This is a genomic window from Bacteroides sedimenti (assembly GCF_040365225.1).
Classification (GTDB): domain Bacteria; phylum Bacteroidota; class Bacteroidia; order Bacteroidales; family Bacteroidaceae; genus Bacteroides; species Bacteroides sedimenti.
The window spans coordinates 1,038,084-1,960,829 of record NZ_AP028055.1; the positions used below are offsets into that span (position 1 = coordinate 1,038,084).

722 protein-coding genes, 23 tRNA genes, 3 rRNA genes, 13 pseudogenes and 2 riboswitches (1 of these 763 cut by a window edge) are annotated in these 922,746 nt (G+C 39.2%); of the genes and pseudogenes, 351 read left to right on the forward strand and 410 right to left on the reverse strand.

Annotated features, from left to right (window positions below):
* The 3 genes from ABWU87_RS04100 to ABWU87_RS04110 all read right to left on the reverse strand — a co-directional run.
* Positions 1-1,133, reverse strand: the 5' portion of a protein-coding gene (locus ABWU87_RS04100; RefSeq protein WP_353333528.1) for a thiol protease/hemagglutinin PrtT. It extends 1,411 nt beyond the left edge of the window; the window shows 1,133 of its 2,544 coding nt (coding positions 1-1,133); the start codon lies at positions 1,131-1,133; its stop codon lies off the left edge, out of view.
* A 31-nt stretch (positions 1,134-1,164) separates the two neighbouring features.
* Positions 1,165-2,991 carry a thiol protease/hemagglutinin PrtT gene (locus ABWU87_RS04105; protein WP_353333529.1) on the reverse strand — a complete coding sequence of 609 codons (1,827 nt, stop codon included), beginning with the start codon at positions 2,989-2,991 and terminating at the stop codon, positions 1,165-1,167.
* A 231-nt stretch (positions 2,992-3,222) separates the two neighbouring features.
* Positions 3,223-4,293, reverse strand: a complete 1,071-nt coding sequence (locus ABWU87_RS04110; protein WP_353333531.1) for a LacI family DNA-binding transcriptional regulator — start codon at positions 4,291-4,293, stop codon at positions 3,223-3,225.
* A gap of 250 nt (positions 4,294-4,543) precedes the next feature.
* Here ABWU87_RS04110 and ABWU87_RS04115 point away from each other — a divergent pair, with 250 nt between their 5' ends.
* The gene (locus tag ABWU87_RS04115; protein ID WP_353333533.1) at positions 4,544-5,587 is read left to right on the forward strand and encodes a sugar kinase; all 1,044 of its coding nucleotides are present in this window, start codon (positions 4,544-4,546) and stop codon (positions 5,585-5,587) included.
* A 24-nt stretch (positions 5,588-5,611) separates the two neighbouring features.
* Entirely contained in the window at positions 5,612-6,283 is a 672-nt protein-coding gene (locus ABWU87_RS04120; protein ID WP_353333535.1) for a bifunctional 4-hydroxy-2-oxoglutarate aldolase/2-dehydro-3-deoxy-phosphogluconate aldolase, read from the forward strand.
* Positions 6,284-6,466: 183 nt separating this feature from the next.
* Here ABWU87_RS04120 and ABWU87_RS04125 read toward each other — a convergent pair whose 3' ends face one another.
* Positions 6,467-6,991, reverse strand: coding sequence for a threonine/serine exporter family protein (locus ABWU87_RS04125; protein WP_353333537.1), 525 nt, complete (start codon positions 6,989-6,991; stop codon positions 6,467-6,469).
* Positions 6,988-7,761 carry a threonine/serine ThrE exporter family protein gene (locus ABWU87_RS04130; RefSeq protein WP_353333539.1) on the reverse strand — a complete coding sequence of 258 codons (774 nt, stop codon included), beginning with the start codon at positions 7,759-7,761 and terminating at the stop codon, positions 6,988-6,990. The genes ABWU87_RS04125 and ABWU87_RS04130 overlap by 4 nt, the downstream gene beginning before the upstream one ends.
* A gap of 275 nt (positions 7,762-8,036) precedes the next feature.
* Between ABWU87_RS04130 and ABWU87_RS04135 the strand changes: the two genes are divergently transcribed.
* The 8 genes from ABWU87_RS04135 (at position 8,037) to ABWU87_RS04170 (ending at position 20,211) form a co-directional block, all read left to right on the forward strand.
* Entirely contained in the window at positions 8,037-12,605 is a 4,569-nt protein-coding gene (locus tag ABWU87_RS04135) for a DUF5113 domain-containing protein (protein WP_353333541.1), read from the forward strand.
* Positions 12,606-12,826: 221 nt separating this feature from the next.
* Positions 12,827-13,555, forward strand: a complete 729-nt coding sequence (locus ABWU87_RS04140; protein ID WP_353333543.1) for a DUF5932 domain-containing protein — start codon at positions 12,827-12,829, stop codon at positions 13,553-13,555.
* Positions 13,545-14,999 (forward strand): AbgT family transporter, encoded by a 1,455-nt coding sequence (locus tag ABWU87_RS04145; protein ID WP_353333545.1) that lies wholly within the window; start codon positions 13,545-13,547, stop codon positions 14,997-14,999. The genes ABWU87_RS04140 and ABWU87_RS04145 overlap by 11 nt, the downstream gene beginning before the upstream one ends.
* A 194-nt stretch (positions 15,000-15,193) precedes the next feature.
* A complete protein-coding gene (locus ABWU87_RS04150; RefSeq protein WP_353333547.1) occupies positions 15,194-15,556 on the forward strand; it encodes a BlaI/MecI/CopY family transcriptional regulator in 363 nt (120 codons plus the stop codon).
* A gap of 22 nt (positions 15,557-15,578) precedes the next feature.
* Positions 15,579-17,294, forward strand: coding sequence for a M56 family metallopeptidase (locus tag ABWU87_RS04155; protein WP_353333549.1), 1,716 nt, complete (start codon positions 15,579-15,581; stop codon positions 17,292-17,294).
* 204 nt (positions 17,295-17,498) lie between these two features.
* Positions 17,499-19,583: a leucine-rich repeat domain-containing protein gene (locus ABWU87_RS04160; RefSeq protein ID WP_353333551.1), complete on the forward strand. Its 2,085-nt coding sequence runs from the start codon at positions 17,499-17,501 to the stop codon at positions 19,581-19,583.
* Between the two features lie 15 nt (positions 19,584-19,598).
* Positions 19,599-19,757 carry a leucine-rich repeat protein gene (locus tag ABWU87_RS04165; RefSeq protein ID WP_353334414.1) on the forward strand — a complete coding sequence of 53 codons (159 nt, stop codon included), beginning with the start codon at positions 19,599-19,601 and terminating at the stop codon, positions 19,755-19,757.
* Positions 19,758-20,085: 328 nt separating this feature from the next.
* Entirely contained in the window at positions 20,086-20,211 is a 126-nt protein-coding gene (locus tag ABWU87_RS04170) for a hypothetical protein (protein ID WP_353333552.1), read from the forward strand.
* Positions 20,212-20,625: 414 nt separating this feature from the next.
* Here ABWU87_RS04170 and ABWU87_RS04175 read toward each other — a convergent pair whose 3' ends face one another.
* Complete coding sequence (locus ABWU87_RS04175) at positions 20,626-22,665, reverse strand: leucine-rich repeat protein (protein WP_353333553.1); 2,040 nt, start codon at positions 22,663-22,665, stop codon at positions 20,626-20,628.
* Between the two features lie 758 nt (positions 22,666-23,423).
* Here ABWU87_RS04175 and ABWU87_RS04180 point away from each other — a divergent pair.
* Positions 23,424-24,950: a bifunctional GNAT family N-acetyltransferase/carbon-nitrogen hydrolase family protein gene (locus ABWU87_RS04180; protein ID WP_353333555.1), complete on the forward strand. Its 1,527-nt coding sequence runs from the start codon at positions 23,424-23,426 to the stop codon at positions 24,948-24,950.
* 199 nt (positions 24,951-25,149) lie between these two features.
* Here the strand turns inward: ABWU87_RS04180 and fsa are convergent, their stop codons facing one another.
* Positions 25,150-25,806 carry a fructose-6-phosphate aldolase gene (fsa, locus tag ABWU87_RS04185; protein ID WP_353333556.1) on the reverse strand — a complete coding sequence of 219 codons (657 nt, stop codon included), beginning with the start codon at positions 25,804-25,806 and terminating at the stop codon, positions 25,150-25,152.
* Between the two features lie 444 nt (positions 25,807-26,250).
* On the opposite strand from fsa, the gene ileS reads away from it, so the two are divergent.
* The 5 genes from ileS to ABWU87_RS04210 are packed head-to-tail and all read left to right on the forward strand — an operon-like array spanning position 26,251 to position 32,083.
* The gene (gene ileS / locus ABWU87_RS04190) at positions 26,251-29,670 is read left to right on the forward strand and encodes an isoleucine--tRNA ligase (protein WP_353333558.1); all 3,420 of its coding nucleotides are present in this window, start codon (positions 26,251-26,253) and stop codon (positions 29,668-29,670) included.
* 22 nt (positions 29,671-29,692) lie between these two features.
* Entirely contained in the window at positions 29,693-30,070 is a 378-nt protein-coding gene (locus tag ABWU87_RS04195; protein WP_353333560.1) for a TraR/DksA family transcriptional regulator, read from the forward strand.
* Positions 30,071-30,745 carry a lipoprotein signal peptidase gene (locus ABWU87_RS04200; RefSeq protein ID WP_353333562.1) on the forward strand — a complete coding sequence of 225 codons (675 nt, stop codon included), beginning with the start codon at positions 30,071-30,073 and terminating at the stop codon, positions 30,743-30,745.
* Entirely contained in the window at positions 30,723-31,739 is a 1,017-nt protein-coding gene (locus ABWU87_RS04205; protein WP_353333564.1) for a DUF4296 domain-containing protein, read from the forward strand. Before ABWU87_RS04200 ends, ABWU87_RS04205 begins: the two co-directional genes overlap by 23 nt.
* Positions 31,739-32,083 carry a hypothetical protein gene (locus ABWU87_RS04210; RefSeq protein WP_353333565.1) on the forward strand — a complete coding sequence of 115 codons (345 nt, stop codon included), beginning with the start codon at positions 31,739-31,741 and terminating at the stop codon, positions 32,081-32,083. Before ABWU87_RS04205 ends, ABWU87_RS04210 begins: the two co-directional genes overlap by 1 nt.
* 315 nt (positions 32,084-32,398) lie before the next feature.
* On the opposite strand, the gene ABWU87_RS04215 is transcribed toward ABWU87_RS04210, so the two are convergent.
* Together ABWU87_RS04215 and serB are read right to left on the reverse strand one after the other, a co-directional pair.
* Complete coding sequence (locus ABWU87_RS04215; RefSeq protein WP_353333566.1) at positions 32,399-33,628, reverse strand: DEAD/DEAH box helicase; 1,230 nt, start codon at positions 33,626-33,628, stop codon at positions 32,399-32,401.
* A gap of 86 nt (positions 33,629-33,714) precedes the next feature.
* The gene (gene serB / locus ABWU87_RS04220) at positions 33,715-34,950 is read right to left on the reverse strand and encodes a phosphoserine phosphatase SerB (RefSeq protein WP_353333568.1); all 1,236 of its coding nucleotides are present in this window, start codon (positions 34,948-34,950) and stop codon (positions 33,715-33,717) included.
* Between the two features lie 256 nt (positions 34,951-35,206).
* Here serB and ABWU87_RS04225 point away from each other — a divergent pair, with 256 nt between their 5' ends.
* Positions 35,207-35,701 (forward strand): TlpA family protein disulfide reductase, encoded by a 495-nt coding sequence (locus ABWU87_RS04225; protein ID WP_353333570.1) that lies wholly within the window; start codon positions 35,207-35,209, stop codon positions 35,699-35,701.
* Positions 35,702-35,822: 121 nt separating this feature from the next.
* Here the strand turns inward: ABWU87_RS04225 and ABWU87_RS04230 are convergent, their stop codons facing one another.
* Genes ABWU87_RS04230 through lon form a run of 3 tightly spaced genes read right to left on the reverse strand, consistent with a single transcriptional unit; the run spans position 35,823 to position 40,517 of the window.
* Positions 35,823-36,917, reverse strand: a complete 1,095-nt coding sequence (locus ABWU87_RS04230; RefSeq protein ID WP_353333572.1) for an LptF/LptG family permease — start codon at positions 36,915-36,917, stop codon at positions 35,823-35,825.
* A gap of 10 nt (positions 36,918-36,927) precedes the next feature.
* Positions 36,928-38,058: a tRNA guanosine(34) transglycosylase Tgt gene (gene tgt / locus ABWU87_RS04235; protein ID WP_353333574.1), complete on the reverse strand. Its 1,131-nt coding sequence runs from the start codon at positions 38,056-38,058 to the stop codon at positions 36,928-36,930.
* Positions 38,055-40,517: an endopeptidase La gene (gene lon / locus ABWU87_RS04240; protein ID WP_353333576.1), complete on the reverse strand. Its 2,463-nt coding sequence runs from the start codon at positions 40,515-40,517 to the stop codon at positions 38,055-38,057. The genes tgt and lon overlap by 4 nt, the downstream gene beginning before the upstream one ends.
* A gap of 179 nt (positions 40,518-40,696) precedes the next feature.
* Between lon and ABWU87_RS04245 the strand changes: the two genes are divergently transcribed.
* Entirely contained in the window at positions 40,697-41,404 is a 708-nt protein-coding gene (locus ABWU87_RS04245) for a tRNA1(Val) (adenine(37)-N6)-methyltransferase (protein ID WP_353333578.1), read from the forward strand.
* Positions 41,405-41,434: 30 nt separating this feature from the next.
* On the opposite strand, the gene ABWU87_RS04250 is transcribed toward ABWU87_RS04245, so the two are convergent.
* On the reverse strand, positions 41,435-42,472 hold the full coding sequence (locus tag ABWU87_RS04250; protein WP_353333580.1) for a diacylglycerol/lipid kinase family protein: 1,038 nt from the start codon (positions 42,470-42,472) through the stop codon (positions 41,435-41,437).
* Positions 42,473-42,695: 223 nt separating this feature from the next.
* On the opposite strand from ABWU87_RS04250, the gene spt reads away from it, so the two are divergent.
* From spt to aspS, 6 genes are all read left to right on the forward strand, one after another.
* Complete coding sequence (gene spt, locus ABWU87_RS04255; RefSeq protein WP_353333582.1) at positions 42,696-43,883, forward strand: serine palmitoyltransferase; 1,188 nt, start codon at positions 42,696-42,698, stop codon at positions 43,881-43,883.
* A 209-nt stretch (positions 43,884-44,092) separates the two neighbouring features.
* Positions 44,093-44,167 (forward strand) — tRNA-Pro (locus tag ABWU87_RS04260).
* Between the two features lie 429 nt (positions 44,168-44,596).
* Positions 44,597-44,671, forward strand: a tRNA-Pro gene (locus tag ABWU87_RS04265).
* Positions 44,672-44,870: 199 nt separating this feature from the next.
* Complete coding sequence (gene queD, locus ABWU87_RS04270; protein ID WP_353333584.1) at positions 44,871-45,206, forward strand: 6-carboxytetrahydropterin synthase QueD; 336 nt, start codon at positions 44,871-44,873, stop codon at positions 45,204-45,206.
* The gene (locus ABWU87_RS04275; RefSeq protein WP_353333586.1) at positions 45,190-45,735 is read left to right on the forward strand and encodes a 7-carboxy-7-deazaguanine synthase QueE; all 546 of its coding nucleotides are present in this window, start codon (positions 45,190-45,192) and stop codon (positions 45,733-45,735) included. Before queD ends, ABWU87_RS04275 begins: the two co-directional genes overlap by 17 nt.
* 130 nt (positions 45,736-45,865) lie before the next feature.
* Positions 45,866-47,623 carry an aspartate--tRNA ligase gene (gene aspS / locus ABWU87_RS04280; protein ID WP_353333588.1) on the forward strand — a complete coding sequence of 586 codons (1,758 nt, stop codon included), beginning with the start codon at positions 45,866-45,868 and terminating at the stop codon, positions 47,621-47,623.
* Between the two features lie 103 nt (positions 47,624-47,726).
* Here aspS and ABWU87_RS04285 read toward each other — a convergent pair whose 3' ends face one another.
* From ABWU87_RS04285 to ABWU87_RS04295, 3 genes are read right to left on the reverse strand one after another with little or no spacing between them, the layout of a single operon-like run.
* Positions 47,727-48,620: a carbon-nitrogen hydrolase gene (locus ABWU87_RS04285; RefSeq protein WP_353333590.1), complete on the reverse strand. Its 894-nt coding sequence runs from the start codon at positions 48,618-48,620 to the stop codon at positions 47,727-47,729.
* A 30-nt stretch (positions 48,621-48,650) separates the two neighbouring features.
* On the reverse strand, positions 48,651-49,766 hold the full coding sequence (locus ABWU87_RS04290; protein WP_353333592.1) for an agmatine deiminase family protein: 1,116 nt from the start codon (positions 49,764-49,766) through the stop codon (positions 48,651-48,653).
* Between the two features lie 3 nt (positions 49,767-49,769).
* Positions 49,770-50,306 (reverse strand): ferredoxin domain-containing protein, encoded by a 537-nt coding sequence (locus ABWU87_RS04295; protein ID WP_353333594.1) that lies wholly within the window; start codon positions 50,304-50,306, stop codon positions 49,770-49,772.
* 220 nt (positions 50,307-50,526) lie between these two features.
* On the opposite strand from ABWU87_RS04295, the gene ABWU87_RS04300 reads away from it, so the two are divergent.
* From ABWU87_RS04300 to ABWU87_RS04320, 5 genes are all read left to right on the forward strand, one after another.
* Entirely contained in the window at positions 50,527-50,967 is a 441-nt protein-coding gene (locus ABWU87_RS04300; protein WP_353333596.1) for an HU family DNA-binding protein, read from the forward strand.
* Between the two features lie 5 nt (positions 50,968-50,972).
* Positions 50,973-51,593 carry an ABC transporter ATP-binding protein gene (locus ABWU87_RS04305; protein WP_353333598.1) on the forward strand — a complete coding sequence of 207 codons (621 nt, stop codon included), beginning with the start codon at positions 50,973-50,975 and terminating at the stop codon, positions 51,591-51,593.
* A 5-nt stretch (positions 51,594-51,598) separates the two neighbouring features.
* Positions 51,599-52,399: an ABC transporter permease gene (locus tag ABWU87_RS04310; protein ID WP_353333600.1), complete on the forward strand. Its 801-nt coding sequence runs from the start codon at positions 51,599-51,601 to the stop codon at positions 52,397-52,399.
* Positions 52,392-52,670, forward strand: a complete 279-nt coding sequence (locus ABWU87_RS04315) for a hypothetical protein (protein WP_353333602.1) — start codon at positions 52,392-52,394, stop codon at positions 52,668-52,670. Before ABWU87_RS04310 ends, ABWU87_RS04315 begins: the two co-directional genes overlap by 8 nt.
* 47 nt (positions 52,671-52,717) lie before the next feature.
* Positions 52,718-52,790, forward strand: a tRNA-Glu gene (locus tag ABWU87_RS04320).
* A 680-nt stretch (positions 52,791-53,470) separates the two neighbouring features.
* Here the strand turns inward: ABWU87_RS04320 and ABWU87_RS04325 are convergent.
* Both ABWU87_RS04325 and ABWU87_RS04330 read right to left on the reverse strand, forming a co-directional pair.
* Positions 53,471-54,010: an FHA domain-containing protein gene (locus ABWU87_RS04325; protein WP_353333604.1), complete on the reverse strand. Its 540-nt coding sequence runs from the start codon at positions 54,008-54,010 to the stop codon at positions 53,471-53,473.
* A 12-nt stretch (positions 54,011-54,022) separates the two neighbouring features.
* Positions 54,023-55,114 (reverse strand): SPOR domain-containing protein, encoded by a 1,092-nt coding sequence (locus tag ABWU87_RS04330; protein ID WP_353333606.1) that lies wholly within the window; start codon positions 55,112-55,114, stop codon positions 54,023-54,025.
* A 229-nt stretch (positions 55,115-55,343) separates the two neighbouring features.
* Between ABWU87_RS04330 and ABWU87_RS04335 the strand changes: the two genes are divergently transcribed.
* The 17 genes from ABWU87_RS04335 to ABWU87_RS04415 all read left to right on the forward strand — a co-directional run bounded on the left by ABWU87_RS04335 (position 55,344) and on the right by ABWU87_RS04415 (position 74,422).
* The gene (locus tag ABWU87_RS04335) at positions 55,344-57,800 is read left to right on the forward strand and encodes an SLBB domain-containing protein (protein ID WP_353333608.1); all 2,457 of its coding nucleotides are present in this window, start codon (positions 55,344-55,346) and stop codon (positions 57,798-57,800) included.
* 5 nt (positions 57,801-57,805) lie between these two features.
* A complete protein-coding gene (locus ABWU87_RS04340) occupies positions 57,806-58,867 on the forward strand; it encodes a hypothetical protein (RefSeq protein ID WP_353333610.1) in 1,062 nt (353 codons plus the stop codon).
* On the forward strand, positions 58,861-60,369 hold the full coding sequence (locus tag ABWU87_RS04345; RefSeq protein ID WP_353333611.1) for an oligosaccharide flippase family protein: 1,509 nt from the start codon (positions 58,861-58,863) through the stop codon (positions 60,367-60,369). The genes ABWU87_RS04340 and ABWU87_RS04345 overlap by 7 nt, the downstream gene beginning before the upstream one ends.
* Positions 60,370-60,374: 5 nt before the next feature.
* Entirely contained in the window at positions 60,375-60,839 is a 465-nt protein-coding gene (locus ABWU87_RS04350; protein ID WP_353333612.1) for an acyltransferase, read from the forward strand.
* Positions 60,840-60,932: 93 nt separating this feature from the next.
* Positions 60,933-61,490 (forward strand): CatB-related O-acetyltransferase, encoded by a 558-nt coding sequence (locus tag ABWU87_RS04355; RefSeq protein WP_353333614.1) that lies wholly within the window; start codon positions 60,933-60,935, stop codon positions 61,488-61,490.
* Between the two features lie 2 nt (positions 61,491-61,492).
* On the forward strand, positions 61,493-62,830 hold the full coding sequence (locus ABWU87_RS04360) for a hypothetical protein (protein WP_353333616.1): 1,338 nt from the start codon (positions 61,493-61,495) through the stop codon (positions 62,828-62,830).
* Positions 62,827-63,738, forward strand: a complete 912-nt coding sequence (locus ABWU87_RS04365; protein ID WP_353333618.1) for a glycosyltransferase — start codon at positions 62,827-62,829, stop codon at positions 63,736-63,738. The genes ABWU87_RS04360 and ABWU87_RS04365 overlap by 4 nt, the downstream gene beginning before the upstream one ends.
* Positions 63,735-64,661 (forward strand): glycosyltransferase family 2 protein, encoded by a 927-nt coding sequence (locus ABWU87_RS04370; protein WP_353333620.1) that lies wholly within the window; start codon positions 63,735-63,737, stop codon positions 64,659-64,661. The genes ABWU87_RS04365 and ABWU87_RS04370 overlap by 4 nt, the downstream gene beginning before the upstream one ends.
* 6 nt (positions 64,662-64,667) lie before the next feature.
* Positions 64,668-65,705 carry a glycosyltransferase family 4 protein gene (locus ABWU87_RS04375; protein ID WP_353333622.1) on the forward strand — a complete coding sequence of 346 codons (1,038 nt, stop codon included), beginning with the start codon at positions 64,668-64,670 and terminating at the stop codon, positions 65,703-65,705.
* Between the two features lie 33 nt (positions 65,706-65,738).
* Positions 65,739-66,827 (forward strand): glycosyltransferase family 4 protein, encoded by a 1,089-nt coding sequence (locus tag ABWU87_RS04380; protein WP_353333624.1) that lies wholly within the window; start codon positions 65,739-65,741, stop codon positions 66,825-66,827.
* A gap of 22 nt (positions 66,828-66,849) precedes the next feature.
* A complete protein-coding gene (locus ABWU87_RS04385) occupies positions 66,850-67,845 on the forward strand; it encodes an NAD-dependent epimerase/dehydratase family protein (RefSeq protein WP_353333626.1) in 996 nt (331 codons plus the stop codon).
* Positions 67,846-67,852: 7 nt separating this feature from the next.
* Entirely contained in the window at positions 67,853-68,608 is a 756-nt protein-coding gene (locus tag ABWU87_RS04390) for a WecB/TagA/CpsF family glycosyltransferase (RefSeq protein WP_353333628.1), read from the forward strand.
* 306 nt (positions 68,609-68,914) lie between these two features.
* A complete protein-coding gene (locus ABWU87_RS04395; protein WP_353333630.1) occupies positions 68,915-70,312 on the forward strand; it encodes an undecaprenyl-phosphate glucose phosphotransferase in 1,398 nt (465 codons plus the stop codon).
* Positions 70,302-71,720: a capsule assembly Wzi family protein gene (locus tag ABWU87_RS04400; RefSeq protein ID WP_434533906.1), complete on the forward strand. Its 1,419-nt coding sequence runs from the start codon at positions 70,302-70,304 to the stop codon at positions 71,718-71,720. The genes ABWU87_RS04395 and ABWU87_RS04400 overlap by 11 nt, the downstream gene beginning before the upstream one ends.
* A 5-nt stretch (positions 71,721-71,725) precedes the next feature.
* Positions 71,726-72,274, forward strand: coding sequence for a dTDP-4-dehydrorhamnose 3,5-epimerase (rfbC, locus tag ABWU87_RS04405; RefSeq protein WP_353333632.1), 549 nt, complete (start codon positions 71,726-71,728; stop codon positions 72,272-72,274).
* Between the two features lie 12 nt (positions 72,275-72,286).
* The gene (locus ABWU87_RS04410; protein ID WP_353333634.1) at positions 72,287-73,600 is read left to right on the forward strand and encodes a UDP-glucose dehydrogenase family protein; all 1,314 of its coding nucleotides are present in this window, start codon (positions 72,287-72,289) and stop codon (positions 73,598-73,600) included.
* 21 nt (positions 73,601-73,621) lie between these two features.
* A complete protein-coding gene (locus tag ABWU87_RS04415) occupies positions 73,622-74,422 on the forward strand; it encodes a DUF4738 domain-containing protein (protein ID WP_353333636.1) in 801 nt (266 codons plus the stop codon).
* Positions 74,423-74,544: 122 nt separating this feature from the next.
* On the opposite strand, the gene ABWU87_RS04420 is transcribed toward ABWU87_RS04415, so the two are convergent.
* Positions 74,545-75,300 (reverse strand): RNA methyltransferase, encoded by a 756-nt coding sequence (locus tag ABWU87_RS04420; RefSeq protein ID WP_353333638.1) that lies wholly within the window; start codon positions 75,298-75,300, stop codon positions 74,545-74,547.
* Between the two features lie 99 nt (positions 75,301-75,399).
* On the opposite strand from ABWU87_RS04420, the gene ABWU87_RS04425 reads away from it, so the two are divergent.
* Complete coding sequence (locus ABWU87_RS04425; protein ID WP_353333640.1) at positions 75,400-77,721, forward strand: BamA/TamA family outer membrane protein; 2,322 nt, start codon at positions 75,400-75,402, stop codon at positions 77,719-77,721.
* Here ABWU87_RS04425 and ABWU87_RS04430 read toward each other — a convergent pair.
* The 9 genes from ABWU87_RS04430 to ABWU87_RS04470 form a co-directional block, all read right to left on the reverse strand.
* Positions 77,718-78,305 (reverse strand): YiiX/YebB-like N1pC/P60 family cysteine hydrolase, encoded by a 588-nt coding sequence (locus tag ABWU87_RS04430; protein ID WP_353333642.1) that lies wholly within the window; start codon positions 78,303-78,305, stop codon positions 77,718-77,720. The genes ABWU87_RS04425 and ABWU87_RS04430 overlap by 4 nt on opposite strands.
* Positions 78,281-78,700 (reverse strand): hypothetical protein, encoded by a 420-nt coding sequence (locus ABWU87_RS04435; RefSeq protein WP_353333644.1) that lies wholly within the window; start codon positions 78,698-78,700, stop codon positions 78,281-78,283. The genes ABWU87_RS04430 and ABWU87_RS04435 overlap by 25 nt, the downstream gene beginning before the upstream one ends.
* Before the next feature lie 145 nt (positions 78,701-78,845).
* Positions 78,846-79,394 (reverse strand): DUF3332 domain-containing protein, encoded by a 549-nt coding sequence (locus ABWU87_RS04440; RefSeq protein WP_353333646.1) that lies wholly within the window; start codon positions 79,392-79,394, stop codon positions 78,846-78,848.
* Between the two features lie 83 nt (positions 79,395-79,477).
* Positions 79,478-79,906 (reverse strand): DoxX family protein, encoded by a 429-nt coding sequence (locus tag ABWU87_RS04445; RefSeq protein WP_353333648.1) that lies wholly within the window; start codon positions 79,904-79,906, stop codon positions 79,478-79,480.
* 56 nt (positions 79,907-79,962) lie between these two features.
* On the reverse strand, positions 79,963-81,186 hold the full coding sequence (gene fucP / locus ABWU87_RS04450) for an L-fucose:H+ symporter permease (protein WP_353333650.1): 1,224 nt from the start codon (positions 81,184-81,186) through the stop codon (positions 79,963-79,965).
* A gap of 295 nt (positions 81,187-81,481) precedes the next feature.
* A tRNA-Lys gene (locus tag ABWU87_RS04455) sits at positions 81,482-81,554 on the reverse strand.
* 25 nt (positions 81,555-81,579) lie between these two features.
* A tRNA-Lys gene (locus ABWU87_RS04460) sits at positions 81,580-81,652 on the reverse strand.
* A 94-nt stretch (positions 81,653-81,746) separates the two neighbouring features.
* The gene (locus ABWU87_RS04465) at positions 81,747-82,550 is read right to left on the reverse strand and encodes an MBL fold metallo-hydrolase (protein WP_353333652.1); all 804 of its coding nucleotides are present in this window, start codon (positions 82,548-82,550) and stop codon (positions 81,747-81,749) included.
* A gap of 364 nt (positions 82,551-82,914) precedes the next feature.
* Entirely contained in the window at positions 82,915-83,535 is a 621-nt protein-coding gene (locus ABWU87_RS04470) for a superoxide dismutase (RefSeq protein ID WP_353333654.1), read from the reverse strand.
* Positions 83,536-83,652: 117 nt separating this feature from the next.
* Between ABWU87_RS04470 and ABWU87_RS04475 the strand changes: the two genes are divergently transcribed.
* The 9 genes from ABWU87_RS04475 (at position 83,653) to ABWU87_RS04515 (ending at position 88,025) form a co-directional block, all read left to right on the forward strand.
* Positions 83,653-85,974: an ATP-dependent helicase gene (locus ABWU87_RS04475; RefSeq protein ID WP_353333656.1), complete on the forward strand. Its 2,322-nt coding sequence runs from the start codon at positions 83,653-83,655 to the stop codon at positions 85,972-85,974.
* 44 nt (positions 85,975-86,018) lie between these two features.
* Positions 86,019-87,161: a carboxynorspermidine decarboxylase gene (nspC, locus tag ABWU87_RS04480; protein WP_353333659.1), complete on the forward strand. Its 1,143-nt coding sequence runs from the start codon at positions 86,019-86,021 to the stop codon at positions 87,159-87,161.
* 91 nt (positions 87,162-87,252) lie between these two features.
* Positions 87,253-87,325, forward strand: a tRNA-Gly gene (locus tag ABWU87_RS04485).
* A gap of 40 nt (positions 87,326-87,365) precedes the next feature.
* Positions 87,366-87,448, forward strand: a tRNA-Leu gene (locus ABWU87_RS04490).
* A 28-nt stretch (positions 87,449-87,476) separates the two neighbouring features.
* Positions 87,477-87,559: transfer RNA gene (locus tag ABWU87_RS04495), tRNA-Leu, on the forward strand.
* Positions 87,560-87,588: 29 nt separating this feature from the next.
* Positions 87,589-87,661: transfer RNA gene (locus ABWU87_RS04500), tRNA-Gly, on the forward strand.
* 62 nt (positions 87,662-87,723) lie between these two features.
* A tRNA-Gly gene (locus ABWU87_RS04505) sits at positions 87,724-87,796 on the forward strand.
* A gap of 39 nt (positions 87,797-87,835) precedes the next feature.
* A tRNA-Leu gene (locus ABWU87_RS04510) sits at positions 87,836-87,918 on the forward strand.
* Between the two features lie 34 nt (positions 87,919-87,952).
* Positions 87,953-88,025, forward strand: a tRNA-Gly gene (locus ABWU87_RS04515).
* 818 nt (positions 88,026-88,843) lie between these two features.
* Here ABWU87_RS04515 and uxuA read toward each other — a convergent pair.
* From uxuA to ABWU87_RS04530, 3 genes are read right to left on the reverse strand one after another with little or no spacing between them, the layout of a single operon-like run.
* The gene (gene uxuA, locus ABWU87_RS04520) at positions 88,844-90,016 is read right to left on the reverse strand and encodes a mannonate dehydratase (RefSeq protein WP_353333661.1); all 1,173 of its coding nucleotides are present in this window, start codon (positions 90,014-90,016) and stop codon (positions 88,844-88,846) included.
* A gap of 33 nt (positions 90,017-90,049) precedes the next feature.
* The gene (locus ABWU87_RS04525) at positions 90,050-90,862 is read right to left on the reverse strand and encodes an SDR family oxidoreductase (RefSeq protein WP_353333663.1); all 813 of its coding nucleotides are present in this window, start codon (positions 90,860-90,862) and stop codon (positions 90,050-90,052) included.
* Between the two features lie 31 nt (positions 90,863-90,893).
* Positions 90,894-91,955 (reverse strand): LacI family DNA-binding transcriptional regulator, encoded by a 1,062-nt coding sequence (locus ABWU87_RS04530; protein ID WP_353333665.1) that lies wholly within the window; start codon positions 91,953-91,955, stop codon positions 90,894-90,896.
* Positions 91,956-92,435: 480 nt separating this feature from the next.
* On the opposite strand from ABWU87_RS04530, the gene proS reads away from it, so the two are divergent.
* Both proS and ABWU87_RS04540 read left to right on the forward strand, forming a co-directional pair.
* Entirely contained in the window at positions 92,436-93,917 is a 1,482-nt protein-coding gene (gene proS / locus ABWU87_RS04535; RefSeq protein ID WP_353333667.1) for a proline--tRNA ligase, read from the forward strand.
* A gap of 7 nt (positions 93,918-93,924) precedes the next feature.
* Positions 93,925-94,941 carry a Gfo/Idh/MocA family protein gene (locus ABWU87_RS04540; protein ID WP_353333669.1) on the forward strand — a complete coding sequence of 339 codons (1,017 nt, stop codon included), beginning with the start codon at positions 93,925-93,927 and terminating at the stop codon, positions 94,939-94,941.
* A gap of 142 nt (positions 94,942-95,083) precedes the next feature.
* On the opposite strand, the gene uxaC is transcribed toward ABWU87_RS04540, so the two are convergent.
* On the reverse strand, positions 95,084-96,490 hold the full coding sequence (gene uxaC, locus ABWU87_RS04545; RefSeq protein WP_353333670.1) for a glucuronate isomerase: 1,407 nt from the start codon (positions 96,488-96,490) through the stop codon (positions 95,084-95,086).
* Positions 96,491-96,884: 394 nt separating this feature from the next.
* Between uxaC and ABWU87_RS04550 the strand changes: the two genes are divergently transcribed.
* Both ABWU87_RS04550 and ABWU87_RS04555 read left to right on the forward strand, forming a co-directional pair.
* Positions 96,885-97,982 carry a Nif3-like dinuclear metal center hexameric protein gene (locus tag ABWU87_RS04550; RefSeq protein ID WP_353333672.1) on the forward strand — a complete coding sequence of 366 codons (1,098 nt, stop codon included), beginning with the start codon at positions 96,885-96,887 and terminating at the stop codon, positions 97,980-97,982.
* 1 nt (position 97,983) lies between these two features.
* Positions 97,984-98,766, forward strand: a complete 783-nt coding sequence (locus ABWU87_RS04555; RefSeq protein ID WP_353333674.1) for a zinc ribbon domain-containing protein — start codon at positions 97,984-97,986, stop codon at positions 98,764-98,766.
* A 252-nt stretch (positions 98,767-99,018) separates the two neighbouring features.
* Here ABWU87_RS04555 and ABWU87_RS04560 read toward each other — a convergent pair whose 3' ends face one another.
* Positions 99,019-99,468 (reverse strand): type I restriction enzyme HsdR N-terminal domain-containing protein, encoded by a 450-nt coding sequence (locus tag ABWU87_RS04560; RefSeq protein ID WP_353333676.1) that lies wholly within the window; start codon positions 99,466-99,468, stop codon positions 99,019-99,021.
* A 65-nt stretch (positions 99,469-99,533) separates the two neighbouring features.
* On the opposite strand from ABWU87_RS04560, the gene ABWU87_RS04565 reads away from it, so the two are divergent.
* The 5 genes from ABWU87_RS04565 to ABWU87_RS04585 all read left to right on the forward strand — a co-directional run bounded on the left by ABWU87_RS04565 (position 99,534) and on the right by ABWU87_RS04585 (position 104,988).
* Positions 99,534-100,307, forward strand: coding sequence for an AMP nucleosidase (locus ABWU87_RS04565; RefSeq protein ID WP_353333678.1), 774 nt, complete (start codon positions 99,534-99,536; stop codon positions 100,305-100,307).
* Between the two features lie 8 nt (positions 100,308-100,315).
* Entirely contained in the window at positions 100,316-101,335 is a 1,020-nt protein-coding gene (gene holA / locus ABWU87_RS04570) for a DNA polymerase III subunit delta (protein WP_353333680.1), read from the forward strand.
* Between the two features lie 1,440 nt (positions 101,336-102,775).
* On the forward strand, positions 102,776-103,234 hold the full coding sequence (locus ABWU87_RS04575; RefSeq protein WP_353333682.1) for a helix-turn-helix domain-containing protein: 459 nt from the start codon (positions 102,776-102,778) through the stop codon (positions 103,232-103,234).
* A gap of 75 nt (positions 103,235-103,309) precedes the next feature.
* On the forward strand, positions 103,310-104,089 hold the full coding sequence (locus ABWU87_RS04580) for a dihydroorotate dehydrogenase electron transfer subunit (RefSeq protein WP_353333684.1): 780 nt from the start codon (positions 103,310-103,312) through the stop codon (positions 104,087-104,089).
* Complete coding sequence (locus ABWU87_RS04585; protein ID WP_353333686.1) at positions 104,077-104,988, forward strand: dihydroorotate dehydrogenase; 912 nt, start codon at positions 104,077-104,079, stop codon at positions 104,986-104,988. The genes ABWU87_RS04580 and ABWU87_RS04585 overlap by 13 nt, the downstream gene beginning before the upstream one ends.
* A gap of 219 nt (positions 104,989-105,207) precedes the next feature.
* On the opposite strand, the gene trmD is transcribed toward ABWU87_RS04585, so the two are convergent.
* Positions 105,208-105,882, reverse strand: coding sequence for a tRNA (guanosine(37)-N1)-methyltransferase TrmD (gene trmD, locus ABWU87_RS04590; protein ID WP_353333688.1), 675 nt, complete (start codon positions 105,880-105,882; stop codon positions 105,208-105,210).
* A 99-nt stretch (positions 105,883-105,981) separates the two neighbouring features.
* On the opposite strand from trmD, the gene ligA reads away from it, so the two are divergent.
* Positions 105,982-107,976 (forward strand): NAD-dependent DNA ligase LigA, encoded by a 1,995-nt coding sequence (gene ligA, locus ABWU87_RS04595; RefSeq protein WP_353333690.1) that lies wholly within the window; start codon positions 105,982-105,984, stop codon positions 107,974-107,976.
* A 102-nt stretch (positions 107,977-108,078) separates the two neighbouring features.
* Positions 108,079-108,972 carry a 4-hydroxy-tetrahydrodipicolinate synthase gene (gene dapA, locus ABWU87_RS04600; RefSeq protein WP_353333692.1) on the forward strand — a complete coding sequence of 298 codons (894 nt, stop codon included), beginning with the start codon at positions 108,079-108,081 and terminating at the stop codon, positions 108,970-108,972.
* Between the two features lie 513 nt (positions 108,973-109,485).
* Here dapA and ABWU87_RS04605 read toward each other — a convergent pair.
* The 6 genes from ABWU87_RS04605 to ABWU87_RS04630 all read right to left on the reverse strand — a co-directional run bounded on the left by ABWU87_RS04605 (position 109,486) and on the right by ABWU87_RS04630 (position 117,016).
* Positions 109,486-109,559, reverse strand: a tRNA-Arg gene (locus tag ABWU87_RS04605).
* Positions 109,560-109,591: 32 nt separating this feature from the next.
* Positions 109,592-109,665 (reverse strand) — tRNA-Arg (locus ABWU87_RS04610).
* Between the two features lie 30 nt (positions 109,666-109,695).
* Positions 109,696-109,769 (reverse strand) — tRNA-Arg (locus ABWU87_RS04615).
* 75 nt (positions 109,770-109,844) lie between these two features.
* Positions 109,845-112,145 (reverse strand): patatin-like phospholipase family protein, encoded by a 2,301-nt coding sequence (locus ABWU87_RS04620; protein ID WP_353333694.1) that lies wholly within the window; start codon positions 112,143-112,145, stop codon positions 109,845-109,847.
* 171 nt (positions 112,146-112,316) lie between these two features.
* The gene (gene htpG / locus ABWU87_RS04625; RefSeq protein WP_353333696.1) at positions 112,317-114,362 is read right to left on the reverse strand and encodes a molecular chaperone HtpG; all 2,046 of its coding nucleotides are present in this window, start codon (positions 114,360-114,362) and stop codon (positions 112,317-112,319) included.
* Positions 114,363-114,484: 122 nt separating this feature from the next.
* The gene (locus tag ABWU87_RS04630) at positions 114,485-117,016 is read right to left on the reverse strand and encodes an ATP-dependent Clp protease ATP-binding subunit (protein WP_353333698.1); all 2,532 of its coding nucleotides are present in this window, start codon (positions 117,014-117,016) and stop codon (positions 114,485-114,487) included.
* 406 nt (positions 117,017-117,422) lie between these two features.
* Here ABWU87_RS04630 and gyrA point away from each other — a divergent pair, with 406 nt between their 5' ends.
* Both gyrA and ABWU87_RS04640 read left to right on the forward strand, forming a co-directional pair.
* A complete protein-coding gene (gyrA, locus tag ABWU87_RS04635; protein ID WP_353333700.1) occupies positions 117,423-119,948 on the forward strand; it encodes a DNA gyrase subunit A in 2,526 nt (841 codons plus the stop codon).
* A 26-nt stretch (positions 119,949-119,974) separates the two neighbouring features.
* Entirely contained in the window at positions 119,975-121,204 is a 1,230-nt protein-coding gene (locus ABWU87_RS04640) for a tetratricopeptide repeat protein (RefSeq protein ID WP_353333702.1), read from the forward strand.
* Between the two features lie 173 nt (positions 121,205-121,377).
* Here ABWU87_RS04640 and ABWU87_RS04645 read toward each other — a convergent pair whose 3' ends face one another.
* The 26 genes from ABWU87_RS04645 to ABWU87_RS04770 all read right to left on the reverse strand — a co-directional run bounded on the left by ABWU87_RS04645 (position 121,378) and on the right by ABWU87_RS04770 (position 145,653).
* A complete protein-coding gene (locus ABWU87_RS04645; protein WP_353333704.1) occupies positions 121,378-122,502 on the reverse strand; it encodes a universal stress protein in 1,125 nt (374 codons plus the stop codon).
* Between the two features lie 92 nt (positions 122,503-122,594).
* Positions 122,595-122,888 (reverse strand): DNA-binding protein, encoded by a 294-nt coding sequence (locus ABWU87_RS04650; protein WP_353333706.1) that lies wholly within the window; start codon positions 122,886-122,888, stop codon positions 122,595-122,597.
* A 134-nt stretch (positions 122,889-123,022) separates the two neighbouring features.
* The gene (locus ABWU87_RS04655; protein WP_353333707.1) at positions 123,023-123,733 is read right to left on the reverse strand and encodes a phosphatase PAP2 family protein; all 711 of its coding nucleotides are present in this window, start codon (positions 123,731-123,733) and stop codon (positions 123,023-123,025) included.
* Between the two features lie 16 nt (positions 123,734-123,749).
* Complete coding sequence (locus ABWU87_RS04660) at positions 123,750-124,568, reverse strand: tetratricopeptide repeat protein (protein WP_353333709.1); 819 nt, start codon at positions 124,566-124,568, stop codon at positions 123,750-123,752.
* A gap of 19 nt (positions 124,569-124,587) precedes the next feature.
* On the reverse strand, positions 124,588-126,408 hold the full coding sequence (locus ABWU87_RS04665) for a BatD family protein (protein ID WP_353333711.1): 1,821 nt from the start codon (positions 126,406-126,408) through the stop codon (positions 124,588-124,590).
* A gap of 35 nt (positions 126,409-126,443) precedes the next feature.
* Positions 126,444-127,124 carry a tetratricopeptide repeat protein gene (locus ABWU87_RS04670; protein ID WP_353333713.1) on the reverse strand — a complete coding sequence of 227 codons (681 nt, stop codon included), beginning with the start codon at positions 127,122-127,124 and terminating at the stop codon, positions 126,444-126,446.
* Between the two features lie 3 nt (positions 127,125-127,127).
* On the reverse strand, positions 127,128-128,150 hold the full coding sequence (locus ABWU87_RS04675) for a vWA domain-containing protein (RefSeq protein ID WP_353333714.1): 1,023 nt from the start codon (positions 128,148-128,150) through the stop codon (positions 127,128-127,130).
* A 17-nt stretch (positions 128,151-128,167) separates the two neighbouring features.
* Positions 128,168-129,151, reverse strand: coding sequence for a vWA domain-containing protein (locus tag ABWU87_RS04680; protein WP_353333716.1), 984 nt, complete (start codon positions 129,149-129,151; stop codon positions 128,168-128,170).
* Positions 129,152-129,167: 16 nt separating this feature from the next.
* Positions 129,168-130,277 (reverse strand): hypothetical protein, encoded by a 1,110-nt coding sequence (locus tag ABWU87_RS04685; protein WP_353333718.1) that lies wholly within the window; start codon positions 130,275-130,277, stop codon positions 129,168-129,170.
* A 6-nt stretch (positions 130,278-130,283) separates the two neighbouring features.
* The gene (locus ABWU87_RS04690; RefSeq protein ID WP_353333720.1) at positions 130,284-131,153 is read right to left on the reverse strand and encodes a DUF58 domain-containing protein; all 870 of its coding nucleotides are present in this window, start codon (positions 131,151-131,153) and stop codon (positions 130,284-130,286) included.
* 4 nt (positions 131,154-131,157) lie between these two features.
* On the reverse strand, positions 131,158-132,153 hold the full coding sequence (locus ABWU87_RS04695) for an AAA family ATPase (protein WP_353333722.1): 996 nt from the start codon (positions 132,151-132,153) through the stop codon (positions 131,158-131,160).
* A gap of 304 nt (positions 132,154-132,457) precedes the next feature.
* The gene (locus tag ABWU87_RS04700) at positions 132,458-134,179 is read right to left on the reverse strand and encodes an HU family DNA-binding protein (RefSeq protein WP_353333724.1); all 1,722 of its coding nucleotides are present in this window, start codon (positions 134,177-134,179) and stop codon (positions 132,458-132,460) included.
* 10 nt (positions 134,180-134,189) lie between these two features.
* Entirely contained in the window at positions 134,190-134,462 is a 273-nt protein-coding gene (locus tag ABWU87_RS04705) for an HU family DNA-binding protein (protein WP_353333726.1), read from the reverse strand.
* A gap of 21 nt (positions 134,463-134,483) precedes the next feature.
* Positions 134,484-135,788 carry a 30S ribosomal protein S12 methylthiotransferase RimO gene (gene rimO / locus ABWU87_RS04710; RefSeq protein WP_353333728.1) on the reverse strand — a complete coding sequence of 435 codons (1,305 nt, stop codon included), beginning with the start codon at positions 135,786-135,788 and terminating at the stop codon, positions 134,484-134,486.
* A complete protein-coding gene (gene ftsY, locus ABWU87_RS04715; RefSeq protein ID WP_353333731.1) occupies positions 135,788-136,744 on the reverse strand; it encodes a signal recognition particle-docking protein FtsY in 957 nt (318 codons plus the stop codon). The genes rimO and ftsY overlap by 1 nt, the downstream gene beginning before the upstream one ends.
* Before the next feature lie 128 nt (positions 136,745-136,872).
* A complete protein-coding gene (locus tag ABWU87_RS04720; RefSeq protein WP_353333732.1) occupies positions 136,873-137,031 on the reverse strand; it encodes a DUF4295 domain-containing protein in 159 nt (52 codons plus the stop codon).
* Positions 137,032-137,041: 10 nt separating this feature from the next.
* On the reverse strand, positions 137,042-137,230 hold the full coding sequence (gene rpmG, locus ABWU87_RS04725) for a 50S ribosomal protein L33 (protein WP_073398583.1): 189 nt from the start codon (positions 137,228-137,230) through the stop codon (positions 137,042-137,044).
* 20 nt (positions 137,231-137,250) lie between these two features.
* Positions 137,251-137,511 (reverse strand): 50S ribosomal protein L28, encoded by a 261-nt coding sequence (rpmB, locus tag ABWU87_RS04730; protein ID WP_353333734.1) that lies wholly within the window; start codon positions 137,509-137,511, stop codon positions 137,251-137,253.
* A 121-nt stretch (positions 137,512-137,632) separates the two neighbouring features.
* Positions 137,633-138,865: a CinA family nicotinamide mononucleotide deamidase-related protein gene (locus ABWU87_RS04735; protein WP_353333735.1), complete on the reverse strand. Its 1,233-nt coding sequence runs from the start codon at positions 138,863-138,865 to the stop codon at positions 137,633-137,635.
* Positions 138,866-138,876: 11 nt separating this feature from the next.
* Positions 138,877-139,896, reverse strand: a complete 1,020-nt coding sequence (gene tsaD / locus ABWU87_RS04740) for a tRNA (adenosine(37)-N6)-threonylcarbamoyltransferase complex transferase subunit TsaD (protein WP_353333737.1) — start codon at positions 139,894-139,896, stop codon at positions 138,877-138,879.
* Positions 139,897-139,929: 33 nt separating this feature from the next.
* The gene (locus ABWU87_RS04745; protein WP_353333739.1) at positions 139,930-140,940 is read right to left on the reverse strand and encodes an NAD-dependent epimerase; all 1,011 of its coding nucleotides are present in this window, start codon (positions 140,938-140,940) and stop codon (positions 139,930-139,932) included.
* A gap of 5 nt (positions 140,941-140,945) precedes the next feature.
* The gene (locus ABWU87_RS04750) at positions 140,946-142,490 is read right to left on the reverse strand and encodes an ArnT family glycosyltransferase (protein ID WP_353333741.1); all 1,545 of its coding nucleotides are present in this window, start codon (positions 142,488-142,490) and stop codon (positions 140,946-140,948) included.
* A complete protein-coding gene (locus ABWU87_RS04755) occupies positions 142,477-143,109 on the reverse strand; it encodes a lipid-A-disaccharide synthase N-terminal domain-containing protein (protein WP_353333743.1) in 633 nt (210 codons plus the stop codon). The genes ABWU87_RS04750 and ABWU87_RS04755 overlap by 14 nt, the downstream gene beginning before the upstream one ends.
* A 12-nt stretch (positions 143,110-143,121) precedes the next feature.
* Positions 143,122-143,850, reverse strand: coding sequence for a glycosyltransferase family 2 protein (locus ABWU87_RS04760; protein WP_353333745.1), 729 nt, complete (start codon positions 143,848-143,850; stop codon positions 143,122-143,124).
* A 97-nt stretch (positions 143,851-143,947) separates the two neighbouring features.
* Positions 143,948-144,811: a type I methionyl aminopeptidase gene (gene map, locus ABWU87_RS04765; RefSeq protein ID WP_353334416.1), complete on the reverse strand. Its 864-nt coding sequence runs from the start codon at positions 144,809-144,811 to the stop codon at positions 143,948-143,950.
* A gap of 104 nt (positions 144,812-144,915) precedes the next feature.
* Complete coding sequence (locus tag ABWU87_RS04770) at positions 144,916-145,653, reverse strand: response regulator transcription factor (RefSeq protein WP_353333747.1); 738 nt, start codon at positions 145,651-145,653, stop codon at positions 144,916-144,918.
* A gap of 286 nt (positions 145,654-145,939) precedes the next feature.
* Between ABWU87_RS04770 and ABWU87_RS04775 the strand changes: the two genes are divergently transcribed.
* Complete coding sequence (locus ABWU87_RS04775; RefSeq protein ID WP_353333748.1) at positions 145,940-150,340, forward strand: translocation/assembly module TamB domain-containing protein; 4,401 nt, start codon at positions 145,940-145,942, stop codon at positions 150,338-150,340.
* An 83-nt stretch (positions 150,341-150,423) separates the two neighbouring features.
* Here the strand turns inward: ABWU87_RS04775 and ABWU87_RS04780 are convergent, their stop codons facing one another.
* A complete protein-coding gene (locus ABWU87_RS04780; RefSeq protein ID WP_353333750.1) occupies positions 150,424-150,933 on the reverse strand; it encodes a DUF3836 domain-containing protein in 510 nt (169 codons plus the stop codon).
* Positions 150,934-151,570: 637 nt separating this feature from the next.
* Between ABWU87_RS04780 and ABWU87_RS04785 the strand changes: the two genes are divergently transcribed.
* Positions 151,571-152,080, forward strand: a complete 510-nt coding sequence (locus ABWU87_RS04785) for a hypothetical protein (RefSeq protein WP_353333752.1) — start codon at positions 151,571-151,573, stop codon at positions 152,078-152,080.
* A gap of 27 nt (positions 152,081-152,107) precedes the next feature.
* Here ABWU87_RS04785 and ABWU87_RS04790 read toward each other — a convergent pair whose 3' ends face one another.
* The 6 genes from ABWU87_RS04790 to ABWU87_RS04815 form a co-directional block, all read right to left on the reverse strand.
* Positions 152,108-153,286 (reverse strand): hypothetical protein, encoded by a 1,179-nt coding sequence (locus ABWU87_RS04790; protein ID WP_353333754.1) that lies wholly within the window; start codon positions 153,284-153,286, stop codon positions 152,108-152,110.
* A gap of 29 nt (positions 153,287-153,315) precedes the next feature.
* Complete coding sequence (locus tag ABWU87_RS04795) at positions 153,316-154,002, reverse strand: ABC transporter ATP-binding protein (RefSeq protein WP_353333756.1); 687 nt, start codon at positions 154,000-154,002, stop codon at positions 153,316-153,318.
* Positions 154,003-154,024: 22 nt separating this feature from the next.
* Positions 154,025-155,242 (reverse strand): ABC transporter permease, encoded by a 1,218-nt coding sequence (locus ABWU87_RS04800; protein WP_353333757.1) that lies wholly within the window; start codon positions 155,240-155,242, stop codon positions 154,025-154,027.
* 15 nt (positions 155,243-155,257) lie between these two features.
* A complete protein-coding gene (locus tag ABWU87_RS04805) occupies positions 155,258-156,478 on the reverse strand; it encodes an ABC transporter permease (RefSeq protein ID WP_353333759.1) in 1,221 nt (406 codons plus the stop codon).
* Positions 156,479-156,483: 5 nt separating this feature from the next.
* Complete coding sequence (locus ABWU87_RS04810) at positions 156,484-157,254, reverse strand: outer membrane lipoprotein-sorting protein (protein WP_353333761.1); 771 nt, start codon at positions 157,252-157,254, stop codon at positions 156,484-156,486.
* A 101-nt stretch (positions 157,255-157,355) separates the two neighbouring features.
* Positions 157,356-158,045 (reverse strand): TIGR02117 family protein, encoded by a 690-nt coding sequence (locus ABWU87_RS04815; RefSeq protein ID WP_353333763.1) that lies wholly within the window; start codon positions 158,043-158,045, stop codon positions 157,356-157,358.
* A 313-nt stretch (positions 158,046-158,358) separates the two neighbouring features.
* Between ABWU87_RS04815 and ABWU87_RS04820 the strand changes: the two genes are divergently transcribed.
* Entirely contained in the window at positions 158,359-158,805 is a 447-nt protein-coding gene (locus ABWU87_RS04820) for a hypothetical protein (RefSeq protein ID WP_353333765.1), read from the forward strand.
* Between the two features lie 73 nt (positions 158,806-158,878).
* Here ABWU87_RS04820 and ABWU87_RS04825 read toward each other — a convergent pair whose 3' ends face one another.
* The gene (locus tag ABWU87_RS04825; RefSeq protein WP_353333767.1) at positions 158,879-159,499 is read right to left on the reverse strand and encodes a hypothetical protein; all 621 of its coding nucleotides are present in this window, start codon (positions 159,497-159,499) and stop codon (positions 158,879-158,881) included.
* Positions 159,500-159,696: 197 nt separating this feature from the next.
* Complete coding sequence (locus ABWU87_RS04830) at positions 159,697-160,212, reverse strand: hypothetical protein (RefSeq protein WP_353333769.1); 516 nt, start codon at positions 160,210-160,212, stop codon at positions 159,697-159,699.
* Between the two features lie 519 nt (positions 160,213-160,731).
* On the opposite strand from ABWU87_RS04830, the gene ABWU87_RS04835 reads away from it, so the two are divergent.
* Positions 160,732-161,019, forward strand: a complete 288-nt coding sequence (locus tag ABWU87_RS04835) for a hypothetical protein (RefSeq protein ID WP_353333771.1) — start codon at positions 160,732-160,734, stop codon at positions 161,017-161,019.
* Between the two features lie 749 nt (positions 161,020-161,768).
* Positions 161,769-162,422, forward strand: coding sequence for a helix-turn-helix domain-containing protein (locus ABWU87_RS04840; RefSeq protein WP_353333773.1), 654 nt, complete (start codon positions 161,769-161,771; stop codon positions 162,420-162,422).
* Positions 162,423-162,890: 468 nt separating this feature from the next.
* Here ABWU87_RS04840 and ABWU87_RS04845 read toward each other — a convergent pair whose 3' ends face one another.
* On the reverse strand, positions 162,891-163,457 hold the full coding sequence (locus ABWU87_RS04845; protein WP_353333775.1) for an outer membrane beta-barrel protein: 567 nt from the start codon (positions 163,455-163,457) through the stop codon (positions 162,891-162,893).
* Positions 163,458-164,066: 609 nt separating this feature from the next.
* Between ABWU87_RS04845 and ABWU87_RS04850 the strand changes: the two genes are divergently transcribed.
* Positions 164,067-164,531 carry a universal stress protein gene (locus ABWU87_RS04850; RefSeq protein ID WP_353333777.1) on the forward strand — a complete coding sequence of 155 codons (465 nt, stop codon included), beginning with the start codon at positions 164,067-164,069 and terminating at the stop codon, positions 164,529-164,531.
* A 142-nt stretch (positions 164,532-164,673) separates the two neighbouring features.
* On the opposite strand, the gene ABWU87_RS04855 is transcribed toward ABWU87_RS04850, so the two are convergent.
* From ABWU87_RS04855 to ABWU87_RS04870, 4 genes are all read right to left on the reverse strand, one after another.
* The gene (locus tag ABWU87_RS04855) at positions 164,674-166,845 is read right to left on the reverse strand and encodes a TonB-dependent receptor (protein ID WP_353333779.1); all 2,172 of its coding nucleotides are present in this window, start codon (positions 166,843-166,845) and stop codon (positions 164,674-164,676) included.
* An 84-nt stretch (positions 166,846-166,929) separates the two neighbouring features.
* The gene (locus tag ABWU87_RS04860; protein ID WP_353333781.1) at positions 166,930-167,259 is read right to left on the reverse strand and encodes a hypothetical protein; all 330 of its coding nucleotides are present in this window, start codon (positions 167,257-167,259) and stop codon (positions 166,930-166,932) included.
* Positions 167,260-167,552: 293 nt separating this feature from the next.
* The gene (locus tag ABWU87_RS04865) at positions 167,553-168,308 is read right to left on the reverse strand and encodes a hypothetical protein (protein WP_353333782.1); all 756 of its coding nucleotides are present in this window, start codon (positions 168,306-168,308) and stop codon (positions 167,553-167,555) included.
* A 20-nt stretch (positions 168,309-168,328) separates the two neighbouring features.
* Positions 168,329-168,541, reverse strand: a complete 213-nt coding sequence (locus tag ABWU87_RS04870; protein ID WP_353333784.1) for a ferredoxin — start codon at positions 168,539-168,541, stop codon at positions 168,329-168,331.
* A gap of 287 nt (positions 168,542-168,828) precedes the next feature.
* On the opposite strand from ABWU87_RS04870, the gene ABWU87_RS04875 reads away from it, so the two are divergent.
* The 3 genes from ABWU87_RS04875 to ABWU87_RS04885 all read left to right on the forward strand — a co-directional run bounded on the left by ABWU87_RS04875 (position 168,829) and on the right by ABWU87_RS04885 (position 171,152).
* Positions 168,829-169,590, forward strand: a complete 762-nt coding sequence (locus tag ABWU87_RS04875; RefSeq protein WP_353333786.1) for a hypothetical protein — start codon at positions 168,829-168,831, stop codon at positions 169,588-169,590.
* A gap of 107 nt (positions 169,591-169,697) precedes the next feature.
* The gene (locus tag ABWU87_RS04880) at positions 169,698-170,405 is read left to right on the forward strand and encodes a hypothetical protein (RefSeq protein WP_353333788.1); all 708 of its coding nucleotides are present in this window, start codon (positions 169,698-169,700) and stop codon (positions 170,403-170,405) included.
* Between the two features lie 180 nt (positions 170,406-170,585).
* Positions 170,586-171,152: a hypothetical protein gene (locus ABWU87_RS04885; protein WP_353333790.1), complete on the forward strand. Its 567-nt coding sequence runs from the start codon at positions 170,586-170,588 to the stop codon at positions 171,150-171,152.
* 162 nt (positions 171,153-171,314) lie between these two features.
* On the opposite strand, the gene ABWU87_RS04890 is transcribed toward ABWU87_RS04885, so the two are convergent.
* From ABWU87_RS04890 to ABWU87_RS04905, 4 genes are all read right to left on the reverse strand, one after another.
* Positions 171,315-174,404: an AAA family ATPase gene (locus ABWU87_RS04890; protein WP_353333792.1), complete on the reverse strand. Its 3,090-nt coding sequence runs from the start codon at positions 174,402-174,404 to the stop codon at positions 171,315-171,317.
* Complete coding sequence (locus ABWU87_RS04895; RefSeq protein WP_353334417.1) at positions 174,385-175,611, reverse strand: exonuclease SbcCD subunit D; 1,227 nt, start codon at positions 175,609-175,611, stop codon at positions 174,385-174,387. The genes ABWU87_RS04890 and ABWU87_RS04895 overlap by 20 nt, the downstream gene beginning before the upstream one ends.
* A 287-nt stretch (positions 175,612-175,898) precedes the next feature.
* On the reverse strand, positions 175,899-176,660 hold the full coding sequence (locus tag ABWU87_RS04900) for a peroxiredoxin (protein ID WP_353333794.1): 762 nt from the start codon (positions 176,658-176,660) through the stop codon (positions 175,899-175,901).
* A 154-nt stretch (positions 176,661-176,814) separates the two neighbouring features.
* Positions 176,815-181,833, reverse strand: a complete 5,019-nt coding sequence (locus ABWU87_RS04905; protein WP_353333796.1) for a LamG-like jellyroll fold domain-containing protein — start codon at positions 181,831-181,833, stop codon at positions 176,815-176,817.
* 506 nt (positions 181,834-182,339) lie between these two features.
* On the opposite strand from ABWU87_RS04905, the gene ABWU87_RS04910 reads away from it, so the two are divergent.
* Entirely contained in the window at positions 182,340-183,026 is a 687-nt protein-coding gene (locus ABWU87_RS04910; RefSeq protein WP_353333798.1) for a hypothetical protein, read from the forward strand.
* Between the two features lie 125 nt (positions 183,027-183,151).
* Here ABWU87_RS04910 and ABWU87_RS04915 read toward each other — a convergent pair whose 3' ends face one another.
* From ABWU87_RS04915 to ABWU87_RS04935, 5 genes are all read right to left on the reverse strand, one after another.
* The gene (locus ABWU87_RS04915) at positions 183,152-183,403 is read right to left on the reverse strand and encodes a hypothetical protein (protein WP_353333800.1); all 252 of its coding nucleotides are present in this window, start codon (positions 183,401-183,403) and stop codon (positions 183,152-183,154) included.
* A 1,102-nt stretch (positions 183,404-184,505) separates the two neighbouring features.
* The gene (locus ABWU87_RS04920; protein ID WP_353333802.1) at positions 184,506-185,954 is read right to left on the reverse strand and encodes a tryptophanase; all 1,449 of its coding nucleotides are present in this window, start codon (positions 185,952-185,954) and stop codon (positions 184,506-184,508) included.
* 232 nt (positions 185,955-186,186) lie between these two features.
* The gene (locus ABWU87_RS04925) at positions 186,187-187,593 is read right to left on the reverse strand and encodes a S8 family peptidase (protein ID WP_353333804.1); all 1,407 of its coding nucleotides are present in this window, start codon (positions 187,591-187,593) and stop codon (positions 186,187-186,189) included.
* A gap of 211 nt (positions 187,594-187,804) precedes the next feature.
* Positions 187,805-188,320: a GNAT family N-acetyltransferase gene (locus ABWU87_RS04930; RefSeq protein WP_353333806.1), complete on the reverse strand. Its 516-nt coding sequence runs from the start codon at positions 188,318-188,320 to the stop codon at positions 187,805-187,807.
* A gap of 190 nt (positions 188,321-188,510) precedes the next feature.
* The gene (locus ABWU87_RS04935; protein ID WP_353333808.1) at positions 188,511-189,101 is read right to left on the reverse strand and encodes a porin family protein; all 591 of its coding nucleotides are present in this window, start codon (positions 189,099-189,101) and stop codon (positions 188,511-188,513) included.
* A 381-nt stretch (positions 189,102-189,482) separates the two neighbouring features.
* Here ABWU87_RS04935 and ABWU87_RS04940 point away from each other — a divergent pair, with 381 nt between their 5' ends.
* Positions 189,483-190,793: a leucine-rich repeat domain-containing protein gene (locus tag ABWU87_RS04940; RefSeq protein WP_353333810.1), complete on the forward strand. Its 1,311-nt coding sequence runs from the start codon at positions 189,483-189,485 to the stop codon at positions 190,791-190,793.
* 316 nt (positions 190,794-191,109) lie between these two features.
* On the forward strand, positions 191,110-191,496 hold the full coding sequence (locus ABWU87_RS04945) for a hypothetical protein (protein WP_353333812.1): 387 nt from the start codon (positions 191,110-191,112) through the stop codon (positions 191,494-191,496).
* 283 nt (positions 191,497-191,779) lie between these two features.
* Here ABWU87_RS04945 and thiD read toward each other — a convergent pair whose 3' ends face one another.
* Complete coding sequence (gene thiD / locus ABWU87_RS04950; RefSeq protein ID WP_353333814.1) at positions 191,780-192,592, reverse strand: bifunctional hydroxymethylpyrimidine kinase/phosphomethylpyrimidine kinase; 813 nt, start codon at positions 192,590-192,592, stop codon at positions 191,780-191,782.
* 337 nt (positions 192,593-192,929) lie between these two features.
* Positions 192,930-193,024, forward strand: a riboswitch (TPP riboswitch).
* Between the two features lie 64 nt (positions 193,025-193,088).
* On the opposite strand from thiD, the gene thiS reads away from it, so the two are divergent.
* From thiS to ABWU87_RS04985, 7 genes are all read left to right on the forward strand, one after another.
* On the forward strand, positions 193,089-193,289 hold the full coding sequence (gene thiS / locus ABWU87_RS04955) for a sulfur carrier protein ThiS (protein WP_353333816.1): 201 nt from the start codon (positions 193,089-193,091) through the stop codon (positions 193,287-193,289).
* Positions 193,290-193,294: 5 nt separating this feature from the next.
* On the forward strand, positions 193,295-193,918 hold the full coding sequence (locus ABWU87_RS04960; RefSeq protein WP_353333818.1) for a thiamine phosphate synthase: 624 nt from the start codon (positions 193,295-193,297) through the stop codon (positions 193,916-193,918).
* Positions 193,919-194,127: 209 nt separating this feature from the next.
* A complete protein-coding gene (locus ABWU87_RS04965) occupies positions 194,128-194,898 on the forward strand; it encodes a thiazole synthase (protein ID WP_353333820.1) in 771 nt (256 codons plus the stop codon).
* 18 nt (positions 194,899-194,916) lie between these two features.
* Positions 194,917-196,611 (forward strand): phosphomethylpyrimidine synthase ThiC, encoded by a 1,695-nt coding sequence (gene thiC, locus ABWU87_RS04970; protein ID WP_353333822.1) that lies wholly within the window; start codon positions 194,917-194,919, stop codon positions 196,609-196,611.
* Positions 196,612-196,858: 247 nt separating this feature from the next.
* Entirely contained in the window at positions 196,859-197,971 is a 1,113-nt protein-coding gene (gene thiH / locus ABWU87_RS04975) for a 2-iminoacetate synthase ThiH (RefSeq protein ID WP_353333824.1), read from the forward strand.
* A 558-nt stretch (positions 197,972-198,529) separates the two neighbouring features.
* On the forward strand, positions 198,530-199,219 hold the full coding sequence (locus ABWU87_RS04980; protein ID WP_353334418.1) for a HesA/MoeB/ThiF family protein: 690 nt from the start codon (positions 198,530-198,532) through the stop codon (positions 199,217-199,219).
* Between the two features lie 56 nt (positions 199,220-199,275).
* Positions 199,276-199,884 carry a thiamine phosphate synthase gene (locus tag ABWU87_RS04985; RefSeq protein ID WP_353333825.1) on the forward strand — a complete coding sequence of 203 codons (609 nt, stop codon included), beginning with the start codon at positions 199,276-199,278 and terminating at the stop codon, positions 199,882-199,884.
* An 89-nt stretch (positions 199,885-199,973) separates the two neighbouring features.
* On the opposite strand, the gene ABWU87_RS04990 is transcribed toward ABWU87_RS04985, so the two are convergent.
* The 3 genes from ABWU87_RS04990 to ppdK all read right to left on the reverse strand — a co-directional run bounded on the left by ABWU87_RS04990 (position 199,974) and on the right by ppdK (position 204,285).
* Complete coding sequence (locus ABWU87_RS04990) at positions 199,974-200,363, reverse strand: hypothetical protein (protein ID WP_353333827.1); 390 nt, start codon at positions 200,361-200,363, stop codon at positions 199,974-199,976.
* A 181-nt stretch (positions 200,364-200,544) separates the two neighbouring features.
* A complete protein-coding gene (locus ABWU87_RS04995; protein WP_353333829.1) occupies positions 200,545-201,177 on the reverse strand; it encodes a porin family protein in 633 nt (210 codons plus the stop codon).
* A 387-nt stretch (positions 201,178-201,564) separates the two neighbouring features.
* Positions 201,565-204,285 carry a pyruvate, phosphate dikinase gene (gene ppdK, locus ABWU87_RS05000; RefSeq protein WP_353333831.1) on the reverse strand — a complete coding sequence of 907 codons (2,721 nt, stop codon included), beginning with the start codon at positions 204,283-204,285 and terminating at the stop codon, positions 201,565-201,567.
* 199 nt (positions 204,286-204,484) lie between these two features.
* Here ppdK and rlmD point away from each other — a divergent pair, with 199 nt between their 5' ends.
* Together rlmD and ABWU87_RS05010 are read left to right on the forward strand one after the other, a co-directional pair.
* Positions 204,485-205,903, forward strand: a complete 1,419-nt coding sequence (gene rlmD, locus ABWU87_RS05005) for a 23S rRNA (uracil(1939)-C(5))-methyltransferase RlmD (RefSeq protein WP_353333833.1) — start codon at positions 204,485-204,487, stop codon at positions 205,901-205,903.
* A 12-nt stretch (positions 205,904-205,915) separates the two neighbouring features.
* The gene (locus ABWU87_RS05010; RefSeq protein ID WP_353333835.1) at positions 205,916-206,866 is read left to right on the forward strand and encodes an RluA family pseudouridine synthase; all 951 of its coding nucleotides are present in this window, start codon (positions 205,916-205,918) and stop codon (positions 206,864-206,866) included.
* A gap of 245 nt (positions 206,867-207,111) precedes the next feature.
* On the opposite strand, the gene ABWU87_RS05015 is transcribed toward ABWU87_RS05010, so the two are convergent.
* A complete protein-coding gene (locus ABWU87_RS05015; RefSeq protein WP_353333837.1) occupies positions 207,112-207,915 on the reverse strand; it encodes a Cof-type HAD-IIB family hydrolase in 804 nt (267 codons plus the stop codon).
* Between the two features lie 5 nt (positions 207,916-207,920).
* Positions 207,921-208,352, reverse strand: a complete 432-nt coding sequence (locus tag ABWU87_RS05020; RefSeq protein ID WP_353333839.1) for a hypothetical protein — start codon at positions 208,350-208,352, stop codon at positions 207,921-207,923.
* Between the two features lie 226 nt (positions 208,353-208,578).
* Here ABWU87_RS05020 and ABWU87_RS05025 point away from each other — a divergent pair, with 226 nt between their 5' ends.
* Positions 208,579-209,871, forward strand: coding sequence for a DNA recombination protein RmuC (locus ABWU87_RS05025; protein WP_353333841.1), 1,293 nt, complete (start codon positions 208,579-208,581; stop codon positions 209,869-209,871).
* Positions 209,872-210,060: 189 nt separating this feature from the next.
* Here the strand turns inward: ABWU87_RS05025 and ABWU87_RS05030 are convergent, their stop codons facing one another.
* The 7 genes from ABWU87_RS05030 to ABWU87_RS05060 all read right to left on the reverse strand — a co-directional run bounded on the left by ABWU87_RS05030 (position 210,061) and on the right by ABWU87_RS05060 (position 216,320).
* Positions 210,061-210,192: a hypothetical protein gene (locus tag ABWU87_RS05030; RefSeq protein ID WP_353333842.1), complete on the reverse strand. Its 132-nt coding sequence runs from the start codon at positions 210,190-210,192 to the stop codon at positions 210,061-210,063.
* 303 nt (positions 210,193-210,495) lie between these two features.
* Positions 210,496-210,726: a Na+/H+ antiporter NhaA gene (locus ABWU87_RS05035; protein ID WP_434533917.1), complete on the reverse strand. Its 231-nt coding sequence runs from the start codon at positions 210,724-210,726 to the stop codon at positions 210,496-210,498.
* Between the two features lie 34 nt (positions 210,727-210,760).
* The gene (gene nhaA, locus ABWU87_RS05040; RefSeq protein ID WP_353333844.1) at positions 210,761-212,113 is read right to left on the reverse strand and encodes a Na+/H+ antiporter NhaA; all 1,353 of its coding nucleotides are present in this window, start codon (positions 212,111-212,113) and stop codon (positions 210,761-210,763) included.
* Between the two features lie 65 nt (positions 212,114-212,178).
* A complete protein-coding gene (gene lepA, locus ABWU87_RS05045) occupies positions 212,179-213,960 on the reverse strand; it encodes a translation elongation factor 4 (protein WP_353333846.1) in 1,782 nt (593 codons plus the stop codon).
* Positions 213,961-214,080: 120 nt separating this feature from the next.
* Positions 214,081-214,281 (reverse strand): winged helix-turn-helix domain-containing protein, encoded by a 201-nt coding sequence (locus ABWU87_RS05050; RefSeq protein ID WP_353333848.1) that lies wholly within the window; start codon positions 214,279-214,281, stop codon positions 214,081-214,083.
* Positions 214,282-214,425: 144 nt separating this feature from the next.
* Positions 214,426-214,896, reverse strand: coding sequence for a C-GCAxxG-C-C family protein (locus ABWU87_RS05055; protein ID WP_434533907.1), 471 nt, complete (start codon positions 214,894-214,896; stop codon positions 214,426-214,428).
* 152 nt (positions 214,897-215,048) lie between these two features.
* Positions 215,049-216,320 (reverse strand): Nramp family divalent metal transporter, encoded by a 1,272-nt coding sequence (locus ABWU87_RS05060; RefSeq protein WP_353333850.1) that lies wholly within the window; start codon positions 216,318-216,320, stop codon positions 215,049-215,051.
* 107 nt (positions 216,321-216,427) lie between these two features.
* On the opposite strand from ABWU87_RS05060, the gene ABWU87_RS05065 reads away from it, so the two are divergent.
* Positions 216,428-216,820 carry a hypothetical protein gene (locus tag ABWU87_RS05065; RefSeq protein WP_353333852.1) on the forward strand — a complete coding sequence of 131 codons (393 nt, stop codon included), beginning with the start codon at positions 216,428-216,430 and terminating at the stop codon, positions 216,818-216,820.
* A gap of 90 nt (positions 216,821-216,910) precedes the next feature.
* Positions 216,911-217,840, forward strand: coding sequence for a DMT family transporter (locus ABWU87_RS05070; RefSeq protein ID WP_353333854.1), 930 nt, complete (start codon positions 216,911-216,913; stop codon positions 217,838-217,840).
* Positions 217,841-218,036: 196 nt separating this feature from the next.
* Here ABWU87_RS05070 and ABWU87_RS05075 read toward each other — a convergent pair whose 3' ends face one another.
* The 4 genes from ABWU87_RS05075 to dnaB all read right to left on the reverse strand — a co-directional run bounded on the left by ABWU87_RS05075 (position 218,037) and on the right by dnaB (position 223,134).
* On the reverse strand, positions 218,037-218,279 hold the full coding sequence (locus tag ABWU87_RS05075; RefSeq protein WP_353333856.1) for a TIGR03905 family TSCPD domain-containing protein: 243 nt from the start codon (positions 218,277-218,279) through the stop codon (positions 218,037-218,039).
* Positions 218,279-219,007, reverse strand: coding sequence for a YebC/PmpR family DNA-binding transcriptional regulator (locus tag ABWU87_RS05080; RefSeq protein WP_353333858.1), 729 nt, complete (start codon positions 219,005-219,007; stop codon positions 218,279-218,281). The genes ABWU87_RS05075 and ABWU87_RS05080 overlap by 1 nt, the downstream gene beginning before the upstream one ends.
* A gap of 30 nt (positions 219,008-219,037) precedes the next feature.
* Positions 219,038-221,497, reverse strand: coding sequence for a phenylalanine--tRNA ligase subunit beta (gene pheT / locus ABWU87_RS05085; RefSeq protein WP_353333860.1), 2,460 nt, complete (start codon positions 221,495-221,497; stop codon positions 219,038-219,040).
* 86 nt (positions 221,498-221,583) lie between these two features.
* Positions 221,584-223,134, reverse strand: a complete 1,551-nt coding sequence (dnaB, locus tag ABWU87_RS05090; protein WP_353333862.1) for a replicative DNA helicase — start codon at positions 223,132-223,134, stop codon at positions 221,584-221,586.
* A gap of 239 nt (positions 223,135-223,373) precedes the next feature.
* Here dnaB and ispE point away from each other — a divergent pair, with 239 nt between their 5' ends.
* A complete protein-coding gene (ispE, locus tag ABWU87_RS05095; RefSeq protein WP_353333864.1) occupies positions 223,374-224,195 on the forward strand; it encodes a 4-(cytidine 5'-diphospho)-2-C-methyl-D-erythritol kinase in 822 nt (273 codons plus the stop codon).
* Between the two features lie 258 nt (positions 224,196-224,453).
* Here ispE and ABWU87_RS05100 read toward each other — a convergent pair whose 3' ends face one another.
* The 6 genes from ABWU87_RS05100 to ABWU87_RS05125 all read right to left on the reverse strand — a co-directional run bounded on the left by ABWU87_RS05100 (position 224,454) and on the right by ABWU87_RS05125 (position 231,017).
* Entirely contained in the window at positions 224,454-225,974 is a 1,521-nt protein-coding gene (locus ABWU87_RS05100) for a carboxypeptidase-like regulatory domain-containing protein (protein WP_353333866.1), read from the reverse strand.
* Positions 225,975-226,007: 33 nt separating this feature from the next.
* Positions 226,008-226,853: a FecR family protein gene (locus tag ABWU87_RS05105; protein WP_353333868.1), complete on the reverse strand. Its 846-nt coding sequence runs from the start codon at positions 226,851-226,853 to the stop codon at positions 226,008-226,010.
* Between the two features lie 3 nt (positions 226,854-226,856).
* Entirely contained in the window at positions 226,857-227,402 is a 546-nt protein-coding gene (locus tag ABWU87_RS05110; protein WP_353333870.1) for an RNA polymerase sigma-70 factor, read from the reverse strand.
* A 75-nt stretch (positions 227,403-227,477) separates the two neighbouring features.
* Complete coding sequence (locus ABWU87_RS05115) at positions 227,478-228,722, reverse strand: carboxypeptidase-like regulatory domain-containing protein (protein ID WP_353333872.1); 1,245 nt, start codon at positions 228,720-228,722, stop codon at positions 227,478-227,480.
* 334 nt (positions 228,723-229,056) lie between these two features.
* Positions 229,057-230,091, reverse strand: a complete 1,035-nt coding sequence (gene galE, locus ABWU87_RS05120; RefSeq protein ID WP_353333874.1) for a UDP-glucose 4-epimerase GalE — start codon at positions 230,089-230,091, stop codon at positions 229,057-229,059.
* 5 nt (positions 230,092-230,096) lie between these two features.
* Positions 230,097-231,017, reverse strand: coding sequence for a sugar phosphate nucleotidyltransferase (locus ABWU87_RS05125; protein WP_353333876.1), 921 nt, complete (start codon positions 231,015-231,017; stop codon positions 230,097-230,099).
* 388 nt (positions 231,018-231,405) lie between these two features.
* On the opposite strand from ABWU87_RS05125, the gene ABWU87_RS05130 reads away from it, so the two are divergent.
* On the forward strand, positions 231,406-232,494 hold the full coding sequence (locus ABWU87_RS05130; protein ID WP_353333878.1) for a TlpA disulfide reductase family protein: 1,089 nt from the start codon (positions 231,406-231,408) through the stop codon (positions 232,492-232,494).
* 279 nt (positions 232,495-232,773) lie between these two features.
* Here ABWU87_RS05130 and glgP read toward each other — a convergent pair whose 3' ends face one another.
* The 12 genes from glgP to ABWU87_RS05190 all read right to left on the reverse strand — a co-directional run bounded on the left by glgP (position 232,774) and on the right by ABWU87_RS05190 (position 250,837).
* Positions 232,774-235,338, reverse strand: coding sequence for an alpha-glucan family phosphorylase (gene glgP, locus ABWU87_RS05135; RefSeq protein WP_353333880.1), 2,565 nt, complete (start codon positions 235,336-235,338; stop codon positions 232,774-232,776).
* Between the two features lie 23 nt (positions 235,339-235,361).
* Entirely contained in the window at positions 235,362-237,029 is a 1,668-nt protein-coding gene (locus tag ABWU87_RS05140; protein ID WP_353333882.1) for a glycogen/starch synthase, read from the reverse strand.
* A gap of 393 nt (positions 237,030-237,422) precedes the next feature.
* Positions 237,423-237,533 (reverse strand): 5S ribosomal RNA (gene rrf, locus ABWU87_RS05145).
* A 102-nt stretch (positions 237,534-237,635) separates the two neighbouring features.
* A 23S ribosomal RNA gene (locus ABWU87_RS05150) occupies positions 237,636-240,517 on the reverse strand.
* Positions 240,518-240,660: 143 nt separating this feature from the next.
* Positions 240,661-240,734 (reverse strand) — tRNA-Ala (locus ABWU87_RS05155).
* Positions 240,735-240,779: 45 nt separating this feature from the next.
* Positions 240,780-240,853: transfer RNA gene (locus ABWU87_RS05160), tRNA-Ile, on the reverse strand.
* Between the two features lie 120 nt (positions 240,854-240,973).
* A 16S ribosomal RNA gene (locus ABWU87_RS05165) occupies positions 240,974-242,496 on the reverse strand.
* Together the 16S, 23S and 5S rRNA genes with 2 tRNA genes alongside form the textbook arrangement of a ribosomal RNA operon.
* Positions 242,497-243,496: 1,000 nt before the next feature.
* A complete protein-coding gene (locus ABWU87_RS05170) occupies positions 243,497-243,742 on the reverse strand; it encodes a hypothetical protein (RefSeq protein WP_353333884.1) in 246 nt (81 codons plus the stop codon).
* Between the two features lie 271 nt (positions 243,743-244,013).
* On the reverse strand, positions 244,014-247,232 hold the full coding sequence (gene carB, locus ABWU87_RS05175; protein ID WP_353333886.1) for a carbamoyl-phosphate synthase (glutamine-hydrolyzing) large subunit: 3,219 nt from the start codon (positions 247,230-247,232) through the stop codon (positions 244,014-244,016).
* Positions 247,233-247,250: 18 nt separating this feature from the next.
* Positions 247,251-248,342, reverse strand: a complete 1,092-nt coding sequence (gene carA, locus ABWU87_RS05180; protein WP_353333888.1) for a glutamine-hydrolyzing carbamoyl-phosphate synthase small subunit — start codon at positions 248,340-248,342, stop codon at positions 247,251-247,253.
* A gap of 165 nt (positions 248,343-248,507) precedes the next feature.
* On the reverse strand, positions 248,508-250,391 hold the full coding sequence (locus tag ABWU87_RS05185; RefSeq protein ID WP_353333890.1) for an amidophosphoribosyltransferase: 1,884 nt from the start codon (positions 250,389-250,391) through the stop codon (positions 248,508-248,510).
* Complete coding sequence (locus ABWU87_RS05190) at positions 250,379-250,837, reverse strand: hypothetical protein (protein ID WP_353333892.1); 459 nt, start codon at positions 250,835-250,837, stop codon at positions 250,379-250,381. The genes ABWU87_RS05185 and ABWU87_RS05190 overlap by 13 nt, the downstream gene beginning before the upstream one ends.
* Before the next feature lie 361 nt (positions 250,838-251,198).
* Here ABWU87_RS05190 and gltB point away from each other — a divergent pair, with 361 nt between their 5' ends.
* From gltB to ABWU87_RS05225, 7 genes are all read left to right on the forward strand, one after another.
* Positions 251,199-255,746: a glutamate synthase large subunit gene (gltB, locus tag ABWU87_RS05195; protein WP_353333894.1), complete on the forward strand. Its 4,548-nt coding sequence runs from the start codon at positions 251,199-251,201 to the stop codon at positions 255,744-255,746.
* A 159-nt stretch (positions 255,747-255,905) separates the two neighbouring features.
* Positions 255,906-257,327, forward strand: a complete 1,422-nt coding sequence (locus ABWU87_RS05200) for a glutamate synthase subunit beta (protein ID WP_353333896.1) — start codon at positions 255,906-255,908, stop codon at positions 257,325-257,327.
* 12 nt (positions 257,328-257,339) lie between these two features.
* Positions 257,340-259,004, forward strand: a complete 1,665-nt coding sequence (gene asnB / locus ABWU87_RS05205; RefSeq protein ID WP_353333898.1) for an asparagine synthase B — start codon at positions 257,340-257,342, stop codon at positions 259,002-259,004.
* A gap of 119 nt (positions 259,005-259,123) precedes the next feature.
* Positions 259,124-259,894, forward strand: coding sequence for a glycerophosphodiester phosphodiesterase family protein (locus ABWU87_RS05210; protein WP_353333900.1), 771 nt, complete (start codon positions 259,124-259,126; stop codon positions 259,892-259,894).
* 356 nt (positions 259,895-260,250) lie between these two features.
* A complete protein-coding gene (gene dapF / locus ABWU87_RS05215; RefSeq protein WP_353333902.1) occupies positions 260,251-261,090 on the forward strand; it encodes a diaminopimelate epimerase in 840 nt (279 codons plus the stop codon).
* A 32-nt stretch (positions 261,091-261,122) separates the two neighbouring features.
* Positions 261,123-262,349, forward strand: a complete 1,227-nt coding sequence (locus ABWU87_RS05220; RefSeq protein ID WP_353333904.1) for an LL-diaminopimelate aminotransferase — start codon at positions 261,123-261,125, stop codon at positions 262,347-262,349.
* A gap of 201 nt (positions 262,350-262,550) precedes the next feature.
* Entirely contained in the window at positions 262,551-264,740 is a 2,190-nt protein-coding gene (locus tag ABWU87_RS05225) for a glutamine synthetase III (RefSeq protein ID WP_353333906.1), read from the forward strand.
* Between the two features lie 134 nt (positions 264,741-264,874).
* On the opposite strand, the gene ABWU87_RS05230 is transcribed toward ABWU87_RS05225, so the two are convergent.
* The 4 genes from ABWU87_RS05230 to ABWU87_RS05245 all read right to left on the reverse strand — a co-directional run bounded on the left by ABWU87_RS05230 (position 264,875) and on the right by ABWU87_RS05245 (position 269,554).
* Entirely contained in the window at positions 264,875-265,510 is a 636-nt protein-coding gene (locus ABWU87_RS05230) for a thiamine diphosphokinase (protein WP_353333908.1), read from the reverse strand.
* Positions 265,479-266,081 (reverse strand): nicotinamide riboside transporter PnuC, encoded by a 603-nt coding sequence (pnuC, locus tag ABWU87_RS05235; protein ID WP_353333910.1) that lies wholly within the window; start codon positions 266,079-266,081, stop codon positions 265,479-265,481. The genes ABWU87_RS05230 and pnuC overlap by 32 nt, the downstream gene beginning before the upstream one ends.
* A gap of 19 nt (positions 266,082-266,100) precedes the next feature.
* On the reverse strand, positions 266,101-268,344 hold the full coding sequence (locus tag ABWU87_RS05240) for a TonB-dependent receptor (protein WP_353333912.1): 2,244 nt from the start codon (positions 268,342-268,344) through the stop codon (positions 266,101-266,103).
* Positions 268,345-268,375: 31 nt separating this feature from the next.
* Positions 268,376-268,471, reverse strand: a riboswitch (TPP riboswitch).
* A gap of 192 nt (positions 268,472-268,663) precedes the next feature.
* Positions 268,664-269,554 carry a T9SS type A sorting domain-containing protein gene (locus ABWU87_RS05245; RefSeq protein WP_353333914.1) on the reverse strand — a complete coding sequence of 297 codons (891 nt, stop codon included), beginning with the start codon at positions 269,552-269,554 and terminating at the stop codon, positions 268,664-268,666.
* Positions 269,555-269,896: 342 nt separating this feature from the next.
* On the opposite strand from ABWU87_RS05245, the gene ABWU87_RS05250 reads away from it, so the two are divergent.
* The 5 genes from ABWU87_RS05250 to ABWU87_RS05270 all read left to right on the forward strand — a co-directional run bounded on the left by ABWU87_RS05250 (position 269,897) and on the right by ABWU87_RS05270 (position 275,103).
* Positions 269,897-270,274 carry a hypothetical protein gene (locus tag ABWU87_RS05250; RefSeq protein ID WP_353333916.1) on the forward strand — a complete coding sequence of 126 codons (378 nt, stop codon included), beginning with the start codon at positions 269,897-269,899 and terminating at the stop codon, positions 270,272-270,274.
* 295 nt (positions 270,275-270,569) lie between these two features.
* Positions 270,570-273,059: a TonB-dependent receptor domain-containing protein gene (locus ABWU87_RS05255; RefSeq protein WP_353333918.1), complete on the forward strand. Its 2,490-nt coding sequence runs from the start codon at positions 270,570-270,572 to the stop codon at positions 273,057-273,059.
* 46 nt (positions 273,060-273,105) lie between these two features.
* A complete protein-coding gene (locus ABWU87_RS05260) occupies positions 273,106-273,672 on the forward strand; it encodes a DUF6515 family protein (RefSeq protein ID WP_353333919.1) in 567 nt (188 codons plus the stop codon).
* A gap of 80 nt (positions 273,673-273,752) precedes the next feature.
* Positions 273,753-274,343: a hypothetical protein gene (locus ABWU87_RS05265; protein ID WP_353333921.1), complete on the forward strand. Its 591-nt coding sequence runs from the start codon at positions 273,753-273,755 to the stop codon at positions 274,341-274,343.
* 439 nt (positions 274,344-274,782) lie between these two features.
* Positions 274,783-275,103: a hypothetical protein gene (locus ABWU87_RS05270; RefSeq protein ID WP_353333923.1), complete on the forward strand. Its 321-nt coding sequence runs from the start codon at positions 274,783-274,785 to the stop codon at positions 275,101-275,103.
* Positions 275,104-275,916: 813 nt separating this feature from the next.
* On the opposite strand, the gene ABWU87_RS05275 is transcribed toward ABWU87_RS05270, so the two are convergent.
* Positions 275,917-278,250 (reverse strand): glycoside hydrolase family 20 protein, encoded by a 2,334-nt coding sequence (locus tag ABWU87_RS05275; RefSeq protein WP_353333925.1) that lies wholly within the window; start codon positions 278,248-278,250, stop codon positions 275,917-275,919.
* Between the two features lie 503 nt (positions 278,251-278,753).
* Between ABWU87_RS05275 and ABWU87_RS05280 the strand changes: the two genes are divergently transcribed.
* The gene (locus tag ABWU87_RS05280) at positions 278,754-279,464 is read left to right on the forward strand and encodes an NAD-dependent epimerase/dehydratase family protein (RefSeq protein WP_353333927.1); all 711 of its coding nucleotides are present in this window, start codon (positions 278,754-278,756) and stop codon (positions 279,462-279,464) included.
* Positions 279,465-279,623: 159 nt separating this feature from the next.
* On the opposite strand, the gene ABWU87_RS05285 is transcribed toward ABWU87_RS05280, so the two are convergent.
* Positions 279,624-281,150 (reverse strand): DUF4301 family protein, encoded by a 1,527-nt coding sequence (locus tag ABWU87_RS05285; protein WP_353333929.1) that lies wholly within the window; start codon positions 281,148-281,150, stop codon positions 279,624-279,626.
* Between the two features lie 102 nt (positions 281,151-281,252).
* Here ABWU87_RS05285 and ABWU87_RS05290 point away from each other — a divergent pair, with 102 nt between their 5' ends.
* The 5 genes from ABWU87_RS05290 to ABWU87_RS05310 all read left to right on the forward strand — a co-directional run bounded on the left by ABWU87_RS05290 (position 281,253) and on the right by ABWU87_RS05310 (position 289,692).
* A complete protein-coding gene (locus tag ABWU87_RS05290; RefSeq protein WP_353333931.1) occupies positions 281,253-283,469 on the forward strand; it encodes a RelA/SpoT family protein in 2,217 nt (738 codons plus the stop codon).
* A gap of 4 nt (positions 283,470-283,473) precedes the next feature.
* A complete protein-coding gene (locus ABWU87_RS05295) occupies positions 283,474-283,845 on the forward strand; it encodes a diacylglycerol kinase family protein (protein ID WP_353333933.1) in 372 nt (123 codons plus the stop codon).
* Positions 283,846-283,964: 119 nt separating this feature from the next.
* On the forward strand, positions 283,965-286,490 hold the full coding sequence (locus ABWU87_RS05300) for a glycoside hydrolase family 95 protein (RefSeq protein ID WP_353333935.1): 2,526 nt from the start codon (positions 283,965-283,967) through the stop codon (positions 286,488-286,490).
* Between the two features lie 498 nt (positions 286,491-286,988).
* Entirely contained in the window at positions 286,989-287,642 is a 654-nt protein-coding gene (locus ABWU87_RS05305) for a DedA family protein (protein WP_353333937.1), read from the forward strand.
* A gap of 130 nt (positions 287,643-287,772) precedes the next feature.
* Positions 287,773-289,692, forward strand: a complete 1,920-nt coding sequence (locus ABWU87_RS05310) for a glycosyltransferase 87 family protein (RefSeq protein WP_353333939.1) — start codon at positions 287,773-287,775, stop codon at positions 289,690-289,692.
* Between the two features lie 215 nt (positions 289,693-289,907).
* On the opposite strand, the gene ABWU87_RS05315 is transcribed toward ABWU87_RS05310, so the two are convergent.
* From ABWU87_RS05315 to ABWU87_RS05335, 5 genes are all read right to left on the reverse strand, one after another.
* On the reverse strand, positions 289,908-290,225 hold the full coding sequence (locus ABWU87_RS05315) for a hypothetical protein (RefSeq protein WP_353333941.1): 318 nt from the start codon (positions 290,223-290,225) through the stop codon (positions 289,908-289,910).
* Between the two features lie 7 nt (positions 290,226-290,232).
* On the reverse strand, positions 290,233-293,400 hold the full coding sequence (locus tag ABWU87_RS05320; RefSeq protein WP_353333943.1) for an efflux RND transporter permease subunit: 3,168 nt from the start codon (positions 293,398-293,400) through the stop codon (positions 290,233-290,235).
* Between the two features lie 25 nt (positions 293,401-293,425).
* Positions 293,426-294,523: an efflux RND transporter periplasmic adaptor subunit gene (locus ABWU87_RS05325; RefSeq protein ID WP_353333945.1), complete on the reverse strand. Its 1,098-nt coding sequence runs from the start codon at positions 294,521-294,523 to the stop codon at positions 293,426-293,428.
* Positions 294,524-294,545: 22 nt separating this feature from the next.
* Positions 294,546-295,883 (reverse strand): TolC family protein, encoded by a 1,338-nt coding sequence (locus ABWU87_RS05330; RefSeq protein WP_353333947.1) that lies wholly within the window; start codon positions 295,881-295,883, stop codon positions 294,546-294,548.
* A gap of 108 nt (positions 295,884-295,991) precedes the next feature.
* Positions 295,992-296,642 (reverse strand): Crp/Fnr family transcriptional regulator, encoded by a 651-nt coding sequence (locus ABWU87_RS05335; RefSeq protein WP_353333949.1) that lies wholly within the window; start codon positions 296,640-296,642, stop codon positions 295,992-295,994.
* Positions 296,643-296,715: 73 nt separating this feature from the next.
* Here ABWU87_RS05335 and dinB point away from each other — a divergent pair, with 73 nt between their 5' ends.
* The 6 genes from dinB (at position 296,716) to ABWU87_RS05365 (ending at position 302,614) form a co-directional block, all read left to right on the forward strand.
* The gene (dinB, locus tag ABWU87_RS05340) at positions 296,716-297,792 is read left to right on the forward strand and encodes a DNA polymerase IV (protein ID WP_353333951.1); all 1,077 of its coding nucleotides are present in this window, start codon (positions 296,716-296,718) and stop codon (positions 297,790-297,792) included.
* A gap of 104 nt (positions 297,793-297,896) precedes the next feature.
* Positions 297,897-298,460 (forward strand): class I SAM-dependent methyltransferase, encoded by a 564-nt coding sequence (locus ABWU87_RS05345; protein WP_353333953.1) that lies wholly within the window; start codon positions 297,897-297,899, stop codon positions 298,458-298,460.
* 27 nt (positions 298,461-298,487) lie between these two features.
* Positions 298,488-299,405, forward strand: a complete 918-nt coding sequence (locus tag ABWU87_RS05350; protein WP_353333955.1) for a nitroreductase family protein — start codon at positions 298,488-298,490, stop codon at positions 299,403-299,405.
* 365 nt (positions 299,406-299,770) lie between these two features.
* Positions 299,771-300,985, forward strand: a complete 1,215-nt coding sequence (locus ABWU87_RS05355) for an AAA family ATPase (RefSeq protein ID WP_353333957.1) — start codon at positions 299,771-299,773, stop codon at positions 300,983-300,985.
* Positions 300,969-301,697, forward strand: a complete 729-nt coding sequence (locus tag ABWU87_RS05360) for an RloB family protein (protein WP_353333959.1) — start codon at positions 300,969-300,971, stop codon at positions 301,695-301,697. The genes ABWU87_RS05355 and ABWU87_RS05360 overlap by 17 nt, the downstream gene beginning before the upstream one ends.
* A gap of 257 nt (positions 301,698-301,954) precedes the next feature.
* Positions 301,955-302,614, forward strand: coding sequence for a protein-L-isoaspartate(D-aspartate) O-methyltransferase (locus tag ABWU87_RS05365; protein ID WP_353333961.1), 660 nt, complete (start codon positions 301,955-301,957; stop codon positions 302,612-302,614).
* 126 nt (positions 302,615-302,740) lie between these two features.
* On the opposite strand, the gene ABWU87_RS05370 is transcribed toward ABWU87_RS05365, so the two are convergent.
* The 3 genes from ABWU87_RS05370 to ABWU87_RS05380 form a co-directional block, all read right to left on the reverse strand.
* Positions 302,741-303,679 carry a slipin family protein gene (locus tag ABWU87_RS05370; protein ID WP_353333963.1) on the reverse strand — a complete coding sequence of 313 codons (939 nt, stop codon included), beginning with the start codon at positions 303,677-303,679 and terminating at the stop codon, positions 302,741-302,743.
* A gap of 165 nt (positions 303,680-303,844) precedes the next feature.
* Positions 303,845-303,988 (reverse strand): hypothetical protein, encoded by a 144-nt coding sequence (locus ABWU87_RS05375; protein ID WP_353333965.1) that lies wholly within the window; start codon positions 303,986-303,988, stop codon positions 303,845-303,847.
* A 42-nt stretch (positions 303,989-304,030) separates the two neighbouring features.
* Positions 304,031-304,807, reverse strand: coding sequence for an EFR1 family ferrodoxin (locus ABWU87_RS05380; RefSeq protein ID WP_353333967.1), 777 nt, complete (start codon positions 304,805-304,807; stop codon positions 304,031-304,033).
* Positions 304,808-304,900: 93 nt separating this feature from the next.
* Here ABWU87_RS05380 and ABWU87_RS05385 point away from each other — a divergent pair, with 93 nt between their 5' ends.
* The 3 genes from ABWU87_RS05385 (at position 304,901) to ABWU87_RS05395 (ending at position 307,126) form a co-directional block, all read left to right on the forward strand.
* Positions 304,901-305,611: a phosphatase gene (locus ABWU87_RS05385; protein ID WP_353333969.1), complete on the forward strand. Its 711-nt coding sequence runs from the start codon at positions 304,901-304,903 to the stop codon at positions 305,609-305,611.
* 102 nt (positions 305,612-305,713) lie between these two features.
* Positions 305,714-306,271 carry a hypothetical protein gene (locus ABWU87_RS05390; RefSeq protein ID WP_353333970.1) on the forward strand — a complete coding sequence of 186 codons (558 nt, stop codon included), beginning with the start codon at positions 305,714-305,716 and terminating at the stop codon, positions 306,269-306,271.
* Positions 306,272-306,361: 90 nt separating this feature from the next.
* A complete protein-coding gene (locus ABWU87_RS05395) occupies positions 306,362-307,126 on the forward strand; it encodes a porin family protein (protein ID WP_353333971.1) in 765 nt (254 codons plus the stop codon).
* A gap of 180 nt (positions 307,127-307,306) precedes the next feature.
* Here ABWU87_RS05395 and ABWU87_RS05400 read toward each other — a convergent pair whose 3' ends face one another.
* Together ABWU87_RS05400 and ABWU87_RS05405 are read right to left on the reverse strand one after the other, a co-directional pair.
* Entirely contained in the window at positions 307,307-307,594 is a 288-nt protein-coding gene (locus tag ABWU87_RS05400) for a hypothetical protein (protein WP_353333972.1), read from the reverse strand.
* A gap of 69 nt (positions 307,595-307,663) precedes the next feature.
* A complete protein-coding gene (locus ABWU87_RS05405) occupies positions 307,664-307,975 on the reverse strand; it encodes a hypothetical protein (protein WP_353333973.1) in 312 nt (103 codons plus the stop codon).
* A gap of 566 nt (positions 307,976-308,541) precedes the next feature.
* Between ABWU87_RS05405 and ABWU87_RS05410 the strand changes: the two genes are divergently transcribed.
* The 3 genes and pseudogenes from ABWU87_RS05410 to ABWU87_RS05420 all read left to right on the forward strand — a co-directional run.
* Positions 308,542-309,252 (forward strand): leucine-rich repeat domain-containing protein, encoded by a 711-nt coding sequence (locus ABWU87_RS05410; protein WP_353333974.1) that lies wholly within the window; start codon positions 308,542-308,544, stop codon positions 309,250-309,252.
* 226 nt (positions 309,253-309,478) lie between these two features.
* On the forward strand, positions 309,479-309,871 hold the full coding sequence (locus ABWU87_RS05415) for a hypothetical protein (RefSeq protein ID WP_353333975.1): 393 nt from the start codon (positions 309,479-309,481) through the stop codon (positions 309,869-309,871).
* A 244-nt stretch (positions 309,872-310,115) separates the two neighbouring features.
* Positions 310,116-310,565, forward strand: a pseudogene (locus ABWU87_RS05420) (hypothetical protein); the annotation flags it as partial.
* A gap of 222 nt (positions 310,566-310,787) precedes the next feature.
* On the opposite strand, the gene ABWU87_RS05425 reads toward ABWU87_RS05420, so the two are convergent.
* The 3 genes from ABWU87_RS05425 to ABWU87_RS05435 form a co-directional block, all read right to left on the reverse strand.
* Entirely contained in the window at positions 310,788-313,853 is a 3,066-nt protein-coding gene (locus ABWU87_RS05425; RefSeq protein ID WP_353333976.1) for a M60 family metallopeptidase, read from the reverse strand.
* Positions 313,854-314,476: 623 nt separating this feature from the next.
* Positions 314,477-315,304 carry a DUF5106 domain-containing protein gene (locus tag ABWU87_RS05430; RefSeq protein WP_353333977.1) on the reverse strand — a complete coding sequence of 276 codons (828 nt, stop codon included), beginning with the start codon at positions 315,302-315,304 and terminating at the stop codon, positions 314,477-314,479.
* Between the two features lie 1,861 nt (positions 315,305-317,165).
* Positions 317,166-317,627 carry a hypothetical protein gene (locus ABWU87_RS05435; protein ID WP_353333978.1) on the reverse strand — a complete coding sequence of 154 codons (462 nt, stop codon included), beginning with the start codon at positions 317,625-317,627 and terminating at the stop codon, positions 317,166-317,168.
* A gap of 710 nt (positions 317,628-318,337) precedes the next feature.
* On the opposite strand from ABWU87_RS05435, the gene trpB reads away from it, so the two are divergent.
* The 8 genes from trpB (at position 318,338) to ABWU87_RS05475 (ending at position 325,934) form a co-directional block, all read left to right on the forward strand.
* Positions 318,338-319,522, forward strand: a complete 1,185-nt coding sequence (gene trpB, locus ABWU87_RS05440; RefSeq protein ID WP_353333979.1) for a tryptophan synthase subunit beta — start codon at positions 318,338-318,340, stop codon at positions 319,520-319,522.
* A gap of 13 nt (positions 319,523-319,535) precedes the next feature.
* The gene (locus tag ABWU87_RS05445; RefSeq protein ID WP_353333980.1) at positions 319,536-320,942 is read left to right on the forward strand and encodes an anthranilate synthase component I family protein; all 1,407 of its coding nucleotides are present in this window, start codon (positions 319,536-319,538) and stop codon (positions 320,940-320,942) included.
* An 11-nt stretch (positions 320,943-320,953) separates the two neighbouring features.
* The gene (locus tag ABWU87_RS05450; protein ID WP_353333981.1) at positions 320,954-321,526 is read left to right on the forward strand and encodes an anthranilate synthase component II; all 573 of its coding nucleotides are present in this window, start codon (positions 320,954-320,956) and stop codon (positions 321,524-321,526) included.
* 4 nt (positions 321,527-321,530) lie between these two features.
* Positions 321,531-322,526 (forward strand): anthranilate phosphoribosyltransferase, encoded by a 996-nt coding sequence (gene trpD / locus ABWU87_RS05455; protein ID WP_353333982.1) that lies wholly within the window; start codon positions 321,531-321,533, stop codon positions 322,524-322,526.
* Between the two features lie 5 nt (positions 322,527-322,531).
* Positions 322,532-323,314 (forward strand): indole-3-glycerol phosphate synthase TrpC, encoded by a 783-nt coding sequence (gene trpC / locus ABWU87_RS05460; RefSeq protein ID WP_353333983.1) that lies wholly within the window; start codon positions 322,532-322,534, stop codon positions 323,312-323,314.
* Between the two features lie 7 nt (positions 323,315-323,321).
* Positions 323,322-323,930 (forward strand): phosphoribosylanthranilate isomerase, encoded by a 609-nt coding sequence (locus ABWU87_RS05465; RefSeq protein WP_353333984.1) that lies wholly within the window; start codon positions 323,322-323,324, stop codon positions 323,928-323,930.
* Between the two features lie 24 nt (positions 323,931-323,954).
* Complete coding sequence (gene trpA / locus ABWU87_RS05470) at positions 323,955-324,728, forward strand: tryptophan synthase subunit alpha (protein ID WP_353333985.1); 774 nt, start codon at positions 323,955-323,957, stop codon at positions 324,726-324,728.
* Between the two features lie 165 nt (positions 324,729-324,893).
* Positions 324,894-325,934 carry an asparaginase gene (locus ABWU87_RS05475; RefSeq protein ID WP_353334420.1) on the forward strand — a complete coding sequence of 347 codons (1,041 nt, stop codon included), beginning with the start codon at positions 324,894-324,896 and terminating at the stop codon, positions 325,932-325,934.
* A gap of 1 nt (position 325,935) precedes the next feature.
* Here the strand turns inward: ABWU87_RS05475 and ABWU87_RS05480 are convergent, their stop codons facing one another.
* Both ABWU87_RS05480 and ABWU87_RS05485 read right to left on the reverse strand, forming a co-directional pair.
* Positions 325,936-326,157, reverse strand: coding sequence for a hypothetical protein (locus ABWU87_RS05480; RefSeq protein WP_353333986.1), 222 nt, complete (start codon positions 326,155-326,157; stop codon positions 325,936-325,938).
* 197 nt (positions 326,158-326,354) lie between these two features.
* Positions 326,355-327,653, reverse strand: coding sequence for an NAD(P)/FAD-dependent oxidoreductase (locus ABWU87_RS05485; RefSeq protein ID WP_353333987.1), 1,299 nt, complete (start codon positions 327,651-327,653; stop codon positions 326,355-326,357).
* Between the two features lie 327 nt (positions 327,654-327,980).
* Here ABWU87_RS05485 and ABWU87_RS05490 point away from each other — a divergent pair, with 327 nt between their 5' ends.
* The 10 genes from ABWU87_RS05490 (at position 327,981) to ABWU87_RS05535 (ending at position 339,689) form a co-directional block, all read left to right on the forward strand.
* Positions 327,981-330,299 carry an LruC domain-containing protein gene (locus ABWU87_RS05490; protein WP_353333988.1) on the forward strand — a complete coding sequence of 773 codons (2,319 nt, stop codon included), beginning with the start codon at positions 327,981-327,983 and terminating at the stop codon, positions 330,297-330,299.
* A gap of 67 nt (positions 330,300-330,366) precedes the next feature.
* Positions 330,367-330,735, forward strand: coding sequence for a response regulator (locus tag ABWU87_RS05495; protein ID WP_353333989.1), 369 nt, complete (start codon positions 330,367-330,369; stop codon positions 330,733-330,735).
* Positions 330,736-331,893 (forward strand): sugar transferase, encoded by a 1,158-nt coding sequence (locus tag ABWU87_RS05500; protein WP_353333990.1) that lies wholly within the window; start codon positions 330,736-330,738, stop codon positions 331,891-331,893. It abuts the gene before it with no gap.
* 20 nt (positions 331,894-331,913) lie between these two features.
* A complete protein-coding gene (locus ABWU87_RS05505) occupies positions 331,914-332,660 on the forward strand; it encodes a TolC family protein (protein WP_353333991.1) in 747 nt (248 codons plus the stop codon).
* 94 nt (positions 332,661-332,754) lie between these two features.
* Positions 332,755-334,830 carry a GumC family protein gene (locus ABWU87_RS05510; RefSeq protein ID WP_353333992.1) on the forward strand — a complete coding sequence of 692 codons (2,076 nt, stop codon included), beginning with the start codon at positions 332,755-332,757 and terminating at the stop codon, positions 334,828-334,830.
* 105 nt (positions 334,831-334,935) lie between these two features.
* Positions 334,936-336,300: an O-antigen ligase family protein gene (locus tag ABWU87_RS05515; RefSeq protein ID WP_353333993.1), complete on the forward strand. Its 1,365-nt coding sequence runs from the start codon at positions 334,936-334,938 to the stop codon at positions 336,298-336,300.
* On the forward strand, positions 336,284-337,177 hold the full coding sequence (locus ABWU87_RS05520; protein ID WP_353333994.1) for a glycosyltransferase family 2 protein: 894 nt from the start codon (positions 336,284-336,286) through the stop codon (positions 337,175-337,177). Before ABWU87_RS05515 ends, ABWU87_RS05520 begins: the two co-directional genes overlap by 17 nt.
* 3 nt (positions 337,178-337,180) lie before the next feature.
* Positions 337,181-338,350, forward strand: a complete 1,170-nt coding sequence (locus tag ABWU87_RS05525) for a glycosyltransferase (protein WP_353333995.1) — start codon at positions 337,181-337,183, stop codon at positions 338,348-338,350.
* Between the two features lie 12 nt (positions 338,351-338,362).
* A complete protein-coding gene (locus ABWU87_RS05530; RefSeq protein WP_353333996.1) occupies positions 338,363-338,983 on the forward strand; it encodes an acyltransferase in 621 nt (206 codons plus the stop codon).
* 103 nt (positions 338,984-339,086) lie between these two features.
* On the forward strand, positions 339,087-339,689 hold the full coding sequence (locus tag ABWU87_RS05535; RefSeq protein ID WP_353333997.1) for a nitroreductase family protein: 603 nt from the start codon (positions 339,087-339,089) through the stop codon (positions 339,687-339,689).
* A gap of 260 nt (positions 339,690-339,949) precedes the next feature.
* Here ABWU87_RS05535 and ABWU87_RS05540 read toward each other — a convergent pair whose 3' ends face one another.
* On the reverse strand, positions 339,950-341,770 hold the full coding sequence (locus ABWU87_RS05540) for a hypothetical protein (protein ID WP_353333998.1): 1,821 nt from the start codon (positions 341,768-341,770) through the stop codon (positions 339,950-339,952).
* A gap of 537 nt (positions 341,771-342,307) precedes the next feature.
* On the opposite strand from ABWU87_RS05540, the gene ABWU87_RS05545 reads away from it, so the two are divergent.
* Genes ABWU87_RS05545 through ABWU87_RS05560 form a run of 4 tightly spaced genes read left to right on the forward strand, consistent with a single transcriptional unit; the run spans position 342,308 to position 346,894 of the window.
* Positions 342,308-343,486: a glycosyltransferase family 4 protein gene (locus tag ABWU87_RS05545; RefSeq protein ID WP_353333999.1), complete on the forward strand. Its 1,179-nt coding sequence runs from the start codon at positions 342,308-342,310 to the stop codon at positions 343,484-343,486.
* A gap of 3 nt (positions 343,487-343,489) precedes the next feature.
* A complete protein-coding gene (locus ABWU87_RS05550) occupies positions 343,490-345,034 on the forward strand; it encodes a lipopolysaccharide biosynthesis protein (RefSeq protein WP_353334000.1) in 1,545 nt (514 codons plus the stop codon).
* Positions 345,035-345,038: 4 nt separating this feature from the next.
* Positions 345,039-345,857 carry a glycosyltransferase family 2 protein gene (locus ABWU87_RS05555; protein ID WP_353334001.1) on the forward strand — a complete coding sequence of 273 codons (819 nt, stop codon included), beginning with the start codon at positions 345,039-345,041 and terminating at the stop codon, positions 345,855-345,857.
* A gap of 53 nt (positions 345,858-345,910) precedes the next feature.
* Positions 345,911-346,894: a glycosyltransferase family 2 protein gene (locus ABWU87_RS05560; RefSeq protein WP_353334002.1), complete on the forward strand. Its 984-nt coding sequence runs from the start codon at positions 345,911-345,913 to the stop codon at positions 346,892-346,894.
* 46 nt (positions 346,895-346,940) lie between these two features.
* On the opposite strand, the gene ABWU87_RS05565 is transcribed toward ABWU87_RS05560, so the two are convergent.
* Positions 346,941-347,780, reverse strand: coding sequence for a DUF4422 domain-containing protein (locus ABWU87_RS05565; protein WP_353334003.1), 840 nt, complete (start codon positions 347,778-347,780; stop codon positions 346,941-346,943).
* Positions 347,781-348,329: 549 nt separating this feature from the next.
* Between ABWU87_RS05565 and ABWU87_RS05570 the strand changes: the two genes are divergently transcribed.
* The 9 genes from ABWU87_RS05570 (at position 348,330) to ABWU87_RS05610 (ending at position 359,914) form a co-directional block, all read left to right on the forward strand.
* Positions 348,330-349,475, forward strand: a complete 1,146-nt coding sequence (locus ABWU87_RS05570) for a glycosyltransferase family 4 protein (RefSeq protein WP_353334004.1) — start codon at positions 348,330-348,332, stop codon at positions 349,473-349,475.
* Positions 349,475-350,605 carry a glycosyltransferase gene (locus ABWU87_RS05575; protein ID WP_353334005.1) on the forward strand — a complete coding sequence of 377 codons (1,131 nt, stop codon included), beginning with the start codon at positions 349,475-349,477 and terminating at the stop codon, positions 350,603-350,605. Before ABWU87_RS05570 ends, ABWU87_RS05575 begins: the two co-directional genes overlap by 1 nt.
* Positions 350,606-350,611: 6 nt before the next feature.
* On the forward strand, positions 350,612-351,784 hold the full coding sequence (locus ABWU87_RS05580; protein WP_353334006.1) for a glycosyltransferase family 4 protein: 1,173 nt from the start codon (positions 350,612-350,614) through the stop codon (positions 351,782-351,784).
* A gap of 5 nt (positions 351,785-351,789) precedes the next feature.
* A complete protein-coding gene (locus ABWU87_RS05585; RefSeq protein WP_353334007.1) occupies positions 351,790-352,641 on the forward strand; it encodes a glycosyltransferase family 2 protein in 852 nt (283 codons plus the stop codon).
* A gap of 82 nt (positions 352,642-352,723) precedes the next feature.
* Positions 352,724-353,815 (forward strand): glycosyltransferase family 2 protein, encoded by a 1,092-nt coding sequence (locus tag ABWU87_RS05590; RefSeq protein WP_353334008.1) that lies wholly within the window; start codon positions 352,724-352,726, stop codon positions 353,813-353,815.
* On the forward strand, positions 353,816-354,934 hold the full coding sequence (locus ABWU87_RS05595; protein ID WP_353334009.1) for a glycosyltransferase: 1,119 nt from the start codon (positions 353,816-353,818) through the stop codon (positions 354,932-354,934).
* Complete coding sequence (locus tag ABWU87_RS05600) at positions 354,931-356,115, forward strand: glycosyltransferase family 2 protein (protein WP_353334010.1); 1,185 nt, start codon at positions 354,931-354,933, stop codon at positions 356,113-356,115. Before ABWU87_RS05595 ends, ABWU87_RS05600 begins: the two co-directional genes overlap by 4 nt.
* A 93-nt stretch (positions 356,116-356,208) precedes the next feature.
* Positions 356,209-358,824 carry a PAS domain-containing hybrid sensor histidine kinase/response regulator gene (locus tag ABWU87_RS05605; protein WP_353334011.1) on the forward strand — a complete coding sequence of 872 codons (2,616 nt, stop codon included), beginning with the start codon at positions 356,209-356,211 and terminating at the stop codon, positions 358,822-358,824.
* 4 nt (positions 358,825-358,828) lie between these two features.
* Entirely contained in the window at positions 358,829-359,914 is a 1,086-nt protein-coding gene (locus tag ABWU87_RS05610) for an endonuclease/exonuclease/phosphatase family protein (protein ID WP_353334012.1), read from the forward strand.
* A 7-nt stretch (positions 359,915-359,921) separates the two neighbouring features.
* On the opposite strand, the gene ABWU87_RS05615 is transcribed toward ABWU87_RS05610, so the two are convergent.
* Positions 359,922-361,046, reverse strand: a complete 1,125-nt coding sequence (locus ABWU87_RS05615) for an ATP-binding response regulator (RefSeq protein WP_353334013.1) — start codon at positions 361,044-361,046, stop codon at positions 359,922-359,924.
* A complete protein-coding gene (locus ABWU87_RS05620; RefSeq protein WP_353334014.1) occupies positions 361,043-362,029 on the reverse strand; it encodes a UDP-glucuronic acid decarboxylase family protein in 987 nt (328 codons plus the stop codon). Before ABWU87_RS05620 ends, ABWU87_RS05615 begins: the two co-directional genes overlap by 4 nt.
* Positions 362,030-362,469: 440 nt before the next feature.
* Here ABWU87_RS05620 and ABWU87_RS05625 point away from each other — a divergent pair, with 440 nt between their 5' ends.
* On the forward strand, positions 362,470-363,480 hold the full coding sequence (locus ABWU87_RS05625) for an AI-2E family transporter (RefSeq protein ID WP_353334421.1): 1,011 nt from the start codon (positions 362,470-362,472) through the stop codon (positions 363,478-363,480).
* 63 nt (positions 363,481-363,543) lie between these two features.
* On the opposite strand, the gene ABWU87_RS05630 is transcribed toward ABWU87_RS05625, so the two are convergent.
* Positions 363,544-363,617, reverse strand: a tRNA-Asp gene (locus tag ABWU87_RS05630).
* Between the two features lie 220 nt (positions 363,618-363,837).
* Between ABWU87_RS05630 and ABWU87_RS05635 the strand changes: the two genes are divergently transcribed.
* Together ABWU87_RS05635 and ABWU87_RS05640 are read left to right on the forward strand one after the other, a co-directional pair.
* Positions 363,838-365,160: a pyridoxal phosphate-dependent aminotransferase gene (locus ABWU87_RS05635; RefSeq protein WP_353334015.1), complete on the forward strand. Its 1,323-nt coding sequence runs from the start codon at positions 363,838-363,840 to the stop codon at positions 365,158-365,160.
* An 89-nt stretch (positions 365,161-365,249) separates the two neighbouring features.
* Entirely contained in the window at positions 365,250-365,840 is a 591-nt protein-coding gene (locus ABWU87_RS05640) for a YqgE/AlgH family protein (RefSeq protein WP_353334422.1), read from the forward strand.
* On the opposite strand, the gene ABWU87_RS05645 is transcribed toward ABWU87_RS05640, so the two are convergent.
* Genes ABWU87_RS05645 through recR form a run of 5 tightly spaced genes read right to left on the reverse strand, consistent with a single transcriptional unit; the run spans position 365,832 to position 369,126 of the window.
* Positions 365,832-366,365, reverse strand: coding sequence for a GNAT family N-acetyltransferase (locus tag ABWU87_RS05645; protein WP_353334016.1), 534 nt, complete (start codon positions 366,363-366,365; stop codon positions 365,832-365,834). The genes ABWU87_RS05640 and ABWU87_RS05645 overlap by 9 nt on opposite strands.
* Positions 366,362-367,552 carry a glycosyltransferase family 2 protein gene (locus ABWU87_RS05650; protein ID WP_353334017.1) on the reverse strand — a complete coding sequence of 397 codons (1,191 nt, stop codon included), beginning with the start codon at positions 367,550-367,552 and terminating at the stop codon, positions 366,362-366,364. The genes ABWU87_RS05645 and ABWU87_RS05650 overlap by 4 nt, the downstream gene beginning before the upstream one ends.
* An 8-nt stretch (positions 367,553-367,560) precedes the next feature.
* Complete coding sequence (locus ABWU87_RS05655; protein ID WP_434533908.1) at positions 367,561-368,025, reverse strand: BT0820 family HAD-type phosphatase; 465 nt, start codon at positions 368,023-368,025, stop codon at positions 367,561-367,563.
* A gap of 5 nt (positions 368,026-368,030) precedes the next feature.
* Complete coding sequence (locus ABWU87_RS05660) at positions 368,031-368,495, reverse strand: hypothetical protein (protein ID WP_353334018.1); 465 nt, start codon at positions 368,493-368,495, stop codon at positions 368,031-368,033.
* A 13-nt stretch (positions 368,496-368,508) separates the two neighbouring features.
* Entirely contained in the window at positions 368,509-369,126 is a 618-nt protein-coding gene (recR, locus tag ABWU87_RS05665) for a recombination mediator RecR (RefSeq protein WP_353334019.1), read from the reverse strand.
* Between the two features lie 71 nt (positions 369,127-369,197).
* On the opposite strand from recR, the gene ABWU87_RS05670 reads away from it, so the two are divergent.
* From ABWU87_RS05670 to ABWU87_RS05690, 5 genes are all read left to right on the forward strand, one after another.
* Positions 369,198-370,655, forward strand: a complete 1,458-nt coding sequence (locus ABWU87_RS05670; RefSeq protein WP_353334020.1) for a sodium:solute symporter — start codon at positions 369,198-369,200, stop codon at positions 370,653-370,655.
* 2 nt (positions 370,656-370,657) lie between these two features.
* Positions 370,658-371,263: a ribosome biogenesis GTP-binding protein YihA/YsxC gene (gene yihA, locus ABWU87_RS05675; RefSeq protein ID WP_353334021.1), complete on the forward strand. Its 606-nt coding sequence runs from the start codon at positions 370,658-370,660 to the stop codon at positions 371,261-371,263.
* Between the two features lie 2 nt (positions 371,264-371,265).
* Positions 371,266-371,877, forward strand: a complete 612-nt coding sequence (locus tag ABWU87_RS05680; RefSeq protein WP_353334022.1) for a lipocalin-like domain-containing protein — start codon at positions 371,266-371,268, stop codon at positions 371,875-371,877.
* A 177-nt stretch (positions 371,878-372,054) separates the two neighbouring features.
* On the forward strand, positions 372,055-372,369 hold the full coding sequence (locus tag ABWU87_RS05685; RefSeq protein ID WP_353334023.1) for a hypothetical protein: 315 nt from the start codon (positions 372,055-372,057) through the stop codon (positions 372,367-372,369).
* A 71-nt stretch (positions 372,370-372,440) separates the two neighbouring features.
* Positions 372,441-374,741 (forward strand): TonB-dependent receptor, encoded by a 2,301-nt coding sequence (locus ABWU87_RS05690; protein WP_353334024.1) that lies wholly within the window; start codon positions 372,441-372,443, stop codon positions 374,739-374,741.
* A 127-nt stretch (positions 374,742-374,868) separates the two neighbouring features.
* Here ABWU87_RS05690 and ABWU87_RS05695 read toward each other — a convergent pair whose 3' ends face one another.
* The 8 genes from ABWU87_RS05695 to ABWU87_RS05730 all read right to left on the reverse strand — a co-directional run bounded on the left by ABWU87_RS05695 (position 374,869) and on the right by ABWU87_RS05730 (position 383,271).
* Complete coding sequence (locus ABWU87_RS05695; protein ID WP_353334025.1) at positions 374,869-375,408, reverse strand: nitroreductase family protein; 540 nt, start codon at positions 375,406-375,408, stop codon at positions 374,869-374,871.
* A 20-nt stretch (positions 375,409-375,428) separates the two neighbouring features.
* Positions 375,429-376,031 (reverse strand): riboflavin synthase, encoded by a 603-nt coding sequence (locus ABWU87_RS05700; protein WP_353334026.1) that lies wholly within the window; start codon positions 376,029-376,031, stop codon positions 375,429-375,431.
* A 480-nt stretch (positions 376,032-376,511) separates the two neighbouring features.
* Positions 376,512-376,994 (reverse strand): DNA-deoxyinosine glycosylase, encoded by a 483-nt coding sequence (locus tag ABWU87_RS05705; protein WP_353334027.1) that lies wholly within the window; start codon positions 376,992-376,994, stop codon positions 376,512-376,514.
* 299 nt (positions 376,995-377,293) lie between these two features.
* The gene (locus tag ABWU87_RS05710; RefSeq protein WP_353334028.1) at positions 377,294-377,869 is read right to left on the reverse strand and encodes a hypothetical protein; all 576 of its coding nucleotides are present in this window, start codon (positions 377,867-377,869) and stop codon (positions 377,294-377,296) included.
* Between the two features lie 686 nt (positions 377,870-378,555).
* Entirely contained in the window at positions 378,556-379,758 is a 1,203-nt protein-coding gene (ilvA, locus tag ABWU87_RS05715; protein ID WP_353334029.1) for a threonine ammonia-lyase, read from the reverse strand.
* A gap of 477 nt (positions 379,759-380,235) precedes the next feature.
* Positions 380,236-381,387: a cytochrome d ubiquinol oxidase subunit II gene (locus tag ABWU87_RS05720; protein WP_353334030.1), complete on the reverse strand. Its 1,152-nt coding sequence runs from the start codon at positions 381,385-381,387 to the stop codon at positions 380,236-380,238.
* Positions 381,388-381,488: 101 nt separating this feature from the next.
* Positions 381,489-383,036: a cytochrome ubiquinol oxidase subunit I gene (locus ABWU87_RS05725; RefSeq protein ID WP_353334031.1), complete on the reverse strand. Its 1,548-nt coding sequence runs from the start codon at positions 383,034-383,036 to the stop codon at positions 381,489-381,491.
* Position 383,037: 1 nt separating this feature from the next.
* Positions 383,038-383,271 (reverse strand): DUF4492 domain-containing protein, encoded by a 234-nt coding sequence (locus tag ABWU87_RS05730; protein ID WP_353334032.1) that lies wholly within the window; start codon positions 383,269-383,271, stop codon positions 383,038-383,040.
* Between the two features lie 305 nt (positions 383,272-383,576).
* Here ABWU87_RS05730 and ABWU87_RS05735 point away from each other — a divergent pair, with 305 nt between their 5' ends.
* From ABWU87_RS05735 to ABWU87_RS05765, 7 genes are all read left to right on the forward strand, one after another.
* Entirely contained in the window at positions 383,577-384,581 is a 1,005-nt protein-coding gene (locus ABWU87_RS05735) for a 2-hydroxyacid dehydrogenase (RefSeq protein ID WP_353334033.1), read from the forward strand.
* Between the two features lie 64 nt (positions 384,582-384,645).
* Positions 384,646-385,008, forward strand: coding sequence for a hypothetical protein (locus ABWU87_RS05740; protein WP_353334034.1), 363 nt, complete (start codon positions 384,646-384,648; stop codon positions 385,006-385,008).
* Between the two features lie 77 nt (positions 385,009-385,085).
* Positions 385,086-387,299: a TonB-dependent receptor gene (locus ABWU87_RS05745; protein WP_353334035.1), complete on the forward strand. Its 2,214-nt coding sequence runs from the start codon at positions 385,086-385,088 to the stop codon at positions 387,297-387,299.
* Positions 387,300-387,315: 16 nt separating this feature from the next.
* Positions 387,316-387,627, forward strand: a complete 312-nt coding sequence (locus ABWU87_RS05750; RefSeq protein ID WP_353334036.1) for a heavy-metal-associated domain-containing protein — start codon at positions 387,316-387,318, stop codon at positions 387,625-387,627.
* Positions 387,628-387,650: 23 nt separating this feature from the next.
* Positions 387,651-387,857, forward strand: coding sequence for a heavy-metal-associated domain-containing protein (locus tag ABWU87_RS05755; RefSeq protein ID WP_353334037.1), 207 nt, complete (start codon positions 387,651-387,653; stop codon positions 387,855-387,857).
* Between the two features lie 634 nt (positions 387,858-388,491).
* Positions 388,492-389,112, forward strand: coding sequence for a flavodoxin family protein (locus ABWU87_RS05760; RefSeq protein ID WP_353334038.1), 621 nt, complete (start codon positions 388,492-388,494; stop codon positions 389,110-389,112).
* Positions 389,113-389,470: 358 nt separating this feature from the next.
* Entirely contained in the window at positions 389,471-390,616 is a 1,146-nt protein-coding gene (locus ABWU87_RS05765) for an iron-containing alcohol dehydrogenase (RefSeq protein WP_353334039.1), read from the forward strand.
* 216 nt (positions 390,617-390,832) lie between these two features.
* On the opposite strand, the gene ABWU87_RS05770 is transcribed toward ABWU87_RS05765, so the two are convergent.
* The 3 genes from ABWU87_RS05770 to ABWU87_RS05780 all read right to left on the reverse strand — a co-directional run bounded on the left by ABWU87_RS05770 (position 390,833) and on the right by ABWU87_RS05780 (position 394,239).
* Positions 390,833-391,399, reverse strand: a complete 567-nt coding sequence (locus ABWU87_RS05770) for a TlpA family protein disulfide reductase (RefSeq protein WP_353334040.1) — start codon at positions 391,397-391,399, stop codon at positions 390,833-390,835.
* Positions 391,400-391,980: 581 nt separating this feature from the next.
* Positions 391,981-393,057, reverse strand: a complete 1,077-nt coding sequence (locus ABWU87_RS05775; RefSeq protein WP_353334041.1) for an acyltransferase family protein — start codon at positions 393,055-393,057, stop codon at positions 391,981-391,983.
* A 171-nt stretch (positions 393,058-393,228) separates the two neighbouring features.
* The gene (locus tag ABWU87_RS05780; RefSeq protein WP_353334042.1) at positions 393,229-394,239 is read right to left on the reverse strand and encodes an acyltransferase family protein; all 1,011 of its coding nucleotides are present in this window, start codon (positions 394,237-394,239) and stop codon (positions 393,229-393,231) included.
* 664 nt (positions 394,240-394,903) lie between these two features.
* Here ABWU87_RS05780 and ABWU87_RS05785 point away from each other — a divergent pair.
* The 4 genes from ABWU87_RS05785 to ABWU87_RS05800 all read left to right on the forward strand — a co-directional run bounded on the left by ABWU87_RS05785 (position 394,904) and on the right by ABWU87_RS05800 (position 399,514).
* Positions 394,904-395,926 carry a hypothetical protein gene (locus ABWU87_RS05785; RefSeq protein ID WP_353334043.1) on the forward strand — a complete coding sequence of 341 codons (1,023 nt, stop codon included), beginning with the start codon at positions 394,904-394,906 and terminating at the stop codon, positions 395,924-395,926.
* Between the two features lie 30 nt (positions 395,927-395,956).
* Positions 395,957-396,502 carry an RNA 2',3'-cyclic phosphodiesterase gene (gene thpR / locus ABWU87_RS05790; protein WP_353334044.1) on the forward strand — a complete coding sequence of 182 codons (546 nt, stop codon included), beginning with the start codon at positions 395,957-395,959 and terminating at the stop codon, positions 396,500-396,502.
* A 100-nt stretch (positions 396,503-396,602) separates the two neighbouring features.
* The gene (locus tag ABWU87_RS05795) at positions 396,603-398,000 is read left to right on the forward strand and encodes a C1 family peptidase (protein ID WP_353334045.1); all 1,398 of its coding nucleotides are present in this window, start codon (positions 396,603-396,605) and stop codon (positions 397,998-398,000) included.
* Between the two features lie 236 nt (positions 398,001-398,236).
* The gene (locus tag ABWU87_RS05800; protein ID WP_353334046.1) at positions 398,237-399,514 is read left to right on the forward strand and encodes a hypothetical protein; all 1,278 of its coding nucleotides are present in this window, start codon (positions 398,237-398,239) and stop codon (positions 399,512-399,514) included.
* A gap of 66 nt (positions 399,515-399,580) precedes the next feature.
* Here the strand turns inward: ABWU87_RS05800 and ABWU87_RS05805 are convergent, their stop codons facing one another.
* Entirely contained in the window at positions 399,581-400,663 is a 1,083-nt protein-coding gene (locus ABWU87_RS05805) for a carbohydrate porin (RefSeq protein ID WP_353334047.1), read from the reverse strand.
* A gap of 126 nt (positions 400,664-400,789) precedes the next feature.
* Between ABWU87_RS05805 and ABWU87_RS05810 the strand changes: the two genes are divergently transcribed.
* On the forward strand, positions 400,790-401,068 hold the full coding sequence (locus tag ABWU87_RS05810) for a transposase (RefSeq protein WP_353334048.1): 279 nt from the start codon (positions 400,790-400,792) through the stop codon (positions 401,066-401,068).
* Positions 401,069-401,217: 149 nt separating this feature from the next.
* Here ABWU87_RS05810 and ABWU87_RS05815 read toward each other — a convergent pair.
* The 14 genes from ABWU87_RS05815 to ABWU87_RS05880 all read right to left on the reverse strand — a co-directional run bounded on the left by ABWU87_RS05815 (position 401,218) and on the right by ABWU87_RS05880 (position 416,469).
* Positions 401,218-401,293, reverse strand: a tRNA-His gene (locus tag ABWU87_RS05815).
* A gap of 74 nt (positions 401,294-401,367) precedes the next feature.
* A complete protein-coding gene (locus ABWU87_RS05820; RefSeq protein ID WP_353334049.1) occupies positions 401,368-402,477 on the reverse strand; it encodes a CapA family protein in 1,110 nt (369 codons plus the stop codon).
* Between the two features lie 10 nt (positions 402,478-402,487).
* Positions 402,488-403,369 (reverse strand): bifunctional methylenetetrahydrofolate dehydrogenase/methenyltetrahydrofolate cyclohydrolase FolD, encoded by an 882-nt coding sequence (gene folD, locus ABWU87_RS05825; protein WP_353334050.1) that lies wholly within the window; start codon positions 403,367-403,369, stop codon positions 402,488-402,490.
* Between the two features lie 20 nt (positions 403,370-403,389).
* Positions 403,390-404,712: a signal recognition particle protein gene (gene ffh, locus ABWU87_RS05830; RefSeq protein WP_353334051.1), complete on the reverse strand. Its 1,323-nt coding sequence runs from the start codon at positions 404,710-404,712 to the stop codon at positions 403,390-403,392.
* A gap of 79 nt (positions 404,713-404,791) precedes the next feature.
* Entirely contained in the window at positions 404,792-406,120 is a 1,329-nt protein-coding gene (locus tag ABWU87_RS05835) for an MATE family efflux transporter (protein ID WP_353334052.1), read from the reverse strand.
* Positions 406,121-406,195: 75 nt separating this feature from the next.
* The gene (rho, locus tag ABWU87_RS05840; RefSeq protein WP_353334053.1) at positions 406,196-408,271 is read right to left on the reverse strand and encodes a transcription termination factor Rho; all 2,076 of its coding nucleotides are present in this window, start codon (positions 408,269-408,271) and stop codon (positions 406,196-406,198) included.
* Between the two features lie 296 nt (positions 408,272-408,567).
* Complete coding sequence (locus tag ABWU87_RS05845) at positions 408,568-409,176, reverse strand: response regulator transcription factor (protein WP_353334054.1); 609 nt, start codon at positions 409,174-409,176, stop codon at positions 408,568-408,570.
* Positions 409,169-409,873 (reverse strand): hemerythrin domain-containing protein, encoded by a 705-nt coding sequence (locus ABWU87_RS05850; RefSeq protein WP_353334055.1) that lies wholly within the window; start codon positions 409,871-409,873, stop codon positions 409,169-409,171. Before ABWU87_RS05850 ends, ABWU87_RS05845 begins: the two co-directional genes overlap by 8 nt.
* 74 nt (positions 409,874-409,947) lie before the next feature.
* The gene (locus ABWU87_RS05855) at positions 409,948-410,133 is read right to left on the reverse strand and encodes a FeoB-associated Cys-rich membrane protein (RefSeq protein WP_353334056.1); all 186 of its coding nucleotides are present in this window, start codon (positions 410,131-410,133) and stop codon (positions 409,948-409,950) included.
* A 12-nt stretch (positions 410,134-410,145) separates the two neighbouring features.
* Positions 410,146-412,632: a ferrous iron transport protein B gene (feoB, locus tag ABWU87_RS05860; RefSeq protein ID WP_353334057.1), complete on the reverse strand. Its 2,487-nt coding sequence runs from the start codon at positions 412,630-412,632 to the stop codon at positions 410,146-410,148.
* A gap of 12 nt (positions 412,633-412,644) precedes the next feature.
* On the reverse strand, positions 412,645-413,793 hold the full coding sequence (locus tag ABWU87_RS05865; protein WP_353334058.1) for a carbohydrate porin: 1,149 nt from the start codon (positions 413,791-413,793) through the stop codon (positions 412,645-412,647).
* A 131-nt stretch (positions 413,794-413,924) separates the two neighbouring features.
* Entirely contained in the window at positions 413,925-414,419 is a 495-nt protein-coding gene (locus ABWU87_RS05870; RefSeq protein ID WP_353334059.1) for a GAF domain-containing protein, read from the reverse strand.
* 6 nt (positions 414,420-414,425) lie between these two features.
* Positions 414,426-416,159 carry a bifunctional metallophosphatase/5'-nucleotidase gene (locus ABWU87_RS05875; RefSeq protein ID WP_353334060.1) on the reverse strand — a complete coding sequence of 578 codons (1,734 nt, stop codon included), beginning with the start codon at positions 416,157-416,159 and terminating at the stop codon, positions 414,426-414,428.
* A gap of 1 nt (position 416,160) precedes the next feature.
* On the reverse strand, positions 416,161-416,469 hold the full coding sequence (locus ABWU87_RS05880) for a nucleotidyltransferase domain-containing protein (RefSeq protein ID WP_353334061.1): 309 nt from the start codon (positions 416,467-416,469) through the stop codon (positions 416,161-416,163).
* A gap of 954 nt (positions 416,470-417,423) precedes the next feature.
* Between ABWU87_RS05880 and ABWU87_RS05885 the strand changes: the two genes are divergently transcribed.
* Complete coding sequence (locus ABWU87_RS05885) at positions 417,424-419,562, forward strand: Tex family protein (protein WP_353334423.1); 2,139 nt, start codon at positions 417,424-417,426, stop codon at positions 419,560-419,562.
* Between the two features lie 7 nt (positions 419,563-419,569).
* Positions 419,570-420,619 carry a leucine-rich repeat protein gene (locus ABWU87_RS05890; RefSeq protein WP_353334062.1) on the forward strand — a complete coding sequence of 350 codons (1,050 nt, stop codon included), beginning with the start codon at positions 419,570-419,572 and terminating at the stop codon, positions 420,617-420,619.
* A 248-nt stretch (positions 420,620-420,867) separates the two neighbouring features.
* Here the strand turns inward: ABWU87_RS05890 and ABWU87_RS05895 are convergent, their stop codons facing one another.
* A complete protein-coding gene (locus ABWU87_RS05895; protein WP_353334063.1) occupies positions 420,868-421,380 on the reverse strand; it encodes a ferritin-like domain-containing protein in 513 nt (170 codons plus the stop codon).
* Between the two features lie 465 nt (positions 421,381-421,845).
* Between ABWU87_RS05895 and ABWU87_RS05900 the strand changes: the two genes are divergently transcribed.
* From ABWU87_RS05900 to ABWU87_RS05910, 3 genes are read left to right on the forward strand one after another with little or no spacing between them, the layout of a single operon-like run.
* Complete coding sequence (locus tag ABWU87_RS05900; RefSeq protein ID WP_353334064.1) at positions 421,846-422,466, forward strand: type IV toxin-antitoxin system AbiEi family antitoxin domain-containing protein; 621 nt, start codon at positions 421,846-421,848, stop codon at positions 422,464-422,466.
* Positions 422,463-423,287, forward strand: coding sequence for a nucleotidyl transferase AbiEii/AbiGii toxin family protein (locus ABWU87_RS05905; RefSeq protein ID WP_353334065.1), 825 nt, complete (start codon positions 422,463-422,465; stop codon positions 423,285-423,287). Before ABWU87_RS05900 ends, ABWU87_RS05905 begins: the two co-directional genes overlap by 4 nt.
* Positions 423,288-423,322: 35 nt before the next feature.
* Complete coding sequence (locus ABWU87_RS05910; RefSeq protein ID WP_353334424.1) at positions 423,323-423,592, forward strand: leucine-rich repeat protein; 270 nt, start codon at positions 423,323-423,325, stop codon at positions 423,590-423,592.
* Between the two features lie 143 nt (positions 423,593-423,735).
* On the opposite strand, the gene ABWU87_RS05915 is transcribed toward ABWU87_RS05910, so the two are convergent.
* The 6 genes from ABWU87_RS05915 to ABWU87_RS05940 all read right to left on the reverse strand — a co-directional run bounded on the left by ABWU87_RS05915 (position 423,736) and on the right by ABWU87_RS05940 (position 434,359).
* On the reverse strand, positions 423,736-424,974 hold the full coding sequence (locus ABWU87_RS05915; RefSeq protein WP_353334066.1) for an MBL fold metallo-hydrolase: 1,239 nt from the start codon (positions 424,972-424,974) through the stop codon (positions 423,736-423,738).
* Positions 424,965-425,855 (reverse strand): hypothetical protein, encoded by an 891-nt coding sequence (locus tag ABWU87_RS05920; RefSeq protein ID WP_353334067.1) that lies wholly within the window; start codon positions 425,853-425,855, stop codon positions 424,965-424,967. The genes ABWU87_RS05915 and ABWU87_RS05920 overlap by 10 nt, the downstream gene beginning before the upstream one ends.
* A gap of 252 nt (positions 425,856-426,107) precedes the next feature.
* The gene (locus ABWU87_RS05925; protein ID WP_353334068.1) at positions 426,108-426,269 is read right to left on the reverse strand and encodes a hypothetical protein; all 162 of its coding nucleotides are present in this window, start codon (positions 426,267-426,269) and stop codon (positions 426,108-426,110) included.
* 391 nt (positions 426,270-426,660) lie between these two features.
* On the reverse strand, positions 426,661-429,213 hold the full coding sequence (locus tag ABWU87_RS05930) for a C10 family peptidase (protein ID WP_353334069.1): 2,553 nt from the start codon (positions 429,211-429,213) through the stop codon (positions 426,661-426,663).
* Positions 429,214-429,389: 176 nt separating this feature from the next.
* Positions 429,390-431,987: a thiol protease/hemagglutinin PrtT gene (locus ABWU87_RS05935; RefSeq protein WP_353334070.1), complete on the reverse strand. Its 2,598-nt coding sequence runs from the start codon at positions 431,985-431,987 to the stop codon at positions 429,390-429,392.
* A 752-nt stretch (positions 431,988-432,739) separates the two neighbouring features.
* Entirely contained in the window at positions 432,740-434,359 is a 1,620-nt protein-coding gene (locus tag ABWU87_RS05940) for an ABC-F family ATP-binding cassette domain-containing protein (protein ID WP_353334071.1), read from the reverse strand.
* Between the two features lie 257 nt (positions 434,360-434,616).
* Between ABWU87_RS05940 and ABWU87_RS05945 the strand changes: the two genes are divergently transcribed.
* Positions 434,617-435,210 carry a nucleotide exchange factor GrpE gene (locus tag ABWU87_RS05945; RefSeq protein ID WP_434533909.1) on the forward strand — a complete coding sequence of 198 codons (594 nt, stop codon included), beginning with the start codon at positions 434,617-434,619 and terminating at the stop codon, positions 435,208-435,210.
* Positions 435,211-435,228: 18 nt separating this feature from the next.
* Complete coding sequence (dnaJ, locus tag ABWU87_RS05950; RefSeq protein WP_353334073.1) at positions 435,229-436,407, forward strand: molecular chaperone DnaJ; 1,179 nt, start codon at positions 435,229-435,231, stop codon at positions 436,405-436,407.
* 294 nt (positions 436,408-436,701) lie between these two features.
* Here dnaJ and ABWU87_RS05955 read toward each other — a convergent pair whose 3' ends face one another.
* Positions 436,702-437,256 (reverse strand): hypothetical protein, encoded by a 555-nt coding sequence (locus ABWU87_RS05955; RefSeq protein WP_353334074.1) that lies wholly within the window; start codon positions 437,254-437,256, stop codon positions 436,702-436,704.
* A gap of 461 nt (positions 437,257-437,717) precedes the next feature.
* Between ABWU87_RS05955 and ABWU87_RS05960 the strand changes: the two genes are divergently transcribed.
* The 3 genes from ABWU87_RS05960 to ABWU87_RS05970 are packed head-to-tail and all read left to right on the forward strand — an operon-like array spanning position 437,718 to position 439,476.
* A complete protein-coding gene (locus ABWU87_RS05960) occupies positions 437,718-438,782 on the forward strand; it encodes a type III polyketide synthase (protein ID WP_353334075.1) in 1,065 nt (354 codons plus the stop codon).
* Positions 438,772-439,269 carry an isoprenylcysteine carboxyl methyltransferase family protein gene (locus tag ABWU87_RS05965; protein WP_353334076.1) on the forward strand — a complete coding sequence of 166 codons (498 nt, stop codon included), beginning with the start codon at positions 438,772-438,774 and terminating at the stop codon, positions 439,267-439,269. Before ABWU87_RS05960 ends, ABWU87_RS05965 begins: the two co-directional genes overlap by 11 nt.
* Before the next feature lie 12 nt (positions 439,270-439,281).
* Positions 439,282-439,476, forward strand: a complete 195-nt coding sequence (locus ABWU87_RS05970; protein ID WP_353334077.1) for a family 16 glycosylhydrolase — start codon at positions 439,282-439,284, stop codon at positions 439,474-439,476.
* A gap of 145 nt (positions 439,477-439,621) precedes the next feature.
* On the opposite strand, the gene ABWU87_RS05975 is transcribed toward ABWU87_RS05970, so the two are convergent.
* The 11 genes and pseudogenes from ABWU87_RS05975 to ABWU87_RS06025 form a co-directional block, all read right to left on the reverse strand.
* Entirely contained in the window at positions 439,622-440,122 is a 501-nt protein-coding gene (locus tag ABWU87_RS05975; protein ID WP_353334078.1) for a GNAT family N-acetyltransferase, read from the reverse strand.
* Positions 440,123-440,136: 14 nt separating this feature from the next.
* Positions 440,137-441,183, reverse strand: a complete 1,047-nt coding sequence (arsB, locus tag ABWU87_RS05980) for an ACR3 family arsenite efflux transporter (protein ID WP_353334079.1) — start codon at positions 441,181-441,183, stop codon at positions 440,137-440,139.
* A gap of 20 nt (positions 441,184-441,203) precedes the next feature.
* Positions 441,204-442,091, reverse strand: coding sequence for an arsenite methyltransferase (arsM, locus tag ABWU87_RS05985; protein ID WP_353334425.1), 888 nt, complete (start codon positions 442,089-442,091; stop codon positions 441,204-441,206).
* Positions 442,086-442,499 (reverse strand): annotated as a pseudogene (locus tag ABWU87_RS05990) (arsenate reductase ArsC); the annotation flags it as partial. The gene arsM and the pseudogene ABWU87_RS05990, both read right to left, overlap by 6 nt.
* Positions 442,500-442,505: 6 nt before the next feature.
* Positions 442,506-443,567, reverse strand: coding sequence for a permease (locus tag ABWU87_RS05995; RefSeq protein WP_353334080.1), 1,062 nt, complete (start codon positions 443,565-443,567; stop codon positions 442,506-442,508).
* A gap of 14 nt (positions 443,568-443,581) precedes the next feature.
* A complete protein-coding gene (locus ABWU87_RS06000; RefSeq protein ID WP_353334081.1) occupies positions 443,582-444,283 on the reverse strand; it encodes an aromatic aminobenezylarsenical efflux permease ArsG family transporter in 702 nt (233 codons plus the stop codon).
* A 9-nt stretch (positions 444,284-444,292) separates the two neighbouring features.
* Positions 444,293-444,769, reverse strand: a complete 477-nt coding sequence (locus ABWU87_RS06005) for a nitrophenyl compound nitroreductase subunit ArsF family protein (RefSeq protein ID WP_353334082.1) — start codon at positions 444,767-444,769, stop codon at positions 444,293-444,295.
* A 19-nt stretch (positions 444,770-444,788) separates the two neighbouring features.
* The gene (locus tag ABWU87_RS06010; protein ID WP_353334083.1) at positions 444,789-445,022 is read right to left on the reverse strand and encodes a thioredoxin family protein; all 234 of its coding nucleotides are present in this window, start codon (positions 445,020-445,022) and stop codon (positions 444,789-444,791) included.
* A gap of 63 nt (positions 445,023-445,085) precedes the next feature.
* A complete protein-coding gene (locus tag ABWU87_RS06015) occupies positions 445,086-445,412 on the reverse strand; it encodes an ArsR/SmtB family transcription factor (RefSeq protein WP_353334084.1) in 327 nt (108 codons plus the stop codon).
* 163 nt (positions 445,413-445,575) lie between these two features.
* The gene (locus ABWU87_RS06020) at positions 445,576-446,271 is read right to left on the reverse strand and encodes a hypothetical protein (RefSeq protein ID WP_353334085.1); all 696 of its coding nucleotides are present in this window, start codon (positions 446,269-446,271) and stop codon (positions 445,576-445,578) included.
* A 466-nt stretch (positions 446,272-446,737) separates the two neighbouring features.
* Positions 446,738-447,232: a hypothetical protein gene (locus ABWU87_RS06025; protein WP_353334086.1), complete on the reverse strand. Its 495-nt coding sequence runs from the start codon at positions 447,230-447,232 to the stop codon at positions 446,738-446,740.
* Positions 447,233-447,789: 557 nt separating this feature from the next.
* Between ABWU87_RS06025 and ABWU87_RS06030 the strand changes: the two genes are divergently transcribed.
* From ABWU87_RS06030 to ABWU87_RS06040, 3 genes are all read left to right on the forward strand, one after another.
* Complete coding sequence (locus ABWU87_RS06030) at positions 447,790-449,784, forward strand: polysaccharide lyase family 8 super-sandwich domain-containing protein (RefSeq protein ID WP_353334087.1); 1,995 nt, start codon at positions 447,790-447,792, stop codon at positions 449,782-449,784.
* A gap of 214 nt (positions 449,785-449,998) precedes the next feature.
* Positions 449,999-451,540, forward strand: coding sequence for a TlpA family protein disulfide reductase (locus ABWU87_RS06035; RefSeq protein ID WP_353334088.1), 1,542 nt, complete (start codon positions 449,999-450,001; stop codon positions 451,538-451,540).
* Positions 451,541-451,654: 114 nt separating this feature from the next.
* Positions 451,655-451,879 carry a DUF2007 domain-containing protein gene (locus ABWU87_RS06040; RefSeq protein ID WP_353334089.1) on the forward strand — a complete coding sequence of 75 codons (225 nt, stop codon included), beginning with the start codon at positions 451,655-451,657 and terminating at the stop codon, positions 451,877-451,879.
* Positions 451,880-452,029: 150 nt separating this feature from the next.
* On the opposite strand, the gene ABWU87_RS06045 is transcribed toward ABWU87_RS06040, so the two are convergent.
* Positions 452,030-453,355 (reverse strand): PhoH family protein, encoded by a 1,326-nt coding sequence (locus tag ABWU87_RS06045; RefSeq protein WP_353334090.1) that lies wholly within the window; start codon positions 453,353-453,355, stop codon positions 452,030-452,032.
* A 92-nt stretch (positions 453,356-453,447) separates the two neighbouring features.
* On the opposite strand from ABWU87_RS06045, the gene ABWU87_RS06050 reads away from it, so the two are divergent.
* On the forward strand, positions 453,448-454,737 hold the full coding sequence (locus ABWU87_RS06050) for a bifunctional folylpolyglutamate synthase/dihydrofolate synthase (RefSeq protein ID WP_353334091.1): 1,290 nt from the start codon (positions 453,448-453,450) through the stop codon (positions 454,735-454,737).
* A gap of 348 nt (positions 454,738-455,085) precedes the next feature.
* Here the strand turns inward: ABWU87_RS06050 and ABWU87_RS06055 are convergent, their stop codons facing one another.
* Positions 455,086-456,189: a Fic family protein gene (locus ABWU87_RS06055; protein WP_353334092.1), complete on the reverse strand. Its 1,104-nt coding sequence runs from the start codon at positions 456,187-456,189 to the stop codon at positions 455,086-455,088.
* A 167-nt stretch (positions 456,190-456,356) separates the two neighbouring features.
* The gene (locus ABWU87_RS06060) at positions 456,357-456,734 is read right to left on the reverse strand and encodes a RidA family protein (RefSeq protein WP_353334093.1); all 378 of its coding nucleotides are present in this window, start codon (positions 456,732-456,734) and stop codon (positions 456,357-456,359) included.
* Positions 456,735-456,907: 173 nt separating this feature from the next.
* Here ABWU87_RS06060 and ABWU87_RS06065 point away from each other — a divergent pair, with 173 nt between their 5' ends.
* Together ABWU87_RS06065 and ABWU87_RS06070 are read left to right on the forward strand one after the other, a co-directional pair.
* On the forward strand, positions 456,908-457,459 hold the full coding sequence (locus ABWU87_RS06065; RefSeq protein ID WP_353334094.1) for an RNA polymerase sigma factor: 552 nt from the start codon (positions 456,908-456,910) through the stop codon (positions 457,457-457,459).
* Positions 457,456-458,727, forward strand: a complete 1,272-nt coding sequence (locus ABWU87_RS06070; protein ID WP_353334095.1) for an outer membrane beta-barrel protein — start codon at positions 457,456-457,458, stop codon at positions 458,725-458,727. Before ABWU87_RS06065 ends, ABWU87_RS06070 begins: the two co-directional genes overlap by 4 nt.
* A gap of 597 nt (positions 458,728-459,324) precedes the next feature.
* On the opposite strand, the gene ABWU87_RS06075 is transcribed toward ABWU87_RS06070, so the two are convergent.
* From ABWU87_RS06075 to dnaN, 7 genes are read right to left on the reverse strand one after another with little or no spacing between them, the layout of a single operon-like run.
* Positions 459,325-461,028 (reverse strand): tetratricopeptide repeat protein, encoded by a 1,704-nt coding sequence (locus ABWU87_RS06075; protein ID WP_353334096.1) that lies wholly within the window; start codon positions 461,026-461,028, stop codon positions 459,325-459,327.
* A gap of 21 nt (positions 461,029-461,049) precedes the next feature.
* On the reverse strand, positions 461,050-461,796 hold the full coding sequence (gene rlmB, locus ABWU87_RS06080; RefSeq protein ID WP_353334097.1) for a 23S rRNA (guanosine(2251)-2'-O)-methyltransferase RlmB: 747 nt from the start codon (positions 461,794-461,796) through the stop codon (positions 461,050-461,052).
* Entirely contained in the window at positions 461,783-463,453 is a 1,671-nt protein-coding gene (gene recN, locus ABWU87_RS06085) for a DNA repair protein RecN (RefSeq protein ID WP_353334098.1), read from the reverse strand. The genes rlmB and recN overlap by 14 nt, the downstream gene beginning before the upstream one ends.
* Positions 463,454-463,455: 2 nt before the next feature.
* Complete coding sequence (locus ABWU87_RS06090; protein ID WP_353334099.1) at positions 463,456-464,382, reverse strand: DUF4835 family protein; 927 nt, start codon at positions 464,380-464,382, stop codon at positions 463,456-463,458.
* A 9-nt stretch (positions 464,383-464,391) separates the two neighbouring features.
* Complete coding sequence (gene coaBC, locus ABWU87_RS06095; RefSeq protein ID WP_353334100.1) at positions 464,392-465,588, reverse strand: bifunctional phosphopantothenoylcysteine decarboxylase/phosphopantothenate--cysteine ligase CoaBC; 1,197 nt, start codon at positions 465,586-465,588, stop codon at positions 464,392-464,394.
* Positions 465,589-465,608: 20 nt separating this feature from the next.
* The gene (locus ABWU87_RS06100) at positions 465,609-466,382 is read right to left on the reverse strand and encodes an exonuclease domain-containing protein (protein WP_353334101.1); all 774 of its coding nucleotides are present in this window, start codon (positions 466,380-466,382) and stop codon (positions 465,609-465,611) included.
* Between the two features lie 9 nt (positions 466,383-466,391).
* Positions 466,392-467,516: a DNA polymerase III subunit beta gene (gene dnaN, locus ABWU87_RS06105; protein ID WP_353334102.1), complete on the reverse strand. Its 1,125-nt coding sequence runs from the start codon at positions 467,514-467,516 to the stop codon at positions 466,392-466,394.
* Positions 467,517-467,670: 154 nt separating this feature from the next.
* On the opposite strand from dnaN, the gene ABWU87_RS06110 reads away from it, so the two are divergent.
* The 6 genes from ABWU87_RS06110 (at position 467,671) to ABWU87_RS06135 (ending at position 472,162) form a co-directional block, all read left to right on the forward strand.
* Complete coding sequence (locus ABWU87_RS06110; protein WP_353334103.1) at positions 467,671-468,024, forward strand: DUF3127 domain-containing protein; 354 nt, start codon at positions 467,671-467,673, stop codon at positions 468,022-468,024.
* A 191-nt stretch (positions 468,025-468,215) separates the two neighbouring features.
* On the forward strand, positions 468,216-469,064 hold the full coding sequence (locus ABWU87_RS06115; RefSeq protein ID WP_353334104.1) for a DUF4348 domain-containing protein: 849 nt from the start codon (positions 468,216-468,218) through the stop codon (positions 469,062-469,064).
* A 134-nt stretch (positions 469,065-469,198) separates the two neighbouring features.
* On the forward strand, positions 469,199-470,215 hold the full coding sequence (murB, locus tag ABWU87_RS06120; protein WP_434533910.1) for a UDP-N-acetylmuramate dehydrogenase: 1,017 nt from the start codon (positions 469,199-469,201) through the stop codon (positions 470,213-470,215).
* A gap of 4 nt (positions 470,216-470,219) precedes the next feature.
* Positions 470,220-470,978: an MBL fold metallo-hydrolase gene (locus ABWU87_RS06125; RefSeq protein WP_353334105.1), complete on the forward strand. Its 759-nt coding sequence runs from the start codon at positions 470,220-470,222 to the stop codon at positions 470,976-470,978.
* Between the two features lie 76 nt (positions 470,979-471,054).
* Positions 471,055-471,555 (forward strand): hypothetical protein, encoded by a 501-nt coding sequence (locus tag ABWU87_RS06130; protein WP_353334106.1) that lies wholly within the window; start codon positions 471,055-471,057, stop codon positions 471,553-471,555.
* A 181-nt stretch (positions 471,556-471,736) separates the two neighbouring features.
* Complete coding sequence (locus ABWU87_RS06135) at positions 471,737-472,162, forward strand: hypothetical protein (protein ID WP_353334107.1); 426 nt, start codon at positions 471,737-471,739, stop codon at positions 472,160-472,162.
* A 159-nt stretch (positions 472,163-472,321) separates the two neighbouring features.
* Here the strand turns inward: ABWU87_RS06135 and ABWU87_RS06140 are convergent, their stop codons facing one another.
* On the reverse strand, positions 472,322-473,275 hold the full coding sequence (locus ABWU87_RS06140; protein WP_353334108.1) for an NAD-dependent epimerase/dehydratase family protein: 954 nt from the start codon (positions 473,273-473,275) through the stop codon (positions 472,322-472,324).
* 176 nt (positions 473,276-473,451) lie between these two features.
* Here ABWU87_RS06140 and kbl point away from each other — a divergent pair, with 176 nt between their 5' ends.
* Together kbl and ABWU87_RS06150 are read left to right on the forward strand one after the other, a co-directional pair.
* On the forward strand, positions 473,452-474,639 hold the full coding sequence (kbl, locus tag ABWU87_RS06145; protein ID WP_353334109.1) for a glycine C-acetyltransferase: 1,188 nt from the start codon (positions 473,452-473,454) through the stop codon (positions 474,637-474,639).
* Positions 474,640-474,643: 4 nt separating this feature from the next.
* Positions 474,644-475,399, forward strand: coding sequence for a lysophospholipid acyltransferase family protein (locus tag ABWU87_RS06150; RefSeq protein WP_353334110.1), 756 nt, complete (start codon positions 474,644-474,646; stop codon positions 475,397-475,399).
* Positions 475,400-475,575: 176 nt separating this feature from the next.
* Here the strand turns inward: ABWU87_RS06150 and ABWU87_RS06155 are convergent, their stop codons facing one another.
* Positions 475,576-476,340, reverse strand: coding sequence for a DUF4369 domain-containing protein (locus ABWU87_RS06155; protein WP_353334111.1), 765 nt, complete (start codon positions 476,338-476,340; stop codon positions 475,576-475,578).
* 398 nt (positions 476,341-476,738) lie between these two features.
* Between ABWU87_RS06155 and ABWU87_RS06160 the strand changes: the two genes are divergently transcribed.
* The 3 genes from ABWU87_RS06160 (at position 476,739) to ABWU87_RS06170 (ending at position 481,839) form a co-directional block, all read left to right on the forward strand.
* Complete coding sequence (locus ABWU87_RS06160; RefSeq protein ID WP_353334112.1) at positions 476,739-478,904, forward strand: S46 family peptidase; 2,166 nt, start codon at positions 476,739-476,741, stop codon at positions 478,902-478,904.
* A gap of 16 nt (positions 478,905-478,920) precedes the next feature.
* Entirely contained in the window at positions 478,921-481,083 is a 2,163-nt protein-coding gene (locus tag ABWU87_RS06165) for a S46 family peptidase (RefSeq protein ID WP_353334113.1), read from the forward strand.
* Between the two features lie 594 nt (positions 481,084-481,677).
* Positions 481,678-481,839 carry a hypothetical protein gene (locus ABWU87_RS06170; protein WP_353334114.1) on the forward strand — a complete coding sequence of 54 codons (162 nt, stop codon included), beginning with the start codon at positions 481,678-481,680 and terminating at the stop codon, positions 481,837-481,839.
* 3 nt (positions 481,840-481,842) lie between these two features.
* On the opposite strand, the gene ABWU87_RS06175 is transcribed toward ABWU87_RS06170, so the two are convergent.
* From ABWU87_RS06175 to ABWU87_RS06190, 4 genes are all read right to left on the reverse strand, one after another.
* Complete coding sequence (locus ABWU87_RS06175) at positions 481,843-482,025, reverse strand: type II toxin-antitoxin system HicB family antitoxin (protein WP_353334115.1); 183 nt, start codon at positions 482,023-482,025, stop codon at positions 481,843-481,845.
* Positions 482,026-482,032: 7 nt separating this feature from the next.
* Entirely contained in the window at positions 482,033-483,145 is a 1,113-nt protein-coding gene (locus ABWU87_RS06180) for a glycosyltransferase family protein (protein WP_353334116.1), read from the reverse strand.
* A complete protein-coding gene (locus ABWU87_RS06185; RefSeq protein WP_353334117.1) occupies positions 483,142-483,942 on the reverse strand; it encodes a UDP-2,3-diacylglucosamine diphosphatase in 801 nt (266 codons plus the stop codon). The genes ABWU87_RS06180 and ABWU87_RS06185 overlap by 4 nt, the downstream gene beginning before the upstream one ends.
* A gap of 94 nt (positions 483,943-484,036) precedes the next feature.
* Positions 484,037-484,960, reverse strand: a complete 924-nt coding sequence (locus ABWU87_RS06190; protein WP_353334118.1) for a magnesium transporter CorA family protein — start codon at positions 484,958-484,960, stop codon at positions 484,037-484,039.
* 444 nt (positions 484,961-485,404) lie between these two features.
* On the opposite strand from ABWU87_RS06190, the gene ABWU87_RS06195 reads away from it, so the two are divergent.
* The 4 genes from ABWU87_RS06195 to trxA (ABWU87_RS06210) all read left to right on the forward strand — a co-directional run bounded on the left by ABWU87_RS06195 (position 485,405) and on the right by trxA (ABWU87_RS06210) (position 488,875).
* A complete protein-coding gene (locus tag ABWU87_RS06195; protein ID WP_353334119.1) occupies positions 485,405-486,673 on the forward strand; it encodes a magnesium transporter in 1,269 nt (422 codons plus the stop codon).
* A gap of 14 nt (positions 486,674-486,687) precedes the next feature.
* Positions 486,688-487,932 carry an Nramp family divalent metal transporter gene (locus tag ABWU87_RS06200; RefSeq protein WP_353334120.1) on the forward strand — a complete coding sequence of 415 codons (1,245 nt, stop codon included), beginning with the start codon at positions 486,688-486,690 and terminating at the stop codon, positions 487,930-487,932.
* Between the two features lie 130 nt (positions 487,933-488,062).
* A complete protein-coding gene (gene trxA / locus ABWU87_RS06205; protein ID WP_353334121.1) occupies positions 488,063-488,359 on the forward strand; it encodes a thioredoxin in 297 nt (98 codons plus the stop codon).
* A 6-nt stretch (positions 488,360-488,365) separates the two neighbouring features.
* Complete coding sequence (gene trxA, locus ABWU87_RS06210) at positions 488,366-488,875, forward strand: thioredoxin (protein ID WP_353334122.1); 510 nt, start codon at positions 488,366-488,368, stop codon at positions 488,873-488,875.
* Positions 488,876-489,210: 335 nt separating this feature from the next.
* Here trxA (ABWU87_RS06210) and ABWU87_RS06215 read toward each other — a convergent pair whose 3' ends face one another.
* Positions 489,211-489,759: an NADH peroxidase gene (locus tag ABWU87_RS06215; RefSeq protein WP_353334123.1), complete on the reverse strand. Its 549-nt coding sequence runs from the start codon at positions 489,757-489,759 to the stop codon at positions 489,211-489,213.
* A gap of 18 nt (positions 489,760-489,777) precedes the next feature.
* Positions 489,778-490,197 carry a Fur family transcriptional regulator gene (locus ABWU87_RS06220; protein WP_353334124.1) on the reverse strand — a complete coding sequence of 140 codons (420 nt, stop codon included), beginning with the start codon at positions 490,195-490,197 and terminating at the stop codon, positions 489,778-489,780.
* A gap of 295 nt (positions 490,198-490,492) precedes the next feature.
* Between ABWU87_RS06220 and ABWU87_RS06225 the strand changes: the two genes are divergently transcribed.
* The 3 genes from ABWU87_RS06225 (at position 490,493) to ABWU87_RS06235 (ending at position 496,866) form a co-directional block, all read left to right on the forward strand.
* Positions 490,493-492,418 (forward strand): NAD(+) synthase, encoded by a 1,926-nt coding sequence (locus tag ABWU87_RS06225; protein WP_353334125.1) that lies wholly within the window; start codon positions 490,493-490,495, stop codon positions 492,416-492,418.
* Between the two features lie 540 nt (positions 492,419-492,958).
* A complete protein-coding gene (locus ABWU87_RS06230; protein ID WP_353334126.1) occupies positions 492,959-494,494 on the forward strand; it encodes an MGH1-like glycoside hydrolase domain-containing protein in 1,536 nt (511 codons plus the stop codon).
* Between the two features lie 92 nt (positions 494,495-494,586).
* A complete protein-coding gene (locus ABWU87_RS06235; RefSeq protein WP_353334127.1) occupies positions 494,587-496,866 on the forward strand; it encodes a family 20 glycosylhydrolase in 2,280 nt (759 codons plus the stop codon).
* Positions 496,867-497,103: 237 nt separating this feature from the next.
* Here the strand turns inward: ABWU87_RS06235 and ABWU87_RS06240 are convergent, their stop codons facing one another.
* Positions 497,104-497,394: a DUF6804 family protein gene (locus ABWU87_RS06240; protein ID WP_353334128.1), complete on the reverse strand. Its 291-nt coding sequence runs from the start codon at positions 497,392-497,394 to the stop codon at positions 497,104-497,106.
* A 423-nt stretch (positions 497,395-497,817) separates the two neighbouring features.
* On the opposite strand from ABWU87_RS06240, the gene ABWU87_RS06245 reads away from it, so the two are divergent.
* On the forward strand, positions 497,818-499,965 hold the full coding sequence (locus tag ABWU87_RS06245) for an alpha-N-acetylglucosaminidase (RefSeq protein WP_353334129.1): 2,148 nt from the start codon (positions 497,818-497,820) through the stop codon (positions 499,963-499,965).
* Positions 499,966-500,311: 346 nt separating this feature from the next.
* Here the strand turns inward: ABWU87_RS06245 and ABWU87_RS06250 are convergent, their stop codons facing one another.
* From ABWU87_RS06250 to ABWU87_RS06295, 10 genes are all read right to left on the reverse strand, one after another.
* A complete protein-coding gene (locus ABWU87_RS06250) occupies positions 500,312-502,168 on the reverse strand; it encodes a carbon starvation CstA family protein (protein ID WP_353334130.1) in 1,857 nt (618 codons plus the stop codon).
* A gap of 179 nt (positions 502,169-502,347) precedes the next feature.
* Positions 502,348-502,977, reverse strand: a complete 630-nt coding sequence (locus ABWU87_RS06255; RefSeq protein ID WP_434533911.1) for a M23 family metallopeptidase — start codon at positions 502,975-502,977, stop codon at positions 502,348-502,350.
* A gap of 228 nt (positions 502,978-503,205) precedes the next feature.
* Positions 503,206-504,456 carry an imidazolonepropionase gene (gene hutI, locus ABWU87_RS06260; RefSeq protein ID WP_353334131.1) on the reverse strand — a complete coding sequence of 417 codons (1,251 nt, stop codon included), beginning with the start codon at positions 504,454-504,456 and terminating at the stop codon, positions 503,206-503,208.
* 3 nt (positions 504,457-504,459) lie between these two features.
* Positions 504,460-505,950, reverse strand: a complete 1,491-nt coding sequence (gene hutH / locus ABWU87_RS06265; RefSeq protein ID WP_353334132.1) for a histidine ammonia-lyase — start codon at positions 505,948-505,950, stop codon at positions 504,460-504,462.
* 2 nt (positions 505,951-505,952) lie between these two features.
* Complete coding sequence (locus ABWU87_RS06270; protein ID WP_434533912.1) at positions 505,953-507,983, reverse strand: urocanate hydratase; 2,031 nt, start codon at positions 507,981-507,983, stop codon at positions 505,953-505,955.
* A gap of 6 nt (positions 507,984-507,989) precedes the next feature.
* Positions 507,990-509,684 carry a glutamate formimidoyltransferase gene (gene ftcD, locus ABWU87_RS06275; RefSeq protein ID WP_353334133.1) on the reverse strand — a complete coding sequence of 565 codons (1,695 nt, stop codon included), beginning with the start codon at positions 509,682-509,684 and terminating at the stop codon, positions 507,990-507,992.
* Between the two features lie 314 nt (positions 509,685-509,998).
* Positions 509,999-510,553 carry a DUF1697 domain-containing protein gene (locus tag ABWU87_RS06280; RefSeq protein ID WP_353334134.1) on the reverse strand — a complete coding sequence of 185 codons (555 nt, stop codon included), beginning with the start codon at positions 510,551-510,553 and terminating at the stop codon, positions 509,999-510,001.
* Positions 510,554-510,558: 5 nt separating this feature from the next.
* Complete coding sequence (locus ABWU87_RS06285; RefSeq protein ID WP_353334135.1) at positions 510,559-511,587, reverse strand: PhzF family phenazine biosynthesis protein; 1,029 nt, start codon at positions 511,585-511,587, stop codon at positions 510,559-510,561.
* Positions 511,588-511,622: 35 nt separating this feature from the next.
* On the reverse strand, positions 511,623-512,213 hold the full coding sequence (locus ABWU87_RS06290; RefSeq protein ID WP_353334136.1) for a hypothetical protein: 591 nt from the start codon (positions 512,211-512,213) through the stop codon (positions 511,623-511,625).
* 63 nt (positions 512,214-512,276) lie between these two features.
* Positions 512,277-512,480, reverse strand: a complete 204-nt coding sequence (locus tag ABWU87_RS06295; RefSeq protein ID WP_353334137.1) for a hypothetical protein — start codon at positions 512,478-512,480, stop codon at positions 512,277-512,279.
* Positions 512,481-514,251: 1,771 nt separating this feature from the next.
* On the opposite strand from ABWU87_RS06295, the gene ABWU87_RS06300 reads away from it, so the two are divergent.
* The gene (locus ABWU87_RS06300) at positions 514,252-515,376 is read left to right on the forward strand and encodes a TlpA disulfide reductase family protein (protein WP_353334138.1); all 1,125 of its coding nucleotides are present in this window, start codon (positions 514,252-514,254) and stop codon (positions 515,374-515,376) included.
* Between the two features lie 326 nt (positions 515,377-515,702).
* On the opposite strand, the gene ABWU87_RS06305 is transcribed toward ABWU87_RS06300, so the two are convergent.
* The 12 genes and pseudogenes from ABWU87_RS06305 to ABWU87_RS06355 all read right to left on the reverse strand — a co-directional run bounded on the left by ABWU87_RS06305 (position 515,703) and on the right by ABWU87_RS06355 (position 527,215).
* Positions 515,703-516,569 carry a DKNYY domain-containing protein gene (locus tag ABWU87_RS06305; RefSeq protein ID WP_353334139.1) on the reverse strand — a complete coding sequence of 289 codons (867 nt, stop codon included), beginning with the start codon at positions 516,567-516,569 and terminating at the stop codon, positions 515,703-515,705.
* A 91-nt stretch (positions 516,570-516,660) separates the two neighbouring features.
* Positions 516,661-517,578: a tetratricopeptide repeat protein gene (locus ABWU87_RS06310; RefSeq protein ID WP_353334140.1), complete on the reverse strand. Its 918-nt coding sequence runs from the start codon at positions 517,576-517,578 to the stop codon at positions 516,661-516,663.
* 11 nt (positions 517,579-517,589) lie between these two features.
* Positions 517,590-518,669, reverse strand: coding sequence for a hypothetical protein (locus tag ABWU87_RS06315; RefSeq protein ID WP_353334141.1), 1,080 nt, complete (start codon positions 518,667-518,669; stop codon positions 517,590-517,592).
* Positions 518,670-519,132: 463 nt separating this feature from the next.
* Complete coding sequence (locus ABWU87_RS06320) at positions 519,133-519,642, reverse strand: hypothetical protein (RefSeq protein WP_353334142.1); 510 nt, start codon at positions 519,640-519,642, stop codon at positions 519,133-519,135.
* A gap of 157 nt (positions 519,643-519,799) precedes the next feature.
* The gene (hisB, locus tag ABWU87_RS06325) at positions 519,800-520,921 is read right to left on the reverse strand and encodes a bifunctional histidinol-phosphatase/imidazoleglycerol-phosphate dehydratase HisB (protein WP_353334143.1); all 1,122 of its coding nucleotides are present in this window, start codon (positions 520,919-520,921) and stop codon (positions 519,800-519,802) included.
* A 9-nt stretch (positions 520,922-520,930) separates the two neighbouring features.
* Positions 520,931-521,968 (reverse strand): histidinol-phosphate transaminase, encoded by a 1,038-nt coding sequence (gene hisC, locus ABWU87_RS06330; protein ID WP_353334144.1) that lies wholly within the window; start codon positions 521,966-521,968, stop codon positions 520,931-520,933.
* 4 nt (positions 521,969-521,972) lie between these two features.
* On the reverse strand, positions 521,973-523,259 hold the full coding sequence (hisD, locus tag ABWU87_RS06335; RefSeq protein ID WP_353334145.1) for a histidinol dehydrogenase: 1,287 nt from the start codon (positions 523,257-523,259) through the stop codon (positions 521,973-521,975).
* Positions 523,260-523,263: 4 nt separating this feature from the next.
* Positions 523,264-524,115, reverse strand: coding sequence for an ATP phosphoribosyltransferase (hisG, locus tag ABWU87_RS06340; RefSeq protein WP_353334146.1), 852 nt, complete (start codon positions 524,113-524,115; stop codon positions 523,264-523,266).
* Between the two features lie 240 nt (positions 524,116-524,355).
* A complete protein-coding gene (locus ABWU87_RS06345) occupies positions 524,356-524,850 on the reverse strand; it encodes a PaaI family thioesterase (protein ID WP_353334147.1) in 495 nt (164 codons plus the stop codon).
* 21 nt (positions 524,851-524,871) lie between these two features.
* Positions 524,872-526,296: pseudogene (locus tag ABWU87_RS06350) on the reverse strand (protein-disulfide reductase DsbD family protein); the annotation flags it as partial.
* A 152-nt stretch (positions 526,297-526,448) separates the two neighbouring features.
* Positions 526,449-526,899, reverse strand: a pseudogene (locus tag ABWU87_RS14920) (protein-disulfide reductase DsbD domain-containing protein); the annotation flags it as partial.
* Positions 526,900-526,915: 16 nt separating this feature from the next.
* Positions 526,916-527,215, reverse strand: a complete 300-nt coding sequence (locus ABWU87_RS06355; RefSeq protein WP_353334149.1) for a Dabb family protein — start codon at positions 527,213-527,215, stop codon at positions 526,916-526,918.
* Positions 527,216-527,319: 104 nt separating this feature from the next.
* Between ABWU87_RS06355 and udk the strand changes: the two genes are divergently transcribed.
* Complete coding sequence (udk, locus tag ABWU87_RS06360; protein ID WP_353334150.1) at positions 527,320-527,937, forward strand: uridine kinase; 618 nt, start codon at positions 527,320-527,322, stop codon at positions 527,935-527,937.
* Between the two features lie 8 nt (positions 527,938-527,945).
* A complete protein-coding gene (locus ABWU87_RS06365) occupies positions 527,946-529,328 on the forward strand; it encodes a transglycosylase SLT domain-containing protein (RefSeq protein ID WP_353334151.1) in 1,383 nt (460 codons plus the stop codon).
* Positions 529,329-529,680: 352 nt separating this feature from the next.
* Here ABWU87_RS06365 and ABWU87_RS06370 read toward each other — a convergent pair whose 3' ends face one another.
* From ABWU87_RS06370 to ABWU87_RS06405, 8 genes are all read right to left on the reverse strand, one after another.
* Positions 529,681-530,763 (reverse strand): phosphotransferase enzyme family protein, encoded by a 1,083-nt coding sequence (locus tag ABWU87_RS06370; RefSeq protein ID WP_353334152.1) that lies wholly within the window; start codon positions 530,761-530,763, stop codon positions 529,681-529,683.
* 242 nt (positions 530,764-531,005) lie between these two features.
* Positions 531,006-531,467: a methylated-DNA--[protein]-cysteine S-methyltransferase gene (locus tag ABWU87_RS06375; RefSeq protein ID WP_353334153.1), complete on the reverse strand. Its 462-nt coding sequence runs from the start codon at positions 531,465-531,467 to the stop codon at positions 531,006-531,008.
* A 20-nt stretch (positions 531,468-531,487) separates the two neighbouring features.
* On the reverse strand, positions 531,488-534,235 hold the full coding sequence (gene metH, locus ABWU87_RS06380; protein WP_353334154.1) for a methionine synthase: 2,748 nt from the start codon (positions 534,233-534,235) through the stop codon (positions 531,488-531,490).
* Between the two features lie 24 nt (positions 534,236-534,259).
* A complete protein-coding gene (locus ABWU87_RS06385) occupies positions 534,260-535,198 on the reverse strand; it encodes a nucleoside recognition domain-containing protein (RefSeq protein ID WP_353334155.1) in 939 nt (312 codons plus the stop codon).
* Positions 535,199-535,200: 2 nt separating this feature from the next.
* Entirely contained in the window at positions 535,201-535,653 is a 453-nt protein-coding gene (gene smpB, locus ABWU87_RS06390) for an SsrA-binding protein (RefSeq protein ID WP_353334156.1), read from the reverse strand.
* Between the two features lie 3 nt (positions 535,654-535,656).
* Complete coding sequence (locus ABWU87_RS06395; RefSeq protein WP_353334157.1) at positions 535,657-536,244, reverse strand: YIP1 family protein; 588 nt, start codon at positions 536,242-536,244, stop codon at positions 535,657-535,659.
* Position 536,245: 1 nt separating this feature from the next.
* Entirely contained in the window at positions 536,246-537,055 is an 810-nt protein-coding gene (locus ABWU87_RS06400) for a NigD1/NigD2 family lipoprotein (protein WP_353334158.1), read from the reverse strand.
* A 76-nt stretch (positions 537,056-537,131) separates the two neighbouring features.
* Positions 537,132-537,638 (reverse strand): DMP19 family protein, encoded by a 507-nt coding sequence (locus ABWU87_RS06405; protein WP_353334159.1) that lies wholly within the window; start codon positions 537,636-537,638, stop codon positions 537,132-537,134.
* A 305-nt stretch (positions 537,639-537,943) separates the two neighbouring features.
* On the opposite strand from ABWU87_RS06405, the gene ABWU87_RS06410 reads away from it, so the two are divergent.
* The 12 genes and pseudogenes from ABWU87_RS06410 to ABWU87_RS06470 all read left to right on the forward strand — a co-directional run bounded on the left by ABWU87_RS06410 (position 537,944) and on the right by ABWU87_RS06470 (position 551,304).
* Entirely contained in the window at positions 537,944-538,645 is a 702-nt protein-coding gene (locus ABWU87_RS06410) for an iron-sulfur cluster assembly scaffold protein (protein WP_353334160.1), read from the forward strand.
* A 20-nt stretch (positions 538,646-538,665) separates the two neighbouring features.
* Positions 538,666-539,676 carry a GGGtGRT protein gene (locus ABWU87_RS06415; RefSeq protein ID WP_353334161.1) on the forward strand — a complete coding sequence of 337 codons (1,011 nt, stop codon included), beginning with the start codon at positions 538,666-538,668 and terminating at the stop codon, positions 539,674-539,676.
* Between the two features lie 96 nt (positions 539,677-539,772).
* The gene (locus ABWU87_RS06420) at positions 539,773-540,306 is read left to right on the forward strand and encodes an outer membrane beta-barrel protein (protein ID WP_353334162.1); all 534 of its coding nucleotides are present in this window, start codon (positions 539,773-539,775) and stop codon (positions 540,304-540,306) included.
* A gap of 513 nt (positions 540,307-540,819) precedes the next feature.
* Positions 540,820-541,518: a DUF1003 domain-containing protein gene (locus ABWU87_RS06425; protein WP_353334163.1), complete on the forward strand. Its 699-nt coding sequence runs from the start codon at positions 540,820-540,822 to the stop codon at positions 541,516-541,518.
* 751 nt (positions 541,519-542,269) lie between these two features.
* Positions 542,270-542,890, forward strand: coding sequence for a TetR/AcrR family transcriptional regulator (locus ABWU87_RS06430; protein WP_353334164.1), 621 nt, complete (start codon positions 542,270-542,272; stop codon positions 542,888-542,890).
* 66 nt (positions 542,891-542,956) lie between these two features.
* A complete protein-coding gene (locus tag ABWU87_RS06435) occupies positions 542,957-544,222 on the forward strand; it encodes a TolC family protein (protein ID WP_353334165.1) in 1,266 nt (421 codons plus the stop codon).
* 12 nt (positions 544,223-544,234) lie between these two features.
* The gene (locus ABWU87_RS06440; protein WP_353334166.1) at positions 544,235-545,140 is read left to right on the forward strand and encodes an HlyD family secretion protein; all 906 of its coding nucleotides are present in this window, start codon (positions 544,235-544,237) and stop codon (positions 545,138-545,140) included.
* Positions 545,140-546,814 (forward strand): annotated as a pseudogene (locus ABWU87_RS14925) (ATP-binding cassette domain-containing protein). Before ABWU87_RS06440 ends, ABWU87_RS14925 begins: the two are co-directional and overlap by 1 nt.
* A 4-nt stretch (positions 546,815-546,818) precedes the next feature.
* A complete protein-coding gene (locus ABWU87_RS06455) occupies positions 546,819-547,925 on the forward strand; it encodes an ABC transporter permease (RefSeq protein WP_353334169.1) in 1,107 nt (368 codons plus the stop codon).
* Positions 547,926-547,928: 3 nt separating this feature from the next.
* A complete protein-coding gene (locus tag ABWU87_RS06460) occupies positions 547,929-549,044 on the forward strand; it encodes an ABC transporter permease (RefSeq protein WP_353334170.1) in 1,116 nt (371 codons plus the stop codon).
* Positions 549,045-549,164: 120 nt separating this feature from the next.
* Positions 549,165-550,067, forward strand: a complete 903-nt coding sequence (locus ABWU87_RS06465) for an AraC family transcriptional regulator (protein ID WP_353334171.1) — start codon at positions 549,165-549,167, stop codon at positions 550,065-550,067.
* A 115-nt stretch (positions 550,068-550,182) separates the two neighbouring features.
* Positions 550,183-551,304 carry an ABC transporter permease gene (locus ABWU87_RS06470; RefSeq protein ID WP_353334172.1) on the forward strand — a complete coding sequence of 374 codons (1,122 nt, stop codon included), beginning with the start codon at positions 550,183-550,185 and terminating at the stop codon, positions 551,302-551,304.
* A gap of 329 nt (positions 551,305-551,633) precedes the next feature.
* Here the strand turns inward: ABWU87_RS06470 and ABWU87_RS06475 are convergent, their stop codons facing one another.
* From ABWU87_RS06475 to ABWU87_RS06505, 7 genes are all read right to left on the reverse strand, one after another.
* Complete coding sequence (locus ABWU87_RS06475) at positions 551,634-551,783, reverse strand: hypothetical protein (protein WP_353334173.1); 150 nt, start codon at positions 551,781-551,783, stop codon at positions 551,634-551,636.
* Positions 551,784-552,149: 366 nt separating this feature from the next.
* Positions 552,150-552,758: an aminotransferase class IV gene (locus ABWU87_RS06480; RefSeq protein ID WP_353334174.1), complete on the reverse strand. Its 609-nt coding sequence runs from the start codon at positions 552,756-552,758 to the stop codon at positions 552,150-552,152.
* Positions 552,755-553,732, reverse strand: a complete 978-nt coding sequence (locus ABWU87_RS06485; protein ID WP_353334175.1) for an aminodeoxychorismate synthase component I — start codon at positions 553,730-553,732, stop codon at positions 552,755-552,757. Before ABWU87_RS06485 ends, ABWU87_RS06480 begins: the two co-directional genes overlap by 4 nt.
* 76 nt (positions 553,733-553,808) lie before the next feature.
* On the reverse strand, positions 553,809-555,002 hold the full coding sequence (locus ABWU87_RS06490) for a hypothetical protein (RefSeq protein WP_353334176.1): 1,194 nt from the start codon (positions 555,000-555,002) through the stop codon (positions 553,809-553,811).
* Between the two features lie 31 nt (positions 555,003-555,033).
* Positions 555,034-555,630 (reverse strand): carboxypeptidase regulatory-like domain-containing protein, encoded by a 597-nt coding sequence (locus ABWU87_RS06495; protein WP_353334177.1) that lies wholly within the window; start codon positions 555,628-555,630, stop codon positions 555,034-555,036.
* 577 nt (positions 555,631-556,207) lie between these two features.
* A complete protein-coding gene (locus ABWU87_RS06500; RefSeq protein ID WP_353334178.1) occupies positions 556,208-556,528 on the reverse strand; it encodes a heavy metal-binding domain-containing protein in 321 nt (106 codons plus the stop codon).
* A 107-nt stretch (positions 556,529-556,635) separates the two neighbouring features.
* A complete protein-coding gene (locus tag ABWU87_RS06505; protein ID WP_353334179.1) occupies positions 556,636-557,022 on the reverse strand; it encodes a DUF302 domain-containing protein in 387 nt (128 codons plus the stop codon).
* A 258-nt stretch (positions 557,023-557,280) separates the two neighbouring features.
* On the opposite strand from ABWU87_RS06505, the gene ABWU87_RS06510 reads away from it, so the two are divergent.
* The gene (locus ABWU87_RS06510; protein WP_353334180.1) at positions 557,281-557,856 is read left to right on the forward strand and encodes a YceI family protein; all 576 of its coding nucleotides are present in this window, start codon (positions 557,281-557,283) and stop codon (positions 557,854-557,856) included.
* A 156-nt stretch (positions 557,857-558,012) separates the two neighbouring features.
* Here ABWU87_RS06510 and ABWU87_RS06515 read toward each other — a convergent pair whose 3' ends face one another.
* Entirely contained in the window at positions 558,013-558,510 is a 498-nt protein-coding gene (locus tag ABWU87_RS06515; protein ID WP_353334181.1) for a GNAT family N-acetyltransferase, read from the reverse strand.
* A 379-nt stretch (positions 558,511-558,889) separates the two neighbouring features.
* Entirely contained in the window at positions 558,890-560,956 is a 2,067-nt protein-coding gene (locus ABWU87_RS06520) for a glycoside hydrolase family 20 protein (RefSeq protein WP_353334182.1), read from the reverse strand.
* 329 nt (positions 560,957-561,285) lie between these two features.
* Here ABWU87_RS06520 and ABWU87_RS06525 point away from each other — a divergent pair, with 329 nt between their 5' ends.
* Positions 561,286-562,677 carry a sulfatase gene (locus ABWU87_RS06525; protein ID WP_353334429.1) on the forward strand — a complete coding sequence of 464 codons (1,392 nt, stop codon included), beginning with the start codon at positions 561,286-561,288 and terminating at the stop codon, positions 562,675-562,677.
* Positions 562,678-562,689: 12 nt separating this feature from the next.
* Entirely contained in the window at positions 562,690-564,744 is a 2,055-nt protein-coding gene (gene lacZ4 / locus ABWU87_RS06530; RefSeq protein ID WP_353334183.1) for a beta-glucuronidase LacZ4, read from the forward strand.
* Between the two features lie 206 nt (positions 564,745-564,950).
* On the opposite strand, the gene ABWU87_RS06535 is transcribed toward lacZ4, so the two are convergent.
* Complete coding sequence (locus ABWU87_RS06535) at positions 564,951-566,504, reverse strand: sulfatase family protein (protein ID WP_353334184.1); 1,554 nt, start codon at positions 566,502-566,504, stop codon at positions 564,951-564,953.
* Positions 566,505-566,833: 329 nt separating this feature from the next.
* Here ABWU87_RS06535 and ABWU87_RS06540 point away from each other — a divergent pair, with 329 nt between their 5' ends.
* The 5 genes from ABWU87_RS06540 (at position 566,834) to ABWU87_RS06560 (ending at position 578,009) form a co-directional block, all read left to right on the forward strand.
* On the forward strand, positions 566,834-567,412 hold the full coding sequence (locus ABWU87_RS06540) for an RNA polymerase sigma-70 factor (protein ID WP_353334185.1): 579 nt from the start codon (positions 566,834-566,836) through the stop codon (positions 567,410-567,412).
* Positions 567,413-567,483: 71 nt separating this feature from the next.
* Entirely contained in the window at positions 567,484-568,617 is a 1,134-nt protein-coding gene (locus tag ABWU87_RS06545) for a FecR family protein (RefSeq protein WP_353334186.1), read from the forward strand.
* Positions 568,618-568,757: 140 nt separating this feature from the next.
* Positions 568,758-572,324, forward strand: coding sequence for a SusC/RagA family TonB-linked outer membrane protein (locus ABWU87_RS06550; RefSeq protein ID WP_353334187.1), 3,567 nt, complete (start codon positions 568,758-568,760; stop codon positions 572,322-572,324).
* A gap of 20 nt (positions 572,325-572,344) precedes the next feature.
* Positions 572,345-574,126: a SusD/RagB family nutrient-binding outer membrane lipoprotein gene (locus ABWU87_RS06555; protein WP_353334188.1), complete on the forward strand. Its 1,782-nt coding sequence runs from the start codon at positions 572,345-572,347 to the stop codon at positions 574,124-574,126.
* 145 nt (positions 574,127-574,271) lie between these two features.
* Positions 574,272-578,009, forward strand: coding sequence for an endo-beta-N-acetylglucosaminidase (locus ABWU87_RS06560; protein ID WP_353334189.1), 3,738 nt, complete (start codon positions 574,272-574,274; stop codon positions 578,007-578,009).
* 135 nt (positions 578,010-578,144) lie between these two features.
* Here ABWU87_RS06560 and ABWU87_RS06565 read toward each other — a convergent pair whose 3' ends face one another.
* The 4 genes from ABWU87_RS06565 to ABWU87_RS06580 form a co-directional block, all read right to left on the reverse strand.
* Entirely contained in the window at positions 578,145-580,058 is a 1,914-nt protein-coding gene (locus ABWU87_RS06565; protein WP_353334190.1) for a RagB/SusD family nutrient uptake outer membrane protein, read from the reverse strand.
* Positions 580,059-580,079: 21 nt separating this feature from the next.
* A complete protein-coding gene (locus ABWU87_RS06570) occupies positions 580,080-583,613 on the reverse strand; it encodes a TonB-dependent receptor (RefSeq protein WP_353334191.1) in 3,534 nt (1,177 codons plus the stop codon).
* Positions 583,614-583,751: 138 nt separating this feature from the next.
* Positions 583,752-584,750, reverse strand: coding sequence for a FecR family protein (locus ABWU87_RS06575; RefSeq protein WP_353334192.1), 999 nt, complete (start codon positions 584,748-584,750; stop codon positions 583,752-583,754).
* A gap of 45 nt (positions 584,751-584,795) precedes the next feature.
* Positions 584,796-585,425 carry an RNA polymerase sigma-70 factor gene (locus ABWU87_RS06580; RefSeq protein ID WP_353334193.1) on the reverse strand — a complete coding sequence of 210 codons (630 nt, stop codon included), beginning with the start codon at positions 585,423-585,425 and terminating at the stop codon, positions 584,796-584,798.
* Positions 585,426-585,728: 303 nt separating this feature from the next.
* Between ABWU87_RS06580 and ABWU87_RS06585 the strand changes: the two genes are divergently transcribed.
* Both ABWU87_RS06585 and mnmA read left to right on the forward strand, forming a co-directional pair.
* Positions 585,729-586,373, forward strand: coding sequence for a response regulator transcription factor (locus ABWU87_RS06585; protein ID WP_353334194.1), 645 nt, complete (start codon positions 585,729-585,731; stop codon positions 586,371-586,373).
* A 14-nt stretch (positions 586,374-586,387) separates the two neighbouring features.
* A complete protein-coding gene (gene mnmA, locus ABWU87_RS06590) occupies positions 586,388-587,470 on the forward strand; it encodes a tRNA 2-thiouridine(34) synthase MnmA (RefSeq protein WP_353334195.1) in 1,083 nt (360 codons plus the stop codon).
* Between the two features lie 103 nt (positions 587,471-587,573).
* Here mnmA and ABWU87_RS06595 read toward each other — a convergent pair whose 3' ends face one another.
* Positions 587,574-588,935, reverse strand: coding sequence for a metallophosphoesterase (locus tag ABWU87_RS06595; protein WP_353334196.1), 1,362 nt, complete (start codon positions 588,933-588,935; stop codon positions 587,574-587,576).
* A 300-nt stretch (positions 588,936-589,235) separates the two neighbouring features.
* Between ABWU87_RS06595 and ABWU87_RS06600 the strand changes: the two genes are divergently transcribed.
* Complete coding sequence (locus tag ABWU87_RS06600) at positions 589,236-590,315, forward strand: AraC family transcriptional regulator (RefSeq protein ID WP_353334197.1); 1,080 nt, start codon at positions 589,236-589,238, stop codon at positions 590,313-590,315.
* A gap of 92 nt (positions 590,316-590,407) precedes the next feature.
* On the opposite strand, the gene ABWU87_RS06605 is transcribed toward ABWU87_RS06600, so the two are convergent.
* Genes ABWU87_RS06605 through cysK form a run of 3 tightly spaced genes read right to left on the reverse strand, consistent with a single transcriptional unit; the run spans position 590,408 to position 592,932 of the window.
* The gene (locus tag ABWU87_RS06605; protein WP_353334198.1) at positions 590,408-590,623 is read right to left on the reverse strand and encodes a hypothetical protein; all 216 of its coding nucleotides are present in this window, start codon (positions 590,621-590,623) and stop codon (positions 590,408-590,410) included.
* A 1-nt stretch (position 590,624) separates the two neighbouring features.
* The gene (locus tag ABWU87_RS06610) at positions 590,625-591,926 is read right to left on the reverse strand and encodes an O-acetylhomoserine aminocarboxypropyltransferase/cysteine synthase family protein (RefSeq protein ID WP_353334199.1); all 1,302 of its coding nucleotides are present in this window, start codon (positions 591,924-591,926) and stop codon (positions 590,625-590,627) included.
* A gap of 58 nt (positions 591,927-591,984) precedes the next feature.
* A complete protein-coding gene (gene cysK, locus ABWU87_RS06615; RefSeq protein WP_353334200.1) occupies positions 591,985-592,932 on the reverse strand; it encodes a cysteine synthase A in 948 nt (315 codons plus the stop codon).
* Between the two features lie 154 nt (positions 592,933-593,086).
* Here cysK and ABWU87_RS06620 point away from each other — a divergent pair, with 154 nt between their 5' ends.
* The 3 genes from ABWU87_RS06620 to ABWU87_RS06630 all read left to right on the forward strand — a co-directional run bounded on the left by ABWU87_RS06620 (position 593,087) and on the right by ABWU87_RS06630 (position 597,592).
* The gene (locus tag ABWU87_RS06620; protein WP_353334201.1) at positions 593,087-594,481 is read left to right on the forward strand and encodes a S41 family peptidase; all 1,395 of its coding nucleotides are present in this window, start codon (positions 593,087-593,089) and stop codon (positions 594,479-594,481) included.
* A 140-nt stretch (positions 594,482-594,621) separates the two neighbouring features.
* The gene (locus ABWU87_RS06625; protein WP_353334202.1) at positions 594,622-596,712 is read left to right on the forward strand and encodes a VapE domain-containing protein; all 2,091 of its coding nucleotides are present in this window, start codon (positions 594,622-594,624) and stop codon (positions 596,710-596,712) included.
* Between the two features lie 484 nt (positions 596,713-597,196).
* Entirely contained in the window at positions 597,197-597,592 is a 396-nt protein-coding gene (locus ABWU87_RS06630; RefSeq protein ID WP_353334203.1) for an HU family DNA-binding protein, read from the forward strand.
* Between the two features lie 687 nt (positions 597,593-598,279).
* Here ABWU87_RS06630 and ABWU87_RS06635 read toward each other — a convergent pair.
* The 3 genes from ABWU87_RS06635 to ABWU87_RS06645 are packed head-to-tail and all read right to left on the reverse strand — an operon-like array spanning position 598,280 to position 600,233.
* Positions 598,280-598,660, reverse strand: coding sequence for a TIR domain-containing protein (locus ABWU87_RS06635; protein WP_353334204.1), 381 nt, complete (start codon positions 598,658-598,660; stop codon positions 598,280-598,282).
* A gap of 19 nt (positions 598,661-598,679) precedes the next feature.
* The gene (locus ABWU87_RS06640) at positions 598,680-599,645 is read right to left on the reverse strand and encodes a caspase family protein (protein WP_353334205.1); all 966 of its coding nucleotides are present in this window, start codon (positions 599,643-599,645) and stop codon (positions 598,680-598,682) included.
* Between the two features lie 3 nt (positions 599,646-599,648).
* A complete protein-coding gene (locus ABWU87_RS06645) occupies positions 599,649-600,233 on the reverse strand; it encodes a hypothetical protein (protein WP_353334206.1) in 585 nt (194 codons plus the stop codon).
* A 528-nt stretch (positions 600,234-600,761) separates the two neighbouring features.
* Between ABWU87_RS06645 and ABWU87_RS14930 the strand changes: the two are divergent.
* A pseudogene (locus ABWU87_RS14930) lies at positions 600,762-600,930 on the forward strand (IS256 family transposase); the annotation flags it as partial.
* Positions 600,931-601,242: 312 nt separating this feature from the next.
* On the opposite strand, the gene ABWU87_RS06650 reads toward ABWU87_RS14930, so the two are convergent.
* The 8 genes from ABWU87_RS06650 to ABWU87_RS06685 all read right to left on the reverse strand — a co-directional run bounded on the left by ABWU87_RS06650 (position 601,243) and on the right by ABWU87_RS06685 (position 615,178).
* Positions 601,243-604,617: a hypothetical protein gene (locus ABWU87_RS06650; RefSeq protein WP_353334207.1), complete on the reverse strand. Its 3,375-nt coding sequence runs from the start codon at positions 604,615-604,617 to the stop codon at positions 601,243-601,245.
* Positions 604,618-605,300: 683 nt separating this feature from the next.
* On the reverse strand, positions 605,301-606,095 hold the full coding sequence (locus ABWU87_RS06655) for an abortive infection family protein (protein WP_353334208.1): 795 nt from the start codon (positions 606,093-606,095) through the stop codon (positions 605,301-605,303).
* Between the two features lie 16 nt (positions 606,096-606,111).
* On the reverse strand, positions 606,112-608,964 hold the full coding sequence (locus ABWU87_RS06660) for a type I restriction endonuclease subunit R (protein WP_353334209.1): 2,853 nt from the start codon (positions 608,962-608,964) through the stop codon (positions 606,112-606,114).
* 435 nt (positions 608,965-609,399) lie between these two features.
* Positions 609,400-609,909, reverse strand: coding sequence for a hypothetical protein (locus ABWU87_RS06665; protein WP_353334210.1), 510 nt, complete (start codon positions 609,907-609,909; stop codon positions 609,400-609,402).
* A gap of 160 nt (positions 609,910-610,069) precedes the next feature.
* Positions 610,070-611,293: a PD-(D/E)XK nuclease family protein gene (locus tag ABWU87_RS06670; protein WP_353334211.1), complete on the reverse strand. Its 1,224-nt coding sequence runs from the start codon at positions 611,291-611,293 to the stop codon at positions 610,070-610,072.
* Positions 611,294-611,332: 39 nt separating this feature from the next.
* Entirely contained in the window at positions 611,333-612,607 is a 1,275-nt protein-coding gene (locus ABWU87_RS06675; protein WP_353334212.1) for a restriction endonuclease subunit S, read from the reverse strand.
* A 2-nt stretch (positions 612,608-612,609) separates the two neighbouring features.
* Positions 612,610-614,181 carry a type I restriction-modification system subunit M gene (locus ABWU87_RS06680; RefSeq protein WP_353334213.1) on the reverse strand — a complete coding sequence of 524 codons (1,572 nt, stop codon included), beginning with the start codon at positions 614,179-614,181 and terminating at the stop codon, positions 612,610-612,612.
* A 175-nt stretch (positions 614,182-614,356) separates the two neighbouring features.
* Positions 614,357-615,178, reverse strand: coding sequence for an alpha/beta hydrolase (locus ABWU87_RS06685; protein WP_353334214.1), 822 nt, complete (start codon positions 615,176-615,178; stop codon positions 614,357-614,359).
* 118 nt (positions 615,179-615,296) lie between these two features.
* Here ABWU87_RS06685 and ABWU87_RS06690 point away from each other — a divergent pair, with 118 nt between their 5' ends.
* Positions 615,297-617,672, forward strand: coding sequence for a TonB-dependent receptor (locus ABWU87_RS06690; protein WP_434533918.1), 2,376 nt, complete (start codon positions 615,297-615,299; stop codon positions 617,670-617,672).
* A 76-nt stretch (positions 617,673-617,748) separates the two neighbouring features.
* Positions 617,749-618,456, forward strand: a complete 708-nt coding sequence (locus tag ABWU87_RS06695; protein ID WP_353334216.1) for a hypothetical protein — start codon at positions 617,749-617,751, stop codon at positions 618,454-618,456.
* A 142-nt stretch (positions 618,457-618,598) separates the two neighbouring features.
* On the opposite strand, the gene ABWU87_RS06700 is transcribed toward ABWU87_RS06695, so the two are convergent.
* Positions 618,599-619,588 carry a TlpA disulfide reductase family protein gene (locus ABWU87_RS06700; protein WP_353334217.1) on the reverse strand — a complete coding sequence of 330 codons (990 nt, stop codon included), beginning with the start codon at positions 619,586-619,588 and terminating at the stop codon, positions 618,599-618,601.
* A 127-nt stretch (positions 619,589-619,715) separates the two neighbouring features.
* Between ABWU87_RS06700 and ABWU87_RS06705 the strand changes: the two genes are divergently transcribed.
* Entirely contained in the window at positions 619,716-620,837 is a 1,122-nt protein-coding gene (locus tag ABWU87_RS06705) for a carbohydrate-binding family 9-like protein (protein ID WP_353334218.1), read from the forward strand.
* Between the two features lie 212 nt (positions 620,838-621,049).
* On the opposite strand, the gene ABWU87_RS06710 is transcribed toward ABWU87_RS06705, so the two are convergent.
* On the reverse strand, positions 621,050-622,915 hold the full coding sequence (locus tag ABWU87_RS06710) for an SLC13 family permease (protein ID WP_353334219.1): 1,866 nt from the start codon (positions 622,913-622,915) through the stop codon (positions 621,050-621,052).
* Positions 622,916-623,134: 219 nt separating this feature from the next.
* On the opposite strand from ABWU87_RS06710, the gene ABWU87_RS06715 reads away from it, so the two are divergent.
* A complete protein-coding gene (locus ABWU87_RS06715; RefSeq protein ID WP_353334220.1) occupies positions 623,135-623,539 on the forward strand; it encodes an A1S_2505 family phage non-structural protein in 405 nt (134 codons plus the stop codon).
* Positions 623,540-623,672: 133 nt separating this feature from the next.
* Here the strand turns inward: ABWU87_RS06715 and ABWU87_RS06720 are convergent, their stop codons facing one another.
* Complete coding sequence (locus tag ABWU87_RS06720) at positions 623,673-623,984, reverse strand: hypothetical protein (RefSeq protein WP_353334221.1); 312 nt, start codon at positions 623,982-623,984, stop codon at positions 623,673-623,675.
* A 223-nt stretch (positions 623,985-624,207) separates the two neighbouring features.
* On the opposite strand from ABWU87_RS06720, the gene ABWU87_RS06725 reads away from it, so the two are divergent.
* The 8 genes from ABWU87_RS06725 to ABWU87_RS06760 all read left to right on the forward strand — a co-directional run bounded on the left by ABWU87_RS06725 (position 624,208) and on the right by ABWU87_RS06760 (position 631,641).
* A complete protein-coding gene (locus ABWU87_RS06725) occupies positions 624,208-625,008 on the forward strand; it encodes a hypothetical protein (RefSeq protein ID WP_353334222.1) in 801 nt (266 codons plus the stop codon).
* On the forward strand, positions 624,996-626,933 hold the full coding sequence (locus ABWU87_RS06730; protein WP_353334223.1) for a prolipoprotein diacylglyceryl transferase family protein: 1,938 nt from the start codon (positions 624,996-624,998) through the stop codon (positions 626,931-626,933). Before ABWU87_RS06725 ends, ABWU87_RS06730 begins: the two co-directional genes overlap by 13 nt.
* A 116-nt stretch (positions 626,934-627,049) precedes the next feature.
* Complete coding sequence (locus tag ABWU87_RS06735) at positions 627,050-627,463, forward strand: hypothetical protein (RefSeq protein ID WP_353334224.1); 414 nt, start codon at positions 627,050-627,052, stop codon at positions 627,461-627,463.
* Between the two features lie 131 nt (positions 627,464-627,594).
* On the forward strand, positions 627,595-627,831 hold the full coding sequence (locus tag ABWU87_RS06740; RefSeq protein ID WP_353334225.1) for a CDGSH iron-sulfur domain-containing protein: 237 nt from the start codon (positions 627,595-627,597) through the stop codon (positions 627,829-627,831).
* Between the two features lie 208 nt (positions 627,832-628,039).
* Positions 628,040-628,876, forward strand: a complete 837-nt coding sequence (gene ygiD, locus ABWU87_RS06745; RefSeq protein ID WP_353334226.1) for a 4,5-DOPA dioxygenase extradiol — start codon at positions 628,040-628,042, stop codon at positions 628,874-628,876.
* A gap of 22 nt (positions 628,877-628,898) precedes the next feature.
* Complete coding sequence (locus tag ABWU87_RS06750; protein WP_353334227.1) at positions 628,899-629,576, forward strand: alpha/beta hydrolase; 678 nt, start codon at positions 628,899-628,901, stop codon at positions 629,574-629,576.
* Between the two features lie 277 nt (positions 629,577-629,853).
* Positions 629,854-631,131, forward strand: coding sequence for a hemolysin family protein (locus ABWU87_RS06755; RefSeq protein WP_353334228.1), 1,278 nt, complete (start codon positions 629,854-629,856; stop codon positions 631,129-631,131).
* Positions 631,132-631,164: 33 nt separating this feature from the next.
* Positions 631,165-631,641 carry a copper resistance protein NlpE N-terminal domain-containing protein gene (locus ABWU87_RS06760; protein ID WP_353334229.1) on the forward strand — a complete coding sequence of 159 codons (477 nt, stop codon included), beginning with the start codon at positions 631,165-631,167 and terminating at the stop codon, positions 631,639-631,641.
* Between the two features lie 24 nt (positions 631,642-631,665).
* Here ABWU87_RS06760 and ABWU87_RS06765 read toward each other — a convergent pair whose 3' ends face one another.
* The 13 genes from ABWU87_RS06765 to ABWU87_RS06825 all read right to left on the reverse strand — a co-directional run bounded on the left by ABWU87_RS06765 (position 631,666) and on the right by ABWU87_RS06825 (position 649,329).
* A complete protein-coding gene (locus tag ABWU87_RS06765) occupies positions 631,666-632,880 on the reverse strand; it encodes a DUF6051 family protein (protein ID WP_353334230.1) in 1,215 nt (404 codons plus the stop codon).
* A gap of 114 nt (positions 632,881-632,994) precedes the next feature.
* Positions 632,995-634,539 (reverse strand): DUF3943 domain-containing protein, encoded by a 1,545-nt coding sequence (locus ABWU87_RS06770; protein ID WP_353334231.1) that lies wholly within the window; start codon positions 634,537-634,539, stop codon positions 632,995-632,997.
* Between the two features lie 95 nt (positions 634,540-634,634).
* On the reverse strand, positions 634,635-635,984 hold the full coding sequence (locus tag ABWU87_RS06775) for a DUF3943 domain-containing protein (protein ID WP_353334232.1): 1,350 nt from the start codon (positions 635,982-635,984) through the stop codon (positions 634,635-634,637).
* Between the two features lie 282 nt (positions 635,985-636,266).
* On the reverse strand, positions 636,267-637,727 hold the full coding sequence (locus ABWU87_RS06780; RefSeq protein WP_353334233.1) for a DUF3943 domain-containing protein: 1,461 nt from the start codon (positions 637,725-637,727) through the stop codon (positions 636,267-636,269).
* Between the two features lie 9 nt (positions 637,728-637,736).
* Positions 637,737-638,882: an LA_2272 family surface repeat-containing protein gene (locus ABWU87_RS06785; protein ID WP_353334234.1), complete on the reverse strand. Its 1,146-nt coding sequence runs from the start codon at positions 638,880-638,882 to the stop codon at positions 637,737-637,739.
* Between the two features lie 132 nt (positions 638,883-639,014).
* Positions 639,015-640,484 (reverse strand): DUF3943 domain-containing protein, encoded by a 1,470-nt coding sequence (locus tag ABWU87_RS06790; RefSeq protein WP_353334235.1) that lies wholly within the window; start codon positions 640,482-640,484, stop codon positions 639,015-639,017.
* A 9-nt stretch (positions 640,485-640,493) separates the two neighbouring features.
* Positions 640,494-641,636 (reverse strand): LA_2272 family surface repeat-containing protein, encoded by a 1,143-nt coding sequence (locus ABWU87_RS06795; RefSeq protein ID WP_353334236.1) that lies wholly within the window; start codon positions 641,634-641,636, stop codon positions 640,494-640,496.
* 45 nt (positions 641,637-641,681) lie between these two features.
* A complete protein-coding gene (locus ABWU87_RS06800; RefSeq protein WP_353334237.1) occupies positions 641,682-642,689 on the reverse strand; it encodes a cation diffusion facilitator family transporter in 1,008 nt (335 codons plus the stop codon).
* Positions 642,690-642,991: 302 nt separating this feature from the next.
* Positions 642,992-643,270, reverse strand: coding sequence for a GNAT family N-acetyltransferase (locus ABWU87_RS06805; protein WP_353334238.1), 279 nt, complete (start codon positions 643,268-643,270; stop codon positions 642,992-642,994).
* A gap of 33 nt (positions 643,271-643,303) precedes the next feature.
* Positions 643,304-644,677 (reverse strand): protoporphyrinogen oxidase, encoded by a 1,374-nt coding sequence (gene hemG / locus ABWU87_RS06810; protein ID WP_353334239.1) that lies wholly within the window; start codon positions 644,675-644,677, stop codon positions 643,304-643,306.
* A 14-nt stretch (positions 644,678-644,691) separates the two neighbouring features.
* Positions 644,692-646,065 carry an oxygen-independent coproporphyrinogen III oxidase gene (gene hemN, locus ABWU87_RS06815; RefSeq protein ID WP_353334240.1) on the reverse strand — a complete coding sequence of 458 codons (1,374 nt, stop codon included), beginning with the start codon at positions 646,063-646,065 and terminating at the stop codon, positions 644,692-644,694.
* Positions 646,058-647,263, reverse strand: coding sequence for an MFS transporter (locus ABWU87_RS06820; protein WP_353334241.1), 1,206 nt, complete (start codon positions 647,261-647,263; stop codon positions 646,058-646,060). Before ABWU87_RS06820 ends, hemN begins: the two co-directional genes overlap by 8 nt.
* Positions 647,264-647,271: 8 nt before the next feature.
* A complete protein-coding gene (locus ABWU87_RS06825) occupies positions 647,272-649,329 on the reverse strand; it encodes a TonB-dependent receptor (RefSeq protein ID WP_353334242.1) in 2,058 nt (685 codons plus the stop codon).
* 481 nt (positions 649,330-649,810) lie between these two features.
* Here ABWU87_RS06825 and ABWU87_RS06830 point away from each other — a divergent pair, with 481 nt between their 5' ends.
* The 8 genes from ABWU87_RS06830 (at position 649,811) to ABWU87_RS06865 (ending at position 663,618) form a co-directional block, all read left to right on the forward strand.
* A complete protein-coding gene (locus ABWU87_RS06830; protein ID WP_353334243.1) occupies positions 649,811-650,650 on the forward strand; it encodes a helix-turn-helix domain-containing protein in 840 nt (279 codons plus the stop codon).
* 174 nt (positions 650,651-650,824) lie between these two features.
* Entirely contained in the window at positions 650,825-651,388 is a 564-nt protein-coding gene (locus tag ABWU87_RS06835) for a DUF3575 domain-containing protein (protein ID WP_353334430.1), read from the forward strand.
* A 14-nt stretch (positions 651,389-651,402) separates the two neighbouring features.
* Entirely contained in the window at positions 651,403-652,854 is a 1,452-nt protein-coding gene (locus ABWU87_RS06840; protein WP_353334244.1) for a DUF3868 domain-containing protein, read from the forward strand.
* A gap of 31 nt (positions 652,855-652,885) precedes the next feature.
* A complete protein-coding gene (locus ABWU87_RS06845; protein ID WP_353334245.1) occupies positions 652,886-654,403 on the forward strand; it encodes an Mfa1 family fimbria major subunit in 1,518 nt (505 codons plus the stop codon).
* A 202-nt stretch (positions 654,404-654,605) separates the two neighbouring features.
* The gene (locus tag ABWU87_RS06850) at positions 654,606-655,598 is read left to right on the forward strand and encodes a FimB/Mfa2 family fimbrial subunit (RefSeq protein ID WP_353334246.1); all 993 of its coding nucleotides are present in this window, start codon (positions 654,606-654,608) and stop codon (positions 655,596-655,598) included.
* A 2-nt stretch (positions 655,599-655,600) separates the two neighbouring features.
* Complete coding sequence (locus tag ABWU87_RS06855; protein WP_353334247.1) at positions 655,601-657,427, forward strand: Mfa1 family fimbria major subunit; 1,827 nt, start codon at positions 655,601-655,603, stop codon at positions 657,425-657,427.
* Between the two features lie 12 nt (positions 657,428-657,439).
* Positions 657,440-658,711 (forward strand): hypothetical protein, encoded by a 1,272-nt coding sequence (locus ABWU87_RS06860; RefSeq protein WP_353334248.1) that lies wholly within the window; start codon positions 657,440-657,442, stop codon positions 658,709-658,711.
* 11 nt (positions 658,712-658,722) lie between these two features.
* On the forward strand, positions 658,723-663,618 hold the full coding sequence (locus tag ABWU87_RS06865) for a T9SS type A sorting domain-containing protein (RefSeq protein ID WP_353334249.1): 4,896 nt from the start codon (positions 658,723-658,725) through the stop codon (positions 663,616-663,618).
* A gap of 174 nt (positions 663,619-663,792) precedes the next feature.
* Here the strand turns inward: ABWU87_RS06865 and ABWU87_RS06870 are convergent, their stop codons facing one another.
* From ABWU87_RS06870 to ABWU87_RS06895, 6 genes are all read right to left on the reverse strand, one after another.
* Positions 663,793-664,743 (reverse strand): DUF5106 domain-containing protein, encoded by a 951-nt coding sequence (locus ABWU87_RS06870; protein ID WP_353334250.1) that lies wholly within the window; start codon positions 664,741-664,743, stop codon positions 663,793-663,795.
* A gap of 128 nt (positions 664,744-664,871) precedes the next feature.
* Entirely contained in the window at positions 664,872-665,654 is a 783-nt protein-coding gene (locus ABWU87_RS06875; protein ID WP_353334251.1) for a DUF4382 domain-containing protein, read from the reverse strand.
* 26 nt (positions 665,655-665,680) lie between these two features.
* Positions 665,681-666,565 (reverse strand): FecR family protein, encoded by an 885-nt coding sequence (locus tag ABWU87_RS06880; protein WP_353334252.1) that lies wholly within the window; start codon positions 666,563-666,565, stop codon positions 665,681-665,683.
* Positions 666,562-667,119 carry an RNA polymerase sigma factor gene (locus ABWU87_RS06885; RefSeq protein ID WP_353334253.1) on the reverse strand — a complete coding sequence of 186 codons (558 nt, stop codon included), beginning with the start codon at positions 667,117-667,119 and terminating at the stop codon, positions 666,562-666,564. Before ABWU87_RS06885 ends, ABWU87_RS06880 begins: the two co-directional genes overlap by 4 nt.
* Before the next feature lie 19 nt (positions 667,120-667,138).
* Positions 667,139-667,972, reverse strand: coding sequence for a helix-turn-helix transcriptional regulator (locus tag ABWU87_RS06890; protein WP_353334254.1), 834 nt, complete (start codon positions 667,970-667,972; stop codon positions 667,139-667,141).
* A 162-nt stretch (positions 667,973-668,134) separates the two neighbouring features.
* Entirely contained in the window at positions 668,135-669,346 is a 1,212-nt protein-coding gene (locus ABWU87_RS06895; RefSeq protein ID WP_353334255.1) for a DUF3575 domain-containing protein, read from the reverse strand.
* A gap of 241 nt (positions 669,347-669,587) precedes the next feature.
* On the opposite strand from ABWU87_RS06895, the gene ABWU87_RS06900 reads away from it, so the two are divergent.
* On the forward strand, positions 669,588-670,727 hold the full coding sequence (locus ABWU87_RS06900) for an OmpA family protein (protein ID WP_353334256.1): 1,140 nt from the start codon (positions 669,588-669,590) through the stop codon (positions 670,725-670,727).
* Between the two features lie 168 nt (positions 670,728-670,895).
* On the opposite strand, the gene ABWU87_RS06905 is transcribed toward ABWU87_RS06900, so the two are convergent.
* Entirely contained in the window at positions 670,896-672,035 is a 1,140-nt protein-coding gene (locus ABWU87_RS06905; RefSeq protein ID WP_353334257.1) for an acyltransferase, read from the reverse strand.
* 219 nt (positions 672,036-672,254) lie between these two features.
* A complete protein-coding gene (locus ABWU87_RS06910) occupies positions 672,255-675,260 on the reverse strand; it encodes a glycoside hydrolase domain-containing protein (protein WP_353334258.1) in 3,006 nt (1,001 codons plus the stop codon).
* Positions 675,261-675,788: 528 nt separating this feature from the next.
* Between ABWU87_RS06910 and ABWU87_RS06915 the strand changes: the two genes are divergently transcribed.
* The 3 genes from ABWU87_RS06915 to ABWU87_RS06925 all read left to right on the forward strand — a co-directional run bounded on the left by ABWU87_RS06915 (position 675,789) and on the right by ABWU87_RS06925 (position 680,453).
* A complete protein-coding gene (locus ABWU87_RS06915; protein ID WP_353334259.1) occupies positions 675,789-678,275 on the forward strand; it encodes a polysaccharide lyase family 8 super-sandwich domain-containing protein in 2,487 nt (828 codons plus the stop codon).
* Positions 678,276-678,434: 159 nt separating this feature from the next.
* Positions 678,435-679,028 (forward strand): rhomboid family intramembrane serine protease, encoded by a 594-nt coding sequence (locus tag ABWU87_RS06920; RefSeq protein ID WP_353334260.1) that lies wholly within the window; start codon positions 678,435-678,437, stop codon positions 679,026-679,028.
* A 102-nt stretch (positions 679,029-679,130) separates the two neighbouring features.
* Entirely contained in the window at positions 679,131-680,453 is a 1,323-nt protein-coding gene (locus tag ABWU87_RS06925; RefSeq protein WP_353334261.1) for an MFS transporter, read from the forward strand.
* On the opposite strand, the gene ABWU87_RS06930 is transcribed toward ABWU87_RS06925, so the two are convergent.
* Positions 680,450-681,448: a M20/M25/M40 family metallo-hydrolase gene (locus tag ABWU87_RS06930; protein ID WP_353334262.1), complete on the reverse strand. Its 999-nt coding sequence runs from the start codon at positions 681,446-681,448 to the stop codon at positions 680,450-680,452. The two genes, ABWU87_RS06925 and ABWU87_RS06930, sit on opposite strands and share 4 nt — an antisense overlap.
* A 289-nt stretch (positions 681,449-681,737) precedes the next feature.
* On the opposite strand from ABWU87_RS06930, the gene ABWU87_RS06935 reads away from it, so the two are divergent.
* The 4 genes from ABWU87_RS06935 (at position 681,738) to ABWU87_RS06950 (ending at position 684,354) form a co-directional block, all read left to right on the forward strand.
* A complete protein-coding gene (locus ABWU87_RS06935; RefSeq protein ID WP_353334263.1) occupies positions 681,738-682,328 on the forward strand; it encodes an ester cyclase in 591 nt (196 codons plus the stop codon).
* A gap of 40 nt (positions 682,329-682,368) precedes the next feature.
* Positions 682,369-682,605, forward strand: a complete 237-nt coding sequence (locus ABWU87_RS06940) for a CDGSH iron-sulfur domain-containing protein (protein WP_353334264.1) — start codon at positions 682,369-682,371, stop codon at positions 682,603-682,605.
* A 95-nt stretch (positions 682,606-682,700) separates the two neighbouring features.
* Positions 682,701-683,546 (forward strand): pirin family protein, encoded by an 846-nt coding sequence (locus ABWU87_RS06945; protein WP_353334265.1) that lies wholly within the window; start codon positions 682,701-682,703, stop codon positions 683,544-683,546.
* A 202-nt stretch (positions 683,547-683,748) separates the two neighbouring features.
* On the forward strand, positions 683,749-684,354 hold the full coding sequence (locus ABWU87_RS06950) for an FMN-dependent NADH-azoreductase (RefSeq protein ID WP_353334266.1): 606 nt from the start codon (positions 683,749-683,751) through the stop codon (positions 684,352-684,354).
* A 125-nt stretch (positions 684,355-684,479) separates the two neighbouring features.
* On the opposite strand, the pseudogene ABWU87_RS06955 reads toward ABWU87_RS06950, so the two are convergent.
* The 6 genes and pseudogenes from ABWU87_RS06955 to ABWU87_RS06980 all read right to left on the reverse strand — a co-directional run.
* Positions 684,480-684,581: pseudogene (locus tag ABWU87_RS06955) on the reverse strand (transposase); the annotation flags it as partial.
* 312 nt (positions 684,582-684,893) lie between these two features.
* Entirely contained in the window at positions 684,894-685,940 is a 1,047-nt protein-coding gene (locus tag ABWU87_RS06960; protein WP_353334267.1) for a S41 family peptidase, read from the reverse strand.
* 134 nt (positions 685,941-686,074) lie between these two features.
* Positions 686,075-686,266, reverse strand: a complete 192-nt coding sequence (locus ABWU87_RS06965) for a hypothetical protein (protein ID WP_353334268.1) — start codon at positions 686,264-686,266, stop codon at positions 686,075-686,077.
* A gap of 273 nt (positions 686,267-686,539) precedes the next feature.
* A complete protein-coding gene (locus ABWU87_RS06970; protein ID WP_353334269.1) occupies positions 686,540-687,028 on the reverse strand; it encodes a hypothetical protein in 489 nt (162 codons plus the stop codon).
* A 67-nt stretch (positions 687,029-687,095) separates the two neighbouring features.
* Entirely contained in the window at positions 687,096-687,608 is a 513-nt protein-coding gene (locus tag ABWU87_RS06975; RefSeq protein WP_353334270.1) for a hypothetical protein, read from the reverse strand.
* A 980-nt stretch (positions 687,609-688,588) separates the two neighbouring features.
* On the reverse strand, positions 688,589-689,281 hold the full coding sequence (locus ABWU87_RS06980; RefSeq protein WP_353334271.1) for a hypothetical protein: 693 nt from the start codon (positions 689,279-689,281) through the stop codon (positions 688,589-688,591).
* An 865-nt stretch (positions 689,282-690,146) separates the two neighbouring features.
* On the opposite strand from ABWU87_RS06980, the gene ABWU87_RS06985 reads away from it, so the two are divergent.
* Together ABWU87_RS06985 and ABWU87_RS06990 are read left to right on the forward strand one after the other, a co-directional pair.
* On the forward strand, positions 690,147-690,896 hold the full coding sequence (locus ABWU87_RS06985; protein ID WP_353334272.1) for a copper homeostasis protein CutC: 750 nt from the start codon (positions 690,147-690,149) through the stop codon (positions 690,894-690,896).
* Between the two features lie 56 nt (positions 690,897-690,952).
* The gene (locus tag ABWU87_RS06990; RefSeq protein ID WP_353334273.1) at positions 690,953-691,459 is read left to right on the forward strand and encodes a nitroreductase family protein; all 507 of its coding nucleotides are present in this window, start codon (positions 690,953-690,955) and stop codon (positions 691,457-691,459) included.
* 94 nt (positions 691,460-691,553) lie between these two features.
* Here the strand turns inward: ABWU87_RS06990 and ABWU87_RS06995 are convergent, their stop codons facing one another.
* Together ABWU87_RS06995 and ABWU87_RS07000 are read right to left on the reverse strand one after the other, a co-directional pair.
* On the reverse strand, positions 691,554-694,256 hold the full coding sequence (locus ABWU87_RS06995; RefSeq protein ID WP_353334274.1) for a transglutaminase domain-containing protein: 2,703 nt from the start codon (positions 694,254-694,256) through the stop codon (positions 691,554-691,556).
* 352 nt (positions 694,257-694,608) lie between these two features.
* Entirely contained in the window at positions 694,609-698,112 is a 3,504-nt protein-coding gene (locus tag ABWU87_RS07000) for a bifunctional proline dehydrogenase/L-glutamate gamma-semialdehyde dehydrogenase (RefSeq protein ID WP_353334275.1), read from the reverse strand.
* 409 nt (positions 698,113-698,521) lie between these two features.
* Between ABWU87_RS07000 and ABWU87_RS07005 the strand changes: the two genes are divergently transcribed.
* Positions 698,522-699,301, forward strand: coding sequence for a hypothetical protein (locus tag ABWU87_RS07005; protein WP_353334276.1), 780 nt, complete (start codon positions 698,522-698,524; stop codon positions 699,299-699,301).
* A 216-nt stretch (positions 699,302-699,517) separates the two neighbouring features.
* On the opposite strand, the gene ABWU87_RS07010 is transcribed toward ABWU87_RS07005, so the two are convergent.
* On the reverse strand, positions 699,518-700,435 hold the full coding sequence (locus tag ABWU87_RS07010; protein WP_353334277.1) for a T9SS type A sorting domain-containing protein: 918 nt from the start codon (positions 700,433-700,435) through the stop codon (positions 699,518-699,520).
* A gap of 321 nt (positions 700,436-700,756) precedes the next feature.
* Here ABWU87_RS07010 and ABWU87_RS07015 point away from each other — a divergent pair, with 321 nt between their 5' ends.
* The gene (locus tag ABWU87_RS07015) at positions 700,757-701,035 is read left to right on the forward strand and encodes a hypothetical protein (RefSeq protein ID WP_353334278.1); all 279 of its coding nucleotides are present in this window, start codon (positions 700,757-700,759) and stop codon (positions 701,033-701,035) included.
* 626 nt (positions 701,036-701,661) lie between these two features.
* Here ABWU87_RS07015 and ABWU87_RS07020 read toward each other — a convergent pair.
* Positions 701,662-705,570 carry a hypothetical protein gene (locus tag ABWU87_RS07020; protein WP_353334279.1) on the reverse strand — a complete coding sequence of 1,303 codons (3,909 nt, stop codon included), beginning with the start codon at positions 705,568-705,570 and terminating at the stop codon, positions 701,662-701,664.
* Positions 705,571-705,725: 155 nt separating this feature from the next.
* On the opposite strand from ABWU87_RS07020, the pseudogene ABWU87_RS07025 reads away from it, so the two are divergent.
* The 6 genes and pseudogenes from ABWU87_RS07025 to ABWU87_RS07050 all read left to right on the forward strand — a co-directional run.
* A pseudogene (locus tag ABWU87_RS07025) lies at positions 705,726-705,857 on the forward strand (DUF4138 domain-containing protein); the annotation flags it as partial.
* A 1-nt stretch (position 705,858) separates the two neighbouring features.
* Positions 705,859-706,441: pseudogene (locus ABWU87_RS07030) on the forward strand (conjugal transfer protein TraO).
* Between the two features lie 6 nt (positions 706,442-706,447).
* Positions 706,448-706,876 carry a DUF3872 domain-containing protein gene (locus ABWU87_RS07035; protein ID WP_353334280.1) on the forward strand — a complete coding sequence of 143 codons (429 nt, stop codon included), beginning with the start codon at positions 706,448-706,450 and terminating at the stop codon, positions 706,874-706,876.
* A 118-nt stretch (positions 706,877-706,994) separates the two neighbouring features.
* Positions 706,995-708,218, forward strand: a complete 1,224-nt coding sequence (locus ABWU87_RS07040) for an SIR2 family protein (protein WP_353334281.1) — start codon at positions 706,995-706,997, stop codon at positions 708,216-708,218.
* 15 nt (positions 708,219-708,233) lie between these two features.
* The gene (locus ABWU87_RS07045) at positions 708,234-708,419 is read left to right on the forward strand and encodes a hypothetical protein (RefSeq protein WP_353334282.1); all 186 of its coding nucleotides are present in this window, start codon (positions 708,234-708,236) and stop codon (positions 708,417-708,419) included.
* 36 nt (positions 708,420-708,455) lie between these two features.
* The gene (locus ABWU87_RS07050; RefSeq protein ID WP_353334283.1) at positions 708,456-709,010 is read left to right on the forward strand and encodes a hypothetical protein; all 555 of its coding nucleotides are present in this window, start codon (positions 708,456-708,458) and stop codon (positions 709,008-709,010) included.
* A 53-nt stretch (positions 709,011-709,063) separates the two neighbouring features.
* Here ABWU87_RS07050 and ABWU87_RS07055 read toward each other — a convergent pair.
* Positions 709,064-709,307 (reverse strand): annotated as a pseudogene (locus ABWU87_RS07055) (DUF3873 family protein).
* Between the two features lie 257 nt (positions 709,308-709,564).
* Positions 709,565-710,098: an antirestriction protein ArdA gene (locus tag ABWU87_RS07060; protein WP_353334284.1), complete on the reverse strand. Its 534-nt coding sequence runs from the start codon at positions 710,096-710,098 to the stop codon at positions 709,565-709,567.
* A 438-nt stretch (positions 710,099-710,536) separates the two neighbouring features.
* On the opposite strand from ABWU87_RS07060, the gene ABWU87_RS07065 reads away from it, so the two are divergent.
* Complete coding sequence (locus tag ABWU87_RS07065) at positions 710,537-711,646, forward strand: DUF3800 domain-containing protein (protein WP_353334285.1); 1,110 nt, start codon at positions 710,537-710,539, stop codon at positions 711,644-711,646.
* A gap of 70 nt (positions 711,647-711,716) precedes the next feature.
* On the opposite strand, the pseudogene ABWU87_RS07070 reads toward ABWU87_RS07065, so the two are convergent.
* Positions 711,717-711,953, reverse strand: a pseudogene (locus ABWU87_RS07070) (ORF6N domain-containing protein); the annotation flags it as partial.
* A 99-nt stretch (positions 711,954-712,052) separates the two neighbouring features.
* Here ABWU87_RS07070 and ABWU87_RS07075 point away from each other — a divergent pair.
* A protein-coding gene (locus tag ABWU87_RS07075; protein WP_353334286.1) for an IS3 family transposase occupies positions 712,053-713,118 on the forward strand; the annotation gives its coding sequence in 2 pieces (ribosomal slippage) (positions 712,053-712,306 and positions 712,305-713,118; 1,068 coding nt in all).
* A 311-nt stretch (positions 713,119-713,429) separates the two neighbouring features.
* Here ABWU87_RS07075 and ABWU87_RS07080 read toward each other — a convergent pair.
* Together ABWU87_RS07080 and ABWU87_RS07085 are read right to left on the reverse strand one after the other, a co-directional pair.
* A tRNA-Ser gene (locus ABWU87_RS07080) sits at positions 713,430-713,514 on the reverse strand.
* Positions 713,515-713,599: 85 nt separating this feature from the next.
* Positions 713,600-715,612 carry an ATP-binding protein gene (locus tag ABWU87_RS07085; protein WP_434533913.1) on the reverse strand — a complete coding sequence of 671 codons (2,013 nt, stop codon included), beginning with the start codon at positions 715,610-715,612 and terminating at the stop codon, positions 713,600-713,602.
* A 257-nt stretch (positions 715,613-715,869) separates the two neighbouring features.
* Between ABWU87_RS07085 and ABWU87_RS07090 the strand changes: the two genes are divergently transcribed.
* From ABWU87_RS07090 to ABWU87_RS07120, 7 genes are all read left to right on the forward strand, one after another.
* A complete protein-coding gene (locus ABWU87_RS07090) occupies positions 715,870-716,574 on the forward strand; it encodes a peroxiredoxin (protein ID WP_353334288.1) in 705 nt (234 codons plus the stop codon).
* Positions 716,575-716,900: 326 nt separating this feature from the next.
* Positions 716,901-719,801: a transcriptional regulator gene (locus ABWU87_RS07095; protein WP_353334289.1), complete on the forward strand. Its 2,901-nt coding sequence runs from the start codon at positions 716,901-716,903 to the stop codon at positions 719,799-719,801.
* A gap of 267 nt (positions 719,802-720,068) precedes the next feature.
* A complete protein-coding gene (locus ABWU87_RS07100) occupies positions 720,069-723,236 on the forward strand; it encodes a SusC/RagA family TonB-linked outer membrane protein (protein ID WP_353334290.1) in 3,168 nt (1,055 codons plus the stop codon).
* A gap of 18 nt (positions 723,237-723,254) precedes the next feature.
* Positions 723,255-724,760 carry a RagB/SusD family nutrient uptake outer membrane protein gene (locus ABWU87_RS07105; RefSeq protein WP_353334291.1) on the forward strand — a complete coding sequence of 502 codons (1,506 nt, stop codon included), beginning with the start codon at positions 723,255-723,257 and terminating at the stop codon, positions 724,758-724,760.
* Between the two features lie 29 nt (positions 724,761-724,789).
* Positions 724,790-726,244, forward strand: a complete 1,455-nt coding sequence (locus tag ABWU87_RS07110) for a PKD domain-containing protein (RefSeq protein WP_353334292.1) — start codon at positions 724,790-724,792, stop codon at positions 726,242-726,244.
* Positions 726,245-726,300: 56 nt separating this feature from the next.
* Complete coding sequence (locus ABWU87_RS07115) at positions 726,301-727,392, forward strand: family 16 glycosylhydrolase (RefSeq protein WP_353334293.1); 1,092 nt, start codon at positions 726,301-726,303, stop codon at positions 727,390-727,392.
* 11 nt (positions 727,393-727,403) lie between these two features.
* Positions 727,404-729,653: a glycoside hydrolase family 3 N-terminal domain-containing protein gene (locus ABWU87_RS07120; protein WP_353334294.1), complete on the forward strand. Its 2,250-nt coding sequence runs from the start codon at positions 727,404-727,406 to the stop codon at positions 729,651-729,653.
* A 293-nt stretch (positions 729,654-729,946) separates the two neighbouring features.
* On the opposite strand, the gene ABWU87_RS07125 is transcribed toward ABWU87_RS07120, so the two are convergent.
* Positions 729,947-730,031: transfer RNA gene (locus ABWU87_RS07125), tRNA-Ser, on the reverse strand.
* A 233-nt stretch (positions 730,032-730,264) separates the two neighbouring features.
* On the opposite strand from ABWU87_RS07125, the gene pflB reads away from it, so the two are divergent.
* The 5 genes from pflB (at position 730,265) to ABWU87_RS07150 (ending at position 738,511) form a co-directional block, all read left to right on the forward strand.
* Positions 730,265-732,493 (forward strand): formate C-acetyltransferase, encoded by a 2,229-nt coding sequence (gene pflB, locus ABWU87_RS07130; protein ID WP_353334295.1) that lies wholly within the window; start codon positions 730,265-730,267, stop codon positions 732,491-732,493.
* A gap of 10 nt (positions 732,494-732,503) precedes the next feature.
* Positions 732,504-733,229 carry a pyruvate formate-lyase-activating protein gene (gene pflA, locus ABWU87_RS07135; protein ID WP_353334296.1) on the forward strand — a complete coding sequence of 242 codons (726 nt, stop codon included), beginning with the start codon at positions 732,504-732,506 and terminating at the stop codon, positions 733,227-733,229.
* Between the two features lie 64 nt (positions 733,230-733,293).
* Positions 733,294-735,783, forward strand: coding sequence for an endonuclease MutS2 (locus ABWU87_RS07140; RefSeq protein WP_353334297.1), 2,490 nt, complete (start codon positions 733,294-733,296; stop codon positions 735,781-735,783).
* Positions 735,784-736,238: 455 nt separating this feature from the next.
* Complete coding sequence (corA, locus tag ABWU87_RS07145; RefSeq protein ID WP_353334298.1) at positions 736,239-737,273, forward strand: magnesium/cobalt transporter CorA; 1,035 nt, start codon at positions 736,239-736,241, stop codon at positions 737,271-737,273.
* Between the two features lie 26 nt (positions 737,274-737,299).
* Entirely contained in the window at positions 737,300-738,511 is a 1,212-nt protein-coding gene (locus ABWU87_RS07150; RefSeq protein WP_353334299.1) for an L-serine ammonia-lyase, read from the forward strand.
* Positions 738,512-738,694: 183 nt separating this feature from the next.
* On the opposite strand, the gene ABWU87_RS07155 is transcribed toward ABWU87_RS07150, so the two are convergent.
* From ABWU87_RS07155 to ABWU87_RS07165, 3 genes are all read right to left on the reverse strand, one after another.
* Entirely contained in the window at positions 738,695-741,100 is a 2,406-nt protein-coding gene (locus tag ABWU87_RS07155) for a GumC family protein (protein ID WP_353334300.1), read from the reverse strand.
* 31 nt (positions 741,101-741,131) lie between these two features.
* Positions 741,132-741,935 (reverse strand): polysaccharide biosynthesis/export family protein, encoded by an 804-nt coding sequence (locus tag ABWU87_RS07160; protein WP_353334301.1) that lies wholly within the window; start codon positions 741,933-741,935, stop codon positions 741,132-741,134.
* A gap of 220 nt (positions 741,936-742,155) precedes the next feature.
* A complete protein-coding gene (locus tag ABWU87_RS07165) occupies positions 742,156-743,211 on the reverse strand; it encodes an HNH endonuclease signature motif containing protein (RefSeq protein ID WP_353334302.1) in 1,056 nt (351 codons plus the stop codon).
* Between the two features lie 563 nt (positions 743,212-743,774).
* Between ABWU87_RS07165 and ABWU87_RS07170 the strand changes: the two genes are divergently transcribed.
* Together ABWU87_RS07170 and nfo are read left to right on the forward strand one after the other, a co-directional pair.
* On the forward strand, positions 743,775-745,142 hold the full coding sequence (locus ABWU87_RS07170) for a TrpB-like pyridoxal phosphate-dependent enzyme (protein WP_353334303.1): 1,368 nt from the start codon (positions 743,775-743,777) through the stop codon (positions 745,140-745,142).
* 245 nt (positions 745,143-745,387) lie between these two features.
* The gene (gene nfo, locus ABWU87_RS07175; RefSeq protein ID WP_353334304.1) at positions 745,388-746,227 is read left to right on the forward strand and encodes a deoxyribonuclease IV; all 840 of its coding nucleotides are present in this window, start codon (positions 745,388-745,390) and stop codon (positions 746,225-746,227) included.
* 977 nt (positions 746,228-747,204) lie between these two features.
* Here the strand turns inward: nfo and dnaK are convergent.
* A complete protein-coding gene (gene dnaK, locus ABWU87_RS07180) occupies positions 747,205-749,115 on the reverse strand; it encodes a molecular chaperone DnaK (protein WP_353334305.1) in 1,911 nt (636 codons plus the stop codon).
* A 372-nt stretch (positions 749,116-749,487) separates the two neighbouring features.
* Here dnaK and ABWU87_RS07185 point away from each other — a divergent pair, with 372 nt between their 5' ends.
* The 5 genes from ABWU87_RS07185 to recA all read left to right on the forward strand — a co-directional run bounded on the left by ABWU87_RS07185 (position 749,488) and on the right by recA (position 754,547).
* Entirely contained in the window at positions 749,488-750,612 is a 1,125-nt protein-coding gene (locus ABWU87_RS07185) for an ABC transporter substrate-binding protein (protein ID WP_353334306.1), read from the forward strand.
* The gene (locus ABWU87_RS07190) at positions 750,609-751,607 is read left to right on the forward strand and encodes a FecCD family ABC transporter permease (protein ID WP_353334307.1); all 999 of its coding nucleotides are present in this window, start codon (positions 750,609-750,611) and stop codon (positions 751,605-751,607) included. The genes ABWU87_RS07185 and ABWU87_RS07190 overlap by 4 nt, the downstream gene beginning before the upstream one ends.
* A gap of 131 nt (positions 751,608-751,738) precedes the next feature.
* Positions 751,739-752,932: a saccharopine dehydrogenase family protein gene (locus ABWU87_RS07195; RefSeq protein ID WP_353334308.1), complete on the forward strand. Its 1,194-nt coding sequence runs from the start codon at positions 751,739-751,741 to the stop codon at positions 752,930-752,932.
* 105 nt (positions 752,933-753,037) lie between these two features.
* On the forward strand, positions 753,038-753,484 hold the full coding sequence (bcp, locus tag ABWU87_RS07200; protein WP_353334309.1) for a thioredoxin-dependent thiol peroxidase: 447 nt from the start codon (positions 753,038-753,040) through the stop codon (positions 753,482-753,484).
* A gap of 22 nt (positions 753,485-753,506) precedes the next feature.
* The gene (recA, locus tag ABWU87_RS07205; RefSeq protein WP_353334310.1) at positions 753,507-754,547 is read left to right on the forward strand and encodes a recombinase RecA; all 1,041 of its coding nucleotides are present in this window, start codon (positions 753,507-753,509) and stop codon (positions 754,545-754,547) included.
* A gap of 259 nt (positions 754,548-754,806) precedes the next feature.
* On the opposite strand, the gene ABWU87_RS07210 is transcribed toward recA, so the two are convergent.
* The 7 genes from ABWU87_RS07210 to ABWU87_RS07240 form a co-directional block, all read right to left on the reverse strand.
* A complete protein-coding gene (locus tag ABWU87_RS07210; RefSeq protein ID WP_353334311.1) occupies positions 754,807-755,340 on the reverse strand; it encodes a hypothetical protein in 534 nt (177 codons plus the stop codon).
* Between the two features lie 183 nt (positions 755,341-755,523).
* Positions 755,524-755,757: a hypothetical protein gene (locus ABWU87_RS07215; RefSeq protein ID WP_353334312.1), complete on the reverse strand. Its 234-nt coding sequence runs from the start codon at positions 755,755-755,757 to the stop codon at positions 755,524-755,526.
* Between the two features lie 99 nt (positions 755,758-755,856).
* Positions 755,857-756,075, reverse strand: coding sequence for a hypothetical protein (locus ABWU87_RS07220; protein ID WP_353334313.1), 219 nt, complete (start codon positions 756,073-756,075; stop codon positions 755,857-755,859).
* A gap of 165 nt (positions 756,076-756,240) precedes the next feature.
* Positions 756,241-756,804, reverse strand: coding sequence for a hypothetical protein (locus tag ABWU87_RS07225; protein ID WP_353334314.1), 564 nt, complete (start codon positions 756,802-756,804; stop codon positions 756,241-756,243).
* Positions 756,805-756,899: 95 nt separating this feature from the next.
* A complete protein-coding gene (locus tag ABWU87_RS07230; protein WP_353334315.1) occupies positions 756,900-757,505 on the reverse strand; it encodes a hypothetical protein in 606 nt (201 codons plus the stop codon).
* A 65-nt stretch (positions 757,506-757,570) separates the two neighbouring features.
* Entirely contained in the window at positions 757,571-758,122 is a 552-nt protein-coding gene (locus ABWU87_RS07235; RefSeq protein WP_353334316.1) for a hypothetical protein, read from the reverse strand.
* A 298-nt stretch (positions 758,123-758,420) separates the two neighbouring features.
* Positions 758,421-758,933, reverse strand: a complete 513-nt coding sequence (locus ABWU87_RS07240; RefSeq protein WP_353334317.1) for a DUF4348 domain-containing protein — start codon at positions 758,931-758,933, stop codon at positions 758,421-758,423.
* Positions 758,934-759,453: 520 nt separating this feature from the next.
* Here ABWU87_RS07240 and ABWU87_RS07245 point away from each other — a divergent pair.
* The 5 genes from ABWU87_RS07245 to ABWU87_RS07265 all read left to right on the forward strand — a co-directional run bounded on the left by ABWU87_RS07245 (position 759,454) and on the right by ABWU87_RS07265 (position 762,515).
* Entirely contained in the window at positions 759,454-759,615 is a 162-nt protein-coding gene (locus ABWU87_RS07245) for a hypothetical protein (protein ID WP_353334318.1), read from the forward strand.
* A gap of 954 nt (positions 759,616-760,569) precedes the next feature.
* Positions 760,570-761,025: a DUF4252 domain-containing protein gene (locus tag ABWU87_RS07250; RefSeq protein ID WP_353334319.1), complete on the forward strand. Its 456-nt coding sequence runs from the start codon at positions 760,570-760,572 to the stop codon at positions 761,023-761,025.
* Between the two features lies 1 nt (position 761,026).
* A complete protein-coding gene (locus tag ABWU87_RS07255; protein ID WP_353334320.1) occupies positions 761,027-761,518 on the forward strand; it encodes an RNA polymerase sigma factor in 492 nt (163 codons plus the stop codon).
* Between the two features lie 5 nt (positions 761,519-761,523).
* Positions 761,524-762,045: a hypothetical protein gene (locus tag ABWU87_RS07260; RefSeq protein ID WP_353334321.1), complete on the forward strand. Its 522-nt coding sequence runs from the start codon at positions 761,524-761,526 to the stop codon at positions 762,043-762,045.
* A 5-nt stretch (positions 762,046-762,050) separates the two neighbouring features.
* Positions 762,051-762,515, forward strand: a complete 465-nt coding sequence (locus ABWU87_RS07265) for a DUF4252 domain-containing protein (protein ID WP_353334322.1) — start codon at positions 762,051-762,053, stop codon at positions 762,513-762,515.
* 159 nt (positions 762,516-762,674) lie between these two features.
* Here the strand turns inward: ABWU87_RS07265 and ABWU87_RS07270 are convergent, their stop codons facing one another.
* From ABWU87_RS07270 to ABWU87_RS07280, 3 genes are all read right to left on the reverse strand, one after another.
* Positions 762,675-763,619: a YeiH family protein gene (locus ABWU87_RS07270; protein WP_353334323.1), complete on the reverse strand. Its 945-nt coding sequence runs from the start codon at positions 763,617-763,619 to the stop codon at positions 762,675-762,677.
* A gap of 77 nt (positions 763,620-763,696) precedes the next feature.
* A complete protein-coding gene (locus ABWU87_RS07275) occupies positions 763,697-764,593 on the reverse strand; it encodes a LysR substrate-binding domain-containing protein (RefSeq protein WP_353334324.1) in 897 nt (298 codons plus the stop codon).
* A gap of 23 nt (positions 764,594-764,616) precedes the next feature.
* Complete coding sequence (locus tag ABWU87_RS07280) at positions 764,617-765,198, reverse strand: DUF6621 family protein (RefSeq protein ID WP_353334325.1); 582 nt, start codon at positions 765,196-765,198, stop codon at positions 764,617-764,619.
* Between the two features lie 311 nt (positions 765,199-765,509).
* On the opposite strand from ABWU87_RS07280, the gene clpB reads away from it, so the two are divergent.
* Positions 765,510-768,098: an ATP-dependent chaperone ClpB gene (gene clpB / locus ABWU87_RS07285; RefSeq protein WP_353334326.1), complete on the forward strand. Its 2,589-nt coding sequence runs from the start codon at positions 765,510-765,512 to the stop codon at positions 768,096-768,098.
* Between the two features lie 87 nt (positions 768,099-768,185).
* On the opposite strand, the gene ABWU87_RS07290 is transcribed toward clpB, so the two are convergent.
* From ABWU87_RS07290 to nusB, 9 genes are all read right to left on the reverse strand, one after another.
* Positions 768,186-769,784 (reverse strand): MFS transporter, encoded by a 1,599-nt coding sequence (locus ABWU87_RS07290; protein ID WP_353334327.1) that lies wholly within the window; start codon positions 769,782-769,784, stop codon positions 768,186-768,188.
* 11 nt (positions 769,785-769,795) lie between these two features.
* Positions 769,796-770,890 carry an HlyD family secretion protein gene (locus tag ABWU87_RS07295; RefSeq protein ID WP_353334328.1) on the reverse strand — a complete coding sequence of 365 codons (1,095 nt, stop codon included), beginning with the start codon at positions 770,888-770,890 and terminating at the stop codon, positions 769,796-769,798.
* 14 nt (positions 770,891-770,904) lie between these two features.
* Positions 770,905-772,224, reverse strand: coding sequence for a TolC family protein (locus ABWU87_RS07300; protein ID WP_353334329.1), 1,320 nt, complete (start codon positions 772,222-772,224; stop codon positions 770,905-770,907).
* Positions 772,202-772,645, reverse strand: a complete 444-nt coding sequence (locus tag ABWU87_RS07305; RefSeq protein WP_353334330.1) for a MarR family winged helix-turn-helix transcriptional regulator — start codon at positions 772,643-772,645, stop codon at positions 772,202-772,204. The genes ABWU87_RS07300 and ABWU87_RS07305 overlap by 23 nt, the downstream gene beginning before the upstream one ends.
* Before the next feature lie 333 nt (positions 772,646-772,978).
* The gene (locus ABWU87_RS07310) at positions 772,979-773,401 is read right to left on the reverse strand and encodes a DUF5606 family protein (protein ID WP_353334331.1); all 423 of its coding nucleotides are present in this window, start codon (positions 773,399-773,401) and stop codon (positions 772,979-772,981) included.
* Positions 773,402-773,514: 113 nt separating this feature from the next.
* On the reverse strand, positions 773,515-774,102 hold the full coding sequence (gene coaE / locus ABWU87_RS07315; protein WP_353334332.1) for a dephospho-CoA kinase: 588 nt from the start codon (positions 774,100-774,102) through the stop codon (positions 773,515-773,517).
* On the reverse strand, positions 774,092-775,105 hold the full coding sequence (locus ABWU87_RS07320; protein WP_353334333.1) for a CdaR family protein: 1,014 nt from the start codon (positions 775,103-775,105) through the stop codon (positions 774,092-774,094). The genes coaE and ABWU87_RS07320 overlap by 11 nt, the downstream gene beginning before the upstream one ends.
* Before the next feature lie 8 nt (positions 775,106-775,113).
* Entirely contained in the window at positions 775,114-775,446 is a 333-nt protein-coding gene (yajC, locus tag ABWU87_RS07325; protein WP_353334334.1) for a preprotein translocase subunit YajC, read from the reverse strand.
* Positions 775,447-775,489: 43 nt separating this feature from the next.
* The gene (nusB, locus tag ABWU87_RS07330; protein ID WP_353334335.1) at positions 775,490-776,416 is read right to left on the reverse strand and encodes a transcription antitermination factor NusB; all 927 of its coding nucleotides are present in this window, start codon (positions 776,414-776,416) and stop codon (positions 775,490-775,492) included.
* A 204-nt stretch (positions 776,417-776,620) separates the two neighbouring features.
* Here nusB and ABWU87_RS07335 point away from each other — a divergent pair, with 204 nt between their 5' ends.
* From ABWU87_RS07335 to ABWU87_RS07350, 4 genes are all read left to right on the forward strand, one after another.
* A complete protein-coding gene (locus tag ABWU87_RS07335; RefSeq protein ID WP_353334336.1) occupies positions 776,621-777,007 on the forward strand; it encodes a DUF3276 family protein in 387 nt (128 codons plus the stop codon).
* Between the two features lie 165 nt (positions 777,008-777,172).
* Positions 777,173-777,748, forward strand: a complete 576-nt coding sequence (locus ABWU87_RS07340; protein WP_353334337.1) for a 50S ribosomal protein L25/general stress protein Ctc — start codon at positions 777,173-777,175, stop codon at positions 777,746-777,748.
* Between the two features lie 19 nt (positions 777,749-777,767).
* Positions 777,768-778,331 (forward strand): aminoacyl-tRNA hydrolase, encoded by a 564-nt coding sequence (pth, locus tag ABWU87_RS07345; RefSeq protein ID WP_353334338.1) that lies wholly within the window; start codon positions 777,768-777,770, stop codon positions 778,329-778,331.
* Positions 778,332-778,338: 7 nt separating this feature from the next.
* Positions 778,339-778,761: an RNA-binding S4 domain-containing protein gene (locus ABWU87_RS07350; RefSeq protein ID WP_353334339.1), complete on the forward strand. Its 423-nt coding sequence runs from the start codon at positions 778,339-778,341 to the stop codon at positions 778,759-778,761.
* Positions 778,762-778,768: 7 nt separating this feature from the next.
* Here the strand turns inward: ABWU87_RS07350 and ABWU87_RS07355 are convergent, their stop codons facing one another.
* The 4 genes from ABWU87_RS07355 to pepT all read right to left on the reverse strand — a co-directional run bounded on the left by ABWU87_RS07355 (position 778,769) and on the right by pepT (position 784,393).
* Complete coding sequence (locus ABWU87_RS07355; protein WP_353334340.1) at positions 778,769-779,596, reverse strand: endonuclease VIII; 828 nt, start codon at positions 779,594-779,596, stop codon at positions 778,769-778,771.
* 82 nt (positions 779,597-779,678) lie between these two features.
* The gene (locus tag ABWU87_RS07360) at positions 779,679-781,934 is read right to left on the reverse strand and encodes a cation:proton antiporter (protein ID WP_353334341.1); all 2,256 of its coding nucleotides are present in this window, start codon (positions 781,932-781,934) and stop codon (positions 779,679-779,681) included.
* A 131-nt stretch (positions 781,935-782,065) separates the two neighbouring features.
* Positions 782,066-783,151 (reverse strand): glycine cleavage system aminomethyltransferase GcvT, encoded by a 1,086-nt coding sequence (gene gcvT / locus ABWU87_RS07365; protein ID WP_353334342.1) that lies wholly within the window; start codon positions 783,149-783,151, stop codon positions 782,066-782,068.
* Between the two features lie 18 nt (positions 783,152-783,169).
* Complete coding sequence (gene pepT, locus ABWU87_RS07370; RefSeq protein ID WP_353334343.1) at positions 783,170-784,393, reverse strand: peptidase T; 1,224 nt, start codon at positions 784,391-784,393, stop codon at positions 783,170-783,172.
* A gap of 263 nt (positions 784,394-784,656) precedes the next feature.
* Between pepT and eno the strand changes: the two genes are divergently transcribed.
* The gene (gene eno / locus ABWU87_RS07375) at positions 784,657-785,937 is read left to right on the forward strand and encodes a phosphopyruvate hydratase (protein ID WP_353334344.1); all 1,281 of its coding nucleotides are present in this window, start codon (positions 784,657-784,659) and stop codon (positions 785,935-785,937) included.
* A 672-nt stretch (positions 785,938-786,609) separates the two neighbouring features.
* Here the strand turns inward: eno and ABWU87_RS07380 are convergent.
* The 13 genes from ABWU87_RS07380 to ABWU87_RS07440 all read right to left on the reverse strand — a co-directional run bounded on the left by ABWU87_RS07380 (position 786,610) and on the right by ABWU87_RS07440 (position 796,246).
* Positions 786,610-787,092, reverse strand: a complete 483-nt coding sequence (locus tag ABWU87_RS07380) for a hypothetical protein (protein WP_353334345.1) — start codon at positions 787,090-787,092, stop codon at positions 786,610-786,612.
* 120 nt (positions 787,093-787,212) lie between these two features.
* On the reverse strand, positions 787,213-787,476 hold the full coding sequence (locus ABWU87_RS07385) for a hypothetical protein (RefSeq protein ID WP_353334346.1): 264 nt from the start codon (positions 787,474-787,476) through the stop codon (positions 787,213-787,215).
* A gap of 27 nt (positions 787,477-787,503) precedes the next feature.
* Positions 787,504-787,722 (reverse strand): RHS repeat domain-containing protein, encoded by a 219-nt coding sequence (locus ABWU87_RS07390; RefSeq protein ID WP_353334347.1) that lies wholly within the window; start codon positions 787,720-787,722, stop codon positions 787,504-787,506.
* A gap of 242 nt (positions 787,723-787,964) precedes the next feature.
* A complete protein-coding gene (locus ABWU87_RS07395) occupies positions 787,965-788,693 on the reverse strand; it encodes a hypothetical protein (protein ID WP_353334348.1) in 729 nt (242 codons plus the stop codon).
* Positions 788,694-788,806: 113 nt separating this feature from the next.
* Positions 788,807-789,295 (reverse strand): hypothetical protein, encoded by a 489-nt coding sequence (locus tag ABWU87_RS07400; protein ID WP_353334349.1) that lies wholly within the window; start codon positions 789,293-789,295, stop codon positions 788,807-788,809.
* 84 nt (positions 789,296-789,379) lie between these two features.
* The gene (locus ABWU87_RS07405) at positions 789,380-790,096 is read right to left on the reverse strand and encodes a hypothetical protein (RefSeq protein WP_353334350.1); all 717 of its coding nucleotides are present in this window, start codon (positions 790,094-790,096) and stop codon (positions 789,380-789,382) included.
* A 150-nt stretch (positions 790,097-790,246) separates the two neighbouring features.
* Complete coding sequence (locus tag ABWU87_RS07410; protein WP_353334351.1) at positions 790,247-790,834, reverse strand: hypothetical protein; 588 nt, start codon at positions 790,832-790,834, stop codon at positions 790,247-790,249.
* A 60-nt stretch (positions 790,835-790,894) separates the two neighbouring features.
* Positions 790,895-791,296 (reverse strand): NTF2 fold immunity protein, encoded by a 402-nt coding sequence (locus ABWU87_RS07415; RefSeq protein WP_353334352.1) that lies wholly within the window; start codon positions 791,294-791,296, stop codon positions 790,895-790,897.
* Between the two features lie 50 nt (positions 791,297-791,346).
* On the reverse strand, positions 791,347-791,757 hold the full coding sequence (locus ABWU87_RS07420; RefSeq protein WP_353334353.1) for a hypothetical protein: 411 nt from the start codon (positions 791,755-791,757) through the stop codon (positions 791,347-791,349).
* 164 nt (positions 791,758-791,921) lie between these two features.
* Positions 791,922-792,518, reverse strand: a complete 597-nt coding sequence (locus tag ABWU87_RS07425) for an ankyrin repeat domain-containing protein (protein ID WP_353334354.1) — start codon at positions 792,516-792,518, stop codon at positions 791,922-791,924.
* A 144-nt stretch (positions 792,519-792,662) separates the two neighbouring features.
* Complete coding sequence (locus ABWU87_RS07430; protein ID WP_353334355.1) at positions 792,663-793,265, reverse strand: hypothetical protein; 603 nt, start codon at positions 793,263-793,265, stop codon at positions 792,663-792,665.
* A 484-nt stretch (positions 793,266-793,749) separates the two neighbouring features.
* Positions 793,750-795,831 (reverse strand): BT4734/BF3469 family protein, encoded by a 2,082-nt coding sequence (locus tag ABWU87_RS07435; protein ID WP_353334356.1) that lies wholly within the window; start codon positions 795,829-795,831, stop codon positions 793,750-793,752.
* Positions 795,809-796,246, reverse strand: coding sequence for an HU family DNA-binding protein (locus ABWU87_RS07440; protein WP_353334357.1), 438 nt, complete (start codon positions 796,244-796,246; stop codon positions 795,809-795,811). The genes ABWU87_RS07435 and ABWU87_RS07440 overlap by 23 nt, the downstream gene beginning before the upstream one ends.
* 386 nt (positions 796,247-796,632) lie before the next feature.
* Between ABWU87_RS07440 and ABWU87_RS07445 the strand changes: the two genes are divergently transcribed.
* Positions 796,633-796,779 (forward strand): hypothetical protein, encoded by a 147-nt coding sequence (locus tag ABWU87_RS07445; protein ID WP_353334358.1) that lies wholly within the window; start codon positions 796,633-796,635, stop codon positions 796,777-796,779.
* Here ABWU87_RS07445 and ABWU87_RS07450 read toward each other — a convergent pair.
* The gene (locus ABWU87_RS07450) at positions 796,776-797,486 is read right to left on the reverse strand and encodes a Crp/Fnr family transcriptional regulator (protein ID WP_353334359.1); all 711 of its coding nucleotides are present in this window, start codon (positions 797,484-797,486) and stop codon (positions 796,776-796,778) included. The two genes, ABWU87_RS07445 and ABWU87_RS07450, sit on opposite strands and share 4 nt — an antisense overlap.
* A gap of 199 nt (positions 797,487-797,685) precedes the next feature.
* On the opposite strand from ABWU87_RS07450, the gene ABWU87_RS07455 reads away from it, so the two are divergent.
* The 4 genes from ABWU87_RS07455 (at position 797,686) to ABWU87_RS07470 (ending at position 803,144) form a co-directional block, all read left to right on the forward strand.
* Positions 797,686-798,291 carry a MarC family protein gene (locus ABWU87_RS07455; RefSeq protein ID WP_353334360.1) on the forward strand — a complete coding sequence of 202 codons (606 nt, stop codon included), beginning with the start codon at positions 797,686-797,688 and terminating at the stop codon, positions 798,289-798,291.
* Between the two features lie 236 nt (positions 798,292-798,527).
* Positions 798,528-800,471 (forward strand): glycogen debranching enzyme N-terminal domain-containing protein, encoded by a 1,944-nt coding sequence (locus ABWU87_RS07460; RefSeq protein WP_353334361.1) that lies wholly within the window; start codon positions 798,528-798,530, stop codon positions 800,469-800,471.
* A 15-nt stretch (positions 800,472-800,486) separates the two neighbouring features.
* Positions 800,487-801,758, forward strand: a complete 1,272-nt coding sequence (locus tag ABWU87_RS07465; protein ID WP_353334362.1) for a glycosyltransferase — start codon at positions 800,487-800,489, stop codon at positions 801,756-801,758.
* A 15-nt stretch (positions 801,759-801,773) separates the two neighbouring features.
* Positions 801,774-803,144 (forward strand): glycoside hydrolase family 57 protein, encoded by a 1,371-nt coding sequence (locus tag ABWU87_RS07470; RefSeq protein ID WP_353334363.1) that lies wholly within the window; start codon positions 801,774-801,776, stop codon positions 803,142-803,144.
* A 78-nt stretch (positions 803,145-803,222) separates the two neighbouring features.
* Here ABWU87_RS07470 and ABWU87_RS07475 read toward each other — a convergent pair whose 3' ends face one another.
* Both ABWU87_RS07475 and ABWU87_RS07480 read right to left on the reverse strand, forming a co-directional pair.
* Positions 803,223-804,656: a DUF4270 domain-containing protein gene (locus ABWU87_RS07475; protein WP_353334364.1), complete on the reverse strand. Its 1,434-nt coding sequence runs from the start codon at positions 804,654-804,656 to the stop codon at positions 803,223-803,225.
* 19 nt (positions 804,657-804,675) lie between these two features.
* Complete coding sequence (locus tag ABWU87_RS07480) at positions 804,676-805,497, reverse strand: glycogen/starch synthase (RefSeq protein ID WP_353334432.1); 822 nt, start codon at positions 805,495-805,497, stop codon at positions 804,676-804,678.
* Between the two features lie 246 nt (positions 805,498-805,743).
* On the opposite strand from ABWU87_RS07480, the gene panC reads away from it, so the two are divergent.
* Both panC and panD read left to right on the forward strand, forming a co-directional pair.
* Positions 805,744-806,592, forward strand: a complete 849-nt coding sequence (gene panC / locus ABWU87_RS07485; protein WP_353334365.1) for a pantoate--beta-alanine ligase — start codon at positions 805,744-805,746, stop codon at positions 806,590-806,592.
* Between the two features lie 16 nt (positions 806,593-806,608).
* Positions 806,609-806,962 (forward strand): aspartate 1-decarboxylase, encoded by a 354-nt coding sequence (gene panD / locus ABWU87_RS07490; protein WP_353334366.1) that lies wholly within the window; start codon positions 806,609-806,611, stop codon positions 806,960-806,962.
* A gap of 81 nt (positions 806,963-807,043) precedes the next feature.
* On the opposite strand, the gene ABWU87_RS07495 is transcribed toward panD, so the two are convergent.
* Genes ABWU87_RS07495 through ABWU87_RS07515 form a run of 5 tightly spaced genes read right to left on the reverse strand, consistent with a single transcriptional unit; the run spans position 807,044 to position 810,340 of the window.
* On the reverse strand, positions 807,044-807,625 hold the full coding sequence (locus tag ABWU87_RS07495; RefSeq protein WP_353334367.1) for a manganese efflux pump MntP: 582 nt from the start codon (positions 807,623-807,625) through the stop codon (positions 807,044-807,046).
* Between the two features lie 2 nt (positions 807,626-807,627).
* Complete coding sequence (locus tag ABWU87_RS07500; RefSeq protein WP_353334368.1) at positions 807,628-808,326, reverse strand: DUF6048 family protein; 699 nt, start codon at positions 808,324-808,326, stop codon at positions 807,628-807,630.
* A complete protein-coding gene (locus tag ABWU87_RS07505; protein ID WP_353334369.1) occupies positions 808,295-808,777 on the reverse strand; it encodes a DUF6452 family protein in 483 nt (160 codons plus the stop codon). The genes ABWU87_RS07500 and ABWU87_RS07505 overlap by 32 nt, the downstream gene beginning before the upstream one ends.
* A 17-nt stretch (positions 808,778-808,794) precedes the next feature.
* Positions 808,795-809,745: a glycosyltransferase family 2 protein gene (locus ABWU87_RS07510; RefSeq protein WP_353334370.1), complete on the reverse strand. Its 951-nt coding sequence runs from the start codon at positions 809,743-809,745 to the stop codon at positions 808,795-808,797.
* A 4-nt stretch (positions 809,746-809,749) separates the two neighbouring features.
* Positions 809,750-810,340 (reverse strand): DUF4199 domain-containing protein, encoded by a 591-nt coding sequence (locus tag ABWU87_RS07515; protein ID WP_353334371.1) that lies wholly within the window; start codon positions 810,338-810,340, stop codon positions 809,750-809,752.
* Between the two features lie 314 nt (positions 810,341-810,654).
* On the opposite strand from ABWU87_RS07515, the gene ABWU87_RS07520 reads away from it, so the two are divergent.
* The 8 genes from ABWU87_RS07520 to ABWU87_RS07555 all read left to right on the forward strand — a co-directional run bounded on the left by ABWU87_RS07520 (position 810,655) and on the right by ABWU87_RS07555 (position 814,007).
* Positions 810,655-810,728, forward strand: a tRNA-Thr gene (locus tag ABWU87_RS07520).
* Between the two features lie 425 nt (positions 810,729-811,153).
* Positions 811,154-811,227, forward strand: a tRNA-Thr gene (locus tag ABWU87_RS07525).
* A gap of 148 nt (positions 811,228-811,375) precedes the next feature.
* Positions 811,376-811,753 carry a fluoride efflux transporter CrcB gene (gene crcB / locus ABWU87_RS07530; protein ID WP_353334372.1) on the forward strand — a complete coding sequence of 126 codons (378 nt, stop codon included), beginning with the start codon at positions 811,376-811,378 and terminating at the stop codon, positions 811,751-811,753.
* 2 nt (positions 811,754-811,755) lie between these two features.
* On the forward strand, positions 811,756-812,124 hold the full coding sequence (locus ABWU87_RS07535; RefSeq protein WP_353334373.1) for a DUF190 domain-containing protein: 369 nt from the start codon (positions 811,756-811,758) through the stop codon (positions 812,122-812,124).
* Between the two features lie 762 nt (positions 812,125-812,886).
* Positions 812,887-813,096, forward strand: a complete 210-nt coding sequence (locus ABWU87_RS07540; protein ID WP_353334374.1) for a DUF6132 family protein — start codon at positions 812,887-812,889, stop codon at positions 813,094-813,096.
* Complete coding sequence (locus ABWU87_RS07545) at positions 813,089-813,334, forward strand: hypothetical protein (RefSeq protein ID WP_353334375.1); 246 nt, start codon at positions 813,089-813,091, stop codon at positions 813,332-813,334. The genes ABWU87_RS07540 and ABWU87_RS07545 overlap by 8 nt, the downstream gene beginning before the upstream one ends.
* Positions 813,331-813,819, forward strand: coding sequence for a thioredoxin (trxA, locus tag ABWU87_RS07550; RefSeq protein WP_353334376.1), 489 nt, complete (start codon positions 813,331-813,333; stop codon positions 813,817-813,819). Before ABWU87_RS07545 ends, trxA (ABWU87_RS07550) begins: the two co-directional genes overlap by 4 nt.
* A gap of 5 nt (positions 813,820-813,824) precedes the next feature.
* Complete coding sequence (locus ABWU87_RS07555) at positions 813,825-814,007, forward strand: 4Fe-4S binding protein (protein ID WP_353334377.1); 183 nt, start codon at positions 813,825-813,827, stop codon at positions 814,005-814,007.
* Positions 814,008-814,333: 326 nt separating this feature from the next.
* Here ABWU87_RS07555 and ABWU87_RS07560 read toward each other — a convergent pair whose 3' ends face one another.
* The 6 genes from ABWU87_RS07560 to ABWU87_RS07585 all read right to left on the reverse strand — a co-directional run bounded on the left by ABWU87_RS07560 (position 814,334) and on the right by ABWU87_RS07585 (position 826,482).
* Positions 814,334-818,008: a T9SS type A sorting domain-containing protein gene (locus ABWU87_RS07560; protein WP_353334378.1), complete on the reverse strand. Its 3,675-nt coding sequence runs from the start codon at positions 818,006-818,008 to the stop codon at positions 814,334-814,336.
* 15 nt (positions 818,009-818,023) lie between these two features.
* A complete protein-coding gene (locus ABWU87_RS07565; RefSeq protein ID WP_353334379.1) occupies positions 818,024-818,932 on the reverse strand; it encodes a hypothetical protein in 909 nt (302 codons plus the stop codon).
* A gap of 618 nt (positions 818,933-819,550) precedes the next feature.
* Entirely contained in the window at positions 819,551-821,323 is a 1,773-nt protein-coding gene (locus tag ABWU87_RS07570) for a RagB/SusD family nutrient uptake outer membrane protein (RefSeq protein WP_353334380.1), read from the reverse strand.
* A gap of 26 nt (positions 821,324-821,349) precedes the next feature.
* Positions 821,350-824,697: a TonB-dependent receptor gene (locus tag ABWU87_RS07575; protein WP_353334381.1), complete on the reverse strand. Its 3,348-nt coding sequence runs from the start codon at positions 824,695-824,697 to the stop codon at positions 821,350-821,352.
* 213 nt (positions 824,698-824,910) lie between these two features.
* The gene (locus ABWU87_RS07580) at positions 824,911-825,846 is read right to left on the reverse strand and encodes a FecR family protein (protein WP_353334382.1); all 936 of its coding nucleotides are present in this window, start codon (positions 825,844-825,846) and stop codon (positions 824,911-824,913) included.
* 57 nt (positions 825,847-825,903) lie between these two features.
* A complete protein-coding gene (locus tag ABWU87_RS07585) occupies positions 825,904-826,482 on the reverse strand; it encodes an RNA polymerase sigma-70 factor (RefSeq protein WP_353334383.1) in 579 nt (192 codons plus the stop codon).
* 366 nt (positions 826,483-826,848) lie between these two features.
* On the opposite strand from ABWU87_RS07585, the gene ABWU87_RS07590 reads away from it, so the two are divergent.
* The 3 genes from ABWU87_RS07590 to ABWU87_RS07600 are packed head-to-tail and all read left to right on the forward strand — an operon-like array spanning position 826,849 to position 832,262.
* Positions 826,849-827,910, forward strand: a complete 1,062-nt coding sequence (locus ABWU87_RS07590; protein WP_353334384.1) for an efflux RND transporter periplasmic adaptor subunit — start codon at positions 826,849-826,851, stop codon at positions 827,908-827,910.
* Positions 827,911-827,913: 3 nt separating this feature from the next.
* Positions 827,914-830,970 carry an efflux RND transporter permease subunit gene (locus ABWU87_RS07595; RefSeq protein WP_353334385.1) on the forward strand — a complete coding sequence of 1,019 codons (3,057 nt, stop codon included), beginning with the start codon at positions 827,914-827,916 and terminating at the stop codon, positions 830,968-830,970.
* Positions 830,967-832,262: a TolC family protein gene (locus tag ABWU87_RS07600; RefSeq protein ID WP_353334386.1), complete on the forward strand. Its 1,296-nt coding sequence runs from the start codon at positions 830,967-830,969 to the stop codon at positions 832,260-832,262. The genes ABWU87_RS07595 and ABWU87_RS07600 overlap by 4 nt, the downstream gene beginning before the upstream one ends.
* Before the next feature lie 133 nt (positions 832,263-832,395).
* Here ABWU87_RS07600 and ABWU87_RS07605 read toward each other — a convergent pair whose 3' ends face one another.
* The 7 genes from ABWU87_RS07605 to ABWU87_RS07635 all read right to left on the reverse strand — a co-directional run bounded on the left by ABWU87_RS07605 (position 832,396) and on the right by ABWU87_RS07635 (position 842,254).
* Complete coding sequence (locus ABWU87_RS07605; RefSeq protein ID WP_353334387.1) at positions 832,396-833,742, reverse strand: MFS transporter; 1,347 nt, start codon at positions 833,740-833,742, stop codon at positions 832,396-832,398.
* Between the two features lie 12 nt (positions 833,743-833,754).
* On the reverse strand, positions 833,755-834,663 hold the full coding sequence (locus ABWU87_RS07610; protein ID WP_353334388.1) for a glycerophosphodiester phosphodiesterase family protein: 909 nt from the start codon (positions 834,661-834,663) through the stop codon (positions 833,755-833,757).
* Between the two features lie 66 nt (positions 834,664-834,729).
* A complete protein-coding gene (locus ABWU87_RS07615) occupies positions 834,730-836,091 on the reverse strand; it encodes a RagB/SusD family nutrient uptake outer membrane protein (RefSeq protein WP_353334389.1) in 1,362 nt (453 codons plus the stop codon).
* Positions 836,092-836,108: 17 nt separating this feature from the next.
* Entirely contained in the window at positions 836,109-839,672 is a 3,564-nt protein-coding gene (locus tag ABWU87_RS07620; protein ID WP_353334390.1) for a TonB-dependent receptor, read from the reverse strand.
* A gap of 179 nt (positions 839,673-839,851) precedes the next feature.
* Complete coding sequence (locus tag ABWU87_RS07625) at positions 839,852-840,835, reverse strand: FecR family protein (RefSeq protein ID WP_353334391.1); 984 nt, start codon at positions 840,833-840,835, stop codon at positions 839,852-839,854.
* Between the two features lie 83 nt (positions 840,836-840,918).
* Positions 840,919-841,521, reverse strand: coding sequence for an RNA polymerase sigma-70 factor (locus tag ABWU87_RS07630; protein WP_353334392.1), 603 nt, complete (start codon positions 841,519-841,521; stop codon positions 840,919-840,921).
* Positions 841,522-841,861: 340 nt separating this feature from the next.
* Positions 841,862-842,254, reverse strand: coding sequence for a hypothetical protein (locus ABWU87_RS07635; protein ID WP_353329560.1), 393 nt, complete (start codon positions 842,252-842,254; stop codon positions 841,862-841,864).
* Between the two features lie 200 nt (positions 842,255-842,454).
* Here ABWU87_RS07635 and ABWU87_RS07640 point away from each other — a divergent pair, with 200 nt between their 5' ends.
* A complete protein-coding gene (locus ABWU87_RS07640; protein ID WP_353329562.1) occupies positions 842,455-842,640 on the forward strand; it encodes a hypothetical protein in 186 nt (61 codons plus the stop codon).
* Between the two features lie 62 nt (positions 842,641-842,702).
* A complete protein-coding gene (locus ABWU87_RS07645) occupies positions 842,703-844,874 on the forward strand; it encodes a VapE domain-containing protein (RefSeq protein ID WP_353329564.1) in 2,172 nt (723 codons plus the stop codon).
* Positions 844,875-845,509: 635 nt separating this feature from the next.
* On the opposite strand, the gene ABWU87_RS07650 is transcribed toward ABWU87_RS07645, so the two are convergent.
* A complete protein-coding gene (locus tag ABWU87_RS07650; protein WP_353329566.1) occupies positions 845,510-845,740 on the reverse strand; it encodes a DUF4248 domain-containing protein in 231 nt (76 codons plus the stop codon).
* Positions 845,741-846,124: 384 nt separating this feature from the next.
* Complete coding sequence (locus ABWU87_RS07655) at positions 846,125-847,402, reverse strand: hypothetical protein (RefSeq protein WP_353329567.1); 1,278 nt, start codon at positions 847,400-847,402, stop codon at positions 846,125-846,127.
* A 252-nt stretch (positions 847,403-847,654) separates the two neighbouring features.
* Here ABWU87_RS07655 and ABWU87_RS07660 point away from each other — a divergent pair, with 252 nt between their 5' ends.
* A complete protein-coding gene (locus ABWU87_RS07660) occupies positions 847,655-847,918 on the forward strand; it encodes a hypothetical protein (RefSeq protein ID WP_353329569.1) in 264 nt (87 codons plus the stop codon).
* 164 nt (positions 847,919-848,082) lie between these two features.
* On the opposite strand, the gene ABWU87_RS07665 is transcribed toward ABWU87_RS07660, so the two are convergent.
* The 5 genes from ABWU87_RS07665 to ABWU87_RS07685 form a co-directional block, all read right to left on the reverse strand.
* Entirely contained in the window at positions 848,083-849,159 is a 1,077-nt protein-coding gene (locus ABWU87_RS07665) for a hypothetical protein (protein WP_353329571.1), read from the reverse strand.
* Between the two features lies 1 nt (position 849,160).
* Positions 849,161-851,062 carry a hypothetical protein gene (locus ABWU87_RS07670; RefSeq protein ID WP_353329573.1) on the reverse strand — a complete coding sequence of 634 codons (1,902 nt, stop codon included), beginning with the start codon at positions 851,060-851,062 and terminating at the stop codon, positions 849,161-849,163.
* Position 851,063: 1 nt separating this feature from the next.
* The gene (locus tag ABWU87_RS07675; protein WP_353329575.1) at positions 851,064-852,401 is read right to left on the reverse strand and encodes a restriction endonuclease subunit S; all 1,338 of its coding nucleotides are present in this window, start codon (positions 852,399-852,401) and stop codon (positions 851,064-851,066) included.
* On the reverse strand, positions 852,398-854,626 hold the full coding sequence (locus ABWU87_RS07680) for an N-6 DNA methylase (RefSeq protein WP_353329577.1): 2,229 nt from the start codon (positions 854,624-854,626) through the stop codon (positions 852,398-852,400). The genes ABWU87_RS07675 and ABWU87_RS07680 overlap by 4 nt, the downstream gene beginning before the upstream one ends.
* 684 nt (positions 854,627-855,310) lie before the next feature.
* Entirely contained in the window at positions 855,311-855,571 is a 261-nt protein-coding gene (locus tag ABWU87_RS07685) for a RagB/SusD family nutrient uptake outer membrane protein (RefSeq protein WP_353329579.1), read from the reverse strand.
* A 312-nt stretch (positions 855,572-855,883) separates the two neighbouring features.
* Between ABWU87_RS07685 and ABWU87_RS07690 the strand changes: the two genes are divergently transcribed.
* Positions 855,884-856,255: a hypothetical protein gene (locus tag ABWU87_RS07690; RefSeq protein ID WP_353329581.1), complete on the forward strand. Its 372-nt coding sequence runs from the start codon at positions 855,884-855,886 to the stop codon at positions 856,253-856,255.
* A gap of 55 nt (positions 856,256-856,310) precedes the next feature.
* Here ABWU87_RS07690 and ABWU87_RS07695 read toward each other — a convergent pair whose 3' ends face one another.
* The 6 genes and pseudogenes from ABWU87_RS07695 to ABWU87_RS07725 all read right to left on the reverse strand — a co-directional run bounded on the left by ABWU87_RS07695 (position 856,311) and on the right by ABWU87_RS07725 (position 863,013).
* A complete protein-coding gene (locus ABWU87_RS07695) occupies positions 856,311-856,604 on the reverse strand; it encodes a DUF2726 domain-containing protein (protein WP_353329582.1) in 294 nt (97 codons plus the stop codon).
* 410 nt (positions 856,605-857,014) lie between these two features.
* Positions 857,015-857,818, reverse strand: coding sequence for a hypothetical protein (locus ABWU87_RS07700; RefSeq protein ID WP_353329584.1), 804 nt, complete (start codon positions 857,816-857,818; stop codon positions 857,015-857,017).
* Between the two features lie 887 nt (positions 857,819-858,705).
* Positions 858,706-859,731 (reverse strand): annotated as a pseudogene (locus tag ABWU87_RS07710) (WG repeat-containing protein); the annotation flags it as partial.
* 298 nt (positions 859,732-860,029) lie between these two features.
* Positions 860,030-861,202: a sialidase family protein gene (locus ABWU87_RS07715; RefSeq protein WP_353329586.1), complete on the reverse strand. Its 1,173-nt coding sequence runs from the start codon at positions 861,200-861,202 to the stop codon at positions 860,030-860,032.
* A 53-nt stretch (positions 861,203-861,255) separates the two neighbouring features.
* The gene (locus tag ABWU87_RS07720; RefSeq protein WP_353329588.1) at positions 861,256-862,167 is read right to left on the reverse strand and encodes a dihydrodipicolinate synthase family protein; all 912 of its coding nucleotides are present in this window, start codon (positions 862,165-862,167) and stop codon (positions 861,256-861,258) included.
* Positions 862,168-862,305: 138 nt separating this feature from the next.
* Positions 862,306-863,013: a FadR/GntR family transcriptional regulator gene (locus ABWU87_RS07725; protein ID WP_353329589.1), complete on the reverse strand. Its 708-nt coding sequence runs from the start codon at positions 863,011-863,013 to the stop codon at positions 862,306-862,308.
* Between the two features lie 202 nt (positions 863,014-863,215).
* Here ABWU87_RS07725 and ABWU87_RS07730 point away from each other — a divergent pair, with 202 nt between their 5' ends.
* The 7 genes and pseudogenes from ABWU87_RS07730 to ABWU87_RS07760 all read left to right on the forward strand — a co-directional run bounded on the left by ABWU87_RS07730 (position 863,216) and on the right by ABWU87_RS07760 (position 873,123).
* Positions 863,216-863,830, forward strand: a complete 615-nt coding sequence (locus tag ABWU87_RS07730) for a class I SAM-dependent methyltransferase (RefSeq protein ID WP_353329591.1) — start codon at positions 863,216-863,218, stop codon at positions 863,828-863,830.
* A gap of 296 nt (positions 863,831-864,126) precedes the next feature.
* Entirely contained in the window at positions 864,127-868,005 is a 3,879-nt protein-coding gene (locus ABWU87_RS07735) for an efflux RND transporter permease subunit (protein ID WP_353329593.1), read from the forward strand.
* On the forward strand, positions 867,995-869,473 hold the full coding sequence (locus ABWU87_RS07740) for a TolC family protein (protein WP_353329595.1): 1,479 nt from the start codon (positions 867,995-867,997) through the stop codon (positions 869,471-869,473). The genes ABWU87_RS07735 and ABWU87_RS07740 overlap by 11 nt, the downstream gene beginning before the upstream one ends.
* Before the next feature lie 11 nt (positions 869,474-869,484).
* A pseudogene (locus ABWU87_RS07745) lies at positions 869,485-870,792 on the forward strand (efflux RND transporter periplasmic adaptor subunit); the annotation flags it as partial.
* A gap of 99 nt (positions 870,793-870,891) precedes the next feature.
* On the forward strand, positions 870,892-871,806 hold the full coding sequence (locus ABWU87_RS07750) for a helix-turn-helix transcriptional regulator (RefSeq protein ID WP_353329597.1): 915 nt from the start codon (positions 870,892-870,894) through the stop codon (positions 871,804-871,806).
* A gap of 107 nt (positions 871,807-871,913) precedes the next feature.
* Entirely contained in the window at positions 871,914-872,624 is a 711-nt protein-coding gene (locus tag ABWU87_RS07755) for a pirin family protein (protein ID WP_353329599.1), read from the forward strand.
* Positions 872,625-872,661: 37 nt separating this feature from the next.
* Positions 872,662-873,123 (forward strand): DoxX family protein, encoded by a 462-nt coding sequence (locus tag ABWU87_RS07760; RefSeq protein WP_353329601.1) that lies wholly within the window; start codon positions 872,662-872,664, stop codon positions 873,121-873,123.
* Positions 873,124-873,228: 105 nt separating this feature from the next.
* Here ABWU87_RS07760 and ABWU87_RS07765 read toward each other — a convergent pair whose 3' ends face one another.
* Both ABWU87_RS07765 and ABWU87_RS07770 read right to left on the reverse strand, forming a co-directional pair.
* Positions 873,229-874,389 carry a M20 aminoacylase family protein gene (locus tag ABWU87_RS07765; protein WP_353329603.1) on the reverse strand — a complete coding sequence of 387 codons (1,161 nt, stop codon included), beginning with the start codon at positions 874,387-874,389 and terminating at the stop codon, positions 873,229-873,231.
* A 50-nt stretch (positions 874,390-874,439) separates the two neighbouring features.
* Positions 874,440-875,897 (reverse strand): MFS transporter, encoded by a 1,458-nt coding sequence (locus ABWU87_RS07770; protein ID WP_353329605.1) that lies wholly within the window; start codon positions 875,895-875,897, stop codon positions 874,440-874,442.
* Between the two features lie 454 nt (positions 875,898-876,351).
* On the opposite strand from ABWU87_RS07770, the gene ABWU87_RS07775 reads away from it, so the two are divergent.
* From ABWU87_RS07775 to ABWU87_RS07815, 9 genes are all read left to right on the forward strand, one after another.
* Positions 876,352-879,180: a helix-turn-helix and ligand-binding sensor domain-containing protein gene (locus ABWU87_RS07775; RefSeq protein ID WP_353329607.1), complete on the forward strand. Its 2,829-nt coding sequence runs from the start codon at positions 876,352-876,354 to the stop codon at positions 879,178-879,180.
* A 294-nt stretch (positions 879,181-879,474) separates the two neighbouring features.
* Positions 879,475-882,516 (forward strand): SusC/RagA family TonB-linked outer membrane protein, encoded by a 3,042-nt coding sequence (locus ABWU87_RS07780; RefSeq protein ID WP_353329608.1) that lies wholly within the window; start codon positions 879,475-879,477, stop codon positions 882,514-882,516.
* A gap of 22 nt (positions 882,517-882,538) precedes the next feature.
* Positions 882,539-884,068 (forward strand): RagB/SusD family nutrient uptake outer membrane protein, encoded by a 1,530-nt coding sequence (locus tag ABWU87_RS07785; protein WP_353329610.1) that lies wholly within the window; start codon positions 882,539-882,541, stop codon positions 884,066-884,068.
* A gap of 90 nt (positions 884,069-884,158) precedes the next feature.
* Positions 884,159-886,450 carry a beta-glucosidase BglX gene (gene bglX / locus ABWU87_RS07790; RefSeq protein ID WP_353329612.1) on the forward strand — a complete coding sequence of 764 codons (2,292 nt, stop codon included), beginning with the start codon at positions 884,159-884,161 and terminating at the stop codon, positions 886,448-886,450.
* A 4-nt stretch (positions 886,451-886,454) separates the two neighbouring features.
* Entirely contained in the window at positions 886,455-887,312 is an 858-nt protein-coding gene (locus tag ABWU87_RS07795; RefSeq protein WP_353329614.1) for an endonuclease/exonuclease/phosphatase family protein, read from the forward strand.
* A gap of 8 nt (positions 887,313-887,320) precedes the next feature.
* The gene (locus tag ABWU87_RS07800) at positions 887,321-888,646 is read left to right on the forward strand and encodes a glucoamylase family protein (protein WP_353329616.1); all 1,326 of its coding nucleotides are present in this window, start codon (positions 887,321-887,323) and stop codon (positions 888,644-888,646) included.
* A gap of 13 nt (positions 888,647-888,659) precedes the next feature.
* A complete protein-coding gene (locus tag ABWU87_RS07805; RefSeq protein ID WP_353329618.1) occupies positions 888,660-889,397 on the forward strand; it encodes a lipase in 738 nt (245 codons plus the stop codon).
* A gap of 367 nt (positions 889,398-889,764) precedes the next feature.
* Positions 889,765-890,790, forward strand: a complete 1,026-nt coding sequence (locus ABWU87_RS07810) for a glycoside hydrolase family 53 protein (protein WP_353329620.1) — start codon at positions 889,765-889,767, stop codon at positions 890,788-890,790.
* A gap of 55 nt (positions 890,791-890,845) precedes the next feature.
* Positions 890,846-892,015, forward strand: coding sequence for an AraC family transcriptional regulator (locus tag ABWU87_RS07815; RefSeq protein WP_353329622.1), 1,170 nt, complete (start codon positions 890,846-890,848; stop codon positions 892,013-892,015).
* 7 nt (positions 892,016-892,022) lie between these two features.
* On the opposite strand, the gene ABWU87_RS07820 is transcribed toward ABWU87_RS07815, so the two are convergent.
* From ABWU87_RS07820 to ABWU87_RS07855, 8 genes are all read right to left on the reverse strand, one after another.
* Positions 892,023-893,642, reverse strand: coding sequence for an MGH1-like glycoside hydrolase domain-containing protein (locus ABWU87_RS07820; protein WP_353329624.1), 1,620 nt, complete (start codon positions 893,640-893,642; stop codon positions 892,023-892,025).
* A gap of 64 nt (positions 893,643-893,706) precedes the next feature.
* Positions 893,707-894,534, reverse strand: a complete 828-nt coding sequence (locus ABWU87_RS07825; RefSeq protein ID WP_353329626.1) for an ROK family protein — start codon at positions 894,532-894,534, stop codon at positions 893,707-893,709.
* 188 nt (positions 894,535-894,722) lie between these two features.
* Positions 894,723-895,697, reverse strand: a complete 975-nt coding sequence (locus ABWU87_RS07830; RefSeq protein ID WP_353329628.1) for a metallophosphoesterase family protein — start codon at positions 895,695-895,697, stop codon at positions 894,723-894,725.
* 9 nt (positions 895,698-895,706) lie between these two features.
* The gene (locus ABWU87_RS07835; RefSeq protein WP_353329630.1) at positions 895,707-896,849 is read right to left on the reverse strand and encodes an alkaline phosphatase; all 1,143 of its coding nucleotides are present in this window, start codon (positions 896,847-896,849) and stop codon (positions 895,707-895,709) included.
* A 15-nt stretch (positions 896,850-896,864) separates the two neighbouring features.
* Positions 896,865-897,722 carry an endonuclease/exonuclease/phosphatase family protein gene (locus ABWU87_RS07840; RefSeq protein WP_353329632.1) on the reverse strand — a complete coding sequence of 286 codons (858 nt, stop codon included), beginning with the start codon at positions 897,720-897,722 and terminating at the stop codon, positions 896,865-896,867.
* Positions 897,723-897,754: 32 nt separating this feature from the next.
* Positions 897,755-900,700 (reverse strand): GH92 family glycosyl hydrolase, encoded by a 2,946-nt coding sequence (locus tag ABWU87_RS07845; RefSeq protein WP_353329633.1) that lies wholly within the window; start codon positions 900,698-900,700, stop codon positions 897,755-897,757.
* Positions 900,701-900,771: 71 nt separating this feature from the next.
* On the reverse strand, positions 900,772-902,334 hold the full coding sequence (locus tag ABWU87_RS07850; RefSeq protein ID WP_353329634.1) for a RagB/SusD family nutrient uptake outer membrane protein: 1,563 nt from the start codon (positions 902,332-902,334) through the stop codon (positions 900,772-900,774).
* A gap of 20 nt (positions 902,335-902,354) precedes the next feature.
* Positions 902,355-905,597 carry a SusC/RagA family TonB-linked outer membrane protein gene (locus ABWU87_RS07855; RefSeq protein ID WP_353329635.1) on the reverse strand — a complete coding sequence of 1,081 codons (3,243 nt, stop codon included), beginning with the start codon at positions 905,595-905,597 and terminating at the stop codon, positions 902,355-902,357.
* 1,096 nt (positions 905,598-906,693) lie between these two features.
* On the opposite strand from ABWU87_RS07855, the gene ABWU87_RS07860 reads away from it, so the two are divergent.
* On the forward strand, positions 906,694-907,188 hold the full coding sequence (locus ABWU87_RS07860) for a hypothetical protein (protein ID WP_353329636.1): 495 nt from the start codon (positions 906,694-906,696) through the stop codon (positions 907,186-907,188).
* Between the two features lie 232 nt (positions 907,189-907,420).
* Here the strand turns inward: ABWU87_RS07860 and ABWU87_RS07865 are convergent, their stop codons facing one another.
* From ABWU87_RS07865 to ABWU87_RS07875, 3 genes are all read right to left on the reverse strand, one after another.
* Positions 907,421-907,945 carry a hypothetical protein gene (locus tag ABWU87_RS07865; RefSeq protein ID WP_353329638.1) on the reverse strand — a complete coding sequence of 175 codons (525 nt, stop codon included), beginning with the start codon at positions 907,943-907,945 and terminating at the stop codon, positions 907,421-907,423.
* Between the two features lie 153 nt (positions 907,946-908,098).
* The gene (locus tag ABWU87_RS07870; protein WP_353329640.1) at positions 908,099-908,668 is read right to left on the reverse strand and encodes a hypothetical protein; all 570 of its coding nucleotides are present in this window, start codon (positions 908,666-908,668) and stop codon (positions 908,099-908,101) included.
* Positions 908,669-910,400: 1,732 nt separating this feature from the next.
* Positions 910,401-910,940: a hypothetical protein gene (locus tag ABWU87_RS07875; RefSeq protein WP_353329642.1), complete on the reverse strand. Its 540-nt coding sequence runs from the start codon at positions 910,938-910,940 to the stop codon at positions 910,401-910,403.
* 221 nt (positions 910,941-911,161) lie between these two features.
* Between ABWU87_RS07875 and ABWU87_RS07880 the strand changes: the two genes are divergently transcribed.
* The gene (locus ABWU87_RS07880; RefSeq protein WP_353329644.1) at positions 911,162-913,024 is read left to right on the forward strand and encodes a metallophosphoesterase; all 1,863 of its coding nucleotides are present in this window, start codon (positions 911,162-911,164) and stop codon (positions 913,022-913,024) included.
* A gap of 78 nt (positions 913,025-913,102) precedes the next feature.
* Here the strand turns inward: ABWU87_RS07880 and ABWU87_RS07885 are convergent, their stop codons facing one another.
* The 4 genes from ABWU87_RS07885 to xylE all read right to left on the reverse strand — a co-directional run bounded on the left by ABWU87_RS07885 (position 913,103) and on the right by xylE (position 922,630).
* Entirely contained in the window at positions 913,103-915,919 is a 2,817-nt protein-coding gene (locus ABWU87_RS07885; protein ID WP_353329646.1) for a beta-galactosidase, read from the reverse strand.
* A gap of 517 nt (positions 915,920-916,436) precedes the next feature.
* Entirely contained in the window at positions 916,437-917,984 is a 1,548-nt protein-coding gene (locus ABWU87_RS07890) for a glycoside hydrolase family 43 protein (protein WP_353334434.1), read from the reverse strand.
* Between the two features lie 136 nt (positions 917,985-918,120).
* A complete protein-coding gene (galB, locus tag ABWU87_RS07895) occupies positions 918,121-920,679 on the reverse strand; it encodes a beta-galactosidase GalB (RefSeq protein ID WP_353329648.1) in 2,559 nt (852 codons plus the stop codon).
* Between the two features lie 337 nt (positions 920,680-921,016).
* The gene (gene xylE / locus ABWU87_RS07900) at positions 921,017-922,630 is read right to left on the reverse strand and encodes a D-xylose transporter XylE (protein ID WP_353329650.1); all 1,614 of its coding nucleotides are present in this window, start codon (positions 922,628-922,630) and stop codon (positions 921,017-921,019) included.
* Between the last annotated feature and the right edge of the window lie 116 nt (positions 922,631-922,746).

Sequence of the window (922,746 nt, forward strand, 5' to 3'; positions counted from 1 at the left end):
TTAAATCCACCACTGTTTCCACCACCAATACCTAAAGTGCCCGGATTTAGAGCGCTTAGTTCAAAGTATCCGTCAGAGCTTCCGCCCCATCCCCAGTTAAAGTGAAACAGACCGTTGCTGTCGTATCCGTCACATACAAACTGATGACCCACATCTGTTGAACTTCCTGAATATAATACAGGACGTTTGGCATTCAACTCCGTTTTTAGCATTGATACCCATTCGGCATTGTTATAATAATCTCTTAAATATAGTTGCAGGTTTGCATCGTAACCAAAGTATTTAATGAGCGATTGAGCCATTGCTACAGTACTTGCTGCACTAGATTCTCCATAATCCATATTTACTGCGACTCCGGCATGATACATCAAAGTCGCTACTGCATCTTTTTGAGTTTGATTACTGGTGCTTCCATAGGTATCTGTCATGTTAGCCCAGTCATAAGCGGTTTGTGAAAAGTCTACAGTCAGTGCTCTTTTAATAATGTCAGGGGTATAAGTATTTGAGCCTGTGCCACGTACCGGCCATTGATGATACTTCATAACCTGTGCCATGGCTGTAGCAACGCATCCAGTAACTGCTCTTTTATACGTTGTACTATCAATTACCGGACATAAGTTATTATATGGTGAACCTTGATTCCATTTAATGCCACCTAACAGTGGAGAAACTGTAGTTGAAAATGTAGCTTCTTTGGTACTGATGGTTGTGGTTGCAGAAGATGTTACACTTGAAGATTCAGGCTGTTCTACAAGACTCATCAGTTCTTTCTGATAGAAACCAAGCCAGGTTGAGAAGCTCGGTGGGAGGTTATTTATATCAAAACTACCGCTATCAGAATATCCCAAAATTTCTTTAGCACGATCATCTCCCGAAACGATAATAAACCCGTTGTTATCACCGATATTGAATACATAATACAACGCACTTCCAGTGGTCGACCGGGTTGCAATGCCATTGTTGCAGGTGTAAGCAAGAGTCAAAGTAGCACCCGTTGACATCCTTTTTGTTGAAACTTGTGACTTCTGACAGAAAGAATTTGCAATTGTCAAGGCTTCGCTGCTCGATCTTGATTTGGCAAATACATTGCCAACAAGAAACATGAAGAGTATGAGGAATATGGGCTTTCTCATTTGTTTTCTATTAGATTATTACTATTAACATTTATTTCTTGATAAACTTATTTGTTGTTATTGCTCCTTCCATGTTTATCCGGATTAGATATACCCCATTGGCTAATGATGACACAGGAACTGAAATAAGTCCATTAGCTAAAGGTTTAAGGAGCAATATTTGTTTGCCTGATAGGTCGGAAATTTCTATTGAATTAACAGACTTTACAGAATTTATGCAGAGATAATCAGTTGTAGGATTGGGATAGATGGTCAAAGAATTGTTGGTAGGAGAAGATATACCTGTGCTTGAATCGTTTCTCATAGCAACTATTCCGTTTTCAACCTGAATATTGAAATAACCAACTTTGCCTTGAAGCGCTCTCATTTTACTCCATGTGGTTTCATCGTTTCCTTTATAGATGCTATATATCTGATATGCACCGCTGCCGATGTTGGTTGGCAATGCCAATCCTGTATAATTAATTGTATTATCCTCAAAATAGCCATTGTCAAATCCAGCCATACTCAGATCTGTTTCACCAAGCACTGCTGCCAGATTATTATCCTGATAGATACCTATTGCAGCTTTTCCAGTGAAACTTGTAATTCCGGCATTATAAAATGGTACGGTCAGATTAAAAGTTGTTTTTGGTGCAGCATCAATAGAAAAAGTCATTTCCGATTCATCATTTAACAAAATCTGATACGAAGGTGTCGATGTTGTTGATGGCTTTTGAATCCCTATAGTCATGTCTTGAAATACGGTATAACCGCCATCTGTAGAGTTCTCAGGATTGAGTGAAGTGAGCGTGTAATAGCCATCTCCATATCCGCTCCAGCCCCAGTTGAAATGATAAAGATTGTCCGTATTATATCCGTCGCATACAAAAGCATGGCCATCTCCATTGATGGTTCCTCCTCCATATAACACAGGTCTGCCATTTATTAACTCGTTCTTTAGTATAGCTTCCCATTCAGCAGCAGTATAGTAGTCACGATAAAGAGTACGCAGGTTAGAATCATAGCCAAAATACTTTATCAGTCCAATTGCTGCATCTTCATCGTATGCTGCACTACCATCTGTTCCGTAATCCATACTTGCAGCAACCCCACAATGATACATTAATGTTGCCACAGCATTTTTTTGAGTCGTGGTGCTCGTACTTCCATAAGTATCGGTCATGTTAGCCCAATCATATGTAGTAGTCGAGAAATCTACAGTCAACATTTTATTTAATGTTTCGGAAGTATAGCTTTTCTTACCTATTCCGGTTATCGGATATTGATGATATTTCATAATTTGTGCTACAGCTGTTGCCACACAACCTGTATAGGTTGATTTCGTCCCTGATTTCGGACACAGCAAATTATATGGAGATCCTTGATCCCATTTGGTTTGTCCAAGCATAGGAAGCACAGAAGAAACATCTGAAGTCCTGGGAGTAATGTTTAAGGTTGAGGTTGATAATGTAGATTCTTCACTATTGTTCATCAAATATTGAATTTCCTTTTGATAACCACTCAGCCAGCTCTGTAGATTCTTGGGGATGCTGTCAATAGAAAAATCTCCTGAGAAGCTGTATCCTAATATCTCTTTAGCTCTTTTATCACCTGATATTATTACAAATCCATTTTGACTGCCTGCATTAAATACATAATAGTATACATTGTTGTTCGTCTGAGAATCTATATTCAATGACGCTGCTTTATGTGCTAACTTAAACGTTGATGCAGATGTCCTTGTTGCAGGTGTTCCTTGAATTCTTTTATAAAATTCGGATGCAATATTTTGTACTTCAGTATATGTTCTCGGTTGCGAATATCCAGTAAAAACTGTTGAAATAAAGAGGAATAGTGAGGCAATCGTATTTCTCATAAAGTATACATTTATTATACATATTGTTTATTTGAAACAAAAATAAGTATATTTCTGAGAATTCAAAGATGAAATTAAAACAAAGATTTTATGAGCTGATCTATTTTATTATTCTGAAATAATATGGATCTCACAAAACAATGAACAACAAAGGTTTCTGTTACATTTTGAATGTTCGTATATTACATATCAAAAATGTTTCAAAGAATAATCTTTGTTTGACTTCAGCTGTTATTGTTTGAATTTTAAATAGAAATCAACAGTTTCGGCGGTAAGCAGGTCAATCGGCATATAATTAATTGTATTCACATCTTTTTTAAAAATCAAATGATCACACAAAGCTTTAATTCCATTATATCCCTGAATTTCAGGTTGCTGGGCAATGAGCATTGAAACCGAACCATTTTTTAGACAAGAAACATTCCTTTCAAGTAGATCATACCCGATAAGAATGAAATCATTAGTCTCTTTTTCTTTCAGATATTCGCCAATAATATATACTTTTGAATTAAATGTGATTCCACAGATTACAGAAGAATGTTTTTTAAAAAAATCATCCAGTAGTTGTTTGTCCTCTTCAGCTTTTTTGGGATTAAGGTTCAATTCCGTAATAAGACATGAAGGAAAGTGCTCTTTCATATATTTCCTAAATCCTATTTCTCTGTTTTCTTGCTGATTTGATCCAATGATCCCTTCTTTTAACTGACGGAAAATGACAATTTCATTTGTGCCATTTGCTGATAACATTAACATTTTAGCAGCAAAATATCCGCTTATTTCTGAGTTTTGTCCATAAAAGGAAAGCGGCTGTAATTGTGGAATATTTGAGTCTAAAAATATATAAGGAATAGAAAGGGCTAAAAGTTTATCTGTAAAACGGTGAGTGAATTCAGCTCTGGTGGGAGAAAGTAATACTCCATCCGGCTTTTCGGCAACAATTATATTACCAGCGGATATAAACGATGTATAATCAAAAGGATCATAAAAAAAGAACTTAACTGAAATATTGAAGTCTGAAAATGCAGAAACCGCCTCATTAACTCCATTTTCCACAGCTGTCCAGTATTCCCCTTCAAGATGCTGTGGCAGCAAGCATGCAAAAAGATACTTTTTATTTGAAGCGAGTGCGCTGGCATACATGTTTGGATGGTAATTCAGCTGTTTCATAATCTCCTCCACCCGCTTTTTACTACTTTCTGATACTCCGCTTCGTCCATGAATTACCCGATCTACTGTACCCACTGATACATTTGCTAACCGTGCAATGTCTTTAATCCTTATTCTTTCTGGTAATTCATTCATAATTGAAGGTTTATTTGATAGTATTATAGCAGATCACATTATCTCGATCAACTTTTTTTCAATACAAATATATAACAATCTTTTTATTTTCGAAAATATTAGTATCTTTGTGCACGCACACGATGGCTAATTATTGAGTGCATTACAGTATAATGTGTAGTATAATTGAAATTTCAGATTAATTATTAGGATTCTCTTCGAATCCTATAGGTAAAAGGATAATTATATATTAAATTTTTGAGATGATATTATGGGAAAGAAAGTAGTTACTTTTGGAGAGATTATGTTGCGCTTGGCAACTCCTGGTTATTTAAGATTTTCACAGACAAAAGAATTTAATGCCACATTTGGAGGTGGAGAGGCAAATGTCGCTGTTTCTTTGGCAAACTATGGGATTGATGCTGAGTTTGTAACACGACTGCCTAATAATGATATAGCTCAGTCATGCATTATGGACCTTCGTTCTCACAACGTAGGTACAAACGAGATTATTTTTGGTGGTGAACGTTTGGGTATCTATTTCCTCGAAACCGGAGCTGTTGCCCGTGCATCAAAGGTTGTATACGACCGTGCGCATTCTTCGATATCAACTATTCAACCAGGAATGGTTAACTGGAAAGAAGTATTTAAAGATGCTCAGTGGTTCCATTGGACAGGAATCACTCCAGCTCTTTCGCAAGGTGCTGCAGATGCATGTTTGGAAGCCATTAAAGTGGCCAATGAAATGGGAGTAACAGTATCAACAGACCTTAACTACCGCAAGAATCTTTGGAAATACGGCAAGAGTGCATCAGAAGTAATGCCTGCATTAGTAGAAGGATGCGATGTGATTCTTGGAAATGAAGAGGATTGTGAGAAAGTTTTCGGAATTAAACCCGAAGGATTCGATGTTTCATCAACCCATGGTGAAGTGAATGCTGCTGAATTTGAATCGGTATGTACTCAGATGATGAAGAAATTCCCACGTGCTAAGAAGGTTATTATCACTCTTCGTGGCTCAATTAATGCAAACCACAACACATGGGGCGGAGTGCTTTATTCAGATGGTACTTTAAAGCAATCCAGAAGATATGACATTACCCACATTGTTGACCGTGTAGGTGGTGGTGACTCTTTTATGGGCGGATTAATCTACGGATTGATTTCCTATCCGAGTGATGACCAGAAGGCTTTGGAATTCGCGGTTGCAGCATCTTGTCTGAAACATACAATCTATGGAGACTATAACCTTGTGACGGTTGCCGAAGTAGAAAACTTACTAGGAGGTGACGGTTCAGGTCGTGTATCCCGATAATAAAAATAGTAATACTGAAATAAAATGGCTAGATTTTCAAAGATAGAGGTGCTGAATGCAATGTCAAGCACCGGAATGGTTCCTGTTTTTTATCATAAAGATGCTGAAGTTGCGAAGAATGTTGTAAAGGCATGTTATGATGGAGGTGTAAGAGCCTTTGAATTTACCAATCGAGGTGATTTCGCTCAGGAAGTATTTGCCGAACTGGTGAAATGGGCTGCCAAAGAGTGTCCGGATATGATACTGGGAATTGGTTCGATTGTTGACCCCGCAACCGCAGCAATGTATATTCAGCTGGGAGCTAACTTTATTGTTGGTCCGTTGTTCAACCCGGAAATCGCAAAAGTCTGCAACCGTCGCCTGATTCCGTACACTCCCGGATGTGGTTCTGTTTCGGAAATTGGTTTTGCACAGGAAGTGGGATGCGACTTATGTAAGGTTTTCCCTGCCGGCAATGTAGGCGGACCATCATTCGTTAAGAATGTAAAGGCTCCGATGCCATGGTCAATGCTGATGGTTACCGGAGGTGTTGAGCCAACAAAAGAGAATCTTACAGCTTGGATTAAAGCTGGAGTTACCTGTGTAGGGATGGGTTCTAATCTTTTCCCGAAAGAAGTTGTTGCGGCTCAGGACTGGGGATGGATTATAGATAAGTGCAAAGAGGCTTTCGGATATATAGCCGAGGCAAGAAAGTAGATAATTTGAAATCTGGTATTATTCCCTGTTTGCTTGCATGCAGGAGATAATTACGCCGGATTTTTCGAATAAAAGAAATGCCTTTGTTTGTTTGAGGCAATTTTTCATTTTTGTTGGTGTTTAAAGGGGGAATAGCCACCGGGAATTGATGAATATAATCATCTGTCCGGTGGCATTCTTTTTCTATGCCTTTTTATCTTTTTGAACTAGCTTAAGTATACGTGTTACCGCAAAGGATTGTTTATGGAAGATAAACATGGGAACGGCTACACCAACAACAAGTGCAAATAAAATAAAGATGGTGGTTGCTCCGTTTCTGAAGATGTTTACTATTATATTCACAGACATTTCGTTGTCCTTGCATTGAATGAATTTTACCAGAGCAAGTACAGTTTTATAAGCATACATTCCAGGAATCATTGGCAAAAGTGAAGGAAAAGAGAAAACTTCGGCCGGACAATGAATCTTCTTAGCAAAAAGGATACTAAGCATACCTATGGCAAAAGCAGCGATAAAAGATGCACTGGCTATATCTATGTTAGTACTATGCAAAAGGAAATAACGCAAACCGTGTCCTATTGCTGCTAATAAAGCAGATACAAAGATTGCTTTACGAGGAGGGTTTGAGATTACAGAGAATCCGATAGCTGCAATTGCAGCAAAAAAACCATCGAAAAGAATTGCTTCTAAAAAATTATTGTTCATCATAATGTTTCAACTCCAAATAATAATAATGTAAGTGACAGACCGATTGCAATACAGATAATAAGCAAAGCAGCGTTTATTAATCTCGACGTTCCGGCAAGAACATGGCCTTCAATAATATCGATAACCCCATTAATCAATGGAACTCCCGGAATAAGATAAAGAACGCTGGTTCCTAATGCAATTTCAGGAGTATTCCCGATATGGTAAAGCAAACTGGTACATGCAATCATTGAGGCTGTAAATGCAGAGAATACAAACACAAACATATGATTGAAATGTCTTTCCATCAGTTGCTGACGAACAAAGAATCCAACCAGAGTTGCGATAAAAACAAGCAGCATCGCAGACCAGTCGCCGGTAAACAGACGACAGAAAGATGCATTTGCGCAAGCCACCAGAAATAAAACCAACCACTTGTTTAATCTGGGTTTATTTAATATTTCGGTATACTTTTCCTTCAATTCATCAAGAGATAAATGTTCATCATAGGCTTCCCAGCTGAGGGAACTGAGTCGTGAATTGATTTCAAAGTTCAGTGCCATCGACTTGATCTTGTTTACAGTGCTGTAAGAATGGGTGTTATCCTTGTCGCGCAAGGTCATGATAATGGTCTTTTGGAAGATTGTCATATCGACATAAAAACCAAAGGATTCGGCAATTCGGGAAGTGGTCTTTACAATGCGTGAAGAGTGAACCCCCACTGCCATCAGGCTGGTTGAATAATCCGATAAGAACTTAGACAACTCTTTAAGTCTATGATGAATGTCCATAAATAAATATAATTTGTTTAAATTTTATTCAGCATTGTGGAATTCAAAGTATCGAATCAGATTGAAAGGTGTTATTTCTTTGGGGGCGCGAAGTTAATCAAAAAATCAATTCTATGGAAGAAGTTTTTTATTCAAATTTACACTTTATAATCCCTTCTTATGATTTATAATTTTTTAGTAGAAAAAAATAGCTATATTAAATAATAACATTTTATAATCTGTTAAGTTTAGCTGTTAAAATCAATTTTATATATTTGTAGAAATATAGATAGTTAATGAATAAACTTCTAAATATATTTATCCAGACTAGCGTTATTCTTACGCTTTCATCATTTTTGTCGTGCACCCGGACGCCTTCTGCGCAGGAGGTTCGGTTGCTTGATTCTCTTAATCGACGTTCGTACGATTTACGGTATAAAAAACTCGACTTATCATATAAGGAAGCTTTGCTGGCATATCAAAAAGCTGATAAATATAGCCAGGGGAAAGCTGAAGCCTGCAATAATCTGGGTTTCTGTGAATTCATGAGGATGGATTTCGATGCTGCTGAGAGGTATTTCAAAGAGGTATATAAATCTACTCAAAACGAGTTGGAACTGGTTATTGCCGATATCGGGATGATGAAGATATACCAGCGAACCTCCATGAACAAAGAATATTATGATTGCCGTAACAGCGCGGTACGCCGGATGAAGCGAATAGACGAAGACCAGTCGGTCTTTGTTGATCCTCATGATAAACGAAGATTAAACTATGCCCGTTCTGAGTTCTTCATTGTATCTTCTATATATTATTACTACTTGCAACAGGAACCCGAGGCAATTCAGTCCATTAATCAGATACAAAACACCGACCTTGAAGGAGATACGGCTCAGACATTATACTACTATTACATCAAAGGTTCAGCCGAACTGTTTGAGAAGAGTAATGTGGAACAAAGAAACATCAACGAGTTTGATGAGTTGTTTAAATGCTGGACCATGAGCCGCAACAACAAGTTTATCTATTTCGAGGCGAATGCGCTTCAGGGATTCTTTACTCTTTTTAATAACAAGAGCATCTTTACTCAGATTTGCAACGAACGCCCTCGGGCAATTGAAACATTGAACGATTTTTATCATTTTCAGGAGAAGGAAGTTACACCTTCCGACTCCGTGTTTACCTTAAAGCTGGCGCAGACTTCTCTTCAAAAGTTTAAGAAATACAATGATATCTACCAGATTGCAGGAGTATATGTCTCTATCGGTAGATACTATAATACGCATGGTTCTTATCAGCAGGCGCTTGATTCGCTGAGTAAAGCACTAGATTGCGTGAATCTTCATCACACACTCTATTATGAAAAAGGTAGAAAAAGCGTTGAAAAGCTGAAGCCTTTCTCGGAACAGGATACAATATACACGGAACTTGGTTGGATTGCCAAAGATGAAATTAAAACAGTTCCGGAATGGATTGCCCGAATCCGAGAGCAGTTAAGCGTGTCTTATGCCGGACTTGGCATGAAAGTTCCTTCAAACTATAACCGGAACATCTATCTGGATATTCTGGATTATACCCGTCAGGACAAAGAGTTGGAGAGCCGTTCAAAAGAACTGGAGAAAGAAGATAGTCAGTTGAATCTGCTATCTTTGTTTGTGCTTTCAGGAATACTATTGCTTTTTATCCTTTTCTGGACACTAAACTCACGCTCAAAGGAGAGAAACCGTCGATATACCAACAGGCTGAAAGCTACGCTCGAAGTGTGCCAGCGCATCACGGCCTCAATACCTGTTGATGTAGAGACCATTGACGAAATAGTGCTGGCGGTAGGAGCAGCCATTCAGACTGATTTGAAACAACTTTTCCAGGCATATTCCCTCAGAATCGGCATATTCGATAAAGAGACAAACGATTTCATCTATCCATCTGTTGAAGATGAAGTTATGGAAGATGAAGAGTCGGAATCTGTTGAGCATGAGATTATTGAAGAAAACCTGATAAAATCATTGTTTAATCTTTACTTACCGGAAAATGAGCATCCCGTGGGAGTCATCGAGCTTTATACCACTCGCAAGATGACTAAGGAGGAAAAAACGTTGATGAATTTAATTGCTCCCTATATTGCCTGGACCTTGGGCAATGGGCTGACATTCATCTCTTTAGGCGATGAGCGAATGAGGTTGGAGAAGCAACGCTACGTTTACGAACAACATATTGCCGAGAACAAGCGGCAGAACCTCATTAAGAAAGCTTGTATGGGGATTGTTTACGGAATTACTCCCTACATGGACCGTATTATTAACGAAGTGCACAAGCTCACGTCTAAAGGTTTTATGCAGAATGAGACCATTAAGTACGAAAAGTATCAGTACATTGATGAGTTGGTAACCAAAATCAATGAGTACAACGACATTCTAGCTCTCTGGATAAAGATGAAACAGGGCTCATTGAATCTGAATATTGAGAATTTTGAGTTGAATGAACTTTTCAAAGTTCTGGCCAAGGGACGGAAGACTTTTGAAATGAAGCAACAGACATTCCGTATTGAACCCACCAACCTGACAGTGAAAGCGGATAAGGCCCTGACTTTGTTCATGATAAACACCCTGACAGAAAATGCGCGAAAATATACACCGGAGGGAGGAACCATCCAGGTTGAAGCAAAGACTGAGGATAATTACGTGGAGATTTCTGTTTCTGATACGGGAAGAGGAATTTCGCCCGAGGATGTTGCACGGATTCTGGGCGAGAAAGTCTACGATTCCAGACAGATTGGGATGGATTCTTTAGACAAGGAAGAGATCTGGAAGAATAAAGGCAGCGGGTTCGGGCTGATGAACTGTAAAGGGATTATTGAAAAGTATCGCAAAACAAACGAGCTTTTCAAGGTTTGTACATTTAATATCGAGAGCGTGCCGGGGAATGGAAGCCGTTTCTACTTCCGTTTGCCAACCGGAGTGCGTAAAACGCTGAGCGTTCTTCTTATTCTGGTTTTATCATTCGGACTAGGCTCTTGTGGCCGATTAAAGAAACCGATTGCAAAAGGCACATATTCAAAAGAGTCGGTATCGGAACAAAAAAAAGGCGAATACAACAAACTGCTGAACGAGGCCTCACTCTTTGCCGATACTGCCTACTATTGCAACGTAATCGAGAATTACCCTCTGGCTTTGCAGTACGCCGATTCGGCCATTAACCGACTGAATCGTCATTATGCCAAGTTTGCCCGTTCTCCACGCTATTATATGTCTCTGAAAGGACAGGGAACATCGGCCGAAATACATTGGTGGAACAACATGTTCGATACCGATTATTATGTAATGCTCGACATCCGCAATGAGGCAGCCGTGGCGTTTTTGGCGCTCAAACAGCTGGACAACTATCAGTACAACAACACTGCTTACACACGGCTTTATAAACTGGTGAGTGAGGACTACTCTCTCGAAGAGTATTGCCAGAATCTGGAACGGTCTACCAACAACAAGGTGGTGGCTTTTATTCTGGGAATCATCGTGCTGATCATCTTTTTCACGGGCTACTACCTTCTCTATATCCGTAAGCGGCTGATAAACAGATGGAACTTGGAACAGGTGCTCGAAATAAACAAGCAGGTGCTGGCTTCCACGCTCTCTCTCAAAGATATCCCTCATCACATAGTTAATAATTGCTTTGATGGCATCAATGAGCTCCTTAATATTGATATGCTGAGCATTGGTGTGCTCAACGAAGACACTCATCAGCTGGAATTTGCCTATAATCCACATCAAAACGATTGGCACCAGAGCACTGAAGGCGAAGCCGGCGAACACGAAACGCTCAAGGAGGTGATGCAGCGTTGTTTTGATACACAGGAATATACTGAGGGAAAACTGAATGCGCTTACAACGTATGGTGGCGGTCAGTATGACATATATGTGCAGTCGCTTCCGCTGATGGTGGAGGTGGGAGAGACTCATCGTTGTGTAGGTGTTATTGCTTTTTTGAGGCAGGAGGGCAGTGAGCGCGAAAACGACCGTCTGTTGATAGAGTTGATAACCAATTATGTTGCCATTGTTGTATTCAATGCAGTGGTTAAGCTGGCTGTAAAGTACAGAGATATCGAGTCTGCCGAAGAAGAGACCCACCGGGCTTCGTGGGAAGACAGTCTACTTCACGTGCAGAATATGGTGCTCGACAACTGTCTCTCTACCATCAAGCACGAAACTATCTATTACCCCAGCCGCATTAAGAACATCATTGATAAACTGGCTAAACAGAAACTATCTCCGGATGAAGAGAAAGATAACATTGAAACGATTGTTGAGCTTGTTGATTACTATAAGTCTGTTTTCACCATCTTGAGTTCTTGTGCCGGACGGCAGCTGGAGGAAGTAACCTTCCGAAGAGGAACGGTAGAGGTGGACGAATTACTGGAATATTCGCAGAAATATTTCCGCAAAATGACACGACGATCGCAAAACAAGATATCACTCCAGACGCAGACATGCGGACTGAAAATAACAGGGGATGTGATTCAACTCAGGTTCCTGCTCGAGAATCTGCTGGATGAAGCTCTTACAGTGGCCGAAGATGGTGAGTTACATTTGGAAACAAAAGCTGACGGGGAATATGTACGCTTCCTGTTTACCGACAGAAGAAGGGAGAAAACAGTGGAAGAACTGAATCAGTTGTTCTATCCCGACCTGGCACGCATGACGGCATCGGAAGAGGGAATACTGAAGGGAACCGAATATCTTATATGCAAGCAGATAATACGCGATCACGATGAGTTTGCCGGTCAGCGCGGCTGCCGCATTAATGCCGAACCTTCCCCGGAAGGTGGATTCACCGTCTACTTTACCATTCCAAGAAGGAGAGGGCGATAAGGGTGGTCTACGGTGGAGCTTAGTAAATCTCAGGCGAATGTTAAGGGGTTTATTGGGCAATGAATGAACAAAAGGCGTACACCATATTTTGATAATGTGTAGAACTTAACAATGTAAGGTGTAGACATATTTATAATAAGGTGTAGGTTGATAGAAGGAAACAAGGCGAATAAATGGCTTAGATATATAGATAAAAAATTAAAATATAGTATAGAAAAACAATGGAAGAGAAGAAGTTTAAAGTAATCATTGTAGAGGACGTGAAACTGGAGTTGAAGGGTACCGAAGAGATTTTCCGTCACGAAATCCCCAATGCCGAGGTTATTGGCACGGCTATGACCGAGAAAGAGTTCTGGCCGTTGATGGAGGTGCAGCTGCCCGATTTGGTTTTGCTCGATTTGGGCTTGGGTGGTTCAACTACTATCGGGGTGGATATCTGCAAGAACATTCGTAAAAAATACAAGGAGGTGAGGGTGCTTATCTTTACCGGTGAGGTGCTCAACGAAAAGCTTTGGGTGGATGTGCTGAACGCCGGGGCCGATGGCATTATCCTGAAAACAGGAGAGCTGCTTACCAAGACGGATGTGCAGGCAGTGATGGATGGTAAAAAACTGGTATTCAACTATCCCATCCTCGAAAAGATTGTAGATCGCTTCAAGAAGTCGGTCTCCAATGATGCATTGCGCCAAGAAGCTGTGATTGATTATGATATTGACGAATACGACGAACGGTTCCTGCGCCACCTGGCACTGGGATACACCAAAGATATGATTGCCAATCTCAAAGGGATGCCATTTGGAGTGAAATCTCTCGAAAAACGGCAGAATGATTTGGTTAATCGTTTGTTTGCCCAGGGAGAACGGGTAGGGGTGAATGCCACCCGACTTGTGGTACGTGCACTCGAACTTCGTGTCATTGACCTGGATAATCTGGAGGCAGATGAAGAATAAATTGCGAATGCCCCACCCGGCTACGATGTTTTTGCTCCTCACCGGAGCAGTCATCATGCTTTCGTGGATATTTGATATCTATGGAATCCGTGTAATCCATCCTCAAACGGGTGAAGCCATACGTACACAGAGCCTGTTAAGTCCTGAAGGAATTCGCTGGCTGCTGCGGCATGTAATAACCAACTTTACCGGATTTGCCCCGTTGGGCATGGTAATGGTGGCTATGTTTGGCGTGGGCGTAGCAGAACATTCCGGCTTTATAAATGCCTGCATCCGTCAAAGCCTGAGGAAGCACCCCAGTAAGGATGCAGTTATTTTGCTGGTTATTTTTCTTGGCATCATTTCTAACATAGTAGGCGATGCAGGTTACATCATTCTGATTCCCATCGCTGCCACTCTTTTCCGTTCCGTTTCGCTGCATCCGGTGGCTGGAATTGTAACGGCCTATGTCTCTGTGGCCTGCGGCTTCAGCGCCAACCTTTTTCTAAGTACGCTTGATCCGCTTCTTGCCCGTAGTACACAGGAAGCTGCAGCCACAATGATTTCTTACAGGGGAAATGTAGGGCCGCTTTGCAATTACTATTTCATGTTTGCATCGACCTTTGTTATTACCGCGGTTATTTATCTTATTACCCGAAAGAGCCTTCTGCCTGCATTGGGCGAATACACAGGTAGCGTACCCTATGGCAGCTATAAGTCGCTTACGCGTAAAGAACGCCGAGGGTTGTTTATTGCCTTGGGAAGCGGCTTGCTTTATTCCTTACTCATTATATTTGCCACCTTTTCGCCTTGGGGTATTTTGAGGGGAGTTACCGGAAGCCTTGCCCGTTCTCCGTTTATCTTTGGAGTACTCTTTATTATCTCTTTCGGAATAGGACTGATGGGGGCTATTTATGGCTTTGCTTCGGGACGTTATCGCAAGGATTCGGATGTGATTAGCGGGCTATCGCATCCCATGCAGCTTTTGGGGCTCTATTTTGTTATCGCCTTTTTTGCATCACAGATGTTTGCCTGCTTTGAATATTCGCATCTCGATAAATGTCTGGCCATAATGGGAGCGAATATGCTCGCATCGGTACATACCAACAGCTTTGTAACCTTGCTTCTATTCATTGCGTTTACTGCGGTAATCAACCTGATTATGGTTTCGGCAACGGCAAAATGGTCTTTCATGGCCTTTATCTTTGTGCCGATGTTCTCGGCTATGGGCATCAGTCCCGATTTAACCCAATGCGCTTTCCGTATTGGTGATAGCGCGACAAACGCCATTACCCCGTTTCTTTTCTACATGCCACTGATACTTACCTACATGCAGCAGTATGATAAACAGGCAAGCTATGGCACCCTGCTTAAATATACCTGGAGATATTCCTTCTTTATTCTGATCGCATGGACAATCTTTTTTATTTTCTGGTATTTGCTAAGAATTCCTCTGGGGGTTTAATGCTTTTGTATTGAAAATCTGCAAATTATAGTTGTGTAGATGTTATATAATGCAACATTTATTTAACTATCACCACGAATAATTTCTTTGAATAATGCCCAATTATTGTTGACTTAACATTATTTAAATATATAACTATTTGTTTATTACGATAAAATCGTAGATTTGCGATACGATCGTAATTAATTAATGTTATGGAAAAGTTAACACCTCAGGAAGAAGAAGTAATGATTTACATCTGGGAGATTGGTCCCTGTTTTGTAAAAGATGTTGTTGCAAAGTTTCCGGAGCCACATCCGCCTTATACCACTGTGGCATCCGTGATAAAGAATCTCGAAAGGAAAAAGTATCTCTCCTCTAAACGATATGGAAACACGTACGAGTATACTCCTGTAGTCAAGGAAAGCGAGTATAAACGCACATTTATGAGTGGAGTGGTGCGCAATTACTTTGAAAACTCCTATAAAGAGATGGTTTCGTTCTTTGCTAAAGAAGATAAAATTTCGGCAGAAGAATTGAAGGATATCATCAATATGATTGAAAAAGGAAAAGAGTAACTTTCTTTAAACGCAGAATACTATGGCACCCGAGTTTGTTTATTTTCTCAAGATAAATATTGGCATTGCCTTGTTCTATGCCTTTTATCGGTTGTTTTTTTATCGCGATACTTTCTTTCACTGGCGCAGATATGCTCTGCTGGCCTTTATGGGTATCTCGTTTCTTTATCCATTGTTGAATATTCAGGATTGGGTAAAAGAACAGGAACCAATGAAAGAGATTGTAACCATCTATGCGGCAAATATGCTGCCCGAAGTCACTCCTCAACAGAGTACTCTCTGGGAGCAACTGACCGGCAATATTTGTCCGATACTCTACTGGTTGGGTATTGGTGCCCTAATTCTGCGTTTCCTTGTTCAGTTGGTTAGCATCTGTATTATTGCCAGACGTTCCAGAAAAGTGGTAATCAATGGAATTACCATACGGATCCCTGAAAAATCGGCTGCGCCATTCTCCTTTTTTCATTGGATATTTATCTCTCCGGAACTGCATACCGAAAATGAATTCCGGGAAATCCTGATTCATGAAGAGACGCATACCTGTCAGTGGCACTCGGCCGATGTGGTTTTAAGCGAACTGTTCAATATCTTTTGCTGGGTTAATCCATTTGCCTGGCTCATTAAGCGGGAAATCCGCAACAATCTTGAATATATGGCAGATAATCGGGTCGTACTCTCCATTCACGACACCAAGAGTTACCAGTATCATTTATTGGGATTGGCCAGTCAGAAAGCATCGGCTCATTTATGCAATTCATTCAATATATTGCCTTTGAAGAACAGAATCGTCATGATGAACAAAAGAAGGACGAAGGGCATTGCTAAAACAAAATATGTGATGTTTTTTCCGCTCGCTGCCTTGCTGATGCTGTTCAGCAATATTGAAGCGGTAGCCCGGATAACCGGAAAATTTGCTGAAGAGATTATATCTCCATTGACTACGGAAACAAGTAACAATGCGGATGCTGAAGCGGGAGACAGCTCAGACCAAGAGAGGGATGGCGACACCGAAGTTTACACGGCAGTAGAAAGTATGCCACGATATCCTGGAGGTGAAATTGCTCTGTTAAGCTATATAAGTAGAAATTTGAAATATCCGACAGAATCGAAGTTGAAAGGGGTGGAAGGCAAAGTGTATGTTCGTTTTGTTGTTACAAAAACCGGAGAAATAAGCAATGCCCGAATTATGAGGTCGTTAGATAAAGACTGCGATGCCGAAGCCATACGTGTGATAATGGGAATGCCTAGATGGGAGCCGGGGAAACAAAACGGGAAAGTGGTGAATGTATATTATGTGATTCCAATCAGTTTCCGGCTTAATAGCGACAAAAGCGCAACTCAAGGTGTTGAGGGTGACTTTGGCTCCGGAATGGAGAATGGTGAAACGAACAATAAAAATGCAACCGGCGAAGGCTCTTCCTCTAACGTCTATACAGCAGTAGAACAAATGCCTCAATTTCCTGGAGGAGAGACTGCTTTAATGAGGTATATATTCGATAATATTAAGTATCCCTCTTCTTCTCACCAAAATGGAGTGCAAGGAAAGGTCTATACAGAAGTTACGATTTCCGAAACCGGCGAAGTGAAGAATGCAAAAATCCTTCGTTCACTCGACCCCTTTTGCGATGCAGAAGCGCTTCGGGTGGTAAACAGTCTGCCTAAATGGATTCCGGGAAAACAAAATGGCGTAAATGTTCCCGTGAAATATGTGCTTCCAATAACGTTCAAACTTCAATAATCCCTGAAAAACATTGAAGTCTCATCCTGATTGTGTTATGTGACAAACCACAATCAGGAATATCCATCATTTTTTAGAGTTTCTTTTAACCGGTTAGAGTTAAAAGCAGACTTGCTTGAATAGTGTATGCGTGCTTTTTGTATGTATCGACAATTCATTGCCCTTTTAAAATATAATCATTGTCTAAATAATAATCAATTTACCATGAAAACAAACACAATCAGATGCATGTTGCTTGTATTGTTTGCAGTACAAAGTTGGGGACTGCAGGCTCAAGATGTGACTTATACAGTCAGGATAGAAACTCCGGGGACGTTATCGTCTCAGATTCCCGCTTCGGAAAAATATAAGATATCCCATCTCACGGTATCCGGTAAGCTGAATGGATTGGATATTGATTTCATTCGTGACATGGCTGGTGTCGCTCGGGCTTTGAAACCCCTCAAGGAGTATTCGTATGAAACAGTTTATGCCTATGAAGATTCAATAACGGAAGGCAAGCTTGCAGTGCTCGATCTTTCAAAAGCAGAGATTATGGTTGGAAGCTCTTATCTGATTCACGGCAGTAAGGTGATTTGTGAAAATGGCAATAAGTATTTCAGGGAAGAATACTATCAGACAAAAGGGGACAACTGGATAGGCGATTATATGTTCAGCGGTTGTATTAGTTTGACTTCCGTCACCATCCCTGATAATCTAAACTCATTTGGAATAGAGCCTTTTAGCGGATGCTTAAACATGAAAAGTTTAATTGCATCGGACAAGAATAGGAAGTTTTCCAGTCAGGACGGCGTGCTGTTTAATAAGAGCAAGACCCAGCTGATAGCTTGTCTGGCATCAGAGTCGTCTTATAAGATTCCCGCGAGTGTTGTCTCTGTTGCCGCTAATGCATTTGCTGGTTGCAAAGGCCTCGTTTCTGTCACTATTCCCGGCAATGTGGCTTCGATAGGCACAAATGCCTTTAAGGATTGTGCTTCCCTGAAAGAGATGATTATAGAAGATGGAAATAATCAGCTTTTGATGGGGGATTACTCACTTAAATACGGCACGGTTATTGATTTTATTTTTCCCGAGAGTCCGTTGGAGAAGGTGTATGTTGGAAGGGTATTGTCTAACAACGACCGCGAGTGCTCTCCTTTCGCGTTCTTTAAAAAGAGCATTAGGCAGGTGACTGTAGGAGAGGGGATGAATGCAATTGGGAGCAATGCCTTTTTAGGTTGCACCAGCTTGATTTCCATTTCTATTCCGGCAAGTGTGAAGTCCATTGGCAGTCAGGCTTTTTACCACTGCTCCTCATTAACATCCGTTGCATTACCTAATCGCATCAGCTATATTGGCGGGAATGCCTTTTCCGATTGCAGCGCACTGACTTCCATTGTTATTCCTGATAGTGTAAGATGCATCAGAGCCGGGACTTTTGCCAATTGTACATCACTTATGTCATTATCTATCCCAGACAATGTAACTTCTGTCATTGGGAATGCTTTTGAAGGTTGCACCGGAGTGAGATCCATCACAATAGGTGATAGCCTGACTTGGATAATGAATGACGCCTTCACCGGTTGCACGGGATTAAAAGAGTTCATCGTTTCTGGAGGGAATCCGAAGTACACGGTTGTGGATGGGGTTTTATTCAACAAGGAGAAGACTCAGCTGTTTGCTTATCCCAATGCCCGCTCAGCTTCTTACACAATCCCCGAAGGAGTAAGATTTATTGCCGACAAAGCCTTTTCGGGCTGTATAAAGTTGAATTCAATAACAATGCCTGTCAGCGTTAGACTGATAGGGACCCAATCGTTTTATGGCTGCACGGGATTAACTTCCGTTGATATCCCCAACAGTGTCACTACAATTGGTTGCAAGTCATTTGCTAATAGTACGGGGCTGACTACGGTAAACATTGGCAGTGGAGTTAATTCCATCTACCCGGATGCGTTTTCGGGGTGCAGAGACCTGAAAGAATTTATAGTTTCCTCAGGCAATGCAGCTTATTGTTCCGAAAATGGAGTGCTGTTCACAAAAGACAAAAAGTACCTGTATGCTTACCCCAAAGCAAAGTCGGCTATTTATACAATTCCTTCTTATGTAACCTTTATTGGAGAAGAAGCTTTTTCTAACTGTATCGGATTAAAAGAACTGCATTGCTCATCCATAGCTCCTCCACGTGCCTATACGTCCTCTTTTAACGGGATGGATAAAGCTCTTTGTAAGTTGTATGTTCCTAAAGGAAGCCGGATTTTTTATAATAGTGCCGACAATTGGGGATTTGGAAATATTATTGAAGAGTAATACGGATTAACTAATATCGACATCCCTAATACTGTTACATATATCGGGGCATTCACATTTATGAATTTTATAGGGCTGACGTCGATAATCATCCCTGATAAGGTGCTTTATCTTGGTGATCATGAATTTGACGGATGTTATAGTCTGAACGAGATGTGCATCATTTCTCCATAAATTTAATTTCAAAAAGTAACGCAAGTCACGCAAGTCGCGCAGAAAGTATGTAAATTGCTGTAAACTAAATATATACAGGTGCGTGACTTCTGCGTGACTTCCGATAAGTCGCGCAGTGCTGCTTTTGATTATATGTATATATATTTATTCACGATAATGCTAATATAGCATTTAAAAAAGGCTTTATTTTGAATATATGTAATTAAATATAATTATATTATGTAAATGTTCGATCTTGAGCGACAAGCACCACCACGAAGATGCTGCTGAATAATTATCAGAGTAACACTTGAAGATATGAATGCTTTAAAGTTTATGATTTAATATCATGTTTTTACTGCTCCACCCGGGTGTACGCTGCCTGTACACCCGGATGGAGAGTATCTGTACATCCGGGTGGAGGGAGTGGGTAGACCTGGATGAAGATCAGGCTCTTACATCTTCATTTTTTTAAAGTTGAAAGTAAAGATGAGATATATACTAACCAATATGATATCGCTAAGGCGCTTACCCTTAGCGCGTGAGATTGAAAAAGTCACGCAGGAAGTCACGCGCCTATATCGTCCTGATTATAAATGTGTTAAAGCGAAGGCGCGTAACTTGCGTGACTTATGCTACTTTTTCAAATCAATGCTATGAGAACTTGAAGCAATAGGTAAAGACAAAAAAAATAATAAAGCATTAAAAGAGCCATTCTCAACCTGTTTAGTGGGTTGGGAATGGCTCCCTCTAATTTTGGCAGTTACAATCTATAATCCTTTCGGAATAGAAGACCATTGTTGGTGCATCTATCTCTTCCGATTAAGGGAAAGAGGAAATACTCTTTCACCTGTATAGATCACCTTTCATCGCTTCACTGTCAAACCGATTATAGGTCGTTAACCACCTTTATAACTTCGGATGTTCCATCCATGTAGGTTACACGTACAATAACTACCTTTTCATTATTCATACTCATCTGGCAGGCATATCTTTCTGCAACCTGCTTATTGAGGATAGTTCCAAGTACTGAGTAAACTTCCACCTTATCCATAGGTAAATCGCTGGTCACATAAACAGAACCTCCAGTACTCCATACTTTTGCATGAGAAATGATTTCTGAAGGCGGAATTGCTGTAGGATCGCCAATATTCAGGAATGTTTTCCATACTTCAGCTGCTTGATAAGTTGGGATTGAACCAATAGGAACAACCAGCTTGCAAGCTGACCGGCTTACGTTTTGGAAAACACTGGATTCAATTGTCTGAGGAGTTTCCTTATAAGTCCTAATTTCAGTTAATCCGGTACAATTATAGAAAGCTCCCGAATTAATAATCATAAGTGAAGCAGGCAGACTGACTTTATTCAGTGAGGTGCAATTATAGAATGCATAATCGCCAATTGAAATCAGAGATTCTGATAGCTTTACGCTTGTTAAACCGCTACAGCCATAAAATACACTTGATTGCAATGTGGTGAGGGATTCAGGAAGCGGCATATTTGTCAAGCTGATACAGCCGGAGAAGGCATATGTTCCTAAAGTTGTAAGCCCTTCGGGCAGGGTAATTGTTGTGCTTGGCAAACTAATACAATTACTAAAGGCATTAGCTTCAATGGTTGTAAGGGTAGATGGCAGGTCGATTGTTTTCAAACTGCTGCATCCGTTAAATACACTAGACTCTAGTTTTGTTAATTCGTCCGGAAGATTAACAGTTGTCAATCCGGTACAGCCATAAAAGGTTGTTTGTCCTAAGGTGTTAACAGTATTTGGCAGGGCGACCGTTTTCAATCCTGTGCAACCTCTGAATGCTTGGTCGCCAATTGTATTCAATCCATCAGGAAAAGTAACGCTTGTTACCCCGCTGCAACCATAAAAGGCCGATCCACCAATAGTGGTTAGTGAGCTCGGCAATGCCAAAGTTTTCAATCCTGTGCAACCATAAAAAGCATATGTACCTATAATGTTTACCGCATCAGGAAAGGTAATAGCGGTCAGACCTGTACAACCGTAGAACGCTCCATCTCCAATATTGGTTAATGTCGATGCAAGATCCATTGTCTTCAAGCTTGTGCAATTATAAAATGCATACGTACCTATGTTAGTCAAGTTATTAGGAAGATCAGCACTGCTTAAGCTTGTGCATCCATAGAAAACGTATGGTTCAATAGAGGTAAGGTTGTCCTTGAATACTACACTAGTCAAGCCGGTGCACCCTTGAAAAGCGGATTGTCCCAATGTGTTGAGTGCATCTGGGAAAGAGATGTTCTTCAATGCTGTACATCCGTTAAATGCTCCTGATTCTATTGTGTTGATGGAACTAGCTGAAAAATCAGCAGTTTTTAGTCCCGTACAACCGTAAAAGGCATTTGATTCAATTGTATTCATTGAGGAAGGAAATGTAATTCCTGTTAATCCCTTACAGCCTTGAAAAGCCGATTGTCCGATTAAATTCAGTGAAGCCGGCAATGCAACCGATGCAAGACCTGTACAATTGTAAAAAGCCTGAGTATTAATAGTTGTCAATGTACTTGGAAATACAACGTTTTTTAATCCTGTACAATTATAAAATGCATAGGTATCAATAACCTGAAGTTGGCTGGGAAGCAAGATGCTTTTTAAGCCAGTGCAACCGTAAAATGCTTGAGATGGAATTGTATTTGCCTCGTAATAGCTGTATTTATTAACAATAGTACCGCTGATATCAAGGCTGTCTAAAGCAGGCATGCTGGCTTTAGCCATTGTTACAAAGTCTCTCTGGTCAATTTGTCCGGTTACCGTTAATTTGGTTACCGTAGTCAGTTCAGTAGAAGTTAGCAGTGAGCTTAATGTACCTGATGTTGCTACATTAACAGTTTTGCTTACACTAGCATATATTGGTATGATATATACCATTAATGCCAAAATTGCAATTAAGTATCTCTTTTTCATACTATTTATATATTAAAATGTTATGAGTCCAATAGTTGAAATCCTGAGTTGATTATTCGTTAATACTGGTTCTATTCGAACATATAATGAATAGAGATTCTGTATTGATACTAATACATAAGACACTTTATACAATAGTTATAATAGGGTGATGGTGATTTACGCTGCAATAGCTGATTTCTCTTTAGCATTCATATCCTGCTAGATTGATGTTTAATATATTTAAAATTGCAGAATAAGAATCAGGCCGGTTCAGTTGTTCTGCCCATATCTTATAAAGAGTATCCTATGAGATATGGGTGTATGATTCTCACTAATAATGAAGATTTAAGGATGGATATTTAAGATTTCTTGACTGTGGTTTATCGGTGCATCATTTATAGCATCAAGAAATCTTGTAATTCAGAATTGAGATGGACAAGAGTTATGATTTTACACTGCTTTATATGCTGTTTATCAGGTGATTAATATTATAACTCTCAATCTGTCTGAACATAGGGATTAAGCCAAAAGTATAACAGATGATATAATAAAGAGTTCGTTAATTGAATCCAAAATTAGTTAGCTGAATAATAATTTAAAAACATTGATTTGCAACACAATTCAAGAGGTGTTATAGCTTCTCAGATCGTATTGAATAACACACAACTGTCAATACCTTTCTAATTCTGTTTTGAGATCATTACTAGACAATTTTCACTGATATTAAATCCTTTCCGTTGGATAAGTTGTTATTCAAAAACAGAAGCTAAATTCAAATGGAATCAATTCCTAAAATAACATCATTGAAAATCCGACCTCTTCAGCTGAACGATTATAGTCAACTGGCGCAGTCGTTTACCCGGGCGTATGGTGGCGATGAGTTCTGGTCTTACAATCAGATTAAGAAATTGGTCCGTATTTTTCCGGAAGGACAGATTGTTGCCGTGGCAGATGGCAAGATTGTGGGTTGTGCACTTGCCATTATTGTAGATTATGACAAGGTGAAAGTAGACCATACTTATGCCAATGTTACCGGGCAATATACCTTCGATACGCACAATCCGGAGGGGGATGTGCTATACGGTATAGAGGTATTTGTTCATCCCGATTATCGGGGACTTCGTTTGGCAAGACGAATGTACGACTACCGGAAGGAGCTTTGCGAAACGCTGAACCTGAAGGCGATTATGTTTGGCGGCAGGATTCCCAATTACCATAAGTATGCCCGGAAAATGCGTCCGAAAGAGTATATCCACAAGGTGAGCAAGAAGGAGATCTACGACCCTGTGCTGACCTTTCAGCTGTCGAACGATTTCCATGTCTGCAAGGTGATGACCAACTATCTGCCCGATGATGAGGAGTCCAGACAGTACGCCTGTCTTCTGCAATGGGATAATATTTACTATCAGCCGCCCAGCCGCGAATTTGTTCGTCAGAAGACAACTGCAAGGGTAGGATTGGTTCAATGGCAGATGAGGTCGTACAACTCGGTGGATGATGTCTTTGAGCAGGTGGAGTTCTTCGTGGATGCCGTATCCGACTATAAATGCGATTTCGTACTGTTTCCGGAATATTTTAATGCCCCGTTGATGGCTAAGTATAATCATCTGGGAGAATCTCAGGCCATCCGTGAACTGGCGAACTTCACGGATGAAATCCGCGAACGCTTTCTCGGTCTTGCCATCAGCTACAACATCAACATAATAACCGGAAGCATGCCTTTGCTTCGCGGCAACGATTTGTTTAATGTCGGATTTCTTTGCAGGCGGGATGGCACATTCGAAACTTATGAAAGGATACATGTAACCCCCGATGAAACCAGGTGTTGGGGCTTATCAGGTGGAAACAGCATACAGACATTTGAAACGGATTGTGCCAAGATAGGCATATTGATTAGTTACGATGTGGAGTACCCGGAACTTACACGGCTCATGGCCGACCAAGGGATGCAGATTCTTTTTGTTCCTTTCCTGACGGATACGCAGAACGGCTATTCGCGGGTAAGAATCTGCGCACAGGCACGCGCCATTGAGAACGAGTGTTATGTGGTGATAGCCGGAAGTGTGGGAAATTTGCCGAGGGTGCACAACATGGATATACAATATGCGCAGTCGGCTGTATTTGCTCCGAGTGATTTCGCTTTCCCAACCGATGGGAAATGTGCGGAAGCGACACCAAACACCGAAATGATTCTTGTTTCGGATGTGGATTTGGACTTATTGAATGAACTGCATACGTATGGAAGTGTGCGGAATCTCAAAAACAGAAGAGATGATCTGTATGAACTTCGGTTAAAGAAGTAATCTTTTACCTCGACAAAGAATTCTTTCCATCAGGATGTGTACACCCTGATGGAAAGCGCTTTCCTTGGTAATAAAAAATAAAATCAAGACGATAGAATGCAGAATCTTTTCCTCCCTTTTTTAGAAAATAAGCTTTCATGAATAGGACAGAAAAGAGTTGTTACTAACCCTGCAACAACACATCTTCGAGAGCTATTTACTACCCGTTTACTTTCTTATAATCGTCCAGAAACTGAGCCAATCCGCTATCGGTCAACGGATGCTTAAGCAAGCCTTTAATGGCAGGCAGAGGGCAGGTAGCCACGTCGGCGCCAACTTCAATGCACTGAATAATATGTTGTGTGTGCCTGATAGAGGCGGCTAGTACTTGTGTCTTAAAACCATATACGGCGTACATCTCCACAATCTTTCGCACCACTTCGATGCCGTCACTACTGATGTCGTCCAAGCGGCCAACGAAAGGAGAAACATAGGTGGCGCCGGCTTTTGCTGCAAGCAAGGCTTGTCCCGGAGAGAAGATCAGGGTGCAGTTTGTACGGATGCCTTTTCCGCTGAAATATTTAATGGCTTTAATGCCATCGGCAATGCAGGGGACTTTTACAACAATATGGGGATGGAGGGCTGCGAGCTCTTCGCCTTCCTTAATCATTCCCTCAAAATCCGTGGCAATCACCTCCGCACTTACATCGCCGTCAACAATATTGCAGATGTCTACGTAATGTTTTCGCTGATTATCAACCCCTTTAATACCCTCTTTTGCCATTAAAGATGGATTTGTTGTAACTCCGTCCAAAACTCCCAGATCATGTGCTTCCCGGATTTGCTCCAAGTTGGCTGTGTCAATAAAGAATTTCATAATACTTTTGTTTTATCATGTTAACTAGAAAGTGTAACAAATTTATAAAACAATATTAAGAAGAGCAAGGATTTTATGCTTTAATAATCAATTATTTAAAATGAGAGTTGGATTAATAAATTCCGGTAGCAAAATGTCGCCTTTTATAAAAAAATATCAAGTACAATAACAACCTTCAATTGGATGTCTAGTAAGGTTTCTAAGCACAAAAATCCCAATCGGGTTCAGGAAGCTAAGCGAATGAAGCCGATAACTGAAACGGGAAACAATGTACCTAAAATTGCAGGATAGAGCAAAATCTATGAAAAATATAGCAGATAAATGCCAAAAACAGGCTTTTTCTTTCGATTAATCATATATAAATCTTTTATAAAAGTTTCTATCTACCTATTTTTTTGTAAATTTGCACTTTATTTTTCAGAAGATTAGATAAACACATAAAATATGAGTAAGAGATTTACTGAATATTCTCAGTTTGACCTCTCGCAGGTAAACAAAGATGTACTTAAAAAATGGGATGAAAATGGTGTTTTCGCCAAAAGTATGACAGAACGTGATGGCTGTCCTTCGTTTGTGTTCTTTGAAGGACCCCCCTCGGCTAATGGTATGCCGGGTATTCACCATGTGATGGCTCGTTCTATTAAGGATATTTTCTGCCGCTACAAAACCATGAAAGGTTTCCAGGTAAAGCGTAAAGCCGGATGGGATACGCACGGATTGCCTGTTGAGTTAGGAGTGGAGAAGGCATTAGGCATTACCAAAGAGGATATTGGAAAATCAATCTCTGTAGCCGAATACAACGCAGCATGCCGCAAGGATGTGATGAAATATACCAAAGAGTGGGAAGATCTTACTCACAAAATGGGCTACTGGGTTGATATGAACGACCCATATATCACTTATGACAACCGTTATATCGAGACTCTCTGGTGGTTGCTCAAGCAGCTGCACAAACAAGGATTGCTTTATAAAGGATACACCATTCAGCCTTATTCGCCTGCTGCAGGAACCGGACTTAGCTCGCACGAGCTGAATCAGCCGGGCTGTTACCGCGATGTGAAGGATACTACCGTGGTGGCTCAGTTTAGAATGAAGAACCCTAAAGCTGAAATGGCTGCATGGGGAACTCCATACTTTATCGCTTGGACAACTACTCCTTGGACTTTGCCTTCGAATACCGCTCTTTGCGTTGGACCGAACATTACATATGTTGCTGTTCAGTCGTACAATGCTTATACTGGCGAACCAATCACTGTGGTATTGGCTAAAGATTTGCTTAACACTCATTTCAATCCGAAAGCTGCGGAGCTGAACCTGGAAGATTACAAAGCCGGCGACAAGCTGATTCCGTTCAAGGTGATTGCTGAATATAAGGGTGCTGACTTGGTGAATATGGAATACGAACAACTGATTCCATGGGTAAATCCGGGTGAAGGTGCATTCCGCGTAATTCCTGGTGATTATGTAACAACCGAAGATGGTACCGGTATTGTACACATTGCGCCTACATTTGGTGCCGATGATGCCCGCGTGGCAAAAGCAGCCGGCGTTCCTCCATTGCAATTGGTGAACAAGAAAGGCGAACTTCGTCCGATGGTCGATTTAACTGGCAAATTCTATACTTTAGATGAACTGGACGAAGATTTTGTAAATGAAAAGGTTAACGTTGAAATATATAAAGAGTATGCAGGTCGTTTTGTGAAAAATGACTACGACCCCAATCTTACTGAAAAAGATGAATCGCTGGATGTAAGCATCTGTATGATGATGAAAGCGGCGAATCTGGCTTTCAAGATTGAAAAGCATGTACACAACTATCCGCACTGCTGGCGTACAGATAAACCGGTTCTTTACTATCCGCTGGACAGCTGGTTTATTAAATCGACCGCTTGCAAGGAACGGATGATGGAACTGAATAAGACAATCAACTGGAAACCGGAATCTACCGGAACAGGTCGTTTTGGTAAATGGCTTGAAAACCTGAACGATTGGAACCTAAGCCGTTCTCGTTATTGGGGAACTCCGCTGCCTATCTGGCGTTCGGACGATAATGCCGCCGAAATCTGCATAGAATCGGTTGAGCAATTATACAACGAGATCGAAAAATCGGTTAAAGCAGGCATTATGAAAGAGAATCCGTTCAAGGGATTCGAGCCGGGAGTATATACAAAAGAGAATTATGATAAGATAGACTTGCACCGTCCGTTTGTGGACGACATCGTTCTTGTATCGGAAGATGGCAAGCCAATGAAACGCGAAACAGACCTGATAGACGTTTGGTTCGACTCAGGCGCCATGCCTTATGCACAGATTCACTATCCGTTTGAGAACAAGGAGCTACTTGACAACCGTGAAGTATATCCTGCCGATTTCATTGCGGAAGGGGTTGACCAGACTCGCGGATGGTTCTTTACTCTGCATGCAATTGCATCGATGATTTTTGATAATGTGGCTTATAAGGCTGTAATATCAAACGGATTGGTGCTGGATAAGAATGGTAACAAGATGTCTAAACGTCTGGGTAATGCTGTCGACCCATTCTCTACAATCGAGAAATATGGTTCAGACCCGCTGCGCTGGTATATGATTACCAACTCGTCTCCATGGGATAACCTGAAGTTTGACGTGGAAGGGGTGGAAGAGGTGCGCCGTAAGTTCTTCGGCACATTGTACAACACCTACTCTTTCTTCTCGCTATATGCTAATGTAGATGGATTTGCATACCAGGAAGCTGATGTGCCGGTTAATGAACGTCCGGAAATCGACCGATGGATTCTATCCGTACTTAATTCCTTAATCAAGGAGGTGGATACATGTTATAATGAATACGAGCCAACTAAAGCAGGACGATTGATCTCAGACTTTGTGAACGACAACCTATCCAACTGGTATGTTCGTTTAAATCGTAAACGTTTCTGGGGCGGAGAATTTACTCAGGATAAGCTTTCTGCTTACCAAACTCTTTACACCTGTCTTGAAACAGTAGCTAAGCTGATGGCGCCAATCGCTCCGTTCTATGCTGACCGTCTCTATACAGACCTGATTAATGCAACCGGACGTGATAATGTTATCTCTGTTCACTTAGCAAAATTCCCGGTTTGTGACGCATCTCTTATCGACAACGCTCTTGAAGCAAGAATGCAGATGGCTCAGGATGTTACATCAATGGTACTGGCACTGCGCCGTAAAGTGAACATCAAAGTTCGTCAGCCGCTGCAATGTATCATGATTCCGGTTATGGATGCAGAACAGAAAGCGCATATCGAAGCGGTGAAATCGCTTATCATGAGTGAAGTGAATGTGAAAGAAATCAATTTCGTTGACGAAACAGCCGGTATTCTGGTGAAGAAGGTGAAATGTGATTTCAAGAAACTGGGCCCGAAATTCGGTAAAATGATGAAGGCGGTAGCCGCTCAGGTGGCGGAATTGCCTCAGGATGCAATCAATGAACTGGAAAAGACCGGAAAATATGCACTGATAATTGATGGCAACGAAGCTGTAATTGAAGCAGCCGATGTGGAAATCTACAGTGAAGATATACCGGGATGGTTGGTTGCAAATGAAGGTAAGCTGACTGTTGCTCTTGAGGTTACAATAACCGACGAGCTGCGCAAGGAGGGTGTGGCCCGCGAATTGGTTAATCGTATACAAAACATACGTAAATCAAGCGGTCTGGAGATTACTGATAAAATAAAAATCGCTTTATCGAAAAATGAACAGACAGATGATGCGGTAAATGAATATAATTCTTATATTTGTAACCAAGTACTTGCCAATTCTCTTACATTAATGGATGAAGTGAAGGACGGTACAGAACTCAATTTTGATGAATTTTCATTATTTGTGAATGTAGAAAAAGAATAACGCAACTTTAAAATATAAAACTATGGCAGAAAAGACAAGATACACTGATGCGGAACTAGAAGAATTCCGTGCCATTATTCTCGAGAAGCTGGAAAAAGCTCAAAAGGATTATGACCAGCTTAAATTAAGCATCATGAATCAGGATGGCAACGATATAATCGATACTTCCCCTACCTACAAGGTTTTGGAAGAGGGTGCTAACACTTTGTCAAAAGAAGAGGTGGGACGACTGGCTTTAAGACAGCAGAAGTTTATTCAAAGTCTTCAGGCTGCTTTGGTTCGTATTGAAAACAAAACCTATGGGATTTGCCGTGAAACAGGAAAATTAATTCCTGCAGAAAGGCTGCGTGTAGTTCCTCACGCTACATTGAGTATTGAAGCAAAAGAGGGAAAAAGATAAATGAAACTAAAAATATCAAAAGGACAAATTTCAGTTATTATTGTACTTTCTGTTCTGGTTATTGACCAGATTATAAAAATCCTGGTAAAAACAGGGATGTATTTACACGAAAGTATACGGGTTTGCGGAAATTGGTTCTATATTTATTTTACAGAAAATAATGGGATGGCTTTCGGAATGGAATTATTCGGAAAGCTATTCCTCACATCTTTTCGGATTATTGCGGTAACTTTGATTGGCTACTACATCGTCAAAGTGGTTAAGAAAAACTATAAGACAGGTTATATCGTGTGCCTCTCCATGATTCTGGCAGGAGCATTGGGAAATATTATCGATAGCGTGTTTTATGGAGTTTTTTTCAGCGCAAGCGTTCCTGAGCTGTATGTAAATTCTTCCCTGGCAACCTTCCTGCCTGATGGAGGTGGTTATTCATCTTTATTACATGGCAAGGTGGTTGATATGTTTTATTTTCCTATCATAGATACAACATGGCCTTCTTGGGTTCCGTTTGTAGGTGGAAATCACTTCATTTTCTTTAGTCCGATTTTTAATTTCGCTGATGCTTCCATTAGCTGTGGTATTATTGCACTTCTGATATTCTATAATAAATATCTGAATGAAGGGCATTCCACAAAGAAAGAAGCAATAAAAAATGATGAGCAGCAAACTAAATAAGCTTTTTATCGGGTTTGTAATTGCTTCCTGCTGCGGTTTTTCGGCATGTAAGAAGAAGATGCCCGGCGACGTTCTTTCTAAAGGAGAAATGGAAGATGTTCTTGTAGATTATCATCTTGCAAGAGCAATGGCTGAAAATCTTCCTTCGGAAGAACGTTATAAACAAATTCTCTATATAAATGCTGTATATGATAAATATGGCATAACAGAAAAAGACTTTAACTCTTCACTGGAGTGGTATTCACGCCATACTGAAGACATGGTTAAGATCTATGAGAAGGTAGATAAGAGACTGCTTGCTCAGAAAGAGAAAAATAAAGTGCTTCTGGCATCAAGTGGTACTGAAGAACAAAAACAATCAGCAACCGGTGACACTGTAAATATCTGGAATAAACAGAAATATTACAAACTAACAGAGTCTTCCACATCAAACAAATTCTATTTTTCAATCTATCCTGATAATAATTTCAAGGAGCGTGATATCTTTATCTGGAGCATCCGCTGCTCGTTTGCCACAGCTAAAAAACATCCGCAGGATGCCGTAATGGCAATGGTTATTAAATACGATAATGATTCTGTAATTACTCAGACTCGTAATATCGGAAATAATGGAATGTACATTATACGTATACAAAACGATTCGCCTTCAAACATTCGTGAGATTAAGGGATTTGTCTATTATAACCACCTCGGAAGTTATCCCCAGGATGCATTGATTGTCGATAAAATTTCGCTCACGAGATATCATGTAAAAGGTGCCCCGGCACCCGTACAAACACCTGCTACACCACCGGCGCAAAATACAATAATACCTGATACTGCCAGGCCAGCAACTCCGACTAATCAAACCGTACAACCTGAGGTAAAGCCGGCCGGTACTGATACGATTAAAAAGGTTCCTGTTAATTCGGCAGTTCCGCGACGTAGAACAATAAATAAAACTAATAGCGGCAATCAGAATAACAATCAGATTTCACCCGAAAGATCCAGATAATGAAACGCATTGCTTCGCATTATCTGTATCTTTCGCCTGACATGTTCTATAAAAGACAGGTTGTAGAGATTGATCAAGAAAGTTTTGTGCGCTATTTCCCTTTAGAAGAAGAAATAGAGTCCGTTTTATGGATGCCCGGCATTTTGTTTCTTTCTTCCCGCCCAATTGATTTTAATAAAATAAGAGAAGCTTTTAAAGGCTCAGTAGGAGAGAATCTTTCTGTTTTTTTAAAAAGATACAGTGCACCTGTAAATAGAGGAGATGTAGTTTCTGTTTTTCTTATCACCTCAGTCGACTTATCTTCCTTTACCATTCTACCGGGAAGTGACATTAAAAAGCTATAATATTTTGTACATTATCTATAGCCGAAGCCGACTTTGTTGAAAGTATCCCTGGAATCTTTTCAAAATGGAGTAAAATCAATTGTTTATGAAAATTATAAATTGCAATTTCAATAAATAAAATAGCCATCTTCAATCTGTCTTATGAATTGAAGATGGCTATTAAAAAGCTGTAATGATTAATATATATCAGTCTTTGAATCCCGCTTTATAGTTCTGAGCTTCTAAATAGCCTTAGGCAGTTATTTACAATGTAAAACAAACTATGTTGGCTATTTTGTTACTACCCATAAAAGTCGGGAACAAATTTGAAATCGATTACTTTTTGTCTTTTCGATTTCTGGAGAAATTTCTTTTTCCTTTGAACTTTCCGCCACCACCTTTGCTATGAGTGCGTGGATTATATACCGGAGCTTCTCCTAATTCCGAAGGAATTGGAATTTTATAGATGGTTTTATCCAGGAAATTCTCAATTGATTTGAATGCTCCTTGCTCTTTTTCGCTCACGAAAGTCAGGGCAACACCGTCATTGTTGGCGCGAGCTGTTCGTCCTATTCTGTGCACATAGTCTTCACTGTCGTTTGGCACATCGTAATTGATAACTAATCTGATATCGTCAATGTCAATACCACGTGAAACAATATCAGTAGCTACCAGGATATTGATTCGTCCGTTTTTGAATTCACGCATAATGTGGTCTCGCTGAGCTTGTTCCAGGTCAGAATGCATTTCGCCTACATTCAACTTTAATAATTTAAGCGATTTTGTAACCTCTTTTACTTTAAGCTTTGAAGACGCAAATATGATAACTTTTTCGGGAACCTCTTCCGAAAAGAGGGATTGAATTATATTAAGTTTCTGATTCTCGTAGCAAACATAAGCTGCCTGAACGATTTTATCTGCTGGTTTTGATACGGCAAGCTTTATTTCAGCCGGGTTATTTAAAATTGTATTAGCCAGTTTCTGAATGTTTGCAGGCATGGTAGCTGAAAACATAATGGTTTGTCTCTCCTTTGGCAGAAGGTTTACCACTTGCATGATATCGTCATAGAATCCCATATCCAACATTCTGTCGGCTTCATCGAGTACAAAATAAGAAACACGTGATAAATCGACATACCCTAAACTTATATGACTTAAAAGACGACCCGGCGTTGCTATTACTACATCGGCCCCCAAAGTAAGACCTTTTTTTTGTTGTTCGAAAAGTACTCCGTCATTTCCACCAAATACGGCTACACTCGAGACCGGCATGAAGTAGGAGAATCCTTCCATCTGCTGATCAATTTGCTGAGCCAGCTCACGGGTTGGAGACATGATAATACAATTGATGGCATCTTCCGGATGCTTTTCACGGCAAAGCTTATTGATGATAGGGAGAAGGAAAGCTGCCGTTTTGCCTGTTCCGGTCTGTGCCACGGCTATCAAATCTCTTCCTTCAAGTATAACGGGTATAGCCGCTTCCTGCACCGGAGTACATTCATCAAAATTCATGGCATCAAGTGCCTGAAGTACTGTATCATCTAATTTTAGCTCAGAAAATTTCATTCGTCATATTATTTATCTACAAAGATAGAAAAAAGTTTGTTTGATGAAGCACAGTTTCCGAATTTCTGATTCTCCACTTTGGATTATTAAAGCCTACCTTGCTCATCAAGGTAGGAGTCTTTGAACCCAAGGAAATAAAGAACCCCATCCAATCCGATTGTATTTATTGATTGCTTAGCCGTTTGTTTCACTTTTGGTTTTGCATGATAAGCAATACCCAAACCGGCAATCCCTAACATAGGCAGGTCGTTTGCTCCATCGCCTACGGCAATGGTCTGTGCTATATCCACATTCTCAACCTGTGCAATTAAACGAAGTAACTCTGCTTTTCGCTTTCCGTCTACTATATCTCCCACATAGTTGCCGGTTAGTTTGCCGTCGACAATTTCAAGCTCATTTGCATAAACGTAATCAATACCGTATTTTTGCTTGAGATAATTTCCAAAGTAAGTGAAACCACCCGAAAGAATAGCTATTTTATATCCGTACCGTTTCAATACGACCATTAATCTATCAACCCCTTCTGTAATCGGAAGATTCTCAGCAATCTCTTTCATAACAGAAACATCCAGACCTTTTAATAGTGCTACACGTTTACGAAAGCTCTCAATAAAGTCTATTTCACCTCGCATGGCACTTTCTGTAATAGCTTTTACCTCATCACCAACTCCGGCTCTGACGGCCAATTCATCAATAACTTCAGTCTCTATCAATGTAGAGTCCATATCGAAGCAGATTAGACGGCGCATTCTACGATACATATTATCAAGTTGGAATGAATAATCCATATTCAGTTCGCCTGAAAGTTTCAGTAACTGTGCCTGCATCTCTTCTTTATTTTTAGGATTTCCACGTACGGAAAGCTCAATACACGAACGAATGTTTGCCTTCTTCTCATCAAGCGGTATTCGTCCGGTTAATCTCTTTATAGCATCAATATTTAGTCCTTGGTCAGCAACGATACGTGTTACGGCTGATATTTGTGTTGCTGTGAGTTTCCTCCCCAGAAGAGTAAGAATGTACCTGTTTTTCCCCTGCATACCAACCCAATCTTCATACTCTTCTACAGAGATAGGATAAAAACGGATAGTAATGCCAAGAGAGGATGCTTTAAATAGGAGTTCCTTCATAATACTACCAGAATGTTGTTCCTTAGTCTTGAAAAGTATCCCTAAAGAGAGGGTATTGTGAATATCTGCTTGACCAATATCTAGAATGGTTACATCATATTTCGATAGAATCTCTGTAACAGAAGCGGTCAGACCTGGTCGATCCTCCCCGGTAATGCGAATAAGGATTAGTTCTGTTGCTGATTTAGTCATATTTCCTGTTTGTTTTTGCTGCAAAAGTAGTCAATTTTTGTAGGTTTTATCATAAAAAATCTGAAAATTAGTGCTTTAATTACTCGTTGATTTGGATATTTGAATAACATTTGTATATCTTTGCGTTAAGTCTCTAAAATTAATGTTTTGATTATCAATTGATTTAGGTGAAATCAAGTGACAAAACAAGATAATGTTCCGGGTAGAAACTACTGTTGAGTGCAGTCCCGGATAGTATTAACTAAAACCGAATTACATGAGGTATGTAAAATGGCTTTTTGTTGTATTATTAATCACTTCCTTAACTTCTTTTGTTGGAAAAGACAAACCCACTGGCGGTTTGAACATTGGAGATGTAGCTCCTGCTATTAAATTCAGGACTACTCTCAACAATCAGCTACTTAACTTGAAAGACCTGAAAAAAAAGTATGTACTTGTAAACTTCTGGGCTACTTATGACGCAAAATCGCGCATGACAAATGTTAGCCTGAATAATGCAATCAGGAAAACTTTCAATAAAGTAAATTTTGTTTCGATATCGTTTGATGAATATCAGTCGATTTTTAAAGAAACAGTGCGAAAAGATCGGATAGTTGCCCCTATCTGCTATGCAGAAACAAAAGGTGAGTCTTCAAGATTGTACAAAGAATACAGTTTAGATCGAGGATTCGGTAACTATTTATTAGATGAAAATGGTGTAATCATTGCCAAAGACATCTCTGCGTCTCAACTCCCTTCTTTCATAAATTAAGAGAGTTGTTTTTTTAAGAGGAAAGAAATACAACAAAAAAACTGAAGTTCCACAATACTTGTCAGTCAAGTACCGTGGAACTTCTTTCATTTTAGACTCTTATCTTGATTACCTGCTAAATTTATTTGGGAGCATTTCTATAAAGGACGATGGCAATTATTGTAAATACAATATTAGGAATCCATACAGCAACAATAGGAGGCACATTCCCATTGACTGCAAATGTGGAAGATACAGTCTGGAACATGATATAAGAGAAGCTTAAAGCTAATCCTAATCCTAAATGTAATCCCATACCACCTTTAATTCTTCGCGAAGAAAGCGCAACCCCGATTGTGGTTAGAATGAACGAAGCAAAAGACATAGCTATTCGCCGTTCATATTCTATCTCAAAGACCTTAATATTGGCAAATCCCCTTTGTTTTTGCTTATCAATATATTCCTTTAATTTAGGACTCGTCATCGTTTCTTGCTGATTCTTCATAATCAGGAAGTCGGATGGCTCCATCATAATTGTGGTATCTTTCTGTGTGCCGGTATAAAGCTTCTCCCTTAATCCATGCAGTTCTCTTATCATATAGTCATGAATAGTCCATTTATTGACTGAAGTAGAATCATAGGTGATGGATTGAGCTGTAAGATGTGATACCAATTTCTTTTTATCGAATTTATCCAAAGAAAAACGATATCCGGTTTTATTGAAATCCTGATAACGCTCAATATAAGCGATAACACCGCTATCAACTTCTAATTGCACATTTCGGACATAATCCTGCTTCTTCTTCTTGATATATTTATCTTCGAAATTAAGCTTTACAATGTTGCCTTTAGGGATTATATAAGAGCCCAGGCCATAGGTCATTATCGATATAATTGCTGCAGAAACCATGTAGGGTCGCAACATTCGTTTAAAACTCATTCCCCCAGCAAACATAGCAATGATTTCAGAATTTTCTGCCAGTTTGGAAGTAAAGAAGATTACAGCAATAAAGACAAAGAGCGGGCTGAATAGATTGGCAAAGTAGGGGATAAAGTTCATATAATATTCGAAAACAATAGCTTTTAATGGTGCTTCATTTTCCATGAACTTATCCATCTTCTCGTTGATATCAAACACTACGGCAATAGAAATGATAAGACCTATTGCAAAGACATAAGTCCCCAGGAATTTCCTGATAATATACCAATCTAACCTTTTTAGAATCTTATTACTCATCCTGTCTTTATTATAATCTTGTCGAAACCCGATCAACCATCATTGGTTTCCAGGTTGAAAAGTCACCTGCTATTATGTGCTTTCGTGCTTCACCCACAAGCCATAAATAAAATGCTAGGTTATGTATAGAGGCTATTTGTAGTGCCAACAATTCTTTTGAATGGAAAAGATGTCGTAAATAAGCTTTTGAATAGAGGATATCAACATATGAGGCACCATTAGCTTCAATAGGAGAGAAGTCTTTTTCCCATTTCTTATTGCGCATATTAATGATTCCGTCTTTAGTAAACAGCATCCCGTTTCTACCGTTACGCGTTGGCATTACACAATCAAACATATCCACGCCTCGTTCTATTCCTTCCAAGATGTTTACCGGTGTTCCAACACCCATCAAATAACGTGGCTTGTCTTTAGGGAGAATTTCATTAACCAGCTCTACCATCTCATACATTTTTTCTACTGGTTCACCTACTGCAAGTCCTCCAATTGCATTTCCATCACATTCTTTAGAAGCCACGAATTCTGCAGATTGTCTGCGTAGATCAGGATAAACGCATCCCTGAACAATCGGGAACAGAGACTGACTGTAGCCATATTTGGGTTCAGTTGAATTAAAACGCTTAATGCAACGATCCAGCCAGCGATGAGTAAGCCCAAGAGACTTTTTGGCATAAGCATAATCAGAATCCCCCGGAGGACATTCATCAAATGCCATCATGATATCTGCCCCGATAGAACGTTCTATATCCATTACCTTCTCTGGGGTAAAAACATGTTTGCTTCCGTCAATATGAGAACGGAATTCAGCACCTTCTTCTCGTAATTTTCTGATTCCAGATAGAGAAAAGACCTGAAAACCTCCACTATCGGTAAGAATTGGTTTATCGAAACTGTTGAATTTGTGCAGTCCACCCGCCTTTTCGAGTACATCAAGTCCGGGACGTAAATAAAGATGATACGTATTTCCCAGAATTATTTGTGCTTTAATATCTTGCAACAATTCTGTTTGATGCACCGCCTTCACGGAACCAGCTGTTCCTACCGGCATAAAAATCGGAGTCTCTATCTGCCCGTGATCAGTTGTAATTAACCCTGCCCGCGCATTGGTTTTAGAATCCGTATATTGTAATTCAAATTTCATTTATTCTGTGGTTTCATTGAGAAATCAATCGCATCAGTCACTTTCTCGTCAGTTAAAGCCAAGGTAAATACCTCTTTAATATCACTTACATAGTGGAATGTCAGGCCTTTCAGATAAACTTCCTGAATTTCGTCAATGTTCTTTTTGTTTTCCTCACTTAAAATTATCTCCTTAATGCCTGCACGTTTTGCTGCAAGTATCTTTTCTTTGATACCACCAACAGGAAGAACTTTACCTCTTAATGTAATTTCTCCGGTCATAGCCAGATTCTTCTTTACTTTTCTTTGAGTGAGAGCAGAAGCCAGTGATGTAGCCATTGTGATACCAGCTGATGGTCCGTCTTTCGGAATCGCTCCTTCGGGAACATGTATGTGTACATTCCAATTGTCAAAGATTTCTTCATCAATTGCAAGAACCGATGCGTGTGCACGAATATATTCCAGTGCCAGCATAGCCGACTCTTTCATTACATCACCCAGATTTCCTGTCAGGGTAAGCTTGCCAGCTTTACCTTTGCTCAAGCTTGTTTCAACGAATAAAATCTCACCGCCAACGGCAGTCCATGCAAGTCCGGTTACCACACCTGCGTATTCATTGCCTTGATACTTATCTTTAGAATATTCAGGAGCACCCAGAAAATCGTATAAATCAGCAGGTTTAATCTCTTTCTTCAGGAAATAACCATCCGTAGCAAACTGACGTGCTGACTTTCTAAGAATCTTTCCAATTTTCTTTTCAAGTTCACGAACACCGCTTTCACGGGTGTATGATTCAATAATGACCTCAAGAGTCTCTTTTGGAATTTTAATATCTGTTTTTGATATGCCAGTGGCTTCCATCTCTTTAGGGACAAGATGTCTTCGTGCAATTTCAATTTTCTCTTCAGTAATATATCCACTTACCTCAATCAGTTCCATACGATCCAGCAGTGGCTGAGGAATTGTATTCAGATTATTGGCTGTTGCGATAAACATAACTTTGGATAAGTCATAATCCACATCCAGATAGTTATCGTGGAAAGCGTTATTCTGTTCCGGATCAAGCACTTCAAGCAGAGCAGAAGATGGGTCTCCCTGACGATCTGCAGTAACCTTATCAATTTCGTCCAGAATGAAAACAGGATTAGATGACCCGGCTTTGATAAGTCCTTTAACTATCCGGCCTGGCATTGCACCAATATAAGTCTTCCGATGACCACGAATTTCAGCTTCATCATGTATACCTCCTAATGACATGCGGATATATTTTCGTTTCAAAGCGGCAGCAATCGATTTACCTAAAGAGGTTTTACCGACTCCCGGAGGGCCGTAAAGACAAATAATAGGTGATTTTAAATCTCCTTTCAGTTTTAAAACTGCTAAATGTTCAAGAATACGTTCTTTCACCTTCTCAAGACCATAATGATCTTTATTCAAGGTTTTCTCAGCATTCTTTAGATTAAAGTTATCTGTTGTGTATACTTTCCATGGTAAACTAAGCATTGTTTGCAGATAATTCAACTGAACGCTATAATCAGGAGATTGCGGGTGAGTACGTTCAAGTTTGGCTAATTCCTTTGCGAATATCTCGCCAACCTCATCAGGCCACTTCATATTTGCCCCTCTTTGACGAAGTTCTTCCACTTCTTGATCTTGCCCGGCTCCTAACTCATCCTGTATAGTCTTTATCTGTTGCTGTAGGAAATATTCTCTTTGCTGTTGATCGATATCTTCACGAGCTCGCATCTGGATGGATGCTTTAATATCGGCGAGCTGTACTTCTCTGTTTAAGATTTCCAAAAGATGATATGCTCTGTCTTGTAATGAATCAAACAGCAGTAAATTCATCTTTTCGTCCTTCTTTAAGGGCAGATTAGTGCAAATAAAATTAATCAGAAACATCTTATTGCTAATATTTTTAATAGCAAATGCAGAATCCTGATGCAATGTATCGGACGATTTAATATATCTGATTGTTAAATCCTTGCAAGCGTCAACTAAAGCATCAAATTCTTTATTGTCTTTTGCTGGCATCAGATCGTCAATCAACTTAACTTTTCCAAGCAAGTACGGATATGTTTCAGTCAGAGATTCCAATTCAAGCCGTTTCATTCCCTGAAGAATCACGGTTGTCGACTGATCTGGCATTTCCAGAATACGAACTATTTTGGCTATTGTGCCTACTGTGTGAAGGTCTTCAAAATCCGGACTTTCTGTTTCAGCAGCTTTCTGGCATACAACAGCAATATAGGCGTTGTTTTTATATGCGTCATTTACAAGTTTCAGAGAAGATTTTCTTCCTACAGAAATTGGCAATACAACACCAGGAAATAAAACCATATTGCGTAAAGGCAAGACAGGAAGGCTGTCATCCACTTTTATATCAAACATCTGTTCCTCATTACCTTCAAAATCAGCGATGAATGAGAATCCATTATCATTTGAGTCTTCCATTTCTCTTGAGTATTTTTTTCTTATCATTTTACTTGTTATTGTGGGTTGTGTCATAAGACCGTTAAAACCGAGTGCAAAGGTAATCTATTCTTTATTAAAAATAAAGCTCCCATGAAAGAAAAGAACAGTTTAAACGCTAATTAATATTCTAAATAAAGCAAAAACGATTTAAAATATTTATTTTTGCAAGATTTTAAATGTTTCCAATGCCCAATTCATATTTTCAATTTAAACAATTTACTGTATGGCATGATAAATGTGCCATGAAAGTCGGAACCGATGGCGTCTTATTAGGCGCATGGACTGACGTGTCAGATGCAACTTCAGTTTTAGATATTGGAACAGGTACAGGTTTAGTTGCATTAATGATTGCCCAACGTTGCTCGGCCGAGATTATAGCTATTGAGATTGATGAAAATGCAGCTGGACAAGCAGTAGAAAATGTAAAGCGTACTCCGTGGAATAATCGCATAAGTGTTGAAAATAAAGACTTTAAAGATTTTAATTATTCAGAACAATTTGATAGAATAGTGTCCAATCCGCCCTATTTTACAGATTCTCTCTTGTCGCCCAATGAAAAAAGGACAATGGCTCGTCACACAAATGAACTCACATTTACTGAATTGATTGAAGGTGCTGCCAAACTTCTTGCTCCAGATGGTGAATTTTCATTGATTATTCCCAATGATGCACTATTTAAAATAACTGAAATTGCATCCAGAGTCGGATTGTATCCCGTCAGACAAACAAATGTTATTCCAAAGCCAGGAAGTCCTCCCAAACGGGCATTAATATCGTTTTCATTCAATAAAAATAAGAATCTGGAAACTGAAGAACTGGTGGTAGAATTAGCTCGTCATCAGTACAGTCCTGAATATATCTCTCTGACGAAAGAATTCTATTTAAAAATGTAATTTATCTGAATGTTAATCTGGTTATTGCATCTATTTTTTTGTTAATTTTCGAATAATCTCCTGTTTTTTCTCAAGTAACTGTTTGTTCATTAATGCAATATCTTCCAATAAGTTTTCTCCTCTAGGCACCAGTTTGCCAAAGTATTCGGATGCTTTCTGTAGCACATTCAATTCTTTATAATCGTTATTTGGAGTGATAACATGTAGACCTTTTTCAATAATTTCGACGTTTATTTCTTTATCCATTATTATAGGGTCTCCGTCAAAATGAACCACCCCCGAATTCGTTCTATGAATTTTAATCTTTTTACTTTTGAATGTTTTTATACGAGAATTCTGATCAAGAGTTTTATTGAATAGCTGAAATGCAAGTGATGGAACGTCTAAGACAGTAAAAGGCTCTAGTATAGTTACATTCATTAGGCCATCTTCCAGCGAAGCTTGTGGGGCAATGTAAGCATTGTTTCCATATTGTGATGCATTACCGCAAGCGATTAAAAAAGCTTTGTAGTTTGTCTTTTCATCTTCACTTTCTACTTCGTAAGTTTCTGGCTTGTACTTAAGAGTTTCATGAAGTGTTTTTTCAAGATAAGTAAGAATTCCTCTTCTTCCTGCAGCAGCAAATTTCAGACTAACAAATGCATCAAAACCAACCCCGCAAGTACAAAAGAAAGGAATTTCATTAATTTTGCCATAATCAATGGCAGATATTAAACCTTGATTAATAATATCAATAGCCTTTCGGGAATCCATTGGAATGTGTAAATGACGTGCCAAGCCATTTCCCGATCCACATGGAATTATTCCCAGTGCAGTATCAGTATGAATTAAAGAACGTGCTATCTCATTGATAGTCCCATCTCCACCAATAGCAGTTACACAATACACCTTTTCTGAAGCGGCCTGCGCTGCAATTTCAACTGCATGGCCGGCTCTCTCGGTATATTTGATTTCAATGTCATATTTATTTTTATCAATCCTCTCACTCAATTGATTCAATATGATTTTTTTATTCTGGGTACCTGAGATTGGATTTACAATAAACAGAATTTTCTTCTTTTCATTCATACGATCTTAGATAAAATATTCATACGACAAATGTAATACATTTATCTTAATAAGGGCATGCTTTTTGATTGCTTTTAATTCTGAGGTTACTTTTTTTTATATAAACTGAACTTTAAATCACATATTTTGCTATCTTTGCGGTCGACTTTTTTCAGTTTGTAAGATAAAACACGAAATAAATTAATAATAATATTAATGTAGGAGAGACCTACAACGCTTTATTATGGGATTATTACAAGATAAATTAGTGAAATATGATATACCTCAGCAGATAAAAGCTCAAGGTGTATATCCTTATTTCCGTTGTATCGAAAGTGAACAAAACACTGAAGTGGTAATGAGTGGACGAAAAGTTCTAATGTTTGGATCAAATTCTTATTTAGGACTTACCAACCACCCAAAAGTTATTGAAGCAGCCGTAGAAGCTACTCGGAAGTATGGTACAGGATGCGCTGGCTCACGCTTTTTAAACGGGACGCTTGATCTCCATCTCGAATTAGAAAAAGAATTAGCCGAATTTGTAGGTAAAGAAGATGCTATAATCTATTCTACCGGCTTTCAGGTTAATTTAGGTGTTGTTTCCTGTGTTACAGGTCGTGAAGATTACGTTATTTGCGATGAACTGGATCATGCGTCAATTGTTGAAGGTAGACGTTTGTCTTTCTCTCAAACATTAAAGTTTAAGCATAACGATATGGCTTCTTTAGAGAAAGAACTCCAAAAGTGTAAGCCAGATAAAATTAAATTAATCGTTGTGGATGGCGTGTTCAGTATGGAAGGCGATGTTGCAAATCTCCCAGAGATTGTTCGTCTGGCTAAGAAGTACGATGCTAACATAATGGTCGATGAAGCACACGGGCTTGGAGTTCTGGGTGATCACGGTCGTGGTGTTTGCAATCATTTCGGTTTGACTAAAGATGTAGACCTGATTATGGGTACTTTCAGTAAGTCGCTTGCTGCTATCGGTGGTTTTATTGCCGGAGACGAATGCATTATTAATTACCTGAGACACAATTCACGCCCATATATCTTCAGCGCAAGTAATACTCCAGCTGCTACTGCTGCAGCACGTGCTGCGCTTCATATAATGAAGAATGAACCTGAACGTTTAGAGCATTTATGGGATATCACAAATTATTCATTAAAAAGATTCCGCGAGCTAGGTTTTGAAATAGGGCACACCTCTACTCCAATTATTCCTTTGTACGTTCGTGACATGCAAAAGACATTCCTGGTTACGAAAATGTTATTTGATGAAGGTGTTTTTGTTAATCCGGTAATTCCGCCAGCATGTTCACCAGAAGATACTTTGATACGCTTCTCTTTGATGGCAACTCATTCAAAAGAGCAGATTGATATTGCTGTAGAAAAACTGGAAAAATGCTTTAGAAAGCTTGAAATTATTAAATAATTAAGATATACTCAAGATTATTCAAGCGCCATTTTCTTTTAAATAAGAAGATGGCGCTTATTTTTTATATGCGTCGATATTTCTGCTAATCAGGAAGATATGTCCAACCTCAAAATAAATTATAAAAAAGATAGCTTAAATGCTTGCATAATTCATCTAAAGCCTCTATCTTTGCATCGCTTTTGAAAAGGAATACTTACAGAAGTTATCGGGGTGTAGCGCAGTCCGGTTAGCGCACCTGCTTTGGGAGCAGGGGGTCGTGGGTTCGAATCCCGCTACCCCGACAAGAAAAAGCCACAGTTCAGAAATGAATTGTGGCTTTTTTCATTTCAGATAGGCTAAGGTATAAAAGGTCGCTAAAAAAGGATCATATCAAAATTCAGAAAGATTGTCTTCATAAATAAAATTAAAGCCAGCCTTAACAGTAAAAGGCGTATTTTATACCATCAGGAAAGTTCATCCATCTGATATCTTTTTCAATATGTGATTGACATTTCATAATGCCCTGTAGCCTTTATTTGAAATATTTACAAAGCCAGACTTCTTTGACTGGAAAATCTCAAAAAAATATTTTGAATTAACTGCAAGATAATCAGCACTCACCGGGTTAATCGTCTGTTTTTATTGAAAGGAATATGCAGAAACGCTTGCATATATCATTAATAGTACCTATCTTTGCATCGCTTTTGAAAAGGAACACTTACAAAAGTCTTCGGGGTGTAGCGCAGTCCGGTTAGCGCACCTGCTTTGGGAGCAGGGGGTCGTGGGTTCGAATCCCGCTACCCCGACTAAAAATAAAGTCGACAAATTGAAAGGCTGATACTATTAGGTATCGGCCTTTTTTGTTGAATATAACTTCGGCAAAAACAAATTCACGTCAAGAAGAGTTATTCTTATTGAAGACAATCCTAAAACTGGCTGAATTATTAATAACTTTGCCATATATATGGGTACTATCTATCTCGTGTAACTATTAATATTGAGTTTATGTATATAGTAAGAAAGAAAATGGAGATATCGGCTTCACACAGCCTGAAACTATCATATTCCAGTAAATGTGAGAATCTGCATGGACACAACTGGAACATTTACATCTGGTGCAAGTCCGAAGAGTTGAATGAAGATGGCATGGTTATCGATTTCTCTCATATCAAGGAGAAAATCCAGTCGAAACTCGACCATAAGAACCTGAATGATGTACTGCCATTTAATACAACAGCCGAAAATATGGCTAAATGGATTTGCGATCAGATACCTCACTGTTTTAAGGTGATGGTGCAGGAATCTGAAAATAACATTGCGTGGTATGAGAAAAGTGAATGAGATTTTCTACAGCATTCAAGGCGAAGGGTACTTCACCGGAACCCCGGCTGTGTTTATTCGCTTCTCGGGCTGTAATCTGGATTGCGATTTCTGCGATACTGAACATCAGTCGGGCGTGATGATGAGCGACAAAGAGATCATCAACGAAATAATTCAATATCCCGCCAGACATGTAGTCCTTACGGGCGGCGAGCCAAGCTTGCACATCTCGCATGAATTTGTCGACAGGTTAAAGAAAAACGGTTTTTTCGTGCAGATAGAAACGAATGGAACAAGAGAACTTCCTGCAAATATAGACTGGATCACCTGTTCGCCCAAAGCAGGAGGGGAGACAGTTATCCTTAATCCTCACGAATTGAAGGTGGTATTTACCGGGCAGGAGATGTCTCAATACGATTGTTTCAATGCACAAGTGTTCTGCCTTCAGCCATGTTCAGGGAAAAACACAGAAAAAGTAATTGAATACATATTGGCACATCCAAAATGGAGACTGAGTCTTCAGACTCATAAATTGTTAAACGTACGATAGTTTATCTGCATAGATTCCCTTTTTATCGCTAATATAATTATCACGAGAGGTCGATAAATTGAGAATTTTATATAATTTTGCATGCTATATACAAAATATAAAGAATCGAAAACTCAAAGTATAAAAGAATATGTATAGAACGCATACATGTGGAGAGCTTCGGATCTCCGACGTAAAGAAAGTAGTTACACTTTCGGGATGGGTACAGCGTAGCAGAAAGATGGGAGGAATGACATTTGTCGACCTTCGCGATCGTTACGGAATCACTCAGCTTGTTTTTAATGAAGCTGTTAATGCTGAACTTTGTGAGGCTGCAAATAAACTGGGACGCGAATTTGTGTTGCAGGTAAAAGGAGAAGTTAATGAGCGTTCCAATAAGAATGCAAATCTTCCAACCGGAGATATCGAACTGATTGTTACAGAACTGAATGTTCTTAACTCTGCTGCAACTCCTCCATTCACCATTGAAGACAACTCTGACGGTGGGGATGATATCCGAATGAAATATCGCTATCTCGACCTTCGTCGTAATAATGTAAGATCTAACCTGGAGCTTCGTCACAAGATGACAATTGAAGTTCGCAGCTATCTTGATAAACTTGGATTCCTCGAAGTAGAAACACCAATTCTTATTGGCTCTACCCCTGAAGGAGCGCGCGACTTCGTTGTGCCTTCACGCATGAACCCGGGACAATTCTATGCACTGCCTCAGTCACCACAGCTATTCAAACAGCTTTTGATGGTTTCCGGCTTTGATCGTTACTTCCAGATTGCAAAATGTTTCCGTGACGAAGACCTTCGTGCCGACCGTCAGCCCGAATTTACACAGATTGACTGTGAAATGAGTTTCGTAGAGCAGGAAGATGTTATCTCTACATTCGAAGGAATGGCAAAACATCTTTTCAAAACAATCCGCGGTGTTGAGATTACTGAGAAATTTCCTCGCATGCCATGGAGCGAAGCTATGAAGCTGTACGGAAGCGACAAACCGGATATCCGTTTCGGAATGCAGTTTGTTGAGCTGATGGACATCCTGAAAGGTAAAGGTTTTCCTGTGTTTGATAGCGCTGCCTACATCGGCGGTATCTGTGCCGAAGGTGCTGCTTCGTATACACGCAAGCAACTGGATGCCCTGACAGACTTCGTTAAACGGCCGCAGATTGGTGCAAAAGGTATGGTTTATGCTCGTGTGGAAGCTGACGGAAACGTGAAATCAAGCGTAGATAAGTTCTATACACAAGAAACATTGCAGGAACTGAAGGCTGCATTTGGTGCGAAGCCTGGTGACCTGATCCTAATCCTTTCGGGCGATGATGCAATGAAGACACGCAAACAGCTTTGCGAACTTCGTCTGGAAATGGGTAGCCAATTAGGTCTGAGAGATAAAAATACATTCGCTTGCTTATGGGTAGTAGACTTCCCATTGTTTGAGTGGGATGAAGAAACTCAACGTTATATGGCAATGCACCATCCGTTCACCTCTCCTAAACCTGAAGATATTTCTCTTTTGGACACTAATCCGGGAGAAGTTCGTGCTAATGCATACGACATGGTAATCAATGGGGTTGAAGTTGGTGGCGGTTCTATCCGTATTCACGACAGCGCCTTACAGAATAAGATGTTTAAGTTGCTTGGATTTACAGAAGAAAAGGCACAAGAGCAGTTTGGCTTCCTGATGGATGCATTCAAATTCGGTGCTCCTCCTCACGGTGGATTGGCTTACGGGCTCGATCGTTGGGTATCTCTTTTCGCCGGACTGGATTCTATCCGCGACTGTATCGCATTCCCTAAAAATAACTCAGGCCGTGATGTTATGATTGATGCTCCGGGTTACTTGGAACAGTCTCAGCTGGATGAGCTGAACCTGGTTATCGACATCAAGGAATAAGCTGTCCGTTTCATCAGCAATTAAGATAGAAATAGATAAAAAAAAGAATCTCAGCAAACATTTTTGCTGAGATTCTTTTTTTTTATAACCTATTGACGGGACTTCAGTCAATGAATCTTTTCACAATTTCTCCATATTCATCAATTCTACGGTCACGAAGGAAAGGCCACCAGCGACGAACATTTTCCGAACGGGTAAGGCTCACCTCAACAACCATATTCTCCGGCTCCTGATTTCCTGCCTGAGCCAGGAATTCCCCTTGCGGACCAGCCACAAAACTGTTTCCCCAGAATTGAATACCCTTGGTGTTTCCCGATGGATCCGCTTCGTGACCAACACGATTCACGGAAATAACCGGAAGACCGTTGGCTACTGCATGTGCACGTTGTGAGATAATCCAGGCATTCAGCTGCCTGCTCTTCTCATCTTCTGGGTCCGAACTTTCCCAACCTATGGCGGTAGGATAAATAAGCACTTCGGCACCGCGAAGGGCCATCAGGCGAGCAGCTTCGGGATACCATTGATCCCAGCAGACAAGAATACCCAGTTTTCCGAGGGAAGTCTGGATGGGTTGAAAGCCCAGATCGCCCGGAGTGAAGTAAAACTTCTCGTAGTATGCCGGATCATCAGGGATATGCATTTTACGGTATTTACCTGCTATGGAGCCATCGGTATCGAATACCACGGCTGTGTTGTGATATAATCCGGGAGCGCGCTTCTCAAACAGGGAAGTTACGAGCACTATTCTGAGGGCAGCCGCAATCTCTCCGTAAAAACCGGTAGAAGGGCCGGGGATAGGTTCGGCCAGATCAAAATTATTGGTATTCTCCTCTTGACAGAAGTAGAGCGAATTGTGCAACTCCTGAAGCACCACTAATTGCGCACCCTGAGCCACGCATGCCTCAATGTTCGCGGCAAGTTGTTTCAGGTTCTCTTTTAGATTGTCTGTATTGGCTTGCTGTACCAATCCTACCTTTATGGTTCTGTTATCCATCATCACTTTGTTATTTGAATGTTTTTGGCTGAATTATTTAATCACTCCCTCGGGAAATTGCATGGTTACGCAATGCAGTGAACCGTGCTGCTTAATTAAGGCGCGACAGTCGATGCCTATAATCTCTTTTCCAGGGAATGCTTCGGCAAGTACCTCCGCGGCTGCCGCATCATTCTTCTTCTGGTCGTAAGTAGGAAACAGCACTGCACCGTTAATGACCAGGAAGTTTGCATAGGTGGCCGGCAAACGCTCGCCATCTTCCACAATGGAATCTGCCATCGGCAAAGCCAGAAGGCGATAAGGTTCGCCTTTCAGCGTGTGGAATGTGCCAAGTTGTTCTTCCATCTTCTGCAGCTCTTCAAAATGCTCATCTTCCGGATTGGTACACTTCACATAAGCAATGGTGTTGTTCGGGCACAAGCGAGCCAATGTATCCACATGGCTATCGGTGTCATCACCGGCCAGATAGCCATAATCCAACCAAAGAATCTGTTCCACATGTAAGGTCGAGCGCAGATAATCGTTAATATCGGTCTGGTTCATGGGCTGATTTCTGTGAGGAGCCAGCAAGCAGGTGGAAGTTGTCAGCAGAGTTCCACGCCCGTCGCTTTCAATCGAACCACCTTCCAGGACGAAGTCCAGGTGACTCTTGTATTCGCTCTTGAAAAAGCCTCCATCATACACTTTGCGGGTAATCTGATTATCGAGAGATGCCTCAAATTTATCTCCCCAGCCATTAAAGCGGAAGTCGAGTAGAAGGGGAGAGGTTGTGTCGAGCAGGGTGATGGCACCGTGATCACGAGCCCAGGTATCGTTTGTTTCGCATTCAAAGAAGCGCACATTTTCCATGTTTACCCGGTTGGCAATCTGCTTCTTAACCGTTTCCACCTCGGGGGTGACGATCAAGAGCAATTCTCTTTTCGCAATTTCGCGGGCAATTTCTACAAAACATGCCTGCACTTCGTCCAGCATGTATGCCCAGTCAGTTCCGGCATGAGGCCATGTAAGCTGAACGCCGCTCTGTTTGTGCCACTCAGACGGCAAATAAGGACCACGAAGCTCTTCGAGCGAGCCGAAAGGATTTGCCCAATCAACCTGTAGGTCTTTCTCTTCGTCCCCATTTTTGGGGAGACTCATTAACAAGCCCATATATTACTTTCTTTCTCTTGGTTTACGATCAAAAAAAGGATTCTTGCTGGAGCAGCTTATCGGGATGGCAATTACGTTTCTGCATCCGCTTAACCAGTCAAGACTCTGCGCTGCCAGTCCGGCAGAAAACATCACGCGCGAATCAACGCGCAGGTCGGCCGCAGTAGCACACGCCGAGCCTATGGCAATGCCCACATCAATGCTGTTGATGGCACAAGGAGTATCAGCCGGCTTCTCGGCACAGGTCGCAAATCCGCAGTAGGCGCAATTCAGCCCTTGTACTTGTTCTCGCGTCCCGATCAGGACAATCGCTTCGGCAGATAGTATGTTATCTGCATCCCGAAGAAAGAACATAAGCCCATTTTCCCCATTCAATCTGATCATCTCATCAGACAGAATCTTAATCTCCTTACCTGTAACAACAGCCGTTTCAATCACATCTACCCCTTTTCCTTTAGGAGCAGTACGCGCTGCCGTCATCATCTGTTTCGCCACATTGAGCATATGTTCGTGGCGGGAATCTCTTTCATTTAATATCATACCTATCTTTATACATTGAATAAGTCTGCAAATATAATTGTTTGGAATCATTTGTCAAAACATAACTATGTGTTATTAAATTGCCGTACAAAACAATCTATTCTTCTGTACAAAAGAATGAATTGTTCTGTACAGAAGAAAACAATCTTTTGTACAAGATAAATTTGATTTAACGAGTATATTTTTTATCTTTACGATATTAATTATAATAAAAAAAGATATGTCAATAGAATTTAAGGCAACCAAGGTAAATAATAACATGAAGCCCGATGAAGAGCCTCGGTATTATGCAAAAGCAGTGACAAAAGGCACGGTTACGCTGAATAGAATCATTGAGGATATGTGCGCTGAAAGTACACTTTCAAAGGCCGATATTGTTGCTGTTGTGGCTGGACTAGGCAAGCATCTGATTGAAAATCTAAAGGATGGATATACTGTAAAAATCGATTCGTTGGGAACTTTCTCCACGTCGGTAAAAAGCCCAACAGTGGACAGTGAAGACGAGGTTCGTCCCAAAGATGTATCATTCAGTAAGATAAATTATCTACCGGAAGTACATATGCTGGAAAGCTTCAGAGACGTGGCTTTTAAGAAAGTAGTAACCAAAGAAGAAGCCAAAATTTCCAGACCCAGAGGCCGTAAACCCATTCGTCGAAAATAAATACAATGCTGAAAATAGAAAATGCCTGCATTACTTATGGAGAGACCGAAATTTTCAATGGTCTGACACTGGAGATTAAAAAGGGCGAATTAGCTTGTGTCTCAGGAGAGTCGGGGTGTGGAAAAACCTCTCTTTTAAATGCAGTTATGGGGTTTATTCCATTAAGCAGCGGAACCATCACTATAGATGGAATGTTGCTTAACGAAGAGAATATTGATCTGATTAGAAAAAAAATAGCCTGGATACCACAGGAATTAGCTCTTCCTTGCGAATGGGTAAAAGAAATGGTTCATCTTCCGTTTAACCTGAAGGCAAACAAGGGAGTGCATTTCTCAAAGGAAAAACTGTTCGAGGCATTTAAAGAGTTGAATCTGGAAGAAGAACTATACAACAAACGAGTGAGTGAAATATCGGGTGGTCAACGACAGCGGATTATGATTGCTGTGGCTGCTTTACTCGAGAAACCTTTGTTGATCATTGACGAACCGACTTCTGCACTAGATGCCTCCTCGGCTGAAAGAGTGGCTAATTTTATTAATATGCTGGCGATGAAAGGAATGACAATTCTTGCAGTATCTCATGATCGTACTTTCAAACTAGGTTGTGATATCGTAATTTATTTGTAAAGGGTATGGGAACAATTGATATTAGCTACTGGAACCTTGCTATTGGAGTATTGATGATGGGTATTCCGGTGTATTATCTATGGAAGTATAAAACCGGGCTTGTGCAGTCAACATTAGTCGCATTAGGAAGAATGCTGCTGCAGCTTTTTCTAATCGGAGTATACTTAAAATACTTGTTTATACTTAATCATCCAGTCATCAATATTGCCTGGGTATTAATAATGACATGTGTAGCATCTGAGACATCGCTTGTACGTACTCGACTGAAGCGCAGTATTTTATACATCCCTATCTTTGTCGGTTTTCTCATTGCAGCTACCCTTATAGGTAGCTATTTTATAGGCTTTGTGCTTCAGCTGGATAACATATTCAATGCCCAGTATTTTATCCCTATTTTCGGAATATTAATGGGAAATATGCTGTCGGTTAACATCATCGGACTGAATACTTTCTATAGCGGCTTGCAACGTGAGCAACAGCAATATTACTATTTGTTGGGCAACGGAGCATCCCACCATGAGGCTCAGGCGCCTTTCATCCGGCAAGCACTAATCAAAGCCTTCAGCCCGTGCATTGCGAATATGGCTGTTATGGGATTGGTTGCACTGCCAGGAACAATGATTGGTCAGATATTAGGAGGAAGTAGTCCAAATGTGGCAATAAAATATCAGATGATGATTGTTGTTATAACATTTACCGCTTCGATGCTGTCACTCATGATTACCATTTCATTGGCATCTCGCAAATCTTTTGATAAGTATGGTAGGCTAATCAGAGTCTTTAAAGAGAATAAGAAAAATGATTAAAGATATTTTGTCACTTGTTGCAAACATACCTACGCCACAATTCTTTGTTACAGCTGATATAATAAAGCATTCATCAGAAGAGCCTAAAGGTATAGAGCACTTTATTCTGCAAAAACTTGATGACATAAAGAATGGTGCCAAGGCGAGAAAATATGCATTCAGAGAAAGCGGATGGCAGATTAATTTTACATTCTTTCCTACCAATCAGGTTGTGGATAAACGTTACGCCCTGATGAATAAAATGATAAAAGAGAAAAAAAAGATCAGATAAAACTATTGTGATTAAAAAAATTAATATTAATTTTGTGGTACAAGTATGGCGGTTTAGTGTAGTGGCCTAGCACGCAACTCTCTCACGGTTGAGACTCGGGTTCGATTCCCGGATCCGCTACAAATAGAGGAGGAAACTATAATACAGTTTTACCCCTCTTTTTTATTTTCTTATCCCAGGAGATTTCCGATAGCAATACTTTGTAATACGCTTCAACAAAACTGCTTATTCTTATTTGTGTGTTTGACTCTTTAAAACTGATAGTTAATTTTTAATAGTGCCCCAGTTTAAAAATTGAATTCTTCAGTGAGACTATTGAATAGTAAAATCGTATTTGTTTTATACTCACGTTTTAATTTTTGTTATTTAAGAATAAAGATTTGCTTTGTATAATTACGGCAACTGATTCCAAAGATAGTGCAACCAGAATTTTTTAATCAATTATACATTAATACTTAGATAAGAAAATTATTTTGGAGAATAATGAGTCTTTTATTCTTAAATCAAAAAATAACTTCAAAAAATATATTTGAACTGTAAAGATTCAATTTCCCAATAAATTCATCAAAGAAGAAGAATTTTTAGCACAAAATACAGTCTTGTTTTATAAATGAGGAATTAAATCAGCAATATTTATTTTTAGAGTTTATAATGGAATGCGCAATATTTTGAGTTATCTTTTTGATATCCAGGTAATTTGATCTATTTTTACGCATTTCTAATGCCATTTCCTTGCGTTATACAAAATAATTCGGAGGATTGGCAGGAATATTTAATTCTCGAAGCTTAAAATATGATGGTTATTCCTCTGCAGTATCTTCACTAGCACAACGCAAAATAAAAGTTGTTGCTCCGATAGTCACAATCGCACCATCATTCAAAACAATCCGATCTTTATCACCAAGAATTTGATTCATGAGAAAAGTTCCGGTCAGACTTGGAAAATCTCTCAATGTATATACCAAAGCTTCTTTTTTATTTTTCTTAATATTTATCACGCAGTGCTTTCGGTCCATACTCATATCACCTGTTTCAATAGGAGTGGAAATCACATTACCCACACACCTGCGTCCAATCACATTATCGCCTAATGATAAAGGAAGCACCTGTTTGTATCCGAATACATTTTCTATAACAACAATGCTGCCGAACTGGTCTTTGTGAGCTTGCTCATCAATTACTTCATTCTTATCCTTCGGCTTTAGTTTAGTTTTACCTATACGAATGCTGAATTGCTTACCACAATGTTCGCATACGAATACAAGAGATTGGCCTTCAGTATATTTTGTTTCGTCAAATGTAAGATAATTCTCACATTTAGGACATAAAATTCTTTTCATGATGGAATGTAATTAATTGTTAGTGAGCACCCAAGCATCTTTGAAGTTTGAGTTTTTCTTCAATTGAGAAAGTTTAGTATTTGCTTCGGAATCATTTGCAAAAGACATGATGCTTACTCTGATTCTCTTAGTACCTTCAATGTAGCTGGCTCCGGAATATCCTTTTGACTTAAGGTTATTCACTATTTCCTGAGCATCAGCCCGATTCATCACGCTTGCGATAATAATATGATATGAACCTTTAGTTGCTGTTTGTTGAACTGAATTGGTAGTTACAACCTTCTTTTCAGCTACTTTTTTGGGGATAACAACCTCTCTTATCGCTTTAGGTTTTAATTGATCACGTTTATTCTGAGCAGTAGCAGCATCAATCGGAGTGTTCGCATCATCAGAGTTTTCCGAATCAATGTTATTCAAAGTACTCTCTACTTGAGTAAATTTTGTATTTGGGGTAACATCTGACTGGCTATCATTTGTTCTTAATAACTCAGAAGGAATCAATTGGGCATAACTATTGCTTTCTACATAAGTGTTCTCTATTGGAGTAGACATGAAGAAAAACAAAATAATTGCTGCAGCAACCGCTACAGATGTTCTTAATAAAGAGCGACTTACCCTAATCTCAAACACTTCTGAATTTGGTAATCTTGTTTCACTGATTTCGTTATTAGGTTTTACAAGATCATCAAGTTTGTCTATTTCAAAAGAGCTTAATCCGTAAAGATATGGAGTGAGAAGTCCATCTTCGTAAGGTTTAAATTGCAAAGTATTATGAATTGTAAAAAACATATCACCAATGCCATGCATTTCAACTTTACCATCTCTATTCAGAACATAAACCAATTCATTTACAGCCTTTTCTACAAGCTTGGACGCATCCGAAAAGTCTGTGCAGTATGCAGTCATATAGGATTGAACAAGTAATCCATCATTCATTTTTAGTTGAGGATTAAAGCCAATAGTACGGGTAGGAGGAAGGAAAACGCCCTCATCTTCAATCCATTTGGCTGAAGTATAATGAGATACAAATCCCCCAAAACCGGGAATGATTACACAATCGTTCTCTAAGAGTAAAGCTTCTGTATGTTTTAGCAATTCAATCATATTGCAAATGTAACTCTTTTCTTGATTATAGCTTCATTTTAGCCAATTTTATTATCAACAAATTTTCAACACGAGTGCAATAAAGAATAGTTGAAACCGTTTACTAATTATAAAAGTTGGCAAGATGGAGTTACTTTTGTTTTTTTCGAATGAAGATTCGTTTCTTAAAAATTAATCTGATATCTTTGCCGCCATTAAAAAAATAATACTATCAAAATAAATACGAAAAATGAAAAATATTACATTTTTACTCTTCTTTTTCTTTTCTGTATTGACCCTTAATGCACAGTCACTTGATATGCTAAAAGGAATTAATGTGGACAATTTATCTGATACACAATTAGAAGGCATCATTTCAAAGATGAACGAACAAGGCATATCTATGAATCAGATAGATCAATACGCAAGTAAGCAAGGAATGAGCAAAACAGAAGCCGCAAAATTGAAAAATAGAATTGTAAGATACAATGACAAAAACCAAGGCATCAAAAAACGTTCTTCAATATTGAGAGAAAAATCTGATAATGAAGATATTCTTGATCCTGCAGTCTTGAAGAATTATGAAGATTATAAGCTTAAACAAGATTCGATTAAAGCCAATAAATTAGAGATATTCGGTCAGTCAATTTTTAGAGATGTAAATTTAACCTTCGAACCAAATCTTAGATTGGCCACACCTAATAATTATGTTCTTGGACCAGACGATGAACTTTTAATAGATGTATATGGTGATTCTGAAGCTAGCTACAATTTGTTTGTTACTCCAGAAGGAAAAATTAAAATACCCCTAGCGGGAGTAGTATCTGTAGGAGGTTTAACTATTGAAGAAGCAAAATCGGTAATTAAAAAGAAACTTTCTGTAATTTACGGGGGAATTAAGAACGGCTCAACAAAAGTTAGTATTGCCTTAGGCGATATAAGAAGTATAACGGTAAATGTAATTGGTGAGGTTGTATATCCTGGTTCATACACAATACCTTCCCTTGCCTCTGTTTATAATGCTTTGTATGTTTCAGGTGGACCAACAGAAAAAGGTTCTTTTCGTAAAATTCAAGTATCAAGAGGCCATTCTGTAATAGCAGTTGTCGATTTATATGATTTTCTGGTTTACGGTAAACAGTGTAATTTAAGACTTCAGGATCAGGATGTGATTAAAATTCTACCATACAGCAACCGTGTTTCTATCTCGGGTGAGGTAAAAGTTCCGGCTATATATGAAATGAAAGAATTTGAAACAGTAGCCAATCTCATTCAGTTTGCAGGTGGGTTTACAGAAAATGCGTACCGTGAAAGAATTACTGCCTATAGAAATACAACTAAAGAAAAAAGTGTTGTCGATATAACCATGCCTCAGTTTAATAATTATCTTACTGAAGCAGGGGATGAATATAAAGTAGGCGAACTACTAAAACGTTTTACTAATAGAGTACAAATTACTGGATCTGTTTATCGTCCTGGCGTATACTCGCTATCAGCTGGAATGAAAGTCAGCGATTTACTAGCCAAAGCAGATGGATTAAAAGACGACGCTTTCGCAACGAGAGCCGTTGTATATAGAAAAAATTCAAAAAATCTTCCTGAAATAACTTCATTTTCCCCGGCTGATGTGCTCGAAGGAAAGAATGATTTGAAACTTCAAAGAGAAGATAGCGTGCATATTTCTTGCATACTCGACATGAAAGAAAATGAATATATATATGTAACAGGTGAAGTTGTTGCACCAAATAGATATACTTTTGCACCTGGTATGACTGTAAAAGATGCAATTTTAATAGCTAATGGCCTTACCAATAAAGCTGATCAAGGAGAAATAGAAGTTTATAGACAAATAAAAGATTTAAAAGTTTTGAACGAAAATCTGCATAAGGCGATTGAATATAAATTTAAAATTGATAAAGATTTAGCATATAGTGATAGTGCAGCTAATTTTAAACTAGAAAAAGAAGATCGAGTAATCGTTCGTTCAATTTATGGATATGAAAATATGAAGCAGGTTCGTATTGAAGGAGAGGTTAAATCTCCGGGTAATTATGTTATCACTTCAAAAAATCAACAAATCTCTGATTTAGTTAAGATGAGCGGTGGGTTAACTAATTACGCATATGCGCAAGGTGCTTATCTTATAAGAAAATCAAAAAAGACAGACTCAGAAAAGAAACTTTTAAAAACTGTTGCACAAAACCTAGGAACTAAGGTAGCTAGACAAACAGAAGCCTCTGATACAATAGATTTAAAAAAGAATCTTCTAAATGAAATGGATATAGTTGGTATCTCACTAAGCGATATTATTGCTCATCCAGGTTCTCGATATGACTTGATACTGGAAGAAGGAGATGTCCTGAGTATCCCAAAAATGTTGGAAACTGTAAATGTAAGTGGAGAAGTAATGATGTCTAATACAATTAGATATCAAAAAAATCTATCTTTCAAAGACTATGTTGATGCAGCCGGTGGTTTCAGCAGCAAAGCCTTAAGAAATAAAGCTTACGTAATCCATGCAAACGGAAGTGTCAATGTTACAAAATCGTTCTTTGGTATCAGAAGCTATCCCAAAGTTAATCCAGGCTCAAGAATTATTATTCCTGAAAAACCAGCTAAAGAAAAATTGAGCACAGCTGAAGTTATTAGCATGACAACAAGTATAGTGTCTGTTGCTGCAATCATTGTATCATTGTTTAAAAAATAGTAAAAATGGCAAACACGGAATATATATCTTTAAATAAGCTAATTAATTCTTTAAAAAGCTGGAAACAATATTTGTTTTCTGTAAAATATATGATTCTAGGACTAACTTTCCTAGGAGCAGTTGCTGGAGTTGGAGCATCGTTCATAATACCGACTAAATATACGGCAAACTTAAGTTTTGCGCTACAGGAAGCTGACAAATCGAGTGGATTATCAAGTCTGGCAAGTCAATTCGGCTTCTCATTGGGAGGATCTACAAGTGGAGCTTTTGGTGGAGATAATTTATATGAATTATTAACTTCAAGAGCACTAGTAGAGAAGGCACTCCTTGTTCCAGTTGGAATTAACGGAAAAAAAGAAAATCTTTTGAATTTGTATTTAGATACATACAAATACAATAAAGATTGGAAAATTAGCAAAAATCCTTATTTAAGAGAATTATCCTATCCTGTTGGGCAAAATAGAGAGAGTTTCACCAGAACACAGGATAGTGTATTTCAAATTGCTTGTGGTGAAATTCTAAAGGAAAGATTATCTGTAAAAAAAAGAAATAAAAAACTAAGTATTGGAGATGTATCTTTTACATCTGAAAATGAGTTGCTATCTAAGTTATTTGTTGAGAATTTAATGAAGGTGACAACCATATTTTATGTAGACACAAAGACTAAATTAGCTCGTGAAAATTATTTAAAATTACAGCATCAGGTAGATTCGGTAAAACAAGAATATGGTAATGCCTTGGTCTCAAGAGCAGGTCTAGCTGATCAAACCATGAACTCAATACGGCAATCCAGCACTGTGGGGCTTTTAAAAAAACAGACCGACATTCAAATACTAGCAGGAACTTATGTAGAAATGAAAAAAAACCTTGAAATAATGAAGATGAGTTTAGATAAAGAAACTCCTTTAATTCAGGTGATAGATAACCCAGTGTTGCCCTTAGAAAAGAAAAGATTAGGAAAAATAAAAGGTTTTATAACTGGTTCTTTTGCAGGAGGATTTGTATCATTATTATTATTTTCTTCAATATTTGGATATAGAATGGCTGTTAAACTTAAAGAATGGTAACTAAAAAAACTATAATTAATAACTCAATAAGTGGTGTTGTTCAACTTGTGCTTACTGCATTGCTGACATTCCTCTGTATTCCTATTTTTATTAATAAATTGGGAACAGAATTATATGGAGTTTTTGCTATAGTTTCAGTCATTGGCAATTTAAATATCTTTGCTAATCTAGGATTGAACTCGGCTTTAATTAAATATATTTCAGAACAAGGAAAATGCAGCGAATCTGAGAATGATATATTTGCATCACTTGTAATAATGTGTCTAATTATTATACCATTAACAATTCTAGCTTTTATCTTTCGTGAGTTTATTCTTATAAATGTTTTAGGGGTACCTTTAAAATATTATAACCAATCTCAAATACTATATTCTACCTTGCTTGTTTCAAATATGCTTTTGTTAATTGGACAGATATTTACAGCAGTGCTAGATTCTATGCAGAAAATCTATTTCACTAATTTCGTCCAACTTATCTATAGTACAATTTACTGGGGAGGGATAATTGCAGTAGTGCTTATGGGTAAACACCTTGATTGGGTAGGATATGCAATAATGACAGCAGCATGTTTATGGTTTATTCTCGTTCTTATATTCTTTTTCAAACAATGGGGAAGAATCGCCTTCTCAAATTTGAATAAAACATTTAAGCCTGCTGCTAAAAAACAGCTATCTTTTGGGGCTAAGGTCTATTTGTCTGGTTTTATAAGCTTTTTTAATGAGCCTTTATTTAAAATTCTGATTTCAAACTTCCTCGGATTAAATGTTGTTGCTTATTTCGAAATTGGTTTGAAGATTCGATCGCAACTAACAGGTTTGTTCAGTAAGGTGCTCCAGCCACTATTCCCATATTTATCTTCTTTACGAGATAAACAGCATATTGCTATTTTAATTAAAGATTTAACAGCAAAAATTTTCTTACTTGTTCTGCCAATCTCTGCATTATTAATAATTACCTGCAAAGATATAGTAACCCTTTGGTTGCAAGTTGATATCATTAATTATTCTATATTTATTGTAGGCTTAGTAGTGCCATATTTAATTTTTATACCTTTAACTCAGCCTATATATATATTTTTTCTAGCTAAAGGACTTCCAGAAAAAACGATCGTATTTCAATTATTTTCAGTCATTACCAATGTTGTATTTTTCTGCTTACTTGTTAATTTTGTAGGAATATATGCTGTAATTATTTCTAATGTCTTATCATATTTAGTAGGTTTTATATTAGGGATCTATTATCAAGATAGATTATTAAATATAAAATATAAATTTGAACTTATATACTTTAAAAGGATTTTATGCGTAATTCTACTATTTATTTTAATTGGTTTGATTTCAAATATCTTTGTTTTTGAAATAATTAGAATAATATTTGCTTCAATTATAGTTATTCCATCTGTTTTATGGCTGTATAAAAGATTGGAGTTGATTAAATTTGACGATATAAACAACTATTTCGGAAGTAATAGATTTATGTCCAATTTATTAAATAAAATATAAGCAATATGAGATATATAAAAAAATTACTTATATCGATTAAAAGATACTTCTTTTTAAGAGATATAAAGCATAAAGGTCGCAATATTTCCTTATTTTTCCCATTAATAATTGAAGGAAAAGAAAATGTTACTATAGGGAATAATTCCCAAATTGGCTCATATTGTCATATTTGGGGAAATGGAGGAGTAATCATTGGAGACGATGTTTTAATTGCCGCTCATTGTTGTATTTCATCATTAAATCACGATTACTCGAGCGACTTGATTAGGACTGGGAAAATCATTCCAAAAGCTGTAGTCATAGAAAATAATGTATGGTTGGGATATAATGTAACTGTACTTCCTGGTGTAAAAATTGGTTATGGAAGTGTTATTGGTGCAGGAAGCGTTGTTGCAAATAACATTCCTCCAAATTCGATAGCGGTAGGTAATCCAGCTAAAGTAATAAAAAAAAGACTTGTAAATTGTTAAACAATGAGTTTCAAGAAAATAATCAAATCAATAATATTATCACGTTTTCCTCGATTGTATAAATTAATTCAATTACATTATCATTATAAATTAATGAATGAAATTGAAATAGATCCAACGACAAAGATAATATTCCCTTTCACAGCAAATAAATCTTCTATTGGTAGATATACGTATTTAAGTAGAAATTGTATGTTGTATAATACAACAATTGGTAGTTTTTGTTCTATAGGTCCCAATTTAATTTGTGGCTGGGGAGTTCACCCAATTGATACCATAAGTACCCATCCAATGTTTTATTCAACAAAAAAACAAAATGGAATTACTCTTTCTTCTGTGGATAAAATAGAAGAACATAAATGCATAAAAATAGGAAATGATGTTTTTATTGGAATGAATGTTACCATACTTGATGGAGTCAATATCGGTGATGGAGCTGTAATTGGGGCTGGTAGTATTGTTTCGAAAGATATTCCTGCCTACGCAGTCGCTTTTGGAAATCCAATTAAAATTATAAAATATCGCTTTGATAAAGATATAATCGATGCATTAATTAAGATACAATGGTGGAATTTTGATCTAAATAAATTAAAAGAAGTTGAAAAATATTTTTTTGATGTAAATGATTTTATTATAAAAAATAAAATTTAGTTATGCTATTATTGCCATTATTGATATTAAGTATCATATTATATATAATTGGAAAAAGGGTATCATCTGTTCTTATATTCTTTTTCTTTTTATTCGATGGATTTCAGCTTATTCCTGAAGTTTTATTTGACACTCATGCAGGCATTTCAAAATCCTTTGATTTTGCTTTTGTTTATGTAATGGTATTATTTATATATGGTGTAATTAAATATGATGATTATATACCTATAAATAGAGTCTCAAAAATTATTGCATTTTACCTTTTATTCATTGTTATTTCTATCGGAATAAGTTTATTCATCTATCATATTAGTTTTGTAGATATTCTTAGAACGTCCAGGACATATTTTTTAGTTTTATCATATTATGTTGTTAGGAGACTAACAAGAGAAGAGTTGGATAAACTCTTAAGAATTCTTTTTTTTGTAGTCTTGTTTCAATGTGTTCTTTTTATGATTCAAGCATTTACAGGAATAGCAATAATGACAGGAGCTGAGAGTGGACGTACAGGCATAATTACACGCTTTTATAATGTGCCTTTTATGGCATATTTCTTTGTGTTTTATGCAATATTTAATAATCCATTCAATGGTTGGTTGAAAAATTTGACTACAATAATCATGTCGATTACAATGTTTCTTCCACTTCACCGTTCATTAATGATGGCTTTTATTTTATGTCTATTTATTGGTGTATATAATAGAATAAGTGGAATAAAAAATGCAAAGAAGACACTTAATACACTATTAATTTTATTCGTTGCAGTCTTTTTATTAGTGGGAAAAGATTCAGGTGGGCGGACTATTAATGATATAAGTAATGTATTGTCAGGAGAGTTTTTAGATGTTGATGAGGATTTTGAAATGAGCGAAGAATCAACCTTTATGTTCAGAATGGCTCATTTTTTTGAAAGATTTATGGATATAACAGAGTCAAAGATGGAAATTGTTTTTGGAGCGGGTTATATGACAGAGGATTCTAACTATACATTTAATCACTTCGATTATCAAATTGGACTTCCAGATGAAATTACAGGTAATACTGTGCAGTTAGATACATCTGATATTGCTTGGTCAAATTTTATTATACGATACGGTGTCATTGGAACATTCATTTTTTTATATGTATTATATTCAATCACTTCAATTTTTCATAGAAATCTTAAAACGATTGGTTTGCCTATATTTTTATATATGATTCTCTTGTTTATTATTTCATTTACAAGCGATTTGTTATATCAAAATCGGATGTTGATTTTCCCATTCTTATTATATAACTTATTACCCCATAATAGAGAAGATAAAGAAAATATAGTAAATAATTCACCCCTGTTTGTATGAATCCAGATATTAAAATAACAGTTCTTACCTCACTCTTTAATTGTATTAAGTATTTAGATGGATATTTTGATTGTTTATCGAATTTGAATAACACACAAAATATTGAAATCTTACTTCTTCATAATGCTCCTTCAAAAGAAGAATTAGCTATTATAGAACAAAAACTACCTATTTTCCCATTTGTAAAACATATTATTATTTCAGAAAGAGAAGGTTTATATTCTACCTGGAATAGAGGAATAAAGCTTGCAAAAGGAGAATACATCTGTGTATGGAATGTTGACGACATTCGTATGCCTAATTCTATTTTTGATCAAGCTGATACATTGGACAAAAATTCAGATGCAGATCTCACTTATGGCGATTTCTATTATATGTTTGAATACCCAATTGAAAGCAATGTATTAGTTGTTAATAAAGAATTTCAAAAGAATTCAAAAATTTTCTTTAGATCACATCAGATAGGTTGTTTTCCAATGTGGAGAAAAAATATACATGATAAAATTGGGTATTTTGACGAACAATTTAAATTAGTCGCAGATTTTGACTTTCAGATTCGAGCAACACGTAGCAACCTAATTATTAAAACTGATAAAGTTTTAGGTTATTATTTAGAAAATGTGCCGGAAAAATTGAGTAGCAATTCTTGGAAACAGAGCGTTGAGCGTAATGTATTATATCTGCGTTATGGAATGTTTGATTTATTTAATTGGTTGACTTTATTCTCTATTGTTAAAAATTATAAAGTTAATTATTTGTCTTATAATAATTCAATAATCCCTTTGCACGAAAAATTTCATTTATATCGAACTTTTATTTTTTTTAGGATTCCATTGTTCCTTTTTTCTATATTCCGTCAACCAAAATTTGTTTTGTCAAGCATTAAACATAATATTCTTCGAAAATGAAAAATGAAATTAGTTTTAGCATAGTTACTCCTGTTTACAACCGGGAAGATTGTATACTTAGATGCCTAAAGAGCGTGACTAAGCAAAAAAATAATAATTATGAACATCTGATTGTTGATGACGGATCAACAGATGGAACAACTAATCTTATTGAAGAATACGCTAAAACTCATCAACAAATTCATTTTTTCAAATTTAGTAAGAATCAGGGAGTAAATGCAGCTAGAAACTATGCTATAAAAAACTGTAAGAATAAATATGTATTGTTTTTAGATAGTGATGATTATATGAATGATAATGCTTTGGATACAATTGAAGAAAACATTTCTTTACATCAAGGATATAGCCATTACTTATTTGCTCAAAATCATAGGATGGATTATTATCGTAGTAATTCATTATTAAGCTCTGATTTTATAGAAATTAATTTTTATAATTGGATTAAAAATGAAATTAGCGGAGACTTTCTTCATGTTATATCTCGTGAAATAATACAACAATTTCCATTTGATGAAAAATTAAGAATTTATGAAGAACTTAATTTTATGAAAATGTATAAATTTTCTCAAAAGCAATTATTTATTAACAAAGCTGTTATGCATATTGAAATAAGTCGTTTTGATTCTGTATCGAAGGAAGCCACATTGATAAATTCTAATGCTATTCAATCTCAATTCGAATTTTTAAAGCAAATGATCGATTCTTTTGAGGTTGATTATAAGAAATATAATATAATCAAATTAAACTCTATGATTAATAGATGCTTGATTTTTAGTTTAGCTTTATCAGATTACAATTATTATAAGTATTTATCAAAAAAATATCAAAAAAATATTTTACTAGGCAAAGTAATGTGTCAATTAGGTTTAGGACCTTTTCTGAAATTTTTAATTATGTCATATTCAAGAATTAAACATTTATAATTAGGCATGAAAGTACTACATCTTATTTTTTCATTAAACATTGGAGGATCTGAGTCTATGATGGTTGATATAGCCAATAGGCAAATCGTCAATAATGATGTATACGTATATATCGTAAATTCTGCATATAATCAAATATTACTCGATAGTTTTAATGATAATATAAAAATTCATCTTTTTAATCGTAAAGAGGGTAGTAAAAATCCGTTTAAAATATTAGAGATTAATTGGGCTATATATAAATTGAAACCAGATATTGTACATTGTCATGATGCGGATATAAATAAAATATTTTTTATACATCCATTTATCAAAACTTTGCTTACAGTGCATGCTATTGACCTTCCTCTGATCAGAATTTCTAAATTCAATAAGATTGTTGCTATTTCATCTGCGGTAAAAGAATATCTTTTAAAAAGAAAGGTTTCTAATGTTTCTGTAATTTATAATGGTGTCGAGACCTCTACTATTGACTCTAAGAAAGATCAAATAGCTCACAAACCTTTTAAAATTGTTCAGGTTGGACGGTTAAATCATTGTATTAAAGGACAGCATATATTAATTGAGGCATTAATGCTTTTAATTACAAAACACAAAATATCAGATATTCACCTTGATTTTATCGGCGAGGGTAGCTCTTTTTCTTTTCTGAAAGATCTGGTTAATAAATATGAATTAGCAGATAAGGTTACTTTTCATGGAATTAAAGACCGCTCATTTATTTATTCAAATCTTAAGAATTACGATTTATTAGTTCAGCCATCAATTATTGAAGGCTTTGGACTTACAGTTGTTGAAGGTATGTCTGCTAAGATACCAGTATTAGTTTCTAAGAATGATGGACCAATGGAAATTATCCAAAATGGAAAGTATGGTTTTTATTTTGAAAAAGAAAATGCAACAGATTGCGCAAATCAGATAAGAAAAATAATAATATCTAGAGAAAAAGTTAATCAAATTGTTGAAAATGCATATGAATATTGTTTGAAGAATTTTGATATCGATAAAACTGTAGAGAAATATTTTATGGAATATCAAAAATGATTGCTATAAATACTTTTTTTTAATAACTAATATATGAAAGATATTATCATCGTTTGTCCATCTCTTGATCCAGAGAATGTAAGCGGAGTTTCCTCTGTTGCCAGATTTATTATTAGCAACAATCCTTCTGTGAATTACTCACATTTCGAACTGGGGAAGAAAAACGAGGAAAAAGGTGGGGTATTTCGTGTCTTTAGAATAGTCAATAACCTGAAACAATGGATTAAATTTCTAAATAAGAGAAGAGGGAGCATCATTCATTATAATTTTCCAATAACCCGTAAATCTGCTCTAAGAGATCCTCTGTTTATGCTTATTGCTAGATTGTTTTTATGCAAATTGATAATCCATTTGCATGGTGGTAATTATTTAGAAAATAATAAAACTTCTTTTTGGGTCAGTTGGATATTGAAGAGAGTGTTTTCACTAAAATGCCCTATTATTGTCCTTAGTCCAAATGAAAAATCTATTTTGGAACGTAAATTTAACGCCAAGAATGTTCATACACTTCCAAACTGTGTTGATCTAACCAATTCTGATGATTTTGAAAGAAAAATAAATATTGACAAGCCTTTGACCATTTTATATATTGGAAGAATTGTTGAAACAAAAGGACTTAATTATATGTTTGATGCTTTTAAAATATTAAAAGATAAAGGAGTACCTTTTAGTTTAATATTTGCGGGTGAAGAAGAAAGAAATAGCAATTTTATTGAAAGATTCAGAAATTTACTAGACAGGCAATTTATTTATAAAGGTATCGTATTAGGTAAAGATAAAGATGAACTCTTTAAGAAAGCGGATGTGTTTCTGCTACCGTCATTTTATGAAGGTTTGCCGTTATCATTATTAGAAAGTATGAGTTTTGGTTTAACACCGATTGTAACCAATGTTGGTTCTATAAATTACTGCGTTACAAACGAAGAGAATGGAATTATAATTAAAGATCATAATAGTACTGACATTGTAAATGCAATTGAATATTTACATAATAATAGAGAGAATTTATTTATTTGGGGATGTAAGTCCAAGGAGAAAATAAAGTGTTTATTTGATCCCAAAGAATATATTTATAACTTGAATAAAATATATGACACTTTATTCACAAATAACATTGATTAATAATTAAAAGTATTTATAATATATGAGGAAAATATTAGTAACTGGTGGAGCCGGAATGATTGGCTCTAATTTGATTAAAAGATTAATCAAACAAGGAGATGAAATATATGTGATAGATAATCTATGGAGAGGTAAATTAGAATATCTTCAAGATGATAGAGGGAATGATATAATCCCTTTGAAAACACATTTTTATGACAGAGATTTGTCAATATCAGGTCAGTGTGATGATTTGTTGTCAAAGGTAGAGTATGTAATTCACCTTGCAGATATTGTTGCAGGTATCGATTATGTATTTAATAATCAGGGAGATATCTTTAGGCAAAACATTCTTATTAATTCCAATGTAATAGCATCTGCTCGCAAATATGGAAAACACCTTAAGGGCTTTCTATACGTTGGAACAGCATGTAGTTTTCCTTTAACACGACAAAACTCTTTAGAAGTAATTCCATTGCGTGAAGAAGAACTTTACCCAGCAATGCCTGAGTCGGCATATGGGTGGAGCAAACTTATGGGACAATATGAAGTTGATTTGTTAGGGAAAGAAACAGAAATCCCAACTTGCACATTAATGTTTCATAATGTGTACGGAGCTCCATGTGATTTCGGAAATAGAAGTCAGGTTATTCCTGCATTAATAAGAAAAGCGGTAAATTACCCTAATGAAAAATTCGAGGTGTGGGGTAGTGGTGAACAAGGACGCGCATTTATACATGTTAATGATATTGTTGAAGCTCTTGTTCTAGCATTGGATAAAGGTTGGAATCATGGTCCGATTCAAATTGGACCTTCAATATGTACATCAATAAAAGAAATCGCAGAAATGATTGTTAAAATATCAGGAAAGGATATATCTATTTTTTATGATACGACACGCCCGGAAGGTGACAAAGCAAGAAGTGCTGATTTCTCAAAAGCAAAACGTATTTTGGGATGGGAACCAAGAGTTAACCTAGAAAAAGGAATTAGGTTGCAATACGAATGGATAGAGAAACAGATCAAGGAATCAAAATGACTATAAAATGAAGTATTTTAATGTTGCTATAGAATTTGACAGACAAAGAGTTGATAATATTATTGAGTCAACAATTAAACAAAATGGCAAAGGGTATGTCTGTTCTGTAGAAAGTAATAATTTAACTATTGCCAATAGGGACAAGCTGTTTAATGAAGTCTTGAATTCTGCATTGATTAACATTTGCGACGGAAGCAATATTGCCTGGTTTTTAGGCCGGATACATAAAAAATGTCTAAAACCATACATCGGAGCCGACTTGTTCAGAATTTATGTAGATAAATGTAAATACAGACAGTATTTTTTAGGAAATACTCCAGAGGTTCTTGATGGGCTTAAAAGAAATCTATCAAAAATTGATCCTAAAATTCAAAGTATGAGTTTTGAATCTTTACCCTTTCGTAAAGTTGAAGAATTTGATTACGAAGCTATTGCTGAAAAGATAAACAAAGACAACCCTGATATAATTTGGGTTTCTTTAGGAGCACCTAAACAAGAAATTTTTATGAATCGTTTATTGCCGTATCTAAATAGAGGAGTAATGTTTGGCTTTGGGGCTATTTTTAATTTTAATTCAGATGCTGGTCATGTAAGACGCGCTCCAAAGTGGATGCGTAATTTAAGATTAGAGTGGTTGTACAGAGCATTCGAAGAACCTAAAAAGAACATACCTCGGTACTGGAATTTTATTAAATTGCTTCCAAAACTGATTGCAATGGAATACAAATTATCACACAAAAATATTGAAAGGAATAAAATCTGAATTTAAATTATCGTAATGTATTCCAGAGATCATATTTTAACTAAAAATATGCAATTAAAAAATGCATTATTTAGCTATATAATAATATTATTGACTTTATCTGCAGTAATATAATAGCATTTTAAAGTTCTTCAGAGGTTAAAAGAACGGAAGTGGCTGTCTCAACACAAATACAATATCGCCTTGTGGATGAATCATATATGTATATTAAAACTCATCCACAAGGTAAGTTTCTAATCTTTTCTCACAAATTCTTTCAAAATCCATCAAAATCCTTTAATTTTGCTTTTAAATGGTAATACGTTTATGAAGCAACAAACAAGATATTCTCATTTCCTTAAATCATTGATTATATTGGGAGATTATATGGTTCTCAATATGATTTTTATTTTGGTTATTTTCATCTTTAGATCATATCTCAGAGAAGATGTTATTTCTGAGTTTTATCCTCTGTTGCTGATTATAAACATCTGTTTTGTTCCTGGGATCATAATTTTTGGGGTAACTCCTCATTCCAGAGTTATTTATGCAGATAAGATTGTACAGAATACATTTTATGCTACTCTGCTTCATTTTGTTCTATTCATTGCTGCACTTACTTTTTTTAAGATAGAGGACGTCTCAAGGTTGTTTATCATCTCCTTTTATTCAATTTTCTTTGTTGCAATTTCATTCTGGAGAATCGGAATAAGATTTGCCATCAAACAATACCGGAAAAAGGGATTCAATTTTAAGTTAATTGTAATACTTGGGGCTGGTAAGAACGGAAATGCATTGTATGAGGAGATGATGGATGATCCGGGATATGGTTATCGTATTCTAGGTTTTTTTGAAGACAATCCTGTGAAAATTCCTTCTGAATCCAAATGGCTTGGAAAGACAGATGAAATTGAGAAATATATTCTTGAAAATCAAGTGGATGAAGTTTATTGCACTTTGCCGGAATCGGCAGAACAGACAATTGTGAGAACCTTGAACTTCTGCGAAAATAATATGATTCGTTTCTACATTGTTCCCGAATTTCGGAGATATGTTAAGAAGCCAATGGAGTTAAGTGTATTAGGGAATATGCCGGTTCTTTCTTTGCGAGATGAACCATTACAATATCCGATGAATAGATTCTCTAAAAGACTCTTTGATATTGTGTTCTCTTTGTTGTTTCTTTGTACATTATTCCCATTTATATTTATAATCGTTGGGGTATGTGTGAAATTGTCATCACCAGGTCCGGTCTTTTTTAAACAACGTAGAACAGGTGAACGTGGCCGGGAATTTTATTGCTATAAATTTCGCACAATGAAGGTTAACAAAGATGCGGATACAAAACAAGCAACAAAAGATGATCCAAGGACAACCAAAATTGGCGAATTTCTCCGTAAAAGTAATATTGACGAATTGCCGCAGATAATAAACGTACTAAAAGGAGAAATGTCAGTGGTAGGACCACGTCCGCACATGCTGAAACATACCCAACAGTACAATGAATTGATTGACAAGTACATGCTCCGTCATTTAATTAAACCTGGGATTACCGGATGGGCACAAGTAACAGGATTCAGAGGTGAGACAAAAGAGATTTCACAAATGGAAGGAAGAGTCATCCGGGATGTATGGTATATTGAACACTGGTCTTTTTTCCTTGATATAAAAATAATATATCTAACTGTTTCGAACATGATCAGAGGTGAAAAAAATGCATATTAAAACAATCAAAATAAAGCTATTGCTATTCTGCCTACTACCAGGTATGATAGCTGCTCAATCATCTTTCAAATCATTTACGGAATTTGGAACTACCGTTCATTCAGGTGACCATACTCCCTTATGGCAAGTTAGTAATCAGCACGGTCTTTCTTCACTAAATAACAATGCGTATTTAAGAGGTGGTACATTCTACAAGGATAGTTGCAAAAACTGGAAGTATGCTGCCGGTATTGACTTGGCTGTTGCAACAGGTTTTACATCTAAATTCGTTGTACAACAGGCTTATGCCGATATCCATTATAAATGGCTTGGTTTGTCTGTAGGGAGTAAAGAAATCAATTCTGAATTACTGAACCAGCAACTTAGCAGCGGAGGGTTAACCTGGAGCGGCAATGCTCGTCCTATACCTCAAGTAAAAGTTGGAATTCTAGAATATACAAAGTTAAACTCCTGGGCACAGGTTAAAGCTGAGTTCTCTTATGGTAGATGGACTGATAACAACTATCAGAAAGGAAAGGTGGGAGAGGGATATTGGTATACAAAAGACATATTATATCACCACAAAAGTTTCTTTTTCAGATTAGGAAAACCTGCTTCTCATTGGCAATTTGATTTAGGAATGAGCTTGGATGCACAATTCGGGGGATATAAAAATGGAGGTATGGATGCCGGTGATTTAGGAAACAAATTAAAAGACTTTTGGGAGGTGTTTATCCCGCAAGGAGGAGGAGAGACAGGTCCGGAAGGACAAAAATATTTTCAAGGGAATTTAATGGGTAGCGAACATTTAAAGCTGACCTATAAAAAAGAAGGCAACTCCTTAAGTGTATATATGGAAAACTATTATGACGATTTCTCAGGAATGGGCAAACTGAACGGATTTGATGGCCTGTGGGGAATTGAGTACAAAAGCAAAAATAGACAGGCAATAAATGGCTTGGTTTTAGAATATTATCAGACATCTAATCAGAGCGGTCCGCTGCATGGATTGGATAATTCCATTGTGCAGAAGACTGGTGGAGCCGACGATTATTACAATAACGATTGGTACCCCGGATGGGTACATTGGGGAATGACTATGGCCAATCCGCTCATTGCTTCACCTATCTATAACAAGGATGGAGATATGACATTCAAATATAACCGCATAAAGGCTTGCCACATTGGATGGAGCGGAGATATTATGGAAGATTTGTCATACCGGGCAAAGATGTCATACAATAAAACTTGGGGAACACCCTTTAAACCGACTGTAGAAATTCTGGAGAATTTTTCGGCATTTGCAGAATTGAATTACCTCCCTCACCAGTTGAAAGGGTGGAACTTCTCCCTTTCCGGAGCATTCGATACAGGAGATATTTACGGGGATAATCTGGGATTACAGCTTAAAGTAAGAAAACAATTTTAATAAATATGATTTATACACAAACAGAAATTGATGGGGTTTGGGTTATTGAACCAAATGTGTTTACCGATGATCGGGGATATTTTATGGAAGCCTTTAAAAAAGAGGAATTCGAAAAGAATATAGGGGAAATTAACTTTATACAAGATAATGAATCAAAATCCTGCTTTGGGGTACTTCGTGGTTTACACTATCAGAAAGGCGAATTTAGTCAGGCGAAACTTGTACGTGTAATAAAAGGTAAAGTACTTGATGTTGCAGTTGATTTACGCCAATCTTCACCTACTTTTGGCAAATATGTGAGTGTAGAACTCAGTGAGGATAACAAGCGGATGTTCTTTATCCCCAGAGGATTTGCACACGGATTTCTGGTGTTGAGCGAAGAAGCTATATTTACCTATAAAGTTGATAATAGCTATGCTCCTCAAGCGGAAGCAACCATTAAATATAACGATAAAGATATAAATATTGAGTGGCCTATTGCAGAAGAACAGTTGGTTATGTCGGTTAAAGACCGTCAGGCTGTTGCTCTAAAAGATGCCGAAACTTACCAATAATAAGATACGATTATGAAAATTGCGATTGTAGGAACCGGATATGTTGGATTGGTAACCGGAACATGTTTTGCAGAAATTGGAGTTGATGTTACCTGTGTGGATGTTGACCAGAAGAAAATAGAAAATCTGAAAAATGGCATAATTCCTATATACGAGCCTGGTTTAGAAGAGATGGTTGTTCGTAACGTAAAAGAAAACCGTCTAAGCTTTACAACATCATTGGAAAGTTGCCTTGACGACGTAGAGGTTATATTCAGTGCAGTGGGAACTCCGCCTGATGAAGACGGTAGCGCCGATCTGCGCTACGTGCTTGAGGTGGCAAGAACCATCGGCAAGAATATGAATAAATATGTACTGGTGGTTACCAAAAGTACCGTTCCTGTAGGCACCGCAAAAAAAGTACGTGATGCAATTCAGGCAGAACTTGATAAGAGAGGAGTCCAAATAGAATTTGACGTTGCTTCTAATCCCGAGTTCCTGAAAGAAGGAAACGCAATCAGCGACTTTATGAGTCCTGATAGAGTTGTGGTTGGGGTAGAGTCTCAAAGAGCACAAGATGTGATGACAAAACTATATAAGCCATTCTTATTGAATAACTTCCGGGTTATTTTCATGGATATTCCATCTGCAGAGATGACAAAATATGCAGCAAATTCAATGTTGGCAACCCGCATCAGCTTCATGAACGATATTGCAAATCTCTGCGAATTGGTGGGAGCAAATGTAAACATGGTTCGTAGTGGAATAGGTTCAGATACTCGCATCGGTCGTAAATTCCTTTATCCTGGTTGTGGTTACGGAGGCTCCTGTTTCCCTAAAGATATAAAAGCATTGATAAAAACCGCTGAACAACATGGATACTCAATGCGAGTGTTGAAAGCTGTTGAAGAAGTTAACGAATTACAGAAAAGTATTCTTTTTAACAAATTAAATAACTATTTTAAAGGAGAATTAGAAGGAAAAACTATAGCTTTGTGGGGATTGGCATTTAAACCGGAAACGGATGATATGCGCGAAGCGCCTTCTTTAGTTCTGATTGACCTGTTGCTGAAAGCCGGCTGCAAAGTTCGTGTATACGATCCTGCCGCCATGGAAGAGACCAGGAGAAGAATAGGAGATAGTGTTTATTATGCACAAGATATGTACGATGCATTGTTAGATGCAGATGCTATGTTGCTGGTTACTGAATGGAAACAGTTCCGCTTGCCTACCTGGGGAGTAATTTTAAAAACAATGCGCACCCCGGTGGTAATCGACGGAAGAAATATATATGATAAAAATGACCTGGAAGCATTGGGAATTGCCTATTATTGCATCGGGAAATAGTATTAACTAAAACTGAATTTAATGAAGAAATACGCCGTATTTTTACTCCTTCTTCTGGGACTTGTTGCATGCAATAAAGGTCAGAAAGCGGCTTTAAATGATGGCCAGGAGGATTTGAAAGCAAAAAAAATGCTTCAAGGTATATGGCTGGATGATGAGAGCGATGAAATTCTTTTCAAGGTGCAAGGTGATACAATTTATTACCCAGATGCAGAAAATGCATCGGTCTATTTTAAAATCAAGAAAGATACTTTCTACACCTATGGGAATGAAGTAATGCGCTATAAAATAGATAAACAAGCTGAACACTTGTTCTGGTTTCACTCACTCTCGGACAATATTGTCAAGCTGCATAAGTCTGAAGATCCAAGCGACTCTCTTCGCATAATGGGCAGAAGAAGTACAGAGGTGATCCCTACTTATACAGAAGTTACAAAACGAGACTCTGTTGTAATGTACGAAGGCAAGCGTTACCGTGCTTATGTATACGTAAATCCTTCAAAAATTAAAGTGGTGAAAACCTCTTATACCGACGATGGAATGAGCATAGATAATGTTTATTACGACAATGTGATGCACATTTGTGTGTACGAGGGTAAGAAAATGATTTATGGTCACGATATAACCAAGGACATGTTCTCGGATGTGATAAAGGAAGATTTTCTTAAAAATGCTATATTGGCTGATATGCGATTCTATGGGGTAAGTAAAGTTGGCTTCCGTTATCAGGCAACAGTCGGCATTCCGGAAAGCTCAGTCTGCAACCTGGTTAATCTGGTTGTGAGCTTTGATGGGAAACTCTCCATTAAGATTGCTCAATAATTGGTTATACAATCAGGTTTTCCTGTACAAAACAATTCATTCTTCTGTACGAAAGAATGAATTGTTTTGTACAAAAGATTGTTTTCTTTTGTACAAGAGATTATAAATTCATCTCGATGTTTTTACTGCATACGGCGACGGAATTCCGCGCATACAACCGAAGTGGCAATAGCAACGTTCAGTGATTCGGAAGTTTGTCTGCTCTGCGGATAATTAGGAATATAAAGTCTTCGATTTATCAAATTCTCCACCTCTGCACTAATCCCTTTTCCCTCATTTCCCATAACGATCAATCCATTTTCTGAAAGGACTTCTGAGTAAATATTCGTTCCATTCAGGAATGTTCCGTATACAGGTATATTTTTTAGTTGACCAATTAGTTCTGTCAATGACCCATAATGCAATTTTACGCGGGCTATTCCTCCCATAGTTGCCTGAACAGCCTTCGGATTATATACATCGGCCGTGTTGGGCGAACAGAATATATGTTCTATCCCAAACCAATCGGCCAACCGAATAATCGTACCCAAATTACCCGGATCCTGAACATCATCAAGAGCCAGACAGAGAGACTGTTGAATTACAGATATATCAGTTGGAGAATTATCTTGTTCGAAAATAGCCAACACACTTTGAGGAGTTTTCAAAAAACTGGCCTTTGATAACTCTTCCTGTGTAACAATACACTTTTCGTCAGCCTCTGCATGAGGGTGTTCTGTCCACCATTCCTGAGTAGCTGCTAAAAATTTGCATGGAAACACACCCAGTAAATCACCTACCAGCTTATGTCCTTCGGCCACAAAAACGTTTTCTTGTTTGCGGTTTTTTTTAAGTTCTAACGAATGAATGTATTTAATTTTATTCTTGCTAATCATCAATTCAGCCTTTATAAATGAATTATTTTGAAGCAAAGCTAAAAAGATATTTTTAATAAAGCTATATTTGTAAGTCCAATATTTGAAGTTAGACGTATTTATATGAAAAGAAACTCCCGAATTTATATATTTTCCTTCGGATTACTGGTGTTGGCTTCTTGCTCACTGACAAAATATGTGCCTGACGGCTCGTATCTGTTAGACGAAGTTAATGTTATTTCAAATCAAAAAGAGGTAAAAACCGGTTCCCTGAAAAGTTATGTCCGCCAGAATCCCAATTCTAAATGGTTTAGTCTGATAAAAATCCCTCTTTACACATACAATCTTTCAGGCAGAGATACATCAAAATGGATCAATCGCATGTGGCGAAGACTGGGAGATGCACCGGTTATTTATGATGAATCACTCAATTTGCGATCTCAGCAAGAGTTGAAAAAAGCATTGAATAATATTGGATATATGGGAGCATCAGTAAAATCGGAGAAGAAAATCTCCAAGAAAAAGCTGAAACTGACCTATATTGTTTCTCCCGGTAAGCCTTATATCGTAAGGAATCTTAAACTCGATATCAAAGACAGTAAGATTAATGCGATATTGAAAGAAGATTCTGCAGCTACAAAACTAAGCAAAGGTATGATGTTTGATATCAATGTACTTGATGCCGAACGTCAGCGCATAGTAAATCTGCTTGCGAACAAGGGATATTACAAGTTTAACAAGGAATATATCACTTTTACTGCAGATACTGTACGCAATACTTATCAGGTGGATCTAACAATGCATCTGAATCTTTATCAGGCAACTCCACAAGATGAACCTAAAGAACATTGCCAGTATAAAATAAATAAAGTGAGTTTCATTACCGAATATGATGTTCTTCAGTCATCAGCATTAAGCAGCATTGAGATTAACGATTCAATTCATTATAAAGGCTTCCCAATATATTATAAGGATAAACTATATCTCCGTCCTAAAATTCTGGCTGATAATAATTTCATTCAGCCCAACCATTTGTATAATGAGCGCTCAGTGCAAAATACTTATTCTTCTTTTGGCCGTTTATCAGCTTTAAAATACACCAATATTCGTTTTTTTGATATTCAGCGTGCCGATAGCGGATTGCTAAACTGCTATGTACTTTTAACCAAAAGCAAGCATAAATCGGTGGCTTTTGAGCTCGAAGGAACCAATACAGCCGGCGATTTGGGTGCAGCTGCATCAGTCTCGTTCCAACACAGAAATCTTTTTAAAGGTTCCGAGTCATTTATGATTAAGCTCAGAGGTGCATACGAAGCGATTTCGGGGTTACAGAATTACTACGGAAACAACGATAACTATACGGAATACGGCATTGAATCAAGCATTAATTTTCCAAGGTTTATGTTTCCTTTTCTATCAGATGAATTTACAAGAAATATTCGTGCCACAACCGAGTTCGGATTAAAATACAGTTTCCAGTTACGGCCCGAATACTCACGTACCATTGCATCTACATCCTGGAGCTACAAATGGGCAAGACAGAAGCAGAAAGTGCAGCATCGCTTCGATTTGCTTGATATTAGTTATATCTATCTTCCTTGGATATCTACCCGATTTAAAGAAGATTACCTCAATAGTGCCAATTCGATATTTAAATATAACTACGACAATCATCTGATTGTGCGCAGCGGATACAATTACTATTTCAATAGCATTGGTGGAGTCATGCAAAATAACACAACGGCTTCAAATTCATATTCCGTCCGGATTAACTTTGAATCTGCAGGAAACGTATTATATGGCATTTCGAAATTAATAAAGCAACAAAAAACAAGTAATGGCGATTACTCCATCCTTAATATTGCTTATGCGCAATACATTAAAGGAGATTTGGATTTTGCCAAGAACGTGGAAATCGATAAAAGAAATTCGCTTGCTTTCCACGCAGCAGTAGGTATAGCTTATCCTTATGGAAACAGCACTGTTCTTCCTCTCGAGAAAAGATATTTCTCAGGAGGAGCCAACAGCGTTCGTGGATGGGCAGTTAGAACACTTGGCCCGGGTAGTTATAAAGGTGTGGACAACAATATCGATTTTATGAATCAATCGGGCGACATCAAACTAGATCTCAGCATGGAATATCGCAGTAAGTTGTTTTGGAAATTACAAGGAGCGGCTTTTGTTGATGCCGGAAACATCTGGACCATTAGAAATTACGAAACACAACCTGGTGGATCTTTCCGTCTGAATAGATTTTATAAAGAGATTGCAATGGCTTATGGACTAGGTCTCCGACTTGATTTCGATTATTTTGTACTGCGTTTTGATGGAGGTATGAAAGCATTGAATCCGGCATATTCAAGCGGAAAAGATCGGTATCCATTCTTGAATCCTAACTTTGGAAGAGACTTCACTTTCCACTTCGCAGTGGGATATCCGTTCTAATCCCTATGGGTTGTAATTACTCTGAAATAGGTTGTATCTGTAAATAACGAGAAAGGAATGCGTTTATCACTGTAATTTATAGGTATTTTGCAGTGATATTTCAAGATATGAATAGGAAGCTCAGAACAATAGAATGCGGAACTATCAGCCAAATTAAATTGATAATCAAAGGGGATATTTTGGCCAACGTAATATCTGGCTGCTTTTGCAATCTGTAATCCTGCCGTGGCAGATCTACTTCTTACTATCATATAACATTGTCTGTCACAATCTGCCAGAAATCTATTAAGTGAGCATATCTGAACCCCATCAGCATCAGATAACTCACGTGCAATGGAATGAATAACTTTCCATTCATTTTTTTCCGAAACAAGAATTCCACAATGCGAATAGGGAAGTGTATCTTTAAGCGAAGAAACTATCAGGTCACTTATTAAACCACGGCCTTTACGAAGTATGATATCTCCTTCACGAAATTGGCTACAATCTATTTTACACGAGGAGGAGTGATTGCAACTCGCCGCTAACAAAGAAAATCCTATAGATAATATCAGCCTTATTATTTGTGGAGATCTACAAGCCATTTATCATTAATTTTCACTAAATCAACCTCATCCTCCTTCTCTTTTTCGATAGTGGACTTTCCTGTGAGTAGATTAAGCTGAATATAATTGGAAACTTTAAGTTTGACAGTTGCAGTCGAATCTCCTGGATTTATATTGCTTTCAACTACAGAAATTTCAGGATCCCCTGCCTCTTTCAATTTTATAAAATCGGTTTCTTTAATGTTTGAGGCGATAAAGTCCACAAGTTTCGTAGCTTCAGGTGTGCAATATTGCTTTGCTTCAGTCAGTTTTAAACTGTACATTGCTTTATAAAAGTTCAAAGCAGTCTGTGCAGCTTTATTTTGAGGGGTGTGATTGCATGAAATCATTATTAAAACAAAAAACAACAACAATATTTTATTAGGCATTTTCATAGTAGAGTCATTTATTAATTTCTTTTACTGTAAGAATCATACAAATCTATAAATATTATGTGAATAATAAAAATAACCAAACTGTTAATAAACAGAAAGATGGAACCGGCAAACCGACTCCATCTTTCATTATATTTTTTATAGATTATCTAGCAGCAAAAAAGGCATTATCCATAAGCGACTGACGTGCAGCAACTAATCCTTTAGCATCAAGTTTAACATCCATTGAGCCACCGTTCGGTAAGTAAAGCTGAGCAGTTCCGTCATTCTTCATTTTCATTAGCTCTGTGCTAACACCTTCAGAAACAACACTCCATACCTGAGATTCTTCATTGAATAGCAATTCCATGCTTTTTCCATCCTTAGAAATTGAATAGCCATTCTTCAATGTTTCTACCCTATAATCGCCATTCTTTCCTTTAATTTTCTTCACCTCGCCAACTTTAGCTACTGGATTAGAACCAGACCAAAATTCAATTGAGTTAATAACCAAAGCGTCCGCAAGATAACATACTCCATATACCGGAACAATATTTAGGGCAAGAAATACAACCTCATTTGTAAATTTATCGCCCACATTCTGATTCCATGTAACAAGTTTATTGAATAGGGAAAATGATCCAACGCATGAGCTAAACATAACGCTGCCGCTTAAAATCATTGCAATAGCCAGTGTCTTTTTACTTCTTTTCATTGTTCTAATTTTATGTTTATACTTATTTTAAATTGAAAACAAGACAAATATATACTTTTTAGTTTAAAATTAATCAACTTGTCTCAATATTTTCTACTTCTTATGAAGAAGAGCCGGTCAATTGCATACTTACCCGGACCAGCAATGAACATAATTACAAATATCACAAGATAAACTAATGCGAGTTCTTTAGTTGAAAGTGTGTCAGTACCATGTATTATAAAGAATGCGATACACATGGTAAAAATCATTGGAATTAATGCCAATCGATATAGAAATCCTAAAATAACACCAATTGAACAGAATAATTCAGCAAAAATTGCCAGCATCAGGGAGATCCGACTTCCAACACCTAATGGATCAGGAAATGCAGTCACTAAAGTGTCAAACATAGATAATTTCTGCCAGCCATGAAGCAAGAATAAGACTCCAAAAATTATCCGTACTGTCAGTATAAGGAAGGAAGTAGCATTACTAACAGGTTTTGAAGGAAATAATAAATTATATATCATGTTATTTGAATTAATGGTTAATTAACCTAAAAACAAATAACATGATATATGGTTCATTACATTTTATACCCTTTTAATGCATAAAATAAAATATAAGCAAATCCGATAAATGGAACAACGAATCCTATTGCCATATTAGACCCACCGATAAGCCCCATTAACATAGGACTAAAGGCTCCACCTGCAACTCCCATTACAATATATGAAGATGCTTTCTTGGTCTCTGTACCCATATCTCTTAATCCGAGAGCAAAAATTGTTGGAAACATAATCGACATGAAGAAGAAAGAACAATAAAGAGCCCCCAATGATAGTCCATCCAAAGACATCATTACTAATGCCATACATACTGCATTGATAAAAGCATATAAAGCCAGCAATTTATTCGGAGCAGCCCATTTCATTAAAAAGCTACCTGATAAACGACCAATCATGAATGATGCCATACCTCCCAACGAAAGCATTTTAGATGCTGCCTGCTTGGTGAGATGCGGGTCTAGCTCCATAACGTAGTTAATAAAGAATGCAAAAATACCAACCTGAGATGCAACATATAAAAATTGGGCAACTACTGCCAGTACAAAATGTTTGTGATGCCAAATGGAACGATGATGGCCAGGAGTTGCAATATCTTCCATTTTTTCTTCATCGCTCTCCTCATTGATATCTGGCAATTTTATCAATAAGAAGAGAATGGCAACGATCACAACAACCGATCCCACTAGGATATATGGTAATGTCAAAGCAAAATTATCTTTCTCATCTGCTCCGAAAATAAGCGCTCCTCCAATCAGTGGACCAAGAACCCAGCCCAGTCCGTTAAAGGATTGCGATAGATTAATACGTTGTGCACTGGACTCTTTCGGTCCGAGTACTGTAGAGTAGGGGTTTGCCGCAGTTTCAAGAATACAAAGACCACATGCAATAACAAACAGGGCTATTAAAAATGGAACGGCAGAATGCACATAAGCAGCTGGAATAAAAGAAAAGGCTCCTAAGGCAAACAGAAAAAGCCCGAGGATAATACCCCATTTATATCCGTACTTTTTCATAAATAATCCGGCTGGAACAGCCATAATAAAATATGCTATATAAGTTGAAAATTGTACTAGTCCAGATACCGCTTTACTCATATGGAATGTTCCTTGAAAATGTTTATTCAGAACATCAAGCAAACCGTGAGCGAATCCCCAAAGCAAAAATAAACTGGTTACAAGTACAAAAGGTATCAGATATGATTTTCCTTCCGGACCACTGAAGATTGATTTTTTGTTTTTCATGTGATTTTGTGTGTTTGTATTATACAGTTAGAAATAAGCCCTCAAAAGTCGCTACTATTTTTTGATTTTACAAAGAATGAATGATTAATTTTAAAATCAATTAATTTTCTAAGATTGATTAACTTGAAAATTATGCTATTCAGCATAATTTTTGGTTTTTTCTGCTCAAATAACTGATTAAAAAAGCAAATTCAAGAATCAGGAGTTTTTCTTGAATTATAAAATCGTCTTGTTTGTGTAATAATTATCCAAAAAGTACTAGCAAAAAAAAAGGAAGATTGTTATATCTTCCTAGTACACCCTCAGGGACTCGAACCCTGGACCCATTGATTAAGAGTCAATTGCTCTACCAGCTGAGCTAAGAGTGCTTAATAGCAACTATCAAGAAAAAAGTACACCCTCAGGGACTCGAACCCTGGACCCATTGATTAAGAGTCAATTGCTCTACCAGCTGAGCTAAGAGTGCGTTTTATTTTTTTCTTATTTGCGGTTGCAAAGGTAGGCCATTTATTTTATTTTGCCAAATAATCTGCCTGTTTTTCTTTCTGGTTTTTTTAATTTTATTCGAACTCGTAAAACTCAGAAGGGCTAGTTCGCTTTAATGCAGCAAGTTGCACGTCTTTACCAACAATTACACCTTTGCTCTTCAATTTCCATTCTACAGTTTTATACGCCAACTCTGGATGATTATTGTCTTTGCTCAAGTGACATAACCAGATATATTTCAGATTTTCGTTCATGTTATCTGCCAGAAAATTTGCTGTATCAGTATTGCTCATATGTCCGTTTGGGCCGGCAATCCTTTCTTTCAGATATTGAGGATATGGCCCCATCTTAAGCATTTCAAGGTCGTAGTTTGCTTCCATTATCAGATAATTAGCTTTACAGATATAGTGTGCTGCTGTATCCGTAATATGGCCAAGGTCAGTTAGAAAAGAGAATATTTTATTATCCACTTCTATACAATAACCTACATTATCAGTTCCATCATGGGGTACTTCAAAGGCAGATATTTTAAAATCTCCAATTGTAACAGGTTCTTCTTTTTTTATATAGTGAACTGATGAAGAGAGTTTTTCTGTCATGCAATAACTCTTGTTGATACCTTCATGTATCTCTTTGGTTGAATAAACCGGTATATTGTATTTTTCGCCAAGATGTCCGACTGATTTGATATGGTCGGCATGATCGTGAGTTACGAATACTGCACTAATTGTACTCAAAGAGAGATTAAACTCTTTGAAGTTTTTCTTCATAGTGCGAATACCAATTCCTGCATCAATTAAAATTCCATTTTTATCAGTGCCTAAATAATAACAGTTTCCGCTGCTGCCACTTGCCAGGCTTATAAATTTTATTTTCATCTTATATAAATCAACTCGTAAATTTCACCCAATATATAGTGAAATGTTTGCAAATGTACAAAAAAGGATAAGAACAATACATTAACGTCCCTTCTTTTTGTGATATACTAATACATTCCTCTCCGAATCTATTTTATCCTCGTAAAACAGTTTTCAAACATGATTAGCACTAATCACCTGGCATAAAAGATGTTATACAATGCAAAGAATGCCTCTTCAGAAAATATATGTCGTTCCATTTATACCTAACTATCTGTGGCTGCATTAAATTATATTGTAAGTGCTTTAACAGCTATACAACCCATAAATAAAAGGGGCTGCTTTGTTATAAGCAGCCCCCTTTTGTTACCTCAAAAAACTAATCTTAATCAACCCTTTTTTCAACAACATTCCAGTCTATTATGCTCCAGAGAGCAGCTATATGGTCAGCACGTCTGTTCTGATAATCCAAATAATAAGAATGTTCCCACACATCAAAACCCAAAAGAGGTTTCAACCCGTTTCTTAGCGGATTACTTCCATTGGGCTCTTTCGTGATATGCAGTTTCCCTGCTGAATCAATTGAAAGCCATGCCCAACCCGAACCAAAAAGACTTACTGATGCAGCAGTAAACTCTTTTTTGAAGTTCTCGAAATTTCCCCACTCTTTATTTATGGCTTCAGCCAGTTTTCCTGATGGCTCATGCCTCTTAGGAGTCCCTGTAAACTGAAGGAAATAAAGTGTATGGTTCAACACCTGTCCGGCATTATTAAATATTGGTCCGTCAGGAGCGGTAGCAACAATATCTTCAACTGACTTTCCCTCATATTCTGTTCCAGGAACAAGATTATTCAGGTTAGTTACATAAGTTTGTAAATGTTTCCCGTAGTGAAAATTAATTGTTTGTTCACTAATGATTGGTTCTAACGCATTGTTTGAATACGGGAGTTTTGGCATGTCGTACGTCATAATAGTAAATATTAAAGATAATAATAATGTTTCCATTTTTACAAAGTTATTAATAAAACTTCTCTATAATAACAGAAGGTCGATTCTTTTTGTTCAATATCACTCAAACTTTATTTATCTTTGCAGACTAAGTTTGAACGAACTATCAGAAAAATGACAAAATACTTAGATGAACTAAATGATAGTCAGCGAGCTGCAGTGCTTTATAACGAAGGTCCTTCATTGGTCATCGCCGGTGCAGGCTCTGGAAAGACGCGGGTGCTGACTTACAAAATAGCTTATTTGCTGGAATCAGGATACGAGCCCTGGTCTATTCTTGCTTTGACTTTTACCAATAAAGCGGCAAGAGAGATGAAGGAGCGTATTGCGAAGCAGGTGGGCGAGGAGAGAGCACGCTATCTCTGGATGGGAACTTTTCACTCTGTCTTCTCAAGAATTCTCAGAGCGGAAGCCGATTCAATAGGATTCACATCCAACTTTACCATTTATGATACCAGCGACTCCAAGAGTCTTATCCGCTCCATTATTAAAGAGATGCAGTTGGATGAGAAGGCGTATAAGCCTGGATCGGTTCAGGGACAGATTTCAAATGCCAAGAATCACCTGGTGTCACCCGACGCATACGCTGTAAACCGTGAATTGAGGGAACATGATAATGCCTGCAAAATGCCGGCCATCAGTGATATATATCGAAGATACTGGGACAGATGCCGACAGGCCGGTGCAATGGACTTTGACGACCTGCTCTTTTATACGTTTCTATTATTCAGGGATTTTCCGGCTATACTAAGGAAGTATCAGCAGCAGTTTAAATATATCCTGGTTGATGAGTATCAGGATACCAACTTTGCACAACACAGCATTGTGCTTCAGCTATCGAAAGAGCATCAGAAGGTCTGTGTGGTTGGTGACGATGCACAGAGCATCTATTCTTTCCGAGGAGCTAACATTGACAATATCTTGAAATTCACCAAATTGTATCAGAATGCAAAGGTGTTTAAACTGGAACAGAATTATCGTTCCACAAAGACAATTGTCCGTGCGGCAAACAGTTTGATAGAAAAAAACCTTGAACAGATTCGAAAAGAGGTATTTTCCGAAAAATCGCATGGTGAGCCAATCGAAGTGTTCCAGGCCTATTCGGATGTGGAAGAAGGTGACATTGTTACCAATAAGATAACCGAGTTGCGCATGTCGCAGCATTATAGTTATGATGATTTTGCCATTCTTTACCGCACCAATGCCCAGTCTCGTATTTTTGAAGAGGCTTTGCGCAAACGCAATTTGCCTTATAAAATATACGGAGGACTATCTTTTTACCAGCGTAAGGAGATAAAGGATGTGATAGCCTACTTCCGTCTGATTGTGAATCCCAATGACGAAGAGGCATTCAAGCGGATCATCAACTATCCGGCAAGAGGAATTGGTGAAACTACCGTGGGTAAACTAGTTGAAGCGGCAAACACTCATTCAGTCAGCTTATGGGATGCGTTGTGCAGTCCGTTGGAGTTTGGCGTGAACATCAATAAAGGCACACATACAAAGTTACAAGGGTTTAAGGAGCTGATAGAGAACTTTATCCGTGTATTACCCGAAAGAAATGCATACGAAATGGCAACTTCTGTCATTAAGGAGGCGGGCATCATGAGTGAAATCATGATGGACCGTACGCCCGAAAACATGAGCCGACAGGAGAATCTAGAAGAGTTGGCCAGCGGTATTCATGATTTCTGCGCCATGCGAGAGGAGGAAGGCAACGAAAATATCTCGCTAAGCGATTTCCTTTCGGAAGTATCTTTGTTATCCGACCAGGACAATGACAAATCAGGTGACGAAGCTAAGATTACACTGATGACCATCCACTCGGCAAAGGGATTGGAATTCCGCAATGTGTTTGTTGTCGGAATGGAAGAGAATCTCTTTCCAAGTATGATGTCGGGCGATTCGCCCAGAGCTATGGAGGAGGAGCGTCGTCTGTTCTATGTTGCCATTACAAGGGCGGAAGAGCATTGTTTTCTTTCATATGCAAAGATGCGATTCAAATATGGGAAGATGGAGTTTGCAAATCCAAGCCGTTTTCTGAGTGACATTGACCCTTCATTCCTGCAAATGCCACGCGAATTGGGGATCACCAGACAAAAAGAAGAGCCCTTCTCAAGATTTAAGAGTCCTCAAAACAAACAGCAAACGCCTTCTCTATTTGGTTCGGAAAGAGAAAAGCCGAAACAGACCTTTGCAAAGGTTGTTGGTCCACGAAATCTGACTAAAGTAGAGAATATACAAGCCAAACCATCAACCGGAACTTCTGTTACCGCCTTGCAATCGGGCCAGCATATTGAACATGAAAGATTTGGAATTGGCGAGGTGTTGAAAGTGGAAGGCAGTGGAGAAAACCTGAAAGCAACGGTGAAATTCCAGAATGCAGGCGAGAAACAGCTTCTGCTGAAATTTGCACGCTTTACTGTTATTTCCTGATATTTAACTGATTAATAATAATATAACTAAGAATATATAAATTAATGATTGACTTTAGTAAAGTACCATCACCCTGTTATGTGATGGAAGAGGAATTGCTGAGGAAAAACCTGAGTACCATAAAAAGCGTTGGTGAAAGAGCAGGCGTAGAGATAATTCTTGCCTTTAAATCATTCGCTATGTGGAAATCATTTCCAATATTTCGCGAATACATCAACTGTTCGACTGCAAGTTCCCTATACGAAGCCAGATTGGCATACGAAGAAATGGGAAGCAAGGCGCATACTTACTCGCCGGCCTATACGGAAGCTGATTTTCCGACAATCATGAAGTGTAGCAGCCATATTTCGTTCAACTCATTCAGTCAGTACGAACGTTTTTATCCATATATAGAGCAAACAGAAGAAAAAATATCCTGTGGAATCCGCATTAATCCTGAATATTCGGAAGTGGAAACCGAACTTTATAATCCTTGCGCACCAGGCACACGATTTGGTGTGACAGCCGATTTGTTGCCCGAAATCTTACCTGCAGGATTAGAGGGATTCCATTGTCATACACATTGCGAATCAAACTCATTCGACCTGGAAAAGACACTGACTCACATTGAAGCCCGATTCAGTCCTTGGTTTCCACAAATCAAATGGTTGAATCTGGGTGGGGGACACCTGATGACGCATAAAGATTATGATACGGAGCATCTGATTAAAATCCTGACTGATTTTAAAGCCCGCTATCCGCATTTGCATATTATTCTGGAGCCTGGGTCAGCTTTTACATGGCAGACAGGCGTACTGGCCTCTACAGTGGTTGATATTGTCGAGAACCGAGGCATTAAAACCGCCATTCTTGATGTGAGCTTCACCTGCCACATGCCCGATTGTCTTGAAATGCCATATCAGCCAGTTGTACGTGGAGCTATTTCCGAAGCGATCCAGGGGAAACATGTTTATCGTTTAGGGGGCAATAGCTGCCTGAGCGGAGATTACATGGGTAACTGGAGTTTTGATCATGAATTGCAGATTGGAGAAAGAATCATCTTCGAAGATATGATTCATTACACAATGGTGAAAACAAATATGTTCAATGGAATACAACATCCAGGTATTGCACTATGGAGTTGTAAAGGAGAGTTAATCCTTTATAGGACTTTCTGTTACGAGGATTACCGCGATAGAATGTGCTAATGGGTTGCTTAAGGTTGCAATTTATTTATCGAAAAAAGTAGGCAAAAAGTTTGGAGAATTGGAAAAAAGCCGTACTTTTGCAACCGCAATCGCGAAAGTAGCTCAGTTGGTAGAGCATAACCTTGCCAAGGTTAGGGTCGCGGGTTCGAATCCCGTCTTTCGCTCAAAAAGTTTAGCGTCTCAAGCGACAAATAGTCGTTAAATGCCCAGGTGGCGGAATGGTAGACGCGCTAGTTTCAGGTACTAGTGTTAGCAATGACGTGCAAGTTCGAGTCTTGTTCTGGGCACTGCGAAGACGCAAAACTTTTAAATGCTGGAGAGGTGGCGGAATTGGTAGACGCGCTACTTTGAGGGGGTAGTGACAGTTTGTCGTGGGAGTTCGAGTCTCCTTCTCTTCACATTAAAGTGACATATTGAAATTTTTATTGCGAAAGTAGCTCAGTTGGTAGAGCATAACCTTGCCAAGGTTAGGGTCGCGGGTTCGAATCCCGTCTTTCGCTCAAAAAAAGCAGCAGGCCTGGACATCACGTTTAGGTCTTTCTTGTTTTAAAAGAATAATTTTGCGAAAGTAGCTCAGTTGGTAGAGCACAACCTTCCCAAGGTTGGGGTCGCGGGTTCGAGCCCCGTTTTTCGCTCAGGAGTTTAGCGTCTCAGGCAACATCGGTTGTTTAAATGCCCAGGTGGCGGAATGGTAGACGCGCTAGTTTCAGGTACTAGTGTTAGCAATGACGTGCAAGTTCGAGTCTTGTTCTGGGCACAGCAAAGACGCTGAACTTTATTTCATATCAATCGCGAAAGTAGCTCAGTTGGTAGAGCATAACCTTGCCAAGGTTAGGGTCGCGGGTTCGAATCCCGTCTTTCGCTCAAAAAAGGCATAAGTCTGGTGGTAACTCCTCCGGACTTTTTTATTCTTCCGCCGAAAACACTGTTTATTCAATAAAAAAAGCACTTTATATTATCTTCTCCCATATAAATGAAAAAATAAAGTCACGCAGTCGCGCAAGTCACGCAAAAACAGTTTATAATATTGATTATCAAGGCAATGCAAGTGCGTGACTTCTGCGTGAGCAACACAATTTATTACATAAGTCACGCAGCACTCAAAATACCAAAAACACTCAATTGATGCTGATCAAAGCTCTCAAATAGCCATTTTAAGGGTGTCCTAGAACTCATGATGCTCAAATAACAGGCCGCCAATTTCTGTCGACAATGTACTACTGCAATTCATAACAAGTGGAGAAGAATTCATTTTCTGACAAACCGGATATTCAGACATGACCATTGCTTTTAGAAATTATGGATATATAATTCTTCCTCTATCCGAGTCTACCCATCTCGTACACCCGGGTATACCATTGCCCTCCATCCGGGTGTACAGGTAGCGTACACCCGGATGGACAGACAAAAATATCAGCATTAAATATCAAGTTTAAGCTATTAATTTAGATTAAACAACTGATAGACAGATATTTTAAGCAAATTATTACCGTAAAACAGGAATAAATTATCGGTCGGAGAGTGGCAGTGCGTGACTTTTTTTAAGTCACGCGGTTTTTTAAGGAAAGTCACGCACCTGTATATATTTGACATACAGTTAGTTGCAAGCTTTCTGCGTGATTTGCGCGACTTGCGTGACTTTATAAAATTCTTTCTATGGGGAAAGAAGATTAGCCGGAGAATTATTCGTATAACGATTTAGCAATCCCCATTTCCAGCCCTCTTAATTCGGCTAATCCTCTAAGTCGGCCGATACACGAGTATCCCGGATTTGTTTTTTTCTTCAAGTCGTCAATCATTTGATGACCGTGGTCAGGACGCATCGGAATTGAAACCTGTCTTTTTTGCTCTAGTTCCAGCAAGGCTTTCATTACATGATACATGTCCACATCTCCTTCAAGGTGATTTGCTTCAAAGAAATTTCCTTCTGCATCACGTTGAGTACTACGGAAATGTACAAAGTTGATGCGCTCTTCGAATCGCTTCATAATTCCTACAAGATCATTGTGCCGACATACACCAAATGAACCTGTGCAGAGACAAAGTCCGTTCGATGGATTTGGAACGGCATCAATCAGTTTCTGGAAATCATCGGCTGTGCTCAGGATACGCGGCAATCCAAGAATAGAGTGGGGAGGATCATCCGGATGAATCACGAGCGACACTCCGACTTCATCGGCCACAGGAGTTATTTCTCTTAAAAAATAAATCAGGTTTTCGCGGAGTTTATCTGCATCGATATCTTTATATCGGTCTAAAGCCTCCTGAAATTGCTGTAAAGTAAAACTTTCCTCCGAACCGGGTAAGCCGGCAATAATATTGCGCTCCAGAATATGTTTGTCTTCATCACTCATGCCATCGAAACGAGCCTTAGCCTTAACCTTCTCTTCTTCCGAATAATCATTTTCAGCTCCGGGACGTTTAAGCATGAAAAGATCGAATGCCACGAATGCTGCCTTTTCAAAGCGAAGCGCTTTCGAACCATCGGGCATTGTATAAGCTAAATCAGTGCGTGTCCAGTCTAATACCGGCATAAAATTATAAGTAATAATCTTAATTCCGCATTTACTTAAATTACGGATAGATTCTTTATAATTATCGATATATTTTTGAAATTCCCCGGTTTGGGTTTTTATGTGTTCGTGCACAGGAACACTCTCAACAACAGACCATTTCAGACCTACAGATTCAATCAGTTCCTTGCGTTTTACAATTTCTTCTACAGTCCACACCTCTCCATTGGGAATGTGGTGCAACGCGTTTACTACACCTGTGGCACCTGCCTGCTTGATATCCCATAATGATACAGGATCGTTTGGTCCGTACCAACGCCATGTTTGTTCACATAGATACATACTAAATAAATTTATTGAGTTTATTGAAGCCTGTTAAATGGAAAAAGCATTGAATCCACCATCGACTACTGCAACGGTTCCTGTCACAAATTTAGAAGCATCACTAATCAGGTAATGAATGGTTCCATATAAATCTTCAGGTACTCCAAATCGATTAAACGGTGTATGAGCCAGAATTGTTTTTGCCCTGTCAGAAAAAGAACCATCCTGGTTTATCAATAAAGCTTCATTCTGAGTGGTCAGAAAGAATCCCGGAGCAACAGCATTCATACGAATTCCGTTCCCGAACTTAATTGCCAACTCGCCTGCCATATATTGAGTAAAATTGTTTATCGCAGCTTTTGCCACCCCATATCCTGCTACTCTTGTTAGCGGACGCAGTGAAGATTCTGACGAGAAATTCAGGATCACACCATTATTCTGTTTCGCCATTTCAGATGCAAAAACAATAGTGGGGAGTACCGTTCCGAATAAATTCAGATCTACCACTTTTTTCATGGCATCTGTATCCAGGTCGAAGATGGTTTTATCGGGAGAAATAGTGGCTCCAGGCATATTTCCACCAGCAGCATTGATCAATACATCAATTTTACCATACTTGTCCATTATCTGTTTTTTGCATTTTTCCAGCATCTCTTTATCTGTAACATCCCCTTGGGTAAACATGGCTTGACCACCCTTATTCTTAATTTCACCAACAAGCTTATTACCAGCTTCCTGGTCTCTTCCCAGGATTACCACTTTTGCACCTTGTTGAGCAAGATAAATAGAGATTCCTTTACCTAAAACACCATATCCGCCGGTGACAACGATTACTCTGTCTAAAATATTGAATAAATCTTTCATTCGTGTAATATTTAAATTCAAACTTAATTTATTATTGTCCATTGTAGTAATCAACATTCTCCTTAATAAGAATATCAATTGGCATGTAATTCTCTTTTGATGGAGTCTTTTTTAGTATCAGATATTCGCACAATGACTTTACACCTCTATAGCCTTGGAGTTGTGGCCGTTGTGCAATTAAAGCACTGATTATTCCTTCCTTAAGCGCTATAGCGTTTTTTTCAATCACGTCATATCCAACAAGAGCAATACCATGAATATTTTTTGCTTTCATATAACTGGCAATTTCATGGCATTTTGAATTAAAGATAATCACACCTTTTATTTTGTTATTACCGTTAAAGAACTGATCGAGAGCATTATAATTATATTCAGCGCAACCAATCTTCAAATCTACATAGTAAACTTTTCCGCTATATTCTACCTTTTTCAGGAATTCATTGAATCCTGCTTCTCTTTTTATACATTGATTTGAATAGAGATCACCGCTATTAATCATTCGTGCAACGAGAATATCCGCTTTATTTCCTATAGTAGTTAGCAGTATTTTAGCCCCAATGGCTCCGCTATTGAATGAATCTGTTCCAAAATAGGCTAACTTATTCTGTTCTTGTATGTTAGAGTCAATATAATTATACGGTATATTCATCTCATCCAGTTTTCGGGATATGTTAATCACCGATTCATTGAAAAGAGAAGCTATCAGTACTGCATCAAAATTATTATCGAAAAGAGACTCGACAGCTTTATCTAATGATCTATTGTCGTATTGGTCAAAATATAATTTTCGGATGTACACGCCATAATCTTCGAATTCATTGCCGGCTTTATCTATTCCTTTAGATATGCTTTCCCAGTATTCCCCTGGCTCAAAAGAGGGAATAATGACAACTATAGTATATTGTTTTTTTGATGCCAGAGAACGGGCAATCATATTTGGATGATAATTAACCTGTTTCAGTACATCGTTAATCTTCTTCAGATTTTCTTCTGATACCCGGCCGCGATTATGAAGCACTCTGTCAACAGTTCCCACAGAAACTCCTGCCATCTCTGCTATATCCTTAATTCTTATATTTTCAAACTCTTTCATTCTATCTATTTTTGAGACATAATTCAGTAATTTCGCACAAATATAGAATTTATGTTTCAATTGAACAATACGTGTGTGCGCACACATTATTTTAGTTATTTATCTAAATAGTTGAAATACAACCGATAACGACTGTTTTCACGGCATTGTTTATTTTACAATGTGTTATTAAACATATTTTATAATGTAAAACGAACGATATATATCATATTAAACATATCCATGCATACATATTACACCATAAATAACTGAAAAAATAATTTTACCCTGTAAGTAATATTTAATCTACGAGAATTATTGTTTTGTTAAATATCAAACAATCAAGATGAGAGCCAGAGTAGGAGATAAGCTAAATTCCTTTCTGATTCTACAATATACCGTCTGAAAAGTACAATTAATTCGATGAAAATTTAACTACTTAATCGAAAATGATTACTTTTGCGTTTTGAAAAGCGAAAATAAAATCAAAATTATAGTATAATGGCAAAGGAACTAAAAGAACTTACCAAACGCAGCGATAATTATTCGCAATGGTACAACGATTTGGTAGTTAAAGCTGATTTGGCTGAAGCATCGGCTGTACGCGGATGTATGGTAATCAAGCCTTATGGATACGCAATCTGGGAAAAGATACAACGTCAACTGGATGACATGTTTAAGGAAACCGGGCACGTAAATGCTTATTTCCCTTTATTAATCCCTAAATCATTCTTAAGTCGTGAAGCAGAACACGTTGAAGGTTTCGCGAAAGAGTGCGCCGTGGTTACACATTACAGATTGAAGAATGCAGCTGATGGTTCGGGTGTAGTGGTTGATCCTGCTGCCCGACTGGAAGAGGAATTCGTTATTCGTCCTACTTCTGAAACGATTATCTGGAACACATATAAAAACTGGATTCAGTCTTACCGCGATCTACCTATTCTTTGCAACCAATGGGCAAACGTATTCCGTTGGGAAATGCGTACTCGTCTGTTCCTCCGTACTGCCGAATTTTTGTGGCAAGAAGGACACACAGCTCATGCTACTCGCGAAGAAGCTGAAGAAGAAGCAAAGAAAATGCTGAATGTTTATGCCGACTTTGCCGAAAACTTTATGGCTGTACCGGTTGTGAAAGGGGTTAAATCTGCCAACGAACGTTTTGCCGGTGCTTTGGACACTTACACCATCGAAGCTATGATGCAGGATGGAAAAGCCCTTCAATCCGGAACATCCCACTTCCTTGGACAGAATTTCGCCAAAGCATTTGACGTACAATTCGTTAACAAAAACAACGAAATGGAGTACGTATGGGCTACTTCATGGGGCGTTTCCACACGATTGATGGGTGCATTGATTATGACTCACTCAGACGATAACGGTTTAGTACTCCCTCCGAAACTTGCTCCGTTCCAAGTTGTTATTATTCCTATCTACAAAAATGAGGAACAACTGAATGCAATCAACGACAAAGTAGCGGGCATTACTGCGAAACTGAAAGCGCTGGGTATCTCCGTTAAATATGACAATGCAGACAATAAGCGTCCGGGATTCAAATTTGCCGACTACGAACTAAGAGGTGTTCCGGTTCGCCTGGTTATGGGTGCACGCGATTTGGAAAACAACACAGTAGAAGTGATGCGTCGTGATACTTTGAGCAAGGAGACTGTAACGTGCGATAACATTGAAACTTACGTGAAAGATTTGTTGGATGCAATCCAGGCAAATATCTTCAAAAAAGCATATGATTTCCGTGAAGCTCATACCATTACGGTTGATACATACGAAGAATTCAAGGAAAAAATTGAAGAAGGAGGATTTATTCTGGCTCATTGGGATGGAACAACCGAAACTGAAGAGCTGATTAAGGAAGAAACCAAGGCAACTATTCGTTGTATACCATTGGATGGTGACAAAACACCTGGAAAGTGTATGGTAACTGGTAAACCTTCAGCTTGCAGAGTAGTTTTTGCACGCTCATATTAATCTGAAAATGGAAAAAATTCGCTTTGCTGTTATAGGGCAGGGGCATATCGGTAAACGACATGCCGAGATGGTTCGCCGCAATCCGCAAGCTGAATTGATAGCCGTTTGCGATATTCTTCCAAAAGAGAAGCTTGGTGTTGAAGGCAATCCTGAAACATTCTATTCTTCGATCGATGAGCTATTAGACAATGAAGCAGATATTGATGTAGTCAATATCTGCGTTCCAAACGGTCTTCATGCAAATTATGCACTAAAAGCACTTGATCGCGGCAAACATGTTGTAATAGAGAAACCTATGGCTCTTTCAAAATGGGATGCAGAACAAGTTCTGTCCCGGAGTCTTGAGGTGGGACGTCATGTGTTTTGTGTCATGCAGAATCGCTATTCTCCACCTTCTGCCTGGTTAAAGGAGGTAGTCGATAGCGGTATTCTGGGCCAGATATATTCAGTTCATCTAAATTGTTTCTGGAATCGAGACGGAAGATACTACAAACCCGGAAACTGGCACGGTGATGCAGAAATGGATGGGGGAACTCTCTTTACGCAGTTTTCTCATTTCGTGGATATCATGTACTGGCTTTTTGGGGATATTACGAACATCAAAGGCTCTTTTCATGACTTCAATCACCAGTCGCTCACAGCATTTGAGGACAGCGGAACGATTCTTTTCGATTTCATCAAAGGAGGAGCGGGATGCCTGAACTACTCAACAGCTGTATGGGACAAGAACCTGGAAAGCAGTCTGACCATCATTGCACAGAATGGCTCAATTAAAGTAGCCGGACAGTACATGAACGAAGTGGAATATTGCCATATTAAAGATTATGTAATGCCTGAGCTCGCTCCATCCAATCCCCCGAATGATTATGGTGCCTATAAAGGTTCTGCACAGAATCATCATTATGTGATTCAGAATGTGATAGATAAGCTGAAAGAGAATGCTTCAATCACAACCAATGTATTAGATGGTTTGAAAGTAGTAGATATCATCGAACGAATATATAAAGAAAGGGATGCCAAATAAAGCATCCCTTTCTTTACATATACATCCTTGAAACCAGGAATTCCACAAATAGATTTTTTATAAAAAAGCAGCTCGATGCAAGAAAGTTTGCATCGAGCTTATATTATGACAATGTTTATCTAGTCTTTCAAAGAGTTATATATCAAAATTGGAAGAAGTTTTTAGCGTTGTTATAACTAATATCTTCAACCATCTGTCCGATGAATTTCATTTCAGATGCAGGAAGTTCACCATTCTCTATGTCACGACCTATCAGATTACACAAGGTACGACGGAAATATTCGTGACGCGGGTATGACGTAAAACTGCGCGAATCTGTCAGCATACCCACAAAACGGCTTAATAATCCCAGTACCGAAAGTGCGTTCATTTGTTTTTCCATGCCATCTTTCTGGTCGAGGAACCACCAACCAGAACCAAACTGTATCTTTCCCGGAATCTTTCCATCCTGGAAATTCCCAATCATGGTGGCAATCACTTCATTGGCACATGGATTAAGATTATATAGAATTGTTTTTGTTAGTTTTCCTTCATAATCCAAGTGATTCAGGAATTTAGACATCGATTTAGCGGTATTGAACTCGCCTATAGAATCGAATCCGGTGTCAGCACCAATCAGGTTAAACATTCGTTTATTATTATTGCGGATTGTTCCATAATGAAACTGCTGAGTCCATCCTTTTTCCCAATCCATTTCAGCAAATATAATAAGCATGGCAGATTTATATTTCAAAATCTCCTCCTGCGTCAGATTTGTTCCACCATACACCTTATTAAAGATAGCTTTAATTTCTTCTTCAGTATAATCTTCGGCATAAAACTCTTCAATGCCGTGGTCGGAAAGTTTGCAACCTTGGCTTGCAAAGAAATCGTGACGTACTTTCAATGCTGAAATAACATCATCAAACGTACTAATAGTGACACCACTCACTTCAGACAGTTTTTCTATATAAGCACGAAAATCTGACGGTATTTCTACAGCCATCGCCTTATCCGGACGCCATGTAGGAAGCATTTTTGTTTCAAAGCCGCTTTTTCTTGTGGCAATATGGTATTCCAACGAATCAATCGGATCATCAGTTGTGCAAACAACCTCCACTTTATAACGTCGCATCATTCCTCTTGCTGAATATTCAGGCAAAGCCAGTTTGGCATTACACTCTTCAAATATTTCGCGGGCACTCTCCTTATTTAAAATTTTATCAATCCCAAAGGCTGATTTAAGTTCAAGATGAGTCCAGTGATACAAGGGATTACGCATTGTATAAGGCACAGTTTCTGCCCATTTTTCAAATTTCTCCCAATCAGAAGTGTCTGCTCCGGTACAATAGCGTTCGTCAATGCCATTGGTACGCATAGCACGCCATTTATAATGATCGCCTCCCAGCCAAATTTCTGTCAGTGAACGAAACTGATGATCGTCGGCAACCATTTTAGGTACTAAATGGCAATGGTAATCAATTATAGGCATTTTAGCAGCATGCTGATGGTAAAGTTCTTGCGCAGTTTTGGTTTGCAACAAGAAATTTTCATCCATAAAGTTTTTCATGTAATTAGTGTGTTTATTAAATTATTTCATTATCCGTTATCGCACACGAATGTAGGAATTAAAATTAAATTCGCAAAACAATTCATAATCTCATTAACCAAAATTTAGCATAATTACAAACAAATTTACATCACATCTTTTTATACGATGAAGGTTGCTAAATCTAAATGCAACAATAAGCAGATTTTAAGATGATTAATACTATAATCATGCAAAATCAGTTACAATAAATTAATGAGAATATTTCAAGAATTATAAATCCGAAGAGGTGAGGAGTTTTAAATAAATAAAGAAGCAAATAGATAAAGGAATAATAGCTTGAAAATAAAAATGAAGAAAATGATTGCTTATTCACGATTTAACCGTATATTTGTAGTCAATTTTTCTCATATTAATGAAAATAAAGGAAATCGTAAGCGCCCTTGAAAGGTTCGCGCCTCTGCCTTTGCAAGACGGATTTGATAATGCCGGATTACAAATTGGGTTGACAGAAGCGGAAGCAACAGGGGCTTTGTTGTGTCTTGACGTTACTGAATCGGTCATCGATGAAGCAATTTCGTTGGGATACAATCTAGTTATATCCCATCATCCGCTTATTTTCAAAGGATATAAATCTATCACAGGAAAAGATTATGTGGAAAGATGCATCCTGAAAGCAATTAAGCACGATATAGTTATTTATTCTGCTCACACCAACCTGGATAATGCACAAGGAGGTGTGAATTATAAAATTGCTGAGAAAATTGGATTAAAAAATGTACATATTCTTTCGGAGAAGGAAGATTCATTATTAAAACTAGTCACGTTTGTTCCTCTTGAATTTGCTGATAAAGTAAGACAAGCATTATTTGATGCTGGTTGCGGACACATAGGCAACTATGATTCATGCAGTTACAATCTGGAAGGAGAGGGTACATTCCGGGCTAACGAAGGAACGAATCCATTCTGTGGAAAAGTTGGAGAATTGCATACAGAAAAGGAAGTTAGGATTGAAACAATTCTACCATCCTTTAAAAGGAACACAGTACTGCGTACATTGATTGCAACACATCCGTACGAAGAACCTGCATTTGACTTTTACTCTCTGAAAAATTCCTGGTCGCAGGCAGGGGCAGGGGTTGTTGGCGAATTAGAGAACCCATTAACTGAGCTTGAATTTCTGAAACTACTGAAAGATCGGTTCGATGTTGAATGCATAAAACACAATCAACTTACTGGCCGGATAATTAAGAAAGTTGCTTTATGTGGAGGGGCAGGGGCCTTTCTTCTTCCGGAAGCAATCCACTGTAATTCTGATGTTTATATAACCGGTGAAATTCGTTATCATGATTATTTTGGTCATGAAAATGAAATTTTGATGACCGAAATTGGGCATTATGAGAGTGAACAATATACTAAAGAGATTTTTTATTCAGTAATACAGAGTTTATTTCCTGATTTTAATATACATCTAAGTAAAATAAATACCAATCCCATAAAATATTTTAAATAATATGGCTAAAGAAGTTAAAAACGAACCGAAAGAATTGACGGTAGAACAAAAGCTTAAAGCATTGTATCAACTGCAGACTATGCTTTCTGAGATTGACAAGATTAAGACTCTGAGAGGTGAACTTCCTCTTGAAGTACAAGATCTGGAAGATGAAGTTGCCGGCTTAAATACTCGCATTGAGAAAATTAAGGCTGAAATCAGTGAGCTTAAATCGTCTATTGCTGCAAAGAAAATTGAAATTGAAGCAGCTAAAGCTTCTGTTGAGAAATATAAATCTCAACAAGAAAATGTTCGTAATAACCGTGAATTCGATTTCTTATCCAAAGAGATAGAATTCCAAATACTGGAAATTGAACTTTGCGAAAAAAGAATCAAAGAATTTACTGCTGAAGAGAAATTAAAAAGCGAAGAGGTAGTAAAGAGTTCTGAGACATTGGAAGAAAGACAACAAGATCTTACTGTTAAAAAGAATGAGCTTGAAGAAATTATTTCTGAAACAAAACAAGAAGAAGAAAAGCTCAGAGAAAAAGCAAAAATGCTTGAAACAACAATTGAACCTCGTTTATTACAGGCATTTAAACGTATTCGTAAGAATTCCCGCAACGGACTTGGAGTTGTTTATGTAGAACGTGATGCATGCGGTGGTTGCTTTAACAAAATCCCGCCCCAGAGACAGTTGGATATTCGCATGCGCAAAAAAATCATTGTTTGTGAATACTGCGGTCGTATCATGATTGACCCTGAACTAGCAGGAGTTGAGGTAGAACGTCCATCATCTAAATAAATTAGCAAGAGAGAGATTAAAAGTTACTCTCCGGATATAAAGGAGTTATATTGTGTAACTTTTCAATAATACAAAGAGCCATTTTCAATCCATAATATTGATTGAAAATGGCTCTTTTGTCATTGCAAGAAATCGAACTGTAACTTTTGTTTTCTGCTTTGAACTTAAATTATGCCTTCACACATCTTGCGACGTATAGAGTACTACATTACAAAGGCTGCATAAAATTGTTGTCTAACAGAAAGAAAGATCTTATAACGACTGGTAATCAGGGAGTTCATCTAAGAAAGTATAAGTTTGATTTTCGTAATCCATCTTGCAGCAGAAATGATTCATCCCGTTGCTTACAATAAGATAGTCTACCTTAAGTACAAAGTTGTAATTCGTAATCTGGTTAAATACTGCCTGAGTGATCGGTACCTGAGGAGCTTTATACTCTATTATCATTCTTGCAGAAAGATCGCGCTTATAGAGTACTGTATCACAACGCTTTTTGGTACCATTTAAATGTAAAAGTACTTCATTAGCCATTAGGGCAGAAGGATATCCTTTATAGTTAATTAGAAATTGTACAAAATGCTGACGTACCCATTCTTCTGGAGTCAGTGCAACATAACGTCGTCTTATCTGATCAAAAATAACTTTCTTACCATTGCGTACAGCTATTTTAGTCTCATATTTTGGTAGGTTTAATGATAACATTTATTATTTTTGTAAATTAATGAATGGATCCATCGGGTCATAAACCACAAAATTAGCAGATAATTATGAAAACGAAGCAAGAAATTGTAGCAAATTGGCTCCCTCGTTACACAAAACGGAACCTGGAAGATTTTACTGATTACATTTTACTGACTAATTTCAATAAGTATGTAGAAATATTTGCCGAAAAGTTTGATGTTCCGGTAATAGGCCGGGATGCCAACATGACTTCGGCCAGTGCAAACGGAATCACAATTATCAATTTTGGCATGGGAAGTCCCAATGCTGCCATTATCATGGATCTACTCGGCGCCATTCATCCAAAGGCTTGTCTTTTCCTTGGAAAATGTGGAGGCATTGATAAGAAAAATCAGTTAGGAGATCTGATACTTCCTATTGCCGCTATCAGAGGTGAAGGTACATCAAATGATTATTTCCCACCTGAAGTTCCGGCTTTACCTTCGTTTATGCTACAACGTGCAGTTTCGTCTTCTATCCGAGATTATGGTAAAGATTATTGGACCGGGACAGTTTATACAACTAACCGGAGAATCTGGGAACACGACGAGGCATTTAAGGAATATCTGCTCAAAACCCGTGCCATGGCTGTAGATATGGAGACAGCAACTCTATTCAGTACTGGATTTGCTAATCATATTCCAACCGGTGCGTTACTCCTTGTTTCTGACCAACCCATGACTCCGGAAGGAATTAAAACAGACAAAAGCGATAGTATGGTCACAAATACTTTTGTACAAGATCATGTTGATATTGGAATCGCATCTTTACGAATGATCATCGATCAAAAGAAAACGGTTAAGCATCTTAAATACGAATAACATATTAAATGGCAAAACAAGAAATTACATACGAGGATATACTCAAAGAGCTAAAAGCAAAGCAATACAGACCCATTTATTATTTAATGGGAGAAGAGCCATATTACATTGACCTCATTTCAGACTATATCATAGATAATATTCTGACTGAATCAGAGAAGGAATTCAATCTGTCTGTAGTTTATGGCGCAGATGTAGATATTGCGACTATTATAAATGCGGCAAAAAGATATCCGATGATGTCTGAATATCAGGTTGTTGTGGTTAAAGAGGCGCAGAACATAAAAAACATGGACGAGCTGAGCTACTATCTCCAGAAACCTTTAAACTCAACAATTCTTGTGATATGCCACAAACACGGTTCTATTGATAAACGGAAAAAACTGGCTGCAGAAATTGAGAAAGCAGGTATTCTTTTTGAGTCGAAGAAAATAAAAGATAATATGCTTCCAGGTTTTATTGCATTGTACTTAAAGAAAAGAGGGATTGACATAGAGCAAAAATCTTCAGCAATGATTGCTGATTTCGTTGGAACTGATTTAAGCCGTCTGACAGGAGAGCTTGAGAAATTGATTATTACGATGCCAGCCGGACAAAAGCGAATAACTCCTGAACAGATTGAGAAGAATATCGGGATAAGCAAGGATTTTAATAATTTTGAACTTAAAAATGCTCTTTTAGAAAGAGATGTGCTTAAGGCAAATCGAATAATAAAATATTTTGCAGAAAATCCTAAAGCAAACCCGATTCAAATGTCTCTCTCTATACTTTTTAATTTTTTCTCAAATTTAATGTTGGCTTATTACGCACCTGAAAAATCAGAACAAGGAATAGCTCAGCAGTTAGGGCTCAAATCTCCATGGCAAGCAAAAGAATACATCAATGCCATGCAAAAATTCAGTGGAGTAAAGGTTATGCAAATTATTGGAGAAATAAGAAATTGTGACGCAAAATCGAAAGGAGTGGGAAACTCAGGAACTGCTCAAGGAGATTTACTTCGTGAATTAGTGTATAAAATTCTTCATTGATCAAAAGTATATATACAACCTATATGAATCATAAAGGATAAAATGAGGCTTAAAGTCTATAAGCCACGGAACATACATACGATCAATAAAAGCATAAAGCCTTCCATTGCGAAGGCTTTTTTATTTCATATTCTCATTTGACTTACCAATGCAGCTCTAACAGGTGAATAATGATAAATAATTGCGCTTTAGAGTGATTATTAATCAAATATAGGCTTGAATTGCTAGAACAAGAAAAATTATAAACCTGAAAATAGGTTTTATCACTTTGTATATCATGTCATTATATCATATTTAAGGCCCTCAGAATTGGTTATTTGACTTTTATCCGCCCATTACCAAGGAATTTCTAAGCATTTACGTATTTTGTATTATAGACACAGTATGTATATTCTTGTTGGAAGCTGATTCGAGCAAATAAATCCTTCAATTCTATTATTCACTAGTTAAGTATAGAACAATACAGAACTGAAAGAGGGTAGACTCTCTATCAGAGTTAACTGATATTTCGTAAAAAAATTGACTGCCAGGAACAGATAGAATACTGATTATATGCACGCCCTTTCAGATATGTGAGAAGTACTATGTGAAGAGTACTTTATACATAATCTGAAAATAACACTGATAAATGGAATTCAAAAGTGAATTTTCATTTTTAGAGGTGATTTTCGGCATTTTACAGCCCAATTTACTAGAATAAAAGATATTTCAAACCTAAAAATAGGGGTTATTTCATTATACAACAATGACTTATACTAATAATAAGGCTTTTAGAATCGAATATTAGTCATATACTATCCATATATATGGAAATATTTTAAGGAATCGTTTTTGGGGCGAAACATTTGTCAATGGCTAGCATCACTATTATTACTCTAAAAAATATTCTCATTTACAATTTACATAAGTGAATACATTCGTAAAATATAGCTTGTTTTACAAATGTAACATTGGACATATGTGCTAATTTGCAGATACATTTATATATTCTACAGGTGTAAACACATTTGTAACCTATGTGTTTTACATAAATAAACCTTCTGCTACATTTATGTTATACCCGCTTTTTAAAGGATAGAACTTATAGTTATTAACAATATTGTCAGTAAGTTATCTATTTTTAATGAATAATAACTATAAAATCGATAAAAATTTAATATTAACATCTGTGATATCATCTTATATAAGAGGTGCATATAATATGTAATAGTCTATATATTAGTTATTTACATGTGTAATATAAACTAATACTTTTAGCTGATTTATCCTGTATTATAGTAATACACACCTATACTTGATACATTTGTTATTTATAAGGTATATTTGTAAATGTAAATTAGAAACAAATGTAATTTGCATATGTGAATTTTATTTGCTACATTTGTAGAGTTATAATTCACAATCAGAAATTCACATTTATATCTTATATAAAGACTCAAGATGAAAGACAGAATTGAAGCTATAATGAGAAAGGAACATCTTACTCCATCCTCATTTGCTGAAGCCATAGAAATTCAGCGTTCGACATTGACTCATATATTACGTGGAAGAAATAACCCTAGCTTGGATGTGGTTATGAAAATTCATCAACGATTTAAGTATGTGAATCTGGATTGGCTTTTGTATGGAACTGGTAACATGGTGAGCCAGGAGAAGTCAAATATTGATTTTCAACCCTCTTTATTTAATGAGAATCCTGAAAATCCGACCAATCTCCCAGCTGAAACAGAATATCGCAAGGAAATCGCCTTAAGAAACACCGAAATAACCACTAATGAGCCTGTAAAAGAGGAAGTTAGATACATAGAAAGACCACGTAGAAAAATTACTGAAATAAGAATTTTCTATGATGATAACACCTTTGAGATCTTTAAAGGCGAAAATATGCCCCCATTATAATTAAATGAGGATAGGAAAATTAAAATTTGGGTAAAATGGCGTATCTTTGTATCCCGAACGAGAATTATCCTATTCATGAAGAAAATGATTTTAGATTTAACGGTCACAGACAACATTCAGTTAAATCCTAACTATGTGTTGATCAAAATGACCTCTCAGGAAATTTTGCCGGAAATGATTCCCGGACAGTTTGCTGAGATAAGAATAGACGGTTCGCCTACTACTTTTCTGCGCCGTCCTATTTCAATTAATTATGTAGACAGAACCACAAATGAGGTCTGGTTTCTTGTACAATTGGTTGGTGACGGAACCCGCACACTGGCCAAAGTCGCTAAAGGAGACATTGTTAATGTGGTACTGCCACTTGGTAATGGCTTTACAATTCCAAATGAACCTTCCGACAAGCTACTACTGGTAGGCGGAGGTGTAGGAACCGCCCCTCTGCTCTATCTTGGAGAGAAATTACTGGCAAAAGGCTGTAAACCAACCTTCCTTTTGGGAGCACGCTCTGCCAACGACCTGCTTCAGCTAGAAGATTTTGCCCGATTCGGAGAGGTTTATACTACAACGGAAGACGGCAGTGCCGGAGAAAAAGGCTATGTAACCCAACACTCCATCCTGAATAAGCAACAATTTGAAAGAATTTACACCTGTGGTCCTAAACCAATGATGGTGGCCGTTGCCAAATATGCCAAAGCAAATAACATTGAATGCGAAGTCTCCTTGGAGAATAAGATGGCATGCGGTGTAGGCGCCTGCCTGTGCTGCGTTGAGAATACTGTAGACGAAGGGCACATATGTGTATGCACAGAAGGACCGGTTTTAAATATAAAGAAGTTGCTATGGCAGATTTAAGTGTAAATATTGGTGAACTAAAAATGAAAAATCCGGTGATGACAGCATCGGGTACATTTGGATACGGTGATGAGTTTGCAGACTTCATTGATCTGGAACAAATTGGTGGTATAATTGTGAAAGGAACAACCCTTTACAAACGTGAAGGAAACCCATATCCGCGTATGGCAGAGACCCCTTCGGGCATGTTAAACGCTGTGGGACTGCAAAATAAGGGTGTAGACTACTTTGTTGAAAACATATATCCGAATATTAAGGATATTAATACCAACATGATTGTTAATGTTTCGGGATCTGCTATTGAAGATTACGTAAAAACAGCCGAAATCATCAACGAACTTGTAAATATTCCCGCCATCGAACTCAATATTTCCTGCCCTAATGTGAAACAAGGCGGAATGGCATTCGGGGTAACTGCATGTGGCGCCAATGAGGTAGTAAAAGCTGTTCGTGCTGTTTACAAAAAGACGCTCATCGTTAAGTTGTCGCCTAATGTAACAGATATTACCGAGATTGCCCGCGCTGCTGAAGATGCTGGCGCCGATAGTGTTTCATTGATAAACACCTTATTGGGTATGGCTATTGATGCCGAAAGCCGCACCCCGCTATTATCAACTGTAACCGGTGGGTTAAGCGGCCCTGCTGTGAAACCCATTGCTCTTCGCATGGTATGGCAGGTGGCTAAAGCGGTAAAAATCCCTGTAATCGGCTTGGGAGGCATTATGAACTGGAAAGATGCGGTAGAATTTATGCTTGCCGGTGCATCTGCCATCCAGATTGGAACAGCCAACTTTATCGACCCGGCAGTTACTGTGAAAGTCGTAGATGGTATAAATGATTACTTAGACAGACACGGATATTCTTCCGTTAAGGATATCATCGGTGCTTTGGAAGTTTAATAGGATTATTAAACAAATTCAAGCCCTAAACTAAGATATTTATTCAGGTTATTTTTCTGAAAAGACCTACAGCTTATAAACAAAAGGTGTACACTCTAAAATACTTAGATGTACACCTTTTTATTTTTACCTCTACATTAAAAATTAAAGCATTGGCGAATAATCCCCTTAGCATTCACCTATAAACTGCTTTGTCAACGAAATATTTTGATAGATCGACTACTCAAGCAGGTCCGGTCTCAGGCGCTTGGTTCTTTCAATCGACTGCGAAAGTTCCCATTCCTTAATTTTTGCTTCGTGCCCTGAAAGTAAAACATCCGGAACTTTCCATCCATTATAATCGGCCGGTCGGGTATAAACCGGAGGTGCCAGCAGGTTGTCCTGGAAAGAATCGGATAGCGCCGATTGTTCATCGGAAATAACACCCGGAATGATGCGAACGATAGCATCGGCTATTACGGAGGCAGCCAATTCGCCACCCGTTAAAACATAATCGCCTATGCTGATTTCCTTTGTGATAAAGTGTTCACGGATGCGATAATCAATTCCTTTAAAATGTCCGCAAAGAATAATCAGGTTACCGGCCAATGAAAGTTTGTTTGCCATCTTTTGGTCGAACTGTTCACCGTCGGGAGTAGTAAAAATAACCTCGTCGTACTCTCTTTCCGCTTTCAATGAATTTATACATCTTTCAATCGGCTCAATTTTCATCACCATGCCGGCACATCCTCCAAACGGATAATCGTCAACCTTGTGATGCTTGTCCGTAGTATAATCGCGGAGATTATGAATATGTATTTCGGCCAGACCTTTCTTCTGCGCCCTCTTCATAATGGAGCAATTGAAGAACCCCTCAATCATTTCGGGTAAAACTGTAATTATATCAATGCGCATAGCTCTATAATTTTTTGCAAAAGTACAAATAATTATGCTTGGAGATGGCAGATATTACTGAAGAAAATAGCTATTTTTGTCCAAAACAACCCTACGAGTATGACTATAAAGGAAAAAATAGAGCAATTGCGTGCTGAACTGCATCGCCACAACCATAATTACTACTTATTAAGCGCACCAAAAATTTCCGACCGTGAATATGACCGACTACTGAAAGAACTCCAGGAGTTGGAAGAACAGTATCCGGAATACATGGACGAAAATTCGCCGACCATGCGTGTTGGAAGTGATTTGAATAAGAACTTCACGCAGGTACCCCACAAATATCCGATGCTTTCGCTGGGAAACACCTATTCAGAATCTGAAGTGACCGATTTTTACGAAAGGGTTCGCAAAGCGCTGAACGAGGATTTTGAAATTTGCTGCGAAATAAAGTATGACGGAACCTCCATTTCTCTGACCTATGTTGACGGAAAACTGGTTAGAGCTGTTACCAGAGGTGACGGAGAAAAGGGAGATGATGTAACTGACAACGTGAAAACAATAAAAACCATCCCACTGGTTCTTCACGGAACGGATTATCCTCAGGAATTCGAGATTCGCGGAGAGATTCTAATGCCTTGGGAGGTTTTCGAAGAACTTAACCGCGAGAAAGAGGCGCGCGAGGAAGCACTCTTTGCCAATCCGAGAAATGCCGCATCGGGTACTTTAAAACTGCAAAATTCGTCGGTAGTGGCTTCCCGGAAACTGGATGCTTATCTTTATTATCTGTTGGGGGAAGAACTGCCCACCGACGGACATTTTGAGAACCTCCAAGCCGCTCAAAACTGGGGATTTAAGATTTCGGAAGCCGTCCGGAAATGTAAAACGCTGCAAGAAGTGTTCGATTTCATCAGCTATTGGGATGTTGAACGTAAGAATCTGCCCGTTGCTTCCGATGGAATCGTACTGAAAGTCAATTCACTACGTCAGCAGAAGACGCTGGGCTACACAGCCAAGTCTCCCCGCTGGGCGATTGCATATAAATTTCAGGCCGAGCAGGCACTGACACGTCTCAACGAAGTTACGTTCCAGGTAGGAAGAACAGGAGCTGTAACTCCGGTGGCAAATCTGGACCCCGTTCAGCTTTCAGGAACCGTCGTTAAAAGGGCTTCGCTGCACAACGCCGACATCATTGAAGGTCTCGATCTTTATATCGGAGACATGGTTTACGTGGAGAAAGGCGGTGAAATCATCCCAAAAATTACGGGCGTAGATGTTAAATCCCGCTTTATGATCGGTGAAAAGGTGAAATTTATCACGAATTGTCCCGAATGTGGCTCAAAATTAGTGCGTTATGAAGGTGAAGCTGCTCACTATTGTCCTAACGACACCGATTGTCCCCCGCAGATAAAAGGGAAGATAGAGCACTTCATCAGTCGGAAAGCCATGAATATTGACGGAATGGGTCCCGAAACGGTAGATCTATTCTACAGACTCGGACTGGTTAGTTCGCCCGCAGATCTCTACACCCTTACCACCGACCAGATAAAAGGTTTGGAACGAATGGGCGAAAAGTCTGCCGAAAACATTGTTGCCGGGATTCAGGCATCGAAAGATGTGCCCTTCGAACGGGTGATTTTCGCCCTCGGAATTCGCTTTGTAGGCGAAACCGTTGCAAAGAAAATAGCCCGATCCTTCGCTTCAATCGAAGAACTGGAACAAGCAACAGTGGAAACACTGATTCAAGTGGAAGAAATCGGCGAAAAAATTGCTCAAAGCATAGTAAACTACTTCTCGGAAGAGAAAAACATTCAGCTAGTCAGCAGACTGAAGGAGGCAGGTCTACAGTTCACCCGGTCCGAGGAACACGAACAGGTGAGCGACACGCTCAAAGGGCTTTCCATCGTAATCAGCGGTGTATTTACACATCACTCACGCGATGAGTACAAAGAGATGATTGAAAAGAACGGCGGAAAGAACGTTGGCTCCATCTCTGCAAAGACAAGCTTTATTCTTGCCGGTGACAATATGGGTCCAAGCAAATTGGAGAAAGCCAAGAAATTAGGAATACGGATTGTAAGCGAAGAGGAGTTTTTAAAGCAAATATTGTAACCATTTAACACAGAATAAATATTTTTCCTCACTCTATGTATAGTAAAACTGGAAAATATTAGTACTTTTGTGCCATAAATCATTAAGATTATATATTCACTTATGATACAGTCAAAATTAAGAGGTATGGGTGTGGCATTCGTTACCCCATTCAAGGAAGACGAGAGCGTTGATTATGAGGCGATAATCAGACTGGTTGATTACCAGCTTCAGAACGGAACAGATTTTTTGGTTATTTTGGCAACAACTGCCGAAACACCGACTCTATCCGCTGAAGAAAAGATTAAAATCCAAAAAATAATCGTAGAACGCGTCAACGGCCAGATTCCAATTGTTTTGGGAGTTGGAGGTAATAACACCAGAGCCGTTGTTGAAACCCTTAAAAATGACGATTTTACAGGTATAGATGCTATCCTGTCGGTTGTTCCTTACTATAACAAACCCTCACAAGAAGGCATTTATCAACACTATAAGGCCATTGCAAACGCGACTGAACTCCCCATTATTCTCTACAATGTTCCGGGACGAACAGGCGTAAATATGACAGCGGAAACCACCCTTCGCCTTGCACGCGACTTCAAGAACATCGTTGCTATCAAGGAAGCTTCCGGAAATATCACACAGATGGACGACATTATCAAAAACAAACCTGATAACTTCAATGTACTTTCAGGAGATGATGGCATTACATATCCACTAATAGCACTTGGGGCTGTTGGTGTAATTTCCGTAATTGGGAATGCATTTCCCCGGGAATTCAGCAAAATGACACGCTTGGCTCTGGCAGGCGATTATCCAAATGCACTTTCTATCCATCACAATTTCACCGAATTGTTTGATTTACTCTTTATAGATGGTAATCCAGCCGGAGTAAAATCAATGCTCAACGCAATGGGACTGATTGAGAACAAACTTCGTTTACCCCTGGTACCTACCCGCATCACTACGTTTGAAAAGATTAGAAAGGTTCTGAATGAATTAAACATTAAGTGCTAAGCACACCTTAAGAAATATCCCTGGAATGGATTATTGAGTGACAGACATCTCCACCCAATAATCCATTTTTTAATTTCAGAATCAGCTTTACACCCTTCCTATATTAAGTCGTTTGTACACTGTTTACGCAAAGCAATAATGAAGATTCCGTAAAATCAACTGATTATCAAGATTATAAAAACGATCTTATCGTCCTGAAATTACTTACTAAAAAGAAGTCACACAGAAGTCACCGCTTATATTACATTGAATACAAGATAATTATCTTCAAAACGCGTGACTTGTGCGACTTGTGATACTTGTTTAAATTCAATATTATGTAGTAATAAAGATAAACCAGTAGCTTTTAGAAGGTAATTTAGGAGATTATTTCTGATCTTTAATTCTATAACAGTGTCTTTCAATTGTTTAAATTATCCCATTCCAGCGAATAGCTAGTATATTATAGTTCGATTTCATCGAATAGTGTAAAAAAAATCCGCTGCAAATAGCTATTTGCAGCGGATTTTTTCGTGACTCCGACAGGATTCAAACCTGTAACCTTCTGATCCGTAGTCAGATGCTCTATTCAGTTGAGCTACGGAGCCAATAAAATAAATAAAACATGTTTTTAACTTAGTGACTCCGACAGGATTCAAACCTGTAACCTTCTGATCCGTAGTCAGATGCTCTATTCAGTTGAGCTACGGAGCCAATAAAAATAAAACATGCGTTTAAACTTTGTGACTCCGACAGGATTCAAACCTGTAACCTTCTGATCCGTAGTCAGATGCTCTATTCAGTTGAGCTACGGAGCCATTTGTTTAACGGGTGCAAAGGTACGTGCTTTGTTCCGAAATTGCAAGAGTTTTCTGTACTTTTTTTATAAAAAATTACTCAATGAAACGAGTGTTAAAGAGCAACCATCCCAGGTTCAGACCAAAATTCCAGTTCTTTGCTGGTGAACTATAATGATTTACGTATGCACTGATTGCTCCGAATGGAAGCCGGCAAACAAGTGATAATTCTGCAATATGTTGAAATCTGGAGAATGTTTTTCCATAAACAGCCTTATTAATTGCATTTCTTTTGATGGGCAAAATTGGCAAAAAGCCATAAACCTCCCCCCGAAGATGAAATACAGAGCTCAGATTATAGATAGGTCTTACACCGAAGGAAAAGTATTGGTTTGCCCTAAAAGCTTCATTGTAGGTAACCATACTATGAGGAGTGGGAGCAAATTCCCCTGCCTCTAACAATGTAGCCGTATAATTCTCAGAAAAATTTCTAGAAGAGTAGAGTGTCTTCAGATAGGTTCCCATCGTAAATGATGGAGAGATTTTATAATAGCTCTCATTCAGATAAGAAATCTGCATCCAGGAGTTTTTCTTGTTATAGCCATCATTTTCTATAGTTTCACTTCCTGCATGGAATATTTCGTTGCCAGAAAACACCTGTGCAAGCAAAATATCCCGGCTTCCTTCCGTGGAGTACTGTCTGGCATTAAGAGTGCTCCCTCCGAAGCCTATAGAGCCTCCAACGAGATTATAAACACTATTGTCGTGCTTGAAAGAATTAAAGTTAATAATGCTGGTCTGAAAATAGCGATCTGAAATCCTGGCACATCCAAAACCAAATTCCGCTTTTTTATTAGACAAGAATGGCAATGACACCTTTACTTTAAGAAAGCGCTCGTCTTTTTTACTAAAGGCAGGATTGTCTGTTCCCGAAAAGAGTTTATCGCTTTTGTAATAATCAAAAGTAGAAATAGAGGCAATAAATCTGTAAGAAGTAGGAATTTCAGTCGGGAAATCCACCTTAGCTGTCAACTGCAAATTGTTGTAGACCTTACCTAGTTGACCATCAAAAATAAATTCTTTGGAATAGTAATTAAGATCTTTGTAAGAAAGCCCTAAATAAACCTGGTTTGAGTTAGAAGAAGAGATATTACCACCAGCCCTAACTGAAAAATTATCTTCCATCTTCACCTTCAAATTCAGGTCGTAAGTCTCATCAATCGGGTTATATACTGCATGAGGGATAATCTCTGAAATTACATCATCTGACAAAAGTCGAAAATATCCTCTTTTCAAATCTTCGTAAGTAAAAACTTTATTATCCGATTGATGAAATTCCTTCTTTATATAGCTGCGTTGCTGAGCGTTTGCACCATCTATAGCAATATTTTTGAATCGCAACTCCGGCAGATTACTCTTAAAAACAAGACGACGCAAGCGAATATTATCTGCATTAACCCTTCTGTTTATACGTTTTTTGATAGAGTCCATCATATTTATAGTCTGATTATAGCCTATATCATGAAACTCTTTTAACCGATCAAAATCAAGTAACCCCACATTCTCAAACTTAAATTTCATAACAATACCTGCCGAATCAGGTAAGGAATAGTCTGTTTTTTGCATAACCATGTTCTCCATCTGACTCATTAGGTCTCTCTCATCTGGTTTAGTTGGATTAGAAGCAACAACACTACCAATGATTATATCTGGATGAAAATCATCACGCATTACATCTGTGGGAAAATTATTGTAAATGCCGCCATCATATGCCAAAACCCCATTAATTTCAATTGGCCTGAAAACAAAAGGAAAGCTCATAGAAGCGCGTACAGCATCTCCTAAATCGCCATTTTTCATTATTATCTGCCTTTTATTGTAGACATCTGAAGCTACACACCGGAATGGAATGAATAGATTATCAAAATTCCCTCCACAAAGAGCTGTTGCCCTTGCAAACAAATCGATGAAAACCAGATTCATCTGAATGGGGTCCACCATACTTGTAGGAAGAATTTGAGGCTTCACCATGCTGAGCGAATCTTTAAGCGACATTCTTATATTCACAAACTCTGGAGTCGGAGGATTCTTCTTGAAATAATACATGTAATTTTTTTCAACCTCCCCTGTATACCACATCTTAAAAGCATTGGAAGCCAATAACTGTTCCATATCATCGGGAGAGTATCCCATTGCATACAAGGAACCGATTATTGCCCCCATGGAAGTGCCGGCAATATAATCAATCGGGATATTATTTTCCTCTAATGCTCGGATTATACCTATGTGAGTCATTCCTTTAGCACCACCACCACTTAGCACAAGCCCAACCTTCTGCGCACGTGTGACAGGAATGAATATGATAGTCAGAATTAAAATAAGAAGAAGCTTTTTCATAAAATAAAATGAGAGTCTAAAGAGCCTTTTGTGTTTAATAAACATTCAAATATATAGAATAGTTTGCATATATCATTTACTAAATCCTCTTTTTATGGACAAAAAAGGGCATTGCAGTCATTTAGACCACAATGCCCTTACTATTTACCAATAAAATTGTTTATTTTACGATCAAATCAATTCAATACTTCTCTTTACAAAATTACTTAAAGCTTCACCTTTCAGCATATTGTTTTGAAGAAGTGCAAGATCAATCAGCTGACGAATAACCTTATTTGTTGCTGCATATTCGATCAGAACAGCTTCTTTCTTTCCTTTCAATTCTGTAACCTTTTTATCAAGTTCCTCTAACTCATCTTTTTCGGCTACCGGAATCTCTTCATCTTTTTTGTCTTTATGCTGTTTCTTAAGTTCATCTCTTCGCGCTTTCAACGAATCAATTTCATTTAGAACCGGCTTGATGGTTTCTGAACATTCTTTATCTTCGCCTTCAAGCACTTGTTTAACCAGCTTATGGTCAGCATTCACAACCAGGTTGAACATATCCGGCATTTCGCCATAGAAGCTCATTCCAGGTTGAAGATTAGCCATCTCTTTCATTCTACGCATGTATTCACTTTGAGTAACCATGATTGGAACTCCATTTTCGCCTAGAGATTGTGATACAATGCTGAATTCCACCTTTTCCATAGTAGGAAGTTGACTTTTGAACAAAGAAGCTAGGACTTCACTCTTCTCTTCTTCTAAAGCAGACGTTTTTTTATCTTCTTTTACGATGAGATGGTCAATAATATCGCTATCTACTCTAGTAAAACGACTCTTTTCAAGCTTCTGTTCAAGCATATTTACCATTGCAGTATCTAATTGTCCATCCAGCAATAAGACATTATATCCTTTATTTTTTGCAGCTTCGATATAGCTGTAATGCTCGTCTTTGTTATTGGCATACAGATAAATAAGATTGCCATCTTTGTCAGTTTGACTATCTTTAACAAGAGTCTTATATTCCTCGAAAGTATAAAATACACCATCAGTATCCTTCAGCAGAGCAAATTTTGCTGCTTTTTCGTAGAAATCTTCCTGAGTCAGCATTCCATAGTTGATAAAGATCTTAAGATCATCCCATTTCTCTTCAAATTCCTTACGATCATTCTTGAAGATAGCCTGCAGACGGTCGGATACCTTTTTGGAAATATGTGAAGAGATCTTTTTCACGTTAGAATCGCTTTGCAGATAAGAACGAGACACATTCAACGGAATATCTGGTGAATCAATCACACCGTGAAGCAATGTGAGAAAATCTGGAACAATTCCTTCAACAGAATCAGTTACATACACCTGATTGCAGTAAAGCTGTATTTTGTTCTTGTTAAGATCAATATTACTCTTTACTTTCGGGAAGTAAAGAATACCTGTCAGATTGAACGGATAATCCACATTCAGATGAATCCAGAAGAGAGGTTCGTCAGACATTGGATAAAGAGAACTGTAGAATTTTTTGTAATCTTCATCTTTTAGGTCAGAAGGTTTACGAGTCCACATCGGATTCGTATCATTAATTACATTATCTTCTTCAGTTTCCACTTGCTTGCCATCTTTCCACTCTTTTTTCTTTCCGAAAGCAATAGATATCGGCAGGAAGCTGCAATACTTTTTAAGCAAAGAAGTGATTCGAGATTCATCTAAGAACTCTCTGCAATCATCATCAATATGCATTATTATATCGGTACCCCGGTCAGTTTTTTCAGTTTCTTCCAAGAAATATTCTGGACTTCCATCGCAACTCCATTTTACTGCTTTCGCACCATCTTTATATGATTTGGTAATGATTTCTACTTTTTTAGAAACCATGAAAGACGAGTAGAATCCCAATCCAAAATGACCGATGATTGCATTGGCGTCGTTTTGGTACTTTTCCAGGAAATCATTCGCTCCTGAGAATGCTATTTGATTGATATATTTTTCAATCTCCTCAGCCGTTAATCCGGTACCACGATCAGAGATGGTGATTGTATCTTTTCCTAATGAAACCTTAACTGTAAGATCACCTAGTTCACCTTTAAATTCTCCAACTGAAGCATAAGTCTTTAACTTCTGTGTAGCATCAACAGCATTAGAAACTATTTCACGAAGAAAGATCTCATGATCACTATACAAGAACTTTTTAATGACGGGGAAAATATTCTCAGTGGTTACCCCAATGTTTCCTTTTTGCATATCTCAAATATATTTTAAAGTTATAATAATAATATGATTCATTTTCCAACTTTATAGACAAAAAAAATGCCAGATTAGGTATAATCTGACATTTTGACTGCTTTTTATATAAAAAGAAACGTTTAATTCTCCAATGGTTTAATAACTGTCATATTTAATTCTTCATTTCCTTCTATATAATCCACCGAAATCGTATCGCCTTCCTTAATTGAGGATGTAATAATGATTTCCGATAGTCCATCTTCCAGATAATTCTGAATAGCTCTTTTCAGCGGACGAGCACCAAACTGTACATCGTATCCTTTACTTGCCAGGAATTTTTTTGCTGCTTCGGTTACAATCAGCTTATAACCAATTGATTCTATACGATTAAAAATTCCAGCCAATTCAATATCTACAATTTTGGTAATAGCTTCCAGATTCAACTGGTCGAATGTGATAATCTCATCAATACGGTTAATAAATTCAGGCGCAAATGACTTATTCAAAGCTTTCTGAATGACACCACGTGCAAACTCCTTATCATCCAGTCGACTTTGTGTGGCAAACCCTACACCGTGACCAAATTCTTTCAACTGACGCGTTCCTATATTAGAAGTCATAATCAATACAGTATTCTTGAAATCTACAGTTTTACCATAGCTATCAGTCAACCGTCCCTCATCCATGATCTGGAGTAATATATTAAATACATCCGGATGCGCCTTCTCAATCTCATCAAGAAGAACAATTGAATAAGGTTTTCTTCTTACCCTTTCTGTAAGTTGGCCTCCCTCTTCGTAGCCAACATATCCCGGAGGAGCTCCAACTAAGCGCGAAACAGTGAATTTTTCCATATATTCACTCATATCTATCCGAATCAAGGCATCAGATGAACCAAACATATATTTTGCCAGCTCTTTGGCCAATAAGGTTTTACCTACCCCAGTTGGACCCAAGAACATAAACGTACCTATAGGACGATTGGGGTCTTTAAGTCCTACACGACTCCTGCGAATAGCCTTAACGAGTTTATCTACAGCCGAATCCTGAGCAACAACCTTTGAAAGCAGATCTTCTTTCATTCTGGCAAGCTTCATACCCTCAGCCTGCGCCATACGCTGTACAGGTATACCCGATATCATAGAAACCACTTCTGCAATTTCTTCCTCATCTACTCTTTGTCTGTTCAGTTTAATACTGGCTTCCCAATTACGTTTCATCTCTTCCAACTGATTGGCGTACTCTTTCTCTTTATCTCTGAAACTGGCTGCCAATTCATAATTCTGGAGTTTTACCGCTTCATTCTTTTTATTTTTTGTTTCATCAATCAGTTTCTCCTGATCTTCAATCTCTTTAGGCACATTAATATTAGCCAGATGCACACGTGATCCAGCTTCATCTAACGCATCAATTGCCTTATCCGGGAAATTACGATCGGTTACATAACGTTCAGTCAGTCTTACGCATGCCATTAAAGCTTCATCTGTGTAAGTTACGTTGTGATGATCTTCATATTTCTCCTTGATATTACGAAGAATCTGCAAGGTTTCTTCCGGAGTTGTAGGTTCAACCATTACCTTTTGAAAACGACGTTCTAATGCACCATCCTTTTCAATATTTTTCCTGTATTCATCGGTAGTGGTTGCCCCAATGCACTGTATTTCACCACGAGCAAGGGCTGGCTTCAACATATTTGCCGCATCCATGGAACCGGTAGCAGAACCTGCACCAACAATAGTATGAATTTCATCGATGAAAAGAATAATATTCGGATTCTTTTGTAATTCATTGAGAATGGATCGAATACGCTCCTCAAACTGTCCACGGTACTTAGTGCCAGCCACAACCGATGTCATATCAAGTGATATTACCCTTTTATCAAACAATATGCGTGATACTTTTTTCTGGGTGATTCGCAATGCAAGCCCTTCAACAATTGCCGACTTACCAACTCCGGGTTCGCCGATCAAAATCGGGTTATTCTTTTTTCTGCGGCTAAGAATCTGAGCAACACGTTCTATTTCTTTTTCACGCCCTATAATTGGATCCAGTTTGCCTTCTTCTGCCGCACGTGTCATATCTGTGCCAAAATTGTCAAGAACCGGAGTCTCATTGGAAGTTTTACGAGGAGGAGCCTGCGTCTGTTGTTTCATATTATTCGATGCATCATCCGGACGCTGCATATCATCATCCTCTTCTTCATCGTCTTCACTGAACCCTAGACCAGCATTAATATCAGGCTGCAAAGTAAGTTGTTCGAACACATTGTTATACCTGATGTTATTTTCATCCAAAACCTTCGAAACCATATTATCATTTTCTTTAAGTATTGCCAGAAGCATATGTTCTGTATCAGCTACCGGACTCTTAAGTAATCTAGCTTCCAAAATACACATTTTTAAAACTTTAGAGGCTTCTGCGGTCAGTACAATATCATCGACCATAAATCCGTTTGGACTTGCCGTTTCACGAAGTATACTCTCAATCTTACTCTTAATTTCAGGGAAATTTATATTCAGTTTGGAGAGTATCTCCACAGCTTTACCGTCACCATTTCGAAGCAGTCCAAGAAACAGATGTTCTGGACCAATGAAGCCATTATTCAATCTATTAGCTTCTTCTTTGCTATAGATTATGACTTCCGATACTTTTTGTGAGAATTGATTATCCATATATTAATTTTTCCTTTTTCTATATTATACAATGCAAAGATATATATTTTACAGCATCTTAGTTAATCTAGATGATTAAATAACAAAAGCCGTGCCATTATACAAATATAACGAAAAAAGGAGAGTTTTAGTTGCGTTCTGATAACGCTATTTTATATTTCCTGACACAAAATACATTTCATATTAAAAAGATGTACATCTGCCATCAATCCAATATAAAGAATATACCTTTTATAAATGAATATTCAAAAGATTTATTTTTGCTTTGCAATAAATTTATCTAAACGATATGTATAATGATCGTTCGTAGAAAGTTTTTAGCTGAAATCTTTTATATCTCGGGGAAAAGCATTACTTTAGCATGGTTTTTTTAAAGCCATAAATGTGTAATTAATAATATTTTTAAATGCTTGAACAAGACAGAATTATAAAAATTAACATCGAGGACGAAATGAAATCATCATACATTGACTATTCAATGTCTGTGATTGTATCACGAGCTCTTCCTGATGTTAGAGATGGATTCAAACCCGTTCACCGTAGAATACTATTTGCGATGAATGAACTTGGTAACACTTCCGATAAACCTTATAAAAAGTCTGCCAGAATCGTCGGCGAAGTCTTAGGTAAGTACCATCCCCACGGTGATTCTTCAGTATATGGGGCAATGGTGAGAATGGCCCAAGAATGGGCTATGCGTTATACCTTGGTAGATGGACAAGGGAACTTCGGTTCTGTAGACGGTGACAGCCCAGCAGCAATGCGTTATACCGAAGCACGTCTAAACAAGATTGGGGAAGAAATGATGAGAGACATCGACAAAGAGACTGTTGATTTTCAAAACAACTTCGACGATACTCTCCAAGAACCACGAGTTCTGCCAACACGCATTCCAAACCTTTTGGTAAACGGTGCATCCGGTATTGCTGTTGGTATGGCAACTAATATGCCACCTCACAATCTATCCGAAGTAATTGACGCATGCGTGGCATATCTTGAAAATAATAATATAACAATCGAAGAGCTGATGCAATATGTTAAAGCTCCCGACTTCCCGACTGGTGGATATATTTACGGTATAAGCGGCGTTCGCGAAGCTTATCTTACCGGTAGAGGAAGGGTAGTTATGCGTGCAAAAGCCAATATTGAGAGCGAAAGTACACACGATAAGATCATAGTCACAGAAATCCCTTATAATGTTAATAAAGCAGAGCTGATTAAAACTATTGCAGACTTGGTTTCAGAGAAAAGAATTGAGGGAATTTCGAATGTTAATGACGAATCTGACCGTGAAGGTATGCGTATTGTTGTGGATGTGAAAAGAGATGCCAACTCAAGTGTTGTTCTGAATAAACTGTTCAAGATGACTGCAATGCAGACATCGTTCGGTGTAAACAACATTGCATTGGTACACGGACGTCCTAAAATGCTTAATCTGTACGATCTGATTGCCAATTTCATTGAACACAGACACGATGTTGTTATACGTCGTACTCAATACGATCTAAGAAAAGCAAAAGAACGTGCTCATATTCTGGAAGGACTAATAATAGCTTCTGATAATATTGATGAAGTAATCAGAATTATCAGGGCAGCAAAAACGCCTAACGAAGCTATTGCAGGCTTAATTGCCCGTTTTAATCTTACAGAAATTCAGTCTCGCGCAATCGTTGAAATGCGTCTTCGTCAGCTGACAGGCCTGATGCAGGATCAACTTCATGCAGAATATGAAGAAATCATGAAAATGATAGCGTACTACGAGGAAATACTTGCTAACGAGGAAGTTTGTCGTCAGGTTATCAAGGACGAACTTGTTGAAGTTAAAGCCAGATTTGGCGATGTGCGTCGTTCAGAAATAGTCTATTCTTCAGAAGAGTTCAATCCAGAAGACTTCTATTCTGACGATCAGATGGTTATCACAATTTCACATATGGGATATATTAAACGCACTCCGTTGGCTGAATTCCACTCACAGAATAGAGGTGGAGTAGGGTCCAAAGGTACAGAAACCAGGGATGAGGACTTCGTGGAAAATATCTATCCAGCTACAATGCATAACACCATGATGTTCTTTACGCAGAAAGGTAAATGCTATTGGTTGAAAGTATATGAGATACCTGAAGGCACTAAAAACTCAAAAGGCCGTGCCATTCAAAACCTCTTAAATATTGATTCAGATGATAAAGTAAATGCATTTGTCCGCGTTCCAAGTCTTACTGATCAAGAATTCATCAACAATAACTATATTGTATTCTGTACAAAACGTGGTGTTATCAAGAAAACAAAGCTTGAACAATACTCACGCCCACGCCAGAATGGTATTAACGCAATTACAATTCGCGAAGACGATCAAGTTATTGAAGTCCGTATGACAAATGGCGACAATGAAATCATCATAGCTAACCGCAATGGTCGTGCCATTCGTTTCCACGAAAGCACCGTGCGTGAAATGGGCCGAACAGCAACAGGAGTTCGTGGTATGACACTTGATGGAGATGATGATGAAGTAATTGGAATGATTTGTATAAAAGACAAGGAGGCAGAATCAATCATGGTTGTTTCTGAACAAGGTTATGGAAAACGTTCAGAGATTGAGGATTACCGTTTCACTAATCGCGGAGGGAAAGGAGTTAAAACTCTGAATGTGACAGAAAAAACTGGTAAGTTGGTTGCAATCAAGTCTGTTACTGACGAAAATGACCTCATGATCATCAATAAATCAGGTATCACAATCCGCCTGAAAGTAGCAGATGTACGAATCATGGGACGTGCAACACAAGGAGTAAGACTTATCAATCTTGAGAAACGCAACGACGAAATAGGGTCTGTATGTAAAGTAATCTCAGAAAGCGAAGAAGAAACGGATCTAGAAGAAGATATAAATAACCCAGAAAATGTCAGTTCTGTAGAACAGACAAACGATGAAGAATAAAAGTTAAATAATTAATCCACAAAAGTATGAAAAAAGTATTATTTACAATTGCCTTGCTGCTGGCTGCCGGTTTTTCTTCAGCTCAGGTGAAGAACGTAAAGCAAGCTAAAAGCCTCGCAGAAGATGTGAAGCCTAACTTCGCAGAGGCACAAAAGCTGATTGATGAAGCTTTGGAAAATGCCGAAACAAAAGGTCAAGCAGACACATGGAATGTTGCCGCTTTAATTCAAAAGAAAATCAATGAAAAGGAGATTGAAAAAGCTTATTTGAGACAACCATATGATACATTGAAGTCTTATAATAGCTTATACAAAATGATGAACTATTTCCTGAAATGTGACGAATTGGAACAGGTTCCAAACGAAAAAGGAAAGGTGAAATTTAAATATAGAAAGAATAATGCAGCAACTATCATGATTGAGAGACCAAATCTAATCAATGGTGGAAGCCAATTCTATAACTTAGGAAAGAATAAAGAAGCATTAGATTTCTTTGGCATGTATGTAGACCTGGCAAAAGCACCGATGTTGGAAAAAGAAGAACTTGCTAAAAAAGACACTCTTCTTTCAATGGTTTCTTTCTATGCATGTTTGTCAGCTTCAAGAATGAATGATTATCCTAATGCTGTAAAATACGGAACTATAGCAAAGAATGACAAAACTAACGGTCAGGATGCTATGCAATTAATTGCAGAAGCATATAAGGGAATGAAAGACACCGTTAACTGGGTTCAAACTTTGAAAGAAGGGGTGCAGACATATCCTAGCAGTCCATATTTCTTCGGCTATTTAATTGATTATTATAGCAATTCAAATAAATTTGCCGATGCTATGAGTTTTGCAGATCAAATGATTGCTAAAGATCCTAAAAACGCATATTACTTATACGTTAAAGGATATTTGTACCAAAGTATGAAAAACTACGATCAGGCAATTGAATTCTATAAGAAAACAATCGAAGTAGATCCTAATAATGCTGAAGCATATTCTAACCTCGGCATTGCATACTGGAGCCAAGCTGTAGATTATGAATCTAAATTGACCCTGAATTTAAATGACCCAAAATATAAAGGTGAGCAGGCTAAGATTAAGAAGTTCTATGAAAATGCCAAACCTTTTCTTGAAAAAGCAAAAGAACTGAAGCCAAATAACAAAGAATTATGGCTGAATGGTCTTTATACTGTATATTACAAACTTGGTATCGGAGGTCCTGAATTTGATGAACTTGCTAAAGAAGTTGAAAAAGCAGGAAAGTAATTGATTCCCTGACATTATAATAAAAGCCACTTAAGAAGATCTTAAGTGGCTTTTTTATATAAGTGAGAATTAGATGAAATGAAAATCGAATAAACTATTCAATAGGAAAGAAGTAAATATAAAACGTATTTCCTATTAAACATAATACCAATTATTGATTCGTTTTAAATTGCTTATTTTTTATCGCTGATCACGAATAAAGGCGTATCTGTATGGAAAATCATCTTCATTGCAATGCTTGGATTAAATAAGCGAGCAAACATATTTCTTTTATAAGATGTAATGGTAATAACATCAATCTTGTTTTTTTGAATAAAAGCGTCAAGATTCTGTCCCAGATTATCATCCATCACAATTTCATAGAATATTTCTAGATCAGGATATTGTCTCTGGAAATAATCTTTGATTCCAGCTAATTTAATCTCATTCCAGGTATCTTTCAATGTTGCTAAATGAATCAGCGTTACTGTGAATTTAAAAGCATTAAGTCTTTGGACTAATGAATCAAAAGCAATCAAATCTCGCTGGTCAAAATTCGTGATGAAAGCAACCTTCTTTACTTCATTAAATATTTTAAAAGGCGTATTTTCAGGAACGACAAAAACAAGTGTCCGGCTTCTATCAATTACTTCTGCTGTGACACTACCAATAATATCTGCGTCTTTTTTGTTTTTTCCTCTGGTTCCCATAACAATTATGCTGGGTGAATTATTCTTTGCATACCTAAGAATTTCTTCTTCAGGAATTCCTTCTTTTAGTACGCAACTAAATTTCACATTCGGGAACTCTCCAGTATCAATTTTTGTTTTAATTTTATCTGAAAAATTATTAAGGTCTTCGTTTACTTTTTTTATTACATTTTTAATTGACTCTTCATCTGGCCCTGTGTAGCTAAACACATCATTATAAGGTATTGAAGGCATATATCTGGGAGTAAAATACACATGAAGTAGAACAACTTCATTACCAAATGTTTTCGCAAAACCAAAACCAAACTCACAAGCTTTCATTGAGTAATCAGAGAAGTCAATTGGTATAAGCACCTTGTTAGTTTTCTCTATTTCAATAGGCTTCTCCCCTATTATATCTTCAGAGAGCCAGAGATTACTTTCCGTAATCTTTAGAGCCTGTGGCAAATCGCTTTCTCTGATTCTTAAACGAACACCGGAAGACACAGCGGGTTTAATGAGGTCTACATTTTGAATGTAAGATTTTATGCCTTCCTTTTCTAATACACTTTTCAAGATCTGGGCTTTAGCATAAGTTAATATAGCTAAAGTTACTAATTTCTCTTCCATAAGACAGTCGTTTAATTGTAAAACAATAATATCCAAAGTGTAGTAAAAAAAATCCCAATTGAAATGCATCAATCAGGATTTTGAATTATCAACTAAGTATGTACCAGTTCTTCTCCGACCTCTTCCCTATGATTAATATTATGTTCCTTTAATATTTTCAAAGCGAGTTCAAGAACTGTTGTATCATCAAGCATTACCAAACCGCCATCCGGACCAGGCTCTGTATGTAATCCAACACTTTTTCCTTCCTTAAAATTACTTCCCCCGAAAAAATTACGCACAGTTTCGACATCTAAATTTAATTCGTCAGCGATCCTGTGCATACTTCCGCTTGGCAATGAATCTTTTATTTTTCTAAGTTCATTGAATGATATTGTTCTGTTCATAATATAGGAATTTGGGTTAATACTATATTTATTATAACGCTATAAACATAAACAAATCAAATGACAAAAGCAATTAATAACCTATTAATTTTTTATAAAAAATTAATCATGGAGGGAAATAAAATAACAGGAATTTACAAATATCGATAATTGAATATAATCATTCCAACTATCATTATGAAAAAGATTGTAGAAAATAAGGTGATCAGAATTAAATTGATATCTGAAACAGCATACCTGCTGTCGGTACACCTACCAAAATACGAAACTTGCTTTTCTCTATCTGTTTTTTTGGTGATGTATTTATATAAATAAAAGACAAGAAAAGCTGACACGACGCCCAAGATTGCTCCACAGATGATGTCACCAAGATAATGTACTCCTAAATAAATTCTTGAATAACAAGTTACTAAAGCCCAGATGAGGAAGGCTATAGTATATTCCCTCTTTTTAATGAGAAGAGAGGTAAAAGTGAACAGTCCAAATGTGTTTGCAGCATGGCTGGATATAAATCCAAAACGTCCTCCTCTATATCCATTCACAATATCAACCAGATACATTAACTCAGGATCTTGTGCCGGACGGAAACGTTTGAATACAGGCTTAAAAATACCTGATGATACGCGGTCACATATAAAAACAGTGACCGCTATCATCAAGATTATTAATAGAGCTTCTTTTAATTTATTATTGCGGATGATAATATACAGCAATACAATTGCCAACGGGATCCATATAATCGTACTTGTGTACACCCACATAAATCCATCCCAAAAGGTAGAGTTACTTCCATTTAATGCCAGTAACGCTTCTTTATCGTATTGTATCAGCTGCTGTATATCCATTTCTGTTATTGAGAATTTAAATGATTTCCAGATCAGTTGTTTTCACCCAACCCACATTGCCATCCTCAAGTACTATCTCTTTCCATTCTTTCATTGAGCTATCTTTAATGGTCACTTTACGGCCTTCATGGATAATAAAAAGTTCTGTTCCGCTCTCATTTGGTGTGCTCTTAACAGTCACACTTGGAGTCATTATAATTGCTTCTGCACGGTTAATCAGGCGATTTTTCTGATGTGAAGCAAATACATTTGATAATACAACAATTACAAGCAGAGCTATAGAAGCAATAAAGCCGATCTTCTTTAGAATTACTTTTTTTGAAAAAATAAAGAAATATAGACCTCCAATGAATAAAAGAAAAGATGCCACGCCCAATTTTGCCCATTGATCAGCCCCCATACAGTTAATCAATGCATTTGTCCAGCTCACGAAAAAGATTTGGGGAGCCGGATTTATCTTATCCACCGTTTTTCCACGTGCAATTTCCAAATTTGAGCGAATATCACCATCACCAGGTTTCAATAACAAAGCACGCTCATAGTTGAGAATCGCTTTTGCCATATCGTTCATCTTGTAATAGCTGTTTCCCAGGTTATAATACACATCTGCAGCCTCCCCTTTTGTACTAAGCAGAGATTCATATATCTGAATGGCGCTAGCATAGTCATTATGTGTATATGCACTATCTCCCTTCGCCTTTGTAGGATTGGCGATTCTTACGGCAGTGAAATTTCTATGTGTAGCCTTTAATGGCTGAACAGTTGCCAACGAATCCTGGGCTGAAAGATTGAATGAGCAAAGAATGCTCACAACAATAAATATAATTTTCTTCATATCACTATATCTTTCTCTGTTAGTGTTTAATAATGTTTTCCATTTTACTCACTACCTGAATGGCAGAAGCATAAACCTTATCCATCGCTTCATTTGGATCGCCTGGTGCATAACGAGCAAACTCACACTGGTTGAGTACAGACAAGAATTCTTTAGTCAATTCCGCATCAACACCATAGTTAGTAAGTTCGGACTCAACATTATCTTTGGTTAGTTTAGACACCGGAATACTCAATTTGTCGCTGAAGTATCCCCAAAGAGCTTTCAGCACCTCATCATAGAACTGTTCCTTCTTATTTTCGCTGAGCAGCTTACCTGCAACTTTCATTCTCTTTGTTGCCACTTTATTGGCTTTCTTCGTACGAACCTTTGCAACATTGGCATTCTCAACAGCCTGTTTTCTATATATGATTACAAAGGCGATAAAGAGCGCAGCAGGAATTATGTATAACAGATAATACAGGAATGAGCCATAAAGGAAGTCTCCTTTTTCTGAGAAAGTAACATCATTGGTTTTGATATAACGAATATCAGATCCCAGCACTTTTAAATCTTCCTTATTAGTAAAGTTGGCAATAACTTGGCTAGCATTTCCGGCACCTTTAGCCACCTTGATATTAAACTCCTGTGTTCTCAACGTTTTGTAGCTATTGCTGTTACTATCGAAATATGAGAATGATGCCGACGGAATCTTGTAATCGCCAGCATAACGAGGAATAGCAAGATATTCAATCACCTTACTTCCAGAAAGGCCATTTTTGGTCAACGTGAACTTATTAGTCACTTTAGGATCGTACACCTCAAAATCCTTGGGGAATTCAATCTTCGGAGTTTCGATTAGTTTTAAATTACCTACCCCTGAAATTGTTATCCGGATTGTAATGGCATCGTTTGTTTTAACGTTTTGAGAATTAACAGAAGATGACAAAGTAAAGGCTCCTACTCCACCGCAGAAATTTGCAGGTTTACCACCCGGTAAGGCTTTTACATTAACTGTAATTTGTGGTGTTATGATTGATTTCTTCACATCAACCACGTTTGATCCTCCATTGAAAAATGCATCAAACGGATCGTCGGTATGTACAGCTTTAGCCACAGATGCATCAAAACGTGCAGGGTTAATTACCAGCTTGCCTGTCTGCTGCGGGAAAAGCACAAATTGTCTGTAGATTACTGAATTATAATTTCTGCCCTTATATCGTTCCAGAGAAAACTGCTTTGTTTGCGGCAGCTCAACTTCCTGTGACTGAAATCCTTTAAAGTCTGGCAGTTTTACATTGTCGAAGCCTCTCAAATCAACCAATGTATAGATTTTATAGGTAAGCACAATTGCTTCTTGTTCATATACCGATGTTTTGTTTACAGATCCCTCAATGATGAGATCTTGTGCTGAGACCTTTGTACTTGATAAAGAACGTGAAGCAGCTTTATTTGATGATCCGCCGCCAGTCTGATCTGCCGGAAGCACTTTAATGCGCAGACTGTTCGAAGCAACGGCTTTTCCATCCGCTATAGCAGTTGCCGGTCCGATGGTAAAAGTTCCCTTCGAGCTTGCCATTACCGTATATGTATATGTAATTGAACTTACTGAAGAACCTTTGCCGTTTACATACTGAGAACTAGTCATTCTCGATTCGTACGGTCCGGCGAGCACATCAAATCCTTTCATGGACGATGCCCTGAAGCTCTTAACATTCTGCGTATTCACGGTATATGTAATTCTAAACTGATCGCCTACAGCGACCGCATCCGGTGCTTCTGCCACCAATCTGACATTATCTGCAAAAGCATTAATTCCGGGTATCAATAAAATAATGAATAAGAAAATCAGTTTCCTCATTGCTTTGTGTTTTATATCCTCTTGTTATTATTTAATTACCAGTCCTTATCCAGGTTGCGTCCCTGATTCGGAAGCCGTTTCTTCATCTTTTCCTGCAGCTGTTTTTCATCCTGCGTAGCAGCATTCAGCAGTTGCTCGGCATTTTCTTTAGACATCTGATTTTTGTTAGGCTGCGGTTTTGGTTGCTCCTTCTGCTTATCATTTTTTTTCTGATCCTGCTTTTGTTTTTCTTTATTCTTGTCCTTGTTCTTGTCTTTGTTTTTATCCTTATTTTGCTGTTCCTTCATCTGTTTCATGGCCAGTGCCAGGTTATATCTGGTTTCATCATCATTCGGATTATTTCTCAAAGACTGTTTATAAGCCTGAACTGCCTCCTGGTAATGTTTGGCTGCCTGATACAACACCCCGGCATTATGATAAATCTTTGCCAGTTTGGTTTTGTTTTTCTCAACCTGAGAAGCCGCAGTATATTGCTGCATGGCTTCTTTAAGCTTGTTTTGCTGAGACATGGCATTTCCCAAGTTGTATAAGGCTTCAGAAGAATTCGGATTGAGTTCCAGCGCTTTTCGGTAGTTTATCTCCGCCTGAACATAAAAGCTGTCTTTAAACAGCTTATTACCCTTGCGGATATAATCCCTTTCACTTCTTTGCGCAAAAGCATTTCCATTGGCCAGAAGCAAGAAAGCTAAAATAATTATATATCTAACCTGTGACATTTCTTATATCTTAAACAGTTTAATATTCTTGAATAATGGATTTTTGCGCTCCAACAGCATCAAATCAGCAATCAGCAGAAGCAGAATTAACCATGCTACCCCTTGAAACTGCTCATCGTAATCAGAATAGACGCTGCTTTCCATATCCGACTTCGCCATATCATCAATTGCGCTTATCAGCGATTTCTGGGCCGAGTTTGTATTGTCCACTCGAGCATAGATTCCTTTTCCTGCCGCAGAAAGCTCCTTGCACATTTCTTCGTTCAGTTTGGTGATAATCACATTTCCCTGTCGGTCTTTCTTAAAATTGCTTGAGCCAGGAACCGGTATAGGCGAGCCTTGTGTTGAACCAACTCCCAAGACATGTACCACGATTCCTTTCTTTTTTGCTTCTTTTACTGCTTCCACTGCTCCTGGTTCGTGGTTTTCGCCATCAGTAATCAGTACGATCGCTTTACCTACCCCTTTCTGAGGAGTAAAGCTCCGTGCAGCCAGATCGACTGCAGCACCTATTGCGGTACCCTGTCTGTTTATCAATGCAGGAGTGGTCGATTCAAGGAACATCTTGGCAGAAACAAAATCGCTGGTAATAGGAAGTTGCGTAAAAGCATCTCCAGCAAATACAATCAGTCCCACTTTGTTCTGATCAAACTCATCAACCAGTTTGGAAACAATCATTTTGGCTTTCTGCAATCTGCTTGGAACAATATCTTCAGCTAACATTGAGTTGGATATATCAAGCGCAATAATAACCTCTACTCCTTTTCTCTCCACCTTCTCAGCTTTAGTACCAAACTGAGGACGGGCCATCAGAACTATGGTCAGCGCTAATGCAGCAAAAACAAGCCAGAATTTTACGTCCGGGCGATATCTGGAAACATCGGGCATCAGTTGTGCCATCAGTTCCGGGTCGCCGAACTTTTTAATTGCTTTCCGTCTCTTAAAGTTTGAATAGATATAGAAAGCTGCGATGAACGGCAATATTATAAGCAGATATAAATATGTCGGGTCTGCAAATCGAAACATAGTTTATCTTTTTTAATTTACGGTATTTTCTTTAATATTGAGTTGCGTAAAAGGATCTCGCCCAGAAGACACAGGAACAATATCAGCGCAAACGGCTGATAGCCTTCATGTCTCTTGCTATATGCTTTTACATTCAACTTAGTCTTCTCCAGCTTATCAATTTCGTGGTAAACCTCTTTCAGCTTTGATGTGCTTGTTGCACGGAAATACTTTCCGTCTGTATTATGAGCAATCTGAGTCAATGTAGCTTCATCGATTTCCACCGGTACATTGATATACTGTACCGTACCGCCTGTGGGATACGGATAAGGAGCCATTCCGTTTGTTCCTACGCCAATAGTGTATACCCGTATGCCAAAGCTTTTGGCAATTTCGGCAGCTGTGAGCGGAGATATCTCTCCCCGATTGTTAGAGCCATCGGTCAACAGAATAATCACTTTCGATTTTGCCTTGCTCTCCTTTAAACGGGACACTGCATTTGCAATACCCATACCCACAGCTGTTCCATCTTCTATCATACCGCATTGTGTATTGTTTAAAAGATTAAGTAGTACGGCGTGGTCTACGGTTAGCGGACACTGAGTAAAACTTTCAGCTGCGAAAAGAGTGATACCGATATTATCGTTCGGGCGACCGTTAATAAACTCGGCTGCCACCTCCTTTGCCGCTTCCAGACGATTGGGTTTCAGATCCTCAGCAAGCATACTGGTCGATACGTCAAGTGCCATCATGATATCGATTCCTTCCGTTTCCGTATTCTGCCAGTTGTTGGTAGTTTGCGGACGCGCAAGTATCAGTATCAGCATCACAAAAGCAATTAACCGAAGAACAAACGGTGCATGCAACAGATATATCTTATAGCTTTTGGGCGTGTGCGCAAATACCCTGGTGTCGGAAACCTGAAGCGCAGCCTCATTTTTCCGCTGCTTCAGGATATACCACACAATATATGGTACAAGCAGTATAAGCAGAAATAAAAATTTTATATTAGCAAATATCATTTCTCAATCGTTTTAATTATAAGAACATATCAGTAATACGCATGGCCACATAAGCCATGATAGCTATTATACCTGCGGTCAACAGTGTTATTCCGACAGCCAGTATCACTTTTGCCCTGCGTGAGCGTTTTTCCTCAACAGTTATCTCAGTAGGTACAGGTTTCTTGTCCGCAACTTCTTCCACCTTGGTATCATTGATAAAGGAGATTGCGTTAAGCAGGTTATAATCATTCTCATTCATCAGCGGATTATGCTTGGCAAACTTAACCAGGTCAGCCGTCATAAAAAGATCTTTCAGTTCGTTGATGTCTTTAGATTCAACTTCCATCAACTTTTCGATAATCTCGGAAGAGGTCATTTCCATGGCATTGAACCCGAAACGTTCCTGAATATAGTTTCTCAACGTATCGGTCAGCTCGGTATAATACTCCTTGGAGCGACCGTGTTGCCAGATTTTCTCGGACTTTATACGTTCGATTGCTTTCATGGCCTGCTGGTGAGGTGGAAGCTTCGGTTCAATCTTTATATGTCTGATAATTGGTTTATTATCCCTGAAACGGATAATGAGGTATATTATCGCCAACAACAACGGAATGGCCAGTATGGAAAGAAAAACAATTCCGGCCCAATCGCTCCAAACGAAAGGAGGATTCATTACTCCCTTCTGAGGGAAGAATTGGTCGGGATGATTCTTATCGAGAGGCACCCTTGGAGAGTAAACCTTTAGCGCCAGCGACTTCGATTTATATTCCTTTGAATCTATCATTACATTGAATGGAGGAATATAGTAAAGCGCCGAATCGAAAGAAGTTATCGTGTATTTCTGTGTAATAAGCAGGCGCTGTTTATTGTTGAGATACTGTGTATCGGGCTTTGCAACTTCAAGAATTTCGATGCCACGCACCAAACTGTCTCTGAGATGAGGGAAAACAGCTTTTTGTCGGGCATCCATGCTTACCTGAAGTCTGATATGGGCCTGTTCACCAATCATAATCTGCAAAGAATCAATGGATACATCAACTGTAACAGATTGGGCTGCTATCTTCTGCGGAACAAAAGATAACAGCACGAAACAGCTCACTCCAATCAGGAAATTTCTGCTTTTCAATAATGTGTATTTACTCATTTCGTATTATTTTCTTTTAGCAAACAGATTCAGCAATGCTTTCACATAATCTTCGTCAGTACGCACAGAGACTGAATCTACACTGCTTCTGGTGAATAATTCGTTTAGAATATTCTGTTTCTTCACCCACCATTCGTGATGCGCTTTGCGCAACGCTTTCGAAGAGGTATCAATCCATTGCTCATGACCGGTTTCCGCGTCTTTTACTTTCATCAGTCCAACCGCTGGAAGTTCAGCCACACGGCGGTCATAAACCTGAATAGCCACCACATCGTGCTTACGATTGGCTATGGTCAATGCGTTCTTGTAATCTGAATTATCAATGAAGTCGGAAATCAAAAACGCAGTGCATCTCTTCTTGATTGCATTGGTCAGGTATTCCAGCCCCATACGAACGTTCGTCCTACGGCTGGTTGCCTGAAAGTCAATCAGTTCACGGATAATGAAGAGAATGTGCTTCCTGCCCTTCTTGGGCGGAATAAACTTCTCTATTTTGTCCGAGAAAAAGATTACACCTATTTTATCGTTGTTCTGGATGGCAGAGAACGCCAGGGTGGCAGCAATTTCTGTTACCATGTCCTTTTTCATCTGTTTCACCGTACCAAATTCAAGACTTCCGGAAACATCAATCAGCAACATAACGGTAAGTTCACGCTCTTCCTCAAACACCTTCACATAAGGTTTGTGGAACCGTGCCGTTACATTCCAATCAATATCCCGCACATCATCGCCATATTGATACTCACGAACTTCAGAAAAGGCCATTCCCCGCCCTTTAAACGCAGAATGATACTGTCCGGCAAAGATGTTATTCGATAGTCCCCGAGTTTTTATTTCAATCTGACGAACTTTTTTTATAAGTTCACTCGCTTCCATACGACTAAGGCACCTCCACCTTATTAAGAATCTTGCTAACTATTTCATCGGATGTCACATTGCTGGCTTCAGCTTCATAAGTAAGACCGATACGGTGACGAAGAACGTCGTGTGCAATGGCACGCACATCTTCCGGAATCACATAACCACGTCTCTTTATAAATGCATAAGTACGGGCTGCCAGTGCCAGGTTGATAGAAGCACGTGGCGATCCACCGAAGGCAATCATATCTTTCAACTCCTTCAAGCCATACTTCTCCGGATAACGTGTAGCAAACACAATATCAACGATATATCGTTCAATCTTTTCGTCCAGGTAAACATCACGAACCACCTTTCTTGCTTCTAGAATCTCGTCGGCTTTCAAGATAGGTTTCACATCAAACTTATCTCCGTTGATATTCTGGCGAATGATGAGCTTTTCTTCTTCCAGCTTTGGATAATCAATTACCACCTTCAACATGAAACGGTCCATCTGCGCTTCAGGAAGCGGATAAGTACCCTCTTGTTCGATGGGGTTCTGGGTAGCCAGTACCAGGAATGGTTCAGGCAACATGAAAGTATCTTTGCTCAGAGTAACCTGACGCTCCTGCATGGCTTCGAGCAGAGCACTCTGAACTTTTGCCGGTGCACGGTTAATTTCATCTGCCAATACGAAGTTGGCAAATACCGGACCTTTCTTAACCATAAAGGTTTCGTCCTTCTGACTGTAGATCATGGTACCAACCACATCGGCAGGCAACAAGTCGGGCGTAAACTGAATGCGGCTGTATTTCGCATCAATCAACGAAGCCAGTGTTTTAATTGCCAGTGTTTTTGCAAGTCCCGGTACCCCTTCCAGCAGGATGTGTCCGTCAGAGAGCAACCCAATCAGCAAAGACTCTACTAAGTGTTTCTGTCCCACAATCATCTGATCCATCCCCTTCATGAGGTTGGTTACAAATGCGCTTTGTTTTTCTATCCGTTCGTTCAACTCGCGGATATCAATCGATTCAGCCATAGTTTTTATAATACTTTTATTGTTATTTTAATGCACTTAAGGAAGAGAATTTATCGTAGTAACTGATAATTCTTTTCGAGTTCCAAAAATACTCTTTATAATTAACTACAGCAACTAAAAATCATTAAAAAACAATGCATAATGTTTAGAAATGAGATAAGAAACCGACCATTTTGAAAAGATTGGCCATAAAAGAAAATTCTCTTGTACAAAACAATAGATTCTTTTGTACAAGAGAATTAATTGTTCTGTACAGAAGAATGCAATCTTTTGTACAGAACTTAATAAAGTTATCTCGATGGATTTAATTTTTAAGCTGTAATTCCGGAATTCTAATCACCGTTCCTGCCGGAACATAATCCGGATTCTTAATAGCAGTGGGATTATGCTGCACAATCAGTGTCCACAAGTCCTTGGACTGATAGAACAGCTTGGATATTTTAACCAGAGACTCTCCTTCCTGAACGGTATACTTTCCTTTAGTACCTACAATTTTATAATCTGCAGGATTCAGCTTTATATTTTTTTGTTCTGTTTGTTTACCATGAATCACAGTCTCATCCATCTTGTTTTGCCCATTGGAGCGAACTGCTTCCTGAGTCATTTTAGCCACTTCGTTTTTCAGTTCCTTTTTCTCTTCACGAGGAATGGAATCTTTCACATGGATAGTATCCTTTTTGACTACTACCGGAGCTATTTTTGCTGAATCAACCTTGTTTTCAGCAGTTGTTTCCGGCAATAGACTCATTACAAATTCAGGATTGTAGATAAAGGTAAAAATGGAGCTAACAAAGAGCAACAGGAAAGTAATCATACCAATAAAATAATACATGGCATAATTTCTCTGTTTTGGCATAGTCACTTCAATTTCCTCATCCTGTTTGATTGTTTCCTGAGGTAAGACAGCGCTCTTTGTTTCGGCCGAAACAGTGTTTTCCGTCTCATTAACAGGAACCGAAGCCGATACAGTTACCTTTGTGTAGACTGGTCCGGCTGCTACTGATATCTTTTCGGGATATGCAGGAATTATCTCTTCTGTTGCCGAAGTTCTCTTCTCATCAGCTCTTTTCACCACCGAAGTTTTTGCAGCAGCCTCTTCTTCTGAAGTAAGAACGGCCTTTGCATCCGAAAGTGCAGCGGAAATCTTCTGAATGGAATCCTGAGGATTTATTTCTGACGGGACGGTTGATTGCTGATTTGACGCCACAACCTCTTCGGAGGCAATGGTTTGTACCTCTTCAGCAGGCGTTGCTTCTACATTGGAGGAAGAAGCTTTCTCCGGTTCATTTGCCTCTTCAACAGGTATTTCAGCATTGTCTTTTACATCTGTCGTTACAGATGCAACAGCAACTTCGGCGGGTGTTTCTGCATCATCAATGATCTTCTCGGGAGTATTAATGACTTCAGTTATGTTTTCTTTTGCAGTATTGACAGCGATCGGTGCAGATTCGGCAGGTGCATTGACAGGTACCTCTTCCTGAATTGTTTCATTCTCTGTAGTTAGAGTATCTTCAACAGTCTGAGTACTCTCCTCTTGCTTAAATTCTGTATCCGAAACCAGTCTTTCAGACAGAACTTCTTCTGCTTGAGGTTCATCAATCGACAATTCCGTATTTCCAGCCATAACCATCTCTTCCGAAACAGTCGTTTCATTATCACTGTCTGGCTCTTCCTCGCTGATATTCATATCATCAAACACAACTCCTTCATTGAGAATTACTGTCTCAAAATGAGAGAAAGGTTTGTTTATCTGATCACGAATGACAGCATCGGGAGTAAAAGATATTTTTGTGTGTCCTTGAATTTCAAAACGTTCGCCTGTATTGACATTGACACTTTCACGACTGTCAACCTCAATCAATTTAAAGGTTCCGAACCCTTTGATTTTCACATATTTATCATTCTCAAGAGTCTGTTCGATCAGTGCAAACATCTCCTTAAGAAAACTTTCAGTCTCTTTTTTTGTTAGCCCTTTTTTGGCAGCAAATAAGTCTATCAGATTCTGTATGTTAATTCTTTCGCCCATATATTCAGATTCATTTAAACTTATCCTTCAATACATTACTTGGCTTATAACTAATCACCAATTTGGGCGGCACCAGCATTCGCTGTTTGGTAGCCGGATTAACAGAGATACGCTCTGCTTTCTTCTTCACGTCGAACGTTCCAAAACCCTGAACAACAACAGTATTTCCCTCCTGCAGCTGTTCCGATACAACAGAAATGGCCGACGAAACAAGATCGGCGGTCTCCTTGGCGGAGTATCCCAACCGATTGGATAGTTCTGTGATAAATTCCTTGTTGTTCAATGTGTTTTATTTTTTTATCAGTTACTCATTCACCAATTCAGCAAACAAATCAAAGTCATCGGCATCTGTAACCCTTACCTGATAGAACTGACCTATCATCAAGTTTAGGTCGGCTCCTAGAATCAATACTTCAGGGTCCACTTCCGGAGAGTCGAATTCGGTACGTCCAATGTAATAATCGCCCTCTTTGCGGTCAATAATCACTTTATAGCATTCACCAATCTTAGCAGCGCTCAGTTCGGCCGAAATTTCCTGCTGGATAGCCATGAGTTCATTCAATCTCTGCTGTTTCACTTCGTGAGGTACGTTATCTTCAAAACTTTCTGCTGAGTAGGTACCCTCTTCTTCAGAATAAGCAAACGCCCCCATTCTGTCGAACCGAACACGTTTCACAAATTCTTTCAGCTCCTCAAAATCAGCTTCTGTTTCGCCAGGGAAGCCAACCATCAATGTCGTACGAAGATGAATTCCCGGAACCTCCTTGCGGAATTGCTCCATTAATTGATAAGTTTCTTCCTTCGATACATGTCTTCTCATATCCGACAGCACATTATTGCTGATATGCTGCAAAGCTATATCCATGTATTTGCATACATTCTTGCGTTCGCGCATCACACGGAATAAATCCGTCGGGAAATGAGCTGGGTATGCATAATGCAGACGAATCCACTCCACTCCGGGAATATCGGAAATCTTTTCAATCAGTTCGGGCAACATTTGTTTTTTGTAAAGATCGAGCCCATAATAGGTAAGCTCCTGAGCAATTACCTGGAATTCTTTTACACCATTGCTCACCAGATACTTCACTTCGTCAAGAATCTCTTCCATAGGGCGCGATACATGACCGCCGGTGATAATTGGAATTGCACAGTAAGCACAGTTTCTGTCACAGCCTTCCGATATCTTCAGATAAGCATAATGTTTGGGAGTTGTAAGCGAGCGTTCTATATGAATACGTTCATCATACACCTTTCCTAGATCTTGTAGAAGTCCTTTCCAGTCGAACTTGCCATAGAATTTATCTACTGTCGGGATTTCACTGGAAAGTTCCTTTAAATAACGTTCGGAAAGGCAACCCATCACATACAGTTTATTGAGTCGTCCCTCCTCTTTTGCCTGGGCAAATTCAAGAATCATATTAATGGATTCTTCCTTGGCATCACCAATAAAGCCGCAGGTATTTATAATAGCAATCTCACCTTCCGGTGTTTCAGAATCATGAGTTACACTGTATCCATTTTTCTCAAGCTGGCGAATCAGCTGTTCTGAATCAACCAGATTTTTAGAACATCCCAGCGTAATAATATCAATTGTATTTTTTTTCATTAATTTTCTCCAAATAGGGAATCAACAAACTCTGTTTTACGGAACACTTGCAAGTCTTCCATACCTTCTCCAAGCCCGATGTATTTCACTGGAATTTTAAACTGGTCAGAAATACCTATAACCACGCCACCTTTCGCTGTTCCATCTAACTTTGTGATGGCCATGGCAGACACTTCCGTAGCCAATGTAAATTGTTTGGCTTGTTCAAAAGCGTTTTGTCCTGTAGAACCGTCGAGTACCAGTAACACTTCGTGAGGGGCATCCGGAATCACTTTTTTCATCACGTTTTTAATCTTGGTAAGTTCGTGCATCAGGCTCACTTTATTGTGAAGACGCCCAGCTGTATCAATAATCACCACATCTGCCTTATTGGCCACTGCAGAGCTCAATGTATCAAATGCCACGGAAGCAGGATCGGCTCCCATCTTCTGTTTAATCACAGGCACTCCCACTCTTTCTCCCCAGATTACCAGCTGTTCTACGGCAGCAGCGCGGAATGTATCTGCAGCACCCAGGTAAACCGACTTACCGGCTTTTTTATACTGATATGCCATTTTACCGATTGTTGTTGTTTTGCCAACGCCATTTACACCCACCACCATGATTACGTAAGGAGTCTTATCGGCCGGTACGCTGAACTCTTCAGCATCGTCGGAGTTGTTTTCTTTCAGTAAAGCAGCAATTTCATCGCGGAGAATATGATTCAGTTCCTGTGCATTAACATATTTATCAGAAGCAACTCTTTGTTCAATCCGCTTGATAATATTGAGTGTAGTTTCCACCCCAACATCAGAGGTAATCAAAACTTCTTCCAGATTATCCAGAACCTCATCATCCACCTTCGATTTTCCTGCTACAGCTCTGGCAATCTTGTTAAAGACGCTTTCCTTGGTTTTAGATAATCCCTTATCTAGAACTTCTTTTTTTTCTTTGGAGAAAAAACTAAAAAATCCCATATTGATTCCTATTAGTAATATATTAAGCTACAAAGATATAACAATTTGAATTTGTATCAAAAAAAAACTTCCCCTCATTTTAATGAATGAGAGGAAGTTTTTGTCAATTGCAGTAAAGACAATGACTATTATTTTTTGAAAAAGTCCTGAACTTTTTCGTTTGGTACCATTTGTTCATCAAATGCGTAAGCTCCAGTTTTTGGAGATTTAACCATTTTGATAACCTTTGTATAGGAACGACCTTCTTTGGTTCCATCTTGCAAACTTGCTACTGTTTTCTTTGCCATGGTCTATCTCTTATTTAATTTCTTTGTGAACTGTTACTTTCTTAAGAATTGGATTATATTTCTTCAACTCAATTCTTTCAGTAGTATTTTTTCTGTTTTTCGTTGTAATATAACGGGAAGTGCCCGGCATTCCACTATCCTTGTGCTCTGTGCACTCAAGGATAACCTGTACTCTGTTACCTTTTGCTTTCTTTGCCATAACTCAATCTCTCCTTAATATTAAGCAATTATTTTAATGCTTTTCCAATCACAATACCCTTTAGCTACAGCTTCATTTAAAGCAGCATCCAACCCGTTTTTGTTAATTGTACGTAAACCGGCTGCGCTGATGCTCAAGCTAATCCAGCAATCTTGCTCTACATAGTAGAACTTCTTAGTAAACAAGTTCACATCAAAAGTTCTTTTGGTTCTTCTTTTTGAGTGTGAAACATTGTTGCCAATCATGGCTTTCTTTCCTGTAATTTGACAAATCTTCGACATTTCTATCTAATTTTTATAGTTTTCTTTCTTGTAGTTTCCAAACAGGGCACAAAGTAAGTGAATTTATCAATATAAAACAAACATTTCGCAAATTAATTCACATTTAAGCATCAATTATTCCTCATTTTAGTAATCTCTGAAGCAACAAAAGAGCATTATTGGTTGCCCGTTCTACATTCAGCTCCCTTCCGAAGTCTACCTCTTGCTTTGCTGTAAGAATCGTTTTTCCGTACGCAGCGGCCACCCAGACTGTACCCACAGGCTTATCCAGAGTCCCTCCATCGGGTCCTGTAATTCCTGAAACCGCCACAGCACAATCTGTTTTAAGGGAATTTATCACACCCAGAACCATTTCTTTTACAACTTCCTCACTTACCGCACCATATTTTTGGAGTGTTTCATCCAATACATGCAAAATTTCTTTTTTTACCTCATTGGAATAAGCAACAACACTGCCTTTAAAATAAGCAGAACTTCCGGGAACGGAAGTAATTCGCGCTGCAATATTACCTCCGGTGCAACTTTCAGCCGTGGAAACTGTCAAACCTCGCTCCTTCAGCATTCGGCCGACAATCTCTTCAAGAGGAGCATCGTTTTCATCGAGGACATTCTCGCCCAATATTTCGTAAAGTTTACTACCTTCTTTCAGCACCATCTTTTTCAGTTGGTCCTCATTATCTCCGCGACCAGTAAGCCGTAACCGCACGATACCCGATTTGGGCAGGTAAGCAAGCTTAATACATTCCGGCAACTGGTTTTCCCATTCAGTTAGCGCAATGGCCAGTGCTGATTCCGGATAATTCTTAACCATGTAGGTTTTATGAACAATAGCCTTCATCTCAAAACGGGCACTAAGCCGAGGGATAATTTCATGACTCATGCTATATTTCATTTCCTGAGGAACGCCAGGCATTGAAACCAATACTTTGTTATCTTTCTCAAACCAACTCACAGATGCTGTTCCAACCGGATTATTAATCACGGTACAATCTTTGGGTACCATTGCCTGGGCCTGATTCAGAGGATTAAGTGTTATTCTATTCGCCAGTATTCTCTTAATATTTTCGAATACCATTTCACTGAAGACCAGCTCTGTACCAAAGTATTTACATAATGTATATTTGGTTATATCATCTTTAGTTGGTCCCAATCCACCGGTCATCAAAACAATATCCGCCCTTTTCATCGCGGAATCTACTACCTCGAGTATTTCTTCTTCACGATCTCTGACAGAAGTAACACGAATTACTTCAAAACCGGCCTTATTCAGTTCGCGGCCCATCCAGGCAGAATTAGTATCAACTACCTGACCGATAAGCAGTTCATCACCTATCGTAATAATTTCTACAAACATCTTATTTACTTTTAAATGGTCACCCTTGAGAATGCAGGTAATTCCATCGGACAGTAATCTTTGTTAAGGTATTTAAAGTAACCGGTAATTGCGATCATCGCTGCATTATCGGTTGTATAACCAAATTTGGGAATATAAATGTTCCAGCCATATTTAGCAGCATGCTCGCGGAAGGCATTTCGCAAGCCATTATTTGCAGATACACCACCTGCCACAGCTACCTCTTTTATATTATAATCCTTTGCCACTTTACGAAGCTTACTCATCAGGATATCTACAATCGTAGCTTCCAAGGACGCAGCCAGATCGTTTTTGTGATGTTCAATAAAATCAGGATCTTCCTTCAAATATTCACGCAGGGAATAGAGAAAGGATGTTTTCAGTCCGCTAAAGCTGTAATTATACCCAGGAATTTGTGGTTTATTAAATGTAAATGCTTTAGGATTTCCCTGACGAGCCAATCTATCAACAATCGGCCCCCCCGGATAACCCAGCCCCATCACCTTTGAGCATTTATCAATAGCTTCACCGGCAGCATCATCAATTGTCTGCCCCAGCACCTCCATTTCACTATATGATTTAACCAGAATAATTTGTGAATTTCCACCAGATACCAGCAAACAAAGGAAAGGAAATTTTGGTTGGGCTGTTTCTTCATCTGGCTCTTTAATAAAATGAGCTAACACATGTCCATTCAGATGATTAACATCCACCATAGGAATATTCAGAGCTCGGGCAAAACCTTTGGCAAAAGAAACTCCTACCAACAAAGACCCCATTAAACCAGGGCCACGTGTAAAAGCAACAGCACTCAGCTGATCTTTTGTCACATTTGCTCTTTTCAAGGCTTCATTTACCACCGGTACAATGTTCTGCTGATGAGCCCGAGATGCAAGCTCAGGAACAACACCACCATATGCCTCGTGTACAGCCTGATTGGCAACTACATTTGATAACAAAACCCCGTTTTTAATTACGGCTGCAGAAGTATCATCACAGGAAGATTCAATTCCTAATATAATTGTATCCATCTTTTCATATTTTTACCCTGCAAAAATACTATTTTAATCGGTATAATTCACATACCATTCATAAAACTTATCAATTCCTTCCTGAATATCTGTCTGTGGTTTGTAGCCAAAATCTTTTTCAAGGCAACTTGTGTCGGCATAAGTACAGTACACATCACCTGGCTGCATTCCAACATACTCCTTGACTGCCTCTTTACCGGTAGCCTTCTCTATAGCAGCAATCATATCCATAAGCTTTACCGGCCTAGAGTGACCTATATTGTATATTTTATACGGAATGACATCTGCTGGAGGAGTATCAACTATCTTCACTACCCCTTCAATGATATCATCTATAAAGGTAAAATCACGTCTCAGATTGCCATGATTAAACACCTTAATGGGACTTCCATTAATGACTGATTTCATAAAAAGATAGGGGGCCATATCCGGACGTCCCCAAGGACCATATACCGTAAAGAAGCGAACACCGGTCGTAGGCAACTGATAAAGATTACTGTATGAATGCGCCATCAGCTCATTCGCCTTTTTTGTTGCGGCATACAAGCTGACAGGGCTATCTGTCTTATCAGATTCCGAATAAGGAATTTTATCATTTAAACCGTAAATACTGCTGGAACTTGCATATACCAAATGTTCTACTCTGCATTGCCTGCACGCTTCAAGCACATTGACAAAACCTACTATATTGGAATCGATATATGAAAAAGGATGATCAATGGAGTAACGCACGCCAGCCTGACCTGCCAAATTACATACTACATCGAACTTTTCGTCTTTAAAAAGCCGGATAATTTCATCACGATCTGTCAAGTCCAGTTTAATGAATCGATAGTTGGGATATAGATCACTCCTGACAGGAATCTTATCTGATATATTCTCTCTTGAAATACCAGTTTCTTGCAAACGATCATATTTTAATGAGATATCGTAATAGTCATTAATATTATCAATGCCAACGACCTCATCTCCTCGTTCAAGCAACTTTTTGGCAAGGTAAAAACCGATAAACCCGGCAGTACCTGTTACTAAAATTTTTTTCATAAAACTTAAAAAATTACGACCGTACAATTACCTTTGGTGAACTGTTCTTTTCCAGCCACTTTCTGCTTCAGCAAAGAGTCTCTACTAATATCCCTTGTACGGACGAACAAAATAGCTTTGCTGCTAGAAATACTATCTGCTTCCAACTCTTTCCAATCCTTCAATTCATGTTCCAGGTAAACATCTATATTCCCCATTCTATTAGGATTATAAATATAATACGTTTTTATTCCTTTATGACGAGCTACTTCCTTTCCTTTACTACAGAGTTCCTTGTAACCTATATATTCATTGAATGATGGTATTGAGAAAGAACCGGTAAAAATAACAAGGAGTAATCCTCCAGCCAGGATATTTACAGCTCTGTGCAAATCTTTTCTCTTATATAAACTAAGTAGTGTGAGAATAGCAACAACTGTCAACAAGCCGCATGCAATATAAATAATCGGATTATTAAGCATAGTCATGGATTTAAATCGCCCCAATACCAGAACAACAGGGAGTGCAAGTCCAAGGATAACTGTCGGAATAGCAATCAATGCAGAAACAAATTTGTTTAATCTTACTTTTTGCCATAACATAATGGTCAGATAGATAAAGAAAGGAAATGCCGGAAGCATATATATTTCTATCTTGGCACTAATCAATGACAACCCCACAAAAGTAACAGTTATTACTGTCAGAAAGAACTTTTCCAAATCGGTCCGGATTATTTTAGCCTTTAAACCTGCAATAATCACTCCGACACAAAGTAGTGACCAAGGTGCCAGACAATGCCATATCACCTCAAAATAATAATAAATAGGCTTTTTATGGTGAAATGAATCAACCGCCCGGTTTACCGTCTGATTAAACAGAAGATTGTTCAGATATGCATTTCCACCTTCAATATAGACACCAGAGAACCAAACAGCCGAACAAATTAAAAGAATCCCCCATGTTTTGATTCCCCAATATCGTCCAATAGTTCTCAACTCCCCTTTCACTGCAAGGAATGCAACAACCGATAAAAGGGGTACAAGTAATCCGATAGGACCTTTTGTAAAGAGTGCCATAAAGACATAAAATGCAAACAGAAAACCACTCCATTTTGTTCCCTTACCCTCATACATCTGATAAAATGTATAGAGCGAAAGCACAATAAACATACACATGAGCATATCCATACGCAGTACAACTGCCGCCCCCAAAAAGAAACCAGTGGTAATCAACATCAGCTGAGCTGAAATACGATTACTCAAATCTACTTCAGAGGCTATCCACTTATCCATTACATAAAGAACAACCAAGGCGGGAATAACGGAAAACATTCCAAGGAAAAGCATGCTGTGAGTACCAAAAAGCAATTTCCCAAGCATCACTATCCAGAGGTAAAAAGGGGGTTTATCTGCGTATATAAGCCCGTGATTGGTGAAAGTAAAAAAATTCCCATTACGAATTGCCTCGTCGGCAATACTGAGATATTTCAACTCATTATCCGGCGTAAAGTCGCGGAATAACAATAATGGCAAAAATGCCAGCAATATCAGAAGGTATTTATTTGCTTTCATTTAATCGGTATTTATAATCATTTCTTGCAATCATTATATTACGGAGATAGGCTACAAATCCTACAGCTTGTCCCAAAATAAGTACTGGGTCCAAACGAAATACACCATACGATATAATAACAGACGAGCCTATCAGGCTAATTACCCAAAAACCAATCGGTAAGATTGATTCTTTCCTTCTTGCCGAATAAATCCATTGATAAACAAACCGAAGGGTAAATATCACCTGCCCAGTTGAACCAAAAACAAGCAACCATAACGGAACCTTGTCATTCCTTAAAAAGGTAGCAATAAACTCATCAGCATTATTAAACACAAAGATCAGTGCGACAACCGGAGTTAGCAGCATTATTGCCTGTAAAACAACATGAACCTTCTTCCATACTCCTTTTTCATATAAATTCCATATATAGATATAATAGGAAATAAACTGTCCCAACAAGATGGAAAAATCATCTCTCAGCCACCCATATATAACCAACAAATAAGCTCCTAAAATACTTAGTATCCAAAAAATGGAAGGCGACATCACCTTCTTCGCTTTTTCAGATAGTATCCATTGAAACAGGATACGAGCCGAAAAGAATGCCTGTGCCAGAAATCCGATAACGTACATCATAAAAGTAACGGTCTATAAGTTTGTGTCTCCGATGCTGTAATTGATATATCTTTTTTTCATCCATCGATAGGCAAAACAATCTATAAACGGAGAAACCAGTCTGTTCCATAAATTATATTTAGAGACTCCTGCCACCCTTGGAAAGTGACGTACAGGGATCTGCTTTACCTTTCCGTTTTGAAGCAGAATCAGTGCAGGCAGAAAACGATGCATCCCATTAAAGAATGGTACTCTTTTGGCATATTCTGTGCGAATCACTTTCAGCGGACATCCAGTATCCGAAACACCATCATGCGTCATCATGTTGCGAAATCCGTTTGCTATCTTTGACTGCAAGTTTTTAAAGAAAGAGTCTTTACGATTGGCTCTGATACCCATTACGATTTCATAATCTTTGATATGCTCTAATAAAAGGTTAAAGTCATCAGGAGTAGTTTGCAAATCGGCATCCATGTATCCTACAAATTCTGAACAAGCGGCATCAATACCGGCTTTCATGGCTGCGCTTAAGCCGGAGTTACGTTTTAGGTCCATAAAATAGAAATGCTCGTTACGGCTACAAATCTCTTCTAACCGTTTTTTACTCTGATCTTTCGAGCCATCATTCACAAAAAGAACACAGGTTGTGTATATTGACTCAGGCAGAAATTCTCCGATTTTTTTCTCTAATGCATAAATATTGTCCTCTTCATTATATACCGGGACAATAATGGTAAATTTATAATTCGCAGATTTATTCATAAATCTTGTATTATTTGGATAATATATAAATATACAATTGTTTTGCGAAATCTTACTAAGATTTGTTGCTCAAATAATGCAACTATACTTTGAGAGATCAATAAGAAAGTATTTCCGGCCCCGATTCAGTAATAGCAAGCGTATATTCCCACTGTGCTGAAGGAAGTCCGTCTTCTGTACAAACAGTCCACCCATCCTCTTCATCTATAAAGATGTCTTTTTTGCCCATGTTGATCATAGGTTCAATAGTAAATACCATTCCCGGCACCAATAACATTCCTTTTCTTCCTTTTCTGGAAAAATGCTCTACATCAGGCTCTTCATGAAATTTCAATCCGACGCCATGTCCACACAATTCCCTTACGACCGAATATCCATTTTTTTCAGCATGACGTTGAATTCCTTCTCCTATATCTCCCAGAAAGCCCCAAGATTTAGCCTTTTCAACGCCTATCTCCAGACATTCTTTAGTAATCTGCACAAGTTTCTTTACCTCGGGTTTAACTTCTCCAATCATAAACATTCGTGAAGCATCAGAGAAATAGCCATCAAAAATAGTAGAAACATCAACATTTACAATATCTCCATCCCTAAGAATTTCATTTTCATTCGGAATGCCATGACATACTACCTCATTAATTGAAGTGCAGACGCTTTTAGGAAATCCGTCATAATTAAGCGGAGCTGGGATTGCGCCCTGAGATAATGTATAATCGTAAACAAGTTTATCGATATCTGCTGTGGTCATGCCTGCATGAATATTTGCGGCAACAAGATCAAGAATCGCAGTATTTATTAGGCCACTTTTGCGAATTCCTTCTATTTGTTCTGTAGTTTTTATCAGTTTTCGTTTGGGTACCAAAAAACCTTTATTCTGATGAAAGAGAACCTTTTTGTCTAAATCTGTAAGTGGTTCACCCTGAACAGGGCGCCAATTATTTTTTATTTTCTTTAATGTCATCGCCTCTTTAAAATCGATTATATCCATGCAAAAGTAATAAAAAAAGAGGCTTCTATCGTTTTTATACCGAAATTATAGCTCAATTATTTCATTTAAATATCACTTCAAGCTCTTAAAGTCTTAAATGAAGGCTTTTCCATTACTGTTTTAAGAGGATTTACTATCAATTTATAACCAACGCCATGCACTGTCATAATTTGGATTGAAGGATCGTTTTTTAAAATTTGTCTCAATTTATAAACATATATTGAAAGCACCCTAGAGTTTGCGAACTCTTCCTCACTCCATATTGTATTCAGGGCATCCTCTCTTGAGACAATGTCATTCATTTTGTTGCACAAAAGTGAGAGTAAATCAGTTTCACGTGTTGTAAGATGGACTTTCTTATTATTAAACGATAAAATACCTTTTTGTTCTTCAAAAATATATTTACCCAACATATAAGTTGAAGAGGACTTCTCTTTTACCTCTGTTCCTCTTCTCAGCATAGCTTTTATTCTTAGCTTAAGTTCATCAAGATCATAAGGAATCATCAAACAATCATCCGCTCCTATTTGGTAAGCAATTCTAAAATTTTCCATTTTATTCTCTTTAAAAATAAATATCAGATAGGTATCTCTACCCTGTTCCAATATACGTTTTGCTAAAGAAAAAGAGTTTGACATTAAAGGAAGCTCATGAAGAATGCAAATGAGCGGTTTCTTTTCGCAATAATACCTGTAAGCATCATCCACTTCTGTACAAAGTTTCACCTCCCGACTATTATGTTGGAAAGAGTTCATCATCAATTGAGTTGAAGTACAATCCGGACCATAAATCAAAATAGCAGCTGTCGTATCCATATATCAATCTTTCTACCTTTTTTATTATCTTTCTGCAAAGATACTGCGATTAGAAAGATTCTTATTGTTCCTTTTTACACTCAAATTGTCCAAAATGAAACTATTTTGCATAAATTATTAATAGAATATTCTTCCTGAATGAACAATTATCCTTATTTTTGTTCTTCAAAAAAGATTTCAGGTTATCAGAACAATTAAGAAAATAATATTAATATTTCTCTCAGTAGTAATAGGACTCTACCTGGGGATCATCATATTGTTGAATATCCCTTATGTTCAGCACAAAATGGCTGTTATAGCCACTGACGAATTGAGGAAGATTCTTCGCACTGAGGTTTCAGTTGGACGAGTGGATATTGGTTTAATGAACCGCATCATTATAGACGACGTATTACTGAAAGACAAGGCAAACAAAGAGATGCTCAAAGTCTCCCGCCTTTCTGCCAAGTTTGAAATTCTGCCACTGTTTAAAGGTAAAATAACCATCCGCAGCGTCCAGCTCTTTGGCTTCAACATTAACCTGAATAAAAAGACTCCCAAGGACCAGCTAAACTGCAAGTTTGTATTTGATGCATTTGCAAGTAAAGACACGGTTAAGAAAGAAAATAAAATAGATCTTCGTATCAACTCAATTCTTATACGTCGTGGTACATTCTGTTACGATATATTATCCGAACCTCAAAGTCCGGGTAAGTTTAACTCAAAACATATCAAACTATCCAATATTCTGGCTAATATATCATTAAAGGCATTCACCAAGGATTCTCTGAATGCATCAGTTAAACGATTGAGCCTTACCGAGCAGTCAGGCTTTGAAATCCAGAAGCTTACTTTAAAACTTGCAGGTAATACTAAAGGTGCCAGAATTGAGAATTTTATGGTGGTATTGCCTCAAACAAAAGTAGAACTAGATACTGTAAAGATCTCATATAAAAACCCCAAAGCGTTCAAGAACTTTGCCAATGAGGTGTCTATTTCAACGCGTATTTTGCCCTCAGAAGTTAGGCTTTGTGATATATCTCCTTTTGTTCCAGCACTTTCAAATTTTAAAGATAAACTAGGACTTGAGGTAAAAGTTGACGGTACACTTAATCAGCTTATTGCTTCAAACCTGAAAATAAACGCAGACAATGACTTCTTATTTTCGGGAGGAATAGCCATTCAGGACCTTACACATGCCAATGATGCCTATCTCTTTGGCAACATTAACAGGCTACTGATAAATCGTGCAGGAATGGACTTCCTGGTTCGTAACCTGGTAAAAAACTTCTCGGGAACTCCTGACATATTGAAGAGAATCGGAAATATTGGTTTTAAAGGAGAGGTTTCGGGATATTTCAACGACCTGGTAACTTACGGAACCTTCAACACAGGGTTGGGAATGGTAAAAACCGACGTTAAATTTAGCTCCGACAAAGCAAAAGGATCTTATCGATATTCCGGTGTTATTAAAGCCAATCAGTTCAATTTAGGAAGATTGCTCAACAATGAAGAAAAATTTGGAAAAACATCTCTCAATCTACAAGTAGTTGGAGTACAAACTAAAGGACTTAAACCTGACATATCCCTTAAAGGTCTGATTGCTTCATTAGAATATAGTGGATATGAATATAAAAACATCACACTCGACGGATTGTATAAAAACGGAGGTTTTGATGGAAAAGCTGCTTTGAATGACGAAAACGGAAATGTTTTGATGAATGGTTCTATCAATCTGTCTAAGAAACTTCCTACATTTAATTTCCATGCAGATATTCAGAATGTGTATCCAAATAGGTTTCATCTGACAGACAAGTACAAAGACGCCAAATTCTCTCTTAGTGTCGCAGCCAACTTTTCGGGCCACTCTATCGATGACATGATCGGAGAAATCAATGTAGACAGCTTTACATTTGTTAGTCCGGAAAAGAATTATTTTATGAATAACCTGAATATTGCCGCAAGACATACAGGCGGAATAAAGAGTCTGGAGCTTAATTCCGAGTTTTTGACTGCAACTGTAAAAGGGAACTATTCATACCAGTCTATTCCTATAAGCATCATGAAAACTGTGGAAAGATATATACCTTCCCTGCTTACAGTAAACAAAAAATATAAGGAACCTCACAACGACTTTACATTTGATGCACATATTTATAATACCGATATCCTCTCGAGCGTATTCAATATTCCTTTGAATGTATATAAACACAGTACAATCAGGGGATATTTTAATGACAATGAACGTAAACTAAAGATAGACGGCTATTTCCCCGGTGTACAGTATAAGGAAAATTATATTGAATCGGGCATTATACTCTGCGAAAGTACCGATGACCAGTTTAAATGCAATATAAGGGGAAACAAACGAATGAAAAACTCCACTGTCAATATTTCACTGGAAGCATTGGCCGAGAACGATAAATTGCATACTACCATCAATTGGGGAAACAATGCAGCACAAACCTATAGCGGTAATTTCTCAACCATTACCAGCTTTTTGAAAACAGCGGGAGAAAAACCTATTCTTCAGGCAAAAATTGATGTTAAACCTACCGAAATGATTATTAACGACACCGTTTGGAATATACATCCATCGCATATCGAAGTTGATTCGGGAAGAGTGTATGTAGACAATTTCATGATCGGACATAAGGACCAGTTTTTGCGCATCAACGGAAGAGCTACTCCAAATCCGAAAGATACTGTCAAGGTTGAGCTGAAAGATATCGGCATTGGTTACATATTTGATATTGTAAACCTTAAATCGGTTGACTTAAACGGAAAGGCAACCGGCACCGCCTACCTGAGTCAAGCAATGAAAAGTCCGGTAATGAATACCCGGCTTTCGGTAAAGAATTTCTCATTCAACGAATGTACTATCGGTGATATGAATATATATGGTGAATGGGATAAAAATGAAGAGGCGGTTATGCTTGATGCAAAAATAAAAGAATCTAACCTCTCCGAAACCAATGTAAAAGGATATATTTCTCCTAAAAAGAAAGGTCTCGACCTTCATTTTGATGCGATAAATACCAAGATTGGATTTCTGCAGACATACCTGCAGAGCATTGCTACCGACATAAAAGGACGGGCAACAGGAAACGTACGACTTTTCGGGTTATTTAAAGCACTCACGCTTGAGGGAAAATGTTTGGCCGACGCTTCATTTAAAGTGAATATTTTGAATACTCATTTTGCCTTTAAAGATTCTGTTACCATTACTCCAAATGAGTTTTCAATAAAGAAGATCAAGTTACATGATATGGAAGGTCATACAGGTATTGTAAATGGATACGTACATCATGAACATTTCAAAGACATGAACTACCACTTGCAGATGGAAGCAAACAACATGCTGGTATACAATACCAAAGAAAGTCCAGACATGCCTTTCTATGGAACTGTATACGGCACAGGCAACGTATCTCTCAACGGAAGTAATGCCGGACTTAACATTGATGTGGCCATGAAGAGTAATCGCAATACCAATTTCGTATACTTACTGGCCAATACCACTTCGGCAGTAAGCAATCAGTTTGTTACTTTCGTTGATCATACACCGAAACGCATTCTGAGAGATTCAACTATTGTGAATGACTTCTTCCTGAAGAACATGGAAAAAGAAGCTGCATCCTCTCCTATGGATATCCGGCTTAATATGTTGGTTGACGCCACTCCCGACGCAACAATGAAAATTGTGGTCGACCCCGTTTCCAATGATTATATAATCGGCAGAGGATCCGGAAATCTTCGGTTAGAATATTACAATAAAGGTGATGTTAAGATGTTCGGGAACTATAATATCAACAGTGGTACCTATAAATTCAGCATGCAAGAAGTTATTCGCAAGGATTTCAACATAGCCTCCGGAAGTAGTGTCAGCTTCAATGGGAATCCCCTTGACGCAACGCTAGATATCAAGGCATCTTACACCGTAAATTCTGTTTCATTAGGCGATCTGGGTTCGGAAGTTCCTAATGAAGTTAAGAAATCGAATGTAAGGGTCAACTGTCTAATGGATATCACCGGCAACCTGCTACATCCGGCTGTAAAACTTGGCATTGATTTACCTAACGAAAGCGAGGAGAAAAAGCGGATCGTACAAAATGTAATTAGTACCGAAGATCAAATCAATATGCAAACGCTTTACTTGCTTGGCATTGGTAAGTTTTATACACCCGATTATGCTACCGCCACGCAGAATTCAAATGCAATGTCGTCCGTGCTATCTTCAACCCTTTCGGGTCAGCTGAATAATATGTTGTCACAGGTTATTAATAGTAATAAATGGAACGTTGGTATTCAGGGAAGCACAGGCACCAACGGGTGGACTGATATGGAGTTTGAAGGAATGCTCTCCGGGCAGTTACTTAACAACAGACTGTTGATTAATGGTAACTTTGGATACAGAGAGAATCCTACCGTTACCACCAACTTTGTAGGAAACTTCGATTTAGAGTATCTGCTAACCGACGAAATTCGTATGAAAGCGTACAACCAGTCAAATGATCGATACTATACTCGTACCAATCTAAATACCCAAGGTCTCGGTCTTATGTATAAAAAAGATTTTGATAGTTGGCGCGAGTTGCTCCCATGGAACAAAAAGAAGAAGAAGTTAATTGAATTACCTAAGGATACCATTCCTCCCAAACCCGAGAGTGACAATGTTCCTAAATCTAAAAAGAAAAGGGATAGATAACGAGAATAGAAATAAAAACAGGCTGTTATCCTATTATGAGGAATAACAGCCTGTCTTATTTTATCCTTGCAAATCATCTACCGTTATCTGGCAGAAGTATTAACCATTAAATTAATGAAATTTTCAAAATATTCGCCATCAATTATTTCCCACTTTGAGCTTTTCTCATTCCATTTAAATGAGATATAACCGGGAACATTTTCATTAGATTCCTTGTAATAAACCGCCTTCTGCTTATTCATTGAAAAGTCTTTCTTTTTGTTGTTCCAACGAGCAAATTCATGAACCTTATACTCACCTGTATCTGTAGTGGTTAGTAAATAATAAGGTATCCACTTTCCGGACGATTCATTCCAGCGATACGCCGTTTTAGTTTTAGTACGGCCATTTTCGCTTTCATTAAACTCGTACCTCAAATGAGGAGTAAGCATGCATGAAACCGAGTCGTATACAAACACAGTTTCTTTTTCATCGCTCTTATCGTATACAAAGCTTTTAGAGTTTCTGGCACTTATTGCCTGCATGCATACAAACAATAAACAAATAGTGATGCTCATCACTAATGTACGGCTGTTTAACACAATTGTTTTCATAATCTGAATTTTAGGTTGATTATCTTTTAGTCACATTTTTATTGGTTCAAAACAAATTATCACTCAAAATAATACTTATAAAGTTTATTAAGCCCATATAAAACTATCATTTTGTCAGGCAAAGATATGTTGTTGAAATGATATTCAAAAAGAAAATCAAAATAAAATTGAATATTTAACAAATATTTATTCAATTAGATGTAGTCCATTAAATAATGTGCTATTTTAATGTGATTTTTGCTGATGTAACATTTAGCATGAAGCGCTTAAAAGAAATACACGAGACGATCAGCATAGTTATCTAGGATCTTAAAAACATAAAAAGATGGCAGTAAATTTAACACAATCTTTAAAGTATGTTATACAACATACTTTTCCAGGTAATATCCTTGCAAATTCCACCAAAAGCAGTACCTTTGCAATGTGTTTTTCATAGTATTAGATTTAAGGTTAACAAAGGTTGGAGTCAGGCGTGACTCCTTTTTTTTTGCTACAATTTAATCTCTCCTTTCCTACGCTCAACAAAATGTACCCTTCATTACAATAACATATCTTATATTTCTTTTATCAACCATTCATTCTGTAGGTTGTTTATATCATTGATGCAGAGAATTATAATTCAAAAAACCGTAAGATCATGAAAAAACTGTGTTTTGTATCAGTTATAGTCTTGCTCCTCATGGCAGGTTCAAATGGAGCACATGCACAAAGCAGCCAGAAAAAACTCAATCAAGCAGAGCTGCTCAAAAAGTTCTTTGGTACTTGGAAAAACGAAGTCAGTAAAGATACAATAAACTGGCTTGAATTTTCCGCATACGGGAAAAACGCCATGACAGGAAGTTCTAAGATGAAAGTAAAGAATAAGATTATCTCTCAGAATAAACAGTTATGTGGATACGATAACAGATCCGGAAAAATAATTGGGGTAGAGCTAGATAAGCATTCCGGGAAAATGATTTTTTATATAATCGAATTTGTTTCAGAGAATCAACATGAAGGAGTTGCTATTATGGACATTACCCATCCAGAAAAAGTAACCGATAAATTTTATGAAGTGTTTGAATCACCTGATAAGATTGTTCACAGCTACTTTGAAAATAACAAAAAGATTTCAACCGTATATACACGCGTCAATACAAAGAAGTAACCAGCATGCCGGTTCTTTTCCCAACTATCAGAAGCTCTGTTTCAGTCTGAAGTATGCAAAGTTTATGTCCTGCCTCAAGATGTCGTGTTCTGTATATCTCAGAAGTTGTCCAACTGCGGAAAGCTCCAGGTTATTGCTGAGCGATACAGTCACAGTGGGGATAATGAAATATAGTTTGTTTTTAGCATTTCCGATACCGGCCAATGAGCAGTTAATTAGTGGTGTAACAAGATAAGAAAGGGACGCAAAGAAGGAAAAATCACGCAGAAAGAGATTCTTTGCACTCAGGTTAGTCGAAGAAAGCGGATCTACCGAGAAAAGAGCCGATGAGCTCTTGTTTCCGTTGTAAAGCACTTCCGCCTGAATTGCCAGTGAATTCCTGAAAGTGTAATTGTATCCTAACGAGGCAAGAAACACTCCCGTAGTATCATTAAAGTGTTTCATTGGTCTGAAATAGCTCGCTTCTCCCGTTATTCCCCCACCCTTTATCTGCCCCGACCATCCAGCGCCCAGCATCCAGTCGGTGCGGTCAACCATTCCGGCAATCAGCTGAATATCGTATTTCCATTTATTGAAACGATAGAGTACGGCCAGGGTTGTTCTTTTCTGCCTGTTGAGCTTAGCTGCCAACTCAAATACCGAAGTAGGATTAATGAAATACTGCAACCTCACAGCATCACTCCCGGGTTTCTCCACATAATCAAAATCAAGATAAGAATAGGCGTTGAATATATCATTGGGATTCCATACATAGTTTTGCCCCCAGTTAATGCGTTGCCTACCTGCAGTAACCTGAAGCTTGTCGCCGGAATATTGTAGCCACAATCTGTCTACCGAAGTATTTAGAATGTAATTCTTGCCTTTAAACCAGTTTCTGGATAAAGAGAGCATCCCGTTGTCGTAATCAAATGTACTCTTGTACAGGGGTAAACGGGTCAGAATGTTACCAACTAGAAAGCGGTTGGTCATCTCCATTGAAGCCGTCAGAGAAGAAGAAATATGCCATTTAAAGTTGAGTCGGTTCCTGACGAGGTTCGAGTTAATCCAGGCAGAGTTGAAATCATGAAAAATAAATGCCTGCATATCCTCCACGTAACCGTTCATCGTAACAGAATTCACCCTGGCAGAATCCTCCTGTGCTGCAGCTTTCCAAGGGAAGGATAACAGCCACAAGAACAACCACACTATTATTCTTTCGCGCTTCATGGTACATCTCCCAAAACTTAAACCTTCATTTACTCCTTCTGCACATCCTCTATCACCTTGCCATCTTCAATCGTGATTACCCTTCGGGCTTTTTTCATCACCCGGGCATCGTGCGTTGAAAAAATGAACGTAATATTCTCCTCCCGGTTCATCTTTTCCATGATTTCGAGCAGGTTCTCGGTCGATTTTGAATCCAGATTGGCAGTAGGTTCGTCAGCCAGAATAAATCGGGGCCTCGATGCCAGTGCCCTTGCCACAGCCACCCGTTGCTGTTCTCCGCCAGACAGTTTGGCAGGTCTGCGGTCCGCCTTATCACCCAGCCCCACAGCCGTCAGAAGCTTCAGTGCCCGCTCTTCCACATAATCAGGTGTAACTCCCTGCAATTGGAGGATAAATTCAACATTCTCCTTTGCCGTAAGTACCGGAATCAAATTATATGCCTGAAAAACGAAGCCTATATTATTCATCCGGAAATTGGTCTTTTTTCGTTCGCTCAGCCGGCTGATATTCACCCCTTCAATCATCACTTCTCCTTCCGTTGGCATATCAAGTCCACCCATTATATTGAGCAGTGTTGTTTTCCCTGAACCCGATGGCCCCACAATAGCCACAAACTCTCCCTGCTCAAAGCTCAGATCTATCCCGTTCAGAGCCTTGAAAGGCATTGTCTTTATATCGTAAACCTTGGTAATTCCCTTTATCTCAATAATATTCATAGCTTCATGTATTTATTCAGAATTATTTTGTTCGTGTGGCATCAGCCGGATTCACCTTCAATGCTTTATACGCAGGAAATATGGTTGAGAATAACCCCGTGAGAACTACCATAATGGCCATAAAGCCAATCATATTCAGTTCTATTTCGGGGTAAACCATTGAGGAATATCCAAAACTTTGATACGCTTCTTTCCAGAAGTAAAGATCCAGTCCCACCTTCCCAAGATATCTGCAAAGTAGATAGCCGGAGATGATGCCAATAAATCCACCTGTAATCGACAAGTAGAGTGTTTCCAGCATCAGCATAAAGAATATCCTTATTTTATTCATTCCTATCGCCATCAGCATTCCCAGTTCTTTCGTCCTTTCGAGTACCGCCATCAGCATTGTATTGATGATTCCAAAACAGAGAGCCAGCATGATTATCAAAACGATGATGTACAAATACTGGTTCATGGCACTGACCAGATATCCCGCTTCAGGACTCAGTTGTGTCCAGTCCTGAATATCCAACGAAGGATAATCCAGCTTTAGTACATCTTTCACCACTTGCGAATTACCTTCTTTATCTACCAATATGGCAATTTCATGCGCCTGGGTAGTATCCAGCCCGGCCAATCTGCAAAGATCGGAATATCGGGTAAACACATTCGATTCATCAAACAACGCATTGTCCGTTTCATAAATACCCACTACCCGGAAAGCTCCGCCAGTTATATTCATATCCACATCCTGCATTGTAATCACCACTTTTTTGTTCAGTCCCACCTTCAACTTATCAGCAAGTTTCCGGCTTATCACAATCGCATTCTTCTTGTTACTATCAAAATAGCTACCCTCCACCATCCGGCTCCAGATGTTCGAAACTTTTCTTTCCATGCCTGGTTCCACTCCCAGAATCTTTACTCCTGCATTTGTTTCGGCCGAAGCTATCATAGAGATAATCACCAATCTCTTACTTGCCCCCAACACATTATTTATTGATCCGGCCCTTTGCACCACTTCATCTGCATTTGGTATACGGCTTGCAAAATCACTGTTAGCCAGGAATTCAGGATGGTGTATCTGTACTGATGATGTTTCTGTACGGACAATAGCATTCAGCCGTGCATCCACCATTCCATTCATCAGAGCAATGATAAACACACCGGCAAAAACTCCTAAAGCCATTGCAGCGATTACGATTGAGCTCCGAAGTTTATTTCTCCAGATGTTTTTCCAGGATAACGATCCAAGCATAATCTCCTCCTTTTTCTAGTAGTGTAACGCATTTGCAACTTGTAACTTCTTCACATTCCACACAGGATATATCCCTATGATCAGGGTAAAAATAAAGATGGTCAGCGCCTGTTTAAAATAAATCATCGGATCCAGCGAGAAGAACATTACCGGCGGAAATCCCATATCCAGCATCATCTGAGCCGCCTGTCCGGTAAACGGTATAGGATGGTAATAGTAATATGCCAACACTGGGATGCTTCCCATAATACCCGTAATGGCTCCCAACATTCCTATGAATATTGTTTCAAGGAGTACCACAAGCATCAGTTTTTGCTTTTGCATTCCAACTGCTATCATCATGCCAAACTCCTTTTTCCGTTCGGCCATCATCATCACTATTGTTCCAAATATTCCGAAAGCTATAATCAGATAGAGAATATCTATCGTAATCACCCCGCCTGCCCTGTCGCTCTCAATTTGCTTAAGCAACAATTCGTTCATCTCCTTCCAATCCATTACTTCCAAACTGCCCGAAAGTTTTCGTTGAAGCATCTTCTTTGTTGCAGCAGTCTCGCTGTTTTCATGCACCATAATCGCCATCGAAGTGAGCATTCCTGGTGCCGAGAATAGCTCCTGACAATGCTTTATTTCCATAGCTACCAACGACCTGTCCAGTTCTGGAGAGGGATGTTTAATGATACCGCGCACCGGATACTTACCCGCCGCACTAATTCCGTGATATCCCTGCCCAATCAACACTAGTGTATCCTTCACTCCCAGCTTCAGGAACTTAGCCAGTGCGCTGCTCAGGATAACCCCGTTATCGTTCTCCTTCAGATAATGTCCCTGCTTCAGCTTTCCCGATATATTGGTAATCTTGTCTTCCAGCTTCGGATCAATGCCGAATATCATCACCCCTTTCGTCATGTCTTCGGTTGATGCCAGACAAAACGTCTCAAATCTGGGCGAGTAATTGGTAATATTCTTATTTCCTTTCAATACTGACAGAATCGACGGGGTCAGTTCAAACGAATTATTAATCACCTTATCATCCCAATACCCCTTTTTATGTATCTGAATGAAACCGGTATATGAATTTACGATGCATTGAATATACTGAGCATACGAGCCCTCTTCCATGGAGCGGACAAACGACGACAACACCACCCCGAAGAACACCGAAGCCGAAGTGATAATCGTTCTGCGCTTGTTGCGCCACAGATTTCGCCATGCCAACTTTACATAACTATTCATTCCATTTATTTAACACGTTGACTCACGCTTTTCATATTCTGTTGAGAGAAATAACTATCCTGAATGGGCTGGTCATAAATAATGCTTTTAATCTCCAGCACCGTTTTGTTATTCTTTTTATCCACCGGAACAATCTCCATTTTTGTAGGTACCTCCCTGTCTCCCATTTTCTTAATGACAGATGCATTCAGCACATTAATCAGTTTCATGTCCTCGTCATAGTATTCGGCTCTCCATTGGTTAAAGCCATTCTCGGTAATCCACAAAATAACCTTTCCCCAGGTTACTGCAGCTTCAGGATGTGGTATCATCTCTATCTTGTAACACACCCAGTCCCGTACCGTTTCCTTGCCCAGAAATTTGTGGTCGTAATCATTAATGATTGACGACTCCTTAATCAGGTCGTCGTTCGTAAAGTCCGACCCCATCCACGATTGCAGCATCATTGAAGGCGGAATCTTAATCATACGTTCAATAGCGGGAACCCAGTTCCACATCTCCGTTTTGATTTTCAGGAAAACCTGCCCCTTGTCTTTAGCCGGCGAGGTAATCAGAATCAGCGCCCTGCCGTTATTCTTCTCCCAGCTCTTCATGGTAATTGAGCGTGTCCACGAAGGCCGTATTATTGTCATGGTACTTTCACTCTGAGCAGTAACACCCCGTGCCTTTTCATCCGCTTTTGTTACTATCTCCTTAGCCGTCAGCGTTTGCCCCCGGACAACAAATGCCACCGTGCAGACACCGAATATCCCAAACAAAAAGAGCCTTTTCCACATATCCATCGTTTTACTTATCAATTGATTGCCATTAATAGAACAACCGGATGTGTAGAAACGTTCAAACAAAGAACAAAACGGATAAGAACAATCTTTCCTATTTATTTCTTTCTGTACTGAAAGAAAATCCCCTCCTCGAAAGGAGTCCACAAACAAGCCCGCTGTCCACACGCCTTCAACCCCGAGTTCAGCCAGGTGTTGCAGGTGTAAAACATCGTAAAACGTCCGTTCGCTTCGTAAAACGCATCCGAGTCTCCATAATTTGCATTCGACACAATTACCTGATAGTGTCCGGCTGAATCTTTTGCAAAAGTTGAATCAATATACTTCACCAACCTTCTATATTGATCAATTGTCATTTCGATCTGCACATACTTATCATACTTGCTTATTTCTTTGTAGAAGGTTGCATGTATAGCCGATTTCCCCAAGCCTAACGTTGCTATCAGCCCTGTTTTCAAAGTCAAATCGGCCCATGTGGGTGTTTGCATATAGAAACGTTTATTGCCCCATCCCATACCAACATACAAATACAGACTATCCTTTCCAAGTGTATTACAGAACTTCACCTCCCGGCTCCAGTCGACTACTTCCGATTTTACAGGCATCACAAAATCCGTGTGCACCCCATTGCTCATAATAAAAATCGTAACTTCCTCCCCTTTCACTTTTTCGGCAGGAACTGCAATTCTAGATAAAAGAAATGCCAGAACGATGTATAAAACAGCTGCGGCAATGAAGTATACCACTGCCATTCCTAACCACTTGAATCCTTTTTTTATTGCAGTCAAGCAGAAAATCTTATGTAATCCACGCACACCTCTTATCATAATCCTTACAAATCATCCGGGTTCATTAAATACTAAATTTCCCTCAACACAATTTCCCTCAACACAATCTCTCTCCATCTAAATTAAACAAGGAAGCATAAAATTGGTTCCTTTCCTTATAGAATAAATATTGCTTACTATATCATAAAAATATATAATTCTATAGATTAATTATTTAAACATTGATTATCGTTAATATTTCTTTAATTAACAACATATATTAGGGTTCATCTAATAATGCTCCTATCTTTAAAACGAAATAAATTTTTATATTATGAAAAAAAGACTTCGCAAAAAATTACACGTGGGAGAATACAAATACAGAAAGGGTTTCTGTGTTTATCTGCCGGTCACAAAAGAAAACGTAACAGATCATTTAGAAAACATGTCTCAAATTGCTAAAGACAATAATCTGTTGTTTATGGGTTTTGGGTGTGATACGATTAATTTTTCGGATGAATCGTTCATTAAAAAACCAATACCGCTTGAAATATTTATCTTTTTAAAATCTACTATAGCATATAGAGAAGATTACGAAGATTTGCTAATTGCATATTTCACCTCCCCTTCTTTTGGTTTCATTCGACAAGAGAATTTATCTGCTGCCAAATCTGCAGTTAATGAATTAGAGATAGAAGGATTGGAGATGAAAGGACTTAGGTTTCTTGAATTAGTTAATACAACGATTTCTAAACGACACAAGAAATTCTTCAAAAAATAGCAATAAAAAAATCCTGCAATAACCTATTATTTGTTTATTGCAGGATTTTTTTCATTTATGATTTTCAATGATTTCACCCAAATGAATTATCAAAAGAACTTTCTTCACGATAGATCTTCGTTCCACAGAAAGAGCAACTCCATTGCGGGGCATCCACAGGAATATTGCAACCGCCCAGCACTTTTCTTCCAGTGGCCAGCTCCGACATCAGTTTATCTGTGAAAACCGGGAAACCGTATAAAATGGTGGCGACGGGCGATTTACCACATTTGGGACATTTCCGGGGTTTCCTTGCCGCTTCGAAAACAGAGCAATCTACCTTACAAGTATCTTCAATCAAATCAATCAATTCTATAAGTTCTTCAGAAACCTGACCAAGCAAGTTACTAAACACCAGCTTTTCCCTGCCAAACCAAACATTGAGCGTATACGAAGGTCCATTGTATACTGTATTAAGGTCAGATACATTTTGATTGAAGTGGTTCAACCCCATTTTAAACATCTTCTCGCGAATGATATCCAACTGATAATCCGTAATCTTATCTTTAAAACAGAAAACTCTAGATTCCGTATCATCCACATCTGCTGTTATATAACCTAAGTTATCAATGCATAAAGCATATCCCCCACATTTATTGCAATCTGTACAAGAATGTTGAAGGATTATTTTTGTTATTCCTGCATCTCTCTTCATAGGGCTAGATTTAATTTTAATCCCTCCTAAAATAATAGAAGAATTTGATTTATACAAATTTTTCAATAGAAAATTTAAAACAAGAAGAATTATTTTGTTTTCTTGCCATTCTTAATCTTATTGAATCTAATGAATTGTACTCGCCTCACTCTTCTTTTCCAATACTGGTACTTCATACATCTGATAAAAAACAGTTGTTAAGCTATACCCATATTTATTAGCTGGGAAAAAACTCTATTACACATCTGGCGACTTTCATCTTCAGAAATATCAGCATATTCACAGATTTCATACAATGCCGGAACCCATTTATTTACAAAATGTTCTCTTAGATTCGGCCTGTTTAATTCATAATTCATTTGAGAAGATAAAAAAGGAATCATATAACTCTGAAAAATGATAAATAAACTATTATTCTTTTTCGATAAAAAATAGAACCAATATGGAAATTCCTCATCCAGTTTAAAAATAAAGTTTCTTACATCCGGAATTTCCCATAATTCTTTATTCATATTATTAAATCCGGTAAAATGAATATTCACCCTTTCACGGAAATAGATTGCAAATCTTTCATTATCTAGAAGCGTAAAAAGGATTTTCAAAGGAGTCGTGATATCTTGTTCCAGAATATCTTCAAGAGTGATATAAACATCAAGCATTTCTGCTCCGGATTCAATTAGTTGTGACAACTTTTGTACTTCTTCATTCATCATAACAAGTCATTAAGGATATTACTAAATCATACTATAACAAAATATTTTTTTCTTTATGTCAAAATTTTATTTAAATATATATTATATTTAACCAATAATAATTTGTTTATTTATTTCTTATTGTAAATGTTCAATTTATATTTTTTATAAAGGTAAGTATATAATATTTATTTGCAAAATATTTCATTAAAATAATCCATAACTTTATTTTTCCTATTATAAAGTGTTTTTATTTTCGTTAAATGGTAATAAAATAGTAGGCTGTTATCACTTTTAAAAACATCATGTAACCTGCACATTTTGAAATTGACTCTCGAAAATGTTTCAATATTAGTTTGTTCGTTCCCTATCGTATCAATTCCCCATAACATTAATTTAAAAAAGTAGCACAAGTCACGCAAGTCACGCGCTTTCGTCATAACACATTCACATTCATTACATTATAGGTGCGTGACTTCTGCGTGAGCAGCGCGTGACTTTCGTCCAACTGACGGGGGATTGTCTGGTGGGAATTGACCGATGATTAGTGCTGAATTAGCAGGAGTTGGAGGGATAACGGAGATATTTAATGTACAACTAACGGCAGAATTAGCGGACAAATATCTGGCAGGGATTGGATTAACAGCCTTGTTATACGGGAGCAGTGAAGAGAAAAAAAGGGAAAATAGAGACTATCAGTTAAAAAACAAATTTGATCCTATGAATTTAATTTCTCCTGTACAAAACAATGCATTCTTCTGTACAGAACAATTAATTCTCTTGTACAAAAGAATGCATTGTTTTGTACAGGAGTTTACTAATCTGTAGAGAAGAAATATAAATGTATTCTCGGCATCATTTGTTTTAGCACAATAATACTCTATTATATCTGGTATCAATCTGCTATAAAAAACAGCTCAATGATTTCTTGTGATATCAATGATGTTAAACATCAAAATTGTTATGATTACCAAAGAACAAATTTTGTAATTAGGTGGTTTTTAAGAAGAAAACGTTATCGACAACTGAGGCACAACGTTATTTTGTCTAATAAAATTAACTAATATTCATATCAACTTTTACTCAGAGAGAGAATACACCAGGTAATTTGTTTTAACCTAAAACCATTAAAAAAACGCACCTCCACAATATAATAATCAGATTTTATGCATATTAACCATAAACCAAACACGCAAATAAAAAAATATATATTTCCAAAAAAGCAAATTTAAAAAAGCGTCACTACCTCATTTCAAAAAGGTAATTCATAACCATCAATTTGAGGGGGTAAAGCACCCCTAACGTCTGAAACGCCCTGCTGATAGGGGTGACAAATTTTACACAGAACCATATAAAAGATCTATTTTACATAAGTTTGTCACACTGTCAAGCTATTTCTCATCTTTTTAATTTCCCTCCCCATACCCTACATTAGCAGTAACTTGACAACACATCTAAGCATTATCAAACCGTTAATATATGTAATTATTTAGCTTTATATAAATTATTCATCGATTTATTTTTGTTTATCTAAATATTAGTCCTACATTTACAACGCAACTATTAAATTAATATTTATGATTGACATTAAAGAAATTTGTAAGCGGAGAGGTATAACTCAAGCAGAACTTGCCCAACGCATGGGCATCAGCGCCTCCACTCTGGCCCAAAGTATCCACGGCAATCCACGGCTTGACAGGGTACAGGCCATTGCCGATGCCTTAAACATCTCTATCGGTGAGCTGTTCCCTCACGGGCAAGGCTCCTTCACCGCATTAATTTCCTATGAGGACAAGCTATTTAAAGCAACCACCTTTGAACGCTTAAATGATATTATTAACCACTTAAAAGTAAAAGAAATGTTAAGAACCGCCAAAGAATTCAGAATAGAAAAGCCTTACGGCATGATTTACAACATAGCATGCAACAAAGCTTTAGTATTTAACAGAGAGTATCAGCGTATTGGTGAGACCAGTGGAATTATAAGCATTTTCAATGCGGAATTAGAAAATGTGAATCTCTCCGGACTCACAAAAGAAATGGAAGAAAAACTTTTCGAAACCATCAGAATTGACAAAGGTAACCCAATCGGTTTTTTCTATTCCGACAAGACATCTCCTTGCATCAGCCGAGAAGATGAAGAAAAACAATTAGATCTTATCGATATATATAATCAACGAATCGACCTCTTATTCAAATTATTACCAGAACTTCAGAACATGTGGAAGTAAAATCAACTCCATTTGTGTTTCATCTTAATTTTGCACTATGCCATTAAACAGTTTTTTACGAGATTGTAGTGCATAAAGTGTCTTTAAGGATTTTTTGGTCGAAACGAATATAGACAATTTGGGCTGAGTTTTTTGATTAACTCAGCCCTTTTTTATACTCTAAAAAGTTTTACCGGACGACAATATATCGGCACATTGAATTATTGGTTTGAGTTTCCTCGAGATTACGTAGATAAATAATAGTTTATCAAAGAATTCACTATTAATTAACTTTATATAGGTACGTCTCAGATTCCATTCTTTCAAAAACATAAAATGGTAAGCATAATTCCAGGTGTGTTTATGTCATCATAGAATAAATATGTTTGTCGCTTCCGATTTTGTATTTTCAGTATTCATTTACTATTTCATAGGAACTAAGTAACTGAAATTGATTTATAGTGAAGTTAGTACAAATCAATATCTTTTTTAAAATCTAATACCTCCTTTAATCGAAATTGATTCAGCCGTACCTTTTTCTAAATAATTCCTTAGCTCTCTCATGTATGTATAACTTGCATTTTGCAAGTTATAGCCCACAAAAAAGTAAAAACCTAGTTTTTTTTCATTAAGTTTAAAGTCAACTCCAAATGCAGGTTCAATCATTAAGTCATAGGTTTTTCTTAGGAAATTCTCTCCTAAATCGAAAGTGTAGCCAAGGTCTACTAAGATAAATGGAGATACATTTGAATTTGTAAAATTGGTTTTTATTCTACCATAAAGAGGCATTAAACATATCTCACCAAGACCTTCATATGAGTAAGTTTTATAAATTAAAGCACTTGTATAACAAAAGCCCAAACCTGCACCTAAAGAAAAATAATCATTAAAACGATAACCGTTAATCATATCAATTTCAAAAGATTTTTTTTTAAATTCATCTACACCAAATGCACCCCCTAATTCGATAGATTTTTCATAACCTTTTTGTGCATATAAAGAACAGGATATACATACAAGTAGCAAAGTCGTTAAAATCGTTTTTTTCATTTTCATAATTCAGAAGGATCTTTATTAAGCATTTCCTCATCGCTTTTTTAAATGGTTAATATTTAATAATTGTAGTCTCATTTAGTATTGCATTGTATAGTTTAAGCTTTTTCAAACAATTGCAAACTAATGGTTGCTTATCATTTCTATTAAAGTTAATTATTCAATTACCGCTGAATGCTCATACTGTTAGTTGAATGACAATACATCTCCAGAAACGTATTTTCTAGTGTTTAAATTTATCTTATAGCAAATAAGCTAATGTTTTTCCCAAAACTAAGTATTTATTTCTATTTAAACAACCTTAACTTATAAATTTAATACATAATTAATTTCAACAGTCTTAAATCAGTCACTATAAACATTGATTTCCTATTTTGAAATATGATGGGCTACTGAAGAATCAAGTAAAATGCAAGCATTAAATTTTGAATTAAAGCAGACTCAGACAATGTTAATACGGATAAGTCAAACAATTACTGCTATTTTCATCAAGATTAATTCGAAAATGAGTCTTTACCAAATCCTTTCACGCATTAATTTGTTCTAATAAAAGAGTGAATCAAGCATTTGTATAAAGGAATTATAAAGTAGGGAAAGAAGGAGGCAAACAAAATGAAAAAAATACTGATAGCACTTGATTACGATAAGACAGCGGAAATTGTTGCTAATGCGGGCTTTGAGCTTGCTAAACAGATGAATGCAGAAATTACATTGCTCCATGTGGTACACGAATTGCCAATGTATTATTCGGTAGACAGCTGTCCTTCTGCTTACGAAATGTATATTGAAAACGTAGAAGGACTAAAAAAAGCCAGTCTGAATTTTCTGAATGATATAAAGAAAAGGCTTGGCGACGAATCTGTTTGTATAATAGTAAAAGATGGTGAGATTGCCTGGACCATCCTGGAGACTGCTAAGGAAATAAGTGCTGATATTATTGTTATTGGCTCTCATAGCAGAAAATGGCTGGAAAGTATCACTATGGGTGATGATGCCAAAATGATTATGAAAAGGACAACCATCCCGGTTTATGTCGTTCCATTTAAAAAAGAAAACAAACAGATTCCGGATGAATAATTAATGTCATACATATTAAGAAAGCGCATTTCTTTAATGAAAGACATTTGCTAAAACAAATATGGGTAGATAATGATAAGAAATCCTCTACCCATAAAAACATACAATAATAAGAATATAACAGTTTACAGCAACCGTTGAATTACAAGTTAATTCGTATGCCCCCGTTAAATAAAGCACCATCAGTAGGTGCATAAATCTCTCTGAATTGAGGATTCTGAATGGTGCCGGTATACATAGGTTCCCAGCGTGACTGGCGTGTGTCGATAAAGTTTTCGTAATTCACAAAGAAGGTTATTCTCCCCCATTCATATTGTGCAGATGCACCCATCACCCAATAATCGCGCACTCTCTCGCCGCTGGTTAGATACTGACGTCCGAAATAAAAAAGCTCGTATGCCAAACGCAACTTATCGTCGAGTTCGTACATCAGATTAGCGTTAAGACGGTGTTTGGAAGTAAGCGGATTGTTAATGGTGTTACGATTGAACTTCCTAACTGCACCAGTAAAGGTATATCCCAAAAAGCAGGAAACATCTTCATAACTCAGTTTTACATTCGTTTCGAAACCTCTCGTTTCCATATTGCCAGAAGCATTGATGAATGCATATTTATCTGTATCGGAAACCGGGCTCAAGATAAGCGGTTTATGGATAACCGTGTAAAATAACATTTGGTTAATGCTAAAAAACAGATTCTCGCCCAATGTGCTTTTATAATTGATATCGGCACTGATTCCATATGATTTTTCAGCCCTAACCGGGTTTGAATTGAGCGGAAGTATATTCTGAAATGCTCTTTCTTCAGCATCTTCTGAAAAGATAGTAGGCATTTTATATCCCAATCCGCCACCAAACCGCGAGGAAAGCTGCTGGTTTATTTTGTACAGAAAAGAAATACGGGGCAGCAGGTAAACCCTGTTGCCACTGGTGAGGTCGGCTCTTAATCCGCTCTCTGCAAGAAACCGGTTGGTAATATTATACGTATTCTGAGCAAAGAGTCCAAATACTGCATTTGTGTAATTCAGCTTGCCTAAAGTATTCCCCGATTGCTTGAAAGCATCGCTGGTATAGTTTGTACCCAGGTTCCATTCAGAACGTTTTCCCGGTATCAAGAGATTTGCTTCAGTAAAGATAGAGAGCTGTTTCCCTCCAAAATCATAGCCATGCCGTTCAATGATTCTTTTAAAATATCCGATGCTGTTCTTCACTGTGAGCACAGACTGACCGGCAAAGGTATGTTGATATTTCAGCTGCGAAGAGTATCTGTTGCTGTTATTACTTTCATAATACAGATGCACATCATTCGAAAGTCCTTTGAGAACAGCCATGTCTCCCCCCTTTCTGGTCTCGATGGCTACATTGCCTCCAACACTTAATGTGGTGTTCTTATCAGGATAGAAAAAGAACGTGGGATTGACGGTATATCGGTTAAAGCGGGGTATATCAGAGAATCCGTCTTTATTGACATCATACGCTTTCTGGAGATTGCCCGATGCGTAAAGAGTAAATCCGGAATTTCCATATTTCTGTGAGCAAAAAGCGCTGCCATCAAAAGCAGATGTGGCATTGGCATTGAGCAATACGGACAGTTCTTTTTTATCTTCGGGCGCTTTGGTAATGAGGTTAACCAATCCGGCAATAGCTCCTCCACCGTAAAGCGTAGAAGATGAGCCTTTGATAATTTCCACGCTCTTAAGGTTGAGAGGCGGAATCTGCAAGATGCTTAGTCCTCCTGCAAATCCCGAATACAAAGGGAAACCATCTTGTAGAAGTTGTGTATACTTTCCATCGAGTCCTTGTATACGGATGCTGGCACTACTAGAAAGTTGAGAGGTTTGTTGCGTTTGTATTCCTGTACTTTCTGTCAGCAGCATTTTGATACTTGCCGGCTGCATCACCGCTTTTTCTTCCAACTCTCCAGCTACGATGGTTTCTACCCGCGTGGGGATATTGGCAATGCTTCGGCTGCTTCGGGTAGATGTAACAATGATTTCATCGAGTTCATTCTTCTCTTCTTCCATGAATATCTGATAAACTGTATCGCGAAGAGCAGGAAAGGCTACCTGCATTTTCTGTTCCTTGTATCCTATCATTGAGAACCTGATAAGATATTTCCCGGTAGAAATATTATTAATTGTTACAAATCCGTTTATATCGGAACTACTTCCCTGCGATGTGGAGGGTACGTAGGTGGAAACTCCGGCAAGAGCCTCCTTGTTTTCCTTGTCTTTGATGATTGCCTTAAATGTATTTTGAGAGATAAATGGCTGGTTGATAAATAATAACAGACATAGAATAATGTATTGCTTCATGTTTAAATCTATTGGATTATAAATCTGAATTTGATAATAATGTGGAGTGAATATTTATAAAATCACTCCACGACACAATTCCGGCTAAATAATCCAAACGTCGTATAACTGATTCAGCGAAGGAGGTTTCACACAATTCCTCTTTTCCGGACAAGGATAGCATACAAAAACATCACATAGCATCCGGGGCAATAAATCGGAACTAAAATAGAGGCAGGTAGAAAAAGCCTTAAAATCAACATCTAGACTGATTGGGTGTAAATTGGTTACGGCAGAGCTATCTGATGGTGCAATGTAGGTATCGTACGAGTCGAAAAAGGTATTCTTTATCCCACAAGCATCAATCTCTAGTGCTGATTGCAGGAATAAAAACAGCCAAAAGATATATAATATTTTATATTTCTTTTTTTTCATGTTGCAAATATAGCTTTTATAATCAGACCAGAAAGTTTAAAAAGAGAAAAGATTGATGTGGAACAAAAATGTAAATATCAAAACATAATAAAGAAAAGATCTTATTCAAAAACTGTAATTTAGAAAATTAAATCCCTTGTTTTAATTCTTCTTATAAACTGAAGAAGTTAAAACAAGGGAACTTCAAATACATTGGAATATTTTATATTTCTAGAGATTAATGAGAGGAGATACGTTAACTGCCGTATGTAAGTTGATATATTACAGTATAATATGCGATCATCATAAAACGGCTATTTGGAACCTCCGGGCGCTAATTTTCCCATCAGTCCCATGATATCTTTCGGACCATTGGCATCTTTAAGCATATCCCTTAATCTCTGTTTCTGCTCAGGAGTAAGTATCTGCACAGCTTGTTTCATGATTACACCCAGCTTCTCAAAAATGGTTGCTACAACCTGCTCTGCCTCCTGATTATATTGTTTGCTAAGTGATTCGTCAGGCTGTTCGGCCAACAAATTTGACGTAACTTTTTGGAGCAATCCAAGAAGCTGTGGAAGATAAACAGGCAAACTCTTTCCTAATGAATCTTTCAGTGCCATCAAAGAGGCCATCTGTTCTTTGTTCAGGAAGGTTGTAGTGTCAGCAACATTAACAGGAGCAGGTATGCTCCATCCTTGTATCCGATCTTTGATTTTCATCCGTTTGCCAGCCTTAAAACGGCGGTTGTCAATATCATTACCATCTGTCTTTTTCTCTACTCCTTTCCAGCTACCCATGGTATACTTATATTCATATTCCTTGTCTCTGAAGCAAGGAATGTCAAGTGAATAATGCTTGCGGTCTATGCGCTTCATTATACAGAAGGTGTCACCCGGATTCCAGTTATTGAAAGTTCCAGCAACATAAATAGCAGAGTCTTTTTGATTCTCAATTCCAGGTTCAGGGAGTTCTACTGTAAGACGAACGTAAGTTACCTGAGCCATGGCAGATTGCGTTATAAAAAACAAACCTGTCAGCGAAAGAAGCATACAAGTGATATATCTCATTTCTTTTGCTTTTTCATAAGTTATTCATCGTCTGTCATCTCGTACTTTATAACCTCTGAAGGACAGCTATCTACTGCATCCAGAATCTCTGATTCAAACTGACTGAAATCAACACCTGATTTCACTATCATTTTATCGGGCACTTCAAATACCTCGGGACATGCTACTTCACAAGCTCCACAAGAAATACATTCGTTCTCGCTTTCGTCTAGCCACACTTTTTTAATTGCCATATCTTATCGTTTTTAAGGGTTAATAGAAACTATTTATATTACATCAGATTAATAACAAACTGCTGTTCTATCATGTTCGCTGAAAAGAGATCTCTATGCATATTTTTATCTTCTAACGGGTGCTTAAAACAAAAAATAATTTTATATCTTTGAAAAGAAAATATAATTTACTAAAAAACATTCTTTATATTCGTATCAAATTTTTACATCCCCTAAAAACGGCTTCAGCCTAAAATAGTATGTGGAATGTAAAAATGAGGAAATAAACGTTAAATAACTAGATCAATATGGAACAAACTTCAGACTTAGTAACAACAGAGCAAAAGATTTACAAAGAAAGAGAGATAATTTTTGGAGCATATTTAGGTGGTCCATTAGTGGGAGGCTATATGCTGGCAGAAAACTTTAAGGTGCTTCAACAAAGAGACAAAGTTAAGAAAACATGGTTGTTCACAATATTGATAACATTCATTATGCTTGGAATTGCTATGATATTACCTGATTCTATTAATTTCCCAAATTTTCTTTTTCCTCTCATATATACTTTTATCGGTGTTCTGGTCTTTAATTCATATCAAAAAACAAAAGTACAAGCTCACATACAAGCAAATGGAGCTGTACATAGTTGGGGACGGACAATAGGAGTTTCAATAATTGGACTGGCAATATTTGTATCTATAGTTCTTTGCATTGTTGGACTTACTCAATTAAGCTATTTAAAAGCTGATACAAAAACCTATGGAATTGTTAAAAATGAAATTTCATATGATAAAGAAAATATAACGGAAGTAGAAATAGATAAAGTTGCCGAAGGTTTTAAAACAATTGGATTTTTTGATGATGCAATTCCAAAGTATATTTTTGTTGAAAAAGAAGGCAGCAGTTATGTGATATCGGTTTCGTGTAGCGAAATTATAAAAACTGACAATGATGCATGTGAATATTTTATTGAATTAAGAAAAGAGATGCAAAATCTATATCCGGGAAACAAACTTATTTTTAATCTTTTTGTTGATGACATTGAAAATGTAGTAAAAAGAATAGAATAAATACATCTTTTAATTCCATCTGTATTATACAAAAAGAAAATTTGGAATCAGATGAATACAGACAAATTCAAACATTAATCAACTGTCACAAAATCAGGTGTAAAAATATGAAAACCATACTTTTTGTAATGACATTATTTCTTTTTGCCTGTAATACTAATACAAGAAACGAAGGAAAAGTCGAATCGTCAGAATCATTAACTAAAGAAAAATCAACAGATTCTATAAGCATAACACCTGACAAACCAGGAGAAATATATTCTGCTGTCATGTTTGATAAAATACATTCAAGTGAAGCAGAAGACACTTTGATTATTAGAACAAAAAAAGGAGAATTCATAATAACTCCATATGGACGGTTTAAAAATATCAATGGAGATACGGTACAATTAAAAACTGAATTGATTGTTGAAAATGCATACCTATATCTTGATAATAAGTTTTTATATATCTTCTTTACTGACACCGACCATGATGGAGCAACCAGTTGGGTTCAGAAAATTAATAAAGAAAATCTTAAGACCATCTATACAACTGAAATACCAGGATTTAATCTAGGACAACCAATCATTCGTGGTAATAAAGCTTATGTCACAGCAATAGGGTTAATAGGGAAACTGAACCTTGATACAGGTAAATATGATTGGATAAGAGAAGATCTATACGACAGAGGAAAAGCATCATTTAATAGTTTTGATACAGTTTTGTTATCGGACAATCAAACTGAATTCTTATCTAAACATTATCTAAGGAATCAAATAGATAAAGTAATTGTAGATAACACAACTGGTAAAATAATTAAGATTGTCAAATAATCAAGATATATACGGAGCTAGCACGTATGTTTTATCCATAGCTGATTAGATCTGTATTTTGTGATTCAGGTCAATAAATAATATTAACTTAAAATCGATTAATTTATTTACTCCTGGACAAACTTACTTTCACTTTATATTGTTCTAATTCAAGTAATGGATAAACAAATTCATTAATTGATGAAAAAGAACAAGCTGTTTATTCTGGGAATTCTGACAGGCCTATTGATTATCTTGTTTTTCAAAGGGTGCTCCAGTTTTATTACTTATCCTTCCAGAAAGGGTATTACACTGAATGATTCTATCAAATTTTCAAACCCAGACTCAATACAATTCACCGGCATTGGCTCAACCAACAACATTCCTATTGTAAGAGTGAATTTGGGGTTTTACGGAATAAAATATTTTCTAATTGATACAGGTTCAAGTTTTTCAATAATTGACTCTGAATGGGTTCATGAGCATGAAGGATTAATTGAATTTGTCAGAAAAATAGATTATATAAGACTACAGTCTTTTTCTGAAAGAACTAGTAGTGATGCAACATATGCAATCAGACTATTGGTAAACGGCGTACAACAAGAATTCGTCATACTGGACATAAAATCTTTAAGAGAGAAAATTATAAGGGCAGGTTATGATATTATAGGAATTATAGGGTCGGATTTCCTGGCACAGAATAAATACATTATCGACTACAACAAAAGATGTATTTATAAGCCTTCAACTCAACAAACTGAAAAATGACCTAATACAAAAAAAGATTGAATTCACAGCCGTAAATGGCCCGAAAATATCATTCTGGGAAGTGATGCGAAAGCGGTACTGAAGAGAACAAAAATCCCTCTTTTTATCGTTCCAATCAGGAATAATAAAAAATAACCGGATTTTATTTTCAGCGCATCCTTATTAGCCCGTAATGAGAATGCGACTTTTTCCATTAACCGATTTCTCCACTCGAATCTGCGTGGCAATATGCTCGTTCATCTCACTGACGTGTGAGATAACCCCTATTTTGCGCCCCAACGTCTGAAGCCTTTCGAGAGCATCCATTGCCACTCGCAATGTATCGGCATCGAGCGAACCAAAGCCTTCGTCGATGAAAAGCGACTCCACCCGCATGCGGTTTGACGAAAGAGAGGAAAGTCCCAACGCCAATGCCAATGAGACAAGGAACGACTCCCCACCGGAAAGGGTATGTACGCTCCGGATTTCGCCTAGCATATCTAGATCGATCACCTGAAGACCCAGCGTATCGGGTATACGTCTTAGTTCATATCGCCTAGATAGTTCCTGAAGGTGTTTATTGGCATAGGAAAGCAATACATCGAGCGTATAACCTTGTGCAATTTCCTTAAACTTGGATCCAGTAGCCGACCCGAAAAGTTCGTTGAGCTTGCTCCAGTTTTCGGAAAGAGACTCCTTGACGGGCAGCTCTTTCTGGAACTTCTTCACCTTTTCTTTTCCGTCTTTATAGGCTGTAAAGAGGGCGTTAATCTCTCCGCTACGTTTCATCATGCCGTCCATCCGAGCATTGATCTCCAGTAAAGAGGATTGCAGCTTTTCCATTGTTTCTTCCTCTCCCTGCGGACGAATCGAAGCTGCCAGATGTAGTTCCAGTCTTTTTTTACGTTCCTGAAGCGTGGCGCCGATAGTCAGCTCGTTCTTCTTCAACAGATCGAGCATTCGCTTCTCGGAAGCCAGCCATGCATTGTCTTTTTGCAGGAGTTGCGCCACCATTTCTTGGGTGATGACCCCGTTGCGATCGGCAATCCACTGATCGAGTTCTTTTTGCAAGAGGGCGTTACGCTCTTCCAAACGGGTAATAGTACTCATTGTCTCCTTAATGGCCCCCTTCAGACTCTCACCATTGGATGTGAGTCGGTTCAACTCTTCGGACACCTTGCGAAGTTCTTCTTCGGCGCTCTTCTTCTCTTTCTGAATCAATGCAACTACTTCATCGGCGGGTTTACCGTCCAAGAGTTTTTTCCGCTCGTCAAGAAGCCCATTGTATTCATTGCGAAACTCTTTCAGCTTCAGTTCTTTATCTACTACCGATTTAACTGATTCTTCAAGGTTATTCTTCCCGGAAACAAGGGCGGTCTGCAATCCGGCACTCTTCTCCCGAAGTCGGGTCAGCTCAATCTGATTCCGGTTCCATTCGGAAGCCACTTTCTGAAGCCTGTCCTGTAACTGTCCCTGAGTAAATTCCTCTTTCCAACCGGGCAGAGAGCCAAGACACCCTTCTGCATCGGTCATGGCATCGGCATGTTGCTTGCGGTAACTCTCAGCCATGGCGGAGAGACGGGTAATCTCCTTTCCGCACTCCTCAATAGTTGCCGCAAACTGTTCTAGTTGTTTCTTTGCCTCCTCTTTGGCGCGATTTAATTCCTCTTCTTGTAAGCTTCGACCACCGGCCAACTCTTCATCACGCAAAGGATGATGCAGGCTGCCGCACACAGGGCATGGCACACCTTCACTCAACTGAGCACGCAGGGCGATGATTTCAGCAGGAAGAAGTTTATCTAGCTTATCAGCTTCCTTTCTGGTGGCTTCCAATCGCAATTTCTCTGTCTCGAGCATTTCACGACGGCTTTTCAGCGTCTGATCGCAACTGACTGCTTGTCTGTGGGCGCTTTGGGCGGTATTAAGTAGATTCACGATCAGATCTACCCGTTGAACCACCTCTTTGTAGGGTTCTTTAGACTCAAACCATTTATTTAAGTCTACTATCTTATTATTCTCTTTTACAATTTGTTTGCTTACATTCTGCAAATCATTTTCAAACTTCGCCTTAAGGGCCAGGGCGGCATCGGAATCCTTCTTTGCCTGTACGCCATTTCGTTTTACCACCTCCAGTTTGGCGTCCAGCTCGCGGGCGCGGAGAATCTCGGGTTCTTTTTTTTCGGCGATTTCATTCGCTTGGCGCTGGCGCTCTTGACACTCTTTCTGTCTGACTGAAGCCTGAATGATCAGCACTGCATTTTTCTTCTCTTCCTGTTGTTTGACCTGCAAACCGCTTTTATGGATCACGCCCTGCCTGAGGTTACCCTGGAGTTCGTTGTAGATATCACGAACTTCCTGAACCTCGTCCACCCGAGCTACATAATCGTACCGGGGTTTCGCCTCCTCGATGGCTGCTTTCGCTCCTGCCAGATTAGTTTGCCCCAAAGCCACCTCACGAAGAAGCTCTTGTTCCTGTTTAATCCACCCAATCTTTTGATTCAGCATTTCGACCTGCTTCCGCATCACCACCGTTTCTCCGTCTATCTGCCTACGTTCCTGTTCCAGCTGCTCCACCTGTTCGTCAGAAAGAAGTTCAATTCCCTGAATCTGGTCTCTCAGCTGTTTGAGATCCTGAGCTGCATCCTTAGACTTTTGGAAGATGGACTGAGAAATGCGGGAATAGATATCGGTGCCGGTAAGCTTCTCGAGCAGTTCTGCCTTGTCGCCCGGCCGGGCTTTTAGGAAGGTTGCAAAATCTCCCTGTGCCAGCAGTACAGAACGGGTAAACTGATCGAAGGTGAGTCCGATAAGGGAGACGATCTTTTTCAGGAGTTCGGTCTTGGTGCCCTGTTCTTCCACATTCGTGGTGAGGTTCAGCAAGATGATGGATACATTCCTCAAACGTCCGGATGCTTTGCTTCCTGCTCGTCCTACCTGCCAGGTGGAGCGGTAGTGCTCGCCATCCAGCGAAACGAAATCGACCTGCGCCATTCCTTCCACCGTTCCTCTGCGAAGGATATTGCGACTGTCTTTCAGGGTTATGGTGTCACTTTTATTATCTTGTATGTTGTTGTTACTGCTGACACTGCTTAAACGAGGTGTAGTGTCGAAAAGAGGCAGACAAAGGGCATCGAGCAACGTCGATTTACCCGACCCGGTGCTGCCGGTAATAGCAAACAATCCGGCAGAGCGTAATGGTTCTACCGTAAAATCAATCTCAAAATCTCCCTCCAGAGAGGCCAGGTTCCGTCCTCTAATCGCTAATATCTTCATGTTCTATTTCCTGAATTACGCTTTGCAGCAGTTGCTTCATCGTTTCGGGCATTTCGGTGCCACCATACTGTTTCTCGAACTCCATACGGGCAATCTCCATCGGTGTAATTTTTTGCAGCTCTTCGTAGCTAAACACCTTTGCTTCAACCGCACCTCCCTGCTGAACAGAGCCAAGTCGTGCAAGACGTACCGATTTGTCTTTCAAGGCTTCCTCTATTCTGAACCGAAATGAAGGCTCAGGTTCGGTAATGAGTACCTTTACCTCCAGATAAGAAGAGTTTTCTGTAATCTCCCCTTCGGGAAGCCTGGCAATTTCTTGCAGCACATCCTCCATTGGTTTAGCCTCATCGGGAATGGTCAGTAGTTTTACGGGAGCATCGAAATATAGTCTTTCAATCTTAGTCACAGCTGAAGCTTCTATTTCTACCAATGCCACACTCTGTTTGTAGTTCTTCTCGGCAAACGACATCGGAAGCGGTGCACCGGCATAACGCACCTCCTCTCGTCCGCAAACCTGCTGCCCACGGTGAAGGTGTCCCAGAGCGGTATAAGCTATCAAGGCCGAAAAGGTGTCGGGTGTCACACACTCTACACCTCCCACCACGGTTCTTTCCGACCGGTCTTCCTCAGAAACAATTCCTCCGGCGGCATGCAGATGTCCCATCGCCACAATTGCCTGATTGGGCTCACGTATCTTGAGTACTTCCTGAAGCAAGGCATCATACATAGCCTTAACACCCAACGGATAACTTTCCGCTTCGGGGTAATCTCCCTGACGCAGGTACGGCACCACCATGCACCAAGCCTCCACCTGACCATCTTTTATGAGAGGAACAATCAGCCGTTGAAAGTCAATCTCCCCTTCAGACGTACGTCTTACAACTCCTTTTACAGTGATATTCATTTCCTGCAAAAGAGGGTCCGGTGCCTCGAGACGTGCAGCGGAATCGTGATTGCCGGCAATTATCACCACCTGAAGGGAGGGATTATCTGAAGTAATTTCGTGAAGGAACTGATAGAAGATTTTCTGTGACTCGGCTGATGGGTTGGGTGTATCGAACACATCGCCTGCAATAAGCAGTACATCCGTAGCCTGTTCCCGCAGCTGGTTTCTGAGCCATGCCAGGAAGCAGAGATGCTCCGCCTTGCGGTTATAGTCGAAAAAGGTTTGTCCGATATGCCAATCTGCCGTATGAATTAGTTTTATCATTGTGTTACGGGTTGTTCCCTACAAAAATAGTCTATTTTTTAGAGAGCCCAATAAGATGGAAGGTATATAAAAGAAATAATGTTGAGTAAACTCATCCCAGCCAACTAGCCTTATGCAGTTCGAACCTATCAGTTAACGATCTAATCAAAATTTCCACCTTCTTCATTTTGTATACAACACTTTGATTTAGACGATAACAGAGAACAACAAATTTCAACGTATTTGCGACATCAAGTTACACTATTGAAAACAAAAAAGCAGTCTCATATGAAACTGCCTTGTAATTACTTCATGTTTTCCAGGAACCTCAGCGCATTGGTAGCATGCTTATAAGTTCTCACCTGTGAACTATGTACGTAAATCACTTTTCCTGTTTTATCAACAATGTAGGTAACTCGTCCGGGCATATATCCCAGCATATTGGACGGTACTCGAAAGAGTTTGCGTATCTTGTTACCTTCGTCACTCAGCAACGGAAAGAAAAGATCATTTTCGGTAGAAAATTGCTTGTGGCTTGAAACAGATTCTTTTCCAATGCCGATAACCTTAGCACCGACAGCTTTAAAATCGTCGAGATTATCACGGAAAGCCCACACCTCACGTAAAGAGTTCGGACTATTATCGCTATTATAAAAGAAGAGCACCAGATAGTTCTTGCCTATAACGGAATCGGTGACAAACACATTTCCATACTGATCTCTCAATGAGAACGAAGGCAGAATACTGCCCACTCCCACTTTTTCTTTTTCCCCAGCAGTAGGCTCTATTTGTGTAAAGCCTATGAAATCAAAGTAGAATATAAGTAACACCACAAAAGAAACAAGAAAGCCTCTGTAGTAATTTCTATACTTCTTATATTTATAGTGTTCTATACAAATATTGCCGATAATCCCACGAAGTTCATCAGCAAATACCGGTTTAATATTAATAAGCCAGCTATCTGTTTGATATACAATTTTACGAAACTTACTACGATAAGCAAGTAATGACAATCCTATTATTACGAATAGAATCAGCCAAATATTATCAAGAAGAAAGTTTATCATATTGTTGATGTCTATAGTTAATAATCCTCTGAAATGTATCTACTAATAAAACAGATAAAAGTTTATTATGTTTTTTTAGTTGTATCTTTTTTATGCAAAAAGCCGGCAGAGGAATTAGGTTCCTAGCCGGCTTAAAATATTAGAAGGAATGAGTCTAATGAACAAGTATTTTATATGCCTTGCCATCCACTATAACCAAGTAATATCCTGGAGATTGCTGCTTCAGAGCAGACACTTCTGTACCGCTGATAGTATAAACAGTAAACAGACTCTCAGTACCAGTCACCTTTATATATCCATTTTCAACCATAACTTCAACTTTTCCTTCAACTTCAGATTCCACTCCCGAAATAAATATAGCCTCACCGTTTAAATCAATCTCGGCAAATGCTGTATCAACATTACCGGTATAAGGCACATACGCCTCAAACGGAGCCAAACTTGGAAGGGAACCTTTGACAAAGGTCATTTTGTCTCCTGTACTGTTCACAATATAGTAACCGGTTATACCGCTTACAGAAGTGCTGCGTGCCATGTCCGATCCACAAAGACAATTTGTTCTTGGTTGTGTAGGTGTATCCTTGAATTGTACATTCATTGCTGTTCGGAATATTATATTCTTGTCGTTCAACATTCCGTTCTTCAATCGAATCAGGTACGCTCCCGCCGGAAGAGCCTTATCGAACGACTTTACAGCATAAAGCTGACCATTTTCATACTTTCTCACTTCGAAGTCGGCTTCCAGAGTCATCTTTCCACCAAGACGCACAGTATCTCCGTTGACAATCTTGCCTTGAAAAGAGACCTCTTCCAATGGTGCCGCAAAATTAAGAGGATACCATTTACCGCTTTCCATTGTCATGGCATAAGAAACCGACCCTTGCAATGTTTTTGGAGTTCCATTAAGACGGCTGTATGCATTGAAGCGGAGTTGCTGCATAGTGCTGCCGTTTACTTCGCTAAAGGTTGTAACCGATGAAATGGGCTTTACTTCTTCAAATAAAAAGGAGAAATCTCTAAGACTGCTTCCTGAGACCCAGTTATTACCAGAAACTTTCATATATTTCCCCACTCCATAACAGATACGAACGTTTTCAAAATTATCTTTATGGAAAGAACTGAACAATACACGATAATCTGTATTCGAAGGAATCATAAATCCTTGATCCACCCTTGCATAAAGGTCGGTATTGATATCCTTCAGATTCCACGAGCCTGTTGAATTTAAAGATATAGCAAACTCACTACTACCGGTACGTACATATTTACTATTCAGCCCATAGGTTGCTTTCGAAGGTTCACAAAGCCCTGTCATAGTTCCATCTGCCGCAAACTGGGTTCTGAACTGAGACCAAGTTGCGTCGCCTCCTGTATTGAAACGATTCCCGTCCTGGTCGCGGATAATATAGGTAGAATTGCTATCAGGAGTAAACTCGTTTGCCACATAATCGGGCACACAAAAAGCCATGGATGCCGACCACATATCTCCTTCCGGACCAATATTTCGACGGAGAGCAAAACGGTTATGTGATGAATAATCTTTCGGATTTACTGTTGCTGATTCATCAAACCGGAAGTATCCATCTAAAGCTGTCTGATTCTGAGTATCAAGCATTCTTGCATTCAGGTTTTGTAGCAGTTCAAGTTGAGTGCGTGCGGAATTCCAGATGCGGAGTTCATCAATGGTAACATTAGCCGAATTAGTGGCGTTGCCAACTCTCAGGCCATTGGTCCAGGAAGAAGGCATTACGCTCTTTGTGGTAAAAGTTCTGGTAGCTATCGCCGTTCCGTTTTTATAAAAGACTCCTGCTCCTGCATTGAAAGTGAATGCATAATGATCCCAGCTTTCTTTTTCTAGTGTGCCGTTGTCCACAGTCATTCTGTCATCGGCTCCAAAACCAATCGACAATCCTCCTTTAGAAGTTTCTGTAATACTGAAAGCATCTGTCGCCATGATCTGGCAGTCATCTTTATTATCAGTTGGTTTCATCCACCACTCAATGGTAAACGGGGAAGCAGAGCTCTTTTCACTGAACAGACCGTTTATTGTCAGCATATCATTATCTCCGTCAAATGAAAGCGAGTTACCCGAGATATCGTTCGATACGATTACATAATTAGTTTTCTCTACGGTGCTTTCCCCTTTCTCATTAGCTACCGTCAGCTTCACCTTGAACTTACCAGAGTTAGTATATGTCACTGTTGGGTTGGGCACAGTCGAGGTCTGTGGTGTTCCACCAGCAAACGTCCATTTATATGTATCAGGGGTATAGAGACTCTTGTCGACAAACTTAACTGTTTCCCCCTTCAGTATATATCTCTGAGCCGTTTCAAAGTCTGCTTTCGGAGCCGAACTATTTACCACGATTGTTTTCGAAAACGACTTCTGACCGGTAACATTGTTTGCTGTAAGAATAACTAAATACACCCCTACCTGACTGTAAGTTGCCCCTGCATTAACGGTTGTTGCTGATTCAGTTTCAGCGCCTTTCATTGTCCAGAGATAGCCGTTAAGCGGGGTCGCAGTCTTGTTCTCAAATGAAACACGTTCACCTGTTATAATAGTATCTTTGCTTGCAGCAAATAGTGGTTCAGGTAGAGGTAATGACTTAACTACTACATTTTTTGTAGCTGTCAGAATCTCTCCTGTACTTAATGTAACACTCTTAGACACCTGAAAGGTTCCTTCACCATTAAAAATCAATGACGGTTTCAGAACGGCAGAATTTATGATACCTGCTGCAGGAACATTCCATTGGATAGATGCTGTATTGAAAGGATTTGTTGATGAACTGATTTCTATGACTTCTCCAACGTAACAAGAAGAGTTGCTAAGAGTAAAATCGTTAATCGTCCCTTTGAGAGGATAATCTGTTGCAGAATGAGTAATAGTACCAGTAGGAGAAGCATTGTTTCCTCCTTTGCAATCTTTCAACAGAGTGGAGTTCATGTCCATTTGGTAATATGCCACCAAATTTGGAAGCGTCTCCGGATGCAGAATGAGCTGATCCTTTCGTGATAAAATTTCATCCTGTGTAAGCGCTTTGTTCCAGATGCGGAATTCATCAAGGTTTCCATTGATTCCATTACCAGAAGCACCTACCAAAAAAGTTGAAAGGGCAGGCATACCATTCCCACTATCAATGGTAGTGCCAACAGACTGACCATTTTTATAAAGAGTAATTTTAGAGCCATCGAGCACTATTGCAATATGTGTCCATTCGTTGATATTAACAGGAGCAACATTATGAATTCTGTTGGATGTAGTATATCCCACAGAGATACCTCCGCCACTATTTAGGTGAAAAAGAAATTTCCCCCAACCCGGTCCCATTTGGAAGTTCCAGTTAGTGATAGCAGCTGGTTTCATCCAGAATTCAATGGTACATTGTGGCATTCCGTTGGTAAAAACGTTTGGAATGGAAAATCCATATCCTCCAAAGTTGATACTTCCAGTTTCAGAAATGGCCGCTCTAGTAGCAGATGCCAGCTTGTTCACTTGATTGCTCATATTTGATTCAACCTCCATACCATTCACTGTGTAAAATGCTGAAACGACATAACTATCGCCAATCTTTGATTCTGTTGCGATGTATGATGTGGCATCGGCATTAAGAGTTGCTATTTTATTATTATTCTTGTAAACCTTATAACCTTCCAAAGTGTAAGGAGAATATTGAGGTTTTGTCCAACTCAACCCTGTATCGGATATCCAGGTAAGGTTGAGGGGTGCATTGAGCGGTTCTCCCTGCAAAGATGTTGTGATGACTGTTTGTTTTCCAAGTGTAGAAATAGTGACATTTTTCTGAGTAAATGGAATTTCGATCCCTTTTTCATCAAGCGCATAATCCATTATAGAACAGTCTGCTATTTTTCCGACTCCGGTAGCATCTGCGCTGGAGTTGACAATAAAGAAATATTTTAGTGGCTTAGACAGATCAAAAGAAGAGACCAGATCTGTGATGTCATAACCAAACTCCATGTCTTCAGTATGCATCACTCCATCAGCCCATTGTCCTAGCATCGGAACATTATTCAATTTTATTCCATTTACTTTCTGCCAGCCACAATAAGTAAAGTGGGACAAAGGTATCTCTCTGTCGGGGACATTTGCATTCATATCTGTCGATGCACCAACGCTCAGGCTAAGCTCGCTTCGGTGGCTAAAGTTCATTTTTACCTTTAACGCCTTAAGTGGACGATAATTCTTACGAATATGATAAAGTTCTGGTTGCCAGTATCCAGTTGCAGTTCTGGTTGGCTTCGCCTGAGAATACGGACAGTACACCAATCCCTTGTTAGCCCACCCGGATCCCCATGAGTTTACAATAATCCATGCACCCACTTCATCGGATGTCTGCACCCCGTCAGCATTTATATCACACCAGATATCATCGTCGTAACCCACAATAGTTAATGCATGATCCACCTGATCTCCCCAGTATTTTATATATTTTTGACCGACATTCTTACCGGTACTTATTGTTCCTAGTGTCGCTGCACTAGCAACCCCAATTCCAGCAACCCCTCCGCGTCCTTGAAATGCCGGATCTCCATTGTGATCATATAGCCATCCTTTTAGAATATTAGCATACTGTTGCTGATCCAACGGGCCTATATTTGAAGTTTCCGAAATACGATTAAACATGGCACTGTACCACTTATCATATCCGGTCATCCAACCAAATGGATCTTCGTTTCCTTGATTACCAAACAATTTTGAATAGGTTCGTCCTCCATACATATTCATGTTTGGAATGCCATTATCTCTAGCCATACCTTCTTTGCCAGGACCATGATTGGTCAACAACCAAGTGAAATGTGTTGGATAAATGTTTTCGGGAAGCGATGCATCTGTACCTCTGTATGCATTGATCTCTTCAGTGAACATATAACCTATGCGTGAAGCAGAGCCACACGACCCGTTATCCTGATTAAAAACCGGAGGAAAATAGATCTTTTCCGAGTTATCCACCCTTCGAGGTAGCACAACAGCCATTCGTTTGCGAGACCAAGGATATTTATGAGGATTATAAAACTCGCTAACCTTGACTGATTTATAGTCGGGATATTTTATGTAATTTACTGGAATGGTATCCTGAGCAGAAAGTTCGTATGGAATCAGAAAAAACAGTCCTGCGATAAGAAGTTTGTGTGTGTGTTTGTTGGCCATATATGTTTTTTAATATTAACATTCACGTATTATGTTCAATCATAAGATTCCTTTTCATTGATTTATGAATCAAGCTAAAAAATAGGTTGTAAAAGTTCGAATAAAATTTCTGCAAATATAGGATTTTTAAGCAGCTTTGACATAAGTCTTTAAAATATATACAATCATTTTTTATTATTTATTATAATTCGATACACAACTTAGAAAAACTTTTATTATTTACATTGTACTAATCATCCAAATGAAGCGTGGCAATAACAATTAATTTATATTAAATTGTTGACATAATTTTATCTGATCTACTTTTTACAAATTGGCTATAAATATTCGTATATCTTACATATTATATTACAATATAAAGCGTGTATATTGTAATATTTATCTATATTTGCATCATGATCATTGTTTTTAGACCACTTTACATAAGACTTAAGACACTAAACAACATAAAGAATAATCCAACACAAAATAAGATATTTATAACAGACAAATTATCCATATAAATTATGAAATCACTTTTACTTTCATTAGCATTCGTTTCGTGTCTTGGTGCATGCTCTGTAAAGGCTCAAAATAAGCCATTCTCTATTTTTGGAAGCTACGTGCTTGGATTTGGGAATATAATCTCAAAAGCAGAAACAGGATTAACAGAACCTCAAAGCCAACAAATTGAAAAGCTTAGGTCAGGCACAATTAGTCAGTTTGAAATCGGTTCATATTATAAATCATTAGGCTTGGCATTTATCTATAATAGCTATGATGCTTCAGCCGAAACAAATTATGAAAACGCAGATGTGAATACCGATGCAAGATTTGAAGACGGGATTCTAAATGATGATTTAACGTTACAGTTTTATGGTGGTGAAATTCGTTATAAAATAAATATCTTCAATCGAAAGATGAATTTAATATACAAATATGCTTTAGGTGTTCAAAAATACACAATAGAAAAAGATGTTCAAATAATTGATAATCGTCCTTATACATACAGCAATAAGCTTAAAGGAAGTACTTTTACATCGTTATTGGGAGCAGAAGTCAACTACAACATTCTAAAATCATTGAGCGTAGGAATTGAAACATCTATTGTTCCAAGTAAATATAAAAAACTCAACTCAGAATACAACAGCTATTCCACAAATGAGTCTACAGCACGTCTCAACACTGGTATTAAAGTGACAGTTACTCTTTAAGAACTATTAATATAGCAAATCCCCCTCTTCTATTAATTATAAAAAGCTGTAAACTAACAAATTTAAAACCGCTCTAAATTTTTATCTGATTCTAATTATTTTGGAGATAAAAATGCAAAGGATTTTTAGGCTTCTCCACTAATAAATCCATTTAAATAATGAACAGAAAGGTCATTTTCAGATTCATCGTTACTTAAAATGCTTAACTTTCTTGGGTGTTCAACCTCCTCAAAAGGAATACAATTCATCTTCCCCAAATCAGTCACAAATGCAACCAACTCTTTCCGATCCTGATCATATATTGTTCTGCCAATTGATGTTGAACCTTTATAGCAGAACATTACCCAAACATAGGGCTCAAACTTATAATTTCCCATAGTTTATTTATTTAGAGTGAACACACAAGCTGCTAAAATTAGATATTTACAAACAACCAAACCACCATTTATATCAAGTATAAAGTTTTTCAAAAGTCTTTTTTGTACGCAGAATTAACTAAACATACCTTTAATTCAAATAGCTATATTTTTTTATAAAATACAGCTTTATTAACAAAGATAAATAATTTATTATAATTAAGCATCAATAAGCTGAAAATATATTTATTGAAATAACAGTGTGACATTATGGCTAAAAAGATAACCGGCCGGAACAGAAATAAATCTATTCCAGCCGACATCTTTTTCTACAGCTATAAACCTTACCACTGTAGCCTAAACCAATATAAATTAAGCAAAAACACAATTAAGAATAAAAAGGAACAAAATCCATGTTTTTGCTATCCCAAAGATTGTAAACAGTAACAGCAATTACATTCCAAAACTTGTGGGAAACATGTTTCAAATCTACAGAATCAAATGATTCAAAGATTTGCTTCTTTCCATCATTACTCAATTGTATATTTTAATATTAAATATTTCTTATTCAAATAATACATATGCGCAACGCAATCTCACCATACTATCCAATATGGAGTCCATAATTTTATTTAATTTAAATCAGGATTTTGTAGATAAAAGCAATCTACATGAAGATAATGCCACAAAATAATTAAACTCGCTCGTTTTTTTGCCTTTAATTTTTCTACTCCGCAAATATAAGATTAACATTTTAATTCAACAACTATTTCTTTAAATATATCAATTATAAACGTAGAAAATAATTTTTATCATAATAGAGTATTTATTATTACATATTATTTTAATAAATAAAGAACAAAAACCCTAATTTATATTATTAATGAGACGAATAATCCACATAAAAACATCTTGATAATTTTTTATCTATATTTATAGTATACATAAAATTATCAGTATAATTATTACACCTTTTATAAGCGCTATTTAAAACATTAATTCTTTAAAAAATATCAATCATAAAAGATGAGCATGCTCATCTTTTATGATATTTGATTTATTATATGCAACAGAATAATAACCTCAGCGCTATTCTTTTAAGAATTGCCTTAAAAAAACAGAATTATAGACTGTTACCAAAATCTTCCTTAAACTTAGCCATCAGTTTTTCCGGCCAATCAGATAATGGGGCCAGTTTTCCCATAAAAAATCTTAGTACAGGCGGTTCTTCCACGAATTTTAGTCCACCAATCAGATGACGGTTTTCAAATAACCAGGTAAGTCTATCTTCCACATATTTAATCTGAGATAGTGTAAACACACGACGAGGAACAGCCAGCCTAAGTAATTCCATATCCGACATAGGTTCCACCCCATTTTCGTCACGCTGGTTTGACATTGTACCACGTTCCATTCCACGCACACCTGAAATCAGAAATAACGCAGCTGCCAATGCTCCGGCAGGATATTGCTGCTGAGGTATATGAGAGCAAAAATTCATCGCATCCACATGAACACCAAGTACACCGGCAGGCTTCACAACTGGTATATCCTTAGAATCTAGTTGTTCTACCAGATATTTAATAAAACGAGGGCTTTGACTGATACTACTTTCATCAAGTACTTCATACAATCCCACAGCCATAGCTTCTACTTCACGAATAGACATTCCACCATAAGTAAGAAAACCTTCATAAAGAGGTATGAATGCTTCAAGTTCTTTAAAAATCTTTATATCGTTTGTACAGATACCACCACCACGAGAAGAACTGAGTTTGCGGGCAGAAAAATAGCACAGATCAGCCAAGCCAGTCATGGCTTTAACAACCGTTGCCATATCAGAGTTTCTGAACTCTTCTTCGCGTTGCAGAATCAGATATGCATTTTCTCCTAACAAGCTAGCGTCTAGAACCAGGCGAATTCCATATTTGTCGGCAATTGCACGCACGTCACGCAGGTTTTGTATGGAAAATGGCTGACCGCCAATCAGATTAGTCGACGCTTCCATACGGATAAAGGGAATATTTTCGGCACCATGGGTTCTTATGACCTCTTCCAACTTTTCGATATTCATATTGCCTTTAAAAGGGCAGCTGGAATTAATTACATAAGCCTCATCATATAACAATTCGGCAATTTGTCCGCCCTTGTCAGTAATATGGGCCATTGCCGTAGTGAAATGGTAATTCATTGGGATAAGACTTCCCTTTTTTACATAAGCAACCGAAAGAATATTTTCAGCGGCACGTCCCTGATGCACAGGCAACAAGTATTTCTTATCTAGAACATGTTCAACGGATTTCTGGAGGCGGTCAAAGCTCTGCGAACCGGCATAAGCATCATCAGCACGCATCATTGCAGCCAGCTGATTATCACTCATGGCATTAGTACCAGAGTCGGTCAACATATCGAGAAATACATCTTTTGTGCTAAGTCTGAATGTATTAAATCCACCTTCTTTAAGAGCTTCAAGGCGGCGTTCAACAGAAACAAGATGTAGTTTTTGTACGATGCGTACTTTGTGCAGTTCTAACGGAATATTTTCTCCGCTATAGAATTTAATTTCTTGCATAGTTGTTTTCGAAATAATGTTTTAGTATAGATTTTTATCCTTTATATCATAAAAAAATTGCGTACCTGCCATAAGCAAGCACGCAATTGAATAAATATATCATTTTAATGCAATTCTATGTGCTTTTCGATACAAAGGTATGTATTATTTTTATAAAGCAAAATATATTGTTACCATTTATACCAAAAAAATATAAAATCTTTAATAAGAAACCGCTTAAAATATAAAATTATTAGAAACTACTTATATTTAACCTTCCGCCAGTAACACACTTTCCTGAAAGCGCGGGAGTTGGTACAGCATTAGATTTTATAGCTTGAATTACTTCAGAAATAGAAGCATCCGGATGAGATGACAGATAGAGAACAACGGCTCCAGTCACATGAGGGGCCGCCATTGATGTTCCATCAGACAGAGCATAAGATGAAAGCACCTTTCCTTTAGATTTCAAAGGAATACATGAATAGATTCCGGAACCCGGCGCGGCAATATCTACTGATGTAGCTCCATAATTAGAAAAGATAGACAACCCTCCGGTGCTGGTAATAGAAGCTACAGTAATAATATTGCTGTTACTATAACATGCAGGATAATATGGTGTACGGTCAATATTCATTCCATCGTTACCTGCAGCTGCAATAAAGATTATACCCGCCTCGTTAGCGCGCTCAATGGCATCATACAATGCTTGGGAGTATCCTCCTCCACCCCAGGAATTATTTGTTGCGACGATATTCACTCCTGCTTTTTTCAGATTAGTAAAGTAGTCAATCGCCTCAATTGCATCAGCAGTAGTTCCTCCTTTGCGACCCATAAACTTTCCGCTTAACAGTTTTACATTCCAGCATACACCTGCCACGCCTATTCCATTGTTTCCCACAGCACCAATTGTTCCGGCCACATGTGTTCCATGGTCGTCGAGAGCAGCATCGAAAACCTTATTATTATTGTTGGCAAAGTTCCATCCATATACATCATCCACATATCCGTTGCCATCATCATCAATCCGATTATCCGGTATCTCACCCGGATTCACTCCTGCATTCGCAGCCAGATCTTCGTGCATATACATATATCCTTCATCGATTATTCCCACATAAAGATCGCTTGAACCCGTATGTCCTGCGGCCCAGGCATCTGCTGCCCCACAACCGAATTCATTTGACGGAGAAGAAGAGGAACTATACATGCCCCAAAGCGATCCATTGGCGAAATATGTGTCGTTAATTGCTTCTTTTTTATAGATGAAGTTGGGCTCGGCATATTCAACCGCTTCTAAACGTTTCAGCAATCCTACTGCATTAGCAACATCGGGTACATTTATCAGCATCAGTCCTTTTCTGTCACCTAAACGTTTCATGGCATTGGTCAGAATCTTTCTAGCAACAACAGCATTTACATTGTTCAACGCTTTTAAGCAGACAGAGTCTGGTACATCATTTCTAAATTTCACCAGTACTTCGTTAGCGACAAATTCCGATTCAACAGATGAATCCGCATTGATTGATCGGGTCTTAATACCTGAACCGCCTGTTACATCCATGGTTAATTCTTCGTTTGAGCAACCCGGCGAGAGGATGGCCATCGTTCCAATCAAAGAGACGGCTGCCAATGTGGAATTAAGTAGTTTTTTTTTCATAAATAAATTAATTGTTTATATGTTAGATTTTTGATTGATAGTATGTATTTGCCGGGCGAAGATAAATATATTAATTAACTTAAGAAAAAATATCTAAAAAATATAGCGTTTCCTTTGAAAATAGTAGATATCCATATAAATTGCTGCAAATGAATTATCTATCTATAACTTCTCCATATCCTTATTTATATAGCATTTATTAGCTAGACAATCATAATAATTTTTCGAATGCCTTTCTCGGATCTTGATACATCACCTCTCCGCAATAAGTAAATCCGAGTGTAGAAAGCATTTTTAGCATGTAATGATTATCAAAATTTGTGTCTAACCTGAAACTATGAATTCCTTTCGAAAGGCTCAGTTCCTCAACCCGGTGCATAAATTCAGTTGCCACTCCTCTTTTTTTTACCTCGTCAGCTACGGCCAAACGATGTACCACCACATAAGGATTATCACTCAACCACTTTCCTTCAAGTGCATCATAAGCAGGTTCTCCGTCAAAGATTACTGCTCCGTAAGCCACAACCTGATTGTCATTAGTAAGAACATATCCGTACCCTTTTTCAATATCTCGAGCGATATTTACGGGGGAAGGATATCCGTTCTGCCATTGTTTGCTATTCAAACTGCGCATCTGAGCTTGTGCTTGCTGAATAATTTCCCAAATACGTGCTGCATCACCTTCTGTCGCACTTCTGAATTGCATATCTTTATTGTTTATACTCATAAAATAATAGTTATTATAAATTCTCAATGTGGGTATAAAAATAAAATATTTTATTGATAGTATGCGTGTCGTCCATCTATTTTTTCAAAAGTCAAAGGGGATGTCTCAGAACCTGAGACATCCCCTTTCTTATTTCGGATGCAAACTATATAAAAAGAGCATTTAATCTTTTTATATCAAATTATTAAAATCAGAATTTATAACCAACGGATAAACCAAAGTTGATATTCTTAGGAGCATCGCCATCACCTAGTTTGGTTAAACCTAGCTGACCGTCAAGCCCCAGAATAATTTGCGAAATTTCAAACGATACTCCAAAACCCAGTCCGGCATCAAACCTCTTCAGACCTAAACCTTTATCACCAAATGTATCATCTTTCACATTACCATAACTTGTTTTACCTGCAATGCCATATCCAAAGTATGGACCAGCTGCAAACAACATATTCAGATTATCTGAAACCGGAACTCTGGCTTGTACATTTACAGGCAATTCGAGATAAACTTGATTCACTGTTAGGTTTTCTGGTATTAAAGTTTCTTTAGTACCTTTAGTGGTAAAAAAGAGAGATGGTTGTAAGGACCAGGTCTTATCGAAAGCATACTCCATGCCACCACCAACCTTAAAGCCGATTTTGGCGTCTGTTCCGTCAGTCTCACCTCCGGTCCAGTTACTCAGGTTTATACCAGCTTTCACGTTCCACGAAACTTTTGAATCCTGTGCCATTACTACTACATTACCCAGTAATAAGATGACTACAAATAAAAACAGTTTTTTCATAATACGTTAGTTTTAATTAGAATGTTGAGATCTGACCGGTAGAAACATTATTAGTTTTTCCCAGTCTCATTATAATATAAATTATTGTGAATCAAATTGATGATAAAATTTCAATTATACCAACAACAATGACACTCGTATTTTCTAATTATCATTTCTTTGATACAACATCAAAAAAAACAAAACAAAAATAAAAATGTTCCTTTTAAATTATAAAATTAGATAATATTAACAGAGAATCAAATTATAAATTTCATAATAATTATTTCATTTAGAACTGATTATTTATTCTTGACTTCATAAAAATTGATTATGTTTGTATTGCTCGAAAAATAGCAATTTGATTAGAATTAAACAATTAACCTTTTATAGTCTGAAATTATGAAAAGATTAAATCTCCTTAGATGGATATTGTCTACTGTTTGTTTATTTATGGGTATTAATCTATCTGCTGCAACAATTCATGTACAAAAAGCAGGAACCCTTTCTTCATTGATATCAGAAAAAGATAAATATAAAATTACCGATTTAATTTTAACCGGCGAACTGAATGGAGATGACATTCTATTTATCCGCGAAATGGCAGGTAGAGGAGGTAGCCCGGAAAAGATTACAGAAGGTAAGCTTACAAAGCTCAACCTGGAAAAGGTTTCTTTTATGAAAGGCGGATGTCCATACTATAAATCGGGCCGTACTTGTTTCTATAGTGAAAATAATAAGCTCACCGATTTCATGTTTTACGACCTGATAAATTTAACCTCATTAACTCTTCCTTCCTCTATTTCTTCAATTGGCAGCAAGGCACTTTATGGATGCAAAAATTTAACTTCTCTCTCTGTCCCAAACAGTGTCGTTTCTATTAACTACAGAGCCTTTTACCGTTGCACAGGGTTAAAGTCGGTTACAATTGGATCGAATGTAACATCAATCGACAACTCGGCATTTCTGGGATGTGACGGACTGGTAAAATTTGATGTTTCGAATAAAAATAGACTATATAGAGATGTACGCGGTGTTCTTTTCACAAAAGACAAAAGCCGGCTGGTAGCTTATCCTAATTCCAGATTGGGAAGTTATATCATTCCAGAAGGAACTATCCTGATAGACAAGTTTGCTTTTGCAGGATGTTCTGAACTCACCACTGTCTTTATTCCCAATAGTGTGACTAATATTGCACAAGGAGCTTTTTCTAATTGTTCCAAATTAAGTTCGGTTACTATTGGCAGCCGTGTAAACGGCATTGGCGAAGGAGCTTTCTATGGATGCGCAGAATTAAAGGAGTTTAGAGTTTTAGAAAACAACCGATACTATACAGCTATTGACGGGGTTTTATTCAGTAAAGATGAGACCAGAATAATACTATATCCTAATGCTATGTCGAGGAAATACTCTATCCCCAACAAAGTGACATCAATTGCCTGCGAGGCTTTCATGGGATGCACTGGACTCAACTCAGTCACAATTCCCGAAAGCATGACATTAATAGAGAACAACGCATTTCTTTGTTGTTCAGAAATCAAAGAAATGCATTGTAAAAGCAGTAACCCACCTGCCACTCTTGAAAACAATCTGTCTACCGATTTTATAGGAATTGATAAAGAACTATGCATTCTCTATGTTCCCAAAGGAGCAAAAGACAAGTACAGACAAGCAAAAGAATGGAACGAGTTCGCAAATATTATTGAAGAATAACTGAGAATTCTCCAGAGAAACAGCATTTTTTGCATATTTATTTTATTTCATTTCCAACTGTACAAAATAAGAATTTTCCTTCTTGAGCGCATCCAAAAAGCTGAGTTTACAACTTTTAGGATGTGCTTCACATTTTTTATAGCGGCATTTTAAAACCATTATCACATTAATTATCAGACAAATAAAGAGAAACCAGTTAACCGGTTAGGGAAATTCCTATCAAAGATTGGGGATAACCCCTGGGATGCTATTTATTCCTGCCCTATATTTGTGACATCACAAACAACTTAGGTATTAATTTTAAAAAAGAGGTGTTATGAAGAAGATAGTATTGTTATTAGTTGCCATCATGATGGTATCAATAAGTTCGGTAAGCATGGCTTCAAACAAAGGTAAGCATCACCATAAAGGGAATCGCACTGAAGTAATTGTAATCCATGAAAATAGAAGAGGTCATGATTGTCGCAAATACAGAGATCGCGACTATAGAGACGAGGATCGTTACTATCGCCACGACAACAGAAGATGCGATGATTACAGAGATGGCAGACGTTGCGAAGTGAGATACAAGAAGCATAAATGCAAAGGGCACAGATGCGATGGATACTGCTATGAGCCTCATCGCCACCATCACAACACAGACGCCAAAGTTGCCGGTGCAATTCTTGGTACTGCAGCTCTTGTTCTGCTGACTACTCATTAATAATCAAGTTGAAATTTGGGTTCTGCGGCAAAAAGTCTATCTTCGGATGGCTTTTGCCGCAGTTTTTATTTCCTGCGGACCAGTGACGCGTTTTTTTCAGAGCACAATCATAGCGCAATGTGAATTATATCCCAAACAAACGCACCTGGTTATAAATCTTCCCGATAGAATACCAACTAAGCGCATTTCATTTTACCGGGATTGTAGAATGGGATTATTTCTTATTCCCTTTGCATCAGATACAATATCCAACCGATAGTGCCGGCGAAAATATCACTTTTGCCTATTCCCAGAATGCAAAGAAATGATGAACCGGGCCATGCCCTTTCCCTATTTCATAATCAGCCCCAGAGGCTATTGCCTGGGTGATGTATTCCTTGGCATTCCGCACAGCCTCATTCAGGGATAAACCTTTTGCCAGAAAAGAGGCCAGAGCCGACGACAAGGTACAACCCGTACCATGTGTATTGCGTGATTTAATCCTTGCGGCACGAAGCTCAATGATTTCATCCGTTTCGGCATTATAGAAAAGGTCGGTCAGTTCATCGCTCTCCAGATGCCCTGCCTTCAACAACACAGAGACCATTCCATTACAGGAGAGTTTTCTTATTACACGAGGAAAATCTTCCTTCCGCACTATTCGCTCTCCCAACAAAACCTCTGCTTCAGGAATATTAGGCGTAATTACCCGTACAAATGGAATCAACTCCCGTTTCAAAGCACTAATGGCTTCTTTCTTAAGTAAATCGTCACCGGATGTGGCTGCCATGACGGGGTCGAGCACGATATTCCGGACGTCATATGCAGACAATGCCTCTCGTACTGCCATAATTTGCGAGGATGAATGAAGCATACCGATTTTTATCGCATCGGCGCCAATATCGTCGAGCACGGATTTGATTTGCCCTTTCACAAAAGAGGCGGGAATGGGATGAACAGCCTTTACCCTTGTGGTATCTTCATCCACAACAGCTGTAATGGCAGTCATTGCATAACATCCACAGGCAGAGATAGTCTTTATGTCGGCCTGAATGCCTGCACCGCCGCTCGGGTCGCTCCCGGCAATGGAAAGTACACGTTTATATAGTTTGGGCATCAGTTCTGATTTTTGTACGGTTTGTATCTATTTCCCGGTACCATTCAAAGAAACAGAGAGGCAAATATACAAGATTTATACGGTAAGTCAGCCAAAAAACTGAGCAATAACCAATTGAAACTCATCCAACATCTTATTAATCAGTTTATATTTTATACAAAACAAGCTACGCCGCCCCCTTTCGCTCACTCTTATATCCTGTTCATGTTGACCGGTCATTTATATCGTCTTGCTAGAGGAACAAACAGCTACAAACAGAACAAAAAGAAAAACGGGGAAAGAGATAAATATCTCCCGATTGTGAAATAATTCGTTTTTTTTAGTTTACTTTGCCCCCGTAAAGACAAAGGGGTGCCCCGTTAGAGGGCTGAGATTATACCCTAAGAACCTGAAGCAGTTAGTACTGCCGTAGGGATTGTTACTCACACATTCTTCCTTCATCGCTGCACGCTTTGTATTTACACTTTTACGTATTACCCAATTTAAAGATGTAAATATGAAAGTACAGGTTAACAACCAGGAGATGGAGCTCTCGGCTCAATCGTCCATCCAGCAACTTTCTGAAACAATGGAACTGCCGCAAGCCGGAGTTGCTATTGCCGTGAATAATAAAATGGTTCCCCGCACACAGTGGCATCAGTTTTTCCTTCAGGAGAACGACCAGGTTGTGATTATCAAAGCTGCTTGTGGAGGATAACGGCCATGAAACTTCAGTTTATCACACACTTTACCGACCGATATTCCTATTACGACTCCGCACGCATGGCGCTGGAAGGTGGATGCCGATGGATTCAGTTGCGAATGAAAGAGGCGCCTATCGATTCAATTGAGGCGGAAGCTATCCGTATTATGAAGCTATGCCGGGATTACAAGGCGACCTTTATCATTGACGACCATGTGGAACTGGCGAAAAAGCTGGGGGCCGACGGGGTGCATCTGGGATTGAATGATATGCCCATTGCCCATGCCAGGGCGTTTCTTGGCAAAAACTTCATTATTGGCGGGACTGCCAACACGTTTGAAAACGTGAAGAGGCATGTTGATGTGGGAGCCGACTACATTGGCATGGGGCCATTTCGGTACACCACCACGAAAAAGAACCTAAGCCCGCTGCTTGGATTGGAGGGGTATTCCAATATTCTTTCTCAAATGAGAGCCGAAGGAATCTCCGTTCCGGTGGTGGCCATCGGAGGAATCACGTACGAAGATATCGGTGACATTATAACAACCGGTGTATCGGGCATCGCTTTGTCGGGTACCATCCTCCGGGCTGCAAATCCGGTTACGGAGACTGCAAGAATTATGCAGAAGCTCGGCAACGGATAGAAGAGATTGATAAAGTAAAACCGTAACAGAATTTCTTTCAAGGCTTTACCATCATAAGTACCATTTGATTTATAGATCTATTTTAAATGGCAGGCTCCCGCTTATCAGAAAGCAATGTAACGAGCCATAATTAATAGATGAGGGCGGCTCTGAAAATTCCACAGGGCGCCAATGATTATAAATAAACGAACAAACAAAACTAAAATAGAATGGAAAAATTGATTATTGCAGGGAGAGAGTTTAACTCCCGACTATTCTTAGGAACAGGAAAATTCAACTCCAACCAAATTATGGAGGAAGCCATCCTGGCTTCGGGCAGCGAAATGGTGACGGTTGCCATGAAACGCATCGACATGGATAACAAGGAGGATGACATGCTGAAGCACATTGCGCACCCTCATATCCAACTATTGCCCAACACCTCGGGCGTGCGAAATGCGGAAGAGGCGGTTTTCGCGGCTCAGATGGCACGCGAAGCTTTCGGGACCAACTGGCTGAAACTGGAGATTCACCTCGACCCTCGCTATCTTCTCCCCGATTCTGTGGAAACGCTGAAGGCAACCGAACAACTGGTGAAGCTGGGGTTCGTGGTATTGCCCTACTGTCAGGCAGACCCGGTGCTCTGCAAGCAATTGGAGGAGGCAGGCGCCGCAACTGTAATGCCGCTGGGCGCACCCATCGGGACCAACAAAGGGTTGCAGACCAGGGATTTTATCCGCATCATCATTGAGCAGGCGGGAATTCCCGTTGTGGTTGATGCCGGTATCGGCGCTCCGAGCCATGCGGCGGAAGCAATGGAAATGGGAGCCTCGGCAGTGTTGGTAAACACGGCAATTGCCGTTGCCGGCAATCCGGTGGAGATGGCAAAAGCATTCAGACTTTCCGTTGAGGCGGGAAAAATGGCATACGAATCTCAATTAGCCGCTCCGGGCCTCATCGCACAGGCAAGCAGTCCGCTAACCAGTTTTTTAAATGTATAAAGTAACCAGAGCCCGATTATGAATAGTGAAATAACAAGAACTCCTTTCCCGAATTCAGAAAAAGTATATATAAACGGGGTGTTGCACCCCATCAAGGTGGCGATGCGCAAGATAAAGCTGACCGATACCGTTGAGGTTGTCAATGGCGAAAGGCTCTTTCAGAAGAACGACGATGTGGTTGTGTACGACACCAGCGGTCCGTTTACCGATCCCACCATTCAGATTGATCTGAAGAAAGGCCTCCCCCGCCTGCGCGAGCCGTGGATTATGGAACGCGGCGATGTAGAACAGTTGAGCGACATCACTTCTCAGTACGGACGTATGCGCCGGGCCGACAAAAGTCTGGACTCCCTGCGGTTTGAACACATCGAACTGCCTTACCGGGCGAAAGCCGGAAAGCAGGTTTCGCAGATGTATTATGCCAAGCAAGGCATCATCACACCCGAAATGGAGTATGTTTCCATCCGCGAGAACCAGAACAATGCGGAACTGGGGATAGAATCGCACATCTCACCCGAGTTTGTCCGTCGGGAAATTGCCGAAGGACGGGCGGTTCTTCCGGTCAACATCAACCATCCCGAGGCGGAGCCCATGATTATCGGCCGCAACTTCAGGGTGAAGATCAACACAAACATCGGCAACTCGGCCACCTCCTCGGGCATTGAGGAAGAGGTGGAAAAGGCAGTCTGGTCATGCCGTTGGGGAGGCGATACGCTGATGGACCTCTCTACCGGCGGCAACATTCACGAAACCCGCGAATGGATTGTGCGCAACTGCCCTGTTCCGGTGGGTACAGTACCCATCTATCAGGCATTGGAGAAGGTGGAAGGCAAGGTGGAAGAGCTCTCCTGGGAAATTTACCGTGATACGCTCATCGAACAGTGCGAACAAGGGGTGGATTACTTCACGATCCATGCCGGCATTCGCCTGCACAACGTGCACTTGGCCGAGAAACGCCTCACAGGCATTGTGTCGCGCGGCGGTTCCATCATGTCGAAATGGTGCTTGGTTCACAACCGGGAGAGTTTTCTGTACGATCACTTTGACGATATCTGCGAAATCCTGGCACAGTACGACGTGGCCATTTCGCTGGGCGACGGTCTGCGTCCGGGAAGCATCCACGATGCCAACGATGAGGCTCAGTTTGCCGAGCTAGATACACTGGGCGAGCTGGTGCAACGTGCCTGGAAGCACAACGTGCAGGCCTTTATCGAAGGACCGGGACACGTGCCAATGCACAAAATCCGCGAGAACATGGAGCGCCAGATATCCGCCTGCCACGATGCACCTTTCTATACGCTCGGCCCGCTCACCACGGACATTGCTCCGGGTTACGACCACATTACCAGCGCCATTGGCGGTGCGCAGATAGCCTGGTTGGGAACGGCGATGCTTTGCTACGTAACCCCCAAGGAACATCTGGGGCTGCCCGACAAAGAAGATGTGCGCGTGGGGGTAATCACCTACAAGATTGCCGCACATGCCGCCGACCTGGCCAAAGGTTTCCCCGGTGCTGAGGTGCGTGATAACGCTCTGAGCAAGGCACGATACGAATTCCGCTGGAAAGACCAGTTCAACTTGTCGCTCGACCCGGAAAGGGCTTTGGAGTACTATAAGCAAAATGTACATGAAGAGGGGCAGTATTGCACCATGTGCGGACCCAATTTCTGCGCGATGCGCCTCTCGCGCGACCTGAAAGATTGTGCTAAATAATCTCTCCCGAAGAAGATTTGAAATCATCCAAGGAGGTTTGGATTCTTAAAGGATAAATTAAAACATCCTCTGGATAGATATAATCTCTTATCAGGAGGTTTGCAAACCATCCGAAGAAGATTCAGGATCTTACAGGTTATATTAAAATTATCTTGTACAGAAGAATGCATTCTTCTGTACAAAACAAAACAATCTTCTGTACAAAAGATTGCATTCTTTTGTACAGGAATTTAATAACATAACAGCAATGTTTTCAGAAGTACTAGAAAAGATTTCCTGGAATGACTCCACAAAAGCCATTTACGCAAAGACTTCCACCGATGTGGAACGCGCTCTTTCCAAAGAGCACCTGGATGTAAACGATTTCATGGCACTTATTTCTCCTGCCGCCGAGCCCTATCTGGAGGTGATGGCACAGCTAAGCCGCCAATACACCTTGCAACGTTTTGGCAAAACCATCTCCATGTTTGTGCCGCTCTATATCACCAACTCGTGCACCAACCACTGCATCTACTGCGGATTTCAGCACAACAACCCCATTGCCAGGGTTATCCTTACGGAAGAGGAAATCGAGAACGAGTTCAAGGCAATCAAGAAGCTGGCGCCGTTCGAGAATCTACTGCTGGTTACCGGCGAAAATCCGGCAGCAGCCGGTGTGGGGCATATCGAAAGGGCGCTTCAGCTGGCAAAGCCCTACTTCTCGAACCTGCAGATTGAGGTGATGCCTCTGAAGGCGGATGAGTACGAACGCCTCATCCATTCGGGCCTAAACGGGGTAATCTGCTTTCAGGAAACCTACAACAAGGCCAACTACAAAATTTATCACCCGAAGGGGATGAAATCGAAGTTTGAATGGCGGGTAAACGGGTTCGACCGCATGGGACAAGCCGGCGTACACAAAATTGGCATGGGTGTACTTATCGGTCTGGAAGACTGGCGCACGGATGTAACCATGATGGCACATCACCTGCGTTACCTGCAAAAACATTACTGGAAGACGAAATACAGCGTCAACTTCCCGCGGATGCGCCCCTCCGAAGGACACTTCCAGCCCAATGTAGCGATGAGCGATCGGGAACTTGCCCAGCTTACCTTCGCCTTCCGTATCTTCGATCGTGATGTGGACATCTCCTATTCCACGCGTGAGAGCGCCGAGTTCCGAAACAACATGGCAACACTTGGAGTAACCACCATGAGTGCAGAAAGTAAAACGGAGCCGGGCGGATACTACAGCTATCCACAGGCGTTGGAGCAGTTTGCCATCAATGATAACCGCACGGCGGTTCAGGTGGAAAAGGATCTTAAACTGCTAGGACGCGAACCGGTTTGGAAGGATTGGGACCAGGTTTTTGACAGGTGAAAACAGGTATAAAAACGGTATATGGCAAACGGAACTTCAGGGCTTATCCTGATGTATCAATTGTTGTGATCGAGCAATACAACGGATGCTGGAGGTTGATCCTTGATTATAAAATCCGGTTTTTCGTCCTGCGCCGGCAAAGAACCGGATTTAGCCCAGCATATCTGGGGCGTTCATCCAAAAGGTTTGTACTCCATTTCGCGGCAGATTCATGTTTAATCCCTCAAACTTGGAGCGTTTGCTTACTGCCTTTTCGCCCTGCGCCGGCAAAGAATCGTGAATAGCATTCCGAACTTGCTCTTTCCGTTTTTAAAAGAGATCGGGGAAAACCATTTGATAAATAGGCTTTCAATATCCGGAAAAAGGAAAACTGATTATTCTTTGAAAAAATAATATTCCTGCCCGGCAAACCTACTCGATTAATTGATTTATAGATGCATTTGAAAGGATATCCCCCCGTTTATCGGGAAGCTGTATAACAAATTGCAAATTGACAGCTTAGGTACTATTCTGAAAATTATAAGCGGACAATAATAAACAAATAAAAATAAAATAATGATGAGATACGACAGGCAGACCATACTTCCAGATATAGGAAAAGAGGGTCAGGCAAAGCTAAAAAACGCATCGGTATTAATTGTGGGTGTGGGTGGATTGGGCTCTCCCATCGCCCTCTACCTCACTGCTGCAGGTATAGGAACGTTGGGAATTGCAGACGGAGACAGGGTAAGTCTTACCAATCTGCAACGCCAGGTTCTTTATACAGAAGGTGGATTGGATGAAACAAAGGTGATTTGCGCCCGTGAAAAGTTGCTTTCGCTTAACTCGGAAGTCACGATAAACGCTTATCCGTATAATCTCACAGCCGAAAATGCAGAAGAGATCATAGATTTGTATGATATAGTAGTGGACGGATGCGACAACTTTGCCACCCGCTATCTGATAAACGACACCTGCGTAAAGCTGGGAAAGCCCTATGTATACGGTGCCATTTATGGCTGGGAAGGACAAGTCTCCGTCTTTAATCACAAAAGCGGAAAGAATTACCGCGACCTCTTCCCCGACGAGCAGGCTATGATGAGCATGCCTTCGCCCGGGAAAGGGGTTATTGGGGTGACTCCTGCCATTACCGGGAGCGTTGAAGCCACAGAGGTAATCAAGCTAATCTGCGGGGCCGGCAATTTGTTGGACGGGAAGCTTTGGAGCATTGACCTGCTAACCTTGCAGAGTAACATTATTTCACTTTAAATAAACTCATGCTAAGGTAGTTATTGTTAACTTTGCACTGTTATTTAAAAAAGGAAATGAAAATTATAGTTGTAACGACCCCCAATTTCTTTACACAAGAAGACCAGATTATCACTGCGCTATTTGAGGAAGGGCTGGATATTCTCCACTTGAGAAAGCCGGAAGCTTCGGCACTTTATTCGGAACGGCTTTTGTCGTTAATTCCCGAGAAGTACCACAAAAGAATTGTAACGCACGACCACTTTTATCTGAAAGAGGAATTTGGACTGATGGGCATTCACCTGAATTCCCGCAACCCCAACGTTCCGGATAACTACTCCGGACACATCAGTTGTTCGTGCCATTCAACCGAAGAGGTCAGAATCAAGAAGGGATCCTATGACTATGTTTTCATGAGTCCAGTATTTGACAGTATCACCAAAGAGAACTATCCTTCAAAATATACTGCAGAAGAGTTGAGATATGCCGCCAAAGAAGGCATTATCGATAAGAATGTTATAGCGCTGGGCGGCATTACAGTTGAGAATATACTACAAGTGAAAGACTTTGGCTTTGGAGGAGCAGCCATTTTGGGCGACCTCTGGGGAAAGTTTGATAGTCGCAACGATCAGGACTACCAAGGAGTAATTAGGCATTTCAAGAAGTTGAAAGAGATGGCCGATTAATTTACATTCATTTTATTAAATAAAAAAAGAAGGAGTCTTTAGTATAAAATCTCCTTCTTTTTTTGCTGAATACATTATTAATCTGCTCATTACTCATATAACAGCTGATCATTGTTTTCATTGTAAACAGTTAGATTAATTAGACCTACAAATTTGAGATACTGTCCTCTTGACAAGACTTGTCTTGCATTTCCAAGATTAAAGTATATTGCCTTCTCAGCAGCCTCTTTTACAGATGCTCCTTTTTCAGATTCCTTTGTCATAACCTTTTGTGCTTCGGAGAAAATGTAACGCATCACATCTTTCTGGTGATAGCTCATGTCTAAAAAATCAGCAATGCCTTCAAATGTTGTTTTATTATTCATCTTATGAATAAAACTATTTGAAAAGCTTGTTGTTACTTTTGTACTCGAATTGTCTGCAAACGAAACAGTTGACAAGCCCAACGCTGCCAATACCAAAATTAAAAAACGCTTCATACCTTAAATATTAACTATTAAAAACCTCATAAAAAAACAGAGAATACCAGAAGCTGTGTTCATAGTATTCTCTGTCAAAAAATTATTTTATCCTTTCAGTTATGCAAAGATAAGGATTGATAAGGTATATCGCAAATTATACAACAACAAAATATGTTATACAACATATTTTTAATAGTTTTTAGAATTTATATCCAACGCAGATGGAGAAGTTTATGTTCTTTGGTGCTTCATTTTCACTGTTCAGTTTGATAGCTCCCCACTGTCCATCAACTCCAACAATAAACTTCTTTATTTCAAGAGATGCACCTATGCCAAATCCGGCATCAAAACGGTCGATGTCAACATCGCTACTGGAAAAGGTTCCTCGTGATTCCTTAACTTCTACTCCGTTTACCTTAGCTTTAACTGTTGTATTACCTCCCACACCATACGCAAGGTAAGGACCGGCAGCCAGCACAATATTCATGCCTTCTGAAACTGCGAATCGGACCTGCGCATTAATCGGTAATTCAAGGTAAAGCTGATTGACTGTCATATTTAAACCTAATCCTGAAGGAATATCCTCAGACGGAGCAATGGCAGCATCTACTTTTGCACCTTTGGATGATAAAAACAAAGATGGTTGTAATGACCAGGCTTTATCGAACGCATATTCCATGCCCACGCCCAGTTTATAACCAACTTTCATTTTAGTATCATTATCTCCCGACCAGTTGCTCATATTCATTCCAGCTTTAGCGTTCCAAGATACCTGAGAGAATCCGGCAAGTGAAAACAACGAAAACAATACAAAAATCAAACTTTTTTTCATAGTCTTACAATTAAATTGATTATTGAAACTTGATATTTGAGAATAAAAATTGTAAATAGAGTTCTCAAATGTAACAATTGTTTTTTAATAAACAATAAAATTTACAAAATAATAAACAACAGCGTTAATAAATATGTCTTAAACAGATTATTATATTGAAAACAGATGTAATATGATTGAATTACAATTTGAATTTTCATTTCAATCTGATTTTGACAACATAAAAAAATGTCAGTCATTTATTTAGTTACAGGCTAACACAACAAAATTATTGATCGTGCATTATGCAAAAAGGGACGCCCTTCATCAGGGAATCCCTTTTAACCATAATAGCTTAAATGCTATAAACTAACTAACTTATATAATACCAATTTGTACAATAATATTTTATGCTTCAATTGCTGCCTGAGCTGCTGCAAGACGTGCAATAGGTACACGGAACGGAGAACAACTCACATAGTCGAGACCTACTCTATGACAGAACTTAACTGAAGATGGTTCGCCACCATGCTCACCACAGATACCGCATTTCAGTTCTGGACGAACAGAACGGCCTTTTTCCACAGCCATCTTAACTAACTGGCCCACACCGTTTTGGTCAAGAACCTGGAACGGATCCACCTGCAGAATTTTCTTCTCCAAATAAATTGGCAGGAAGGAAGCTACGTCGTCACGTGAATATCCAAAGGTCATCTGAGTAAGGTCATTTGTTCCGAAAGAGAAGAATTCAGCACCTTGCGCAATCCGTTCGGCAGTTAGGGCCGCACGTGGCACCTCAATCATGGTTCCAACAGTAAAGTTAATACTGTCACCCATTTCTTTAAACAATGCTGCAGCCTCTTCGCGAATTACATTTTCCTGTTCTTTAAATTCAGGCAGCAAACCTGTAAGTGGAACCATAATTTCGGGGTAGGCAGTTACTCCTTCTTTTTTCAATTCGAGCGCAGCTCCTAGAATAGCACGTGTTTGCATTCGTGTGATTTCAGGATAGGTATTTCCCAAACGGCAACCGCGGTGACCAAGCATCGGATTTTGTTCATGGAGTGCCTCTACTCTCTGCTTGATATATTTCAATGAAACTCCCATGGTTTCAGCCATTTCCAATTGTCCTTTATCATCGTGAGGAACAAACTCATGCAAAGGAGGATCGAGCAGACGAACGGTTACAGGGCAACCTTCCATTGCTTTGAATATTCCCTTAAAGTCGGCCTTTTGATATGGAAGAATCTTAGCTAATGCAGCTTCGCGACCTTCTGCAGTTTCAGAAAGAATCATTTCACGCATTGCTTTAATCTTTTCTCCTTCAAAGAACATGTGTTCAGTGCGGCACAGCCCAATACCAATCGCACCAAATTTGCGTGCTACTTCAGCATCATGAGGAGTATCGGCATTTGTTCTTACTTTCAGACGGGTGTACTTATCAGCCAATGACATTAATTCGGCAAAGTCGCCCGAAAGTTCAGCCGCTTTAGTTGCAACTTTACCTTCGTATACTTCTCCTGTAGTACCATTAATAGAGATAAAATCACCTTCTTTAAGCAGAACGCCATCAACCTCTAAAGTTCTTGCCTTATAATCAATATTCAAAGCTCCGGCACCCGACACGCAACATTTTCCCATTCCGCGGGCAACAACAGCGGCATGTGATGTCATACCTCCACGAGCTGTAAGGATACCTTCGGCAACTGCCATACCGGCTAGGTCTTCGGGAGAAGTTTCCACGCGAACCATTACCACTTTTTGACCATCAGCATGCCATTTAGCAGCATCATCTGCAAAGAAAACAATCTGTCCGGTCGCAGCACCCGGTGATGCCGGTAAGCCTTTGGCAATAACCTTAACATTTTTCAAGGCTGCTTTATCAAATACAGGGTGAAGAAGTTCGTCCAGTTTATTAGGCTCCACACGGTTCAACGCAGTTTTTTCATCAATCATTCCCTGTTTGAGTAAATCCATTGCGATTTTCACCATTGCAGCACCGGTACGTTTACCGTTACGAGTCTGAAGGAACCAAAGTTTGCCTTCCTGTACGGTAAATTCCATATCCTGCATATCGCGGTAATGATTTTCGAGTTTTGTTTGAAGAGCATCTAGTTCTTTATAGATTTCGGGCATAGCTTCCTCCATAGAAGGATATTTTGCTGCACGTTCCTCTTCTGAAACGCCGGCCAGTTGTGCCCAGCGCTGAGAACCAATCTTAGTAATCTGTTGCGGAGTACGGATACCTGCTACAACGTCTTCGCCCTGAGCATTAATCAGGTATTCACCGTTAAACAAGTCTTCTCCGTTTCCTGCATCTCTCGAGAAACAAACGCCTGTAGCAGAAGTATCGCCCATGTTACCGAATACCATAGCCTGAACACTAACAGCTGTTCCCCATTCTGCCGGAATTCCTTCCATCTTTCTGTAAAGAATAGCACGTTCGTTCATCCAGGAATCAAATACAGCACAGATGGCTCCCCAAAGCTGTTCGTAAGCACAAGTCGGGAAGTCGTGTCCAGTCTGTTTCTTCACTGCAGCTTTAAATTTCTTAACCAGTTCTTTCAGGTCAGCTACTTCCAGTTCATTGTCCAGCTTCACTCCTTTTGCTTCTTTTACCTCTTCGATAATCGCTTCAAAAGGATCGATATCTTCTTTATTGGTAGGTTTCATGCCTAGAACTACGTCGCCATACATCTGAACGAAACGTCTATATGAATCCCATGCAAAACGAGCATTACCTGTTTTACGAGTTAAACCTTCAACCACTTCATCATTCAATCCTAAATTCAAAATGGTATCCATCATACCAGGCATGGAAGCTCTAGCTCCTGAGCGTACTGAAACCAGCAAAGGATTTTCCACATCACCGAATTTGGATTTCATCAATATTTCGACTTTAGCTACCGCTTTCTCTACTTCATCTTTAAGTAATTCTACCACTTTTTCTCTTCCCAGTTCGTAGTATTCTGTGCACACTTCTGTTGTGATAGTAAATCCGGGAGGCACTGGTACACCGATTAAATTCATCTCAGCCAGATTGGCCCCTTTACCTCCTAAAAGGTTTTTCATTTCGGCCTTGCCTTCAGCTTGACCGTTACCAAAGGTATAAACTCGTTTCTTATCCATAAGTATTAAATTATAAGTTCAAATGTGTTCTTCGAATTGCCTACAAATCTAATTATATTTTAAATAAATGAAAACTTTTTATGAAAAATATACATAACAATTGTGTTTTTTCTTTGTATTCGCACCTTTTCGAGGAATATATAACAAAAAGCTCAGTCAAAAAGTGTACTTTTGCGTAATTATTTAAAACTCATACAACGTGTCGCGTAAAACAAAAGATCTTCCTATACTTGAGAAGGTAACAATAACAGATGTGGCTGCCGAAGGTAAAGCCATCGCAAAAGTAAATGACTGGGTCGTATTTGTACCGTATGTGGTACCGGGTGATGTAGTTGATCTGAAGATTAAAAAGAGAAAGCATCATTATGCCGAAGCCGAAGCTGTGCATTTCCATGAATATTCCCCAGTACGGGCAACTCCTTTTTGCGAGCACTATGGCGTATGTGGTGGCTGTAAATGGCAATGCCTTCCTTACGAGGAGCAAATTAAATACAAACAAAAACAAGTAGTAGACAACCTTACCCGCATTGGCAAGATTGACATGCCCGAGGTCTCTCCTATTCTTGGTTCGGAGAAAACGACCTTTTATCGCAATAAACTTGAATTTACCTTTTCAAACAAACGCTGGCTTACCTATGAAGAGGTAAAACAAGGGGTTGTCTATGACCAGATGAATGCTGTTGGATTCCATATTCCGGGAGCTTTCGACAAAGTGCTCGCTATTGAGAAATGTTGGCTGCAGGATGATATCTCGAACAGAATCAGAAACGCCATTCGCGATTACGCATACAAGCATAACTACTCTTTCTTCAACCTAAGAACTCAGGAAGGCATGCTTCGCAATATGATGGTTCGTACATCGACCACCGGCGAATTGATGGTTATTCTTGCCTGCAAAATAGTGGAAGAGCAGGAAATGGACCTGTTCATGAAATTATTGGCCTTCGTAGCGGAACAGTTCCCCGAAATAACTTCGTTGATGTACGTGGTAAACAACAAGTGCAACGATACCATCACCGACCTGGATATATGTGTTTACAAAGGAAACGATCATATATTTGAAGAAATGGAAGGCCTAAAATTTAAAATCGGCCCGAAATCATTCTACCAAACTAATTCAGACCAGGCATACAACCTATATAAAATAGCCCGGAATTTTGCCGGACTTACAGGCAATGAACTTGTATACGACTTATATACCGGTACAGGAACAATTGCAAACTTTGTTTCAAAACAGGCAAAACAGGTAATAGGTATTGAATATGTTCCTGAAGCGATAGAAGATGCAAAAATCAACGCTGAGATTAACGGCATTAAAAACACCCTTTTCTTTGCCGGAGATATGAAAGATATGCTGACACAGGACTTTATCAACCAGTACGGACGCCCGGATGTTATTATTACCGACCCTCCTCGTGCCGGAATGCACCAGGATGTTGTTGACGTTATTCTGTTTGCCGAGCCTCAACGCATTGTTTATGTAAGCTGCAACCCGGCTACACAAGCACGCGACCTTTCATTATTGGATGCAAAATACAAACTGACAGCTGTTCAGCCGGTAGATATGTTCCCCCATACACACCATGTAGAGAATGTTGTTTTACTGGAAAAGAGATAAATAAATCCCGAAATGAAAAAGAGCAGAAAAAGTACGCCGGCAGAACGCATAAAGGCTAGCATGAATGTTTTGAAAGTGAGTGAGCCTTGTGAGCTGATGACGTTCCTTATGAATAAATTCAGTGGCATAAGTCGCACTGCAGCAAAGTCTTTACTGGCTAAGCGTCAAGTGATGGTTGATAATAAGATTACCACTCAATACAACTTCGAACTCCGTCCCGGGATGAAGGTAACCGTAAGCAAAGAAAAAGGCAAAAAGGAATTTACAAGCAGTTTGCTGAAGCTGGTTTACGAAGACCCATACATTATTGTGATTGACAAGAGAGAAGGATTATTATCAATTGGGACAGACAAGCAGAAAGAGCGCACGGCTCATTCCATACTGAACGAATATGTGCAACGCTCGGGAAAGAATCGCCGCGTTTTCATTGTTCACCGTCTTGATAAGGACACTTCGGGATTAATGGTCTTTGCAAAGGATGAGAAAACAAAGTTCACTTTGCAGGACTATTGGGACGAGATTGTTATAGACAGAAAATATGTGGCAGTTCTTTCAGGTGAAATAGAAAAAGATTTCGGTACAATCACTTCATGGCTGAAGGACAACAAAATGTTTGTCACCTACTCAAGCATGAGCAATAATGGTGGAGATAAAGCAATTACGCATTATAAGACCATCAAGCGTGCTAATGGCTATTCTTTGGTGGAATTGGAACTGGAAACAGGAAGAAAGAATCAGATTCGTGTGCATATGCAGGACTTGAAACATCCGGTAATTGGCGACGTGAAATATGGAGATGGAAACAATCCGATTGGCCGACTGGCTCTGCACGCTTTTAAACTCAAATTCTACCACCCGATAACAGGTAAAATCATGTCTTTTGAAGTTCAGTATCCAAGCGCTTTCAGAAAGCTGCTTATTAAGGAATCTGGAGCAAAAAAAGCAGAGAACGAACAGGAATAAGAAGAGAACGCACACTCGTTTTTTAGAAATTTTTGAAAACAATTCGATCTAATCGAACTTTTTATAGTAATGCATTGTTTAGTAATAAACAGTGCATTTTTGTTTAAGAAGATAATTTTCTGCTTTTACCTAACTATACATTTACATTTGATTCAAATTTCTAACAAAAAACGAGAGACTCTCTATAAAAAAGAGAGTCTCTCATTTTGTATTTATTCCGGATGCTTATTATACAAACCTTAACATTACAGTAAAAAGCGTTCTACCACATGGGCTACCCCGTCTTCTTCGTTCGACAAAGTGATAAAATCGGCCTGCTGCCTGACTATTAACTGTGCATTACCCATGGCCACACCCAGTCCGGCAAACTGAATCATCGACAAATCATTAAATCCATCTCCACAAGCCATCATCTCGTCTGCAGTCATGCCCAGCTTCTCAAGCAATATACCAAGTGATTGTGCTTTATCAATTCCGTTTGGCACCAACTCCAGGAAGAACGGTTCAGAACGAAAAACACCCATCGTTCCCTTCAGGTAATGGTTCATCTCTTTCTCAAGTGCCATCAATTGCTCGCTTTCACCGGTTATAAGGCATTTAGATACCGGATAATCGACGTAAGAGAGGAAGTTCTCTACCTTTTTAATCTCCATCTTATTCAGAAAAGCCTCTTTGTGCACATAGATATCATCGGGCGACTCTGTGATGATAAACTGATTCTGGTAGGTAATAATGGCAAAATCATTCTTTTTAGCACTCTTGTATAAATATGGCAGCACCTGCGGATCGAGCTGTCGGGCATGAAGCACCTCTTTGGTTTTCCAGTCGATTATCTCTCCGCCGTTGTATGACAGGATATAGCCTCCCAACGTATCCAGGCGCAACTCGTTTGCCAAAGGAACAATGCCATAAGTCGGTCTTCCGGAAGCCAGAACCACTTTTATTCCTTTTTCCTGAGCTTTCCGAATTGCTTCTTTGGTTTTTCCGGTTATCTTCTTTTGCGAATTGGTTAGCGTACCATCTAAGTCGAGTACTAAAAGTTTATACATTCCTATTATAAATTAGCATTATTAAAAGTCACATTCTCACCATTGAGCTTGCCTGACAGATAATCATTTCTTACCCAGACATTCTCAAAGTAAAGAATATCATTATTCCCGTAATTCATTATTAGACACTCCATGTTGTCATTATCCCATTCCCAAGTAAAACTATAGGAAATTGTTTTAGCCACAGTTGGCAGAGGTTTGTTATTCAGGTCCAGAGTGTTGTATATAAATATCTCCTGACCGTTTCCCTGCGGATTGAAAGAAAGCTTATGTGTGCAATAATAATGGTCGGAAGTGGTATAAGTCTCCACCCATATTTTTGAGCACAACGCCTGTGTAGAGTTGCGTTCAATGCCGTTATTCCATTCATCACAAGCCGACAAGCTGATAGTTGCCACTAGTATAAGAAACAATTTCATTAAATTCTTCGTCTTCATACGATTTTAGTTTTAGGGGGTTATAAATATAATTTGTTATTTGTGTTTAATAAATGATATACAAAAATGTGGAAAGAAATCTCTTCCAAGCGGAGATAATCCCCATTTTTATATAGGAAAACCCCTATTCTGACAATCGGGTGCAAAGGTACATCTTTTAGATAGTTCATAAAAGGCAAAAGATAAAAAAGGTATATCTTTGCAAGAATATTTAATATATGAGATTATGGAACTGACTTTATTAATTGCATGTATACTTTTGCTGCTACTGATTCTCTTCCTGCAGATAAGCAAAGGGAAAAATAGGGAAGAGAGCGAGCGTCTGGAAGCGACTCTAAAAGAACAGAGCAACCGGATGGAAAGCATAATCAGAGAACTAAACCAGCGGCTGGAGAATGTCTTCAGGGAGCAGGCTTATGAGAACCGCAACGAACTGAGCAAATCAATCAGGGAATTCCGGACCGAACTGTCGAACACGCTCAACACTTCCATGCAGCAAATGCAGGATACTCTTCATAAAAACCTGATTACCGGCAACGAACTGCAAAGAGAGAAGTTCGAAGCAATGGGTAAAACACAGGAAGCGCTGATTCAATCTACCGAAAAGCGCTTGGACGATATGCGCATGATGGTGGAAGAGAAACTGCAGAAAACCCTGAACGAGCGTATCGGTCAGTCGTTCGAAATGGTACGTACTCAACTGGAAAACGTACAGAAAGGCTTGGGCGAAATGAAATCGCTGGCACAGGATGTGGGAGGACTGAAAAAGGTGCTTAGCAATGTCAAGACACGCGGAACATTCGGAGAGGTGCAGCTGGGGGCTTTACTCGAGCAAATGATGAGCCCCGAACAGTACGAGGCTAACGTCAAGACAAAGAAAAGCGGAAACGGATTTGTTGAGTATGCCATCAAACTGCCGGGTAAAGACGATTCAAACGAAATTATCTACCTGCCCATTGACGCCAAATTCCCCAAGGATTCCTACGAGCAGTACTACGATGCCTTCGAGGCAGGCGATGCGTCATTGGTTGATTCCACCTCCAAGCAACTGGAAGCTACCATCAAGAAGATGGCAAAAGATATACACGACAAGTACATCGACCCACCGTTCACAACGGACTTTGCCATCCTTTTCCTGCCTTCTGAAAACATATACGCCGAAATTCTAAGGCGCACAGCCCTTATCGAATCTTTGCAAAAGGATTACAAAATTATGGTAACCGGCCCCACTACACTCGGAGCCATACTAAACAGTCTGCAGATGGGCTTCCGCACTTTAGCCATCCAGAAACGTACAAGCGAAGTATGGACAGTTCTGGGAGCCGTAAAAACAGAGTTTGCCAATTTTGGCGGAATGCTTAAAAAGGTGCAGAACAACCTGCAAACAGCGGGCAATCAGCTGGAAGAGGTAATGGGAAAACGCACCCGCGCCATTGAAAGAAGATTAAGGGATGTAGAGGCATTGCCGACAGAACAATCTCAGAAGATTCTTCCTCTTACCGAGATAGACGAGGAATAACGGCGTGAATTAAATATTTTTTGCCGAACAATTTCTCCGTACACCCGGGTGTACCGCACCCCTCCATCCGGGTGTACCGATGCCGTACATCCGGGTGTACGGGCTGTGTAGACCCGGGTGGAGCCGGCAAGACATATCAACAGAAAAATTATAAGCAGGAGTATCCATAAATTTCGCCTTGATAAGAATTCAATAAGCCTCATCGTATAGTCGCTTGATGCTCAGCATCGAACATCTACGTTGGCCTTTCAAGAATAAAGCCAGCTTTTTCTCAATATCATCTTGACGAGCAACCATCGCATCTTCAGCTTTATCTTTCATAAAAGACAATATTATAAAACATTACATCAGAACAAAACGCATTAAACAATTTATATACAAGAGTTTAACGCTTTATAATCGCACTTTTATCTTTACACAATCCCCCTATTACCACTGCGTGACTTTTTTTGAAGTCGCGCAGAAAGTCACACACCCATACCCTCTTGAAATACAATGCATTACAACGCTTCTGCGTGACTTGCGCGACTTGCGTGACTTCTAAAAATTAATTCTTTGGGGATTAGTACCATGTAGCTATTACAAATGCATCGTTTGACTTAAGCATTCGTAAGATGCAGATAATTAGTGGCATGTAGTTATCAATAGTGCCCACCCCGTGAAAATTCCAATGAACTTACCAAACAGTAATCCAAGAGCAACGCCCACTGTTACCTCACCAAACACCTCACCGCCTCCGCCTGAAAACACAACACCCGCATTGGCAAAGGCAAATACCGGCATGATAAAGAACAAAAAATAAAGAGAGCAACCCGATAGGCTGCTCTCTTTATTTTTTATCCCCTGCTCTAACACTATTGGCCAAGCAGTAAAGGTTATGATAACCGGTTTATTCCGCAATATGATTGTTGTTATTCTCCGGAAGAACCCTGTGCAGATACAGATAACCGATAATTCCGGAAAGAACCGTTCCGCAGATAATTCCCAACTTAGCCTGATTCAACAACACCGGTTGGGCACCTCCAAACGAGAGTGTGGCAATAAACAGGGCCACTGTAAAGCCAATACCACCCAACATGGAGACACCAGCCAGACTCTTCCAGCACATGCCATCGGGCATATTAGCTATTTTCAGCTTGATGGTCATCCAGGTAAATGTGAAAATTCCAATGAACTTACCAAACAGTAACCCAAGAGCAACGCCCACTGTTACATCGCCGAACACTTCACCACCTCCGCCTGAAAATACAACACCTGCATTGGCAAAAGCAAATATCGGCATGATAAAGTAGTTCACAGCACCCTGAAGGGCATCTTCCATGGATTGCAAAGGTGAAATTACATGGTCGGATGCCGACTCAATGCTTTTTAATCTTTCCAGTTGCTCATGTTCCAGAATAATGCTCTCCTTTCCCGATTCAGGGAATGAATGTATGTTTTCGCGGATGCGTTCAATGTACTTCCCTATTCTAAGATGTGGCTTAGCCGGAATGGTAAATGCAACCAATACACCGGCAACGGTGCTATGAATGCCCGACTGAAGGAAAAGGTACCATACCACTATTCCTAATGTTATATAAAACACCTTGTTCACAATACCGAGTTTATTGTTAGCATAAAGCATAACAGCCAAAATAACCGCAGCGGCAAGGATGTAGCTCATTTCTAAATTAGTAGCATAGAAGAGAGCAATTACAATGATTCCGCCAATATCGTCGACCACAGCGAAAGCTGTCAGGAAAATCTTCAGACTTAAAGGAACACGTTTACCTAACAGGCTTAATACGCCCAAAGAGAATGCGATATCGGTAGCCATTGGAGTTGCCATACCGTGAATTCCCGGTGCAGTAGGTACAATGAAACAATAGATAATCACCGGAATAATCATACCACCACATGCGGCAATAATTGGGAGCAAAGCTTGACGAATACTGGATAATTCTCCCACCAAAACTTCACGCTTGATTTCAAGACCTACCGAGAAAAAGAAGACAGCCATCAGTGCGTCATTGATGAAAGCCAGTAAGGTCATGGGTTCACCATGGTGACTGAATAGATTAAAATCGCCAACCTGGAAAGAGACAGGATAGTCTAAAACTGAGAGATACGCATCGCTTATAGGTGAATTTGCAATAATCATAGCCAAGACGGCTACCACCATAAGCACCATTCCACCGTTTACATTTTGTTTCAGAAAACTGTTAAACGAATATGCAATCGGTTTAATTTTTAAGTTATTCATGGTATTCTATTTTATATATGGTCATTAAACTTTTTCAGCCCTGTTACGGGCTGAAAAATGTTATTTTAGTCTAATTTCAATACTGCGAGGAAAGCTTTCTGTGGTACTTCCACATTTCCAATCTGCTTCATTCGCTTCTTACCCTTCTTCTGTTTTTCCAGCAGTTTACGCTTACGGCTGATATCACCTCCATAACATTTGGCTGTTACATCCTTACGAACCGCCTTGATGGTTTCGCGCGAGATAATCTTTGCCCCGATAGCCGCCTGAATGGCAATATCAAACTGCTGTCTTGGAATGAGCTCCTTCAGTTTCTCGCACATCCGCTTACCTAAATCGTAGGCATTATCCACATGCGTCAGTGTAGAGAGAGCATCCACAGGCTCGCCGTTCAACAAGATATCAAGTTTAATAAGCTTCGAAGGACGAAAGCCAGACTGATGGTAGTCAAACGAAGCGTAACCTTTTGAAATACTTTTCAGCTTATCGTAGAAGTCGATCACAATTTCACCCAACGGCATATTATAATGCAGCTCCATTCGGTTTCCTGAGATATACTCCTGCTTTGTCAACTCACCACGTTTGCCTAGACAAAGAGTCATAATAGGACCTATATAATCGGATTTTGTAATTACCGATGCATTGATATAAGGCTCCTCAATGTGGTCAATCAATGTCGGGTCGGGCATACCTCCAGGGTTGTGCACCTCAGCCATATTACCCTGCTTATCGTAAATACGGTAAGAAACGTTCGGAACAGTAGTAATCACATTCATATCAAATTCGCGATCCAAACGTTCCTGCACAATCTCCATATGAAGCAGCCCCAAGAATCCACAACGGAATCCGAATCCCAGCGCCAAAGAACTTTCCGGCTGGAATGTAAGTGATGCATCGTTCAGCTGTAATTTTTCCAAAGATGAGCGAAGATCTTCAAAATCTTCCGCTTCGATAGGATAAACTCCTGCGAAAACCATTGGCTTAACCTCTTCGAATCCGGAGATGGCTTTTGTGCAAGGACGGGCAATGTGTGTGATGGTATCACCCACTTTCACCTCTTTAGAGGTTTTGATACCCGAAATAATATAACCTACGTCACCCGTACGAAGTTCGCTGCGGGGAGACATCTCCATTTTCAGAACTCCGATTTCATCAGCCTCATATTCTTTTCCTGTATTGAAGAATTTCACTTTATCACCTTTACGAATTACTCCGTTAGTTATTTTAAAATAGGCGATAATACCGCGGAAAGAGTTAAATACCGAGTCAAAGATCAATGCCTGTAAGGGTGCTTCTTCATCTCCTTTCGGACAAGGGATACGTTCGATGATAGCTTCCAAAATTTCCTCAACCCCCATTCCGGTCTTCCCCGAAGCTCGGATAATGGTCGATCTGTCCACACCCAGCAATTCGATGATTTCATCTTCTACCTCATCTGGCATGGCACTCGCCATATCACATTTATTGATTACGGGAATAATCTCCAGATTATGATCAATTGCCATGTAAAGATTAGAAATAGTCTGTGCCTGCACCCCTTGTGATGCATCAACAATCAGCAACGCTCCTTCACAAGCTGCGATTGAACGAGAAACTTCGTAAGAAAAGTCTACGTGTCCCGGAGTATCAATCAGGTTCAGAATATATTTTTCGCCTTTATACATGTATTCCATCTGGATGGCATGGCTCTTGATCGTAATGCCTCTCTCCTTTTCCAGATCCATGTCATCAAGCATCTGACCTCCTGTTACCTGAATTGTTTTGGTGAATTCAAGCAATCTGTCGGCCAAGGTGGATTTTCCGTGGTCTATATGCGCAATAATGCAAAAGTTACGAATATTCTTCATCAGTTTGTTTTATCATTAATTTAGTGCGCAAAGATACATAAATGAGAGAATAAAAAAAAATGCGTTGGCAACATAATGGAATGTACCAACGCATTTTTTATAGTTCTGTAGTTGCTTTTCTTACTTTAAGGCAATGAAAAGATCTCCTTCAACTTCTTTTATGGAAATCTTATCTTCTCTCAACAACCAACCTAACCCCAAAAACAGGTCTTTATCAATTAGTTTGGTTGCTTTTTTAACCTGTTTCACTGTTAAACCATTGGTCTCGTTTAATGCAGACCATATTTGTCCTGCAATATTTCCAGCTTTTTCTTTCAACATTTTGAAAATAGTTTTAGTTAAACATACTGAGAATTTTACAGAATTCATTTTGTTTCAGAATTCCTTGTTTACAAATATACATTTTTTAATGACATATTCTATCAATTTGCGACATATTTTAATAGAAATGTAATATTTTCAGTTTCACAATCCCTGTTTTCCTTTTTTTTCTAGATATTCTCCCCAGATTCTGGCAGCCATTTCCACAATTTTTGCGCACGGACGTTTGGCATAATATTGTCCTGTCCGCTCTTCAGGTACAGATTGAATGGAATCACATTTCTTCAGTCCTAACAATTCGCCACAGTTTAGCGAACCATTCTTTTCTCTAAATTCAGCTGCAAGTTCCTGTACCAGTTTATAATTAGCCGCTTTTCCGTCTTTATCTTTCGGGTCAGTAGTTCCGGTTTCTAAACCTGCTAAAAGAAACATACCGCAGGCAGCTCCGCATGTTTCCCTCATACGCCCAATTCCTCCTCCAAAAGAAGCAGCCATTTTCAGGGCTTGTTCTTCCGTAAAACCATACAAATCTGCATAAGCTGCCACCACAGCTTGCGAACAATTAAATCCGCTTTTAAAAAGCTCAACAGCTCTTTTGACTCTTTCTTCCAACATAATTTAAATAACTCATTTATATCTCTATAATTCTTTATATTTTAGTGTAATTCATCCAATATATCAACATTCCTTTATACGAAAAAATTGAAAATAAAACATTATATCCATTATTTATTTACTTAACAGGTAAATTTTAGAACAGTTTGGATTTAATAATTCTCCACAAAGGCAGTCAGAAGAAGCATTATATTCAACGAAGATACTATGGCCGCAATAGAATAAAGCACAAAAGTATTCCATTTTCCATTTGCATATTTTCCCATGACTTTTGATGAAGAAGTTAAGGCCACCTGCAGAAAAACAGTAAAAGGTAGCTGTATACTAAGCACCATTTGCGAAATAAGTAATCCTTTGAAAGGATTGCCAATAAAGAAGATAATCAGTAACGCAATACCCAATGAAATAATAACCCCCAACCGCGAATGATTATCGCTTATGTTGTACGGCTCTCCAAACATTCCTGCAAAAATTGATCCTGCAGCCATTCCGCTTGTAATGGTTGATGAAATGCCTGCCATCAGCAAAGCCAGGGCGAAAATGATAGCCGCATTGCTTCCCAACAGAGGTTCCAACAGCGACTTTGCCTGCTGAAGTTCGGTAACCTGAGCTCCCGACTTATAAAAAGTTGTAGCCGCCAGTAAAATCATGGCACTGTTGATTGCCCATCCCACTAACATTGAGAAAAGAGTATCGAACTGTTCGTATTTAAGCACTCTTCGGATTGAGGCGTCATCTTGTTTATTGTACTCATGGCTCTGAATCACTTCTGAATGCAGGAAAAGATTATGAGGCATCACTACTGCTCCCAGCACACTCATTATAATCAGCATGCTTCCTTCCGGAAAGCTTGGGGTAACCCACCCTTTGACCGCCATGGGCCACTCTATGTTCACTAAAAACAGTTCATATATAAATGAAAGACCAATAACTGATACAAATGCAATGATAGAGCGTTCTATCTTCTTGTACGTATTGGTAAGCAACATGATAAACACAAAAGCCGTGACTAGGACTGAACCCAAGATAATCGGGACATTAAACAACATGCTAAGAGCAATGGCTCCCCCAAGAATCTCGGCCAACGAAGTAGATATTGAAGCCAAGACTGCGGTTGCAAGAATTGGACGCGAAACCCATTTGGGTGTATAGAGGGTTGCTGCTTCCGAAAGACAAAGACCGGTTACAATGCCCAGGTGAGCCACATTGTGCTGAAGCACTATCAACATAATTGTAGAGAGTGTAACCACCCACAATAATGAGTAGCCGAAACCTGAACCAGCTGCAAAGTTGGAAGCCCAGTTTCCCGGATCGATAAATCCGACTGTTACCAACAATCCGGGACCAATATATTTCAGAACATCTAACCCACCCAGATAACGCTTATGGTCTTTTCGCTTTAAGTCTTTAAAGAAGTTAATCATATCTGTTTTACTATGTGTTCGTACAAATATAGGCAATTAAAACATGTCATACGCTTGTTATGTTCAAAATTATCGTTTATATTCGTAGAAAAATAGGACTTACTTAAATGAGAAAGATTAAATTTATTGTTGTCGGATTATTTACTACTCTGGTATCTTGTCAGCAGCCAAAGGAAAAAACGTTTGAACATCTAGCTGAAAAATATACAGCCAAATGCCCTATCATACTTGGAGAAGGAACTAGGATAGACAGTATGAAATATGATTCTAAAACAAATACCAATACCAATTTTTACACCTTAACTGGGACAATCGATAATCCTGATTCTATTCAAAAAAAGAGGGCGGATATAGAAGTTTCTATGATAGCCGCAGTTAAAAATTCAATTGAACTGAAAGAATACAAAGATTTCAATACCACCATTGAATACATCTACTTTTCAGAAACAACAAAAAAGGAGCTTTTCCGAATAGCTATCGGTCCAGATTTATATAAATAGGTTTCGAACAATCCTTCATCAAGGCTTTTGAAATAAGTGCAACGATACTATCATTTTTTATTGTAACTTTGCGCCCAAATATTTTTAAAGATGCAATATTTTGGTGAAGTACTCTCTTTAAGCGTAGCAATCTCTTGGACCGCTACTGCTCTTTTTGCAGAAGTAGCTTGTAAACGGATTGGCTCATTGCAGCTAAATATTATTCGTATGGTTCTCTCCTTGCTCATGCTGGGTGCAACTTTGTGGTGGTTTACAGGAGCTCCATACCCTAGGTACGCCGATTTAAACACATGGCTTTGGTTATCACTTTCAGGCTTTGTAGGTTATGTGCTTGGTGATTTCTGTTTATTCAACTCTTATGTTTTAATTGGTTCCCGGTTTGGTCAACTATTTATGACGTTGGCTCCACTTGCTGCCGCTATATCTGGTTGGATAATATTGGGTGAGAATCTTTCATTGAATGCATTAGTAGGTATGGTTGTAACCCTGACAGGTATTGGTTTGTCGGTTTTGGGAAAAGGAACCAAGCATAAGATCGGATTAAAACTACCGTTGAAGGGTGTTTTGTTTGGCATTGGCGCAGGTGTAGGACAAGGTGTAGGATTAGTACTGAGTAAGGTTGGAATGAATTATTATAAGATGGCTGTACCTGCAAATGTAATTGATTTCTCGAACTTGATGCCTTTTGCTTCAACTTATATTCGGGCTATAACAGGAACACTCGGCTATTTAACAGTTATGTGGTATCGAAAACAATTTCATACAATACCTAGGGTTATTCATGACGGGAAAGGAATGAATGCCGCATTGTGGGCCACAATATTTGGACCTTTTGTAGGTGTATCACTTTCTCTTATGGCAGTGCAGCACACTGAAGCGGGCATTGCCTCTACATTGATGGCGCTTACCCCGATATTTATAATAATACCTTCTCATCTGTTATTCAAGCAAAAAATTACGTTAAAAGAGATTGTTGGAGCCATTATAAGTGTTATTGGAGTCTCTTTATTCTTCATTTGAATCACTTACCAAGGCCAGAAATAGTTTGCACCATATAGGCTAAAATATAGGAGCTATCCGAAAGTAGAATCAGAAGTCTGAAAAATTGAATATTTGAAAACAATTTCATATAGAGGAATCAAGAATAAGGAATAAAAAAAGGGTTGTCCCGGTTTATTGGACAACCCCCTGTATTATTCGCTTATAAAAAATCAGATTATTCTACCTGCCGCAAGGCTTGACACAATTGGTCCGGACAAGAGGTGGGGCGCCCGCCGCATGATATCCCTTCCAGTTTGGAAATAACCACTTCGACCGGCATTCCTTTTACCAACTCACAGATTCCTTTCAAATTGCCATTGCAACCTCCCTGGAAAGCTACATCCTTTAAGATGCCATTTTCCACCTCAACGGAAATATAGGAGCTACAGGTACCTGATGTTTTGTAGACACTTTTCATTATTCCTCTTCCTCAGCCGGCTTCATGTTGGTGTATACATTCTGAACATCCTCATCGTCTTCCATCTTGTCAACCAGCTTATCGATGGCAGCACGCTGCTCTGGAGTCACATCTTTCAATTCGGTTGGGATGCGAGTAAATTCAGAACTCAGAATTTCAAAGCCATTCTCTTCAAGATATTTCTGGATAGCATTAAAAGATTGGAATTCACCGTACAATGTGATACCTTCTTCATCTGCTTCCAGTTCATCAACACCGTAATCAATCAGTTCAAGCTCAAGATCTTCAAGAGAAACCCCCTCTTTAGGAGCAATCGTAAACATGGACTTACGAGTAAACATAAAGTCCAAACTGCCTGAAGTACCCAATGAACCTCCGTTCTTATTGAAGACACTACGTACATTTGCTACTGTACGAGTTGTATTATCAGTCGCAGTTTCAACTAAGATTGCGATACCAAATGGGCCGTATCCCTCGTATACCATTTCCTTGTAATCTTCGGTATCCTTAGAGATAGCTCTTTTGATGGCTCTTTCAACATTTTCTTTCGGCATGTTGGCTGCCTTCGCGTTAGCAATGCATGAACGCAAATGAGGGTTGTTTTCAGCATCAGCACCGCCAGCCTTAACGGCAATAACGATTTGCTTACCGATTCTCGTAAAAGTACGAGCCATGTTCCCCCATCTCTTCATCTTGGTAGCTTTTCTATATTCGAACGCTCTTCCCATTTTATTTATGTATTTATTTGGTTTATATAATTATCTGAGTTTCGCACCCAGCTTATTTTCCAGATTAGCAATCAGCTTGCTCATTACTTTATCAATCTGCTTGTCATTCAAAGTCTGTGTTTCATCCTGAAGCAGGAAGCTTACAGCATACGATTTCTTTCCAGCTTCCAGATTCTTGCCTTCGTAAACATCAAATAAGGAAACTGATTTTAATAATTTGCGTTCAGTCTCGAATGCAAGTTTTTCAATTTCTGCAAACTGAATCTGTTTATCAATAAGCAACGCAAGGTCTCTCTTCACTGCAGGGAATTTAGAAATCTCGGTATAAGAAACCTTCACTGACTTAATGGCCTTCATCAGCTCATCCCAGTTAAGGTCGGCATAGTACACCTCAGAATCAATATCAAATGCTTTCAGCTGTTTTCTTGATACCACACCAAATGCAGCCAATCGTTTACCACCTTTGGTATTAACAGTCAATGCTGCCGCAAATATATCATCGCTTAGGTTGCCAACAACAAACTTACGAAGATCCAATCCCATGCGTAGGAAAATATTCTCTACATAAGCCTTTAATTCATATACCGAACTCTGCTCGTCAGTGTGTGCCCATGAGTTGGCTACCTTCTTACCGGTGAGCCACATTCCCAGATGGTAATCTTCATTATAAGCAGCAAGAACCTTTTCCGGATTCTTTTTCTCTTCGTTGAAGTAATAGCAGTTTCCGAATTCGAAGAATTTCAGATCTGTACTCTTACGATTAACGTTGTGAGCAATGCTTTCCAGACCAGCAAACAAAAGAGTTTGACGCATACAGTTCAAGTCATTGCTCAACGGATTCATCAGCATCACCAGGTTATCTGCCGGGAAAGCTTCCGAACCTTCATAATAGGCCGATTTTGTAAGCGAATTGTTCAGAATTTCATTGAATCCGCAACCTACCAACTGTTCAGATATAAGGCTCTGAAGCTTGTAAGATTTATCTGCTTCTCCTTTGGTTGTAAGGCTTGATTTCAACGTAGAAGGAATTTCCACATTGTTGTAACCGTAGATCCGAAGGATATCTTCAATCACATCCACATCACGAATTACATCCACACGGTAAGGAGGAACGGCCAGAGACAAGCCCTCGGCAGTTTCGCTTGTGATTTCCATTTCCAGACTGCCAATTATACTCTTGACTGTCTCAACCGGAATCTCTTTACCTATAAGTGTATTTATCTTATTATATGTAATATCTACATTAAATTTACTGAATGGAACAGGATATACATCTTTCACCTCGGAAGAAATAGTTCCTCCAGCTAGTTCCTGTATCAGTAGTGCTGCATGTTTCAGCACATAATCTGTATTCAGTGGGTCGATTCCACGTTCAAAACGGAATGATGCATCAGTGTTCAGGCCGTGACGACGTGCTGTTTTACGAACCCAGGTTGGATGAAAATAAGCGCTTTCCAGAAAAACATTCACTGTTTTTTCAGTTACTCCAGAATCCAGGCCACCAAATACACCGGCAATGCACATTGGACCGTTTTCGTTGCAAATCATCAGATCGCGTTCGCTCAGCTTTCTTTCCACACCATCCAGTGTTGTGAAAGGAGTGCCTTCGGGCATAGTTTTTACAATCACCTTCTTGCCTACTACATTAGCGTCGAAGCAGTGAAGAGGTTGTCCTAGTTCGTGAACAATATAGTTTGTAATATCCACAATATTATTAATTGGGCGAACACCGATGGCTTTCAGCTTGTTTTGCAACCATTCAGGGCTTTCCTTTACAGCAATGCCTTTAATGGAAACGCCAGCATAACGCGGACAAGCTTCATTATTTTCTACAATCACTTCGATATCCAGTTCATAATTATCCACCTTAAACGCCTCAACCGAAGGTTTCTGGAGTTGTGCATTGTAACCGTTTTGTAAAAGATAAGCGTATAGGTCACGAGCTACCCCGAAATGTGAACAGGCATCCGCACGGTTGGGAGTAATATCTACTTCAAGCACGTAATCGCTCTTCACATTGTAGTAATCCTTTGCAAGTGTACCTGGAACAGCATCAGCCGGAAGAACAATGATTCCTGCATGGTCGGTGCCAATACCTATTTCATCTTCCGCACAAATCATTCCTGTAGATTCAACTCCACGGATTTTTGATTTCTTAATGGTAAAACACTCATCACCGTCATAAAGCTTTGCTCCCAGTGTAGCAACCACCACTTTCTGTCCGGCAGCTACATTAGGTGCACCGCAAACAATCTGAGTTGGTTCACCATTTCCTAAATTTACAGTAGTAATGTGCAGGTGGTCTGAATTTGGATGTTCAACGCAGGTCAGCACTTCACCGATAACCAATCCTTCGAGGCCTCCTTTTATTGTTTGAACCTCTTCCACTCCACCAGTTTCAAGGCCAATGGACGTAAGTGCTGCAGCTACTTCATCGGGTGTTAAATCGAAATTGACATACTCTTTCAGCCAATTATAAGAGATATTCATATCATTAAATTTTTTGTTTTTGCAAAATCGACTTGCAAAGGTAATAAGTTTTTTTTATTCTATTTGTTATATATCAGGAAAAAGCATTAGAACGGTAAAGGACCGTCATTACTGTAATTTCCAAATGGATTTGCAACCTGCGATGGATATTCATCAGGCGGAGGAGGCACAGAGCCATAAGATGGAGCGTTTAGTTTTGATCCTACCACACCGCTCTCGCCGGGCATCGGAATAATAGTATCATCGTCCGGATTCTGGAATTTAGCAAATTCGCCCTTGAATCGCAACAACACATCACCTGTTGCACCGTTACGGTGTTTTGCGATTATAATCTCTGCCATACCACGCAAATCGTTACCTTTCTCATCAGTATAGATTTTATAGTATTCAGGACGGTGAATAAAACAAACCATATCGGCATCCTGCTCAATGGCACCAGACTCACGGAGGTCTGCCAACTGTGGGCGCTTTCCTTCAACCCCTTCACGATTCTCCACTCCACGATTCAACTGTGACAAGGCAATGATTGGAATGTTCAGTTCTTTGGCAAGTCCTTTCAGCGAACGTGAAATGGTACTAACCTCTTCCTGACGGCTGCCGAAAGACATACCGCTTGCATTCATCAACTGAAGGTAGTCGATAATAATCAGTTTCACACCATGCTCACGCACTAACCGACGTGCTTTTGTTCTTAATTCGAAAACGGAAAGAGAAGGAGTATCATCCACAAACAAAGGAGCATCAATCAGGTCCTTCAGCTTATAGTCCAACTGCTGCCATTCATACGGAGCAAGCTGACCGCTCTTAATCTTTTCACCAGGAATCTCGCACACATTCACAATCAGACGGTTTACCAGCTGAACGTTACTCATTTCAAGAGAGAACAGCGCTACCGGGTTTTTGAAGTTTACCGCAATATTCCTTGCCATTGAAAGAACGAACGCTGTTTTTCCCATCGCCGGACGAGCAGCAATAATCACCAAGTCGGAGTTCTGCCAACCCGATGTCATCTTGTCGAGCCCATGGAAACCACTCTCCAGACCACTCAAACCATCTGTCCTGGCCGCAGCTTTCTGCAACAATTCGTAGGCTTCCGAAATAATCGGATTAATTTGTGTATAATCTTTCTTCAGATTCCGTTGAGAGATTTCAAATAACCTGCCTTCGGCCTCCTGCATCAAATCATCCACATCGAGTGTTTCATCGAACGATTTGGTCTGGATTTCACTGGTAAATGAAATAAGCTCACGAGCCAGATACTTCTGTGCAATGATACGAGCGTGGTATTCAATGTGAGCGGAAGAAGCAACCTGGCTACTTAGTTTGGTAATGTAATAAGGGCCTCCCACATCATCGAGTTCACCGCGTTTTTTTAACTGTTCGGTTACTGTTAGAATATCGATGGGCTCCTGACGGACTGCCAAATCGGTAATGGCCGAATAAATCATCTGATGATGACGGTCATAAAACGATTCGGGACGAAGGATTTCGCTAATCTGTGGATAGGCATCTTTCTCAAGCATCAATGCACCCAGCACAGCCTCCTCAAACTCACGTGCCTGCGGTTGCAAACGGCCGTAATCGACTATTGGCTGAACCTTAGACTTTGTACTTCGCGTTGTTCTTTTCTGTTCCATATCTATTCTAAACATTTTGGGGACACAAAGATAAAGTTTTTAATGCAGAGGAGAAAGAATCTAAAGGTTTTTATACAACAGATTTTCCTTTTTAAAATAGGCCGAAACTCTATAAAGATTCTTATCAGACTATAAAACCCGGACCAAGAGAGATATATTCTGATACAGATTTTCGGTATCCTGTACGTCATTGTTATTATTTTCATATACATTTGCATATTCAAATAAACAGAAAAAGAATGATTACATTTCCCAATGCCAAAATAAACCTCGGTCTCAACATTACAGAAAAACGTCCTGACGGTTATCACAACCTGGAAACCGTTTTTTATCCGGTACCAATTGAAGATGCCCTCGAAGTGGTACCTCTGAAGGGTAGAGAAAAGGAATTTGAATTACATGTATTGGGAACTCCAATAGCCGGAAACCCTGAAGATAATTTAGTGGTAAAGGCATATCGTTTACTGAAGGGACGATTCTCACTCCCCCCGGTTGATATCTACCTCCAAAAACAAATCCCTTCAGGTGCCGGGATGGGTGGTGGCTCGGCCGACGGTTCATTTATGCTGAAGTTGCTAAATGAACAGTTTTCACTTGAGTTGACGGACGAAGAGCTGGAAGCCTACGCAGCACATCTGGGTGCCGACTGTCCATTCTTTATTAAGAATCAGCCAACATTTGCGACTGGAACAGGAAATATTTTTCAGCCTATAAACATCACGTTGAAAGGATTATATATCCTTGTAGTTAAACCAGATATTTTCGTCTCAACCCGTGATGCATTTTCAATTATCACTCCCGCTTATCCAGTAAAAAGTATCACCGATATTATCCAGTCACCATTGGAAGAATGGAAAGATTGTCTGGTAAATGACTTTGAGAAAAGCGTATTTGCACAGCATCCTGAGATTGGAGATATCAAGAAAAAGCTGTACGAAGCGGGAGCCATATACGCTTCCATGTCTGGTTCAGGCTCTGCGTTGTTCGGGCTATTCAATACTCCGGTCAGTCATCCAGAACTGTTATTCTCCGATTGCTTTATCTGGCAGGGAGAATTGTAAATTCAGAAAAAGGATATACCGCTCAACAGACCTTTCTTTTGTTTTTCAAACATTATTCTTTGGAACAATAAACAATCAATTTAATTGTGTTGACGAAGATATCAGCATATAATCCCCGAAATTGTCCAAGTCAGACAGCTGTTACAATTCATGCAACCGATAAATACATCTTTATCAATCAGATTCAAATGATCTTGTATTTTGATACAAACGCATACACAAATGGATGAAACAAATTTCCAGCAAACAAAAAATAAGTCATTCAACCGATTCTTCGATTTTTGAGGCAATCCGTGAAAGGTTTTTACTAATATTCTCTTCGGGAAGAATCACATTGAAATCTCCCCAGAATTGATTATCGTAAACAAACCGCTCTTCTGAAAAAATCTTTTTTACCGGAAGTCTCTCATCCTTTGGGAAAGGCTGCACATGAATGGTATCTACTTTACAGGTAACCATTTCAAAGAAAAGATGCGTGGGAGTGTAAAACAGCTGTCGCTTCTCTTTCATTTTAAAAAACAAGTCACCCCTTACATGACTGATGTAATACTTTCCGTTCAGTTCTTTATAGGTAATAGAATAAATAATTTGTTGAGGATGAACATTCACATTTTTTCCTCGCTTAACAACGAAAAGTTCCTCAGCCTTATCAATATACTGAGGATGTACCTCAAGTTGGGCACAAAGTAGTGCTGAGTTCTCTGCATCAATATATAGTTTCCCACGAAAACAAGGTTCTGTAATTTCTTTACGTTGTTCGAAAGAGATGACATGCGCCATGCGGGAATCAATTTCTGTCATGTCAATTTTGGTATAATCGTATATATTTCTCTCGTTAATCTCAAGAAAATCGGGGATATTTCTCATAAGGTCCAGCATTAATGACCCCTCCACTCCTGCTTTCATCCGTAGGATCAACGAATCTTTCACTGCATCACTCGTAATCTTGCGCATTTTCAGCAGCTTTACCTGATCGGATGAAAACGAACTACTATAGCTTTGCTTGTATATTTTAAACACAGCTTCGGTAAGACGCAAAATTTCTTTTTTTCGTTCTACTCCTTCCCGGTAAAAAGTGGTGAGATAGGACGGCTTATCCAGATAATTTCTGTTGCGCGCCTCGAGTACCTCCTTCACAATCTTTGCAGGATTCACCAGACGAAAAATAACCTCCTGTAGCGGAACAATTCGCGGGTTTAGATAAACATCGATTGGAGTTCCCTCTATGAATGCCACAGGTATAAGGTGAGACTCATACCCAATATGAGACACATGCAGCCGACGCGAAAAGAGAGAATCGGGTACCCTGAGAACAAACTTACCATTGTTATTGGTGATAGTACCCAATGTAGTACCTTCAAGGTTTACGGAACAATATGGAACCGGTTCTTTAGTAAGCCTTTCCATTACACTTCCCGATATCTCGATGTAAGCTGCTGAATCTTTTGATTTTGAAATTGTACTCCTATACTTGGTTTGTGAAGGCGTCTCAATATTAGTAATCAGAATGTAACGATCTACCGTTCTCAGACAGTAATTTTTGCTCTGAAGCACCTGATAAATTGCATCGCGTATGGAGTATGTCCCAGCCTGTAGCCTCGATTTCTTATCATTATCAACAACCTTGCTGTCGTAAATGAAATAGTAACCAGAAATATTACCAATGTAATTAAGTAACTCGTATATTTTGTTTTTTTGCTTCTGAACTTGTATCGATTTACATAAAGGATCATCGTCATTTCCCGACCATACAGGAGAACTAACAATACATATTAACATAAACAACAAGCATATACGTTTCATAGGCTTAATTTATGGTTGTGAAATATGGATAGTATCCTGACGGACTACACGTTTAAGATTCAGTGCCAAAGTGATAATATTTGTCATTTCATTGATGTTGTTATTGTAAAAACGAACATTCAGTTTTGCTCTCTTCAGGTTTTCGCCATGAATTACAACAACTGAATCATTATTTTGATTAATAACTTTTACAATATTTTCAAGCATCTCATCTTTAAATCGCATTCTATCGGCATAGTGTTCAAAAATATTTTGGTCTTTTATTGGTCTTTTCATCAAATGATTCCCGTTGAATGAGACAAATTCTCCTGCTACTACCTCAAGCCAGTTCCCTCCATTCTTTTCTGTTACCCGCACCTTGCCTCGTTCAACTGATAGTTCAAAAGCTCCATTGGCAGAAGAATTTACTTTAAAAGCTGTACCTAGTACTTTCACTTTCACTTTCTCTGTTTCTATCACAAACGGTTTTTCTGGATTACGAGCAACATCAAACAAAGCTTCCCCTTTTAGTGACACCTCTCTCTCCTTTGAAGTAAAGTTCTTCGGATAACTTAGAGTAGCATCCGAGGCTAAATAGATAGTTGAACCATCATCAAGTATCTTCACCAGAACATTGTCACTATCAGTATTCTGGAGTGTCAACATCTCTCCAACATCCCTTTTTGAATAATAGTGATTTAGGAAAAAGAATGCAGCACAAAACAATACAGCAACACTCGCGGCAACCCAATAAAACGGGATATTTGTTTTATGTTTTGTTCCTCTAGCAACGTCCTTATCCAGCAGATGATCTTTTTCAAGTTTTGAGTAGAGAGCGTTCCATGCTAGCTCAGTATTTGGTTCTTTTCTATACATACCTCATTGATTAAAATGTTTCAACTCTTTACGCAGCAATACCAAGACTTTGCTGATGTCTGCTTCCACAGTTTTTACCGAGACCGAAAGTTCAGTTGCAATTTCACTGTATTTCTTTCCACCAAAACGATTCATGCAAAAAATCTTTCGTTGTCTTTCTGGTAATTGCTGAAGTAAAGATGCTAATTTGCTTTCCAATTCTTTGTACTCCAAATGCTCTTCAGGTGATTCGTTTCTAACTTCAGGAATATCCTGAAAGGCTTTCTCACAGTAAGATTCCATCACTTGAAGATGCTTCAGATAATTAAAAACTTTATTCTGAACAGACTTATACAGGTAAGATTTTACAGATAGTCTGATCTGTAATTCCGCCTTTTCTTTCCAGAACAGATAGAACAGATTCTGAACAATCTCTTCAGCACTGTCCATATCGTTCAGGAAAGAATCCGCGTAATAGCAAAGTGGCTTATAATACGTCCGGAACAGATTCTCAAAAGCCTGAACATCGCCATTTTTAATTCTAGTAAGGAGAAGCAAATCATTTAGCATATGCCTAATTCCCGTTGAGTTAACTTCTTGTATTTTCGAAGACTCAAATATACAATACTTTTTCTTTTGATAAGATTATTTATATTGTTTTTTCAGCTTATTCAATCCATCCAGCAAAGACTCTGTAGGTGCAATTATGTTATAATCTCCCCAGAAGTTTTCGTCAGTAAAATTAGAAACTTTGTCTTCAAATAATTGATCATATTTGAAAGATTCCTTGTATGGAATATATTCTTTAGGACTATCATCTCTTTCAGTTGCGACCACCTCAGAAACTATTGAATATTTGCTGGAGAAGAGTCGCTTCTTCCAGTCGCATTTAAATTGAGACAGCGTACGCATATAATTCATGTAGCTGACGCCGTTTTGTTGCTTGTAGTTTATAACAAAGCTTACTTCTGAAGGTTTAAAATGAAGTCCGGCCGGTTTTCTTATTAATATTTGATTTATGGCCTTATCTCTATCACTCAAATCGAGACTAAATTCAATGCGAGTAAAGGTCAGAGTCTGTTCATCGATGTAGTATTTACCATAATAAAGTGCATAAGGCAATACAACCGCCGGACGAAAACTGATAACATATTGCGGACGATTATTAAGATTCACCGATTCTTCCATTGTATAATCATATGCAGAAAGCATTTCTTTATCCAGCAAAATATCCTTATTCTTAACAATATCAAGTAAAACAGCCATATAGGGCCCACCCATCAGTTTAACGGCAAGTGTATCCTTTAAATTCTGACTTATCAACTTACGACCTTTATATATACGTACGCGATCTCGGTCAATCCCCTTAGAATAAGGTTCTTTGTAGAGATTTAAAATAGCTTCTGAAACCTGAATATAACGTTTCCCTTTCTGAACTGTTTCTCTATAAAAACAGGTAAACATATTATTCGACTGGCTATAGTTAGTCTCAATCTTGCTCACAGCTTGATCAACAATTGAACGTGCAAATCCGGGACGAACCACTACCTCTTTCAGTAAGTAGGCATTTGGATTAAGGTAATAAGTTTTAGTTTCTTCTGAACGATCAATGGGAATACGGGAGCTGAGATACCCTACATGTGAAATTTCAATTTCTGTAGCAGTAGAAGAGACCTTTACTTTCAGCGAGAACTCACCATCAGCATTAGAGACTGTAGTGATAGTGCTTCCAGGAATAGTTACTGTTGCATATTCAAGTTTCTTTTTTGAATGAGAATCTTTCACAACTCCATTAATTGTGAAAAACTCAGCAGCAACTGCTTCACTCTGAAGATTTACCAGAAACATCAGCAGAAGCATGCAGATGAGGTTTTTTAATAGTGCTTTCATAATTTAACTTTTTAGGTATTACCAATTTGAATTACCACTTTCTATATATATGACCACTCAGAAACAAAATACCCTATAATAAACTTACACTATATAAAAAAAAAGACGGTGCTCACGACTCACGTCGATGCACCGCCACAACACAAACACAAAATAAAACACGACAAAACTACTATGCTAGTGCACCTGTCGATGCCGGGGAGGCATTCAGTTATCATTTAGGCTTATATTCACATATATCCAGTGACTCAGGTTCACTTGCATTATAGTAAACATCTGTATTTGATAATTGTTCAAACTTTCCATAAAAAAAGTTCAAACGAATGTTATTTTATTATTGAATGCCTCTTTCTCTCAGCTTCAGTTGCCATTTCCATGCAGAAAGAAGAGTGTCTTCTATTGTTGCTTCAGCTTTCCAGCCAAGCTCATTATTTGCATAATCAGGGTTAGCCCAAACTTTTTCAATATCACCAGAACGACGACCAACAATCTGATAGTTCAGCTTAACACCTGTAGATTTTTCGAAAGCATTTATAAGCTCCAATACAGAAAGTCCCCTACCGGTACCAATGTTGAATGTTTCAACCTTTTCTTTCTGCTTCCCTTTCAGGATACGTTCAATTGCTATTACATGAGCTTTAGCCAAATCAACAACATTAATAAAGTCACGGATACAAGATCCGTCAGGTGTATTGTAATCGCTGCCAAACACACTCAGTTTTTCACGAATGCCAATAGCAGTCTGAGTAATATAAGGAACCAAATTTTGTGGAACACCGTTAGGAAGTTCACCCAGCAATGCTGTAGGATGAGCGCCAATCGGGTTAAAATAACGAAGTAGGATGGCATTGATCGGTGAACCCGAAGCAACAGTATCTTTTACAATCTCCTCGTTAATTTGCTTTGTATTTCCGTAAGGAGAAGTAGCTACCTTAATAGAAGCTTTCTCTGTTACCGGGAGTTCATCTGGTTCACCATATACAGTACAAGATGAAGAAAATACAATTCCTTCAACATTATGTTTAGGCATCAGTTCCAGTAAATTGATAAGAGATACCAGGTTATTACGATAATAAAGTAACGGTTTTTCACAAGATTCACCTACAGCTTTACTAGCTGCAAAATGAATTATAGCCTTAATTCCTTTATATTTATTAAACAAGGCATCAAGACCTTCAAAATCCAGGCAATCAAGTTTTTCAAAAACAGGACGAATACCTGAAACTTTTTCGATATTATCTACCACATCAGCGCTAGAGTTAGACAAATTATCGATAATTATCACTTCGTAGCCACTGTTTTGCAGTTCTACTACTGTGTGAGACCCAATGTAGCCGGTACCACCGGTAACTAAAATCTTTTCTTTCATTGTAATTAAGTATTTTGTAGGTTGGTTATTTCAAATATTTTTTTTGGATATGCTCCCTTGCGTATCAAATCGTTGATACGTAAAATCACCTGAATTCTATCATCAGCAGAAACAAGCCCCATCCATTTGGCAGGTGTATTGATTGTTTTTACCTTCATTCCATTCTGAACCATTTCGTTTATGAAATGTGGGATTGAAAGTTCTGCTTTGAGATCTGCACCTCTTTGAATAATAAAAGCATTAAAGGACCGGGTCACAGATTTAAATATGTCTGGTGTAAATCCCCACATATTCATTGAAATAGAGGCATTCTCATCCAGTTGTTCCCATTTGTTGTATTCATTCAAAAACATAGGATCGCCTCCAATCCGCTCCACTCCGACTCTATCAACTATAGAAACCAGTTCACCGTTTTCATCTACTTCACAGATACCGCGAGTCACACCTCCAGATTCTGCCAGGACATTTGCCAGACGGAAGCTAATCATGAAATGATGCCCACTCGTATTACGGATTTTTTGTAAATTATTAAAGAGAAGTTCAAAGCTTTCACGTTGATAAAAGTTGGTTGCATTGATAACACCAAAAGGTTCATTTATCAGTTCTTTTGCCATAAGCATGGCATGAGCAGATCCCCATAACAAAGTTCTTTTAGCATTTCTAATCTCATCAGGGACTGATTCTACTTCCTGGAAAGCGTACTCAATTTTAATTTTACCTTCGTATCTTGAAGAAATTTTTTCTTTAAATTCTTCTTCAAAATATTTGCTTATTACAAAAACCACCTTATTAAAACCTGCATTTACAGCATCATACATTGAATAGTCAAGAATGGTCTCTCCATTTGGTCCAATACCTTCCAACTGTTTAAGACCACCATACTTATTACCCATTTTTGCGGCAAGCACCACTAAAGTCGTAGTCATTCTTAATCTTCTTTTATTTGCAGTGCAAATGTAGTTAAATAATGCGAGTTTAGAACAGTATTTAGCCACAAAGTAGTTCCTCAGAAAATAAAAAGCTACCTTAATTATAAAACACTTCTTTCCCTTTTTAGATGTTCCAGAGTTATTACCAACGCATGTTTATGCAAAAATCTACATATATACCAACAATAAAGAGTCATGATATTAATGATTGCATTTTGTTGGGGAATATTTACTAATATTTCGTTTTGCTGCTAATTCATTGGAATATTTGAAAAACATTCATTTAATTTAGTTCTCTTTAAATAACATATACAAAAATAGGATTGATAAAAAAAACATCTATATTTGCATAAACAATCATTTATAAAAAACTTAATATCAGTTTATGAAAAAGATTATTTATGCGTTAGCTCTCGCTTCACTTTCAGCAATGGCCTGTACAGGTGGCAATAACTATAAAATAACAGGAGTTGTAAAAGGCGCAACCGATGGTGACTCCGTATTTATTCAGAACAGAGTAAACCGTGAATTTATAAAAGTAGCCTCTGCAGTTATCAAAAATGGAAATTTCATATTTGAAGGAAGACAGGATTCTGCAGTTAATCGCTATTTTTATTATGCAAAAGGAGAAAAGAAATACAGAACAGATTTCTTCCTCGAAAACGGCAACATTTATGCCTCTCTGGCAGAAGACAGCATTGTAGGTACTTCTTCAAATGATATATATCATGCATTCAAATCTAAAATGAATGCCATTAATAAAAAGGAATCTGACATATATGCTTCTATGCAATCGGCTTCATTGACCGAGGAACAAAAAAAGGCTAAAGAAGCTGAGATGAATGAGCTTGATAAGAAAATGATGGCAACAATCTCTGAATCTATTGACGAAAATATTTCAAATGTAGTAGGAATTCACTTACTAAAATCTTTCAGCTATTACCTCGATTATGAACAGTTAGAAAAGGTTTTAGCAAAAGTTCCTGCCAAATTCCAAAAAAATTCAGACATAGTTCAAATGAAAGAATTGGTAAAAACAGCCAAAGTTACTGCTGTAGGCCAAAAATTTACAGATTTTACAATGCTTACTCCTGAAGGAAAAACAACCAAACTGTCCAACTTTGCAGGTAAAGGTAAATATGTACTGGTTGATTTTTGGGCAAGTTGGTGTGGTCCTTGCCGTAAAGAAATGCCTAATTTGGTGAAATTATACGCTCAATTTAAAGATAAAGGCTTTGAAATTGTTGGAGTTTCATTAGATAAAAGCAAGAAAAACTGGACAGATGCCATTTCTGCCCTGAATATCTCCTGGCCACAGATGTCAGATCTTAAATACTGGGATTGTGAAGGTGCTAAACTTTACACAGTACGAAGCATTCCTCACACTGTATTGATTGACAAAGATGGAAAAATTATTGCAAGAGGGCTTACCGGTGAAGATTTGCAAAATAAACTAGCTGAACTGCTAAAATAAGAACTGAAAAAATATAATTGAAAAGGGGTGTCCAAGAAATTGGAACACCTCTTTTTTTATCTCTTTTTTCTGTTATCTTCGGAGATAATTCGGATTGCCTTCACAGATTATTCTTTTATCATAAACAACCACTTCCAGTTATACAAGCTATAAGAGTTTTTTTTCATATCTGCTTCACATGGCAAATAGTTCGTGTTGGGCAACAAAAAAACCGCTGTTCTTTGAATGAACAGCGGTTTTTGATTATAAATAACTTTATTTCTATTTATACATCAATGCTTAATTAAACCAACGTACATAACAGAAGTCCTGACGATGCGGTAAATCAACATTTTTCGGGAACATACGGAATGCAACCTTAAAGCTTCCAGCATTTGAAAGATTATACTTCACACGGAATGTATGCAAATCACCTTCTTTCTTTACCAGTTCAAACTCTTCTGCAGAATAAATATGTTGTTTGCCCTCTTTATCAGTAACAACAGTTACAACCTCAATACCGATTGCATTATCGAGCCCTTTCTCATCAACAACCACCTCAAGATCATAATCTTTTCCACATTCAATAGCCATTTGGTTCGGTTCTCCGTTTATAGAAACAAATTTTATTTCAATAGAATCCCATTTATCAACAATTTTTTCTTTCCACGCTGCCAGTTCTTTCGCTTTAGTACAGTTGTTTGCTGCCAACATATGAAATCGTTTTGCCATTTTGTTGTAGAACTTACTGTAATAATCATCCAATTGTCTCTTCATGGTGTAATGAGGAGCAATCTGAGCTATAGAATTCTTAATATATTGTACCCATTTCTCAGAATATCCTTCATCATTTGTATCATAGTACAACGGAATGATTTCATTTTCCAGCATCGCATAGATGGTTGCAGCATCAAGTTGATCCTGATGTTCCTGATTTTGGTATGTAACCTTCTCGGTCAAAGCCCATCCGGCATTCTCACGATACCCTTCCAACCACCATCCATCAAGTACGGAAAAGTTAAGAACACCATTCATCAAAGCCTTCTCACCAGAGGTTCCCGAAGCTTCCAAAGGACGGGTTGGAGTATTCAACCAGATATCTACGCCCGATACTAAACGACGTGCCAACGTCATATCATAATTTTCCAAGAAAACAATCTTACCCAGGAATTCAGGACGACGAGATATCTCAATAATCCGCTTTATTAGTCCTTGGCCTGCACCATCGTATGGGTGCGCCTTTCCTGTAAAGATGAATTGTACGGGATAATTGGGGTTATTTACAATTTTAGCAAGACGATCCAAATCCGTAAACAATAAGTGGGCACGTTTATAAGTAGCAAAACGGCGACCGAAACCAATCAGCAAGGCATTCGGATTAATCTTGTTCAGTAATGAAACTATGCGTGATGGATCTCCTTGATTATTTAACCATGTATCACGGAATTGTTTCCGGATATGGTCTACCAGTTTATTTTTCAGAGCTACTCGTGTATTCCATATTTCTTGATCAGGTACCTCATAAATAGCCTCCCAAATCTTCGGATTTGATAAATCGTACATAAAGCTCGAATCAAAATATTTAGCATACAGTTTTTTCCATTCTGTAGCTGCCCATGAAGAGAAATGCACACCGTTTGTAACATATCCAACGTGACTTTCTTCTGGGAAATATCCTTTCCAGATAGATGAGAACATTTCTTGGGATACTTTACCGTGCAACCAGCTTACACCGTTAACTTCCTGAGATGTATTACAAGCAAATACAGACATACAGAAACGTTCACCGGCATCACCAGGATTATTACGTCCCAAATCCATCAAATCACCCCATGTAATTCCCATTTTCTTGGGATAAGCACTCATGTATTTTCCAAAAAGTCCTTCGTCAAAATAATCATGACCTGCTGGTACGGGTGTATGTACAGTATATAACGAAGAGGCACGAACTACCTCAATAGCTTCATTATAGGTTAATCCGGATGCTACATAGTCACATATTCTTTCAACATTGATCAAAGCTGCATGTCCTTCATTACAATGATAAATATCTTTCTTTATGCCAAGAGTTTTAAGAGTTAACATACCTCCAATACCAAGCATAATTTCCTGTTTTAAACGGTTTTCCCAATCGCCTCCATAAAGCTGATAAGTAATAGGACGATCGAACTCACTGTTCATCTCATTATCAGTATCCATCAGATAGAGAGACACTCTACCCACGTTGACTTTCCAGATGTATGCATATACAAAATTATCAAGATAAGGAACAGGAACCACCAAAGGTTGTCCATCTTTTCCAATAACCCGTTCTAAAGGAAGACTCCCAAAGTTCTGAGCTTCATAGTTGGCCACCTGCTGTCCTTCCATAGAAAGTGTCTGCGTAAAATAGCCATAACGATAAAGGAATCCTACTGCGCACATATCCACATTACTGTCTGAAGCCTCTTTCAGATAATCACCTGCCAGAACCCCCAAACCACCTGAATATATTTTCAATACGCTAGATAATCCGTATTCCATGCTGAAATATGCAACAGAAGGACGGTTTGAATCTGGTTTCACATCCATATAGGTTCTGAACCGAGCATATACATCATTCATCCTTTTAATGATAACCTTATCATTTGCCAACGCCTCAAGTTTTTCAAAACTCATACGTTCCAGCAGAGCTACCGGATTCAATCCAACCTCTTTCCAAAGTACGGGATCAAGATCTCTGAATAAAATAACCGCTTCAGAATCCCATGACCACCATATATTATGAGCAATTTCTGTCAACTTATTCAATTCTTCAGGAATACGAGATTTCACGGTCAGCTCATTCCATACCGGAGTATTTACGTTACTAACTTTTACCTTCATAATATTAATCGTTTAATTTTTATCTAAATTTGTTTTAACAGACGTTTTCTGGTATTTCGTAAAGCAATGTCATATGCCTTATAATAATACTCTATAAAATGTTTCCACAGAGCATGCTCTGCAACCGCTGCCGCCCGTTTACGTATATGTTCTATCTCCTCAGAAGACATAACCGAAAAAGAAAGAATTGTTTCTTTAATTTTATCTGCTACTTCCGGATAGTTACTATCCGAACGATGAATCACTTCTACCCCATCCTGTATGCCATGTTGGTTTCTGGCATGCTTAACCCAAAGGCCAAAGCCAGTGAGATCCGTTGTGATTGTGGGTATATGAAAAGCTACGCTCTCCAGCGGAGTGTAACCCCACGGTTCATAATAAGACGGATACACCGTTAAATCATATCCCAGAAGCAAGTCATAGTAGCTCAAATTAAAAATTCCGTCATTACCATCAAGGTAGCAAGGTACAAAAATCACTTTCACCTTGTCTTCTTGATAATTTTTCATTCCTAACTGCTTTATCATGTTCAGCAGTCTGTCATCCCACATATTATCAAGCCAATGAGTTATAAAAGGAGATTCTAATACTTCTTTACTTTTATCGTTATAATAAAGTCTGTCTACCAAATCTTGTCTAGGAACAGGTATACCTGCAGGGACAGTAATATAGGCAACAATATTTTTCTCCAATTTTGAATCATGATTAAGCAAGTTCAATGATTCAACAAAAACGTCAAGGCCCTTGTTCTTGAATTCATATCTGCCACTTGTGCATATAAACAGAGTATCGTCATCTAAATTAGTTCCAAGTAACTTGTTTGCAACTTCAAGCAATTTTAAGCGAGCTTTCTCACGTTTTGTCGAATAACTTTTACCTTTAGGAACAAAGTCATCTTCAAACCCGTTTTTCAATACTACATCAGCTTCCTTATCCAGCAATTCTTTGCATTCCAAGTTTGTTATATCACTAACAGTAGTAAAACAATCTACATGATGAGCAGTTTGCTTTTCAATGGAGTGTTTTGATTCCATGTTAAGTTCCCTAGCCATCTGGTCACCATTATACGCATGCAGATAATCATATAAAGGTTTCATATTTCCTGCAATGGATCGACCTATTGAAGTTGCATGGGTTGTAAATATAGATGCTATTTCGGGTACAGCTGACTGCAGATATAGTGCCCCAAGGCCAGTCATCCATTCATGTGCATGATAAACAACCCTGTCTTTACGATTCATGTTGTATCTGTAGAAACTTTCAGCCACTTTGCCGGCTGCATAAGAGAACATTGATGCTTCATCGTAATCACCATATGCATGCAAAGAATCAACCTGATATTTATTCCAGAGATCCGTATAAATTTCATTCTTCATTTGATAAAACGAAGTAAAATCTACCAAAATAACAATAGGTTCACCAATAATGTTCCAACGTCCTATCCGAACCTGGAGATTATCATATGTCGCTGCATACAGTTTCCAGGGTTTATATAAATAGTCAAGTTCAATAAATAAAGGGTTTTCCTTACCAAGCCAAAGATCTGGCCCAATAAAAAACACGGCATCTTTATGGCTAGTCTGGAGAGTATTTGCTCTGGTAGACAATACAGTATATATTCCTCCTACCTTATTACATACCTCCCAGCTAGTTTCAAATATAAAATCAGGGCTTAAAAGCGAATTCACCATAGATATAATAAACAATCTTGTTTTACGCAAAAATACTAATTTAATATTGAATATCTTATTTTATAAACATTATTTCTATTTCAATATAAAAGCAAACGTTTGTGTAATATAAACTAAATTATTGAAATCTTTGAATAACAATAGCGGCAAGAAGTTCAAATATAATAATTCAATCAAAAAGTGCAAAATACATGATATAAAGCGTTAATTTGATATATTTCGATAATACCAAATCTGTCATTCATGTTAATCATTGGATATTTATAGTTTATGTAAAGCATTCCAGGGTTTTGGCTCTTGTACAACAATTGTTCTGCCATCCGGCGCAAGCGGTTATGATATGTAGCAACAAAAAAAAGTCCCGACCATGTTTCCATGACCGGGACTCGGATAAAACGGCGGCTACCTACTCTCCCACTGTTACGCAGTACCATCGGCGTGATCAGGCTTAACTTCTCTGTTCGGAATGGGAAGAGGTGGAACCCTGATGCTATAGCCACCTTAATATTTTTTTGATCTTCATATTAAGATAACACAATGCAAAAGCAATAAAGAAGCTCTTTTATCAATAAAAGAGCAAAACATATAGCCAACCATACAAAGAATTGAAGAAAGTGTACGGGCAATTAGTACTGCTCGGCTTTGACATTACTGTCTTTACACCTGCAGCCTATCAACGTTGTCGTCTTCAACGACCCTAAGAAATCTAATCTTGTGGCTGGCTTCGTACTTAGATGCTTTCAGCACTTATCCAATCCCGACTTAGATACCCGGCGATGCACCTGGCGGCACAACCGGTAAACCAGCGGTCAGTCCAACACGGTCCTCTCGTACTAGTGTCAGAGCCACGCAAATTTCATACGCCCACGATAGATAGAGACCGAACTGTCTCACGACGTTCTGAACCCAGCTCGCGTGCCACTTTAATGGGCGAACAGCCCAACCCTTGGGACCTTCTCCAGCCCCAGGATGTGACGAGCCGACATCGAGGTGCCAAACCGCTCCGTCGATATGAGCTCTTGGGAGCGATCAGCCTGTTATCCCCGGAGTACCTTTTATCCTTTGAGCGATGTCCCTTCCATACGGAAACACCGGATCACTATGCTCTAGTTTCCTACCTGATCGACTTGTCGGTCTCCCAGTCAAGCACCCTTATGCCATTACACTCTGCGGACGGTTACCAATCGTCCTGAGGGTACCTTTAGAAGCCTCCGTTACACTTTTGGAGGCGACCACCCCAGTCAAACTACCCACCAAACAGTGTCCTCGTAACCACGAGTTAGAACTCAAATAATCAAAGGGCCGTATTTCAACAGCGGCTCCACAAACACTGGCGTGCCTGCTTCAAAGCCTCCGGCCTATCCTACACATCAATTACCCAAATTCAATGTTAAGCTATAGTAAAGGTTCACGGGGTCTTTTCGTCCCATCGCGGGTAATCGGCATCTTCACCGATACTACAATTTCACTGAGCTCACGGTTGAGACAGTGTCCAGATCATTACACCATTCGTGCAGGTCGGAACTTACCCGACAAGGAATTTCGCTACCTTAGGACCGTTATAGTTACGGCCGCCGTTTACTGGGGCTTCAATTCAACGCTTCTCTTGCGATGACATCTCCTCTTAACCTTCCAGCACCGGGCAGGTGTCAGGCTATATACGTGATCTTTCAATTTTGCATAGCCCTGTGTTTTTGTTAAACAGTTGCCTGGACCTATTCTCTGCGCCCTCATTGCTGAGGGACCCTTTATCCCGAAGTTACAGGGTCAATTTGCCTAGTTCCTTAACCGTGATTCACTCAAGCGCCTTAGTATATTCAACCCGACTACGTGTGTCCGTTTACGGTACGGGTACCTTAAGGATTAAGTTTAGCGGATTTTCTCGGGAGTATGCTTACATGCACTATCCAATCACCACAAGGGCTCTCGGTACTATCAGGTTCGACTAGTCTTCCGGATTTGCCTGGAAATCTAATATCTACACCCTTCAACCAGCTATTCCGTCAGCTGGCGGCACTGTCACGCCTCCGTCTCCACGTCACTCCTTAAGGTAGTAAGGGAATATTAACCCTTTCTGCCATCGGCTTCGCCATTCGGCTACACCTTAGGACCCGACTAACCCTGATCCGATTAGCGTTGATCAGGAAACCTTAGTCTTTCGGCGAGGGGGTTTCTCACCCCCTTTATCGTTACTTATACCTACATTTGCTTTTCCACACGCTCCAGCAGAGCTCACGCTCCACATTCAACGCTGAGTGGAATGCTCCCCTACCAACCATTACTGGTTCCATAGCTTCGGTAAATTGCTTATGCCCGATTATTATCCACGCCAAACTCCTCGACTAGTGAGCTGTTACGCACTCTTTAAATGAATGGCTGCTTCCAAGCCAACATCCTAGCTGTCTTAGCAATCTGACTTCGTTAGTTCAACTGAGCAATTATTTCGGGACCTTAGCTGATGGTCTGGATTCTTCTCCTCTCGGGCACGGACCTTAGCACCCATGCCCTCACTCCTGATATTAAACTAATGCGCATTCGGAGTTTATCAAGACTTGATAGGCGGCGAAGCCCTCGCATCTTATCAGTCGCTCTACCTCACATTAGTAATTATCAAGGCTGCACCTAAATGCATTTCGGGGAGTACGAGCTATCTCCAAGTTTGATTAGCCTTTCACCCCCACCCACAGTTCATCCGGAAGCTTTTCAACGCTTATCGGTTCGGTCCTCCAGTTAGTGTTACCTAACCTTCAACCTGACCATGGGTAGATCACTTGGTTTCGCGTCTACTACCACTGACTAAAAACGCCCTATTAAGACTCGCTTTCGCTTCGGCTGCAAAACTTAGTTTCTTAACCTTGCCAGTGACAGTAACTCGTAGGTTCATTATGCAAAAGGCACGCCGTCACAGCTAAAAGCTGCTCCGACCGCTTGTAGGCGCATGGTTTCAGGGACTATTTCACTCTTCTATTCGAAGTGCTTTTCACCTTTCCTTCACAGTACTGGTTCACTATCGGTCTCTCGGGAGTATTTAGCCTTACCGGATGGTCCCGGCAGATTCACGCAGAATTCCTCGTGCTCCGCGCTACTCAGGATACCACTATGGTATACATTAGATTCATGTACGCAACTATCATGCTCTATGGTGACACTTTCCAGAGTCTTCCATTCTCTAATGTAAGTCCAACAACGTGGTCCTACAACCCCATAAATGCCGTAACATCTATGGTTTGGGCTAATCCGCGTTCGCTCGCCACTACTTACGGAATCATTCATTTATTTTCTTCTCCTACAGGTACTAAGATGTTTCAGTTCCCTGCGTTCGCCTCCATCTATGATGGATAATATCCCTTCAGGATATTGGGTTGTCCCATTCGGAAATCTTCGGATCAATGGTTATTTGCACCTACCCGAAGCTTATCGCAGCTTATCACGTCCTTCATCGCCTCCGAGAGCCAAGGCATCCGCCATGCGCCCTTGCTTACTTTCTTCAAACAAACCGGCATTCACATTGCTGATCATGCCGCGTATGGTTCGATATATACTTTCAGCTCTTTTTTTCTCAAAAAAGTTACTTCTTTATTTGCTTTTGTACATCATGTCAAAGATCTTGTCGAGAAATGAATCTCTTTTGTGGAGAATAACGGATTCGAACCGTTGACCCCCTGCGTGCAAGGCAGGTGCTCTAGCCAGCTGAGCTAATCCCCCGAAATCATTCAGAAGCTTTCCGCTGTGGTGCTTCCTCATTATTCGTAGTCCCAGGCAGAGTTGAACTGCCGACCTCTACATTATCAGTGTAGCGCTCTAACCAACTGAGCTATAGGACTGTCGTTCAAAACCGCCTGCCTTTCGGCCCGGCTTCTTTCTTTATCTCTTAAAATCTATATTTTAAATTAAACAATATACCGTAGTACAAGAAATCCAAACCAAGAACGGAATCGCTCCAGAAAGGAGGTGTTCCAGCCGCACCTTCCGGTACGGCTACCTTGTTACGACTTAGCCCCAGTCACCAGTTTTACCCTAGGACGCTCCTTGCGGTTACGTACTTCAGGTACCCCCGGCTCCCATGGCTTGACGGGCGGTGTGTACAAGGCCCGGGAACGTATTCACCGCGCCGTGGCTGATGCGCGATTACTAGCGAATCCAGCTTCATGGAGTCGGGTTGCAGACTCCAATCCGAACTGAGAAGGGTTTTGGAGATTAGCATCCTGTTGCCAGGTAGCGACCTTCTGTACCCTCCATTGTAACACGTGTGTAGCCCCGGACGTAAGGGCCGTGCTGATTTGACGTCATCCCCACCTTCCTCACATCTTACGACGGCAGTCTCAATAGAGTCCTCAGCATGACCTGTTAGTAACTATCGATAAGGGTTGCGCTCGTTATGGCACTTAAGCCGACACCTCACGGCACGAGCTGACGACAACCATGCAGCACCTTCACAGATGCCATTGCTGGCTATGATGTTTCCACCATATTCATCTGCAATTTAAGCCCGGGTAAGGTTCCTCGCGTATCATCGAATTAAACCACATGTTCCTCCGCTTGTGCGGGCCCCCGTCAATTCCTTTGAGTTTCACCGTTGCCGGCGTACTCCCCAGGTGGAATACTTAATGCTTTCGCTTGGCCGCTTACTGTATATCGCAAACAGCGAGTATTCATCGTTTACTGTGTGGACTACCAGGGTATCTAATCCTGTTTGATACCCACACTTTCGTGCATCAGCGTCAGTTGTACCCCGGTAAGCTGCCTTCGCAATCGGAGTTCTTCGTGATATCTAAGCATTTCACCGCTACACCACGAATTCCGCCTACCTTATGTACACTCAAGAAAAACAGTATCAACTGCAATTTTACGGTTGAGCCGCAAACTTTCACAGGCTGACTTATCTTTCCGCCTACGCACCCTTTAAACCCAATAAATCCGGATAACGCTCGGATCCTCCGTATTACCGCGGCTGCTGGCACGGAGTTAGCCGATCCTTATTCATAGCATACATACAAAAACCCACACGTGGGTCACTTTATTCTGCTATAAAAGAAGTTTACAATCCATAGGACCTTCATCCTTCACGCTACTTGGCTGGTTCAGGCTCGCGCCCATTGACCAATATTCCTCACTGCTGCCTCCCGTAGGAGTTTGGTCCGTGTCTCAGTACCAATGTGGGGGACCTTCCTCTCAGAACCCCTATCCATCGAAGACTTGGTGAGCCGTTACCTCACCAACTATCTAATGGAACGCATCCCCATCCATAACCGATAAATCTTTAACTTAATTAGGATGCCCTAATAAAGTACCATCAGGTATTAATCTTTCTTTCGAAAGGCTATCCCTGAGTTATGGGAAGGTTGGATACGTGTTACTCACCCGTGCGCCGGTCGTCAGCGGTATTGCTACCCTGCTACCCCTCGACTTGCATGTGTTAAGCCTGTAGCTAGCGTTCATCCTGAGCCAGGATCAAACTCTTCATTGTAAAAGTTTCTTTTTAATTCTGTTCAGGATTCCGATTCTTATTTTAATATCTCATCCTATAAGGAAGGATATTGACGGTTTGAATCTTTTTTACCAAAATACCCCGATTAACATCGGAATATAATAGCTCTTGTACTACTTGTATTGTTTATATCTAAATCTTTTCAAAGAACGATCAGTTGCTTTATTTTTTCATGCCTCACTTCTGAGGCGAAAGCGGTTGCAAAGATACTAACTTCAGGTAATATACTCCAAATTTTTTAAGAGTTTTTTTATTTTCACCTGAATCGGCTCATGCAAAACTGCTATCATTATGTCAACTTACTGCCTTGTTTCTCTTGCAAAGCGGGTGCAAAAGTAGACCTTTTATCTATACGAACCAAATCTATCAACAACTTTTTTTCAATTATTTTTTTAATCATTCGCTAATTAACTGGTATACAGCATATCTATTAACAATAAAAATATATTAAGCAGAAAATCAATTCGTGTCTGAATCCCGAAATAATGGGTCAATAGATTAAATCCAGATTTTGTCAGGACAATATACAAATCCGGAAATCACAATCCTGAGATTTATTTTTTTGTTCTTAACATCATTACCCATAACATTAATTAAAAAAAGTAGCACAAGTCACGCAAGTCACGCACTTTCGATATAACACACTAATATTGTGAGCATTACAGGTGCGTGACTTCTGCGTGAGCAGCGCGTGACTTCCGCGAAACTGACTAGGAATTGGCAAGAGATCAATACATAACTAGCAGAAATTGGTATGAGGTTGGAGATATTTAATGCATGAATAATGGAGAATTGGAGGGCAAATGTCTGGGGAAATTGCTGTGTAAATGCCTGAGAGAATGACACAAGATTGGCATACAACTAGAGAATAACCGTCAGGGGTGAAATGCTTGCATGAGCATAGAGCAACACATAGCTGGCATGCACCTAGAAAACAACTCTCAAGAGATTAGCGTGCGAAAGGCGGGGCTTTATCAATTCAAGGTGAATAATTCCCTCCTCCACCCGGGTCTACACACCCCTTACACCCGGGTGTACCAGTGTCCTCCATCCGGGTGTACAGGCAACGTACACCCGGATGGAGGAATGAAAAGATGATGCCAAAATATAATTTCAGAACCAAATGGTTCGTTATGATGCGAAGGGATGAGATAGACATTAATACCATGTCAACGGCAAGGGGACGACAGCGAATAAAACAGAAGCGATCTTTTTGCTTTGTCATGACCACCAAAGGTTACATCGTTTATATTCAGTCTAATACGTGGTATAGGAGTGCGCGACTTATCAGAAGTCACGCGCATGTCACGCGGAAGTCACGCACGCGTATCGACATGATATACTGAGTATTACGAAGCATCTGCGTGACTTGCGTGACTTGCGAGACTTCTTTGAATTCATTTTATGGGGAAATGAAAATGAAATAGCATGAACCCGATTCCATCAATAAGGAATCAAAGTCCATGCTATATTCTTATATATAGTAATCTCTTAAATTACTTGTATTCTTCCCAGCTCTTAATGAGCAGCTCGTCCAGATTAATTGTGCAGAACGCATTGATAAATGCAGTTGCAAGTCTTGGATTGGTAATCAATGGAATATTCAGGTCGATAGCAGCACGACGGATCATATACCCATTGCTCAGCTCTCTTACAGTGAGGTTCTTCGGAATATTCACCACCATATCAATCTCTTTGTTGTGAAGTAAATCCAAAGCCTGTGGAGTTCCTGTTTCGCTTGGCCAGTAAACCATAGTACTAGGAATTCCGTTTTCGGCAAGAGCTCTGTGCGTACCGCCTGTAGCAAACAGCTTATATCCTCTTTCATTAAGCAGGTGTGCTGCTGCCAACATATCTGTTTTATCTTTTGTAGTACCAGTCGATAAGAGAATGTTCTTCTTCGGAATCTTATATCCTACAGAAAGCATTGCTTTCAGGATTGCGCATGAGCTGTCATCACCCAGACATCCCACTTCGCCCGTACTAGCCATATCTACCCCTAGTACCGGATCGGCCTTTTGCAGACGTGAGAAGGAGAACTGAGAAGCTTTGATACCTACATAATCCAGATCGAACAGGCTCTTCTCCGGTTTCTCTACCGGCAATCCCAACATTACTTTTGTTGCAAGTTCAATGAAGTTGATCTTCAACACCTTGCTCACAAACGGGAAGCTTCGTGATGCACGGAGGTTACATTCAATTACCTTGATGTCATTGTCTTTTGCCAGATACTGAATATTGAAAGGACCTGAGATGTTCAATTCTTTTGCAATCTGCTTAGAAATTCTCTTAATCCTACGCATTGTCTCAACATAAAGCTTCTGTGGAGGGAACTGGATAGTTGCGTCGCCCGAGTGAACCCCTGCAAATTCGATATGTTCACTGATTGCGTAGGCCACAATTTCACCATTATCTGCAACAGCATCCATTTCAACTTCCTTGGCATGTTCGATAAACTGGCTCACTACTACCGGGTGTTGTTTAGACACATTGGCTGCCAGTTCCAGGAAGCGTACCAGTTCATCCTGATTTGAGCAGACATTCATAGCTGCGCCACTAAGCACATAAGAAGGTCTTACCAAAACTGGGAATCCTACTTCTGCAACGAAGCCGTTGATATCTTCCATGCTGGTCAGCTCTCTCCAGCGAGGCTGGTCTACTCCAATACGGTCGAGCATTGCAGAGAACTTGTTTCTGTCTTCCGCGTTATCAATGCTTTTAGCTGTAGTTCCCAGAATGTTCACCTTTGCCTCGTCCAGTCTCATCGCCAAGTTGTTTGGAATCTGTCCGCCGGTTGATACAATCACACCGTGAGGGTTTTCCAATTCGATAATATCAAGAACACGTTCGAATGTGAGTTCGTCAAAGTAAAGACGGTCACACATATCGTAGTCGGTAGATACTGTTTCCGGATTATAGTTGATCATTACACTTCTCCAGCCTTCCTTGCGGATGGTGTTCAAAGCGTTCACCCCGCACCAGTCGAACTCAACCGAGCTACCAATACGGTATGCACCTGACCCCAGAACAATGATTGAGCGATGGTCGCCCAGATAATGAACATCATTTGCAATGCCGCTGTAAGTAAGATACAGGTAGTTGGTCTGAGCTGGATATTCAGCCGCCAGTGTATCAATCTGTTTCACTACCGGAACAATATTGAATGACTTACGGTAATTGCGCACCTTCAGAACCGCTTTTTCCATTTCGGTTCCATTCTTCCATACCGCACGTGCTATCTGGAAGTCTGAGAATCCCTGAACTTTAGCTTTACGAAGCAACTCCGGAGAGATTGTTTCCAGCTCTGTATTCTTTTCCAGTTCGTTAGCTGTATTGATAATATTCATCAACTTCTGCAAGAACCATTTATCAATCTTGGTTAGATCATGAATCTGATCGATAGTATATCCCGCTCTGAAAGCTTTGCTGATTACAAAGATACGCTTGTCGGTTGGTTCATGAAGGGCTTTATCGATATCTTCGATTACCAGCTCCTTATTTTCCACGAATCCGTGCATACCCTGACCAATCATACGGAGTCCTTTCTGAATGGCTTCTTCGAAGGTACGACCGATTGCCATCACCTCTCCTACCGATTTCATGCTACTTCCCAACTCGCGGTCTACACCCTGGAATTTACCCAAGTCCCAACGAGGAATCTTACACACTACATAGTCGAGCGCCGGTTCAAAGAAAGCGGAAGTTGTTTTTGTAACCGAGTTGTTCAGGTCGAACAGTCCGTATCCCAGTCCAAGTTTTGCAGCAACGAAAGCCAGAGGATAACCGGTAGCTTTTGATGCCAAAGCTGAAGAACGGCTCAAACGAGCGTTAACCTCAATCACACGGTAATCTTCACTTTCAGGGTCGAACGCGTATTGTACGTTACACTCTCCGACAATTCCGATGTGACGGATAATACGGATTGCGAGTTCACGCAGTTTGTGATATTCGCTATTAGTTAATGTTTGCGATGGAGCAATTACGATACTTTCGCCCGTGTGAATTCCCAGCGGGTCGAAGTTTTCCATGTTACAAACGGTGATACAGTTGTCAAAGCGGTCACGCACCACTTCGTATTCAATCTCCTTCCATCCTTTCAGTGACTTCTCAACCAGCACCTGAGGTGAGAAAGAGAATGCTTTCTCAGCCAGTTTATTCAGCTCTTCTTCGTTATCGCAGAAACCAGAGCCCAGACCACCCAAGGCATAAGCTGCACGGATGATAACCGGATATCCAAGTTCTTTCGCTGCACGTCTTGCATCTGCAACGTTCTCAACAGCTTCGCTCTTGATCGTTTTAACGTTGATTTCGTCGAGCTTCTTAACAAACAGCTCACGGTCTTCTGTGTCAATAATGGCCTGCACCTGTGTGCCCAGTACCTCTACATTATATTTTTCGAGTATACCTTCGCGGTAGAGTTCAACACCACAGTTCAAGGCTGTTTGTCCACCAAACGCCAGCAGTATACCTTCTGGTTTTTCCTTTTGGATCACCTTTTCCACAAAGAAGGGAGTGACCGGCAAAAAATAGATAGTATCGGCAACCCCCTCGGATGTTTGAACAGTAGCAATATTCGGATTAATCAATACCGTCTGAATTCCTTCTTCACGTAAAGCTTTCAATGCCTGCGAGCCGGAATAATCGAATTCTCCGGCTTCTCCAATCTTAAGGGCACCGGAACCTAGTATTAATACTTTCTTTATGTTATCTTTCATTGAATCTTCGTTTTAATATTAAAGCAACTCTACAAATTTATCGAACAAGAATTCTGTGTCCGTTGGCCCGCTTGCAGCTTCAGGATGGAATTGTACTGAAAAGAATGGTTTTGTTTTATGCTTAATCCCTTCGTTTGTATTATCGTTCATATTCACAAAGAAAGGTTCCCAATCAGTACCCAATGTTGCGTTATCTACAGCAAAACCATGATTCTGGCTGGTGATAAAACATCTGTTGGTTCCTACCATACGCACCGGTTGGTTGTGGCTACGATGTCCGTATTTCAATTTGTAGATTTTTGCTCCACCAGCTTTAGAAAGCAGCTGATTTCCCATACAAATTCCGAAAATTGGCTTATCTCCCTCCATCGCTTTGCGGATATTTGCGACTGTTACATCACACATATTCGGGTCGCCTGGTCCGTTAGAAATAAAGAGTCCGTCAAATTCAAGTGTATTGAAGTCATAATCCCATGGAACTCTCACCACTGTAACATCTCTCTTCAACAGGCAACGGATGATATTGTGTTTCACTCCACAGTCAACCAACACAACTTTCTTCTTTCCATTTCCATAAGTAATGACCTCTTTGCAACTTACCCGTTCAACCTGATTAACAAGATTTGGGTCTACAAAAGGAACATCATTCTCTGGCTTTACTTCTCCATTGCTCTCCGGGAAGACAATTTTACCTTTCATCGAGCCTTTTTCACGAAGCTGTTTTGTCAGTTCACGAGTATCAATTCCGTAAATACCGACAATTTTTTCATCTTTCAACCAGCTTTCAAGGCTTTCAACAGCATTCCAGTGACTGTACTCCCATGAATAATCGGATACGATAATTCCTTCTGCATGTATCTTTTCTGATTCCATGAAAGTAGAAAGACCATCTTTTTGGCTTCTTGAAGGAACACCATAGTTACCAACTAAAGGAAAAGTCAGTGTCATTATCTGACCGGAGTAAGATGGATCGGTCAAACTCTCGGGATATCCCATCATGGCAGTATTAAAAACCACCTCTCCCGCAACTGGTTTCTCGTAACCGAAGGATTTTCCCTGAAAAACACTTCCATCATCGAGAATCAATAAAACATTCTTTTCGTCTTGCATTCTTTTTGTTATATCTTGTTCTTAAACATAATATTCTTCTCTCTCTCGCTGTGAGTTTTCCTCACTTTATTTCGTGCAATCTGCGCAGCTCGTTATCACAAGTTGCGCAGGTTTACCAATAAGTTGTACCTTTCGTCAAAGGTATAATTTATATTATATTTCGGTTTAATCGCAATATACTTTTTCCATATATGTAATAAACGCCTCATTAACCAATTTATTCCCGCCAGGTGTTGGATAATCACCTGTAAAGTACCAGTCGCCATTGTGGTTCGGGCATGCATCATGCAATCCTTCAAGAGGCTGATAAACGATCTCCACTTTAGCTTTAGTACCTTCAGGAGTGAGAAGTTCAACCATTTTTGCAGCAATTTCCTCATCGGTGAAAGGAGCATAGAGTTCCTTGACATAATTAACGATTTGTTCCTTCGGAAGGTTTTGCTGTTCTTTCGATTTTCTATATGCCTCCTTAATGATATTGCACATATTACGTTCTTTCAGCAATTCAACGGTTGCACGGAAAGCAATAAACTCATTCATACGTGCCATATCAATTCCATAGTAATCGGGATATCGCACCTGAGGTGAAGAAGAAACAATCACAATCTTCTTCGGATGCAAACGGTCCAGAATACCAATGATACTCTGCTTCAGCGTTGTTCCTCTTACGATACTGTCATCGATAACCACCAGATTATCCACATGCGGAACAATGCTTCCGTAGGTGATGTCGTAAACGTGAGCCGCCAAGTCGTTGCGAGTATTTCCCTCAGCAATGAATGTTCGCAGCTTTATATCTTTAATCGCTACTTTCTCCGAACGAATGCGCATGGAAAGTATCTTCTCCAGCTCTTCATCCTTCAACGGGTGATCAGCAGAAGTTATCTTTTTCATCTTCAATCGGTTCAGGTATTTATTGAAAGCCTCCAGCATTCCATAAAAAGCCACTTCCGCCGTATTTGGAATAAAAGAGAAAACCGTATTCCTCAAATCATTATCAATTGCTTTAAGGATGGGCTGAACCAGATTGCTACCCAGAGCTTTTCGTTCGTTATAGATATCCTTGTCACTTCCACGTGAGAAATAGATTCTCTCGAACGAGCAAGGTTTGATACTTTTTGGTTCATTAATCTGTGCCAAGCGGATATTTCCACGTTTATCAACCAGGATTGCCTCTCCCGGATTAAGCTCTTTCACATCTTCACCAGCAACATTCATGGCAGTCTGAATAACCGGTCTTTCGGAAGCCAACACCACTATTTCGTCATCGTGATAGTAAAATGCCGGACGGATCCCCCAAGGGTCCCTGAAAGAGAACGATTCTCCGCTGCCGGTAATTCCACAGATCACATAGCCGCCATCCCATATATCGCTGGATGTTTTCAGCACATTCACCAGGTCTATCTGATCTTCTATAGCATGTGTGATATCCATTCCTTTCAAACCTTTCACTTCACAATCTCTGAAAAGACGTTCCACTTCCCGATCAAGACGATGCCCCACCTGTTCAAGCATAATGGAAGTATCCGAATATCTGCGCGGATGCTGACCAGTTTCAGTAATCCTATCAAAGATCTCATCAACATTGGTCATGTTAAAGTTACCACAGAGAGCCAAGTTCTTCGCTCTCCAGTTATTTCTGCGAAGAAACGGGTGGACATATGAAATACCACTTTTACCAGTGGTACTATATCTAAGATGCCCCATATAAAGCTCTCCGGCAAAAGGGAGGTTACGTTTAGCAAAATCGGCATCATGCAGTTTTTCAGAAGAAAGATCCTTGAAGTTGGACTGAACAGTTCCAAATATCTCAGTAATTGCTCCAGTCCCTAATGCCCTTTCACGAAACATATATTCTTCTCCAGGGGTTGCTTCCAGTTTAACGCAGGCTAAGCCGGCGCCTTCCTGTCCGCGATTATGTTGTTTCTCCATCAACAGATAGAGTTTGTTAAGCCCATACATCCATGTTCCGTACTTCTGCTCGTAATATTCAAGCGGTTTCAGTAATCGGATCATGGCTACACCGCATTCATGTTTTAATGGTTCCATATATTGCTATAAATCTTTTCGTGGGTTTCAAAATTTGAATGATTATCTAAAATCATCAGCTGAATCAAAGCACTTGTAGACGAACAACTCATTAATTTATGTTTCAAATGGTGAATTGGTTCTTTGTGCTCAGTATAATTTTTGATGATATCTTTATTAATAGATGATATGAGATTGTCAGAGGAAGAGTGGCAGGAATAAAAGAGATGCTGGTAAGGATTACCATTTATGACCCAATGAGAATGAGCAAATTCAAGGAAAAGAGAGACATTATTTTGGAAGACAAATTGGCCTGACAAAGAGATTTTGTCTTTAGCTTTAAACCTATACTGTTGGTTTAACGCTCCTCCCGAACTGTCATATCCTCCGTACTTCAGTTTATTCAATCCTTTTATAAAAATGGGGTAAGCGTCTTTTTTACCGATGTAGCCTACAATTCCACACATTCTACTTTGTATTTTATTTCGGGTGCAAAGATAATTATTTCAAATGATATTTTTATCATAAAGAGATCAAATAATAAGTAGAATAGATTAAAAACTTTCAGTTGCAGTTATGCGTTAATCATGATAGCACTTTCAGAACAATCTCAAACAACTTGCAATTCATAACATATCCACCAATCAAAACAAGATTTTATAACCAACAACCATGCTTTTTGTATCAGATTAACATTTTTATAAAAACAATATCATTTTTATACTATATATTAATATTATTTTAAGTATCAATATGAAATTAAAACCCTATTTTTGCAAATCATTTTGATAGAACAATAGGTGTTATCATACAATAAAGTAAAGTAGAATGAAGAAACAAGAACTTTTTATCAGCAAAAAGAAAACATTTCCTTTCCTGCAGCAGCCCGAAAAAATGGGGTTATACAATTCGGCCAACGAGCACGATGCATGTGGTGTGGGGATGTTAGTAAACATTCACGGAGGTAAATCACATGAAATTGTTGAGTCAGCTCTTAAGGTATTAGAAAATATGCAGCACAGAGGTGCTGAAGGAGCAGATAACAAAACCGGGGATGGAGCAGGTATTATGTTGCAGATCCCTCATGAGTTTATCTTGCTTCAAGGTATCCCCGTACCCGAGAAGGGGAAATACGGAACCGGACTTATGTTTCTTCCAAAAGATGTAAATGACCAGAAAACTATCTTAGGAATCATTTCTGAAGAAATCGAAAAAGAAGGACTTACTTTCATGCACCTTCGCGATGTCCCTACAAATAATAGTATTCTTGGTACTGCTGCTCTTGCAACTGAGCCGGATGTAAAACAGATTTTTATAACCGGTTTTAATGATTCTTCTGCGACAGAAAAGACACTATATATAATAAGGAAAAGGATTGAGAACCGGGTATCGGTTTCTGATATTGCATCCAGAAAAGATTTCTATATGGTATCTTTATCCAGCAAAAGCATAATATACAAAGGGATGCTATCGACTTCACAGCTGAGACATTACTTCCCAGATTTAACAAACAGTTATTTTACCAGTGGACTAGCATTGGTACACTCACGTTTCAGCACCAACACCTTCCCAACCTGGTCATTGGCTCAGCCATTCCGCTTGTTGGCACATAATGGTGAAATAAACACCATTCGGGGTAACCGCGGTTGGATGGAAGCCAGAGAGAGTGTGCTTTCAACCCCTGAGCTTGGCAACTTGAAAGACATTCGTCCAATTATTCAGAAAGGGATGAGCGATAGCGCTTCTATGGATAATGTGTTAGAGTTCCTGGTTATGTCTGGTCTGAGTTTGCCTCATGCGATGGCGATGTTGGTTCCCGAAAGCTTTAATGAGAAGAACCCTATTTCAGAAGACTTAAAGGCATTTTACGAGTACCATTCCATTTTAATGGAACCTTGGGACGGCCCAGCTGCCCTCTTGTTTTCTGATGGTAGATATGCAGGTGGTATGCTCGATAGAAACGGACTTCGTCCGGCACGCTATCTGATCACTAAAAACGACATGATGGTAGTTGCATCAGAAGTTGGTGTAATGGATTTTGAGGCAACTGAGATAAAAGAAAAAGGACGTTTGCAGCCTGGTAAAATTATATTTGTTGATACAGAGAAAGGAGAAGTATATTACGATGGTGAAATCAAAAAGCGCCTATCCGAAGCAAAACCTTATCGTACATGGTTGGCAAGCAACAGAATCGAATTGGATGAACTTAAAACCGGCCGTAAAGTATCTCATAAAGTTGAAAATTTCGACAGGATGCTTCGCACATTCGGATATTCTAAAGAAGATATCGAAAAAATAATAATACCGATGGGGAGTACGGGGGCTGAGCCACTCGCTTCAATGGGTAATGATACCCCACTTGCTGTTCTTTCCAACAAACCACAATTGCTTTATAACTATTTTCGCCAACAGTTTGCCCAGGTAACTAATCCTCCGATTGACCCATTACGCGAAGAACTAGTTATGTCACTTACAGAATATATCGGAGCAGTTGGTATGAATATCCTTACTCCTGATGAAGAGCATTGCAAAATGGTAAAACTGAAACATCCAATTCTGAGCAATGCTCAGCTGGATATTCTTTGTAACATCCGTTATAAAGGTTTCAACACCATTAAGTTGCCTATCTTGTTTGAAGTAAGTAAAGGAAAATCCGGACTGGAAGAGGCTCTAAAAAACCTATGCAAACAAGCAGAACAGTCGGTTACAGACGGGGTTAATTATATCGTTCTAACAGACAAAGGAGTTGATGCTACTCATGCAGCCATTCCGGCACTTCTTGCTGTCAGCGCAGTTCATCATCACCTTATTTCTGTTCAGAAACGTGTACAGACAGCTTTAATTGTTGAAAGCGGTGAAATCCGAGAAATAATGCATTCAGCATTGCTTTTAGGATTTGGTGCAAGTGCTATCAATCCTTATATGGCATTCGCTATCTTAGACGATCAGGTTACTAAGAAAGAGATTCAGTTAGATTATGCAACTGCAGAAAAGAACTACATTAAATCCATCTGCAAGGGACTCTTCAAGATAATGTCTAAAATGGGTATCAGCACCATTCGCAGCTATCGCGGAGCAAAAATATTCGAAGCTGTAGGATTAAGTGAAGAACTGAGCAACGCATACTTCGGTGGAATTAATTCTACCATTGGTGGTATTCGTCTGGAAGAAATTGCAACCGATGTTGCATTATTCCATGCTGAAGCCTTTGGAACCGATCAGCTTGAACTACTAAAAAATAAAGGAGTTTACAGCTATCGTAAAGGTGGTGAGCAGCATGCATGGAATCCTGAAACCATTTCTACCCTACAGCTAGCCACTCGTCTGGGCAGCTATAAGAAGTTTAAGGAATTCACAAAAATGGTTGATGAGAAAGAGTCTCCCATCTTCCTACGCGATTTCTTAGGGTTCAAGAGAAATCCTATTTCTATTGATGAAGTTGAACCTGCTTCTGAAATAATGAAGCATTTCGTAACCGGAGCCATGTCGTTCGGTTCAATCAGTAAGGAAGCTCATGAAACAATGGCTCTTGCAATGAATGTAATAGGTGGAAAGAGCAATACTGGTGAAGGTGGTGAAGATGCAGCACGTTTCAAACCTTTGGAAAACGGACTCTCTATGCGTTCTGCGATTAAACAGGTTGCTTCAGGACGCTTTGGTGTTACAGCTGAATATCTTGTAAATGCCGATGAGATACAGATCAAGATTGCGCAGGGTGCAAAGCCTGGTGAAGGCGGCCAATTGCCCGGTTTCAAAGTAGATGAGGTTATAGCGAAAACACGTCATTCAATAAAGGGAATTTCACTTATCTCTCCCCCACCTCATCATGATATCTATTCTATCGAAGACTTAGCTCAGCTAATTTTCGACTTGAAAAATGTGAATCCGAAAGCGAGAATCAGCGTAAAACTGGTTGCTGAAAGCGGCGTTGGTACCATTGCAGCTGGTGTGGCAAAAGCAAAAGCTGACCATATCGTAATATCAGGAGCCGAAGGTGGAACCGGAGCTAGTCCTTCAAGCTCAATACGCTATGCAGGGATATCACCTGAACTGGGACTTTCTGAGACTCAGCAAACATTAGTGATCAACGGGCTTCGCGGACATGTAGTATTACAGGTTGACGGCCAGCTAAAAACAGGACGAGATATAGTTCTTATGGCTATGCTTGGAGCCGAAGAGTATGGTTTCGCAACTTCTGCACTAATTGTATTAGGGTGTGTCATGATGCGTAAATGCCATATGAACACTTGTCCGGTAGGTGTTGCAACACAAGATGCCGAACTACGTAAAAGATTCCACGGTCGTTATGAATACCTGGTAAACTTTTTCACATTCCTGGCCGAAGAAGTTCGCGAATATCTTGCAGAAATAGGGTTCTCCAAGCTAGAAGATATAGTGGGACGAACTGATCTGATTGAACGCAAACAGATAACTTCCAATCCGAAATATGAATTGCTGGATCTGTCCAAACTTACATTTATGCCAGCTCAACCAGATGAAACAGCTATACGTCATACCGGCATGCAGCAACATCAGATTGATGACATTAAAGATGTAACTATCATTGCTCAGTCTGTCGAAGCTATAGAAAATAAAAATGAAGTATCTCTGGAATATACAATCGCAAACACTGACAGAAGCGTTGGAGCAATGCTAAGTGGTGTTATTGCCAAAAAACATGGTGAAGCAGGACTTCCAGAAAAAACACTTAATATCAAGTTCAAAGGATCTGCCGGACAAAGCTTTGGAGCATTCCTTGCCAATGGAGTAGATTTTAAGCTGGAAGGTGAGGCTAACGACTATTTGGGGAAAGGGCTTTCTGGTGGTCGTATCCGAGTGGTTCCTCCATCACGTTCAACCTTCGTGGCAGAAGATAATACCATTGCCGGAAATACTCTTCTCTACGGGGCAACCAGCGGTGAGGTTTACATCAACGGACGTGCTGGTGAACGTTTTGCTGTTCGAAATTCCGGAGCGACAGCAGTTGTTGAAGGTGCAGGAGATCACTGCTGCGAATACATGACTGGCGGACGTGTTGTGGTTCTTGGTACAACAGGGCGCAACTTTGCTGCTGGTATGAGTGGTGGTGTTGCTTATGTGTGGAACAAAGAAGGTAATTTTGACTACTTCTGCAACATGGAAATGGTAGAATTATCACTTATTGAAGACTCACGTTCACGTAAGGAACTACACGAGTTAATTCGTAACCATTACTTCTATACAGGTAGTAAACTAGCGAAAACCATGCTGGATTCTTGGGAGAAATACGTGGATCAGTTCATTCAGATTGTACCTATCGAATACAAAAAGGTGCTTCAGGAAGAAGAAATGGAAAAACTTCAGCAGAAAATTGCTAACGTACAGAGAGATTATTAATTATAAAGAACAACAACAAAGAGAATATCTGGGATAACAAACAAAAAAGGTGGGCCATTTATAGTAAAATCTATATTAGGCTAAAAGTACACCTTATTGATAAAAGTTTTAATAGAAAATAAACTATCCTGGATATTCTTACCAAATAATATAATAGAAATGGGAAATCCAAAAGCATTCTTAACAATACATAGACAAGAGGCCGGATACAGACCTCTTAACGAACGCATTACAGATTTTGGTGAAGTGGAACAGACTCTTAACAGCCATGACCGCAGACTGCAAGCTTCACGCTGTATGGACTGTGGGGTTCCTTTCTGTAACTGGGCATGTCCAATAGGAAATATTCAACCCGAATGGCAGGATTTGCTTTACAAAGGTAAATGGAAAGAGGCGTATGAAGTACTGGAGTCTACTTGCGATTTTCCGGAATTCACCGGTCGAATCTGCCCTGCTCCCTGTGAGAAAAGTTGCGTTCTTAAGCTTTCTGCAGATGAGCCTGTAACTATCCGAGAAAATGAGGTTGCTATTGCTGAAGCTGCTTTCAGGGAAGGATATGTACTACCACAACATCCGATCAGAAATGGTAAAAAAGTGGCGATAATCGGTGCTGGTCCTGCCGGAATGGTAGTTGCCAATCAACTGAACCGTAAGGGATATGAAGTAACAGTTTATGAAAAACAGGATAAAGTAGGTGGCTTGCTCCGTTATGGCATCCCCAACTTCAAATTGCACAAAAATGTAATTGACCGTCGCGTTAATCTAATGAAACAAGAAGGAATAAGCTTTGTTACTTCAACAGAAATAGGGAAAGATATTTCTGCTAAGGAACTGGTTGAAAAATTTGATGCTGTATGCGTGTGTATTGGCGCAGAAGTTCCACGTGACCTCCCAATTGAAGGGCGCGAACTAAAAGGTGTGCATTTTGCCCTCGAACTGTTGAGCCAGCAAAATCAGATTCTTGAAGGGAAATCCTTTGATAACGATAAACTGATTAACGCTAAAGGGAAAAAAGTGTTGGTAATCGGTGGTGGTGATACCGGTTCAGACTGTATAGGAACTTCTGCTCGTCATGGAGCCATCAAGGTCACTCAGATAGAGATTATGCCAAAGCCTCCTGTTGGTCATAACCCAGCAACACCATGGCCTATGTATCCTCAGGTATTGAAAACCAGTTCATCTCATGAGGAAGGTTGTCATCGTCGATGGAACATTAACACTTGCAGGTTTATCGGAGAAAACGGCCAGCTAAAGGCTGTAGAAATTCAAGAAATATCCTGGATTAAAAGCGAAGAAGGACGCATGCAGATGGTTCCAACCGGAGAAAAAGAGATTATCGAAGCAGATTTAGCATTTCTGGCAATGGGATTCGTTCATCCAGTACAGGAAGGAGTTATTGCACAATTGGAATTGGCAGTAGATAACCGTAAAAACATAACCATCGACAATCGCGCCGCAGCATCAACTGCAAAAGTATTTGCAGCAGGAGATGCAGCTACAGGTGCAAGCCTTGTGGTTAGAGCTATGGCCGGAGGTCGTAAGGCTGCTCAGGAGATAGATACTTATTTAAGTCAAAAATAAACAAAAAGAACTATGTGTGGAATTGTAGGAATATTCAACGTACAAAAGCAAGACGAAGAATTACGTTCTAAAGCTCTTAAAATGGCTCAAAAAATCCGTCACAGGGGACCCGATTGGAGTGGCATCTACTGTGGAGGCTCAGCCATCCTTGCTCACGAACGTCTTTCAATCGTAGATCCTCAATCGGGAGGACAACCGCTTTACACTCCCGACGGGAAAGTTATCCTTGCCGTCAACGGAGAGATATATAATCACCGTGACATTCGCAAAGAGTACAATAATGAATATCAGTTCCAGACAGGTTCCGATTGCGAAGTCATACTGGCACTCTACCGTAAGAAAGGCATCAATTTTCTGGAAGACTTAAGTGGTATATTTGCTTTTGCCCTTTATGATTCAGAAAAAGATGAATACCTGATTGCCCGTGATCCGATAGGGGTTATTCCTTTATATATCGGTCGCGACAAAGAAGGGCTACTCTATATTGCAAGCGAGCTGAAAGCACTTGAAGGATTCTGCGACAGCTATGAACCATTTTTACCAGGACACTATTTCTATAGTAAAGAAGGAGAAATGAAACGCTGGTATACGCGCGACTGGATGGAGTACGAAGCTGTAAAAAACAACAATGCTTATAGCAGTGACATTCACGATGCACTTGAAGACGCTGTGCAACGTCAGCTAATGAGCGATGTTCCTTACGGAGTATTGCTTTCCGGAGGTCTCGACTCTTCTATTATCTCTGCTGTGGCAAAGAAATATGCCGCAAAACGTGTAGAAACAGGTGGTCAGTCGGATGCTTGGTGGCCACAATTACATTCGTTCGCAGTAGGACTAAAAAATGCCCCTGACCTTATTAAAGCAAAAGAGGTGGCAGATCATATTGGCACTATCCACCATGAAATAAATTATACAGTTCAAGAAGGATTAGACGCCATCCGTGATGTTATCTATTTTATTGAAACATACGATGTAACTACTGTCAGAGCTTCTACCCCGATGTACCTGTTGGCAAGGGTAATCAAATCGATGGGAATCAAAATGGTTCTTTCGGGAGAAGGTGCAGATGAAATCTTTGGTGGTTATCTCTATTTTCACAAAGCTCCGGATGCAAAAGCTTTTCATGAGGAAACAGTTCGTAAAATAAGTAAGCTGCATCTATACGACTGTCTTAGGGCAAATAAATCACTCTCTGCCTGGGGAGTTGAGGGTAGAGTTCCGTTCCTGGACAAAGAATTTATGGATGTTGCTATGCGACTGAATCCTGCAGCAAAGATGGCACCAGGAAAAACCATCGAGAAAAAAATTCTACGGGAAGCTTTTGCCAATATGCTTCCTGAAAGTGTAGCATGGAGACAAAAAGAACAATTCAGCGATGGCGTAGGATATAACTGGATTGATTCACTCAAAGCACTTACTACCGAAAAGGTTAGTGATGAAGATATGGCACATGCAGCCGAGCGATTCCCAATCAATACTCCTATGAATAAAGAAGAATATTACTATCGCAGTATATTCGAAGAACATTTCCCAAGTGAAAGTGCAGCCAAGTGCGTACCGTCTGTACCATCAGTGGCCTGCAGTACAGCTGAAGCATTAGCCTGGGACGAATCCTTTAAAAATATGAATGATCCGAGTGGTCGTGCTGTAAAAGGAGTACACGATGAGAGTTATTAATAAACTTGCAATATCTATCTAATAAAAAAAGATGCTTTATAATTCAATAAAAGCATCTTTTTTTTGTTTATATCCGTTAGATACTCTACTTTTAACATATAAAAAATAAACATAACGATATGAATTCTAAAAGATTATTTATTGTAGGAGCATTGTTTTTTACTTTGACAGGTATGAATGCAAAAAACAAAACACAAATTATTGCTCACCGTGGATATTGGGATACGGAAGGTTCTGCTCAAAATTCAATTGCTGCACTGATTAAAGCTGACAACATTCAGGTATACGGTTCAGAGCTGGATGTATGGCTATCATCAGATGGCGTTCCAATGGTTAATCATGACGCTACTACTCCGGAGCACAAACTAGTTCTGGAAAAAACAACAGCAGCACAGCTGAAACAGGAAAAGCTGGCAAATGGAGAAAATCTGCCGACTCTTGAAGAATACCTTCAAAAAGGGAAAGAATGCAAGCACAGCAAGTTAATTATTGAATTAAAACCACACAGCAGCAAAGAGAGAGAAGACTCACTAACAGTAAAAGTGCTGGCAATGGTTAAAAAATTTAAGATGGAAAACAAAGTGGAATATATATCTTTCAGCCTTAATGCTGTCAAAGAATTAATCCGTTTGGCACCCAAAGCAAAAGTGTATTATTTAAGTGGAAGCCTCTCACCTAAAGAGTTGAAAGAAATAGGATGCGCCGGACTAGACTATAACCTAGGTGTTATGAAAAAGAATGAGAACTGGTTTGACGAAGCCAAAAAATACGGTCTTAAAGTCAATGTATGGACGGTTAACAAAAAAGAAGATATTCAATATCTGATTGATAAAGGAGCCGATTTCATCACAACAAACGACCCTCTTTTAGGACTGGAAATGGTCAAATAGTAAATAAAACAGTTCAATAAAAAAATAATTGAAAAAAATAGAACCATATATGAGAATCATTTTGTTATTCAAATATATGGTTCTATTTTGTTGATAAAGGTTATTGAACTCAGAAAAAAAACACATAAATATAGAATAATTGAACATACGTTCTTTTAATAACTATCAATTTTTAAATAATAAAGCTACAATAATTGTAATTTCGTTATTTTTATACAGTCTTATATATCAATTATTATTTAGCATAATTTAAATAGATATAAGTAAGTCGGTATGATTATTACTTAAACAATTTGTCGTATATTTGCAGAAATAAAAATCAAAAGGAAATTAATAAAGCAAATTACCGATACAAAATGACAAACCTTATTAAGTTTACAAAGATGCACGGTGCGGGCAATGATTATATCTACGTCAACACACTAATACATCACATTGAACATCCGGAGGAAATAGCCATCAAATGGAGTGCTCCTCATACGGGAATTGGCTCGGACGGACTGGTTTTAATCGGGAAATCGTCTATAGCAGATTTTAGCATGCGTATCTTCAATGCAGACGGTTCTGAAGCAATGATGTGTGGAAACGCATCTCGTTGTATCGGTAAATACCTTTATGATAACAGCTTAACAAAAAAAACAGATATTTCCCTGGAAACTCTTTCGGGCATCAAACATTTAAAACTTACGGTATTAGAAGGAAAAGTTTCAAAGGTTACTGTCGATATGGACTCTCCTAAACTGAAAGAGGTATATTTCGACGGAAAGTCAGGACAAATGATAAACCATGAAATCACGGTAAACGGTCAAACCTTTAAAGCAACCGCAATTTCAATGGGGAATCCCCATTTGGTTATCTACGTAGATGATATTAATCAGATAGAACTTCCGGTTATAGGACCGATACTTGAAAATCATCCTCTCTTCCCAGGCAGAATCAATGTTGAGTTTGCTCAGAAGTTGAGTGAAAACAAGGTGAGAATGCGTGTTTGGGAACGTGGATCAGGCATCACAATGGCCTGTGGAACCGGAGCATGTGCTACAGCTGTTGCAGGTTCAATTACTGGAATGACAGGACGTGATGTGGAAATCATTATGGATGGAGGGAACTTGAATATCCTCTGGGACGAAAAAACAGACAAAGTATATATGACGGGCGATGCTGTAACCGTATTCGAAGGAGAAATACCCCTTTAGACTAAAGAACAAACTTAAAACAACTTATAGATATGGCATTAGTAAACGAACATTATTTAAAACTACCGGGAAGTTATCTCTTCTCGGATATTGCCAAAAAGGTAAACACATTTAAAGTAACTCATCCAAAGCAGGATGTTATTCGTCTGGGAATTGGCGATGTTACACAGCCATTGCCTCCCGCTGTAATAAAAGCTATGCATAATGCCGTGAACGAAATGGCTTCGAAAGAGACATTTCGCGGTTATGGGCCAGAACAGGGATACGATTTCCTGATCGAAGCAATCATCAAAAATGATTATGCGAGCAGAGGAATCAGCCTGGAGCCAAGTGAAGTATTCATTAACGACGGAGCAAAAAGTGACACCGGAAATATTGGAGATATCCTTCGTCACGATAACAGTGTTGGTGTTACTGACCCTGTTTATCCTGTTTATATCGATTCGAACGTAATGGCCGGTCGCGCAGGAGATTTGGTTGACGGAAAATGGAGTAATCTGGTGTATATTTCTTGTCTGAGTGAAAACAACTTTATCCCACAAATTCCCAACCGGAGAATTGATATGTTGTACCTCTGTTATCCTAATAACCCGACAGGCACAACGCTCTCTAAAGAGGAACTAAAAAAATGGGTAAACTATGCATTGGAAAATGATACTTTGATTTTGTACGATGCAGCTTACGAAGCATACATTCAAGAGCCAGACGTTCCACACTCCATCTATGAAATTAAAGGTGCCAAGAAAGTTGCTATTGAATTCAGAAGCTTCTCAAAAACCGCTGGTTTTACGGGAGTAAGATGCGGATATACTATCGTCCCCAAAGAACTTAAAGCAGCTACGCTTGGAGGTGAACGTGTTGCATTGAACAAATTATGGAACAGACGCCAGTGCACTAAATTTAACGGAACATCTTATATAACTCAAAGAGCCGCGGAAGCAATCTATACCCCTGAAGGAAAAGAACAGGTTAAAGAAATTATCAACTATTATATGACAAATGCCAAAATCATGAAAGAGGGCATTGAGTCTACAGGTTTGAAAGTTTATGGTGGTGTAAATGCACCATATCTATGGGTAAAAGCTCCAAATGGTATGTCTTCCTGGAAATTCTTTGAACAACTGCTTTACGAAGCAAATATAGTGGGTACTCCCGGTGTTGGATTTGGTCCCAGCGGTGAAGGTTATCTTCGACTGACAGCTTTCGGAGCACGTGAAGATTGTATTGAAGCAATGAAAAGATTGCGCAACTGGATATAACAATTTAATGACCATAATTATAATAATAGAAAGAATAAAGAGAAAATAGAGAGTAACTGACTGTTTAAGGTTTCACTGGTTGTTGTATGGTAACATGAACTTAAGTTACTTCTCTATCTCTCTTTAGAAAAAACCACATTCCTTCTAAAAATTTATTACTTGCTATAACTAATTACATAACAACAATTCAATTTAGGTAGTATGTCATCAGAACTAAGATTCAGAGTAGTAGAAACGGCTTTTAAGAAAAAAGCCGTAGAAGTGCCCACTCCAAAGGAGAGACCTTCAGAGTATTTCGGTAAGTATGTATTTAACAAGGCAAAAATGTTCAAATACCTTCCCGATAAGGTATATCAGCAACTAATTGATGCTGCAGAAAACGGAACACCTCTCAATAGAAATATTGCCGATGCGGTGGCAGCAGGCATGCAGAAATGGGCAGTCGAAATGGGAGCAACACACTACACCCACTGGTTTCATCCATTAACAGAAGGCACTGCGGAAAAACATGACGCATTCCTAGAACATGATGGAAAAGGTGGAATGATTGAAGAATTCAGCGGCAAGTTGCTTATACAGCAAGAGCCTGATGCTTCCAGCTTTCCGAGCGGTGGAATCCGTAACACCTTCGAAGCTCGTGGATATTCGGCATGGGACCCTTCATCTCCGGCATTTATCGTGGATGATACGCTATTTATCCCAACAATCTTCATCGCTTATACTGGTGAATCACTTGACTACAAAGCTCCTCTTCTGAAAGCTCTTCGCGCTGTTAACAAAGCAGCTTTAGATGTAGTTCATTACTTCAACCCTGAAGTAAAGAAGATTACAACCAACTTAGGTTGGGAACAGGAATACTTCCTGGTTGATGAAGGTTTATATGCAGCTCGTCCGGATTTATTGTTGACCGGCCGTACTCTAATGGGACATGAAAGTTCTAAAAATCAACAGCTGGAAGATCATTACTTCGGTGCAATCCCTACTCGTGTTACTGCATTTATGACCGACCTGGAAATTGAAAGTCTTAAACTTGGTATTCCTGTTAAGACTCGTCACAATGAGGTTGCTCCAAACCAGTTTGAACTTGCTCCAGTATTTGAAGAATGCAACCTGGCCAATGACCACAACCTTTTGGTAATGTCCTTGATGCGTAAAATCGCCCGCCAACACGGGTTCCGTGTTTTGTTGCACGAGAAACCATTTAAAGGTGTCAACGGATCAGGTAAACATAACAACTGGTCACTTAGCACTGATACTGGTATTATTCTTATGGGACCGGGAAAAACAGCTGAAGACAATCTTCGTTTTGTTACATTCATTGTAAATACACTGATGGCAGTGTACCGTCACAACGGATTGCTGAAAGCAAGTATCTCATCTGCCACCAATGCACATCGCTTGGGTGCCAATGAAGCACCTCCTGCCATTATTTCTTCTTTTTTAGGTAAACAGTTAACCCAGGTACTGGATCATCTGGCAGATAGTACAAACGATTTAGCCGGACTAAGCGGCAAGCAAGGTATGAAACTGGATATTCCGCAAATTCCTGAATTATTGATCGATAATACAGACCGCAACCGCACCTCCCCTTTCGCATTCACCGGAAACCGTTTCGAGTTCCGTGCAATTGGTTCGGAAGCTAACTGTGCTTCTGCCATGATTGCCCTCAATGCAGCCTTGGGTGAACAATTAATTATTTTTAAGAAAGACGTTGATGCCCTGATTGAAAAAGGTGAACCAAAGATTTCTGCTATTCTGGAAATAATCCGCTCTTACATCAAGGAATGCAGAGCTATTCACTTTGATGGCAACGGTTATAGTGACGAATGGAAAGAAGAAGCTAGTAAACGTGGATTAGATTGTGAAACCAGCGTTCCATTAATCTTCGATAACTATCTGAAAGAAAGCACCGTTAAGATGTTCGAATCAACCGGCGTTATGACCAGACTGGAGCTTGTTGCCCGCAACGAGGTAAAATGGGAAACTTACACCAAGAAAATACAGATTGAAGCTCGCGTACTGGGCGACCTGGCCATGAACCATATCATTCCGGTTGCAACACGATACCAGTCTCAGCTGATTGATAATGTATATAAAATGAAGGATCTCTACCCAGCTGAAAAGTCTAGTTTGCTCTCTTCTAAGAATCTGGAGATTATCGAAGAGATTGGATCAAGAACAATTTTCATTAAAGAAAAGGTTGACGAAATGATTGAAGCTCGCAAAGTGGCCAACGTAATTGAATCGGAACGTGAAAAAGCAATCGCTTACCACGACAACATTGTACCGATGCTGGAAGAAATTCGTTATCATATCGACAAATTAGAACTTTTGGTAGACGACCAGTTATGGACGTTACCAAAATACAGAGAATTACTATTTATCAGATAATCTGAAATAGTTATCTATTTCTTTTGTTGGTTGTTTTAAGTTTGTATAATTAAAAGGGGAAACCGAGATGGCTTCCCCTTTTATCTTTTATCCGTTTTATTAAAACATAATGGACTCTTTTGTACTTCGAGACATTAGTAAGCCCTGAAAACTATAGCTTTACCTGAAGTTCTGATAATAAAGTGGTCGGATAATGACTCATTAAGAGTTCCCTGCCACCAGTTATTCAAAGAAGGAAGAGGGAACAACAATTGTTCCTGAGAGATTGTTGCACATGACAGATTGAAAATTGAAATCTGCTGACCTGGATAGCTTTCAAACTCACAATCTGCCGATATGGGCGTAAAAACACCGTAATCAGTTACCATTTCCACATTCGCCTGCTCCATATACTCAATCAGCAAACTTATATTGCCTAGTGTATGATCTTCCCGCTTTCCGGTAGCTCCCAGAATCAGCAGGTCCTTCTTGTCTTGCTGAATGCAATAATTAAAAGCCTTGGTCAAATCGTTTGTTTCCTGATCGGGTATGGAATGAAGGATATTGGCAAACTGTTTTTTATTCAGCTTGGAAAGAGAATCTCCGTCACCCACAATAGCTATAGGAATTCTTCCTTTACTCACAAATTCATCAGTTGCTCCATCGCAACATACAACGTAATCAGTTTTGGCAAGAAGAGCCAGAGGCAACGGGTGTACCGGATAATCTCCATTAGCCAGAATAATAGCCGAAGGGGAATCAGCGATTGTTAGTAACGGGTATTTTCTCATCTTTCAGTTCGTTATACAACATCATTTTTTTCCATTTAAAATAGCCGAACACGGCAATAACTGAATAGAGTCCGTAAAGAATAGTTGTAGGATACAATCCTTTGTAAATATACAATCCACAACAAGCTACATCAACCACAATCCATACCAGCCATTGTTCAATATACTTATATGCCAGCATCCACATCCCGATTATGCTTAGTGCAGTCACAAATGCATCGGCAAAAGGAACCGTACTGTCGGTATAGCGAATCAGTATAAAGGCAATTGCGGCAAAAAGTATTGCAAAGGTAACAATTATCGGCAAATAGAGTTTCAGCGGAGTAGTTGAAATAGGCCGCTCCTCTCCTTTCTGATCAGGAGCCTTCATCCATATCAGCAATCCATACAAGCCAGCCAGCAGATAATATATATTAATGCCCATATCGGCATAGAGTCCTGCATCGTAGAACACATAGATATAGATGAGCGGCATAACAGTTCCGGCAAACCACAGATAGATACTTGCCTTATACTCCAAATAGAGATAAAGCAAGCCTACCAGTGTACCAATAATTTCAAGATAATCCATTATCGTTATTTTTCCTTTATCAGAATTTCAACGTAATTCCAACTAAAATGTTTGTTCCAGCCTGAGGAAAATAACCGGCATCGTTGAAACGATCCTTACTACCATTCTTATTTACCACATACGAGCTGTATCCCCAACCGTTGCTTTCGTACATCTCATTAAACAGATTGTTTACGATAAGCCCCACACGCACTGACTTAAGTGTTGGCAAGGTAAAGGTGTATCCCAATCGCAGGTTATTTACAAAATAAGCATCCAGTTTGCAATCCTCCTGTTCCGAATTCAGCAAATACTGTTTACCAACATAGCTTGACTGTAATGATGCATCCCAGTTTTTATAGTTCAAAGTAAACATGCTGTTCCCTATGAATGAGGGAGAAAAAGCGATGGTTGTGGTTCCCACATAATGAGCTGTCTGACTGTACATTGGATTCCAGTCCGCATCGTAATTATCCAGATATTCAGTATAATTTTTAATTTTATTTTCGCTCAATGTGGCATTTCCATCCCATCTCAACCAGGAAGTAATCTTTGCTCCTAGCAGGAATTCCACTCCCATACGATAACTATCTGGGACGTTGTCTGCCAACGGCTCACCGATATCATTTGTTTCTCCGGTTAAAATCAACTGATCCTTATACTTCATGTAGTAGAAGTTAACTCCAGCCAGGAAGCGAGAATCGTTATAAGTATATCCGGCTTCGTAGTCAAACAGCTTTTCAGAAGAGGGAATCTTATTGAATTTTGCATCGGTAAAGTTGTTGCGTGTAGGTTCTTTCTGAGCCACAGAGAATGAAGCGTAAGCCGCATTTTTTTTGTTAATTTGCCAGAACAGACCCGCTTTCGGGTTAAAGAAGTTGTAGTTGTTGTCTACATTCAGCTTTTGCATTTCGCCGGGAGTCTTGGTCCAGTCCCACTTGTCATTCACTCCATTAATGGTATAGTTAATATGACGATACTGTATATCTCCGTAAACATTCAATCCCTTCAGCAGTTCGTAATTTGCTTTCAGATAAATATTAGCGTCAGTCTTCCCGGCATTATTACGGTAATATTCATGGTCAGGATCCAGACTACCTATATAGTTCTTTACCCAGATCACCTTCCCGAAGTTGTTGCCTTCATACCTATTAACCGCACCTCCCAACGAAGCCTGCAGACCATTGGTGGCGTAGTTCAATGAGAACACTCCACCACCGAAACCATTATCCATCATCTTCCGGCGAATTAGATTACTCTTTTTCACCTGAGTGCCATCAATTGTAAAAGGCACCAAACCGTATTCTTTCAATGTACGTTTGTTCTTGTATTCCTCATAATATCCCTCTCCATCCGTATAATGAAGCGTAACGTTCATATTCCACTCCTTCGAAAAGATGTGTGTATAGAGCATCTGATAATTGTACTGCAAATAGTTGTCGTTCTGATCCTTGTAGAAACCAATCACATTGTCGTTATCGTCTTGAATTTCGCCACAAGTATTATAGCGTCTGTTTGTTTCAAGCTGCGATTTGCTTATCCCGTTCCATGCATGATATGTTTTCTCCTTTCCACCGAATGCAATGAATTTCAGGATATCGTTTTCTCCGTAATATCCCGCTTGTGCGAAGAACGATTTCATATTGGTAGAGGCACGGTCGATGTATCCGTCCGAACCAATATTAGAGATACGCGCGTCGAAAGCCCAACGGTTCTTTAGCAGTCCGGTTCCCACCTTGAATGTCTCCTTGTGTGTATTAAACGTGCCATATGTGCCTGCTACTTCTCCGTAAGGCAATGGAGATATAGACTCAGTTTTCATGTTGATAGTCGCACCAAATGCTCCAGCACCATTTGTAGAAGTTCCAGCTCCGCGCTGAATCTGAAGATCTTCAATAGAAGAAGCAAAATCTGGTAGATCCACCCAGTACAATGTATGAGACTCGGCATCATTCAATGGAACGCCATTAGCAGTAATATTAATCCTTGAAGCATCTGTCCCCCGCACTCTTACACCAGTGTACCCTACTCCGGCCCCGGCATCTGAAGTCGCTACAACCGACGGAGTCATTGTCAGCAAGAATGGAACATCTTGTCCAAAGTTCAGTTTTCTGATTTGTTCTTTACTCACGTTCGAAAAAGCAAACGGTGTTTTAGCCGCCGCACGTGTTGCTACTACCTGCACCTCCTGCAGTTTTACCAAACGCAGACTATCCTTTACCTGCGCAAAAGACGAAGAGCCGATCAATGTGAGACCGACAAGCATCTTTACCTTTCTTTTCATACCAAAATTTAAATTATTAAAACAGAAAAGGGGGCTTTTCTATCTTTTTCCCTCCGCCGGCATTACCCGGATCAGGTTTATGGGTATAATCTCAGCCCGTATTATTAAGGCACCCCTATATGAGAATATGTGGCAAAGGTACTGTATTTTAGTACAATTAACAAGAGCAAAGACAATTTTCATCTTGCAACGACCTTTGTCGATGAATACGAGTTCAGGAATTACCCCACCAAATATTTCATTTGATAAGGATATCGCATCAACCTATTAATGGTAATTACCATTAATATTCACAGCAACTCCACTTTTGGAAGCGATATCATCTTTTGATTATTTTTTTATAGGCGATATTATTATCTTTCATCTCAATTCTCAAAAGGTAGACTCCAGGCTGTAAAGTTGAAATGTTGTTTTCTGCCATAGTGCTTTTCAGTTGTAAAACTCCCTGCTGGTCGAACAGTTCAATCTGCTTGATGTCTGATGGTGCACTAATCTTCAAATAATTACTAGCTAAATTGAGCAATACAACCACATCCTCCTCTGCTATTTTCGATAGTGAACTACTTAACTTATAATCGCATGGAATAGTTGAAAAGCTGAAGGTGAAGTTAGAATCGTTGTAACATCTTAACGGACCATCTGCTTCAGGGAATAAGTTTTTCCTTGGAAACAGCCAATCAAGTCCACCAATGTAATCCATAAACCATCCTCCATTCCAATATTGAAAACCATCCAATCCAATTGTCCGGTATTTTTTGATTTGTTTTCCATTGTATGTTTCCAGGGCTATAGAATCAATCACCAGCCTATATGTTTTTTTTTCAAGCGATGAATAATCATCATCTGTATAAGGAACATCCAGTGTCAGGGTATCCCCTATGTTCCTGTTAAAAACATACAGTCTGTCAAAATATTCTTTATAAGGATTATACAGAAACACTGTATCTGCCAAGCTATAAACAAACAGCGGTTCAAGGTTTGAAACCGAACCACGGTAATGATAACATGTTCTCTCTATCTTTCTTACAATTTTATTTTTCAGCAAAGAGTCCTTCACTGATACAAAATGAATATAGGCTCCTTCAGCCGGAGCAGCTCTCTGGTCTGCACTACTATAATACCAACTTGCTCCTATCTGGGCAAATTCCTGCCCGCGCACTATATTTATCATAAATAGAAGCATGATCACAATAAAACTTCTTCTTTTCATAATTGCATTTCTTTATTGTACAAGTTCATTTCTGGTCTCATTCCTGTTCTTCAACTGGTTTTATGTCACAATGGTAAATCTAATCAATATTTTTTGATCAAAAAAAACAATTTATAAAATTATTAAGCTTATTTTTTTTTGAGAAACAGGATTCATAAACAATAATTGGTTCATAAAAAGCAAGACTAATATTTTTATATTGATATTAACTAAATTTTTAAATTATACAATTGCTATTTTGTCTTTTTATATGTATGTTTACACCGAAGTTATTGTTAACCCCGAAAATATTTTTCAGAGGGAAGCATAACTAATATAATACTAAATTAAAACAGAAAGAAGATGAAGAAATTTATTTTATTTGCTGCATTTATCGCAGCAGTGAGCATTGGCTCAGTAAACGCACAAACAACATCTAAGAAAGTAGAAAAGGCAGAACAAACTGTAGCAACTCAAAAAGACAAGGTTAAAAAAGATGTTGCTAAAGCAAAAGAAGCTACCAGTGCAACAAAAGCAAAATGCTGCAAGGAAGCAAAAAATTGCTCTAAAGAATGCAAACAAGCATGCAAAGACAACAAGAAATGTGCAAAAGAGTGTGCAAAAGAATGCAAGAAAGAATGCAAACAAGCATGTATGGATGCTAAGGCAGGTGCAAAAGAATGCAAGAAAGAGAGTAAAATAGCATGTAAAGAAGCAAAAGATAAATGCTGTAAAAAATAAGTTTAAGTTGGATAAGTAAATAATTGTCCATAAATTAATTTATAGAAGGCTATCTCATTAATTTGAGATGGCCTTTTTTATTGAACTATTTGTAACAGACTATAATACATCAATCTTCATTCGTTCAAATATAAAAAACAAATTCTTCATATTAAGCCAAAAATACATTGATTTTTGACATTGATTAAATAATCTAAATAAGCAGTCAAATGGTATAAAAAGAAATAAAGCAGAGGATACTACTGAAACAAATCAAACATAAATGATGTTACAATTGAAATAAATATAAGTGAATATGAAATCGTTCTGTATGCTGTTTCTCATAGTGCTTTTCTCGCTAAATTGCTTTGCACAAACAATTAATCAAGGTGAGCATTTTTCAGCTTATACGATCAAAGGAACTGTCATAGATTCTGTATCCAATGAAAGCGTTCAATATGCCACGGTTAGTATTGTCCCGGTACGTGCTCCGCAAACTCCGGTGAAAGTTGTTGTAACTGATGGTAACGGTAATTTCACAGCTTCCTTAAATACTACACCTGGGAACTATATGATTAATATACAGTTTGTGGGCATGCAGACAAAAGTAAAAAGAATTACTTTATCCTCAAATCAAAATCAACTAAATCTAGGTAAGATACTAATGGGTGAAACTTCAACCGAACTGCAGGAAGTAGTTGTAACAGCACAAAGGCCCTTGGTGAAAGTAGAAATCGATAAGTTAACCTATAGCATAGAAAATGACCCTGAAGCAAAGACAAGTAATACATTGGACATGCTTCGCAAGGTCCCAATGATAACGGTAGACAGCGAGGATAATATACAACTGAAAGGTTCATCAGATTTTAAGATTTACATGAATGGTAAACCCTCTGATTTCTTAACTGACAATCCAAGCGATGTACTGAAAAGCATGCCTGCCGATGCCATTAAGAATGTCGAGGTCATAACCGATCCAGGGGCAAAATACGATGCAGAAGGTGTAGGTGGAATCATAAACATTATTACTACTAAAACTTCGATTGAAGGATATACCGTTTCTTTAAGAGGAAATGCCAGCACTTTAGGACGTTTAGGCGGCGGGGCGTATGTTTCTTTAAAAATGGGGAAGATTGCAATCACCGGAAATTATAACTACAGCTACAACAACACACCTTATGCCGACTCTTTTTCTGAACGAACATACAACTTCAGCAACAATGAAAAATACCTGATTCAAAATGGACGGTCAAAAAACAAAGGACCATTCCAAAATGGATATTTGGAAGCCAGTTACGAAATTGATAAAAAAAATCTTTTCAGTATTTCAATAAACAATTTCAACCGAAAGTCAACCAGCATTTCTGATTACTCAGTGACCATGAATGATTTTAATAATAATCCCTACTATAGCTACAGCAGAAACAGCAATTCGTCCAGAACATTCGGTTCTACATATTTGAACGCCGACTACCAACATACTACAAATCGCAAAGACGAACTACTTATCGTTTCTTATCGGTTTACTAATTATCCGAATGACGGCAACAGCACAACTCTTCTCGAAAACCTTTCAGGTAAGGTTCCGGCAATATTGTCACCATCTCAATACAGTATAAACAATGCATCATCAAAGGAACATACAGCACAAGTTGATTACACACGACCGACCTGGAAAAATCAGAAGATTGAAACTGGAGCCAAATATATACTGCGTAAAAACAGCAGTGAAACCGACAATTGGGTAAATGACACATTACAGGTAAGCCCTTTAAACAATCTCCAGTATAGTCAGAATATATATTCAGCTTATCTTAGCTATGAATTTCAGATAATGAAATATCAGTTTAAGACCGGACTTCGTGGAGAAGGAACTTCTATAAATGTAAAATATCCCATATCTACAACAATGAATTTCAAAGATCACTATTTTAATTTAGTGCCATCGGTTACCATCTCCTACATGTTGAGCGATCAGGAACAGATCCGGCTGGGATATTCAATGCGCATACAACGTCCGGGGATCCGCAATCTGAATCCATACGTTAACAATACCGATCCACAGAACATAAGCTATGGAAATCCGAATCTGAGTCCAGAAAAGAACAATAATTTCAACCTCAATTACAGCCTTTTCACTCAAAAGATAAATCTAAACGCCAGCTTAAGCTATGGCTATGTAAATAACGGCATAGTAAGTTATACATTCATTGATTCAAAGAATAAACCAAATGTTACCCAGACAACGTATGGGAATTTAGGTCACAGTCAACGTACAGCCATCTATTTATATGGAAAATGGAACGCTTCAAACGTATTTAATATTTTTATCAACACAGGTGCTAATTATGTAGATATGAATAGCAGTGCCACCTCGTCAACAGGTGAGCAGAAGGCACATGGATTAAACTGGAATGCATCGGGTGGAATGCAATTCTCCTTTCCTCTGAACTTCAGGTTAAATTTAAATGGAGGGTATGTTGCTCCCAGCATAATGCTTCAAGGAAAGATGTCGTCAACATACTACACAAATATTTCTCTCAGCAAAGATTTCCTGAAAAAGAAGTTATCAATTTCTCTATCAAGTGCCGACCCGTTCTGGAAGACCAAAGAACGAAGCACAACAACCAGCCAAACGGCTTTCTATATGAAAAATCTTAATTATAGAAATGCACGCGATTTCAGAATCAGTGTTACGTACCGCTTTGGCACAATGAAAGCATCGGCGGTAAAAAAAGCAAAGAAAGGAATTAATAATGAAGATATAAAGAATGATGAGAATCAGGAAGAAGAAAATAACAACTAACATAATTAACTCTTTTTATCTAACTAACTTATTAAAAAACAAAATTATGAAACTCAGATTCATCCACTTTATTTCAGTTCTTTGTCTTGCTATTATAATGGTAATCCCGACAGAGAGCGCGCTGGCCCAAGGTAAAAGAGGAGGCGAAAGAGGACATTTTCCATCAGGCAGGGCTTCCACTATGCATGTCAGAGGACCACAGTATGGAACTATAAGAAACAGAGTGCCGACTGGTGCAAAACAAATGAATTTTCGTGGCGAAACCTTCCACTGGCACAATGGAGTCTATTATCATCCTAATGGGAAAAGATTTGTAGTAGTAAGGCCACCAATCGGTTTAAGAATAGGAGTTCTACCCATTGACTGTTTCATGTTGACAATAGGGGCAATCCCTTATTACTACTATTATGGAACATTTTACACAACTGTAAACAATGAATACGAGGTTGTCGACCCACCGGTTGGTGCATTAGTAGAAGAATTGCCCAGTGATTGTGAAGAAGTAACCATTGATGATAAGGTTTATTACAAAGTAGACGACACTTATTATAGAGCAGTTGTCGACAAAAGAAATAAAATAATGTTTGAAGTAGTAGGGAAATCGGTTAAATAGCAGCTAAGCTGGGAATAATCGTATCATTAGATTCCAATATTATTTATTATTTAAATGTCTAACATAATATTAGAAAAGTCATGAAAAACATTTTTATTCTTTTATCATTTGCGTTGTTTTACGTAACATCAATGCAAGTTCAGGCTCAGGAGACAGACAAAAAAGCTGTCAAAAATGAGATAAAGGAGGCAAAAAAAGAAGTAAAAAAAGAGAAACAAGTACTTAAAGCTGAAAAGAAAGAACTTAGAAAACTAGAAAAAGGCGATGTAAGTTATCAATCAAAACAAGAATTTTACAGCGATTTCGGAGATGTAAAAGATGCTCAATGGAAAAGAAGTGATTATTTTGATGAAGTGACATTCACTAAAGACGGACAATCAATGAAGGCATATTACGATAGTCAATCAAAATTAGTTGGCACAACATCACATAAAAAATTTGAAGATTTGCCAATCAGTGCGCAAAAAGAAATTAAGTCAAAGTATAAAAATTACATTATAAAATCTGTGATGCTTTTTGATGATAATGAAGCAAATGATAGTGACATGTTGCTTTATGGAGCTCAATTTGAAGATAGTGATAATTATTTTGTTGAGTTAATAAAAGGAGATAGCGGAATTGTTCTTCAAGTGACTCCGGAGGGAAATGTGTTTTATTTCACAAAACTTTAAGGACTGTTGTATCTACAGACAAATTTTATCTGAATTAAAAGTACAGATATTAAGTTAAATGAATATAAGAGACGTCTGAATTGTTCGGTTACAGATGTCTCTTATATTTATAATTGCAGATTTTAAACCTGTTAATGATTCTCTCTATATTTTGTTTCATTTCAATCTTTTTCATTCTTTTACAAGGTAATAATGACGAGCTACTTAAGTTATACGAAAAATGCGAAGCAAAAAAAAAGAAACAAAGTGAATTGCATAAGTTGTTTCGTGTTATACATAAAACGGTACTAAAAGTTTATCATAGACTACGTTACTCATAATTTGAAGTCACATAATAATATTTCATTGTACCTTGAACATTTAATTTATGCGTTTGTTCTAAAACAAGTACAGATTGTTTATGTACAAAAAAATAAATTAATAATTAAATCTTTTATTTATGAAAAAGTTAGTATTATTCATCGCTTTCCTATTTGCTCTTTGCATGGTAGGTAATGGTTATGCACAAAAAATGACGCAGAAACCTGAAGTTAAAAAAGAACAAGTTAAAAAAGAAGCAGTAAAAGGTGAAAAAAAAGCAGTAGCTCCAGAAAAAGAGGCTAAAAAAGTGGAAAAAAAGGAAGCTGCTTCTGAAAAGAAAATGGTAAAGGGGCATAAAAAAGGTCACAAGAAAGTAGAAAAAAAGGAAGTTGAAAAGAAAGAAATAAAGAAAGAAGTAAAAAAAACAGAAAAAGAAATAAAAGCTCCTGCAAAAAAATAAGCAGGAATATTAGATAGAAGGGGATGAATAGCAAAAAATTTGTTATTCATCTTTTTTTTATCATATACAATGAATAAATTATGCGATATTTATCTCAACTTAGACAACATAAGCAATCTTATCAGCTAATTATCAATAAATAATCATCCAGAGGGGTGTAGATGGTGTAGAGAAAACAACTGTTTTTCGATTTAAAAAAATGAAAAATGAAAAATCTTCAAAAAAAATTTTTTCAAATTTGATTTTTCAGAATCGTAAATAACATGATTTTACTACACCATCTACACCCCAGCAATTATATATCATTGATAATTTGGTTGTTATACTCAAAAACAAATGGTGCAGAGGAATTGTTTGGGTGATGGGGAATCATCAAAAACGAGCTCAAATAAATGGTTTTTCAGCAAAGAAAACTGATAAAAGCAGCTTAATGTTGCCTTGTTATGTAACTACTACTCATCTGTTCGGGACAAACTAACCAAAACAACAGGGAGAAGTAACCAAAACTACGGTATTAATTAATCCAATCTTGTACATATCTAGAGGCAATCATGTACAAGATTAAGAGGTAATCGTGTACATGATTGAGTTGAATCTTGTACATGATTGGGATAATATATCCCGTTGTTTATAATAAACTGATTGCAGTTTATTATAAGTATTCTTACTCCGACTGGTAGTTGATCAATTTATTGATGGGATTTGATACTAATGCTCTTCATCTTGTTAGCTCCGATAATCATTTTTTTTTCGACATAAAAAAAAGGCATCCTTTGGGGATGCCTTTTTCATATAGTTTTTGTTGCTATTGTATTACTCTGCGCAAACTTCATCAACAAACAGGTAAGCAGCTTTACCTTTACCTCCATGCCATTCGGGCATTGAAGTTACATTATTCGCCACAACCTTAATGAATCTTGCCTGTGTAGTTGGGAATCCTAATGTGTATTCAGTTACACCATCCTTATCTCCTTTCTTAGCTTCAGGAAGAACTAGTTTAGCAACTTCTTTGAAATCCTTTCCATCGGCTGAAAGATAAACGGTGATATCTTTTGGAGGGAAAATCCAGTCACCTTTAACCACGTTAGTTCCTAAACGAACAGATGATAGCTTTGTATTTTCTGCCAAATCAATAGTCAGATTCATCGGTTCAGCTTGGAAGCCTACCCATCCTGCTTTATAACTTTGATTTCCACGGATACCATCAACCAGGGTAGCAGCACCTGCACACGCATACGCTTTGTTTGGGTTTGTACTCAGAGTGGCCTTCTTTGCTGTTGTTTTACTGAAAATGAATGATTGTACAACATTGCGGAGTTTCATATCCTTTCTGTCGACCATTGCTTTCAATGTGCATGAATAAGGAATTTCAATTGGTGCAGTATATTTGTTACTATTTACAGTTGGTTCAGTTCCATCAATAGTATAGTATATTGGAGCATTTCCTATTGCTTTCAAAGTAGCTTCCACACATCCCTTATCATTGTTTACACCATAAGATGCTGTAACTTCAAAGATGTGTTTAGCATAATTCAAACCCATCACATCGTAGATATCAGCAATGTGACTAATACGGTTGGTAAAGTCTGAATAGTTTTTCTTTTCTGGGTTTGTCCATTGTACTTCGCTCAATGCAGCAAGACGTGGAACCAACATATATTCCAAATAACTTTCTGTCGGGATGTATTCAGTCCATAAATTTGCCTGTGCACCAAGAATATGTTTAGCCTCTTCTTTTGTCAGTTCTGCAGGAATTGGTTCAAAAGAATAAACTCTCTCTACAGAAGAATATCCTCCAATTGCAAGAGGTTCTCTTGGATCGAGAGACTGATAATGGTCAAAATAGAGGTGAGAGCTAGGAGTCATAATTACATCGTGTCCCTGCTTTGCAGCTTCGATACCACCTTCCATTCCTCTCCATGACATAACTGTTGCATCAGGAGCAAGTCCACCTTCAAGGATTTCATCCCAACCAATGATTCTACGTCCTTTGTCGTTCAGGAATTTTTCGATGCGAGTCATTGTATAGCTTTGCAAACGTTCTTCTGCTGAATGCTTAGCATCTGCTTTCAAACCTAGTTCTTTGATTTTAGCCTGACACACCGGACACTCTTTCCAACGTACCTTAGGGCATTCGTCACCACCGATATGGATATATTTAGATGGGAAAAGTTCAAGGACTTCACTCAAAACATTTTGAAGGAAAGTAAATGTAGATTCTTTTCCAACACATAATACATCATCAAGAACTCCCCACTGAGTAGAAACTTCGTAAGGGCCACCAGTACATCCCAGTTCAGGATAAGAAGCCAAAGCAGCTACCATGTGTCCCGGGAGGTCTATTTCAGGAATAATTGTGATAAAACGGTCTTGCGCATATTTAACGATTTCCTTTATTTGGTCCTGAGTGTAGAAACCTCCGTAAGGCACTCCGTCATTGCTTCCAAAGTTCTTTCCAATCATTGTACCTTTACGCATGCTTCCAACTTTGGTCAGATTAGGATATTTCTTGATTTCAATTCTCCAACCCTGGTCTTCTGTTAGGTGGAAGTGCATATAATTCAACTTGTGAGCAGCCAGTACATCGATATACTTCTTCACTTCGTCAACTCCGAAGAAATGACGTGCTACATCAAGATGCATTCCTCTATATTTAAAACGAGGAGTGTCTTCTATCTTTGTGCAAGGAAGTTCCCATTTCTGGTCGTTTGCCAGTTTTTTGCCATATACAGCTGCTGGAAGCAACTGTTTTACAGTCTGAATAGCATGGAAAAAACCTTCCGGTGCAGAAGCTTCGATAAGCACTCTGTCATTTACTACATTCAGTTTGTAACCTTCAGCCGGAATCGATTTGTTCTGAACAAAAGTAATGGTATTGCGAGCGGCCTTTTTACCTGACTTTGCAACCACCTTGATATTGATACCTGAAGTGAGATTCAGCTGTTTGGCAAAATCTTCGGCCACTTGGGCATACTTACTGTCCAGACCCTTCTGAACAATAAATTCGCATTTATTATTCAGCGTAAAGTATCCACTACCCGTTTCCATCGAGTTCGGAAGAGGAATAAGGTCATAATTGCCCGCTTTCGACACACTTGCGTTAGTCAGACACAGACTAAAGAGAAAAATTGAAAATAGTTTCTTCATGATTTTTTTTCTTTTTTTTATTTGTACCTAGAATTTAGTATATCTCACAAATATAGTAATAATAGTCATTTATTTAAAAAAGGAGAATCAATTACAACTTATTTTCACACTTTCATTGATATTTGTTTTAATTCGAAAGAATAAACGATGGTCATCAATAAAAAATACTCATAACAATGCATAGCTAAATTTCAAAAAAGAATAAAAAACTAGATGTGGACTAAACAGTTTTATTTTTAATGTCTATTTTCAACCCTGTCTCAAACAAAATATAAACAATAATGTCTCATAAATTAAAAACATTGCATTTTAATTTATCTAATCATTTGCACGAATAAAATCTTGTTATAAGCCTTTACTGAGATGATAATACAGCAAGTTGCAATAAAGAAAAAAGGGAAACACTCTATTTTTTTAAAAATCAGGAAAAATTTAACTTTTCACAGAAACAATATAAACTTTTTTTTATTATTTTTGCAGTTCGCATATAAATGAGTAACACTATGAAAACAGCGAACGTTATTGGAGGAACTGGACTTGTGGGAGCTCAACTGGTTGATTTATTATTAAAAGACCGGGAATTTGAAAAGGTAGTGGTATTTGGACGCAATTCTTTAAACATCACTAATCCTAAATTAAAAGAACATCTTATTGATTTTTCCGCCCCAGAGAGATGGGAGCAACTGGTAAATGGAGATGTACTATTTTCGTGTATGGGAACAACGCTGGCAAAAGCCGGGAGTAAACAAAGACAGTACGAAATAGACTATATCTATCAATACAGATTTGCAGATATCGCTTCACGAAATGGAGTAAGCGAATATGTGTTGGTTTCATCAAGCGGTGCCAATCCAAAATCTTCGTTCTTTTATATGAGAATAAAAGGAGAATTGGAAGATGCAATTATTAAACTGCCATTTAAAAAAATAATAATTGCACGTCCCTCGCAGTTGTATGGCGAAAGAAAAGAAAAAAGGTTGAGTGAAACTGTAGGACTCTCAATAATGAGAACGCTGAATATAATAGGCCTATACAGAAAACATCGTCCGATCCATGCTCAGAAAGTAGCTGCCGCCATGATAGAATCTCTAAAATATTACGAAAATACTGCTATTGTATCCTCATACAGATTGTTTGGACTGGCAAAATTCTATAATCGAGGTCAGGAATTATATCATAAAAACAATGATTTCAAAGAATTACAAACAGACTAACCCCTATCTAATCTCTCTCCTAGTCATATTATCGCATTTTTATCATAAAATCATAACTTCAATCATATAAACACAATGAGGGCTGCCTCAGGAACATCTCCGTTAATATCGGATTTAATTTCCTGAGACAGCCTTTTCTCTTAAATATTTTTCCGTTCGTTAATTATTCTGATGCTGAGGACGAAGCAAATCGTTCACGGTTTTCACTGGATTGAATGTAGAAAGAGACACTTCCACAAACACTGTATTCCAGTCGCTCATAGCACCATTCCAAAGTCCGGGAAGTTCCAATGCCTTCAGTTCTTTTCCGCTCTTTGACTTATAAGAGATAAAACCGGTTTCGGGGTCTACATATCTTCCCAAATCGAACTTATGTCCCTTATAGTCGCGCACGGCACAAACCAAATCAACCGGATTGAAATGAGTTCCCTTTTCAAACATCTCTTTCTTTTCCGGGTCTGCCATATCAATCTGAGAGCTTTCAAGAATCTGCAAGGAAATAGTTCCGTCCGGATTATAAGCAAGGAATGGTCCCCCACCCGGCTCGCCCACGTTTTTCACCATACCGCATACACGCATAGGACGATTAAGCTTATTCTTCAGGTAAAGTACCAGGTCGGCATCTTCCATAATCTTGGTATCCGGATTCTTGCAGAATAACTTTCTCTGCACAAACTGTATAATTTCACGTATCTGTTCAGGGGTATACTTGCCACTATCCAGAAGTTGCAGGTATTTAAATGCTTGGGCTTGTAAGGTTACCAGCACACCTCCCAATAGTCTTTTATAATGCACGGTATCTTCCTTCAGCTTATCAGGAACTACATTATCAATGTTTTTAATAAAAACAATGTCTGCAACCAGATCATTCAGATTTTCAATCAACGCACCATGTCCTCCAGGGCGAAACAGCAGTTTACCATCTTCTGAGCGGAAGGGTTTGTTGTTCATATCTGCTGCAATGGTATCTGTACTGGGCTTTTGTTCTGAGAAAGAAATATGATATTCTACATTAAACTTATCGGAATATTTTTTCATAACCGCAGCCACCAGAGATTCAAATAAAGCACGGTGTTCTGCTGAAACAGTAAAATGAACATTGGCTTTACCGGCTTTTCCTGACGCATATAGCGCTCCCTCTACCAAATGTTCTTCCATCGGGGTACGCGCTCCCTCTTCATAGTTATGGAATTTAAGCAATCCCTTAGGAAGTGATCCATAATTAAGTCCTTTCTCATTAAGCAGATTAGCCACAACAGCTTTATAATTACCAGCTGCAATCAAAGTTGGAATATCTTGTTTCTCATTCTTGAGACATGCAGTATTTAAATCATTGTAGAAGGCAAAGTCGGCTATTTGAGCAAAAAAAACTTTTTCAAACTCTTTTACGGGCTGAGAATAATCAGCTTCCAGGAATTCAAAAAGATCTTTAAACATGCGACTGGCCGCACCAGATGCAGGAACAAATTTAACAATTGTATTATCTTCCTTGATATATTCGTCCCATGCTGAAAGGTATTGTTTCTGTTCTTCAGCATCCGGAGCCAGAATTCCTTTTTCTATAGATGCGGCAGCTTCAAGTTTCAAATAAGGAAATCCTTTCTCAAAGCATGACAGCTGTTTGATGATCTGCATTTCAGATATACCCTTTTGGGAAAGCAGTTCTTTGTCTTGAGGTTTAATCATTGCTTTTAAATATTAAATTCACCACCAAATGTACAAAAACTTATTTATCATAGTCCAGAAAAGAAAGAAAAAAACTATTTTTACCTCAGAAATTGAAACGTTATGGAAGATACCTCATTTTTCACAGATGAAGAGTTGACAATAATGCGCTCTTTATACAGAAGACTACTGACTTCCGCGGGAGACAGCATCAGCAAGGAAGATAAACAAAAACTAAGACAGCATCTTCATCAGGCAATTGAAGCCAATTGCATGCAACGCAACAGTTTTGACATGAATCCTATAATCAGGGATTTGCAGACTGCAATCATTGTTTCCGAGGAAATTGGAATGAAAGGGTCGTGCCTGATAGGAATCATGTTACATGACATGGTTAAAAGCAACTTCTTTACCCTTGAATCCGTACGAGAAATGTATGGTGAAGATGTGGCAGTAATTATAAAAGGTCTGGTTAAAACCAGCGAACTGTATGCCAAAAGTCCGGCTGTCGAATCTGAAAATTTCAGGAATCTGTTGATTTCCTTTGCTGAAGACATGCGTGTAATCCTGATCATGATTGCAGATCGGGTAAATATCATGCGTCAGATTAAAGATTCGCAGAATGCAGAAGACCGGCTTAAAGTGGCTAATGAAGCTGCATATCTATATGCTCCGCTAGCACATAAACTAGGGCTTTACAAACTAAAGTCTGAGCTGGAAGACCTTTCGCTTAAGTACACCCGGAAAGAGACTTATTATCAGATAAAAGATAAACTGAATGAGACAAAAGCATCCCGGGATAAGTACATAAAGGCTTTTATCGAACCAATCAAAACGAAACTGGAAGAGGCCGGACTGCAATTTGACATAAAAGGGCGAACCAAGTCAATACATTCCATCTGGAACAAGATGGTGAAACAAAAGACCAATTTCGAGGGAATTTATGACCTGTTTGCCATCCGTATCATTATTGACACGGAGATTGAGAAAGAGAAATCAGATTGCTGGCAGGCATATTCCATTATAACGGATATGTATCAGCCTAACCCGAAGCGTTTACGTGATTGGCTTTCCATTCCCAAAAGCAACGGATACGAATCGCTGCATATTACTGTGATGGGGCCTGAAGGCAGATGGGTGGAAGTACAGATCCGTACACAAAGAATGGACGAGATTGCCGAGAGAGGTTTGGCCGCACACTGGAAATACAAAGGTGTTAAAGGAGAAAGCGGATTGGACGAATGGCTTACTTCAGTGCGTGAAGCGCTTGAAAATGCGGAAGATGACACCATGAAGGTTATGGACCGCTTTAAGCTGGACCTTTACGAAGATGAGGTGTTTGTCTTCACCCCTAAAGGCGACCTGTTTAAGCTTCCTAAAGGAGCTACCGTACTCGATTTTGCATTCCATATTCACAGCAAACTGGGGTGCAAATGTGTAGGTGCGCGAGTGAATGGCAAGAATGTTCAGCTTAAACAGCAGCTAAAAAGCGGTGATCAAGTAGAAATTACAACTTCGAACACACAATATCCTAAGCAGGACTGGCTTAACATTGTAACCACGTCTAAAGCCCGGAATAAAATCCGTTTGGAACTGAAGGAGATGGCGAGCAAACAAACCGACTTTGCCAAGGAGACCTTGCAGAGGAAGTTTAAAAACCGTAAAATAGATTACGATGAAGCGATTCTGATGCGGTTGATTAAAAAACTGGGCTTTAAAACAGTAACCGATTTCTATCTGAGAATTGCTGATGAAACGCTTGATGTAAACGAGATTCTGGAAAAGTACACAGAACTGCAGAAGAAAGAGTCGGAAGCACATGAGGAGCAGACATACAGAAGCGCGGAGACTTACAATCTTCAGGCTCCTAGGGAGGAAATAGGCGCAAAAGAAGATGTCCTGGTTATTGACCAGAATCTGAAAGGGCTCGATTTTAAACTGGCTAAATGCTGCAGTCCTATCTATGGGGATGATGTCTTTGGATTCGTCACTATCAGCGGAGGAATCAAGATTCACCGGGTAGACTGTCCGAATGCTCCTCAAATGATGGACCGATTCGGTTACAGAATTGTCAAGGCCCGCTGGGCAGGCAAGGCGGCAGGAAAGCAATACCCTATCACCCTGAAAGTTGTAGGGCATGATGATATCGGAATTGTGACTAACATAACCTCAATCATTTCAAAAGAAAAGGATGTTACACTTAGGTCTATCGGAATAAGCTCTAATGACGGGCTATTTTCGGGAACTCTTACCGTTTCTATTGAAGATACGTCACGGCTGGACGCATTGATTAAAAAGCTTCAAAGTGTAAAAGGTGTGAAGCAGGTAAGCAGAAGCTAAGATCATGGAAAAATTCAGTATACGAAAGCGAATTAAAAGTTTTACCTATGCCTGGAAAGGTATAGGTAGTTTTATAGGAAAAGAACACAATGCATGGATACATCTGACTATCACAACAGCAGTTATAGTCAGCGGATTCCTGCTCAACATCACCTCTGCCGAATGGATAGCAATCGTGCTATCCATCGCATTGGTGCTGAGTGCTGAGGCATTCAATACAGCCATTGAGAGACTTGTAGACCTGACTTCTCCCGAAGAGAACTATATTGCCGGCGATGTGAAAGACATTGCAGCCGGGGCTGTGCTTATCTGCGCCCTTGCTGCTGCAACTGTGGGATTAATTATTTTTGTCCCTTATCTGATTCGACTACTCTAAGCACAACTTTTCAATGATAACCGGCTATTTTAAAACCGGGCATTCTTATTATGTACCAAATACGTCATCAACAATAATAAGACCTAATTAATTTACAGCTAATAAAACAAACCACCATTATGAAAACAATCTTTACTAAGTTCCTCATTTTCTTTTTGGGGCTGCTCGTTTCTGTAAGCATTCCTGCGAGCGCAAAAAAGAAACAGAGTACTTATGACCCAAATCTTCGCCTACATTACACTTCACCTGCCCAGTTATGGGAAGAGACTCTGCCGTTGGGAAACGGACGTCTAGGTATGATGCCCGACGGAGGGATTAACAAAGAACGAATTGTACTGAATGATATATCTATGTGGTCGGGTTCCGAGGTGGATAATAACAATCCCGAGGCTGCAACCTATCTGCCACAAATCAGGGAGCTCCTTTTTCAAGGGAAAAACGAAGAGGCACAAAAAGTCATGTATCAACACTTTGTGCCAAGTGGAGTAGGTTCCAATCAGGGAAATGGCAAGGATGCTCCTTACGGAAGCTTCCAGATGCTTGGAAACCTGATTGTTGATTACACATACAACAAATCTGCTAAAAAGAACTCACCCGAATACAACAAACCTGATTCGTACGAGCGTGAGCTTGACCTGAACTCTGCCGTAGCCAAGACCTCTTTTTTCAGAAACGGTATTGAATATGTGCGCGAATATTTCGTTTCACGCAACAAAGATGTAATGGTAATCAGAATAAGTGCCCCAAAGGCAATAGGCGCCATTTCATTTAAGGTCATGTTCAACCGTCCGGAAAATGCTAAGATTAGTGCAGACAAAAATCAGCTTGTCATGGAGGGTACACTGAAAAGTGGTGTAAAAGACAAGGATGGAGTTTCATTCCTAGCTAAACTAAGGGCCAAAACTCACGGAGGAACAGTTGCTGTTACCAATCAGGGACTGGAAATCAAGAATGCAAACAGTGTTGAACTCTATATCTCTGCCGGAACCGATTTCAACCTTGCCGGAGTGCAATATAAATCGCTTGTGGATGTTCTGATGGCTAAAGCCTTCGGCATTTCGTATGATAAACTCAAAAAAGAGCATATTGAAGATTATTCCTCGTTATTCGGCCGGGTAAACCTGACTTTGGGAAATCCAAACTCAATGACAGCCAATAGTCAGCTTAAACAAGACCTGCCAACTGACGAACGCATTCGTATGTTCCAGCTGGAAGACGACCCGGCGTTGGCAGCGCTTTACATGCAATTCGGACGTTACCTGTTTATCAGCAGCACAAGGGCAAACACCCTCCCACCCAATCTTCAGGGATTGTGGGCAAATACACTTAGCACTCCCTGGAACGGAGACTATCACCTCAACATCAACCTGCAAATGAACTACTGGCTTATGGAACCGGGAAATCTTGCCGATCAGTTCCAACCGTTTGTATCTCTGACAAACAATCTGGTTCCCCCGGGCGAATCTTCGGCAAAAGCTTTTTACGGAAAAGATGCCAAAGGATGGGTTGCGCACATGATGACCAATGTATGGAATTACACCGCTCCGGGCGAACACCCATCCTGGGGGGCAACTAACACTGGTGGTGCCTGGCTTTGCGCACATTTATGGGACCATTATGAATATCTGGGCGATAACAGAACCGAAGATGGTCAATCATACCTTAAACAGATTTACCCAACATTGAAAGGCGCTTCAGAGTTCTTCCTGTCGACCATGGTTGAAGAGCCTACACACGGATGGCTAGTGACAGCTCCAAGCTCTTCGCCTGAGAACAGTTTCTATGCAAAAGACGGAAAAAGCGATGTCAGCATTTGCATGGGGCCAACAATGGACAACGAACTTGTGCGCGAACTTTTCTCGAATGTAATCAAGGCTTCTAAAATATTGGGAGTGGACGAAGAGTACCGTAAGCAGCTGACCGCTGCATCTTTGAAACTGCCACCTTTCCAAGTCAGCAAAGAAGGCTACTTGCTGGAGTGGCTGGAAGATTATAAAGAAACAGATGTACACCATCGCCACGTGTCTCATTTGTATGGTCTGCATCCGGGCAACCAGATAACATTGAGCAAAACTCCCGACCTGGCGGAAGCATGCAGGGTTACCCTCAACAGAAGAGGTGACGAGGCAACAGGATGGTCGCGTGCTTGGAAACTGAATTTCTGGGCCAGACTAGGCGATGGCAACCGTGCTTATAAACTTTTCAAAAGTTTGCTCAACCCGAGCTATAAACCTGAAACTCCAAGCAGAAGAGAGAGTGGTACCTACCCTAACCTATTCTGCGCTCATCCTCCTTTTCAGATAGATGGTAACTTCGGCGGTTCTGCCGGAATCATGGAAATGCTGTTGCAAAGTCACGAAGGGTTCATTAACCTGCTTCCGGCTCTTCCTAACAGCTGGAACGAAGGTAGCTTTAACGGGCTGAGGGCACGTGGCGGAGCAACCGTGACTCTCAGCTGGGAAAATAGAAAACCGACGAAATGTTCTATCGAATCGGCTTACGGCGGCACATACAAATTAAGAATCCCCGAAGGTGTTTCAACGGTAACGGTAAAAGGTAAAGATATCAATAAGAAATTCAAGAATGAGAAATTCATTGAGATCCCCGTATACAAAGGGAAAAAAGTAGAAATAACATTCAATTAATGGATAATCCACACTGAAATGAGATAGGGTGAATTGCAATAGCGATTTCACCCTATTTTGTTTTAATCATTCTGAAACATCTATTCAATATCAATTCGTCCTGAAAAATTATTTATTTATTATTCTCATAAGCATAAAGAGAACCTCATAAACCAAAGGAGTATTCAACCTTTTTCTAACATAAGGCATTTATTTCCAGAAATAAATTTTTATTCTCGTAACAGAGGATAAAAACACAACGAGGTTTGTGCAAACATTCGGTTATGTTTTTTAAAAGGACGGCGGAACTTTAATAAAAAGGCGGTTACGTTTTTTATGATGCCAAACTAGATATCCGCAAAGTTTGTTCTTGAAAGCTATTTCCTAAATACTCCTATCTATCTCCTTACCGAGTGATTAGATTCATTATTAGATAAAATTGTTTAATAAAGCATTTTTTATTGAATGCTTTAGAATTTATTCCTATTTTTGCACGTCAATTATAAAAAAGTAATAGCCATGGAATACATCCAATACATTATCGATTTCGCGCTTCACATAGACAAACAACTACCTATGCTTGTTGCTGAATACGGCATCTGGATTTACGCAATTTTATTTATCCTTATTTTCTGCGAAACAGGCTTGGTTATTACTCCATTTCTACCCGGAGATTCTTTATTGTTCGTTGCAGGAACTGTTGCCGCCATCGGAACAAATAACATGGATATTCATCTGTTGGTTTTATTACTTATTATAGCTGCCATATTGGGCGACGCTTCCAATTATATCATTGGGCGTTTCTTCGGGGAAAAGCTCTTCAGTAATCCGAATTCTAAAATTTTCAAGCAAAGTTATCTGGAAAAAACACACGCTTTTTATGAAAAGCATGGTGGTAAAACCATTATTCTGGCACGATTTGTTCCAATTGTCCGCACATTTGCGCCATTTGTTGCAGGAATGGGACACATGAGCTATCGTCATTTTGCTCATTACAATATTGTTGGAGGAATTATTTGGGTGACTCTGCTCACATACTTAGGTTACTTCCTAGGAACTCTTGAAATTGTTCAGAATAATATCAAGTTCCTGATTATACTGATAATATTTGTTTCGATTCTTCCGGCTATCATTGAGGTGGTTAGAAACAAACGCAAAAGCAAAACCGCTTAATTGAATAGACTCAAACGATCAATTATACTTTTTTAACACCAAATTTTGCAGAATATAAAATAAAGAACCAAAAATAATCTATTTTTATATGTTTTAATATCTAGCTGAATCTACTATTATTAAAACTACAATGAATAGAAAAAAGGACTCGTTTCTCAGCAATCTTTTATTCAAAGATTATCGGTTTATATTTACACTTTGGATAGTCACTTCAGTTACCTGCGGGATTCTAAAATATTTCGGAGGTACATACAATAACTACCGCATATTAAGAAATGTATTCTGGCACGCCCGCCATCAGCTTCCTCTTTACGATGTTTATCCTAAAGAGTATTTTGGAGTGAGCCACTATGGAGTATTCTTCAGTGCACTTATTGCCCCGTTCTCTGTTCTACCTAATATTTTCGGAATTGTTTTATGGGTAACTGCCAATGCGTGGTTATTATACTATGCCATACGAAAACTTCCCGTCAGCAGAAATAAGCATCTATTCATCTATCTCCTGTGTATTTTTGAGCTTTACAACTCTCTCGCTTCACAGCAATTTTACGTGGGAATGGCTGCCCTTATCATCCTTAGCTATCATCTTATTGAGCAAAAAAAAGAGTTCTTTGCTGCATTCTTCATAATGCTGGGAACATTTACTTCAGGTTACGGAGTAATAGGTCTTGCTTTTCTCCCCTTTTCCAAAAATAAGAAAAGACTTATTTTTTCATGTCTTTTTTGGGGATTACTCATGTTTTTACTTCCAATGTCGTACACCTCAAACGAATATGTGTGGACTCAATACTATTCTTGGTTAAAGGAGCTAATTTCAGAAAACAATCTGAATATGTTTGCCAGATACCACAACATCTCTCTACTGGGAATGGTCAGAAAAATAAGTGGAAGTGGTACCTATTCGGATTTATGGCTGGCCATTCCGGGTATTATACTCTTCATTCTACCCTTTTGCAGGATAAAACAGTATCGTTCTAAAAGCTTTCGCATGATGATGTTAGCCTCATCGCTGCTTTTCATAGTGCTGTTCAGCACTTTCAGCGAGTCGGGTTCCTACATTATCGCAATGATTGCTGTTACCTTGTGGTACATAAATACCCCTTCCAGAAGCAGTTCTTTCAATATGACACTTTTAATCTTTGCATTCTTTCTTACCGGATTATCAAGCAGCGACATGTTTCCTCCCGAAATACGTAGAAGCTTTATATTTCCATTTGCCTTGAAATCATTACCCTGCATAATTATTTGGTTCAAAATTTGTTATGAACTTTGTTTTCTGAACTTCTGCCTGAAAGAGGGAATACCTCAAAAAGAAGAGAGTCCGCAAATGATATCAAACCATAATAATGAGATTGATATAGTGTTGCCATGCTATAACCCTACGGCAAACTGGCCTGAACTGATTCACGATAAGATGAACCAAATGAATCTCTATTTCCCCGATAAACTTTTTCACCTGATTGTAGTAAATGATGGCTCTTCCTTACGGATGAGTGAGAACGAAATAGGACGTTTTAAAACTCTTCTTCCAAATGCTCAACTTATCAGTTATCTCGAAAACAGAGGTAAAGGATATGCGCTTAGAAAGGGAATGGAAAATTCTTGCTCGTCAATGGCCATATATACTAACTGGAATTTTCCTTATGATTTGGAAAGCATGAAATCCATCATCAAGAAATTGGAGGAAGGATACGATGTCGTTGTTGGAGCACGTAATAATGATTATTACCACCATGCCGGACTTGACCTTTTTCGTTGGTTCGTTTCTATATTCTCATGGCTTCTCAATTGGATTGTACTTGGAATCAGGATAAACGACACCCAGGGAGGACTTACCGGAATGAGCCGCAAGGGCAAAGAGATTCTTTTAAGAACTAAAATAAATCAATTCCTGTTCGATACGGAGTTTATATACCTTGCATCGAAGAACCCGGAAATATATCTTTGCGAAACGCAGGCAAATCTGCACGAAGGGAAAAAGTTCGTCTTTAACGGCATTAAAGTTCTGAGTAGGAAAATAACTAATTTTGTTCGGATTGCTCATAGGTAATAAGAATATTCAAAATAAACAAATAAAAGAGGTTGGTTAAAAGTCAAGTTCAAGAAAGCTAAAGCTACTGATTAAAGTTTAACCAAGTCTGAAAGCGTTGAAAGAGCCATTTCCAATCTGTTGTGTGGATTGAAAATGGCTCTCTTTATTGGGAAGAGTTACAAACTATGTTTCTTTCAGATTGGAGAACACTTTTTGATTCTCTCTTGCTGCTCTTATAGTTCTTTCATTGTTGAAGCCTCAACCGGAAGAATAAATCCTCTGACCGGAAAACGTTCGTTTTTCTCTTCATTGCATTTATTGATTGAATTAAGCATATTACGTGCTGCCTCTTCGCTTGTAAAAGCAAAGAAGAACATTGAATTAAATTTGCCATTGGAGCTACCGTACCAATTATCAAGTAAGTTAGGTCGGTGAGTTGCCTTAAACCCTGTCGTCTCTGTTCTGCTGAAAACCGTAATTCCTGAATTAGTAAGCATCTCCGCCACTTTATCGGAAAATTCAGCTAAACTGGTTACTACTAATAGTTTCATATTATTTTCATTTAAATTTGTTACGCATTAATTTGAAATAGAGCAATGGAACTACCACAAGGGTAAGAAGTGTTGCAGTAACAGTACCTCCCATTAATGAGATTGCCAGTCCCTGAAACAACGGATCGAAAAGGATAACGATAGCTCCCAGAACGACAGTACCTGCCGTAAGCAAAATTGGAATACTTCTTACTGCTCCCGATTCCAGAATAGCTTGTTTCAAAGGAATACCATCCTTAAGGCGAATATTTATAAAGTCTATCAGCAGGATGGAGTTACGCACCATTACACCAGCCAGAGCAATGAATCCAATCATGGAAGTAGCACTGAAAAAAGTGCCCATCATCCAGTGTCCCAGCACAATTCCTATGAGTGAAAGCGGAATCACCGTCAGCATAATAAGCGGGACTGTAAAGTTCTGGAACCATCCGATAATAAGCAGATAGATAATAATAACCGCTACCAGGAAAGCAATCCCCAAATCGCGGAACACTTCATAAGTTATCTGCCACTCGCCATCCCATTTAAGGGTAAATTCATCTTCAAACTTTGGCTGACTATTATAATTTTCTTGCAAACGGTAACCTGCCGGTAGCTTTATCTCTTTAAGATGAGTCGAGACATCACTCATGGCATAGACTGGACTCTCCAGCTTGCCAGCCATATCGCCAACAACATATACCACTCGCTTCTGATTCTTTCGGTAAATACTCTTCTCTTTATTCTTTTCAGAGATCTTTACCAAGTCGCCTACAGGAACACTCTCTCCGCGTTGATTTACGACTGTCAGGTTACGTAAATTACTGATATCGTTTTTATAAGCATCCCGAAGTTGAAGTTTTACAGGAACCGGCACAGTTGAGTTCTCTTGATGTGCTACTCCTACAATTTCACCGGATACTGCCGAATAAACTGCTGCTATTACCTGCGCCGGTGCAACTCCACGGAGCATTGCCTTTTCTTTATCCACATCAAAAACATACTCTTTTTGATCATCTTCAACCATCCAGTCAACGTCTACTACTCCAGAAGTCTTATTTAATAAGCTTCTTACCTGACGGGCAATTTTCATCTGTTCATTATAATCAGGGCCATAGATTTCAGCTACCAATGTTGAAAGTACCGGAGGTCCGGGGGGCACTTCCACCACCTTGACATTAGCATTGTATTTCATGGCCAATTGTTGAATATCGGTTCTGACAGCCTTTGCTATATCATGACTTTGAAGTTTTCGTTCTCCTTTATCCGAAAGATTGACCTGAATATCAGCCACATTCTCACCTCTGCGCAAATCGTAATGCCGGGCCAGACCATTGAAGTTGATGGGGCCGGATACTCCTGCATACGTTTGATAGTTTATCACCTCCTTATGATTTGCTGCAATGTGGGCTGCTATTTCTCTAGCTGCTGCTGCTGTTCTTTCAAGACTTGTCCCCTCGGGCATATCAATTATTACCTGAAACTCGTTCTTATTATCAAAAGGCAACATCTTTACCGGAACAGATTTCGTGAAGAACAAGGAGATGGATACAAGCAAAAGGAGAACTGTTGAAAGCATGAATGCCCAACGTTTCTTTCTTGATTCAAGCAAAGGATAGATGATACTTTTATAGATTCTATACACTTTGCTCTTTTCCATGTCGACTTCCTGCTCTCCTTTTTGAGTTTTTTCTTCCTTTGTCCGTAGAAATATATAACCCAGATATGGAGTCAACGTCAGTGCTATCAATAATGAGAAAATCATAGCGATGGACGCTCCAATAGGCATTGGGCTCATGTAAGGTCCCATCAGTCCAGAAACAAATGCCATGGGCAATACTGCTGCGATAACTGTAAAAGTGGCCAGAATAGTTGGATTGCCCACCTCACTGATTGCATAGATTGCCGCCTGGGTGAAAGGCAGACGTCTCATCTTAAAGTGACGATGCATGTTTTCGGCAATAATAATAGAATCGTCTACAACAATACCCGTAACAAAGACCAGCGCAAAAAGCGTTATTCGGTTAAGCGTATAATCCAGAAAATAATAGGAAAAAAGGGTTAGCGCGAAAGTAACCGGAACCGAAAGGAAAATAACCAGTCCACCTCTCCATCCCATAGCCAGCATGACAAACAAAGTCACGGCCAGAATAGCGACAAACAAATGGAGCAAAAGCTCAGACACCTTATCGGAGGCACTCTTTCCATAATCCCTGGTTGTTGTCACCTTCACATCCGAGGGAATCAACTCCTTCTTTAAGTGCTCCACCTTTTCCTGAATCTTTCCGGCAAGCTTTTTGGCATCAACACCGCTTTTCTTGGCAATGGCTATAGTCACCGCAGGAAAATCACTTTTCTCACCGTAAGAAACATATTGAGCAGCTGTGCCCGGTCCCTCTTCCACCTGCGCAATCTGCCGCAAGTATACCGGCATACCCTCATTCACTCCCACCACTAGATTGGCCACATCAGCAGCAGTTTTCAGAAAACTACCTGCCTGTACCGAGATAACAGAATCTCCGCTCAGGATATTTCCTGCAGTCAGCTGCATGTTGCTACCTTGAATGAACTTCGAAATGCCAGCCATATCGAGATGATTTCCGGTCATTTTGTCCTTATCAAGAACCACCTTTATCTCTTTGCTTCGGCCACCGAGTATTGTAATGGCGGCTACATCCGGCACTTTCTTCAACTCGGTCGAAATTACCTCGGCCATCTGACGCAAGGAATAGTCTCCATAATGTTCGCTCCATAACGTGAGAGCCATCACAGGCACATCATCAATAGCCCTTGTCTTGATTAACGGCATTGAAACCCCTTGCGGCATCTCATCCATGTGCTTCATTATCTCTGTGTAAAGCTTTACCAAAGAACGCTCCATGTCCTGCCCTACGTAGAATTGAACGGAAACCATTGCTTGTCCGTTCATGGAGGTGGAATATACATACTCCACCCCTTTTACATTCGAAAGCAACTTTTCTAAGGGAACTGATACCCGATTCTCTACCTCGGATGGTGCAGCCCCGGGATAAGCCACCATGATATCTGCCATAGGAGCCTCAATCTGTGGGTCTTCCTCACGTGGTATTAAATAGATGCTGAATGCTCCGAGGAGCAAGAAAGCAATCATCAATAGTACAGATAGCTTTGAGCGAATAAATACTTTCGCCAATCTGCCGGCAAAACCTTCTTTCATATCTTATATTCTTTTCAGTCGTTACTTATTTTGATTCATTCACTTTGCAACCATTATATATGCGTCCGTGAGCGTTCAATACAAACCGCTCATCCGGCGCCAGTCCGGACAATACTTCTACCCGGTCCCCCATCTGCTTGCCCAACCTAATCCAGCGGAGCAATGCCCTTTTGTCGCTGCTTACCACATAAACCCCTGTGAGTTGTTCTTTTGTTACAAGTGCTGTAGTCGGCACGCTCACTCTTGCTGCTTTATCTTGTGTCACACGCTCTCCCGGTATCAAAACATTGACATACATACCCGCCTTGATTCCCGATGGCATATTATCTGTTATTGCTATTTTCACTCCGTATTGTCCTCCTGAGAACTGAGAAGAGGGACTTATCTCCGAAATTGTTCCCGAGAAAGTAACGCCCAGAGACTTCACCGTGAGATTAACCACGGCTCCTTGGCGGATATTTGCTATATCTGATTCCGGAACCGAGACTACCGCTTGAAAGTTACCAGCCTGTTCCAGAGCTAAAAGAGGCATTCCAGGATTGGCCATGCTTCCTTCGTCTGCGAATTTCTTTGTAATCACCCCTGAAAAAGGAGCGGTTATGCGGGTATAGGCTAACTGTGCATTTACCTGATTTTTCATTTGAATTGCCGACTCCAGCTTAGAGCTGATTGATTGGTGCTGCAATGTAATATTCTCAAGCTCTTTTGCCGAGGCACTTTGTTGCTGATACAGTTGCTTGAATCGCTCTACATCCTTAGAAGATACAGCAACTGCCGCTTTAGCTTCGGCAATTGCCGCATCGGCCTGTGCCCTTTGAGCCAGTATATCTGCATTTGAAATTGTGACCAGAAGCTGTCCTTTCACAACTCTATCGCCGGCTTTCACATACATCCTGCTTATTCCACCCATAATCCGGGTACTGATTACGGCTGTCTGACCCGATTCAATCTGTCCGCTGGCCACTATACCCGATTCATTTGAAGAAGATGGCAATGCTGTTTCAACCGAAACAACCTCTTCTTTCTTTTTATTCTCGTTTTCTGAGGAAGAACAAGCCTGAAATATTCCTCCAACTATTGCAAGAGAAAGGATTGACACAGATATATATCTAATTGATTTCATAAATATGTATTTAAATTTGTGATTATTGATTATTCGTTCCATTTGAAGTAATAAACTCCATATAAGCTGCCGTGAGGTTTTGTTTGTAAAGATCACGGGCGTAATTTAACTGCTGAGCCGATAGTTGTGTTTGCGCAACAAGAACATCGGTGGTCTTCTCCAGTCCCTGACTAAATCGGTCCTTTACAATCCGGAGTGCTTCCGCAGCCTGTTCAACCATATCATTCTGCTTTTGTAGTTCAAAGGCTATATCATCCAGGTCTCTGCTTGTTTTAGTATATTCCAGTTCGGCTTTCATCTTCTGGTCAGCCAGTTGTTCCTGCAGTTTCATTTCCTGCAACTTTGCCGAGCGGGTGCCATACTTGCTTTGATTGCCATTGAAGATTGTCCACGACAAACTCACCCCAAGCATGTAACTATCAGAGCCAAAAGAGGCAAATTTCTTATCATTCCACTGATAGCTTCCAAAAGCATTCAGCCTTGGGACGAGTGAAAAGCCGTAAGACTTCTTCATCATTCCGACAGATTTTGCAGCCTTTTCCAGAGCCTGAAAGTCTGCACGAAGAGGGGAAACAGAATTATTCTTATCTGTAAGGATAGAAGTTGATTCGTCTAACCGGTAAATGGTGCCGACAGGACGCCCCATTAGTAGGCTTAGATAATCAGAAGCATTTGATATGCCGCTTCCGGCTTTTTCAAGGTTTGTTTCCAAACCACTTACATGCACTTTAGCATTAAGTACATCCGATTTACGAATCAATCCTTGTGCATAAAAACGCTCTACGGAAGCAAATACCTCTTTTGAAGTTGCCAATGCCTCTTCCACCACTTTTTTTTCGCGATAAGCAAGCTGCAGTTGAAGATAAGCTTTCTTCACTTCAAAAACGATGTACTCTTTCATTCGCAGTGTGCCATATCGGGCCGACTCCATCTGAGCAGCTGCAGCTTTTCGTTTGTAGATAAGATCAAGATTGATTAAAGGCATTTGCACTTCAATATTCGTATTGAAATTCTCAAATGCTCCGGGACTATTAAGCAATGCCGGATTAAAGTCCTCAGCCGTAACGGATTGTTGCTTCAGTCTGAATCCAAACACGTTGAGCGGGTCGTTTGTGACCATCGCCGAATACGAAACATTTACCTGAGGCAAAAAGATTGCATTACTTTTTCCAAATTCGGAGTGTGCAATCTTCTCATCTTGCGAAGTGATTTGAATTTGTTTGTTTTGCTTCAAAGCCTTTTCTAGAGCTTCATTCAGACTCAGATAGGTTGGTTGTGTCTGCGCATAAACAGTTGAGAAGCCCGCCGCAAGAAACAGTGCAGCGGTAAGTAATCTGATTGTTTTCATTTTTTCTTTCATTGTCCCATTCATTTAAATCCGGGACAAATGTAGAGCATATGAAAATCTTGGTCAGCTACTTTTGTTACATAAGGAAATTTTTAATAAAAAAGTTAGGATAACAACCGGTTAAATGTGAAAATCTTTAAGTGGCTTTATAATTGTTATTTTATTACGCCCCAGACTGACAACGCCATACTCCTCAAGCTGCTTTAATAAGCGTGAAATTACTACTCGTGCGGTTCCAAGTTCATTGGCAAGCTGTTCATGAGTAATATTGATAGTCTGATCATGATAAATCTCTCTCTTCTTTTCCAAAAGAGCCAATAAACGCTCATCCATTTTCTTGAAAGCAATCTCATTAATGATGTCCAATGATTCCTCAAATCGCTTGTGATAGAGTCTGAAAATATAATCGAGAAATTGTGGAAACTCTTTTATCAATGAGGCCAGTTTATCATTCGGAATAAAAAATATCTCAGTATCCTCTTCTGCAACAGCCTTTACCTTACTGGTGTCATTATGCAGTCCACCCAGAATAGACATTACACAGCTTTCTCCGGTCTTCAGATAGTAAAGCAGAATCTCCCTTCCATCGTCATTGGTACGCATAACCCTCACACTTCCAGTCGCAATGATGGGAATTCCATGGATATACGATCCTTCCCGGAGAATGTCTTCACCCTCTTTAAAGGTCTTAACCACACTATACTCCACCAATTTCTTCCGAATCGCGATTGAGGTTTTAAACTCAGTTATCTCATTAAACAGGTCCATCATCTCTATTTGTTTTTATCGGTAACAAAGATAAATAATATACCGATTATCCATTATCTTTGTTCTGGGAATAACAATGAAGGAACGAAAAATTATCCATATTGACATGGATGCGTTTTATGCATCGGTGGAGCAACGAGACCATCCTGAATGGCGCGGCAAGCCCTTGGTTGTCGGGCACGATGTGGAGCGCGGCGTTGTTTCGGCTGCCAGCTACGAGGCAAGGCAGTTTGGAGTTCGTTCTGCCATGTCATCGGTCAAAGCCAAGCGATTGTGCCCCGAGCTGATCTTCGCTCCGCTCCGGATGAACGTTTATAAATCAATCTCGGCACAAATTCATTCCATCTTCGAAGAATATACAGATTTAATTGAGCCGTTATCACTCGATGAAGCTTTTCTTGACGTGACGGAGAACAAGAAAGGAATAGAACTGGCGGTAGATATTGCAAAGGAGATCAAGAAGCGAATTCGGGAGGAACTGGGATTAATCGCTTCGGCGGGAGTTTCGTATAATAAGTTCCTGGCAAAGGTTGCCTCTGATTACCGCAAACCCGACGGACTATGCACCATTCATCCCAGCGAGGCGCAAAAGTTCATTGATGGTCTTCCCATTGAATCTTTCTGGGGAGTGGGAAAGGTTACGGCAAAAAAGATGCATGCGCTAGGAATCAACAACGGAGCTCAGTTGCGCATGAGTACTCTGGAGTTCCTCACTTTGGAATTCGGAAAGGCCGGCCAACTTTACTATAATTTTGCACGTGGAATCGACCTTCGTCCCGTTGAACCGGAGAGGGAACGGAAATCAGTGGGGTGCGAAAGTACCTTCGAACACGACTTGATTATTAAAAGCTCCATCGTTATCGAACTGTATCACGTTGCCAAGGAGCTTATCCGCCGATTGGAAAAATCAGGGTTCAAAGGTTATACGCTGACGCTGAAGATAAAGTTCAACGATTTCACCCAGAAATCCCGAAGCATCAGCAAGGACTATCCGCTCATTACCCTACAGGAGATTCTTCCTCTTGCAAAAGAGTTGCTTAGTGATGTCGACCTGACCAATCATCCCATTCGCCTACTCGGCTTGAGCGTTTCTAACCCTTGGGAAGAGACTCCTTTCCGGAAATACCGCCAATTGTCTTTTGATTTTAAATAAGTTTCTCCATGTTTATAGCAGGAAATGCCGCTATTTGACTGAACATTCAGCCGGGCAAGAAGGTTAATGATATTATCAGGGAAAATGGGTAAAAATGAGACTTTATGGAAACAAAAAAGAAAAGACAAATGGTCTGCCCGGTTCAGATGGCCGGATTACTGGACAACAGACTAAGGAGGTTGATACAAAACCCGAAAAAGTTGTTGGAGCCATACATTCAGGACGGAATGACAATTCTGGACGTAGGATGCGGACCTGGTTTCTTTTCTATTGAAATGGCTAAAATGCTTACTCATACGGGGAAAGTGATTGCTGCAGATTTACAGGAAGGAATGCTTGATATTGTAAAAAGGAAGATTTTGGGAACAGAGTTGGAAGCCAGAATTGAGCTCCATAAATGTGCAGAGGATAAGATAGGCATCTCCGAAAAAGTAGATTTCGTTATTGCGTTTTATATGGTCCATGAAGTCTCAAACCAGGAAAGTCTGTTTAGGGAGCTAAAATCCATTTTAAAGCCGAACGGAAAAATCTACATCATTGAACCAAAGTTCCACGTATCTAAAAACTCATTTGAAAAAATGAAGGATAAAACAACAGAACTGGGGTTTCAAATCGCTGAGACACCGAAGTTTGTTTTTAGCCGGGCTGTTGTATTAACGATAAATTAGGGATTTGACAACTTAACGCCATATATTATGCCAGTTCCAACTTCAAGAACCAATGAGTGTGGCCGGATAAAGATAGACGAAATCCGCTGCAACGGATGCGGGCTCTGCATCACGGTGTGCAAAGACTGTAGTATATCACTTGAAAACAAGAAAGCAAAAATAGCGGCGACTCCCCTCTTCGGATGCCTAGCATGCGGTCATTGCATGATGATTTGCCCGCAAGAGGCCATCACGGTTGAAGGGAGATGTACCTCTGAAGAGCACATGCTTGATGTTCCTTCCAGCGAAGAAGCCGCCTCTTACGAGGAACTGCTCAACTTACTGTACAGGCGGCGCAGCATACGCGAGTTCAAGGACATTCCGGTGGAAAAGGAGCTGATAAACAAAGTGGTTGAAGCCGCCCAGACCGCCCCAATGGGTTTGCCGCCCTCGGATGTGCACCTGCTTATCTTCGACAACAGAGAGAAAGTGTCTGCATTTGCCAAAGATTTCTGTGAATACCTTGAAGGATTCAAATGGTTTGTATCGAAATGGTTCCTCGCATTGATGCGTCCCTTCTACGGAAAGGAATACACCAGTTTCCTTAAATCGTTTGTCCGTCCGTGTGTTAAAGCATTCACTGGATTCATGAAGAGAGATATCAACATCGTAAACTACGACGCACCGGTCGGCCTCTACTTTTACGGTTCTCCCTACATCGATCCGGCCGACCCGCTGATTGCCGCCACTTATGCCATGTTGTCTGCTGAATCGCTCGGATTAAGCACCTGCTTCATCGGAGCTATTCATCCCTTTATCCAGAATGGAAAAGCAGCGAAGAGATTCAGGGAGAAATATGGCATCAGGTATAAAAGTCAGGGAGGCATATTTCTGCTGATGGGATATCCGGATGTAAAATACAAAAAAACCATCAAACGAAGCTTCGCGGCAGTCGATTGGAGATGACTACCGGCACATTTAATGCCAAACCGACATAGGAATAAGAAAAATATTGCAAATCAGTACCGGCTATAGTCGCAGGAATTAGATGCTTGATTCTGAAAAAACACATAATAACCGAGATGAGTGTAAACCTAACCCGGTAAAGGCCATATTTCTACGCCTAGGATTTTATTTCTTACGCCTAAGATTTTATTTCTTACGCCTATAAATAAAAATCATAGGCCTAAGAAAATATATCGATAACAGTTATTTGCCGGAAGGTGTACCTCGATAACCTAATAGTCACTTTTTTAATTGAAAATATCAGATAAGAAATATCTGATATACCCTATAATTATTATATTTGTAGAACTAATACCTATAAAATTATGTTAGTTCAGTTTCAATTTGAAAACTTCAAGTGCTTTAAGGACGAAACCAGATTAAGTCTGGTTGCATCCAGGCATATAAAAGGGAATGAAGAGAATGTCATTACTTCCGATAAATGCAATCTATTAAAAACCATTGTAGTTTATGGCCCAAATGCCAGCGGCAAGACCAAATTGCTGGATGCTTTCCAGTTTATGCGTCTGATGGTCGAAAGGTCGTCAAATAATGCTCTTGACAGAGGCTTTCATATTGATACGTTCCGGCTGAACACAGAATCGGTGGAGAGTCCCAGTTCCTTCGAGGTGGTATTTATCCTCGACCAGACACAATACAGATATGGCTTTGAACTCTCCAGAAAAAAGATCGTGGCCGAATGGCTCTACAAAAAGGGGGATGACAAAGAGATGGAGCTATTCTACCGCGAAGGAAAAGAAATTGATTACGACATCGCCGAACTGAAGCGCATCCGAAGCTTGGTAGAGGAAGATATGATTCGCGAAGACAGTCTGCTGCTCACCGTACTGGCTCAGTTCAATGACGAACTTTCGCAGAAAATTGTGAAATGGTTTCACCATGTCAACATGCTATCGGCTGCCAGAGGAGGAATAGAAAACTATACACTCGAGAAGCTTTCCACATCGATGAAGCAGAAGATTGTCCGTCTGATGAAAAATGCCGATTTCAATATCAATGATTTTGTGCGACACCCAATCAACAATAATAAAATTCAGACTTTGCACACCGTTTACGATGAGAATAAATTGCGTGTGGATGAAACCTTCTTCCAGCTGGAGGACGAATCGAACGGCACCATTCATTTCCTGTCACTCACAGCACCGATACTGGATACACTGGACAGGGGGAAAATTCTTATGATTGATGAACTCGACTCAGGGTTGCACCATGACTTGATTGTTGCATTACTCAAACTCTTCCATTCCCAGGAGACTAATCCGCATAATGCTCAGCTAATTTTCAATACACAGAACACAAATTTGCTTTCCGGTGACCTTTTCAGAAAAGACCAGATTTACTTTGTCTCCAAAAACAGATACGGAGAAGCCTCACTCTTCTCGGCTGCCGATTTCATGCTTAGACCGGGAGTCAATATTCAGAAGAAATACTTGGAAGGAAGGTTCGGAGCTGTACCCTATTTAAAGAATATGCCGGAATCATTCACGACTAAAACTGATGAAAATGAGAATGGAGATTGACGAAAATGGAGTGAAACATATCAGGCTTGACCATACGGAAGAGCCTCATACGCCATCCAGAATGAAAAGAAGGGCGGAATCTCCCGATTTAACCAGAAAAGCTCCTGAACGTGCTCCACTGAAAAGATTTCTGATAGTTTGCGAGGGAAAGAACACCGAGACCTCATATTTTAATCAGTTCCGATTACCCAACGTCTTTATTGAGACTGTAGGACTGGGATATAACACAGTTTCATTGGTTAACAAAGCCATTGAAATCTATTCACATAAAAGTGAAGGTGATAGGCCCGATGAGGTGTGGTGTGTCTTTGATAAAGACGACTTTAGCAATGAGAGCTTCAACAAAGCCTTGAAGCTTGCAGAAGAGAATGATTTTTATTGTGCCTATTCAAACCAGGCCTTTGAATACTGGCTTATCCTCCACTTTATCAATCACGATGGAGCACCGCTTCACCGCAATGAGTACAATGAAGTCATCAACAGTCATATAAATAATATTGGTGGAAAATATGCCGGTAAAGGGTGTAAAATTGTAAATACTCACCTGTTTGAGATACTCCAGGCAAAAGACCCGGCTACCCGACGTAGCAGGCAGGAATTGGCCATTGAAAGGGCGCGAAGCATCTTCAAAAGAAAATCTGAGATATCTCCTGCCAGGGCAGAATCAGTCACAACAGTCTTTCAATTGGTTGAGAGGATAATCAGCCTATAATAATCTTACCTGATTGAAGAAACAATCAGCTATAATCCTTTGTTTTATTTTGATGAAATGAATCTCATTGTTTCGTCATCAGGCCGGGAACAGATACGAACATTAACATTCTGATTTCCACAGATGTTATATTCGTCCAGCCGCCTCCCAGGGTAACAGAACAAATTCAATGAAAAGCAGATACAGGTTGGAGGCGAAGTTCGTGCGGACAGCGGGGTAACAAAACAGTGTTCAATTAAAAAAGGGAGATTATCATCATGTCAGACGAAACAAAGGAAAAGGAATACGCGCTGGAGCGTCATCTCATGATTAAGGAACAAATTGAGTTCAGAGGAATAAGAGACAAGGCACTCTTGTCGGTCCTCGAAAAGATACCCCGTCACCTCTTTGTGCTTCCCGAATACTGGCCATACGCCTATAGCGACCAGGCGCTTCCTTCCATTTGCGGGCAAACCATCTCCCAACCCTACATAGTAGCCAAGATGACCGAATTGCTGAAACTTCGGAAAAGTGACAGGGTACTAGAAATAGGAACCGGAACAGGATATCAAACAGCCATACTGGCAGAACTTGTAGGCGAAGTGTATACGATGGAGATTGTGGAAGAGCTTTATGAAACAGCAAGGAAGCATCCCTACATGAAACATTATAAAAACATCCATTTCATCCATGGAGACGGCTATCAAGGACATGCGGAAGCAGCTCCTTATGATGCCATAATTGTTACCGCCGCTCCGTCTGAATTTCCCGAAGAACTAATTCGGCAACTAGCTGTGGGCGGAAAAATGGTGATTCCTGTGGGCGATTATATACAGACGCTCTATCTCGTCATCAAACAACCTGATAACGAAGTGAGAATCACCCCGACTCTTGGAGTGCAGTTTGTACCGATGGTCCGGAAGCGCGACAGGAAATAGCCGTGGTTTTTCTTCCGGTATTCCCTGTCAGCGATAGTTTGAGAAGTAGTGCGTTATTGAATTCAATCTTGATTTTGAAAACATCCTTTCAGAATTCGTTTTACCTCACCCGGGTAAAGCTTCCGTTTAATCTTCACTTGCATCGTTTCTGAAACGGGTTCTGTATGCTTCATCCTTTTTGCCCTTTTCTTTTTGGATAGCCTTTACCATTCCTACTGTTCCATTTATTCCGCCCAGTCCCATGGTTTCAACAGCTGTGCTTGGAACAACCACGATAGTGGAATTTGTCTTGAGCCCTTCATAAAGCATATTCATGGCACGTAGATGGAAAGCTGTGGGATTATCCTCGTACATCTTTGCCGCTTGGTTAAACTTATCAGCTATCTGGCGTTCCGAATCTCCCAATATCACTCTCGCCTGCCGTTCTCTTTCTGCCTGAGCCTGCATAGACATAGCAGCTTCCAATCCCTGAGGAATCAGTACATCCTTCACCTCAACGGAAATCACATTGATTCCCCACGGTTCAGTTCGTTCGTCAATGATTGTCTGGAGCAGTGAACTTATTTTTTCTCTTCCTTCTAGCATGTCGGCCAGCATTGTTTTACCAATCACATCGCGCAAAGCAGTCTGTGCCGCCCAATTGATGGCGCTGTAATATTCGGCCACATCAAGCGCCGCCTTTTTGGGGTCGATCACTTTCCAGAAAAGCACCGCATCCACATCTACCGGAACAGTATCTTTCGAAAGTGTCTTTTCTGCCTTGAACGCCGTGGTTATAACGCGAATGTCAATCCAGTATGGAATACTGTCGATAATGGGGATGATAAAAAAGATGCCCGGACCGCGCATCGCTTGAAACCGCCCCAGCCTGAGTACTATGGCTCTATTCCATTGGCTGGCCACTTTGGTAGACCATGCAATCAGCGTTGCAATCACAAAAAACACCATCAACGTCATCTGGCTGACTCCCGTTTTCAGTTCACTGTCCACAGCAAATGCTAAAGCCACGCCAAGTCCCATTACCAAAATAAAGAGCAGCGTTGCAACCGAACTGTCGTTTCTCATATTCTTCTTCTATTAGAGGGTTAATAACTTGAAAGTAAGTAACTAAATATCCAATAAAAGAAAAACAATCTGCCCGATGCATATGTTTAGAGGCTGTACCGGTTTTCAACAAGAGAATTTGCACAGAGCTCCCTCCTGCTTAATTTATCCTGTTTGGCCTTGCCTTTATATTTGGTTCAAAAAACCCGCCAGTTCTTCTTCGCCAACTATTCCGAAGCATGCCCCACTCTTTTTGATTCGATTCAAATCAACACGCACCTCTTCCAGGTTATCTTCTGTTGTGTATGCCTCGTCTTTTGGTTCACTCAAAGCAATCTTCTGCCATCATCTTGTAAAAGATAAAACCGTTTATCAGAGTTTGTATTCCGGATGCAAATACTGATGTTTCTTTTTCGTGGCCTTTCCGTAATGAACGGCATGGCGAGGGCAAATATGGTAACAGGCCAGACACGATGTACAGTTATCGCCCCATACCGGTTTGTTTTCCACCTTTACATTATGCATGGGACAATGCTTTTCACACAAGCCGCAGGCAATGCAATCATCTGTTGCACGAAATGGCTTGGCGGTAACCTGATACTTGTTGAACAACGGATTGATGATTCGGCTCTTCAGAAAAGCAAAACCTCCCTTGTTGCATTCAAAAATATTATCTGTGCGCTTGGCAAGAATTTCGTTAACCCTCTTCACCTTTGCCACTGATTCAATCAGTTTCTTCTGTTCCAGCTCTTTCGGGTCTGTGTCAAAACCAGGCAAAGAGACATAGTTATTGGGCATGATTACCGAGAATCCGGCATTCCACTTCCACTCTTTCTTGCTGACAATCTCATTCATAATCTTTTGGGTAAGGCCGACGTCATCGCCACAGGAACAGACAAAAAAGCAATAGTGCCCGTTGTAGTTCGTGAAAACAAGCTTACGGATAAACTCCATCACAATGGCCGGTGGAGACCATGAATAGATGGGAAAGATAAAACCTGCTTTTTCATTCTCGCCCAAGGTATATTGAAAAGTATTGTTTGGGTTGTTCATCTCCTCTGCAATGGAAATCATTCTTTCGTTCTGGTAAGCCGTCACCTGTCCGGCTATCCACTTTGAGTTTCCTGTTCCCGAAAAATAGAATATCATAGATGCGTAATGTTTACTTGAGTATTGAGCACAAAAGTATAATAATAATTCCATTGATTTGCTTAATTTTGCATTCGATTATTGCAAAACATCATGAATATAGTTTTAGATATACATACACACACCGTAGCCAGCGGGCACGCCTTCAGCACTCTTCAAGAAATGGCACAGGCTGCAACAGATAAAGGTCTTCAATTACTGGGCATTACAGAACATGGGCCTGGCATTCCGGGAACCATCGACCCCATTTATTTCCGGAATCTCTGGACTATTCCCCGCAAAATGTACGGAGTGGAACTGCTACTGGGTTCGGAACTCAATATCATCGACTACAAAGGAAATGTTGACTTAGGAGAAGAGTATCTGAAACGAATGGATATCTGCATTGCCGGACTTCACTCTTTGTGTTATACTCCTGGAACAGTGGAGCAGAATACTTCGGCTGTTATTGGGGCTATCAGAAATCCGTATATCAAGATTATCACTCACCCCGGTGACGGAACAGCCGTACTAGACTATGAGCCTATCGTCCTGGCAGCAAAGGAGCACCATACACTGCTTGAAATCAACAACAGCTCACTTGACCCTTATCGCGAGAAAGAAACTGCACCAGATAATTTCAGAGAAATACTTTGCTTGTGCAAGAAATACCATCAACCGGTTATTCTTGGAAGTGATGCACACATCTCATTTGCCATTGCCAAATACGACTTAATTTATCCGTTGCTGGCCGAAACAGAATTCCCCGAAACACTGATAATGAACGACAAACTGGAGGCTTTTAAAGCTTACATAAAACAATAAATCACACTAATAACATCTCTTATTCTTATTGATACAACTTTTTCAGATTGCAAGGTGTTAATATTATTGATTCAATATAACATCATTCAAAATTAAACCATTATGAAAAAGCTGTTACTCGTTTTGGTATTGCTCACAGCATGCATCGTTGACTTTACAACAGCCAACAAACCATCCCAAAATGGTAAATCATCTGCCAAAGTAATTATGGCAACAGATTCCAGCAAGGGTGAGCTTAACCAATTCAAACTCTTCAAGGAACGAATCACCGGTCTGTGGAAATGCAAAATGGGAAAGGATACCAATTACTATTGGAAATGCATTGCCGATGAAAACTATATCGAAGCAACAGGCCGAATAATCTACAAAGGCAAATTACTTTCTGAATCTCATTCATACATTGTATACGAAAAGAACATTGACAAATGCATCTGGACTGAGATTGTACACGATTCGGAAACTTATGTATACGCTTGGTGGTTCACTTCATCTACTACATACGAAGCTGTTCCGGTGAAAGATTTGTGTAATCCGTCAGCTGCTTCATTTCAAATGAAGTTTGAACAAATAACACCCGATTCAATTAAACAGACCATTAAAATAAAGAATAAAGTAGTCGACGTATTCAATTTCCACCGGATAAAATATAAAGCAGGATAACAAAAGCTTGTTATTCAAGAAAGACAAAGCACTGGACAATTCCATCTCTTCTTTCTATATAAATTCTATATAAATAATAAAAAAGACACTATGAAAAAAATCATTGTAACATTGTTAATTTTATTGTGTTCTATGAATTGGGCTATAGCTCAGTCATTGTCAAACAACAATAATCATAAATTTACAGTCGGTGCCTTCGCCGGGCTTAATATGCCAAGGCTAACCGGAGGAGGAGGCAATCCTCTAAGTGAGAACTGGACTTCGCGCGAAGGCTTTGCTTATGGTGTAACTTTCTCCTGGAATACCGGTCAGCACTTTGCCTGGCGGGCTGATTTATTATATTCAAGTGAAGGAGGACAACGAAACGGAATGCAGGGCATAGACGGACAAGCATTTAACCCTGAAGCGCCTGCAGGAACCTATTTTTATGCAAATTTTAAGAACGAATCAATTCTTAATTATCTGGAATTACCCGTCATGGGAAAATATTCCATCTCATTAAGCAAATCTTCTTGGTTTTATGTGGATTTAGGGCCCTATGTTGGCATTAAACTAAGTGCCAGACAAAAAACAAGCGGCTCAAGCATTGTGTATGCCGACCCTGAAGGTAAGCAACCTCTTTCAGAAGGAGCATTACCTTTTAACAGCGATGAGAATATAAAAAAGAGCATCAAGACTTTAAATATGGGCATAACCGGTGGCATTGGCTTAACGCAAAAAGCGGGTCCTGGTATGATTGTCTTTGATATTCGTGGAGCCTATGGTCTGACAAATATTCAAAAATATGCGAAAGACGGAGAAAATCATATGGGGAATCTATTGCTATCATTGGGGTATTCCATTCCACTACAATAATATGTGAGCCTCAGAAAAATTCACAATATTATTAAACTGTTCAGTAATTTCAGAAAATAAAATTCAGGATTCCCTTACATTAAACCAATGTCCGACACTCTTTTCCTTGTACCACCATGACTAGTGCAAGGAAAAGAATGTCAGACAAATAAACTACATAAGATTAAGTGATGTATTCCTTTAATTGCGAGTTGCGGTTTTACGTTTAATCCCCATTATCAGTTTATTGTTATAGGGAATAGGGAAAAATTTAAATCCGTATATAGACAGATCACCTTTAAGGTTACGATTTCTGGGACTAATGGATCTGAATTCAAAAAAAGAACTGATGATTGCCACATAGGGCGCACGTCTTTCTTTAGGCAAATCACTGATCACTTTATTCAGCAGATTAGATACATCTTCTTCCGATAATTTCACAACAATTTCTGGCGTTAACTCTTCCAGAGGTATAATTTCTTTTTCCATAATTTATTAATGATATACGTAATAAAACAAAGCTTATTAAAGGATCAATCATTTTGAAATTCCAGCTTATTAGCGTTTGTCGATTATTCCAAACTCTTTCCATTGAGTTTGAGCGAAGTCGCCTTTTATAACTTTTTTTGCCTCTTTTACCATTTGCTTCACTTCAGCCAGTTTCTGATTTGCCTGAATGGTCTTTTTTCTAAGATCAATACGAAGCTGTTCTGTTTCTTTATTATAACCTGCCGCTAAAACAATTTCAGCTTCCAGTTTACTTATAAAATGTTCGTCGAGACCTTTGTTCTTTACTAATTCTATGTTCTTTTTCAATCCGGTCGTCAATAATTGAACTTTGGTAATTTGTTCAGAATAAGTTTTAGACATAATCTTAATCGTTTAAATGTTTTAAAATAATGAGGAACAGTCCATCTCTTTATACCTCCTCTTTGGTATACAGTAATTACCTAAAATTAAATTTATATTCATTTTCACTTTGAATAACTTTAATGCAAATCAATAACAAATTTGGCAACTTCAGATCTGTTTTTTTATCATCAATAGAGTCTTTACCCAGATTGAATGATGAAGTAAAATTAGGGAAAAAAGCAATCGATTGTGACCTTTAGAATTACAATATTTAACATATATTAATCTAAATAGCGGCTTATATCGCCATCTATTTTTTCATTTATTCACATTCTTTGAGTGTTTAAACTCCGAGAAGACAAAACAAATAGATTAGTGCGGAGAAATTGTTTCATTTACTCAAAATTCTCAATGGAATCACTTACCAATAAATTTAATATAGTCAGCATAAACAATTGATTTAATTTTAATTAATATCTACATCCTAAACAAACCTATTTCATTGTCTCTTGTTTTAAATAAAGAAAGAACAGTAAAAAGAGAAAATACATACTGAAAGAAATAGATAAATAAATTCAGATATAATGAAAACGCAGATCATATATCTGGCTACAATAATATACGTGCTGCTTTGCCCTCGTATTATGGCTCAAGGTTACAAAGCAGACACGATAAAAGTGAATGCGGGAAAACTTAGCACTCAACTAGGTGACAAGAAAGATATTATTACAAGTCTTACACTAAAAGGCGAAATAAATGGCAGTGATATAACCACAATCCGTTCCATGGCAAAACTCACTGTATTAAATCTTGCAGATGTAGATATTGTAAAAGGAGGAACATTTATAAGTTCCATATATGATGATAAAATAGAAATCCCGAATAATGAAATCCCGGAAGAGATGTTATATGAAAAAGACAAACTCATCGCAGTAACACTTCCCGAAAACATCACCGCAATAGGGCTCAAATCTTTTTCAGATTGCAGCAAATTAGGGTCCATGGTAATACCAGACAAGGTGATCTCAATCGGCACCAATGCCTTTTTTGGTTGTACCAGTTTAAAAGAACTTACCATCCCGGCTAGTGTTACAACAATAGATTACGGTGCATTTCAAAGTTGTTCGGCTTTGTCAAAGATACGATGTAAAGGAACAAACCCTGTAAAAATAACAAATTTCACTTTCTATGGTGTAAGTACCGGCGCATGCAAGGTGTATGTTCCCATAGGGGCTGCAGCGGCCTATAAAGCTGCTGAAGGATGGAAAGAGTTTAAGAATATTATAGAAGAATAATCTGCGTAACAACAAACGAATATAAAAAACGCTGGCGGAACCTAATTCCATCAGCGTTTTTTTATATTAATCGATGATAATTTCTTATGCAGCATTCAGAATTACAAGTCTAATTAGGGAAATTCCTACAAAAGAATGGGGAATATCACTATCAAGGGAATAATTCCCACCCTATTTTTGTTGCATAACAATAAAGCAAAGTACGAACAATTAAATATAGAACGTTATGAAAAAGATAATTCTATCATTAGTTGCCATCATTATGGTATCAATGAACTCAGTTAGTATGGCTTCAAACAAGGGTGGAAAACACAAGGGTAACAGAACTGAAGTGATTATCAGATATGAAAACGATAGAGATCACGAATACAGGGACAGAGATTGCCGGGAATACAAAGATAGGGATGACGACCGTTATTATAGCAACAACAACAGAAGGTATGATAATTACGATGATAACGAATATTACGAAAGAAGAGACAGAATGAAAAGATGCAAGATGCACAGATACGACGATCAATGCCATGATTGCAGAGAACATCGTGATAATAGCGGTGCAAAAGTAGCCGGCGCCATTTTAGGAACTGCTGCATTAATACTATTAACTACAGCTCATTGATTGTTTTAATAAACTTACTGGTTTTAGGTAAATCTGCGGTAAATGAGAAGCCATGAGCTCAATCATTTCCGCAGATTTTACTTTTTTATTTATTGGAGGCGGCATTGTTTCCCGGGTTCACCAACAAAATTTGGCAGTAACGCAAAAGTCGCATTCAAACTGGTCTGTTTAAAGTAAATGCTTTCTACGCTACAAGCAAATTTCGCTTACTCCTCATGCTTCACATTGGTCCTTTTGAAGTAAATTTTGGATTTGTTCGGCTATATTGGTAGCTTTGTTCTCGGTCCCTTTTATCGGAACTCTTAAACCCGTCTGCATGAACGGTGTTTACGAATCGTTCTGCATCATCGTCGTTTTCCCTACCCTGTTTTGGCTGGGCGCATCGGGCTCTACAACCGAAAGATATCGACAAACATATGCAAGTTCCTGGAAGACATCTCTTTTCCGTTATATATAGTGCATTATCCGCTTTATTTCGTAAGTCCCTCTATTTTAAAATGGTGGAGAATCAGTAAACATGTACCTTTTCTATGCATGGCTCATCAAAAGCAAACTTTATACGTTTGGCGAAACCTGGGCAATTTCTTTGGGTGTAATGGCATGGAATGTATTGTTGGTTTATGCTTGCTTGAAGTTGTACGACGAATCTGTAAGCAAATATTTGGCAAAGCGTTTCTTAAACAAGAAAATATAACGGCTGTTCTAAAATAAAAGAATCCACTATTTTTGAGCAGCACTCAACCAAAGTGGTGCTTAAAGAAGAACAAGCACTCTCTTTTTTAGTAGGTTAATATAAATGCGGAAAGAGTAAACCAACTCTCTCCGCATTGCTGTTAATAAAAGAATCGCAAATATTACCAAAAATATATTGGATAATTTTACATATTTTTCTCCAATGTATTATGTGAATCAGATGTTAGAAATTTTTAATTACCTTATGCATTTCTATACCTTGTGCTCCCTGAATGTTAACAATATAAATACCTCTATTCCAGTTTTGCGCAGAGACAACTGCGAATTGTGTATCAGCCGGCATTTTTGTATCATATATCGTTTTACCACTTGCATCCATTATGTTTACATGAATAAAAGGTTCGGAACTTACAATGCGTAGCGTATTTGAGGCATCATCAATATAAATCCAGCTCTTTTTGTTGTCTTTTACATTTTGAACCGAAGCAGGCGGGGACTGACGTACGCAACGGATGGATGCATGGTGTTGTGAATTCCTATTTGTATAGGCAATAGAATCATCTGCATAACTCATTACCTTATGAAACCAGATGGAGTTGGGTATCAAAAAGCTTGCTTTCAAACCGGGGTTGTCTCCATTGTCGTATGACAGTGTGCTTTTATTGACAACGCCGCCGGGCAATACATTAAATCCTACTTCTGCAGCTTTCGTTATATTGATGCCACCAGGACCTTTGGCCCACAGTCCGTCTGCATTGTCGTCTCTGCCTCCGCCGCACTTCAGGCAAGATACTAAATTTGTGTTAGTAAGGTTGTAAGTGCTTTTAATACTTGTAATCAAGTCGTTCCATAATGTCTCTGTGGGTACAGTCCATCCGTCGGGACACCAGCCTGAAGCACTCGATGCTGCGTTTGTGGGATACATACGGCCATATAGCTTTCCGTCAGCGTCTCCAGGGCCGTAAGTACCTACGGTACCTTTGGACGATTCATTTGTTCCGTCATATCCGTCCCAATCCAAATTTTTTGTAAACCACTCGTAATTCCCGTAGCGTTTGTAAGGATAGATTTTCCCGTCGCGAGAATCGGTAAAATTTCCCGATTTACTCGAATAATCACAATATTTACTAATTGCAACTGCTCCATCGGTAGGTTGAGGATCAGATGGTGGCGTAGATGTGGTTATTCCAATCAATGGCAGCGGCACACAGCCAGGCTTAGAATATGGCGTTGTTAAGGATATGTCACAAGAAGGTGCTTGTAATCCACCATCAAGTATTGCTTTATCTAATACTTGTTGATAATAAGGTAAGACTTTGTAACCCCATTTATTGAAATAACTTCTTAAGTCATAACCAGTTAATTGGCATGCCTTGAGTACAAAATAAAATTTGCGTGCATCGTCATTACCTCCATCAATTTCTTCCTCTCTTACAATCCGGTGTAATCTATGAAAGAATTCATCGCCGAAGATCATGTGTAATTGTTCGAATAGAAGCAGACGGCTATCGTTGCCTGATCCGGCAATGGTATCAATTGCATTGGAAAAGAAATCTCTTGTTTCATCCGGAAGTGTGAAATATTGATTCAATAATTTATTCCATGCTGATTCCGAATTACGAATATAGCTCTCTCCGGAAAACGCTCTTTGTACAGCTTCTGTATATATATTGACAGACACCTCTGTAAAAACAGATGGTTTGTAAGCTCCCTGTTGGTGTTGATGCCCTAATTCATGAGCAACTCCCCAGTTATTGCTTGCTGTCAGATTAGTTAATAGCCGCACAAGTGGAGCATCTCCACTATATCCAGTTCCATAATCAGTGGCAAACATATATCCGGAAGATGCTTCCGCGAAGAGATGTCTGATGCCTTTTGCCAATCGGCGGTGAAGTGGATTAGGATCGTCATCGGAAAGTCCGCTGATTTGATCCTCGGTTAAGAGAATTTTATCCAGATCCGACAACCATTTCTCTTTGTCCGTGTCAATCGAGTAATTAAGAGCTGCCGTTCTTGAGACAACAACAACTGCATAATCGGAAGAAAACATTACGTCTGTAGTCTCATATTTTCCCAACATACTCAAAAACTCATCGGCAGTTGTAACCCCTTTAATATAATAAGGAGCTCTTACATGCTGGCTTTCACTTGTGAAATTGATTTTGACTTTTCCCTGGGGATTGTCGGAATTGGAGACGTAACGGAAATAAATCATTCCTCCGGTATGCATGTCTGGAGTAATGATGTTAAGACCGGGATTGAGTGTTATTTCTTTCCGAATATTGCCGGACCTTGAAGGTGTGCCGATCACAATTTTAGGACTTGCATCGTCGCTGGCGGGGTTCAGAACTTCTACATTAACTGCCACTTGTTTGCCGCTTTCTATGTAAAATCCAGTTAAACTATGGTCAAACTTTTTTTGTACTTGCCTTAATCGCTTAATTTCTTTTTCGGTGCTGACAATTTGGTTGATTACAACAGTATCAGGGTAAGGTGTCGTAATTTCAATATCAGGGAAAGTCGTTTCACTTTTTCGTATGCATCTGACTGACGCATGATGTTGAGAGTTCCTGTTTGTATATAATGCATATTCACTGTTGTTTAAAAAATATTCATGAAAATAACTTCCCACTAGGAAGCTCGCTTTTTTTCCCACTGTGTCGGTTGCTGAACTGTTGGTTCCTTTTGTGTAATATCCAGTTGTTTTGTTAAAAACCCCTGCAGGCAAAATATTAATGCCGATTTGAGAAGACAACGGATCTATAGTACCTGAGGTCCAAAGCCCTCCGTCACTAACCAATCCACCTGTTTTAAGATACTTAGCCATATTTTCAACAGAATTTGACGAGATAACTACACTGGTGCTATCCGCATTCAGGGCTACATCTGTAATTCCATACAGTTTGACAATATTAGTATATAATTTTTCCCAATCAGATTTAGTGGCTACAGTCCAACCGGAAGGACACCATTTGTTCATGTTTGTATTAGTGATATTTGTCGGGTACATCCTTCCAAATTTTTCACCGGTTGGATCGACAGTCCCATAAACACCGACACTACCTCTGGTAGATTCTGTTGTTCCATCATACCCGTCCCAATTAAGATTTTGCATAAACCAATCATAGCTGCCATACTTTTTGTAGGCATATGTTTTCCCATCGCGCGCATCTGTTATTACTCCTTTTTTAGTAGAATAATCTGTATAAGGAACATTGGGTAGCTGAGCTTTGGCATCAGGTAGTGCCAAACAAATAGATAACAATAAAAAGTAAAATTGTTTTTTCATGTTTTAGATAATTAAATTAATAATAACTGCAAAAATTGTTCAAAGGTTGATGTTGCATACTTAATTAGGGTTCGTCGAATATTGATGAATTCCGTTGAAACGATAGATGTTTTTGTGTTGGAATTATCTGCATAAATCAATCAGAATTTACCTGAGGCGAATCCCTTTTCGGCATTACATTATCGGGATAAAATTAAATCCTTATAGCACTATTCAGTTGTTCGATCTGCTTTTTCTTTTGCCTCATTTAACAATCACAAACAAATACGTTCCCGTTTCTCTCGACTGGCAATAAAGTGTATTACCTACTATAACAGCAAGCGTATCTTATTCCAATTGGCGAACAGGTTATCGCCAAAAGACTCGAACAAGTCAATTTGTTATTTTTGCACCATTAAAGAGCCCCAACCTTGATAGGTTGGAAAGTACACTCAACTGGTTTCTTTGCCCAGTAGCTTTGCAAATTGTGGTTTGGTAAGACTGTTTGTTAACAGGTTGTGCTCTGTTGAATATGAATTTAGTGCAAATAGAATTCTTAGCATAACAGACAAAAAAAGGTTTTTTATTGCTGGTCTGTTTTTTAATGGAGTATTTATTAGGTGTAGTGAAGGTTATCGGTCATTTTATTTACCTGCATTAATGTGTTTGTAATTCAAGTAAGAGATAATATCTTCTGTTTTGCAATCTTTTAAAATAACATTTTTATGTTTGTCCAATAGGTACAAAGTGGGAATAGCACTTAGATCGTAGATTCCTTGTGACTGAATATTGTCCTTGGCATCCTGACCATGCAACCAAAAGGGTTTTGTTTTTGCCGTGGCATGCCACAGCACTGAATTGGGTTCCAAACTAATGGCTAACAGCTTTATTTTCCCATTTTTGAGGAATCCGTTCATGTTTGAAGCTTCAAGCACCTTCGATGTTTCACGGCAAGCCTCACATTCGGGATTGTAAAAGTAGAGAATAAGATATTCGGCTTCTGTGTTGTAAAGTGTCGAAATAGAATTTTTTAGATTCGTAAAACAGAAGTTGTTTGCCGGTTTTCCAGGTCTGTTTTGATTTGCTGATTTCAACAAGTTGCTATACATCTGCTTTTCCCACGATTCGTACATATTGCTTTGCAGGCAATAATTGAGCAGGAAAATGTAGATATCTTCGTTTTTGTAGATGGAGGAGGGCAGCGAATAAGCATCACAAAGCATTTTGATAAAGAACTTTTGTGGCCCAGGATATTTTTTTGTCATCTTCAAGAATTCACCTAATACGGGCTGTCTCTTTTCAATTGACAATCTCGATAGTATATCTACATAATACTTCAAGGCAAGGGTTGATCCTTCTTCATTTAGTGTATTGCAATTTTCAAATAAAAAGTCATCCCAGAAATGAGTGACAGCATGCTCCAAGGCAATCTGAGTTGTTATTTTGGTGGAGTCGGAATGAATCATAGCCATAGAACGATACGGCAAAATCGAGATGAGGAGAACAATCAAAGAAATTCCGGTTATTTTTTTTTCAAGCTGCATAATCTTAATTAAATGATTCACAAAGTAAGAATACTATAATACGACCCATTTCTTGGTCACAAATATAAGAACATAATTTGAAGAAACGATATATTCCATTAACAAACACAATATAGTTTCTTTAATTTTTCTTTTTGTGAAGACTTATGAGGCAAACCTAGTCAATTAATGAATATGCATCCCCAGAGGTACTGGCATATTATATTAGTAACAGCAGTCTTTGAGACTTATCTATCGGGAATTTTATTTTACCAAGAAATTACACTTCAGAAGTAAATGCCTGAAGTTTCTTTAACCCTTGTCGAATTGCCATCTTTCTCTTTAATTAATATTATTTTGTTAGAAAAGTGGTGGTCTACGTTATCAATGACGATAATCGAAAAATTTGTTTTATTGTTTTTTTCAACAAAAGACCTAGAATTTTTCAAACTTCCTTTAAGAATGTTAACGATTTTAAGTGGACACTAGTGAAACGAATGTACTGATGAAAATAAATGCACGGGGAACTATGCCTTATTTTTGTATATATAGGGGGCGAGATAAAATACCCCGTAGCTAATTATCAAGCAACTAATTCTAAAAATAAAATAGTAAGACGGAAAACTAGGCGGAGTTTTTCTTGTCGTACCCTTAAACGAGAGTTAAAATATATTTCAAGGTTGATTATAAACACTTTACAGTAGGTATACTTTTAGCTGTTTTTTATTAAAAATAAAGATTACATACATATTGTCGGCTAATAACAATGAAATCATCTGTGATATAAATTAAAAATGCGGTTACAAAATTTGCAATCAATCTATAATATGCCGTTTAATGATGAAATAACCCAATGTGAAATATAATGTATTCGGGTAATTATATGCAACATTTAATTCATAGCAAATTCATTGATATATTGTTCCTTTACTTTTGCCCGTCCGGATAAGGAAAACAATGCCCTAACCTGTTGAATGGAAGATGACTTTACTAAGATCGGTCAAAGGAGCCCCTATAACATGAAGTTGACTTAGAGACTAGATGAATGCTGCCAAGCGGTTGTGGTTGTAATCCTGGAAACTGTAAACCCGCTCTCGGCAAAGGTAAACAATGGAAAACGTTGTACCATTGTAGTAATTCAAAGAACGAGAAGGATATCGAATCCTTCCCGTTCTTGACAACAGAACTTCCGGTCTACATTACCCATTGAAATAATGTAAACTGAATCTGGAAATAAAATATTTAATGCCAAGTCGGCTTAGGAATAAGAAAAATATTGCAAACCAGTTCTAGTCGTAACCACAGAAAACGTAAACCCATTCCTGGAAAGGTCAGTTTTTAAAAAAACATGGCGACAAATTAAAAAAACATGGCGTAAGATTTGAAAAACTTGGCGTAAGATTTTCGTGGGGTGCGATTGGTTCCGCTCGCATGCTTAACTAATCCGCGCGCGAAGCGGCGGTTAGTCAAAAGAGCCCACCTATTTCTTCACCTCTTTATCCATCAATCTCTATCAATCCGGCATGCAACTCTATGTTCATGCGTTTGGTCTCGGCAACTTTCACCACTTTTACATACCATTTATGCGCAATGAGCATTATCATCTTCAACAGATATATATTTATCAGTCAAATCTGTTGGCAAGGTGCAAGCAGTGAAAGAATTTTCATCTTCAGCAGATTTATCTTTATGCCTACAAATTGGCAGATGCCCCGAGAAACACACGTATATCCATGTGAAATGAATAAAAAAACTCCCGTCAGCTTTCCAGCAAGTTGACGGGAGTATCCTCTCTAATTATTACTACTTTTTAATTTTCTTCGTTCATCACGGCTTTCAACAAGTCATTTTGATCTACTTTGTTCTTGGGATTCTTACAATAATTTAATAGTAATAAGAGTGCATTTTTTATTATCGTGTTTTTATTTCTAGCTTTGTCTCTGTTCTCGAGTGCAAATTTTGTAGCACATGCAAAATAGACTCCTATTAATGAGAGATTAGATCTGATTATACTGCAAACTGTTTCATTAAGATTGAAAGTAAAATCAGAAGTTCCTGACATCCAAATCAACAAAAAATTCTCTGCATACTCGCGGTTCAGGTTTTCTCTGTCCATAGGAGTTGATGTGAGATAATTGGCACATTCAAGTACTTTAGCCTCAGCATTAGAAAAGTCAGTTTTTCCATTTAACTGAATTCTGCTCAATTGCGAAAAGTCTGGTGTACATCCTTTTGCTATGAAGCTGACAGGTAAGATTGTTGACGTTTTCATAATGTTTTGTTTTTTAATGTTTAGTCATATTTTTACGATAGCTAAATTAGTTAAGAATGACATAATGACCAAAAAAATAGTTGGACATGTTACTTTTTGATTAAAACATTAATTTTCAGATAATTAAGTTTAAAAAAAGCAAAAAAAAGCAGCTCAAATATTGGACATTTTTTCATCTAACATCGATAAAATGGCGCAAAATGGAGAAATAACAGGCTAAAAACAACTTTAAACCAGGGAGTCGATATAGAGTTTCTCAGCTCCATTATTTGGTTTAGTTTTTAATTAATTTCGATTTTTACTTGCGGATAATAACAGATTATCCTGCCTGATAAAAAAGACAAGGCAGGCAAAAACAAGATAGATACATAAGCGAGAAATACTTTCTATGTAATTTATCTCATGGAAAGTTTAAACAGTTATAAGAAGGAGACATGAAAGTATTGGAAAGAAAAAAATAAAGATTTCTCAAAAAAAACATTGGATTTGTTTGCAGATTAAAACAAAGTCTATACATTTGCAGCAAAATAAGAAAAAATATAATGAGAACAATTTTAGTAAATGCATGTTGGTGGCGCTTCTTACAACTCCATAAGTCGTAAGGAAGCAGTACTCGTGTATATATACTAAATTTAAGATATCTTTAAGAGGCCTGTCGCACCTGCGACGGGCCTTTTTTTATGCCAATTTTAAAAATAAAAATATTAGCGATGAAAACGTATTTAGTTAATGAAGAAGGTTATTATGGTGAGTTCGGTGGTGCTTATATCCCCGAAATACTTCACCACTGTGTGGAAGAACTTAAGAACAAATATCTGGAAGTGTTGCACAGCGAGGAGTTCAAAAAAGAATTCAATACACTGCTCAGAGATTATGTCGGACGTCCTTCCCCACTCTATCTTGCCAATCGTCTTTCTGACATATATGGCTGCAAAATTTACCTGAAAAGGGAAGATTTAAACCACACCGGTGCTCACAAAATAAACAATACAATCGGTCAGATTCTTCTGGCACGTCGTCTTGGCAAGAAACGCATCATTGCAGAGACCGGAGCCGGACAGCACGGAGTGGCCACAGCAACAGTATGTGCACTGATGAATATGGAATGCATTGTCTACATGGGCAAAACAGACGTAGAACGCCAGCAACCCAATGTACAGAAGATGAAAATGCTGGGGGCTACAGTACGTCCGGTCACATCTGGCAACATGACTCTTAAAGATGCCACAAACGAAGCTATCCGCGACTGGTGCTGTCATCCTTCGGATACCTATTACGTTATTGGCTCCACGGTTGGGCCTCATCCTTATCCCGATATGGTTGCCCGTCTGCAATCGGTTATCAGTGAAGAGATAAAGAAGCAGTTACTGGAGAAAGAGGGACGAGATTATCCCGATTATCTGATTGCCTGCGTTGGAGGCGGAAGCAATGCCGCAGGTACTATCTATCACTACGTAGACGATGAGCGGGTGAAAATTGTTCTTGCCGAAGCCGGAGGTAAAGGAGTGGAGACAGGTATGTCTGCCGCCACCATTCAGCTTGGGAAAATCGGAATTATCCATGGTGCCCAAACTCTGCTGATGCAGAATGAGGACGGACAGATTGAAGAACCATACTCAATCTCGGCCGGACTCGATTACCCGGGCATCGGTCCCTTCCATGCTAACCTGGCGGAAACCAAGCGTGCCACTGTACTGGCAATCAATGATGATGAAGCAGTAAAAGCAGCATTCGAGCTAACCCGCATTGAGGGAATCATCCCCGCCCTAGAATCGGCTCACGCATTGGGCGCATTGAACAAGATTAAATTCAAACCTGAAGATGTAGTGGTACTTACAGTTTCGGGACGAGGCGATAAGGATATGGAAACCTACATCGGCTTAATGAACAACTAAATAATAAAATAATATGAAAACCTATAATTTTACAACTAACAGCAAGAAAGTGCTAGGCGACTTGCACACTCCGGTAAGCATTTACCTCAAAGTGAGAGATATCTATCCGGAATCAGCATTACTGGAAAGTTCGGATTTTCATGGGAATGAAAACAGCCATTCATTTATCGCATTGAAACCCCTGGCAAGTATTGGGGTAAACAGTAATGAATGTACCGTTCGACTTCCGGACAACTCAATTGAAAAGGAGGAAATCTCAGATAAGTTCACCGTTTCCGATGCCCTGAACGGATTTATGGGAAAGCTGAATGTAACAGGCCACGATAAGAACTCGTGCGGATTGTTTGGTTATACCTCATTCAATGCAGTACGTTATTTTGAAAACATTCCGGTGCGCGAATCTCACGACGCGAAAAACGATGCGCCCGATTTGCTCTATACATTATATAAATACATACTAATTTTCAATCATTTCAAAAACGAACTTACCCTGGTGGAGTTGTTACAGGAAGGAGAAGAGAGCGGACTAAATGAATTGGAGACGATTCTGGAGAACCGCAACTTCGCTTCGTACAATTTCTCAATCAATGGAAAAGAGTACAGCCCGATATCGGACGAGGAATTTAAATCGAACGTCCGTAAAGGAGTAACTCACTGTCTACGGGGTGATGTATTCCAAATAGTGCTTTCCAGACGTTTTGTACAACCATATGCCGGCGACGATTTCAAAGTGTACCGCGCTCTTCGTTCTATTAACCCCTCTCCTTACCTCTTCTATTTTGATTTCGGCGGATTCCGTATTTTCGGTTCATCGCCCGAAACGCATTGTAAAATTGAGGGCAAGCGGGTAAGCATCGACCCCATTGCAGGAACCAGCCGCCGAACCGGCGATGTAACCAAAGACAAACAGTTGGTCGAAGAACTGCTTGCCGACCCAAAAGAGAATGCAGAGCATGTAATGTTGGTTGACCTGGCACGAAATGATTTGAGCCGCAATACACATGATGTAAAAGTAGACTTCTACAAAGAGGTACAATACTATAGCCATGTAATTCACCTGGTATCGCGGGTAAGCGGCACACTGAACGAAGAGTGCAACCCGATTCAAACATTTATTGATACCTTCCCTGCCGGTACATTATCAGGGGCTCCGAAAGTAAGAGCCATGCAGCTCATCTCGGAAATTGAAAGTCAGAACCGGGGTGCTTATGGCGGATGCATCGGATTCATCGGACTGAACGGCGACCTGAATCAGGCCATCACCATCCGTTCATTTGTAAGTCGTAACAACGAGCTTTGGTATCAGGCCGGAGCCGGAATAGTGGCTAAAAGCAACGACGAATACGAGCTTCAGGAGGTAAACAATAAACTAGGTGCGCTGAAAAAGGCAATTGACCTGGCCTGTACATTAAAAAACTAATAAAGTAGACCATGAAAAAAATTCTTATACTGGACAATTATGATTCTTTCACCTATAATCTACTACACTTGGTGAAGGAATCGGGATACAAAAATGTAGAAGTCCATCGCAACGATAAGATTTCGCTTGATGATATAGAGAAGTTTGATAAGATAATCCTATCTCCGGGGCCGGGTATTCCTGAAGAAGCCGGCATTTTGCTGCCGTTGATTCGTCGGTATGCCCCAACAAAAAGCATCTTGGGGGTTTGCCTCGGGCATCAGGCTATTGGAGAGGCTTTCGGGGCCGAACTGGAAAACCTGAAAGAGGTGTTTCACGGTGTAGAATCTTCGATAAGAATAACGAAGGAAGATTCACTGTTCAGCGGATTGCCCAAAGAAATAACGGTAGGACGTTACCACTCCTGGATTGTCAGCAATAAGAACTTCCCTGAAAACGAACTGGAGGTCATTGCTGAAGACAACCAAGGTGAAATCATGGCTATCCGCCACAAAACGTATGATGTAAAAGGAATCCAGTTTCATCCGGAATCAGTGCTTACCCCCAAAGGTCGCGAAATCATTAATAACTGGTTAAATAAATAACAAAATGAAAAATATACTATATAAACTCTTCGAGCACAAGTATCTGAGTCGTGAAGAAGCCAAAGAAATACTGCAGAACATTGCGACCGGCAAATACAATGACGCACAGGTTGCATCGCTAATCACGGTTTTTCTTATGCGCAACATTTCTGTAGAAGAGATATTGGGATTTACAGATGCCTTGCTTGAAATGCGGGTGCAAGTAGACCTAAGCGAATACAAGCCCATGGATATTGTGGGAACAGGAGGTGATGGGAAGAACACATTCAATATCTCGACAACATCCTGTTTCGCCCTTGCGGGAGCAGGCTACAATGTGGTAAAACATGGCAACTACGGCGCTACATCGGTTAGTGGGGCTAGTAACGTGATGGAACAACACGGCGTAAAATTTACTGCAGACACAGATAAGCTTAAAAGGAGTATTGACAATTGCAACATGGCTTATCTCCACGCACCACTATTCAGTCCTGCCATGAAGGCGGTGGCGCCAATCCGCAAGAGTCTGGGAGTACGGACTTTCTTCAACATGCTTGGTCCGCTTGCCAATCCTGTGATGCCAACCTACCAGCTTCTGGGGGTATACAACCTCCCATTATTGAGACTCTATAGTTACACATTCCAGGAAAGTGGAAGCAAGTTTTCTGTAGTACACAGCATGGACGGTTATGATGAAATTTCACTTACTGACGACTTTAAAGTGGTGGACTCGTCGAGCGAGAAGATCTATACGCCGGAATCGCTGGGATTCAAACGATACACGGAAGCAGACCTGTATGGTGGCGACACTCCCGAAGAGGCAGCCGGGATATTCGACAATATTTTGAACAACAAGGCAACTGAAGCCCAGAAAAACTGTGTAATAGTAAACACAGCTTTTGCAATTCAGGTGATATGCCCAGAAAAAAGTATTGAAGAATGCATCGCTGAAGCAAGGGAATCTCTGGAAAGCGGAAAAGCGCTAGCAAAATTTAAACAATTTGTAGAATTAAACAGTTAATATAGATGAAAGATATATTGATGGAGATCATTGAATCCAAAAGAATCACGCTACGGGAACAAAAGAAAGCAGTGCCAGCTCAGCTGCTTGAGAATGGCGCCAGTGAAGAGAGAAAAATGTTTTCTATGCGTCGGGCTTTGGCCAATTCGTCGACAGGCATTATCGCTGAGTTTAAACGGAAATCGCCTTCGAAAGGATGGATTAACAGAGACGCTTCTCCTGAAGAGGTTACAGCGGCTTACCAAGCAAACGGTGCCTCGGCACTCTCTATTCTGACTGATACTCCCTACTTTGGAGGTGATCTTAAGGATTTACGCATTGCACGGCCGGAGGTAAACATTCCGATATTGCGAAAAGACTTCATCATTGACGAGTACCAGCTTTATCAAGCCAAGATTATCGGAGCGGATGCAGTTCTGCTCATTGCGGCAGCTCTGGAGAAGGATGAGTGCCTCCAACTTGCAGAAAAAGCGCACGAACTGGGACTTGAAGTGCTACTGGAGATTCACAGCGAAAAAGAGCTGGAATATGTAGATAGCGCCATCGATATGGTAGGAGTAAACAACCGTAATCTGGGAACATTCGTCACCGATGTGGAGAACTCTTTCCGCCTGGCAAGCATGCTTCCAAAGGATATGCTGTTGGTATCAGAAAGCGGTATCTCTTCTCCTGAGACAGTGAAAAATCTTCGTCAAGCTGGCTTCCGGGGGTTCCTGATTGGAGAGAACTTTATGAAAACAAGTAATCCGGGAGAAGCACTCGGATCATTTATCAAACAGCTTAACTAATGATGGAATGATTATCAAAGTATGTGGTATGCGTGATGCTGTTAATATCCGACAGGTAGAAAGCCTGGGGATTGATATGATGGGACTCATCTTTTTCCCGGGCTCTTCCCGTTACATCACATGTCCGCCCTCTTACCTTCCCGTTAAGGCACAAAGGGTTGGAGTTTTTGTAAATGAAGATTCTGCAACAATAGAGAGTCTGGCACGCGCTTTTGCATTAAACTATATACAGCTTCACGGAACAGAATCGCCTGAATATTGTTTATCTTTGCGGGAGAAGGGACTCAAACTTATCAAAGCTTTCTCCGTGTCATCTCCCGCCGATTTGGCAGAGACCGAGAAATATGAAGGATTGTGCGAGTATTTTATCTTCGATACCAAATGCGAAGGACATGGAGGGTCAGGTAAACAATTCGACTGGTCAATACTCTCTCATTATAGGGGAAAGACACCATTTCTACTTAGTGGCGGCATCTCTCCGGAAAGCATTGATGATCTGAAAAATTTCCGCCATGAGCAATTTGCCGGGATAGACCTCAATAGTCGGTTTGAAACCGCTCCGGCTATGAAGAATGTGGAGAAATTACAACGATTCATCAAAGAATTTAAAAAATAAACAGGTACATAAAGCATTTTAATTATGAATAGAATTAATCAACTACTTAAAGAGCATAAAAAAGGGATTCTTTCCATCTATTTCACTGCCGGTTATCCTAATCTGGACGATACAGTGCCTATTATTCGTGAATTGGAAAAGAAAGGTGTCAACATGATTGAAATTGGTATCCCTTTCAGTGACCCTATGGCCGATGGTCCGGTGATTCAAGACTCGTCTACCCAGGCACTGAATAACGGAATGACGCTGAAGCTACTTTTCGAACAATTAAGAGACATCCGGCATTATGCGAAAATACCTCTCATCCTGATGGGGTATCTCAATCCGATTATGCAATACGGGTTTGAAAACTTTTGCCGCAAATGCGTGGAGTGCGGAATCGATGGAATGATAATTCCCGATCTTCCTTTCAAAGACTACATGGAAAAATATCAGATCGTGGCCGAACGCTACGGGGTTAAGGTAATCATGCTTATTACTCCTGAGACAAGCGAGGAGCGCATCCGACTGATTGATGAGCATACAGATGGATTTATTTATATGGTCTCTTCTGCCGCCACTACCGGTGCACAGGATGAATTCAACGTTGAAAAGAAAAACTATTTCAAGAGGATTGAATCCATGAAGCTTAACAATCCATGCATTGTGGGATTTGGCATATCCAACAAAGCAACCTTTAAAGCTGCATGCGAACATGCGGCGGGAGCCATCGTGGGAAGCAAATTTGTTACTCTTTTAGGTGAAGAAGAGAGCATTTCGGCAGCTGTGGGGAAACTTGTTGCCGAACTGAAAGATTAGCATCTGAAACAGTTGTTTGCATTATAATATAAAACTAACACGGATTACACTCTATTTTTGAACTAGCTGAAATAAGTTCGTTTTCGAATTGGTGTAATCTGTGCTTTTTGGATATTATTCTCAAAGAATCGTTATCTTTGCATATTAATTAACATCTGCTGCATGATGATCACAAAAACCCCTTCTGTGTTATTAATATACACCGGTGGTACCATTGGAATGATTCAAAACCCGGAAACCGGCGCTTTGGAAAACTTCAACTTTAACCACCTTCTGAAACATGTGCCCGAACTGAAGAAGTTCAACTATCACATCTCCACTTATCAATTCGAACCACCGATTGATTCGTCCGATATGGAGCCACAAGCTTGGGCAAAACTGGTTAAGATCATTAGTTACAATTATGATTTATACGATGGATTTGTGATTTTGCACGGCACAGATACAATGGCATTTACCGCCTCAGCCCTTAGCTTTATGTTGGAGAATCTCAGCAAGCCGGTTATCCTTACGGGATCACAGTTGCCAATCGGCATGCTTCGTACAGATGGAAAAGAAAACCTGATTACTGCTATCGAGATAGCTGCCGCCAAGATTGATGGAAAAGCTGCAGTTCCCGAAGTATGCATTTTCTTTGAGAATCATCTAATGCGCGGAAACCGTACCAGCAAGATAAATGCGGAAAACTTCAACGCCTTCCGCTCATTCAACTATCCTCCGCTTGCAAAAGCAGGGATTCATATCAAATATGAGCCATCAAGAATTCTGAAGCCGGATGAAGGTCTGCCTCTGAAACCACACTATCTATTCGATACAAATGTTGTAATCCTCAATCTGTTTCCTGGAATTCAGGAAAGTATTGTTTCAGCCGTTCTCAATGCTCCCGGATTAAAAGCGGTAGTTTTAAAAACATTCGGATCGGGTAATGCTCCACAGAAAGAGTGGTTCATACAGGCCTTAAAAGATGCTACAAGCAGAGGGATTATCATTGTAAATGTAACTCAATGTACCTCGGGGGCTGTACAAATGGAGCGGTACGGTACAGGTCTGCAACTATTACAGGCAGGGGTAATCAGTGGATATGACAGTACTTTGGAATGTGCTATCACCAAATTAATGTTTCTTTTAGGGCATGGATTCAGCAATAAAGAAATACGTTTCCGCATGACAAAATCCCTGGCAGGTGAAATAACCAAGGAAGAATAGTTTATTTATCAAGCTCCCGATACTTTATCTCGTCACGCAACCAATATGAAAGGCTACTTCCCACCCATAAACCAAGAAAGAAGAATAATACAATAAAACAATAGGCATTCAACTTCACATCGATCAGAAAGAGTGCCAAAAGTACTGCCACATACCCCCAGAATCCCCAGGTGATAATTGACCTCAGGTTAACATACAGGCTATATAATATCTTATTTATCATTTTTTCAGATATAAAAGGGTGAATAATCTTATAATAGATATGGCAAAATTAAATAAATAATTCATAATACCCTCTATTTATTTCATCAGAACCGTTTCTTACTCATCAAAAAGCGCTCTAAAAAATCGTTTTAATAAAAAAGAGCAGCCGTTATTGAACAGACTACTCTTTTAAATATTTTTTGGAGATTGTTATAATCAATCCTCTTCATCATCCACAGTGATGTGTTTTTTAGCCGACATGATCAAGCGGATGTGATTATCGTATGTCAGATAACTCCATACCCAGTTAATTAACACTACCAGTTTGTTTCTGATTCCCAGAATTGAACGTAAGTGAACCACCAACCAGATAATCCATGCAAACCAACCATGTGTATTTATGTTGGCAAAATCCGCAACCGCCTTGTTTCTACCAATTGTAGCAAGAGAACCCAAATTACGGTAATGGAATGGTTCAAGTTTTTCGCCATTTTCCAGTTTCTTAAGATTTGATGCTAGCAAGACTCCTTGTTGTATTGCAACCTGTGCCAACTGAGGATGACCGTTAGGGTAATCTTTCTCTGTTTGATAACAAATATCGCCAATAGCAAAAACATTTTCAGTACCTTTTACACGATTGAACTCATCAACCATGATTCTACCTCCTCTGTTTAATTGTTCAGGTTTCACGTGATTGAACGCAGTAGCTCTTACACCACTCACCCAGATAAATGTCTGAGTCGGAATTTCCTGCCCATTATCTAGAACCACCTTATTATCCTTGTAATCAAGAACTTTTGTATTCATCAACACATTAATACCCATTCCTCTGAGGAATTTCTCAGAACTGGCAGATGAATGAGGTGACATTGCTCCCAATAGTTTAGAAGAAGCTTCAATAAGGTATACATTGATTTTGCTTACATCCAGATCCGGATAATCTCCCGGAATAACAAAACGCTTCATTTCAGAAAGAACACCTGAGATTTCAACACCCGTCGCACCTCCGCCAACAATCACAATATTCATTAGTTCTTGCTTTTGTACTGGGTCCTCACAAGTAACTGCTTTTTCGAGATTTGACAACACTATATTACGCATTGTCATTGCCTCTTCTACAGTCTTCATTGGAAGAGCAGCTTCTTCGATATTGGCGTTACCAAAATAATTTGTAACCGTACCGGCAGCAAGAATCAAATAATCATAACGAAGTTTACCAATTGAAGTTGAAACCGTATTCTTCTCGGCTCTGAAACCTGTTACATTGGCCCAACGGAAATAGAAATCTTCCCTTTTACGGAAAATCTTACGAAAAGGAAAAGAGATGGAACTTGGTTCCAACCCTGCTGAAGCTACCTGATAAATTAAAGGAAGAAATTGATGATAGTTATTCTTATCTACCAGAACTACCTGGAAACCACTACCTTTTAACTGATTTGCCAATTTCAGGCCACCAAAACCTCCTCCTACAATTACAACACGCTTCTTGTCTGTTTCAGGAACATTAAAACTCATACCTAACCTATTTATTTATTTTAAAACAATTCCCCCTTAAAGAATGTTTTAAAGCACGATCGACATCGTAATTCTTCGCAAAAGTACAATAAAACGGTTAAATAACAATACTTAGTTGCCCCATATTTATATAAAAAATTTAAGAATCAATATTAATGAAATAAAAATACAAGACTTTGACATTAAAATGTAAATCAATATAAAAAGAGCTTCATATATTTATTCAATTTAAATCTATTAAAATAGTGCAAAATCAAACTATTGTTATATTTTTGTTGCTGGAAGGGTATTTATGGTTTTTTAACGACAAAATTTGAAGTTTCATTTATGAAAAGATTATCTCGCAAAACAACACTTCTGATTCCATTCTTCTTTTTAATCACAATTCTTACCTGTTGTAAGGAAGACTATTACGACCCCTATTATAAGGTTCCCTCACCTTTTGCAGGTGTCCCCGATAATTTTAATTGGGCAACCATAAGTTCTGCTACTCTAAGGGTCAACGTTAACGACGAATATAACGGAGAATATTATTATACTGTTGAGGTCTTCGACGAAAATCCGGTATTGAATTCTGGTGCTAAACTTTTGGCTAAAGGGGTTGCCAGAAAAGGAGATATGTACATTTCAGAAGTTAACTTTCCACAAACCCAAGGAGTGATATATGTTCGACAGACATCTCCGAACGGTTTAAGAATTGTTCAAGAACATATTATTGATTCCCAAGAAATCACTGTAGATTTTTCAGGGTCACAGGCAGCAACCTCTGTCAAATCAAAATCTGTGGCAACCCGCTCCGCAGCTCCAGCCTATCAAGGTAACAGAAACGATGCAATATCCATTAATCTGAATACATCTTCCGTGACATTATTGGCTGGAAAATCATATGTCATCACCGGTGGCACCTATTCAGGAGACATTGTGTTTTATGGATCATGGAATGGTCAAAAAACAACAGTTTTTGTAGAAGGAGAATGGAATGTACCATCCAGGCTAACAGACTTTCAGAACGGACTTGAAATTGTTGTTTTAAGTGGAGGTAAGGTTTCCTTTAGCAGTAGCAGTCAGACACTAAATGGCTACAATGGAGTCAACCTATTTATTATGAGCGGAGGACTTTTTAATTCCGATAAAAAGAACATAAACATCAATTTCACCGATACCGGAGGAAACATATACAATTATGGAGAGTTTTATCTCAGCCAAATGAAGCTGAATGGAGGTAAGTTTTATAATAACAGCTCATTAACCAACATAACATCATTCACACAAACCGGAACGATTGAAAATCATGGTCTGCTAACAATTGGTAATATTGATGCAACAAGCGGTTTTATTATTGATAATTACTGCAATATAATTGTTACAGGTGACATTTCAACTTCCGGAGGAACATTCTATCTGCATAACAATACAAATTTGTCATGCATAAACTTTGATCTTAAGGGAACAACAGTAAATATGGAGCCCTTTTCACTTTTTGATGTTACAGGAACTGCCACATTTAATTCCTGGTCAAGTACTATGAATGGAACAGGCACAGGAACAAATTATGCGTTGGCCCGCATGAAAAAAGTTGTTTGCAATGGTTCTAAAAACATCACCTATAGTGGCAATTTAGAACTTGAATGCTCTGATCATACTGCAAATGGGAAATACAATAATGTCTATTATATGATATCTCCCGCCCATATGGTTAGCTATGGCTCTCCTTCTGTACTTATTCCCGCCAGTGAATGCACAGGAAAAGGGAGCTATCCGGCAGGGACTAAACCCACAAATCCTGCTTTCCCGATTGAAGTACCTACCAGTAGCATTTATTCATATGCAATAGAAGATTTCTGGCCGGCGTATGGAGACTACGACATGAACGACCTTGTAGTTGAAAGCCAAAGTTCTTACGCTGTTGATAATAGGAATTTTGTTACCAGTATGACAATTACGGCCAGATTGATGGCTGTAGGAGCCACTAAGAAACTTGGTGCAGCATTTCAGTTAGACCAGGTTTCAGCAATAAATGTAAGTAGTGTAACAGTTGAATCAGACTCTCCCAATAACCGCTTAAATGGAACAGTTTTCACTGTTGGAGCTAATGGCACAGAAACCGAACAAACAAAAGCGATTATCCCACTGTTCGATGAAGCACACCATTTTTTATCAGATAATGCAAGCGAAAAGTATTATATGCTGAATACTTCTGCAAAGGGAGAAGATTTCCCTCCAAAACAGGTGAAAATAACCATCAATTTTAGGAGCGGGACTGTAAGTCCAACAGACATTACTATCAAAAACCTGAATTATTTTGTGGTAACTGATGCTAAAAAAGAGAACCGGAAAGAAATTCATTTGCCAGGATATTTACCCACAAGCAAGGCAATAAAAACCTATTTCGGTGGAGGTCCCAATAATATTCCATCCAATAACGACCTTTCATTGAACGGAGTATATTACAGAGGAACAGATAATCTAATCTGGGGGCTTATGATTCCTGGTTCATTTAATTATCCATTGGAAAAGAGTAGTATTCTATTAGCATATCCTCAGTTTCAGATCTGGGCTACCTCTGGTGGTACAACTAATAAAGACTGGTACGAAAACCAAAATGCAAACACAACTTATATTTATAAGAAATCTTTCAAAAATTGACTATAAAAAACTAATTTTAAATAACTTTGCACCTTGAATAAGACACACTCACAAAATCTACGATAAAATGAAAAAAAAGATATTGTTAATCGACGACAAGGAATCAATAGCCAAAGTCGTTTCCATTTATCTATCTGCAGAATTCGACCTTACCTATTTTGAAAACCCAATTAAGGCAATTGCATGGTTACAGGAAGGGAATATCCCGGATCTGATTATTTCAGATATCCGGATGCCTGAAATGCGTGGGGATGAATTCCTGCACTATCTTAAAAACAATGCATTGTTTAAAACAATCCCTGTAGTTATGCTTTCCAGTGAAGAGAGCACTTCAGAGAGAATAAGACTATTGGAAGAGGGTGCTGATGATTATATTCTGAAGCCATTTAATCCCATGGAACTCAAAATTCGTATTAAGAAAATTATTAAAGAATAAATGCAACACATCATTTATATAGGTAAAAACAAGCAGACAATAGCCCATTTTATTCAATTATTAAAAGGAGAATTGAAAATTGCAGAAAGCTGCTATGAAGCTACTAAATTGCTGTCAAAATGTGACAATCCCAGGCTGACTATAATTCTTTATGAAAAAGAAACATTAAAGAAAGACTTGTCAGATATTACTTATCTGCATAATAAGTTTTGTCTCACCTATATAGTATTGATTACAGAATCAGTTTCAAAAGAAGAAAGTCCTCTTTATCTGAAAAGTGGTATTTGTGACACACTTCACCCGAATGAAACAAAGGAAAACTTTGATCAGACAATTAATTTTATAGTAAAACGGCAAAGACACTTTAATGCCGTTTTGCGTAATCATAACGCAATCAAACAGTTTCATCTTCCAGTTTGGAAAAGGATTTTTGATATCATTTTTGCAAGCCTAGCACTTATTTGTCTTTTCCCGCTTCTTTTGCTGGTAGCTATCGCTATCCGTTTAGAAAGTAAGGGCCCTATTGTTTATAAATCAAAACGGGTTGGAAGTAATTATAAAATTTTCGACTTTCTTAAATTCCGTTCCATGTACACTAACGCAGATAAACGGCTCAAGGAATTCAATAATCTGAATCAGTATATTAGTGACGAAGAAGATTCAGGAGCTACTGACATCTCGGCAAATAATAATGAAGAAAAAGTAGTCAAGGAAGAGATGCTACTTGTTTCTGATGATTATGTAATCCCCGAAAAGGAATATATTGCAAAAAAAAGCATCGAAAAGAAAAATGCTTTTGTCAAACTTGAAAACGATCCACGTATTACCAAAGTAGGACAATTTATACGTAAATTCAGTATCGATGAACTTCCTCAGTTAATAAATATCATAAAAGGAGATATGTCTGTTGTTGGTAACCGTCCTCTCCCACTCTACGAGGCAGAATTGCTTACCAGCGATGAATATATCGATCGTTTTATGGCACCAGCCGGGCTCACGGGGCTATGGCAGGTCGAAAAAAGAGGAGAAGCTGGAAAACTGTCTTCCGAAGAACGTAAAATGCTTGATATTAAGTATGCAAACGATTACTCGTTCGCATTAGACATGAAGATTATTTTAAAAACAGTAACCGCTTTTGTACAGAAAGAGAATGTATAACTTTGAATAAAGTACATAATATGAGAAAGAAACTGCTTTCAATTCTTGTTTTTTTAAGCATATATATTGCACCTCCTGTGCATGCACAAGAAAACAGTGTTGCCGAAATGACTCCGGAAGATTATATCAGCCTAAAACTTCCTCCGTTAGATTCACTGTTTGAGAATGCAAAAAAAAATCCTGTGGTACAGATTCATGACACAAAAAAGGAAGAAGGAATTGGTTTACTGAAAAAAGAAAAGAAAAGCTGGCTGAAGTATTTATCAGTGGGAGCTGGATATCACTATGGAATTCAAGCATATACATCCGGATATTCCGACTCAGCAACTCCATTATATTATCAATATAATAATAATGCAATGAGTTATTACAATGTGGGGGGGGCCATTTCAGTTCCTCTTGATGACCTATTTGATAGGAAAAGGAGAATAAACAACCAGAAACTTTTAATAAAAGAAAGTGAGTTGGAAAAAGAACAAAAATTAGACGAATTAAAACAACTAATTATTGAATTATATTCATCCATAATATCTAATATATCTGTTTTAAAATTAAAAGCTGAATACATGGCTTTTGCTAATGCTCAATATCAGGTTGGAGAAAGTGATTTTTTAAATGGTAAGGGAGACGCAAGTGCACTAAGCAGTATGAAACAAATACAAATTAATGCTGCAAGCGATTATGAAATAAATCGTGCAACATTAAATAGCTCTCTTTTAAAACTGGAGGTCATTTCAAGAACCCCAATTCTCAAAAGAAATAAATAAAAATAAGCTCGAAGCTATGGAATATATACTCTATTTTTCCAGATTTCTATACCGGATCCGTTGGTGGCTTATCATAGTACCGATAGTGCTCACTTTGTTGGCTATTTATTCAACAAAGCATATGGGACGAACTTATAATACCAATACAACAGTGTATACAGGTCTTATTTCAGGGTATACTATTGAAACCACAAGTGGGGCCGGAATTAATCTAACCCAACAAAGTACTACCTTAGATAACATTCTGAATATTATCACCTCTAAAAGTACACTTAAAAGAGTTTCTTTGCGTCTCTATGCACAAAATATGATGCATGGTGATCCCGATCATGACAACAACTATATTCAGGCTTCATCATACAAAGCCTTATTGCACATTACTCCTAAAGAAGTATTAAAACTAATTGATAAAAAAGACGAAAAGAAGACAATTGCAAATCTTCTTGCCTACGAAAAGCCCAATTCTAAAAATTTTGTTTTTGGTTTATTTAACTGGAACCATCCAGATTATAGTTACGGTTCATTATTCAATAAAATTAAAGTTAATCGAATCGGGAGTAGCGATATGATTGAAATTAGGTTCGCAGCAGGAGACCCCGGAATAGCATATAATACATTAAAGATCCTGAATGAAGAATTCATAGAACAATATCAGGAGTTAAGATTCGGAGAGACAAACAATGTAATTAAATTCTTCGAAGAAGAGTTAGCAAAATTAAAAAGAAAGCTTGAATTATCGGAAGATTCTTTAACGGAATACAATTTAAAAAATCGTATCATCAATTATGGCGAGCAAACAAAACAAGTTGCAGCCCAAACTAGCTTATATGAACAAAAGTGTGAAGAATTTCTTCTTGAATACAATGGTGCAAAAACATTGATCAGAGAGTTGGAAAAAAGAATGGACAGCCATACTAGATCTCTACGCAACAATGCTGATTTTATCAGCAAAATGCAGAAAATAACAACTCTTACTTCAAAAATAACAGACATCGAAACATTCAATAAAGATAACTCATCAACTGAACAGGATTTAAAATCCTACAAAAATCAATTAAAAAAAGCAGAAGAAGACTTTAACAATTTTGCAGAAAAATATAGTAACCAAAGATATACTAAAGAAAAAATAGCTTCAGAAGAAATCTTGGAACAATGGTTTGTACAAATGCTGGAGATGGAAAAAGCTGATGCAAAACTGAAACTAATGGAATCCCGTAAAGGATTGCTTGATGATAAGTACGTCTTTTTCTCACCAATCGGTAACACCATAAAACGCAAAGACAGAGAGATTAATTTTACTGAACAGAATTATATGTCAATGCTTAATAGCTTGAATGTTGCCAGATTAAGACAAAAAAACCTACAAATGACATCTGCAACTCTCCGGATCATTAATCCGCCGGTATATCCGGTAGCAGCAGAGGCAACCAACAGAAAATCTATCGTAATGGCTGTATTCTTTGGTAGTATAATTGCAATTCTGGGCTTTTTCTTGATCATAGAATTACTTGACAGGACATTAAGGGACAAAATGCGTGCCGAAAGATTAACATCGACAAAAATCATCGGAGCATTCCCCGGAAATGAGATTGGTCGTTTTCGAAACTTTAGCAAAACCAGGAATCAGATCTCGGCCAGATTTTTGGGTAATACCATTCTGGCTTATCTTCCTGAAAACAAAAAGAAAATCATAAATTTGCTGAGCACAGAATCGGGAGATGGGAAATCGTTTATAGGAAAACAACTTGAAGAACATTGGAATTCTATTGGATTAAATACAAAATATATATCGTGGAATGAGGATTTCTCAAAAGATTCAAGAGACTTTTTGTTAGCAAAATCGGCATACAACTTATGTAATGTAGCTGAAGATGTTGACATTCTGATTGTAGAGTATCCTCCTCTTAAAGAATGTGCAACCCCCAAAACACTTATAAATGAAGCTGGCTTGAATCTGTTTATTGCAAAAGCTAATAAAACATGGAAATTAACGGATCAAATACTTCTAAATCAGGTAAAGCAAACTGGTTCTGAATCTTCAGTATTATTATGTTTGAATAAAGCTGAAAATTGTGTTGTTGAAAGTTTTACAGGACAACTGCCTCCATACAATAAGCTCAACAATTTCTTATACAGATATTCTCAATTTGGGTTAACTGCTTCAGAATAATACGTAATGCAAACATTCCTGGAAAATATAACCAAGTTTCTTAGGCCTCGAATATTTGTATATGCAGGCTTAATTATTTTTCTTGTTATATTTTACAAAGCAACTATGCAAAGAGGGAGTAATATAGGGTATATTATTGCCGCTTTTCCACTTATAGCTATTGGTACATACTTATTAATAAAAAAACCACTGTGGAGTTTTATAATTCTTTTTGTATGTAATTATCTAATTTCTGGATTCACAAGGTATTACCCTCTCCCAATACCCATTAGTTTGCTTATGGATGCACTTATTGCTTGTGCAATCTTGACTCTTTTAATCAAAACGACTTATGAAAAAGTTGAATGGAAAAGGATATACAATCCTTTAGCATTAATAATATCTATCTGGCTACTTTATTGCATTCTTGAACTTCTTAATCTTAACAGAGCTTCACTGTCTGATTGGTCGGTTAAAGTTCGCAGTATGTCTTTTTATCCATTAATCATGGTTATTATGGTTTCTGTTTTGATAACTAAATATAAACAAGTAAAACTTTTGCTTTTATTGTGGGCTATTCTAACCATATTAGCCGCTTTAAAAGGTTATTGGCAAAAAAATCACGGATTTGATGCAACGGAACTTAGATGGTTATATGTCGAAGGTGGATACAGAACCCATTTAATTAGCACTGGGGTGCGTTATTTTTCCTTTTTCACTGATGCGGGTAATTATGGTTCTTGCATGGGTTTTTCAATGGTTATATTTTCAATAGCGGCTATATACATAAAAAAACATTGGCTAAAAGGTTTGTATATAATAGCCGGACTTGCAGGCGCTTATGGAATGATTATCTCAGGAACCCGAGGAGCCTTAATTGTCCCATTTGCCGGTTTTGCTTTCTTCGTGATTCTATCAAAAAAAATAAAGATTGCATTATCAACAATAATATTGATTATAACATCATTTTGTTTTCTAAACTTCACAACTATTGGGGAGAATAATGCATTGATTAGAAGAATGCGTTCTGCTTTCGATAAAAACGATCCTTCTTTAAATGTCAGGCTCGAAAATCAGAAAAGATTAAAAGAACATCTAAAAGATATTCCTTTTGGTGCCGGTATAGGATTTGGAAATACCCGTGATATTAATAATCCCGATTACGAATTTATGGCTATTCCAAGAGACTCCTGGTTTGTGAATATTTGGGTTCAAACTGGTGTCGTGGGATTAACTTTATATGTCCTGGTTTTGTTTTCCGGAATTATTTGGGGAGGATACATTATTTTTTTCAAAATAAAAAACAAAGAGTTGAGAGGAATTTTAGCCGCTTTATTAGCAGGAGTCGTTGGCATGACAGCATCTGCATATGGGAATGAATTATTAGGACAGTATCCTAACTGTTATCTCTATTTCATATCTTTTGCAGTTGTCTTTATGGGCCAATATTATGATAAAGAATTATTAGAAAAGCATGAATTACTTACCTGAGATTTCTATCATCACAGTTAATTATAATGGATTAAATGACACCTGTGAATTAATTGAGTCACTTAAACGTTGTTCTCTTTCGCATGAGATCATTGTAGTTGATAATGCATCAAAAATTAACGAAGCAATGGTTTTAAAAGAAAAATACCCTCACGTGATAACAATTCGGAGCGAAAAGAATTTAGGGTTCTCAGGAGGCAATAATCTGGGTATTTGCCAGGCAAAAGGAAAATATATCTTTCTTTTGAATAACGACACTTTTATCGAAGATGACTCTTTTCAATATTTAATTGATCGATTGGAAAGTAATACTAATATTGGATGTGTTTCACCCAAAATCAGATTTGCTTTTCCTCCAAGAAATATTCAGTTTGCAGGGTATCTTCCACTTACCACATTAACATTACGCAATGATCTTATAGGCTTTGGAGAAGAAGACATAGGGCAATATGAAACAACATATTCAACTCCATACTGCCATGGTGCAGCAATGATGGTGAAAAAGGAAGTTATTGAAAAGGTTGGATATATGCCCGAAATATACTTTCTTTACTACGAGGAGTTGGATTGGTGTACTCAAATGGCAAAAGCAGGATATGAATTATGGTATGAACCTAAATGTACTGTTTATCATAAAGAGAGTCAAAGCACAGGCCGGGGAAGTAACCTGCGTACTTTCTATTTGACACGCAACCGACTTTTATATGCATGGCGCAACAGATATGGAATAACTCGATGGGTTGCCATTTTATATCAGTTATTCATTGCTGCTCCTAAAAACATACTGTATTCCCTGTTAAGGAGAAAGTCTGATTCTGTAAAAGCAATATTCGAAGGAATAATGGCATTCTTAAAATTAAAACACAAACTTAGTTAATACATGGACGTATTGTTTTTATTAGATACATTAGATTCTACTCTCTTTTTCCTTCTGGCATTATCAATCGGATACCTGCTGTTTTTTGCATTTGCCAGTATATTTGAGAGTGGCTCCCCCTATCCTTCTGCCAGTAAAAAATATCGTTTTGCTGTACTTTTCCCCGCCTATAAAGAGGATAAGGTAATAGTGTCTTCAATAGCTTCTTTTTTAAGACAGGATTATCCCAAAGAAAATTATGACATAATCGTTATCTCCGACAAAATGAAAGTAAGTACTAACCTGCAACTTCAGGAATTACCTATTGAACTATTGACTGTTCATTTCGAAAACAGCTCAAAAGCAAAAGCATTAAATTTTGCAATAGAAAAACTATCAGACAGAGTATATGATATGGTCGTGATTATGGATGCTGATAATACGGTTAATCCTGATTTTCTACAAAAGATTAGTGATGCATACGAATGTGGCGCTAATGTTATTCAGGCACATCGCATGGCAAAAAATCTAAACACAAGTACTGCAATTCTTGATGCAGTCAGTGAGGAGATAAATAATTCAATATTTCGTAAAGGACATGTAAAGTTTGGCATTTCATCCGCGTTGATCGGTTCGGGCATGGCATTAGAATACTCGTGGTTCAGAGAAAATATAAAAAAAGTATCGTCAGCCGGTGAAGATAAGGAGCTTGAGAAGCTTTTGCTTAAACAGCGAATATATATTGATTATATGGATAATGTTCCCGTATATGATGAAAAAACTCAAAAAGAAATTTCTTTTCACAATCAACGACGCAGATGGTTGTCTGCTCAGTTTGCATCTTTGTGGGAGGCATTACCAGACCTTCCAGAGGCTATTATATCAAAAAACATCGATTATTGCGATAAAATTATACAATGGATGATGCTTCCTCGCGTTATATTGATTGGAATTACAGGGTTGCTTTCTATAACATTTTCATTAATAAACTGGGAATGGGCTCTTAAATGGTGGCTTTTGCTTTTTTTCCTATTTCTTGCTTTATGCATGGCTATACCTGACTATCTGGTAAATAAAGACTTTAAAAAAGCTATTATAAAAGTTCCATTCTTAACTCTTATGATGTTTATTAATCTATTCAGAATGAAAGGAGTAAATAAGAGTTTTATTCATACAGAACACGGAGAACAATAAAATCAATTAAGTATGATTTATCAACAATTTAAAGAAAAGTTTAAACAACATCCTGGATTAAAAAGGCTTGCACTCAACTTCATTATGCATCCGGTAAAAACTCGCCCACAATGGTGGATTCGTATGTTTCAGTTTGTCTATTTGAAAAGAGGCAAGGGTTCGGTGATTTATCGTAGCGTACGAAAAGATTTACCTCCGTTTAATAAATTTAAAATTGGAAAATATTCTGTTGTTGAAGACTATTCTTGTTTAAATAATGCTGTAGGAGATATTATTATAGGCGATTACTGCCGTGTAGGACTAAACAATACCGTTATCGGACCGATAGAAATTGGTGATAGGGTTAATATTTCACAAAACGTAGTACTTATAGGTCTAGACCATGTATATAATGATGTCGAAAAAAACTTAATTGAACAAGGTGTAACGACCTCAAAAATTACAATTGAAGATGATACAACAATAGGAGCCAATTCTGTTATTTTATCGGGGATAACTATTGGTAAGCATTGCTTTATTGGTGCAGGAAGTGTAGTAACAAAAAACATTCCTTCTTACTCAATATGCGTTGGTAACCCTGCCAAGGTCATTAAACAATATGACTTTGAAAAGAAAGAATGGGCCAGAGTGTAAATTAATAAGTCTTTTCTTAAAAACAATATTGCAAATTATTTGTTACCTAGTAACATGAATTTTCAACCTCAATATTACTAATCATTAAATAGGAGATCGAATTATGGAACTAAGTTTTAAAGAAGCCCTTAAAAATCGGAGAACATACTATACAATTAGTAACAAATCACTTATTACCGACCAGGAAATTGAAAATATTATAAAGTTTGCAATAACTCATGTACCATCGGCATTTAATTCACAATCAACGAGAGTTGTGCTTCTGTTGGGTGAAAATCATAAGAAGCTATGGAACATCACTAAAGAAACACTTAGAAAGATTGTTCCTCCCGAAGCTTTCCCTGCAACAGAAAAAAAGATAGATGGAGCTTTTGCAGCTGGATACGGCACAGTTCTTTACTTTGAAGACAAAACTGTAGTAAAGGGATTGCAAGAAGCTTTTCCTGCTTATGCAGATAAATTTCCAGAATGGTCCAACCATACTTCGGCCATGCATCAGCTTACTATTTGGGCATTGCTCGAGGAAGCAGGATTTGGTGCTTCCCTGCAACATTACAACCCATTGATTGACGAAGAAGTGGCAAAGGAATGGAATCTGCCTGCTACCTGGAAACTGGTAGCGGAAATGCCGTTCGGCGTACCTACTCAAGAACCTGGCGAAAAAGAGTTCAAACCACTTGACGACCGGATTAAAGTATTTAAATAACCTGTTTGTTTTGAACAAAAATAAGAATCCTGCTACCGAAACATTATAGTGGTAGCAGGATTTTTATTTGTTATAACTCAACTAACATCAAGGAGAAAATAAATCTACGGGGAAACATCTTATATTTTTGTATATATAGGGGGCGTGATAAAATCCCCCGTGCCTCATTACCACCTGGTTAACTCTGAAAATAAAATAGTAAGACAGAAAACAAGGCGAAGAATTCTCCTCGGAGTCGTCAAACTTGTGTTAAAAGGTGTTTAATCGTTCTTTTTCAATAGTTTAACCCTATCATATTCGTCTTTGCGAATTGTTTCCACATGGTACCAGCGTTTTAATTCGGTACTCGGAATTGTTTTTCCCACAAACAAGCCCTGCTTTTTATAGGCCTGGGTAAGGATGGCACTGACTTCGCTTTTTGAATAAAGTGTCTGTTCATCAAACAGGCTATGGATGAGGTGCTTCATCGGTCCGGAATTCTTTATGATATGATCATTTTGCCGATCGATAAACCGCTCCATCGCCCTGAGGTTGAAATCGATCTTATCGCGGATAAAACCACTTCCCATTTTCTCGTAACATTCATAAAGCGTCCTATCGTCCTTGCTCCTAATCAGGCGGGTAAGCAGATGATGGTATTTGTCCTGTGCCTTTTGTGCCGGATTAAGACGCAGTTTCTCGAGTTCCTCGAAACGCATCAGCAATAGGGCAAACCTTCCTTTTCGGGTGCGCTGCCGGTGAAGAGCCAGCCGATCCTCGTCACTGAAAAGATGCAGCTCAGGAGTGAACTCTACATCAAAGAACCGGGTGGTTCGGTACGCTTCGTAAAGATTGGACTGGTTGGTGTAGAGCACCTTCACCTTCTCCGCCTCATACAGGTTGGCAATTAGAAACGGATCGGGTTTATCGTCTTGGTCCAGGTATGGAAGATAACTATTTCCAAGCATTGCCTCGCGCAACAAGGTACGCTCCCCGTCGTTCTTGCTCCGTTTCAACGCGTCTTTCCAACCGTTGTAAATCCGGTCGGCCCCCTCCAACCAGCTGTCCAGTTCCTTTTCACTGCGATATTCCAGGGAAGGACGAATGCTGCTAATGTGCGTAATGCTCCTCACCCCCTTCCTGAATCGACCTACTATCTGTATGGCTTCCGTGGCCGGATCAATGGCCGATTGGGGCGCTCCGTACATGTCCGAAAGTATAATGACATGCGGTGATACATTCGAGATGATATCCACCGCCGAGAAGAAACGGCTGGTGAAAAAGTTGAAGGGCATCAGCTCGTCGATATAAATGGATTTCTTTCTCTTTCCCGCCTTCCATAATTTGAAGGTACTCTCTTCGCTACAGAATGTATACGAATTTTCCAGTTCGGGAATATCGATAAAAAGCGAATCGATCGTATCAATGGAGTTGACAAAGATGCAGACTCTCGATCTGTTGTTAAGTCTGAGCTGCCCAAGCAATTCCACGAGCGACTCGCATACGTTGTTGGTAGTGATAAGCCGCAGTTTCTTTTTGTAATCGTAGGTAGGTTCAATCCGCAGGATGCGGAATCCATGCTCCTCAAACCGGCCGTCATTGGCTAAAATCGGAGTGGCTGAGACCATGGCCTTGGATCTGAACTGAAAGAAATCGTTCATCGGCTCGCGAATGGTGTCACGGTAATCCACGTCCTGCACCAGCTTTTCACACTCATCAAACAGCATGAAGCACTCGCTGTACATATCTATCTGCAGTTCGGTCATAGCATCCTTCACCTTCTGGAAACTCTCCGGAGTAGTCAGAATTTTATAGTGATGTTTTTTGTTTTTCTCCAGGAAATCGGCCACATGCTGCACCATCCCCCCTTTGTGCACTGCCAGCGTATGGTCGTGTTTCTTAGCCTTGTCTACAATAACCGGCACGTTGGGCTCAACAATGATGGACTTGCGCAAAGAGGTCAACTCACAATAGGTGGCTCCCAACCCCGGCAACATTTTGTTAATCACACAATTTGTGGGCAGCGCCACGAATCCTTCCCGGGACAATACATCAGATAAATATTCTCCCCGATGAATTTTTACAACTCGTTCTTTAAGCATCAGATTGATTTTATTGGTTAAAAGCTAAATATAGCATTAATTATCCTATTTAAAGCTATAAAAAAAAAACATGGCGAGGAGTTGGGCAAAACATGGCGACAGATTTTTATTTTAAGGCGTAAGATTTTTGAGAGATGCGGTTTGTTCCGCTCGGAGGTGTAGTATTATAGCAAATATGATTAAAAATATTTTCAGGCAAAACACTTGCATATTTCATTAAAAAAAATGACTATTTGCATTTTATTACAAGTTTAAATTAGACACAGTTTTAAATATTGACTTAGAATTTAGAATGAAAATCTAGCATAAGTATGAGTTTCGTTAGCTTTATAATAAATGAAAAACAGAGATATAAAAATTGATATTGCAAAAGGAATTTCAATTATTTTGGTTGAAATAGCTCATTTAGGAATGGGACAATGACCTCCCCCCGAAAAAACGCACAGATGAATATCTCTTCATTAAAAAGATTATGCTATCTTTGTTTTATATATAATGAAAGTTACCAACAAGTAGCAAACACAAGTAGACATCCTCATGAAAATATGTTTTTATTGCGACACTGTTTTTACATTTGGAGGCGTTCAGAGGGTATTAGCTGTATTGGCTAAATCAATGTCTAAAGAGCATGATATTACGATACTTACCTTAGACTCTCCTTCATTAAACGATACTACAATGTATGGACTAGATGCTGCAAACATTCATTATATCAACTTGCAATATCCTAAAGTACCTTTTTACGAAAATATTCTATGTAAAACATACAGCTTTCTATATAAGAATGTACTCCCTCAAAACAAGATTCTCTCAAAATGGTATGGATATAGCTCTTTTTCGCACACAAAACGTTCGCTACTTATTAAAACTTTGAATCAAGGAGATTATGACATAGTTGTAGGTGTGCATGTATTCCTATCTTTTCATTTGGCTAGTATTAGCAAGCATATTAAAGCTAGAACAGTTGGTTGGATGCACAATTCGTACGACGCATTTTTTTCCATTAAGACATCATATATAGGGAATCTGAAAAGATTATTTATTCACTTGATGCCCAATCTGGATAAACTTGTTGTTCTTTCAAAATATGATAAAGAAAAATATCTGAAAGAATTAGGAATAGAATCTGAAGTAATATACAACCCTTTGACTATTGAATCAAAAGGGATATGCTCACCAGAAAACAAGAAATTCCTTGCAGTAGGTCGTTTTTCACACCTGCACAAAGGATTTGATCTTCTGATAGAAGCCTTTGCCAGTTTCGCAAAGTTAAATCAGGGATGGAATCTCGACATTGTCGGTGAAGGGCCTGAAGAGGAAATGCTTCGTTCACTAATTAGTAAACATCACTTAGAAGAAAGAATAAAAATACATCCTTTTACAAAAGAAATTGAACAACATTATAGTTCGGCTAGTATATACATTCTTAGTTCAAGGTGGGAAGGATTCCCACTAGTTCTTTTTGAAGCAATGTCATTTGGTTTACCAATTATCTCATCCGATATTTCTATTGCAAAAGAGATAATAGAGAACAAAGATGTCGGCATTTTATTTAGATGTGAAAATGTGGAAGATTTAGCAAACAAGATGAAAATCATGAGTGAATGTGAAAATTTACATAAAATGAGTGAATCGGCTATAAAGTATACAGAAAATGTTAACATCTCAAATATAACCCTATTGTGGAATAGGCTATTTTCTAATTTAACCAATTAAATAATGTCTGGATCTAGATTACATAAAAGCATTCTCAATGCAAGAGTAGGGTTACTGTTCTATTTTCTTACATTAATACTCTCTTTTTTCTCTCGCAAAATCTTTCTTGATTGCTTGGGAGCAGACTTTATAGGACTTACCGGAACTCTGCAAAACATTCTTGGCATTCTTAATTTGGCAGAGTTAGGAATTGGATCGTGCATCAGCTTCTTTTTGTTTAAGCCCTTACAAGAAGACAACAGAGAAAAAATGATGGAAATAATGTCTGTTTTTGGTTATCTATACAGAAAAATTGGAAGTATTATCGGTTTAGGCAGTATTGTTGTAAGCCTTTTCTTCCCTTTTATATTTCAGAAAACAATATTCGATTCAGGCATTATATACTTTGCTTTTTTCTCCTATATGGGCTCATCTTTAATTGGTTATTTCATCAATTACAGACAAATATTACTCACTGCCGATCAGAAAAACTATATAGTATCAGCCTATTTTCAAACTGCAAATATAATTAAAACACTAATTCAGATAACACTTGCATACTATTATAGGAATCTCTATTTATGGGTTTTTATAGAATTTGTATTTGGAATAATAAGCTGTATAATTCTCAATTGGAAAATTAATAAGGAATATCCATGGCTGAAAACGAAAATCAATGATGGAAAGTTATTGCTAAAAAAATATCCAGAAATATTAATCAATACAAAACAGATTTTTGTACACAAAATAAAAGATTTTCTTCTCAACAAAAGCGATGAAATAATGGTCTTTGCTTTTGTTTCCCTAAAAATGGTCGCTTTTTACGGGAACTATACAATGATTATAAACAAAGTGCTGGTAATGTTTATTACTGCACTTGATGGTGCAAGTGCCGGAGTGGGAAACTTGGTGGCTGAAGGGAATAAAAAAAACATAGTGAAAGTCTTTTGGGAACTTATGTCAATTCGATATTTTATTGCGGGAATAGTAATCTTCTCATTTTATCATTTACTTGAGCCATTCATAATTTGGTGGCTTGGACCACAATACTTATTAGATCACACAATCTTGATTTTGCTGCTGGTGAATCTGTTTATTATGCAAACAAGAGGGGTGGTAGATATCTTCAATCATTCGTATGGACAATATGCAGATACATGGGCGGCTTGGGCCGAAGGTATTATCAATCTTACAATTACTATATTAACAGCAATTCATTGGGGGATAATAGGAATATTACTTGGTAAAATAATCAGCACTTGTATTATTATTACTATATGGAAGCCTTATTATTTATTCACACAGGGAATTAGAATGCCTGTTAAATTATACTGGAAAGGAACTCTAAAATATTATGTCATTTTTATTTTTACATTTATAGTAATTACACTTTTGAGCGGTTTTTTACCATTTCATCCATCACAAAGTCTATCACAATTAATAATCTATGCAGTTTTTACAGTTGTACCATTTACTATAGTATACTTCTTATTGATACTTTGGAAGGCCCCCGGTATGTTTCACTTTATAAATAGATTTCCAATATTCAATCGGTTAAAACTAAGATAAAAACATGAAAAAATTATCTATAATAACAATCAATTACAATAATCGCGACGGATTAAGAAAAACCATTGAAAGCGTAATCAATCAGACATATAAAGATTACGAATACATTATCATTGATGGAGGGTCAACAGATGGGAGTCTAGAGATAATCAAAGAATTTGAATCTAAAATAAATATTTGGGTTTCAGAAGAGGATAAAGGAATATTTAATGCCATGAATAAAGGAATATTAAAAGCTTCAGGTGAATATATTAATTTTATGAACTCAGGGGACTGCTTTTACTTGAACGATACTTTAGAAAAGATAATGCCATTTTACAGTGAAGATATTATTCTTGGTAAAAATACAGAAGAGAGAAATGAACACTATTTTGGCCATCCATCTCAAGAAATTACGATGCTTGACTTGTTTAGAAAAGGGATTAATCATCAATCAACATTCATAAAAAGAGAATTATTTAAAAACAACCTTTATGATGAATCATTAAAAATAGTTTCTGACTGGAAGTTTCTAATTGATGTCCTTGTCTTCAAAAACTGCTCTTTTAGAAATATTGACACAATAGTTACAGCATATGATACTACAGGCATAAGTTCAACATCGAAGGTACAACTTGCATCTGAGCGCAATCAGGTATTAAGAAGCATGCTTCCTGAAAGGATTTTTATAGATTACGTTAGATATGCAAACTCTGACTCTCCCCTTCTTGAGCTTACACCCTATTTTAATAAGACATATAGGTTTCAGAATTTCATTGTTACGCTTGTTGCCCTTTTAATTAAAATACATACATTTACAAGAAATCTTTATCAAAAAAAATAATTCCAAAAAAGCACAGCTTAATTAGACATTAAGATCATTATTGATTTAATAAAATGAATACATCCACTCCTGTCATTTCCGTAATAGTACCTGTATATAATATTAGGAAGTTTCTTCCAAAATGCATTGAAAGCATTCTAAGACAAACATATTCCGATTTTGAACTACTATTGATAAATGATGGCAGTACTGATGAGTCGGGGGCTATTTGCGATAAATATGCTCTGTATGATAACAGGATTACAGTTATTCATAAGAAAAACAGTGGAGTTAGTGAAGCCAGGAATTCTGGTATAAAAAATTCAAAAGGCAAATTCGTATGCTTCATTGATGGTGATGATTATATTGAAAATGACATGTTAGAGGAATTATTTCTCCAATACAATTCGAATAATTGTCACCTCACGGTATGTGGATTTCAATGCGAAGATGAAAAAGGGAATCTTTTATATAAAACAAACTCAAGCAACACATATTCATTTGACACAGATTCTGCTATTTGCTCATTATTCGATGATAGTATATACAGATATCAAGGATACGTTTGGAATAAATTATTCTCCATGGAGATTATTAACAAGTTCCAACTAAATTTTAATTCGAAGATTCACTTTAATGAGGACCGGTTATTTTGTTTTGAATATATATTACATTGCAAAAGTGTCAGTTATTCTACTAATATAAAATATCATCATATTTTCTACTCTAGCAATACTATGTCTTCAATCAACAGAAACGGTGTTTTTAATACTAAATACTTGACCGATCTGGACGCATTCAAAATTATGAATATTGAAATCTATAGGTTCAACAAAAGAACCCAGTCATTTTTTTGGCACCGATATATTGAATCTGCTCTCAAAATATATTTATTAATGGCTGAATGTAAATATTTCGACTCAGAAGTAAACAAACAAATTCGAAGAATCGTTTCGAAAGGTATTACTTTCGATTATATAAGATACGTTGGCATTAAATCATTTCTTCAAAACCTGATATTTAAAACATATCCACCCCTGTACAATAAGCTAAAATAATAATCCTTCAATGTTGCTTTTTAAAGAAATTGCCAGACAATAATTATTAAAATGCTTTCTTCATAAAAAAATAATATATATTATTTCTTATTTTTCTCATTGTATACTGTAAATTGGTCGGATTATAATCCTCCTTAAAATCATCAAGCGGCATTATTACAGGATAATGTTTGATTTTCAAGTGGTGTTTTTCACAATAAACGTTTATCAGCCTTTCAGACATATAACCAAATATTCTGGCTTGATTAGGATAAAGAGAGAGCTTAACTCTCTTCTCTACTTCAAATAATATTTTAAACAACCACTCTGAATACCCATCAAAATGCTTCCAAGATGTGATAAACATATTGTAGTTAGAGAGAGAATTACAATTATCCATTGTTTTAACAAATGCAGGAAAATAATCAGGGGTGATTTCCTTAATTACATCTTTCAATATATTCCAGTCATCAACAATGTGAAATACAGAATATTGGGTCGTCAGATCATAAGGATAATTCCTTGTATTAGGCAAAATAATATCACAGTCGTTCAATAGCTCCTTCAAATCAGGAAAGATGTATGGTTTACGCAGAAAGTCATTTATACCAATAAAACTTCTATCAGGAGAAAAGGCAGAAAAAGGACGAAAAAAATCAAAATATCTTCTGTAATGGTTCAGCCCTATAATATCCACGTGTTTAAGATTTTTCCATGCCCAGTAATGCGCTGTCAGTTCGCAAAAGTTCCCATTCTTTGCGGAAATATTATCTCCTGTATTATCAGGCTGGTAGGGTAAAGCCTCATTAGACCGTTCTTTTCCGGCATGAATAGGGTAAAAATATTCGTGTTGGGGTAATTCTGCATATTTATGCGCACAAACCAGTATTTTAATATTATTAGTCATATCTTATTTATGTGATGAAATTACAATCATAACTATTGCTAACTACACACCCATCAAACACTTCATTGAATGACTGCTTATGTTTCTCATATGCATTATTTCACAACAGACTTTAGTTTTATTAGATGGAATCACAAAAATAATTATTTTTCTAATATATTTCATCATTTAGCCTCTATAGAGTAGAATAATTGTCATCAAAATTATGCAGCACAAAATAAAACTAGTGATGTTGTTACAACAATAGCATTCTTTTGGGAAAAATCACAAAAATAAAATATCTTTGTATTATAAATAACAGATAATTAATAACCCACTTATGACTTACGACATTTTATATACTTTATGATTTATTCATAAAACTATTATAATGAAGGGGTATTTAATATAAAAACTTAGGTTTTCAGAAATATAAATTGATTTTATCAAAAAGCACAAACATAAAGATTAAGACTGAAGTTATGATTATTGGAAGTGCTCACAGAAGAATAAATGAGTCTTTATAAATAACCAGATTAATCTAACCATAAAACGAGCGAAATAATCAATATGAGAATAGTATACCTTTACCAAGAGTTGGCTTTTTGGGGCGGTGCAGATAGAGTTATTACTGAAAAAGCAAACTACTTAGCTGACATATGTAATTATGAAGTCTTCATGGTTACTACATGTCAGAACCATCCTATTGTATTTCCTTTATCACCAAATGTAAAACACATAGATATGGGCATCAACTTTTATGAGCAATATAAGTATCCGCTTATAAAAAGGATTTTCATATACCTAAAGCTAATAAGGAAGTACAGAAGAGAACTTGAAAAGTTACTAAAATCAATAAAACCAGATATCACAATCACAACCTTATGTAAAGACCTAGATGTCATAACATCAATTAAAGATGGCAGTTTTAAAATAGCAGAAGCTCATTTGGCCAAAGAATTTGTAAGAGATTTACACATTTATAAAAGAAAAAGTCTCCCCTACAAAATCATGGGAAAAATATTAAGTTGCAGAACAAATAGAGCTATAAAAAAACTAGATGGTTTTGTCGTTCTTTCTAATTCTGATGCGTATAATTGGAGAGAGATAAGAGAAGCTACAGTCATTCCAAACTCATTACCATTTTATCCTTCAGAGACAAGCAAATGTGAACATAAAAAAATAATCAGCATAGGTAGACTAGAAGAACAAAAAGGATATGATATGCTTATAAAAGCATGGAGTATTGTGCATCATAAACATCTGGATTGGGAAATTAATATTTTTGGGAAAGGAACTTTAAAAAAACGGCTCGATATAGAAATTGAAAAAGAAGGAATAACTAATAGTTTTATAATAAAGGAGCCAGTACAAAACATTGTTGAAAAATATATAGAAAGTTCATTTTATGTCATGAGTTCGCGGTTCGAAGGATTTGGTATGGTTTTAATCGAAGCTATGGCTTGTGGATTACCTGTAATCTCCTTTGATTGCCCAGATGGTCCATCAGATATCATTTCAGATAATGAAGATGGCATACTTGTTAAAAATGGGAATATTGAAGAACTTGCAGAAAAAATATGCTTTCTCATTGAAAACGATGAAATCAGAAGAAAAATGGGAGAAGCTGCCAGAAAAAATGTAAAGCGATATATGCCTGATGTTGTTATGCAAGAATGGATATTATTATTTAAGTCACTTAATAATGCAAAATAATGAAAATACTCTTCCTTGTCTTTCACGGTTTTTCAGAATATAATGGAATAAGCAAAAAAATCCGTTATCAAGTTAATGGATTAAAAGAGAATGGACACAAGGTTATGCTTTGTTCATATATAATTGATAAAAATGGGTATCGTAAAAGAATGGTCGATGAAAGTGTTTTAGAAAATTATGGAAGTGGATTCTTGGCTAAAATAAGAAAAAGAGTTTGTTATAATGCAATTGTTAATTACGCAATCCAAAACAACATTGAATTGGTGTATATGCGTTCAGATCATAATGCCAACCCTTTTACCATTCATTTTCTGAGAAAATTAAAGATTTATGGCATTAGAACCGTTATGGAAATACCAACCTATCCTTATGATGACGAATATAAAAATCTGCCATTTTCATTTAAAATCAACCTATATATTGACAAATTCTTCAGAAATCGATTAGCAAAACAAACAATCAACATAGTTACTTTTTCCAAGTATGAAAGAATATTTGGAGTTCCAACCATTAACATCTCAAACGGAATTGATTTTAAAAGTATAAAATTAAAAGATCATTTAAACAAAAATTGTAGTCAAATTAATTTAATTGGTGTTGCAGAGATTCATCCATGGCATGGATTTGACAGGGTCATTATTGGTTTATCTGAATATTACAAAACAAATCCGAAAATAAAAGTTCAATTTAACATTGTTGGAGAAGGTGACCATAATGAAATTGAAAAACTGAAGCGGATCACAGTGCAAAAAGGAATAGATGACTATGTAATCTTCCACGGAACAAAATTTGGAAAAGAATTAGATGAACTTTTTAATCTGGCAGATATGGGCATAGCTAGTCTTGCTCGTCATAGAAGTAATATCACATATATTAAAACTTTAAAAAACAGAGAATATGCCGCTAGAGGAATTCCATTTGTATATTCTGAAATTGATGAAGATTTTGAAAACATGCCATACATTATAAAAGCACCGGCAAATGAAGAACCATTGAATATTCAAAGAATCATAGACTTCTATAAAGGAAACAATTTAACTCCATCTCAAATAAGATCGTCTATTGAAAAGGACCTTTCATGGGAATCACAAATGAAAAAAGTACTAAACCAAATCAATTACCTTCTGTAAATTAACATGAAAACAAAAATAGTTTATTGCATCCCTTCACTATACAGCCCAGGCGGAATGGAAAGAGTTGTGTCTCTTAAGGCAAATTATCTGGCTGATAATCTTAATTATGACATCACTATCATAATAACAGATGGGAAAGACAAAAAGCCATTTTATGATTTATCATCATCAATAAAAGTTATCAATCTTGATATTAATTATAACGAGTTATATGGAAAATCTCTTCCAAAGAAGGCATTTGGATATTTTCAAAAGCAATATCTATACAAGAAAAAACTCAAAAAAACTCTCTGTAAAATCCGTCCCGATATAACGATTTCAACATTAAGAAGAGAGATAAATTTTATAAATTCAATTGATGATGGTAGTATTAAAGTTGGAGAAATACATTTTAATAAAGCAAACTATAGAGATTTCAAAAATGAAAAAGTTTTTTCTTTTATACAAAAAATCGTGACTCATTTTTGGATGGGTAAGCTTATAAAAGAATTAAAGCAACTAGGTAAGTTTGTTGTATTGAGCCATGAAGATAAACAAAAGTGGACAGAACTAGATAATATCACAGTTATTCATAACCCACTCTCATTTTTCCCGGAAAAAAAATCGAGTTGTACCAGTCAACAAGTAATTGCTGTTGGCAGATATATGCCTGAAAAAGGATTTGACCTATTGATAAACGCTTGGAATATTGTAAATAAAAAACATCCTGAATGGAAACTAAGAATCTTCGGAGATGGAATGAGGAAAGAATTAGAATCACAAGTTAAATCCCTAAGTTTATCTAACAGTTGTATTTTAGAATATCCAACAACGAATATTTCTGATAAATACATCGAAAGTTCAATTTTCGTCCTCAGCTCACGCCATGAAGGCTTTGGGATGGTTATTACTGAAGCAATGGCTTGCGGAGTACCACCTATTGCGTTTACTTGTCCCTGCGGACCAAGAGAGATTATAAAAGATGGTACTGACGGATTATTAGTTGAAAACGGTAATATTATGGATTTAGCAAACAAAATATGCTATCTAATTGAAAACGACGAGATAAGAAAAAATATGGGAAAATCGGCAAGAATTAATGTTGAACGATTTAAAATAGAAAATATCGCCATGCAATGGAAAGAATTATTTGATACGTTACTCAAAACAAAAAATGAAGCAAACATTAATTACTAAAATTCATGACGGAGAATTATTCAAAGTATCTGGCTATCTTTGAAAGATCAATGGAAAAAGTTCCAGTTGATATAATCAAAGAAATTCAATTAAAATTAAAGCAGGAAACACAAGAAGAACCGCTTGTTTCTGTCGTTGTTATTGCTCATAACGAAGAAAAACATATATTAAGCTGTTTATGGTCTTTGAGTGAAAACAAATGTGGTTTTCCTATCGAGATTATAGTGATAAATAACAATTCTACCGATAGAACAACCGAAATATTAGACATGATTGGGGTGAAATGGTATAATGAACCCAATAAAGGCCCTGGTCATGCCCGTCAATGCGGATTAAATCATGCCCGTGGGAAATATTATCTATGCATAGATGCAGATACGATTTATCCTCCATACTATATTCAAACAATGGTAAATCAATTAAGAAAGTCAGGCGTATCATGCGCATTTGGATTATGGAGTTTTATACCCGACAAACAACATTCAAGACTTGGCCTCTTTTTGTATGAATCACTAAGAGACATCTATCTATTATTACAATCAATGAAACGACCAGAACTATGTGTGCGAGGAATGGCTTTTGGTTTCAATACTGAAATGGGGCGAAAGATTGGTTTTCGAACTGATATTATTAGAGGCGAAGATGGATCTTTAGCACTTGCTATGAAACAATATGGAAAACTGGTTCTTATAAAAAATAGAAAAGCACGCGTTTTTACTAGTAATAGTACGCTAAGTGCTGAAGGTTCTTTTTTTAAAAGTTTTATAAACAGATTTTTTAAAGCATTTAAATCCAGTGGCAACATGTTTTCAAAAAAGACAAATTATAAAGACCAAGAATCAAACCTTATTAAATAACAAAAATAAGCAAAAAGTCAATTAATATAACAAAAATAAAACGAGCAATTAGTAAAATGTAATAAGATACATTGATACAATTATGTATAAAATAACAATTGGCATACCTGTATATAATACACAAGAATTCATTCGAAACTCTTTGTTAAGTGCACTAAATCAAAGTTATAAAAACATTGAATTTCTTATCATTGATGATAAAGGAACTGATAAAAGTATGGACATCGTTCATGAATTAATTAGGACCCATACTCGTGGTAAGGATATACGTATCATTGCTCATAAAAAAAACAAGGGGCTTGCTGAAGCTCGAAACACTGCTTTAAAAGAGGCAAAAGGAGAATATATATTTTTTTTAGACAGTGATGATACAATTTCAAGCAACTGCATTGAAATCCTATATAAAAATATTATTGATCATTCTGTCGATTTTGTTGCAGCTTCCTACAATAAAGTAGATGAGAAGGATAAAGTGATTGAATATGTAATATACCCAAGTATTGTAATTAAAGGTAAAAATAAAATAGCAGAATATTATTTTAATGATTTAAAACATGAAAATATTCCCACTACAATGTGGAATAAATTGTACAAATTATCTTTTTTACAAGAAAACAAAATTGATTGCATACCGAAAAGATTATATGAAGATGTAATTTTTACTTTTAACTTGATCTTAATTGCTAATTCGTGTGTAATTATTTCAGACTTGCTATACAATTATAAGATAAGAAGAAATTCAATAATGCAATTTAATCAAAGACACTTTATTCCAATTAACGAAATCGAGGATCATCATTTTTATAAAAGAATCATAAAGAATGAGTCGCAAAAGTATAAAAAAAACACGTTCTATAACTCAATGATAACTCGAACAATGATAAGTTGTTTTTATGATGTTCGAGCTATTGTAGAAAAGAGGAAAATAATTTCTGAAGTTGTCTCATCTAAAAATATCAAAGATTTATTGGCATATCCAGTTTCATTTTATGAGATATGGAAGTTTAAAAAGCATCGAATATTAAACATTGTTTTATTTGTTTTTAGCAAGTTACCATATTGGGCCAATATTTCTTTACTCAAATCAAATATAAAATACAGAAAAATTTTATATAAAATAAAGGCGACCTTAATCAATCAATGTAAAAGACAACCTAATCAAATAAAACATTAAATGAAACCAATAAACGTTTTAGAGGTAATAAGACAAGGACAAATTGGAGGAGGAGAGTCTCATTTACTGGATCTGGTTTCGGGATTTGACAACACGATAAATTCTATTGTGCTGGCTTTTACTCCGGGGCAAATGATTGACCGGTTTAGGGCTCAAGGAGTGAAATGTTATGTGATAGAAACCTCCCACCCTTTTGATTTCAGAGTATTCAAACAAATTCGTGCATTGATAAAAAAAGAGAAAATTCAGATTATCCATGCACATGGAAGCAGAGCGGCCTCAAACGTTGCATTGATCGCAAAAACAATGAGAGTTCCATTGATATATACTGTTCATGGTTGGAGTTTTCACCAGGATCAATCCCCTATTATTAGCTACTTAAGAGCTCAAAGTGAAAAGATCATTTGCAATCAAAGCAACCAGGTTATTTGTGTTTCAGAAAGTAACCGGGTAACAGGCAATAAAGCTTTCGGACTGAAAAATTCATTGGTCATTGAAAATGGGATAGATCTTTCACGATTTAATCCTGAGAATTCATTCGCTGATATCAGAAAAGAATTTGGATTCAAAGATACTGATTTTATCATTGGATTTATAGGAAGAGTAACTTTACAGAAAGATCCTATGAATTTTATAAAAAGCATTGAGATTGCTAATAAACAGGACTCTAAAATTAAAGCTCTTCTTGTGGGAGAGGGAGATATGAAAGAAGAAGCTTTAACATATATCAAAAATAATTCTTTAGAGAATGTGATCCGTACATCAAATTTCAGAAGTGATATCCCCGATTTACTCAATGCAATAGATATATTCTGCCTACCCAGTTTATGGGAAGGACTTTCAATCGCCCTTCTAGAGGCTATGGCAATGGGAAAAGCATTAGTTGTTACGCCTACTGATGGAACTAAAGAAGTTATAACGGATAAAAAAAATGGCTTGATTGCCTCATATAATGCGCCCTATGAGCTTGCTAAGCTCTATTTAGCCTATCGAAAGGATTTTGCTCTGAAAGAAAAATGTGAGAGTGAAGCCAAAAGACTTATCAGAAATAGATTTGATAGCCAAATGGTTTCAAACAAAGTAACTGAAATATATAAATCATTTATCCGGAACTCATGAGATATCTAGAAATACTATTCTGGTTTTGCTTTATAATCGTATTCTACACCTATCTGGGGTACGGCATCTTGCTTTACCTGTTGGTGAAAATAAAAGAACTATTCATTAAACCAGAACAAATAAAAAAAAGCGAAACTGATCAGTTTCCTGAAGTTACACTTTTTATTGCTGCATTCAATGAAGAAGCTATAGTAAAGGAAAAAATGGAGAACTGCCGGGAATTGTATTATCCAATAGAAAAGCTGAAAATAATGTGGGTTACGGATGGCAGTAATGATAAAACGAATGAATTACTGAATGCTTATCCGGAAGTAACCGTGCAATACCAACTGGAAAGGCAAGGAAAAACTGCTGCATTAAACCGAGGAATGAAATTTGTTACCTCCCCTATTGTGGTGTTTACAGATGCCAACACGATGATAAACCGAGAGGCAATCCGGGAAATTGTCAGAAAATTCACCAATCCAAAAGTGGGATGTGTTGCAGGAGAGAAAAGAATTGTCTCAAAAGAAAAAGATGCGGCGGCAGGTGGTGGTGAAGGAATTTACTGGAAATATGAATCGGCATTGAAAGAGCTTGACTCACGTCTGTATTCCGCTGTGGGGGCTGCAGGTGAACTGTTTGCTATCAGAAGAGAGCTTTTTGAAACAATGGAAAAAGACACATTACTGGATGATTTCATCTTATCACTTCGGATTGCTCAGAAAGGATATAAGATATCCTACTGCAAAGAAGCTTATGCAATCGAATCGGCATCGGCAAATATGCAAGAGGAAGAAAAGAGAAAAGTTCGCATTGCAGCCGGTGGATTGCAATCAATCTGGAGATTGCGCTCCTTACTAAATATCTTTCGGTATGGCTCACTTAGCTTTCAATACATTTCACATCGGGTTCTACGATGGTCAATAACTCCAATACTCCTTTTTTTAATGCTGCCCCTTAATGTTCTACTGAAAATAAAAATACAGACAGAAGGTTATAGTCTTTTTCTAATCCTTCAACTGATGTTCTATGCTGCCGCTTTATGGGGATATTACTTGTCAACCAGACAGATAAAAAATAAATTATTGTTTATTCCATATTATTTTCTCTTTATGAATATCAATGTTGTAAAAGGCTTTTTCTACCTAAAAAATAAAAAAAATAGCGGAATCTGGGAGAAAGCAAAAAGATCTTTATAATTTTTTAGCTTTTCAAACCGTTTAATTTGTTTTTTTTGTACATTTGCTTGGAAATGAATAGCATTTTGTCATAACCTCAAGAAAAAAGAAATAATGAAAAGAATATTGCATAACCCACAATACTCTGATAAAATTTTGCAAATGACAGCAGACACCATGTTTCTGGTAACAAGCGAAGGTGTATGTGTGGATATGGTTGTGCATGCAAACCGATCATTCTTTAAGAAAAAAAAAGATCTAATAGGTAAAAATCTAATTAATGAAATACCTAAAAAGACTTTAGTGCCACTGAGTAGAGAATTCAAAAAAGTGGTAAAAGAAAATATTATTTCGACAAGAAACTACGAACTATCGATTGACGGTGAGGTTTATTTCTTTAAATGCATAATGCACCCTTTTGAGGAAGGATTAATTTTATGTCAGTACAGAGACATCACAAGCAGGAACAAAATAAAGCTGGAGCTTGAGAAAACCAATAATGAATTACGGGAAATCGAAAAGGCAGCTCAAATCGGCCAGTGGAGATACGAATATAAAACACAAATGTTCTACTATAAGGGTCATACTGGGGCTATGTCTTGCTGTGATTATTACAAAAGCATACCAATGGCGGATTATTTGGCAATTATGCACATTGACGATCGACCAAGATTTGTGGAATGGGTTAATAATGCTCAAATTGCCCCTCAATCAGAACCTTTCGAATACCGTATTTTATGGAGAAAAAAAAACGTATTTTTACGTTTGAAGATTTTAAATTACGACTTTAATAATGGGCATGAAATAGTCGAAGGTTATTGTCAGAACATGACCGACTTTATTAAAAAAGATGAAGATCTGGAAATTGTAACAAGAGCTGTCAACTATGCATCAGAGGATATTTTTGCAATTAAGCCCGATGGCACACTTACATTTGCCAACAAACAATTTAGGAAACACTATCTTCTGACAGATGACGTCGACTTGTCAACAGTTAAGATTAACAAACTTCCCGTAAGTAAAGAACTCAAGGAGCGCTGGATGAAGATTCAGAAAGAGTTTACATGCCTTAAGGATATTATTCGCTATATCGGGGAAAAACCTTTTCCACATCTGAAAAACGTACTGGCATATGATTTCTTCTCGTATCAAATGGAAAACAAAGAAAACGAGATTATTATTTGGACTTTTGGAAGAGATATATCTGACCGGATAAGGTATGAAGCGCAGGTAAATGAAGTGAATCAGATTATGAACACTGTATTGGAAAATCTTCCAATAGCCATCTCTGTTAAAGATACAGGAAATGACATGCGTTATATTTACCGAAACAGGGTCGTTTTCGATAAAATGAAAACAACAGATGTGATCGGGAAAACAGACTTTGATATATATCCAGACTTTACAGCCATAACTTTACGCAACGAAGACCTCTCTGTATTGAAAGATAAAATACCAATTAGTTATGAGAAGGAAACAATAGACAATAATGAGAATAAATACATTACCTTCAAGAAAAAAGTATTGGTAGAAAACGGGGAAAGAGCTCCTCTGATAATTGCTATGGAGAGTAATATTACCGATATGAAACGGATGGAACATGAACTAATTAAGGCAAAAGAGAAAGCTGAAAATTCCGACAAACTAAAATCGGCATTTCTCGCAAATATGAGTCATGAAATACGCACTCCGTTAAATGCAATAGTAGGATTCTCACGGGTAATTGCAGAAACCCAGAACGCAAACGAAAGAATGGGTTATTACAACATTGTAGAATCAAACAACATTCGGTTACTGCAATTAATCAATGAAATACTTGACTTGTCAAGAATTGAATCAGGAATCATGGAGTTCACAGAAGAACCTATTAACCTGAATGCTATGTGCCAGGAAGTATTCGATGCACATCGCTTTCGCTGTCCTGAAAACGTTGAACTTATCTATGAGAAATCAGATCCGGACTTGTGGATATACAGCGATAAGAACAGACTGATCCAGGTCTTCTCTAATCTCATTGGCAATGCGATGAAATTCACTAAACAAGGAAGCATTAGTTTTGGATATGAGCTGAAAGATAACTTGGTAATATGCAAGGTTAAAGATACAGGAATAGGACTTCCTAAGGATAAAGCAAATCATATATTTGAGCGTTTTGCAAAGTTGAATTCGGTTGCTCAGGGAACCGGACTGGGACTCTCTATCTGTAAATCTATTGTTGAAAAGCTGGGAGGAACTATCAAGGTGACCTCTATTGAGGGTGCTGGTTCCGAATTTACCTTCACGCATCCATACATTCAGCCAGTTAAAGAAAATAGGGCAAAAAACATAGAAGAAAAAGAAAATGGAATGATGGAAGGAACATCATTTCAGGGTAAGAAGGATCAGATAATCTTAGTTGCCGAAGATAATGACAGTAATTTTAAACTTCTGAATGCAATGATTGGGAAGAGTTTTACCCTGATTCATGCCCACGATGGCATTGAAGCAATTACTATGTTTGAAGAGTACAGACCTAATTTGATATTAATGGATATTAAAATGCCCAATATGGATGGGCTAGACGCTACCAAGGTCATTAGGGAGGTCTCACCAAAGATTCCAATTATTGCTTTGAGTGCGTTTGTATACAACGAAGATGTGAAGGCAGCATTAAATTGTGGTTGCAATGAGTTTATCCCTAAACCTGTATCACAAACACTATTAATTGAAACTCTGAAAAAATATTTGTAACCGGATGGGTAAAAAGGCAACTTTTCTATACTTTGATTTCCTTACTTTACTTTTCACCGCCTCGCTAGCCCTATTTACAATTATTGTAGGTGTTGGTTCGCGCAGTAATCCCAATGAGGGTATATTGTTACCTCTTTTAGGACTTAGTATTGTTCCGCTAATAATTGCAAATCTATTTATGTTACTATATTGGGGCATACGAAGAAAACTGTGGTTTGTCATACCTTTAATTGCAGTTGCTGGGAATTATGAGTATATATCTGCTAAATACCAATTCAGAATTAGCTCATCGGCTCCTAACTACAAACAAAGATTAATCAGAATTGCCAGTTATAACGTACAAGCGTTTCACGATGATCCCTCCATATATTCAGTTGAGGAAGTAACCGGACTTATGAAAGAATATAGAACTGACATTATCTGTTTTCAGGAGTTTGCCGAAAGTCCATATTTTAGCATCGACAGTATCCGCCTTCAGTTTAGAGATTATCCTTATGCGATTCTTTGCAAAGGCGGAGAGAAAAAAAACAATCTTGCTATATTCAGTAAATTCCCAATAATAAATAATGCAAATATTGCATTCAATTCCACAAAAAACGGGGCTATGTGGGTAGATGTAAAAGTAGGAAAAACTACATTACGAGTATTCAACTGCCATTTACAAACTACCAATTTTAATCAGACAAGAAGTTTGTTAACTCATGTCACTACAGCGGGGTTTTATGAATCAAAGAAAGAGGCGGCGATTAATATTATGATGAGATTAGCTGTTAATGCACAAAAAAGAGCAAATCAGGCCGACATGTTATCTCAGATGATTGATACGACCAGATATGCTATTGTTTTATGCGGAGACTTTAATGATATCCCAACTTCTTATTCATATCATCGAATAAAAAAGTTACTTAAAGACGGATTCCAAAGTGCTGGTTCAGGATTTGAGTCAACATACCGTCATTTTCATCAGTTATTACGAATAGATTATATTTTTCATTCAAAAGATCTTATCGGAACAAAATATCAGACTCCTTCTTTTGAATTTAGTGACCATAATCCAGTATTTATGGAACTTGCAATAAAGGGAAAATAGCCTTTAATTATTTCTTGGGGAGATAAAAACTAAAGGTAGACCCCTTATTTTCTTCCGAAGAGAACCAGAGTTCACCTCCATTTTTCCTCACAAAATCCTGACACAAAAGAAGCCCCAACCCTGAACCTTCCTCATTTTTAGTTCCGAAAGTTGTGAAATGAGTATCTGCGTGAAGCAGTTTAGATTGATCTTCCTTTTTGATTCCTCGGCCGTGGTCAATCACATGAACAATAACCTGATCATCCTTTTCCTCAATAACAACTTGTACTTCGCCACCAATATTGCTAAACTTCATTGCATTACTAAGCAGATTACGAATAACTGTTTTAATCATGTCAATATCTGCATGAACTTCCACCTGCACAGGTGCATGAAGAGATATTTTTATTTGTTTAATCTCAGCCATAATCGAGAATATCTCAATTACTCCAGCAGTTACTCCAACAATCTCAATGTCTTGACGAACTACATTCAATCTGCCGATCTGACTTTTCGTCCATTTCAACAGATTATCAAGAAGAGAAAAGACTTCTTCTGTGGTTTGATTTGCCATATTAAGCAGTTCATGCATTTCCTGCCCTATTTTATCAGGGGGCAGATTCATGAGTAGCATATTCAGAACCATTTTGATTGAAGCCATCGGTGAACGAAGATCGTGAGCGATAACAGAATAAAGTTTATCACGTCCTTTTATTGTACGTTTCAGCTCTTCAGTCTGATTATAAATGATTCGTTTGGCTGCTATCAATGAAATCTGGTGCGTAACACGAATAATAAGCTCTTCTTTATTGAAAGGTTTGGAAATAAAATCATTTGCACCAGTCTGAAAACCCTTTACTATATCAGCTGTTGAATTGAGCGCAGTTAGAAATATAATGGGAATCTGCGAAAATCCAGGTTTGGATTTCAGGATTTGCGCAACTTCAAATCCACTCATATCAGGCATCATTACATCCAGCAAAATCAAATCCGGCAATTCTGTCTCTACCATTTTGATTGCTTGATTACCGTTCATCGCGGTTACAACATTAAATTTCTCATTCGTCAACAACACTTTGAGCAACAACACGTTTGACAAAACATCATCGACAACCAATATTTTATACTCCGATGGGGTAATTTCCATATTCATTTTAGCTGATATAAAGGGATAAAAGAAGGTTGGACAACTGGCTCTTTTCTACTAATAACTGATTTGAAATAATTGATAGTCTTAATTAATCCCTCTTCCAATTGAACTGTTGGCTCCCAGTTCAACTTCTCTTTTGCTAGTGAGATGTCTGGTTGTCGCTGCTTAGGATCATCTCCCGGAAGTGGTTTAAAAACAAATTTTGAACTAGAGCCAGTAAGTTCTATGACTTTTTCTGCCAACTGTTTAATAGTAAATTCATTGGGATTTCCGATATTTATTGGACCAACAAAACTATCCTCAGTATTCATCATCCGCACCATTCCTTCAACTAGATCGTCCACATACTGAAAGCTCCGGGTTTGGCTACCATCACCATAAAGCGTTATATCTTCATTCTTCAAAGCTTGTACGATGAAGTTTGAAACTACCCTACCATCGTTAGGATGCATATTCGGGCCATAAGTATTAAATATACGAATAATCTTAATTTTGAGTTTTTTTTGCCTATGATAGTCCATAAATAAGGTTTCCGCACAACGTTTTCCTTCATCATAACATGAACGTATTCCCACGGGGTTAACATTTCCCCAATATTCTTCTTTCTGAGGATGTACAATCGGGTCACCGTAAACTTCACTGGTAGATGCCTGCAAAACCTTAGCATTAACATGTCTACCCAGAGAAAGCATATTAACTGCACCCATCACAGAAGTCTTTATTGTTTTAACTGGATCATACTGATAATGAATTGGAGATGCCGGACAAGCCAGATTATAAATTTCATCTACTTCTGCTGAATATGGATTAATAATATCGTGACGTACCAACTCGAAACGAGGATTGTTCATCAGGTGCCAAACATTTGCTCTGTCTCCTGTAAAGTAGTTGTCTAAACAAATAACAGAGTGTCCGTCATTGATCAGTCGAGTGCATAAATGAGAACCGATAAAGCCGGCACCTCCAGTCACTAATATTCTTTTCATCACTATATTTTCTTAGCAGATTCGTCGTATTTATTATCTTCCTTCTCTATATTAATAAAACAAGCTTTAATATAGCGTAACAAATATATTGGTTTTTTTTGTTTTTAAGGCGGTTTTGAGGATCTATTTTTAATAGAGGATAGCAAAAAAAATAATTTAATAAAAACCAGATTTGCGACTATCACAAAATATATTTAACACTCCTAAAATTCACAATTCGGATATATTAAAAAGACAAATATAGAGAAATTTTCTAAGTCAATAATAGATAACTAATTAGAATAAAAATAGTTCTGTATAATAATACCAAAAAGAAAAATGGTTATATTTAACAACCAAAACATTATTATCATATTTTTGTTTTTGATATATAAGTTAAGACATTTGCATCCGGATATATGAATTACATCTAAAGGTTTGTCAGGCCGAACCAAAGTTTTATAAAAATGAAAGAGCAATATTGCAAATACTCATTAATTATTATTCTTCTGATACTAGGAGTTATCGTTTTTATCAGAATCATACCTTTTCTCACTGGATTGATGGGAGCTGCGACAATATATGTATTGGTCAGAAAGCAAATGTTTTATCTTACTCAAAAGAAAAATGTCAGGCATACAATGGCAGCTGTCCTGATGCTTCTGGAAGCTGCACTCTGTTTTTTAATCCCTCTTTCTCTGGTAGTTTGGCTTCTAGTAGAGAAAATACAGAATCTCAATTTGGATCCACAAGCATACATTAAAACAATTGAAGATATAGCCAGATTGGTTGAATTAAAAACTGGCTATAACGTGCTTAATAGCGAGAATATATCGTTTATTGCCTCATTCATACCTAAGGTTGGACAATTTATAGTCGGAAATATGAGCAACCTTGTAGTAAACATATTCGTAATGTTGTTTGTACTTTTTTTTATGTTACTAAAAGGGAAAGAGATGGAGACATATTGTTATGACATTCTTCCTTTTAAAACCACTCATAAAGAACGAATCCTTAATAAAATAAGCTTAATGGTAAGATCTAATGCAATAGGTATACCTTTAGTAGCAATAGTCCAAGGAGGAGTAGCCACGATAGGTTACTTTATCTTCGATGCACCTAATCCAATCTTGTTCGGTTTTCTAAGTTGCTTCGCATCAGTTGTTCCAATGGTAGGAATTGGACTGATTTGGGCGCCAGTAGTAGCTTATATGTTCCTTACTGGTAACTGGCATCATGCAATAGGATTACTCATCTATTCAGGGATTATAACTTCTACTATTGACAATCTTATAAGGTTTCTACTTCAGAAGAAACTGGCAAATATTCATCCGTTGATTACCATTTTCGGGGTAATCATCGGTCTATCTCTTTTTGGCTTTATGGGGATTATTTTTGGACCATTGCTACTCTCCATCTTTTTGCTTTGTTTTGATATATTCAAACAGGAGTATCTATCAGACGATCAATAAAAATAACAAAAAAAAGACAACTAAAGAATTATCTTTAATTGCCTTTCAAGCTTATTAACCTTGCGGTGCGTACGGGACTCGAACCCGTGACCCCATGCGTGACAGGCATGTATTCTAACCAACTGAACTAACGCACCAATTATTTCTTTTCGTTGCTTTCTCTCTCGATTGCGGTTGCAAAGGTAGTAGTTATTTTTAAACCTGCAATAGTTTTAAAGAATTATTTTTGATCTTTTTTAAACCAAATCTGATTACTAAGGGATTACGAAATACTTTTTTCTATGCCTGAAACAGCTGCTTGAAATTATTGCTATATTTGCAAGACATTAAAATAACAGACAAATAAAACATATAGAAATGAAGAATACCCCAATCGATTGCAAAATCATTGATGAAGCAATCAATGAGATGCATATCACCGATTTATCCAAAGCTACTATTCGTGAAGTAAAAGCCATTGCCGCCAAAGCAGAAGAAATATCAGGCGTGGAATTTATAAAAATGGAAATGGGGGTACCAGGACTTCCTCCTTCAGCTGTTGGAGTACAAGCCGAAATAGAAGCTTTGCAAAATGGAATCGCCAGCCTTTATCCAGATATCAATGGTTTGCCTGCACTTAAACAAGAGGCTTCCAATTTTGTAAAGGCATTTATCAATGTTGATATAAATCCGGAAGGATGTGTTCCGGTAACCGGTTCCATGCAGGGCACTTATGCATCGTTCCTGGTATGTAGCCAGTCTGATGAAAAGAGAGATACCATCCTGTTTATTGATCCCGGATTCCCCGTGCAGAAACAGCAACTGGTGGTGATGGGACAAAACTATGAAACTTTTGATGTATATGATTACCGCGGAGATAAGTTGCGTGGTAAATTGGAAAGCTACCTGAGCAAAGGGAATATTTCGGCTATTATCTATTCCAATCCGAACAATCCCAGCTGGGTATGCCTTAAAGAGGAAGAGTTGAAAGTGATTGGCGAGCTGGCAACACAGTACGATGTGATTGTACTGGAAGACCTGGCCTACTTTGCCATGGACTTCCGAACCGACCTGAGTATTCCTTATCAAACACCATACCAACCTTCGGTTGCCCATTATACAGATAACTATGTACTGCTCATCTCTGGATCAAAAGCCTTCAGTTATGCCGGACAGCGCATCGGTGTGACCTGTATATCCAATTCATTATACAACAGAACCTACCCAGGATTTGTAAAACGCTATGGAGGAGGGACTTTCGGAACAGTATTCATTCATCGCGTACTTTACGCACTTTCATCAGGCACCAGCCACTCAGCACAATATGCAATGGCTGCCATGCTAAAAGCAGCCAACGAGGGAAAATACAATTTCCTGAAAGATGTCAGCATATACGGTGAACGCGCTCATAAGTTAAAGGAGATATTCATTCGTCACGGATTCCATCTGGTATACGATAAAGATCTTGATCAGCCGGTTGCCGACGGATTCTATTTCACCATTGGATACCCGGGAATGAAAGGTTGCGAATTAATTAAAGAACTGATGTATTATGGCGTAAGTGCTATATCTCTTGATACTACCGGAAGTAAGCAAGAAGGACTTAGAGCCTGCACCTCTTTTATCAAGGACCACCAGTATGATCAGTTAGAGGAAAGAATGCAGTTATTTGAAAAAAACAATCCCATAAGCAAAAAATAACAGATAAACTCTTTGTAATGATAAAATTGTTGTTATATTAGGAGCTCGAATCCACGAGAATCTTAATATAACAACAATTCTATTTTATGATGGGAAAAGACCAAGACTATTTCAAAATTGAAACAAATCACGTATTGCCTTCGCGTGGAAAAATTCTGATTTCCGAGCCTTTTTTACGTGATTCTATGTTTGGCCGTTCAGTTGTTCTTTTGGTGGATCACACTAAAGACGGCTCAATGGGACTTATCATGAATAAGTTGTTGCCAATGAAACTGAACGATGTTGTAGATGAGTTTAAATACTTAGATGATATTCCTCTTTATAATGGAGGACCAATGGGAACAGACACACTATTTTATCTGCATACGCTGAAAAATATTGAAGGAGCGTTGGCTATAGGTGGAGGAATGTACCTCAACGGTAATTTCAATGAAATTAAAAAATACATACTGCAAGGAAATCAAATACAGGGTAATATTCGGTTTTTTTTAGGATATTCCGGATGGCAGGACGGACAGCTCGATCATGAAATTGAAGAGAACACTTGGATGATTGGAAAGGGAGATGCAGGTACTCTGTTGATTGATGAGATTAAGAATATGTGGAAAAAATCCTTAGGCAGTCTGGGCGGGAAATACGAAACCTGGTCCCGTTTTCCGATTATCCCTTCCTTAAACTAGATTGATTAGCTGCATAACAAAGGCATCCTCGTATCCATCCTTTCCTCGAAGCCACTCTTTCAATACCCCGGCCTGAATAAAACCGCACGATGAAAACAATTTTTGGCTTGCTTTATTTCTTACAGAGACATAAGCATACATTTGTTTCAGATGTAAGAAGTTAAAAGAATAATCAGTCAGTAACTCTAATGCCAGGCGAGCAAACCCTTGGCGGCGAAATTCGCTCTTAACGGCAATACCAACCCCTGCCCGCCCATGGATTGGGACAAAATCTGTCAGATCAATGGTTCCTACAACCTTATTATTCATCCGTTGTACTATCATCAAGCGTAACTGCTTATCAGCAAAAATATCACTCTGAGAAGCCTGAATATACTGTTTGAGCACATATCTGGAATATGGAACTGTAAAACTACTAACATCCCATGACTCAGGATCATTCTCCATTTCATACATCACATCAAGATCTTCAGGCTCGGGAGCACGAAGATATATATCATCATTGCTTAAATATCGATTGTTCATAAATAGCTATTTTGAGGAGTAACTAATATTCCGGTTTGCACAGAATAGATTCCTATTTCCACCCCCTTTACTGGAGCAAAGGAAATCAAACGAATAATTGTTTCATATGAAAAAGCGTCACTGTCATAAACAATGTGTGAAAAATCACTAGCCTGCAGAAGGAGGTCAAGATGTCCGTTGGGATGTGTCTGTTCATCAACCGCCAAAAAATGGTGATCACCATTGAGTTCGTTTTTTCGGCATAACTCTCTTACTTCTTGAAGCATCTGTTCATTACCAAGCACCAGAAAGCACTGATCCGATTTATTCTCCTTTGAATTGGATAATCCGACTATTTTCTTAAGCATTCGGTTCAAAAGTGCAACCAAGGCACGAAGGTAGATACCAGTCTTCACAGTACAAGAAAAGAGAACACTGTAATGTGGATAATGTTTTTTGAAGAAGATAACCATCGCCTCATAAAACACCTTCACATATTTAAATGAATCTTTTTTGGTACTTTCACCCTTATAATGAATTATAGGGAACGGAAGATAATAATTTTCGAAACCTGCCTGAGTGATGCGGTACGAAAGATCGATATCTTCTCCATACATAAAAAAAGACTCATCCAGCAATCCGCACTTATCGAGAGTAGATTTTCGCATCAGCATATAAGCTCCTGCCAGTACATCAATGCAATGTGACTCGTTTTCATCAAGATAACGAAGGTGATATTTTCCAAAACGAGTGGAATTAGGGAATAATCTGGATAACCCGGTAAACTTATAGAAAGAGGTCATTGGAGCCGGGAATCCCCGTTTACTCTCGGGCAGAAAGGTGCCATCACCAGTAACCATCTTCACTCCCACTCCTCCTGCGACAGAATGCGTATCCATAAAGTCCAAACAATCGACAATCACCTTCTCACCCACCACGGTATCAGGGTTAAGCAGCAGGATATATTCTCCTTTAGAGAGTGCAATAGCCTGATTATTGGCGCGAGCAAATCCTATATTTTCTTCATTTGCAATAAAATGCACCTGCGAAAAACGAGGCTTTAGGTAATCAAGCGACCCATCTGTGGAAGCATTGTCTACAACAAAAACCTCAACTGACAACTGATCAATAGCACGATATAACGAGTTTAAGCACAATTCTAGAAAGTACTTCACATTATAATTGACTATGATAACTGACAATTTCATTTCAAGAATTAATAATCTCCGTTCATACCGTCGATTGCCTCTCCGATCCGTAGGAATATATTCTTCTTTTTGCCTTTTCTGCGAGCTTTCCCTTTTGCATTCTCAGGCATATCAAAGCCACCACAACGGTAAGATCCGTTTTTTATCATCTGATAAATCACCCCCCAGTCGGGTAAGCCACCTAGGTTACGATCATCAATAAAGAGATCGGCTTTAAGTTTGCGGGAATATCCTTTGCCACGACCATGTTCTTCCGGGAAATCCTTGTTGGCTGCATAAAATTCCAGTCCCCGTTCACGACAAAACTCAATAGCTTCGTCAAGCAAACGACCTTCGCGCACTGTCCAGAGAATCAGTCTATGCTGATCATCCTGGAGTTTCTTTAATGTTTCGATGGCAAAGGGAATTTCTTTTCCAATCTGAGGATATTCATGCTCCACAATGGTGCCATCAAAATCAACTGCAATAATCATATTTACTACTCTTTATCTTCATTATTTGTAATCAGGTTCAATTCTTCACGCATCCGTTTTTCACCCGGCAGGCAGAACAGAGAGGCTGTAACTCCTATCAACGCGCAGAGTCCACCTACATTGCTCAACACCATATAAAAAATCATTATATTTAGATAGGTTGCCAATGCCAACAACATCAACCTGACAGTACTCCAACGCATATAGCGTTTTAGCGCCTCTTCCAAGGGAGCTGACTGAATTCTCTTGACCAACTTAATGCTGAACAGTTTCAGAGAAACCGGAACCAATGCCATGGTGGCAATGATACCTGTAGTCTCAAGCGCATACCTCATTGTATCGTCGTAAGCATAGGCTCCTTCCAGAATAACACCTGTTTGATATAATACCATTATAAGGACAGCTATTACAAGATATAACCCGTACTGAATTCGTAATTTTTTTATTGTCGCTTTTATTTGTGTTTCCATTTTCTGTTTTGTTTTATACTGTTCCTGTAAAAATAGTCCGGTTTGCAATCGAGCGCCCCAGTGTCACCTCGTCGGTATACTCCAGTTCATCTCCAATAGAGATGCCACGTGCAATCACACTTAGTTTCACATTGCTCTTTGCCAGCTTGCGAAAAATGTAGAAGTTGGTTGTATCACCCTCCATGGTAGAGCTAAGAGCCAAAATCACCTCACTCACCTCTCCTTCTTCCACTCGCTTTACCAGACTCTCTATTTGAAGATCGCTTGGCCCTACACCATCCATGGGAGAAATAACTCCGCCCAGTACATGATATAACCCTCTGAATTGCTGCGTGCCTTCTACTGCCATCACATCACGGATATTCTCAACCACGCATATAACAGAGGCGTCGCGCTGCGGATTGGAACATATTTGGCATACCTCTGTATCGGAAATATTGTGACACACCTTGCAGTATTTCACTTCTTTTTTTAGGGTCATAATTGCATTCCCAAAAGCCTCAACGGTCGATTGTTCTTGCCGTAAAAGATGGAGAACCAGCCTCATAGCCGTCTTCTTACCAATGCCCGGCAATTTGGCAAATTCACCTACAGCCTTCTCCAGTAAAGCCGATGGATATTGTTGATTCATAAATACATTTCTCTATAGTCTTCGCAAAGATAGAAAATAAATTCCTACCTTTGCGCATTCAAAAATAAAATATGAACAGTTATTATATATTGCTGACCATAGCTCTTTATTTCGGAATTCTGCTGATTATTGCCCGTCTCACGGGAAGAAAGGGTGGCAGCAATGCCGCATTCTTCAAGGGAGAGAATAAATCACCTTGGTATGTAGTCTCTTTCGGAATGATTGGCGCCTCAATCTCCGGAGTTACTTTTGTTTCGGTTCCCGGCATGGTAAGGGGTATAGACATGACCTACATGCAGACTGTTATTGGCTTTTTCTTCGGATATATGGTAGTGGCCCATCTGCTGCTTCCTCTTTACTACAAGCTTAATCTAACCAGTATCTATTCTTATCTCGACACACGTATCGGAAAGCGTGCATATAAAACAGGAGCTTCCTTCTTTTTACTCTCCAGGTTGGTAGGATCTGCGGCCAAGCTTTATTTGGTTTGTCTCATTCTGCATACTTACGTATTTCAGCAATGGGGAGTACCATTCTGGAGCATAGTGGTAGTTATAGTACTGCTTATATGGCTTTACACCAAGAAGAGCGGAATCAAAACGATCATTTGGACCGACACCGTGCTCACCCTCTGTCTAATTGCAGCACTGGTGCTTATAATCATTGAAACGACACAGATCTTACATCTTGATTTCACAGGGATGATTTCCACTATTAGCAATAGTGAACATTTCCGGATATTCGAGTTCGGCGACTGGCATAGCAGACAGAATTTCTTTAAGCAGTTTTTCAGTGGTATCTTTATCGTGATTGTAATGACAGGACTCGATCAGGACATGATGCAGAAGAACCTGAGTTGCAGAAACCTGAAAGAAGCACAAAAAAACATGTACTGCTATGGATTCTCCTTTATACCAGTAAACTTCTTATTTCTTTGCCTGGGTATCATGCTATTGGTGCTGGCACAGCGGTTGCAACTCACATTGCCCGCTCAGCCGGATGACATCCTTCCGATGTTTGCTGCTCAGGGATATATGGGGCCATCGGTTCTGGCTCTATTCTCAATCGGAATTATCGCAGCTTCGTTCAGTAGTTCGGACTCAGCTCTCACCTCACTTACCACCAGCTTTTGCGTGGATATTCTGAGAATTGGAAAAGATACTGAAGAGGTGGCCACCCGGAAAAGACGTCGGGTGCACTTCGGCATGTCGGCTGCCCTTGTATTGGTAATCTGCATTTTTGAACTGGTGAACAACAAGAGCGTAATCGATACGATATTCACCATTGCGTCGTACACCTACGGACCTCTGCTGGGCCTGTTTGCTTTCGGGCTCTTTACCCGTCTGCAACCTCGTGACAGATATGTACCTAACGTAGCAATTGCATCACCAATCATCTGTTATATAACCAGTGTGCTAACCGACAGACTGACAGGATATAAATTCGGCTACGAAATGCTGATGCTCAATGGCGCATTGACATTCGCCGGGTTAGCACTAATTTCAACAAAAAATAAACTAAAAGAATAAATATGGAAATCTCAAACGCAGAGTTCGTAATAAGCAATACAGACGTAACCAAATGCCCCAAGAGCACATTGCCCGAATATGCATTCATCGGTCGCTCTAATGTAGGAAAATCAAGTCTGATAAATATGCTTACCCAACGTAAAGGATTGGCTATGACCTCCTCTACACCAGGAAAAACCATGTTGATTAATCATTTTATCGTAAACAATGAATGGTACCTTGTTGACCTTCCGGGATATGGATTCGCACGCCGCGGAAAAGCCGGAATGGAAAGCCTGCGCACCCTGATTGAGGATTATATCCTGGAACGGGAGCAGATGACCAATCTTTTCGTTCTGATAGACAGCCGTCTGGAACCACAGAAAATCGACTTGGAATTTATGGAATGGCTGGGCGAAAACGGAGTCCCATTTTCCATCATCTTTACCAAATCCGATAAGCTGACTTCTGGTAAGTTAAAAGATAACATCAACCGTTACCTGAAAAAACTTCGTGATCAATGGGAGGAGCTTCCACCTTATTTTGTTTCATCTGCCGAAAATAGGTTGGGACGAAAAGAGATTCTGGATTATATTGAGAGTATAAATAATGGTCTTAAACAACAATAAAAATGAAGCGTAATATTATTTTCGTAGCAGCCATTCTGAGCGTGCTACTTTTTTCGGGTTCTGCAAGTGCCCAATCATTAGGTGATATTTTAAATAGCAAAAACGTTAACGAAGCTGTAAACAAAGTAAGCGGCGCCGTGGTAACAAAGCCTCAAAGCATTGTCGGTGTGTGGAAATACAAAGGTTCCGCCTGCGCTTTCGAAAGTGACAACATGGTAACGCAAATGGGGTCAAAGGTAGTTACCGACAAGATTGAAGAGAAAATTGATGGCTACTTTACACAAGCCGGATTCAAACCGGGAGCTAGCAACTTCATCTTCACCGCTGATGGAAAGTTTGTAAACACCGTTGGCAGCCAGAGATTCAACGGAAGCTATACATACAATAAGGCCAACGGGGCACTGGTACTGAACTATCAGCAACTCACTGTTAGCATCAACGGGAGTGTTAGAGTTTCAAACGGCGCCACTGCTCTACTTTTCGACGCGAATAAAATGATGAAGCTAATCGCTGCCATGAGCAAAGAAACAAGTGCTGAGGAGACTGTAAAATCAATCTCTACTATGCTCAACGAGTGTAAAGGAGTGAAAGTTGGATTTAAAATTGGAAAATAGTTCGCAATTCATAAGAACTATATCAATAATAATGTCCGGATAAAGAGTTTTTCTTCTTTTACCTCATTCCCAAAATAAAAATCGGTCGATACTTATGTATCCGGCCGATTTTTATTTTTAGACATTCTGTAATCAGATAATAAGCTCAAATATTACTTTTTTAATTAATTTTACGGCATGAAACTCTATTTGAGAAGACAGGCCGTTATAGCATGGATATTACTTTTTTCCATTGCTCCCATGGGAGTTGTGAAGAGCATTCATACCCATGAGGAAAAGGGAATTACCGCAACACACCATTGCGATCATTCTTCTTGTAATTGTGCTATTTGTCAGTTTCATCTGTTACCCTACGTAGCGCCTACCCTGCTTCAATTAACGGTTTATCTGGTTATGCACCACCAGGAAACAACAGAACGAACCCTCAGGGTGACAAAGGTTACACCATACTCCTATTTATTAAGAGCCCCTCCTTCTTCTTATTCTAAATAGAAATTATTATTGCTGTGCTCCAATTAATTTTAGGAGCATGGTGTTTTGTATATTTAAAATAAGAAACTATAATGAAAAAATATATCTTATGGGTTTCCTGCTTTATCTATGCCCTGCTTCCATGCATGGGTATGGAGCAAACAGGAAAACCAACCGACGCAAGCATTTTCGGGCATATTACCGATATAAAGACGAAAGAACATCTTGCATACATAAGCGTATCAATCAAAGGAACAAAAATAGGTACAACATCCGATGCTTCCGGACATTTCCTATTGGAAAATCTTCCGGAAGGAGATTGGATTCTCGAATTTAAATCTGTGGGCTACAAGACTTCTATCTTGAATGTTTCTGTGGTAAAAAAGAAGACCATCGAACTGGATATCGAACTTACTCCGGATCTGATTTCACTTGATGAAGTTGTTGTGAGCAGCAACAGAAATGAAACAGCAAAGCGACTGGCTCCTTCATTAATTAACATCCTAAATACAGAGTTATTCGAGGATACTCATTCATCCTGTCTGGCACAAGGACTCGATTTTCATTCGGGGGTACGCGTTGAAAACACCTGCCACACCTGCGGATCAGATCAAGTAAGAATTAATGGTTTGGAAGGCTCATACAGTCAAATATTGATTGATTCACGACCAATTTTCAGTTCATTGGCTGGCTTATACGGATTGGAACAAATTCCACAAAATATGATTGAACGAGTAGAAATTGTTAAAGGTGGCGGCTCAACTTTATTCGGTTCGTCAGCAATTGCCGGAACCATAAACGTTATTACAAAAGAGCCCACCAGAAGTTCAGGAGAGTTTTCCCATGATATTACTTCCATTGGTGGAACAAACTCATTCGACAATAATACCAGCCTCAATGCTTCCCTTGTTACTGACGACCGAAAAGCCGGTCTGATTATCTTCGGACAGAGTAGATATCGGGACGGATATTCCCGAAACAACGACGGGTACACTAATTTTCCGAAAATGAACATCAAAACCCTGGGGGTAAAATCTTATTTCAAAACTTCCGATAACTCGAAACTGTCATTCGAATATCATAATATAACCGATTACAGACGGGGCGGCAATATGCTTAGTCGTCCGCCACACTATGCAGATGTAGCAGAGGAAGCATGTCATTCCATCAATGGTGGGGGACTAAATTTCGACTTGTCAACTCTTGATCACAAGCACAAAATTAACTTGTACACCTCTATGCAGAGCATTTCAAGAAAGAGCTATTCGGGAACAGATCAAAACCCAGGAGGATATGGCAATACCAACGAGCGAACCTATGTAACAGGTGGACAGTATACCTACGATTGGGAAAAATGCGTCTTCTTGCCGGCCCAGTTCACTGCAGGTGCGGAATATATCTATGATAAACTGCACGACGAAATCTTGGGTTACAATCGTAATATTAAACAAACGGTTTATAGCGAAAGTGCATTTCTGCAAAATGAATGGAAAAATCAAACCTTTGGGATCCTTGTAGGAGGTCGAGTTGACAAACACAATATGGTAGGCCATCCAATCTTTAGCCCTCGCATCACCTTGAGATATAATCCAGATCTGAATGTGAATCTGCGTTTTAGTTACTCTACAGGATTCAGGGCTCCGCAGCTATACGATGACGACCTTCATGTTTCAGCGGTTGGTGGAGAGATAGCCACTGTACATTCGGCAACCGGCCTGAAACCCGAGAAATCAGAAAGCTTTAGCACTTCTGTCGATTTTTACAATACCATTGGAGAAGTGCCGGTAAATATCCGTTTCGAAGGATTCTATACCAACCTGAAAAATGTATTTGTGCTCAATGATATAGGAAAAGACAGCGAGGGAAATATCCTGAAAGAACGTTCAAACGGATCAGGAGCAAAAGTAATGGGAGTTACAGCTGAAGGGAAAGTAGCTTTCTCAACTATACTTAAATTCGAAGCCGGAGCAACATTACAAAGCAGCAGGTATAATGAAACTGAAAACTGGAGTGCAACTGAAGACCTCTCAACAAGAAAAATGCTTCGAACACCTGATTTATATGGCTACTTTACCTCCCGATTCACTCCCGTGAAAAGATTCGAGACTGCCATTTCGGGAACATATACCGGCAGTATGCTGGTTCCTCATGCAGCCGGCTATATTGAAAAGGATATTAATATAGCAACTCCCGGATTCTTCAACATGAATGTAAAGGTGAGTTATACATTCCCCGTCTATCATCAAATTGCACTTCAGATAAATGCTGGGGTTCAGAATCTGTTCGATGCCTATCAATCCGACCCGGACAAGGGAAAATTCCGTGATTCAGATTACATCTATGGTCCTGCCCTGCCGAGAAGCTATTTTGTCGGAGCCAAGATTAATTTTTAGGCCTGGAAAGCAGAAAATATAAATGAGCCATTTTCCACCTATTTAAAGGATTGAAAATAGCTCATTTTATTTAAAAAGTTACAAGTTTTTTCTTTTAACCTGGAGGAGGCAATTCTTGAAGGGTAGTTTAGTATTTGTTGTAAGAAACCACCTTTGATTTCTCCTTGCGAACTTTATCCCTTTTAGGCTTTAATGAATAACCAATTGTAATATCGAGCAGGAGCCGTTTCTTTTCCGGAATGCCGGCAAGCTGTTTCATCTTCTTCTCATCAAACCACCCCACCATACAGGAGCCCAGTCCCTCGCTTTCGGCGGCAAGAGTGATATGAGCCGCGGCTATTCCGAGGTCGATCAGCGGGAAATGTTTATTCTTCACCTTCCCACCTAGCATGGAAGTGATATTTGCTGATTCTTCCACTATAAGGATATGCACGGGAGCCTCTTTGGCAAACTTGTTCATTCCCATTCCGGCAGCCGCCTTCCCTATTTCTATGGAAAGCTCCCGGTCGGTTATCACCACAAACTTCCATGGCTGTGCATTGCAGGCCGATGGCGCCAGACGGGCCGCTTCGAGAATGCGGTCCAACTTTTCGGGTTCCACATCGCGTGTCATGTCATACGCCCGGTCGCTCTGACGTGATTTAACCAATTCCAGAAAATCGTTCATATTCTCCTGTTTTAGTTTGGTTACTTATACTGAATCATCCGGCTGATGTATTTACCGATGATATCGAATTCCAGATTGACGATAGTTCCCACCTGAATGGTATGAAAGTTTGTATACTCATAGGTGTAAGGGATGATGTTTACCTGGAATGTGTCGTCCGTAGGGTTGCACACCGTAAGGCTTACGCCGTTCACCGTAACCGATCCTTTGTCCACCGTGATGTACCCACGCTTCGCCATCTCCTTGTCGAATGTGTACTTAAAGGTGTATATCCAGCTTCCGCCCACTTCTTCCACAGCTAAACAGGATGCCGTCTGGTCTACATGACCCTGAACGATATGCCCGTCTAAACGTCCGTTCATCATCATGCTTCTCTCCACGTTCACCTTATCGCCCGGTTTCAGCAAGCCGATATTGGAACGATCGATGGTTTCCTTCATGGCAGTTACAGTATAGGTGTCGTCGGTCATGCTCACCACTGTCAGGCAAACGCCGTTGTGAGCCACGCTTTGGTCTATCTTAAGTTCGTTAACAAACGAGCACTTCATGGTAATGTGCAGGTTCTCGCGGTCCTTGACCACAGAAACTACTTCAGCATATTCTTCAATGATTCCTGAAAACATAGTCTTAAGTTATTAATGTTGCGGCGTAAAAATACAAAGAATTTACGAAAGGAGACGAAGGTTCGGGCGGATTAATTACGACAGATAAACAATCGTTGAGATAAGGACAAAAAAAAAGGGTCAACGCCTTGACCCAACCTTTTGTTAACCTTAAATCTAATACTATGAAAAACACAGTACAAAGGTACTGATTTTCAGAAAATCTCCAAATATTTTTCAAGGAAAAATCTGCTCAATAACATGATTTAATATTTGGATATCAAAAACGTTTATTTTCTTTAATATAAAAGTTCATTTTTAACTAAAAACAGTTGTTCGTTACAGATATTTATTCAGAATAAAAGATTCTATAAACATATAACAACATCACATCCCACATTCTAACAATATGCAAATAGAAATCAATAATAAAGTGGCAAACAGATTTTCTTATAGATATTTCAAAGCAACAATCCGAGGTAATTTATCGGCTAGTTATCATTAAAAAGAGAGTGCCTCTTTCCATTCTTTGAGTTTGGCTTCAAAGTTCTTTGCCGCGTTGGCCGGACTGGTTGAAGGCATCACCCGGTATTCCACTCCCGGAAGCTGGCCATGCACCTTCAGAAAATACTTATAACTATTCTGTCCGTTGAATATCAATATTCGTACGTTGGAATATCTTTGGAGCAATAAAGGGAAATCATTAAACGATTCATCCTTGATATTACTATCCAGACTCCCCTCACGCTTACAGGAAGCCAGAATATCCCACAACCCGACGCCGTGTTTTTGTGCCGTTGCAATTTTATCTTCGTAACCAGCCGGTTGGCGTCCATCTTCAAAAACAGAGAAAAGTATCTTCCAGAATTGATTTCTTGGATTTCCGTAATACTCGCTAAAGCGGAGCGAATCCACACTGGGCATGGTACCCACCACTATACGGGTGGTATTATTATCAACAACAGGTGAGAAACAACTAATCATCGGACAAGATTCAAAATTTTAAAATGCACTTTTATATTTTAACACAATTAACAACATCTGAGCAAATTATTAAATCATGTTATAAAACATAGTTTTTAAACCCAATTATTTGCAAATGTCTCCAAAAGCAGTACCTTTGCAATGTGTTTTTCATAGTATTAGATTTAAGGTTAACAAAGGTTGGAGTCAGGCGTGACTCCTTTTTTTTTGCCCTTAAACATGGGATAGATACAAAGTCCTTTTTATTCAGACCCATTATCAGATATACATCCCCCAAAACTTTTGCAGGTAAGCCGAAATCAGTTATGCGTTGGATTTGCAATGGTTACTTTTTCGTATTTGTATCCCAGGCGTTTTAAAGCTATGGAAACACCCACTTTGAACATAACTTTTACGGTACGTGCAAACACATAGAATGCATCAGGACTTTGGGGTTCGATATTCTCTTTCCGAATCATGGCGACCGCAGTCATGCCGCAATTTCTCATAAGCCCTTCGATCTCGGTAAACTCTTTCGATTCGATGTCTACCCCAAGCAATTCCTCGGCAATGTATTCGTCCATACAATCAAATCCACGGGGAGTGACGAAAGAGTTGTATAAGTCCACGTCATTCCTATACTTGTCCCACTCTTTATCCCAAAGAACAGCAATCCCCATTCCTAAATATCCGGCCCATGCAACCGATACGGTGGGATACTCTTGTATCTGCGGAACAGCATTCACCATGTACTCAGGTGCAATCTCATTCCATTTCTCATCCAGCTCCTCGGCAGTCAGCAGCTGGCCGTTCATCATTCCCAGCCCGGTGCAATACTGCACCAGTACCTCTGTCAATCTCTCCTCATACTTATCAAAATAAGCACTATTTTCCATTGTTACCTCTTTCTTTTTAAATGCAACTTCGCCCCATTCGACGAAGAGTGGTTTTTATTATATCTGTGCAAAGGTATTACATTTTTAAGTGGTTTTGCTAATATTTCACGCAGAAAAAGAGCATTGCAACCCAACCTTCCTATTTGAAAAAACGACATAAATCATTCTCGGATTAACCTAAGCAACATGCCGACATTCTACTTTATAGTCACAGTTGTATATATCAGCTTTACACCTGGCAGCAGCTTCTATATTATGTAGTTTTATAACAATAGCTCCCTCTTTGAATTGCGAAAGAATGTATCTAATTCAAGATCATTGTCGTAAAGATTGTGATGTTGTTCGCTTAAATTGCGAAAGAAAGTATTTGGCGCCCCATTTTTTAACTCTTTAAGCATTCCGCCACCAATCATTAAAACATGTTATAAAACATAGTTTTTAAGCCCAAATATTTGCAGATTTCCCCAAAAGACGTACCTTTGCAATGTGTTTTTCATAGTATTAGATTTAAGGTTAACAAAGGTTGGAGTCAGGCGTGACTCCTTTTTTTTTGCCCGTATGCTACCGGTGCAATAAGGAAGTGGAACATCCGCTCCGAAAAAGTATAAATAAAAATCCGGCAACTTTCATGTTTACCAGAAAGTTGCCGGATTTTTTAATCTGAATACTAAAACAGTATCGTTATATTATTTCCATTCCAATATCTGAAAACCATTTCTGGCGATTCCTTCACGAATTTCGTTCGTGTGTTCCGCATTACGAGTTTCGAGAACAATACGCAAGTTGCACGAGTTTACATCCGGACTTTCGCCATTACGTTCGTGGTGAATAGAGATGATATTGGCACAGTGGTGCACAATAACCTTCGTCAGCGCCAACAGCGAACCAGGACGATCGGGAAGCTCAATAAGCATTTCGATGGTACGTCCGCTCTTAAGCAATCCACGGTTAACCACACGGCTCAGAATTGTCACATCAATGTTGCCTCCGCTAAGGATGCAGCAAACTTTCTTCCCTTCGATAGGAAGTTTGTCGAACATAGCCGCAGCAATCGACACAGCCCCTGCCCCTTCTGCAATAAGACGATGGTGTTCCATCAGGCAAAGAATGGCAGCGCAAATCTCATCCTCACTCACCGTTACAATGCCATCAAGATATTGTTGGCAAAGGTTGAACGTGTTCTCTCCCGGCTCTTTCACCGCGATACCGTCTGCAATGGTCAACACTGACTGAAGGCACTTAATCTGGTTCTGGTCGATACTTTTAACCATACTAGCTGCACCTTCTGCCTGAACACCGTAAACCTTCGTGTCAGGCTTCAGCATCTTGATGGCATACGCCACTCCACTAGCCAGTCCGCCTCCGCCAATAGGAACAATCACAACATCAACATCAGGCAGGTCATTTAGTATTTCCAACCCAATTGTGCCTTGCCCCGCAATCACATAGTCATCATCAAATGGATGGATAAAGGTGAGTCCTCGTTCATCACGCAATTGTAAAGCGCGTTGGTAAGCATCATCATATACCCCATCAACCAGACAAATCTCTGCTCCTTTTTCACGAGTTGCCTCCACCTTGCTGATGGGAGCTCCCGAAGGCAAGCAAATAAGCGACTTAATGCCATACCGTTGTGCAGCCAGCGCCACACCCTGTGCATGGTTACCAGCCGAACAGGCTATTACACCTTTCGCTTTTTCTTCGTCAGTAAGTTGTGAGATTTTAAAGCTTGCCCCTCGCACCTTGAACGAACCTGTAACTTGGAGATTCTCTGGCTTAAGGAATATCTGAGCATTGGGATTGATTTTGTCTGTACTAATTAAATCTGTTCTGCGAATCACCGAACTCAATACGGTGTTCGCCTTGTAAATCATATCAAGAGAAAGCATATAATAAATTTATTTCCTAAAAATTTTCAAGGTGCAAAATTACCATTTTTTTTCAGAGCTCCTACCCGATGGAACAAGTAATTGTTCATTTTACAACTATTTATACTTTCAACTGTCTAAATATATAATTTCTGCATTACTCTTTTATATCTTTAAACATTTGCACACAGCAATCCTTAAAACATGTTATAAAACATCTTTTTAACCATTAAATGCTTGCAATTTTAACTAAAAGCCGTACATTTGCAATGTGTTTTTCATAGTATTAGATTTAAGGTTAACAAAGGTTGGAGTCAGGCGTGACTCCTTTTTTTTCGCATATACCCGAACCTCTCCCATAAAATAAAAAAAGGAGCTACCTTATTGAGAGGCAACCCCTTAATCCATTATTATTTGCAAGCTATTACAATTCATCGCATCAGCATCCAAACAACGATACTTGCATAATATCCGTTTTATCTTCAGGAAGATAGTCAATCAATAAGCATGTCCCCCCTCATTCATTTCCCGAACATCAATCTTCTTCCTATCGAGCGCACGCCATGCATAGAAAATATAGGCCACCACAAACGGAATCAACAAGGATACTATCGCCATAGTTTTGAGGGTAAACATACTGGAACAGCTATTTGCCAGGGTCAGCGAGCTCTGTATATCAGCCGTTGATGGGTAATAGGCAGTATTGTTGTACCCGGCACAAAGGAATAGCGCCAAAACAGTGAGCACAGTGCCAATGCCCGAAAACCAGACTCCCTTGGTGTATGTTTTGTTCAGAATTGTTCTAATAATGCCAAACAGAACCATCACTACTCCTGCCAGAAAGAGAGAGAGTACAACCGGCATTTCAATCAGATTATGCAGGTATTTATACGGTTCCATCACAATTTCGCGGGTTTCGGGTTTCACTGCATAACCGTTCATCAGCAACAACTTAAACAAAAAGAGAAGAAAGAAGAGCAGAAACAATCCGGCATTTGCAGGCAATGCCTTCCGAATGCGGCCATTCAATTCTGCATCGTCTATATTGTTGGTAAAATAGAGTAAGGCTATTACGCGTGAAAGGAAGAAAACCGCCAACCCAAGGATCACGTTCCAGGGGTTCAGCAAGGCATCCAACCCGTGGGAAGCATTTGCCCAAGAGGAGATAACCGGCATCAGCTGGTTTCCGATGTTCTCCTTATTAATTAAAAAGTTGGAACCGGTAAAGAAGGTGGCCACTGCCCCACCCAGCAACAATGGTCCTACCACACCGTTTATCACAAGAAATACCTGATAGGTCTTCTTGCCGAGCAGGTTGCCCGCTTTCGATTGGAACTCATAAGATACCGCCTGCAGGATAAAGGTGAAAAGGATAATCATCCAGAGCCAGTAGGCCCCCCCGAAGCTTGTGCTATAAAACAAAGGGAATGATGCAAAGAATGCTCCGCCAAAGGTAACCAGCGTAGTAAACGTAAACTCCCATTTCCTTCCGGTGGAGTTGACAAGCATCTTTCGTTGCTCTTCCGTTTTAGCCACCTCAAAAAGCAACGAATTGCCCCCTTGTACAAAAAGTAAAAAGACCAACAGTGCCCCCAGTAGGGAGATAAGGAACCACCAGTATTGCTGCAAAAATAGATAAGTCGTATTCATATGATAGACGAATTAGGTAATCAATTATTTTAGTTAATCGGATAGAGAGCCTATAAGAGCTCGTTCATTTCTTATATTCAATGGAATCCGCATTTCATCCATCAGGCTTCAGGCCCCTTCTTTATCTCTTTCAACAGAATGCGCACCTCTGCTATCAGCATTACGGTAAAGAGAAACAGGAAGATGAAGAAAGTGGTTTGCACAGAACTTACATCTAGTTTCGAGATGGAAGCGCAGGTTGGAAGCATGTCCTGAATGGTCCACGGCTGACGACCGACCTCAGCAACTATCCATCCGGCTTGTCCGGCTATATATCCCAGAGGAATGGTGAAGATGGCCAACCGGTGCATCCATTTCATCTCCGGCAGATTCTTTCTGTACGCCAGGAAAAGTACCAAAGCAAAGAAAAGGATGAAATAACCACCCAGAATCACCATGATGCGGAAGGAGTAGAAGGTCAGCATCACATTCGGAATCAACTGGTTTACGTCTTTTATGTATCCGTAGCCAAAATATTGAATGTTATCCTTTAGTACCTGGCGACAGAAGAGCGCCTCCTCCTTGTTTCCGGCTTTCATCGCGGCACGGTAAGCCCCCAGCGCAGAAATAGCCGTCTGCCCACGTGCAATCTTCTCTTTAGCAGAGATGGCAATCGTTCCGTCACTCTGTTTGTATCCGCCATCAATGATGTTCTTTATTCCCGGAACATAACCGTTCAAATTTCGGGTTGCCAGAAAAGAGAGCAATTTAGGCATTTTAATATCAATGATGAAAGGATATATCTCGTCGTTGTACGTTTGCTTTTTCGAATTCAACACACCTATCGCAACCAGCGGAGCTCCTTGCTGCCCATCATAATAACCCTCCATCGCCGCCAGCTTCATTGGTTGGGTCTGTGCCACCTGATAGGCCGAACTGTCGCCCGACCAGGCAACAAGCACCGAAGCAACCAACCCTACAATGGCACCTATCTTTATGCTGGCTATGGCAAACTCCTTGTGCCGCTTCTTCAGCAGGAACCAGGCACTTATTCCTACCACGAACACTGCTCCCAGAATCCAACCGGAGAGTACGCTATGAAGAAACTTACTCAGCGCAACCGGCGAGAAAGCAATGGCAAAGAAATCCATCATCTCGTTCCGCACCGAATCGGGGTTAAACACCATCCCTACCGGGTTTTGCATCCAGGCATTTGCCACCAGAATCCACCAGGCCGAAAGCGTGGCACCTATTCCTGTAAGCCAGGTAGAAGCAAGGTGATAGCCTCTACTTACCTTATCCCACCCGAAAAACATAACCGCTATAAAAGTGGCTTCCATAAAGAACGCCAGAATTCCTTCGATTGCCAGAGGGGCTCCGAAGATATCTCCCACCAGCCAAGAGTAGTTGCTCCAGTTGGTACCGAACTCAAACTCCAGAATGATGCCAGTTGCCACACCAATGGCAAAGTTGATGCCGAACAGCTTCATCCAGAACTTAGCCGTCTTTTTCCAGAATTCATTCTTTGTGCGATAATACAAAGTTTCCATGATGGCCATGATTAGCGCCAGCCCAAGTGTAAGGGGCACAAAGAGCCAGTGATACATGGCAGTGAGGGCAAATTGCGCCCTCGACCAGTCGATTAAAGAGGTGTCTATACTTTCAAACATATTATTGATTATTAGATTTTGCACGGTTTACCAATTCGCTTCCCACATATTCCTGCTTTGCTTCATCCGTTTTGTAATTGTTCAGGAAACGAGGAAAGAAGAATAATTTCAGAATAAAAAATAGAATAAAGAGCTTAATAAGGATTATCATCCACAAAACCTTGCCCAGCTTCATGGCACGAAAGCCTTCTATGTAGAAACTATAAATAGTAACTATGATATTCTTTTTAGTCATCTGTTATTTTGTTTAACAAAACAAAGAAAGAGATTTTATCGGTAAAAACAAATTGCAGTCCGGATAATTTTATTCGCCGATATGTTTTCCTGTAATATTCCAAGATGTCTATATAAAAAAGAAAAGATTGAAAAAATAGACTCCTGCACCATATTTCTTAAGTGACTTTATAAACTTCTGTAAGGAACATAATATTCAATATTTATTCCGGAACAGCATCTATATTACTCATTTTTCACTATATTTGTAACAGAAGGCATCTATATGACCTTATATTTTTGATATTAACCCAAACGTAGAAAGTTATGAAGAAATACACGATTGCTTTTTTCGATACTAAGCCTTATGATGAGGCTTCATTTAATCAGGTTAATGAGAATTACCAATTCGAACTTAAATACTTCAAAGGACATCTCAACAAGAACAATGTAATCCTTACTCAGGGGGCCGATGCCGTATGCATCTTTGTGAACGACATTGCCGATGCCGAGGTGATTGAGGCTATGCATAAAAACGGGGTTAAGCTGCTAGCTTTAAGATGCGCCGGATTTAATAACGTTGACCTGGCAGCTGCCCAAGGTAAAATAACCGTAGTACGCGTACCGGCATATTCGCCTTATGCAGTGGCCGAACATGCCGTTGCACTAATGATGGCACTGAACAGGAAAACACATCGAGCCTACCTTCGTACCCGAGACGGAAACTTTACCCTGAACGGATTGATGGGGTTTGATATGCATGGAAAGACTGCCGGCATCATCGGAACCGGGAAGATAGCCAAGATACTAATCCACATCCTGAGAGGATTCGGCATGAACATTCTGGCTTATGATATCTATCCCGATTATAATTTTGCCCGTGAAAATCAGGTGGTCTACACTTCGCTGGATGAACTGTACCACAGTTCGGATATCATCTCTCTTCATTGTCCGCTCACTGATGAGAGCAAATACATGATTAACGACTACACCATCAGCAAGATGAAAGACGGAGTAATGATAATCAATACCGGCCGCGGACAGCTTATACACACCAATGCGCTGATTGAAGGGTTGAAGAACAAGAAGATTGGTGCTGCCGGACTAGATGTGTACGAGGAAGAGAGTGAATACTTCTACGAGGACAAGTCGGATAAGATTATAGACGACGACGTTCTGGCACGCCTGCTATCGTTCAACAATGTGATAGTCACCTCCCATCAGGCATTCTTCACGCAAGAGGCATTGAGTAACATTGCACATACTACCCTGCAGAACATGAAAGATTTCTTTGAAGGGAAGCCATTGGAAAATGAGGTAAAAATCAAATAAAAGAAGTTAAACCTGTTACAAAACATAATTTGAATTTGTACATTTGCAGCAATCGTTAAATACAATGAGACAAGTTAAGCATATATTCATCTACACATTGGTACTAGCGTTTATCTATATTGGCGCAGGGGTACCGATATCCAGCTATTGCTGTCAGCAAAAGCAGGAGAAAGAGATGAAGATGTCTTGTTGCAATGACAAACACGATAGTTGCTGCAAAACCAAGATTCTGAAGGTAGACAATTTCGAGAAGGCTTCCGCCCCCACATTTGCTATCCCTACATTTAATCTGGTTGCAGAAGCCTTTTCTCCTTTATCCAGTCAACAACTTCAATCTGAGAATTATCGCGGAGACGATTGGGGATATCCACCCAACGCCTACTCCTCCCGACATTACCTCAGCCTGTTTTGTGTATTATTGATTTGATTATCAGTTTCGTACTGTCATGCCATCATGACAGCAGGGGAACTTATAACATAAAATCAACCTAATACACAGAAATAATGAAAATATTTTTTGCATTACTCTTGGCTTTTACAGCCATGGGCAGTTATGCGCAACAACCTATTACCGGGAATGTAACCGATACTGACGGCGAACCGGTAATCGGAGCAAGTGTTGCGTGGAAGAATTCTACCTTGGGAACAACAACCAATCCCGATGGTCAGTTTGAACTCAAGCCACTTAAAGGCAATAAAGAATTGGTTGTGAGCTTTATCGGCTATGAGTCGGTAACGCTGGAAGTGAATTCAAAAACCGAACTTCCGCTGGCTATCAAACTAAAGCCGGGCATTGAACTAAAAGAGGTTCAGGTTACCGCACGGAAACAGGGATTAATTCAATCCAGAGCCGGAATCCTTAACTCGCAAACCATCACTTCGACCGAACTTTTACGAGCCGCGTGCTGTAATCTGGGCGAAAGTTTCGAAACAAACCCTTCGGTGGATGTTACTTATAGTGACGCGGCCACAGGGGCCCGGCAGATAAAGTTGCTCGGGCTTTCGGGCACTTATGTACAGATGCTGACAGAGAACATTCCTAATTTCCGGGGTGCGGCATCTCCCTATGGACTAGGATATATCCCAGGTCCGTGGATGCAAAGCATACAGGTTTCAAAAGGAACCTCATCCGTAAAGAATGGATACGAAGCCGTTACGGGACAAATCAATGTGGAATACAAAAAGCCACAGAACTCAGATATTTTTTCGGCCAATCTCTATGGAAATTCAATGGGACGCTTCGAAGCCAATGCCGATGCATCGGTTTTGCTGAACAAGGAACTGAGCACGATGGTTTTTGCTCATTATGAGAATGAAACAACGGAGCGGGATGACAACCACGATGGGTTCAATGACTCTCCAACCATGGAACAGTACAACCTGCAAAACCGCTGGGAGTATCATCATGGAAACTATATATTTCATGCGGGAATAAAAGGGCTTCACGAAAAGAGAGGCAGCGGACAGATGTTTGATATGGCAAATCCTTATCGGATAGGGATTAATACAGACCGAGTGGAGCTCTTCTCCAAAAACGCCTATATACTGAACCCAGAAAAGAAGAGCAGCATTGCATTGATTCTTTCGGGAAGCATACACAATCAGGATTCGTACTTTGGAAAAAAGCTCTATGATGTGAATCAGCAGAATGGGTATGCCTCATTGCTTTACGAAACCGATTTGGGCAAAAAGCACAATCTGTCCACCGGACTCAGCTTCAATTACGATTCATACGACCAGAACTATCGTCTTACTCACAACTCCGATCAGGCAAAAACAGCTGATTTCATCAAGGAAGCAGTACCCGGGGCTTATGCACAATACACCTTTTCGCCGAATGAAAAGTGGACTTTGATGGCAGGTCTGCGGGGGGATTACAGCAGCGAGTACGGATTCTTTGTCACTCCGCGCGCCCATATCAAATACAATATGAATGAGTATGTAAACCTCCGGGCATCGGCAGGTAAAGGATATCGCACCCCGCATGTGCTGGCGGAAAACAATTACCTGCTGGCAAGTAGCCGTGATATCAATATTGCGAGAAACCTCAATCAGGAAGAGGCGTGGAACGTTGGAGCAAGCGCATCTTTCTACCTCCCCATTGCGGGAAAGACTTTGAACGTAAACACGGAGTATTATTACACGGACTTCGTGAAGCAGGTGGTTGCAGATATGGATACCAATCCGCATGTCGTCTCCTTTTATAATCTGGATGGAAAGTCGTATGCAAAGAATTTCCAGATAGAAACCTCCTACCCTTTTTTCAGAGGGTTTACACTAACAGCAGCTTATCGCATTACGGATGTAAAGAGTACCTATAACGGTGTACTAAAAGAAAAACCGCTGACGGGGAAATACAAAGGATTGCTGACAGCCTCTTATCAAACTCCACTGAGAATATGGCAGTTCGACGCTACACTTCAGCTGAATGGCGGAGGAAGGATGCCGTCACCTTACACGAATGAAGACGGCACCTTGTCATGGAGTGAGCGTTATCAGGGATTTCCTCAGCTAAACGCACAAGTTACCCGCTTCTTCCGTTCGGGTTCCATCTATTTGGGGGCTGAAAACCTGACCAACTTCACGCAGAAACACCCGATTATTGATGCGGCAAATCCTTACGGAGGCAACTTTGACTCTACAATGATTTGGGGCCCTGTGCAACATGGCAGCAGATTCTATGTGGGTGTGCGCTTTAATTTACCAAGAAATATTTAATTAAAACAAGTACGTTATGAAAACAAAAATGATTCTTTCCGTGTTAGCCATTCTATTGACTTTCACAACAGTAGCAGCAAAAGATATAAGAAGCATAACTTTGAAAGTTGATGAGATGATGTGCGAAATACACGAAGCAAAAATCACCAATATGCTTCGCTTTGAAAAGGGAGTGAAAGAGGTGAAAACAGATGTTCCATCCCGAAAGGTAGTCATCAAGTATGATGCGGAAAAAACAACTCCCGAAAAACTGATTAAATCTTTCGAGAAGGTAAAGTGTACTGCCGAACCGTTTCCCGAGAACAAGGCAAACGAGGACAAGAAATAATAAAACGCTAAAACTTGAAACAAATGAAAACATTGAAATTTAAAACCAGTGCCATGTGCAGTGGATGTGTGGCTAATATAGGCAAAAGCCTGAACGAGATAGCTAAGCCGGAACAGTGGTCTATCGACCTCAGCTCAAAAGAGAAGGTGCTGACAATTGAGACCGACAAGGAGCCCGAAGAAATAATCCGTCTGATTGAGAAGGCGGGGTATAAAGCTTCGCAGCTCTGAGACATTCATTCCATCTAGCAAGGAAGAGCGTGCCTAAAGTCAATCCAATAATCTGAAATTAAAGATTGTAACCAGACCAGCTTCTTTAAGCAAAAAAGAGCCATTTGAAACCTATCATCAGGTAAAAATGGCTCTTTTCTTTTATGGTGTAATATGAACTGTAACCTATTCAGATTAAAAGTCGACTTTTGACACCCACTTTGTTTATCTCATTTTCAATAGCGCCGGTTACAACTTCACACCCTTCTTGTCCAGGCTCCAATTTGATGTTTCTTAAACTAGCCACATGGGCTTTGATGTCACACCGTCACACCCTTCTTGTTCGTGCTTCAATGCAAGCTTCATAATTTCCAGTTTTTGGCACAAAAAAAGAGGATATTGAGATAAAAATCCATATATTTGTGTGGATACAGTCACGAATAAACAGAGTATAATTTAGAAACTGTTTTGAATTTTACGGATTCTGTTTTTCTTTCTATCTTTTATGCTGTTTTCTGCCCTTTTTTGCGTCTTTGTATTTTCCTTTCTTTCGTATAACCCGCTATACGATGCGAAATAAAAATTCAAATCCATCAAAAAATGACTAAAAAACACTGCATAAAAAAATTTAAAACAGTTTCTTAGATATCAGCCTATGAAAGTAATATTGGTAAACGGCAGCCCGCACAAGCATGGCTGCACCTACACAGCCCTGAAAGAGGTGGCCGATACGTTGGAAAAGAATGGTGTTGAGACTGAAATCATCTACCTGGGTACACAACCTATATCCGGCTGCACAGCATGTGGTATCTGCCGGAAAAACGGAAAGTGCTTCATTGATGATGAGGTGAACATCTTCCTGGATAAAGCCGAAAATGCCGACGGATTCGTGTTTGGCACACCGGTTCATTTCGCCTCGGCTTCGGGTGCCATCACCTCATTTATGGACAGGGCTTTCTATGCTCGTGGCAACCGAATGATAAACAAACCCGCAGCAGCCGTTGTCAGCTGTCGCCGTGGTGGAGCTACCGCCTCATTCGACCAGCTAAACAAGTACTTTTCAATCAGCAACATGCCCATCGTCTCTTCGCAATACTGGAATATGGTTCACGGCAATACCCCCGAAGAGGTGAAGCAAGACGAGGAAGGATTGCAAACCATGCGCACTCTGGCGAAGAATATGGCCTGGCTGATTAAATGCATAGAGGCAGGACACAAGGCAGGAGTTCCTTTGCCGGCGAAAGAGGAGAAAATCTACACCAATTTTATCAGATAATTTGGTGCATGCTTTGGCTGTTTTATACCGGCAGTCATACTAGTCGACCTGGAAATAAGAAAAGCAGCGCCAATCAGTTGTAGTAATAACATCGATAAACGTAAACCCATTCCAGTAAAGGTCACAGTCATTATGAAAACAATCAGATCAAAAAAAACAACGCCTAGTTTAAAAAAAACAAGGCGTGGGATTTGAAAAACAAGGCGTAGAAATAAAAAAAGAAGGCCTAGTTTTTTTTAAAACGTCTCGATGTTTTTGAAAAAGGCCTCGACGTTTTTGAAAAGTTTCTCGACGTTTTTAAAAAACACTTCGACGTTTTTTCAATCATAATAATAAACCTATTAAAAGTAAAATACTTATGAACAATTTTGTATTTCAAAATCCAACAAAGCTAGTCTTTGGTAAAGGTGAGATAGCTCAATTGGCTACACTTATCCCTGAAGAGAAGAAAATCCTGGTTACGTTTGGCGGAGGTAGCGTAAAGCGCAACGGCGTTTACGACCAAGTGGTTCAGGCCCTGAAAAACCACAAATTCATTGAGTTCTGGGGAATAGAGCCAAACCCTGAAGTGGAAACAATTCGCAAGGCGGTTGCCTTAGGAACAGAGCATCAGGTAGATTTTGTACTTGCCGTGGGTGGCGGGTCTGTGCTGGACGGAAGTAAGCTTATCGCCTCGGCGTTGGCAAACCCGGATAAAGATCCATGGAGCATAGTACTGGGAAGATACAGCGAAACAGCCATCCCATACGCTTCGGTTATGACGCTTCCTGCCACCGGGTCTGAAATGAATGCCGGTGCGGTTATCTCACGCAGAGAGACAAAGGAAAAGTATGCTTTCTATACCAACTATCCTATTTTCTCTATACTCGATCCGGAAGTTACCTTTTCGTTGCCGGCATTTCAGGTTGCCTGCGGTATTGCCGACATCTTTGTACACATCACCGAGCAGTACATGACCGCACCCGGACAATCTCGTCCGATGGACCGCTGGGCGGAAGGCCTTCTACTTACCCTATTGGAGATTGCTCCGAAAATCAAGGAGAATCAAAACGATTACGATGTGATGGCCGATTATATGCTGACAGCCACCCTGGGCCTTAACGGCATGATTAGTATGGGAGTTTCTCAGGACTGGTGCACCCACATGATTGGGCACGAACTGACGGCGCTGCATGGGGTTACCCACGGAGCTTCGCTGGCCATTGTCTATCCGGGCACTCTGCGCACGCTTAAAGAGCAGAAAAAAGGCAAAATATTGCAGTATGGAGAGAGAGTGTTCGGCATAACCTCGGGAAGTGAAGACGAGAGGATTGAAGCGGCAATTGCCAAAACCGAGGAGTTTTTCCGTTCTCTGGGACTGGCTACCCGGCTTTCTGAAGTGAATATTGGCGATGAAACAATTAACCTGATTGCTGAACGCTTTAACACAGCAGGTCTTGCCATTGGTGAGCAGCTGAATGTGACAGGAGACGTTGCAAAACAGATCTTGCTGAATTGCAAATAACCACCTTAACATAATATTATCAGGGCTTTTCAATGCGTAGATTCAGGGCAATTAGTACAGATAATCTAAAATTTCCTGAAAAGAAAAGATGAACCCGAACTCTTATTCCAAAACGGGATAATGAGTTGTAGTTCACAAAAAAGAGTCATTTTCAATCCATGTAAATGGTTGAGAATGACTCTTTCCAGTTTCTTAATATTAATGTGCAGATATAAGCTATTTCGCTAGTTGACTCTCAATTTCCTTCACCAGTCCGGCAAACTCCTCTTCGTTATAGAGGCGGGTCATCTTCACAATCTTTCCAGTTCTATCAATCAGCACATTACGGGTTATTCCGGCATTAGATTCGGCATACTTAGTAAAAATCTTTGCTCCCGGGTCCAATCCCAAAGGATAGGTAATCTTAGTCTGTGCAGCAAACTCTTTCACTTTCTCCAGCGGTTCATCCCTATCGATGCCAATTAGCACAAACTCATTATTGTCCTTATGCTTTTGCCAGATGTCACTTTCAATAAATGGCATCTCTTTGCGGCATACTCCACACCAGCTTGCGGTAAACTGCAGCATCACCACCTTTCCTTTCAGAGCCGATAGCTTCACTTTCTTGCCGTTGGTCAGTGCTACCTCAAAATCGGGTGCCACGTCTCCCACCTTTACAATATAACCACGGTCATCAGCAACCGCCTGTTGCGCTACTGCCGTTTTTTTCTGTTGAGCATTCAGCTGAACAGTTCCTATCCCTATTAGAAACAGGCAAAACAAACTTTTGATAATTTTATTCATAAACAATTCTATTATTAATTGCGCTATTACTTATAATCGCCGGTATTGCAAAGACAATTTTAAACTATGCAGGCAATGCTTTTTGTAATCCAAACACGGAAGTCCTTTGCACAAAACATCTTTTGCTGACTTATAAAAACAATAAAATAATCCCGGCTATAAACAAAGGAATTACAATATACAAAATCTTATTTTCCATACACAATATACATTCACATTATCCTTGCTGACAAAAACAGTTGCAAGTTATACAAAAAAGAGGAAAAGGTACAAACCTGTTGACTGAAAACCATTTTCTTTAGTTTTTATTATTAAGTTATCTCCAACCTTAACAGCTTTTTATTCATTTGAGGTCTGGCTTTTGAATGAAAATAATTTGTAAATATGAGAATAATATAGCAATCGGAGTATTGCAGAAGTTAATATATTAATGCATTATTGCATCAAAAATTGATTAGAGCACAGAGAGACAATTATGCAAGAATGGACATTGAAACGCTTAAAACTTCAAAACAAACCTATCGTTGAAGGTATATCCTGACAGAATAAAACATAGTCAGTATGATATAATCAGAGATAAATTATCTGAATGACAAAAAACGGGTATATTTGGTCTTTCCAAGCAAATAGCTAATTATCAACGGGAAAACAATCCCAACCAACGTGTATACTATCCACATGTATTCGTTATGCTCCGTTATGATGGGATGACGGCCTATATTCCTTACATCCATTCCGTACGCATAAACCTTGAGCAAACTCACAGCTTTAAAGCACAAGAAATGAAAAACAAGAATAGGCATTGTGTTGTTTCCCAGATAAACAAGCAGCCTCCTCAACCGGTTTGTTCTCGTATCAATAACAGACGATATCTTGAAGAACAACAAACAACCGGAAAGTGCCCCTATTGAAAAATAACATAAGTCTACCAAGGAAGAGCTGGGTGACATGCTACAAGGGTGCACCAGCATGATAACAGTAAGAATGATAGCCGCAACAACATACAACCACCTCTTTTTATTTATATCCACATTTCCCATTTTCCAAATGTAACCCAAACTAAAAAAGGTTACTCCCAGCAGTTCGCGGTATCCGCCCTGGGGGATTACAGGAATGGGGAAATGCAGGTAAGCTTTCAGCCCGCTAACTAGATAGAAGGTCATTCCGATGATAAAGGCAATTGTTATAGGAGTGGCATTTTTGAAGAATTTTCTCAGCAGATAGAAACTCATGCAAAATAGTATGCCGGCAACAAACAGCGAACGCAAAAACCAGAAAGCGCCCAGCAGGGCATTTTCATAATTCCCCATTCGGTAGATTATATTCATGGCGTTAATCAGAATTCTTTTAGTGGAATACAGATAACTGCCATACGTGTTATTAAGAATCCCAATATGAATAAACAGATTGTGCAGCAACAGGAATATCAAACTCCATTTCATGAAAGGAATGTAGAGCCCTTTGATTCGTTTAATGAGAAACGTCTTTTTATCTGAGATGTATTTTTCGTTGAAGAAATACCCCGAAGCCATGAAGAACAAGGGAATATGGAACAAATATATGTATCGACCAAGCCAGGCGGGACAGCCCGAATGGCCAATGACCATCAGCACTATTCCAATTCCTTTGAATATTGAAAGGGTTGTATTATTCTTCATTTTATTCAACTAAAAAAGAGATTGTGGTTCACCAAGCATCCCTGTCTTCGTTTTTTTAATAGAGCGAATCTCCTTCATACGGCAGATTTGATGCTTTCTAAAAAACACACAAAGGTATTATATCTGTTTGATTTCTGACAAATAAGGTGGAGATTATTTAAAAATCGCTTGCTAACGGGGTGTCCCTAACAGAAGAAACCGAGAGTAGCTGTTTCGTTCAATTGTCTTGATAATAGTCAGGCAAAGCGCTAATATTGCCAGGGATAATCCCGGAGCCAGCAGGTATACCAACCAATCATCCAGCCTCAACGAAAGAAGCATGAAGACACGCTCAAAAAGAATCATCTGAATGATGTAGATGCCCAGCGTATACTTCCCTATTTCACAGCATTTACTTATCCACTGCCTATTGGCATACCGCTCATAGAGCATCTGCACCGAAATGATAAAAAAAGCACTTCCGGCCAGACCTATTAAGAAACGAAACAGCGCAATCCCGAAAGTGGCTGTTGCAAAGTGGAACGGATGAAAAGAAAATAGTTCAATCGGGCTTTTATAGATAGTATAACTCCCCTCCCAACAGGCCAGACAAAAAATAAACAGCGCCAGACTTGCTCCCCACCACAGCGATGCATCTTTCTCAATCTTCTCGCGGTACTTCTTGTAAAACAATCCTATCCAGAAGAAAGGAAGCAGAAAGTTTATGGCAACTAGGCTGCCAAAAGGAACAATGCAAAGAACTACACTTGAAATAATAGCTGCCAAAAACTCATTCTTTATCAGTTTCAGCGAAATACGGGCAATGAAATAACATCCGAATACGCATTTCAGGAACCAGAAACTATTAACCAAACCATGCATATCGAATTTCATGATATTCTCTTCCTCAAGCCCGGGATTGATGAAGGAATAAACCAGACAAAGAAAAGAATACCAGGCCACTGCAGGAAGCAAAAGCTGAACGGACTTCTTTTTAAAGAACGCACCTGCCGATAGTTTCATTGAAGACGAAAAGAAATATCCGCTCATAATCATAAACAGTGCCATGTGGAATGAATAAATCAGTTCCCACAGTGGATTATGCCAGAAACCCTTGCCTATATACTGAATTGCATGTCCTAAGATGACTATGTATATGGCAAAAAACTTGATTAAATCTAAATAATATATCCGTTTTCCCATTTTGTATGACTTCGCAGTTCCTCTTTTATGCCTTAATTTTCAAATGGCAAGTATATAATAAACATTGGAACTGATTTTATTTCGGCCTCATAGTGTGAAGCCAAAACAAGAAAAACGGCCCGCAAATCTGTAATATTCTACTCGTCGTATGAACTCTTTTCTGTAAGAACGTGCAAAATTAAATAAATTCCACGGTTTGTTTGATAGCCTTTTTACCAATATTTTTAATAATTGGATTTTCTTCGCAAAGAAGAACGCTTCATCTCACGGAAAGTGCTTCTTTTTTCATGAGTTTATCTGTTGGGGTAATCCTTGGTCATTCCATACGGTTCATCTTTTTTCTTCGGCTAGAATATGCAGAATTGGAATAATTTCATCATCCAGAGCCTCTTGCCTGGGTTCGCCCCGTATTTAGGTTGTGCAGATAACAATCATATCAGGAATCAACACATCTGAATCGGCATTCCACACTGGTTAAGATTGCCGTTATTTACCTTTTGAAATTGAAAATTCTTAATATTGGGACAAAATAAGGGAGCTATCAGAATTCAAATCGGTTCTTAAATTTGTTCTTCTTAGAAAGATCAAGATAATAACGCGCAAAAAATTTGCAAAATTCGTCTGAATTCCTATATTTGTTTTACATTTAATACAAGACCTTCCTATGAAAAAGCAGTTAATACCCATAGTAATTACTTTTGCATGTGTTGTGTGCAGTTGTGCCCTGAAAACCAAATCGGAAAACAATGAGAAAAATGAAGGAGCTATCTCTTCAGCACCTGCCGTCGTAAAGGAAGTAAGCACAACAGATACTCTTGCCTACAATAAAAAGCTGAAGCAACTGGCCAATGGAGACTCCACCGGACGCTGGCCGGTAAAGCATCAGCCCTATCCTATCAAGGGACATATCCTGCCGTACAAAAGAATTGTAGCCTACTACGGTAATCTCTATTCCAAAAGAATGGGTATCCTGGGTGAATATCCGCCCAAGGAGCTATGGCAAAGGTTAAAAGCCGAATTAAGGGCATGGGAGAAGGCCGACCCGAAAACTCCCGTGCTACCTGCCATACACTACATTGCCGTGGTGGCTCAGGGAGGTCCGCAGAGAGACGGAAGATACCGGGCACGCATGCCGCACAGTCAGATAGACTCGGCGATGGCAATTGCCAGAATGGGCAATGCCCTTCTCTTTCTCGATGTACAAGTGGGGCTTAGCAACGTAATGGATGAGGTTCCTTTGCTGGAAGAATACCTAAAACTGCCTAACGTACACCTTGCCATCGACCCTGAGTTTTCCATGAAAGACGGCAGCCGGCCGGGAACACGAATCGGAACGTTCGATGCCCAGGATATTAACTATTGTTCGGACTATCTGGCAAAGCTGGTTCGCGAGTACAATCTGCCGCCCAAAGTATTTGTTGTGCACCGGTTTACACGAAGAATGGTGACTAATTACAAGAACATAACGCTTCATCCCGAAGTGCAGATTGTAATGAACATGGATGGTTTTGGTCCTTCATGGCTAAAGTTCGACTCCTATCGGGATTACATTTATCGGGAACCAGTGCAGTTTACAGGATTCAAGCTTTTCTATAAAAACGACGTAAGGCAATCACCTTACCACATGCTTACACCTCCTGAAATGATGAAGCTGAAGCCGCTGCCCAGTTTCATCATGTACCAATAAAGTGCCGGAAACTGATAAAAAGGTCGCAACATGAGAGTATACATTGGAGTCGATTTGCCGGAATATGTAAAACAATCCCTTTATGAATCGCAGTTTCAGTTGAAGAAGCTGGGACTGAAAGGTACATGGAAACCTTCGGAGTATTTTCATATCACGCTGGAGTTCCTGGGCGAGCTTACGCCGGAATCAATTCCATTGCTTACACAGGTGATAGATACTGCTATTGCCGGGAAAAGAGCTTTCCGACTCACGATTGACAGATTTGGAGCATTCCCCTCCTTTCACCGCCCTCATACCTTGTGGGCCGGAGTTGGAGGAAGCGTGCTAAAGCTGAATCAGTTGCAGAGTGATCTTCATGAAGAGCTGAAGAGAAACGGATTCGAGTTGGAGCAATCACACTTCAAGCCCCATATCTCCTTACTCTCACGACCGAGAGAGATAGGATCCAATCTAAAATCTTTCCTTCTAAGAAGGTCGGGAAAGTTCACCGTTTCCGAGGTAATTCTTTTCGAAAGCAAAGTGGTTGAGGGAAAAAGAGTCTATCCCGCATTGTACCGCGCCCAGTTGAAAAGGTGAATATGAGCCTGCGCAAAAGGAATCATATCAAAAGATTTGCCACGATACATCAGAATAGTTACTTTTGTTCATTAAAAACAAATTCAATTGAATATTTAGTATGAATAAAAGAATTATTTCCGCCTTTGCCCTAGCTATGGCACTTGTTGTCAATGCTCAGCAAAGTGATGGAGGCTTATCGCCCGATATGCTGCAAAGTATCAAACAGAGTTATCAGGAAAACCCATCTGACAAGGCCATCCGCAATGCCATTGGAGGCAGCGATTTAAAGAAACTGGCGCTGAATCAGGATAACCTGAAAGAAATGGATACCTACTTCTCCCATAAAGTTGAGTCGAAAGGAATTGCCGATCAAAAAAGATCAGGCCGTTGCTGGTTGTTTACCGGTCTCAATGTGATGAGAGCAAAAATGATTGCCAAATACAAGCTCGGTTCTTTTGAATTCTCACAAAACTACTGCTTCTTCTGGGATCAGCTGGAAAAATCGAACCTCTTCCTGCAAGCGGTAATTGATTCCTATAAGAAACCAATGAACGACCAATTGGTAGAATGGCTCTTCAAGAACCCATTGAGTGACGGTGGTCAGTTTACCGGCATATCAGACATTATCGGAAAATACGGAGTAGTACCTAAAGAGGTGATGCCCGAAACAAACAGCAGTGACAACACTTCACAGATGGCCAATCTGCTTAGTCTGAAACTTCGCGAATATGGTCTGCAACTACGCGATCAGGCAGCCAAAGGGGCAAAACCTGCCGCTTTGAAAAAGAGCAAAACAGAAATGTTAGGCACCATTTACCGGATGCTTACTCTTAACTTGGGAGTGCCTCCGACTGAGTTCACCTGGACAAGAACGGATACAAAAGGCAATCCTGTAAATACCAAAAAGTATACTCCGCTCTCTTTCTTCCAGGAATATATTAATGACGATCTCACCAACAACTACGTGATGCTAATGAACGACCCCACACGTGAGTATTACAAGAATTACGAAATCGATCTTGATCGCCACCGTTACGACGGGAAAAACTGGACTTACGTAAATCTTCCGATTGAAGATATCAAGGAGATGGCTATCAAATCGATTAAGGATAGCACGATGATGTACTTCTCTTGCGACGTAGGCAAATTCCTTAATTCAGAAAGAGGATTGCTTGACGTGAACAACTACGATTATGCCTCCCTGATGGGCACCTCTTTCGGGATGAATAAACAACAACGCATTCAAAGCTTTGCCAGCGGCTCTTCTCACGCCATGACACTGATGGCTGTAGATTTGGATAAAGATGGCAAGGCCAAAAAATGGATGGTGGAAAACAGTTGGGGAGCAACCAATGGCTACAAAGGGCACCTGATTATGACCGACGAATGGTTCAATGAATATATGTTCCGATTGGTTGTGAACAAGAAATATGTGCCAACCAAGGTACTGGAAATTCTGAAACAGAAACCAATCCGTCTTCCAGCTTGGGATCCTATGTTTGCTAACGAAGAATAAGATTATTACATTCGTCTGAATACAAGGTGGATGCTAAACCTCTCTAATTATCTTTTTAATATGGAGGAGGTTTAGCATCCACTTTTTTATGATGAATAATAAAATATTTTATTTTACACTATTTTTTGCTTATCAATATAAGTTTATTACATTTGTTCACACATAAATTTTATACATAAAGAAACGGTCTTCTCTTATCCGTTTTCTTGAAAACACAAACTTTAAAATCGATCTATATGAAAAACGTTTCTCAATTCAATGTAAACAGCCATGACAAAAACACGCCTAATTTAATCTCCAAACAGGGCATGTCATATAGTAACAATTCCAAATATAAGGTCATAAAACTGTTTTCCACTTTCGTGTTTATATTGTTCCTGTCTATAACAGCTAATGCACAAAGCAACTACAGACCCGGTTACATTATAACCAACAGCAATGATACCATCAAAGGACTTATAGACTTCAGAACGGATAAAATAAATTCCAGTCATTGCAGATTCAAGTTATCAAAAGATGCCGAGGAGCAGACGTTCTATCCAAACGACATTCAGGGTTATATGCTTACCAATGAGGTGAAGTTCTATGTAACACGTACTATCGATATGAACGGAACAACAGAAAAAGTATTTCTTGAATATTTAGTGCAAGGCATTAAAGATCTCTATTTTTATCCTAAAGATAACGGTTATTACTATATAGAAGATGAGAATGGAAAAATGATTGCCGTAACAAAAGAGTCGGAAAAAATTGAGGGGAATAAGTATGTTACAGACAAAAAATACATTGGTCTGTTGAACTACGCATTTAGGGATGCTGAATCGGTAACAAAAGGACTCGATAAAAAAGATTTCAATCGTGCCACCATGATTGAGTTGACCAAAGAATATCATGACAAAATGTGTACTTCGGGAGAAAAATGTATCGTCTTCACCAATGATTACAAGCAGAAATTTATAAAATTAAACTTCGCTGTTTATGGTGGTCTCCAGCTTACTGATTATTCATACAAATACACTAAGGTAAATTTACTAAACTCTAAGAAATCACTAACCCCTGCGGTAGGAGGTCTGCTTAATATCAACAGTCCTCGTTTCATGAAATCAATGAGCGTTGTGATTGATGCCTCGTTAGCAAGGTTAGAAGGAGATGGTAGTTTCTCCAATGGATCAGATTATTACGAAAGATACACATTTAGTTCTTTAGCCTCTACTTTGTCAGTAGGAGTAAAATACACTCATTCAGAAAGAAAGTTTCGTCCTACTATAGAAGTGGGAATCGGATATTCGAATATTTTCAACAACTCCAACACACTATACATTGGATATAATAAGTATACATATAAAAATATATACAATATGGTTTCAAACTATTTTACTTTGAGTTGTGGGATTGGGATGGATTACCAATTGAATGCAAAACATCAGATTTTCTGCAAACTACTTTACAACAAGATGAATGATCTTGATGGCAATATAAGCGGGATTCAATTAAAAGTTGGATATACTCTTTAATCTATTCATTCGTTGAGTCTGGCAAGTTAAAAATCAGCCTGCCAGACTCAACGAGCTTTGCTGCACTCATTTTCTGGGGAAACCAATATTAAATACTGCCCGCAACATTCCTATTGTGTAGATATCCTCACCTGTTTGTATCCAATGAAAGGCAGGCTGAAGGACCATGTATTTACTAACCGGAACACTCCATGTCAACTCAGCAGTTGTCTCTCTCACATCTGCAAACCGGGCACTGTTAACCATCAACCCCAGTTTGTCTTTCTTACTCGCTGAAAACAAACCGGATGCAACCACTCCGGCTCCGATGTAACTATAGCAATAGTTCTTATTTTCTGGAGCAAATGAAGCCTGTGCCAGCAAACCTATTTTTTCTTTCTCTCCGACATAAACATCCTGCTCAGCTAAAAGCCAGCCGACATAATTAAAAGGCATCCTTCTGTTATTCTCTTCGGGATTGAGGTGACCTGTATGGAACAGCCCTCCAAGGTGATAGCGACTTTGATACTGTACGCCTGTACTGAATGCCAGTTCGCCCACATTCATAACTCCATCTCGTTTTGGATTAATAGAAAACAGCTTACATCCGTCGTGCCAAATATCATAAGCCACTCCGTTATACAGACTGTTGGTATACGTTAATTGGTTTGTGATTTTAACTTCAGAAAAGAAACACATTGCCGATAAGGGGTAATTAGCACAGATGTAATTACAAGAGATGGTAGGATAAACACCGCAGGAGCTATTTGTAAAGAGCGAGGAATAAGGAATATTAAAGTAATCTTCATTCATATTACGCACACCCAGAAACATCCGGATGCGGTTAATCCGATGGGTGTATCCTGCAATAAACAGATTAACCAGCAGTGTATGCTCATCTATGTTTGAAAACACCTGCATATCGTCCACAATCCGTTCTTTGGATGAGCGAAACACAGATATGGTGGCAAGGTCGAACGATCCGTCTTTCCACAACCCGGCATTTTCAGTCGGCCATGTTCCTTTCACCGTTAACAAATTAACCCAGTTAGCCTTTCCATGCAGATTATGCTGAAACTCTGTTGAGTATACAAGATTTAGCTCTTGTGCCTCAAGTGAAGAAAATCGGCAAACAGATATTATGACAAAAAATAAATATAGATATTTCATGCCCATCTCTTATTCCATCTCAAAATCTGATTTACGTTTTCAAATAGTACCGCTATTATTCTAACCTCCAAGACGGCAATTTGTTCAGGAATTTAGCTTTCTAACCCCAATTCTACATCCGGAAATATGTATTTGATTTATGCTTGGAGTTGTAATAACTGTAAATGGTTTACTAAAACCGTTGTTTTTACAAATATAGCATATTTTATTTGTTTCTGCGTTGTTGGGAGGGCTGTCAGAACGATTCAATTATATCAAATGAGAATTGGTCGTTATTTCAACAATCGGCCTACAAATGCGACAAGTAAATCTTTCAATGCGAAAATTAAAGTTTTTAGAGTACGGTTAAGAGGAGTGAGAAACATATCATTTTTCCTGTTCTGGCTAGCCAATAATTTTGCTTAAAGAACAATTCTCAGAATTTCAGTATGATCCCTAAACATTATGCATAACCTCACTAGATATTGGGGAGCCATTAAGATGGCGGTGAAATATCACACCATTAGAGAATAAAAAAAGGTCTTGAGTATTACTCAAGACCTTTCTGTTTTGGTGGGTGGAAGATGGGGCTCGAACCCACGACCTTCGGAACCACAATCCGACGCTCTAACCAGCTGAGCTACGTCCACCATGTTTATTTCCCGATTGCGTTGCAAAGGTAGATATTTTATTTTAATCTGCAAGCATTCCTGGAAAAAAAATATTCAAAAAATATATTCTTCTATTTCCTGATTGCGCGTCCCAAAAAGGGTTCTGGCTCCTTTAACAAAGATATTCAGCCGATTAACTATCATTGGAGAGAGTTCATCTCTTGGATTGGCTGCAGGAATAATTTTGTGATTTTTTTCTCCGCTATGTTTAGGTCGGAAAGTCCATACCAGACTATAGGCACATTTTTCTACCCGGACAGTGGTATCTTTACTCAGTTCCATTTTAAAAATAATTCCCCCATCGGTGTTCCGTGCCGACATGTTTGAGATAAAATTACCCAACGAGTAAACTACCGCATGTTTTTTCCCGGTATTTTCGTTATGACGTAGTTCTATAGGTTGCACCACATGCGGATGATTGCCTATCACATGATCAACACCCTGTGCAAGCAGCCAGTCGGCCATTTCAATCTGATCTTTGTCGGGGATACTTTCGTATTCCGTTCCCCAGTGCATGCAAGCAATTATTACATCCGGCTTCTGAGCAGCCGCCTTCCTTATATCACGTGCTATTTCCTCTCTATCTATATAATTCACGATATTGGGAGGAGTTACCTTCAGTCCATTGGTGGCATAGGTACAGTTAAGCAGAGCTATCCTAAAGCCGTTCTTTTGAATAATCAGAGGATATTCCGCTTCCCGTTTGGCGGAATCGAGATAGGTTCCAAGGTGGTAAACCCTGAGGGAGTCGAGCAGCCGGACGGTTCTTTCCAGCCCTTTCTTTCCGGTATCCAGGGCATGGTTGTTTGCCGTAAGCATCACATCAAAGCCAGCATCCCGAATGGCATACATATACTCATCGGGAGCACTGAAGCCGGGATATCCTCCGTACGGTTTTCCGCCCAGAGTCAGTTCCAGATTGGCGATAGCCAGATCGGCCTTGCCAATCTCCTCCTTCACCTGACTGAAGCAATCCCTGTAGTCATACCCGTCGGATGTTTCGGCCGCAGCAATCTGCTCCTTGTGTTGCATCAGATCGCCCGCAAATAAAAGAGTGATCCTTTTGGTGGAAATTGTATCCTGTACCGTGGCCTGCTGCTTCTGAGCAGAAGGGTTACACGAAAACAAGAAAACAACATTCACCAAAAGGATCAGGTGTTTCATTTGAAAAGAGTTATTTATAGATTTCTTTCTTTCCTGCCAATAAAGTATTTCTCATTAAAGAGACAATTGTCATCGGTCCTACTCCACCTGGAACAGGAGTGATGAACGAACATTTAGGAGCCACCTCTTCAAAGAGAACATCCCCTGTGAGCTTGAAGCCCGATTTTGTTTTATCCGATGGAACACGTGTGGTACCCACGTCAATAACCACAGCACCTTCCTTGACCATCTCCGCCTTAACAAAGTTAGGCTGTCCCAGTGCAGCGATAATGATATCAGCCTCCTGACATTCCTTAACTAGGTCTTTCGAGCGGCTGTGGCATACAGTTACCGTTGCATCACCCGGATAAGCTTTTTGCATCATCAGTGCTGCCATCGGCTTGCCCACGATATTGCTTCTTCCCAGTACTACGCATTTCTTTCCACTGGTTTCAATCTTATATCTTTTCAGCAATTCAAGAATTCCGTTCGGGGTAGCCGAGATGTAGCAAGGCAGACCGATTGACATTCTTCCTACATTAATCGGATGGAACCCATCCACATCCTTGCGGTAGTCAATGGTTTCAATAACCTTCTGTTCCGAGATATGTTTAGGCAAAGGCAGCTGAACAATAAATCCGTCCACATCTTCATCTGCATTCAGTTCTTTCACTTTGTTCAGCAGCTCAACTTCTGTAACATCCGCTTCAAAGCGAATCAGCGAAGACTTAAATCCACAAACTTCACAAGCTTTTACCTTGTTGGCAACATAGGTTTCACTTCCTCCGTCGTGGCCAACGAGGATAGCGGCCAAATGTGGTCGCTTACCACCTTTTGCAACAATTTCGGCAACTTCAGCGGCAATTTCCTGCTTTATCTGTTCCGAGATTGCTTTTCCATCAATTAGTTGCATAGTATTATCCTTTTTGTATTTTATCGTTTCATTTTAGGCATCATCTTACCCATCTTTGAACTGGTAACCATCTTCATCATTTTGCGAGTCTGGTCAAACTGCTTCATCAATCGGTTTACCTCCTGAATGTTTGTTCCGCTACCCTTAGCAATACGGGCACGACGTGATCCGTTGATGACTTCCGGATTCGATCTCTCTTGTGGTGTCATTGAGTAGATGATTGCTTCTATGCTCTTGAACGCATTATCGTCAATATCGATATCCTTGATTGCCTTTCCCACTCCCGGAATCATCGATGCCAGGTCTTTCAGGTTACCCATCTTCTTGATTTGGGCAATCTGAGAAAGGAAATCGTTAAAGTCAAACTGATTTTTAGAAATTCTTTTCTGAAGACGTTTAGCCTCTTCCTCGTCGTACTGTTCCTGAGCACGTTCCACCAACGAAACGATATCTCCCATTCCCAGAATACGGTCGGCCATACGAGATGGGTGGAACTGATCGATAGCCTCCATCTTCTCACCAGTACCCACAAATTTGATAGGCTTGTTCACTACCGAACGGATAGAAAGCGCGGCACCACCACGGGTATCACCATCCAGCTTGGTAAGAACTACCCCGTTAAAATCGAGACGATCGTTGAATTCCTTGGCAGTGTTCACCGCATCCTGACCAGTCATTGAGTCTACCACGAAAAGAATCTCTTCCGGATTGATAGCATCCTTGATAGCAGCAATCTCGTTCATCATCAGCTCATCGATAGCCAGACGGCCCGCAGTATCGACAATCACCAGGTCATGACCTTTCGATTTTGCTTCCTTGATTGCGTTCTGTGCAATCTTTACAGGGTCTTTGCTATCTATTTCGCTATATACGGGAACACCAATCTGTTCGCCCAAAACACGCAACTGTTCAATCGCAGCCGGACGATACACGTCGCAGGCAACCAACATCGGATTCTTGCCGCGTTTGCTTTTCAGCATCTTGGCCAGCTTTCCTGAGAAAGTTGTCTTACCCGAACCTTGCAAACCCGACATCAGGATAACGGCGGGAGCACCTTTCAGGTTTACATCCACGGTTTCACCACCCATTAACTGAGTAAGTTCATCGTGAACAATCTTCACCATCAACTGGCTTGGCTTAACGGCAGTAAGCACGTTTTGCCCCATTGCCTTTTCCTTTACAGTGTCAGTAAAAGTCTTGGCTACCTTGTAGTTTACGTCGGCATCCAAGAGTGCTTTACGCACATCTTTGAGCGTTTCCGCTACATTGATTTCGGTAATTTTACCTTCACCTTTTAAAATCTTAAAAGACCTCTCCAGTCTCTCACTTAAATTATCGAACATATCTTAATCTTGTTTTTATTACTTATCTATCTCGTAAAAATACGATTAGGCTCGCAAAAATACGAAAATATTGCATAATTCAGAGCTTTTTACTCTGCCAATTTGCTTTTTTCAGATAAATTACGCTACCTGTCAGTAAAAGAGCATAATAAAGCACCTCAATGCCAAAGCAAATCTCTATTCTGGCTTTTAAATAAATTCCTACGAAGAAGATGTATCCCGTATAAAAAATCAGGGTGAGCGATTCCAGCATCAGAGCCGAACGGGTATTGCCTGTACCAGAGATTCCGTTGAAGTAAACATTCGATACAGAAGAAACCAACATTGCAAAGGAAATTACATAAACAGAGCCGGCAGCTTCACTTATCAGAGCCGTTTCATTGGTATATACCGACAGAACAAACTGATGAAAAATAACCACCAGTATCACAATCGAAAAGACAATCAGAAAAGAGAATCGGGCTATTTTATGCATTATTTTCATCACCTGATTCACCCCACCTGCACCAATCGCGTTGCTCACCAATGTATTTGTTGTAGTAGAAAGAGCATTTACCGGGATAAGCATTACCACATAAAGACTCCTTACAATATTGGCTATAGCCAATTGTCTTTGCCCCAACCGTTCAACAGCCACGAAAAACACAAACCAAGTAGCCATTGAAAGGAAATATTGCATCATGGTAAAACTTGAAATATTCAGCACACGGGTCAGTAAGGTAACATCAAATGACCGGAACTGATTCAGTCCATACTTCTTGAAATCGACCGTGATATAAGTGTACACAATAAAGAACAACACAGAAGACCCCTCGGCTATGACCGATGCAATAGCAGCCCCTTTGATTCCCATTGCCGGAAAACCGAAGTGACCGAAGATGAGCGTATAAGCCAGCAGCACATTGACCAATGCCATTGCAATCGCACTCAGAGTCAACACTTTGGTACGGGTAATCCCAATATAAAGCGCCCTGAACATCACATTTACAAAAGCAAAAAAGAATCCGTAAATACGCCAGTTCAGGAAGATCATTGTGGCATCAAATATTTTGTCGGAAGAGACCAGAAAGCGCATCACTCCCGGAGCAATGAGCCGCGACATGCCAAAAAGTAGAAAAGCCATTATCAGCAGGAAGAAGGTACCCTGAACCATGACCGGCCCCACATCCCGGTATCTTTTCTCCCCGTTACGCCGGGCCATGATAATCTGCGACCCGGTACTAAATCCAAATGCAATGGTAAAAACACAGATATAGAACAGGCTGCCCATAGCCGCCGCACCCAATTCCACTTCCCCTACTCTTCCCAGGAAAGCTGTATCGGTTACATTGATTACGTTTTGTGCCAGCAGGCTCAAAAAGATGGGATAGCTGATGCCCCAAATCTGTTTATTTGAATATACCTCCATAGTTATTTCAAAAAAAGAGTGAAGAATACCTTTTCAGCATTCCCCACTCTTCACATTTATTATTTATCTCTTGAGTTAAGAGTTCATGCTCATTAGGAATTCATCGTTATCTCTGGTTTTCTCCAAACGGCTCTTCACAAAGTCCATTGCTTCAATCGGATTCATATCCGACAGGTATTTGCGAAGAATCCACATACGATCGAGTGTTTGCTTATCCAGTAACAGGTCATCACGACGAGTGCTGGATGCCACAATATTAACAGCTGGGAAGATACGTTTGTTGGACAGATTGCGGTCTAATTGCAATTCCATGTTACCGGTACCCTTGAATTCTTCAAAGATCACCTCATCCATCTTCGAACCGGTATCGGTCAATGCTGTTGCCAAAATGGTCAACGATCCACCGTTTTCAATATTACGAGCTGCACCGAAGAAGCGTTTTGGTTTATGAAGCGCATTGGCATCCACACCACCTGACAACACTTTACCGGAAGCAGGAGAAACCGTATTGTATGCACGTGCCAGACGAGTGATTGAGTCGAGCAGAATCACTACATCGTGTCCACATTCAACCATACGTTTGGCCTTTTCAAGTACAATGCTGGCAATCTTTACGTGACGTTCGGCAGGTTCGTCAAACGTAGAGGCAATCACCTCTGCATTAACGCTACGAGCCATGTCGGTAACTTCCTCAGGGCGTTCGTCAATCAGCAGTATAATCATGTATACTTCCGGGTGATTGGCAGCAATAGCATTGGCAATATCCTTCAAGAGGATAGTCTTACCTGTCTTTGGTTGTGCTACAATCAGTCCACGTTGTCCCTTACCGATTGGTGAGAAGAGGTCTACCACACGGGTAGAAAGATTATCGCTGTATCCACCTTTACAAAGTCTGAACTTTTGGTCAGGGAATAGCGGAGTAAGATGTTCGAATGGAACACGGTCACGAACAAAAGCCGGATCACGTCCATTGATTTTTTCCACTTTCACCAGCGGGAAATATTTTTCACCTTCTTTTGGAGGACGGATTGCTCCATCTACCACATCACCTGTTTTTAATCCAAACAGTTTAATCTGCGACTGAGAAACATAGATATCATCCGGAGAAGAGAGGTAGTTATAGTCAGATGAACGGAGGAACCCGTAGCCATCCTGCATAATTTCAAGAACTCCGCTACCAGTCAGGATACCATCAAATTCATACGGCTTTTCACGTTCAATCACTTTGCGTTCGGGAGCTTTCTGAACTTCAGCTTCTCCTTCTGCAGGGCGATTTGGACGTTGTATACTTTTAACTGGAGGAATGTTTGAAGGTTTGTTCTGAACCACTTGTTTTGGTTCATTCTCGCGTAGACGGACACGAGGTCTTTGTTGTTGAGGAGCAGGAGGAACCACTTTGGTTGCTTCAAATTTGCCTAAAAGTTCGGATGGGAGTTCCACTTTTTCAGATGGCATATCTTCGATAGGAATAAAATCCTCTTCAGCATCAAACAGAAGTTCCATTTCCGGTAAAACCTCCTTGCGTGGTTTTGGCGCTTCTTCTTTCGCTGCCGGTGCTTTTTCTTTCTGTTCCGAAACAGGAACCGGTTTCTTTATAATAACCTTTGGTGCAACCGGAGCAGGTTTTTCCTCTTCCTTTTGTACCTGAGCAACTGGTTCAGCCTGTATTTCCTGTGCTGCCACTGCAGCTGCCTCCGCTTTTGCAGCAATCGGTTCGGCTTCTTTCTTAACCACCTTCTTCACTTTTGCTGTTTTCTTCTTCGCCGGAGCTTCGCCGGTCTCTTTCTTTTCCGGAGCAGGCTGTGGAGCAGCTGTTGGCTTCTCTTCTTTCACAGCAGCCGGTTTTGGAGTTTGTGCAGCCGAAGCCGGTTCTATCTTTTCAGCTTTATCTTTGGTTGCTGTGTAAACTTTGTCAGGTCCTTCTTTCTTTACAACGCTGATACGTGAGCGTTTTTTCTTATCGTCCCGACGATCTTCTTTTGCTTTATCAGCAGCTACCTTTTTGGTTGCACTAGCAATAGCCTGTTCATCAAGGATTTTATACACAAGTTCTTCTTTTTTAAAAGATTCTGGTTTCTTGATACCTAATTCTTGTGCAATAGATTGTAATTCCGACAGATTTTTGTCGTTTAATTGAATGATGTTATACATACGTACGTATAAAATAAATTAGTTTTATTCTATTTCTTTTGCCCGACACACAAATAAATACACACGGTTAACGGGATTATTCATCTTGAAGTATGGACGTATAAAATGGATTTTTTGGGATATTGTTTTGATATTGGAGCACATTCCGGCCTCCGTTGGAGTTAGTCGAATGTTTCAACTATGCAAAGATACTACTTTATTTTAAATTATACTCAACTTCACTATATTTTTTGTATAAAAAACACATCCCGTTATCTTTTTCTCTGATAGCGGGATGCAAAAAAACATATATTATACTATATAATCTCTTTTTTTATTTCACTGATCTCAATCAGATTATTTACAATTGCGTATATTGTGAGTCCGGCTGTACTATGAATCTGTAATTTCTTAGCAATGTTCCTGCGATGGGTAATAACCGTATGTATGGAAATAAAGAGATTATCAGCAATTTCTTTATTAGTCATACCCTTTACCACATATACAATAATCTCTTTTTCGCGGGCACTCAGCATCTCATCATCTTCCTGACTTCTCTTTTTTGGCTGACTTAGTAACGAATTGATTTTTTCATAAATTGTTTTCTGATCATCATATACAGACAGAGTCTCATCGTATTTGTTCAATGTGCTTTTATCAACAAAAGAACTTACAAGAGCTATCATTTTAGATGTGCCTGAGGTTTCCACTTTAAACTTTGCCACATCAAAGTATCCTCCAAATGCAGGGTTAACAATTACAATGCTGATATTATCCATCCTGATGCACTCCTTCAGCGATTCAATCGAATGAATCTCTACCGGCTGTATCCTCAGATCAGGAAGTCGTTTCAATGTAGCTGAAATTCCATTCCTGATAATTACAGAATTTTCTGCTATTGCAATCTTTACTATTATGTTACTCATCTCTATCCGACAGTTTCTTTACCAGTTTCAGTACTTCGGGAACAAACAAATAATCTTCCACCCGGCAATGAGATTCGAGATCCTTTTCACATGAAAAAATATCAAACAGTGCGGCGTTAAGCAAATTATTATTCGCAGTTGCCGGATAGTATTTGATGATGATGTTCTTCAGTTCTGTCAGCTTAGTTTCTATTTGGGTATGTTTCTTCGAGAAAACACTTATAGAATAGTTCGTGGGCAATTCGCCTTTCAGCAGCGAATCAACATACTTAAACACCACTCTATCTTCATAGTCCATATGTTTGCGTACCTCGTTTACATAATCGTCATAAAACTTCAGAATCAACGATGCAACGTTATCTTCTGAAGTCCCTATCGCCTGCATAAGCTTCAACCGGATAGAAGGAAAATTAAATTCAAGAAAATAGATATGAGCCTGCTTAAGATAGTTCATTATCGAGGTAATGGACAAATTTTTGAACGCATCATCCATGCGTAAATAGCCTTCGTCTATAAAGTTAACCACGGCCAGGAAAGTGCGGTAGTCTACCTGATTAAGCATGCAAACCTCTTTCACTGTTTTATCTCCAAAACCCAATGAAAGGCCAAACCGGCTCATCACCTGCAAAAGTGTATAATTCTCACAGATGAGATCACTCATCTTATCCGTCTCTTTATATTTCAACTGACTGTCCATTGTTCATCTACTTTTTATATGTCGCAAAGATACAACTCATTCCGTGAGAAATCAATCACTAAATATAGGTATTTTCAGTGACACTTCAACGCCTTTCCGCCACTTTTATTCTTTATTGAATTCCTTAGTTCGCATCCGGAGCAACCCGAACAGCTTCCACATTTTGATTGATTACCCTGTGCCGGCTTTCTGAGAAGAGAATAAAGCAGATAACCCAAAGCAGCAAAAACAACTGATAAAGCTAGAATATTTTGCACCATAACTTTTTAAAATTAAGCAATTACACTTCCAATCTGATAACTTAAGAAAGCAACAACCCATGCTATTCCCGTTGTGTACACAATGGTAAACAAGGCCCACTTCCAATCCGACTCTTTTTTTATCGCCGCAATAACAGCCACACAAGGAAAATAGATTAGCACAAAAAGCATAAAGGCAAAAGCAACCACCGGAGTAAAGACTTTCTGACCAATCAATGGACCGCTTGTGTACTCCTGCTGCTGCAGCTTTTCAATCAGGCTACCAGAGTTTTCATCCGCTTTCAGATCAGCATGATAAAGAATGCCCATAGAACCTACAACAATCTCTTTAGCCGCAAGTCCGGTAATGATGCTAACCCCTATTTTCCAGTCGAAGCCCAGGGGCCTGATTACAGGTTCAATAAAATGCCCTAACTGTCCAATATACGATTGCTCCTGATGTTCTGAAACTTTCAGCAGTTCCAAACCGGCAATTTGTGACTGTTTTACCGAATCGGGTAAAACCCTGTTTGCATGGATTGATTCTATCTGCGCATCGTAATTGGCCGAATATTTCACTTCTCGCGGATAATAACTCAGTGCCCAGATAAATATCGAAGCAAGAAGAATCACACTTCCCATCTTGCGCAAATACTGCGATCCTTTATGCCACATGTGAATGGATGTATTTTTAAGAGTCGGAATCCTGTAGGGCGGCAGCTCAATAACAAAAGGCACATCCTGTTTAGAAAAGATGGTATTCTTAAACACTAAAGCAACCAGTACGGCTATGACAATTCCGATGATGTAAACCGAGAAGAGTACCAATCCCTGGTTTTTAGGGAAAAAGGCTGATATCAGCAGCACATACACCGGTAGCCTGGCGCTGCAAGACATAAAGGGAGTAATGAGCATGGTAAGTAATCTGTCCTTACGGTTCTCCAGCGTACGTGTGGCCATGATAGCCGGCACATTGCATCCAAATCCCATCAATAAAGGAATAAATGACTTTCCATGCAATCCAATTTTATGCATCAGCTTATCCATAATAAAGGAGACTCTTGCCATATATCCGGTATCTTCCATTAATGAAATAAAGAAAAACAATATCAGGATATTGGGAAGAAAAACGACTACCCCACCAACTCCGGCAATAATACCATCAACCAATAAATCCTTTAAAGCTCCATCGGGCATCAGACTGCTCACCAGTCCACCAATATACCCTACTCCGGCATCTATCCAATCCATCGGAATGCTGCCTAAAGTAAAGGTTGTCTGAAACATCAACCACATAAAGAATAAAAATACCGGAAACCCGAACACCTTATGCGTTAACAGGTTATCCAACTCTCTGCTTCTTTTTCTCCTATCAACATTACCCTCAACCATTGTTTCACCAAGAGCGCCGGCAATGAAGCCATATTTTGCGTCAGTTATTATCGTTTCCGAATTTTCCCTGTACTCCTTTTCCAACTCTCGAATTTCAATATCCGCTGTTTCAGCAATAACATTAAAGTTAGGAAACACTTTCAGCTGCTGCAGAGTTGTTTTGTCATTTTCGAGTAGCTTAATCGCTAAATAGCGGGCAGAACCATCATTCTTCATCTCACTGTTTTTGCGGATTTGAGTCTGAATTTTCAGAATGGAACGCTCAATGGCATTCCCGTAATTTATATTCACACTCCTTGCCGTATCGTCAGCCCCCTCATGCACCTCAATTACCTTATCTATCAGTTGGGTTATTCCGGTACCTTTTACGGCAACAGTTGGAACAATCGGAATTCCCATCAGTCGGCCCAATGCCTGATAATTTAGTTTTATCCCTTTATTCTCCAGCTCATCGTACATATTTAAGGCAATCACCACCTTAATTTTCATATCGATAAGTTGGGTGGTCAGAAACAAGTTACGTTCCAGGTTCGACGCATCGATTACATTAATCACAACATCCGGTTTGCTGTCAATAATGTGAGAACGAACATACAACTCTTCGGGAGTATATTCAGTTATCGAATAAGTTCCCGGAAGATCAACAATCTTCAGTTCGTATCCATTCTGTTTTACCCGGGCCTCTTTAGCATCTACCGTTACACCACCGTAGTTTCCAACCTTTTCGTGCGATCCGGAAGCATGATTAAACAAGCTTGTTTTACCACAATTCGGATTTCCAACCAACGCCACATTTATAAGCCTGCCTTCCCGGCGTTCGGTCGTTTTTTGAATATCATCTGCAAATGTACCTTCAAAAGGCATTTTATCCATTTGCTGTGCATTGTCAACGGAGGTCACTTCTATCAATGCCGCTTCACTGCGCCTCAAGGAAACATTATACCCCATGATCTCGTATTCTATTGGATCCTGAAGAGGGGCATTCTTTATCACTTTTACGGGTTTACCTTTAACGAAACCCATTTCAGTGATTCGTTTGCGAAAGGCTCCACGTCCCTTTACATTTATAATTACCCCCACCTCACTATTCTGTAATCCCGATAACTGCCTGTTTTTATTATTTTCCATATCTTTTTACTTTTAAAAGTTGAGACCAAAACGCACATTCCCTGTAAAGCAGTTATCTAATGTAACGCCTGTTCCTGCCGGGTTTATTATATACTGAATATCTGGTTGGATAAATATTTTTTCCGTCAGCTGGCACCGATAAGTAAGTTCTACCGTCGTTTCACTTTTTAATTCGTTTGTAAAGTGCTGATGAGCAAAGGCCAGCCCTAAAGCATCATCTCCCTTGCGGGTAAATAATCCGGTGTAATTGGCACCCAGTCCCACATAAGTATTATTGATACTCACGTCAGACGGGCTATATCCCAATTGCGCAAACAAGCCAATACTCTGATGATTTTTCTCCCATACCTTCTGATCACCATAAGCATAGAAGCCCACTAGATTATAGTTTGGAGAATCTGTTTCTCCTACATTTCTCAATCTATGATTGTGAGAATAAGCCCCCAGCTTATAAATGCCCGGTTGAGAGTTTACCGTGGTACAGTACTGAAGTTCAGTGATGGCCAGAACACCATCGCCTGATGACAAGCGCCATTTTATATTATAAGGATTGAATTCAAAATCGGTAGGGTTTCCGTCGTATACGGCACCTAATAAGGCGAATTTATCTGAAAGCCCCCATTTGGCAGTAACGCCCAATGTGGTGAGTGGAAAGATTGGAGCCGAGAAGTTTGTTGATATAACTGGTAATATGCCAAACGAGCTGTTCAAAAAGAGTGATCCGTATTCTGAATTGGCAAATTCAACATTTAAGTCCTGCAAGCCAAGAGTAAGTTCAACCTTACCCAATTTCTGCTTGTACCAAAGTTCCTGAAGGAATGTGTGATCACCAGCCTCAATATTCGATATTACCTGCATATCTCCCAGCATATCGGCCGAAGGAGTTGCTCCATGAGTATTGGCTGCGTTCAAATGAAGCTCTCCTCCCTTCCAGAGTCCGGCTTTCTCTGTATCGAATCCCACATGGAGATTTGCCATACCCAAATAGGATAAACCGGTTTTTATCCCTCCAGAAAAATTATTAATAAGATCGCCAACGTATGAGGCTTCGAAACTAAAAGCATCATCTTTTTCTTTTGCCGTGTTCTGTGCAGATATAGATGAATTGCAGATTGAAAATATACCTAATGTGAGAAGCAATAAGGGATTTTTTCTTTTCATTTTTACAGTGTTTTAATTTACACTGCAAAATTACGCCCGTTTCAAACAGTCCGAAATACCTAATAATTATGATATATATGCCGTTTATAGCAATAAATGATTATAAAAAACCGGTTTTATTTAGAATCAATCTAAAGTAATATAGATAAAAACAGGTTCTCGAGCAGCGACGCCAGATGCTCCAGATGTTTCTTATCCACCTCGTCAAATGTATTCAGCTCGGCACTATCAATATCAAGAACTCCCCAGATAACCCCGTTTTTCTTCAGGGGAACCACTATCTCCGAGCGTGAAAGCGAACTACAGGCAATGTGTCCCGGAAAGGCATCCACATCAGGTACCACCAGTGTACGCGCTTCTTTCCAGGCAGTGCCGCATACTCCTCTTCCATAACGGATGCGCGTGCATGCTATCGGTCCTTGAAACGGGCCCAACACCAAATTATCTCCCTTAACCAGATAGACTCCTACCCAGAAAAAGTCAAATGCGTGCTTCAGGGCAGCTACCATATTAGAAAGGTTTGCTATCAAATCTTCTTCGTCTTCCACCAATGCTTTTATCTGCGGAATCAGGGATGTATAGATTTCATCCTTTGTTCCATTCACTATTTTCAATGACTCAGCCATTATTTCTTAGTTATCAATTGTTTCAAATAATAATTTCTTATCTCTTTTCGCTGCCTCTTTCACCCAATTTTCCGGAATAAACCTCCATTGGTTAAGAGTCTTTGGATTTATATTCCCTTTTTTAACAATCCATTCCATCAGATAGTAGCGCAGATCCATCGGTGAAGTGGCCAGAATACGTTTATTCAACGAATCTTTCTCTATACCGGCCCCGCTTGTCAGATGTCCTCCTCCTCCGCATGCCCGATAAGAGTTTATTGCAACCTTATAGTGCCGCTTCAGGTCGAAAGGCTTCCCGTTTGCCATCTTCTCAATCACTACTCTGCTTCCGAAAGGTTTCGACACATCTACCGTATATATGATCCCTGCAGCCGAATCGAACCGGTAAGGGTAATCCTGAAATATGTATTTCCCGGTATAATCATCTTTTTTAAGCAACAACAGATGATCGTCGGGACTTTTCATCTCATTAATCCATAAATTATACGAGAATTCCAGGTAATTTCTTATCTCGGTTCCCGTGAGATCTATGGTGTAAAGCTGATTTTCGAACTGATACAGATTGAACAGATCATACACCCTTATCATCCCCTTATCTACCTGGGCATCGAATGATAACGGAGCAGTAAACGACACCTCGGCGCCTGTTTCCTGCAACTGAATGGAGTGAACTATATCGATATATGCCGAGGGGCCAAAATAAGCATCACGAACGGACACCGATTTGCTGAACTTACCAATTGGACGGAAAATAAATTTCTTCACATCTTCTATCTGTGAGTCAAAATGACGTAGGAAAGCAGAATCTCTCTCTACCTCTTTCATTCTCTGCAGATTTCCTTCTACGGATTTTGCCACAACCTTGCCGTTATTCAGTTTTATATCGAATAAAACATCCGAGACCTGAAAAGCTCCATACCCGGGATTAATTACCAACACCGAATCGCCGGCTGCATTCAACACTTTTTTTAAGCATGTTGTGTGATCATGACCAGCCAGTACAACATCAAATCCGGGAACATTCCGTGCAACTTCCGCAGAAGCATTTTCGTTATACATGCCTTCCAGCTTACTATAAATCACTCCCGAATGGAATAGCCCCACAACAATATCGGGATCCTCTTTTTCACGGATAATATTCATCCATTTTCTAGCTGATGCCTCCATATCTTCAAAGCGTAAACCTTTCCATTTTTTTTCAGGAACCCAAACAGGTATCGAAGGCGTGAGCAGTCCCAGAACAGCAATTTTAACCCCTTCTATTTCAAACACCTCATAAGGTTTCAGGTAACAGCTGCCATCTTCCCGCAACACGTTTGCTCCAAGCACCGGAGCATTGTTCAGTCGAACCCACCTTTCATAAACCGAATGTCCGGTTTCTATTTCGTGATTCCCTATGGCAATGGCGTTATAGCCGATATAGTTAAACATTTGGGCACATAAATGAGGCGATATCGTATCCAGGTAATTGTAATAATAAGCAGAAGGTTTTCCTTGCAGTATATCTCCTCCATCCAGCAAGAGCACCCTATTGGGGTATTTCCTGCGTTGCTCGTTAACGTAAGAGCTCACTCTGGACAATCCTCCGTCAAAAGAACAATTTTTGATATAGTCGTAAGAAAATATCTGTCCGTGAATATCGGAAGTATGAATAAGTTTAATAGTTACCTCTTTGGGTTGTGCAAAAAGCGTTCCTGTCAGCAGAAGAAAAAAGCAAAAGGAGATAGAGATACGTTTCATTTTAGCCTCCTTTTTCATATATAGTTATTCCAACTCGCTGTATATGCTCCATTAAATGATCATTTTTCAGTTGTGATAATATGGAAACATCAAACTCATAAGACAATAACAAATCGTCAAGGGCAAGGACAACAGCATTTAAATCGTTTCGGGTAAGGTTCTCGCCAACAAGTGTGATATCCACATCCGAAAATGGTTTGTATGTACCTTTGGCGCTTGAACCGTAAAGTATTACCTTTTCCACTTTTTCATATTGGGAAAACACCTGGCAAATTTTATCTATTTCAGCATCTGTTAGTCCGTATTTCATTCGTCAAGTAGTTAAGATTCAATAAAGGTTTTCATTTTGCGCTCAAAGTTATCGTCATTCTGCTCCATACATTTATAACTTGCTTTTTAGTAAACCAATTAATGAAGAGGTGCTATTCCATTCATTTTCCGATTACAAATATAAAGACTTAATTTATATTTTTACATTTTTATTTGCATTATTCGGGGCTCTTCATTTGGTATTTTCGACCAGATCTTTATTAATAAACCCATCCTAGCCTCAAATGGAAAAGGGTGCAACTTATAAATGTTTTGAATTTCGGTAATTATATTAAAAAAAATGAGGATACTAAAAAAATGAATACCCGCATAATCGTATTACTTTTTAGACAGGAAGCCCCCTACCCGCATTTCTCTTAAATAGAATTGCAACGCTAGCTATCTCATAGTAATATTTCATTATACTAAGACAATAATTTTTATATACATTATAACTCTAACGATTAAAACAAAAATCATAGGCGTGGAATTTAAAATCTTAGGCGTAAGATTTTTATTCTTACGCCTGGGATTTTTATTCTTACGCCTTGAAACCTGCTTGCCACTAACCCCAACCCACCGGAAGAGCAAAAAGAGTTTAATTCGCAAATCCTGCTTGGCATTATTCTCCCCTGGGGATCAGTTAAAACCCGACTCAATGTAATTATATTTCTTTGTTGATATTTTTCTTTTGAGGTGTTTTGAGGTCATTTTAGTGCCACTTTTGACCATTTTATGTTTATTTATAAACATTGTTCTTAAACTAATTAGTTGTTTGGTGCGCAGTGCGCTGCGCGCTCGAATTATCCTTACACATCAACACGCTGAATTTCAATCGATTGCAAATATCATGATTGTGCGCACTGGGGTGCGCGCTCAAAATAAGAAAAAAGTAATTTTTTTTCTTCAAATAAATTCGTATCTTTGCTTTCAGAACAACAAAACAGAGCATACAATGGAGCTATTTTACACGATGATATCCACGGCGCTCAACATCGCCGTAAAGCAGGTAAAGAACACACTGTCACTTCTTTCCGAAGGAGCCACCATCCCTTTCATCAGCCGGTACAGAAAAGAGGCTACCGGCGGTCTGGACGAGGTTCAGATTGGAAACATCAAGGAGCAGTACGATAAGCTCAGCGAACTGAAAAAGCGCAAGGAAACCATCATAAGCACCATCGAGGAACAGGGAAAACTAACTCCGGAACTCAGCAAGAGAATTGAGAATTGCTGGGACTCTACCGAGCTGGAAGACATCTACCTGCCCTACAAACCCAAGCGGAAAACCCGTGCGGAAGTGGCGCGTCAGAAGGGGCTGGAACCGCTTGCCACACTGCTGATGCTGCAACGCGAAAGCAACCTCTCTGCAAGAGCCGAGGCTTTTGTGAAGGGCGAGGTGAAGGATGCGGAAGATGCCCTGAAAGGGGCGCGAGACATCATTGCCGAGCAGGTGAACGAGGACGAACGTGCCCGTAACCAAGTGCGTAACCAGTTTGCCCGTCAAGGGGTTATCACCGCAAAAGTGGTGAAGGGAAAGGAAGAGGAAGCCGCCAAATACAAGGATTATTTCGACTTCTCGGAACCGTTGAAACGCTGCACCTCGCATCGTTTGCTCGCCATTCGCCGGGCAGAGGCGGAAGGGTTACTCAAGGTGAGCATCTCGCCCGAGGACGAGGAGTGCATCGACCGGTTGGAACGCATGTTTGTACGCAGCAACAATGCTTGCGGCGAGCAGGTGGCTGAGGCGGTGAAGGACGGCTACAAACGCCTGCTGAAGCCTTCCATCGAAACGGAATTCTCGGCTGCATCGAAAGAGACGGCCGACGCGGAGGCCATCCGCGTTTTTGCGGAAAATCTGCGTCAGCTGCTGCTGGCTGCGCCTCTGGGACAGAGAAGAGTGCTGGGCGTTGACCCGGGATACCGCACCGGCTGCAAACTGGTGTGTCTGGATGCGCAGGGAAACCTGGTGCACAACGAAACCATCTACCCCCACCCGCCTCAGAACGAGCGGTCTATGGCTGCCAAGAAAGTGGTCAAACTGGTGGAGGCATACGATATTCAGGCCATCGCCATAGGCAACGGCACCGCCAGCCGCGAAACGGAAACATTTATCACTTCTCTGCGGTTCGACCGCGAAGTGCAGGTGTTTGTGGTCAGCGAAAACGGGGCATCCATCTACTCGGCATCGAAAACAGCCAGAGATGAGTTCCCGGAGTACGACGTAACCGTGCGGGGCGCCGTCTCCATAGGCCGCAGACTGATGGACCCGCTGGCAGAACTGGTCAAGATAGACCCGAAATCGATTGGCGTGGGACAGTATCAGCACGATGTGGACCAGACGAAACTGAAGAAATCGCTGGACCAGACCGTAGAAAACTGCGTGAATCAGGTGGGTGTAAACCTGAATACGGCCAGTACGCACCTGCTGACCTACATCTCCGGGCTAGGTCCGCAACTGGCTCAGAACATCGTGAGTTACCGTGCTGAGAATGGAGCGTTCACCTCGCGCAAGCAACTGATGAAGGTTCCGCGAATGGGCGCCAAAGCGTTTGAACAATGCGCCGGATTCCTCCGCATACCGCAAGCGGAAAACCCGCTCGACAACTCGGCCGTTCATCCGGAAAGCTACCACATTGTGCAGCAGATGGCAAAGGACCTGAAATGCACCGTCGAGGAGCTGATTAACAGCAAGGAACTGCGGGCGCAAATCAAGCCGGAAAGGTATGTAACCGATACGGTTGGGATGCCCACACTGAACGACATCATGCAGGAATTGGAAAAACCGGGAAGAGACCCTCGGCAAACCATTCAGGTGTTTGAGTTCGACAAGAACGTACGCACCATCAACGACTTGCGCGAAGGGATGGTACTGCCCGGCATCGTGACCAACATCACCAACTTCGGTTGCTTTGTCGATGTGGGCATCAAGGAGAACGGACTGGTGCACATCTCTCAGCTGGCCGACAGATTTGTGAGCGACCCCAACCAGGTGGTATCCATCCATCAGTACGTCATGGTGCGCGTTGAAAGCGTTGACGTGGCGCGTAAACGGGTGCAGCTCAGCATGAAAGGAATTGAACAGAAATTAAATTAATAGACACATGAAACTGAAACAGTTAGGAATACTGATGTTTTTATGCCTTAGCATCTCTTTTGCAACGGCGCAGACAGTAAGTAAAACACTTTTCGTCGCGAAAGCGGGAACACTGAAAGAACAACTAACCGAAAAAGAGGCAAAGAGCGTGACTCACCTCACGATTACCGGAAAGCTGAACGCAAAGGATTTTAAGCTGATGCGCGACAGTCTGGTGAAGTTGGAGACGCTCGACATCTCCAACGCCTCCATCACCCTCTACATGGGCAGGGAAGGCACTTATCCGGAGAAATACTACGTATACCCCATGAGTTGCATCCCGGCATATGCTTTCTGCAACGCCGAAAAAGGAACAATCCGTGGAAAGAAGAGCCTGAAGAAAATTATGCTGCCCACATCGACAATCAACATTGAAGATTGCGCATTCAAAGATTGCAGCAACCTCACCCTGATGATGATAAACAGAAAGACAGCCCCCAACCTGCTGCCCGAAGCGCTTAACGACAGTCTGACAGCCGTATTCATTCCGGTGGGATGCCGCGATGCCTACAAGCATAAGAAGGGTTGGGAGAAGTTTGCCATCCTGGAAGGCACCCCCGAAACACTGACCATCAGCCTGACGAAAGCGGGCGAGCTGGGCAACGAAATAATGAAGGCGGGACATCAGCCCAGCGAGTTGAACTACCTCACCATCAAAGGCAGCATCAACGAGGACGACTTCAAGGTAATACGCGACTTCATGCCGAACCTTGTGTCGCTCGACCTCTCGGCCACCACAGCCACCGAGATTCCGAACTTCACCTTTACCCAGAAGAAGTACCTGATGTCCGTCAACCTACCTCAGAAGCTCCAGGTGATAGGCGAACGCGCTTTTAGCGGATGCATCCACCTCTCGGGCGAACTGCTTATTCCGCGTACGGTAACCGCCATTAAAGAAGGCGCCTTCATTGATTGCGACATGCTCTCGAAAGTTATTGTACAAGGCGATAAACTCTCCGTACTGGGCAAGGACCTGTTCCGCGAAACCAGCAAGCAGAAGATTGAGTTTAGGAAGTAAATTTACGCTTGTCGGTAGCGGTGATCCGTCCCCGACGAGTGTTGGCCGATCCCCAACCGATGAGCTTTAGCAAAATAAAGCATGACATATTTTATTTTACGCTCCCGGAAATAAGAGTCTGCCTTAAAACAAAATAAGTGCCCGGAACCAACCAAGTTCCGGGCACTTTTTTATTTTAGGGATTCAGACCATTGTTTCACCATCATTCTATTATGGCTTTATACTATTGGCGTCCGATAAGAATTGAATTACATTCTGATCTTTTTCCATTCCTCTTTCATCCTGTCAATATCAGTAAGCCACTCTTCAATGTCATTTTCATGTTCCAGCTCTTCATTTAGGATCTGAACTGCCATTTGGTGAGTTGCGTGATCTTTTCCATCTGTGAAACTGGCAATTTCTTGATATCTGTGGATAGCACATCTCTCTCCTCTTAAGTTTTGTTCCAGAATTACCTCAATGTAAGGATCCGAAGGCTCCTCATAGGAACACCTGGCCAATTTACTCCATTCGTTTGGATTTAGAACCGGTGTTCCGCCAAGTTGTATAATCCTGCCGACCACTAAAAGGGCATGACCCAGCTCTTGATTGGCATGCAATAGCAATTCGGGCTCTATCTCACTTCTCATCGGGCCCACCATTAATCTTGATCCAATCCAGTACTGATAATAGGCAAGCCACTCCTCTGAGAGGGCTCCATTTAACATCGCCAAAAGTTTATCTACATCGACAGATGAGACTTTAATTGCTTCTTTCCCCATAGCTTAAAATTTTAGTTTAAGATAATTTTTTATTGTATTATACACCTGTTCTTTCTGCAGCTGTTTACCAGGCATCCTTGTATTGCACGACTGTTATAAATCACTGTTTTATCAGCCCATACAATTACATTTACACAATCAATCATGGTAGATACCGGACAATTTTCTGTGCCATCTAATTGCCTTGATTTAAACAAGTGTCATATATCAATAGTTCATCTCCAGCGCAGCAATAGCTTGTTCATCAATGAGATATTTTAAGCATGTGAACCAAATGGATTATTATTATGTTTGCAAGCATTGTACACCAACGATCGTATTTTTCCTGCAGAGAACAAAATGATATTGATGAATGAATTGAATAAAATTCTGCTAAAAAAGTCAATTTTTGCACAGATAATGAAGTAAAAAGGGAATAACTGTGCAAAAATTGACTATTTTTGCACAGTATAAATTATTTTATTTATGGAACAACTTGCTGATTTAGGAATTATACCTGTAGATTATTCGGTGTTAGAATCACTTCTGGCGGGATATGCTTCACCGCGGCACAAGATTGCTGATCTTGAAAAATCTGGTAAGTTAGTGCGTCTTAAAAGAGGGTTATATGTGGTGTCTCCCAAAGTTTCAGGAAAGTTGCTGTCAACGGAACTTATGGCAAATCATATATACGGGCCATCTTACGTATCTATGGAGAGTGCTTTACGGCATCACGGGCTAATACCCGAAAAAGTATATACCGTACAATCAATGACACTGAAACGCTCCAGACAATTCAACAATGCTATAGGACGTTTTAATTATACATTTTGTCCGGAGGACTATTATTCCATTGGTATCAATCAGCAGGAGAAAGAAGGCTATACATATATGATAGCCTCACCCGAAAAGGCTCTGTGTGACCTGATAGCATACACCCCAAATGTGCGTCTTCGTTATGTTAAAACATTACAACTATATCTAGAAGAGGATATTAGGTTGGATATGGAGGCATTCTATAAAATGGATGTGGAAATTTTCAAGCAATGTGCATTTACAAGCAAGAAAAAGAATGATATTACTAATTTGATAAAGCTCCTTGAATGATGAATATGTTTGATCAGATGTTGTCCAGATATGAAATTGTATCGGAAAACGACCGTAGAAATGCAATATATGAGGTAATGCAGGAAATTACTCTTGCCGGGTTATATCGTGGTCGGTTCTTCGATAAAGCAGCCTTTTATGGAGGAACCTGTTTACGTATCTTTCATCAGATGCAACGTTTTTCTGAAGATTTGGATTTCTCGCTTGTGGCTCACGATGATTCATTTGATCTTCAAAATTATTTTCCTGCAATTATTCAGGAGTTTAAGGCTCTTGGCCGAGATGTTGAGATAACCAAAAAAGATAAAAAGAATTTTGGGACGGTTGAATCGGCTTTTCTGAAAGACGATACCGAAACATACGATGTGTCATTCCGTACGGAAAAGAGCCTGAAGATTAAAATAGAGGTTGACATAAATCCTCCGCTGGAATTTTCTACAGAGCAGAAACTACTTCTGCATCCTTTTTCCTTTATGACTAAATGCTTTACCCTACCAGACCTTTACGCAGGAAAGATGCACGCTTTAATTTTCCGTAACTGGAAACACCGTGTAAAGGGTCGTGACTGGTACGATTTCGAATGGTACATTAAAAAGGGTGTTAAATTGGATTTTCACCATTTTCAGGTGCGCACAAAACAGTTTAACGGAATTGAGATATCCAAAGAGGAATTCTTGATTAAACTCAAAGAACGATTATCGTCTACCGACATAAATATGGTCAAAAGGGATGTGGAACCGTTTATAAAAAATCCGCAAGAGCTTGAGATATGGTCAAACGATTATTTTATGCAGCTGGCAGAGATGATAAAATACATGTGACCGGTAAGAAATAAACCTTTACCACAGCCACCGAGATTCCAAACTTCACCTTTACCCAGAAGAAGTATCTGATGTCCGTCAACCTACCTCAGAAGCTCCAGGTGATAGGCGAACGCGCTTTTAGCGGATGCATCCACCTCTCGGGCGAACTGCTTATTCCACGCACAGTAACCGCCATTAAGGAAGGCGCCTTCATTGATTGCGACATGCTCTCGAAAGTTATTGTACAAGGCGATAAACTCTCCGTACTGGGCAAGGACCTGTTCCGCGAAACCAGCAAGCAAAAGATTGAGTTTAGGAAATAAGATACAGCTTAACTTATATGAAAAGTGCCCGGAACTGAATTGGTTTGTTCCGAGCACTTTTTTTGTTTTAGGGTGCGATAAACTTATTTCGGAAGAAAACAAGCAGGCTTGTATGTGGTAGATAAATGACGCTTCCAATGCATTTACTCTCTGATTATAATATCTACTCCATTAATACATTCTGAAGCAGTGACAATCCTTGAATTAATATCCGTATAACTTAGAAGCTGCCTGAAATTCTCTGAATTTTCACTGTGAATGGGTATTATTGCCAAACGTGGAGCGGTTAAATTACAGACCTTTATAAGGCACTCCTGCGAAGCATGACCGCTAGTGTGAATTTGCCCAACATTATCAAATTTTGATAAGAGCTCAATGTATTCAGTTTTTTGGTTTCTTCCTTCAGCAATATATCCACTCCACATGGAATAGATTGCCATGCGATCTGATTTTGGAATTCTATCGATGACGAGATCTGTGAATTTTGAATATTTACCTTTATTTTTATTACACCTGATCATCATACAAAAGCCCTTATCAATCATATTCTTAAGCAAGTTTGAATCGGGGAAAACGGATATGTTATCAAACTTATACAAGCCAGAATATGCACCATTGTTGTGAGTAAACACATCCAACACCTCAGCTTGGTAGCTATCGCAAACAAACAGCCTGCCATCGGGATTTGCTTTGTGAAATGTAGCGATGCGATCAATATCCGTGGACGAGCCAAGCACAAACACGTATTTGTGTTTATGCATCAGCTTGCGTGCCATCATCTGAAGATGGCTTTCGGTTGGTACTTTTTCATTGGATCGGGAAAGCATTGTACCTTCGGTAATAAGAAAGTCAACCTGTCCGATATATTTTTTAATGGCCGGAATCAATCCTTCGCCTATGTATCCGTGATCACGAAAGTCACCTGTATGAAGCACTTTCTTGCCGTCTGCCTCTATCAAGAACATATACGAGTCGCAAGCCGAATGACTGACCAAGAAAGGGATTATTGTGATATTTCCTTTGGTTATTTCATTCAATTTATTGAACGTTTTGAGTATCGAAATAGTACATTCTTCTTTACGTAAATACTTTGCCTTGACAGCCATAACCTCTTTTGCCACCGAACCAATGTACTGTTCAACACCTTCAGGAACAAACTCCATTAGCCCAACATGATCTCCATGATAATGCGAGTAGAATATCGCATCAACACCTTTCACAATACGTTCAACAGCTTCGCTATTTGCTAGTGGGTCTGATATATCGCCAGTATTGTCAGGGAGGTTTTGTCCCAAATCAATTAAAATACGACTCGTTGAGGTTGCAATTTCTGTAATGCAACCACCTATCTGGTTTATACCTCTGTGGATTACTATTTGCATTCGGTTACTAAATCAAAATCATTATTTGATATTATGGAATAAGATATGACCGATGTGTTATTGTTCAAGATCTCGATTACTTTATCATCTATAAGTGGATGAACTTTAGAGGCTAGAAAGAATGTTCTGATTGTTTTGAAGTCAGGAAATGAAGGCGATTTGAATAGCCCATTCTTTACTTTCAACATAAAAATAGCATAAAAGAACAATTCGCTGATTATCCCAATTTTTCTATTGCCATCAGCCTTTAGTTCAAAAATCAACAGATTATTTTCTGTATCCATTCCCCATAAATCGACAGCGCTCTTTTTGCCTGTGAATATTATATTCTCATCCGTCACTTCATTTTCAAACAATCCCACAGGAAGCTGTCTATTTATAAAAACCGCATCTGTAAGACTACTTAGTTGCGAGGGGTTATTGCAAATATTCATCTCCAGGCATGCCTCTTTGCTTCTCTCATTCGGTTTGGATTGATTTCTGACTTTATCCGATGCATTTACAATATAAATGCCCCCATTTTCTGAAATGCGCAAGTCGGCAGTCATCTCTTTACAGTTTTCCGCTATCTTACACCAACAATATTCCTTGCAGAATTCTGTCACCCTAAATAAGGATCTCTGATAGTGCCCATTGCTTTCGTCCGGTTTTTCCCATCCAATGATAACAGCTTCGGGGTTAAGCCATCTATACAGCACAATTGCCCATCCTTCGAATGCACCTGCATCATTCTGCATATTTTCGAGCACACCCAATGATGACACAGTCAGGCAACAATTTTTCCCATCAAATTGCATTTGAATCTTACCGGGCAGCTTTATGCTGCTGTTTCCACATCTGATTTTAAGTTGCTTGAGAATAATTGAATTATCAAAAGTCATCTTTCATAGTATTTTCTACAAAGATAAAATTTTATCGGACTGTATCGTTAAATCCTGCTAAAACAGTCAATTTTTGCACAGATAATGAAGTAAAAAGGGAATAACTGTGCAAAAATTGACTATTTTTTAGTCGGATATATTATTCTGTTTGTGGAAAAATGCTGCAAGTAGGAAGTGGATTCGATAAAAGTAATGAAGTATAAAGCACCAGACTCTGTAGTAAACTGGTATCCCTAGTCTATCTCCTCAATTTCATAAGGGCTTAGCAAATTTAACATTGTTGCCTTTGAATCCTTTCAATGTACCATTTGCTTGTATATAAGCGTGCATCTCCCTTTTGTCCATAACCATCTTTTTAAAGATGCCTTTAACATTCTCATCAGTTTTAGCGGACTCGGTTTGTATTTTTTTCATACTTATATAAATTGATTATCAGGCAAATATGAGAAACATTTTATCGAGAAGCAAAGAAAATGGCATAATTTTGCACATATTAAATCAAATATAAAAAATGATTTAACAACTGATATTCAATCACATAAAAGAAATCTCTTAATTAGTTGCATACAGGTAAACAAAACGATAATCAATCGGTTTATTTCACCAGTCTGCCATGTTCACCTCAATTAAAAAGAGTTCAATCAGGATTGGCGAAAAGTGCCCGGAACCAATCCAGTTCCGGGCACTTTTTTATTTTTCAATAACATATCATTATTTTACAATAGATTATCCAGGTTTAATATATCCACTTATAACCTTATCTAGTAAATATTTCACATTAAATATAACAACAATTTTTAAGTGATTATTTCTTAATAAATTTACATGTTTGCATTCCGGTTGCAGTTTCCAACTGGAGAATATACACACCTGCACTCAACCTTTCTACAGGAATAATAATTTCTTCGCTCAATTGAGGATTTATTAATAACATCTGTTTTCCTGAAAGATCCATTATCCTTATTGTTTTTACAACCTCTCCGGATTTGATATAAAGATTATCGATAGCCGGGGTTGGATAAATTAGGAGTTTATTCTGAGGTGTTTGTTCTAAACCTGTATCATAATCAACAAGCGTAAATCCCAACACACCATAAGGTGTTGTAATCAAGTTCTTAAAGCCACTTGTTATTGGATTCCAATAAGAGATAGCAGTTCTATAGGAACCTGGTTCCAAATGTATTTGACCTGTAAAGGTGATTGTTTTCTCTTCGTTTGTTTCTATATACATCTTTTGAAGACCAAAATATGTAAGCGAGTTTGCTCCATCTAACGGATACACAAATGCAACAATATCATCGTCAAAATATCCTCCGGAATTTTTTATATGTGCAGTGAGCACAGCGTTATTCTTGTTGACCTTTGTGTTATCTGGGAAGGATATTTCAGCCGTAAGTGCAAAAGAAGGATCAACAGTAGGTTCAGCCAACACATTTACATTTATAGGATCGGCGATATAGACAACTGATTTCAAATTTGAACGATCATTCGCCGGATCATACATCGCAGATAAATAGTATTGTCCTGGTGCTAATGATATTTCTCCAATTAAATTGTAACTTTTTGTCTCACCTGAAGGAATATTTACAGGTTCGTTACTAACAAACTGAGTAACATCACCATTAGTAACCGATTTTAAATAAATAACCAAGTTGGAATTGTATTCCCCTCCTGCATTCGTAACACTGACATTAAATCGTCCCGTTTTGTTTTGATACAAATTACCGGTAACGGTTAATGAATTTAATGTCAGCTTAGGAAATATATCGGGAGTGGAAAAAGAAACGGTGGATGATGTGATGGATACATTTAAATAATTCGGAGTGCCAACTTTCCCTCTCATGATATAGTAGTCAGATTGACCAGTTGCTTTATATAAACTGTAAAGTTTATAATTGCCATTTGCAATTGAAGCAGGAATAGCTTTGGACGGATATGAAAAATTACTCACTGTATGTGTATAAGAATTAAAAGAAACATTATAACCACTCAGTAGACCTACAATACCGCTTTCATCACATAAAGCCGTACAAAAGACACCATTGAAATTATTGATTCCCCTATTGTGCAATTCGGTAGAAACAGAAAATGGGTCTGTACGATTAACAGAAACGGCAGAGGCAGTTAAAGGCAAATATTCGTATATTTGATAGGATGGTACAGATGAAGCGCTTGGCTTTTGTACTCCGATAACAATGCATTGCTTATTATTATACCCCCCAATAGTTCCACCGCCTGTACCCAAAGAAAGAGGATTAAGTGCAGACAGTTCAAAATAGCCATCGGACAATCCACTCCACCCCCAATTGAAATGGTATAAGCCGTCGCTATCATAACCATCGCAAATAAATGCGTGACCTTTATCCGAGCTTTCTCCAGAAAAAATGACTGGACGTTTAGCATTTAACTCAGTCTTAATAAGATTCACCAATTCTGGCATAGAATAAAAATTTCTTTCATAAATCTGAAGATTAGAATCATAACCAAAATTATTAATCAAAGCCCTAGCTAAATAATGAATGGGTGTAACACTTTCAATGCCATAATTCATGCTTGCGGCTACCCCGGCATGATACATTAATGTGGCTACGGCATTCTTTTGAGCTGCTGTACTTGTACTATTGTATGTTTCAGGCATATTGACCCAATCATAAGTTGTTTGAGAGAAATCAACACTCAAAGGAGTAGTAAACCCTTCTGGTGTATATGTGTTTGATCCTGTTCCACTAACGGGCCATTTATGATATCTCATTATTTGCGCCATCGCGGTAGCACCACATCCTGTAGCGGCTCTTTCAGATGTGGATGTATTAATAATTGGACAAAGATCATTGTAAGGTGCACGCTGATCCCATTTAATTCCACCCAAAAGAGGAGCAACAGATGGGGTATAAGTTGCCTCACGGACGTTTTCATTAAGAGCATTTAACTGAACTGCTGAAGCAATAATTTCTGTATCAGGTTGTTCCATTAAAGCTTGCAGCTCTTGTTTATAACAGTCAAGCCAGTAGACAAAGTTTGGAGGCAGAAAGTTGATGTCAAAACTGCCACCATCAGAATATCCCAGAATATCTTTTGCCCTGTCGTCGCCTGAGACGATGACAAAGCCGTTGTTCTCTCCGATGTTAAACACATAATAATAAACATTACGGTCAGAAGAACGAGTAGCAATGCGATCTGCACAAGTATAGACCAACTTTAAAGTTGCTCCATCAATCGACATTCTTTTAATTGTTCCTTGAAATTTATTACAAAAAGAACTCGCAATACTGAATGCCTCACTGCTTGTTCTTTGCTTTGAATATAGATTTGTAGTAAACAAGAACAAGAGAACAAAGAGTTTTATTATTTTATTCATTTGAATTTCCATATTAAAATGTTACACAGTCAACATCCTATTTTCGAATAGCTTAAAAAAGTAAACAATATAATTGGTTGTTGTTTTTGTATTTTTTAAACTGACTGAATTATAGGAAGACAGATATAAAACACAACTATCGTGAATTGTAATAATTATAGATTAAAACCAACTATTTATTTCTTAATAAATTTACATGTTTGCATTCCGGTTGTTGTTTCCAATTGAATAATATACACCCCCGAAGTGAGTTTTTCTACAGGAATAATAATTTCTCCACTTACTTGAGGATTGATTAATAGGACCTGTTTTCCAGAAAGATCCATAATACTTATTACTTCTACAACTTCATCTGATTGCAGGCATAGCTTATCGGTTACCGGATTCGGGGAAACAACAGGCTTGACCTTGCTCGTTTGTTTTACACTTGTAGGATCATTTACAAGGGTAAACGATAACCAGGAATCTTCATAGGGAGTAAATGGAATCCATTGACTGTCTGTTTCATCCCGATAATATAGGGCAGCAATATAGTTACCAGGATCTAAGTTTAAATAGCCTTTAAAGTCTATTGTTTTTTCTTCATTTTTATCCAAAAAGATTGTTTGAAAGCCAAAATCAGAAATAGACTGACTGCTTGATGGCTGAAAAATGAATGCAATAATTTTGTTATTAAAATAACCACCGACATTTTTAATATTTGCAGTAAGCATTTCATTTCGACTAACCTTGGTTGAGTCGGGTAAAGATATTTTTGAAGTAAGCATAAGAAGCGGTTTTTCAGCAGGTTCAGATAATATGTTTACAATTTTAACAACACCAAAAATTTCTTCTTCTACTGACTTCAAACGATCATTTAATGGGTCATATGATACAACCAAATAGTACTCTCCGGGGGCTAATGATATATTGCCTAACAGATCAAAAGATTTTGTCTCACCAGCAGGAATATTGATTGGATTTATAGAAACTCTTTGAAAAACTTTAATATCTGACTTTAGAAATAACTCGACCCTTATTATAGAATTATATTCACCTCCATTATTCGTAATATTTACATTAAATCTTCCCGTTTTGTTTTGATAAAGATTGCCGGTAACACTTAATGAATTTAATGTAAGCTTAGGTCGTACATCAGGATAATTAATTGAAATTTCTGAAGATGTTATAGTTACATTCAGGTAATTGGGAGTTCCAACTTTTCCTCTCATAATTTGCCAATCGGCCTGGTCATTTGCTTTGTATACAGAATATAACTGGTAATTTCCATAAGCAACCTCAGAAAGTTTAAGCGCATTATAATCAACCTTTGTCCATCCTTCACCTACATGATCATTAATAAGAGCTATAGGTTCCATATTTATTGAAAAACTATCAATAAGCAGAACAAATCCATTTTGATTATATAAAGCTATACCTGTTTTACCAACAAAATTATTAATGCCATTATTAGATATTTGACCAGATACAGAAATAGAACTAATCGCAGATTTTTGGGAAGTTACATTAGTCGAAGAAATTGCAGAAGTAGCAGAATTTGAAGAAACATCTAAAGTTGTGTTTAAACGCACTTGATAAGTTGGTTCAGACGATGAAGATCCAGCCTTTTGAATGCCAGTGGTAACAGATTGATACCAATTAAATCCATCAGCATAGCCAAATGAATAAACATTAAGTGCCGATAATTCATAATACCCATCAGAGACACCACCCCACCCCCAGTTAAAATGGAATAAATTATTGACGTCATAGCCATCACACACAAATGCATGACCATCTTTTGTATTATTCCCTTCGAATATAACCGGACGTTTGACATTTAATTCTTCTTTAAGTTTATCGACCCATTCAGATTTAGAATAATAGTCTCTTTCATATAGCTGCATGTTAGAATCATAACCAAAATGATCTATCATTGCCCTGCCTCTTTTTATTGGATTTGTACGACTTTCTTTATTGTAATCTGTACTTGATGCTACTCCCGCATGATATATTAATGTGGCAACCGCATCATTTTGAATCTGTGTGCTTGAACCGTTTTTTGTATATGTCTCTAACATATTATCCCAATCATACGTTGTTTGAGAAAAATCAACAGATAATGGTTCAGTGAAACCTTTTGGGGTATATGTATTTGAACCAGTTCCGCTTACGGGCCATTTATAATATTTCATAACCTGTGCCATAGCAATAACAACACATCCTGCTGGAGCTCTTTCCGTATCGCCAATGAAAGGACAAAAATTATTAAATGGAAAATCTTGATTCCATTTCATCTTCCCTAATAATGGAGCAACAGATGTAGCATACGTTGCCTCGCGGACGTTTTCATTAAGAGCATTTAATTGAACGGTTGAAGCAATAGCTGCTGTATCAGGCTGCTCCATTAAAGCTCTCAGCTCTTGTTTATAACAGTCAAGCCAGTAGACAAAATTAGGGGGTAGGAAGTTGATGTCAAAACTGCCGCCATCAGAATATCCCAGAATATCTTTTGCCCTATCGTCACCTGAGACGATGACAAAGCCATTGTTCTCTCCAATATTAAATACATAATAATAAACATCCCTGTCAGAAGAACGGGTAACAATGCTATCTGCACAAGTATAGACCAACTTTAAAGCTGCTCCATCGATCGACATTCTTTTAATTGTACTTTGAGACTTATTACAAAAAGAACTCGCAATACTAAAAGCCTCACTACTTGTTCTTTGCTTTGAATATAGATTTGTAGTAAACAAGAACAAGAGAAAAATAAATTGTATTATTTTTTTCATCTGTATTTCTATTTATAAATGCAACATCAGTCTGATATAAGCAATAATATTAAATTAAATACAGCTTTACTTCCTTTCAAATTCCATATATATGAATGGACTGTTTGAATACGAAGGATAAACCGCTAATTCAGAGTTCTTAATTAGGATAAAGTTAACATTCACTTATGCAGGTAATGTTTTTCCTGGAAAGGCATTCTTTGGTTAGCAACTGAGTGATTAAATGAAAATGTTTTAGAAGAATAATTCCATGGAAAAAACAGAGGATAAGTCGTTTCTCATAGATGTGGTCATTTTCAGCAAATAATCTCCTAAAAGTAATATTACGACTATTTCTCAGCATTAGGCTTCAGTCTCTTTACTCTTCAGAGGATAGTAAGATGTCTTCGGTAAATTGTTTGATAATATGTATCCCGAGCCACATATGTGGCCATCAGTGTTTTAAAAACAATCTACTCTGAATCTAAGTTTATTATAACTTGATAATTTAACCTTATTTGAATGTAAGTGCTTAAATTTAAATGAGTTAACTCTGTTAATTTTAAGAATCATCAGTTGAAATATCACTTAAATAGCGATTATATAACCTCATTGTTAAGCATAAGCAGCGAATCGCTGTTGAAACATCAGCCTCCTATTCATGGCAGGATTCATGCAACACCCAGTGTAGACATCTTTAGGTACGGAAATAAAAAACGCCCAGACCATTGAATGACCTGAGCGTTTTTATATTATATCAGTTAATCTTGCAATTACTTGTCGCCGTACATCTTTCTGCGAAGCTCCTTGATGTGGTCGGAAGTGACGTAATCGTCATAATCCATCATCTTATCGATGATTCCGTTCGGAGTAAGCTCTATCACACGGTTGGCCACAGTCTGGATAAACTCGTGGTCATGTGAAGAGAAGAGCACATTTCCCTTGTAAGTCTTCAGGTTGTTGTTGAACGCCTGAATAGATTCCAGGTCAAGGTGATTGGTCGGTGAATCGAGAATCAGACAGTTGGCACTACGCAACTGCATACGTGCAATCATACAACGCATCTTCTCTCCTCCCGAAAGAACACTTACCTTCTTGAGCACCTCTTCGCCCGAGAAAAGCATACGTCCCAGGAAGCTCTTCATGTAGACTTCGTTTCCTTCGCCAAACTGACCAAGCCAGTCCACCAGGTTAAGGTCCGAGTTAAAGAAATCGGTATTATCCAATGGCAGATAAGCGGTGGTAATGGTTACCCCCCAGTCATAATGTCCGGCATCGGCCTTCATGTTTCCGTTGATGATTTCAAAGAAGGCAGTCATAGCACGAGGATCACGTGACAGGAATACAATCTTATCGTCTTTCTCCACATTGAAGTTAACATCGTTGAACAGCACTTCGCCCTCTTCTGTCTTCTTGCTCAAACCAGAGATTTCGAGGATGCGGTTACCCGGTTCACGTTCGGGAGTGAAAATGATTCCCGGATACTTACGTGAAGATGGTTTGATTTCGTCTACATTAAGCTTCTCGAGCATCTTCTTACGACTGGTAGTCTGCTTACTTTTTGCCACATTGGCACTAAAGCGGCGGATAAACTCTTCCAGCTCTTTTTTCTTTTCATCAGCTTTTGCTTTCTGGTTCTGCTGCTGACGGAGAGCCAGCTGGCTTGATTCGTACCAGAAACTATAGTTACCGGCAAAGAGGTTAATCTTGCCATAGTCAATATCTACTGTATGCGTACATACCGAGTCGAGGAAGTGACGGTCGTGGCTTACCACAAGCACAGTATGTTCAAAGTTGGAAAGATACTCCTCCAGCCATGTCACGGTTTCCATGTCCAGGTCATTGGTAGGCTCATCGAGCAGCAGGTTGTCCGGATTACCGTAAAGCGCCTGTGCCAACAGCACACGTACCTTTTCCTTACCGCTTAAATCGCCCATCAGGGTGTAGTGTTTATCCTCCTTCACGCCAAGTCCGCTCAGCAGCATTGCCGCGTTGCTTTCAGCGTTCCATCCGTCGAGCTCTGCAAATTTCTCTTCCAGCTCGGATACTTTCAATCCGTCCTCGTCGGTGAAATCTTCTTTTGCATAAAGAACCTCCCGCTGTCTCATAATGTCCCAAAGAACGGTATGCCCCATCATTACGGTATCCATTACGGAATATGCATCCCACTTAAAGTGGTCCTGACTCAATACGGACAGACGCTCGCCCGGACCTAACGCAATAGAACCGGTTGTGGGGTCCAGATCCCCGTATATCGTACGAAGGAAAGTAGATTTACCTGCTCCGTTGGCACCGATAATACCATAGCAGTTACCATTCGTAAACTTGAGGTTTACGTCATTGAACAAAACTCTCTTACCAAACTGAACTGAAACGTTCGAAACTGTAATCATTCTATATTGTCTTTTATACCTTGTTTATTAAACGGGCACAAAGGTAGTCATTTAAAATGAATTATTTCGCCAATCTGTCAGATTGTTAACTCTCAGTTAGCCATTATTCACTAAAAAGCAGTACTTTTGCACAAAATTTTGTCCGGACTGTTATCTTGGCAAAGAATTTGTAGTCCTTTTTGCGAACCACACCCTCTTAAAAACGAAGTATGGTAAAATCATTTTGGAATAACAGGAAAAATAAAAAGACAACATATATGGATCCAAAGAAAAAAGAAACGATTAAAGAAGAAGAATTAGTAGAAAGCACTCAGCAAACGGAAGCGGCTCAGGAAACAGAGGCTCCTCAGCAGGAAACTCCGGCTCAGGAAGAAGAGCTAACACCAGAACAGGCGCTGGCAAAGCAACTGGAAGAGGCGAATGCAACAATCGAAGACCAGAAGGACAAATATTTGCGTCTGTCTGCCGAATTCGACAACTACCGCAAACGCACCATGAAGGAAAAAGCCGAGCTGATTAAGAACGGTGGCGAAAAGAGCATTAGCAGTATCCTTCCTATAATCGATGATTTGGAGAGAGCTTTGAAGATGATGGAAACAGCTGAAGATGTTGTTGCAGTACGCGAAGGTGTGGTACTTATCTTCAACAAGTTTATGGGGATCATGGGACAAAACGGCGTACAGATGATTGAAACTGCCGAATGTGAATTTGATACCGATTTCCACGAAGCAATTGCCACAATCCCAGCTCCGACTGAAGAGCTGAAAGGAAAGATTCTGGATTGCGTTCAGACCGGATATACACTTAACGGAAAAGTAATTCGTCATGCCAAGGTTGTAGTAGGCGAATAATTTAAAGGATAACAAACAATGGCTAAAAGAGATTACTATGAAGTGCTGGGGGTAGAGAAATCTGCCACAGTGGATCAGATTAAAAAAGCATATCGTAAAAAAGCAATTCAATATCACCCCGACAAGAACCCGGGGAATAAAGAGGCGGAAGAGAAATTCAAGGAAGCGGCAGAAGCGTATGACGTGCTGAGCAACCAAGATAAGCGCGCTCGTTACGACCAGTTTGGCCACGCCGGCATGAGCGGAGCGGCAGGCAACGGCGGACCGTTTGGCGGTGGCTTTGGTGGCGGAGGCATGTCAATGGACGACATCTTCTCCATGTTTGGTGATATATTTGGCGGTCACAGCGGAGGAGGCTTTGGCGGATTCGGCGGTTTTGGCGGCGGAGGCGGTCAGCAACAGAGACGTTTCCGAGGTTCGGACCTTCGCGTAAAGGTAAAGCTCAACCTGAAAGAGATCTCAACCGGAGTAGAAAAGAAATTCAAACTGAAGAAATACGTTGTCTGTTCGCACTGTAGCGGTACAGGAGCCGAAGGCAACAGCGGTTCGGAAACCTGTTCTACCTGTAAAGGTTCGGGTTCGGTAATCCGTAACCAGCAAACTATCCTGGGAACCATGCAGACCCGCGTCACTTGTCCTACCTGTGGTGGAGAAGGAAAGATTATCAAGGATAAATGTAAGGTATGCGCCGGTGAGGGTATTACATACGGTGAAGAGCTGGTAAGTGTAAACATCCCCGCGGGTGTCGCCGAAGGAATGCAGCTCTCCATGAGCGGGAAAGGAAATGCCGGAAAGCACAACGGTGTGCCGGGCGATCTGCTTATCCAAGTGGAGGAAGAACAACATCCCGACTTGGTTCGTGATGAGAACGATCTTATCTACAACCTGCTGCTAAGCTTTCCAACCGCAGCATTGGGTGGAGCAGTAGAGATCCCAACAATCGACAGTCGGGTGAAGGTAAAGATTGAACCGGGCACTCAACCGGGCAAGGTGCTTCGCCTGCGTGGCAAAGGTCTACCAAGCGTAAACGGATACGGCACAGGTGATCTGTTGGTAAACGTAAGTATCTACGTACCCGAGTCACTCAACAAAGAAGAAAAGAGTGTTCTTGAAAAACTGGAGACTTCGGACAGCTTTAAGCCGAATAATAGCGTGAAGGAGAAGATATTCCGCAAATTCAAGAGTTTCTTTGACTGATTTGTGTAGTTCTTTACATCATATAGAATAAAAGAGGCTCATCCTAAAAAGGTATAGCTTTTATTGTGTAGAGCTAAAATTTTCAGTTCAAAGAACTTTTGATCTCTACATCCGTATGCTTGCCTTCTATCATTTTGATTTTATTATTGCTGCCTCTCAGTAATACTGCTAATAAGCTGGAATTCTCAATGTATTTGAATAACCAAAACAAATATATTATGAACTCCAGCTTATTTTATGTGCTAACTATCCATTCCTAATATAAAGCAAATTATAAAAGATTTTCGTTCCTTCCTATTTTGTATCCCCATGATAGTTAAAAGATATACTTCTTACTACATTGTCTTTTACAAGTGTGAGGCGGATATGTTGCTCTACACTATTCTTATCATGATAGTATTTAATCATCTCTTTATTCCCAACTACAGTCCAGTCTTTGTATTTGCTTTTTGAAAGTGATTCTAAAACATAGGGAGGTATTTCTATATTAGTAGACTCCTCTCGAGTTGAAATAAGATCTCCTTTTGCAGAATAGACTGCAGACAATATGCCTTTAGCAGTTTTCATAGAAACTCTATAAAAATCGGGTTTAACATCGGATGCAGCTTTATCATATACCCATCCATATTCATGTAACGCATAAGGGAACTTGGTCCATGTAGCTGGATTTTCCATTTTAAAGTCAACTTTCATTGCCGCCCTGACAGAAAGAGGAACTTGTTCATTTTTAAGTTCAAAACCTGATTCAGGTATTGCTTCGTCATTTGGATTATAATCATGGTCCACTTGTGCAACTGAAGGAAGCATAAAAGCCATTAAGGCTAGGCATGTAAATAATAATTTTTTCATAATCAATGAGATTTAATTGATAACTAATAAATATAAAACAGACATATAGTAAATAACAAATAAGATGCCTTTTATTCTATTGCATCAGCTTTATTTTAATATAAATTGCACATTATCTGCTATTTAACCAAAAATAAAGCTTTCAAGATTAATTAATGTATATCTTAATATATCAGAAGAATATTTGTCATAGAAATCATATAAAATATTTAAGATACTTTATTTATTATGTGTTAACATTTGTTTGTATTTTATAGCATGATGGATTCTTTAAAATAAAATCATGAATTGCAAATGTTTAAATTAAAAAGATGAAATATGAATGATAAAAAAACACTTTTCTATAAAAAACTATACTTGGAGTCGCTGAACATATTTAAAGCAAGAATGTTAATTATATTGTATCTCAGCGACTTTTCGTCTTTGCAGGTGTTTAATGTAACATTATTAATTATGATGCTATGCCTTCATTAGCAGCGATATCAAAAATTGATTTTCCTTTCAAAATAGATCAGAAGGAAGTGAAGAAATATGCCAAAGATTTTTTTGCACCTTCTTTTCCGCAAGTTGAAAGTATGTTGAGTGCATTTGATAATACCGAAATAGTAACAAGAAATTTTTGCAAATCACTGGATTACTATTCAACCCTACATACTTTTCAGGATCAAAATGTAGAATATATAAGGATATCTCTTGAATATTCAGTCAGAGCAATAGAGGAGTGTATTTCTACTGCGCAAATTAATAAGGATGATATAACTGATATAATTTTTATTTCCACAACAGGACTTTCTACACCAAGCTTAGATGCACTTATCATTAATAAAATGAGATTGAACAAAAACATCAACCGTATGGCTATTTTTGGTTTAGGTTGTGGAGGAGGAGTTGCTGGTTACTCAAAAGCATGTATTTTGGCTAAAGCGAATCCGGAAGCAGTGGTTCTACTAGTAGCTGTGGAGTTGTGTTCATTGACTTTCTTACGCAATGATTTTAGTATGAGTAACTTTATAGGTACAACTTTATTTTCTGATGGTATAGCCGCCTGTCTGATTGTTGGAGATCATTATGTAAACAACACCAAAAATGAAATAACATTTCTGGCAAGTCAAAGCAAGTTGTATTATGATTCACTTGATGTAATGGGATGGAATTTTGTTGATGAAGGATTTAAAGTTTTGTTTTCATCAGACATTCCATCTATTATTGCAAAAAATGTAAATAACGATATTACTTCATTCTTAGATAGAAATCATTTAAAAATTTCAGATGTAAAGAATTTTATATTCCATCCAGGCGGTAAAAAAGTCATAACTGCTTATGAAGAAGCTCTATCGGTAGAGGGTGATTTTCTTAAAAATACAAGAGAGGTGATGAATGAGAATGGCAATATGTCTAGTCCCACAGTTTTATATGTTCTGGAGAGGTTTCTTACTCAAGGTTTTGAGGATGGTTACGGATTGATGTCTTCAATGGGACCTGGCTTTTCTTGTGAGATGGTTTTGCTCCAAATGAATGAAAAATAACATGACTTTCATCCTTTTAATATCATTAATAATTCTGTTACGAATTGGAGAATTAATTCTATCCAAAAGGAATGAAAAATGGTTGTTACAAAATGGTGCAATTGAATATGGGCAAAAACATTATCCGTTGATAGTAGCACTTCATGTTTTATTTATCATTTCGTTAATAATTGAATATTCAATAAAACGGACTGTGCCTTACAACTCTTTTTTACTCGTTTCATATATTTCACTTCTTGTATTTAAAACTTGGGTCATTTTATCGTTAGGTAAATTCTGGAACACAAAAATTTATCGCATCCGCAATTATCCATTAATAAAAAAAGGGTTATACAGGTATTTTAAACATCCTAATTATATGATTGTGGTTATTGAAATAGCTGTTATACCTTTAATTTTTCATTTGTATTTTACTGCGGCCATTTTTACCCTATTTAATGCTATTATGTTGTCAGTAAGAATTAAAGAAGAAAATAAAGTATTGTAGGTAATCCTGACTGTGAGAGACATTAAGCACCCATACACCACCGCCGAAACGCACCTTATGGGTGGCGTGAAATCGGTCGACAAATTCAACTTTAAATATGGAAAGATAGAGGTGAGAGCCAAATTCACCAACGGGCAAGAATCCTGGCCAACCATCTGGATGATGACCGAAGATGAAACCGGCGAGGTGTGGTCGCAGAAACTATAATCAGATGCATCGGTTCCCGAACCGCTCTTTTCCGGTCGGGACAGAACAAATAATAGAGGGGGGGGAGCAATCAATTTCTGCATGGAATAATTGCTACTCCCCCTTTATCGATCAGCCGATATAAACATGCTACGAATTAAACAAATCAGTCAACGCCCACCACTTTACTTCGTCGTTCCAATATTGCAACATCACGCCATGTATCGCTCATCTTGCCAATGCGTTCTTTAAGCCCGATTGTCCTGAATCCATGTTTATGATGCAGCTTCAGACTTCCTATATTCTCGGGGAATATTCCCGCTTGCAATGTCCAGATTCCATTTGATTCAGACTCTTGTATCAATGCCCCCATTAACTTATCTCCTACTCCTTTTCTGCGGAATGTTGAATCAACATAAATACTAACTTCAGCAACTCCCGAGTAGACACATCTGCTGGAAACGTTTGACAATGCAACCCAGCCAATTATTTCATCATCAACCTTTGCGATTAATCTACAATCTTTGCGATGTGCATTATTCCAGGAATCCCAATCTGGTGCTTTGGTCTGGAATGTTGCGTTATTAGTAGCAATTCCTGATTCATAAATTCGTACAACGTCAGACCATGCACGATATGTCATTTGCTCTATTTTGATTTCACTCATAAGTTAGTTGGGCATTAATCATGTTTCATTTTAGCTTGTTGCCTCAATGCAAACTTAACCAGAAGGATAAGAACCGGGACCTCAATCAGCGGACCAATAACGGCAGCGAAAGCCACTCCCGAGTTGATTCCGAACACCGCAATGGCAACAGCTATCGCCAGTTCAAAGTTGTTTCCTGTTGCTGTGAAAGCTACCGAAGTGGTTTTCTCATAATCGGCTCCTGACTTTTTTGTTATCCAGAACGAGAAAAAGAACATGATGCCAAAATAGGCTATCAAGGGAAGCGCAATGAGTAGAACATCAAATGGCAGCTTCACGATGTATTCTCCTTTGTACGAAAACATCACAATAATGGTGAACAGTAAAGCAATAAGTGTCAACGGACTTATTCTGGGGATGAATTTAGTATAGTACCATTCATTGCTTTTCACCCGTATCAGAATGTATCTGGATAAGAATCCGGCAATGAAAGGTATTCCCAGATAGATAAACACACTGTGGGCAATTTCCCCGATAGTTATATTCTCAACCGCATTGGTTGTGGGAAGCCCGAACCATCCCGGAAGCACAGCAATAAACACATACGCATAGAGTGAGAAGAACAATACCTGGAATATGCTGTTAAGCGCAACCAGACCGGCCGCATACTCGGAGTTTCCTTTTGCAAGATAATTCCACACCAGCACCATGGCAATGCAACGCGCCAGGCCAATCATGATGATTCCGTACATGTATTCGGGATAATGCTGAAGAAACACGATTCCCAGAATGAACATCAGGATAGGTCCGACAACCCAGTTCAGCAGCAGAGAGATGGAAAGTATCTTCTTATTGGAAAAGACTTTACCCAACTCCTCGTACTTTACCTTTGCCAAAGGAGGATACATCATAACAATCAACCCAATGGCCAGCGGAATATTGGTAGTGCCCGATTCGAACTGATGCCAGAAATCGGCAATTCCCGGATTCATATATCCGATAAAGACACCGATAAACATAGCCAGGAAAATCCACAGAGTAAGATACCGGTCGAGAAACTTAAGCTTTACATTAGATGACATATAATAATTCAGTTTTTGATTTAACATTCACATTTACAGTTACAACCCATCGGTTTATCGGCATATACCGTGATGCTGAAGATGCCTTTTCCTGAGTTTTTATAATCGGCAAGCTCTTGCAGGCTCAGATAGTTCAGCAGGATTTCATCCGGAACCGTTATCACCTTCTCCTGTTGAATCATAATATTCATCAGTCCGCTGTCACTCATTATTTTCAGATATTCATCCTTCTGAATGGCTCCTGACACACAACCGGCATACATTTCGTTTGCCTGTTTTATATTGTCGGGCAATTCGCCTTCCAGCACAACATCGGATACCGACAGGTGTGCCCCCGGCTTCAGAATCCTGAAAATCTCGCTGAATGCTTTCTGCTTATCGGGAACCAGATTCAACACACAGTTGCTTACCACCACATCGGCTACATTTTCATCAAGAGGAATATTTTCAATATCCCCCAAAAGGAAATCAACATTGCTATAGTTACGTTTTGCGGCATTTGCTTTCGCTTTCTCTATCATCGCCTCGGTCATGTCAATGCCTATCACCTTTCCGCTTTCGCCAACAATGGCTCTTGCCACAAAACAATCATTGCCGGCACCTGAACCCAAATCCACTACCGTATCACCCTCCTTCATCTTGGCATATTCGGTAGGCAATCCACACCCTAATCCAAGGTCGGCCTCGGGCACATACCCTTCTATCGTTTCGTAGCTATCGCTGAATACAGAGTACTCGCCCGAAGAACAACAGGCGGTGCCGCAACAGGACGATTTACCAGATGAGCTTTCCTGCAAAGCAATCTGGCTGTACTTCTCCTTTACAACCTCTTTAGCATCTTTTTTTGAATCCGAAAAAACAGGTTTATCGCCAGCGTTATCCGGTTGTAGAGTCTCTTTTTCTTTCAGATTCCGGAGATAAAAGTCGTAGAACTGTTCCTTTATCTCATCCCTTACCCTACGGAATTCACTCCATATAAAGTTGTCGGTTCCTGTAGCATGAGACGGGTCATCAAACCCGATATGTATTCTGTGTTTCACCTTTCCGGTGAATACCGGGCAGCTTTCATTCGCTCCACCGCATACCGTGATTACGTAATCCCACTCCTCATTCAGATAGCGTTCCACGCTTTTGGGGAAATGACTGCTGATGTCGACCCCAGCTTCGGCCATCGCCGCTACCGCTTTTGAGTTTACTCTGGATGCCGGTTCCGTTCCTGCGGAATGTACCTCGAGGGAAGGGTCGAACGACTGAAGCCAGCCGTGCGCCATCTGACTGCGGCAACTGTTGCCGGTACACAATATCAATACTTTCATAAATAGTTAAAATATCAGATTAAACAAAAAACCTACAATCATTATCCCTATGGATACCACCCCTACAAAGGTGAGTATCAGCGGCAGCTTGAGCACCTTCTTGAGGATAATCATTTCCGGGAGCGAGAGTCCCACCACTGCCATCATAAATGCCAGCGAGGTGCCCAGGGCAGCTCCTTTTTCTATCAGTACGGATACAATCGGGATTATTCCCGCTGCATTAGAATAGAGAGGCACCCCGATAAGTACGGAAAGAGGCACGCTGAACCACGCCGATTTGCCCATCAGCGAAGCCATGAAATCCTCGGGCACATAACCGTGCGCTCCTGCCCCAACGGCAATTCCTATCACAACATATATCCACACCTTTCCCACAATCTCCTTCACGGCATTAAAGCCAAAGCGGATTCGGTCGGAGAACGTCAGTCCGTTTTCACCACTTCCTGCGTCACCAATGCGGGTCTGATAAACCCAGTCCTGCACCCAGTGCTCAAGCTTCAGCTTCCCGATAACCCATCCGGCAATGATTGCAATGATAAGACCGGTAACTACATAAATCAAAGCCGTTTTCCAGCCAAACAGTCCTAACAGAAGCACTATCGCCACTTCGTTAATCATCGGTGCGGCAATAAGGAAAGAGAAGGTTACTCCAAGCGGAACCCCTGATTCTACAAACCCCAGGAAGAGCGGAATGGCAGAGCACGAACAGAAAGGCGTAACAATGCCCAGCATGGATGCCAACACATTGCCTGCGAAGGTGGATTTGCCTTCGAGCATCTTCCGTGTGTGCTCGGCCGAGAAGTAGGTACGGATAATGCCTACGAAAAAGATAATGAGCGTAAGCAGCATCAACACCTTCGGCACTTCGAAGATAAAGAAGCGGAGAGCCTCTGTGAGGTGTGCCCCCTTCTGCATCCCAATTACCGAATCTATTATCCAGTCGGCAATTGCCTGAAGATTATGATAAAGTAGATACCAGGCAGGGAGTAGTGCAAGAAGTCCGATTAGATTCTTACTCCTCCCCCCTGCGGCTATTGTAAAAACTTGGTTGAAAATATTTCTTTTCATACTTTTGTCTGTTTCTAATTGAGAAAGAAAATCATGGAATAATAGAAGCCGGCAAGGATAAAGGTTACTGCAACCACTTTTCTGAACCAGAATTCAAAAGCCTTAATTCTGTTGTACAGCTTACCGACATTGCCCACTGCAAAAGCCAGTAGCCAGGCAAATACAATGACAGGCAATCCGGTGGCAACGGCAAACAGCACAGGGAGATAAAGCCCGCTTGCACTGGCAATTGTCATGGGAATAAGCATGGCAAAGTAGAGAACACCGCTATACGGACAGAATGCCAAAGCAAAAACCATCCCCAACAAAAAGGAGCTCAAGTAACTCCTTTTGTTGCTTTGACCTATCTTGTCGGCCAGACCGGATAATCCCGGTAGGTTGATTTTTATTATGCCCAACATGAAAAGGCCGATAACAATAAGTGCCGGTCCAAGCAGTTTTTCTCCCCATCCCTGAAAGAACAAGGAGAGATTCATCTGGTCGGCTCCCAAATATAGAATTACCGCGAGAAGTGTGTAGCTTGTCACCCTTCCCAGCGTATAGATAAGCCCGCTGAAGAACACCTTGTTGCCGTTGTCAATATCGCGGCTTATAAAACCGATGGCCGTTATATTTGTTGCCAGCGGACAGGGACTGATGGCAGTCATCAGCCCCAGCACAATTGCTGTAACGAAGGCGTACTGCGAGTTATCGAGTATACTTTGAAGAAACTCCATATCGGCAAATTATTTACCTCCCAGCATGGGGTCAATAACTGACTTGATCTTTGCCTTGAACTTGTCAGGGCTATTGCGGGCATACATAAATCCCTCCGAAGTAAGGTCTACCCTCTTTGTACCACTAATCACCAGAAGGCTCTGCCCATTTGCCTGACATTTTTTGGCAATCACCTCACTGCTTTTGTCATCCAGGTTTATGCTTTTAAAAACAACGCTCCCTCCTTTAACCTGTTTTGGGTATAGCGCAACCAGATTGTTTTTAGATTCCGTTTCCACAGCCATACAGGTGGGACACCTGCGTGTAAAGTGAAAATAGTAAACTTCTACCTGCTGTGCAGCAACTTTCTGTGCACCATTTTCCCCGGCAACGGCTTCCTGGGCAACAACGCCCTTCGACTTTTGACCCTTGTTGTTTTGGACAATGTAAACAATGCACCCCAAAATCAACAGAATGGCGAAGCCAATCATTACTATACGTTTCATCGTTTTCTCTTTTAATCGATTATTTGGTAAGAGCCTCCTTTATTTCCTGCTGAGAAGGGACCCGTCCTTTTATCACGACTTTTCCATCAACCACCAGAGCCGGCGTTGCCATAACCCCGTATTTCATGATTTCCATGATATCCTCCACCTTTGAGATAGAGGCTTCAATGCCGTTTTGTTCAACCACTTCGCGTGTAAGCTTCTCGAGTGTTTTGCATTTAGCACAACCCGAACCTAAAATTTTAATTTCCATATAATCCTTATTTATTAGTTAATCGTAATTCGTAAAACAACGAACAATCAGCGCAAAAAAATATTATTCGCAGCAGGTTTTCCCGATATCTTTCCTATCGAAGAAGTCACCAAATAGCTTCTGAGCCTTTGCCCACTCCTCCTTCTGAATGCAATACCTCACCTTAGGAGCCTCAATCTCCCCTTGAATCAGTCCGGCATCCTTCAGTTCCTTGAGGTGCTGAGACACTGTTGCTTTGGCGATAGGCAATTCATCGTGAATATCCCCGAAGAAACAACTCTCTTGCGATGCCAGAAAGTCGAGTATCGCTATCCTTGCCGGATGCCCCATTGCCTTGGCAAAGCGGGCAATCTGCTCCTGCTCTGCTGTATAATCTTTAATCTTTTCCATATATTGTTCGCAAAATTACGAACATAGATTTTAAATGCAAACATTTGGGATATTTTTTTTATGCCGACTTTGCATTTTTAATCTTTATATTTCGTTGCAGGCTTGTTGCATTGGTTATGCAACATGAAGTATTATCTGATATATAAACCGTCTTACAAACACCTCACGAGTATCCCATTGCCTTGTATGCCCTCACCATTTTGTTTATTATGCTACGCTCATATTCTATACCACGCAACATAAACGGATGATTCTCTTTCATCATTTCAGCTTGATCCTCTTTCATCATATCTAAAGAGACAAAGGTTCTGAATTCGATAATCAACGGAGTAATGTAATTGCCTAACCCTATCCCCTCTTTTAAAGTAGAAAGAACATTGTCCTTGTACTTTTCACTGTCGATCGGAGTCACTGCAAAATTATGGTTGTACCTGAAGCATTGTTGAATAACCTGCAGTTTGGGTACAGTAACATCGTCCATGCATCTTTCCCTGTACCTGTCAAAGAAGTGAGGCGTATAGAACATAAATCGGGTTGCGTCCCTCGCTTCGGCATGCAAAACGGCGTATAGCCCATCCGGCCGGTGATAATAGAGGTAGATAAAATAGATCAGATTATTTCTTTTATACCCTGCCCAGCCTTCACAATAATACTGAATGATGTAGTTATTGCCTTTTTTACTGGTCAGCTTAATCGGTTTAAAGAATATCAGTTCGCCATTTTTGGCCTCTTTCATCAAATATCTTCTGTACTTGGCCTCCATGCCAAAAGTTACAAACAACTTTGGCTCAATCTCGGATTTATAATCCGATTGAAATTCGGCTGCAATCTCCTCGTAGCCCATTGAGTCAACAATCATAGCACTCCTTTATTGGTTAATCATTCTATTTTATATCAAAGCCACGAACATAAGGAATAAAACCATGGAAAAAAATATATTATGGGAAATAATGTCTTATACTGGAAAAAGTTTACAGTTTCCAAATCGTAAACTTTATAAAATTATGAGGACAATAGAAACAATGACGAATGAGTTACGTTTACAAATCATCCAGGAAAGGTCATATACCTGAACAAGCCAAAAAACTCCCGCCGTCTTTTTGTGGAAAGACGGCGGGAGTTTTAAAAAAGACGGCGGGAGTCTATTCGAACCCCCGCGGGCTTTTTTTAGATGGCTTTAAAAACCTAGTGTTTCCAATTTAGGTAGCATTACGCACGATTAAAAGCTCTGTAACCTTATGCCCTGTTAGGACGTTGGAGGCGTCCCTCGGCCCTCTCATTGAGCCGTGAATGCAATCTCTGCCACTATTCCTAAACTACTAATTTCAACCGGAAAATTGTTCAATGATTGCTTTAAGTTTTTCTTCACTGAAAAGACTGTGAGGATTATGGCCATCATAGTAGGCGTTGCTATAGATATCATTAAAATGAACTCTGGCCTCTTCGTAGTAAGGAACGGTTAATCTTCTGGAGAAATCAACAAATTCGGGGAAATCAATAATATGATTATTGTTTTCTCTCGAAGGATTGTGTAAAAAACCAGTATCCAAAAAAGAAGTTAACTTGATATTGACGTCTTCCATGAAATTATCCAAACTACTATCACTTCTACCGTCTTCATTCCCATATTTATAACAGCCTTCGGGGTTGTTGTTTTTTAATGGAGATTTATGCAAACGATGGACAATCCTAAAGCCATGGGAAATAGACTTTCCCTTTTCATCATCAAAAACACTAATCCATTCAACATACCCATCTTCCGGTTTAGAGATAACTCCACCACATTCATCACAAATAAATTGTTTCAACGGTTCTAACATAATAAATATTTTTTAAAAGTTAATTCCGCAAACCTAGCCAATTATAATGGATAAAAGAAACTTTTCATGATAAGAAATCCACAAATTCTTTTGTTTCATAAGAAATCTCTAAATCTTATACTATTTTGCTATATAAAAGCAATGTAGCCTATTCAAATTGCCGCAGAAGATCACGGCTCTAAATTCAGATAAGCCAACCAATCAGCAGTAACATTACTAATTTAAAGTATATATTTCTCTGCATTCCATACAATTTCCCACCGCAGAATAAACATTAATTATCACAACAATCACTAATTACGCAAGCATAAAATGCAATACATAATTGCAAAAAAGTATAAATGGCTGATATTGACTAAATATACATCTTGATTAGGGGCAGATTATTAAAAACACCTCATAACATGAAATTACCAGTCCTTTTAAACGTGCATTAAAACAAAAAATAAAAGAGAAAGAGAAATAAAACATTAAATCTTTATATTTGCGGTCCATAAACTGGTGGTATTTTACATTCCAACAAACTTTGTAACCTACGATAAAAAATAAGCTATACCATGAAAAGAAATAAACTTCTCTTTTTTTTCCTTCTTGTCTGTTGTTCCATCTTTGCACAAAAATCAACAAACGATTCGATCGCTTTAATCAAAAGAAATTATATTAATGCAACAATCAGTAATGATAAAGGGAAAGAAGATCTTCTCAAACGATTATCAGCCATCTCCCCCGAACAAGAGGTATCCGATCAGAATGTAATTGAATTACAGCAACTGTACCCTATTTCCGCAAAAGAGATTCAACTTCTGACAAGCACTCTCCATGCAGATGGCACGTGGGAAGATATTAACTATAAGGATACCAAACGTTCCGGATGGGAACCTAAGATACACGCCGAACGAATTCTGAAACTCACCAAATACTACTATCAGAAAAAACTAATGCTCAAACCAACTGAATTTTCACAGCTAAAAAAAGCAATTCATCAAGCAATGGCTCTATGGTTCAATCGGAAACCTGTATGCGCCAACTGGTGGTACAATCAAATCGGGATACCGCGCACCCTTGGACCGGCCTTCTTGCTATTCGAACAAGAAATGAGCGAACAAGAAAAACAGGAAGCCATAAAAGTGATGATGAATTCGGCCTTTGGCATGACAGGACAAAATAAGGTATGGCTGGCAGGCAACGTATTAATCAGGGCCATACTGCAAAACAATTGGAGTCTTGTAAAAGAGGCGCAACAAGCAATTGGATCGGAAATTGTTCTGGGGCAGAAAGAGGGAATTAAAGCCGATTGGAGTTTCCATCAACATGGACCACAACAGCAATTCGGCAATTACGGATTGTCGTATATATGCAACATGAGTTTCTATTCAGAACTGTTTACCGACACTCCACTTGCCTTCTCAAAGGAGCAGCATAAGATTCTTATCTCCCTTCTACTGGATGGCTACCAATGGATTGTTTGGCGGGGATATTGGGATGTAAACGCACTAAACCGGCAATTGTTCCGCAATGCGGATGTAGACAAAGGATTCAGGCTGCTTTTTGCGGCATACTCGTTGATGAAAAGCTGTAATCCGGAAGACGCTGAAAAAATTAAGAAGATGATTGACCGGAATTCCTTCTTTTCGCAAGCCCCTAATACCTTTACCGGGAACAAGCATTTCTGGGAATCAGACTATACCATCCATCGCACTCCTCAATGGATGGCTTCGGTGCGCATGGCTTCCAACCGTGTAATAGGAACTGAACTGGTGAACGAAGATAACCTGAAAGGATACTATATGGCCGACGGTGCCCTATATACTTATGTACGTGGTGACGAGTACCATAACATCTTTCCCTTCTGGAACTGGAGAAGAATTCCGGGAATTACTACCTATGATAGCGAAGCACCCATCCCTAATGCCAATAGGAAGGATAGCCGCAACCAAAGTTCTTATGTAGGCGGAACTAGTAATGGCGAAACCGGCATCACCTATATGCAACTGAAACGCAACGGGCTGACCGCTCACAAAGCATGGATATTCACAAATAACTACGTGCTTTGCATGGGAAGCAATATTCACTCGGATAGTACCGCAACAATCATAACTTCCATCGACCAGCGTTTCAGAAAAGGCGAAGTTTGGTCGGACTGCAACAAGCGATTCTTCCACGATAATACCGGTTATATAGTGCTACAAGCTGACACATGCATCACTACAACGGAATTGAAAAAGGGACAATGGTGTGATTTTATGGGAATGTACAAGCCGGCGAAACTGGAAAGCAACATTTTTTCCTTATACATAAAACACAGGAAAGACCAACCGGCCAGTTACGTGTATCTGGTTCTGCCTGGCAGCAATGCCAATCAAGTTAAGAATTTAAGGACAGATGACATTCAGATACTTCAGAACAATGAGAAAATACAGGCGGTCATCATAGATTCGCTCTGCTATATTGCAGCATATCAAGCGATGGATTTGGATTTAAAGAATGGAGAAAATGTACATATCTCCCAGCCGGGAGCCTATGTAATTAAAATTAAAAAGGACAAGGATTGAAATTAGATTCATACAGCAATGACTTGTTTCAATTTATTGCTGTATGGTAAAACTTTAAAATGTATAAAATTACTCAATGATTGTAACATAACATTTTTTCTAAATTAATGGCTATTATTGACTAAAAGCAGAAATAAACTTTTAATAAATCAAATATTTTCATAGCTTTGCCAAACAACATTGAATACATAAACTGATAAAAATCTATTGCCATATGACTAAACATCTTTTCTATTTACGGTTTGTCTTGATAATCCTGATATTCAACCTGCTGTTTTCATCAGAAGCAATGGCTGGCAACAAACTCCCAAACCCAGTGATTAAAGCAGGTTCAGCCAAATTATCCTGCAGCATCAGCAAACAGAAACCATCCAAAGACGGTGAAAAATTAATTGCTGAAATCACGGTTTACAATCCCATAACCGGCGAATGCAGTTATAAAACTACCCTGGATAAGGAGAATCGGTTTTCTATCAATGTTCCACTTCAAAGCAGCAAGGCTATAGCTATCTTAAATATCAGTTCAGAAACAATGTACTATTGCATTTTCGCTATTGGTTTAGAGCAGGAGAAAGAGACACAAATCAACATCTCTTTTGACGATAAAGATAAGATGAAAATCAGTGCCAAAGGGGAGCTTGATTTATCTGCCAATGAGATGACGAAAATGTGTGAGGCTCTTAACTTGTTTGAAATGCATCATGATTCACTGGTTGATTTTCATAAAATGACACCCAAAGAATTTGCTGATTATAATCTAAACAATAACCTTAAAAAAAGGATGAGCATCGCAATGGACTCCATTGTCCTTTCTGAAAGAATAAAAAACAACCTTAAAAATTCATTCAATCTGCGTTTTTTGAAAGGAAGGCTTTTCTACTATAAAGAGTGTGCGGAAGAGAGCTTTGAGAGGGCGAATAATGGAGCTCTTGCCGATTATAAGGCTGTGGAGCCCGACAAAGAGTATTATTCATTCCTCAGAAAATACAACCTGAACGACCCTCAATATCTATATTGCTACTCTTATCACGATTTCATGAAGGCTTTTTTAGTCATAAAAGCATTCAACATTCCCAAGATAGGCAATACACCCGTCGAGGAATGGCTCAAAGGAGTAAAAAATTCTGTTAAGAATGTGGTTGGATTCAATTCGGGTATGTTTTATGATATGCTTGCGGCAAATGCATACGACCAACAGATGAGCTACGGAACTGAAGCGCTGACCAATAAACAGCTTGCAAACATCAGAAATTACTTTATAGCCAACAAAAAAGCCATTGGAGATATTATACTGAAGAAGAATGAAGAGACTGCAAAAACCCTCGAAAGCAACAAGGACTTAAAAGTGAATAAGACCCCTGTTGTGGCAAAAGAGAAGCTGATGGAGGCCATCATAGCCAAGTACAAAGGGAAAGTGGTGATGGTTGATTTCTGGGCTACATGGTGCGGTCCGTGTATGAATGCTTTTAAAGAGATGAAGCCGTTAAAAAAAGAGCTGAAAGGTAAAGATGTGGTTTTTGTTTATATCACGAGTGCCAGTTCTCCGAAAGAGAGCTGGGAAGGGCAGATAAAACAAATAGGAGGCGAACACTATTACCTGACAAAAGACGAAATGAACTATTTACGGGAGAATCTTGATTTTGGCGGAATACCCACTTACCTCATCTACGACACAAATGGAACATTGAAAAACAAGGTCACCGGTTTTCCCGGCAATAACAGTATACTGGACATGATAAGTTCGGAATTGCCTTAGAGTTTGCGGCATTCAGCCGGCAAGGTGGAAAATAGAAATGGAGTTGCTCCAACCGTTAGGACAACCTCTGAAAAAAGTATCTTTATCAAGTAATAATCTTTAAAAGCAAATACAATGAAAACAGTTCTTTTATCTGCATTGGAAAATAGCTTCCAGGCAAGCGTTCTGCGGGATGTATTAAGTAATGAGGGTATAGAATCGTTCCTCAGAAACGAAACGTTATCTGGTATATTGGGCAATATTCCAAATTTCCAGATCGAGATATATGTTTTTGAAGATGATTATGAAAAAGCAAGCGAAATCCTTAAAAACGCATTTCCGCAATTAGTGGGAGAATAACGTCCTCTCTGAAATATAAGTAATCAAAAGAGCGATTTTCAAACCACAATACAGTTTGAAAATGGCTCTTTTGATTTCGATATTACAGTCTATAATCGTAAGATTGGAGCAACTATCGCACCTCATCATCATCAAAGATGCAGTTATTCACTACATCAAATGGCTGGCCAGCTCGCTCAGCGCACTACGTTCGCCTTTAACCAAGTTGACGTGCGCAAAGATGTTCTGTCCCTTCATGCGGTCTATCATGTAAACCAGGCCGTTCGACTGGCTATCCAGGTACGGATGGTCAATCTGCTGAATGTCTCCGGTGAAAATCATCTTGGTTCCTTCGCCGGCACGGGTAATGATGGTCTTCATCTCGTGCGGAGTAAGGTTCTGTGCCTCGTCGATGATGCAGTAGGTTTCAGACAAGCTTCGGCCACGGATAAAGGCCAACGCCTCAATAACAAGCTGACCACTCTTCTGCATATCGTCCAGCCGCCTCACTTCTGTGGAGGTCGGAGAAAACTGATGTTTGATCACATTCAGGTTATCAAAGAGCGGTTGCATGTAAGGTGCCACCTTGGCAGCAGTATCGCCGGGCAGGAAGCCCAAGTCTTTATTAGAGAGCGCTACGATGGGGCGTGCCAGCAAAATCTGTTTGTAGTCGTTCATACAGCTCAGGGCGGCAGCCAGCGCAAGCAAAGTCTTTCCAGTACCGGCTTTCCCCGTAAGTGCTACCAGCTTTACATCGGGGTCGGTCAGTATTTCGAATGCAAAGCTCTGCTCGGCATTACGCGGTTCAATGCCGTAATGTTTCGCCTTACCTACCCTGTGAACAGTGTGTGTTAAAGGATTGTAGCGCACCAGCACACTATTGCGTTCGCTCTTCATCACGAAGCATTCGTTGGGATGAAGCACATTCTTGAAATCCAGATCATTAATATCAACCCCTTCCTTAGAGGAGTATATCTTATCAATCAGTTCAGCTGGTACACCATCGAATATTTCATTCGATTTCTCAAAAATATCGATATTCACCACCTTGTCATTGATGTAGTCCTCACATAACACACCGATGGAACGGGCTTTCATGCGTAGATTCACGTCCTTTGTCACCAGGATCGTTTTCATCTTGGGATGCTTCCTTGTAAGAACCTCGGCAGCAGAAAGAATTTCATGGTCGGCCTGCCTTTCAGGAAACGATTTGCGCACAATCTCCGACTCCACTCCTCCGGTAATAATGAAGAGCCTTCCCATCCCCTCGCCCAGCGAGGCTCCTTTGGTGAAAAGCTTATCATCGGTAATCAGGTCGAGCTCGCGAACAAACTCGCGGGCATTGAAATTGATTTCACTGTTTCCTTTCTTGAACTTATCTAATTCTTCGAGAACCACTATTGGAAGGTAAATATCATTCTCCTGGAAACTTGTCAAGCAGTCATGGTCGTGTAGGATAACATTGGTATCTAAAACGAAATTTTTCTTTGTTCCCATAATTTTTAGATTTTAAATGTTGATATTTGCACCTAATATAACAATTAATGAGATACGAAATATCACTTCGCATCTATTTTTTTCGAAAATAAATGAATTATCAAGAGACACTCAATTATCTGTATGAAAGCACTCCGATGTTTCAACAGGTTGGGAAATCAGCTTATAAAGAAGGGCTTAGCAATACCCTTGCATTAGATGAACATTTTAATCATCCGCATAACAATTTCAAGACAATCCATGTAGCGGGCACCAATGGAAAGGGGTCATGCTCGCACACGCTTGCCGCCATTCTTCAATCGGCCGGATACAGGGTAGGCCTTTATACCTCTCCTCACTTGGTTGATTTCCGCGAACGGATACGGGTAAACGGAACTCCTGTTTCCGAAGAATACGTGGTAAACTTCGTGGAGCGGGAACGATGCTTCTTCGAACCGCTTGCTCCCTCCTTCTTCGAACTGACCACAGCGCTTGCCTTCAACTATTTTTCACAGCAGAAAGTAGATGTGGCAATCATTGAAGTGGGACTGGGCGGACGGCTGGACTGCACCAACATTATCCATCCCGACCTGAGCATTATCACCAATATCAGCTTTGACCACACCCAGTTTCTTGGAAACACGCTGGCATTGATTGCGGCAGAAAAGGCGGGTATCATGAAAGAGGGCATTCCGGTGGTTGTTGGAGAGACGACCAACGAAACCAAACCGGTATTCATCAACAAAGCCAAGGAGGCGAAAGCACCGCTTTTCTTTGCGGAAGAGGAGCAACTGCTTCAAGGGTACGAGATGGATGAAAGCGGATTCTGGCACTACCACACTGCCGACTATCCCGAACTGACAGGGGAACTTGGCGGATTGTGCCAGCTGAAGAACAGCAACACCATTCTGCTGGCCGTGAAACTGTTGAAGCAAGCGGGCTACCAAATTGCTCCGGAGGCGATTGAAGCGGGCTTCTCGAAGGTATGCGAACTAACAGGACTGATGGGACGCTGGCAAAGGTTGGGAAGCGCACCCACTATTGTGTGCGACACCGGTCACAACGTGGGCGGAATGACTTACATTGCCGAGCAGCTACGCCGGCAGAAGTACGAGAAACTGCACATAGTAATGGGGATGGTGAATGATAAAGACATCAGCGGTGTGCTGGCGTTACTGCCCAAAGAGGCGGTGTACTACTTTACCAAAGCCAGTGTGAAGAGGGCGCTACACGAAACGGAATTGAAGGAGTTGGCCGGCAAGGCGGGACTGAACGGCTCCACCTACCCCGACGTGCCTCAGGCTTTCGAAGCTGCCAAAGCAAATGCTTCTGAGAATGACTTTATCTTCGTGGGCGGAAGCAGCTTCATTGTAGCCGATTTGATGACTTATCTAACGAAGTAATAGAAGCTGAGGGTTATTTTTCTTCAATGCAAGCGACTCAGCTCTACTTTTGCCTAGAAAAATAAAGATGAAAGCATCAGAGCTGCCCACTCCCCCACTTGAAGAAAATCCAGTGGAGCACTTCTAAAGTGCGTCGTGCTATTCGATAACGTTTGAACTCTTAACGTTCAATATAATCAAGTTTTACGGAATGTAATTAAAAAGATAAGCTCGCTTCTTACAAGTGAAATCCTATTAGAATAGACTCTCTAGTTTTGAGAATTAGTATATATGAGATGTTTGCGGAGAATAAAACGTACTTTTGCCGTATATTTTGCGGAGAATAGTCGCATTATTCTCCGCAAACCATTAAATAGTTAACTCATAATTGGTGCTTCGTCCCCCTTCGTCTGTTTTACGCAACACCCCTTTTGCCATCAAATCTTGTATATCACGCAACGCGGTATCGGGAGAACACTTGGTAATCTTGCCCCATTTTGATGAAGTCAGTTTTCCTTCAAAACCATCCCAAAGCAGATTCACCATCTTAATTTGACGCTCGTTCATTGAGACGGAACGATGCACATCCCAGAATGCGGCTTTTTGCAGAACCGTTCCGACAGCTCTTTCCGTATCAAGCAATGCAGACTCCAGACAATCAAGAAACCATTCCAACCAACCGGTAATATCTAAACCGCCTTTCTGTGTTTTTTCTAATATCTCATAATAACCTCTGCGTTGTTTACGTATTTCGGCAGACATGCTGTAAAATCGATGGGGCATTTCATCGGCACGAGCTAAAAACAAATCGGATATTGTTCGGGATATTCGACCGTTTCCATCATCAAACGGATGGACAGTTACAAACCATAAATGAGCTATCGCAGCTTTCAGGACAGGATCAATTTGCTGACTTTCGTTAGCCCAGTCCAGAAACAATTGCATCTGATAAGAAACATTGTCCGAATCGGGGGCTTGATAGTGTACTTTTTCCCTCCCCATTGTTCCCGATATAACCTGCATCGGCTCTGAACCTTGCCTCCAATCGGCAACCGTTATTTTATACGCCCCACTGCGTCCCGTGGGAAACAAGGCTGCATGCCAGTTAAATAGGCGTTCGGCTGTCAATGGCTGCATATATTTTTGAGTAGCATCTATCATCACCTGTACCACCCCATCCACATAACGATCTACTTCAGGCAGTCCTTCTATCTCTATTCCTAAATGACGGGCCACAGAAGAGCGCACCTGATCGCTATTCAATATTTCCCCCTCTATTTCGGACGATGTTGTGATATCCGCCGTTAGCGCATCAAGCATTGCACTGTTTTGAAGATCAAAACCCAGCGTACTCATTTTGCCCACAAGCTGACCTTGTAAACTGCGGACTCTACCCAGTTTATAGGATAGTTTTGCATAGTTCCAGGTAAAATTTGGCCATTCCTTTTGCTGCCAGATGTAGATTGCTCTCATATTCTCCGTATATTTTGCGGTAAATATACAAATTATTCTCCGCAAAAGAAACAACTGTCTGATTGATTATTATTAACGTCCATACAATAAAACAAAAACTCCCCTTACCCGATTGATTTTTTGAAAGAAAAAATTCGAGTAAGGGGAGTTGCTTTTTATACCGATTCTTATTTCACGGCAATGCACTCAATCTCTACCAATGCACTCTTAGGCAATTCCTTTACCGCCACAGCCGAACGGGCAGGAAATGCACCTTCGAAATAGGTTGCATAAACCGCGTTCATTTCGGCAAAGAGTGACATATCGGCCAAGAAAACGGTGGTCTTCACAATGTTTGCAGTGGTTAAACCTGCCTCTGACAAAATGTGCTTGATGTTTTCGAATGCCTGTTTGGTCTGTCCGGTAACACCACCCGGCACAAATTCACCCGTTGCACCATCCAATCCCAGCTGACCGGAAAGAAACACCATTCCATTCACTTCAATTGCCTGACTGTAAGGTCCGAGAGCTGCCGGAGCCTTTTCACTAAATATAACTTTCTTCATACCTTCACATTTTTTAGTTATCTGAATAGGGGCGCAAGTTAAACATTCTTATTTTTTCGTGCAACTTTTTCTTTCTGTCGGCTCATCTTTTTGAGCGTTCTTAAAAAAATAGTTTCCTCCACATGCAGTATTTTGTATATTTGTGCATTTACAGATAAACGCGCGTGGAGTTAATGAGTGAAATAGAGATGACAGAACGTTGCCGGGCTGGAGATAATATTGCCCGGAAGGAGCTCTATGAGCAATATGCCGGGCAGATGCTGGGTATATGCTACCGGTATGCCGGCGATCGGGATACAGCCCAGGACCTTCTGCACGACGGATTTGTAAAGGCATTCAGCTCATTTGATAAGTTCTCGTATCGCGGTGAAGGCTCACTGCGTGCATGGCTCAGCAGACTGATGGTTAATATTTCGCTTGACTACCTGCGCAAAAACGATATCAACCGCCAAATAATAACGTTTGAACAGTTGCCTGAAAATATTGAGGAGCCAGAGGAAGAGGATATATCGCTGGTTCCGAAGCAGGTGCTGATGAAACTAATCTCCGAACTGCCCGATGGATATCGCACGGTGTTCAATCTGGCTGTTATGGAAGAGCTATCGCATAAAGAAATTGGCGAAAAACTGGGAATAAACGAACGTACCTCCTCGTCGCAGCTTTTCAGAGCCAAGAAACTTCTGGCAAAAAAGATAAACGAATATATCAGAGACAACAACCTATGAAACAGGAAGAAGAAAAATGGGTATCCGCCCTGAGGAACAGCTTGGCTGAATACAAGGAACCGCCAGCAGCTGACGGCTGGGAGAATCTGATGAAAGAGATCTCTCCCGCTCCCGTTGTGCCTCCCAAACGCTCCTACTTTATATATGCGGCAGCAGCGGCAATCATTCTGCTACTCCTTATCCCGGCTACATTCTTCCTGCTGAACGAATCGCCCGGAGGTGTGAAGAAATACAACCAATCTGCACAGAAAACAGAAACGATACAAAGTCCTGTCACTAAACAAGCAGAAGAGAAAATTGCTCCAGCCTTGAAAGCAAACCGGATAAAAGAAAACATGTTGGCCATAAATAGTATGGTGAAGAGCACCGGTGCTGAGACAAAACGTGGGGTAATGATCGAAACGAAAAATCTTGCCGCCATTACAGAGAATGTATCTGAAGCCGATAAAGCGGCAGTATCATCCGAAACTGAAAAACCTATAGTTATAGAGGAAAAGAAAGAGCAAAGAGACAAGCAACATAAGTCAACCGAGCAACAAAAAAGAGTCCAAAAGGGAAATAGTGCAACGAAAAAAAGAAGTGAACAGAGCGCGGAAAGAGATCTCTTCAGCCGAAAAAGAATTGAAGGAGACCTTGCCATTGCTTTATATACAGGAAACGGCAGCGGGTCGTCCAACCAAACGAGCTATATGCCCATGAGTACGGTAACAGCACTCTATGGCGATGCCCTTTTAATGGCGTATTACAGGAATTCGCAACCTGTTGAATGGAAGCACAAACAACCTGTTTCTTTCGGACTGTCCGTTCGTAAAAAAATAACGGAACATCTGGCACTGGAAAGCGGAGCGACATATACCCGACTGGAATCGGAAGGAAGACGAACCGGTAGCTCATTGAGATACAATCAGACGCTGCATTACGTAGGCATACCACTAAGGTTGAACTACCTGATTCTGGACAAGCGATTTGTGAGCCTTTACCTCTCCGGAGGGGGTATGGTGGAAAAGAGCGTATCGGGAAAGATGGACACTGAAACGGTTATTTCGGGTAATCTCATAAACAAAACGACAGAGGATGTAAATGTAAAACCGCTGCAATGGTCGGTTGGCGGTGCTATGGGAGTTCAGTTCAACGCCAATAAGCACTTCGGACTATTTGCCGAACCAGGTTTGATGTATTATTTCAGTGACGGATCAAAAGTAGAAACCATCCGCAAGGAGAGCCCACTCAACTTTAACCTGCAAATGGGGTTACGAATGACATATTAAAGAAATCCTGTTAGGAAATTGCACTCGGAGGAAAAACCGTATTTCAAGCACAGGTTTAAGCCGTCGTCTGGTTAACTGGTAAGGTAACTTATGATAATAAAACGTATTTCAAACGCGGGAGTCGTACCTTAATGCGAAGGGTGAAATTCATCGTATTGGTTTTTAATTCCAAGGCGTAAGAATTTAATTTCTAGGCATAAGACTTTTATTTCTTCTCGATAGATTTAAAATTCGATTCGATAGATTTTATTTCATCTAGACAGATTTAAATTCTCCAGTATTTTTTAGAAAAATCGTCTAAAGAGATTTGCCTCTCACTGAATTGGACTTGATATTTCAAGGAGTGGGCTTACAGTTTCGAAATAATTACCGGAAATGATTTACGATATATTCTTAGTCAGAAACCGGCATAACATAAGATCTTTTATTTCCAAATTTGGTTATCATTACTTAAATGTGGATCATATAAATCGAGAGTTAAATTGTTAGATTGATTTTTACTGGGATTGGGTTAATAAACCAGGCAACATCTGCCTGCAGACAAAAAAAGGATTGCCGTGACGGCAATCCTTTTTTCTATAGAGTTAAAACCTTGTTTTACTTGCAGTTTTTTTCAATCATCGGAATCACCAGCTCATCACCCAGTTCCTTTGCTTTGTTGAAGTTTTCACAAGCATCAGTCTTTTTACCCTGCTGCAACTGACAGAATCCAATCAAGCGATAGCAAGCTGCAAACTTAGGGTCGATTGCCAACGCATCTTTCAGATTCTTAATAGCCTCATCATAACGTGCAATACGCAGGTTCACCGCACCATATTCGGCCAGATATTCCTTATTGCTGGGCTCCATCTCAACAGCCTTCATAATGTCTTCCAACGCCCGTTTGTAGTTTCTGGACTTGTAGTTGGCCTGTTCACGAAGATAGAAGAAGTTTGCATTTACGCCGCTGCCTATAATCTGATGGTAAATGTCGAAATCGGCCACAGCCTCTTTGTACAATCCATTATCGCTTTTTACAATGGCACGTTCGGAGATATAAGGAGCAGCAGCTTGCGGATATGGAGCCGCATAGCGTGACACAGCACTATCGAGCAACACTATTACCTCTTTGTAATCTCCTTTCATCAGTTCTTTTGCTCTTGCTGCGCTAAAGAAGGTTTCGGGCGAAGCCAGATTGGTGTGGTTCACCTTATCGAAACATTCAAAAGCCTTGTCGAATTTCGTCATGGCAAAGTACACATCTCCCTGATGTTGTGTATAAAGAGGCAGCGGATTAATCTCGATTGCTTTATTGATATCCTCCAGTGACGTTTCCAGAGTCCATGATTTGAAAGCCTCTCCCTTGTTCTGGATAGCGCTTAAGTACATCATTCGTGAACGGTTATAGTACACATCATCCTTCTTTCCGGATACTTTCAGAGCCTTGTTCAGATCGTCTTCTGCTTGAGCAAAGTGTTGGGCATCGGAATAGTTGGAGAAAATAAAATTGGCACGGCGGATATATCCATCGGCATTATTCGGAAACTGCGTGATAAAGTCGTTTAGCAAAGAAGAATACTTGTCGACTGAAAGTTGCGAAGATGCCATAAAAAGAGCAACCATTGCCTGATCTTCGTTGTTAGGTAGTGCTTTCTTGATGCCGATCTTGTTCAGCTCAGAGCTATTAAAATCGAATGCACTGATGACAAGTTCGTTTGCATAAGGTGCACTGATTGCATAACAATGAGTGGTATCCTTAGATGCAGCTTTCTGCACCAGGCCAAACACCTCGCCTTCGCTGTTCAGTATCGGACAGCTCACCAGCTTATCTTTCATAGACATGGCAAGCTTGAAGTATTTGTGCGGACCGGCCAGGTTGGAAACCTCTTCCACCTTCCCAATGGTGCAGGCACGTTCTTTCTTAGTGGAATAAGGAAGCATTACGGCTTCGGCATCCTTGGCAGGCACAACAGCTGCCAGCTTCAGGGCCGGAGTGCTTTTCTTGCCCAGGTCTACCCGGAACTTAATTACATCGTACATACTGTTTGCTCCCAGAATAGTCTGCACAGGCAGCTGCTTTCCCTCAAAGTTAATCACCACAGCCCGTGCCGCCCCAACGAACAGCGTATAATCGGACAGTGCCACTCCATCTTCCGAAACAAAAAAACCGTTTCCGGTATTCAATAGTTTGTCGTTTTCATCGTATGTCACCACGGAGAAGACAGCTTTTTTTGACTTGTCAACCCACTTTGGTGCATCTTTTTGTGCCATGGTCCACTGTGAGAGCAGGCAGAGGACCATAAATAGTATTTTCTTTCTCATGATACAGGTTATATATTAGTTTTATTCTTTCTCAAAGCCTCGTTGCTTCACCGCTTCGTAGATAAGTACCCCCGCGGCAACCGAAACGTTCAATGATTCTATTTTGCCAAACAACGGAATTTTTATCCATTCATCGCACAAGGCAAGGTGATCATAGGAAACACCTGTATCTTCTGCACCCATGATTATGCAGAGAGGGTCCTTATAGTTTGCCTGGGTATAATCGTAATCTCCCTTCTCAGTAGCCGCCACAATTTTGAAGCCGCTATCCTTGAGGTATTTTATGGCCGAAGTAATGCTCTGCTCCTTGCATACCGGCAGTGTGTGAAGCGCTCCGGCAGATGTCTTCATTGCATCGGCGTTAACACTTACGCTGTTGCGCGAAGGGATAATGATAGCATCCACCCCTGCACACTCACAGGTACGGGCAATAGCTCCGAAGTTACGTACATCGGTCACTCCGTCGAGCATAACAAAGAAGGGAACCTTTCCCTCTTCGAAAAGAGTTGGCACCAAATCTTCCACTTTGTAGTAGGTCACTGCAGACAGGAAAGCCAAGACTCCCTGGTGATTTTTCGTTGTGATGCGGTTGATTCTCTCTACCGGCACCCGTTGAACAAATATATTGGTTCCTTTTAAGGCTGCGAAAAGTTCTTTTGAAAGATCGCTCTGGATATCTTTCTTCACCAGAATCTTATCAATCTCCTTACCCGCCTCAATGGCCTCAATCACGGCGCGAACGCCAAATATCATTTCATTTTTTTCCATGCTGTTTTAATAGTTCTTTTGCATTATTCATCGCAGCATCTGTCAGAGTAGCCCCACTCAGCATGTGGGCTATTTCCTTAATCCTCTCCTCCTCTTTCAGTTGGCGGATATTACTGCTGGTCGATGTTTCGTTATCTTGTTTATATACTTTATAATGTACTTTCCCTTTTGCTGCAATCTGCGGCAGGTGGGTGATGCTGATTACCTGCATGTACATACCCATTTCTTTCATTATTTCGGCCATCTTATCTGCAATCTCTCCCGAAACTCCGGTGTCGATCTCATCAAAGATGATTGTTGGCAGTTCGGTGGCACCGGCAATCATTGCTTTTATGGAAAGCATGACGCGGGCAATTTCACCTCCAGATGCTACGGATGAGATGTTTTGCAACGTTCCATTCTTGTTTGCCGAGAATAGGAAGGCCACACTATCGCCTCCGCTGATGTCGAATGTTGCTTTGGGGGTAATCTCCACTTGGAAACAGACGTTGGGCATTCCCAGCGGAATAAGCCGGTTCATCATTTCTACCTCCACCAGTCGGGCTGCCTGCATACGCTTTTCCGTAAGTTTTGTCATGGCTTTGCGGAGTTTTTCCAGAAGCTCCTCTTTCTGTTTCTGAAGCACCTCAATCTGCTCACCGTAGGAGTTGATGGCATCTAGGCGTGAACGGAAATCTTCCTGAACACGAAGTAACTCTTCGAGGCTGTTTACATGGTGTTTCTTTTCGAGAGTATAGATCAGGTTGAGCCTTTCGTTCACGAAATCGAGCCTTGCCGGGTCAACATCCACACTCTCCTGTTCCCTGGACAAATCTCGGGCAATCTCCTTCAGTTCGATGGAGAGTTCCTCTATTCTGTCACTCAGGTCGCCGGCTGTGTTGTATCTCTCTTTGAGCGGACGCAGAATACCGGATAGGCGCTTCATGTTGGTGAGCAGTCCTCCTTCGTCCTCCATTAGAATCTGTTCGGCGCTGTAGAGTCCTTCTTTGATTTCGCCGGCATGGCTTAGGAGTTCTGCCTCCTTTTCCAGTTCGATGTCCTCTCCTTCCGTCAGCCTGGCTTCGTCAAACTGATCGAGCTGGAAACGGATATAATCTTCGTCCGAACGACTCTGTTCTTCAAGCTCGGTAAGCCTTTCTAGTTCTGATGCTATCTTCCGGTAAGCCTGATAAGCCTCCTTATAGACGGAAAGCTCTTCCTCATCATGAGCCAGTGCATCGAGCACATTCAGCTGAAAATCTTCTTTATTGAGTAACAGGTTCTGATGCTGCGAGTGCACATCTATGAGCTGTTCGCCCAACTCCTTCATCAATGCGAGCGATGCAGGAGAGTCGTTGATAAACGCCCTTGACTTGCCCGATGCCTGCACTTCTCTGCGGAGGATGCATTCTTGCGGGTCATACTCCAGTTCATTCTCTTCAAAAAAAGTCTCCATCCGGTACGGGGCGATATTGAAATGTGCTTCAATCACACATTTTGATGCTCCCCGTTTAATGGCTTTCACATCTGCTCTCTGTCCAAGCAGCAAACCGATGGCACCCAGGATAATTGATTTTCCCGCACCCGTTTCGCCGGTAATAACAGAAAAACCTTTATCAAAATTGATGTCGAGCGTGTCAATCAGCGCATAGTTTTGAATTGATATAGATTGCAACATAATTATTTAGAAGACTTTATTTTATCCCATGCATTCGACTGAGCCGGATTGATATCTACCAGCATGTTATAGACCTGTTCCTTTTCGCTTTGTGTTCCTTTTGAGTAAACGTTAACCAGCTCATCTTTCTTTATCTCGGTAAACAGCTGAGGCAAGAGAGACATCGGTTTGTTGTCTTTCGCCTTCTTCAGTTCTTCCAGAGCGGAGGTTATTTTCGCTCTTCCCCGGTCTGCATTCTGAGCCATTTCATCCAATCCGGTGCGATGGTAATCATACATCATCTGACGGAAAGGTTTCATCTGCTCACTAAGATAATCTGTGATGATTGCATGACGGTTGCGGGTATCCTCGAAAGCTTTCCACCCGGGTTCACCGAGAGTCTGTGCAGCATTAACGATACTTTCGGCCACATGCAAAACATCTGTCCCGCCCATTGGAGCCATAGAGTCCATGTCGAGACCGATTATCAGATAAGCATAATAGGCTATTACGGCAGTCAGGTTATTATCAATTTGGTTATCGCGAAGCTCCAGCGGATCAAACTCCAGATAGGTAAAATTGAAGTTCACATCCTTGAAGTTGAATAGCGTGGTGTTGTAGTTGGAATCGAACACAGGGCGGTTGGACTGCACAATCAGCTCGCACTTGAATGTTCCATCATCCGAGTGCTGCTTCACTGTAATATTCATACTACATGATATCCGTTCGGAAATGCTGTACTGTGCAGAGGTCCATTTCCGGTCATTGATAAATTCCGTGAGTGCTGTCTCCAGTGTTTTGAAAACCTGTGTATTGGTCCCCTGAACCTGGGAGAAATTGATACTCACCTTACAGTTCAGCTCCTGTGCCTTAACCGTCAGTGGGGTTAAAAGCAGGCAACAGCCGAAAAGGAGTCTGCGAAATGATTTATGAATGACCTTTTTGTTCATTTCCTCTTATTATTTCATCAATGAAACCATCCGGTCGATGATGTCCGACGCCACCTCCCGTTTGCTTTTCAGCGGGAACTCCGTCTTTCCGTTCTTATCGATGATGATTATCTTGTTCGTATCGTGGCGGAAACCTGCCCCTTGGTCCTGAAGCGAATTGAGAACGATGAAGTCGAAATTCTTCCGTTCCATCTTACTCTGTGCATTCTGCAATTCATCGTTGGTTTCAAGAGCAAATCCTGCAAGCAGCTGGTCGTTGCGCTTAATCTTCCCTAACGAGGCGGCAATGTCCTGGGTGGGTTTTAATACAACTGTCATCTCATCGCCTTTCCGCTTGATTTTACTGTCGGCCACTACCTGAGGGGTGAAGTCGGCCACGGCGGCACACAAGATTCCGGCATCAGCGGATGGGTAGTTGGCTATAGAAGCCTCGTACATCTCCTGTGCAGATTCTACGTCAATACGTTTTATGTTAGGATGAACCGTTTTCATCTGTACCGGTCCGGCTATCAAAGTAACCTCGGCTCCTCTTTCGGCGCATTCTTCTGCGAGAGCAAAACCCATCTTGCCGGAAGAATAGTTACCGATGAAGCGCACCGGGTCTATCTTTTCATAAGTTGGTCCCGCTGTTATCAGTACTTTTTTTTTTGAAAGGTCCTGCTCACTGGCGAAGAACTCTTCGAGCACTTTGATTATCGCTTCGGGCTCTTCCATGCGTCCTTTTCCTACCAGATGACTGGCCAGTTCTCCTTCTCCCGGTTCAATGATGTGATTCCCGTACGAACGGAGGATATCCAGATTCTTCTGAGTAGAAGGATGAGCAAACATATCCAAGTCCATAGCCGGAGCAACAAATACTGGAGCTTTGGCCGAGAGATAGGTTGTGATAAGCATGTTGTCGGCAATTCCGTTGGCCATCTTTCCGATGGTTGAAGCCGTTGCCGGAGCAATCAGCATGGCATCGGCCCAAAGCCCGAGGTCCACATGACTGTTCCATGTTCCATCTCTTCCCGAAAAGAATTCACTGATCACCGGTTTACTGGTCAACGCAGACAGAGTGATAGGAGTGATAAACTCCTTGCCGGCAGGGGTTATGACCACCTGTACCTCAGCTCCCCTCTTTATCAGTCCGCGGATAATATAACATGCCTTATAGGCTGCAATACTTCCTGTTATTCCCAGAACAATTTTTTTCCCTTTTAACATAACACCTGATTTATTAAAGTCTACTTACCGTTAAACTCACGAAGTTTTATTTTAGTGAGAACCGCTTTAGTATTCAATGTAAAATCACTATTCAGCATCCAGGAGTAATAACCCGGATCTTTCTTAAAGACTTCGGATACCGGTACACCTTTATATTTTCCGAAATTAAAAACCTCCACGTCATTATCATCATAAACCACTCTTCCTGCAAAATCCACGTTTCGGCTGTATGAAGAAAAGTCGGCAAGGAAAGCCATGTCATTTCTTAAATCATCAGGATAGCGTTCGAGCTGTGCCTTCAGCACTTCGTATGTTGCGCGTGTATCAGCTTCGGCTGAATGGGCATCGTTCAAATCTTTATCGCAATAGAATTTGTATGCTGCGGAAAGCGTACGTTGCTCCATCTTGTGGAATATCACCTGTACGTCAATAAACTTACGCTTGGTCATATCGATATCTACTCCAGCCCGAAGGAACTCCTCTGCCAAAACCGGGATATCAAAACGGTTGGAATTAAATCCGGCCAGGTCGGCTCCTTCAAAATCGCGGGCAATATTCTTTGCCACCTCTTTAAATGTGGGACAGTTTACCACATCTTCGTCATAAATGCCATGCACATTTGATGACTCTTCGGGAATATGCATCTCCGGATTGATACGAAGAGTTTTGGACTCTTCGTTGCCATTCGGATATATTTTTAAATAACAGATTTCTACTATTCTATCTGAGTTGATATTTGTTCCGGTTGTTTCAAGATCAAAGAAAACAATCGGGTTTTTTAAATTCAAGTTCATTTTATATTATTAGTCATTTAACATCATTGGCATCAGCAACATCAGCAGGTCCTCGTCTTCTTCCTGTTCCAGCGGAACAATAACTCCTGCGCGTGATGGGTCGGCCAATTCAATTATTACATCCGAAGATGCTATATTGTTTAAAATATCGATCAGAAAGGTTGACTTAAATCCGATGCTCATTGGTGAACCCTGATACTGACACACCAGTGATTCCTCGGCAGAGGTTGAGAAGTCGATATCTTGTGCAGAGATAACCAACAGGTTTTCCTGCATACGGAGTTTAATAAGACTGCTGGCTTGTGAAGAGAAGACAGAAACACGCTTCAGCGCACTGATTAGTTGAAGGCGGTCAACAGTAATCTTATTCGGATTATTCTGAGGGATCACAGAATTATAATTCGGGAATCGACCTTCAATCAAACGACATACCATACGATAGTTTTCCATATTGAACACAGCGTTTCTGTCATCAAATTCAATATTAACGCTACCTGACTCTTTTGGTAGAAGGTTCTTTAGGAGTCCTGCCGGTTTTTTGGGCAGGATAAAGGCAGCTCTTTCACTTCCTTTAGCTGCCATGGTTTTGCAACGAGACAGTTTATGTCCATCGGATGCTACAATCGTAATATCTTCAGTTGTGATATCGAAATAAACGCCATTCATTACCGGACGGAGCTCATCATCGGCTGTAGCAAAAAGAGCTCGGTTGATGCCTGCAAGCAGAATATCGGCATTCATTTCCAGACGAACGGCATTGTCACCAAGTGAAGGTGAAGTAGGATACTCGTCTGCATTCTGTCCAACCACGCTATATTTCCCGTTCTGATACTGCACAGAAATCTCATACGAAACTGTATTCACGTCAAAGCTCAGAGGCTGTTCAGGAATTTCTTTCAACGCATCAAGAATTGTCTTGGCACCAACCGCAAACCTGCCGTCTGCGTCACTTTCATTTACATCCAGCGAAGTAACCATTGTTGTTTCACTATCAGACACTGTTACAGATAGTTTTCCGTCCTTCAACTCAAACAGAAAACAATCTAAAATAGACAACGTGTTTTTAGAGTTTATTACGCGGCTAATTGCCTGCAAATGACTAAACAGAGCCGTACTTGAAACGATGAATTTCATACTTATATCAGTTTAAATTATTATACTATTATAAATGACAAAGATAAATAAAAAGATTCTCTCACCAAATAAAAGAATAAAGAAAATAAAGTGAAACATTAGCATTGTAACGGATAAAACACTATTTTCGCAACCCGAATTATAAAACAAGATTATGGAAATAAGTGGAAAAATAATTGCAGTTCTTCCTCTGCAAAGCGGAACGGGAAGAAACGGAACCGAATGGAAAAAACAGGATTATGTAATTGAAACGCACGATCAATATCCAAAAAAAATGTGTTTTAACCTGTGGGGGGACAGAATTGACCAATTCGCCGTACAAATGGGAGAAGAAGTGACTGTATCGTTTGACATCGACTGCCGTGAATGGAATGGTAAATGGTTTAACGACATCCGTGCCTGGAAAGTTGACCGCAATAGTGGAGCAGAGATGAACGCAGCACCTTTTCAACAATCCGCTCCGGTAGAGTTTACCGCCACTGATGCGAAAGATGATCTGCCATTCTGACAAAACAAGATAGACAAGTTATAGCCGAAACCTAATCAAAAACGGGGTTCGGCTATCATTTTATTTCAAAAATAAAATAAAGTCTAAAAATATTTAGAAGATAATACTCTGTTTACAATAAAAAGATATACCTTTGCACGTTGAAAATTTGGATGTTTTTATTATCAGATTCGCAAGTATTGCAGAATAAAATGAAAAAGATTATTTTAGGCGTTGTTGCCCTCCTTTTACTAGCTTCGTGCAATGGTAAAAAATCAAAGATGGATCCTTTCAAGTCACTGACTAGTATGGTAGATTCAGTAACAGAGAAAGCCGACACGACAGCCGAAGATTCAACCACTTACACTCCCAGACCGGTAAAAGCCGACGAAACTTTTGATGATTTTATCTATAGTTTTGCTACCGATCCTGATATGCAGCAAGAAAGAATTCACTTCCCACTCCTTTTTAAAAACGGAAACACTGTTAACAGAATAGAAAGACGGTTCTGGAAAAAAGACTTTTTATTCACGAGACAAGATTACTATACCATGCTTTTTGATAACGAATCGGACATGGACCTTATGACAGATACTTCACTTAAGTCGGCACAGTTTGAATGGTACTTCATGAAGGCGAATAAAGTAAAGAAATATCATTTTAAACGTGAAAAAGGTGCATGGATGCTCGGACTTATTGATATTGAACCTATCAAGAACAATGAAAACGAAAGCTTTATCGAGTTTTTTCATAAGTTTGCATCAGACAGCATATTTCAACGGTCGCGTATTCACGAACCACTTATATTTGTAACGACTGATCCGGATGATGATTTTTCAATTCTGGAAACAACCATGGAAATCAATCAGTGGTTTGCATTTGCACCAAAGCTACCTAAAGAAAAACTTTCTAATATCAATTACGGACAAAGCAATTCCGAAAATTCAAATACAAAAATTCTCACGATGAAAGGTTTGGGAAATGGGTTTTCCAACACTCTTTACTTTAAAAGACAAGGAAAGCAATGGGAATTTTATAAATTTGAAGACCTGAGCAACTAACTGCCTCATTGTTCTTATTACTCCGGGAGTTGGCAAAATTAGAATAGCGCCGAAGTACTCTCTCCTATTTTTTGGGAAATATGTCATGAGGTGTAATCTGATTTTTGTATATTTGCCTACAAATAAAAAGCAAAATGATTACAATAAAAAAAGAATATTCTCTACTACCCCATAATACCTTCGGACTGGATGTTAAAGCTGACACCTTTATAGAATACACCACAGTCGATGATCTAAAACAAATTCTGGCAGACAAAGAAGCATTAGGAAGCTCCTATCTGCACATTGGAAGCGGTAGCAACCTACTGTTTATGACCGATTATAAAGGTACCATCCTTCATTCAGGCATTAAAGGTATTGAAGTCATTGAAAATAACAGTGACCATGTACTGGTTAAAGCTGGAGCCGGAGTGGAATGGGACGATTTTGTTGCTCATTGCGTATCTCATGAATGGGGTGGAGCTGAAAATCTTTCACTAATTCCCGGAGAAGTGGGTGCCAGTGCTGTACAAAACATCGGAGCATACGGTGTTGAAGCTAAAGACCTGATTACTCAGGTGGAAGCCATTGAGATTGCAACCGGAAAAGAACGGATATTTACTAACGAAGAGTGTAATTACGCTTATAGACAAAGTATATTCAAATCGGAACTGAAGGGTAAATACATGATAACTTATGTAACTTACAAATTAAGTAAGCACCCTGTTTTCAATCTGGAATATGGAAATATTAAGTCTGAACTGGCAAAATATAAAGAAATATCACTGATAACAATACGAGAAGCAATTATTGCTATCCGTAATAGCAAATTACCAGATCCAAAAATTGAAGGAAATGCCGGAAGCTTCTTCATGAACCCAATTATCCCACGTACACACTTCCTAGAACTGCAGAAAAAATTCCCTGATATTCCTCATTACGAAATTGATGAAGATCATGTAAAAGTTCCTGCAGGATGGATGATTGACAAGTGTGGATGGAAAGGAAAAAACCTGGGACACGCCGGAGTACATAGCAAACAAGCTCTGGTTCTCGTTAACAAAGGTGGTGCCACCGGCAGCGAGATCGTTGCACTGGCCCGCGAAATACAAGCTTCGGTGAAGAATACATTTAATATCGACATACATCCAGAAGTGATTTTTATTTTATAAACTCATGGAAATTACTATCTTAGGAAGCGGCACATCAACAGGGGTTCCAGAAGTGGGTTGCACCTGTCCGGTTTGTACTTCTTCAGACCCACACGACAACAGACTCAGAGCTTCTGCCCTGGTTCAAACCAAAGGGGTAAATATTTTAATTGATTGCGGCCCCGACTTCAGAGAGCAGATGCTTCATTATAAATACGCACGCATTGATGGTGTGCTTATTACTCACGAGCACTATGATCACGTAGGAGGAATTGACGATCTGCGGCCATTTTGCCGTTTCGGAGAAGTTCCGCTTTATACAGAAGAATTCACAGCTAACCGATTACGTACCCGCTTGCCATATTGCTTTGCTGAACATAAATATCCAGGTATACCACAAATTTCAATTACCAACGTCAAATCGGATGAACCTTTCTGTATAAAAGAGGTTGAGATACACCCGATCCGTGTCTATCACGGCAAGTTCCCTATTCTTGGATACCGGATTGGAAAAATGGCCTACATTACTGATATGCTCACTATGCCAGACGAAGAGTACAAAAAATTGAAGGGGCTGGATTGTCTGATTATGAATGCATTAAGAGAAGAACCACATATTACGCATCAAAACCTGGAACAGGCCATCGAGAACGCCCGCCGCATCGGCGCAAAGCAAACCTGGTTTATACATATGAGTCATCACATGGGATTACATGCTGAAGTCGAAAAAAATCTTCCGGAAAACATGTATTTTGCATATGATAGACTTGTGATTAAACCTTGAGCACTTTTTTACGTCAAAAGAATATAAGTTTTGATCAGGACTATATTTCTTTTGTATAACTAAAAAAGACGTAAAAATGAAAACAAAGTTATTTATGGTATTGACCATCATCATGATGGGAGTATGCACTTCACTACAAGCTCAAAATCAACAGAAAAAAGAGCGTACATTTCCTGGCGAAAGAATGATAAAAGAGCTAAATCTGTCCGACAAACAGGTTGCTGACCTCAAAAAAGCCGATTCGGATATTACGGTTCAGATGAAGGCTATTCGCGATCAAAGAGAGAACTCCAGAAAAGAAATGAAGGAATCACTCGAAAAAATCAAGGATTCAAGAAGAGAAATGTTCAAAAAGAGCCTGACAACCGAACAGTATATTAAATTTCTTGAACTGGAAGTTGACAGACTGCAGAAAATGGTCGGCAAAAGAGCGCATATGCAACAAAGAATGCAAATGCAACACAGGTTTAATGCACGCCAACTTAAAGAGGTAAAAGAATCAGCTCCAAAACAAGAAAAAGCCGCCGGTACTGAAAATCAGAACAAGGTAGAAAAAAAGGGAACGGTTAAAAAATAGATCAACCTCCTGCTATGGCAATAGCTCTTCTATAAAGAGTTACGAAAAAGTAAAATCTATCAGCACTCGCTAAAAATTAATCTGAAAACAATTAAACCATGAACTTATTTTTATGTCAAAACGGTATATCTATAGCCGAAGTTATAATCAGTTCTATTGTTTAATTTAAAATTTGAAGTATATGAAAACAAAATTCTATTTAATGCTGGCTTTTCTGCTGACAAGTGTATGTGTATCATTACATGCTCAGGATCAACCAAGGAAAGCTCAGGTATTTCCCGGTGAAAAAATGATCAAAGAGCTTAAACTGACCGACCAACAGGTGGCTGATCTTAAAAAAGGTGATGCAGACATAAGAACTCAGATGCAATCCCTTCGCGATCAGAATCTGCCAAGAGAAGAGAGAAGAGCAGCTATGGAGAAACTGAGAACCTCACGTGATGAAATGATTAAGAAAATTCTGACCGCAGAGCAATACAAGGCTTACGTTGAAATGAGGCAAAAACAGGAAAATAGAAGACAAATGCAAGGGAGACCTGACGGACCAAGAAATGACGGTGGGTTTGGGCCTGGCAATGGAGGTGGCTTACGTCCTGATGGTGAATAAGAATAAGCACTATCTGCATGTAATATATAAGAAGAGGGAGAATATCAATTAAAGATTTCTCCCTCTTTTATTTTGTCTCATCTGAAAAGCAAATCAAAAAAATCCTATCATTAGAATATTTATTCTTCTTTTCAGACTAGATTTTTTGTTGCTCTTAAATTAAATATTTCTAGCTCTTAATTTTTCAATCATGTCAATAGTCATAGTCGATAAATCGTACTGAGGTTTCCAGTCCCATTCTTCGCGTGCACAAGTGTCATCCAGACTATCTGGCCAGCTATCGGCAATAGATTGTTTCAATGGATCTACATTATATTCCATTTCAAAAGATGGAATGTGTTTCTTGATTTCTGCAAAAATCTGTTCCGGAGAGAAGCTCATGGCAGCAATATTGAATGCATTGCGATGTACAAGTCTGGAAGCATCAGCCTCCATCAAAGAAATAGCAGCATTCAACGCATCGGGCATATACATCATATCCATCAAAGTACCTTCTTTAATAGGGCAGATGAATTTTTCACCCTTTACTGCCGAATAATAGATATCCACAGCATAATCGGTCGTTCCTCCTCCCGGAGGTGTTACGTTGGAGATAATCCCAGGGAAACGAACTGCGCGAGTATCTACTCCGTATTTGTGAAAATAATAATCGCTCACAAGCTCTGTAGTTACTTTCGTAACTCCGTACATCGTTGTTGGACGTTGAACAGTATCTTGAGGAGTTTTAACGTGAGGAGTTGAAGGTCCGAAAGAACCAATTGAGCTGGGGGTGAAAACGGCACAGTTGTGTTCGCGAGCAATTTCAAGAATATTAAGCAATCCGTTAATACCAATATTCCACGCAAGCATGGGTTTGCTTTCTGCCACTACAGAAAGAAGTGCTGCAAGATTATAGATTGTATCAATCTTGTATTTTTCCACAACCGCTGAAATCATTTCTTTGTCAGTTACATCAGCTAACTCGGCTGGTCCTGAATCACGCAACTCCCCCTGAGGTGGAGCACTTGCAATATAACCTGCAACCACATGTTCATTTCCATACCGTTTTCGTAACTCCATCGTGAGTTCAGACCCGATTTGTCCGGTGGCACCCACTACCAAAATGTTCTTCATTGTGTTTATTATTTAAATTTGTTAGAATTGGACTGCAAAATAAATATATTTTTTTAATAACTAGAACAAAAAGATTGTTTATTCAAAAAAAATAATGATTTTTGTATCGTAAATCACTAAGACCATAAATGGTGGCCTAAAAAAACATACAAAAGTAACTTTTTTAAAAACAAATCATGTACAACAAAATGAAAGATTACCTCAGTAATACAATTACTGAGATTAAAGAGGCAGGACTCTACAAAGAAGAAAGATTAATTGAGAGTGCACAGCAAGCTGCAATTAACGTTAACGGAAAAGAAGTACTCAACTTTTGTGCAAACAACTACCTGGGATTATCAAATAATCCACGATTAATCGAGGCTGCAAAAGAGATGATGGACAAGCGCGGATATGGGATGTCTTCAGTGCGTTTCATCTGCGGAACTCAAGACATTCACAAAGAGCTGGAAGCTGCTATCTCAGAATATTTCCAGACAGAAGACACCATTCTTTATGCTGCTTGCTTTGATGCCAACGGTGGTGTATTCGAACCTTTGTTCGGTCAAGAAGACGCAATCATCTCCGACTCATTGAACCATGCATCTATCATCGATGGTGTAAGACTCTGCAAGGCAAAACGCTATCGCTATGCCAACGCAGACATGGCTGATCTGGAAAGATGCCTAATTGAAGCACAGGAACAACGTTTCCGCATCATTGTTACTGATGGTGTGTTCTCTATGGACGGAAATGTAGCTCCAATGGACAAGATTTGCGAACTAGCCGAGAAATATGACGCTCTGGTTATGGTGGACGAATGCCACTCTGCAGGTGTGGTTGGTAAAACAGGACATGGTGTTAACGAACAATTCAACACTTACGGCCATATTGATATTCTAACAGGAACTTTAGGTAAAGCATTTGGTGGAGCGATTGGTGGATTTACAACTGGTCGCAAAGAGATTATCGACATTCTTCGTCAACGCTCACGTCCTTATCTTTTCTCTAACTCTATTCCACCAGCAGTTATTGGTGCCAGTCTTGAAGTTTTCAAGATGTTGAAAGAGAGCAACTCTCTACACGATAAACTGGTTGAAAATGTTACTTATTTCCGCACTAAGATGATGGAAGCAGGATTCGATATCAAGCCAACTCAGAGTGCCATTTGTGCAGTAATGCTTTACGATGCTAAGTTGTCACAGCAATATGCTGCCAAGTTACAGGAAGAAGGTATTTACGTAACAGGATTCTATTACCCGGTTGTTCCAAAAGATCAGGCCAGAATACGCGTTCAACTCTCTGCCGGTCACGACAAAGAGCATCTTGACAGATGTATCGCAGCTTTCATTAAAGTTGGAAAAGAATTAGGTGTATTGAAATAATCGCATGAAAATCTTATATTATATCTACCAAATTTGCGTTGCACTTCCCATACTTCTGGTATTGACAATCCTTACCGCGCTGACCACAACTGTGGGATGCACATTGGGGAGTGCCCATTTTTGGGGGTATCATCCTGGTAAAATCTGGTCAAAGTTGATCTGTTTTTTTCTTTTAATCCGCGTTGAAGTCAAAGGACGTGAGAATTTGAGAGAAAAAACTTCATATGTCTTTGTTGCCAACCATCAAGGATCATTTGATATATTCCTTATATATGGTTATCTGGGAAGAAATTTTAAGTGGATGATGAAAAAAGGGATTCGCAAGATTCTTTTTGTAGGAAAAGCCTGTGAAGAGGCTGGTCATATCTTCGTTGACAGAAGTGGTCCTAAAAAGGTACTGGAAACAATTAGAAAAGCGAAAGCCAGTCTTACCGAAGGGACTTCCGTTGTTGTTTTTCCGGAAGGTTCACGAAGCTTTACCGGCCACATGGGATATTTCAAAAAAGGAGCATTTCAGTTGGCTGATGACTTGCAGCTAGCTGTGGTTCCTCTAACCATTGACGGTTCATTTGAGATTCTTCCCCGAACAGGTAAATGGATTCATCCTCATAAAATGACACTCACGATTCACAAACCAATTCCTCCAAAAGGAAAAGGGTTAATAAATATCCAGGAAACACTGGAGGAATCATATCAGGTAATTGAAAGTGCTCTCCCTGAAAAACATAAAGGGATGGTAATCAATCCGGATCAGGATTAAGAGTCTGTTTAAATCTCCAAATATAATTTGTACAGATTCATTTGCTCTAAAATATTTTTGTTTGCTAAGGCCTTATATGAGAAAAATAACAGGCATATCACCGCTTGGCAATATGTTGAATATAGGAAAACAAAATAAAGAAAGAGCAAAAGTAAACAGTCTCAAAGATTTAAAAATTAGTTTGCAGAAGCAGCAGGCCTTGATACCATCGAAGCCTGCTGTTCTGCATTATGCTGCATAATTTGATACTCTTGAATTGATTGCATATTCTCATGCGCCTTTGTTACATATTCTTTAATCAAAGGATTATTTTTAAAGCAATTAGGCGAACTCTTAACAATATCTTCCATAGCAGGTGTCATCAACGGATAAGGGAAATTACTGCACATCATCATAAAAACACCCGGTCCTAAAACATTCTCGTAGTTTTCGCAAATAAACGACTTGACATAGGCATTCATTTCTGTCATCAGTTTGTCGCTCTCTTTGGCCATCTGTTTCTTGATCACTTCAGGATCTACTCCGTCGAGAATCATCTTTGCTTCTTTTCTTCCCAACTCTTCAACTCTCGTATCCATCGACGCTTTTTTGTCAACAAAAGCATATAATTTATCATTCAACGGAGTACCCTTTACAGTCAGTTTAGTATTAGAAATCGAAATTTCGATATTCCCTCCCTCAAGTACCATAGGCATTATGTTCTCATCATCCATGAACAGAGATACCAACTGAACAGAATCCAGACTTCCTTTCATTGAGAACTCTCCATGAATAACCTCAGCCGAATCAACAGTTACCCACTGTCCATTATGAGATGTTTTAAGATAGAGCATCTTTCCATCCAGACTTGACACAGAAGAAACACCTGTTACTTTATAGCTCTTACTGCAAGAAGTCAATGCCAAAATAAAAAGAATCAAAGAAGAGTAGAACTTAATCATATTCTGTCTAAATATTTAAAACCTTTGTTATTTATTAGTGTGGCAAATGTAACACCAATAATTTAGTCGAAGAAACATTTTATTATAATTTAAAACTTTTGTCGATATAATTCTTTCTCCCAATCTGAAAATTAACTCAAAAATGGATTCGTTTACTCCATTTACACATTCTGTAATAGAACATTAAAAGCTAATATCTGAAATTTTTCAAAATAAATAATTCTCGTCCTTAATTAGTAAAAAGATTCTTCCCAGACATTTCATTACAATAAAAAATCAGGAGAAAAAATAATGAAATATAAAATTCTCTATTTCGCATCAAGTTGTGAAATAGATTAAAGAATGTATAAATATTAATTATATCTTTGCAAAAATATCAATGACTAAATATTAATTGCATGAATAAATTAAAGACTACTCTGTTCGCACTGATAGTGCTGACATTTGTATCTGCAAGAGCAGATGAAGGTATGTGGCTTCTACAGTTAATGAAGGAACAACATTCCATTGACATGATGAAGAAGCAAGGCTTGCAATTGGAAGCCGACGATTTGTACAATCCAAACGGAGTTTCACTGAAAGATGCTGTAGGCATTTTCGGAGGAGGCTGTACAGGTGAGATTATTTCTTCTGAAGGGCTGATATTGACTAATCACCATTGTGGATATGGCGCCATTCAGCAACACAGTTCGGTGGAACACGATTACCTGACTGACGGATTCTGGGCTAAAAGTCGCAAGGAAGAGATTCCAACTCCGGGACTGGCATTCACTTTCATCGAAAGAATTGAAGACATTACAGACATCGTAAATGCAAAAATCAAAGCTGGCGAAGTTACCGCAATTAATGCTTTGACTTCAGACTTCCTTGATAAACTGGCCGGAGAACTGCTGAATAAAAGCGACTTGAAGGGAAAACCGGGAATAAGCGCTCAGGCTCTGCCATTTTACGCAGGCAACAAGTTCTATCTTCTATATAAGAAAAGATACAGCGACGTACGCATGGTAGCCGCTCCCCCCTCTTCCATCGGTAAGTTTGGCGGTGAAACTGATAACTGGATGTGGCCTCGTCATACCGGCGACTTCTCCATGTTCCGTATTTATGCAAATGCAAACGGCGAGCCTGCTGAATACAGTCCAAACAATGTTCCGTTAAAATGCAAAAAACATTTAGCAATCTCCCTGAAAGGAATTGAAGAAGGAGATTACGCCATGATTATGGGCTTTCCGGGAAGCACTTCACGTTACCTAACCGCATCGGAAGTAAAGGAACGAATGGATTCCCAGAACGAACCAAGAATCCGAATAAGAGGGGTACGCCAGGATGTTTTAAAAGATGAAATGAACAAGAGCGACAAAGTACGTATTCAATATGCTACTAAATATGCACAATCTAGCAACTACTGGAAGAATTCTATCGGAATGAATAAGGCGATTATCGATAACAAGGTAATTGAAACTAAAATTGCTCAGGAAAAAAGATTCCAGGAATTTGCCAAAGCAAAAGGCAACCAGGAATACATGGCTGTAGTTAAGAGCATTGATGATGCTGTGGAAAAATCTTCTGCATTTAATTATCAGTGGACCTGCTTCCGTGAGGTTTTCTTCAGTGGAATTGAATTCGGTGCACCTTACCAATTGTGCGATGCTTTGAAGGAAGCACTTGATAAAAAGGACAAGGCACAGATTGATTCAAACATCGAAAAAATGAAGCAGGTGTTTGACCAAATTCACAATAAAGATTACGATCATGAGGTAGACCGCAAAGTGGCGAAAGCTCTCCTGCCTTTGTACGCAGAAATGATTCCGGCCAATCAGCGTCCATCTATCTATTCTTTCATAGAGAAAGAGTTCAAAGGCGATTACAACAAATTTGTAGATGCTTGCTACAACAATTCCATATTTGCAAGCAAGGCCAATTTCGACCAGTTCATCAAGAACCCGAATAAAAAGGCTTTGGAGAAGGATTTGATGATTAAATTCGTTCGTTCTAAATACGAAAAGTATCAAACACTGCTCGACCAACGTTCTCAGTTGATGGAGCCGTTCACACTGCTTCACAAGATCTACGTACGTGGTTTATGCGAAATGAAGGAACCGGTTCCATCTTATCCGGATGCCAATTTCACCATTCGCCTTACTTACGGAAACGTAAAATCGTACGACCCAAAAGACGGGGTACACTATAAATACTTCACAACCATGAAAGGTATCATGGAAAAAGAAGACCCCAACAACCGTGAGTTCATTGTTCCTGCTAAACTGAAAGAACTATATAACAATAAAGACTTCGGACGTTATGCCATGAAGAACGGTGAAATGCCGGTTTGCTTCCTTTCTACCAACGACATTACAGGAGGTAACTCCGGTAGTCCGGTTATCAATGGTAAAGGCGAACTTATAGGCTGTGCCTTCGACGGAAACTGGGAATCATTAAGCGGTGACATCAATTTCGATAACGATCTGCAGAGATGTATCTGTGTGGACATCCGCTATGTGCTGTTCATCATCGAAAAAATGGGTAACAGCAAACACCTGATTGACGAAATGACAATTCTTGAATAAGAACAATTACTATTTTATGAAGAAATTATTATTGGCAATATCCGCATTCTTTACCTTTATGGGCAGTCATGCCCATGAGGGGATGTGGATGCTGCCCGATTTGAAAGAGCAGAATGCAGCTGCCATGTACGAACTGGGATTACTGATTCCAGTTGATTCAGTTTATAACCCCAATGGCATCAGCATTAAGGATGCTGTGGTACACTTTGGTGGTGGCTGTACTGGCGAGATTATCTCATCCGAAGGATTGGTACTGACCAATCATCACTGCGGATATAGCTACATTCAGCAGCACAGTTCCGTAGAGCATGACTACCTGACCGACGGATTCTGGGCAATGAACCGCCAACAGGAACTCCCTTGCAAAGGACTGACTGTGACATTTATTGATAAAATCCTTGATGTGACGCCTTATGTACAGGATTGCCTGAAGAAAGACGAAGACCCGGAAGGAATCAATTACCTGTCTCCCAAATACCTGGAAACAGTAGCCAAGCGATTTGCAGAGGAGAACAAGATTGAGCAGACACCCTCAACCACTCTGGAACTAAAGGCTTTCTACGGAGGAAACAAATATTACCTCTTCGTGAAGACCGTATATAAGGATATCCGCATGGTTGGGGCACCTCCCTCTTCTATCGGCAAGTTTGGTGCTGATACGGACAACTGGATGTGGCCCCGCCAAACAGGCGACTTCTCCATCTTCCGCATCTATGCCGACAAAGATGGAAAATCGGCTGAATATTCGCAGGATAATGTTCCGTTGAAAGTGAAGAAACACTTCACACTTAACATCAGCGGAGTGAAAGAGGGCGACTTTACCGTTACTATGGGATTCCCGGGGCGCAACTGGCGATACATGATTTCAGACGAAGTGGAAGAGCGTATGCAGACAACCAACTTTGCCCGCGACACCATCCGCGGTATCCGTCAGGCGGCAATGATGGAAGAGATGCAGAAAGACCCGGCCGTACGTATTCAGTATGCCAGCAAATATGCCTCTTCGGCCAACTACTGGAAAAATGCCATCGGCATGAACGAAGGGTTGCTTCGTCTTAAAGTGCTCGACACCAAGAAGGAACAGCAAGAGAAGCTTCTGGCTTACGGACGTGCGCACAATGATAATTCTTATCAGCAAGCCTTCGACCAGATACGCGATATCGTTGCCAAAAGAAGAGATGCAACCTATCACCAGCAAATTCTACTGGAGGCTCTTTCAACCGGAACCGAATTTTCTAAAGTTCCTTCTGTTTCAGCTCTGCTCGAAGCCCTGAAAAAGAAAGACCAGACAGCAATCGAGACAGAAAAAGAGGCTTTGAAGAAAGCTGCGGAGAACTATTTCAATAAGGACTACAGTCCCGCGGTAGACAGAAAAGTATCGAAAGAGATGTTGAAAGTCTATGCCGCGTTGATTCCTCAAGGAAAAAGAATCTCCATCTTCAATGCCATCGAAAATCAGTTCAAAGGAAACACTGCTGCTTTTGTTGATGCATGTTTCAACAACTCCATCTTCGGCTCGAAGGAGAATTTCGATAAATTCATCAACAAGCCCGGCATCAATAAGTTGGAAAAAGACTTGATGGTACAATACAGCCTCTCGGTTGCAGAAGGGCTGAAGCAAACAGCCAATGAAATGAAGGAGATGGACAAATCCTACTCGGCAGCTCATAAAACATGGGTGAAAGGAATGATGGAACTGAGAAAATCAGAAGGATTGGCCATCTATCCCGATGCAAACTCTACACTGCGACTAACCTACGGACAGGTACTTCCTTACGAACCTGCCGACGGTATTGTGTACAACTACTATACCACACTGAAAGGGGTAATGCAGAAAGAGGACCCAAACAACTGGGAGTTCGTGGTACCTGCCAAACTGAAGGAACTCTACGAAAAGAAGGACTTTGGGCGCTATGCGATGAAGAACGGAGAGATGCCCGTCTGCTTTATAACCAATACCGATAACACCGGCGGAAACTCAGGAAGTCCGGTATTCAATGGCAAAGGAGAACTGATTGGCACCGCGTTCGACCGCAACTATGAGGGATTGACTGGCGATATCGCTTTCCGCCCCTCTTCACAAAGAGCTGCCGTGGTTGATATCCGATACACACTTTTCATCATCGATAAGTTTGCCGGAGCATCGCATCTAATTAAAGAGATGACCATCAAGGAATGACCTGAATCATCCAAATAAGAATAGGGCATCTTTTTCGAGATTTCCATTTTTGAAATTCTAAAAGAGATGCTCATAATGAAAAGCCCCTTATTTTACTCTATTCAATCCAAGAAAGAGTCAAAATAAGGGGCTTTTTATATCCATCTATCCAACGAACTCAAGATTCCTCACCCACTTGACATCTTTTATTATTGCTATCTGATAAACCTACTTAACTAATTGATTGATAGATATGTTTTGGATAGTAAGCCCCGCTTACTAGAAAACGGCATAACAAATTGTAAATTAATAGATTAGATACTATTCTAAAAAAATTTACCTGACAAGAATGATCTTTTATCTCAGAGTCTACATTGTTGGCGATTCTTCTTTTTTCTCATTCCTCTCCCCTTGTTATCTCATATCCCCGGCTAATATATTTTTTTAGAAATAGCCAAGCCGTTTAAAATGGACAAGCTCCTTAAAATAAAACACATTCAAGCATGACGCCCACACAGAATATGCAAAATCGTGCAGTATCTTCCAAACATCTGTAATCGGTTTTACAACTCATAAAATAACAATTGCTCTTTATAAGCAATAAAATCCTTCTAAATGGTCAAGAGATTATTATTTGCCGTTGTGTTTACGTCCGTACACCCGGATGTACACCATCTGTACATCCGGATGGACGCTACCCGTACATCCGGGAGGACAGGGCGGGTAGACCCGGATAGAGAAAGGAATTCATCTAATCAAAAATCAGATTTTACGTAATAATCAGACGAATTCGTCTACCAGATACATCCAATGGATATAGTCATTTATTGTTTCCTGAAGAGAATCGAGGGCCTCTTCGGGAGTATCTCCATGTACCATACACTGCATATTCCAGGAGAGGTAAGCGCAGTATCCACCATCGGTGGTACGCTCTATAACGTAATCTTCTTTATTCAGTTTCATAGTTACATCAATTAAAAAATGCAGGAATGGCAAGTGTCAGCCTATGGTCGGTACTTTTTTCAAGTTCCTCTATAAGAAGTCGTTCGCAACTGTTTACCCAGTAAACAAAAGAACGATTGGGTATATAATCTTCCGAGAACTCAACCAAACGGTCCAACTCAAAAGAGTCGGCCATTATTCCGGCTCCTGCCCTGGCAGCATCATATGCATTGCAATCCTGCTCAATATGTGCCGGAACCATCAGCACCGGTTTTCCCAGATACATTGCTTCGCACACCGATTCAAACCCGGCTGTGGTGGCATATGCCCGACAACCGCTCATATACTCCAGAAATTTCACATCGTTCAGTGCATGAAAAGAGAGATTCTCCGTTACCTGCATCTCTTCGGGAGCATCGGGTTTGTCCCAGAAAAAGTGCAAAGGCTGCTCCGGATGGTTAAAATGATAGGAAAGCACATGGTCGGCATAGCCGGCATTCACCATATATCCGTGAATATAATCGCCTTGCTTCGGCTGAAGAGAAAAAATTTCACGACGCAGCAGCGGAGGAACCACCTTGATATTGAGGTGCATATCGTCATCCATCTTCGAGAAAGAGAGGGCAAGTCTTTTAGAACAGCCTATGCTGGTAAGGCGGGTAAAGAAGCGAAGCATCATGAGACTGAAAGGGCTTTTCCTTGGAAATTCAAAATCCTTATGCAGAAAAAGATATTGATGCCCGATGCACACATAGGGAATCCGGGGACGCAGGAAAGTGTAAGTTAATCCTGTGAGAAGTTCGTAGAAGTTTATAACAACGTCGGCGCCGGATTCGTCTATGCGCTGCTTGATATATTGCATACTTTTAAGATATGCCGGCAGATGAAGCAGGTTATAAGCCACGCTTCGCCCTAGGTGAACACGCTTATTTTGTGCGGATGGAAGGAAATTCGGACTGATAAACCGCTTAACTGGCGCTTTGATATTCCGGTTGAAGAATCCCGGAAGCGACCGTGACGAGCTTTTACCAACTAGTACCTCCACCACTTCGTGACCGTTCTTCAACAACATCTCTTCCAGGGTGATGGCTTGTGTAAAATGCCCTCTACCCTCTCCTTGTACTATGAACAGGAATTTCATGATGCAATGCAGATTTCGTCAATTACCTCTTCTCGGTTTGCCTCCATCAGCATTCCTTCATAATAACGAACGCTCCAGTTTCCTTTTTCATCCTCAACCAGAGCCGAAAGCGTTTCAACCCAATCGCCGGAATTCAGGTAATGAATCTCTTCGTAAAACCTGTTCTCGGGATGGTGAATATGTCCGCAGATAATGCCGTTGCACCGCTTTATGCGAGCCAATTCCACTAGTTCCTTTTCAAAATCGGAGATATAAGATACCGCCGATTTTACTTTCTGTTTTACGGATTGTGAAAGCGAGTAGTAAGGTTTACCCTTCTTTACCCTTCGGGCATTGTATATTTTGTTCAGCCACAGCAGGAAGGAGTATCCCACATCGCCCAGTTTGGCCAGCCATTTCATCTGGGTGGTTACTGAGTCGAACACATCTCCGTGAGTAACGTAATAGCGTTTTCCGTGACTTTCGTGTGTATAGTCTTTTACAATTTTAAGGTTATAGAGTGTCAGCGGAGCCAGATTATCGAGAAAGTCGTCGTGATTACCACGTACATAGATAACTTCCGTTCCGAAGTTCTCCATCATTTTCATAATCACTTTAAAGAATTGCGTGTGTTTGGCTTTCCATTTGTTGAGTCCGCCTTTCTGCAACTGCCAGCCATCAATGATGTCTCCGTTCAGAATAAGCTTATCACAATTGATCGATTTAAGGAAGGAGCTCACCTCTTCAGTTTTTGAATGAGCTGTTCCTAGGTGAATGTCCGAAAGAACTACGGTAGGATAATAAGTACGTAATTGCATAATCTTTTGTTTTTTGCTACACAAAAGTCATGCAATTACATTACAATCAGGTTAATACAGAATTACTTTCCTGTTAAGTTATTTAATTTTAAGATTATAGCCAGCGCTTCTTTCTGAAAATCCATAAGAATCCGCCGCATATCAAAACAGATATGCCAAATACAAAAGCGAATCCCCAGTTTGTATCTTCCATCCCGTTTTTTATGTTCATTCCAAACATGCTCGAAATCAATGTGGGAAACATAAGAATAATCGAAATGGATGTCAACATCCGCATGATGCTGTTCACGTTATTGCTGATTATCGAAGAATAAGCATCCATCATTCCGCTCAGGATATTGCTGTAGATGTTGGCCGATTCATGAGCCTGTTTTAGTTCAATCTCCACATCTTCAATCAGTTCCACGTCAAGTTCATCTACCGGAAGTTTGAATTTAAGTCTGGAAAGCAGAATTTCGTTACCTTTCAGCGAGGTGATAAAGAACGTCAGGCAATTTTCCAGGTGGAAAAGGCTCAGCAATTCTTTATTCTCAATCGAACGTTCCAGGTCTCTCTTCACTGCCTCAATCCGTTGATTGATAATTTTCAGCGACTTCAGGTACCATACCGATGAGGAAAGGAAAAGCTTAAAGATAAGGTCCACCGTATCAGTGAATCCCATATTTTTCCGACGGTAAAACGTCAGGAAATCTTTTAGCATATTCGTTTGATAATGGCAAATGGAAATGCAGATGTTATCCTTGAAAAGAATACCGAGTGGCACCGTAATAAAAGGAACTTTAGAATCGTCTTGTCTGTGAGGAATTCTTAAAATGATAAATGTCCATTCATCTTCTGTTTCCACACGCGGACGTTCATCAATATCGGCAATATCCGAAAGGAAATATTCTGGAACTTTTAATGTATTTTGTAAGTACGCATAGTCTTCAGCATCAGGACACTCTATTTTAACCCAGCAGTTTGGTTCCCATTGAGAAAGAGCTTCTAAGCCATAGCTACCTCTTAGAAAAGTTTTCATGTTTTACCCTCCATTCATTACGAACAAAGGATTCAGTCACGAAAGACCTTTGTTCAGATGTTAATTCTTACTATGATAATCGTCCATTTTATATTGAGAATGATTTCAGCTGCAAAAGTAGACAAATATACTCAATTTCCAATACAATTCTTAAAAAAACATTTTCAAATTAAATTATTCTTATTTTATAAAAAGAGCGCCTGCTTATAACTTTTAACATAATACAGATGACAATATTTAACTCTTCTTGTTAGTATAAAAAAGGATAATTGTTTTTCTGTTTAACCAAAAGGAAGTACTTTTGCGCCACTAAAAAATCAATTTCATACAAAAATGGACGAAGGCCCTGCGGATATATTAAAATTAGAGTATTAACCTGATATAGCGAAGTTGTCATTCGTTTGCGCATGCTCCTTTCTATATCATAAACAAAGAGAGGAGTATATGAAATCTTTGACCACGTTTTATTTAAGCCGTGTCATTGGAAAGAAAGTGTATAACACTAACGGCAATTTTGTGGGTACAGTTAAGGATTTGCTAGTCGATTCCGCCTATTTAAGTCAAACATCAGAACGTCCTCTGGTAAATGGCATCAAAATCAAATGCAACGGTCAGTTTGCATTTTATTCATTCCAATATTTTAAAGTCGACAAAGTCAACGGGAAAATGAAAATAACCTGTGACCAACTTGTTGAACTATCTCCTGAAAGCATTGAAAATGACTTGCACCTGGCAAGCGTGGTTCTTGATAAACAAATCGTTGATCTCAACGGCCGAAAGTTGGTTCGTGTAAACGATATCCGACTTGCTACCATTGCCAATGGCACCTTTGCGGTTGCGGTAGATATAGGGATTGAAGGACTACTGCGAAGAATCGGGATTGCCAAACCCATCAAAAGAACCTTGTCGAGGTTCCATGTCAACATTCCAGCCAAGTTTATTCTTTGGGAAGATGTGGAAGCCATCGATTTTTCAAACTTAAACATAAAACTTTCTAAAAGTCATTCCAAGCTTCAAACCCTTCACCCTTCCGATTTGGCTGATATCATGGAAGACTTAGGTCGAAAAGCGAGCGAAGAGATGTTCTTGTCGTTGGATGAAGAAAAAGCAGCCGACGTACTTGAAGAGCTGGAACCGGATGTTCAGATTCATCTTATAGAAAGTCTTTCGGTAGAAAAAGCAGCCGATATTCTGGAGAAAATGCCAGCCGATGAGATCACAGATATCTTAAATTCGCTGGAAGACGAGAAAGCGGAACTCCTGCTGAACGAAATGGAAAAGAAAACATCCCAGGAAGTTCGGGAATTATTGGTTTATCCGGAGAACTCAGTGGGAAGTATCATGGCTACCGAATACATGTCGTTCAGTAAAGACATCACCGTCAATGAAATTCTGAATGAACTGAGGGATAAGAAGCCCGAAGCAGCAACACTGTATAATCTATTTGTTACCGACGAGAAAGATGAATTAATCGCAACCTTCTCACTGCGTGATATGGTTGTCTCCTCTCCCGAAACAAAAGTTAGCGAAATTATGCAGCCTTCCCCAATCTTTTTGCGGGATGACGAGGAGATAGATGAAATCGCCGAACTCGTTTCCAAATACAACATGTTGGCAATACCGGTAGTCGATAATGACGATATACTACAAGGAGTGGTAGTCATTGACGACGTTATCGAGGACTTAATTAACAAACGCAGAACCAACAAATAAGAATACCGCATTTTATGTTCAAAAATAAAAAGACTTTTTTTCGTCAGCTAGGAATGTTCCTGGCTATTCTAGGCCCTGGAATCATTACCGGAAGTGTTGATAACGATGCAGGTGGAATCACCACCTATTCCGTTGCAGGTGCAGTTTATGGCTATAATCTGCTCTGGACACTTGTTCCTTCATTTATTGTACTTATCGTTATTCAGGAGATGAATGCCCGAATGGGTATTGTTACCGGTAAAGGGCTTGCCGACCTTATTCGTGAGAATGCAGGAGTAAAAATTACCTTTTTTATATTTATCGGTCTGCTTGCTGCCGACATAGGTAATACCACCACCGAGTTTGCAGGTGTGGCAGGTAGTATGGAACTGTTTGGGGTAAGCAAATACATTTCTGTTCCCATAGTCGGAATTCTGGTTTGGATATTAGTCGTCAAGGGCACCTATCAGATTGCCGAACGAATATTTCTGCTATTCAGCATTTCATTATTAATGTACGTTGTATCAGCAGTTATGGGAAAACCTCATTGGGGAGAAATAGGTCATGCAATGGTTCATCCGCAAATGGAGATGAACACTAAGAGTCTGGCCATGATTATCGGTATTATCGGTACAACCATTGCTCCCTGGATGCAGTTTTACATGCAATCGTCCGTTATCGAGAAAGGGCTGAAGATGAAGAATTACAAATATTCCCTCATCGATATTGTTGTAGGATGCGTTGCTACCGTTGTAGTTGCCTTCTTTATCATCGTTGCCTGCGCTTCAACTTTGCATGTTAACGGAGTACAGATAAACGAAGCAAAGGACGCTGCTATGGCTTTGAAGCCCCTTGCTGGCGAGCTCGCATCGCAGTTCTTTGCGTTTGGTCTTTTCATTGCCTCTATCTTTTCGGCAACCATCCTACCATTGGCTACAGCCTTTTATGTTTGTGAAGCTTTTGGGTTCGAAGCCGGCATTGACAAGAAATGGGACGAAGCAAAAGAGTTTTATATCCTCTATACAGGTATCCTTATTCTTTCTGTCATCATCATCCTTATTCCTAATGCACCACTAATTGAGATATCGCTGTGGTCGCAGGTTATCAACGGAATTCTTCTGCCCGTTGTACTTGTATGCATGATTCTACTGGTGAATAACAAAAAGATCATGGGCCAATATGTAAACAAGCCTGTCAACAATATTATCGGATGGGGCTCGGTAATTATTCTGATTGCCCTTTCTCTACTACTTTTGATACTGCCATTATTCAGTAAATAGTAGTTCCGTTAGTAAAACCCGGCAGAATAAAAATCTGCCGGTAAAAACAAAAAGCAACAATTGGATGTTCACTCCATATATAATATATTTGTCCAATTCATCAGATAAATAACTATTAAATAGAAAATATATGGAAAAGTTTGTAGATGTAATCCAGAGTAATAGTCCGGTATTAGTGGATTTCTTTGCAGAATGGTGTGGTCCTTGCAAAATAATGAAGCCTATTCTTGAGGACCTGAAAAAACAAATAGGAGATTCGGCCAGAATCATCAAGATTGATGTCGATCAGTACGAAGAACTAGCTGCAAAATATCAGATTCAATCAGTCCCGACTCTGATGATATTCAAAGATGGAGCTCCTAAATGGAGACAATCTGGTGTGATGCAAGCATCTGATTTAAAAGAAATCATTGAAAAATATAAATAAAACAATATGAATAAAATTCTAATTATAGCCACAGTAGTACTTTTGGGAGTGGTCACTTTTGCGTACGCTCATTCTCAGTTGAATCAGAAAGAAGGAACAAATAAAGAAACAATAAGTCAGCAAAGCAACAAAAATAAAATAGGAAAAGGAGTAGTAATTCAGATGAATAAAGATTTGTATCTGAAGAACGTTGCCGACTACCGCAATATCAAAGAATGGAAATTCAAAGGAAACTTACCTGCCGTAATCGATTTTTATGCCGACTGGTGCGGACCCTGCCGCCAGGTAGCTCCTCTTATGAAAGAGCTGGCCAAAGAGTATGAAGGAAAAATCACTATCTACAAAGTAAATACGGACGAGGAAAAAGAGCTTGCAACTGCAATCGGAATAGAGAGCTTACCAACCATAATGTTCATCCCTATGAAGGGAGACCCACAAGTTATTGTCGGATCGGCAGACAAGGCGACCTTTAAAAAGGCTATCGACCAGGTATTGCTGGCCAAGCCTGCCCGGTAATCTTTTGTCCGCTTCATTCAAGAACAGAAAAGCAATAAACTGATTTATATCATTCAACCTCAACTTTCAGAAAGCTGTTTTAAACTAAACCATTTATCAAAACAATGAATGGCAGTTTAGGACAGCTTTCTGCTTTTGTACTCTAACCCTTAAAAGAGGGTGAATTATATGCTATATAGAAATGTGTAGCCCTCTCTCAGGAACAAAATTACTATCATCTTTTTAGGTGAAACATTCCTAATAAATGAATCATTCCTAATAAAAAAGGGACTGCTCCAGAAAGAGCAATCCCTTTAAGATTAACCATAATAATACAAATTTCTATGGAAAACGGATTATTTAAAATACCTATTGTACAATCCTTCGAATCCTTTTCCGTGACGAGCCTCATCTTTACACATTTCATGAACTGTATCATGAATTGCATCCAGATTCAGTTGTTTAGCTCTAGTTGCAATACGCTTCTTATCTTCGCATGCACCTTGCTCAGCATCTTTACGCTTCATCAGGTTTGTTTTGGTATCCCATACCACATCTCCTAGTAATTCTGCAAATTTAGAGGCATGTTCAGCTTCTTCCCAAGCATATCTTTTGAATGCTTCTGCAATTTCAGGATATCCTTCACGATCAGCCTGACGGCTCATAGCCAAGTACATTCCCACTTCAGTACATTCGCCCATAAAGTGATTGTTCAGATCCTTAATCATCTCTTCGTCACAACCCTTCGCCACACCAATTACATGCTCGTCTGCGAAAGTCAGAGCACCTGAAGTCTCTTCTACTTCAACAAATTTGTTGGCAGGAGCCTTACACAACGGACACTTTTCTGGAGCTGCATCACCTTCATGAACATAACCACATACTGTACATCTAAATTTTTTCATGTTTCTTTTGTTTTTGAGTTAATTAATATCTGTGTTTTTAGAACAATTCTTACAGGTTCCTTTGTAATAATAGTGCATTTCAGTAATAATGTGACCATCAGCCTCCATCTGCATTACATTCTTTACTGCCGGAGGCATTGGTAAATCATAAATCTTTCCGCACTTCCTGCACAAAAAGTGTGAATGAGGGGTGGTGTCTCCATCGAAGCATACATTATTTTCATCGATGGTAAGCATCAACGCCGCTCCATGTTCAGCCAATAGTCTCAACGTATTATGCACTGTTGTTTTCGATAATGTAGGCATAGACCCGCACAAATCTGAATAAACCACCTCTGCCGAGGGATGTGTGCGGTGAGTTAATAAGTAATCCATAATAGCAATCCTTTGTAATGAAGGTTTGATATTACATTCCAGCAATTTGTCATATGCATCCATTCTCTTGTTTTCTTTATAAATTTGTAATAATTACATTTTGATATCGATTGCAAAGATATAGAGATTTCATTATTCTCCAAACAAATATCGATTTTTTTTTATTTTTTTTCGCAAGATAATTAATAATATCGATTAATCATTCTGTTATTTCTTTGGAAAACTATTGCAAACTTTCGCGTAGCTTTGATTCATTTGAAAGTTATTAATCCTCCTTTACATAAATAAAAGAGGATATTTAACCGGAATCACATAGATTTCATTATTTTTGCATTACTAATTGATAAACTGAAAGACCATGAACTACGGATTTGTAAAAGTGGCAGCTGCGGTGCCACGGGTTAAAGTAGCCGATTGCCAGTATAATGTCGACCAAATTGAAGGAATGATATTCGAAGCCGAAGAAAAAGGAGTACAGATTATCACCTTCCCCGAATTATGCATTACCGGATACTCCTGCGCCGATCTGTTTGCACAGAATATTCTTCTGGAAAAAGCGGAGATGGGACTGGTACAACTGATGAACAATACCCGTCAGCTTGATATCATTTGCGTGGTAGGCATGCCGGTTGCTACGAACACTATTCTTATCAATGCCGCGGTAGTCTTTCAGCATGGTAAGATTCTTGGTATAGTTCCCAAGACCTATCTGCCCAATTATAAGGAGTTTTACGAACAGCGCTGGTTTACTGCCGCCAGAGATGTGACAGACAAGAATGTACGTCTATGCGGCCAGCTGGCTCCCGTGAGTGCAGACCTTCTTTTTGATACTCCCGATGCCTGTTTTGGCGTTGAAATATGCGAGGACCTCTGGTCGGTCATTCCTCCTAGCTCCAAGCTGGCACTAAAAGGTGCTGAAATTCTGATCAATCTCTCTGCTGACAACGAAGGGATTGCCAAACATAATTATGTACGCTCGCTCATCAGCCAGCAATCGGCCCGTTGCATTGCCGGCTATATCTTTTCATCCTGCGGGTTTGGAGAATCAACTACCGATCTGGTATTTGCAGGCAATGGACTGATTTATGAAAACGGATTACTGATCGCAGAATCAAAACGCTTTAGTCTGGAAGAGCAATTGGTTATAAGCGAAATCGATGTGGAGCGCCTACGAACAGCAAGACGCATTAACACCACATTCTCTGCAAACAGCGGTGATTACAAAGATGCAGAAGCCATTCATGTGACTACCGACATAACCAATGCAAAACCTCTAACCTTGACCCGAAAAATAGAAGCACTCCCATTTGTACCTTCAGGCAAAACACTGAATGAACGATGCGAGGAGATTTTCGAGATACAGGTTTCAGGACTAGCCAAACGCCTTGTACATACTCAGGCAAAAACCGCTGTCATTGGTATTTCGGGTGGGCTAGACTCGACACTTGCACTTCTGGTATGCGTAAAGACCTTCGACAAACTAGGTTTATCACGTAAGGGAATACTGGGAGTCACCATGCCAGGCTTCGGAACTACCGACCGTACTTACAACAACGCTATCCGGCTGATGGAGGAACTAGGAATATCCACACGCGAAATTGATATCAAAGCAGCTTGCATACAGCACTTCCGAGATATCAACCACGATATTAACGTACACGATGTGACATACGAAAACTCGCAGGCACGCGAACGTACACAGATTCTGATGGATATCGCCAATCAAACGGGAGGTATGGTGGTTGGTACCGGCGACCTCTCCGAACTGGCACTGGGATGGGCCACCTACAACGGAGACCATATGTCCATGTACGGAGTCAACGTCAGCATTCCCAAAACGCTGGTGAGGCACCTTGTAGACTGGGTTAGCCAAAACGAGGTGGAAGAAGCCGCCTCTGTCATCCTGAACGACATTGTAGACACCCCTATCAGCCCCGAACTTATCCCGGCTGATGAGGATGGAAATATTACGCAAAAGACAGAGGACTTGGTTGGGCCCTACGAATTGCACGACTTCTTCCTGTATCAAACACTACGATTTGGCTTCCGTCCTGCTAAGATTTTCTTTTTGGCAAACATTGCTTTTGGAAGCAGATATGACAAGCCCACCATCAAGAAATGGCTTCACACTTTCTTCCGCCGGTTCTTCAACCAGCAGTTCAAACGTTCCTGTTTGCCCGACGGACCAAAAGTAGGAAGCATCTCCATAAGTCCACGTGGCGACTGGCGCATGCCAAGTGATGCAAGCTCAGCATTATGGCTTAAAGAGATAGAAGAACTCTAAAATCTTTTAAATACAATGAGGCGACCAGTAAAGTGTTCGCCTCTTTTTATTTTTAGAACCGGGATAAGCGGCATCACCCTAATTGACGAGCTCATGCATTTCGGATACACTCATCGACATAGCAACAAGATATAATTTATAAAATCGAGAAATTATCCCGGGGTTCAATATGTCTATTCGGGAGATTAGTTATTATTGCCGGGAAATTAATATTTCCTTGTACAAAACAATGCTTTCTTCTGTACAAAAGAATAAATTGTTCTGTACAAAAGATTGCATTCTTTTGTACAACAAATCATTCATCTTACTAATAGTTATTTCAAAGTCATTCTAATCTTATATGTTTCATTATCAGATTTCTGTTTTTAGCTATTTATTCTTTTTAGAAACGACAATAAAAAGAAAATTGAGCCAAATTAAAACTTCCTGTTACATATATAATCGTTAACTTTGTAAAATAAGAAGTCGGACCATCAGACATATAAGAAAAAACAACACCTTATCTATACTAATTATATCAGACCACAAACAAAACAACAAATGGCAATAATGATGAAAAACCTCTCTGCTTTTTTACTTGCATCTTCATTAATCTGCTCTGCATATACTGCAGCACAACCCAAAGATGCCGCCAATCCGGATTGGCAAAAAGAGATTCCTCGGGTAATTTATCCCGACCAGCAGCTGGTCGATTTATACGAAAAAACTTGGGCCATAGCAGCCGACCGGGTCCGCATTGGTCCGCAAGGACTTCCGGCAAGTCCTTATCTTGATGAGAACTGTTATGAGGACCAAATCTGGATTTGGGATTCCTGCTTTATGGTTATGTTTTCCAAATATGCACCGAAAGCATTTCCCGGAAAAGAGACACTAAATAATCTCTATTACCCAATTCATGAAAACGTGAAGACCCCTTTGCGGATTCATCTCAGAGACAATCCTCCTTTGTTTGCATGGATAGAGCACGATAATTACCGGTTTACAGGAGACTACGAACATTTGAAGCTTGTACTTCAGGATAAGAAATTTCTTCAACGTCATTTCGACTATTTCAACACAGTTCCTAAAGGCAATAAGCAACCGGAGATAAGCCCCAACGAGATTTTCCGCGGCATAGTAAAAGGCAACAAAAATAATATCATCGGTTTCACATGGACAGGAGGTGCCAGCGGTATGGATAATACCCCACGTGGACGCGATGTGGGCGGTTATAACAAAATTATGTGGATAGATGCAATTTCACAACAAGCTCTTTCGGCCTTGTATATTGCCCGTCTTTGCGAACAAGGTAATCTTAAGGCTGAAGCAAAAGATTGGCAAAAGCGCTACGAACTCTTGAAGAAAGAGATTAACAACCGCTACTGGGATAAGAAAGATGGCTATTATTACGACATTGAAATAGCTACCGGAAAACCATGCCGAATAAAGACTCCTGCATCTTTTTGGACTATGCTGGCCGAAATACCTTCAAAGAAACAGGCTGCCCAGATGGTTGAGATGCTGAAATCAGACCGTTTTCTGGGAGGTGATTATCCATGGGTTTCACTGGCACGCGATGATAAGGATTACAATGCTGCAACCGGAGATTACTGGCGAGGCGGAATCTGGCTGCCCATGGCTTATATGGGAACCAAAGCACTCGAGAAATATGGCTATTATGACTTAGCCGACAAGCTTGCAGAAAAGGTATTGCGCCAACAGTTACGTACATATCTGGCAATTACTCCGCATACAATTTGGGAATGTTATAGCCCCGGCAAAGATGAACCTTCAACTGAACATGGACGTCGTGCACGCCCCGATTTCTGTGGGTGGTCTGCTTTAGGCCCCATCTCTCTTTTCATAGAAAATGTATTGGGATTCAATAAGGTAGATGCTATAACAAACACGGTTGAATGGAGACTGAAACCAATGGCAGGCACACAGGGCATCAGGAATCTTCATTTCGGAGACACGGTGACCGACATTGTTTATGATGCCTCAACCCAGAAAATAAACGTAAAAACAAATAGATCGTTTACATTAAAAGTAAATGGAAAAGTGCATCACATAGCTGTTGGTGAATCTGTTATTTAGTGGTATATTTGCGCATAAAAATAAAGTCTGCATATCAAATCACTCCCAATAGATACTCAAACAAATCAAACCAACAAATAATAATTTTAATCATGAAAAGAAGAACCATAACATGTGTTTTAACAGTTTTGTGTTTTAGCCACATTCTGTTCGGGCAAACAGAAAAGGTTTCTATTCTTCCTGCTCCAGCTCACATTAGTGAGAGTTCAGGTACTTATACTTTAAAGAATGGAATTAAAATTGGCGTATCAAACAAGTCATTGTTGCCCGCGGCACTCTATTTGCAAAGTATCCTTCAAGGTTCAGTTACCTCAAAGGTAATTACAGGTAAAGGAGACATCTGCTTGCAATTAGAAAACGGAGCTCAAAAGGAAGGGGCCTACAGCTTACAGGTGAATGCCAAAAACATTGTTGCAAAATCATCCAGTTATTCGGGTATTATAGCTGCAATATCCACTATTCATCAATTATTGCCGGTTGAATCAGTGCAAAAGACAAAAAAGGGAGTTCAGATTCCTTTGGTTAACATAAAAGATGAACCACGTTTTGCCTGGAGAGGTTTAATGCTCGATGCTTCCCGCCATTTCTGGAATAAAGAAGAAGTGAAAAGGGTGCTGGATATGATGACACTGTATAAACTTAATAAATTTCATTGGCATCTGACTGACGATCAGGGTTGGCGCATCGAAATCAAGAAATATCCGTTGCTCACCGAAAAAGGAGCATGGCGTACTTTCAACTCACAAGACAAGGAGTGCATGCGTTTGGCTACAGAACAAAACAATCCCGACTTTCTTATTCCCGAAAACAAGCTGAAGGTTGCAGGCAAAGATACGTTGTATGGAGGATTTTATACTCAGGAAGACATCAAGGAGATTGTTGCTTATGCTTCGCAGCGTGGCATAGAAGTGATTCCGGAAATTGATATGCCCGGTCATTTCTTGGCAGCTATTTCCCAGTATCCCGATGTGGCCTGCACAGGTTTAATAGGATGGGGACAGACTTTCTCTTCTCCAATCTGTCCCGGCAAAGATTCTTCTTTGGAATTCTGCAAGAATATCTACAAAGAGGTTTTTGCTTTGTTTCCTTCTAAATATGTACATCTCGGAGCCGATGAGGTGGAAAAGAGCAACTGGAAAAAATGTCAGGATTGCCAGAACAGAATAAAGAAAGAAGGGCTGGCTTCGGAAGAGGCTCTTCAGGCATGGTTTGTTCGTAATATGGAGCAGTTCTTCAAAGAAAACGGTAAAAGAATGATTGGCTGGGACGAGGTTGTAGGTGACGGATTATCAAAAGATGCCGTAATCATGTGGTGGCGCAGCTGGGAAAAAGGAGCTGTACCTAGTGCACTAGCGCAAGGCAAGAATGTGGTATTATCACCCAATGCCTGCTTTTATTTCGATTACCAACAAGATAAGAATTCATTGAAAAGCATTCTGGAATTCGACCCGATGTCAAACGCAACAGATATTGCCCAACAAAATTTAATCATGGGTGTACAGGCTAATATCTGGACCGAATATATACCTTCGATGAAACGTGTTGAATATATGATCGTTCCCCGAATGATAGCACTTAGTCAGGTTGCCTGGGGCAATAAGGCGAGTAAGATGAGTACAGCCGATTTTATGAAAGCACTAGCATCACAGATGAGCAGGCTCGATAAGATGAATGTAAACTATCGCATCACTGATTTGGATGGTTTCTATAACGTGAATGCTTTTGTAAACGAAGGCCATCTGAATATCAGCTGTCCGCTTCCCGGATTGGAAGTTCGTTATACTACAGATGGGACTGTACCGACAAAATCATCACCATTGTACAAAGGTGATTTGAAGGTTACCGAAACAACCAACTTTATGCTTCGCAGCTTCCGTCCTGATGGTACAGGTTGCGACGTTGTAAATACAAAGTTCATCAAAGAACCATATCTGGAGGCAGACGCCACAGCATCTCCTCAAGAGAATGGCTTGCTCGCCATATGGCACGATTTCAGAGGGAATAAATGTGCAGATATTACCAATGCTCCGAAGAAAGGAGAATATACAGTGGATAATATTTCTATTCCTTCCGAAGTAAAAGGCAACATCGGTCTGGTACTGAAAGGTTATCTGCAAATTCCTCAGGACGACATCTATACCTTTGCACTAACGTCTGACGATGGCAGTATCTTTTCTATTGATGGGAACACGGTTATTGATAATGACGGCCCTCACTCACCTCGTGAAGTAATTGCCCAAAAAGCCCTGAAGAAAGGCCTTCACCCCATTGAAATTCGTTACTTCGACAGCAATGGCGGAATGTTGCAGATGTGTTTAATCAACAAGAACGGAGAAAAAACTATCCTATCGAAAGATTGGTTCAAACACTAATCACTAAGACTGATATAAAAATTTTAATATAAGGAAAAAGGAGGGTGTCCAAAAACGAGACAATCCTCCTTTTTTTATTGCTCTGTCAGGTCTCTCTCTGAACCCATTTACAGATATTCAATTCTCAGGAATTTAATTATGTCTTTATAGTTCTTTTATGTTTATTCAAAGATCCCTATTTCAGATAGTGCACAAGCCAATCAGGCCGACTAGATTCAAACATCAAAAAAGCTGAGGTTACTTATCATTCGACCGCAATATACTTATAACAAGAGCTATTGCCACAGCCACATCTACAACATTCCACAAGCCTCTTCCGAGTGCTATTTTGAAAAAAGGCTGAAAAAGCAACGCCAATGCTCCGTATCCAAAAGCTATTTTTTCCTGATTCTCTTTGTAAGATAGGAATGCAAGATAGGAAAAGGATACAAAACAGATGAAACGCACAGATTGGAAATATCCATATGGCATATTGAATAAACAAAGAAGTAATATAACAGCCAGAGAGATTTTAATAAAGTTTTTCATGCCTGATTATTATTTATTTATACTCTTTAGGTACCGCTGGCAACATTGAGAAAAGTCCGTTCATTCAGTTGCACAGAATATTGAATACGATTGTTTCTATTTCTATATTAGATTTTCTATAACAAATATATAAAGTTTAATTCAGAATTCCCAATATTTTTCATTTTTTACAAAAAAACCAATAATTGAATATAGCGATGCTTCTAAATAGCAACTCAATACGCGCAAACACCGGAATGGTTAATCGTATAATTCTGTTTACGAATATAAAACAGGACATTAGTTGCAATCAGTAAATTAAAAGATAAAATAGCAGAATTTGAAGAGGTTTAGGGGATATATTATAAGTTCAAAAAATATTTTAGTAGTTTTGCCACTCCTAACTAAGATTATTTAAAAACACTAATTATTTTCTCATACACTATGAAATATTTCAATCTACTGTGGGTACTGCTTATATCAGTGACAATGCATGCAAATCCGGTGAATGATTTGCTCGAGAGATTAGACAAGGGGGCTTCAAGGCATTTTATTATCGAGAAGGTGAAAGCTGATGCAGACTTCTTTGAGCTGGACAGCAGAAATGGTAAGATTGTCGTTCGGGGCAACAATTATGTTAATCTTGCTGCGGGTGTAAACTGGTACCTTAAATATTATGCCCATGTGAATATTTCATGGAATAACATGAACGTGAAGTTGCCGAATGTCCTGCCTGAAGTAAAGAAAGCAGAGAGACACGAAACAAATATGAAGTTTCGTTACGACCTCAACTATTGTACTCATTCTTACTCTATGGCATTCTGGGACTGGGAACGCTGGGAGAAAGAGATAGACTGGATGGCGCTTCACGGCATCAACATGCCGCTTTCAATTGTCGGCACGGAAGCTGTCTGGTTCAATGTACTAAAGAAACTTGGGTATAATCGTGACGAGATAAATGAATTCATCTGCGGACCAGGATTTTTTGCCTGGTGGTTGATGAACAATCTTGAAGGCTGGGGCGGTCCTAATCCCGACAGTTGGTACACTCAGCGCATAGCTTTGCAAAAGAAGATCGTGAAGCGTATGCGCGAACTGGGCATTGAGCCTGTTTTTGCAGGGTATTCGGGAATGGTTCCAAACAATGCAAAAGAGAAACTTCAGCTGAATGTTTCCAATCCGGGATTATGGTGCGGTTACCGTCGTCCGGCGTTTCTCCAGCCTACTGACCCAAAGTTCAAGGTTATAGCCGATTTATACTATGAGGAGATGACCCGACTTTTCGGAAAGGCAAACTATTATAGCATGGACCCCTTTCATGAAGGGGGAAATGTTGCAGGTGTCAATCTGGACGAGGCTGGCAAAGCTATTATGTCGGCTATGAAAAAATGCAATCCGAATGCTATATGGGTTGCACAGGCATGGGGAGGCAATCCAAGGGCAGAAATGATTAAAAACCTGAAGCGTGGCGACATGATTGTTCTTGATCTTTTTTCAGAGAGTCGTCCTCAATGGGGAGATCCAGAATCGACATGGTATCGCAAGAATGGTTTTGATGGTCATGACTGGCTATATTGCATGCTTCTCAATTATGGTGGCAATGTAGGACTACATGGAAAAATGCAGCACGTTATTGATGAATACTTCAAAGCAAAATCAACACCTTTTGGTCAAACATTAAAGGGAGTAGGAATAACCATGGAAGGCATTGAGAATAATCCTGTTATGTACGAGCTTCTTTGTGAACTGCCCTGGCATAACGAAAAGTTCTCAAAAGACGAATGGCTCAAAGATTATGTAACCTCTCGCTACGGACGTTTCGATAAGAGTTTGTACGATGCCTGGATTCAATTGAGCAACTCAATCTACAACTGTCCGGCCCTTTCCACTCAACAGGGTACACACGAATCTGTTTTCTGCGCTCGCCCTTCGGATAAAGTATATCAGGTATCAAGCTGGTCGGAAATGAATGATTACTATGATCCGATGGAAGTAATCGAGGCTGCTCGGAAATTCATGTCGGTTGCCGATAACTTCATAGGAAACAACAATTACGAGTACGATATGGTCGATATCCTTCGTCAGGCAATTGCAGAAAAAGGACGTCTTGTGTATAAGGTAATGATGAGTGCCAAAAATGCAAAGGAGAAAGAACTTTTCGAAGAAGCAAGCAAGAGGTTTATGAATCTGCTTGATATGCAAGATAAGCTGCTTGGAACCCGCGCTGAATTTTGCCTTGGAACATGGACAAACAGAGCGGTCAACTTAGGAAAGACTCAGGAGGAAAAGAATCTGTATGAGTGGAACGCTAAAGTTCAGATAACAACCTGGGGTAACAGAACTGCTGCAAATGACGGCGGACTTCGTGACTATGCCCACAGAGAATGGAGCGGTTTACTGAAAGATTTCTATGCAATGAGATGGAGAACATATATTGACAATGTCATTTCTAACTGGAATTCAGCAAAGGATAATCAAATTGATTATTATTCATTGGAAGAAAAGTGGGTAAATAGTCCGATTCATTATTCTCCCGATACAAAGGGAAATCCAGTAAAGGTAGCAAAAGATATCTCCAAACAGATTTTCTAATTCTTGTCCAATAAGGACTATTTAGGGGTAATAAAAAAGACCCTGATTATATAAGGCTGTGCTCACTTTTTCTCAATTCTATGGAAAAAGGAGCACAGCTTTTTGGTGGGAAAATTTATAGTGAAAACACACTATCGCCATATAGAGAGATGAAAATAATCTCACTTACAACCCATAACTTCAATAATAAAAAGACCCCTTATTTCAGCTTTTTCAGATGAACAAGGCTAAAATAAAGGGCTTTTTTCAGAGGTTTTAGTCAATAAGGTTTTCATTTCTGAAATCTCATTTTGAAACGACCTCCATTACATTAAAATCACGAAAAATTCAAAATCAAAACAATAAATTACAATATCCTGTCTTTTGAACGTACATCATTTTTAAGGTTATTATACGACATCACCGGTTCGCCAATAAGTTCTATCTCAACCGAAGAGAGCTCATTAGTACTCATCTTGGTTATTCGTCTCCAGTTTATGATACTTTCTATAAGAACCAGACAAACCAAAAGAATCAATATCGCAGAAATAATGGCAAGAGAATACAAACCTTTCGGTAGGTAGTTCTGGAAAATATTCATAAGCGCAGCCGACAAGGTGACAACCGTAACAAAGCACAAAGGTATAACAGTTACCCAAACATATTTATTTTGTTTTGAACGGAGCAGATAGGTTGTTCCAATTGCAAACGCTATGATTGCCAGCATTTGATTGGCCGTTCCAAACAATGGCCATATGGTAGAAATATCACCCGTGTATAATAAATATCCCCAGAATAAAGTGATCAGTCCGGAAAAGAAAATCGCATTAAACCAGGAACGTTTCTTCGACATCTCCCTTGAGTTCTGACGAAACAGATCCTGAAGCAGGTATCGGCCAATTCTTGTGCCCGAATCAATCGTTGTCAGAATAAACAGCGCCTCGAACATGATACAGAAATGATACCAGTACCCCATCATTGATTTCAGCCAGGGAACACTCTGAAATACATAAGTCATGCCGACTGCCAACGATACAGAGCCTCCGGGTCTGCCTGCAAGATCTTCACCAACCATAGCCGATAGCTGTGGCAAATCTTGAGGAACCATGTGTAATTTATCAAAGACTTCAGGAACTGAGTTGATTGCAAAATAGTCGGAAGTTGGTAATACTGTTGCAGCAAGCAGAGCCATTATTGCAACAAAAGCTTCCAGAAGCATGGCTCCGAAACCGATTGGCAAAATATCTTTTTCGTTTTTAATCAGTTTAGGGGTTGTTCCAGAACTTATCAGAGAATGAAAACCCGACAGAGCACCACAAGCAATCGAAATAAACAGGAAAGGAAATACTTTACCCGGCACAATGGGTCCGCCACCATTCACAAATTGGGTAACAGCCGGCATATTAATATCCGGTTGTATAATAATGATGCCAAGTGCCAAGGCACCAATCACACCCAGTTTCATATAGGTGCTCAGATAATCTCTTGGCAGAAGCAACAACCACACCGGCAATGCTGCAGCAAGGAATCCATAAACAGCAAGCAGCAGCGACATTTGTTTCTGATCAAAATCCAGGTAGCTCCCTAAAAACGAATTCTGAACCACAGGACCAAGAACAACTCCCAACAATACCAACAGAACACCTATTACAGTTCCTTCCAGTATTTTGTCAGGCCTTATATACTTTAAATAAATTCCAATGAATATGGCAACGGGGATTGTAAACCCAACCGTAAAAGTTCCCCAGGGGGAATTTTTAAGAGCGTTGACAACCGGGATTCCCAAACCGGCCATTGATACAATAAGTATGCTAATCACTGCAAGGGAAGTTATCAGACCAAGCCTTTCTCCTACAAGATCTCGAGCAATTTCGGCTATTGATTTTCCTTTGTAACGTACCGAAGCGGTGAGAATAATCATATCGTGAACAGCTCCAGCAAATAAAGATCCAACCAGGATCCATAATATACCGGGAAGGAATCCATACTGAGCGGCAAGTACCGGGCCAATAAGAGGGCCGGCTCCTGCAATCGCAGCAAAATGATGCCCCATTAACACCACTTTGTTTGTCGGGACATAATCGTGCCCATCTTTTAAAGTAACCGATGGTACAGGATTATCTTTATTCAACATTAGAACTTTATACGCCATAAAGCGGCCATAAATCCCGTATCCAATAGCTAAAAATAGTACTGAAATAATTACAATTACGATTGAATTCATAAAAAGATAATATTAAATTTAAAGTTTTGTCATGGTTCATTGAGATACGTCTCTACGCTCTTCTCGGGTTACCACACTGAAATAAGGTTAAAAAAACTATAATACAATAGTCTTCAAAGATACTGTTTTCTGTTTTTTCACCAAAAAAATAAATTATCTTTTTAATCTATGAGAACCGGTTAATTCATGGAAACAGGTTTCACCTTAACGCCTCTGCCCTTTTTTGTGCAGACAATGGCTCTCTTGTGCAAGGAGCGGTCAGAAAGGTCAAAAATAACATTGGGATTGAAATGTTTGCCATCAATGCGGAACTCAAAATGCAAGTGTTCAGTTGTGGCACTTCCTGTTCTTCCCGTCAAGGCAATGGCCTGTCCGGCCTTTACCACATCACCCGATTTTACAAAATTCTTCGAGTTGTGGCTATAGAGACTCTCCAATCCATTTGCATGCCGAACTACTATCACATTGCCATATCCTCCGTACTTTTTCGACATACGAACCACGCCATCAAATGTACAGCGTATCGTGTCATTGGCACATGTTTTTATGTCAGCACCCGAGTGTCCGCGGCGTGCGCCGTAACCTGAGATTACTTTTGCGCCGGGCAAAGGAAAGCAATATTCGCCCTCATTTAATTGCTCCAAGTGAATCGTTACACTGTTGCCTTCTGCAAAAACATCAGGGTCGGAAACTCGCACATGATTAATTTCCATGCTCGAGAAGTTTTTCATAGGAGGATCTCCTGCTTGGATGAACTGTGAAAGAGATAGTAATATCGATAATGCAATAAATTTAAGAGATAATTTCATGTTTTTAATATTTAGATTTTCGTAGAATCCCAATTGCTTAAGAAATCAAACAAAAGACTAGCGTCGGGCAGGATTCATGTTTCACTCATAGTATTTCGAGGAATAACTAGTCTAAAACCTGTTTATCCTCGTAAGCATTTCAAGCTTTACGACAAAAATAATAAAATTATCCGTCCACTGCAAGGCTTAAATGGCAATGGACGGATTTTTTTGGTTTTTATCCTGATTTTATTTACTTCGACAAACCACTCTCCCACCCAATATCACACTATCAATCAAGTTGGAAGTATAGGCATAAGGTAAGAAATAAAGGGATGGAATCTCTTTCGTGATAAGTACGTTTGCCCGTTTCCCCACACAGATAGAACCGTGAGTATCACTGATACCCATGGCATAGGCGCTGTTGATGGTCGCGGCATTGATTGCCTCCTCAGGAGTCATCTTCATTTTGATGGTTGCCAGCGAAAGAATGAATTTCATATTTCCCGAAGGGGATGAACCCGGGTTGTAATCGGATGCAAGAGCAACGGGAAGCCCACTATCAATCATTTTGCGGGCAGGCGGATAGTTCATCCCCAGAAAGAAGGCAGCACCCGGCAATAATGTCGGCATCGTTCCACTTCCTGCCAGAGCTTCAATCTCTTCATCACCGGTAAACTCCAAGTGGTCGACCGACAAAGCATTGTGCTTCACTCCCACCTGTATGCCACCGGACAAAGCCAGTTCATTGGCATGTATCTTCGGGCGCATGCCGTAAGCAGCGGCTGCTTCGATAATACGTTCCGTCTCTTCGCAGGTAAAAAAGCCCTTATCGCAAAAGCTGTCCACAAAGTTGGCCAGCCCTTCTTTCCCCACGGCAGGTATCATCTCATTAACAATCAAATCCACATAGGCCGACTGCCGTCCTTTATACTCCGCAGGCACGGCATGTGCTCCCAGAAAAGTAGCCCTGATGGTAAGAGGCGTGGTTTCGCGAAGCCTTTTAATAACGCGCAACATTTTAAGCTCGTCTTCGGTCGTCAGTCCGTAACCGCTCTTTATCTCTGCTGCCCCGGTACCCATGGAGATAATCTCGTTTACCCGGGCAAGTGCCTCTTCATAAAGCTCATCCTCGGTAGTATCATGCAAACGTCGGGCGGAATTGAGGATCCCTCCTCCACGTCGGGCAATCTCCTCGTACGAAAGTCCGTTTATCTTATCTATAAACTCCTGCTCCCGACTGCCTGCATAGACAAGGTGGGTATGAGAATCGCAAAAAGCCGGCAGTACCATCTTTCCCGTTGCATCAATCACCACATCCGCTTCGATAGTCTTAGGAAGAGAGGACATTGGCCCAAAGGATAAAATGCGTTCATCTTCCATCAACAAATAGGCATCATTGATGCAGGGCAACGAAGCCATCTCCTTGCCGCAGACCATGGTCCGCGGTTGCTCCTCTACCTGACAAAGTTCTTTGATATTCCTGATTAACAGCCTCATCTTTTAAAATTTTATTTTCCGTAGAAATTCAACACTGTTGCTGATATGGGTGTACATCACACAATCGTTGCCAATGAATGGAACTACCTTGCGATACTCCGCACAGATGCTTTGCAACACCGGCGATGTTTTTAGCGGCAAGCGAAAATCGATGGCCTGTACGGCATTAAACAGCTCGATGGCCAGTACCCGTTCACTGTTCTGAACCACCTTGTAACATTTCGTTGCCGCATTGGCTCCCATACTTACATGGTCTTCCTGCCCCTGCGATGACTCGATCGAATCGACCGAAGCTGGAGTACAGAGCTGTTTGCTTTGGCTGACAATGGACGCTGCGGCATATTGCGGAATCATAAACCCGCTGTTCAGTCCGGGATTGCTTACCAGGAAAATGGGAAGCCCTCTTTCTCCGGCAATAAGCTGATAGATGCGCTGGGAGGAGATACTGCCCAGTTCGGCCACGGCGATGGCCAGAAAGTCGAGCGCCACGGCTAGCGGCTGACCGTGAAAGTTACCCGCCGAGATCACCAAATCCTCATCGGGTACAATCGTCGGATTATCCGTGGTGGAATTGATCTCCGTGGTAAACACACTCTCCACATAGGCAATGGCATCCTTGGATGCACCGTGCACCTGCGGTACGCAACGGAAGGAATAAGGGTCCTGAACATGCACCTTCTGACGGGAGATTATCTCGCTTCCGGCAAGCAGTTCACTAATACGACGGGCGGTTTCAATCTGCCCCTTGTGCGGACGAATGGCATGTACAGCCGGATGGAATGGTTCAATGCGCCCATCGAAAGCATCTATCGAGATGGCTGCCGCTACATCGGCAGCAGCCGAGATTCGTTTGGCATTCATGATGCACCAGCAACCGTAAGCAGCCATAAACTGAGTACCGTTCAGCAGCGCCAATCCCTCCTTGGACTGCAGGGTGACCGGTTTCCAGCCGAACATTTCGTTCACCTCATGAGCCGGCAAATCTTTCCCATTGTAATTCACTTCCCCCAAGTCGAGAATGGGCAACGAAAGATGAGCAAGCGGCACTAAATCGCCCGATGCCCCAAGAGAGCCTTGCTGATAGACCACCGGACAGACATCATTGTTAAAGAAGTCCACCAAGCGTTGAACCGTTTCCAGCTGCACCCCCGAATAGCCGTAAGAGAGCGATTGAACTTTCAGGATAAGCATCAGCTTCACAATCTCATTGGGCACCCGTTCACCAATGCCACAAGCATGAGACATCACCAGGTTACGTTGAAGTATGGAGAGCTGTTCGCCGCTTACGCTTATATCACACAGACAGCCAAAACCGGTTGACACGCCATAAATAGGTTCCTTCTGGGTTTTCATCCGGTCGTCCAGGTACTTCCGCCCTTTCAGGATTAGCGCCTTCGACTTTTCTGACAATTCCAGTTTGAATCCCTTCTCAATAATCTCCTGCAACCGGTCTATTGAAAGATGTTCCGGACTGATTTTATGTATTTCTTCCATTGTTATTCGTGTTTTAAAGTAGCTTTAATAAGGTTTTCGTCGGCAATATTGGGTAGTGTTACCACAAGTCCGGGGGTACGTGCCATTTCCCGTTGAATAGCATCCATCGCTCCCCGGTTACGTGCCCAACTGCGGCGTGCAAGTCCGTTGTTTACATCCCACAAAAGCATGGATTTAAGTCGGTTGTCAGCTTCGTCCGTTCCATCAATCACCAACCCGAAGCCACCATTAATCACCTCTCCCCAGCCTACTCCGCCACCATTGTGTATAGAAACCCAGGTAGCACCGCGGAAAGAGTCGCCAATCACATTCTGCACGGCCATGTCGGCGGTAAAGGATGAGCCATCATAAATATTCGAAGTCTCACGGAAAGGCGAATCAGTACCCGACACATCATGATGATCGCGTCCAAGCACTATCGGAGCGGAAATCTCTCCACGCCGGATAGCCTCGTTAAGCGCACCGGCCACCTCAATCCGTCCTGCCGAATCGAGGTAAAGAATACGAGCCTGCGAGCCGACCACCAGATTGTTTTTCTGAGCCTCTCTTATCCAATGCAGATTATCTTCCAGTTGCGACTGAATATCAGCCGGTGCAGTCCGAAGAATGCTTTCGAGCACTTCCGCCGCAATCCGGTCGCTAACGGCGAGGTCCTTCGGATTGCCCGAGGTACACACCCAACGGAAGGGGCCAAAGCCATAATCAAAGAAGAGTGGCCCCATGATATCTTGCACATACGATGGATAACGGAAAGTGCCGTCGGCCTTCATCACATCGGCTCCGGCACGTGACGCTTCGAGCAGGAAGGCATTGCCGTAATCAAAGAAGTACATGCCCTGACCGGTAAGTGCATTAATGGCAGCTGCCTGTCGGCGCAACGACTTGCGCACCTCCTCCTGAAACCTATCTGGTTCTTCCGCCATCAGGCGGTTTGCCTCCTCGAATGCGATGCCTGCAGGATAGTAACCACCTGCCCAAGGGTTATGCAACGAAGTTTGGTCGGAGCCCAAGTCCACATACATCTTTTCAGCAGCCAGACGTTCCCATAAATCCACCACGTTACCTTGATAGGCAATCGAGACAACCTCGTTTGCATCAACAGCCTTGCGTATACGTGGCAGTAAAGTATCCAAATCGGTAAACACCTCGTCCACCCACCCTTGCGAATGGCGAACGGCTACCGCCTTGGGATTAATCTCGGCAATAACGGATACCACTCCGGCAACATTGCCCGCCTTGGGCTGAGCCCCAGACATGCCGCCCAATCCGGAAGAGACAAACAGCACACCTTTGCTTGAAGGATGTATGGCACGCTGCTTCCGTTTGGCATTTAACACCGTAATAGTAGTGCCATGCACAATGCCTTGCGGCCCGATGTACATGTACGAACCGGCTGTCATCTGACCATATTGGGAAACCCCCAACGCATTGAATTTCTCCCAATGGTCTTTGGACGAATAATTGGGAATAACCATCCCATTGGTAACCACCACCCGCGGAGCATCCTTGTGAGACGGGAAAAGCCCCATCGGGTGACCCGAATACATCACCAGCGTCTGCTCGTCGGTCATAGTGGCCAGGTATTTCATGGTGAGCAGATACTGCGCCCAGTTCTGGAACACAGCCCCATTGCCACCATAGGTAATCAGCTCCCTTGGATGCTGAGCCACCGCATCATCGAGGTTATTGCTCAGCATCAACATAATGGCCGCGGCCTGTTTCGACCGACAGGGGTAGTCGTCGATGGGGCGGGCATAAATCTTGTAATCCGGGCGGAAACGATACATATAAATACGACCATACCTGGCCAGTTCGTCAGCAAACTCGGAAGCCAGCACCGCATGATGCCTGGCCGGGAAATATCGGAGCGCATTCTTCAAAGCCAGCTCCTTCTCTGTCTCGGTAAGAATCTCTTTCCGTTTCGGAGCATGATTCACCTCCGGTTCGTAAGGTTTCAGCTCGGGTAGCGTATCGGGTATGCCGGTCAGCACTAATCTGCGGAACTCCTCTTTGCTTATCTCTTTCGTGTTCATGGCAGATTATATTTTACGATTCACTATATCAAGAATAACGCTTTCCCTCTCTTGTGCCAGCTTTGCCATATCGGCCGCCTCTTCCAAAATGGGGTCCACCAACTCTCTGTTCTTTATTCCGGCCGCATTAATCCGCACATTGAGCCATGCGCCCAGCACTGCCGACCGGGCAGCTAGGGCACCTACCCCTGCATCCGACACCGAGTTCGGATTTCCCTCTTTAGCCATCTGTTCCACAATATCAAACACCTCCATCGAAGCCTTCATCACCCGGAAAGGAATTTGAGTAGCGTAAAGCGTAGCCACCTGAATGGCCTTGGTACGCGCCGCCTTTTCCTGGTCGGTATTCTTGGGTAAGCCGAAAACATCCATCACCTTGTTGAAGGCACGGGTATCCTCATCCACCAGAAAGAGAAGCTCGGCCAGCAAAGCCTGCCCTCTTTCCGCATAATCCGAAAACTCTTCCCAACAAGCATCCCATCCCGCTTTATGCGAAGAGAGGTTGGCCACCATAGTGCCCAAAGCAGCACCAAGGGCACCCATATAAGCAGCGATGGAACCGCCACCGGGTGCGGCAGATTCACTGGCAGTTTCGGCAGCGAAGTCCGAAACGGTCATGTCCACCAGTTTCTCTTCCGTCTTTCCCTCTAGCATATACTCAATCACCTTGTTCTTTACATCAAAAGGTTTCAGATCATCAAGCCCCATTGACTTGACAGCTATCTTGATAATCTCCTGTTCGGATATACCCACGGAGCGTTGTTGTTTACGGAGGAAATATTTACCGGCATCAATCAGCGTAGACTTCGGCACCAGTCCTACAATTTCGGTACCCGTAACCCTCACACCTCGGGCGGCTGCCTTGGCCGACACCTCTTCAAAAGCAATGTGAACAGGCGTAACGGCTATATTGGTTATATTCATGGATACTTGGGCAATGCCGTACTCTTTGATAAACCAGCCGATAGCTGCCGTACTTTTCAAGGTACCTGGAATATAGATATCGTTTCCATTCTCATCCTTCAGTATCTTTCCCACCGGAGAGTCGCCTTCACGCTTCACCCGTCCACGTTCGCGAACATCGAAGGCAATGGCGTTGGCACGGCGAGTGGAGGTAGTATTCAGGTTGAAGTTGATGGCAATTAGGAAATCCCGGGCTCCCACCGCCGTACAACCTGTTGCGGCGACACGTTCATTCCACTCCTCTCCACCAAAATCAGGCATCTGAGCCGGATTTCCAAAACGAGGTTTCAGCCCTTCGTACTCCCCTTCCCTGCACACAGCCAGCTTCTTTCGTTCGGGACGAATAGCGGCATATTCATAACAATAGGTGGGGATGCCCGCTTCGGAGGCAATTCTGGCGGCAAGCTTGCGGGCATATTCAGCCGTTTCTTCCATGGTAATGCCCGAAACTGGGATGAGCGGCAACACATCGGTGGCTCCCATACGGGGATGCTCGCCGTGGTGGTTTCTCATGTCAATCACTTCCCCCGCCTTCGCCACGCAACGAAAAGCAGCTTCCACCACAGCTTCTATCTCTCCCACAAAAGTAACAACGGTACGATTGGTAGCTTTACCCGGATCTACATCAAGAAGTTTGATGCCTTCTACACTCTCAATTACATCGGTAATCTGTTTGATAACAGTCATATCGCGGCCCTCACTAAAGTTGGGCACGCATTCTACAATTCGCTTTTCCATTCCTGTACTAAATATATAAGGTTGATTTGTTTTTCCTCTACACGAGTATGCCACTAAAGTAGTGTATCACCTTGATTTACACAAGAATTTTTCCATATTATTTAAAGAATAATCGATTCAAATATAGAAATATGACAGTAATGCCATTCTTATAAAGCCACCCTATCCATTTAAAAAATAAAAATAAGCCGATAAAAAGGACAATTACCATCAAAATGACAAAAGTAGATCCTGTACATGCAAAGTCATAAAAGCCGAGAACAAACCAAGTGTAAGAAGTCCTGTCTTTATCATTTGTTTGTTAATAATTCAATTTATATCTCTTTTGCCAACAGAACAAGCTTATTTAAAGTCTTCCAGTTGCGGATAGTTACTGTTTCATCAAGCTTCTGCAAGTTATTGGCAAGCTTAGATTTACTAATGCTATTACGAAATAACAGATACACGTCTCTGCCTATAATACGGTAATCATCACTATCACTTCTATATGCGTTAAGATATTCTGTTTTATCTTTTTGGGGAACTGTAGACAATAGCGCTACATACAAGCATTCTTTATCTGACAAAGATTCTGCTTCCGATATCTCATCCTTTGAGAAAGGACAATCAAGGATCATTTTTTCTAATTCAGCCAGCATTCTCAACACCACCTTTACCGGAAAGCCAAAAGCTGCCTCAATCTTATTTTCTATTATAACTTGAAGAGTCGCTTCCTCTTCATCCGATTCGAATATCACATTACCACTTTGAATATACGTTTGCACTGCATTAAGTCCAATCGCTTCCAATGCTTTCTTTAATTCAGGCATCTTTATCATATTCTTTCCGCCTACATTAATTCCTCTAAGTAATGCAATATAAATATTCATTTTAATTACAAATAATAATCTCCCTGAATCTTAACAACAGCATTACCACCAAAAAGGACTTTACCATCTACAGCCTTGAGCTTCACAATATTAAAAAGTTCCTTTTCTCCATTCTGTTCAATAGAAACAGGGTGACCATCCCATAATTGATTCTTCAGCATGTAATATCCCATTGCCGAATTTCCGGAACCGGTTGCGGGATCTTCAAGATAACCAAATTTGGGAGCGAAGACACGGGTCCTGATTCTATTTGATTTATCGGCTACATCATTGGTAAAAACGAGTATTATATCTATATCATTATTAACGCAGAAGTCTTTCAGTTTTTGTTCATCGGGAAGTAAACCAAGAATGTTATCTAAATCTGTAATCGGAACGATTAATGTTCTTAAACCGGCATCAATCAACATAATGGGATTTTGCTGATCAATAGTTTCAGGCGAAGTTCCAAGATTAGAAGCTATATCTGTGAGGCTCGGTTTCAGATTGAGGCATTCACGATCGGGAGCTGTTACAAATACTGTATCAAGAGACTGGAGTTCGTTATATACTTTCAAATTGCTTTTATTGGTTTTAATGGTAATTTCCTTTACCTCTGCCAGTTCTTTATTACTTTTTACCAGATTGTACATACATGCAATAGTTCCGTGTCCGCAGAATTCCACCTCGCATTCGGAAGAGTAGTAACGCAGCCTGTATGCATTATCATCAAGCGGAATGCAATAAACTACTTCAGACACAAACCCTTTGTGGTCTTTTGCTATGTTCAGCATCTCTTCATCAGTTAAGTGCTGATCTTTGTCAAGATACAGACAGGCGGCAGGATTCCCTTTCGAATTTCCGCTGGTAAAAGCATCCAGTTTTCTGTAAGTGAATTTATTCTTGGTATCAGTTTCAGAGGCTGCAACCGGGTTTGCTGATTTCGCCTGATTAGCTGTAGTTGTTCTCTTATTACCATACTTGCGAGCTTTCTCCCATGCTGCCTTCCTAGCTTGGTATTGTTCGTATTGATTTTCTAAATAATTGTCTGCCATAAACTTTTTACTTTCCTATCTGATATAATGCGCTTCTATTTGTTCTCAATCGTAACATTTGGGATATTTGTTGAGATCATTTCTTTTAGATAACTTATTCTATCATTATCAAGAGCCTTGAAAAAAGCTGTAATATCATTTCCGTAGCCTCTTTTTGAATAAGCATAAACAAATAACGCTTTCCCTCTTTTAGGTATTTCAATTTGTTTATATCGATATAGATTAAATTCAACAACTGTCAGCATGCTATCTTTGCTTTCACTAAGCAGAAAGTCTACAAGATATTCCTTTCCATCAGGACTTTTAGTAACTTGATAATTACATATAGGATCAGTCTTTCTTCTTGCAATCAGCTCATTTACTTTTTGATTTACAGCACCCTCAGCATTTATATCAGTGATAAAAAGATGTATAGTCAACATCTGATTAAAACTTTCAAAGTTCTCTCCTTTGGGTAAATACTCTTGAATTAAATAGTTCTCATTGGGCTTTGCAGACCATGATAATTTGTAATCCATTTTATTAAATTCTAAATTTTCTTTTATTCCAAGTCTATTAACTGGATTTTGAGCCATCGATGCTAAAGACAAGAAGAATACAAAAAGTGTTGTTAATAGTTTATTCATATTGTAGGTTTTTAATTTATTACAGTTATGCATGGGATAGTTCCATTATCATAGTAATTTTTATTAGATTTTGAAGGAGGTTTTGGTATCAATATCGGCAATATCAATGATCCATCTCCTTTCGCTATCGACTTTATCTTGTTCCAACCCATCGGGATAACGAAGAAACAGCACCCATGAAGTCTGTCCAATATAATCCAACTCACTATTCGCCCCGGAATCTTTGTATAATATGTCGTCTATATTCTTAAATGTCTGTTCAAACATAATTTCGTTATTTATTACAGACAAAGATACTAAATCCATTTAACATAGACCATGAAAAAATTCGATAAAAAACTCACATCTAATTTTCACCACATTTACAATTTTATCAGAAAATTCAGTTAACATTTATAGAGAATTGGCTTTAGAACTAAGGTAGTAACAGCACAAACAAGCATATTTTATGCGCAGAACGAGGGCCGGCATTTTTATATGTCGGTATATTTCTCATTTAACTAATATTTTTTTTAACAAATATAACTATCTATTCATTTCACTATCAAGCATTAATATTTTTGTGTGGTGCAGAGGGTGGAGATGAAAAGGCATTTTTGGAGTCGTGAATTATTATTTCAGATAAATTCTTCAGAAAATTGAATTTTCAAAATTAAATTTCAGAAAAGGTTGGCAGGTCGATTTTACTCCACCCTCTACACCACACCGCCCTCCGATTAAAGCTGCAAACCACTATATATCTGTATATTACACCCATATAAAGAGAATAATATCGGGGTGGCAGTAGGTTTTATACTACACCCCAGCCCCCACCAAGCTTCCAAGTACACCATTTATCTGCACCATGCATCTTTGAGCGGACAGATGGTGCAGAAAAACTCACTACTTTTCTTTGTTTTCAACCCTCCATCTGTTTTACAAGCAAAACATGTCGCACTCCTCTTCCCCAGGAAAGACAACTCACTTTCAAGCCTCAAAGCAAAAAAAGTCAACCAGTATCAGTGTTTGACTATATATTGGTCAACCAATTATCTACTTAGGGGCATTTGTAGTCAACCGAAATCAGTTTAACACACCCCCAACGTTGCATTAAGAATCTCAAAGGAAGCACTAATCATTTATTGGCGAGGGATTAACCCAATCATGTACATGTTTACCTCCTAATCTTGTACATGTTTGAGTTCAATCTTGTACATGATTGGGGCGTATCTTGTACATGATTGGAGTAATTCATCAGGTTGTTTTAGTTAATTCATTGAGCAGCTTTTATAGTTGACGGATTAAGGCTGGTTACTTCCACTATTTACTTTGCTATTAGGTTACTCGGCGAGCAGTAAATTTACAGAAGAAAAATTGCATATATTGCTATATATCAACATTATAGATAAGCATAAAGAAAGAGATGGAGAGCTTATTGCTTCATAGAACAACCAGTTTTGTAAACTTTTTTAGTGGCAGTGTGGCAGAGGAAACATCCTTTTTCCAATTCTGTAAATCGTAATTCGAAAAAAAATCTTTTTGAAGAATTTTCATTTTTCATTTTCTGAAACCGTAATATAGACAATTTTACTGCCACACTGCCACTAAAATTATTTACATGTAGGGAAACCTGATGATTTATCAATGAAATTCAGTCCGGAATGGGTTAAACCTATTTCTTTTCAATAGTCTTTAAATAAATGATATACACTCTTTTTTAAACAACGTACGTACAAAAAGGAAGCTTAGTTTCATCTATCATTATTTTATCGCCAACTTCACTAAATTGTACATAGTATAAAAAGGTGTGATTTGAAAACAATTATATATTATAATTGACATTACAATTCCTGGAAGAGCATTATAAACGTAGCTTTCTAAGCCTTGCATAAATCTAAATAAACTTTTATAAATAGAATTAATAATAAAAAACAAAAAAAAGAAGAATAACGAATTATGTTTTTATATTTGTGCTTGAGGAATGGGTAGTATTACAACAATCGCCTGTTATTTCTCGAATAATATCTTTTCTTTAAATTAATAATCAAATATTTAAAACATGAAAAAGTGTTGTATATTACTTCCTTTACTATTTTTACTAATAACTAATTCGTTTGGGCAAAAAGCGAAACAACCGAACTTTAAAATTAATGGTACCATAAACGCAGATTCAGGAACGGTGCGCCTCTTTTTTTACCGTGAATATATTCCAAACAAAGAAAAAGTGTTGGAAGCGCAAATTAAGAATAATAAATTCTCAATATCAGGATATATCCCTGAACCGCAAAGTGTTTCAATTCGTATCGACGAACGTTATCGATCATCGGATTTTATTATCGAAAAAGGGCCGCAAACCATTTCTATAAATATAGATTCGATAGATAAAACACCTGACGTTAATAACAAGACAATGATTAATGAATATCCTAAATTCTCAGCCTTTTGTGATCCAATAAACATTAAGAATGAATTATACGACCATAGATGTGATAGTTTATTAAAGCTATATAATTACAACTTACCCGAATCAATAAAATCTGATCTAAGAAAAGAAAGCGACATAATATACGAAGAAAGCCATAAATTTCATTTGCAATACAGCAAAATGAATCCAAACTCCAATGTTGCATTTTGGATGCTTATTCGTAAAATGGGCTGGGGATACGAACCAATTTTTGATTCCATTTACAACTGCTTTTCTAATGAACTTAAAAACAGCTATGCCGGTAAGGTTTTAAGCAGAAAGCTTAAAATTGGCAGCGTGCTTTCAGTAGGAAAACAATTCCCGCTCTTGCAGTGTGTAAACACCAACAATGAAAAGTTTACGTTGGATATTTTCTCAAAGAATAATTTAACATTAGTTGATTTTTGGTACAGCCAATGCAATCCATGCAGGTCACAATTCAATACTTTGAAAGACTTGTATAAACAATTTAGTGACAAAGGTTTTGAAATAATTGGAATATCTGTTGATAGAGCTACAAACAAAGAACTTTGGGAGAATACTATTATCAACGATAAACTTATTTGGAAACAATACTGGGACAAAGATACAAAAGAGGCAAATAGGTTATCTATTAATGCTTTCCCAACTAATTTCCTGATAGACAGCACTGGGAAAATAATTGCAAAAAATATTACTTTGGGTGAGTTGGAGAAGCTCTTAAACAAAAGTTTAAAATAATAAATCCCGCTCATGATGAAGGAGAAATTCTTTCCAGAGAAAACTTAAAAGGATTAGATGCTGGAATTATTTTGCCACAATAAACAGTTTATTGGCTATAATTGGTCAAGTCGGACGCAAAAATAAAGAAAAATGGCAATAAATGTCTGTAAAGCACATTGTAAATAAGCTATACTACATCATAGAGTGAAAGCAATATGTTTTCACTCTATGTCTAATTATATTCTCGTAAATTTCAACTTGTATAATTTAGTGTTACATGCAGCGCTCCAAACGGTACCAACAAGGCACTATCTTAAATTAATCGTTTTTTTATTTATATAATCTTATTTTACAATACGATCTCTTTTATAAACATGTTTGGCATCATGAGCAGAATCAAGACAATCAACACGGAAAGTTTTAAAATCAGCTTTAACTAACGGCTTATGATTATAATAAATTCTATGACGATCTTTACCATAATTATAATTTAGAGCAACAAAACTTTTTACATCAGCCTCTTCAACCACAAGAGAGTCATAATAAACCTTCTCCTTATCAGCCATATATGGCGATTCAAGAACAGAATTACCCTCTTTCAAAACATGAAATGTTTTATAATCGGCAAGTGGATATCTCATTGGAGCTGTATCTTTTAACCCAGAAAGAGAAATCAAATAATAATATTTTTTATCCTTGCGTACGAATCCAAAATGATCCACGCGTACAAAAGTTTTAATATCATAAACATGAAAAGGAAAGTTTTTATAGTACACATCTTTTCCATCCGTATAATTGTCATCCTTATTTTTATGAAAAGAATCAGGATTTGCACCTGATACAATACCTGAAATTAAACTATCAGAGCGTGCATATGCTTCATAATAGAAAACGTGCTTGCTATCTTTTCCGTATAACCAGTCTATCGATTCAAACGTTTTGGGGTCTGCATCGAAAATAATATTGTCTTTATAATAAACATGATTCTTATCCTTTCCGCAATCTGATTTATCACATATTTGAAATGTTTTAGGATCAGCACCTTTAATAAGCCATTCACGAGGCTCTGAACTAACAACAGGATTCCAAGAATAACGATAAACTCCATCTTTTTTAATACGGTACCCTTCGCCATAATCTTCACAGCCAAGCAATTGAAGTATTATACAGGTAAAAAACATATATTTAAATAACGACTTTCTCTTTTTCATTATTATATTTTCATTTTAAACATTTCTAAGAAATTCATATCCAGCAAACTGATTATTAATAACATCTATTATGTAATCATGCCTATCGGTTTCACTTCTCCATTTTCTTTAACAGTTCAATTTGCTGTTTTGCATATTCTTTGGATTGGTCATCGCCATATTTCAATACTTTTTCGTAATATTTGATTGCTTTCTGACATTTCCCTTTCAGCTTGTATGCCTGAGCGATGTTGCTTAATACGATATAATCTTTGCCATCTATTTTTTCGGCTTTCAATAATGCCTCCAGCGCTTTATCATATTCCTTTTTCAGCATGTAAACAATGGATAAGTTCGACAGACTCTCAACATGGTTTGGATTTTGTTTGAGAACGGCCTCCGCAATTGCTTTCATGTTGTCCAACAACGTATCATCTTCGGTATTATAAATTTGAAGTACATATTTCTGAACGGTACTCAACAGGAACTTTTCAGGATCTTCAACCGGAGTATTTTCGGTCCATACCCATTTGTTATCAATCTTCGCCGAATAGTCGATTGTTTTAATTATTTCGTCCGTGAATTTCGCATAATCTTTAATCAGTCCGAATACGTAGACTTTTCCAAAGCGCATATCCAGGCGGGAAGGATATCTTTCAATCCCTTTATCAATGAAGGTAAGGCCTTTGCCTAAAAACTCTTTATCATAGTAAGTCTCGTCATAAATATATCCCACCGGCTCTTTCACGGTAGAATCCTTGTCCATAATTTGAAAAACAATTTCGCCTTTGGGAGTATTCCCCAACGTGATAAGCTCCTTCTTGCTTTTGTTAACATAGTAATTAAAGTAGGCTACATATAATTCGGGATCGTCGTTTTTCGCTTTCTCCCATTTTTGGAGCAACTGCAATTGCCCTATTGTATCTCCTTTAGAGAAGAGCTCACCAAACTTCTTATTAAAATCTTGTGCATAGGCTTGATTAAAGGATAGCAACAAACCCATGATAAATGTGGTTGTCAATTTTTTCATAGTATTTAGTTTTATTCGCAATATTTCTTCATAGCATCTATTATCTTCTGTTTTGTACACCCCAGCTCAATGCATCTTTTCAGATCACTACATATCTTCACCTTCTCGTCTGCAGGAATTTCAATATTTTCTTTAGCAGGATAAATCGAGACTTCGCTATTCTGACTTAATACCCGACTGTCTTTGAACTCGTATTTCCGGATTAGTGCAAAAGCCCTGTTGCCAAAAGCTTCCATGTATAATGGTTCCAAACTGATGGCTTTGTCAAAATCAAGAACTGCTTCATCAAACTTGAAATCGTATAAATAAGCTGTTCCCCTATAAAAATAGTTTTCAGTTAAATTAGAATTCAGTTCAACAGCTTTGGTATAATAAACTACGGCTTTGGCATAATCTCCTGTTTCAAAAGCCTCTTGACCTTTTTCTACAAAGGAGTTTACCAGAATTGCATCTTTTGAAAGTTTGGGTTTCCCTGATTTGAATTCCACCGACAACTTGATAGCTCCGGTGGAATACCACATTTGCCAAAAGCCATCTTCTTTTCCATTTTTGAAGACTCCCTTTTGTTGTAATTTGCCATTAGGGAAAAACTGTCCACTCTCTCCATCTGCTATTCCATTGGAGTAATTTCTATAAAACTTTAAACCTCCATCTTTATAGTATGCATTAGTAAGCCCATCTACAAGCCCTTTTTTCAGAAAACCGTCCCGTTCTTTTATTCCGTTCAGATAATAGTCTATCACTCTTCCTGTATATGGGGTTGATGAACCAATCAAACACCATTTCCCCTCTTTTTGATACATTCTTTTTGTCGTCGGAATTCTTCTTATCTCTTCGGATCGTTTTGTATATTCCTTCGTGAAAACAAAAATAATTTTATCAAAATCATAGATTTTATACTCGCCGAAATCAGCTTTGTTTGTAATGACATTCAAATGATCTACCGTATTTTCAGACAGAGTACCTTCCTCTTCATTTATATTTCCGAATACAGGAATTGAATCGACAACAAATAAGGTTTTATCCTGATTTTCTTGCCCATAGACTGAAATAGACATGAATGTCATTAAACAGAATAATATTTGTTTCATAAGTATTTTATTTATAAAATGGCAACAAACAGCTTAGGCATATTTTTAAAATGGGATTGTTGCCTGGTCAACTTTTAAACGGCATAAATGTAGACAAAATAAGTTGATATCCCAATGCTTACTTTAAATATATTTTTATTTCATATTAATTCATTGGGTGATTTCCTGGCTGGTGGTGCATGCGAAACCTGTGCAATGCCGGCTTTTAAAACAGCTCTCTCATAGCTTCCACATATTTTACCAAAAACCATAAAACGACAGGTGCGCGACTTCTATAAAGTCACGCGCTTTTAGAGCGAAAGTCACGCATCTATATACCACTGATATACATACACATACAGCCTTTCTGCGTGACTTGCGCGACTTGCGCGACTTTTAAAAAACAATTATATGGGGAAATGAGATGCCTGCTAGCTATGATTTATGCTCTCTATTATTTTTTTTCGGTTAGTAGTGAAAGCCATCAATGTGCTTTTTTACTGTTCCCTTCTATATAGGTAAAGAAATTAATGCCATCACGAGACATCTCGAATTTTGTATTAATCATTCCATTGTCTAATAAAGTGTAAATAAGACGAAAAACAGGAGCGTTATCCATTTTTTCGCTTGTTAAAGTGATGGACTTATCAGAGCAGGTAACCTGGTAATGAATAACATGTCCTTCGTTGTCAAAATAGATTGCCTGGGAGCTCTTTTCTTTCACATTGGGATAAACAATCATAATATCATCATGAATAACGGCAGGTTTCTGTTCTGTAGCAGGATACTCTGAATGGCTTTTCCGGACAATTACGTTTTTATCCAGTTCATAAGAAAAGGAGAAAGTGCCTCCACCTTGTCCGGGCTGTCCGCTACCTTCGCCTACCCACTCTCCCATTAACCAGCTCCAACTATTCCAATCTGCTTTTTGTTGTCCAAATGCTACGGTAGTTATTGTTAAAAATGCAATTATAAGAAGAATTCTAGTTTTCATAATATTTTGTTTTAAAAACAAATATAGGAAGTTTTACCTATTCGCCCCAATAAAACGCATCTGATTATTGTATGTATTAATAAACAACAATGCAGAGAAAGTTGCTTGACTTTCTCCGCATTGCACTAAACCTATAAAAAGAGATTACTAGTCTCGATTAGAGCATTCCTTTGGTTGAAGGCAGTTCAAAATGATAAATATCTCTCTTTATCGCCATCTTCAGGGCACGGGCCAGAGCTTTGAAGATTCCTTCGATCTTGTGATGCTCGTTCTGCCCTTCGGCTTTGATGTTCAGATTCATTTTTGCAGCATCGCTCAGGGATTTAAAGAAATGCAGGAACATTTCGGTAGGCATCTCTCCTATCTTCTCGCGTTTGAATTCTGCATCCCATACCAGCCAAGGGCGTCCGCCAAAGTCGAGTGCCACCTGACACAGGCAGTCGTCCATCGGCAAACAATAGCCATAACGTTCGATGCCGCGCTTGCTACCCAAAGCTTTATAGATGCATTCGCCCAGTGCAATGGCTGTATCTTCAATGGTGTGGTGTTCGTCCACCTCCAAATCGCCTTTTACCCTGATAGTTAAGTCCATCCCCGAATGTTTGCCGATTTGCTCGAGCATATGGTCAAAGAATCCCAGTCCGGTAGAGATATTGCACGTTCCTGATCCGTCTAAGTTTATTTTAATCAGAATATCGGTTTCTTTAGTTGTTCGCTGCACTTGAGCGGTACGTTCACCGGCGAAAAGGAATTCGGTAACACGGTCCCAGTCGGCAGTTACCAAAACACATACATCTTCGAGCCCTTTACGTTTCAACTCATCAGTTGAATCCTGCATAAAGATGGCTTTGCACCCAATATTCTTTGCCAGCTGAACATCTGTAATGCGATCGCCAATAACAAAGCTTCCGGCCAAATCATACGCACCTTCCTGCAGGTATTTCCCCATCATTCCGATTCCCGGTTTGCGGTTGGGACTCTTCTCTTCGGGCATGCTGGGGTCGATGAGGATGTCATCGAACGTGATTCCTTCGTTCTCGAATGCTTTCAGCATTTTGTTGTGTGCCGGCCAAAAGGTGTGTTCCGGGAAAGAGTCTGTACCTAGCCCATCCTGGTTGGTAACCATCACAAATTCAAAATCGAGTTTGCTTCTGATAAATCCGAGATTTCGGAAAACCTTGGGGTAAAACTCCAGCTTATCGAGCGAATCGAGCTGATAATCAACTGGCGGCTCAATAACCAGCGTCCCGTCTCTATCTATAAATAGTACTTTCTTCATGCCCATATGTTATTTGTATTGTTGTAATGCCTCAATCAGTTGGTCGTTCTCCTGACGGGTACCAACAGTTATCCGCAGACAATCCTTGCAAAGAGCTATGGAACTGCGGTTGCGGACAATAATGCCTTTGCCCACCAAGTAGTTATAAATGGACTTTGCATCGGTTACTTTGGTCAGGAAAAAGTTGGCATCCGTAGGATAGATTTTTTCCACACAAGGTAGTGCAGTAAAGGCTTCTATCAGATATGAACGTTCACCAATCAGTTTTTTCACCCACGCTTCTACCTGGTCGTATTTCTTCAGCACTTGCATCGCTTGTTGTTGAGTAAGCTGGTTTACATTATAGGGATACTTTATCTTGTTGAGAATATCGATAATGTCTCTGGAAGCGAAGGCCATCCCCAGACGAATTGCAGCGCATCCCCCTGCTTTGGAAAATGTTTGAAGTACAATCAGATTTGGATGTTTATCCAGTTCGGAAAGGAAAGAAGGCTTGTCTGAGAAATCGATGTAGGCCTCATCCAGAACAACCAGCCCTTCGAAAGAATTAAGAACTTTCTCAATTTCCGAACGCAACAATTCGTTACCCGTAGGATTATTGGGCGAGCACAGGAAAATCAGTTTAGTATGCTCATCGGTGGCGGTAAGAATTTCATCGGCCGAGAATTGAAAATCTTCATTGAGTAACACTTTGCGATACTCCACATTGTTCACATCGGCACACACTTGGTACATTCCGTAAGTTGGGTCGATGGCAACCACATTATCTTTATCGGGTTCACAAAAAGCGCGAAACACCAAGTCGATGGCTTCATCGCTGCCGTTGCCCAGGAAGATACTCTCTGGTTTCACTCTCTTGATGGGAGCAATCATTTCCTTCAGGTCTCGTTGCAAAGGGTCGGGATAGCGGTTGAACGGAGTGTTATAGGGATTCTCATTGGCATCAAGAAAAACAGAAGCCTCCACTCCTTTATATTCGTCACGGGCCGAAGAGTAGGGTTTCAGTTCCCAGATGTTCGGACGCGTTAATTCTTTTAATGCTTTCATGGTTTTATGATTTTAATGTATTAAGCCTTACGGTGACTGCATTCTTGTGTGCATCCAGTTGCTCGTTGGCAGCCATAATTTCGATGGCCGGGCCAATGGTTTGAATGCCTTCGCGACTGATCTCCTGGAAGGTGATTTTACGGATAAAGCTATCGAGGCTGACTCCGCTGTAAGCCTTGGCATATCCGTTGGTAGGAAGTGTATGGTTGGTGCCCGAAGCATAGTCGCCCGCACTCTCGGGAGTAAGCGACCCAAGGAATACCGACCCGGCGTTGGAGATTCTTTCTGCTACCGCCATGTAATCTTCCGTCTCCAGAATAAGATGCTCGGGGGCATAATCGTTGGTCATTTCGATGGCCTCATCCAGATTATTCACGAGAATCAGTTTGCTGTTTTCCAAAGATTTTGAAGCAATCTCTTTCCGAGGAAGACGTGCAAGCTGTTGTTCCACCTCTTCGACCACCTTTTCTATTAAAGCAGGAGAAGTAGTAATCAGTATTGCCTGACTATCCACCCCATGTTCGGCCTGAGACAAAAGATCGGCAGCCACAAAAGCCGGATTGGCAGAGGCATCGGCAAGTACTTCTACCTCCGACGGACCGGCGGGCATATCGATAGCAACATCGCGTAGAGAGACAAGTTGCTTGGCGGCAGTTACGTACTGATTTCCCGGACCGAAGATTTTATAAACCTTGGGGACCGATTCTGTACCATATGCCATGGCGGCAATAGCCTGTACCCCACCCGCTTTGAAGATTTTGCTCACACCTGCCTGACTGGCGGCGAACAGAATAGCTGGGTGAACTTTTCCTTCACGGTTGGGAGGTGTGCAAAGCACAATCTCCTTGCATCCTGCAATACGTGCCGGAACAGCGAGCATCAGAACCGTAGAGAAGAGAGGGGCCGTTCCGCCCGGAACATACAATCCCACCTTTTCAATTCCCACTGCTTTCTGCCAGCAAACCACTCCCGGGCGAGTTTCCACCTTCTTTCCTGTGAATACTTGTGCCCTGTGAAATGTATCAATATTCTCTTTTGCAAGCAGGATGGCAGCTTTTAACTCTTCGCTGACCAGCGCTTCGGCTTCGCGAAGTTCTTCGGGTGTAACCGCCAGATTGCCGAGCTGCACCTTATCAAAGGTAGCTTCATACTCCAGAACAGCCTGATCGCCTTCACTCTTTACACGGTTCAGGATGCCCAGAACCGTATCATTGAGACTGTCGGTGTTGAGTGCAGGGCGTTTCAGGATTTCCTGCCAATCTTCTTTTTTCGGATAGTTGATTACTTTCATAGTATTAAAGAATCATTTTTTCGATAGGTAGAACCAGAATGCCTTCAGCTCCGAGGGATTTCAGCTTACCGATGATTTCCCAGAAACTCTTTTCGTCGAGCACGGTGTGTACCGAGCACCAATCTTCCTGAGCAAGCGGCATCACTGTGGGACTCTTCATTCCGGGAAGCACCTCAATTATTTCTTTCAGCTTATCTTTCGGAGCATTCATTAGCACATATTTCTTGTCCTCGGCCGTTTTTACTGCATCCATACGGAACAGCAACTCTTCGAGAATCTCCTTGTTTTCAGACGACATTTTCTTGTAACCGATTAGCAATGCCTCCGACTTCATGATTACTTCTACCTCTTTCAGGCGGTTGCTTACCAATGTAGAACCTGAGCTGACAATATCAAAAATGGCATCAGCCAGTCCGATACCCGGAGCTACCTCCACAGAACCATTGATCACGTGAATCTCTGTCTCTACTCCGTTGGCTTTCATAAATTTCTCAAGAATAACCGGATATGAAGTTGCAATCTTCTTACCATTGAACCAAGAAAGTCCGGGGTATTCAATATCTTTAGGAATAGCCAGAGAAAGACGGCATTTGCTAAAGCCAAGTCGTTTCACGATTTCGGCATCTTCGTTCTTCTCAACATATTCATTTTCGCCCACAATACCCAGATCGGCAACTCCGGTAGCTACTGCCTGTGGAATATCATCATCACGAAGGTACAACACCTCGACAGGGAAATTGGTTGACTGAACAAGGAGGGATCTCTTGTGTGAACTTAGTTTAATGTCTGATTCTTCAAAAAGGGCCATTGTTTCTTCGAATAAACGACCTTTAGCTTGTACGGCAATTCTTAGCATAAGTTTATTGTATTTTTAATTATTAAGCAATAACAAAAAAAAGGCTCACCAATACGGTAAGCCTTCTTTTATCTCATATATATATACACAAGCTATACGCCCACCGATGAATCGTCAGGAAAATGATGATGATGATGATGTGTAGCTGTAATAATCATGCTGTTTTTTATTTATTAATGCGACAAAAGTAAACTAATCTATTTGTTTCTCCAAATAATTATCACAAAAAGATGTTAGTTTCTAGCAATTTATTTGTTTGACCTCCTTTTCTTCCACTTCGCAGCCCATGAAAGCCATCTCCTCTTTCACCTTATCCTGAGAGAAAGTGAAGTAGGTACAAATGGCTTTAGTACAGAGTTCGCCGGCGGCATTGTACAACCGACCCTCAATTACTACCAAGTTGCGTTTTACTTCCTGAATTGTAGCACGAAGTGTTAGAAAAGCATCGTTGGTGCTGACCGCTTTCATGTAACGCGTCTCCATCTTGGAGGTTACTCCTGTGGTCTGTAATTTCCGCAGAATAGCCCAGGCACATATTTCGTCGAGTAAAACAGCCTGAATACCGCCATGAAGAGTATCAATCCATCCTTGAAACTGCGGTTGAGGTTTCCATACGCTGACAATCTCATCGCCATCTTCATAGAAATCCATCTGCAGTCCGCTAGTATTCTTTTTGGAACAACCAAAACAGTTGTACCCTTCTTTATTACTCCATGGATTAATTATCTTCTTCATGACATCAATATTTTAAGCTAGTTATTTCTTGTAATTTGCCAGACCTTTCTTAAGGAACTCAACATACTTGCCAATGTCTTCATTGTAAGAGTATGATCTGTTTAGCGGTTTGCCTTCATTGTTCAGCAACACATAAAATGGCTGAGCATTTGAGCCGAACTTGGTTCTTTGTAAATAGCTCCATTTGTCGCCAATAGTACGCAGAATTCTCTCGGTTCCGTTTTCTGTAACAGTAATCGGTGCAGGAAGAGGTCTCTTATCGTCTACATATAATGAAATCAAAACATAATCGTTCTCGATAATGCTGCTTACCTTTGGGTCAATCCATACGGCAAGCTCCATCTTACGACAGTTTACACAGCCAAACCCTGTAAAGTCGACCATAACTGGCTTTCCTTGTTCCTGGGCATATTTCATTCCGGCATCATAATCATCAAACTTGGCATGTATCTCTTTGGTATAAAGATTAAAATCCTGCGTATTCATCGGAGGTGAGAAAGCACTCACTGCCTTCAAAGGTGCGCCCCACAATCCCGGAACCATATACACGGCAAAAGCCAGTGAAATCATGGCCAGGAAGAATGAAGGTACCGACACCTTACCATCTTCATCATCGTGCGGGAAACGGATCTTGCCCAACAGATAGAATCCGAGCAAGGCAAAGATTACAATCCAAAGAGCAAGGAAGGTTTCACGGTCGAGCAATCTCCAGCCATAAGCCAAGTCGGCCACCGAGAAGAACTTCAGGGCAAAGGCAAGCTCAAGGAAACCTAATACCACCTTAACCTTATTCATCCATCCGCCCGAACGTGGCATAGATTTCAGCCATGAAGGGAAGAGGGCGAACAGTGTGAAAGGCAAAGCCAATGCGATGGCAAAGCCAAGCATTCCGACTGCCGGTGCAACAATGCTACCTGTAGTGGATACCTCTACCAGCAAGAATCCGATGATAGGACCAGTGCAGGAGAAGGAAACAAGAGTAAGTGTGAAAGCCATCAGGAAGATGCTGAGCAATCCACTTGTTTTCTCGGCTTTACTATCCACTTTAGTACTCCAGGATGATGGCAGTGTAATTTCGAACGCCCCAAAGAAGGAGGCGGCAAAAACTACCAGCATCAGGAAGAAGAGAATATTAAATACCGCATTTGTAGAAAGAGCATTCAATGCACTTGCTCCGAAAAGCAATGTCACGGCAAGCCCAAGAGCCAGATAAATTACAATGATAGACGCACCATACAGAATTGCATCACGAATTCCTTTCTTTCTATTCTGCGAACGCTTCAAGAAGAAACTCACCGTCATAGGGATTATAGGCCATACACAAGGTGTGAAAAGAGCCAGTAATCCTCCAAGAAAACCAGTTACAAAAATATATATCCAAGAAAGGTTTTTATGATCAACACCACCTCCAAAGCTTTGAAGTTCTTTAATTACAGGCTTCCAGTAATTGGAAACTGCAACTGAATCTGAAACCGCTATGGTATCTGATGCAGCAGTTACTTTCAACGTATCTACCAACTGAGAGGCATTTTCCTGTTGTGCTGCATCATTTGTAGCTTCACCAGCCAATGCGGCCTCTTTTACAGCCTTTGCACTTCCTTTACCCTTAAAATTAAAGGGAACAGAGGTGGGTGGTAAACAGTTTTCATCATTGCAGGCTCCATATTCCAGATAACCCTTGATGCTGTAGTTCGCCCCTGTTATCTTTATTTTTTGAGAGAGAACTACTTTATTTTCAAAGTAGCGTACATTCATCTCAAACAATTTATCGAATTTAGCAATCTCTTTGGTGAGTGGAGTCAGTTTACCTTCCAGTTTGGCTCCTTCAATCTTTTCTACATTAAATGTTGCAGAGATAGGTCCTCCAGAAGGAAGATTCACTGAGTACACATGCCATCCCTCGTCAATAGTTCCGGTAAAGCGGATTTCTACTTCTGTCTCGCTGATGTTCTTTAATTCTGTCTTAAAGCTGACAGGATCAAGCATTTGAGCAGAAGCTGGTCCTATCAGGACGAACAACAGTAAAAATATAGATAATATTTTTCTCATTCAATTTAAATTTTAATCAAAACTCATAATCTACACATGCACGATTTTCCTTTACTTCCGCAAGAATCTTACCAGCAGCAACGTGCAACGGATGTTTAGCATAGTAGTTAACATCTTCCAATGAGTCGAATTCACTTACCAGAGCAATATCATAAGCCTCAGCAGGATTCATATTAAATCTTACTTCAATACTACGGATGACATCAATATCTTTGGGTAAAGCTTCGATGGCATCTTTAAATTGGTTCATTACTGCAAGCTTTTCACTTTCGGATTCCATTTTTTTTAACTGAAACAATACAATGTGTCGTACCATACGTTGTTTTATTAATTAATTATGCTATTTTTGTGAATAGTTCTAGTTCTATTTATGAACTGTGCACAAAATTAAGTTATTTGTTTAAATTACAATCTAAATACATGTTAATAATAGGAATTGCCGGTGGAACGGGATCCGGAAAATCAACCGTAGTTCGAAAAATTTTTGAAAGCCTGCCCAAGGATGAAGTAGTCTTACTTCCTCAAGACTCATATTACAAGGATAGTAGTCATGTTCCAGTAGAAGAAAGACAATTTATCAACTTCGACCATCCAGATTCTTTTGAGTGGGAATTACTTTCCAAACATATTCAGATGCTGAAAAAAGGAAACAGCATTGAACAGCCAACCTACTCTTACCTAACATGCACGCGTCAACCTGAGACCATTCACATTGAACCACGAGAGGTAATTATCGTTGAAGGAATTCTAGCCTTATGTGATGAAAAACTACGTAACTTAATGGATCTGAAAGTGTTTGTTGATGCCGACCCGGATGAACGACTTATTCGTGTAATAAACAGGGATATCGTGGAACGGGGGCGTACTGCCGAAATGGTAATGGAGAGATATACACGTATATTGAAGCCTATGCATCAGCAGTTTATAGAACCAACAAAAAGATATGCTGACCTGATTGTTCCGCAAGGTGGAAATAACCAGGTTGCTATTGATATATTGACGATGTTTATCGAAAAAAACATTGAACAGGATAAATAAAAGAAATTATGAACTATAGAATCCTTACCTTTTTCCTACTGATTTTATCATTAACCGCCTGCAAAAAAGAGCATAAATCTAAGCAAAAAGCAGAAGTTAATGATCTTCAAATGATAAAAAAGAGAGGGGAATTGGTAGTTTTAACTCTTTATAGCTCAACCTCCTACTTTATCTATCGTGGTCAGGAAATGGGGTTTCAGTACGAAGTAAGCCAGCAGTTCGCCAAATCACTGGGACTCAAAATTAAAGTTAAGGTGGCCAAGAATATTCCTGAGCTGGTGAAGAAACTAAAAAATGGTGAAGGGGATATGATTGCCTACAGCCTACCTTTTACCAAGGCCATGAAAGACAGCCTCACCTACTGCGGACTGGAAGTAATTACTCATCAAGTGATTGTACAACGAGATGATAGTAAAATAGAACCTTTGACAGATGTGACTCAACTGTTAGGAAAAGATGTTTATGTTAAACCAGGTAAGTATTACGACCGATTGGTGAATCTGGACAAAGAACTGGGTGGAGGTATCAAAATTCATAAAGATGATAATGACAGTATAACGATGGAAGATCTGATTGACCAGGTCTCAGAAGGGAAGATACACTATACTGTATGCGACAATGACCTGGCCAGATTGAATGCTACCTATTATTCAAATATTGACATATCACTGGCTGTCAGTTTTGATCAGCGCTCATCTTGGGCAGTAAGAAAGGATTGTCCGTTCCTGGCAAAAGCCGCTAACGAATGGTATAAGAAAAGCATCAATTCTTCTGATTATATTGCTAGTACAAAACGTTATTTTGAGACTCGCAAAATAATGGTACACTCTCCTATTCTCTCAATCCAAACCGGAAAAATATCCCGGTATGATAAACTGTTTAAAAAGTATGCTAAGATGATTGATTGGGACTGGCGGCTCCTTGCTTCGCTAGCCTACAATGAATCGAACTTCGACCCAAGAGCCGTTTCGTGGGCGGGAGCTAAAGGATTGATGCAACTGATGCCAGCAACAGCAAGAGCTATGGGTATGCCTTCAGGGCACGAAGAAGATCCTGAAGAAAGTGTAAAAGCTGCTGTGAAATATATTCAATCCATCAATAAAAGTCTGTGCATGATTCCCAATAAAAACGAGCGGCAGAACTTTATCCTTGCAGCCTATAATGCTGGCGTAGGACATATTTATGACGCAATGGCGCTGGCTGATAAATATGGTAAAAAAAAGTTTGTCTGGTACAACAATGTAGAGCATTATATCCTGCTAAAAAGCAACGAAGAGTTCTTTACCGATCCTGTATGTAGAAACGGATATTTTCGTGGTATTGAAACCTATAACTTCGTTCGCGACATTAATTCTCGTTATAAGGTTTACAAGAAGAAAATCAAGCATTAACCCTCTTTACCGAAAGAAGGATCTGCATATAATCCTCGCATTGCTTTTCGGAACTTTACTATGACTATTCATACAATTTTAAATAAGTATTAGTGCATTGCACGACTTCGAATTTCATTTATTGTGCTAATGAGCAAAAGGAACTGTGCAATCATTTTCACCAGAAATAAGCATTACATTTGTTGCTTTACATCAAGATTTTAGCAAATTGTTCTGGACAATATCGTTTATCATTGAAATTAACAACCGAAATTTTACTATAAACCTGATAAAGAAAAAGGGATAATCCGATTGGATTATCCCCTGCTGTTGTTTGTTGTGTGTTGTTAGATAAAGAAACGCTGCCCTGAAATTACAGGCAGCTTTTGATAAATTCTTCCATTTCCGGGAACTTCTCTTCGATACTCTGAAGCAGTTTAAATTGTGCTTTTGAGCGAACGAGATTATGTTCCGGATATTGTATTTTATAATATGTATCTCCGTTGATATAGTCGGCCAGGAAACGAACCAGCTGCATATATGGGAATAATGCCGCTGCGTATGGAAGATTTTCAATTTCTATGGGAAGAAGGAATGAACGAGCTGACTCCAAATAACCTTTAGTAAAGGCTTTGAATATCTCCATATTGAAATTCACATTTTCCAGGTTTTTATCATCTTCTGCTCCGGTATTAGCAGCAGAACGGAGGAAATCTCCATAATCAGAAAAGATGAAGCTAGGCATTACAGTATCAAGATCGATTACGCAAAGAACTTTACCGTCCTTATCGAACATCATGTTGTTTACTTTGGTATCGCAGTGGCAAACGCGTTTAGGTAGTTTTCCCTCTCTATACCAACGTTCTGCTTTACACATCTCTTCAGCACGTTTTTCAATCTCATCGATTAAATATTGAACTTCAGACAAACGACCTGCTGCATTTGCTGCAACAGCATCATGAAGCTGCTTCAACCGAAACTCCATATTATGAAAATCGGGAATTGTTTCGCCCAGTTTTTCGGGAATATCAGCCAGCATTGCCTGAAAATTACCGAAAGCTACACCTGCAGTATATGAGTTAGGTGCATCAACGGTTTCTTTTGTTATAGCACTGGCTATGAAGAGAGTTAATCTCCAATAGCTTGTTCCATCGAAATAATAGAGTTTATCGTCTTTTGTTGGAACCAAGGTAATCACCTTGCGGTCCAAATCAGTTTCATTCTGTTGTTCCAGCTTCTTACGGATGAAAGTAGTTACAGCAAATATATTATTCTGCAACATTTCGACATCCTGGAAAATAGCGTGGTTTATCCGCTGCAAAACATAGTTCTGACAATCATCTCCTGCTGTCCTTACTTCATAAGAATCATTAATAAGGCCAGCCCCCAATGGCAGAATCTGATCGACAACTCCACAGGTTTTGAACTGCGCGGCAATTTCATGTAGGTTATTCATGGTACTATTTTATTGAATATTGTAATATTACCGCAAATATATTAATTTTATTTATTAACAAGAATAGTTTTAGATAATATTCTAAATATTTTTAGAAAATATTTAGTCGCCATTCATTTTTATATTAAAATTAAAGACCTAACAGACCTATTATCAACAGAAAACTAAATAAAACGCATCAGGGTCTATTGAAAATCATCGCGTTTAATTATGAGAAGTCATAAAATTCAGAGCACGCACAATTAGAAAAGAGTCACTCCTTCCAGACGTAACAATCTGGTCTTTATATCAAGTCCACCAGCATAACCTCCCAACTTATTATCAGCAGCAATGACCCGATGACATGGAATTATAATTGCAATCGGATTTCGTCCGTTTGCACTTCCTACTGCCCTACAAGCTTTTGGGTTTCCAACTCTTTCAGCTAGTTGCCTATAACTGATAGTCTGACCATAGCTTATGGTCTGTAAAGCCTTCCATACCGATTGTTGGAAAGAAGTTCCCTGTACTGCTAATGGAAGCGTAAAGTCGTGTCGACATCCGGCAAAGTATTCGTCAAGTTGACGAATACAGTCTCGTAATACTTCAGGTATCACTTTGGAAGCTATCCCGGCAGCCTCTGCAAACTGCAGTTGGGTGATATGTGACTCTGTCGATCGTATTTCAAGGACACCAACCGGAGATGTATAATAAAAGGTATACATATTATTCTGAACTTTTTTGTTTAAAACAAATTAAGCTTATTTTTCTGAGCCTCCTCAATAGATACTGTTTCTACTTCTTTTTTAAGAAGATTGTTTTGACGAAGAGTTTCATATTCCTTCGAAAGTTCCTCAGCAAGAACTTTCCGTGCTTCAGTATTTATTAACCGTGCAGCAATCGATGCATTCTGTGCGGCATCTTTCATATGAGCAACAATTCCACGGTATACCGGTGCAATTTTCAAAGCTGTATGCAATTTAGAGGTTGTTGCACCACCAATCATCAGAGGAATATCCACCCCTGCCTTCTGAAGTTCAGAAGCTACATGCACCATTTCTTCCAAAGAAGGTGTAATCAAACCGCTCAATCCGATAAAATCAACTTTCTCCTCAATTGCGCGCTGCACGATTACTTCAGCAGGAACCATCACACCTAAATCGATAACTTCATAATTATTGCAGGCCATAACTACCGAAACAATGTTTTTCCCAATATCATGAACGTCTCCCTTAACCGTAGCAATAAGCATCTTTCCAGCAGAAGAGGAACCCTCCTTTTTCTCTGCCTCGATAAGAGGCTGAAGAATTGCCACAGCCTTCTTCATTGTACGAGCAGTTTTTACCACCTGCGGAAGAAACATCTTACCATCTCCAAAAAGTTCACCTACTGTATTCATTCCAGCCATTAACGGACCTTCAATAATATCTACCGCTTTCTTATAAAGAGGAATAATCTCGGCCAAGTCCTCTTCAAGATAGTCTCCAATGCCCTTTATTAAAGCATATTTCAAACGTTCGTTGACGTTTTCATCTCTCCAAGCATCATGTTTTACCTCCGACTGACCAGCATCTTTAGCAGTATTTTTAAGATTTTCAGCAGTTTCTATTAATATTTCAGCAGCATCTGGACGACGATTAAGCACTACATCCTCAATCTTCACAAGTAAATCCGGTTCAATATCGGTATACATAACAGCTGTAGCCGGATTCACAATCCCCATATCAAGTCCTGCCTGAATGGCATGATAGAGAAATACCGTATGCATAGCCTCGCGAATATAATTATTACCCCTGAAAGAGAATGAAAGATTACTGATTCCACCACTGATATGTGCGCCGGGAAGATTCTTCTTAATCCAGGCAGTAGCATTAATGAAGTCGACCGCATAATTGTTGTGCTCCTCCATTCCCGTTGCAATAGCCAACACGTTGGGGTCGAAGATGATATCATTCGGATTAAACTGAGCTTTATCCACCAGCAAACGATAGGCACGCTCGCATACCTCAATCTTCCGGTCACAGGTATCAGCCTGTCCTTTTTCGTCGAACGCCATCACCACAACTGCGGCTCCATATTTTCTAATTGTACGGGCACGCTCCAGGAACACTTCCTCACCCTCTTTCAATGAGATGGAATTTACAATTGATTTACCCTGCAGGCATTTCAATCCGGCAACAATCACCTCCCATTTTGAGGAGTCAATCATCACCGGTACACGAGCTATTTCTGGCTCTGAAGCAATCAGGTTCAGGAAAGTAGTCATTTCCACCTGGGCATCAAGCAAACCTTCGTCCATATTCACGTCAACAACCAAAGCCCCATCTTCCACCTGAGCACGAGCAATGGAAAGAGCCTCATCGTATTTCTTTTCATTTATCAGACGAAGAAACTTTCGGGAACCTGCCACATTGCAACGTTCACCTACATTCACAAAATTGATTTCTGGTTTTACTTCAAGCAATTCCAGTCCGGAAAGCCACATACAATGGGGAGCCAGAACAGGTTTATGAGGAACCTTGCCTTCAATCAGAGCACTGTACTGCGCAATATATTCATTGGTGGTGCCACAGCAGCCACCTATTATATTTACCAATCCTTCTTCAATATACTCTTTAACCTGCTCTGCCATCTGCTCAGGAGTCTGATCATACTTACCCAAACTGTTTGGAAGACCAGCATTAGGGTATGCACTAATATAATAAGGTGCACGAGCGGCCAGACCTTCAAGATAAGGTTTCAGCTGTTTGGCCCCAAATGAACAGTTTAACCCTACTGAGAATATAGGAGCATGTTGTACAGAGGCCAAGAAAGCATCCAGAGTCTGTCCTGAAAGAGTGCGTCCGCTTGTATCGGCAACAGTAACCGAAAGCATGATTGGCAACTTCACTCCTTTTGTCTCCATTGCACTCTCTGCGGCATAGATAGCTGCTTTTGCATTAAGCGTATCAAAAATTGTTTCAATCAGGATAGCATCTACTCCCCCATCAATCAAAGCCTCAATCTGTTGCTGATAAGAAACTGCCAGTTCATCATACGTCAATGCACGAAAAGCCGGATTATTCACGTCGGGCGACATCGAACATGTTTTATTAGTTGGTCCTATAGAACCAGCCACAAATCTGGGTTTATCCGGATTCAAACGAGTATATTCATCAGCCACCTCACGAGCGATAGCAGCGGCAGCCAGATTTATTTCTCGTACATATTCCTGTACATGATAATCAGCCATAGAAACCGTAGTAGAGCTGAAAGTATTTGTTTCAATAATATCTGCACCAGCCTCCAGATATTTTCGGTGAATATCTCGAACTACATCAGGACGAGTTAGACAAAGCAAATCATTATTCCCTTTCATCTGTCCGGGAATATGAACAAAACGTTCACCACGAAAATCTTCTTCTCGCAGATTATACTGTTGGATCATTGTGCCCATAGCTCCATCCAAAATCAGGATGCGCTCGGAAACTAACTGTTGAATGGTTGGTTTCATTTATATATTATTTATATTTTTATATTACACAGTGCATTTCTTCACCAGAGGAAGATCTAGCAGACGTAAGCACCATACTACCAAAAAGGCAAACCCCATACGTGTAAAAAGAATCCACCCCATACTAATACCTAAAGCACCATACAAAAGAGTATCTTCAAGCATTGAATGAGAGATAGCTAGGTGGTGATTCAGCACATTTGCATCTTTCTGGCTGATGATTCCGCTTTCCGTCTGTTCAACCATGATAGCCCCACCATATGCCAGACCAACAACATTTCCTACTATCCATAAAAAGGAGGTACGGCCAGACATTCCAAAGAAACGCATAAATGGATTTAATGGACGAGATATTACCTCAAAAAGATTATACTCTTCTAGTAATTTCTGAAGTATCATTAGTGCAGAGACAATAAATACTATAGTGATAATCAGTGTTACGGAAGTATTAAACCAAGCATTCAGAACTTGCATTGCAGATGTAAAAACTTCAGGTTGAGTAACCACCTCAAAATGCTCATTAGAAAGTGGCATAATCAAGTTCAGCGCAAATGCCACAATAAGGGCCATTCCAATGCGCAAGGTACACATCCACCAGAAAGAAGAACCCGTCTTTTTCTGAACGGCACTTTCAACAAGCAGGTTATGCGCAAGCAAACACATGATAGAAAGGATGGTCGCTTCTCTTAAAGTGATAGTAAGCGAAGTCATCACAGCAATCGATGCATACAACGGCAAGAAAATACTGGTTAAAAAAACAATTGCCGTTTCTCCCGGTAATCCGATGAAGTGAAAAAGCGGATTCATATACTCAGCCAGATAGCTTAATACGCCTGAATATTGCAAAAAACGCACAATCAATGAAACCGGAAGTATAATTTTCAACAACCAGAGACTGGTTTTTCCCGCTTTGGGTAGTGCGGACTTAACACATTTCAAGAGTCGTGCAGGAAAGTCTTTCATCCTTATTTCTTAAACATTCTATCCATTTCACGTTTGTCATCTTTTTCTCTCAATGACTGACGTTTATCATATTGTTTCTTACCCTTTGCCAAGGCTATCACAACTTTTGCCAACCCTTTTTCATTGATAAACATACGAATCGGAACAATGGTAAATCCAGTCTCTTTAGTGGCTCTCTCAAGTTTTCGCAACTCCTTTTTACTAAGCAATAATTTACGATCACGACGAGCCACATGGTTATTGTAGGATCCATAAAAATACTCTGCAATATGCATATTTTTCACCCATAGTTCCTGACGTGAGAAAAAGCAAAAAGTATCTACCAGACTAGCTTTTCCCAAACGGATTGATTTAATTTCAGTACCCGTAAGGACAATACCGGCTGTAAAAGTCTCCACCAACTCATAATCGAAAGTGGCACGTTTATTTTTTATATTAACAGGAGCTTGTTTCATTCGTTAGTTCAAAAGGAATGTCAGTTTATTAAAGATCCGTTCAATGACAAACGGACATAATATTATCACTATGGAAGTAAAAACAGAGAACCAGGTTCTTTTGTTTTCATTTACGCCCAACAATACTCTAGCTCCTTCCCAGATTATATAAATAATGTAGAACTGAAATATTATACTGAGTATATAGAAGGCAGGAACTAGTTCAACGATAATTTTTAGAACAAAAGGCACAACCATTGCATACCCTACTAATTGTTCAGCATGATGGATATCGCAATCTAAACGAAACATGCCACGCATCATTTTACAGATTGTTTTAGCCGCCAGGAAAAAACCTGCAAAGAATGCCACAAACACAGCACAGCAACGAGTCATGGCTAACTGAAATAACTGGTTTGTGGTGAGATCCTCACTGCCGATGTTATATATAAACACACTTGCAAAAACAGCCATACCGCATAAACCAATCATAGGATAGACAAAAGCAGCCATGCCCTTTCGCCTATCCTCTTCTAAACTAATTTCCTCCCATGCCTTGGCAGGAGAGGAAATTAATATTTTTACTTGTTTAAATAAATTCTTGTAATTCAAATCAGTTTAGATCATATTTCACAGAGTAGGTTTTCTTGTAAGTATCATCTGCCCCTCCGTTTTCCGTTGTATTAATATTGATAATGAGTTTGCTTTTATTTGTATTTATATTATTCAGCACATTTTTAATATTAAAAGACATAAAATAAAGTGATGGATAGCTGGATCCCAGCACATTTGAAGGAGTTCCCATACCAGTATCTCCGTTCTTATTATGACTTAAATAAAGATTCAAAGTATCAGGATCCGCAGAACTTTCACTTCTTCCGATTTCCTGATTTTCATAATGGAATAAAGTAAAGTAATGACGTACTTTATTTATATTATACATGGGAGCAATTGTCAGATAACCATTATTAACTAAAGCATAATCCGTTTGAGTAAATCCGCTCAATTGGATAATAGGATCTGATTTGATGGAATCATTTTCAGCCCCTTTGGTAACTTGAGCTACCGGATGATCAATGCTAACAATAAAATTCAGACTGATATGGTATATCTGCTTATCTGGGTCCAAAGAAGACTGACTGTTTAGTTCTTCAGGATTAGTGAATTTATATTGTATAAAAGCTCTGTCTATTCCGTCTAAGGTAACTCCATTTGCATTCAATATAGCAATAGATTCTTCCGAAGGAATCAGTGTCTCTCCATTATCAGCAAGCAATGTATAACCTCCCAGATAACCTTGTACGACTCTTGCAAATCCAGAATTATTTACAGAATTATTATTGTCATCGTTTTTAATACATGATGATAAAAAAGGCATTAAAGCCAAGACAAAACATAAAACAATAAATTTAATTTTCTTCATTTTCGTGTTTTTTTAGTTTGAATTTCATTTGACTGTAATCTGAAAACGACACATTTTCATTAATACTGCATCCCAATTATTTTATTATTGCGAATTCTTCCAAATGATCATCAACAAATTCTGCGATTGTAGCTGTAACCTCCTCCTCAGCATCCAGAAATTCCTCTTCCAGATCATCAAAAGCTTCATATAGTTCGTACATGGCCATAAATTCCTCTTCCGTCCTCTCTTTTTCCAGATCTTCTTTGTTGGCATCATAAATTTTCTTTGCCTTATAGATCAGTTTAGAGAATCCCTCGACACCGAACATTCTCATGGATTTTGCAAACGGATTATCAAAGATGTATCCACCGTACCCATTCTGAATCAGCTGCACAAAGCCTCCTTCCATCACCTCTTCACGAAAGAAATGATAAGCCAGCAAGGAGTGCTGATATCCATTAAGCAGTTCCATCGTTTCCGCATTCAGTTTACCTCCTATCACCTCCAAATATTTTTTGGTAAAGACACTGATAAACTCATCCATGCCAAGTGAAGCTGCCTCTTTCAGGACATCATCCGAAACTTCGATTGTTGTAGCCATTTATTTCTTATTTTTTGAGTTGTCAAAGATAGTGATTATTGGGTAAATTATCCAAGGAAAATAGATTAAAATATATTTCTTCGTTCGAACAGGTAATCCCCTGAAACAATAAGGCTCTGGATAAAATAAAAAGAAAATGCAACCTACACATTACAAAAGACAATTTGAATTGCCCCATTAATTCCTTATTTACAAAAAAGTGATTATTTATACTTTGCGAAAATGAATAAAAGAACTAACTTTGCGTTCGATTTGAAAAAATCGAGGTTACGAGTTTTTTATTTAATACGTAAAAAAGAGCTAATATGACTTATTCACACGAAGTAGAACACATGTGTGTTGTACAAAAAGGTCCAAATCACGGACCAGCCCCCATACCAGAAGAAGGCAAATGGGTAAAATCAAAAGAAATTGTAGATATCTCAGGTTTAACACATGGTGTTGGTTGGTGTGCTCCTCAACAAGGTGCTTGTAAATTAACTCTGAATGTTAAACAAGGTATTATTCAGGAAGCATTGGTTGAGACTATTGGTTGTTCAGGTATGACTCACTCTGCAGCTATGGCAGCAGAAATTCTTCCAGGAAAAACAATCCTCGAAGCATTGAATACTGACCTAGTTTGCGATGCTATCAACACAGCAATGCGTGAACTTTTCCTTCAGATCGTTTACGGACGTACACAATCTGCTTTCTCTGAAGGTGGTTTGATTATCGGAGCTGGTCTGGAAGACTTAGGTAAAGGTCTGCGCAGCCAGGTAGGTACGCTTTATGGAACTTTAGCTAAAGGTCCTCGTTACCTTGAAATGGCAGAAGGTTACATCAAGACAATCGCTCTTGACAAGAATGATGAGATTTGCGGGTACGAATTCGTTCACATGGGTAAGTTCATGGACGAAATCAAGAAAGGTACTGATGCTAACGAAGCATTGAAGAAAGTAACCGGTACTTACGGACGCTTCACTGCTGAACAGGGAGCTGTTAAACACATTGATCCACGTCACGAATAATATAAGGAGGAAAAGAAACTATGATTAGAGAAGTAAAATTTGAAAGTCAAGACCGTCGTATCAAAGGTATCATCGAAACTTTGAACGCTAACGGCATCAAAGACATTGAAGAAGCAAACGCTATCTGCGAAGCTGCCGGAATTGATCCTTATATGACTTGTGAAGAGACTCAGCCTATCTGTTTTGAAAATGCAAAATGGGCTTACGTAGTAGGTGCTGCCATTGCTATCAAAAAAGGTTGCAAAAATGCTGCTGAAGCTGCTGAAGCAATCGGTCTTGGTTTGCAGGCATTCTGTATCCCGGGTTCTGTAGCCGCGGATCGCAAAGTAGGTATCGGTCACGGTAACCTTGCTGCGATGTTGCTTCGTGAAGAAACTAAATGTTTCGCTTTCCTTGCTGGTCACGAATCATTCGCTGCTGCTGAAGGAGCAATCAAAATCGCTGCTAAAGCTGACAAAGTACGTAAAGAGCCGTTGCGCTGTATCCTGAACGGTCTTGGAAAAGACGCAGCTCAGATCATCTCTCGCATCAACGGGTTTACATATGTTCAAACACAATTCGATTATTATACTGGCGAACTGAACGTAGTTCGTGAAATCGCTTACTCTGACGGTCCTCGTGCAAAAGTTAAATGCTACGGTGCTGACGACGTTCGCGAAGGTGTAGCAATCATGTGGAAAGAAGGCGTAGACGTATCAATCACTGGTAATTCTACTAACCCAACCCGTTTCCAACACCCAGTTGCAGGTACATACAAGAAAGAACGTACATTAGCTGGTAAACCATATTTCTCTGTAGCATCTGGTGGTGGTACAGGTCGTACACTTCACCCAGACAACATGGCTGCTGGTCCTGCTTCTTATGGTATGACAGATACTATGGGTCGTATGCACTCTGACGCTCAGTTTGCTGGTTCTTCATCTGTTCCTGCTCACGTAGAAATGATGGGATTCTTAGGAATTGGTAACAACCCAATGGTAGGTTGTACAGTTGCTGTAGCTGTTGATATCGCTACTGCTTTGGCTAAGTAATTTAAGCTAATCAACTATATTAAAATCCCTGTAGTCTGATGGCTACGGGGATTTTTGCTTTTATACAAACACACTAACATAATTAATATATCAATAATGAGAAAAATAATTTTATTTATTGCTCTGACAGTAACAAGTCTCACTTCTTACGCTCAGAAATTTGAAATAGGCGGAACAGCAAACTTTTGGCGCAATACAGACAGAAACACCACATTTTTTGAAGTCGCTCCAGAGCTCACCTACGAACTTACTGAAAAATGGGGAATAGGAGCATCGGTAGGCTATAGTCAGAACAGACAAAACAATGGTGATGTTCAACTGGAAAAAGAATATAAAATAGCTCCATATGCACGCTATACCTATTTTGACAAGGAAATTATCAGTTTGTTTATTGATGGTGGAATCGGCTTATCCAAAGTAAAATCTGAATATAAGGATGAATTTGAGACCAAAACAGGATTTGAGGCTGGATTTAGACCAGGCGTTGCTATTAAAGTGGCCGGAAGATTTAAGTTCATATCTAAAATCGGTTTTCTGGGCTATCAGAAAAACTATCCTTATCCAGGCAAGTCTTTTGGCTTAAGCTTAAGTGGCGAGAATATTGCTGTAGGTTTTGCATATATGTTTTAAACCGTTATAATTGTAGTACAAGACGCTATATCAAACTCCTGTAACCGAATAGAGTTGCAGGAGTTTTTTATTTATTCTCACTCATTTATCCCGAACTTTTAAGCGCCTCTCCTATTTACATCCTACAACTAGAAGAAAGTTATCATCCAAACCCATTTAAGGTCAAAAAGAAATAAAAAAGTATTATTTACATATGCAAGTAATGTAATTTTTTACATCAAAAAAGATTCAACAGTGGTAAAAGAAGCTGATTTGAAAAGTGATATCAACATTTATACTGAATCAGAATATTTATTGCAGAACATCAAAGCAACAATGATTGCTCTGCTTTACAATAAACCTTTTCTGCATGGATATATAAATTATATACCCCGTAATTTATTTTACTATAAAAAAATATTCATAAAACAATTCAGTGCAGTATATTGTTTCCTTTAAAAATTTGAAGAAGGGAGAATGTATGATATCAATACAAGAATAAGGATTTTCAGAAAAAGATAATATAAATCGGATATGGAAACATTTTACAGCGACTTATCAGGAAACGAATTTCCCGTTTCTGAAAAAATTTCAGGCAAATTTGTGAGAAATTCTATTATGAATCTTATCCAAAAGGAGTACCCGCAATTTACAGAAAATAAATGTTTATCACTTAGTGAACTTAATGTTTATAGAGGGAAGTATATTGAAGCCACTCTTGTTAAACAGGTGGGAGAATTGACAGAGCTAGAAAATAAAGTCTTGAATTCTTTGAAAGACAAAACTACTCTGAGCGATAAATTAGATGATGACGAAAAACAGCCCATTACTTTTGGACAAAGAGTAGCTGACTTAGTAGCCTCTTTCGGAGGTAGCTGGACTTTTATTATTTCCTTCTGTATTTTCCTGGCTGTTTGGATTTGCATAAATTTATATTGGTTTGCAAATAAAGGATTCGATCCATATCCTTTTATTTTGTTGAATCTGATATTGTCAGCCTTGGCGGCTATCCAGGCACCTGTTATTATGATGAGCCAGAACAGACAGGAAGAGAAAGACCGGAAAAGAGCTAAAAAAGATTACATGGTGAATTTAAAATCAGAAATGGAAATCAGGATGTTACAAGAAAAAATCGATCATCTGATAATTAACGAACAGCAGGATGTCTTACAAATTCATAAAATGCAGTTTGAAATGCTGGATGAAATACTTAATCGAATAGGAAAATCATAATTTTCAGTACTAAACAATATTTTCACGGCGCACATTATCATTCTATCATTACGCACAACAGCACATTAATATACAAATAAACAGGTTGATATGTGATAGTAGATTGATTAATCTGTATTAATCCTTTAGAATAAAGCAATGTGCTTAAAAAAATGAAAGTATGTTATCCACTTAACAAAAAGAATCAATAGCATATTGATTGAAAAGAGCTGACCTATTTTGAATCATTCACTTTTAAATAATAACTCCCGCCAGCTTCTAAAAGAAGGTGGCAGGAGTCGACAGGAAAAGTTGTAAAGTTGACCTTTACGGAAGGATATTCTTACTTTTCCCAGAATGTTGTTACAACTAACAACTTTTCAAAAACTTAACTTCATTGTTATCCTAACAACATATCTCAATTACATAATTTCCTTAAACCAGTGAAGAAGCATCTAGCTCGCCTCAATCTTAAAATTTTCTCTCCACTTAGTAAATATATTGATTACTGCATAAAGCTTATATTTATTAAGATATCCACTTCATCTTTATAAAAACAAATAAGATAAGATGAATGTTTCAAATTGTTCTAGTTTAACAGCAAATATCAGAAGAAAACTCTTCTAAATGAACATCTACAATCTTACTCATACTGAAAATCAATACTTTTTTATTATAAGAAAAGAAAAAATATTCGATTTATTTTGGTTATATCAAAAATAGCATATAGTTTTGCATGCAATTAACAATGATGTTAAACACTAATGTTATTATGAAAGAGAAAGAAGAGATTAATACGGAACAGGCAATTCTGGAAGCTGCTGAAAAAGAGTTTCTGGATAAAGGGTATGCCCTGACCAAGACTACCGAAATTGCCAAAATAGCCGGAGTAAACCATGCGATGCTCCATTACTATTTTCGCACGAAAGAGAACTTGTTCAATCAGGTGTTTCAGAAAAAAATGAGTATCCTAATTGCTTCATTTGCAACAAAGGTGGATGAGGAACTTCCCTTTACAGAGAAGATCCGTTTCATCGTTGAAGAGCACTTTAACTTCCTGGCAGAGAACCCCAAGCTACCTTTTTTTATCTTAAGCGAGTTTATTACGAACAAAGAAAGACTTGATAAGCTTTGTGATATGGCAACTCCCGAAATCTCCGGATTCGTGGACAAAATAAAAACGGAAGTTAACGATGAGATTGCAAAAGGAAACATCGCTCCCATCGATCCGTTCAATTTAATTCTGGATATTGTTTCACTAAACGTATTTGCTTTTCTGGCACACCCGCTTGTAGAAAAAGTAACCGAATCAATTGGAAAAGATTATCAGGCTTTTATTGAACAAAGAAGGGATGAAAATGTGTTAGTAATATTAAGAAGGTTGCAAACTTAATTTTTTTACCCTTCCATTAACACCGCTGTTAAATAATTAAGTTGAATATAAATAAAAAATTAATTTATGAAGAAAATGGCATTTCTCCTGGCTGTTCTTGTAAACGGAATCGTTTCGCCATCTTATGGACAACTTTCCATAGATGATTGTTACAAGAAAGCACAGGCAAACTACCCACTGGTAAAGCAGTATGGTTTGATAGAACAAGCTAAAGAATATAATCTATCGAACGCAAACAAAGGGTACCTTCCTCAGTTTGCTTTATCTGCAAAAGCCAGTTACCAATCAGACGTAACTAAAATCCCTATCTCCTTACCTAACATGCAGATTAAGGGAATAAACAAGGATCAGTACCAGTCGGTTATTGAAGTAAATCAAACCATCTGGGACGGAGGAATTATCCGAAATCAAAAAAAGATAACCGAAGCCGGTTCTGTCCTGGAAAAGCAGAAACTCGACGTGGACATGTATACCATCAATGAACGGGTAAACCAGCTCTTCTTCGGAATCTTGCTGCTCGATGAGCAGATCAGACAGAATATATTGTTGCAGGATGAATTGAAACGAAATTATGCACAAGTCTCTTCGTATTTGGCCAATGGCATTGCCAATCAAGCAGATCTAGATGCCATCAAGGTAAACCAGCTGAACACCACTCAACGGAAAGTGGAACTGGAAGCCACCCGCAAAGCATATCGGGAGATGCTGTCGGCTCTGATAGGCGAATCCATCAAAGAGGGCGATTACCTGATAAAGCCGTCGACGATTGAAAGCGCTTCACTGTCGACAACAATCAACCGACCGGAACTGCAACTGTTCGATGCCCAGAAGCAGCAGTTAGAAACACAAAAGGAGATGATCAATGCACGAAACCTCCCCAAACTGGGATTATTTGTTCAGGGAGGATACAGCAATCCGGCACTGAACATGCTGAAAAGCGAATTCTCGACCTACTACATAGCCGGAGCCCGTTTAACATGGAACTTCGGAGGGCTCTATACCAAAAAGAATGATAAAAGGTTGCTTGAAAACAATCAGCAGAACGTAGCCATTCAAAAAGAGACATTCCTGTTCAACACCAACCTTAAAATGACCCAACAGAGCCACGAAATTGAGAAGATGAAGCAGCTGATGCAAGATGATGATGAAATTATTCGGTTGCGGACAAACATCAAGAATGCAGCGGAAGTGAAGGTTAAGAACGGTACATTGAGTGTCACCGAGCTACTAAGGGAAATCAATTCGGAGGATCAGGCAAAGCAAAACAAGGCATTGCACGAAATCCAGCTAATTATGTCAATCTATAATTATAAAAACAGTACAAACAACTAAATCAGATTTCATATGAAACTCATTAAATCCATATTATTCAGCGCAATTGCAACAACTCTATTTTCCGCCTGCGGAAACGGAAACGGAAAGTACGATGCCACCGGAACCTTTGAAGCAACCGAAGTCATTGTTTCATCAGAAGCCACCGGCAAATTAATGGAGTTCAATGTTACCGAGGGAGATTTGTTAGAACAAGGTGCACAGGTAGGATATGTGGACACCGTACAACTTTACCTGAAAAGGCTCCAACTGCAGGCCAGCACCAGTGCGGTAAGAAGTCGGCGCCAGGATGTAAGCAAGCAGATTGCTGCCATCAAGCAACAGATAGCCACCCAGCAACGGGAAAAAGAGCGTTTTGAGAATCTGGTAAAGAACAATGCCGCCAACCAGAAGCAGGTTGATGACATCAATGCACAAATAGCATTTCTCCAGAAACAACTGGCAGCCCAGACCTCTACCCTCGAAAACAGCAATGCCTCTGTTTCCGGAGAAAGCTCAGCACTGGAGATACAGATTGCCCAACTTGAAGATCAGCTACAGAAATGCCACATCATCTCTCCCATCAAGGGAACTGTGTTAAGCAAGTATGCCGAGAAGGGCGAACTGGCCACACCGGGAAAAGCTCTATTTAAAGTGGCCGATATTGAAAATATGTTCTTGCGGGCATACGTTACCTCAGATCAGCTCTCAAAGATGAAAATAGGTCAGAAAGTAAAAGTCTATGCCGACTTTGGCGGTGATAACGTAAAAGAGTTTCCAGGCACGGTAAGCTGGATATCCAACAAATCGGAATTCACCCCCAAGGGCATCCTCACAAAAGACGAACGCGCCAACCTGGTGTATGCCGTTAAGATTGCCGTTAAGAACAACGGAGATATTAAGATAGGAATGTACGGAGAAGTTAGCTTTACAAAATAATGGCAGCAATCGAAGTTAATAATATCTCAAAAAAATACGGTGAAGTAGAAGCATTAAGAGGCGTCTCATTTTCCGTAAACGAAGGAGAGATTTTCGGCCTCATCGGTCCCGACGGATCGGGAAAGACTACCCTCTTCCGTATTCTGACCACACTGATCAGAGCCAATAGTGGTACAGCCACGGTTGATGGTCTGGATGTGGTAAAGAATTACAAAGAAATTCGTAACCGAGTGGGATATATGCCTGGGCGCTTCTCTCTTTACCAGGACCTGAGCGTTGAGGAAAATCTGACTTTCTTTGCTACTGTGTTTAACACCACCATTAAAGAGAATTATCACCTGATAAAAGATATCTATCAGCAAATCGAGCCATTCAAGGACCGACGCGCCGGAAAGCTTTCAGGGGGCATGAAGCAGAAACTGGCTCTTAGCTGTGCCATGATACATAAGCCAACGGTTCTTTTCCTCGACGAACCTACTACCGGAGTGGATCCAGTTTCCAGAAAGGAATTCTGGCAAATGCTACAAGCGTTGAAGGAGCAAGGAATCACTATTCTTGTTTCCACCCCATACATGAACGAGGCCATGTTGTGCGATCGTATTGCCATGATTCAGGAAGGGATTTTCCTAGGGATAGAAACTCCACAGGAAATCATCGGCAACTTTAAAGAGACAATCTGGTCGGTAAAAAGCCATAAAATGTCGGGGTTGCTGAATGATTTAAGAACTTGCCATGGAGTCAAAAGCTGCTTCGCTTTCGGTGATGTACATCATGTCACAGTGGATGAATCACTTCTTACACCTGCTGAATTGGAAAGACTTATGCAGGAAAAAGGGCATTTAAATATTGAAATCAGGGCCATTGAGGCGTCTATCGAGGACTGCTACATGCAACTGGCTTCTAAAAAGAGCTGAAAAGAAAGTACGTATGAATGAAAATAAAATAGTAATAGAAACCAATGAATTGACCAAACGTTTTGGCCATTTCACTGCCGTAGACCATATTACCTTCAATGTTCACGAAGGAGAGATATTCGGTTTCCTCGGTGCAAACGGAGCCGGAAAAACTACGGCAATGAGGATGCTCTGCGGTCTTAGCAAGCTCTCTTCCGGAACCGGGAAAGTTGCAGGTTTTGACATCAGCCGGCAATCGGAACAGGTAAAGCGCAACATTGGTTACATGAGTCAGAAGTTTTCTCTTTACGAAGACCTTAAAGTATGGGAAAACATCCGTCTATTTGCCGGAATCTATGGAATGAAAGAGAAAGAGATTGCAGCGAAGAGTGATGAACTGCTTGCCAGTCTGGGATTTGAATCGGAACGAAACACATTAGTTGCCAGCCTGCCACTGGGATGGAAGCAGAAGCTCGCTTTCTCCGTAGCTATCTTTCATGAGCCGAAGATTGTTTTTCTGGACGAACCCACTGGAGGTGTTGACCCTGCTACCCGTCGTCAGTTCTGGGAACTGATTTATCAGGCTGCTGACAAAGGAATTACAGTTTTCGTAACCACTCATTATATGGATGAAGCCGAATATTGCAACCGGGTATCGATTATGGTAGATGGAGTAATTGAGGCTCTGGACAGTCCCTCCAATCTAAAAAAACAATACAACGTTCTCGACATGGAAGAGGTATTCTTTAAACTGGCACGTAAAGCAAAAAGAGGAGAATAAGGACATGAAGCAGTTTTTATCATTTGTAACAAAAGAGTTTTATCATATCGCACGCGACAAACGCACCATCCTGATACTTCTAGGTATACCTATTGTGCAGATAATTCTATTCGGATTTGCCATCACTACCGAAGTTAAAGATATCCGTATGGCAGTATTCGATCCATCAAAGGATGAGGTCACACAAAAAATAATAGATAAACTGGACGCCAATGAATATATAAATGTGGTCAGTGTGATAGACCATCCGGAGGACATAGAATCTGCATTCCGGAAAGGAAAGGCTGATATTGCTGTAATTTTTAACCAGCATTTCAGTGACAATTATCGCCATACGGGAGAAGCTTCCGTGCAACTAATTACTGACGGCACTGATCCTAACACCGCCTCTATCTTAACGGGTTATGTAACAAATATCCTAATGGCTGCCCAACAAGAAATAAACGTTCAGTATAAGTCGCCGCTTTCAATTACCCCGGAAGTTAAGTTATTATATAATCCGGGAATGAAGGGAGCGTACAACTTTGTGCCAGGTGTAATGGGGCTTATCCTTATGCTTATTTGTGCCATGATGACCTCTATCTCAATAGTAAGAGAAAAAGAGATGGGAACAATGGAGGTTCTATTGGTATCGCCCATGAAGCCGATTTATATTATTGTGGCAAAAGCAATTCCATACCTGGTACTTTCGTGCATTAATATTATCACCATACTCTTATTATCAGTGTATGTATTGAATGTACCGGTAGCGGGAAGTCTTACCCTGCTCTTTGGGATATCTCTTCTCTTCATTCTGGTATCACTCACCATTGGATTATTAATATCTACAATAGTCAAGACTCAGGTAGCAGCTATGCTTGCCTCGGGTATGGTTTTGATGCTTCCAACCATTCTGCTTTCAGGTATGATTTATCCAACAGAAAACATGCCGTTTCTTTTGGAATGCATAACCCACATCATTCCAGCAAAATGGTATATTATATGTGTTAAGAAAATTATGGTTGAAGGACTTGGCTTCACATTCGTACTGAAAGAAGTTGGTATTCTTTTAGTAATGGCTACCGTTTTACTAATAATAAGCCTCAAGAAGTTTAACGACAGACTGGAATAGATTATGATAAAATATTTAATAGAAAAAGAATTCAAGCAGATATTCCGAAACAGTTTTATTCCCAGATTAATTATTGCTTATCCAATTTTTATGATGCTGATTCTTCCATGGGCAGCCGATCTGGAGATAAAGAATATCAATCTTTACATTGTGGACAATAACCACAGCCAGTATTCAAGGCAACTAACCCAGAAAGCTGCTGCATCAGATTATTTCAGACTAACGGATGTTTCATCTTCTTATGATGAAGCCATAAAAAGTGTGGAAAGAGGAGATGCAGACATCATTATGGAAATTCCGGCTAATTTTGAACAGGATTTGATTAAAAGTGGAAATACTAAATTGTTGATTTCTGCCAATGCAGTAAATGGAACAAAAGGAGGATTAGGTAGTTCGTATCTCTCGAGTATGATAACAGACTTCACTGCAGATATTAAAGATAAATGGATACAGCCTCAAAAAAAGGAAGCCATCACTCCTTCTATTAAAATAGAGACACAGTATCGCTTTAATCCGCACCTCGACTACAAAGCATTCATGATTCCGGCACTGATGGTGATGTTGCTCACTATTTTATGTGGATTTTTGCCAGCCCTTAATATTGTTGGCGAAAAGGAGAAAGGGACCATTGAACAAATTAATGTAACTCCGGTAAAGAAATTCACGTTTATCATAGCCAAAATTATTCCTTATTGGATAATCGGATTCATGGTTATTACAATTTGTTTCGGATTGGCAGCACTTGTCTACGGTCTGATGCCGATTGGACATCTAAGCACCATCTATCTGATTGTTTTGCTATATGTATTAACTATATCCGGATTTGGACTGGTTATTTCCAACTATTCTGATACGATGCAACAGGCCATGTTTGTAATGTGGTTTTTCGTTCTGATTCTAATGCTGTTAAGCGGGCTATTTACCCCCATCAATAGCATGCCTCACTGGGCACAGATTATTACCGATTTCAATCCGCTCAAATATTTTGTTCAGGTAATGCGGGCTGTATACCTCAAAGGCAGTGGCATTATGGATCTTATTCCTCAGATTTCTGCACTGATGATATTCATGGTATTGATTAATTCATGGGCTGTTGTTAGTTACAGAAAAAAATCTTAAATAATATATGGCTTTCTGGAAATAGAGTAAGAACCGTAAATGACGGGTATTGTGTTTAAGCGGTTCAGCATATTTATTTAAACTAAAGTGTATATAGATTATTTAATCCATTTAAATAAAATGAATTTAAACAGTATAACAGCAAAGCCTGCAGCATTCAATGCAGGCTTTGCATCAAACTCCTTCAACGGCAAGATGATAAAAGAGGATATTATGCTTTATTTTCTGCAAAATATTATCTTAGATAAATATTATAAGTCAACAAACAAGATTGGTATTATAGAAGTACGTAAAGGGACATTAGAGGTAAAAATAAACAACCAGCAATACTCATTATCTCATGGCTCAATAGCTTATATCCCCTCCAATGCGTCTTTCAGTATGAAATCAGCTGATTCCATGCTTGAAGGATATATCATGATCTTATCCGACTTTTTCGTTGAATCCGTTCAAACTCCATTCTTAATAAACCTGGGTACTCCTTTTGTTATACATAATCAAGATTCGGCTAATAGTCTGCAAAATAAATTTGATCAGATTTTCGTGCTGATAAAAGATGAAATATCAAACAAAGAGCATATCTTTCAGCGAGAAAAGTTATCAAACCTGGTTTCCATATTCTTTATCGACATCCTGAATGCATTTGCAAAGCAGCACTCTGTATCTGAAAATCTTTATGCTGATGGCAAAACGACAAGAGGAATGAAACTGACCAAGGATTTTATAAATCTGGTAAAGCTTCACTCACACAATCAGAGGCAAATAAATTTCTATGCCGACAAGCTCTGTATAACTCCCAAATATCTGTCAAAGCTGATAAAGGAAACATCGGGAATATCGGCAAACGAATGGATTACCAGCACAGTTATAAAAGACGCGAAATACCTTTTAAAAATTTCAGGAAATAGTGTAAAAGAAGTTTCTAATGCTCTTAATTTTCCTAATCAAAGTTTCTTTGGGAAATATTTCAAAAAGAAAGTAGGTATCTCTCCCAGAGACTATCAAAGAGCTGGCGCTTTATAATCAATCATATTAAATGGTAATGCAATATTAATATATTACAACCTTTTACTTAGTTTCATTGTTTATATATGACTTTCCATTTTTGGTAAATTTTATATAGATATTGAAATAAGTTATGGTAATAAAATATCTTATTGAAAAAGAATTCAAGCAGATAGCACGCAATAAATTTCTGCCACGATTAATAGCCATTTATCCAATCGTCATCATAATGGTACTTCCCTGGGCAGCAAATCTGGAAATTAAGAATATCAATCTTTGTGTTGTAGATAATAATCACAGCCAATATTCCCGGCAATTGATTCATAAAGTAGTTTCATCGGGATACTTCCGGCTGGCGGATGTTTCATCCTCTTATGATGAAGGCATAAAAAGTGTAGAGAAAGGAAGATCGGATATTATTCTGGAGATTCCGGCCAATTTCGAGCGAGACCTTATTAAAGAAGGGAACGCCAGATTGCTTATCTCCGTAAATTCTGTAAATGGAACCAAAGGAATGCTGGGAAGTGCATACATGTCTTATATTGTTTCCGACTTCTCAGATGACATAAAAGATCGGTGGGTAGAGCCCCAACATGTCACTAATATCAATCCCAAGGTTAAGATTGTTGCACAAAGCCGTTTCAATCCTCATCTTGATTACAAGGTATTCATGATTCCGGCACTGATGGTAATACTGCTTACCGTATTCTGCGGTTTTCTTCCTGCCTTGAACATTGTCATTGAAAAAGAGAAAGGAACCATTGAACAGATTAATGTAACTCCAGTAAGCAAATTCTCATTCATCATAGCCAAGCTTATCCCCCACTGGATTATCGGCTTTTTTGTGCTTTCCATTTGTTTGGCACTGGCAGCTCTGGCTTATGGACTTGTTCCAAACGGACATCTTAGCACCATTTATTTACTGGCTTTGCTTTATGTTCTCATTGTCTCCGGATTTGGACAGGTTCTCTCCAACCACTCTGCAACCATGCAGCAAGCCATGTTCGTGATGTTCTTCTTTATGATGATTATGATTTTGTTAAGCGGTCTTTTTACCCCTATTCACAGTATGCCTCATTGGGCCCAAACCATTACCATCTTCAACCCGCTGAAATATTTCGTTCAGATTATGCGGTCGGTCTATCTAAAAGGAAGCGGCCTTGCAGACCTTGGCACCCAGATACTGGCACTTTCCATTTTTGCCGTATTCTTTAATACCTGGGCAATTCTTAGTTACAGAAAGAAGTCGCAGTAAAAACCATACGAATTTAATTAAAGTCCATGTAGATATATTCTGTTTCAGTAAGGGAAAACCAGAAAGTAAATTTCATCCACCTCTCTTGGCTGTTTTTCATATCAAATCCCCATAGCATTAATTTCAAAAAGTAGCACAAGTCACGCAAGTCACGCACTTTCGCTATAACGCATTTATATTCAACACAATACAGGTGCGCGACTTCTGCGTAAGCACTGCGTGACTTCCAGCGCGTGGCTTACCCGCCATCGCAGCCACCCAATTTTACAAAGCGGCATCGCAGAGGCGCCTTCTCCACACAACAGGCTATTGCCGGCAAACATTTGTATCTAATCTTTATTCCACGATGTTATATTTCTCTGTTTACCCGGGTGTACAGGCAGCGTATATCCGGGTGTACAGAGTCCCTCCATCCGGGTGTACCGACTGTGTACATCCGGGTGGACGGAAAGAAATAAGGCGTCAAATTTTGAAATCATGCCGATAAAATATGTTTAAATCCGCATAAATATGGGTAGTTCCATACGATTATGATCTCTATAGATATCACTAAACAACTTAATTTACACATATCCAAATACTTGTCTTTTATTTACAAAACTAATAAATAGGCTATAACCTGTGTGTTGGGAGAAAAAGTAAGTCCTTAGTTCGCAACTGAATCTAACAAGACGGTATCGCGGAGACGCTTGCGGAGGAAGTGCGTGACTTAAAAGAAGTCACGCGCTTTTTCGGACGAAGTAACGCACCTATAACAAGCTATCCAATAGCGAATTACAGCGATTCCGCGTGACTTGCGTGACTTGCGCGACTTTATTGAATCAAGCCTATGGGGAAATGAGAAATCAGAACTGAATGTTAGCTACCGGAATGGTTATTTCATCTTCAATTCCAAGCATGGCATTTATCAGATACAGCTTTTCAAAAGAGGCGAGGTTGTTTACTGTTATCTCCATGGGAACCACTTTGCCTTCGGCCAGTAATCGCTGACGACAGGTGCCGTTCAGCAAATAAGAATTCGGTGTATAATAACCTTTTTCATCACTCAGCACCACGTTGCTGTAGCTTGTATCGGTTATCAGTCCGCTGCGGACAATCAACACATCATCACACTCCCCTTTTTCCTGAAGCAATCTTGTCAGGCAGCTTCTGTTGGCATACTTATGCGAATAATCAATGCCGGTTCCATCCACCAGTTTTAATGAACCAATCCGTTTGGGTGTATAAGGTTGAAATTCGACCTCCTCCACTGAGGCACCGTAAAGAATACGGCATTTCACATTTCCCTGGCTCATTGCTTCGGGAACAACCAGTTCCTGAAAAAGAGTCTCCTGAACTGATGTACCAAAGAATTCCTTCACGGTCTGCCTCATTCTCTCCAAATGAAGTTCAGGATGAATAAATGCACCGTCAACTACTTTGACTGTTTCTAAAAATTGCAGATAACCCCTCATAACGGCAAATATATTTTATCCAACACTTCCTGATACTCCTCTTCGGGTTTGCTGTTCACGGTTATTCCTCCCCCGCTGCGGAAGTAATATTTTCCACCTTCCTGTTCAATATAGCGAATCATAACGGCACTGTCCAGTGTTTCTCCGTCGTAATAACCAAACACCCCTGTATAATATCCCCGGTTCATTTTCTCTGCCTCGCGGATAGTGTTTACGGTGGACTGTTTAGGTGCCCCCGATATTGAACCGGCCGGCAGCATATCGAAAATGATGTTTCCCAGCCGTTCGTGGTAATTCCCGGAAAGCTTTCCGCAAATCTCCGAACTGGTTTGCAACAACTCTTTTTGGTTGGTTTTCAGTACATCCACATACCGAAATCTCCGCACCCTCACCTGCTCAGCCACTATGCTAAGATCATTGCGAATTAGGTCCACTATCGTATTGTGCTCACATGTCTCTTTGTAATCCGCCATCAACTGCTCTGCCGCATTTGGTAGAGAGGCGTCAATAGTTCCTTTCATGGGATAAGAGGAAATTTCGCCGGATGTTATCTGTACGAAACTCTCAGGCGAGAAACAAACGAACTTGCCCGGCATCAGGATTTTGTAACGTGCATGAGACCGGGAATAAATATCTTCCAGCGAAAGATTACATTCAATGGGAGTCCTTTCCGTGAGATTCAGCAAGAAAGAGTTTCCTTTATGCAAGGCAGTACTTACAAGTCCAAATTTCCGCAGGTAGTCCTGATAGCTGCCCGGAGTTTTTGTGAGCCGAGCCGGAGCTTGTCCGGCAACAGGCAATGTAGTATGGTTTGATTGGTTTCCTATTGTAAATAAGAGGGAATGGTTTTCCATCGGGTGTTCGATAAAGAATCCATTTTCCATCTCAAAATCAACGCCAAAGAGATAGGGAACCCGCCTTTTACCGGCAACATTCATCTTACGACATACTAAATTTGCATCCAGTTCAATCATGGGTGCAAAAGTACAAAAACAAACAGAAACAATCACGTTCAAAAAAAATAATCATTCCTGTTTGCACAAGATATAGTTAGAACGTGTATCCTATTTTTAGCTGAGCAATTTTCATTTTGTCATTATAACCAGTACTAGTTTCATAAGTCATCCGACAGAAAATAAAACGTTCATTTTTTAGTTTGTAATCAAGACCTATTCCACAATACAGTCCCCAAAAAGAAGATTGAGGAAGGGCTTTATCGTCCTTTTGATTCGCACGGAAAGTCTTATTAGTAAATACCATCTCTGAATAAAGTGAACTGGATGATTTGAAAAGATTCTGATAAACACCGCCTGCTTCAATGGTGGGGCGTACTTTCGGCGTATTTAATGTATATTTCAGACCTAACTTCCCACTTGCCATCAATGCTTGAAAATTATATTTGGAATAGACTGAATTCGTTGCCGAAAAATCCGTATTTCCTTTAATGCTTGATAAAGAAAGATCGCCTTGCAAGCTTAAAGACTTAATAAAACGTGGATTCGAAATGTTTATCTGACTGCCAATTACAGGCATAATTGACTTAGCCGACTCAAACAAGATTAGTTCTTCTCTACCGAAGCTATAATCAATATATTGCAAGCCTCCATATAAAGAAAAATTTATTTTTGTAAATTTTTTCTTATAATCATTTTCAAATACAAGGCATTCTTCTCCGGAGGTACACATTTCGTCATGATATCTTTTTGTCAATTCAATCATGGAACTTCTTCCAAGTCCCACGTTCTCAACCTTCTTTAAAACAGGATCACAATCCCGAAAAACATAACCCAATATTCCTCTATATTTTAAATCAATTTTGAATTTATAATCAACTATTTGATTAGTTTTTTTGGAAAGAGGAATCATTCTCCCATCTTCATTTTCAAAAAAATAGTAGTCAATTTCGCCTGGATAAAAATAGAGATTTTTGATCCCTTTAACCAAAAACTCCAGAAAGACATTCATTGAAACACTATCAACAGTAATCGGATGAGAAACATAATACTTTCTTTCATTAATAAGCCTGTATCCTTTTATTTCACCAGGATGAAAAATCTGTTCAGTTGCATGGCTTGATGATTTAAACCGACAGATACTTGAATTGCTTTTATCGGTTCTGAAATCTATCAAACCATTTATTGTATCATTATTATTTGTGAGAATATATCCTTTTTTATAATTGCTTTGTGCGTTCACAGATATAGTAATGAAAAGGAATGACAAAAGTATATAGCTGAATTTCATGTCTTATTTATTTTAGTTTTCTGCTTATTCATTAAGCCGGTTTTGCATCCTGAGTTATATATATTAAGCACTTAAGTCCGTATTCTGCATTTAACGTAATAGTGGCCAAACGTGGTTCTGAGGTAAGATTTGCTGCATATTCAATATAAACAGAAGCTTCATCACTCGAACACCTCACCCATTCGTCTTTACATTCAACTTCAAATTTTACGTTAGTTTGGACTTTAACAAACTGTTTTCCTGCATTATTTTTTACAAATATATTAGAAAACTCTGTTTTAACATAAGCATCCTCAACAAGGGTATTCATTTTTACGTTAATCTTCTGATGCTCGCCACCAACAATTGCCATTGTTATCATTTTAGTAGTATAGCCCTCTTTGGAGAGTGTAATAAAGCCTGTTCCTCCAGATGGCAAATTAATTATATATTTACCATCCGAAGATGTATGAACAGTCCAATCGTTTGTAGTTGTTTTAAATTGTAGCGACACATTATCTATTCCGTTTCCAGAAGAATTGGTAACGATGCCAGTAATTTTTGTCGGTTCATCTACATCAGTTAATGTACAGGAATATAAAATCAGTGCTAATGCAAGATTAAAGACAACAAATGATAATTTTCGCATACCATCAAAATTAAAAGTTATAAACAACATCTATTCATATTTAACCGCTTATCGACATTATTATTTAATATCAAGTAGATTTTGAAATTTTAGAAAATAAAAAACAAATATAAATATTATATATTAATTTATACACAAAAAAAAGAGATTTTCAGCAAATTCATTACGAATTACTACTTATTAAACAGGCTGTTAGCAATATTTCCCACCTCAAGATAATAGATGTGAGCACTTTTATCTATCTTTGTAGTCGGTAAGAATCAGAAAGGACAATCCCTTTTTACTGATTTAAAAAGATAGAAATTTACCATAAAAAAGAATGAATACAAAATCGGATAAACCAACAAAAGAGATCCCTCGGAAAAACGGGAAAAAAGTCGAACCTACCGGTAAAAGAATCGGCAAGTCAAGACCTTCTAAAGCTAATAATCAGCGAAATAGAAGAGTGAAATAGTACAACAAAGAAGTAATTGCATCAAAAAATATAAGCTTCCAGGATAATTAAGTACCTATGGAAGCTTATTTCATTGGCAACAAAACCCTTATCCCTTCTCAGGAATACGGTTCTTCATCACATTTATTTTGAATGTGGAAGCGGACCGGGCATATACCCTTTATGTCCCTTCTCAGGTTTGGTACTCTTTATCTTTTTGGGAGCTTCTTTCTTAACTGCCACTTTTTTCTCAACCAACTTCATCCCGCATTGCGGACATTTACCCGGCTTATCCATCATAACTTTAGGATGCATAACGCATGTATACTTCACCACACACTCCTTAGCAGGAGTAGCCTTTTCTGCAGATTTATGAGGTTTCTGGCTATAGACAACATTAAAGGAGGAACCTGCAAAAAATAATCCGAGGGCAATAACTAATGAATAAATAAAATTTGCTTTCATAATATACACACTTTTAATTAGCAACAACTTTAAATCGATTTATATCCACCATAGTTTTAATTCGTCTCTCAGAAAGAGACACTATACATTTAATTAAAACCGGTTCACTACAAGGATGAAACAGCATGTTTGAGCTTTTCTTGTACATTTGCAGCAATTTTCTCCAATTCCGGATTTTCGATAGCCAGCATAGAAGCTACCGGATCAACAGCTGCAACCTCTATTTTATCAATGGCCAATTCCTGGATAATTACATTACAGGGAAGCATTGTTCCAATTTTATCCTCAACCTGCAGTGCCTTGTAGGCAAATGCAGGATTGCACGCCCCCAGAATCTTGTATCTTCTGAAATCAATATTTAGTTTCTCTTTCAGTTTATCATGAATATTGATTTCAGACAAAACACCAAAGCCTTCATTTTTTAATGATTCAACAACTTTACTCTGTGCTTCCTCAAAACTTACATTCAAAATTTTACTAATATAGTACTTCATTTCTTCATATTTTTAATCCTTATATTAACAATTATCTCCTGCATCTTGTTTTATAACTTAGAAACTTTAACCGACCTGCCAACTTCGTCTAAAAAGACTTTTAAGAGGTCTGGACTAAGACTATTTCGAATGGAAAGCTTTATTGGTTTGTTGATTAGTTATAAGATCTTATTCTGCTTTCCAGGGCGAACATTCAAAATGAACCATTCATCCTCGGAGGTGTTTTAAATACAATTATAAACCATAAAAAAGTAAGATATGAAAAAGTTATTTTTTGCATTGATATTGATGACAGCTTTTACTTTAGAAAGCTTTGCACAGCAATCGTGGAAGAACGATCCGGCTCATTCTCGCCTAGGATTCGTTGTAAAACACATGACCATCTCTGAAGTCAGTGGCCGTTTTACAGATTTCAACGTCAAAGTGAAAGCAACAAAGAAAGATTTAAGCGACTTGAAAGTTGAAGTCACAGCCAAAGCAGCCAGTATTAACACGGATATTGAGGCGAGAGATCATCATCTTAAAAGTGCCGATTTCTTTGATGTGGAGAAGTATCCAGAGATTACTTTTGTAAGTACAGCTCACAAAAAGGTGACTGATAAGAATTATAAATTAATGGGTAATCTGACAATGCACGGGGTTACCAGATTTGTTACGTTGAATGTTGTTTACTTTGGCGAAGCTGTCAATCCGACAAATCAACAGAAAAGTTTCGGATTTAAAATCACCGGAACTGTTAATCGCGCTAATTTTGGTATCGGTCCTAAATTTCCTGAAGCAATGATTAGTGAAAAGGTAAAAATCGTAGCCGACGTTGAATTTTTGAAGGATTAGATTTATATACGCGAGTTTCAATACGGTATGCCCAGATTGATTTTAATAAAAGCTATGCCTTAAATACGTACCGAAATCAAAATGATAAAAGAAAATACCACAATTTTCTTTTATCATTTTAGTTAACATATTAAAAAAAGAGTTGAGCCAACTCTGCTAAAGCAATTTTTGATAAAACATAAGATCTAAGAAGCGGTCGAACTTTCGGGCCGCATTCCTGATGTTTCCGCAACAAGTATAGCCGCATTTTTCAAACAGATGGCGGCTAACCATGTTATCGCCCGATATCAAGGCCACGATATTGGCGAATCCTCCATTACGTACATATTCTTCCAGCCGGAGTAAAGCTTCCGATCCATATCCCCTTCCTTCAAATCCGGGCTTTAGATAGATTGTAATTTCTACTGAAACGCTGAATGCTGCACGGGGCTTAAACTTGTTGAAATAGCAAAAACCGCACTTCTCGCCTTCGGGTGTAATAAGCATGAATGAGCGGTATAAAGGATCACCTACAGGAACAAATCCTTTGATATCTTCCATTGGAACAGGTTCTGTAGAATATACCACAGTTGTATTGAGGGTATAGTAATCATATATATCTTTCACAAACGGAAGGTCTTCTTCCTGAAGTTCCAGAAATTTCAAGCAGTTCATACAGTTTTTATTTATTTCGGGTCATAAAGATAGCGGTTTTTTCAGAGACAAGTTAGTCGTTCCTGAAAAAAGAAAAGAAAAAATAATTGGATTATTGAGGAGAGTTAAGTCATCTATAGGTAAAGAATTTATAATAAGAAAAAGGATATACCAGGCTAGAGTAACTTTTTTCTATATTTTAGTTCAACATCTTTCAGGACAAAGCAGTAAGTATTTATTGGATCTTACGCGTTGATTTGATTAATCATAGTCTTATAATTTGCTTAATATTCTAAACATAATCCATAAAAAAAAGGAATGAAGAACGAGCCCTGCCGGACTATTCTCCATTCCTTTTTGTTTATTCTGAGAGGCTACCTAAATAAGCAACCCGAATCAATTATTTCACAATGATTTCATCCACAAACAAGAAACCCTTTTTGCTGTTTGGACGAGCAATGTATTCCACATAACGTGCTGTTGTACTGCCTTCCCAACCAAAGTCGCGCAATGCAAGTCGTTCGTAATCTTCGGGTACCTCATTGGCTATCTGCTTCAAAGTAGTAAAGTTAACGCCATCTTCGGAAACCTTGATCTCCACATCATGAGGCATCCATACTCCCGGACCAATCAGCTGCATAAAAGTGGCACTGATAGATTTAACCGGCATAGTAGCGCCTAGGTCAATCACCACATCAAGATTGTGGTTTATAATTCCCTGCCAGCGACGATCGCCATAAGTCCAACCACCTCTCCAGCCGTTAACCAGTGCAGAATCGCCTCCAGCTGTATAACCGGGATAGTATGGTTCCTTGTAAGTAATCTTTTTGCCTACTGCCAGATGATTTTCTTTCACCAGACTGGCCGGTCTTTCACCCACTTCATTTTTTAGCTGGAACGGATGATAACCACGACTTTCCAGAAAATCTACAGCCTTCAGGGCACGTTGACGGAATTCAGGATAAGATTTATTTTCCGGAGCCGTCCATCCTACCTCGGCCAGTGCCAACAAACGAGGATAAATCATATATTCAGCATGCTCGGGGGTAGGGACATATTCTGTCCATAGATTTGCCTGCACACCCATAATCAGCTTTTTCTGTTCGGCTGTGAGCGAATCGGGTACCGGATTATAGGAATAGACTTTTTGCAGCGGTAAAAATCCGCCTATAGCCTCGGGTTCTGAGTTGGGGGCATCCTGATAAGCATCGAAATAGCAATAGGCCCCAGGAGTCATAATTGCCTGATGACCGGCTTTGGCAGATGCAATTCCGCCTTCTTCCCCACGCCACGACATAACGGTAGCATCGGGAGCCAGACCTCCTTGAAGAATTTCATCCCAACCAAGTAGTTTTCTGCCATGTGCATTCAGGAAATTTTCAATACGGTGAATGAGGTAACTTTGTAAATGGTCCACATCTTTCAGATTTTCATTCTGCATCCTTGCCTGACACTTGGGACAGGTTTTCCATCCACTTTTCCCGGCTTCGTCACCACCAATGTGAATATACTTAGATGGAAAAAGGTCCATCACCTCGGTAAGCACATCCTGCAGGAAGGTAAAGGTACTATCGTTCCCTATACAGAAATCAGAGTTTACATAAGGCTTGCCTGAACAGGAGAGCTGAGGATATACAGCCAAAACCTCTTCGGAATGCCCCGGCATTTCAATTTCCGGAATCACGGTAATATAGCGTTTCTGTGCGTAAGCCACAACATCTTTGATATCTTCCTGCGTATAAAATCCACCTTGTGCTTTCGGGTTGTCTTTGGTGCAATATTTGCGTCCGTTCTTCCACCACTCTTTCCAAGTGTTGTATGGTCTCCAGGCAGTGACATCGGTCAGCAACGGATACTTCTTAATCTCAATACGCCATCCTGCACCGTCGGTCAGATGCCAGTGAAAACGATTCAGTTTATAATAAGCCATCATGTCGAGCTGCTTCTTTATAAACTCCTTGGTAAAGAAGTGACGGGAAACATCCAGATGAAGTCCTCGGTAAGTCAATCGGGGCTCATCTTTAATTTGCAATGCAGGAATGCTTTTTATGCTGGAACCCTCGTTCTGATTAATCAGCTGCAGAAGTGACTGAACACCGTAAAACAATCCTGCTCCGTTCTTAGCCGAAATTGTGATTTGTTTGGGGGTAACCAATAGCTGGTAACTTTCAGGTGAAGAGTAGCTTGTCGAATCATTCACCAATAGCAGGTTTATCGAGTTTTTCTTATTGACTTTCTTTGCAGAAGAAAGTTTCAGAGGAGACTCCTGAAGCAAACTAAGCATATTTCCTTTCTCCTCACCTTTCAGGTTGGTATAAAGCACTGTCTTTTTATCCAGAGTAAAGGCGCCCTTTTGAAGCTCAGTAAACTGGGGCTTTGGAGTAATATTCAGCTGGGCAGCTACTTCCCTGCTGCCACACAACAACGCAAGCAGCAAAATCAAAATGTGAATCCGGTTTTGTTTCATTGTCTGTTATTTTTTATTGATATTTAATTCTAAAAATCAGCGGTACCTGTTTAAATTTTGTTCTTTTACATTATTCATCTTAATTCAGTATGTTTTTTAAACGGCAATATCAGGTTGAACTGGTTTAATTAATGATGTTTCAAAATTACTGCTTACTTTCCAATCTGACAAGTTGTATTTAGTTAAAGAAGTAATCACTCTTGATTTGTATGATCTAGTATATATATTCAGTCAGAAAAAAATCTGCGTTATTGCGTGTTTAGAAGATTAATTGTAGTTTTGAACTTTCAAAAGCTCGATTATAAAAAATGATGAAATTAAGCAATATAATGCTGCCTGGACTGATGTGCTGCATATCTCCAATTCTCCAGGCAAAACAAAAACCGAATGTTCTCTTCCTGATAGCAGATGATTTAAGACCAGAATTAGGTTGCTATGGAGTAAAAGAGATAAAGACTCCCAACATTGACCGCCTAGCAGCAAGCGGTATCCTCTTTCAAAACGCCTACTGTAATATTCCTGTAAGCGGGGCTTCCCGGGCTAGTTTATTAACTGGAATGTATCCGCATTACCCCAACCGCTTTGTGCAGTTTGACGCGTCGGCCAGCAAGGATTGTCCCGAAGCCATCCCTGTTTCTCAATGGTTCACCATGCATGATTATTATACCGTATCAAATGGGAAGGTGTTTCACAACATTGCAGACCATGCCGATAGCTGGAGCGAGTATCCTTGGCGGGTGCATCCGGAAGGATATGGAAAGGACTGGGCTGACTACAACAAATGGGAAGTATGGATGAATTCCGAATCAGGACACACCATTAATCCAAAAACCATGCGTGGACCTTTTTGTGAATGGGCTAATGTACCCGATTCGGCTTATGATGACGGAAAGGGAGCGTTGCGCACCATTGCCGACTTAAAAAGATTAAAGATGACGGGAAAGCCTTTCTTTCTGGCTTGCGGTTTCTGGAGACCCCATCTTCCGTTCAATGCACCGAGAAAATACTGGGATATGTACGACCGGAATAAAATTCCTTTAGCCACTAACCCCTATCGCCCAACTGATTTACCTGGACAAGTTAAGCCTTCACAGGAAATTTTCAGTTATGCTCGTGTAAAAGATACAAATGAAGAGGCCTTTCAGCGGGAAGCAAAACATGGATACTACGCAAGCGTCAGTTATGTGGACGCCCAAATAGGATTGATATTGCAGGCATTGGACGAACTCGGTTTGAGGGAGAATACCATCGTGGTACTTATAGGCGACCACGGTTGGAATTTGGGTGAGCATACTTTCTGGGGGAAACATAATCTGATGGATTGCGCTACACACGTGCCACTCATCGTGCGCGCCCCCGGCGCAAAAACCGGCAAGACAAAAAGTATGGTAGAGTTTGTAGACTTATACCCTACTCTTTGCGAACTATGTGCATTGCCGCTACCAGAAAAACAGCTGGATGGAAAAAGCTTTGTTCCCATTCTAAACAATCCGAAAAGCAAAATCAAAGAGCATGTTTACATTCAGTGGGAAGGTGGAGACAACATTGTGGATAACCAATACAGCTATGCTGAATGGGCAAAAGGAAAGAAAAAAGATTGCATGCTTTTCGACCATAAAAAAGATGCAGCTGAAAATCATAATATAGCAGGCAAAGTAAAACCGGCGCTTCTTGAACACTTTGCACAACTCATTCAGAAAATAAAATCAATTATAAAGTAATAATACTAAAAAATGCGCAAATTCTACCTTTTATGCCTGACAACATTGGTCTTTTCCTTGTCGGCATCCGGATCACGGATAGATTTATTATTAAATGACAACTGGTCATTCCGCTTTTCACACAACGTTAGCGATTTTAAAGGACAACGGGTTGATCTCCCTCATACCTGGAACACTGTTGATGCATTGTCAGGAAAGCTTGACTATAAACGGGGCATCGGAAACTACGAAAAGAAATTGTTCGTCAACCCCGAATGGAAAGGCAAACGTCTGTTTCTCCGCTTCGAAGGTGTAAACACCATTGCTAACGTGCTAGTAAACGGAAAACATATTGGCGAACATCGCGGGGGATATAGCGCCTTTGTTTTTGAAATTACCGATAGGGTTAACTATGGCAAAGAGAATACAATCCTGGTACGTGTTAATAATGCCGAACAGCTTGATGTGATGCCACTGGTGGGCGACTTCAATTTTTACGGAGGAATTTACCGGGATGTCCATCTCTTGATAACAGACCCGGTATGTATTTCACCATTGGATTACGCTTCGCCAGGCGTTTACCTCATTCAGGAGTCTGTGAGCAACAAAGAGGCAAAGGTAAAGGCGAAGATAATTTTGTCCAACGGATCGGTGCAGGATGAATCAGCTGAAATTTTGCTCCAGATATGGGATGGCAACAAAGTGATAAGAAAGGAGGTTCGGACTGTGAATCTGAAAGGTAATTCTCAACTAACGGAAGAGATACCGTTTATCATCTCCCGCCCTCACCTCTGGAACGGAATGAAAGACCCGTTTATGTATCGGGCCGAGATATCATTAATTCAGAATAACAGAGAGATAGACAAAGTGAATCAGCCATTGGGGCTTCGTTATTTCCATGTCGACCCGCAAAAGGGCTTTTTCCTGAACGGAGAACAGCTGAAATTACATGGTGTTTGTCGTCATCAGGACAGAAGCGAGATAGGTAATGCGCTGCACAAGGAAGACCATGACGAGGATGTGGCAATTATGCGCGAGATGGGTGTTAATGCCATCCGGCTGTCACATTATCCACATGCAACTTACCTGTATGATTTACTGGATCGCAACGGATTTATTATATGGTCAGAAATTCCTTTTGTTGGTCCCGGAGGATACAATGACAAAGGCTTTGTTGATCAGCCTGCATTCAAAGAGAACGGAAAAGAGCAGCTGAAAGAGATGATTCGTCAGAACTACAATCATCCTTCGGTATGCTGCTGGGGAATGTTCAACGAGCTGAAAGAGCAGGGAGACAATCCGGTGGAATATGTGAAGGAACTGAACGCACTGGCACACAGTGAAGACCCTACCCGACCAACTACGGCCGCCAGCAATCAGGAAGGAAACTTGAACCTGATAACGGACCTGATTGCCTGGAACCGCTACGACGGATGGTACGGAGGAATGCCCAAAAACCTGGGAGATTGGTTGGACAATAGACATAAATCTTTCCCTGACCAGAAAATAGGTATAAGCGAATATGGAGCAGGTGCAAGTATCTACCATCAGCAGGATACGTTAACGAAAACCGTTCCCAACAGCTGGTGGCATCCTGAAAACTGGCAGACTTTCTACCACATGGAAAACTGGAAAGTAATTGCGGAGCGTCCGTTCATCTGGGGCTCGTTCGTCTGGAACATGTTCGATTTCGGAGCTGCTCACCGTACTGAAGGTGACAAACCGGGAAGAAATGATAAGGGACTTGTAACCTTTGATCGTAAAGTGCGGAAAGATGCATTCTACTTCTATAAGGCCAATTGGAACAAAGAGGCTAAGACTCTGTATCTCTGCAATAAAAGAAACACCAACCGACACAGAAGTTTAACGGACGTCATGGTATTTACCAATGTTTCGGGAGTCGAACTGTTTGTCAACGGGAAAAGTATGGGAAAAAAATCGCCCGATAATTACGCTACTATTTGTTGGAAAGATATAAAGTTAAATCCCGGGGAGAATTTGATTGAAGTACGCTCCACCGATTCAAAAGTGAAGCTGACTGATAGTTGTAGCTGGGTATTGGAGATGGCATCAGGCCCAACTCTTTAAATTCTAACCATCTTGGGGGATTTATAAGCATACTACAATTTAAATGAATTATAGTTGTAACATCCAAAATAAAAAGAGCCATTTTCAATCTGTTATGTGGATTGAAAATGGCTCTTTAATGCTGAATAAAGTTGGCTAAATGAGATTATTCAAATTTCTTCTTTCAAAACTGAAATCTTAAATGCCTATATTTAGATTCTTCATCATTATTTGACTACAGGCACATATTTAGGATTCAACGCCTTTTCCTTTTCCAGGATAACCTTCAGCTCTTCCACTTTCTGAAAATTCTGAGCAGCCACATTCACCTTCTCGCCACGGTCTGTTTTCAAATTATAAAGCTGAGGTTCCTTGCTGTTGCCCAGTTCCGTATTGGTCAGCTTATTATAAGCAGGACCGTTATTCGGAGTGATATACTTCCAGTCGCTGGTAGAAACTGACAATGCCCCAGCCTGCTCAATGACATACTTACGTCCTTTTTTAGTTTTTCCCAGGAAAGTATTCAGATAATCCTGACTATCAGGAGCTACACCCTCTTTCTTCTTTTGTCCTACCAATGATGATAGAGATGCAAATAGGTCAATCTGTGAAACCAATGCATTCGAAACTCCGGTCTTTGTCTTTCCCGGCCAGCTTACAATAAAAGGAATACGTGTTCCCGCTTCGAAGTTGCTGTACTTACCACCGCGGTAAGGTCCCCACGGACGGTGTTTGCCCAACAGTTCAACCGCCCTGTCCTGATAACCGTCGTCCACTACCGGACCATTGTCGCTGGTCAGAACAATCAGCGTATTCTCGGCTAATCCCAGTTTTTCAAGGGTCTTCATAATCTCTCCCACACTCCAATCGAACTCTAATATAGCATCTCCACGAGCTCCCATGCCGCTCTTTCCAACAAATCTTGGATTAGGAACGCGGGGAACATGGGCATCGTTCGTTGCAAAATAAAGGAAGAAAGGGTGGTTCTTGTTATTTTCAATAAAGCTAATCGCCTTGCTAGTAATACTGTCGGCTATGTTCTCGTCTTTCCATAATGCACTTTTGCCACCCTTCATAAAGCCAATACGAGAGATTCCGTTCACAATAGCCTGATTGTGACCATGGTTCACGCTTGGTTTAAGAACTGTCAGCAGCTCCGGATGATCTTTTCCCAAGGGTTCGCCGGGGAATGGTTTTTCATAGCTTACCTCAATCGGGTCGTTCGGGTCGAGGTTTACCACGCGCTGGTTCTCCACAAAAACGCATGGAACACGGTCGCCCGTGGCAGCCATTATATAGGAATAATCAAAGCCGATATCCTTCAGTCCGGGTGTAATGAAACCATTCCAGTCCTGAGTGCCGGTCTTATCTCCCAACCCAAGGTGCCACTTGCCAATTGCACCGGTTGCATATCCGGACGATTTAAACATATCGGCGAGTGTAGTCTGTTCAGGACGAATAATCATTCCGGCATTCCCGGCTGCAATGCCGGTATCGTCACGTCGCCAGGAATAATGTCCGGTGAGCATAGAGTAACGGGAAGGAGTGCTGGTGGCAGCCACTGCATGAGCATCGGTAAAACGAACTCCACGAGAAGCCAGCTTCTCCACGTTAGGAGTATGGATAGTCTTTTCACCATTACAGCTCAAGTCACCATAACCGATATCATCGGCCAAGATAAAAATAACATTAGGGCGTTTAGTTTGCTGCGCGAACAAAGATGTTGCCGGAAAAATAAGCGAAGTGCTTAGCCCCAGCAAACCAAAAAGATTTTTTTTCATGATGTTGTTAATATATTTGTCAGTTAGGTTAAGAAAACAAAGTTTAGCGCAAATTTAGGGAACTTCTGTTAAAGATTAAAATAATAATCAAAGAATGATTCACTATAAAACAAATATGCATGTCAACAGTTATATTCCGAAATTAATTAATAACATTTGCCTAAAGAAATCTGATTGTTACTTCTACCATATAAATTCATTTAAAAGTATCTATTCATAAAAAAATATTATCTTTGCCGCTGATTTTCCCGCTGAAAGTCACATCAGAGAAAAAGTACATGCCAGGAAATATTATTTAAAGCACCGACTAACATTACAACCAACTAACCGTGAACGATCTATTGAACATGTCTCAGGTGAAAGCCGGGGACCTTAATGCATTCAAAAACTTTTTTGAGTTCTTTTATCCGAAACTCATGGCACTGGCATGCAGGTTCGTGAACGATGAGACAGCCAAGGATATTGTACAAGAGATTTTTGCCACATATTGGGAACAAAAAGAAAACATTGATGCCGACAACATACTCTCTTATCTGTTTAAATGTGTACAAAACAAATGCCTCAATTACCTGAAACATGAGATGATTGTAGACGAAGCAAACATCAGGATAGCAGAGCAACGAATTCAGGCAATCAGTTCTTGTCCCGATTCAAATGACACATTGCAAAACCTGATTACCCGAGATATTTATGAAGTTGTGGAAAGCTCTGTCAAAAAGCTGCCTCCACGTTGCGCTGAAGCTTTTCGTCTATGTTTCTTCCACGACCTTCCTCAAAAAGAGGTAGCCGTCATCATGAATATTTCTCTTCGTACAGTTGAAACACACATACGACATGCTGTGACTTTCCTAAAAACCGATTTACACGATTTATTGTTACTAATTCTACTTTTTTACGCTAAAAAATAAAAAAAGTCATTTTGTACTACGTAGTAACCATGATCACAATTGTCTTCAATATATAAAGCAAAAAAATACTAATGGAAGAACAATTACTGATACGATTTCTCTCACACCAATGTACATCTGATGAATTAAAGGAAGTGCAAGATTGGATTTCAACAAACAAAGCTCATGCAGACTGGTTTTTTGAGATTGAACGGCTGTGGTCGCTTAAAGATGAATTCCGGTTTTCTGATAAAAAAGAGATTGAGATTGCCTTCAACCGATTTATGAACGAATTGGAGAATAAAGAGAAAGCACAGCATGAGACTAAGCCAATATATAGAATATCCGGAACAACTGAATTGAAGATGGATCATGAAGATACAATTTCAGAAAGTGATACCCGAGAAAACAACCTACAAGAAGAAAACATTTCAGGAAAAGAGTACCGCAAAGCTGTCAACCTAAAAATTTCACCACTTCGTCGAATTGTTTCATTGAGTAAATATGCTGCTGCAATATTGATTGTAGTTCTTCTCTCGTTAAACCTCTACCGAATAACGACCAATCAAAACGAAAAATTAAACACAATCGAAGTTCCTCGCGGCCAACGAGTTGCTCTCACTCTTTGCGATGGCACTCGTGTTTGGCTCAACTCGGATAGTAAGCTCACTTACCCTGCCAGTTTTGGAGGTAATAAACGAGAGGTTACGTTACAAGGTGAAGGATATTTTGAAGTGACAAAAGACCATAAACATCCTTTCATTGTACACAATACCAGTCTGGATGTTAAAGTTCTCGGAACGAAGTTTAATGTGAAGGCTTATCTAGGAGAAATTTCATCTGTCTTCCTAAAAGAAGGCAAAGTGGAGGTTTCAGATCCTGAAAAGAACAGAAAAATAATTCTTCATCCCAGCGATAAAGTTCTTTATACGTTAGATAAAGGCTTTAAATTGCAAACGAATGTAAGCTCTGAAGAGTCTGATAGCTGGCGACAAGGTGAACTGGCCTTCGTGGAAGAATCTCTTAGAACCATTGTTAAATCGTTGGAAAGAAGGTATGATGTACAGATTACAGTTCATCCGCCTGAATTAAACAATAAACTTTTCACTTGCCGGTTTAAACAGGACGCTACCTTGGAACAGGTACTTGACTTGTTAAAAGACACCCGCGAATTTACTTATAAGATCGAAAACAAAAAAGTAAATATCTACAGCAGGCACCCATAAACCGTAACAAGTTTCATTTACATTTTATTTTTTCATATACGGATAATCTCATGATTGAAGATGTGAATCCGCCCATTTTTTCAGTATAGAAGTACTGAAATAAGACACTGTTAACTTTAATTTATCTAATATATAAACATATGAATTTTAACAAAACCAAGACACCCCTGCCTTCAGAGCAAGGAAGAACAAACCAAAAAAAACTGAAATTGATGGCATATATAGTTCTCTTGCTGCTATCAATCTTATCTCAGCCATGTTTGGCTCAAAAAAATGATTCTCCTAAGACGCGCATATCTCTGGATATGAAAAATGTTTCTGTAAAGGAAGTTTTATCATCTATCGAATCAAAAAGCAAGTACTATTTCACTTACAACCTAAATTCGGTAAACGTAAACCGTAAGACTACTATTCGGGTAAAAGACAAAGAAGTTACTGAGATTCTTTCAATCATATTTGCCGGAGAGAATGTCAAATATAAGGTTAATGATAAACACATTGTGCTTTTTCTGTCAGAAAATCAAGAGAACAACAGTCGGCCAGGAAAAACCTCCTCGACTAGAAAAATCACAGGAAAGGTAAAAGATGAACAGGGCGAACCTATTATCGGAGCAAATGTACTCGTTGAAGGTTCATCAAACGGAACAATAACTGATACGAACGGAGATTTTTCCATTGATGTGAAAGAGAACGATATGGTACGCGTATCCTTTATTGGTTATGAACAACAGAAGGTAAAAGTTGGTACAAACTCTTTTCTGGCTGTAACTCTGCGCGAAAATTTTCAGAAAGTTGAAGAAGTGGTGGTAACCGCCATGGGTATTCAACGAAAAGCCAAATCACTTACGTATGCCACACAAAAAATGGATAACGAAGAGCTGATGCGCGTTCAGGATGCCAACTTCATCAACTCGCTACAAGGAAAAGCTGCAGGGCTAAGCATTACACCTAATGTGGGTGGTGCAGGTGGTGCTTCCAAGATTTTGCTTCGTGGTAGCAGATCAATCATTGGAAACAACAGTCCGCTTATTGTAGTAGATGGAATTCCTATGAGTAATAATGTAAAAGGGCAGCAAGGTTTTAATGCTTCGTTGGATTATGGCAACAATACAGAAGGGTCAGATGCCCTTTCATCCATTAATCCCGATGACATTGAAAACATCAACATTCTAAAGGGGGCTAATGCAGCTGCCTTATATGGTAGTGCAGCTGCAAATGGGGTAATAATGGTTACAACCAAAAAAGGGAAAGAGGGAACTATGAATATCAATGTGACCTCGAATGCAACTTTTGAAAGACCAATGATTCTTCCTGAATTTCAGAATGAATATGGGTTAAATAAAAAAGGAAGTGATAGTTGGGGAAAACGGATATCAGATCTGACAACCAATGATTTGGAAACATTCGCTGCAGCCGGAAAACACTTATTGAATAAAGTGGGAAATGATTTGAATGATTTCTATAGAACTGGAAATACATTCAACAATTCCATATCATTAAGCGGTGGAACAAGCACAATGCGTTCATATTTCTCATATGCCAATACTACTGCCAACGGTATGTTGAGAAACAACACATTCGGTCGTCATATATTTACTTTCAGACAGAATTATGTCTTACTGAACAAAAAATTAAATATTGACCTTGCATTGAACTATGTGAATCAGCAAACAAAAAACAGGCCTGGTGGAGGTGAAGTGCTCAATCCAATTTTTCATGCATATACAGCTCCAAGAAATGCAGACATGAGCTATTACAAAAACAATTATAGAATTGAAAACGCCAAATGGATGTCAAACAGCTATACATATTATGAAAAACAACCAGACGGAAGTTTTAAACTAGTCACAGACAAAAAAACAGAACTAAAAGGAACCAAACAAAACTGGTTAATCAATGATGCAAAAAATAATAATCCTTATTGGATTATGAATATGCTTTCGAAAATTGATAAGCAAGACCGTGCTTATGGATATATTTCCGGCAACTACGAAATAATCAAAGGACTGAATGCTCAGGGAAGATTCAGTATGGATCGCTCAAGAAGTGAAACTACAGATCAACGTGCAGCTACAACTTATAATGAAGTCACTATGATGGATAGAGGAATATATGGTCAATGGCTCACCAACTCCAACGAATTCTATCTGGATGGAATGTTAAGTTATAACAATTCTTTCAAAGATTTCTCAGTTTCAGCTACCAGCGGGGCTACTGCACACAGAATAAAAACAGAATCACAAAGCATGTATGAACAGGCTATGATGTATGACTATTTAATGAAAAACGAACTACATACAATAAATATTTTTGATCCACGCGCCGGCTCAGGTTCTTCGCGTACATACAACAAAACTTCCAACTGGGATCAAGGTCTGTTCATCACCGGACAGGTGGGATATAAAGATGCAATTTATCTTGAGGGAAGTTACCGTCAGGACTGGTACCGAGCCTTCGCACAATTCAAGGACAGAGGTGTGCCGGATAACTACGGTTATTATTCTTTTGGAGCAAACGCATTAGTACATAATCTTGTTAAAATGCCTCAGTTTATCACTTATCTAAAGTTACGCACCTCATACAGTGAGGTAGGGAACTCCATTCCAAACCTGATATTTGCAGAAGTCGGTGTGAACCCAATTACCGGATCCACTATCCCTTCTCCTTACTCTTACTTTAAAAATCCGGTTCCGGAAGTATCGCGCTCGTTTGAGGCCGGATTCGATGCTTCATTCTTCTCTAATGCGTTGAACTGGGATTTAACTTTTTACAACACATTATTGGACAGAGCTTACCTGATTATAGATGAAGGAGGATATTCCAAACCAGTTAACACTGGGGTTATAAGAAACAGAGGAATTGAGACTACACTCTCATATGCAATGAATATTACTAAAAACTTTTTGTGGAAAACAGGTGTAAACTTCTCATACAATGCAAACAAGATACTTAAAACATACATTGATGAAGATGGCAAAGAAGGACTTATTCCTCAGTATCTTGACTTTACACGCAAATACCAACTCCGCTATAAAAAGGGAGGACAATATGGAGATATGTATGCAACCGACTTTTTGAGAGATGAAAACGGTAAAATAAAACTAACTGAAGCTGATGGTAAACCCATTCTTAATCCGATTAAGTACAGCACTTATGTTGGGAACATGAATCCAAAGTTTCAATTAGGTTGGAATAACACTTTTACCTATAAAAATTTCTCACTCTATTTCTTAATTGATGGAAAGATCGGAGGAAAAGCAGTTTCATTTACCGAAGCTAAGTTAGATTATCTTGGCCTGTCAAAACGCACCGGTGAAGCCAGAAATCTACAAGCAAAAAGCGGGCTAACCTATACAAACATCGATGGGGATACATATCCAGCAATGAAACTTGCTGACGGACAAATAACTCCTATCGAATTATATTACCAAACAATTGGCGGTGATATTGTTGCAACACAATACGTATACGATGCCACCAATTTCCGTTTGAGAGAGATGTCGCTGGGATATACGTTCAAGAAAGTTTTCGGTCCCATTAAGAGTTTATCGCTTTCGTTAATCGGCCGAAACTTATTCTTCTTGTACAACAAAGCCCCAATGGATCCAGAAACGTCTTTATCTACCCAAAACAGTTTGGGAAGCGTGGACATATTTAATCTGCCTACAACCCGTTCGTTAGGATTCTCTGCAACACTCTCGTTTTAATTGACTAAAATTCAAATACAATGAAAAGAAAAATAAATCTTATACTGATTTCCTCCGCCCTAACACTCGGATTATCATCCTGTCTTTTTCAGGACGACCTACCTGGTTCTGAATTAACTTCAAGCAGCAAAGAGGGAAGTTCAGTGGTATATGTAGGTAAAGCTGATACTATTAATTATAAACACCCTGCTAAAACTCAGGCCGGATTACAATCTGCATTGGCGGAAATGGAAAAAATCGCGCTTCTAGGACAGCTTAACACGGCTCAGTTTGCTATGAGAGGAGGTAAAGACGGTAATATACCTGGTCCTCACCAATACCAATTCCAATTCAGCCTTGAAATTGATAACTATGCTGGATATATGTGTCTACCACAACGGTTTGGCGGACGTATGCCTTCTACTTATTATAATTTCGATAATTTTAACGGAGGTGCTGCCGGATCTTTTATATCTATAAAAAATTCAATTGTGCCAATATTGAATCATCCGCAAATTGATTCTATTCCCGAAATCAAAGCATTCGCACTCTTGATTTACAGTTATAGCTCTCAAGAAATGACAGACATTTACGGGCCATTCCCTTATGCAGATTATAAAGCGAATAAGCAAACTGCACCTTTTACCTATAACTCAGTAGAGTCAATTTATAAAACAATCGTTAATAATTTAGATACCATCGTTGCATGCATCGACCATTTTGAATCTCAGCCTTCCTGGTATCAGGAAGCAGTTAAAGGGATATTGCAAACCAATGACTTAATAACAAGTTTTGAGAACAGGGATATTAAAAACTGGAAAAAGTTGGCAAACTCTCTAAAACTACGTATGGCGATGCATATTGTGAAGATTGACAGCAAACTGGCAAAAAAATGGGCAGAGGAGGCTGTACAATCCGGAGTGATAGACTCAAATGAGGCTCAGGCAAAACTCGATCCATTGACGTTTGGTTTTAGTCATCCCCTCGCAACGATTTCCAACATATGGAACGACACACGATTAAACGCATCTCTCGAGAGTATTATGAAGAGTCTGAACCATCCATATCTGGCTTTTATTTTTGATAAAAACACAGATCGGATTTATAATAAAAACGATGATAATAAATTCCTGGAAAAAGAATCTAAAATCGTTGGGCTTCGTTCCGGAATATTGATGCTGGAAGGGCAAAACTACGAAGCAAATTTCAGAGTTGCTTATTCAAGAGTAAATGAACTAAACATCAGCACAACTCCTCTTTATATTATGAAGTATGCAGAAGTGCTATTCCTAAGAGCTGAAGGAGCTTTGAGAGGATGGAACATGGGAGGCTCGGCTCAGAGTTTCTATGAACAAGGCATAAAAGATGCTTTTGTTGGTGAGGCGTTTAATGATATTTATCAAAATGTACAGCAACAATATATGGCACAGGATAAAGCAACTGATTTTACATACGAAGATCCCTGGAATCCCCGCTATAACAGACCTAGCCTAACAAAGATCGGTGTAAAATGGAATGAAGGTGAAGACAAAGAGACCAAATTGGAAAAGATCATCACACAAAAATACATTGCCAATTTCCCGTATTCATTTGAAGCATGGACTGATTTAAGAAGAACTGGATATCCCAAAATATTCCCTGTATTGCGTGATGAAGGAGATGGGTCAATCGCTGCAGGCGATATAATCCGTCGTATTCCATTCCCGGGAACAGGTCAACCAAGCGTACAAGCAGATGTAGATAAAACAGGTATACCGGCTTTAGGCGGACCAGACAAACAGGGTACTCGACTCTGGTGGGATGCCGCTGTGGGTAATTTTTAGAATATCAATCCTGAAAGCGCAAAGCCAGAGTAATCTGGCTGCGCTTTCCTAAAACAACCTTAGCCAAATTTAAGGAAACAGACATCAGCACAAAAATCTACTTATGAAAAATTTCACTTATTGTCTAACTTTAATTAACAACACAATGAAAAAGATTTATTTATTATTTTTCTTTGTAAACCTGGCCGTCTTAAGCTGGGCACAACGAACACCTGAACATCCGTTGGATATACCTCAAGGTTCGACAGACTTGTACACAATTCTCGAGAGCTGGGAGCCTGGTACACCTCCTCCGGGAACAAATCAATTTGACGATCAGTTTTACATTTCTCGTGTTCGTCCATTGTCCAGAATCGTTGATGGAGATTATCAGGCAAATAATTCTGCAGACAAAAACAGAAAACTTTGTGTGTGGGTTCCATTGGATGATCCTACTACTACCTGGAAATCTCTTCCGCGCTATTGTTTTGAAGGAGACAACTTCAGCATGTGGTCGTACACCGACATTCACGGAAACTGGACAGCACCCTGGATGAGGGTAACTGCCGGTATAGCCGACGTTGCACATAAAAACGGAGTAAAAGTGGGATGCGTAAACTCCATTCCATGGAGCGTATCCGTATCCGACAGCCAATACAACACTTATGGAAAGGTTTTCTATCGTTTGTTTGAGAAAAACACTGATGGAACATTTAAACATTCAATGAAGCTAGTCAAGCTCATGAAATATTACGGTATAGATGGGTTAGGATGCAACTCGGAATTTCGTTCAAATTCAACTTTTATGTCTAAACTGATGGCTTTTTCGCAAGACTGTCATAAGAAGGCAAAAGAGATAGGTTGGGAATTCCAATTGCATTGGTATGACGGAACCAATGATAACGGTGGCATTTCGTTCGACAGTGGATTAGGCGATCATAATGATGGAATGTTTGGAACTGGTGACAACATTGTAACAGACATGATGTTTGCAAATTACAACTGGAGCGGAAGTCTGCTTTCAAACTCAGTTACTAAGGCCGAATCTATGGGACGCAGCAGCTATGATTACTATGCAGGTTTTGATATTCAGGGACGTGCCTTCAAAAACAGCAATTGGAGTGCACTCAAAGATAACAAAATCTCTATCGGACTCTGGGGAGCACATGCCCAAAGTTTGTTGCATCAAAGCGCTACCGACGACGGATCTTCTGATATTGCTATTCAAAAGGCATATCTACTCAAACAAGAACTTGCTTTCTCAGGTGGAAACCGCAACCCGGGATTAACCCCTCCCCTACGTACAGATGCTACACTGGCAAATGCCGACCTGAAAACATTCCATGGCCTTGCTTCCTTTCTAACAGCCAAATCAACACTGCAACAAATTCCATTCGTAACACGATTCAGCCTAGGTAACGGTCTGTTTTTCAAGAACCAAGGCAAAACCACTTTTGCTCACAAATGGTACAACATCAATACCCAGGACTTCCTGCCCACATGGCGTTGGTGGATTACAGACCGCAACGATCAGGTGACTCAGGAAAGTCTCTCCGGATTGGTAAAAGCCGATTTCACTTTCGATGATGCCTGGTTTGGAGGTTCTTGTCTGAAGCTTCACGGAGCAACCAATTTCTCCAGAGTAAAACTGTTCAAGACCAACTTCAGTGTAAAATCTGATTATACACTTTCTCTTACCTATAAGGTATTAAACGGAACCGATCCTCATGCAAAAATGTTTGTTGCTCTGAAAGGCGCACTTAGCGATTATAAGGAAATTGCACTACCGGTATCTGCTAAAGCCGGCGAGTGGACTACTTATACTGCTAAACTTTCTGAACTTGAATTGCCAGCCGATGCTGTAATCTCAATGATCGGACTTTCTGTTGAAGGTACTACCGAAGACTACAACATGTTATTGGGTGAAATGGCGGTTCGGAATCCATCTCAGGCATTTACAACAGTTCAGCCAGACATCACTAAGGTAGAGATTCTTCGCGGCCGGTACAACCAGCTTGATTTCAAACTATTCTATAAGAGTAAGGATGAATCAAACGGTGTGAAAACCTATAACGATGAAGTAGACACCTGGTACTATGAAATCTACTTCCAACAAAAAGGAGAAGCACAACAACTGCTTACGGCAACAACCTCATGGGCTGGTTATGTAATCGATGCTCCTCTTACAAACGGTGAACGTGAAGGCCGTTTCGGAGTACGTGCCGTTTCTCCCGATGGAAATAACGGCTCCGAGATCCGTTGGACAGAATATCAGGCTTTACCTTATAATGACCCTATTGAGGTAGTAGAAACCGACCGACCGGTAATCAAACCAAACGAAAATTTTACTGCAAGCTTTAAGGATCTGCTTCATGGAAATGCAAAATGGGAGATCAAAAACCCAATCACGGGAGCTTCACTTGCTTCTGCCGACAATGCACGTGAAATAAAAGCAACTATAGCTGAAACAGGTCTTTATGATCTTTATATAACCAATGCTGACGGTAAAACAACCATTATGCGCGGATTCATTCAGATTACTCCGGAACAGACCGGTGCAATGCCTCAGATTAATACTTTTGCTGCCAACAAAACAACAGCTACAACAAGCGATAACGTTGAGTTCACTTATACTTCTCGCGATGGTGAAGGTACTGTTTCACGTGCTTTAAAGGTAGCCGATCCACAAATGTTCATGGTGCCGGCTGCTGCACAAACCGGCTATGCTTACTCCTATGCCTTGTGGTTTAAAGCAGATAAATTCTCTCACGACAAACAGGGTACCAATCTGATCAACAAGAACTCTATCGGTGACAGCTGGCCTCATAATAACTGGGGAGACCTTTGGGTAACCATCCGCCCGCAATGGCAGGGAACTGCACTGCACCCTGCTAACGAAGTTTCCTTCAATACAATGGGATGGACAGCTCACGACAGCCCTAACGAATCGATGATGAGTACCGGATTCAGCGTTACTCCGGGAGTGTGGAACCATTTGGTTATTACTCAGGATGCCAATAAAAATCAAAAGATGTATTTCAACGGCAAGAAATTGGCCGAAACAGTTTTCTCAGCTTCCACACGTCGTGAAGATATGAGCGATAGCCGAATAAACAAAAGTGTTCCAGCCAACATCTTCTTTGGTGGTGGCGGAGTTTACAAAGCAGGATTCAACGGTGCCATCGATGAAGTTCAGATCTGGAACAAAGCATTATCGGATGAAGAAGTTACACAATGTATGAAAGGATACGAAGTAGCTCCTGAAGGACTTACCGCCTACTATACTTTCGAAGAGAAGGCTGAAGACAATACTTTTGCCAATAAGGGTAAAGGCGGCGACCTGAAAGGATCTGTTGTTATTGTTGACGGTAGCGGAGGCGAATCAACCACCTCGGCTTCCTATAAAGCCTGTGAAGCATCAAACGACCTATTAGGTTATCCAGGCATTACCGGAACACTTGAAATCAAAACAACTCCTGAATGGCGACTCAAAGAAGCAACTTTACCAGCTAAAACAGATGGAAAGGCTGTAACAGTTTCATATACAAAAGGCGGTAAGTTTGATGCCGGATTGACAATCTCCAACATGTGGGGTAAAGACACGAAGGATATGATTGAGTATATTACTATCACAAGTAGTGTAGGTATCGAAGATGCGGCAACAGCCCAACTTTCGGTTTATCCTAATCCTTTCGTTGAATCAGTAAACATGATGTTCCCTGAAGCAGGCAATTACACTATCCGTGTAGTCAATGCGCTCGGTCAGTTAGTTACCAGTCGTGCACTTTCAGCTGCAGCTTCCGAAATTATCAATGTAGCTGTTGATGGTCCTAAAGGTATGTACTACCTGCAGATTCTGAAAGATAAGGTAACCTATAAAACTGTAAAGGTGATCAAAAAGTAGAAAATCACATACTTCAAGTTTCTCGCATAATGCATGAAACCATATAAAAATAGCCCGGAGTGATTAATTCACTTCCGGGCTATTTAATGTAATAATGATATAGATTAGTTTTTCATAAACTGAACCAGATAGCTATTAATGTTCCCAACCCGGATTCTGAGTTAATGCCGGATTCAACACTATTTCATTGGTTGGAACCTGATATAGATAATACTTATCAAGCCATCCTTTACCTTCCGTGTTAACCGGATCTGCAAACAGATATGCATAACCTTGCGTTAATGTCGGATCAGCCAAATGAGTAGTTTCGTTCAACAAACCTCTTTTAGATACGGCATCCTTTGTTGTCCAGAAACCTTTCTGCTGTTTGTTGATAAAGAATTTGGCCATTCTCCAGCGGCGTACATCATAAAAACCAAATCCTTCACCCATCAGTTCGATAATTCTTTCACGACGTACTTCCCACAAAAGCGGATCAATCAGATTACCATCATCATCCGTTGGTCTGTTAGGATCAAAGTTTGCATCGATATCGCTTACAACCATTTTAGCAACTGCAGCGCGTTCACGCAATTTATTGATACTTTCATCAGCAACCGATTGGTTAAACTGACCAAGTTCCCACATTGCCTCAGCATAATTCAAGAGAACCTCTTCAATTTTGAAGATAGGTTTATCAGATGTATTCAATGTCGCTGTTCCGCTTTCTTCCCATAAAGTGTAGTTTTTCCAAAGGAAATAGCCTGAATAACTGCAGATGTAAGCCTTAATCTGTTTGTCAACGATATTAGGAGAATAAGGCAACAAAGATGCACCCCAGTTTTGTGCCGGCAAGCGTTTCATACCAACGCCTGGATTTGCACACGAAGAATTCACACCAATCAAGTCAATATACTCTCTGTCGGCCGGATTATTGGTATATCCCCATGTTGCTTTAGGGTTATCAGCAGGTTTGTTGGCACCATTTTCCACCACTTTAAACGGAGGCATAATGGTAAGCAGCATACGTGGATCGCGATTGCGGAAAGTAGAATATGGGTCCTTATCACCGTTATACAACGGAGATTTAGAAATTGTTTTTCCATCCTTGCAAAGATAAAGATCAACTGTTGCCTGGTGTAGTCCGTAGTTCGAGTTTGAAATATGTTCCTGATAAGAAAAGTTATGAGGAACCAATGCATTATACGGCTTATAAAGAATAATGCCCGGTACTTTACCTAAATCTTCAGTAGTCCACATCTCACCATAGCCCGATCCCGGAGTTACTTCAGTACCACAACCGGTATACAATTTAGGATATTTGGCCATCAATACTTTCGAAACTCTTGCACACTCTGTCAGGTATTTCTCATAGTCGCCCAGCTTATGGTACTTGCGCCATGTACCCTCACGCAATGTAAAGCGTGATAAAGCTGCACGCACACAATCCTGATTGATTGTATTCGAACCGTCTTTGGTAGTAAATTCGCCAATATTAGCTTCGGCCCATTGCAAACGTGTCAATACGGAATCAGCTACAATCTTACGGGCAATTCTTTCTCCGAAAGCCTCAGGAGAAACTTCATTCAGTGGTTTATTAATCCATGGAACATCGCCAAAACGATTTATCAGTTCCATGTACCAGAATGAGTGGAAAAAGTATCCTACCGCTCTCCAGTGGTTCTTCTCAGCAGCCGACATTGATGCGCATTTATCAATGTTTGATAACATAATGTTCACTCTTCTTATATATGCAAAATCCCATCCGTTGCCAGAGGCAGATTGGCTCACAGTCTGAAACGCATAAGGGTTATAACTGCTTTTTGTAGTAATATACCCAGCATAAAAGTCGCCGTTATAGCAGGAGCTTTGAGCACAATAGTTTACAGAGGTTTGAATCGTTGTATTTGTAAACATATCATACAACGGAAAAGTAAATGCTTTAAAGTTATCATAGGAACCAAAAGCCGTCTCTTCAGAGATGTCTGTTACAGGGTACTTATCAAGGAACTCATCGTTGCAAGATGCCAGCGAGAGTGCCATTGCCGCTATTATAAATATCTTTTTCATGGTTTATTTTTCATTTTAATATTAGAACGTAATGCTTGCACCAAAAGAAGTTGTACGGTAGAATGGATAGTTCCAGCCAAGAGTTTCCGGATCAATGCCATTTGTCAGTGAAGTAATGGTAGCAAGGTTTTCAACACTCACATACATTCTTAGCTGTTTTACTGTTAACTTCTTCAGCCATTGTGCTGGAAACATATATGAAAGGGTAACGTTCTTCACACGCAGATATGCAGCATTCGATAAATATTTGTCGCACACACGGGTGTTTGAACCTACATTCTGCATCTGTCCATATAAACGATAAAATTTAGGATCCGATTTTTCCGGAATCATGTAATTTTCGTTTGTAGGATCTGTGCTGATTGGTTTCCAGAAATCTTCCAGACCTTTATACAGAGGAATGAACACAGCATCTGTTGAGCTGGTCCCGAATGGGAAAATCATCGTATTACTCAACCAAACATCACGTTTACCTGTTCCTTGCAACATCACACTCAGGTCAAACCCTTTGTAAGATGCGCCCAGGTTTGCCCCGAATTGGTATCTGGATGTATTGTTACCAATAATTTTACGGTCTCCCGGATTAACTAATGTACCATTTCCCGCATCAATCTGATTTGCGCTTACCTCGTCATCTCTAAGATTTTTGAATTTCACATCACCCGGACGAACGTTAACTCCCTGAATAGTAGTAATTCCTTCTTTCAGCTTCCAGGAATTTGTATCTACGAAATCGTTCACAGTATAGTAACCATCAGCTACATACCCCCATATTTCACCCAGGTCGCGACCAACGTAATAATCAGACATCAACCCTGTTTCTTTAAACTTCGTTATTTTTGATGTATGATCGTATACATTAAAACCTACTCTGTATCCAAAATCACCAATTTTGTCGTTCCAGCTAAGACCTAGTTCCCAACCGGTTGTTCTCATATCGGCCACATTCTGAAGAGGAGCTTTTACACCCACAACCGATGGAATCTCACTGCCTGCCGACAACATACCTTTAGTATCACGTTGATACCAGTCAAACGTACCGCTTAAACGATTTCCAAACATTGTTATATCCAAACCTAAGTCGAGTGTTGCCACCTTCTCCCAGGTAAAGTTACTGCGTACCAAATTTGGAACACCAATAGTGGTTACGTAGGCACCGTTATTCAACCAAACACCGTCCGAACTGTTGATACCCATAGTTGGAGTATACTGATATGGATCAATTGCCTGGTTGCCAATTTCTCCCCATGAGCCGCGAACCTTTAAGCCATCCAGCCAGCTACGGGTTGATTTCATAAAACCTTCTTCGGCAACCTGCCATCCTGCAGAAAATGATGGAAAGAAACCAAAACGTTCATTCTTAGGAAATTTAGATGAACCATCATAACGACCATTTACCTCCAACAGATATCTTCCGTTCCAGTTGTAGTTTAAACGGTAAAATCCGCTTCGGATAGTATAAACGCTATAACCGTCAGTGATAGTCTTTGTACCGGTTGCACCGCCAAAAGATGGTGTCGACTGTACTGCCTGTTGTTCCGCATAAGCATACAAGTCCTCATAATAACTCTTTTCTTGGTCAAAACCACCCATCAGTTTAAAATTGTGTCCTCCAAAAGATTTGCTGTAAGTAGCGTATGCATTGATTGCATTGTAATCAGTAAAATATTTATCTTTTGTATAGGTATCACGCGAAGGAGCTGTTTGCTTCGCCATCTGAATGGTTGTGTAACTGTACTGACCTGAATAGTAAGAATAATTAGTATTGTTCTTGTTGTATGTGTATTCAAATACTGCTTCCAAGCCCTTCATTGGTTTTACAATAGACTTCATAAAGATACGTGGGTTATCAACCGTAGTACTTGATGTTCTTGCCAAATTCAGCAGTCCACGTGGCGTAAAGATCGGGTAATCTTTGTCCAGACCACTGATTGACGCAGGCATATCTCCTTCAGGATAAAATGAAATAAGACGGGTTGAATAAATCCCTCCAGCTGCATCCACCGGCATGGTCTTGTTGCTTTGTGAATAACGTACATCTATTTCCTGAGTAAACCAATCAGTTACGTCTGCCGACAAGAAAGCGCTTACATTCTTACGACTATACTGGTCCTTATTTGTAACAATCGGTCCATTCTCAAAGTTGTAACCTGCAGCAATACGGTAACGAAGTTTTTCTGTACCCCCCGATGCGGATAGGTTGTGATTGGTCATAAAACTAGTTTCCAGCATGTTGGCAAAAAGGTCTTTTTCATTCAGATAATAGATTTTGCCATTTGGATCTTTGTAGATACCGTCACCTACTGTAGCATAAGCACCTGGATTCATTTTATAATCCTTCACATAATCCTTCCACTGTGCAACACTCTGACCGTTTGCCCAATAAGAATCTGTAAATCCTGCTTTCAGGTAATTATCCAGATAACTTTCCAACGATACTTGTTCAGGTTTATTAATTGAAGACTCGAAACCAAAATTATTGTTGTAGCTCAAAGAGAAGGTAGTATTTGATTTCGGACGTTTCGTTGTAACAAGTACAACACCTCCTGCTGCACGAGCTCCATAGATGGCTGCCGATGCTGCATCTTTCAGTACGGTTACTGTCTCAACATCTTCAGGATTCAGCATTCCCAAATCACCCGGAACGTTGTCAATCAATACCAGCGGAGATCCTCCGTTAATTGATACCGTTCCACGAATATTCAGCGAGTTGCTATTCTGTCCGGGAGTAGATGAGCGTGTTACCTGCAAACCGGGAATAGTACCTTGCAAAACAGAAGTAGTATTTGATACCGGACGGTCACCTAAAATCTGTTCCATCTTTACCGAAGCGACCGATCCTGTCAGGTTCTCTTTCTTCTGAACCCCGTAACCAACAACTACCACTTCTTCCAGTTGCTTTGAAGATTCTACCATCACAATTTTCAGATCGTTTTTGTCTTTTAGCGCAACTTCTTGAGTTACAAAACCAATATACGATACTTTGATTAATGATTTTTCGGGCACATTTTTCAGGATAAACTTTCCATCCAAATCGGTAATAGTTGCATTATTGGTTCCCACAACCGAAACGTTTACGCCAATTATTGTTTCTCCATTAGCGTCTTTTACTATTCCGGTTACAGTCTTTTTCTGTTGGTTTCCAGACTTTTGTTCTGCTTTTTGTTCTACCCTGTCCATCGGACGATAAATAGTAATCCGGGTTCCTTTAATCTCATAAGTGATTCCTTTTGAGGTAAACAGAGTTTTTAAAATCTGTTCCACACTTTCGTTTTTCACGTTCAAGGAGACCTTATCATTCAGGTTCACATCGTTGTTACGAACCAGGAAAGAGTATCCGCTCTGTTTCTCAACTTCATCCAACACTTTGCCCAGCGAAACGTTTGTCATCTGAATGGTTACATTCTTATCGATCAAAGAGAATGCCGACACCGATTGCGTTGGAAATAAAAACACTGTAAATAAAAATACAATTAACGGGAAATTCGTTAATTTTAGGTCGCGGTGATGAAGAAAAGGGAGTATAAAATTCCCCATTTCTGATTTGTTTTTCATACCTTTGTACTGATTTTGATTAAAAAAATTATTACGATTGATTGAAATCTATGAACCAGGATGTCTGACTCACATTCTGGTTCTACTTTATAACTTATTTACTATCCATTCTACCTCCTTATTCTTTATAGGTTCATATTAGTTTTTATCTTTGATAGTTATTACATTTCTAACTCTTGTCCAGGTATATTTGTGATCCACATCAATATCCGAAAGGATCTCATCAATGTTACAGTTCACATCAAAGCTACCCGAAAAACGCTCATTCTTCAGTTTATCACTTCCATTTGCTATTCTGACATCATATTTCCGCTCAAGCGCAGTGGCAATCGTTGCAAATGAATCGTCTATAAAGCATAGTTTCCCGGTAATCCACCAGGAAGATTTCTCAGCGTTTATTTCATTTTTGCATATCTCACTTGTAGCCTTATTATATGCAACCTGCTCATTCGGGTTCAGTACCATCTGTTTACTTTTCTGTCCATCAGAAACCTCCACATTCACCTTTCCTTCAATCAAACCAACCTTTGCTACCTGTTCGTTTGAATAAGCACGAACATTAAACGTGGTACCCAACACACGTACATTAAGTTTTCCTGAGTGAACAAAGAAAGGACGGTTGGCATCTTTTGATACTTTAAAATAAGCCTCTCCTTTCAGGTAAACTTCACGCTTTTTATTTTTCCCGAAGTCCTGAGCATATTTAAGGGAAGAACCAGCATTGAGCCATACACAGGTATTATCAGGTAAAACAACCTTCGAAAGCGAACCATAAGGTACCGATGTTTCATAATAAACCACCTCCTCTTTATCATTTCCCGATTGAAGAAATTTATAAAGCAGTGAGTTACTTGTGATGAGAAGCAGCAGAACTGCTGCAACTTTATATAAAGAAAAAGGGATTATCCGTTTTTTCGATTGATAAGGTTCAATTTTGGTCAGCAATTTCTCAAAGTTGCGATCTTTCTCTTCTTCGAATTTCACTGACGAAGATAATGCCCGTGCTTCTGCCATATTACGAAACAGCTGCTCAGCCTTTTCATCTTCCCGAAGCACACGAACTAGTTCAGCAGCATCAGCCTGACCGATGTTACCAGAAAGATAATCTGCTATTAATTGTTTTATTTCTTTAGGCATATCTATTGCTTTTTATAATAGATACACCTGCCGATAAGGAAACGTTTAACGGAAAATGAAAAAAATCAGAGAAAAAATAAAAAGATAGGTAAGTATGGGGTTAAGCGCATCTTTCACTTTGGTCAAAGCAATCTTAATTTGCACCCGTACAGTGCTTACAGTAATGCCATACGACTCTGCAATTTCGTCGTATGATTTATTGTTATAGAGATTGTCCGTAAAAATTGCCCGGCAACGCTCCGGCAAATTATTGACCGCATCAAGAATCAAATCTTCCACCTCCTTTTTTTCCAGTACACTGAGTGGTGTATCAGTTGAAGTGATGTATTCTTCCTGAAACTGGTTCAGCAGCTCTTCTGCTTCAGTCAATACTCTCTCGCGCGATTGGATTGAACGGATGTAGTTCAATGATCTGTTCTGAACAGCCTTCTTTAGATATGGAGTTATCGGATAGGTAATATTCTCGCGATTCTCCCAAAGGTTAACAAAAACATCATTCACCACTTCGCGGGCTACGTCTCTGTCAAATATATAAGCTGTAGCAATCGTACATAGATATACATAGAAAGCATCATAGATCTGTCTGAATGCTTTCATGTCACCCTTATTCAGGTTGACAATTACCATTTCGTCTATATCAATTATACTTACTGATTTTCTATTGTAGTTGTTCATGTTAGAAATCCTTCGGTCACTTCACCGGTGAGTAATTAGATTTGTTGTGTTTGTTAATAAATATTTCGTAAGGTTCAAAATTACTAAATCTAAAGCAAAAATACAACGATTTTATTAAATTTCATTCCAATTAATGCTTTTTTATAAAAAATATTTAAATTCATTCATCCCCCCTACCTTTATCAGGTTTATCAAGATACTTTAACCAATAAATAAAAGAAAAACATTCTACAGGCAAAATATTCCCACTATTTTGCGTAAATTTGCAGCCGTATTTGTGCAATTACAGCAGGCTAAAGATTTATGAGAGAATTCATCATTGCAGACAATCAGGATATCACGAAAGCGGGAATGCTGTTTCTGCTGGGTGGATTGAAGGAAGCAGGCAATATTTGCGAAACAGACAATCGCGGGGAATTGATTAAGCAACTGCGTGTTTCGCCCGAAGCCGTGGTGATTCTGGATTACACACTTTCCGATTTCAACGGTGCCGATGAATTACTTATCCTGAGCGAACGCTTCCCTAAAATAAACTGGATACTTTTTTCGGATGAACTCAGTGAAGAATTTGTAAAACGAATACTCTACAGCAGCCAGCAGTTCAGTATTGTGATGAAAGACAATTCGAAAGAAGAAATCCTTTCTGCCCTGCAATGCGCCATGCACAAAGAACGGTTTATCTGCAACCATGTAAGCAATATGCTGATTGGGAAACCCATTCAGGCGCCAAAAGATACAGTGCTTACCAATACAGAAAAGATTATTTTAAAAGAAATTGCATTAGGAAAAACTACAAAAGAGATTGCTGCCGAAAGAAACCTGAGCTTCCACACAATCAATTCGCACCGGAAAAACATCTTCCGGAAACTGGAAGTCAACAACGTTCACGAAGCAACAAAATACGCCATGAGAGCAGGGATTGTTGACCTGGCGGAATATTATATATAACATTTATTTTTTATATGGAAATTGCAACATTACTTTCGGGGGGTGTAGATAGTTCGGTAGTAGTACATCTGCTAAAGGAACAAGGATACGATCCCTCTTTGTTTTACATTAAAATCGGAATGGATGGCGATAACGACCTCACCTGTACGGCCGAGGAAGACATCGAAATGGCCACCTTTGTTGCCCGTAAATACGGATGTCGTTTCGAGATTATCGACCTACAAAAAGAATACTGGGACAATGTCGTGGCATATACCATCGACAAGGTTCGTCGCGGCCTTACTCCCAACCCCGACGTGATGTGTAACAAGCTGATCAAGTTTGGCTGCTTCGAACAGAGATGCGGAAAGGATTTTGATAAGACCGCTACAGGACATTATGCCTCTACTACCGAGAAGGACGGAAAAGTATATCTTTCCACCGCTATCGACCCGGTGAAGGACCAGACCGACTTCCTGGCTCAGATTGACTACCTGCAGGTATCCAAGCTGATGTTCCCGTTGGGTAGCCTGATGAAAAGCGAGGTAAGAGATGCAGCGCTTCGTGCAGCCCTGCCTACCGCCAAGCGAAAAGACAGCCAGGGTATCTGTTTCTTGGGCAAGATCAACTACAACGACTTTATACGTCGTTACCTGGGTGAAAAAGAGGGTAAGATTGTGGAGCTGGAAACCGGAAAGGTACTTGGCACCCACAAAGGATACTGGTTCCACACCATCGGCCAGCGCAAAGGATTGGGCTTGGGCGGAGGTCCCTGGTTTGTAATTAAGAAGGACCTCGATGAGAACATCATCTATGTTTCCTGCGGGCACGACGTGGAGACCCAGTACAGCACCGAGTTTACCATGCACGATTTCCACTTCATCACCGATAATCCTTGGGAATCTGTAAAGGATTCAATCGATGTCACTTTCAAAATACGCCATACTCCGGAATTCATTCCCGGCAAACTGACCCTCGACGGAGGCAATTACAAGATTGAATCCTCCAAGAAACTGCAGGGAGTTGCCCCCGGGCAGTTTGGTGTGGTATACGATAAAGACGCACATATCTGCATTGGCAGCGGAGAGATACAAAGTAACGCAGCCGGAGCATTTTAATTCTGCGAGAATTAAAATGTCCGGCCGTTCACCACTTAAAAACCAATCCTCCACTAAAGGAGGATTGTATAAGGATCAATAAATCTTTTCGAGGTGGATAAAACTATAAATTCACCTCTTTATGATCTACCAACACATGTTTGCCATATCGATATTGATACAATGCCACCTGTAGATTATTCTTATTCGATTTTGTAGGAGTAATCGTTATGAAGTGCATCTTCATCGTATCTTGCTCTATCACTGCATTCTTATCGCGGGTTTTCATATCCTCCCAAGTACCCGAATTTGCATAAATACACGCCTTACCTTTATGGTTGGTATAAGTTTTAATCATTGGCTCATGCGTATGACCAAAAACTACGATACGAACATCAGACTGAGAATTCTGAAAGAACTGCACATTCGACTGTTCGTCGATGAACTTCGTTTTAAGACTACCCACTATCGCCGTATCGATAGGTGTCATAACAGCAACATTGTTATACTTCTCACGAGCATCCCAGTTGGCTTGAGTAAATAAGCCATTGTACAGATTCATCTGGATGCTTCCATCAGTCGCACTGTTTTTAGGTATAATATCATTAATAGAATAAGTCTTTGTGTATTTCCCCACGTTTGTCTTGATAATCGGGTCGCCATAATTGTCTTTCACATAAATCACCTTCTCCATCACTGTCTTCCACAGGTTATAATAAATGTATTTGCTCTTCTGTTCAGCATTTTTGGGGTCATTGAGCGTTACGTCGGGCACTTTTGTTGCCGCCTCTGGTGTGGTTGGATCCGTGAATGAGTTGGCTGCAATACGAGCGAAGAAATACCCTGGAGGCATAAAGGATCCGGGAGCTTCAGATTCATTGGCATTCGGTGTCATCGCGCAGAAGAAGTCGTACCGGTGACCATGTTCAATGGATATTTGCGAATAACTGTCGGGATTATAGGTACCAACCGCATACTTATTGCCTGCATCTCGGGCCTGATTCACTCCCGGCAAAGCAATCTGGATGTTTTCGGGCGTGAATCCCATATCATGATTGCCGGGGATATAAGTAAGCTTAACCTTACCATCCTTGATAATGCCATTCAGCACATCAAATATTCCTTGATTAGATGCTACTGTTTTTCTCACAAAATCGGCTTGCGAACCATTTCCGTATGTTTCCGCCCGTGTGGGAATATACCACTCGTCAAACATATCGCCCGCAATGACAAGCTCCTTGATGGTGCTCGACGATCTCACCTCATTAAGGAACTGCTCCAGCCGTTTCAGGTGCTTCACGTTTTCAGAGTAAGACAAATCGTTTCCCAAATGCAAATCGCTGATAACAACAATCTTGTCTTTCCCACTGCCGGTGTTTTCACTGACAGTATCAAACGGGTTTGGAGAAACAGGATCATCTGAGCTACATGACATCAGAGTAAAGGTTAACGTCATCCATAGAAATAAAAAATACACGTTTTTCATTATACAATAAGTATTAGTTATAAATAATTATTAATTAACATATCATTCCCTCATTTCGGTCTTAATTAACAAAAGGTTTTCTTCGGTTTAGTTTATGCATTTCCCTTACAATAGTTCTTTTTCACAATCAAAAAAGTACTGTTTTAAGGTGTATCGGTTTCAGAAATAAAATTAAGCCTTGTCTTCTGAACAGGTGCTTCACAATCACAATTTCATTGTATCATTATTACAAAAACAGGAAAATTTGTCACCAGGTATTGAATTTAATTATCAAATTTTTAGTTAAATTTGCTGCCAACTATGCAAAGCCTATATTTAGCCACCCCGTTTGCGGCAGCAATTGCCTGCCTGCTCACTTCCTTGTTGCTCTTCGCACGCAGAAAGAGTGGAGAGCGTTCACGCCTCATCCTTTCATGCATCGTCATGTTTTCCGTTGGGAACTATATCATGCGGTTTATCGATCTCTGCCATGGAAACGAACCCCAGTTGGTCATCTCGGTACCCATGCTGTTGCTTGCTATCTTCATGGTTATCTCGTACATCATGTACCCTATCGAAGTGATATCGCCGGGATACCTCAATTGGCGTCGCATCTTCAAGCTATATAGCCCCTGTCTGATTCTGGCTGGTATTTATGGCCTTTCCATAAAGTTCGGAGCAACTTTTCCTCCTTACCATTCATTGCAAGACATGTTGCCTCAGTTCACTGAGTTTCATGCGTGGTTCCGTCTTTTGCTTGCCATGCTTATCTTTGCACCGGTGTTATTCATCTTCACCATACCTTACACACGCCGTTATAACAACACCGACAGGTCATGGATCATGAGATACACAATCTGTTTAACTATCAATACGATAGCCTACATGATAGTGCTTATGTCTGATTTACTGATAATTAAAACCCTATATTATTACGTAAGTGCAGGTTGCAGCATCTATGTTGCTTACCTGGAACTGTTCGAAAGGCTGATAGGACAACATCCGGTTCCTGTGGATGAAACTGTCACTGTGCCTGCCGACGAGTGCAATAATGTTGAAATATCAGTTGCAAACCAGAATCCATTGTGTGAAAGGATCCTTCTTCACATGAACCGCACATGCGATTACAGAAACCCCGATCTTTCGCTTAATATGCTGGCCGGTTTGCTTTACACCAACCGTACTACACTCTCAAATGCTTTGCACGAACTGGGATATTCCAGTTTCAACAACTATATCAACACGCTGCGCATCGAAGAATTTATCCGGCATATCGAAAACAATAAAACATTTAATTATCAGGATGTTTTCTATGATGTAGGTTTCCGTTCAAGAGCCACTGCTCTTCGGAATTTTAAGCAATATACCGGGAAAACGCCGTCTGAATATTTTTCCGAATAATACAAAATAACACAGCCGGACTATTTTAATTCTGCGTGAATTAAAATGTCCGGCTGTCTACTACCTAAAAAACAACACCAACAAATACTTTCTTAAGGTTCAGGTTCCTTTATTATATCGGAACGTCGGGAAAAGCTTTCAGATAAAAAGATTTGTCCGTCTTCTTTCGGAATATATCCTTGCGGGGCATTAAGTATGGCCCGGTCAGATCTTTGCAGATGAAAGAAAGTTATTATCCATTCCGAACTAAGCCGGGCAAAATCTTTCTGATAAGCTGGCTGATGCAATTCTGTTCTCAGCCCATTCAAGTTAAAGTTTGGTTAAAGCCTGTTCAATATCTCTCTTGATATCATCAATATTTTCAATACCTACAGAAAGACGAAGCAATCCGGGCACTGCCCCCGCTGCAATCTTATCCGCTTCGGAAAGCTGTTCGTGCGTGGTTGTGGCAGGGTGAATAATCAGTGTTTTGGCATCTCCCACATTGGCAAGGTGACTAATCAACTGCAGACTGTTTATCAGTTTGTCTGCCTGTTCGCTTCCACCCTTCAGTTTAAAGGAGAGCACCCCACCGAAACCCCTTTTCAGGTATTTCAAAGCCAGTTCATGATAAGGACTGCTTTCCAGTCCCGGATAGTTTACATATTCCACTTCCGGACGAGATTCAAGCCATTGAGCCACAGCCAGTGCATTCGACACATGGCGTTCCACTCTCAGTGACAGCGTTTCTAGTCCCTGCAACAATATGAATGAGTTGAACGGTGAAATGCTGTTTCCCCAGTCGCGCAATCCTTCTGTACGTGCACGAATTGTAAAGGCAATATTCCCAAACGGACCATTTGCGCCAAATACATCCCAGAACACCAATCCGTGGTAACTCTCGCTTGGTTCGGTGAATGCCCGGAACTTACCATTGCCCCAGTTAAACTTACCGCTGTCAATAATCACTCCTCCCAGCGCTGTGCCGTGTCCGCCAATCCATTTGGTAGCACTTTCCACCACCACGCTTGCGCCATGTTCCAGCGGACGGAATATTGCTCCGCCGGCTCCAAAAGTATTATCCACAATCAGCGGAATGTTGTGCTTATCGGCCACTGCGGCAATCGCTTCAAAATCGGGGATATTCAAATCCGGATTACCGATTGTCTCCAGATAAAGGGCTTTCGTATTTTCATCAATCAGCTTTTCAAACTCTTCGGGAGAATCGTTCGGCGTAAAATGCACCTTCACTCCCAGACGTTTGAACTGGTTTTTAAACTGATTATAGGTTCCTCCGTACAGGTGAGAGGTAGATACAAAGTTATCGCCCGCTTCAAGAATATTGTTCAGTGCGATGAACTGTGCCGATTGTCCCGAAGAGGTGGCCAGCGCCGAAAGTCCTCCTTCAAGAGCGGCCACTCTCTTTTCAAACACATCAGTGGTAGGATTCATCAATCGGGTATAGATGTTGCCAAACTTCCGCAGTCCAAAAAGGTCGGCTCCGTCCTGGGCATCTTCAAATACATACGAACTGGTAAGGTATATAGGAACCGCGCGTGAACGAGTTGTTTTATCCACTTCCTGTCCGGCATGTACCTGTAATGTTTCAAATTTATAATTCTGTGTTGACATCTTGCTGTTTTTTAGTAGGTTTAAAAATAAGTAAGCTATGGTATAAACTGATTATTGATTAAAGCGGATATTCATCAAATGCATATAGAAGCGTAGAGAGGTAGCGTTCGCCGGTATCGGGCAACAACACCACAATCTTCTTTCCGGCATTCTCCGGACGTTTTGCCAGTTGAGCCGCCGCAAAGACTGCAGCTCCCGAAGAGATTCCCACCAACAACCCTTCCCGGGCGGCGAGTTCTCTACCTGTACGGATGGCATCATCATTAGTCACCTGAAGAATTTCGTCCACAACCTCCGCATTGTAGTTCGAAGGAACAAATCCTGCGCCAATTCCCTGTATCTTATGCGATCCCGGTTTTCCACCCGACAACACAGGTGAGTCGACAGGCTCAACCGCTACAATCTTCACATTGGGATTATGCTTCTTCAGAGTTTCTCCAACTCCCGAAACCGTACCACCGGTTCCTACGCCGGCCACGAATATATCAACCGTTCCGTCGGTATCTCTCCATATCTCTTCAGCGGTTGTCTTCTTGTGAATTTCCGGATTGGCAGCATTCTCAAACTGATGCAGAATCACAGCATCCGAAGTCTGTTCTTTTATCTCGATGGCTTTTGCAATCGCCCCTTTCATTCCTTCGACACCCGGAGTAAGCACCAGGTTTGCGCCAAGAGCCTTTAGCAGGTTTCTGCGTTCCACACTCATGGTATCGGGCATGGTCAATATCAGTTTGTACTTTTTCACTGCCGAAACAAAAGCGAGTCCCACCCCCATGTTTCCACTGGTTGGTTCCACGATAACGCTGCCCGGTTTTAGCAATCCCTTATCCTCTGCATTTTGAATCATTGCAAATGCAGTACGGTCTTTCACACTACCGGCCGGGTTAAAGTATTCAAGTTTGGCAATCACTGTTGCCCCCAGATTGTTCTCTTCATTAAAATGAGAAAGCTCCAGTAAAGGAGTGTTTCCTATCAGGTCTGTCAATTGTTTTGCGATCTTTGCCATAACGTTTGTTTTTAATTAATTTCGATATTGCAAAGATAGCGGGTTTGTAATGGTTAGACAATCACGCAAAATAGTCATTTTCGTACCACAAATATGGTATATATAAAATTTTATTTACTAGATTTGTTGTCTTAACTATTCAAAACACAGAAAAATGAAGAAATATAGATATCAGCTTCTCCTTATTTCGGTAGCTACGATTGCCATCCTTTTCTCTTCCTGCAAGGGAGAAGACAGAACTCAGGAATATAAGGACACCAAGGGAGTGAACGACTGGGTGTACAGCGAAATGAAAAATGTCTATCTTTGGTATAATGAAATTCCGGCAAGCAGCAAGCTTAACTTCTTCACTCAGCCCGATGTATTTTTCTACACCCTACTCTCTGACAAAGAAAAGAAAAACAACCGATACTACTCCTGGATAGAGAAAAAGGTGACAAAAACCAGAAGCATCGACGAGAATTCGTCCTATGGATTCGAGTTTATGAGATACAACCTCGGAAACAACATTCAGTATGCCCGTGTGCTGTATGTGCTGCCAAACAGCCCTGCCAGCAATGCCGGACTGAAAAGGGGCGACTGGATTCTCGCCTTCAACGATCAGAAGATTACCGACACAAACTATCCCCAACTGCTCACCGGAAATGGGGTTAAACTGAAGCTGGGAATTTTCACCGGAAGCACAACCACTCCTTTCGCCGAAAGTGGCACAATCTCCTTAACCGCGGCCAGAGCAGTAAACAACGACCCGATTTTGGCAAGCAAAGTAATAACCGGCACCTCCGGAAACAAGATTGGCTACCTTATGTACACTCATTTCTCCACTGGTCCGGGCGATAATGCAGACGATCACACTTACGAGAATGAGTTGCGCCAGCTGTTTGCCTCTTTCAAGAATCAGGGTGTAAAGGATTTCGTGCTCGACCTCCGTTATAACCCGGGAGGATATATTACCAACAGTCAGCTTCTCAGCACCATGCTGGCTCCCGGTTCTGCGCTCGACAAGGAATTTTGCACTATAAAATACAACGACAAGATGGTTCCGGCTAAAACCACCTATAATTTTGACCGCACCATCATTCAAGGGGGAGCCAACCTGGATCTTTCCCGCCTGTATGTTCTGGTGAGCAATTTTACAGCTTCCGCTTCGGAACTGCTGATTAACGGATTAAGACCCTACATGCCGGTTACACTGATTGGAACCACCACCGAAGGGAAGAATCTGGGTTCAACCACTATTGAAGACGATAAGTACGACTGGAAGCTTCAGCCCATCATTGGCATGGTGTTCAATTCCGAAAACAAATCCGACTATAGCAACGGCTTTACACCCAATCTGGTGTTAGATGAGATGGATGATATCGCGGCATTCAAGGAACTGGGCGATGAAAATGAACTGATGCTGAAGCAGGCTCTTGCCTTGATAAACGGCGTAAGCACCAAAAGAGCTGTCCGCACCAGTTCAATCTCTCCCGTGCTGCAAGTCAAAGAGAGTTCTTTAACCCGAAAGGCAACAAACGGAGTGTGGCTACCTCCATTTATAAAGTAAAAAAACAGTTTCTCAATAAAAAGTGTGTTTTAGCGGGTTTGCCATGATTCCCGCATAAATAGGCAAATGTAAACAATGCAAAGCTTTGATTCATTGTTTATATTGCCTATATTTGGCAAACACAAAAAAGACACAATACTATGAACCTAAAAGTATCCCATTACAAAGGAAAGAACAAAGGGAGCCCCACGTTTGTGGAGAATCTGCCTTTCGTTGAAGTTATCAACTCATTCAAAAGCCTGAAGTACGCCACACTGGCGCATGCCCTGCGCAACGGAGAAAATGAAGCGGACAAATACACCGAACCGCTACCTTCCTTCACCTTTGCCGCCACCTTTCAGGGAGGGCGCACCAAGACTAACCTACAGAATTACAACGGCGTGGTGCAGCTCACCAGCCGGAAAATGGAGCCCCACCAGGCCATCCGCCTGCGCAACAAAGTCGCCCGTGAGCCCAACACCCTGGCCGCATTCATCAATGCGGAAGGCACGGGAACAGTGATTCTGGCACTCGTCTCCTACCCCGACCGTTCGCTGCCCCAGACAATTGACGAAATGGTCCGCTTTCAGGAACACGCCTACGCCGTGGTAAGCCATTACTACGAAAGACGCCTCCAGTTCGAAATGGACGTCAGCATCAGAAAGAATCCCCATTCGCTGATTCAGCTTACCACCGCCACCTACGACCCGGAACTTTTCTACAACCCCGATGCCGAGGTGTTTCACATCATTACGAAGAAAGATTACGAGAAAAGTCCGGCACGCCTGTTGCTCAACCTCAAGGGCGATCCCATCTCCTTCGATCATCTACCCATAGGCGATGAGCGCGATGCCGAAATCCGCCGGGCGTTCGACCGCGCCTACTCCAACGCCCTCAACTTCGAACCGTTCCGGGAGAACAACCGGGAAGAGTTTGTCTACGGACTGGCGTACTTCTGCTGCCTGGCAGGCATTCCGGAGGGAGAGACCATCAAACTGGCGCTTATCCGTTGCATCCGTACCAGGTTCACACCCGAAGATATCCGCATGGCTGTCCGCATCAAGTACAAAGAGTACGAAGCGGCACTCGGTACCGACGACGGCATCAGCAAAACGGAGAAAGGAATCCGTCTGCTGGAGCGGTTCATCCGCCGTAACTTCGTGCTGCGCCGCAACGTAATTCTCGAAGGGGTGGAGTTCCGCTATGCCGAACAGACCGACCACAGTTGGAAAGCGTTGCGCGACCATCACCTCAACACCATCTACATCCGGGCACGCAAGGAGGGCATCAACTGCTCGCTGGGCGAGGTGAAGGCCATCGTCGATTCCGAAATCACCCCCTCCTACCACTCCTTCAAAGATTATATGTTTGTGCCGTATGTTGAATGGGACGGGCACGACTACATCGGCGATGTGGCAGCCACCGTTCCCACCAGGGAGCCCGAATACTTTGAATGGTGTTTCCGCAAATGGTTCGTCGCCATGGTAGCGGGTCTGCTGAACGACCGGGTGATAAACCACCAAATCTTCGTGCTTATCGGCGGCAAGCACGGCATGGGGAAATCCACCTGGCCCGAGCGGCTGCTCCCTCCCGAGTGGCGGAAGAACCACTTCGACGCCAACGTCTTTTCCAACAACGCCAACGCCACCCGGATGAAGCTGAGCACCTGCGCCATCCTGAACATTGACGAGCTGGACACCATCCAGCGGTACGACCAGGAGACGGTGAAGGAGCTTTTCACCACCTTCAACATCAACATACGCACCTCGCCCGAGCGTCCGCCCCGCAACTTCGTGCGTCATGCCTCGTTCTTCGGCACCACCAACCACCTCGATATCCTGCGAGATTACACCGGGAGCCGAAGGTACCTGTGTCACGAGGTGACAGGCCCCATCAACTTCGATTTCAAGGTGGACTACAAGCAGCTCTATGCCCAGGCATGGCACCTCATAACCAAGGGCTTCCGGTTCTACTTCAACGCCGAGGAGAACGAGATTGTGGAGCAGCACAACAAACGCTACATGGAAACCGATGCCGACATGGAGCTATTCTACGAATACTTCCGCAAACCCGAACAGGACGAAGAGGGCGTTTGGCTCTCTGCAGCCCGGCTGGCAGAACATATCAAGAGTAAGATGGGAATTGCGGTGAGTAAGAAGATGATAATGAAATTAGGAAGAAACTTGAAATCGTTGAATTTCAAATTCAGAAAGTCCAGAGGGATAACGCAATACGAGGTCATACTAAGGTAAAGTGGTGTACATGGTGTACTTAAATAGTCCCTTTTTCGGTTTTAGAATTTCATATTTGAAAAAAATTCTTTTTGAAGAATTTTCAAATTAGAATTTCTGGAAAGCAAAAACATACGTTTTAAGTACACCATGTACACCACTCCGTCCGGTTTCATACGAACCGGAGCAAAATATTCACCATAAAAAATTATTTTATGCGGAAAAACCGACCCAGGTCAGAGCTAAGCATTCATTAGTCTACCCAAATCAGTGTTAAGCATTCATTAGTCAACCCATTACAGAATGCAGAACAACAGTAGTCAACCCAAAACCAACGATTAGAGAAACAAGGCAATCAATTAACCCAAACAACACCAACAATTACCCCAATCATGTACAAGATTAGGGGGTAATCATGTACAAGATTGAACCCAAACATGTACATGATTGAGGCAGAATATGTACAAGATTCAATTAGTTCATCACCAATAAAACATTAATCATTATGAGCATACCGTATAAGTTTAAAGGAATAAACGACAATTTAAGCAGTGATAATCAGAAAAAAAGTGGCGTCCATCCCGTAGTAAAAAGTCGTGGTCAGCTCGATGTCCGTTCGCTTGCCCGGCTCATTGCCGGCAGCAACGTCACCCGCCGTTCCCAGCTGGAGCAATCCATCAACGAAACCTTCCACGCCATCGAACAAGCCTTGGCCGACGGTTACACCGTCTCCATCCCCGACTACGGCTCCTTCAACCTCTCCGCCCAGTTCCGCAAGGACACGGACCCCGAAGCCTCCCACCGTGCCGAAAGCATCGAGGTGAAGAGTGTTAACTTTCGGGCTTCCACCAGTATGAAGAAACGATTGAATGCGGAAGGGTTTGAGAAGGGGGAGCGGTGAATAAAAGAACAAAACTCATATGGCTCTAACATATGCACATACAAACTGTTTAAATCCTTATTATAAATTCTTCTATCATTTAGCAAAACTAAACTCGTCAGTTTGTAACTGACGAGTTTAATTAAATGAATATTCTTTTACTCAATAGAGTGTCCAAAATTAGAATTTCTCAGTACAACTCTAGTACCATCACGCCATTTGCATTCACTAATCAAAAAGTAGATGCTTTAAAGTGTTTTACTGTCAGATTCTATCATTAAATAAATGTCAAAATCATACGTGCGTTTATTAGTATAAGCCAATACGTATTGACTAGTGATACATAAAACCAAGAATTACAAACATATCAATCCATTGATTGAAAAGCTTAATTCCGGTGGTATTGATTACCCTTCTGCGTGCTTATTGTTAATCTTCAAAACAAAGATAAAGGCTAACTTCGATTTATAATGCTATTTGTACACCTATCCATGATTCTACATAAACCATTAAAACAGATATTGAAAATAAAAACAAATAATAAAGGAAAAGAATAAATTAAGTTTTTATATTTGTGGTCAGGAAATGGGTAGTATTATAGTTTATAGTAATAATATTGGGCTGATATTTAACTACTCAGCGTAATAAAAAACGGCAAATATGACTTATCAAAACTTGCCGTTTACAAAATATATTTAAAATACTGGGCTATAGTGATTCTATAAATGTTTTTACATTATCCCATGTCCATTCTTTGCATGTTATTCCATCCATTTCGGTTGGTTTATCTAAAAATGTTCCTTCGTCAATGTATATGCCCATTATTTTGAGTTTCTCTTCTTTCCCGCATTTTATTTCCCAACGAGCACCATCAGCATTTTTGAGATTTTTTGAAACAAGAACTATCATGCCATCGCAACCTTTTATTCTGGTACGGCAGTTTGTTTTCCATTTTTCGTCCCAAGGTTCTTTTACGGACATATCAACAAAATCGTACGGAACATTTTTGTTTTTCGCCTGTCCTGTGAATAAGATTTTCGTTTTTTCGTCTTCAATTGCAAAAGCAACAAATACTCTTTTGTTAGTCATAATTTAAATTTTAAAGTTATTAAATTCTTTTTTCTGTAACAAGTCGCCAATAATGATGCCCTAATGCTGTTAACCTGCATGATTTTGAATCCATCGCAGCAAAGTACATATAATCAGTATTTACAGGAACAACCAAACCTACACTTTGGTATTTTTGCAAATGTTTAAATACTGCTACATTTTCCGGTTTTGCATACGGCTTAACAACCTTGTGTTCAATCTCTTTTGAATTTGTATCTTCAAAAGATGGATCTAATATAAATTCTTGAGAAGGAGTTGGAAAGTACTCAATAATTTTTCGCAGTACATCCAATGGAACTTGAGGATTCACAAGTCTCAATGATGTAAAACGTGTAATATTTGTTTTAAATACTGGGCGCTGATCCCAAGGACCAAGCGCTTGATCAATATACGCATAAATGCTACCTGGCGTTATATGACCTCTAAGATCTGCCGCCCCACCCTTTAAAGCATCTAATAATAAATTAGTAAAAACGCCATGTCCATCAATTTCTAAAGATGGTTCGTCTTTTCGACTTGCGGTTAATATTGATACACCTTCTTCAATATGAGCAGCACCTCCTGAAATCTCCGGTGAACCTAATGCTCCTGAATGGCAACAATCTAAAATTATGATTTTATTTTTTATTTTAGATTTATTAGCTATTGTAAGTAATTCATCCATAGAAACCCCTTCATCATAAGCACTATGGTCTGGCGTTACGATATATCCACCTATTTCATTTACATACCCATGCCCTGAGAAGTAAAAAAGAGCAGTATCCGCATCACCACTAAACAAATCGACTATCATGCCTTTAAGTAATGATTTTGTTCTTACATTTATTTCAATACGAATATCAAAATTAGGAGAGCCATCTCCGTTTTTTTCAAGAATATTACTTAAGCTTGATGCATCATTGATGCAACCTCTTAATGGTGACGATGGATAATCATTTATTCCTACTATTAATGCTTTTCTCATATTTTAGAACAATTTTACATTTCTTTTGTATGGTTGAGTATTTTTAATTAACCAATCTTCTATAACAACATATTCATCTGAAGCTTCAACTATCCACAATTTTTCTTCTTGTATTCTATTCTTTTGTTTAACTATAAAAGGATATAAAGAAAGGTATTCGTAACCCTTATATAAAGTTGGCGATGAACTATATTCAGAAACAGGCATAATAGCACATTTATTTGTATGACCATCTACATAGCCCAACTCCCACGGCATCCATTTAGAAACAGATGCATTTAAAGATGTTGCCAATAAAAGTGCTTTGGAACATTTTAACCTATTTTGAATAATAGTAGCTGTTGCTTTTGTAATATTTGTTCGATCAAGATTAGGATCAATAATCCAATCGACATAAACTTTGAATCCCATTCTAGTTAATTCAATATAAATCCCCTCAACAGCCTCCTTATCTAAATAACTGTGAGACAGGAAAATATCAAATGACGCATGGGCTTCACTTTGAGCAGAGAACATTCCCAAACTTTCTGTTAAAGTTTTCGTTCTTGATAAAGTCTTTAAATATTCATTAGTATAAATTGTCGACATAGTATAAAAAAATAAGTATATCTACAAAGATAATAATTAATTAAATAAATCCTCTTTAAATCACAGATATTTATTTAATATTCAGAAATTAATTTCACCAATCTGTACTTTTCTTCAATACTTTCCGCAGGTTCGTCATATCCGTATTAATTTTGGTATGAGTTATATCCGTATAGACTTGAGTAGTGGAAACACCTTGATATTTATGATTTATATCGACTCCATTAAAAGAGAGAGGATTGCATACGAATATCTGTCACTTGATGGGTCAGTCGTTTGTCAATCTTGGTTGTTTTGGCTATCTTTCCCAACTAAATATCAGTATTTTATATTGTGCATAACTTGAACACCTTCCATCAAGACACGCAAATGCAGTATTTAGATATTTCTCAATAAAACGAAGTGTATTTCTAACAATAAAGTATGATAATAATATCTATTATTTTTACGAATTAAAAATTTATTGTAATTAAATTCTAAAGGGATAATTGGATAAACTTTCAGCCGTTTTTTGAATAAACAGAAGGAGTCCGTCGGATGATTTATACCACAAATGCCGTGGAAGGATATTATCTTCAAATATGGAAAGTGAATGAGAATAAAGAAGTTTTTCCAAATGATACAGTATTGGAAAAAGCTTGTCTATCTGGCATACCAGAATATCCGTAAAAAATCGAATATCACGCTGGCTAATTAGAGGAACACAGCTCAGCAACTAACCATTAAATTTGAATAACGATTTGTTATTATATAAATTTACGTTCATCAAAAGCGATGGTCCATCTCCTTAGCGTTGACCAATTTTAGACAGATGAGTTTTAGCAAAATAAAAACATGACACGGTTATTTCACATTCTTTAAACATTCATTTTGTTACAGGTGAACGAGCTCAATATTTTTTACCTTATATTTGAGATAACTATTCAGCCTGATCCTTTTGTAATACAAATGCTAACATCCTTTTTTTGTTATCTCAGATGTGCTTTTTTAGAGATTTACGGACTCGCTATTATTCTATTGATAATCTTGATTTTCGTATCATTTTAGCATCATTAAGACATTCCCTTACCAATTTAAAATTGAAAAACGGACGATTTAATTGTATATCAATATTTTGCCATTCTTCTGTATTAAAAGATATGTCATTATAATTCTTTAGAATCATTGCAAACATATTTGTTAATGTAATTCTCACTAGACTTATATCTAATGACAACTGCGCAATCTTTAATCCAGCATTGATTGTGTTGATCAGCATGTACGGGTTTCTATATCCATTCTGAATCACATCGTGGAATTTGTTTTCCTCCCCTTTCTCCATCTTAAAGTATTCATTAATGATGAAATCCGATTCAATGTAGACTCCTTCAAATCGACATTCAAAAAGGAATTCAGAATACAGCTTTGCCAATTGCTTATCTTCTTTTAGATGGATAAATGCTTCAGTAGAAATCATCTGTATATTTCCCAATAATCTGTCGTAAATACTTTCATCTGATACCAGATAATTATCGGTATTCATTAGACTAACAATAGTATTCGAGAATAAAGCATTCATCTGTGACTCGTTAGCCTTACTTATTGCCAATGCATCTGTAGTTACTTCTATGTCACAGCTATGATCTATCCATTCAATCAAAGCTTCCAGACGCATTTCACAGTCTACGTCTACATACTCATTAAAACGTTTTACATGACCACTTTTGATGCCATCAAAGAAATCTAAATTCATATCCCTACGAGCATGTCTCTTTGTCTGTTTTACAAATTCATACAGATACTTGGATACTTGGAATCGTGTTCTGAATTTACATCCAGTTTTTTGTGCAAATTCAAATAACATGATGCATGCGGGTAAGTCAAGCACAAACTTTGTGTTTGGCTTAATATCACTACATCTGCTGTCATATATATAAGCAGGGATCACATGTATCTTGAATGGTGTGAATAGCATTTTGTAGTAACTGCCCATGATATGGTTATCATCTACTAATTGACTCAAGCCTATCTCATCATTCTCATATTTCTGTAAAGCATCACGTTTGCGCTGTTCATAATTGACACACTCCGGGTCTATTTCTTTCAACATCGCTTCAAGACTCTCCAGCGGGTGTTCCATATCAATCTTCCCCATGCGCATGAACTTGTTACCTCCTTGGCAGAGAACTTCCTTTATGTAGTCTGAACTTTCTTTATAGAATTTACTAAAAATAGCTTCTATATGAAGCTCTTTCTCCTGAAAATTTAACACATCTCCCTTTTTCTTTCCTATCAAAACTTTTCCGAGTGGTGTCGTTGACTTCACAATGACAACATTTTTTTCTTCACCCACAGAATAGAGCACACTCAATCCTTCTTCAGCATGTTCATATTCTTTATTCACTATAGGTTGAATAAAGCCTGTAGTACACTGGACATAAAAGAAATGTTTCAATTCCTCAACATCCATCGAACGTTGTTTTAAAACAATAAATTCTGTAGCAAATTCTAGATAATTGTTTTCTGCATAGTCTGAATAGACATGCATCACAGCATCTGGATGAGTAAAATTGAAGTGTTTCACTTTCTCTTGAAGCGCAGACAATTCCTCGGGACAAACTCGACTTAATGCATTGATGTAGTTTACAAAGAGCATTTCATCATTGGGTTTTCTGCTATAGAGAATACTTATAGCTTTCAAAGCAACTTCAAAATCAGACACTTCCATTGCCAGCTCAAACTCCTTCAACAGTAGCTGTTCGTCATTGGTTACACCTTGCTCTCTATTTTGTTGTAACAACCTATAAAGATGCGGCTTATGCTCTACACTCATGCAAAGAATGTCAATAAACAGTCTTTGTTTTAAGTCCATCTTGCCTACCTCAATCTTTGGGTTGAGCAACTTAAAGGCAAGGTCAACTTCATTATTCAGTGCCATTAGCATGGCGGCGTAGGCCAGCATAGTTTCTGAAACAGTTTCTGTCTTTTCCTTGAATTCCGACGTATCTATGACATGACCGATACTGCTATTGCAGAGCTGTATCACTATATTCTTTTCTGCTTCATTCTCGAACTGCAACTGTGGTACAATAGCTAAGAACTGGTTAGCGGTGTCCTTATTCACTGAAAAAGCCAAGAACTTACTACCATATTGTTCTACCTTAATTTGCTTTTCGATCGCAAGATTCAGAGCCCAAATTGTATAATCCATATTTTTAGTATGATAACCTAACAATATGAGGAAGTCCACATACGAAGCATCAATGCCATCTTTAATCGATACAGCAAATGCAAAGGCCTCTTCGGGTTTATCTACCATAAACAGCATGGCTGCTTCTATGAGCTGGAAATAATATTTTTGTTCACCCAATGCACTCTTATCTATGTTTTGATATTCTATCAGCCATGCATTATCACCTTTCACCAAGAATCCCCAATAACAATATAAAGCTCTCAGAATTGGAAATCCATTTACTATTTCCGTACGATTCAGCAATGTATAGAACTTATTAGCAGCAGCAAATGCCTCTTTATATCCAGGTCTTTCCATTACATACTCTCTACTCATTACCACCATTGGCCCCAACTTGATTCTATACAGGCTTAGTGCATTATGCCAGTTCTTTAGATTTTCTAGAGTTAGTGTATCTGGCACAGCGATGTTTTGCATATCCTTCTCAGCCTTTTCCATATCCACAGCCTCTATTTTAAGCTTACCTTCCATAAGACTAATGCAAAGCTGCTTCTGCTGTTCTATTTTTATAGCTATTGTAGTATCTTTCGAAATAACTGCCGAATATATAACTTCAAGTTGACTCAGAATCAACAGTGCAGTTGATGTATGCAGACTATTCACTAAATCCTTAATAGTTGTTTCCATAAGATTCTTTACAAACTTAATCTGCTCTTCTGCATTGCCATCTTGCTGCTTTTGAGATATTTGTTGAAGTAGAAGTGATATATCATCTAGCTTGGTGCCATTAAATTCTACCCCTTCCTGAATAGTCTTGAGCTGTCCCAAAATAGAATTCTTCAAATCCGTATAATAATTATCGAGCTTGGAACTAATGAAGTCAACCTTATTTTCCAAAATGAAACTATAACACTGCTGATCATTGTGCAACTCATCAGCCCACATGGCTATGAGTTCGTCCAGACCTTTAGGTTTATCCGTTGGCTTTGTTAACAGATATTCCTTTAGTTCTGACAGGTGCCCAAACATCCTGTTCGATAGACTGTTACTAATACCATCATTCACAGTCCATTTCTTCAGAGCTTTCTGATAGCATTTATCCAGTCTGATCTCTAAGTCCTTATCTCTAGATAGCCAGTCCTTCAAAGTTGGAATAGATCCTGCTATGTATGATATTGCAAAGCTTATCGCGATGTCATCTAATCCCATCATATACTTTATTCTTTAGTCAATTAATTAATAACCTTCTCTGCTGATAAGTACAAACTATATCCATATATTCTTCAATATTTATTTTAAGCATAACTTAACATATCTTCTTCAATCAGCATTTCTAACCTATTATAAGCTACTGTTCATACTAAGTCTGATATCTATAGTTTCATTAGTAACCTCAATTCTGTAGCAAATAATTTTGTTTAAATTCACAATTCCTTGAGAATCTACAACATTCTCAAGGCCTAGAAATATGACAAGTACAAAAATAGTAAAATATTTATAATATCATCCTAGACTTGCGAACTTTTTCCGGACAAAAAGTTAAGCTATTTTGCATGAAGCTTCTCTATTTCTACGGAATTATCTTTCAGAGGTGAAGCAGAGCCTCCCTCAAAAATCTTGCTGCTGTCATTGAGAAATTCCTACTTCCATTTAGTGATGGCCATGGCAGTTACACCGAAGCGATCCACGATTTCGCTTAATGTTTCTTTTTCACGCAAAGCTGAGATCGCAACTTTTGTTTCAATTTATGGAGAATACTTTGATCGTTTGTTCATTTACAATACTCTTTTAGTTACAAAAAAGGTCCTTTTTATGTTCTACACAAATGGTCCGAATTTTGGGGAGTAATATAATATCCCCCACTTGCATATTTGTTATCCTATATCTAGCATCTTTTAAAATGGAAGATTATCAATCTCATCATCATTTGTCACAATTTCTTTCGGAGGAATTTTTTTTTCAAAATAATTCTTTAAAAATAGTCCCACAGTTGCAACTGAATTAATAACGAAATATGTATATAATGGATCGTTAATAATATAATCACCTTCTATTTTACCATGAAATTTAGTTTTTGCACTTCTAAGATCCTCAATACCTTTACAAATAGATAACAAAGAACTTCCAATCTGTTTAATTTCATTCGGAATATCAGAATTAGGATATAGTCGCAAAAATTTCAAAATTTTATCTACCAAACAATGCAATGTCTCATTACCTTTTAACTGTATATTCACCCTCTCGTCACTTAAGATTTCTTTGACAATACTTTCCAAAGCTGAGTTTACTAATCCAATTGCAATATCTGGGTGCTCTTCTATTTGTTTAAATGCATCTTCAAATGTACGACTAGCAGTAGAATAGCTAGACTTAATTTCGTTTCTAAAAATAGGGACAGAGGGAATGAAGTCAGGAGTTTCAATTCCTAAATCTATAGCAATTTTAAGCAATATTTCCCCATCAATCTTATGCAAAGTCGAAAGCAAATCAATTTCCTTATTGGGTTCTTTTAATATTATTGGGAAGTTTTCCCAAAATTCATTCCAATTTTCTTCAACAATATGCCATTTTTCAATATAGAATTTTACGTCCTTATATGATTTATATTCATGCCAAATGGCCGATTCAATTTTTCTGATAAGAACCATTTGATATTTTGGAGATATTTTTTCCATACTCACTTCATTCACAAATACACTAATTTAATTATTCAATCACCCCACTAATAAATGTATCAAAGAATCCCTTTATTTTTGATAGAATCCGTTCGTAAACACTCTTTCGTTCCAGCAAGGTGGGCTTATCGCCATCAATCAGATCGAGGATTTCATCCCGCAATGGTTCACGCTGAGAGAACAGGTAATCGGCTATTACCTTTTCTACCTTTTCGTCAGAAAGGTTCTCTTCGGCACACAGCTTTTTGAAAGCTTCCAATTGCTCTGCGCTCCAGAATTTCTCAAACTCATCGGGTATATCATCTGTATCTTCAATGCCCGGGAGGTTTTCACGGATAAATTTCTCTATCAGTTCGCGCTTGCTTCGTAAATGGGTTTCACCCGCCATTAAGTCGACAATCTCTTTGGTCCTCTTCATCTTTTCAGCCTCCGAACTCTCTTTCAGTTTTGCCAGCAGCTTCAGGATATAAGCCACATTGATCTCGTCGCGATGTATCAATTCCAACTCAAAATCAACATCGTTCAGTACTGATACTTTCTCTTTCTGACGATTGGTTCTGACTTTATCGTACAGGTCGAGGTATTTACTTTTATAGTCTTCAAAAAGCTGTTCTTTCATTACCAGGTGATCGAAGCTGAAATCTGAAAAGGTGGTCAGAACATTCTTTAACCGCATCAACTCTCTGAATGCTTTAATGAATTCCAGCTCCTGGTCTTCGTCTTTAAGTTCGGTAACACTGGCAACCGTGGGGGCCACTTCCAGCAATTCAATGAATGCCTCACTGAATTTCTTTACATAATCCTCATAAGGCTGCATCATGATCACATCCTTCGCATCCTTATTACTGAACAGGGCAATGGCATCGTCGGTGGCCTGCTTCAGGTTACGGAAAACCACGATGTTTCCCTGCGACTTCTGCTCGTTCAGAATGCGGTTGGTGCGCGAGTAGGCTTGTATCAGTCCGTGGTACTTCAGATTTTTATCCACATACAGCGTGTTCAGGGTCTTGCTGTCAAAACCGGTAAGGAACATATTCACCACAAGCAGAATGTCAATCTGGCGTTCCTTCACCTTCTTGGAGATGTCGTTATAATAATTATAAAAAGAGACGCTATCCTTGGTAGAGAAGTTGGTGGCAAACATCTGATTGTAGTGCCCGATGTACTCGTCCAGCTTCTCCCGGCTGTTCACATTCAGTCCGTACAACGCCCGAGGCTCTTCCACCACCGAAAGTTCTTCGGGTAAGAATCCGTTGGCATCCTTGTCCTCTTCATTGGCTGCAAAACTGAAGATGGTTGCAATACGCAGATTGTGCTTTCCGGCCATCTTTTTAGCCTGAAACAGTTCATAGTACTTAATCAGGGTTTCCACGCTGTTTACACAGAACATTGCAGTAAATTCGCGACTATAGGTCTTGCGGTTATGATTGGCGATGATATAATCGGTAATCTTATCCAATCTTACCGGCGACTCCATCAGTTCCTTGGTATCAATATCCTCTACTTCGATGTCGATATTTGTATTGCTTCCTTCTTTTTTTGTGTATCTGCCCACATATTCCACAGAGAACTTCAGTACATTCTCGTCTTTGATGGCATCAGTAATAACATATTTATGGAGACATTCGTCAAACAACTCCTTCGTTGTCCGTTTTCCCCGTTCGTTACTAATGGCATTTTCTGCAAAGATAGGTGTACCGGTAAACCCGAATAGCTGAATATTATTGAAGTATTTTCTGATTCGTTCGTGCGTTTCACCAAACTGGCTTCGATGGCATTCGTCGAAGATAAACACAATGCGGTCATCTTTCAGCAAATCCATTTTCTTCTGATGGTATTGTTTGCTGATGGCGGTGTTCAGCTTTTGAATGGTGGTGACAATCAGCTTAGTCTCGTCCGAAAACTGCCTTACCAGCACATTGGTATTTTCGGTCCCATCAATGCTTCCTTTGCTGAAACTGTTGAACTCTTTGGTAGTCTGATAATCCAGATCCTTTCTATCCACCACAAAAACCACCTTTTTCACCTGCGGCATATTCATCAGAATCTGACTTGCCTTAAACGAAGTCAACGTTTTCCCGCTACCGGTCGTGTGCCAAATATAGCCGTTCTTCACCGAATTCTGCACCCTGTCAATCAACGCTTCCACCGCATAGTACTGATAAGGACGCAACACCATCAATATCTTGTTTGCCTCACTTAGTACAATGTACTTGCAAATCATTTTAGACACGTGGCAGGTATCCAGAAATGAATAAGTAAACTTATCCAGCTGAGTAATCAGCTTGTTCTTTTCGTCGCTCCAATAAAAGGTCTGTTTAAACGACTGGGTTTTGTTGTTGGCGTAATATTTGGTGTTTACCCCGTTACTGATAACGAATATCTGCACGTACTGAAACAATCCTGCGGATGCCCCGAACGAATGTCGTTGATAACGGTTTACCTGATTGAAAGCCTCTTTCAGCTCTATGCCCCTACGCTTCAGCTCTATCTGTACCAACGGCAATCCGTTGATCAGCAGCGTTACATCGTACCGGTTCTTATACTTCCCCTCCATGGTAACCTGGTGGGTAACCTGAAACAGATTCTGGCACCAATTATCCATATTGAGAAAATCAAAATAGAGACTCTCTCCGTTGTCACGGAAAATATGCTGCTTTTCGCGCAATGTTTTGGCTTTGTCGAACACCGAACCTTTGCTTAGTATATTCAACACACGATCAAACTCTTTGCTCGAAAGTTCTATATTGTTGTGTTTTTCCAACTGCCTTTTCAGATTGGCCAGCAGCTCTTTTTCATCGCTAATGGCCACATAGGTATATCCCAACTGTTGAAGCTGAGCTATCAGATTATTTTCTAACAGTTGTTCGGGTTGTGTTGTCATTCGTTATATTAGTTTAAAATCACTCATCTAATTCTGCTTGAATTTCATTTTGAAATACAGATCATTGACTAATTGGAATATCTAAACATATTTATCTCTAAACTCCAGAGACTGTAATATTCCAGTTTATCCAATGTTTTTCTCATATTATGCCATATCGTCCAAGACTATAACATCCTCACTATCAATACAGACTATATCGTAAGCTATATCGAGGTGCTAATAGATCTCACAAATTCTCAAAATATGGTTTATCTTCCATCTCAGAATCATACATTTTATATCTATTCATTATCAAAAAACTTTTTGGATATGCCAATCATATTTTCTTTCAGCCACATAGCCTATAATATTTCCTGTTTACCCGAAGTACTTTTAATCGCCTTTCAACTTCGGGGGTAACATAGGGGGTGACTTAGGGGGTAACCTTGTCTTTCAAACGTTAGCTTTTTCCTTAGCAAGAAAGTTTACGATAGCTGTTGAATAGACTACAGCAATCAGTCCAACAACAATTTTTATTCCTGATGCAATTATAAAACTTTTGTTTTCTGCGCTTATCTGCAAAGACTGAACATAGTTCCATATTTTATAGACAAAATCGGGTAATGCCCATACAATGATAATCATCCCCATTAGCACCAGTGCAATTTCATATACCACCTTCCTGTTTGCCGTAAATGGAACTTCTTGTTCAAAGTCAGCAGATTTGCATATCATTCTTACAATAACATTGGTCTTAAAAATGAAGAATAGATCGATTAGAATCATAATGATGAATACAAAAAGACCAACTCCCCCATATAGCATAATGTCCGACATTGGGCTATTTTGTAAAATCATAGCAAAAATGGAAGCAATACTTCCCACAAGGAGTTGCACAATTGTCACTAGAAAGTATATTCCTAGAATTTTAATGGCTATTTCATAGATATCAGATTTTTTCATAATATGGTTATGTTTTTAGTTCTCTTATTTATTCGAATCTGAACCAATATTATACATTAGCGAATTAATCATACCTCGTTCAGAATATCCCCAAATTTTCATAATTTAAATTTATTTCTATAATTGGATAAAAGCTTGTTGACCAATTATATTATGCTCATTATAAATCAGAGAACATTAATTTATTATTAGTTATAAAATCAACTAAAGGAGGTGTTTGTTCTTCCAAGTATTTTTCTACTTGCTTCACTATATCATCAACTAGTCCTTCACGATTTTTTTCATTCAAAATATAAGAAATCGTTTCAGGGTTACTCATATTTAATATGTAATTTTTATAGTTCTCTAATTTTGTAACATTTATCCACCAGTTTGAAAAACTTTCATTGCCTTCAACATCAGCATAGCTGCATCTTTTGGGGGCACTATTATTAATAACTCCAACAAATAATTGCCCGTTAAAATTACCTACCCCACTAAAACTCTCTATTCCAAAATATAAATATGACTCTAGTGTTTGTTTAGGTTTAATCCAAATCTGAGAATATGTTTTACTCGTATCATATCCTTTTACAACCAAATATCTATCTTTCAATTTCTTAGTTAACTCATTATAGACATCCGTTCTAATCTTTTCAGTGATTATTTGTTTTGCCTTATTGAAATTTGATGATATATATGATGACTCTTCGTAATGTCTTAACATTATATCAATTAGTTCTTTTTCCTCTTCGTTATTCATAGTATGTGTGATTTTCTTTATTAAAATTGCATATTGCTTAATAGACTCTCGTAATATTGGATCATCTACTGATTTTTCTAAACATAACTCCAACCATTTTAATATATGATTCTTGTAAGAAAGTAAAAAATAATCCGTATCAGCTTTTAGCTTTCCACAACTAGTCTTATCTGGAAGTTTACCATCAAGAGTCAGATAATATACCTTATTTTCTCCTTTTTTATAATTACAATATCTTTCTATTTGAGCATACTGATCTTGAGCATCAATTTTGTTTTCAATAGAAACACAGCTTCCTTTTATATCAGATATAAATATATCTACTCTTCCACCTGTTTTATTTTTGTCATTCCTAGGTCCTATGTGCTTTTCTAATTCAACTTTTGCAGTATTTACATCTAAATCAGAGTTCTCAATGCATTCTAAGAAAAGTTTTAAAAAAATGCCATCTTTAAGATGAGCTCCCTTAGGATCTAAAAGTTCTTTAAGAAATGCAGAATGAGTATTATTTTCAATTCTTTCCATTCTCAGAATAGAAAAAACATTAAATGTTTCTCCTTTTAGTTTTTCAATTTTCTTCTTATGATCAAATAGCTTCTTTACATTGTTTAAAAGCCGATCTACTTCCATTGTGTTTATCATAATACTTTCTTATATTACTACATATTTTCAATTAGATATTTAGCAAAACATTTGTTGCAACAATCCCTTTTCCCACTCTTCCATTCTCTCAATCTGCTTACTGAAATGGTTTATCTTTTCATCTATTGCAGACAGGAAATTGGCGATTTTTGTTTGTTCAGGGAGAGAAGGAATAGATAATTCTATATTAAAAAAATCAGAGACGCCAATGTTAAGTAGACCATGATTTCTAGCTCCCTCTTGTGCTACTTTTTCTAATTCAGAATTTTGCAGACCTGTTTCAAAATATTGTTCTGCAAATGAATTATCAAATTCAGGCTTATTTCTAAAACAAATGTATAGAGTTGAAACTATACCTTTTTCATATCGAGTTAGTCGTTTGATTGCTCCCATAGGATAACCATTTGAATAACTTTTATTATAAGCAAAATCATCTTTATTCAATAAATAATAACCAGTTACATCTTTTGCCGAGACTGACTTATTGAAGAACTCCAACTGACTTATCAATCCATTTTGAGCCGAAATAGTTAATACATTTAAGTTATTCTCTTTATTTTTACTTACAATTCTTTCTGTAATATCCCCTAACCTCTTCTCTTCCCATTCCGGAAAGTACTCTCCATTATCATCCTTGAACCGTAATTCCTGAGAAAATATTTTCTGCATTACTCCTTTTTTGTATTCCTCCAAAAGGCTTTTCTTCTTTTTCAGTTGGGTGAGTTTGTCATCTACTGCGGTGAGGAATGAGGCTATTTTTGTTTGTTCGGGGAGAGTTGGAATTATCAATATAATATTTGATAGTCTGTCAGATGTAATGCTGAGAACTTTTGTTCCTTGTGCAACAGTCTTAATTTGAAGCCGTATGTTTTCAGATTTCATTACATGGGCACCAAACCCAATTGCTAACATTTGCAAATCTGGACTTGCATGTAGTGTATGCAATCCTGCAATAATTTTTTCATTATTTAGGTTTACAATTTCAATAGACTTACCTATATCGACATAATCTTCGGACGCATCTGCTATAATTATGTCGCCTTCTTTACAGTAGTTTTCAGCAGATAATTTATTTAATGAGATTTCTTTATTAACAAAAGGAACCAATTCTTTCGTGATATCAAAATGTGATTTAAATTTCTTATGTATGTCACCATAATGAATATTTTTCACTACCCCTTCTTCATAATTTAAATTATCTCTAGTAAATGAATTAGTTGTTTTAAAATTATATATTGTCCCCAACTTCTTCTCAACCCATTCCCCCTCAAACTCAGGAAACCTCAGTTTCGGTACATTCGTTTTCTTTTCCATGCTTAAAACGGAGTTGAGATGTTCAGTTCCTTGCAAAAGGAAGCAATGGTTTTATCAGTCTCGACAATTTGCTTGTCCAGCTCTACAAGGTCTTTGCAGATTTGCTCAATGTCGATGCTCTCTTCCGCTTCGAAGGTATCTACGTAGCGGGGAATGTTGAGGTTGTAGTCGTTCTCGGCAATCTCATTCAGCGATGCACGCTTGCTGTATTTCTCCTCTTCAGTGCGGTTGCGATAGGTGGAGACTATCTTTTCAATGTCCTTTTCACGCAACATGTTTTGAGTTTTCACCTTTTCGAAGTGCTGACTGGCATCGATAAAGAGAATATCATCGGAATTCTCGCGGCATTTCTTGAAAACCAGGATGCAGGTGGGGATGCTTGTGCCGTAGAATATATTTGCCGGCAGACCTATGACGGCATCCAGATAGTTGCGCTCTTCGATAAGGTATTGACGAATCTGCAGTTCGGCACCACCGCGGAACAGTGCGCCGTGAGGCAATACCACCGCCATGCTACCGTTCTCGGCCAATTGGTAAACCATGTGGCACACAAAGGCAAAGTCTGCCTTGCTAGATGGTGCTAGTTTGCCGTAATGGCTAAAGCGATCGTCCGTCATAAACAGGGGATTTGCGCTCCACTTTGCCGAAAAAGGAGGATTTGCCACCACCGCCTCGAAGCGTTTGTCGAGGTGTTGCGGATGTTCCAGCGTATCTTCTTGACGGATATCGAATTTGCGGTAATGCACATCGTGCAGAATCATGTTCATGCGGCATAGGTTGTACGTGGTGCGGTTCATCTCCTGACCGCAGAACTCGTTCACCTCTTCCACCTCTTTCGCCACACGAAGCAACAGCGAGCCACTGCCGCAAGTAGGGTCGTACACGGATTTCAGTTTGGTTTTGCCGGTGGTAACAATCTTTGCAAGTATCTTGCTCACCTCCTGAGGGGTATAGAATTCGCCGGCCTTCTTCCCTGCCCCGCTGGCAAACTGACCGATGAGGTATTCGTACGCATCACCCAGGACATCGAGCTCTGTATCTTCAATGCAGAAATCAATATTGTCAAGGTGGGTAAGTACCTTGGCTATCAGGTTGTTCTTTTCGGACTCCGTGCGCCCCAGCTTGGTACTTGTGAGGTCCATATCTTCGAACAGGTTATCGAAATCGTCCTCGCTGCCTGTTCCCATGGTGCTTTGTTCAATATTGGTGAGGATTTTCCGGAGATCTTCCAGGATAAAGTTATCCTCTCCCTCCTTGTCGCTGTTGCCTCGCTTGGCTATTTCACTGAACAGTTCGGACGGTTTCAGGAAATAACCCAACTTCTCGAGTGTCTCTTCCTTGATGGCTTCGAGGTATTCTCTGCCTTTCTCACTGCTCTCGTCAATATCGATATATTTCATGCCGTCTTGCTCTAATATGGAATCGGCATAACGATACATCTTCTCGGAAAGATATTTATAGAAAATGAATCCAAGGATATAATCCCGGAATTCATCCGCATTCATTTTACCACGTAATGTATTGGCTATATTCCAGAGCTGCTGTTCCAACTGCTTCTTATGATCTTCTGACATTTTATTTTCTCCTGTTTTATTTTGACACCTACAAATATATTTATTTCATTTTACATTTTACGGTTTTTAACACTCTTTATTCAAGGAGAAACTACTCTGGAATTAAATATCAAAAAAAAATCCAGGCTTCTAACAATATAATTTGTGAAGCCTCGATTTTTCAAGAATATTCTATCTATCTCGCAAAAAACTTCTTGAAGAACTGAAGCTGATAATCAATGGAGTTGTTCCAATACTTAGCATTGTGTGCACCGGGACGGGTGATGAAGTCGTGATCGATTTTCTTTTCCAACAGGCGTTCGTGAAGGTTTTTGTTCACCTTGAGGAAGAAATCGTCTTCACCGCAATCGATAATAAGAGCCAAATCACCATTATTAATCTTGTCTACCTGGTTAATCACTGTATGTTCATCCCACACCTGTTTGTTGGTTTCGTAATCGCCAAGCTGCTTACTCATTTCCCAGTTCTTGGGGAAAGGACGGATATCAACTCCCCCACTGGTGCTGCCTGCCGCTCCAAATATATTTTTATGACGAATGGCCAGCCACAATGCTCCGTGTCCGCCCATACTAAGTCCCATAATGGCACGTCCTTTGGGGTTGGCAATAGTTTTATAATGGTTGTCTACAAAGTTCACGAGTTCATTGGAAACAAATGTTTCGTAACGATAGGCCGGATTCAGCGAACTGTCCCAATACCAGCTATTCTTACCGTCGGGGCAAACAATCACGATTTTGTTTTGGTCGGCAATTTCAGGAAGATTGGGTTTAATGCCAATCCAGCTTTTTGCATTACCGCCATAGCCGTGCAGCAGATAGACTACTGGATAATTGGCTTTTTTAGCTGTTTTTGCATCGTTGGGAGCAATGACAACCACCTGAACATCCTTATTCATAGATGGGCTTTTTACAAGTAAGGTGTCTACTTTGGCCGCATTGACACATGCCACAGAGACAAATAAGAGCAGAAAAGACAAAGAGAAAATCCGATTTTTCATATTCAATATCATTTAGTAGTAAATTAAAGTTTTATGTGTCAGCAAAAATAGATAAAATGTAGGGTATCTATCACTTTTTTATCTTATTTTTGTTATACAAATTTAATCTGAGCTTATGATGAAACGAATTATCTTACCGTTCTTAATTATTATATGCCTCACCTTTACTGCAGTTGCTCAACAAAAACTCTCCATCAAAGGGTCTGTGATTGATAGAGGCAAACGTGAACCAATCTCTTTTGCCAATGTTGGAATATACGGCACATCGCAAGGTGCCATGACCGATTCGCTGGGAAACTTCACCATTGAAAATGTATCTCCGGGTATATACCGCCTGCAGGTTTCGGCAGTGGGTTACAACACATTGCTTACTCCCGAATATATCCTTTCCACAAAAACTCTCTCGATCACCTTAGAGCTTGAAGAGAGTGTTACACAGCTGGGAGAGGTAAGTATCACCGCTTCTGTTTTCAGACGAAATCCGGAAAGCCCGGTGGGGCTCCGGCTGATTGGTTTGCAGGAGATAGAAAAAAGTCCGGGAGCCAACCGCGATATCTCGCGCATTGTTCAGAACTATGCGGGAGTGGGATACTCGCCGGTAGGATATCGTAATGACCTGGTGGTTCGTGGCGGTGGTCCTTCGGAAAATCGCTTCTTCCTGGATGGTGTGGAAATTCCGAATATCAACCATTTCAGTACACAGGGAGCTTCGGGCGGTCCGGTGGGAATAATCAATGCCGACCTTATACGGGAAGTGGGCTTTTACACGGGTGCCTTCCCCGCTAGCCGTGGCAATGCTCTGAGTTCGGTGCTCGACTTCAAATTACGGGATGGAAACATGGAGAAGAATTCCTTGAAAGCTACCCTGGGTGCTTCCGAGTTTTCGCTCACCTCCAACGGACATCTGAATTCAAAAAGTTCTTATCTTCTTTCTGTCAGACAATCGTACCTGCAGTTTCTGTTTAAGATGTTGGGGCTTCCCTTCTTGCCCACCTATACTGATGCACAGTTCAAGGTAAAAACCCGACTTTCTCAACGTAATGAAATAACGTTCCTTGGACTGACAGGAATTGATAATATGAAATTGAACACCAGCCTCACGGGTGAAAAGGCGGAATACATCCTCAGTTATCTGCCTACAATAAAACAGGAGACATTTACTCTGGGTGCTGTGTATAAGCACTATGCGGGGGCTCATATACAGACAGTGGTGGCCAGTCACAGCTATCTGAACAACCACAACCTGAAATACAGGGGAAATGATGAAAGCAGTGAGGATAACCTGACTCTGAAATATGGTTCGCTGGAGCAGGAGACCAAGTTGCGGGTGGAAAATGCATCGAACTTTGGCATTGCAAAAGTGAATCTGGGTGCCAACTTGGATTATTCTCAATACAGCAACAACACCTTTCAGCGGGCTTACACCAATCAGTCGGTTACCTATAATTATCACACCTATCTGGGAATGGTTCGCTGGGGATTCTTTGGAACCATTAACTATGAATCGCCCGATGAACGGATGACCGTTTCACTGGGTGTAAGAGGCGATGCTTGTAATTACTCACAGCTGATGAATAAGCTGAGCGAACAGCTCTCTCCGCGACTCTCCCTCTCCTATCAGCTGTATGGCGATATATACCTAAGTGGTAATGTGGGACGATACTATCAGCTGCCCGCCTTTACTGCAATGGGGTTCAAGGATAACAACGGAAACTATCTGAACAAAAGTCTTAAGTACATCATGGTGGACCAGTACAGTGCCGGATTATCTTATAAACACAGCGAAAACCTGCAAATCTCGGCGGAAGGATTTTACAAAAGATACAATAACATTCCATTCTCGGTTACTGACAAAATACCTCTGGCCGATAAGGGAACAGACTATGGCGTGATTGGTAACGAAGCTCTGTCTCCCACCGCCCAAGGACGTTCTTATGGTTTGGAACTGATGGCGAAATGGATTATTGTAAAGAAACTGAATTTATCTTCGGCCCTCACAATCTTTAAGAGTGAGTACCGGGAAGGGGAATCGAGTCCGTATATTGTTTCATCTTGGGACAATAGATACATCTTCAACCTGGGCGGAACCTATAACTTTGCCAACAACTGGAGCTTTGGTACAAAAATTAGCAGCATCGGCGGTGCGCCTTTCACTCCTTATGATGTGAATAAGTCTTCTCTCGTTACAGCCTGGAACGCACAAGGACGCCCCTACTACGATTATACCCGTTACAATTCGGAGCGACTGGACAACTTCACTCGTATTGACATCAGGGTGGACAAAACATTCTACGTAAAGAAATATATGCTGGGCTTCTACATAGACCTGCAGAACATTACGAACAGCAAAATAAAACAAGCCGATGTATTGATGAGCACAGGGGTGATTGAGAATCCTTCTGCTCCGGTTAATGAGCAGCGGTACAAGATGAAGTACATTAAACAGGAAAGCGGAACGGTTGTTCCTACGTTGGGGATTACTTTTGAGTTTTAGAAAAAGTACACTCTGGAGGCATCTTTGCAGGTTTCATTTCCAAAAATCAAAAGAAGACCACAACATTCATATATCTATGAAAACAAAAAATATGAAGTACAAGATCTATATATTACTGACGGTTACTTTTATATTATTTTTTTGCAGCGTGAATGGCAAAGAAACAAATATCAACACAAAAACAAAAGTAACTAAAACTATACTACTCGATTTCGGTTTTAAAGTAGCTTTAGGACAAGAGGAAGACTTTGAAACCTTTAAAACATATTCATTCTTTAAACTAACTAAATCTGGAAAGGTTGTTTATGTAGACACATTACTTGAATATGAATTTGGAGACAAACTTTATCCGATCGTGTTACAAACAGGAAAGAACAAGTTCGAGCTCTTATTCGAAATAAATGACAGGCCAAATAAGAACTACTTAAAAAGAATTATAATTAAGAATGATAAAGTTATTATGACAGACAGTCTGCCAACTTTCATCTCTAAGGCGACCGACTTAGATAATGACGGAATTAAAGAATATGCCGGTTTTTGGTGTTATGATCAAGTCTGGGGAGAATCGGAATTAAAAACAAGTTACAATCCAATTCTATACTACAAGATTAAGTCAACTGGTTTCCACCTCGATAGCTTGTTAACAAAAGTAAGGAATACTGAAATATACGGAGGTTTTCATGGCTTTGAATTTAATGAACAATTAGAAATGCCGGCAACCGTTTTGGATAAATTCGAGAAAGAATTTAATAGGATCACTGCTGCCGGGGTAAAAGCAAAGTAATATGAAATAAAAAACGGAATTGGAACTCTTATGGTTTGTTCTGTTTATCCGGCAGATAGGTTTTATGGAGAATGAAAAAATGTCCGGTTATGCTCTTTAAGCACAAACGGACATTTCTGTATTTATATGACTTGGTTTGAGTTTACTTATTCAAAAGCTCATTCAGAATCTTTTCCAGATCTTCGCCAAACACGTTTTTGGCGACAATGACTCCTTTGGAATCTACCAGAAAGTTTGCAGGAATTGAGCGAACGCCATATTTATTCAACACTTCATTCTGCCATTGCTTCAACTCGGAAATTTGAGTCCACTCCAGATGATCGTCTGCAATAGCCTTCACCCATTGTTCCTTCGACTTATCCAGAGAAATTGCAAGAATATCAAAACCTTTATCTTTATACTTCTGATAAACCTTCACGATTCCGGGATTCTCTTTCCGGCAAGGGGTGCACCACGATGCCCAGAAGTCAATCAGCAGGTAACCTTTACCTAATCTATCAGAAAGACCTACTGTTTTGCCATCGGGAGTTGTTCCTGAAAATCCGGGAGCTTTCTTGCCGATGGAAACATTGTTAAGAGTTGCCACCAGTTTTTTCAGCACCTGTACATAGGTGGTTTTATGCAAGGAGGGATCGAGCAATTTGATATTTGCCTCTATCTCGGCGGGCGTAAGTCTGTACGCAAAATGACGGTACAATGCATAAGCCGAAACTAAGGAAGAGGGATGTTGTTTGATGAATTGGTCAATCTTAACCTCTTTCTGATTCATGTAATCGGTATAAAGGGCATGCAATGCCGAACCTTTCACCACTGTACGGTCATAATCGGCCGGATCTAGCTTTACCGTAATCTGGTTTTTATCAAGAAATAACAGATACGGATTCTCCTTGGAATTTGATGATAAGCCATAAATCTCGGGCAGTTCTGTCTTGGTTGAGAAAGAGAATTGTCCGTTTTGAATCTTTGCCGAATCAATCACAACATAGTATTTATCAATGAACTTCTGGAGATAGACTTTTCCATTAGTTACTCCGACAACTGTACCACTGAGGCGTAACGGGGTTTTTTCCTGCGCCTGTGCAGACAGTAAACTTATAGCCATTACGGCTAATATCAACAATCTTTTTTTCATAAGTTATAAGCGATTTATTTATTGCAAAGGTATTCAAATCAACCTGATGAGACAATACCACAAATGTGTTATTTTTAGTATATTTGCATCCTGAAAACCAATATATACACTAATTAATAAAAAAAGAATGAAAATTGCGAAAGCTGCATTTACTTGCAAGAAGCAACTAAGCATGCTGATGTTGCTGGCAACGGCCACCTGCTGGGCGCAACCATCCTTCAAAGGGCTGGAAAACTTATTCACCACCCCAAAGAATTATGTGGTTGGATACGCACCTGTTAAACCGGTTATTGACGGAAATATTACGGACGATGTGTGGAAGAATGCTCTCTGGACTGACTATTTCAGGGATATTGAAGGTGATGGGAAACCCGAACCATACTACCAGACTCGCGTTAAAATGTTGTGGGACGATACATATCTTTACTTTGCCGCTGACATAAAGGATGAGCATGTGTGGGCTTACCTGAAGAACCACGACGAGATAGTGTATTATGATAATGATTTTGAAATATTTATTGACCCGGATAATAATGCGCATCAATATTTCGAGTTTGAAGTAAATGCACTGAACACTATTTTTGACCTGTTTCTTGCAAAACCTTACCGCACCAACTCCCGCGAACTTATCAGTTGGGACGCTGCAGGCCTGCGTTCCGCCGTTAAAGTGCACGGCACACTGAATAACCCGAAGGATAAGGATAAAGGATGGACTGTGGAAATGGCTATTCCGTTTAAAGCTCTGACTATGGGAAGTGTTCCGTTTATTCCTAAAGAAGGGACAATGTGGCGCATCAACTTCTCGAGAGTGGAATGGGACACAACAGTAGAAAACGGAAAGTACGTGAAAAAGAAAGGTGCCGATGGAAAAACTTTACCCGAAAACAACTGGGTGTGGTCTCCTCAAGGCGTTATCAATATGCATTATCCGGAACATTGGGGATACCTGCTATTTACACAGAAACAGAAAACAAACGAATTCCCGGCATTCAATTTACCCTATGCCGAAAAGCAGAAACAATATTTGTGGCTGGTTTACTATCGTCAAAAGGAATATCAAAGCAAGAATAACAGATATGCAACTACATTGGAGGAGCTGAACATCACTCCATCGGTTTTTGCAATTGATGGAACTGACAACACGCTTAAAATGGAGGCTACCGACAATCTGTTTTATGCCACCATACGCTCGGCTAAAAATGAGGCATGGAGCATTAACTTCGAAGGGTTGGTAGAGAAGATAAAATAAGAGCTAGAAAGTGCCAAATATGTGAATTAAGAAGATTAGTTCATTAACCGGCAAATAGAAGCTCTTTACTGTGATAAAGGTAAAAGCCATTTCTAACCTGCTAATGTGGGTGAGAAATGGCTTTTATTATTGAAAGCTGCGAACTAAAAATTTCAGATCTGGGATTTGCTTCTTTTTATTTCTTAGATAATGGTCCTGAGAATATGGTTCTTTTAAAACGGGAACAACAAAGGCAACATAAATATCATAACGATACCCATAATGAATTGCAATGGCAACCCGACCTTTACATAATCCATGAAAGTGTATTGCCCTGCAGGCATCACCAATGCATTGGGGGGTGTGGAGAAAGGGGATGCAAAACACATACTTGCTCCAACTGTAACGGCAAACATGAAAGGATATGGGCTTACTCCTATTTGTATGGCCGATTGCATGGCTATGGGAGCGAGTAAAACCGCGGCAGCAGTGTTGCTGATAAACATGGTGAGCAATGAGGTTGTGAAATAAACACCAGCCAGTAATGCCATAGGACCATAGCTGCCCAAGCCATTGACCAGAGTATTGGATAAGTAATCTGATGCTCCCGTTTTTTCCATAGCAAGTGACATTGGAAGCATAGCTGCAATAAGGACCACACTTTCCCAGTTTATCGTCTTATAAGCCGCCTCCACATTCCTGATACATCCGGTCAGTACCATCAGAATGGCAGCAATCATGACAGATGTTACCGGAGCAACGGGAATAAAGTCGAAAACCATCATTACAATCATTAAAAGCATGATGAAAGCAGCAATTGGAGCTTTGTAATCGAGTGTTACCCTGGCAGCCTCAGCCAATGGTTGTCCTAATACCACCCACTCGGAATCTTCACCGCTTAGACGGGCAATGTTGTTCCAGTTTCCTTGAACAAGCAAAACATCTCCGTTATGCATTTTTTCATCTTTTATATCTTTCAGGATGTACTCACGCTTGCGACGGATGGCAAGCACATTCACATTATACTTTTCTCTGAAGCCGGAATCTTTAATCATTTGATTGATTAGCTTTGATGATGGCATTAATACGATTTCAGCAATTCCGATATCATAGAAATCGAGTGCTTTCTGTCCGCGATCATTCAACTCCTCTGTTTCGTGACTATCCATCATTTCCAGATAGTAGTTTTCTGCAAACCGTTCGATTCTATCAAAATCTCCGGTCAGATATAATATATCTCCGGCTCGCAAAACGATATCCGGGTCGGCAAGATGCTGATTTATCGTCTGCAAAAACTGAGTTTGAGGGGCTTTAATGCGTCTGATCTCTAATATATTGATGCCATATTTCTTTTGAATATTCAGTTCTGTAATTGTTTTATTTATCAAAAGTGAATTCTCATTGATTTTAATGCGGAAAAGATTGCTGTCTAACTGATATTCTTTCACCAGTTCATTCAACGATTTACCTTTCGATCCTTTTTTGTTCTTGGATTCTCCCTTTTTAGAAAGGAATATTTTGCTGAGAGGAATAAGAACAATCATGCCGGTTAATACACAGATAATGCCAACAGGCAGGAAAGAGAAAAATGAAAGGGGTTTGAACCCCGCTTCGGTCAATACGTTTTGTATTACTAGATTGGGAGGTGTACCAATCAGAGTCATCATTCCACCCATACTGCTTGCAAAAGCGAGTGGCATTAATAAACGGCTTGGACTTGTCTGGGCACCGTGGGCTAGGCTCACCACTATAGGAAGCATCAAGGCTACAGTGCCGGTATTGCTAACAAATGCGCCTATTACAGATGTAACAGTTATCACCAGAATTATTAGTTTTAACTCGCTAGCTCCAGCCAGTTTCATCAACTTGCTGCTGGCCATTTTGGCAAGTCCTGTCTGAAAAATCGCTCCACCCACCACAAATAACCCAATCATCATAATGACTACCGAGTTTGAAAAACCGGAAAGAGCCTCCCCGGGGGTGAGTATATGAAAAATCAGTAACAAAATTAATGCGCAAAGTGCAACCAGGTCAGAGCGGACTTTCCCATTTACAAAGAAAACCGCAGAGATAAGTAAAATAGCGATGGTTATAAGCATAATAAATCTATTATTAAAATTATAAATTATATGTCAACCGTAATTTACTCATTTTAGAATAAATAGCACTTAGAAAGGCATTTCAATTTAATATAAGATAACAAAAGTTAGTAAATTTGTTTTCTTGAGAAATATGTACCATATTAAACCAACAAATGATTGTGAACAAAAATGTTATGGTTCAGTTATATATTTGGTACAATCAAAATAGGAATGATTATGAAACAGATTCCAAGGGATAGGATTACAAATCCACGCATTACAGAGTTGATGCCAGACGAGATTTTTGTTTTTGGATCGAACATTCAGGGAATGCATTGTGGCGGGGCAGCTCGTATAGCCTGCCGTTGGGGAGCTATCATGGGACAAGGAGTAGGACTGCAGGGGCAGACTTATGCAATACCAACCATGAGTGGATCGGTAGCATCGATTGCACCACATGTAGATGAATTTATTATTTTTGCAAAAGCCAATCCGGATTTGCGCTTTCTGGTTACGGAAATTGGCTGTGGAATAGCCGGATATATCCCTGAAGATATAGCGCCGCTTTTCCGGGGAGCTGTTGAGATTGAAAACATTTGCTTACCCGAGAGATTCTGGGAAGTAATTCTGAAAGACTCCTGAATAAGCCTTGAGGCTAGTCAATGATATGAAGAAAATCCGGGATTGTCGACTGAGAAAATCTGGTCGGCTATCCCGGATAGGTCAAAAAATACATAGAACTTATAACAACAATGAAACGTGCGGTCTATATTTACTATAAATGGAACGGATCTTCGACATAAACTTCTTTTTTCTGAAATGCGTCGCTGCCGGTTTTCATTATCTGCAATTCTGTTAATCCTCTTTTACTGAAAAAAAGCTCTCCTTTCTCATCGCTATCAAACGGAATCTCTTCCCAGATTTTACCCAGATAATGTTTATTTAGATCTTTATCGATAAAGTATTCAACTTCATCTTCTGATTCATCGGACAGTCGTTCGACAAAAATATCTGCGGGTGTCAGTTTTACGAAAACATTTTGATAGATGGTTTCATCAATACATTCCCAGAATCTGTACTTATTCATAGTATCAAAGTTTAGTAATTAAATATTTTAAGACATACTATGTGGCTATTCTATTATTGGAACGTAAATTCTGCTATTTTGTTCAGAGCATAAGAGTGAATTTATCTTTTTAAAAAGAGGCGTAAAACAGAGATTCAATATTAAAAAATTGATTCTCAAGACTATCCATCTGACGAACAAATTAATAATTATATTGTTTCCTAGAAAGATAATAGCCGGACAAATGAAATTAAACAGAACCAGACCGTTCAGACTCGAAAAAATGTATTTTGATTGCATTGATGAGGATGGAAATTGTTTTATCCTATATTGGTCTGTTATGGAAATCCGCTTTCTTCGTTTCATCTATTCGGGGCTATTGTTTTCTGATTCTGACAATACAATATTTGAAAAATTTTCATTCAAGAAAACACCCAGACCTGGTGCCACACGATTTTTGACAGTAGAAAATCCGTTACTGAATATTAAAGGAGAGTGGTGGCAAACTGATAATCCTATCTACTGCCCATTGCTTAATAATTTAAAGAATGGAGATTTAAACTGGAATTGCCACCATCCAAAAGCTGAGAGCTGGATTGAATATAATGGTAAAATATATCGTGGATATGGTTACGCAGAGACTCTCTTTCTATCTATAAAGCCATGGAATCTTCCTTTTGAAGTAATAAAATGGGGACATTTCATGTCGGAAAAGTCCACAATTATCTGGATTCAGTTGAACGGAGAACAACATATTAATAACTTATGGTATAATGGAAAAGAGTATAACGACGGAATGATTCTAGAAGATAGAGTGATATTTAATAAAGGAGGTTTTGTTTTATTGTTTCAAAACATCTCAACATTAAGAGAAGGAGAGATAATCCATATCTTACCCAAGTACCACATAATCAAAGCCCTGATAAAAAAAAGTATTTTAAACGGAAATGAGACTAAATATAAAGCAGAATCTTTCTTTGCCATAGATGGAAAAACGATTGATAATGGCTGGTCCTTATACGAAACGGTAACATGGAAAAAGTAAAAAACTGGTTTGGGAAAGTGATGTTTGGAATGCTGTTTATAATAGTAATTCCATCAACGTTAATTATCTGGTCGGAATACACAACCAACCTGATACAGATAACTGTACCGGTAAACAGACCTGGAGGATACTTGCTTTCGGCAATAGGGGTTTTAATGGTTGTTGCCGGAATGGCTCATCTGTGGTTCTTCGGTAAAGGACTACCCATGAATGCATTCCCCCCTAAGCTCTTTGTAAAAAAAGGAATATATGCTTTTACCAGCCATCCAATTTATGCAGGGGCTATTCTGCTGAGTTTTGGCATATCTTCCATTGCAGAATCAGCATCCGGATTCTGGTTGGTAAGCCCACTGTTTACACTGATGGTGATTGATTACACTGTAGGATTCGAAAACGAAAGGACTATTCGCATTTTTGGTTATCAGGAATATAAGCCCTTTTTATCACTACCCACCAATTCAGAAAAAGCTCCTCTCATTAAGGAAAGATTTGCAGTTTATATCCTCGTCTATCTTCCTTGGATTTTGATGTATGAAGCTTTTATAATTCCTGGAGTTCCCAAAGACGCCATTGATACAAGCCTGAATTTTGAAAAAGAATGGCCGGTTTTTGAATTCACGACATTCTTTTATCTTTCAGTTTACCTGTTTACCATATTGGTTCCGCTTGTTATCCGGAAAAAGAATGATTTGCGTTCCTTTGAAATAGATGTTTGGTTCGCAACAGTTGTAACGGGCATAATTTATTTTACTGTTCCCTTTGTTGCTGAACAGCGGCAATTTACACCTCATTCCGTTTGGGGAGAGTTGTTGCTTGCGGACCGTTCGTATGATGGGATAACTGCTTCTTTGCCTGCATTTCATGTAATCTGGGCTTTCATCGCCGCACGATATTTTGCACGCAGTTTCAGAAAAATTAAATGGTTCTGGTTATTTCTTGCCATACTTATTTCAATCAGTTGCATTACAACAGGTAATCATTCTGTACTTGATGTATTTGCCGGAGTAGCAATGTATCTGGCTGTTCTTTACCGGGTTGACATCTGGAATTTCATTCGTTCACAATCTGAACATCTTGCTAACAGCTGGAAAGAATGGAGATGGGGACCGATACGACTTATTAATCACGGCTTCTATGCAGGTGCCGCCGGATTTGTGGGAGCGCTTATAGCCGGCTCTTTTATGAGTACCTATTATGGATTTATCATTTTCTTATTATGTACAATGGCAATTGTTGGTGCAGGACTTTGGGCACAACTGGTGGAAGGTTCTCCCAAATTACAAAGACCGTACGGATATTATGGGAGTGTAATCGGAGTTCTTACCGGATGCATATTGGTTGCGATCTTTTTTTCTGTTAATTTCTATATACTGTTTGCTGCATTTGCCGTTGCTGCTCCCTGGGTACAGATATTGGGCCGTTTGCGATGTCTTATTCAGGGCTGTTGTCATGGGAAACCCTCTGATGAATCGATTGGCATTCATTTTACACAGCCATATTCCAGAGTAAATAAGATTTCAGGATTAAGAGGTGCTGCCTTGCATCCTACTCAACTATACTCTATCGGGACAAATCTTATTACCGGTTTGATACTATTCAGGTTGTTAAGTCTTGAAATGCCGGCCTCTTTCATCATAGGCATGTATTTCATATTAAACGGGCTGGGACGATTTGTGGAAGAGTCTTTTCGGGGAGAAGCACAAACCCCTTACTGGGCGGGAATGAGAATATATCAATGGATAGCAATGGGAGCCGTTCTTTTTGGAATGATTATGACCCCGATTTCAGATGTAAAAATGCCGGTTTCCGACATCACATTGGAAACAGTAGGTTGGGCAATAGTATTAGGTGTCATCGCAATTATTGCTTACGGGGTTGATTTCCCCTCCTCAAACCGTCGTTTTGCACGATTAACCAGTGCTTAAACTCGACATCATCATAACCAGCCGAGAACTTTATAAAATCAGAATTGTTCTTATAGAAATATGAATGTCGGGGAAAGAGATTAAATCATGATTTTGAAACATAAACTTTTATCAATATGGAAAAATCGAAAAACTTTACGCATGTATATGGATATATAGTTTGCATCATCTCTGTGATCGTATTTCTAAGTTGCGTAACCTCACTAGTAAATGCAGTGATGAACCGGATGAATCCATTACTCTCAACTTATGATTCGCAAAACCTGGCTTCATTCGAGGCTTATAAGCTGGAACAGACTAAATCCTTCAACGCCAGGGAAGGTGAACAAAAGAAAGAAATGCCTAACGATCAAGAATTAAGAAGGATATATGACAGCTTAAGGCAGGAAAAAATTGACCGCGTGAATTTTGATTCCAATAAATCAATTATGGTTAGTAGTATTTTAATTGTATTGAGTATCTTGTTATTCTGGAGTCATTGGCAAATTGCCCGCAAATACATTCATAAAACTGATGAGCAGTTATCATAAAAGATGCTTTAAATCTTCGAATATAAATATTATTTTGTATCTTTATTGGGGTTTATGAAAAGTCTGATAAAAAGAACATTTATCATATTAATATTACTATCATCTATTTAACTATTAAAAAGGAGGATACTATGGAACCAAAAATGGCTAAAAAAGGACCTTATGCTGTTGAACTGGAAGCAGGAAAAGAATATTACTTTTGTACATGCGGAGAGAGTAAGAAGCAACCTTTTTGTGATGGATCACATATGGAAACAGATTTCTCACCTATGGCTTTCAAAGCAGAAAAAACTGGAAAGGCTTTCTTATGTGGATGTAAAAAGACAAATAATCCCCCATATTGCGATGGTGAGCATTCAAAAACTTAATTTAAAAACTCATAAAAAGCCTCTTTGCCTCTGTTAAGTGTACTATTTAAGCAATAGGATTAAAATAAAAAGTGGCCAGTTGAAAATTTCAAGGCCACTTTTTATTTTCGAAACCTGTTATCTGTATGAAGCAGAGAATTAAGTAATGAACTAAAGATAATTCCTACTAACTAAGTCAGTTCGGAATCAATTATTAAAATGAGAGGAAATGAATGATAATATTGTGAATAATAATTTTAGAAATACAGAATCAATGCCCGTATTGTTTGTTGGTCATGGAACTCCGATGAATGCCATTCAAGAGAATGAGTTTACTACCGGCTGGCAAAACATTGGAAAGTTAGTTCCTAAACCAGATGCAATTCTATGCATTTCGGCGCATTGGGTAACTCGCGGTACCCTTGTCACCGCTATGGAAAAGCCTAAAACGATTCATGATTTTGGTGGATTCCCTAAAGAGTTGTATAATATTCATTACCCGGCACCCGGAAGCCCGGAACTGGCAGACGAAATTAAAAGATTGATTAAAAAAGAGATTGTCGGTCTTGATAATGACTGGGGGCTTGACCATGGTTGTTGGAGTGTAATGAAACACATCTATCCGAATGCAGATATTCCTATTGTTCAACTGAGTCTGGATTATTTTCAGGAACCGCAATATCATTACGAACTAGCGAAAGAGCTTTTACCACTCCGAAAAAAGGGGGTAATGATTGTGTGTAGCGGGAATATGGTACATAACCTTAGATTGGTTGACTGGGAGAGGCTGGAAAATACAGATTATGGTTATGACTGGGCTATTGATGCCCTTGAGAAGATGAAAAGATTCATTCTTACTGACAATCATAAAGCTTTGATTGATTACAAATTGCAAGGAAATTCATTTAAACTGGCAATTCCGACTAACGAACATTATTTGCCCATGATTTATGCATTGGCTTTGAAGGAGGAACACGAAAAAGTGAGTTTCTTTAACGATAAAAACGTTGGTGGGTCACTTGCAATGACTTCGTTTATAATTGAAAAGAGTAATCAATCTTATTAAAGGATCTTAACAGTGTATTAGTATGTCGACAAGAAATCCCAGCAACATTAAATTTTCAGAAAACAGTCTGCACTATTTAATAAGAAAGCCCAAAATCAAGACGGATAACCCTCCTCTTATTCTTCTATTGCATGGCGTAGGTAGTAATGAAAAAGACTTGTTTTCTATTTCAGATCGTTTACCCGATGATTTTCTGGTTGTATCTGCCAGAGCACCTCATAAAATTGATAACGGAAGTTATGCCTGGTACCAGGTAAATTTTTCGACTGCGATACCTACTATTAACTATGAACAGACGAAAAAAAGTAAAAGCATTATTCTTCAATTTATCAGTCAGCTAAAAAATGAGCAACAGTTCGATGAAAAGCGGATTTATCTGTGCGGATTTAGTCAGGGAGCAATTATGTCGTATATCGTCGGACTTACAAGACCAGACATTGTACATGGGATTGCAATCATGAGCGGAAGATTATTAGATGAAATAAAGCCCTCTATTTATCCAGATGATATGCTGAAACGATTAAAAGTATTTATTTCTCATGGAACCAATGACAGTATCTTAAATATTCAATTTGCAAGGGATAGTTTGTCATATTTAAAAATGCTGGGGATAAATCCAACCTACAAAGAGTATCCGGAAGACCATGTAATAAATAGTGAGATGCTAAATGATCTGATTGGCTGGTTAATCAGTAACTAATATGTAATCGGCAATGGCAAACGCCTTCAAATGATTTGCTTAATATGTAAGTTAGCAAGGTGTATTATCAATAAGGAGGTACGCTATTTTCTGCTTTGCACTTTCCATAACCGGGGCTACAACTTTTTCAATCGGAGTGTACACATTCATCTGATGTAAAGCTGATTAACTCTTTGAATCTCCTTACATAATAGAAAAGTTCAATAAGAAAAGTAATTAACTGTTGCATAAAAGAAAATAAAATCCTACATTCGTAATATAACATTAAACTTGCACAATGGAATTTGCTATAATATTGCTTCTTCTTGTACTTAACGGTTTTTTTTCAATGTACGAAATAGCCTTGGTATCTTCAAGTAAGGCAAGATTGGAAACACTGGCGAGCAAAGGAAATATATCGGCCAGAAATTTGTTAAAACAGCTGGAAGAGCCCGAAAAATTTCTTTCTACAATTCAAATAGGAATCACACTTATCGGTATCATATCAGGAGCTTTCGGAGGTGTAGCAGTAGCACATAACATTGTTCCGCTATTCGAAAAGATACCCGGAGCTGAAGCTTACGCTCAAGACCTGGCTCTAATTGTTACTGTAGCCATAATTACCTATTTATCACTAGTCATTGGCGAACTGGTTCCAAAATCGATCGGGCTTTCGAACCCTGAAAAGATTGCAATTACTCTTTGTCCTTTTATGAGGATCGTGACTAAAATAACCTTTCCATTTGTTTATTTGCTCAGTCTTTCTACCCGACTATTTAATAAAATACTGGGGATTGAGGGACGAGAACGAATTATTACTCAGGAGGAGCTTAAGGTTATTCTGCATCAAAGTTCAGAACAAGGAATTATTGACAAGGATGAAACAAACATGTTAAGAGATGTGTTTCGTTTTTCTGATAAACGTGCCAATGAACTGATGACTCATCGCACGGATGCTGTCTTTCTACACACAAACTATACTCAGAAAGAGGTGCTGGATATTATTGAACAGAAACATTTCAGTAAATATTTGCTCACAGATGAGACTCAGGATGAGGTAATTGGAGTGGTATCGGTAAAGAATATTATTTCAATGATTGGAAGTGACAACGCTTTTGACTTGAAAAGCATTGCACAGCCTCCGCTCTTTATCCCTGAAAGTCTTTATGCTAAGAAAGTGCTGGAACTCTTTAAAAAGAATAAAAACAAGTTTGGAGTGGTAGTCAATGAATATGGAGGAATTGAAGGCATCATTACCTTGCATGATTTGACTGAAAGTATTTTTGGAGATATTCAGGAAGAAAATGAAGTGGAAGAAGAACCTATTGTGAAGCGAAAAGATGGTTCATTGCTGGTAGACGCTTCCATGAATATTGGAGACTTTATGGAAGAGATGGGGATTATGTTTTACGATGACCTGGAAAGTGAAAATTTTAATACCCTTGGTGGACTGGCTATGTTCTATATTGGAAGAATACCTAAAGCCGGAGATATTTTCAACTATCAAAATCTGCAATTTGAAGTAGTAGACATGGACAACGGACGGGTCGATAAGCTTCTGGTTGTTATCAAATAAAAATCTATTTATTTACTTTAATCAATTATTATCATGAAGAAATTACTTTTTATCTTAGTCCTGGGGGCTATGGTCTCTTGTCAGCAGAAGGCAAAAAATACAGCGACAGAAGGAGCAGCTAAAGACAGCACAGAAATGGCTCTGAACCCGGCAATGGGGTCATTGATGACCAAAACATTTGAAGGTGTACTTCCAACACAAGATGGAAACGGACTTCGCTATACTCTGACTGTAAAAATCCAGGAGAAGAGTGATGTCGGAAACTATGAAATGCTTAAAACCTATATTAAGGGATATGAAGGCAAAGATCTCACCTATGCTTCCAAAGGAACAGTAAAAGTGATACACGGAACAGAGGCTGACAAAAAAGCAACTGTATGGGAACTTACTCCAGAGAATAAGAATGAAATATCCTACTATCAGGTAGAGAACGACAAAGTAATCATGCTATCTCAGAAGATGAAAAAGACTGCTGACTGGGAAAAATATGTGCTTCAACAAAAAAAGTAACTCTTCATTATAAATGTGCAACTTCTATTTCAAGAAGTTGCACATCATTTCAAATGCTTTTATAAACTCCTCATCCACAGCATCTGCAATTGATGCCAATGCCGGAAAAGGATCTTCATGTTTATAGGGAAACGGAAAGTCCAGTATATCTACCTTGATAGGAATATCTCTTTTTATTCCCTTCAGCGTGTTAATCACTTCATAAGCCGGAACCACTGAATCTTTCTCGAGTGTAACAGCATAAATGCGATCCTGCATCTCTCTGAACCGTTTTTCTCTGAAATCGGTAAACGTCTTATAATTCAACATACTGCGGAAATTTATACCTTCCGGATGAGAATCACTGAGATAATGTCGAAGCATTTTATCTCTTTTCATATGACTTTCAAGATGTTCAACCACAAAAGAGTAAAGACTGACATTCGCCTCACTATCCAATATAAATTTTGAGACAGGGGAAAGTCTATTAAATACAGCTCCACCACAGAACATACAGAGTCTGGATTTTGAAAAATAACCATTTGCATCGGTCATCATTAAAATCTGAGCCAGAAAACTGCCAATGGAATATGAGAAGAAATCAATAGAAGCATCAGGAGCTATATCAGGGTGCTTATCCGCCTTGATGGATTCGACCAATGTTATCACATCATAATAAGTCTGTAAACCCGACCAGATAAATCGCTGAGGTTTATTATGAAGACGGGTACTGATAGCTACATTGGAGAGTGTGGAACAAATTACTTCAGGGTGTCTTTTTTTTCGTTGTTGACTGATGGCATACATCTGATGTGAGTTACTCCAGCTTAATGGTGCACGATTCATGTGGAATGCTATTGGGAAAAGCAAAACTGCCTTACCTGTTTTGTCGGCCAAAGTCTTGGCCCAGGTTGCATATTTAGCCCAATGTTTCTCGTTAAACCCATGAAAAAGCAAAATAATCTGTTGAATTCTTCCTTTGTTAGACGGACAAAACATATGGTATCGAAAATGAATATTCTCAGGAATCTCGGCATCACTCATATTAAGCATATCCTGAATAATATCAGGTTCATAGTCCGGATCTTCTGATGAACAGTATTCATATTTATCTGGATTATAAAGACCTCCGGGAAGAATATCTCTGAATTTGGAATCAAAATTATAGTTACGAAGAGTGAGATTTTCGTCTATTTGAATTTCATCATCTTCATAATTCATTAACTCTTTTAGCTTCGCGTGCAGTTCAATGTACTTCATGATAAAATTGCATTTGGTTGTACCGCAAATATAGGCATTAAATCGTCAAATCAGCCTGAAGTTAAACAAAATTAAACATAGGAAGCCGATTAATTGCCAGTTATTCATTGTTATTCAGAAATTATACCGCAACCCTAAACGAGTCTCAAAAGCATAATTGAACGAATTTCTATAATAAATATAATTCATATACCGTAAATAATAAAAGAGTGCCATATTTAATGCCAGTTTTGATGATAAATTAAATTCTACAGAAGGATTAATCAGAGTAAAATGTGCCTCACCTTTATCACCTTGACTATTTAGGAAATAAGGATCAATAGTTTTATATGTTTCGATATTATAGCCTTTGCTTGTAAATATGTGGTAATCATTCAGAATCAGCTCAAAGCTGGCATACCTGCCAAAATCTATGTTTGTTTTGCTCTTTATGCTGTATCCGCTTCCTAGATTATAGGTTCGTTGGTCAATGCGATAATAATCAGTGAGACATCCTCCTAATAAAATTGCATTTAAATAACTATGCTGACGGATGGATATATTACCTACCGATGGAAACTGATAAAGGGCTCCTATTCCCAATGCCACAGTTTCGGATATTTTATATGGAGCATTTACAGAATTTCGAGTCAGATATTTAGAATCATAATAATCATAATGCTGAAAGAGTCCCAGCAATATTTTATGTCCTTCTTTTGGCTCCAACAACTGGCCATACAATTTGGCAGCAAGATTGACTGAACCAAAAACCGGTTGACTGCCATCCATATTGAGAACAACATTAAGATTAAAATAATCGTAAGGCTTATTATTCTCTTTCCAGGGGTCTCCATAAATCAGATTGAACTCCACATAAGGAAGATAGCTGCTTTTATTAAACCGATGCTCATCGGCAATAAAACGGTAGCCAAGAGTAGCTGAATACTTAACAGGTATTTTATTGAAATCGTGATATTTGAAATATTTATTTCGAACCTTCCAGGCATCACCGGTTATTACCCAATTGAATCCTCTTACCGGAGAAATCACCATTCCTGCCAATTCTCTGATAAAGCGTTCAAAACCCCTTTGTGAATCATCAAGTATCACAGAGGAAACTCGATGAGTAATTTCTCCCATAGCAATTCCTCCGACAGTAGTACTCAAAAGGTCATTTGTGGAAGGTGGTTGATTCTCTCCTATCATTTCCCAAATAAAACTCCCCCCAAAGGAATAAATCGCGGAATTCCAGAAAGAAATCCCATTGCTGCGAGCGGTATTAAAATATATTCCTCCACTATAAGGATGAGCAAGCAAATTTGTTGCGAATCCATCATTATCCCAGTAAAAACCGTGGGATATGTTCTGACTAATACTTCTGAAAGAGATTTTTGCAAAACCTTCCTTCATTGCAAAATGATTGAACCCCCAAACAGCTATATTCAGTCCTATATTTTGAGCAATAGCTCTCCAGGGATACTTTTTCATCCGTAAAGAATCATTAAAGGCATACAAAGAATCATCAGCAGAGCGATTTCCTGAAGTTTTTGAGAATCGGAATGAATCCGATGTCGGAGCGCTCCACCGGGAAAGAGTATCGGGAGACTCTGTTTTGTTTTGCGCATTGAGCAAACCCAAAGAGAGAATCAGCAGAAACACCGCCATCAATCTTTTATTCATAGATTCTATGAAGATGGGGTACAATATACTATTCTATAGAATTATAACAATCAGCAAAAGAAAAGAGTTTTCACCCGATTCAGATTAAGATCCCTTTAAAATTTATACTTCAGTCCTAAACGAAATTCGAATGTTCTGGATAAGACATCTTCATGATAGTCATAATGTGCATTTCGTATATAATAAAAGGAGCCCAGACTAATTTTCGCACTTGGGCTCACATTCAGTCCCATTATTGCGTTTATGAGTAAAAGCTGGGTATTTCCTTTATCACCTTGTGTACTCGGATCACTATACACTTCCTCACTCCTATATCCTTTCCAGGTAAATATATGATAATCAAATAGATTTAATTCAAAGCTGCCGTACTTTCCGAATTCTATGTAAGTATTGCTCTTTATACTATATCCGCTTCCCATATTATAATTTCGTCCTGTTAATTGGTTCCTATAATAATCGGTTAAACTTCCTCCAAGCAAAATTGCATTCAGATGCCCTCGATAACGGATGATTACATTTTTAGTAACGGGAAGGAGATAGCACATTCCTACTCCTACTGCAGCCGCCTCGGAAATTTTAAAAGGAACTACTTTAGAATCCTTGTTTACCAATTCCGAATCGAAATAATCGAAATGATGAAAAAGCCCAACACTCATCTTATGACCGGGCAATGGTTCCAGATATTTACCAGCCAATTGTGCAATTATATTTACTGAACCAATAAGTGGCTGATTGCCGTCAACATTAATTAATGAAGTGATATTTATATAATCATAAGGTTTGCTGGTTGAGTTTTTGAAAAGATCTCCATAGATCATATTAAACTCCAGAAAAAGATTGCTATTTTCCCTGAACAGGTGATTGTTATCAGCCATTAAACGAACACCAGTTGTCAATGAACAATTTATCGGGAATTTTTCATAATCATGATATTTATAATATTTATGACGCACTTTCCAGGCATCACCGGACAGCAACCGGTTAAGTCCTCTTGAAGGAGAAATCACGGTCCCAAGCAGCTCTCGCAAAAAGCGTTCGGCTCCCCGTTTGGAATCATCAAGCAATAAAGAAGAAATGCGGTAGGTACCCTCTCCCAAAGCAGCTCCACCTATAGTAGTTGATATTAAATCATTAAGTGAAGGAGATTCTCTTTCTGCAAAAAGCTCCCACGACAGACTACCTGCAAAAGTATAAGCCAACGAGGTCCAATGAGATAATCCATTGCTTCGGGCTGTGTTATAATAAAAACTACCATGAAAAGGATGGTCAAGCAAATTGATTGAGAAAGGATCATTATCCCAAACAAAACCTCTCTTGATATTATCTTTCACACTGTGTATACTGATGTATGAAAATCCAGCTTCCCGTATATAACGGTCATAAGCCCAGACTGTGGCATTTATTCCTAATGTTTGAATCGCTGCCCGCCATGGATGTTTTTTCATACGCAATGAATCATTATAAGCGAACAAGGAATCAGCCTGCTGAGCACAGATGTCGCTTATTATCAATAGAAAACAAACAATATAGGCAAAAACTCGCTTCATACTGACTGCTAAAACAAGAAAGCCTCACTCTCTATTACAATATATGCTCTAATTAGCGTTCAGGAAATCTCATTAGGTTCTGTAAAGGATCCATGATGAGATACGTTTCTTTCAACTCTATAAATATATAACAAGTATGAAAAGAGAAGAGTTTTATTATTTTAACTTATTCGGTACTTTTCAGAATTTATATTTCAAACCTAACCTGAATTCATAAGTTCTGGATATTACATCATCGTGATAAGCATAATGTGTATTTCGGAAATAATAGTAAGAACCCAGATTAATTTTGGTTTTGGAATTAATATTGATTCCCATTATCGCATTAATGAGAAATAGCTCGGCATTACCTTTATCACCCTGAGTATTCAGGTACAAATATGGAGATGCCTTAGTCTTTAAATCCTCCGGTTTATAACCTCTCCAGGTAAATATCTGATAATCGAACATATTAAGCTCAAAGCTACCATATTTACTAAATTCTATATGGGTATTACTTTTAATACTATATCCGCTACCCAAATTATAATCGCGTCCTAACCGGTAATAATCAGTGAGGCTTGCCCCCAGCAATACCGCATTAAGGTGTCCACGGTATCGGATAGTAATTTTCTTTGTTGCCGGCAATAGATAGGTCATCCCCACTCCTATTGCTGCAGCCTCTGATATCTTGAAAGGAATTTTCTTTGAATCCTTCGTTACCAACCCGGAATCAAAATAATCAAAATGTTGAAAGAGGCCTATCATCATTTTATGACCGGGCAATGGTTCCGAATATTTTCCGTACAATTTTGCCGCGATATTTACAGAACCAATTACCGGCTGTTTTCCTCCTACATTGATTAGTGAACTGAAATTAATGTAATCGAAAGGTTTATTGGTTGAATTCTGAAAAGGGTTTCCATAAATCATATTAAACTCCACAAACATGTTGTTGTTTTCTTTAAAAAGAGACCCGTTATCTGCCATCAGTCTATCACCTACTGTCAGAGAACAATTCACCGGTATCTTTTCATAATCGTGATACAGATAGTATTTATGACGTACTTTCCATGCATTGCCAGTGAGCAGCCGGTTAATCCCTCTTGAAGGTGAAATTACAGTTCCCAGTAACTCACGAAAAAACCGATTAAATCCCCTTTTTGAATCATCCAGCACCAAAGAAGAAATTCGGTAGGTTCCTTCTCCCAAAGCAGCACCACCCAGTGTTGTGGTAATTAAATCATTAATGGATGGCGGAGTTGTTTCTGCACAAAATTCCCACGAAAGACTACCAGCAAAAGTATAAGATAATGAAGTCCAGTAGGACATTCCGTTACAGCGGGCACTGCTATATATAAAACTGCCATGAAAAGGATGAAGTAACTGATTAGATGAAAAAAGATCGTTATCCCAGACTAAACCCTTTTTTATATTATCATGGATACTATGAAAGCTAATCTTCGCAAAATCTGCTTCCCTGATGTAACGGTTGTATGCCCATACAGATGCATTTACACTTAACGCCTGAATTGCAGCACGGAAATAATGTTTCTTCATTCGAACAGAATCATTACTTACAAACAAAGAATCGGCCTGCTGACCACAAATGTTTTCTGTTGACAGCAAAAGCAAAATAATATATGCCAAAATCTTTTTCATGCTGTCAGTTTAAAACAAGACAATTCCACATTCCATTATTGGTCTGTTCTCAAAAACCACTCCGGTTCCATAACGTCTTGTCTGTGCAAATCCTCCCGAAGCAAAAATACCTAATTTAGAAATTGGGTGAAGTTCAAGGTTCAGGCGCCCCTGCAAAGAATATAGCCGTTTGGGATAGCCGTTTAAACCATCTTTCTCAAAATTCTGAATGTGATAAAAACCGGCATCAGAACTAATCTCCAGCACCCTTAAAAATTTGATTCCAACACCCAATCTATAAAAAAGTGAGCCGGAGAACTTATCATCAAGGCCTTTATAAGATGTTCCAAATCCTAATATCGAGTATGTGTAATGTGCTTTGAACCGAATACCCAGATTTATTTTATTAACGTTTCCACTATAGAACAACATCTGGATCCGGGTTTTGGGGTTTACATTCACCAATCCTAATTTCACTGTTGATGTATCGCTGCTATGATTAATCAATCCTATCTGCACTCCCTTTACGTCATCACCGCAAATATTGATAAGTCCTAATTGAACACCTCTGACTCCCCCGGCATAATTCGCCAAGCCCAACTGAACGCCTTTGATTGACTCCTCACATACATTAACCAAACCAGCCAATTGAAAAAGTCTGGATGAAGAAGAAGCTATGTTTATTCCACCTGCAAACTGTATCCCACTTGCTCTGGAACCTGCTATGTTACTCATTCCTGCCAGTTGAATACCTTTGGTGTCTCCAACTGAAAAATTTGTAATGCCACAAATCATTAATCCTTTGGAATACCTTACAACAGTATTTTGAATGGCACTTATCTGCAATCCATGCATATGTCCTTTTACCACATTGAAAAGGCCGGCTATTTCTAAACCATTCATGTCTTTATGCAGAAAATTATAACCTCCGGTAAATAGTAATCCATTTAAATCTTGATGGCAAAAATTTGCAAAAACATTAGCACTCAAACCGTTTAATCTGTTTGTTTTGGAACAAAAACCCAAATTTATATTGGAGACATTCAAGGAATCGAATGGAACTATCGCAACCGGATTCCATATAGAAATATTTATAGGACGCCACTTCTTGTTTTGCGCTTGCAGCAAACAAAAAAAGAGTAGCAACAGAGCCACTGCCATCAATCTTCTTGTCATTGTTATCCTGAATAAACTTGTTATTAATAATAACAAAGAATATACAAAAAGAGTTGTGACAAATGTTTCTTAATATTTTAACTCAAATTGAATAGCATGCAGCTAAATTGAGAAGTACAAATTGGGGATGAATTAAAATGTATACCTTAACCCCAATCGGGTTTCGAATGTTTGAGAAGAGACATCTGTTAATTTAGTATCTGTGTAATGTGTATTTCGCATGTAATAGTAGAATCCGAGGCTGACTTTGTATTTCGGACTCAGATTTATGCCCATGGTAGGATTTACAATACTAAGTTGCACATTGCCTTTATCTCCCTGAGCATTTAAGTAAAGTAAATCGTCTGGTGTCATATCTTTCAGAGCTTCCCCATCGTATCCTTTCCAGGTAAATATACGATAATGTTGCAGGTTCAGATTAAAATTGCCATATCGGCCAAAATCAATGAAGGTATTACTCTTAATACTGAATCCGCTACCCATGTTATAATTTCTATCAATCACATTGTAGTGGTCGGTAAGACTCCCTCCTACAAGAATTGCATTTAAATAGGAACTTTGGCGGATAGTCACTTTGGTTGCTGCAGGAAATTGATAAATCATTCCCGGACCAAAAGCCGCCGCTTCAGAAATTTTGAAAGGAATGTACCCTGACCCATCAATTACAGATTCAGAATCATAAAAATCAAAATGCTGGAAAAGTCCAATCATCATTTTATGTCCTTTTACCGGCTCCAGGTACTTACCCAACAGCTTTGCTGTAAGGTTGACAGAACCTATCAACGGCTGTTTGCCAATCAGGTTGAAGGTTGTACTGAAACTGAAAAAGTCAAAGGGCTGGTTCGTGGTTTCCTGTAACGGATCTCCATATGTTACATCAAATTCCACATAAGGACTGTTACTTCCCTGAAAAAGGTTGTTATTGTTGGCCAGATATCTGTCACCAAACGTTGCCGTAAACTTCACCGGCAGTGTTTCGTAATCATGGTGTTTATAATAGGAATGTTTTACCTTCCAGGCATCTCCTGTTATTAATCGGTTCAACCCGCGTGACGGGCAAATGATGGTTCCCAGTAATTCACGAAAAAAACGGCTGGAACCCGATTTTGAATCATCAAGTACCAGTGACGAAAGCCTGTGAGTAACCTCACCCAATGCCGTTCCTCCTATGGAAGTTGCCAGAAAATCGTTTATGGCAGGCGGCTCTTTTTCCGCGCAGATTTCCCACATCAAACTTCCTGCAAAGGCATAAGGAGCCGATTCCCAAAACGAAAGGCCATTACTGCGAGCCGAATTAAAATAGAGACCTCCGTGATATGGATGGGCAAACAGATTGGTAGAGAATTTATCATTGTCCCACACAAAACCATTTTTCAGGTTGTGTCCAATGGAAGAAAGGCTTATTTTTGCAAATTCTTCATTCATCACATAGCGGTCGAATCCCCAGACACCAACATTTAGCGCAGCAGTTTGAATGGCTGCCCGCCAAGGATGCTTCGCTATCCGGGAGGAATCGTTAAACGCATACAACGAATCTGCCTGCTGAGCATGTAAGCCGGTTACTATTAATAGAAATATATAAAACAGAAAAACTCTTTTCATAATATCAAATTAAAACAGTATGATTCCCAACTCTACAATTGGTTTGTTTTCATAAATCCGGTTGGCTTTATAGTATCGTGTGTGTGCATAACCACCCGATGCAAAGATTCCCAGTCTGGATAAAGGATAATATTCCAGGTTTAACCTCAGCTGAAGTGAATACATTCGTTCTGGCGTTGCCTGACTTTCATTATCAAAATTTTCTATGTGCGAGAAACCGGCATCTGAACTTATAAATGCCCTCTTGAAAGGAGTTAATCCGGCACCAACCCTGTAAAATAGAGAACCCGAAAACTTTTCGTTTAGCCCTAAATAATGAGTGCCAATTCCAAGGATAGAATAGGTATAGGTGTTTTTAAACCGGACAGCCGTGTTTATCTTCGTTGTATTCCCCCCATAAGTCATCAGCTGAATTCTTGTTTTGGGATTGATATTAACCAATCCGATTTTAACGGCCGAGGTATCTTTGCTGTGGTTAATGATTCCTACCTGTACTCCCTTAACCTCTCCACCACAAAGATTGAGTAAACCAGCCTGAACGCCGTTCACTCCTCCGGCATAATTCCCCATTCCTATCTGAATACCGTTGATTGGTTCCGAACAGACATTGACCATGCCGGCCAATTGAAGCAAATCAGATGAAGATGTTGCAATGTTCACTCCTGAAGAGATTTGTACTCCACTGAAATGAGAACCAGCCATGTTTGTTACACCTGCCAACTGAATACCTCTTGCATTGCCTATTGCAAAGTTGGTTATCCCAGCAATCATCATCCCCTTGGCATGTTGTACGCTGGTATTTTGTACCGCAGCAATCTGCACACCGTGCATATGACCGGTCACAACGTTAAAAAGTCCGGCAACCTCCACCCCATTCATATTTCCGTTTACGAACTCACCTACACCATTAAGTGAAAATCCGCTGACCCTGTGCTCATTGAAATGAGCAAGAAGGTTTATTCCCACACCCTTCAGTTGATATGTCTTGGAAGATAATCCAAGCGTCACTCTGGTCATGCTCAACGAATCGTAAGGTGAGGTAGCAACCGGATCCCAAATGGAGAGGTTAAGCGTATGTTTCACCGGGATTTGCGCAAAAAGCAGACGGGATGAAATGAATAATCCTATAAATGCAATAACTTTTTTCTTCATATACCTCATTTAGGAATATCGTGTTATATTTTGAGGAAAAACATATCAAACAACTGAATTCAGGTGCTCTTCTTTATGTTCCTCATCACTTGCCGTAAGCTCTTTAAGCGTGAGTTTCAACGGTGCTGTAAAAGGATATTTTCGATACTCACAGTCACTCATCTGACAATGGTTGCAATGTTTCTCCTGACAAGGGTCAGAATGAATCGTCACCAGCAATCTATCTGAATATCTTGCAGACAGAATTCCTTTCAATTCATCGCAGGCCTGATGCCCCTCCGTAATATTATAAAACCACGGTAGAGTTAAATCGCAATCCACGAATAGATAACTTCCATACTTAATGATTTTCATATTATGGATGTCAATCCATTCCGGTTTTCTCACGGTCGAGATCACTTCCAGCATTTTATGCAGAACTTCATCATCGGCTTTGTCCATCAGGTTGGCAATTGTTTTCCGAAGTATCAGAACACCGGTCACAACGATAATGGAACCAAATATCAACGCCAAAGCGCTGTCTATCCATTTCAATCCGGTAAAGAAAAGCAGTGAAAGACCAACCACCAGACCGATGGTTGAATAAGTATCCGATTGCAGATGCTTTCCTCCTGCTTCCAGCGCAATTGAATCATACTTCTTCCCCATCCGGATACTGTACCATCCCATTACATAATTTATGGCTCCGGAAACAGCTACCACAGCAATACCAATATCCAGTTTGCCTATCGTGGCAGGCTCAAAAAGACGACGAACCCCCTCATAGATAATCATTCCTCCGGCTATCATAATCAGCAGTCCTTCGATTGAAGCAGATATCAATTCCACCTTTCCATGACCAAACGGATGTTTTTTGTCTTTAGGTCGCGCTGCATACCTCAAACTAAAAAAACTAATTAGTCCAGCTGTTACATTAACGATGCTCTCCATGGCATCTGTCAGTATACCTACAGAATTTGTAAGATAGAAAGCTATGAATTTTCCAACAAGAATAATCAAAGACATAGAGACAATCCACCCCTGAACCTTCTGCTTTATTAAATCTTCCTTCATTATTATTTTGCTTGTATGTAATGAAACAAAGATACATTTATTTTAAATTTCAGAAAGATTATTGTCATTAAAAAAGGGACTGTCAGGCTAATTTAGATTGATTAAAAGAAAGATAAATTCAATCACTTCGCCATCATTTTTTTTCTTCTCCAATAATTTCGGGGTACACCCGGATGTAGGCTAACTGTACATCCGGATGTACAGATGCTTTAGACCCGGGTGTACGGATAGCCTACACCCGGGTCTAAAAACTATTTCGTAAGGTTTGAACTACTGACTACCGGCCTCTATTTTAAAAAGGTCTACTGGCAAAGTATTTTGTACTCATCATGTTTCTGCACGTATGCTTTTACATACGGACAAGAAGCTATGACTTTCAGATGATTATCGCGGGCATATTGCAATGCGTGGTCAACTAAGGCTGCAGCAACCCCTTTACCGCCAATCTCCCGCGGCACCCAGGTATGTGTAAAGTCGAGTCCTCCCTCATAAGGAATATAATCAACATAAGCAAATTGGCCATCTACTTCTGTTTCAAATCGATTTTCTTTTTCATTATGTAATATAACACACTCTATCATTACTTTCTTGTTTTTATAAAGAACAGTTAGGTGTTACTTTAAGTTCACAATTTCTTCGGCAATCCTAGTGGCCTGCTTGATGCGGTCGGCCATGCCGATGCCGTCTCTTATTCCTCCTGCCAAAAAAAGACGAGGATATTGTTCCTTCAGGCGTTCAATGCTTGTCAGGCGTTCTTCACTGTCAGCCTCATACTGCGGTATGGCTCTTTCATGACGGAAGATCTTTATCTTATCAGGAGTATACCCGTGTGGAAATCCCAGCATAGTACACAGAGACTCTTTTACCAGTTCTTCCAGTTGTGTATCTGTATAGTCAAGATATTCCGGATGTTTACTACCACCTATAAAGAATGAGAGCGTACCTCCGCCTTCAGGGCTACGATGAGAGAAACAAGAAGAGGGAAACAGGATTCCCAGCATTTTTTTCTTCTCACACGAAGGAACCAGTCCGCCGAAAGCATTTGGCACATGTCCGTCGGCTTTTGTCACTCCTACTCCCACCTGAATCACCGGTGCATAACGAAGAGAGCTAATGGGGTTCATCTCCTTCTCATCAATAAAAGGAAGTAGTTCCGGCAAAGCAAAAGCAGGAGCAGTTGAGACAATGTAACGAGAATGAATCTGTTCATCGCTGGAGAGAAATGTTTGCCAACCATCTTCTACCGGCTGCACCGAAATACTCTTTACAGATAGGCGAATATTTTCTTCTTTAATCTTTTCTTTCAAAGCTTTGGTCAACTCTCCGAATCCTCCAGGAACGGAAAACACCTCTTTCGTAGCCAGCTTATCACGTTCGGATTTAGGCTCCGAAGCTTTCTTGATACTTCCTCGGATAAAACTGCCATAGTTTTGTTCCAGGTTGTATAGTTTAGGCAATGCAAAACGAGTCACCAATTTACTAGGATCTCCCGCGTAAATGCCAGAAATAAAGGGATCGACGGCATAGTTGAGGAATGATTTACCAAGTCTCCTCTTTGTCAGGCTTCCGATACTTTCAAACGGATCGTCTCCTTTTTTTCGAAGAGGTTCGAAAAGCACCCTTATCTTATCGCTCAAGGTAAAAAGAGGTGTACTTACCGCTGAAGAGAGTCCGGAAGGCAACGGATGAAAAGCACCATCTTTCCAGATTAGTCTGACTTTTGCTTCTTTCCGGGCAATTTCCAGCGAGCAGTGAGGATGCAGCTTCTGAAAGAGTTCCACCACCTCGGCATTGGAAACAACACCAGTATTGGGGCCCGATTCAAAAACAAATCCGTCTTCATGAATAGATTCCATCTGTCCGCCTACTCTGTCGCTTTTATCCAGTACAAGCACTTTCAGTCCTTTTTCAATCAGATAGAAAGCGGTAACCAGTCCTGTAACTCCGGCACCGATAATTACAACATCAACCTCTTTGTTCTTATTCATATATCAGCTTATATTTAAACAGGTTTTGAAAATCGTTTGGATTGATCTCCTTTTTTCATCAATGGATCGAACGATGCCGCCACATTCCGTACAAAAAGTGACCCTTCAGGAGTAATATCAATCTCTTCGGGAGAATAGGTAATTATTCCATCCTCGGCAAATTCGGCTAGTTTCTCTTCATCGTACGAGATGGCATTTTTAATTTCGGCCTCATCCATCCCGATATGAGCAGAAATTTCTTTCCAGTTAAGCCGGTCATTGCACATCAACGTGGTGATAACTTCTTTGGCAATCTGCTCTTCCCGATTGAGGGTATATCCTTTAATAATAGCAAATACCCCATTATTCATCTTTTGAATGTATTCGGGAATACTTTTTGTATTCTGACTATAGACCATAGAGAGCTGACTAATGGCTGTTACCCCGAAAGCGTATACCTGACCGGTGGTTTTCCGTGTACAGTATCCCTGAAAATTACGATGCAGCTGTCCTGATAAAAGCGCCTTATTCAGGTCATCATCCGGCAATACGAAATGGTCCAGTCCGATGGGTTGATATCCTTTCTCTGTCAAAATTCGTTTGGCGGCATTGTACATACCGCTCTTCTCTTGTGGTGATGGCAATCCATTCTTCTCTAATATCGTCATAGCCTTGTTCACCCAGGGCACATGGGCATATGAAAAGGTTACCAGGCGATCGGGTTTCAGAGAAACTGCTTTCAGGATAGTCTTTTCAAAGCTTTCCACAGACTGATATGGAAGACCGTAAATGAAATCGAGATTGATTGAAACGCCATGAGATCTGAGCAACCCGAAAATGGTCTCCATCTCCAATAAAGATGGTCTACGGTTTACACCTTTCAATACCTTTTCATTAAAATCCTGCACACCAATGCTGCAGCGGTTAAATCCTGCCTTAATCAATTCCATCCAGTTTGTTTCGTTCAGATATGCCGGATGACATTCGATAGCAATCTCGGGATCTTCGGTGCATTCAAATTCCGAAAGAAGCAGTTCGTTAATCTCCTTCAGGTAATGAAGCGGAATGCTGCTGGGACTTCCTCCACCGTAATGTATCTGCGAAATTTTTCTGCTTTTATCCAATAGCGGAATCACCTTACCGATCTCTTTCTTTAAAGCATCGATATAGGCAGCAATCACTTCATCTTTAGCCATAGGATACGAATTGCATCCACAGTAATGGCACAGATGTCGGCAAAAAGGGATATGGATATAGAAAGAGATATTTTGCGGATGAGTCTTGTTAGATGCAATCACCGCTTTCTCAAACTCCTCATTTGTAAACTGATCATGGAAATAGTTGGCCGGAGGATAACTGGTGTACCTTGGTGTTGGTACATTATATTTTGCAATCAAATGTTCATTCATGATGAGACGTCTTTTTAAAACTAACCAATATAAAAATCAACGACGAAACAGCCAGTCCGCACTCAATAAGAAACAGTCCGCTGTAACCCAGGCAATCGGCAAGCTTTCCGCTAAATACAGCAATAATCATGCTGCTTAAGTGTGTAATCACCGTTTGGAGTGTAAAATCTGTTCCTTCTCTGCCATCTCTTAGGAAGTCCATTGCAACCGTATTTACCAATACCGAAGAGAGACCGTAGCTTGCCCAAAGACAAAAAATTGCCACATAAAGCATTAGCTTACCTGGAGTGGAAAGAGAGAGGAAATAGAATAGTAATGTAGTTGCCAGTACAAGGCAGGCAAAAAGGATACGTGAATAATAACGTCCCACGGAACGAATCACATATCCGCCCACAAATGAAAACAGGCAGCCGCACAACGACCCAAAGATACCAAATATAACACCAATTTCACCCGTTTTATAACCTAAATCTACCATATAGGGTTTCACCATAGCCAGAATTCCAATCAGACCGGAATAACAAAGAATCAGGAAAACCAGTTGTCTACCCACTCCTTTTTGGTGAAAGAAAAGCCATAGGTCTTTCATTCGGATAGGTGCATGTCCCTGTCTGGGAGTAAATTTCTTATCTTTGTAGAAGAAGAGCGGAACTAATGCCAGCATTACAAAAAAGGAAACACTGATCATTAAATTGCTCCAACCGATGAATTTATAATGTAAAAGCAACAATCCACCGCCAACTACCGCTCCGGCAAAACTACCCATACTTTGCATGCTGTTGGCTACGCCCCGCTCTCTGCGGTTAAAAGAAAGAGCAGTCAAGGCATCGGTTGCAATATCCTGAGTGGCCGAAGCAATAAACGATAAAATGATTAAAGCAAAGATGGTATAGAAATTTGTTTTCAGATCCAGGAAAGCCACCAGCAGGATAAGAACGGCATAAACCATTTCGGATGAAAAGATCCATCTTTTATATGTACTCAATTCAGAAGTTTTTCTATCGACAAGCGGAGCCCAGAATATTTTCAATATCCATGGTAGTTTCATTAGCTGAAGCAAACCAATGGTACTTAATGAAAAGTTACCTTGCCGCATTAATACAGGCAGCAAGGTACTGAACAAACTCATAGGCACCGACTGAGCGATGTAGAGTGAAAAGAAGGTAAATAACTTATTCGTTTGTTTTATATTCATCATTTAATTATTTAAAAAGAATAAGAGATGGTTGTACCCAAGGTCATCGGTTTGCCTTTCTGACCGAAAGAGTTTCCGAGCGACTCCAGATAGAACGCGGTATAGTGGGTAGATGTTGCATTCTTAATCCAAAAATCAACCATCAGATTTCCTTTACGAGCCGATACTTTCCCATTCAGTATTCCATAATAACCTTGGTTAACAGAGTTTTTATCGTTCCAGTAAAGTTTTCCGGTGCCGATATATTGTGTAGAGAAAACCAGCTGTTCAATGAATCGTGAATTAAGATTCAACGTATAATCTCCTCCAAGCATCATGGTCTGGCGAGGAATATAAGGAATGTAGTTACCTGAGAAGTCATTGGCCCCGGAAATATAGGAGCGGAATTTAGCTTCTGTATAACCATAGCTCATTTGTAAATTCAGTCCTTTACATACATTCCCTTGCATCGCTAGTTCAACTCCTTTACTGTAAGACTTACCGGCGTTTCTCAGCATCAATCCTTTTCCGCTAGCCAGCGGCTGTGAAATCTGCTGATTCCTCCAGTCGATGTAGAACAAGGAAGCATCACCCTTGAGGCGGTCTCCAAAGAATGAAAACTTGCCTCCCACCTCATAGTTCCAGCTTGTTTCCGGTTTAAAGGTTTGATCTTTATCCGCATCAAACGAGGTGTTGAATCCTCCCGTCTTATATCCATTAGTCACGGTTGCATAGGCCATATTATTAGGAGTAAACTGATATTGCAAAGAGAACTTTGGAGTCAACTTAGAGAAATCAAGTTTAGTATCGAGCGATTGAACCGGTTGAGTCACGTCCGAAACTATTTTCACATAGTCGTAATCTTGACTGGATTTCTCATAATCCAAACGCAATCCGACGGTTGCAGATAATTTTTCTAAAATTAGGTCTTTCAATGTTGACTGATGATAAAAAGCAAAACCATCGGTCGGTGCATTGTAATCTTTCACTATCGGCAAAACTTTCACCTCACTTACAGAACTTTGGTGGAAAGCAAAGAAACCATTCAGCCAGGTATAACGACTATCTCCGGCCGATCTCATTTCCAGCTCTTCAGAAATCATATGTTGTCGCTGGGTCTGAGTCACAAAATAAAGATCTTTTGTAGTAAAGTCCTGATCAATGGCCTGACGATCATCAAAATATTGATATCCAGTCACTGATTTTAAAAGAAACTTATCAAACGAATAGTTCATAGTCAATCCGCTGGTTAGTACCCCCCTACGATATGAGCTGTATCTGTTGTAATTCACATCTCCAATCTCTCCGGTTTTAAGGTCCATAAGTCCGTAAGGATAACCACCCTGATCGGAATATTCGTAATTTACCATCAAATTCGAATTGAAACGAGGACTTTTCTTCCAGAACAGTTTCAGTTTTCCGGAAGCAGAATTCTGGTTGTCTGCCATAGATCCGGTATACATATTCTTAAAAAAGCCATCGGTATGCTTGTAACTACCAGCCACAGAGTACCCAAATGAATCATTCAACTTACCATAATAGGAACCGGAGAAACGGGTTTGACCATAATTCCCGGCAGTTGCGCTAAGAGTCGCTCCCTGATATATCAATGGATTTTTAGTATACACATTGATTATACCGCCCATTGTGTTCCTTCCGTAAAGGGTTCCCTGCGGTCCGCGAAGCACTTCAACTCTCTCTACTTCGTTCATATCGAAATCAAAAACCGATTTCTCGAAAAAAGGAATTCCATCTACGTATAATCCTACTGAAGGAGCATTAATTTTGGATCCAATACCACGAATATATACAGGTGATGTCAATTTGGAACCATAATCGGGAATAAAGAGGTTCGGTACATAAGAACTTATTTCTTTCACATCCATAATGTTCTTATTCCGAATTTCGCTCAAGGATACTAAAGAGACTGAAGCCGGGATTTCCCGAATATTCTTTTTCTCCTTATAGGAAGTGATCACCACTTCATCTAAAACTACGTGAGGCTTTTTCAGAGTATCATTCTCAATCGGATTTGATTTCATATTCTGACTGAGGAACAAAAGAGATAATAAAAGTGCTGGTTTAAACATTTTGTCTAAATTATTAATTCGGATGCAAAAGTACAGTATCCTCCTTTTTCTCACAATCCTCATTAATTAGGATTTAGTTTGTTAAAAAGTGTTTATGCTATTTATTTTATATACAAACAGCAAGAAATAAACAACTTAGATGGTCTATTTATTAAAATACATCTACTTCATTATAAACATACATTTATCATCCTAAGCAATATGCATAAAGTAACAGATTCTTTAATTATTTTTAATTAACTGGATTATAAATAATTTGTTTGCAAAACATTCAATAATAAGAAGAAAAATTATATCTTTGCTCAAAAAAAAGACACAAATACTTTATCTAAAGGTGAATCTAAATAAAAAAAGCGATTAAACTAGTTAATCACACAAATCTATATTTATCAGTTATTAATTTTCATATTGAAAGAGAATTGAGTATTTATTCTACAAGTCTTAAAAAAAGATTTTTTTACATCCTAACCAATAAAGATTTATGAAAGATCAATTATTAGTGAATAAAAAGAAATCCTTAAATACTGATAAGAATGAAGAACATACGAACTATATATTTGATCATAGCTCAAACTTTAGCTTGCATACATTGAATAAAGGGGAGACATTCAATGTAAGGAACAAGAATAAAAACTGTATCGTATTTATTATCAGCGGCGAAATTGAATTAACTAGAGAGAATGACCCTCAACTAATATTTGAGAAGGAAAGTATGTTCTTTGTTTCTGCTAATAATTTCTTATATAGTGGGTCCGCACTTCAAAATGCTAAAATAATACTTTTGAGAATCATCGACATCCTTCCGTTCTATGAAAAACTATCATTAAATGATTTGGAAATATATTGTCCCTCAGAAGTTGTAGAATTGGAAGCCATTGGAATAGAAGAACATCTTTATTATTTCTTACATGGAATTATTTTGTATCTAAGAAATAACATTCAGTGCATTCATCTTCACAATTTAAAGAAAAATGAATTTTTTTTCATCATACGAACATTTTATGAAAAAAAGATTGTAGCCCGTTTTTTGTCACCATTGATTCAAAGCCAAAACGACTTTAGAAATATGGTATTAAACAGACACACCCCAACATGCAGCGTTGAGGAACTTGCCTCTAGATGCAATATGTCCGCTAAAACCTTAACTAGAAAATTCAAAGAACATTTTAATACAACTCCTTACCAATGGCTAATGCTTCAAAAAAATAAATTGATAAAAATTAAATTAGCTCAAGGTGAATCGGTTCAAAAAATTGCAGATGAGTTTGATTTTCCTTCTGTTGGGCACTTCGTTAGCTACTGTAAGAAATATATTGAATAATTCATCCACTTCTCATCTATTTCTCAATTAAGGACAAAAATACCTTCACAACAATGTCCTTTTTACATAAAAAATTGTCCTTTTTTTGATTTTCACAAAAATACTTGTAGAGTAATTTTGCAGTCAATTAAGTTTTTACTTCGAATTAACTGTATTTTACACGACAAAATGAGAATCAAACTTTTATCTTTATTTTATGCACTCACAGTATCTATAGCCATTTATTCGCAGAATCTTACGATTAAGAATAACCTGCTATACGATGCGACTACCACTCCAAACCTAGCTTTGGAAATAGGTCTTGGTAAGAAAACGACACTAGACCTTTATGGAGGATTAAACCCTTTTACTTATAATGACAATAAAAAATTAAAGCATTGGCTGGTTCAACCTGAACTTCGTTTTTGGAACTGTGAGCGGTTTAATGGATTATTCTTCGGTATTCATGCTCACGGAGGACAATTCAACGTAGGGGGGATTGAATTTCCTTTTAATATCTTTCCGGAAGTAAAGGAACATCGCTTTGAAGGGTATTTCTATGGAGGTGGTGTTAGTGTTGGAAATCAGTGGATTCTGAACAAGCATTGGAATCTGGAAGCAAGTATTGGAGGTGGGTATGCCCGCACTCATTATGACAAATATGTTTGCCCGAAATGTGGTCCCAAGGTCAATTCAGGAAATAAAAATTATTGGGGAGTAACCAAAGCTACTCTCTCGCTTATTTATACGATTCACTAATGCTGATACAGACTATGAAAATAAAGATTTACATTACTATACTTGCATTGTTTCTGACATTACAGACTATAAATATCAATGCACAACAAATTTCATCGGGTGAATTGGTACGTGTAACCTCATCAGATATACGAAAGTATGATTCTCAGCTTTTTATTGAAATGACATTGGATTTGTCCAATTTAAAAATCAAATCAAACCGTTCTATGAGCATCATTCCAGTTCTTGAAGCAGAAGGAAATAGCAAAGTACTACCTGAAGTGCTGATAAACGGAAGAGCAAAGCATTTCTCATATCTGAGAGGTTCTCAAAAGAAAACTGATAAAGAGATCTTTACCGAAGTGCGACGCATTAATAACACTTCCCAAAAACTAAATTATAAAACTAACATTGATTTCAAAGAATGGATGCGTCAGGGTAAATTAAACCTGCATATTGATTTATGCGGTTGTGGAGGAGCTTCCGAGGAAAACTCAACTTTGGTAGTAATCAACATGTCCGACCTAAAAGAGAGTAATGCATATAGTTGGATACCTGCTGTGGCGTATATAGTTCCACGTGCAGAAGCAATAAAGAGACGGACTGAAGAAGGAAGTGCTTATCTGGACTTTCCGGTTAACAAGACTGTAATTTACCCAGAATACAGACGAAATCCTGCGGAACTAGAAAAAATAAGACAAACAATTGAAGTAGTTAAGAATGATAAAAACACAATAATTACAGCAATAACAATACACGGATATGCTTCTCCGGAAGGCAGTTACGCAAACAACACCAGATTGGCCAGAGAAAGAGCAGAAGAGTTGAAACGGTACGTTATGAATCTTTATGATTTTGACGAGAAAATAATTACGGCATATTCTACAGCTGAAGATTGGGACGGGTTTGTTCGGTTTTTGAATAAATCAAACCTGAAGGAAAAGGATGAAATTCTTTCGATTATAAACCAGAAAATATTACCTGATGATAAAGAACTGAAACTGAAAGCTCTGAATGGTGGAGAGCCTTATCGTTTTATACTTCAAAACTGGTTCCCCGCCCTGCGACATTCGGACTATAAAGTGAATTACATTGTCCGTGGATTCAGTGTGGTCGAAACAAAAAACATCATTGACAAACGCCCTCAACTTCTAAGTCTTCAGGAAATGTTCCTTCTTGCTCAAACCTACGAAAAAGGAAGTGAAGAATTCAATGAAGTATTTGATATTGCTGTTAGAATGTTCCCGGAAGATCCTACAGCGAATCTAAATGCTGCATCTATCGCCTTGAACAAAAGAGATTTATCAGCCGCTAAAAAGTATCTGGCAAAAGCAGATCAAAGTCTAGCCGAAACAATTAATAATAAAGGTGTTCTTGCTTTTCTTGAAGGAAGAACTGAAGATGCAAAATATCTCTTCAGCAAAGCCGCCGCTGCCGGAGTGACACAATCAGCTGAAAACTTGAAAAACATCGAAACACAGAGATAGATAAATAATATATAATTATAATTGATAATCTATGAAAATTAAAAAATTTATTTTAGCGGGAATAGCTGCTACAGCTCTATTTTCTTGCAGCGAAAGTAATGACATTGTTGACAACAAAGTCAACGAAAAAGCATACTTCGCGTTAAAAATTGCCTTTCCAGGATCAACTTTGACAAAAGCAACTACAAGTTCAGAGACTGGTGACGGATTTCAAAACGGATTAGCCACAGAACAACAGTTTCAAAAAGTGGCAGTCATCCTTGTTTCAGAAACTACACACAAGGTAACCGACTATGTGGAATACACAAAAACAGATTTTGCACCTGAAGGAAATGCGGCAGTTGATGACAATACTATCAACCCAACATCCTCTTCAAAGAATTACCTGGCAAAAGCTCCCAAGCTTGTAACCAAAGGCGATGCAAAAGTGTATGTATTCCTAAACCCGACAGCAGATGTTGCAAGCAAATTTGCAGTAGGAACAGATTTCACATCCGGAGTATTGAAAACAGAAATGTCAACATTGACTTCAGCCGATTTAACTGGCTCAGGAAGCATCGCCAGCGAAAACAACTTCCTGATGGGAAATGCGTCTAATGCTACTACGCAATCAATCAATGGTACAGTTAAAGACCCTACAACTGTAATAGTTGATGTTGAACGAGCAACTGTCAAGTTAGTTGAAAACACTTCAACCGCAACATTCAATGTAACAAATAAGCAGGGAACTACAAGTGTAACCGCAACAATTCAAAAGTTCGATTACAACAACCTGAACAAACGTTCTTTCTTGCTTAAGAATTCAGAAAGCAGATCAGACGCGGGATCTATTGCTGGTACATACATTGTCGATCCAAACTTTGTGGAAGCCAATTATAAAACAACGGTTTTACCAACTGCCCCATGGTATACAGGGGATTTCTTCATTGTAAGCAATCAGAATGTAGGAAAAACATTCACAACTGGACAAGATATTACATACTGCCTTGAAAACACAATGACAAGCAACGAACAATATACAAACAAAACAACTTCTGTTGTTTATCAGGCAAGTATCAGTGTAAATGGACTTCCAGCCGGAACCTTCTATACATATAAAAACACAATTTATGCTACTTATGCAGATTTAGCAACTGCCTATAATAATGATTACAAAAACCCTGCACAACAACTGAATACTGTGTTTGCAGAAAGTGAGGTGAATGCAGCCTATACAAACATCAATTATTCAACAGCAGTAAAGGCACTGAACACAAAGCTAATCAACAAAGGAATAAGATGTTACTATAATGGAATCTGCTTCTACAACTGGATGATTAAACACTGGAGCCAGGATGCAAACTTGGGAAGAATGGAATTTGGTGTGGTACGTAACAATGTGTATTATCTCGCTGTTACAAAGATCTTGAATATTGGTGAACCTTGGGTTCCTGGAGGCACAGAAGATCCGGATCCAAAACCGAATCCTGACGAAGTAGATGATGCATCGCTTGTAGTTTCAATTAATGTATTGCCTTGGACTGTTCGTTATAACGACATAGAATTCTAAAAACAATTTATATCAGACATCGGAAGGAGGGCTTTCCTTCCTTTCGGTGTTTTATCTCCAATCAAACAGAAAAGTACTTAGCATGCCGGTACAAAGAGAGGCAGGCACATGGAGGAATTATTTCTTCCCACTCAAAGCAGAAAACAACAGCAACCTATCAGGAGGCTTCAATATATATAAAAAACGAGAATAATATAAGAATATGAATAAACAGTTGCATCTTATATCAAACAAAATAACCAGTTCCCTGCTGTTAATCGTTCTCATAAGTGCTTTCACAGCCTGCTCAATGCATGATGACCGAACCGATTGCCCTGAGGAATGTCATTTGCGTTTCAAATACGACTATAACATGAAGTTTGCTAATGCTTTTACCAACGAGGTGAAACAAGTCGCTGTTTACATATTCGATGACAAAGGACATTTTGTTAAAATGAAAACCGAAGAAGGCGATGTTTTGAAAGCAAATGATTACTATATGAAGTTAGATGTTACTCCGGGAAAATATCACTTGGTAACATGGGCAGGAATGGATGGAGAATCATTCACGACTGAAGGATTGACTGCCGGTGTTTCGACTCTGTCTGATTTGAAAGTTGCTCTCAAGAAAACAGGGCAAGAGTCGAACAAAGACCTGCATCCATTGTGGCATGGGGAGATTAAAGAACTGACTGTAACCGGGGTATTTCAGGAAGAAACTGTTTCTCTGGTAAAAGACACTCATCGTATACGTATTGTATTACAACAAATCAATGGTGTACCAGTAGACAATAAAGCTTTCCGTTTTGAAATTACAGATGACAACAGCTTGATTAATTACGACAACAGTTTGATACCTTCGGGTGAAATAACCTATCGCCCTTATGCAACCGGACAAAATACTGTGGGTGACACACCACCCGTTACTACAGCATATGCCGAATTACATACCGGTCGTCTGATGGTAAACAGTAAATCGCGTCTGCGAATCATTGATGCGAAAGATAAAAGCATAGTTGTAGACATTCCATTGGTTGCTTATCTGATGCTGACAGAAATGGAGGGGCACAAAGATAAGATGACGGCTCAAGAATACCTGGATAGACAGGATGAATATTCACTGATATTTTTCTTGGACGACAATCTAGCTTGGTTAAAAATACAGGTTATCATCAATGGCTGGACCGTCCGTTTTAATAATTCAGAGCTTAATTAACTATGACACTGAAAAAGTTCATATATAAAAACAGTAAGTTTGCGTTAATTGCAATTATGCTATTGGCGATGGCTGCCTGCGTAGATATTTACGACCGGCCGAATGATGAGGAGTGTCCGATAAATAAAGCCGGGACTTTCATTACTCTAACCATCAATACACCGCTAACTACACGTTCAACACCAACTGGAGGAGAAAATGGAGATGCTGTAGAGAATGGACAGACCAATGAAAATATAATAAACAATTTATCTGTATTTTTCTTTCAAGGCACTGATATCAATCAGGCAATAGAAACAAATGCACCAATAGCAGGAACAAGCTATTTCGAATCGTCTGATATCATTGGAAATACTACCAAAACACGGAAAGTGAATATTCCAAAAGGTACGTATCATGTAATCGTAGCTGCAAATGCAGGTAATCTGACCTCCACATTTGGTACAACCGCGAAAGTAAAAGATGTATGTGATTATCTGCAAAAGCAGGCATGGACAGAAAGCAACGGCAATTATTCACAGTTTGTCATGTCATCTGCAAATGATGCCTCGACAAATATTTCAGCTTCAAACAGCGAATCCTCTCCAGCTCAAATCTATGTAGATATTGAACGATTAGCAGCTCGAATAGATTTCATTCCTAGCAAGAGCACCGATGCAACAGATTTAAATAACTATCTGGTAAAAGATGCAAGCAACAAAACGATAGCCCGCGTCATTATAAATAAGATTAAACTGATAAACCGCTTTACTGCAGGTTCTTATCTCATCAAAAGAGTAGCAGAGACAACCTCTTCAACTCTTAACTATTTAGGTAATGAAAAGAGCGATATTAACGGCGTACAGACAAATTATGTACTAGACCCCTGGACGGTTCAAAAAACTAAAGAAAACCTTAATGGACAACATTTCAATCTACTGAATGGTGGTAGTGGTACTGATGCAGCTTCTTCGTTATATGCCAGCTACTATAACGGCAGTTTTAGTATGGGGGTTGAAGACAAAGTGAAGAATTCTAATTTAACTTATAATGGAACTAATTATTACATTCTAGGTTATTCACTCGAAAATACGACCGACAAGATTAATCAATTGAATGGATATACCACCGGAGTTATGTTTGAAACAACATACATACCTTATCTGATAACCAACTACGACCCATCAAGCCATACAAACCAGACAATAAACAATTCAAACGCCATTACTTTTTTTACGTACAATAATGGTGATATGGTTTGCAATTCGCTGGAAGCTGTTGAGTTTGCTTCACTTAAAAGCGGCCAACCAGCTGATGATTTCTTTGCACAGACATTCACATCTGTCAATACTTGGCAAGATGTTTTGCAATATTTCAATCGAATTAAAGATAACGACCCATTAGGTTTCAAAACTTATTTATCTTTAAAACTGAGCGGAAAGTCTCTGTCTGCCAACCTAACGGAAACCATCTCTTGGAAGAGTTTCATATTGTCGACTTATGGATATTCAAACAGCGGAGGAGTGGTGTATATCAATCAAAATAGCAAACCCACTCAGTTATTGTTAAGTGAGAAAAATATAAGATGTTACGAAAATGGCATATCTTATTATCCATATTGGATTCGTCACTCAAACAACAGCTCAACAGAAGCAGGAGTAATGGAATTTAGCATTGTCCGCAATAATATTTATAAGTTAAAAGTTAATTCCTTTTCGGGAGCAGGCAAATTCATTCCTTACGATCCGGGAACCGACAGTCCTGAAAATCCAGGAGAGGAATCATCTATTCGAATGTTTGTAAGCGTAACCCCCTGGAGGGTAATTACACATCCGGAAATAATTCTTTAACAAAGAGTGAATATGAAAAAACAGCATTATATGTATATCGCATTAGTTTCATTGCTGACATTTCTGCTTCCATCGTGTTCGGGGGAAGAAGAACAGAATATTACTAATACGGGAAAAACCACTTATTCAATCATCTATCGTATAAGCACCAAAAGCAGTAACGATCAGAATGCATCGGATGATGAAATGATGAAAACAATTCTTCTTTTCTTTGTTAATGCAGATAATAAGATTGAGAAAAAAATAGTTGAAACACTACCTTCAACGAAACAACTTCACGAAATTGAAGTCAAGCTGACAAAAGGAACAAAAGCTGTATATGGGTTTGCAAACTTATCTACAGCAAGCATTGCCAGTGCCGGTCTGAATGTTGAAGAAGGTTCTGTTATGCCAGATTTATCAACAGCAACTCTGTACATTGCCAATGGTTTCACAATCAACTCGGCAGTTGGTGATTATCTGCCGATGAGCAATAAAACTGCAATTTCAGTTACAAATACTACCGGGCAGACTTTTAATATGGAACTGATTCGAATGGTGTGCAAGATGAAATTGAACTTCAAGAACGAGACAGGGCATAACATTTCGTTAAAAAACATAGTAGTAAACCCGATTACAACATCATCAGTATATTTGTTACCTCGTTCAAACGGAGAGATTCCTCCTGTATTACCTGTAGGCTCAACCAGTGGAAACTATATAAATACATTCAACGGAACTCCAAGTTTTTCCAGCGGAGGAATATTGAATGATTTCCAGTTCTATATTAACGAATCACAAGTTTCAGGCAATGGCTATTTCAAACTCACACTTAATACATTACGAGATGGCATTACCGACGAGGTCCGTATGTCACTTACCAATCTTAGCTATCTGAACCGAAACGATTATTTGCCGCTTGATATTATCCTGACGGATTACAGACTGGAACTGGAAGTAATCTCTTACCCTCCTATCGGAGGTTATCCGGCATCTGTGATAACTACGACCGATGGATATCATTGTATATTTCCTGGAGGAGGACCGTTTATTATCACACCAAGACTAGTTAAAGTATCCGATAATTCAATTGTATCGATAGGAAAGTCCGAATGGAACTTCAGCTATACAGATGCATCAACCACAATTTTCGATAAAGCTCCGGTATTGAAAAACGGAGTAATTATGGGAACATTAAAATCATCAGCCGGTGACAAAGCTTTGTGTACCGTTTCGGTGAATGTGCTCACTGCCACGAACGTCAGTCGCACTCTTTATTACAAAATGTATATTAGTCAGAATTAAAACAAACTTGCATGAAAAAATATAAAAATCATCTGTTTGCTCTCTTCGTTCTGTTGCTGTTCACTATTTCTGGTTATGTACAGGGGCAGACAAATAGTGTTATGCACAAAAAAGGAGAATATTATGGTGCAGAAGATTATATGTTAAATGAGTACGGTAAATCTATGCAAAAAACGCATACTTATCGCACTATTGTCTATGTTAACCCGAGCTCTACCACTCAAGATATAAATTTACCTTCAAAATCAGCAACTTCCCCTCATCATTACTACCGCTGGTATGATTATAAAACAGACGGTGCTTCCGCACAATTAAAATCAGGAGGTACATTATATACGAACGGACGGGTGACATATGGAGGATCTCTTTTTGATGCCATTACTTATACCATTCCCTCTACTCTTGGAACTAATCCCGATATTATTGCTTGCGATGTTTCTGCTTATACTGATTACAATCTTAATGGTACTGTCTTAACCGAACCTACTCTCTCTTATCGTTGTATATTTGAATTAAGAAGCGCCAAAGAAATTGCAGACAAACTAAAAACATGTACAGGTGATAAATATCTGGAAGAGTATACGGTGTACATGCCATCCACAAAATTGCCTAATGCGGCAAACAACCCCCGTGTGTGTTTAAAATACAATGCCAATAATTATTTCGGTTACAACTCTTCGAATACACTAGTACAAGGAAGTTATTCCAATTTCACTCTGACCAATACTTCAGAAGCCTTTTCCAGTACAAACCAACGTTTTTGCTATGTAACACCTGGAACAGCTGGAACCACTAAAACGGTGACAGCAAAAATTACCTGTGGAACTTTAACATACAATGTAGCTCGGTTTACAATTATTTTCCTACCGGATGCTCCCATGATCTATAACAATCTTACTGGAACTAACGAGTATAGGTCCATAAACTATTTGGACAAAAATAACCTTTTACTCAGCAAGTTAGATTTCGATTATAATACAGACCCGGCAACAGCAGCAAATAATATGTGGCCAAAACCTTTACCCTGGAATATCTGTACTTACGGATTTTCTTCAAAAACATTATACGAAAGCGGATATCGAGGATTTTCAAACAGGGTTTCACAATGGAACGAATATGGATTCTATAAAACCGCCAACGTCGCTTTATCAGGCATTTCCGGTTATACATGGTACAATGGAGGCAGAACTGTTTACGACCGTAAGCATCATGAAACAAACGGCGTACAGGATGGTTACTTTATGTACATCGATGCAGCAGAAAGTCCGGGTGTTGTTGCCAAGCTTACCTTAGACAAACTTTGCCCTGGAACAAAGCTCTTTGTATCCGCAGGTATTTGTAGCTTAACAAATGGATCAGGAACGTCCGATCCCGATTTGAATTTCGTCTTCATTGGGGTTGATGAGAACGGAAAAGAGACAGAACTTAACCGTTTTACTTCTGGTGATATACCTCAGGCAACTACTTCACCAACTCCGTGGCATCAAATTTTTTATTCATTCACATACAATTCAAACGTTGAATATACTTCCTATCTGCTCCAAATAGAAAACAACTGTAAAAGCACGTCGGGAGGAGACTATGCGGTGGACGACATTCGCATTTACAGAAGCAAACCTTCTGTACAGGCTAATCAGGTAACACTTCCTTGCGGAAAAGAGAGTGCAAAAGTTAAAGTCAGAGTTGAATTCGAGAAATTACTCAATACAATGGGAAAAACAGAAGTGACCTCGGGCTCGGGAGAAGAAATAGAAGTAAGGTATAAGTTTTTAAACGATGTAAAAAACGCATTGGCTTATAACTACAACACAGCTTCAGACCCAGATATAAATTACGGAACAGTAAAAGTCAGTACTAAATTTAGTGATATGACAGCACTTACCTCTTCTAACGAAGCTCCGTATTCATACAGCAAATCACCTGCGCTTGCCTATACCGAAACAGAAACGGTTAATGGAACTACCTATCGATACATTGTTTTTCAAACACCCAACAATGACGTTTTGAGAGAAAACAAGACCTATTATACAACAGTAGCCAATTCTGAAGGAGTGTTTGGTATCGGAACGTGTGATATGATCAGTGATCCATTTACAATCATGCCTCCATCTGAAATTACGGTCGATGGAGCTGTCTGGAAAGAGGGCGATGGCATGTGCTATGGCAATGAACTTGTTCTTGGAGCAAAACTGAGAGACCGGATTACTCATGAAGATATTGTTTGCAATTTTGACTGGTTCATGGGATCAAAAGAAGAGTTTGCAACCATACCTGTCGGTGGTATGTCGGTAAGCTCTGCACTTTCCAAATACAGAGAAGTATATCACAATCCTGCATCATCGGATACCGGATTGTCTCCTGTTAGCGGTGTTTTTACACAAGCGGCGTATAATATCCTCCAGAAATTAATTGCGAATGAACAATTGATACTTAATCAAAAGGAAATAACCCGCGTAATTAGAGAGGGTGAAAATATTATTGCTGTTCCAATAACTGAAACGGCAAAGACTACTTCTACTACCACCACTCTTGAATTGTGTAGCGAATATATTTCATTTGATGTCGGGGGAGTTCACAAAAATCCTGTTATCCAACTTAGTGGTGAAGGGGCAGATAAAACACTTTCCGTAAGAATGGGATTAAGTCAATATAAAGACTTAAAAGCTAATTCAACCAAAACATTAAATATTCCGGTGATTGATTTCTGGAACACAGACCGAATGAAAACCCGTAATTTGATAAAGGCAAGTGACTCTAAAGTTTATTTGATTGGAACGAATGATCCATCCATTCAAAATGTCGATTCAATCAACCCATCAATACAGTTAGCGACCCTAGAAACTGTTCACGTAACTCCTAGTACAGGAGATGTTGATTACCTGGAATTCAAAATACCCAGTAGTGCGATTGATGTAAAAGAGGGGTATACCTATAAAGTAGAATTTCATTTTAACCAAGAATCATTGATAGGCGACGAGGCCGCATGTGATGGAGTAACAGCCTTTTACCTGAAAATAGTACCAGAATATCTGACCTGGACAGGGGAAAGCGGTGATAACTGGAATAATGACAACAACTGGAAACGTTCCTTGAAAAGTGAACTGTATAAAAGTTCAGCAGATAGTTACACAGACGATCTTAACAGCCATGGATTTGTACCTATGGATTTCTCCAAAGTTACAATTCCGAATACTCCGAAAGCTCCGTGGCTATACAACCTGACAGGTTCTCCCTATCTAAGCATGGCAAATACAAACTACAGTGACAGCAGTAATCCTGCCACGTCTAGTATTCAGTATAGCATTTTGGTCAAGGCAAACGGAACGAACTACAATTGTACTAATTTCTATGGAAATACCTGCAACCAAATTTATTTCAAACCATCGGCAGAAATGAGAAACACCAATTATCTCACTTACAATAAAGCATGGGTGGATTTTGAACTTACTTCGGGTCGTTGGTACATGCTGGCCTCTCCATTGAATGGGGTAGTTGCAGGTGATATGTATCTCCCAACCTCAACCGGTCGTCAGGAAACAGAGGCTTTCCAGCCCATTACCTACAGTTCTGCTGTAAATAACCGCTTTAATCCTGCGGTTTATCAACGTAGCTGGGATCATGGTAGCTCAACCGTGTTCAAGTCCGACGGGTCTTCGTATGATTCATATATCTCAGCCAACTGGAGCCAGGTATACAACAAGGTAGACGAGGCTTATACGCCCGGAAAAGGTTTTTCCGTAAGGCCGGTGTTTGGTACTGAAGGAGTTGATAAAGTATTGTTCCGCTTACCCAAAGACGATGCAAGTTTCTCTTATTATTCATACAACGGAACCAATATAGGGAATAACACAGTTATTAATCGCACAGGCAACGGAAAATTAGGTTTTAGCGTTAATGCAACAAACGTGACACTCAACCTGACCAATGCCACCAGTGGCAATAACATCTTCCTAGTGGGTAATCCATTTATGGCCACCCTCGATATGAAGAAGTTTTTCGATGCACATCCTGATTTTGAAAGACATTTCTGGATTCTGACAGCCAACGGACAAAGCGCGGTTGCGATTGCTACCGACGGTACTTTAACAACTTCGGGTGATGAGACTCTTCCAAGAACTGTTGCTCCGATACAATCTTTCTTCATTGAGAAAAAGACCTTAGTATCGGGTAATCCTACCGTAACGTTTACTCCCGATATGACTATTGCCAAACCAATATCCGGTACTATGGTCCGCTCTGCCGGTACGGCCGAAGCGGTATTCAGCAATAATAAATGTTTGCGAATTACCGCCGAACGCAACCATAGCATCAGCAAGATTCTTATTCAGCAAAAAAAATCAGCAAATAACGGTTATGCTCCCGAAGAAGATGTGGCTGTACTGATGGATTCTAATCTGGCTGATGCTCCAACTCTCTACTCCCTTGCAGGTAACCAGGCAGTTATGATCAATGTCGTTTCTGAACAAACTACTATTCCTTTGGGGATATTTAGTGAAAACGCAGAAGAGGTGAAATTATCCTTCAAGGGTCTGGAAAACTTTGGTGGGTACCTAGAGCTTTATGATGCCGAACGAAATAAAACCGTTCAGCTTGACGCCATGAATAATCAACTTACAGTTTCAGGAAAAACCCACGGTCGCTACTTCCTCAATCTTGCACCTACTGGAATCAGTAAAGACGAAGGGAAATTCGCGGTGTACTCTCCCGAGAAGGGAAGAGTAGTTGTAGCAACCACTCCTTCGGACAGGTTGCAGCGTATTCAGGTATATAGCCTCAACGGAACGTTATTGCAGGTGATAAACGACCTTAATACTGTTAAAACAGAAATTTCGTTACCCAATGGTACTTATGTGCTTCGGATGCAAAGTATGGAGCATTTGGATATAAGAAAAGTTTCATGTCAATAAAACAAGGAAAAAGGGATTGTTCAAAAAGATGGAACAACCCCTTTTTTCAAACTTCTATCTGAAAACGTTTTCAGAGTTTCAATTATCAGAGGTCTGATTTTGTTTTTTGGACAAGCTCTTTTTTATTAACGCAGCACAAAACAGCTCTTCAAGAAAAAGTTTCTTTTCAAGCAATCAGGACTCAGTTTTTTTGCTGAAATACTCCATCACAATTTCAGGAGATGCATCTTTCAGCACCACTTTTTTTTCTTTATCCAACAGATATATTGTCGGTATCTTCTTCAAGTCGTATAGCCCATGGTTGCGAATTTCATTCTTTTCATCGTAACCGCATATCCACCCGGAAGGATTCTTCCATAATTGTTTTCTCCAGAACTTCAGATCGTCTTCTGTATACATGGAAAGCACTGTAAGCCTTTTCATCCCGTTCTTCGAAGAGTGCTGCATGGATGTTATAACCGAAGAAGCAATAATCTTCTCGCGAAACTCTCCGCAAATTCCACAATCAGGATTATTAAAGAAGAGCAGTGTATACTCGCTGCCAATCTTTGAAAGAGAATTCTTCGTACCTGAAGCAAGTGTGTAAGTAAAATCAGTTGCAATGCTATCCGGACGATTCTTAAGAGCCATTGTCAGTTGATAGCGAAAACGTATTTTATGAGGCTCATCCATTACCTTGGAGTCAACTATCGACTCCAGGAACGGAATGTAAAATTCCTCATTTCGCATAGGAGAATTGACATCATACAGATATTTATCGGCCAGTCCAACAACGTTTGAAAATAAAGATGGATTTTCTGCAACCCGAGACATCAGTTTTTTAATCCCCTTAGATGCATCTGTATAGCTTGCGTGAGGCAAAATGCCAATAAAATCGGCAAAGAGAGGTTCCATCTTATCGGGTTGCTTAATTACTGACGAGTCTGCAAAATTAAAACTATCCCAATAATGTACTGCTAGATACCCGGCACGTTCATTGGGTCGTGTTAGGTTTGCAGGAATATCGGGCAGTCTGAAAAGCTTTTCGTTGTTCTCTTTTGCCCGGACTTGTTGTTTTTTTTCTTCCTTACATCCGGTTGATATAATCAAACAACATATGCACACTAAGAAAATAGTTCTCTTCATTGCATTTAATTTTGATACAAAGTTAAAGTTTTCATCGATTTACCTACTAAACATCGCGCTCTAAAATATAAAAGTCGGACGGAAAAGAGCCCGCCCGACTTTTAATAAAATCATTTTTTAAGAAATTATTATTTAATTTCCACAGTACCAAGATCTTTATCTGTTCCACCAATAAGACTGACATTCATTGTTGTATACAGTGTACCACTCTGAAATTCCAATTTATAACTTCCTGATTTCAAACCGTGAAGCATAAAAAAGTTATCTCTTGTTACATCAGAAATCGTAGCAATGGTATCAGTTCCCACAACAGTAAATACTTTGAATGGAACATCTTTCGGTAGAATATGACCAAAAACAGCTGATGTATTTTGCACCACATATCCTCTGATGACAGGTTTAAGAGAATATCCACCGTTACCTTTGCTTACAATGGATCTTTCTGCATCAAAATCAATCATTACAGCATATCCGCTAGTAGTAATGACTTGCTCCTGAATATTCACTTTCAGTCCTGAGGTCTGAGCACTCGGAGCTTTAATTTTTACTTCGGTACCATCGCTCAATTCAACCAAATTATTATCTCCCAGCACCAAACGAACCTGCGAGATATGTTCACCCTCATTTAATACAACATTAGATAACAAAAGATTCTTCCCGTTAGTTAAATCCATAAGATTATAAATCGCGGGAGTTATTGGCAAATTAACCTCTGCACTGTCATTAATGATATATTTAACTTCCTGAACATCAATCTTCACAGCTTTGAATCCTTTGAGAGAAGGTGCATCCGTAAGATAAAAACCTACTTGAGTGGTACCTTTTACAGCATCTTCTTTGCTACACGAATTAATTAATATTCCTGCTCCAACAAAGAGCAAAAATCCAAAAAACAATTTCAACCTTTTCATAATTTTGCTATTTAAAAATTATACAATTAATTTGCATCTACCCGATAAATTCCGGGCTTAACCATTTTCCAACTCATGTTATAAGGTGCCAGAACTATATTAAGAGCCACTTCCAGATTTTGTTCGGGGAATGAACCTGTAAAGAACTGTCCCCGGCAAACACTCTTGTTTTGAATGGATATTTTGTATTCCTTTTCCAAAGCCTCAACTACATACGTTAGTGGAGCGTTGTTGAAGACATATTTCTGACTTACCCACATTGGTTCGTTCTCTGGAATAATTTCATCAGATATAAAACACTTACCTTTGGTTAAAAGTTTTCTCTCTTTTCCATCCAGGCTTTCCACCATTACTTTTCCTTCATAGCAGATTACATCAAAGTGCTCTTTTTCGGATACCATAAAACGGGTTCCTAACACAGATATCTGATGCTTCGGAGTCTCAACCGAGAACTGTTTTCCTTTGGTAACTACATAATATGCTTCACCTTGCATGTTGATTCTCTTTTTAAATAGAAAAAAGAACTTATTGTACTCTGCTGAACTGTTCTCATTCAGTCTCACCTCCGAGTGGTCGGGCAACACAAAAGACAATCTTTCGTTGCTGCCCGTTGCATACCTCATTTCCTGATTCTGTATCCATAAGCCACAACCAAACAATATTGCCAGTAACGCAGCAATGGACAAATATCTCCGCCAGTGGACTATTTTCTTTTCTGATTTTGCAAAGATTATGCTTTTGCTGAACAATTCGAATTCCATTTCATTCAGTAAATCATCTGCAGGAGTTTCATCCAGTAGCGGAATCTGGGAGAAAGCCTCTCTTAGCTGAGTCTCTTCTTCCTGAGACAAGAAAGCATTTTCGTCTGACGAAATTCTTTCTAAAACACTTATAATATCCACCTCTTTCATAGCCCAAAAAATCTGCGTAAAACAAGTAAAAGAAAAAATATAAAAGAAGCATCCTTCTTCATTTGCCTGATTGCTTCTGAAAGAAGATTGGCTACCGACTGTTTATTTATGTCCAACGTACAGGCTATTTCTTCATTCGACATCCCCTTAAAGTATTTCAGGTATACCACCTCTCGTTGCCTGTTTGTGAGTTTATTAAGCAAGTTCTGTATTTTTCGGTATTGCTTTTCCTCATCATCAGCACTCTGATCATCAATATATAATGTGAACGAATAATCACCTTCATCCAAATATATATCAGTTTCTTTCTTAAGTTCGTTTATCAACCTGTTCCTCAATCCTGCGCATAGATAGGCTCGCATATATGCAGGTTCGTTAAGTGAATTGCGTTTTTCATAAATTGAAATAAATAATTCCTGAACAGTATCCTTAACTAAATCTTCATTATGAGCAAACTTCATTCCGTAAGCATAAAGAAAGCTTGCGTGTTGACGGAACAGAGACTTCCATTCTTGTTCATCATTATTTCGCAATTTATTCCAAGATATTTGCATAAAAGCTACTATTTATATTTTAATTCAATAATTGCTGATAATTCATCCTATAATTCTCATTACTGCTTCTCAGTTCTCTCGGCGTTAGATTATATCGCTGTTTACAAAACTTTGTAAAGTGTGCTTGCGAAGAAAACTGATACTTATCTGCCAATTCTTGAAAAGGAATAGAAGTAGAAAGTATGTCTCGCAATACATACTGTGATTTTCGTTTTAACATCCACTGATAGGCCGACTCTCCAAAATTCTTCTTAAAGTCTCGACAAAAAACACTCAGACTACATTTAGCCAAGTCTGCAAATTCCTGTAAATTCTTGACTGAATAGTAATTTGCATACACAAATTCCTTAAAATCCATATTCTCCCCTAAAATTGTTTTAAAGAAACCTGTCAATTCTCTCTTTGAATATGAATTTTTCAATAATAAAAAGAGTCCCTCCTGCTTCCATTCAACAATTTCACTGGTATTTAAACCAGAAGAGTAATACTGTTGAAAAAATTCCAGAAACTTTTTTAAATTATACTTCACTGGCAAAGTCAAGTATACCTCGTCTTCCTCTACTTGATTTTCAGATATAGGAGACAGCCACTGACTAATTTTAGTCAAAACATTCTTTACAATCTCACATTTTACCAGCTCAGTCTCTTCTTCCGTTGATAGCTCATACTTACTACCAGGAGCTAAAAATAACATTTCCTCTGAAATTTTATTTTTAAAATCAATGCAAGATAGTGAAACCTTTCCTGATAATACAAACAGAATAGCACTGTTGTCTGCTGTTTTAATTTCAGCATGTTCATCTTTCTTCAAACTCATTCGCTGAAAGCAAGCGGTATTAAAAGCTAAATTCATATCACTTTAAATTAATTTATTTTTCTTCTTTACACCTATGACAGCAAAACCGTTCTTTTATACTGGTTTTTCTGAAGAAAAAAATATTATTTTCTAAAGATTTTATGTATTTACCTAATTATAAGCGCTTTATAAATAATTATTTTGAGTTTTCAACTTACATTAAAAGGTATAAATTAAATTAATCGCAGCCTTTGTCAGACCGAAATAGTTATAATCAAAACGCCCCTTTTTATTCATCGAATTATTCAATAGTGTTTTATCGTATGCCATGTGAATATATCCTGCTCCGGCAACAGCTTCCAGGTTCCAGTGCTTACTTATCGGCCAATAGTAGCCGCATGAGGCTCCCATTCCATATAAATATCCAGCGTACCGGTTATTTTCAGAAACCCCTTTTCGCAGAAATGGAAAGATGATATCTCCTGCACCATAATGAGCATAATAGGTATGGTACCCTATGAAGAATCCTTTAAAACTGCGCAAGAACCAGAATTTTATTTCCGGTTGAATTACATAAGACATTGAGTTCTCTTTTTCGTCATACCTTATAGGCTTTATACCCAACAGAATTTCTGCCGTAACATTCTCGGTTATTTTCTTTTCGAATGCAATGTTCGTGATGCCCTTCGCCCACATAATAAGGTTAAATTTGAGTGCAAAATCGATAAATTTATCCTTTGGCAAACTATCAGAAGGATGATAACCGATGAAAAAATGTGGCAAGGAATCGGGAATAAAAGGCTGCAATGCTAAGACAGAATCGGGCAAAGGATAACTAATAGCAGAAACTTGCAGTTTTTTCTCCTCTTTCGCTGGTTTCAAAACTACAGGGGGGTCTGCCTTTTGTTCCTTCTTTTTCAGTTTTATGACCATATTTCGAGGAGAAGACAGAGATATGGAAACAACTTTAGGATAAAAAGCTTTCTCTTTAATAGCAATTCTGTATGTTCCTTTACTTAAAGAGAAACTAAACTTCCCACCTGAAGTAGTTGTGACTGTTTTTTTTCCATCCATTATAATAGTGCATGGAATTGGCTTCAAAGATTGCTCATCCACCACTATTCCTTGCAAAACAAATTTTTGCAGTGGTGAAACATACAAATAAGCGGGGCCGGCACTTTTAATCTCCAGGTCATAATCAACCAGAAAACGATTTAGCGCTCCAACAACATCTTTCTCGGAAGTTACGTCAGCAATATGAATGCGGTTGGCAACACTTGGATTATAGTTTATATTAACTTTTTTCTTCTTACTGATGATCTGGAAGATTTCAGTAAGTGTTTTTGTTTTCTTACTATTTTGGGCGTAATTATCGAGAGAAAAGCCTGAAATAAAAATACACAGTAAAAAGAGAAACTTTATTCTTATCATTAATACAATTATTTTTTATACAAAATCAGATACTTCAAATATATAAAAACAGATGCAAAATAAGCATATTTCATTCATTAATTCTATAAAAAGCAAAGGTATTTATGTCTCTATGAGGATTTAATATACAATTATGTATAAAATTTAGATTGGTTTTTATAAACAGAAGAGCTTTCCCAAGAATACCTTTGCATCAGGTTTTTATTTATAGAATTATTCAACATAAAATTTACGTTTGATTATGAAAAGGAAATTATTACTTATGTTATTGGCAATATCTCCTATCGGGTTATTTGCACAAAATGAAGGAACAACTGTTCAGAATCAGGAAAAAGCTTTAAAGCAATACGGTTTCTGGGATAACTGGTTTATACAAGGCCAAATTGGCGGACAGTACACATTCAGTGAAGATTATAAATGGTCTTCATTCGGAGATAAACTCACTCCTACTGCTGCATTGAATATAGGAAAGTTTTTCTCCCCTGAAACTGGTGCGCGTCTCCAATTGGGCGGTTGGACATCAGGAAACTATCTACACTTCACAAATCACGCATACAATGTGAATTACCTGAATGTAAATGCAGATGCATTATTCAATCTTACCAATATTTTCTTGCCTTATAAAGAAGATAGAGTATTTAATCTGTATGGTATTCTGGGTGTGGGTTATGTACATGGATTCAGAGATTCAGATGAAAATTTGCACGCAACAAACAGTTTGGCACCTCGCTTAGGTTTGCAGGCAGACTTCAGATTGAACAAGGCATGGAGTCTGAACATCGAAGCAAACGGCAACCTTCTGCGTGATAATTTCAACAATAACAATTACGCAGGAACATCTAATGATGGTACATTAAATGTTCTAGCCGGTGTTACTTATCGCTTTGGGAAAAGAGGTTTTGCTACAGTAAATGCGGAAAATCCTGCATTGATTCAATCGTTGAATGATGAAATCAACGCACAAAGAGCTAAAGCCGAAGAATATAAAGCCTGCTGCGAAAAGAAATCAGCCGAACCTAAGACTATTATCAAAGAAGTTCCTATAGCACAAAACGCTCAGTTAAATTCAATGGTTTCTTTCCGCATTGGAAAAGCGACAATTGATCCTAGTCAGGAAGCAAATCTGTATAACGTAGCACAGTTTATGAAATCAAATAAAGATGCAAAAGTTATCATAGCAAGTTACTGTGATGCAAAAACAGGAACTCCGGCATTCAATCAAAAATTGAGCGAAAAACGTTCTGCTGCTGTTGTTAAAGTGCTGACAGAAAAATACGGCATTGATAAAAACAGATTCATTGTAGAGAATAATGGTGACAAACAACAACCATTTGCTGACAACAACGCATGGAATAGAGTAACAATCATGACTTCTAAATAAAAGAATTGGTAAAGTGGGAAAGTCATCTGTTCGGTGGCAACTCACTAAGCCATTTCAATATCGTTGTACAAATACTTTCTTAACCAATAAAGAAGCTCTGCATTTTGATAATACAGAGCTTCTTTTTTTATATAAATTCATGCTTACTATAAAGACATAAAAAATCTCTTATCCTACTATATATTTTGCCTTTGGTAACTTATAAATCATAGAAACCAGACCCCAAGAGGCCAAAAGAACAAGTACAGCAGTAAATGGAATCTGCAATGCCACGGGTGTATGCAGAACTACCGTTAACAGATATGCGGGACCAATAAAGAAATAATGACACAAATACATACCAAAACTACATTTAGCAACCTGAGCCAGCAGATCACTAAGTTTATCTGAGGTTACACGTACTTTCTGTATTAGTAAGAATACGGCTGTAGTCATCAGCATGGTATTTATGGAACAATAGGTCCAGAAAAGTTCCAGTCTAGCATCTGTTACATTAGGGTCAGAGCTCATCGCTCTAAATCCCTTGAATGTTATCAGATAACCTACCGCAAACATTGGGATTGTAATCAGTAATGTTTTGCCCCACGACCAGTCATTGCCTTTACCCAAATAGTGCCCTAACAAAAGGTATCCATTAAATCCGGCAAACGAGTAGAATGTTCCATAAGCATTCCACGAGCAAGCTCCGAATAAGTAGGGAGAGATAAATTGTGTTCCATAAGGCAGGAGAAGTGTTATAACCCACAATCCAAGAAATAGACGTTTCGATTTATCTGAAGCTTTTTCTACCCAAGCCGAAAAGATGGGCATATACAAGTATAATCCTATAAGCAAATAGATGTACCACATAGGACAAGCAAACATATTGAAATTAAGTGGTATCATGGCTACCGCTTTTAACCCATCCGTTAGTGAAGCCGATGGCTCTCCTCCAAAAGGGAAAAAGGTGGTTACTAACTGAGGAGTCCCTCCTACCCATTGGATAAACCAAGGAGCCAGGTTGAACAATACAGACCATACAAGGAACGGATAGAGCACCCGCAAGATACGTTTTTTATAAAACGGTCCGGCTTCCTGTTTAACCGGCAAAAGTAACAAACCGGTCATCATCACAAACAAAGGAACGCACGCACGTACAAAAGAGCCAAAAGCCGATCCCCAAAGATTAAAATCCGGATTTGCCCTTGATTCTGGCGAAGCATTAAAAGGATCGGCACTATGACTCATAATAACCATAAAGATAGCGACAAAGCGAAGCACATCCAGCCAAACTATATGCGGACGCTGAGAGGAAAGAGGTGAATTCATATTTTATTTTGTATTTGTTTCTGGAAAATTAATCATATCATCAGTTCACAAAGATAGCAAATTCAGTCATTACAACGTCATACCTAAATGATATGAAGGTTGTTCCAACCTGATATCAGACTTACATAACAGCATGCATCCGGTTTATCAAATAAGCAATAAATTGAAGCTGTCTCAATCACAAGACAGCTCCAATCTTAACTTACGAACTTAGATTCTTTATTTAATTATCAGCATCCACCCTTTCTGTGGGTCGATGGTAATTTCATCATTTATTCCAAAGGTCTTCTCTTCTTGGAATTTCTCTATCGCAGGGGCATATATCTTTGCTTTGGTCGGGTCGATACCCAGTTGTTTCCAGTTCAGTGTCAGCTTCACCTTTTTGGCTTCGCTGCCCCAATTGGCTACGGCAATCATGGTTGTTCCTTTTTTCATAAAAGCAGTTGCATGTACGTCCGGTTGATTGGTTTTCACCGGACAATCGGATGCCCACCAACCGAACATTTCGCTTTTTTGAATGCCAAAATCGTCCCATGCTTTCCAGATGAAACGGGGATCTACACCTTTTGTCCACCCCAGTCTGGAAATCATGCCATATACCACTCCATAATATTGGTTACCACCGTCCTGCAACATCTCTCCCATCAATCCGAAAGGAATTCCTGACAGTTCAATAAGATAGAAATCCGCAGCCGAATTCGGGTTAAACTCTTCACCGAACCAGAGACGGTTAATGTATGGGAACTGATCCATGTAAAGCAATGCACTGTTAATGAAACCATCTTTCTTATTGAACTGGTTGCAGGAATGGAGGTCAATCAGTCCGTGCGGCTCTTTACTATTCAACATCCTACGAACACGTCGCATTGTAGTGCGATCGTAGGCAATATCATCCAGATAAATTCCGTCAATGCCGATATTGTCCACCAACCATTTCATATTCTCCACGTAATAATTATGCCAACGACTCATTCCACTATTCACAATTGCCGCATCGTTTGTTTCAGCACAGTACCAGGCAGCAATGTAATTCGTTTCCAGATGTTCCTGCAGCCATGAGTGTCCCATTCCTTTTCCATCAGAGAACACCTCCCCGCCCAGACTTCGGATGGCAAATATCTCCGGACACTGGTAAGATAGCTCACGAACAGTATTGTATATCTTCACCCGAAGACCTTTGCTGTGTGCCTCGTCAATATACTTTTTCATTTCAGCCGGACGCAGGAACGGATAGTTGATGTAGGGATTGATTTCATTACCATGGTGAATATTGATAATATTGGCTCCAAGCGCCTTGGCTTCATCAATCGGAGCATATTTGTGGTAAAAGCGTCCGGTAAACTGAAATTCAGTGTCGATGGTTTTAAACGGAGTAATCAGCAGGTTGAAATCGTAATGTTGCACCTCTTGTTCCTCCATAGTACGTGAGTTGCTGTAAGCAGTAAGCAACACATCGTTTCCCTTTTCCTCCACCTTCATACCTCCATTGTTGTTGTTTCCCCAGGAAGCAGGCAACAGCAGCGGATGTTGCAGGTAGAAATTGGTATTCAACGGACGACGGTACTGGTCGTCGTGCAACTGCACATACAACCCTGCATTCACGTCTCCCATCCAGATTGCATCCTGATTCAGATGTTCCACATCCCATTTCCAGTTTATGGAAGACGGACGAACTCCGCCTTTATTCCCCAAACCGAGAATGTATTGAGAAGCCTCTTTACTGTAAGGAACTTCCAGTCGGACATCCGAAACTGCTATCTTTCTTTTTGCCTTCAACCCCAATTTATAGCTAACAAATCCATCAAAGTCAATTCTACCGTTCACCGTCAGTTCAAAATCATCATTGCTGTTCACAGCCACCCATTCCACCGTACCATCAGACTGTTTTGTGAATTTTACACCCTGTGGAATCCAGTTCACATTGCCATTCTCCTTCTGAACAATGAAACGGAAGGGGGAATTAATGATACTCTTTCCGGCCGGCAAAATCTTCGTTACCGACGGATTGAAAAAAGTCTTGATGTCTTTCGGAAAGCCATAATCATCGATAATAAGTTCTCGCCCCAATATATTAAATGAATTTCCTTTCTGTACAATCGGAATGTATGGAGCAATCACATCATCCACCTGTCCCAGTGTTGAGTTCAACCAGCGAAGACGACTGTGACGTTTCGGGTCGCTGTCGCCTCTGTCAGGCAATATGTCGTTACTAATATGAAACAGCAATTTTATCGTTTGCGAATTTCCTTCTTTAGAAGAGATTTTCACATCGGCAGTATAATCACCCGCAGCTATAGAAGAGGGTAAATCTAGTCCAAGCCACAAAGCCTGAACTTTCTGTGCAGCTATGGCAATAGTTTTTGTCATCGGTTTTGCATCCCAGTTGACCCCTGTTTTATTGAAACATGTAAAAGCCGAAGCAGGCAGAGCAATCACTCCGTCCTTATCTCTCAGCGGGGTGAATTCAACATCCAGATCATCAATATTCTTCAGAGCCAGGACACCCATCTGAAAAGCATAATACTCATTACGCATCAAATTATCCTCGAATTTACCTTGCAGCCCTTTTCGTACCCAGCGAAGTGGAATATCATTGGTCATGCGTATGGGATGAAAACGGTCCTCCGGGAAAACAACAAACGAGCTTTTCACATTTTTCAGTAGAGTCGCAGTTTCCTTTTGGGTAGCAATCACCTCCATGGGAAAGAAACTGTTAAACTCGTCAATAGCCTGAAATTCCTTCACCTCTGCCTGTTTGAATTTCTTTTGTTTCTGAGCTACCGCTTTCAAATCATCCAGTTTGTTCTTTTTTACCCATTGGGCTTCAGCTGTAAATACCGGCGTCACATGGCGAGTATTCAGATACGGAGTAATTTTCTGTTTATATGGAAGATAGTAGACATAATAATCACCTTTGATGGTTTGAGGTTGAAATACAATATCTCCATACTCCTTATTAATAGCAACGACAACTTTATTGTTTATCATCTTCCCCGTTGTGGCATCCTGGATAAGGATGTTTTTCTCTTCAGGTTTGCTGTCGCGACGACGCCAGGGAATATGAGCCCAAACTGCATCCGCATTTTTATCTACATGAATCAACACTCGGTGATTCCCCAAACTATCATTGGCCCAAGTAGCTATTGTAAAGGGATAATCTGCATCCTGAGCCCATCCCGCACAACACCAGGTAAGCAATAATGCTATAAGTGAAGTTCTAAACATAATCTCAATTTTTAAATTATTTTTTTAAGGAGATACAAAAATAGAAATTTATTTGAAATTTAATTTAGCTCACAAACTTAAAAACATGGCTAAAAATTTATTTTATTTGCATTTATTCATATTATATAAAAAAGTTAATCTAGATTTGTTACAATGAATATTATTCTTTCATTGTAATTATAATAAGAATCCCAAGCACTTTCAGATTAAATATTGCAGTTATTAATGTCAAAATTGGGAATGTTGTTCTTTGATTTTTCTTTTTATTTTATTATATCGATCACACAATATTTAGGATTATATTTAATTAGAAAACTTATATCTTTGCTACTGAAAATTAAGAAATTATAAAGAGAGCTTTATTTTATTGGGTTACGATCCAAAGTAAAATAGAACACGACAGAAGTTTTCGACATTATTTATTTCGCTTTATTACATTTAGAATAAAGCTAATTTTCAATTAATAAAATGGATTAAAAATAAAATGTCATTATTGCAATTACGAAAAAGCACGACAAAATTTAACTTATGAGAATCAAACTTTTCTTTTCATTTTTACTACTATTTAGTAGTATAGTCTCTTATGCATCTATAAATGCAGATGCTGCATCGACTGATTTCGATATCATCATGCAACGAATTCAACTTTCTGAATGGGCAAGCGCATCTAGTGCAAGCTCATTGGACAATAGCGCAAAAACATTAACTGCTTCTCTTCAGGCAGATGGTTCATGGGCGGATATTGATTATAAAAGCACTGCGCAAGTAACATGGTCACCCGTAACACATTTAACCAGGTTGAAGACACTTGTCTTAGACTATACATTAAGTACTACTACCAACTACAAGAGCAGCGCCTTGTATCAAAAGATCGTGTCCGCTTTAAACTATTGGTACACTGCAGATCCACGCAGTACAAACTGGTACAAGCAAGAAATTACTTGTCCTCAGTTGGTAGGTACTATTCTCATTCTAATGCGTTCCGGAGCAGAACAGGTTCCTTCAACACTTGAAAAAAACCTACTAGACAGAATGGCTAGCATTGGCGGAAGTCCTGATGAAGCAGGTCGTGGAGTTGGTGCTAATAAAGTTGAAATTGCAACCCACTGGATCTACAGAGGTTGTTTGACAAAGAATAACAGTGTATTGTCATTTGGAGTACAACAGGTATATTACTCTGTATATTTCACAACAGACCAGGGATTACAACATGATTATTCATATTTCTTTAATGGTCAACAATTTTATACCGGTGGATATGGAGTTCCATTCATTAAATATATAGCCAGAATTGCAAATTTCACAGTTGGAACTCAATACGAGATAGATCAAGAGAAATTAAATTTATTGGTAACGTTCACCAGAGACCATTTTTTAAGAATCGTTCGCGGAAAATATTTCCTTTACAACACGATTGGTAGAGATATGTCCAAGCCAGATGCACTGAATCCCTATTCTACGGATATGATATCCAAAATAAAAAATCTGGATCCTGAAAATGCGTCGATATATGATGCTGCCATTAAACGTTTAAATGGAACAGAAGCTGCTAGTTATCAGGTGCCATCTCAACATACACATTACTGGAGAGGAGATTACACCCTCTATAGTTCTCCTAATTATAATTTTGATGTACGCTTAGTTTCAACCCGTACATGCAGAAACGAAAACGGTAATGGCGAAAACTTAAAAGGATATTTCATGTCTGATGGAGCAAACGCCATAGCTGTAAATGGAGATGAATATCTGGACATCTTTCCGGTATGGGACTGGGCTAAAGTTCCAGGAGTAACCGCTCCCCAAAAAACATCTATTCCATTACCTCCGGAATGGGGGAACCGGGGAACTTCAACTTTTGCCGGAGGAGTATCTACCGGAGCTTATGGAGTTACGACCTATTATTTAAACGACCAAAAATACAATGTTAACACTACGGCAAAGAAGTCATGGTTTATGTTCGGAAACGAAATTGTTTGCTTGGGAGCCGGAATAAAATCGACTGCGGCAGAACAGATTAACACCACTCTAAACCAATGTTTACTGAGCGGGAATGTTGTTGTTAAATCAAATGGCACTGAATCGACCTTAAGTACAGCTTCATCATACAATTACACAAATAATGTGAGCTGGATTTATCACAATAAAGTGGGTTATTTCTTCCCAAAAGGAGGCGATATTAACCTGACAAACAAACAGGAATCAGGCGCTTGGGTCAACATAAATAAATCATTTTCAAGCACGACCGTATACAAGAATGTGTTTAAACTCTGGTTCAATCACGGAACAGCTCCAACCAATGCAAATTATGCATACATAATTGTTCCGGGCAACGACCTGACTCAAATAAGGAACTATGATGCATCTGATATTGAGATTCTGGTTAATTCAGACTCGCTGCAAGTGGTTCATCATAAAAAGCTGAACATGTGGGGAATGGTTTTCTATAAAGCAGCAAGCTTTAAAAACAGTCAGTTTACTTTAAAGGCCGACAGGGCATGTGCACTCATGCTTAAAGACCCAGAACTCTCAACAGTTCATGGCTGGTTGTCAGACCCCTCTCAAAGTCAGACTGAAGTTAAGTTACGTTTTGTATCATCAACCATTACATCAGAAAAAGAGTTAGCAGCTACAATGCCCGCAACTCCATACGCAGGTTCAACCATAGAGTTTTTAATAAACAGCAGCAGTAGTACAGTGGTTGATAAAACAGAACCCGGTGTTTCAACCGGAATTGATTCTGCCGTAACGGGAGAAGTCAACAAATTAACTGTTCCCAATCCGGTACGAAGAGGCGAGAATGTCCGTTTAGGGTTTATGTCAGTAGAATCTGAGAACATTCAGCTTAACCTGCACGATTTAAATGGAAGGAATATAATTTCAGATCATTACTCTGTAAATCAAGGAGAGAATGAAATTCCGGTTGAAACTTCATCTTTAAATTCGGGTCTTTATATTATTTCAGTACATAGCAAGAATAAGCCCAATCAGATATCCGAAAAATTACTGATTAAGTGATATAAAAAATAAGTTATTGTTGTGCCAGAGCCTGTTTAAATCATTCCATGGGAAATTTAAACAGGCTTTTGCTATAAAAACAATCCTGTTGTTTTCACAGTAATCATAGTAAAGTTGCTATCTTTGTGTCATTCATTAATCACCTTAAAATTACCCAAAATGGCAACATACATCATTATCGGCATCACCGCTGTAATCTCTTATATATGCTTCACTAATCAGGGACTGTTTGACAAGCTGGCCTTTTCTCCTTACCGAACTGTGAAGAATGGTGAGTGGCACCGGCTTATCACACACGGATTTGTGCATGCCGACACCACCCATCTGCTGGTAAATATGCTTACCCTCTGGTCGTTCGGTGTATATATAGAACAAGGTTTTCAGTATCTCGGATTAGGCTTGGGTGGATATCTGGGTCTATATTTCGGAGGAATGGTTGCCGCCTCGGTTTACGACCTGATTAAACACAAGGACGACTACTACTATCGCTCCGTCGGAGCTTCGGGAGCTATCTCTGCGGTGTTGTTTACATCCATATTCTTCAATCCGTTTGGCAAGATACTGCTATTTGCCATCATCCCTATACCCGGCATCCTGTTCGGACCGCTGTATCTTATATACTGTCAGTACATGAATAAAAGAGGCGGTGGCAACATCAACCACAACGCCCACTTCTATGGTGCAGTTTACGGTATTATCTACCCAATATTGCTGGAACCTGGATTGATTCAGGTGTTTTTATCTAATTTCTAGACATAGAGAATTAACGGTTTCTGTAACTTTCCGCACCCGCTAATTGTTTAAAGAGAATGGATCCATCCAGGAAAACAATCAATTAGAATAGAGTAAACCTCCATGAAAAAAAAACTATACAAACATGGTATAACCCGGTTTTCAGGGGTCAGAAATATTTTCCGGTCACTTCGATACAGAAATTACCGGCTCTTTTTTGCCGGCCAGAGCCTATCGCTAATTGGTACCTGGATACAGCGAATTGCTATCCCCTGGCTGGTATACCGTCTTACCGGTTCCGCCTTTTTGCTGGGATTTGTAGGTTTCGCCGGTCAGCTCCCCACCTTCCTGTTAGCACCCTTTGCAGGAGTACTTTCCGACAGGTGGAACAGATATCACACATTAATCATCACCCAAGTGCTGTCCATGCTGCAGGCATTGGCACTAGCGCTACTCTATTTCACCAATAATATTGAAGTATGGAACATTCTATTGCTTAGCATTATTCAGGGATGCATCAATGCGTTGGATACTCCCGTAAGACAATCATTCTTAGTAGAAATGGTAGAGAGCAAAAATGATTTGGGAAACGCCATTGCCTTAAACTCCTCCATGTTCAACGGAGCAAGACTTGTGGGGCCATCCATTGCCGGGGTGCTCATTGCCTCACTTGGAGAAGGCGGCTGTTTCCTGATTAACGGAATAAGCTTTGTATTTGTCGTGGTTTCCCTCCTGCTGATGAAGATAAAGCCGCAGGAGCTGAATAAGAAAGAGACCAATATCATGAAAGAATTTAAGGAAGGATTTACATATACCTTTGGCTTTATGCCTATTCGTTATATCATCCTCCTATTAGCTCTGATCAGTCTGATGGGGATGCCCTATACCGTGCTTATGCCTGTTTTTGCCAAAGATATTTTTCACGGAGATTCCCATACCTTCGGTTTCCTCATGGCAGCATCGGGTGTTGGCGCACTGGTGGCCGCCACCTATCTTGCATCCAGAAAAACGGTTCTGGGACTCGAAAGAATCATCCCTTTAGCAGCGGCTGTATTTGGAGTTGGGTTGGTTGCATTTTCCCTATCAAGCAATTTACTCCTTTCTGTCATCCTGATGGTTATCACAGGGATGGGAATGCTGATGCAGACGGCGAGCAGCAACACCATTCTGCAAACCATTGCCGATAATGATAAACGCGGACGTGTGATGAGCTTTTACACAATGGCTTTCATGGGTACAGCACCTTTTGGCAGCTTCATGGCAGGAAGTCTGGCCAGCCTCATCGGCGCACCCGGCACACTGATATTCGGCGGTATTGCCTGTGTGGCCGGGGCAATTGTTTTTGCTAGAAGACTTCCATGTATTATTGAACAGGTGCAACCGGTTTATACCCGGCTTGGCTTAATTGACGACTGTCTAGATAAGCCTGAAAAAACAGATAGTTAATAGCTTTTCTCGTTGGCAAGTCTCCATAAGTTCAGGTACGAAGCCTTGGTTATCTCAACCACTTTCTCCCAATTTATACGCGATGCTTCATCACTTGGCTGGTGATAATCGGGATGCGCGTTGGTGTGATACCAGATAATAGGGATGCCCGCCTTGGCGAAAGAACCGTTGTCACTCCCCCCTACCGGTTTATCCCAGGCATGGTAGATAGGTTCCAGTTTCAGTTTATATTTCTGGATGTCCCCTTTCAGCCAATCTCCAAAAGCCGGATGAGCCTGAGTATAGAAGTAGTCCACCAACTGAGGTTTCGCTTCGTTGGTATTGCGACCAATCATGTCGTAGTTGAGGTAACCTTTAACCGATTGGATAAACTGACAGTTTTGTACAAAGTAGCTTGACCCCAACAGTCCGGACTCCTCTCCGTCCCAGAAAGCAAAGATAATGGTACGTTCCGGCTGCTGACCACATACAAGGAAAGCTTTCGCCAGCTGCAACACAGCCGATACCCCCGAAGCATTGTCGTCCGCCCCGTTATAAATGCAGTCGCCCACCAATGTTGGGTCTATTCCCAGGTGGTCGTAATGTGCCCCCACAATAACATACTCATTTGGGTTCTTACCTTCTATCTTTGCCAGGATATTCTTTAGATTCAACCGTTTGTGCACCCCGCCTTTAATCAGGGCAATGGAGTCCGGATGCACCTGCCATCTTCCTTTCTGCTGTCTCTCCTTGCGGTAAGCCTCAAAAGGCTGATAGTAGGACTCATCCAATGGTTGAATATTCATCAGCCGAAGTTGGGAAACAATATATTCGGCGGCAATTCGTCCGCCCCGTGTTCCAGCCTCCCTTCCTTCCAGTTCATCAGAAGCCAAGAAGCCGATAGTTGCTTTTGCGCTCTCCTGCGATATACTCTGCAATCCCTTCTCCACCGGTTTCTGTGCAAACACCGGCAATGTTGCTGCCAAAAACAGGGCAGCTATTATTTCTTTTTTCATTCTTCAAAAATTTGGTCGGGGCAAAGATACAAATATCCGGCAAAAACAGCAGGTGAATTATTATATCATAATTTGTTATAACTTTATTTCAATACTATAATAGCTATTTATTATGAATAAGTGATCTCCTCCGAATTTCGTGTTTTAGCACGTCAGTCCTGATTTTTGCAATCATTAACCTGATTTCATTAATTCGTTTGATATATTACTGCCATATCTTTGTTATATCTAATTGGAGGAGAGTTTCGCTGATAGTTTTCGTATCAAAAAAATTTATAATCTAATAAAAATGAATATAAAAAAGTTGATTTATCTTGTCTTAGCTGCAATACTTTCATCGACGACAGTAGTAGGTGCAGAAGCTCAAAATGTAAAAAAGAGCACAACTCCTAGCCAAAATGAAATTAATAGATTGCGTGCACAAATAAAAGAATTAACAGCTAATAATGCTGTTATTGCCAAAAACCTTGTTACTTTTGATACGCTTGACTTCACTGTATTCAGCCATCAACAGTGGGTTCGGCTACACGAAAGCCATGCCAAAGACATTAAGGTGTACTGGCCTGATGGGCATTATACTCTTGGTATTGAACGCCACCTTGCCGATTTGAAATCGATGTTCGTTTATGCACCGAATACAAAAATTACAGAACACCCTATTCGTTTTGGATCAGGCAACAGGACTTGTGTAACTGGTGTGATGACAGGAACATTTACAAAGCCGATGCCTATAGGTGATGGCAAATTTATCCAACCAACCGGCAAATCTTTCAAATTGCCGATGTGTACTGTAGGAATCTGGAAAGACGGAGTGATGATTGAAGAATATTTATTCTGGGACAATCAAACCTATATGAATCAGTTAGGTTTAGGGAAATAATCACTCAATAAAAAAGTATAAACTTTTAAAAATAAGAAAAATGGAACCAAAAATTGCTAAAAAAGGACCTTATGAAGTAGATTTGGAAGCAGGTAAAACATACCACTGGTGTACTTGTGGTGAAAGCAAAAAGCAACCGTTTTGCGACGGTTCACATCAAGGAACTGAGTTTAAACCAATGGCATTTGAAGCCAAAGAAACCGGTAAAGCTCATTTATGTGGATGCAAACACACAAAGAATCCTTCTTACTGTGATGGATCTCACCATAAATTGTAATTGATTCTCAGTATCTATTTTTTAAGCAATTATGACTTTCTATCAAAATTTGGAAGCCATAATTGTTTAATTAATTCATCTTTTTACTTAAAAATATGAACAATTCTCGTAAAGTTGTTAAAATAGTCACCGGTACGCAGACATACGACGGAGCAGGTGTGAAGTTAGTAAGAGTATTAGGCGGTAACAATGTATATGATTTTGATCCGTTTTTGATGCTGGATGCATTTGATTCAACCAATCCCGAAGATTACACTGCGGGATTCCCCTGGCATCCCCATCGTGGAATAGAAACAATAACCTATCTTGTACAGGGTGATATAGAGCATGGCGACAGCCTTGGAAACAAAGGCCGCATTCTTGACGGAGATTGCCAATGGATGACCTCCGGGTCAGGTATTATTCATCAGGAAATGCCAAAGGCAAGTGACCGGATGCTAGGAGTGCAACTCTGGCTCAATCTGCCTGCAGCTAATAAAATGACAACTCCAAAGTACAACGGCATAGTAAAGGCAGATATACCAGTTATTGAAGAAGAAGGTGCAAGGATACATATTATTTCGGGAAAATATAAGGAAACCCCAGGTGCGTTTGAAGGAGAGTATATCAAACCTACCTACCTTGATGTGGAATTGGAACCTAATACGAAATGGATGGTTGACACACCTACTGATGAAACCTCATTTGCCTATATTTTTCAGGGTGATGCTTCATTCGGTCCCGAAGGCGAGAGTACTAATATCCCTTACAGACGGGCTGTTTTGTTCGAGAATGGTGATAGCCTTGAGGTAACAGCTGGCAGCAAGGGGATCAGATTCATACTTTTATGGGGCAAGCCTCTCAAAGAACCGATCGCTTGGGGAGGTCCGATAGTTATGAATACCAGGGAAGAGCTCGAACTTGCTTTTGATGAATTGGATAATGACACTTTTATTAAATAGCCTGTTGCTGATAACTGGTAAGGTTTATTCCGATTCGTAAAAGTCCTGATCAAGGCGATTTGAGCATTTTTGCATGAATCTACATAAACCTTTTAAAAAGTATTGAAAAAAGATATATTAAAGAGTAAATTTACAAACTGTTTTTAAAATTTGAGATCAAGAAATTGATCGTAGTATTATATTATAAAAAATTTATTATCACATGGGAAAAGTCTTATATATTAAAGCAAACGCAAAACAGGACGGCAAGTCAAGAACTTATAGGATATCTGATAGTTTTATTGACACATACAAGGAAACACATCCGGAGGATGAAGTAATCACCTTAGATTTGTACAAAGAAGGTATCGATTTCCTGCCACAGGATAAGCTGATGGAACTGCACGTTCCTAAATCTGGAGAAGGAAAGGATCATCCAATTCTGAAATATGCATATCAGTTTGTTGAAGCTGATAAATATGTCATTGCAGAACCGATGTGGAATCTAAATATTCCTGCCATTCTGAAAGCATACCTGGATTATGTTTCTGTTACAGGCATTACATTTAAATACACAGCGGAAGGTCCTGTTGGATTGTGTCAAGGGAAAAAAGCCGTAAACATCACCTCAAGAGGAGGAGCATACCTTCAAGGACCAGCTGCTGATTTTGAAATGGGAGACCGGTACTTAAGAACATTATTCGGTTTTTTTGGAATTAGGGATTTTGATACGATCGCAGCAGAAATGTTAGATGTAGTAGGAGTTGATGTAGATGCTGTTGTTGGAGAATCAATTAAAAAAGCTCAGGAATTAGCAAAGACTTTCTAATTCTACGCTCAATCTTAGTAAAGATCAATAAGCCAATTGCTAAACGGTTATCTCTGAATTAGCAATTGGCATTTTTATGGTTCATCCAACTAATGCATAGTTTTTCTCATGCAAGCTTAAAATTTTTAGTTTAAAGATTTTTTATCTCTATATCCATATGCTTGTTTTTTCATGGTTTTTATTTTGTTATTAATACCTTCTATTAGGCCTGTCGATATTCTAAAATCGTACCATGCAAGTCCATCCCTTGTTTTTAGATTTTAAAAAGCATATCAAGCACTAATATTGGATCGCAGTATACAGTTATAGAAACTAATAATTCCAAATCACATAATCTGTTAAATACCATTTCCCATTTTTTAAAGAAAACTTCATTTCAGATTTATATCCAGAGTTTTCAATGTAAACTTCTTGCACAACCATTTTATTTGCTTTGTGCATTTTAGCTTTTCATAAAATTAGGAGATATAGTTAAACAAGATATATTATAATGCAAACTTGGCAATAACATAATGACACTAAAAAAATATACAAGAGTTCTACATATTCTCACTAATCCAAATCATCCATGGATCAATCTCTGTACCAAGTTTTTTAGGATCAGGAAGCGTAATTCGTACATCTGGAGCAATACCTGTCTCATCTATACCTCTGTCGGGCAATCGTTTTGAACGAGAAATAGGATAATAAAGCGTCATTTTTGAATTTGGCAGATTGACAGACATCACATTTGAAAAATCGAGCACTCCCATCGTATTATCTTTTCCATAAACTGTTACTTTATTGCTACAGGCCTTTGATATAAGAACAAACTCTTCGCCCGAACTTGCCACACTACCGTCTATCACAATGGCTATTTTGCGTGGAAAATCATACACTGTATCACTAACAATATCTAGTGTAGGCTTACCATTTACCACAAACTCCCCGACATGTAATTCCAGCTGTTTACAGATGCCATTATAATATGCGCGTGATTTTTCATTCTTTATCCCCTGAACCACTTTCTTAAATGAATTAATATTGTTTTTGCTCGCCCACCACTCTACTCCGTCAACCACACCTTTATGGGTATAAATCAAATCTCCCAGCGGGCCAAATGTAGAGTCCGAACCACCGCCGTTACTCCGAATATCAATTATTAGATTCTCACAACCGGACTTTTTGTATTGCTCCACCATATCTGCAATAGGCTGCATGTTGCTTTCGTCAAAATCCGGAATACGCATCATAAATGTACGATCATCCACTTTTTTAGCAACCATTTCAGGTACATATTCGTACCTTTTTCCTTTTTTAAGTGATGACGTAGGGTAGCGCAAATGTCCGTCATTAAACCAGGCTACGTAACGCCCTATGCAAGCGTCTTCATCTTTACCTTCAGAAATCCTGGCGCGCAGTGATGATTTAAACTTCTCATATTCTGCTCTATTCTTCTCCGTCACCTTTGAGGGATAGCCAGCATAATCAGCCTCAATTACTTGTACTGCGAATTCAAAATCTTCGCCTTTCGATGCTTGTGCTTTTACTTCGCAGAAATAAAATAAACTCAATGCAATAAACACAAAAAACAATTTAAGTTTCATAGTTTTGTCTGTTTTAAATTTAAGGTACATAGTTGGCAGAATAGCCGACACAATATTTAGCAAGCCATTGTTTTATAAAGTTTGCTATTTTTCTTTGGCAAACAATGAAGATATTTTCATATTAAAATACAGATTCAATATTGATCCAAATATTTTTTCGAATAATATCTTTGAATATCTTTCGGAATTGGTGTTTTCCGGTAGTCTTGACCATGCTCTTTTATATAATTCACTATTTTCATTTTTGCTGAATCTTCATCACGTACAGCCTTAGCCAAACTCCATCCGTCCGTACCTTTCCACAAATCCAGATTTGTGTTATTCATGTTTTTCCTTGAATTAGAACATGATGTTCCAAATATTCCAAGCATTAAAACCAGAAATATAATAGTAGATATATTAGCTTTCAATTTCATTATTTATCTAATTAATTATTGCACCAATAGAATGTTTTTTAAACTTTTATAAAACAGATTAGTCCTTTACCAAAGTAGGACTTTTCTGCTTCTTTTTTTTTGTCTGCTTTTCTTTAAATCGGACTATTCTTAATTAAACAGATCTTATTAAAAGCAGCTCGATTTAAAGGGAAGCACACAACCCTATTTAATCTTTAAAGAGCTTAAAAATTGATCAAACTTATCTTTTTGCTCCAAAGGAACATCTTTATAACCAATTGAAATATTTCCTATATAAATATCTTTCCAGAATAAATTATTCTTACTTATGCCAGATAGCTGAAATGTATCTGGAAGTAATTTCACTAGATAAGGAACTTTTGTATTTAATTCTATCGATAAATTCTTGTTTTGAAATCTATAATTGCAAATACTATCTCCAAGTGCATTTATATTATCATAGTTTGGAGATACATCAAATGATGAAATATAAACAAATGATGAGTCTGGATAAATAAAATATCTTTCTCTTTCTTCTATAGACGAAAAATCGATTATTTTATATTGAGATGCTAACCTTAAAGAAAATTTAGGGCTCTCATTTAACGGACGAAACTCAACTTTAGTTAATCGACCTTGGGTAGAGCACGAAAGAAAAATTAAAGTTAAATATATAGCTATCACATTTTTCATATTTTTTTATTAATATTTTTTCCATCCTAAATGGACAATAAATCGTGAACGAGAACGTAATAGAAAGTCAACGAGGAACGAGTTCTATTGACCCAATATACTCTAAGCCTTGATTTACATTATGAGGTATAGTCATCTTGTGGATTTTTATTGCAATTTTGTCATTAATACTCTCATTTTCATAATATCCAACGCCAAACAAGTCTCTTAAACTGCCAACAAAGGTTGAAGTTGCACAATCCTCCATAATCCAGTTACTTCCATAATTTTCTTTGTTGAAATATAATTCGTTATTTAAATTAATATCCATTAATAGAGTCTTATTTAACGAGTCAATGCTTTCAAATACATTTGCTCTATAAAAACAGGCTTTTTCTAACCACGCATGATTAATCTTGATTTGTAATGAATCAGAATTGGCTTTAATTATGTAATTATATTCTCTTATGTACGTTTTATGCAATTTTGACTCTTCCAGTGAAATTGAAAAATTACGATCTTTTTGCTCGTATTTGGAAAATCCACACGAGGAAAAGCATGATGATATAATAAGAATAACATATAAGAGGGTGTTTTTCATATTAAACTAGTTTCGGTTACTTTTATATACGGATTTATTGCCAATCTTTTCTGCATTTTAAAGACTTTGAATTCATATCCCAAAGAACCCACAATTACTCTGGCAAATCTAATTTTGTGGATATTTCATTTTTAAAATTTTGTACGATAAAATGAGTCTGGATACATCGAAAAAAGAGCTATCGTCGCAAAACCCACATAGCAACTAGAGTATATCAACGATTCTTTATATGCCTTTTTATCTTTCATCTTCATTTTTGGTTTTAAATAATATTTAATGGTTATAGGAGTAGCAAGTATACCTAGATAATGCCCTAATGATAAAGCGTGTGTGAGCTTCACTATTTTAGCCTTGTGTGTTTCTCTATTTAATAAAACCTGTTTAATTAAGAACAGTCCGATCTGAAGAGAAGAACACAATAGCATCTATTTAATCAACAACTTACATACGAAAAATTCAAACCACCTTTGACATTTCTAATAATATTTAATACATTATCAGGTACAGTTACTCCCCCATGGTCATACGAAGAGATTATTCCAATATAAATATCTATTTCTAGAAATGAAAAATCATTAATTAAATTAATGACCGCATCTGGGTTTTCAATACTTTCAATGTCAATTAAAACATTAAAGCAAGAGTCTTTTTATAGATCGAGAAAACAAATTTGTTCTCCAATCTTCCTATCAATGAATCATATATATTATAAGGTACATTCAACACTCTTAATGTAAATCCTATTTCATCTACATCATTATCTCTTTTTATTATCATAATCAATTTTAATTAAACTGCAACATATTCAAACACCCTTCAGAACTCCATTTGTCAGCTTCCCAGTTTGGTATACCTTTCTTTAAATCTAACTGTCAGCTTCCCTTTTTTGTCAGCTTCCCTTTTTAAAGACGGTAATAATTTGACGTAAATTCACTCTTGATCTTTTTAATCAGATTTCAACCGACATTACAAAGACATTTTCAATTACAATTTATTTCACCAAGATAGTCTGGCGACATAATATAATCTTCACTCAAAGGCTTTCCAGTAAGAAATCTAAGGCAGTCTTCAGGTTTTGTGGCATACTTTTCTGTTTGACTCAATTGTTGATTAATATAATCTCTCCATTTTTCATAGTCACCTTCTATTTTCAAAAGAAAAACATCATTGGTATAACCAGCATACATTTCGTTTCTTTCTTTACAGATTTTACTGACAATCTTTGAATAGGACATCCAATATACACCGTATGCATTGCCTATCGTGTCTCTTAATGCTTCAAGCCTCATTCGTGCTTTACGTGCAAATAATTCTGTAATATCCAAATACACTTTCTGCTTCGCCAATTCTAAGCTATCAGTTGTAATTGAAACAGATTTGTGCTTGACAAGGCATGGCGCAAAATATATTTTTTCAAGTTTTTTCCCTCGATCTCTTTTCTTTTTTGGCACATCAAGAATGGATTTTAGATAACAAAAAGAATAGGCTTTCATGTTATACTTGCTGTTTAAATTCATAAACCCAACAGTATCAGATTTGAAGTCGTTCCATGTAATTTTAGTCTCTGGCTGCCAATATTTAAGTGAGTCGTTTTCAAAAACATTTTGCCCAGTTACAATTGAAGAGATTCCTAAAAGGATGAATCCCCAGAAGTACCTAAATTTGATTTTCATGTTATTCATATAATTAAATTGGTAGGCTGATTCCTAATATCATTTATTAGCCACAAATATAAAATATATTTTATCAATTAACACTTTATTTGTTTTTTATTTTCATCTTGATAAGAACTATCAATGCATATTTGTACAAAGCCATTAAAAGCTGAAAAAGCAGATTTTTAAGGAATCTGGATGAGGTATATCCCCCACTCTCCCATATAATTAATTTTAAAAAGTAGCACAAGTCACGCAAGTCGCGCAAAAAGCCTATAATCATCTGTACATCAAAACAATACAGGTGCGTGACTTCTGCGTGAGCAGCGCGTGACTTCTGAAAAGTCGCGCAGCACCGTTCGCTGACTTGCTAAACAGTTATTCGACTGCACACAGAATGTAAGTATAACCCATTGCAAGCCTGGGATATAAGTCCTTTTTCGTGGCTTTAAATTCATAATTTTACGCCTTCCTTTTTGTTATACACCCGGGTGGAGGGGTCAGGTACACCCCCATGGACGAGGTGCGTACACCCGCATGGACGAGGCGTGTACACCCGGGTCTACCAGGAATTCTGTGCCAATCTTTTCAGATTGAAACGCCAAGAGCCCAATTTATCTAAGATACATCTTCGCAGTTCATTGCCATTTTTAAAATTGAAACTACTGCAAGGAACAACAAAATTAATCATGAACTAGGTGTTCAATGCCCATCTTTTAAAATTCCCCCCCAATCATTATTCAAGAAAGAGCCAATAAGAACCACAAACTAATGCCAGTGATTCAATACACATCTTTTAAACCCGAAAAGTTTGAAGATAGGCGTAATCTCTTTACTTTTGTCTTCCGTCTGTAGATTACAATAACTAAAAAACAATATAAGAATGAAAGAGGTAAAAATTGAGATATGCACCAATTCCGTGGCCAGCTGTGTGGAAGCGGAAAAGGGCGGAGCCAAGCGTGTGGAGCTATGCGCCGGCATTCCGGAAGGGGGAACTACCCCATCGAAAGGGACCATCGTGGTAACCAGAGAGCTGATTCAGATTCCTATCCATGTGATTATCCGTCCGAGAGGGGGCGACTTCCTATACTCACCCGAAGAGATTCGCGTGATGGAGCACGATATTGAGGTGGCTAAGGAGTGCGGAGCCAACGGAGTGGTGATTGGCTGCCTGACTCCCGACGGAGAGATTGACCAACGGTTAACGGAACGGTTGATGAAACGGGCCGAGGGGCTGTCGGTAACCTTTCACCGGGCATTCGATATGTGCGTAGACCCGATGAAGGCTCTGAAAGAACTGATAAACCTGGGTTGCAACCGCATCCTTACTTCGGGACAGATGCCTACTGCGGAAGCTGGGATTCCTCTGCTGAAGGAGCTGGTGGAGAAGGCGGGCGACCGCATCATCATCCTTCCGGGCTGTGGAATCAACGAAAAGAACATCCTGAAAATAGCACAGGAAACGGGAGCGAACGAGTTTCATCTTTCAGCCCGCGAAAACATTGCCAGCGGCATGACCTATCGCAATCCGAAAGTCTCCATGGGAGGCACGGTGCAGGTGGATGAATATGCAGAGCCAAGAACTTCGGCCGAGCGGGTGCGACAGACGTTGAATAGTCTGAATGCCCGGTAACGGAAAAGGGATACCCTGAATAATCTGGATAAAACAATCAATTAATAACAAATAGTATGAACTTCTTAGAGCTTGCCAAAGAGAGATATTCGGTCAGGATGTTCAGTGACCGACCGATTGAAGAGGAGAAACTCAACCTGATTCTGGAAGCCGCGAGAGTGGCTCCTACCGCATGCAACAATCAGCCTCAGCGCATCTACGTGATACAAAGTCCGGAAGCGCGCGAAAAGGTGAAGAAGTGTACCCGATACAGCTTCGACGCTCCATGCATTCTGCTGGTATGTTACAACGAAGAGGAAAGCTGGTACGGAGTAGACAACAAACTGGGGTGTATTGACGCCACCATAATTGGAACGCATATGATGATGGAGGCTACCGAACTGGGTATTGGTTCTGTGTGGGTAGGCTCTTTTAAGGCGGATATCGTAAAAACGGAATTTAATTTGCCGCAACACATTATTCCGGTGGCTCTCTTCCCAATAGGTTATCCTTCGGAGAAAGCCAGACCTGCCGCGCAACACACCAAACGAAAAGAACTGAAGGAGACGGTAAGCTACTTATAGTGTTACATCTCCTTATCAAGGAAAGATACTAAATTGAAATCGCCCGATTCTGTTATGCAGAACCGGGCGATTTTTATATTCGATTATAGATCTATTATCGTGTACATTGCGATACAGGAGCAGGAGTGCATCCCTTCTCTTCTGTTGGAGCCGCCTGAATCTGTCCGATAACCTTCACCAGCTGCTCGCCCATTCCGATGCGATAGCCTTGCGAAGCAAATACCACGCGATTAAAGGTGTCGCCTACAATCACTACCGGCAGTTCGCCACGGCGGACAACTTCGGTTCCTTCTTTTACCTGACGCAGCACGGAGCCATTCTTATCGATACCGTAAATGATATTGCTGGGGAGGTCACCGTATCCTTTCGGATTGAAGGCTTTCCACTGCTCTTCGTCCGGGAACAGCACAATGATCTTTTTGCCCCACTCTTCGAGTTGCTTTTTGCAAGCGGCAATGTCTCTCAACGCATGATTGGTAGGTTCCTGGTTGTTCTGAACCAACGCCACGATAAAGTATCCGCGACCGTTGGCATCCAGCACGCTTTGTTCCTTGCCTGTTGCCACATTGATAAAGGTTGATTCTGAATTAAAGCTGCCAAGTACCTGAACCTTATCGTTGCTTTCGCGCATTTTTAGCGAAATATCGGTAGTTTTACCATCTTCCACAGTGAAGAAACGGAGGTCGCTCAGCACGCTGCCATCGGCCATACGGCTACCGGTTACCATCAGATAATCACCTGCATCCAATTTTAGCGGTTTGCTAAAGATTTTGCTCCAGGTGCTTTCGTCGTTTTCGTCAAACTCCAGTAAATGAAGTTTTCCATCCTCAATCTTAGAGATGGTGAAATGTTTGTAATACAACGGGTCCTTCAGCGAGCTGATCGGAGCATAAGAGGCAGTTACATATCCGAATGGAGCATTTCCCTTCTCTGCATTTTCGAAATCGACATCCATCCATGTGTTATTTTCGTAATACTGCGGTTTGCCTGTCATCAGTTCAACACGAGCCGGAACACCCAGACTACGGAGAACAGCCACGAAGAATACTTTCAGTGAACGACTGTCGGCCATGCGAGAGTTCCACACTCCCATTGGCGACATGTACAGTTTGTTTGCGTTCAGGTTGTTGTTTATCTTGATATTCTGACGACACCAATCTGCCCACGCTTTCGGATTCTTACGGAATTTAGCCGCCAGTTCCGGAGAAATTACTTTCTGGAATTCCTGCTTGTATGGAGTCAGAAACTCATCGGCTACACGTGGGTTGAGCAGGTAGTTGTTGTAAACATCTCCTGTACCGTCGGCTGTGTAAAGCAGGTGGTCAATCAGCACTTCGGCACGCGTATCACGCAAGTCTTTTGCCGAGATGGCTTCCAACAGATTCAGCGCCTTTTCACGGTTGGCAGTTGTAGTAGTGAACAGGAATTTTTCAATTTGTCCCCAGTTTCCACGAGATGCTACAAACAATTTCTTTGCCTTTTCAAAATCAATATTCAGTTTCGCAGCATCTTCCTTGATTCTTGCTTCACTGATAAATGTGGCAACATAGGCGTTGCGGATAGAATCTTCTTTAGCCAAGCGAATATTATTGGCAGCACGTTGCTCCTTGCTTACCTGAATATCGACAACGCCTTCAGCCGGCGGAACAATGTCGAGCGGCATCTCCTTCATATCGGGAGCAGCCTTATCCAAAACAAGTGTCAAGGCGTGGTCTTTTCCAACCGAAGCCTTGCGGAAGGTGAACTTACCATCCTTGGAAACCCATACAATGATATCTCCTTTACCTGAAGTAAGGAAAGATTTGCCATCTTTGTCGCTTACTTTTTTAGCTACAGAGTAGAGTTCTCCGTAGTTGTAGAGTTTATATTCGACAGTTGCGCCCACTACCGGTTGGTTTTTGCCGTCTACAATCTTAACATCGATCCGGTCGGTTGGAGCATAATTATCAATTACATTAATTTCTGTATAATTGGGGGTAACAGTCATGATCTCTTCTTTCCCGTTGTAATGCCCAAATACGTTGGTGTGCATCAGCATACCCCGTTTTGCAGGTGCATTAAACCAGGCAACATTCAGTACCGGTTCCGGTTCGCAGGCTCCCAGGAAATACCATTTACCATTGGCCCATGCTTCTACCCAGGCGTGATTATCGTCGGTGTGTGCCCAACGGGGAGTATAAACCTGACGGGCGGGAATACCTACCGCACGCAATGCAGCAACCAGGAAGGTGGATTCTTCACCGCAACGACCATAAGCTGTGCAAACGGAAGCCAACGGGGAACTGGTTCTTGAGTCGGAAGGTGTATAAATCACCTTTTCGTGGCACCAGTGGTTCACCTCGAGAATGGCATCGTAAAGAGAGAGGTTCTTAACCCTGTCTTTCAGTTCGCCATAGAACACCTCGCGCGAATTATCAAGCGCTTCGTTGTTTACACGCAAAGGCAACACAAAATGACGGAACAGTTGTTCGCTGATCTCTTTACCCCAAGGCATTTCCTTTCTTGCCTGAAAAGAGAGTCTAACACCTTTCAGAAAGAACGTATCGGGGTAATCGGTAATGTCTTTGATAGACATGTAGGCATAAAGAAACTTCATTGCCTCTTTTTCCTGCAAAGGGAGCTTGCTGGAAAAGATATTGAACAGTCCACCATGAGGCATGGCGGCTTTTTTCTCGGCAAATGCCTTCTCAACCTGCTGGCGATATGAATTATCGCTGATAAAGTGGGTCTGAGCACACAAGGAGCTACTCCACAAAAGAGTAATTATGCTGAATATCAGCGTATTTATTCTTCTCATATTAAACTTTTAATTAATTCTTAGCAAAGATACAGCTAATTTGAAATATGTATGTTTTCCTATCAGTAATTTAACATGTTTTTTCCGATAGGATTTTTATAATCAAAGTGCGTGACTTGTGCGTGAGCAAAAGAGAAATTAAGCAGAAGTCACGCACCCACTAATTAATTAACGATGAATGCATTAACTGTAAAAGTGCGCGACTTGCGTGACTTGTGCTACTTTTTGATATTCTTCTATTGAGGATTTGATGTTCAGAGCAAAAAAGAAGGCATCTTTTCGGGACGCCCTCTTCTTCGTTTCGCTAAGTTTCCGGATTGCAAACTTCTATTCAATCTATCATATTAACCCACTATTCCATTATATCGGTGATGCTTCCGTAACGGTGGTACTCAAAAGCAATGCTTTGTTCTTTCAGATAATGAAGCAGCTCCACCCTTCCTTCTATCAGCGGCTTGGAAGTGGCAATGTATTTACCCAGATGGGCGGCCTGTTTGTACAGCTCGTACGGAAGCCGGCTACTGCAGGTGCGTATCCGTTCGTATTGTTCCATATCATTTAAAAACTCATCGTCCGACTGAACCTTAATGATACACTCCTTGTCGATTCCTTTCCTAAGAGCTTCCAATTTCGAATCTCCTCCGTTAATGCTCAGTGTGACCGGTGTTCCAGCTATATTGGCAGCGGCAATGGCCATAAGCGTATCGCAAAGCTCATCTTCCGGATAGATTCGTAAAGCCATGCTCTTAAGCGGCAGGTACCTGAAAATATTCTGCTCGCCCAGCAGCTTGTTAATATCTCGTTCCTGTGAGAATGTATTTGCCATGCTCTTTCGGTAGCTTTCAATGGCTTTTTGGAATCGGACTGTATTATCCGAGTGAAGAATGGCCGCCAAAGCATTGAATGCTTCAGGAGTTGTTCCTTTCAGCGGTTTCTCGGCAATGTTTATAAAGCACGACACATAATTGGGTCCTCCGGCTTTAATACCGCCTCCAAAGGCCGACCGCTTCATTCCTCCGAAAGGCTGACGGTTGACAATAGCCCCTGTAATGCCTCGGTTGATGTAGAGGTTTCCGGCCTCTATGCTGTTCTTCCAGAGAAGCTGTTCGCTTTCGTCCAGACTTTGCAATCCGGAGGTTAACCCATATTCCGAGTTGTTGACCAACCGGATTCCATGTTGCAGATTGTCAATGCAAACCACAGCCAGCAGCGGAGCGAACAATTCGGTTGCAAAGGTATAGCTTCCCGGCTTTACTCCCCATTTAACGCAAGGTTTCAGAACATACTTCTTTTCGTCCGCAAATTCGGGTTTCACCAGCCACCATTCGCCCTCTTCCAAATGCTCGATGGCATGCAGCAGCTTTTCATTCTGGTTGGTAATCATCGGACCAACCACATTGCCTCCGTCCCAGATTCCACCTGTATGCAGACTGGTTACGGCATCAATAAGTTTTGCCTTGAAATCCGGGTCGTGATACACCTCTTTTTCCAGCAGTAGAAGCGAGCAAGCCGAGCATTTTTGTCCGGCATTGCTGAAGGCCGAGGTGATGATGTTCTGGATGGCATGGTCTCGGTCTCCGCTGGCGGTAAGGATGATGGCATTCTTGCCACCCGTCTCGGCCGACAACGGGCATACCGGATTGTTTTCCAGCAGACGGAAAGCCGTATCGGTACCACCAGTAAGAATGATATGCTTGATAGACGGATGCGATGTAAGATAGTTCACCGGCTCATATCCATCAGCACAAAACAGCTGCAATGCATCTTTCGGCACTCCTGCTTCCCAGAAAAGCCGGGTAAACTGCCATGCAACTGGATAGGCAACCGTGGCTGGCTTTAATATCACCGTATTGCCGCCGGCTAGCGCTGCCGCCACACCTCCAACCGGAATAGCCAATGGGAAATTCCAGGGCGGTATAACCATGATAATACCTTTGGGTGTGCAGGTTATCGTTTCTAGGTCGGTGAAATACTGCATGGAGACTGGATAAAAACGGCAAAAATCGATGGCCTCCGACACTTCCACATCGCCTTCTACAAAAGATTTTCCGGTGATGGCAGCCATACAGCCAATCAAATCGCCGCGGTGGTTACTCAGATTGGTTGCCACCTCGTGTAAAATTCGGTTGCGCTCGTCGGGGGACGTCCTTCGCCAGCCCGAAACATCTTTTTCGGCAACATCAAGAATCTCCTTCACCTGATCAAGATTGGCAAGAGAGGCTTCACAAACACAGATTTCTCCATTTTGGCTTCTATCGAAATAAGCACGTTTCTTTTCGGATGTTAACTCTTTCTTGCCAATCTGCACCGGAATCTGATAAGGCTTATCCTCGGCTGATTTTTTCCAGTTCTTCCTTATTTCATCGGCCCACAGGCGATTGGGCTTCAAATCGAAATTGGTATCGGGCTCATTGCGGAAAGTATTAAGGCTAGTCTGCGGAATGGCCGGAAGGTTCCTGTTTTGTGTACGCCGCGATGTGGCACTAATGTGTCCCTTCAGCTGATACGCCTCAAGAAACTGCTCTTGCAGGAACTTCCACTGTTCGCTTTCGGCTCTCAGGTTAAACGAATAGCTCAGGAAATTGTCCTTGCCGGTATTTTCGTCCAGTCGGCGAACCAGGTACGAAACGGCATTCAAGAAATGCTCATTCTTCACCACCGGCGTGTAGAGGATAATCTGTCTGCCGAGAGTGCGCATAACGCGGGTAAGATGGTTGGCCATTCCTTCGAGCATTTCAAAGGTAACGTACTCGTCCACCTTGTTCTTCTGACTGAGCAGATAGGCATAACCAATGGTAAAAAAGTTATGGGAAGCCACACCGATGTGCACCACCTGAGCGTTTTCGGGCTCCAGGGCACGGTCCAGCAAGCGCAGGTAGTTGGCATCGACCTCTGTCTTGGTGGGATAAATGGGGTTTTCCCATCCTTTCAGGGATGAAATGATGGATTCCATCTGAAGGTTGGCTCCTTTTACCAGGCGCATCTTGATGGGAGCCCCACCCTCGGCAACCCGTTTCTTTGCAAATTCCAGCAACCTCGACTGGAAATGCCAGGCATCGGGCAGATAGGCCTGTACAACGATACCCGCCTGGTAGTTCTTAAATTGCGGAAGAGCCAACACCGTTGTAAACACATCGAGTGTCAGTTCTGTATCCTTATACTCTTCCATATCGAGATTCACAAATTTAGGAGTACTTTTGCCCCTTTCGTCGATGGATGGGAAGTCGACGGCTTTCTGATAAATGCACGACAGCCGCTCACATAAATCTATTTTATTCTGTTCGTAGTTGAGCGGATTTATCTGTGCATAAATACCTGATATTTTGATGGAAATGTAGTTAATCTGAGGATCTTCCAACGCTTCCAGATAGTGGAAGTAACGGTGATTGGCTTCCGCATCTCCCAAAACCACCTCTCCTAGCAGATTGACATTCTGCCCTATCTTTTCTTCCCGGCGCTGTCTTAGATGTCGCTTCAGCAACAAAGGAGCTTCGTTGATAATTACTTTGGAGGTATCGGAGCGTAAGCGTCTCTTAAAGATGGGAACGGCAATAAAATCGAACCAGTAGCCGAATGCAGAAAACAGTTTAATCAACACCTTGTCGGCAAAACCAAAAAACTCAGGCACTCCGTAGCGGTCTAACAGCACTTTCATGCGATGCGCCAGCTTCTTGTTATTGCGTATCTGCGACGATTCGTCGAGCAGCTTCGAGAGCAGAATCTTATCACCTGGTTTCTGAACCAGAATTGCGTATTTCTGTTGTTCCTTACGCTCTTCGTTAGTGATCTCTCTTTCTGATTGTGCCAGAAATTGCTTTGCCCATTCAAGAACTTCTGAAATGCTCACTTTTTCCATAAATTTAAGATTAAGAAGTTGAACGCAATATAGAAAAAAAGATTGAAAATGAGTGAAGTAGAGGTGGGAATTTGCAAGAAATCGGTTTAATTTTTGATTGCAAACACTTGATGTATCAGATCTTAGAAGAGCCTATACACTATAGATGATATACTACTAGATGAATTAAAGTCGATAAAAATCCTGAAAATTACCGACATTATTTATTAATGAGAGAAAGTCTGTCTAAGTGGTCTGAAAGACTGCGAAACAGTTTAATGCATTATTGAACAATTTTATTTAGACAGAAAAACTATTTTTTCGTATCTGGAATTAAGAGCTTCTTCAGTTAATTATTTGGATAATAAATTCATAAGTTGTAACTTCGTGTAAAGAGCTATGCAAAAGCTATAACCTAAAAAATGGCCTCATGAAAGCATCTTCTCTAAAATATCTTTTAATTCAGTTAATAGTACTAACAACGGTTGTTAGTTGCAAACCAAAAACATCAGACTCAAATATCGAAAAGGTAATTTCTGAGTTGACAGAAAAGTTCCCTCAGTTGCCAAAAGGACGATTTAATCAATCTGATTTCTATAAATTGAACCGTACAGTAATATACGGAAAGAATGAATTTCAGCTTCAGTTGTATTCAACTCCCGATAGCATCGAGAATCCGCAGCAAATTATCGTTATAATAAATTCAAAAGGAGAACATTATGCGATCCCGCTCTTTTCAAACAAATACCGTGACTATTGGAACTTTGAATTTGAAAAGCCTATTGAAGGGATAAAAAGAACTAATACCACCTTTGAAAAGGAATTTATTAAAGCCATTACTGTTTTAAATCTTAACGATTCTACAGGCACGGGTGAAAAAGTTCTTAATGAGATGATAATATCTTTGCTCAACTGTCAGGTTGTAAGAGAGACTGATGAACGTATTTTTAAAGGCCTTTGGCTTACATTTTATTTTGATGAACCTACTGAAGACACCGATAGTTGTATAATAAGACTACAAAAGAATTTTAATGCTATAAAGAAAAGTATTAATCCAAGTGAAAATTATTATAATTATAACGCTTACCTGGACATAAAAAACAGTAGAGTTTATCAGATTGTCAACCAAGGTAAAAATAGGGGAAAGAAATTAAAGCCTGAAATAAAGACATATAGACTAAATTGCAACTCTCCTGGCTATTATAAATAAACTGGAAAATTTGATATATTATCAATATATACAAATACAAACTGCGAAATTCATATTTTAGAGAAATAATAGATTGAAGGAAATAAAACTTTCATTTATTAATGGGGCTATCCAAGAAGTTGGATAGCCCCTTATATAAAGCTTTTTCTACCTAACCTTAGATAAAGCTCAATCAAAAATACGATAACAGGACATCAAACGAATGATTGTATAAATTTATTTCTTCACGAACTTTTGAACTGATTGACATTCTTTATTTCCAGCCTTTGCAACATATAATCCTTTTGGAAGAGCTGAAACATTAATATCAGTTGTTGCTTCCAGTAGTGGTTGTTGCAATATTAACTGTCCTTGAATATTATAAATTGAAATAAGTTGGCCTGCCGCATCATTTTTGCATTTTACGGTAATAACGTCTTGTGCTTGATCAGAAATGATCTGTATTGAATTTGAAGCACTGGTTTCATTAATACCGGTAGATGTATCAGCCCAAACTTTTACATTATCGAAACAGCCAATAGAGTGACCTGCATTACCCCCCTGTAAAAGAAGAGCGTTATATTTTAACGAAGCGCCTGAAAGAGTTAAATCTGATCCTTTTAAAACATCATCAATCCACACATCCACTTTATTAATTCCGGCATTATATTTAATTTTTACTTTGTACCATTGGTTTTCATTATATGTTTGCAGCTCTTTACCTCCTGCTACAATTGATCCTGATGCAAAGAAATATACAAATCCATAACCATTACCCCAGGTTGTTACTTCATTATTATTAAAACCGACATTTGCATGTGGATAACTTGGAATACCTATTGCGTCTTTATGTGATACCTTTACATTTACTTCGAGCCAAATAATATCCGGCGTTGAAGATAATCTGAATTCGGCATTGGCAGAATTGTTTGTTGCACCTTCTAATTTCAGAGAATTAGGGCCTGACACAAAATCAGAGTTTGTTACAACCTGCAAATCTGCACCAAACCCAGGATAGCATAACACCCAATTAGAGGGGAAAGTACCAGCAGTATAGGAATCGAAATTTTCATTGAGTAAATATGAACTTTGAGACATCGCTTTGTTACTCAAAAAAATCAAAACTGTAAGGAGAATGAATGTAAATTTTTTCATGTTTTTGTTTTTTAATATCCGTAAAAAGTCCTATCGTAATTATATTTTTCCCGTTAGTGTGTCTAAATGTATGGGCCTACAATCAATGGCATCGTTTAAAATCATTGATTAAATAAATTGCTCTCCAAACGATGCAAAAGTATGTAAAAAGAGAAAAGCGGATGTTTCATATTTACAGGATCTAATGTTTCATTTCTACAATATCGCCTTTTTCGTGCTTCTTTTTCAAAATCGAAGGTCATTTCACAATTGTGTTTTCCTATTTATTTTGATACTGATCTTCAAAAGTATTAATTTTGTTAAGCAATAATATTTTAGGCTATGGAGATGAATGAAAAAGATAAGTCGATTTATCAAGCAATTGATGAAATTTTGTGGAGAGATTGGGATCCAATAGGCGTAAACGACAATGAGGATATAAGGGATGAATATCAAAGTTATACTCCGCATATATTTTCATTGAAGAAACAAGGCGCAGATATTCACAAGATTGCTCAGCATTTATATCAGTTCGAAACTATTAATATGGGTATGACAGGCAACAAAGAACTTGTATTGAATCACTGCAAAACAATAGCGCAAAAAATTCTTGATTTATAAGATGAAATATTAATAGCAAGACAATGCCCGCTAATACTTGATAGAGATTAAAATTACTTTTTGTTTGTCTTTCTTGACGTTGAAATAGACGCTGAAAGTACTTCTCGCAAGCCCATTTTTTAGTTACAAAATCACTGTCATCAATTATTAATGAGTTTCAAACAGCATCGCCAAATTCGGAAAACGCATCGCCATTTTCGGACTTTGCGTACTCCTTTTTCTGTTTTTCATGTCAAGGGTATGGGGATGAGGTACGAAACCTGTCATTTTGTGTCGAAAATGTGTTCAGTGAAGTCGCCAAAGAGCATAAAAAAAAGTTCCATAATTCAATGAATTATGGAACTTTAAATTTAAAATCAGCGGAGAGACAGGTCAATGAACCTTCCCATCCATATAACTTTAAGTCAACACTTTATATTTTCCAAACTGATTATCGGTAACGAATTAGGCACAAGTTTTGCTGCCTTTTTTGTCCACCTTTGACCTATGCTTTTCTGCATATATCTTGGGTTCAAAGATAGAAGTATTTTTTGTATTGGCAAAACATCTACCTCTGAATGTTTTAACTTAGTGCAAGGTGCAAGTATCTATATATAGATATACTTGCACCTTGCACTAAAATTAAATTAACTTACTTTTTGAATAACAGAATATATTTTCTCAACAATAAAACTCGTAGACAGTTTTGTTGAATTGAGAATTATACTATCAATCCATTTAACAAATTCAGAGTCATCAAAATTCACTTGTAATTTCTTTATATCAGAAGTGATTTTTTCTTCGACTTTAGTTAACCATTCATTCTCTATAGGAGATTTTATGTTTAAATGATTTCTATATTCTTTGAGTTTCCATAATTCTATTAACATCTGAAATTTTTTATCCTGAATTGTGTTTCCGGAAGATTGAGGAGGCAGGCTCACTCCACTTAAAGTTTGTATCATTTTTTCATCAGGAAAGACAGGAAGAGGCATTAAGTCTAAAATATTTTCTGAAGGTAGATCATTCAACTCATCCCTTAATGCTTTAAAAAAATCTTGTCTAAATCTTAAACCACTTAATACAACCCCATTTTCAATATTTAGTATGGTATAGAAATCTGCCGAAAAGTCTGCTAAGCCAACAAGATCGATTGATAATTTTTGGAGAGAGTCTCCATTTGAAAAATCAAGACCTTCAATTCCAATTGTCACATATGTCAAAGTATCTGTTTCCTCAAATTTAGATGGAAAATAGAAAATATAGTCTTCATTGGTACTAGCATTCTCGAAAATCATTTTCAATTGCTGTAACTTATTCTTTATCTGTGTCTTCCACCATTCTTTTGCAACATTTTTAGCCCCTTTTATAGCAGGTTTATCATTCAATGGAATTTGCGATATATAATACTGTACTATGGTACATAGTCTTTCATACAACTCCAACTCTCGTGATTCTAATAATGACGCGTCAAAGTATTCAAAAGAACCTCTAACAATCAAATTAAAACACTCTTGCATATCCCCAGTAGATAAAAAAGTTGCTTTCAAATTATATAATACTACAGATCTATCATGCTCTTCCTTTGGCGTAAAGATGTTTAACATTTGATTACTAACATTTCTCAGGCTAGATCGCCAGTTATTTATATTCGTCTCTTTTATTCTTCGACTGTTGTCTTCATTATATTTTTGGTTGAAAGTAGGATAGGGTTTTAATGCAATATCCAATTTACGGAAATGCTCACTGAGTTTGATGATTTTCTGTAATGAAGACTGCTGCTTTTTGTTATTTGCTTCAAGTAGCGAATCTATATATTGGCATAAGTTAAAGACTAATTCGAGAGCATTCTCGCGAAACTCAATAATGCTTTTTTGCCATTCATAAACAGATACAGACTCATAGTTCTTTAATATCGTTTTATACCATATCTGATTTAAGTGCACATCAAATTCATTAACAATATTTCCAGGAGGCATCTGCTTTTTTGAACTTTCTCTTGTAAAAGAAACCACTTCTTCGTTCGGAAATGGGAGTATAATAGCTTCAGTACAATATCTTTCATATACTGGTAAAAATGTATATACTACCTGTATTCTTTGAACACTCATTTCGTTAGCATTTGTCACATCGTCTCCGTATAACAAATAATTAATATGGAGTTCATTGCCCTTTTCTTCAATCGTTAATGAATCTGTAGTCCTTTTCAAGTAACTAATTAAGTCTTTCCGATACTTTTTAGAATATTTGAGATATTCTTCTTTTTTATTTATCAAGCAAAATGTAGCAATTTCTTTTGCCTCATTTAATTCAATAGAGTTAATATTTACAAAGAAATACTCAACATCAATTTTCGAAAAAACATCAACATTGAATATTAAAGATAAATTTAAAGCTTTGAACCATTGTGCTAAGCTTCCAAATCCGATATAAGTTTCTATTTTCTCATCTCTTTTTTTCAAATGCTTTTGAATGCTTGATGCTAGTTGATAAACATCTGTTTCATTAATGGTAAATCGCGGTAATTGTTTGGCCAATTCAGATAGTTTACTAAATCCTTTGCCCATTTCGCCTAGAGTATTCGCCAGTTCATCCAATTGTGGAACAGCGTAATCAGTAAACGGTATAGAGGTCATTGTAAATAATTCAACGCTCCCCGTTTCGTAGGAATCATCATATATTTGTCTATTATTACTCCAATACATTTGAGGCTCCAAATGAAAAACTCCATCCAATGCTAATACCATTTGATTAAAATTTCTCTGACTCAATATCGCGCCCAATTCATCATAAAATGATTTTTTGTTATTAGCATCAAGATGTAAAGGAGCATTTATAAAATAATCAGAAAAATATATCTCGTCCAATAAAATAAATAATGATATTAAACTGTCTTTAATTGGTAGATTTTCATGGAGAATCGCAACCAAGTGGTTTGATCTGACAGGATGAAGACCACCAATATAGATATTTTCAAAATTCAAGAAATATTCATCAGCTAATTCTTTTAATATTTCGCCTCTGTCTTGAGAGAAGCCTATATTTTCAGCAATGTGCTTTAATAGAGCATGAGTTCGTATTTTAATATTCATGCTATCAGCTAAAGAGACTAATCTCAATATCTCCAGTTTTGCTGCTGCACTTTGAGTTTTATTAAGAGTGGATACTTGATACTTTAATCGTTCTTGAATCATTTCTCCTTTCGTGAGCAAATAAGTGTATTCAATTAACAATCCTTTTTCTTGCACTTTTTCCCAAACAGACTGCCAACTATCACTAATATTCAATTTTCCTTTTTTCTGCAATTCATCATAAATAGAACGAGCTTCTTCTTTTGATAGATTTATATCGATAAATTGAATATTTGATTTTGAAACATCTGAACCATATCTATACCAGTCTTCATTTCTAGTTGTGATAATGAATTTAACAGGGAGATTTGCTGCATTCTCAGCTACATAGTTCCAACTTTTTAGAGAGGAGTTCAAACCATCAAAAATGATCAGTGGTGATTGTCCTATATTCAAACGAGTTTGTATGAATTGCAAAATTGAGTTAGCTGACTCCACATCTGGGCAATACTGAACTTGATATATATCATATAGATCTTTTTTGTTATAGCCAGTTTGCCATGCTAAAGTTGACTTTCCTTGACCACTTGACGATTTTATTATTACTGAGTCAGACTCATTAAGCAGTGATTCTATTTTCCTTTCCCATAAAATTCTTCTGACGGGTAATCCTTGCGCTATATGTATGGGTAAAGCTGCTTTACCTTCATAATAATTTGAATAATCCTTTTCTTCTTTAGAAAATAATATCGTTCTAATCCAATCATTTTTAATTGCTTCATTTATTGGCGCTTTAGAAAATGAGTCTGTTATATCTTGAAATAAAACAGCAACATCATTTTTATTTATTTCTTTTCTATCTCGAGACCAAATTAAAGCATTATAAAATAATGATCTCAAAAATTGTCCTTCTGTTCCAATATTTACATTCCACTCTTTATACAGTAATTTCAATATTTGAGAAGTTATATCGTTTATACTCGCAAATTCAAAAGAGATTGTTTCGATGAACTGAGAATAGTTTAGACCTTTATAAGGTAAAGAATTCAATTTATCAAACCAATACTTCTTTGACTTTTCATCCAAATTACCCTCGAACAAGTTTTTCAAATTACCGTCTGTAGTCTTCATGTTGTAAACTAATCTAAATCTACTACAAGGCTCTTTGTGATATACTTCTAAATAATTCTGAAGAACTCCAAGATCCCAAAAACCATATGCATCTAATTTATTCTTCGATGATTTTAATTGAGTGTATTCAAAGCCATTTGTTATTATCGAATTATTAATATCAATATCTTCAATGCCTTCCAAACGAATAGTTGCGTTACTGTTCTGTAATTCTCTTAATATAGCCAAGCATGCATACAACACTTGATAATATATACCAGTAATATTAACCGCTCCACCAATGCGTTTCGCTAATACTGGCTCTAGCAATTCAGAATACATAGCTATTTTATTTGTAGAATTTTTATGTCTCATTATATTTTTTTTAAAATTATATCAAAGTTAATTGATTTTATAGTATATACATAGAATTTCTTTGATTTTCATGCCATAGTACAAGTCATAGAATCCATAAATATGCCGGAAAGGCAGTTTCGGACAATGAACAACGAGCTATAGTTTAAATGCATTTCACCATCCCGGACGATAAATTACAGGTGGTAGAGCTGGTCGAAAAGAACGGTGCCCGTCACCAAAATATACGTATCGAAAGTTCGGATATTGTGAACGTCAGAGTGATTAACGAACTTAAAATCAAGTAAAATGAGAAATCTTTCGTTCATAATTATATCATTTGTGTTGCGCTTGGTCTTTACAGACCAAGCGCAACACAACGTTACCTGCCCAGACAAAAGGGAATCCAACTTACAGGCGGGATGGCGGACGGCTTTAAAAAGCCTGGTAGACCGGAATCAGCCTATTATTTCGGTGCTGCCCTTGTCATTTATACTAAAAATGAAACCGTTGGGTGGTTGGTGCAGAATACTTCAATAAAGAGTACGAATTTAGGGATATAACTGTGTCTGTAAGCCAGTTTACAGGCGAAAGCGGGTATTATATCAAAATCCTTTCCGACCATCGGAAAACGTTCTTTCTGTCCATTGGTTTGTCGGCTCTTGCCGGATACGAAACAAGCAACTGGGGCGATAAATTGCTGTATGATGGTTCTACACTCACAAACAAAGATACCTTTATTTATGGCGGGGCTGCTATGCTGGAACTGGAAACCTACCTGTCGGATAGGGTAATGTTCCTTATCAATACCCGTGAACGTGCACTTTTTGGTTCTTCCATCGGAAAGTTCCATACACAGGTCGGGGTCGGTTTTAAATTCATAATAAATTAGTGAGATATGAAAAAAATAATCAGAAACATATTAATGGGGATGTACTTGTTGGGAACAATGCTGCTGGTGTTTTCTTGTGATAATAAGCTGGATGTTCAGCAGGTTCACCCGTTCACAGTAACAACAATGTCCGTACAAAAACGGATTAAGATGGGTGAAACGGCGGATATTCGTTTTCAACTTAACCGGGAAGGCTATTACGAAGAAACGAAGTATTTTATCAGGTATTTTCAGCCGGATGGAAAAGGAACGCTGCGGATGGCAGACGGAACAGTTTTTCTTCCGAATGATTTATACTCACTTACGGGAGAAACGTTTCGGCTATATTATACATCTGCATCCACTGACCAGCAACAAATTGACGTATATATAGAAGATAGCTTCGGAAAAGTGGTACAGCTAACGTTTGCTTTTAATAATGAGAATGAGAAATAAGAGCAAAAAGAATAAGTGTTTTTAGGAAACTTGTTGAAAACATCTAATAAGTAATTTTGTCAGGTGTTTTTTTATGGGTATTTTTGTATGAAAGTCGTAATAGAAGATTCTTTAAGTTATGTCAAAAAAGAGATTATTAATCGTTACTGGATGTGGAGCTTCCATAGATTTTGGAATGCCAAGAGTTGCTGAAGTAAATCAAATTTTTGAGACAAACAGCAGACGCTATGTATTATCCAACGACCCGCAGACAACATTATACCAATGGATATGTAATCAAGCAAATAATGCTAATTATGAATATCTTTTGTATATAATTGAGGTATTAGCAGGTTATCTCAACCCAGCCAATAGCTATTTGAGTAATTTTCTACAACCTAATAATCTTCCCTTAGTAAATGACACTGTATTGCACCACAATAATCAGACTATAACATCTTTTGATTTAAGCTCTCTTTATAACTCTCTCGTAGACTCTCTCCTTGACGATTTTAGAGAAAAATCCAGAGATTGTATCGCTAATAATACTACATTTTTTTCTTCTTTGCAGAGTTTTCTGCAGTGTTTAAATCAAGAGTTTGATATCAGTTACGTAACTACTAACCACGACAATATCCTGCTCTCGGCATTGCCTGATAATGTAACTGGATTTGATACAAACGGAAGCTTTGACCGTTCTATTCTTATGAATAATCCAAATTGGAATTACGGCATACATTTACATGGTTCTGTTCATTTTGATATGACAGGGAATATACAGCGCGGGTATAATATGCATGAAATACGTTGGAATAATGATTTATCTTCAAATTTTTCTTCAAATGCGAGTGGGCGCAACTGGATATTTACGAGGCAGGGAAACCCATTACCTCATTCAGCCATTATTGCAGGAATAGACAAAACAAACCAAATTTTGAAGCAACCTTTCCTGTCATATTATATGATATTGGATAAATTGATTTTTGAAAGTGATGCTATTTTGTTTATAGGATATGGATTCCAAGATGACCATTTAAATAATGCTTTTGAATTTATCCGTTATGATTGGGATAAAATACGGAAGGTCGCTGTTGTTGATTATTCAGACAATAATACAGCTTCTTTATGCGGAGGTAGACATGACGATTGGACAATTGGTTTATCTAAAACGATTCCTTTCGATTCATTTAATATGGGTGATGGCACAAAATCATTAAGTGGGAAACATCATACTGTCGGAGGCTATAGGCAGAGATGTAGTGTAGAAAAGTCTTCTGATTCATCCCACCCATTAGCCATTTGGTATAATGGTTTTACCAAAGCCTGTAATTATCCACATGTGATTCTAAATGAACTTTTATAAATAACGACAAAGGATATGATAACAAATGAATTATCTGAAACTGCTAAGAAATTATCAGATTTAGCAAATGATAACATTGCATTATTAGAAGGAAAATGTCAAATAAAAATTGAGATTCAGGATTGTTATTTAGGTATGCTAAGAAGACATGCAATTATACTATCTGAATTGTCTACAATTCTCAAAAACAGAAATTCTTAGTACATCTCAACTCCATTCATTTTACTTAGAAGTCTGATGGATGATTTTCTTCATTTATTATACCTTAAACTTCACAATAGTAGAGAAGGAGAAATTACACGAATAAATGCAGACACCTATAAACAGAGTTTTAAATCTCTAAAAGATTTAACAGATTCGAACTATGAACACTTCGAAGGGATGTATCCTTTTTACTTAACAACCGAACAATTAGAAGAACTCAAAGATACTTTCAAATCAAAAGAAGAAAATAAAGGATATTTTAAAAACATAGACACTTTCAAGTTCCTCCCATTTAAAAGACTTAGTGACATGGCAAAATGTTTTTATCACTCGCGGAGTGTTGACATTTTCAGAGATAGAGCATATTATCTATGGAAAGAATTTTCTTCATTTGTTCACTATTCTAATTATACTTTTGAATATGAAATAAAAAATGCTCCGGAGAATCTCTATATAATTAACGAAGCATTTCAATATTGTTATAATTCAATATATTTGTCATTTAAGTATTTTGAGAGAACTTTTGGATTAACTTTTAAAGACGACAAGACATTGAACAACATGTATGGGATAATCCTATCATGCTAATTTATAGGCATTAATAACAATTTGGCTTTTTGCTACTTTTTATCCGCATCAGCTCATGGAAAAAGTAGCGGGCGGTTTTCCGCCCGGATTTGCATATACTTTTTAGATCGCCACTCATCTCGCCGTTTCCGGCAATCTTGTAGCGTTTTCGCTACCGAAGAGAAAAGTTCTCCGTCTGTATGGCTAATCATACTGAAAATATTCTGTTCCCCGGAATGCTACCGCAATGAACTTTACATATTTTTCTTGTCCCGGCTATTGGGTCGTGGACACTCCGTTTTTATTTAGTGATTTCATATATTTATATTAATAAAGTGAGTAATAAAGCTATGAAAACCGCAGCTATCAAAAGGCTATACAATACAGATACAAAAAAACGCAGGATAAATCGGATAACAAAAAAACGTTATTATCAATACCGCCCATATACCCACCGAAGTGGACAGAAAATAAATTACTAAAGCCAGTACCCCCTCTCGAAATAACAACCTGAATAAACCGCCAATTTTCATTGCATTTTATTTTGTCGGCGGGTTTCCCCGCCCGGCGAATAATCAAGAAGCCCAGAAAACAAAACTATCCTCAAACCAGTAATCACCCATAAAGAGGTCGCGGGCAAACTTTTCATAATCGAAGTATGTTTTTGCGAACTCCGGCAAGTCGTATAACTCTTCTATTATTTCATACGCAAAATCTTTTTCATCTTTATATTGCCCGTTATAATGATCCCTAAAGGAAGAAATAAGGTCGTGTGCATCTTCGGTTGAAAGGTCGTGTGAACCGTGATTACACCACACTAAAAATGCTTTCTGCTCGTCTTCGCTTAAATCGTCCATCGCATCCCGAATGTCGAAAAAGTTTTCAGATAACCAGCTTTCGCCTATAAGTTCATCCGGTATATTTTCCCAGTCCTGAAACATATATTCAGGATCTTCCTCGTCTGCGTGGAATTCCGCACACGCTTTGTAAAACTCATCTTTGTCCGAAAAGTCGGAAAGGTCAAACCACTTGCCCTTGATTGAGCCATCGTTATACTCTGCGTATGTACCTACGTAAATTCTTGCTTCGCTTAAACTTGTTACTTCCATAACTTCTGATTTTTTAGATATATGCGGATTCTTGAGGTGAGCGAGTTGAGTTTCATAACCTTTTTTTCCTGCTTCTCGTAAATCCGACTTTTTTTATATGCGTCTTTTCTTCGGGTCGGTCGTTTTCGTTTCATATATGCAGGAAAGTGTAGGCTTTAGTCTTTGCAAGTTTTTGTGGAAAAATTCTCTCTGGGCGAAGCGCAGCAGGAAGATTTTTGTATCAAACCTTTGGGACTTGAACTTTCAAAGAGGTTAAGAAGCCGTAAATACTTTTGCATATAGAAATGGAAATGATAAACCGCCCCGGTGGAATGACTGCCTATGGGAGGGTTTTACGGCATAAGAAGCTGGAAAAAAAGCATTAGTTTCTTTTAGAGAGAAACGAATTTTAAAACGTATCTTTGCAAAGAATGACAAACCATGCAATTTACTGGACGTATGATTGATATAAAATATAAAATAGAAGATTTTAGAAGGGCAATAAAAATGTTACCCATTAAACATTTATTTGACATTACTACCACTTTTTACTATGATGAGACAGATAATGTTCGTAAGTATTATTTAAAAGAAACTGGTATAAATGAACAAATTGATAGGCACTTCGTCCTTGGAGGTATAATGCTAAAAGAAGACATCAACCCTCCTGACGTAAAAGAGTTAAGAGAAAAGCTCCGAATACCAGAAGAGTTGGAAGAAATTAAAAGTAAACATGTTTATAATGGAGATATTTTTAAAGTCCTTGATAAAAGAGAAATAAATCCTTTCTTAAATTGGATTTTAAACCATGACATCTACATACACTATTCAGTTGCAAATCTATATTACTACTCCCTTGTTGATATTGTTGATTCTATCATAGATGAAGAATTATATGGTTTTCATTTTTATTTGAAAGATGACTTGTATCAAATAGCAAAGGCAGACCACAATCAGTTCAATAATATTCTATATAAATACAATTATCCTAATATAAGTCATGAAGACATTGTGGATTTTCTTGTAGACCTTAGAGGATATATATCAGGAAATAAGCTCGATACAACTCACTACATTGATTTGCTAATTGAAAGAATTGAAGATGAAAACATATCAGAATTACCATTCATCCAAGATGAAGAGGATTTAATGCTACTGAAAGACCTTTCTCAATTTTATTACTATCCAATATATACCTTCCATAATTCAAAACATATATTTGACCATGAGCGGCAGATTGAGGATAACCATTTCAAGGGAGTTACATTTACTAAAAATGGAATACCTTTCAATTCATATGAATTTAAAGATTCTAAAGATGATTCTATGATACAACTTTCAGATTGTGTCGTTGGAATAATCAGTAGATTTTATAAATTTTTAGATGAGTTTGATGGTAGCCTTACTAATTTAGATAAACGATTAAATAGCAGGCAGAAAGAGAATTTATCCATACTATGCAAAATAATAAAGAAAAGTGTGGATTATAATGAAACTCTAATTCACATGATTGTTCCAATTAAAGAACAACAAGGTTATAATATTATTGTCAGTCATTATTCTAAATAACATATAACTTATAAAGTAATGGCGGGCTTTGTCGGCTCGCCATCATTAGGTTATTACAAACTGTGATAAGTTATTTTTCTTCATCAAGTATTCTGTATCCTATGGGTTTTCTTGGTTTGGGGTCAGGTTTACTTAATAACTGGGTTAAAGCTTGGTATATTTCACTGAACTGCGCATCTGTACTTTCTTCCAGTTCCTCGATACGCGTAAGAAGTTCATCATATCCGATAACCATTTGTCGCATCAGGACAAATGCCCGCATAATCGATATATTTACATCTATTGCTGTCTGACTTCTCAATACCGTATGTCAGCTTCCCTTTTTTGACCTCCCCCCGAAAAAAGGGACAGTTCAAAATTAGAGTTTCGGACTTAAATAATTATATTTATCCAAATTGTTTTTGTTATGAAACGATCAAAGTTTACAGAGTCGCAAATTCTCTTTGCATTAAAGCAAAATGAGACAGGGGTGAAGACCGAGGAGGTTTGCCGTAAGATGGGTATAAGTGAAGCCACTTTTTATAATTGGAAGAAGAAATATGGTGGTTTAGGAGTTCCCGATTTTCGTCGTTTACGACAGTTGGAGGAAGAGAATCAGAAGTTGAAGCAGATTGTCGCAGATCTTTCCTTGGATAAGCAGATGCTTCAGGATGTTTTAAAAAAAAGTTCTGACCCCTTCCCAGTTACGTGAAGCGGCTATGGATTTAATAGGTGAATATAAGGTTTCTGTCCAAAAGGCGACTGCTGGAGTCATGCTTCATCGTTCAGTTTGGTATTATAAGTCCAAACCTAAAAACGATGAACTTCTTTGTATGCGAATGCATGAAATAGCGCAAACAAGAATACGATATGGCTTTTGGCGCATATTCATATTGCTTCGCCGAGAAGGTTTTAAGGACAATCACAAGCGTGTTTATCGGCTTTACAAAGCGGAAGAATTAAATCTACGTTCAAAGCGTCACCGTAGAAGCAGAGCCGGGATACACAGAGAAAATTATCCGGTAGTAAAAGAGATGAATCAATGCTGGAGCATGGATTTTGTATCCGATGCGTTGTATAACGGACAGAAGTTCAGAACACTTACTGTTATAGATAATTTCAGCAGAAAGTGTGTGGCCATTGAGGTTGGCCAATCCTTAAAAGGCAACGATGTTGTAAATACATTAGAGCAATTACATGTTCTTTATGGCATTAAGCCAAAAAGGATAAAGGTTGATAATGGACCTGAATTTGTTTCAAAGGAATTGGATCGATGGGCATACGAGAATAAAGTAACGTTGGATTTTTCCCGTCCTGGAAGACCCACAGACAATCCTTTTATAGAATCTTTTAACGGAAGTTTTAGAGATGAGTGTTTAAATACAAATTGGTTCTTATCTTTGCAAGACGCAAGAGCTAAAATAGAGTCGTGGCGTAGAGATTATAACAGCTATCGTCCACATAGCTCTTTGCAGGACAGAACGCCGGAATAGGTGGAATTTGAAGTGTTAAATTACAGGGTAGACTCTAATTTAGTTGTATCCGAATAATGGGAGGAGATCAGTCAAAAAAGTGAGCTTTCAAACTGCTAGGTTTCACACAATTTATTATGATTAAGCAATTTAAAAGATATAAATCAACACTTCATTTGATTGTAATTGCAGCATTATTTTACTTAATTTCTCCATAAAGCAATAAGTGTTGTAAAAAAACAAACAATGAATATTAATTATGCACGGAATACAATAAAAAAAGTTCCATAATTCAATGAATTATGGAACCTGTTTGTTTCTGATTTAATCAGCGGAGAGACAGGGATTCGAACCCCGGGAACCTCGCAGTTCAACGGTTTTCAAGACCGCCGCAATCGACCACTCTGCCACCTCTCCAAAACTATTTTGTGATTGCTTTCTCTCTCAAAAGCGTTGCAAAGTTACAACATTTTTTGAAACCTCCAAACATTTGACGCGTTTTTTATTTTGCAAATATATCTTGTGACTGTAAATCAATAGGATGCGTAAAAATAAAACGTGCTCCTTCTTTATATGAGGCATCTACCCAGATCTCTCCTCCGAAAACAGAGACAATTGTTTTACTAATGGCAAGTCCGAGACCTGTACCCTGTTTAAACTCATTCAACTTCTCGAAACGGTCGAATACAAGATGCTCTTTCCCTTCGGGTATTCCCTCTCCGGTATCTGTAACAGTAAAATGAACCATCTGACTCTTTTCGTCGATTTTAAAATCGAGAGTAATTATGCCTTCTTTTGTAAACTTAGAAGCATTGGAAAGCAGATTAAGTAACACCTGTTGCAAACGATGGACATCTGTTACCAGAACAAAATTCGGATCGGGAGAGTTTAAGATAAATTTTATCGGCTTATCACAAGTTGACTCAACGGAAGAATAAGCCTCTTTACACAAAGAAGTAACATTACACTCTTCATAATAGAATTTAAGACGTCCCGTTTCCAATCGTGAGATATCCAGTATGTCGTTTACAAGACGTAACAATAAATCGGAATTGGTCTGAATCACCTTGTTGTATTCAACGACTTCTTCCTGCGTATTTCCTCCTATTGCAAGTACATTTGAGAATCCAACAATTGCATTTAAAGGAGTTCGTATCTCATGTGTCATATTAGCCAGAAAGGAAGTCTTTAACCGCTCTGATTCTTCGGCCTTTTCTTTGGCTATACGCAATTCTGCTTCTGAAATTTCGAGCTCATCCTTCAGTTTTTTAGTACGCATCAAATGATAAAGTGAAATAAGCCATCCAAATAACAGTATTGATATTACAAACACAACTCCGAAAACTATGTATTTATATTCTTCAAAGAATGAAGGTTTTTCGTTTATAAACTCAGAATCAACAGGAAGTTTGGCTCGCTCAATTTGCAGACTCTCTACCTTTTCTGAATCGAATTTGTATCGGTTGGAAATAAACTCAATGTGGGTTTTATACCCTCCTCCTTTTTCGGACAACTGATAAGCCTGCAAAGCCATATCTTTTCCAAGCATCCGGTATTCAGGAATTAAACCTCCTATCGCCCAATGCCCAAGACCAATGGAGGTAACCGAAAAAGCGGGAATCCTAGGATTTGCATCCATCATCATATAAGTGGCATTATTCATGAAATATCCGTTATTCTTATCAACTCTCCAGGTTCCTAGCAAGATAACTGTATTGGCAGGTAAAGAACTGATGCGGTCAATAATGGTATAAATAGAACTTTGCCTTCCATCAAGCAAAATAAGATTAAACTTAGAAAAACGTTTTATTTCTTTCTTAACAAACGCTTGGAAACAAACACCACCATATGTATTATCCGTAATTAAAGCTATATTTTTAGTAGCAGGATATAGCTTCTTTATTAACTGAAGGTTCTTTTCAACATCATACTGATACACATATCCGGCCATTTTAATGAATGGAGGTACATCCTTCAGCATATCGATGCTTTGCGGTTCCCATTTTTTAGGTGAGTCACCATCTTCGGGAAGCATAATTGCATTTCGACTCACCATTCCACAGATTACCGGAGCATTGCACATCAATTTATATAAACTATCATTCGCATTTTTTTTGAGATTCATCTGTTCATATAGCTGACGGCCAAGGGTGAGATATGATGACCAGGCCTCTTGACCCAGAAGTATAACAAGTGCCGGAGTGTCTTGAGATGATGAGTGTTTATCAAGAATTTGTTTTATTGTGCCTTTCCATGAACGAGACTCGGTAAAGCTACCACAATTCATGTTCTCTATAACTATAGGTAGTTGTCCACCCAAATGTTTATACTCATCGATAAAAGCAGAGATATTCTTTGCAGTACTTGATGCCTCCGGGTTATATGAACTGATAATCAAAATAGGTCTATTTTGAATATTGGTCCCAAATGAGTCAGGGATAAATATAATACCTATCAAAAAAAACAAAAATAAGGCATAAACCTTTTTATAACCCTCAGAAAATAAACTTCTCATAAAGTATCATATTTATATATATAATGGCTTACCCATTTTTCAGAGGCAAATATAAATATATCTATCATATTACGGAGACATTGTATCCCGTTTTTTTGTTCAATCACATGATATCAAGAGTGATATTATGAATATGGACATAACTATTCTATTTATATTCATTCACAAAAACAGTGTTAAATTACTTACAGGCCCTCAAACAAATACCTGGGAAAGCTGTTCTTATTAGACAAACTATAAATCAGCAAATCATAATTATGGAACAAGAAGTAATATCTATGCCACGCATCGGTGACCCCGCACCTGCTTTTGAAGCAATAACCACACAGGGACCGATTAAATTTCCAGAAGATTTCTATGGAAGTTGGGTTATCTTATTCAGCCATCCTGCCGATTTTACTCCAGTATGTACATCAGAGTTTATCACTTTTGCTTCCCTGGAAAGCGAATTTGCATCACTCAACTGTAAATTGGTAGGTCTCTCCGTTGATGGACTGTACAGTCACATTGCCTGGCTGCGTACCATTAAGGAGAAAATTGAATTCAAGGGAATGAAAAATGTAGAGGTGAAGTTTCCATTGATTGAAGATATCACCATGAAAGTAGCTCACAAGTACGGCATGATTCAGCCAGGCGAGAGTAGTACAAAAGCCGTACGGGCAGTATTTGTAATTGATCCCTCCGGAAAGATTCGAACCATCATCTATTATCCGCTTTCGTTAGGACGTAATTTTGATGAATTAAAACGGGTTGTAATGGCATTACAGACTGCAGATATGTTCAATGTGGCTACTCCGGCCGACTGGAAACCTGGAGATGATGTAATTGTACCTACCGCCGGTTCTTGCGGAGTTGCTAAAGACAGAATGGAAGGGAAAGAGAGTAACATTACATGTCACGACTGGTTCTTCTGTACAAAACCTCTAACCAAAGATGAAGTGATGAAAAAGATTCAGAAATAGTTCTGAAATAATCAATTTCAAAACAGTTGTTTCTATTAATATAGATGGAATGAATCTGGATATAGATTTGTAATAGTGCAAAGTGCATGCATAAAAAAGAGGATACCATTTTTAGTATCCTCTTTTCACTTTATGAAGGGAGTGAAAAAACTAGAGACTAGCCCTACTAATTTTTGGTGCTTATTTATAATTTTCAACAAATATATACCTATCAAGAAAAGGAGTAATCAAGTTAATAATTATTCAGAAGTAATTTGAAATCATAATTCTAATTAATACATTTGTGTTGTCGGATACGTTTATAATCCTTAAATCAATCCTAATACATGAACTCGATAACGCAAAATCTGAATAGGTATTTTTTATTCTTAGTCTTATCCTTAGTCCCTTTCATCAGACTTTCAGCAAGTTGGAATAATTTTATTATCAATTACAAAAAGGAAATTTACGGCAAAGGTTCGCAAACCTGGCAAGTCGCTTCTTATAATAATAACTGGGTTTACTTTGCCAATAAAAATGGATTGTTGCAATTTGATGGAAGTGATTGGGGAGTGTTTCCTTTAAATAATGGTTCGGATGTGCGTTCCGTTTTTCCTTCTCGAGCACGTAACAGAATTTATGTGGGTGGAATTAATGAGTTCGGTTATTTTGAACCTGATAAACGTGGAAAGCTGATTTACCACTGTGTGTCCGATTCTTTAAGACCGTCATTACGTTCAATAGGAAATATCTGGCGGATCCATGAAAATGATAATATTCTTTATTTACAGGCAGACGGTGCCGTATTGAAATGTCTAAACGGGAAATATACATTAATACCTGCCAACAGTAAAATTGATTGCTCGAGCCTTGTAAATGGCATTTTGTATATTGGTACGAACCGTGGAGTTCAGATACTTATTGGCAATACTTTTTTCCCTTTACCCGGCGCAGAGGAACTTAATTCAAAGAGAATAAGAGGAATTATCCCTCATAAAAAAGGAGTTATTATTGCTACTGCTTATGACGGCCTGTATTACTGGGATGGAAAGGCTCTCTCTCATTATATAACCGGAGTAGAGAACTTTATGTCGCAGAATGAAATATTTTCTGTAGCTTCTTCAAAGAATCAGATAGCAATTGGGACCGTCCACATGGGGTTGCTTTTAATTAATAAGAGCACAATGAAGGTGAAGTATTTCAATGAAAATAACGGGCTTCAAAACAACACAGTACTTTCTTTGGGATTTGATAGTCGTGAGAACCTATGGGCGGGGCTAGATAATGGTATTGATTATATCTGTCTGAATTCTCCTTTATCCAATCTTTACTCTTATCCATATTCTTATGGGGCCGGTTATTCGGCCATACTTTCAGGATCATTTCTTTATCTTGGAACCAATCGGGGACTTTATTATACTCATTATCCTATTTCATTGAATGATAAGCCGCTTGATATATATCATATACCTCAATCCAGTGGACAGGTATGGGATTTATGCCGGGTGGGGAATGATATTTTCTGTTTGCACGACAGAGGCGTTTTTTGGGTAAAAGGCGAAACAATGAAAAAGATTGGGTCAATATCCGGAGTCTGGAATTGTAAAATAATGGAGGGTAATCCGAATAAAGTGATGCTGGGCTTGTATGATGGTATTTATCTGATGCAAAAGGAACAAGGAGAGTGGAAACTGAAAAAGAGGATGGAGGGGATGAATGATTCTGCCGAAAATTTTGAGATTGAATCTGACAATGTAATATGGCTGCATAACAATGACAAAGGGTTGATCCGTTTTGATATTGATGTAACTAATTTCAGAGTAAAAAGGACTAAGTTCTATGGAAAAGACAAAGGACTGCCTTCTAATAAAAATATATATGTAAATAAGGTGAACGGCAATATTTATTTTACTACTTCAAAGGGGGTATACAAATATAATAAGGAAAAAGACATAATAGAAATTTGCCCTGAAATGAATAATATGCTGAATGGTACAAAGTCATACTTAAAACTTTATGAGTATGAAAATCATCTGTTAAGTTTAAGTAATAGTGGAATAAATATTGCTAGTCTGGATACTTATAAAAAAGGAGGAATTGGACATTTTTATTCCATAGAACATCCTTCTATTGAATTAGTAAAAGGGTTCGAAAAATTGATCCCGATATCAGCTTCTCAGATAATAATACCTAATGATTATGGATTTGCGTTACTAAAGACTCCAACAAAAGAAATGCCAAGTGAACGCTCTGCTGTGCATATACGTTCAGTTTTTCTCTCATATCCTAGTGACAGTTTAATATATTCAGATAACTTCCTTGGAAAGAATTATATTCCGGAAATTCCGCATCAAAGGAATTCCATTAGGTTTGAGTACGATTTGTATTCTTTCACACATGGAGAGGAAGTTAGTTTTCGTTATCGGTTTAAGGATCAGAAAGAGTGGTCGGATTATACCTCTTCATTAACTAAAGAATATAGTAATCTGGATGAAGGTGAACATACGTTCCAGGTTGAAGCAATCTTTGCCGATGGAACAACTTCTGTTGATGAATTCACGTTTATAATATTGCCTCCTTGGTATAGATCATCAATAGCCTATGTATTCTACCTTATTCTTCTTTTAAGTTTGTTTTGGTACGTTTACAGATGGGATGATTTAAGAATGAAACGCAAAAAGCAACAAGCGGTTTTTGAAAAGGACAAAGAACTTTTCCTAAAAGAAAAAGAATTTGAAAAGGAAAATGCCCGGAAAGAACATCAGATTATGGAATTGGAAAAAGAAAAGCTGGAATATGAGCTTCAACACAAGAGCCAGGAAATGGCAAATCTAATGATAAACTTTGTCCGAAAGAATGAGATGCTCACTGAAATAAAGCAGGAATTATTTAAAGTAATATCTACATTGAAAGGAGAAGGGGCAAAACAATCAAAACAGATGCTGATGGTTGTAAATAGTAAAATTGATTCGAATATACAATCTGACGAGGTATTGAAACGTATAGAAGAACAGTTTGACCTAATACACAATAACTTTATGAAACGTTTGAGCGAAAAACACCCCGATCTTTCTGCCAATGAAAGAATGATGTGCGCTTATCTCAAAATGAACCTTTCTTCTAAAGAGATAGCTCCTCTTATAAATATATCCATAAGAGGAGTTGAGACAATACGTTATCGTCTTAGAAAAAAATTTAATTTGGAAAGAGACGAAAGCTTAACTGATTACTTAGCCAATAAACTTTAAGCATTTTTTATCTTATTATCTTTCATATTGTTCCGGCTCGATTAATAATCGAGCCGGAAATGTTTTATTTTCTTTTAAGAAATGTAACGAAATAGATGCACGTATACTTAAAATACTAAATATTAGATATATACATTTTTTTGACGAGTTGTTAACGTATTTATATCTTTTGATTGACGTAATAATAAATAGGTGAAAATAATTTAAATTAAACGCTCGTTAACTATGTTTGCACTGTTTAAATAGTTAATCTTAATTATAATACTTATGAAAAAGTTATTATCATTTCTATTTTTATTTTGTTTCACCCTAACTGTATTTTCACAGAATATACAGATTAAAGGTGTAGTCCTAGCGGGGGAAGATAATTCGCCGCTAATAGGAGTTAATGTGGCAGTGAAAGGTACCACAACTGGTGTTATAACTGATCTGAATGGAGAGTTTACACTTTCCGCTCCGCTAAAAAGCACTTTAGTAATATCTTATGTTGGCTATAAACAGCAACAAGTTGTTGTGAATGATGCTAAACCTTTACGCATTATCATGATTGAAGATTCAAAGACTCTTGACGAGGTAGTTGTAGTTGGTTACGGAGTACAGAAAAAAAGTGTGGTAACTGCTGCGATTAGTAAGGTTACTTCACAGGATTTAGAGAAGACTTCTCCTACACGCGTTGAAGATGCATTAAAAGGAAAAGTATCTGGTGTACAAATTACAAAAAGTTCTGGACAGCCAGGAGCTGACTCCAAAGTCAGAATTCGTGGTATTGGAACCGTTAACAACAGTGAACCTCTTTATATTGTAGATGGCATGCCCGTTGATGGAGGTATTGATTATCTGAACCCTGTGGATATTCAATCTGTGGAAATTCTGAAAGATGCAGCCTCTGCGGCAATTTATGGTGCTCGTGCTGCCAATGGCGTTATCCTTGTAACAACCAAATCAGGACTTTCCGGAAAAACAACTATCAATTACGATGTTTCTTATGGCTGGCAAAATCCATGGAAGAAAAAATCTATACTGAATGCGACTGAGTATATGACTGTAATGAATGAAGCAGCCATCAATGATGGTAATTCTCCTAAGTATACTGCCGATCAGATTAAAAATGCAGGTAAAGGTACAGATTGGCAGGATGAAACATTTAATTATGATGCTCCGGTACAAAGTCATCAGGTAAGTGTTAATGGTGGAACTGATAAAGTTACCTATTTCCTGTCTTTAGGATATTTTGATCAGGAAGGTATTGTTGGCGGCAACTATGGTAAATCAAACTTTAGCCGTTGGAGCCTTCGTGCTAATAACACATATAATATATATGAAACCAATGAACGTAATTTCCTAAATAAGGTGAAAGTTGGAATCAATTTGGGCTATTCAAGAGCTAATTCAACCAGTATAGAAACAAACTCAGAGTATGGTTCAATATTAGGTAGTGCTCTGGCTTTTGATCCAACAATCCCTGTTTATGCAACAGATCCTGCTGCAGTATTAGCTCTTCATCCTTATGCGGTTAAAGATAAAAATGGCAACGTATTCTCAACTCCTCCAAGTGGATTTCAGGAAATTGCTAATCCGGTAGCAATGCTTAACTCTCCAACATTAGGAAAAGGAAATTCTGATAAGTTTGTATCTACTTTCTGGGGAGAAATCAATATCGTAAATGGATTGAAATTTAAATCAAGTTTTGGCGTTGACCTTGCATTCTGGGGTAATGATGGATATACATTCCCCTATTTTCTAGCAACTCAGGGAAAAGACATAAGTCAAAGCTCCGTTTATTCAAATATGCATCGTGGATATACCTGGCAGGTGGAAAATACGCTGACATATACTAAGACATTTGCAGAGAAACACAATCTTACATTATTAGTTGGACAATCGGCTAAAGAATATAAAGTTCGTGAACTTTATGGAGATGATTATGATTTGTTAGAAACTGATCCAAGTAAAGCTAATATAGATTATGCTATTGCTGACAGAGAGAAAGAACGCGTAGCAGGTGGAACAGGTGGATTTTCATCCTTAACGTTGGCATCATACTTTGGCCGTTTGGATTATAACTTTGATGAACGATATATGTTCCAGGCAACTGTTCGTCGTGACGGATCATCAAACTTTGGTCCAAGTCACAAATGGGGTATTTTCCCTTCTTTCTCTGTTGGTTGGAACGTAACAAATGAGGCGTTTATGGAAAATCGTCCTGAATGGTTCAATAATCTGAAATTACGTGGTAGCTGGGGTAAAAATGGTAACGAGAGAATCGGGCAGTTCAGATATACAAGTTTGATGGATGGTGGACAGAACTATTATTTTGGTTCAGGAAATGCATCTACTATGCAATATGGTAGTAGTCCTTCAAAAATTTCTAACCCAGATGTAAAATGGGAAGAATCAGAGCAAATAGATTTAGGTTTTGAATCCAGATTCTTTAATAACTCGTTGACTTTTGGTTTTGACTATTTCAAGAAGAAAACAAATGGTATGTTAATGGACCAACCTATTCCAGCATATGTAGGAAAAGGTGCTCCGATTGCTAATGCCGGAGACATGGAAAACTGGGGATTGGAATTTGAAACTGGCTATAAACTTAAAGTAAACGATTTCATATTTAATGTTCAGGCAAATGCTTCCTATTTACAGAATAAACTGATTAAACTTGGTAATGCCAGTGGTGAAGCAATTTATGAAGATGCTGGTGCTTCGGGTGTAGGTAGTTATGTAAAAGGCAAAAACAATGAGGTTTATCCATTCTTCTATGGTTTTAAAACAAATGGTCTGATTCAAAACCAGCAACAAGCAGATGAATATAATGCTAAATATGGTGAAAAAGCCCAACCCGGGGATGTTATTTTCCAAGATATAGCCGGAGCTGTAGATGCAAACGGTAAATCAATTCCTGATGGACTGATTACTGATGCTGATAAAACAAAAATTGGTAAAGGAATGCCTGACTGGACATTTGGTCTTACTCTTGGTGCTGAGTGGAAGGGATTTGATTTAAATATTTTCTTCCAGGGAACACAAGGAAATGACATCTTTGATTTTGCACAACGTGGTGATATCACAGCAATGAACCGTCCGTCGTGGATACTTGACCGTTGGATTGGTGAAGGTACATCAAATAAGATTCCTCGCATGACTGCTGTCAACCCTAATCGTAACTGGCGTTCTTCAGATCTTTACATTAAAGATGGCTCGTATGTTCGTTTGAAAGTGATGCAATTGGGATATACTTTACCACGCAATCTGACTAAGAAAATGTCTATACAGAAACTTCGCTTATTTGTTACTGGCGAAAACTTATTGACCTTTACCGGATATGATGGCTTTGATCCTGAAATTGCTTCAGGAAATTATACAACTATTGGTATAGACAAAGGCATTTATCCTCAGTCAAGAACTATCTCTGTAGGAGCAAACATAAGCTTTTAACCTTTAAAATAAGAAAATATGAAAAAATATAGTTTTATAATAGCATTGGCCACAATGATTGGTTTTTCTTCTTGCGGCGATGAATTTTTGACAATTACTCCCACTGCTTCCCAAGAGGCAGGAGGTGATGCTACAGAGGGGGCTATTTTGTCTAACTTGGCTTCTTGTTATCAGATACTTTTATTTGATAGCTATGCGGCAAATAATTATAACAGTATAGTCTTGATGTCTGATTTGCGTTCAGATGATATTTATAAAGGTGGTGGCGACGCTGGTGACCAGGGACAGTTATACCGTCTTTCTCAGTTTACTTCTACGGCAACAGAGCTTCCATCAGGATTGTGGAATATCTATTATAGTGGCATTAGCCGTTGTAACAATGTTATCCAGGCATGTGAAAAAGCCAAAGGTGTATCTGAAGCAAATTTAAACCAATATAAAGCGGAAGCTCATTTTCTTCGTGCTTATTATACTCACTGGTTATGGAAATTCTGGGGTAACATTCCATATTTTGAATCAGATCTTCCTGCACCATACATGGCAAAACAATATAAAGTCGACGAAATTTATGCAAAGATCATAGCAGATGTCGATTTTGCCATTGAGGGCGACAAACTTCCTATGCGTACAACTGCGGCCAATGACGGACGTATAACCAAAGCTGCAGCTCAGATGCTTAAAGCAAGAGTTGTGATGTACCAAAAAGATCAGTCAAAATACGCAGAAGTATTAAAGGATATGGTCGAAATAATTAAGAGTGGCAAGTATACATTATTGGGTGATTTTTCTGCAATATGGTTAGAGAGCGGCGAATTCTGCAACGAATCGATTCTTGAAAGCAATCAGCTTCCCGAAGGAAAAACATGGGCTTCTGGATGGCAAGGATATGGTACTAATCTTCCTGCTTTTATTTCTCCAAATAACCTTGTAGGACAAGAACCATTTATTGGCGGTTGGGGATTCGGACCTGTTCGTACGGAAACTTATGCTATTTATGAAGATGCAGATACACGTCGAGCCGGCTCTATCAATAAGTTTGAAGACGGGACCTATTCTGCACGTTTCCAAAATACAGGATTGTTTATGGGCAAATATGCTGCCCGTAAAGGATACAATCCTCCTCCGGGAGATGTTGATTTGAATTTTAGCAATAACTTACGCATCTTCCGTTATGCTGAAGTGCTATTAAATGCTGCAGAGTTAATGGTTATTGACGGTGTAGCACCGATTGAAGGTGTTACTGCGCAATCGTGCCTTGATCAAATCAGAACGCGCGCTGGTGTAAATTCTATTCCTGCCACTACAGCTAATATTAAGTTGGAAAGACGCCGTGAATTCCTGGGTGAAGGAATGCGTTTCTGGGATTTGGTACGTTGGGGAGATACTGCTTTGCTGACAGAAAACAAACCTGCATTCTCTTCTGTAAGAACTTGGGATGAACATTGTAAATACTTGCCGATTCCTCAATCTGAAATAGAAAAAACAGAAGGAGAGTTCAAGTTGGTTCAAAATCCGGGATATTAAACAGTATATAATTATTAAAGGAAATAAATATGAAAAATATATTTAAATTAGGAACTTTGGCATTGATTTCACTCTTTGCCATCACAGCTTGCAATCCGCAGGATAGTTCTGATTATGCTCTGGGTGAAATGCCAACTTCGGAACAGCTGGACTTTACTGTAACTCCTTCAGCTACCAAACCGAATGTAATAGAATTTAAAAACACTTCTAAAATAGCAGGCGTTGCAACTTGGGATCTGGGAAATAATGCAAAAGGAAAAGGAGAATCAATCACAGCTGAATATCCATTTAAAGGTGATTATACAGTTACGATGACATTATATACAAAGGGTGGTTCTGCTTCTATTACCAAGACTCTTAATATTGCAAATGATGATATGTCTTTATTAAATACTCCGATGTATAATGCGCTGACTGGCGGTGCAAGTAATCTGGCTGGTAAAACATGGGTATTTGATCAGTATCATGATGGACACTTTGGCGTAGGCCCGGTAGCTGATACTAAACCAAGTTGGTGGAGCTGTCCGGCTGAGGGTAAATCAAAATCTTGCCTCTATTCTCAGGAATTTACATTTACTCAGATAGGTGTGAAAATGGTGTGGAAAAATAATGGCTTTGTTTATACCAATGAAAATGGACGAAAGAAACTTGCCGAATTAGGTTATACAAATTCAGTAGTTCCGGGTGATGGCGATTTTGATGTAGCTTATGTTCCTAAAGCAGCCTACACTTTTAGTCTGAATGAATCGGCTAAGACTCTTACATTAAGTGACGGAGCATTCTTTGGGCATTATGCGGGTACATCAACTTATGAAATAATTAAGCTCACCGAAGATGAACTTTATTTGAAGTGTGCAAGTACTACCGAATCAGGAAATGGCTGGTGGTACCGTTTTATCCCGAAAGAAAAGAATGTGAAACCTGTTATTGTAATTCCTGTCAAGGCTTCTCCTTTGTCAGAAGACTTTGAAAGTGCAACAAAGAAAGTTAATTTTGTTTATGACAATATGGGCCCGTTGGTAGATCCGTTCTATTCAAATCCTGCTCCAATTGGGGTTAATACATCAAGCAAAGTGTTCTTGTATCAGAAAACGTCTGCCTTCTATTCAAATATTTATTTTGACGCAAAGACCTATAAGTTTGATTTAACTGAGCAGAATAAGATAAAATTGAAAGTATATCTTCCTTCCTACAATGATTATGATGGGATTTACGATGTAGCAGGCAGCTGGATTACCATCAATAAGCTTCAACATCAGGTATCTGTGAAATTGCAGGATAGTAGCTTGGGTGGAAATGCATGGCAAACACAAACAGAAGTTGTGAAAGCTAATCTGGCTACTGATAAGTGGATTGAATTGACATTCGATTTCAGTTCAGTAAGTACTCGTCAGGATTATGACCGGATTGTAATTCAGTTTGGTGGAGAAGGACATGCTGCACCGGGTATATTCTTCCTTGATGATTTCTCTTTTAGTAAATAAATAGTCTTTTGATGAAGAGGGCAGCTTAAAGCTGCCCTCTTATACCAACTATTATTATGCAAAAAATAAATTTAAGTATCGTTTTATTTATTATTCTTTTGGCGACTCCTAATATAAAAATAGGAGCACAAGCTCCCGCCGGATATGGATTAGTATGGGCAGATGAGTTCAATGATCCCCTTACAACAGACGGAAAACCAGCTTTACGCCCTGATAAGGGTGATTGGTGGTATGAAACCGGTGGCGGCGGATGGGGAAATAATGAACTTCAATACTACGTTGCCGGAACAACAACATTTTACAATGATACGTTGGCTGGTATAAACGATGGTACGCTTAAAATAAAAGCAATAAAAAGAAAGTATTATGGAATGGAGTATGCCTCTGTTCGTATGAATACAAGTAACAGCTGGACATACGGATATTTTGAAATGCGTGCTAAATTGCCTGGTGGAAAAGGTGTATGGTCTGCTTTTTGGATGCTGCCAAAGAATTTTCAAAGCTGGCCATTAGATGGTGAAATAGATATAATGGAATATGTGGGATATGACCCTAATGTAGTTCATGCATCAATCCATACTCAAGCATATAACCATAAAATTGGAACACAGAAAACAAGTACAAAAACAATTCAAAATGCAGAGAATGAGTTTCATGTATATGGGTTGGAATGGACTGAAACAAGAATACGTGCTTATGTGGACGGTGAACTTTATTTCACTTTTAGTAATGATGGAACAGGAAACAAGAATACATGGCCGTTTAATGTTCCGTTCTATCTAAAGCTTAATTTGGCTATTGGTGGAGATTGGGGTGGTGCTCAGGGAGTAGACACACAAATATTCCCCGCTACTTATGAAATTGATTATGTAAGAGTTTACCAGAAAAATACGGCATTAAATAATCAGAAAGAAGAGAAGTCTTTTGAATCAAATTTTAATCGCGTCAGTAACTTACTGCAAATAAGTTTTAAGGATAAATGTCTTCATCACTTATTTGTTACTGACATGCAAGGCAGGGTATTAGCAGATTTCTCAACGACAAATTCTATGATGGAGATTGATTGTTCTGCTTGGGCAAAGGGGATTTATCTTATTTCTGTTGAAAGCGGAAAACAACTGAACACTCAAAAGTTTATAAATTATTAAAGTAGAACATTATGAAAAAAATAATGGTATTATCTTTTTGTTGTTTTTTTATATCCTTAGCATCTTGTTCTGGGAATAAGGAGATGAAGAACCATCAAGTAGAGAAAAGAGTAGAAAGATTATTATCTAAAATGACACTCGAAGAAAAGATTGGCCAAATGAATCAAATAAGTTCATACGGTAATCTTGAAGAAATGAGCCGATTGATAAAGAAAGGAGAAGTTGGATCAATCCTCAATGAAATAGATCCGGTGCGGGTGAATGCTTTGCAGCGATTAGCTATAGAAGAATCTCGGCTGGGCATCCCGCTACTTATAGCCCGTGATGTGATTCATGGTTTTAAAACAATATTTCCTATTCCATTGGGACAAGCTGCATCTTTCAATCCTCAGATTGCAGAAGATGGTGCTCGGGTAGCTGCCATTGAAGCTACATCTGTAGGAGTAAGATGGACATTTGCCCCTATGATTGATATTTCACGAGATGCTCGTTGGGGAAGAATAGCTGAAAGTTGTGGTGAAGATACTTATCTGACTTCTGTAATGGGAGCAGCAATGATTAAAGGCTTTCAGGGTGATTCACTGAATGATCCGACTTCTATGCTGGCTTGTGCAAAACACTTTGTTGGTTACGGTGCTGCTGAAGGTGGACGTGATTACAATTCAACACACATAACAGAGCGTGAACTTCGGAATGTATATTTACCTCCTTTTGAGGCTGCAACGAAACAAGGAGCTGCTACGTTCATGACTTCGTTTAATGATAATGATGGGATTCCTTCATCAGGTAATCCGTTTATTCTGAAAACAGTTTTACGTAATGAATGGGGATTTAAAGGATTTGTGGTTTCCGACTGGGCTTCTATCAAAGAAATGGTTAATCATGGATTCTGTGCAGACGATAAAGATGCAGCAATGAAAGCTGTAAATGCCGGAGTAGATATGGAAATGGTTAGCTATACATACATGAATAATCTTAAAGATCTAATTAAAGAAGGTAAGGTATCTGAGAAAGCAATTGATGATGCTGTTCGCAATATCCTTCGCATTAAATTCCGTATGGGATTATTTGATAAACCTTATATAAATGAGAAGGCCACTTCTGTAATGTATACTCCTGAAAATCTCGCTAAAGCTAAAGAGGCAGCAGTTCAATCGGCTATTTTATTGAAGAATGATAAGAATACATTGCCAATAAACGCATCGGTGAGAACAATTGCAGTAGTTGGTCCAATGGCTGATGCTCCTTACGAACAAATGGGAACCTGGACCTTTGATGGCGAAAAGACAAAAACTCAAACTCCACTTCAGGCATTGAAACAGTTTTACGGAGATAAGGTGAAGATTATTTATGAACCCGCTTTGGCATTTACTCGCGATAAGAATACTGCAAATATTGCAAAGGCTGTTAACGCTGCAGCCAATGCAGATTTAGTTTTGGCATTTGTCGGTGAAGAGGCTATACTTTCGGGTGAGGCTCACAGTTTGGCCGATCTTCATCTTAAAGGTGCACAAACGACTTTGATTGAAGCTTTGGCAAAAGCAGGCAAACCTTTGGTTACGATAGTTATGGCTGGCCGTCCTCTTACTATAGAAAAAGAAACGCAATTGTCTAATTCTGTTCTTTATTCTTTCCATCCGGGAACAATGGGTGGTCCTGCCATTGCAGACCTTCTTTTTGGAAAATCTGTCCCCAGTGGCAAAACTCCGGTTACATTTCCCAAAGAAGTTGGACAGATACCGATATACTATAATCATAATAATACCGGTCGTCCTGCAAGCAGACATGAAACATTGTTGGATAGCATTCCAGTGGAGGCAGGACAAACATCTTTGGGTTGTACTTCTTTTTATCTTGATGCCGGCTTTGATCCGCTTTTCCCATTTGGTTACGGACTCTCCTATACTACGTTTCAGTATTCAAATCTAAAGATTTCTTCAAAAGAGTTTGTTCCTAAAGATGAAATCACTGTGACTTTTGATTTGAAGAATACTGGTAATAGTGAAGGAACAGAAGTTGCACAACTTTATGTTCGTGATAAAGTGGGGTCGGTAGTACGTCCTGTGAAAGAGCTAAAGCGATTTACACGCGTTACATTAAAGCCGGGTGAAACAAAAAATGTTTCGTTTAAGCTTCCTGTTGAAGAACTTGCTTTTTGGAATATAGATATGAATAGAGTTGTTGAGCCTGGAGAGTTTACTCTTTGGGTAGGAACAAACAGTCAAGAAGGTATCTCAGTTGATTTTAAGGTTAAAGATTGATTTGAACATGTATTCTTGTTGATTTGTTTTCTTAATGAAAGTTCATACTTCCATTAAGAACTAGGGATGGCCTTTTACAGTCCATCCCTTTTTGTATGAATAGTAGAAGGAAGGACAAATTATAATGATATAAATAAAGGTTTTATCTTCATAAAGATCTAATTATGAATTTATAAATACCAATATTATTTTGAACTTATTAGAATCAATTTTTCAAACAAAAAAAAATCCTACAAATCATTGATTTATAGGATTTTTGCTTTTACCTGACCGGTTTTATCCGGTTAACTCAGCGGAGAGACAGGGATTCGAACCCCGGGAACCTCGCAGTTCAACGGTTTTCAAGACCGCCGCAATCGACCACTCTGCCACCTCTCCAAAATTGTTTTGTGATTGCTCTTTCTCTTAAAAGCGGTGCAAAGGTAAACAAATAATTAGAACATGCAATAGTTTTCTATGAATATTATCAATTTTGTCCCTAAAAAAGCTTTCGTTTCCATAAAAATGTGCTATAAAACATATTTTATACATCGTTTGGAACTATATTTGGAATAAAGATTGTAACTTTGTGCGCTCTAATAAAAAGACGAACCAACCTAAAATTACTTTTTATGGAATTGAACAATATTTTTAAAGATGGTGTTTGGAGCAAAGAGATTAATGTAAGAGATTTCGTTCAGAATAACATTACCCCTTTTGACGGTGACGCGTCATTCCTTTCAGGACCTACCGAACGTACAAAGAAAATCTGGGATTTATGCCTTTCTGCCATTGCAGAAGAGAGAGCAAACAACGGTGTGCGCTCTATCGATAACAAAACTGTATCAACTATCTCTTCTCATAAAGCAGGATATATTGATAAAGAAAACGAGTTAATCGTTGGTTTGCAGACTGATGAATTGTTGAGAAGAGCAATCAAACCTTTCGGTGGCATCAATGTTGTAGCCAAAGCTTGTAAAGAGTACGGGCTGGAAGTAGACGAAAAGGTAAAGGATATCTTTACTCATTACCGCAAAACTCACAACGAGGGTGTGTTTGATGTGTACACTGATGAGATTCGTTCCTTCCGTTCTTTAGGATTCCTAACCGGATTACCTGATAACTATGCACGTGGACGTGTGATTGGCGATTACCGCCGTTTAGCTCTTTACGGTTTAGACAGATTAATTGAAGCTAAAACAAACGACCTTCATAATCTGACCGGCCCGATGACTGAAGCCCGCATCCGATTACGCGAAGAGGTGAAAGAGCAAATCAAAGCACTGAACGAGATGAAGATCATGGGCGAATATTATGGATTAGATCTTTCGCGCCCTGCACACAATGCACAAGAAGCTGTACAATGGGTATATATGGCCTATCTTGCAGCAGTGAAAGAACAAGACGGTGCGGCAATGTCACTGGGAAATGTATCTTCTTTCCTAGACATCTATATTGATTACGAATTAGAAAAGGGACTTATCGATGAATCATTTGCACAGGAACTGATTGACCAGTTCGTGATTAAACTAAGAATGGTTCGTCACTTGAGAATGGGTTCATACAATGAAATCTTTGCCGGTGACCCGACATGGGTGACAGAATCATTGGGTGGAAGATTCAATGACGGTCGTCACAAAGTGACAAAAACTTCATTCCGTTTCTTACAGACGTTATACAACCTGGGACCATCTCCCGAACCAAACCTCACAGTTCTTTGGTCGCCCGAATTGCCTGAAGGATTTAAAGACTTCTGCGCAAAAGTGTCCATCGATACATCATCCATCCAATATGAAAATGACGACTTGATGCGCTCCATTCGTCACAGCGACGATTATGGTATTGCATGTTGCGTATCCTTCCAGGATATTGGCCGTCAGATTCAGTTCTTCGGAGCAAGAACCAACCTGGCAAAAGCATTGCTGTTGGCTATCAACGGCGGACGATGCGAAAACACAGGCACGCTCATGGTAAAGGGTATTCCTGAATTGAAAAGCGATGTACTCGATTTCGATGAAGTGATGGCTAACTATAAAGTGGTATTGAAAGAAATTGCGCGTGTATATAACGAGTCGATGAATATCATTCACTACATGCACGATAAATATTACTACGAAAAGGCTCAGATGGCATTTATTGATACCAATCCTCGCATCAATCTGGCTTATGGTGCTGCCGGTTTATCTATTGCTGCCGACTCACTTTCGGCTATCAAATTTGCAAAGGTAACCGCGCGTCGTAATGAACTGGGACTAACAGAAGGATTTGATATTGAAGGAGAATTCCCTTGCTATGGTAATGATGACGACCGTGTAGATGAATTGGCCGTTAAACTGACTCACTATTTCAGCGAAGAACTTAGCAAACTGCCTATCTACAAGAACGCCCGCCCTACCCTTTCTATCCTGACCATTACTTCGAATGTGATGTATGGTAAGAAAACAGGCGCTACACCAGACGGAAGAAAGAAGGGTGTTGCCTTTGCTCCGGGTGCAAACCCAATGCACGGTCGTGACGAAAAGGGTGCGATTGCTTCCCTGACCTCTGTTGCTAAGATAAACTACGACGATGCTCAGGATGGTGTAAGCAACACTTTCTCTATTGTTCCCAAATCTCTTGGAGTAACAGAACAAGACCGTGTGGAAAACCTGGTTACCATGATGGACGGCTACTTCAGCAAAGGAGCTCATCACCTAAACGTGAATGTGCTGAACCGCGAAATGCTGGAAGATGCAATGGAACATCCGGAGAATTATCCGCAGCTTACCATTCGTGTTTCGGGATATGCAGTAAACTTTGTGAGCCTGAGCCGCGAACATCAGCTGGAAGTTATCTCCAGAAGTTTCCATTCCAAGATGTAATGACAACAAAATGATTAAAGTTCATTCATATGAATCCATGGGCACCTATGACGGACCGGGGCTTCGCCTTGTAGTATTTCTGCAGGGATGTAACTTCCGCTGCCTCTACTGTGCCAATCCAGACACCATTCCTTCGAAAGGAGGAAAGCTCACTGAACCGGAAGAGATTGTACGAATGGCACTCAGCCAGAAAACATTCTTCGGGAAGAAAGGGGGAGTTACCTTCAGTGGAGGCGAACCTACCCTTCAGGCAAAGGAGCTTATTCCGCTTTTCCGCAGACTAAAAGAAGAGGGAATACACATCTGTCTGGATACTAATGGAGGAATAATGAATGATGAGGTGAAAGAACTCCTGTCACTCACAGACCTGGTTCTGCTGGATATCAAGGAGTTCAATCCCGAACATCATAAGATACTTACAGAACGCAGCAATGCTCAGACTCTGAGCACTGCTGCCTATCTGGAAGAAACAAAGAAACCCATGTGGATTCGCTATGTGCTGGTTCCCGAATACAGCGATTTCCAAGAAGATATCATTGCACTGTGCGAACATTTCGAATCGTATTCCATGATTCAGCGCATCGAAATTCTGCCATACCATACGCTGGGTAAACATAAATATGAGGTTTTAAAGAAACCATACCAGCTTGAACATGTAAAGGAGAACACTCCTGAGCAGCTGGAACATGCCAAAGAACTATTTTCCCGCTATTTCCCCGAAGTCTACGTAAATTAATATTTTTTTGGCTGTACGGAGATATAGTTGTATTTTTGCCAAAGAATTATTCAAGATACCGTAGATGATATACCCCCATAACTTTGAACAGAAGATTGGATTCGACACCATTCGTGATTTACTGAAAGCCAAATGTTTAAGCTCATTAGGCGAAGAACGTGTTGACAGCATGTGCTTTTCCGACCATTTTGCTGAGATTGAAGAACAATTGTGCCGTGTAACGGAGTTTATCCGTATTATTCAGGAGGAAGACGAATTTCCCGACCAATATTTCTTCGATGTTCGGCCTTCGTTGAAGAAAATCCGCATTGAAGGAACCTATCTGGACGAGCAGGAGGTGTTCGATCTTCGTCGTTCATTGGAGACAATCCGCGATATCGTCCGTTTTCTGGAACGCGATGGCGATGAGGAAAAGGGAGTACCCTACCCTCACCTGAAAAATCTGGCGGGAGACATTGCTGTATTTCCGCAGCTCATCGGCAAGATTGAGCAGATTCTGAACAAGTATGGAAAGATAAAAGACAACGCCTCTCCCGAGTTGGCTCGCATCCGAAGGGAGTTAAGCAACACAATGGGCGGCATCTCTCGCAGCCTGAACTCAATTCTTCGCAATGCTCAAAGCGAGGGATATGTGGATAAGGATGTAACGCCCACCATGCGCGACGGTCGCCTGGTGATTCCCGTGGCTCCGGCTTTAAAACGCAAAATCAAAGGTATTGTACATGACGAATCGGCGAGCGGAAAAACCGTCTTCATCGAACCTGCCGAAGTAGTAGAAGCCAACAACCGAATACGGGAGCTGGAAGGGGAAGAGCGTAGAGAAATTATTCGTATCCTGATTGAGTTTACCAACTTACTGCGTCCTTCTGTACCCGAGATTCTGCAAAGTTACGAATTCCTGGCAGAGATTGATTTCATTCGCGCCAAAGCTCACTTCTCAATACAAATCAACGCCATACAACCAGCCTTGGAAGATAAGCAGGTAATAGACTGGACCTTTGCGGTTCACCCTCTTTTGCAGCTGTCACTGGCTAAGCATGGCAAAAAGGTGGTGCCACTGGAGATTGAATTAAACAAGAAACAACGCATACTTATTATATCGGGTCCGAATGCCGGAGGTAAGTCGGTTTGCCTGAAAACCGTAGGTTTGCTGCAATACATGCTGCAATGTGGCATGCCAATTCCGCTTCACGAACGAAGCCGTGCGGGCATATTCAGCAGCATCTTCATTGATATCGGCGATGAGCAATCAATTGAGGACGATTTAAGTACTTACAGCTCTCATCTGCTGAACATGAAAAACATGATGAAAAGCTGCAACAGCAAGAGCCTCATCCTGATTGATGAGTTTGGTGGTGGAACTGAACCGCAAATTGGCGGTGCCATTGCCGAATCTGTACTGAAACGTTTCAACGAGAAAGAAACCTTCGGGGTAATTACCACACACTATCAGAACCTGAAGCACTTTGCTGAAGATAATGAAGGGGTGGTTAACGGAGCCATGCTTTACGACCGACACCATATGCAGGCGCTTTTCCAGCTGCAGATAGGCAATCCGGGAAGCTCTTTTGCTGTGGAGATTGCACGAAAAATAGGACTTCCGGAAGAGGTAATCGCAGATGCTTCGCAGATTGTGGGAAGCGAATACATCAATGCGGATAAGTATCTGCAGGACATTGTGCGCGACAAGCGGTACTGGGAGAACAAACGCCAAAACATCCGCCAACGGGAGAAACAGATGGAAGATACCATTGCCCGTTATCAGAAGGAGATTGAGGAACTGAACAGCTCCCGTAAAGAAATTATCCGCAAGGCGAAGGAAGATGCGGAACGATTGCTCACGGAATCGAATGCTAAGATTGAAAATACAATTCGCCAGATTAAAGAGGCGCAGGCGGAAAAAGAAAAAACCCGTCTGGTACGCAAGGAACTGAGCGACTTTAAGGAATCAATCGATGAACTGGGCTCTAAAGAGTACGAGGAGAAGATTGCCCGCAAGATGGAGAAGCTGCGTGATAAGCAAAATCGCAAAAAGGAAAAAAAGACTACGCCGGAAAAAACAACTCCGCAGAAAGAGGTGAAAACCATTCCGCTTACTCCGGGTTGTTTCGTGAAAATCAAAGGACAGACCTCGGTGGGTGAATTGCTGGAAGTCAGCGGAAAGAATGCAATTGTGGCTTTTGGCATGATTAAAACACAAATCAAACTCGACCGACTGGAACGCACCACACAACAACCTCAAAAGGAGGAAAAGAAAAGTTCGTTCGTCAGCACGCAGACACAGGATGAAATGTACGAAAAGAAGCTGCACTTCAAGCAAGACCTCGACGTGCGGGGTATGCGTGGCGACGAAGCGTTGCAGGCTGTCACTTACTTCATTGACGATGCTATTCTGGTAGGCATGAACAGGGTACGTATTCTTCATGGTACTGGAACGGGCATTCTCCGTCAGCTTATCCGGCAATATCTGCAAACGGTGAGAGGGGTAGCTCATTTCCAGGACGAGCATGTTCAGTTTGGCGGCGCCGGAATTACAGTTGTCGACTTGGAATAAAACCCACTGTAGAGAAAATCCGGTCCAACCGATATCCGGTTAATTTCAACAAAGGCTATTGCACCGTCAATCACACACCCGGCACAAAGTTATAACTGAGAAAGATGCAGCTCGTCTTTCTCAGTCTGCTGACAAAAATATGCCTGATGTAGGTATCAATTTTACCGAAATCCATCTGTAAAAAACCGCTTCATACTCAATCAATCGCCTAAAACTTTGCATTGATGGAGATAATTTTAAAAAACATCGCCATTAATTCGAATTCCCTTGTACAAAACATTGCATTCTTTTGTACAGAAGAATGCAATGTTTTGTACAAAAGAATTAATTCTTCTGTACAGGATAAAATAAATATATCATGGAAGAATATACAAAACAAAGATGAGATAATTCTTGCCCAATCAATTAAAACTATTACTTTTGTTTAGTAGTTTGCAAAAAGGGAAAGGATAGATATGAAGAATAACTTATTAAGTGAAAAACTGACCTATACAGGGGTAAGCACCACTCCTACTCATTTGCATCTTTGTTCCTATAATGAAAGTGAAGTAAATGAGTTCTCCGGTTTCAATTTCAGTGACATTCGTGGAAATATTCAGAATGACAGGATAAACTGGATACAGGTAAACGGAATGCAGAACATAGACATCATTCGTGAAATTGGTGACTATTACAACATTAACTTTTTAACTATACAAGATATCCTCAATCCACATCATCCTACAAAAATTGAAGAGCATGAGAATCATCATGTACTGGTTCTTAAACTGTTTCAGGCTGAAAAAAATAACCAGCTGATAAAACAGCAGTTAAGCATTATTCAGGGGAAAAATTTCATACTCACTTTCCTTGAGAACGACGGTTCTCTGTTTGATGACGTGATAACTGCTATCCAAAACAACATTTTAAAGATAAGAAGCAAGGAAAGCGATTACCTGCTCAGCGTTTTACTTAACGATGTGATGGCTAATTACCGTAATATCATTACAGCTGTTGAGGAATCACTCGAAGAGATGGAATCACGCCTGCTTACAATCACTTCCGCCACAGATATCGGCATCAATATTCAAACCAGCCGCCGGCAATATATGCGAGTTAAACGGGCAGTATTACCACTCAAGGAACAGTTTAGCAGACTACTATTAAGTGACAGCAAACTGCTTCACAAATCAAACCGGGCATACTTTTATGATGTAAACGACCACCTACAGTTTGTGCTGCAGACAATAGAAATTTGCCGTGAAACACTCTCGTCTCTGGTAGACCTTTACATTTCCAATAATGATTTACGGATGAACGATATTATGAAGCGACTGACGGTTGTCTCCACTATCTTCATCCCGCTGACCTTTCTCGTGGGCGTATGGGGAATGAATTTTAAAATAATGCCTGAACTGGATTGGAAATATGGATACCTCACAGCCTGGTTAATCATGATAATAGTCGGCTTTATCGGCTACTGGTTTTTTAAGAAAAAGAAATGGTATTAAATCAATAAAATCACAAGGATAACTTTATGAAATCAATCAAGGAATTATACCGGATAGGAAACGGTCCTTCAAGTAGTCACACCATGGGTCCGAAAAAGGCTGCCGAGCTATTCCTGGCGCGTCATCCTGAAGCAGCATCATTCAAGGTAACACTTTATGGAAGTCTTGCGGCAACCGGCAAAGGGCACTTTACCGATGCAGCAATTATCGAGGTTCTTGAGTCTCATGCCAAAGTGGAAATCATTTGGCAACCCAAGATATTTCTTCCGTTTCACCCTAACGGAATGACTTTCGAAGCAATCGATAAAGAGGGAGCTGAACAGGAAAGCTGGACTGTATATAGTATCGGTGGAGGAGCACTTGCCGAAGAAGAAGGTGGACAAATTGGAGGAGATAACAGAGAAATCTACCAGATGAACACAATGCAGGAAATTCTTGACTGGTGCGAAAAAAACGGGAAATGTTATTGGGAGTATGTTCAGGAATGTGAAGACGACGATATATGGGATTATTTGGCTGTTGTTTGGGAAACAATGAAAGAGTCTATCAGGCGTGGACTTGAACAGGAAGGCGTTCTGCCCGGTCCATTAAATCTTCGTAGAAAAGCAGCTTCTTATTACATTCGTTCAAACGGCTATAAACAGTCACTGCGTTCAAGAGGACTGGTGTTTGCTTATGCGCTTGCAGTCAGTGAAGAAAATGCATCGGGCGGAAAGATCGTCACAGCTCCTACATGCGGCTCATGCGGTGTAGTTCCGGCTGTACTTTATCATCTGCAAGAAAGCAGGGAGTTCAGCGATGCAAGAATCTTACGTGCCTTGGCAACTGCTGGTTTAATTGGCAATATCGTAAAAACAAACGCTTCCATCTCCGGAGCAGAAGTTGGTTGTCAAGGAGAAGTTGGCGTTGCCTGCGCCATGGCATCAGCCGCTGCCAACCAGCTGTTCGGCGGAAGTCCGGCACAAATTGAATATGCAGCAGAAATGGGACTCGAGCATCACTTGGGATTGACATGCGATCCTGTATGTGGTTTGGTACAAATTCCATGTATTGAACGAAACGCCTATGCGGCAGCACGTGCACTTGATGCAAATATCTTTTCAACCTTTACCGATGGCATTCATCGTGTATCATTCGATAAAGTGGTACTGGTAATGAAGCAAACCGGACACGATTTACCGTCTCTATATAAAGAAACAAGTGAAGGCGGACTGGCTAAGGATTACAAACAGATGTAAAAGCTGAGAATCATCCCTCCGCCTCATACTACATTGAGACGACTCAGTTATTCAATAAAATTCCCCTTATTTAGCTCTTCAGTGAAGAAGTTTAAATAAGGGGAATTTATTTTAACAGTTCCGACAGCCTAATATTCAGTTACGGAACCCTATTTTATTTCCGATAATATCAGATGATATGAATTAATCTTCGTCAGCAGACTTTTTACGTCTACGTGTCTTCTTATTATTCTTTTCTTCTTCGTTATAGCCATAACCATAACCGTAACCATAGCCATAACCATAGCCGTAACCGTAGCCATAACCTTTTTTACCAGTTTCTACACCATTAATCAAAAGAGACATATTAATCAGCTTTTTCTGGTCCATAATATCATTTGCATATTTCAACGCTGTTTTGTTGGTGTATTTCATACGACAAACATATACGGTTGAATCTACTACACGATTAAGGATTAAAGTATCAGAAACAATTCCGATAGGTGCCGAATCCACTATCACATAATCAAATTCTTCACGGAACTTTTCAAATGCGCTGTCTAATGTCTCTTTCACCAATTGCTCCGAAGGATTTGGTGGTACAGGTCCTGCAGGTAAAGCATACAAGTTTGGATGGATGCCTGAAGGAATCACCAAGCTATCCAGATCTTTCTCGAAGCCTGATAAATAATTTGTGATACCATTCTTTGCATTCAGTTTGAGATACTCAGCCATTCTTGGTTTTCTAATATCCAGACCTACAATCAATACCTTTTTATTCAGAAGTGCCAAGCTAATTGCAGCATTGATACTAACAAAGCTTTTACCTTCACCACCTTGTGTAGATGTAAACAAGATAACCTTTTTATCTACTCCCAACATAAACAGAAGATTTGTTCTTAAGGCACGGAATGCTTCAGTAATAGACGAGTTATCGTTTTCCTTAACAACCACGTTACTTTCAAATTCATGTTCCGGAATTTCACCCAATATTGGCAATCTAGACAGTTTATCAACATCAGCACGCGAACTGATTCGATACTGGAATAAGTCTGTGATATAAATAAGTACTACAGGTATTACTACTCCAAGAACAAAAGCTACCAAGTAGATAATTGAACTTTTCGGAGAAACAGGTGCATCTGAAGCCAAAGGAGCATCAATCATTTTAGCACTGTTCGCACTCGCCGCGAGTGAAAGCGAGTTTTCTTCTCTCTTCTTGAGCAGCATCTCGAACAAATTAGCTTTGATTTGTTGCTGGCGTGAAAGTTCAATAAATTCACGTTCCTGAGTAGGTGCATTTGAAATATGTCCTCCATACAGTCTTGCCTGGCGATTTACATCTCTTTTAGTTATCATCAATCCATTGTGAACACTATTAATTGCAGTAGCAATATTTCCTTTCAAAGCATCGATTTTCCCATTCAGGCCTACTACCGTCGGGTTACTTTCTGATGCAGTACGCAACAACCGTTCACGTTCCAGTACGGTTTTGTTATATTCACTGATGGTTGCAACCAGAGTTGGATCACTTAATCCAACATTACTTGGAATGAGGGCGTATTTATTTGATCTGTTATTTATATGCTTCTGGAGATAATCTACCAAGTTGAGCTGTGTTTCAGTCTCAACCATCTTTCTTTCATATTCATTACTGTTCTGAAGATACATCTGAACATCAGTCTGAATATCTGTCAGCCTCTGGCTTCTCTTATAATTTTCAACTGTTTTTTCAGCAGAGCCCAGTTCTTTATCAATAATGGCGATACGATCATCAATAAAGAGCTTCGTGTTCATCGCTACTTTATTCTTATCTTCCATTGCATCCTGGTTGTATACATCAACTAACTTGCTCAGGAAATCTTCTCCACGTTTGCGATTCGTTTCGGACAAAGAAACATTCACCACCGATGTTGTCTTAGAAGTTGGAGCCACAGCCAGGTTATTCAGATAATATTTTGCTACCCGAATAGGCCTGTTAATTGTAACCTGAATCACACCATTAAGCATTGGTACATTAGGACGATATGCAACTGTCAGATCACCAACGGAAGTTCTTAGTAATGCCGGAAGATTATATAATGTTTTATTTACTATCTCTTTATTTACCGTTCCTTCAACTTTCAGGCTCTTGTCCTGATTCATGGTCATTTTCAAAACAATATTGCCAGACAAAGTATCGAGCACAGCCGGATCCATTTTAACCTCAATCGGGCTTCTACCATACAGATCGGACGATGAAATCGAGCCTTCCAGTTTGTATGATGTATGCAATCCTAAAGCATTAACTACAGACTTTATGGTAGATTTTGATTTTAATATTTCAATTTCATTATCTATATTATTAGATCCGCCCAATAAGCCCATGCCTTCAAAAACAGCCATTTCGCTGGTACCATTTCCTCCTTTTTTATCATCTCTGATAATAAGTGCAGCAGATACATTATAAACTGGCGTGGTAAATCTTAAATAAACAAAAGCTCCGGCCAAACAGACAATTATAGAAACTACAAACCATTTCCAATAGGACAGATATTTAAAAATCAATTCTTGTATATTAATTTCTTCTGATTGGTTTTCCTCACCAACTTTATTAATTTCTTCAGACATATTATTCGTTAAATTAAAAATAGACTTCTTATCATTTAAGGATGGTAACCATTAAACCGGCTAACGAAACAAGTATGGATGTGGTCGATATCAGAATACCTGTCATTGAACCAATTTCTGAGCCTTGAGCTTTGGCTTTATTTGGCTGTACATAAACTATATCATTTTGTTGCAGATAAAAATAGGGTGAAAAAATAATGTTTTTATCATTTAGGCTAAGTACTACAACTCGTTTCTGCCCGTCTTCCATCTCACGGATAATCTTCACATTATCTCTTTTTCCATATACTGTAAGGTCGCCAGCTAAAGCCAGAGCCTCAAATATGTTGATCTTTTCGTTTTCAACCGTATAAGTGTTCGGACGGGTTACTTCTCCCAATACTGATATTTTGTAGTTAACCAAACGAACTGTTACTATTGGTTCTTCCTTTAAATACTCTTTCAACTTACTTTTCAGCAGACTTTCTGCTCCGGTTTTTGTTAATCCACCGAGCTTCACTAATCCTAAAACAGGGAAATTCACTCTTCCTTCATTATCAACCAAATAGGTTTGCATAGCCGGTTGAGTCGTAATATTGTTCTTGATTACTGAAACCGGAGATGGCACTGTGAGATTAAAAGGATATGCATCTTCAGGATTTGTGATTGTACTTACCGTGATAGTTAGCAAATCCTTCGGCATGATCGATGCATCATACAAAACAGCACTCTTTGCATAATCATTTTCTGTTAGTTTCTCAGATTGCTGCAAGTAAGGTACACTTTTATAGGATGAACATGCAGATAGTCCTATAACTGCAATAAATATAAGAAAAATATAACTCTTTTGCTTCATGGCACTGCATTCAATTTCTCTAAAATATTAAGTCGTCGCAAAGATAGTGATTATATCCGGTTCTTTACATCATTTTAACAAATTATTCTCTTTTGTTACAACCAACCCCCTTATTAATAATAAATTAACAGTTAAATAAAAGAAAAGTTTATCATTAATTAAATTAATATAATACAATATTTATTTTACAATTTTGACTTACTACAAAATAAAGACTGACCTACTTGCTTATTTTAAAGGTTAATTTACATTTGTCAGTTAACACTTTAACAAGAAACATTCCATGTTCAGCAAAAGAGAGTTCACCTTGATCCTGGATTTGTTCTGATGCAATCAAAGTTCCATCAATTCTATAGACACAAACAACTGCTTTTTCAGGTGAAGTTATCATTACTCCTTTTTCGCTAGACCAAGCTCTTACCGCTGTCACTTCTGCGCCAGCATCAATTCCTGTATAAATCTGATCCATCCTATCCCCCCAGATATATTCTACAAATAAGGGATTATCAATAAAAGGATTTCTGTTTTTTTGGATTGTATAAACGGCGTTGTTACGATTTATCTCTTTCTCACTAACCGGATCCTGGCGGTGCCATTTTAGCAGCAGATTAATTGCCCAATTCTGAAAACATGGATAGCTTGTCTGATTAAGCATTACAGTCCCGGTATAATTCCATGAAGCAATTTTATCTTCATAACAGGTGGCCATATATAAATAACTTCTGGCAAAATCACCTTTGTATTCATCAGCAGGTTCAAAGACAACACCACTATAACCTGGGAAAGTAGAATTACCCAATTTGCTGAATCCGCTATTCGACTGGTATATCTCACCAGCAGTTTCGCCAAAAGGATAATTACCCCGTTTATTATTCACCAGTTTGTCCGCTGGATACATATGGAATAAGTCAGTATACATAGGTGATGATTGAACCCCACCAAACCAGCTATTAGGAAAAGAGTGCTCCCGGTTATACTTATCTCCTTCCACTGTACCACCACTACCTGTGTCTTGATCTGTAACAAAAGTAAAGTTGGAAGTTGATGAATACATATCCCACACTTTCCCATCGGTCCGTTTGTCCGTCGTTTGAAAATCGGTCCACAAATTAGTATACGTACGTTGCACATGATCTTTTATAATTAGATAAAGTGCAGTCTTCAAGGAGGAATTACTTTTTCCTTCGGCATTATTATAATAGCCAGAAGGAATCTGGGAATATGCAATTGCAACAAAGAGCTGCATTACAAATAAAAGATACGTTCTCTTCAACATAATCAGCAAGAATTTAAGTTATTGAATTCTATTTCAGTTATTGATTCATTTTTATCTCTTATCTTCTTATCTACTATCTCCTTCCAGCTTATCGATTAAATCCTCTTTTCACTACCCTTCGGTATGGCCCCTGATGAGTAAAATAAAGAAATGTAGAATTCTATGCTAACAAACCAGAAGCTTGAACACAGCAGAAAATAAATGCTTTCGTTTTATTATGTACATAATCATCAAAGGAACAAAAAACACATTATTTATACAAATAAAATCGGAATAATATTTTATTAAATAAGTTTACAGAAAAGTCCATCAACTCATTATTCCGGAAAGTATATCACATATAGCATTCTTTTAAATATGACTATTAAATTAACCTGATATTGACAAAACTGAAAGAAGAAACGATATTTAATTAACAATAATGCTTTTCACTCAACTTCTTCGGAACAACATACATGGCAAAGTTCAAACTTAAATAAAACAACAAAATACACAACATATATTCGGCAAATACAAAATAAATATGTAATTTTGTAAGCAATAAAACTAATAATATAGACATTATGAGCAACAAAACAAAAAAATTCATACTTCCTGAAGAAGAAATTCCACACTACTGGTACAACATTCAGGCAGATATGGTAAATAAACCACTGCCTCTTCTTCATCCGGGAACCAAACAACCTATGAAGGCTGAAGATTTATATCCGATTTTTGCAGAAGAACTATCTAAGCAGGAGCTGAATCAAACAGACGCATGGATTGAAATACCCGAAGAGGTTCGTGAGTTATACAAGAATTACCGCAGTACTCCTCTTGTACGCGCTTACGGATTGGAAAAAGCACTCGGAACACCAGCTCACATCTACTTTAAGAATGAAAGTGTCAGTCCGGTGGGATCACATAAATTAAATTCTGCTCTTGCACAGGCATACTATTGCAAAAAAGAGGGAGTTACTAACATTACAACAGAAACCGGTGCTGGACAATGGGGAGCAGCACTTTCCTACGCCGCAAAAGCATTCGGACTGGAATTGGCAGTATACATGGTAAAGATCAGCTATGAACAGAAACCATATCGCCGTTCCATCATGCAAACATTCGGAGCACAGGTAACTGCATCTCCATCCATGTCTACCCGTGCCGGAAAAGATATTCTGACCAAATACCCAAACCATCCTGGTTCACTTGGAACTGCTATTTCCGAAGCTATCGAACTGGCAACCACAACTCCAAACTGTAAATATGTTCTTGGTTCGGTACTTAACCAGGTTTCTCTGCATCAGACAGTAATCGGTCTGGAAGCAGAAAAACAAATGCAGATGGCAGGTGAATATCCCGATATTGTAATTGGTTGCTTCGGAGGAGGTTCAAACTTTGGAGGAATCTCATTCCCATTCATGCGTCACAATATTCTTGATGGCAAAAAAACCAGATTCATCGCTGCAGAGCCTGCTTCATGTCCAAAACTGACAAGAGGTAAGTTCCAGTATGACTTTGGCGACGAATCAGGATACACACCCCTACTGCCTATGTTCACTCTGGGACACAACTTTACCCCGGCCAATATTCATGCCGGTGGTCTTCGTTACCACGGTGCGGGAACTATCGTTTCTCAATTGATGAAAGACGGATTAATGGAAGCTATCGATTTGAAACAACTCGACACATTCAACGCCGGCGTTGTATTTGCACAAGCGGAAGGTATTATTCCGGCTCCCGAATCTTGTCACGCAATTGCAGCTGCCATTATTGAAGCCAACAAATGCAAGGAGACAGGCGAAGAGAAAGTTATCCTCTTTAACCTCTCTGGCCATGGTCTGATTGATATGTCTTCATACGACAAATATTTCTCAGGAGACTTGGTAAACTACACACTTACCGATGAAGCCATTGCCGAAAATCTTGAAAAAATAGGTAGTCTTGCATAATTAAGGCACTTTACGAATATTTTGCGGACAAGGAGTCTCGTCATTGAAGACGGAATCTTTGCCCGCATTTTTTTGTAGATATCATAGTCCTGCTAAAAAATATTCGTGAATAATTTTTCATATTTGATGCAACAAATCTTCCACCCCACATGCAATTAATCAATTTATTGCTATCTTTGGTTCATTAAGGTCTGCTTTCTGTCTAGAACGGCATATCTTAGGATTAATAAATAAATTTATTGTATATGAAATATATTGGAGCACATGTAAGTGCATCAGGCGGAGTTGAATTCGCGCCGGTAAATGCACACGAAATCGGAGCAAATGCTTTTGCCCTTTTCACCAAAAACCAACGGCAATGGGTTTCAAAACCCCTAACAGCGGATAACATTAAACTGTTTAAAGAAAATTGCGAGAAATACAATCTGAAGTCAGAATACATATTGCCCCACGACAGCTACCTCATCAATCTGGGACATCCCGAAGAAGAAGGTCTGCAGAAAAGCCGGGCTGCCTTTCTGGACGAAATGCAACGCTGCGAACAGTTGGGATTAAAATTGCTTAACTTTCATCCGGGCAGTCACCTGAGTAAAATATCTCCGGAAGAGTGCCTCAACAGAATTGCAGAATCCATTAATATGGCTCTGGATAAAACCCAAGGAGTAACCGCAGTTATCGAGAATACTGCCGGACAAGGTACCAATATGGGAAATGAGTTCTGGCACTTAAAATACATCATCGACCGTGTAGAAGATAAAGATCGCGTTGGAGTATGTCTCGACACATGCCACACATTCACAGCCGGCTATGATTTTCTGGATGAAGAAAATTATGAAAAAATATTCAGGGACTTTGACGAAACAGTGGGATTCAGCTATCTGAAAGCCATTCACCTGAACGATTCCAAGAAAGCACTCGGCACACGAGTAGACCGTCACGACAACATTGGAAAAGGATTCATCGGACTGGAGTTTTTCCAACGTTTCATGAAAGACCCTCGATTTGACAACATGCCAATTGTCCTCGAAACTCCCGACGAATCACTCTGGAAAGAGGAGATTGCCTTACTTAGAACTTTTGAGTAATCATTAAATAAATTGCAGGGGTATCATAATTCAAAAGAACAATACATCCGCAAATAAGTAGTTAGAGATATAGCCAAAAAAGAATTTCTATCTGTTTATTTACAACTGGTACTTATATAACTAGAAACGCTGCCCCATATCCGGACGCAGCGTTTTTAGTATATATCCATTAATTCCGAATCATTTATTTCTTTTAAATAAACTAATCCATAAATTACTTCAGCTTCTTAATAATCGATTAATTTTCAACTCTACAGTTCATATTAATCAACTGGCCATTGAAAACAAAATTAGGAGAAAAATGAACTCTTAAACACACGTTGAGTAAGCGTTTTTATTTTTTCAATCATCTGCCTTGGTGGAAAAGAGTGTAAAATAGAAAATGTTGTCAATATCCAACCAATGTATATAAGGGTGGAGTTGGGAACTTGTTTTATCATTTCTTGTCCGTCAATATTTACTAATACAGTTTCTCTAAAGTTTGTAAGTGTCGCCAGAAAAAACAATGAAAGTCCAACAAACACCCCAATTATGGAAACATAGAAGTTCGTTGTCCACCAATAATTTATTTTTTTGTTTATACGAATCGGAAGTCCTAAAAGTAAGCAAATAAGGATTGTCATGCATGAGATAACAATCGCAATTAGTGGTTGAATAAGAAAAGTCCAAACAACCCATCAAAGCCAAGATCGTTGTCAAACAGTGCAAAAACCATATAAATACAAAAAGTAGCAATAAAAGTCAAAGCTACCTGAAATCCCAATATTAATATATTTAGTCCCTTGCTCATCATGTCTTTCTATAGCAAATATTCATGCCTCGATTGCTTGTATAGCAAATGTAATTATTTATATAATCAATTAATCATTTTACATCGAAATATTAATACGATGTTAAATATACAACATAAAAAAAATCGCAGTAAAACATTGTCTTACTGCGATTTTATAATCATTCGCTATCGTTGTTAACAGCTTTTACTTCACTTCTTCAAAGTCAGCATCCTGAACGTTGTCGTCTTGCCCCTTGTCTGAACTTCCACCTTGAGCACCAGCACCAGCCCCCATATCAGGACCAGCCTGACCGGCACCCTGAGCATACATCTGTTCGCTTGCAGCTTGGAATACCTTGTTCAGTTCGGCAGTTGCAGCATCAATGCCTGCAATATCCTGAGCCTTGTGAGCTTCCTTCAGCTTAGCAAGAGCAGCTTCAATCGGAGCTTTCTTATCAGCAGGAAGTTTATCGCCCAGCTCTTCCAGTTGTTTTTCAGTTTGGAAAATCATGCTGTCAGCTTGGTTCAGCTTGTCGATTCTTTCGCGTTCATTCTTGTCAGCTTCCGCATTTGCTTCAGCTTCAGCTTTCATACGTTCAATTTCGTCTTTGCTCAAACCACTTGAAGCTTCGATACGGATAGCCTGTTCCTTACCGGTAGCCTTATCTTTAGCTGTTACTTTCAGAATGCCGTTAGCATCGATATCGAAAGAAACTTCAATCTGAGGAATACCACGACGGGCAGGAGCAATACCAGCCAGGTTGAACTGACCGATTGATTTGTTCTGGCTTGCCATTGGACGTTCACCCTGTAACACGTGAATTGTCACTTCGCTTTGGTTATCTGCTGCAGTCGAGAATACTTCACTCTTCTTGCAAGGAATAGTTGTGTTGGCATCAATCAGTTTAGTCATCACACCACCCAATGTTTCAATACCCATTGACAATGGAGTTACGTCGAGCAGAACCACACCTTTAATTTCGTCAGTCAATACCGCACCCTGAACAGCAGCACCTACAGCTACCACTTCGTCTGGGTTTACACCTTTAGAAGGAGCCTTACCGAAGAATTTCTCTACAACATCCTGTACAGCAGGAATACGGGTTGAACCACCAACCAAGATTACTTCATCAATATCTGCATTGCTTAATCCGGCATCGCTCATTGCTTTACGGCAAGGTTCAACACAAGCCTGGATTAAATCGTGGCACAATGATTCAAACTTAGCACGGGTCAAAGTCTTAACAAGGTGCTTAGGTATACCACCTACCGGCATAATGTATGGCAAGTTGATTTCGGTAGTAGTTGTAGAAGAAAGTTCAATCTTCGCCTTTTCAGCAGCTTCCTTCAAACGTTGCAAAGCCATTGGGTCCTGACGCAAATCAATTCCTTCTTCATTCTTAAACTCTTCAGCCAACCAGTCGATAATCTTCTGGTCAAAGTCATCACCACCCAGGTGAGTATCACCGTTGGTAGAAAGAACTTCGAATACACCGCCACCAAACTCAAGGATAGAAATATCGAATGTACCACCACCTAAGTCGAATACGGCAATCTTCATGTCTTTGTGAGCCTTGTCAAGACCGTATGCCAAAGCTGCCGCTGTTGGTTCGTTCACGATACGTTTCACTTCCAGACCGGCAATCTGTCCGGCTTCTTTAGTAGCCTGACGTTGAGAATCGCTGAAGTATGCAGGTACAGTAATTACCGCTTCAGTTACCTCTTGTCCCAGATAATCTTCAGCAGTCTTCTTCATTTTCTGAAGAATCATTGCAGAAATTTCCTGTGGAGTATAAAGACGTCCGTCGATATCTACTCGCGGCGTATTGTTGTCACCTCTTACTACATTAAAAGGAACACGTGCAACCTCTTTCTGTACCTGATCCCAAGTTTCACCCATGAAACGTTTGATAGAGAACACTGTACGTTGTGCATTAGTAATTGCCTGACGTTTTGCAGGATCACCCACTTTACGTTCGCCACCATCAACAAATGCCACAATAGAAGGAGTTGTACGTTTACCCTCGCTGTTTGCAATTACTACAGGCTCGTTGCCTTCAAATACAGAAACACAAGAGTTTGTAGTTCCTAAGTCGATTCCAATAATTTTTCCCATGATTATTATTTATTTTCTAATTTATTATTCTGTTTATTGCCGGTCGCTCTCTGATCTACTCATTACGGGGCGGAGCAACCGTACGCCAATTAATAAACAAACCTTGTGCCAAAAACAATATCGAACGGAAAAGTTTTTGTGGATGACAGCAAAGTTTTCTTTTTTAGGATAGTTTATGACAGTTTTTCTGCCGTTCTGTCAGAAACTCATTTTAAATGACAGAAGAGCCTTATTACATGATAAAACAATTCAGCCCAAACAATGGCATTACCATTTGGATAAAACCAATTAAGCGTCACCAAAGAAAAGCCCTTTCAACTGATACTTACTTACAGCAAATTATGTACCTTTGCAATGATTAACAACAAAAAAATGAAATATCTATTTTATATATTACTGACAATAACTACTCTGTTTACCAGCTGCACACAAAAGCAACCGGCAAACAGTATGAAAAACGGGAAAGAACAAAAACTGAAATATGCCCAAGGCTTTTCCATTAGCCAACAAAAGGACTATACCTGTGTAACCGTATTCAATCCGTGGAAAAAAGGGGAAATATATGCACGCTACTACCTGGTGAAAGATGCCGGAACAACAGTACCCGAAGATGGGAAAAAGATAGAGGTTCCCCTAAAAACATTGGCTGCCAACTCGGCAACCTACTTTGAGTTTCTACAGATGCTGGGAGAACTCGACAAAGTAACCGGTGTATGCAGTGCCGCCTGGATATACAACCCAGAAATCCTGAAAAGAGTGAGAATAGGAAAAATCAAAGACCTGGGAGATTCATTCAATCTGGATATCGAAAACCTGTTGATACTCCGTCCGCAGGCAGTTATGACACCAGCCTACAATGCGGAAGACGAAAATTCAAAGAAACTGGTTCAATGCGGAATACCGGTCATCTACAACATCGAATGGCAAGAGCAGTCGTTACTGGCACGTGCCGAATGGATAAAGTTTGTAGGAGCCTTTTTCGACAAATCAGCTCTGGCAGACAGTCTGTTCAATGATGTGGAAAAAAGATACAAAGAAGTATCATCATTGGCGCAGAAAGCCAAAAATCGTCCTACCCTGATGTCAGGACAGGATTTCCGCGGCACATGGACAATGCCAGCCGGAAGAAGCTTTACTGCCAGAATGTTCCGTGATGCCGGTGGATCATATTTTTATGAGAATGACACCACCAGCGGAAGCATCTCCACCAACATTGAACCAGCACTGATTAACTTCAGCAAAGCCGATATCTGGGTAGGCGTTCAGGCTGGTTCGTTGGACGAACTGAGCAAAACAGACGTAAAATATAAGCTGTTCGATGCTTTCAAAAAAGGAAATGTATATAATTACAACAAACGAATGAATGCCACCGGAGGGAACGACTACTGGGAAAGCGCTGTTGCCCGCCCCTATCTTGTTCTGAGTGATATGATAAAAGCTCTTCATCCGGAACTGTTGCCCGGATACGAGTTCACCTATATGCAAAAACTGAAATGAGAACACGATTTATACTGCTTATACTCTTGTTCATTATCGCATTTGGATGCGACATCGCCTTTGGCAGTGTAAATCTGTCATTAGCCGACGTATGGGCTACCCTCACCGGACACGGGAACGACAATATTTACCGTGAAATCATACTGAACCACCGCCTGCCCAAGGCCCTTACTGCAATTCTTACCGGAACCGCCCTCTCTGTGGCCGGTGTGCTAATGCAGACCCTGTTCCGCAATCCGCTTGCCGGGCCCGACGTACTGGGAGTTACCTCCGGAGCCAGTCTGGGTGTTGCGCTGCTAACACTGGGCACCACTACCCTTCCCTGGCTACTCATCGCCGGATGGGGACAGGTATTGGCAGCCGTACTTGGAGCCGTCGGAGTACTATTGCTTATCGTTATCGTATCAGTCAAAGTACCGCAAACAGTCTCTTTGCTTATAATCGGAATGATGTTTGGTAACTTCGCCGGAGCTATTGTAAGTATTCTTCAAAGCACAAGCAATCCGGATACTTTAAAACTCTTTATCTCATGGACTTTCGGCAGCCTATCAGCTGTCAGCTGGAATTACATGGCGATTATGGCCCCCATCGTGCTCATCGGCACAGTAATGGCTTTTATCCTTCAGAAAAAACTCAATGTGCTTTTGCTCGGCGAAAAGTATGCCGCCGGACTTGGAGTTTCCGTTCTCCATACCCGACTATGGATTATTCTGGCAACCGCCTTGCTGGCAGGAACATCTACCGCATTTACAGGACCTATCGCATTTATTGGCGTAACCATACCTCATATTTCCCGGGGTATTTTTCATTCTTCCAATCACAAAACAATTATTCCCGCCTCCATACTTTGCGGAAGCGTAATTATGCTTATCTGCGATCTTGTTTCACAGATGCCGGGCAGTCAGGGCACCCTACCCATCAACTCGGTGACAGCCCTTTTCGGCGCCCCTATCATTATCTGGATTATTGCCAGAAACGGCGGAATGGGCAAATAAATTTCATCAACACACACGTTAAAACTTTGTCAATAAAGGGGGATATTTATTACAGAATTATTTCCCCCGCTTCAATTATTTATTTATCTTTGCTCAAGTTATCAATATTAAAACAATTAAATTACACTTAAATGGGTAGAGTTCTAATTATTGGTGCCGGCGGTGTTGGAACCGTTGTTGCACACAAAGTGGCACAGAATGCCGATGTTTTCACAGATATCATGTTGGCCAGCCGTACCAAATCAAAATGTGATGCGATCGCAAAAGCAATTGGTGGAGATAGAATTAAAACGGCTCAGGTAGACGCCGACAATGTGGATGAGTTGGTTGCTTTATTCAACGACTTCAAACCGGAAATCGTGATCAATGTGGCTCTTCCTTATCAGGACCTCACAATCATGGATGCATGTCTGAAGGCGGGAGTCAACTACCTCGACACAGCCAATTATGAGCCAAAGGATGAAGCTCACTTTGAATACAGCTGGCAATGGGCTTATCAGGAAAAGTTCAAGGAAGCCGGACTGACAGCTATTCTTGGATGTGGTTTCGACCCGGGAGTAAGTGGTATTTATACTGCTTATGCAGCAAAACATCATTTCGACGAAATGCACTATCTGGACATCGTAGACTGCAACGCTGGCGATCACCACAAAGCATTTGCAACTAACTTCAATCCGGAAATCAATATCCGTGAGGTTACCCAGAAAGGAAAATATTTCGAAAACGGAGAATGGGTGGTTACTGAACCGCACGAAATCCATAAGCCGTTGAATTATCCAAATATCGGTCCTAAAGAATCATACGTAATTTATCACGAAGAACTGGAGTCACTGGTAAAGAACTATCCAACTCTGAAACGTGCCCGTTTCTGGATGACCTTTGGACAAGAATACCTTACACACCTTCGTGTAATCCAGAACATCGGTATGGCTCGTATTGATGAAATCGATTACAACGGACAGAAGATTGTTCCTATTCAGTTCCTCAAGGCTGTTCTTCCTAACCCAGGAGATCTGGGCGAGAACTACACTGGCGAAACATCCATCGGATGCCGTATCCGTGGTATCAAGGATGGCAAAGAACGTACTTACTACGTATACAACAACTGCAGCCACGAAGCAGCCTACAAGGAAACAGGCGCTCAGGGTGTAAGCTACACCACCGGTGTGCCTGCCATGATTGGTGCCATGATGTTCCTCAAAGGAGAATGGAAACGTCCGGGTGTGTTCAATGTTGAAGAATTCAATCCGGATCCGTTCATGGAACAACTCAATAAGCAAGGCTTGCCTTGGGTAGAGGTGTTCGATGGCGACTTGGAACTCTAAAAAATAAAGCATGGACCAAGAGAGTGCTCGCGTACTGCGGCACTCTCCCACTACCACTCTTAACAATTTCTATCTTTATAAATATGAACTAAAAACAAAAGTATTATGAATGTAGGAGACAAAGCCCCTGAATTATTGGGCAAAAATGAAAAAGGAGAAGACATCTTCCTCAGTAGTTATAAAGGTAAGAAAGTGGTACTGTACTTTTATCCCAAGGATAATACTTCAGGATGCACCGCTCAGGCCTGCAGCCTCCGCGACAGCTATGATGATTTGCGGAAAGCCGGATACGAAGTTATCGGAGTCAGCGTAGATGATGAGAAATCGCATCAGAAGTTCATCGAAAAACATGCACTTCCTTTCACACTGATTGCAGACACAGAGAAAAAATTGGTTGAGCAATTTGGCGTATGGGCAGAAAAGAAAATGTATGGACGGTCATACATGGGTACCCTTCGCACCACCTTTATCCTCAACGAGGAGGGCGTTATCGAACGCATCATTACCCCTAAAGAGGTAAGCACCAAAGAACACGCTCAACAAATATTATAAACAAGTTACAAACTACTAATTTATGGCAAAGAAAGACAGCGATGAATTAAATTTTCAAACAAATATGGCATCAAGCGAAAAATTAAAGGCCCTACAGGCTGCCATGGATAAGATAGAAAAAAGCTACGGCAAAGGTTCTATCATGAAACTCGGCGATGACAATGTGCAGGAAGTAGAAGTAATCCCTACCGGTTCTATTGCATTAAATGCAGCATTAGGAGTTGGTGGTTATCCACGGGGAAGAGTAATTGAGATATACGGACCTGAATCTTCCGGTAAAACAACACTTGCCATCCATGCGATAGCACAGGCACAAAAGGCTGGCGGTATTGCCGCCATTGTTGATGCGGAACATGCATTCGATCGTTTTTATGCAGCAAAACTGGGAGTAGACACAGACAATCTTTGGATATCACAGCCCGACAACGGAGAGCAAGCACTGGAAATTGCAGAACAACTCATTCGCTCTTCAGCTGTTGACATTGTGGTAATCGACTCTGTTGCCGCACTGACTCCGAAAGCTGAAATTGAAGGCGATATGGGCGATAACAAGGTGGGACTTCAGGCTCGTTTGATGTCTCAGGCATTGCGTAAACTGACTGGTACAATAAGTAAAACCAAAACTACTTGCATTTTCATTAACCAGTTACGCGAAAAGATTGGCGTTATGTTTGGTAATCCCGAAACCACTACCGGTGGTAACGCACTGAAGTTCTATGCTTCCGTACGTCTTGACATCCGTCGCGTCAGCCAACTGAAAGACGGAGATGAAGTTATCGGTAACCAGACTCGCGTAAAAGTGGTGAAAAACAAAGTGGCACCTCCTTTCCGTAAAGCGGAATTCGACATTATGTTTGGCGAAGGAATCTCTCGTGCGGGAGAAATCATCGACCTGGGTGCCGAACTGGGTGTTATCAAGAAGAGCGGTTCATGGTACAGCTACAATGACACCAAACTGGGACAAGGAAGAGACGCCTCTAAACAATGCGTTAACGACAACCCCGAATTGGCAGAAGAGCTGGAAGGACTTATCTTCGAAAAGCTGAAAGAGCACAAAAACTAATCCTGCTTCAGGAAAAGATATTAGAGCGAACCGGAGGAATCATTGATTTCTCCGGTTTGCGTTTTTATTTCATTCATTTATCCAAGTAACTGGGATAATGTATTTCACTCCAACAAAAGATGTCTCTAATTTACAAAATCTAATTACAACAATTTATGAGTAATTCAGTGGGTATAGTTATTTGATAAAAACCTTTAAACATTTTCAAGGGATTAGAAATAAGAGAATCTTTGATCTGCATTAGTACTTAAATTAGACTTTAATATGTTATAGCCTTTATGCAATAACTCATAGGAACAAATTTTTTATCTAAGAAGACTATGATTGTAAAAGTGTTATAATTCTTATTGGCCAAAAAGAACTCAACACAATAAATCTCATTATATTCTATTGCATTGTAAAGATATAGTCTATAATAATTTCGTTTAAAAAGTGAACGCTTACTAAAGCGCTCACATTTACTACTAATTTTAATAACGTTACTCTTTATTTGAAAATATTTTCGTTCTAAGCTATCCAAGTATTCTTTATTCGGAATGCTGTCTTTAAGCAAATTAATATCTTCCAAGCAATTAGCCACATCGTAAACATTGCTTGGTTTTCCATTAGTAGCTCCATTAAACTGTATTTTAAGTTGATTAATTCGCGCTTCCTTTTTTAAGACATTATCACAAAAATATTTTACAGCACTTTCTTCAACAACACCAGCATTATACGTCTGCGCTGAACTATTCATAATAAAAAAACACAGTAAAAATATAAAATAAACTAGTTTCATCTTATTAATAATCATTGTATTGCCAATTTGCATTTTCTTGTATTTTACTTTTTTATAATTATAAATAGTAAGATCCTAATGAATAAGGTCATAAATCATAAAAAAAGAAGTTGTCGATAATTTATACATTCCAAAACTATCATATTTCTTTTGTTAGATAAATATTTAACAAGAATGTTCCTGAATAAAAGTTAGCTACTAATAAAAAATAGATTCATTCTTGTATAATAGATTTATTTTCTGTTCAGCAAGACTATCAATTCTTATCCCGATAAAATTTTCAAGGTAATAGCATGATACACCATCGTCATCACCTTCCTCCCCAATATTTCTAATTAATATTTGGTCTTCTGTAATATCTTGTAAAAATCCAATCACATAATCATCTTCATTTAGAAAGAATGTACATAACTTATCAGTTTCTTTCAACATATTCAAATGAGGCATCAACTCTTTTCCTTCTTTCCATATAGTTACACAACTATTAGGATTAAATGTTCCACTATTTTCATATGTAAATTGTAATCTTTTTTAATATCTATCATCATATTCAAGATGAAGCACATCAGTTATTTGAATAACAGTATTTCCAATAAGCATTCCATATTCATCAATTTCATTAATTGTAAAATCTGATTTATTAAGTTCAACAATATACCCAATTATTGTTTGTCCCCAATCTAATTTATTCGTCCTTATACCAATTAATGACTTTTCATCAACCGCTTTATTTAACAACTTCTGCATCATAATATTATTATTTTAGTTCCTTCTCTGAGCTTTCTCTTGCTAACCTCATTTATCCCATTCTGAGATAGGAAACAGTCAGGTAGCAACTCTTATTTTTTAGAGTTTATGTAAGATTTTCCAAAATACTAAGTAATACATAATAAGTTATTACTTTACCCGATGCAATTAGAACAACGAATCCAAGAATAAAGAAATAAATTCTTCTTTGAAAAAAATTCTTTCGTCCATAGATTTAATATCATAAACATATCGGGATAAACTCTTTTCGGAAATAGCAACTATATGTCTATCCAAGAATTGGAAGACCTTTTGCTGATAAGTTTCCGAAATATCTTTATTGGAAATTATCTGTATTGTAAAATGCTCTTTGGGTTCAACACATTTCACAAATACACTAAATATCGACTGCGAAAAACTTGCTACATTACCATCCAATGCTAAATCATACAAACTAAAATCGCCTTTTCTTTTATAGAAGTAGCTTTTTGCTTTTATGGAATCTGACAATCCTGCAAGATCATCTTTTTCAATCCAAAGCCAGATTACATCATCACTTTCATTATACAGCTTATAACTAATGCTACAAACATTACTATTTTTACTGTTGTCAACGCCATAAAATGATTTTCTTTTTTGGACAACAAGTCCATTAGTTAAAACAGATTGAGCGTTGCAAATAAGAGACCCGAAAAGGGCTGTAAATATTATAACAATTTCTTTTACATTCATTGATTAACTCTATTTTGGGAGTTACAAAACATATTTTTGATTTTATATCTTCAACTTATCTCTGAAACAAAGTTACCGATTACAGCATATGCATTTTATTTAATATTTGGATCAAATTTTATTGTTGAATAACTGTGTTTGGGCAAAAACAATGTATCTGGTCGATAATTTTTATATATGCTACTATCTTCACATATTTTAAAATAAATCGACCTATAAATATAAAGTATCGAGCCATTTTTTTGAACCCAACCTTTATAATCCACAATACTATCAACCCCTCTTTTTACAATTTTTTTTTGATAGATTGAATCTTGATGATGAGATGTAACATATAATTCTTCGAGACCGCATTTTATAAATATTATTTTTCCTTTAAATTCAAAAAACAATAATGGAGTCTTATCATGATCAAAATGCTCAAATGCCGGTCCAATCAGAAAATCATTATTCAATAACTCATCTGAATCATCTGCTACTAGTTTTCTTGGGCTTCGAGATAAAACAAAGCTATCATATTGAGAATATTTATTTATACATTCTTCGATAATTGAGCGTATATCATCTCGTAGTTTTATAGATGTGTTGACTTTTAAAGTCATAGAATTGTCAGTAGTTAAACCTGATTTTATTGATTTATAATATGATAAAAAAAGTATAGCAACAAGAAGAATCGTTATTATTATATTTATACATTTCATAAACTTTCATATTTTTCTTATTAAATAAATATTTAATCATGATGTTCCTAGAGAAGAGTTGACTACTAATAAAAAATAGATTTATTCTTGTATAATAGATTTATTTTCTGTTCAGCAAGACTATCAATTCTTATCCCGATAAAATTTTCAAGATAATAACACGATACACCATCGTCATCACCTTCCTCCCCTACGTTCCTAATTAATATTTGGTCTTCTGTAATATCTTGTAAAAATCCAATCACATAATCATCTTCATTTAGAAAGAATGTACATAACTTATCAGTCTCTTTCAACATATTCAAATGAGGCATCAACTCATTTCCTTCTTTCCATATAGTTACACAACTATTAGGATTAAATGTGCCACTATTTTCAAATGTAAATTGTAAGCGTTTTTGATATCTATCATTATATTCAAGATGAAGCACATCAATCATTTGAATGACAGTATTTCCAATAAGCATTCCATATTCATCAATTTCATTAATTGTAAAATCTGATTCATTAAGTTCAACAATATACCCAATTATTGTTTGTCCCCAATCTAATTTATTCGTTCTAATACCAATTAATGATTTTTCATCAATCGCTTTATTTAATAATTTCTGCATCATAATATCATTATTTTGTTCATTCCATTAGCTTTCTCTTACTAACCTCATTTATCCTATTCTTAGACAGGAAACATTAAGGTAGCAACTTCCATTTTTTAAAGCTTATATAATTACATCCGTAGACGTCAATAATTCTAGCTACATTTTATAAAAACACCCTTGCCGGTCTTGTTGATACCATGTCTTCTTATAATAAGTATATGATTCATTTTCTAAATCAATTTTATAAATATCATTGTTTGATTTAATGAACTTATTATTAATACATATCGTCGTACCTCTTTCAATTACCTCACCATTATCTATTTGTCGCACCAACACCATCCCAATCGGTTTTGCTTAAGCAATTTTTTCTATCGTTATTAATAGGATCATAATCAACAATTTTAATTAGAATCCATATTCCGTTAAGCCTTTTAAAATAGTATCTCCTATCCACAGAAGTAAATCCTTTCCATCGAAAGACCATTTCGTCGGTTTCTCTAAATTTACAATCAAAGTTGTCATAAAAAATAGTAAATACATCTGTACATTCTTCAAGTGAAAAATATAAAATGTCATATTTATATTTTTCTTTCTTTATTTCTGTTACTACCTCCTTATCATTATCCCAGTCCCAAGAGACATATTGCAACGGGAAAGAAATTCTGCTTACTTGGAAAACTGAATCGGAGGCGAATTTATTTAAGAAAGAGTCAAATTTTTCATTTTGGGAATTAGCCCAAATCGGATAAAGTATGAATATTAAAAAAGAGATTGCTCTTATATTCCCAATTAGGTTATGAAACAACATTTTGATTATTTTTTTCATGTATACAAGATATAGATTTCAACCATTTGTGTGACAAAGCAAATGTAAACAATTATATTAACTAATAAAATTGTTCTATACAAGATTTACCCAAATGCATTGCTTTATACCTTTTTATTTAATACATGGGTGGCACAGGTGGCACTAAAAAAGGGTGTTTTACAGTTTCAGAAAATGAAAAATGAAAATTCTTCTAAAATACTTATTTTCAAATATGATTTTCTGGAAACACAAAAGGCTTGTTTTTAGTGCACCATGTACACCAGGCTATTATATACAATCTTGATATTCAGACCATTACATCACCACAATAATGGTGCAGAGGAAATAATAGATCCGGCAATATCGCAAAAAAGGGTCTTAATTGGATGGTTCCCGACAATAAAAGCGGATAAAAACAGCATACGACTGCCTATTGCGGTGCTTTGAATTGTTTCAACCAGACAGTTGACCTGTATAAATGCAGCACGCTGTTGTCTGTTGTGGTGTATTTTTCGGTGGGACATGCCGATTGATGGATATGATAACAACACACCACTCCTCTGTTACGGTAACTGTACCCGGCAAATCTGATTATGGGGTTGCCCAAGCAAGGCCTCTGGTTCACCTGCCACGTTGGGAGTACGGCAAATCTGATTATGTGTTGCCCCAGTACACTTATCCTTTGTTCATGGAGAACTAACCAAAACAACAGAAAAAACTAACCAAAACAACGGCAAGAGTTAGCCCAATCTTGTACATATTTCACCTCAATCTTGTACATGTTTGGGGTTAATCTTGTACATGATTACCCCCTAATCTTGTACATGATTGGGGTAATTGATGGTGTTGGCAGGGTTAATTCACTGCCTGGTTTCCCTAATAGCTGGTTTTGGGTTGATTACTGTTGCTCTAAACTCTGTAATGGGTTGACTAATTAACCCTTAATCCTGATCCGGGTTGTCTCAACACCTATAATACAGATAACCAGCCACATATTACTATAAGGATATTGTCCAGGGTGGAGAGGGTGGAGAGAAAACAAAGGTTTTTCGGTTTCAAAAAATGAAATCTGAAAATTATTCAAAAAAGATTTTTTTCAAATATGAAATTCTGAAACCGAAAAAGAGACTATTTTACTCCACCCTCTCAACCCCGGTTTTGTGAACGACCTTATATTGGGGTATTTCTTTGTCTTGTAAACAATTTTAGTGTCAGTAGTGTCAGTAAAAATAAGGTTTATCCGGTCTCAGAAAATGAAAAATGAAAATTCTTCTAAAAGATTTTTTTTGGAATTACGATTTACAGAGCGAGAAAAAGAATGTTTCCTCTGCCACACTGCCACTAAAATTCTTTACACACTGTTTAATCGTGCTCCTTTGTGTTTGTTTTACTAGGAATCATACCATACCAACACATTGATTATCTTATAATTAAAAGAAATAAAGGTGAAATAAAAACAGTTATGACAATGGAAAACAAAAACGGGTTAGTTCTCTTAAACAAAGGAGGCACAAGGAGAAAATATCATAAAATATCTGTTTTACTTATTTTTTTTGTTTTAGTTGTAACAATATCCGGTCGGGTTACGTCTAATTAATGTATTTACGTTGATAGCGCTTCAATTGAATCAAGTAATCACATAAAATTTATAGTTATGAAAAAGTATTTCTTGTGTCTCTCACTGTTTTTAATAGCTCAATGGAGCTTGGGACAGAACGTTAAGCAGTTGTTTGCGGAATTCTCAAAAACTGAGAATGCCGAATGTGTAAATCTCAATAACCTGGAAACTTCATTCCTGAAGCCGTTTGTAAAAAGCAACGATATTCCAGGACTGAAGAATATGAAAGCCGTGCAGGTAATCGACCTGAGCAATTGCCCTGAAGAAGTAAAACAGAGGTTTGCCGAAAAAGTTAAATCACTGAATGACAAAGAGTATGAGACGATGGTCAGCTCGAATGAAAACGGGGAAAAAGTTAGGGTACTGGTAAAAATCAAAAAGGAAGAAATAAGCGAACTGGTGGTGATAACTACCGGCGACGATGCATCACTTGTGAAGATTAAAGGAAGTTTTAAACAATCGGATTTGGCTAAATATACAACAAATCAGTAATATGAATGCCGAAAGCTTCAAAAGGATGTATCTTCCTTTTCACCAGAAACTATACAGGGTGGCCTACAGACTAATGGGTAACTCCTGTGATGCGGAAGATATGGTGCAAGAAGCGTATCTGAAACTATGGAATATGCGGGACGATCTTGTTGATATAAGAAATCCGGAGTCTTTTTCTGTAATCGTTCTAAAAAATATTTGTTTTGATTATCTTCGCTCAACGCGAAATGAAACAGAAAAGGAGGATTTACAAAATATAAGCAAGCCCAATGAGACTTCACTGATTAATGAGATAGAAATGAAAGACCAGTTGAACTGTGTAAAGCAAATTATTACCCGGCTGCCAAACAAACAGCAGGAAGTAATGAAGCTAAGACATCTGAACGACTGCTCCATAGAGGAGATAGAAAGGATAACCGGACTTAATGCCATTAATATAAGAGTCTTAATCTCAAGAGCCAGAAAAACGATACGCGAACAATTTAATATATAGCAAGAATGATGAAAATCTTTGAAATAGAAAAATTGATAGCCGATTTTTATGAAGGAAAGACTTCGGTTGAACAGGAAAAAGAACTGAAACTTTTTTTTGAGACCCAGGATGTGCCGCCTCATTTGATGGCTGAGAAAAGAGTGTTTCTAGAGATGTTCTTTGATGATAATGAGATTGAAATACCTCCACATCTAGAACAAAAACTCAGTAACCAGATTGATTCGTGGGCGGAAAAAGAAAACAGAACAAAACTGCATCAGTCAAGAAGAATAAAAAGCTGGTACTTCATAAGCGGTATTGCAGCAAGTGTTTGCCTGATTCTGGGTATTGCTCTTTATCGGCCCGACAAACAGGAAAAAACCGTGCTAACAGACACCTATACCAATCCGCAGGATGCTTATAGGGAAACACAAAAGGCGTTACTACTGGTTTCAAACAACCTGAATAAAGGGATGAACCAAATGGAACATGCCGAAAAGGATGTGAAAAAAGTAAATGCTATTATTAACAAACAACTTTACCAATAACAGATATGAAATTTAAACAACTAATATTAATCATTCTGATGTTTTGGACAGGGATGGCTTCCGCCCAAAATAAATTTACTCAGAAATTTTCCGATATGGATGGCGTAACATCCGTATTCATATCAAAGGCCATGCTTCAGATGATGCCGAACATGAAAACAGAAGGCATAGACATTGGTTCTATTGCAGGAAAACTGGAATCGATTCTTATACTGACAACGGAAAAGGCATCTATCTCGAAGATGATGAAAAGTGAACTGCCCCGACTTGCATTCAGCAAAAGTTATGAGGAGCTGATGCGGGTAAAAGATGAAGGTACAAATGTAACCTTTTACATTAAAAAGAAGAATAACAATAAAGTAAGTGAACTGATTATGCTGGTGGATGAGCAACCTGAGTTTGTATACATGCAAATTACCGGAGATATGACCCTGCAGGACATTCAGAATATTACCAAAGGGAAAAAATAAGACTGGAAGAAAATGCATGAAACCAGGAATTAAGTTTCTGGAGTTGAATACATACTCTTGTTTACAGACAAATGTAATAATAAACAGTAAGAGGGTGAAATACAATGCGATTTCACCCTCTTACCGTTTAAATAACTATTTTGAACTATTTTTTCTCTGTTAACTCATAAACATGATGTAAACCAGCGAAGTAATAGCAATAAATATCCAGACCAGAACTCCCTGAACCATGGGGCGGAAACCGACACTTTTCAATACATCTCTTGAAAGAGAGGCACCGATAAAGAAGAGCGTCAGGGTCAAACCTTTACGTGCCAGCCAAACCATACCGGTTGTAAGGGGGGCAGGCAGTGTAAAGAATGTATTGACAAGCATGGCAAGAATGAAGAAGAAGATAAACCAAGGGGTATACATCTTTTCGGATTTGCTCTTAAAGATAAATGAGGTAACAATGGATACTGGTATAATCCACAAAGCACGTGTCAGCTTCACCGTAGTGGCAACCTGCAACGCCTCTTGTCCGTATGCAGAACCTGCACCAACTACCGAACTGGTATCGTGAATGGCAATTGCCGACCACAAACCAAACTGATGCTGGGTAAGTCCGAACAGGTGTCCCAAAACCGGAAAAAGAAAAAGAGCAATGGCATTCAGGATAAAGACGGTACCCATTGATACTGAAATTTGACCATCATTTGCCTTGATTACGGGTGCTACCGCTGCAATGGCACTTCCACCACAAATAGCTGTTCCCGAACTGATAAGATAACCTGTTTTTTTATCCACTCGAAGGCGTCTTGCCATAAATGTACCAATCAGCAAGGTCCCTGCTACTGAGATAATGGTGAACATCATACCATCTTTTCCTGAAGCTAAAGCCTGATGCAGATTCATTCCGAATCCCAGACCTACTACAGAAAACTGCAAAAGATATTTCGACATTTTTTTATTAAACCCGGGGTAAGCCTTCCCACAAATAAGGGCGAATATCAAACCGGTAAGCAGAGAAACCGGAGGGGTTACAAATGGTAAGAGACAAAATACAAGTAATACCAGATAGATAATCTTATTGTTATCCTTCAAAAACTTTACGAGTGCATCCATATTTTATTATTCCTTTTAAATTGCAGTGCAAAGGTAAAGCATCTGCCTGAATGATGCCAATCGTTTATTGTTATGCCTTATAACGTTTTGTTATAATGATTGGCAAATTGCATGAACACCTGTGAGAGCCCTCCCTCCTCACCCTGGAGACGGGCAAACGAGAATTCTCTTTGCATTTCCAACTCTTTAACCTCAATCACCTTAAAGAGTCCGGCCGTAAGTTCACGTGAAATGGAACGTATGGAAACAACTCCCATACAGTCGGTATGTTCAAGAAAAAGTTTGATGCTTTCTGTGCTACCTAAATACATGCGCACATTGAGGTCGGATAATTTTATGTTATGAGCAGACAAAGAATTTTCGAGCACATCCAGCGTACCCGAACCTCTTTCACGTAACACCAGAGGTGTTTTGCAAAACTCTTCCACCGATATTTCATCCAGCTTCACTAGTTTGCTGTGACTATGCACCACAGCCACCAGTTCATCTTTCAGGAAAGAGGTGTACTTCAGGTTCGGAAGTCGAAGAGTTCCTTCAACCAGTCCCAGGTCTATACGGTGCTCCTGAAGGGCATTCTCCACATCACGGGAATTTCCATTGAACAGAGAAAGGGAAACCTGTGGAAACTTCTCGATAAACCGCGCCAGAACGGGAGGCAGTACATATTGCGAAATTGTGGTGCTGGCACCGAGCCTCAGCCCACCGGAGTATTCGTTGTGAAGCAAATGCATTTCATAATCCAGCTGCTTATAATCATCCAGAATACGTTCGGCATGTTCCAACAAAAGCTCGCCGGCAGTAGTGAGACTGATTTTATTCCCGAGCCGTTCAAAAAGTCGGGTCTTATAAAGGCTTTCCAGTTCCTGAATATGCTTGGTTATGGCAGGCTGAGTTATAAAAAGCTCCTGCGAAGCCTTGGTAAAACTCAGGTTTCGTGCCACACTTAAAAACACCTTCAATCTGAAATCGGACATAGAACCGGAATAATATTATTAAACTACTGCAATTCGTCACCCCGGATACCCAAAGAGTGCATCAACGGATAAGCTAGAATTTCGCATCGGAAACTAACTTCCTCTTGCGGTTCGCTCATTCGGAACTGAATCACCTCTTTCTCTTTTACCTCCTTTAAGATAGAAAGCACCTCGCTTTCATACTCCTCATTGAAAGAGAGCACGACAATCCTTTTGGTTCCTTCGGCATCTTTAACCACTTTAAGCGATTCGAGAAAAAGCTCTTCACGGGTGGCCATTCCTTCGGGCTGGAACGTATTGAAACTGAACTCGCCAAACTCGTTATTGAATGCCACACCATTAAGTTCCTTAGCCAGGTCCGATGGCTGTGCATGTTTCAACTGCGCCGATTCATCATCATAAATAAAGAATACCTGAATATCGTTCTTGCCTTCTGTAATTCCTGCATCGAGAGCAAGGTAAGTAAACAGGTGGGATAGATCGATATCCTGCAGCTTTCTACTCAACATTCTTTCAAAATTCTTTTTCAGGTCTTCGGTCACGAAGTTCAGAAACGCCGCGTCAATCAACATCACCGTCTCAGCCATTTTAATTTTTTCTTCCATGTAATTGCTTTATTTCGGGGATAAAGATACGAATTTATATCCATGCGGAAGTGGATGGAAAGATATTTTATGCAAACTAGGAATCTGATTCGGAAAGCTTCAGGAGCAATAGAAAACTGGATTGCCTATTAATATCAGAAGATTTGAAAAATCGGTCATAATTTCAGATTAAAGGAGAATTAAGATGCCAAAATGTCATAATTATACAACTTTTGTTCTGAAAACAGGAACAAATGTGGCTTGGCAAATCTTTTGGTGCTTATAAAGTGTTAGACAATTACAGTATTAAGAAAACAAGAAAACATAAATATATGAATTTCAACAATTTCACTATCAAATCACAGGAAGCGGTACAAGAGGCCGTGAACCTGGCGCAGAGCCGCGGACAACAGGCCATTGAAACAGAACATCTGCTTCACGGGGTGATGAAGGTTGGCGAAAATGTAACCAATTTTATATTCCAGAAGCTGGGAATAAACGGGCAGCAGATTGCAATGGTGCTCGACAAACAGATTGATTCTTTTCCCAAGGTATCGGGCGGAGAACCTTACCTGGGAAGGGAAGCTAATGAAGTGCTACAAAAAGCCACGCAGTATTCTAAAGAGATGGGCGACGAGTTTGCATCTCTAGAACACCTGTTACTGGCTTTGCTTACAGTGAAAAGTACGGTTTCGAATATACTGAAGGATGCCGGAATGAACGAAAAAGATTTAAGGGCAGCCATTACAGAGTTGCGGAAGGGAGAAAAGGTTACTTCGCAAACCAGCGAAGATACCTATCAATCGCTTAATAAATATGCAATCAACCTGAACGAAAGGGCACGAAGCGGTAAACTAGACCCTGTGATTGGCCGTGACGAAGAAATCAGAAGGGTGCTGCAAATTCTTAGCCGGCGTACCAAAAACAATCCGATTTTGATTGGTGAACCGGGAACGGGTAAAACCGCCATTGTGGAAGGTCTTGCGCACCGTATCCTGCGGGGAGATGTACCCGAGAACCTGAAAAATAAACAGGTGTACTCGCTGGATATGGGTGCATTGGTGGCAGGTGCTAAATACAAAGGGGAATTTGAGGAGAGACTGAAATCGGTAATCAACGAAGTGATTAAGTCGGAAGGGGACATCATCCTCTTCATTGACGAAATACATACCCTAGTGGGAGCCGGAAAGGGAGAAGGCGCCATGGATGCGGCCAACATCCTGAAACCAGCTTTGGCTCGTGGAGAACTACGCTCAATTGGTGCAACGACATTCAACGAATATCAGAAATATTTTGAAAAGGACAAGGCGTTGGAACGCCGTTTCCAGGTAGTTCAGGTAGACGAACCGGATGTACTGAGCACCATCTCCATTCTCCGGGGACTGAAAGAACGGTACGAAAACCATCACAAGGTGCGCATCAAAGACAATGCAATTATTGCTGCCGTGGAACTCTCCAACCGTTACATCACCGACCGGTTCCTTCCGGATAAGGCCATCGACCTGATGGATGAAGCGGCCGCCAAGCTACGAATGGAGGTAGATTCGGTTCCGGAAGAGCTGGATGAAATAAGCCGGAAAATAAAACAGCTGGAAATTGAACGCGAAGCCATCAAACGGGAAAAGGATGAAGAGAAACTGAAACTGCTAAGCAAGGAGATTGCTGAGCTGAAAGAACAGGAGAACTCCTTCAAGGCAAAATGGCAAAGCGAAAAGGCGTTGGTGAACAAGATTCAGCAGAATAAAATTGAAATTGAAAACCTCAAGTTCGAAGCCGATAAAGCCGAGCGGGAAGGAAACTACGGACTGGTAGCCGAGATAAGATATGGAAAGCTGCAGGCGCTGAATGCAGAGATTGAGCAGACTCAGAAGGAGCTGCACAACCTGCAGAACGGAAATGCGATGATTAAGGAGGAGGTGGATGCCGAGGATATTGCCGATGTGGTATCACGGTGGACTGGTATCCCGGTTAAGAAAATGATGAAGAGCGAAGCGGATAAACTGCTGTTCCTGGAAAAGGAACTCCACGAACGGGTAATTGGACAGGACGAAGCAATAGAGGCGGTTGCAGATGCCGTACGTAGAAGCCGCGCCGGACTGCAGGACCCGAAACGCCCGATAGGTAGTTTCATCTTTCTGGGAACAACCGGCGTAGGTAAAACCGAGTTGGCAAAAGCTCTGGCGGAATTCCTCTTTGACGATGAAGCGATGATGACACGTATCGACATGAGCGAATATCAGGAGAAGCATTCCGTATCACGATTGGTAGGTGCGCCTCCGGGATATGTGGGTTACGATGAAGGTGGTCAACTTACCGAAGCCATCCGCCACAAGCCTTATTCGGTAGTGCTGTTCGACGAGATTGAGAAAGCGCACCCCGATGTATTCAACATACTGCTGCAGGTGTTGGATGATGGACGGCTGACCGACAATAAAGGCCGGGTGGTAAACTTCAAGAATACGATTATCATTATGACCTCCAACATGGGAAGTTCGTATATACAAAGTCAGTTTGAACGGATGAACAGTCGGAATCGGGAGGAACTGATTGAGGAAACCAAGAAAGAGGTGATGGCGATGTTGAAGAAAAACATTCGTCCGGAGTTTCTGAATCGTATTGACGAAACCATCATGTTCTTACCGCTATCGGAAAAGGAGATTATGGAAATTGTGAAGCTGCAAATAAAAGGGGTACAAAAGATGCTGATCGAAAACGGAGTGACAATGGAGATGACCGAAGCGGCAACTCAGTTTATTGCGACCGCCGGCTATGATCCGGAATTCGGAGCCCGCCCGGTGAAGCGGGCCATCCAACGCTACCTGCTGAACGATTTGTCCAGAAAGCTTTTGGCTCAGGAAGTAGACCGTACAAAACCTATTATAGTAGATACTATGGGAGAAGGATTAGTTTTCAGGAATTAAGGTATCAGGATTTATCAGGATAACAAAAGCACAGCGAAAATGATGAAAATCAAATTTGCTGTGCTTTATTATTTTCAGGAAAATGGATTAAATCATATCCTCTCCGGTCTTTGGAACTGCAACCTTCAGCGTCTTGTGGAACGGAGTAAAGCGTGCAATCACCATGATTACAATGGACGCCATCAGCATGTATCCAACTATCTGCTTAATGCTCACCATAGTTGATTGTATTTGAACGGCGTTGTATAGCGTTTGTGTGGCCAGCTGTTGCGCTTCAGCCAAAGGATGTCCCTGCGCCAGGGCACTGTTCAGGCTTTGTGAATATGAGGAAGCTGCCATCGGATTCTGCATATCAACTCCTTGCGAAAGAATCATCTGGTTATTTTGCTGAAAGCGGTAAAGCATATTACTGAAAAAAGAACTTCCGATTGCCGGAGATAATACCCCACGTATGGTAATCATGAAGAAAGCATTGAATAGGGTAAACTGCGGAAGCAAATCTTCGGCTGCATACGTACCAAAAGCGATGAAAAGAATCATGGTTCCCATCCCTCGAAGCACCATCGGTAAATAAAAAAACTCATAGGTACCATTCGGGGTAAGCCCAAAATAAAGAACCGCAAAATATCCGGTAAAGCAGGCCATCCCCCAGAAAATAAGTACCCGGAATTTCCATATCTGCGCATTAAAATGCCAGTAACAAAAGGCTGCCGAAAGAATAAACCCGGGAAACAGCCAAATGGTAAGTGCATTGGAATGCACACTGTCAAGTTTCAGGATAGTGGTTGTAAATTGACTGATCAATATTCCCGAACTATTGAATATGGAGACAAGCGCCATAAAGAAATAGGCAACATAAGGCTTGTGTCCCGAAAGCACATCCAGATTCAGATAAGGATTTTCAATTCTACGCTGTCTTCTAAAAAAAGTCCAACCCAATATGGGGATGGAAATGGTACCAGCAAGTATGGTGGAATCGTCGAACCAATCTTTTGTTTTGCCGTAAGTAACCACATAGATGATGGTCAGCAACAACGCAGAAATAATCAGTACACTTACCCAGTCAATCTCCTTAAACGGTATAACGATCTGTCTCTTTCCATAACGAAAACAAATAAGAACCAGTATTATAGCCAGCAACAGCAGCCCGATGATCAGGTAATACATGTATTGCCATTGATAGTGATAAGCTAATGCCGCAGTCACAATCATAGACATCTGATTCAGGACGAAAACAATCGGATAAAAGAATGAATAAAATTCTGATCGTCTATCATGCTTGGAGAAAAGCGGCTTTAATATTTTTACAATTTCAATAATGATAAAACCACGCAGAAAGCCAATCATAAAACCACAGACGGTAATTAATTGGATATGTGATGTGCGTGCACAGACAAAAGCTAATAGGGTCTGTAAACAAAGATTGCAAAGCACAATTGTTTTGGTGGTTGTAATGGCCCTCACTTTCGAATAAAGCGGATACCCGGCTACCATCCCTGCCGTAGTGGCAAAGAAAGCCATGGAGATATCTTCTGTCAGCACCCCTAGAGAGCCGGAAATATCGATACTTGACCCGGTGTAGGTACCATTCAGCATCATCGTGGGAATCATAATAATAAAAGTGATGACGATGCCCACCCAGTAAGGTATCCCCTTTCGCAAGGGGATATTATGTCTTTTACCCATTATTCTTGTGATTACTTTTTAATCTTAGCTTCAGTCTCCACCATCATACCCACACGCAGCTGTTCTTTTTCTTCGGGAGTAATATTAACCAGATCGATGCGAACCGGAATTCGTTGCTGTATTTTCACAAAATTGCCGGCACTATTATCCGTTGGTAACAAAGAATATTTAGAACCGGTAGCTTCACTAATAGCGGTAACCTTTCCCTGGAGAACTTTTCCTTTGAGAGCATCTACTTTTATATGTACCTCCTGCCCCACGTAAATATTGGCAATCTGGGTTTCTTTATAGTTCGCAGTAATCCATTTATCATTATTGCGGATAATATTCGACACTGTTTGTCCGGCCTGGATTAATTGTCCATTTTCCAAGGTTCTTCTTCCCATATATCCATCATATGGAGCTGTTACGACCGTATATGACAGGTTCAGTTTTGCCATTTCCAATTCCGCTCTCTTTCTCAGAATCACAGCCGATGCACTCTTAGTTTTCTTGCCAGCTTCATTCGACTGGGATTCGACAGACTTTTTCTGGCTTTTTAATGATTCATAACGGGCTCTCATTGCATCCAGGTCGCTTTTCACCTGCTCATATTGTTGACCGGTTACCGCGTCCTCTTTCAAAAGTGCCGCATAACGCTTTTCATCCTGCTCCAATTTCCATAAACGAGCTTTTGTCTCTGCTATGTTGGCATCCGAGACATTGATGTTGCTTCGGGTGGTATTTACATTCGACTGTAATGCATCGGCTGATGCTTCAGCATCAATCAGCGCTGCCTGAGCATCCATTAATTTAATCCGAAATTCTCTGTCATCCAGAATCAGCAGCGTATCTCCAGCTTTTACATATTGATGTTCTGTAAAGCGCACTTCCTTGATATAGCCGCCCACACGAACACTCACAGGGGTAATATACTGATCGACAACTGCGTCATTGGTTATTTCATAAATAGTGTAGCGCCAGAAATAATGAACAGCCCAACCAATTATTCCAATTGCCAATGAAATACAAATTGTATTCATAATTATATTACGCATCAAACGCTGTTTCAGCTTCATTAAATTGTGCTGATGTGATTTCTTTTCTTTGAGCTTCTTTTCTTCCATCTTTATCCTTTCATCTATAAGTTGCCACTTGCACGCAGCAGTTGATAATAAGTAAACAGAACATTTGCTTTTGCTGTTGTAAGCTGCATTTCCGCTTCCAGTTTTACACCACTGGCATCCAGCAAATCTGTCAGAATAGCCAGGCGGTTCTTATATTTATTATATACAATCCGATAATTTTCATTAGCCTGTTTCACAGATAAGTTGAGTACCTCTACCTTGTCCACCGCCTCCTGATGTCTAATATAGGCGCTCTTTATCCCTGTGCGGATATTTTGCTCCTGTTGTTCCCGTTGCAGCTGGCTCAAAGTTACTGAATGCTTCGCTGCACTCGCTTTTTTCTTATTCTGGTATAATGCGGAAAGTTTATAGGAAAAAACCAGAGAGACATTCCAGTTATTGAGATACATATCCTGAACGGGAGAAGTACTGGTAACCGGCCGTGCCAGGGTATTGGCTGCCCTCATTGAGAGAGAAGGAAGGTAGTCGGCACGTACCAACTCTTCGTTTTTACGTGCAAGCTTGATTCCGTTTTCTGCCATTTGCAATTCGGGATACTGACTATAGGCTTGCAGTACATACTCTTCGTATGAGGCTAAAGACAACGGATTTTCCAGAAAATTACTGTCTGGCTTCAAGATCCACTCTTCATTCAACCCCAAAGCAATATTCAGTTGCTGTGAACTGATGCGGATATTATCTTCAACTTCCCGCAAAGTCAACTGATAGTTTGTGAGCAGCAGTTCACTCCGGATAAGATCATTTCCCGTGACCATTCCCTGCTTTTTCATCTGTTGAATATCATTCAGTCTTTTTTGTGCTTCACCTATATTCTGAATCATTACCTCTTGCTGTCTATACAACCTGAATAGATCCAAATAACGACCCATTAATATCAATTTTAGTTCGGCAATATCTTTGTGGGCAACTAACTGAGCCAACTCTTTCTGCAAAGAGGCTTTCTCTATAGAACGCTTGATTTTACCTCCACGATACAATGGCTGTACAACCTCTAGATTATAATTCTGGCTCCAATCTGGGTAATAGGGATGAACCGCATCCGTCAACCCCTCTCTGAACAAGGTTGGATCGCCAACATATCCACCTGTTAAACCTACCGTAATATCTGGTAAAAAACCTGTTTTGGCAATTGATAATTCATCGGAAGCAATGTGTTCGCTGACTCTGTCAGACTTGACTTTCAGACTGTTTTCAATCCCAAATCTGAATAGCTCATCAACACCCAATAAATGAGTTTCCTGTGCCTGTATACCTACTGCGCTCAGTAATAACAGACTTACAGCTATCCATTTATTCAATACTCTTAAATTCATAATCGAGTTTTTGTAAAAATATAATATTATCCTGTACATCTTTTAAGTCAATATTCTCTGCAACAAAGGCATAGATTTCATTGAGCAATGGTTCCATCTTCTTTTGTAAAATGCGTCCTTGCTCCGTCACTGTGATAAGTTTATTTCGTCGGTCGCTTGAATCTTCTTGCCGGACGACAAGACCTCTTTTTTCGAGGTTGTTTATCAGATAAGTCAGACTGGCTTTATCCTTGAATGTTTTATCGGCCAGTTCTTGTTGGTTTACTCTTTCTTGCTTCCACAAGCAAGACATGATTTGCAGCATCTCGTATGTGATATCCACATTGTTTTTCCGCATACTCCTTTGCATTGCCAGTTTAAAGGAAGCTCTCGTTTGCAAGATTGCACGCATGAATTCTTGCACGGATTCTATTTTCGTCATACCTTCTATTAAAAACGATGCAAAAGTAGCAATAATTGGCCATAAAAGTTAAAGGTTTAACTAATAAAATGGATCAAATTAGAAATATTTAAAAGAAGTCTTTCAGGTATATATTGCGATTAAGCAATAAATACAATTCGAAAACATAATAAAAATCATCACAGATGTTAGGTTCATGAACAACTGGAAGGTTACTCCATCGAATAACACTTATAAAGCGGAAATAAAGACACAAAAATGATTGTCAGTGATTTGAGTAAGGTAGTCAGAAAAAATAAAAAGGAGGATAACACTAAATAGTTACCCTCCTTTTGATTATAATACATCAGAGTCTTACTCGGCTTCAGTCTCTGCACTCTCCTCAGCTTCAAAATTTGTAATACCGCAAGAAACAAGGATATTATACCAGGAGATCAATTTCTTAATATCGGTTACATAAACACGGTCGCGATCAAAATCGGGCAGGATTTCAGCAAAATATGCACGCAACTGATCTGCAGTAGACTTCTTCGCATCAATAGAAGCCAAACCGCCATTTTCTTTCTTCAGAACAGAAGCAAGGACTTCTTTTAATGGCACTTCAGCATCATTTGTATACATTGCAATATCAGCCAAAGAAATCACTTTTTCATTTCCATAAGCCGGAAAACGTTTCTTATCTTCTGCCAGTGATTCTACAATCAGCATATTTTTTCCCTGAGAAATCAATTTATACAAACCGGGCTTACCCGAAATAGACAAAATAGTCTTTAACATAGTACACTAATTTTATATTTTATTAATTGCAGAGCAAAAATAACATTCAACATTGAAACATACAACGTAATGCCGATAAAAAGCGTTTCTTTAAACAAATATTAGGAAACTTGCTAAAATGAAGCAGAGTTCATTAACGTTATTAGCTGAGGAATGACAGGGGTTATATCGTCATTGACAATCACAAAATCGGCCATTTTTCTTTTTGCTTCATCATCCATCTGACTTTGGATACGATTCCTTATTTGTTCTTCAGAAAGAGTAAAATCCCTTCTGAGCAAGCGCTTCAATCGCAGTTCCAATGGAGCATGAACCATAACAACGATGTCGACTGCATCTGTAAATCCGGCTTCAATAAGTATAGCCGATTCTATGGCTACAAATGGACAATGCTGGTTCTGTGAAACCCAGTTTATAAAATCCTCCTTCACTTTTGGATGAATAATCCCGTTCACAATGCTGGCATGTTGCGGATCGGAGAAAAGATAAGCAGCCAGCAGAGGCTTGTTCAACACGCCGTATGCAAACACCTCCTCTCCTAACAAAGAGATTAGTTTTTGTCGGATTTCAGCATCAGTAGACGTTATCCGCTTTGCTTCATCGTCAGCAATATAAACAGGGACACCCATCACTTTTAAAAGATGGGCAACCACGGATTTCCCGCTGCCAATACCACCGGTTATACCAATCTTAGTTGTCATATAAAGGAATCGATTCTATAAGAAAATCAACCTGGTCGGGGATTATTCGCACATAGCTCACACCGGCCGGAACTGATTTCAGCTTTAATTTGTATTTATCCGAGCCAAGTTGCATCAGCTCATCATAAGAGATATCAAAAACAAAATCCTGAGGACGAATGGAACTGAACCGACTTAACCCTACCTGAAAAGAGACTTTTACTTTTGATGGAAAGGTGCGTAATGATTTATTTGATGGAAAACCGATTCCTTGTAATGGTACTTCCAATGTCTTTTCAGTATAGATATCTACAGGGAGAGTAAGCCCAACAACGTTAGGAATAAATTTCACTCCTTTTATTGGAGCCAGAAATACTCTTCGATAAACTGTGTCAGACACTCCATCCAGCAATACAATCTGTGTATTAACAAATTTGACAGAATTTAAAATAGACTGAGGAGCAAAAGCCAGCACTGAATCAGGCGTAAAGATGGTATCGGTCAGAAAATACTGCCGAGCTGTATTAACCCTTCCTATCAGGTGCACCGGAACTTTCTTGGCACCGCCTATAGAATAAATGTATTCGATAACCTCGGGTTTGATACTTATTAGTTTCGTCGAGGCGTTAAGCTGAGCCTGCACTCTCTTTTCAATCTCGCGAGCCTGAATCTGAACGTGATTCCCGCGGTTCTGATAATCCGTAAAGTTTAGACTTATCGGATGAAAATCATGTCCGAGAAAATAGCCCAGCAGTGAAGTTCCTTTATCTTTAACAATGATATGCAAATCAGAAGCCGGTTCGTCAGTAATAACAGCTCCGTTGGGTATATTGCGGAGTTTTAAAGGAATTGTTAATTCGACTTCAAAATCGTTTTTTAGTGTTTGAAGTAACCAAAAGCCAGACGATAGCAGAAAGAAAAACAGAAAGATCAGAACCTCCTTGCTTTTATCACTGAGCAGGAAGCTTCTGATCTTTCTGTAAATCTTTAAATAAATAAGCTTTATGTTCCTTTTACCGAACATTCTATTTATTATTTTGACTCTGCCTGACTAGCATCAGATGCAGCAGCAAAAATAGAATTTTTGTCGATTTTTATGCGCACATTGTCTGCAATTTCCAGAACAATATAATCATCTTTCACTTCTTTGATTTTTCCGTGAATACCTCCAGCAGTAATAACTTTCTGACCAACTTCAAGACCTTTGCGGAAGTTCTGAATTTCTTTCTGCTTTTTATTCTGTGGACGAATCATGAAGAAATAAATAATAGCAAACATTGCCACCATCATAAGAATGGTTCCACCTCCACCACTCAAAAAGCCGCCTCCCGCTGCGGGAGCCTGTAATAATACAAATAAGTTCATAAAATATTTTTTATAGTTTTCTAATCAATGAAAAGCAAATATATTAATTTTTAGTTAGTTTCCCATCTTTTTTTAATTGATTAACAATTCCGTCAAGCGTTCCATTGATAAAACTGCCACTCTTTGAGGTACTGTAGAGTTTTGCGATTTCAACATATTCATTCAAAGAAACACTGATTGGTATATTCGGGAAGCTAAGAATTTCGGCCAAGGCAATCTGCATAATAATCACATCCATGAAAGCTACGCGATCCAAATCCCAGTTCTTGGTATTTTCACTGATCAAATGACGGTAATAATCTTCGTTCAATATAGAACGACGGAATAATCTGCGAGCAAACTCCTGATCTTCTTCATCCTTAAATTCAGGCAATAGCTTTTGACTTGCTCCTTGTTTTTCCTCAAACTTCTTGATTGTTTTAATAACAAAGGTATCAACTATCTCTTTGTCATCATTCCAATATAAACTCTGATCTTCCAGGATCTGATCCAAAGATTCATTATTCATGATGAAGCTTTTGTAGATCTTCCGCCAAAGTTCACGGTCTTCAGAATATGAAGACTCTTCTGATTTCATGTAATCTTTGTAAATATCAGAATTGAAAATCTTATCAAAAAGATCTTTAATAAACTCTGGATCGTTGCCCCATGTTCTTTTTTGATTTGAAGAAAACTCGGTAAGCTGCTTATTGACTTCCAGTTGGGCGATAAATTTATTTTTCACAAATTTCATACTTGGAGCCAAGTCTTCCTGAGAAGGAACTAGTTTGTTTTTTGCCGCATCAATGCGTTTATGGGCAAAATTCGTCAATTCTATCATCAACAACAGCAGATAGTTGTAGAGATCGTAGGCTTTTGAAAGGCTAAAGAATAGCTCTTTTTCAGCTGTGTCTAAGTTTTTATTACCATTTTGATAGTAAGCGTACACAATCTGAACAATCTTAAGACGAATAAGAACTCTGTTAATCATAACTTTTTTCAATACATTAATTCAACATGCAAAAATAGACATTTTAGCAACTTCACACAAACAAATTACATTTTTTAATGTATAAAACAATCATTAAAATTTAAAATTTGGATTTCAAGATAAGTTTCTTGCAGAATCTTTTGACTATTAAAAAAAAATAGTCAATTTTGGGGCCGATAAAAAAACTGAGATAATTTAGCTGATATGGAAGAATTCAAAAAGAAGAGTGCAGTTGATACAAACGATAAAGAAATCGTTTTCTCTAAATCTATCAAAGCTGGTAAACGCATCTATTATTTAGATGTAAAGAAGAACCGAAAAGATGAAATGTTTATTGCAATTACCGAAAGTAAGAAAATCATTTCCGGAGAAGGTGACGACTCCCAGGTTTCTTTTGAAAAGCATAAAATCTTCCTCTATAAGGAAGACTTCGAAAAATTCATGACTGGCCTAACCCAAGCTATTTCTTTTATCAATGGAGAACAAGGTACTATTTCTGTTGAGAATAAAATAGAAGATGAGAAGGAAAAGGAAATCAAGTCAGAAGAAATAATTCCAGAAGAAATTAAGATTGATATCGATTTTGAATAAAAATATCAATCACTGCATTTATTTATCTTGATCAATTCTTTGTAATATAAAAAAGAAAGCGTACTTTTGCACCGCTTTTTACTGCATCGTGTGATAATACCACATCGTGTGATGGTGAATTAAGCACAATAACTTAATTTAGAGTAACACAAAAAATTTAAAAAAATGAAATCATTTGAAATCAGCGGATCTTTAAGAAACGAGTTCGGCAAAAAAGGTTCAAAAGCAATCCGTAAAACAGACAGCGTTCCTTGCGTTCTTTACGGACAAGGTGAAGTAGTTCACTTTACAGTAACTAACGATTCTCTTCGTAACCTGGTATATTCACCAGATATCTATCTTGTAAACTTAGATATCGATGGCAAAAAAGTAAAGGCTATCATGAAAGATATCCAGTTCCACCCAGTAAAAGACAATATCCTTCACGTTGACTTTTATCAGATTGACGAAGCTAAACCAATCGTTATGGAGGTTCCAGTATCTCTTGAAGGTTTGGCAGAAGGTGTGAAAGCCGGTGGTAAGCTGACTCTTCAGTTACGCAAACTGAAAGTTAAAGCTTTATTCAACAACATCCCTGAAAAGTTGGTTATCAACGTTTCTAAATTAGGTTTGGGTAAAACTATTCAGGTAGGACAACTTTCATTCGAAAACCTTGAATTATTGACTGCTAAAGAAGCTGTTGTATGCGCTGTTAAGTTGACTCGTGTAGCAAGAGGTCTTGCTGCTGCAGCTAACAAATAATAATTGTTGAAATTATTAAATGAAATACTTGATTGTAGGATTGGGTAATATCGGTGATGAATACCGGGATACTCGTCACAACATAGGATTTAATGTATTGGACGCCCTTGCTAAGGCGTCCAATATTGTTTTTACCGATGGGAGATACGGCGAAACCGCTACCTTATCGATAAAAGGACGAACATTGATTCTGCTCAAACCGTCAACCTACATGAATCTTAGTGGAAATGCCGTTCGTTACTACATGCAGAAAGAGAAAATTGCTTTGGAAAATCTGCTGGTTATAGTTGATGATCTGGCCCTGCCGTTCGGAACTCTCCGCTTGAAAGGGAAAGGCAGTGATGCGGGCCATAACGGACTGAAGCATATTGCCGCCACACTTGGAACAGAAAATTATGCACGCCTGCGATTCGGTATAGGAAATGACTTTCCCAGAGGTGGACAGATTGACTTTGTATTGGGTAAGTTCACTGATGAAGATATGAAAACGATGGACGAAAGATTGAAAACCGCAGGAGAAATAATAAAAAGTTACTGTCTGGCAGGAATCTCCATCACCATGAATCAGTTTAATAAAAAGTAAACAAACAATGGCTGAAGCAAGAATTGACAAATGGATGTGGGGCACACGTATATTCAAGACACGTACCATTGCCGCCGAAGCTTGCAAAAAAGGGCGTGTTAGTATTAATGGTTCTCAAGTAAAAGCATCACGCACCGTTAAGGTTGGTGATGTGATTCAGGTGAAAAAACCACCTATCATATATTCTTTTAAAGTGTTGCAAACAATTGAAAGACGGGTTGGAGCAAAACTTGTTAAGGAATATATGGAGAATGTTACTACTCCTGATCAGTACGAACTACTTGAAATGAGTAAGATAAGCGGATTCGTTGACAGAGCCCGCGGAACCGGTCGACCCACCAAAAAAGACCGCCGTGAGATGGAAGATTTCACATCTCCGGAGTTTATGGACGATTTCGATTTCGAATTTGACTTTGATTCAGAAGATTAAAAAGGAATTACAGGGGTTGACATTCTTTGCAATAATAGATTGTTCCGCCTAGATAATTCTCTTTTATAATAATATTCCCACATTTACAGCAAGGCTTTCCCGAAGTGTTTCTGGAAAGCTTTGTTATATATCCGCCAGCATTCCCAAACAGATCTTTCTCCGTATCACGTCCTCCCTTTTCGCACATTTCGATCACCGTTTTCCTAACGGAAATAAACAATTGATCTTTCTGCTGTTCACTTAAATCCTGCACCTTCTTTTTGGGGTGTATTCCCGCATTAAAAAGAATATCCTGCAATGTACCATTACCCAATCCGGGGATACGCTGCTCGGTTGCAAGTAAAGCTTTTGCCGATTTGTTTTCAACCCGTTTATCGGAAATCATGTTCATAAAATATTCACGATTAAACTGTTTGGACAAAATCGATGGTTTCTCCCCCGCAACCAGATAATATGGGTTATCTAAAGTTCCAGCCTGAAAAGCCCAAATTCCGGCATACATCTGAACCGTAACAGCAAGAAAAGAATTATCGTCAAAACCTATCAACAACTGATGTTTATCAGGCAATCTGCTTCCCGGGGCATAATAGGTAAGATTCGCCCCATCACCAAAAACAATCCGGGCTTTTGGGGTACAGATTTCAACCATCCCTCCTCTTGGGTAAGAATCTGCAACCCGCTCTCCTACAAGCAAAGAAGAATAACTCTGAGAATCTCCATAAAAGAAAGCAAATTTGTGAGGCGAATAAGCAGCTACAACATCAGTAATCACTTTTCCTTTGATAGTACTATTCAACTGATTAGACAATACAACGGCTTCGGGTATTTCAATCATGGCAGTAAATATTAGTTAAAAGAACAATTCACAAATCACTCAAAGTCATAACTCATATATATTCTAAGGGCAACATTACAAATTATCCCTTTTTGTTTACCAAGCTATATACATCTTCCTGCTCTCCAACAACCCACACAACATCCCCCTCCTGAAAAGGAACATTCACGTCGGGAGTTCTCAATGTATTCCCCCCACGCTCCACTCCCACAATCAGGCAGCGGTACTTATCACGTATACCAGATTCCCGGATGGATTTACCCAGAAAACCCGAATGCGCATCAATCATAAACTGCTTCAGAGCCATGATGCTCTTTTCCAAGTCAAGTCCTTCCGCCTGGCTCAGTTCCTTCATCATGTTTTCATTGAATAGATTCAGCTGTTCATCTGTACCGATGGCCTGAATCTTGTCCATCGGAAAGAGCATCACAGAAGCACCCGGTATATTGATGCGCTGCCTTCCTCGAAGGATAGAGACAATGTGCACACCATACTCTTTGCCTAGATTAAGCTCTGCCAGGGTTTTGCCAGCCCAGGGCGATTCGCCCGGAATCTCAAAGTCGGCCAAGTGAATATCCCTTGAAAGAAGTTTACCGGCATAGGCTGGCTTCTTTTTCCCCATATATTCTGCATGTACATCACGTAAACGCAGATTCTGCAGAAAACGTCTCTCCAACAGGATGGAATTTTTCTTAAGCACCCGGGAGTATATCATGAAAAAGACTAATATTACCGCCACACCGAGAATTATACCAACCGAAGCCTTGAAAAAATGAGCTATAATAAATGTCACAAATACTACAGCAATCACCACCCTCAACACAATGGTAGAAACCAAAGGCCCTCGGTTTACGCTGTTATCCTCCCATAAGGTAACAAACTCCACGGAATGATTCTTTTTTACGACAATAGCCCGCAAAAACGGAGATATGCAAAGTATGGTAAACAATGAACCAGCCAGAGAACTCAAGAAAGAGGGCAGATGCGCCTGAAACAGCGGAGCCACAAACCGGAAAGAAAGTATGATTACAGCAATCGAGATGATTGAATAAATCACAATATTACGCCCCATAGCCAACAACAGCTTCCGCCAGTTATTCTCATAGTTCACAGTTGATGAGCCGGAAGAATAACGGTCCAAAAAACGTTTCCAAGAAAGAGGCAGTGAGCGCTCTGTTCGGTCGGAAGCAGGTTCTGCCAAACGAATCATATATGGAGTAAGAAAGGTTGTAATTACCGAAACCGCCACTACAATGGGGTAAAGAAAATGACTGGTAACCTTCAGACTTACTCCCAGTGAAGCAATGATAAAGGCAAACTCACCAATCTGTGTCAAGCTGAAACCGCACTGCATGGCTGTCTTTAGCGGCTGACCGGAAAGAAGCACCCCAAAGGTACCAAACAACGATTGCCCCAGGATTACCACCAACGAAATTACAGCAATTGGAATTGCATATTCCACAATCATGGCAGGATCTACCATCATTCCTACTGAGACAAAGAAGATGGCTCCGAACAAGTCTTTTACTGGTTTAACCAGAACTTCGATATGCTCCGCCTCAATCGTTTCGGCCAGGATAGACCCCATGATGAAAGCGCCGAATGCAGGAGAGAATCCTACCTGCGAGGCGGTTACTACCATTCCGAAGCACATGCCCAGCGCTACAATCAGCAATGTTTCATCGCTCATCAGTTTTTTTGCTTTTTTCAGGAAGCCGGGAATCAGGAGGATACCCACAACAAACCAGAGGACAAGGAAGAACACCAGCTTCCCAATGCTCCCAATCAGGTCGCTTCCCTGAAAATTATTGCTGACAGCCATCGTGGAAAGAACCACCATCAATACAATTGCCAAAATATCTTCCAGAATAAGAATACTAAGCACCAGTCCGGCAAACTTCTTTTTCCGCAATCCCAAATCATCAAATGCCTTATAAATAATGGTTGTAGACGACATGGCAATCATTCCTCCTAGGAAAATGCAATCCATCCGCTTCCATCCAAAACCTATTCCAACCGTAATCCCCACCAGAATCATACAGAAAATGATGGTACAGGCAGCAATAATGGCCGAACCGCCCACCTTCAGTATTTTCTTGAAGCTAAATTCCAGTCCCAAGGCAAAAAGAAGGAAGATAACACCGATATCCGACCAGGTTTGTATATTACCGGTATCAACCACGGAGGGAGTTATAAATGTATGCGGACCTACCAGGAAGCCTGCAACAATATATCCTAGAACCAACGGCTGTTTCAGTTTTTTAAATAATAAAGTGATAACGCCGGCAGATATAAGGATCAGTGCTAAATCAGCTATAAGATTCGGTAAATGTGACATTGTTCTTTATTAGGTTTTCACAAATATACATTTTCCAGACAAAAAATGACACCTTTTATTCATAAAAAAAGCGATATCATAGCATTTTTACTATAATATCGCTTTATTATTTTATTCTGTCAGAAAGAGAATTATTTCCTGAAAGGCGGTTTTACCACCACAGCCTTAATGCCCTTGCCCCGGATACTAATAAATATTTCAGTTCCTGGTTTTGAATAATCACTATTTACATACCCCATGCCAATTCCAATCTTACGAGTTGGAGACATGGTGCCGGAAGTTACTTCTCCAATCTTCTCTCCTTCCGCATTTACCAGTTCATATCCATGACGAGGAATTCCGCGGTCAACCATTTCAAACCCAATCAGCTTACGGCTCACTCCTTCTGTTTTTTGTTTTTCCAGGAATGCACGGTTGGTGAAGTCCTTCCCATCTACAAACTTGGTAATCCATCCAAGACCAGCTTCGATTGGCGAAGTAGAATCGTTCAAGTCGTTACCATAGAGGCAGAATCCCATCTCCAAGCGCAATGTATCACGTGCTCCCAGTCCAATTGGCTTGATACCGAATTCAGCTCCGGTTTCAAAGATTGCATCCCAGATTTTCATTGCACAATCAGGATAGAAATAAAGTTCGAAACCTCCTGCACCGGTATATCCAGTGTTAGAGATAATCACATTCTTCTGACCGGCAAATTCGCCTGTTGTGAACGAATAGTAAGGAATCTCCGAAAGATTCACCGATGTCAGTTTCTGCAAAACCTCAATAGCTTTTGGTCCTTGAATTGCCAGCTGAGCCATCTTGTCGGATGCATTTTCCAGTTCCGCACCAACAGTATTGTGACTTACACACCAATTCCAGTCCTTCTCGATATTCGACGCATTGACCACGAGCAGGTATTTTTCAGGTTCGTAGTGATAAACCAGCAAATCGTCCACAATTCCACCCTCTTCATTCGGGAAGCAGGTGTATTGTGCCTTACCTATGGTCAGAGCCGCCACGTTATTCGAAGTCACTTTCTGCAAGAAGGCCAGTGCATTTGGTCCTTTTACCCAGAACTCTCCCATGTGCGATACGTCGAACACACCTACCCCATTGCAAACGGTGAGGTGTTCATCAATAATCCCGGAATATTCAATAGGCATGTTATAGCCTGCAAATTCGTGCATTTTAGCACCCAAAGCAATGTGTTTGTCCGTAAATGGTGTTGTTTTCATGTATTAGAAGTATTTTAGTTATTTTAGAGCAACCAGCTCTGCAATTTTAACAATCACTTTCGTAGCTTTCTCCATGGACTGAACCGGAACAAACTCAAAACGACCGTGGAAGTTCAACCCACCGGCAAAGATGTTAGGGCAAGGCAGTCCCTTGAATGAAAGCTGTGCACCGTCGGTTCCTCCGCGGATAGCGCGTACCTTTGGTTCCACTCCAACCGCTTTCATAGCAGCAAAAGCCGTATCAACAACATGCATTACCGGTTCAATCTTTTCGCGCATGTTATAGTATTGGTCTTTCATCTCAAGGATGGCAGTTCCTTCACCATGTTCACTGTTGATTCTGCGAACCATTCCCTCAACTTCCACCTTACGTTTCTCAAACTTAGCTCGGTCGTGGTCACGGATAATGCAGCTAACCAACGTTTGCTCCACATCTCCATTCACACCAATCAGATGGTAGAACCCTTCGTACCCTTCAGTGTGTTCAGGAGCTTCGAGACGAGGCAGCATGGAAATAAACTGGTTGGCAATACGCATGGAGTTAATCATCTTGTTCTTTGCATATCCCGGGTGAACGTTACGTCCTTTGAAAGTAATTTTGGCAGAAGCAGCATTGAAGTTTTCAAACTCCAGTTCGCCCACTTCTCCGCCATCCATGGTATAGGCCCAGTCGCAGCCAAATTTCTCAACGTCAAACTTATGAGCACCCTCACCAATTTCTTCATCCGGATTGAATCCGATACGAATTTTTCCATGCTTTATTTCGGGATGCGCCTGCATATAAGCAATAGCAGTCATTATTTCCGCAATACCCGCCTTATCATCTGCACCCAACAGAGTTTTACCATCGGTAACAACCAGGTCTTCCCCTTTATGGTCGAGCAATTCCGGGAACTGAGCCGGAGAGAGCACAATATTCTCTTCTTTGCAAAGAACAATATCCTTACCGTCGTACTTTTCAACAATGCGGGGATTAACGTCCTTGCCACTCATATCCGGACTTGTATCCAGGTGTGCAATAAAACCGATGGTAGGCACTTTTTTATCGATATTTGAAGGAAGAGTGGCAAAAAGATATCCATTCTCATCCAGCGAAATTTCTTCCAGTCCCATCGCTTCCAATTCTATTTTCAGATATTCGGCAAAAACCATCTGTTTCTGAGTACTTGGAGTAACCTGTGTCGATTCGTCCGATTGCGTATCAAAGCTTACGTATTTAAAGAATCTTTCAACTAACGTCATATTATTTATATTTTATATTATTTTTTGATTGCTGTAAAGGTAGAAAAAGAGCCACTAATAACAAAAGAATCCGTAACTCTTTTTTATAAGTTTATTCTTCGCCTGCACAGGCAAGCAAGCTGATTGCTAAATATGCTTAAACATAAAGTTACTGCCTCCCCACAGGTGAACATTCTCTCTTATTTAACGTTTTATCCATAATGAAGACAACAATTCATTAAATCTGTTATCTTTGTATATCTAGTAACTTAAATTTTAGCAAAATGAAAATAGAAAAAATTGTAGGAAGAGAAATTCTCGATTCAAGAGGTAACCCAACAGTTGAAGTAGATGTAATACTGGAATCTGGCATAGTAGGAAGAGCTTCGGTACCTTCGGGAGCATCTACCGGTGAGAATGAAGCTATCGAATTGCGCGATGGCGACAAGAAACGCTATCTAGGCAAGGGCGTGCAGAAAGCTGTTGAAAACATAAACAAGGTTATTGCCCCGAAACTGGTGGGACAATCGGCACTCGACCAAAGAAGAATAGATAAAATAATGATCGACCTGGATGGCACCAAAACCAAATCCAAACTGGGCGCAAATGCCATACTTGGAGTTTCACTGGCAGTGGCAAAAGCCGGAGCTGCCTATCTCGATCTTCCATTATACCAATACATCGGCGGTGTTAATACCTACGTATTACCGGTTCCGATGATGAACATCATCAACGGTGGTTCTCACTCCGACGCTCCTATCGCTTTTCAGGAATTCATGATTCGCCCCATCGGTGCACCGTCCTTCAAAGAAGGATTACGAATGGGTGCCGAAGTATTTCATGCATTGAAGAAAGTCCTTAAGGATCGTGGACTGAGTACTGCTGTTGGCGATGAAGGCGGATTTGCCCCGACATTGGAAGGCACAGAAGATGCGCTCAACTCAATTATTGCCGCCATCAAAGCTGCCGGTTACGAACCTGGAAAAGATATCACGATTGGTCTGGACTGCGCTTCTTCCGAATTCTATCATGGCGGAATCTATGATTACACCAAGTTCGAAGGAGCAAAAGGAAAGAAAAGGACCTCCAAGGAACAGGCTGAGTATCTGGAAGAATTGATTAAGAATTTCCCTATCGACTCTATCGAAGATGGTATGAGCGAAAACGACTGGGAAGGCTGGAAACTGCTGACTGATAAGATTGGTAATAAATGCCAGCTGGTGGGCGACGATTTGTTTGTTACCAATGTGGACTTCCTCTCCAAGGGTATTGAAAAAGGCTGTGCCAACTCCATTCTGATTAAAGTAAACCAGATTGGTTCTTTGACCGAGACGCTGAATGCAATCGAGATGGCTCACAGACATGGTTACACCACTGTAACTTCTCATCGTTCGGGAGAAACCGAAGATTCCACCATTGCCGATATCGCCGTGGCCACCAATTCCGGACAAATCAAGACCGGTTCTTTAAGCCGTTCGGACCGCATGGCCAAGTACAACCAGCTGCTCCGTATTGAAGAGGAACTGGGTGACCTAGCTGTTTATGGCTACAAACGGGTGAAATGATTCAATAGGGATCTGTAACTTTCATAATAAAATACGCCCTCTTCAATCCTTGAATTAGATTGAAGAGGGCTTTTTATGGGTGATAATGCATTTTGAACGATTCTGTTTTTGCTAGGTACCGATAGATAATTATGGAAATAATGATTTAACGTATAGCAATATACAGATACCCCAAGCAACTAATGTTATTAAAGTAATTTTTATAGGATTCATTTTTTCCATTATTTAGTGTCTGCTAAAAAAAACATCTAAACACCTATATTTCAATATCTTAAATCAAATATTTGGATAATTAAAGAAAAGCATAAATATAGATAAGCTAAGCAAAAAAAACAATATAGCCAGAACCAACCATTTATTCCTAATAGCCCACTCTTTGTAAATTAGACATATACCGCAAAACAAAATCATTTCAATTATTGGAAACAAATCGATACCCTTAACAAAAATAGTAAAAAAATACAGTTCTCCGCCTGCATGTTGCGCGTCAACAACAATTGCTATAATATATAAAACTACCCAATAAAAAACAAACAATAAAAATAAGACTAATAATAGATTACTTTTTTTTCATGTTTCATATTTTTTATAAAGGAGCAATTCTACCATTAACTACTTTTTGGGCACAGATTTAAGTTATAAATTCCAGAGGTCTCTTTTACAGTCTCGACACTAGTTATATTTTTTGTATACTATATGGTAGTACTTAATTTCACCTATAGACTCTATTATATACAGATCTTTATGGAGTTCACATGAGATAAGGTAAATATATTCCTCTAACACATCATCATCAAACTGTAATAAACCCTTACGTTTTTCTTCCATCAAATATCTTATAATCAATATTTGTTGGTCACTTTCAAAAACGGCATATACATCTTTGTTTTTAACAAAGATATAAGATCTTCCATCTTCCTGATATCTGCTAGAAAACTTGTATATACCAAATTCAACATTTACGTCATCGTTTCCAGTTAAGATTTCAGATAAAAAAATCATGTCTTTAAATTTATCTACATGATTACCTTTAACATCTAAAACTTTCTGAGAAATCAAAAATTTCCCTAACAAAGCATAAATGCTATCATTATTTGCTGAATAAACTGACATTGCAAACAATAACATTACTAATATAATTTTACATCTTTTCATATCGAGGTGTGACTTTTCTCCAATTAATATCTATATATTGTAAAGGTCTATACATAATTATTGTTTGATAAAATATTTGCATTTCATTTATTTCTGCAACTTTTTCTGACGCATTATTATTTACAGTAACCTTACTTTGAGCATTACTTCACCAAGATTTTTAGAAGTACCATCCCAACATAGAGCGGCAGGAAATTCGGCGCCAATCAATCCGTACAACATTGCTTTACCATCTGGCGCCAACAACATACAATTCTCAATTTCTATAACATATGGTGTTGCATTAGATGACCACCCCGAACCTTCCGAGTGTGTTATCTCTTTACCTTCTGCATCAACAATTTTTCTTTCATCTGGATCAATAAACCTTACTGGATTATTCAAGCAATAGGTATACGGTGAAATCGAATACTACTTCTCCGCCAACGGATCGATCACACCCCATTTGCCAACGGCAGCATCATAATGCCGTGCAACGTAATCGTAGAGATTCAGCCCGTGCATGCAGTCCAGCTCCTTGCCATTATACTTATACCTGTTATCAGAATTTTCAATCACTTCTCCAAATGTCATACCGAATGGGTAATAGTGATTGGTCTGCTCAATGGTTCCGCTCTGATTAAACGTCACCCGGTAGTTACCCTAATGATTAATGACACGTTGGCGTTGTGCCATTCATCGTTATATAACCACCATTTGCCTGTATCCTGCTGAGAGTTCCGTTTTCATAGATCAAATTAGCCCCTATAATTAGGGTAATATCTCTCTTTATACACATCCATTCTTCTCTTCAGTCATTTATACATTCAGATATTTTTATATTCCTAAATTCATAGCAATTTTATGTAATGCTATAAATTTAGGAATAAACGCTAGTACTTTTTACGTTGAACAGATATTAATTTATCATTCTGAATATAATAGACTGAACTATCTTTATAATAGTCATAAGTTGGCATTTGACAAAAGTTTGTGCAATTAAAAAGTAACATCATATTTAATGTGTCAGGAAACATAGCATATTTTAGTGTCAATATTTTATTTGATATATTTTTAAATCCACAAATCGAAATGCTATCAAAATCTGTTTTTCTAAGTTTAATTACGCCTTGTTTGTTTGTTAAGAGAAGGCCATATTTCAAAGAAGTTTTTTTTGCGACATTCTTCCTAAATCCTATCACTTCAAAGTTCTCTATCGGAAGTTGATTTTGATTTAAAATTTTAAGAACAAAAAATGGATTTTCATTCCCTTTTAATGAATAATTGACAATCATATTTAACTTATCTAGTGAGGTATAATTTAAAATTAAATAATTATTATATATTTTCCATTTCCCTAATGAAAAATGTAGATGAGATTCACATCCGTTTCGTTTAAAAAAGGTAGAATCTTCATATAAGTCTATTTGTGTATAACAGAAACCATTCTCCGAAAAAAAAGATCTCTTTAATTGTGACTTGACTTGCATTGTTTTATCTATAAATCCAAGTTCTTTACGAATATTTATTGAATTTGAAACTTCTTCATTCTTCTGGCTGCAACTCAAAGTGAGCAAAAACAACAACAAAATTAAAGTTAGTTTATTATTTATTCTGATCATAACTTTAAGATTACATAAAATACATTTATAGAGTGAAATTGGAATTGATAACTTAGAGCGGACACAGAGTAAAGTTATAAACTCCAAACATGCCCCTATGTTAGAAAATACATTTACTCATTTCCATAAATAAAATTACACTTTAACTGGCCTATTTTAGTATATAGTACCTTCTCTTTAGAGTCTATCATCTCTTCCATACATTTTACAATAAAATTATCAGATATAATTTTGGGATTATTCTTTTTTATTTCTAACAACCTCATCAAAACTCCATTCACATGTCTAATATTGTACACGTCATAAACATTATTGCACTTTATCAATATATAGTATCCAGTGCCTTGATGACCAATATATTCAAACTTGTAGACTCCAATATTTTCTTCAAAGGTAATATTTTTCTTTTTAGGATGAATTACATCAATAATATTTATTAAAAATTTGGGATTAACATTCTCGTTTAAATAATCTTGAGAGGCCAATCCTTTTTTGAGTAAAAATTTGTATAAATCAAAATATATTAAATCTGATTTATCACTAGAGTACAAATTAATAGAACTAAACAAAATAAGGTTTATTATTATTAGTTTCAAATTCATCTTTATATTTATATATTTTAATATATTTTACAAAACAACTCCGAATATATTTTCATTAAAATTGAATATTTATAATTTTTCCTTTTAATATGTTTTTTCCCAGATACTCCCTTTCCAAAACAACTGATTTTTGTTTTTAATAAATATCAACTCCTTGTAATAAGGCTCAAATTCAAAAAAACATCTATCAAAATTAGGTAATGCAATTGTTAAATAGTTATATTTCTCAATATCAATATATTCTTCGAAAATTTTAAAAGTCACCCGACCCCTATAAATGGTTGTGCCAGACACATCTGCATTTAGCCTAAAAATAATCAGATTGTCATTATTTGTCATATAAAGATATGTTGATTTGGGTATAGCGATAAAAGTTTTGTCAGTTATTATATGTTTTTTATAGTTAAAACAAAGATCCAGCTCTACAGGATGAAAATCAGACGGGAAAATAACTTGAACATACAAACTATCCTGTGAGAATCTATTTTCCTTCATTATATTGTATTCGAACCCTTTTTGTTTTATATACTTATCTTCACTTGTTAATTCAAGTAGATTGTCGGCAACAAAAGACCATCTACCTTTTGAGGCATATTCACATTGCTCTACTACTGGAGTAAATAATATTTTTGGCTTGTACAATGTGTAAGCACCGTCAGATTTAAGTTCTAACTTACCTGTACTCTTTTGTAATTTATATATTCCACATATATCATCACAATTACTTGTTTGCTGCTTTTTTGTTGAGACACAACCAATCAACAGAAAGACCACTATTGATATGAATACTTTAATTTTCATTACTTTCATTTTTAATTTTGAAATTCCTGAAATGCCATTACTACATTGTTATTTTTTTAACAGACCAAGGCTGATTTGTTGAGTAAACAGGTCATTTTTACAAGCCGTTCTGCATCTCGCAAGAATTCTTTTAATGCTAGTAGGAAAATGTCAATCCATATTTTTCAATGCCACATTTATTAAATGAAAAAAATCGCTTAATATTTTCTCATATACTTTATCCCCACCTATTCTTTTATTGAGAATACTTTTGAAATCGACATAATTATATTTTATCATAGACGTCCCTTCTTCTTTAAAATAAAGTTCATACCCTATCAGGTTAGCATAAATTTGCTCAACATTCTTATTTCTTTGAAAATACCCTAGCACATATACAGAACTGTTTAACATAATTCGTTGACAATAAACTCCTAACATTTCACTTAATGCCCCATCTGCTTTCATACATATCTGATTGAACAAATGAAAATAAAAAGCCTTTGCATGGCAAGAAGCACGCTCATTTGTTAATTCCTCCAACAGATTTAATGTAAGTGAATCATCTGAAGGTTTAAAACAACCTTGATAATAACTCATAGCGTATTTATCAATTTCACTAGAATCCAAAACAGCCATCTTTTGAACCTCTGACAAGTTCTTCCAATAAAGATTTTCTTTACAAGATCTGGGCTGATTTGAAGATTCGCAGCTCACGCTAAAAAACAAAAGGAATAATATTAGTAAATGTTTTTTCATTTTATTAAAGAAATATCAATAAGGTAACTTCCAAGATTTTAATCCACTATTTTTATGGCACTACTTGCAATGTGAGATTTTCATGATTTTGCAATCTCTTTTTCTAATTTCTATATATGGAGTGCCTCCTTTATCAGCATTCAGGCTACCTTCGATAATCCATATTCCATCTCTTAACTCCACACTATAAGGTCTAGATTGATAAATTCTCTGACCATAAATTGACAACAATATGATTTCTCCAATTTTTGCTGCATCCTCTTCGTTTGTAACAACATCATACTTTTCAAAAAGATTGAAGTCGTCTTTGTTTTTTGAACGAAATTCAGCATAAGCAGAATCAACCTTAATCCAATCTTTAGAAATTGAGATATTCCCCTCTACGTCAGATGTCTCTTTACTAGGATCTTTACGTGAAGAACTCATTAAAACAACAAATAATAAAACATGCATATATTTCATAGTCTACGGGATAATAATATTAATTCAATGCACAATTGAATATTCTTCCATTATTCATCATTCCAATGGGGCAATCTACTAATCACTGTATCAGTCTGATTATTGCTAATTTCTAATATTTGAATTGATTTATCATCACAAACTTGAAATATAAAATAATCATTTGTAAGCTTTAAAATATGAGCTTTATAATATCCAATAATAAGAGTTGAATCATTTAAACAGCTCCAGTTATCAGGAAATATAACATCTTCATATCCATATTTATACCTTTTCCCTTTATAATATACATAGTACTCATAAAAACCATTTTTATGAAAACAGAATCCTCGCAAGCTATTGTTTCTTGGAGAAATCTCATCCCAATATTTTACATCATTATTAGATATAAGAAACACTTGTTTCTTCTGATTATTACAAGAGCAAAGGCCAACTACTAATATTAATACATATAATCTCATATTATCTACTACTTTTTTAAAGAATTTGGTTAACACTATAATTATACATAAATCATTCTTTCAATTAATTGTTTAAAACATAAATATATAATCAAAAGGTTCATTTTTTTTAACTCGCTGTACTATCTGTTTATAAAACCGCCATAACAAAGGAAGCACACAACTCAACTGTAGATGTTATGAAATAGATATTTTATAATCTCATTATTATTTGTACTATTTACGCTTAAAGCCAAAGGCCGATTGCCTTTATTTGTTTTTTTTGTTAAATCAGCACCTTTCTGAACCAAAAGTTGAACTAACTCCAAATCATCACTTTCTGCAGCTACATGCAGAGGAGTAAAACCATCTTCATCCACAACATTAACATCAGCTCCCTTTATAATCAAGAACTTCGCTATATCAAATTTATCTAATAAAATAGATAATAATAAAGGCGTTGTTCCATCTTTTGATTGTTTATTTATATCTATTTCATTATATTTACTTAAAATATCTTTCATACGTTTTAAGTTTCCTGAATAAACAATAGCGTGAACAATAGTTTCACCTAAATCATTTACTAAATTAAAATTTGCACCATTATCTAGGAAAAACTCATAGACGTTAGACTTATCGTAACTTATTGAATATAAGAGCAAGGTATCGTTATCTTCATCTTCAAATCTCTCATTAATGTCATACATTTTTTTGTTAGCAATGAGAAAGTTTAAATCATTACAACAGATAGCTTCTTTTAGATTCTCTTTGAAATCACTCATATTACATAATTTATTAATGTCTTTCGAAGCGAATCAATCATCACCACTCCCAAAGCAAGTTCATGATGTTGTGCGCTATAATTAAACCAATTAAATAAAAGTATTTTTTCTTCATCGGTATTATTTATTGAGTTTTAGGCATATTTATTTTAATTGCTTACCTCTATTTCTATAATACAGCACTTCTTTTTCTGCCTGAAGGCTATCTAAGTAAAACCATTGATTCTTTGGAATCTTATAAATAACGCCAATTTCACATCTTGGTCTTCTTATTGGAGGACCACAAGGAAAATCATCAAAACAATATGAAACCCTTTTGATACTATCTGATTTATATATGGCATAGAACAATCTTTTTTTCGTTACAAACATAACGCAGGTATCTTTATAACCTTTTATTGTGTCGGTAAAAAACGTAATATCATTTTTATCAATCGTTTCATACAAATCATCTTTCAGATTATAAATTGCAACTATTGTATTTCCAATTTTCGCATATGCATCTACATATCCACTCGCATAGAAATCAGAAGCAAACACTTTCATTGCACAACCAATTTCACACCTATCTGGTCTATAAAATTGAATTGATAACAGCTTCTTTGATTTACCATTACTTTCCAATGAATCTTTAGCTTCTAATATAGCTTGAAGTAATGCTTTATTAAAAGGCTGAGACTTATTTTCTTTACAACTTCCCAAAAACATTGGTATTATTAAGATGAGAATAAGAACACGTTTTTTCATAATAAATAGTTTATTAATTATTTGGCATTATTTATTAATAACTAGTACAATTTCTTTCTGAACGAATTAATGCTTACTACCTCTAAAAGGTATCAATATAAATCTAAGCCAAAAAGAGGTACTAAAGGAATTGATTTTCATAGCAAAGTCTTTCTCTTAGCTATCGTATTTAAAATGAATGGAAAATGTTGTGTATAAAATTATAGGAAAGCAGACAACCATTTTTCAACCACAAACATAACAATAAATTTATTAAAATCACAACATTTCAACTGTTATAATATAATACTACCTCACAATTATTTTACTACTTCTCCCCCATCTCCCCATAAATTAAAAAAAATAAAGTAGCACAAGTCACGCAAATCACGCAAAACGCTTACAAACAACTGAATAACAATAAAATACAAGTGCGCGACTTTACAGAAAAGTCACGCACTTTTTGCATAAAGTCACGCACCCGGGCAAGCGGCAACTGCGGACGTTATTCTATCTCCACCACCCTGTACACCATCCCGCGGTGTACGCGGCGGCACGAAAACTGTTTTTTCAGGGTGCGACCAAGCGTCATGGCAGTGGTACGGGTACAGTTGAAACGTGGATTTCGGGCAGTAATACGATCAAGTATTTCGCTGCAGGTAAGCTCTTCGGACTCTTCATTGCCCCGTGGGCTGCGGAAATAGCTATGTATGGTTTCCACTTCGGGAATAACCTGCTGAAAACGGCTGTTGCTTTCGGTTATGTAGGCTTCCTCTTCGCGGGTAAACCAATAACGTTCCTGATTGCGGAGGGCTGCGACAGCCTGTGCATAAAGTTGCCGGTAATCAATCGGCTTTTGATAATCAATCACCCCATCTACTTCGATACAGATAAAACGCCTGCTACCGGTGGGGTCGGTAAGCGGGTCAAAATTATTACAAGTGGCGATAAACGTGGCGTATCTGCGCAGTTGCAGGGTGGCACTGCCGTGAGGCAGACGGGTTTGCACCACTGTTTTCTGCAGGATATGCTTGATAAACCCCTGATAGGAAGGACTGATGGAATCGAACTCGTCCATATTAATCAGGGCATAGCGATTCAGGGCAAGCTGAACGTCGCGCCGCTTACTGAAATCGACACTGTCGGTATAGTATTCCCGGAGTTCGGGTGGCAACAGGTTCAGGCAGAAGGTGGACTTACCGCACCCCTGGTCGCCTACCAACAAAGGTAGCGTGCTGTTTGCATGATTGCGGTTAAGTTGTTGCCAATGCGCAACCATGGAGAGGAACCAGGTATAAAACAGATCGCGCCAGCGAGGATTGTTGCACGGCACGCGGTCGGCCAGCTCACGAATCCGGTCTTGCCCGTCCCAGCTACCCAGGTCGAGCAAGTACTCTTCGATGGGGTCGTACACCGGCACATGGTTGGACTCCACATACCGCTTCACATCGGCATCCCACACAGGCAGCCCTTCGGCCAACGCATTTATGCAGATACTGTTTCTTGCCTCTTTGTCAAGGAGGCGGAAGTCGAAATAAAACGATTTCACCTCCCGGTACTCCACATGCCCCTTCACCGTATTGCGCCGCATCTGGTATCTGCGTTGCATAAATTCTTCTATCTGAGCCACCAGGGTCATGGACGAAGGAATACAGGGCTTTTCTCCGAATTTATCGGCCATCGTATATACATTCCGAAAGTTTGTGCGTATCACCAGTTCGTGTTTATGCATTTCGGAGTGCAGCAGAGTCCACTTCACCGCATCCTCTTCAGGGATGCCCGACCGATGGCAGTTTTCGGCCAGCCTGACCAGAAAAGGCATGGTGTCGTCTTTTTCCCAATCTATCTTACCTGTAGCATGGATGGCATCCCACAATGACGTGTTGAACAGCGCCGAAATAATCTGACTCCGTTTTAGCCCGGGCAAGAGTCGCTGCAACGGGTCGTTCATCGCCTCCCTCCGCTCCTCGTATGTTGGCTCGGGGGTAATGCTCAGGGGTTGTTCAATGCGGATGGATACCGCTTCGGGATTAAAGTAGAGCGCGGGGTCGTAGCTCATGCGGCAGCTATGGTCGAGCGATGGCTTTTTCAGCGCAATTTCGCGCTTCAATTGTGGCTGATACCAGTTTACTGCATCGCGATAAGCCTGCGCATGGAAGGTTTCGGCCATTCGTGTGGTTTGAGGCAAAGTGCCGTCTGTCAACGAAAAGGGAACAATGATTTTCACACTCTTATTGCTCGAGCCGATAAACGCCAGCAATGTTTGCGGCAGTCGGGATGCCTTTTCCCGTATTTGGGCGGCCTCGTTGTGTCCGGTCAGGTTGTTTACCTCCAGCGTAACCCAGCCGTTGTAGCAAGTCATCACCTGTTGTTCTCCCTTTCTGGTGAAAACTCCGCCGAATATCAGTCGGGGAACTTTGCCAATCAAGGGAATTGTGGCATCCGGATTGGCATACTTAAGCACATGTCGCATGGTTGATACCGGTCTGCTTTTGGTCTCTGTCTTCATCCCCTCTATCGCAGCCTCCAGCCTGATGGTGCGTTGGGTCTCTTTCTTGCCGTCGTTACGGAATTGTGTTATCTTCATACTTTTTTATCTGTTTATTAATTTTAGTAACTGCGCGGTTTGAACGCTGAAATTTGACTTTACGCAATATGCTGCGCATTCCTTTGTCGGCTTTAAAGCAAACACGTTGCGCTTTCATCTTTGACGGGGTGCACTCGTCGGGGGTATCAAACCCCTCACTGCTGGCCGAGATGGAAAACAGTCCGATATCCTCCAGGTAGACCGTATTCCCTTTCAAGAGATAGTTCCTCATCACATCTCCCAGCGCAACGACCGCTGCGTGCACATCGGCGGCATTAAGGGAACACCGGCTACAGATGTCTCTTGCCAATTCCTTAACCCCTACCTGCCCCGAAGTGACCGGCACACCATAATAGCGCACTTTTTCTTCATCGCCACTCTTATCCATTTTTGTTCGTACAACGTAATCTGTCATAACTTTTATTTTAATAAATTTATAATGAATGAATTCTCTCTTTACCCGGGTGTAGCCGCCCTCTACACCCGGATGTACCACAGCCTTCCATCCGGGTGTACGAGCGGTGTACACCCGGGTGAAGCGCTAAAGATACAGTAACAAATATACAAATTTTAAACCATTAAAACAAATTTAAAACGCCTATGAAAAGGAGTTATAAAGCATCTTTTATGTAAATTTAAATGACTACCAATAAGCCAGGCAGGGGTGCGTGACTTTTTTAAAGTCACGCGCTTTTTTAGCGGAAGTCACGCACCTATACACCACTGATTTACAAACAATTACAGCAGCTCCGCGTGACTTGCGTGACTTGCGCGACTTTTAAAAAACAATTATATGGAGAAATGGGAGAAAGAGATGGAGATGCTAAAGGTGGGGTATTTGCAAGGAACCGGCAAACAAAAAAGCTGCCACATCCTGAAATTCACCCATTTGAAGGCATTTTTCCGGTTGTGGCAGCTGTTATTTACCAGTTTTATGAGTTTGCTTAAATTTCTTTCGGTCTGGTTAGCGATTCAACGAACTGATCTCTCCATACTTTCAATTGATATAAATCGGGAACTTCAATCTCAGTTCTTCTAAGAATAATTAAACCATCCTTTTCCAGGTTATTCAGTAATTTAGAGACAGAAAGACGGGTTTCGCCAATCATCAATGCTAAATCTTCCATTTTAATTTTCAGCAGTTTCTTACCAGAAGGTCTTTCGCAACGATTTACCAGAAAATCTACCAGCTTTGTTTCAAGGCATTCACTTGAACTGCTCCATAGCTTTTCCTGAAGCTGCTGAACACGATTGGAAATAATATTCCGGAAGTTCATGCGGAATATCTCGTATTTATCAAGTTCGGAAAGAATAAATAATTTATCAACGGTAATCAAATCTACGTCCGACTCAGCAATATAATTGAATGCATAATTAGTATTGATTCCGAAAAGAGAGTGGAGTTCTATCAAACCCGGAACATCAGAGAATTCTTTCAGGACAAAATTTCCGCTCAAGTCATCCGACTCGATCATCAATTCGCCTTTAAGCAAAAAAACAAGCTGATTACAAAGATCGCCTTTCTTAAAAATCACACTACCGGCTTTGAATTTCTGGAAATGCAACTTCACCTTGCCGACGATTTTAGTAATTTCGTCTTCGCCCAATCCTTGAAAAAGAGGCATCTGCAATAGGGTCTCGTACATTGTATCCATAACATCACTTTTTGGAAAGAACAGTTTAATAGTTTAAGTTAAATCTGTTACAAAAGTATCGATAATATCTGATTTGTATCCATTTACCCCTTTTGCTTTTGTGTTTTTTATTGTTTCTTAAACATGATTTTTTCTAGATCATAATTTTTGTAAAATGCATAAAAATTTAGTATATTTGCATCGATAAATAATAAAAAATATGTTAGAAGCATTCGACTTTCAGGAGATGATTAGCGCATTTATTGTGCTTTTCGCTGTAATTGACATAATTGGATCGATTCCCATCATCATAAATCTTAGACAAAAAGGAAGAGATGCAAATGCCACAAAGGCAACCCTTTATTCTGCAATCTTATTAATTGGTTTCTTTTACGCTGGAGATTTGATGTTGCGTCTATTCAGGGTAGATATAGAATCGTTTGCAGTAGCAGGTGCAGTGATTATATTCTTAATGGCACTGGAAATGATTCTGGATATCGAGATATTTAAGAATACCGGGCCCATAAAAGAGGCCACTTTGGTCCCGCTTGTCTTCCCCCTGCTGGCAGGTGCAGGCTCATTCACCACTCTGCTGTCGCTCCGGGCCGAATATAGCAGCGTAAACATCATGACAGCCCTGATACTAAACATGATCTGGGTATATGTGGTTTTAAAGATGACAGTGAAGATAGAAAACTTTTTGGGGAAAGGCGGTATCTATGTAATACGGAAGTTTTTCGGGATTATTCTACTGGCCATATCCGTAAAGCTATTTATGGCAAACATCACCACTTTGATAACTAATTTTCAACAAGGGAATTTATAATGAGAGGTTGAAAAGGTCATTTTATAAGAGAAACGCTTCTGCAGTTATTGCAGAAGCGTTTCTCTTTTATTATACATTTAAAGAAAAAAACTGGATATCAAGCCAATATAACCAAATTTAAAAAAATAATTGACCGTACAACGGGAAAATAACTCAGGATTTACTATATTTGGAAACAACAGGTCTTAATTTGTACCTTAAACTTAATATTAAACCTTATAAAGCCCAATATAACTATGAGTTATCTGCGTTTTGATAAAACTCTCATGATCAATCTTGAGGAATCTTTGCCAAGAGAAATTCTTCGGGCCAACAGATCGGGAGCCTATCATTGTACAACAATCGTTGATTGCAATACGAGAAAATATCATGGATTGCTTGTGATTCCCGTTCCGGAACTTGGCGATGAAAACCATGTATTGCTCTCATCGTTGGATGAAACCGTTATTCAGCATGGTGCAGAATTTAATCTTGGCCTGCATAAATACCAGGGAGACAATTATTGCCCGAGAGGACATAAATACATCCGCGAATTTGATTGCGAAAATGTGCCTATCACAACTTACCGTGTAGGCGGAGTGGTACTTACCAAAGAGAAAATATTTGTTCATTTTGAGAACAGAATACTGATTAAATACACTCTGGTAGATGCACACTCGGCAACTACCCTTCGCTTCAGGCCCCTACTGGCATTCAGAAGTGTAAGAAACTACACCCATGAGAATCCATATGCCAGCCAGGAATATCAGGAAGTTGAGAACGGAATAAAAACCTGTATGTACCCCGGATATCCGGAACTGTTTATGCAACTGAATAAAAAAGCGGATTTTCATTTCGAACCCTGCTGGTATAAGGGTATTGAATATACCAAAGAACAGGAACGAGGATATGATTTCAACGAAGATCTTTATGTGCCCGGATATTTTGAGGTAAACATAAAAAAAGGAGAAAGTATTGTCTTTTCTGCCGGAACCACCGAATTTGAAACAGCAAATCTGAAAGATACATTCGAGCAAGAGGCTTACGATAGAACACCACGAGACAGTTTTTTCCACTGTCTTAAAAATTCTGCGCACCAATTTCACAACAAGCAGGGAGACAGGCACTATATATTGGCAGGTTATCCCTGGTTTAAATGCAGAGCACGTGATATGTTCGTTTCTCTGCCGGGACTGACACTGGCCATTGACGAGATAGACGAATTTGAATCGGCTATGGAGACTGCACAGGAAGCCATTCTGGACTATATAAATGACCGACCTCTGGGATGCAAAATATATGAAATTGACGACCCGGACGTATTACTCTGGGCAATCTGGGCATTACAGCAATATGCCAATGCTACTTCGCCCGAGCAATGTAAAGAGAAATATGGCTCTCTGCTTAAGGATATCATCGAATTTATACGTAAAGGGAAGCATGACAATCTGTTTTTACACGAAAACGGATTACTCTATGCCAATGGAACCGAGAAAGCAATAACCTGGATGAATGCTACCGCCAACGGATATCCAGTAACACCCAGAAGCGGTTATATAGTGGAGGTGAATTCATTATGGTATAATGCACTTCGGTTTGTAGCCGAACTGTTTAAAGATGAAACAAAGGATCACTCCTTTTTTACAGACTCACTGGAGGAGCTGGCAGAAAAAGCGGCAAAATCATTCATTGAGATATTCATGAACGAACATGGCTACCTCATGGATTATGTAAACGAACAAACAGCCGACCTGAGTGTCAGACCAAACATGATATTCACATTGGCTTTTGAATATTCGCCACTCGACAAAAGTCAAAAGAAACGTATACTCGATTTTGCAACAAGAGAACTGCTTACTCCTAAAGGCTTGCGCTCGTTAAGTCCTAAGAGTTTTGGATATAACCCCAATTATGTAGGGCCGCAAATACAACGTGACTATGCTTATCATCAGGGAACCGCTTGGCCCTGGCTTATGGGATTTTATCTAGAAGCATACCTTCGAATTTACGGTTCAAGCGGAGTCTCTTTTGTTGAAAGACAACTTATTGGTTTCGAGGAAGAGATGACTCAGCACTGCATCGGATCATTACCGGAACTTTTTGATGGCAATCCGCCATTCAAAGGAAGAGGGGCTGTATCTTTCGCAATGAACGTTGCATTGATATTACATATTTTAAAGTTACTTGCCAGGTACTATTAAGAGGAGGAAAAGAAGATGAAAGTGTTAATGTTTGGATGGGAATTCCCCCCTCATATATTAGGCGGCTTAGGAACTGCCAGTTATGGATTGACCAAAGGAATGTCTTTGCAGCCGGATATGGAAATTACATTCTGTATTCCAAAACCCTGGGGAGATGAGGATCAAAGCTTTTTGAAGATTATTGGTATGAACAGCACCCCGGTTGTGTGGAAAGATGTAAGCTGGGATTTTGTGAATAACAAGATAGGAAATTATATGAATCCGCAGGACTACTACGATCTGCGCGACCATATCTATGCGGATTTTAAATACTTGCACACCAACGAACTTGGATGTATAGAATTCTCGGGGCGCTATCCGGATAACCTGCAGGAAGAAATTAATAATTACTCTATCGTGGCAGGCGTTGTTGCCAGGCAGCAGCAGTATGATATTATTCATTCGCACGACTGGCTCACTTACCCTGCGGGCATACATGCCAAACAGGTTTCGGGAAAACCTTTGGTAATTCATGTTCATGCAACTGATTTTGATCGGAGCCGGGGAAATGTAAACCCCACGGTTTATTCAATCGAAAAGAATGGAATGGATTATGCCGACCATATTATGTGCGTAAGCGAGCTAACCCGTCAAACGGTTATCAACAAATACCATCAGGACCCTCGTAAGGTTTCTACTGTGCATAATGCCGTATCACCCTTGTCGCAGGAAATTATGGATATTGTTCCGAAGAAGAGTGCAAAAGAGAAAATTGTTACATTCCTCGGAAGGATCACTATGCAGAAAGGGCCTGAATACTTTGTTGAAGCCGCAGCAATGGTGCTTCACAGAACTAAAAATATACGTTTTGTGATGGCTGGCAACGGAGATATGCTGAATCAGATGATCAGACTGGTAGCCGAAAGAGGCATTGCAGACAGATTCCATTTCCCCGGATTCATGAAAGGGAAAGAGGTGTACGAAGTGCTCAAGGCAAGCGATGTGTATATTATGCCATCCGTATCGGAACCTTTCGGAATATCACCACTTGAGGCTATGCAGGTAAGTGTACCTACAATTATATCCAAACAGTCGGGATGCGCGGAAATATTGAACAATTGCATCAAAATGGACTATTGGGATATTCACGCAATGGCAGATGCCATTTATTCAATCTGTACCTATCCTGCAATGTACGAGCATTTAAAAATAGAGGGAAAAAAGGAGGTTGATGAAATAAAATGGGAGAATGTAGGATACAAAGTACGTTCTACTTACGATAGCATTTTACAAAAAAACAGATACTAACAAATTGAGATAATTATGAAAACAATATGCTTTTACTTTGAAATACACCAGATTTTTCATCTGAAGCGATATCGTTTCTTTGATATAGGAACCGAACATTATTATTACGATGAGTATTTAAATGAAACAAAAATAAGCGACGTAGTAGAACGCTCGTATAAACCTGCTATCAAAACGCTTATCGAAATGGTAAAAAACACCAACGGGGCTTTTAAAGTGGCTCTTGGCATTTCGGGGGTTGCACTTGAACAATTGGAGATGCGCGCTCCATGCGTGATAGATTTGCTAAAAGAACTCGCAAATACGGGAGGTTGCGAATTTGTTTCAGAAACATATACTAACGGGTTGTCTTCATTGATTGACGAAGTATGTTTCAGAAATGAGGTAACACGGCAATCTCAGAAAATAAAACAACTGTTTGGCGTTCAGCCAAGTGTTTTCAGAAATACCGGCATGGTTTATTCTGACGAGATAGGAAGTATTATTGCCGATATGGGATTTAAAGGGATATTAACAGAAGGGGCAAAACATATTTTAGGATGGAAAAGTCCGCATTATGTGTACCACAGCGAACAAAACCCCGAACTGAAAATATTATTCAGGGATTTTAAACTTTCAGATGACATTAGTTTGCGTTTCTCAAATCACGAATGGAATGAGTATCCCTTGTATGCCGATAAATACATAGGATGGATTGATTCAATGCCGAAAGAAGAAAAAGTGATTAATATTTATATGCCACTGGATGCTCTGGGGGTTTATCAGCCTCTTTCTTCGAATATTCTGGAATTCTTTAAGGCAATACCTGCATGTGCTGCGGAAAAAGGAATAACGTTCTCTTCACCGTCTGAAATAATCGCTAAATCGAAATCCATATCTCCTATAGAGGTTTTATACCCAATATCTTGTATTGACGAGGAAAGAGATATCAGTGCTTGGCTGGGTAATGTGCTGCAACGGGAAGCATTTAATAAATTATTCAGTGTTTCAGAGAAGGTCAGGTTATGCAACGACAAAAGAGTTAAACAAGACTGGGATTATCTGCAAGCATGCGATAATTTCAGATACATGTCTACCAAACATACAGGTTTAAAAATAGACAGAGGTATTTACGACTCGCCTTATGATGCTTTCTCTAATTACATGAATATTCTGGCAGATTTCATTAACAGAGTAAATGCCCTGTTCCCTGAGGATGTTGAAAATGAAGAGCTGAACTCGCTTCTGACCACCATAAAGAACCAAGGGAAAGAGATTGAGGCACTACACAAGAAGATTGATATACTGGAAACTAAAGCCGCAAATGGTGAACTAAAAAAGAAAAAGGAGAAAGCTGAGAAGTCTGCTACAACGAAATCGAAAGCTGCTAAAGCTGCAGAGAAATAGACTTCCGGAAAATAAGAGTACAAAAAAAAGCAGTTCAATATGAACTGCTTTTTTTGTATCGTGTAACTGATTATTCTTCTACTTTAAGCTACTGTAAATAACTTCCAGCTTCAGTTTATTATCTTTTCCACCTTTTAATTGCACATATCCCGGTTTCAAATCATGACGGATTGAGATCATGCTATTGTTCGAATCAAAAGTAACCGCAACCGGAACAAGCATCATATCTTCAGTTAAATCTGGTGATATATTAGATTTATTTTCGCTAATGCAAGTTGTTACAAGCCTTTTAATATTATTGAATACGTATTGATTATTAGAACTGGAGAAAGTAGCAATATACGAAGTTATATTGTCTGTTAACATATTGTTCTCAAAGAACTTCTGCATATCTTTTGCACGTACCAGCAACAGGTATTGCGGGGCTTTCATTCCAAACTGGTTTGAAGTTTGGGAATTATATGCGTTAAATGCCAATTTAACCGAGTTGAGCGTGTCTTTCTCTAAAGTGTTTGCTATCTGACCAATTGGTAATTTCACCTTTGTAAAGAGGCCTGCAGGCGATTTAATCAGCGTATGATCTGTTATCTTAGCCAAATCTTCCAGTTTCTGATCGTTAGTAAAACGATTTGCCTGAATCACCTCTTTTGTGGAACCAAACATAGCAGTGGTAACATAGGTGGAATCTTCGGTTTCGTACCCCTTCTGCTTTCTCTTTATCGGGAATTTCCCTAAGGAGTCTGCCGCATACATCTTGAACGAAACGTTTAAGTGAACCTGATCTATGAACAAAACCGTTCCATCTCCATGATCGCACTTTACATAAAGTCCTTTAAATGCTTTTGCAAATTCATCCTTAAAGTTTTTACCCTGAGCTTTTGACGTCTGGAATAATTTAATAATTGAATTGGCTTTAGCCAAAGGATAGCTCAAGCTTATTGAAGGGTAGTAAGTAGATGATTTTCTGGTTGACTCAGCCACAGAAAGATCAACTGCGGTATATGCTTTCTTCCCAATTAGCCCTGTGCTGCTGTCATAGTACTGCAAAGGGTCAATACTGGTATAGTATGTATCTTGATTTTGCTTGGAAAGTTCCTTGTTCAGTTCATAAACACTTAACCGGCAAGCATTAAGGGAATCACCAAAAAAACTTGTATAGTATAAATTAATACTTGAAGCAGTAGCCTCGTATTCTTTCTGAGCGGCTTTGGGATCTACAGGAACCATTCTTTCCAGGGGAAATTCGAATTGTTCGGTACAAGTAAGCTGAGCCAGGAAATCGGCATCGAAACTTCCAAAGTTCGGATCGGTATACTTTCCTAAATAGCCCATACTTGTTTTTGCGTAAACCGGTCCTGCAAGTACCGTTTCCGTACTGACATCAAATGTTTTAGCACCAAGAGCAATCACATCACTATCGGGCATCATGCTTAAGCCCAAAGTATTTGTAGTATCGTCGCAGGAGAAGAGAGAGAAAACGAGCAAACTTGCCCACAAGTATTTCACTTTCATAATTATTATCGGTTAATTTCTATTTTCCAGCTTCCCAGACTTTATCATAAAAGTCGTTGAAAGCATCGATATAAGTGTCTGGTGATTGGAAATCAAGAACAGGAATGTCCTTCCCCCGGGCATAATCCATAACTTCCTGATTTACCTTTTCACTGTTTTGAATCACTCCATCCGAAAAATCAACTGCTAGTTTCATCAACGCCGCATAATCAACTTCACCCTGAACAGAAGATAAATCATCATCAACAATTCCTTTCAGTTTCAGTTTGTTTGTAAAGTCAGCCGAAAACTTGTTTTTAAAATCGTTTTCATAGACAGAAAATACCACTTTTGCATCACGGAAGGAAGGTTCGTCTTTATACACTTTCTTAATATAAAGCGGTGCTAAAGCAGTCATCCATCCATGACAGTGTATTACATCGGGAGTCCAGCGAAGTTTCTTTACTGTTTCAATTACTCCTCTTGCATAAAAAATAGCGCGGCTATCATTGTCATCATACTCTACTCCATTTTCATCCATCTCCTGAAGTCTGTGAAGAAAATAATCATCATTGTCAATGAAGTAAACCTGCATTCTGGCCGATTGGATAGAAGCAACTTTAATAATTAACGGATGATCAGTATCGTCAATAATCAGATTCATACCCGAAAGACGAATCACTTCGTGCAGCTGATTTCTCCGTTCGTTAATATTTCCCCACTTTGACATGAATGTCCGGATCTCTCTTCCCTTCTCCTGAATGCCCTGCGGAAGAAACCTTCCAACATTAGACATTTCAGATTCAGGCAAGTAAGGAGTAATCTCTTGTGTAATAAATAAAACCTTGTTAGCCTTCATTATAAAAATCCTTTCTCGTAAACATTCTGCAAAGATATAAAAAAAAATGCGCATTTATGCAAGTTTGAGACGTTATTATAATCTTATCATTTGTTAACTCGCTATCATTCAACCCTTAATGTTTATTTCGGCAGATTGACAAAGAAGTATTCTGTTAGATAAATTTCCAAGTTTTCTTCTTTATGTGATAAATAATAGTTTATTTTGCACCGTTTTTCTAAAACGACAGGTTAAACAATCAATATCAAAATGAAAATTATACATACTATCAGTGAGTTACAATCTGAACTTTCTGTTCTGAAAACTCAGGGTAAAAAAGTAGGGCTGGTCCCTACAATGGGCGCTTTGCATGAAGGACATGCCTCTTTGGTTAAGCGCTGCGTAAAAGAAAATGATGTGGCCGTAGTGAGTGTGTTTGTGAACCCCACTCAATTTAACGATAAAAACGACCTGTTAAAATATCCACGCACTCCGGAAGCCGACTACAAGCTGCTGGAAGCAAATGGATGTTCTATTGTTTTTGCTCCTTCAGTTGAAGAGATGTATCCGGAACCTGATACCCGCCAATTCAACTTTGCTCCATTAGACTCTGTTATGGAAGGAGCTTTCCGACCGGGACACTTTAATGGGGTTGCACAAATTGTCAGTAAACTTTTTGACGCAGTTAAACCTCACCGTGCTTACTTTGGTGAAAAGGATTTCCAGCAACTGGCTATCATACGAGAGATGGTTAAACAGCTTCAATTCAATATTGAAATTATTGGTTGTCCAATTGTCCGTGAAGAAGACGGCCTGGCATTAAGCAGCCGCAATGCACGATTATCTGCAGAAGAACGTGAAATAGCATTAAAAATATCTCAAACATTATTTAAAAGTCGTACCTTTGCAGCGGATCACTCAGTGAGTGAAACAATTCATTTCGTTGAAAACGAAATTGCTGCAGAAAAAGGGCTACGCCTGGAGTATTTTAAGATTGTAGACGGAGATACGTTACAAGATTTAAAAGACTGGGCGGATACAGATTATGCAGTGGGCTGCATCACAGTATTCTGTGGAGAAGTCCGACTGATTGATAATATAAAATACAAAGGGATTTAACTAAAAAACAAGCCTTATGATGATTGAAGTAATGAAGTCGAAGCTGCACTGTGTGCGTGTAACCGAGGCTGATTTAAATTACATGGGTAGTATTACAATTGACGAGGATCTGATGGACGCCGCCAATCTTATCGCCAATGAAAGGGTACACATTGTAAACAACAATAACGGGGAACGCTTTTCAACCTACATTATAAAAGGTGAACGCGGATCGGGCAAAATTTGTCTGAATGGCGCTGCAGCCCGTAAAGTACATGTAGGAGATATCGTTATAATCATGTCGTATGCAATGATGGATTTTGAAGAAGCAAAGAATTTTAAACCAATTGTTGTATTTCCAGATTCGACAACAAACAAACTGGTTAAATAGATCTTTATCAATACTTATAATAAAAAGCCTGCTACGTAATTCAATCAAGTAGCAGGCTTTTTGTTTTATCGAAAGACTCTTTCATTTGGCAAATACGCCCAAATGTTGAAGCAGCACCTTTACTCCGATACCTATTAATATAAGACCACCCCAAAGTTCAACCCTCATATTGTGTTTACATCCGAAGAAAATACCAAACAGCAACCCGGATATGGATATAATGAATGATACCAGACCGATTATCAATATCGGAGAAATGATTTTATCAACACTATTTATTCCGACAAAAGCATAAGAGACACCAACAGCCAAAGCATCCAGGCTAGTGGCAATTGCCAGCGTGAAAACCACTTTCAGATTGGATGGATTAAATTCTTTCTTACAATCTTCTTCTTTAAATGATTCCCAAATCATTCTTCCGCCAAGAAAAGCAAGAATAAGGAAGGCAAACCAATGGTCTACGTTTTCTATCAGATGACTAAATCTGCTGGCTCCCAGCCAACCAAAGAAAGGCATCAGCCCCTGGAAAAAACCAAAGAAAAAGGCCATCGTCAGAATTGTTCTCCAACAAACCTTCTTCAACATAATACCGCTTGCAATTGATACTGCCAGACAATCCATGGAAAGCCCGATTGCAATCAGCCAATTTTCTAAATTTGTCATAATCAAAAAGGCAACTTATAAATTAATGAATAGGTCGCTCCGAAGTTGGTCGACTTATTATTCCCGAAACCAGGTATATATTCAGGAGTTGAATGTTCATTCTCCTTCACACTAATGCGGGCTTTGTACCTTAACGACCACCCCATCAGAAAGTTTTTGTGCACCTGAGCTCTTATTCCAAATAATAACTCCATCCAATGAGCATTAGTCTTCTCTCCATTGTATACAAAAGGAGTATTATTTGATGTAGGATAAATATCATCGGTTAATGCCGGACCCTTCACATCATAACTAAGCGAGCTGAAGCCATAGCGAGCACCGATATATATGTGACTCAGATTATTCTTTTTATACATCAGATTGTAATTCATCCCTAATCTGAAATATGGAGCAGATGATTGATAAGAAATGCCATTCTTATCCATATCCGTTTTGCCAAATCCAACCTCTGCTATCGGAAAGAAACGATTCTTCAGACTTACATCCACACTCACTTCAGAGCTGATACTATTACCTCCAAACGCCTTGCTTCCTATTCCAAACAAATCTACACCAACAAAAGTACCGTTATACAACGGAATATTCTCCTTAAAAACCTTTAATGGCTTTTTTATTTGCTTCTGTGTCTGAGCAGAAAGCGGGATGGAAAGTACTAACAAAGCCGCCAGACTAATAAAAGAGGCGAATATTCTCTTTTTCATTGATGTCAACTTCTGAATTAATTATTGCTACAGAATCTATCACATGTGAAGTACACTTCACATCTTTTATTTGATGATACATGATTATTCCACAATCCATGGAAAGAAAATGCTCAGTGTTGGTGTGAGTAATCCAAATTGTATCGCTTAGACTCTTCGAGTAATTAAAAACCAAAGTAGTCTGATTACTTGAATAGCTAAGCGGAAGAGTAGCTCCTGAAACCTTGGTCGCTTTATTCAAAATCACTGAATCACCATGAATGGCATTAAGAGCCACAACCGTCAGAGTGTCAAATGCAATCTTCTTTAGCGTACTCTTTTCCACAAAATTGAATTGAGGAGAAGGACGCCCTGATGTGGAACATTTTGTTTCATCACAGGCTGTCAACGCCAAACCGATGACACTGCACAGTAAAGCCACCACACTCAAGTATTTCAATTTACGTTTCATATTCTTATCAAAAGAACCTACAGTTCTTTTTCTATTTTGTAATTATTACGTTCAGGAGCATTGCGGGTTACCAGTTCTCCGACAAATCCTGCCAGAAAAAGCTGAGTGCCGATAATCATGGATGTAAGCGCCAGATAAAAATAGGGAGACTCAGTCACCAGCCTGTATTCATGACCGGAATACATATAATAGAGTTTCGAGGCCCCAACTATAATTACCGAAACAAACCCCAGAAAGAACATCAAAGATCCCAGAAGACCAAAAATATGCATCGGTTTTTTCCCAAATTTTGAAAGAAACCACAGAGATAACAAGTCCAGATAACCGTTCACAAAACGATTCATTCCAAATTTTGTTGAGCCATATTTACGTGCCTGATGATGAACCACCTTCTCTCCTATCTTAGAAAATCCTGCACTTTTTGCCAGATAAGGAATGTAACGGTGCATCTCACCATACACCTCGATATTTTTCACTACTTCATGTCGGTAAGCTTTCAAACCACAATTGAAGTCATGCAGGTTCTTGATTCCAGATACAGAACGGGCTGTTGCGTTGAATAACTTTGTAGGCAAAGTTTTAGATAGTGGATCATAACGTTTTTCCTTCCATCCGGAAACAAGATCATATCCATCTTCCTTTATCATCCTGTAAAGCTCCGGAATTTCATCAGGACTATCCTGTAAATCGGCATCCATCGTAATCACCACATCTCCTTGCGCTTTCCTGAATCCACAGAAAAGAGCCGGTGATTTACCATAGTTCCGACGGAACTTAATCCCTTTTACAGTTTCTGTTTTAGCACTCATCGCCTCGATCACATCCCACGAACGGTCGGTGCTGCCATCATTTACAAAAATAACTTCATAGGTAAAACCATTTTCGTTCATCACCCGATCAATCCAGGCATAAAGCTCGGGGAGCGATTCTTCTTCGTTATACAAAGGAACTACTACAGATATATCCATATTTTTATTCTTTATTATCTTCTTGATTGTTGTCTTCTTGGTTATTGTCTTCTTGATTGTTTATCATGGGTGCATATCTCCTCTTTTTTACAAAGAAAGCTGTAGGAAGAGCAAGTATTGCTCCATAAATCACGTTACTCGAAAGTAATTGCATGGTCATTTGAATAGGACTAAGAGTTCCCATTATTTTTACTGCTAATTTCAGATACGTGTAGACTAATCCCATTGAATCAATCTCTTTTTTTGTATATTTCTGTAACTGCGCATAATAAGAGTTAGCCACGAAACCGTTATCAATATACCTAAAATATATGTAATGTACTACTGAAGTAAACAACGCAGCAAACATATACAGGAATGTAGTGAACAACCAGGCATGACTAAAGCTTATCACCCCATTACAATACCTATTTCTATAGGTCCGAGTAAAATAATACCCTACAAAAGGGACCATTATTGTGAGCAATGAAGAAAAAGAATCCAAAAAGGGTATACTGAATCCAAGCAGAAAAAAAGCAAATTTTATAATCCAAAAAATTCCCATGCAAGTTCCATATTGCATGGCATACTTATTTAATAAGTTCTTATTCTCCATTATCACATTTTATTTTATGCATACAAAAGTACGACTTTTACCCAAAGAAGCATTATGAAATGATTCGAAAATTGCTAAAATGAGCTTAAAGATTATATTTTTCTACCAATATCAGAATAAAAAGTTTTTTTCTTGAGTTCAACTATCTGAAAAGTAGAATCTTACATATTTAACTCTAAAAAAGTTTGAAGACAGGTATTGCAAGGTTAAATAAAATGTCTACCTTTGCACCCGGAAATTCAGAAAAGCTACTGGTTCATATTATAAATCTTACGTGATTTAGGTATTATGTAGAACAAAGAATTTTTCAGCCTGCCTCTTTAGCTCAGTTGGCCAGAGCACGTGATTTGTAATCTCGGGGTCGTTGGTTCGAATCCGACAAGAGGCTCAAAAAAGCATCTCAATTTTTATTGAGGTGCTTTTTTTATTTTATTCTATTAGTAGTGTTTTTAGCCATCGCCTCCTCACTATAGAAAATTGATCTCTGCTTTATTTAAGGAAACAATGACTCTTAATTTCGGTATAATTTCTGCTATATAGGGAATGCTCTAATCACTACTCCGCCGGACATTAACCTATTTATTACAACAATCAAAAAAAATAATATTTTTTTCTTACATAACCACCTGAAATGTAAAGCATTAATTTCACTACATCCAAAAAATTTCAGAAAGGGTATTGCAGGGTTAAATAAAATACCTACCTTTGCACCCGGGTAAGTCCTATACGGCCAGCTCCCTTCGAATCCTCCAGGGCTTGATCGCAGCAAAGGTAGTTGGTTGTAGCGGCGCGATATAGTAAGCTTACCCACCCGCCTCTTTAGCTCAGTTGGCCAGAGCACGTGATTTGTAATCTCGGGGTCGTTGGTTCGAATCCGACAAGAGGCTCAAAAAAAAGCATCTCAATTTTTATTGAGGTGCTTTTTTAATTTCTTAAAGTTTTGGAGATGGAAGTTACCAAAAACATTTCTCTCATTTAATTGTTTATTAATGTTAATCCGTACATTTGCAAAGATTACAAAACTAACATCTTGATATGATTAAGACACTTTTCATTATCGGTTCCGGAAGTTTCCTGGGAGGAATATTGCGCTACCTGCTATCTAAGTTTATGCAGAACAGCATAATCTCCACTTTCCCCATAGGAACGTTTATTGTCAATGTGCTTGGATGCTTCCTTATCGGGTTGTTTTATGGACTCTTCGAACGAGGGAATCTTATCAGTGATGAATGGCGAATATTCCTGACTGTAGGTTTTTGCGGCGGGTTCACCACTTTTTCTACATTTGCCAACGAAAATATATCGTTGCTACGGGATGGCGAATTTCTATACTTTTCTCTTTATGCAGGTTTTAGTTTATTTCTGGGGCTATTAGCAACATATTCAGGCAATCTTCTAACTAAAATATTCTAAGTATGAAATCAAATGGCGAAGCTAAGATATTGCGGATATATACTAGCAATACCGACAAATTCAAACATTCTCTTCTTTATGAAACAATAGTCTTTGCTGCTAAGCGATACGGACTGGCCGGAGCTACAGTCACCAAAGGAATAATGGGATTTGGCTCCAGCAGTATAATTCGTTCGGTTAAATTCTGGGAAATCACAGATAAGCTTCCTATAGTAGTTGAAATGATTGATGAATCTGAAAAAATCGACTTCTTTGTAGAAAAGATCCTCCCTTGGTTTGATTATCTACCCACCGGATGTCTTATCACAGTGGAAAAGACAACTGTAGTTCTTTATAAACAAGGAAATTATAAGAAAAAGAAAAAAATGTGACCAGATAGCTTAATCGAAATGAATATTCTTTAAAATATGTTGTAAAACACATTTTTGGGGGCTGAAAATTTGCATATCAACTCAAAAGCAGTACCTTTGCAATGTGTTTTTCATAGTATTAGATTTAAGGTTAACAAAGATTGGTTGTCGTGATGACAACCATTTTTTTTGCACATACTTTAAATCATAAATAAGAGACAATATCATATTTCTCCTGACATTTACTGTTATTCCATACAACATTCTATTCACATTATATCTACCATTTCATATATCGATCTTCATGAATAGATAATAAGGGTATGCAGCAACAAAATTTCTCGTTTCATTATTTCATTATAACATAAATTTCTATCGGGAAATTATGGAAGTTGCTGATCACACTTGGAATCAGCAAGGAACCATAACAATAAACTATTATATCTTTCGTGGTGAATATATAATAAGCCTGCTAGAAGTATTCCGTTTTACCATTAAATCTCCGATATCAGCACTTAGCAAAACATCAATCCAATAATTTTTATATAGGTAACAAAAAGGATAACAAACTTATAAACAGACTCTTAAATAAAAATACTATCTCTTTTCATCAACTTAACTCAGCTTATTCAAAGATCATGCATAGTTAATTACTATTAATTCCATTTTATTTTCCATTGGAAATTTGTTATATTGGAAATTATACGTATATTTGTATCGGAATTCTAAAGGAATATATTTCCATAAGAATGTAATTTCAGAAAAACAAAAAAACGTGTAGCAATGATGAAAGAATTATTCAAAAAGAACTGGCTCATAATACTGGGAATTGCATTAGGTGCCATAGGGGGATATCTATACTGGAGCTACGTTGGGTGCGCAAGTGGCAGCTGCCCCATCACATCTTCACCAATCATAAGTTCATTGTGGGGTGCAATGATGGGAGGATTACTATTGAGTATGTTTAAAACAGATAAAAAAAGCAATGAATAATATTCTAAAAAACTGGAATGTGGGCCGAATTATACGATTGTTGGCCGGTATTGGACTTACTATTTATGCCTTTGCATCTAAAGAGTATGGATTCTTTATGCTAGCAGGTATATTTCTATTTCAAGGCATCCTGAATATTTCATGCTGCGGACTAGGTGGATGTTCTTCAGGAGAAACCGACAATCAGAAACAAGTATATAAAGGAGAAATTCAAGAATATAAATCGAACCAAAAATGAAAAAACTAGCATTGATTTTATTAATTACAGGAGGAATATTTTCTTCGTGTAACGGACAGGGAACAACTAAAAAAATTGAGAACAAACAAAATATTGAAAATAAACAAAAAACTGAGAATAAGATGAAAACAATCCATTTGACTAAAGCAGAATTTTTAAAGAAAGTTGCCAACTATGAAGCAAATCCTACTGAATGGAAATATTTAGGTGACAAACCAGCCATTGTTGATTTCTATGCTAGTTGGTGTGGACCATGCAAAACAATCGCACCGATTTTAGAAGAACTAGCAGCCGAATACGGTGATAAGATTTACATCTATAAAATCGACACTGAAGAGGAGCAAGATTTGGCTGGCGCATTCGGAATACGCAGTATCCCGTCTTTACTTTTCATTCCAATGAACGGAAAGCCACAAATGGCACAGGGAGCAATGCCCAAAAGTGCATTCAAAGAAGCTATTGAAGAAGTTCTGCTAAAGAAATAAAGATTATGGCACTTACGATTGACAAGAACCGCTGCCCGCAAAATCATCGCTGCCCTTTGCTTAAGGTATGCCCTGTTGGAGCAATCAGCCAGAACGGATTCGGTCTCCCTGTGATTGATGATGAAAAATGCATTGAATGCGGCAAATGTACCCGATATTGTGGTATGCAAGCGGTATATAAAAAATAGGCAACTATATAGTTAAAGAAAATAGTTTATTTCAGAAATTAAAAAGCTGTTTCAAAACAGACGATCACTGTCAAATGGACACCTCGTTGTTTGAAACAGTTTTTTTTAGGGATAATATAAAGTAATTGCGGCCTACAAATATATTTATTCTCACTCATTACAGTAAACACCCCAAATCACCTTAAAGAATTATCGGCAATTCTTCATGAAAAAGATTTTATCAATAATAATCTATTTTTTAAACAGACACTATATATATACAAAAAATGAGCCGGATTACTCCGGCTCATTTGATATGTACAAAAACAGATTAACTAAAAACTATCTTATTTCTTTATCATTTTTTGTTTATAATCACGATTTTCTGTTTGCACTTTTACAAGATAAAATCCTTTTTGCAAGCCATCAACATTTAACTTCACATGCATAGAGTAAGGCTTATCCTGAAGAATTAAACGACCGTTCATATCATAGATTTCTACTCCTAATATTTCTTCTTTTTCGGAATCTATCATCAGGTTATCTACCATAGGATTCGGATAAAGACGAATATCAATCTCCTTCTTCTCATTTACAAGACCAGTTTTCACAAGATTCAACTTATATTGTTCTGGTGCCGGAGTTATGAAGCTATTATCTGCTTTTGGCAGAGCCCATACACCAAGTCTTTCGGAAGTATTTGAAATCACATAAACATTTCCGCTTCGGTCAATTGAAAGACCAGCAGAGTTAGCGCCCATAGCAGGTTTGATTGAATGAAGTCTGGTTAAAGTAGGAATGCCTTTTACGTCGAACGACACATCAAAGATCTTCACTTCGTCTTTACATCCCATTGCCAGTCTCTTGCCATCATAGCTGACAGCCATACCACCTGTATATGAATTTTCAATTAATAAAGGAGTTTTTCCTGAATTAAAGTCAACCATTCCATCAACTCCAATGTGAATCAATGACGGAATATTAGCAGCATCTTCGCCCCTGTATTGAGAAATCCACCAGCCTTGTCGGCCATCAGGTGCAATACATGAATTCATATTTTGTTGCAAATTACCATTCAGAGCATCGTTATAAACAACTTTGCTAGGTGCCTGCTGCCACGGAGTGCTTAATGTACCGATGTTGTATTGAAGCACATTACCAGTGCTTGTAGCAGTGGCATCGATATAATCTTCATCGAAAGTATAAAGTCTGGTATCTTCTTTAGTTCCAAGAACCCAGCAATGGGCAATAGAACCATGTACATTCACACCATTAATGGAAGAGAGCCCTGTGGCAGCTCTTGTAAGCCCTGAGAACACAGGAACAAATGTAGCAGAAGGATTTGCAGGATCCATAACCCATACACCAGAATGAGTATCACTCCAGTCGGTAATAAAGACTTTTCCGTCTTCAGCAACAGCTAAACGCATTGGACTGCTACCAGCGCCCCAAGTTATGCCACCTGCATAGCTAGCTGCTCCCTGATTTGTAACATCCTCCAAGGCTGAGTTCAGAATATATACTCCATCTTTAGTAGTACGGTTGGTAACAGTTCCAGGAGCTGTTTCAGAAGCATATACTCTTCCAAAGAACGGGCTGTTGAATGAATTATCTACCGCAACACCTCTTGGAGAAAAGAACTGCATTTGAGGTTTCGAATTATCAGAAATTTTCACCGGACGATCTACCGGAACTGCAACAGCCTTTATGCTCCAAGAATAAGTACCTTCTTCAGGCAGGTCAGAATAAGCAACTAAAACAGATTGGACACCCTTGGTCATTGGCCCTGCATTAATTGTTTTCACCACTCCGTTATTATCTGAAATAAGGATTTCTACACCTGTAGCATTTTCATTCAATGTAAATTTGAATGAGTACCCATTTTCATTTGAAGTACAAGAAAGTTCAGAAGCATATATATTAGCAACAGCCCCTGCAGGAACAGTTGTCATTCGAGCCATTCCTTGTTTCTGTGCAAGAACCATCATTGTCAGATCATATCCTGTTGCAAAACCGGCCGATGTCATATATGTGGCAGGTGATGTTCCTAATCCATTTTCTGGTAATAACTCGGAAACCTTGACAGCTTTATTAACGCCTTCTGTGATATCAAATAAAACACATCCCGCAGCAGTAGCATCTGATTTGCAATTAGGAGCAACCATATAGACATGTCCTGCACTCCGGAAGAATGAAACACCTGAAGCAAGAGTTTCGAGTGTATACCCAGACTTTTCAGCAAAAGCTCCTTTGTTGATCATGGCAGAACGATCTGCAAGTTCCCAATCAAATTTGAATTCAGTCGGCAACATCTTCTCACCGTCAACAATTAAGTGATCTTTTCCAGTTGGGGATATTGTAAATTTAAAATTCTCGCCCCATACAGATTCTTTATAATTATTGGCATCAAGCATGTATTTGTATCCAAGAGTCTGTCCTTGTTCATATAGCAAACCAATAATACGAATTGCTTTAGAAGTTCCGGTGGTGACTGACGGAATATAAATAGAACATTTCTTAGCAGGTCCGCTTACTGCAAAAGTTTCTCCAACAACTCCGGTTAACCAACTTCCCTGATATTGAGTCTGGAACAACAATGATGGTGCGACTGTATCATTTTCCCACACATACACTTTAAAGAATCTGTTTTTGTTTTCAGGAAGTGAAATTGAGTCTTTGTTACATGCTAACAGTTTTCCGTCTGCAGTAAAATTAATATCACTTAAAGCTAAGGTACCACCACTAACTCCATCTGTTTTCATTTCCCTGATCAACTGAGTTGTTTTTGCATCAACTACGAGGATCTTTGGATCTTTCGTCAATACATACAGTTTTTCATTTCTATAAACTACCTTTCTGATTTTACATGTATCAAGCCATTCTGGATTTGCTGTATTGGTAACAGTGAAATTATAGTGATTCATTGGCTGCATACCAGCTTCCTGCACCGGAGTAACATAATCTTCATAAAGAATTTCCTCTACCGGAAGGTTTGGGTTAACTAACCACATTTTAGCATATGTCGTTGTAGCAGCAGTTACCGTTACTGTTGTATCTTTTGCCTCATGGTTGATAGCTTCAAAACGAAGTTTATAGGTTCCCGGTTGTAAATCGTGAAATGCATAAATTCCGTTATATAAAGTATCTACCTGACATAAATCAAGGGAATCACCTGCTGCGTTCATCAACTTTACTTTTGTTCCATTCAATGGTAACCATTGATCTTCAGAGAATGTCTTATAAACATAATTTGCGTTGTTGATCTTCTCTTTTTGTCCTTTCACAAACCCGGCAATCGTTCCTGTAGCAGGTAAATCGGTTTGAAAATAATCACAAAAATATTTATAGAAATTTGCAGCTTCTAACTTTCTGTAATTCTGGTTCAGCAATCTGTGCGCTTCAGGTTTATAATCATGGAATGATCCTTCTGACAAAAAGCCCGGAACTATCAACGGACGCAAAACTCCAAGTCCGGAGGTATTCCCATAAAAAGAGAAGTCCCCTCTGATATTTGAAGATGTTGTATACGCTGTCCAAACAGTTAACTTATTTGAAATCATTCTGGGCCATGCAGCCTGTGCCATTGGTAAACTTGCTGCAACAGTCGGCTCTGTATCTGTTCCATGGAATAACAAAAGCGGATAATTAGTCCCGGTATTTGTTCCAACAGCATTACTATGAATAGAGAGGAATGCATCGACATTATTCGCATTCGCTTCTTCTGCAATTTCAGAAAGCGAACGGTCGTCCTGATCTCTGTTAAGGGTTCTAGACATAAGTACAGTTGCTCCATTTGCTTCCAGCATATCTCTCAATGCCAAACCTTTCCGTAAATTACTATAAGACTCCCAGAAACCTAAAGTATCATTCAAGGCGTAGGGTATGGTCACAACGTTTCTGTCATTGGCACCATCGTAGCCACCATGACCAGGATTCACATATATTTTTATCCCGGTAAAATCTTTCGCCGTCAGCGAATAAGTGATAACTGCCAGCAGCAGGAATATAATATTTCTTTTCATAGATACTTTTCTTATTTATTCTTCGATTAAATCAACGACATACAATTCTCCGTTCTCAGTATTGAAAGCAATGCGTTTGCCATCTGATGAAGCAGCTGGATACATTGCCATTTTGCCTTGAGGAGCTTCTACTGTTTGTCTTGCCTTACCGTCAACAGTAACCGCAACAAGAACAGACGAAATCAATTTTTCTCCATCGTCCTTGTCGTCCATTCCAACAATCCATCTGTTATTGAGCCATACAGGGGCATTGAGTTTCCCCAGCGACACAACATTTTTTCCTTGTAAATCGCACACAAATGTCCCTTTAGAGGCAACTGTATATACAATTCTTTTTTGGTCGGGTGATATTGATGGCCAAATATAACTAGCTTGAGATCCATTAGGGGCTAACACCTTTCTACTTCCATCTATATACAAAGCAAGCAATCTGTCTTCAACACAAATAATGATAGCTTTCTTCTGGGTTTGAGATGCAGATCTGGGTTTAACCATCTTTTTTCCTTTGACATAAACAGGAGTATTGCCTTGTAATTTAGCAGTAAGAGATTCTCTAGTTGAAGGTACAATCTCATTTTTAGAATCAGAAATCTTTGAATATGACACTAGTGAAGAATATTTTAAATTCTTCTTTAACTCATTCTTCTTATATAATATCGTATTCCCGTCATCACTGATCTGAGTACCATATCCTGCTCCTGGATCATTCGTAATTGTTTTAATACCCTTATTTGCAAAGGAGTACATTTTCAATCCGGAGTAATCAACTCCCGAAAGCAGGATATAATCCCCTTTCGGACTAAACTTGGGGTGATAGACACCACTCAAACCATCTGTACTGATTTTTTCTACAGATTTTATTTGCAGCCGCTGAGCAAATGCAACTTGCCCAAAAAGGACTGCTAGCAATAAAATTTTTTTCATAATATATACTACATTTAAGAATTAGCGGTTACAAATATATCTAAAATTTAACATCTTGTACACTTGTTATTTATTTTTTTATTTTAATAACATTTATTTTATATGATTTGTGAAGTTGTTTACATATAAAAAACTAATAAACAATGCAAATAGAAAAGCAAAACAGTGATAGCCATTATCATTTATCAAAATTCACTTAAATAAAATAAGGTGTTATTCGCATGATCTATAGCAGAAACTATTCCTTAAAAATGATTAATCAGAAGAAGATTACATAATGCCTATCTTTTTATAAATCAGCGCATTCCAACCTATAATATATCAACAAATAGTTGTTAACAGACAAATATTACACAGGCAATGATGAGAGGCGGTTGAAACGAATCAATATTCAATTCAGATAGGATTGTTTAAGCTGAATTTGATTCCCTTACTACAAAACATTGTTAGTCATTATGAGATTTAAGAAAGAGAAACTGTAGAGTGCATTACACACAAAGCATTCTGGATGCAATTTTTACATAGAGTTATTCTTAAAAACTCAACGATTCTTTATACACATATAAAAAAAGGAGCTACCCCCAAAGGCAACTCCTTCACATTATTCAAATATTCAAATTAATAACCCGAATTCTGGGTCAGTTTAGGATTCATATCAATAGCTGATTGTGGGATAGGCATCAGCATCAGGTTGTTATTCCAGTTCTTCTCAACAACAACATATTTATTGGGAGCACAAGTTGTTCCACTCATTATTTTGGCACAGTAATCGGACCCATAACGACGCATATCCACGTACCGTTGACCTTCACCAGCCAACTCAATACGACGTTCGTTGCGAACAAATTTCAATGCCTCGTCTTTTGATGAGAAGGATAAAGGCACATCTGGCATACCGCAACGATCACGCAACTGGTTCAGGTAACCACAGACCGTTGCATCGTAAGCAGTGTTCTGCACATGAGCCTCAGCAGCAATAAGCAGTACCTCGGCATAACGGATTAATGGAAAATCATCATAGCTATAGTTCTCGCCCCAGCCGGTATCATACGGACGAGTAGCAACCATTTTACGCCAACTGAATCCCGTCCATGACTCGTTACCATCGCTTCCAGCTTTTTTAGGATTCCAACGATAGTAGAATGTACCAAAATCAGTAACATGCCATCCCTTAAAAGGAAAGAGAATAGAAGCATACATTCGGCTATCCCGGTTCCGGAACTCCTGCATATAAGAATAACCGGCAAGATTCATGGTCGGAACTTTCGCAATGTATTGAGCCTGGTCCATACCATTCACTTCTGCATTTATCACTGCAAAATTTGCAGCACGTGTATCTGCGTCAATAGCTGCTGGATGGGTTTTTCCATCAATGTTCCAGTATGCATCAACAAGGTCCTGCATCGGTTCATACGAAGAGTAGCCTGTTACAAGTTGCGATGGCCGTGCATACTGGTATCGTGCCCAGTCAGTTACATTTCCATCCGCATCAGCCATATATTCATGTGTCAAAATGTATTCCGGGTTAGACGGAGAGCAATTATCTCCCTGCCAGAGACCTTCATAACTAAACATTCCTTTTACGAATTTATCTTTATCAATACCTAGTTTGTCAAAATCAATAAACTGTCCCATCTCATCAGCCTCTTTTTGTTGAGCGGCGTTCAGAGAGGTTACTTTAAAAAGTGAATGATGTCCTTCGGTAATAACGGCTTTAGCTGCTTTTTCTGCAGTTGCGTAATCACCAAAATAAAGAGCTGCGCGAGCTTCCAGTGCCAAAGCTGCTGCACGGGTTATACGTCCTGTTTCATTGAAATATCCGCCAGCGTACTTATCAGGCAATATTTCAGCAACTGCAGCCAACTCAGAAATAATATACTTTTGTACGGTAGCCAAATCGGCACGTTCCTGATATGGAGCATCGTAAACCAACACCTCGGTAACCAATGGTACACCTCCGAACTTAACAACCATGCTAAGATACTGCATTGCGCGGAAGAATCGTGCCTCAGCTTTGGTACGTTCCTTCAGTTCGTCACTCATATTACAATTCTCTACATTGGCTATATAGTTGGCAGCCTTGCGAATCAAAGTGTAATCGTAACCGGAAACATCGGCGGCAGTTATTTCACCTTGTTGAATCATTTCTGCCGGGCCTTCCCAAGGTTTATGACTGTGTGCATTATCAGTGCTCATTTCATCAATCATACCTTCGGCATATCCGGGAAGATATGCATAACATGCATTCAGAGCATACCAGGCATCTTTTTGAGTTTTCCAGTAATTCTCAGCGGCAATATCTGCAGGCGGAATTACATTTGTGTCACAAGCAGATAGTGATATCGTCAACAGCCCTAAAACGGCCAGACTTTTTATAGATATTTTTTTCATTCTGTCTTAATTTTAAAAAGTGTTGATTAAAATGATACATTAACACCAAATGCAACTGATTTTAGTCCATAAGCTGAAAGGCCACGACCTGTTGCTGCTTCCGGATCAAAATCTTTCATCCTGTGATCAGCACGGATCGTGAAGAGATTTTCTCCTGTAGCAAATAGTTTCAAAGAAGAAAGACCTGCCTTCTTAACCAATACATCTGGAACTTTATAACCAAGAGACATCGTTTTAATTCGGAAATAATCAGCATCGAAAACCTGATAGTCTGAGAAATACTGGTTGTAGTTATCAGAAGAGGTACCTCCGTATATACGTGGGTAGATAGCTCTTGGATTAGGATTATCCTCTGTCCATCTGTTCAATTGCCATTTTCTTGGGTTGGAGTTCAGGAAAAGACACCACACCTGTTCAGATTCGAAAGCAACATTTGTTCCGGAAACACCCTGACCAAACAAGGAGAACTCAAAATTCTTCCATTGCAGATTCAGATTCAATCCATACGTAAAATCAGGAACGTCTTTGCCAATAATAGTACGGTCATCGCTGGTAATCGAACTTCCCCATGCAACATTACTACGTTGTGGCACGTATTTAATATCACCAGCCTTTGGCACACGGCCAAATTTATAGTAATGGCCTTCATCAATTTCTGCCTGAGTGTACAGACCATCAGTTTTATATCCATAGTAAGAACCAATTGATTCACCGACTTTAAGAATGTAGTTAATCTTGTCACCACCTGCCTGAATCATGTTGTCGGATGTGGCGAGATCGATAATTTTGTTTTTATTGGTAGCAATATTAGCAGCAATATTATAGGAGAAATCAGCTATTTTGTTACGATGGTTAATTGCAAACTCAAACCCTTTATTTTCCACCTTTCCCAGGTTCTGAGAAGGAGCAACAGAAATACCTGTTTCGTAGGGTACATTGTAAGTCAGCAGGATGTTACTTGTTTTTTTGATATAATAGTCAGCTGTGATGCCCAACTTACCTCCAAAGATTTCGAAATCAACCCCGAAATCTGTCAAAGCCACCTTTTCCCAGCTCAGTGATTTGTTTGAAGGCTTTGACTCGGCTATACTCGGTGCCAGTGTGTCATCAAAAGTGTAGCTTCCGCTTTTTGAATAATTCTGGAAATAATCATAATTACCTACGTTGTTGATATTACCCAATGTACCATAAGAGGCACGTAGTTTGAGGTTCTGAATCCAGTCCAATTCCTTCATAAACTCTTCCTCGTTAATACGCCATGCTGCAGAGAATGAAGGGAAATATCCCCAGCGGTTGGTTTTATAAAAACGAGAAGAAGCATCGGCACGCATATTAGCCTCGAACAAATAACGATCGTTGAATGCATAATTGATGCGGCCAAAGTAAGAATTCATCTTATACTCAGAACTGCCACCCCCATTTGTTGCACCTTCTGTAGAACCGGCTGAAATATCGGTCAATCCGTCAGAAGGAAAATTTTTGCGATAAGCACTCAATGCCTCATATTTATAATTTTCGTAAGAAGTACCTGCCAGTACCCCGAATGTATGCTTGTCGACAGAGAAATCATATTTAGCAGTTAAAGTCGTCAGTAAATTTGAATTACTTGCCCATGACATACTCATGGAATTCACCTCATTGCCGGTTCCAGATATTTCGTTACCTGTTTCAAAGAATTTAGCATTATCCTGCAATCCGGTGTACGATTTATATTTGTATTCATAACGTCTGTAGCTTCCCTGACCTGTAATTACCAGTCCTTTAATAGGTTTTACATCAAAGCCAAGGTCTATCATAGAGTTTTCGGTTGCGCTGTTATTCCAGTTATTCTTGCTTAGTGCGCGCAATGGATTTCCATTAATAAAGGTCAATGTAGCCTGTTTTCCACCAGCAATGGTTCCCCACTCTCCGTTCGACTGCTTCGCCACCATGATTGAAGGTACAATCAGATAGTTCATCAATGAAGGAGTACCATTATCCACGGATGATGTGTTACGGATATACTTAATCCCGGCTCTGAAAGTAAGCCATTTGTTCAAATCTGATGAGATGTTTGTATCCAGGTTATAGCGGTAATTGTTTTTACCGGGAGTATAGCTATCTTCGTACAAGTATCCCAATCCGGTGAAGTAACGCAACTTTTCAGTACCTCCTGAGAAGTTCAATGAATGCTGAGTGGTTACTCTGTTTTTATCCAATGTAAGATCCAACCAGTCTGTATCCGGATAATAATCGGGCTTAGATCCATCTTTGAACCAACCGATCTCTTCTTCCGAATAAGCTTGATTCTTTCCCAATTTAGGGTTAATATTATATTTTGCTTCGTTCATTAATGATGCATATTCTGACGAATTAACCAATTCGGGTGTATAAGTCGGATTTTTCAGTGCTGCATATCCGCTGTAAGTTACATTCAACTTACCCGATTTTCCATTCTTTGTTGTTACCAATACCACACCATATGCTGCACGAGAGCCATAAATTGCCGATGAAGCAGCATCTTTCAGAAATGAGATAGACTCAATACTGTTAGGATCAAGGTTCTGAAAGAATGTCGCATCTGAAATAGCTCCGTCAATTACATACAGCGGAGCAGAGGTTCCCAGGTTTCCGCGACCACGGAAGTTAATGCTAGGAGTCTGTCCCGGTCGTGAGATAACTGTAACGCCCGGTACAGTTCCCTGAATTGCCGAAAGCACATTTGTCTCAACACGATCTTTAATCTGATCGGCACTCACCGAAGCAACCGAACCGGTCAGGTTTACCTTTTTTTGTGTACCATAACCCACGACCACAACTTCTTCCAAAGTCTGTGCATCTTCTTGCAGCACTATTTTGAGTGTATTATGGTTGCCTACATTTACCTGTTGTTTCAAATAACCGATACAAGTAACCTCGATAGTCTGATTTGCCTCAATTTCTATGGAAAACTTACCATTTACGTCCGTTATGGTTCCTGTTGTTGTTCCCTTTACGTGCACATTGGCACCAAACACCGGCTCACCCTTTGCATCCGTAACGGTTCCGGTTATTCTTTTTGTCTGTTGCTGCCGGGTGTTATCTGTTTCCATTGAGGCTTGCTTAGTAAGGATAATATGGTCTCCTTCCAGTTTATAATGGATATTAGTTCCTTTTAGTAGTTTGTCAAGAACCTGAGACACTGGTTCATTTTTAGCTGTAACCGATGCGGTTCTGTCCACATCTACCTGATTGTTGTAAATAAAGAGATAATCAGTCTGACTTTCAATTTCATTCAGAATTTTATCCAGTTTGGCATTGCTCATCTTGATATTTACTCTGGCAGCCTGAGAATAGGTATTCCCGGCGTACGAGCAAAAGGCACAAAACATAAGCAGGAAAATGGTAATTCGCATAACTCTAAAGATTTGTTTAAATCGGGAATTTTTCGGATAATATCTCCCCGATAAAATGTTATTTTTCATATATTTGTATTGGTTTTAAATGTTAATACAGTTTTTCATGCAAAAATTGTGTTCATTCCATGCCGGTAAGTGCGCCAACACTTATCGGCATTTTTTTAGGTTAACAATAGGGTCTCATCATAGGCTTGTTTTTTCTGTTAGTTTTTAGTTGATATAAATTACTTCTTTCTCATTATCTTTTTCATATTTAAAGTAGATATCGTTCTGTAATACCCTCAATGCATAATCCACTCCATCCGACTGACGGAACTTCCCTGTATAGAGATATTTCAGTATATTTTTATTATTAATTACAATCTTAATTCCGTAATATTTTTCAAATTCTTTCATGATATTTAGAATAGACTTGTTCTTAAAGCAGATAAGTCCTTCCTTCCATCGGTACCTATTAACATCTTCTACTTCCGAAACCTGAAGTTTTCCATCTTTCAGAAAAGCTTTCTGATCAGGAGCCAGAATAATTTTCTGGTCAGGAATAAGACGAGAAGTCACTTCCACCTTTCCCTGCATCAGGGCCGTCTCAAATTCGGTCTGTCCGGGATAAGCCTCAACATTGAATTTTGTACCCAGCACCTCTACATCGTATTTTTCAGTCTGCACAACGAAAGGCTTTTCTTTATTTTTGGTCACGTCAAAATATGCCTCCCCTTCAAGATAGATGGTTCTCTTCCTGTCATTAAAAGAAGTTGGATATTTTATGGTAGAGCGAGCATTCAGCCACACATTGGTTCCGTCTGGCAAAGTTATGTTTGCTCGTTGCCCGGCCGGAACAGAAATGGTATTCATAACCAGCGGTGCATAATAAGCCTTATACTGTTGATATATATAGCTAATAGCCAGTGTTATCAAAACGATTCCGGCTATTTTCAGCCACTCCATCCGGAATATTTTCTTGCGGAAAGGTATTTTGATTTCCGATTCAACCAGATCTCCATGCAATAGTATTGCATCAAAAAGCCTACGTTCTTTAAAGAAGATACGTTTATTCTCTTCGGAAGCCTCAATCCATACTTTGATTTTCATGCCTTCCTCTTCAGAGGCTGCACCTTCAAAAAATTTATATAATAGTTCTTTATCCATTTATGTGCTGTATTATGCCCTATACATAATTAGCACTTCAGGATTATATCTCCCTAGTTACATCTTACAAAAAAGATAAAGAAAAAACGGAAAATAGTCTTTAAGACTCACATGAAGAGCTTTAAGTGCCTTGCTGACATGGAATTCCACCCCTTTTGTCGTCATACCCATTTTTTCAGCTATTTCCTTATAAGATTTATTTTCATAACGGCTCATGATAAAGATTTCACGGGTCTTTTCAGGTAAACTTTTCAGAGTTTGTTGGACTATCTCTTTCACTTCTGAAGCAAATAAGTCATAAGGTTCACAAGCCTGAAGTGTGGCTATCCTTGTATTTAATTCCCATTCAGTATAGCTTTGAATGTCCTGTGAATATTCTTCATGGACCTGCATATGCCGCAAGTAATTAAGGCATTTATGCTTTATTGTGGTAAGAATATAAGCTGGAATATTTAAATCTTTCTCTTGTAAAGAGTGCCTGTTTTCCCAGTAATACATCAAAGACTCAACAACAATATCTTCAGCAGCAGGTAAATCTCTTACATAAGTGTTGGCAAATCGGACATAGCGTTTCTGATATTCATTAAAAAGTTGATTAAATGATATCAAGTCGTCAGTATTGCTATTTATTGCCATTTCTCAGAATTAATTAAACGATATCAGGCTTACTGCTGCAAATATATAAACTAAATTTTAAATATTTTCAATAAAACAAAATAAATAATTAAACGCATTTATAAGAATAAAACGGTTAAATCAAGCTAAAACATAAAAATAGATAGATTTTAATCTCATGTATAGCATTTCACTATATATAAATCATAAGTAAGCAGTTACATCTCATCTATCTTATTAATTCTCAGATAATCGACACAGATCAAAAACATAATTTTACTCCCATCTGAAAGCGAATCATGAGAATAATTCTCCTTTCACTTCAAGCCAGAGAACAAATTCCATTCTTTTTCCGTTTTAAATATACTTAAAAATCCATTTCTGAAAATGAAGAAAAAATTAAACACATCAGTTGGAGTAACACTTATATTATTAACTCTGTTTTTCTTCTATATTGGTTTCTTCAAATCAACAGACAAAAAGCAGGAAAAAAAAGAGAGAACTGAGAAGAAAGTGGACGCATTTATTGTCACCCCCTCTTTACTTGTGTCAGACATAACAGTGACGGGCTCATTACTTGCCTTTGACGAGGTTGACCTAAAGAATGAGGTTGCCGGAAGGGTGATAAAAATCAACCTTCCCGAAGGTAAATTCGTAAAAGAAGGGACATTGTTGGTTAAGCTCTATGATGACGATTTACAGGCCAACCTGAAAAAGTTACAATCACAACTAGCCGTTCAGGAACAGATTTACAACAGGCAGACCCAGCTTATAAAAGTGAATGGCATCAGTCAGAACGATTACGAACAAACACTCTTGCAGGTAAATACCATTAAAGCAAACATCGATGAGCAAAAAGCACTTATCCGGAAGATGGAAGTCAGGGCTCCTTTCGACGGCATCATTGGTTTAAGAAATATCAGCGTGGGGGCCGTTATAAATTCTTCCACTTTATTAGCTACAATCCGTGCAAGTAATAAGTTAAAGATAGACTTTTACGTTCCCGAAAAATATGGTTCAGAAATATCAAACGGCATGAAAGTCCGATTCACAATGTACAATAACAACGAGAAGCAATATGATGCAACCGTTATAGCCACAGAAAGAGGAATCGATAATGCAACCCGCAATCTAAAAGTTAGAGCCTTGGTCAACGCATCTTCCAAAGAGCTGATTCCGGGAGCATTTACCAATGTGCAGTTAAAACTTGGAAGCAATCCCAATGCCCTGCTTATTCCTACACAAGCCATTATCCCGCAGGAAAATGACAAGAGTGTGATAATTGCCCGAAAGGGAAAAGCACATTTTGTAACCATTAAAACCGGTATCCGGAAGGCCTCGAAGATAGAAGTTACCGAAGGTCTTGAACCCGGCGATACAATAATCATCTCAGGCATATTGTTCCTGAAAGAGAAATCCAGATTGTCATACGCAACCATAACCCGATAACCCATGCTCATTTCTGATATAGCCCTAAAAAGACCTGTCGGCTCAATCGTGCTGAGCCTTGCCATCATCCTTATGGGAATGGTAGGGTTCAGTTTTCTCGGAATAAGGCTCTATCCGGCCATCGACCCTCCGGTCATTACCGTACAGGCTTCATACATTGGCGCTAATTCGGAAATCATCGAATCGCAGATTACAGAGCCACTGGAAAAATCATTGAATGGCATTGAAGGGGTTAAATCTATATCTTCCCAATCATCCATAGGTAGCAGCGTTATAACGGTTGAGTTCAATCTGGGAGCCGACCTGGAAAAAGCGGCAAACGATGTCCGCGATAAGGTATCCCAGGCAACCAGGAGCCTGCCTCAGGACATAGACTCTCAACCAACCGTAACCAAAGCCGATGCCAATGCCGACCCCATCATCATGCTCACAGTTCAAAGCACCACCATGAATGCAATAGAACTAAGCGACTATGCCGAGAATGTTTTGCAGGAGAAGCTGCAAACAATTCCGGGTGTCAGTTCCGTTTCTACATACGGACAGCAAAGACCCGCCATGCGCCTTTGGCTCAACCCCAATAAGATGGCTGCGTACAACCTTACCGCATCAGACATTGATAATGCGCTCACCCGAGAAAATGTAGAAATGCCGGGAGGAAAGATTCGTGGCAACACCACCGAACTGATTGTAAAAACAAGCGGACGATTAACAACAGAAGAAGACTTTAACAACCTCATTATTAAGCAAACCAATAATCAGGTCATTCGCTTGCAGGACATCGGAGAAGCCGCATTGGGTCCTCAGAATGAAGAATCAGGATCGAGGGTCAATGGAGTCACGGGAGTTATGCTTAACCTGATTCCTCTTCCGGGAGCCAACGATATTCAGATAGCCAATGAATTTTACAAACGATTGGAGCAGATAAAGCAAACCCTTCCAAAAGGGATGGAGTTAAGCGTTGCCCGTGATAAATCCATCTTTGTCAGACAGTCAGTCCACGATGTTTTAGAGACACTGGCCATTGCCGTCAGCCTCGTCGTTATCATCATCTTCCTATTCTTCCGCAACTGGATTATTGCCTTGCGTCCATTGCTCGATATACCTGTTTCGCTGATCGGAACCTTCTTTATTATGTATATTCTTGGTTATTCCATCAACGTGCTCACGCTTCTGGGAATTGTACTTGCCACAGGTCTGGTGGTAGACGACGGCATTGTGGTTACCGAAAATATATTCAAACGCATCGAAAAAGGGGTCGATAAGTGGAAAGCCGCCTACGAAGGAACCCGTGAAATCCTTTTTGCCGTCATCTCCACCTCACTCACCCTGGCCATTGTCTTTATCCCGATTGTTTTCCTGGAAGGATTCACCGGGCGGCTGTTCCGCGAATTCGGGATTGTCGTGGCAAGCGCTGTGCTTATATCGGCCCTTGTCTCACTCACATTGACTCCGGTACTGAATGTGCTGTTGGGAGGCTCGGCTTCACATCACTCCAGATTCTATGTGGCAAGCGAACCTTTCTTCGCAGGAATGGAGAAAGGATACAGAAGGCTACTCACCTATTTTATTTCCAACAGATGGGTAGCATTCTTCATTGTAGGATTCTGTGTGGTGCTAATTATAACGCTATCCAGAGTCTTAAAATCAGAACTGGCACCGATGGAAGACCACAGTTTAATCAGAACCTCCATTACCGCCCCCGAAGGAACAGAATATAACGCCACCCAAAAGATTATTGACAATATTACAAAGGCCAGCATAGACTCCGTGCCCGAAGCTAAATATGTATTGGCGCGCTATGGTGGAGGTGGCAACGCCAATGCCAACACAGGTTCTGTTATGATTTTCTTGACCGACCCATCGGAAAGGAAAGCTTCACAACAAAAAATATTCGATAGGTTATCACGAATCTATGCCCGGATTCCCGATGCAAGAGTAACTCCAAGCATGGAACCAACTATTTCCACTTCGAGCAACCGCGGATTGCCGGTTCAGTTTGTGATACAAAACCTCGATTTCGAAAAAATCCGGAAAGTATTACCCAAATTCCTGGATGAAGCACAAAACAGTCCGCTCTTAAACAATGTAGATGCAAATCTGAAATTCAATAAACCAGAATTAAACATCAGTGTAGACCGATTGAAAGCAAACAGCCTCGGAGTGAATGAAAGAGATGTGTTTACCACATTGAATCTGGCATACAGCGGAGGCCGATACGCCTATTTCCTGCAAAACAACAAGCAATACTATGTCATTGGTCAGGTTGCCAAGGAAGATCGGAATGTTCCGGCCGACATCTCCTCCATGTACGTGCGTTCCCAATCGGGTGATATGATACAACTCGACAACCTGGTTAAAATAGAAGAGAACAGCAATCCACCGGTACTTTACCATTACAACCGTTACAAATCGGCAACCATCTCTGCCAATCTTGCCAAAGGCAAAACTCAGGGAGAAGGGATAGAAGAAATGCGGCAAATAGCCGCAAAACTGCTAGATCCTTCGTTCACGACCGTCCTCTCGGGCTCATCAAGAGATTTTGCAGAGAGCAGTTCCAATATTTCCTTCGCCCTATTACTTGCCCTGATGCTTATCTATCTGGTTCTGGCTGCCCAATTTGAGAGTTTTCGCGATCCATTTATCATCATGCTTACCGTGCCAATGGCAGGTGCCGGTGCCATGCTCTCCCTGTGGATATGCGGTCAAACAATTAATATTTTCTCTGAGATAGGAATGATTATGCTAATCGGAATTGTAACAAAGAATGGTATCCTTATTGTGGAATTTGCCAATCAGAAACGTCGCCTTGGCATGAATCGGAAAGTGGCAGCCTTCGAAGGAGCTTCCGCCCGGTTACGCCCCATTGTGATGACATCCCTTGCCACTATCTTCGGAGCGCTTCCCATTGCCTTTGCCTTGGGATCGGGAGCTGAGAGCCGCGTTTCACTTGGAATTGTAGTGGTAGGAGGATTACTCTTTGCACTGATACTTACATTATTTGTAATTCCGGTAACCTATATAGTAATTTCAAGTAAAAGTAAATATACAAACCAGATATGAGAACAATACGCCTGTTTCTTTTATTGATTTTGTGTGGCAATATCAATGCACAAACCGTGCTGACTCTGGACAGTGCAATTAACATTGCCCTGAAGAACAACTACGATATTCTGGTTGCCCGCAATGATGCCGATATTGCCTGTATTAACAATACCCCTGGCAATGCCGGCATGCTACCCACTGTAAATGTGAATGGCTTAGGAGAATACAGCATTAATAACATTTATCAGAAAAGCTCATCCGGAACAACTAATAAATATCCGTCTCAATCGTCTACAATGATAGGAGCAAACGCAGAACTCTCCTGGACACTATTCGACGGAGGGAAAATGTTCGTTACCAAAAACCGGCTGAACCAAATCCAAGCACTCGGCGAACTACAGTTTCGGACAAAGGTACTGGAAACAATACATAGTGTAATTGCCGCTTACTATGATGTGATAAGAGAGAAACAACAACTGGCCTCCATCAACGAAGCAATCAGCTATAATAAAGAACGCGTCACCATTTCCGAAACCGGATTTAATGCAGGAACCATGGTCAAAACCGACCTACTTCAGGCAAAGATCGATTTAAATGTGCAAATGCAGAATGCCATCAGTCAGCAGTACATTATTCTTCAGGCGCAAAAGGCATTAAACAACCTGTTGGGGCAAGATCCATCCGTAACTTTCGAAATCTCCGACTCCATTCCGTTTACCTATAAACCTAACCGGGAATCACTGCTTCAAAGGCTTAACTCATCCAATGCCGACATCCTCTCTTTAAAAAAACAGATCGACGTAGCCCGGTTGGTTCTGAAAGAGAACCAGAAAGCCTACTCTCCCACTCTTAACCTCAGAGGAGGGTTCTATCTGTCGCAGACTACCAACTCCGAAGGTGCCTCACTAAAAAACAGGTCATACGGTCCACAAATCGGAGGTACTCTCTCTATCCCCATTTACAACGGCGGCGAAACAAAAAGAAAAGTATCAGTCGCCAGAAAAGAGGTCCAATCGGCCGAATACGAGCTTGAGAGTGTTAAGCTGCAGCTGAATATCGAATTGCAGAACATCTTTACCGATTTTGAAAACCAACAGAAACTACTGCAAATAGAAAAGGAGAACAACCAGCTGGCGAAAGAAAATATCGAGATCAGCATACAACGCTTACGCCTGGGACAAACCACCTCGCTTGAGGTACACCAAGCTCAGGAAAGTTATGCACAATCTTCCGCCCGGCTGATTAACTTTAAGTACAACCTGAAAATGTCAGAGACAAGAATCAAACAGCTGGTGGGGTCATTGGAATAAGAACATGTTTCAGAATAGAATTTAAGTTTATCATGCTTTTGCTTTTTTAATTTGTTTTCAGATGGGCCCAAATAAAAAGAGGATGAATTATAAGTCCCATCCTCTTTTCAATCTTTCTCAAAACAGGTTTGTACTATACCTCTTTTCTTTTTGCATTCCACACAAACAAGGCAAATACTACAGAAAGAGCCGCAGAACCAATCCAGAACCAGTTTATATAGGTAAAATCATAAACTTCCTTCCCATTTTCCACCGTTTTATTGCCTTGAATAAGTATTCCACTGACTATATCCTGCAATCCTGCCCCAATATAACTTGCTATGCCTACCACTCCTAACGCAGCACCCGAAGCACAGCGTGGAGCAATATCCACTGCCATTAGCCCGCCAAGAAAACAGATCAATACACCGATACCCAATCCAAAAAGTACCATCGCCAGAATATCAATCCAAAAATGAACACCAGGAAAGAGCAAGAACAGGCAAAGTGCCACTACATTCACAACTCCGAAAATCAGAGCCGGGACATTCCGTCTTCCGCAAAAGAACTTATCCGAAATTACACCTGAAAACATAGTTCCAATAATTCCGCATACAGAACTTACAGAGATAATAAAACTGGCATCCAGAGTGGTATAGCCTTTCTGGGCCTGAAGGTAAAATATCCCCCAACTATTCACTGCATAACGGCTCACGTACATAAAAGCGCTCGAAAGTGCCAGAATCCAAATAGCAGGCATTCTAAGCACCTGTTTCTGAGCTTTATTGAAATCTTCCTCCGAAACCACATTCCCAAGATCAACTTTCTTTCTCATTACAGCAGGCAAACCCTTGCTCTGAGGAGAATCATGAAAAAAATTCCATATAACCAACACTCCTACCAAGCCCACCAAACCAGCTCCCCAGAATCCGTACCTCCATCCAAAAGCAGTTGCAACAGATGCTACAATAATGAAAGTCATCGCTTCACCAATATTGTGACTAGCCGACCAGAATCCATAATAAGAGCCTCTCTCTTTATCCGTAAACCAACGAGACAAACCAACCACACACGATGCAGCGCCCATAGACTGAAACCATCCGCTTATTCCCCATAAAATGGCAAACAGAATAAATGAATGAGTAAACCCCAAACAAAGATTCACCAATGCAGAGACCAACAGCCCGGTTGACATAAAACGGTTTATATTACTCCTGTCTGCAAGGAAGCCATTTGCAAATTTTCCTACAGCATAAGTAAAAAACAATACTGAACCGATGATGCCCAGTTCAACTTCCGAAAATATTCCTTCGTCAACTATTGGCTTTTTAACTACATTCAAGCTTAGCCTGCACACATAATACAATCCATAGCCCAGTGTCGCTGAAAGAAAAGTAGACCATTTATAAAATCGAATTCTTTTGTTTATTAAACTTTCATCCTCTTCTTTTGAAGGAATTTCATCACTAATCCGATAAAAATCAAAAATCTTTTTGAACATAGTTTTACTGAATTAGTCGTGCAATCCTTTTCTTTTCAGATAGTCTATCAGGTAAGCCGGACGATCTGTCTGTAAAATACGGGCACCCAACTTATCAATCAAATAGCCATACCCTTTATCCGGATCTTCCAGCGACATATCATCATCATGAGCGCCAGCCATTGTATCCCAAAGCGTATTGTACCATATCAAACTCTTCCCTTTCAGCAACTCATTAACTTTAGCAGGCACCGGGTTACTGTCCGACACATAAAGCAACTCAAAGGCAACTGGTTTCAAATCGTCCATATAATCCTTTATCTGAGTCAGGGCATCATCCTTATCCAAATCTACAATCGGCATAAAAATAACCTTGCTCAGATAATTGCCAAACTCTTTTTTCACCTTACTTACAGGTTGTTTCCCCTTCATTATTACCTGATTCACCGTACCGGTCTTTTCCAGAATAGCATATACTTCATCAAAAAAGTCATAAGCCTGGTCCAGATTAACCAAGATTCTACCCTTTGCAAGCAACATTGCTTCCTCAAGAGTGGGCACCCGATGCTTAGTCTTAATACTACAACCATTTTTAAGGCGCAGACTCTTGATTGAATCCAGCGACCATTCGTTCACCAACCCTTTACCAGTTGTAGTACGATCTAATGATTTATCGTGCATAAGAATTATCTTCCCGTCTATAGTCCTCTTCACATCAATTTCCACTATATCAACCCCCATTTTTATTGCGTTTTCTATAGCCGCCAATGAGTTTTCGGGAGAATTTCTCCAATCACCTCTATGTGCTGCAACAAGAACCTCTTTTGAGTTCTTGTCCAACAGCTTCTTTTTTATTTCATCCGCTCTATTTTCTTGTGCTGCAACAAATTGAATACTGCAAATACAGAACAATAAAAGAGAATTTTTAAATATCTTGTTCATTTGGTTTAAAATTAAATTATAAGAGGTGCTACTTTTGCAAATGAGCACCTCTTATTTTGATCATAATTAAATAGAATAACCCTCGTTCTGCCAACCGGTTGGATCGTTTACATTCTCCAGTTCTGTTTGCGGAACAGGATAAAGCTGACGATAAGCCGGTATCATATTATAGAGCACAGAGAATTGATTGGTGCGAACAATATCAAACCAGCGATCACATTCCAGAGCCAGTTCCAGGCGACGTTCTTTATAAACCGCAGTGCGGAAAGCCTCTTTGGAAGTCAGATTAGTCACTGTTTTAGGAGCCAGACCTGCATTGGCACGAACTGCATTCAAAGCATCGAAGGCCGTACTATTCGGATAAGAAATTTCATTCAAAGCTTCGGCATACATCAGCATCACTTCAGCGCAACGAATAACAGGAAAATCCCCACTTGTCTCATTATTTTCAGCCGGTGTATTAAACTTCTGCGGACGTTCGCCATTTCCTGTTGGTGCCACCATCGCTTTACGGTTATCTCCCGCTTCAAATTCCGATTGTTCCAATGAAATAACATTTCCATTATCATTATTACGATAACGATTGTTTTGATGTACAGATTCGCCTACCCCACCTTTCAAATAAAGAACGGCAAAAATTATATCCTTACTTGTCTTTAAATTATTCGGGAAAGTCTGAGGCATAGGTACTAATGACAAAACTGTTCCTTTCTTGATAGCATCAACAAGTGGAGTCAGTTCACTCACCACATCATTATACCTTTTATTATAAAGATATACCTTAGCCAACAAAGCCTGAGCTGCATACGAAGTCACCCGTCCCCGTTCACTATCACTCCACGAAGTCGGGAGCCCTTTTGCCACGGTTAGATCCTTGATAATCTGATCATAAATTTCCGATACTTCCGCCCGTTTGTTATTCCGGGCCTGTTCCACTGTTTGTACAGAGGTAATCAGAGGTGCCTTACCCCATAGTCTCACAATATTAAAATAAGATAACGCCCTGATAAAAGAGGCCTGACCCGCAATTTTGTTACGCTGATCATCCGTCATCTTAACATTATCCATATTCTGAAGAATCAGGTTGCATCGATAAATGCTATTGTACAAAGAGAGCCATGCCCCCGACAAATTTGTATTGGCCGGAGTTTCAGTAAACGCTTCAATCTGATAAGTGATGCCACCACTAGCCCCGGAATTGTTATTAAAAATATTATCGCCTCTCATCTCCATCAGGGTCAGGAATTTTGCTCCATACTGATCGCCAGACTGTAACTCATCATATGCACCAATCAACGCACCTTCCAGTCCTTTTACATCCGAATAGAAATTCTCCTCAACAGGATAGTCAATAGGTTCTTTGTTCAGAAAGCTCTCACAACCCGAAAGCAAAAGCACCATGCAAATACATAAAATATTTCTTTTCATAATAGTAACCTTTTTAATTAGAATGTAAGATTAATCCCCAGTGAAGTTGTTCTTGCCAAAGGATATACCCCATAATCTTCACCGTTTGTTGTCACATCACTTCTGTTAGATACTTCCGGATTGTAGCCCTCATAATTTGTAAATGTGAATGGATTCTGCAATGAGAGATAAACACGAGCATTTGATATGAACGCCTTTTTAATTAATGAAACAGGTAATGTATATCCAAGCGTAATATTTTTCACTCTCAGGTAAGATCCATCCTCAATATGCCATGTTGATGTTATACCATTCTGTCCCTTGCTCACGCGGTTAGCACGAACATTCATACCACTTCCTGGTTCCGATTCTGATTTCCATCGGTTCAAAACCCCTTTATAGTTATTCATATTCCCTTCTCCGTTGTAGAAATATCTTCTGGAAAGGTTTAAGATTTCATTTCCCTGAACTCCCTGGCAAACAATGTTAAGGTCTAACCCTTTCCACATGAACGAGCCGCCAAAACCATACGTAAAATCGGGCATATAGTTACCTACGATCGCCCTGTCTGTGTCCGAAATATCCAGAATATTATCACCGTTTACATCTTTAAACTTAAAGTCACCGGGTTTCGAATCTGCCAGGCCATAGTTACTCGGAGAGTCTACATAGTGCAGACTGGCATCAACCTCTGCCTGATTTTTAAAGACACCTTCCACTACCGGTAAATAGTACGACCCAATTGGTTCGCCCACTCGGGTAATAAAGTATGCATTCGACACAGAACCCGAAGAAATAATGTCTGCGTTACCAGGCCCCAACTCTTTCACCTCATTGATGTTTTTTGAGATATTGAAATTAAGCGACCATTTCACATCTCCCATTGTCTGGTTTGTAGCAATATTAAACTCAACCCCCTTATTATTCACTTTACCTATATTTTCAAGACGTGTATTATATCCGGTTGTCATTGGCACCGGAACATCCAGTAATAAGTCATAGGTGTTACTGTTATATAAATCCAATCCGAACGTCAATCTGTTTTTAAACATCGAAGCATCAAAACCAACATTGAACTGTGATGTCTTTTCCCACTTCAGCTCAGGATTCGGCATACTGCTCGGTGCAGCACCTTTAATAACAGCAGGAGCTGTTCCTCCCAAAACATAACTGTAATAGCTTATTTGTCCTAATGCCCCATAGTTCGGAATTCTGAAATTCCCTGTCAACCCATAGCTGGCACGTATTTTCAAATCATCAATAAATTTCAGTGATTTCATGAAATTTTCCTCAGACAAACGCCAACCCAGAGAAAGAGAGGGAAAATATCCCCAACGGTTGTCTTTTCCAAATCGAGAAGCCCCATCCGCACGGATAGCTCCCGAAGCCATATATTTTCCCAGATAGCTGTATTGAGCTCTGGCAAGTCCCGATAATAAGGACCATTCAGAAGCTTTGGAATTACCTCGTGTTACAGTTCCGGCTACCAGTGAATGAATTGAATTCGTAATAAAACCATTAGCAAAAAGGTAATTACTTTCATTCTTCTGATGCTGCATGGTCCATCCGGCCAAAGCACTAATAGAATGACCGTTAAACTCTTTATTAAAATTCAGTGTCTGTTCAAAAAGCCAATTGTGTACACTCGAAGTATTCGATTCTCCCTCAGGAATTGATTCAGGATTACCTGCTGTATTCGAGATAGGAAGAGTGGAAGGTCTGAATTGGTTTCTTGAATCGCTGTATATATCAATTCCAAGGTTGGCTTTATACTTCAATTCAGGCAACAACGCCGCTTCACCATATACATTACCAAAAATACGGGTCGCGGAAGTTACATCGGTTACAAGCATAGCCAATGCCACCGGATTCCATACCTGTGTCTGGCTGTTTCCTTTTACTACACTACCGTCGGGCAAGGTTGTTTTTGTGTCGCCACTCCAGGAATTCTGAGTAAAACAATAACTTCCATCAGGGTTATACACCGGAAAAATGGGAGAACTATGCAAAGCCGAAGCAATAATACCACCACCGTTGCTATTATAGGCCCCATCAGAATTTACCTGATTTTCTTTTGTGTGAGAAGGATTCATCGAAATTCCGAATTTAAAGATTCCTTCAGTAACATCCAGATTCAGACGGGCACTGTAACGTTGATAATCACTATTGATAATTACCCCGTCTTGTTGTAGGTAATCAAGTGAAGCATAATATTTAACCTTGGAAGAACCACCGGAAACAGACAATGAATGATTCTGCATTCCTGCGGTACGGAAAATTTCATCCTGCCAGTCGGTATCAGTCAATCCCTGTTCACCGTTTAGATATGGCATAATTTCCAATGGGATGATTGTATTGCTGTCTTTGCTTGTGTTCTTCAAACGAAGTCCGTTATCATCATTTATACTATAAACTAGTGGCTGTTTACCTTGCGATATCAGTTTCCGGTTAATTGATTCCATCTTGTCAATGTACGTATTGTTACGTGCATCTTTCACCAAATCAGAATACTCATAAGCATTCAGCATATCAATTTTTTTAGAAACAGATTGCCAGCCATAATAGCCATTGTATGCTACAGACGCTTTTCCTTCGGAACCTTTCTTTGTTGTAATCAGAACTACCCCATTAGAACCGCGCGAACCATAAATTGCAGCCGAGGATGCATCTTTCAACACTTCAATTGATTCAACATCATTCATATTGAAAGTATTCAGCTGTTCTTTTGCTAATGGAACACCGTCTACCACATACAACGGAGAAGTTCCGGCAGTAATGGTTCCGGTACCACGAACCTTTATCTCAAGCGAAGACCCCGGAGCACCGGTTGCCTGAGTAACCTGTACCCCCGGCATCCGCCCTACCATAGCCTCTGCCATGGAAGTAACCGGTTGCCCTTTCATATCACTCGAACGGATACTGGCAATAGCGGTAGTCACATCCCTTTTTTTCTGCACACCATAACCTACAACAACCACTTCATCAATGACTTTACTGTCTTCCACCATTGTTATTTTATGCACGTTTTTATCTGTGGCAGAAATAGAAAGTGATTTAAAACCAATGTATGTCACTGTCAATGTAGACTTTTCGGGAATGCTGTTCAACGAGAACTTCCCGTCCACATCAGTTATTGTACCGTTTGTGGTTCCTTTCAAAGCCACGTTGGCCCCGATAATGGGTTCTCCATTCTGATCGACAACTATTCCGGAAATATTCTTTGTCCTTTCAGGTGTTACGTTCCCCCTCCTTACATTACCGGCACTTACCGCTATTGTATTATTTGTCCTGTTAAAACTCAAATGCGCCTGGCGACCTATTTCATCTAATATCACCTGTAAAGAGACATTCTTAAAATTCAATGTCAGGTCAGGGGCTTCATCAACAATCTTCTGGTCGTAGAAGAATTTAAAGTTCGTTGCTTTGGTTAGCTTTTTCAATACGCTTTCCACAGATTCATTCTTTGCCTCGAGAGTAATATTGTTTTCTCTCAGGTTCTGGGCATAAACAGTTATTGAAAAGAAGCACATAAATAATAGTAAAAAAGCTAAAAATGAATAGCGATTATTACGCTTTCCTTTACATATAGGAATAATATTCATATATTTGTGCGTTTTTAGTGATTAAACTTTTAATTATTAAAAAAGTAACTGCCACAGTCATAAAGGTTCGAAGTCTATGATTGTGCGGCTAAAACTCTTTGACAGAGGCATTCCATTGGGATGCCTCTTCTTTTTTATGTCGGCTAACTTGTGTTTTGCATAGTAATAGATTTAATTAATTATTTATATAAAATATAGGAATTTTTCTCTTTCCGCCATTTAATTCCTGTTGCATATTCAATCGACTGAAGAACAGACAATAATGTCTGGTTATCATGCTCTCCGGATATCAAATTATCAAACTCCTGACCTTCGGCAAACTTAATCTTACAATTATACACTCGCTCCAGCTCTTTAGCCACATCGTGTATCGGAGTGCTTTTAAACCGCAGATTTCCATGAATCCAGGTTGCAACCCGCTGATCGTCCTCTTTTGTTTTCCGGTAATCTCCGGAAATGGTATTTATCAGAGCCTGCTCGCTGGCCACCAGCCTCATCATGGCTTCCGGCATATCCACCTGCACTTTTCCGCTTTCCACGCTCACAGCCACAATCTCATCCTCTTTGTATGCCTTTACATTGAATTTTGTACCCAACACCTTCACATCAAAATGATTTGTCTTCACAATGAAAGGTTGTTCGGGATTCCTTGCCACAGAAAAATAGGCCTCACCACTCAGTTCCACCCTTCGCACACCTTTCGTAAAACGATTCGGATATTTCAGGTGGGTACATGAATTAAGATTTATCACACTCCCGTCAGGCAATGTCACCACCTTCTTTTCTCCGCTGGATGCTATTACCTCCGTATACTCAATATTCGTATCTCTCAGATGGTTGTAGTAGCTTACAGCTCCCCACGCAATTGCTACAACCGCCGCAACACTGGCAGCAATGGTACATATTTTTCTGAACGGATTAGTTCGGACGGTTTTCAACTCTTTCAGCAGCAAAGCTGCTTCACGGCGATATTCCTCCCGCTCATATTTATTCCCGATATCCTGCGCAAGCGCTTCCTCCCAGGTTTCATCAGCCAGTTTATCCAACAACTCATTATTGTCCGAGGAACGTAAATCTTTCATCACTTCCGGAACTTCAGAACTGACATATAGATTATCTAGATATCTACGAAATATGTTACTATTCTTTTTTGGTTCTTTCATTTTCATTAATATGAGGTACTGTTATCCCCCTCACATAAGTAATACACAAATGCGAGAAACAACTGGGGTACAATTAACATTTATTAAATATTAAAACAGATAAGAAGCAGAAGCATGTCAACGTATGCATCCGAATATTTGGAGAGATAACCACGTATCACTTTCAATGAAGCGGAAATATGTTCCTGAACCGTATTTATGGATATTCCTAAAGAATCAGCTATCTCCTTATGAGACATCTGCCTGTTACGGCTCATATCAAAAATCTCACGCTGGCGGGGAGTCAGCTTTTCCAAGGCTTTCGAAAGCAGAGACATCAAATCGTTTGCCAGAACACTTTCTTTTGTATCGTTGGTATAATCAACAGCGTTTTTCAGCACAGCATCCTTCAGAGATTGCTCATTTTCCAAATCACGAAGAATATTCAATACCCGATTGCGGACTATGGTATATAAAAAAGAGGAAAAGGAAGCCTCCGGATTGATAAATTTCCTGCTCTGCCAAACAACAGTGAAGGCGTCATGAAAAATATCTTCTGCAAATTCACGAGACTTGATAAACTTCATCGCAAAATAAATCAACCGGTTCTTATAAATAGAATAAAGTTCGCAAAAAGCCTCCTCATCACTATTTATAAGCCGAATAACCAAATCTTGCTCTGCCTGTCTGGCATCAGTCATTTCCATATCCCTTTTTATTATTCTGCAAAATTAAAATCTATTTGTTACAAAAATATGTCTTATTTAATAATTCAGAGTGTTTATAGCTGTTTTTTTTAAAAGCCGATTAAAAACTCGATTCAGTTACAATGAAAATTTTCATCATTCCAACAATATCGGTTCATAATAAAGGGGCATCCGTGTGGGTGCCCCTTCTTCTTTACTAACTAGTTCGTGCGAAATCACATCGCAATAAATTAAAGAATTGCTTCTTCTCAAAAGTATATTCTTTATCTAATCAACATTAAATTTACCTTAAAACTATATTTCTTATTTCATTAAATGTATTTATTCACGAACGCATCTCTTATTCAACATTGTCTGCAACCGGTCGTAGAAAATAGAGCTGGACAATCAACGCAATCGCCACAACAAAAGCCAGCATTGCGAATCCAATTCCCAAGTTTCCTCCATCTGTCCATTTGCCCAGCAACTGAGTAACCGCTGCACCGGCAAACACGCCCACCATGTTCATAATCCCGTAAGCGGTGGCCCTATGCCGGGCAGTTACAAACTGGCAGAGAATTGGCATATTGTTGGAATCGAACATGCCGTAGCCCAGACCAAACAGAAAACCTGCACCGATTACCCCCACAAAACTGTGTTCTAAGTGCCCACCCGCCTCAACGAGTTTTAAGTTACCAAAACAAATGAAATTATACAACAAACAAGAATATATATTTTTCTTATATTTAAACATAATAACCAGTATTAATAATTTTATAATTGCTTCTATAATATAATATTTAAAGATAATAAACTCACTTTCAGGAAAACTTTTAGTCTACAAAATATTATTTGCTAAATATCCAATAATTATAAAAAATATATATTACAATTATTTCTTTTTTAATTAATAAATTAATATCTTCGCCCGCTCTTACTACAAATCTAAAAACTATGAAAAAAAAGAAACAGACGTTTGTACCCGAAGAGCGGGTGGTCTATCCTCAAAATCAGTCGATTATTGAGTTTTTAATCGATTCCCTCGGAAAAGAGCGAAAAAAAATAGCACGCCCACCCCCCATTTTTCAGGTTTTTACCAATCGTAAGAACCCTTTCGAACCGCCAACTATTTTTATCTAACATATTATTTATATTTCCCAACGTGATTATCCATTGTAATCACTTAAATCTTATATTCAACTATGACAAAGAAAATCATGGTGAGCCGCATTGCTCACCACTCGTACATTGAAAAGGCAATGTGCATGCAAGAAGTGATCGAAGAGATCCGCAGTGACAAACACAAAGAAACCATCGAGGAGATCAGACGGCTCAACGCCCAAGGCGATTCCGATGCAGCCGCCCGCCTCAAGGCAAAACTGCCCGGCTACACCTTTGCCGGCACGTTCGAAGGCAAACGCAGGGCCGAGAACATTGACCTGTACAACTCGCAGGTAGTGATTGACATCGACAACCTGCCTGGCAACAGTTATGAAATGGCCCGCCGCGCCATCCAGGCATGCAAGTACACCCACCTCTGCTTCAACAGTCCGCGCATGGGCCTCAAGGTGGTGGTGCGCGGCACGCCTATCGACATTCCGCAAGGTTGCACCTCCAAGCAGCGCATCAAACTGATTAACAGCTACCACAAAAAGCTTTTCAAGGAGGCGGCGGTCCACATCGAAAAAATCACCGGGTGCGAGGTAGACAAGTCGGGCAGCGACGTGGCGCGCATCTGCTACACCTGCCACGACCCGGCGGCCTACTACAGCACCGATTCGGTGCACTTCCCCGTTACGTTGGAGAACGACACCGGATTCAAGGCCGAGCTTATACGCGTTCACCGGGAGATAAGCCAGGCACAGGACGTAGAGCTCAATGCCTCCGAACCTACCGGCAGAGAAAAGAAGAAAAGCTACGGCATGCTTTTCCAAGCACTCTGCAGGCAGCTGAACCGCACCCAGCAGTACGAAAGCGGCAACCGGAACAACTACCTCTTTGCCCTTGCAGTGATGTGCAATGAGGCGGGCATTCCCAAGGAGAACCTCCGCGGACTGATGGCACAACGTTTTGACGACCTGGAACAGTCCGAGCGCAATGCCACCCTGGAAAGCGCCTACAGCAACACCGACTGCCACGGCAATCACCCCATGGGCCGGACGGCCATGCGTGTATTCTTTGTGCAGGACTACCTTGAACGCAAATACCACTTCCGCCACAATGTAATCACCTGCAAGCTCGAATACCGACGCAAGGAGACCGACGAGGCGTTTACCGACCTGGACGACATGGCCCTCAACAGCCTCTGGGTGGAGTTGTGCGAACAAGGGGCCGAATGCCCCCTTCCGCAGATGCACTCCATCCTCAACTCCGACTTCAGCACCGACTACAACCCGCTGAAGGAGTACTTCGAGAACCTGCCCCAGTGGGACGGCACCGACCATATCCATCTGCTGTCGGAGCATGAACAAACCACCTCGCAGCAGTACTGGAGACTCTGCCTGGAGAAGTGGCTCTGTGCCATGGTAGCCACCGTGGTACTGCCCGACGTTCAGAACCACACCGGGCTTATCCTTACGGGCGACCAAAGCATCGGGAAAACCACCTTTGCCCGCATTATCATGCCCCCCGCGCTGAAGAAGTACTATTGCGAGGACCGCGTCAGCAGCGACAACAAGGACGACCTCACCAAAATGTTCCAATGCCTGCTTATCAACACCGAAGAGATTGACGGAATGAGCGGACGCGAACTGAACCAGTACAAGGCACTTATCACCCGCGCCGAAATGACCATCCGCATGCCTTACGACCGCACCATGAAGGTGCGCAAGCGTATTGCTTCATTTATGGCCACCTCCAACAACCAGGACATCCTTACAGATACCACCGGGAACCGCCGTTTTCTCTGTTTCGAAACCACCGGGTTCGACAACGAGCGCCAGGTGAACCATGACCAGCTCTATGCACAGGTAATGCATAAGCTCCTGGTGGAAAAGTACCGTTTCTGGTTTACCAGGGAAGAGGCGCAGATGATTAACAAGCGCAACGAACGCTTCATGCAGATGACCACCGAAGAAGAGCTTATTACAACAAATCTGCGCAAGCCACTCACCGGCGACAAAATCTCGTACCTCACCGCGGGCGACATTGCCGAACTGCTTCACAAGCGAAACGGCCTAAACATCACCCACAAAGGAAAGGTAACCATTGGTCGCGTAATGAAGAAACTCGGTTTTGAAAGACAGGCAAGCCGCACGGGTGCTTTTAAGTACAAAGTCCACGTCATCAACTTCGAGGAAGTAACCATGAACAAGTACATCAACGACGAGGTGGAAAAAGAACCTGAAGCCACCCAGCAGATTCTGGCGATATAGTCCTAGCCTAACAGTCCCATTGCAAACCCCGCTACTCCTTGAATGAAGTAGCGGGGTTTGTGCCAAAATAAGAATTTCGTCTTCATTTTCAGCGATTCGCAAACAGCAAACGTCGTGATTTGATACTTTGGAAAAAAAATTATTTATACAAAAAAGGCATAAAGCCCAATAAGTCAAAATAATAAACAAAGCAATGCACTTCCAAAACCAATTACACAATTCATTGCTTAGCATTAACTGTCAACCAGATACATTTCACATTACACAACATCGTCATTTTTCAGGTGCAGAGTATGCAGAGACTGCAGAGTTGAATTCTATAACTTTTAGAAAAAAATCAATGTAAAGATATATATACAATAAGTACGTTTTAGCATGAATATTATAAAATGTTAGGAAACCACCTATGCAGACTCTGCATACTCTGCATTTTTCAGCCTCTATTGCCCATTTAAATAACGAAAACCGGATTTAGAAATAAAATAATTAATGCCAAGCTCGGCATAGGGACAAGTGATATATTACAAACTCCCGCCATCTTTTTTAAAAAGACGGCGGGAGTTTAAAAAAAGACGGCGGGCTTTTCTGCAAAGTCCCGCCAGCCATTTACACCGGTCCCAAAACCGTATCCACATTCACGGCTCGCCCAGGTGGCGCGTTATCACCTCCACCTCGCGCGGCGTAAGTATCTTGCAGCTCTTGCGGTACCCCAGCTCCTGCAACTCGCACCAAAGCCCCTCGTTGCGCCTCATCCAGCGGGTAAGCAAACGCAGTGCCTCGCGCACAGACATGTGCGGATTGTACAACATGGCCAAATCGGACTTGCCAATGGCGCGCACCCGGAATTCATTCTCCTCTTTTTTCATACACAAACTGTATTTATTTCCTTATAAATATACTAAATTACAGTCAATTAAACAAACATATTCGCCCAATAATCAAGTAAATAATCTTTAATTATTATTGTTTATCCAACGCCTCCCGTCTCAGCGAGGCGCTCAAGCAGCAATGCACCGTATCCGCCTGCAAGGATCGCAATTAAAAAAGTACGCCCCGTTGATCACTTACGTGATGGCGGGGCGTAAATCTATGCTTTATTAAGTAAATTTCAAATCTATATCCTTCCGAAAACAACACCATTACAGAACGTAGTAAAAAACAACAAAAAGGCATCCAGCCAAGCCTAACCAACACTCTACCGCATGGCATCTCGTTCCACGATTCAACTGCCTTTATATGAAGTGTTATATTCAGTTTATCGACAGTTTTATCAAATTAGTATAATTATGAAAGCAATTATCCACCTTAATCCATTTGGTCCCTAGTATAACAACTGAGCCATCAGATAAAACTGTAAAATCAACCGGTCTGCACTCCTTATATTCTTCATCTATCCAATACTCTTTACAGAGATAATCCTTATTCAACTTCATTAAAAAATAACCCTGAGAATAATTGCAAGTACCAAGCAAATATTTACTTTCAATAACATTTATGCCTTTTATGAAGCGAGAATGATTAATTTCCGCTGGTGCATTGATTGAACAAAGCTCCAAAGAGTCCTTAAAAACATTTCTGAATACTTTTACAGGTCCATCACCTGAAGTTGTTCCTGATATCAGCCCATTTTCAAAAAAAAGTAGACTATTATGAAGTGTTTCATATCTATTCAAGAGTCTCCCTTTAGTATTTAGTTCAAAAACATTTCTCCCTTCATATTTAATATTTTTTCTAAATCCGTCATAACTGGAAGAGGCATAGATTCTATCCCCCGCCTGAATAAGCCGATAACCAAACGTTTCAAAATTCTTTCGATTATCTAAAGTTGCTGTCCATATTTTCTTCCCTTCAGGTGAAATTTTTATTAGATACAGATCATCATCCATTTCAGCCATCTTAAAGAATTCGAGCCGCTTATACCCAAACTCAAGTCTTTTTAACTGAACCGGGATAATTCGGTTCGATTCTGTCAGTACGTATATATTATTTAAACTATCGAGAACAACATCAGCTACAGAAACTTCATGATTATTACGATATTCCTTTTCCCAGATAACTTTTCCAGATAGATCCATTTTAGCTATCCAAAACCGATCCATTTCAACTTTTTCGGCAACAGCAATAATTGTACTGTCGCTACATAGATTTATCTTACAAACTCGCTTGTCTCGAAAGACAATCTCCCATTCCTTTTCAAAACGTCCATTAAGTTTAAAAATGCTTCCACTACTTACATGAGATTTTTCCATATAAACCTTACTCCTGGCAAAATAGGTAGAGTCATATTTTAATGGAGTTTTATCTTGAGAAGGGAAACTTATGCTAAACTGAGTTGACACCACCAAAGATCCATCGTTCAGCCCGATTAGGCTGGTAGGTTCATAATCGCCAATAGCCTTTTCCCCATTAGCACTATCCTGGTAGATAAAGTTTGCTTCCTTTAACTTATAATCTTTATATAAAGATTGCGCGCGTCCGGTGCAGACATTAACAATTAGTACCAACGCAAAGAATATCCCGTGTTTCATAGATTAATCATTTTATGTTTAAACCGAAGAATCAAGATGCCAGCCATTTCCTTTCCATGTAGAATGAGTTCTTCTTTTTGTCACTATCCCGGTTATTAGATAGTATTATCAAACAAAGATAGTGTAATATATTTATTTTCAAAGCGAAATAAGTTTTAGGATTGCTAGTTATATTGGTAAATAATTTCGCAATATAATAGACGGAGTTCAACGGCAACCATATAAAAAGCCAAAGTCTGACTGCCAACCTAGATGACATACGAGATTATCAAGATGCCCTCCTTACTGCTACCCTTAGTAAAGAAGAAGAGCGTGCGCGAGATGCAAGAGTTTACCAACCTAGTAAAAGGCCAGTTCGACTACCTGATGGAACAGGTAACACGCTTCGAGACCGACTACTTTGAACTGTCTGAAAAGGTGCACAAAATGTATCAGGAGGTCATCCTCCTGAACCAGCGACTCAGCGAATCGCTGAAACTGCAAAGAACCGTGCCTGCCTGCAAGGATCGCAATTAAAAAATACGCCTCGCTAATTATTTACTTGATGGCAGAGCGTAAATCTGTTTCATTAATTGAGAGATTCGATAAGCAATTGCTCTACCAATATGCATATGCTTCTTTGTATTTCTTTTCGTTCCACATAGATATTAACAAGTTATGTCAGAAAAAAATAGATGAAGCTATAAACCTAATGGTACTAATCCCAAATTATTAATGGACTCATTTACAAATTGTAGTGATTCGTGTACCTTTAGCACCTCTGTATAATCCCAAAATTTAACTTTTCCATTTATTGAAAGGGCAGAGATTTCTTTCTTAATTTTTTCAATCTGTTTTTGGTCTGTAACGGCCACAATCCCTTGAACTGCTTTATTCGTTTCTGCCTTCATAAGGTTAAGAATAAGACTATCGATCGATCCAGATGTTTGAACTTCAAATACATAAATCACACGCCCCATATTGCCAATAGTTACTTCCCAAATAGTATCAACAACGGCTCCATCGGCTACTTTTTTTTCAACCTCTGCACGGAAGCCAAGACATCTACCAATTTCTGCAAGTTTATCACGAATATCATTATGGACAAATAGATCCTCTCTCCCACTTTTAGACAATAAATTTTCCGCTTTGTCAGAAGTGAAATACTTTTCTGGTAGAACTTGTAGCTCTTGCCAAATAAAGGTGTTTAGTGTCAACATATCATTCACTTCAATAAAACCTTCTTTTTGTGCCATATGCACAATCTCACGTCCTTGCATCGACAGTCTCTCATAGGCCTTTCCCGTTAAGCGTGCTTCATATCGTGGGAGATTTGAGATTTCGAGGGTAGTGAATCCATTATATGTTTTACGGTTCCAAATGAGATATTTATTGGGATAAGTCTTACAAAGTAATTCACTCATTATAGCAGGACCTACACCTTTTATTTTTGAACGAAACTCATCCCATCGTTTTTCAATACTTCCTGAACCATAAATAAGGTTCGCAAATTGTTCGCGAAGCAAAGGCATTCCATTAGCTTCTATTATGTTGTCAATTTGATAATGCTTATTACCCCACATAGCCATAGCCCACAAAGGAGCTATATAGTCAAAAAACTCATTTTCCGACATTTTCTGTAATAACTCCTTTGAGTATTCTTGAATATTTGAGGCAAGAAGTTCGCGTTCTTGCTGCTCACTCATTGCTTGAGTTTTATTTGACCTAAACCACTTTTTAAAGGCGGTTAAGTATTTTGTTAGTAGATGTGAATTCATACTATGTATTTAAAAGTTCTAGTAATTTATCTAATAATGGAACAAAGCCATTGAACTTATCTTCACTAAATGAGTTGAAACCACACTCAATTTTATTCTTTATCCTCTCACTGGTTGACCTATTGATTGATTTATACTCACGATATTTAACTTTGGAATGGATATCCAATATTATATCATCATAAACCGACTTATCGAATAAATCTTCTACAAAATAAGGACTTGAAATGTTACTATTTGCAACATAAGCAGAAGAATAATCTTCTTGATAAAAAACAGGTTCTAATTTTTGATATGTAGTTTTTAAAGTCGTTACTTTTTTATATCCTTCTGCACCAGCTTTATCGTAATCAAAAAGATATATTATTTTTTTTGCATTCGGCAGTAAATTAACAATTACATCATTAAAAAAAGATTCTGTATTGCCTGCACTACCCATCGGAATGAATGCTACTTGATCTAATTGCCTATACTTAGCATTAATATTGGAATGTATACAAATAGCTTTTTTGATATATTTAATATCATATGTTCCTTCTACTATAATAGTAAAAGGTGCAGCTAATATAAAAGCCCCATCAAAATAGTTTACATACCCACCAGACAAAGCCGATATTTGTTCAACTTTATTTGATATATCAATTTTTCCATTTATAATATGTCTTACATTCTCATTTCTCATTATATCTACAAATATTGGAGAGTGAGTCGTTACTAAATTGTATCTATTATCTGTATCAATAAGTTTAAGTAATTCCGTTTTTCTTGTAATATGTATATGAGAATCTGGCTCATCAAACATGCATAAACTATCTTTAGAAGAAAGTATGTGTATCATGACATTGGCAATAATCAGTTTTTTTTCACCTTCGCTAAGTCCATCTATATTTCCTCTATCACTAAACTCTATATTTATTTTTGTGATTACCTGACTTTCACTTTCTATTGAGCATTTATATAAATAGTAGAACAATGTACTTGATTGATCAATAAAACTTATATCGCTTATTGTATTACGGAATTCTTCAATTGTATAAACACTTCTCTCTCGAAGTTTCTCTATAAGAGCTTCAGTATCTTGTCCTTCCCATTTTTTTATATTGCTTGTTTTATACTCAAATGATATTTTACAAAGTTTTCCTTGTGATATTTGATTCACAAAATTCAAAACATCAACATCTTCAGAATAAAGCAACACGAGAAGAGATAGTTCCCATTGATATTTACTTATGTTAAACATGAATGGCGGAATAAACCCAGGAGTAGAAGTTAATTTATTACAATATTTTTCATATATAGGCTTATAGCATTTTCGCCATAATCTAGTATCCTCACCACTATATGAAAGTATTATATTTTTTGGCAATATATCGGTTGTTAATTTATTACCATTTCGTAGTCGACCATCTTCTATTTCGACATAATTACTATTAAGTATATAACTAACTTTGTATCTAAATTCACATGGATATTTTTTGGATCCATCCTTTAATGTTGCGATGTGATACAGGCTAAAAAATATAGAACTTATTGCTTCTATAACATTGCTCTTACCTGAACCATTGAGTCCTATTAAACAACAATAGTTTTTTGTCGATTGAAAATCTATGTCAAGGGAAATAAGGTTCTTATATTTATCAATATGCAAAGAATATAACTGGAAATTATCAGATTTAATTTCATATTTGAACCTCAGTTCCATTACATCATCTATTGAACCATCATGGTAATCAGGGACAGTTACAAGACTTCTTTTGTCTAAGAAATTATTGATCTGTATTACATTTCCAGAGGTTCTTTTCTCAAATCCCAAAGCGTTGACAAATGCTCGTTTTGTCATAGTTACTGGATTCTTATCCGTCTGTATTTTTTCAGCTATAGTACAAAGTTCTTCTCGTGTCATATTATTGAAATATTTTTTGTTCGAAGTCTGTAATTGCTTGGGCACGATTCTCTGCTGCTTGGGTGCGAAAAGTTATGATTTCCGCTTTCAATCCATGAATATGCTCAACTATTTCATTCTGTATTTTCATTGGTGGTATTGGCAATATGTAGTTTGCAATTATCCCTGCATTTAAATTTGGTTGTGCACTGCCATAGGCTAATGCTTTGAGGTTTTCTGTTTGAGACTGTATGTATTCCCATAGATAATCTGTACAAATTACGCTATTGTCAATTTCGAATAATACCGCGCACGCTTGATTTGTTGTTGATTCAACTCCAAGTTTGGCTGTTTTACCAATGGTTGCCCCATACATTGCTATAACCAAACTACCAACAGGATATAATTTTGCACTACTATTTTGCATTCCAAATTCTGTTATTTTTTCTTCAGTATCAAACAGTACATTATTTTGTAGTTCACCTGTTTTAATCCATGGAATATCACCTCCGTAAAACTTACTATTGTTTCTTGAAGGAGTCCCTCCGCTGCTTATTTTACACATATCGGATATCTTAAAAATCGGATAATTGCTCTCACTTTTATTACGTTCGTAAATATGTTCTAACCCCCATTTACTTAAATGAGAGAAATTTACAAAATGCAACCCTTTTTCAATTGATTTATCTCCTTGATTTGATATGCCAAGTTTGTCAGTAATATATGTTTTGATACCAGTTTGAAGAGTATTAGAGATATCCTCTTGCACGATTGCGAGATCCATTTGATAATTATAAGCATCAACTAATTTATTCTGCTCTTCTATACTTGGGAGTGGAATTTTAATATCCAAAAACTTTGCCTCATCAATTCGTTGGCGATTAGTTGTTCCGCTACTACATGTTTGACAAAAATCAACAAATTCTTTGGTTGTAGAAACAAGAACTAAATATTGAGAGTTTATTCTCTCTCTATCCAAATCATAAGGCAAGAAATCTTGTGTTACAACAGCTCCTTCTAATTCTGCAGGAATAATCCCCATCGCCCCATTTCTAGCATCTATTTTTGATAAAATGAATTGCCCTTCGTGTACAATAAACTGCCGTTTAGTACCTATATTCCTACCTATTTCTGTATCTCTTTGTACTACACCACCATTTCGAACTTTTATTGTAACACGTTTATAGATTAAATCATCTTGAATATCGATTGCAGTTTTATTTCGTTTTAAAAATTCACCTATACGTACTAAAGGATATTTAGTATTAAACGAGATTTTAGTTTCGTTCAAATACTGAACACTCCAATTGAAGAGTCCGCTAAACGGAATAACAGTTATATATTTTGATGTATTGATCATAGCGCAACCCATCCTTTATCATTAAGCTTTTTGAATAATTGATTATTTTCAACTTTATATTGATATCTATGTAAAGCCGATTCCCACAATTTATTTTCTGTACGATATAAAGCATATTCATCTCTTAGATCAGTCAATTCATTATCGCATTCCGCCCCTGTCGTTGTAATACCAGCTTTCTCAACCTGTGCTATCGGAATCTGGTAATCAAAGCGTTCTTTTACAAGTGGCTTAACCTCTTGCTCTATCTGTGCTTCAAGTTCTTTCAGTTCATTTCTTTTATGACGTATTTCGGAACGATCATTTTCTTTATTATCGATAAAAGTTTGAAGTTCAACCTTGCGGGTAGCATATTTTTGTTCAATTTCTGCTTTCGTATTGCGTACAATATCTTTATATTGTTGCTGTTCTTCATTTGTAAACTTTTTAAAGAACATAAGACTTGGTTTTACAGTAGCTCCAGACGCCATAAAAACATCTTGCGGAATAGATGTAATTAATAAGATTTTTGCCATGCCTTCAAACAATTCTCGAACAGACTGCAAGTTTGTATTATTTAACACACCTTCGGGCAACACAATACCCAGTCTTCCTCCTGGCTTTAATAGCTTAAAACAGCGTTCAATAAATAAAACTTCGGTCAAAGCACTCAATCGCCCAGAGTGATATAAACTTAAAACTGATTTTCCAACATTATCATTGACTTGTGACAATGCCTTCAAATATTCATCTCCATAACGTTCTATATAATATTGAATTTTAGTCTCATCGGTAAATCGATCAGCATCAGTAATTTTTAAAGATTTTTCCACTCTGGCTCCAAATGGCGGATTAGTTAGAATAACATCAAAACGATTCTCAAATACACCATTAACATTCAACAGTCCATCATGATGATGTACACCACCGTGTCCGTCACCGTGCATTATCATATTCATTTTTGCGGTACGAGCCATTCGGGGATTAGCATCTGTCCCAAAAACACAGTTGTGCGAAAGATATTTTAAACGGCTATTCTCATTCAAAGTATCTAATTCCGCATTTAACATTGTAAAATATCTATTAACCTGTTCTTCAATTTCTTGTTTGTACTTATCACTACCTTTGTCGTATACTTCATCAAACAGAGTTTCTTTTATTTGCTCTTTAACTCTTTGTATATCATTTTCAATTTTTTCACGAACATATTCAAACGCTCGAATCAAAAAGCCTCCACTACCACAACAAGGATCACAAATAATCTCGCCTTCCCCGGGATCCAGTACTTCAACCATAAAATTAACTACTGTACGTGGAGTGAAAAACTGTCCGAGTTCACCACGGAAAGTTTTACCCAAGAATTTTTCAAATGCTATACCCTTAACATCATCAGCAGTACGAGAAAGATTGTATGTCTGTAACTCTTCTACAATAGCTTCAAAACTTGCTTCTTTTATTTTTAGCGAATCAGTTGCATCAAATAGGTCATCTTTTGCAAAATCTTCTTTTGTGTTTTCAAAAAGCTGTTGGTAAAATGAACGACTATCTTTTGAAGCTACAGCTCCAAAAGCCTTTTTTAGTTTTTCAAATTCACTTTTACTAAAAATTTGTGCACCAGTGTTATCTCGTTCGTAACGGATTTTAATGAATAAGACTTTGCTTATTTCATCAAAAGCGGCTTCTGGAGATAGTTTATCGTTATTTCTTATGATACTGTGACATCTAAACAATACTTTACTGAATTCTTCGCGTGTAAATGTTTTCGTTTGTTCTAACAGTTCTTTTATTTTTTTGCTGTTAGTTAAATCTTCAGATTTAGGAATATCAACAATTTCTTCTAAACGTTTCGGAATTTTACCTTTTAAAACTTTAAAAATACGAGTTTCTTTCAGATTGGTAGTAACAAAAAAGTCAGCACCAGCCCATGAAGCGTAATTGTAACCTTGAAAATAATCCTCTTCTCTGATTGTAATATGTTCTGCTTTACATTCCACAACAATAGCAGCACTCGACTCTTCAATTTTATCTTTTTCAGATTTCCAAATAACAATATCAGCTCTGGCCTTTCCTTGACCTCGTTGAGAATTATTAACTTGAACCTCCTGAGCCATTTGTTTTAAAGAGAACCCATAATCATTTACCAAACGACAAATATATTCTTGCCGCACTTTTTCTTCAGGAGTTAAAATCAGCTCTTTATTTTTTAGAGGCGCAAATATTTTATTTCCTTTTATCTTGAATCCCATATTTATCTATTTCCAATTTTAAAATAACTTTTTAGGGGTTTTACACCCTATATCTATACTATCATAGCATTCTATGTGGAGGCTATTTTTTATTACTAGAAAAGCCTTTATCATACTAAAACTTCCCTTAATTTTCTTGGCTAACTAAGTTTGAGATACTCCTTTTTCTTCTAGTGCTTCTTTTATTCGATTTAATTTCATATTAAAGATGTTACTAAAAACACAATGATTATCCACTACAAATATAGTGGATAATGTGCTATAAATATCATTTTTTTTTTAATAAAAATTTTTCCAGTATGGAAATGGCTGTTAAGTTTGTAAGAACAAGAGAGTCCTCCTATCTTCCAGCAATCGTATTAAATAAAAGGCAAACAAATGAGAAAACATAGAAACTCATGCAGTATGTATTCACCCTCAACCTATCCCATAATATGGGAATATACCACTTTCCCATATTATATGATAGTTTTGAGCTGTTTTTAACTTTATTATCGTTTTGTCTGTTTGCTTTACAATTAATTGACTGAAGGAACCAGCATTAAGTTTCATCATCCAACTTTTGGCCTTTCAGTTTCTGGGGGAGATTGCTGTAATGGGTATGAAATCATAATAACGAAACTTCTCTAAAAAAAGGAGCGTGCCTCCCCGGCACACTCCTTTCCTAAAAAGATAATTAACTAATCAATATCCTGTATTCTGAATCAGTCTGGAGTTCATATCGAGTGCACCTTGTGGAATAGGCATCAGCATCAGGTTGGGGCTCCAGTTCTTATCCACTACAATGTATTTGTTGAGGGTATAAGTGGTGCCAATCATTATCTTGGCACAATAGACGGACCCATAACGGCGCATGTCCACATACCGCTGTCCTTCGCCGGCCAGCTCGATGCGGCGCTCGCTGCGAACAAAATTGATTGCTTCGCCCTTAGAAGGTAAACACACACCTTAACATAATAGAACAAGCAGTTCAATTGATTATTTCCGTTAAGATTGTGAAGTATCGGCATGATGGAGAGAAGGGAGACATTTTAATCAGACAGATTACCCAATTGAATATATTCTACAGAAAAGACTTTAATAACTTATAAATAATAAACATTATATATCAATATGAAAGAGTTTATAATTAAAAGTGTCATCCAATAAATGCAGAAGAAAGTATAAACTGATAATATAATTATTAACTTAGCAGCCAAATTAATCACCATCCTAAAAAAAGGAAGCTGACAGCAATACTTCATGCAAATAACAACCATGGAAAACGAACAAGAAAATGAAGAATGCGTTCTACAATTTTACGATTATGCAATTTACCTAATTCAGGATGAGAAAAAAAGCGCAGATGAGACTATTGCAATTCTAATATCAATGGGGCTAAAAAATGAAAATGCCACTATGATAGTAAACAGTATTCAAAAATCAATACGGGAAAAAAGAGAAAAAATAGCTAGAAAATATATGATACGTGGCGCTCTTTGGTGCATAGGAGGGTTATTAATAACTGGATTAGCTTACATGGCAGCTGCCAATCATGGAAGAGAAAGCTACACATTTTGTTGGGTTGCGTTAATTATTGGAGGTTTGTACTTCTTTGGAGGATTATTTCTAAAGCTGTTCAACAAATAGCAATATAACCGATTTAATACTAAATTTATTCAGATTTAAGAGCTCTAACAATCTGTTATTTTTCGTTACTGCCTGTGGTAGCCAATCTTAAAAGAGGAATATCGTATTTTGCCAATATGCTATCATTCAACTGGTCGCGAGCTGTTTGTGCTTCAGCGTTTTTGCCTTTGTGGTATGCATATCCATCTGTTTCTATTGCAAGTACGGGTTTCTTGCTGACTTTATTGTATATTAGAAAATCAATATGGGTCAAAGGGTTCTTTGCAAAGTTTTCCTCTTCTGTGCTTAAGAGGGTGAAATCGCGAAGCTGAATGCTTCCCTTTAAATCGGACTGTTTATAATTAGACAAATCTTATTAATTTGTCTAGGAGGAATAATAGATGAAAAAGTCAAAACACAGTGAGAATGAAATCTTAAAAACAGTCAACCAATTTGATAGAGTTTTATCTGCTGATGTTATCTGCCGTGAATATGGTATATCTCATACGACTCGGAAGAAATCTATTCAAGATTACGGCAAGAAGGAAAAGATGTCCTGAGAAAACTACCGGTACATAAAATTATTTCCAAGATACTGGAAAAATATTTCAAATCCGACAAACTTGTAACAAATTCCGCCAACTTTAGACTACTTTGTCAAAGTTGGCGGAATTTGTATTATATGGAGCGTGCTTTACAGGAGGCTTATGTTATATTAAGCTATAAGTGATTGTTTATTGGAATCGAGAACTGAAGCAATACATTTGGGCGACAAAGTTATTATTTGGCAATATGCCAATGATGAACAGGAAAAGAAAGAACAGATGCTTCTGTATCTATTCTAACAATGTTGTTCATGCTCTCATCATAGATGCAATCAAAGATTAATTCTTTTAGAAAAAAATCACCCACAATGCTATCGCATTTGGAGCATCCGAACGACATGTAGGATTCTTCCATGGTTTTACTATATCTAGGTTTGATGACTCCAATGGTGACACCTAATTCAGGATGCTCTTCAATGTGTTTTTGTACCAATCGGACCAGTATTGGATTAAAATGAATATCTCTACCAAAATCCTCTCCTGCTGATAAAATTACCCCATCTTTTGTCATCATCCTTTTAACGAAATAGACATTGTCTATTGCTCCACATCTATAGCATTTATTTTGTATTAGATAGATGTCTACAAACTTTGGCTGAATTGTTTTTGCCCTGGTTATTTTTCCTCTAACTAACAAAGAAACAAAGTTTTCTATATCTATATAATATGAACTATTGAATTTTACGGAATACTTACCATCAGACTCATCAAGGTAAAAGCAAGCTAAGTCTTCATTACAAAATGGTCTTGATTCATATGATAGGGCAAGCCAGCACCCGCATACTCGTTCCTTCCTCATTGCTAAATAGGATTCCTCAACAGTATTAAATCTTTTGCCAATATTGAAAGCTACTTTATAGTTTGAATAAGATACAATCACATCAGCTTTCCAATTTTCTCGTTTATAGTTCTTCTCAACTGTCCATCCTTCTTTATGACAGACATCAAATATGATTGGTAAAATATCTCTCTTTTCCATTTTCTAATATTTGTGTTTTAGAATAAAAATAGTTTAAAATCAGGCTAGAACGATTTTTCCATGCCAGGAGTCGGCCATAAATATAGTAATGTTTCTGCAGCAGCATTGCTTCGACAAATGCAGGCAGATCAGAATGCGTTAATCGAATGCTTACTATAAATCAAACAAAAGAAGCAACTCAAAAAACAAGAGTTGCCTCTTTTTTGCATCTAACTCTGATATTAGTTGTATATATCGGATTCGGTCCCATCTGCGGCTTCGGCAGTTGCTGCAGCTTCGGACGCAGCTGCGGCTTCGGCAGCTGCAATTGAATCAGCTATGCGGATAGAGTCTGCTTGTCTGAAAGCATAGTCTGCTGATGGGGAATTTTTTCCTCCTGTAAAACCAGCCGTAATATTGAGCAACTCTAATTTTGAAAGAATTATATTAACGGTAGTATTATCTCCTTTCAACACAAAATTCAGACCATCTTTCTTACCAGAAACGCCACCAAAATACCTCTCCAAAGCCTCAAATGCAATCTTTCCTTTATTTCTTGCTTTACCTCTTGACAAATCAATATTTATATAATATTCTGAGGGTACAGCTTGTGGGTTGAATACATTGTATGAATAATTCCAATAAGAATCTCCGACAGAAACTTTCTTTTGAAAATTTCCGGTAAAAGCCAAAGATATATTTGCATCACTAACCCACATTAAGGAGATAGATTGTAAATCATATTCGCTAACTGAATATTTGTTCATGATGAAAGACAAAGGAGCGGCTCCCACAGTAAGTCCATCAACTTTCCCATCTTTCAACCTTGTTTTAATTTCATCAACCAGCTTCTCTGCATTAAAAAAATCCGATAACACACAATCCATATATTCCGGATTGTATATAATCATATCATCAAATTGTGGATTTACAACATACTTCCCTTCCTTATCAACTAATCCATAGCCACCCTCAGCATTTATCTGAGCTAAATCTCCTACGAAGTTATATGCTTCTTTAAATTGAGGATTAATGATCCATTTTCCTTCTTTGTTTAGATATCCCCATTTTTCACCTATCCGAGCAGAAGCCAATTTATTATCACCAAAATTACTAACAAAATCAAATTGAGGATTAATCAATATTTTACCCTTATTATCACACCAACCATATTTCTCATTCTGTTTAATAACAAACAGATCACCATCAGATCTGATTTCTGAAAATTGAGGATTAATAATATATTTTCCTGTTCCATCAATAACGCCCCATTTCTCTCCTGATTTTACACATGCCATGCCATTAACATCAAAATCTGAGACATCATCAAATTGATACCCAATGACGAGAACACCTTTTTTATCAATGAATCCATATTTATTCTTATTATTTGATGCAGCAGCATATCCATTTGAAAAATATCTTATTTTATCATATGTTGCAGGAATAACTATCTTACCATTCACATCTACAAATCCACCCTTGAATAACCCATCTTTCTCAACAACAAAAAGTGCTAATCCTTCTGAATATGAATAAACTAATTCTGCATCCTTTAATTCAAAAGATTCTTGCCCTTTACTATTGATTGCTGTCGGAGCAGAACCATCTTTAACAACCCAGGCTATATCTTCTTTAAACCGTAAAGCGCTTTTATATTGTGGATTAATTACATATTTGCCGTCCTCATCTATATATCCAAATTTCAACTCTTCATTTTCCCCTTTAATGCCAACTACTGCTAAGCCATTTGAGAAGAAATCGGCATATTCAAATTGTGGATTTATAATATACTTGCCCGTTTTGTCGACATATCCCCATTTATCACCGCTTTTAACCGGGTATAAACCAAATTGAATTTCTTTTTTTGAGCACGATTGTAACAATAAAAAACACACAAATATTAGCAAAAGTTTTAAAGGCCCCGTTTTCATATCTATTAATATTTAAAGGTTATTTTTTAATGTTGTCAAAATTAACAATTGCACTGCATATATAAAAATATTTACTTGTGTTTTTTATAAATAATTATAATTTTGATATTCATTTAGTATATCCTTTAAGTTTCCGTTTTATCCAACACCTCCGCCCTAGCGATATAAGCAAGTTCGATGCGCCCCCGCGATAGAAGATAAACGAAATAAACTCCCAGCAGTTCGGGGAACATCTTTTAATGCTTTTTTCAGACTGACTCCTTTTACAAGGAAGAAGGTTGAGCTGATTTAACTTACTTCACCGCCACTTCACCTCGGTAAATACAATCTGAGAATAACCGTCCTTCTCGAATAAGATTCCGACATGCTTTTGGCTTAGTGTTACCAAATCGGAATAAGCGGAGAAATCGGATCCTTGCCCGGAGTTTGATTGTCCTTTATACACCGGGATGCTTTTGGTCCATGTGTTGCCTTCATCGAAACTGATGCGAAGTGTGAGGTTGTTTCTCTCCTTAACATCGGCGGCATTGCAAAAAGCCAGGATATTCTTTCCTTTCTTCTCGCCCACGTTAAGGATGCTTCCCTGGCAAACAGGGTCAATCAGTTTGTGGTCGAAATAGGTGCTATCCCAACTGGCTCCGCCATCACTGCTGATGGAAACGATCCGGGCTCTAACATCTCCCCGCTGGTTGCGACTGTTCATCATTAACCGACTGCCGGAAAGTTCAACAGCCATTGATTCATTACTACCGGGTAAGTTTAAGCTGTTGCCTAACTTGAATGTTTTTCCATGATCATCGGAGTAATAACCATGGGCAACATAGTGCCCCGCCCCTTTTTGCGGATTGCCGGCGCTATGATTGGCAGCAACAAAAATCCGTCCCTTATACTTTCCTGACTGAAACTGCATGGCATGCCCGGGGGTATTGGCATAATACCGCCAATCTTCCTTGAAATTATATATGGGATTGACGGAAGGCTGATTAGGGCGATGTACCTGCTCGGTTATGTCGACCGGATCTGACCAGGTGTTTCCTCCGTCGACCGATGTTTTGTACATGCAGTATTTAATGCCTTTGCCATTGAGAATTTCGCCTTCGTGGTTGTTGCCGGTATTATAAAAAAGGAAAATCCTTCCTTTTGGGTAAAGCGGATCGCTCAGATCTACAACCGGTGCCGGGTTGCACAACTGAAGGTTTCCATAGTCTGCCACAACCTGAAGGGCCGACCACGTTTTTCCCTTATCGATGCTGCGTTTCATCACAATATCAATATTACCGTAATCACCGGACCCATTTACTCTGCCTTCACAAAAGGCGAGTAAACTGCCGTTGGGTAAACTTACTATTGCCGGTATTCGAAAACTCTTATATCCATCTGTTCCGGAGACAAATACCGGCACAAATTTTTGCTGCGCATGCATGGTCAGGCAACTCAAAAGCGCAATTGCTGCTATAATTATCTTTTTCATTGGTATTTATTAATTTTGTTTTATGCTCCTTTTCATCGGGATAATCCCAATCTCTATGCTCCTTGAACCTTTTCGAAAAATGAAATTTCAGCTAGTTCCATGTTTAATTTATCGTATTGCTCCTTGCTTAAAGTAACCAACGGAAGTCTGCAAGGTCCCATATCCCACCCTAACATTTTCATAATAGCTTTCTGTGCAGGTACAGAAGGATAGCGCGCAAAAATACGGATCACTTCTACCATGAAAGCATGTTGCTTTCTGGCTGCCTCTGTATCTCTCTGCTTAAATACCTCTATTGTTTTCAGATATTGAGGAGCAGCAAAACAATATGTGCTTCCGATTGCTCCTTGGGCACCGATTGACAAAGCCGGCAACAGCAGTTCATCAAAACCAAACAGTACATCAAACTTCCCATGCTCAAATTCCAGACAAGATTGATATTCATGAATGGTAGATGAGGTATATTTTATTCCTGCAAGGTTAGGAATTAAGGTACCTGCATATTTCAGGAATTCAACCATATCCATTCCTACTCCTGTAAGTGTGGGTATGTGATAATAATAAAAAGGTAGGTCGGGTGCGGCACTTGCAATCTGAGCCATACAGTTTGCCAAGGTCTCGACCGAAGTGGGCTTAAAATAAAAAGCGGCAACCGAAGAGAAGGCATCAGCTCCAACTGCTGCGGCATGGGCTGCCAATTTTCTTGATTCGGCAATACTGCTATGTCCAACATGCACGATTATCATTAATCGACCATTCGCTGCTTTTACAAATGCTTCTGTAACCAACATCCTCTCTTCAGTAGTCATATTTGGGCCTTCTCCGTTACTGCCACATACGAATACACCTTTTAATCCGTCGTTTACCAACTTATCAACAATAACTGGTATCATGTTGAGGTTCAAAGAACCATCTTCATGAAATGGGGTAAATGCAGCGGCAATCAACCCTTGAATCTTTTCCATCTTTTTTAATTTTAAATAATTAGATATAAAAGGGATTTTCATATCCCTGGTTTGTTAGTTTTCTGAAATATATTTGTGTGAGAAATCTGCTTCAAACTTCCGGTTTCTCAAAAGAGTCAAAATCTAGGTATCCTCTTTTCACGATCTGCTCTTTACAAATTCTATATACGGCAACAAGTGGAGTTTAATGGCATTACGATACCCTTCCAAGTCTCTGTTCTTAATAAAAAGGAACAATTCTTTGTGGGTTACCATTCGTCCCTCTTTAAGTAATCGTTCGTTAACAGGAGCAAAACTGCTCTGATAATCTTTGTTGGCAACCTCAAGAACAGGCTGGATAATCTGTTGAAACTGAACCATGAAGTTATTCCCGGTTATCTCATATATTTTTTTATGAAATACCGTTTCCTGTTCTACAGTCAAAGGGTACAATTTAGATTCCTGCGAATAAACTATGGATTCCAATTCGAGGATATGTTGATCGGTTAAATTTTCGAATAAGAAATCGACAAGCCCGTTTTCAATTATTATTCGCATTCCCATCATCTCAACAACCGTATTTTCGCTTAGGAGATAAGGTTCGACAGCTCTTTCAAAACCGGTAAGAAGCGAGGGCTCCTGTATAATAATCCCACGTTTGGTTCGCGACTGAATTATGCCCAGCATTCTCAGTCGGCTTAATGCTTCGCGCAAAACGTTGCGACTTATTCCTAATTCTATTGCCAGTTCAATCTCATTTGGAAGTGAATTGCCCGGTCGCAATTCATTCTTTTTTATATAATCCAATATAGATGATTCAACCTTATCCACAAGTGTAACTGTTCGGGTATCAATATCAAAATTCATTCTTTAAATATCATTATTATTAAATTATCCTATTTGTACTACAAATATAAACACATAGCTTTAACAAACAAAAATATAAGCGGATTATTTGTTTTTAATTAAAATAGAATACTCGAAAAATATCACACCATAGAATTCAGATTCAACAGAATTTAGTAACATTGCATACTTAAATAAAAAGCAATCAAAGAGACAACGGGATATGAGCGAATTTGACAGCAAAGCCAGGGGATGGGACAAGGAATCGGTTCACTGGGAACGATCGAAAGCGATAGCAGACAGAATGTTAAAAGGGATACCTGCAAGAAAAGGGATGAAAGCGCTGGAATATGGAGCCGGCACCGGAATTCTGAGTTTTATGCTATCGGACCTATTTGAGGAGATTACCCTTATGGACAACTCTCCGGAGATGATAAAGGTGATTCAGGAGAAAGTGGCTGCGAGCAAGTCGGCACACCTGAAACCTGTGCTCTTTAATCTGGAGCAAACAGAATACAACTTCGGTTCATTTGACTGCATCTTTACTCAGATGGCTATGCACCATGTATCGGATATTGATTTGGTACTGGAGAGATTTTACAGAATTCTCAATCCGGGAGGATTACTTTTCATTGCCGATCTATACGCTGAAGATGGCTCTTTTCATGGCGAAGGTTTTACCGGACATAACGGATTTGATGTGGAGCAACTGAAAGCGCGTTTACTGAAAAAAGGATTTGTTCATACTACCACAGAGCAGTGTTTCATCATGAAAAAGGCAACCGGAGATATAGTGCGTGAATATCCGGTGTTTTTGATGATTGCGGAAAAACCGTAAGTTATCAACCTATCCGAAATAATAGGCTGTTTATATTGCAAGCATAAAACATTAAAACGATCACAACAGAGATAAACAATAAATAGACAGAATTTGTTGCATATAATATTTCCAGCATCTGGTTTCACTGTATAAATAGCTATAATACAGGTTATAGTAAAACACTTTTAGCGAAAAGCTGTTTGTATTTTATATATGAATTATAATTTGCTGGCATCTTGAAATTTACAATTGGTTTGCCCATGAGTTACACCGGTTAAACCGATGACTCCCGGGTTCCATAAATTACAAGAAATATGCAAAAAAGAATAATAAAATATTTTCTTGAAAACAGGATTATTACATCTGTGATATTGGTTGTTATCATAGTCTGGGGACTGGCTGCCGCTCCGTTTAACTGGCACGGTGGTTTACTTCCACGAGATCCTGTGGCTGTGGATGCCATTCCGGATGTAGGCGATAATCAGCAGATTGTTGCAACCGAATGGATGGGCAGATCTCCAAAGGATATTCAGGACCAGATTACTTATCCGTTAACAACTTCGTTGCTAGGCATTCCGGGAGTAAAAACCATACGGAGCACCTCCATGTTTGGAATGTCGTTTATCTATATTATCTTCAGTGACAATGTGGAGTTTTATTGGAGTCGTTCACGTATACTTGAAAAGCTGAACTCGTTGCCTGCTGGAACACTGCCCGAAGGAGTTCAGCCTACTTTGGGACCTGATGCTACGGCACTGGGGCAAATATTCTGGTACACGCTGGAGGGTAGAGACCCCAAGACTGGAAAACCTACCGGGGGATGGGACCCGCAAGAGTTGCGCACCATTCAGGATTATTATGTGAAGTACGCTTTATCAAGCGCTGAAGGTGTATCTGAGGTTGCATCTGCAGGAGGCTATGTGAAGGAGTTTCAGGTGGACCTGAATCCGGAGGCTATGCGTTCGTTTGGTATTTCTGTGATGGACGTGATGGATGCGGTTAAAAAAAGCAATCTGGATATAGGTGCTGAAACCATCGAAATCAATAAGGTGGAATACCTGATTCGGGGACTGGGCTATATCAAAAATCTTACCGATCTGGAGAATGCTGCCATCACTTCGCGCAATGGGGTTCCGGTAAGGATAAAGGATGTGGCAATAGTGAACTATGGCCCGGCTACCCGTCGCGGTGGACTGGACAAGGAAGGTATGGAAGCGGTTGGTGCTGTTGTAGTAGCCAGGTATGGTTCGAACCCGATGGATGTGATTAATAACGTAAAGGCTAAAATAAATGAGACGGCAGCCGGAATGCCCCAGAAAGTATTGCCAGACGGAAGAGTATCTAAAGTTACGGTGGTTCCTTTCTATGACCGCACCCAACTTATTAAGGAGACAATTGGCACGTTGGAGAGTGCATTGAATCACGAAATTCTCATCTGCATTATTGTAGTAATAGTACTGGTTGTAAACCTACGGGCATCCATCGTTATAGCCGGCATACTACCGTTGGCAGTATTAAGCACCTTCATCATTATGCGCAATCTGGATATTGAGGCCAATATCGTGGCACTCTCCGGCATCGCTATTGCCATTGGTGTAATGGTCGATGTGGGGGTGGTCTTTATGGAGAATGTGGTGAGGCATCTTGATTTCCCTGAAAACAAAGGGAAAACAAAAGGAAAACACCTGGAATCACTGATTTATGGTTCTGTAACGGAGGTTTCAGGAGCAATCAGTACTGCGATGCTGACTACCATCATAAGCTTTATCCCGGTATTTGCCATGCAGGCTCAGGAGGGTAAGATGTTTCATCCGCTGGCATATACCAAAACTTTTGCACTGGCATCGGCTTTTGTTCTGGGGTTGATTTTACTCCCCACATTAGCTTACTGGATATTCTCATTGAATATACCCAGGCATGGCTATCGCAAAGCAGCCAATATTCTGCTGATTATAACCGGTGTATTGCTGTTTGCCTTTAGCGGAGTGATTCCGGCACTGGCATTGACCGCCATTGGAATAAATAACCTGCTTGCCTGGAAATGGAAACCAGCTCAAAAGAGATATCCTGATTACATAAACATTGGAATTACACTGCTGACGGCTGTCTATTTTTTATCATCCGAATGGCTTCCTTTGGGACCTCAGAACGGAATTCTGCTCAATATGTTATTCGTGACAGGCATCGTGGCAGTAATCCTGGCAATGCTCTGGTCGTTGGTTATATATTACGAGCGGATACTTCGTTGGTGCCTGGCCCACAGGTGGAAATTTATGACGATTCCCATTTTTACTTTGCTCTTTGGCTCGGTGATATGGATGGGATTCGACAGAACTTTTGGTTTTGTGGCCAAAGGATTTGAAACAGTCGGCTGGAATGATTTCAGGAAGACAAAACTCTGGAGTAATGCCTGCAATAAGTTTCCTGGCATTGGAAAAGAATTTATGCCTGCCCTAGACGAAGGTTCTTACCTGCTGATGCCCACCAGTATGCCTCATTCGGGGGTGGAACAAAATCTGAATAATATTGAGATATTGGACAAAAGACTGAAGAAGATTCCAGAAGTGGAATTGGCGGTAGGCAAATGGGGACGTGTAAATTCGGCACTCGACCCCGCCCCTATTCAAATGTATGAGAATACAATCAATTATCGTCCGGAGTATATGCTTGATGAAAATGGTCAGCGGAAAAGGTTTAAGGTTGACAGAAAAGGGAGGTTTATGCTTCTCGGAGGTAAAACATACGACCCCGAAAAGGAATTCCGCATTATTCCGATAGACAGCATGATACCTTATAGATATGGAGAATATTACCGCCAATGGCGTCCGGAAATTAAGACTAAAAATGATATCTGGAATGAAATTGAGAAAGTTACCCATATTCCAGGTCTTACATCTGCACCGAAACTTCAGCCTATTGCTACTAGGATGGTGATGCTTTCTACCGGAATGAGGGCTCCTATGGGATTGAAAATATACGGACCGGACCTGGAATCGATTGAAAAAGCGGGGAAGATAATGGAACGGACATTAAAAGAGGTTCCTTCCATACTGCCGGCGTCTGTTTTTTATGACCGTGCGGTAGGCGCTCCTTATCTGGAAATAAGGCTGAACAGAGAAAAAATGGCACGATATGGTGTTAAGGTCTCCGATTTACAGGAGATTATCGGTACAGCCGTAGGTGGAATGAAACTATCTACTTCTGTGGAAGGGCGCGAGCGTTTCCCTATCCGCATACGTTATGCCAGGGAACTGAGGGATAACCCGGAATCACTGGGGAAGATACTGGTACCTATTTCCAACGGTGCACAGGTTCCTCTCAATGAACTGGCTGACATCAACTATGCCAAAGGGGCTCAGATGATACAGAGTGAAAACACTTTTTTGATGGGATATGTAATCTTTGACAAACTATCTGATAAAGCGGAGGTGGATGTGGTAAACGAAGCTCAGAAATTATTGGAGAACAAGATTAAGGAAGGAAAAATTGTACTGCCGAAAGGTGTGACATACAAATTTGCAGGAAACTATGAACAACAGGTACGAGCCACAAACCGGTTGCTGATAGTGATACCTGTAAGCTTGATCCTGATATTGCTGATTCTCTATTTCCGTTTCAAATCTGTAACAGCATCGTTCATTCACTTCTCGGGTGTATTTGTAGCATTCGCCGGTGGTTTTATTCTTATCTGGCTATACGGGCAGGAGTGGTTCATGAACTTTAGTGTAGCCGGCATGAATATACGTGATATGTTTCAGATGCACACCATTAACCTGAGTGTGGCGGTATGGGTAGGATTCATTGCTCTCTTTGGCATTGCAACGAATGATGGTGTTTTGATGGGAACCTATATTCATCAGATGTTTCTTGATGAAAAGCCTACCGATAAGAAGGAAATTCGTGAAGCAGTAGTAAAAGCCGGATTAAGAAGAGTACGAGCGGCTTCGATGACAACTGCAGCAACTTTAATTGCTTTGCTTCCGGTGCTGACTTCAACCGGAAAGGGTTCAGATATCATGGTGCCAATGGCAATTCCTACTTTCGGTGGAATGCTGATTCAGACCATGACCATGTTCGTAGTTCCCGTGCTTCAGTGCTGGTGGAGAGAAAACGCGGTTAAACGCAACCGGCTGCCCGAACAGATTGAAACTAACTATTCAAGAAAATCAGATGAAAAGGAAAATGAATTTTAAATATGTTTGCTTACTGGTTATGTTGCTGGTGGCAGGCAACAGCCAACTCTGGGCACAGGACAGTCTTGCCGTCTACGTGCAACAAGCTATTAAAAACAACCCAAAGGTTCACGCTGATTTTGTTGCTTACCAGGCCTCTCTGCAACGTGTGATTCCGGCAGGTGCTTTGCCGGACCCTGAACTGGGGTTCAGCTTTTATCTGAAACCAATGGAACAGGTAAATGGCAAAGAGATAGGAACATTGAGCCTGATGCAGATGTTTCCCTGGTTCGGAACGTTGAAAGCTGCCAAATCGGAAATGTCGTGGATGGCAAAAGCTTCATACGAAAAATTCAGGGAAAGCAGTTTGGACGTAATTTTTAATGTTCAGTCTCAATGGTATCAGCTAAACAGTATTCAGGCTAGACTCACAAATATAAGAGAGAATATTAAACTGCTGAAATCATTGGAAGAGATTGCTACGTACAGGTACAAATCTCCTGGTGTAAAAGGCGGTTCTATTGGTTCTTCGGCCTATTCACCGGGCTCTTCGGCTGCAGCTCAGGCCTCACCGGGTATGTCGGTCTCCACAAGCGGAGGAATGGCTGGAATGGGAGGAGCTTCATCCGTAAGTGCAACATCCTCTTCCACACCGGCATCAATGGGAGGAAACATGTCTTCATCTTCCATGAGTGGTAGTAATGGCAGTATGTCTGACGTTCTACGTATCCAGATTGAGAGAGCCGAGCTGGAAAACACACTGGAAACAACGCAGTCGCAGTATACAGCAACTTTGGCATCTTTCAATGCTTTACTGGGACGTTCGTCTGCTACAGCTGTTATTATTCCCGACAGTTTAATGCAAAAACCGTTTATAGCAAATGACTCTGCAGCCTGGGTAACTGTGGTTGCTCAGAATCCGATGCTTGCAATGTGGAAAGCTGAAAGTGCCTCTTACGAAGCCAAAGGAGAAATGGCAAAAAAAATGGGATACCCCATGATAGGGATTGGAGTGGAGTACATGATAAATGGCAAAAAACCGGTAGATATGAACAGCATGAGCACTATGGATAACATGAACGGCATGGATATGATAATGCCCATGGTTAAGTTTACCTTACCCATTTATAGGAAAAAGTACAAAGCACAGATTAAGGAGAGTAAACTAATGAAGCAGTCAGCCGAACTGCAATATCAAAACATTCAGAATGAGTTGGAGGCCAGCTTCGTGGCTATAAATCTACGAATTGTTGATGCATCAAGGAAAATGGCTCTTTATCAGAAACAACGCCTGCTTACACAAACCACGTTGGAACTGATGCTCCGTGAATTTGCCGCATCAAGTGTAAGCTTAACTGATGTGCTGCAAGTGCAGCGGGAACTGCTGGGTTACAGTTTAAAGCAGGTTGAAACGGTTGTTGAATACAATACTGCAGTAGCCGAGTTTGAGAAAATAATTGCAAGAAGTGATTTTATTTTAAATAAATAATAAGAGGTATGATGAAGCAATATAAGGAATGGATCAATGAAACTATGAAAAAGAGTTCATTGAAATATCTGCTGATCTTACTGGCAGGACTGGCTCTAGGATGGCTATTCTTCCATTCTTCCAGTCAAAAAGAAAAGACAGAAACAGGTGTAAAAAAAGAGGTTCATAAACGTACCATCTGGACCTGCTCGATGCATCCGCAGATAAAGATGGACAAACCCGGGAAATGCCCTATTTGTGGTATGGATTTAATTCCTTTAGAGGAAAGTGGCTCTTCGGGGAAGGATACTATTATCGACCCTAATTCCATCCAATTATCAGAAGAAGCTATGGCATTGGCCAATGTACAGACTTCGGTTGTAAGCAGTGAAAATCCCGTGAAGGTGATACGTCTTTATGGGAAAATTCAACCGGATGAACAATTGATGCAATCACAAACAGCTACTGTAAACGGGCGTGTGGAGCGTCTTTGGGTAAACTTTACGGGAGAATCGGTAAAAAAGGGACAAACACTTGCTTCCGTTTACTCGCCAGAGGTTTATACCGCACAACAAGAGTTGCTGGAAACGGCACGAATGGGCGACTCTCAGCAAAAGACTTATCTGTTGAATGCAGCGAGAGAAAAATTACGTCTATGGAATCTTACGGAACAACAGATTGCCGCAGTGGAAAAATCGGGGAAAGCCTCTCCTATTGTAGAGATAAAAGCTACGGCCAGCGGCAGAGTTGTAGCGAAACAGGTTAGTAAGGGTGATTATATAAATCAAGGAGGAGTTCTGTTCCAGATAACCGACTTATCTCGAGTGTGGGCCGTATTTCAAGCCTATGAAGAAGACCTCCCATTTTTAAAAACCGGGAGTGTGATTAATTTCGCTCTTCAGGCAGTTCCGGGCAAACTCTTTTCCGGGAAAATTTCTTTTATTGATCCGGTTATCAATCCTACAACCCGCACAGCCGGAATAAGGGTGGAGCTAAATAACAGTGACGGAAAGCTTAAACCGGAAATGTTTGTTACCGGGAATGTCAAAGCGACTTTAACGAAAAACAAAAAACAGCTGGTTATTCCACAATCGGCTGTGCTATGGACCGGACAACGTTCAATTGTTTATGTTAAGACGCCGGGAACCTCTGTTCCAACCTTTACGATGAGGGAAATAGAACTGGGGCCTTCACTCTCGGGTGCTTATGTTGTTCTTAACGGACTTGAATCAGGCGAAGAGATAGTAACCAACGGAGCCTTTGCCATTGATGCCAGTGCACAATTGGAGGGAAAACAGAGCATGATGAATCAGACTAAACCCGAACATAAAATGACTGGCAGTATGCCGGGGATGGATATGCATTGATGCTGGCAGTTGCTAAAACAGTTCAAGGAGGGTTGTTTTGATGCACAACATCTGATAAGAAATGCCAGATTAATGAAGATTTTATTATATTTGCATATGACTCGGCTTCCAAAAGACATAAGAACATATACTTTTTCCGAATTTGAAGGTAACAATCCCTCCTTTTCGATGAAACGGCTCGAAGATTTGTATCGTAGCAATCATGGGGAATCGGATATTCCACATCGGCATGATTATTACACGATTATTTTTTTTGAAAAGGGAAACGGTACACATATTATAGACTTTACGGAATATAAAATTGAAGATAGCACCATCTATTTTATCGTTCCCGGACAAATGCATCAGGTAATACCTGCCTCGGAACCCAAAGGGTGGACCATGAAATTTACCGATGAGTTTTTAATTGCCAATGCTATTTCTGATAAACTGATAGATAATATTTATCTGTTTAATGATTTCGGTCAGTCGCCTCCATTAACGATTAGTGAAGCACAGTTGCCAGTCTATCTCAACATTATCTCTCAGATAGATTATTTTTCAAACGTTTTGGAAAACTATACCCAAGAGGCCATTGGTGCACTTCTGAAACTTTTCCTGATACAGAGCAATAATCACTGTTCGTTACACAAAAGCAATAATCCGCAGTTGCAGGAAACAACCAATCAGTTGCTGTATTCGTTTAAGCAATTATTAAATAAGCACTATGCAGCCATGCATATGGTCTCGGATTATGCCGATAAGCTGGCCGTCACAGCTGATTACCTGAACAAAACAGTGAAAAGTATTACCGGAAAATCGGCCAAAGAACATATTCAAGGTAAAATAATTATCGAAGCAAAGCGTATATTACTATTCAGTGATATCAGCAGTAAAGAGCTGGCATACGAACTTGGTTACGAAGAATCGGCACATTTCAACAACTTCTTTAAGAAAATGACAGGCCTCACTCCTTCCGAATTTCGCATTTCAGCACGCCAGTCCTGATTTTTGCAATCATTCACCTAATTTTATTAATTTGTTTGACCCATTGTCACTCTATCTTTGTAGTATCAAAATTCAAATGGAATTATATACAAAAAGAGAGGACGAATATGAAAACAATATTGCATAAATCAGAAACAAGAGGGCATGCCAATCACGGTTGGTTGGACACACACCACACATTTAGCTTTGCCAATTATTACGATCCCGAACGCATACATTTTGGAATGCTGAGAGTACTGAACGACGATCAAATTGCACCGGGTGAAGGTTTTGGCAGACACCCTCATGATAACATGGAAATAATCTCCATCCCCCTTTACGGTGATCTGGAACATAAGGATAGCATGGGCAATCATGGTGTTATCACTACCGGTGAAATTCAGGTGATGAGTGCCGGAACAGGCATTTTCCACAGTGAGTTCAATAAAAACAAGAACAAGGAGGTTGCACTCCTTCAAATCTGGGTTTTCCCGAATAAGAAGAATGTAACACCACGTTACGATCAGATTTCTCTGGCAGATATTGAAAAGCAAGATGAATTATATCAGATCCTATCACCCAATCCGGAAGATCAGGGAGTGTGGATTTATCAGAATGCCTGGTTTCACCTGGGCGATTTATCTGAAGGGTGGCATGGAGACTACAAACTGAAAGACAAGAGTAACGGTGTTTACTTCTTTGTAATCGAAGGAAAAGTGACAATTGCAGGAAAAGAGCTGGGCAGAAGAGACGGGTTAGGCGTTTATGAAACTGAGTCGGTTGAGATTGCAACTTCTGCAAAAACTAAATTGCTGGTAATGGAAGTTCCCATGCGATAAACTACAAACAAATTAATAATTTAAACAAATAAATAATATGAATGCAATAAAAAAATTCTTAGCAACAGACCAGCAATCATGGTCTTTATTGGTAGCACGTTTGGCATTGGCCATAGTTATATTACCTCATGGTATGCAAAAAACCCTCGGACTTTTCGGAGGATATGGATTTGCAGGGACACTTGAATTCTTTCACACATCTATGGGAATGCCCATTATTATTGCTCTTTTGGTGATTCTTGCTGAGTTTGTTGGTAGCATTGGACTTCTTTTTGGAGTGGCAACCCGCTTCATGGCATTTTCTGTTGGCTTGACAATGGCTGGCGCTGCAATATTAGGTGGAAGTATCAACAATGGATTCTTCATGAATTGGTTTGGCATGCAAAAAGGTGAAGGAATTGAGTACTTTATTCTTGCCGTGGGGCTGGCGATTGTTATCCTGATTGGCGGAAGCGGACGTTGGGCTATTGACAACCTTATTTCAAAAAAGCTGAAATAGGAATCTACTATATAAAAAAATTGCTTCTATCTCTTTTGGGATAAAGCGAATTAAAAACCCCTCGCTGTTAACGAGGGGTTTTATTGTTGATATCAACTTGTCGTTTTACTTCAGATATTCTTCCGTAAGCGCAACCCAATAGGCAGCACCTATAGGCAGGATATCCTGATTGAATACATACTGCGGATGATGTACCATGAAACCCTCGCCACTACCCAGCATACAGTAAGTGCCGGGCTTTTTCTGAAGCATGAAGGAGAAATCTTCGCTGCCCATATATGGATGAACAGGGTACACCACTTGGTCGTCACCCAATGTTTTACGAGCTACATCAGCAGCCCATCGGGTGTTTTCGGGGGTGTTTACTAGTACGGCTCCGGGAATTCCTTCACGGATTTCGTACTGACAGTTAAAGGCCTCAGCCTGCGCTTTAGTGATAGAACGGATTTTATTCAGCACCATTTTGCGCAACTCCGGTTCCATATTGCGGATGCTCAATCTCAGAACTGCTGTTTGCGGCACTACATTCCCGGCATTTCCGGCAAGGAAGGCTCCGACCGTAATCACCGAATTTTGCCAGGGCGACACATTACGCGATACAATAGTCTGCAACGCCATCACTAAAGATGAACCGCATACTACCGGATCAATGCTTAGTTCGGGCATGGAACCGTGGCTGCCTTTACCTGTGAGTTCAATCTCCCAGTTGTCTACAGCTGCCATCATTTCGTTTTCACGGAAGTGTAATTTTCCGAATGCCAGCCCAGGCATATTGTGGATTGCATAAACTGCATCTACCGGAAACCGTTCAAACAATCCGTCGGCAATCATTGCAGGCCCTCCTTCCATCGTTTCTTCGGCTGGCTGAAAGATAAGACGTACCGTTCCGTTAAAATTCCTGGTTTCCGATAAATATTTAGCTGCCCCTAGTAGCATTGTGCTATGCCCATCGTGTCCGCAAAGGTGTGATTTTCCTTCTATTTTGCTCTTATAAGGCAAATCGTTTATTTCCTGGATGGGCAGTGCGTCGAAGTCGGCACGCAGACCAATAACATTTTTGCCTGTGCCAACAGTCATCGATGCCACGATTCCGGTTTTACCAATGCCTTCGGCCACATCGTATCCCCACAATCTTAGTTTTTCGGCAAGATACTTAGCCGATTCATTTTCCTGAAGGGCCAATTCGGGGTGTTGGTGGAGATGACTCATCCACTCTTTCATTTGAGAATGAAGTGCATTCACTCCTTCAATAATTCTTTTGTTCATATCATTATGTTTTATATTCATCATTTTCTTACTATAATTTTATAAACGGATCATTTATCCTCTTCCTTTTTCTTATTTTTTGGTATGGTAAGCATAATGGTAACGATGGCAAGAATAACCATCAACAGATTGAATGCCAGTGAAATTAGAGCTGCTTCACGTATCGCAATGTTGTCTTGTCTGCCTACGAATACAATCGCATGATTCAACCAATCTATATTACTACCACTTAATCCGGTAAAAATCCCAGCTGAAATAGCTACTCCAAAGGCTGTTCCGAGCGATGATGCCATTTTGTAAATTCCAGAACCCGACCCGGCTTGTGAATCGGGCAGATTAGAAAGGGCTGCATCGGTAGAAGGGGTTGCGTAAAAAGCCAATCCCAACCCAAACAACGTGTAAGACACAATAGCAAAAATTTTATAAGTACCTAACATTACATTGGTAGGCATCAATAATAAAATTGCAATTCCCACGATAATACTTCCCCAAATCATTGGTTTTCTGGAGCCGAATCGTTGCAAGAGTTTCTCACCAACCCGTATAAATGCCATAATAGCAATAGCATATCCTAATGTAAGTACTCCTGCTTCTTGTGCCGATAAGCTTCCGCCCATTTGCAACAACATCAACGAAACTATTAACATTCCAGCTACACCATTAAGAAGAAAGTTGGAAAGGGCTGCCCCGGTATAAATGGAATTTTTAAATAGTTTGAAGTCAATAAATGCTCCGAATTTCCCTTTTTCTATAAAGAAAAATGCTCCAGCAAAAACAAGAGCTACAACCATTAAAATCAGTATAACCGGGCTTGTCCAACCTAGATCGCTTCCTTGGCTCACAAACACTTGTAAGGCAATCATTGCGATCATAAACGTAAAAATCCCTGCAAAGTCGAGCTTTTTGCTCAAATTATTTTGAGCAGCTTTGCTTTCGGGCGTTCCCTGTATCATTAGCAAGCCGATAAAAGATATCAGTGCCGAAAGAAAAAAGATATAGCGCCAGCCTACATTTTGGGCCATCAGTCCACCAAAAAGGGCACAAAATCCTGATCCACCCCACGAGCCCATAGACCACAAACTAACAGCACGCTGACGACCGGCTCCATCCCAATAGGTTTTTACCAATGCTAAACTTGCAGGCATAATACATGCACCCGATAAACCTTGGAAAGTACGCCCCAATATAAGTACCGGTGTAGCCAATGACCCAACAGGTGTTAAGCCTACAAGCAAGGATCCAACTATACTGAAAATAAATCCTATTTTGATAATCTTCACACGTCCCACACGGTCGGCAAGTCCACCCATTACGACGATGAAAATACCCGAAAACAAAGCAGTAATGGATACCGCTATATTCATCATCGAAGCATTCATCTGAAGATCTTTCGACATCACTACGTTAATATTCAAAGTGGTTTGGGCAAAAAACCAAAAGGCTAACACACCAAGGATGATTCCAAAAAGCAGTTTATCATTCCCTTTATACTGAATTGTTTGAGTCATAAGGTACTATTTTTGAAGATTAATAACTTACTAATTCACTTTCAAATATAGAAATTGTAGCGAGTTTATGTTTTTGAACTTAAGAAATTTGTCGATTATTTAAATCAATTAAACAATACTCTTAAAAGATTTTGCTTAATCAACTAGTGCAAAGTAACACAACTTTTCTATGCAATTAACAAATAACAATTCCTTTTGTTTAATTCAGAATGAGCAGAGTGTTGAAGTAGAAACACATCCAAATAACATTTGGAACGAACATTCATGAGCGCCAGCTAAACTTTATACTATTAGCAAGTACTTGTGTTTCTCTGTCAAGAAAATAGCATTTGCCTAACATCAGGAATCGGGAGAATAGAATATTTAAAGCTCAACCTTGATCAAAAAATAGAGTTTCAATACATAGATCAAAAGCGTTTATATTATATCTTTGCGAAACCTTAAACATTAAGATATGAGCAAAAAAATATTCTTTTATTTTCTTTTTCTTCTCTTTATTTCTGAAATACAAGCCTACGAAAAACCATACATTACAAATATTTATCGGAATAAATACAAGGCTGCAAATAAGAACTGGTCTGTTTGTCAGGACGAAAAAGGAATAATGTATTTTGGTAACGACAAAGGTCTGCTGGAATTTGACGGGATGGTCTGGAAATTAAACCGGACCACTAATGGTTCCTACATCAAAGGGATTGATGTGGCCTCACATAAAACCATATTTACAGGAAGCTTTGAAGACATTGGGCGTTGGGACAGGGATATTTCCGGAAGTTTGAGATATACTTCGTTCAAGAATTTACTCCCAAAAGGAACTTTGCATAATGAAACGATATGGAAAGTATGCATTGATAATAAAAATAAAAAAGTCTATTATCAATCTTTCGGGCATATTTATATCTATAATGGGAGATCTGTCAAAAGAATAGGTATTGAAAACGGATTGCTTTTCCTTCATAAAGTAAGGAATGAATTTTGGATACAGGAAATAAATGGTCCACTTTATCTATTGAAAAATGATCGTTTACACAAAGTGAAAGGTAGTAATATCTTTAACGGAAAATTAGCGAGAGTTATCTTACCTTATCAAAAGAATCAATGTTTGATTGGAACCTCTTCCGGAGAAATATATATCTATAACGGAAAGGATTTCACCATATTGAATAAGTCTTTTTGTGAATTACTCCGGGGTAAAGAATTGAATTGTGGTATTTATGTACCCAAAAGAAAAACCTATTACTGGGGAACATTACTTGATGGGGTATACGAAACCGATGAAAAAGGAAATATGATTGCTCATTACTCCTCACAGAATTCTTTGCAGAACAATACGGTTTTAGCTCTATATAAAGATAACCTGAGCAATGTATGGGTTGGCATGGACAGAGGATTAGCCTATATACGTTATAACAATAGACTGAGCTATTATAACTCTTTTGCCCAGGACATTGGAGCTGTATATTGTGCCACTTACTGGAATAATTACCTGCTTCTAGGTACTAACCAGGGAGTATATTATATTCCGAAAAATGATTTGAACAGCCCTAGGTGCTTCTCTTCATTGAAATATATGAATGGAACTCAGGGACAAGTCTGGTCATTCTCCGAAATAGACGGGCATTTGTATTGCGGACATAACATGGATATAAAAGAAATAGGAAAAGACTTAAAGGTCTCTTCTCCTTATCAATTAAAAACTGGTGTGTTCCGTATAATAAAACTTCCTTCAAAAGAGAGGAACCTCTTACTTGTGGTTACTTATAACAAGCCGGAAATAGTCGATATGAATACTCGTCAGGTTTGGAAACTTAGAGATATACCTAAATCCATTATCAATGCTGAAGTAGACCATCTGAATAATATTTGGTTGGAAACCGTAGGACATGGTGTATATAAATGCCGGCTTTCTGATGATTACAAATCATTTCGTTATCACTTCTATTATGGAATGGAGGACAATAAAGCTTTACCCGAAAAACTATCACTCTTTAAGATAGGAGGACGGATAGTGTTTCTGGGCAATAACAAATTCTGGACTTATGATGAGAATTTAGACAAAATTGTGCTAGATAAAAGGCTAAACAAATGTTTTTCTTCCGTAAGCGATTTGAAGAAAGTTGTTCATATCAATAACGATCAAAGTTGGGCTATTACAGGGTCCTCTATCTACAGGTTCATTTACGACGGGTATGTTGCACGAATTCTAGAGGCTTATAACGTTGATAATGATAATCTATCGTTAGTTAACGCAGATGAGAATATTTCGGTATTGAATGATTCAATTTCACTCGTATGTCTGGATGCAGGATTCATTCTTCATAACTCACATGAAAAAAGCTTTAAACCGACGCATCTTAGTGCTCCTTTAATTGAGTCTGTGCACATCAGTACATCGGAAGGGAAAGAGCGATTTCTGGATTTTGAAAAGGATTTTGAAATTCCTTATAAATACAACAACGTAACCTTCACTTTCACAGAAAGTCATTCATTTACCTCCAATCTCTCTGTTGAATACGTTCTTGAAGGTATTAACAATGAGTGGAGTGTACCTATAACACCTGGGAAAGTTTTTTATGCTCGTTTACCGAAAGGGTCATATTCATTTAAATTAAGAACAGTTGACGGTCTGGGAAATCAGTCGGAGGTAACAATCTATAAATTTGAAATTTTACCTCCGTGGTATCGGACAGTCTGGGCGTATTTGCTCTATATAATATCTATAGGTTTGGTACTTTATTTGGTATGGATGCTTATATTGCGCAGATACCGGAATCAGCACTTACAAAAGGTTCGTTTGCTTGAAGCTCAGTATCTAAAGAAGATGAATGAGAAGTTGTTGACTAAAATTGAGGAGAAAGATGCTGAGCTATTTACCCAGACCTCATTTATTATCAAAAAGAATGAATTGATCCTTAATCTAAAAGGAATTGTTGATGACTTCTATGCCAAAAACGCTCAAAAGTCGTTATTACCATTTATTCAGAAAATGAATATACTTTTGGCCAACAACATGGATACGGAAGATGACTGGAATATGTTCCTTATACGATTTGAAGAAAAACATAAGAACTTTTTCAAAAAACTAAAAACGATGTATCCGCAACTTACCAACAACGATTTGAGACTGTGTGCCTGTTTAAAACTTGGTCTTGAATCTAAGGATATTGCTTCTTTAATGAACATCTCGGTTCGTGCTGTAGAAAACAATCGCTACAGATTAAGAAAAAAATTAGATCTCAAACCTACTCAGAATCTGAACGATTGCTTTATTGAGATTGATTAAAAACACAAACCTCATAAACCTATATATCAATTATTTATAAATTTTTGAGAGGTAAATGTGAGGTTCTTTATTTGTTAAAAAACTCCCTCATGTATCTATCGTGAGGGAGTTTTTTTGTTTCAGAGACCTTCTGGCTATAAGTTTGTCAAAAATTTGATTGCCGGACACTCAAAGTTAAGTCTTTGTGATCCCAGAACTTGATTATAACAGGGCCCGTTTAATTTGTGATGGGAAAACAGGGCATGACTGACGATCGGCAGATTTAGTGAAAAACATTAGTTAAAATTTAATGCAATGGAAAAACAATTTCAAAAACATTTCTCTGCAAAAAATATGTCATGGTTAAGAACCTTATCAGTTCTGATATGCATGATAGGAATATCTTTTTCTTCGGCATATGCACAGAATAAAACTGTGAAGGGTAAAGTAACAGACGGACAAAATGAGCCTTTAATTGGGGTTGCAGTCCGGGTTGTGGGTGCTACAGGAGGATCGACAACAGATATAGAGGGGAATTTTTCAATTTCAGTTGCGCCAAACACTTCATTACAGTTTTCTTACATTGGAATGAAAACTCAGACAATCAAGGTTGATGGACGTACTCAGATCAATGTTGTAATGAATGATGATGCAACAATGCTGTCAGAAACCGTAGTTATCGGTTATGGATCGGCAAAAAAACGAGATTTGACCGGTTCAATTACCAATATCAAAGGTGATGAAATAGCGAATAAACCAGCTACAAACCCACTAGCTTCATTGCAAGGAAAAATTGCTGGAGTGCAAGTCGTTAATACCGGTAGAGCTGGTTCTGATCCCGAAATCCGTGTTCGTGGAACTAACTCTATTAATGGTTACACTCCATTATATATCGTGGATGGGCTGTTTAATGACAATATCAACTTTCTGAATCCAGCGGATATTGAATCTATGGAGATTCTGAAAGATCCTTCTTCTCTGGCTATTTTCGGTGTTCGCGGTGCCAATGGTGTAATCATCGTTACTACTAAGAAGGCAAAAGAAGGACAAACATTGGTAAATATCAATACATCTTTCGGCTGGAAAAAAGTCGTAGACAAAATCGATATGGCAAATGCTGCTGAGTTCAAAGAGCTTTATAACGAGCAACTAACTAATCAGGGAGCAAAAACATTTGATTTCACCAATTGGAATGGAGATACTGACTGGCAAGATGAGATATTCCAAACTGGCTTTGTTACAAACAATAATATTAGTATTACTGGTGCATCAGAAAAAAACCGATTCTATTTAGGCGTTGGATATTCTGGTGAACAAGGAAATATTAAACATGAAAAATTCAGTAAGATTACTTTAAATGCAAGCAATGAATATTTCGTAAACAAAAACCTGAAGTTTGGTTTTCAACTTAATGGTGCGCGCATATTACCTACTGATGCAAAAGAAGTATTGAGTGCAATCCGCGCTACTCCGGTAGCTCCGGTTTACAATGAAGAATACAATTTGTTCGCTGCTCTTCCCGATTTCCAGAAAGCACAGATATCAAATCCTATGGTAGATGTTGAAGAACGGGCTAATACTGCACGGGCAATCAACAACCGTGCGGCCGGTAATATTTATGGTGAGTGGAAGTTCTTGAATAATTTCACTTTCCGCACAACTTTTTCTATGGATTATGCTTCGAACAACTATCGTAAATACACACCTATCGTGAAGGTTTATGATCCTGATGCTGAAGGTAAGATAAATATATTAGGAACAAAAAAAACTGCTATTGAGCAAAACAAGAGCGATGAAACAAAAGTTCAGAGTGATTATTTGTTGACTTATGTAAATTCATTCAATAACCATAACATTACCGCAACAGCCGGTTTTACAACTTATTATAACTCTTACAGTCAGCTGACTGCCGGACGTGACCAGGGTGTCGGGTTGGTGATTGCAAACAATCCTGATAAATGGTATGTAAGCATCGGCGATGCCGGAGCTTCAACAAATGGAAGTTCACAATGGGAACGGACTACCGTTTCTGCATTGGCACGCGTACTTTATAATTATAGCGGAAAATATCTGGTGAATGCATCCTTCCGTCGTGACGGTTCTTCGGCTTTCTCTTACACAGGTAATCAGTGGCAGAACTTCTACTCTATTGGTGGAGGTTGGTTGATGTCTGAAGAAAAATTCATGGCTAATCAAAGCTTTTTCGACATGCTGAAGTTAAAAGGTTCCTGGGGAACACTTGGAAATCAGGCAATGAAATCGGCTTATCCGGCAGAACCATTATTGATAAATTCGTCTTCTGCAGTATTCGGAAACAACATTATTCCTGGCTATCAGCTTGAATATCTCCCCAATGCTAGTCTTCGTTGGGAAAAAGTACAGGCATGGGAAGCGGGCTTTGAAGCAAACATGTTGAAAAATCGTCTTCATTTTGAAGGAGTGTATTACAAGAAGAATACGAAAGACTTACTTGCAACAGTTCCGGGATTATCAGGTACTGTACCAGGAATGGGAAACTTAGGCGAAATTGAGAATAAAGGATTTGAGCTGGCTACTTCATGGAATGACCGTAAAGGAGATTGGAAATATAACATTGGTGCTAACTTAACCACTATCAAAAATAAGGTTCTGAGTCTGGTTCAAAACGGATATTCAATTATTGACGGCGCGAAAAGCATGAGTTATACCCAGGCCGGTTATCCAATCGGATATTTTTATGGTTATAAAGTAGAAGGTGTTTATCAGTCAGCTAACGATATTGCGGCTTCTCCTGTTAATAAGCTTGCAACTGTTACTCCGGGTGACCTTAAATTCGTCGACATAAACGGTGATAATTTTATAACTCCAGCAGACCGTACCATTATTGGTAACCCCACTCCAGACTTTACTTACGGAATTAATTTAGGAGTTTCTTACAAGAACTTTGATTTGGGTATTGACATGATGGGACAACAGGGTAACGAAATTTTCCGTACTTGGGATAATTATAACTGGTCGCAGTTTAATTTCATGTCACAACGTGTAAACCGCTGGCATGGTGAGGGTACTTCAAACACACAACCTCTGTTGAACATTAAACATACAATCAATAACCAAAACTCAGAATATTATATTGAAGATGGTAGTTTCTTCCGTATTCGTAACATTCAGTTAGCATATAACTTTGAAAAGAGTCTACTGAATAAGCTAAACATGAAGGCATTAAAGGTTTATGTAAATCTTCAGAACCTGAAAACATGGAAGCATAATACCGGATATACACCCGAACTTGGTGGTTCTGCAACCGCTTTCGGTGTTGACGATGGTTCATATCCTATGCCTGCCGTTTATACATTCGGTCTTAACTTAACTTTCTAATCACTACTTAAAAATAACAATCATGAAATTCAATAAATATATATTATCATTGATGTTGACTACTTCGGCTTTTAGTTTTACTGGTTGTAGCGACTTTCTTGATCGTAGCCCTCTTGGTCAGTTCACTGAGGATGATACCCCCGAAGGCGGTTCTTCAATTGATGGACAAGTATTTAGTATTTACACATTAATGCGCAGTTACAATATTACTGCAGGGATCCCTGCATTTATGATACATTATGTTCGTTCAGAAGATTCAGAAAAGGGTAGTTCGGTAGGTGATGGTGCAGATCAGGCTGCTTTCTGGGATGATTTTGAATATACAACCAATAATGGAACTGTAAAAGCATATTGGTCACAGAATTACACGATTATATATCAGGCTAATTCTGTAATCGATACTGTAGATAAGCTACTTTCAAAGGATGATGCGACTCAAAGAAACAAAGGAGAAGCTCTTTTCTTCCGTGCTTATTGCTACTTCAATCTGGTTAGGGCTTTTGGGGAAGTACCTTTAGTTACGGCTAAAATCCGGGATGCAGCTGAAGCTAACGTTCCCAAAACAACTGCTGAAAAGATTTATGAGCAGATTGATAAAGACCTGGAAGAGGCTGAGAAATTGCTACCTAAACAGTGGGGTGCAGAATACATCGGTCGTCTGACTTGGGGAGCTGCCCGCTCATTGCATGCACGTACTTACATGATGAGAAATAATTGGAACAACATGTACGCCGCAGCTAAAGATGTTATGAATTCAGGACTATATAACTTGAACACTCCGTACGATAAGATCTTTACAGATGAAGGTGAAAACTGCAGCGAATCTGTTTTTGAATTGCAATGTGCTTCAACAGCAGCATTGCCTGCCAGCACTGCTATCGGAAGTCAATTTTGTCAGGTACAGGGTGTACGTGGTTCCGGTCAATGGAATTTAGGCTGGGGATGGCACATGGCAACTAAAGAACTAGGGCAGGCTTACGAACCGGGAGACCCTCGTAAAGACGCAACATTACTCTATTTCAGAAAAAGTGCCGACGAGCCGATTACTCCGGAAAATACAAATAAACCTTATGGTGAGTCTCCGGTTTCATCTGGAATGGGAGCATACTACAACAAAAAAGCCTATACAAATCCAGCTAAACGCAAAGAATTTACCAATAGTGGTTTCTGGGTTAATATTCGCTTAATCAGATATGCCGATGTTGTTTTAATGGCTGCTGAAGCTGCAAACGAACTAGGCAACACGAAAGAAGCATCGGATGATTTGGAAATGATTAGAGCTCGTGCTCGTGGCAATGACAATACAATCCTGCCTAAAGTGACGACAACTGACCAAGCTGCCTTAAGAGAAGCTATTCGTCACGAACGTCGTATTGAACTGGCTCTTGAATTCGACCGTTTCTATGATTTAGTACGTTGGGGCATTGACAAGGAAGTTCTTCATGCAGCAGGTAAAGTGAAATATCAGGATAAAAATCGTTATTTACCGCTTCCACAGGATGAGATAGACAAATCCAACGGAGTGTTAATTCAGAATCCTGACTATAGATAATAGGTGTTATATATAAACAGATTTCTAAGAAGGGGATGTTTAGACATAACCTTCTTAGATTTCTCATTTCAATCGGTAAAAAAGTAATGTATGAATATTAGGTATTATAGAAAATATATCTTTTCTCTTATTGTATTGGTTTCTACAAACATATTTGCTCAACAGACTCCTAAAGATATGGACCGTTTTATAGATGCTTTGATGAAGAAAATGAGCATCGAAGAAAAAATAGGCCAACTTAACTTGCCGGTATCCGGAGATATAACCACCGGACAGGCAAAAAGCAGCAATGTGGCGGAAAGAATCCGCCGGGGAGAAGTTGGAGGATTATTTAACCTGAAAGGGGTTAATAAAATCAAGGAAGTTCAGAAATTGGCTGTAGAAGAAAGCAGATTAAAGATCCCTTTAATATTTGGTATGGATGTTATTCACGGATACGAAACTGTATTTCCTATACCTTTAGGCTTATCGTGTACATGGAATATGGACGCAATTGAAAAGTCAGCACGCATTGCAGCTATTGAGGCCAGTGCTGACGGAATTTGTTGGACGTTCGGACCAATGCTGGATATTTGCAGAGATGCCCGTTGGGGACGTGCATCAGAGGGTTGCGGAGAAGATCCGTTTATAGGTTCAGAGATAGCAAAAGCTATGGTTCGTGGATATCAGGGCAAAGAAATGAAAGCAAACAATGAAATCATGGCTTGCATAAAACATTTTGCTCTTTACGGAGCAAGCGAAGCAGGACGTGATTATAACACTGTTGACATGAGCCGCATCCGCATGATGAATGAATATATGCCTCCTTATAAAGCAGCAGTAGATGCCGGAGCAGCAAGTATCATGGCTTCTTTTAATGAAATAGACGGGGTACCTGCTACTGCCAACAAATGGTTATTGACCGATTTACTGCGTAATCAGTGGGGATTCAATGGGTTTGTGGTAACAGATTTTACCGGAATAGCAGAAATGGTGCAACATGGCATTGGTGATTTGAAAACGGTAACTGCACGTGCTATCAAAGCAGGCGTTGATATGGATATGGTTAGCGACGGTTTTACAGGAACTCTTAAGAAATCTATTGAAGAAGGGAAAGTATCTGCAAGTACCCTGGACCAAGCATGTCGTCGTATTCTGGAAGCAAAATACAAGCTGGGATTATTCGATGACCCATATAAATACTGCGATTTGAAACGTCCGGCAAAAGAGATTTATACAAAAGAACATCGTGCTGAAGCTCGCAAGATTGCTACTGAAAGCTTTGTATTGTTGAAGAACGAAAACAGTCTGCTCCCACTGAAAAAAGAAGGAACAATTGCTGTAGTTGGTCCATTGGCTGAAGCTGGAAAGAACATGGTAGGAACATGGAGTGTAGCTGCTGTACTTGATAGAACTCCGTCACTGGTAAAAGGTCTTCGTGAGACATTAGGAAATAAAGCTAAGATTGTTTATGCAAAAGGTAGTAATATCGTAAGTGATTCTGCTTATGAAGAACGAGCTACTATGTTCGGTCGTAGTTTAAACCGAGACAAACGGACGGACAAAGAAATGCTGGATGAAGCCCTGAAAGTATCAGCCAATGCAGACGTTATCGTAGCGGCTTTAGGTGAATCGTCTGAAATGAGCGGTGAAAGCAGTAGTCGTACAAACCTGGAGTTGCCGGATGTACAACGTAGCTTATTAACAGAACTGCTAAAAACAGGAAAACCAGTAGTTCTGGTGTTGTTTAGCGGACGTCCGGTTGTGCTTACTTGGGAACAAAAGAATGTTCCTGCTATTCTGAATGTATGGTTTGGTGGTACCGAATCGGCTTATGCGATTGGAGATGTATTGTTCGGGGATGTTAATCCAAGTGGAAAATTAACTATGTCTTTCCCACAGAATGTAGGCCAGATTCCTCTATACTATAATCATAAGAATACAGGACGACCATTACAAGAAGGACATTGGTTTGAGAAGTTCCGCAGTAATTATCTGGATGTCAGCAATGATCCTCTTTATCCTTTTGGTTATGGGTTAAGCTATACAACTTTTGGTTACAGTGATATAAAAATGAGCAGCAATGATTTAAATATAAACGGAGAAATTACTGCAAAGATTCTGGTTACAAACACAGGTAACAGAGACGGAGCAGAAGTTGTTCAACTTTACATCCGCGATTTGGTAGGAAGTGTAACTCGTCCGGTTAAAGAGCTGAAAGGTTTCCAGAAAATATTCCTTAAGGCCGGAGAATCGAAAGAAGTAACTTTTAAAATTACTCCCGAACTACTGAAGTTCTATGATTACGACCTTAATTATGTGTGCGAACCGGGTGATTTCGATGTTATGATAGGTGGTAATAGTCATGATGTTAAAAAAGCAGGTTTCACTTTGAAAATGTAAATGAATGAAAAAATATATTCTAAATAGCCTCCTGGCTGCTTGCTGTATGCTTGCCACCTCGTGTGGCACGCAACAGCGGGCTCTCAATATGGATATTATGACGTTTAATATCCGTCTGGATGTGGCTTCCGACAGTTTAAACAGCTGGAAATTCCGTAAAGATAATGCCGCTAATATGATACACTATTATGCTCCTGACGTTTTAGGGATGCAAGAAGTGGTACATAATCAGCTAAATGACCTGAAAGAAAGATTACCTCAATACACAGCTATCGGTGTTGGCCGTGCTGATGGTAAAGAGGCCGGAGAATATTGTTCTCTGTTTTTTAAAACCAACCGCTTTGAACTGATTAAAGATGGAAACTTTGGTCTGAGCGAAACTCCCGAAAAAATTGGAGTAAAAGGTTGGGATGCAGCATATGAGCGCATTGTTACCTGGGCTGTATTAAAAGACAAAATAACAGGAAAGAAATTTGCCTGCTTTAATACACATTTAGACAATATGGGAGAGATTGCTCGCAGGGAAGGTGCGAAACTATTACTTGCAAAAGCTAAGGAACTGGCTCCAGGACTTCCAATAGTTATTACTGGAGATTTTAACGGTACTCAGGATTCGGAGCCAATACAAATTATAACTCACAACGGGATGAAAGACACTCGTGCGACATCTCCGGTTGTATACGGGCCATCGTGGAGTTTTCATGATTTCGGACGTCTGAAAAATGATGAAAGAGATTTAATAGATTACATTTTTGTCAACGCACCTGTTCAGGTTAACAAATACTGTGTTATTAAAGATACTCCCGAAAATGGATATCTGTCAGACCACAACCCTGTTCTAGTAAACACAACAATTAAGTAAGAATAAAAATGAAGCAAATACGAATTGTATATTCTTTGTTACTCTGTAGCTGTTTTCTTATTGGGAATTGTGCTAATAGACCGGAACGAACTGCAAGGAAACTTACAAATGAGGCGTTGATGGACAGTGTTCAGCATCGTACTTTCAACTATTTCTGGGATGGAGCCGAGCCAAGAAGCGGGATGGCGCGTGAACGCTTTAATGAAGACGGAATTTATCCGGAAAATGATAAAAACATTGTTACTACTGGTGGAAGCGGTTTTGGAATAATGGCAGTATTATCGGGGGTGAAAAGAGGTTATATTACAAGAAAACAAGGTTTTGACCGCTTCGATAAAATTGTATCCTTCCTTGAGAAAGCTGATCGTTTTCATGGAGCTTATCCTCATTGGCTTAATGGAGAGACTGGGAAGGTAAAACCGTTCGGGAAAAAGGATAATGGAGGAGATCTGGTAGAAACATCTTTTCTTATGCAAGGACTTTTGGCTGTTCATCAGTATTATGTAAAAGGTAGTAAAAAGGAAAAAGCATTGGCTTCTCGTATAGATAAGCTTTGGAAAGAAGTGGAATGGGACTGGTACCGAAACGGAGAAAATGTGCTTTACTGGCATTGGAGTCCCAATTATGCTTGGGAAATGAACTTTCCGGTTCGTGGATTTAATGAATGTCTTATAATGTATGTATTAGCGGCAGCTTCACCAACCCATGGGGTTTCATCGGAGGTGTATCACCAGGGATGGGCTGAAAACGGTGCTATTGTTTCTCCACATACAACGGAAGGTTACAAATTGAACCTTCGTTATCAAGGCACAAAAGCAGGACCCTTATTCTGGGCTCATTACTCATTCCTCGGGCTTAATCCACATGGTTTGAAAGATAAATATGCAGATTATTATCAGGAAATGAAAAATTATTCGTTAATTAACCGTGCATATTGCATCCGCAATCCGAAAAGATATAAAGGGTATGGCAAAGATTGCTGGGGATTGACTGCGAGTTACAGTACAATAGGCTATTCCGGACATGCTCCAAATGAGAAGAACGATCTGGGAGTCATTGCCCCAACAGCAGCTCTCTCATCTATTGTTTATACTCCAAAAGAATCAATGGATGTAATGCGTCACTTGTATGATATGCGGGATAAGGTGTTCGGCAAATACGGATTTTACGATGCTTTCAGTGAAACAGACGAATGGTATCCAAAACGTTATCTGGCAATCGATCAGGGACCTATAGCAGTAATGATAGAAAATTACCGTTCAGGTTTTTTGTGGAAACTCTTTATGAGTCATCCAGATGTTAATAAGGGATTAAGTAAATTAGGTTTTAAATAAAGTAATAAACACAATGAAAAAAAACATTTTTATTTTATTAGCTATGTTGCTGTTTGTGCCATCTATTATGAAGGCACAGTCTCAACAAGATTCCGTACGTTTGTGCGAGTATCTTCAGATAAAACACTCGGATGCATTCAAATGGATTACGCGCTATCAGGCCGATATCGACAAATACACGGATGAAAACAGAGAACTGAAAGACAAAACGTGCGATGTGCTGTTTCTGGGAAGTTCTTCCATCAATTTATGGGATAATATTTATAACGACATGGCTCCAATGAAGATTATACGTCGTTCTTATGGAGGCGCCGCTATCCGTGATATGCTTTACAACTATAACGTAATTGCACGTGGATATAATCCAAGAAGCATTGTTCTTTATGTTGAAAACGATATGTGTAATAGTCCTGAAGATATAACAATAGGTCAGACATTTGATTTCTTCCGCGTTTTTATCTCAAGAATTCAGCGCGATTATCCGGGTATTCCACTTTATGTTCTTTCGATCAAACCTTCTTATGCCCGCGAAAAACTAAGACCAAAGCAAACAACACTCAATACATTACTCCAAGAGTACGTTGGTACAACTAAAAATGTGTTTTATGTAGATGTAGCTTCGTGTATGTATGATGATAAAGGGATTCTTCGTAAAGATATCTTCAAAAAGGATAACCTCCATATGAATCAGGTTGGATATGACCTTTGGACTGCTCGTCTGAAGCCATTGTTAATGCAACATAAAAAATAAACTATCTATCGTGTGCCATAGATGTTGCATGTTAAAAAATTCCGATATATCAGATAATTCCTTGTAAACATCTACATCGGACTTTTATTTTATCATTAAGACTTTCTTCTTACACCCGGATGTACCCTCCCACTACATCCGGGTGTACCATATCTCTCCATCCGGATGTAGCAGTAGTGTACATCCGGATGGAGAGTAAATAACTCTGCGTGACTTAATTAATATGTCACGCATTTTTTATAAAATATATGGAGAATAGCATCAGTTTGATAATTTAATCAACTTAATTTCGTAAAATTGCATTCGTAAGATAATAATAACCCGATATTTAATAAGGGAAGTCAACTCTCCGCAAACTGAATTATTCATGAAAAAAAAGCAGATTAATTACTTGCTGTTGTCACTCTTTATAATTCTCCATTTAACCGCATGCGGGGGAAGAGGAGATGAACCGATTCCTCAGAGTAGTAGTTTTGCCAAGGGAGCAGATGTGAGTTGGATTACCGAGATGGAAGCTGCCGGCAGGAAGTTTTATAATCAAAACGGAACAGAAATGGAAGCCATGAGTCTGCTAAAAAATCTAGGAATGAATGCAATAAGGCTGAGGGTATGGGTAAATCCTTCTGACGGATGGTGTAATAAGCAAGATTTAATGGTAAAAGCCAAACGGGCAAAGAATCTGAATTTGCGAATCATGATTGACTTTCATTATAGTGATTCATGGGCTGATCCAGGTAAGCAGAACAAACCGAAAGCATGGGTAAATTACAACTTTGATGAACTTAAAAAGGCGGTTGCCGCACATACAACGGATGTGCTGAATGAGCTAAAATTAAATGGAATTACTCCGGAATGGGTACAGGTGGGCAATGAAACGGGTAATGGCATGTTGTGGGAGGATGGCAAGGCTTCTGTGAATATGAAAAAATATGCCGAACTGTCGAATACAGGATATAATGCCGTAAAATCTGTTTTTCCAGACACAAAGGTTATCATTCACCTGCAAAACGGGTACGACAATGTTTTGTTTCGCTGGTTGTTCGACGGACTGAGAAGCAACGGAGGAAAATGGGATGTTATCGGGATGTCTCTTTATCCTTCGGCCACCGACTGGCGGATAAAGAACTCAGAATGTCTGGATAATATGAATGATATGGTAAAAAGGTTCGGTTCGGAAGTAATGATGTGCGAAGTAGGCATGAGTTGGGACATTCCTGATACCTGCTATGCTTTTCTGAAAGATATCATCGCAAAAACAAAATCGGTAAGTAACGGTAAAGGAATTGGTGTATTTTACTGGGAACCGGAATGCAGTTCGGACTGGAATGGATATTCCTTGGGCGCCTTTGATAACAACGGAAGGCCAACAGCAGCTTTGAACGCTTTCAGATAAGACTTGTCTATTTAGAAAATTATAGCGATATTGCGAATAAAAACAGCTTAACTATATGATTCGCCTGATCCAACTTACCGATTTTACGGAAGCATACGCTCAATATCTGCAAAAAGGCATAATCACTTATTCCAAGGAACACGATCCGTGGGTTGTTTGCCGCATGCCGCCTGCCTTTAAACTTCGCTACGGCATTGAAGGGGTAATAGACTGGGCAAAAAAATGGGAAGCAGATGCTATTGTTGCACAGTTTGATGAGGATGATAATGTGGGGCTGTTTCGCCAAAATGGGATTGTAGCTGTGGCACAAGATTTCAAGACCCAATTTAAGTCGATTCCGAACATTACCGGAGACTATGAGCTGGGAGGAAAAATGGCTGCCGACTTCTTCCTGCAAAAGGGATATCAGAACTTTGCTTTTGTTGGCTATAAGAATGCTATATGGTCTGAGAAAAGGTGCCAGGGCTTTTATGATCGTATCTCTGAATTTGGCTTTGAAAAGAACTTCCATGTCTTCCAAAACAAAATAATTGAAGAATTATGGTTCTATGAACAGAACCCACTGATTGAATGGCTGAAATCGTTACCAAAACCCATCGCATTAATGACGTGTGATGATACTCAGGGAAATAAGATAACTGAAATTTGCCGGATATGCAACCTAAGAATCCCCGAAGACATTTCCCTAATAGGAGTAGATAACGATGAAATGACCTGTAATCTTTCAGACCCAACATTATCGAGTGTGGCTCTGGATGTTGAAAAGGGAGGATACGAAACCGCCAAACTCATCGACAAAATGGTTACTTCACAGAACTATGAAGACTTTGAAGATGTTGTCATCCATCATTCACATATCGTTCAAAGGCAATCGACCAATATGTATCCTATCAATGACAAGGAGATTGCCATGGCACTGAAGTACATTGATGATAATATCAATTCCAAAATCAATGTGGATGATATTGTGAAAGTTGTGCCGCTATCAAGGAGGTTATTGGAAATACGTTTCAAACATTTCACAAAAATGTCTGTTTATCAGTATGTGATGCTTCAACGGATAAACAGATTTGCCCGCTCATTGCTTACAAGCACAGCCCCAATATGTGAGCTTGCCATTGAAATGGGCTTTTCGGACTTTAAAAACCTGTCGCGCCAGTTTAAAACAATAAAGGGTTGCCCTCCGCACGAATACCGCAAAGAGCATACCCTTAAGAACAAATAACCTGAGGCTAATATGTGTGTTTGCCTACAACTACTGATATGTGCTTTTCCTTGTTGTCACCATAAACCAAAGTTAAGTCGAAAGGCTCATTGGTTTCGATGGTAACACGAGGTACCTCGTTGACAGACTTACGTGAAGCGGCGCTGAAAGAGATTATTCCCTTAGGTCCGAATGGATATCGCTCAATCCCATTTTTCTCAATCAGGTTCAAATCCCATGTAACTGCTTTACGGGAATAGTCTGACCGGATTCCAATGATGAATTCAATAAACTCAGCAATTGGCGGCAGACCGGTCCATCCTACAAAATCTTTGCGGGCCATGAATCCGGGCTCGCAAGCCTCAGGGGCATAATACTCGAAAAAGGTCCCTGTCTTTTTATATACCTCAAAAACCTGACTGTAGTGATTAACGGCAATTTCGCGCGCCAGCTTACGGTATCCTTTGCCTATAAGCCCGTTCATGACCATATAATTTGTACCGGGCCATATTCCTCCCTGCCAGTAACGTCCGTTATCCTTGTACTTCGGATTATCCGCCGATATGGATGGAACACGATATTTGCGGTTAAAAGTCTTGGGATTTTCGAGTTCGCCAACAAGACGATCCATCTGTTCCTTCTCCAATACATCGGTATAAAGTGCCCAGTAAGCGCCTATGCTTTTAGTGGTTCCAAGCGTTCCGTCGCTGTACTGGTCGTAAAGGAAGCCACTCTTCTCATCCCACAGATTTTCACGGATATATTTTTTAAGCATCTTTGCCTCATCTTCAAAATCCTCAATCTCCTGCCAGCGTTCCAGGTAAAATCCCATCTCAAGGAGAATATTGGCTGTCATCAGTTGCTGCAGGTTTGTATCAAGCCATACCATATGGCCATTACTCCATATCTGATTGTATTTAGACTGAACACGTGGCATGTTATCCATACCTGTCCCCCACCCGCTTGACCAATAGGTTCCATTTTGCCAGGTACGGTTCAGCCTCCACCATTTATAATAAGCGCACAATACCGGAAAAATCTTGTTCAGGCGTTCCGTGTCACCATATTCTTTAAAGTAGGCAAGCTCAACCCAGGGTATCAGATTAGGACCTGTGCTGGTAGGATCGTAACGTTCGAAACAGTCTGCTCCATCGGCCTTGATTTCACGACAGATAAATCCATCGGGATGTTGTTTGGCATAAAAGTTATCAAGCGTATGCTGAAACGGAAAGAAACGAGAGCCATAACGGGCAAACAGCATCATAAACGAAGAGTCCCACATAAAAATATTACCGTTGTAGGCTGTATCAAGGTAGCTTGATACAAAACCGGAACCCGGAATGGGATCCTTAATGTTGCCAATTGCTATTTGCCAGGCACGCCAGTACATCTCAACCTCTTTAGGATGCCCCTCCCAAATGGGTTCGGGCAATATTTTCCGGGCTTCTTCAAAGGAGCCATGCCGGGTGACCTCCGGTTTGGCTGAACGAAAAACGTTTTCCGCCACCAAGGCATCCTTTATATAAGTATCTTTGTATGGAAGCCGATATTTATTGGCAATCGAATCTGTCTCTGTCTGAGCAGACACACCCAGTGGCAAGGAGAAAAGAAACAACCCGAATGCTGCTTTAGAAATTGTTCTTATCATACTGTAATATTTAGATTCATGATTAATTGAATATCTACTGATTTACAAAAATGGATAATTATTATCAAACAACCAGTGCCGAAGCCCCTAAAAGACTAATATTTTTTTCCTCCGAGACGAATATTTCCACATCATCAACAATGTTTTGATATGGGAAACATGAGATGGTTTGTTTCATGCTTTCTGAGAAAAAGGGATATGCTGCCGAGATTCCTCCTCCCAATACAATAGCATCGGGATCATAAGTATATAGTACAGCCTTAAGCAGATTACCAATATGAGTACCTATTTCGGACCAGATAGCCAAAGCCTCCTTATCACCTTCTCTTGCTCTGTCGAAAACATCTTTCCCTGACATCTTATAAAAGTCAGCAAAAATGCCACTACTGCAATAGTACTCAAAATCCTTATTGAGATATGGCAAAGAACCAATCTCTCCAGCACCGGTATGCGATCCGTTGTATAGTTTTCCATCAAGCACAACACCTGCTCCTACTCCGGTACCCAACGTTATTCCTATTAAATTGGAATAGGGAACTCCCTTTCCAAAAAGCTTTTCGCCCAATGCAAAACAATTAGCATCGTTGTTTACAAAAACCGGCACATTAAAACGTTCCTCCAGAATCTCTTTCAGGTGCACCTCCTTCCATGAAGGGATATTGGCCACATTGTAGACTATCCCCTTGGAGGCATCAACCACTGAAGGTACTCCTATTCCGATTCCTTCGGTTTGTGGTATCATCTCCGAATCAATCATCTCAATTAGAAAAGAGAGAACTTCAGAACAACTTTTCTTAGAAGGACAAGGCTTTATGGTGGTATGGATCACCTCTCCGTTTTCAACCTGACCAACCCTGATATTTGTTCCTCCTAAATCAATTGCTATTTTCATCCTACTAGATTATTTCGTTAATATTTTTATCAAAGAAGAATCGGAAACAAATCCATTCCTCTCAGTTTGAGTATACATAAAAGGATTCCATTCCATACAATCCGAATAGATTGCATGAATATTTCATATAGTTTATAATAAAACCGAATATCCCTTAAAAGAACAATCTATTATTATTCAGTCAGAGATTATTTAAAAGTTCCGGGATAAGTTGTGGAACAGATTTCACTCCCATCAAGCAGACGAATATATGTTGAAAATCCTCGTTCACCTTCTTTCAAGGTTATGATACGGGCCCCATTCTGAATGTTAATATAAGTGGTTTTTCCTCCTGAGAACCTGCCATAACCCAAAGCAATACCGTGGAGCGAAGCCAGATAATCATTGTCATGATCGTGACCCACAAATACACCCATTACATCTCCGCATTCCAGCATGGAAGCAAACATTCCTGAGTTTACGGATGCCGGACACTCGTCTTCCAGACGTTTACCTACCGGGCTATTGCGTTCGTTCTTATATGCCTGGAAGAACTCAGGAAGTGGTATGTGAAAAAAGGACAAAGCCGGAAGTGGTTTTCCTCCGTTCTTCAAAGTATACTGCGCACTAGTCTGGCGATACCATTGAATTTGGTCGAATGAAAACCAGCCATATCCTTTCACTGTGTCAATTTTAGAATAATCATTTGAGTCCATGCAGTAGATTAATGCAGAAGCGGCATTGTCCTTAGAAGACTTTACTTCCAAAGCCATATCGCACAATCCTTTAGTATCTTTCTTATTGAGGCTGCGATTTGTCGCTGTGATAAGATCTGCAATCTCAGAACGACTCAAGTCTTGTTCCGGATCATGGTTTCCCATGGCAATGCAAAACGGAATGCCTTTTTGCTCCAATGTACTCAAAACCATCTTCCATCCCTGACGAGCCGGCTTACCTGTTACTACATCTCCAGAAAAGATAATCAGATCTGGGTGTTCTTTGTCAATAGTTTCATTAATCAGCTTTATGGCTTTAAGCGATTCAGTTTTGTCGGGTACCACATGGGTATCGGTAAACTGTACTATTTTAAATGTTCCGTCTTTATGGAATCGAAGTTGCTGGGCATGAGCTCCTGTTATGAACAGAAATAGCGCCAAAAGTATATATAGATGAATCTTTTTCATTTTGTATAATTATAAATTTAATAGTTTCTTTATCTTATCAAACAATGCAGTATTCTCGTAGATGCCGGTAAAATTTTCAGAGCCTGGCCCAAAAGCATAAACAGGAACCATCACCCCGCTGTGTCCGGTGGTAGAGAATTTACCAACAATTTTCCCTTTTTCAAGATCACCACCAACCAAAGTTAGTCCGCCTGTTTCATGATCGGCAGTAACAATAACTAATGTTTCCCCATCTTTGGCTGCCCATTCAAATACCTTTCCTATTGTTTTGTCAAAGTCGAATATCTCCTGCATCAACAGATCCAAATCGTTGAAATGACCATAATCATCCAACTGAGAACCTTCAATCATCAGGAAAAAGCCTTTATCGTTCTTTGACAACATATCAACCGCTTTCATAGAAGCCTTTTCAAGAATGTTACCCCTTACTTTGGGCTCCGGCAAATCGAGTGTATCTACCACTGCCAGAACTTTACCCGAATTGATTTTTGAAAGAGCATCCCAATTCTTTGGAGTTTGATATCCTTTATTCTCCATTTCCCGGAAAATATTTCTCCCATCGGGCCGATTCTCAAAATATTTGGAACCACCACCGAAAATAAAATCGACGCCACATGTGGTATAATCGGCCACAATTTCATAATCCTTATCACGGTCTGTATTATTACAGCAAAAATCGGCAGGAGTAGCGTCATTCAACCTGCAAGTAACAACCACTCCGGTAGATAGTTGCTTGTTTTTCGCAAAGTCAGTAAGAGAAGGAAGAGGATTTCCGTTAACATCTGTACCCACCATGTGATAATTTGTTTTATGTCCGGTTGCTATTGCCGTTCCTCCAGCACCCGAATCAGTAATGAGTTTGTTGGCGCAATAAGTTTTGGACAGACCTACTGCCTGGGCATTTTCCAGATTAAGCTTTCCTTTATTCAGTGTCCATGCAGAATACATATCCATCAGACTCATACCATCACCAATCATAAGAATCACGTTCTTAATCTTTTTTCCTTTCGGAGCGTTAATCTTTGCCACATCATAGGGATCTTTAACCGTGACTGTCTGCTCCTTATCTTTACGACTCTGAGCATTAGATATTACCGGATGAAATGTTAATACAACAACCAGTAATGTTATTTTCAGCATTATCTTTTTCATTTCTTAATATTGAAATTATTTTATCGCAATACGCACAAGTATGGGTGCATGATCTGATAAGAAAGTGGAATCTTTGGTCTCGGCCAGAACTCCGTATTTTAAGACTTTCACTCCGTTACGAACAAAAATATAGTCGATCAGTGTGCGTTCATTCAACGGAATTCTTCCAAAATCGTGAAAACTCCATGCAGGTCCATAAACAATAGGGGAAACGGTGCGTGAGTCAATAAGATGTTTATTATTGCTTGTGTCAGTCAACCCTTTAATTACGTTCGATTCGGGCTCTGCATTAAAATCTCCGGTCACTATCACCGGAATACCTTTACTTAACTCGGCCACTTTATTGAGTATTAGTTTCACACTCTCTTTACGGGCTACTACCCCTATGTGATCGAAATGAGTGTTTAGAGCAAACAGACTCTTGCCGCTTTTCTTATCCTTGAGCTTTACCCACGAAGCAATACGTACACATGCCCCATCCCAACCTTTGGAGGCAGTAATAAGAGGAGTTTCACTTAACCAGAAATTGCCAGAGTCGAGCAAGGTAAATCTATCTTTTTTGTACCAGAGGGCACTGTATTCTCCTTTTTCTTTTCCGTCATCGCGCCCAACCCCTACTACATCATATCCGGACAAACGTTCTTTCAGGTCCTGCAATTGATTATGAAGTACCTCTTGTGTACCCAATATATCAGCATCGTAGAAACGAATTGCGTTTGCAGCATTGTCTCTTCTGTATTTCCAGTTGTTCTGGTTATCGTCAGGATTGTCATAACGAATATTATAAGTCATTACATTAAGTTCGACCGGCATCTGTGCCTTTACAGATGTGACAAGTAGAGTTCCTAATAAAAGATAAGCTAACTTTTTCATTGTTTATTTCTTTTTTATTTCAAATATACCACTTACTTTTTTACGAATAAATTTTTAGCCGGAATAATTGTAAACTGCTTTGATGCAGGGGTCTTCCATGCCCAACTGAAACCCTGGCCCTCATAGTCCTCAAAATAAAGAAGCTTATATGAATGAAATCCTTTCTTCAACGCGATTTTCCCGGTTGCTTCAATCGCAGCATGAGAGCCGTCGTTGTCAACCACCTTTTCATTTCCAATGTACAATACACTTCCATCGTCGGAGCAGGTATTAAATCCGTAAACGCCATCTTCGGGTATATACAACATTCCGGTAAATATATAAGCAAAATGATCTTCTTGTCGGGCTTTGTCAATTGATGGTTCTTTCATGATTCCGGTCATTACAACGGGACTTTTCTCTATATCGTCAACTTTCGAATACAACCCTTCATAATAACTGAAAGAGGTTCCATTTTGCACTGGTGCAACCTGTTCGGCCTTTCTAAACTCCGCTTTTGTTGCGTGAATAGATAAGATCCGGCTTGGCTGGTACCCATTCTTATACGCTCTGGCTATAATCCAAGCCGATTGTTTCAGAGAAAGAGGCTTTTTATAGAGAGGCGATTCCGGAGTCGGCTCAGTTCCATTCAAAGTATAGCGGATTTCCGCGCCCGGAGTGGCAGACATCAGCTGCACCTCTGTTTTATCGAGGAACAGATTCAAATCCTTGTCGACACAGGGAACAGAAACCATCTTTCCTTTTGTGTACGAATAGGGTGCAGCCTCAACACCGGTCCCTCTGTGCAGATTAGGTTGCGAAAACAATGTAAAGCAAAACTCACCTCCCTCCATCAACTGTTTATAGGTAATAAAATTTGTTTCAATTTCTTTTCCGTTAAGCACCACTTTATCGATATACTTGTTCTCTTCAGAGCAATTGGCAGTAATTGTGAGTGTTTTGCCATTGGCCAAATGAATAGTTGCTTTGCAAAACAAAGGAGCAGTTAATGAGTATTCATTTGAACCTGGACATACAGAGTACAAACCCAAGCTGCTGAGGATGTACCATGCGGACATCTGTCCGCAGTCTTCATTACCTATGATACCATCGGGAGTGGGTTTATACATTTCCTTCAGAATACGGCGTACCATTTCCTGGGTTTTCCAAGGCTGACCCACGTAGTTATACAGATAGGCCATGTGGTGACTAGGTTCATTGCCATGAGCATACTGCCCAATCAAACCGGTGATATCCTGTATATCACTATTGTGCAAATTTGATTCAACCACAAACAGCTGGTCCAGTTCTTTTATAAAAGCCTCTTTTCCTCCAAAGAGTTGTATCATCCCATTTACATCGTGTGGTACAAAAAAGCGGTATTGCCAGGCAGTGGCTTCCGTGTAGGCACGTCCAACCTCGAAAGGGTTAAATGGAGTTTCCCAGTTTCCGTCCATTCTTTTTCCCCGAAAGAATTTCGTCTGACCATCAAATACATTACAATAATTCTGTGAACGCTTTATATAGCGTTGATAAATATCCTCTTTGCCCATTGCCTTTGCCATTTGAGCAATAGCCCAGTCATCGTAAGCAAATTCAAGCAGGCAGGAAACCGATTCTCTCTTTGTATTGGAAGGTATGAATCCATACTTAATATAAAAATCGGCCCCTTTCTTATTCTTTTCCGAAGAAACAATCATCGCTTTCAATGCTTTCTCCGCATCGAAGCCACGAATGCCTTTCAGGTATGCATCCGCAATGACCGATACTGCATGATATCCAATCATGGTTCCTGTTTCTCCAGCAGATAACGGCCAGATGGGAAGCTCGCCCGATGCATCGTAGATATTGAGAAATGAGTGAATCATATCACGCACCATAGCCGTGTCTGTCAGGGTTATCAGCGGATGCCAAGCGCGGAATGTATCCCAGATGGAGAATGTAGAATACTGACACTCCCCCTTCCCCAACCGGGCGATGGTCATATCGTGCCGACGATAATCGCCATTCACATCATTCACAATATTCGGAATCACTTTCGAGTGATAAACTGCTGTATAGAAATTTATCAGGTCTTCCTTGTTATTGCCTTCAACCGTGATTTCAGAGAGTGCTTTTTCCCAGCAAGTCCGGGCATCTCTCTTTACAGCATCAAAATCAAACCCCGAAACCTCTTTTTTCAGATTTTCACGAGCATTCTCAATGCTGACAACCGATAAGGCGACTTTGACAACAACCGGCGTTCCGTCTGTTACATCAAATCCGACAACAGCCTGCAAGTTTGTACCGCTCTGTTTGTTTCCTGCTGAAGCGAGACTTCCGGCATTATAAAAATCCACTTTTTTAAACGACTTTGAGAACTGAGCAACAAAATAGACACATTGATTATCCACCCACCCCCGGGTACGACGCATTCCCACAATCTCATTATCTGAACACTTTTCGAGTGTAGCTTCATAAATAAATTCGTTATTATCCAGAGAATGAAACAGGTCTATGATAATAGAAGCAGTACAATCTGTTGGGAATGAGTACCGATGAACACCAACATGGGTAGAGGCTGTGAGTTCAGCCTTGATCTTTTCATCTTTGAACTCTACTGAATAATAGCCGGGAGAGGCACTTTCCTGTTCGTGCGAAAACCTCAAAGGCTGATAGAGATCTCCTTTTGAGGCAGTAAGCACCTCTTTTGTTGTTGGATGGAACAATATATCACCCAAATCAAGGCATCCTGTACCACTAAGATGGGTATGAGAAAAGCCAAGAATGGTGGAATCGTTGTAATGATAACCAGAACATGCGTCCCAGTTTCCAAGACGGGTATCGGGGCTCAACTGAACAGCACCATAAGGTACAGTTGCGCCCGGATATGTATGTCCATGAAAGCCGGTACCAATAAAAGGGTTAACATAATCAACAGGTGATTTCTGTGCCAGAGCATCACCTATCGGAAGCATCAGAGCCAGGAATGAACAGAGTATGATTTTCTTTATTTTCATTGTGCAAATATTAAAAAGAAAGGCCGGCTAAACAAATTTTATTGAGCCGGCCTTTTCGACCAGGTTAATAATTAATAACCTTTATTCTGAACGAGGTTTTTACTCTTGCTAATTTCATCGGCAGGAATCGGGAATACATTATTAATCGTAGGATCGAAATTTCTGGCAGCCCAGATTTCAACTACCTTCGATTTACTGCGGATAGTTGCCGCATCATCACCTTCCACAACACCCGAAGTTACATATCCGTGTAATGGATGACTGTAAACTTCCTTAGCATCTCCCCAACGAACCAAATCCAAGTGACGGTTGCTCAACTCACCAGCCAGCTCACAACGGCGTTCATGCTTCAAGTCGGCTTTTGTGGCATTGGTTAAAGCTGGCAATCCTGCACGGGTTCTTACCCTGTTCAAAGGTTCGTCACCATTTTTGCCTTGCCAGATCAGCGCTTCGGCTTTCCAAAGCAACACTTCAGAGAAACGAATCAGCGGAATGCTCAGGTCGGTCGTCATGTTATCCCCATTCGGGTTAACTGTAGTACCAATCGCATCTTTCGGACGGAACGGGTCCATGTACTTATTGAACTGCATACCCGAAGAACTTTGAGTTGAATAATAAAGTTTCTCTTTACCAAGGAACGTGAAACTGTCACCAGGAACCAGCATGGTAACGGCACGGCGAGTATCACCTTCTTCGAAAGCATCGTACAACTCCTTTGTAGGCATGAAATATCCCCAACCATTGTACAATCCCCAACCTTTATTTTCAAGCATAACACCCGGAAGCTTAGAACCGTCGAGCTCGTTGCTTGTCCATGACCAAACGTATTCAGGACTCCAGTTATTCGACATTTTGAAAACATCGGCATAGTTCTTCAACAAATCGTGGTGAGGAATCACCTTATCGCAATAGTCAATGACTTTCTGGTAATAAGTGGCATCATACTGAGCATTGAAAAGAGCTGCCTTCGCCGCATAAGCCCATGCAGCAGTTTTGTGAGGACGTCCCCATTCGTTCTCATCCCAGTCTTTAAAGAGAGGAAGCAAAGATGCCGCCTTATCAAAATCGCTGATGATCATCTTATAATTCTCAGAAACACTTTTCGGACGAGGCTGATCAATTTCCTCCAGAGGAGTATTTTCGGTTACAATAGGAATACCTCCGTTGGTGCCATTGTCACCATAGTAAGGAGCAATCCACATATAAGCCCAGCCACGCATGAAATAAGCCTGACCCAACACTTTATTTTTCACATCCTCGTTGATATTCATGGGTGTAACATAACGAATAATATCGTTTGCCTTCTTTATGAGCTGGTACATTACAGGCCAGTTGTCCAGACAGTCGCGCTTTCCATACTGGAAGTTTTTTATACGCGCGGCATCACCACTGTTTCGTCCTGTAACCATATCGTCGCTACAGTTTACGTACCACATCATACCGCGCCCTGTTATACCTTCTGACGCTGTCCAGAAATAAAGACCATTTGCAGCAAGTACAGCATCATTTTCGGTCTTCCACATCACTCCTAGCGAGGGTTCACCCTTTTCTTCTGTTGTCAGGAAACTGTCGCAACTAAAAAGAGACAAAGACAATGCAACTGTTGCCAAACCTTTTATCACTATATTTTTCATAAAATTACCTCCAAAATTCTTTAAAAGTTCACATTTAAACCAAAATTAAACATACGGGATACCGGGTATCTACCACCATCAAGTCCCATTCGGCCCACTTCCGGATCAATGCCATCATAACCGGTGAATGTGTAAAGGTTTTCACCTGTTGCATAAATTCTTACGGAAGTATTTCCACCTAACTTCTTCATCCAGTTCTTTGGAAGAGTATAACCTACAGTCACATTCTTTATGCGAAGGTAATCGCCTTTTTCAAGGAAGAAATCCGAAGTAGTAGTAAGATTGGCATTCTGATCAGACACATTCAGTCTTGGAATGTTCGAAGAAGGATTATAGGTAAAGCTGTTCAACAGGTCTTTTGAGAGATTCCATCCTGTTTCGGTAGGATATGTCATTGCTTTGGTTCCGTTGAAAATCTTGTTGCCGGATACTCCCTGCAGTTGGAATGAGAAATCAAATCCGTTCCATTCCAATCCACCGTTCAGTGCAAAAGTATATTTAGGTGCATAGCTGCCTTTGAATACACGGTCGCCTTCATTGATAATGCCATTGCCATCAGAATCTACAAAACGAATATCACCCGGTTTTGCATTTGGTTGAGCCGGAATCCACACACCGTTGCTGTTCTTGTAACCGTGTTTTTGGTTGTAATCGTCAACTTCAGCTTGGCTTCTGAACAATCCGTCGGTAGGAATTACATAGTAAGAGTACCATGACTCTCCCACTGCCGAACGAAGAGGCATGAAAGCCCGCACTTCATCAGTATGCTGTATGTAGCTTTCGTCGCCAAGATTAAGCACTTCATTTTTCAGTGTAGTAAAGTTTGCGCCTATATTGTAATGCACCTCTCCTACCTTATCATTATAATTCACAGCAAATTCCAGACCTGAGTTGCGGACTTTACCTACGTTTCCAAGTGGAGCCACTTCAATACCGGCAACTGAAGGAACTGTAAGCTGTTCAATAAGGTCTTTGGTATCTTTACGGAACCAGTCGGCTGTAAAGCTTAAGCGATCGTTCAATAAGTTCAAATCAAAACCAAAATCAAGTTGTTCTGAAGTTTCCCATTTCAAGTTCGGATTCAGGAATGTGGTAAGACTTAATCCTTTGATTGCATTTGAGCCATCTTTTCCAAAGTATGTAAACCATGGAGACTCCTGTAATTTGATATTTCCGGCATAATGACCCACTGAAGTGATATTTCCAATCTGTCCCCAGCTACCACGTATTTTCAATAAGCTGATTTTATCACGCAAAGAAGCAAAGAATGGTTCGGAAGAGATTTTCCATCCGGCAGATACTGCAGGGAATGCTTGTCCTCTATTGCCTTTCAACAATTTAGAAGTTGCATCGTAACGTAAACTTCCTGTCAGGAAATAACGGTCTGCAAAAGAGTATGAAACACGACCGAAGCCTGATACCTGAGATTCTTCCCAGAAACTTTCCGTCGGTTTGTCCTTACTCCAATCGGTTCCATTTACCAGATTCTGAGCCCAGGAAGATTCATTTGGGAAGCCATATACCGTTACACCATTGCCGCGGTAATTATTGTAACCCATTGTATATCCAGCCATTGCTGTCAACAGATGATTTTCAGCAATTTCTGAAGAGTAGGTTGCTGTTGTTTCCCACAACCATTCATTTGCCATTGAAGAAGAGATAGAACGGTTGTTTTCGTCGAACGGTTTACCTATTTCTGTAATCTTCTTAGTGAAATCTTCATATCTGTCGGACTCGAATCCAGCAGTAAAATCAGATTTTACAGTAAGTCCGCTAAAAGGTTTAATGTTTAAAGATGTGGTCGACATCAGTTTATGACTTGGTCTGTACTGAGTCAAACGTTTCAGCATAGCTACAGGGTTGCGTACTTCACCGAATCCGCCGGCATAAGCTGATGCCCAGGTAGGTGTTGTACCTCCAAAAGCCTGATTGCCGTAAAGGTCATAAACCGGATTTCCGTTTTTATCATACTCATACACAGTTGCAGATGCCGGCATAAACATAGCCTGAGCTATCACACCCGTATGGGTACTTGTATTTACTCCACCCTGTCCGTTGTTGAAGGTGTATCCAACACGCTCGCTCAAGGTTACGTATTTATTGATTGTAAAATCGAGGTTAAATTTTGCACCCATTGTTTCCTTAAATGTGTTGAGCAGTACTCCCTGATCCTTATCATAAGAAACCGATGCAAACGCTTTCATCGCATCACTACCACCAGTAATGGAAACAGCATAATGTTGAAGCATGGCCGAACGGAAAATTTCATCAATCCAGTTTGTACGAGTAACCTCAGCAAACGGATAGCGTGATGAATCGACATTTCCCGGAATAGCTCTGCCTGCAGCTGCATATGCATCTTTCATTATTTTACAGTATTCAGCTGCGTTTGTCATTTCAGGCAAATTAGTTGCATTGGCAATACCATAAGAAACATTGGCAGATACCTGTGCTTTACCGGACTTAGCCTTCTTGGTAGTCACTACAATAACACCGCCCGAACCTACATGAGCACCATAAATGGCTGCTGATGCGGCATCCTTCAATACACTGATGCTTTCTACATCTTCGGTATTAAAAGGTGCGCCCGGAACTCCATCTACAATGTAAAGGACCTGATCGCCCGAACGTGAACCTTGTCCGCGGATGGTTAAAGTAGGTGCTGACATCGGGTCACCACCATTATTTGATATTGTAACCCCTGGAAGCTGACCTTGCAACATCCCGGCAAAACCTAACGGACGGCTTTTCAATGATTGTTTAAATTCTACCGAACCAACAGCCATTGAAAGGTCTTTTTTACGGGTATCACCGTATCCGATGACTACCACTTCATCCAATGTTTTGGAATTTTCTTTTAATATAACTTCGCGTAACTGAGAGTCCGAAGCTTTAAATTCGGATGGAAGGAATCCGATGTATGTGAACACCAGAACAGAGTTTTCTTCGGGTACAACAATAGAATAGTTACCATCCAGGTCGGTCACTGTCCCGGTCTTTGTACCTTTCACCGAAATGTTTACTCCCGGAATTCCGGCTCCTGTGTTATCTTTGACTTTACCTGAAACTCTTTTCTCTGATTTACGTTGTTGTTGAATGTCGGTTATGCCAAACGTGTTTTTGCTTACAACAACAGAAGATTTCTCGGAAAGAGAATTACTTGCAACCGCATGGTGCAAAGGAAGCATGCTCAATGTTATAGCTCCAAAAGCTATACATCCTTTCTGCATCCAGATTTTTGTTTTCTTCGTTTTACTACTCATATGAATACTTGTTTTTTGAAGATTAATTTAACTTTTAATTTCCTTGACAAAGAACGAAAATTTATATTTCATTATGAAAACAATAAAGTTTCATTCATACTTCATTTTAAAATTTAAAAAATGTAATTTATTACAACACTATAACATAAAAAGTCTTAATATTATAATTAAGACATCTGGATTCTAAAATAAATCAGGTATTCACTTTGAGAAAGAAAAATAAGGTTTTCATAGGCATGTGTTTTTAGTTAACAACGATTATTTTAAAGTTTCATTGATGCAAATCTAGATTTTCGCCATTACATGCCGTACGTAATTTGCGTATAAAAATCTTCATTTTACTATTTTTTTTTGAGGAGACACGAAAATGCATTCGCATTTTCCTTTTCTCGTAATCAGTAACCGGTAGGTAATGACTTGGTTCAATAATCGGAAACTCCCACTGAATTACTTGAAATAAGGCTCCTCTGTGCTGTTAACTTCCACTGATTCATATGAAAGATTTTACGGTTAAATATACCGATAGCTAAAGTCCGTTTCTGGTAGCAAAATGAATATTTTCCTGACGTATCTTTTCAGAATCCTTGCATTCCAAACGTTGAACTTTCATTCGAAAAAAGGATTATCTGCAGTCTTTCGGCAAAGTTTAAATTCACATATAGCACTTTCTTAGCTGATAACCTTTTTGCATTTATAATAGGGGAATTCTAATTTGTTGGTCCTATTTTGGATCTTTAAATAAATGCTGCTATTTTTGTATTCAGTGCTTTAGTAAGTCTATCGCAAATACCGAAGGTATAATGGAGAAAGCTTGGGTTCATTTTTATATTCGTTTGTCGATATTCAAATATAAAAAATTAGGTTATTTGTATATTTGCTCTAACTTCCTGCGCATTTGCCGGATGAACCTGTGGAGTGCAACTGGGTATTCTGTAGATTATAATTATTATGAATTAAAGGCAGGACCTTACGCTAATAGTTTGCAGATTTCAATACAAAATGATTATACGTCGCAATCTGATTCAAAAGATGGTCAGCGCTAAATTATAAAAGGGATATACCATGCAGAAACACTCAATTATAGAAAGTTAAGGAAATGAGAAAGATACTTATTGCATTATTATCATGTGTTCTTTTCCTTCATGGATGTACAAATAGTAAGAGCCTTCAAGAAAAATTTAACACATTAAAAGTTTTAGATTATTCGGAGTTTAGTAATATGTGTATAGTTAATCGAAAAGGAGTTTACTTCGTTACTTACCAAGGGATGACATACAAGATAAAAAGTAGTTTTCTTACCCAAAAAATATCTTCAATAGAAATAGCTTTTAGCAAAGAAAAAGGAGTGTTGTTAACGAAAAAGGACACTGATTATATTGAACATGCTTTAAAATCATTTGATAAGATTAAGGTAATAGCTTTATCTGTTGATGAAAAAGGGAATGTTTTTCTTTCGCTACCATGGTACAATAGATGTACATACCATTTTCTCCGGTTGTCATCATCAAACACGTTGGAAAATATTAAGAAACTAAATTATAAAGCTTATGATGATAATTGGTATATAGATAAAGAATGTTCTGAAAGATGATAAAGAATACCGGCAAGATTTTGCGAGCTTTTTGTTTAATCTTATTTCTTTTTCAACCTTATCCCTTCAAACAACAATGTTTTTCTATTCAACTTTAAACCAGCCTGTAATAGTTTGTAGTTAAGTATATTATAATTAACAAATACAGTAAAAGCTATATGATATACATTGTTCTTTGAGTCCTTTACATTATATTTTTTGTTTTGCTACGTATTCATTTATTATCCGATTGTTATTCATAACAATCTTTTATTGAAACAAATTTACCTTTTACATAAAGACACCGAATCAAAGAACCTCCACAAGTTGTAAGATCACGGAAATCAAAAGGCTTAATCGTATAATAAAAATTCTTTTTTTTCTTAGTTTTGGCAAGAATTCCATCAAATAAGCTACCTGTTAATACAAAAATTTTATCTTTATATTGTAAATATCCCCAGAATCCATTTGCTTTTTGAATCTTATTCCAATCGTCACCAATATTAATCTCAAAAGAGCTATAAATCGTATTTTTATAAGTATCTGTTCCAAATCCAAGATACAAAAAAGGTGCATTTCTTACACTTTCAAGATTGATTATATTAGATAAGATTTCCTCAAATTGCTGGTTTATTATTTTGTACTCAACAATTTTATCGTGAGCAGAGACAACCTTTTGTGCTTTTGATGCTGTACACCCCGCAATAAACAACAATATTATACAAATACTTTTTTTTATCATCTTTGTTCGAAAAATTTCAATTATTAAACCATCCATTTAAAATATTACAGCTTCTTATATTTCAACACATTAACGTATGGAGTTGCTAACTTTTTTCCGGACAGAAAATTTGCTGGTCCAAAGATTTAATGTTTTAAAACTAATTCTTGCAGATATATCAAACATCTTAATATCGTATTCTATTATGAATCACTCTTTTCTTATATTATACACACACTTCATATTTTTCCATGTATTAATGAATTTATAAATACGATAATCTTTATCATAGAAAAAAATTTCTTTATAAGTTGTATCTACCATACTTTGTTTTATTGTCTTATAATTATCTCCATCTCTTAGTATCGAATATTTACCATCAAACAAAGAAACATCAATAAGTGTCACTAAGAAATCATCTCTTTTTGACTTATATATAAAAGATGTATCCTTCTTAGAGAATGTTAATATAGTATCTATTCCAAATATATTTTCAGGTAGATTTGAAACAAACCTTTTTTCAAAGAAAGCATCATCAGAATTAAAATAGATGTTTTGATAATAATTGCCCTTATAGAAATTCTTAATTAAAAGACTATCCTCATCATAATATATTATTAAAAGACTGTCTCTAAAGAAAGGCTTTTCACACGATGAGCTGTCTACATCAAATACTAAAACCGATCTATGTTCTTTCTTAGTACCTTCATAATTGGCACCTACATAAAAAGAAGATAGAAAGAAGATTAATAAAATCGAATAAACAAACTTCGTTTTCATATTTATTGGATTTTAATATCTTTCAATAGTTCGTTATAAATTCGGTTAACTTTAAATATGCATCTTGCTGCAATAGCCGCAAACTCAATTAATTCCTTGACTAGCATGTCAAATAAGCCTTTGTTCGGTCTTATACCAGACGGCGCAATAAATCTTTGAAGCAAGAAAGCATTGTGCATCATGGTTTTAGCAATCTCTTATCTGGCAAATATAACAATTAATACCATAACATCTTCATGTAACGAATAATTTATATAAAAACATATATTCGGTTGATTTAATGTACTTCAGCTCTTTGAACATTAAATATACATGATATTTTTATAAAGGGGTGGCACAGTTGGTAGCTATTAGATAAAATATTAGTGTGGCATATAATTGCTTTCTCTTCAACTTAGAAACTTATATTTAGCTAATTATCGATTAACAAAGCTTCACGAGGGTGGAGAGGGTGGAGAGAAAACGACTGTTTTTCGATTCTAGAAAACGAAAATTGAAAAATCTTCTAAAATACTTTTTTTCAAATATGATTTTCTGGAAACGTAAAAAGCTTATTTTTACTCCACCCTCTCCACCCAAGCCCTCATACATCATTGATAATCTAACAATTAGATTCACCAATAAATAGTGAAGAAGAATTGTTCCATGCGATCATATCACCAAAAAGAGCCTTAAACGAGTGGTTTCAGACAATGAGAACGGATATAAACAGCATGCAACTGCCTGCTGTGGTGCTTAAAATATTGCAAATGGATAGTTGACCAGCATAAATGTAGCACACCATTGCCTGTTATGGCCTGCATTTAGAGGGGTATGCCGATTATCGAAAATAAAAACAATGCAGCACTCCCCTATTATGATAATAACAGCAAGCTAATCTGATTATGGGGTTGCCCAGATACACTAATTCTTTATTCATGAAGAACTAACCGAAACAACAGGGAAAACTAACCCAAACAACGGCAATAGTTACCTCAATCTTGTACATCATTCGCTCCAATCATGTACATGTTTAGGTTCAATCTTGTACATGATTACCCCCTAATCTTGTACATGATTGGGGTAATATGTCTCGACGAATACAATAAACCTATTCCGGCTTTTGTTAATGGAACGTGATTTATTCTCTAAACACTGGTTTTAGGTTGACTATTTCTGTTGCTTCGCCTGATTTAGGTTGACGAATAAACTGCAAACTCTAGAAACGGTCAGTTTTTATAGATGCAAACTCTAAAAGAGGTTGAATTTATCCTTTTCGGAAAATGATTGTTTCCTCTTCCGCTTCCCCACTCTGTATTCTTCCACCCATAATCAAACACACCCATTTTACAGAGGTGAAAAGGGCGAAGTTAAAAGTGATATTCAGCTTATTACCTATAACAGCTCCAACTTGTAAACAATTTTAGTGTCACTAGTGGCAGTAAAAAAGAGGTTTATTCGGTTTCAGAAAATGAAAAATGAAAATTCTTCAAAAAGATTTTTTTTGGATTTACGATTTACAGAACGAGAAAAAGAATGTTTTCTCTGCCACACTGCCACTAAAAATATTTACCTATCTTTTTATAGTGCACCATTACATTCTCATCGTTAGGGCATCTACAACGATTAACAGCTCATTATCAAACATATAGCAAAACAATACCAATACAATAGCGAGGTCAGGTAAAAAACATCAGAACTAATTAGCTCTCCTAATAAACAAGGAGAAACAATACAGAAAGTGTGTGTTTCCTTATTTCCATTTCCAGTTCAGTTCTACATTCCAGATTATTCCCAAATTTTCTGTAACTTTTGCCAGTTCGCTCTTGAACCCTTCGTAATCTGCCATTTTACTTGGAACAACAATCGTTCCGCCATTCTTCATCCGTATAAACAAGTCGTCTTTTATCTCATAAATAAACGAAATCTCTGTGAGTCTGAGTTTCTCTTCTCCCGAGTAATCCTTTGAGATAATATATTCATCTACAAATTCCACCTGACTAGTTACTCCGATTCTGTTCTTATAGTTTTCCTTAATATGGCTCTCATAATATTTTTTATACCTCCACCTGTTGTAAAAGGGATAAAAAAAGATGTTCAACCCAGCCACAATCAAAAAATAATATGAAACTAACTTATCCTCTTTACTTAGAAATATAAGTCCTAAACACAGAAAAAGTACAGTGATAATTATCCAACTACGAATTCGCTTTGCTTTTATCGTTTTAGATTTTGATGCCGTGAAGAGCATAAATCTAAGAAAGTCGTCTTTCTCCAATTTTATCTGGTACATAGTATTTTCAGTTGTATTTATAGCAAATATAACTTTTTCATTTGAGAATGGTCAAAACAGTCGCCACATTCTTTTTAAAAACCAAAAATAAAAAGAATATTTTGCTGCGTTTTATTATACCTTTGCGGGACCTAAACTAATAGATACTAATATTTAAGTTCTTGAAAAAAGATAATGCCAACTAATATCATGAATAAACCAACATACTAATTTTCATTACTATGAATAAATTTATCAACCTATCAGCACTTTTTTTGTTCGTATTCACTTCATTATTTGCTTCCGACAAATTCCCAAGAGAAAAGAATGTTGTTCGTATCATGTCTTACAACGTTCACAACTGCAAAGGAACCGACAATGAGTTTAACTATGATCGTATTGCAAACATCATTGATGATGTAAAGCCGGATGTTGTGTCATTACAAGAACTGGATAGCGTTACAACCCGCAACAATGGCGTTTTTGCACTGAAAAAACTCAGCGAGTTAACAGCTATGCATTACCTCTTTGCTCCGGCCATCAGTTTGCAAGGCGGCTCTTATGGAATTGGTATGTTATCAAAAGAGCGTCCCATTAAATACCAAACAATACCTCTCCCCGGAAGAGAAGAAAGTCGGGTGCTGCTTATTGCCGAATTCAGTAAATATGTTTGCTGCGCTGTGCACATGTCATTGACCGATGCCGATCAGATAGCTTCGGTGGCAATTATAGAAAATGCACTGAAGGGTATTTCAAAACCGGTATTCCTGGCAGGTGACATGAACTCCGAATTCTCCTCTCCTACACAGATTGCGATGAGAAATATATTCAAGCCGCTCAGCAACCCAAATAAGAAAACATATCCTTCCGATGAAGCTAAGGAATGCATCGATTATATTTACGCATACAAAGAGAACCAACATCAGTTTTCTGTAATCCAGAATCAGGTGATTCCCGAGAAAATAGCTTCCGACCATCTTCCTTTATTTACCGATGTGCGAATTGCAGCCGATGCTACCCAAATAATGCGTACCAAACCTTACTTGCAGAACCCGAACAATGGAGGTATCACTGTTTCGTGGCTGACCAATGTGCCTGTTCACAGCTGGGTGGAATACGGAACCAACCCTCAACATCTGGATTGCCGCACCGAAACGTTGATTGACGGGCAATCCGTATGCAATAATGAACATCACAAGGTGCGTCTTAAAAATCTGAAACCTGACACCAAGTACTACTATCGTGTTTGCTCGCAAGAAATAACTCTCTATGAGGCTTACAGAAAAGAGTTTGGTGCCACAGCCTGTTCGGAGGTCTATTCGTTCTCTGTACCTGGCAGCAAAACAACCGACTTTACCGCTATCATCATGAACGATTTGCATAAGAATAAAAAGACACTCGGCAAGCTGACCAATCAGATTAAAGGAATTGATTACGATATGGTTATATTTAACGGAGATTGCATAGACGACCCCAAAGACGAAAAATCGGCAGTCGATTTTCTTTCTTATATGAACGAACAGGTTCATGCAGAAAAGGTTCCGGTCTATTATATCCGTGGAAACCATGAAATACGAAATGCTTACTCAATCCAGTTGCGCGACCTGATAGATTATGTTGGTGGCAATACCACTTATGGAGCTTTTAATTGGGGCGACTCCCGTTTTGTTTTACTGGATTGTGGCGAAGACAAACCGGATACAACCAAAGTATATTATGGGCTCAATTCTTTTGAATCCTTCAGACGTGAGCAAACTGAATTCTTAAAGAAAGAATTATCGGGCAACGAATTTAAAAAAGCCTCAGCCAAAGTACTGATTCATCATATTCCTCTCTACTGCATGCCTTCTGATGAGTATACTCCCTGCAAAGAGATGTGGCATCCGCTCTTGAAAAAGGCATCGTTCAACCTGGCAATCAATGCACACAACCATAGTCTTGCTTTTCATCCAAAAGGAGAATGCGAGAATAACTTCCCGATAGTTGTGGGAGGTGGACCTGACCTGGACAATGGAACCGTGATGATTCTGAAAAAGAGAAACTCAAAATTGACATTGACTGTGCTGAATACCGAAGGAAAAGAACTGTTAAATAAAGAGTTATAAGATAAAAAGGAAAAAGGCTATCCTTGAACTAAAAAAGTGAGGATAGCCTTTGTTATTACAAACTCTGATGAACTTAATTTACTTTGTTTCCCTCATTTCTGCATCGTTGGCATAAGGAGCTATCTCAACAGATTTTAGTTTGGCTCCGTTTGCACTCTGTCTTAAACCAAACACCAAAACATTCTTTTTACCTTTGCCAAAATTCAACCAACATTCCGGAAGATAGAACTCACGTTGAGGACCCACTTCCCAATGTCGGCCAATATTATGCCCATTCAACCACATATACCCATTACCTGATGCGTTTATGAGTAATCGCCAAGGGATCCAGACTCCATTTTCTGATTCAGGCAACTCAAATTCAACTTTATACCAGGTGAAGAGTGCATCGTATATACCTTTCGGCTGGATATTATTCCCTTTTCGAGGAATAGAATTAACAGTATCCAATGCTATTTTCTCCCATCCTTTGGTATTGGAACATCCTGTAATCCATCCATTTGTAACCCCTGAAAGATCTTTTGCAACTTCCCATTTCAATGGTTTCTCAATCTTCATCTGACGAAGCAAACGTACAGGTTTCAATATTCCACCTGAGCCATTCGAATTGGTTACCGCCATAACAATCTGGTTAGCCCCCGGCTTGATAAAATCGACAATATTAGCGATAAAGGGTTTATCCCATTCATCGTGACTGGCTACCAGTTTTCCATTCACATATAAAACACCTCGGTCGTCTATACATCCAAATTCCAGCATCGTTTTGCCATTTTTAATCATCTCAGGAGTAAAGTTTATCTGAGATCGATATACCGCTGTTGCATTTTTTCCCTGTAAAATCCAGGCAGCCGGCCATTTCGGTTTTGCAAGACCTGCAATCTGAAGCGTAGCCAAACCTGCAACAGTTTCATCATCAAGCATCATCTTTTCCCAGTTGTCTTCATTCGTTGAAGCTTTCAATATATCTTTTTCGTTATCGCTGGCTGCCAGTTTAACTTTCCACTGTTCTACAGGAGTGATTGATTCAACCTCTGGCCCAAGTCCTCCATTTCTCATACCTGATAATTCTTCCATCGGACGATAACCATGTGCATGTCCTTGATTCTCATAGACTGCGACGATTTCATTTGTTCCAGCATGCAGTAGTCCTTTGGAGATAAAGGTATTATCGAATTCATTGATTGAAGCCCGGGGAGCAATCTTTCCATTAATCTGAATATACATGGGATCACCGGTAAACATATCAAAAACTATTGAACCGTATTTCTTTAACTCTTCCACTGTCAAATTAAACTTGCTTTTGTAAAGAGAATACCGGCAATCGTTTACTCCCAGTTCGGGCAACGAAACAGCAGATCCAAGTGGTGTCCATCTGGCCTTGAAAGTCTCATTTTGTTTATAGGCTGTTGTAATACGTACTGAAGCAGGGATTTTTTTCGGACGTAAGATTTCATTTTGTTCTTTGGGAAACCACTCTCCTTTTGAACCATTAGTCTCTCCAGTATTAAGTACAAGCACTTTGCTATCCAACGCACCCAGTTCACATCTGAAACGAATTGGCTGTTGGTTAGTTAGTTTAAGGTTTATTTCATCAGAAAAAGTTGCTTTTTTATCTTTGTTCAAAACAAAGATATATTGTGTCCCATCAGTCGCACGTCTCATCCCGATAATCAGGTCTTTCGAAGTATTATCGGTACTAAACCCTACCGGTACAGAACGTGTAAGCCTGCTGCCATGAATGGCAAGAAATTCACCAATTGCTTTGGTTGTCAAAAATTTCTCCCCTGTTCCGCCATTTTCTTTCAATGCAGCACCATAATCGTAAGAGGTAGTCATGGTGCGCGCCCCCCAACCAGCAAAGTGGGTTCCTCCAAAAAACATATAATAATTCAACCCTGTAGCCCCTCCGGCCATTGCCATTAAGGCCATACCACGGGCATGACGACCATCCAGATAATTATCCTCGCTCAACGATCTTCCAACGGTAGAAAACCACCCCCCCTGAAGTTCGCAAACAAAAGCCGGAGCATCAGGTTGCTGGCGTTTCAGATCTTCAATGCGGTTTTTTGATTCCTGCATATTCCACCAAATGTATTGATTGTCCATATCAAAAACCTGGCTGATTTGAGGATCTTTACAATCTCTGGCTTCCGGTGTTACACAGGTAAAAAGCGGGACATTAATTCCATTTGATTTAGCTGCCTGATACAAGGCTTTCAGATAACGGATTTTTCCCTCGGAAGCCATGTCGAAATAGATGTATTCGTTTTCGAGTTGAACCAAAATGATTCCTTTGCCACCTTTCGGTTTATTGGTTATCTGTTCGGATGCAAAAATTGGACAAACCGCATCGTACCAGTGCTTCGACCATTTAATATATTCCGGATTATCACTCCGCAACCAAAAGCTTGTTTCATATTTATCCGGGCAGAATTTCCCGAGCCAGCGTGGATGGGCACCTCCGGCCCACTCAGCACAAATAAACGGACCGGGACGAACAATGGTATAAAAGCCAAATTCTTCCTGCGCCATTTTCAGCCAGGCTTTCAAATCAGAAAAGTCGCATTTTGAGAAATCATTCACATTCTTCGGCATATTCATTTCGTGCCAGTTCCATGGAACATAAGTTTCAACAGTGTTAAAACCTGCTTTTTTGATTTTACGGAAACGATCTCGCCAAAGAGCTTTTGGACAACGAAAATAATGAAAGGCTGCACTATAAATAAATACATCTTTCCCTTCAATGGTCATGCAATGACCATCATATCGAATTCGATCGGGATGCGAAAATTGCTTCGAAATACCTGAAGTTGTAGATACAGGTTCTGATGTGTTGTTCGCTTTTACCTGACTAAAGGTCAATAATATTAAAAAAATGTAGAAATGTTTTTTCATTGGTAGTTATTATATTATTATTCAGTATAAAATTTTATGTTTACAATCATAATTACTGCATATATTGGAAGTCACTTATTTGATTTTTTCTTTAAAAATTCAAATTTAGCTTCTTTCACATCTTTCAGGTTCTTTATCATGATAAAGACGTTTTAAAAAAGAAATTCCACATAGAAAATATCATTGGAATACGAATTGACAGAGGTAATGGAAGCAAATTTTCTTCTTGCAATTACAAATTATAAGGTCTAAAAGTTACATAAATTCACCAATCCAATCAAAATAGGCCGGCAAGTACCAATAGACAATGTTGATATGCGTTATTTCTTTTAGGATACTGAAATGCAGAAATCATACTCTATATAAAATAAAACAGCTCATAACAGTTGTTACTTTTAAAATAAAAACGAATTGCAATAAGAAAAGACAAGACGCATTGATAAAAATCAAAAGATTATCAATGCGTCTTGAATAATTCAAATTTCACCAGACAATAATACTTTTTTAGAAAGGGTTTCTAATTGGCATTGTAGCGAAACCAGTTGTAGTCAACAAATCCACCAATGCCTTCATCCGTAGTAGAGTAGTTAAACAGAGCAAAACGGTTAGCAGTCCAATCAAAACCTAGTCCCATTTTCAACTCATCACCCATTTTTTTAAAATTTTTACCGTCGGTACTGTAAAAGAATGATGCCGTAAATCCAATATGAGTAACTGTAGCCTTAAACCAAATGGTGTTGCCAGTAAAATTATTAATCGTTGCAATGGTTTTTCCGTTATTCACCATAATTATTGATCGCGATTTATTTTCCTGTTTGATTGCCACAAAAGCATAAGGAGATTGAAAGACTCCAAAACCTGCTATATTTCCATTCTTCATACCTCGTACACTCATTTCTATGGTTCCTGACGAAGTAGGCCCCTGCACACGTTGAGTTAGTGTATTGCGAGCTTTTATAAGATCGGTGGCTTTATTGGCCTTCAAACGCATATAACCGCGACGTTCAACGAGCGTCCACTTTTCCGGATCGGGATTATGATTCCATTGCCACTGAAGTCCAAGTTCCGGTGAATTAAATTCGTCTGTTGTTGCAGGTACTTTAATCGAATGTGTAACGCCAATATTTGGTTTTTTATATGTAATCACTCCTTTACCATTTACTCCTAGCATCGGCCATCCGTCCACCCAAGTAACCGGTTCCAGATTAGACGTGCGGCCGATAGGGCCACGATCCTGCATGATCATAAACCACCAAGATCCATCTTTTAGTTGAAGCATTCCTCCTTGATGCAGGCCATTACCGGGATATGTACTATCATCGTTAATGATAACTTTTGACTCGTAGGGCCCATAAATACTATCAGAACGCAGACAAACCTGACGGCCGGTTGTACCACCTGTTGAGCCTAAGATATAATACTTGCCATTAATTTTGTAAAAATGTGAACCCTCCAGATAAGGATAATCCCGATTACTGTATATTTTCTTTTGAGGAACTTTCACCGAAAGCGCATCAGCATTCAACTCGGTAACATATAGAGTTGTTTGACCATGAGCCACATACACTCTACCATCATCATCAAAGAGAAGTCCGGGATCGTAAAGGTATTCGGGAAAGATGGTGCGGGTCCAAGGGCCTTTAACATCTTTTGCCGTGCAGATTGAAAATTGTCCTTTATCTCTTCCAATACCATAGGGAGTACAAAAACCGGCATAAAATAGTCCATTATGATAGCGAATAGTGCTTGCCCAAGAACCATTAAGGTACATCTCGCCTCCTTTCATATCATACCGGGGATCCTCATCATAGCGTGAGACCGCATAACCTGCCATTTCCCAGTTGATTAAGTCTTTCGATTTGGCAATAGGACAACCAGGTACGTAGTGCATGCTTGTTGAAATAAAATAGAAATCATCTCCTACCCGTATTATATCAGGATCAGGCCAATCACCCCACATAATAGGATTTGTAAACGTTCCATTACCATTGTCGGGGGTCCATACTTTTGTTAGAGTAGTCTTTTGTTGAGCATCCAGAACAGTGCTGAATGCAAATAAAAACATTGTAATGTACCAATAAATAGAAGTACTGAGTATCTTCTTAAGTTCTTTCATAAAATTGGTTCTTATATTTATAATTGATTGTTTTGTGAATATTGGTTTTTAATAAGAAAAAATCTAGTTAGGTGTAAAATAAAAATCATTTTGCTCTTAGCATTACTATTCCATCATCAAGTCCGTCACTACTAGCTATTACTTTAAAAGTGCCTTTACTTCCTTTTTTTGCTTTTACAATTACAACTGCCATCCCATTAAAAGCTTCACGTTCATGACTTTGAAAAGGAACAAAACTGGTTGCATCCCCATTATCGGTGGCTACAATTTCACCGGGCCCTTCTACTTTAAATTTTATCAGAGGATGAGTTCTGGGAACAGTTAATCCAGACGCATCCTGCACTTTTACAGTAATGTATGCCAAATCTGCTTCATTTGAAGAGATCGTATTACGGTCGGCCGTTAGATATAATTTTACTGCCGTTCCAGTAGTTCTCACTTCATTGGTAGCCCATTGTTTTCCATTTTTGTAAGCCACGACCTTAACAATTCCCGGTTCATATTTTACGCTGTCCCAGACCAACCGGAAATCTCGCCCGGCTTGCTTGACTTTTCTTCCAAGACTTTTCCCATTCAGGAACAATTCAGCCTCGTCGCCGGAAGTGTAAACATGTACAGGAGTTATCTGTCCGATACGTTCTACCCAATTCCAATGCGGTAAAATGTGAACCATAGGTAAATCAGGTCTCCAATGAGACTGATACAAGTAAAATCGGTCTTTAGGAAATCCGGCCAAATCGACAATTCCAAAATAGCTACTGCGCGAAGGGGCTTTGTTTTTGCGAAGCTCATTCATTTTCTTTTCAAGCTCTGCTCTTTTGGAAGGATCATTGCGGAAATTGAGTAGGTTGGTTTCGTCAGAATTATATGGCGTTGGTTCACCCAGATAATCAAAACCTGTCCAAACATATTCACCAAGCAGATGAGGAAATGTTGCATTCGTTCTGAACTGATCATCAGGCGTGCACCCCCAACCTGGTTTAGCACTGTCATAAGATGTAATTTGCCAGTTTTTATATTCCGTGTCAAAGAAATATTCTCCGCGTGAGCTCACACACGAAGACGTTTCACTTCCAATAGTTGGCTTGTTTGCATACCGTGGATCAATATCCCATTTAGGTTGTTGGTTGAAAAAATAATTCACTCCCATAATATCGAGTGCAACAACGGCTCCTGATTCACGTCCTCCGTCAGGATCGTTATATCCGTTTGAAACCGGACGGGTTGGATCTTCTCCACGAACAATATCTGCCAAGTGTTTAGTCATTTCTACATCTCGTTGGTCAATAACTTCATTCCCAATTGACCAAATAAAAACAGAAGGATGGTTTCGGTCACGATGTATCAAAGCTTTTAAGTCCTTTTCGTGCCAATCATCGTATAATTTATTATAATCGTTCTTTTTCTTGCCGTTTTTCCAGCAATCAAAAGCTTCGTCCCAAACCAAGAATCCCATCTGATCAGCCAGTTCTAGCAATTCAGGAGCAGGAGGATTATGTGAGGTACGTAACGAGTTGCATCCCATATCTTTTAAGATTGTTAGTTGACGACGCAAAGCACTGGTATTAATAGCAGTACCCAAAGCGCCTAAATCATGGTGGTTACAAGTGCCCTTAATTTCGACTCGACGCCCATTCAACAAGAAACCATTACGTGCAGTAAACTCAAGAGTCCTGATGCCAAATGGGGTATTATAAGTATCAACAACTTTTCCATCGACACTTATTGTTGTTTTAGCAAGATATCGGTTTGGTGAAATAAGATCCCATCGCTTGGGGCTTTTAATCGTGGTCACAGTTGCTGTGGTTGCATTTCCCTTTGCGTCAATTTTAACCTGTGATTGATTGAAAGAAGCAACTTTCATTCCAGGCTTGTTATTACCATCAAGTTCAAAAATCTGGGTATTAACAGTCGCCACCACCGAAGATTCTTCCTGATTATCAATAGTGACAGCCATTTTAATCGTTGCCGACTTATCAGAAACAACAGGAGTGGTAATATAAGTACCCCAGTGAGCAACATGGACCGGATTGGTTTTAATCATCCATACATGACGATAAATACCGGCTCCCGGATACCAACGTGAATCCCATTTCTCAGTATCTAGTCGAACGGCCACCACATTCTTTTGTCCAATCTTTACGAACGGGGTTAAATCCATCCGGAATGAATTGTAACCATAGGGCCAGGTTCCCACATATTGACCATTAAGCCAGATTTGGGCATAAGCCATAGCTCCGTCGAAGTCCAGAAAAAACTGTTTCCCGGCATCTCCATCTGGAATTGTGAAATACTTACGGTACCAGCCAATTCCTTTAAATGGCAATTTGCCTGTTTCTCCAGTCAATTCAATGCGGAAAGGTCCTTCAATAGCCCAATCATGAGGTAAATCAAGTTTCTTCCAGGAACTATCGTCGATTTCAGTATTCTGTAAATTTCCGGGCTCTGGAACCGATGTACCATCGGCCTGCAATCCAAAACGAGAGAAAAGCCAATTATCGTCAAAGAGCTGTGTATCTACTGCACCCATTCTTTGAATTGTTGACTTTCCTTTATTCTGTCTAGCTTGCAAAGATGCTGCCAACGACACTGAGCATACAACATGTACTATTATTGCCAGACTAATGAAAAATTTTTTACTCATAAATACTATAGTTTTACTTTACAGCTTTTATCATCGATTATTTACTAATTTAAGGATCGTAGTCAACTAAAATCTCGCTACAACTATATGCTCTTTTACCAGATTCATTTCATAGATATCTCCGTACTTATTAATATTTACAAAATCAGAAAATCTAGTATAAAATCACATATACATTTTTACGGCTAATTAATTTTTGATCATTTATATATAATGTACCTTCAGCGAGAAAATATATGTTGTTAATCCAAATATCAAATAACCTATAAAGTCTACCAAACTATGCTTGCATTCAAAACCAAAGAGGCAAGCATAGTTTGGTTATTGGATAGAATAATTATTTTTTCCAGAACTTCTCAATCTCTTCCAGAGTCTTACCTTTTGTTTCAGGTAGGAATTTCCAAACAAAAAATGCAGCCAAAAGTCCCATAACACCGTATATCCAATAAGCGAATCCTTGATGAAACACCCCTGTCAACCATTTATTGTCATTCATCATAGGAAATGTCCAGGATATTATCAGATTTGCCAGCCATTGTGCTGCTACAGCAATAGACATGGCACCACGAATGGAATTTGGAAAGATTTCAGATAACAGCACCCAGGTTACCGGTCCCCAACTCATGGCGAAAGAGGCAGTGTAAAGAAGCATCAGGATCAACGAACCTAAGCCAACCGTTTGAAAATAGAATGTAAATCCAAGAAGAATCATGCTGATAGCCATACCCAATGCTCCGATGATCATCAGCGGTTTACGGCCAAACTTATCCACTTTAACAATTGCCACACAGGTAAATGTTAAGTTTACAATTCCGACAACAATTGTCTGTAATAGTGAAGAGTCCGTATCCGCTCCCATGTTACGGAATATGTTTCCTGCATAGTAAAGTACCACATTAATACCTACAAACTGCTGGAATATGGAAAGTAATATACCAATGATAATCACTGCCCAACCATAAGATAACCAAGGAGAACTCTTTTCGTGAAGAGTTTCTTTAATCTCCGCTAATTCTGTTGTTGCCTCTTTTTCACCTACAATTTTTGATAATACACTAAGCGCCTTCTCATCATTGCCTTTCATAGCAAGGAAACGTGGAGTTTCAGGAACAAAGAACAACAAGATAAAGAATATCCCTGCAGGAATAATTCCAGAGAAGAACATCCAACGCCATCCTGTATTGGTTAACCATTGTGCATCACCAGACTTAGCAATGAAATAGTTTACAAAATAAATAACCAACATACCAAAGATGATAGCAAACTGATTAAAAGAGACCAATTTACCACGACTCTCAGCTGGAGCTATCTCGGCAATATACATAGGAGAAAGGGCTGAAGCCAGACCTACACCAAGTCCTCCGATTATACGATAGATTACAAATGAATAAGCATCATTTATGAAGAAAAAATTAAATCCATCGGGGTTCCATGCACCAATAGCCGAAATACAGAAAGCAATAGCACATATTAAAAGACCTTTCTTGCGTCCTAATGAGTTAGAAATAAATCCAGAAATGGATCCACCAATAATACAGCCCACTAATGCACTGGAGATAACAAAACCCTTTATTGAGTCGGCCATATCCTGAAGAAGAGCAGTATCTGTCGGAACAGCTTGCGAGACATAATTTACAATCCAGATAATAGCGACTACAAACAGAACAGCAACAGTGATGCCTCCTTTTGTTCTGCCGACCAACTTAAATATTTGTGTTGAAAGAATTGCAAGTACAAGAACAATAACTGTACTCACTAATATCTTGTATTGGGTAATCATGCTTACTGCGTATGCATTGTCTGTTGTGATATGCTTGATAAAGAAGTCGACAAGAGATTTTTCTGCTCCATTTACCACAGCTGTGTCATAACCAAACAACAATCCGCCGAGGGTTGCTACTAAGGTGAGTAACGCAAGATATAGTCCCGTTTGTTTTGTTTTAGATGACATATGTTTTTATATTAATAGAATTAGGGAAAAAAAGCCAGTGATTAAAAGGACCGATATGCCGGAATTTTATTATTCACAGGCATATCGGATATTTGTTCGCTGACGAAACAGAACAA

Bases quoted from the DNA above. Each gene is read 5' to 3' on its own strand.
- ABWU87_RS04105 (WP_353333529.1), bottom strand. From the start codon at position 2,991: ATGAGAAATACGATTGCCTCACTATTCCTCTTTATTTCAACAGTTTTT.
- ABWU87_RS04110 (WP_353333531.1), bottom strand. From the start codon at position 4,293: ATGAATGAATTACCAGAAAGAATAAGGATTAAAGACATTGCACGGTTA.
- ABWU87_RS04115 (WP_353333533.1), top strand. From the start codon at position 4,544: ATGGGAAAGAAAGTAGTTACTTTTGGAGAGATTATGTTGCGCTTGGCA.
- ABWU87_RS04120 (WP_353333535.1), top strand. From the start codon at position 5,612: ATGGCTAGATTTTCAAAGATAGAGGTGCTGAATGCAATGTCAAGCACC.
- ABWU87_RS04125 (WP_353333537.1), bottom strand. From the start codon at position 6,991: ATGATGAACAATAATTTTTTAGAAGCAATTCTTTTCGATGGTTTTTTT.
- ABWU87_RS04130 (WP_353333539.1), bottom strand. From the start codon at position 7,761: ATGGACATTCATCATAGACTTAAAGAGTTGTCTAAGTTCTTATCGGAT.
- ABWU87_RS04135 (WP_353333541.1), top strand. From the start codon at position 8,037: ATGAATAAACTTCTAAATATATTTATCCAGACTAGCGTTATTCTTACG.
- ABWU87_RS04140 (WP_353333543.1), top strand. From the start codon at position 12,827: ATGGAAGAGAAGAAGTTTAAAGTAATCATTGTAGAGGACGTGAAACTG.
- ABWU87_RS04145 (WP_353333545.1), top strand. From the start codon at position 13,545: ATGAAGAATAAATTGCGAATGCCCCACCCGGCTACGATGTTTTTGCTC.
- ABWU87_RS04150 (WP_353333547.1), top strand. From the start codon at position 15,194: ATGGAAAAGTTAACACCTCAGGAAGAAGAAGTAATGATTTACATCTGG.
- ABWU87_RS04155 (WP_353333549.1), top strand. From the start codon at position 15,579: ATGGCACCCGAGTTTGTTTATTTTCTCAAGATAAATATTGGCATTGCC.
- ABWU87_RS04160 (WP_353333551.1), top strand. From the start codon at position 17,499: ATGAAAACAAACACAATCAGATGCATGTTGCTTGTATTGTTTGCAGTA.
- ABWU87_RS04170 (WP_353333552.1), top strand. From the start codon at position 20,086: ATGTTTTTACTGCTCCACCCGGGTGTACGCTGCCTGTACACCCGGATG.
- ABWU87_RS04175 (WP_353333553.1), bottom strand. From the start codon at position 22,665: ATGAAAAAGAGATACTTAATTGCAATTTTGGCATTAATGGTATATATC.
- ABWU87_RS04180 (WP_353333555.1), top strand. From the start codon at position 23,424: ATGGAATCAATTCCTAAAATAACATCATTGAAAATCCGACCTCTTCAG.
- fsa (WP_353333556.1), bottom strand. From the start codon at position 25,806: ATGAAATTCTTTATTGACACAGCCAACTTGGAGCAAATCCGGGAAGCA.
- ileS (WP_353333558.1), top strand. From the start codon at position 26,251: ATGAGTAAGAGATTTACTGAATATTCTCAGTTTGACCTCTCGCAGGTA.
- ABWU87_RS04195 (WP_353333560.1), top strand. From the start codon at position 29,693: ATGGCAGAAAAGACAAGATACACTGATGCGGAACTAGAAGAATTCCGT.
- ABWU87_RS04200 (WP_353333562.1), top strand. From the start codon at position 30,071: ATGAAACTAAAAATATCAAAAGGACAAATTTCAGTTATTATTGTACTT.
- ABWU87_RS04205 (WP_353333564.1), top strand. From the start codon at position 30,723: ATGATGAGCAGCAAACTAAATAAGCTTTTTATCGGGTTTGTAATTGCT.
- ABWU87_RS04210 (WP_353333565.1), top strand. From the start codon at position 31,739: ATGAAACGCATTGCTTCGCATTATCTGTATCTTTCGCCTGACATGTTC.
- ABWU87_RS04215 (WP_353333566.1), bottom strand. From the start codon at position 33,628: ATGAAATTTTCTGAGCTAAAATTAGATGATACAGTACTTCAGGCACTT.
- serB (WP_353333568.1), bottom strand. From the start codon at position 34,950: ATGACTAAATCAGCAACAGAACTAATCCTTATTCGCATTACCGGGGAG.
- ABWU87_RS04225 (WP_353333570.1), top strand. From the start codon at position 35,207: ATGAGGTATGTAAAATGGCTTTTTGTTGTATTATTAATCACTTCCTTA.
- ABWU87_RS04230 (WP_353333572.1), bottom strand. From the start codon at position 36,917: ATGAGTAATAAGATTCTAAAAAGGTTAGATTGGTATATTATCAGGAAA.
- tgt (WP_353333574.1), bottom strand. From the start codon at position 38,058: ATGAAATTTGAATTACAATATACGGATTCTAAAACCAATGCGCGGGCA.
- lon (WP_353333576.1), bottom strand. From the start codon at position 40,517: ATGATAAGAAAAAAATACTCAAGAGAAATGGAAGACTCAAATGATAAT.
- ABWU87_RS04245 (WP_353333578.1), top strand. From the start codon at position 40,697: ATGCCCAATTCATATTTTCAATTTAAACAATTTACTGTATGGCATGAT.
- ABWU87_RS04250 (WP_353333580.1), bottom strand. From the start codon at position 42,472: ATGAATGAAAAGAAGAAAATTCTGTTTATTGTAAATCCAATCTCAGGT.
- spt (WP_353333582.1), top strand. From the start codon at position 42,696: ATGGGATTATTACAAGATAAATTAGTGAAATATGATATACCTCAGCAG.
- queD (WP_353333584.1), top strand. From the start codon at position 44,871: ATGTATATAGTAAGAAAGAAAATGGAGATATCGGCTTCACACAGCCTG.
- ABWU87_RS04275 (WP_353333586.1), top strand. From the start codon at position 45,190: ATGAGAAAAGTGAATGAGATTTTCTACAGCATTCAAGGCGAAGGGTAC.
- aspS (WP_353333588.1), top strand. From the start codon at position 45,866: ATGTATAGAACGCATACATGTGGAGAGCTTCGGATCTCCGACGTAAAG.
- ABWU87_RS04285 (WP_353333590.1), bottom strand. From the start codon at position 48,620: ATGATGGATAACAGAACCATAAAGGTAGGATTGGTACAGCAAGCCAAT.
- ABWU87_RS04290 (WP_353333592.1), bottom strand. From the start codon at position 49,766: ATGGGCTTGTTAATGAGTCTCCCCAAAAATGGGGACGAAGAGAAAGAC.
- ABWU87_RS04295 (WP_353333594.1), bottom strand. From the start codon at position 50,306: ATGATATTAAATGAAAGAGATTCCCGCCACGAACATATGCTCAATGTG.
- ABWU87_RS04300 (WP_353333596.1), top strand. From the start codon at position 50,527: ATGTCAATAGAATTTAAGGCAACCAAGGTAAATAATAACATGAAGCCC.
- ABWU87_RS04305 (WP_353333598.1), top strand. From the start codon at position 50,973: ATGCTGAAAATAGAAAATGCCTGCATTACTTATGGAGAGACCGAAATT.
- ABWU87_RS04310 (WP_353333600.1), top strand. From the start codon at position 51,599: ATGGGAACAATTGATATTAGCTACTGGAACCTTGCTATTGGAGTATTG.
- ABWU87_RS04315 (WP_353333602.1), top strand. From the start codon at position 52,392: ATGATTAAAGATATTTTGTCACTTGTTGCAAACATACCTACGCCACAA.
- ABWU87_RS04325 (WP_353333604.1), bottom strand. From the start codon at position 54,010: ATGAAAAGAATTTTATGTCCTAAATGTGAGAATTATCTTACATTTGAC.
- ABWU87_RS04330 (WP_353333606.1), bottom strand. From the start codon at position 55,114: ATGATTGAATTGCTAAAACATACAGAAGCTTTACTCTTAGAGAACGAT.
- ABWU87_RS04335 (WP_353333608.1), top strand. From the start codon at position 55,344: ATGAAAAATATTACATTTTTACTCTTCTTTTTCTTTTCTGTATTGACC.
- ABWU87_RS04340 (WP_353333610.1), top strand. From the start codon at position 57,806: ATGGCAAACACGGAATATATATCTTTAAATAAGCTAATTAATTCTTTA.
- ABWU87_RS04345 (WP_353333611.1), top strand. From the start codon at position 58,861: ATGGTAACTAAAAAAACTATAATTAATAACTCAATAAGTGGTGTTGTT.
- ABWU87_RS04350 (WP_353333612.1), top strand. From the start codon at position 60,375: ATGAGATATATAAAAAAATTACTTATATCGATTAAAAGATACTTCTTT.
- ABWU87_RS04355 (WP_353333614.1), top strand. From the start codon at position 60,933: ATGAATGAAATTGAAATAGATCCAACGACAAAGATAATATTCCCTTTC.
- ABWU87_RS04360 (WP_353333616.1), top strand. From the start codon at position 61,493: ATGCTATTATTGCCATTATTGATATTAAGTATCATATTATATATAATT.
- ABWU87_RS04365 (WP_353333618.1), top strand. From the start codon at position 62,827: ATGAATCCAGATATTAAAATAACAGTTCTTACCTCACTCTTTAATTGT.
- ABWU87_RS04370 (WP_353333620.1), top strand. From the start codon at position 63,735: ATGAAAAATGAAATTAGTTTTAGCATAGTTACTCCTGTTTACAACCGG.
- ABWU87_RS04375 (WP_353333622.1), top strand. From the start codon at position 64,668: ATGAAAGTACTACATCTTATTTTTTCATTAAACATTGGAGGATCTGAG.
- ABWU87_RS04380 (WP_353333624.1), top strand. From the start codon at position 65,739: ATGAAAGATATTATCATCGTTTGTCCATCTCTTGATCCAGAGAATGTA.
- ABWU87_RS04385 (WP_353333626.1), top strand. From the start codon at position 66,850: ATGAGGAAAATATTAGTAACTGGTGGAGCCGGAATGATTGGCTCTAAT.
- ABWU87_RS04390 (WP_353333628.1), top strand. From the start codon at position 67,853: ATGAAGTATTTTAATGTTGCTATAGAATTTGACAGACAAAGAGTTGAT.
- ABWU87_RS04395 (WP_353333630.1), top strand. From the start codon at position 68,915: ATGAAGCAACAAACAAGATATTCTCATTTCCTTAAATCATTGATTATA.
- ABWU87_RS04400 (WP_434533906.1), top strand. From the start codon at position 70,302: ATGCATATTAAAACAATCAAAATAAAGCTATTGCTATTCTGCCTACTA.
- rfbC (WP_353333632.1), top strand. From the start codon at position 71,726: ATGATTTATACACAAACAGAAATTGATGGGGTTTGGGTTATTGAACCA.
- ABWU87_RS04410 (WP_353333634.1), top strand. From the start codon at position 72,287: ATGAAAATTGCGATTGTAGGAACCGGATATGTTGGATTGGTAACCGGA.
- ABWU87_RS04415 (WP_353333636.1), top strand. From the start codon at position 73,622: ATGAAGAAATACGCCGTATTTTTACTCCTTCTTCTGGGACTTGTTGCA.
- ABWU87_RS04425 (WP_353333640.1), top strand. From the start codon at position 75,400: ATGAAAAGAAACTCCCGAATTTATATATTTTCCTTCGGATTACTGGTG.
- ABWU87_RS04430 (WP_353333642.1), bottom strand. From the start codon at position 78,305: ATGGCTTGTAGATCTCCACAAATAATAAGGCTGATATTATCTATAGGA.
- ABWU87_RS04435 (WP_353333644.1), bottom strand. From the start codon at position 78,700: ATGAAAATGCCTAATAAAATATTGTTGTTGTTTTTTGTTTTAATAATG.
- ABWU87_RS04440 (WP_353333646.1), bottom strand. From the start codon at position 79,394: ATGAAAAGAAGTAAAAAGACACTGGCTATTGCAATGATTTTAAGCGGC.
- ABWU87_RS04445 (WP_353333648.1), bottom strand. From the start codon at position 79,906: ATGATATATAATTTATTATTTCCTTCAAAACCTGTTAGTAATGCTACT.
- fucP (WP_353333650.1), bottom strand. From the start codon at position 81,186: ATGAAAAACAAAAAATCAATCTTCAGTGGTCCGGAAGGAAAATCATAT.
- ABWU87_RS04465 (WP_353333652.1), bottom strand. From the start codon at position 82,550: ATGAAAATAAAATTTATAAGCCTGGCAAGTGGCAGCAGCGGAAACTGT.
- ABWU87_RS04470 (WP_353333654.1), bottom strand. From the start codon at position 83,535: ATGGAAACATTATTATTATCTTTAATATTTACTATTATGACGTACGAC.
- ABWU87_RS04475 (WP_353333656.1), top strand. From the start codon at position 83,653: ATGACAAAATACTTAGATGAACTAAATGATAGTCAGCGAGCTGCAGTG.
- nspC (WP_353333659.1), top strand. From the start codon at position 86,019: ATGATTGACTTTAGTAAAGTACCATCACCCTGTTATGTGATGGAAGAG.
- uxuA (WP_353333661.1), bottom strand. From the start codon at position 90,016: ATGTATCTATGTGAACAAACATGGCGTTGGTACGGACCAAACGATCCT.
- ABWU87_RS04525 (WP_353333663.1), bottom strand. From the start codon at position 90,862: ATGAAAGATTTATTCAATATTTTAGACAGAGTAATCGTTGTCACCGGC.
- ABWU87_RS04530 (WP_353333665.1), bottom strand. From the start codon at position 91,955: ATGAAAGAGTTTGAAAATATAAGAATTAAGGATATAGCAGAGATGGCA.
- proS (WP_353333667.1), top strand. From the start codon at position 92,436: ATGGCAAAGGAACTAAAAGAACTTACCAAACGCAGCGATAATTATTCG.
- ABWU87_RS04540 (WP_353333669.1), top strand. From the start codon at position 93,925: ATGGAAAAAATTCGCTTTGCTGTTATAGGGCAGGGGCATATCGGTAAA.
- uxaC (WP_353333670.1), bottom strand. From the start codon at position 96,490: ATGAAAAACTTTATGGATGAAAATTTCTTGTTGCAAACCAAAACTGCG.
- ABWU87_RS04550 (WP_353333672.1), top strand. From the start codon at position 96,885: ATGAAAATAAAGGAAATCGTAAGCGCCCTTGAAAGGTTCGCGCCTCTG.
- ABWU87_RS04555 (WP_353333674.1), top strand. From the start codon at position 97,984: ATGGCTAAAGAAGTTAAAAACGAACCGAAAGAATTGACGGTAGAACAA.
- ABWU87_RS04560 (WP_353333676.1), bottom strand. From the start codon at position 99,468: ATGTTATCATTAAACCTACCAAAATATGAGACTAAAATAGCTGTACGC.
- ABWU87_RS04565 (WP_353333678.1), top strand. From the start codon at position 99,534: ATGAAAACGAAGCAAGAAATTGTAGCAAATTGGCTCCCTCGTTACACA.
- holA (WP_353333680.1), top strand. From the start codon at position 100,316: ATGGCAAAACAAGAAATTACATACGAGGATATACTCAAAGAGCTAAAA.
- ABWU87_RS04575 (WP_353333682.1), top strand. From the start codon at position 102,776: ATGAAAGACAGAATTGAAGCTATAATGAGAAAGGAACATCTTACTCCA.
- ABWU87_RS04580 (WP_353333684.1), top strand. From the start codon at position 103,310: ATGAAGAAAATGATTTTAGATTTAACGGTCACAGACAACATTCAGTTA.
- ABWU87_RS04585 (WP_353333686.1), top strand. From the start codon at position 104,077: ATGGCAGATTTAAGTGTAAATATTGGTGAACTAAAAATGAAAAATCCG.
- trmD (WP_353333688.1), bottom strand. From the start codon at position 105,882: ATGCGCATTGATATAATTACAGTTTTACCCGAAATGATTGAGGGGTTC.
- ligA (WP_353333690.1), top strand. From the start codon at position 105,982: ATGACTATAAAGGAAAAAATAGAGCAATTGCGTGCTGAACTGCATCGC.
- dapA (WP_353333692.1), top strand. From the start codon at position 108,079: ATGATACAGTCAAAATTAAGAGGTATGGGTGTGGCATTCGTTACCCCA.
- ABWU87_RS04620 (WP_353333694.1), bottom strand. From the start codon at position 112,145: ATGAAAAAGCTTCTTCTTATTTTAATTCTGACTATCATATTCATTCCT.
- htpG (WP_353333696.1), bottom strand. From the start codon at position 114,362: ATGCAAAAAGGAAACATTGGGGTAACCACTGAGAATATTTTCCCCGTC.
- ABWU87_RS04630 (WP_353333698.1), bottom strand. From the start codon at position 117,016: ATGGATAATCAATTCTCACAAAAAGTATCGGAAGTCATAATCTATAGC.
- gyrA (WP_353333700.1), top strand. From the start codon at position 117,423: ATGCTTGAACAAGACAGAATTATAAAAATTAACATCGAGGACGAAATG.
- ABWU87_RS04640 (WP_353333702.1), top strand. From the start codon at position 119,975: ATGAAAAAAGTATTATTTACAATTGCCTTGCTGCTGGCTGCCGGTTTT.
- ABWU87_RS04645 (WP_353333704.1), bottom strand. From the start codon at position 122,502: ATGGAAGAGAAATTAGTAACTTTAGCTATATTAACTTATGCTAAAGCC.
- ABWU87_RS04650 (WP_353333706.1), bottom strand. From the start codon at position 122,888: ATGAACAGAACAATATCATTCAATGAACTTAGAAAAATAAAAGATTCA.
- ABWU87_RS04655 (WP_353333707.1), bottom strand. From the start codon at position 123,733: ATGGATATACAGCAGCTGATACAATACGATAAAGAAGCGTTACTGGCA.
- ABWU87_RS04660 (WP_353333709.1), bottom strand. From the start codon at position 124,568: ATGAAGAAAATTATATTTATTGTTGTGAGCATTCTTTGCTCATTCAAT.
- ABWU87_RS04665 (WP_353333711.1), bottom strand. From the start codon at position 126,408: ATGAGGAAACTGATTTTCTTATTCATTATTTTATTGATACCCGGAATT.
- ABWU87_RS04670 (WP_353333713.1), bottom strand. From the start codon at position 127,124: ATGTCACAGGTTAGATATATAATTATTTTAGCTTTCTTGCTTCTGGCC.
- ABWU87_RS04675 (WP_353333714.1), bottom strand. From the start codon at position 128,150: ATGTTTCGATTTGCAGACCCGACATATTTATATCTGCTTATAATATTG.
- ABWU87_RS04680 (WP_353333716.1), bottom strand. From the start codon at position 129,151: ATGATATTTGCTAATATAAAATTTTTATTTCTGCTTATACTGCTTGTA.
- ABWU87_RS04685 (WP_353333718.1), bottom strand. From the start codon at position 130,277: ATGAGTAAATACACATTATTGAAAAGCAGAAATTTCCTGATTGGAGTG.
- ABWU87_RS04690 (WP_353333720.1), bottom strand. From the start codon at position 131,153: ATGGAAGCGAGTGAACTTATAAAAAAAGTTCGTCAGATTGAAATAAAA.
- ABWU87_RS04695 (WP_353333722.1), bottom strand. From the start codon at position 132,153: ATGGCTGAATCGATTGATATCCGCGAGTTGAACGAACGGATAGAAAAA.
- ABWU87_RS04700 (WP_353333724.1), bottom strand. From the start codon at position 134,179: ATGGGCGAAAGAATTAACATACAGAATCTGATAGACTTATTTGCTGCC.
- rimO (WP_353333728.1), bottom strand. From the start codon at position 135,788: ATGAAAAAAAATACAATTGATATTATTACGCTGGGATGTTCTAAAAAT.
- ftsY (WP_353333731.1), bottom strand. From the start codon at position 136,744: ATGGGATTTTTTAGTTTTTTCTCCAAAGAAAAAAAAGAAGTTCTAGAT.
- ABWU87_RS04720 (WP_353333732.1), bottom strand. From the start codon at position 137,031: ATGGCAAAGAAAACAGTAGCAAGTTTGCAAGATGGAACCAAAGAAGGT.
- rpmG (WP_073398583.1), bottom strand. From the start codon at position 137,230: ATGGCAAAGAAAGCAAAAGGTAACAGAGTACAGGTTATCCTTGAGTGC.
- rpmB (WP_353333734.1), bottom strand. From the start codon at position 137,511: ATGTCGAAGATTTGTCAAATTACAGGAAAGAAAGCCATGATTGGCAAC.
- ABWU87_RS04735 (WP_353333735.1), bottom strand. From the start codon at position 138,865: ATGTTTGTAGAAATTATTACGATAGGTGATGAACTGCTTATCGGTCAG.
- tsaD (WP_353333737.1), bottom strand. From the start codon at position 139,896: ATGGATACAATTATATTAGGAATTGAATCTTCCTGTGATGATACTTCT.
- ABWU87_RS04745 (WP_353333739.1), bottom strand. From the start codon at position 140,940: ATGAAAAAAATTTTAGTAACAGGTACTGCCGGGTTTATCGGTTTTTAC.
- ABWU87_RS04750 (WP_353333741.1), bottom strand. From the start codon at position 142,490: ATGAAAGCAAATAAATACCTTCTGATATTGCTGGCATTTTTGCCATTA.
- ABWU87_RS04755 (WP_353333743.1), bottom strand. From the start codon at position 143,109: ATGATGTACGTTATCGGATTTCTGGCACAGGCATTCTTTTCGGCTCGT.
- ABWU87_RS04760 (WP_353333745.1), bottom strand. From the start codon at position 143,850: ATGAATAAATCTGCGAATTATAAATTTACCATTATTGTCCCGGTATAT.
- map (WP_353334416.1), bottom strand. From the start codon at position 144,811: ATGACATTAAAGAAAATAAAAAATAATTGGCGCCCTGTTCAGGGTGAA.
- ABWU87_RS04770 (WP_353333747.1), bottom strand. From the start codon at position 145,653: ATGGATACGACAGCTGCTATTTTGATTTATGGTCCGGATTGTACTTCA.
- ABWU87_RS04775 (WP_353333748.1), top strand. From the start codon at position 145,940: ATGGCTGTTATAGCCACTGACGAATTGAGGAAGATTCTTCGCACTGAG.
- ABWU87_RS04780 (WP_353333750.1), bottom strand. From the start codon at position 150,933: ATGAAAACAATTGTGTTAAACAGCCGTACATTAGTGATGAGCATCACT.
- ABWU87_RS04785 (WP_353333752.1), top strand. From the start codon at position 151,571: ATGAAAAAACTGTGTTTTGTATCAGTTATAGTCTTGCTCCTCATGGCA.
- ABWU87_RS04790 (WP_353333754.1), bottom strand. From the start codon at position 153,286: ATGAAGCGCGAAAGAATAATAGTGTGGTTGTTCTTGTGGCTGTTATCC.
- ABWU87_RS04795 (WP_353333756.1), bottom strand. From the start codon at position 154,002: ATGAATATTATTGAGATAAAGGGAATTACCAAGGTTTACGATATAAAG.
- ABWU87_RS04800 (WP_353333757.1), bottom strand. From the start codon at position 155,242: ATGCTTGGATCGTTATCCTGGAAAAACATCTGGAGAAATAAACTTCGG.
- ABWU87_RS04805 (WP_353333759.1), bottom strand. From the start codon at position 156,478: ATGAATAGTTATGTAAAGTTGGCATGGCGAAATCTGTGGCGCAACAAG.
- ABWU87_RS04810 (WP_353333761.1), bottom strand. From the start codon at position 157,254: ATGTGGAAAAGGCTCTTTTTGTTTGGGATATTCGGTGTCTGCACGGTG.
- ABWU87_RS04820 (WP_353333765.1), top strand. From the start codon at position 158,359: ATGAAAAAAAGACTTCGCAAAAAATTACACGTGGGAGAATACAAATAC.
- ABWU87_RS04825 (WP_353333767.1), bottom strand. From the start codon at position 159,499: ATGAAGAGAGATGCAGGAATAACAAAAATAATCCTTCAACATTCTTGT.
- ABWU87_RS04830 (WP_353333769.1), bottom strand. From the start codon at position 160,212: ATGATGAATGAAGAAGTACAAAAGTTGTCACAACTAATTGAATCCGGA.
- ABWU87_RS04835 (WP_353333771.1), top strand. From the start codon at position 160,732: ATGATTAGTGCTGAATTAGCAGGAGTTGGAGGGATAACGGAGATATTT.
- ABWU87_RS04840 (WP_353333773.1), top strand. From the start codon at position 161,769: ATGATTGACATTAAAGAAATTTGTAAGCGGAGAGGTATAACTCAAGCA.
- ABWU87_RS04845 (WP_353333775.1), bottom strand. From the start codon at position 163,457: ATGAAAATGAAAAAAACGATTTTAACGACTTTGCTACTTGTATGTATA.
- ABWU87_RS04850 (WP_353333777.1), top strand. From the start codon at position 164,067: ATGAAAAAAATACTGATAGCACTTGATTACGATAAGACAGCGGAAATT.
- ABWU87_RS04855 (WP_353333779.1), bottom strand. From the start codon at position 166,845: ATGAAGCAATACATTATTCTATGTCTGTTATTATTTATCAACCAGCCA.
- ABWU87_RS04860 (WP_353333781.1), bottom strand. From the start codon at position 167,259: ATGAAAAAAAAGAAATATAAAATATTATATATCTTTTGGCTGTTTTTA.
- ABWU87_RS04865 (WP_353333782.1), bottom strand. From the start codon at position 168,308: ATGAGATATATCACTTGTATGCTTCTTTCGCTGACAGGTTTGTTTTTT.
- ABWU87_RS04870 (WP_353333784.1), bottom strand. From the start codon at position 168,541: ATGGCAATTAAAAAAGTGTGGCTAGACGAAAGCGAGAACGAATGTATT.
- ABWU87_RS04875 (WP_353333786.1), top strand. From the start codon at position 168,829: ATGGAACAAACTTCAGACTTAGTAACAACAGAGCAAAAGATTTACAAA.
- ABWU87_RS04880 (WP_353333788.1), top strand. From the start codon at position 169,698: ATGAAAACCATACTTTTTGTAATGACATTATTTCTTTTTGCCTGTAAT.
- ABWU87_RS04885 (WP_353333790.1), top strand. From the start codon at position 170,586: ATGAAAAAGAACAAGCTGTTTATTCTGGGAATTCTGACAGGCCTATTG.
- ABWU87_RS04890 (WP_353333792.1), bottom strand. From the start codon at position 174,404: ATGAAGATATTAGCGATTAGAGGACGGAACCTGGCCTCTCTGGAGGGA.
- ABWU87_RS04900 (WP_353333794.1), bottom strand. From the start codon at position 176,660: ATGATAAACTTTCTTCTTGATAATATTTGGCTGATTCTATTCGTAATA.
- ABWU87_RS04905 (WP_353333796.1), bottom strand. From the start codon at position 181,833: ATGGCCAACAAACACACACACAAACTTCTTATCGCAGGACTGTTTTTT.
- ABWU87_RS04910 (WP_353333798.1), top strand. From the start codon at position 182,340: ATGAAATCACTTTTACTTTCATTAGCATTCGTTTCGTGTCTTGGTGCA.
- ABWU87_RS04915 (WP_353333800.1), bottom strand. From the start codon at position 183,403: ATGGGAAATTATAAGTTTGAGCCCTATGTTTGGGTAATGTTCTGCTAT.
- ABWU87_RS04920 (WP_353333802.1), bottom strand. From the start codon at position 185,954: ATGCAAGAAATTAAATTCTATAGCGGAGAAAATATTCCGTTAGAACTG.
- ABWU87_RS04925 (WP_353333804.1), bottom strand. From the start codon at position 187,593: ATGAAAAAAAAACTACTTAATTCCACATTGGCAGCCGTCTCTTTGATT.
- ABWU87_RS04930 (WP_353333806.1), bottom strand. From the start codon at position 188,320: ATGAGTATAAACAATAAAGATATGCAATTCAGAAGTGCGACAGAAGGT.
- ABWU87_RS04935 (WP_353333808.1), bottom strand. From the start codon at position 189,101: ATGAAAAAACTGTTTTTATTTGTAGTCATCTTATTACTGGGTAATGTA.
- ABWU87_RS04940 (WP_353333810.1), top strand. From the start codon at position 189,483: ATGAAAAGATTAAATCTCCTTAGATGGATATTGTCTACTGTTTGTTTA.
- ABWU87_RS04945 (WP_353333812.1), top strand. From the start codon at position 191,110: ATGAAGAAGATAGTATTGTTATTAGTTGCCATCATGATGGTATCAATA.
- thiD (WP_353333814.1), bottom strand. From the start codon at position 192,592: ATGCCCAAACTATATAAACGTGTACTTTCCATTGCCGGGAGCGACCCG.
- thiS (WP_353333816.1), top strand. From the start codon at position 193,089: ATGAAAGTACAGGTTAACAACCAGGAGATGGAGCTCTCGGCTCAATCG.
- ABWU87_RS04960 (WP_353333818.1), top strand. From the start codon at position 193,295: ATGAAACTTCAGTTTATCACACACTTTACCGACCGATATTCCTATTAC.
- ABWU87_RS04965 (WP_353333820.1), top strand. From the start codon at position 194,128: ATGGAAAAATTGATTATTGCAGGGAGAGAGTTTAACTCCCGACTATTC.
- thiC (WP_353333822.1), top strand. From the start codon at position 194,917: ATGAATAGTGAAATAACAAGAACTCCTTTCCCGAATTCAGAAAAAGTA.
- thiH (WP_353333824.1), top strand. From the start codon at position 196,859: ATGTTTTCAGAAGTACTAGAAAAGATTTCCTGGAATGACTCCACAAAA.
- ABWU87_RS04980 (WP_353334418.1), top strand. From the start codon at position 198,530: ATGAGATACGACAGGCAGACCATACTTCCAGATATAGGAAAAGAGGGT.
- ABWU87_RS04985 (WP_353333825.1), top strand. From the start codon at position 199,276: ATGAAAATTATAGTTGTAACGACCCCCAATTTCTTTACACAAGAAGAC.
- ABWU87_RS04990 (WP_353333827.1), bottom strand. From the start codon at position 200,363: ATGAAGCGTTTTTTAATTTTGGTATTGGCAGCGTTGGGCTTGTCAACT.
- ABWU87_RS04995 (WP_353333829.1), bottom strand. From the start codon at position 201,177: ATGAAAAAAAGTTTGATTTTTGTATTGTTTTCGTTGTTTTCACTTGCC.
- ppdK (WP_353333831.1), bottom strand. From the start codon at position 204,285: ATGGATAAGAAACGAGTTTATACCTTTGGTAACGGTCAAGCTGAAGGC.
- ABWU87_RS05010 (WP_353333835.1), top strand. From the start codon at position 205,916: ATGAAAAAGAGCAGAAAAAGTACGCCGGCAGAACGCATAAAGGCTAGC.
- ABWU87_RS05015 (WP_353333837.1), bottom strand. From the start codon at position 207,915: ATGTATAAACTTTTAGTACTCGACTTAGATGGTACGCTAACCAATTCG.
- ABWU87_RS05020 (WP_353333839.1), bottom strand. From the start codon at position 208,352: ATGAAGACGAAGAATTTAATGAAATTGTTTCTTATACTAGTGGCAACT.
- ABWU87_RS05025 (WP_353333841.1), top strand. From the start codon at position 208,579: ATGGAACTGACTTTATTAATTGCATGTATACTTTTGCTGCTACTGATT.
- ABWU87_RS05030 (WP_353333842.1), bottom strand. From the start codon at position 210,192: ATGAAAGATAAAGCTGAAGATGCGATGGTTGCTCGTCAAGATGATATT.
- nhaA (WP_353333844.1), bottom strand. From the start codon at position 212,113: ATGAATAACTTAAAAATTAAACCGATTGCATATTCGTTTAACAGTTTT.
- lepA (WP_353333846.1), bottom strand. From the start codon at position 213,960: ATGAAGAATATTCGTAACTTTTGCATTATTGCGCATATAGACCACGGA.
- ABWU87_RS05050 (WP_353333848.1), bottom strand. From the start codon at position 214,281: ATGTTGAAAGAAAAAGCTGGAAATATTGCAGGACAAATATGGTCTGCA.
- ABWU87_RS05055 (WP_434533907.1), bottom strand. From the start codon at position 214,896: ATGTTGGAAGAAAGAGTCAAAAGAGCTGTTGAGCTTTTTAAAAGCGGA.
- ABWU87_RS05060 (WP_353333850.1), bottom strand. From the start codon at position 216,320: ATGATTAACTTCTTTAAAGACTTAAAGCGAAAAGACCATAAGCGTTAT.
- ABWU87_RS05065 (WP_353333852.1), top strand. From the start codon at position 216,428: ATGAGAAAGATTAAATTTATTGTTGTCGGATTATTTACTACTCTGGTA.
- ABWU87_RS05070 (WP_353333854.1), top strand. From the start codon at position 216,911: ATGCAATATTTTGGTGAAGTACTCTCTTTAAGCGTAGCAATCTCTTGG.
- ABWU87_RS05075 (WP_353333856.1), bottom strand. From the start codon at position 218,279: ATGAAAAGTGTCTACAAAACATCAGGTACCTGTAGCTCCTATATTTCC.
- ABWU87_RS05080 (WP_353333858.1), bottom strand. From the start codon at position 219,007: ATGGGAAGAGCGTTCGAATATAGAAAAGCTACCAAGATGAAGAGATGG.
- pheT (WP_353333860.1), bottom strand. From the start codon at position 221,497: ATGAATATCTCTTATAATTGGCTGAAAGAGTATGTCAATTTCGATTTA.
- dnaB (WP_353333862.1), bottom strand. From the start codon at position 223,134: ATGGAACAGAAAAGAACAACGCGAAGTACAAAGTCTAAGGTTCAGCCA.
- ispE (WP_353333864.1), top strand. From the start codon at position 223,374: ATGATTACATTTCCCAATGCCAAAATAAACCTCGGTCTCAACATTACA.
- ABWU87_RS05100 (WP_353333866.1), bottom strand. From the start codon at position 225,974: ATGTTAATATGTATTGTTAGTTCTCCTGTATGGTCGGGAAATGACGAT.
- ABWU87_RS05105 (WP_353333868.1), bottom strand. From the start codon at position 226,853: ATGTATAGAAAAGAACCAAATACTGAGCTAGCATGGAACGCTCTCTAC.
- ABWU87_RS05110 (WP_353333870.1), bottom strand. From the start codon at position 227,402: ATGCTAAATGATTTGCTTCTCCTTACTAGAATTAAAAATGGCGATGTT.
- ABWU87_RS05115 (WP_353333872.1), bottom strand. From the start codon at position 228,722: ATGAAAGCACTATTAAAAAACCTCATCTGCATGCTTCTGCTGATGTTT.
- galE (WP_353333874.1), bottom strand. From the start codon at position 230,091: ATGAAAGAAAAGATTTTAGTTACCGGTGGTACCGGCTACATTGGGTCT.
- ABWU87_RS05125 (WP_353333876.1), bottom strand. From the start codon at position 231,017: ATGACTACGACTTTAGTGGTGCTTGCCGCAAAAATGGGTAATAAGTAT.
- ABWU87_RS05130 (WP_353333878.1), top strand. From the start codon at position 231,406: ATGAAAAAGATTATTTATGCGTTAGCTCTCGCTTCACTTTCAGCAATG.
- glgP (WP_353333880.1), bottom strand. From the start codon at position 235,338: ATGAAGGTAAAAGTTAGTAACGTAAATACTCCGGTATGGAATGAGCTG.
- ABWU87_RS05140 (WP_353333882.1), bottom strand. From the start codon at position 237,029: ATGGTGAATTCGCTTTTAAGCCCTGATTTTATATTTGAAACTAGCTGG.
- ABWU87_RS05170 (WP_353333884.1), bottom strand. From the start codon at position 243,742: ATGACAAAGCAAAAAGATCGCTTCTGTTTTATTCGCTGTCGTCCCCTT.
- carB (WP_353333886.1), bottom strand. From the start codon at position 247,232: ATGAAAGATAACATAAAGAAAGTATTAATACTAGGTTCCGGTGCCCTT.
- carA (WP_353333888.1), bottom strand. From the start codon at position 248,342: ATGCAAGACGAAAAGAATGTTTTATTGATTCTCGATGATGGAAGTGTT.
- ABWU87_RS05185 (WP_353333890.1), bottom strand. From the start codon at position 250,391: ATGGAACCATTAAAACATGAATGCGGTGTAGCCATGATCCGATTACTG.
- ABWU87_RS05190 (WP_353333892.1), bottom strand. From the start codon at position 250,837: ATGTGTGGAATTGTAGGCTACATCGGTAAAAAAGACGCTTACCCCATT.
- gltB (WP_353333894.1), top strand. From the start codon at position 251,199: ATGAAGAAACAAGAACTTTTTATCAGCAAAAAGAAAACATTTCCTTTC.
- ABWU87_RS05200 (WP_353333896.1), top strand. From the start codon at position 255,906: ATGGGAAATCCAAAAGCATTCTTAACAATACATAGACAAGAGGCCGGA.
- asnB (WP_353333898.1), top strand. From the start codon at position 257,340: ATGTGTGGAATTGTAGGAATATTCAACGTACAAAAGCAAGACGAAGAA.
- ABWU87_RS05210 (WP_353333900.1), top strand. From the start codon at position 259,124: ATGAATTCTAAAAGATTATTTATTGTAGGAGCATTGTTTTTTACTTTG.
- dapF (WP_353333902.1), top strand. From the start codon at position 260,251: ATGACAAACCTTATTAAGTTTACAAAGATGCACGGTGCGGGCAATGAT.
- ABWU87_RS05220 (WP_353333904.1), top strand. From the start codon at position 261,123: ATGGCATTAGTAAACGAACATTATTTAAAACTACCGGGAAGTTATCTC.
- ABWU87_RS05225 (WP_353333906.1), top strand. From the start codon at position 262,551: ATGTCATCAGAACTAAGATTCAGAGTAGTAGAAACGGCTTTTAAGAAA.
- ABWU87_RS05230 (WP_353333908.1), bottom strand. From the start codon at position 265,510: ATGAGAAAATACCCGTTACTAACAATCGCTGATTCCCCTTCGGCTATT.
- pnuC (WP_353333910.1), bottom strand. From the start codon at position 266,081: ATGGATTATCTTGAAATTATTGGTACACTGGTAGGCTTGCTTTATCTC.
- ABWU87_RS05240 (WP_353333912.1), bottom strand. From the start codon at position 268,344: ATGAAAAGAAAGGTAAAGATGCTTGTCGGTCTCACATTGATCGGCTCT.
- ABWU87_RS05245 (WP_353333914.1), bottom strand. From the start codon at position 269,554: ATGAAAAGAAGAAGTTTTATTGTGATCATGCTTCTATTTATGATAAAT.
- ABWU87_RS05250 (WP_353333916.1), top strand. From the start codon at position 269,897: ATGAAGAAATTTATTTTATTTGCTGCATTTATCGCAGCAGTGAGCATT.
- ABWU87_RS05255 (WP_353333918.1), top strand. From the start codon at position 270,570: ATGAAATCGTTCTGTATGCTGTTTCTCATAGTGCTTTTCTCGCTAAAT.
- ABWU87_RS05260 (WP_353333919.1), top strand. From the start codon at position 273,106: ATGAAACTCAGATTCATCCACTTTATTTCAGTTCTTTGTCTTGCTATT.
- ABWU87_RS05265 (WP_353333921.1), top strand. From the start codon at position 273,753: ATGAAAAACATTTTTATTCTTTTATCATTTGCGTTGTTTTACGTAACA.
- ABWU87_RS05270 (WP_353333923.1), top strand. From the start codon at position 274,783: ATGAAAAAGTTAGTATTATTCATCGCTTTCCTATTTGCTCTTTGCATG.
- ABWU87_RS05275 (WP_353333925.1), bottom strand. From the start codon at position 278,250: ATGAAGAAACTATTTTCAATTTTTCTCTTTAGTCTGTGTCTGACTAAC.
- ABWU87_RS05280 (WP_353333927.1), top strand. From the start codon at position 278,754: ATGAAAACAGCGAACGTTATTGGAGGAACTGGACTTGTGGGAGCTCAA.
- ABWU87_RS05285 (WP_353333929.1), bottom strand. From the start codon at position 281,150: ATGATTAAACCTCAAGACAAAGAACTGCTTTCCCAAAAGGGTATATCT.
- ABWU87_RS05290 (WP_353333931.1), top strand. From the start codon at position 281,253: ATGGAAGATACCTCATTTTTCACAGATGAAGAGTTGACAATAATGCGC.
- ABWU87_RS05295 (WP_353333933.1), top strand. From the start codon at position 283,474: ATGGAAAAATTCAGTATACGAAAGCGAATTAAAAGTTTTACCTATGCC.
- ABWU87_RS05300 (WP_353333935.1), top strand. From the start codon at position 283,965: ATGAAAACAATCTTTACTAAGTTCCTCATTTTCTTTTTGGGGCTGCTC.
- ABWU87_RS05305 (WP_353333937.1), top strand. From the start codon at position 286,989: ATGGAATACATCCAATACATTATCGATTTCGCGCTTCACATAGACAAA.
- ABWU87_RS05310 (WP_353333939.1), top strand. From the start codon at position 287,773: ATGAATAGAAAAAAGGACTCGTTTCTCAGCAATCTTTTATTCAAAGAT.
- ABWU87_RS05315 (WP_353333941.1), bottom strand. From the start codon at position 290,225: ATGAAACTATTAGTAGTAACCAGTTTAGCTGAATTTTCCGATAAAGTG.
- ABWU87_RS05320 (WP_353333943.1), bottom strand. From the start codon at position 293,400: ATGAAAGAAGGTTTTGCCGGCAGATTGGCGAAAGTATTTATTCGCTCA.
- ABWU87_RS05325 (WP_353333945.1), bottom strand. From the start codon at position 294,523: ATGAAATCAATTAGATATATATCTGTGTCAATCCTTTCTCTTGCAATA.
- ABWU87_RS05330 (WP_353333947.1), bottom strand. From the start codon at position 295,883: ATGAAAGAAAAAATGAAAACAATCAGATTACTTACCGCTGCACTGTTT.
- ABWU87_RS05335 (WP_353333949.1), bottom strand. From the start codon at position 296,642: ATGATGGACCTGTTTAATGAGATAACTGAGTTTAAAACCTCAATCGCG.
- dinB (WP_353333951.1), top strand. From the start codon at position 296,716: ATGAAGGAACGAAAAATTATCCATATTGACATGGATGCGTTTTATGCA.
- ABWU87_RS05345 (WP_353333953.1), top strand. From the start codon at position 297,897: ATGGAAACAAAAAAGAAAAGACAAATGGTCTGCCCGGTTCAGATGGCC.
- ABWU87_RS05350 (WP_353333955.1), top strand. From the start codon at position 298,488: ATGCCAGTTCCAACTTCAAGAACCAATGAGTGTGGCCGGATAAAGATA.
- ABWU87_RS05355 (WP_353333957.1), top strand. From the start codon at position 299,771: ATGTTAGTTCAGTTTCAATTTGAAAACTTCAAGTGCTTTAAGGACGAA.
- ABWU87_RS05360 (WP_353333959.1), top strand. From the start codon at position 300,969: ATGAGAATGGAGATTGACGAAAATGGAGTGAAACATATCAGGCTTGAC.
- ABWU87_RS05365 (WP_353333961.1), top strand. From the start codon at position 301,955: ATGTCAGACGAAACAAAGGAAAAGGAATACGCGCTGGAGCGTCATCTC.
- ABWU87_RS05370 (WP_353333963.1), bottom strand. From the start codon at position 303,679: ATGAGAAACGACAGTTCGGTTGCAACGCTGCTCTTTATTTTGGTAATG.
- ABWU87_RS05380 (WP_353333967.1), bottom strand. From the start codon at position 304,807: ATGATATTCTATTTTTCGGGAACAGGAAACTCAAAGTGGATAGCCGGA.
- ABWU87_RS05385 (WP_353333969.1), top strand. From the start codon at position 304,901: ATGAATATAGTTTTAGATATACATACACACACCGTAGCCAGCGGGCAC.
- ABWU87_RS05390 (WP_353333970.1), top strand. From the start codon at position 305,714: ATGAAAAAGCTGTTACTCGTTTTGGTATTGCTCACAGCATGCATCGTT.
- ABWU87_RS05395 (WP_353333971.1), top strand. From the start codon at position 306,362: ATGAAAAAAATCATTGTAACATTGTTAATTTTATTGTGTTCTATGAAT.
- ABWU87_RS05400 (WP_353333972.1), bottom strand. From the start codon at position 307,594: ATGGAAAAAGAAATTATACCTCTGGAAGAGTTAACGCCAGAAATTGTT.
- ABWU87_RS05405 (WP_353333973.1), bottom strand. From the start codon at position 307,975: ATGTCTAAAACTTATTCTGAACAAATTACCAAAGTTCAATTATTGACG.
- ABWU87_RS05410 (WP_353333974.1), top strand. From the start codon at position 308,542: ATGAAAACGCAGATCATATATCTGGCTACAATAATATACGTGCTGCTT.
- ABWU87_RS05415 (WP_353333975.1), top strand. From the start codon at position 309,479: ATGAAAAAGATAATTCTATCATTAGTTGCCATCATTATGGTATCAATG.
- ABWU87_RS05425 (WP_353333976.1), bottom strand. From the start codon at position 313,853: ATGAAAAAACAATTTTACTTTTTATTGTTATCTATTTGTTTGGCACTA.
- ABWU87_RS05430 (WP_353333977.1), bottom strand. From the start codon at position 315,304: ATGGCTATGATTCATTCCGACTCCACCAAAATAACAACTCAGATTGCC.
- ABWU87_RS05435 (WP_353333978.1), bottom strand. From the start codon at position 317,627: ATGAAAACGTCAACAATCTTACCTGTCAGCTTCATAGCAAAAGGATGT.
- trpB (WP_353333979.1), top strand. From the start codon at position 318,338: ATGAAAACGTATTTAGTTAATGAAGAAGGTTATTATGGTGAGTTCGGT.
- ABWU87_RS05445 (WP_353333980.1), top strand. From the start codon at position 319,536: ATGAAAACCTATAATTTTACAACTAACAGCAAGAAAGTGCTAGGCGAC.
- ABWU87_RS05450 (WP_353333981.1), top strand. From the start codon at position 320,954: ATGAAAAAAATTCTTATACTGGACAATTATGATTCTTTCACCTATAAT.
- trpD (WP_353333982.1), top strand. From the start codon at position 321,531: ATGAAAAATATACTATATAAACTCTTCGAGCACAAGTATCTGAGTCGT.
- trpC (WP_353333983.1), top strand. From the start codon at position 322,532: ATGAAAGATATATTGATGGAGATCATTGAATCCAAAAGAATCACGCTA.
- ABWU87_RS05465 (WP_353333984.1), top strand. From the start codon at position 323,322: ATGATTATCAAAGTATGTGGTATGCGTGATGCTGTTAATATCCGACAG.
- trpA (WP_353333985.1), top strand. From the start codon at position 323,955: ATGAATAGAATTAATCAACTACTTAAAGAGCATAAAAAAGGGATTCTT.
- ABWU87_RS05475 (WP_353334420.1), top strand. From the start codon at position 324,894: ATGATCACAAAAACCCCTTCTGTGTTATTAATATACACCGGTGGTACC.
- ABWU87_RS05480 (WP_353333986.1), bottom strand. From the start codon at position 326,157: ATGATAAATAAGATATTATATAGCCTGTATGTTAACCTGAGGTCAATT.
- ABWU87_RS05485 (WP_353333987.1), bottom strand. From the start codon at position 327,653: ATGAGTTTTAATGTTCCTGAAACAGACAAGAAGCGTGTTGTAATTGTA.
- ABWU87_RS05490 (WP_353333988.1), top strand. From the start codon at position 327,981: ATGAAAAGATTATCTCGCAAAACAACACTTCTGATTCCATTCTTCTTT.
- ABWU87_RS05495 (WP_353333989.1), top strand. From the start codon at position 330,367: ATGAAAAAAAAGATATTGTTAATCGACGACAAGGAATCAATAGCCAAA.
- ABWU87_RS05500 (WP_353333990.1), top strand. From the start codon at position 330,736: ATGCAACACATCATTTATATAGGTAAAAACAAGCAGACAATAGCCCAT.
- ABWU87_RS05505 (WP_353333991.1), top strand. From the start codon at position 331,914: ATGAGAAAGAAACTGCTTTCAATTCTTGTTTTTTTAAGCATATATATT.
- ABWU87_RS05515 (WP_353333993.1), top strand. From the start codon at position 334,936: ATGCAAAGAGGGAGTAATATAGGGTATATTATTGCCGCTTTTCCACTT.
- ABWU87_RS05520 (WP_353333994.1), top strand. From the start codon at position 336,284: ATGAATTACTTACCTGAGATTTCTATCATCACAGTTAATTATAATGGA.
- ABWU87_RS05525 (WP_353333995.1), top strand. From the start codon at position 337,181: ATGGACGTATTGTTTTTATTAGATACATTAGATTCTACTCTCTTTTTC.
- ABWU87_RS05530 (WP_353333996.1), top strand. From the start codon at position 338,363: ATGATTTATCAACAATTTAAAGAAAAGTTTAAACAACATCCTGGATTA.
- ABWU87_RS05535 (WP_353333997.1), top strand. From the start codon at position 339,087: ATGGAACTAAGTTTTAAAGAAGCCCTTAAAAATCGGAGAACATACTAT.
- ABWU87_RS05540 (WP_353333998.1), bottom strand. From the start codon at position 341,770: ATGCTTAAAGAACGAGTTGTAAAAATTCATCGGGGAGAATATTTATCT.
- ABWU87_RS05545 (WP_353333999.1), top strand. From the start codon at position 342,308: ATGAAAATATGTTTTTATTGCGACACTGTTTTTACATTTGGAGGCGTT.
- ABWU87_RS05550 (WP_353334000.1), top strand. From the start codon at position 343,490: ATGTCTGGATCTAGATTACATAAAAGCATTCTCAATGCAAGAGTAGGG.
- ABWU87_RS05555 (WP_353334001.1), top strand. From the start codon at position 345,039: ATGAAAAAATTATCTATAATAACAATCAATTACAATAATCGCGACGGA.
- ABWU87_RS05560 (WP_353334002.1), top strand. From the start codon at position 345,911: ATGAATACATCCACTCCTGTCATTTCCGTAATAGTACCTGTATATAAT.
- ABWU87_RS05565 (WP_353334003.1), bottom strand. From the start codon at position 347,780: ATGACTAATAATATTAAAATACTGGTTTGTGCGCATAAATATGCAGAA.
- ABWU87_RS05570 (WP_353334004.1), top strand. From the start codon at position 348,330: ATGAGAATAGTATACCTTTACCAAGAGTTGGCTTTTTGGGGCGGTGCA.
- ABWU87_RS05575 (WP_353334005.1), top strand. From the start codon at position 349,475: ATGAAAATACTCTTCCTTGTCTTTCACGGTTTTTCAGAATATAATGGA.
- ABWU87_RS05580 (WP_353334006.1), top strand. From the start codon at position 350,612: ATGAAAACAAAAATAGTTTATTGCATCCCTTCACTATACAGCCCAGGC.
- ABWU87_RS05585 (WP_353334007.1), top strand. From the start codon at position 351,790: ATGACGGAGAATTATTCAAAGTATCTGGCTATCTTTGAAAGATCAATG.
- ABWU87_RS05590 (WP_353334008.1), top strand. From the start codon at position 352,724: ATGTATAAAATAACAATTGGCATACCTGTATATAATACACAAGAATTC.
- ABWU87_RS05595 (WP_353334009.1), top strand. From the start codon at position 353,816: ATGAAACCAATAAACGTTTTAGAGGTAATAAGACAAGGACAAATTGGA.
- ABWU87_RS05600 (WP_353334010.1), top strand. From the start codon at position 354,931: ATGAGATATCTAGAAATACTATTCTGGTTTTGCTTTATAATCGTATTC.
- ABWU87_RS05605 (WP_353334011.1), top strand. From the start codon at position 356,209: ATGAAAAGAATATTGCATAACCCACAATACTCTGATAAAATTTTGCAA.
- ABWU87_RS05610 (WP_353334012.1), top strand. From the start codon at position 358,829: ATGGGTAAAAAGGCAACTTTTCTATACTTTGATTTCCTTACTTTACTT.
- ABWU87_RS05615 (WP_353334013.1), bottom strand. From the start codon at position 361,046: ATGAATATGGAAATTACCCCATCGGAGTATAAAATATTGGTTGTCGAT.
- ABWU87_RS05620 (WP_353334014.1), bottom strand. From the start codon at position 362,029: ATGAAAAGAATATTAGTGACTGGAGGTGCCGGCTTTATCGGTTCTCAT.
- ABWU87_RS05635 (WP_353334015.1), top strand. From the start codon at position 363,838: ATGAAGAATACCCCAATCGATTGCAAAATCATTGATGAAGCAATCAAT.
- ABWU87_RS05640 (WP_353334422.1), top strand. From the start codon at position 365,250: ATGGGAAAAGACCAAGACTATTTCAAAATTGAAACAAATCACGTATTG.
- ABWU87_RS05645 (WP_353334016.1), bottom strand. From the start codon at position 366,365: ATGAACAATCGATATTTAAGCAATGATGATATATATCTTCGTGCTCCC.
- ABWU87_RS05650 (WP_353334017.1), bottom strand. From the start codon at position 367,552: ATGAAATTGTCAGTTATCATAGTCAATTATAATGTGAAGTACTTTCTA.
- ABWU87_RS05655 (WP_434533908.1), bottom strand. From the start codon at position 368,025: ATGATTATTGCAGTTGATTTTGATGGCACCATTGTGGAGCATGAATAT.
- ABWU87_RS05660 (WP_353334018.1), bottom strand. From the start codon at position 368,495: ATGGAAACACAAATAAAAGCGACAATAAAAAAATTACGAATTCAGTAC.
- recR (WP_353334019.1), bottom strand. From the start codon at position 369,126: ATGAATCAACAATATCCATCGGCTTTACTGGAGAAGGCTGTAGGTGAA.
- ABWU87_RS05670 (WP_353334020.1), top strand. From the start codon at position 369,198: ATGAACAGTTATTATATATTGCTGACCATAGCTCTTTATTTCGGAATT.
- yihA (WP_353334021.1), top strand. From the start codon at position 370,658: ATGGAAATCTCAAACGCAGAGTTCGTAATAAGCAATACAGACGTAACC.
- ABWU87_RS05680 (WP_353334022.1), top strand. From the start codon at position 371,266: ATGAAGCGTAATATTATTTTCGTAGCAGCCATTCTGAGCGTGCTACTT.
- ABWU87_RS05685 (WP_353334023.1), top strand. From the start codon at position 372,055: ATGAAACTCTATTTGAGAAGACAGGCCGTTATAGCATGGATATTACTT.
- ABWU87_RS05690 (WP_353334024.1), top strand. From the start codon at position 372,441: ATGAAAAAATATATCTTATGGGTTTCCTGCTTTATCTATGCCCTGCTT.
- ABWU87_RS05695 (WP_353334025.1), bottom strand. From the start codon at position 375,408: ATGAACGATTTTCTGGAATTGGTTAAATCACGTCAGAGCGACCGGGCG.
- ABWU87_RS05700 (WP_353334026.1), bottom strand. From the start codon at position 376,031: ATGTTTTCAGGAATCATTGAAGAATATGCTGAAGTAGTTTCTGTGGTC.
- ABWU87_RS05705 (WP_353334027.1), bottom strand. From the start codon at position 376,994: ATGATTAGTTGTTTCTCACCTGTTGTTGATAATAATACCACCCGTATA.
- ABWU87_RS05710 (WP_353334028.1), bottom strand. From the start codon at position 377,869: ATGGAAAATAGTGCTTATTTTGATAAGTATGAGGAGAGATTGACAGAG.
- ilvA (WP_353334029.1), bottom strand. From the start codon at position 379,758: ATGCTTTCTCTTGATATGATTTACAAGGCGAACACCGTATTGAGTTCG.
- ABWU87_RS05720 (WP_353334030.1), bottom strand. From the start codon at position 381,387: ATGAATACGACTTATCTATTTTTGCAGCAATACTGGTGGTTCCTTATC.
- ABWU87_RS05725 (WP_353334031.1), bottom strand. From the start codon at position 383,036: ATGTTTGAAAGTATAGACACCTCTTTAATCGACTGGTCGAGGGCGCAA.
- ABWU87_RS05730 (WP_353334032.1), bottom strand. From the start codon at position 383,271: ATGACTAAAAAGAATATCATAGTTACTATTTATAGTTTCTACATAGAA.
- ABWU87_RS05735 (WP_353334033.1), top strand. From the start codon at position 383,577: ATGAAGAAATACACGATTGCTTTTTTCGATACTAAGCCTTATGATGAG.
- ABWU87_RS05740 (WP_353334034.1), top strand. From the start codon at position 384,646: ATGAGACAAGTTAAGCATATATTCATCTACACATTGGTACTAGCGTTT.
- ABWU87_RS05745 (WP_353334035.1), top strand. From the start codon at position 385,086: ATGAAAATATTTTTTGCATTACTCTTGGCTTTTACAGCCATGGGCAGT.
- ABWU87_RS05750 (WP_353334036.1), top strand. From the start codon at position 387,316: ATGAAAACAAAAATGATTCTTTCCGTGTTAGCCATTCTATTGACTTTC.
- ABWU87_RS05755 (WP_353334037.1), top strand. From the start codon at position 387,651: ATGAAAACATTGAAATTTAAAACCAGTGCCATGTGCAGTGGATGTGTG.
- ABWU87_RS05760 (WP_353334038.1), top strand. From the start codon at position 388,492: ATGAAAGTAATATTGGTAAACGGCAGCCCGCACAAGCATGGCTGCACC.
- ABWU87_RS05765 (WP_353334039.1), top strand. From the start codon at position 389,471: ATGAACAATTTTGTATTTCAAAATCCAACAAAGCTAGTCTTTGGTAAA.
- ABWU87_RS05770 (WP_353334040.1), bottom strand. From the start codon at position 391,399: ATGAATAAAATTATCAAAAGTTTGTTTTGCCTGTTTCTAATAGGGATA.
- ABWU87_RS05775 (WP_353334041.1), bottom strand. From the start codon at position 393,057: ATGAAGAATAATACAACCCTTTCAATATTCAAAGGAATTGGAATAGTG.
- ABWU87_RS05780 (WP_353334042.1), bottom strand. From the start codon at position 394,239: ATGGGAAAACGGATATATTATTTAGATTTAATCAAGTTTTTTGCCATA.
- ABWU87_RS05785 (WP_353334043.1), top strand. From the start codon at position 394,904: ATGAAAAAGCAGTTAATACCCATAGTAATTACTTTTGCATGTGTTGTG.
- thpR (WP_353334044.1), top strand. From the start codon at position 395,957: ATGAGAGTATACATTGGAGTCGATTTGCCGGAATATGTAAAACAATCC.
- ABWU87_RS05795 (WP_353334045.1), top strand. From the start codon at position 396,603: ATGAATAAAAGAATTATTTCCGCCTTTGCCCTAGCTATGGCACTTGTT.
- ABWU87_RS05800 (WP_353334046.1), top strand. From the start codon at position 398,237: ATGAAAAACGTTTCTCAATTCAATGTAAACAGCCATGACAAAAACACG.
- ABWU87_RS05805 (WP_353334047.1), bottom strand. From the start codon at position 400,663: ATGAAATATCTATATTTATTTTTTGTCATAATATCTGTTTGCCGATTT.
- ABWU87_RS05810 (WP_353334048.1), top strand. From the start codon at position 400,790: ATGTATTTGATTTATGCTTGGAGTTGTAATAACTGTAAATGGTTTACT.
- ABWU87_RS05820 (WP_353334049.1), bottom strand. From the start codon at position 402,477: ATGAAACACCTGATCCTTTTGGTGAATGTTGTTTTCTTGTTTTCGTGT.
- folD (WP_353334050.1), bottom strand. From the start codon at position 403,369: ATGCAACTAATTGATGGAAAAGCAATCTCGGAACAGATAAAGCAGGAA.
- ffh (WP_353334051.1), bottom strand. From the start codon at position 404,712: ATGTTCGATAATTTAAGTGAGAGACTGGAGAGGTCTTTTAAGATTTTA.
- ABWU87_RS05835 (WP_353334052.1), bottom strand. From the start codon at position 406,120: ATGGAGGTATATTCAAATAAACAGATTTGGGGCATCAGCTATCCCATC.
- rho (WP_353334053.1), bottom strand. From the start codon at position 408,271: ATGTATAACATCATTCAATTAAACGACAAAAATCTGTCGGAATTACAA.
- ABWU87_RS05845 (WP_353334054.1), bottom strand. From the start codon at position 409,176: ATGAGTAACATAATAGTAAAGATTGCAATAGCAGAAAATTCTGTAATT.
- ABWU87_RS05850 (WP_353334055.1), bottom strand. From the start codon at position 409,873: ATGGACAGTCAGTTGAAATATAAAGAGACGGATAAGATGAGTGATCTC.
- ABWU87_RS05855 (WP_353334056.1), bottom strand. From the start codon at position 410,133: ATGGTGCAAAATATTCTAGCTTTATCAGTTGTTTTTGCTGCTTTGGGT.
- feoB (WP_353334057.1), bottom strand. From the start codon at position 412,632: ATGGAAAATAATAAAAACAGGCAGTTATCGGGATTACAGAATAGTGAG.
- ABWU87_RS05865 (WP_353334058.1), bottom strand. From the start codon at position 413,793: ATGAAAAGAAAAAATCCCTTATTGCTTCTCACATTAGGTATATTTTCA.
- ABWU87_RS05870 (WP_353334059.1), bottom strand. From the start codon at position 414,419: ATGGCTGAGTCATTGAAAATAGTGAATGGAACAAAGGATGAAATCTAT.
- ABWU87_RS05875 (WP_353334060.1), bottom strand. From the start codon at position 416,159: ATGAAACGTATCTCTATCTCCTTTTGCTTTTTTCTTCTGCTGACAGGA.
- ABWU87_RS05880 (WP_353334061.1), bottom strand. From the start codon at position 416,469: ATGAAATACGGACTAACAGATGCTGAAATAGATAAAATTTGCCAGGTG.
- ABWU87_RS05885 (WP_353334423.1), top strand. From the start codon at position 417,424: ATGGAGCTATTTTACACGATGATATCCACGGCGCTCAACATCGCCGTA.
- ABWU87_RS05890 (WP_353334062.1), top strand. From the start codon at position 419,570: ATGAAACTGAAACAGTTAGGAATACTGATGTTTTTATGCCTTAGCATC.
- ABWU87_RS05895 (WP_353334063.1), bottom strand. From the start codon at position 421,380: ATGGGGAAAGAAGCAATTAAAGTCTCATCTGTCGATGTAGATAAACTT.
- ABWU87_RS05900 (WP_353334064.1), top strand. From the start codon at position 421,846: ATGGAACAACTTGCTGATTTAGGAATTATACCTGTAGATTATTCGGTG.
- ABWU87_RS05905 (WP_353334065.1), top strand. From the start codon at position 422,463: ATGATGAATATGTTTGATCAGATGTTGTCCAGATATGAAATTGTATCG.
- ABWU87_RS05915 (WP_353334066.1), bottom strand. From the start codon at position 424,974: ATGCAAATAGTAATCCACAGAGGTATAAACCAGATAGGTGGTTGCATT.
- ABWU87_RS05920 (WP_353334067.1), bottom strand. From the start codon at position 425,855: ATGACTTTTGATAATTCAATTATTCTCAAGCAACTTAAAATCAGATGT.
- ABWU87_RS05925 (WP_353334068.1), bottom strand. From the start codon at position 426,269: ATGAAAAAAATACAAACCGAGTCCGCTAAAACTGATGAGAATGTTAAA.
- ABWU87_RS05930 (WP_353334069.1), bottom strand. From the start codon at position 429,213: ATGAATAAAATAATAAAACTCTTTGTTCTCTTGTTCTTGTTTACTACA.
- ABWU87_RS05935 (WP_353334070.1), bottom strand. From the start codon at position 431,987: ATGAAAAAAATAATACAATTTATTTTTCTCTTGTTCTTGTTTACTACA.
- ABWU87_RS05940 (WP_353334071.1), bottom strand. From the start codon at position 434,359: ATGATTACAGTTTCGAACGTTTCAGTTCAGTTTGGTAAGAGAGTTTTG.
- ABWU87_RS05945 (WP_434533909.1), top strand. From the start codon at position 434,617: ATGGATCCAAAGAAAAAAGAAACGATTAAAGAAGAAGAATTAGTAGAA.
- dnaJ (WP_353334073.1), top strand. From the start codon at position 435,229: ATGGCTAAAAGAGATTACTATGAAGTGCTGGGGGTAGAGAAATCTGCC.
- ABWU87_RS05955 (WP_353334074.1), bottom strand. From the start codon at position 437,256: ATGAAAAAATTATTATTTACATGCCTAGCCTTAATGGCTTTTATGCTT.
- ABWU87_RS05960 (WP_353334075.1), top strand. From the start codon at position 437,718: ATGCCTTCATTAGCAGCGATATCAAAAATTGATTTTCCTTTCAAAATA.
- ABWU87_RS05965 (WP_353334076.1), top strand. From the start codon at position 438,772: ATGAAAAATAACATGACTTTCATCCTTTTAATATCATTAATAATTCTG.
- ABWU87_RS05975 (WP_353334078.1), bottom strand. From the start codon at position 440,122: ATGAGTGAAATCAAAATAGAGCAAATGACATATCGTGCATGGTCTGAC.
- arsB (WP_353334079.1), bottom strand. From the start codon at position 441,183: ATGTCATCTAATGTAAAGCTTAAGTTTCTCGACCGGTATCTTACTCTG.
- ABWU87_RS05995 (WP_353334080.1), bottom strand. From the start codon at position 443,567: ATGAAAAGAAATATTTTCAACCAAGTTTTTACAATAGCCGCAGGGGGG.
- ABWU87_RS06000 (WP_353334081.1), bottom strand. From the start codon at position 444,283: ATGGAGTTTCTTCAAAGTATACTCGATAACTCGCAGTACGCCTTCGTT.
- ABWU87_RS06005 (WP_353334082.1), bottom strand. From the start codon at position 444,769: ATGAAACGTATAGTAATGATTGGCTTCGCCATTCTGTTGATTTTGGGG.
- ABWU87_RS06010 (WP_353334083.1), bottom strand. From the start codon at position 445,022: ATGGAAATTAAAATTTTAGGTTCGGGTTGTGCTAAATGCAAAACACTC.
- ABWU87_RS06015 (WP_353334084.1), bottom strand. From the start codon at position 445,412: ATGGAAAAGATTAAAGATTATACAGCAGAGCAGGAGCAGATTGCCCGC.
- ABWU87_RS06020 (WP_353334085.1), bottom strand. From the start codon at position 446,271: ATGATTGTTGACTCAATGGGCTACGAGGAGATTGCAGCCGAATTTCAA.
- ABWU87_RS06025 (WP_353334086.1), bottom strand. From the start codon at position 447,232: ATGTTAGAACCGTTGAAACAATTTATTTGTGATGAATGTGGTGGAGTT.
- ABWU87_RS06030 (WP_353334087.1), top strand. From the start codon at position 447,790: ATGAAAAGAAATAAACTTCTCTTTTTTTTCCTTCTTGTCTGTTGTTCC.
- ABWU87_RS06035 (WP_353334088.1), top strand. From the start codon at position 449,999: ATGACTAAACATCTTTTCTATTTACGGTTTGTCTTGATAATCCTGATA.
- ABWU87_RS06040 (WP_353334089.1), top strand. From the start codon at position 451,655: ATGAAAACAGTTCTTTTATCTGCATTGGAAAATAGCTTCCAGGCAAGC.
- ABWU87_RS06045 (WP_353334090.1), bottom strand. From the start codon at position 453,355: ATGGGAACAAAGAAAAATTTCGTTTTAGATACCAATGTTATCCTACAC.
- ABWU87_RS06050 (WP_353334091.1), top strand. From the start codon at position 453,448: ATGAATTATCAAGAGACACTCAATTATCTGTATGAAAGCACTCCGATG.
- ABWU87_RS06055 (WP_353334092.1), bottom strand. From the start codon at position 456,189: ATGAGAGCAATCTACATCTGGCAGCAAAAGGAATGGCCAAATTTTACC.
- ABWU87_RS06060 (WP_353334093.1), bottom strand. From the start codon at position 456,734: ATGAAGAAAGTTATATTTAGTGAAAAGGCTCCGGCAGCTCTCGGACCT.
- ABWU87_RS06065 (WP_353334094.1), top strand. From the start codon at position 456,908: ATGAGTGAAATAGAGATGACAGAACGTTGCCGGGCTGGAGATAATATT.
- ABWU87_RS06070 (WP_353334095.1), top strand. From the start codon at position 457,456: ATGAAACAGGAAGAAGAAAAATGGGTATCCGCCCTGAGGAACAGCTTG.
- ABWU87_RS06075 (WP_353334096.1), bottom strand. From the start codon at position 461,028: ATGAGAAAGAAAATACTATTTATGGTCCTCTGCCTGCTCTCACAGTGG.
- rlmB (WP_353334097.1), bottom strand. From the start codon at position 461,796: ATGGAAAAAAATGAAATGATATTTGGCGTTCGCGCCGTGATTGAGGCC.
- recN (WP_353334098.1), bottom strand. From the start codon at position 463,453: ATGTTGCAATCTATATCAATTCAAAACTATGCGCTGATTGACACGCTC.
- ABWU87_RS06090 (WP_353334099.1), bottom strand. From the start codon at position 464,382: ATGAACAAAAAGGTCATTCATAAATCATTTCGCAGACTCCTTTTCGGC.
- coaBC (WP_353334100.1), bottom strand. From the start codon at position 465,588: ATGTTAAAAGGGAAAAAAATTGTTCTGGGAATAACAGGAAGTATTGCA.
- ABWU87_RS06100 (WP_353334101.1), bottom strand. From the start codon at position 466,382: ATGAACTTGAATTTAAAAAACCCGATTGTTTTCTTTGATCTTGAAACA.
- dnaN (WP_353334102.1), bottom strand. From the start codon at position 467,516: ATGAAATTCATCGTTTCAAGTACGGCTCTGTTTAGTCATTTGCAGGCA.
- ABWU87_RS06110 (WP_353334103.1), top strand. From the start codon at position 467,671: ATGGAAATAAGTGGAAAAATAATTGCAGTTCTTCCTCTGCAAAGCGGA.
- ABWU87_RS06115 (WP_353334104.1), top strand. From the start codon at position 468,216: ATGAAAAAGATTATTTTAGGCGTTGTTGCCCTCCTTTTACTAGCTTCG.
- murB (WP_434533910.1), top strand. From the start codon at position 469,199: ATGATTACAATAAAAAAAGAATATTCTCTACTACCCCATAATACCTTC.
- ABWU87_RS06125 (WP_353334105.1), top strand. From the start codon at position 470,220: ATGGAAATTACTATCTTAGGAAGCGGCACATCAACAGGGGTTCCAGAA.
- ABWU87_RS06130 (WP_353334106.1), top strand. From the start codon at position 471,055: ATGAAAACAAAGTTATTTATGGTATTGACCATCATCATGATGGGAGTA.
- ABWU87_RS06135 (WP_353334107.1), top strand. From the start codon at position 471,737: ATGAAAACAAAATTCTATTTAATGCTGGCTTTTCTGCTGACAAGTGTA.
- ABWU87_RS06140 (WP_353334108.1), bottom strand. From the start codon at position 473,275: ATGAAGAACATTTTGGTAGTGGGTGCCACCGGACAAATCGGGTCTGAA.
- kbl (WP_353334109.1), top strand. From the start codon at position 473,452: ATGTACAACAAAATGAAAGATTACCTCAGTAATACAATTACTGAGATT.
- ABWU87_RS06150 (WP_353334110.1), top strand. From the start codon at position 474,644: ATGAAAATCTTATATTATATCTACCAAATTTGCGTTGCACTTCCCATA.
- ABWU87_RS06155 (WP_353334111.1), bottom strand. From the start codon at position 476,340: ATGATTAAGTTCTACTCTTCTTTGATTCTTTTTATTTTGGCATTGACT.
- ABWU87_RS06160 (WP_353334112.1), top strand. From the start codon at position 476,739: ATGAATAAATTAAAGACTACTCTGTTCGCACTGATAGTGCTGACATTT.
- ABWU87_RS06165 (WP_353334113.1), top strand. From the start codon at position 478,921: ATGAAGAAATTATTATTGGCAATATCCGCATTCTTTACCTTTATGGGC.
- ABWU87_RS06170 (WP_353334114.1), top strand. From the start codon at position 481,678: ATGGTCAAGAGATTATTATTTGCCGTTGTGTTTACGTCCGTACACCCG.
- ABWU87_RS06175 (WP_353334115.1), bottom strand. From the start codon at position 482,025: ATGAAACTGAATAAAGAAGATTACGTTATAGAGCGTACCACCGATGGT.
- ABWU87_RS06180 (WP_353334116.1), bottom strand. From the start codon at position 483,145: ATGAAATTCCTGTTCATAGTACAAGGAGAGGGTAGAGGGCATTTTACA.
- ABWU87_RS06185 (WP_353334117.1), bottom strand. From the start codon at position 483,942: ATGCAATTACGTACTTATTATCCTACCGTAGTTCTTTCGGACATTCAC.
- ABWU87_RS06190 (WP_353334118.1), bottom strand. From the start codon at position 484,960: ATGAAAACTTTTCTAAGAGGTAGCTATGGCTTAGAAGCTCTTTCTCAA.
- ABWU87_RS06195 (WP_353334119.1), top strand. From the start codon at position 485,405: ATGAAATCTTTGACCACGTTTTATTTAAGCCGTGTCATTGGAAAGAAA.
- ABWU87_RS06200 (WP_353334120.1), top strand. From the start codon at position 486,688: ATGTTCAAAAATAAAAAGACTTTTTTTCGTCAGCTAGGAATGTTCCTG.
- trxA (WP_353334121.1), top strand. From the start codon at position 488,063: ATGGAAAAGTTTGTAGATGTAATCCAGAGTAATAGTCCGGTATTAGTG.
- trxA (WP_353334122.1), top strand. From the start codon at position 488,366: ATGAATAAAATTCTAATTATAGCCACAGTAGTACTTTTGGGAGTGGTC.
- ABWU87_RS06215 (WP_353334123.1), bottom strand. From the start codon at position 489,759: ATGAAAAAATTTAGATGTACAGTATGTGGTTATGTTCATGAAGGTGAT.
- ABWU87_RS06220 (WP_353334124.1), bottom strand. From the start codon at position 490,197: ATGGATGCATATGACAAATTGCTGGAATGTAATATCAAACCTTCATTA.
- ABWU87_RS06225 (WP_353334125.1), top strand. From the start codon at position 490,493: ATGAACTACGGATTTGTAAAAGTGGCAGCTGCGGTGCCACGGGTTAAA.
- ABWU87_RS06230 (WP_353334126.1), top strand. From the start codon at position 492,959: ATGGCAATAATGATGAAAAACCTCTCTGCTTTTTTACTTGCATCTTCA.
- ABWU87_RS06235 (WP_353334127.1), top strand. From the start codon at position 494,587: ATGAAAAGAAGAACCATAACATGTGTTTTAACAGTTTTGTGTTTTAGC.
- ABWU87_RS06240 (WP_353334128.1), bottom strand. From the start codon at position 497,394: ATGAAAAACTTTATTAAAATCTCTCTGGCTGTTATATTACTTCTTTGT.
- ABWU87_RS06245 (WP_353334129.1), top strand. From the start codon at position 497,818: ATGAAATATTTCAATCTACTGTGGGTACTGCTTATATCAGTGACAATG.
- ABWU87_RS06250 (WP_353334130.1), bottom strand. From the start codon at position 502,168: ATGAATTCAATCGTAATTGTAATTATTTCAGTACTATTTTTAGCTATT.
- ABWU87_RS06255 (WP_434533911.1), bottom strand. From the start codon at position 502,977: ATGAAATTATCTCTTAAATTTATTGCATTATCGATATTACTATCTCTT.
- hutI (WP_353334131.1), bottom strand. From the start codon at position 504,456: ATGAGGCTGTTAATCAGGAATATCAAAGAACTTTGTCAGGTAGAGGAG.
- hutH (WP_353334132.1), bottom strand. From the start codon at position 505,950: ATGGAAGAAATACATAAAATCAGTCCGGAACATCTTTCAATAGACCGG.
- ABWU87_RS06270 (WP_434533912.1), bottom strand. From the start codon at position 507,983: ATGAACACGAAAGAGATAAGCAAAGAGGAGTTCCGCAGATTAGTGCTG.
- ftcD (WP_353334133.1), bottom strand. From the start codon at position 509,684: ATGGAAAAGCGAATTGTAGAATGCGTGCCCAACTTTAGTGAGGGCCGC.
- ABWU87_RS06280 (WP_353334134.1), bottom strand. From the start codon at position 510,553: ATGAATATTTATATTGCATTACTTAGAGGAATTAATGTAGGCGGAAAG.
- ABWU87_RS06285 (WP_353334135.1), bottom strand. From the start codon at position 511,587: ATGGCAGACAATTATTTAGAAAATCAATACGAACAATACCAAGCTAGG.
- ABWU87_RS06290 (WP_353334136.1), bottom strand. From the start codon at position 512,213: ATGAATAAACTATTAACAACACTTTTTGTATTCTTCTTGTCTTTAGCA.
- ABWU87_RS06295 (WP_353334137.1), bottom strand. From the start codon at position 512,480: ATGTTTGAACAGACATTTAAGAATATAGACGACATATTATACAAAGAT.
- ABWU87_RS06300 (WP_353334138.1), top strand. From the start codon at position 514,252: ATGAAAAAGTGTTGTATATTACTTCCTTTACTATTTTTACTAATAACT.
- ABWU87_RS06305 (WP_353334139.1), bottom strand. From the start codon at position 516,569: ATGAAAAAGAGAAAGTCGTTATTTAAATATATGTTTTTTACCTGTATA.
- ABWU87_RS06310 (WP_353334140.1), bottom strand. From the start codon at position 517,578: ATGAAAAAATTGACAACCACATTTATCATGGGTTTGTTGCTATCCTTT.
- ABWU87_RS06315 (WP_353334141.1), bottom strand. From the start codon at position 518,669: ATGAAACAAATATTATTCTGTTTAATGACATTCATGTCTATTTCAGTC.
- ABWU87_RS06320 (WP_353334142.1), bottom strand. From the start codon at position 519,642: ATGAAAACTAGAATTCTTCTTATAATTGCATTTTTAACAATAACTACC.
- hisB (WP_353334143.1), bottom strand. From the start codon at position 520,921: ATGAAGAAAGTACTATTTATAGATAGAGACGGGACGCTGGTTATTGAG.
- hisC (WP_353334144.1), bottom strand. From the start codon at position 521,968: ATGAAAGCATTAAAAGAATTAACGCGTCCGAACATCTGGGAACTGAAA.
- hisD (WP_353334145.1), bottom strand. From the start codon at position 523,259: ATGAAAGTAATCAACTATCCGAAAAAAGAAGATTGGCAGGAAATCCTG.
- hisG (WP_353334146.1), bottom strand. From the start codon at position 524,115: ATGCTAAGAATTGCCGTACAAGCTAAAGGTCGTTTATTCGAAGAAACA.
- ABWU87_RS06345 (WP_353334147.1), bottom strand. From the start codon at position 524,850: ATGAAGAAGATAATTAATCCATGGAGTAATAAAGAAGGGTACAACTGT.
- ABWU87_RS06355 (WP_353334149.1), bottom strand. From the start codon at position 527,215: ATGGTACGACACATTGTATTGTTTCAGTTAAAAAAAATGGAATCCGAA.
- udk (WP_353334150.1), top strand. From the start codon at position 527,320: ATGTTAATAATAGGAATTGCCGGTGGAACGGGATCCGGAAAATCAACC.
- ABWU87_RS06365 (WP_353334151.1), top strand. From the start codon at position 527,946: ATGAACTATAGAATCCTTACCTTTTTCCTACTGATTTTATCATTAACC.
- ABWU87_RS06370 (WP_353334152.1), bottom strand. From the start codon at position 530,763: ATGAATAACCTACATGAAATTGCCGCGCAGTTCAAAACCTGTGGAGTT.
- ABWU87_RS06375 (WP_353334153.1), bottom strand. From the start codon at position 531,467: ATGTATACCTTTTATTATACATCTCCGGTTGGTGTCCTTGAAATACGA.
- metH (WP_353334154.1), bottom strand. From the start codon at position 534,235: ATGAAACCAACCATTCAACAGTTAGTTTCCGAGCGCATCCTGATTTTG.
- ABWU87_RS06385 (WP_353334155.1), bottom strand. From the start codon at position 535,198: ATGAAAGACTTTCCTGCACGACTCTTGAAATGTGTTAAGTCCGCACTA.
- smpB (WP_353334156.1), bottom strand. From the start codon at position 535,653: ATGAAACAAGCTCCTGTTAATATAAAAAATAAACGTGCCACTTTCGAT.
- ABWU87_RS06400 (WP_353334158.1), bottom strand. From the start codon at position 537,055: ATGAAGAAAATTAAATTTATTGTTTTATGTTTTGTCTTGGCTTTAATG.
- ABWU87_RS06405 (WP_353334159.1), bottom strand. From the start codon at position 537,638: ATGGCTACAACAATCGAAGTTTCGGATGATGTCCTGAAAGAGGCAGCT.
- ABWU87_RS06410 (WP_353334160.1), top strand. From the start codon at position 537,944: ATGACTTATTCACACGAAGTAGAACACATGTGTGTTGTACAAAAAGGT.
- ABWU87_RS06415 (WP_353334161.1), top strand. From the start codon at position 538,666: ATGATTAGAGAAGTAAAATTTGAAAGTCAAGACCGTCGTATCAAAGGT.
- ABWU87_RS06420 (WP_353334162.1), top strand. From the start codon at position 539,773: ATGAGAAAAATAATTTTATTTATTGCTCTGACAGTAACAAGTCTCACT.
- ABWU87_RS06425 (WP_353334163.1), top strand. From the start codon at position 540,820: ATGGAAACATTTTACAGCGACTTATCAGGAAACGAATTTCCCGTTTCT.
- ABWU87_RS06430 (WP_353334164.1), top strand. From the start codon at position 542,270: ATGAAAGAGAAAGAAGAGATTAATACGGAACAGGCAATTCTGGAAGCT.
- ABWU87_RS06435 (WP_353334165.1), top strand. From the start codon at position 542,957: ATGAAGAAAATGGCATTTCTCCTGGCTGTTCTTGTAAACGGAATCGTT.
- ABWU87_RS06440 (WP_353334166.1), top strand. From the start codon at position 544,235: ATGAAACTCATTAAATCCATATTATTCAGCGCAATTGCAACAACTCTA.
- ABWU87_RS06455 (WP_353334169.1), top strand. From the start codon at position 546,819: ATGAAGCAGTTTTTATCATTTGTAACAAAAGAGTTTTATCATATCGCA.
- ABWU87_RS06460 (WP_353334170.1), top strand. From the start codon at position 547,929: ATGATAAAATATTTAATAGAAAAAGAATTCAAGCAGATATTCCGAAAC.
- ABWU87_RS06465 (WP_353334171.1), top strand. From the start codon at position 549,165: ATGAATTTAAACAGTATAACAGCAAAGCCTGCAGCATTCAATGCAGGC.
- ABWU87_RS06470 (WP_353334172.1), top strand. From the start codon at position 550,183: ATGGTAATAAAATATCTTATTGAAAAAGAATTCAAGCAGATAGCACGC.
- ABWU87_RS06475 (WP_353334173.1), bottom strand. From the start codon at position 551,783: ATGATTTCAAAATTTGACGCCTTATTTCTTTCCGTCCACCCGGATGTA.
- ABWU87_RS06480 (WP_353334174.1), bottom strand. From the start codon at position 552,758: ATGAGGGGTTATCTGCAATTTTTAGAAACAGTCAAAGTAGTTGACGGT.
- ABWU87_RS06485 (WP_353334175.1), bottom strand. From the start codon at position 553,732: ATGATTGAACTGGATGCAAATTTAGTATGTCGTAAGATGAATGTTGCC.
- ABWU87_RS06490 (WP_353334176.1), bottom strand. From the start codon at position 555,002: ATGAAATTCAGCTATATACTTTTGTCATTCCTTTTCATTACTATATCT.
- ABWU87_RS06495 (WP_353334177.1), bottom strand. From the start codon at position 555,630: ATGCGAAAATTATCATTTGTTGTCTTTAATCTTGCATTAGCACTGATT.
- ABWU87_RS06500 (WP_353334178.1), bottom strand. From the start codon at position 556,528: ATGAAAGCAAATTTTATTTATTCATTAGTTATTGCCCTCGGATTATTT.
- ABWU87_RS06505 (WP_353334179.1), bottom strand. From the start codon at position 557,022: ATGAAGTACTATATTAGTAAAATTTTGAATGTAAGTTTTGAGGAAGCA.
- ABWU87_RS06510 (WP_353334180.1), top strand. From the start codon at position 557,281: ATGAAAAAGTTATTTTTTGCATTGATATTGATGACAGCTTTTACTTTA.
- ABWU87_RS06515 (WP_353334181.1), bottom strand. From the start codon at position 558,510: ATGAACTGCTTGAAATTTCTGGAACTTCAGGAAGAAGACCTTCCGTTT.
- ABWU87_RS06520 (WP_353334182.1), bottom strand. From the start codon at position 560,956: ATGAAACAAAACCGGATTCACATTTTGATTTTGCTGCTTGCGTTGTTG.
- ABWU87_RS06525 (WP_353334429.1), top strand. From the start codon at position 561,286: ATGCTGCCTGGACTGATGTGCTGCATATCTCCAATTCTCCAGGCAAAA.
- lacZ4 (WP_353334183.1), top strand. From the start codon at position 562,690: ATGCGCAAATTCTACCTTTTATGCCTGACAACATTGGTCTTTTCCTTG.
- ABWU87_RS06535 (WP_353334184.1), bottom strand. From the start codon at position 566,504: ATGAAAAAAAATCTTTTTGGTTTGCTGGGGCTAAGCACTTCGCTTATT.
- ABWU87_RS06545 (WP_353334186.1), top strand. From the start codon at position 567,484: ATGGAAGAACAATTACTGATACGATTTCTCTCACACCAATGTACATCT.
- ABWU87_RS06550 (WP_353334187.1), top strand. From the start codon at position 568,758: ATGAATTTTAACAAAACCAAGACACCCCTGCCTTCAGAGCAAGGAAGA.
- ABWU87_RS06555 (WP_353334188.1), top strand. From the start codon at position 572,345: ATGAAAAGAAAAATAAATCTTATACTGATTTCCTCCGCCCTAACACTC.
- ABWU87_RS06560 (WP_353334189.1), top strand. From the start codon at position 574,272: ATGAAAAAGATTTATTTATTATTTTTCTTTGTAAACCTGGCCGTCTTA.
- ABWU87_RS06565 (WP_353334190.1), bottom strand. From the start codon at position 580,058: ATGAAAAAGATATTTATAATAGCGGCAATGGCACTCTCGCTGGCATCT.
- ABWU87_RS06570 (WP_353334191.1), bottom strand. From the start codon at position 583,613: ATGAAAAACAAATCAGAAATGGGGAATTTTATACTCCCTTTTCTTCAT.
- ABWU87_RS06575 (WP_353334192.1), bottom strand. From the start codon at position 584,750: ATGCCTAAAGAAATAAAACAATTAATAGCAGATTATCTTTCTGGTAAC.
- ABWU87_RS06580 (WP_353334193.1), bottom strand. From the start codon at position 585,425: ATGAACAACTACAATAGAAAATCAGTAAGTATAATTGATATAGACGAA.
- ABWU87_RS06585 (WP_353334194.1), top strand. From the start codon at position 585,729: ATGAGAGAATTCATCATTGCAGACAATCAGGATATCACGAAAGCGGGA.
- mnmA (WP_353334195.1), top strand. From the start codon at position 586,388: ATGGAAATTGCAACATTACTTTCGGGGGGTGTAGATAGTTCGGTAGTA.
- ABWU87_RS06595 (WP_353334196.1), bottom strand. From the start codon at position 588,935: ATGAAAAACGTGTATTTTTTATTTCTATGGATGACGTTAACCTTTACT.
- ABWU87_RS06600 (WP_353334197.1), top strand. From the start codon at position 589,236: ATGCAAAGCCTATATTTAGCCACCCCGTTTGCGGCAGCAATTGCCTGC.
- ABWU87_RS06610 (WP_353334199.1), bottom strand. From the start codon at position 591,926: ATGTCAACACAGAATTATAAATTTGAAACATTACAGGTACATGCCGGA.
- cysK (WP_353334200.1), bottom strand. From the start codon at position 592,932: ATGGCAAAGATCGCAAAACAATTGACAGACCTGATAGGAAACACTCCT.
- ABWU87_RS06620 (WP_353334201.1), top strand. From the start codon at position 593,087: ATGAAGAAATATAGATATCAGCTTCTCCTTATTTCGGTAGCTACGATT.
- ABWU87_RS06625 (WP_353334202.1), top strand. From the start codon at position 594,622: ATGAACCTAAAAGTATCCCATTACAAAGGAAAGAACAAAGGGAGCCCC.
- ABWU87_RS06630 (WP_353334203.1), top strand. From the start codon at position 597,197: ATGAGCATACCGTATAAGTTTAAAGGAATAAACGACAATTTAAGCAGT.
- ABWU87_RS06635 (WP_353334204.1), bottom strand. From the start codon at position 598,660: ATGACTAACAAAAGAGTATTTGTTGCTTTTGCAATTGAAGACGAAAAA.
- ABWU87_RS06640 (WP_353334205.1), bottom strand. From the start codon at position 599,645: ATGAGAAAAGCATTAATAGTAGGAATAAATGATTATCCATCGTCACCA.
- ABWU87_RS06645 (WP_353334206.1), bottom strand. From the start codon at position 600,233: ATGTCGACAATTTATACTAATGAATATTTAAAGACTTTATCAAGAACG.
- ABWU87_RS06650 (WP_353334207.1), bottom strand. From the start codon at position 604,617: ATGATGGGATTAGATGACATCGCGATAAGCTTTGCAATATCATACATA.
- ABWU87_RS06660 (WP_353334209.1), bottom strand. From the start codon at position 608,964: ATGACAACACAACCCGAACAACTGTTAGAAAATAATCTGATAGCTCAG.
- ABWU87_RS06665 (WP_353334210.1), bottom strand. From the start codon at position 609,909: ATGAAAAAATCTGATATCTATGAAATAGCCATTAAAATTCTAGGAATA.
- ABWU87_RS06670 (WP_353334211.1), bottom strand. From the start codon at position 611,293: ATGATAAACACAATGGAAGTAGATCGGCTTTTAAACAATGTAAAGAAG.
- ABWU87_RS06675 (WP_353334212.1), bottom strand. From the start codon at position 612,607: ATGGAAAAGAAAACGAATGTACCGAAACTGAGGTTTCCTGAGTTTGAG.
- ABWU87_RS06680 (WP_353334213.1), bottom strand. From the start codon at position 614,181: ATGTCAGAAGATCATAAGAAGCAGTTGGAACAGCAGCTCTGGAATATA.
- ABWU87_RS06685 (WP_353334214.1), bottom strand. From the start codon at position 615,178: ATGAAAAATCGGATTTTCTCTTTGTCTTTTCTGCTCTTATTTGTCTCT.
- ABWU87_RS06690 (WP_434533918.1), top strand. From the start codon at position 615,297: ATGAAACGAATTATCTTACCGTTCTTAATTATTATATGCCTCACCTTT.
- ABWU87_RS06695 (WP_353334216.1), top strand. From the start codon at position 617,749: ATGAAAACAAAAAATATGAAGTACAAGATCTATATATTACTGACGGTT.
- ABWU87_RS06700 (WP_353334217.1), bottom strand. From the start codon at position 619,588: ATGAAAAAAAGATTGTTGATATTAGCCGTAATGGCTATAAGTTTACTG.
- ABWU87_RS06705 (WP_353334218.1), top strand. From the start codon at position 619,716: ATGAAAATTGCGAAAGCTGCATTTACTTGCAAGAAGCAACTAAGCATG.
- ABWU87_RS06710 (WP_353334219.1), bottom strand. From the start codon at position 622,915: ATGCTTATAACCATCGCTATTTTACTTATCTCTGCGGTTTTCTTTGTA.
- ABWU87_RS06715 (WP_353334220.1), top strand. From the start codon at position 623,135: ATGAAACAGATTCCAAGGGATAGGATTACAAATCCACGCATTACAGAG.
- ABWU87_RS06720 (WP_353334221.1), bottom strand. From the start codon at position 623,984: ATGAATAAGTACAGATTCTGGGAATGTATTGATGAAACCATCTATCAA.
- ABWU87_RS06725 (WP_353334222.1), top strand. From the start codon at position 624,208: ATGAAATTAAACAGAACCAGACCGTTCAGACTCGAAAAAATGTATTTT.
- ABWU87_RS06730 (WP_353334223.1), top strand. From the start codon at position 624,996: ATGGAAAAAGTAAAAAACTGGTTTGGGAAAGTGATGTTTGGAATGCTG.
- ABWU87_RS06735 (WP_353334224.1), top strand. From the start codon at position 627,050: ATGGAAAAATCGAAAAACTTTACGCATGTATATGGATATATAGTTTGC.
- ABWU87_RS06740 (WP_353334225.1), top strand. From the start codon at position 627,595: ATGGAACCAAAAATGGCTAAAAAAGGACCTTATGCTGTTGAACTGGAA.
- ygiD (WP_353334226.1), top strand. From the start codon at position 628,040: ATGAATGATAATATTGTGAATAATAATTTTAGAAATACAGAATCAATG.
- ABWU87_RS06750 (WP_353334227.1), top strand. From the start codon at position 628,899: ATGTCGACAAGAAATCCCAGCAACATTAAATTTTCAGAAAACAGTCTG.
- ABWU87_RS06755 (WP_353334228.1), top strand. From the start codon at position 629,854: ATGGAATTTGCTATAATATTGCTTCTTCTTGTACTTAACGGTTTTTTT.
- ABWU87_RS06760 (WP_353334229.1), top strand. From the start codon at position 631,165: ATGAAGAAATTACTTTTTATCTTAGTCCTGGGGGCTATGGTCTCTTGT.
- ABWU87_RS06765 (WP_353334230.1), bottom strand. From the start codon at position 632,880: ATGAAGTACATTGAACTGCACGCGAAGCTAAAAGAGTTAATGAATTAT.
- ABWU87_RS06770 (WP_353334231.1), bottom strand. From the start codon at position 634,539: ATGAATAAAAGATTGATGGCGGTGTTTCTGCTGATTCTCTCTTTGGGT.
- ABWU87_RS06775 (WP_353334232.1), bottom strand. From the start codon at position 635,984: ATGAAAAAACATCCATGGCGGGCAGCGATTCAAACATTAGGAATAAAT.
- ABWU87_RS06780 (WP_353334233.1), bottom strand. From the start codon at position 637,727: ATGAAAAAGATTTTGGCATATATTATTTTGCTTTTGCTGTCAACAGAA.
- ABWU87_RS06785 (WP_353334234.1), bottom strand. From the start codon at position 638,882: ATGACAAGAAGATTGATGGCAGTGGCTCTGTTGCTACTCTTTTTTTGT.
- ABWU87_RS06790 (WP_353334235.1), bottom strand. From the start codon at position 640,484: ATGAAAAGAGTTTTTCTGTTTTATATATTTCTATTAATAGTAACCGGC.
- ABWU87_RS06795 (WP_353334236.1), bottom strand. From the start codon at position 641,636: ATGAAGAAAAAAGTTATTGCATTTATAGGATTATTCATTTCATCCCGT.
- ABWU87_RS06800 (WP_353334237.1), bottom strand. From the start codon at position 642,689: ATGAAGGAAGATTTAATAAAGCAGAAGGTTCAGGGGTGGATTGTCTCT.
- ABWU87_RS06805 (WP_353334238.1), bottom strand. From the start codon at position 643,270: ATGATAGAGTGTGTTATATTACATAATGAAAAAGAAAATCGATTTGAA.
- hemG (WP_353334239.1), bottom strand. From the start codon at position 644,677: ATGAATAAGAACAAAGAGGTTGATGTTGTAATTATCGGTGCCGGAGTT.
- hemN (WP_353334240.1), bottom strand. From the start codon at position 646,065: ATGAATGAACATTTGATTGCAAAATATAATGTACCAACACCAAGGTAC.
- ABWU87_RS06820 (WP_353334241.1), bottom strand. From the start codon at position 647,263: ATGATGAATATAAAACAAACGAATAAGTTATTTACCTTCTTTTCACTC.
- ABWU87_RS06825 (WP_353334242.1), bottom strand. From the start codon at position 649,329: ATGTTTAAACCAGCACTTTTATTATCTCTTTTGTTCCTCAGTCAGAAT.
- ABWU87_RS06830 (WP_353334243.1), top strand. From the start codon at position 649,811: ATGAAAGATCAATTATTAGTGAATAAAAAGAAATCCTTAAATACTGAT.
- ABWU87_RS06840 (WP_353334244.1), top strand. From the start codon at position 651,403: ATGAAAATAAAGATTTACATTACTATACTTGCATTGTTTCTGACATTA.
- ABWU87_RS06845 (WP_353334245.1), top strand. From the start codon at position 652,886: ATGAAAATTAAAAAATTTATTTTAGCGGGAATAGCTGCTACAGCTCTA.
- ABWU87_RS06850 (WP_353334246.1), top strand. From the start codon at position 654,606: ATGAATAAACAGTTGCATCTTATATCAAACAAAATAACCAGTTCCCTG.
- ABWU87_RS06855 (WP_353334247.1), top strand. From the start codon at position 655,601: ATGACACTGAAAAAGTTCATATATAAAAACAGTAAGTTTGCGTTAATT.
- ABWU87_RS06860 (WP_353334248.1), top strand. From the start codon at position 657,440: ATGAAAAAACAGCATTATATGTATATCGCATTAGTTTCATTGCTGACA.
- ABWU87_RS06865 (WP_353334249.1), top strand. From the start codon at position 658,723: ATGAAAAAATATAAAAATCATCTGTTTGCTCTCTTCGTTCTGTTGCTG.
- ABWU87_RS06870 (WP_353334250.1), bottom strand. From the start codon at position 664,743: ATGAAGAGAACTATTTTCTTAGTGTGCATATGTTGTTTGATTATATCA.
- ABWU87_RS06875 (WP_353334251.1), bottom strand. From the start codon at position 665,654: ATGAAAAGGTTGAAATTGTTTTTTGGATTTTTGCTCTTTGTTGGAGCA.
- ABWU87_RS06880 (WP_353334252.1), bottom strand. From the start codon at position 666,565: ATGAAAGAGGTGGATATTATAAGTGTTTTAGAAAGAATTTCGTCAGAC.
- ABWU87_RS06885 (WP_353334253.1), bottom strand. From the start codon at position 667,119: ATGCAAATATCTTGGAATAAATTGCGAAATAATGATGAACAAGAATGG.
- ABWU87_RS06890 (WP_353334254.1), bottom strand. From the start codon at position 667,972: ATGAATTTAGCTTTTAATACCGCTTGCTTTCAGCGAATGAGTTTGAAG.
- ABWU87_RS06895 (WP_353334255.1), bottom strand. From the start codon at position 669,346: ATGATAAGAATAAAGTTTCTCTTTTTACTGTGTATTTTTATTTCAGGC.
- ABWU87_RS06900 (WP_353334256.1), top strand. From the start codon at position 669,588: ATGAAAAGGAAATTATTACTTATGTTATTGGCAATATCTCCTATCGGG.
- ABWU87_RS06905 (WP_353334257.1), bottom strand. From the start codon at position 672,035: ATGAATTCACCTCTTTCCTCTCAGCGTCCGCATATAGTTTGGCTGGAT.
- ABWU87_RS06910 (WP_353334258.1), bottom strand. From the start codon at position 675,260: ATGTTTAGAACTTCACTTATAGCATTATTGCTTACCTGGTGTTGTGCG.
- ABWU87_RS06915 (WP_353334259.1), top strand. From the start codon at position 675,789: ATGAGAATCAAACTTTTCTTTTCATTTTTACTACTATTTAGTAGTATA.
- ABWU87_RS06920 (WP_353334260.1), top strand. From the start codon at position 678,435: ATGGCAACATACATCATTATCGGCATCACCGCTGTAATCTCTTATATA.
- ABWU87_RS06925 (WP_353334261.1), top strand. From the start codon at position 679,131: ATGAAAAAAAAACTATACAAACATGGTATAACCCGGTTTTCAGGGGTC.
- ABWU87_RS06930 (WP_353334262.1), bottom strand. From the start codon at position 681,448: ATGAAAAAAGAAATAATAGCTGCCCTGTTTTTGGCAGCAACATTGCCG.
- ABWU87_RS06935 (WP_353334263.1), top strand. From the start codon at position 681,738: ATGAATATAAAAAAGTTGATTTATCTTGTCTTAGCTGCAATACTTTCA.
- ABWU87_RS06940 (WP_353334264.1), top strand. From the start codon at position 682,369: ATGGAACCAAAAATTGCTAAAAAAGGACCTTATGAAGTAGATTTGGAA.
- ABWU87_RS06945 (WP_353334265.1), top strand. From the start codon at position 682,701: ATGAACAATTCTCGTAAAGTTGTTAAAATAGTCACCGGTACGCAGACA.
- ABWU87_RS06950 (WP_353334266.1), top strand. From the start codon at position 683,749: ATGGGAAAAGTCTTATATATTAAAGCAAACGCAAAACAGGACGGCAAG.
- ABWU87_RS06960 (WP_353334267.1), bottom strand. From the start codon at position 685,940: ATGAAACTTAAATTGTTTTTTGTGTTTATTGCATTGAGTTTATTTTAT.
- ABWU87_RS06965 (WP_353334268.1), bottom strand. From the start codon at position 686,266: ATGAATAACACAAATCTGGATTTGTGGAAAGGTACGGACGGATGGAGT.
- ABWU87_RS06970 (WP_353334269.1), bottom strand. From the start codon at position 687,028: ATGAAAAATGTGATAGCTATATATTTAACTTTAATTTTTCTTTCGTGC.
- ABWU87_RS06975 (WP_353334270.1), bottom strand. From the start codon at position 687,608: ATGAAAAACACCCTCTTATATGTTATTCTTATTATATCATCATGCTTT.
- ABWU87_RS06980 (WP_353334271.1), bottom strand. From the start codon at position 689,281: ATGAAAATCAAATTTAGGTACTTCTGGGGATTCATCCTTTTAGGAATC.
- ABWU87_RS06985 (WP_353334272.1), top strand. From the start codon at position 690,147: ATGAAAGAGGTAAAAATTGAGATATGCACCAATTCCGTGGCCAGCTGT.
- ABWU87_RS06990 (WP_353334273.1), top strand. From the start codon at position 690,953: ATGAACTTCTTAGAGCTTGCCAAAGAGAGATATTCGGTCAGGATGTTC.
- ABWU87_RS06995 (WP_353334274.1), bottom strand. From the start codon at position 694,256: ATGAGAAGAATAAATACGCTGATATTCAGCATAATTACTCTTTTGTGG.
- ABWU87_RS07000 (WP_353334275.1), bottom strand. From the start codon at position 698,112: ATGGAAAAAGTGAGCATTTCAGAAGTTCTTGAATGGGCAAAGCAATTT.
- ABWU87_RS07005 (WP_353334276.1), top strand. From the start codon at position 698,522: ATGAAAGCATCTTCTCTAAAATATCTTTTAATTCAGTTAATAGTACTA.
- ABWU87_RS07010 (WP_353334277.1), bottom strand. From the start codon at position 700,435: ATGAAAAAATTTACATTCATTCTCCTTACAGTTTTGATTTTTTTGAGT.
- ABWU87_RS07015 (WP_353334278.1), top strand. From the start codon at position 700,757: ATGGAGATGAATGAAAAAGATAAGTCGATTTATCAAGCAATTGATGAA.
- ABWU87_RS07020 (WP_353334279.1), bottom strand. From the start codon at position 705,570: ATGAGACATAAAAATTCTACAAATAAAATAGCTATGTATTCTGAATTG.
- ABWU87_RS07035 (WP_353334280.1), top strand. From the start codon at position 706,448: ATGAAAAAAATAATCAGAAACATATTAATGGGGATGTACTTGTTGGGA.
- ABWU87_RS07040 (WP_353334281.1), top strand. From the start codon at position 706,995: ATGTCAAAAAAGAGATTATTAATCGTTACTGGATGTGGAGCTTCCATA.
- ABWU87_RS07045 (WP_353334282.1), top strand. From the start codon at position 708,234: ATGATAACAAATGAATTATCTGAAACTGCTAAGAAATTATCAGATTTA.
- ABWU87_RS07050 (WP_353334283.1), top strand. From the start codon at position 708,456: ATGGATGATTTTCTTCATTTATTATACCTTAAACTTCACAATAGTAGA.
- ABWU87_RS07060 (WP_353334284.1), bottom strand. From the start codon at position 710,098: ATGGAAGTAACAAGTTTAAGCGAAGCAAGAATTTACGTAGGTACATAC.
- ABWU87_RS07065 (WP_353334285.1), top strand. From the start codon at position 710,537: ATGATTGATATAAAATATAAAATAGAAGATTTTAGAAGGGCAATAAAA.
- ABWU87_RS07085 (WP_434533913.1), bottom strand. From the start codon at position 715,612: ATGAGAAGTTTATTTTCTGAGGGTTATAAAAAGGTTTATGCCTTATTT.
- ABWU87_RS07090 (WP_353334288.1), top strand. From the start codon at position 715,870: ATGGAACAAGAAGTAATATCTATGCCACGCATCGGTGACCCCGCACCT.
- ABWU87_RS07095 (WP_353334289.1), top strand. From the start codon at position 716,901: ATGAACTCGATAACGCAAAATCTGAATAGGTATTTTTTATTCTTAGTC.
- ABWU87_RS07100 (WP_353334290.1), top strand. From the start codon at position 720,069: ATGAAAAAGTTATTATCATTTCTATTTTTATTTTGTTTCACCCTAACT.
- ABWU87_RS07105 (WP_353334291.1), top strand. From the start codon at position 723,255: ATGAAAAAATATAGTTTTATAATAGCATTGGCCACAATGATTGGTTTT.
- ABWU87_RS07110 (WP_353334292.1), top strand. From the start codon at position 724,790: ATGAAAAATATATTTAAATTAGGAACTTTGGCATTGATTTCACTCTTT.
- ABWU87_RS07115 (WP_353334293.1), top strand. From the start codon at position 726,301: ATGCAAAAAATAAATTTAAGTATCGTTTTATTTATTATTCTTTTGGCG.
- ABWU87_RS07120 (WP_353334294.1), top strand. From the start codon at position 727,404: ATGAAAAAAATAATGGTATTATCTTTTTGTTGTTTTTTTATATCCTTA.
- pflB (WP_353334295.1), top strand. From the start codon at position 730,265: ATGGAATTGAACAATATTTTTAAAGATGGTGTTTGGAGCAAAGAGATT.
- pflA (WP_353334296.1), top strand. From the start codon at position 732,504: ATGATTAAAGTTCATTCATATGAATCCATGGGCACCTATGACGGACCG.
- ABWU87_RS07140 (WP_353334297.1), top strand. From the start codon at position 733,294: ATGATATACCCCCATAACTTTGAACAGAAGATTGGATTCGACACCATT.
- corA (WP_353334298.1), top strand. From the start codon at position 736,239: ATGAAGAATAACTTATTAAGTGAAAAACTGACCTATACAGGGGTAAGC.
- ABWU87_RS07150 (WP_353334299.1), top strand. From the start codon at position 737,300: ATGAAATCAATCAAGGAATTATACCGGATAGGAAACGGTCCTTCAAGT.
- ABWU87_RS07155 (WP_353334300.1), bottom strand. From the start codon at position 741,100: ATGTCTGAAGAAATTAATAAAGTTGGTGAGGAAAACCAATCAGAAGAA.
- ABWU87_RS07160 (WP_353334301.1), bottom strand. From the start codon at position 741,935: ATGAAGCAAAAGAGTTATATTTTTCTTATATTTATTGCAGTTATAGGA.
- ABWU87_RS07165 (WP_353334302.1), bottom strand. From the start codon at position 743,211: ATGTTGAAGAGAACGTATCTTTTATTTGTAATGCAGCTCTTTGTTGCA.
- ABWU87_RS07170 (WP_353334303.1), top strand. From the start codon at position 743,775: ATGAGCAACAAAACAAAAAAATTCATACTTCCTGAAGAAGAAATTCCA.
- nfo (WP_353334304.1), top strand. From the start codon at position 745,388: ATGAAATATATTGGAGCACATGTAAGTGCATCAGGCGGAGTTGAATTC.
- dnaK (WP_353334305.1), bottom strand. From the start codon at position 749,115: ATGGGAAAAATTATTGGAATCGACTTAGGAACTACAAACTCTTGTGTT.
- ABWU87_RS07185 (WP_353334306.1), top strand. From the start codon at position 749,488: ATGAAATATCTATTTTATATATTACTGACAATAACTACTCTGTTTACC.
- ABWU87_RS07190 (WP_353334307.1), top strand. From the start codon at position 750,609: ATGAGAACACGATTTATACTGCTTATACTCTTGTTCATTATCGCATTT.
- ABWU87_RS07195 (WP_353334308.1), top strand. From the start codon at position 751,739: ATGGGTAGAGTTCTAATTATTGGTGCCGGCGGTGTTGGAACCGTTGTT.
- bcp (WP_353334309.1), top strand. From the start codon at position 753,038: ATGAATGTAGGAGACAAAGCCCCTGAATTATTGGGCAAAAATGAAAAA.
- recA (WP_353334310.1), top strand. From the start codon at position 753,507: ATGGCAAAGAAAGACAGCGATGAATTAAATTTTCAAACAAATATGGCA.
- ABWU87_RS07210 (WP_353334311.1), bottom strand. From the start codon at position 755,340: ATGATTATTAATAAGATGAAACTAGTTTATTTTATATTTTTACTGTGT.
- ABWU87_RS07215 (WP_353334312.1), bottom strand. From the start codon at position 755,757: ATGTTGAAAGAAACTGATAAGTTATGTACATTCTTTCTAAATGAAGAT.
- ABWU87_RS07220 (WP_353334313.1), bottom strand. From the start codon at position 756,075: ATGATGCAGAAGTTGTTAAATAAAGCGGTTGATGAAAAGTCATTAATT.
- ABWU87_RS07225 (WP_353334314.1), bottom strand. From the start codon at position 756,804: ATGAATGTAAAAGAAATTGTTATAATATTTACAGCCCTTTTCGGGTCT.
- ABWU87_RS07230 (WP_353334315.1), bottom strand. From the start codon at position 757,505: ATGAAATGTATAAATATAATAATAACGATTCTTCTTGTTGCTATACTT.
- ABWU87_RS07235 (WP_353334316.1), bottom strand. From the start codon at position 758,122: ATGATGCAGAAATTATTAAATAAAGCGATTGATGAAAAATCATTAATT.
- ABWU87_RS07240 (WP_353334317.1), bottom strand. From the start codon at position 758,933: ATGAAAAAAATAATCAAAATGTTGTTTCATAACCTAATTGGGAATATA.
- ABWU87_RS07245 (WP_353334318.1), top strand. From the start codon at position 759,454: ATGATAACAACACACCACTCCTCTGTTACGGTAACTGTACCCGGCAAA.
- ABWU87_RS07250 (WP_353334319.1), top strand. From the start codon at position 760,570: ATGAAAAAGTATTTCTTGTGTCTCTCACTGTTTTTAATAGCTCAATGG.
- ABWU87_RS07255 (WP_353334320.1), top strand. From the start codon at position 761,027: ATGAATGCCGAAAGCTTCAAAAGGATGTATCTTCCTTTTCACCAGAAA.
- ABWU87_RS07260 (WP_353334321.1), top strand. From the start codon at position 761,524: ATGATGAAAATCTTTGAAATAGAAAAATTGATAGCCGATTTTTATGAA.
- ABWU87_RS07265 (WP_353334322.1), top strand. From the start codon at position 762,051: ATGAAATTTAAACAACTAATATTAATCATTCTGATGTTTTGGACAGGG.
- ABWU87_RS07270 (WP_353334323.1), bottom strand. From the start codon at position 763,619: ATGGATGCACTCGTAAAGTTTTTGAAGGATAACAATAAGATTATCTAT.
- ABWU87_RS07275 (WP_353334324.1), bottom strand. From the start codon at position 764,593: ATGTCCGATTTCAGATTGAAGGTGTTTTTAAGTGTGGCACGAAACCTG.
- ABWU87_RS07280 (WP_353334325.1), bottom strand. From the start codon at position 765,198: ATGGAAGAAAAAATTAAAATGGCTGAGACGGTGATGTTGATTGACGCG.
- clpB (WP_353334326.1), top strand. From the start codon at position 765,510: ATGAATTTCAACAATTTCACTATCAAATCACAGGAAGCGGTACAAGAG.
- ABWU87_RS07290 (WP_353334327.1), bottom strand. From the start codon at position 769,784: ATGGGTAAAAGACATAATATCCCCTTGCGAAAGGGGATACCTTACTGG.
- ABWU87_RS07295 (WP_353334328.1), bottom strand. From the start codon at position 770,890: ATGGAAGAAAAGAAGCTCAAAGAAAAGAAATCACATCAGCACAATTTA.
- ABWU87_RS07300 (WP_353334329.1), bottom strand. From the start codon at position 772,224: ATGAATTTAAGAGTATTGAATAAATGGATAGCTGTAAGTCTGTTATTA.
- ABWU87_RS07305 (WP_353334330.1), bottom strand. From the start codon at position 772,645: ATGACGAAAATAGAATCCGTGCAAGAATTCATGCGTGCAATCTTGCAA.
- ABWU87_RS07310 (WP_353334331.1), bottom strand. From the start codon at position 773,401: ATGTTAAAGACTATTTTGTCTATTTCGGGTAAGCCCGGTTTGTATAAA.
- coaE (WP_353334332.1), bottom strand. From the start codon at position 774,102: ATGACAACTAAGATTGGTATAACCGGTGGTATTGGCAGCGGGAAATCC.
- ABWU87_RS07320 (WP_353334333.1), bottom strand. From the start codon at position 775,105: ATGTTCGGTAAAAGGAACATAAAGCTTATTTATTTAAAGATTTACAGA.
- yajC (WP_353334334.1), bottom strand. From the start codon at position 775,446: ATGAACTTATTTGTATTATTACAGGCTCCCGCAGCGGGAGGCGGCTTT.
- nusB (WP_353334335.1), bottom strand. From the start codon at position 776,416: ATGATTAACAGAGTTCTTATTCGTCTTAAGATTGTTCAGATTGTGTAC.
- ABWU87_RS07335 (WP_353334336.1), top strand. From the start codon at position 776,621: ATGGAAGAATTCAAAAAGAAGAGTGCAGTTGATACAAACGATAAAGAA.
- ABWU87_RS07340 (WP_353334337.1), top strand. From the start codon at position 777,173: ATGAAATCATTTGAAATCAGCGGATCTTTAAGAAACGAGTTCGGCAAA.
- pth (WP_353334338.1), top strand. From the start codon at position 777,768: ATGAAATACTTGATTGTAGGATTGGGTAATATCGGTGATGAATACCGG.
- ABWU87_RS07350 (WP_353334339.1), top strand. From the start codon at position 778,339: ATGGCTGAAGCAAGAATTGACAAATGGATGTGGGGCACACGTATATTC.
- ABWU87_RS07355 (WP_353334340.1), bottom strand. From the start codon at position 779,596: ATGATTGAAATACCCGAAGCCGTTGTATTGTCTAATCAGTTGAATAGT.
- ABWU87_RS07360 (WP_353334341.1), bottom strand. From the start codon at position 781,934: ATGTCACATTTACCGAATCTTATAGCTGATTTAGCACTGATCCTTATA.
- gcvT (WP_353334342.1), bottom strand. From the start codon at position 783,151: ATGAAAACAACACCATTTACGGACAAACACATTGCTTTGGGTGCTAAA.
- pepT (WP_353334343.1), bottom strand. From the start codon at position 784,393: ATGACGTTAGTTGAAAGATTCTTTAAATACGTAAGCTTTGATACGCAA.
- eno (WP_353334344.1), top strand. From the start codon at position 784,657: ATGAAAATAGAAAAAATTGTAGGAAGAGAAATTCTCGATTCAAGAGGT.
- ABWU87_RS07380 (WP_353334345.1), bottom strand. From the start codon at position 787,092: ATGAAAAGATGTAAAATTATATTAGTAATGTTATTGTTTGCAATGTCA.
- ABWU87_RS07395 (WP_353334348.1), bottom strand. From the start codon at position 788,693: ATGATCAGAATAAATAATAAACTAACTTTAATTTTGTTGTTGTTTTTG.
- ABWU87_RS07400 (WP_353334349.1), bottom strand. From the start codon at position 789,295: ATGAATTTGAAACTAATAATAATAAACCTTATTTTGTTTAGTTCTATT.
- ABWU87_RS07405 (WP_353334350.1), bottom strand. From the start codon at position 790,096: ATGAAAATTAAAGTATTCATATCAATAGTGGTCTTTCTGTTGATTGGT.
- ABWU87_RS07410 (WP_353334351.1), bottom strand. From the start codon at position 790,834: ATGAAAAAACATTTACTAATATTATTCCTTTTGTTTTTTAGCGTGAGC.
- ABWU87_RS07415 (WP_353334352.1), bottom strand. From the start codon at position 791,296: ATGAAATATATGCATGTTTTATTATTTGTTGTTTTAATGAGTTCTTCA.
- ABWU87_RS07420 (WP_353334353.1), bottom strand. From the start codon at position 791,757: ATGAGATTATATGTATTAATATTAGTAGTTGGCCTTTGCTCTTGTAAT.
- ABWU87_RS07425 (WP_353334354.1), bottom strand. From the start codon at position 792,518: ATGAGTGATTTCAAAGAGAATCTAAAAGAAGCTATCTGTTGTAATGAT.
- ABWU87_RS07430 (WP_353334355.1), bottom strand. From the start codon at position 793,265: ATGAAAAAACGTGTTCTTATTCTCATCTTAATAATACCAATGTTTTTG.
- ABWU87_RS07435 (WP_353334356.1), bottom strand. From the start codon at position 795,831: ATGAAGATAACACAATTCCGTAACGACGGCAAGAAAGAGACCCAACGC.
- ABWU87_RS07440 (WP_353334357.1), bottom strand. From the start codon at position 796,246: ATGACAGATTACGTTGTACGAACAAAAATGGATAAGAGTGGCGATGAA.
- ABWU87_RS07445 (WP_353334358.1), top strand. From the start codon at position 796,633: ATGGGAGAAAGAGATGGAGATGCTAAAGGTGGGGTATTTGCAAGGAAC.
- ABWU87_RS07450 (WP_353334359.1), bottom strand. From the start codon at position 797,486: ATGGATACAATGTACGAGACCCTATTGCAGATGCCTCTTTTTCAAGGA.
- ABWU87_RS07455 (WP_353334360.1), top strand. From the start codon at position 797,686: ATGTTAGAAGCATTCGACTTTCAGGAGATGATTAGCGCATTTATTGTG.
- ABWU87_RS07460 (WP_353334361.1), top strand. From the start codon at position 798,528: ATGAGTTATCTGCGTTTTGATAAAACTCTCATGATCAATCTTGAGGAA.
- ABWU87_RS07465 (WP_353334362.1), top strand. From the start codon at position 800,487: ATGAAAGTGTTAATGTTTGGATGGGAATTCCCCCCTCATATATTAGGC.
- ABWU87_RS07470 (WP_353334363.1), top strand. From the start codon at position 801,774: ATGAAAACAATATGCTTTTACTTTGAAATACACCAGATTTTTCATCTG.
- ABWU87_RS07475 (WP_353334364.1), bottom strand. From the start codon at position 804,656: ATGAAAGTGAAATACTTGTGGGCAAGTTTGCTCGTTTTCTCTCTCTTC.
- panC (WP_353334365.1), top strand. From the start codon at position 805,744: ATGAAAATTATACATACTATCAGTGAGTTACAATCTGAACTTTCTGTT.
- panD (WP_353334366.1), top strand. From the start codon at position 806,609: ATGATGATTGAAGTAATGAAGTCGAAGCTGCACTGTGTGCGTGTAACC.
- ABWU87_RS07495 (WP_353334367.1), bottom strand. From the start codon at position 807,625: ATGACAAATTTAGAAAATTGGCTGATTGCAATCGGGCTTTCCATGGAT.
- ABWU87_RS07500 (WP_353334368.1), bottom strand. From the start codon at position 808,326: ATGAAAAAGAGAATATTCGCCTCTTTTATTAGTCTGGCGGCTTTGTTA.
- ABWU87_RS07505 (WP_353334369.1), bottom strand. From the start codon at position 808,777: ATGAAACGTAAATTGAAATACTTGAGTGTGGTGGCTTTACTGTGCAGT.
- ABWU87_RS07510 (WP_353334370.1), bottom strand. From the start codon at position 809,745: ATGGATATATCTGTAGTAGTTCCTTTGTATAACGAAGAAGAATCGCTC.
- ABWU87_RS07515 (WP_353334371.1), bottom strand. From the start codon at position 810,340: ATGGAGAATAAGAACTTATTAAATAAGTATGCCATGCAATATGGAACT.
- crcB (WP_353334372.1), top strand. From the start codon at position 811,376: ATGATTAAGACACTTTTCATTATCGGTTCCGGAAGTTTCCTGGGAGGA.
- ABWU87_RS07535 (WP_353334373.1), top strand. From the start codon at position 811,756: ATGAAATCAAATGGCGAAGCTAAGATATTGCGGATATATACTAGCAAT.
- ABWU87_RS07540 (WP_353334374.1), top strand. From the start codon at position 812,887: ATGATGAAAGAATTATTCAAAAAGAACTGGCTCATAATACTGGGAATT.
- ABWU87_RS07545 (WP_353334375.1), top strand. From the start codon at position 813,089: ATGAATAATATTCTAAAAAACTGGAATGTGGGCCGAATTATACGATTG.
- trxA (WP_353334376.1), top strand. From the start codon at position 813,331: ATGAAAAAACTAGCATTGATTTTATTAATTACAGGAGGAATATTTTCT.
- ABWU87_RS07555 (WP_353334377.1), top strand. From the start codon at position 813,825: ATGGCACTTACGATTGACAAGAACCGCTGCCCGCAAAATCATCGCTGC.
- ABWU87_RS07560 (WP_353334378.1), bottom strand. From the start codon at position 818,008: ATGAAAAGAAATATTATATTCCTGCTGCTGGCAGTTATCACTTATTCG.
- ABWU87_RS07565 (WP_353334379.1), bottom strand. From the start codon at position 818,932: ATGAAAAAAATTTTATTGCTAGCAGTCCTTTTTGGGCAAGTTGCATTT.
- ABWU87_RS07570 (WP_353334380.1), bottom strand. From the start codon at position 821,323: ATGAAAAAAATATCTATAAAAAGTCTGGCCGTTTTAGGGCTGTTGACG.
- ABWU87_RS07575 (WP_353334381.1), bottom strand. From the start codon at position 824,697: ATGCGAATTACCATTTTCCTGCTTATGTTTTGTGCCTTTTGCTCGTAC.
- ABWU87_RS07580 (WP_353334382.1), bottom strand. From the start codon at position 825,846: ATGGATAAAGAACTATTATATAAATTTTTTGAAGGTGCAGCCTCTGAA.
- ABWU87_RS07585 (WP_353334383.1), bottom strand. From the start codon at position 826,482: ATGGCAATAAATAGCAATACTGACGACTTGATATCATTTAATCAACTT.
- ABWU87_RS07590 (WP_353334384.1), top strand. From the start codon at position 826,849: ATGAAGAAAAAATTAAACACATCAGTTGGAGTAACACTTATATTATTA.
- ABWU87_RS07595 (WP_353334385.1), top strand. From the start codon at position 827,914: ATGCTCATTTCTGATATAGCCCTAAAAAGACCTGTCGGCTCAATCGTG.
- ABWU87_RS07600 (WP_353334386.1), top strand. From the start codon at position 830,967: ATGAGAACAATACGCCTGTTTCTTTTATTGATTTTGTGTGGCAATATC.
- ABWU87_RS07605 (WP_353334387.1), bottom strand. From the start codon at position 833,742: ATGTTCAAAAAGATTTTTGATTTTTATCGGATTAGTGATGAAATTCCT.
- ABWU87_RS07610 (WP_353334388.1), bottom strand. From the start codon at position 834,663: ATGAACAAGATATTTAAAAATTCTCTTTTATTGTTCTGTATTTGCAGT.
- ABWU87_RS07615 (WP_353334389.1), bottom strand. From the start codon at position 836,091: ATGAAAAGAAATATTTTATGTATTTGCATGGTGCTTTTGCTTTCGGGT.
- ABWU87_RS07620 (WP_353334390.1), bottom strand. From the start codon at position 839,672: ATGAATATTATTCCTATATGTAAAGGAAAGCGTAATAATCGCTATTCA.
- ABWU87_RS07625 (WP_353334391.1), bottom strand. From the start codon at position 840,835: ATGAAAGAACCAAAAAAGAATAGTAACATATTTCGTAGATATCTAGAT.
- ABWU87_RS07630 (WP_353334392.1), bottom strand. From the start codon at position 841,521: ATGGAAATGACTGATGCCAGACAGGCAGAGCAAGATTTGGTTATTCGG.
- ABWU87_RS07635 (WP_353329560.1), bottom strand. From the start codon at position 842,254: ATGTTTAAATATAAGAAAAATATATATTCTTGTTTGTTGTATAATTTC.
- ABWU87_RS07640 (WP_353329562.1), top strand. From the start codon at position 842,455: ATGAAAAAAAAGAAACAGACGTTTGTACCCGAAGAGCGGGTGGTCTAT.
- ABWU87_RS07645 (WP_353329564.1), top strand. From the start codon at position 842,703: ATGACAAAGAAAATCATGGTGAGCCGCATTGCTCACCACTCGTACATT.
- ABWU87_RS07650 (WP_353329566.1), bottom strand. From the start codon at position 845,740: ATGAAAAAAGAGGAGAATGAATTCCGGGTGCGCGCCATTGGCAAGTCC.
- ABWU87_RS07655 (WP_353329567.1), bottom strand. From the start codon at position 847,402: ATGAAACACGGGATATTCTTTGCGTTGGTACTAATTGTTAATGTCTGC.
- ABWU87_RS07660 (WP_353329569.1), top strand. From the start codon at position 847,655: ATGACATACGAGATTATCAAGATGCCCTCCTTACTGCTACCCTTAGTA.
- ABWU87_RS07665 (WP_353329571.1), bottom strand. From the start codon at position 849,159: ATGAATTCACATCTACTAACAAAATACTTAACCGCCTTTAAAAAGTGG.
- ABWU87_RS07670 (WP_353329573.1), bottom strand. From the start codon at position 851,062: ATGACACGAGAAGAACTTTGTACTATAGCTGAAAAAATACAGACGGAT.
- ABWU87_RS07675 (WP_353329575.1), bottom strand. From the start codon at position 852,401: ATGATCAATACATCAAAATATATAACTGTTATTCCGTTTAGCGGACTC.
- ABWU87_RS07680 (WP_353329577.1), bottom strand. From the start codon at position 854,626: ATGGGATTCAAGATAAAAGGAAATAAAATATTTGCGCCTCTAAAAAAT.
- ABWU87_RS07690 (WP_353329581.1), top strand. From the start codon at position 855,884: ATGGAAAACGAACAAGAAAATGAAGAATGCGTTCTACAATTTTACGAT.
- ABWU87_RS07700 (WP_353329584.1), bottom strand. From the start codon at position 857,818: ATGGAAAAGAGAGATATTTTACCAATCATATTTGATGTCTGTCATAAA.
- ABWU87_RS07715 (WP_353329586.1), bottom strand. From the start codon at position 861,202: ATGAAAAAGATAATTATAGCAGCAATTGCGCTTTTGAGTTGCCTGACC.
- ABWU87_RS07720 (WP_353329588.1), bottom strand. From the start codon at position 862,167: ATGGAAAAGATTCAAGGGTTGATTGCCGCTGCATTTACCCCATTTCAT.
- ABWU87_RS07725 (WP_353329589.1), bottom strand. From the start codon at position 863,013: ATGAATTTTGATATTGATACCCGAACAGTTACACTTGTGGATAAGGTT.
- ABWU87_RS07730 (WP_353329591.1), top strand. From the start codon at position 863,216: ATGAGCGAATTTGACAGCAAAGCCAGGGGATGGGACAAGGAATCGGTT.
- ABWU87_RS07735 (WP_353329593.1), top strand. From the start codon at position 864,127: ATGCAAAAAAGAATAATAAAATATTTTCTTGAAAACAGGATTATTACA.
- ABWU87_RS07740 (WP_353329595.1), top strand. From the start codon at position 867,995: ATGAATTTTAAATATGTTTGCTTACTGGTTATGTTGCTGGTGGCAGGC.
- ABWU87_RS07750 (WP_353329597.1), top strand. From the start codon at position 870,892: ATGAAGATTTTATTATATTTGCATATGACTCGGCTTCCAAAAGACATA.
- ABWU87_RS07755 (WP_353329599.1), top strand. From the start codon at position 871,914: ATGAAAACAATATTGCATAAATCAGAAACAAGAGGGCATGCCAATCAC.
- ABWU87_RS07760 (WP_353329601.1), top strand. From the start codon at position 872,662: ATGAATGCAATAAAAAAATTCTTAGCAACAGACCAGCAATCATGGTCT.
- ABWU87_RS07765 (WP_353329603.1), bottom strand. From the start codon at position 874,389: ATGAACAAAAGAATTATTGAAGGAGTGAATGCACTTCATTCTCAAATG.
- ABWU87_RS07770 (WP_353329605.1), bottom strand. From the start codon at position 875,897: ATGACTCAAACAATTCAGTATAAAGGGAATGATAAACTGCTTTTTGGA.
- ABWU87_RS07775 (WP_353329607.1), top strand. From the start codon at position 876,352: ATGAGCAAAAAAATATTCTTTTATTTTCTTTTTCTTCTCTTTATTTCT.
- ABWU87_RS07780 (WP_353329608.1), top strand. From the start codon at position 879,475: ATGGAAAAACAATTTCAAAAACATTTCTCTGCAAAAAATATGTCATGG.
- ABWU87_RS07785 (WP_353329610.1), top strand. From the start codon at position 882,539: ATGAAATTCAATAAATATATATTATCATTGATGTTGACTACTTCGGCT.
- bglX (WP_353329612.1), top strand. From the start codon at position 884,159: ATGAATATTAGGTATTATAGAAAATATATCTTTTCTCTTATTGTATTG.
- ABWU87_RS07795 (WP_353329614.1), top strand. From the start codon at position 886,455: ATGAAAAAATATATTCTAAATAGCCTCCTGGCTGCTTGCTGTATGCTT.
- ABWU87_RS07800 (WP_353329616.1), top strand. From the start codon at position 887,321: ATGAAGCAAATACGAATTGTATATTCTTTGTTACTCTGTAGCTGTTTT.
- ABWU87_RS07805 (WP_353329618.1), top strand. From the start codon at position 888,660: ATGAAAAAAAACATTTTTATTTTATTAGCTATGTTGCTGTTTGTGCCA.
- ABWU87_RS07810 (WP_353329620.1), top strand. From the start codon at position 889,765: ATGAAAAAAAAGCAGATTAATTACTTGCTGTTGTCACTCTTTATAATT.
- ABWU87_RS07815 (WP_353329622.1), top strand. From the start codon at position 890,846: ATGATTCGCCTGATCCAACTTACCGATTTTACGGAAGCATACGCTCAA.
- ABWU87_RS07820 (WP_353329624.1), bottom strand. From the start codon at position 893,642: ATGATAAGAACAATTTCTAAAGCAGCATTCGGGTTGTTTCTTTTCTCC.
- ABWU87_RS07825 (WP_353329626.1), bottom strand. From the start codon at position 894,534: ATGAAAATAGCAATTGATTTAGGAGGAACAAATATCAGGGTTGGTCAG.
- ABWU87_RS07830 (WP_353329628.1), bottom strand. From the start codon at position 895,697: ATGAAAAAGATTCATCTATATATACTTTTGGCGCTATTTCTGTTCATA.
- ABWU87_RS07835 (WP_353329630.1), bottom strand. From the start codon at position 896,849: ATGAAAAAGATAATGCTGAAAATAACATTACTGGTTGTTGTATTAACA.
- ABWU87_RS07840 (WP_353329632.1), bottom strand. From the start codon at position 897,722: ATGAAAAAGTTAGCTTATCTTTTATTAGGAACTCTACTTGTCACATCT.
- ABWU87_RS07845 (WP_353329633.1), bottom strand. From the start codon at position 900,700: ATGAAAATAAAGAAAATCATACTCTGTTCATTCCTGGCTCTGATGCTT.
- ABWU87_RS07850 (WP_353329634.1), bottom strand. From the start codon at position 902,334: ATGAAAAATATAGTGATAAAAGGTTTGGCAACAGTTGCATTGTCTTTG.
- ABWU87_RS07855 (WP_353329635.1), bottom strand. From the start codon at position 905,597: ATGAGTAGTAAAACGAAGAAAACAAAAATCTGGATGCAGAAAGGATGT.
- ABWU87_RS07860 (WP_353329636.1), top strand. From the start codon at position 906,694: ATGAGAAAGATACTTATTGCATTATTATCATGTGTTCTTTTCCTTCAT.
- ABWU87_RS07865 (WP_353329638.1), bottom strand. From the start codon at position 907,945: ATGGATGGTTTAATAATTGAAATTTTTCGAACAAAGATGATAAAAAAA.
- ABWU87_RS07870 (WP_353329640.1), bottom strand. From the start codon at position 908,668: ATGAAAACGAAGTTTGTTTATTCGATTTTATTAATCTTCTTTCTATCT.
- ABWU87_RS07875 (WP_353329642.1), bottom strand. From the start codon at position 910,940: ATGTACCAGATAAAATTGGAGAAAGACGACTTTCTTAGATTTATGCTC.
- ABWU87_RS07880 (WP_353329644.1), top strand. From the start codon at position 911,162: ATGAATAAATTTATCAACCTATCAGCACTTTTTTTGTTCGTATTCACT.
- ABWU87_RS07885 (WP_353329646.1), bottom strand. From the start codon at position 915,919: ATGAAAAAACATTTCTACATTTTTTTAATATTATTGACCTTTAGTCAG.
- ABWU87_RS07890 (WP_353334434.1), bottom strand. From the start codon at position 917,984: ATGTTTTTATTTGCATTCAGCACTGTTCTGGATGCTCAACAAAAGACT.
- galB (WP_353329648.1), bottom strand. From the start codon at position 920,679: ATGAGTAAAAAATTTTTCATTAGTCTGGCAATAATAGTACATGTTGTA.
- xylE (WP_353329650.1), bottom strand. From the start codon at position 922,630: ATGTCATCTAAAACAAAACAAACGGGACTATATCTTGCGTTACTCACC.